Source organism: Rhodococcus sp. NBC_00297 (assembly GCF_036173065.1).
Classification (GTDB): Bacteria; Actinomycetota; Actinomycetes; order Mycobacteriales; family Mycobacteriaceae; genus Rhodococcoides.
Genome location: NZ_CP108041.1, coordinates 3203454 through 4126199 on the forward strand (window position 1 = coordinate 3203454; position 922746 = coordinate 4126199).

859 protein-coding genes, 11 tRNA genes, 3 rRNA genes, 1 other RNA gene, 9 pseudogenes and 3 riboswitches (2 of these 886 running past the window's edge) are annotated in these 922746 nt (G+C 67.7%); of the genes and pseudogenes, 503 read left to right on the plus strand and 380 right to left on the minus strand.

Going from position 1 to position 922746, the window contains the following annotated elements; translation table 11 throughout:
- Window positions 1–1061: the 5' portion of a PucR family transcriptional regulator gene (locus tag OG947_RS15130; protein WP_328812189.1), read on the minus strand. 256 nt of this gene lie to the left of the window's left edge; only the first 1061 of its 1317 coding nucleotides appear in the window; its start codon is at window positions 1059–1061; the stop codon falls past the left edge of the window.
- A gap of 167 nt (window positions 1062–1228) precedes the next feature.
- On the opposite strand from OG947_RS15130, the gene OG947_RS15135 reads away from it, so the two are divergent.
- The 5 genes from OG947_RS15135 to OG947_RS15155 are packed head-to-tail and all read left to right on the plus strand — an operon-like array spanning window position 1229 to window position 6068.
- Entirely contained in the window at window positions 1229–2005 is a 777-nt protein-coding gene (locus OG947_RS15135; RefSeq protein ID WP_261775734.1) for an ABC transporter ATP-binding protein, read from the plus strand.
- A complete protein-coding gene (locus OG947_RS15140; RefSeq protein WP_037184775.1) occupies window positions 1998–2738 on the plus strand; it encodes an ABC transporter ATP-binding protein in 741 nt (246 codons plus the stop codon). Before OG947_RS15135 ends, OG947_RS15140 begins: the two co-directional genes overlap by 8 nt.
- 24 nt (window positions 2739–2762) lie before the next feature.
- The gene (locus tag OG947_RS15145; RefSeq protein WP_027504741.1) at window positions 2763–3641 is read left to right on the plus strand and encodes a branched-chain amino acid ABC transporter permease; all 879 of its coding nucleotides are present in this window, start codon (window positions 2763–2765) and stop codon (window positions 3639–3641) included.
- 1 nt (window position 3642) lies between these two features.
- Window positions 3643–4737: a branched-chain amino acid ABC transporter permease gene (locus tag OG947_RS15150; protein WP_222632953.1), complete on the plus strand. Its 1095-nt coding sequence runs from the start codon at window positions 3643–3645 to the stop codon at window positions 4735–4737.
- Window positions 4734–6068, plus strand: a complete 1335-nt coding sequence (locus OG947_RS15155; protein ID WP_328812190.1) for an ABC transporter substrate-binding protein — start codon at window positions 4734–4736, stop codon at window positions 6066–6068. The genes OG947_RS15150 and OG947_RS15155 overlap by 4 nt, the downstream gene beginning before the upstream one ends.
- Window positions 6069–6120: 52 nt before the next feature.
- Here the strand turns inward: OG947_RS15155 and OG947_RS15160 are convergent, their stop codons facing one another.
- Genes OG947_RS15160 through OG947_RS15170 form a run of 3 tightly spaced genes read right to left on the minus strand, consistent with a single transcriptional unit; the run spans window position 6121 to window position 10340 of the window.
- Window positions 6121–8517 carry a phosphoketolase family protein gene (locus OG947_RS15160; protein WP_328812192.1) on the minus strand — a complete coding sequence of 799 codons (2397 nt, stop codon included), beginning with the start codon at window positions 8515–8517 and terminating at the stop codon, window positions 6121–6123.
- A 45-nt stretch (window positions 8518–8562) separates the two neighbouring features.
- Complete coding sequence (locus OG947_RS15165; protein WP_328812193.1) at window positions 8563–9204, minus strand: CG0192-related protein; 642 nt, start codon at window positions 9202–9204, stop codon at window positions 8563–8565.
- A 23-nt stretch (window positions 9205–9227) separates the two neighbouring features.
- Entirely contained in the window at window positions 9228–10340 is a 1113-nt protein-coding gene (locus OG947_RS15170) for a hypothetical protein (RefSeq protein WP_328812194.1), read from the minus strand.
- A gap of 163 nt (window positions 10341–10503) precedes the next feature.
- Between OG947_RS15170 and OG947_RS15175 the strand changes: the two genes are divergently transcribed.
- The 5 genes from OG947_RS15175 to OG947_RS15195 all read left to right on the plus strand — a co-directional run bounded on the left by OG947_RS15175 (window position 10504) and on the right by OG947_RS15195 (window position 13490).
- Window positions 10504–11142, plus strand: coding sequence for a hypothetical protein (locus tag OG947_RS15175; RefSeq protein ID WP_328812195.1), 639 nt, complete (start codon window positions 10504–10506; stop codon window positions 11140–11142).
- 257 nt (window positions 11143–11399) lie between these two features.
- On the plus strand, window positions 11400–11696 hold the full coding sequence (locus OG947_RS15180) for a WXG100 family type VII secretion target (RefSeq protein WP_328812196.1): 297 nt from the start codon (window positions 11400–11402) through the stop codon (window positions 11694–11696).
- A complete protein-coding gene (locus OG947_RS15185) occupies window positions 11693–11980 on the plus strand; it encodes a WXG100 family type VII secretion target (protein WP_027504746.1) in 288 nt (95 codons plus the stop codon). Before OG947_RS15180 ends, OG947_RS15185 begins: the two co-directional genes overlap by 4 nt.
- Window positions 11980–13254 carry a WXG100-like domain-containing protein gene (locus OG947_RS15190; protein ID WP_285184455.1) on the plus strand — a complete coding sequence of 425 codons (1275 nt, stop codon included), beginning with the start codon at window positions 11980–11982 and terminating at the stop codon, window positions 13252–13254. The genes OG947_RS15185 and OG947_RS15190 overlap by 1 nt, the downstream gene beginning before the upstream one ends.
- Window positions 13251–13490 (plus strand): hypothetical protein, encoded by a 240-nt coding sequence (locus OG947_RS15195; protein ID WP_027504748.1) that lies wholly within the window; start codon window positions 13251–13253, stop codon window positions 13488–13490. The genes OG947_RS15190 and OG947_RS15195 overlap by 4 nt, the downstream gene beginning before the upstream one ends.
- Before the next feature lie 10 nt (window positions 13491–13500).
- Here OG947_RS15195 and OG947_RS15200 read toward each other — a convergent pair whose 3' ends face one another.
- Complete coding sequence (locus tag OG947_RS15200; protein WP_285184456.1) at window positions 13501–13989, minus strand: hypothetical protein; 489 nt, start codon at window positions 13987–13989, stop codon at window positions 13501–13503.
- Between the two features lie 94 nt (window positions 13990–14083).
- On the opposite strand from OG947_RS15200, the gene OG947_RS15205 reads away from it, so the two are divergent.
- Window positions 14084–14527: a hypothetical protein gene (locus OG947_RS15205; RefSeq protein WP_328812197.1), complete on the plus strand. Its 444-nt coding sequence runs from the start codon at window positions 14084–14086 to the stop codon at window positions 14525–14527.
- 68 nt (window positions 14528–14595) lie between these two features.
- Here OG947_RS15205 and OG947_RS22670 read toward each other — a convergent pair whose 3' ends face one another.
- The gene (locus OG947_RS22670) at window positions 14596–15588 is read right to left on the minus strand and encodes an FRG domain-containing protein (RefSeq protein WP_442973065.1); all 993 of its coding nucleotides are present in this window, start codon (window positions 15586–15588) and stop codon (window positions 14596–14598) included.
- A 440-nt stretch (window positions 15589–16028) separates the two neighbouring features.
- On the opposite strand from OG947_RS22670, the pseudogene OG947_RS15210 reads away from it, so the two are divergent.
- Both OG947_RS15210 and OG947_RS15215 read left to right on the plus strand, forming a co-directional pair.
- A pseudogene (locus OG947_RS15210) lies at window positions 16029–16184 on the plus strand (AMP-binding enzyme); the annotation flags it as partial.
- A gap of 109 nt (window positions 16185–16293) precedes the next feature.
- Complete coding sequence (locus tag OG947_RS15215; protein WP_328812198.1) at window positions 16294–17409, plus strand: hypothetical protein; 1116 nt, start codon at window positions 16294–16296, stop codon at window positions 17407–17409.
- 2 nt (window positions 17410–17411) lie between these two features.
- Here OG947_RS15215 and OG947_RS15220 read toward each other — a convergent pair whose 3' ends face one another.
- Window positions 17412–17993 (minus strand): excalibur calcium-binding domain-containing protein, encoded by a 582-nt coding sequence (locus OG947_RS15220; RefSeq protein ID WP_328812199.1) that lies wholly within the window; start codon window positions 17991–17993, stop codon window positions 17412–17414.
- Window positions 17994–18091: 98 nt separating this feature from the next.
- Window positions 18092–19444, minus strand: coding sequence for an MmgE/PrpD family protein (locus tag OG947_RS15225; RefSeq protein WP_328812200.1), 1353 nt, complete (start codon window positions 19442–19444; stop codon window positions 18092–18094).
- 168 nt (window positions 19445–19612) lie between these two features.
- Here OG947_RS15225 and OG947_RS15230 point away from each other — a divergent pair, with 168 nt between their 5' ends.
- Both OG947_RS15230 and OG947_RS15235 read left to right on the plus strand, forming a co-directional pair.
- On the plus strand, window positions 19613–20425 hold the full coding sequence (locus OG947_RS15230; RefSeq protein WP_328811302.1) for a cyclase family protein: 813 nt from the start codon (window positions 19613–19615) through the stop codon (window positions 20423–20425).
- A complete protein-coding gene (locus OG947_RS15235; protein ID WP_328812201.1) occupies window positions 20422–21837 on the plus strand; it encodes an MmgE/PrpD family protein in 1416 nt (471 codons plus the stop codon). Before OG947_RS15230 ends, OG947_RS15235 begins: the two co-directional genes overlap by 4 nt.
- Here OG947_RS15235 and OG947_RS15240 read toward each other — a convergent pair.
- Window positions 21834–22658: an HpcH/HpaI aldolase/citrate lyase family protein gene (locus tag OG947_RS15240; protein WP_328812202.1), complete on the minus strand. Its 825-nt coding sequence runs from the start codon at window positions 22656–22658 to the stop codon at window positions 21834–21836. The two genes, OG947_RS15235 and OG947_RS15240, sit on opposite strands and share 4 nt — an antisense overlap.
- Complete coding sequence (locus OG947_RS15245; protein WP_037184784.1) at window positions 22655–23455, minus strand: IclR family transcriptional regulator; 801 nt, start codon at window positions 23453–23455, stop codon at window positions 22655–22657. Before OG947_RS15245 ends, OG947_RS15240 begins: the two co-directional genes overlap by 4 nt.
- 244 nt (window positions 23456–23699) lie before the next feature.
- Here OG947_RS15245 and OG947_RS15250 point away from each other — a divergent pair, with 244 nt between their 5' ends.
- The 11 genes from OG947_RS15250 to OG947_RS15300 all read left to right on the plus strand — a co-directional run bounded on the left by OG947_RS15250 (window position 23700) and on the right by OG947_RS15300 (window position 34997).
- On the plus strand, window positions 23700–24920 hold the full coding sequence (locus tag OG947_RS15250; RefSeq protein ID WP_328812203.1) for an ABC transporter substrate-binding protein: 1221 nt from the start codon (window positions 23700–23702) through the stop codon (window positions 24918–24920).
- Window positions 24917–25900, plus strand: a complete 984-nt coding sequence (locus OG947_RS15255) for a branched-chain amino acid ABC transporter permease (protein WP_027504755.1) — start codon at window positions 24917–24919, stop codon at window positions 25898–25900. Before OG947_RS15250 ends, OG947_RS15255 begins: the two co-directional genes overlap by 4 nt.
- Window positions 25897–26940, plus strand: coding sequence for a branched-chain amino acid ABC transporter permease (locus tag OG947_RS15260; protein WP_056442070.1), 1044 nt, complete (start codon window positions 25897–25899; stop codon window positions 26938–26940). Before OG947_RS15255 ends, OG947_RS15260 begins: the two co-directional genes overlap by 4 nt.
- Window positions 26937–27656, plus strand: a complete 720-nt coding sequence (locus tag OG947_RS15265; protein ID WP_328812204.1) for an ABC transporter ATP-binding protein — start codon at window positions 26937–26939, stop codon at window positions 27654–27656. The genes OG947_RS15260 and OG947_RS15265 overlap by 4 nt, the downstream gene beginning before the upstream one ends.
- Entirely contained in the window at window positions 27653–28357 is a 705-nt protein-coding gene (locus OG947_RS15270; protein WP_027504758.1) for an ABC transporter ATP-binding protein, read from the plus strand. Before OG947_RS15265 ends, OG947_RS15270 begins: the two co-directional genes overlap by 4 nt.
- Before the next feature lie 28 nt (window positions 28358–28385).
- Window positions 28386–29018 carry a hydantoin racemase gene (locus OG947_RS15275; protein ID WP_328812205.1) on the plus strand — a complete coding sequence of 211 codons (633 nt, stop codon included), beginning with the start codon at window positions 28386–28388 and terminating at the stop codon, window positions 29016–29018.
- Window positions 29015–30382: an FAD-dependent oxidoreductase gene (locus tag OG947_RS15280; protein ID WP_328812206.1), complete on the plus strand. Its 1368-nt coding sequence runs from the start codon at window positions 29015–29017 to the stop codon at window positions 30380–30382. The genes OG947_RS15275 and OG947_RS15280 overlap by 4 nt, the downstream gene beginning before the upstream one ends.
- A 12-nt stretch (window positions 30383–30394) precedes the next feature.
- Window positions 30395–31861, plus strand: a complete 1467-nt coding sequence (locus tag OG947_RS15285; RefSeq protein WP_328812207.1) for a dihydroorotase — start codon at window positions 30395–30397, stop codon at window positions 31859–31861.
- Window positions 31858–33045 (plus strand): CaiB/BaiF CoA transferase family protein, encoded by a 1188-nt coding sequence (locus OG947_RS15290; protein WP_027504762.1) that lies wholly within the window; start codon window positions 31858–31860, stop codon window positions 33043–33045. Before OG947_RS15285 ends, OG947_RS15290 begins: the two co-directional genes overlap by 4 nt.
- A gap of 26 nt (window positions 33046–33071) precedes the next feature.
- The gene (locus OG947_RS15295; protein ID WP_328812208.1) at window positions 33072–33473 is read left to right on the plus strand and encodes a DUF6992 family protein; all 402 of its coding nucleotides are present in this window, start codon (window positions 33072–33074) and stop codon (window positions 33471–33473) included.
- A 258-nt stretch (window positions 33474–33731) separates the two neighbouring features.
- Window positions 33732–34997 carry a DUF4185 domain-containing protein gene (locus OG947_RS15300; RefSeq protein WP_307108352.1) on the plus strand — a complete coding sequence of 422 codons (1266 nt, stop codon included), beginning with the start codon at window positions 33732–33734 and terminating at the stop codon, window positions 34995–34997.
- A gap of 3 nt (window positions 34998–35000) precedes the next feature.
- Here the strand turns inward: OG947_RS15300 and OG947_RS15305 are convergent, their stop codons facing one another.
- Both OG947_RS15305 and OG947_RS15310 read right to left on the minus strand, forming a co-directional pair.
- Window positions 35001–35234, minus strand: a complete 234-nt coding sequence (locus OG947_RS15305) for a hypothetical protein (RefSeq protein ID WP_328812209.1) — start codon at window positions 35232–35234, stop codon at window positions 35001–35003.
- A 100-nt stretch (window positions 35235–35334) separates the two neighbouring features.
- Entirely contained in the window at window positions 35335–35805 is a 471-nt protein-coding gene (locus OG947_RS15310; RefSeq protein ID WP_328812210.1) for a DUF3558 family protein, read from the minus strand.
- Window positions 35806–36315: 510 nt separating this feature from the next.
- Between OG947_RS15310 and OG947_RS15315 the strand changes: the two genes are divergently transcribed.
- From OG947_RS15315 to OG947_RS15330, 4 genes are read left to right on the plus strand one after another with little or no spacing between them, the layout of a single operon-like run.
- On the plus strand, window positions 36316–39126 hold the full coding sequence (locus tag OG947_RS15315) for an FAD-binding and (Fe-S)-binding domain-containing protein (protein ID WP_328812211.1): 2811 nt from the start codon (window positions 36316–36318) through the stop codon (window positions 39124–39126).
- A 60-nt stretch (window positions 39127–39186) separates the two neighbouring features.
- Window positions 39187–40572, plus strand: a complete 1386-nt coding sequence (locus OG947_RS15320) for an acyl-CoA dehydrogenase family protein (RefSeq protein WP_328812212.1) — start codon at window positions 39187–39189, stop codon at window positions 40570–40572.
- Window positions 40573–40614: 42 nt separating this feature from the next.
- Window positions 40615–41133 (plus strand): DUF2243 domain-containing protein, encoded by a 519-nt coding sequence (locus OG947_RS15325; RefSeq protein ID WP_328812213.1) that lies wholly within the window; start codon window positions 40615–40617, stop codon window positions 41131–41133.
- Window positions 41130–41918 (plus strand): cytochrome c oxidase assembly protein, encoded by a 789-nt coding sequence (locus tag OG947_RS15330; RefSeq protein ID WP_328812215.1) that lies wholly within the window; start codon window positions 41130–41132, stop codon window positions 41916–41918. The genes OG947_RS15325 and OG947_RS15330 overlap by 4 nt, the downstream gene beginning before the upstream one ends.
- Here the strand turns inward: OG947_RS15330 and OG947_RS15335 are convergent.
- Window positions 41866–42780 carry an alpha/beta hydrolase gene (locus OG947_RS15335; RefSeq protein ID WP_328812216.1) on the minus strand — a complete coding sequence of 305 codons (915 nt, stop codon included), beginning with the start codon at window positions 42778–42780 and terminating at the stop codon, window positions 41866–41868. The genes OG947_RS15330 and OG947_RS15335 overlap by 53 nt on opposite strands.
- 72 nt (window positions 42781–42852) lie before the next feature.
- Between OG947_RS15335 and OG947_RS15340 the strand changes: the two genes are divergently transcribed.
- Both OG947_RS15340 and OG947_RS15345 read left to right on the plus strand, forming a co-directional pair.
- Window positions 42853–43383 (plus strand): TetR/AcrR family transcriptional regulator, encoded by a 531-nt coding sequence (locus OG947_RS15340; protein WP_056442972.1) that lies wholly within the window; start codon window positions 42853–42855, stop codon window positions 43381–43383.
- A gap of 102 nt (window positions 43384–43485) precedes the next feature.
- A complete protein-coding gene (locus OG947_RS15345) occupies window positions 43486–43887 on the plus strand; it encodes a (R)-mandelonitrile lyase (RefSeq protein ID WP_328812218.1) in 402 nt (133 codons plus the stop codon).
- 3 nt (window positions 43888–43890) lie between these two features.
- On the opposite strand, the gene OG947_RS15350 is transcribed toward OG947_RS15345, so the two are convergent.
- The gene (locus OG947_RS15350; RefSeq protein ID WP_328812219.1) at window positions 43891–44898 is read right to left on the minus strand and encodes an alpha/beta hydrolase; all 1008 of its coding nucleotides are present in this window, start codon (window positions 44896–44898) and stop codon (window positions 43891–43893) included.
- A gap of 48 nt (window positions 44899–44946) precedes the next feature.
- Between OG947_RS15350 and OG947_RS15355 the strand changes: the two genes are divergently transcribed.
- The 6 genes from OG947_RS15355 to OG947_RS15380 all read left to right on the plus strand — a co-directional run bounded on the left by OG947_RS15355 (window position 44947) and on the right by OG947_RS15380 (window position 51471).
- On the plus strand, window positions 44947–45792 hold the full coding sequence (locus OG947_RS15355) for a tryptophan 2,3-dioxygenase (RefSeq protein ID WP_328812220.1): 846 nt from the start codon (window positions 44947–44949) through the stop codon (window positions 45790–45792).
- Window positions 45789–46994, plus strand: a complete 1206-nt coding sequence (kynU, locus tag OG947_RS15360; RefSeq protein ID WP_328812222.1) for a kynureninase — start codon at window positions 45789–45791, stop codon at window positions 46992–46994. Before OG947_RS15355 ends, kynU begins: the two co-directional genes overlap by 4 nt.
- A gap of 94 nt (window positions 46995–47088) precedes the next feature.
- A complete protein-coding gene (locus OG947_RS15365) occupies window positions 47089–47721 on the plus strand; it encodes a response regulator (RefSeq protein ID WP_222632922.1) in 633 nt (210 codons plus the stop codon).
- The gene (locus OG947_RS15370; RefSeq protein ID WP_328812223.1) at window positions 47718–48896 is read left to right on the plus strand and encodes a sensor histidine kinase; all 1179 of its coding nucleotides are present in this window, start codon (window positions 47718–47720) and stop codon (window positions 48894–48896) included. The genes OG947_RS15365 and OG947_RS15370 overlap by 4 nt, the downstream gene beginning before the upstream one ends.
- Entirely contained in the window at window positions 48893–49909 is a 1017-nt protein-coding gene (locus tag OG947_RS15375; RefSeq protein WP_328812224.1) for a hypothetical protein, read from the plus strand. Before OG947_RS15370 ends, OG947_RS15375 begins: the two co-directional genes overlap by 4 nt.
- Before the next feature lie 41 nt (window positions 49910–49950).
- Window positions 49951–51471, plus strand: coding sequence for an alkaline phosphatase D family protein (locus OG947_RS15380; RefSeq protein ID WP_328812225.1), 1521 nt, complete (start codon window positions 49951–49953; stop codon window positions 51469–51471).
- On the opposite strand, the gene OG947_RS15385 is transcribed toward OG947_RS15380, so the two are convergent.
- The 3 genes from OG947_RS15385 to OG947_RS15395 are packed head-to-tail and all read right to left on the minus strand — an operon-like array spanning window position 51450 to window position 54420.
- Window positions 51450–51779: an AtuA-related protein gene (locus OG947_RS15385; RefSeq protein ID WP_328812226.1), complete on the minus strand. Its 330-nt coding sequence runs from the start codon at window positions 51777–51779 to the stop codon at window positions 51450–51452. The two genes, OG947_RS15380 and OG947_RS15385, sit on opposite strands and share 22 nt — an antisense overlap.
- A complete protein-coding gene (locus OG947_RS15390) occupies window positions 51776–53110 on the minus strand; it encodes an acyclic terpene utilization AtuA family protein (RefSeq protein ID WP_328812227.1) in 1335 nt (444 codons plus the stop codon). The genes OG947_RS15385 and OG947_RS15390 overlap by 4 nt, the downstream gene beginning before the upstream one ends.
- On the minus strand, window positions 53107–54420 hold the full coding sequence (locus OG947_RS15395; protein ID WP_222632917.1) for a CitMHS family transporter: 1314 nt from the start codon (window positions 54418–54420) through the stop codon (window positions 53107–53109). Before OG947_RS15395 ends, OG947_RS15390 begins: the two co-directional genes overlap by 4 nt.
- A 102-nt stretch (window positions 54421–54522) precedes the next feature.
- Between OG947_RS15395 and OG947_RS15400 the strand changes: the two genes are divergently transcribed.
- Window positions 54523–55404, plus strand: a complete 882-nt coding sequence (locus tag OG947_RS15400) for a LysR family transcriptional regulator (RefSeq protein WP_235578888.1) — start codon at window positions 54523–54525, stop codon at window positions 55402–55404.
- Between the two features lie 4 nt (window positions 55405–55408).
- On the opposite strand, the gene OG947_RS15405 is transcribed toward OG947_RS15400, so the two are convergent.
- The gene (locus OG947_RS15405) at window positions 55409–56101 is read right to left on the minus strand and encodes a TerD family protein (protein WP_056442948.1); all 693 of its coding nucleotides are present in this window, start codon (window positions 56099–56101) and stop codon (window positions 55409–55411) included.
- A 241-nt stretch (window positions 56102–56342) separates the two neighbouring features.
- Between OG947_RS15405 and OG947_RS15410 the strand changes: the two genes are divergently transcribed.
- Together OG947_RS15410 and OG947_RS15415 are read left to right on the plus strand one after the other, a co-directional pair.
- The gene (locus OG947_RS15410; RefSeq protein WP_027504782.1) at window positions 56343–56792 is read left to right on the plus strand and encodes an Hsp20/alpha crystallin family protein; all 450 of its coding nucleotides are present in this window, start codon (window positions 56343–56345) and stop codon (window positions 56790–56792) included.
- Between the two features lie 101 nt (window positions 56793–56893).
- Complete coding sequence (locus tag OG947_RS15415; RefSeq protein ID WP_328812228.1) at window positions 56894–57769, plus strand: SCO6745 family protein; 876 nt, start codon at window positions 56894–56896, stop codon at window positions 57767–57769.
- A 1-nt stretch (window position 57770) separates the two neighbouring features.
- Here the strand turns inward: OG947_RS15415 and OG947_RS15420 are convergent, their stop codons facing one another.
- Window positions 57771–58763 carry a sugar-binding transcriptional regulator gene (locus OG947_RS15420; protein ID WP_328812229.1) on the minus strand — a complete coding sequence of 331 codons (993 nt, stop codon included), beginning with the start codon at window positions 58761–58763 and terminating at the stop codon, window positions 57771–57773.
- Window positions 58764–58954: 191 nt separating this feature from the next.
- On the opposite strand from OG947_RS15420, the gene OG947_RS15425 reads away from it, so the two are divergent.
- The 5 genes from OG947_RS15425 (at window position 58955) to OG947_RS15445 (ending at window position 65093) form a co-directional block, all read left to right on the plus strand.
- Window positions 58955–59755, plus strand: coding sequence for an MIP/aquaporin family protein (locus tag OG947_RS15425; RefSeq protein ID WP_222631112.1), 801 nt, complete (start codon window positions 58955–58957; stop codon window positions 59753–59755).
- Window positions 59756–59786: 31 nt separating this feature from the next.
- Window positions 59787–61298, plus strand: a complete 1512-nt coding sequence (gene glpK / locus OG947_RS15430; protein WP_222630618.1) for a glycerol kinase GlpK — start codon at window positions 59787–59789, stop codon at window positions 61296–61298.
- Entirely contained in the window at window positions 61295–63004 is a 1710-nt protein-coding gene (locus OG947_RS15435; protein WP_328812230.1) for a glycerol-3-phosphate dehydrogenase/oxidase, read from the plus strand. Before glpK ends, OG947_RS15435 begins: the two co-directional genes overlap by 4 nt.
- A 72-nt stretch (window positions 63005–63076) precedes the next feature.
- Window positions 63077–64435: a TrkH family potassium uptake protein gene (locus OG947_RS15440; protein ID WP_328814036.1), complete on the plus strand. Its 1359-nt coding sequence runs from the start codon at window positions 63077–63079 to the stop codon at window positions 64433–64435.
- Entirely contained in the window at window positions 64428–65093 is a 666-nt protein-coding gene (locus OG947_RS15445) for a potassium channel family protein (RefSeq protein ID WP_328812231.1), read from the plus strand. Before OG947_RS15440 ends, OG947_RS15445 begins: the two co-directional genes overlap by 8 nt.
- A 4-nt stretch (window positions 65094–65097) precedes the next feature.
- On the opposite strand, the gene OG947_RS15450 is transcribed toward OG947_RS15445, so the two are convergent.
- Together OG947_RS15450 and OG947_RS15455 are read right to left on the minus strand one after the other, a co-directional pair.
- On the minus strand, window positions 65098–65901 hold the full coding sequence (locus tag OG947_RS15450; protein WP_222632900.1) for a formate/nitrite transporter family protein: 804 nt from the start codon (window positions 65899–65901) through the stop codon (window positions 65098–65100).
- A gap of 39 nt (window positions 65902–65940) precedes the next feature.
- On the minus strand, window positions 65941–66084 hold the full coding sequence (locus OG947_RS15455) for a hypothetical protein (protein WP_197027742.1): 144 nt from the start codon (window positions 66082–66084) through the stop codon (window positions 65941–65943).
- 140 nt (window positions 66085–66224) lie between these two features.
- Between OG947_RS15455 and OG947_RS15460 the strand changes: the two genes are divergently transcribed.
- The 6 genes from OG947_RS15460 to OG947_RS15485 all read left to right on the plus strand — a co-directional run bounded on the left by OG947_RS15460 (window position 66225) and on the right by OG947_RS15485 (window position 69483).
- Entirely contained in the window at window positions 66225–66509 is a 285-nt protein-coding gene (locus tag OG947_RS15460; RefSeq protein ID WP_328812232.1) for a hypothetical protein, read from the plus strand.
- 301 nt (window positions 66510–66810) lie between these two features.
- The gene (locus OG947_RS15465) at window positions 66811–67449 is read left to right on the plus strand and encodes a hypothetical protein (protein ID WP_328812233.1); all 639 of its coding nucleotides are present in this window, start codon (window positions 66811–66813) and stop codon (window positions 67447–67449) included.
- Window positions 67446–67874 carry a hypothetical protein gene (locus OG947_RS15470; protein ID WP_328812234.1) on the plus strand — a complete coding sequence of 143 codons (429 nt, stop codon included), beginning with the start codon at window positions 67446–67448 and terminating at the stop codon, window positions 67872–67874. The genes OG947_RS15465 and OG947_RS15470 overlap by 4 nt, the downstream gene beginning before the upstream one ends.
- 6 nt (window positions 67875–67880) lie before the next feature.
- A complete protein-coding gene (locus OG947_RS15475) occupies window positions 67881–68516 on the plus strand; it encodes a hypothetical protein (protein ID WP_328812235.1) in 636 nt (211 codons plus the stop codon).
- A gap of 86 nt (window positions 68517–68602) precedes the next feature.
- Entirely contained in the window at window positions 68603–68989 is a 387-nt protein-coding gene (locus tag OG947_RS15480) for a hypothetical protein (RefSeq protein WP_328812236.1), read from the plus strand.
- Window positions 68990–69117: 128 nt separating this feature from the next.
- The gene (locus OG947_RS15485; RefSeq protein ID WP_328812237.1) at window positions 69118–69483 is read left to right on the plus strand and encodes a TfoX/Sxy family protein; all 366 of its coding nucleotides are present in this window, start codon (window positions 69118–69120) and stop codon (window positions 69481–69483) included.
- A 30-nt stretch (window positions 69484–69513) separates the two neighbouring features.
- Here the strand turns inward: OG947_RS15485 and OG947_RS15490 are convergent, their stop codons facing one another.
- From OG947_RS15490 to OG947_RS15530, 9 genes are read right to left on the minus strand one after another with little or no spacing between them, the layout of a single operon-like run.
- Window positions 69514–70899 carry a rhamnulokinase gene (locus OG947_RS15490; protein WP_328812238.1) on the minus strand — a complete coding sequence of 462 codons (1386 nt, stop codon included), beginning with the start codon at window positions 70897–70899 and terminating at the stop codon, window positions 69514–69516.
- Window positions 70899–72929: a bifunctional aldolase/short-chain dehydrogenase gene (locus OG947_RS15495; RefSeq protein ID WP_328812239.1), complete on the minus strand. Its 2031-nt coding sequence runs from the start codon at window positions 72927–72929 to the stop codon at window positions 70899–70901. Before OG947_RS15495 ends, OG947_RS15490 begins: the two co-directional genes overlap by 1 nt.
- A 20-nt stretch (window positions 72930–72949) precedes the next feature.
- Window positions 72950–74365, minus strand: coding sequence for an L-fucose/L-arabinose isomerase family protein (locus OG947_RS15500; protein WP_328812240.1), 1416 nt, complete (start codon window positions 74363–74365; stop codon window positions 72950–72952).
- The gene (rhaI, locus tag OG947_RS15505; RefSeq protein ID WP_328812241.1) at window positions 74365–75534 is read right to left on the minus strand and encodes an L-rhamnose isomerase; all 1170 of its coding nucleotides are present in this window, start codon (window positions 75532–75534) and stop codon (window positions 74365–74367) included. The genes OG947_RS15500 and rhaI overlap by 1 nt, the downstream gene beginning before the upstream one ends.
- On the minus strand, window positions 75531–75878 hold the full coding sequence (locus OG947_RS15510; RefSeq protein ID WP_222630632.1) for an L-rhamnose mutarotase: 348 nt from the start codon (window positions 75876–75878) through the stop codon (window positions 75531–75533). The genes rhaI and OG947_RS15510 overlap by 4 nt, the downstream gene beginning before the upstream one ends.
- Window position 75879: 1 nt before the next feature.
- On the minus strand, window positions 75880–76965 hold the full coding sequence (gene rhaS, locus OG947_RS15515; protein ID WP_328812242.1) for a rhamnose ABC transporter substrate-binding protein: 1086 nt from the start codon (window positions 76963–76965) through the stop codon (window positions 75880–75882).
- A gap of 26 nt (window positions 76966–76991) precedes the next feature.
- Window positions 76992–78029, minus strand: coding sequence for an ABC transporter permease (locus tag OG947_RS15520; RefSeq protein WP_328812243.1), 1038 nt, complete (start codon window positions 78027–78029; stop codon window positions 76992–76994).
- Window positions 78019–79065 carry an ABC transporter permease gene (locus OG947_RS15525; protein WP_328812246.1) on the minus strand — a complete coding sequence of 349 codons (1047 nt, stop codon included), beginning with the start codon at window positions 79063–79065 and terminating at the stop codon, window positions 78019–78021. The genes OG947_RS15520 and OG947_RS15525 overlap by 11 nt, the downstream gene beginning before the upstream one ends.
- On the minus strand, window positions 79062–80588 hold the full coding sequence (locus tag OG947_RS15530; protein ID WP_328812247.1) for a sugar ABC transporter ATP-binding protein: 1527 nt from the start codon (window positions 80586–80588) through the stop codon (window positions 79062–79064). Before OG947_RS15530 ends, OG947_RS15525 begins: the two co-directional genes overlap by 4 nt.
- Before the next feature lie 279 nt (window positions 80589–80867).
- Between OG947_RS15530 and OG947_RS15535 the strand changes: the two genes are divergently transcribed.
- Entirely contained in the window at window positions 80868–81884 is a 1017-nt protein-coding gene (locus OG947_RS15535) for a LacI family DNA-binding transcriptional regulator (RefSeq protein WP_328812248.1), read from the plus strand.
- A 39-nt stretch (window positions 81885–81923) separates the two neighbouring features.
- On the plus strand, window positions 81924–82967 hold the full coding sequence (locus OG947_RS15540) for a glycerophosphodiester phosphodiesterase family protein (protein ID WP_442973066.1): 1044 nt from the start codon (window positions 81924–81926) through the stop codon (window positions 82965–82967).
- 10 nt (window positions 82968–82977) lie between these two features.
- Here the strand turns inward: OG947_RS15540 and OG947_RS15545 are convergent, their stop codons facing one another.
- Together OG947_RS15545 and OG947_RS15550 are read right to left on the minus strand one after the other, a co-directional pair.
- Window positions 82978–83898 carry a hypothetical protein gene (locus tag OG947_RS15545; RefSeq protein ID WP_328812249.1) on the minus strand — a complete coding sequence of 307 codons (921 nt, stop codon included), beginning with the start codon at window positions 83896–83898 and terminating at the stop codon, window positions 82978–82980.
- Window positions 83899–83985: 87 nt separating this feature from the next.
- Window positions 83986–84669, minus strand: a complete 684-nt coding sequence (locus tag OG947_RS15550; protein WP_328812250.1) for a FadR/GntR family transcriptional regulator — start codon at window positions 84667–84669, stop codon at window positions 83986–83988.
- A 70-nt stretch (window positions 84670–84739) separates the two neighbouring features.
- Here OG947_RS15550 and OG947_RS15555 point away from each other — a divergent pair, with 70 nt between their 5' ends.
- The 4 genes from OG947_RS15555 (at window position 84740) to OG947_RS15570 (ending at window position 88332) form a co-directional block, all read left to right on the plus strand.
- Complete coding sequence (locus OG947_RS15555) at window positions 84740–85480, plus strand: (Fe-S)-binding protein (RefSeq protein WP_056073464.1); 741 nt, start codon at window positions 84740–84742, stop codon at window positions 85478–85480.
- Window positions 85477–86943: a LutB/LldF family L-lactate oxidation iron-sulfur protein gene (locus OG947_RS15560; protein WP_328812251.1), complete on the plus strand. Its 1467-nt coding sequence runs from the start codon at window positions 85477–85479 to the stop codon at window positions 86941–86943. The genes OG947_RS15555 and OG947_RS15560 overlap by 4 nt, the downstream gene beginning before the upstream one ends.
- Window positions 86940–87539 carry a LutC/YkgG family protein gene (locus tag OG947_RS15565; protein WP_328814039.1) on the plus strand — a complete coding sequence of 200 codons (600 nt, stop codon included), beginning with the start codon at window positions 86940–86942 and terminating at the stop codon, window positions 87537–87539. The genes OG947_RS15560 and OG947_RS15565 overlap by 4 nt, the downstream gene beginning before the upstream one ends.
- A gap of 79 nt (window positions 87540–87618) precedes the next feature.
- Window positions 87619–88332, plus strand: coding sequence for an endonuclease/exonuclease/phosphatase family protein (locus OG947_RS15570; protein ID WP_328812252.1), 714 nt, complete (start codon window positions 87619–87621; stop codon window positions 88330–88332).
- Window positions 88333–88444: 112 nt separating this feature from the next.
- On the opposite strand, the gene OG947_RS15575 is transcribed toward OG947_RS15570, so the two are convergent.
- Window positions 88445–88966 carry a hypothetical protein gene (locus OG947_RS15575; protein WP_328812253.1) on the minus strand — a complete coding sequence of 174 codons (522 nt, stop codon included), beginning with the start codon at window positions 88964–88966 and terminating at the stop codon, window positions 88445–88447.
- A gap of 1176 nt (window positions 88967–90142) precedes the next feature.
- On the opposite strand from OG947_RS15575, the gene ccmA reads away from it, so the two are divergent.
- A complete protein-coding gene (gene ccmA, locus OG947_RS15580; RefSeq protein WP_328812254.1) occupies window positions 90143–90883 on the plus strand; it encodes a heme ABC exporter ATP-binding protein CcmA in 741 nt (246 codons plus the stop codon).
- A 7-nt stretch (window positions 90884–90890) separates the two neighbouring features.
- A complete protein-coding gene (locus OG947_RS15585; RefSeq protein WP_328812256.1) occupies window positions 90891–92078 on the plus strand; it encodes an ABC transporter permease in 1188 nt (395 codons plus the stop codon).
- Between the two features lie 139 nt (window positions 92079–92217).
- On the opposite strand, the gene OG947_RS15590 is transcribed toward OG947_RS15585, so the two are convergent.
- The 5 genes from OG947_RS15590 to OG947_RS15610 form a co-directional block, all read right to left on the minus strand.
- Window positions 92218–92634: a DUF1801 domain-containing protein gene (locus tag OG947_RS15590; RefSeq protein ID WP_328812257.1), complete on the minus strand. Its 417-nt coding sequence runs from the start codon at window positions 92632–92634 to the stop codon at window positions 92218–92220.
- Between the two features lie 22 nt (window positions 92635–92656).
- Window positions 92657–93883, minus strand: a complete 1227-nt coding sequence (locus OG947_RS15595; RefSeq protein WP_328812258.1) for a type II toxin-antitoxin system HipA family toxin — start codon at window positions 93881–93883, stop codon at window positions 92657–92659.
- Window positions 93880–94137 carry a helix-turn-helix domain-containing protein gene (locus OG947_RS15600; RefSeq protein WP_328812259.1) on the minus strand — a complete coding sequence of 86 codons (258 nt, stop codon included), beginning with the start codon at window positions 94135–94137 and terminating at the stop codon, window positions 93880–93882. Before OG947_RS15600 ends, OG947_RS15595 begins: the two co-directional genes overlap by 4 nt.
- Before the next feature lie 151 nt (window positions 94138–94288).
- A complete protein-coding gene (locus tag OG947_RS15605) occupies window positions 94289–94759 on the minus strand; it encodes a hypothetical protein (protein ID WP_328814040.1) in 471 nt (156 codons plus the stop codon).
- A 23-nt stretch (window positions 94760–94782) separates the two neighbouring features.
- Window positions 94783–95868 (minus strand): MerR family transcriptional regulator, encoded by a 1086-nt coding sequence (locus OG947_RS15610; protein ID WP_328812260.1) that lies wholly within the window; start codon window positions 95866–95868, stop codon window positions 94783–94785.
- A 196-nt stretch (window positions 95869–96064) separates the two neighbouring features.
- Between OG947_RS15610 and OG947_RS15615 the strand changes: the two genes are divergently transcribed.
- Window positions 96065–96352 carry a type II toxin-antitoxin system Phd/YefM family antitoxin gene (locus OG947_RS15615; protein ID WP_328812261.1) on the plus strand — a complete coding sequence of 96 codons (288 nt, stop codon included), beginning with the start codon at window positions 96065–96067 and terminating at the stop codon, window positions 96350–96352.
- An 89-nt stretch (window positions 96353–96441) separates the two neighbouring features.
- Window positions 96442–96627: a type II toxin-antitoxin system RelE family toxin gene (locus OG947_RS15620; protein ID WP_442973130.1), complete on the plus strand. Its 186-nt coding sequence runs from the start codon at window positions 96442–96444 to the stop codon at window positions 96625–96627.
- A gap of 30 nt (window positions 96628–96657) precedes the next feature.
- Here OG947_RS15620 and OG947_RS22675 read toward each other — a convergent pair whose 3' ends face one another.
- Both OG947_RS22675 and OG947_RS15625 read right to left on the minus strand, forming a co-directional pair.
- Window positions 96658–96831 (minus strand): Lsr2 family DNA-binding protein, encoded by a 174-nt coding sequence (locus tag OG947_RS22675; protein WP_442973131.1) that lies wholly within the window; start codon window positions 96829–96831, stop codon window positions 96658–96660.
- Window positions 96832–96872: 41 nt separating this feature from the next.
- Window positions 96873–97520, minus strand: a complete 648-nt coding sequence (locus OG947_RS15625) for a response regulator transcription factor (RefSeq protein WP_328812264.1) — start codon at window positions 97518–97520, stop codon at window positions 96873–96875.
- Window positions 97521–97576: 56 nt separating this feature from the next.
- Window positions 97577–97671: riboswitch (TPP riboswitch) on the plus strand.
- A gap of 1 nt (window position 97672) precedes the next feature.
- On the opposite strand from OG947_RS15625, the gene OG947_RS15630 reads away from it, so the two are divergent.
- Window positions 97673–98437: a 3-oxoacyl-ACP reductase gene (locus OG947_RS15630; protein WP_328814042.1), complete on the plus strand. Its 765-nt coding sequence runs from the start codon at window positions 97673–97675 to the stop codon at window positions 98435–98437.
- A 4-nt stretch (window positions 98438–98441) separates the two neighbouring features.
- On the opposite strand, the gene OG947_RS15635 is transcribed toward OG947_RS15630, so the two are convergent.
- Window positions 98442–99644 (minus strand): sensor histidine kinase, encoded by a 1203-nt coding sequence (locus tag OG947_RS15635; protein ID WP_328812265.1) that lies wholly within the window; start codon window positions 99642–99644, stop codon window positions 98442–98444.
- A gap of 169 nt (window positions 99645–99813) precedes the next feature.
- Between OG947_RS15635 and OG947_RS15640 the strand changes: the two genes are divergently transcribed.
- The 11 genes from OG947_RS15640 (at window position 99814) to drmB (ending at window position 117005) form a co-directional block, all read left to right on the plus strand.
- The gene (locus tag OG947_RS15640) at window positions 99814–100425 is read left to right on the plus strand and encodes a DUF4352 domain-containing protein (protein ID WP_328812266.1); all 612 of its coding nucleotides are present in this window, start codon (window positions 99814–99816) and stop codon (window positions 100423–100425) included.
- 39 nt (window positions 100426–100464) lie between these two features.
- Window positions 100465–101100, plus strand: a complete 636-nt coding sequence (locus OG947_RS15645; protein WP_328812267.1) for a VWA domain-containing protein — start codon at window positions 100465–100467, stop codon at window positions 101098–101100.
- Window positions 101101–101172: 72 nt separating this feature from the next.
- Window positions 101173–101616, plus strand: coding sequence for a hypothetical protein (locus OG947_RS15650; protein ID WP_328812268.1), 444 nt, complete (start codon window positions 101173–101175; stop codon window positions 101614–101616).
- Between the two features lie 349 nt (window positions 101617–101965).
- Complete coding sequence (locus OG947_RS15655) at window positions 101966–102541, plus strand: TerD family protein (RefSeq protein ID WP_328812269.1); 576 nt, start codon at window positions 101966–101968, stop codon at window positions 102539–102541.
- Window positions 102542–102651: 110 nt separating this feature from the next.
- Window positions 102652–105216 carry a Z1 domain-containing protein gene (locus OG947_RS15660; RefSeq protein WP_328812270.1) on the plus strand — a complete coding sequence of 855 codons (2565 nt, stop codon included), beginning with the start codon at window positions 102652–102654 and terminating at the stop codon, window positions 105214–105216.
- A 5-nt stretch (window positions 105217–105221) separates the two neighbouring features.
- A complete protein-coding gene (locus OG947_RS15665; RefSeq protein WP_328812272.1) occupies window positions 105222–107045 on the plus strand; it encodes a hypothetical protein in 1824 nt (607 codons plus the stop codon).
- A gap of 47 nt (window positions 107046–107092) precedes the next feature.
- A complete protein-coding gene (locus tag OG947_RS15670; RefSeq protein ID WP_328812273.1) occupies window positions 107093–107938 on the plus strand; it encodes a hypothetical protein in 846 nt (281 codons plus the stop codon).
- Between the two features lie 137 nt (window positions 107939–108075).
- Entirely contained in the window at window positions 108076–108687 is a 612-nt protein-coding gene (locus OG947_RS15675; protein ID WP_051613132.1) for a DUF6339 family protein, read from the plus strand.
- Between the two features lie 307 nt (window positions 108688–108994).
- The gene (locus tag OG947_RS15680) at window positions 108995–112096 is read left to right on the plus strand and encodes a UvrD-helicase domain-containing protein (RefSeq protein WP_328812274.1); all 3102 of its coding nucleotides are present in this window, start codon (window positions 108995–108997) and stop codon (window positions 112094–112096) included.
- On the plus strand, window positions 112093–115299 hold the full coding sequence (locus tag OG947_RS15685) for a helicase-related protein (protein ID WP_328812275.1): 3207 nt from the start codon (window positions 112093–112095) through the stop codon (window positions 115297–115299). The genes OG947_RS15680 and OG947_RS15685 overlap by 4 nt, the downstream gene beginning before the upstream one ends.
- Window positions 115296–117005, plus strand: coding sequence for a DrmB family protein (gene drmB, locus OG947_RS15690; RefSeq protein ID WP_328812276.1), 1710 nt, complete (start codon window positions 115296–115298; stop codon window positions 117003–117005). The genes OG947_RS15685 and drmB overlap by 4 nt, the downstream gene beginning before the upstream one ends.
- Window position 117006: 1 nt before the next feature.
- On the opposite strand, the gene OG947_RS15695 is transcribed toward drmB, so the two are convergent.
- The 3 genes from OG947_RS15695 to OG947_RS15705 all read right to left on the minus strand — a co-directional run bounded on the left by OG947_RS15695 (window position 117007) and on the right by OG947_RS15705 (window position 119482).
- Window positions 117007–117981: an IS481 family transposase gene (locus OG947_RS15695; protein ID WP_328812277.1), complete on the minus strand. Its 975-nt coding sequence runs from the start codon at window positions 117979–117981 to the stop codon at window positions 117007–117009.
- Between the two features lie 122 nt (window positions 117982–118103).
- Window positions 118104–118583, minus strand: a complete 480-nt coding sequence (locus tag OG947_RS15700) for a hypothetical protein (protein WP_328812279.1) — start codon at window positions 118581–118583, stop codon at window positions 118104–118106.
- Entirely contained in the window at window positions 118580–119482 is a 903-nt protein-coding gene (locus OG947_RS15705) for a ParA family protein (RefSeq protein ID WP_328812280.1), read from the minus strand. The genes OG947_RS15700 and OG947_RS15705 overlap by 4 nt, the downstream gene beginning before the upstream one ends.
- Window positions 119483–119503: 21 nt before the next feature.
- On the opposite strand from OG947_RS15705, the gene OG947_RS15710 reads away from it, so the two are divergent.
- The 7 genes from OG947_RS15710 (at window position 119504) to OG947_RS15740 (ending at window position 141029) form a co-directional block, all read left to right on the plus strand.
- Window positions 119504–120748, plus strand: coding sequence for a DNA cytosine methyltransferase (locus OG947_RS15710; protein ID WP_328812281.1), 1245 nt, complete (start codon window positions 119504–119506; stop codon window positions 120746–120748).
- Between the two features lie 206 nt (window positions 120749–120954).
- Entirely contained in the window at window positions 120955–123789 is a 2835-nt protein-coding gene (locus tag OG947_RS15715) for a helicase-related protein (protein ID WP_328812282.1), read from the plus strand.
- Window positions 123786–128534 carry a DNA methyltransferase gene (locus tag OG947_RS15720; protein ID WP_328812283.1) on the plus strand — a complete coding sequence of 1583 codons (4749 nt, stop codon included), beginning with the start codon at window positions 123786–123788 and terminating at the stop codon, window positions 128532–128534. Before OG947_RS15715 ends, OG947_RS15720 begins: the two co-directional genes overlap by 4 nt.
- Entirely contained in the window at window positions 128534–134938 is a 6405-nt protein-coding gene (locus OG947_RS15725; RefSeq protein ID WP_328812284.1) for a DEAD/DEAH box helicase, read from the plus strand. The genes OG947_RS15720 and OG947_RS15725 overlap by 1 nt, the downstream gene beginning before the upstream one ends.
- Before the next feature lie 23 nt (window positions 134939–134961).
- A complete protein-coding gene (locus tag OG947_RS15730) occupies window positions 134962–137142 on the plus strand; it encodes a 3'-5' exonuclease (RefSeq protein WP_328812285.1) in 2181 nt (726 codons plus the stop codon).
- Window positions 137143–137219: 77 nt separating this feature from the next.
- A complete protein-coding gene (locus tag OG947_RS15735) occupies window positions 137220–139091 on the plus strand; it encodes a DUF262 domain-containing protein (RefSeq protein ID WP_328812286.1) in 1872 nt (623 codons plus the stop codon).
- Between the two features lie 231 nt (window positions 139092–139322).
- Window positions 139323–141029, plus strand: coding sequence for a hypothetical protein (locus OG947_RS15740; protein WP_328812287.1), 1707 nt, complete (start codon window positions 139323–139325; stop codon window positions 141027–141029).
- A gap of 640 nt (window positions 141030–141669) precedes the next feature.
- On the opposite strand, the gene OG947_RS15745 is transcribed toward OG947_RS15740, so the two are convergent.
- From OG947_RS15745 to OG947_RS15760, 4 genes are all read right to left on the minus strand, one after another.
- Window positions 141670–142479, minus strand: coding sequence for an ABC transporter ATP-binding protein (locus tag OG947_RS15745; protein ID WP_328812288.1), 810 nt, complete (start codon window positions 142477–142479; stop codon window positions 141670–141672).
- 8 nt (window positions 142480–142487) lie between these two features.
- Window positions 142488–143513: an ABC transporter substrate-binding protein gene (locus OG947_RS15750; protein WP_328812289.1), complete on the minus strand. Its 1026-nt coding sequence runs from the start codon at window positions 143511–143513 to the stop codon at window positions 142488–142490.
- Between the two features lie 40 nt (window positions 143514–143553).
- Window positions 143554–144423 carry an ABC transporter permease gene (locus OG947_RS15755; RefSeq protein WP_328812290.1) on the minus strand — a complete coding sequence of 290 codons (870 nt, stop codon included), beginning with the start codon at window positions 144421–144423 and terminating at the stop codon, window positions 143554–143556.
- 116 nt (window positions 144424–144539) lie between these two features.
- The gene (locus OG947_RS15760; protein WP_328812291.1) at window positions 144540–145571 is read right to left on the minus strand and encodes a LacI family DNA-binding transcriptional regulator; all 1032 of its coding nucleotides are present in this window, start codon (window positions 145569–145571) and stop codon (window positions 144540–144542) included.
- 214 nt (window positions 145572–145785) lie between these two features.
- On the opposite strand from OG947_RS15760, the gene OG947_RS15765 reads away from it, so the two are divergent.
- The 3 genes from OG947_RS15765 to OG947_RS15775 are packed head-to-tail and all read left to right on the plus strand — an operon-like array spanning window position 145786 to window position 148939.
- The gene (locus tag OG947_RS15765) at window positions 145786–146943 is read left to right on the plus strand and encodes a Gfo/Idh/MocA family protein (RefSeq protein WP_328812292.1); all 1158 of its coding nucleotides are present in this window, start codon (window positions 145786–145788) and stop codon (window positions 146941–146943) included.
- Complete coding sequence (locus tag OG947_RS15770) at window positions 146940–148121, plus strand: dihydrodipicolinate synthase family protein (RefSeq protein ID WP_328812293.1); 1182 nt, start codon at window positions 146940–146942, stop codon at window positions 148119–148121. Before OG947_RS15765 ends, OG947_RS15770 begins: the two co-directional genes overlap by 4 nt.
- Window positions 148118–148939, plus strand: a complete 822-nt coding sequence (locus OG947_RS15775) for a sugar phosphate isomerase/epimerase family protein (protein WP_328812294.1) — start codon at window positions 148118–148120, stop codon at window positions 148937–148939. The genes OG947_RS15770 and OG947_RS15775 overlap by 4 nt, the downstream gene beginning before the upstream one ends.
- Window positions 148940–149733: 794 nt before the next feature.
- Here the strand turns inward: OG947_RS15775 and OG947_RS15780 are convergent.
- Both OG947_RS15780 and OG947_RS15785 read right to left on the minus strand, forming a co-directional pair.
- Complete coding sequence (locus OG947_RS15780; protein ID WP_328814043.1) at window positions 149734–150045, minus strand: DUF2834 domain-containing protein; 312 nt, start codon at window positions 150043–150045, stop codon at window positions 149734–149736.
- A gap of 49 nt (window positions 150046–150094) precedes the next feature.
- Complete coding sequence (locus OG947_RS15785) at window positions 150095–150691, minus strand: TetR family transcriptional regulator (protein ID WP_328812295.1); 597 nt, start codon at window positions 150689–150691, stop codon at window positions 150095–150097.
- A gap of 118 nt (window positions 150692–150809) precedes the next feature.
- On the opposite strand from OG947_RS15785, the gene OG947_RS15790 reads away from it, so the two are divergent.
- Both OG947_RS15790 and OG947_RS15795 read left to right on the plus strand, forming a co-directional pair.
- Window positions 150810–152399, plus strand: a complete 1590-nt coding sequence (locus OG947_RS15790; RefSeq protein ID WP_328812296.1) for an MFS transporter — start codon at window positions 150810–150812, stop codon at window positions 152397–152399.
- A gap of 73 nt (window positions 152400–152472) precedes the next feature.
- Window positions 152473–152781 (plus strand): hypothetical protein, encoded by a 309-nt coding sequence (locus tag OG947_RS15795; protein WP_328812297.1) that lies wholly within the window; start codon window positions 152473–152475, stop codon window positions 152779–152781.
- Window positions 152782–152843: 62 nt separating this feature from the next.
- On the opposite strand, the gene OG947_RS15800 is transcribed toward OG947_RS15795, so the two are convergent.
- From OG947_RS15800 to OG947_RS15810, 3 genes are all read right to left on the minus strand, one after another.
- Window positions 152844–153542 carry a hypothetical protein gene (locus OG947_RS15800; protein WP_328812298.1) on the minus strand — a complete coding sequence of 233 codons (699 nt, stop codon included), beginning with the start codon at window positions 153540–153542 and terminating at the stop codon, window positions 152844–152846.
- Between the two features lie 6 nt (window positions 153543–153548).
- A complete protein-coding gene (locus OG947_RS15805) occupies window positions 153549–154829 on the minus strand; it encodes a competence/damage-inducible protein A (protein ID WP_328812299.1) in 1281 nt (426 codons plus the stop codon).
- Window positions 154830–155488: 659 nt separating this feature from the next.
- On the minus strand, window positions 155489–156766 hold the full coding sequence (locus OG947_RS15810; protein ID WP_328812300.1) for an MFS transporter: 1278 nt from the start codon (window positions 156764–156766) through the stop codon (window positions 155489–155491).
- Window positions 156767–157163: 397 nt separating this feature from the next.
- Here OG947_RS15810 and OG947_RS15815 point away from each other — a divergent pair, with 397 nt between their 5' ends.
- From OG947_RS15815 to OG947_RS15825, 3 genes are read left to right on the plus strand one after another with little or no spacing between them, the layout of a single operon-like run.
- On the plus strand, window positions 157164–158051 hold the full coding sequence (locus OG947_RS15815) for a hypothetical protein (protein ID WP_328812301.1): 888 nt from the start codon (window positions 157164–157166) through the stop codon (window positions 158049–158051).
- A complete protein-coding gene (locus tag OG947_RS15820; RefSeq protein WP_328812302.1) occupies window positions 158045–159025 on the plus strand; it encodes a DUF1942 domain-containing protein in 981 nt (326 codons plus the stop codon). Before OG947_RS15815 ends, OG947_RS15820 begins: the two co-directional genes overlap by 7 nt.
- Window positions 159026–159071: 46 nt before the next feature.
- Window positions 159072–159797 (plus strand): hypothetical protein, encoded by a 726-nt coding sequence (locus tag OG947_RS15825; protein ID WP_328812303.1) that lies wholly within the window; start codon window positions 159072–159074, stop codon window positions 159795–159797.
- A gap of 23 nt (window positions 159798–159820) precedes the next feature.
- Here the strand turns inward: OG947_RS15825 and hydA (OG947_RS15830) are convergent, their stop codons facing one another.
- From hydA (OG947_RS15830) to OG947_RS15845, 4 genes are read right to left on the minus strand one after another with little or no spacing between them, the layout of a single operon-like run.
- Window positions 159821–161215, minus strand: a complete 1395-nt coding sequence (gene hydA, locus OG947_RS15830; RefSeq protein WP_328812304.1) for a dihydropyrimidinase — start codon at window positions 161213–161215, stop codon at window positions 159821–159823.
- The gene (locus OG947_RS15835; protein ID WP_328812305.1) at window positions 161212–161598 is read right to left on the minus strand and encodes an allophanate hydrolase-related protein; all 387 of its coding nucleotides are present in this window, start codon (window positions 161596–161598) and stop codon (window positions 161212–161214) included. Before OG947_RS15835 ends, hydA (OG947_RS15830) begins: the two co-directional genes overlap by 4 nt.
- Window positions 161599–161604: 6 nt before the next feature.
- On the minus strand, window positions 161605–162759 hold the full coding sequence (locus OG947_RS15840) for an NAD(P)/FAD-dependent oxidoreductase (protein WP_328812306.1): 1155 nt from the start codon (window positions 162757–162759) through the stop codon (window positions 161605–161607).
- Complete coding sequence (locus OG947_RS15845) at window positions 162749–163711, minus strand: dihydrodipicolinate synthase family protein (protein WP_328812307.1); 963 nt, start codon at window positions 163709–163711, stop codon at window positions 162749–162751. Before OG947_RS15845 ends, OG947_RS15840 begins: the two co-directional genes overlap by 11 nt.
- Window positions 163712–163880: 169 nt before the next feature.
- Here OG947_RS15845 and OG947_RS15850 point away from each other — a divergent pair, with 169 nt between their 5' ends.
- The 5 genes from OG947_RS15850 to OG947_RS15870 all read left to right on the plus strand — a co-directional run bounded on the left by OG947_RS15850 (window position 163881) and on the right by OG947_RS15870 (window position 169909).
- A complete protein-coding gene (locus tag OG947_RS15850) occupies window positions 163881–164894 on the plus strand; it encodes a LacI family DNA-binding transcriptional regulator (protein ID WP_328812308.1) in 1014 nt (337 codons plus the stop codon).
- 169 nt (window positions 164895–165063) lie between these two features.
- Complete coding sequence (locus OG947_RS15855; RefSeq protein WP_285184574.1) at window positions 165064–165924, plus strand: ABC transporter substrate-binding protein; 861 nt, start codon at window positions 165064–165066, stop codon at window positions 165922–165924.
- An 11-nt stretch (window positions 165925–165935) separates the two neighbouring features.
- The gene (locus OG947_RS15860; protein WP_328812309.1) at window positions 165936–166676 is read left to right on the plus strand and encodes an amino acid ABC transporter permease; all 741 of its coding nucleotides are present in this window, start codon (window positions 165936–165938) and stop codon (window positions 166674–166676) included.
- Window positions 166673–167452, plus strand: a complete 780-nt coding sequence (locus OG947_RS15865; protein WP_442973067.1) for an amino acid ABC transporter ATP-binding protein — start codon at window positions 166673–166675, stop codon at window positions 167450–167452. Before OG947_RS15860 ends, OG947_RS15865 begins: the two co-directional genes overlap by 4 nt.
- A gap of 222 nt (window positions 167453–167674) precedes the next feature.
- Window positions 167675–169909 (plus strand): NADP-dependent isocitrate dehydrogenase, encoded by a 2235-nt coding sequence (locus tag OG947_RS15870; RefSeq protein ID WP_328812310.1) that lies wholly within the window; start codon window positions 167675–167677, stop codon window positions 169907–169909.
- A 93-nt stretch (window positions 169910–170002) separates the two neighbouring features.
- Here OG947_RS15870 and OG947_RS15875 read toward each other — a convergent pair whose 3' ends face one another.
- Window positions 170003–171064 carry a hypothetical protein gene (locus OG947_RS15875; protein WP_328812311.1) on the minus strand — a complete coding sequence of 354 codons (1062 nt, stop codon included), beginning with the start codon at window positions 171062–171064 and terminating at the stop codon, window positions 170003–170005.
- A 116-nt stretch (window positions 171065–171180) separates the two neighbouring features.
- Between OG947_RS15875 and OG947_RS15880 the strand changes: the two genes are divergently transcribed.
- The 3 genes from OG947_RS15880 to OG947_RS15890 all read left to right on the plus strand — a co-directional run bounded on the left by OG947_RS15880 (window position 171181) and on the right by OG947_RS15890 (window position 173605).
- Entirely contained in the window at window positions 171181–171561 is a 381-nt protein-coding gene (locus OG947_RS15880; RefSeq protein ID WP_328812312.1) for a nuclear transport factor 2 family protein, read from the plus strand.
- A gap of 52 nt (window positions 171562–171613) precedes the next feature.
- A complete protein-coding gene (locus tag OG947_RS15885) occupies window positions 171614–172123 on the plus strand; it encodes a hypothetical protein (protein WP_328812313.1) in 510 nt (169 codons plus the stop codon).
- Window positions 172124–172234: 111 nt separating this feature from the next.
- Entirely contained in the window at window positions 172235–173605 is a 1371-nt protein-coding gene (locus OG947_RS15890; RefSeq protein ID WP_328812314.1) for a cytochrome P450, read from the plus strand.
- A gap of 4 nt (window positions 173606–173609) precedes the next feature.
- Here the strand turns inward: OG947_RS15890 and OG947_RS15895 are convergent, their stop codons facing one another.
- From OG947_RS15895 to OG947_RS15905, 3 genes are all read right to left on the minus strand, one after another.
- On the minus strand, window positions 173610–174185 hold the full coding sequence (locus OG947_RS15895) for a zeta toxin family protein (RefSeq protein ID WP_056073380.1): 576 nt from the start codon (window positions 174183–174185) through the stop codon (window positions 173610–173612).
- 4 nt (window positions 174186–174189) lie between these two features.
- Entirely contained in the window at window positions 174190–174540 is a 351-nt protein-coding gene (locus tag OG947_RS15900; protein WP_052493090.1) for a TA system antitoxin ParD family protein, read from the minus strand.
- A gap of 69 nt (window positions 174541–174609) precedes the next feature.
- Complete coding sequence (locus tag OG947_RS15905) at window positions 174610–176499, minus strand: DEAD/DEAH box helicase (protein WP_328812316.1); 1890 nt, start codon at window positions 176497–176499, stop codon at window positions 174610–174612.
- Between the two features lie 397 nt (window positions 176500–176896).
- On the opposite strand from OG947_RS15905, the gene OG947_RS15910 reads away from it, so the two are divergent.
- Window positions 176897–177364: a 5' nucleotidase, NT5C type gene (locus OG947_RS15910; RefSeq protein ID WP_307108433.1), complete on the plus strand. Its 468-nt coding sequence runs from the start codon at window positions 176897–176899 to the stop codon at window positions 177362–177364.
- Window positions 177361–178113 carry a hypothetical protein gene (locus OG947_RS15915; RefSeq protein WP_328812317.1) on the plus strand — a complete coding sequence of 251 codons (753 nt, stop codon included), beginning with the start codon at window positions 177361–177363 and terminating at the stop codon, window positions 178111–178113. The genes OG947_RS15910 and OG947_RS15915 overlap by 4 nt, the downstream gene beginning before the upstream one ends.
- A 10-nt stretch (window positions 178114–178123) precedes the next feature.
- Here OG947_RS15915 and OG947_RS15920 read toward each other — a convergent pair whose 3' ends face one another.
- Together OG947_RS15920 and OG947_RS15925 are read right to left on the minus strand one after the other, a co-directional pair.
- On the minus strand, window positions 178124–179749 hold the full coding sequence (locus OG947_RS15920) for a long-chain fatty acid--CoA ligase (RefSeq protein WP_328812318.1): 1626 nt from the start codon (window positions 179747–179749) through the stop codon (window positions 178124–178126).
- Between the two features lie 87 nt (window positions 179750–179836).
- Window positions 179837–180643: an acyl-CoA thioesterase gene (locus OG947_RS15925; protein ID WP_328812319.1), complete on the minus strand. Its 807-nt coding sequence runs from the start codon at window positions 180641–180643 to the stop codon at window positions 179837–179839.
- Between the two features lie 258 nt (window positions 180644–180901).
- Here OG947_RS15925 and chvE point away from each other — a divergent pair, with 258 nt between their 5' ends.
- From chvE to OG947_RS22680, 6 genes and pseudogenes are all read left to right on the plus strand, one after another.
- Window positions 180902–182038: a multiple monosaccharide ABC transporter substrate-binding protein gene (gene chvE, locus OG947_RS15930; protein ID WP_056448189.1), complete on the plus strand. Its 1137-nt coding sequence runs from the start codon at window positions 180902–180904 to the stop codon at window positions 182036–182038.
- 8 nt (window positions 182039–182046) lie between these two features.
- A complete protein-coding gene (mmsA, locus tag OG947_RS15935; protein WP_328812320.1) occupies window positions 182047–183585 on the plus strand; it encodes a multiple monosaccharide ABC transporter ATP-binding protein in 1539 nt (512 codons plus the stop codon).
- Window positions 183582–184916, plus strand: a complete 1335-nt coding sequence (gene mmsB / locus OG947_RS15940; RefSeq protein WP_328812321.1) for a multiple monosaccharide ABC transporter permease — start codon at window positions 183582–183584, stop codon at window positions 184914–184916. Before mmsA ends, mmsB (OG947_RS15940) begins: the two co-directional genes overlap by 4 nt.
- 86 nt (window positions 184917–185002) lie before the next feature.
- Window positions 185003–185989, plus strand: a complete 987-nt coding sequence (locus OG947_RS15945; protein ID WP_328812322.1) for a LacI family DNA-binding transcriptional regulator — start codon at window positions 185003–185005, stop codon at window positions 185987–185989.
- A 72-nt stretch (window positions 185990–186061) separates the two neighbouring features.
- Window positions 186062–187807, plus strand: a complete 1746-nt coding sequence (locus OG947_RS15950; protein ID WP_328812323.1) for a TerD family protein — start codon at window positions 186062–186064, stop codon at window positions 187805–187807.
- 51 nt (window positions 187808–187858) lie between these two features.
- Window positions 187859–188020 (plus strand): annotated as a pseudogene (locus OG947_RS22680) (MazG nucleotide pyrophosphohydrolase domain-containing protein); the annotation flags it as partial.
- A 7-nt stretch (window positions 188021–188027) separates the two neighbouring features.
- Here OG947_RS22680 and OG947_RS15955 read toward each other — a convergent pair.
- The 8 genes from OG947_RS15955 to OG947_RS15990 all read right to left on the minus strand — a co-directional run bounded on the left by OG947_RS15955 (window position 188028) and on the right by OG947_RS15990 (window position 196232).
- On the minus strand, window positions 188028–188735 hold the full coding sequence (locus OG947_RS15955; protein WP_328812324.1) for an HD domain-containing protein: 708 nt from the start codon (window positions 188733–188735) through the stop codon (window positions 188028–188030).
- A 20-nt stretch (window positions 188736–188755) separates the two neighbouring features.
- Entirely contained in the window at window positions 188756–190096 is a 1341-nt protein-coding gene (locus OG947_RS15960; protein WP_328812325.1) for a hypothetical protein, read from the minus strand.
- A 133-nt stretch (window positions 190097–190229) separates the two neighbouring features.
- Window positions 190230–191045, minus strand: a complete 816-nt coding sequence (locus tag OG947_RS15965) for an HpcH/HpaI aldolase/citrate lyase family protein (protein WP_037185149.1) — start codon at window positions 191043–191045, stop codon at window positions 190230–190232.
- Window positions 191042–192205 carry an acyl-CoA dehydrogenase family protein gene (locus tag OG947_RS15970; RefSeq protein WP_027504872.1) on the minus strand — a complete coding sequence of 388 codons (1164 nt, stop codon included), beginning with the start codon at window positions 192203–192205 and terminating at the stop codon, window positions 191042–191044. The genes OG947_RS15965 and OG947_RS15970 overlap by 4 nt, the downstream gene beginning before the upstream one ends.
- 26 nt (window positions 192206–192231) lie before the next feature.
- Entirely contained in the window at window positions 192232–193602 is a 1371-nt protein-coding gene (locus tag OG947_RS15975) for an MmgE/PrpD family protein (RefSeq protein WP_328812327.1), read from the minus strand.
- Window positions 193599–194813 (minus strand): CaiB/BaiF CoA transferase family protein, encoded by a 1215-nt coding sequence (locus OG947_RS15980; protein WP_204868763.1) that lies wholly within the window; start codon window positions 194811–194813, stop codon window positions 193599–193601. The genes OG947_RS15975 and OG947_RS15980 overlap by 4 nt, the downstream gene beginning before the upstream one ends.
- The gene (locus tag OG947_RS15985; RefSeq protein ID WP_027504875.1) at window positions 194810–195361 is read right to left on the minus strand and encodes a MaoC family dehydratase; all 552 of its coding nucleotides are present in this window, start codon (window positions 195359–195361) and stop codon (window positions 194810–194812) included. Before OG947_RS15985 ends, OG947_RS15980 begins: the two co-directional genes overlap by 4 nt.
- A gap of 136 nt (window positions 195362–195497) precedes the next feature.
- Window positions 195498–196232 (minus strand): FadR/GntR family transcriptional regulator, encoded by a 735-nt coding sequence (locus tag OG947_RS15990; protein ID WP_027504876.1) that lies wholly within the window; start codon window positions 196230–196232, stop codon window positions 195498–195500.
- A gap of 370 nt (window positions 196233–196602) precedes the next feature.
- Between OG947_RS15990 and OG947_RS15995 the strand changes: the two genes are divergently transcribed.
- From OG947_RS15995 to OG947_RS16025, 7 genes are all read left to right on the plus strand, one after another.
- Window positions 196603–198684: a hydantoinase/oxoprolinase family protein gene (locus OG947_RS15995; protein ID WP_328812329.1), complete on the plus strand. Its 2082-nt coding sequence runs from the start codon at window positions 196603–196605 to the stop codon at window positions 198682–198684.
- On the plus strand, window positions 198681–200498 hold the full coding sequence (locus OG947_RS16000) for a hydantoinase B/oxoprolinase family protein (RefSeq protein ID WP_328812330.1): 1818 nt from the start codon (window positions 198681–198683) through the stop codon (window positions 200496–200498). Before OG947_RS15995 ends, OG947_RS16000 begins: the two co-directional genes overlap by 4 nt.
- The gene (locus OG947_RS16005; protein WP_328812331.1) at window positions 200444–201754 is read left to right on the plus strand and encodes an amidase; all 1311 of its coding nucleotides are present in this window, start codon (window positions 200444–200446) and stop codon (window positions 201752–201754) included. The genes OG947_RS16000 and OG947_RS16005 overlap by 55 nt, the downstream gene beginning before the upstream one ends.
- Window positions 201755–201930: 176 nt before the next feature.
- A complete protein-coding gene (locus OG947_RS16010; protein WP_027504879.1) occupies window positions 201931–202947 on the plus strand; it encodes an ABC transporter substrate-binding protein in 1017 nt (338 codons plus the stop codon).
- A gap of 27 nt (window positions 202948–202974) precedes the next feature.
- Window positions 202975–203784 carry an ABC transporter ATP-binding protein gene (locus OG947_RS16015; protein ID WP_037184864.1) on the plus strand — a complete coding sequence of 270 codons (810 nt, stop codon included), beginning with the start codon at window positions 202975–202977 and terminating at the stop codon, window positions 203782–203784.
- The gene (locus tag OG947_RS16020) at window positions 203781–204593 is read left to right on the plus strand and encodes an ABC transporter permease (protein WP_328812332.1); all 813 of its coding nucleotides are present in this window, start codon (window positions 203781–203783) and stop codon (window positions 204591–204593) included. The genes OG947_RS16015 and OG947_RS16020 overlap by 4 nt, the downstream gene beginning before the upstream one ends.
- A gap of 11 nt (window positions 204594–204604) precedes the next feature.
- Entirely contained in the window at window positions 204605–205411 is an 807-nt protein-coding gene (locus tag OG947_RS16025; RefSeq protein ID WP_307108445.1) for an ABC transporter permease, read from the plus strand.
- Window positions 205412–205427: 16 nt separating this feature from the next.
- On the opposite strand, the gene OG947_RS16030 is transcribed toward OG947_RS16025, so the two are convergent.
- The 3 genes from OG947_RS16030 to OG947_RS16040 all read right to left on the minus strand — a co-directional run bounded on the left by OG947_RS16030 (window position 205428) and on the right by OG947_RS16040 (window position 206970).
- Window positions 205428–205811 carry a DUF1801 domain-containing protein gene (locus tag OG947_RS16030; protein ID WP_328812333.1) on the minus strand — a complete coding sequence of 128 codons (384 nt, stop codon included), beginning with the start codon at window positions 205809–205811 and terminating at the stop codon, window positions 205428–205430.
- Between the two features lie 73 nt (window positions 205812–205884).
- Window positions 205885–206349 carry a hypothetical protein gene (locus OG947_RS16035; RefSeq protein ID WP_056448204.1) on the minus strand — a complete coding sequence of 155 codons (465 nt, stop codon included), beginning with the start codon at window positions 206347–206349 and terminating at the stop codon, window positions 205885–205887.
- A 195-nt stretch (window positions 206350–206544) separates the two neighbouring features.
- Window positions 206545–206970 (minus strand): DUF4262 domain-containing protein, encoded by a 426-nt coding sequence (locus OG947_RS16040; RefSeq protein WP_056695792.1) that lies wholly within the window; start codon window positions 206968–206970, stop codon window positions 206545–206547.
- 140 nt (window positions 206971–207110) lie between these two features.
- On the opposite strand from OG947_RS16040, the gene OG947_RS16045 reads away from it, so the two are divergent.
- Complete coding sequence (locus OG947_RS16045) at window positions 207111–208016, plus strand: type IV toxin-antitoxin system AbiEi family antitoxin domain-containing protein (RefSeq protein ID WP_328812334.1); 906 nt, start codon at window positions 207111–207113, stop codon at window positions 208014–208016.
- Window positions 208017–208204: 188 nt separating this feature from the next.
- Here OG947_RS16045 and OG947_RS16050 read toward each other — a convergent pair whose 3' ends face one another.
- From OG947_RS16050 to OG947_RS16075, 6 genes are read right to left on the minus strand one after another with little or no spacing between them, the layout of a single operon-like run.
- Entirely contained in the window at window positions 208205–208966 is a 762-nt protein-coding gene (locus tag OG947_RS16050; RefSeq protein WP_328812335.1) for an HpcH/HpaI aldolase family protein, read from the minus strand.
- 10 nt (window positions 208967–208976) lie between these two features.
- Complete coding sequence (locus OG947_RS16055; protein WP_328812336.1) at window positions 208977–209939, minus strand: aldo/keto reductase; 963 nt, start codon at window positions 209937–209939, stop codon at window positions 208977–208979.
- A complete protein-coding gene (locus OG947_RS16060; RefSeq protein WP_328812337.1) occupies window positions 209936–210769 on the minus strand; it encodes an ATP-binding cassette domain-containing protein in 834 nt (277 codons plus the stop codon). The genes OG947_RS16055 and OG947_RS16060 overlap by 4 nt, the downstream gene beginning before the upstream one ends.
- Window positions 210766–211593 carry an ABC transporter ATP-binding protein gene (locus tag OG947_RS16065; RefSeq protein WP_051613142.1) on the minus strand — a complete coding sequence of 276 codons (828 nt, stop codon included), beginning with the start codon at window positions 211591–211593 and terminating at the stop codon, window positions 210766–210768. Before OG947_RS16065 ends, OG947_RS16060 begins: the two co-directional genes overlap by 4 nt.
- 1 nt (window position 211594) lies before the next feature.
- Window positions 211595–212536, minus strand: coding sequence for an ABC transporter permease (locus OG947_RS16070; RefSeq protein ID WP_328812338.1), 942 nt, complete (start codon window positions 212534–212536; stop codon window positions 211595–211597).
- Window positions 212537–213571, minus strand: a complete 1035-nt coding sequence (locus OG947_RS16075; RefSeq protein WP_328812339.1) for an ABC transporter permease — start codon at window positions 213569–213571, stop codon at window positions 212537–212539. It lies immediately after the preceding gene.
- Window positions 213572–213813: 242 nt separating this feature from the next.
- On the opposite strand from OG947_RS16075, the gene OG947_RS16080 reads away from it, so the two are divergent.
- From OG947_RS16080 to OG947_RS16100, 5 genes are all read left to right on the plus strand, one after another.
- Window positions 213814–215391 (plus strand): ABC transporter substrate-binding protein, encoded by a 1578-nt coding sequence (locus OG947_RS16080; protein WP_328812340.1) that lies wholly within the window; start codon window positions 213814–213816, stop codon window positions 215389–215391.
- A gap of 14 nt (window positions 215392–215405) precedes the next feature.
- Window positions 215406–216587, plus strand: coding sequence for a sialidase family protein (locus OG947_RS16085; RefSeq protein ID WP_328812341.1), 1182 nt, complete (start codon window positions 215406–215408; stop codon window positions 216585–216587).
- Window positions 216575–217258, plus strand: coding sequence for an SDR family NAD(P)-dependent oxidoreductase (locus OG947_RS16090; protein ID WP_328812342.1), 684 nt, complete (start codon window positions 216575–216577; stop codon window positions 217256–217258). Before OG947_RS16085 ends, OG947_RS16090 begins: the two co-directional genes overlap by 13 nt.
- Before the next feature lie 76 nt (window positions 217259–217334).
- Complete coding sequence (gene pdxA / locus OG947_RS16095; RefSeq protein WP_328812343.1) at window positions 217335–219500, plus strand: 4-hydroxythreonine-4-phosphate dehydrogenase PdxA; 2166 nt, start codon at window positions 217335–217337, stop codon at window positions 219498–219500.
- A 9-nt stretch (window positions 219501–219509) separates the two neighbouring features.
- On the plus strand, window positions 219510–220277 hold the full coding sequence (locus OG947_RS16100; RefSeq protein ID WP_027504893.1) for a DeoR/GlpR family DNA-binding transcription regulator: 768 nt from the start codon (window positions 219510–219512) through the stop codon (window positions 220275–220277).
- 86 nt (window positions 220278–220363) lie between these two features.
- On the opposite strand, the gene OG947_RS16105 is transcribed toward OG947_RS16100, so the two are convergent.
- The 6 genes from OG947_RS16105 to OG947_RS16130 form a co-directional block, all read right to left on the minus strand.
- Window positions 220364–220612, minus strand: coding sequence for a LuxR C-terminal-related transcriptional regulator (locus OG947_RS16105; protein WP_027504894.1), 249 nt, complete (start codon window positions 220610–220612; stop codon window positions 220364–220366).
- A 214-nt stretch (window positions 220613–220826) separates the two neighbouring features.
- Window positions 220827–221636 (minus strand): alpha/beta fold hydrolase, encoded by an 810-nt coding sequence (locus OG947_RS16110; protein ID WP_328812344.1) that lies wholly within the window; start codon window positions 221634–221636, stop codon window positions 220827–220829.
- A gap of 5 nt (window positions 221637–221641) precedes the next feature.
- Complete coding sequence (locus OG947_RS16115; RefSeq protein WP_027504896.1) at window positions 221642–223081, minus strand: GntP family permease; 1440 nt, start codon at window positions 223079–223081, stop codon at window positions 221642–221644.
- A gap of 28 nt (window positions 223082–223109) precedes the next feature.
- A complete protein-coding gene (locus tag OG947_RS16120) occupies window positions 223110–223742 on the minus strand; it encodes a bifunctional 4-hydroxy-2-oxoglutarate aldolase/2-dehydro-3-deoxy-phosphogluconate aldolase (protein WP_056448239.1) in 633 nt (210 codons plus the stop codon).
- Window positions 223739–225349 (minus strand): N-acyl-D-amino-acid deacylase family protein, encoded by a 1611-nt coding sequence (locus OG947_RS16125; protein WP_328811433.1) that lies wholly within the window; start codon window positions 225347–225349, stop codon window positions 223739–223741. Before OG947_RS16125 ends, OG947_RS16120 begins: the two co-directional genes overlap by 4 nt.
- A 2-nt stretch (window positions 225350–225351) precedes the next feature.
- Window positions 225352–226623 (minus strand): alanine racemase, encoded by a 1272-nt coding sequence (locus OG947_RS16130; RefSeq protein WP_027504899.1) that lies wholly within the window; start codon window positions 226621–226623, stop codon window positions 225352–225354.
- Window positions 226624–226750: 127 nt separating this feature from the next.
- Here OG947_RS16130 and OG947_RS16135 point away from each other — a divergent pair, with 127 nt between their 5' ends.
- Genes OG947_RS16135 through OG947_RS16155 form a run of 5 tightly spaced genes read left to right on the plus strand, consistent with a single transcriptional unit; the run spans window position 226751 to window position 231005 of the window.
- Window positions 226751–227767 carry a sugar kinase gene (locus tag OG947_RS16135; protein WP_328811434.1) on the plus strand — a complete coding sequence of 339 codons (1017 nt, stop codon included), beginning with the start codon at window positions 226751–226753 and terminating at the stop codon, window positions 227765–227767.
- A complete protein-coding gene (locus OG947_RS16140; RefSeq protein ID WP_328811435.1) occupies window positions 227764–228528 on the plus strand; it encodes an IclR family transcriptional regulator in 765 nt (254 codons plus the stop codon). Before OG947_RS16135 ends, OG947_RS16140 begins: the two co-directional genes overlap by 4 nt.
- Window positions 228525–228926 carry a RidA family protein gene (locus OG947_RS16145; protein WP_027504901.1) on the plus strand — a complete coding sequence of 134 codons (402 nt, stop codon included), beginning with the start codon at window positions 228525–228527 and terminating at the stop codon, window positions 228924–228926. Before OG947_RS16140 ends, OG947_RS16145 begins: the two co-directional genes overlap by 4 nt.
- Before the next feature lie 33 nt (window positions 228927–228959).
- Window positions 228960–230303: a DUF2254 domain-containing protein gene (locus OG947_RS16150; RefSeq protein ID WP_328812345.1), complete on the plus strand. Its 1344-nt coding sequence runs from the start codon at window positions 228960–228962 to the stop codon at window positions 230301–230303.
- A 21-nt stretch (window positions 230304–230324) separates the two neighbouring features.
- Complete coding sequence (locus OG947_RS16155; RefSeq protein ID WP_328812346.1) at window positions 230325–231005, plus strand: DUF998 domain-containing protein; 681 nt, start codon at window positions 230325–230327, stop codon at window positions 231003–231005.
- On the opposite strand, the gene OG947_RS16160 is transcribed toward OG947_RS16155, so the two are convergent.
- The 3 genes from OG947_RS16160 to OG947_RS16170 are packed head-to-tail and all read right to left on the minus strand — an operon-like array spanning window position 230967 to window position 234196.
- Complete coding sequence (locus OG947_RS16160; protein ID WP_328812348.1) at window positions 230967–232655, minus strand: alpha/beta hydrolase; 1689 nt, start codon at window positions 232653–232655, stop codon at window positions 230967–230969. The two genes, OG947_RS16155 and OG947_RS16160, sit on opposite strands and share 39 nt — an antisense overlap.
- Window positions 232656–232664: 9 nt before the next feature.
- On the minus strand, window positions 232665–233114 hold the full coding sequence (locus tag OG947_RS16165; protein ID WP_051613146.1) for an SRPBCC family protein: 450 nt from the start codon (window positions 233112–233114) through the stop codon (window positions 232665–232667).
- 41 nt (window positions 233115–233155) lie between these two features.
- Window positions 233156–234196 carry a ferredoxin--NADP reductase gene (locus OG947_RS16170; RefSeq protein ID WP_328812349.1) on the minus strand — a complete coding sequence of 347 codons (1041 nt, stop codon included), beginning with the start codon at window positions 234194–234196 and terminating at the stop codon, window positions 233156–233158.
- Between the two features lie 113 nt (window positions 234197–234309).
- Between OG947_RS16170 and OG947_RS16175 the strand changes: the two genes are divergently transcribed.
- Genes OG947_RS16175 through OG947_RS16200 form a run of 6 tightly spaced genes read left to right on the plus strand, consistent with a single transcriptional unit; the run spans window position 234310 to window position 240508 of the window.
- Complete coding sequence (locus OG947_RS16175; protein WP_328812350.1) at window positions 234310–235353, plus strand: alpha/beta hydrolase; 1044 nt, start codon at window positions 234310–234312, stop codon at window positions 235351–235353.
- The gene (locus OG947_RS16180) at window positions 235353–236222 is read left to right on the plus strand and encodes an SDR family NAD(P)-dependent oxidoreductase (protein WP_328812352.1); all 870 of its coding nucleotides are present in this window, start codon (window positions 235353–235355) and stop codon (window positions 236220–236222) included. The genes OG947_RS16175 and OG947_RS16180 overlap by 1 nt, the downstream gene beginning before the upstream one ends.
- A 2-nt stretch (window positions 236223–236224) precedes the next feature.
- Window positions 236225–237145, plus strand: a complete 921-nt coding sequence (locus OG947_RS16185) for a ferritin-like domain-containing protein (protein ID WP_328812353.1) — start codon at window positions 236225–236227, stop codon at window positions 237143–237145.
- Complete coding sequence (locus OG947_RS16190) at window positions 237142–238635, plus strand: flavin-containing monooxygenase (RefSeq protein WP_222632788.1); 1494 nt, start codon at window positions 237142–237144, stop codon at window positions 238633–238635. The genes OG947_RS16185 and OG947_RS16190 overlap by 4 nt, the downstream gene beginning before the upstream one ends.
- A 44-nt stretch (window positions 238636–238679) precedes the next feature.
- Window positions 238680–239438: a MerR family transcriptional regulator gene (locus tag OG947_RS16195; RefSeq protein ID WP_307091819.1), complete on the plus strand. Its 759-nt coding sequence runs from the start codon at window positions 238680–238682 to the stop codon at window positions 239436–239438.
- A 35-nt stretch (window positions 239439–239473) separates the two neighbouring features.
- A complete protein-coding gene (locus OG947_RS16200) occupies window positions 239474–240508 on the plus strand; it encodes an SMP-30/gluconolactonase/LRE family protein (protein WP_328812354.1) in 1035 nt (344 codons plus the stop codon).
- 164 nt (window positions 240509–240672) lie between these two features.
- Here the strand turns inward: OG947_RS16200 and OG947_RS16205 are convergent, their stop codons facing one another.
- Together OG947_RS16205 and OG947_RS16210 are read right to left on the minus strand one after the other, a co-directional pair.
- Window positions 240673–240999 carry a hypothetical protein gene (locus OG947_RS16205; protein WP_328812355.1) on the minus strand — a complete coding sequence of 109 codons (327 nt, stop codon included), beginning with the start codon at window positions 240997–240999 and terminating at the stop codon, window positions 240673–240675.
- A 21-nt stretch (window positions 241000–241020) separates the two neighbouring features.
- Complete coding sequence (locus OG947_RS16210; protein WP_328812356.1) at window positions 241021–241464, minus strand: DUF3558 family protein; 444 nt, start codon at window positions 241462–241464, stop codon at window positions 241021–241023.
- A gap of 251 nt (window positions 241465–241715) precedes the next feature.
- Here OG947_RS16210 and OG947_RS16215 point away from each other — a divergent pair, with 251 nt between their 5' ends.
- Window positions 241716–242150 (plus strand): hypothetical protein, encoded by a 435-nt coding sequence (locus tag OG947_RS16215; protein WP_222649560.1) that lies wholly within the window; start codon window positions 241716–241718, stop codon window positions 242148–242150.
- A gap of 2 nt (window positions 242151–242152) precedes the next feature.
- On the opposite strand, the gene OG947_RS16220 is transcribed toward OG947_RS16215, so the two are convergent.
- On the minus strand, window positions 242153–242806 hold the full coding sequence (locus tag OG947_RS16220; RefSeq protein WP_056448281.1) for an NUDIX hydrolase: 654 nt from the start codon (window positions 242804–242806) through the stop codon (window positions 242153–242155).
- A gap of 61 nt (window positions 242807–242867) precedes the next feature.
- On the opposite strand from OG947_RS16220, the gene OG947_RS16225 reads away from it, so the two are divergent.
- Together OG947_RS16225 and OG947_RS16230 are read left to right on the plus strand one after the other, a co-directional pair.
- A complete protein-coding gene (locus OG947_RS16225) occupies window positions 242868–243791 on the plus strand; it encodes an ADP-ribosylglycohydrolase family protein (RefSeq protein ID WP_222645852.1) in 924 nt (307 codons plus the stop codon).
- On the plus strand, window positions 243788–244297 hold the full coding sequence (locus tag OG947_RS16230; protein ID WP_056448287.1) for an O-acetyl-ADP-ribose deacetylase: 510 nt from the start codon (window positions 243788–243790) through the stop codon (window positions 244295–244297). The genes OG947_RS16225 and OG947_RS16230 overlap by 4 nt, the downstream gene beginning before the upstream one ends.
- A gap of 4 nt (window positions 244298–244301) precedes the next feature.
- Here OG947_RS16230 and OG947_RS16235 read toward each other — a convergent pair whose 3' ends face one another.
- Together OG947_RS16235 and OG947_RS16240 are read right to left on the minus strand one after the other, a co-directional pair.
- Complete coding sequence (locus OG947_RS16235; RefSeq protein ID WP_056448542.1) at window positions 244302–244727, minus strand: DoxX family protein; 426 nt, start codon at window positions 244725–244727, stop codon at window positions 244302–244304.
- Window positions 244728–244737: 10 nt separating this feature from the next.
- The gene (locus tag OG947_RS16240) at window positions 244738–244983 is read right to left on the minus strand and encodes a hypothetical protein (protein ID WP_328812358.1); all 246 of its coding nucleotides are present in this window, start codon (window positions 244981–244983) and stop codon (window positions 244738–244740) included.
- Between the two features lie 271 nt (window positions 244984–245254).
- On the opposite strand from OG947_RS16240, the gene OG947_RS16245 reads away from it, so the two are divergent.
- From OG947_RS16245 to OG947_RS16255, 3 genes are all read left to right on the plus strand, one after another.
- Window positions 245255–245728 carry an OsmC family protein gene (locus OG947_RS16245; protein WP_328812359.1) on the plus strand — a complete coding sequence of 158 codons (474 nt, stop codon included), beginning with the start codon at window positions 245255–245257 and terminating at the stop codon, window positions 245726–245728.
- A 107-nt stretch (window positions 245729–245835) separates the two neighbouring features.
- Window positions 245836–246219 carry an SRPBCC family protein gene (locus tag OG947_RS16250; RefSeq protein WP_328812360.1) on the plus strand — a complete coding sequence of 128 codons (384 nt, stop codon included), beginning with the start codon at window positions 245836–245838 and terminating at the stop codon, window positions 246217–246219.
- 89 nt (window positions 246220–246308) lie between these two features.
- Window positions 246309–246515, plus strand: coding sequence for a hypothetical protein (locus tag OG947_RS16255; RefSeq protein ID WP_042575569.1), 207 nt, complete (start codon window positions 246309–246311; stop codon window positions 246513–246515).
- A 90-nt stretch (window positions 246516–246605) separates the two neighbouring features.
- On the opposite strand, the gene OG947_RS16260 is transcribed toward OG947_RS16255, so the two are convergent.
- From OG947_RS16260 to OG947_RS16270, 3 genes are read right to left on the minus strand one after another with little or no spacing between them, the layout of a single operon-like run.
- Window positions 246606–247259, minus strand: coding sequence for a DedA family protein (locus OG947_RS16260; RefSeq protein WP_328812362.1), 654 nt, complete (start codon window positions 247257–247259; stop codon window positions 246606–246608).
- Window positions 247260–247279: 20 nt separating this feature from the next.
- A complete protein-coding gene (locus OG947_RS16265; RefSeq protein WP_328812363.1) occupies window positions 247280–249553 on the minus strand; it encodes an excinuclease ABC subunit UvrA in 2274 nt (757 codons plus the stop codon).
- Between the two features lie 32 nt (window positions 249554–249585).
- A complete protein-coding gene (locus OG947_RS16270; protein WP_051613150.1) occupies window positions 249586–250623 on the minus strand; it encodes a GTP pyrophosphokinase in 1038 nt (345 codons plus the stop codon).
- A gap of 87 nt (window positions 250624–250710) precedes the next feature.
- Between OG947_RS16270 and OG947_RS16275 the strand changes: the two genes are divergently transcribed.
- Window positions 250711–251139 (plus strand): hypothetical protein, encoded by a 429-nt coding sequence (locus OG947_RS16275; RefSeq protein ID WP_328814046.1) that lies wholly within the window; start codon window positions 250711–250713, stop codon window positions 251137–251139.
- On the opposite strand, the gene OG947_RS16280 is transcribed toward OG947_RS16275, so the two are convergent.
- From OG947_RS16280 to OG947_RS16290, 3 genes are all read right to left on the minus strand, one after another.
- Window positions 251136–252497, minus strand: coding sequence for a dicarboxylate/amino acid:cation symporter (locus OG947_RS16280; protein ID WP_328812364.1), 1362 nt, complete (start codon window positions 252495–252497; stop codon window positions 251136–251138). The genes OG947_RS16275 and OG947_RS16280 overlap by 4 nt on opposite strands.
- Window positions 252498–252684: 187 nt before the next feature.
- Complete coding sequence (locus OG947_RS16285; protein ID WP_328812365.1) at window positions 252685–252996, minus strand: AzlD domain-containing protein; 312 nt, start codon at window positions 252994–252996, stop codon at window positions 252685–252687.
- Complete coding sequence (locus OG947_RS16290; RefSeq protein WP_328812366.1) at window positions 252993–253715, minus strand: AzlC family ABC transporter permease; 723 nt, start codon at window positions 253713–253715, stop codon at window positions 252993–252995. The genes OG947_RS16285 and OG947_RS16290 overlap by 4 nt, the downstream gene beginning before the upstream one ends.
- Before the next feature lie 74 nt (window positions 253716–253789).
- Here OG947_RS16290 and OG947_RS16295 point away from each other — a divergent pair, with 74 nt between their 5' ends.
- On the plus strand, window positions 253790–254344 hold the full coding sequence (locus OG947_RS16295) for a helix-turn-helix domain-containing protein (protein WP_056448549.1): 555 nt from the start codon (window positions 253790–253792) through the stop codon (window positions 254342–254344).
- Here the strand turns inward: OG947_RS16295 and OG947_RS16300 are convergent.
- Genes OG947_RS16300 through OG947_RS16310 form a run of 3 tightly spaced genes read right to left on the minus strand, consistent with a single transcriptional unit; the run spans window position 254328 to window position 258143 of the window.
- Complete coding sequence (locus tag OG947_RS16300; RefSeq protein WP_328812367.1) at window positions 254328–255278, minus strand: asparaginase; 951 nt, start codon at window positions 255276–255278, stop codon at window positions 254328–254330. The genes OG947_RS16295 and OG947_RS16300 overlap by 17 nt on opposite strands.
- Window positions 255275–256738, minus strand: coding sequence for an amino acid permease (locus OG947_RS16305; RefSeq protein ID WP_222639145.1), 1464 nt, complete (start codon window positions 256736–256738; stop codon window positions 255275–255277). The genes OG947_RS16300 and OG947_RS16305 overlap by 4 nt, the downstream gene beginning before the upstream one ends.
- Before the next feature lie 7 nt (window positions 256739–256745).
- Complete coding sequence (locus OG947_RS16310; RefSeq protein ID WP_056448361.1) at window positions 256746–258143, minus strand: aspartate ammonia-lyase; 1398 nt, start codon at window positions 258141–258143, stop codon at window positions 256746–256748.
- Between the two features lie 157 nt (window positions 258144–258300).
- Here OG947_RS16310 and recC point away from each other — a divergent pair, with 157 nt between their 5' ends.
- The 5 genes from recC to OG947_RS16335 all read left to right on the plus strand — a co-directional run bounded on the left by recC (window position 258301) and on the right by OG947_RS16335 (window position 269537).
- Window positions 258301–261636 (plus strand): exodeoxyribonuclease V subunit gamma, encoded by a 3336-nt coding sequence (gene recC, locus OG947_RS16315; RefSeq protein ID WP_328812368.1) that lies wholly within the window; start codon window positions 258301–258303, stop codon window positions 261634–261636.
- Between the two features lie 54 nt (window positions 261637–261690).
- On the plus strand, window positions 261691–265005 hold the full coding sequence (locus OG947_RS16320) for a UvrD-helicase domain-containing protein (protein ID WP_328812369.1): 3315 nt from the start codon (window positions 261691–261693) through the stop codon (window positions 265003–265005).
- A complete protein-coding gene (gene recD / locus OG947_RS16325; RefSeq protein ID WP_328812370.1) occupies window positions 265002–266879 on the plus strand; it encodes an exodeoxyribonuclease V subunit alpha in 1878 nt (625 codons plus the stop codon). Before OG947_RS16320 ends, recD begins: the two co-directional genes overlap by 4 nt.
- 203 nt (window positions 266880–267082) lie before the next feature.
- Complete coding sequence (locus OG947_RS16330) at window positions 267083–268528, plus strand: hypothetical protein (RefSeq protein ID WP_328812371.1); 1446 nt, start codon at window positions 267083–267085, stop codon at window positions 268526–268528.
- A 46-nt stretch (window positions 268529–268574) separates the two neighbouring features.
- Window positions 268575–269537 carry a hypothetical protein gene (locus tag OG947_RS16335; protein ID WP_328812372.1) on the plus strand — a complete coding sequence of 321 codons (963 nt, stop codon included), beginning with the start codon at window positions 268575–268577 and terminating at the stop codon, window positions 269535–269537.
- A 4-nt stretch (window positions 269538–269541) separates the two neighbouring features.
- Here the strand turns inward: OG947_RS16335 and OG947_RS16340 are convergent, their stop codons facing one another.
- The 3 genes from OG947_RS16340 to OG947_RS16350 form a co-directional block, all read right to left on the minus strand.
- Window positions 269542–270999: a DUF2079 domain-containing protein gene (locus tag OG947_RS16340; protein WP_222632764.1), complete on the minus strand. Its 1458-nt coding sequence runs from the start codon at window positions 270997–270999 to the stop codon at window positions 269542–269544.
- Between the two features lie 73 nt (window positions 271000–271072).
- Window positions 271073–271876, minus strand: coding sequence for an ABC transporter permease (locus OG947_RS16345; RefSeq protein ID WP_027504944.1), 804 nt, complete (start codon window positions 271874–271876; stop codon window positions 271073–271075).
- A complete protein-coding gene (locus tag OG947_RS16350; RefSeq protein WP_027504945.1) occupies window positions 271873–272880 on the minus strand; it encodes a daunorubicin resistance protein DrrA family ABC transporter ATP-binding protein in 1008 nt (335 codons plus the stop codon). The genes OG947_RS16345 and OG947_RS16350 overlap by 4 nt, the downstream gene beginning before the upstream one ends.
- A 189-nt stretch (window positions 272881–273069) precedes the next feature.
- Between OG947_RS16350 and OG947_RS16355 the strand changes: the two genes are divergently transcribed.
- The gene (locus OG947_RS16355) at window positions 273070–274251 is read left to right on the plus strand and encodes an NAD(P)/FAD-dependent oxidoreductase (protein ID WP_308115447.1); all 1182 of its coding nucleotides are present in this window, start codon (window positions 273070–273072) and stop codon (window positions 274249–274251) included.
- Window positions 274252–274292: 41 nt separating this feature from the next.
- Here the strand turns inward: OG947_RS16355 and malQ are convergent, their stop codons facing one another.
- Window positions 274293–276392 (minus strand): 4-alpha-glucanotransferase, encoded by a 2100-nt coding sequence (gene malQ / locus OG947_RS16360; RefSeq protein WP_307091882.1) that lies wholly within the window; start codon window positions 276390–276392, stop codon window positions 274293–274295.
- A gap of 109 nt (window positions 276393–276501) precedes the next feature.
- Here malQ and OG947_RS16365 point away from each other — a divergent pair, with 109 nt between their 5' ends.
- The 4 genes from OG947_RS16365 (at window position 276502) to OG947_RS16380 (ending at window position 279976) form a co-directional block, all read left to right on the plus strand.
- Window positions 276502–277602: a hypothetical protein gene (locus tag OG947_RS16365; RefSeq protein ID WP_222645896.1), complete on the plus strand. Its 1101-nt coding sequence runs from the start codon at window positions 276502–276504 to the stop codon at window positions 277600–277602.
- Between the two features lie 106 nt (window positions 277603–277708).
- On the plus strand, window positions 277709–279097 hold the full coding sequence (locus OG947_RS16370; RefSeq protein ID WP_051613185.1) for an OFA family MFS transporter: 1389 nt from the start codon (window positions 277709–277711) through the stop codon (window positions 279095–279097).
- Complete coding sequence (locus OG947_RS16375) at window positions 279094–279219, plus strand: MFS transporter small subunit (protein ID WP_261770158.1); 126 nt, start codon at window positions 279094–279096, stop codon at window positions 279217–279219. Before OG947_RS16370 ends, OG947_RS16375 begins: the two co-directional genes overlap by 4 nt.
- Window positions 279212–279976 (plus strand): YqjF family protein, encoded by a 765-nt coding sequence (locus OG947_RS16380; RefSeq protein WP_328812373.1) that lies wholly within the window; start codon window positions 279212–279214, stop codon window positions 279974–279976. Before OG947_RS16375 ends, OG947_RS16380 begins: the two co-directional genes overlap by 8 nt.
- Here the strand turns inward: OG947_RS16380 and OG947_RS16385 are convergent.
- The 10 genes from OG947_RS16385 to OG947_RS16430 all read right to left on the minus strand — a co-directional run bounded on the left by OG947_RS16385 (window position 279973) and on the right by OG947_RS16430 (window position 290155).
- A complete protein-coding gene (locus tag OG947_RS16385; protein ID WP_328812374.1) occupies window positions 279973–281196 on the minus strand; it encodes an SfnB family sulfur acquisition oxidoreductase in 1224 nt (407 codons plus the stop codon). The two genes, OG947_RS16380 and OG947_RS16385, sit on opposite strands and share 4 nt — an antisense overlap.
- On the minus strand, window positions 281193–282374 hold the full coding sequence (locus OG947_RS16390) for an LLM class flavin-dependent oxidoreductase (RefSeq protein ID WP_328812375.1): 1182 nt from the start codon (window positions 282372–282374) through the stop codon (window positions 281193–281195). Before OG947_RS16390 ends, OG947_RS16385 begins: the two co-directional genes overlap by 4 nt.
- Before the next feature lie 65 nt (window positions 282375–282439).
- Entirely contained in the window at window positions 282440–283585 is a 1146-nt protein-coding gene (locus tag OG947_RS16395; RefSeq protein ID WP_328812376.1) for an alkaline phosphatase family protein, read from the minus strand.
- A gap of 31 nt (window positions 283586–283616) precedes the next feature.
- Entirely contained in the window at window positions 283617–284990 is a 1374-nt protein-coding gene (locus OG947_RS16400) for a T3SS (YopN, CesT) and YbjN peptide-binding chaperone 1 (RefSeq protein WP_328812377.1), read from the minus strand.
- 47 nt (window positions 284991–285037) lie between these two features.
- Window positions 285038–285331, minus strand: a complete 294-nt coding sequence (locus OG947_RS16405; protein ID WP_027504953.1) for a GNAT family N-acetyltransferase — start codon at window positions 285329–285331, stop codon at window positions 285038–285040.
- A gap of 9 nt (window positions 285332–285340) precedes the next feature.
- Entirely contained in the window at window positions 285341–286087 is a 747-nt protein-coding gene (locus OG947_RS16410) for an ABC transporter ATP-binding protein (protein ID WP_328812378.1), read from the minus strand.
- On the minus strand, window positions 286084–286878 hold the full coding sequence (locus OG947_RS16415) for an ABC transporter permease (protein ID WP_328812379.1): 795 nt from the start codon (window positions 286876–286878) through the stop codon (window positions 286084–286086). Before OG947_RS16415 ends, OG947_RS16410 begins: the two co-directional genes overlap by 4 nt.
- Entirely contained in the window at window positions 286856–287890 is a 1035-nt protein-coding gene (locus tag OG947_RS16420) for an ABC transporter substrate-binding protein (RefSeq protein WP_056448409.1), read from the minus strand. Before OG947_RS16420 ends, OG947_RS16415 begins: the two co-directional genes overlap by 23 nt.
- Window positions 287887–288639 (minus strand): TenA family protein, encoded by a 753-nt coding sequence (locus tag OG947_RS16425; protein ID WP_027504957.1) that lies wholly within the window; start codon window positions 288637–288639, stop codon window positions 287887–287889. The genes OG947_RS16420 and OG947_RS16425 overlap by 4 nt, the downstream gene beginning before the upstream one ends.
- Window positions 288633–288728, minus strand: a riboswitch (TPP riboswitch). It overlaps the preceding gene by 7 nt.
- Before the next feature lie 29 nt (window positions 288729–288757).
- Window positions 288758–290155, minus strand: a complete 1398-nt coding sequence (locus OG947_RS16430) for a sugar porter family MFS transporter (protein WP_027504958.1) — start codon at window positions 290153–290155, stop codon at window positions 288758–288760.
- 148 nt (window positions 290156–290303) lie between these two features.
- Here OG947_RS16430 and OG947_RS16435 point away from each other — a divergent pair, with 148 nt between their 5' ends.
- Window positions 290304–290693, plus strand: coding sequence for an SRPBCC family protein (locus OG947_RS16435; protein WP_222632754.1), 390 nt, complete (start codon window positions 290304–290306; stop codon window positions 290691–290693).
- Between the two features lie 46 nt (window positions 290694–290739).
- Complete coding sequence (locus OG947_RS16440) at window positions 290740–292284, plus strand: carboxylesterase/lipase family protein (protein WP_328812380.1); 1545 nt, start codon at window positions 290740–290742, stop codon at window positions 292282–292284.
- Window positions 292285–292290: 6 nt separating this feature from the next.
- Here the strand turns inward: OG947_RS16440 and OG947_RS16445 are convergent, their stop codons facing one another.
- Window positions 292291–292590: a DUF1540 domain-containing protein gene (locus OG947_RS16445; protein ID WP_027504961.1), complete on the minus strand. Its 300-nt coding sequence runs from the start codon at window positions 292588–292590 to the stop codon at window positions 292291–292293.
- A gap of 167 nt (window positions 292591–292757) precedes the next feature.
- Here OG947_RS16445 and OG947_RS16450 point away from each other — a divergent pair, with 167 nt between their 5' ends.
- From OG947_RS16450 to OG947_RS16470, 5 genes are all read left to right on the plus strand, one after another.
- Window positions 292758–293732, plus strand: coding sequence for an LppP/LprE family lipoprotein (locus OG947_RS16450; RefSeq protein WP_328812381.1), 975 nt, complete (start codon window positions 292758–292760; stop codon window positions 293730–293732).
- A gap of 73 nt (window positions 293733–293805) precedes the next feature.
- Window positions 293806–294642, plus strand: a complete 837-nt coding sequence (locus tag OG947_RS16455) for a nitrilase-related carbon-nitrogen hydrolase (RefSeq protein ID WP_328812383.1) — start codon at window positions 293806–293808, stop codon at window positions 294640–294642.
- On the plus strand, window positions 294639–296057 hold the full coding sequence (hydA, locus tag OG947_RS16460) for a dihydropyrimidinase (RefSeq protein ID WP_222645905.1): 1419 nt from the start codon (window positions 294639–294641) through the stop codon (window positions 296055–296057). Before OG947_RS16455 ends, hydA (OG947_RS16460) begins: the two co-directional genes overlap by 4 nt.
- Window positions 296058–296060: 3 nt before the next feature.
- Window positions 296061–297104, plus strand: a complete 1044-nt coding sequence (locus tag OG947_RS16465; protein WP_328812384.1) for a TIGR03842 family LLM class F420-dependent oxidoreductase — start codon at window positions 296061–296063, stop codon at window positions 297102–297104.
- A 12-nt stretch (window positions 297105–297116) separates the two neighbouring features.
- Window positions 297117–298427 carry an aspartate aminotransferase family protein gene (locus tag OG947_RS16470; protein ID WP_222632749.1) on the plus strand — a complete coding sequence of 437 codons (1311 nt, stop codon included), beginning with the start codon at window positions 297117–297119 and terminating at the stop codon, window positions 298425–298427.
- On the opposite strand, the gene OG947_RS16475 is transcribed toward OG947_RS16470, so the two are convergent.
- Window positions 298424–299797, minus strand: coding sequence for an FAD-binding oxidoreductase (locus tag OG947_RS16475; protein WP_204868670.1), 1374 nt, complete (start codon window positions 299795–299797; stop codon window positions 298424–298426). The two genes, OG947_RS16470 and OG947_RS16475, sit on opposite strands and share 4 nt — an antisense overlap.
- A gap of 271 nt (window positions 299798–300068) precedes the next feature.
- On the opposite strand from OG947_RS16475, the gene OG947_RS16480 reads away from it, so the two are divergent.
- Window positions 300069–300449, plus strand: a complete 381-nt coding sequence (locus OG947_RS16480) for a hypothetical protein (RefSeq protein WP_231476246.1) — start codon at window positions 300069–300071, stop codon at window positions 300447–300449.
- Window positions 300450–300452: 3 nt separating this feature from the next.
- Here the strand turns inward: OG947_RS16480 and OG947_RS16485 are convergent, their stop codons facing one another.
- Complete coding sequence (locus OG947_RS16485; protein ID WP_328812385.1) at window positions 300453–301088, minus strand: Type 1 glutamine amidotransferase-like domain-containing protein; 636 nt, start codon at window positions 301086–301088, stop codon at window positions 300453–300455.
- A gap of 60 nt (window positions 301089–301148) precedes the next feature.
- Here OG947_RS16485 and dhaL point away from each other — a divergent pair, with 60 nt between their 5' ends.
- Complete coding sequence (gene dhaL, locus OG947_RS16490) at window positions 301149–302804, plus strand: dihydroxyacetone kinase subunit DhaL (RefSeq protein ID WP_328812386.1); 1656 nt, start codon at window positions 301149–301151, stop codon at window positions 302802–302804.
- Window positions 302805–302820: 16 nt separating this feature from the next.
- Here dhaL and OG947_RS16495 read toward each other — a convergent pair whose 3' ends face one another.
- Window positions 302821–303240, minus strand: a complete 420-nt coding sequence (locus OG947_RS16495) for an HIT family protein (RefSeq protein ID WP_027504969.1) — start codon at window positions 303238–303240, stop codon at window positions 302821–302823.
- On the minus strand, window positions 303237–304031 hold the full coding sequence (locus OG947_RS16500; RefSeq protein ID WP_307091919.1) for an SIR2 family NAD-dependent protein deacylase: 795 nt from the start codon (window positions 304029–304031) through the stop codon (window positions 303237–303239). Before OG947_RS16500 ends, OG947_RS16495 begins: the two co-directional genes overlap by 4 nt.
- A 246-nt stretch (window positions 304032–304277) precedes the next feature.
- Between OG947_RS16500 and OG947_RS16505 the strand changes: the two genes are divergently transcribed.
- The 3 genes from OG947_RS16505 to OG947_RS16515 are packed head-to-tail and all read left to right on the plus strand — an operon-like array spanning window position 304278 to window position 307185.
- Complete coding sequence (locus OG947_RS16505; RefSeq protein ID WP_261775823.1) at window positions 304278–305402, plus strand: NAD(P) transhydrogenase subunit alpha; 1125 nt, start codon at window positions 304278–304280, stop codon at window positions 305400–305402.
- Window positions 305402–305743 (plus strand): NAD(P) transhydrogenase subunit alpha, encoded by a 342-nt coding sequence (locus OG947_RS16510; protein WP_056448442.1) that lies wholly within the window; start codon window positions 305402–305404, stop codon window positions 305741–305743. Before OG947_RS16505 ends, OG947_RS16510 begins: the two co-directional genes overlap by 1 nt.
- Window positions 305743–307185: an NAD(P)(+) transhydrogenase (Re/Si-specific) subunit beta gene (locus OG947_RS16515; protein WP_222639167.1), complete on the plus strand. Its 1443-nt coding sequence runs from the start codon at window positions 305743–305745 to the stop codon at window positions 307183–307185. Before OG947_RS16510 ends, OG947_RS16515 begins: the two co-directional genes overlap by 1 nt.
- 28 nt (window positions 307186–307213) lie before the next feature.
- Here the strand turns inward: OG947_RS16515 and OG947_RS16520 are convergent, their stop codons facing one another.
- The 3 genes from OG947_RS16520 to pdhA form a co-directional block, all read right to left on the minus strand.
- Complete coding sequence (locus OG947_RS16520; protein ID WP_056448448.1) at window positions 307214–307867, minus strand: hypothetical protein; 654 nt, start codon at window positions 307865–307867, stop codon at window positions 307214–307216.
- Window positions 307868–307936: 69 nt separating this feature from the next.
- Window positions 307937–308965, minus strand: coding sequence for an alpha-ketoacid dehydrogenase subunit beta (locus tag OG947_RS16525; protein WP_328812387.1), 1029 nt, complete (start codon window positions 308963–308965; stop codon window positions 307937–307939).
- Window positions 308962–310041 (minus strand): pyruvate dehydrogenase (acetyl-transferring) E1 component subunit alpha, encoded by a 1080-nt coding sequence (gene pdhA / locus OG947_RS16530; protein WP_042575535.1) that lies wholly within the window; start codon window positions 310039–310041, stop codon window positions 308962–308964. Before pdhA ends, OG947_RS16525 begins: the two co-directional genes overlap by 4 nt.
- Window positions 310042–310301: 260 nt before the next feature.
- Between pdhA and OG947_RS16535 the strand changes: the two genes are divergently transcribed.
- From OG947_RS16535 to OG947_RS16550, 4 genes are all read left to right on the plus strand, one after another.
- On the plus strand, window positions 310302–311786 hold the full coding sequence (locus OG947_RS16535) for a cryptochrome/photolyase family protein (protein WP_328812388.1): 1485 nt from the start codon (window positions 310302–310304) through the stop codon (window positions 311784–311786).
- 71 nt (window positions 311787–311857) lie between these two features.
- The gene (locus OG947_RS16540; RefSeq protein ID WP_027507259.1) at window positions 311858–312685 is read left to right on the plus strand and encodes an SDR family oxidoreductase; all 828 of its coding nucleotides are present in this window, start codon (window positions 311858–311860) and stop codon (window positions 312683–312685) included.
- A gap of 1 nt (window position 312686) precedes the next feature.
- A complete protein-coding gene (locus OG947_RS16545; RefSeq protein ID WP_027507258.1) occupies window positions 312687–313904 on the plus strand; it encodes an acyl-CoA dehydrogenase family protein in 1218 nt (405 codons plus the stop codon).
- A gap of 47 nt (window positions 313905–313951) precedes the next feature.
- The gene (locus tag OG947_RS16550) at window positions 313952–314953 is read left to right on the plus strand and encodes a phosphotransferase family protein (RefSeq protein WP_328814047.1); all 1002 of its coding nucleotides are present in this window, start codon (window positions 313952–313954) and stop codon (window positions 314951–314953) included.
- 70 nt (window positions 314954–315023) lie between these two features.
- On the opposite strand, the gene OG947_RS16555 is transcribed toward OG947_RS16550, so the two are convergent.
- Complete coding sequence (locus OG947_RS16555; RefSeq protein ID WP_328812389.1) at window positions 315024–316199, minus strand: benzoate/H(+) symporter BenE family transporter; 1176 nt, start codon at window positions 316197–316199, stop codon at window positions 315024–315026.
- Window positions 316196–316636, minus strand: coding sequence for an acyl-CoA thioesterase (locus OG947_RS16560; protein ID WP_027507255.1), 441 nt, complete (start codon window positions 316634–316636; stop codon window positions 316196–316198). The genes OG947_RS16555 and OG947_RS16560 overlap by 4 nt, the downstream gene beginning before the upstream one ends.
- 158 nt (window positions 316637–316794) lie before the next feature.
- On the opposite strand from OG947_RS16560, the gene OG947_RS16565 reads away from it, so the two are divergent.
- The gene (locus OG947_RS16565) at window positions 316795–317538 is read left to right on the plus strand and encodes a GntR family transcriptional regulator (RefSeq protein WP_056448583.1); all 744 of its coding nucleotides are present in this window, start codon (window positions 316795–316797) and stop codon (window positions 317536–317538) included.
- An 84-nt stretch (window positions 317539–317622) separates the two neighbouring features.
- Window positions 317623–318468, plus strand: a complete 846-nt coding sequence (locus OG947_RS16570) for an SDR family NAD(P)-dependent oxidoreductase (RefSeq protein ID WP_328812390.1) — start codon at window positions 317623–317625, stop codon at window positions 318466–318468.
- Between the two features lie 10 nt (window positions 318469–318478).
- Here OG947_RS16570 and OG947_RS16575 read toward each other — a convergent pair whose 3' ends face one another.
- Both OG947_RS16575 and OG947_RS16580 read right to left on the minus strand, forming a co-directional pair.
- Window positions 318479–318937, minus strand: coding sequence for a PTS sugar transporter subunit IIA (locus OG947_RS16575; protein ID WP_328812391.1), 459 nt, complete (start codon window positions 318935–318937; stop codon window positions 318479–318481).
- Window positions 318934–319164: a glucose PTS transporter subunit EIIB gene (locus OG947_RS16580; protein ID WP_027507251.1), complete on the minus strand. Its 231-nt coding sequence runs from the start codon at window positions 319162–319164 to the stop codon at window positions 318934–318936. Before OG947_RS16580 ends, OG947_RS16575 begins: the two co-directional genes overlap by 4 nt.
- A 272-nt stretch (window positions 319165–319436) precedes the next feature.
- Between OG947_RS16580 and OG947_RS16585 the strand changes: the two genes are divergently transcribed.
- The 4 genes from OG947_RS16585 to OG947_RS16600 are packed head-to-tail and all read left to right on the plus strand — an operon-like array spanning window position 319437 to window position 323451.
- Complete coding sequence (locus tag OG947_RS16585; RefSeq protein WP_373425274.1) at window positions 319437–320678, plus strand: PTS transporter subunit EIIC; 1242 nt, start codon at window positions 319437–319439, stop codon at window positions 320676–320678.
- Window positions 320675–321856: an N-acetylglucosamine-6-phosphate deacetylase gene (locus tag OG947_RS16590; RefSeq protein WP_328812392.1), complete on the plus strand. Its 1182-nt coding sequence runs from the start codon at window positions 320675–320677 to the stop codon at window positions 321854–321856. The genes OG947_RS16585 and OG947_RS16590 overlap by 4 nt, the downstream gene beginning before the upstream one ends.
- A complete protein-coding gene (gene nagB, locus OG947_RS16595) occupies window positions 321837–322616 on the plus strand; it encodes a glucosamine-6-phosphate deaminase (RefSeq protein ID WP_222632735.1) in 780 nt (259 codons plus the stop codon). Before OG947_RS16590 ends, nagB begins: the two co-directional genes overlap by 20 nt.
- Window positions 322617–322647: 31 nt before the next feature.
- Window positions 322648–323451 (plus strand): SDR family NAD(P)-dependent oxidoreductase, encoded by an 804-nt coding sequence (locus OG947_RS16600; RefSeq protein WP_027507247.1) that lies wholly within the window; start codon window positions 322648–322650, stop codon window positions 323449–323451.
- Between the two features lie 18 nt (window positions 323452–323469).
- On the opposite strand, the gene OG947_RS16605 is transcribed toward OG947_RS16600, so the two are convergent.
- Both OG947_RS16605 and OG947_RS16610 read right to left on the minus strand, forming a co-directional pair.
- Complete coding sequence (locus OG947_RS16605; RefSeq protein WP_328812393.1) at window positions 323470–324288, minus strand: shikimate 5-dehydrogenase; 819 nt, start codon at window positions 324286–324288, stop codon at window positions 323470–323472.
- A gap of 46 nt (window positions 324289–324334) precedes the next feature.
- A complete protein-coding gene (locus tag OG947_RS16610; RefSeq protein WP_328814048.1) occupies window positions 324335–325000 on the minus strand; it encodes an HNH endonuclease family protein in 666 nt (221 codons plus the stop codon).
- A gap of 133 nt (window positions 325001–325133) precedes the next feature.
- Here OG947_RS16610 and OG947_RS16615 point away from each other — a divergent pair, with 133 nt between their 5' ends.
- The 7 genes from OG947_RS16615 (at window position 325134) to OG947_RS16645 (ending at window position 334273) form a co-directional block, all read left to right on the plus strand.
- Window positions 325134–327989, plus strand: coding sequence for a DEAD/DEAH box helicase (locus OG947_RS16615; RefSeq protein WP_328812394.1), 2856 nt, complete (start codon window positions 325134–325136; stop codon window positions 327987–327989).
- Window positions 327989–328750 (plus strand): SWIM zinc finger family protein, encoded by a 762-nt coding sequence (locus OG947_RS16620; protein WP_328812395.1) that lies wholly within the window; start codon window positions 327989–327991, stop codon window positions 328748–328750. Before OG947_RS16615 ends, OG947_RS16620 begins: the two co-directional genes overlap by 1 nt.
- A gap of 64 nt (window positions 328751–328814) precedes the next feature.
- Window positions 328815–330323, plus strand: a complete 1509-nt coding sequence (locus OG947_RS16625; protein WP_328812396.1) for a CoA-acylating methylmalonate-semialdehyde dehydrogenase — start codon at window positions 328815–328817, stop codon at window positions 330321–330323.
- A gap of 11 nt (window positions 330324–330334) precedes the next feature.
- On the plus strand, window positions 330335–331474 hold the full coding sequence (locus OG947_RS16630; RefSeq protein ID WP_328814049.1) for an acyl-CoA dehydrogenase family protein: 1140 nt from the start codon (window positions 330335–330337) through the stop codon (window positions 331472–331474).
- Window positions 331471–332580: an enoyl-CoA hydratase/isomerase family protein gene (locus tag OG947_RS16635; RefSeq protein WP_328811497.1), complete on the plus strand. Its 1110-nt coding sequence runs from the start codon at window positions 331471–331473 to the stop codon at window positions 332578–332580. Before OG947_RS16630 ends, OG947_RS16635 begins: the two co-directional genes overlap by 4 nt.
- On the plus strand, window positions 332577–333470 hold the full coding sequence (mmsB, locus tag OG947_RS16640; RefSeq protein ID WP_328812398.1) for a 3-hydroxyisobutyrate dehydrogenase: 894 nt from the start codon (window positions 332577–332579) through the stop codon (window positions 333468–333470). Before OG947_RS16635 ends, mmsB (OG947_RS16640) begins: the two co-directional genes overlap by 4 nt.
- Window positions 333471–333502: 32 nt before the next feature.
- Window positions 333503–334273, plus strand: coding sequence for an enoyl-CoA hydratase (locus OG947_RS16645; RefSeq protein ID WP_442973132.1), 771 nt, complete (start codon window positions 333503–333505; stop codon window positions 334271–334273).
- A gap of 68 nt (window positions 334274–334341) precedes the next feature.
- On the opposite strand, the gene OG947_RS16650 is transcribed toward OG947_RS16645, so the two are convergent.
- On the minus strand, window positions 334342–334872 hold the full coding sequence (locus OG947_RS16650; RefSeq protein WP_027507237.1) for a MarR family winged helix-turn-helix transcriptional regulator: 531 nt from the start codon (window positions 334870–334872) through the stop codon (window positions 334342–334344).
- Window positions 334873–335093: 221 nt separating this feature from the next.
- On the opposite strand from OG947_RS16650, the gene OG947_RS16655 reads away from it, so the two are divergent.
- Both OG947_RS16655 and OG947_RS16660 read left to right on the plus strand, forming a co-directional pair.
- Window positions 335094–335909 (plus strand): hypothetical protein, encoded by an 816-nt coding sequence (locus OG947_RS16655; RefSeq protein WP_027507236.1) that lies wholly within the window; start codon window positions 335094–335096, stop codon window positions 335907–335909.
- Between the two features lie 69 nt (window positions 335910–335978).
- Window positions 335979–336626, plus strand: coding sequence for an alpha/beta hydrolase family protein (locus OG947_RS16660; RefSeq protein ID WP_328812399.1), 648 nt, complete (start codon window positions 335979–335981; stop codon window positions 336624–336626).
- A gap of 27 nt (window positions 336627–336653) precedes the next feature.
- Here OG947_RS16660 and OG947_RS16665 read toward each other — a convergent pair.
- From OG947_RS16665 to OG947_RS16675, 3 genes are all read right to left on the minus strand, one after another.
- A tRNA-Arg gene (locus tag OG947_RS16665) sits at window positions 336654–336726 on the minus strand.
- A gap of 60 nt (window positions 336727–336786) precedes the next feature.
- Entirely contained in the window at window positions 336787–337488 is a 702-nt protein-coding gene (locus OG947_RS16670; protein WP_027507234.1) for a DUF305 domain-containing protein, read from the minus strand.
- Between the two features lie 2 nt (window positions 337489–337490).
- A complete protein-coding gene (locus tag OG947_RS16675) occupies window positions 337491–338387 on the minus strand; it encodes a DUF3105 domain-containing protein (RefSeq protein WP_328812400.1) in 897 nt (298 codons plus the stop codon).
- 157 nt (window positions 338388–338544) lie between these two features.
- Between OG947_RS16675 and argS the strand changes: the two genes are divergently transcribed.
- The 20 genes from argS to OG947_RS16775 all read left to right on the plus strand — a co-directional run bounded on the left by argS (window position 338545) and on the right by OG947_RS16775 (window position 359393).
- Complete coding sequence (argS, locus tag OG947_RS16680) at window positions 338545–340197, plus strand: arginine--tRNA ligase (RefSeq protein WP_328812402.1); 1653 nt, start codon at window positions 338545–338547, stop codon at window positions 340195–340197.
- Entirely contained in the window at window positions 340194–341612 is a 1419-nt protein-coding gene (lysA, locus tag OG947_RS16685) for a diaminopimelate decarboxylase (protein ID WP_056448484.1), read from the plus strand. The genes argS and lysA overlap by 4 nt, the downstream gene beginning before the upstream one ends.
- On the plus strand, window positions 341609–342961 hold the full coding sequence (locus OG947_RS16690) for a homoserine dehydrogenase (protein WP_155957165.1): 1353 nt from the start codon (window positions 341609–341611) through the stop codon (window positions 342959–342961). Before lysA ends, OG947_RS16690 begins: the two co-directional genes overlap by 4 nt.
- Before the next feature lie 91 nt (window positions 342962–343052).
- On the plus strand, window positions 343053–343985 hold the full coding sequence (thrB, locus tag OG947_RS16695) for a homoserine kinase (RefSeq protein WP_222632725.1): 933 nt from the start codon (window positions 343053–343055) through the stop codon (window positions 343983–343985).
- A 292-nt stretch (window positions 343986–344277) separates the two neighbouring features.
- The gene (rho, locus tag OG947_RS16700) at window positions 344278–346476 is read left to right on the plus strand and encodes a transcription termination factor Rho (RefSeq protein ID WP_328812403.1); all 2199 of its coding nucleotides are present in this window, start codon (window positions 344278–344280) and stop codon (window positions 346474–346476) included.
- A gap of 150 nt (window positions 346477–346626) precedes the next feature.
- Entirely contained in the window at window positions 346627–346860 is a 234-nt protein-coding gene (gene rpmE / locus OG947_RS16705; RefSeq protein WP_027507227.1) for a 50S ribosomal protein L31, read from the plus strand.
- Window positions 346861–346961: 101 nt separating this feature from the next.
- Window positions 346962–348041, plus strand: coding sequence for a peptide chain release factor 1 (gene prfA, locus OG947_RS16710; RefSeq protein ID WP_056448490.1), 1080 nt, complete (start codon window positions 346962–346964; stop codon window positions 348039–348041).
- Window positions 348042–348086: 45 nt separating this feature from the next.
- Window positions 348087–348968, plus strand: coding sequence for a peptide chain release factor N(5)-glutamine methyltransferase (gene prmC / locus OG947_RS16715; protein WP_056448594.1), 882 nt, complete (start codon window positions 348087–348089; stop codon window positions 348966–348968).
- Window positions 348969–349029: 61 nt separating this feature from the next.
- Window positions 349030–349692 carry an L-threonylcarbamoyladenylate synthase gene (locus OG947_RS16720; RefSeq protein WP_027507224.1) on the plus strand — a complete coding sequence of 221 codons (663 nt, stop codon included), beginning with the start codon at window positions 349030–349032 and terminating at the stop codon, window positions 349690–349692.
- Window positions 349693–349817: 125 nt separating this feature from the next.
- Complete coding sequence (locus OG947_RS16725) at window positions 349818–350906, plus strand: glycosyltransferase family 4 protein (RefSeq protein ID WP_328814051.1); 1089 nt, start codon at window positions 349818–349820, stop codon at window positions 350904–350906.
- 1 nt (window position 350907) lies between these two features.
- Window positions 350908–351369, plus strand: coding sequence for a hypothetical protein (locus OG947_RS16730; RefSeq protein ID WP_328814052.1), 462 nt, complete (start codon window positions 350908–350910; stop codon window positions 351367–351369).
- A gap of 477 nt (window positions 351370–351846) precedes the next feature.
- On the plus strand, window positions 351847–352572 hold the full coding sequence (gene atpB, locus OG947_RS16735) for a F0F1 ATP synthase subunit A (protein ID WP_037187440.1): 726 nt from the start codon (window positions 351847–351849) through the stop codon (window positions 352570–352572).
- A gap of 82 nt (window positions 352573–352654) precedes the next feature.
- Entirely contained in the window at window positions 352655–352897 is a 243-nt protein-coding gene (locus tag OG947_RS16740) for an ATP synthase F0 subunit C (RefSeq protein WP_027507220.1), read from the plus strand.
- Between the two features lie 5 nt (window positions 352898–352902).
- Window positions 352903–353466 carry a F0F1 ATP synthase subunit B gene (locus OG947_RS16745; RefSeq protein ID WP_027507219.1) on the plus strand — a complete coding sequence of 188 codons (564 nt, stop codon included), beginning with the start codon at window positions 352903–352905 and terminating at the stop codon, window positions 353464–353466.
- Window positions 353463–354293, plus strand: coding sequence for a F0F1 ATP synthase subunit delta (locus OG947_RS16750; protein WP_200933823.1), 831 nt, complete (start codon window positions 353463–353465; stop codon window positions 354291–354293). The genes OG947_RS16745 and OG947_RS16750 overlap by 4 nt, the downstream gene beginning before the upstream one ends.
- Window positions 354294–354421: 128 nt before the next feature.
- Entirely contained in the window at window positions 354422–356065 is a 1644-nt protein-coding gene (gene atpA / locus OG947_RS16755; RefSeq protein WP_027507217.1) for a F0F1 ATP synthase subunit alpha, read from the plus strand.
- Between the two features lie 42 nt (window positions 356066–356107).
- A complete protein-coding gene (locus tag OG947_RS16760) occupies window positions 356108–357082 on the plus strand; it encodes a F0F1 ATP synthase subunit gamma (RefSeq protein ID WP_027507216.1) in 975 nt (324 codons plus the stop codon).
- Between the two features lie 2 nt (window positions 357083–357084).
- Entirely contained in the window at window positions 357085–358536 is a 1452-nt protein-coding gene (gene atpD / locus OG947_RS16765) for a F0F1 ATP synthase subunit beta (protein ID WP_027507215.1), read from the plus strand.
- Between the two features lie 6 nt (window positions 358537–358542).
- Window positions 358543–358911 carry a F0F1 ATP synthase subunit epsilon gene (locus OG947_RS16770; protein WP_027507214.1) on the plus strand — a complete coding sequence of 123 codons (369 nt, stop codon included), beginning with the start codon at window positions 358543–358545 and terminating at the stop codon, window positions 358909–358911.
- 47 nt (window positions 358912–358958) lie between these two features.
- The gene (locus OG947_RS16775; protein ID WP_231476479.1) at window positions 358959–359393 is read left to right on the plus strand and encodes a DUF2550 domain-containing protein; all 435 of its coding nucleotides are present in this window, start codon (window positions 358959–358961) and stop codon (window positions 359391–359393) included.
- Window positions 359394–359417: 24 nt separating this feature from the next.
- Here OG947_RS16775 and OG947_RS16780 read toward each other — a convergent pair whose 3' ends face one another.
- Window positions 359418–359999: a cob(I)yrinic acid a,c-diamide adenosyltransferase gene (locus OG947_RS16780; protein WP_328812404.1), complete on the minus strand. Its 582-nt coding sequence runs from the start codon at window positions 359997–359999 to the stop codon at window positions 359418–359420.
- 65 nt (window positions 360000–360064) lie between these two features.
- Here OG947_RS16780 and murA point away from each other — a divergent pair, with 65 nt between their 5' ends.
- On the plus strand, window positions 360065–361318 hold the full coding sequence (gene murA, locus OG947_RS16785) for a UDP-N-acetylglucosamine 1-carboxyvinyltransferase (RefSeq protein WP_027507211.1): 1254 nt from the start codon (window positions 360065–360067) through the stop codon (window positions 361316–361318).
- Window positions 361319–361336: 18 nt separating this feature from the next.
- Here the strand turns inward: murA and pdxR are convergent, their stop codons facing one another.
- A complete protein-coding gene (pdxR, locus tag OG947_RS16790) occupies window positions 361337–362746 on the minus strand; it encodes a MocR-like pyridoxine biosynthesis transcription factor PdxR (RefSeq protein ID WP_328812405.1) in 1410 nt (469 codons plus the stop codon).
- 95 nt (window positions 362747–362841) lie between these two features.
- Here pdxR and OG947_RS16795 point away from each other — a divergent pair, with 95 nt between their 5' ends.
- The 7 genes from OG947_RS16795 (at window position 362842) to OG947_RS16825 (ending at window position 372165) form a co-directional block, all read left to right on the plus strand.
- Window positions 362842–363537 (plus strand): pyridoxamine 5'-phosphate oxidase family protein, encoded by a 696-nt coding sequence (locus OG947_RS16795; protein WP_328812406.1) that lies wholly within the window; start codon window positions 362842–362844, stop codon window positions 363535–363537.
- Between the two features lie 584 nt (window positions 363538–364121).
- Window positions 364122–365640, plus strand: a 16S ribosomal RNA gene (locus tag OG947_RS16800).
- Window positions 365641–366010: 370 nt separating this feature from the next.
- Window positions 366011–369145, plus strand: a 23S ribosomal RNA gene (locus OG947_RS16805).
- A gap of 143 nt (window positions 369146–369288) precedes the next feature.
- A 5S ribosomal RNA gene (gene rrf / locus OG947_RS16810) occupies window positions 369289–369405 on the plus strand.
- Together the 16S, 23S and 5S rRNA genes form the textbook arrangement of a ribosomal RNA operon.
- 129 nt (window positions 369406–369534) lie before the next feature.
- Window positions 369535–371085 (plus strand): adenylate/guanylate cyclase domain-containing protein, encoded by a 1551-nt coding sequence (locus OG947_RS16815; RefSeq protein WP_027505474.1) that lies wholly within the window; start codon window positions 369535–369537, stop codon window positions 371083–371085.
- Between the two features lie 31 nt (window positions 371086–371116).
- Window positions 371117–371821, plus strand: a complete 705-nt coding sequence (gene nucS / locus OG947_RS16820; RefSeq protein ID WP_328812407.1) for an endonuclease NucS — start codon at window positions 371117–371119, stop codon at window positions 371819–371821.
- Between the two features lie 23 nt (window positions 371822–371844).
- On the plus strand, window positions 371845–372165 hold the full coding sequence (locus tag OG947_RS16825; protein ID WP_082544702.1) for an ATP/GTP-binding protein: 321 nt from the start codon (window positions 371845–371847) through the stop codon (window positions 372163–372165).
- Window positions 372166–372168: 3 nt separating this feature from the next.
- Here the strand turns inward: OG947_RS16825 and OG947_RS16830 are convergent, their stop codons facing one another.
- Together OG947_RS16830 and mce are read right to left on the minus strand one after the other, a co-directional pair.
- Window positions 372169–373137 (minus strand): hypothetical protein, encoded by a 969-nt coding sequence (locus OG947_RS16830; protein ID WP_328812408.1) that lies wholly within the window; start codon window positions 373135–373137, stop codon window positions 372169–372171.
- 70 nt (window positions 373138–373207) lie between these two features.
- Complete coding sequence (mce, locus tag OG947_RS16835) at window positions 373208–373684, minus strand: methylmalonyl-CoA epimerase (protein ID WP_328812409.1); 477 nt, start codon at window positions 373682–373684, stop codon at window positions 373208–373210.
- A gap of 150 nt (window positions 373685–373834) precedes the next feature.
- On the opposite strand from mce, the gene OG947_RS16840 reads away from it, so the two are divergent.
- Window positions 373835–374227, plus strand: coding sequence for a DUF3817 domain-containing protein (locus tag OG947_RS16840; protein WP_081821230.1), 393 nt, complete (start codon window positions 373835–373837; stop codon window positions 374225–374227).
- Between the two features lie 69 nt (window positions 374228–374296).
- A complete protein-coding gene (locus OG947_RS16845; protein WP_222649543.1) occupies window positions 374297–375178 on the plus strand; it encodes a tetratricopeptide repeat protein in 882 nt (293 codons plus the stop codon).
- On the opposite strand, the gene OG947_RS16850 is transcribed toward OG947_RS16845, so the two are convergent.
- The 3 genes from OG947_RS16850 to OG947_RS16860 are packed head-to-tail and all read right to left on the minus strand — an operon-like array spanning window position 375175 to window position 380854.
- A complete protein-coding gene (locus tag OG947_RS16850) occupies window positions 375175–376638 on the minus strand; it encodes a metallopeptidase (protein WP_307108511.1) in 1464 nt (487 codons plus the stop codon). The two genes, OG947_RS16845 and OG947_RS16850, sit on opposite strands and share 4 nt — an antisense overlap.
- Window positions 376635–378851 carry a 1,4-alpha-glucan branching protein GlgB gene (gene glgB / locus OG947_RS16855; protein ID WP_328812410.1) on the minus strand — a complete coding sequence of 739 codons (2217 nt, stop codon included), beginning with the start codon at window positions 378849–378851 and terminating at the stop codon, window positions 376635–376637. The genes OG947_RS16850 and glgB overlap by 4 nt, the downstream gene beginning before the upstream one ends.
- Entirely contained in the window at window positions 378848–380854 is a 2007-nt protein-coding gene (locus tag OG947_RS16860) for a maltotransferase domain-containing protein (RefSeq protein WP_056448945.1), read from the minus strand. The genes glgB and OG947_RS16860 overlap by 4 nt, the downstream gene beginning before the upstream one ends.
- Before the next feature lie 238 nt (window positions 380855–381092).
- On the opposite strand from OG947_RS16860, the gene glgP reads away from it, so the two are divergent.
- Entirely contained in the window at window positions 381093–383672 is a 2580-nt protein-coding gene (glgP, locus tag OG947_RS16865; RefSeq protein WP_056448942.1) for an alpha-glucan family phosphorylase, read from the plus strand.
- Window positions 383673–383690: 18 nt separating this feature from the next.
- Here glgP and OG947_RS16870 read toward each other — a convergent pair whose 3' ends face one another.
- From OG947_RS16870 to OG947_RS16880, 3 genes are read right to left on the minus strand one after another with little or no spacing between them, the layout of a single operon-like run.
- Window positions 383691–385748: an ATP-dependent DNA helicase gene (locus OG947_RS16870; protein WP_328812411.1), complete on the minus strand. Its 2058-nt coding sequence runs from the start codon at window positions 385746–385748 to the stop codon at window positions 383691–383693.
- Window positions 385749–385790: 42 nt separating this feature from the next.
- Entirely contained in the window at window positions 385791–386345 is a 555-nt protein-coding gene (locus tag OG947_RS16875; protein WP_027505486.1) for an isochorismatase family protein, read from the minus strand.
- A 2-nt stretch (window positions 386346–386347) separates the two neighbouring features.
- Complete coding sequence (locus OG947_RS16880; RefSeq protein ID WP_285185968.1) at window positions 386348–387637, minus strand: nicotinate phosphoribosyltransferase; 1290 nt, start codon at window positions 387635–387637, stop codon at window positions 386348–386350.
- Window positions 387638–387697: 60 nt separating this feature from the next.
- Between OG947_RS16880 and clpS the strand changes: the two genes are divergently transcribed.
- From clpS to rdgB, 7 genes are all read left to right on the plus strand, one after another.
- Entirely contained in the window at window positions 387698–388009 is a 312-nt protein-coding gene (gene clpS, locus OG947_RS16885) for an ATP-dependent Clp protease adapter ClpS (protein ID WP_027505488.1), read from the plus strand.
- A 42-nt stretch (window positions 388010–388051) separates the two neighbouring features.
- On the plus strand, window positions 388052–388636 hold the full coding sequence (aosR, locus tag OG947_RS16890; protein WP_056448931.1) for an oxidative stress transcriptional regulator AosR: 585 nt from the start codon (window positions 388052–388054) through the stop codon (window positions 388634–388636).
- A complete protein-coding gene (locus OG947_RS16895) occupies window positions 388636–389694 on the plus strand; it encodes a P1 family peptidase (RefSeq protein ID WP_328812412.1) in 1059 nt (352 codons plus the stop codon). Before aosR ends, OG947_RS16895 begins: the two co-directional genes overlap by 1 nt.
- Window positions 389695–389761: 67 nt before the next feature.
- Window positions 389762–390406 carry a rhomboid family intramembrane serine protease gene (locus OG947_RS16900; protein ID WP_328812413.1) on the plus strand — a complete coding sequence of 215 codons (645 nt, stop codon included), beginning with the start codon at window positions 389762–389764 and terminating at the stop codon, window positions 390404–390406.
- 91 nt (window positions 390407–390497) lie between these two features.
- Window positions 390498–391256 carry a cyclic nucleotide-degrading phosphodiesterase gene (locus OG947_RS16905; RefSeq protein ID WP_037185729.1) on the plus strand — a complete coding sequence of 253 codons (759 nt, stop codon included), beginning with the start codon at window positions 390498–390500 and terminating at the stop codon, window positions 391254–391256.
- 72 nt (window positions 391257–391328) lie between these two features.
- Window positions 391329–392081 (plus strand): ribonuclease PH, encoded by a 753-nt coding sequence (gene rph, locus OG947_RS16910; protein WP_027505493.1) that lies wholly within the window; start codon window positions 391329–391331, stop codon window positions 392079–392081.
- Window positions 392074–392685, plus strand: a complete 612-nt coding sequence (gene rdgB, locus OG947_RS16915) for an RdgB/HAM1 family non-canonical purine NTP pyrophosphatase (protein WP_308115815.1) — start codon at window positions 392074–392076, stop codon at window positions 392683–392685. The genes rph and rdgB overlap by 8 nt, the downstream gene beginning before the upstream one ends.
- On the opposite strand, the gene OG947_RS16920 is transcribed toward rdgB, so the two are convergent.
- The 4 genes from OG947_RS16920 to OG947_RS16935 form a co-directional block, all read right to left on the minus strand.
- Window positions 392675–392989 carry a DUF3817 domain-containing protein gene (locus OG947_RS16920; protein ID WP_373425275.1) on the minus strand — a complete coding sequence of 105 codons (315 nt, stop codon included), beginning with the start codon at window positions 392987–392989 and terminating at the stop codon, window positions 392675–392677. The two genes, rdgB and OG947_RS16920, sit on opposite strands and share 11 nt — an antisense overlap.
- A 59-nt stretch (window positions 392990–393048) precedes the next feature.
- On the minus strand, window positions 393049–393462 hold the full coding sequence (locus tag OG947_RS16925; RefSeq protein ID WP_204868612.1) for a transcriptional regulator: 414 nt from the start codon (window positions 393460–393462) through the stop codon (window positions 393049–393051).
- Between the two features lie 70 nt (window positions 393463–393532).
- A tRNA-Leu gene (locus OG947_RS16930) sits at window positions 393533–393617 on the minus strand.
- Between the two features lie 12 nt (window positions 393618–393629).
- A complete protein-coding gene (locus tag OG947_RS16935) occupies window positions 393630–394313 on the minus strand; it encodes a hypothetical protein (RefSeq protein ID WP_328812414.1) in 684 nt (227 codons plus the stop codon).
- Between the two features lie 451 nt (window positions 394314–394764).
- Between OG947_RS16935 and OG947_RS16940 the strand changes: the two genes are divergently transcribed.
- Together OG947_RS16940 and acpS are read left to right on the plus strand one after the other, a co-directional pair.
- Window positions 394765–403965: a polyketide synthase gene (locus OG947_RS16940; RefSeq protein WP_328812415.1), complete on the plus strand. Its 9201-nt coding sequence runs from the start codon at window positions 394765–394767 to the stop codon at window positions 403963–403965.
- Complete coding sequence (gene acpS, locus OG947_RS16945; RefSeq protein WP_027505498.1) at window positions 403962–404354, plus strand: holo-ACP synthase AcpS; 393 nt, start codon at window positions 403962–403964, stop codon at window positions 404352–404354. The genes OG947_RS16940 and acpS overlap by 4 nt, the downstream gene beginning before the upstream one ends.
- A 39-nt stretch (window positions 404355–404393) precedes the next feature.
- On the opposite strand, the gene OG947_RS16950 is transcribed toward acpS, so the two are convergent.
- Entirely contained in the window at window positions 404394–405005 is a 612-nt protein-coding gene (locus OG947_RS16950) for a TetR/AcrR family transcriptional regulator (protein ID WP_027505499.1), read from the minus strand.
- Between the two features lie 348 nt (window positions 405006–405353).
- On the opposite strand from OG947_RS16950, the gene OG947_RS16955 reads away from it, so the two are divergent.
- Together OG947_RS16955 and OG947_RS16960 are read left to right on the plus strand one after the other, a co-directional pair.
- A complete protein-coding gene (locus OG947_RS16955) occupies window positions 405354–406694 on the plus strand; it encodes a hypothetical protein (RefSeq protein ID WP_027505500.1) in 1341 nt (446 codons plus the stop codon).
- A gap of 31 nt (window positions 406695–406725) precedes the next feature.
- Window positions 406726–408109: pseudogene (locus OG947_RS16960) on the plus strand (dipeptidase).
- Here the strand turns inward: OG947_RS16960 and bcp are convergent.
- Window positions 408087–408560, minus strand: a complete 474-nt coding sequence (gene bcp, locus OG947_RS16965) for a thioredoxin-dependent thiol peroxidase (RefSeq protein ID WP_285185942.1) — start codon at window positions 408558–408560, stop codon at window positions 408087–408089. The pseudogene OG947_RS16960 and the gene bcp overlap by 23 nt on opposite strands.
- Window positions 408561–408672: 112 nt before the next feature.
- On the opposite strand from bcp, the gene OG947_RS16970 reads away from it, so the two are divergent.
- The 5 genes from OG947_RS16970 to OG947_RS16990 all read left to right on the plus strand — a co-directional run bounded on the left by OG947_RS16970 (window position 408673) and on the right by OG947_RS16990 (window position 411491).
- Window positions 408673–408894 (plus strand): DUF3618 domain-containing protein, encoded by a 222-nt coding sequence (locus OG947_RS16970; RefSeq protein WP_027505503.1) that lies wholly within the window; start codon window positions 408673–408675, stop codon window positions 408892–408894.
- A gap of 92 nt (window positions 408895–408986) precedes the next feature.
- Window positions 408987–409062 (plus strand) — tRNA-Lys (locus OG947_RS16975).
- 242 nt (window positions 409063–409304) lie between these two features.
- On the plus strand, window positions 409305–410264 hold the full coding sequence (locus OG947_RS16980; protein WP_328812416.1) for a hypothetical protein: 960 nt from the start codon (window positions 409305–409307) through the stop codon (window positions 410262–410264).
- 97 nt (window positions 410265–410361) lie between these two features.
- Window positions 410362–410796: a hypothetical protein gene (locus tag OG947_RS16985; protein ID WP_328812417.1), complete on the plus strand. Its 435-nt coding sequence runs from the start codon at window positions 410362–410364 to the stop codon at window positions 410794–410796.
- Window positions 410797–410996: 200 nt separating this feature from the next.
- Entirely contained in the window at window positions 410997–411491 is a 495-nt protein-coding gene (locus tag OG947_RS16990; protein ID WP_328812418.1) for a hypothetical protein, read from the plus strand.
- A gap of 1 nt (window position 411492) precedes the next feature.
- Here OG947_RS16990 and OG947_RS16995 read toward each other — a convergent pair whose 3' ends face one another.
- The 4 genes from OG947_RS16995 to OG947_RS17010 all read right to left on the minus strand — a co-directional run bounded on the left by OG947_RS16995 (window position 411493) and on the right by OG947_RS17010 (window position 416695).
- The gene (locus OG947_RS16995) at window positions 411493–412521 is read right to left on the minus strand and encodes a hypothetical protein (protein ID WP_328812419.1); all 1029 of its coding nucleotides are present in this window, start codon (window positions 412519–412521) and stop codon (window positions 411493–411495) included.
- On the minus strand, window positions 412518–414116 hold the full coding sequence (locus OG947_RS17000; RefSeq protein ID WP_328812421.1) for a hypothetical protein: 1599 nt from the start codon (window positions 414114–414116) through the stop codon (window positions 412518–412520). The genes OG947_RS16995 and OG947_RS17000 overlap by 4 nt, the downstream gene beginning before the upstream one ends.
- A 34-nt stretch (window positions 414117–414150) precedes the next feature.
- A complete protein-coding gene (locus OG947_RS17005; RefSeq protein WP_328812422.1) occupies window positions 414151–415230 on the minus strand; it encodes a hypothetical protein in 1080 nt (359 codons plus the stop codon).
- A gap of 100 nt (window positions 415231–415330) precedes the next feature.
- A complete protein-coding gene (locus OG947_RS17010; RefSeq protein ID WP_328812423.1) occupies window positions 415331–416695 on the minus strand; it encodes an MFS transporter in 1365 nt (454 codons plus the stop codon).
- 331 nt (window positions 416696–417026) lie between these two features.
- Between OG947_RS17010 and OG947_RS22685 the strand changes: the two genes are divergently transcribed.
- On the plus strand, window positions 417027–417221 hold the full coding sequence (locus tag OG947_RS22685) for a CGNR zinc finger domain-containing protein (RefSeq protein WP_442973133.1): 195 nt from the start codon (window positions 417027–417029) through the stop codon (window positions 417219–417221).
- Window positions 417222–417260: 39 nt separating this feature from the next.
- Here the strand turns inward: OG947_RS22685 and OG947_RS17020 are convergent, their stop codons facing one another.
- The 5 genes from OG947_RS17020 to OG947_RS17040 all read right to left on the minus strand — a co-directional run bounded on the left by OG947_RS17020 (window position 417261) and on the right by OG947_RS17040 (window position 420572).
- Complete coding sequence (locus OG947_RS17020; RefSeq protein WP_328812425.1) at window positions 417261–417797, minus strand: hypothetical protein; 537 nt, start codon at window positions 417795–417797, stop codon at window positions 417261–417263.
- Window positions 417794–418840, minus strand: a complete 1047-nt coding sequence (locus tag OG947_RS17025) for a hypothetical protein (protein WP_328812426.1) — start codon at window positions 418838–418840, stop codon at window positions 417794–417796. Before OG947_RS17025 ends, OG947_RS17020 begins: the two co-directional genes overlap by 4 nt.
- Window positions 418837–419382 (minus strand): RNA polymerase sigma factor, encoded by a 546-nt coding sequence (locus OG947_RS17030; protein ID WP_328812427.1) that lies wholly within the window; start codon window positions 419380–419382, stop codon window positions 418837–418839. The genes OG947_RS17025 and OG947_RS17030 overlap by 4 nt, the downstream gene beginning before the upstream one ends.
- 413 nt (window positions 419383–419795) lie before the next feature.
- A complete protein-coding gene (locus OG947_RS17035; RefSeq protein WP_328812428.1) occupies window positions 419796–420257 on the minus strand; it encodes a hypothetical protein in 462 nt (153 codons plus the stop codon).
- 99 nt (window positions 420258–420356) lie between these two features.
- A complete protein-coding gene (locus tag OG947_RS17040) occupies window positions 420357–420572 on the minus strand; it encodes a PLD nuclease N-terminal domain-containing protein (RefSeq protein ID WP_328812429.1) in 216 nt (71 codons plus the stop codon).
- A 75-nt stretch (window positions 420573–420647) separates the two neighbouring features.
- Here OG947_RS17040 and OG947_RS17045 point away from each other — a divergent pair, with 75 nt between their 5' ends.
- Window positions 420648–421439, plus strand: coding sequence for a hypothetical protein (locus OG947_RS17045; RefSeq protein WP_328812430.1), 792 nt, complete (start codon window positions 420648–420650; stop codon window positions 421437–421439).
- A 224-nt stretch (window positions 421440–421663) separates the two neighbouring features.
- On the opposite strand, the gene OG947_RS17050 is transcribed toward OG947_RS17045, so the two are convergent.
- Window positions 421664–421876, minus strand: a complete 213-nt coding sequence (locus tag OG947_RS17050) for a hypothetical protein (RefSeq protein ID WP_328812431.1) — start codon at window positions 421874–421876, stop codon at window positions 421664–421666.
- Window positions 421877–421996: 120 nt separating this feature from the next.
- On the opposite strand from OG947_RS17050, the gene OG947_RS17055 reads away from it, so the two are divergent.
- Window positions 421997–422956 carry a hypothetical protein gene (locus OG947_RS17055; protein WP_328812433.1) on the plus strand — a complete coding sequence of 320 codons (960 nt, stop codon included), beginning with the start codon at window positions 421997–421999 and terminating at the stop codon, window positions 422954–422956.
- 356 nt (window positions 422957–423312) lie between these two features.
- Window positions 423313–424464, plus strand: coding sequence for a hypothetical protein (locus tag OG947_RS17060; RefSeq protein ID WP_328812434.1), 1152 nt, complete (start codon window positions 423313–423315; stop codon window positions 424462–424464).
- A 25-nt stretch (window positions 424465–424489) separates the two neighbouring features.
- On the opposite strand, the gene OG947_RS17065 is transcribed toward OG947_RS17060, so the two are convergent.
- Entirely contained in the window at window positions 424490–425452 is a 963-nt protein-coding gene (locus OG947_RS17065) for a hypothetical protein (RefSeq protein WP_328812435.1), read from the minus strand.
- A 262-nt stretch (window positions 425453–425714) separates the two neighbouring features.
- On the opposite strand from OG947_RS17065, the gene OG947_RS17070 reads away from it, so the two are divergent.
- Window positions 425715–425957: a hypothetical protein gene (locus OG947_RS17070; RefSeq protein WP_328812436.1), complete on the plus strand. Its 243-nt coding sequence runs from the start codon at window positions 425715–425717 to the stop codon at window positions 425955–425957.
- 1780 nt (window positions 425958–427737) lie between these two features.
- Here OG947_RS17070 and OG947_RS17075 read toward each other — a convergent pair.
- Window positions 427738–428114 (minus strand): annotated as a pseudogene (locus tag OG947_RS17075) (helix-turn-helix domain-containing protein); the annotation flags it as partial.
- Between the two features lie 510 nt (window positions 428115–428624).
- Here OG947_RS17075 and OG947_RS17080 point away from each other — a divergent pair.
- Complete coding sequence (locus OG947_RS17080; RefSeq protein ID WP_328812437.1) at window positions 428625–430142, plus strand: hypothetical protein; 1518 nt, start codon at window positions 428625–428627, stop codon at window positions 430140–430142.
- Between the two features lie 42 nt (window positions 430143–430184).
- On the opposite strand, the gene OG947_RS17085 is transcribed toward OG947_RS17080, so the two are convergent.
- Together OG947_RS17085 and OG947_RS17090 are read right to left on the minus strand one after the other, a co-directional pair.
- Window positions 430185–431123, minus strand: coding sequence for a hypothetical protein (locus OG947_RS17085; protein ID WP_328812438.1), 939 nt, complete (start codon window positions 431121–431123; stop codon window positions 430185–430187).
- Between the two features lie 200 nt (window positions 431124–431323).
- Window positions 431324–431890, minus strand: a complete 567-nt coding sequence (locus tag OG947_RS17090; RefSeq protein WP_328812439.1) for a hypothetical protein — start codon at window positions 431888–431890, stop codon at window positions 431324–431326.
- Window positions 431891–432172: 282 nt separating this feature from the next.
- Here OG947_RS17090 and OG947_RS17095 point away from each other — a divergent pair, with 282 nt between their 5' ends.
- Together OG947_RS17095 and OG947_RS17100 are read left to right on the plus strand one after the other, a co-directional pair.
- Window positions 432173–432718, plus strand: a complete 546-nt coding sequence (locus OG947_RS17095) for a hypothetical protein (protein ID WP_328812440.1) — start codon at window positions 432173–432175, stop codon at window positions 432716–432718.
- 277 nt (window positions 432719–432995) lie between these two features.
- A complete protein-coding gene (locus OG947_RS17100) occupies window positions 432996–433445 on the plus strand; it encodes a tetratricopeptide repeat protein (protein ID WP_328812441.1) in 450 nt (149 codons plus the stop codon).
- 48 nt (window positions 433446–433493) lie between these two features.
- On the opposite strand, the gene OG947_RS17105 is transcribed toward OG947_RS17100, so the two are convergent.
- Window positions 433494–434480 (minus strand): oxidoreductase, encoded by a 987-nt coding sequence (locus tag OG947_RS17105; protein ID WP_328812442.1) that lies wholly within the window; start codon window positions 434478–434480, stop codon window positions 433494–433496.
- Window positions 434481–434534: 54 nt separating this feature from the next.
- Between OG947_RS17105 and OG947_RS17110 the strand changes: the two genes are divergently transcribed.
- Window positions 434535–434951 (plus strand): MerR family transcriptional regulator, encoded by a 417-nt coding sequence (locus OG947_RS17110; RefSeq protein ID WP_328812443.1) that lies wholly within the window; start codon window positions 434535–434537, stop codon window positions 434949–434951.
- 144 nt (window positions 434952–435095) lie between these two features.
- Here the strand turns inward: OG947_RS17110 and OG947_RS17115 are convergent, their stop codons facing one another.
- Window positions 435096–435551, minus strand: coding sequence for a cytidine deaminase family protein (locus tag OG947_RS17115; RefSeq protein ID WP_328812444.1), 456 nt, complete (start codon window positions 435549–435551; stop codon window positions 435096–435098).
- Between the two features lie 214 nt (window positions 435552–435765).
- On the opposite strand from OG947_RS17115, the gene OG947_RS17120 reads away from it, so the two are divergent.
- The 3 genes from OG947_RS17120 (at window position 435766) to OG947_RS17130 (ending at window position 438075) form a co-directional block, all read left to right on the plus strand.
- On the plus strand, window positions 435766–436170 hold the full coding sequence (locus tag OG947_RS17120) for a GntR family transcriptional regulator (protein WP_328812445.1): 405 nt from the start codon (window positions 435766–435768) through the stop codon (window positions 436168–436170).
- Window positions 436163–437020, plus strand: coding sequence for an ABC transporter ATP-binding protein (locus OG947_RS17125; protein WP_328812446.1), 858 nt, complete (start codon window positions 436163–436165; stop codon window positions 437018–437020). The genes OG947_RS17120 and OG947_RS17125 overlap by 8 nt, the downstream gene beginning before the upstream one ends.
- 206 nt (window positions 437021–437226) lie before the next feature.
- Window positions 437227–438075: an ABC transporter permease gene (locus OG947_RS17130; protein WP_328812447.1), complete on the plus strand. Its 849-nt coding sequence runs from the start codon at window positions 437227–437229 to the stop codon at window positions 438073–438075.
- A gap of 1356 nt (window positions 438076–439431) precedes the next feature.
- Here OG947_RS17130 and OG947_RS17135 read toward each other — a convergent pair.
- Window positions 439432–440613 (minus strand): HEPN domain-containing protein, encoded by a 1182-nt coding sequence (locus tag OG947_RS17135; protein WP_328812448.1) that lies wholly within the window; start codon window positions 440611–440613, stop codon window positions 439432–439434.
- A 77-nt stretch (window positions 440614–440690) separates the two neighbouring features.
- Window positions 440691–442091: a zinc-ribbon domain-containing protein gene (locus OG947_RS17140; RefSeq protein ID WP_328812449.1), complete on the minus strand. Its 1401-nt coding sequence runs from the start codon at window positions 442089–442091 to the stop codon at window positions 440691–440693.
- 408 nt (window positions 442092–442499) lie between these two features.
- Here OG947_RS17140 and OG947_RS17145 point away from each other — a divergent pair, with 408 nt between their 5' ends.
- On the plus strand, window positions 442500–443345 hold the full coding sequence (locus OG947_RS17145) for a hypothetical protein (protein ID WP_328812450.1): 846 nt from the start codon (window positions 442500–442502) through the stop codon (window positions 443343–443345).
- Window positions 443346–444031: 686 nt separating this feature from the next.
- On the opposite strand, the gene OG947_RS17150 is transcribed toward OG947_RS17145, so the two are convergent.
- From OG947_RS17150 to OG947_RS17160, 3 genes are all read right to left on the minus strand, one after another.
- The gene (locus OG947_RS17150) at window positions 444032–444484 is read right to left on the minus strand and encodes a hypothetical protein (RefSeq protein ID WP_328812451.1); all 453 of its coding nucleotides are present in this window, start codon (window positions 444482–444484) and stop codon (window positions 444032–444034) included.
- Between the two features lie 47 nt (window positions 444485–444531).
- Window positions 444532–444921 carry a hypothetical protein gene (locus tag OG947_RS17155; protein WP_328812452.1) on the minus strand — a complete coding sequence of 130 codons (390 nt, stop codon included), beginning with the start codon at window positions 444919–444921 and terminating at the stop codon, window positions 444532–444534.
- Window positions 444922–445198: 277 nt separating this feature from the next.
- A complete protein-coding gene (locus OG947_RS17160) occupies window positions 445199–445549 on the minus strand; it encodes an ASCH domain-containing protein (protein WP_328812453.1) in 351 nt (116 codons plus the stop codon).
- Between the two features lie 208 nt (window positions 445550–445757).
- Here OG947_RS17160 and OG947_RS17165 point away from each other — a divergent pair, with 208 nt between their 5' ends.
- Window positions 445758–446381, plus strand: coding sequence for an AMIN-like domain-containing (lipo)protein (locus OG947_RS17165; protein ID WP_328812454.1), 624 nt, complete (start codon window positions 445758–445760; stop codon window positions 446379–446381).
- Window positions 446382–446958: 577 nt separating this feature from the next.
- Here the strand turns inward: OG947_RS17165 and OG947_RS17170 are convergent.
- Entirely contained in the window at window positions 446959–447432 is a 474-nt protein-coding gene (locus OG947_RS17170; RefSeq protein ID WP_328812455.1) for a VOC family protein, read from the minus strand.
- 266 nt (window positions 447433–447698) lie between these two features.
- Between OG947_RS17170 and OG947_RS17175 the strand changes: the two genes are divergently transcribed.
- Window positions 447699–448907 (plus strand): hypothetical protein, encoded by a 1209-nt coding sequence (locus OG947_RS17175; protein ID WP_328812456.1) that lies wholly within the window; start codon window positions 447699–447701, stop codon window positions 448905–448907.
- 320 nt (window positions 448908–449227) lie between these two features.
- Here OG947_RS17175 and OG947_RS17180 read toward each other — a convergent pair whose 3' ends face one another.
- Both OG947_RS17180 and OG947_RS17185 read right to left on the minus strand, forming a co-directional pair.
- Window positions 449228–449563 (minus strand): hypothetical protein, encoded by a 336-nt coding sequence (locus tag OG947_RS17180; protein WP_328812457.1) that lies wholly within the window; start codon window positions 449561–449563, stop codon window positions 449228–449230.
- A gap of 137 nt (window positions 449564–449700) precedes the next feature.
- On the minus strand, window positions 449701–450306 hold the full coding sequence (locus tag OG947_RS17185) for a hypothetical protein (protein WP_328812458.1): 606 nt from the start codon (window positions 450304–450306) through the stop codon (window positions 449701–449703).
- A 244-nt stretch (window positions 450307–450550) separates the two neighbouring features.
- On the opposite strand from OG947_RS17185, the gene OG947_RS17190 reads away from it, so the two are divergent.
- Window positions 450551–451513 carry a hypothetical protein gene (locus OG947_RS17190; RefSeq protein WP_328812459.1) on the plus strand — a complete coding sequence of 321 codons (963 nt, stop codon included), beginning with the start codon at window positions 450551–450553 and terminating at the stop codon, window positions 451511–451513.
- Between the two features lie 15 nt (window positions 451514–451528).
- Here OG947_RS17190 and OG947_RS17195 read toward each other — a convergent pair whose 3' ends face one another.
- Both OG947_RS17195 and OG947_RS17200 read right to left on the minus strand, forming a co-directional pair.
- Window positions 451529–452923: an MFS transporter gene (locus tag OG947_RS17195; protein ID WP_328812461.1), complete on the minus strand. Its 1395-nt coding sequence runs from the start codon at window positions 452921–452923 to the stop codon at window positions 451529–451531.
- On the minus strand, window positions 452920–453498 hold the full coding sequence (locus OG947_RS17200; RefSeq protein WP_328812462.1) for a TetR/AcrR family transcriptional regulator: 579 nt from the start codon (window positions 453496–453498) through the stop codon (window positions 452920–452922). Before OG947_RS17200 ends, OG947_RS17195 begins: the two co-directional genes overlap by 4 nt.
- A gap of 113 nt (window positions 453499–453611) precedes the next feature.
- On the opposite strand from OG947_RS17200, the gene OG947_RS17205 reads away from it, so the two are divergent.
- On the plus strand, window positions 453612–454265 hold the full coding sequence (locus OG947_RS17205) for an HAD family hydrolase (protein ID WP_328812463.1): 654 nt from the start codon (window positions 453612–453614) through the stop codon (window positions 454263–454265).
- Here OG947_RS17205 and OG947_RS17210 read toward each other — a convergent pair.
- Window positions 454149–455201: a DMT family transporter gene (locus OG947_RS17210; RefSeq protein ID WP_328812464.1), complete on the minus strand. Its 1053-nt coding sequence runs from the start codon at window positions 455199–455201 to the stop codon at window positions 454149–454151. The two genes, OG947_RS17205 and OG947_RS17210, sit on opposite strands and share 117 nt — an antisense overlap.
- 73 nt (window positions 455202–455274) lie before the next feature.
- Here OG947_RS17210 and OG947_RS17215 point away from each other — a divergent pair, with 73 nt between their 5' ends.
- The gene (locus tag OG947_RS17215) at window positions 455275–456189 is read left to right on the plus strand and encodes a LysR family transcriptional regulator (RefSeq protein ID WP_328812465.1); all 915 of its coding nucleotides are present in this window, start codon (window positions 455275–455277) and stop codon (window positions 456187–456189) included.
- A 343-nt stretch (window positions 456190–456532) separates the two neighbouring features.
- Here the strand turns inward: OG947_RS17215 and OG947_RS17220 are convergent, their stop codons facing one another.
- The 5 genes from OG947_RS17220 to OG947_RS17240 form a co-directional block, all read right to left on the minus strand.
- A complete protein-coding gene (locus OG947_RS17220) occupies window positions 456533–456871 on the minus strand; it encodes a hypothetical protein (protein WP_328812466.1) in 339 nt (112 codons plus the stop codon).
- A 193-nt stretch (window positions 456872–457064) separates the two neighbouring features.
- A complete protein-coding gene (locus tag OG947_RS17225; protein ID WP_328812467.1) occupies window positions 457065–457391 on the minus strand; it encodes a hypothetical protein in 327 nt (108 codons plus the stop codon).
- A 44-nt stretch (window positions 457392–457435) separates the two neighbouring features.
- A complete protein-coding gene (locus OG947_RS17230; RefSeq protein WP_328814053.1) occupies window positions 457436–457801 on the minus strand; it encodes a PLDc N-terminal domain-containing protein in 366 nt (121 codons plus the stop codon).
- 139 nt (window positions 457802–457940) lie between these two features.
- Window positions 457941–458588: a LysE family translocator gene (locus tag OG947_RS17235; RefSeq protein WP_328812468.1), complete on the minus strand. Its 648-nt coding sequence runs from the start codon at window positions 458586–458588 to the stop codon at window positions 457941–457943.
- Window positions 458589–459589: 1001 nt separating this feature from the next.
- Window positions 459590–459805 (minus strand): hypothetical protein, encoded by a 216-nt coding sequence (locus OG947_RS17240; RefSeq protein ID WP_328812470.1) that lies wholly within the window; start codon window positions 459803–459805, stop codon window positions 459590–459592.
- A 70-nt stretch (window positions 459806–459875) separates the two neighbouring features.
- Here OG947_RS17240 and OG947_RS17245 point away from each other — a divergent pair, with 70 nt between their 5' ends.
- Both OG947_RS17245 and OG947_RS17250 read left to right on the plus strand, forming a co-directional pair.
- Entirely contained in the window at window positions 459876–460139 is a 264-nt protein-coding gene (locus OG947_RS17245) for a hypothetical protein (RefSeq protein ID WP_328812471.1), read from the plus strand.
- On the plus strand, window positions 460136–460891 hold the full coding sequence (locus OG947_RS17250) for a hypothetical protein (protein ID WP_328812472.1): 756 nt from the start codon (window positions 460136–460138) through the stop codon (window positions 460889–460891). Before OG947_RS17245 ends, OG947_RS17250 begins: the two co-directional genes overlap by 4 nt.
- A 966-nt stretch (window positions 460892–461857) precedes the next feature.
- Here the strand turns inward: OG947_RS17250 and OG947_RS17255 are convergent.
- The 4 genes from OG947_RS17255 to OG947_RS17270 form a co-directional block, all read right to left on the minus strand.
- Window positions 461858–462886, minus strand: a complete 1029-nt coding sequence (locus OG947_RS17255) for an LLM class flavin-dependent oxidoreductase (protein ID WP_442973068.1) — start codon at window positions 462884–462886, stop codon at window positions 461858–461860.
- A gap of 521 nt (window positions 462887–463407) precedes the next feature.
- Window positions 463408–463578, minus strand: a complete 171-nt coding sequence (locus OG947_RS17260; protein WP_328812474.1) for a hypothetical protein — start codon at window positions 463576–463578, stop codon at window positions 463408–463410.
- Complete coding sequence (locus OG947_RS17265) at window positions 463575–463790, minus strand: hypothetical protein (protein ID WP_231476300.1); 216 nt, start codon at window positions 463788–463790, stop codon at window positions 463575–463577. Before OG947_RS17265 ends, OG947_RS17260 begins: the two co-directional genes overlap by 4 nt.
- Window positions 463791–464186: 396 nt before the next feature.
- Complete coding sequence (locus tag OG947_RS17270) at window positions 464187–465488, minus strand: alpha-hydroxy-acid oxidizing protein (RefSeq protein ID WP_222638537.1); 1302 nt, start codon at window positions 465486–465488, stop codon at window positions 464187–464189.
- A 549-nt stretch (window positions 465489–466037) separates the two neighbouring features.
- On the opposite strand from OG947_RS17270, the gene OG947_RS17275 reads away from it, so the two are divergent.
- From OG947_RS17275 to OG947_RS17290, 4 genes are all read left to right on the plus strand, one after another.
- The gene (locus tag OG947_RS17275; RefSeq protein ID WP_328812475.1) at window positions 466038–466910 is read left to right on the plus strand and encodes an alpha/beta fold hydrolase; all 873 of its coding nucleotides are present in this window, start codon (window positions 466038–466040) and stop codon (window positions 466908–466910) included.
- Between the two features lie 197 nt (window positions 466911–467107).
- Window positions 467108–467311, plus strand: a complete 204-nt coding sequence (locus OG947_RS17280; protein ID WP_027505531.1) for a three-helix bundle dimerization domain-containing protein — start codon at window positions 467108–467110, stop codon at window positions 467309–467311.
- Between the two features lie 585 nt (window positions 467312–467896).
- Window positions 467897–468157: a hypothetical protein gene (locus OG947_RS17285; RefSeq protein WP_222649436.1), complete on the plus strand. Its 261-nt coding sequence runs from the start codon at window positions 467897–467899 to the stop codon at window positions 468155–468157.
- Window positions 468158–468247: 90 nt separating this feature from the next.
- Complete coding sequence (locus tag OG947_RS17290) at window positions 468248–469204, plus strand: hypothetical protein (protein ID WP_328812477.1); 957 nt, start codon at window positions 468248–468250, stop codon at window positions 469202–469204.
- A 211-nt stretch (window positions 469205–469415) separates the two neighbouring features.
- Here the strand turns inward: OG947_RS17290 and poxB are convergent.
- Window positions 469416–471150: pseudogene (poxB, locus tag OG947_RS17295) on the minus strand (ubiquinone-dependent pyruvate dehydrogenase).
- A 227-nt stretch (window positions 471151–471377) separates the two neighbouring features.
- On the opposite strand from poxB, the gene OG947_RS17300 reads away from it, so the two are divergent.
- The 5 genes from OG947_RS17300 to OG947_RS17320 all read left to right on the plus strand — a co-directional run bounded on the left by OG947_RS17300 (window position 471378) and on the right by OG947_RS17320 (window position 477464).
- Complete coding sequence (locus OG947_RS17300) at window positions 471378–471578, plus strand: helix-hairpin-helix domain-containing protein (RefSeq protein ID WP_222647489.1); 201 nt, start codon at window positions 471378–471380, stop codon at window positions 471576–471578.
- Window positions 471579–471703: 125 nt separating this feature from the next.
- Window positions 471704–473815 (plus strand): RNA polymerase recycling motor ATPase HelR, encoded by a 2112-nt coding sequence (gene helR, locus OG947_RS17305; protein ID WP_328812478.1) that lies wholly within the window; start codon window positions 471704–471706, stop codon window positions 473813–473815.
- A 162-nt stretch (window positions 473816–473977) separates the two neighbouring features.
- Window positions 473978–474466 carry a DUF3995 domain-containing protein gene (locus OG947_RS17310; RefSeq protein WP_328812480.1) on the plus strand — a complete coding sequence of 163 codons (489 nt, stop codon included), beginning with the start codon at window positions 473978–473980 and terminating at the stop codon, window positions 474464–474466.
- On the plus strand, window positions 474463–475965 hold the full coding sequence (locus OG947_RS17315) for a serine hydrolase domain-containing protein (protein WP_328812482.1): 1503 nt from the start codon (window positions 474463–474465) through the stop codon (window positions 475963–475965). The genes OG947_RS17310 and OG947_RS17315 overlap by 4 nt, the downstream gene beginning before the upstream one ends.
- 92 nt (window positions 475966–476057) lie before the next feature.
- Entirely contained in the window at window positions 476058–477464 is a 1407-nt protein-coding gene (locus tag OG947_RS17320; protein WP_328812483.1) for a cytochrome P450, read from the plus strand.
- A gap of 80 nt (window positions 477465–477544) precedes the next feature.
- Here the strand turns inward: OG947_RS17320 and OG947_RS17325 are convergent, their stop codons facing one another.
- Window positions 477545–478240: a hypothetical protein gene (locus OG947_RS17325; RefSeq protein WP_328812484.1), complete on the minus strand. Its 696-nt coding sequence runs from the start codon at window positions 478238–478240 to the stop codon at window positions 477545–477547.
- A 247-nt stretch (window positions 478241–478487) separates the two neighbouring features.
- Here OG947_RS17325 and OG947_RS17330 point away from each other — a divergent pair, with 247 nt between their 5' ends.
- The 3 genes from OG947_RS17330 to OG947_RS17340 all read left to right on the plus strand — a co-directional run bounded on the left by OG947_RS17330 (window position 478488) and on the right by OG947_RS17340 (window position 480423).
- The gene (locus OG947_RS17330; protein ID WP_328812486.1) at window positions 478488–478856 is read left to right on the plus strand and encodes a hypothetical protein; all 369 of its coding nucleotides are present in this window, start codon (window positions 478488–478490) and stop codon (window positions 478854–478856) included.
- Window positions 478857–479282: 426 nt separating this feature from the next.
- Complete coding sequence (locus OG947_RS17335; RefSeq protein ID WP_328812488.1) at window positions 479283–479774, plus strand: hypothetical protein; 492 nt, start codon at window positions 479283–479285, stop codon at window positions 479772–479774.
- Window positions 479775–479880: 106 nt separating this feature from the next.
- The gene (locus OG947_RS17340) at window positions 479881–480423 is read left to right on the plus strand and encodes a hypothetical protein (RefSeq protein ID WP_328812489.1); all 543 of its coding nucleotides are present in this window, start codon (window positions 479881–479883) and stop codon (window positions 480421–480423) included.
- Here OG947_RS17340 and OG947_RS17345 read toward each other — a convergent pair.
- Together OG947_RS17345 and OG947_RS17350 are read right to left on the minus strand one after the other, a co-directional pair.
- Window positions 480401–480757, minus strand: a complete 357-nt coding sequence (locus OG947_RS17345; RefSeq protein ID WP_328812490.1) for a hypothetical protein — start codon at window positions 480755–480757, stop codon at window positions 480401–480403. The two genes, OG947_RS17340 and OG947_RS17345, sit on opposite strands and share 23 nt — an antisense overlap.
- A 201-nt stretch (window positions 480758–480958) precedes the next feature.
- Window positions 480959–481624, minus strand: a complete 666-nt coding sequence (locus tag OG947_RS17350) for a MerR family transcriptional regulator (RefSeq protein ID WP_328814055.1) — start codon at window positions 481622–481624, stop codon at window positions 480959–480961.
- Between the two features lie 186 nt (window positions 481625–481810).
- On the opposite strand from OG947_RS17350, the gene OG947_RS17355 reads away from it, so the two are divergent.
- Together OG947_RS17355 and OG947_RS17360 are read left to right on the plus strand one after the other, a co-directional pair.
- Window positions 481811–482209, plus strand: a complete 399-nt coding sequence (locus OG947_RS17355) for a DUF3291 domain-containing protein (RefSeq protein WP_328812491.1) — start codon at window positions 481811–481813, stop codon at window positions 482207–482209.
- 115 nt (window positions 482210–482324) lie between these two features.
- Window positions 482325–482963 carry an HAD family hydrolase gene (locus OG947_RS17360; protein ID WP_328812492.1) on the plus strand — a complete coding sequence of 213 codons (639 nt, stop codon included), beginning with the start codon at window positions 482325–482327 and terminating at the stop codon, window positions 482961–482963.
- 506 nt (window positions 482964–483469) lie between these two features.
- Here the strand turns inward: OG947_RS17360 and OG947_RS17365 are convergent.
- On the minus strand, window positions 483470–483901 hold the full coding sequence (locus tag OG947_RS17365; RefSeq protein ID WP_328812493.1) for a hypothetical protein: 432 nt from the start codon (window positions 483899–483901) through the stop codon (window positions 483470–483472).
- A 61-nt stretch (window positions 483902–483962) separates the two neighbouring features.
- The gene (locus tag OG947_RS17370) at window positions 483963–484139 is read right to left on the minus strand and encodes a hypothetical protein (RefSeq protein ID WP_156380573.1); all 177 of its coding nucleotides are present in this window, start codon (window positions 484137–484139) and stop codon (window positions 483963–483965) included.
- A 297-nt stretch (window positions 484140–484436) separates the two neighbouring features.
- Between OG947_RS17370 and OG947_RS17375 the strand changes: the two genes are divergently transcribed.
- Both OG947_RS17375 and OG947_RS17380 read left to right on the plus strand, forming a co-directional pair.
- Window positions 484437–485579 (plus strand): DUF6745 domain-containing protein, encoded by a 1143-nt coding sequence (locus OG947_RS17375; protein WP_328812494.1) that lies wholly within the window; start codon window positions 484437–484439, stop codon window positions 485577–485579.
- Window positions 485580–485608: 29 nt separating this feature from the next.
- Window positions 485609–486061, plus strand: a complete 453-nt coding sequence (locus OG947_RS17380; RefSeq protein ID WP_328812495.1) for a hypothetical protein — start codon at window positions 485609–485611, stop codon at window positions 486059–486061.
- Between the two features lie 54 nt (window positions 486062–486115).
- Here the strand turns inward: OG947_RS17380 and aztD are convergent, their stop codons facing one another.
- The 4 genes from aztD to aztB are packed head-to-tail and all read right to left on the minus strand — an operon-like array spanning window position 486116 to window position 490391.
- Complete coding sequence (aztD, locus tag OG947_RS17385; RefSeq protein WP_027505542.1) at window positions 486116–487327, minus strand: zinc metallochaperone AztD; 1212 nt, start codon at window positions 487325–487327, stop codon at window positions 486116–486118.
- 32 nt (window positions 487328–487359) lie between these two features.
- Complete coding sequence (gene aztC / locus OG947_RS17390) at window positions 487360–488283, minus strand: zinc ABC transporter substrate-binding protein AztC (protein WP_328812496.1); 924 nt, start codon at window positions 488281–488283, stop codon at window positions 487360–487362.
- On the minus strand, window positions 488283–489500 hold the full coding sequence (locus OG947_RS17395) for an ABC transporter (protein WP_328812497.1): 1218 nt from the start codon (window positions 489498–489500) through the stop codon (window positions 488283–488285). Before OG947_RS17395 ends, aztC begins: the two co-directional genes overlap by 1 nt.
- 33 nt (window positions 489501–489533) lie before the next feature.
- Window positions 489534–490391 (minus strand): zinc ABC transporter permease AztB, encoded by an 858-nt coding sequence (gene aztB, locus OG947_RS17400; RefSeq protein ID WP_231476305.1) that lies wholly within the window; start codon window positions 490389–490391, stop codon window positions 489534–489536.
- 54 nt (window positions 490392–490445) lie between these two features.
- Here aztB and aztA point away from each other — a divergent pair, with 54 nt between their 5' ends.
- Entirely contained in the window at window positions 490446–491090 is a 645-nt protein-coding gene (aztA, locus tag OG947_RS17405) for a zinc ABC transporter ATP-binding protein AztA (RefSeq protein ID WP_027505546.1), read from the plus strand.
- A 103-nt stretch (window positions 491091–491193) separates the two neighbouring features.
- Here aztA and OG947_RS17410 read toward each other — a convergent pair whose 3' ends face one another.
- Window positions 491194–492453, minus strand: a complete 1260-nt coding sequence (locus OG947_RS17410) for a hypothetical protein (RefSeq protein WP_328812498.1) — start codon at window positions 492451–492453, stop codon at window positions 491194–491196.
- A 37-nt stretch (window positions 492454–492490) separates the two neighbouring features.
- Between OG947_RS17410 and OG947_RS17415 the strand changes: the two genes are divergently transcribed.
- On the plus strand, window positions 492491–492658 hold the full coding sequence (locus tag OG947_RS17415; protein WP_222638522.1) for a hypothetical protein: 168 nt from the start codon (window positions 492491–492493) through the stop codon (window positions 492656–492658).
- 24 nt (window positions 492659–492682) lie between these two features.
- Here the strand turns inward: OG947_RS17415 and OG947_RS17420 are convergent, their stop codons facing one another.
- Window positions 492683–493669: a phytanoyl-CoA dioxygenase family protein gene (locus OG947_RS17420; RefSeq protein ID WP_222638521.1), complete on the minus strand. Its 987-nt coding sequence runs from the start codon at window positions 493667–493669 to the stop codon at window positions 492683–492685.
- Window positions 493660–494472 carry a class I SAM-dependent methyltransferase gene (locus tag OG947_RS17425; RefSeq protein WP_328812499.1) on the minus strand — a complete coding sequence of 271 codons (813 nt, stop codon included), beginning with the start codon at window positions 494470–494472 and terminating at the stop codon, window positions 493660–493662. The genes OG947_RS17420 and OG947_RS17425 overlap by 10 nt, the downstream gene beginning before the upstream one ends.
- A 48-nt stretch (window positions 494473–494520) precedes the next feature.
- On the opposite strand from OG947_RS17425, the gene OG947_RS17430 reads away from it, so the two are divergent.
- The gene (locus OG947_RS17430; RefSeq protein ID WP_162246787.1) at window positions 494521–495402 is read left to right on the plus strand and encodes a class I SAM-dependent methyltransferase; all 882 of its coding nucleotides are present in this window, start codon (window positions 494521–494523) and stop codon (window positions 495400–495402) included.
- On the opposite strand, the gene OG947_RS17435 is transcribed toward OG947_RS17430, so the two are convergent.
- Window positions 495383–496237, minus strand: a complete 855-nt coding sequence (locus OG947_RS17435; RefSeq protein WP_027505550.1) for an alpha/beta fold hydrolase — start codon at window positions 496235–496237, stop codon at window positions 495383–495385. The genes OG947_RS17430 and OG947_RS17435 overlap by 20 nt on opposite strands.
- A gap of 156 nt (window positions 496238–496393) precedes the next feature.
- Here OG947_RS17435 and OG947_RS17440 point away from each other — a divergent pair, with 156 nt between their 5' ends.
- The gene (locus tag OG947_RS17440) at window positions 496394–497896 is read left to right on the plus strand and encodes a flavin-containing monooxygenase (RefSeq protein ID WP_056448723.1); all 1503 of its coding nucleotides are present in this window, start codon (window positions 496394–496396) and stop codon (window positions 497894–497896) included.
- A gap of 18 nt (window positions 497897–497914) precedes the next feature.
- Here the strand turns inward: OG947_RS17440 and OG947_RS17445 are convergent, their stop codons facing one another.
- Genes OG947_RS17445 through OG947_RS17455 form a run of 3 tightly spaced genes read right to left on the minus strand, consistent with a single transcriptional unit; the run spans window position 497915 to window position 500129 of the window.
- A complete protein-coding gene (locus tag OG947_RS17445) occupies window positions 497915–498568 on the minus strand; it encodes an enoyl-CoA hydratase-related protein (RefSeq protein ID WP_307092084.1) in 654 nt (217 codons plus the stop codon).
- Window positions 498565–499218: a helix-turn-helix domain-containing protein gene (locus OG947_RS17450; protein WP_308115411.1), complete on the minus strand. Its 654-nt coding sequence runs from the start codon at window positions 499216–499218 to the stop codon at window positions 498565–498567. Before OG947_RS17450 ends, OG947_RS17445 begins: the two co-directional genes overlap by 4 nt.
- A 59-nt stretch (window positions 499219–499277) precedes the next feature.
- Window positions 499278–500129: an SDR family oxidoreductase gene (locus OG947_RS17455; protein ID WP_082544688.1), complete on the minus strand. Its 852-nt coding sequence runs from the start codon at window positions 500127–500129 to the stop codon at window positions 499278–499280.
- 200 nt (window positions 500130–500329) lie between these two features.
- Between OG947_RS17455 and OG947_RS17460 the strand changes: the two genes are divergently transcribed.
- Window positions 500330–501610 (plus strand): sensor domain-containing phosphodiesterase, encoded by a 1281-nt coding sequence (locus OG947_RS17460; RefSeq protein ID WP_328812500.1) that lies wholly within the window; start codon window positions 500330–500332, stop codon window positions 501608–501610.
- A gap of 3 nt (window positions 501611–501613) precedes the next feature.
- On the opposite strand, the gene OG947_RS17465 is transcribed toward OG947_RS17460, so the two are convergent.
- The 3 genes from OG947_RS17465 to OG947_RS17475 form a co-directional block, all read right to left on the minus strand.
- Window positions 501614–502084 (minus strand): MarR family winged helix-turn-helix transcriptional regulator, encoded by a 471-nt coding sequence (locus OG947_RS17465; protein WP_027505555.1) that lies wholly within the window; start codon window positions 502082–502084, stop codon window positions 501614–501616.
- 30 nt (window positions 502085–502114) lie between these two features.
- Window positions 502115–503332, minus strand: a complete 1218-nt coding sequence (locus OG947_RS17470) for an FAD-dependent monooxygenase (RefSeq protein WP_328812501.1) — start codon at window positions 503330–503332, stop codon at window positions 502115–502117.
- A gap of 100 nt (window positions 503333–503432) precedes the next feature.
- Window positions 503433–504008: a TetR/AcrR family transcriptional regulator gene (locus tag OG947_RS17475; protein ID WP_261781351.1), complete on the minus strand. Its 576-nt coding sequence runs from the start codon at window positions 504006–504008 to the stop codon at window positions 503433–503435.
- Between the two features lie 98 nt (window positions 504009–504106).
- On the opposite strand from OG947_RS17475, the gene OG947_RS17480 reads away from it, so the two are divergent.
- Window positions 504107–504727: an NAD(P)H-dependent oxidoreductase gene (locus tag OG947_RS17480; protein WP_328812502.1), complete on the plus strand. Its 621-nt coding sequence runs from the start codon at window positions 504107–504109 to the stop codon at window positions 504725–504727.
- 9 nt (window positions 504728–504736) lie between these two features.
- Here OG947_RS17480 and OG947_RS17485 read toward each other — a convergent pair whose 3' ends face one another.
- Window positions 504737–505252, minus strand: coding sequence for a hypothetical protein (locus tag OG947_RS17485; RefSeq protein WP_328812503.1), 516 nt, complete (start codon window positions 505250–505252; stop codon window positions 504737–504739).
- A 152-nt stretch (window positions 505253–505404) separates the two neighbouring features.
- Between OG947_RS17485 and OG947_RS17490 the strand changes: the two genes are divergently transcribed.
- A complete protein-coding gene (locus OG947_RS17490; RefSeq protein WP_328812504.1) occupies window positions 505405–506352 on the plus strand; it encodes an ABC transporter substrate-binding protein in 948 nt (315 codons plus the stop codon).
- 155 nt (window positions 506353–506507) lie between these two features.
- Here the strand turns inward: OG947_RS17490 and OG947_RS17495 are convergent, their stop codons facing one another.
- Genes OG947_RS17495 through OG947_RS17510 form a run of 4 tightly spaced genes read right to left on the minus strand, consistent with a single transcriptional unit; the run spans window position 506508 to window position 508976 of the window.
- Window positions 506508–506975 carry a preprotein translocase gene (locus OG947_RS17495; protein WP_328812505.1) on the minus strand — a complete coding sequence of 156 codons (468 nt, stop codon included), beginning with the start codon at window positions 506973–506975 and terminating at the stop codon, window positions 506508–506510.
- Window positions 506963–507745, minus strand: coding sequence for a twin-arginine translocase subunit TatC (gene tatC, locus OG947_RS17500; protein ID WP_285185809.1), 783 nt, complete (start codon window positions 507743–507745; stop codon window positions 506963–506965). Before tatC ends, OG947_RS17495 begins: the two co-directional genes overlap by 13 nt.
- The gene (locus tag OG947_RS17505; protein WP_027505561.1) at window positions 507742–507975 is read right to left on the minus strand and encodes a twin-arginine translocase TatA/TatE family subunit; all 234 of its coding nucleotides are present in this window, start codon (window positions 507973–507975) and stop codon (window positions 507742–507744) included. The genes tatC and OG947_RS17505 overlap by 4 nt, the downstream gene beginning before the upstream one ends.
- Before the next feature lie 23 nt (window positions 507976–507998).
- Window positions 507999–508976 (minus strand): intradiol ring-cleavage dioxygenase, encoded by a 978-nt coding sequence (locus OG947_RS17510; RefSeq protein ID WP_328812507.1) that lies wholly within the window; start codon window positions 508974–508976, stop codon window positions 507999–508001.
- A 161-nt stretch (window positions 508977–509137) separates the two neighbouring features.
- Here OG947_RS17510 and OG947_RS17515 point away from each other — a divergent pair, with 161 nt between their 5' ends.
- The gene (locus OG947_RS17515; RefSeq protein ID WP_328812508.1) at window positions 509138–509473 is read left to right on the plus strand and encodes a nuclear transport factor 2 family protein; all 336 of its coding nucleotides are present in this window, start codon (window positions 509138–509140) and stop codon (window positions 509471–509473) included.
- Between the two features lie 12 nt (window positions 509474–509485).
- A complete protein-coding gene (locus OG947_RS17520) occupies window positions 509486–510298 on the plus strand; it encodes a MerR family transcriptional regulator (protein WP_328812510.1) in 813 nt (270 codons plus the stop codon).
- A gap of 9 nt (window positions 510299–510307) precedes the next feature.
- Here the strand turns inward: OG947_RS17520 and OG947_RS17525 are convergent, their stop codons facing one another.
- The 4 genes from OG947_RS17525 to OG947_RS17540 are packed head-to-tail and all read right to left on the minus strand — an operon-like array spanning window position 510308 to window position 512283.
- A complete protein-coding gene (locus tag OG947_RS17525) occupies window positions 510308–510478 on the minus strand; it encodes a hypothetical protein (protein ID WP_328812511.1) in 171 nt (56 codons plus the stop codon).
- Window positions 510475–510810, minus strand: coding sequence for a hypothetical protein (locus tag OG947_RS17530; protein WP_222638507.1), 336 nt, complete (start codon window positions 510808–510810; stop codon window positions 510475–510477). Before OG947_RS17530 ends, OG947_RS17525 begins: the two co-directional genes overlap by 4 nt.
- Before the next feature lie 59 nt (window positions 510811–510869).
- Window positions 510870–511277, minus strand: a complete 408-nt coding sequence (locus OG947_RS17535) for a hypothetical protein (protein WP_285185799.1) — start codon at window positions 511275–511277, stop codon at window positions 510870–510872.
- 22 nt (window positions 511278–511299) lie between these two features.
- On the minus strand, window positions 511300–512283 hold the full coding sequence (locus tag OG947_RS17540) for an arsenic resistance protein (protein ID WP_328811544.1): 984 nt from the start codon (window positions 512281–512283) through the stop codon (window positions 511300–511302).
- A gap of 70 nt (window positions 512284–512353) precedes the next feature.
- Between OG947_RS17540 and OG947_RS17545 the strand changes: the two genes are divergently transcribed.
- Window positions 512354–512683 carry an ArsR/SmtB family transcription factor gene (locus OG947_RS17545; protein WP_027505568.1) on the plus strand — a complete coding sequence of 110 codons (330 nt, stop codon included), beginning with the start codon at window positions 512354–512356 and terminating at the stop codon, window positions 512681–512683.
- Window positions 512683–513336, plus strand: a pseudogene (locus OG947_RS17550) (cation transporter). The gene OG947_RS17545 and the pseudogene OG947_RS17550 overlap by 1 nt, the downstream one beginning before the upstream one ends.
- A gap of 63 nt (window positions 513337–513399) precedes the next feature.
- Here OG947_RS17550 and OG947_RS17555 read toward each other — a convergent pair.
- On the minus strand, window positions 513400–514368 hold the full coding sequence (locus OG947_RS17555; RefSeq protein ID WP_328812512.1) for a GlxA family transcriptional regulator: 969 nt from the start codon (window positions 514366–514368) through the stop codon (window positions 513400–513402).
- Window positions 514369–514522: 154 nt separating this feature from the next.
- Between OG947_RS17555 and OG947_RS17560 the strand changes: the two genes are divergently transcribed.
- The 5 genes from OG947_RS17560 to OG947_RS17580 all read left to right on the plus strand — a co-directional run bounded on the left by OG947_RS17560 (window position 514523) and on the right by OG947_RS17580 (window position 521765).
- Entirely contained in the window at window positions 514523–515155 is a 633-nt protein-coding gene (locus tag OG947_RS17560) for an isochorismatase family protein (RefSeq protein ID WP_328811546.1), read from the plus strand.
- Window positions 515156–515188: 33 nt separating this feature from the next.
- Window positions 515189–515839 (plus strand): dihydrofolate reductase family protein, encoded by a 651-nt coding sequence (locus tag OG947_RS17565; RefSeq protein ID WP_328812513.1) that lies wholly within the window; start codon window positions 515189–515191, stop codon window positions 515837–515839.
- Window positions 515840–515870: 31 nt separating this feature from the next.
- The gene (locus tag OG947_RS17570) at window positions 515871–519368 is read left to right on the plus strand and encodes an AAA family ATPase (RefSeq protein ID WP_328812514.1); all 3498 of its coding nucleotides are present in this window, start codon (window positions 515871–515873) and stop codon (window positions 519366–519368) included.
- Window positions 519369–519446: 78 nt separating this feature from the next.
- Window positions 519447–520463, plus strand: a complete 1017-nt coding sequence (locus OG947_RS17575; protein WP_328812515.1) for a LacI family DNA-binding transcriptional regulator — start codon at window positions 519447–519449, stop codon at window positions 520461–520463.
- A gap of 117 nt (window positions 520464–520580) precedes the next feature.
- Window positions 520581–521765: a phytanoyl-CoA dioxygenase family protein gene (locus tag OG947_RS17580; RefSeq protein WP_328812516.1), complete on the plus strand. Its 1185-nt coding sequence runs from the start codon at window positions 520581–520583 to the stop codon at window positions 521763–521765.
- A gap of 1 nt (window position 521766) precedes the next feature.
- Here OG947_RS17580 and OG947_RS17585 read toward each other — a convergent pair whose 3' ends face one another.
- Window positions 521767–521970 carry a zinc-ribbon domain-containing protein gene (locus tag OG947_RS17585; protein ID WP_027505576.1) on the minus strand — a complete coding sequence of 68 codons (204 nt, stop codon included), beginning with the start codon at window positions 521968–521970 and terminating at the stop codon, window positions 521767–521769.
- A gap of 69 nt (window positions 521971–522039) precedes the next feature.
- Here OG947_RS17585 and OG947_RS17590 point away from each other — a divergent pair, with 69 nt between their 5' ends.
- The gene (locus OG947_RS17590) at window positions 522040–523302 is read left to right on the plus strand and encodes an MFS transporter (protein ID WP_328812517.1); all 1263 of its coding nucleotides are present in this window, start codon (window positions 522040–522042) and stop codon (window positions 523300–523302) included.
- Between the two features lie 14 nt (window positions 523303–523316).
- Window positions 523317–523679 carry an ArsR/SmtB family transcription factor gene (locus OG947_RS17595; protein ID WP_027505578.1) on the plus strand — a complete coding sequence of 121 codons (363 nt, stop codon included), beginning with the start codon at window positions 523317–523319 and terminating at the stop codon, window positions 523677–523679.
- A gap of 6 nt (window positions 523680–523685) precedes the next feature.
- Here OG947_RS17595 and OG947_RS17600 read toward each other — a convergent pair whose 3' ends face one another.
- From OG947_RS17600 to OG947_RS17620, 5 genes are read right to left on the minus strand one after another with little or no spacing between them, the layout of a single operon-like run.
- On the minus strand, window positions 523686–524291 hold the full coding sequence (locus OG947_RS17600) for a response regulator transcription factor (protein WP_027505579.1): 606 nt from the start codon (window positions 524289–524291) through the stop codon (window positions 523686–523688).
- Window positions 524288–525427, minus strand: a complete 1140-nt coding sequence (locus OG947_RS17605; protein WP_328812518.1) for a sensor histidine kinase — start codon at window positions 525425–525427, stop codon at window positions 524288–524290. The genes OG947_RS17600 and OG947_RS17605 overlap by 4 nt, the downstream gene beginning before the upstream one ends.
- A 40-nt stretch (window positions 525428–525467) precedes the next feature.
- Window positions 525468–526253, minus strand: coding sequence for an ABC transporter permease (locus OG947_RS17610; RefSeq protein WP_027505580.1), 786 nt, complete (start codon window positions 526251–526253; stop codon window positions 525468–525470).
- Entirely contained in the window at window positions 526250–527170 is a 921-nt protein-coding gene (locus OG947_RS17615; protein ID WP_328812519.1) for an ABC transporter ATP-binding protein, read from the minus strand. The genes OG947_RS17610 and OG947_RS17615 overlap by 4 nt, the downstream gene beginning before the upstream one ends.
- Window positions 527167–527394, minus strand: a complete 228-nt coding sequence (locus tag OG947_RS17620) for a hypothetical protein (RefSeq protein WP_328812520.1) — start codon at window positions 527392–527394, stop codon at window positions 527167–527169. Before OG947_RS17620 ends, OG947_RS17615 begins: the two co-directional genes overlap by 4 nt.
- Before the next feature lie 123 nt (window positions 527395–527517).
- Here OG947_RS17620 and OG947_RS17625 point away from each other — a divergent pair, with 123 nt between their 5' ends.
- The 5 genes from OG947_RS17625 to OG947_RS17645 all read left to right on the plus strand — a co-directional run bounded on the left by OG947_RS17625 (window position 527518) and on the right by OG947_RS17645 (window position 530930).
- Window positions 527518–527673, plus strand: a complete 156-nt coding sequence (locus tag OG947_RS17625; RefSeq protein WP_197027779.1) for a hypothetical protein — start codon at window positions 527518–527520, stop codon at window positions 527671–527673.
- Window positions 527674–527779: 106 nt separating this feature from the next.
- Complete coding sequence (locus OG947_RS17630) at window positions 527780–528451, plus strand: TetR family transcriptional regulator (RefSeq protein ID WP_222629975.1); 672 nt, start codon at window positions 527780–527782, stop codon at window positions 528449–528451.
- Window positions 528448–529380, plus strand: a complete 933-nt coding sequence (locus OG947_RS17635) for a TIGR01777 family oxidoreductase (RefSeq protein WP_056448653.1) — start codon at window positions 528448–528450, stop codon at window positions 529378–529380. Before OG947_RS17630 ends, OG947_RS17635 begins: the two co-directional genes overlap by 4 nt.
- 80 nt (window positions 529381–529460) lie before the next feature.
- A complete protein-coding gene (locus OG947_RS17640) occupies window positions 529461–529865 on the plus strand; it encodes a four-helix bundle copper-binding protein (protein ID WP_027505583.1) in 405 nt (134 codons plus the stop codon).
- 207 nt (window positions 529866–530072) lie between these two features.
- A complete protein-coding gene (locus tag OG947_RS17645) occupies window positions 530073–530930 on the plus strand; it encodes a cyclopropane mycolic acid synthase family methyltransferase (RefSeq protein ID WP_328812521.1) in 858 nt (285 codons plus the stop codon).
- On the opposite strand, the gene OG947_RS17650 is transcribed toward OG947_RS17645, so the two are convergent.
- A complete protein-coding gene (locus OG947_RS17650) occupies window positions 530914–531435 on the minus strand; it encodes a hypothetical protein (protein ID WP_222649406.1) in 522 nt (173 codons plus the stop codon). The genes OG947_RS17645 and OG947_RS17650 overlap by 17 nt on opposite strands.
- Window positions 531426–532100, minus strand: coding sequence for an RNA polymerase sigma factor (locus tag OG947_RS17655; protein ID WP_231476307.1), 675 nt, complete (start codon window positions 532098–532100; stop codon window positions 531426–531428). Before OG947_RS17655 ends, OG947_RS17650 begins: the two co-directional genes overlap by 10 nt.
- 183 nt (window positions 532101–532283) lie before the next feature.
- On the opposite strand from OG947_RS17655, the gene OG947_RS17660 reads away from it, so the two are divergent.
- From OG947_RS17660 to OG947_RS17675, 4 genes are all read left to right on the plus strand, one after another.
- Window positions 532284–532703, plus strand: a complete 420-nt coding sequence (locus tag OG947_RS17660; RefSeq protein WP_222630003.1) for an Asp23/Gls24 family envelope stress response protein — start codon at window positions 532284–532286, stop codon at window positions 532701–532703.
- 217 nt (window positions 532704–532920) lie between these two features.
- On the plus strand, window positions 532921–533619 hold the full coding sequence (locus OG947_RS17665) for an aquaporin (protein WP_328812522.1): 699 nt from the start codon (window positions 532921–532923) through the stop codon (window positions 533617–533619).
- A 92-nt stretch (window positions 533620–533711) separates the two neighbouring features.
- Window positions 533712–534353 (plus strand): luciferase domain-containing protein, encoded by a 642-nt coding sequence (locus tag OG947_RS17670; protein ID WP_328812523.1) that lies wholly within the window; start codon window positions 533712–533714, stop codon window positions 534351–534353.
- An 87-nt stretch (window positions 534354–534440) separates the two neighbouring features.
- Window positions 534441–535940 carry an amidase gene (locus OG947_RS17675; protein WP_222649404.1) on the plus strand — a complete coding sequence of 500 codons (1500 nt, stop codon included), beginning with the start codon at window positions 534441–534443 and terminating at the stop codon, window positions 535938–535940.
- Here OG947_RS17675 and OG947_RS17680 read toward each other — a convergent pair.
- The 3 genes from OG947_RS17680 to OG947_RS17690 are packed head-to-tail and all read right to left on the minus strand — an operon-like array spanning window position 535921 to window position 537633.
- Complete coding sequence (locus OG947_RS17680) at window positions 535921–536364, minus strand: Rieske (2Fe-2S) protein (protein ID WP_222647467.1); 444 nt, start codon at window positions 536362–536364, stop codon at window positions 535921–535923. The two genes, OG947_RS17675 and OG947_RS17680, sit on opposite strands and share 20 nt — an antisense overlap.
- 28 nt (window positions 536365–536392) lie before the next feature.
- Complete coding sequence (locus tag OG947_RS17685; RefSeq protein ID WP_027505588.1) at window positions 536393–536689, minus strand: hypothetical protein; 297 nt, start codon at window positions 536687–536689, stop codon at window positions 536393–536395.
- Window positions 536686–537633, minus strand: coding sequence for a DMT family transporter (locus OG947_RS17690; RefSeq protein ID WP_328811559.1), 948 nt, complete (start codon window positions 537631–537633; stop codon window positions 536686–536688). The genes OG947_RS17685 and OG947_RS17690 overlap by 4 nt, the downstream gene beginning before the upstream one ends.
- A gap of 35 nt (window positions 537634–537668) precedes the next feature.
- Between OG947_RS17690 and OG947_RS17695 the strand changes: the two genes are divergently transcribed.
- A complete protein-coding gene (locus OG947_RS17695) occupies window positions 537669–538250 on the plus strand; it encodes a TetR/AcrR family transcriptional regulator (RefSeq protein WP_328811560.1) in 582 nt (193 codons plus the stop codon).
- Here OG947_RS17695 and OG947_RS17700 read toward each other — a convergent pair.
- Window positions 538224–539249, minus strand: coding sequence for an LLM class flavin-dependent oxidoreductase (locus OG947_RS17700; RefSeq protein WP_222647471.1), 1026 nt, complete (start codon window positions 539247–539249; stop codon window positions 538224–538226). The genes OG947_RS17695 and OG947_RS17700 overlap by 27 nt on opposite strands.
- Window positions 539250–539331: 82 nt before the next feature.
- Between OG947_RS17700 and OG947_RS17705 the strand changes: the two genes are divergently transcribed.
- A complete protein-coding gene (locus OG947_RS17705; RefSeq protein ID WP_027505591.1) occupies window positions 539332–539994 on the plus strand; it encodes a GNAT family N-acetyltransferase in 663 nt (220 codons plus the stop codon).
- Between the two features lie 19 nt (window positions 539995–540013).
- Here the strand turns inward: OG947_RS17705 and OG947_RS17710 are convergent, their stop codons facing one another.
- Genes OG947_RS17710 through OG947_RS17720 form a run of 3 tightly spaced genes read right to left on the minus strand, consistent with a single transcriptional unit; the run spans window position 540014 to window position 542881 of the window.
- Window positions 540014–540886, minus strand: coding sequence for a sugar phosphate isomerase/epimerase family protein (locus tag OG947_RS17710; protein ID WP_056448610.1), 873 nt, complete (start codon window positions 540884–540886; stop codon window positions 540014–540016).
- Window position 540887: 1 nt separating this feature from the next.
- The gene (locus OG947_RS17715; protein ID WP_328812525.1) at window positions 540888–541922 is read right to left on the minus strand and encodes a Gfo/Idh/MocA family protein; all 1035 of its coding nucleotides are present in this window, start codon (window positions 541920–541922) and stop codon (window positions 540888–540890) included.
- A gap of 35 nt (window positions 541923–541957) precedes the next feature.
- Entirely contained in the window at window positions 541958–542881 is a 924-nt protein-coding gene (locus tag OG947_RS17720; protein WP_027505594.1) for a sugar phosphate isomerase/epimerase family protein, read from the minus strand.
- Between the two features lie 161 nt (window positions 542882–543042).
- Between OG947_RS17720 and OG947_RS17725 the strand changes: the two genes are divergently transcribed.
- Together OG947_RS17725 and OG947_RS17730 are read left to right on the plus strand one after the other, a co-directional pair.
- Entirely contained in the window at window positions 543043–544044 is a 1002-nt protein-coding gene (locus OG947_RS17725) for a LacI family DNA-binding transcriptional regulator (protein WP_037185774.1), read from the plus strand.
- Between the two features lie 105 nt (window positions 544045–544149).
- Window positions 544150–545070, plus strand: a complete 921-nt coding sequence (locus OG947_RS17730) for an MSMEG_6728 family protein (RefSeq protein ID WP_328812526.1) — start codon at window positions 544150–544152, stop codon at window positions 545068–545070.
- 3 nt (window positions 545071–545073) lie between these two features.
- Here OG947_RS17730 and OG947_RS17735 read toward each other — a convergent pair whose 3' ends face one another.
- Genes OG947_RS17735 through OG947_RS17745 form a run of 3 tightly spaced genes read right to left on the minus strand, consistent with a single transcriptional unit; the run spans window position 545074 to window position 548940 of the window.
- Window positions 545074–546825 carry an ABC transporter ATP-binding protein gene (locus tag OG947_RS17735; RefSeq protein ID WP_328812527.1) on the minus strand — a complete coding sequence of 584 codons (1752 nt, stop codon included), beginning with the start codon at window positions 546823–546825 and terminating at the stop codon, window positions 545074–545076.
- Complete coding sequence (locus tag OG947_RS17740; protein ID WP_328812528.1) at window positions 546822–548525, minus strand: ABC transporter ATP-binding protein; 1704 nt, start codon at window positions 548523–548525, stop codon at window positions 546822–546824. Before OG947_RS17740 ends, OG947_RS17735 begins: the two co-directional genes overlap by 4 nt.
- A gap of 49 nt (window positions 548526–548574) precedes the next feature.
- Window positions 548575–548940, minus strand: coding sequence for a PLD nuclease N-terminal domain-containing protein (locus OG947_RS17745; RefSeq protein WP_027505600.1), 366 nt, complete (start codon window positions 548938–548940; stop codon window positions 548575–548577).
- Window positions 548941–549153: 213 nt separating this feature from the next.
- Between OG947_RS17745 and OG947_RS17750 the strand changes: the two genes are divergently transcribed.
- Together OG947_RS17750 and OG947_RS17755 are read left to right on the plus strand one after the other, a co-directional pair.
- Complete coding sequence (locus OG947_RS17750; RefSeq protein WP_027505601.1) at window positions 549154–549450, plus strand: hypothetical protein; 297 nt, start codon at window positions 549154–549156, stop codon at window positions 549448–549450.
- A gap of 10 nt (window positions 549451–549460) precedes the next feature.
- Window positions 549461–550186, plus strand: a complete 726-nt coding sequence (locus tag OG947_RS17755) for a CDP-alcohol phosphatidyltransferase family protein (RefSeq protein WP_328812529.1) — start codon at window positions 549461–549463, stop codon at window positions 550184–550186.
- Here the strand turns inward: OG947_RS17755 and OG947_RS17760 are convergent.
- Window positions 550119–550982 (minus strand): YhjD/YihY/BrkB family envelope integrity protein, encoded by an 864-nt coding sequence (locus OG947_RS17760; RefSeq protein WP_051613317.1) that lies wholly within the window; start codon window positions 550980–550982, stop codon window positions 550119–550121. The genes OG947_RS17755 and OG947_RS17760 overlap by 68 nt on opposite strands.
- A 150-nt stretch (window positions 550983–551132) precedes the next feature.
- Between OG947_RS17760 and glgX the strand changes: the two genes are divergently transcribed.
- Window positions 551133–553187 (plus strand): glycogen debranching protein GlgX, encoded by a 2055-nt coding sequence (gene glgX, locus OG947_RS17765; protein ID WP_328812530.1) that lies wholly within the window; start codon window positions 551133–551135, stop codon window positions 553185–553187.
- 36 nt (window positions 553188–553223) lie between these two features.
- Here the strand turns inward: glgX and OG947_RS17770 are convergent, their stop codons facing one another.
- The 4 genes from OG947_RS17770 to OG947_RS17785 are packed head-to-tail and all read right to left on the minus strand — an operon-like array spanning window position 553224 to window position 556664.
- Window positions 553224–554351: a helix-turn-helix domain-containing protein gene (locus OG947_RS17770; protein WP_328812531.1), complete on the minus strand. Its 1128-nt coding sequence runs from the start codon at window positions 554349–554351 to the stop codon at window positions 553224–553226.
- Window positions 554348–555457, minus strand: a complete 1110-nt coding sequence (locus OG947_RS17775) for a sulfate/molybdate ABC transporter ATP-binding protein (RefSeq protein ID WP_222638478.1) — start codon at window positions 555455–555457, stop codon at window positions 554348–554350. The genes OG947_RS17770 and OG947_RS17775 overlap by 4 nt, the downstream gene beginning before the upstream one ends.
- Complete coding sequence (locus OG947_RS17780) at window positions 555454–556275, minus strand: ABC transporter permease (protein ID WP_374198290.1); 822 nt, start codon at window positions 556273–556275, stop codon at window positions 555454–555456. The genes OG947_RS17775 and OG947_RS17780 overlap by 4 nt, the downstream gene beginning before the upstream one ends.
- Window positions 556272–556664, minus strand: a complete 393-nt coding sequence (locus OG947_RS17785) for a TOBE domain-containing protein (RefSeq protein WP_027505607.1) — start codon at window positions 556662–556664, stop codon at window positions 556272–556274. The genes OG947_RS17780 and OG947_RS17785 overlap by 4 nt, the downstream gene beginning before the upstream one ends.
- 481 nt (window positions 556665–557145) lie before the next feature.
- Between OG947_RS17785 and OG947_RS17790 the strand changes: the two genes are divergently transcribed.
- Window positions 557146–558360 (plus strand): L,D-transpeptidase, encoded by a 1215-nt coding sequence (locus tag OG947_RS17790; RefSeq protein WP_442973069.1) that lies wholly within the window; start codon window positions 557146–557148, stop codon window positions 558358–558360.
- A 4-nt stretch (window positions 558361–558364) separates the two neighbouring features.
- On the opposite strand, the gene OG947_RS17795 is transcribed toward OG947_RS17790, so the two are convergent.
- Window positions 558365–559114 carry a M23 family metallopeptidase gene (locus OG947_RS17795; protein ID WP_328812532.1) on the minus strand — a complete coding sequence of 250 codons (750 nt, stop codon included), beginning with the start codon at window positions 559112–559114 and terminating at the stop codon, window positions 558365–558367.
- Between the two features lie 532 nt (window positions 559115–559646).
- Between OG947_RS17795 and OG947_RS17800 the strand changes: the two genes are divergently transcribed.
- Window positions 559647–560852: a DUF4185 domain-containing protein gene (locus OG947_RS17800; RefSeq protein ID WP_328812533.1), complete on the plus strand. Its 1206-nt coding sequence runs from the start codon at window positions 559647–559649 to the stop codon at window positions 560850–560852.
- A gap of 54 nt (window positions 560853–560906) precedes the next feature.
- Here the strand turns inward: OG947_RS17800 and OG947_RS17805 are convergent.
- Together OG947_RS17805 and orn are read right to left on the minus strand one after the other, a co-directional pair.
- A tRNA-His gene (locus OG947_RS17805) sits at window positions 560907–560979 on the minus strand.
- 80 nt (window positions 560980–561059) lie between these two features.
- The gene (gene orn, locus OG947_RS17810) at window positions 561060–561662 is read right to left on the minus strand and encodes an oligoribonuclease (protein ID WP_328812534.1); all 603 of its coding nucleotides are present in this window, start codon (window positions 561660–561662) and stop codon (window positions 561060–561062) included.
- Window positions 561663–561785: 123 nt separating this feature from the next.
- Between orn and OG947_RS17815 the strand changes: the two genes are divergently transcribed.
- On the plus strand, window positions 561786–563360 hold the full coding sequence (locus tag OG947_RS17815; RefSeq protein WP_328812535.1) for a helicase HerA-like domain-containing protein: 1575 nt from the start codon (window positions 561786–561788) through the stop codon (window positions 563358–563360).
- Between the two features lie 4 nt (window positions 563361–563364).
- On the opposite strand, the gene cmrA is transcribed toward OG947_RS17815, so the two are convergent.
- A complete protein-coding gene (gene cmrA, locus OG947_RS17820; protein ID WP_328814057.1) occupies window positions 563365–564171 on the minus strand; it encodes a mycolate reductase in 807 nt (268 codons plus the stop codon).
- A gap of 39 nt (window positions 564172–564210) precedes the next feature.
- On the minus strand, window positions 564211–566223 hold the full coding sequence (locus OG947_RS17825; RefSeq protein WP_328812536.1) for an NADPH-dependent 2,4-dienoyl-CoA reductase: 2013 nt from the start codon (window positions 566221–566223) through the stop codon (window positions 564211–564213).
- 23 nt (window positions 566224–566246) lie between these two features.
- On the opposite strand from OG947_RS17825, the gene OG947_RS17830 reads away from it, so the two are divergent.
- Both OG947_RS17830 and OG947_RS17835 read left to right on the plus strand, forming a co-directional pair.
- A complete protein-coding gene (locus tag OG947_RS17830) occupies window positions 566247–567578 on the plus strand; it encodes an MFS transporter (protein ID WP_328812537.1) in 1332 nt (443 codons plus the stop codon).
- Window positions 567575–568171 carry a GyrI-like domain-containing protein gene (locus OG947_RS17835; protein ID WP_328812538.1) on the plus strand — a complete coding sequence of 199 codons (597 nt, stop codon included), beginning with the start codon at window positions 567575–567577 and terminating at the stop codon, window positions 568169–568171. Before OG947_RS17830 ends, OG947_RS17835 begins: the two co-directional genes overlap by 4 nt.
- On the opposite strand, the gene OG947_RS17840 is transcribed toward OG947_RS17835, so the two are convergent.
- The gene (locus OG947_RS17840) at window positions 568168–568977 is read right to left on the minus strand and encodes an alpha/beta fold hydrolase (protein ID WP_328812539.1); all 810 of its coding nucleotides are present in this window, start codon (window positions 568975–568977) and stop codon (window positions 568168–568170) included. The genes OG947_RS17835 and OG947_RS17840 overlap by 4 nt on opposite strands.
- A gap of 20 nt (window positions 568978–568997) precedes the next feature.
- A complete protein-coding gene (locus tag OG947_RS17845) occupies window positions 568998–569675 on the minus strand; it encodes a TetR family transcriptional regulator (RefSeq protein ID WP_056446144.1) in 678 nt (225 codons plus the stop codon).
- A gap of 202 nt (window positions 569676–569877) precedes the next feature.
- On the opposite strand from OG947_RS17845, the gene OG947_RS17850 reads away from it, so the two are divergent.
- The 4 genes from OG947_RS17850 (at window position 569878) to OG947_RS17865 (ending at window position 573873) form a co-directional block, all read left to right on the plus strand.
- Window positions 569878–570999 (plus strand): ferredoxin reductase, encoded by a 1122-nt coding sequence (locus tag OG947_RS17850; protein WP_328812540.1) that lies wholly within the window; start codon window positions 569878–569880, stop codon window positions 570997–570999.
- Window positions 571000–571029: 30 nt separating this feature from the next.
- Window positions 571030–572241, plus strand: coding sequence for a fatty acid desaturase family protein (locus OG947_RS17855; protein ID WP_328812541.1), 1212 nt, complete (start codon window positions 571030–571032; stop codon window positions 572239–572241).
- A 12-nt stretch (window positions 572242–572253) separates the two neighbouring features.
- Complete coding sequence (locus OG947_RS17860; RefSeq protein ID WP_328812542.1) at window positions 572254–572502, plus strand: hypothetical protein; 249 nt, start codon at window positions 572254–572256, stop codon at window positions 572500–572502.
- Window positions 572503–572694: 192 nt separating this feature from the next.
- Window positions 572695–573873 carry a winged helix DNA-binding domain-containing protein gene (locus OG947_RS17865; protein ID WP_328812543.1) on the plus strand — a complete coding sequence of 393 codons (1179 nt, stop codon included), beginning with the start codon at window positions 572695–572697 and terminating at the stop codon, window positions 573871–573873.
- Here the strand turns inward: OG947_RS17865 and OG947_RS17870 are convergent.
- On the minus strand, window positions 573862–574638 hold the full coding sequence (locus OG947_RS17870) for a helix-turn-helix transcriptional regulator (protein ID WP_328812544.1): 777 nt from the start codon (window positions 574636–574638) through the stop codon (window positions 573862–573864). The genes OG947_RS17865 and OG947_RS17870 overlap by 12 nt on opposite strands.
- Before the next feature lie 66 nt (window positions 574639–574704).
- Between OG947_RS17870 and OG947_RS17875 the strand changes: the two genes are divergently transcribed.
- Window positions 574705–576270: an AMP-binding protein gene (locus OG947_RS17875; RefSeq protein WP_328812545.1), complete on the plus strand. Its 1566-nt coding sequence runs from the start codon at window positions 574705–574707 to the stop codon at window positions 576268–576270.
- On the opposite strand, the gene OG947_RS17880 is transcribed toward OG947_RS17875, so the two are convergent.
- On the minus strand, window positions 576234–576653 hold the full coding sequence (locus tag OG947_RS17880) for a DUF732 domain-containing protein (RefSeq protein WP_222647485.1): 420 nt from the start codon (window positions 576651–576653) through the stop codon (window positions 576234–576236). The genes OG947_RS17875 and OG947_RS17880 overlap by 37 nt on opposite strands.
- Window positions 576654–576693: 40 nt before the next feature.
- On the opposite strand from OG947_RS17880, the gene OG947_RS17885 reads away from it, so the two are divergent.
- On the plus strand, window positions 576694–577332 hold the full coding sequence (locus tag OG947_RS17885; protein ID WP_328812546.1) for a YoaK family protein: 639 nt from the start codon (window positions 576694–576696) through the stop codon (window positions 577330–577332).
- Window positions 577333–577338: 6 nt separating this feature from the next.
- Here the strand turns inward: OG947_RS17885 and OG947_RS17890 are convergent.
- A tRNA-Arg gene (locus OG947_RS17890) sits at window positions 577339–577414 on the minus strand.
- Between the two features lie 114 nt (window positions 577415–577528).
- On the opposite strand from OG947_RS17890, the gene OG947_RS17895 reads away from it, so the two are divergent.
- Together OG947_RS17895 and OG947_RS17900 are read left to right on the plus strand one after the other, a co-directional pair.
- Window positions 577529–578620, plus strand: coding sequence for an XdhC family protein (locus OG947_RS17895; RefSeq protein ID WP_442973134.1), 1092 nt, complete (start codon window positions 577529–577531; stop codon window positions 578618–578620).
- Window positions 578621–578767: 147 nt separating this feature from the next.
- Window positions 578768–580804: a cytochrome c oxidase assembly protein gene (locus tag OG947_RS17900; RefSeq protein WP_328812548.1), complete on the plus strand. Its 2037-nt coding sequence runs from the start codon at window positions 578768–578770 to the stop codon at window positions 580802–580804.
- Here OG947_RS17900 and OG947_RS17905 read toward each other — a convergent pair.
- Window positions 580801–581202: a GtrA family protein gene (locus OG947_RS17905; RefSeq protein ID WP_155957030.1), complete on the minus strand. Its 402-nt coding sequence runs from the start codon at window positions 581200–581202 to the stop codon at window positions 580801–580803. The two genes, OG947_RS17900 and OG947_RS17905, sit on opposite strands and share 4 nt — an antisense overlap.
- Window positions 581203–581249: 47 nt before the next feature.
- On the minus strand, window positions 581250–581912 hold the full coding sequence (locus tag OG947_RS17910; RefSeq protein ID WP_222630196.1) for a TetR/AcrR family transcriptional regulator: 663 nt from the start codon (window positions 581910–581912) through the stop codon (window positions 581250–581252).
- Window positions 581913–582037: 125 nt separating this feature from the next.
- On the opposite strand from OG947_RS17910, the gene OG947_RS17915 reads away from it, so the two are divergent.
- On the plus strand, window positions 582038–583576 hold the full coding sequence (locus OG947_RS17915) for an MFS transporter (RefSeq protein ID WP_056445939.1): 1539 nt from the start codon (window positions 582038–582040) through the stop codon (window positions 583574–583576).
- 36 nt (window positions 583577–583612) lie between these two features.
- Here OG947_RS17915 and OG947_RS17920 read toward each other — a convergent pair whose 3' ends face one another.
- On the minus strand, window positions 583613–584053 hold the full coding sequence (locus OG947_RS17920; RefSeq protein WP_328812549.1) for a MarR family winged helix-turn-helix transcriptional regulator: 441 nt from the start codon (window positions 584051–584053) through the stop codon (window positions 583613–583615).
- Between the two features lie 73 nt (window positions 584054–584126).
- On the opposite strand from OG947_RS17920, the gene OG947_RS17925 reads away from it, so the two are divergent.
- The 6 genes from OG947_RS17925 to OG947_RS17950 all read left to right on the plus strand — a co-directional run bounded on the left by OG947_RS17925 (window position 584127) and on the right by OG947_RS17950 (window position 594529).
- Window positions 584127–585941, plus strand: a complete 1815-nt coding sequence (locus OG947_RS17925) for an ABC transporter ATP-binding protein (protein ID WP_328812550.1) — start codon at window positions 584127–584129, stop codon at window positions 585939–585941.
- Window positions 585942–586078: 137 nt separating this feature from the next.
- Window positions 586079–586525, plus strand: a complete 447-nt coding sequence (gene ssb / locus OG947_RS17930; RefSeq protein ID WP_051613327.1) for a single-stranded DNA-binding protein — start codon at window positions 586079–586081, stop codon at window positions 586523–586525.
- Window positions 586526–586667: 142 nt separating this feature from the next.
- On the plus strand, window positions 586668–588347 hold the full coding sequence (gene ettA, locus OG947_RS17935) for an energy-dependent translational throttle protein EttA (RefSeq protein ID WP_027505632.1): 1680 nt from the start codon (window positions 586668–586670) through the stop codon (window positions 588345–588347).
- Between the two features lie 154 nt (window positions 588348–588501).
- Window positions 588502–593367 (plus strand): NAD-glutamate dehydrogenase, encoded by a 4866-nt coding sequence (locus OG947_RS17940; RefSeq protein WP_328812551.1) that lies wholly within the window; start codon window positions 588502–588504, stop codon window positions 593365–593367.
- Window positions 593368–593429: 62 nt separating this feature from the next.
- Window positions 593430–593861, plus strand: a complete 432-nt coding sequence (locus tag OG947_RS17945; RefSeq protein ID WP_027505634.1) for an acyl-CoA thioesterase — start codon at window positions 593430–593432, stop codon at window positions 593859–593861.
- Window positions 593858–594529 (plus strand): hypothetical protein, encoded by a 672-nt coding sequence (locus OG947_RS17950; protein ID WP_373425210.1) that lies wholly within the window; start codon window positions 593858–593860, stop codon window positions 594527–594529. The genes OG947_RS17945 and OG947_RS17950 overlap by 4 nt, the downstream gene beginning before the upstream one ends.
- A 21-nt stretch (window positions 594530–594550) precedes the next feature.
- Here OG947_RS17950 and OG947_RS17955 read toward each other — a convergent pair whose 3' ends face one another.
- Window positions 594551–596164, minus strand: coding sequence for a glycoside hydrolase family 13 protein (locus OG947_RS17955; RefSeq protein ID WP_442973070.1), 1614 nt, complete (start codon window positions 596162–596164; stop codon window positions 594551–594553).
- A gap of 247 nt (window positions 596165–596411) precedes the next feature.
- Here OG947_RS17955 and OG947_RS17960 point away from each other — a divergent pair, with 247 nt between their 5' ends.
- The gene (locus OG947_RS17960) at window positions 596412–596843 is read left to right on the plus strand and encodes a cupin domain-containing protein (RefSeq protein ID WP_222630235.1); all 432 of its coding nucleotides are present in this window, start codon (window positions 596412–596414) and stop codon (window positions 596841–596843) included.
- A 10-nt stretch (window positions 596844–596853) separates the two neighbouring features.
- Here OG947_RS17960 and OG947_RS17965 read toward each other — a convergent pair whose 3' ends face one another.
- Complete coding sequence (locus OG947_RS17965; RefSeq protein ID WP_222630239.1) at window positions 596854–597249, minus strand: globin; 396 nt, start codon at window positions 597247–597249, stop codon at window positions 596854–596856.
- Between the two features lie 20 nt (window positions 597250–597269).
- Window positions 597270–598223 (minus strand): mechanosensitive ion channel family protein, encoded by a 954-nt coding sequence (locus OG947_RS17970; protein ID WP_027505639.1) that lies wholly within the window; start codon window positions 598221–598223, stop codon window positions 597270–597272.
- 236 nt (window positions 598224–598459) lie between these two features.
- Between OG947_RS17970 and OG947_RS17975 the strand changes: the two genes are divergently transcribed.
- From OG947_RS17975 to OG947_RS17985, 3 genes are read left to right on the plus strand one after another with little or no spacing between them, the layout of a single operon-like run.
- Window positions 598460–599182 carry an HNH endonuclease gene (locus OG947_RS17975; protein WP_231476311.1) on the plus strand — a complete coding sequence of 241 codons (723 nt, stop codon included), beginning with the start codon at window positions 598460–598462 and terminating at the stop codon, window positions 599180–599182.
- Between the two features lie 18 nt (window positions 599183–599200).
- Window positions 599201–599476: an aa3-type cytochrome oxidase subunit CtaJ gene (gene ctaJ / locus OG947_RS17980; protein WP_261769336.1), complete on the plus strand. Its 276-nt coding sequence runs from the start codon at window positions 599201–599203 to the stop codon at window positions 599474–599476.
- Window positions 599463–599945, plus strand: coding sequence for a DUF5130 family protein (locus tag OG947_RS17985; protein WP_222638460.1), 483 nt, complete (start codon window positions 599463–599465; stop codon window positions 599943–599945). Before ctaJ ends, OG947_RS17985 begins: the two co-directional genes overlap by 14 nt.
- Window positions 599946–600027: 82 nt before the next feature.
- Here OG947_RS17985 and pepN read toward each other — a convergent pair whose 3' ends face one another.
- On the minus strand, window positions 600028–602610 hold the full coding sequence (pepN, locus tag OG947_RS17990; protein WP_328812552.1) for an aminopeptidase N: 2583 nt from the start codon (window positions 602608–602610) through the stop codon (window positions 600028–600030).
- Window positions 602611–602798: 188 nt separating this feature from the next.
- Here pepN and OG947_RS17995 point away from each other — a divergent pair, with 188 nt between their 5' ends.
- Window positions 602799–603410, plus strand: coding sequence for a DsbA family protein (locus tag OG947_RS17995; protein WP_027505644.1), 612 nt, complete (start codon window positions 602799–602801; stop codon window positions 603408–603410).
- 39 nt (window positions 603411–603449) lie between these two features.
- On the opposite strand, the gene OG947_RS18000 is transcribed toward OG947_RS17995, so the two are convergent.
- Window positions 603450–604160, minus strand: coding sequence for a DUF429 domain-containing protein (locus OG947_RS18000; protein ID WP_328812553.1), 711 nt, complete (start codon window positions 604158–604160; stop codon window positions 603450–603452).
- Window positions 604161–604176: 16 nt separating this feature from the next.
- Here OG947_RS18000 and OG947_RS18005 point away from each other — a divergent pair, with 16 nt between their 5' ends.
- The gene (locus OG947_RS18005) at window positions 604177–604674 is read left to right on the plus strand and encodes a ribose-5-phosphate isomerase (RefSeq protein ID WP_027505646.1); all 498 of its coding nucleotides are present in this window, start codon (window positions 604177–604179) and stop codon (window positions 604672–604674) included.
- 39 nt (window positions 604675–604713) lie between these two features.
- Window positions 604714–605511, plus strand: a complete 798-nt coding sequence (locus OG947_RS18010; RefSeq protein ID WP_027505647.1) for an Fpg/Nei family DNA glycosylase — start codon at window positions 604714–604716, stop codon at window positions 605509–605511.
- A 112-nt stretch (window positions 605512–605623) separates the two neighbouring features.
- On the opposite strand, the gene OG947_RS18015 is transcribed toward OG947_RS18010, so the two are convergent.
- The 4 genes from OG947_RS18015 to OG947_RS18030 all read right to left on the minus strand — a co-directional run bounded on the left by OG947_RS18015 (window position 605624) and on the right by OG947_RS18030 (window position 609744).
- Window positions 605624–606415 (minus strand): DUF1542 domain-containing protein, encoded by a 792-nt coding sequence (locus OG947_RS18015; RefSeq protein ID WP_328812554.1) that lies wholly within the window; start codon window positions 606413–606415, stop codon window positions 605624–605626.
- 37 nt (window positions 606416–606452) lie between these two features.
- Window positions 606453–607469 carry an iron-containing redox enzyme family protein gene (locus OG947_RS18020; protein ID WP_056446359.1) on the minus strand — a complete coding sequence of 339 codons (1017 nt, stop codon included), beginning with the start codon at window positions 607467–607469 and terminating at the stop codon, window positions 606453–606455.
- Between the two features lie 18 nt (window positions 607470–607487).
- A complete protein-coding gene (locus tag OG947_RS18025; RefSeq protein WP_222630268.1) occupies window positions 607488–608822 on the minus strand; it encodes an EAL domain-containing protein in 1335 nt (444 codons plus the stop codon).
- 88 nt (window positions 608823–608910) lie between these two features.
- Window positions 608911–609744, minus strand: a complete 834-nt coding sequence (locus tag OG947_RS18030) for a universal stress protein (RefSeq protein WP_222649364.1) — start codon at window positions 609742–609744, stop codon at window positions 608911–608913.
- Between the two features lie 229 nt (window positions 609745–609973).
- On the opposite strand from OG947_RS18030, the gene OG947_RS18035 reads away from it, so the two are divergent.
- Entirely contained in the window at window positions 609974–610390 is a 417-nt protein-coding gene (locus OG947_RS18035) for an STAS domain-containing protein (protein ID WP_051613329.1), read from the plus strand.
- Between the two features lie 55 nt (window positions 610391–610445).
- Here OG947_RS18035 and OG947_RS18040 read toward each other — a convergent pair.
- A tRNA-Gly gene (locus tag OG947_RS18040) sits at window positions 610446–610519 on the minus strand.
- A gap of 192 nt (window positions 610520–610711) precedes the next feature.
- Between OG947_RS18040 and OG947_RS18045 the strand changes: the two genes are divergently transcribed.
- The 6 genes from OG947_RS18045 to OG947_RS18070 all read left to right on the plus strand — a co-directional run bounded on the left by OG947_RS18045 (window position 610712) and on the right by OG947_RS18070 (window position 615786).
- Window positions 610712–610785 (plus strand) — tRNA-Pro (locus OG947_RS18045).
- Window positions 610786–610900: 115 nt separating this feature from the next.
- Window positions 610901–612319: a trigger factor gene (gene tig, locus OG947_RS18050; protein WP_328812555.1), complete on the plus strand. Its 1419-nt coding sequence runs from the start codon at window positions 610901–610903 to the stop codon at window positions 612317–612319.
- A 241-nt stretch (window positions 612320–612560) separates the two neighbouring features.
- On the plus strand, window positions 612561–613157 hold the full coding sequence (locus OG947_RS18055) for an ATP-dependent Clp protease proteolytic subunit (protein WP_051613384.1): 597 nt from the start codon (window positions 612561–612563) through the stop codon (window positions 613155–613157).
- Between the two features lie 79 nt (window positions 613158–613236).
- A complete protein-coding gene (locus OG947_RS18060) occupies window positions 613237–613902 on the plus strand; it encodes an ATP-dependent Clp protease proteolytic subunit (RefSeq protein ID WP_027505653.1) in 666 nt (221 codons plus the stop codon).
- Between the two features lie 225 nt (window positions 613903–614127).
- Window positions 614128–615408 (plus strand): ATP-dependent Clp protease ATP-binding subunit ClpX, encoded by a 1281-nt coding sequence (gene clpX, locus OG947_RS18065; RefSeq protein ID WP_027505654.1) that lies wholly within the window; start codon window positions 614128–614130, stop codon window positions 615406–615408.
- A 108-nt stretch (window positions 615409–615516) separates the two neighbouring features.
- A complete protein-coding gene (locus tag OG947_RS18070) occupies window positions 615517–615786 on the plus strand; it encodes a SelT/SelW/SelH family protein (protein WP_027505655.1) in 270 nt (89 codons plus the stop codon).
- On the opposite strand, the gene OG947_RS18075 is transcribed toward OG947_RS18070, so the two are convergent.
- Together OG947_RS18075 and OG947_RS18080 are read right to left on the minus strand one after the other, a co-directional pair.
- Entirely contained in the window at window positions 615783–616991 is a 1209-nt protein-coding gene (locus OG947_RS18075) for an acetyl-CoA C-acetyltransferase (protein WP_056445905.1), read from the minus strand. The genes OG947_RS18070 and OG947_RS18075 overlap by 4 nt on opposite strands.
- Window positions 616992–617036: 45 nt before the next feature.
- The gene (locus OG947_RS18080; protein ID WP_328812557.1) at window positions 617037–617858 is read right to left on the minus strand and encodes an IclR family transcriptional regulator domain-containing protein; all 822 of its coding nucleotides are present in this window, start codon (window positions 617856–617858) and stop codon (window positions 617037–617039) included.
- 107 nt (window positions 617859–617965) lie between these two features.
- Between OG947_RS18080 and OG947_RS18085 the strand changes: the two genes are divergently transcribed.
- From OG947_RS18085 to OG947_RS18095, 3 genes are read left to right on the plus strand one after another with little or no spacing between them, the layout of a single operon-like run.
- On the plus strand, window positions 617966–618712 hold the full coding sequence (locus tag OG947_RS18085) for a CoA transferase subunit A (RefSeq protein WP_037185784.1): 747 nt from the start codon (window positions 617966–617968) through the stop codon (window positions 618710–618712).
- Window positions 618709–619353, plus strand: coding sequence for a CoA transferase subunit B (locus OG947_RS18090; protein WP_328812558.1), 645 nt, complete (start codon window positions 618709–618711; stop codon window positions 619351–619353). Before OG947_RS18085 ends, OG947_RS18090 begins: the two co-directional genes overlap by 4 nt.
- 18 nt (window positions 619354–619371) lie before the next feature.
- Entirely contained in the window at window positions 619372–620730 is a 1359-nt protein-coding gene (locus OG947_RS18095) for an amino acid permease (protein WP_328812559.1), read from the plus strand.
- Here OG947_RS18095 and fdhD read toward each other — a convergent pair.
- A complete protein-coding gene (gene fdhD / locus OG947_RS18100; RefSeq protein WP_027505660.1) occupies window positions 620699–621547 on the minus strand; it encodes a formate dehydrogenase accessory sulfurtransferase FdhD in 849 nt (282 codons plus the stop codon). The two genes, OG947_RS18095 and fdhD, sit on opposite strands and share 32 nt — an antisense overlap.
- 164 nt (window positions 621548–621711) lie before the next feature.
- Here fdhD and OG947_RS18105 point away from each other — a divergent pair, with 164 nt between their 5' ends.
- The 14 genes from OG947_RS18105 (at window position 621712) to proB (ending at window position 639550) form a co-directional block, all read left to right on the plus strand.
- The gene (locus tag OG947_RS18105) at window positions 621712–622701 is read left to right on the plus strand and encodes an iron-siderophore ABC transporter substrate-binding protein (RefSeq protein WP_328814059.1); all 990 of its coding nucleotides are present in this window, start codon (window positions 621712–621714) and stop codon (window positions 622699–622701) included.
- 40 nt (window positions 622702–622741) lie between these two features.
- Window positions 622742–623122 (plus strand): dimethylamine monooxygenase subunit DmmA family protein, encoded by a 381-nt coding sequence (locus OG947_RS18110; RefSeq protein WP_328812561.1) that lies wholly within the window; start codon window positions 622742–622744, stop codon window positions 623120–623122.
- Window positions 623119–624039, plus strand: coding sequence for a PDR/VanB family oxidoreductase (locus OG947_RS18115; protein WP_328812562.1), 921 nt, complete (start codon window positions 623119–623121; stop codon window positions 624037–624039). The genes OG947_RS18110 and OG947_RS18115 overlap by 4 nt, the downstream gene beginning before the upstream one ends.
- Complete coding sequence (locus OG947_RS18120; RefSeq protein ID WP_328812563.1) at window positions 624036–625007, plus strand: heme-dependent oxidative N-demethylase family protein; 972 nt, start codon at window positions 624036–624038, stop codon at window positions 625005–625007. Before OG947_RS18115 ends, OG947_RS18120 begins: the two co-directional genes overlap by 4 nt.
- Before the next feature lie 18 nt (window positions 625008–625025).
- Complete coding sequence (locus OG947_RS18125; protein ID WP_328812564.1) at window positions 625026–627080, plus strand: S9 family peptidase; 2055 nt, start codon at window positions 625026–625028, stop codon at window positions 627078–627080.
- A 9-nt stretch (window positions 627081–627089) separates the two neighbouring features.
- Complete coding sequence (locus tag OG947_RS18130; protein ID WP_328812565.1) at window positions 627090–629741, plus strand: valine--tRNA ligase; 2652 nt, start codon at window positions 627090–627092, stop codon at window positions 629739–629741.
- Window positions 629738–631174 carry a bifunctional tetrahydrofolate synthase/dihydrofolate synthase gene (gene folC / locus OG947_RS18135; protein WP_328812566.1) on the plus strand — a complete coding sequence of 479 codons (1437 nt, stop codon included), beginning with the start codon at window positions 629738–629740 and terminating at the stop codon, window positions 631172–631174. Before OG947_RS18130 ends, folC begins: the two co-directional genes overlap by 4 nt.
- Window positions 631171–631569, plus strand: a complete 399-nt coding sequence (locus tag OG947_RS18140) for a DUF4233 domain-containing protein (RefSeq protein ID WP_328812567.1) — start codon at window positions 631171–631173, stop codon at window positions 631567–631569. Before folC ends, OG947_RS18140 begins: the two co-directional genes overlap by 4 nt.
- A 46-nt stretch (window positions 631570–631615) precedes the next feature.
- On the plus strand, window positions 631616–632029 hold the full coding sequence (gene ndk / locus OG947_RS18145) for a nucleoside-diphosphate kinase (protein WP_056445877.1): 414 nt from the start codon (window positions 631616–631618) through the stop codon (window positions 632027–632029).
- A gap of 433 nt (window positions 632030–632462) precedes the next feature.
- Window positions 632463–635864: a translation initiation factor IF-2 N-terminal domain-containing protein gene (locus OG947_RS18150; RefSeq protein WP_328812568.1), complete on the plus strand. Its 3402-nt coding sequence runs from the start codon at window positions 632463–632465 to the stop codon at window positions 635862–635864.
- A gap of 247 nt (window positions 635865–636111) precedes the next feature.
- Complete coding sequence (gene rplU, locus OG947_RS18155) at window positions 636112–636423, plus strand: 50S ribosomal protein L21 (RefSeq protein ID WP_027505669.1); 312 nt, start codon at window positions 636112–636114, stop codon at window positions 636421–636423.
- Window positions 636424–636527: 104 nt separating this feature from the next.
- Window positions 636528–636791, plus strand: coding sequence for a 50S ribosomal protein L27 (rpmA, locus tag OG947_RS18160; protein WP_027505670.1), 264 nt, complete (start codon window positions 636528–636530; stop codon window positions 636789–636791).
- Window positions 636792–636980: 189 nt separating this feature from the next.
- Window positions 636981–638432 carry a GTPase ObgE gene (gene obgE, locus OG947_RS18165; RefSeq protein WP_027505671.1) on the plus strand — a complete coding sequence of 484 codons (1452 nt, stop codon included), beginning with the start codon at window positions 636981–636983 and terminating at the stop codon, window positions 638430–638432.
- Entirely contained in the window at window positions 638429–639550 is a 1122-nt protein-coding gene (gene proB / locus OG947_RS18170; protein WP_328812569.1) for a glutamate 5-kinase, read from the plus strand. Before obgE ends, proB begins: the two co-directional genes overlap by 4 nt.
- Window positions 639551–639558: 8 nt before the next feature.
- On the opposite strand, the gene OG947_RS18175 is transcribed toward proB, so the two are convergent.
- The 5 genes and pseudogenes from OG947_RS18175 to ectA form a co-directional block, all read right to left on the minus strand.
- Window positions 639559–640737 carry an MFS transporter gene (locus tag OG947_RS18175; RefSeq protein WP_328812570.1) on the minus strand — a complete coding sequence of 393 codons (1179 nt, stop codon included), beginning with the start codon at window positions 640735–640737 and terminating at the stop codon, window positions 639559–639561.
- Entirely contained in the window at window positions 640734–641513 is a 780-nt protein-coding gene (locus OG947_RS18180; RefSeq protein ID WP_027505673.1) for a Sir2 family NAD-dependent protein deacetylase, read from the minus strand. The genes OG947_RS18175 and OG947_RS18180 overlap by 4 nt, the downstream gene beginning before the upstream one ends.
- A gap of 206 nt (window positions 641514–641719) precedes the next feature.
- Window positions 641720–642118, minus strand: a complete 399-nt coding sequence (locus OG947_RS18185; RefSeq protein ID WP_027505674.1) for an ectoine synthase — start codon at window positions 642116–642118, stop codon at window positions 641720–641722.
- Window positions 642119–642161: 43 nt separating this feature from the next.
- Window positions 642162–643439: a diaminobutyrate--2-oxoglutarate transaminase gene (gene ectB, locus OG947_RS18190; RefSeq protein ID WP_027505675.1), complete on the minus strand. Its 1278-nt coding sequence runs from the start codon at window positions 643437–643439 to the stop codon at window positions 642162–642164.
- Window positions 643440–643499: 60 nt separating this feature from the next.
- Window positions 643500–644003: pseudogene (gene ectA / locus OG947_RS18195) on the minus strand (diaminobutyrate acetyltransferase); the annotation flags it as partial.
- 320 nt (window positions 644004–644323) lie between these two features.
- Between ectA and OG947_RS18200 the strand changes: the two are divergent.
- Window positions 644324–645865, plus strand: a complete 1542-nt coding sequence (locus OG947_RS18200; RefSeq protein WP_162246773.1) for a hypothetical protein — start codon at window positions 644324–644326, stop codon at window positions 645863–645865.
- 66 nt (window positions 645866–645931) lie between these two features.
- Window positions 645932–646576, plus strand: a complete 645-nt coding sequence (locus OG947_RS18205; RefSeq protein WP_051613342.1) for an SDR family oxidoreductase — start codon at window positions 645932–645934, stop codon at window positions 646574–646576.
- Here the strand turns inward: OG947_RS18205 and OG947_RS18210 are convergent.
- The 4 genes from OG947_RS18210 to OG947_RS18225 form a co-directional block, all read right to left on the minus strand.
- On the minus strand, window positions 646559–648307 hold the full coding sequence (locus tag OG947_RS18210) for an ABC transporter ATP-binding protein (protein ID WP_027505676.1): 1749 nt from the start codon (window positions 648305–648307) through the stop codon (window positions 646559–646561). The genes OG947_RS18205 and OG947_RS18210 overlap by 18 nt on opposite strands.
- Window positions 648308–648407: 100 nt before the next feature.
- A complete protein-coding gene (locus OG947_RS18215) occupies window positions 648408–650495 on the minus strand; it encodes a RecQ family ATP-dependent DNA helicase (protein ID WP_285185683.1) in 2088 nt (695 codons plus the stop codon).
- Window positions 650492–651385 (minus strand): PfkB family carbohydrate kinase, encoded by an 894-nt coding sequence (locus OG947_RS18220; RefSeq protein ID WP_328812572.1) that lies wholly within the window; start codon window positions 651383–651385, stop codon window positions 650492–650494. Before OG947_RS18220 ends, OG947_RS18215 begins: the two co-directional genes overlap by 4 nt.
- 11 nt (window positions 651386–651396) lie before the next feature.
- Window positions 651397–652149 (minus strand): aspartate/glutamate racemase family protein, encoded by a 753-nt coding sequence (locus OG947_RS18225; RefSeq protein ID WP_027505679.1) that lies wholly within the window; start codon window positions 652147–652149, stop codon window positions 651397–651399.
- Window positions 652150–652288: 139 nt separating this feature from the next.
- Between OG947_RS18225 and OG947_RS18230 the strand changes: the two genes are divergently transcribed.
- From OG947_RS18230 to OG947_RS18275, 10 genes are all read left to right on the plus strand, one after another.
- A complete protein-coding gene (locus tag OG947_RS18230; RefSeq protein WP_222638439.1) occupies window positions 652289–652702 on the plus strand; it encodes an allophanate hydrolase-related protein in 414 nt (137 codons plus the stop codon).
- A 3-nt stretch (window positions 652703–652705) separates the two neighbouring features.
- Window positions 652706–653767, plus strand: a complete 1062-nt coding sequence (gene alc, locus OG947_RS18235; RefSeq protein WP_222647189.1) for an allantoicase — start codon at window positions 652706–652708, stop codon at window positions 653765–653767.
- Entirely contained in the window at window positions 653764–655113 is a 1350-nt protein-coding gene (gene allB / locus OG947_RS18240; RefSeq protein WP_328812573.1) for an allantoinase AllB, read from the plus strand. The genes alc and allB overlap by 4 nt, the downstream gene beginning before the upstream one ends.
- Before the next feature lie 45 nt (window positions 655114–655158).
- The gene (locus OG947_RS18245) at window positions 655159–656475 is read left to right on the plus strand and encodes an aspartate aminotransferase family protein (protein WP_328812574.1); all 1317 of its coding nucleotides are present in this window, start codon (window positions 655159–655161) and stop codon (window positions 656473–656475) included.
- A complete protein-coding gene (locus OG947_RS18250) occupies window positions 656472–657950 on the plus strand; it encodes an NAD-dependent succinate-semialdehyde dehydrogenase (RefSeq protein ID WP_328812575.1) in 1479 nt (492 codons plus the stop codon). The genes OG947_RS18245 and OG947_RS18250 overlap by 4 nt, the downstream gene beginning before the upstream one ends.
- Entirely contained in the window at window positions 657947–658633 is a 687-nt protein-coding gene (locus OG947_RS18255; protein ID WP_328812576.1) for a GntR family transcriptional regulator, read from the plus strand. Before OG947_RS18250 ends, OG947_RS18255 begins: the two co-directional genes overlap by 4 nt.
- An 82-nt stretch (window positions 658634–658715) precedes the next feature.
- Window positions 658716–659900: a Xaa-Pro peptidase family protein gene (locus OG947_RS18260; protein ID WP_328812577.1), complete on the plus strand. Its 1185-nt coding sequence runs from the start codon at window positions 658716–658718 to the stop codon at window positions 659898–659900.
- Between the two features lie 5 nt (window positions 659901–659905).
- Window positions 659906–661132, plus strand: coding sequence for an aminotransferase-like domain-containing protein (locus OG947_RS18265; protein ID WP_328814060.1), 1227 nt, complete (start codon window positions 659906–659908; stop codon window positions 661130–661132).
- A complete protein-coding gene (locus tag OG947_RS18270) occupies window positions 661129–662331 on the plus strand; it encodes a M20 family metallopeptidase (protein ID WP_328812578.1) in 1203 nt (400 codons plus the stop codon). Before OG947_RS18265 ends, OG947_RS18270 begins: the two co-directional genes overlap by 4 nt.
- Window positions 662328–663314 (plus strand): D-2-hydroxyacid dehydrogenase, encoded by a 987-nt coding sequence (locus OG947_RS18275; protein WP_328812579.1) that lies wholly within the window; start codon window positions 662328–662330, stop codon window positions 663312–663314. Before OG947_RS18270 ends, OG947_RS18275 begins: the two co-directional genes overlap by 4 nt.
- Here the strand turns inward: OG947_RS18275 and OG947_RS18280 are convergent.
- Entirely contained in the window at window positions 663249–664595 is a 1347-nt protein-coding gene (locus OG947_RS18280; protein ID WP_328812580.1) for a YhgE/Pip domain-containing protein, read from the minus strand. The genes OG947_RS18275 and OG947_RS18280 overlap by 66 nt on opposite strands.
- A gap of 74 nt (window positions 664596–664669) precedes the next feature.
- Between OG947_RS18280 and OG947_RS18285 the strand changes: the two genes are divergently transcribed.
- Window positions 664670–665320: a TetR/AcrR family transcriptional regulator gene (locus tag OG947_RS18285; protein ID WP_082544536.1), complete on the plus strand. Its 651-nt coding sequence runs from the start codon at window positions 664670–664672 to the stop codon at window positions 665318–665320.
- Window positions 665321–665354: 34 nt separating this feature from the next.
- Here the strand turns inward: OG947_RS18285 and OG947_RS18290 are convergent, their stop codons facing one another.
- Window positions 665355–666458 (minus strand): NADH:flavin oxidoreductase/NADH oxidase, encoded by a 1104-nt coding sequence (locus tag OG947_RS18290; RefSeq protein ID WP_328812581.1) that lies wholly within the window; start codon window positions 666456–666458, stop codon window positions 665355–665357.
- Window positions 666459–666614: 156 nt separating this feature from the next.
- Between OG947_RS18290 and OG947_RS18295 the strand changes: the two genes are divergently transcribed.
- The 10 genes from OG947_RS18295 (at window position 666615) to holA (ending at window position 676184) form a co-directional block, all read left to right on the plus strand.
- Window positions 666615–667892, plus strand: a complete 1278-nt coding sequence (locus OG947_RS18295; protein WP_328812582.1) for a glutamate-5-semialdehyde dehydrogenase — start codon at window positions 666615–666617, stop codon at window positions 667890–667892.
- A gap of 41 nt (window positions 667893–667933) precedes the next feature.
- Complete coding sequence (locus tag OG947_RS18300) at window positions 667934–668815, plus strand: AAA family ATPase (protein WP_328812583.1); 882 nt, start codon at window positions 667934–667936, stop codon at window positions 668813–668815.
- 3 nt (window positions 668816–668818) lie between these two features.
- Window positions 668819–670261 (plus strand): vWA domain-containing protein, encoded by a 1443-nt coding sequence (locus tag OG947_RS18305; protein ID WP_328809552.1) that lies wholly within the window; start codon window positions 668819–668821, stop codon window positions 670259–670261.
- A gap of 58 nt (window positions 670262–670319) precedes the next feature.
- The gene (gene nadD / locus OG947_RS18310; protein ID WP_268788579.1) at window positions 670320–671066 is read left to right on the plus strand and encodes a nicotinate-nucleotide adenylyltransferase; all 747 of its coding nucleotides are present in this window, start codon (window positions 670320–670322) and stop codon (window positions 671064–671066) included.
- Entirely contained in the window at window positions 671063–671518 is a 456-nt protein-coding gene (gene rsfS, locus OG947_RS18315) for a ribosome silencing factor (protein WP_051613344.1), read from the plus strand. The genes nadD and rsfS overlap by 4 nt, the downstream gene beginning before the upstream one ends.
- The gene (locus OG947_RS18320) at window positions 671515–672156 is read left to right on the plus strand and encodes a histidine phosphatase family protein (protein WP_056445828.1); all 642 of its coding nucleotides are present in this window, start codon (window positions 671515–671517) and stop codon (window positions 672154–672156) included. Before rsfS ends, OG947_RS18320 begins: the two co-directional genes overlap by 4 nt.
- Window positions 672156–672878 (plus strand): diglucosylglycerate octanoyltransferase, encoded by a 723-nt coding sequence (gene octT / locus OG947_RS18325; RefSeq protein WP_222630366.1) that lies wholly within the window; start codon window positions 672156–672158, stop codon window positions 672876–672878. The genes OG947_RS18320 and octT overlap by 1 nt, the downstream gene beginning before the upstream one ends.
- A gap of 77 nt (window positions 672879–672955) precedes the next feature.
- Window positions 672956–673675: a ComEA family DNA-binding protein gene (locus OG947_RS18330; protein WP_328812584.1), complete on the plus strand. Its 720-nt coding sequence runs from the start codon at window positions 672956–672958 to the stop codon at window positions 673673–673675.
- Window positions 673672–675198, plus strand: coding sequence for a ComEC/Rec2 family competence protein (locus OG947_RS18335; RefSeq protein WP_328812585.1), 1527 nt, complete (start codon window positions 673672–673674; stop codon window positions 675196–675198). The genes OG947_RS18330 and OG947_RS18335 overlap by 4 nt, the downstream gene beginning before the upstream one ends.
- The gene (holA, locus tag OG947_RS18340) at window positions 675195–676184 is read left to right on the plus strand and encodes a DNA polymerase III subunit delta (RefSeq protein ID WP_027505699.1); all 990 of its coding nucleotides are present in this window, start codon (window positions 675195–675197) and stop codon (window positions 676182–676184) included. Before OG947_RS18335 ends, holA begins: the two co-directional genes overlap by 4 nt.
- 137 nt (window positions 676185–676321) lie before the next feature.
- Here holA and rpsT read toward each other — a convergent pair whose 3' ends face one another.
- Complete coding sequence (gene rpsT / locus OG947_RS18345) at window positions 676322–676582, minus strand: 30S ribosomal protein S20 (protein WP_027505700.1); 261 nt, start codon at window positions 676580–676582, stop codon at window positions 676322–676324.
- Between the two features lie 266 nt (window positions 676583–676848).
- Between rpsT and OG947_RS18350 the strand changes: the two genes are divergently transcribed.
- Genes OG947_RS18350 through OG947_RS18360 form a run of 3 tightly spaced genes read left to right on the plus strand, consistent with a single transcriptional unit; the run spans window position 676849 to window position 680323 of the window.
- Window positions 676849–678513, plus strand: a complete 1665-nt coding sequence (locus OG947_RS18350) for a circularly permuted type 2 ATP-grasp protein (protein WP_197027785.1) — start codon at window positions 676849–676851, stop codon at window positions 678511–678513.
- On the plus strand, window positions 678513–679484 hold the full coding sequence (locus OG947_RS18355; protein ID WP_027505702.1) for an alpha-E domain-containing protein: 972 nt from the start codon (window positions 678513–678515) through the stop codon (window positions 679482–679484). The genes OG947_RS18350 and OG947_RS18355 overlap by 1 nt, the downstream gene beginning before the upstream one ends.
- Window positions 679485–679492: 8 nt before the next feature.
- Window positions 679493–680323, plus strand: a complete 831-nt coding sequence (locus tag OG947_RS18360; protein ID WP_082544533.1) for a transglutaminase family protein — start codon at window positions 679493–679495, stop codon at window positions 680321–680323.
- On the opposite strand, the gene OG947_RS18365 is transcribed toward OG947_RS18360, so the two are convergent.
- Window positions 680307–681740, minus strand: coding sequence for an ATP-binding protein (locus OG947_RS18365; protein ID WP_328812586.1), 1434 nt, complete (start codon window positions 681738–681740; stop codon window positions 680307–680309). The genes OG947_RS18360 and OG947_RS18365 overlap by 17 nt on opposite strands.
- Window positions 681741–681931: 191 nt before the next feature.
- Between OG947_RS18365 and OG947_RS18370 the strand changes: the two genes are divergently transcribed.
- Window positions 681932–682351: a hypothetical protein gene (locus OG947_RS18370; RefSeq protein WP_222647215.1), complete on the plus strand. Its 420-nt coding sequence runs from the start codon at window positions 681932–681934 to the stop codon at window positions 682349–682351.
- Window positions 682352–682358: 7 nt separating this feature from the next.
- On the opposite strand, the gene OG947_RS18375 is transcribed toward OG947_RS18370, so the two are convergent.
- Window positions 682359–682940, minus strand: a complete 582-nt coding sequence (locus tag OG947_RS18375) for a type II toxin-antitoxin system PemK/MazF family toxin (protein ID WP_222638425.1) — start codon at window positions 682938–682940, stop codon at window positions 682359–682361.
- A gap of 129 nt (window positions 682941–683069) precedes the next feature.
- Here OG947_RS18375 and OG947_RS18380 point away from each other — a divergent pair, with 129 nt between their 5' ends.
- The 3 genes from OG947_RS18380 (at window position 683070) to OG947_RS18390 (ending at window position 686817) form a co-directional block, all read left to right on the plus strand.
- Window positions 683070–684074 carry an iron-siderophore ABC transporter substrate-binding protein gene (locus tag OG947_RS18380; RefSeq protein WP_328812587.1) on the plus strand — a complete coding sequence of 335 codons (1005 nt, stop codon included), beginning with the start codon at window positions 683070–683072 and terminating at the stop codon, window positions 684072–684074.
- A gap of 135 nt (window positions 684075–684209) precedes the next feature.
- Window positions 684210–686096, plus strand: coding sequence for a translation elongation factor 4 (gene lepA, locus OG947_RS18385; protein WP_269320095.1), 1887 nt, complete (start codon window positions 684210–684212; stop codon window positions 686094–686096).
- A gap of 28 nt (window positions 686097–686124) precedes the next feature.
- The gene (locus tag OG947_RS18390) at window positions 686125–686817 is read left to right on the plus strand and encodes a TetR/AcrR family transcriptional regulator (protein ID WP_051613349.1); all 693 of its coding nucleotides are present in this window, start codon (window positions 686125–686127) and stop codon (window positions 686815–686817) included.
- Window positions 686818–686820: 3 nt separating this feature from the next.
- On the opposite strand, the gene OG947_RS18395 is transcribed toward OG947_RS18390, so the two are convergent.
- A complete protein-coding gene (locus OG947_RS18395) occupies window positions 686821–688869 on the minus strand; it encodes a glycoside hydrolase family 15 protein (RefSeq protein WP_027505707.1) in 2049 nt (682 codons plus the stop codon).
- 67 nt (window positions 688870–688936) lie between these two features.
- Here OG947_RS18395 and OG947_RS18400 point away from each other — a divergent pair, with 67 nt between their 5' ends.
- From OG947_RS18400 to OG947_RS18420, 6 genes are all read left to right on the plus strand, one after another.
- Complete coding sequence (locus OG947_RS18400) at window positions 688937–689176, plus strand: hypothetical protein (RefSeq protein WP_222632728.1); 240 nt, start codon at window positions 688937–688939, stop codon at window positions 689174–689176.
- Window positions 689177–689293: 117 nt separating this feature from the next.
- Window positions 689294–689383 (plus strand): Ms4533A family Cys-rich leader peptide, encoded by a 90-nt coding sequence (locus OG947_RS22690; RefSeq protein WP_321163718.1) that lies wholly within the window; start codon window positions 689294–689296, stop codon window positions 689381–689383.
- 120 nt (window positions 689384–689503) lie between these two features.
- The gene (locus OG947_RS18405; RefSeq protein WP_222638424.1) at window positions 689504–690523 is read left to right on the plus strand and encodes a sulfate ABC transporter substrate-binding protein; all 1020 of its coding nucleotides are present in this window, start codon (window positions 689504–689506) and stop codon (window positions 690521–690523) included.
- A gap of 2 nt (window positions 690524–690525) precedes the next feature.
- Complete coding sequence (gene cysT / locus OG947_RS18410; RefSeq protein ID WP_328812588.1) at window positions 690526–691398, plus strand: sulfate ABC transporter permease subunit CysT; 873 nt, start codon at window positions 690526–690528, stop codon at window positions 691396–691398.
- Window positions 691395–692198, plus strand: coding sequence for a sulfate ABC transporter permease subunit CysW (gene cysW, locus OG947_RS18415; RefSeq protein ID WP_328812589.1), 804 nt, complete (start codon window positions 691395–691397; stop codon window positions 692196–692198). The genes cysT and cysW overlap by 4 nt, the downstream gene beginning before the upstream one ends.
- Window positions 692199–692203: 5 nt before the next feature.
- Window positions 692204–693241 (plus strand): sulfate/molybdate ABC transporter ATP-binding protein, encoded by a 1038-nt coding sequence (locus tag OG947_RS18420; RefSeq protein ID WP_235578974.1) that lies wholly within the window; start codon window positions 692204–692206, stop codon window positions 693239–693241.
- A 1-nt stretch (window position 693242) separates the two neighbouring features.
- Here the strand turns inward: OG947_RS18420 and OG947_RS18425 are convergent, their stop codons facing one another.
- The 5 genes from OG947_RS18425 to OG947_RS18445 all read right to left on the minus strand — a co-directional run bounded on the left by OG947_RS18425 (window position 693243) and on the right by OG947_RS18445 (window position 698981).
- Complete coding sequence (locus OG947_RS18425; protein WP_328812590.1) at window positions 693243–693725, minus strand: hypothetical protein; 483 nt, start codon at window positions 693723–693725, stop codon at window positions 693243–693245.
- A gap of 73 nt (window positions 693726–693798) precedes the next feature.
- Complete coding sequence (locus OG947_RS18430; protein WP_442973071.1) at window positions 693799–695556, minus strand: GTP-binding protein; 1758 nt, start codon at window positions 695554–695556, stop codon at window positions 693799–693801.
- Entirely contained in the window at window positions 695556–696482 is a 927-nt protein-coding gene (cysD, locus tag OG947_RS18435; RefSeq protein WP_222630395.1) for a sulfate adenylyltransferase subunit CysD, read from the minus strand. The genes OG947_RS18430 and cysD overlap by 1 nt, the downstream gene beginning before the upstream one ends.
- A complete protein-coding gene (locus tag OG947_RS18440) occupies window positions 696479–697210 on the minus strand; it encodes a phosphoadenylyl-sulfate reductase (protein WP_027505713.1) in 732 nt (243 codons plus the stop codon). Before OG947_RS18440 ends, cysD begins: the two co-directional genes overlap by 4 nt.
- 70 nt (window positions 697211–697280) lie before the next feature.
- A complete protein-coding gene (locus OG947_RS18445; RefSeq protein ID WP_328812591.1) occupies window positions 697281–698981 on the minus strand; it encodes a nitrite/sulfite reductase in 1701 nt (566 codons plus the stop codon).
- A gap of 298 nt (window positions 698982–699279) precedes the next feature.
- On the opposite strand from OG947_RS18445, the gene hemW reads away from it, so the two are divergent.
- On the plus strand, window positions 699280–700455 hold the full coding sequence (hemW, locus tag OG947_RS18450; protein ID WP_056446332.1) for a radical SAM family heme chaperone HemW: 1176 nt from the start codon (window positions 699280–699282) through the stop codon (window positions 700453–700455).
- 127 nt (window positions 700456–700582) lie between these two features.
- Here hemW and OG947_RS18455 read toward each other — a convergent pair whose 3' ends face one another.
- Window positions 700583–700888: a type II toxin-antitoxin system VapB family antitoxin gene (locus tag OG947_RS18455; RefSeq protein WP_027505715.1), complete on the minus strand. Its 306-nt coding sequence runs from the start codon at window positions 700886–700888 to the stop codon at window positions 700583–700585.
- Window positions 700889–700995: 107 nt separating this feature from the next.
- Here OG947_RS18455 and hrcA point away from each other — a divergent pair, with 107 nt between their 5' ends.
- The 7 genes from hrcA to era all read left to right on the plus strand — a co-directional run bounded on the left by hrcA (window position 700996) and on the right by era (window position 708249).
- On the plus strand, window positions 700996–702039 hold the full coding sequence (gene hrcA, locus OG947_RS18460; RefSeq protein ID WP_027505716.1) for a heat-inducible transcriptional repressor HrcA: 1044 nt from the start codon (window positions 700996–700998) through the stop codon (window positions 702037–702039).
- A 73-nt stretch (window positions 702040–702112) separates the two neighbouring features.
- Window positions 702113–703264, plus strand: coding sequence for a molecular chaperone DnaJ (gene dnaJ, locus OG947_RS18465; RefSeq protein WP_027505717.1), 1152 nt, complete (start codon window positions 702113–702115; stop codon window positions 703262–703264).
- A gap of 18 nt (window positions 703265–703282) precedes the next feature.
- Window positions 703283–704044, plus strand: a complete 762-nt coding sequence (locus tag OG947_RS18470; protein ID WP_027505718.1) for a 16S rRNA (uracil(1498)-N(3))-methyltransferase — start codon at window positions 703283–703285, stop codon at window positions 704042–704044.
- A 340-nt stretch (window positions 704045–704384) separates the two neighbouring features.
- On the plus strand, window positions 704385–705404 hold the full coding sequence (locus OG947_RS18475) for a PhoH family protein (protein WP_056446329.1): 1020 nt from the start codon (window positions 704385–704387) through the stop codon (window positions 705402–705404).
- Window positions 705405–705456: 52 nt separating this feature from the next.
- Window positions 705457–706020, plus strand: a complete 564-nt coding sequence (gene ybeY / locus OG947_RS18480; protein ID WP_027505720.1) for an rRNA maturation RNase YbeY — start codon at window positions 705457–705459, stop codon at window positions 706018–706020.
- Window positions 706017–707354 (plus strand): hemolysin family protein, encoded by a 1338-nt coding sequence (locus OG947_RS18485; protein WP_328812592.1) that lies wholly within the window; start codon window positions 706017–706019, stop codon window positions 707352–707354. Before ybeY ends, OG947_RS18485 begins: the two co-directional genes overlap by 4 nt.
- Window positions 707341–708249, plus strand: coding sequence for a GTPase Era (gene era, locus OG947_RS18490; RefSeq protein WP_027505722.1), 909 nt, complete (start codon window positions 707341–707343; stop codon window positions 708247–708249). Before OG947_RS18485 ends, era begins: the two co-directional genes overlap by 14 nt.
- Window positions 708250–708304: 55 nt before the next feature.
- On the opposite strand, the gene OG947_RS18495 is transcribed toward era, so the two are convergent.
- Complete coding sequence (locus OG947_RS18495) at window positions 708305–710674, minus strand: FdhF/YdeP family oxidoreductase (protein WP_328812593.1); 2370 nt, start codon at window positions 710672–710674, stop codon at window positions 708305–708307.
- A gap of 140 nt (window positions 710675–710814) precedes the next feature.
- Between OG947_RS18495 and OG947_RS18500 the strand changes: the two genes are divergently transcribed.
- From OG947_RS18500 to OG947_RS18515, 4 genes are read left to right on the plus strand one after another with little or no spacing between them, the layout of a single operon-like run.
- Entirely contained in the window at window positions 710815–711315 is a 501-nt protein-coding gene (locus OG947_RS18500; RefSeq protein ID WP_328809569.1) for an SRPBCC family protein, read from the plus strand.
- Window positions 711316–711373: 58 nt separating this feature from the next.
- On the plus strand, window positions 711374–712207 hold the full coding sequence (recO, locus tag OG947_RS18505; RefSeq protein ID WP_027505725.1) for a DNA repair protein RecO: 834 nt from the start codon (window positions 711374–711376) through the stop codon (window positions 712205–712207).
- Window positions 712158–712964: an isoprenyl transferase gene (locus OG947_RS18510; RefSeq protein ID WP_027505726.1), complete on the plus strand. Its 807-nt coding sequence runs from the start codon at window positions 712158–712160 to the stop codon at window positions 712962–712964. Before recO ends, OG947_RS18510 begins: the two co-directional genes overlap by 50 nt.
- On the plus strand, window positions 712961–713365 hold the full coding sequence (locus tag OG947_RS18515; protein ID WP_027505727.1) for a hypothetical protein: 405 nt from the start codon (window positions 712961–712963) through the stop codon (window positions 713363–713365). The genes OG947_RS18510 and OG947_RS18515 overlap by 4 nt, the downstream gene beginning before the upstream one ends.
- Window position 713366: 1 nt before the next feature.
- Here OG947_RS18515 and OG947_RS18520 read toward each other — a convergent pair whose 3' ends face one another.
- Both OG947_RS18520 and OG947_RS18525 read right to left on the minus strand, forming a co-directional pair.
- Window positions 713367–713771, minus strand: coding sequence for a Fur family transcriptional regulator (locus OG947_RS18520; RefSeq protein ID WP_027505728.1), 405 nt, complete (start codon window positions 713769–713771; stop codon window positions 713367–713369).
- Window positions 713768–714115, minus strand: coding sequence for an ArsR/SmtB family transcription factor (locus tag OG947_RS18525; protein WP_027505729.1), 348 nt, complete (start codon window positions 714113–714115; stop codon window positions 713768–713770). Before OG947_RS18525 ends, OG947_RS18520 begins: the two co-directional genes overlap by 4 nt.
- 202 nt (window positions 714116–714317) lie before the next feature.
- Here OG947_RS18525 and OG947_RS18530 point away from each other — a divergent pair, with 202 nt between their 5' ends.
- Window positions 714318–715703 carry a glycine--tRNA ligase gene (locus OG947_RS18530; protein WP_027505730.1) on the plus strand — a complete coding sequence of 462 codons (1386 nt, stop codon included), beginning with the start codon at window positions 714318–714320 and terminating at the stop codon, window positions 715701–715703.
- Between the two features lie 3 nt (window positions 715704–715706).
- On the opposite strand, the gene OG947_RS18535 is transcribed toward OG947_RS18530, so the two are convergent.
- From OG947_RS18535 to OG947_RS18545, 3 genes are all read right to left on the minus strand, one after another.
- Window positions 715707–716138, minus strand: a complete 432-nt coding sequence (locus OG947_RS18535; RefSeq protein WP_222647234.1) for an SRPBCC family protein — start codon at window positions 716136–716138, stop codon at window positions 715707–715709.
- Window positions 716139–716207: 69 nt separating this feature from the next.
- Window positions 716208–716741 carry a hypothetical protein gene (locus OG947_RS18540; RefSeq protein ID WP_328809571.1) on the minus strand — a complete coding sequence of 178 codons (534 nt, stop codon included), beginning with the start codon at window positions 716739–716741 and terminating at the stop codon, window positions 716208–716210.
- An 88-nt stretch (window positions 716742–716829) separates the two neighbouring features.
- Entirely contained in the window at window positions 716830–718851 is a 2022-nt protein-coding gene (locus tag OG947_RS18545) for a TPM domain-containing protein (RefSeq protein ID WP_328812595.1), read from the minus strand.
- A gap of 127 nt (window positions 718852–718978) precedes the next feature.
- Between OG947_RS18545 and OG947_RS18550 the strand changes: the two genes are divergently transcribed.
- The 7 genes from OG947_RS18550 to dnaG are packed head-to-tail and all read left to right on the plus strand — an operon-like array spanning window position 718979 to window position 726508.
- Window positions 718979–719893: an ABC transporter ATP-binding protein gene (locus OG947_RS18550; RefSeq protein WP_328812596.1), complete on the plus strand. Its 915-nt coding sequence runs from the start codon at window positions 718979–718981 to the stop codon at window positions 719891–719893.
- Entirely contained in the window at window positions 719890–720681 is a 792-nt protein-coding gene (locus OG947_RS18555) for an ABC transporter permease (RefSeq protein WP_328812597.1), read from the plus strand. Before OG947_RS18550 ends, OG947_RS18555 begins: the two co-directional genes overlap by 4 nt.
- Before the next feature lie 35 nt (window positions 720682–720716).
- On the plus strand, window positions 720717–721916 hold the full coding sequence (locus OG947_RS18560) for a sensor histidine kinase (RefSeq protein ID WP_328809572.1): 1200 nt from the start codon (window positions 720717–720719) through the stop codon (window positions 721914–721916).
- Window positions 721913–722521: a response regulator transcription factor gene (locus OG947_RS18565; protein ID WP_027505737.1), complete on the plus strand. Its 609-nt coding sequence runs from the start codon at window positions 721913–721915 to the stop codon at window positions 722519–722521. The genes OG947_RS18560 and OG947_RS18565 overlap by 4 nt, the downstream gene beginning before the upstream one ends.
- A 46-nt stretch (window positions 722522–722567) precedes the next feature.
- Window positions 722568–723257 (plus strand): YdcF family protein, encoded by a 690-nt coding sequence (locus OG947_RS18570; RefSeq protein WP_442973072.1) that lies wholly within the window; start codon window positions 722568–722570, stop codon window positions 723255–723257.
- Window positions 723254–724525, plus strand: a complete 1272-nt coding sequence (locus tag OG947_RS18575; protein WP_328812598.1) for a deoxyguanosinetriphosphate triphosphohydrolase — start codon at window positions 723254–723256, stop codon at window positions 724523–724525. Before OG947_RS18570 ends, OG947_RS18575 begins: the two co-directional genes overlap by 4 nt.
- Before the next feature lie 57 nt (window positions 724526–724582).
- Window positions 724583–726508 carry a DNA primase gene (dnaG, locus tag OG947_RS18580; RefSeq protein ID WP_056445766.1) on the plus strand — a complete coding sequence of 642 codons (1926 nt, stop codon included), beginning with the start codon at window positions 724583–724585 and terminating at the stop codon, window positions 726506–726508.
- Here dnaG and OG947_RS18585 read toward each other — a convergent pair.
- Both OG947_RS18585 and OG947_RS18590 read right to left on the minus strand, forming a co-directional pair.
- The gene (locus OG947_RS18585; RefSeq protein WP_027505741.1) at window positions 726505–726741 is read right to left on the minus strand and encodes a hypothetical protein; all 237 of its coding nucleotides are present in this window, start codon (window positions 726739–726741) and stop codon (window positions 726505–726507) included. The two genes, dnaG and OG947_RS18585, sit on opposite strands and share 4 nt — an antisense overlap.
- A gap of 129 nt (window positions 726742–726870) precedes the next feature.
- Window positions 726871–726943, minus strand: a tRNA-Asn gene (locus OG947_RS18590).
- A gap of 167 nt (window positions 726944–727110) precedes the next feature.
- On the opposite strand from OG947_RS18590, the gene OG947_RS18595 reads away from it, so the two are divergent.
- Window positions 727111–728004, plus strand: a complete 894-nt coding sequence (locus OG947_RS18595; protein ID WP_328812599.1) for a siderophore-interacting protein — start codon at window positions 727111–727113, stop codon at window positions 728002–728004.
- Window positions 728005–728111: 107 nt separating this feature from the next.
- Here the strand turns inward: OG947_RS18595 and OG947_RS18600 are convergent, their stop codons facing one another.
- The 8 genes from OG947_RS18600 to treS all read right to left on the minus strand — a co-directional run bounded on the left by OG947_RS18600 (window position 728112) and on the right by treS (window position 737515).
- Entirely contained in the window at window positions 728112–728672 is a 561-nt protein-coding gene (locus OG947_RS18600; protein WP_328812600.1) for a hypothetical protein, read from the minus strand.
- A 4-nt stretch (window positions 728673–728676) separates the two neighbouring features.
- Complete coding sequence (locus OG947_RS18605; RefSeq protein WP_051613353.1) at window positions 728677–729609, minus strand: SDR family NAD(P)-dependent oxidoreductase; 933 nt, start codon at window positions 729607–729609, stop codon at window positions 728677–728679.
- Between the two features lie 170 nt (window positions 729610–729779).
- Window positions 729780–730886 (minus strand): GGDEF domain-containing protein, encoded by a 1107-nt coding sequence (locus OG947_RS18610; RefSeq protein ID WP_328812601.1) that lies wholly within the window; start codon window positions 730884–730886, stop codon window positions 729780–729782.
- A gap of 51 nt (window positions 730887–730937) precedes the next feature.
- Window positions 730938–732002, minus strand: a complete 1065-nt coding sequence (locus OG947_RS18615; RefSeq protein WP_328812602.1) for a YihY/virulence factor BrkB family protein — start codon at window positions 732000–732002, stop codon at window positions 730938–730940.
- 45 nt (window positions 732003–732047) lie between these two features.
- On the minus strand, window positions 732048–733082 hold the full coding sequence (locus OG947_RS18620) for an NAD-dependent epimerase/dehydratase family protein (RefSeq protein ID WP_328812603.1): 1035 nt from the start codon (window positions 733080–733082) through the stop codon (window positions 732048–732050).
- A 60-nt stretch (window positions 733083–733142) separates the two neighbouring features.
- Entirely contained in the window at window positions 733143–734243 is a 1101-nt protein-coding gene (locus tag OG947_RS18625) for a GGDEF domain-containing protein (protein ID WP_222649313.1), read from the minus strand.
- 103 nt (window positions 734244–734346) lie between these two features.
- Window positions 734347–735294, minus strand: coding sequence for a methionyl-tRNA formyltransferase (locus OG947_RS18630; protein WP_056445750.1), 948 nt, complete (start codon window positions 735292–735294; stop codon window positions 734347–734349).
- A gap of 37 nt (window positions 735295–735331) precedes the next feature.
- Window positions 735332–737515, minus strand: a complete 2184-nt coding sequence (gene treS, locus OG947_RS18635; protein ID WP_027505747.1) for a maltose alpha-D-glucosyltransferase — start codon at window positions 737513–737515, stop codon at window positions 735332–735334.
- A 197-nt stretch (window positions 737516–737712) separates the two neighbouring features.
- Here treS and OG947_RS18640 point away from each other — a divergent pair, with 197 nt between their 5' ends.
- Window positions 737713–738453, plus strand: a complete 741-nt coding sequence (locus OG947_RS18640; protein WP_056445747.1) for a GAF and ANTAR domain-containing protein — start codon at window positions 737713–737715, stop codon at window positions 738451–738453.
- Between the two features lie 3 nt (window positions 738454–738456).
- Here the strand turns inward: OG947_RS18640 and OG947_RS18645 are convergent, their stop codons facing one another.
- On the minus strand, window positions 738457–740775 hold the full coding sequence (locus OG947_RS18645) for a sensor domain-containing protein (protein ID WP_328812604.1): 2319 nt from the start codon (window positions 740773–740775) through the stop codon (window positions 738457–738459).
- Window positions 740776–740998: 223 nt separating this feature from the next.
- A tRNA-Ile gene (locus tag OG947_RS18650) sits at window positions 740999–741072 on the minus strand.
- A 67-nt stretch (window positions 741073–741139) separates the two neighbouring features.
- On the opposite strand from OG947_RS18650, the gene OG947_RS18655 reads away from it, so the two are divergent.
- Window positions 741140–741286, plus strand: a complete 147-nt coding sequence (locus tag OG947_RS18655) for a hypothetical protein (protein ID WP_197027787.1) — start codon at window positions 741140–741142, stop codon at window positions 741284–741286.
- A 3-nt stretch (window positions 741287–741289) separates the two neighbouring features.
- Here the strand turns inward: OG947_RS18655 and OG947_RS18660 are convergent, their stop codons facing one another.
- From OG947_RS18660 to OG947_RS18675, 4 genes are all read right to left on the minus strand, one after another.
- On the minus strand, window positions 741290–743119 hold the full coding sequence (locus OG947_RS18660; protein WP_328812605.1) for a putative bifunctional diguanylate cyclase/phosphodiesterase: 1830 nt from the start codon (window positions 743117–743119) through the stop codon (window positions 741290–741292).
- A 73-nt stretch (window positions 743120–743192) separates the two neighbouring features.
- Window positions 743193–745298 (minus strand): Rv1355c family protein, encoded by a 2106-nt coding sequence (locus OG947_RS18665; RefSeq protein ID WP_328812606.1) that lies wholly within the window; start codon window positions 745296–745298, stop codon window positions 743193–743195.
- A gap of 22 nt (window positions 745299–745320) precedes the next feature.
- Window positions 745321–746043, minus strand: coding sequence for a hypothetical protein (locus tag OG947_RS18670; RefSeq protein WP_051613357.1), 723 nt, complete (start codon window positions 746041–746043; stop codon window positions 745321–745323).
- A gap of 68 nt (window positions 746044–746111) precedes the next feature.
- Window positions 746112–746519 (minus strand): PAS domain-containing protein, encoded by a 408-nt coding sequence (locus OG947_RS18675; protein ID WP_222649309.1) that lies wholly within the window; start codon window positions 746517–746519, stop codon window positions 746112–746114.
- Window positions 746520–746760: 241 nt separating this feature from the next.
- Between OG947_RS18675 and OG947_RS18680 the strand changes: the two genes are divergently transcribed.
- Complete coding sequence (locus OG947_RS18680; RefSeq protein WP_328812607.1) at window positions 746761–748605, plus strand: putative bifunctional diguanylate cyclase/phosphodiesterase; 1845 nt, start codon at window positions 746761–746763, stop codon at window positions 748603–748605.
- On the opposite strand, the gene OG947_RS18685 is transcribed toward OG947_RS18680, so the two are convergent.
- A complete protein-coding gene (locus tag OG947_RS18685; protein WP_328812608.1) occupies window positions 748524–750764 on the minus strand; it encodes a molybdopterin-dependent oxidoreductase in 2241 nt (746 codons plus the stop codon). The genes OG947_RS18680 and OG947_RS18685 overlap by 82 nt on opposite strands.
- Before the next feature lie 71 nt (window positions 750765–750835).
- Here OG947_RS18685 and OG947_RS18690 point away from each other — a divergent pair, with 71 nt between their 5' ends.
- Window positions 750836–751663 carry a serine hydrolase domain-containing protein gene (locus tag OG947_RS18690; protein ID WP_328812609.1) on the plus strand — a complete coding sequence of 276 codons (828 nt, stop codon included), beginning with the start codon at window positions 750836–750838 and terminating at the stop codon, window positions 751661–751663.
- A gap of 147 nt (window positions 751664–751810) precedes the next feature.
- On the plus strand, window positions 751811–752314 hold the full coding sequence (locus OG947_RS18695; RefSeq protein ID WP_027505753.1) for a DUF3145 domain-containing protein: 504 nt from the start codon (window positions 751811–751813) through the stop codon (window positions 752312–752314).
- A 69-nt stretch (window positions 752315–752383) separates the two neighbouring features.
- On the opposite strand, the gene OG947_RS18700 is transcribed toward OG947_RS18695, so the two are convergent.
- The 6 genes from OG947_RS18700 to aceE form a co-directional block, all read right to left on the minus strand.
- On the minus strand, window positions 752384–753817 hold the full coding sequence (locus tag OG947_RS18700; protein ID WP_056445733.1) for an acyl-CoA carboxylase subunit beta: 1434 nt from the start codon (window positions 753815–753817) through the stop codon (window positions 752384–752386).
- A 130-nt stretch (window positions 753818–753947) separates the two neighbouring features.
- Window positions 753948–755198 carry a KasA/KasB family beta-ketoacyl-ACP synthase gene (locus OG947_RS18705; protein WP_027505755.1) on the minus strand — a complete coding sequence of 417 codons (1251 nt, stop codon included), beginning with the start codon at window positions 755196–755198 and terminating at the stop codon, window positions 753948–753950.
- 8 nt (window positions 755199–755206) lie between these two features.
- On the minus strand, window positions 755207–755518 hold the full coding sequence (acpM, locus tag OG947_RS18710) for a meromycolate extension acyl carrier protein AcpM (protein WP_027505756.1): 312 nt from the start codon (window positions 755516–755518) through the stop codon (window positions 755207–755209).
- Window positions 755519–755709: 191 nt separating this feature from the next.
- Complete coding sequence (locus OG947_RS18715) at window positions 755710–756627, minus strand: ACP S-malonyltransferase (protein WP_027505757.1); 918 nt, start codon at window positions 756625–756627, stop codon at window positions 755710–755712.
- A gap of 128 nt (window positions 756628–756755) precedes the next feature.
- Window positions 756756–758120 (minus strand): PucR family transcriptional regulator, encoded by a 1365-nt coding sequence (locus tag OG947_RS18720; protein ID WP_081821256.1) that lies wholly within the window; start codon window positions 758118–758120, stop codon window positions 756756–756758.
- Window positions 758121–758155: 35 nt separating this feature from the next.
- Entirely contained in the window at window positions 758156–760942 is a 2787-nt protein-coding gene (aceE, locus tag OG947_RS18725; RefSeq protein ID WP_328814065.1) for a pyruvate dehydrogenase (acetyl-transferring), homodimeric type, read from the minus strand.
- Between the two features lie 369 nt (window positions 760943–761311).
- Between aceE and OG947_RS18730 the strand changes: the two genes are divergently transcribed.
- From OG947_RS18730 to OG947_RS18745, 4 genes are all read left to right on the plus strand, one after another.
- A complete protein-coding gene (locus tag OG947_RS18730) occupies window positions 761312–761734 on the plus strand; it encodes a DUF3052 domain-containing protein (protein WP_027505760.1) in 423 nt (140 codons plus the stop codon).
- Window positions 761734–762198 (plus strand): peroxiredoxin, encoded by a 465-nt coding sequence (locus tag OG947_RS18735; RefSeq protein ID WP_204868236.1) that lies wholly within the window; start codon window positions 761734–761736, stop codon window positions 762196–762198. Before OG947_RS18730 ends, OG947_RS18735 begins: the two co-directional genes overlap by 1 nt.
- A gap of 31 nt (window positions 762199–762229) precedes the next feature.
- Window positions 762230–762301: transfer RNA gene (locus OG947_RS18740), tRNA-Val, on the plus strand.
- Between the two features lie 10 nt (window positions 762302–762311).
- A complete protein-coding gene (locus OG947_RS18745) occupies window positions 762312–762608 on the plus strand; it encodes a DUF1272 domain-containing protein (RefSeq protein WP_261769464.1) in 297 nt (98 codons plus the stop codon).
- 67 nt (window positions 762609–762675) lie between these two features.
- On the opposite strand, the gene OG947_RS18750 is transcribed toward OG947_RS18745, so the two are convergent.
- On the minus strand, window positions 762676–763833 hold the full coding sequence (locus OG947_RS18750; protein WP_222630469.1) for an iron-containing alcohol dehydrogenase: 1158 nt from the start codon (window positions 763831–763833) through the stop codon (window positions 762676–762678).
- A gap of 105 nt (window positions 763834–763938) precedes the next feature.
- Entirely contained in the window at window positions 763939–765429 is a 1491-nt protein-coding gene (locus OG947_RS18755) for a CoA-acylating methylmalonate-semialdehyde dehydrogenase (RefSeq protein ID WP_042575241.1), read from the minus strand.
- 120 nt (window positions 765430–765549) lie between these two features.
- Between OG947_RS18755 and OG947_RS18760 the strand changes: the two genes are divergently transcribed.
- Entirely contained in the window at window positions 765550–766455 is a 906-nt protein-coding gene (locus OG947_RS18760; RefSeq protein ID WP_328812610.1) for a LysR family transcriptional regulator, read from the plus strand.
- Here OG947_RS18760 and OG947_RS18765 read toward each other — a convergent pair.
- Window positions 766449–767918 carry an MFS transporter gene (locus OG947_RS18765; protein ID WP_027505769.1) on the minus strand — a complete coding sequence of 490 codons (1470 nt, stop codon included), beginning with the start codon at window positions 767916–767918 and terminating at the stop codon, window positions 766449–766451. The two genes, OG947_RS18760 and OG947_RS18765, sit on opposite strands and share 7 nt — an antisense overlap.
- Before the next feature lie 189 nt (window positions 767919–768107).
- Between OG947_RS18765 and OG947_RS18770 the strand changes: the two genes are divergently transcribed.
- Window positions 768108–769487, plus strand: a complete 1380-nt coding sequence (locus OG947_RS18770) for an amidase (RefSeq protein ID WP_328812611.1) — start codon at window positions 768108–768110, stop codon at window positions 769485–769487.
- Window positions 769488–769669: 182 nt separating this feature from the next.
- On the opposite strand, the gene OG947_RS18775 is transcribed toward OG947_RS18770, so the two are convergent.
- Entirely contained in the window at window positions 769670–770077 is a 408-nt protein-coding gene (locus OG947_RS18775) for a PaaI family thioesterase (RefSeq protein ID WP_056445720.1), read from the minus strand.
- A gap of 43 nt (window positions 770078–770120) precedes the next feature.
- Window positions 770121–770816 carry an acetoacetate decarboxylase family protein gene (locus tag OG947_RS18780; protein WP_328812612.1) on the minus strand — a complete coding sequence of 232 codons (696 nt, stop codon included), beginning with the start codon at window positions 770814–770816 and terminating at the stop codon, window positions 770121–770123.
- A gap of 70 nt (window positions 770817–770886) precedes the next feature.
- Between OG947_RS18780 and OG947_RS18785 the strand changes: the two genes are divergently transcribed.
- Window positions 770887–771861: a cobalamin biosynthesis protein gene (locus OG947_RS18785; RefSeq protein ID WP_328812613.1), complete on the plus strand. Its 975-nt coding sequence runs from the start codon at window positions 770887–770889 to the stop codon at window positions 771859–771861.
- Here OG947_RS18785 and OG947_RS18790 read toward each other — a convergent pair.
- The 3 genes from OG947_RS18790 to OG947_RS18800 are packed head-to-tail and all read right to left on the minus strand — an operon-like array spanning window position 771790 to window position 773886.
- Entirely contained in the window at window positions 771790–772704 is a 915-nt protein-coding gene (locus OG947_RS18790) for an SURF1 family cytochrome oxidase biogenesis protein (protein WP_328812614.1), read from the minus strand. The two genes, OG947_RS18785 and OG947_RS18790, sit on opposite strands and share 72 nt — an antisense overlap.
- Before the next feature lie 37 nt (window positions 772705–772741).
- On the minus strand, window positions 772742–773200 hold the full coding sequence (locus tag OG947_RS18795) for a low molecular weight protein-tyrosine-phosphatase (RefSeq protein ID WP_027505775.1): 459 nt from the start codon (window positions 773198–773200) through the stop codon (window positions 772742–772744).
- Entirely contained in the window at window positions 773197–773886 is a 690-nt protein-coding gene (locus tag OG947_RS18800; RefSeq protein WP_027505776.1) for an HAD-IA family hydrolase, read from the minus strand. Before OG947_RS18800 ends, OG947_RS18795 begins: the two co-directional genes overlap by 4 nt.
- 35 nt (window positions 773887–773921) lie before the next feature.
- Here OG947_RS18800 and cobC point away from each other — a divergent pair, with 35 nt between their 5' ends.
- From cobC to OG947_RS18820, 4 genes are read left to right on the plus strand one after another with little or no spacing between them, the layout of a single operon-like run.
- Window positions 773922–774983: an Rv2231c family pyridoxal phosphate-dependent protein CobC gene (cobC, locus tag OG947_RS18805; protein ID WP_328812615.1), complete on the plus strand. Its 1062-nt coding sequence runs from the start codon at window positions 773922–773924 to the stop codon at window positions 774981–774983.
- Window positions 774983–776143, plus strand: coding sequence for a Nif3-like dinuclear metal center hexameric protein (locus OG947_RS18810; protein WP_222647305.1), 1161 nt, complete (start codon window positions 774983–774985; stop codon window positions 776141–776143). Before cobC ends, OG947_RS18810 begins: the two co-directional genes overlap by 1 nt.
- A 13-nt stretch (window positions 776144–776156) precedes the next feature.
- Window positions 776157–776894: a zinc ribbon domain-containing protein gene (locus tag OG947_RS18815; protein ID WP_027505779.1), complete on the plus strand. Its 738-nt coding sequence runs from the start codon at window positions 776157–776159 to the stop codon at window positions 776892–776894.
- Entirely contained in the window at window positions 776891–778003 is a 1113-nt protein-coding gene (locus tag OG947_RS18820; RefSeq protein ID WP_328812616.1) for a bifunctional RNase H/acid phosphatase, read from the plus strand. The genes OG947_RS18815 and OG947_RS18820 overlap by 4 nt, the downstream gene beginning before the upstream one ends.
- A gap of 37 nt (window positions 778004–778040) precedes the next feature.
- On the opposite strand, the gene OG947_RS18825 is transcribed toward OG947_RS18820, so the two are convergent.
- Window positions 778041–779306, minus strand: a complete 1266-nt coding sequence (locus OG947_RS18825; RefSeq protein WP_442973135.1) for an SLC13 family permease — start codon at window positions 779304–779306, stop codon at window positions 778041–778043.
- Entirely contained in the window at window positions 779306–779833 is a 528-nt protein-coding gene (locus tag OG947_RS18830) for a DUF1697 domain-containing protein (RefSeq protein ID WP_222638389.1), read from the minus strand. The genes OG947_RS18825 and OG947_RS18830 overlap by 1 nt, the downstream gene beginning before the upstream one ends.
- Window positions 779834–780005: 172 nt before the next feature.
- Between OG947_RS18830 and rnpB the strand changes: the two genes are divergently transcribed.
- The 3 genes from rnpB to OG947_RS18845 all read left to right on the plus strand — a co-directional run bounded on the left by rnpB (window position 780006) and on the right by OG947_RS18845 (window position 782517).
- Window positions 780006–780429: RNase P RNA component class A (gene rnpB / locus OG947_RS18835), an RNA gene on the plus strand.
- Window positions 780430–780899: 470 nt separating this feature from the next.
- The gene (locus OG947_RS18840) at window positions 780900–781085 is read left to right on the plus strand and encodes a hypothetical protein (protein WP_037185713.1); all 186 of its coding nucleotides are present in this window, start codon (window positions 780900–780902) and stop codon (window positions 781083–781085) included.
- 16 nt (window positions 781086–781101) lie between these two features.
- Window positions 781102–782517, plus strand: coding sequence for an RNB domain-containing ribonuclease (locus tag OG947_RS18845; protein ID WP_328812619.1), 1416 nt, complete (start codon window positions 781102–781104; stop codon window positions 782515–782517).
- Between the two features lie 42 nt (window positions 782518–782559).
- On the opposite strand, the gene OG947_RS18850 is transcribed toward OG947_RS18845, so the two are convergent.
- The 4 genes from OG947_RS18850 to panB all read right to left on the minus strand — a co-directional run bounded on the left by OG947_RS18850 (window position 782560) and on the right by panB (window position 786425).
- Complete coding sequence (locus tag OG947_RS18850) at window positions 782560–784095, minus strand: CYTH and CHAD domain-containing protein (protein ID WP_328812620.1); 1536 nt, start codon at window positions 784093–784095, stop codon at window positions 782560–782562.
- Between the two features lie 39 nt (window positions 784096–784134).
- A complete protein-coding gene (pip, locus tag OG947_RS18855) occupies window positions 784135–785100 on the minus strand; it encodes a prolyl aminopeptidase (RefSeq protein WP_027505785.1) in 966 nt (321 codons plus the stop codon).
- Window positions 785101–785102: 2 nt separating this feature from the next.
- Entirely contained in the window at window positions 785103–785519 is a 417-nt protein-coding gene (locus OG947_RS18860; protein WP_307092374.1) for a hypothetical protein, read from the minus strand.
- A 69-nt stretch (window positions 785520–785588) separates the two neighbouring features.
- Window positions 785589–786425, minus strand: coding sequence for a 3-methyl-2-oxobutanoate hydroxymethyltransferase (gene panB, locus OG947_RS18865; protein ID WP_027505787.1), 837 nt, complete (start codon window positions 786423–786425; stop codon window positions 785589–785591).
- Between the two features lie 134 nt (window positions 786426–786559).
- On the opposite strand from panB, the gene OG947_RS18870 reads away from it, so the two are divergent.
- The 3 genes from OG947_RS18870 to OG947_RS18880 all read left to right on the plus strand — a co-directional run bounded on the left by OG947_RS18870 (window position 786560) and on the right by OG947_RS18880 (window position 792775).
- Entirely contained in the window at window positions 786560–788149 is a 1590-nt protein-coding gene (locus OG947_RS18870; protein ID WP_328812621.1) for an alpha/beta hydrolase, read from the plus strand.
- 103 nt (window positions 788150–788252) lie between these two features.
- Window positions 788253–789593, plus strand: a complete 1341-nt coding sequence (glnA, locus tag OG947_RS18875) for a type I glutamate--ammonia ligase (RefSeq protein ID WP_027505789.1) — start codon at window positions 788253–788255, stop codon at window positions 789591–789593.
- Window positions 789594–789760: 167 nt separating this feature from the next.
- Window positions 789761–792775: a bifunctional [glutamine synthetase] adenylyltransferase/[glutamine synthetase]-adenylyl-L-tyrosine phosphorylase gene (locus tag OG947_RS18880; protein WP_056445676.1), complete on the plus strand. Its 3015-nt coding sequence runs from the start codon at window positions 789761–789763 to the stop codon at window positions 792773–792775.
- Window positions 792776–792862: 87 nt separating this feature from the next.
- Here OG947_RS18880 and OG947_RS18885 read toward each other — a convergent pair whose 3' ends face one another.
- The 5 genes from OG947_RS18885 to glnA (OG947_RS18905) all read right to left on the minus strand — a co-directional run bounded on the left by OG947_RS18885 (window position 792863) and on the right by glnA (OG947_RS18905) (window position 798169).
- Entirely contained in the window at window positions 792863–793837 is a 975-nt protein-coding gene (locus tag OG947_RS18885) for a glycine betaine ABC transporter substrate-binding protein (protein WP_328812623.1), read from the minus strand.
- Window positions 793837–794649 carry an ABC transporter permease gene (locus OG947_RS18890; protein ID WP_027505792.1) on the minus strand — a complete coding sequence of 271 codons (813 nt, stop codon included), beginning with the start codon at window positions 794647–794649 and terminating at the stop codon, window positions 793837–793839. The genes OG947_RS18885 and OG947_RS18890 overlap by 1 nt, the downstream gene beginning before the upstream one ends.
- Window positions 794646–795851: an ABC transporter ATP-binding protein gene (locus OG947_RS18895; protein WP_328812624.1), complete on the minus strand. Its 1206-nt coding sequence runs from the start codon at window positions 795849–795851 to the stop codon at window positions 794646–794648. The genes OG947_RS18890 and OG947_RS18895 overlap by 4 nt, the downstream gene beginning before the upstream one ends.
- Entirely contained in the window at window positions 795844–796494 is a 651-nt protein-coding gene (locus OG947_RS18900; protein ID WP_027505793.1) for an ABC transporter permease, read from the minus strand. Before OG947_RS18900 ends, OG947_RS18895 begins: the two co-directional genes overlap by 8 nt.
- A gap of 238 nt (window positions 796495–796732) precedes the next feature.
- Window positions 796733–798169 (minus strand): type I glutamate--ammonia ligase, encoded by a 1437-nt coding sequence (glnA, locus tag OG947_RS18905; RefSeq protein WP_027505794.1) that lies wholly within the window; start codon window positions 798167–798169, stop codon window positions 796733–796735.
- Window positions 798170–798395: 226 nt separating this feature from the next.
- Here glnA (OG947_RS18905) and OG947_RS18910 point away from each other — a divergent pair, with 226 nt between their 5' ends.
- Window positions 798396–798869, plus strand: a complete 474-nt coding sequence (locus OG947_RS18910; RefSeq protein WP_027505795.1) for an RDD family protein — start codon at window positions 798396–798398, stop codon at window positions 798867–798869.
- Window positions 798870–798884: 15 nt separating this feature from the next.
- On the opposite strand, the gene OG947_RS18915 is transcribed toward OG947_RS18910, so the two are convergent.
- The 5 genes from OG947_RS18915 to sucB all read right to left on the minus strand — a co-directional run bounded on the left by OG947_RS18915 (window position 798885) and on the right by sucB (window position 804417).
- On the minus strand, window positions 798885–799637 hold the full coding sequence (locus OG947_RS18915; protein WP_056445665.1) for a DUF4191 domain-containing protein: 753 nt from the start codon (window positions 799635–799637) through the stop codon (window positions 798885–798887).
- 82 nt (window positions 799638–799719) lie between these two features.
- Window positions 799720–800757 carry a lipoyl synthase gene (lipA, locus tag OG947_RS18920; protein ID WP_027505797.1) on the minus strand — a complete coding sequence of 346 codons (1038 nt, stop codon included), beginning with the start codon at window positions 800755–800757 and terminating at the stop codon, window positions 799720–799722.
- A gap of 24 nt (window positions 800758–800781) precedes the next feature.
- Window positions 800782–801549, minus strand: coding sequence for a lipoyl(octanoyl) transferase LipB (lipB, locus tag OG947_RS18925; protein WP_328812625.1), 768 nt, complete (start codon window positions 801547–801549; stop codon window positions 800782–800784).
- A 24-nt stretch (window positions 801550–801573) separates the two neighbouring features.
- Window positions 801574–802461: a TIGR01777 family oxidoreductase gene (locus tag OG947_RS18930; protein ID WP_056445658.1), complete on the minus strand. Its 888-nt coding sequence runs from the start codon at window positions 802459–802461 to the stop codon at window positions 801574–801576.
- A 138-nt stretch (window positions 802462–802599) separates the two neighbouring features.
- Window positions 802600–804417 carry a 2-oxoglutarate dehydrogenase, E2 component, dihydrolipoamide succinyltransferase gene (gene sucB, locus OG947_RS18935; protein ID WP_328812626.1) on the minus strand — a complete coding sequence of 606 codons (1818 nt, stop codon included), beginning with the start codon at window positions 804415–804417 and terminating at the stop codon, window positions 802600–802602.
- Window positions 804418–804727: 310 nt separating this feature from the next.
- Here sucB and OG947_RS18940 point away from each other — a divergent pair, with 310 nt between their 5' ends.
- On the plus strand, window positions 804728–805060 hold the full coding sequence (locus OG947_RS18940; RefSeq protein WP_027505801.1) for a hypothetical protein: 333 nt from the start codon (window positions 804728–804730) through the stop codon (window positions 805058–805060).
- A 22-nt stretch (window positions 805061–805082) separates the two neighbouring features.
- Here the strand turns inward: OG947_RS18940 and OG947_RS18945 are convergent, their stop codons facing one another.
- Window positions 805083–806591 (minus strand): leucyl aminopeptidase, encoded by a 1509-nt coding sequence (locus tag OG947_RS18945; protein WP_222630518.1) that lies wholly within the window; start codon window positions 806589–806591, stop codon window positions 805083–805085.
- 105 nt (window positions 806592–806696) lie between these two features.
- On the opposite strand from OG947_RS18945, the gene gcvT reads away from it, so the two are divergent.
- The gene (gcvT, locus tag OG947_RS18950) at window positions 806697–807812 is read left to right on the plus strand and encodes a glycine cleavage system aminomethyltransferase GcvT (protein WP_027505803.1); all 1116 of its coding nucleotides are present in this window, start codon (window positions 806697–806699) and stop codon (window positions 807810–807812) included.
- Window positions 807813–807845: 33 nt separating this feature from the next.
- On the plus strand, window positions 807846–808949 hold the full coding sequence (locus tag OG947_RS18955) for a branched-chain amino acid aminotransferase (protein WP_027505804.1): 1104 nt from the start codon (window positions 807846–807848) through the stop codon (window positions 808947–808949).
- Window positions 808950–808953: 4 nt separating this feature from the next.
- Here the strand turns inward: OG947_RS18955 and cobS are convergent, their stop codons facing one another.
- The 4 genes from cobS to OG947_RS18975 are packed head-to-tail and all read right to left on the minus strand — an operon-like array spanning window position 808954 to window position 812001.
- Entirely contained in the window at window positions 808954–809706 is a 753-nt protein-coding gene (gene cobS, locus OG947_RS18960; protein WP_328812628.1) for an adenosylcobinamide-GDP ribazoletransferase, read from the minus strand.
- Window positions 809706–810761, minus strand: coding sequence for a nicotinate-nucleotide--dimethylbenzimidazole phosphoribosyltransferase (cobT, locus tag OG947_RS18965; protein WP_037185716.1), 1056 nt, complete (start codon window positions 810759–810761; stop codon window positions 809706–809708). Before cobT ends, cobS begins: the two co-directional genes overlap by 1 nt.
- Window positions 810755–811321 (minus strand): bifunctional adenosylcobinamide kinase/adenosylcobinamide-phosphate guanylyltransferase, encoded by a 567-nt coding sequence (locus OG947_RS18970; protein WP_056445647.1) that lies wholly within the window; start codon window positions 811319–811321, stop codon window positions 810755–810757. The genes cobT and OG947_RS18970 overlap by 7 nt, the downstream gene beginning before the upstream one ends.
- Before the next feature lie 11 nt (window positions 811322–811332).
- Complete coding sequence (locus OG947_RS18975; protein WP_027505807.1) at window positions 811333–812001, minus strand: DUF3043 domain-containing protein; 669 nt, start codon at window positions 811999–812001, stop codon at window positions 811333–811335.
- Between the two features lie 85 nt (window positions 812002–812086).
- On the opposite strand from OG947_RS18975, the gene OG947_RS18980 reads away from it, so the two are divergent.
- The 3 genes from OG947_RS18980 (at window position 812087) to OG947_RS18990 (ending at window position 814755) form a co-directional block, all read left to right on the plus strand.
- A complete protein-coding gene (locus tag OG947_RS18980) occupies window positions 812087–813136 on the plus strand; it encodes a glycerate kinase family protein (protein ID WP_222630528.1) in 1050 nt (349 codons plus the stop codon).
- 97 nt (window positions 813137–813233) lie between these two features.
- Entirely contained in the window at window positions 813234–813614 is a 381-nt protein-coding gene (locus OG947_RS18985) for a HesB/IscA family protein (protein ID WP_027505809.1), read from the plus strand.
- A 166-nt stretch (window positions 813615–813780) separates the two neighbouring features.
- A complete protein-coding gene (locus OG947_RS18990; RefSeq protein WP_328812630.1) occupies window positions 813781–814755 on the plus strand; it encodes a carbohydrate kinase family protein in 975 nt (324 codons plus the stop codon).
- 14 nt (window positions 814756–814769) lie between these two features.
- Here OG947_RS18990 and asnB read toward each other — a convergent pair whose 3' ends face one another.
- Window positions 814770–816695, minus strand: coding sequence for an asparagine synthase (glutamine-hydrolyzing) (gene asnB / locus OG947_RS18995; protein ID WP_027505811.1), 1926 nt, complete (start codon window positions 816693–816695; stop codon window positions 814770–814772).
- 295 nt (window positions 816696–816990) lie between these two features.
- Between asnB and ctaC the strand changes: the two genes are divergently transcribed.
- From ctaC to OG947_RS19010, 3 genes are all read left to right on the plus strand, one after another.
- Window positions 816991–818037: an aa3-type cytochrome oxidase subunit II gene (gene ctaC / locus OG947_RS19000; protein WP_371831725.1), complete on the plus strand. Its 1047-nt coding sequence runs from the start codon at window positions 816991–816993 to the stop codon at window positions 818035–818037.
- A 6-nt stretch (window positions 818038–818043) separates the two neighbouring features.
- A complete protein-coding gene (locus tag OG947_RS19005) occupies window positions 818044–818460 on the plus strand; it encodes a cytochrome c oxidase subunit 4 (protein WP_027505813.1) in 417 nt (138 codons plus the stop codon).
- 214 nt (window positions 818461–818674) lie between these two features.
- Complete coding sequence (locus OG947_RS19010) at window positions 818675–819562, plus strand: alpha/beta fold hydrolase (RefSeq protein ID WP_328812631.1); 888 nt, start codon at window positions 818675–818677, stop codon at window positions 819560–819562.
- A gap of 255 nt (window positions 819563–819817) precedes the next feature.
- Here the strand turns inward: OG947_RS19010 and qcrB are convergent, their stop codons facing one another.
- From qcrB to ctaE, 4 genes are all read right to left on the minus strand, one after another.
- Window positions 819818–821506 (minus strand): cytochrome bc1 complex cytochrome b subunit, encoded by a 1689-nt coding sequence (gene qcrB, locus OG947_RS19015; RefSeq protein ID WP_328812632.1) that lies wholly within the window; start codon window positions 821504–821506, stop codon window positions 819818–819820.
- The gene (gene qcrA, locus OG947_RS19020) at window positions 821503–822738 is read right to left on the minus strand and encodes a cytochrome bc1 complex Rieske iron-sulfur subunit (protein WP_081821261.1); all 1236 of its coding nucleotides are present in this window, start codon (window positions 822736–822738) and stop codon (window positions 821503–821505) included. Before qcrA ends, qcrB begins: the two co-directional genes overlap by 4 nt.
- Entirely contained in the window at window positions 822735–823616 is an 882-nt protein-coding gene (qcrC, locus tag OG947_RS19025; RefSeq protein ID WP_056446281.1) for a cytochrome bc1 complex diheme cytochrome c subunit, read from the minus strand. The genes qcrA and qcrC overlap by 4 nt, the downstream gene beginning before the upstream one ends.
- Window positions 823617–823694: 78 nt before the next feature.
- Window positions 823695–824309, minus strand: coding sequence for an aa3-type cytochrome oxidase subunit III (ctaE, locus tag OG947_RS19030; protein ID WP_027505815.1), 615 nt, complete (start codon window positions 824307–824309; stop codon window positions 823695–823697).
- 287 nt (window positions 824310–824596) lie between these two features.
- Here ctaE and OG947_RS19035 point away from each other — a divergent pair, with 287 nt between their 5' ends.
- Window positions 824597–825088 (plus strand): hypothetical protein, encoded by a 492-nt coding sequence (locus tag OG947_RS19035; protein ID WP_222630532.1) that lies wholly within the window; start codon window positions 824597–824599, stop codon window positions 825086–825088.
- An 11-nt stretch (window positions 825089–825099) separates the two neighbouring features.
- Entirely contained in the window at window positions 825100–826143 is a 1044-nt protein-coding gene (gene trpD / locus OG947_RS19040) for an anthranilate phosphoribosyltransferase (protein WP_027505817.1), read from the plus strand.
- Window position 826144: 1 nt separating this feature from the next.
- Here trpD and OG947_RS19045 read toward each other — a convergent pair whose 3' ends face one another.
- Both OG947_RS19045 and OG947_RS19050 read right to left on the minus strand, forming a co-directional pair.
- Window positions 826145–826420 carry an Lrp/AsnC family transcriptional regulator gene (locus OG947_RS19045; protein WP_027505818.1) on the minus strand — a complete coding sequence of 92 codons (276 nt, stop codon included), beginning with the start codon at window positions 826418–826420 and terminating at the stop codon, window positions 826145–826147.
- Window positions 826421–826484: 64 nt separating this feature from the next.
- Window positions 826485–828227, minus strand: coding sequence for a DEDD exonuclease domain-containing protein (locus OG947_RS19050; RefSeq protein WP_231476318.1), 1743 nt, complete (start codon window positions 828225–828227; stop codon window positions 826485–826487).
- 175 nt (window positions 828228–828402) lie between these two features.
- Here OG947_RS19050 and OG947_RS19055 point away from each other — a divergent pair, with 175 nt between their 5' ends.
- The 5 genes from OG947_RS19055 to OG947_RS19075 all read left to right on the plus strand — a co-directional run bounded on the left by OG947_RS19055 (window position 828403) and on the right by OG947_RS19075 (window position 833287).
- Entirely contained in the window at window positions 828403–828693 is a 291-nt protein-coding gene (locus tag OG947_RS19055; RefSeq protein ID WP_261769350.1) for a hypothetical protein, read from the plus strand.
- Between the two features lie 113 nt (window positions 828694–828806).
- Window positions 828807–828972: riboswitch (cyclic di-AMP (ydaO/yuaA leader) on the plus strand.
- A 16-nt stretch (window positions 828973–828988) separates the two neighbouring features.
- Window positions 828989–829558, plus strand: a complete 570-nt coding sequence (locus OG947_RS19060) for a C40 family peptidase (protein ID WP_027505820.1) — start codon at window positions 828989–828991, stop codon at window positions 829556–829558.
- A 290-nt stretch (window positions 829559–829848) separates the two neighbouring features.
- Complete coding sequence (locus tag OG947_RS19065; protein ID WP_328814066.1) at window positions 829849–830850, plus strand: C40 family peptidase; 1002 nt, start codon at window positions 829849–829851, stop codon at window positions 830848–830850.
- Window positions 830820–832136, plus strand: a complete 1317-nt coding sequence (locus OG947_RS19070; RefSeq protein WP_328812633.1) for a hypothetical protein — start codon at window positions 830820–830822, stop codon at window positions 832134–832136. Before OG947_RS19065 ends, OG947_RS19070 begins: the two co-directional genes overlap by 31 nt.
- A 26-nt stretch (window positions 832137–832162) precedes the next feature.
- Window positions 832163–833287: a glycosyltransferase family 4 protein gene (locus OG947_RS19075; protein ID WP_222649282.1), complete on the plus strand. Its 1125-nt coding sequence runs from the start codon at window positions 832163–832165 to the stop codon at window positions 833285–833287.
- Here OG947_RS19075 and OG947_RS19080 read toward each other — a convergent pair.
- Entirely contained in the window at window positions 833275–835083 is a 1809-nt protein-coding gene (locus OG947_RS19080) for an AMP-dependent synthetase/ligase (protein WP_285185486.1), read from the minus strand. The two genes, OG947_RS19075 and OG947_RS19080, sit on opposite strands and share 13 nt — an antisense overlap.
- Before the next feature lie 135 nt (window positions 835084–835218).
- Here OG947_RS19080 and OG947_RS19085 point away from each other — a divergent pair, with 135 nt between their 5' ends.
- From OG947_RS19085 to OG947_RS19110, 6 genes are all read left to right on the plus strand, one after another.
- A complete protein-coding gene (locus OG947_RS19085; protein WP_222630538.1) occupies window positions 835219–835596 on the plus strand; it encodes a polyketide cyclase / dehydrase and lipid transport in 378 nt (125 codons plus the stop codon).
- Window positions 835597–835720: 124 nt separating this feature from the next.
- Window positions 835721–836158 (plus strand): SRPBCC family protein, encoded by a 438-nt coding sequence (locus tag OG947_RS19090; protein WP_027505826.1) that lies wholly within the window; start codon window positions 835721–835723, stop codon window positions 836156–836158.
- A 29-nt stretch (window positions 836159–836187) separates the two neighbouring features.
- Entirely contained in the window at window positions 836188–837414 is a 1227-nt protein-coding gene (locus OG947_RS19095) for an ArsA family ATPase (RefSeq protein WP_328814068.1), read from the plus strand.
- Window positions 837407–837805, plus strand: a complete 399-nt coding sequence (locus OG947_RS19100) for a hypothetical protein (protein WP_328812634.1) — start codon at window positions 837407–837409, stop codon at window positions 837803–837805. Before OG947_RS19095 ends, OG947_RS19100 begins: the two co-directional genes overlap by 8 nt.
- Window positions 837806–837842: 37 nt before the next feature.
- Entirely contained in the window at window positions 837843–838826 is a 984-nt protein-coding gene (locus OG947_RS19105; protein WP_027505827.1) for an ROK family protein, read from the plus strand.
- Window positions 838827–839016: 190 nt separating this feature from the next.
- Window positions 839017–839754 carry a lysophospholipid acyltransferase family protein gene (locus OG947_RS19110; RefSeq protein ID WP_027505828.1) on the plus strand — a complete coding sequence of 246 codons (738 nt, stop codon included), beginning with the start codon at window positions 839017–839019 and terminating at the stop codon, window positions 839752–839754.
- A gap of 1 nt (window position 839755) precedes the next feature.
- Here OG947_RS19110 and OG947_RS19115 read toward each other — a convergent pair whose 3' ends face one another.
- On the minus strand, window positions 839756–841033 hold the full coding sequence (locus OG947_RS19115) for a glycosyltransferase 87 family protein (RefSeq protein ID WP_222649278.1): 1278 nt from the start codon (window positions 841031–841033) through the stop codon (window positions 839756–839758).
- A 39-nt stretch (window positions 841034–841072) separates the two neighbouring features.
- Between OG947_RS19115 and OG947_RS19120 the strand changes: the two genes are divergently transcribed.
- Both OG947_RS19120 and OG947_RS19125 read left to right on the plus strand, forming a co-directional pair.
- Window positions 841073–841582 carry a polyadenylate-specific 3'-exoribonuclease AS gene (locus OG947_RS19120; protein ID WP_027505830.1) on the plus strand — a complete coding sequence of 170 codons (510 nt, stop codon included), beginning with the start codon at window positions 841073–841075 and terminating at the stop codon, window positions 841580–841582.
- A gap of 46 nt (window positions 841583–841628) precedes the next feature.
- Window positions 841629–843014 carry a class II 3-deoxy-7-phosphoheptulonate synthase gene (locus OG947_RS19125; protein WP_027505831.1) on the plus strand — a complete coding sequence of 462 codons (1386 nt, stop codon included), beginning with the start codon at window positions 841629–841631 and terminating at the stop codon, window positions 843012–843014.
- 15 nt (window positions 843015–843029) lie between these two features.
- Here OG947_RS19125 and pknB read toward each other — a convergent pair whose 3' ends face one another.
- Window positions 843030–845051: a Stk1 family PASTA domain-containing Ser/Thr kinase gene (gene pknB / locus OG947_RS19130; RefSeq protein ID WP_328812635.1), complete on the minus strand. Its 2022-nt coding sequence runs from the start codon at window positions 845049–845051 to the stop codon at window positions 843030–843032.
- Between the two features lie 161 nt (window positions 845052–845212).
- Here pknB and OG947_RS19135 point away from each other — a divergent pair, with 161 nt between their 5' ends.
- Window positions 845213–845581 carry an Rv2175c family DNA-binding protein gene (locus tag OG947_RS19135; RefSeq protein WP_027505833.1) on the plus strand — a complete coding sequence of 123 codons (369 nt, stop codon included), beginning with the start codon at window positions 845213–845215 and terminating at the stop codon, window positions 845579–845581.
- 12 nt (window positions 845582–845593) lie between these two features.
- Here OG947_RS19135 and OG947_RS19140 read toward each other — a convergent pair whose 3' ends face one another.
- From OG947_RS19140 to OG947_RS19155, 4 genes are all read right to left on the minus strand, one after another.
- Window positions 845594–846586, minus strand: a complete 993-nt coding sequence (locus OG947_RS19140) for a phytoene/squalene synthase family protein (protein WP_285185473.1) — start codon at window positions 846584–846586, stop codon at window positions 845594–845596.
- Window positions 846583–848247, minus strand: a complete 1665-nt coding sequence (locus tag OG947_RS19145) for an alpha-(1->6)-mannopyranosyltransferase A (protein WP_328812637.1) — start codon at window positions 848245–848247, stop codon at window positions 846583–846585. Before OG947_RS19145 ends, OG947_RS19140 begins: the two co-directional genes overlap by 4 nt.
- A 101-nt stretch (window positions 848248–848348) precedes the next feature.
- Window positions 848349–849917: a phytoene desaturase family protein gene (gene crtI, locus OG947_RS19150; RefSeq protein ID WP_328812638.1), complete on the minus strand. Its 1569-nt coding sequence runs from the start codon at window positions 849915–849917 to the stop codon at window positions 848349–848351.
- Entirely contained in the window at window positions 849914–851017 is a 1104-nt protein-coding gene (locus OG947_RS19155) for a polyprenyl synthetase family protein (RefSeq protein WP_328812639.1), read from the minus strand. The genes crtI and OG947_RS19155 overlap by 4 nt, the downstream gene beginning before the upstream one ends.
- A 222-nt stretch (window positions 851018–851239) precedes the next feature.
- On the opposite strand from OG947_RS19155, the gene OG947_RS19160 reads away from it, so the two are divergent.
- Window positions 851240–852286, plus strand: a complete 1047-nt coding sequence (locus OG947_RS19160; RefSeq protein WP_081821267.1) for a methylenetetrahydrofolate reductase — start codon at window positions 851240–851242, stop codon at window positions 852284–852286.
- Here the strand turns inward: OG947_RS19160 and OG947_RS19165 are convergent.
- Genes OG947_RS19165 through OG947_RS19185 form a run of 5 tightly spaced genes read right to left on the minus strand, consistent with a single transcriptional unit; the run spans window position 852218 to window position 857184 of the window.
- Window positions 852218–853396, minus strand: coding sequence for a glycosyltransferase (locus OG947_RS19165; protein ID WP_328812641.1), 1179 nt, complete (start codon window positions 853394–853396; stop codon window positions 852218–852220). The two genes, OG947_RS19160 and OG947_RS19165, sit on opposite strands and share 69 nt — an antisense overlap.
- A complete protein-coding gene (locus tag OG947_RS19170) occupies window positions 853393–854124 on the minus strand; it encodes an LppM family (lipo)protein (RefSeq protein ID WP_027505838.1) in 732 nt (243 codons plus the stop codon). Before OG947_RS19170 ends, OG947_RS19165 begins: the two co-directional genes overlap by 4 nt.
- Before the next feature lie 23 nt (window positions 854125–854147).
- Window positions 854148–854999 carry a carotenoid biosynthesis protein gene (locus OG947_RS19175; protein ID WP_328812642.1) on the minus strand — a complete coding sequence of 284 codons (852 nt, stop codon included), beginning with the start codon at window positions 854997–854999 and terminating at the stop codon, window positions 854148–854150.
- On the minus strand, window positions 854996–856612 hold the full coding sequence (locus tag OG947_RS19180) for a phytoene desaturase family protein (RefSeq protein WP_051613370.1): 1617 nt from the start codon (window positions 856610–856612) through the stop codon (window positions 854996–854998). The genes OG947_RS19175 and OG947_RS19180 overlap by 4 nt, the downstream gene beginning before the upstream one ends.
- Window positions 856609–857184 carry a GNAT family N-acetyltransferase gene (locus tag OG947_RS19185; protein ID WP_231476337.1) on the minus strand — a complete coding sequence of 192 codons (576 nt, stop codon included), beginning with the start codon at window positions 857182–857184 and terminating at the stop codon, window positions 856609–856611. Before OG947_RS19185 ends, OG947_RS19180 begins: the two co-directional genes overlap by 4 nt.
- 397 nt (window positions 857185–857581) lie before the next feature.
- Between OG947_RS19185 and OG947_RS19190 the strand changes: the two genes are divergently transcribed.
- From OG947_RS19190 to OG947_RS19315, 26 genes are all read left to right on the plus strand, one after another.
- Window positions 857582–858022, plus strand: coding sequence for an SAV_6107 family HEPN domain-containing protein (locus OG947_RS19190; RefSeq protein WP_231476320.1), 441 nt, complete (start codon window positions 857582–857584; stop codon window positions 858020–858022).
- Window positions 858023–858189: 167 nt separating this feature from the next.
- Window positions 858190–858618 carry a DUF3040 domain-containing protein gene (locus OG947_RS19195; RefSeq protein ID WP_027505840.1) on the plus strand — a complete coding sequence of 143 codons (429 nt, stop codon included), beginning with the start codon at window positions 858190–858192 and terminating at the stop codon, window positions 858616–858618.
- Between the two features lie 512 nt (window positions 858619–859130).
- The gene (gene mraZ / locus OG947_RS19200) at window positions 859131–859562 is read left to right on the plus strand and encodes a division/cell wall cluster transcriptional repressor MraZ (RefSeq protein WP_027505841.1); all 432 of its coding nucleotides are present in this window, start codon (window positions 859131–859133) and stop codon (window positions 859560–859562) included.
- Between the two features lie 201 nt (window positions 859563–859763).
- Window positions 859764–860768, plus strand: a complete 1005-nt coding sequence (gene rsmH / locus OG947_RS19205) for a 16S rRNA (cytosine(1402)-N(4))-methyltransferase RsmH (RefSeq protein ID WP_328814070.1) — start codon at window positions 859764–859766, stop codon at window positions 860766–860768.
- Window positions 860765–861565, plus strand: coding sequence for a hypothetical protein (locus tag OG947_RS19210; RefSeq protein ID WP_261775633.1), 801 nt, complete (start codon window positions 860765–860767; stop codon window positions 861563–861565). Before rsmH ends, OG947_RS19210 begins: the two co-directional genes overlap by 4 nt.
- Window positions 861562–863478, plus strand: coding sequence for a peptidoglycan D,D-transpeptidase FtsI family protein (locus OG947_RS19215; protein WP_082544520.1), 1917 nt, complete (start codon window positions 861562–861564; stop codon window positions 863476–863478). Before OG947_RS19210 ends, OG947_RS19215 begins: the two co-directional genes overlap by 4 nt.
- Before the next feature lie 203 nt (window positions 863479–863681).
- Entirely contained in the window at window positions 863682–865262 is a 1581-nt protein-coding gene (locus OG947_RS19220) for a UDP-N-acetylmuramoyl-L-alanyl-D-glutamate--2,6-diaminopimelate ligase (protein WP_328812643.1), read from the plus strand.
- Window positions 865259–866710, plus strand: a complete 1452-nt coding sequence (locus OG947_RS19225) for a UDP-N-acetylmuramoyl-tripeptide--D-alanyl-D-alanine ligase (protein ID WP_328812644.1) — start codon at window positions 865259–865261, stop codon at window positions 866708–866710. Before OG947_RS19220 ends, OG947_RS19225 begins: the two co-directional genes overlap by 4 nt.
- Entirely contained in the window at window positions 866707–867786 is a 1080-nt protein-coding gene (mraY, locus tag OG947_RS19230) for a phospho-N-acetylmuramoyl-pentapeptide-transferase (protein ID WP_027505847.1), read from the plus strand. The genes OG947_RS19225 and mraY overlap by 4 nt, the downstream gene beginning before the upstream one ends.
- Window positions 867787–867793: 7 nt before the next feature.
- Complete coding sequence (murD, locus tag OG947_RS19235; protein WP_222645460.1) at window positions 867794–869284, plus strand: UDP-N-acetylmuramoyl-L-alanine--D-glutamate ligase; 1491 nt, start codon at window positions 867794–867796, stop codon at window positions 869282–869284.
- Window positions 869281–870840 (plus strand): putative lipid II flippase FtsW, encoded by a 1560-nt coding sequence (gene ftsW / locus OG947_RS19240; protein WP_328812645.1) that lies wholly within the window; start codon window positions 869281–869283, stop codon window positions 870838–870840. The genes murD and ftsW overlap by 4 nt, the downstream gene beginning before the upstream one ends.
- The gene (gene murG, locus OG947_RS19245; protein ID WP_328812646.1) at window positions 870837–871958 is read left to right on the plus strand and encodes an undecaprenyldiphospho-muramoylpentapeptide beta-N-acetylglucosaminyltransferase; all 1122 of its coding nucleotides are present in this window, start codon (window positions 870837–870839) and stop codon (window positions 871956–871958) included. The genes ftsW and murG overlap by 4 nt, the downstream gene beginning before the upstream one ends.
- Entirely contained in the window at window positions 871955–873430 is a 1476-nt protein-coding gene (murC, locus tag OG947_RS19250; RefSeq protein WP_056445582.1) for a UDP-N-acetylmuramate--L-alanine ligase, read from the plus strand. Before murG ends, murC begins: the two co-directional genes overlap by 4 nt.
- Before the next feature lie 14 nt (window positions 873431–873444).
- A complete protein-coding gene (locus OG947_RS19255; protein ID WP_082544518.1) occupies window positions 873445–874236 on the plus strand; it encodes a cell division protein FtsQ/DivIB in 792 nt (263 codons plus the stop codon).
- Window positions 874237–874410: 174 nt separating this feature from the next.
- Window positions 874411–875592: a cell division protein FtsZ gene (gene ftsZ / locus OG947_RS19260; protein WP_027505852.1), complete on the plus strand. Its 1182-nt coding sequence runs from the start codon at window positions 874411–874413 to the stop codon at window positions 875590–875592.
- Between the two features lie 2 nt (window positions 875593–875594).
- Entirely contained in the window at window positions 875595–876320 is a 726-nt protein-coding gene (pgeF, locus tag OG947_RS19265) for a peptidoglycan editing factor PgeF (RefSeq protein ID WP_056446252.1), read from the plus strand.
- Window positions 876317–877042, plus strand: a complete 726-nt coding sequence (locus OG947_RS19270) for a YggS family pyridoxal phosphate-dependent enzyme (RefSeq protein WP_328812648.1) — start codon at window positions 876317–876319, stop codon at window positions 877040–877042. Before pgeF ends, OG947_RS19270 begins: the two co-directional genes overlap by 4 nt.
- A gap of 81 nt (window positions 877043–877123) precedes the next feature.
- Window positions 877124–877831, plus strand: a complete 708-nt coding sequence (locus OG947_RS19275; RefSeq protein WP_027505855.1) for a cell division protein SepF — start codon at window positions 877124–877126, stop codon at window positions 877829–877831.
- Window positions 877832–877991: 160 nt separating this feature from the next.
- Window positions 877992–878270, plus strand: a complete 279-nt coding sequence (locus tag OG947_RS19280; RefSeq protein ID WP_027505856.1) for a YggT family protein — start codon at window positions 877992–877994, stop codon at window positions 878268–878270.
- A 216-nt stretch (window positions 878271–878486) separates the two neighbouring features.
- Entirely contained in the window at window positions 878487–879347 is an 861-nt protein-coding gene (gene wag31, locus OG947_RS19285; RefSeq protein WP_027505857.1) for a DivIVA-like cell division protein Wag31, read from the plus strand.
- Window positions 879348–879412: 65 nt separating this feature from the next.
- Window positions 879413–879571 (plus strand): hypothetical protein, encoded by a 159-nt coding sequence (locus OG947_RS19290; RefSeq protein WP_222630594.1) that lies wholly within the window; start codon window positions 879413–879415, stop codon window positions 879569–879571.
- 244 nt (window positions 879572–879815) lie between these two features.
- Complete coding sequence (ileS, locus tag OG947_RS19295) at window positions 879816–882950, plus strand: isoleucine--tRNA ligase (protein WP_328812649.1); 3135 nt, start codon at window positions 879816–879818, stop codon at window positions 882948–882950.
- A 55-nt stretch (window positions 882951–883005) separates the two neighbouring features.
- The gene (locus OG947_RS19300) at window positions 883006–884298 is read left to right on the plus strand and encodes a DNA polymerase IV (protein ID WP_442973136.1); all 1293 of its coding nucleotides are present in this window, start codon (window positions 883006–883008) and stop codon (window positions 884296–884298) included.
- A 138-nt stretch (window positions 884299–884436) separates the two neighbouring features.
- On the plus strand, window positions 884437–885075 hold the full coding sequence (locus tag OG947_RS19305) for a hypothetical protein (RefSeq protein WP_328812651.1): 639 nt from the start codon (window positions 884437–884439) through the stop codon (window positions 885073–885075).
- A gap of 232 nt (window positions 885076–885307) precedes the next feature.
- A complete protein-coding gene (locus tag OG947_RS19310) occupies window positions 885308–885955 on the plus strand; it encodes a cutinase family protein (protein ID WP_328812653.1) in 648 nt (215 codons plus the stop codon).
- Window positions 885956–886266: 311 nt separating this feature from the next.
- Window positions 886267–886779: a hypothetical protein gene (locus OG947_RS19315; protein WP_328812655.1), complete on the plus strand. Its 513-nt coding sequence runs from the start codon at window positions 886267–886269 to the stop codon at window positions 886777–886779.
- Between the two features lie 62 nt (window positions 886780–886841).
- On the opposite strand, the gene OG947_RS19320 is transcribed toward OG947_RS19315, so the two are convergent.
- Complete coding sequence (locus tag OG947_RS19320) at window positions 886842–887597, minus strand: hypothetical protein (RefSeq protein ID WP_328812656.1); 756 nt, start codon at window positions 887595–887597, stop codon at window positions 886842–886844.
- A complete protein-coding gene (locus tag OG947_RS19325; protein ID WP_027505864.1) occupies window positions 887588–888529 on the minus strand; it encodes a hypothetical protein in 942 nt (313 codons plus the stop codon). Before OG947_RS19325 ends, OG947_RS19320 begins: the two co-directional genes overlap by 10 nt.
- A gap of 69 nt (window positions 888530–888598) precedes the next feature.
- Between OG947_RS19325 and lspA the strand changes: the two genes are divergently transcribed.
- Genes lspA through OG947_RS19340 form a run of 3 tightly spaced genes read left to right on the plus strand, consistent with a single transcriptional unit; the run spans window position 888599 to window position 890732 of the window.
- Window positions 888599–889177 carry a signal peptidase II gene (lspA, locus tag OG947_RS19330; RefSeq protein WP_231476321.1) on the plus strand — a complete coding sequence of 193 codons (579 nt, stop codon included), beginning with the start codon at window positions 888599–888601 and terminating at the stop codon, window positions 889175–889177.
- Window positions 889174–890100: an RluA family pseudouridine synthase gene (locus OG947_RS19335; protein WP_027505865.1), complete on the plus strand. Its 927-nt coding sequence runs from the start codon at window positions 889174–889176 to the stop codon at window positions 890098–890100. Before lspA ends, OG947_RS19335 begins: the two co-directional genes overlap by 4 nt.
- Window positions 890101–890105: 5 nt before the next feature.
- Window positions 890106–890732 (plus strand): hypothetical protein, encoded by a 627-nt coding sequence (locus tag OG947_RS19340; RefSeq protein ID WP_082544517.1) that lies wholly within the window; start codon window positions 890106–890108, stop codon window positions 890730–890732.
- 2 nt (window positions 890733–890734) lie between these two features.
- On the opposite strand, the gene OG947_RS19345 is transcribed toward OG947_RS19340, so the two are convergent.
- Complete coding sequence (locus OG947_RS19345; protein WP_027505867.1) at window positions 890735–891322, minus strand: CHAP domain-containing protein; 588 nt, start codon at window positions 891320–891322, stop codon at window positions 890735–890737.
- 92 nt (window positions 891323–891414) lie between these two features.
- Between OG947_RS19345 and OG947_RS19350 the strand changes: the two genes are divergently transcribed.
- Complete coding sequence (locus tag OG947_RS19350) at window positions 891415–892068, plus strand: SanA/YdcF family protein (RefSeq protein WP_373425280.1); 654 nt, start codon at window positions 891415–891417, stop codon at window positions 892066–892068.
- A gap of 99 nt (window positions 892069–892167) precedes the next feature.
- A pseudogene (locus tag OG947_RS19355) lies at window positions 892168–892281 on the plus strand (carbonic anhydrase); the annotation flags it as partial.
- Window positions 892282–892294: 13 nt separating this feature from the next.
- Here the strand turns inward: OG947_RS19355 and OG947_RS19360 are convergent.
- Window positions 892295–892948: a hypothetical protein gene (locus OG947_RS19360; RefSeq protein WP_307092468.1), complete on the minus strand. Its 654-nt coding sequence runs from the start codon at window positions 892946–892948 to the stop codon at window positions 892295–892297.
- Between the two features lie 186 nt (window positions 892949–893134).
- Between OG947_RS19360 and OG947_RS19365 the strand changes: the two genes are divergently transcribed.
- Complete coding sequence (locus tag OG947_RS19365) at window positions 893135–893902, plus strand: MBL fold metallo-hydrolase (RefSeq protein ID WP_027505869.1); 768 nt, start codon at window positions 893135–893137, stop codon at window positions 893900–893902.
- A gap of 12 nt (window positions 893903–893914) precedes the next feature.
- On the opposite strand, the gene OG947_RS19370 is transcribed toward OG947_RS19365, so the two are convergent.
- Window positions 893915–894202: a DUF3253 domain-containing protein gene (locus OG947_RS19370; protein WP_285186082.1), complete on the minus strand. Its 288-nt coding sequence runs from the start codon at window positions 894200–894202 to the stop codon at window positions 893915–893917.
- A pseudogene (locus tag OG947_RS19375) lies at window positions 894185–894319 on the minus strand (DUF2256 domain-containing protein); the annotation flags it as partial. The pseudogene OG947_RS19375 and the gene OG947_RS19370, both read right to left, overlap by 18 nt.
- 107 nt (window positions 894320–894426) lie before the next feature.
- Between OG947_RS19375 and rarD the strand changes: the two are divergent.
- A complete protein-coding gene (gene rarD / locus OG947_RS19380) occupies window positions 894427–895326 on the plus strand; it encodes an EamA family transporter RarD (protein ID WP_222631447.1) in 900 nt (299 codons plus the stop codon).
- Window positions 895327–895367: 41 nt separating this feature from the next.
- Window positions 895368–898934, plus strand: a complete 3567-nt coding sequence (gene dnaE / locus OG947_RS19385; RefSeq protein WP_051613374.1) for a DNA polymerase III subunit alpha — start codon at window positions 895368–895370, stop codon at window positions 898932–898934.
- 25 nt (window positions 898935–898959) lie between these two features.
- Here the strand turns inward: dnaE and OG947_RS19390 are convergent, their stop codons facing one another.
- On the minus strand, window positions 898960–899577 hold the full coding sequence (locus OG947_RS19390) for a hypothetical protein (RefSeq protein WP_328812657.1): 618 nt from the start codon (window positions 899575–899577) through the stop codon (window positions 898960–898962).
- Window positions 899578–899812: 235 nt separating this feature from the next.
- On the minus strand, window positions 899813–900052 hold the full coding sequence (locus OG947_RS19395; RefSeq protein WP_027505874.1) for a hypothetical protein: 240 nt from the start codon (window positions 900050–900052) through the stop codon (window positions 899813–899815).
- Window positions 900053–900193: 141 nt separating this feature from the next.
- On the opposite strand from OG947_RS19395, the gene OG947_RS19400 reads away from it, so the two are divergent.
- Window positions 900194–900628 (plus strand): nitroreductase family deazaflavin-dependent oxidoreductase, encoded by a 435-nt coding sequence (locus tag OG947_RS19400; protein ID WP_027505875.1) that lies wholly within the window; start codon window positions 900194–900196, stop codon window positions 900626–900628.
- Window positions 900629–900713: 85 nt separating this feature from the next.
- Window positions 900714–902045: a threonine ammonia-lyase IlvA gene (gene ilvA, locus OG947_RS19405; RefSeq protein WP_027505876.1), complete on the plus strand. Its 1332-nt coding sequence runs from the start codon at window positions 900714–900716 to the stop codon at window positions 902043–902045.
- A 1-nt stretch (window position 902046) separates the two neighbouring features.
- Here the strand turns inward: ilvA and OG947_RS19410 are convergent, their stop codons facing one another.
- Window positions 902047–902613, minus strand: a complete 567-nt coding sequence (locus OG947_RS19410) for a TetR/AcrR family transcriptional regulator (protein WP_056446231.1) — start codon at window positions 902611–902613, stop codon at window positions 902047–902049.
- Between the two features lie 89 nt (window positions 902614–902702).
- Here OG947_RS19410 and OG947_RS19415 point away from each other — a divergent pair, with 89 nt between their 5' ends.
- On the plus strand, window positions 902703–904307 hold the full coding sequence (locus OG947_RS19415) for an MFS transporter (RefSeq protein ID WP_328812658.1): 1605 nt from the start codon (window positions 902703–902705) through the stop codon (window positions 904305–904307).
- On the opposite strand, the gene treZ is transcribed toward OG947_RS19415, so the two are convergent.
- A complete protein-coding gene (treZ, locus tag OG947_RS19420; RefSeq protein WP_328812659.1) occupies window positions 904283–906061 on the minus strand; it encodes a malto-oligosyltrehalose trehalohydrolase in 1779 nt (592 codons plus the stop codon). The two genes, OG947_RS19415 and treZ, sit on opposite strands and share 25 nt — an antisense overlap.
- Window positions 906062–906175: 114 nt before the next feature.
- Here treZ and OG947_RS19425 point away from each other — a divergent pair, with 114 nt between their 5' ends.
- The 3 genes from OG947_RS19425 (at window position 906176) to OG947_RS19435 (ending at window position 909923) form a co-directional block, all read left to right on the plus strand.
- Window positions 906176–906850 (plus strand): LON peptidase substrate-binding domain-containing protein, encoded by a 675-nt coding sequence (locus tag OG947_RS19425; RefSeq protein ID WP_222637780.1) that lies wholly within the window; start codon window positions 906176–906178, stop codon window positions 906848–906850.
- Between the two features lie 110 nt (window positions 906851–906960).
- A complete protein-coding gene (gene pgm / locus OG947_RS19430; protein ID WP_328812660.1) occupies window positions 906961–908601 on the plus strand; it encodes a phosphoglucomutase (alpha-D-glucose-1,6-bisphosphate-dependent) in 1641 nt (546 codons plus the stop codon).
- Window positions 908598–909923: an MFS transporter gene (locus OG947_RS19435; RefSeq protein WP_328812661.1), complete on the plus strand. Its 1326-nt coding sequence runs from the start codon at window positions 908598–908600 to the stop codon at window positions 909921–909923. The genes pgm and OG947_RS19435 overlap by 4 nt, the downstream gene beginning before the upstream one ends.
- On the opposite strand, the gene OG947_RS19440 is transcribed toward OG947_RS19435, so the two are convergent.
- The gene (locus OG947_RS19440) at window positions 909864–910616 is read right to left on the minus strand and encodes a VIT1/CCC1 transporter family protein (RefSeq protein WP_442973137.1); all 753 of its coding nucleotides are present in this window, start codon (window positions 910614–910616) and stop codon (window positions 909864–909866) included. The genes OG947_RS19435 and OG947_RS19440 overlap by 60 nt on opposite strands.
- 111 nt (window positions 910617–910727) lie before the next feature.
- Between OG947_RS19440 and OG947_RS19445 the strand changes: the two genes are divergently transcribed.
- Both OG947_RS19445 and OG947_RS19450 read left to right on the plus strand, forming a co-directional pair.
- Window positions 910728–911486, plus strand: a complete 759-nt coding sequence (locus OG947_RS19445) for a DsbA family protein (RefSeq protein WP_027505882.1) — start codon at window positions 910728–910730, stop codon at window positions 911484–911486.
- Window positions 911487–911579: 93 nt separating this feature from the next.
- Window positions 911580–911652 (plus strand) — tRNA-Ala (locus OG947_RS19450).
- Window positions 911653–911737: 85 nt separating this feature from the next.
- Here the strand turns inward: OG947_RS19450 and OG947_RS19455 are convergent.
- A complete protein-coding gene (locus OG947_RS19455) occupies window positions 911738–912082 on the minus strand; it encodes a histone-like nucleoid-structuring protein Lsr2 (protein ID WP_027505883.1) in 345 nt (114 codons plus the stop codon).
- A gap of 288 nt (window positions 912083–912370) precedes the next feature.
- On the opposite strand from OG947_RS19455, the gene OG947_RS19460 reads away from it, so the two are divergent.
- Complete coding sequence (locus OG947_RS19460) at window positions 912371–913171, plus strand: N-acetylmuramoyl-L-alanine amidase (protein ID WP_222637776.1); 801 nt, start codon at window positions 912371–912373, stop codon at window positions 913169–913171.
- 132 nt (window positions 913172–913303) lie between these two features.
- Entirely contained in the window at window positions 913304–914311 is a 1008-nt protein-coding gene (locus OG947_RS19465) for a CobW family GTP-binding protein (protein ID WP_328812662.1), read from the plus strand.
- Here the strand turns inward: OG947_RS19465 and OG947_RS19470 are convergent.
- From OG947_RS19470 to OG947_RS19480, 3 genes are read right to left on the minus strand one after another with little or no spacing between them, the layout of a single operon-like run.
- Window positions 914308–914721 carry a molybdenum cofactor biosynthesis protein MoaE gene (locus OG947_RS19470; RefSeq protein ID WP_328812663.1) on the minus strand — a complete coding sequence of 138 codons (414 nt, stop codon included), beginning with the start codon at window positions 914719–914721 and terminating at the stop codon, window positions 914308–914310. The two genes, OG947_RS19465 and OG947_RS19470, sit on opposite strands and share 4 nt — an antisense overlap.
- Window positions 914718–915740 (minus strand): bifunctional molybdenum cofactor biosynthesis protein MoaC/MoaB, encoded by a 1023-nt coding sequence (gene moaCB / locus OG947_RS19475; protein WP_285185367.1) that lies wholly within the window; start codon window positions 915738–915740, stop codon window positions 914718–914720. The genes OG947_RS19470 and moaCB overlap by 4 nt, the downstream gene beginning before the upstream one ends.
- Window positions 915737–916942 (minus strand): molybdopterin molybdotransferase MoeA, encoded by a 1206-nt coding sequence (locus OG947_RS19480; protein WP_328812664.1) that lies wholly within the window; start codon window positions 916940–916942, stop codon window positions 915737–915739. The genes moaCB and OG947_RS19480 overlap by 4 nt, the downstream gene beginning before the upstream one ends.
- 89 nt (window positions 916943–917031) lie before the next feature.
- Here OG947_RS19480 and moaA point away from each other — a divergent pair, with 89 nt between their 5' ends.
- From moaA to OG947_RS19495, 3 genes are read left to right on the plus strand one after another with little or no spacing between them, the layout of a single operon-like run.
- The gene (moaA, locus tag OG947_RS19485) at window positions 917032–918096 is read left to right on the plus strand and encodes a GTP 3',8-cyclase MoaA (protein WP_222630637.1); all 1065 of its coding nucleotides are present in this window, start codon (window positions 917032–917034) and stop codon (window positions 918094–918096) included.
- 4 nt (window positions 918097–918100) lie between these two features.
- Window positions 918101–918346, plus strand: coding sequence for a MoaD/ThiS family protein (locus tag OG947_RS19490; RefSeq protein WP_231476463.1), 246 nt, complete (start codon window positions 918101–918103; stop codon window positions 918344–918346).
- 2 nt (window positions 918347–918348) lie between these two features.
- The gene (locus OG947_RS19495) at window positions 918349–919104 is read left to right on the plus strand and encodes a fructosamine kinase family protein (RefSeq protein ID WP_222630639.1); all 756 of its coding nucleotides are present in this window, start codon (window positions 918349–918351) and stop codon (window positions 919102–919104) included.
- 2 nt (window positions 919105–919106) lie between these two features.
- On the opposite strand, the gene OG947_RS19500 is transcribed toward OG947_RS19495, so the two are convergent.
- Entirely contained in the window at window positions 919107–919703 is a 597-nt protein-coding gene (locus OG947_RS19500; RefSeq protein ID WP_027507050.1) for a TetR/AcrR family transcriptional regulator, read from the minus strand.
- Between the two features lie 84 nt (window positions 919704–919787).
- Here OG947_RS19500 and OG947_RS19505 point away from each other — a divergent pair, with 84 nt between their 5' ends.
- From OG947_RS19505 to nrdE, 4 genes are all read left to right on the plus strand, one after another.
- Window positions 919788–920348: an NAD(P)H-dependent oxidoreductase gene (locus OG947_RS19505; protein WP_328812665.1), complete on the plus strand. Its 561-nt coding sequence runs from the start codon at window positions 919788–919790 to the stop codon at window positions 920346–920348.
- 367 nt (window positions 920349–920715) lie between these two features.
- Window positions 920716–920958 carry a redoxin NrdH gene (locus OG947_RS19510; RefSeq protein ID WP_027507048.1) on the plus strand — a complete coding sequence of 81 codons (243 nt, stop codon included), beginning with the start codon at window positions 920716–920718 and terminating at the stop codon, window positions 920956–920958.
- A 135-nt stretch (window positions 920959–921093) separates the two neighbouring features.
- Window positions 921094–921531, plus strand: coding sequence for a class Ib ribonucleoside-diphosphate reductase assembly flavoprotein NrdI (nrdI, locus tag OG947_RS19515; RefSeq protein ID WP_222649252.1), 438 nt, complete (start codon window positions 921094–921096; stop codon window positions 921529–921531).
- Between the two features lie 45 nt (window positions 921532–921576).
- Window positions 921577–922746, plus strand: partial view of a class 1b ribonucleoside-diphosphate reductase subunit alpha gene (gene nrdE / locus OG947_RS19520; RefSeq protein ID WP_027507046.1) — the 5' portion only. It continues 993 nt past the right edge of the window; only the first 1170 of its 2163 coding nucleotides appear in the window; it begins with the start codon at window positions 921577–921579; its stop codon lies off the right edge, out of view.

Here is a 922746-nt window from a genome sequence, read left to right on the forward strand (position 1 = left end):
CGGAGCAGTACCTCCCGCTGCGCGGGCGGGTGTCCGTTCAGCGACCCGAGTGCGTGGGACACGACCAGATCCGAGATCTCGTCGTCGGCAGACATGACGATGTGGGGCAGTCGGTCCGTGGCCACCGCGGCGGGAGTGTCGCCGGCGCCGATGGTGGCCGCCGTGCGCGCGGCAGCTCGGTACGCGGCGGCGAAGGTCACGAGTCCGTCCGTCGACGCGGCGATGCCCACCGGTCCGACCGCGCGTGCGGCGAGAGCCTCCGCCACCGAGCTGAGGTCCGCCTTGGCCGGGCACACGACGCCGAACTGGACCCCGTCGCGAATGTGCCAGTGCGACAGTGATGTCACGCCGTCGACGGCGTCCTCCGGTGAGGTCAGGGGTGGGTCACCTCGCTCGGACAGCGGGCCCACCACGCACGCGATCCGATGCTGTGCGGTGAGCCCCAGTGTGTTCCGCGCATCGACGACGAACGCGGGATCGGCTCCGCGCCCGTCGCGCAAGCCGTCGAGAACGGCGAGGATTTTCGTGACGTCGCGCTGCTGCATCCGTGCGGTCTCACGCCGGTACGAGTCGACGAGAATCGTGTTTTGCGCATCGAGTGCGTGCCACAACCGTTGGCCGGCGACGAGAAGCAGTCGCGGCTCGAGCAGCCCGGGATTCGCGCCGCGAGCGTTGACGAGTTCCTCCCACAACGTTCGACTACCGAGGGTGTACGCCTTGAGCACGAGTTCCATGGGGATGCCCTGGCGCGCGCGTTCGCGACCCGTGCGCCGCCACACCTCGGTGTTGTCCTCGCTACCGTGCTGCGTGCCGCTGAGCTTGCGCAGCCCCAGACGGATGTGTTCCCGCGTGCTGCGACGGACCACGGCCGTGATGTCGGAGCCGGCCTGGAGATAGTCGGGGTCCTGCTCGAACAGGGCCAACGTGATGGAGTCGGCGATGGCGTCCGCCTCCGGGATCAGCGTCGCCCACGCGCGTTGGATCGCGGCTCGTTCCTCCGCCGACAGCCGTCCGCGGACAGGATGCAGCCCCGATCCACGGCCGATCGACGGCGACGCCATGCGCGCATTTTTGCGCACAGCGCCCGACGGTTCGAGCGGTTTGACCGAAATTGGTGCCCGCGGCATGACCCTTTTCGTGCGCGGAGACCATATCGCCGACTGTGCGGAGTGACCATAGTGAGTGCCACCGAGATGTGAGGTGGGCCACTGTGTCAACGATCGAGACCATGACCGAGTCCGTGTTCGAGCTGTCGTCCGTCACCGTGTCGTTCGGCGGCATCGTCGCCCTGTCGGACGTCGGACTCGATGTCCGACGAGGCGAGGTCGTCGGAGTCATCGGACCCAACGGGGCGGGCAAGACGACACTGTTCAACGTGGCGTGCGGCCTCGTCGCGCCGCAGTCGGGCACCGTGACCCGGAACGGCCGGGTGGTACGCCGGCTGAAGCCGACCGCGCTGGCGGCGCTCGGTATGAGCCGCACACTGCAGGGCCTCGGGCTGTTCGACCGGATGACCGTGGTGGAGAACGTCATGGTCGGTGCGGACCATCTCGCCCGGACCTCGATCGTCGCCGGGCTGCTCGGACTCGCTCGGAGCGGGGCCGACACCGCCGCGATCCGCGACCGGGCTCTGGCCACGTTGTCCGAACTCCGCATCGACGAGTACGCCGACCGGTACCCGCCCAGCCTGCCGTACGCGGTGCGCAAACGCGTCGCGCTCGCGCGGGCGCTGGTGGGGGAGCCGACGTTGCTGCTTCTCGACGAGCCGGCGTCGGGTCTGTCGAACGCGGAGATGGACGAGCTGGGTGAGCTGGTCCGCGGACTCACCTCGAGGATGTCGATCCTCCTGGTCGAGCACCACATGGATCTGGTCATGAGTGTCTGTGATCGGTTGGTGGTCCTGGACTTCGGGAAGGTCATCGCGCGCGGGACACCCGACACGGTGCGCGAGGATCCCGCTGTGCTCGCCGCCTACCTGGGGGACGAGGTGGACCGTGATGCGTGACGTCGTGCGGGACGAGGCGACCCGCGACGCCCTGACCGTGTCCGATCTGACGGTGCGGTACGGCGCCGTCACCGCGCTCGACTCCGTGTCGCTGAGGGTGCCCCGCGGCGCGGTCACCGCGGTGCTCGGGGCCAACGGTGCCGGCAAGACGACCCTGCTCCGGACGATCTCGGCGCTGCACCCGCCGGTGGCCGGCCACATCCGGATGGGCGAGGTCGACCTCGTCGGAGCGAGTCCGGAGTCGATGTCACGGCGTGGACTGTCGCACGTGCCCGAGGGCCGCGGGGTCATCGTCGAACTCACCGTGGAGGAGAACCTGCGGCTGGGGGCGTTGGGCCGCAACAGGTCCGCGGCCGCGGTGGGGATCGACCGCGTGCTGTCCATGTTCCCGGCTCTCGCGGAGCGTCGGGCGTCGACCGCGCACACGCTGTCGGGCGGTGAGCGACAGATGCTGGTGATCGGGCGCGCCCTCATGGCGACCCCCACGATCCTGCTGCTCGACGAACCGTCGCTCGGGCTCGCTCCCCGCGTGGTGGCGCAGATCTTCCAGACGCTGCGTGACTCGGTCGACTCGGACGGCCTCACCGTCGTGCTGGTCGAGCAGAACGCCCGCAGCGCGCTGTCCATCGCCGAACACGCCGTCGTGCTGTCCCTGGGGACGGTCGCGCGGGAGGGTCCGGCGGCCGACCTCGTCGGCGACGAGGAACTCCGCCACGCCTACCTCGGCTTCTGACCACCCTCACGAAAGGACGACAGAGTGCAACAACTGCTCACCATCGTCATCAACGGAGTGACCAACGGGATGGTCTATGCCGCATTCGCTCTGGCACTCGTGCTGATCTGGCGCTCGACGCGCATCGTGAACTTCGCGCAGGCGCCGATGGCGATGATCACCACCTACGTGGCGCTCGTCGTGGTCGATGCCGGCTACTCCTACTGGGTCGGCTTCGCCGCCGCGCTCGTCTCCGGCCTCGTGCTCGGCGCGCTGATCGAGCGACTGATCATCCGGTACGTCGACAGCGCGTCGCACATCAATCCGGTGATCCTCACTCTCGGTCTCTTCATCGTGATCCACGCGGTGGCGGCACTGGTGTTCGGCAACCAGTTCCGGTCCTTTCCCGCTCCGTTCGGCCTCGACGGTCGGCGCATCGGGTCCGTGGACGTGGCGCTGACGGGCAACGACATCTACAAGGTCGTCGCGGTGCTGGTGGTGCTCGCCGCGCTGGTCGCGCTGTTCCGGTTCACCGATCTCGGACTCACGATGCGCGCCAGTGCTTTCAGCCAGGAGGTGTCGCGCCTGCTGGGAGTGCGCGTGGGTCGCATGCTCACGCTGGGATGGGCGTTGGCCGCGGTGGTCGGGTCGGTCGCGGGTCTGCTCATCGCCGGCGGGTCGCTGGTGCACCCCGGCTACATGGACTCCGTCGTGGTGTTCGGATTCGTGGCCGCCGTGCTCGGCGGTCTCGACAGCCCGGTGGGCGCCGTGGTGGGCGGACTGCTGATGGGTGTCGGGCTCAGTGCGGTCAGTGGCTACATCGGGCAGGACCTCGTGTCCTTCGCGGCGCTGGTCATCCTCATCGCGGTGTTGTTGTTGCGTCCCAACGGATTGTTCGCTGCCGCGGCAGCGAGGAGGGTCTGACATGACCGTGACGACGACCGACAGGCCCACCCCCTCACCCGCACGCTCGCGCGTCGCCCGCGTGGTGTCGACTCCGGTGCGGCGGCACCTGCTCGGCGCTCTGCTGGCCCTCGTCGTGGTGATTCTCGTGCTGGAGAGCGTCAGCACGTTCCGGCAGAGCCAGCTGACATCGGTGGCGTATCTCGCGATCGCCGCGGCTGGACTGACCGTGCTCACCGGACTCAACGGTCAGCTCTCCCTCGGGCACGGTGCGTTCATGGCGGTCGGCGCGTACACGGCGGCACTGATGTTGCGGGCGAACGAGTCCGGCTGGTCGGTGCCCCTGGTCCTGATCGCGGCCACCGTCGTGGCCGGTCTGGTGGGGGTCGTCGTCGGGGTCGCCGCGGCGCGATTGCACGGGCCCTACCTGGCCGGCGCGACGTTGGCGCTCGCCGTCGCGGTCCCTGGTCTCGCTCTGTACTTCTCGGAGTACCTCGGGGGCGAGCAGGGTCTCATCGTGCCCAGTCCCGACGTGCCGTCCGCGCTCGACGACATCGCCTTCTTCGTCACCGGGAACGAACTGACGTCCACGAAGTTCGTGGCCTACGTCGGGTGGTTCCTGCTCGTGCTGGTGTTCTTCCTGCTGGCCAACGTGTCGTCGAGTCGCGTCGGACGGCGTTGGCGCGCCGTGCGTGACGACGAGGTGTCGGCCGAGATCGCGGGGATCGACCTCGGGCGGGCACGGGTGCTGGCCTTCGTGGTCAGTGCCGCGTGTGCCGGTGCCGCCGGGGCGGTCATGGCGATGGCCTCCCGCATCGCCGCGCCGAGCGGGTTCACGCTGGTGTTGTCCCTGACCCTGCTCTCCGCTGTGGTCATCGGCGGACTCGGTTCGCTGACAGGCGCTCTCATCGGTGCCGCGCTCCTCACCTACATCCCGCCGGTGGTGACCAACCTGGGCCTCGACGCCGGGTTGAGCAGCCTGCAGGCCGCGGAACTCGCGCCTCTGGTCACCGGCATCTTCACCGTGGTCGTGATCCTCTTCGCGCCACTCGGACTGGTCGGCACGGTCCGCGGTCGTCTCGTACAGCGTCGTCTGAAGAGAGAAGGAGTTCGATGAACAGGATCCGAACATGGGCGCAGCGGGGCACCGCTCTCGCTGCGGCCGTCGTACTGGTGGCCTCGTGCGGCGCGGGTGGCCGTGAAGAGTCGGAGGAGTCCACGGAGGGCTCGACCGTCGGGATCACCGACACCTCGGTGAAGATCGGTGCGCACTATCCCCTGACGGGAGTCGCCGCTCCCGGGTACAGCGAGATCCCCACGGGCGCCAAGGCCTACTTCGACTACGTCAACGCCGCCGGCGGGGTGAACGGTCGGCAGATCGAGTACCTCGTGCGTGACGACGCGTACGACCCGACCACCACCACGCAGGTGGTCAACGAGCTGGTCCTGCAGGACGAGGTGTTCGCGATGGTCGGTGGTCTGGGCACCGCGACACACAGCGCGGTCATCGACTTCCTCAACGAGGAGGGCGTCCCCGATCTGTTCGTGTCCTCGGGCGCGATCATGTGGGGCAACGATCCGGCCAAGTACCCCAACACCTTCGGGTGGCAGCCCGACTACCAGGTCGAGGGCAAGATCATCGGCGACTGGGTGCAGAAGAACCGGCCGGACGCCAAGGTGGGCCTGTTCCTGCAGGACGACGACCTCGGCCGCGACAGCGAGGCCGCGGTGCGCCAGTACCTCGAGAATCAGATCGTCGGCGTCGCCCGCTACACGTCCGGCAACACCGACGTCGCCCCGCAGATCGCGTCCCTCCAGGCGGCGGGTGCCGATCTGATCCTGGGCTTCAACGTCCCGTCGTACACGGCACTGAGCCAACTGGTCTCCCGCCGACTGAACTACACGCCCGAATGGTTCTACAGCTCCATCGGTTCCGACGTGGACCTCGTCGGGTCGCTGCTCGGACGCTTCTCCCAGGGCGCGGTGACCGACGGCGCCTCGTCGCTCGAGAACATGATCTCCCTCGAGTACATCCCCGGCATCGACTCGCCGGACAACCCGTGGACGCAGTTGTGGCAGAAGGTGTGGGCCGCCGACGGAACCGGTGAGGAGCTGACCAACTACCGCATCTACGGCATGAGCCACGCCTACGCCTTCGTGCAGGCGCTGCAGGCCGCGGGCGAGAACCCGACCAGGGAGTCGATCGTGGCGGCGCTGCAGTCGCAGGGCAAGGACCTGCCCGGCCCTCAGCTCGCCCCGTTCCGCTACTCCGAGGACAGTCATCTCGGTATCTCCGGTGCCAGCGTCTACAAGATCACGAACGGCAAGCCGGAGAACCTGACCCCGGTGCTGGTCACGGACATCGGCGACTCGGCCGTCGAGGAGTACACCGGTGAGGAGGCGACCCCACCGGAGAGCGGGATTCCGGACACCCAGCCGGCCGGATGACCCGGTCGGCGGGATGACGGTGGCGGGGGCGTCGACACGCCCCCGCCGCGGGTCAGTGACGCTCTGCCGACCCCCACGTCCAGTCCTTCACCTCGGGCATGTCCTCGAGATGCTCGACGACGTAGGACCGGTGACGTTCCAACTGGTTCCGACAGTGATCGGCCAGATCGGCACTGTGTTCGGGCACGCGTCGCGCACGTCGCAGCGCGTCGAGGACGAGGTGGTATCGGCTCATCTCGTTGACGACCACCATGTCGAACGGCGTGGTGGTCGTTCCCTGCTCGCGGAAGCCGTGCACGTGGAATCGGGAGGCACCGGTGCGTCCGTGCAGGAGTTCGTGCACCGCGCGCGAGTAGCCGTGGAAGCCGAAGACGACGTCGGTGTCGGCCGTGAAGAGGTCCACGAACGTCTCCTCGGGCATGCCGTGCGGGTGGTCGCGCACCGGCATCAACGCCATCAGATCGACGACGTTCACCACCCGCACCCGAAGATACGGAACCCATTCGCGGAGCAGTTCGGCTGCGGCCAGGATCTCCTGTGTCGGAACGTCGCCGGCGCTCGCGAGCACGATGTCGGGACTGTCCGGGACCTCGGGCCGACCGGCGGTGCTCGCCTCGGTGCCCGCCCACTCCCAGATCGACGCTCCCCGCGCGCAGTGATCGTGTGCCTCGTCCAGCGTGAGGTACTGCAGGTGCTCCTGCTTGTCCACGACGATCAGGTTCACGTGGTCCCGGCTGCGCAGGCAGTGGTCGGAGATGGACAGCAGTGTGTTGGCGTCCGGGGGCAGCCACACGCGCACCACCTCGGGGGACAGCGGGATGGCGGCGTCGATCATGCCGGGGCCCTGGTGGCTGAAGCCGTTGTGGTCGTTGCGCCAGCACGTGCTGGTCAACAGGATGTTCAGCGACGCGACGGGTTCGCGCCACCGCAGGTCGCGGGCGTGCTGGAGCCACTTGACGTGCTGGATCATCATCGAGACGCTGACCATCGCGAACGCCTCGTAGCTCGCGAACAGTCCGTGCCCGCCCGCGAGCAGGTACCCCTCCAGCCATCCCTGGCACAGGTGCTCGCTGAGCACCTCCATCACCCGTCCGTCCGCAGACAGCGCCGTGTCCCACTCGGTGGTGGGCAGTTGCCAGCAGCGGTCGGTCACGTCGAACACGGCGTCGAGACGGTTACTGGCCGTCTCGTCGGGACAGAAGAGCCGGAAGGATCCGCCGCCGTCCTCGGTGGTGTTGCGCGAGTAGATGTCTCGGAGCAGCTCGCCGAGCACCTTCGTCGTCCCGTGGAACGTGGTGCCGGGTGCGGGTATGTCCAGGGCGTACGTGTCGAGGGTCGGAATGGTCAACGGTGTGAGGAGTCGTCCGCCGTTGGCGTAGGGCGTCGATCCCATGCGCTTGTCACCCGACGGGGCGAGGTCGGCCAGCTCCTCGACCAGGGTGCCGTTCTCGTCGAACAGTGTCTCGGGCCGATAGGACGACAACCAGTCCTGCAGGAGTCGGAGGTGCGCGGGATTGTCGCGCACTCCGGACAGCGGAACTTGGTGCGCCCTGTTCGTTCCCTCCACGAGAACCCCGTCCACCTCGTGCGGACCGGTCCATCCCTTGGGTGTGCGCAGCACGATCGCCGGCCAGCGCACGCGATCACCGGACCCGGAGCGGGCGGCGCGCTGTGCCTCGCGGATCGTCTCGTGTGCGTTCCTGATCGCCTGTTCCAGATCGCGGAACACCTGGTGCGGATCGTCGCCCTCGACGACGACGGGTGCCCAGCCCTGCCCCGAGAGATACTGTGCGACATCCTCGTCGGAGGTCCGGCCGAGGACCGTCGGCCCCGCGATCTTCGCACCGTTGAGGTGCAGGATCGGGAGCACCGCGCCGTCGCGACGCGGGTTCAGGAAGGCCGGAAGCTTCCACGACGCCGACAGCGGCCCGGTCTCCGCCTCACCGTCTCCGATGACGCAGGCGACCGTGAGGTCCGGGCGGTCGAAGGCGGCACCCGCGGCGTGCACGAGTGCGTAGCCCAGTTCGCCGCCCTCGTGGATGCTGCCGGGTGTGGGCACGCTGACATGGCTCGGAATGCCGCCGGGCGAGGAGAACTGGCGGCACAGCACTCGCAGTCCCTCGGCGTCGCGGGAGACCTTCGGATAGATCTCGCTGTACGTGCCCTCCAGATACGTCGACGCGACCAGTGCGGGACCGCCGTGGCCGGGACCGGTGACGTAGAGCCAGTCGGTGTCGGTGCGGCGGATGTGCCGGTTGAGAATCGTGTAGATCATCGACAGGCCGGGGCTCGTGCCCCAGTGCCCGAGAAGCCGGGGCTTGATGTGCTCCGCCCGTAGCGGTTCCCGGAGCAACGTGTTGTCCTGCAGGTAGATCTGCGCGACGGTCAGATAGTTCGCCGCGGCCCACCAGCGCAGGTCGAGCTCCAGGTCGTGATCCTCGTACGGCATGTGCGGTCCTCTCCCGACCGGGCGGCCCCGCTCGTCGGCAGTGGCCTACCCGCCGTGCGCGGTTCCATGCAGGACGGCCGTCGCGAGAACGGCAGGGTGAGCCCGTCCGGCCCACGTGCCGACCAAGGCGTCGCGATCAGCCGGGTCGTCCAGCGGGACGCGATGCAGGGTGAGCACGGCGGTGCCGACGTCGACGACGGTGTCGGTGCCGCGGGTGTCGACCGACGGCGCCTGGACGTCGGGAACGTCGGCGCCGGCCTGTCCGGTTCCGTGGACGAGTGCGGTGACTTCGCGCTCGGGCCCGGGCTCGGAGTACTCGAACGCCGCCTGAGTTCCGCCCGTGAGAACGGTCCGCAGCAGCGTCGCCAGATACACCGGATCGTGCGCCGCGTCGTGAACGTGGCGGGTCCCGAGCACGCTGTGTTCCATGGTGGTGATCAGCGCCGTCTCGGCGCCGGGAAGCGGTGCCGATCGGTAGGTGAGAGGCACGTGCAGGATCGTCCCGTCGGCGGCGCGGAGCAGGTGCGACTCCAGTCCCACCTCGCCGTCGGGATCGTCGAAGCGGTAGGCGTCGACGACCTCGAGCGTGCCGACGTCGATGCCTGCCGCCCACGGCTGCAGCGGAACCCACTGCCGCAGCAGGTCGATCTTGGTGGGAACGATGGTCGCGCGATGAATCAGGGCCACGCCGCGCACGCTACGCCGCGGTGTCAGTCCTCGGCGGAGGTCTCGGCGGCAACGGTGCCGAAGATGTCCGCGCGTCCCACGCCGTCGAGTACTGCGTGCCGGAGCTCGGGTGGCACCAGCAACACCTCTCCGCCGACGAGCAGTCCCTGGTCGATGAACGCTCGGAGCTTCGCGGTCACCAACTCCGCCGTCCGCTTGTCCTCGCCCTCGAGGTCGTCGTAGTTCTCGTCCAGGTTGCCCTCGGGCGGGTCCGGCGTCATGGCGGCCAGGATCGCCTGGGCGACGAAGCTGTCGGCCACCGAGGCGGAGACGTCGATCTCGTCGTCGGCGGACAACTGCGCCGTGACGTGCGCCGCGACGACGGTGCGCAGAGCGTCCGCCTCACGCGCCCGGACGTTCGCCGCGAGTGGTCCGGGAGCGGCGCCGGCGTCCGAGATCTCCACCACGCCGGACGACACGGCGGTGGTCCAGGCGTGGGCGAGTTCGGGCACGTCGGCGGGCATCTGGAACGTCGACGCGGGCACGGTGAGCCCCAGCGCGGCGGCCACCTCCTTCGCGTCGATCGGCCGACCGGTGCTCGACCAGGCGAGCAGGGCGTCGACGTCGCGGACGATCGCGAGCTCGGCCAGTGCCGCCGACTCCGCGTCCGCAGTCACCTCGGGCAGGGTGATGTCCTCGGGCGTCAGCGTGTCGGGGACGCCGTCGACGAAATCGGTGAGGTCCTCCATGCAGTGCTCGTAGTCGGCGTCGCTGCCGCTCCAGATGTCCTCGTCGTCGAGGAACGTCAGATAGGACAGGGCGCTGAACACGAGGTGGAGCGCGGCGTCCTCGCTCGCCTCGGTGTTCTGCGCGAGGACGGATTCGGCGGCGTCGAGAACGAGGTGGGCGTCGTCCGGGGTCCAGGCCGTGGGGGTGAATCCCTCGTGGACCCGGGTGAGTTCACCCAGGAGCGACTCGACGACGCGACGCGTCGGCTCGACGTCTCCCGCGCCCTCCTGAGCGGCCATCCACGTCACGAAGCGAGCGAGCACCCGCTCTGTCGTGGACGCCGTCGGCCCCGAGGTCTGTCGGCGTCGCCGCGCCGCGGTCTTGGCGGCGCGCTTCTGCCCGCGGTTGCCCGGTCGGTTGGATCCCATGCGCCGACCTTAATGCGGTCACCGGTCCGGTCGTCCCGTCAGGTCGACGCGGGCTGTGACCCAGATCATGTGTCGTCGGCGCGCGCTTCTCCGTTCTCTGTACGACTCACCTTCATACGAATACGAGCGCGCCCGGTAGGGGCAGCGTCGAAAGGAGTGCATCATGGCCGACTTCATCGAGAAGGCTCAGAACAAGGTCGACGAGGCCGCAGGCGCCGCGAAGAAGAAGGCCGGAGAGGTCACGGGCGACGATTCGCTGCGTACCGAGGGTGCAGCCCAGCAGACCAAGGCGGACGGCAAGCAGGCCGCCGACAAGGCCGGTCAGGCTGTCGACGATGCCGCAGGTGCAGTGAAGGACAAGGCCGGGGACGTCGCAGACAGGGCGGAGAACGCGGCGAACAAGGCTTCCGACAAGGCCGACGAGGTCGCGGACAAGGCTGTCGGCAAGGCGAACGAGGTGGCCGACAAGGCCGGGGACGTCGCGGAGAAGGCGGCCGACAAGGCGAACGAGGTCGCTGCCAAGGCGCAGGACAAGGCCGGCGAGGTCGCCGATCGTGCCAAGCACGCCGCGGACAACGTCGCCCAGCAGGTGCGCAGCTTCGACGCGAACTCGTCCGACGTGAAGAAGGCCTCCGCAGTGAGCGCCCCCGTCATCGCCGCCGTCGTCGGTGCGATCGTGGCCGTCGTCGTGGTGCGCCGTCGGCGCAACGCCCCGCGCCGGGTCGCCCAGAAGCGACTGTCGGTCGCGCAGAGCTTCGGTCAGGATCTGGCCGAGACGGTGAAGCACAAGCTCGACCGCTGATCACCGAGAGATATCCGGGTCAATGCTGCGGACTGTTCGTTCGAACGAGGGGGCAGCGTTGATCTGATCACAGTGCACCGTCACCACGGAGCACAGTGACCACCATCCGAATGGGGCGTCTGCACGGGGGAGGCGCCGCATTCGTGTGTCCGGACACTGCCGACCGGTTCCGCGGGAACCGAACATGAGTCCTGCCCGTCCATGCCTGCACACGCCGCCGACGACCGGTCGCCGGCGCCGGGCGGGGGGAGCACGGCATGGAACACACGGCTGTCGACGCGGCGACCATGGTGGACGCGGCCAGGTCGTTGGGCAGGGTGTCGCTGGATCTCGAGCGGGAGGTCGCGGAGGCCGCCTCGGTCGTCGCCGCGGTGTCCGCCTCGTGGCAGGGCCTGGCGGCGACGGCGTTCGTCGACGGGTGGGGCACCGTTCATCACGGCGCCCGGTCGGTGGTCGCGGCGCTCGAGGACTCAGCGGGTCGACTCGAGATCGCAGCCATTGCCTATGCGGGACAGGACGACGCGGCCGCGGCCGCGATCGCGGGTGCGGTGTGACGGGCTACCGAGTCGACCTGGCCGAACTGGATGCCGTGGTCGTGAGGCTGACGCGGTTGGCCGAGGCCACGCGGGTCGCCCTCGACGACGTGTCGGTGCGGGTGTCCGCCCTGCCGTGGGAGGGCACGGCGGCAGAGGCTCATCGCGCCACGCAGAGCGCATGGTCGGCTGGGGCTCGCGAGATGGCGGTCGGTGTCGAGACCATGAGAGACGCTGCGCGCCGGGCACACTCGTCGTACACCGCGGCCCTCGAGTCGAACAGCCGCATGTTCGGGCGCGACTGATGGCGCCCCCGGTCGTTCTCGACGTGTCACCCGAGGTCTACGCCGAGGCGGCTCGGTCGGTGTATCGCGCGGACGAGATCATGGCGAGTGCGGTGAACGTCCACCACGGTGCGTCGCGCGCGTGGGCCGCGATGGCGGGAAGCGACGCCGCGGGTGAGCAGTGGGGCCGGGCGTACGACGGATCCGTCGTCGATCTCTCCCGCGCACTCGCCACGACGTTCTCGGCGACGTCGGTGCTGGCGCGGCTCGTCGATCAGGCGGGTGCGAATCACGTTGCGGCGGAGTCGATCGCGGTGGTTCCGAGTACCCCGCCGCCGGCAGGGCGGGCACCGTCCGCCGCGCGGCAGCTCGAGTACCCGAGCGCGGTGGGTGACCTCGGCCCGGGGCTCCAGGGTGCGGTGGAGCTGGCCGACGCGGTCGGCGTGCCGTGCCCCAACGGCGATACCGACGCACTGCGGGACGCGTCGAGCGCGTGGATCGTGCTGGGGCAGGCGATGCTCGACGCACGGTCCGAGGTGCTCGGTGCCGCGGCCGATCTGGGTGCCGTGAACGTGCCGGAGCGGGACGCGATGGTGCGGGACCTCCGTCGACTGTCCGAGGCAGTGGAAGCGGTGGCGGGTGCGTGCTCGGGGCTGGCCGCCGCGTGCCACGACTACGCCGAGCAGCTCGAGAAGACGCGCCGCGACATCCGCGACCTGATCGAGCAGTTCGCAGTGGAGGAGGCGGCGGCCGTCGCGGTCGGTATCGGGTTGGCCTTCGTGTCCGCGGGACTGTCGGCCGCGGCGGGAGCGGCGATCACGGCCGGTCGTTTCGCACGTACCGCCTCGAGAGTGCGCGCGGTCATCGCGGCGCTGCACGCGTTCGCTCGGATGCGGCGCACCGAGACGTCGATGGCGACGGTGCGACGAGCTGCCGACGACGTGGAGGATCTGACCACTCGTGTGCCCGTCGGCCTGGACGACGTCAGTGCGGCGGAGCGTGCTGCCGGTCCGCCGCCGGCAGGGTGGTCGTCCACTCGTGCGCTCGACGACCACTTCGCGCGCCACGGCGCCGACGTGGGTGCACGGTCGGCCGACGAGTACGCCGACCTCGCGGCGCGGTTCCGCACGGAGGGCTCGCATCAGGTCAAGGTCGGCCCGGACGGCACCGTGCGGATGTACGACCCGGAGACCAACACGTTCGCGTCCTATACGCCGGACGGCACCACCAAGACATACTTCAAGCCCGGATCCGGTGCGTCGTACTGGGACCGCCAACCAGGAGTTCCGGAATGACCACTCACCTCTGCCCGGTCTGCCACTACCCCGGTCTCGCGGACCCGCCGTGGTCGGAGGCGGGCCCGTCGTACGAGATCTGCCCGTCGTGCGGCTACGAGTTCGGTGTCACCGACGACGACCTGGGGGTGACGCCCGAGTCCTGGCGCCGGCTGTGGATCGACCGCGGGCATCCGTGGAGTTCGACGGCACCGCCGCCGCCCGGCTGGGACGGCGCACGGCAACTCCGGCGCTGACTCTCCAGTGTCAGGGGAGTAGGTGCGAGTACGCGGAGCACGTGGAGGCGACGCCGATGTAGACGAGTCCGTCCGACTGCTCGTCCGACCATCCGCGCACTCGCGTCCGGTCGGCGGTGTCGGCGAGGATGTCGACTCCGGTGCGTCCGACGGCGAGGTCTCGGCAGATCGAGGTGACCGAGGTGTCCATGAAGGCGGCGGTGTCCGGGTCGGTCGGGTAGCCGGCCATCTGCATGATCTCGGCGAAGGCGTCGAACGGTTCCTCGGCGGCCTGCTGGGCGAGGGGAGCGATCTGCACCGCCGGGGTGTCGAGGACGACGGGCGTGTCGACTGCGGTGACCGGCGCGGCGGGTGCGGGGGCGTCCGAGGCACTGGCCGTGGCGGGGGCACTGTCGGACAGCACCATGGTGGTGGTGGCTGCGCCGGCGAGCACGGTCACTGCGGCGCCGATCACCGCGATCCGTCGTCCGGTGCGAGTCGGTCGCCGATGTGCTGGCATCACGTGTCCTCGGTTGGTGGGTCAGTCGCTGACTTATACCCATTTCCGAGCAGAATGTTACTGGAGTCTCACAGGAATCAGGGAGGACGCGCGCATGGAGAAGGTGACGGCCCGGACTCTCGGGGCGTGGGTCATCACGGTGAATCCCCGCAGGACCGACGTCGCCTCGTTGCTCGCCGACGGGCACGCGGGCGGTGACTGGTGCGTGGCGCCCAACTACCGTTCGCGCCTCATGGCGGCCGGTCAGCCCATCCTGCTGTGGGTGAGCAACCGATCCGGCGTGCACCCCGCGCGGGGATTCTGGGGCGTGGGGACCGTGCTCGGCCCCGCTGTCGACATGCACGATCCCGACGATCCGCGCCTTCACGTTCCCACCGAGATCACCACGCTCGGCGAGCCCGTGACGGCCGCGGAGTGCGCCGGGACGGCCGGGCTGGACCGACTCGAGATGCTCCGGTCGCCCCAGCAGTCGAATCCGTCCGTGGTTACCGCGGGCGAATGGTCGGTTCTTAAACCCTTCGTTCGGGCCAGGTCGTGAAGTCGCCGACAACGCTCGGTTCTGAAATGCGCAAGGCCGCTCCGACACGTGCTGACTGCAACAGCTATTTAGTACCCTGGCCCAACTATCTCAATGGCACCAATATTCGGGGGGAACTGAATGCTCGCCGAACCCTCGATCATCTTTCGGTAACCCTCATCGACTGTCGGCGGGGGGAAGAGGCCGAAGGGGCTGAGGAGGAGACTGCTTCCTAGCCAGTCGAGCGCTTTCGCCAAAGGAATTCGGAACGCGCCTAGCGATATGCTCTGTTGAGATTCCGAGTGCCGTATTAGTAATCCGTGCTGCGCGTGTGGGCGCAAATATACCGACGGTACTGCCGTCCGTAGATCAATAACTCTAGCGCCGCTAGTGTACTTGTCCAAGCCGGGTGTGAGTGCATTGTTGGCCTTGCTAATATTCAGGTCTACGCGCTTGACTCCATCAATGGTCGTGGTAATTAAGTAAACGTGGTCGTCACCGGACCGTGGTGTCTTCTTGACTATATGCGTGTATCGATCCGTGGTGACAAAATCGTGACACGCGAACCACAATGCTACCCAGATATTATCGACCACATCAATCCACCCTGTTTTTATTCCGTAATGTTGGAACAATGGTTCGACGGCATATCGACGCATTCCGGATGTCAGCAAAGAGGACCCGTTGCGGGAGTGGTCTCGGATGCGGGGGACCTGCTCAGGGCAGTTGGCTGCAGTATGATGGTCATGCGTGCATCTCCACTCGTATATCGAAGCTATGAACTCGCTGAGTATTCTCGTCAAATTCGACGAATGGAGTTTCTTCTGTGAGCGATAGAGGCTGGGTAGCATTCGTCCGCCGTGTAGTTCTCCCTGGCCGCGGAGGTACGTGGCTCCTTCCTGTTGCGACTTGATGTACCCAATCGCTTGCACAAGTTGCGGAAGTTCATTGACTGAGAAAACGCCGATAGGCGATTGCGACTCGTCGAACTCCGCATCCATGCATATTTGGCCACCCCCTCCAATGCCTCTGTATTCCTTTTCTTGAAGCCATCGATATGTCATAATGATCCTTGATTTCATCCTGGTTGCCGTAGACTGAAAGCCTAGCAACTGCAGTGGCGTTCTTGCCGGAATATCGTCGCCGTCCCTGCGCTGATGTGCCGCCCGTCTGGCTACCGAGTGGTGCTCGTTCTTGGGAAGAGGCTAAGTGTTTCAGAGTCCCATGCTGGTGTTAAGGTGGTCGTGGGCGTTTCGCTGGACGATAGTACGCAGCGCCCATTCTGAGTAGCGACATGTTAGAAATTGACTGTGAGCGCTCCACCTAATAGTGGCTGGCGAACGTCTCCTCGGTGCCTCGGTGCCTCGGTGCGAGGTGTGGGGTCTAGAACGGATGGCGAGTGTGAGGACTATGCCCGTCCGCGCTGGCACGTAGACAAACAGCTGGCCGCGCTGGCTGGATGCAGGCTCGATTGGCTTCTGCGGGCGCAGACGGTTGTTGACAAGTTCGTGAGGATCACGGCGTAACGGTGAAGGACGGTCGTGCGGTGACCGCCGAGGAGATCATCGCCCACGTCTCGGGTCGCATCGCCCCGTTCAAGATCCCCAAGCAGGTGCGGTTCATGGACGAATTGCCGCGTAACCAGAGCGGCAAGCTGCTCAAGCGCGCGCTGAGGTGATCGAACCGGCGTTCGGCGTGTTACCTGTGTGACTGGTGTGACTGGTGGTACTTCTGACACCGAGAGCTTCCGCGTGTCGCGGTAGCCGAATCGGTCGGGGAGTGCGGTCATGCAGGTCGGTAGACGCGTTGCGCAGATTCTGTTGGTGGTGGCGACGGTGATCGCCACTCTGTCGGTGCCGACCGCGTCGGCGGCGAGTCCCTATGTCGGGCGTCAGGGCATCGGGCTCAACGGCATCGACTTCCGGAGCAGCTCGAGCGCTCAGCAGGCGCAGGCGACCCGGGTCGCGGGCACGGGCGCCAAGTGGGTCCGCATCGAGATCGACTGGTGGTACGTCCAGGACGGTGGGCCGACCGCCTACAACTGGTCGGGTCCGGACGGTGCTATGGCGGCGGCCAAAGCGAAGTCCCTCAACGTCCTGCTGCTCATCCAGAAGACACCGCCGTGGGCTCGGACCACCAGCGACGGCAGCACACCGCCCACGAACCCGGACGACTACGCGACGTTCGCCGCCAAGGTCGTGAGCAGGTATGCGCCGCAGGGGGTTCGGTCGTTCGAGGTGTGGAACGAGCCGAACCTGTGGATGTTCTGGGCTGATCCGGTGACGGGTAAGCCGAATGTGCAGGGTTACGTCGATCTGCTGAAGGCGGCCTACCCGAAGATGAAGGCCGCCACCACCAGCACCATCAGCATCGTGGCCGCCGGACTGTCTCCCTACGGCACCACGGGTCAGAGCCCGGAAGGGCACGCCGTCTCACCGATCACCTACCTCGATCAGATGTACGACCTCGGCGCCGGACCGTACTTCGACGCCGTCGGCTGGCACCCGTACACCGCGCCCGCGTTGCCGAACGACACTGCCGACTGGAACGCGTGGTCGCAGATGAGCGTCGACTTCACCAATCCCGACGGCACGATCTACCAGAAGAGCGCGCGCACGATCATGACCGAGAACGGCGACGCCGGGAAGCTCATCGTCATGACCGAGGCCGGCGCCGCCACTGCGGGCGACCCGAGCGTCAGCGAGCAGGTACAGGCGACGGCCTACCGACAGGCCGTCGACAACCGCCTGTCCTACTCGTGGGCCGGGCCGATCTTCTTCTACGAGACCACAGACCGCGCCGCGATGACCGCGGTGAACCCCGACAAGGAGAACTACTTCGGGGTCTACCGCTCGAACGGGGTGGCCAAGCCGGCGGTGACCGTTCTCAAGAGCGTGCGCTGAGCTCACTCACACCCGACGCCGTCTCCGTCGCGGTCCAGGTGCGAGCCGTAGCCGGGGTCGCCCACGCGGACGGGCGCCGCGCCGGCGTTCCGAGCCGCGGTGCAGTTCGTGTAGTACGTCGATCCGGACGACTCGGGAACGACGGCCGGCGCGACGTACGGAGCCGGTGCGGGTACCGGCGCGACGAACGGCACGGGCGCCGGGACGTAGGCGCGGTCGACGTCCGGCACCTCGACGTACGGGGTCTCGACGTACGGGGTCTCGACGTACGGCACCGTCGTGGTGGGCGGCGGTGCGTACACGGTGACGGTCTCGGGAGTGGTCGTGACGGCAGTGGTCGTCGACGTCGTGGTGGTCGGCCGCGGGGTGGTGGTCGTCGCGCGGGGAGTGGTGGTCGGTGCGGCCGACGTGGTGGTGAGGGTGGTCTGCGCGCTCGCGGCGACGGGTTCGGGTTCCTGCATCAGCCCCAGTCCGACGACGGACAGGCCCACGAAGGCGGCGACAGCGGCCGTGATCTTGCCCTTGTTGCCCTTCTTGCGGGCCTCGATGTGGGGCGGCTGGAACGGCGGCGGATACGCGGTCATGCAGGTCCTCAGGTGAATGGCAGCAACGGGTCACACCACACGTCGCGCGGGGCGCGCGTCACGTTACAGGCTGGTCGGTTTCCGCTGGAACGCGCTGCTCAGGGCAGTGTGGTCAGAGTTCGGACCACGTCCGAAGAATGCAGGACATCGGTGACCACGCGATCGATCCGCCCGGCATCCTCCGCGCCGACGAGCCGTTCGATCTTCTCCACTATCTGCGCGTGATCCAACGGGAAATGGTCGACGTCGCCCACCGGATCCGGTGAACCGGCCGACACGGTCTCGCCGGAGACGAGAACGATGTCGACCTCCGCGGCGCGTCGGTCGGGCAGCAGCGCCGTGAGCGCGGGCGACGACTCGACGTCCACCCGTGCGCTGAACTCCTCCGCCGCACGGAAGGTCGCGCTGCCGGGCGTCAGGGTCTCCACGTCGATGCTTCCGGCCACCACCGCGGCGGACACGACGAACGGCAGCGAGAACATCGCACCGAGCCGCGTCGAGGGGTGCCGACCGAACAGGGGTTCCGCCAGCGCGTGGGTGCGGACGCGCACGCTCGCGATGTCGGCGATATCCAGGTTCGTGCGCAGAGCCTGCACGATGTCGACGGCGGCGTGGGTGTAAGAGCAGCTGGCATGGCGCTTCGCGTACCCCTGATCGAGGGCGAACGTGCCGTCCGGCGCGGGTGCGAGCTTGTCGGCATCGAGAGTGCCGACGATGTCCCCCAGAGTCGTCGCCGCCGCGCCGCTGTTGTGCACCAGTCCTGCCGAGGACAACCGCGCGGCGTCGAGTCCCGCACGGACGGCGCCGCCGATCCACAGGTTCCGGGCGAAGTTGCCCGCGAGCACCACGGCCCACGGTGCGACGTGCACGAGCGCGGTCGAGGCGTCGATCGCGGCCGCCGTGCGCTCGGCGTCGAGATCCCACACGACGGCAGCGGCGGCGGCGGCGCCGGTCGCTCCCCAGTGTCCGTGGGTGTGCCACTTCGGGTCGCGGGTCAATGCGGCACCGAAGCGGGTGGCCACCTCGTAACCGGCCACCACGGCGGCGACGAACCGGTCGCCCGACACCGGCTGTGCGCCGAGGCGGGCCGCTGCGACGGCGGCCGGAAGCACATGGGCGGCAGGGTGACCCGCCGCGTACTTGTTGCCCTCGTCCAGTTCGAGGCAGCACGAGGCGATCGCGTCCAGGTAGGCCGCCGTCTCCACGCCGGTGCGGGCGCCGCGACCGACGGTGGCCGTCGTGCCCGGTTCGGTTCGCCACCGCGTGAGAAGCGCGGTCAGTTCCGGTGTCCGCGCTCCCGCCAGGGTGACACCCAGAAGGTCGAGCAGCACGGTGCGGATCCGACTCTCGTACGCGGTACCGGTCGCGGGTAAGTCCACGCAGAAACGCGCCAGATCGTCGATGCGTAGTCGCACCTGTTCCGCTGAAAGGAACGTTACCGAGTCGGTCATGCGACAACGCTAGGACTGACGCTCGTGCTGGTCAATACATCTGCCGGACAAGATCAGGGCTGCTAGGGTCGGCATCGACAACAGTCAGGCACCCCGGTGTCTCCGGTGTCGATCCGCTCAGCGGAACAGTGCGCACCGTGAACCCAGTCCAGAGGAGAGAATCGAGCCATGTCGGACAGACTTCTCGAGGCCGTCACGGCCGGTGTACGCACGGTCGATCTCGGACGCCAGCTGCGGGTCGGTATGCCGCAGTCGCCGAATCACCCGCAGTTCTGGCACACGCTTCCGCGTCGGCACGGCGACATGACCCGGTCGGACGGCGGCAGCGCCGCGAACGACATGATCACCACCGGAACGCATGTCGGCACCCATATCGACGCGCTCGCCCACGTCTCCCACGAGGGGAAGATGCATGGCGGTGTCGACGCGGCCGAGGCCGGTGTCGGCGGCAAGTACGTCGAGCTCGGTGTGCACACGATCGCGCCGATGATCCGCCGCGGCATCCTGCTCGACATTCCGGCCGTGCGCGGAATCGAGCGGCTCGAGGGCGGCGACGAGATCACGGTCGACGACCTCGAGTCCGCCTGCGTCGCCCAGGGTGTCGAGGTGTCGGCCGGCGACGTCGTGCTGATCCGCAGTGGGTGGGCGCAGTTGTTCGACGAGGGTCAGCCCTATGTCGGTGGTCCGTCCGGGGTTCCCGGCGTCGGCGAGCCCGGCGCGCAGTGGCTCGCGTCCCGAGAGGTGCACGCTGCGGGCGCCGACACCATCGCCTTCGAACGCCTCGCGCCGGGCGGTGGCCACGCGCTGCTCCCCGCTCACCGAGTCCTGCTGGTGGAGAGCGGCATCTACATCATCGAGGCCCTCGATCTCGAGGAGCTCGCACGCACCCGGACGTACGAGTTCACCTTCGTCCTGGTGCCGCTCAACATCTTCGGCGCCACGGGATCGCCGGTGCGCCCCCTCGCGGTGGTGTCGGCATGACCGAGTCCACACTCGCCCGCACGCTGGCGGAGTTCGCGGTGGAGCACTCGTTCGACGATCTGCCTGCCGACGTGGTGGACAGCATCGGGCTCCGCGTCCTCGACACGCTCGGGATCGCGATCGCGGCCACGGAACTCGACACCAGTGCGATGGCCACCGCGTGGGCGCGGGAGCAGGGCGGCCGGGCCGTCGCCTCGGCCGTCGGCGTGGAGGAGAACCTCCCGCCTACCCTCGCGGCCTTCGTCAACGGGGTGCTCGCGCACTCCCTCGACTTCGACGACACCCACCTGCCCTCGGTACTGCACCCCAGCGCGTCGGTGGTACCGGCCGCACTCGCCGCGGCGCAGCAGCACGGTGCCTCCGGCCGGGACCTTGTGCGCGGCATTGCGATCGGCCTCGAGGTGTGTGTCCGCCTCGGCATGGCGGGTTTCGATCCGGAGACGAAGAACTCGGTGTTCTTCGAGAACGGGCAGCACGCCACGTCCATCTGTGGAGCCATGGGCGGTGCGGCCGCTGCCGCGGTGATCGGCGGCGCCTCGGCCGACGGCATCGTCGACACGCTCGGTATCGCGGCGTCGATGGCGGCCGGCATCATCGAGGCGAACCGCACCGGTGGCACGGTCAAGCGCATGCACTGCGGGTGGGCGGCGCACTCCGGCGTGTCCGCGGCCGGTCTCGCTCGGCACGGCATCACCGGACCGCCGACGGTGCTCGAGGGCAGGTTCGGATTCTTTCAGGCGTGGCTGCACCAGAGCGGACGCGCCGCCGAGATCACCGACGGCCTGGGCAGCACCTGGGCCGCGCCGGGTCTCTTCGTGAAGCCCTACCCGGCCAACCACTTCACGCACGCGGCTCTCGATGCGGCGGCGGCGTTGCGGAATCGGGGCATCACGCCCGCGGACGTCGAGCGGTTCGTCCTCGGTGTCCCCGCTGCCAACCTCCGGACCATCGGCGAACCCATCGAGGTCAAGCGCACCCCGCAGACCGGGTACATGGCTCAGTTCAGCGGACCCTACGCGGTGGCGGTGGGCATGCTCGGTGGCGGTGGACTCGGTGCGGTACTGGACGACTACACCGACGAGAAGGCCACGTCGACGGAGCGTCGCGACATCATGGCACGCGTCGACGTCGTCCCGGACGCACAGTGCGACGCCATCTTCCCGCACCAGTTCCCGGCCGTTCTCACGGCGCATCTCAGCGACGGCACCACCGTCGTCGAAGAGGTGTTGACCACGCGCGGCGGACCGGAGTGGCCGTTGTCGTTCGAGGACGTTCGAGCGAAGTTCACGGCCAACGTCGACGGCCTGCTGAGCGTGCAGGCAGCCGACGCCTTCGCAGCGCAGTGCGCCGGCCTCGCCGACCTCGAGGACCCGGGCGTGCTGTTCGATTCGATTCGTACTCTGGGGAATTAGAGTCGGACGCGGGCCAGGATCTCCCGGGCGCCGCGGACCACGGCCTCGTCGACGAAGCGTCCGTCGTCGTCGACCGTGGGCCCACCGGCCGCCCGGTCGAACAGGTCGACGAGGCGCTCGGCCCGGCGCACGTCGTCCGCCGCCGGTGTCAGGGCATCGTTGATCACGGGCACCTGACCGGGATGCACCGCGGTGCGGGAGCGGAAGCCCATGTGCACGAAGTGCGCGGTAGTGGTGACGAATGCGTCGAGGTCGCGGAACTCGGTGGAGGTCGGTGCGATCGGCGCCTCCAGACCCGCTGCTGCGCAGCCGATCACGATGTCCGCGCGGATGGCGTCGACCACGTGCTCGGTGTCCGCCGCGCGGGTGATCCGCAGATCGGCCAGCAGGTCCACCTCGCCGATGCCGACGGTCACCAAACGGGAACTGCTCGCCAGGTCGGTCAGGCCGCGCAGGGCGGCCGCGGTCTCCACCAGACCCACCATCGCGATGTCCGCGTCTCCGAGTCGCTCGTCCGCCTCCGCGAGGGAGGCCGCCCCGCACTTGGCCACGATGATCCCGGTGACGCCGGGTCGCGCCGCCGCGGCGAGGTCCTCGGCGAGGAACTCGGGTGTCACACGAACCCACACCTGCGCTCCACCGTCGCGCGGACGGTCCAGCCACTGCGCGACATCGCTTCTCGCCGTGTCCTTCTGCGCGAGTGGGACCGCGTCCTCGAGGTCGAGGATGACGGCGTCGGCCGGTCCCGAGACGGCCTTGTCGAACAAGGCGGGCTTCACGGCCGGCACGTAGAGGAACGAGCGCGGCAAGCGGCGGGTCATCGGGCGGCCCGCGCTTCGAGGCTCTGCGTGATCGCGCGCGCGGCGGCCAGCACCTGACCGGCGTGCGCGACGTGATCGTCGTCGGCGGTGGAGGAGTAGCGGAAGGCTGGTCCGGAGGAGCTGACCGAGCCGAGCACGTGGCCGGCCGCGTCGAAGAACGGGGCGGCGATGGAGGCGGCGCCGGTGTTGCGCTCGTTGATGGAGGTCCCGTAGCCGGTGTCTCTGATCTCCTGGAGCCGGGCCAGGAACGTCGTCTCGTCGGCGTCCGGAGCGCTTCCCCGCAGCTCCTCGAAGGCTTCGTGCGCGTAGTGCGGCGGAAGGAACGCGAGGATGGCGCGGCTCGAGGCGCCGGAGTGCAGCGGGTACTGCGGGCCGATCTCCACCACCATCTTCACCTCCTGCGGGCTCTCGTACTGGTCCAGGTAGACCCGCCGATGCCCCACCAGGACGGACAGTGTCGCCGTCTCCAGCGTCTGAGCGCGCAGCCGCCGGAGGATCGGCGCGGCGATGGAACGGACGTCGAGCTGGCTCCATGCCTTCGTACCGAGTCCGATGGCCGCCGGGCCGAGGGAGTAGGTGGACTCGCCCGCCACCGGCTGCACGATCGAGCGCGATGCCAGGGACTGCAGGATCCGGTGCACCACAGCCTTGCTCAGGTCCAGGCGGCGCGCGAGCTCCGTGACTCCCAGTGCCCGGTCGGACTGCGCGAAGGACAGCAGGACGTCGGCCACCCGATCCGCCGATTCGGTTCCCGTCGACGCGGAGTCGGTGCCGGTCGAGCTGGTAGTTGCGGCCATGGGGCCAACCTTCCACATTCGCTGAGTACGTGCGCGGCTTCGGCGCGTTCCGCTGAGCGAACCATACCCGTAACAAGAAAGTCATCAAAGAGCCTGTTCTGACCCAGTGATGCGTGTAATACTCAGTACTGCAGGGAATAGCCACCCACTAAGTGGTGCGCTGAGCGGAACACAGGCCGTGTCCTTCGGTCACACGGTTTCCCGAGACTCGGCGCCTCGATCGGCGCGGAAGGCAGATCCAATCATGAGAAAAGTCGTAGGCGTGCTCGCCGCAGTGGCCCTTCTGGGCACGGCTGCGTGTGGATCCTCGTCCGGATCGGACGGTTCGGGTCCCATCAAGATCGGATCCGTGCACCCCACCACCGGTGCGCTGGCCGGTGTCGGTGGACTGATGAACGACGGTGCCGCACTGGCCGTCGAGGACATCAACGGTGCCGGCGGCATCTCCTCGCTCGAGGGGCGTCCACTGGAACTCGTCACCGGTGACAGCCAGGGCAAGGCGGAGGTCGGCCAGAGTGAGGCGCAGCGTCTGATCGACGACGGCGCGGTCGCCCTGGTGGGCACCTATCAGAGTGACGTGACGCAGAACGTCGCATCGGTCGCCGAGCGCTCGCGAGTGCCGCTGGTCATCGACGTCGCGGTCGACGACAAGATCCTCGACCAGGGTTACCAGTACGCGTTCCGTATCCAGCCGAACGCCTCCAGCATGGGTACCGACGGCGCCAAGGCGCTCGCGGCCATCGAGGAGCAGACCGGCCAGCCGATCGATCGCGTGTCGTACCTGCACATCGAGGGCTCGTTCGGTGACAGCGTGTTCGACGCCTTCGAGAAGGAGGCCGCGAACCAGGGCATCTCCTCGGTGCAGGAGATCACGTACCCGGCCACCAACTTCTCCGACGCCACGACGCAGGTGCGCGAGGCCGCGGTCTCCAACCCCGACGTCATCGTCGCGACGGGCTACTACCCGGACGGTCTGCTGATCGCGAAGGCCGTCGCGCAGTTGAATGTCGACGTCAAGGGTGTCTACGGCATCGCCAACGGCGCCTTCGACGACAGTTCCTTCCCGTCTGCCGCCGGCACCGCCGGTGAGGGTGTGCTGTCCGCCAACTACCACTTCGATGCCACCAGCGATCGAGTCAACGACATTCGCTCGCGCTTCGAGGAGAAGTACGGCCGTCCGATGGAGACGGCGGCGATGCTGTCGTACCAGGCCGTCGAGGTCATCGCGGCCGGACTCGAGGACGGCGCCGACGCGGATCCGGAAGCGTTGCGCGAGGCCATCTCCGGGGTCACCATCGACGACCCGCTGCTCGCCTTCTCCTGTCCCATCCAGTTCGACGAGACCGGTCAGAACTCCAACGCGACGGTCATCGTGATGCAGGTGCGCGACGGCCAGGTCACCCAGGTCTTCCCGGACGAGTTCGCCACCGAGGCCATCGAGTTCCCCGCGGGAGCGGGCCGGTGACGGTCGTCGCCGAGAGCGCGGCCACGGAGAAGACCCGGCGCGCCGTGAATCCCGGCGTCGCCGTCGGGGGAGCGCTCGTGGTGATCCTCGCCGTCATCTTCTTCGTCGGCGGCAAGGACCAGGGTCTGGTCGGCCAGGCCATCGTGTCCGGTCTGCTGCTCGGCGGGGTCTACGCGCTGATCTCGGTCGGCCTGACACTCATCTTCGGTGTGCTCGGCATCGTGAACTTCGCCCAGGGCGCGATGCTCACCCTGGCGATGTACATCGTGTACGCGCTGTCGACGGCAGGGTTGCCCGTCTACGTGGCAACGCTTCTCGCGGTTCCCGTCATGTTCGTGTTCGGCATGATCGTGCAGGCCACCCTGCTCACCAAGCTCACCATCGGCGGGAGTCACGAGGGTCCGCTACTGGTGACACTCGGGTTGTCGTTGCTCATCATCAACGTGCTCCTCATGGTCTTCGGTGGTCGGCCCAAGTCGGTCGAGGCGCCCGTGGACGGATCGATCTCGATACTCGGCACCGTCGCGGCCTGGCCTCGGGTGCTCGCGTTCGTCGGTGCCGCGGTCGTGGCCATCGCGCTGAAGTCGGTGCTCGAACGCACGCGCCTCGGGTTGTCGATCCGCGCGGTGGCGTCGAACTCGGAGGGCGCCAAGCTCGTCGGAGTCGACATCGGCCGCGTCTACGCGCTGACGTTCGGTATCGGCGCGGCTTGCGTGGCCGTCGCCGGCGGACTGATGACACCGTTCACGTCTCTCACCCCGTCGGTGGGCGAGCAGTTCACGATTCTCGCCTTCGTCATCGTGGTGCTGGGCGGTCTCGGCAGTGTCGTCGGAGCCATGGTCGGCGGCATCGTCATCGGTCTGGTCCAGACGGTCGGCGCCCTGTACCTCCCCGGTACCGGATCGCTGATCCTCGTCTTCGCCGTGTTCGTCATGGTGCTCTTTCTCAAGCCCGAAGGTCTGTACGGAGGACGCCGATGACCACCACGACGGATGTCTCGACGGACTCCGCGTCCGACACGCGGCTGAAGGACTCCTGGCTGCGACGCCAGTTGCTCACGCTCGTCATCGGATTCGTGGTCGTCGCCGCGTTCCCGCTCGTGCTCGGCGAGCAGGCGCAGACGGTCGCGGTCCGGACGCTGATCTTCGCGATCATGGCGGTCGGCTGGAACCTCATGAGCGGCTTCGGCGGCATGTTCAGCTTCGGTCACGCGGCGTTCTTCGGCATCGGCGCGTACACCGGTGCGTATCTGCTGGTGGAGCACGGCATCTCGCCGTGGATCTCCATGCTCGTCGGCGCCGTGGTGTCCGCCGCGGTGGGCACCACCATCGCCTACCTGTGCTTGCGCTACCGGCTGGCCGGGTCGTACTTCGCCCTGGCGACGTTCGCCTTCGCGCAGATGTTCCTGCTGCTCGTGCAGAATCTCGAGGTCTTCAACAAGACCGAGGGCTTCAACGTGCCGATCCTGCCGCGCGATTCGTGGTGGATGCTGCAGTTCGAGAAGGGCAGTGCCAACTACCTGTGGATCCCGTTGGTGATCCTGGCGCTCGCGGTGCTGGGCACCATCTTCTACGTCCGGTCCCGCCCGGGGCAGTACGTGCAGGCGATCCGTGACGACGCCACCGCGGCAGCCTCTCTCGGTATCGACACGATGAAGTACCGGCTCATCGCGGTCGCGGCGAGCTGCGCCCTCACGGCCGTGGCCGGCGTGTACTACGTGCAGTACTACTTCTTCGTGGGCCCCGAGCAGGCGTTCGGATCCGCGGTGTCCGTCGAGGCCATCGTCCCGGCCGTCATCGGCGGCATCGGGACCATCTGGGGACCGGTGCTCGGCGCCGCGGTCATCGGGCCGCTGTCGGAGCTCATCAACGAGCTGCTGCGCAACCCGCCCGCGTTCCTCGAGTTCCTCCAGGGATCCATCGGACTCGACGTGGCGGTCTACTCGGTGATTCTCATCCTGATCGTGATCTTCCTGCCCAAGGGGATCTTCGGCACGATTCGCGAGAGGTGGCGCAAGTGAGCGTCCTCAGTATCGAGAATCTCAGCAAGTCGTTCTCGGGCATCCACGCGGTGCGCGACGTCAGCATCGACGTCCCGGACGAGCAGTTTCTCGGCATCATCGGCCCCAACGGCGCCGGCAAGACCACCCTGTTCTCGCTGTTGGCCGGCGAGCAGCCGCCGACGTCGGGTCGCGTGATCTTCGACGGCACCGACATCACGGGGTGGCCCGCGGACCGCATCGCGCGCGCTGGGTTGGTGCGTACGTTCCAGTTGATGCGGCCGTTCGAGTCGATGTCCGTTCTCGAGAACGTCACCATCGCCGCACTGTCCAAGCGTAAGTCGCGGAAGGACGCGCGTCGGCACGCTCTCGAGGTGCTCGACCGGGTGCAGCTCTCCGACCAGGTGGGCGGGACTGTGTCGACGATGTCGACGGCCGGACTCAAGCGCCTGGAGCTGGCCCGCGCTCTTGCCATGGAACCGCGGGTGGTCCTGCTCGACGAGGTGCTCGCGGGACTCGTTCCGGCGGAACGTGCGCCGATGATCGAGCTGCTGCGCTCCCTGCACAGCAGCGGGCAGACCGTCCTGTTCGTCGAACACATCATGGCCGCGGTCATGGCGTTGTCCGAGCGTCTGGTCGTCATGCACGAGGGCGCGGTCCTCACAGCGGGGGATCCGCGCACCGTCATCGAGGACCACCGCGTCGTCGAGGCCTATCTGGGTGAGGAGACCGCATGATGCTCGAGATCGACGATCTGCACGCCGGCTACCGGCGACTGGAGATCCTGCACGGTGTCACGATGCATCTGGAGAAGGACGAGATCGTCTCTCTCATCGGAGCCAACGGCGCCGGCAAGACCACGACGCTGCGCGCCCTGTCGGGTCTGGTCACGCCCAGCAAGGGCCGCATCATGTTGGACGGCAACGACATCAGTGGCAACCGCGCCGATCGCATCGTCCGGTCGGGGCTGGTGCACGTCGCCCAGGACCGCGCACTCTTCGGTTCGCTGCCGGTCTCCGAGAACCTGGAGATGGGCGCGTACACCCAGAAGCGCGGGTCCACGAAGGAGTCGCTCGACCGCGTCTTCGATCTGTTCCCCATTCTCGCCGAGCGGCGGACCCAGCGCGCGGACACCATGTCCGGCGGTCAGCAGCAGATGCTGGCCATCGGCCGCGCCATGATGTCGAAGCCGCGTGTGCTCACGCTCGACGAACCGTCCGTCGGCCTGGCGCCGAAGCTCGCCGCCGAAGTCCTCGAGGCCATCGTGCGGATCCGCGAGACCGGGGTGACCGTGCTGATCGTCGAGCAGAACGCCGCACAGGCACTCGCGATCTCCGACCGCGCCTACGTCATCGAGAGCGGATCCATCGTGCTCACCGGTACGGGAGCCGAGCTCGCCCACGACGATCGCGTCAAGGCTGCGTACCTCGGCATCTGATGCCGCACCTCTCGTCAGGAGTTTCTTCGTGCGATTGCTCGCATACACCCCCATCCATGTCGACTTCGCCGAGTTCCGGCGACGTCAGGAGCGGTACGACGCACTGAGCCCGGTGGGCGTGTCCGTCGTCCTGCGCAATATCGGTCCCGATGCTCCGCGCGCGCTGGACACCGAGGCCGACGTCCGAGCGTCCGAAGTGGCACTGGCCGCCGCCTTCCGCGCGTCCGATCCGGACGAGTTCGACGGGTACCTGCCCGACTGCGTGCTCGATCCGTGTGCGGAGGAGGCGGACAGGTTCGAGCGTCCCCTGTACGGACTGACGCGACTCACCGCGTCGTTCTACGCCTCGCAGGGCCACCGCCTCGGCGCCCTCGCCCGCAATGCCGCCATCGCTGCCGAACTCGACCGCCGCGTGGCGGGTTACGGCATCCCCGCCGAGCCGACCGTTGTCATGGACCTGTCGTTCGACGACATCGCGGACTCGCGGGCCTGGGCCGACGCGGTCACCGTCCACGCTCGTGCGCTGACATGTTCGGTGGCCATCAACGCGTGCTCGGCAGTCGATCTCACCGGGCCGCGAACCTCACCGCTGGTCGTGGATCCCACGGCCACCGCCCTGCGCCTGCTCGCACTGCGCGACGAGCTGGAGCCGGCATCGTGAGCGCGGACGGACCCGATCTGATCGTCGCCGGCGCCGGCGGCGGACTGATCGCCGCGCTGCGTGCCGCCGAGCACGGACTCGACGTGCTGGTCGTCGAGGCCAGCGACCACTTCAAGCGCGGCAACAACACCGCGATGTCGACGGCCATGATCCCCGGCGCGGGGTCCCGCTGGCAGCGTGAGGCGGGCATCGAGGACTCCCCGGAGACGTTCGTCGAGGACGTACTCCGCAAGACGAAGGGCGCGGCCGACGCAGAGCTCGCCGGAGCCCTCGCCCGCGTGAGCGCGCCACTCGTCGAATGGATGGCGGATCACCTCGAGGTGCCGTTGTCGCTGGTCACTGATTTCGCCTACCCCGGTCACTCGGCACTGCGCTGCCACACCGTCGAGGGTCGGCACGGAAGCGTGTTGCTCGAGCACCTGGTGCGCGCGGTGACGGTGGAGCCGCGCATCGACGTTCTGGCACCGGCCCGGCTGACCGACGTCCGCGTCGACGACGGTCGCGTCACCGCCGCGGTGATCACGCTCCCGGACGGGTCGACCGAGACGATCCCCACCGACGCGGTGCTGTTGGCCACCAACGGGTACGGCGGCGACCACGAGCGGGTCGCCACCCACGTCCCCGAGATCGCGCATGCTCGCTACCACGGCAGCGAGCACTCCCGCGGAGACGCGCTCACCATCGGTGACCGTCTCGGCGCCGCGACCGCGTATCTCGATGCGTACCAGGGGCATGCGGCGCTGTCGAAGAAGGCCTCGACCCTGGTCGGGTGGGCCACCGTCATGCACGGGGGCGTCGTCCTCGACCTCACGGGACGACGCTTCGGTGACGAGACGACGGGCTACTCCGAGTACGCCGCCCATCTCGCGGCCCGCCCGGAGTCCGAGGGCGTCATCGTCATCGACCGCGACATCCACGACAAGTGTCTGTCGTTCACCGACTTTCGTCAGACAGTCGATTCGGGCGCCGTCGTGTGGGCGGACACGCCGGCCGAGCTGGCCGACGCGCTGGGGCTCCCCGCCGATGTCGTCGTCGACGAACTCGCGGCCGTCGAGAGGTACGCACGGGGTGAGGCGTCGGACCCGCACGGGCGCACCTCGTTCGAGCACGAGCTCACCGGGCCGTACGCGGCGATCCGCATCGTCCCCGCGCTGTTCCACACCCAGGGCGGCCTCGTCGTCGACGGGAACGCTCGGGTCCTGCGACCCGACGGCACCGCGATCGAGGGACTGTTCGCCTCCGGCGGCGCTGCGATGGGCATCTCGGGCCACGGCGCCGCGGGGTACCTCGCCGGCAACGGATTGCTGCCCGCACTCGGACTCGCTTATCTGGCCGCAGATGTCGTGGCCGGTACTCATCACTAGAGAAGGATTGTCATGACGAAGCTTCTGATCACCAATGCCCGAGTCGTACGTCCGGGCGCCGATCATCCCGAGGACGGCGAATTCCTCGACCTGCTGATCGAGGACGGGAAGTTCACCCGCATCGAGGCGGGGATCGATCCGTCGAGCGCCGACACCGTCGTCGACGCCGCCGGCAAGGTCGCATTCCCCGGAGTGGTGGACGCGCACCAACACTGGGGCATCTACAACCCGCTGGGTGAGGACGCCTACACCGAGTCCAGGGCCTGCGTGCAGGGCGGTGTCACCACCTCGCTGTCCTACATGCGCACCGGTCAGTACTACATGAACACCGGTGGTTCGTACGCCGATGTGTTCCCGACGGTGCTCGAGGCCACCGAGGGCAAGCCGTTCGTCGACTACGCGTACCACCTCGCGCCGATGTCGAAGGAGCACATCGCCGAGATCCCCTCGCTCATCACCGATCACGGTGTGACGTCGTTCAAGATCTTCATGTTCTACGGCAGCCACGGGCTGCACGGGCGCTCGACCGACCAGAGCGAATTCCTCATGACGCCGGAGGGCGAGCGCTACGACCTCGCACACTTCGAGTTCGTCATGCGCGGCATCCAGGCCGCACGGGAGCAGCTCGGCGACAAGGCCGATCACATCTCGCTCTCGCTGCACTGCGAGACCGCCGAGATCATGAGCGCCTACACCAAGCTCGTCGAGGAGGAGGGAACGCTCACCGGCCTCGCGGCGTACAGCGCCTCGCGTCCGCCGCACTCCGAGGGGCTCGCGGTCACCATCGCGTCGTTCCTCGCCGACGAGACGCAGCTGCCCAACGTCAACCTGCTGCACCTCTCCTCCCGCAAGGCCCTCACTGCCGCCATGCGGATGGCGAAGGCGTTCCCGCACGTCAACTTCCGTCGCGAGGTGACCATCGGTCACCTGCTCGCCGACATCGACACCGCCTACGGACTGGGCGGCAAGGTCAACCCGCCGCTGCGCCCGCGCGACGACGTCGAGGCCCTGTGGGAGCACCTGCTCGGCGGCGACATCGACTGGGTGGTCAGCGATCACGCGTGCTGCAAGGACGAGAAGAAGTTCGCCGAGGACCGCGGCGACATCTTCGCGGCCAAGTCGGGATTCGGCGGCGCCGAGTACCTGCTGCCGGGACTGGTCAGCGAGGGCCGCAAGCGTGGACTCAGCTGGCGCCGCATCGCGGAGCTGACGTCGCTCAATCCCGCTCGTCGCTACGGACTTCCGGGCAAGGGCGAGATCGCCGTCGGTATGGACGCCGACCTGGCACTGGTCGATCCCGATCACACGTGGACGGTGCGTCCCGAGGATTCGGAGTCCACGCAGGAGTACACCCCCTTCGAGGGCTTCGAACTCGGCGCGAAGGTCACCGACACGTTCGTGCGTGGCCACCGCGTACTCGACAACGGCGCTGTCGCGGGGGAGCCCACCGGCCGCTACCTGCACAGGCCCTACAAGTGACCGGGCCCCTGGAGGGAATTCGCGTTCTCGACGCGTCCACGATCCTCGCCGGTCCGCTGGTCGCCCAGATCCTCGGCGACTTCGGTGCCGACGTCGTCAAGATCGAGCACCCCACCAAGCCGGACGGTATGCGTGGGCACGGTCTGGACAAGGACGGGCACCCGTTGTGGTGGACGATGGTGAGCCGCAACAAGCGCGGCATGACGCTGAACCTCGGCAAGCCCGAGGGGGCCGACGTCTTCCGCAAGCTCGTCGCGGACGCCGACGTGGTGGTGGAGAACTTCCGGCCGGGCACCCTCGAGAAGTGGGGCCTCGGTTACGACGTGCTGTCCGAGATCAATCCGGGTCTGATTCTGTTGCGTGTCACCGGTTTCGGCCAGACCGGTCCCTACTCGACAAGGCCGGCGTTCGGCACTCTGGTCGAGTCGATGAGCGGGTTCGCCCACCTCACCGGCTCGGCCGACGGACCGCCGACGCTTCCCGCCTTCGGTCTGGCGGATTCGCTGGCCGGTATCGCGGGATCGTCGGCGGTCTCGATGGCCCTGCTGCACCGGACGAAGACGGGTAAAGGCCAGCAGATCGATCTCGATCTGCTGAGCCCCATCATGACGGCGGTCGGGCCCGGCATCATCTACGCCGACCAGTTGGGCATCGACCAGGAGCGCACCGGTAACCGGTCGAGCAACAACGCGCCCCGCAATCTCTATCGGACCAAGGACGAGCACTGGCTGGCCATCTCCACCAGTGCCAACTCCATCGCCGAACGCGTTCTCCGCCTCGTCGGTCACCCGGAGGTTCTCGACGAGCCGTGGTTCGCGACGGGTCGTCAGCGCGCGGCCCACGCCGACCTGCTCGACGGATACGTCGGTGGGTGGATCGCCGAGCGCACGCGCGACGAGGTGATCGCGGCCTTCGAGGAGGCCGGCGCGGCGGTCGCCCCCGTCTACAAGCCGAGCGAGCTGCTCGACGATCCGCAGGTCAACGCCATCGAGATGGTCACCACAGTCGAGGACGACGCTCTCGGGCCGGTGCGCATGCAGAACGTCATGTGGCGCATGGGGGAGAGCCCTGGCAGCATCCGCCACACCGGACGTCCGCACGGCGCGGACACCGACACCGTGCTCGCTGAGCTCGGTCTCAGCGACGACGAGGTGCGCACCCTGCACGAGACCGGCATCGTCTGACCGCTCGAGTGGGCACACTGGTGTCCATGACGTCAGCACACAGTGTCGCGAAGGATCTCGGTCGACGGCTTCTCTGGTGGGGCGGCGGCAGTGTCGCGGTCGGTGCCGCCGCAGCGTTGGGCGGCGGCTCTCCCGCGGTCCGTGCTTTCGGCATCCAGACCGCGGGCTGGGGTGCCATCGATCTCGCCATCGCCGGGATCGGGGCGGCCCGGTCCACCGAGGTCGCGGCCGACAAGCTGCGGAAGACCTTGTGGATCAACACCGGACTCGACGTCGTCTACGTCGCCCTGGGTGCACATGTCCTGTACCACCGGCCCACCTTCGGCGGGAGGGTGACGCCGCAGCAGTCCTCCGGGCACGGTGCCGCCGTCGTCGTGCAGGGTGCGGCTCTCCTGGTGCTCGACAGCGTGCACGCGAAACGCTTGTGACTCAGGACTCGGCATACCGTCCGGTCCGAGGGGCACACTGGACTGGAGTCCGCGGACCGACGTGGGCCTCGTGGCCGGTGCGTCCGTCGGGGGCGCACCGGCCGCCCTCATTGCGCGGCTGAAATACCCACCATGTAATTCTCATTTGTCAAGTACCGACACGTGCTTTTGTTGCGGCGTGCCCACTTTTCGGTAACACTCACCACATCAGTCACATGAGTCACGTGAGTCACACAGTCGATCGGTGGGGGTCGGAGTATGCGAGCACGAAGTCGGCAGATCGCGGTGGGGGCCGCGCTGACGTTGGTGGCCAGCGGTCTGGGTGTGCTGTCGGCACCGGTCGCGTCCGCGGAACCGTGCGGTGGTCTCGGTGGCCCCGGCTCGTCACTGCTGGGCGGCTTCTTCGGTAGCAGCGGATCGAGTGGCGGCGGGGGCAGCAACCCGCGCGGGACTCAGCAGCCGCTCGCCCCGATCCGCAGTGGGAACACACAGTCCGTGGGGTGGGTGACCGGACCTCTCAGCGCCAACAACACGTACGACCGTTTCGGCATCTCGGGTACCGATCTCGGCATCAGCTGGGACAACGGCGCAGGCCAGACGCTCATGGCGTTCGGTGACTCCTTCGGCAACTGCTCGGTGAACGGGCAGCAGTGGCGCAACAACCTGCTGCTGCGGTCCAGCGACGACAACCTCTCCGACGGCATCACCGTTCCCGACGCCGTGCCCGGCGACAGCGCGTCCGGCTCCATCGTCCTGCCGGCGACGCCTCGGTACGCCGAGCAGATCGTCCCGACGCTGCGGTTGCCGGAGATCGAGGTGACCACCATCCCGACGGCCGCCATCGCCATCGACGGTGTGCAGTACCTGAACTACATGTCCGTGCAGAGTTGGGGAGCGCCCGGCCGGTGGGTCACCAACTTCTCGGCCATCGCGACGTCGAGGGACAACGGGCAGAGCTGGACGACGGACCCGATGACCATTCGCGTCAACAAGGGCGTCACGATTCCCGGTGTCGCTCAGGTCAACGAGGCCAACGGCCGATTCCAGATGAACGCATACGCCAAGGGTCCCGACGGCTGGCTGTACCAGTTCGGAACGCCCAACGGCCGTTTCGGTGCAGCCTTTCTCGCCCGTGTGCAACCGGCGGACATCCTCGACCTGACGAAGTACGAGTACTCCACCGGTGATGTCGCGCGCCCGTGGTCGACCGATGTCGCCGATTCGAAGAAGGTCGTCGACGAACCGGTCAGCGAGCTCAGCGTCTCGTGGAACGCGTACCTGAAGAAGTACGTGATGCTCTACGGCGATGAGAACCAGGGCTCGATCGTCGCCCGCACCGCCACGGATCCGCAGGGACCGTGGAGCCCGATGACAACTCTGCTCGGGCGTGCGGAGACCATCGGCGGCGTCTACGCCCCGTACATCCACCCGAAGTCGAGCGGGCGTGACCTGTACTTCACTGCCTCGCGCTGGTCCGACTACAACGTGATGCTGTTGAAGACGGATCTCGATGCGCTGAAGTGACGGCTACTTCGGCGTGATGTGTTGTGCCGCTTCGCTGTCGGTGGACTCGTAGTTCCGACCCATCTCGGTGAAGGTGTCGGCGAGCGACGACGCGATCGCGATGTGCGCCTGAAGCAAGGTCGACAAAGACCCCGGCCCACCCACCGCGAGCTCGGAGTACTTGCGCGCCAGCGCCAGGCCGGAGGGGAGGGTGCCGAAGCCCTGTGCGAAGTCCTGCACTTGGATGGTCGACCTCACGGCGGTGATGCCTTCGGCGAATTCTGCGCACGCACGGGCACATCGCTCCGCGGCCTCCGTGGTTATTTCGAGCTCGTTCAACCCTGTCACGGTGCCCCCGTCATGGTGGTGTCGCGCTCTCGAGAGCGCCTGAAATGCGCCTGGCTTCTGCGCAGTAGTCGCCGACAGTTGATGGATCACCCGCGTTTCTCACGGCGAACTCAATTGCCCCTGCGGTCGATGCGTACGCGATGTGGCAGGCCTCGTCGAGAGTTCCCGGCAGTTGCTGGAAGCTGAGCGCTGGGCGCCCGCCTATATCTATATCCTCTGGGTTCACGGATCGGCTGTCTCCGCGGAACTCTGATATCGCTGTGGTCGTCGACGAGATGGTCAGGACGAACCAGTCCTGCCGGAACGAGCAGTACCGCCAATGACTGTTTCCCTGATCGAACTGACCCGAGTCGACAATCTCCGCGTTCACGCCCGCAGCCGCCACGGCGTCACTCGGAATGGTGCACGGATCCCACAGCTCCGCGACGGGTTCGCCCGAGACGCCGGGGGAGCAGGCGCCGCAGAACACGAGCGCAGCCACGGCCACCCCACCTCGAATCCATCGCACTCGAACTTGGACGCGGTCAGCGGCCTGGCGGTTCCCATGCGGATCCGCGCGGGTTCTGGTCAGCCGCGCGCGGTCCAACCGGCGCGGGTGTCCGAACGGTGCTCGGATCCGCCGTGACCGCTGGCCGCGCAGCTCCCAGCACTGCGCGCAGGCCACGGACTTGCGCGTACTGCTGCACGGTGCGCGTCTGCGGCGCCGACCGACGCGCCGATCCGCGCGACCGTCAGCACCCCCGCTCACCACAACCGGCGCACCCGACCGGAGCGTGCGCGGACAAGCGAGCACCACCATCCGCTCACCGCCCAGCACCGTGCGCAGGCCACGTCCAGCGCGTACTGCCGCGCAGTGCGCGCCGGCACCCACCCGCCCCGCACTTACCCGCACCCACCCGCACCGCACCCACCCGCACCGCACCCACCCACCCACCCGTTCGCCCCCGCCAACCCCACACCCCCGCCCACCCGGCCCGGTAGCGTCGACACGGTGATCTCCGCCGAGGACTGCGCCCGCGCACTGCGCCGCGCGGGCCTCGACGACGTGCTCACCGATGGCACGACCCGCGCCGCCTATTCGTCCGACGCGTCGCTCTACCGCGTGCACCCGCTCGTCGTCGCGCGGCCCCGTCGCACCGAGGACATCGCGGCGGCCGTCGCGATGTGCCGCGAGACCGGGGTTCCGCTGACCATGCGCGGCGGCGGCACGTCCGTGGCCGGCAACGCGGTGGGTACCGGGGTTGTGCTCGACGTCAGTCGGCACCTGAACCGGGTGCTCCACGTCGACCCCGAGGCGCGCACCGCGACTGTCGAACCCGGCGCCGTGCAGTCGGTGGTGCAGAAGGCAGCGGCGCAGCACGGGCTCCGGTTCGGTCCCGACCCGTCCACCTTCACGCGCTGCACCGTCGGCGGCATGATCGGGAACAACGCGTGCGGCTCGCGCACTCTCGGCTACGGCCGGACCTCCGACAACGTCTCCGCGCTCGACGTGGTGACGGGCAGCGGGGAGCAGCTGCACCTGCCGAGGGACACCACGTCTCCGACTCTCGATGCGCTGCGGCAGATCGTCGCCGGCGGACTCGGAACCGTCCGAACGGAATTCGGCATGTTCGGCCGCCAGGTCTCCGGCTACGCGCTGGAGAACCTGTTGCCGGAGAACCGTTTCGACGTCCGCCGGATGCTGGTGGGCAGCGAGGGCACGCTCGCGGTCACCACTCGCGCCACCGTCGGCCTGGTGACGGAGCCGGCGTTCCGCATCCTCGTCGTTCTCGGGTACCCGGACATCGCCACCGCCGGTGACGCCGCGCCCACCGTCCTGACGTTCGCGCCCACGGCGTGCGAGGGCATCGATTCGCGCATCGTCGACGTCGTCCGCGAACGCCGCGGACCCCATGCGGTTCCGCCGCTTCCCGGCGGCGCCGCGTGGTTGTTCGTCGAGGTCGTCGGCGATACCCGCGAACAGGCCATGGACCGAGCCGACGCGGTCGCACGCGGCTGCGGAGCGGTCGACTCCCTGGTGGTCACCGACGCGGAACGCGCCGCTCGGCTGTGGCAGATCCGAGCAGACGGCGCCGGACTCGCGGGGCGCAGTCCTGCGGGGTTGCCCGCACACGCCGGGTGGGAGGACGCGGCGGTACCGCCGGCCTCGCTCGGCCGATACCTGCGCGACTTCGACGACCTCATGACGCAGTACGGGGTGACCGGGCTGCCGTACGGGCACTTCGGTGACGGGTGCCTGCACGTGCGCATCGACCTGCCGCTCGACAAGCCCGGTGGGACAGGGGTGTTCCGCCGGTTCCTCGTCGACGCCGCCACGCTGGTGGCGCGGTACGGCGGGTCGTTGTCCGGTGAGCACGGCGACGGCCGTGCGCGCAGTGAGCTCTTGCCGCGGATGTACTCGGCGGACGCACTCGCGTTGTTCGGTGCCGTCAAGCATGCGTTCGATCCCGACGGCATCCTCAATCCCGGCGTGCTCGTGGATCCTCGACCTCTCAACGTGGATCTCCGCGTCCCGGCCGCGAAGCCTCGGACGCTGCTCGCGATGGCCTACGCCGAGGACGGCGGCGACTTCAGTCAGGCCGTGCACCGGTGCACGGGCGTCGGCAAGTGCCGCGCGGACACCACCGGCACCAGCGGGGTGATGTGCCCGTCGTACCTGGCGACTCGGGAGGAGAAGGACTCCACCCGCGGGCGCGCCCGGGTACTACAGGAGATGATCAACGGCACCGACGTCACCGGCGGGTGGCGCTCGCCCGAGGTGCACGATGCCCTGGATCTGTGCTTGTCCTGCAAGGGATGTGCCTCGGACTGTCCGACCGGTGTCGACATGGCGTCGTACAAGGCCGAGGTGCTGCACCAGAGCTACCGACGTCGGCTACGCCCTGCGGCGCACTACTCGCTCGGGTGGCTCCCGCGCTGGGCTGCTGTCGCCGCTCGGGCGCCGCGCGCCGTCAACGCCGCGGCACGGCTTCCGGGTGTGGGTCCGCTGGCACTGCGGGCGGCGGGCATCGATCCGCGTCGCTCGATACCCGAATTCGCCCCGACGACGTTCCGGCAGTGGTTCCACGAATCGCACCGGCCCACGACCGGTGATCCCGTCGTGCTCTTCGTCGACTCCTTCACCAATCACTTCACGCCCGAGGTGGGCCGGGCGACGGTGCGTGTGCTCAAGGCGGCGGGCTACCGGCCGCGGCTGACCGAGAAGCAGCAGTGTTGCGCTCTCACGTGGATCTCGACCGGTCAACTGGACGCCGCGAAGCGCATCCTGGGACGCACCGTGGACGCCTTGACCGAGGCGTCGGACGGCGGTGTTCCCATCGTGGGTATCGAACCGTCGTGCACCGGTGTACTACGAAGCGACGCAACGGAACTGCTCGGCAAGGAGCGCGCCGCACAGGTCGCCGAGGCCACCCGCACGCTGGCCGAACTGCTCACCGAGCGCGGGTGGGAACCGCCGTCCCTGAACGGCCGAGAGGTAGTGGCGCAGCCGCACTGTCACCATCACGCCGTGATGGGCTGGGGCGCAGACGCGACTTTGCTCGAGAGAGCGGGCGCCGATGTGCAGCGCCTCGGTGGTTGCTGCGGGCTCGCCGGGAATTTCGGCGTCGAGAGGGGGCATTACGACGTCTCGGTCACCATCGCCGGTCAGCAACTTCTGCCGGCGGTGCAGTCGGCGGCGGACACCGCGTCGATTCTGGCCGACGGCTACTCCTGCCGTACCCAGCTGTCCGATCTCACGGATCGCCGCGGTGAGCACCTCGCGCAAGTGTTGGCGAGCGCGTTGCCTGATGAGACGGAGTGACGTGTAACACTCGTCGAGGTGGGGTATGCCCTGCCGAAACAACCGTCCTGGGGGGACATCATGGCTTTCGATCTGACGCTCACACCGGCCCAACACGAGTTGGTCGTTCGTGCTCACGACTTCGCCGAGAACGTGGTGCGGCCGGTCGCGCAGCACTACGACAAGGAGCAGGAGTTCCCGTGGCCGGTGCTGCAGGAGGCGGCGCGTGCCGGCTTCTACTCGCCGTTGTTCTACCGCGACCTCATCGGTGACCCGACAGGGCTCTCGCTGCCGGTGTTCATGGAGGAACTGTTCTGGGGTTGTGCGGGAATCGGTCTCGCGGTGGTGATGCCGGCGCTCGCGCTGTCGGCCATCGGCCAGGCGGCGACGCCGGAGCAGATGCTCGAATGGGCACCGCAGTGCTTCGGCACCCCGGACGATCTGAAGTTGGCAGCGCTCGCCATCTCCGAGCCCGAGGGCGGCAGCGACGTTCGCAACCTGCGGACCACCGCGCGGCAGGACGGGGACGACTGGATCATAGACGGCCACAAGATGTGGATCGGCAACGGCGGCATCGCGGACGTCCACGTGGTCAACGCCAATGTGGACCCGGAACTCGGTCACAAGGGCCAGGCCCTGTTCATCGTCCCCGGCGGGACCCCCGGACTGGAACTCGTGCGCAAGCTCGACAAGCTGGGGTGCCGTGCATCCCACACCGCGGAGCTGAAGTTCAACAGTGTCCGCATCCCCGGCGCCAACCTCCTGGGCGGCCTCGACAAGCTCGAGCACAAGCTGGCCAAGGCGCGCGAAGCGGAGAAGACCGGAATCAGAGGTCGCTCCGCCACTCTCGGAGCGCTCGAGCAGACACGACCGATGGTGGCCGCTCAGGCACTCGGAATCGCCCGTGCCTCCTTGGAGTACGCGACGAAGTACGCCAACGAGCGTGAGGCGTTCGGGTCACCGATCATCGACAACCAGGGCATCGCCTTCCCGCTGGCGGATCTCGCGATGCGGATCGACGCGGCGCGCCTGTTGACGTGGCGCGCCAGTTGGATGGCGGCCACGGGTGTCGCCTTCGAGCGCGGCGAGGGGTCGATGGCCAAGCTCGCCGCCACCGAGGTCGCGGTGGCCTCCACCGAGCGGGCGATCCAGACGATGGGCGGGTGGGGCTACATCACCGACCACCCGGTGGAGAAGTGGTACCGCGACGCCAAGCTGTACACCATCTTCGAGGGCACCAGCGAGATCCAGCGCGTCGTGATCAGCAATGCGATCGCGCAGCAGGACGGCGCTCCGCCGCTGCACGTACAGATGGATGCCGACGGGTCGGCGCTCAACAAGGCGTTCGGCCGCGGAACCGAGACGCGCACGAAGGTGATGGACAAGGCGATGGCGGCCAAGGACAAGGTGCCCGAGCCGGTCCTGCGCGGTGCCATGAAGTTCCTGCAGCCACCCAGCCGGAAGTAACCCGACAGTTTCGAGGACCGTGCGTCGGGTACTGCCCTGCGCATGGTCACCTCGGAACGCCCACAAGGCGTCGTGCCCGACCGCGGAGTCGCCCTGCCCGGCATCGTGCTCGGTGTGGGCCTGGGCGGTTTCGTCGACGGAATTCTGCTGCACCAGATTCTGCAGTGGCACCACCTGCTGAGCAGTTCGGGCGACGACAACATCGGCCTGCAGCCTTATCCCGTCGACACCGTCCACGGCCTCCAGATAAACACGCTGTGGGACGGCGTCTTCCACACGGTCACCTGGCTCGCCGTACTACTGGGTCTCGGACTGCTGTACTCGCGTGTCACCGGATCGCGCGGGCGGGTGTGGGCGTCGCGAGTGCTGTGGGGGTGGGTTCTGGTCGGGTGGGGCCTGTTCAACCTGGTCGAGGGCATCGTCGACCACCACCTGCTGGGAATCCACCACGTTCGCAGCGGTCCGAATCAACTGTGGTGGGACCTCGGCTTCCTCGCCCTCGGTGTCCTCCTCATCGCCGGCGGCTGGCTCATGCAGCGCAGCGCACGTCGATCGCGATGATGCTCGCGCACGACACCCATCACGGCAGCGGTGGTCTCGGACCGGTCGTGATCCTCGTCGTGGTGGCAGCCGCGTATGTCGTTGCGGCGGAAAGCTGCAGGCATGAGCCGCGGGGATGGAACCCGTGGCGCACGGTGAGCTTCCTCGTCGGCATCGGGCTCCTCGTTCTCGCCGTGGTCCCCGCACTGTTGCCCTACCCGGACGGCGACTTCCGCGGCCACATGCACCAGCACCTGCTTCTCGGCATGTACGCGCCATTGGCGCTGGTACTCGGTGCCCCGATGACGTTGGTGCTGCGCTCGGTGTCGCCGCCGAACGGCCGTGCCATCGGCCATGTCCTGCGCTCGCGGCCGGTGCACGTGATAGCGAACCCGATCGTCGCGCTGGCCCTGAATCTCGGCGGTCTCGCGCTGCTGTACTTCACCCCGCTCTACGTGGCGACGACACACAGCGCGACGCTGCACCTCCTGGTGCACCTGCACTTCTTCCTCGCGGGGTGTCTGTTCGCGTGGGTCATCGCCGGCCTCGACCCAGCACCGCATCGGCCTTCGGTACCCACCCGACTCTGGATACTCGGGGCAGCGATTCTCGGCCATGCCGTCCTGTCGCAACTCATCTACGCGGGACTCCTCGTCCAGATCCCGGTTCCCGCCGATCAGCGCCAGGGCGCCGGTGAGCTGATGTACTACGGCGGCGACATCGCCGAACTGCTTCTGGCGCTGGCGCTTCTGCTCACCTGGCGACCGGCACGACGTCGCGAAGAAACGCCAGCTGGTCGGCGATGATCCGGGGGAAGAGCGGCTCGACGTACGGGTCGAAGTGACCACCCTCGTAGGTCACCACGGTGGCGCGCGGGATCTTTCGTGCGGTGCGCAGCGCGACGTCCGTGGGAGTGATGGCGTCCTCGGTGGCGATCTGGACGAGGGCGGGGCACTGAATGTTCGCGGCGGTCTTCCCCGGTGAGTACAGGCCGATGTGGAGCAGGATGCGGGCGGCGACCGTCTCGGGGTAGTCACCGGTCTGCAGTCCCGACGCCTCGAGAAGGCGGTCACGTCCCACCGCGGCATCGGGCGACACCATGGCGGCGACGGCACCCGGTTCGCCGATCGAGTCGATGTAGCGAGGCTCGCGGCCGAGCAGAGCCCGGATCTGGTCCGAGAGGGCTGCCGGTGCGAGACGCAAGGTCTGGCGCAGGCCGGCGGAACGCACGGCGGCGATGCCGTCCACGTGCGGGACCTGCGCGATGATCGCGGCCAGTCGTTCGCCCGTGCCCGCCAGGGTGAGGACGTGGCCACCGCCGAAGGAGGTGCCCCATGCGACGACGCGGTCGGGGTCGACGGCGTCGAGTCGCCGGGCGAAGGCCAGCGCGTTGCGCCAGTCCTCGAGCTGTCTGCGCACGTCCAGGAGCTGCCGTGGGGTTCCTTCGCTGTCGCCGAAGTGCCGGTAGTCGAACATCGCGACGACGTAGCCCGCCTGGACGAACTGGTCAGCGTAGGCGGGGAGGCGCAACGCGCGCACCGATCCGAAGCCGTGGGCCATGACGATGATCGGCGCGGAACCGTCGAGCCCGGCAGGTCGGAGGACCGAAATCGCGCAGCGATCGGAACCGGAGTCGAACCACAGGTCGTCGCGAACGGTGTCAGGCATGCGGGCTCCTCTTGATTGACGTTCAAGAAAACGTAGCAGCGTCTTGATCGAGCATCAAGATAGGGTGACCGCATGCCTCGGAACAGACGTCCGCAGGATCGAGCGGAGAAACGGGCCGAGATCGTCGACGCCGCGACGGCCCTGTTCGTCGAGGCCGGATTCGACGGCACCCCGCTGAGCCGGATAGCGCAGAGCGCCGGCGTCACGCCCAACACCATCTACTGGTACTTCTCCGACAAGGACGAACTGCTCGTCGCCGCCCTCACCGAAATCACGGCTACGGCGTTGACGCGCTTCGCGGAGCTGGAGGTGACGTCACCGCAGGAACGGCTGACGTGGGTGGTGACCGAACTCGAGCGCTACCACCGGTTGGTGGACACCGTTCACGCCCGCGCTGCGGTGTCGGCTCCGATCGACGAGTGGCACAACGGTTTCCATGCCATGGCCGATGCGCTGGTCGCGGAGGAACTGCGCCACGTCGGCGTCGCCGAGGAGCGGATTGCCGCGCGGACCAAGGTCGTGGTGTTCGCCGTCGAGGGCATGCTGACGCATCCGCAGAGCGCTGCAGACAAGGCTGCGATCGTCGACGCCCTGTTCACCTAGACGACCGGGGTGCCCTGCCGGGGCGCTCCTCGGCAGGGACTTCCCCCGTGGACCGGCACCGCGAATGCTGGACACCAGCACCACCGACGAGAGGAACCGCGCATGCAGATCACCCGAAGCTCGATCGCGACCACCAAGGGTCCGGCCGACTGGTTCACCGGCGACGTCTACATCGACGCCGTCGCCGCAGCTCCGGCCCCGTCGCGGGTCTCCGCCAACCTGGTCCACTTCATGCCGGGGGCGCGCACGCACTGGCACCGCCACTCGCTGAGCCAGACAGTGTTCGTCACCGAGGGCGTCGGTCAGTGCCAGCGGCAGGGCGGGCCGGTCGAGGTCATCCATCCCGGCGACCGCGTGCTGTTCGAGGCCGACGAGGTGCACTGGCACGGCGCCGCACCGGATCGCCTGATGGTGCACCTCGCCATCAACGAGGGCGACGACGAGCACGACGTCGTCGTGTGGATGGACCCCGTCACCGACGCGGAGTACACCGCGCACGAGTGACGATCAGCGGGGGAGTCGTCCCTCGATCCGCTCCACGATGGCGGGCCAGATCTCCGACCGCGGGTCGACGACACTGAAGTGGTCTCCCGGGCCCTCGACAAGGGTGACATCGTCACCTGCGGCCGATGCTGCGGTGACGTACTCGCGGCCGATGTCGTTCAGGTTCGGATCGTCCGACGCCGCGACCACCACGATCTGCGGAACCCCGAGTGGCAGTCGCGCTCTGGGGGACGACTCCGCGTGAGCATCCGTGTACCGCGAGCCGAGGGCGGCACGCACCGCGCCGTCACCCAGGCCGCGGTCGTCGGCGACCTGCAAGTCGAGGACTCCGGCGAGGCTCACGGCCAAAGCGGGACGGGCATCCGCGGCGCAGCGCAGCGCGAGCTGACCTCCTGCCGAATGGCCGATGACGGCCTGCGCACCAGCGTGCTTCAGGGCCGCGGCGACATCCGCCGCCGTCGTCTCCCATCCGTGCTCGTCGGGTGTTCGGTACTCGACGTTCCAGGTGGTGTAGCCGCGGTCGGCGAGATCGATCGCCGCCGCATCGAGCGAGTCGAGACGCCACGGTGCCCGCCAGTAACCGCCATGGATCAGGGCGACGACGGGTCCGCCGGTGCCGCGCACCTCGGCGAACTGTTCGGGGTGCGCCCCATACGACTCGACGGTCGCCGGGTGCAGTCGGTGATGGTGAATCCTGTCGACGGCGTAGCGCAGCCCGCCGAGTCCCCGTCCGCGAATGTGGGCGTGCAGGCCCGCCGAGAGGTCCGCGGCCACGTAGCCGTAGTCGACACGCACCACACACCGGTCACTCGCCTGCGTGCCGACGCGTCCGCCCGCGGCCGGGACCACGATGACGTCGCCCGATGCGACCGACGGATCGTCGGACACGTGCACTTCCCCGGTGGCGCCGCGCGCAGCGAGCGCGGACTGCACCAGGTCGGTCACCGTGCCGAGGTCTCGAACGGCGTCCGGGTGCAGGACGACGTCGATTCGTTCCGAGGACTCGCTCATCCCTCGAATCTACGTCCTAGGCTCGGGGGAATCGACGGAAGAGGAGCAATGGACGAGCGCGCCATCGAGAAGGACATCGTCACCGATTTCCGCGAGCGGATGAGTTACGGGGCGTACCTCGATCTCGACACTCTGCTCAGTGCGCAGAAGCCGGTGAGTGTCCCGGAGCATCACGACGAGTTGCTGTTCATCATCCAGCACCAGACCACCGAGCTGTGGTTCAAGCTCGTGCTGCACGAACTGCTCGCCGCACGCGACGCGTTCGACGCCGACGACCTCGGGTTCGCGCTGAAGTGCGTCGCTCGTGTCAAGCACATTCAGAAGACGCTGACCGAGCAGTGGTCGGTGCTCGCGACACTCACGCCCACCGAGTACGCGCAGTTCCGTGGGTTCCTGGGAAACTCGTCGGGGTTCCAGTCCGCGCAGTACCGCGCGGTGGAGTTCGTGCTGGGCAACAAGAACGCGGCGATGCTGACGGTGTTCGAATCCGACTCTACTGCAACCGATCTACTGACTCGTGTGCACCGGGAACCCAGTGTCTACGACGCCCTGTGGCGGTGCCTGGCCCGCGCAGGACTCGACGTTCCGGAGAGTGCGCTGCGGCGAGATGTCACCGCGCCGTACGCGCGCAACGACGATCTGATGCCACTGATCACGCACGTCTACGAGAACCCGACCGAGAACTGGGCCGCGTACGAGGCGTTCGAGGAATTCGTCGACCTGGAGGAGAACTTCCAGCTCTGGCGGTTCCGGCACATGCGCACGGTGCTCCGTACGATCGGGCACAAGAGCGGCACCGGCGGCTCCAGTGGTGTCGGCTTCCTCCAGCGCGCCCTCGAGTTGACGTTCTTCCCCGAGTTGTTCGCCGCCCGCACCGAGATCGGACAGCCATGACCGCAGCAGACCTCGACGCACGGGACCCCCTGCGCGAGTACCGCTCTCGCTTCCACACCGACGACGCCGATCCCGTCGTGTCCTATCTCGACGGCAATTCGCTCGGTCGGCCGACGACGGCGAGCATCGAGCGTGTCTCGACGTTCATGACGCAGGCCTGGGGTGGCCGGCTGATCCGCGGGTGGGACGAAGAATGGTTCGAGCTGCCCATCACGTTGGGCGACACGCTCGGTCGAGTGGCCCTGGGTGCAGCACCCGGGCAGACCGTCATCGGTGACTCCACCACCGTCCTGCTCTACAAGATCGCGCGCGGGGCGGCGGCGCTGAGGCCGGGCCGGACCGAGATCGTGCTCGATCGCGACAACTTTCCGACCGATCGCTACGTCCTCGAGTCCATCGCGTCCGAACTCGGCCTGACGCTGGTGTGGATCGACTCGGACCGGCGGTCGGGCGTACGGACTGCGGACATCGCCGATGTCGTCACCAAGCGAACAGCTTTCGTGCTTCTCAGTCATGTCGCCTACCGCTCGGGCTTTCTCGCGGACGCGTCCGCGGCGGCCCGTGTCGCGCACGACGTCGGCGCCCTGGTGGTGCTCGACCTGTCGCACTCGGTGGGATCCGTGCCGCTCCGTCTCGACGAGTGGGGCGTCGATCTCGCCGTCGGCTGCACCTACAAGTACCTGAACGGGGGTCCCGGCTCGCCCGCGTTCGCATACGTCCGCGCGGAGCATCTGCCCGAGTTCCGGCAGCCCGTATGGGGATGGATGGGGCGTGCCGACGCCTTCGCCATGGAGCAGGGATACGTCCCGGCCGAGGGCGTGCGACGCGTCATCAGCGGCACCCCGCCGGTGCTCGGCATGATCGCGATGCAGGACACGCTCGCCATGATCGGCGAGGTCGGCATGGACGCGATCCGCGCGAAGTCGGTCGCTCTCACCGAGTACGCGCTCGAGCTGGTGCGCTCGGACCTGGTGCCACTGGGCGTGGAGATCGCCTCGCCGGAGAACGCAGACGAGCGCGGGGGACACGTCACGCTCGATCACCCCGATTTCCGCGAGGTCACGGCGCGGCTGTGGAAGCGCGGTGTCATCCCCGACTTCCGAGCCCCGAGCGGCATCAGGCTCGGACTGAGCCCGCTCAGCACCAGCTTCGAGGAGGTGCGCATCGGCGTTCTCGCGATCGCCGAGGAGCTCCGGCGCTGACACCTGGCACCACAACACGACCGGTCAGATGGTTATGCTCTGACGACTTTGTGGCTGAGGGGGTCCGGTGGGGGTCGAACGTGCGCGTATCGGAATGGTCGATGATCACGAGCTGACCATCCGGGGGTTGCGGGACTCCCTCGCCGATCATCCCGACCTCGACTTCGTCGCGAGCGCCCCCACGGTCGCCGAGCTGTTCGACGCGACCACGGACCTCGATCTGGTGATCCTCGATCTTCGACTGCGTGACGGATCGTCGCCGGTGTCCAACGTCGAGGCCATCCGCGCCCGCGGTCTCGACGTGCTGGTTCTCACCTCGGGCGAGGATCCATTCCTGGTGCGCTCCGCCGCCCGCGCCGGTGTGCTCGGTGTGGTGCGCAAGTCCCAGCCGATCGACGCGGTGGTGGACGCCGTGCGGAGTGCAGCCCGGGGCGAGATGGTGCCCACCATCGACTGGGCGGCGGCCATCGACGGGGATCCCGACCTCGCCGCGGTGGATCTGAGCCCGCAGCATCGACGGCTCCTCACGCTCTACGCGGCCGGGGAGACCGCCACGCGGGTCGCGTCGACCATGGGTATCTCACCCGAGACGGTGAACGACTATCTCGGCCGCATCCGGCTCAAGTACGCCGACGCCGGCAGGCCTGCCCCGACCAAGACCGATCTGTACAAACGGGCACTGGAGGACGGGTGGTTGCCGTTTCCTCGTCGACGCAGGAAGTCGTGACGACGGCGGAGCGCAGCGCGGCCGATCAGATCCTCACGATGTTCGGCCGCTTCATCGGCGTGGGCTACGTCTTCTACCTGCTCGTGTCGATTCCGCTCATCCGCGATCTGGAGGGGGTGTCGGCGTCCTGGTGGACTCCGGTCGGGCTCGTCCTGTTCTTCGGACCCGGACTGGCGTTGGGCGCCGCGTCGTTCGGCCGGCGGGGTCAGCGTGCGCTCCGGCCACTGGCGGCGGCCTGCGCCGTGGTCTTTCTGCTCGGGTTGCTCACCTGGCCGCTCGGATGGACGGGCGAGACCCTGCCCGACGGGAAGGCTGCCTGGTTCTCCCTCTTCCCTGCCCTGGCCTCTCTGGGGGCTGCGGTGTCGATGAGGCCGCGCTGGGCGTTCCTCCATCTCGCGGTGGCCGTCACGGGTGTCCAACTGGTCAACCACTATCTGCGTGACGCCGGTGACCGGAGTCCGTTGGTGGCAGACATCGTCTACAGCTTCGGCTTCAGCCTCATCTTCGTCGCCGCGTCGATCACGGCGTCGCGCACGGGCTTCCTTCTCGATCGCACCCGCGAGTCCACCTACGCGCAGGCCGCCAGTTCTGCCGCGGTGCAGGCGCGGACGGTCGAACGTCGACGGTTCGACGGGTTGATCCACGACAACGTCATGTCCACGCTCCTCGCCGCATCGCGCGGTCCGATGGATCAGCGTCTCGTCGACCAGGCGAGCGTCGCGTTGGCGGAGCTCGACACGTTGCGACGGGACGCGCTGCCGGTCTCGGACTTCGAGGTGCAGGACGTGGTCGCGCACCTTCGTGCCGCGGCCGCGGCGGTGGACGCATCGGCGACACTGAGCTTCCGGTTCGAGGCCGATGCGGCGGAACGGACGGTGCCGGCCGAGACCGTCCGCACCGTGGGCGCCGCCATGGCCGAGGCGATGCGGAACAGCCTGCGGCACGCGGGCCTCGATGCCCACCGGTCGGTCGTGGCTGCGCTCTCCCCACTCGGACTCCGGGTGACGGTGACGGACGACGGCCCCGGCTTCGATCTGTCGTCGATACCGGCACATCGCCTGGGCGTCCGGGTCAGCATTCTCGACCGCATGCACCGGCTTCCGGGCGGCTCCGCCGCGCTCCACACCGCGGTGGGTCGGGGCACCGTCGTCGAACTGCGGTGGGAGGCACAGTGAGCAGAACGAACGATGTCACGACTCTGCTGGGCATGCACACGCGTGCAGCCTTCGTGGTGGTCGCCTTCAACGTCGCCGGTGTCGTTCTGGCCGCCGCCTCGACACTCGAGGGCGTCACCGAGCCGGCGCTCGTCGCGGTGGCGGTCGTCCTGCATGCCGTGTCCGTAGCGGCACTCCTCCGCGTCCCGGGCGATCCGATCCCCTTCGGCGCGACGGCAGCCGTCACGCTCACCGGCCCGCTGTCGTGTGCGATCGTCCTCGCCGCGCTTCCGGTGCCGATCGGGAACCCTCTGCAGATGTGGCCGATCGGGACGGCGGCCGGGATCTACACCTTCCTCTGTGTCCGTGGGCGCACGTGGTGGGCGTGGGCCGGGTTCCTCGGCATCTTCGTCGTCACGCTCGTCTGGTGCCTGCTGACCGAGCAGAGCGCGGTCGACGCCGTGCTGTACGTGCTGCCAAGCGGCGCGCTGGTGTTGATGGGCACGTTCTTCGCGTTCGCGCTGCGCTCACCCGTCACGGACATCTTCCGGCTACGGGAGGAGTCCACGAGACAGGCAGCGGAGGAAGCGGCGGCCGCCGCGGCACTGCACGAGCGTGACCTGCAACTGACCGGGCTCGACGAGTTGGCCCGCCCTCTCCTCACCAGGATCGCCTCGGGTGAGCCGCTGTCCGACGACGAGCGACTGAGCTGCCGTCTTCTCGAGTTCCATCTGCGGGACACCCTGCGTGCTGCCGGACTGGCCGATTCCGAGGTGAGCAGTGCGGCGCGGGCAGCGCGGAGTCGGGGAGTCGACGTGGTCCTGCTCGACGACCGCGGCGCGGACGCGACCGGCGTGGTCGATCGCGACATCGTGACCTCGGTGATCACCGCCCTCGAGAGCGACTCCACCAGCGCGGTGACGGTGCGTCTTCTTCCGCAGGACCGGGACTCGGCGGCGTCCATCCTGGTCACAGGAGCGGACGGAACGCACCGGGCCGAGTTCGACCGATCGGGCACCCGGCTGTCCTCCTGAGAGTCACGCCCCGTTCAAGTCCGTGCGGCACGGTGCGGAGCATGCAGATGTCGCGACGCTCCCTGTTCCGCTACGCCGCGCTCGGTGCCGCGGCCACGCCGTTGCTCGCCTGCAGCATCGGGCCCACCCTGGTGCGGGCGCGCCCGTCGCTGACCCACGGCGTCGCGAGCGGCGACGTCCGTGCCGATGGTGCGCTCGTCTGGGCACGGTCGGACACGCCCGCGACGATGATCGTCGACACGTCGGCCACCGACGCGTTCTCCTCCGTCACGACGACGCGGGGACCTCTCCTCACACCGCAGTCCGACGGCACCGGCGTGCTGCGCCTCACGGGTCTGCCGGCGGGGCAGCGAGTGCACTACCGCGTGACGCTGGAAGGCGAGGACGGCGCCACGTCGGAGCCCGTCACCGGGGTGTTCTCCACGGCTCCCGACAGCCCGTCGAACATTCGCCTCCTGTGGGGCGGCGACACGGCGGGCCAGGGTTACGGGATCAACCCCGACATCGGCGGCATGACCATCTTCGGAGCGATGGCCGATCGGGAACCGGACCTGTTCCTGCACAGCGGCGACGTCATCTATGCCGACGGGCCGCTCGAGGAGAGTGTCACGTTGCCCGACGGCCGGGTGTGGCGGAACACGATGTCCGAGGCCAAGTCCAAGGTCGCGGAGACTCTCGACGAGTATCGCGGGCAGTACGCGTACAACCTCACCGACGACAACTACCGGCGCTTCAATTCCTCGGTCGCGCAGGTGGTGCAGTGGGACGATCACGAGACCGTCAACAACTGGTATCCCGGTGAGATTCTCGACCTCGAGCAGTACACCCTGAAAGATGTGAACCTGTTGTCGCAGCGGGCCTTGCAGGCATTTCACGAGTGGCTCCCGGTCGCTCCCGCGGAGGCCGTCGACGGGCGGGTGTACCGGAAGATCGCCTACGGTCCGCTGCTCGACGTCTTCGTCCTGGACATGCGGAGCTACAAGGATGCGAACAGTGCCAACACCGCCCCGACCGGGGAGATTCTCGGAGATGCACAGCGACGGTGGCTGATCGACGAGCTGTCGCGCTCGAAGGCCACGTGGAAGATCATCGCCAACGACCTCCCGCTGGGACTGGTGGTGCCGGACGGGAAGACGGCGCAGGAGGGCGTCGGCAACGGTGACCCCGGTGCCCCGCTCGGCCGGGAGACCGACATCGCGCAGGTACTCACCGCGATCGACCGGAACGACGTCACCGGCACCGTGTGGCTCACCGCCGACGTGCATTACACGGCGGCGCATCGGTATTCACCCGAGCGCGCCGCCTACCAGGAGTTCCGTGAATTCTGGGAGTTCGTCAGCGGGCCTCTCAACGCGGGTGCGTTCGGGCCGAACGACCTCGATCCCACCTTCGGCCCGGAGGCTGTGTTCGTGCACGCGCCGCCGGAGCCGAACGCCTCACCACTCGATACCTTCCAGCACTTCGGTGAGGTGCTGATCGACGAGGACTCGCGGTCGCTGACGGTGAACCTGTGCGACGGAACCGGTGCCGTGCTGTTCACTCAGGTGCTGCCCGCGCCCTGACGGCGCGATCGGATCTCGAGGCCCAACAGGTGGTAACTCAGCGCCTTGCCGTGCCCGTCCAGTTCCGCCGAGCCGGTGACTCCGCCGCCGAGTTGTCCCGGTAGCTCGAAGACCACGGCCAGAACGGTCGCCAGCACGGTTCGTCGTGGCGCTCGGATGGTGCGGTTGCCGTAATGCGCGACGACGACATCGAGGGTGAGATCCCGGGCCAGTATGTCGAACGACGCTGCATCTCTCGCGAAGACGGAAAGGATGAGGGTGTCGCCCTTGTCTCCGGTTCGAACGTCGGCCAGGTCGTCGACGATCATCGTGTGCCCTCCATCAGGTGAACCTCGGTGTGTACGAGGTGCCGTGGAAGCGATGTCGATCGAATGCACAGGACCTCCGAACAGGATCGCCGTGCACCGCCTCCTCCGGCAGGACCGTTGGTGTACAGACTCTCCACCTCCCACCCGACCACGTCGGCATCCTCCCGTGACCCCGCCCTCCCGGTGACGCGGAGCCGCACCTCGGTCGGTGCGGTGTCGGTGGCGAGGCCACGGAAAGCCGCTCCGGCACCGATCAATTCGACGGTCACACCGTCGGGGTCGAGTCCGTGGACGTCGGCGAGGCGCTGCGTGACGATGTCCGCGGCGAGTCGGGCGCGCTCGTACGCGCGAGGTCCCGCGTAGCTGATCTGGCCCTCGCCGATCCACCCGTCGAGGAAGCCGAGCGTCACCTTGAGCTCGTCCGGTCGGGTGCGACCGGTGGCGCCGGTGAGGGACACCCTGTCGGGGCCGACCTGCTCGAAGGTCACCGCCCCGAAGTCGGCCGTGACGTCGGGTGTGAGGTACGTGGTGGGGTCGCCGACCTCGTAGAGCAGCTGCTCGGTGGCCGTGCGCGTGGTGAGGGTCCCGCCCGTGCCGTCCACCTTGCCGAAGACGGCGTCCGCGTCGGCGGACACGTCCGCATAAGGGAAGCCGAGGTCGGCCATGCCGGGAACCGGTTTGGTGACGGGGTCGGCGTAGTAGCCGCCCGTCAGTTGACCGGCGCACTCGAGCAAGTGCCCCACCGCGGTCGCGGCACCGATGGTGCGGGCGTCGTCGAGGTCCCAGCCGAACTCGTGGACGAGCGGCGCGACGTACAGCGACGGGTCGGCGAGTCGGCCCGTCACGACGATGTCGGCACCGGCGCTCAGTGCCGGAAGCACCGCGTCCGCTCCGATGTAGGCGTTGGCGGACACCAACTTCTCGGGATGAGCGGAGAGGGCCTTGCCGGTCTCCCACACGAGGGGATCGAGTGTGCGGACGGCGTCGAGGACGTCGTCGCCGGTCACGGCGGCGACTCGAGCCCGACCGCCGACGAGGTCCGCGATGCGCCGCGCCGCTGCGAGGGGATGTGCTGCGCCACCGTTGGTCACCACTGTGGTTCCGCGGCGAAGCACGTGCGGCAACACCGCTCTGATTCGGGCGAGCAGGAGGGGGTCGTACCCGGTGTCGGGATCGGCGAGCCGTCTCGCGTTGCCCGCGGCGACGGTGCGTTCCCCGAGGCACTCGAAGACGAGGTAGTCGAGGTCAGCGCGATCCGCGAGGGTCACGGCCGGGTCGATGCGGTCGCCGGAGAAGCCGGAACCGGCGCCGAGGCGAATCGTCTTTTTCACAGCGAGATCGCTCCTGTCAGGAGGGCCACCACGGTCATGACGATGGTGGTGCCGAACGCCCACCCGAAGATGAAGCGCTGGTGCTTGCCCAGTTCCACCTTCGTCATGCCGATCAGCACGAACGTCGCGGCGGTCAGCGGACTGAGCGGGAAGCCGGTGGTCATCTGGCCGAGGATGGCGGCGCGGCCGGTCTCCATCGGGTCGCCGCCGAACGAGGCCGTGGTCTCGGCGAGAACCGGGAGCACACCGAAGTAGTAGGCGTCGGGCGTGAAGACCAGGCTCAGCGGCATCGATGTGATCGCGGTGATGACGGGGATGGAGGAACCGAAGGAGTCGGGGATCCAGGACACGAAGGTTTCCGCCATCGCGGTGATCATGCCGGTGCCGTTGAGGACTCCGGTGAGCACGCCCGCAGCGAGGATCATGACGACCACCATCGTGACGTTGCCGCCGTGCTTGGCGAACACTTCCTGCTGCGCCGACCACCTCGGCTTGTTGACCAGGACCGCCAGGGCGAAGGCGATGGCGAACGCCACCTGCAGCGGGGCCAACTGGAACAGCAGGATGACCAGCAGCACCAGTGTCAGCACGACGTTGAATGCCATGACGGCGGGATGCACTGTGGCGCGGACCGGCAAGTCGTCGACATGCGGCGTACCGGGGCCGGCTTTCACGGGCGTGGCGGTCTCCGTCAGGGCGCCGATCCGCTTGCTCTCCATGCGGCCGATCATGAACGCGGAGAACAGCACCCACACGATGCCCGCGGCCATGGCCGGGATGACGGGCGTGAAGATGTCGGCGCTCGTCGCGTCGAGGGCCGCCATGGCGCGCACCGTCGGGCCGCCCCACGGGATGATGTTCATGATGCCGGCGGACAGGGCGATGATGCCGGTGAGTGCGAGCGGCCGCATGCCGATGCGCTGATAGATCGGCAGCATCGCGGACACCATGATGAGAAAGGTCGAGGTGCCGTCGCCGTCGAGAGCGACCATGAGGGTGAGCACCGCGGTGCCGACAGCGATCTTGGTGGGGCTGCCTCCGGCCCACCGCACGACGCGGCGGATCGCGGGATCGAAAAGCCCCTGGTCGACCATCAGGCTGAAATACAGCACCGCGAAGGCGATCATTATCGCGACCGGCGCGACCTTGATCAGCCCCTCCGCGATCATGTCGCCCAGGTCGGCGCCGAAGCCGCCGACCAGCGCGAAACCGATGGGTACCAGCACGAGTGCGACCAACACCGACACCCGGCGGGTGAATGTCAAGGCCAGAAACGTGATGATCGTGGCGAAGCCGAGCGCGGCAACCATGTGACCTCCTCCAAGGACTTGGTCACATGTTGCTCACATCACAATTGCAAGTCCAATATCAATTGCCGATGCATTGATGGCGCCCATGCATAGACTTGGCGGGTGAACCTCAACCTGGGGATGACGCACCTTCGTTGCATCGTCGCGATTGCCGACCACGAGAGCTTCACGGCCGCAGCGTCGGCACTGGGCATGGTGCAGTCTTCGCTCAGCAGATCGGTCGCAGAGGCGGAGCGCCGACTGGACGTCACGCTGTTCGAGCGCACGACGCGCAGGGTCGTCGTGACACCCGACGGTGTCGCCGTCACGCAATACGCCCGGAAGATGGTGCAGGACTTCGACGAGGGGCTCGCGCAGATCGGCCGTTTCGTCACTGGGGATCGCGGCACCGTGTCGGTCGCCTGCCTGCCCTCGCTCGCCGCCACCTTCCTTCCGCCCTATGTGGTGCAGTTCCGCCGCGACCACCCGGATGTTCTACTCGAGATCCGTGACGGGCTGCGTCAGGAAGCGCTGACCGCCCTGCTGACCGGCACCGTGGACATGGCACTCGTCTCGGCGCCGACGACCGAACCTGGACTGGTCCACCGAACTCTCACCGCGGACTCGTTTCACTGTGCGTTCGCAGCCGGCCACCCCTTCGACGGCCGGGAGCACATCGACTGGGCGGAACTGGCCGGCGAGCCGTTCATCGCGTTCGGGTCCCAGAGCAGCATCGCCGGACCCGTCGCCCGTGCGCTCGGCGACGCCGACGTCCGCACGGGGCCGGTGATGCACGCGCAGAACGTCGGTGCGGTCGCCGGTCTGGTCGCGGCGGGTCTCGGTGTCACCGCCGTTCCGCAGTTGGTCCTGCCCATGATGGAGTTCGCGGGGCTGCGTCACGCCCCGTTGTCACCGACCGTCGAGCGGACCATCTCGCTCGTGCGGGTCGAGGGCCGACACGAGACGGCGAGCGTGAAGAACTTCGTGCGGTGCCTGACCGCGTGACCGGCTACTTGCGCCCGGCTGCCCAGCGCATGCCCCAGCCGTACTTCTTGTCCAGGTCCGCCTGGCTGCCCTGGATGTACTCGACCTCGCGCGTGACCGTGATGCCCTGGCCGGTGTTCTGGATCAGCGCGATGGAGCAGATGCGGGCGGAGTTGTTGTCGGAGTCCAGACGTACCTCCACCTGCGGGCCGCTGGTGGGGAACAGCGTGACGACGCCGTCGACCGCGGCCCAGTTCGGGGCGCCGTCGTAGATCATCGCGAAGATGAGGATGCGCTTGAAGGCGTCGGGCCGCGCGAGGTTGATGTGCATGTTCTCGCCGCCCGTGACGGATCCGGAGCGGTCGTCGCCGTCGAGCTGGATGAACGGTGCGCTCTCCAGTGCGCCGAAGCTCTTGCCCAGCGCCTGGATGACGCCCTTCGACCCGTCGGCCAGCTCGTACAGGCAGCCGAGGTCGAGGTCGACGCCGCCGGTGCCGTAGGACGCGGCGGCGAGCTTCGCGAGGAAGCCCTTCTTCTTCGGCTCGGGTGCAGCCGCGCCCTGCGACCAGTTGAGGTTGACGCGCATCGCGCCCTGGCTCTCACCTTTCTTGGCCAGATTCACCGTCGGCGCGGCCTTCGACAGCGTCACCTTGCTCAGATTGACGCCGCCCGCTGCCGGGGCGGGGGTGGACGGCCTTTTGGTGTAGTCGATCGCCATGGGTGGGAGGCCTTTCTTCCGGAAACGGCGGTGTCCGTTTCGCGTACTTCCCTTAGCGTAGTCGCCGTGAGCGGGCCGCACCTACCGTCGACCAGTCCTGCACTGCGAGAGCAACTTCGGCCAGAAAATTCTCTGGAGGGTACTTGGCACTCTCGGGTGGAGAGTGCTAAATTCGGTGTCACGCACAGAGGAGCCGAGCATGACGGGCTCGGTGTCCACGAGATACAGGAGGTGTGTTGCTGTGCTTCGTTTCGATCCTTTCCGTGACCTCGACGCCGTGACCTCGAGCTTGCTGGGAGCCGGGTCGGGCACCGACCGTTCGCCGCGGTTCATGCCGATGGATCTGTACAAGGTCGACGACCATTACGTCCTCGACGCGGATCTCCCCGGTGTGGATCCGGGCTCGATCGACCTCGACGTCGACCGTGGAACCCTCACGGTGACGGCCCACCGTTCGGCACCGAGCGGCGACTCCCGGCAGTGGCTCACCTCGGAGCGCTTCACGGGCACCTACCGTCGCCAGCTCGCGCTGGGTGACGGCATCGACACCGAGCGCATCACCGCGTCGTACGACAACGGTGTTCTCTCCGTGCACATCCCGCTGTCCGAGCGCGCCGCGCCGCGCAAGATCAACATCGCGCAGGCCGAGAACACCGGTGAGCAGACCTCGCTCGAGGCTTCGGCGTCCTGACACCGCATTCCGGACAGCGCTGGGCCCTCTCACCAGGGAGTGTCCAGCGCTGTCGTCGATTCGGGGGTTCCGAGGTACACCCCGCCCAGTAGGTTCGACCCATGACCGACTCCACGGCAGCCGCCCATGCCCGCGCCGCGTACCGCACGTTCGAGCCCTTCCACATCTCGGCGTACTTCAATCCCGAACTCGGAGCGGCGGGCCGGGACACGGGTCTCGACGGACACGCCTGGTACGTGGGCTCGCGCGCCGAGCCGATGGGGCCGTGTGCCGCCGGGGTGGTCGCCGCCGCGTTCTACAGCTTCAACACCACGCTGATCGAGCGCTCCTGGCCCGCGGCGATCGCCGCCGGCCTCGACACCGTGGCTCGGCGCCGATGGGACGCGCTGGACACCGTCCTCGGAGGTGCGCTGGGTGAGTCGGTGTCCGACCCGGGCCTCACGTCGCTGGCCGACCGCCTGCACGGCATCGGCGACACGCTCACCTTCGCCGGCCGCCCACTGTCCGCATCATGGCATCAGTCGTCGGCGCCCGACGTCCCGCACCTGCAGTTGTGGCACGCCATCGCGGTTCTGCGGGAATGGCGCGGCGACGGCCACCTCGCGGCTCTCCTCGACGCAGACCTCGATCCGACGGAGGCCGGTGTCTTCCACGAGGCCCAGCACCCCGAGCCCGGTGCTCGTCGGGTGCTCGGGCGTCGCATCACCCAGCTGACGCGCGAGTGGTCGGACGAGCAGTGGGACTCGGCGGCCGAGCGTCTCGCCGCGCGCGGTCTCGTCACGACAGCCGACGGCGTCGAGACGCTGACGGACGACGGTGTCGCACTCGACCGCCACATCGAGGACCGCACCGATGCGATGGCCGCCGCCGCGTGGCGCGGTGTCGACGACGCGGAGGAGCTCATCTCCTCCACGCGCCCCTACGTCAAGGCAGTCATCTCCGCGGGCATCCTGCCGGGAACGAAGAAGAAGGGCTGACCTACGCCTGCAGCAGGGTCGCCGCGCTGAGGTCGTCGATCACGAGATCGGTGACGATCTTTCCCGCGAGGGCCGCTCGCAGCGCGGTGAGCTTGTACTCGCCGGCGACGATGCACACGCGTCGCGGCACGGCTTTGAGTCGGTCCAGGCGTGGGCCGCTTGCACGTTCGTTCAGCGCGATGCGGTCGTAGCTGCCGTCGGAGCGGAGGAAGACGGTGGCGATGTCGCCGACGACGCCGTCCCGGTCGAGTTCCTCGAGATCCGACTTCTCCAGGTAACCCGCGCTGTAGACGTGGCTCGGCACGGCGCCGCCGTGCACTCCGATGCTGAACACGGCGAGGTCCATCCGGTCCTGCAGGTCGAGTACGCGTTTGATGCTGCGTTCGCGCCACAGCATCTGCCGAGTCTCCGGGTAGTCGAAGAACGCGGGAACCGGAAAGCCCTGGGGGAGAGCGCCGTACGCGTCGGCGACGGTACGCACGATGTCCGTCGCGTAGGACACTCCGGTGGTCCGTGTGTTGGCGGCGCCGTTGAGCTGCACGACGTGGGAGTTGTGCGTGCGCTTCGGCGCGAGATGCCGGCTGACGGCACTCACCGTAGTTCCCCACGCGACGCCCATGACCATGTCGGAGGCGAAGAACGTCGTCAGCAGGCGGCCCGCGAACATGGCGACCCGGTCCAGGCGATCGACGTCGCTGACGGTCTCCGGAACAGGCACGACGTGGGCACGGACGCCGTACCGATCGGCGAAGGCACGCTCGAGCCCGGGCGCCTGGCCGAGAGCGGTGCTGATCTTGATCTCCACGAGTCCCGACGTGCGGGCGAAGGTGATCAGCCGCGACACCGTGCTGCGGGAGACGCCCATCTCGCGGCCGATCGCGGCCATCGTCAAGTCCTGGAAGTAGTAGAGCCGCGCCGCCTGCACCGCGTCGATCGTGCGGGGATCCGTCGCGTCGGGAAGCAGGTGGTCCCCGTACATCTGCAGCTCCGACATGAGCCCACGCTAAACCACATCGGCGCCGCTGCGGTGGCGCGATCGTGACTGACTTGCACATATGTGCACGAGGTTTGTGACAACGTGCATGTCACCTAGCATGGCTCCCAGTTGCTCTTTATGGCCTGGATCACAAACACGGAGGAGATGGCGTGACGGACAAACGCGCGAAGTGGGGGCTGCCCGCAGAGATGGCAGCCGAGTTCGCGGGAACGATGATTCTGATTCTGTTCGGTGCCGGCGTCGTGGCGCAGGTGGTCTCGGGCGGCGAGTCCGGAAGCCTCGGCGACCACGACTCGATCGCCTGGGCCTGGGGCCTGGGTGTCATGTTCGGCGTCTTCGTCGCCGGCCGCGCCACCGGCGCGCACCTCAATCCCGCTGTCACGCTGTCCTTCGCGTTGTTCCGCGGCTTCTCGTGGTCGAAGGTCGCGCCGTACGTGCTCGCCCAGACCGTCGGCGCCTTCGTCGCCGCTCTGCTGGTGCGCTGGAACTACAACGACATGCTCAACGCGATCGACCCCGAGCACACGACCGCCACGCAGACGATCTTCTCGACGCTCCCGGGTAACGGCACGCTGCCCGTCAGCCTCGGCTCGGCGCTCATCGATCAGATCATCGGCACCGCGATCCTGCTCTTCCTCATCGTCGCCGTGACCGACACGCGCAACAGCCCGCCCCTGGCCAACATGGCGCCTTTGATCATCGGTCTCATCGTCGTGGCCATCGGCTTCGCGTGGGGCACCAACGCCGGGTACGCGATCAACCCGGCTCGTGACTTCGGACCCCGCCTGGCGTCGTTCATCACGGGATACGGTGGGGCATGGCGAGATCAGTACGGCAGCCTCTACTTCTGGGTGCCGATCCTCGGGCCCATCATCGGCGGCCCCATCGGCGTCCTGCTGTACGACAACCTGGTGGGCCGGTTCCTGCCGGCCGATCCCGACGGCGACGACGAGCAAGAGCCCAGCCGTCTGCCCGAGAAGTCCGCATGATCGTCCACTCCACTACCCAGGGGAACCTCTCATGACCGAAACCCGTTACGTCGCAGCGATCGATCAGGGCACCACCTCGACGCGGTGCATGATCTTCGATCACAAGGGCACCGTCGTTGCCGCCGATCAGCGTGAGCACCAGCAGATCTTCCCGCAGGCCGGCTGGGTCGAGCACGACGCCGTCGAGATCTGGAACAACGTGCGCAGTGTCTCGGCCGGAGCCCTCGCCGCTGCCGACCTCACACCCAAGGACATCGCGGCCGTGGGCATCACCAACCAGCGTGAGACCGCGCTGGTGTGGGAGCGCGCCACCGGCAAGCCCGTCTACAACGCCATCGTCTGGCAGGACACCCGCACCGACCGCATCGTCACCAAGCTCGGCGGCGGCGACGCCACCAAGTACACCGCGAAGACCGGCCTGCCGCTCGCGACCTACTTCTCGGGCCCCAAGGTCAAGTGGATCCTCGACAACGTCGAGGGCGCGCAGGAGAAGGCCGACGCCGGCGAGCTGTGCTTCGGCAACATGGACACCTGGGTCCTGTGGAACATGACGGGCGGTGTCGACGGCGGTCTGCACTACACCGATCCCACCAATGCCTCGCGCACGCTGCTGATGGATCTCGACACCCTGTCCTGGGACGAGGGCATCTGTGCGGACATGGGCATCCCGATGTCCATGCTCCCCGAGATCCGCAGCTCCTCCGAGGTGTACGGCAACGTCCGCGAGCGCGGTTCGCTCAGCGGTGTCCCCATCGCCGGCATCCTGGGCGATCAGCAGGCCGCCACGTTCGGTCAGGCGTGCCTGTCGCCCGGTGAGGCGAAGAACACCTATGGCACAGGCAACTTCGTGCTGTTGAACACAGGCACCGACAAGGTGATGAGCAAGAACGGACTGCTCACCACGGTCTGCTACAAGATCGGCGACCAGCCGACGGTGTACGCCCTCGAGGGTTCCATCGCCGTCACCGGATCGCTTGTGCAGTGGCTGCGCGACAACCTCGGAATGATCTCCACCGCAGCAGATATCGAGACCGACGCCCGCTCCGTCGACGACAACGGCGGCGCCTACTTCGTGCCCGCATTCTCCGGTCTGTTCGCCCCGCACTGGCGCTCCGACGCCCGCGGCGCCATCGTCGGACTCACCCGTTTCGTCAACAAGGGCCACCTGGCGCGAGCCGTGCTCGAGGCCACCGCCTACCAGACCCGTGAGGTCATCGAGGCCATGAACGCCGATTCGGGCGTCGACCTCGAGGTGCTCAAGGTCGACGGCGGTATGGTGGTGAACGAGCTGCTGATGCAGTTCCAGTCCGACATTCTGAACGTGGATGTCGTCCGGCCGGTGGTCGCCGAGACCACCGCACTGGGCGCGGCGTACGCAGCGGGCCTGGCCGTCGGTTTCTGGGCGAGCGAGGACGAGATCCGCGAGAACTGGGCCGAGGACAAGACATGGACACCGTCCATGGATGACGCGGAGCGAGACAAGCTCTACGCCGGTTGGAAGAAAGCCGTCACACGAACACTCGATTGGGTCGATGCCGAATGAATTCCACCACAACAGCTCTCAGCCCCGAAGCACGTAAGGAAGCACTCCGACGTCTCGCCACCGAGGAGATGGACGTGCTCGTCATCGGCGGCGGTGTCGTCGGAACGGGCGCCGCGTTGGACGCGGTCACCCGTGGCTTGAAGGTCGGCCTCGTCGAGGCGCGTGACTATGCCGCCGGGACGTCCAGCCGGTCCAGCAAGCTGTTCCACGGTGGCCTGCGCTACCTCGAGCAGTTCAACTTCGCGCTGGTCTTCGAGGCGCTCAAGGAGCGGTCCCTGGTCCTCAACGACCTGTGCCCGCACCTCGCACGCCCCGTGCCCTTCATCTACCCGCTCGAGAAGCTGATCGACCGGCCGTACGTCGGCCTCGGTATCGGTGTCTACGACGTGATGGGCGCAGGCCGCGGAGTGCCCTCGCACCACAAGCACCTGGGCAAGAAGAAGACGCTGGAATCCTTCCCGTCGGGCAAGCGCTCCGCCATCCGCGGTGCCGTGCGCTTCTACGAGGGCCAGGTCGACGACGCCCGCCACACCATGATGATCGCCCGCACTGCCGCGGCCTACGGAGCGTTGTGCGCCAACAGCACTCGCGTCACCGGCTTCCTGCGTGAGGACGACCGCGTGATCGGCGTCGTCGCGACGGACCTCGAGTCGGGGGAGTCGTTCGAGATCCACGCCAAGCAGGTCATCAACGCTGCCGGTGTGTGGACCGACGAGATCCAGGAGATGGTCGGCGGTCGCGGGCAGTTCCAGGTTCGCGCGTCCAAGGGCGTGCACCTGGTGGTGCCGCGCAACCGCATCAACAGCTCGACGGGCATCATCACCCGCACCGAGAAGTCGCTGCTGTTCGTGATCCCGTGGGGGAGCCACTGGATCATCGGCACCACCGACACCGACTGGAAGCTCGACCTGGCGCATCCCGCGGCCAGCAAGAGCGACATCGACTACATCCTCGGGCACGTCAACAAGCTGCTCCAGGATCCGCTGGACCACAAGGACGTCGTCGGTGTCTACGCCGGTCTGCGTCCGTTGCTGTACGGCGAATCCGACTCCACCAGCACGCTGTCCCGCGAGCATGCGGTCTCCAGCCCCGTACGTGGCCTCACCGTCATCGCCGGCGGCAAGTACACGACGTACCGGGTCATGGCGAAGGACGCGGTCGACTCCGCGGTGCACAACATGGAGCGCAAGGTTCCAGAGTGCGTCACGGAGAAGATCCCGCTCGTGGGTGCCGACGGGTACTACGGCGCCTGGAACGCGCGCCAGCTCGCAGCTGACCGCGCAGGGATGCGCGTCGGACGCATGGAGCACCTGCTCGGTCGCTACGGCACCCTGGTCGGTGAGGTCCTCGACCTGATCGATGAGAACCCGGAGCTCGGCAAGCCCCTGGAGAATGCGCCGGACTACCTCAAGGCCGAGGCCGTCTACGCCGCGAGCCACGAGGGTGCGCAGCACCTCGACGACATCCTGACGCGGCGCATCCGAGTGTCGATCGAGTTGGCCGATCGCGGCGAAGCCGCCGCATCCGAGGTTGCCGCACTGGTCGCACCGATCCTCGGGTGGGACGAGCAGCACGTGTCCGACGAGATCGAGCACTACCGCAAGCGTGTTGCGGCAGAACGCGAATCGCAGGCACAGCCGGACGACGAGACCGCCGACGCAGCACGACTCGGCGCTCCCGACGTGCGTGTGGGAGTCGGCGGCTGAGAGCCGAGGTGCGCACCCGCTGCAGTCTGCAGCGGGTGCGCGCGGCGCTGCAGTAACGTGCCTCCGGTGACGATGAGCTCGAGCCCGGAACCTCGTCGGGCCGCCCATGCGGTGTTGACCCCGTTGCGGTTGGTGGCCCTGGGCTTCGCCGCCGCCATCGCGGTGGGCACTCTTCTCCTGCTGCTGCCCGCGGCGACTCAGGTGGACAAGAGCACGGATGTGCTGGGCGCCCTGTTCACCGCGACGTCGGCGATGTGTCTGACCGGCTTGATCGTCGTCGACACCCCCACGCACTGGTCGGGTGCAGGGCAGGGCGTCATTCTCGCGCTCATCCAGATCGGCGGCTTCGGCATCATGACGATGGCGTCGCTGGTCGGCCTCGTGCTCGCCGACCGCATCGGCCTCCGCGGACGCCTCAATGCGGCCGCGGAACTCCGTACTTCCGGTCTCGGCGACGTGCGCAGCGTGGTGGTGGGCGTTGTGCGCACCAGTGTGCTGATCGAGGCAGCGGTCGCTCTATGTCTCGCAGGTCGATTCGCCATCGGGTACGACGAGCCACCCGGCCGCGCCCTCTGGCTCGGCATCTTCCATTCCGTCTCGGCGTTCAACAACGCCGGCTTCGCGTTGTTCAGCGACAACATGATCGGCTTCGCCACCGATCCCTGGATCTGCGTACCGCTTCTCGTCGCCGTCGTTCTGGGCGGAATCGGTTTCCCGGTGTTGTTCGAGGTAGCCCGACACGTCCGAGGACGCACCCGTCGCCGGTGGACGCTACACACCCGGCTGACGGTGACGGCCACAGCGATCCTGCTGGTTCTCGGCCCGGCCCTGGTGTTGGTGCTGGAATGGTCGAACACTCTGTCCGAGCGCGGAATCGGCGGGAAGCTGTTGGTGGCTGCGTTCCAGGGCATCATGCCGCGGACCGCCGGTTTCAACAGCATCGACTACGCCGATGCCGACAACGCGACGTTGTTGGTCACCGACGTGCTGATGTTCATCGGCGGTGGCAGTGGCGGTACCGCAGGCGGCATCAAGGTCACCACCTTCGCCATTCTGCTGTTCGTCATCATCGCCGAGGTACGCGGCGATCGCTCGGTCACGATCTTCGACCGACGCATCGACTCGCGGGTGCAGCGTCAGTCCTTGACCGTCGCCCTCGTCGGCGTTGCGCTGGTGATGGTGCCGGTCGTGGTCCTTCTCGCCGCGACCCCGTTCGACCTGGACGTCCTGTTGTTCGAGGTGGTGTCCGCCTTCGCCACCGTGGGACTGTCGACAGGCATCACCGCGCAACTGCCGGGGTGGGGGCAACTGATACTCGTCGTCCTCATGTACCTGGGCCGCATCGGCTCCATCACACTGGTGAGTGCGCTGGCGGCGCGCGAACGCGATCGGCGATACACCTTCCCCACAGAGAGGCCGTTCATTGGCTAAGAAGCCGTCCTCCGACGTCGTCGTGGTCCTCGGGCTCGGGCGCTTCGGTAAGTCCCTGGCGCTCGAACTGATGGCTCAGGGTGCCGAGGTGCTCGGCATCGACTCCGACGAGGCTGTCGTGCAACGGGTCTCCGATCGCCTCACCCACGCCGCGGTCGCGGACACCACCGACGAGGAAGCGTTACGGCAACTGTCGGTGCACGAATACGACCGCGCAGTCGTCGGTATCGGATCCGATCTCGAGGCGAGTCTTCTCACCGCCTCTGCCCTGATCAATCTGTCCGTGGGCAATGTCTGGGCGAAGGCGATCAGCAACGCGCATGCCAAGATCCTGACCCAGATCGGTGTCCACCACGTGGTGCGGCCCGAGCACGACATGGGCAAGCGCGTCGCCCATCTGGTGCGCGGTCGCATGATGGACTACATCGAATTCGACGACGGGTTCGCCATGGTCAAGACGACTCCCGCTCGGTTCCTCGTCGGTCATCGACTCGGGGACACAGCGGTGCGCACCAAGTACAAGGTCACAGTCGTTGCCGTGAAGAGGCCGGGCGAAGGGTTCGCCTACGCCACGGCCGACACCGTGATCGCGGAAGACGACATGGTGATCGTCTCCGGTCAGGTGCGCGACACCGAGCGATTCAGTGAGCTCACGTGACGGTTCACGACCGGCGTTCCTCCTTCACCAACTCCTTCGTACGCACCAGTCGGAGAACCGTCACGAGCATCACGCCACCGACGATGTTGAAGCCGACCGTATAGCCGAACCATTCGATCCACTGCCGGTAGTCCACGTCCGCGCCGGCGTGAATGGCGCCGAAGATCAACAGCGAGTCCAGGATCGAGTGGAACAGCTGGAGGCCCGCCAGCAGGAAGCCGGCCGCCATGGCCGCGATGATGCGGGCGACGTCCGACGTGGTTCCCTGCTGCATCCTGGTCAGTAGCGTCATGGTGCTGCCGCCGAGGATCGCCAGACAGATCGACTGTGTGTTCAAGGGCGCGTCGACGAAATGGTGTGCCGATTCGGACAGCACCATCAGCCACTGCGGGAACGCCTGCGCGACCAGCCACATCACCGCCCACCCGCCGACCAGGTTGGCCAGAAGAGTGCCGATCCAGAGCTTCGCGAGTTGTGCCGGGGTGCCGTCCTTCGAGACCACCGCGGCGATGGGCATGAGGAAGTCCTCGGTGAAGAGCTCGCTGTGCGCGAGATAGATTGCGACGAGGCCGATCCCGAACGCGAGCCCGGCGAGAAGATGGCTGCCCGTCTCGTCCAGCACCGCGAGATAGGCCATCACGCCCAGCGCCACCTCGAGTCCGCCGAACAGTCCGGTGACGATCACGGCGCGGACGGTGCGGTGCAGACGCTCGGCACCCTCGGTGACCACCGAGTCGAAGCTCTCTTCGAGCTCCTCCTCGACGGGACCGTCGTTGTCACCGTCGTTACGGCGCGCTTCTTCGCTCATCCCACGGTGTACCCCGCGTGGTCGGTCGCTACCGGGTGGTCAGCGCTTCTTCTTGTTCACCGCGGCGGAGGCGTCGTCGGCGGCGATGTTCCCCGCGGCCTTCGTCTTCTTGTCGAGTCGCTTTTCCTTCAGCGACTTGCCCGATTTCTGTGTCATCGAGTTGCGCGGAGACTTGTCAGCCATGGTGTCAGCCCCTTGATCAAGGGAACCAGATGGCTCCGATACGGCGAACACTACGCCTGATGCAGCGTGAACAGCGCAAACGCTGACAGTGGAACGGGCTGCGCGACTGACGCGTCCTACCCCGCGAGGGGGTGGGAACGATGTTCGTCGTCGCTGATGTGGGGGCCGTGCGGGCCGCGAGCCGAGCTGTTCTCGGTGAGGCGGAGCAGATCGGTGTGGCGCCGCGAGGTGTGCTCGCACTGCCCGGTGCGTCGACCGCGGCCGCACTTGCTCGAGCGGAAGAGCGAGCCGTCTCGGCCCTGAACGATCTCGTCGCGGGCTACTCTGCGACAGCGCGATCGCTGGATGTCGCTGCCGTCGGGTACGCCGACGCGGACTCGGCGAACGCCGCTCGGCTCGGGAGGGCTGGGCATGGAGGTCGCTGAGCTCGCGCCGCGCCGTGGGGTGGTGGCGTCGTGGGATCCCGACGCCGTCCGGATCGACGCGGCGTGGATCGGTGACGGCGCCTCAGTTCTCGACTCTCGAGCGGCGGCAATCGACAGGAGCCGCGTCGATCTGCGCGAAGCGTGGCAGGGTGCAGCCGGCGATGCTGCGGTAGGTCGTCTCGGACGCGATCTTGCTGCAGCGCAACGTCGGACGACTCAGCTTCGGGTGCTGGAGCGCGCTGTAGTGGATGGTGCTTCTGCCATCGCCGTTGCTCGCGAGGCACTCCTCGACGCTGTCGTCATGGCCGAGGCGGACGGTTGCCTCGTCGCACCGGACTGGTCGGTGGTCAGCAACGGTGTCTCCCACACGGCGGTCATCGCGGCGCATGTGCAGGCGCTGATCGATGCGGACAAGTCTGCCGCCCGGTCCATCGACGACGCGTCCGCTGCACTTCTCGACGGCGAACCACGACACTTCGTCCCCCTCGCGATCGGCCTGGCCTGGGCGGTGGAGGCAGCCGTGCACGCGATGATCGCGGCCGGGGTGCTGTCCGTCGGCGCGATGGCCTTCGCACTGGTCGACCGGTTCGGCATCGACGCGTGGGATGCGATCCACGACGCGCTGCCGGACAGCTTCTTCCAGGATGCGGGGCCGGTCGATGCGGCGGGTGTCGACGACGTGTTGAACGATCTGACGGAACCGGGCCGACGCGGTGTCAACAGACAAGTGGAGTCGGAAGAGGACGTACGAGCCGTATTCGACGAACTCACTGAGCAGGGTAGGGCGGTCAGAACAGGTGACAGTGTCAAAATTATCGAGCGATACGAATTGCCGGACGGTACCGGAATCCAGTTGCGAGTCGACAGCAAGTCTGGTGGATCAGTGATCGACATCGTGAAGCCGGAAGTTACTCAAGTGATCAAGGTGCATGTGCGATGAATGTCGAAGAGGGTCTTGAGTTTCGACTGCTCGACGAACTCGATGACGACTGGATGCCGCTGTGGGGCTTCGTGGCTATGGTTTCCGGTTTCCGGGGATGGAACACCACGATCGACACCGTTGCCGGCGTCATTCGTTGGTTCGCCGAGTCCGGGTTGATGACGTTCGGAGCGCTGGCGAACAACGACGTCGGGTGGGAAGAGTGGAACGTAGACATCGACGAGTCGATGCGCCGGATCGCCGAGGGACATGGGACCAGTCAGGGCTACCTGCACGCTACGAAACGTGAAGACCTGATCTGGTGTGAAGTCTTTCGTGCGAACATCACCGAAAAGGGTGAGCGACGCCTTGCGGAGCTCGAGGCGCAGGGCATGACGTGGGACAACACGATCGGCCCGTTCGAGACTCGGAGCGGACTGCTGTGAGATCCGGTGCAGAAAGCGTCGCTAGGCGAAGGTTTCTACACCGCATTCGTCGCGACGGTGCGCTCACCCGCGCATTCCGCGGCTCCGCGCACCATCCGACGCGGTCCGATGCTCGGCGGGCTGGCGTTCAAGGTTCACGGAATCCGCGACGACTCGACACCGCAGACCCTCGTGTTTGACGGGCGCTGGAGTGATGGAAGTGAAGGTGGATGTGGGATGACGATCGACGAAGATCTCGAATTCCGTCTGCTCTACGAACTCGACGACGACTGGATGCCCTTCTGGGGCTTCATGGCACTGGTCACCGGCTTCTGGGGGACGGACACTCCACCGGAGAAGGTCGCTGACGTCATTCGCTGGTTCGCCGAATCGGGTCTCGTGACGCTGGGCGCGCTGGCCGACAACGAGGTCGGATGGGAGGCATGGGATACCAGCATCGACGAATCCATGCGACGCATCGCCGAAGGCTACGGCCATGGTGTCGGTTATCTGCAGGCACCCGACATTGGAGCGTTGATGGACACCGAGGTGGTTCGGGCGAACATCACAGAACTTGGCGAGCGTCGGCTCGCTGAGTTGGAGGCCGGAGGAATGACGTACTGGACCGCTCAGTGCCGCTACGAAAGCCCGCGCGCGCGATGATCGGGAGCGGGCGAGACCGCAACGTGTCTCGAGGTGCATCTGCCGGGAGCGTTGACGTCGCTCTGGAGTTCAGGCTCCTGTGCGATTTGGACGACGACTGGACGTCGCTGTGGAGCTTCGTCGCAAAGGTGCGCGCGTTTCGAGGGTGGCACACCCCGCTCGACGAAGTGGCTGATGTCATCCGCTGGTTCGCCGACTCGGGGCTGATGACGTTCGGTGCCCTCGCAGACAACGACATTGGTTGGGAAGAGTGGACGGCCGACACCGACGAGTCGATGAGGCGTATTGCCGAGGGGCATGGCAAAAGCAACGGTTACCTGGCCGCAGAGCAAGACCTCGACCTGATGGGCTGCGAAGTCTTTCGCGGAAGCATCACGGAGAAAGGTGAGCGTCGGCTCGCGGAGCTCGAGGCCCAGGGCATGACATGGGACAACACGATCGGTCCGTTCGAGACCCGTAGCGGCCTGCTGTGAGATCCGGTGCAGAAGTAGTCGCTGAGCGAACAATTCTGCACCGCATTCGACGCGACGGTGCGCTCACCCGCGCATTCCGCGGCTCCGCGCACCTTTCGACGCGTCGGGAAGCGACGTAGAGTTCCCGCATGGCTCGTGACGCCGACCTCGAGGACAGGGTTCGCGCTGCGCTGTCCGCCAGGTCCACCGTGACCGAGAAGGCGATGTTCGGCGGTCTTGCGTTCATGGTCGACGGGAAGATGGTCGTGTCCGTCGGGAACGGCGGCGGCGCCTTGCTGGTCCGGGTACCGCGCGAACGCGACGACGACTACGTCGGACGCCCGGGAGCCCGTCGTGCGCAGATGGGCGCGGGCAGGTCGATGGGACAGGGATGGATCTCGGTGAACGCGGCAGCTCTGGAGTCCGACGACGACCTGCAGGGCTGGATCGACGCCGCAACCTCCTCAACTCCAGCACCACCCGCGGCGAGCCGCACCACGGATCCTGTGCAGTAATCCGCGCACAGCGCGGATCACTGCACACGATCACCGCGTCGGCAGGTACTCCACCAACTCGAACGAGTTCCGCACCACCCGTCGCAGGTCGGCGAGATCGCCACTCACCACCCCAGCAGCCCTGGCTTGGACCAGCACGTTGCCCAGTGCGGATCCCTCGACCGGTCCCGCGACTACCGGCAAACCGGTGGCATCGGCAGTGAGTTGGCACAGCAGCGCGTTCTGGGAACCGCCGCCGACGATGTGCACCACCTCGACGTCGATACCCGACAGGTCACCGGCCAGACGCACCGAGCGAGCGTAAGCCGCCGCGAGGCTGTCCACGATGCAGCGCACGAACGACGCAGGAGTCGTCGGAACCGGCACCCCGGCTGCGAGGCATTCGGCGGCAATGCGCGCCGGCATGTCACCCGGCGGCAGGAACACAGGGAGGTCGGGATCGATGACCGACGACGCGGGCAGGTCGGCAGCCTCGTCGAGCAAGGAGCCGAGGGACAGCTCGAGACCGTCACGCTCCCACTGCCGCAACGACTCCTGCACCAGCCACATACCCATGACGTTGCGGAGCAGTCGCACGGTGCCGTCGACACCCGCCTCGTTGGTGAACCCTCCGTCTCGGGCCGCGGACGTCACCACGGGGTCCTGCGTCTCGACTCCCACCAGTGACCAGGTACCCGACGCGATGTACGCAAAGTTGGGTGTCGCAGCCGGAACCGCCACGATGGCCGACGCGGTGTCGTGCGTGCCGACTGCAACGACCGACGATTCGGTGCCCACCACGGCGGCGACGTCGGCGGTGAGCGGTCCGATGGGCATCCCCGGTGCGACGAGCTCGGGCAGCAGGTCGGCTTTCAGGCCGAGTGACGCGATCGAGGAGCGGTCCCATGCGCGGGTATGCGGGTCGAGCAGCCCGGTTGTCGACGCATTGGTCACCTCGCCCCGAGCGACGCCGGTGAGCCAGTACGCCAACAGGTCCGGAACCATGAGCAGACGCTTAGCGACGCTCAGAGTATCGGGCGACTCGGCCAGCAGCTGATAGACCGTGTTGAACGGCAGCTGCGCGATGCCGTTGCGGGAGAACAGGTCCTCGTGATCACCGTCGGTACGCGAGTCGCGGTAGTGGAACGGGACGCCGAGCATGCGCCCGTCGGCATCGAGCAGGGCGTAATCGACCGCCCACGTGTCGATGCCGACGGACGCCAACGGCTCGCCGTCCAACCGGTCGACCAGCGACCGCAATCCGTCGAACACACCCTGATACAGCGCGAGGATGTTCCAGTGCAGCGATCCACCGAGACGCACAGGACGGTTCTCGAACCGCGCGATCTCCGTCAGATCCACCCGACCGTCGACCACCCGGCCCAGCATCACTCGACCACTCGACGCCCCCAGATCCACCGCCGCGAATGCCCCCATCAGCGCAGGAACGCGGCCGCGACACCCGCATCGACCGGTATGTGCAGCCCGGTGGTGTGGGTCAGTTCGCCACCGGTCAGCGCGAACACGGCGTTGGCGACGTGCTCGGGCAGGACCTCGCGCTTGAGCAGCGTGCGCTGCGCGTAGTACTCGCCCAGCTTCTCCTCCTCCACGCCGTAGACCGCGGCACGCTTGGCGCCCCAGCCGCCGGCGAAGATGCCCGAACCGCGGACCACGCCGTCGGGGTTGATGCCGTTGACGCGAATGCCGTGATCTCCGAGTTCGGCGGCCAGTAGCCGAACCTGATGGGCCTGATCAGCTTTCGTCGCCGAGTACGCGATGTTGTTGGGTCCCGCGAACACCGAGTTCTTCGAGGAGATGTAGACGATGTCTCCGCCCAAGCCCTGCTCGATCATGATGCGGGCCGCCTCGCGGGAGACGAGGAAGGATCCGCGGGCCATGACGTCGTGCTGCAGATCCCAGTCCTTGACGGTGGTCTCGAGCAGCGGCTTGGAGATGGACAGTCCGGCGTTGTTGACGACGAGGTCCACTCCACCGAAAGCCAGCACGGCGTCGGCGAACCCGGCGGCGATCTGTCCCTCGTCGGTGACGTCGGCAGCGATGCCCACGGCGACATCCGACGTGCCGATCTCGGCGGCGGCTGCTCCGGCCTTCGCGGCGTCGAGGTCGGCGATCACCACGCACGCGCCCTCGGCTGCCAGACGCTGCGCGATGGCCTTGCCGATGCCCGACGCGGCGCCAGTCACCAGTGCGATCCGGGTGGCCAGCGGTTTGGGTGCAGGCATTCGAGCGAGCTTCGCCTCCTCCAGCGCCCAGTACTCGATGCGGAACTTCTCGCGCTCATCGATGGGAGCGTAGGTCGACACCGACTCGGCGCCGCGCATCACGTTGATAGCGTTGATGTAGAACTCACCGGCGACGCGGGCGGTCTGCTTGTTGGCGCCGAAGGAGAACATGCCGACTCCGGGGATCAGCACGATGGCGGGATCGGCGCCGCGCATCGCGGGGCTGTCGGCCTCGGCGTGCTCGGTGTAGTAGCGGGCGTAGTCCTCGCGGTACGCGACGTGAAGCTCACGGAGTCGAGCCGACACATCCTCCAACGATGCAGTCGTCGGGAGGTCGAGCACCATCGGGCGCACCTTGGTGCGGAGGAAGTGGTCGGGGCACGACGTTCCGAGTGCGGCGAGACGCGGGTGCTCGGACGAGGCGAGGAAGTCGAGGACGACGTCGCTGTCGTCGAAGTGGCCCACCTGCGGTCGGTCGGTCGACGCGAGCCCGCGGATCAGCGGGAACAGGGCCGCGGCGCGGGTGCGTCGATCGTCCGCTGGCAGTGCCTCGAAGCCTGCCAGCGGGGATCCGAAGGGCTCGGAGCGACCGTTGTCGGCAAGGAACTGCTCGGCGGTCCGAATGATCTCGAGCGACCGTTCCTCGCTCTCGGAGCTGGTCGCGCCCCAGGCAGTGATCCCGTGTCCACCGAGGATGCACCCGATGGCCTGCGGGTTCTTCTCGGCGATCTCGGCGATGTCCAGGCCGAGCTGGAAGCCCGGGCGACGCCACGGCACCCACACCACACGGTCACCGAAGCACTTGCGCGTCAGCTCCTCCCCGTCGGCGGCGGTTGCGAGTGCGATGCCCGAGTCGGGGTGGAGGTGATCGACGTGCGCGGCCTCGACCAGTCCGTGCATCGCGGTGTCGATGGACGGTGCCGCACCGCCCTTGCCGTGCAGGCAGTAGTCGAAGGCGGCGACCATCTCGTCTTCGCGGTCGACGCCGGGGTAGACGTCCTTCAGTGCGCGGACGCGGTCGAGTCGCAACGCAGCGAGCCCCGCGGGCTTCAGCGTGCCCAGGTCACCGCCGGATCCCTTGACCCACAGCAGTTCCACGTCCTCACCGGTGACCGGGTCGGTCTCGGTTCCCTTCGCAGAGGTGTTGCCGCCCGCGTAGTTGGTGTTGCGCGCATCGGCGCCGAGTCTGTTGGACCGGGCGATCAGATCGTCGATCGTCGTCACAGTGGTTCTCCTGAGTAGGTCTAGACGCTGATATAGGAAATGCCGAGCAGCTGTGCTGCGGCCTTGATGTCCTTGGCACGGTGCCCGACGCACAGTGCCCAGTGGTGGCCGGTGCCGGTGGCACTCCACTCGTCCGTCCACTCGCCGGGGTCGCGCCCGAAGTCGACGCGGGACGTGGTGTTGCCGATCTGCAGCAGAGGGCCGGGGACAACGGTGCCCTCGGAGGTGATGAACGTGAACGACCCGTCACGGTTCTGTCCGATGGCGAAGGTCGTCACGGGCCCGGGCTGTACGTCGAACTCGACGCTGACGCCGTATCCACGCTTCCCGTGATAGACACCGAGGCCGCGGAGCAGAGGCTCGCCGGCCGACACCTGGAGGTGCGCGGGCCCGTCGTGCCCCATCTCGACGATACCGTCTCGGAAGTTCAGCGCCTGAAGCTCCGTGAAAGACCCACCGGCGCCCAGGCGGTCCGCGATCAGCATGGCAACGGCGGTGCGGATGTCGTATTCGCCGGCCAACGGAATTCCGCGGGCTGTGAGCAGCGAGGCTCCCAGAATCATGCCGGCGCCGAGACGTTCGTGCAGTTCGCCGTCGAGTCCGCGGTGGTAGTACGCCATGGCGTCGAGTCCGAAGTCGTCCACGAGGGCATCGAGGCCGACCGATACACGAGCGCCCCATGCGAAGTCGTCGTTCACGACGGAGCCGTCGAGGTGGAAGACGCTGCGCGCGAGTTCGAGTCGCTCGTCCACCTGTGCGTCGGTGACGCTCTGGACACGCACCCGCAGGTCGTCGAATTCCAGTACCTCGACGTGGGCACCGAACTGCGACGACAGCAGGGTCATATCGGTCGAGATGTCCAGCATGCCCGGATACAGATGCCCCATCAGGCCGAGCCGGGAGTGTCGTAGCCCAGCGCGCGCCGACGCGGCTCCCACCCATGCCTCGATGCGGGACCACGCGTTCTCGTCGTGGAGATAGCCCGAGACGGAGCGGAAGTCGATACCGCTGCGACGGAACACGTTCGCAACCTCGGGGAGTGGGCACTGGCCGCAGTACGCGAGCCATTCGCCCGTGCCCGTAGTGGCGTGGTCCATGGCCTCGGTGGGTTGCAGATCGATCAACAACACCGGGGCATCGACTCGTTGCGCGATGGGCAGCACCATCGACGACGTCAGGTACGTCGTCAGAAACACGACAACGAGGTCGCAGTCCGCGACTCGCAACTTCTCGGCCGCCGCGGCGGATTCCGTTGCATCGGACACGAAGCCGGCATCGACCACGACGCAGTCCTGCTTCTCGAACCGCTCGGTGACGTAGCGAGCGGACTGCTGCAGCGTCTCCAGGAGACCGGGGAACTGGGGCCAATAAGCACCCAGTCCGCCCGACACCAGACCCAGACGAGTCTTCCTCGGAACCGTCCGCTCCAGGCCCATCAGGCTCCCCAGCTCGCTTGCTGTCCACCGACGCGCTCGGCTTCGACGCGTTCCATGTACCCGGAGCGGGCGAAGGCGGCGACGGGGTCACGGTCGATGCCGCGGGACTCCCGTAGATCGCCCAGCAGCCCACGGACATCGGTGTTGTAGGCGTCCATGAGCACCGCGTGGGCACCGAGGATGTCGCCGTCGATCTGCGCCTTCTCGAGAGCCGACGCATCGATGAGCAACGCTTTCGCGGTGGCTTCCTGCACGTTCATGATCGAGCGGATCTGGCCGGGGATCTTCGGCTCGATGTTGTGGCACTGGTCGAGCATGAAGTTGATTCCCGACGAGGGGAGGTGGGCATCGGAGGCGACGATCTCGTGCATGATGCGGAACAGCTGGAACGGGTCCGCGGCACCGACGATGAGGTCGTCGTCGGCATAGTTGCGGGAGTTGAAGTCGAAGCCGCCCAGCTTGTTCTGCCGGATGAGCTGCGTGACGATGAATTCGATGTTGGTGCCCGGCGCGTGGTGCCCGGTGTCGAGGACCACCTTCGCCTTGTCTCCGAGGGCGAGGCAGTGCAGCAGCGACGTGCCCCAGTCGGGAATGTCGGTGGTGTAGAAGTACGGCTCGAAGAACTTGTATTCGATGAGCAGTGTGTGGTCGTCGTCGAGGCCGGCGTAGATCTCCTGCAGCGATTCGGCGAGGCGATCCTGGCGCGCACGGATGGAATCTTGCCCGGCGTAGTTGGTGCCGTCGGGAAGCCAGAGCTTGAGTGTCTTCGAGCCGGTTGCCCGCATGACGTCGATGCACTCGAGGTGGTGGGCGATGGCCTTGGCGCGAATCCGCTTGTCGGCGTTGGTCAGTGACCCGAGCTTGTAGTCGTCGTCCTGGAAGACGTTCGAGTTCACGGCTCCCAGTGCGACACCGTTCTCGACGGCGAACGACGCGAGCGCGGAGTAGTCGTCGACCTTGTCCCACGGAATGTGCAGCGAGACGCGGGGAGCTGCGCCGGTGACGCGGTTGACCTCGGCGGCGTCGGCCACCTTCTCGAAAGGAGTGCGGGGCACGCCGGCGGTGGAGAAGACCTTGAAGCGGGTTCCGGAGTTTCCGTAGGCCCAGCTGGGCACCTCGATACCGAAGTCGGCGAGGGCCGAGATGTCCTGTACTGCTGTGGTGCTCATGATGGGTGACCTTCGCGGAGTTGAGTCTCGAGGTGGAAGAGTTCGCGCAGCAGCACGAATCCTTCGTCGGGGGTGGCAGACCCGAGGCCCGTGAAGAACGGAGCCATCTGGGCCTGCCACCGTGCGTTGACGTCGGTACTGCTCATCGCTGCCTGCGCCGCGCCCAGATCGGGGCTTTCGACGTAGCCGACGATCAGGCCGTCGTCACGGATGTGCAGGGAATAGTTGTTCCAGCCGTTCGCCTTCAGTGCCTCGAGCATCTCGGGCCACACCTCGGCGTGACGACGGGAGTACTCGGGAACCGATTCCGGCCTGAGCTGGAGCGTGAAGCAGTACCGGTTCATGTCAGAAGTTGTACTGGTCGATATTGGCGGAGTCGAAGACCGTGGGCGGTCCGAGGACCAGTTCGCCGTCGACACCGATGGTGTATTCGCCGAGCTCTCCCGCGGTGAACTTCTCACCTTCGGCGCCGGTGATCTGACCGGACGACAGGGCTGCTCCGGCGTAGGCGGCGAGGTAGCCGATGTCGGTGGGATCCCACAGCGCGAACTGCTTCACGGTGCCGTTCTTGACGTACTCACGCATCTGGTTCGGCGTGCCGAGTCCGGTGAGGACGATCTTGTCCTTGTACGACGAGCCCGAGATGTAACGTGCGGCAGCGGAAATGCCGACGGTGGTGGGGGAGACGATGGCCTTCAGGTCCGGGTAGGTCTGCAGCAGACCCTGGGTCTCCTGGAAGGACTTCTGGTCGTCGTCGTTGCCGTAGACAGTGGTGACGAGCTCGATGTCCTTGTACTCCGGGTTGGAGGCGAGCTGCTCCTTCAGCACCTCGATCCAGGCATTCTGGTTTGTAGCGTTGGGAGTTGCGGACAGGATGGCGATCTTGCCGGATCCGCCGATCTGGTCGCTGGTCATCTTCGCCAGCGATTCGCCGACGCCCTCGGTGGTGGCCTGGTTGATGAACAGGTCGCGGCAGCTCTTGTCGGCGTCGGAGTCGAAGGTGACGACCTTGACGCCGGCGTCGCGTGCCTGGTTCAGCGAGGGGCACACCGCGTTGGGGTCGTTCGCGGCGATCGCGATGACGTTCTGGTTCTGCTGGATCAGGGTGTTGATGTAGGACACCTGCGACGACGCGCTGGCGTCGTTGGGGCCGACCAGCTTGTACTCGCCACCGAACTCGCCGACGGCCTTCTCGCCACCGGCGACCTCGATGTCGGAGTACGGGTTGTTGAGCTGCTTGGGCAGGAAGCCGATCTTGAGGCCGTCCTGGATCTCGGCGTCGGGGTTGGCGGTGCCGGTGACGCGGCTTCCGCTGTCGGAGGCCTCGGAGGCAGACTCCTGCGTCGTGCCACCGCAGGCGGTGAGGACGAGAGACAGTGCGGCGATGCCGGCCAGCGGCGCCAGCGCGAGGCGCCGGGGGGTGCGGGACATGGTGGACCTTTCGGGAAGGGGGTGGATCAGAGTCGTGCGACGGCTTTGCGACGGTCCGAGGACGTGCGGACTGCTTTGATGAGGTTGGGCAGGAGGACGGCGACGATGAGCAGGACGCCGGTGACGACGGTGAGTGCTTCGTTGGAGATGTCCTCGAGACGCAGCGCGTTCTGCAGTGCCGCGAGGAGGACGACGGCGGCGAGAACGCCGACGAGCCGGCCCTTGCCTCCGAAGATCGAGACGCCACCGAGAAGGACTGCGGCGACGACGGACAGTTCGAGGCCGGCACCGTTGTCGGCACGAGCACTCGAGTAGCGCAGGCTCCACAGGACACCGGCCAGAGCGGCGACCGCTCCGGCGACGACGTAGAGCCAGAATTTGATGCGGTTGCCGTTGATGCCGGCGAACTTCGCGGCCGTGGCACTGGCGCCGGTGGCGTAGATGTTGCGGCCGAGCGAGGTGAACTGCAGGACCGCGCCGAACACTACCGCGAGGATGACCAGTGGCACAGCGAGATTGGGAACCGACGAGTCACCCAGTGTACCGGTGACCCACGAGGTGTAGGCCCGCGGGAAGTTGGACACGGCCGTGTCACCCAACAGGACGAAGGCGAGTCCGCGGAAGAGCGCGAGCGTGCCGATCGTGACGGCGAGAGACGGCAGACCGAGCGTTGCGACGAGGAATCCGTTGAGCGCACCGAGCAGTGCGCCGAGCAGGATGCACATCGGGACGATGGCCTCGATGGTGAAGCCGTTGTTCCACATCCAGCCCATAGCCGCGCCGCTCAGACCGAGCGTGCTGGCGACGGAGAGGTCGATCTCGCCGGTGACGATGATCAGCGTCATCGGCAGCGCGATGAGGAAGATCGGCGCGAGGTCGAGTACCAGGAAGGTGAAGTTGGTGGCGCTGCCGAAGTCGGGGTTCATCACCGACGCGCCGAGCACGACGACGATGGTCAGGAAGATGACCGCGGTGTCCCAGCTGGCCAACAGCTCCCGGATGCGACTGCCCTGCTGCACGATCGGTGCGGGGGCGTCGGGACGGGTGGCGAGATCACTCGACATGAGCGCTCCTCTTCCGAAGTTGCTGGGCGGCACGCACGGCCGCGATGCGATCCGCCGCGATGGCGATGAGGATGAGCGCGCCGACGATGGCCTGCTGCCAGAACTGATCGATCTGCAGGACCGGGAGCGAGCTGTTGATGGTGGTCAGCAATAGGGCGCCGAGGGCGGCTCCCCACACGGTGCCGACACCGCCGACGACGGCTACGCCGCCGACGACGCAGGCCGCGATGACGTTGAGTTCGTAGCCGGTGCCGGCTGCCGCGTCGACGGTGCCGAAGCGGGCGGCGAACATGACTCCGGCGATACCGGCCATGGCGCCGGAGAAGGCGAAGGCCCCCAGCGTTCGCTTGCCGACGGAGATGCCGGCGAGTTCGGCGGCATGACCGTTGGATCCGATGGCGTAGAGGTCGCGGCCGCTTCGGTATCGGCCGAGGTAGATGCCCGCTCCCACGAGTGCGATGACGGCGACGATCACCAGGACGGGGAGTCCGAGAACGCTGGCCGTGCCGAGATCGAGGAAGGAGCCGGGCATCTCGTCGGCGGTGATCTGCTCGCCGCCCGCCCAGAAGAAGGCGATGCCGCGGAAGATGTACATGGTGCCGAGCGTGACCACCAGGGCGGGAACGCCGCCGTAGCGGACGAGCAGCGCGTTGAAGACTCCGCACAGCGTGCCGACGACGATGCCCGCGAGGATGCCGAGCACGATCGGCGAGCCGGCCTTCATGACCGACCCTGCCGCGAATGCGGACAGTCCGAGCACCGACCCGACGGAGAGGTCGATGTTCTTGGTGATCATGACGACGGTCTGACCGACGGCCAACACGGCAATGATCGACGCGGCGAGCAGCAGGTCGCGGATGCTCTGACCGGACAGGAACGAGCTGTTGGTCGCCGCGGTCACGGCGATGAGGACGACGAGCGCGCCGAGAATGCCCAGCGAGCGCATTCTCAGGATCTTCTCGACCAGCGAGCTCCCGTCCTTGGTGACAGGCCTGAGCGGGTCGGCCGCCGGGGCGGTCTGGGTGGTGACGGTCATGCTGCGGACTCCGATCCCATGGCGGCGAACATGACCGATTCCTCGGTGGCATGATCGCGATCGATCTCCGCGGCGATGCGGCCTTCGCGCATGACGAGCACGCGGTCGGCCATACCGAGGACCTCCGGCAGTTCCGAGGAGATCATGACGACGGCGACTCCTTCACTGGCGAGACGCGAGATGATCTTGTGGACTTCGGCTTTGGTGCCGACGTCGATGCCGCGGGTGGGCTCGTCGACGATGAGAACGATCGGGTCGGTGGCGAGCCACTTGGCCAGCACCACCTTCTGCTGGTTGCCGCCGGACAGGGTGCCGACAGGGTCGGTGATGCGCGAGAACTTGGTCTGCAGTTTCTTCGTCCATTCCTGGGCCGAGCGGCGCTCACCACCACCGACGAGGAACCCGAAGCGCGACAACGCTTGTGAACGCGTGAGCGTCGCATTGCGCTCGATCGACATCTCGGGGATGAGGCCCTGCTGGCGACGGTCCTCGGGAACGAGGGCGATGCCCGCTCGCATGGCGGCCTTGGGATTACCGGCCTTCAGTACCTTGCCGCGGACCTTGACGGAACCGGAATCGCGGGGGTCGACGCCGAACACCGCCTGCATGACCTCGGAGCGTCCGGCGCCGACCAGGCCGGCGAGCGCCACGATCTCACCGGCACGCACCCGGAAGCTGACGTCGGTGAACACCCCGGCGCGCGTGAGGTTCTCGACCTCGAGGATGACGGCACCCGGTTCGACGTCCAGCTTGGGGAACAGGGCGCCGAGCTCGCGGCCCACCATCTGCTTGATCAGGTCGTCGACGGTGAGTCCGGCCAGCGGTGCGGTGGAGATGTGCTTGCCGTCGCGCATGACGGTGACGCGCTGGCAGAGGTCGAAGATCTCTTCGAAGCGGTGCGAGATGAACAGCACGGCAGCTCCGTCGGCGCACAGGGAGCGAGCGACCTTGAAGAGGCGGGCGACCTCGTTACCCGACAGCGCGGCGGTGGGCTCGTCCATGACGATGACGGACGCCTCGGTCGACAGCGCTTTGGCGATCTCGACGAGCTGCTGGTCGGCGATGGACAGTCCGCTCGCGAGCCGGTTCGGATCCATCGGAACACCCAGGCGATTGAACAGGGCTTCGGCGGCGGCGTTCATGGCGCCGCGGTCGATCATCCGGCCGCGCGAGGTGGGCTGGGCACCGATGTAGATGTTCTCGGCGATGGTCAGGTCCGGGAACAGCGTCGGCTCCTGGTAGATGACGGCGATGCCCTCGGCCTTCGCGGCGGCGGGGGAGTCGAGCGTGATCGGGGTGCTGCCCGCGAGCAGCGTGCCGGTGTCCGGCTTGTGAACACCGGCCAGCATCTTGACGATGGTGGACTTGCCGGCACCGTTCTCGCCCACGAGTGCGTGCGCTTCACCGCCGTAGAGCGGAAACGACACCCCGGAGACGGCGGCGACGCTTCCGAACGACTTGGTGACGTCGCGGACTTCGAGCAGGGGAACTGCGGTGGGCGTCGTCGCACTGGGGACGCTCATGGATGGGACCTCCGTCGGACCGAACCGGCTCGAATTGAATCGGTTCATTCAGCCCCGTGAACATAGAAGTGACGGGGGCCACTGGTCAACCCCGTGACCCGGATCACGACAGAGCGTTACCGAACCGTGATGTATCCAGCGTCGAGCAGCAACGATGAGGATCGGTCACGAGTTCGCGCGCCGTGGGGCGCCTCGGTGGGTTCGAGAACGCCGTTCGGTTGCGCCGACGCCGGTAAACCGATTCAATAGCGACCGTAACGGCATCGAAGGGGGGCGATCATGGCAGCGAGCATGCGTGAGGTCGCCGCTCTCGCGGGAGTGTCCATGGGCACCATCAGCAATGTCCTGAACAAGCCCGACATGGTCTCCGCTGCCACCCGTGAGCGCGTCGAGGCGGCCATCGCGCAGCTCGGATTCGTGCGTAACGACGCGGCCCGCCAGCTTCGAGCCGGCCAGTCCCGCATGCTCGCTGTCGTGGTCCTCGACGCCCGCAACCCGTTCTTCCTCGACGTGGCAGCCGGCGCAGAATCCGTGGCGGACGTGAACGATCTGTTGACCGTGATCGTCGGTAGCGGCGAATCCGAAGAGCGCGAGAACCGTCAGCTTCGCCTGCTCATGGAGCAGCGCGTGCAGGGCATCCTGCTCAGTCCCGTGGGTGAGAACGTGCCGATGCTCGACAACCTCGACCGCCAGGGCACCCCGGTGGTGTTGCTCGATCGCGGGTCGCACGCCCCCGGCAGATCGTCGGTCGCGGTCGACGACGTTCTCGGGGGGCGTTTGGCTGCACGGCATCTCATGGATCTGGGACACCGCACCCTGGTCTACGTCGGCGGCCCGGACAGCATTCGGCAGGTGCGTGACCGCCGCTCCGGCGCCCTCACGGCTGTCGCCGAATCGGCCAGCACCCGCATGTCGACGGTGTGGTCGACGTCGTTGTCCATCGAGGCCGGCGCACGAGCTGCCGCCCGGATCTTCGACATGACCGATGCCCCGCCGACCGGGGTCGTGTGCGCGAACGACCTGCTGGCGCTCGGAGTGCTCCAGGAATGTGTGCACCGCGGGGTGCGTGTACCGGAGGACCTGGCCATCGTCGGATACGACGACATCGACTACGCCGCGGGTGCAGCAGTTCCCCTCACGTCCATCTCGCAGCCCCGAGCCGAGTTGGGCAGGGCTGCAGCCGAACTACTGCTCGAGCAGGTCTCGGCGTCGGGCGCTCACGAGTTCCGGCAGCTCACCTTCGAGCCGTCGTTGGTGGTGCGAGGGTCGACCGATCAGGGGTGGCGCGCGCGCTGATCCATCGGGCGTTCACCTTCCCGGCTTAGCGTGGGCGCCATGGCGATGCGACGAGTACTGCTGACCGTCTCGATGTGTATGGCGCTGGCGGCCTGCTCCGCACAAGATACCGAGACCGCTAAGCCGCTCGACGGATTCGACCTGCAGGCGCATCGCGGCGGCCTCGGACTGGTCACCGAGAGCACGCTTGCCTCGTTCACCAATGCCCTCGAGCTCGGCGTCACCACCCTCGAGATGGACACCCAGATCACCGAGGACGGCATCGCCGTCGTCACGCACGACCGAAAGGTGTCGGACGCGAAGTGCCGCGATACCCGGCCCGCGACCGACGGTGATCGCGAGTTTCCCTACGTCGGGAAGTACGTCAACACCCTGACGCTGGCGCAGGTGCGGACCCTCAATTGTGGTGTGACGCAGCTCGACGGCTACCCGGAACAGCGAATGGCGACAGATGCCGGAATCCCGACCCTCGACGAGGTGCTCGCGTTGGTGAACTCGTACGACTCCACGGTCCAGCTGAACATCGAGACCAAGGTGGAGGCGGCGGCGCCCACCGAAACGGCGTCCCGTGAGCAGTTCGCCGACGTGGTGCTCGCCTCGGTCGGGGCGGCGGGACTACTCGATCGCACCACCATCCAGAGTTTCGACTGGGGCGCTCTCCTTGCGGTGCAGAAGGTCGATCCGTCGGTGCGGCTGGTCGCGCTCACGGAGCCCGACTTCCTCGAGGTCGAAGAACCGGGAGCCTCACCGTGGTTGGGCGGTCTCGACATCGACGACTTCGACGGTGACCCGGTGGCGGCGGTGCAGTCGTTCGGCGCCCACGCACTCTCGCCCGTCCAGGGCACCCCGCAGAAGGGAGCCGTGGGCGACCCGGACTTCGAGCTCTACGTGACACCCGCAATGGTGACGTCCGCGCACGCCGCCGGGATCCGCGTCGTGCCGTGGACGGTGGACGATCCCGCGACGATGGCGGCACTGATGGACATGGGTGTCGACGGCATCATCACCGACTACCCCGACCGCCTTCGAGAGGTGATGGGGGAGCGAGGGATGGCGCTGCCGGAGCCGGCCACGGTGCGCTGACGCGCGCCTCTCAGCCGATAACGAGCACCGGTACCGGCTTCTCGAAGCTCTCGTTCTCCGGCAGGATCGGCTCGTCCGCGCCGGCATCGACGTCGGCGATCGTCTGCACTTTGCCCAGTGTCGACGATCCTTCGCGGGCCACCACCAGCTCGTCGTACAAGGCGAACCACGGCATCCCGAACCGCGTGTACTCGGCGGCACTCAGTGGAACCGAAGCGGGCTCGGACCCGGTAAGTTGTTGCCACACAGCACTGTTGACGATGTCTACGGTGAATCGTCGGCCGTGCTCGAGGTCCCACGAGTCGTGCGGGACCACCGGCGTCGCCACTGCTTGTCTGATGGATCCGCCGGCGCCGAGACCCATCGCGTCGTTCGGGGGCGCGGAGAAGCAGATGATGGTCGGGAGGTGGTCCAGCTCCGAGTACTTGCTCGCCAACAGCGGGTAGACGGCCACCTGGATCCCACCGCGCGCCGGCTCCGAAGACAGCTGCTCCTCCACCGTGTAGTCGGCGCCCAGCGGGGCAGCGACGAACTGGCGCACCGTTCCCTTCTCGACAGTGAACCCATCGAGCCACCGCTGGTCCGGAACTTCCAGGTAGTCCTCGGCCTCGAAGTCGGGAACGGGCGACCACGGCTCACCCGTCAGGACGTTGACGGTGCCGCTGCTCATCGTCACGAGGAACGGATAGCCGGCATCGAAGTTGATCCAGCATGCCTCGGACTGCCACATCGGCATGGCGAAGCGAGTCACCCCGTCGTCGTCCTGGCCGGACTCCGTCACCTGCAGTCTGCCGAGGCCCGGAGGGAGGTCGTACGTGGTTCCGTCGTCGGGAACGCGGAGAGTCCGCTGGAACGAGAACGACATCCGGGCGTCGGGATGGACCTCGGGGCACCGGACCTCGACACGGTCGTCGACGACGTGCACTGCCATGGTGAACCCCTTGCCCGGGCCCGCGGCCCTCGTTGTGTGTGGAGGGATGCTGGCACGGGGGTCCGACACAATTCGGCGGGCTCCGACTCAGTCGAGCCGCATCAACCCGTAGAAACCTTCAATGTGCTCGCGCGCCAGGGTGGCGGCCTTGGCGCCGTGGCCTCGGCGCAACGCGTCGACGATGCCGCGGTGTTCGCACCGCAGGTTCACGGCGACGGCCGACCAGTCGTCGAGCATCGGCACCGCGTCCATGACGTAGCCGTGGATGGAGTCGCGGAGCGAGGTCATCATGGCCTCGATCAGCACGTTGCCGGCCAGCCCGGCGAACCGTACGTGCAGCTCGGCGTCGAGGCGGTGGAACTGATCGGGTTCGAGGCTCTGGTCGTCCATTCGTTCCAGTAACTCGTCGATGGCACTGAGGTCGGGGGTGCGCGCCGCGGCTTCGCGCAGCGCCCACGACTCGAGCAACACGCGCGTCTGCACCACGTCGGCGATGGGCAGGAACTGCGTGGCCATGTGAAGGCGCAGTGCCGAGCCGATGGACGTGGCAGGGTCCGCCACCACGATTGCTCCCGCGTCGGGGCCGGACCCGACCGACGTCTTCACCACGCCCATCGCTTCCAGGACGCGGATGGCCTCGCGAACCGAGCTGCGGCCGACGCCGAGTTCCTCCGCGAGTGCGCGCTCGGCCGGCAGTCGGTCGCCGACACGGAGTCGGGCCGCCGCCAGGTCCTGTTCGATGCGGTGGAGAACCACCTCGTGTGCGCGCACTGTCGGAGAATAGCTGGTGTGGTCCGACCACAGGGGTTACTGTGGTCAGACCACACGCTCTGGAGGCTCCATGCGGATCGCCCTGTTCGCCACCTGTCTGGCGGACGCACTCTTTCCCGAGTCAGCGAAAGCGACTGTCTCGCTGCTCGAACGGCTCGGCCACACCGTCGTCTTCCCGTCGGATCAGACGTGCTGCGGCCAGATGCACGTCAATACCGGCTACCTCAAAGAAGCCGCACCGCTGGTGCGCCACCACGTCGAGGTCTTCGAGAAGTCGTCGTGGGACGTCGCGGTCGCACCGTCCGGTTCCTGCGTCGGATCGGTGCGTCACCAGCACGCGATGGTCGCCCGCCGCGCCGGTGACGAGGACTTGGCCACGCGCGCCGAGGACATCGCCGGACGCACCTACGAGCTGTCCGAACTTCTCGTCGACGTCCTCGGTGTCACCGACGTCGGCGCCTACTACCCGCACCGCGTCACCTACCACCCCACGTGCCATTCGCTGAGGATGCTGCGCGTCGGCGACAAGCCCCTCGAACTGCTGCGCAACGTGCGCGGCATGACGTTGGTCGAACTGCCCCAGGCCGAGTCGTGCTGCGGCTTCGGCGGAACGTTCGCGTTGAAAAATTCGGAGACCTCGACGGCGATGTTGTCGGACAAGATGGCCAACGTCCTCTCCACCGGCGCCGAGGTGTGCAGCGCCGGGGACTCGTCGTGCCTCATGCACATCGGCGGCGGACTGTCCCGCCTGCGCACCGGCGTCAAGACCGTGCACCTTGCCGAGATCCTTGCGTCGACGGAGGCAGCATGACCACCTTCTTGGGTTCGCCCGGCATCGGTAACATTCGCGGCGAGGAGAGCTTCCCGAAGGCCGCGAAGCGGGCGCTGCAGGACACGCAGATGCGGCGCAACGTCGGGGCCGCGACCAAGACCATTCGTGAGAAGCGGCTGGGAGCTGTTGCGGAGTGCGATGACTGGGAGGAACTGCGCCTCGCCGGTAGTGCCCTCAAGACCGACGTGATGTCGAGGCTGCCCGAGCTGCTGCAGCAACTCGAAGCCAACGTCACCGCCCGCGGGGGAGTGGTGCACTGGGCACGCGACGCCGACGAGGCCAATCGCATCATCACGGACCTCGTCAAGGCCACGGGCAGCGACGAGGTGGTCAAGGTGAAGTCCATGGCCACCCAGGAGACCGTCCTGAACGAGTACCTTGAAGCCGAGGGAATCGCGGCGATCGAGACGGACCTGGCCGAGCTCATCGTGCAGCTGGGTGACGACAAACCCAGTCACATCCTGGTTCCCGCAATCCACCGGAACCGCGCGGAGATTCGCGAGATCTTCCTGCGGCGCATGCCCGGTGTCGACGCTGCCATCACCGACGAGCCGCGCGAATTGGCCATGGCCGCACGGGAGCATCTGCGACGGAAGTTCCTGTCGGCGAAGGTGGCCATCAGTGGCGCCAACTTCGGTGTCGCCGAGACGGGGACGCTCGCCGTCGTCGAATCCGAAGGCAACGGGCGCATGTGTCTGACGCTGCCCGACACCCTCATCACGCTGATGGGCATCGAGAAACTGGTGCCGACGTTCGCCGATCTCGAGGTGTTCATGCAGCTGCTGCCGCGGTCGTCGACCGCCGAGCGCATGAATCCCTACACCTCGATGTGGACCGGAGTGCACGAGGGCGACGGACCTCAGAACTTCCACCTGGTACTCATCGACAATGGCAGAACCAACGTGCTTGCCGACGAGGTAGGCCGCGCCGCCCTGAATTGCATCCGGTGCAGTGCGTGCCTCAACGTCTGCCCGGTGTACGAGCGGACCGGCGGCCACGCATACGGTTCCGTGTATCCGGGCCCGATCGGTGCGATCCTCTCGCCGCAGCTCACCGGCACGACCGGTCACGACGACCCCAATGCCTCACTGCCGTATGCATCGTCACTGTGCGGGGCATGTTTCGACGCATGTCCGGTGCGTATCAACATCCCGGAGATTCTGGTGCACCTGCGGGCGGAGCAGGTCGACTCCGAACGCGGCGGAATCCCCGGCGGCCAGGAGATCGCGATGCGAGCTGCGGGGTGGGCGATGAACTCGCCGAAGCGATTCGGGATGGCCGAGAAGGCCGCCGGAGTCGGTCGACTGCTGGCAGGGAAGAAGGGGCACATCGAATCGCTTCCGTTCCCCGGGTCGCTGTGGACGACGAGCCGCGACATGCCGGCGCCACCCAAGGAGACGTTCCACCAGTGGTGGGCACGAACGCACGAGGACGACGCATGAGTGCCAAGGCCGAGATCTTGCGACGCATCCGATCGGCCACCGAGGGTGGTGTGACGGGTGCGGACGTGCCGCGCGATTACGACCGCGCTGCGTTGGTCGGCCGGGGGAACGTCGACCGCTTCGCCGAAACGGTCGACGACTACCGGGCGCAGGTGTACCGGATCTTCGAGGCGGAGATTGCCGGCACAGTCGCGTCGTTGCTCGGCGGTGGTCGAGCGGTCGTGCCGGTCGATCTGCCATCAGCCTGGGTTGACGGCATCGCGGTGGTTCCGGACGAAGGCCTGTCGGTCAACCAACTCGATGCCGTCGACGCAGTGATCACCGGCTGTGCGGTGGGGATCGCGGCGACGGGGACGATCGTGCTCGACGCTGGTGAAGCGCAGGGGCGGCGGGCGTTGACGCTGGTGCCCGATCACCACATCTGCATCGTCAAGGCGGACCAGGTGGTGGACACGGTGCCGCAGGCTTTCGCAGTGCTCGATGCGTCGCGGCCGCTGACGTTCATCAGTGGGCCGAGTGCCACCAGCGACATCGAGCTGAACAGGGTGGAAGGGGTCCACGGGCCGCGGCGGTTAAATGTGTTGATCGTGAGCTGATGCCGATGGGTCGAGGCCGTGACTTCCGTTTGTGCGTGTGAAGGTCCCCCGCATAGTCGAGCCTTCTAGGCTGCACTGCGTGAGCACTGCCCGAACCACCGTCGCCACCTGGAACGTCGAGTGGGCGACTACGCGCGGTCGACGAGGTGCAGAGGTGCGGGACCGTCTAACGAGATTGGCAGCCGACATTCTCGTTGTGACGGAGGGACGCCGAGGTCTCCTCCCGGATGACGGGTACACCCTCGACGGCGGCGACGACTGGGGATACGCGATCGAACCGGATCGTCGCAAAGTGCTGGTGTACTCCAGGCAGCCACTCTCGGACGTGATTCGGATCGAGAGTGGAGGCGGCGCAGGACGTGTGGTGGCCGCACTGACCGAGACGCCCATCGGGCCGGTCCGGTTGCTCGCGGTGTGCATTCCTTGGTCTCGCGCTCGTGTCAGTACCGGGCGCCGCGACGCCGCGCCGTGGTCCGAACACCTTGCGTGTCTGGACCAGATCGAGGATCTGATCAACGGCCTTAACTCATCGATTCCGGTCATCGTCGCCGGTGACTTCAACCAGAAGATCCCGCGTGCGAGGCAGCCGATTCTGGTTGCCGACCGTCTCGCCGAGGTGATGACAGGGTGGACGTGCCACACGGCCGGGACGACCGATGACGGTCAGCTCATCGACCACATCGCGTCGAATGTCGACTGTGTCGACGTGCGAACGTGGCCGGGAACGACGGGTGACTTGCGTCTGAGCGATCACTCTGGGGTCGTGTGCGAGCTCGCGCCGATCCCGACGTGACTCCCTGGGTTTGCCAAACACAGGATTGTCCCCAAACTCTATTCGCGCAGCGCTCGCCCTGCCCATGTGTCAGGCACGTCTCTTTCGGTTGTAGACGTGCGGGCGCACTTAGTCAGGCACTTTGTCTGTCCGCCCAGATTGCGCATATGGAGCAGGCAGCGATGAGCATTGCGCCCACCAATGTCGTCCAGATGCCCCAGTCCGCCAATGAAATTATGCCCTGGATCTCGATCTCGTCAGATCTGTCGGACACAGTGTTCAGCGCAATCGCGGACACTGCGATGACCGCCAAGCCCCCTGTAGCCGCAATCCACAGCAACCACCCCCTGCCTTGCGTCGCTCTCTCGAAGATCGCCGCACTGCACAACGCGATCAGGGCCAACGTGATTCTGCCGTCCCCCTGCATACCGGACAAAGTCACGGACGTAGCCGAGGCCGGATCAATCAATTTGACCCACGGTCCCAGACTGCCTACTGCCGCCGCCACAAGGCCCAGGACGCCAACGACCAGAGATGCGGAGAGCGTGTCAACGGTGCGCAGAGGGACGATGCCGCGTCGAGTCGGCCCGGGCTCCTCGTCGGAGTCCTCATAGATTCGTGCGTAGTACGGATTGCGGCCGGTTTGGTCGTCCATGAGATCAATTAGACGTGATCAAGCGATGTCTTTGTCAAGAATGGCTGCCCCCGGCGGGTTGCGCTCATGACGCGTATCCGATCAGAGGTACCAAAGAACTTACTGCACTGGGTTCGAGTCCCCGCTTGAACGTTCCGTTGTGGTCATTTTGATCGGGAGCGTGGTGACCCAACTTCCCGGGAAGTGCACCACCGGAGGTGACTCGACCGCATCGGTGGGACGTCCACCAGTGCCTCATTCGTTGTGTACGCACCGTCGACACCGCCAACAGAACCGGTCCACGGGTTGGCCAATCAACAGCTCCTGTCCACAGGTAGGCGGAGCACGTTGGTCCTACCCAGACGGGAGTGACCTCTGGGCCCGAGGAGAACTTGGACCCGGCCCGGTTCTACAGAAGTCGCGGTCGACCCGGAACCGTTCGCCAACATCTGCGCGAACGGGGACGGCTACTCTTTCACGTCGCCGCCGGGGAACGTCGCCAGCACGATCCATCCCGATTCGAGCCCCGCGGGGCAGGTGGGTCGTCAGGCGTTCACCAACGTCGCGGACCCGTGGACGGGCCGCTGGGCATCAACGCGGACAACGACAACTACGCGTCCGCATCACAAAGACAGTTGTCGTTCTCATCTGCACTGAACAGGGGGTTTGCTCCGCTCCCGATTCGGTTGTGCTGCAGACCGCCGAGACCCTCACCGTCGGAGATTCAACCTGTGTGTCACGAGAGGGACGAAATAGCTCGCATGCTCGAAGCGATGCAATCCGCATCTCACGCGGTGCGAGTCTGACGTAGTGGCTCGGTGCGAGGTCACTTGTGCCCCCCCCCGGGTCAGAGCATTGAGCTGCGGTAGCGCCGTCTGGGACCCGCGGGCGCCCAGATAGGTGTTACCGGTCTCGGTGCGTCGCGTGGACGTGCAGTGGTTCGACGAGTGCGTAGTACGAACGACGGACAGATTTACTGAAAGCTTTGCATTAATTTCAAGTTCGTCGGGATCCACCGGCACCACGTAAACAAGCAGGGGAGATCAATCACATGATTCTCGTAGGAGTCATCGGCCTTGGATTCGCAATTGGCGCTGCTGCGGCGGTGAACCGCAAGCGTCGGTAGCCAGAGCGCCCGGTGGGAATCGAATCCCACCGGGCATTCGGATACATTCGCGCTATAACCGAAAGAACTCCGTGGCATCTGAGATTCTAGTAAAAGGCACCCATGTCGGCTTTTCCCGTGGTTCCCGCATCGTCTTCGACAACGCGGCGTTCGAGGTTTCGGCCGGCCAAAGAGTGGGATTGGTGGGTGCCAACGGATCGGGAAAAACCACACTAATGCGCTTGATATGCGGACTCCTCGAACCTGCCACCGGGTTGGTAACAACTTTCGGCCAGCGCGCCAGCCGGATGAACTTGGAGAGCCGCCGTAAAACAAGTCTTTTTCTGGGAGGTGAAGCCTCCCTGTACGGCCGTTTGACTGCAAGAGAAAATATACAGTACTTCGCCCAGCTGGGTGGGATGTCGCGGTCGGAATCACGAAACGCTACTCGGTCAATCATGTCTGCATTAGACATTACCTGGTTCGCTGACAAGGCGATAAGGGAGACCTCGCGTGGAATGCGCCAGCGAGTTGCTCTCGCAAGGGCTTTAGTTCACCAGCCGGAGCTCGTCCTCCTCGACGAACCTACTACCGGCATGGACGTGGAGGGCGTTCAGTTATTTCAAGACCTAGTTGCGAGTGAGGTGCTTCGAGGAACTGCGATGTTGATCTCCGGTCACAACGCTCTCGAACTGACCGAAATCTGCGACAACTACTGGGTGACCTCAAACGGTACCGTTTATCCGGCGATGCGCCATACGCTGGATCTGTTGCCCAACTTACCCGCTGCTGATGCACTACGACAGGCACTGTGCGGGGTACGCTTTGTATAGATTGCGTGTGGCGTTCGTCAAAGAGCTTCGTCAGCAGATCAGGGATCGCAGAGTGGTCGTGATGATGCTTGTTCCTGCCTTCATTGCGCCTTTCATGTGTCTCATCCTGTTCCTAGGGCAGTCGGCATCTTCGCAATCCGACCAACGGGTGCTCACAGTTACGTCGGAGGATCCCGATTCCGGAGTGATGCACGCGATCGAAAAAATTGAGAGATCGCTCAATAGTGAAGCCTCGCTGGATTCTGACGATATCAGCTGGCTAGTACGAAGCACCGACTCGCCAATGAATGACCTACTCCGGGGTCGAAGCGACCTGGCAATAATTGTAGGAATTGGCGGCGGTGCCCGCGTTGTGGCAAGTCCAATAAGCCTCGACTCCGCCGAATTGATCACCCAGGTTGTCAAACGGCTGCAGACTTCCGAAGGAATGTATTCGACGTTCGACGGGCCTCCAAGCTCTCGGCTGAATCAAGAATTCTCCCAGCTCAAAGTCGTGAGTTTCCTCGATGAGGCATCCGCTAAGAGGGCACTTGCTGGCTACCTCCTGCCTATCTTGTTACTGTCGCTATTTACACTGGTCGGTAGTCCGATTGCAATCGATGCTGTTGCAGCGGAAAAAGAAAATGGTACCTTTGAAAGTTTGATGGTCTTGGGTGCGCCGGGCTGGGGGATCATTTTGGGGAAATTGTTATCAGTGGTGTGTGCTTCGGTGGTGATGGGCACGGCGTCACTTCTGCTGCTTCTCGGGGTCGGGCACATCGAGCCGCGCGGATCCTGGAACCTGGGAATGGATAATATAGTGGCTGCTGGAATTGGTCCGGCGCAGGTGATTTTGATAGCAGTATTGACGACCTCGGCCGTGGTTCTGAGTAGCGCGATTCTTCTTCTTGTGAGCGGCGTGGCGAATACAGTCAAGGAAGCGCAGTACTGGGTTTCCCTTGTTGCGTTCTTGCCAATCGCCCTGGGTGGCGCGTCGGTTCTTGCTGCAGACGAGCATGGTGCAGGGCGACTCCTTGGCGCAGTTCCGTTTGCCAATAGTGCGCTAGGCATCTCGAACGTTGCTTCCGGTCGTATCGATACCGGCGCACTTGTCCTTACTGTGTCGATCAACGCGGTGATAACGTTTGTCATCGTTGCAATTATGGTCCGCACCCTTTTCATGGGCCGTTTGCGTTTCTTTGCTTGGACGGCATGAAGAAACGAAAAGCGCCTAGGGCCAATTCGAGTTGACTCGACTACGCGTGAAGCCGAGTCGGTCATTACTAATGAAGTGAGGACGTGATCACCCGGTCAGCAAGTCACACCCAATGGAGCTGCTGGTCAACGAAACTGCTTCAGGCGTCATCCCCACGCGCCCAGGCGATAGCGATGAGGCGCCGCAGTACATCGAGGTCGATCTGGTCCAGCCTGCGAACATAGACGCACCCTGCGCCCTCGGTGTACGTGCCGAGAGAGGGGAGCAACGTCGCGCCCTCGGGAAGATCCTTGAGTCCGTACAGCGACAGCTGCGCTTTCCGGGGTGAGAACGCGACCTTGGGCCAGTCGCCGCATGTGCGTGGGTTGGCCGGTGAGACATAGCGATAGCTGCCGTAACCCACCATCGACGGGCCCCACATCACGGGCTCGACCCCAGTCACTTCCGCGAAGATATCGGCTAGAACAAGTCCGTCTTCCCGGCGGCGTGCGGGTGTCGCGGCGGCGAGAAATTCTGCGACGTCGGCGTCGGTCGGCTTCGTGCTGGGCTCGGCCATGGGTTGCATCGTGCCACACAGGTCACGGTGTCAGCTCGGCACAACGCTCCTCCAGGAATGCTTGTAGTCGCGCCGTCGTCTTGTCGTCGAAACCGATGGAACCCACGTGGTCGGCGGCAGCTCGAACACCGGCACAGACGTCATCCAGTACGCGGATCACTGCTTTTCGGGGAAGCGCGTGACGTGCCGAGCTGTCGAGGACGTGGTCACGCGTCCACCTGTTGTTGCGGCCGTAGAACGTCAGGGCCATGGGGTCGTTCCACGACATGTAGGGCTGGGTGCACAACAGGTCGTACGCCGGAGTGACACCCCATAGACTGTGCTTGCCTTGGTGAATCGAATAGTTCTTGCCGTGTTGGGCACCATTGCCGATGACGTAGGAATACACGGTGAGCCGGACCAGTTCGAGCGCCGCTTGGCGCGCGGAACCCCCGCCTCGTTCCACGGTTGCTGCCAGTGATGCGAGTACTGTCTCGGTCTTCATGCGGTACTTGGACGAGGGATAGAGCGCGTTGATCTGGCACGCATCTTCCTGAGCCACCTTCCGGCCACTATCTCGGTCGAAACGCTCGACGAGAAGGCCCGAGACCCCATTGTCGTCCGTGATCACCTCACACCGAGGTACGACGAGTCCGCACGTTTCTGCCACAGACATGAAGAAGTTCTCGTTCTCCACCAGGCGCGGAAAACGATTCGGCGGAGCAAGTTTCAGAATCGCTGCGCCCCTCTTCGTCGTCACGGGCGACGAGTACATCTCAGCCGATACCTTGCCTTGAACTCCGGGCAGACCTGCCACGTCGACGTCCATCGACCGCGGGCCGGTCACCCTGTCGAACAACGCACGCAAACTCGGCATCGGTGCATCCGGGTCGAACGCGGGCGCGGGTGGCTCGGGCTCGGGCCCCGCGGGGATCACCCTCACATCGCCGATCGTGTCCGCCCCGACTGCCAAGAGGATGGTCAGGTGGTCGTCCTCCGACGTCTTCGTTCCGGCGACCACACCGGACAGACGCGCTCCTTCGGGGAGGAGTCCGGCGAAGAACGGCGGCACACTTCCTGCCGTTGCTGTCGTACCTCCGACGTGCATCGGCAGGGACCAGGCGACGGGCTGGGCGCCGGGCCTGCTCGAGTAGTCATCGGCGTACTCGAAGCGCACGGTGTCGCCTGACCTGGTCAAGCTCCCTGCGCGTACATCGCCCTTGTAGACATCGGCCTCGTCGACCTGGCGTAGATCGAGCCGGGAGCTCACTCGTGATCCGGTTCGACGACGATGCCGGCGCGGGTGATGAGCGACAGATCGCACCCCAATGCATCTGCAACGGCGCGTACGCCGTCGAGTTGCGACGATTCTTTTCCGCCCTCGATGGATTGCACAGTGGAGCGGCCGACCCCGGCCAGCAGAGCTAGCTCAGCTTGCGTCATTCCCAGCTCGTGACGGCGCGCGGTGAAGGACCGCGCCAGGCGGCTGGACTGAACGCGGCGTGACTTCCGAGGGAGGGCCATTCCGTTTCCAATGCTTGCGTGAGCCGACTTAAGGCACGGTACATCCCAGCAGTGGCATGCGCTAGGCCCTTAAGCCTTCGTTGGTGAGCGTAAGGCGCGCCTCAGGCTCACACGCAGCCTCGACGGTACTCTTGCGCGTGTCATAGCAGGCTTAAGGGGAGGTTGTGGTCCGATACGGACCGCTCCCCGCCGAGATGGCCGCGTCAACCCTGCCGATCGCTCCGCGGATGAGATCCCCGTAGGGATCGTCGGCGAGCGTCGATGAGCACTCCTTCGCAGCGTCGATGTGCTCGCGAGCTGCGTCGAAAGACCCGAGCTTGCAGTAGTTGTCCGCAAGGTTGAGATGCAGCGACGGAAAGAATCCCGCGATGTGGAGACCTGCGTGATGATCCTGCGTGCGTTGGTCGGTGACGGCGAGTGCAGCGTCGAGTGCTCGGACGTCCCACGTGAGTGCCTGTGCAGGATCCGCGTAGAGGTCGGCGAGGTAGTGCGCGAGGCTGCACCGATGCAGGGGGTCACCGTCGACACCGATGTCCTGCCACAGCGCCAAAAGTTGTCGACGTGCCTCGTCGACGTCTCCACCGCGCCCCTCGGTGACGGCCGCGGCGATCGCGTCCATCATCGGGTCGCCTGCGGGAGTGCTTGTCACGGCGTGTGTCCTCTCGTCGTGTTCTCACGGGGAGCTGCGATGGGCATGACCAGAGTGGTCAGGTCGCCCCGGTCCGCCGATCGAACAGTGGCGGGCCGCTCGGGCCCACGGAAATCGAGCAGTACGTCAGCACCGACGGCAGTGCTGATGGCCGGGTAGAGAGTGGTCATGTCGAACCAGACGTCGACCGCGCGCCCGTTCACGCGCGCCGGAATCTCGATGTCCGGGAGCAAGTCACCGTGGACCACGAGATTGTTGTTGCTGCTGCACAACCAGACCCAATCATTCGATCGTTGTTCGAGGGCATGCAGCAGTTCGGCCGCGGGTACCTCGACACGGCATGTCACCGCCGGCAGTGTGTCGAGCATCGATCGATAATCGGGGAACGGCTCGGACACGAACCTGCAGTGATGATCACTGTGGCCTGTCAGTCGCAAGCTCATTGCGTGATCGGTGACCTTCATGGTCACCGAGGGCGTACGGCGCAGATCGCTGAGGCGCTGTCGCAGGTCGTCGCCGTTCACCGTTGCAGCCCAGGCCGGCACACCGTCGACGTAGCTGACGAGGCTGCGTGTCGACAGGCGGTAGCGGTCGCTCGCGGTCATTGTCAGGACTCCGGGCCCCGCTTCGACATGCACGCCACCAAGGACTGCGATGTCAGGATCGTCGATGGTGGCCGTGAGAATCTGTTCGATCGCGGAGGCAAGCACGGGCCCGCTCAGTCGGGCGACCTCCAGCCCGGATCGACCAGTCAGGGTGTTCGTGATGGCGGCTGCCTGTTGCCGCACCGACTCGGCCTCGCGCATCACCGTGGTGACGTGATCATCGACCGAGCGAATCGCGTCGACGACGTCCGCGTAGAGGGCAGAGTTCACACACGGGAGGGACATGCCGATCTCGCGCAGTCGCCGAAGCAGGACCGCCCGTGCGAGCTGGTCCTCGCGATAGAAGCGATACCCGGTGACAGGGTCGATCTCTGCGGGCAGTAGCAAGCCCGAGTCGGCGTAGAAGCGCAGCGCGCTCGCCGTCAGACCGCACCGCTGCGCGAACGACCCGATGGACATCAACTCGGAATCTGACACCCCGACAGCATGCGGCTTCGACCTACATGAAGGTCAACCTGCGGGACCGACGGGAGTCGGTGCGGTGCCAGGTCAGTAGGTACTACGTCACCGAGTTCGAGGAATGTGGAGTCTGCGGAGCAGCTGCGTACGTCTGAACGTGAACTGTTCGTGCACTCACTAGGCGCCCGGACGCATTCTAGCTATAATCATGTACATGACTACCTTGCCGTTGGCGGACGTACGCGCCAGGCTGTCCAAGATCGTGGACGACGCGGAGCGCACCCATGAGCGTTACGACATCACGCGCAATGGCCATCGGGCCGCCGTGCTGCTCGGAGCGGATGACTTCGATGCCCTCCAGGAAACCATCGCGGCGCTGTCGGATCAGGAGTTGCTGACATCGCACATTCAAGGCGCGGCCGAGTTGGAGCATGGTGACATCGTCGACGCGGAGCAGCTCTCGGCGATCATGCACGCGGCCGGCCGGGCCGCCAAAGGGTGAGTGGGCACGACACCAACTACCGACTGGTGGTGGCGCGATCAGCAGTGCGCGCACTCATCCATACGCTGCCCGAGAACGTCGCAGTAGCCGTGTACGAGTTCATTTCGGGTCCGCTCCTCGACAATCCACAGCGCGTGGGGAAGCCGCTGCATCCACCGCTTGCGCCCGCATACAGCGCGCGCAGAGGGACTTACCGGGTGCTGTACTTGATCAACGAAGGGGAACAGACAGTCGAGGTAACCGCCATATCGCACCGAGCAGATGCCTACCGGTGAGAGTTCGAAACCATGTCGACGCTGCAGCCTCTACAGGTGGGCGTCATCGAACTTCTGTCTGACCGCCTTCGGAATCGCGCCGCGATCGCTTACCTGGTGCCCCGCGTCACGAGCCCACTGTCGAACCTCCGTCGAGGTCGGACCCGGGGACGTCGGGCGGGTGCTGAGCGGTAAGGCTGCGGCTCGCGATGCCGAATGAACAATTTAATGTCGTCTCCAACAAGCTCGAGAGCCAAGGCGGGTCCTCAGACAACCAGTCCCGCGCGGAACGCCATCAGCGCAGCCTCGACCCTGTTGGTGACGTGCAGCTTGTGATTGACCGCAGTCAGATGCGACTTGACCGTGGTTTCCGCCATGTAGAGCTGCCGAGCGATATCGGCATTAGTTGCCCCGGATGCCATGACCGACAACACTGTTCGTTCCTTGTCGGTCAGCGCCTCCAGCGTCACCCTCGGCCGTGGTGGTCGAGTGGTGGCCACGATCTTTCGGAGTGACTCCTCGGAGAACAAAGTGTTCCCGGCAGCGACGGCGCGGATCGACTGGTGGAACGTCTCGGGCGCCTCGGACTTGCTGAGGAAGCTGTGGGCTCCGGCTTCGATTGCCTGGACCACCAGATCGTCCACGTCCATCGCCGTCATCGCGACGACCTTCGGTGGGTGTGCCGATGCCATCAATGCTCGGGTGGCGTCGAGTCCGTCCACTCGGCGCATCTTCAGATCCATCAGGACGACGTCGGGCCGATGAGCGGCGACTGCGGCGGGCACCTCGTCACCGTCCGAGACCGATCCGACCACCACGATGTCCGTGGTGGCGGCGAAGATGTCCGCCACGCCGCGACGAACGAATGCGTCGTCGTCCACGACGAGAACGGTGATGACCGCATCGGAGTCCATGATGGATCGACCGTATCGGGTCGCGCCGACACGCCACAGCGGATAGGTGTTCTATGGAGTCGGACACGGGGTGCCGAACCGAACCGGCTGAGAACACACCCGTCGAACCTGACCAGGTCATGCTGGCGAAGGGATGTCGAGAGATGCACACAGTGCCGCTGGCCGAACAGATCGTGCTCGTGACGGGCGGTGCTCGCGGACTGGGTGCTGCGATCACGCGAGCGTTCCTGCAGCAGGGTTCCCGCGTCGTGGTCAACTACCACCGCAGTGCAGCCGCAGCCGATGCTCTGGCATCCGAGTTCGGTCCTCACCGCGTTGTCGCGGTGCAGGCCGACGTCACGGACCGGCACCAGGTCGACGCGCTGTTCGACAGCGCACGTGAACATTTCGGGTCGACCGTGACCACCGCCGTCAACAACGCTTTTATCGACTTCTCGTTCAACGGTGACGACCGTGCCAAGGCCGACGAGATCGAGTGGTTGGCGTTCGACTCGCAGTTCCGCGGCAGCGTTGCCGGCGCTCTGCACACCACGCAGGCAGCTGTGCCGGGCATGCGTGAGGCGGGATTCGGGCGGATCATCACGATCGGCACCAATCTCGTCCAGAACCCCGTCGTCCCGTACCACGACTACACGGCGGCGAAGGCTGCTCTGTTGGCGCTGACGAGAACCTTCTCGGCGGACCTGGGACCTGATGGCATCACCGTCAACATGGTGTCCGGTGGTCTGTTGCGGACCACCGATGCCAGCTCCGCGACCCCGCCTGCGGTGTTCGACATGATCGCCGAGAGCACCCCGCTGCGCCGAGTGACGACGCCGGCCGAATTCGCGGATGCCGTGCTGTTCTTCGCGTCGCCGTGGTCGAGAGCGGTGACGGGTCAGAACCTCGTCGTCGACGGTGGATTGGTGAAGGACTGACGCGTCAGGAGTACCAGGGGAGCCAGGCAGTCACGATGAACTCGCCACCCAGGGCAGTCCACCGCACCCATCCGCCGGCGTTGTGAGCCTGCTCTGCGAGGCCGGCCAACCCGGTTCGGGAACCCGGGCCAGGTGGCGATGTCGACGACATGTGGTTGCGCACGGTCAGGCTGATGCCGTCCGTGTCCGCCCCACTCGCCGTGATGTGAAGGGGGGAACTCGGGGCATGCTTCTGACTGTTGGTCAGAGCTTCCTGCACGATTCGGTACGCGGTATGACTGGTCAGATCGCCGACCACACCGGGATGAATGTCCTGGACCAGCGTCACCCGACACCCGGCAGAACGCGCTGCGTCGACGAGGTCCCCGATTCCCGCGATGCTTCGCCGACCAGCATCCTCGCCGCCGGTGTCGGACCCGCGGAGAACGCCGATGATGCGTTTGAGCTCGTCCAGGGACTCGTGAGCCGTGGACCGAATCAGCGCCGACGTGTTCGAGATCTTCTCCGGCCCGTCATTGCTGCCGACCTGTAAACCGCCTGCGAGCAACGATATTCGACTGAGCCCGGCGGCCAGGGTGTCGTGCATGTCGCGCGCAATGCGGGAGCGTTCCTGCTGTATCAGCATGTCCTCGTGCAGGCGCTGCGACTGCGCGGTCGCCTGATCGCGGGACTGCACGGCCACCACGAGATCGGACTTCGTACGGCGAAGTTGAGAGAGCGCCAGAACGACGGCGACGAGGACAGCCGCAACGAGCCAGGGAAGCCACCAGGGAAGCGGCCACGTCGGCGGGGGAGTGCCCTCGACGTGCTTGACTCCGATCGTCAGGGCCGAATAATCGCGGCGGCGCCCTGCGTCGTACGCGAGGGATATCGCGCAGGCCAGGTAGACCGCGACTGCAGCACCGGCGAGAGTACGACCTCGAGCGAAGACGCCCACCGCGTAGAGAGCTATCAGCGCGGCCGTTGCGTCGGTGGCGAAGAAGAGCGGACCGACGACGGCCATCGCGAGGACGATCCACGGTTTGTCGTGTCGCCAGATCAACGCAATCGCGGCGGCCACATTGAGGACGACGCCGAGCGCCACGTTCCACACCGGTGTTCCCGATGTGCCCGCGAGACCGGCAGCCATGAAGGTGCAGAACAAGCTGAGCGTTACTGCGCCGACGGTCCAGGCGCGACGCCGAACCGTAGCTGCAGTAGTGGTCACAGAGAAGACGGTACGGCCATGGTCCGACATGAGCCTCCGTTCGTCGGTCGCGAATGCCGACCGAAAGGAGGAGTGAGACCGGCCGAATCGACGAGGTGCCCGACGGGGTCACTGCGGTGTTCTTGGTGGGACGCATCGACCGGTGCCGGTACCACCGAAAGGACTCGCCATGACTCAGCCTCCCCAGGACCCTTACGCGCAGCCACAGCAGCCGCCGACCAAGAAGAACTGGTTCCTGCGGCACAAGATCCTCACGGCGATCGGATTGGTCGTCGTCATCGCTGTCGGCGTCAATCTGGCGAGCGGAGGACAGGACTCGTCGACCAGCGGCACCACGTCCTCCTCGCAGGCCGCAACGGAGGGCAGCAGTGCGCCGGCCGAAGAGTCGGCACCGGGAATCGGTGCCGCGGTGAGGGACGGCAAGTTCGAGTTCACCGTGCAGAACGTCGAGCGTGGCGTCGCCAGTGTGGGGGATCAGTACACGTCGCAGACGCCGCAGGGTGAGTACGTGCTGGTCACCCTGAATGTCGCGAACATCGGCAACGAGCAGCAACTGTTCGACACGTCGTCGCAGAAGCTGCTCGACGGGCAGGGGCGCGAGTACTCGACCGACACGCTCGCGACGGTGACGAACGACCCGAATCTCGGCTTCTCGCAGATCAATCCGGGCAACTCGATCGTGGCGACACTCGTCTACGACGTGCCGGCGGGCACCGCACCGTCGGAGATCGAGCTACACGACTCGCTGTTCTCCGGCGGCGTCACCGTCTCCGTCGCCTGACCTTCAATTCACCTATCCGTCCCCACGTCAGGAGTTTTCATGCCAGATCCTTCTTTGTCCCTCGTTGCAGCTCTACTCGACCGTTCCGGTTCGATGTCGTCCATTGCCGACGACACCCGCGGAGGATTCGACACCTTCATCGAGGCCGAGCGTGGTCACGACGGCACAACCGTCGTGACGCTGGCGCAGTTCGATGATCAATACGCGATGGTCTACGACTCGATACCGATCTACCAGGTCCCTCTGCTGTACTTGGTGCCCCGCGGGATGACGGCGTTGTACGACGCGGTGGGGAAGTTCGTCACCGAGATCGGCTCGTCGCTTGCGGCCCTACCCGAGGGGGAACGGCCGGGATCGGTCACCGTGCTGGTGATGACCGACGGACAGGAGAATTCGAGTCGGGAGTGGTCGAACCAGGCGGTTCGCGAGTTGATCGAGCAGCAGGAATCGCAGTACGGGTGGGACTTCGTGTTCCTCGGCGCCAACATGGACGCGGTGGATACGGGTTCGCAGATGGGCTTCAAGGCCGACAAGTCTTTGACCTACGACGCCTCGTCGGTGGGTGTGAGTGCTGCGTTCTCGGCGGTGGTGGATTACCAGGATCGGAAGCGTGCGCACGGGATGCAGCAGGTGGACGGGTTCTCGGAACGTGACCGGCGGCGGGCGGGGCGGTGAGCCTTCCCCGGCTAAGCTGGCAAGACGCCCATTCGACGTCGTTGACATTCCGAGCTGTGGAAGGCTGGCGAGATGAATGAGTACGTTTACGGCGATGTCGCCGGCGAATTGATTTTCATCAAGTCTGACGCTGCCGAGCAGCTGGCACTGCTGCATTCGGAATTTGCAACATGGGGGGACGCGAAGAACAGCCTCAGCGCCGAAAGCTGGACCGATGTGGTCGAGCGCTTCGCCGATGGCGAAACTGATCTTCCTGCGGACGGCGAAGTGTACGACCTGGACACTGTTCCCGGACACGCCGACGGTGATTGGCCGGCCTGGCCCGCCCGAGAGATGCTCCGCGACGTACCGCAATCGGTTCGTGAGCAATACGGGAAGGTCGAGGACACCATTCATGACGGCGAGTTCCTGCACTTCGACGTGAGCGATGAGGTCGACATCGTGCAGGCTCTACAGACACACGGTTGGACGTGCGTCCGCGATGATGCCCTGGTCCGCAAAGCGAGTGGCCACTGAATGGTGTGCGCGGACTGCTGAGTTCGCTGTACTTGGCTACGCGACTGGTCGATGGGTCTGTCTGGCGGAACGTTCGACGATGTCTTCAACTCCGACTTCGTATACCCGGTGACGACTCCTTGTTCTTCATGACCTGACGGGCGGTCGGAGGCCGCGGCATACTTCTGGACGAGGTCCGAAGCGGCTGTCGGCGAGACTGCCCGGGGCGTCCATCGTCGGCCTGGCTGCGAGATCGGATCGCGTCAGCAACTCGAGCGAATCGGGAACTGCAGGACCATTCCGACCACTTGGCTTGTCGGTATGGCTAGATTGATATTGCAACCTGGTGACGTGAGGATGGGAACCGAACATGTCTGTGACACTGGCCAAGGGTGGGAACGTCTCACTCAGCAAGGAAGCGCCCAGCCTGACGGCTGTCAGCATCGGACTGGGCTGGGATGTTCGCTCGACGAGCGGTGGTGCGTACGACCTCGATGCAAGTGCGATCGCCCTCAACTCCTCCCACAAGGCCCTGAGCGACGAGTTCTTTGTCTTCTACAACAACCTTCGCTCGCCCGACGGCGCGATCGAACACACGGGTGACAACCGAACCGGCGAGGGGGATGGGGATGACGAGAGCATCGACATCGACCTCTCGGCGCTCTCGCCCGACGTCGATTCCATCGTGTTCCCGGTGTCCATCCACGATGCCGACGTGCTCCGGCAGAACTTCGGACAGGTAGTGAACGCGTTCATCCGAGTGGTCGACAAGGCCGACGGCCGCGAGCTCGCACGATTCGATCTTAGCGAGGACGCGTCGACCGAGACGGCTATGGTGTTCGGTGAGCTCTATCGCCGTAATGAAGAATGGAAGTTTCGCGCGATCGGGCAGGGCTACGTCTCGGGGTTGGCTGGAATTGCCCGAGATTACGGGATCAACGTCTGACGCGGATCGTCGACCTTTTAGATTGACCCGAAACCGACAGTCCTCCCTGATGACTCCCGGTTCCGACACCATGCCCGGGATGCGCTCGGGCGCTGAAGAGGATGATAGCCGTGGACCCGTTTTATGAAGTGTTCGCGGGGTGGGCGAGAAAGACCTCGCTCGATTCTGCAATCAAGAGTTTCACCGGCCGGCTCAGCCGAGATGAGCTCGAGTCGTACGTCAAGGAATATCGCAAGCAGGTGACCGGAGTCATCAGCGGTGGCCCGCCCATCATTCACGGCCCACGCGAGCCGTGGTATGCCGGACCGAATGCGTCCGCGGATGTGTATTGGCCTGCGCTCGAGCGGTTCATTCGTGTGGACCTGGCCTGGCCCGATGGCCGGGTGAGCACTTTGGACAGCTCGTCCAACAAGGTCATCGCGTACACGCCACGGCCCAACGAGTCGGACTGGGACTCGAAGGGTTTGGTCGTCGGGTACGTCCAGTCCGGGAAGACGACAAACTTCACTGCGGTCATCGCCAAAGCTGCGGACGTCGGGTACAAGTTCGTCATCGTTCTGTCAGGAATCCACAACGGCCTGCGTAAGCAGACGCAAGAACGCCTGGATGAGCAGCTTCACAAGTTGACACCGACCAAGTGGAAGCAACTGACCAACGCGGACGGCGACTTCAGAGCACCCACCATGCAGTCGACGGCTCTGCTGCACGTCGACGACAGCGGTGTGATCCTGGCCGTGGTGAAGAAGAATGCCGCGGTGTTGAAGCGGCTCGATAAATGGCTTCAACCTGCCGTCAAACAGCGCGCACTCAATGATGTGCCGACACTGATCATCGATGACGAAGCAGACCAGGCGAGCGTCGAGACCCGCATCATCAACCCGCTGATCCGTGGCATCATCGCCAAGCTGCCGAAGAGCACCTACATCGGATACACGGCGACGCCGTTCGCCAACATCCTGATCGACCCGGCTGCCGGCGACCTCTACCCGAAGGACTTCATCCTCAACCTGCCGGAACCGGAGGGTTACTTCGGCACCGAGCGAATTTTCGGCCGGGACGTGGTCGAGGGCGACGAGGCGAACGGCGTGGATTTGGACGGATCGAACATGGTCCGGATCATTCCGCACGAGGACGTCGACGACGTGCGACCTTCCGGCAAGAGTGCCGCCCAGGTGTTTCTCCCGTCGATACCGCCCACTCTCGACCTTGCACTGACCTGGTTCGTCCTGGCCACCGCCGCCCGGCGTGCTCGGGGCGACAAAGGCCACGCGACGATGCTGATTCACACGTCGGTGAAAACGGACATCCACGACCAGTTCCGAGGGCCGCTCAGCGCTTTCGTGTCTGGGCTCGCCAAGAAGTGGGAGACCGGTGATCCCACGGCCGTGCAACGCTTGTCGTCCCAATGGCAGGCCGAAACGTCACTGGTGACGTCCGCGACGTTCGGACTGGCACCGCTCACGTTCGAGGACGTGCGTCCGTTCGTCGGTGAGGTGCTCGGCAAGTGTCGCGTGGTCATAGACAATTTCCGCAGCGACGATCGCCTGGACTACTCCGAGGATGGTCAGGTGGCGATCGCAGTCGGAGGGAACACCCTGAGTCGCGGGCTGACGCTCGAGGGTCTGACGGTCAGCTACTTCGTCAGGGCAGCAGGGGCGTACGACACCTTGTTGCAGATGGCCCGGTGGTTTGGATTCCGCTTCGGTTACGAAGATCTTCCGCGGATCTGGATGACAGAAGAGCTGCGCCAGTGGTTCCGTCACCTGGCCACGGTCGAACGAGAAATTCGTCTCGATATCGATCGCTACGAGTCCGAGGATCTGACACCCACTGAGTTCGGTGTGCGCATCAGGACGCATCCGACTCTGCGGATCACCGCCAAAATGGGCGCGGCGATACCGGCCTACGCGTCGTACGGTGGGCGGCGTGTACAAACCCGATATTTCCGCACTCGGGATGAAGATTGGCTACTCCGCAATGTCGACGCCGCCGACGGACTCCTGTCCCGTGTCAGAACCAAGGGGATCGAACCGAGGACCCTCGACTCCGGGTCCGTCGTGTTCGAGAACGTCGACGCCGACGATATGCTGAGCTTCCTGGACAGTTACTCCGTGCACCCGGATTCTCCTGATCTCGACGTCGACTTGATCGGCAAATATGTTGCGAAGCAACGTCGTCGAGGCAGTCTCGACATGTGGAATCTCGCAGTCATGGCTGCCAAACCCGGTTCGGAGCGGGGAACCGTGCGTCTCGGCGGGCTGGATTTCGGCCGTATCGTGCGATCGCAGTTGAAGGTGGATGGAGTCGAGCGCTCCGACATCAAGACTCTGATGTCGAAAGACCATCGTGCGGTCGACTTCCTCGACCAGTCTGAGGCGCGGAAGATGAGCGAGAATTCGCTGATGGATGCGCGAGACAAGAACCCAGATGTGCGATCGAAGGGATTGATCCTGCTCTATCCCATCGACCCGATGTCGGAGCCGGACCCGGCGAACTCGAAGTCGAGGGACTCGCTGGACGCGAGAGCCGATGTGATCGGCGTTGCGCTCGTCTTCCCGGGATCGGCGAATGACGACAGCAAGGTCAGTCAGACGTACGTCAGTGTCGATCTCACCGACGCCGAGATCGAGTCGGAAGACGACGAGTTGGTCGCGCTGGTCGGGTCGGACGGTTGAGCCCTGTGAGTTCGACAACGGCGGCTACGTGGTGGTCGCAGCGTGTCGCTGCCGAAGGCTCGACCGCGTCCGAAGGCATTCGTCGGCAATTGGGGAAGCCCAAGCTCGACCCGCTCACCGTGTTGGTCCGTGAAGCGGCGCAGAACAGCTGCGACGCGGCACTGCCCGGTCGCGACGTGGAATTCAACGTGCAGATCCGCGAGTTGTCCGGCAAGAGGCTCGAAGGTTGGCGAAGTTTCTTGCTGCCCGGTCCCGAGGGAGCCGATCTGGGCTTGGTCGAGGAAATGACGACCAAGCCGACCGTCCTCATCATCTCCGATCGCGGAACGACAGGCCTCGGCGGCCCGTTGCGAGCGGACGAGCCTCCTCTCGATGGCGAGAGAGGTGATTTCGTCAAGTTCATTCGAAACGTGGGTGAGCGCAAAGGCGTGGATCTCGGCGGGGGTTCCTATGGCTTCGGTAAGGGAATCCTCTACAACGTGAGCAGGTGCCATGTCATCGTCGCGGACAGTCAGTGTGTCTTTCGCGGCAAAGTTCAGCGCCGACTCATCGGAGCCGCCATGGGCGATGGATTCCAACACGACGGGGTCAGATACACCGGTCGCCACTGGTTGGGGGTGCAGGACGGCGACATTGCACAGGCTTTGATCGACAGGGACGCAGAGGACGTGGCTAACGCGCTTGGGTTGCCGAAATTCGCAGAGGGCCAGACCGGTACGACGGTTGCCATCATTGCGGCCGATCTCGGCGCGGTGAGAACAGGGGATTCCGAGGAATCACGAAATCCGCAGTCCGCAGCGGAGTACATCGCATCGACGATGATGTGGAATCTCTGGCCCAAGATGCTCGACGGTGTGGACAACCGGTTGAAGTGCTCGGTGAAGTTCGAAGGATTTCCGGTGGAGCTCCCTGCCCCGGACCACACGATCGAACTCAGACCGTTCGTCGACGCGTTTCGCAAGCTGTCGCGGGAGGGCGAGTACGACATCCCTCCTCGTCGTGCGAAACCCACGGAGATCGGCAGGTTCGCCAAGGTCGAGTCGATGGCACCACTAGCGAAGCATCCGTTGCTCGCGCTCGCCGCGCCTTTTGCAGGGTCCGCACGGCACTGTGCTCGGATGCGGCAAGCGAACCTGGTTGTGGATTACGTTCCTGGGGAACCGAATCCAAACGAGGCGATTCAGTACGGTGCCGTGTTCAAGTCTGCGGTCGAGGCCGATCGATATTTTGCGGATGCCGAACCGCCCACGCACGACGACTGGGTGACTAGTGGTCTCCACGGCACGGCTCTGGGAGTCATCCGCCTTGCCGCACGGTTCGTGAACGCCAACCTGAAGCCCACTTCGGTAGAGGTTGGCCCAGAGTCGCAACACGACGCCGCGTTGGCTCCGCTCGCGGGACGCTTGGCGGGCTTGGTCGGCGGCGCGACCGAAGGCGCGTCGTCTCCCGGAGCAGCGGGTCGCGAGGGTGGGCATCGCGCGGGACGTGGTTCCAGTGTCCGTAGCTCCAAGCCCAAAGTGGTCGAGGGCCCCGCTCTGGTGGTCACGGACGGGCAAGCGCTGATCCAGGCGACCATCGAGTTGCCGGCCTGGTCCACCACCACGACGGTGATTGCCGAGCCGTTCGTGGTGATCGACGGAGGTATCGAACACCACGCGTCCCTGGATGCACCGGTGGTAGTTGGATGGACGAGCCTGGAAGCGAACGAATTTCGACAGGGCGCTGACCTCAGAGCCGGCCCGCGGGACGAGAGACGGTGGGTTGTCTCGGTCCGTCCGCCGACCGATGCCGTCGTGCGGCTTGCTGTCTCCGTGTCACGGGAGGGGTGAAACATATGACTGACGTGCGCCCGTACCTTGTCCCCAGCGCAGCTACCGTGACGATGTCGCCCTGGGCCCACCTCGTGGAGGGCGAGTGGGAACCTTTGGGCGAGGCAGTGGACAATTGGGACTACCGCTCTGAGCTACGGCTCCGGTGCCGGATCGAGGCAGACGTTCCACGAATCCGAGCCGAAACGCATCTGACCGATGGGTCTCCTCTTGCCTTTCACTTCGGCTGGCGTGCGTCGGATACATATCTTGTCGGTCCCAGTACCCGAATTCCGGTGGTCAACAGGCAGTTCGACGTCGAGATCGAGGTGGACCCACAGTTCGCGGGTACGTCTATCGTGTTGACCCGGCGTCTGGTTCTCGAACGTGACCGTTTGAGTTCGTCGGCCGGCGAAGCCTGCCAAGCGGGGTCCATTCTCTTGAGCGATGAGCAGTCGCTTCGGCTCATGGGCCCTGAGGCCATGTTCCCCACCGAGGTGGTGGACTTCCAGGCATTCGGAATCGATCCCGGGGCGAGTTGGCACCTCGTGATGCCTGCTACGCCGGACGAGCCGGCCATGGGGGCGTTGCTTCTTCTGCTCAATCCGCTCGACACGAAGCTGGTGAAGGCGGTGCAACGCGTGAAGAATCATACGGACGATCAGCTGGCATTGATCGAGAGCATGGAGGAGGGCCTGGTCGACGAGATGGTCCGGTGGTCGTTGGCACACTGGGACGAGCTGGGAGATTGCGACTCAGAATCGTTCGGGGCGGCTGCGCGCGTTCTGACGTCGCGAGTGCTGGACGATCCCGCTTCGTGGACGTCGGAGTCCGTACTGCGTTCGTCGATGGACCTCCGGAGCTCCATCGTTGCCGGGACGCGCGCCATCGGTTTTGGGAGGGCGCTCTCATGACGGAGCTCTGGCCACGACTGGGTCTCGCACCTGCAACGGTCGCTTATCGCAAGCTGGAGGGCGGGCCTGCGCAGATGGCTCGTGCGGCACGAACGAAGCACTCGCAGATGACCTATGCGGCAACCGGTGGTCGACGAATGGGTGAGACTGGGGTTCGCGAACTCACGGACTCGCTGCGTACGATCGCCGAGGACTTCGGGTATCCACACGATGCCGAGGCTGCCGACCTCGTTCGCTTCGATCGAGTCGCCGCAGAGGCCATCCACAGGTCGATGAACATCACGGCGGTCGAGGCCTCCACCCGCGGAGTGTGGTCCTTCCTTGCGATCGTCGCGATGCCGGACATCACGCAATGGCGGTTCCCGAATCGGAACATCGAGCGGTGGATTGCCACGGACTTGACGCGGCACATGTTCTCGCGACTGTGGTGGCAAGCAACCACATTCGTGGTCGTGACAGACGCCGGTAACGACTACTCGCTTCTCCGCAGCCTGTCCGAGAGTGACCTGAATCAGATCACCGAACGGCGGTCCATCGCCGGCATCACGCCTCTCGCCCGATCCATAGCTCGCGTGTCGATCGGCCTCGACTCAGGTGACAGCCGACGTGCGGTTTTCCGCGAAGCTGTTCCTCGGCTCCGGCGGCTGATGGCATTCGTGGATTTCGCCACCTTGTCCGATGATCAGCTCGATGACCGTGTCAGAGCCGTCTTCGGTGCGGCCTCGTCTTCGGTCCATCGTCACGGCTGACGTCGACACACCGTCACGCGTCGAGGCGCTTGATGGATGGCGCATCCCCCGCTCTGGTGTAGCGGACCTGGTGACACCGCGAAGCAGCCTGCCCGCAGGGATCAAACGGTGTGGCCGACGCAGGACTTATCCATCGGAACGGCGGCCGTACAAATGTGCAGTGTCGCTGCAGCAGTTGCCGGGTCGACGTGCGGCAGTGCTGACCACCCGGACGTAAAGGCGGTCGCAAAGATGTTGCAAGACGTATGAATAGACCGGGCAGGCGGTATGGTCGGATTGTCGGGGCCGGAATCAAGGATGGAGTCTGTTGGACACGCTTGACGGGGTGGCGGCGCTTCGATCGCTCGAAACTCATGTAGCTGCTCTCCGGTCGTTGAAGGCCGGCGACCAGCAACCTCCACAGCCTGCGTCGCTTCTGGCAGACCTCGTGGATTCACACGGTGATCTGCCGTTCGGTGTGACGGCAACGTCCGACGGACTCCAGTTCGTTCGACCCGATGTGGCAGCAACCGACACGCCGCCCCCGATGCTGTGGCCTCTGGACGGGCTGGTGGATGAGTCTGAATTGACCGATTGGGGATCGCGACCGCTCGCCGTCGATCTCGGAGAATTACGACGAGAAGCTGTCTTCTACCAGCAGGAGTATGGCGTCGATGTCGAGCGCCTGTTCGCACGATATCGACCTGTGTGGGATCAGTGGGCGATCAGCCAGAGCCGTGCGGCTGAGAGTGCCGGACTTTTCGATGCTCTTCATGAATTGGCCCAGACCAGCGCCACGAAGGTCAAGAATCTCTACCTCTCGGCTTGGCGTTTGACCGTGCCTGAGTACGGTATTGACACCCGTCTGGCTCGCCGACGAGTGAAGCTCGAGATGATTTCGACACGCAATCCGCGTTACGCCTTGTTCGACGATGACGATGAAGGTATTCGTGGCCAAGAGGTCGACGCGATCGTGCTGGCAGTGGAACCCCATGATGCACTTCACTACGACATGCGGGCCCTGAGCGCACAACTCGGTTCCGCGGACGACTACGCCTTTCGTCCAAGCCTCGTCGAACGCAACGATCTTCCGCTGGGCTCGCATGTCCGGCAGCGCGTGCTCGCTGACATCCGACCCAGGATTCAAGATGGCTTGCGCGCACGGTTCGGTGACGGTGTCGAATGGTCGCTGACGATGAGTCCAGCACTGCTGATCAGCGATCACGACCGGTCGACTATCGAGGACGCCCTCGAGGGCGTCACCGCGCTTCGTGGGCAATTGAGTCGATGGCCAGGAATTGCCGCCGCGAGTGAGCGGTTGCTCGAAGGCGCCCCGGGAGCATTGAGTGCCTTGGAACAAGAGTTGACAAGAATCTTGCACTCGGTCGGCATCAGTGACCCTCTTCCCTCGGGAACGGTCCGCATCAGTGATTCAGCGTTGCCGGTTCCGAGCAAATTCAGGGACCGTCTTCGCGTGCGCGCCGGCACAGTGGACCCGTTACTTCGGTTCCGCGATCGTCGTCGAGCGGCGGCCGCCGCAGCGGCGGAGCAGGCCGCGAGCCTGGTGGGAGTCGATACCCCAGCCACCGTTGCTGTTCCGGATTCGCTCGACGAGTCCGATCCCACACCAGGCTCCTTCACCCTGGACGAACGCCAGCGGTCAGTGGCCGAGGCGTCGCCCTCGGACCGACTGGTGGTTGTCGCGGGCGCAGGGCAGGGTAAGACCGAGGTCGTCGCAGCGCGGTTGGAGCACCTGGCGAGCGAACATGAGCTGTCTCTCTCCACTGAGGTCCTTGTCCTCAGCTTCTCGCGCGCAGCAGTGTCAGCTGTCAGGAAGAGACTGGCGACGCGGGTGCTCGCAGGCGCGGAGATCCGAACGTTCGATTCGTTCGCGAGCAGGGTCATCATCGACGCCGAGCAGGAACCTACGGGTAGTTTCGACGCACGAATCGAGCACGCGACGCGACTGTTGCTCGATGACGACGTCGAGCTTCCGATGCTGGACGATGTCCGGCACGTCGTTCTCGACGAGGTGCAGGATCTGGTGGGGAAGCGCGCGAAATTGGCACTGGCGCTGATCGCGCGGGCAGGTGCTGATGTCGGTCTCACTGCGCTGGGCGATCCCAACCAGGCCTTGTACGACTTCCAGTTGACCGATACCGAGCGTGCCCACCACTCCGAGATCGTGGACGATTTCGGAGACCTGGAGAATGTTCGTGTCACACGGCTCACTCAGAACTTCCGTGCACGGGGTCCTGTTCCTCTCGCCGTCGTGGACCTCGGGCAGCGCCTTCGCACGATGAAGGATGGTGCAGCGGCCCGCGGAGAGGTCGGGTCGTTCGTCGAGGCGCTCCCGCGTGCCGAGGCGGAGACCTGGCTCGCCGACGTCTACCGTGCGGGCCGGACCACAGCTGTCCTCACGAAGACGAACGGTGACGCCCTCCGCGTGTCCCAGCTCCTGACATCATTGAGGGTCCGCCACACGCTCCGCCGGACATCGCAGGAGCAGGGTGCCAGTGCGTGGGTGTCGGAGTTGGCGCGGCTTCTGCCGCGAGTGGTCAACCGGCGTGACGACGTGATCGCAGCGCTCGAGTTCACATCCGTTGCCGATCCGACAGACGCCTGGAATGTTCTCAAGGAAGCAGAAGGCGTCTTCCGTTCCCCCGACGACCTAGACATGTCTCGTATCCGCCGCGTGATCGGGGGATACGGCATCCCGACGGCGTTGATGGCGGACACCACCGAAGACGTGGTCATCTCCACCGTGCATCGGGCAAAGGGACTCGAGTTCGATCGCGTGTTCCTCCTGGACACCGACCACGAGTCCGATCAAGACGATTTCGCGATTGCTCGGCGAAACTACGTGGCGTTGAGTCGTGCTCGGGACGAAGTTCGGCGGTGCGCCCCGAAAACGGCGAAGTCCTGGATGAAAAAGGATCCTGCGCCGCCGGGGCGGTGGATGGAGAAGTCATTCGGCAAGGGCGGCAAGCAGGTGACACGGTCGATCGAGTTCCGCAACGGCGACATCGATACCGACTCGCCCTTTTCCACGGCGGACGCAGCTTCGCCCATGGCCGCACAGGAGCTGTTGGCGTCCGGTCGGGTGACGGGGCTCTCCGTGACCTTGGAACTCGATCGTGAGTGGAGCCATCGAGATGCACCCATCTACCTCGTCAAGGGCGATGATGGAAAGGCCTTCGGCCGTACCAACGAGGATTTCGGCCGGAGTGTCAAGCGACTGTTCACCGTTTGGCAGCACGCCTACCCGATGGTGATGACGGGCGTGACGGTGATGACGGTGGAGTCAGTGACGGGGACGCCAGAGGTGTGTGCTGAAGCTGGACTCGGAGAGTCGGGAATCTGGCTCGCGCCGCGACTTTCGGGATTGGTGCGACCGCTATGGGATCAGAAGTGGGACGGAATGTCATGACGAACATTGGTAACTCGCTGGATTCGATGTACGCCTTCCGGGGCGACATGGTCGAACAACTGGAGAAGGACCTGTTCGGCCCCGGCGGGGGAGAAGGCGAAATCCTCGACGAAGCGCCACTCGACCGATACGTGGTCGGGGTCCTCTGGCCCGCCGAAGCGGCGCTTCAGGAAGAGCCGGAACCCGACAGCGCCGAGTCCGATCCCGTGGACAGTGCAAGCGATACCCCAGTCGCTCAGTCGATGATGCGATACCCCACATCGATGGGCCTGACCTTCACTGTCGATTCAGAGCTCGCCGAAACGGTCACGCTTTCCGTCGCCGGCGCTCGTTACATACCGTCGGATATTCCCGACGCCACCCCCGCGGACGGCGGGACACGTCGACGGACCCGGGCGAAGCCGGATACGTGGAGCCGGTTGGCGGCAAATGCCGACGACATAGTTCACTCGATCACGGCACCTGGCACGAAGACGCGTGACGTCGCGCCGGGCCTGCAGCTCTACACGCTGACCAGAAAGCCCCGCAACGGCACAGTCACGATCTCCGCGGTCCTACGTAACACCCTCGCGTCCTCCAAAGGTGAACTGCGCGACGCCAATGCGTGGTTTCAGGTCGGCATAACAGTCACCACCGAAGGCGCCGCTCTCGTCGATCGTGGAGCCCCCAACCGTCTCGGTGACGACGCTGATCTCCTCAGTGCCGATCTGATGTATCGCAACGCGCGTACGTTCGGAATCGGACATGGATGCGCTGTCACATGGGACACCACCGGACAGGTCGTCACCGACCGCATCGAGACCACGCTGCTGCCGACCTACGAGGTTTCACGGGCTCGCCCTGGATCCGTCGACGATGACGACATAGATCTGCGAATGTCGAAACTGGGCCATGCCTCTTCCGCAGACGTCGTCGCAGGGCTGGAGCGTCTCGTCGAGTCCTACCGCTCCTGGATCGCCGAGCGTGAAGCCGAGGTCACGTCCGGAGGAACTGACGTTCCCGAGTCGCTCGAGCCGACTGCAATGGACCATTTTCGAAATGCGCGCCACGCCGCCGACCGGATCGAGGCAGGAATTGCTCTCCTTGCCGGCGATCCGGAGGTGTTCGAGGCTTTTCAGCTGGCCAACCAGGCAATGCAGACCCAGCGCGCACGGCAGGTGTGGGTCCGAAACGGCGCGACAGGGCCCATGGACGAGGGCCTCGACCAGACTTGGTACCCCTTCCAGATCGCTTTCGTCCTCTTGAACCTCCCCGGACTCGCTGATGCCGGTCACAATGACCGCGATATAGCTGATCTGCTGTGGTTCCCCACGGGTGGTGGAAAGACCGAGGCGTACTTGGGGCTGGTCGCGTTCATACTTCTGCTACGACGCATCAGGAATACTGAGGCGATCGGTGTGGCAGTGATCATGCGATACACCCTGCGCTTGCTGACGATCCAGCAGTTCGAGCGAGCAACAATGTTGCTGTGCGCTCTCGAGCGAATCCGAATCGGGCACGGTGGCTTGGGGTCCCGGCCGTTCAGCATCGGGCTCTGGGTGGGACGCGGGGGTACCCCCAACACGCACGACGACGCCAAGAAGGCCCTTCGTGCCTTGCAGCAAGGTACGGAAATCACCGAGGCGAATCCCGTCCAGCTGACTCAGTGTCCCTGGTGCGGTAAGGCGCTGGACGATTCCAAGTACTCGCTGGTGACCGGACCGGCAGCACGCCTGCGTATCGCGTGTGGCAACACTGCCTGTGACTTCTCCGCCGGTCTCCCCGTCTATGTGGTCGATCAGGACATCTACGAGTACCGCCCTGAGCTCATCCTGGGAACTGTCGACAAGTTCGCGATGATGGCCTGGCGGTCGGACGTTCGAAAGTTATTTGCGCGGGACGGCATCGGCAGTCCGCCTGACCTGATCATTCAGGATGAGCTCCACCTGATCTCGGGCCCGTTGGGGTCGATGGTCGGCCTGTACGAGACAGCGGTCGATGCCGCCTGTTCGGTACCGATCACGGGAACGGATCGCATGTCACGACCGAAGATCGTGGCGTCCACCGCAACGATCAGGCGGTCGAGTGCGCAGATCAAGAGTGTGTTCGATCGTGATTCCCGCCAGTTCCCGCCTCCGGGCATCGACCCCGACCAGTCGTTCTTTGCCGAGCCCGCACCGCGGGACGTAGCGGGCACCCGAATGTACGTGGGGGTGATGAGCCCCGGAACCAGTCATGCGACCTTGCTGGTGCGGACCTACGGAGCGCTGCTCCAAGCTGCCAAGGACATCGACGCGGATCCTGCTGTCCGCGATCCGTACTGGACCTTGCTGGGTTATTTCAATAGCCTCCGTGTGTTGGGAAGTGCGCTCCTTCAGGTCGAGGGCGACGTGCGCGAGCGACTCGGGGTGGTGTCCCGTCGCTCGGGGACAACAGCCAGAAACCTCCAGTCGGCGAATGAACTAACGAGCCGCGTGTCATCGGCCGAAATCCCCCGGCGGCTCAAGAGTCTCGAGCGGACCGTCGACTCGGGCGCCGCAGACGATGTCGTCCTGGCGACGAACATGATCTCGGTCGGGGTCGATATCGACCGCCTCGGGCTCATGACGGTGATGGGTCAGCCTCAGTCCAGTTCGGAATACATCCAGGCGACAAGCCGCGTGGGCCGCAAGTATCCCGGCCTCGTGGTGACCATCCTCAACTCCGCTCGGTCGCGGGACCGCTCACATTTCGAGAACTTCATCCAGTTCCATCAAGCCATGTATCGCGCTGTCGAGGCCACGAGTGCAACTCCCTTCGCAGCACGTGCACGAGATCGCGGGCTACACGGGGTGTTCGTCTCGCTGGCAAGGCTTCTCGTGGACGCGATGTCGGGTGAGGGCGGCGCGGTTGCGGCACCGCAGCACGAGACCGAGCTGCGGGCGCTCATCGACACGATCGAGCGCCGTGTTTTCGCGTCGTCGCCCGACGAAGCAGAAGACACCGTCGAGCAGCTGAACGCGATGATGAAGGTATGGATCGACGAAGCGTCGTCGCGAGACACGTTGAAATACCAGGATCGAAAGTCCGCGATGGACGCGTTGATGGTCGAGCCTGGCGCCGCCCTCACGGACATCGACATCGAGTACAACCAGACCGAGACGCCCTGGCCGACGTTGATGAGTCTTCGCGACGTCGATGCCGAGAGTGCTCTGTACCCGATTCGTATGAGGAGTAATTCATGAGCGTGGCCAAGGCCCGACGGACGCAGCTGCTCAGCACATACGGGGTGGGCAGCCTGTTTCCCTCGGAGACGACGAGTTACATGATCGCCGGCATCCACGAGTGGAAGCCTCGCGAGGGTGACACAATTTCTGAACCGAGATTAGCGCGCAGTCTCGGGGTGTCAGAATTGAAATCGCCGCCCGCCGGGTCGAAGAACAAGCGCGATGTTCCGGTCATCCGATTCCCCATCACGCAGGTCTGCCCGTCGTGCCGACGCATCGATTCGCTCGTTCGCTTGTCCGGTGATCCGGCAAAGGCCCGGTGCACGTGTGAGAAGCGTACGGAGCTCAGCCCCTTCCGCTTGGTGATTGCGTGTACCCGCGGGCACATCGACGAATTCCCTTACTTCAGGTGGCTGCACAAGGGGCAAGACTCGGGGAGCGATCATACGATGCACCTCCGTGCCCGCGGGCGAACATCATCGTTGGCGGACCTCGAGCTGACGTGCACGTGCGGGGTAGAGCCGCGGTCGCTCGATGGATCTGCGGGCCCGAAGGCGCTGGCAGAGTTCGGTACCTGTGCAGGACATCGACCCTGGTTGGGTCCGGATGCCACGCAACCGTGTGACGAGATTCCGCGTGCTGTGCAGCGTGGTGCCTCCAACGTGTGGCTCCCCGCTGTCAGATCCGCAATCTCCATCCCGCCCTACTCGCAAGCGCTGGCGAAGTTCGTGACCCGGAACTGGGCGTCACTCGAAGACCCCGACGCAGTGAGTCAGGCACTTCTTCAAAGTCTGGCCCGGCACTCTCGCCGTTTTACGGCCAAGGAGATCGAGACCGAGGTCGAACGCCGGCGTGGTGAACAGCTGGATGATCTGCTGACCGAGGCAGCCCTGCGCAAGCAGGAGTACCGCGCACTTCTGGAGGGCCGGGAGCAAGACGGTCTTGACGATGACTTCGTATGCGTCGAGCGTGACGTTCCCGTCGATTTCGAACACATCATCTCGGACGTCCGAAAAGTGACCCGACTGCGAGAAGTTCGCGCGCTTTACGGATTCACCAGGTTGGCCGATGAGACCGGCGAGGAGAACCTCTGCGATCTCTCGCCGGAGAAGACGTTCTGGCTCCCAGCCGTGGAGGTGATCGGTGAAGGGATCTTCGTGTCGTTTCACCGCAACGAGTTGGAGCGTTGGGCCGGTACCACATTCGCTGCAGAAAGATGGGCGATGTTTACCGCCGCGTCCGGGGGAACGTCACCGTGGGAGGATCTCCCCGGTGTCTCGGGGTTGATCGGCGTCGCACTGCACACGTTCGCACATCTGATCATCGATCAGCTCGCGTTGACGGCCGGCTATCCGGCCGCGTCGTTGAGGGAGCGGCTGTACGTCGACGAGGCGATGGCCGGCTTCCTCATCTACACGGCAAGTTCAGATTCGGCGGGAAGCTTAGGAGGCGTTGCCTCGCAGGCGGAGCCGGACAGCTTTGGGCCTGCCCTGCAAGAGGGGCTCACTCGACTGTCGTGGTGCTCGGCCGATCCGGTGTGTATCGAATCGAGGGGGTCGGGTTCGGACGCTCTCAACTTGTCAGCGTGCCACGCGTGCGTCCTGTTACCCGAGACGTCCTGTGAACTCGGAAACCGGTACCTTGATCGTGCGTTGCTGTTCGGTACGCCTGAGGATGGACACGAAGATCACGGCCTGTTCAGCGACGTGTTGTTCGCCGGCTGAGCTAGATGTTCTTCGCGGGGAGGTTGTGGACGGTGAGTCGCTCGATGGGTGACTTGCCGTCGATGCCTGTGTGGGGTCGGTGGTGATTGTAGTGATGGACCCAGTCCTGGTAGGTCGCTGCGCGGGCTTCGTCGGAGAGGTAGGTGTGGGCGTAGGCCCATTCCTGGTTGAGGGTGCGGTTGAATCGTTCGACTTTGCCGTTGGTCTGCGGTCGGTAGGGGCGGGTGCGCTTGTGCACCACCGATCCGAGTGCTTCGGCGAACAGTGTTGAGCGGTAGCAGGATCCGTTGTCGGTGAGCACTCTGGCGATGGTGATGCCGTGGTCGGTGAAGTACGCGGCGGCGCGCCGGTAGAACCCGGCGGCTGTCTCTTTGCGTTCGTCACCGAGGATCTCGGAGTAGGCGAGGCGGGAGTGGTCGTCGACGGCGTGGTGGACGTACGCGTAGCCGCGGCCTTGTTTCTTGTTGTGCCGGTTGCCGATCGTGCGGCCGAGTTTGCGGTGCCCGCCGCCGTCGGGGATCCGGCCGAGTTTCTTGATGTCGATGTGGATCAGGTCGCCGGGGGCGGGGTGTTCGTAGCGGCGGGGTGCGGGGCGGCGCACCGCCAGGCCGGTGTTCTGGTCGAGGTGGCGCAGCAGCGGCATCCGGTAGCGGGCCAGGACCGCGGAGACGGTGCTGCGCGGCAGGTGCAGGTGGTAGGCGATCCGGTGCGGTCCCCACCGGTTGGTGAAGCGCAGCGCCACGATTCGTCCTTCGGTGCGTCTCGGTGTGCGCGCGGGGCTGCGGCGGGGCCGGCTGGACCGGTCGATCATCGCCGGCGCCCCGCCGGCCCGGTACCGGTCGGCCCACTTCTTGGCGGTGGTCGGTGAGACCTGGAAGCGTTCGGCGGCCCGCCGGATGGACCAGTGGTCGTCGACGATCGAACTCGCGAGCTTCAATCGTCCCTTCGGGGTGAGGGAGGCGTTAGCGTGGGACACGAGGACCTCTCGGTTGTCGGTGCAGTTGTGGTAACCACACCGATACCGGAGGTCCTCACCTATCTGTTGTCGCCACGCCGTCCACAACGTCCCTGGCCATTACAGCTAGAACTAGAGCTAGATCAGTGGAAAGCCCTGTCGCGGTTGCGTGTCGCCTCGGTCTGTTCGACAATGCGCTCGCGCACCTTGGAGATGGTCTTCCACTTCATCGCTCGCTTGTCCGGGTCCATCCCGAACTGGTGAATGATGTCGCGAAGCTGATCGAGGTCGAGCGCAGCGAGTCGTGCTTGTAGAGCATCCCGGCCGTCTGTTCTGTACAGACGAAAAGGGTCGAGCACAGCAGCCGCTCGAGGGGTGCGTGTCCGGGGAGCCGATGGTGGAGTGCGAACAACGGCGGCAGGGCCTGCAGTCGGCACGGCCACAGAATCGACGACGCGGGCGGCTGCTCCGGCGAAGGCGGCATCGCCGTCGAGCATTGCCTGTGCCGCCAGACGTGCCATTGTGAGCACAACGACGGCCGCATCGCTGTCTTTGGCGGATAGGGCATCGATTACCTCGTCGAAACGAGTCCGAGTGCCGGTGACGGATCCAGGTTCTGTCATGCGTAGATCTTGGCATTCATCATCACGTGCTCGGTCAAGTCATGGAGGGTGTCAACGGTGTCGCCCCCTCCGTAGCGCTTGGACAGCGAACCCTGATCTCGGTACTCAGCCGCGCCGGCAATCGCGATGGCGTCAGGCACCCAGAATGGAATGACGTTCGGCGGACGTTCTGTGCTGACTCGCTCTTCGGGTCGCTGCGCGTCGAAGTCCAGCGCGGCGTTCTGCAATCTATTGATTGTGTCACGGTGCAAATTGGTGCTCTTTCGATACTTCGTGATAATTAGTCCCAAAGCTTTTAGTGAGTGACCGGACTTCGCTGAAAACATTGCAATTCGCTTCTGAATCTGCGGGATGCCGTAGGTCGAGAGGATGTCTGGGATTGTAGGAATGACATACGCATCGGCGAGCATCAGCCCGTTGCGAGTGACGATGCCCATGTTCGGCGGACAGTCGATCAGGATGTAATCGTAGTTGTGCCTGACCTTGTCGACGGCAGTCTTGAGCACGGACAGCGGCTGCAGTGAATCGGGTTCCTCGTACTGCCACGCCGCGACTTCTTCGGAGATCTCGATCATGTCGAGGGATGACGCGAGAAGGTCTATTCCCGTCACCGTTGCGAGCGGCGAAACGTCCCGCTGTATTGCCTCTTCAATATTGAAGGCCGTGGCTTGTGAATCCAATGCCTGCTCGAACAACGCCTTAAGTGTCCGATGTGAATTGTTGAGTTCCTGCCACCGGTGACCACCGATCATCATGGTCGTGAGGTTGGTCTGCGGGTCGAGATCGATCAGCAAGACACGTTTACCGAAGTGACTGGCCATAAACTCTGCCAATGCGGCCGTCATCGTCGACTTGCCGACGCCCCCCTTGAGGTTGATCGTGGCAATAGCGGTGACCATGGTGGTGCCGATCCTTCCGGGATGAGCGTGATGTCCGTACCGGACGGTTCGTGGGTGAACTGTACGACGAGCCACCGACACATCGATCGGCGGCCGATCAGAACCCTCCGTGTCGTAAACTCCGCAACCATGGGCGACGATGTCGAGACGCAGCTCGACCTGTCTCGACACTCGATGGTCGATCTGTTCGCGGGTCCCGGTGGTCTCGATGTGGCTGCCGTCTGGGTCGGACTCGCTGCGCACGGCATCGAGTGGGATGCGGAGGCAAACGCCACTCGCCGTAACGCGCAGCTCGAGACCACGGAGGGCGACGTGAGGGCGTACGGACCTGCGCTCCATGATGCCGCGACCATCCTGTCCGGCGGCCCGCCGTGCCAGACGTTCACCGTGGCGGGGACGGGGAGCGGCAGGAAGGCCCTCGGCCACATCGGTCACCTGGTGGGGCAGATGGCGAACGACAAGGACATCACGGCGTCGCTGAAGGTACTAGAGGACGAGCGGTCCGGTCTGATCCTTCAACCACTGAAGTGGATCCTCGGAGCCATGGACGCCGGCCACCCGTACGAGGCCGTCGTTCTGGAACAAGTGCAGGCCGCACTGCCGATATGGACGGCGATGAAGCCGGTGCTCGAAGCACTCGGGTACCACGTCATCTGCACGGTGTTGAGGACGGAGATGTTCGGGGTACCGCAAACTCGACGACGCGCGGTGCTGCTGGCCAACCTACGAACGCAGCCGATCACGCCGGAACCGACCCACCAGGCTTATCGGATCGGCACCGCCAGGCTTCCGCAGGGAAATACCGAGCCTCGACCGTGGGTCTCGATGAACGACGCTCTCGCAAGGCCGGAGTGGTTCGAGGTCATCTCCAACTATGGGTCGGGTGGCAACCCCGCAGCTCGTGGCCGGCGAACGTGCGAGCAACCCTCGGCGACGGTGACGGGCAAAGTGTCGAGGAACCGCTTGGTCGACCGGAACGGTCGTCCTCTCCCCAGGCTCACAGCGGGGGAGGCGGGCGCGCTTCAGACTTTTCCTGACGACTATCCCTGGGATCTGTCCGGGTGGGCGCAGCAGGTGGGCAACGCCATTCCGCCGCGGCTAGGTGTGCACCTGCTCGCCGCCGTGTTCGGATGCGTGCCTGATCAGGCCACGCTGGATGCGCGTGTTGCAGCGCCGTGGACACCCGAGTCGCAGCCCGCCGTGGTTCTGGTGCACCCTCAGCGAAGGTTGGCGGACGCAAACCTGTTTGATGCGCAGCCTGTTTGAGACCAGTGATCGCGCGACAAGGCAAAACCGGATGAACGGTCCACACGCGTTGACGGCGGCCGCTACGGTGAGTGAATGGAACCGTACCGCCGTACCTATTCCGACACGGTGATGACAGGATCAGCCGGGTGACGTCTGCCTCGGTAACTCGATCTCCTTTCACCGCAGCACCCGGTTCGATCGTCGAGGTGCGAGACGAGGAGTGGTTGGTCACCAAGGTCGAACCAGTGTCTGACGGTTTCGTTGTCGACGTCATCGGCCTCAGCGAACTGGTTCGGGACACGTCGGCGCGGTTCGCCACAGGACTCGACGACGTCGTGGAGGTCGAACCCACTGCCGTCACCATCGAGGCGGACACGTCGGAGCGTTTCCGCCGCGCTCGTCTGTGGCTCGACGCGATGGTGCGGAAGACTCCGGTACCCATTTCCGAGCCGGGTCTGACCACCGCGCACCGCGGTGTTGCTCGTCCACTGGAGTACCAATACAAGGCGGTGCGCCAGGCTCTGCACCCGGACAAACTTCGGCCCAGAATTCTGCTCGCCGACGCTGTCGGGCTGGGCAAGACGCTGGAAATCGGCATGATTCTGTCCGAGCTGGTGCGGCGCGGTCGCGGAGATCGCATTCTGGTCGTCACGCCGAAGCATGTTCTGGAACAGATGCAGATGGAGCTGTGGACGCGTTTCGCACTGCCGTTCGTTCGCCTCGATTCGGCGGGTATTCAGCGCATCCGGCAGGTTCTCCCTGCAACGAGGAACCCGTTCACCTATTACAAGCGGGTCATCATCTCGATCGACACTCTCAAGAGCGACCGCTACCTCGAACACCTGCGCAAGCAGGAGTGGGACGCGGTGGTGATCGACGAGTCGCACAACGTCACCAACACCGCTGCGCAGAACAACCGCTTGGCGCGCCTCCTTGCGTCGAAAACCGACGCTCTCATCCTGGCGTCGGCCACGCCGCACAACGGGCGTGAAGAGTCGTTCGCTGAATTGGTGCGGATGTTGGACCCGAGTGCGGTGCTGCCGTCGGGTGAGCTCGATTTGGATCAGGTTGCGCGGCTGGTGATTCGTCGCCACCGCCACCACCCCGACGTGGCAGGTGAGGTCGGTTCCGACTGGGCCGAACGTCAGCCGCCACGGAATATCACCGTTCCGGCTACGGCGGCAGAGGATGCAGTGGCGCGTGAGCTCGAAGACGTGTGGCTGTGGCCAGGAGCCGGTGGATCACCCTCGTCGAGCACATCACGGCTGTTTCCCTGGGTGCTTGCGAAGGCCTACTTGTCGTCGCCCGAAGCGCTGGTGCAGTCGCTCCAGCAACGTCGTCGCCGCATGGACATGAACGACGAAGCGCAGCGGCGCGAAGCGAAGGCGCTCGACCGCCTCCTCGAACTCACTGCCCAGCAAACCATTCGGCAGTCTGCGAAGTACCAGGCACTCCTTGCGCACCTGAAGGAGATCGGTGTGTCGGTGGCCACGGAGACGCGGGTAGTGGTGTTCGCCGAGCGGGTCGCTACCTTGACTGCACTGCACGACGCGCTGGCGAAAGACCTGCGCATGACCGCGTCCTCGGGTGATGAAGTAGGGCAAGTAACGGTGCTGCACGGTGGCCTCAGCGATGTCGACCAGCAGCGCGTGGTGGAGTCGTTCAAGCTGGCGTCGTCACCGGTGCGAATCCTGGTGACCGGCGACGTGGCATCGGAGGGCGTGAATCTTCACGCTCGGTGCCACCATCTCGTGCATTACGACATCCCGTGGAGCCTGATCAGGATCGAGCAGCGCAACGGCCGCATCGATCGGTTCGGCCAGCGTGAGCGTCCGCAGATCGTGACACTGCTTCTCACTCCCTCGACGCCGCGCTTCTCCGGAGACCTGCGTGTGTTGACTCGGCTGGTCGAGAGAGAGCACGAAGCGCATCGCGCGCTGGGTGAATCGTCCTCCCTCATGGGGACGTATGACGTGAAGGCCGAGGAGGAGGCGATCCGCCAAGTCTTGGCGGGGGAGTCGACGCTGGACGATGTAGTGAAGTCCGTCGACGACATTGCCACCGGCGGCGGAATCGAGGGTTTGCTGGCTCAACTCGCGCAGGGGTCAGTTGACGAAACCGAGGAGCTTCCAGCAGTCACCACCACTGTCGACGGCGCGTCGGGCCTCTACGCCACCGACGTCGACTTCCTGTCGGCCGCTCTGGATCAGGTGCTCGACACCCCCGGTAAGCCTCCGCCCAGCGGAGTTGCGTGGACTCGTCACCAGGGGAGCCTGGCCAGTCTGGTGCCGCCTCGCGACTTGGCGCAGCGGTTGCGAGTCCTGCCGCAGTCGTATTTGAAAGCTCGGCGCATCGACGAGCGATTCGTTCTCGCGCTGACCACGTTGAAGGGCGAGCAGGAGCTGGTGGCCGCCAGGTCGGGAGCATCGTCGTCCGCGTGGCCGGAAGCGCACTATCTCGCACCTCTGCATCCCGTGCTCGACTGGGCGTCGGATCGGGTGCTCGCCGAGCTGGGCCGGCGGAGCATCTTCGCGGTGCGCGGCGGCGTGCCGTGGCTGACCGTTCTGGTGCAGAGCACACAGACCAACACCCGCGGCCAGGTGGTCGGTGCCTCTTGGTACACCGTCGGGTTCGGTGATGTCGGAGCGCCTGAGGCCGCGATGGTCACCCCGTATCCGTCCTTCGCCGGTGTGATTGCCGCGCTGAACATCGCCGATATCAATGCGGGTGACCTCGACGGTGTCGCGGCTCTGCAACCCTTGGTCGCCGCCGCGGTGCGAGGCGCCGACGCAGCGGCGCAATTGCAGTCCGACGCGATCGTCGCCGAGACTCGTGCACGAATGGACGACTGGGTTGCCCGGACCGATCGATGGGAGCGTGAGCGTAGTGCCGCGAAGACGTTCGGCGATCTCATTGCTCGCGCCGACGCGGTCGAGCGCGAGAAAGTAACTGCGACGAGTATGAATCCGGATCGGCGTCTGGTACGCCCGCTGCTCATGGTTGTCCCCGTCGGTGACGACGTCTCCGCCTACACCACCACTGAGGAGGCCGCTCGATGAGTTCGGCAACAGATGCATTCGTTCTCGGAGAAGAGTTCGTCAGCGAGCACTACTTCACCACCGACGCCACCTCGCAGTCGTTCCACGCCAAAGTGCTGGCCGTGCGGAAGGAATGGGACACCGTCCGCGACGAAGGCCACGCGACACCGCGCACCCGATTCGTCGAACAACGCGCCGCGTTGTTGCGGACCATGCTTCAGTTCGGGGAAAACTCGGACCGGTCGGTCGTCGAATCCCTTTACGGCACAATTTTGGACGCGCTCGGATACACGGGTGGGTCGCAGTTCGAGGTTGATCGCGTCGGTGCGACCGACACCGAACGTGGCCCGGTTCTAACAGTGAAGGCGCGCGGGCTGATAGGGCCGGCGCCCCTGGTCATCGTCGAAGCCGACGCGAACCTGTCTGTCGAGCAGCTGCTCGCCCGCGACGAGAAGAGTCTGCTGACGCCGTTCCGTCCGAACATCGACGATTCGGAGACGCTGTACTCGGTGGCGAAAACGGTCTCGAATCTGGTAACGGACGACGATGGACCCCAGTTCGTACTAGTTCTCGCTGGTTCGACGGCGCTGCTGACCGCTCGCGGTCGTTGGCCGGAAGGTCGCTATCTGGCAGTCGATCTCCGCCTCGTCGCCGAGCGCGCCGACGACAAGCGCGGCGGCGAAACAGATCGTGCGCTGGCATGCCTGTCCGCTGATGGCTTGGCCCCCAACGCCGAGGGTGATCTGTGGTGGGCCTCGGTCATCGCGGAATCCGCCAAACACACCGTTGGTGTGTCGAAGGATCTCCGAGAGGGCGTGCGACTGTCCATCGAGATCATCGCCAACGACGTGGTGGCGCGACGCCGCGACGCCGGTCTCGACCAGCTCTCGTCGGTGGAGGCGCGCGATCTGGGAAGCCAATCGTTGCGTCTGCTGTATCGGGTGCTGTTTCTGCTCTATGCGGAGGCAAAACCGGAATTGGGCGTTCTCCCGGTAGGCGACCCGACGTATTCGGCCGGCTACAGCCTCGACCGGCTACGCGAACTGCTTCTCGTTGACTTGGTGACTCCGCGCGCAGAGAGCGGCACACACCTGTTCGACTCCTTGGGCTTGCTGTGCCGCCGAGTCGATCAGGGATACGACGGCGGAAGCGACGCCGCGAGCTTAGCCGAAGGTTTGGTGTTTCGGCGGCTCGAGGCAGACCTGTTCGCGGACAGCGCGATTCCTCTCATCGACGAGGTGCGGCTGGGGAATGCGGCGATGCAGCGCGTGCTACGGCACTTGCTGCTGAGCAAGGAAGTGAGGGGCCGCGACCGCGGGTTCATCTCTTACGCCGAACTCGGAATCAATCAGCTCGGAGCCGTATACGAAGGTTTGATGAGCTACACGGGATTCCTGGCCGAGGAAACGCTGTACGAGGTAGCGAAGAACGGCGATCCGTCCAAGGGCACGTGGGTGGTGCCGGAGCGGCGAATCGACGGTGTTTCGGCTGAGGACTACGTCCGGATTGTCGACGAGCACTCCGGGGAGCTGGTTCCCGTGCGCCACGAGCGGGGGACTTTTGTCTTCCGTCTCGCCGGCCGCGAGCGCCAGCAGTCCGCGTCGTACTACACCCCCGAGGTGCTCACCCGATTCACCGTGGGACAGGCCCTCGCCGAGCTGCTGGACCAAGACGGTGAAACCACGTCGGCTGCGGACATTCTCGGAATGACGGTATGTGAGCCGGCTCTCGGATCTGGCGCATTCGCGGTCGAGGCTGTCCGTCAGCTCGCTCGCGAGTATCTGGTGCGGCGTGAGCGTGAACTGAACGAGAAAATTGACCCTGAGCTGTACCCGATCGAGCTGCAGAAGGTTAAGGCGTCGATAGCGCTTCACCAGGTGTACGGGGTGGATCTTAATGCCACCGCTGTCGAGTTCGCCGAAATTTCGATGTGGCTGGACACCATGGTCCGCGATCTCGAGGCGCCTTGGTTCGGCCTACGGCTTCGGCGCGGTAATTCACTGATCGGTGCGCGCCGGGCATTGATTCCGGGTGCCGAGCTGCGGTCGCGCGGCTGGCTGGATGCCACACCGGTCGACGTTGGACTGGCCGACGTCATGCCGGGTGAGCAAATTACCGCACCCAAGAACGGGATTCACCACTTCCTCGTACCGACCAGTGGGTGGGGCTCGACGGTGGCTGCGAAGGATGCCAAGGAGCTGGCTCCCGAGCACCTGGCCGGCGTGAAAGCGTGGCAGAAAACTCTGCGAACGTCTCCCACCGCCAAGCAGGTGACCACCTTGGTCGGTCTCGCCGCTCGAGTCGAGACTTTGTGGCTGCTGGCAACTCGACGGTTCGAGATCGCCGAGGCCCAGGTCGCTCGTGACCTGCACCTGTGGGGCGCGGCCCCCGCAGAGCATCCCGCAGGGCCCGTGGTTACCCGTGCGGTGATCGAGGCGAGCCTCGCTGACCCCGACGGTGCGTATCGGAGACTTCGTCGAGTGATGGATGCGTGGTGTGCGCTGTGGTTTTGGCCGCTGGTGGACAGTGAGGCGACCGTCAACGGGGTAGTTGTTGCGCCGCCGACCTTGGCGGAGTGGGTCGATACGCTGACCGATTTGCTCGGCAGTCCGATTGCGAAGACCACCCGTGAGAAGCGTGACGGCCAGATGAACCTCTTCGACATCCGTACTTGGACCGACTTGGACACGGCTGAGGGATTTGATCGGACCCTATCCGGAGCACGCCCTGTTACCGATGTTCTGACAGATCGGCCGTGGTTGGCTGTTGCCGAGCGAGTTTCGCAGCGGCAAGGATTCTTTCACTGGGAACTCGACTTTGCGTCCGTCTTTCGACGTGGTGGATTCGACTTGCAGGTGGGGAATCCGCCGTGGGTGCGGCCGAGGTCGGATGTCGATGCGCTGCTGTCCGAGGGTGACCCCTGGTTCTCGCTCGCAACGAAGCCGACCCAAGCGGAGTACAGATTGCGTCGTTCGGCGGTTCTGGAGGAGGAGGGCATCCGAGATCTTGCGGTTGCCGGAACCTCAGAAGTTGCCGCCGTCGCAGCTTTTGTCGGAGATCGGCGGCAGTATCCGCACCTGGACGGTCTTCAACCGGATCTCTACCGATGCTTCATGGAACGAACGTGGCAGCACCGATCATCCTCTGGAATCGTCACCCTTATTCACCCCGAGTCTCATTTCACTGATGAAAAGGCCGGGTTTCTCCGTGAAGCCACGTACGCGCGGCTTAGACGGCACTGGCAGTTTGTGAATGAGATGGCACTGTACGAGATTCACAATCTGGTGACGTTCGGCGTTAATGTATATGGGCGGCAGAACGATCCTGGATTTCTATCGGCAGCCTCGCTATATAGCCCTGACACGGTGGACCGATCGCTGATTCACGATGGCACTGGCGTCGAACCGGGTTTAAAGGACCCTGACGGCAATTGGGACCTTCGACCCCATGCCGGCAGAATCATCACCGTCGACGACACCGTGCTCGAGTCGTGGAAGAACGTGCTCGAAGATGCCGGTGTTCCCGCGCGTCGTTCCCGCATGGTGTACACCGTGAACTCTTCAGCCGCGGCGGTCCTCGAAAAGCTTGCGGCCGCGCCGCGGGTCGGTGAACTTGGATTGCTATTTTCGCCTGGATGGCACGAGAAGAATGACCGCACCAAGGGATATTTCGACTCGAGCTGGGGTGCGCCGGAATCCTGGGATGATGTCATCTTGCAGGGACCACATATTCACGTCGGCAACCCGGCGTACAAGACCCCGAACTCGACAATGAGCAGTAACAAGGACTGGTCGCCGGTAGATCTGGAAAACCTTCCTGCCGATTGGATTCCCGCGACGTCGTATAAGCCGTTGGGAGAAAGGAGTCGATACGACGCAGCTTACACTTCTTGGCAGATCCCTGACGAGGACGGACTTGTGCGAACTGTCCGGGCAGTGGACTGCAACCGCGTGGTATGGCGCCGAATGGCGGCCAATACTGGTGAGCGCACACTCATTTCGGCGATGTTACCGCCAGGTCCGGCTCCTCTGTACACACTTTACTCGGTTGCACTGCCGCAACGCTCGGTCATCGACCTGGTCGCGATTGGAGCGATAATGACATCGCTGGTTGCCGATTTCGAGGTTCGGTCCGTTCCAAAGTCAGACTTACTATTCTCGACAATTACGCGTCTTCCATGGATTAGCGACCAGCGTATTCGTCTAGAATGCGCAAAACTGTACGGGCGCCTTGCTTTCGTAGGTTCAGTCTTTAATGGGCTGCGAGAGGACCTTGCATCTGCTTTGCAGAGTAGTGACACCGTGCCCTCGTCCGCGCGAGTAGACGACACTGCCCCAACCGCTGTCCAGAGCGTCCCGCAACGGTATATTTCCAATCCAGCAAGTCGCCGACAGGCGCAGATCGAAATTGACGCTCTCGTCGCGTTCGGTCTCGGGGTGACTGCCGATGAACTATGTGCTACCTACCGAACCCAATTTCCCGTCTTATTCGGCTACGACCGGAAGACGTACCTGTACGACTCGAACGGTCGGCTGGTCCCGCAATCGGTATTGGTAGAATGGCGCAAGAGGGGTGACTCCTTATCGCTTGATCAGCGGACAGCCACGAACGCATCGGGCAACACCTACGTCTATGAGCTGCCATTCCAGTTCCTCGACCGTGAGAAGGACATGCGAGAGGCGTACGCAGTGTTCGAGCGCCGATTTGGCATCGGTGGTAGCACACCCCCTATAGCGCAGAAGTCCACTCGGGCTGAAGGCCGTTGATGTCGGAGCTACTCCCGCTCGCACAAGCCGATCGAATCGCCGCAAGTCTGATCGATTATCTCGGAACGACTTTTGCACTGTCCGACCCCGACGCGCGGCGCACCCTCGACGACTTTCTGTCCGACCCGTCGAACGGCATGTTCCGTGGACCCTATCTGCGGCTGCGCCTTCCCTTCCGGCCTGCCGCTGACGGTTGGCGCGATAATTTGGAGTGGTACGAGGGCTTTCCGCCCTATGGCCACCAGGCCGCGGCGTTCGAGCGCCTCAGCTCGTACGGCCCGGACGGTACAGACGTGCAACCCCGGCCGACCCTTGTCACCACCGGTACGGGCTCCGGCAAGACCGAAGCGTTTCTGTACCCGATCCTCGATCACGTGCAGCGCGCGAAGCGTCGCGGTATCACCGGTACCAAGGCGATCATCCTTTATCCGATGAACGCGCTGGCCAATGACCAGGCCGGGCGCCTCGCTCGAACCATCGCCGGCAACACTGCATTAGCCGGGGTTACGGCCGCGCTCTACACCGGCGAGGCGGGAGACGAGCGCACCGTCGTTTCCGCTGACGGACTCATCACCGACCGAGACGTCATACGCAGCGTCGCCCCCGACATCCTGCTCACCAACTACAAGATGCTCGACCAGCTTCTACTTCGCAGTGCCGACGCAGGATTGTGGCAACAAAGCGCCCATAGTCTGCAGTACCTGGTACTCGACGAGTTTCACACCTACGACGGTGCTCAAGGGACCGACGTGTCGATGCTCCTTCGCCGACTAGGCATGACGCTCAGCGCTATTCGCGGTGAAAAGGCCGACGCGTCCGTCGATATGTCGTCGAGCCCGCTGGGGACGATCACGCCGATCGCCACATCGGCAACCCTAGGAGACAGCAACGATCCAACGGCGATGCTGGATTTCGCACGAACCGTCTTCGGGCAACAATTCTCCGACGATGCCGTCATCACCGAATCACGCCTCTCCCTGGACGAGTGGAGGTTCGGCGGTGGCTCGGATCAGCTCGGCACCGCTCCGCCACCGTTGGCCGCCATTGATGACGACCTCGTCGTCGCCCTCGCGGATGCCGGCGCGCGTCGGGATCCGGCGGAGGTCACCGATGCGGTCTGTCGCGCGCTGACTGGCGATGTCCTCGGCACGGACGGTGTCCTGGAATTGTCCGATCCGCTGGCCATCGTTCGTGCACACCCTCTGGTGGGTCGTCTGGTCGGCAGATGCGCGGCAGCCGTCTCGGTCGCCGACCTTGCCGAATCCGACCTCTTCGCGCCAGACGACGGTTCGGACACCTTCGCAGTCGCCACCGGAAGCGGCTCAGGGTGGTCCGGCTCTGAAGTCGGACCACTGCAACGCCGGGTCGCGTTGGGCGCACTCATCACGGCACTCAGCCATATCCGCGCCGTTGGTCCGAATCGACACGCTCTGTCGATCGACGTCCACCTCTGGATTCGTGAACTCACGCGTCTCGACAGGGCTGTCTCGGATGCCCCGTCCTTCACCTGGAGCGACGACGGCATTCTCGTCGATGCGCTGGGCGGCGACCATGACACTGCGCCCTCGCTTCCCGCGGTGTACTGCCGCTTGTGCAACCGGTCCGGGTGGGGCGTAGTCCTCGCGCCCACGGGAACCGATCTCGACACAGATGAAGCGACCATCCGCCGACGTCGTGCCGCCAACGACGACCGTTTCCGTGCGCTCATCCATGCCCCCGCCGAGGGCGATCTCGGTGCGGATGCTCCCGTCCCTGTCCAGGAACCCGGGGACACATCACGGCTGGCGTGGCTCATTACCGCAGAGCGGCGCATCGTCACGGCACGGCCCGACATCGCCACTCTCGCTGAAGGTGGCGCAGTTCCGGTCCTCGTCGACCTGGGCGCCGACGCCGGAACCAACGCGGTGCGCGACGTGTGCCCGTCCTGCGGGCAGCGAGACGGCATCCGTTTTCTCGGATCGGCCATTGCCACCATGCTGTCGGTGTCGCTGTCAACGATGTTCGGAACACCCGACCTCGACTCGGCGGAGAAACGCGCATTGGTCTTCACCGACAGCGTGCAGGATGCCGCACACCGGGCCGGATTCGTCCAAGCCCGATCTCGATCGCTGACGCTGCGAGCTCTCATCCGTCGGGCCGTTCCGGAGGATGGTCTCGACCTTGAATCATTGGCCCAGACGATGATTTCGGACGCTGGGGACGACAAGCATGCCCGGTACCGCTTGCTGCCGCCGGATCTCGCCGACCGTGACGAGTTCGCGATGTTCTGGACGCGCCCCAAGCTTGCCCAGGTGGGCACATCACGGTCGCGGGTGGCCAAGCGGCTGCTGCTCGACCTCTCATTGGAATTCGGTCTCAGATCCACCGTGGGCCGGACGCTCAGCCGCACCGGGACTGCCGTGGCCGAGGTCGCCGTCCCAGTCGTCACCCTGCGCACAGCGGGGCGGGCGGCGGTCGAATCCGCCGGATTGCAGCTGACATTCGACGAGGGACCTACGGACGAGCGACTGGTCCGCTGGGCACGCGGGGTGGTCGAACACATGCGACTGCGTGGAGCAATTGCTCATGTGTGGTTCGAGAAGTTCCGCGCCGAGGACGGCGCGCGCTGGCGCGTGACGGGCGGGCGGCCCCGCGGCGACGGCATGCCCGCATTCGGTCGAGGTAATTCCGCACCCGGATTCCCGCTGATCGGCAAACTCGAGCGAAGTGACTCCGACCTCGAACCAGTAGCCGCAACCCGTGGATGGCACGCTCAGTGGGCGGCGAAAAATCTCGGCGTGACACGCGCCGAGGGCGCCGGCATTGCGCGTCTGCTGGTCGAACGGCTTGCTCGCGATGGGGTCCTCGGCGAGCTGGCCACCGCCACCGGAAACCGCACGTTTGCGCTTGCACCCAGTTCCATTGTCGTGCGGCCGCTCGACACGGTCGCGATCGCAGCGGAGTCCGCCTCGTTGATCTGCTCGGTATGTGGGGACGTCAGTGTGCTCGGTACCAGCGCCACCGCGCAGCTGATTCACGGACCCTGTTTCCTCGATCGGTGCAGCGGCACACTCGAACCGCATCCGATCGCCGACAACTTCTACCGGGAGATGTACCGAGACAACGATGTACGACGCGTAGTGGCGCGAGAACACACGTCACTTCTCGACGACGAGACACGTCTGAGGTACGAGTCGGAGTTCAAGGCGTCCGATCCCGAGCCGGATGCGCCGAACGTCCTGGTGGCAACCCCGACATTGGAAATGGGAATCGACATCGGCGACCTGTCTGCGGTGATGCTGTCATCGCTGCCGAAGTCGGTGGCGTCGTATGTTCAACGAGTTGGCCGCGCCGGTCGTCTCACCGGTAATGCACTGGCTCTCGCCTATGTCACCGCGCGGGGTGATCAGCTTCCGCGGTTCGCCCGCCCGGACACTACTATCAACGGGTCCGTCAGACCACCTGCGACGTATCTCGATGCCGAAGAAATTTTGCGGCGTCAGTTTGTTGCCTCGGTCGCGGACCGCGCGGCACGGCGGTCGGATCGGATCCACCCCCGCACCATCTCCGAGGCGCTGGGAGCGACCGGTCCGGAGACCTTCATCGGACAGCTCATCTCGGACGCGGAAGCACACGCCGTCGACTACGTCGACGAATTCCTTGCCGGTTTCCCCAGCCTGGACCCCGACGTCGCAGCGCGGCTGCGGGCTTTCCCCGAAGCGACGCACGGACCGGGAACGAGCGAGCTCGCGGAACGCGGCCACAGAGCATCCACCGAATGGAAACACCGGGTGGAGACGCTGCTCCATCGGAGCAAAGCCATCAATGCGAGCCTCAAAGAGCTTGGCCAGCAAGCCGGAAACTCGGCTGCGACAGACGAAGACAAGGCTGCCTACCGCACTGCGCGGGTCTCTGTGGGGCTCGTCGCGAAGCAACTGTCGTCGCTGCGGTCGCAATACTGGATCAGCGCGCTCGAGACGTTCGGGCTGCTACCGAATTACACGCTTCTCGACGACTCGGTAACGCTGTCCGTGGCGGTCCACTGGGTCGACCCGGCGTCGGCGGAATGGCGTCAAACGGACTTCGAGCTCAAACGTGCTTCTGCGCAGGCGCTTCGAGACTTCGCCCCGGGCTCCACCTTTTACGCCGGCGGCTACGCCATCGAAATCGATGCAGTGGATCTCGGCGTCGACAACGACGCCATCCGCACGTGGGCATGTTGTCCGGCCTGCGGATTCATCGCGGAACTGCATATCGACCGGGCGGCGCCCACTACATGCCCGCGATGCGGTAGCGCTGCGATCGCCGATACCGGCCAGACGCTGCCGGTTATCGAACTGACCAGCGTGTCCGCCGTGATTCGTCGGGACGAGGCTGCCATCGACGACAGCAGGGACGAGCGCAACCGCACGCCGTACAGCATCGTCACGGCGGCAGATATAGATCCGAGCCGCTACGCACGTCGGTGGTTCGTCGACGATCTCGGTTTCGGTGTCACTCACCGGCGCGACATGACGATTCGATGGATCAACACGGGGAGCAGTCGCACCGGCGGGTCATCCCGTCAATTGGCCGGATCCGAGGTCGAATCAGGCATGTTCCGGGTGTGTTCGGAATGCGGAAAGCTCGACACCGACACTCGGCAGAACCATCCCAGGGAACACCGCCCGTGGTGTTCGTTGCGGAAGGCTGCAGAAGAGTCGACTACGACATTGGCGCTTGCGCGATCCCTGACAACCGAGGGCATCGTCCTGCGGCTGCCACCGTCGATCACCTGGGGTGACTCGTTTGCCGTGCCCTCGCTGTCGGCTGCCTTGCTCGTCGGCTTGCGTGAGCGCATCGGCGGCGAGCCGGACCACCTGCAGGTGGTCGTCGTGCAGGTTCCGACCACGTCCGGATCGGTAGTCCCGGGATTGTTGCTGCACGATGTCGTGCCCGGCGGGACCGGATATCTGGCCGACCTGGCCGGCCCCGAGAACATCTGGAACGTACTGCGGTTGGCGCACGACGTGGTTGCCAGGTGTCCTTGCGCGGGTGACGGCAAGCTGGCGTGCGAGAAGTGCCTGCTGCCGCTCGCAGCCCCGTCGGAGGTGCGCTTCACCTCGCGCAGCGCCGCCGAGCGACACCTCAGAACGCTGCTCGCCGGCCGTGAACTGACACCCGACGACGACGCAGCTCTACCCGCGGCAATGCCGTGGGTGATAGTCGATGACGAACCGGCCGACGATGATCCCGAATCTGCGCTCGAACGTAGGTTCCGTACCGAATTCGCCCGACGCCTCGACGCCCTAGGCGCCAATGTGTCGCAGACGCCGTCGGATCGCGGGATCGTTCTCACGATTTCGCTCGGCCCTGGCAACCGGTGGACACTTCGCCCCCAGGAGAATGTGCTCGGATCCAAGCCAGACTTTCTCCTGACATCCGCCAACCCCGGTGTCCCGCCGACGGCGATCTTCACCGACGGACGACGCTGGCACGCCACCGCGACACACAACCGCATTGCCGACGACGCCGAAAAGCGTCGTAATCTTCGCGACGGTGGGTACCAGGTTATAGCGGTCACCCATGAAGATTTGCAAGACAACTCCGTGGTCAGCGGTGCGCTGCGTCGTGAACTCGTCCCGGGGGTCCTGCGCATCGCGGGCGACACCCTGTCGAAGAGCTCCCTCGACCTGGTGTTCGGTACCGCGCTCGATTTGCTCATCGCCTGGGTCCAGAACCCCACCCCTGCCCCGAGGCGAGCACTTGCGCAACATCTTCCGATCCTCGCCGTCAGTGCCGTGGCGGCGACGGCCGTCCGATCGGGCGGAGGGTCGCCCGCCCAGCTGGCGCTGGATGCGCTCGACGGCGGAGCAATCACCCATGCAGACGGTGACACGTTCGTCTGGCGGTCGGCAACACTAGCGGTGGCGATTCGCATCCCCGGCGGTGGACATCAAGAGTCGGAAATCGCCGTCGTTCTCGATGACAGCGACGACGTTCTGGGCGACAGCTCGGTAGATGCCTGGCGTGAATGGTTGTTGTGGTCGAACCTGCTTCAGCTGCGGACCAGAGCGGCCGCCATCAGCTCGCGCCGTCACCTCGCATCGGCGTCGATGACGATCGGTGTCGATGACACAACTGCCGAGACCGCGGCTGCCACCGGGTTAGATCCGGCGTGGCAAGCAGTGTTCGACGAGGTCACCGACGTCGCCAAGTCCTTTGTGCTGGCACTCGCCGCGGCCGGTGTTCCCGTACCGGTGGTCGGCGAGGAAGTGAATGGGCTTCCCATCGAGATCTCCTGGCCGAAACAGCACATTGCAAGCAACTTTGACCTCAACGACCGCGACCGGCAGGAGCTGAGGGATGCCGGATGGACCATCGTCTTGCCTGACGCCGAGATTGCCGCGGCCGCACTCGACGCCGTAACGAATGGGAGCAGCTAATGCCGCAAATCGTCCTAGGCGACATGAACAACATCGACGGCAGTGTGCAGAGAAAGGTGTTTGCCTTCCTCCAGAAACTGATGCAATCGCACGCGTCGTCCGGCCTGCACATCGAGCCGATGGCAAACTCGGCCGACCCTCGTGCTCGTACGGGTCGCGTCGACAATTTCTGGCGTGCTGTTCTATTCGAGATCACCGACCCCGACCGCGACCGACTGTTCGTGTTCGTCGGCGCCTACCCCCACGACGAAGCCATCGAAATCGCCAGAACCCGACGGTTGGCTATCAACCCACGCAACGGTATCGCCGAGATTTCGTACCAGCCGGAGCGAGTTGCGGCGGCAAGTGCTGCGGTACCGGCGCCGTCTGCGCTCAAACCGGTCGACGATCGAACACTGCGCTCACGGGGGTTTGCGCACGAGGATCTCACTGCTCTGGGAATGGACAGCGCTTTCGCCGACGGAGCTCTAGAGATCGGCGACGAGGACGAGATCCTCGCCTACGCGCAAAAGGCGCCAGCGAAATGGCAAGGCGAGGCATTCGTCGACCTCGCAACCGGAACTGCACTGTCGGACGTTCAAGATCGTTACGCGCTTCGACTCGAGATTCCCAAGAAGGGGACCGAAGACGAGCGTCTGATCGCCGCCCTGAAACACCCGGCGGCTCGGATGCAGTTCGCGTTCGTTGAGGACAACGACGAGCTGCGTGCAGCCATCGAGGCAGCCGACTTCGCCGCGTGGCGGGTGTTTCTGCATCCCGAGCAGCGAGTCTGGGTCGAGAAGGATCAAACCGGCCCGTTCCGGCTGACCGGTGGTGCAGGCACGGGCAAAACCGTGGTGCTCCTACACAGGGCGAGATACCTGGCTCAACGCAATCCAGCGGCGCGAATAGTGCTCACCACATTCAACCGAACTCTTGCCGACAGTCTTGTCGAGCAACTCAAGCTTCTGGATCCGTCACTGCCGATCGCCGCCGACGTCGGGCAACCAGGGATTTTCGTGGCCAGTGTCGACAGCATCGCTGCGCGGGTCCTGCATCGCCACAAAGGGGACCTCGACGGAACCGCGGATGACCCCGGGCCGGTCGGTCGTGTTCTGGGCCCGCGAACATCAGAACTTTTCGGCCGCCGGATCGACGACGCATGGAAGAACGCCATTGCCGTCGGTGGGGTCGATCTTCCACCAGAGTTGTCGATTCCGTCGTTCTTCGAAACTGAATACAGCCTTGTCGTTTTGCCACACGGCATCACCGAACGCGACGGATACCTCAGGGTGCGGCGCGGGGGCCGAGGTGTGTCCCTCAACCGGGGAAAGCGCAACGCAGTGTGGGATGTCATCGAAAGCTATCGCTCCGGCGCAGCCGCATCCGGATACGCCGACTTCGAGGAGAAAGCAGCGATCGCGGCCGAGGTTGTCAAATCCGTCGAGGGCGGGTTAGCCGATCACGTGATCGTCGACGAAGCGCAAGACCTCACGCCGAGTCGGTTCAAGCTGCTTCGCGCGCTGGCACCCGCCGGCCCCGACGATTTGTTTTTCGCCGAAGACGCTCACCAGCGCATCTATGGCCAGAAGATCGTTCTCGGACAACTCGGAATCAAAATTGTCGGTCGATCTCGACGGTTGACGTTGAACTACCGCACGACTCAGCAGAACTTGCACTACGCACTCGAGGTGCTGACCGGAGACGATTTCGTCGGCCTCGAGGGTGACAGCGAGAACGCTGCCGGCTACCGATCCGCGAGGACGGGCCCGACGCCCACGACTGTCCAGGCCGAAAACCTATCGGACCTCTACGACAAAGTTGCGGAGCAGATTCTGGCGTGGGGCGGAGGCGAGACGTCCTCGATCGGGCTTCTCGCGACCGCGAACAAAGAGGCCTCTGCGCTTCCGCGCGCGCTCGGGGAGCGTGGGGTTACAGCCACATTCGTCGACAACACCAGCAAATCGTCATCAGCCGGCGTGCAGGCAATGACCATGTACCGCGCCAAGGGCATGGAGTTCGCCAACGTCATCCTGGTCGGCGTGAGTGCGAACGCCATGCCACGGGACTACATCATCGCCCAGTTGCCCGAGGGGGACCGGGACGACGCGCTTCAGCGGGAGAGATCGCTCGTCTACGTCGCCGCAACCAGAGCCAGAGATGAGCTGGCCGTCATGTGGGTGGGGGAGAGAAGCAGTTTGGTGCCCAGCGGTCAAGCGTTGTGATCAGGTCGACGCAGTTGAGTAACCCATTGGTCAGGGTCACGACCGATTCAGCCCGATAGAATCAGGAGAGCAAATTAGTGAGCAGCATTACGCCGCACTACAGGACTATCACTCAACTACTTCAAAATCGTTCGTTCTCGATCGACGAGTATCAGCGAGAATATAAGTGGGACAAGAAAAACGTGGAGGAGTTGATATCGGACCTCCAAACAAAATTTTCTCAAGACTACCAGCCTGGCCATCTACCGAAGAATGCTAGCGAATACTCCGACTACTTCCTTGGCTCGATCATCGTTACGCGTCGTGCCGACAAAAGTTATTTGGTCGACGGTCAGCAGCGGGCGACTTCTATCACGCTGCTTCTGATATATCTCTATCGTCAGGCGACCGCGCGAAAGCTCAAAGTAGCCCCAAGGATTGAGCCGCTTATATTCTCGGACAACTACGGCGTTCTTAATTTTAATCTTGATATATCGGAACGGCTCGATGTTATACAAGCGTTGTTCGCTGGAAACGATTACAACGCTTCGGGTAAAAACGAATCGGTCCAAAACATTTTAGATCGATATCGAGATATTGAGTCTTCGGAACTTGCTGACGAACTGGGAGACGGGTTCGAGACTTTCATTTACTGGCTGCTAACTAATGTGGGCCTTATCGAGATTGCCACCGAAACCGATGAGCACGCGTACTCGATCTTCGAGACCATGAACGACCGCGGCAAACCTCTCAGTCCGGTCGATATGATGAAAGCATATTTGCTAGGTGGGATTGATGATCACGACGAGCGAACCTCTGCAAACACTACGTGGAAAAAGACCATTTCTGAGTTGATTTCTTGGGGGTCGGAACCGAACGCAGAACGCGATTCTGTATTTGTGAAGGCATGGCTGAGGTCACGATATGCGGAGTCGATCCGAGATGGCAAGGCCGGCGCCACCGATAAGGACTGGGAGCTCATCGGCACTGCGTTTCATCGTTGGATTCGTGACAACAGTAAACGAATCGGGGCTGGCACAAGCACAGAAAATCGAAAACTAATCCTCGACGAAATCCCCTTTTTTGCGCGTTCCTACACGCAAATTTTGGATGCGGCGAAAGCGTATACACCTGGTTGGGAGTCGGTTTTTTACAATGCCCACAATGACTTCACCTGGCAACCTACGGTCTTGCTTGCAGCACTCTCGCCGCTAGACGACAGTGACACGGCAGCCAAGAAAATGAACGCTGTCGCGACATACCTTGATATCTGGCTGATGCGTCGGACAGTGAACTACATCCGTGTCGGTTACTCCAGTGTCAGTTACACGATGTGGGGTCTCTGTCGAGATATACGAGATAAGTCCCTTACCGAGCTCGTCGACGTACTTAAGCAGAAGCTTCACGCGGGCGACGCCGATTTTGACGGCAGCCAGGTGCGCGGGCGTCTTGGGGTCACTGATTTACGAATGAACCAGTTCAGCCGGCGGTATATTTACCACTTTTTGGCGCGTATTACATCCTACGTTGATGTCGAGTCTGGGAAGCCGGATATTTTCGATAAATATGTTGATCGCAAAGTTAAGAATTCTTTTGACATTGAACATATTTGGGCAGACAAATACGGCCGCTACGACGATGACTTCGATTCTCGAACGGATTTCGATAATGCGCGAAATAACATTGGCGGTCTGCTGCTACTCCCCGCTGATGTAAACCGCAGCTACCAAGATCGACCTTTTGATCAGAAGGCCCCACATTATGCGAAGCAAAACCTTCTGGCCGCTAGCCTCACATCGTCCGCTTACACTCATCAACCCCAGTTTGCGCAGTTCGTACAGCGCGAAGGTTTAGGGTTCAGAGCTTACGATCAGTTCGGTTTGGCAGAGCAGCTCGAGAGACGCAAGTTGGTGTTAGAACTAGCGAAGCGCGTCTGGGACCCGGAGAGGCTGGAGGCCTTCCGCGCCTGAGAGCTGAGGCGCTCGAATATTCCGACACCCTTGAGCAAGCGTTGTCCACTGAAGCCGCAGACGACGCACGGCAGTGATCCCGCTGAAGCTGAGTCGTCGGCCCACCGATCAACCGGACCGAATGTAAGGTCTTCCGCACTTTGAGCTCTGAACTGTCAGGGGCTACTGCAATACTCGACGTGAACGTCGGAGGTAGGCACGAGGCCGTCTTCGACTAGAAGGAGAACATGCATGAGCGACGTGCCCCAACAGGCTGCTGGCAAAGACAACGGCGTTGACACGCGCCCCAATGAGGAGGGTGAGAGTAGCTCAGATGCGTTGGAGATCGCTCCAGCCACGACCCTCGTCGAGGTGACGCCCGGTGTCGCAGTCGTGTTCGGTGAAGTCCCCCAAGGCCTAGAGCTCATCAGTCTCGATCTGATACCGGCAGTCGACCGAACTCAGCTCGCGACTGTTCTGGGCTCGATCGGCAACGTCGGCACGCTTGTGGCAAACGTTGCGGAGTATGCGTCAGGCTTGCAGGGCCTCTTCAAGGTCAACGATGCGACGATGTCGCTGTTGAAGAGCGGTGGGGAGATGGCGGGAAAGGACGGTGCGTTACTCGGAGCGATCTTCAAGGATGGCGTGATAGTCGGCCAGGCACGCTTCATCCCGGTTTCGATGACGGCCGCGTCGGCCGTCGCAGCGATCGGCCCCGCTGTGGCCATGATCGCGCTCCAGATGCAACTCGGCGAGATTTCGGGTCTCGTCCGCACCAATATTGCGCTCACCACACAGGCACTGAAGACCATTCGGAATGATCAGTGGGCCGAACTCGAGGGACTCGCAGAGGCCGTCGATGAGGCAAGCCAGGAAGCTCGCGAACTCGACACCATTACCGAGTCAGTGTGGGAGCCCATCGCTCCCAGCGGTCCAATGATCCGCAAACAGCTCAAGATGTACCGAAAGAACGTGGTCGGACACATTGACGAGCTTGGGAACCTGAATGGGCGCGCCCGCCGTCAGTACCTCGAATTTAATGCTGAGGCAATTGTATTCGACATTCATGCGCTACTCATTTCGTTGAAGACACATGCGGAATACCAGGCTATCCGTGCTGGCCTCGCGCGAACCCGAGGTGCCAACGACGAGAAAGAGGCGCAGCTCTTCGACTTGATCGTTCGGGACCTGCCTACGGAGATCAGTGAGTCGCTTCGCCAGATCAGACTGCTCACTAATTCACTCACACGCGAGTTGCGAATCATCGCGGAACTCCCTGGGCGGGCTGCGGTTCCACTCACGAAGAAGCGCACAGACGCTAAGGCCTCGCGACTGACGTGCGAGCGCCTCCTCAAAGCCATCGAGCCCCTCTTCACCGTGCTTCATCCCGGAGCGAACGTACCTGCCATTCCGCAGACAATATGCGCGCCCGATAACCTGGACCTCGAGCCGTACCTGAACGTTCTGCGGTGGTTTCTTGAGGACGGCGAGACTCTCCGCAGCGTGGCGTTTCCCTACGAGGTCGGCAGTCACAACCTCACGGGCGTGGTACCAGCGATCCTCGCCAGGCGAATAGACGCAACCTGGGATGCACTTGCTGCAAGCAGGACGGGGGCGGTGGTCGAGAAGTTTGCATCGAGCACCTTTGTAGCAGTCACCGACCACCGGATCTTCACCGCCGACCCGAAAACCTTGCTGCGGCAGGGAGTGCTCGGCTCGATCTATACTCTAGACGAGGTTAGGTATGTTCGCGCTCGAACAAAACATAGCGCGAGCGTGAGGGCAGCTATCAGCATCACCACAGAGCACCGCGACGTCCAGTGGATGTTCCCAGCCGATGCTGTCGACGAGCACGTAGACGATTTGGCCGCGATCATCTTAGATGGCGCTTCAGATGTGCCCAAAGAAACGGCGGCGGTCGAGCGTTCGGCCGCATCAGTAGACACTGTTGGTCGCTAGACTCGGCGAGATGGCTGGAGTCCCCGGCCGTGAACGCGGCGGCCACGACGGATGATAAAGCGAGGTGAACAACCTGAATCTCTCTTGGTTCTGTAAGGCTTCCAGTTGGGGCAGTTCGTTGGCGGTGAGGCGAGACTAGTGAAGCGTCTGTTACTCGATGCGGGGTCGTGAGCCTGCTGTTAAGTGCAGTCGACCGGGAGTTGTGTAATCGACCCATTCGGCGGGGCAAACTCACCGTTGGCGACCGTCCGGAAGGGTCCGAAAGAGAAGACCATCTCCCAAGGCACTGTTTTGTGCAGTTTCTTCGTCGACTTGATCAGTACTTGTCGTATCCCGACTGACCCGGCTGCGGCGATGTATTCGAGTGCCAATCTTCCGTCAACTGCAGTGATGTACATCCGTTCCTGGGCACCCCAATGATGCATGAGCTCAGAAGCTTGCAGCGGATAGCATTGCCGTCGGCGTTGCCTTAACGCCAGGTCCACTGACTTTGAGGTGGAGGCGTGCCGGGTGACGATCCGGCGGCTGAAGATGACGAACACCTTGTGCACCCACCGCGCCTAGGTGTGTCAACGTACAAAGTCCACAACCCAGACGCGGGTTTGGTTCTCTGGCCTGGAAATGCGGGACCGCTGGCAACCTAGTCCGCTCCCGTCGTAGCCCCCAGCAAGTCCCGCACCGTATTGGCCACGCTGATGAACTCCGGCTTCTCCATCGTCGCGCTGTACTCCCTGTGTGCCGGGAGGTCCACGTCGAGGATATCCACGATCCGCCCCGGCCTCGGGCTCATGACCACCACGCGATTTGCGAGGTAGACGGCTTCGGCGACGGAGTGGGTGACCAGCATGACCGTCGTCCCGGTCTCCCGCCAGATGCGGTGAAGTTCGACGTTCATCTTCTCGCGGGTGAGAGCGTCGAGGGCGCCGAATGGCTCGTCCATCAGCAGCACCTCGGGCTCGTGCAGCAACGCACGGCAGAGGGAGACGCGTTGTTGCATGCCGCCGGACAGCTCGTGGGGGAGTGCTCCCTCGAAGCCCGTCAGGCCGGTCATCTCGATCAGCTGGTCGGCCTTCGCTGCGGCGGCCTTCTTGTTCATGCCGCGCATCTCGCCCTGGAGCAGGATGTTCTTGCGGACGGTGCGCCATTCTAGGAGTGCTGCGCGCTGGAAGACGTAACCGATGTTGCGCTGCGGTCCCTTCACTTCGCGGCCGGCGAGTTCGACAGAGCCGCGGGACGCGCCGGTCAGGCCGGCGACCACCTTGAGCAGTGTGGACTTGCCGCAGCCCGACGGGCCGGCGATGGAGACGAACTCACCCTGGCCGACCTTGAGGTCGACGTCGGACAACGCGGTGACGTCGCCACGCTTGGACGAGAACTGGACGGTGAGGTTGTCGACCGAGACGGCGGTGTCGGTGACGGTGGTGGGGCGTTCGTGGGTGATGGCGCTCATGTCGTCGCTCATTCCTTGCTGGAGGTGAAGGAGGAGTCCCAGTACTTCGACGGCTCGGCTCCGACCTCGGTCAAGCCTGCGTCGCCGAGGATGGAGATGGTGTTGGTCCAGTCCTCCTCGGCGTTGACGCCCGGTGCCTGGCCCTCGGTGTTGGCGGTGGTGAGCAGCGGGATGGTCTCCTGCCACTGCTGCAGCAGCACCGACTCCGGCGGGGTCTGCGGGTCCTTGCCCACCATGGCCTTGACGGCCTCTTCCGGGTTGGCGATGGCGGCTTCGAACGATTCGGTGGTGGCGTCGACCATGGCCTGCACCAGTTCCGGGGAGCTCTCGATGGTGGAGGTGTTGGCGATGAGGCCGTTGCTGAAGAAGTTCAGGCCCTCGTCGGAGTAGCGGAGGTAGCGCATCTCGCGGCCCGACTTGTTCGCGATGTTCGGTCCCTGGTCGTGCGCGAAGCCGATGAGGCCGTCGACCTGACCGGACAGCATGGCGGCGATCTTGCCCGCGGAGTCGAGGCTCTGCTGCTGCACCTGGTCCTCGGGGACGCCGGCGCGGTCGAGGAAGATCGGGAACGTCGTGGTCGGTGCGTCACCGGCGGAGACGGCGATCGTCTTGCCGGCGAGGTCCGCGGTGGTCTGGATGGGGCCGTCGGCGTAGACCTGGACGGCCGACGGCGTCGTCTGCAGGAAGACGCCCAGGCACTTCACCTTGACGCCCTTGTCGATGTTGGACATGACGGCGGCGGAGTCGGCCCAGCCGAAGTCGGTCTGGTTCGAGCCGGCGGCCTGCGCGGTCTTGGTCGAGCCCTGGCCGGCGGTGATGGTGAGGTCGATGCCGTGCTTGGCGAAGATCCCTTCCTGCACGCCGTAGTAGAACGGTGCGTGCTCGCCGTAGGGGTACCAGTTGAGCATCAGCGACGTCGCGGTGGTCTCACCGTCGGCGCCGGGAGCCTTCTCCGCACCGCCACCGCCGCCGCCACATCCGGCGAGAGCGAGCGACGCGGCTACCGCAGCCACGAGGGCAGTCTTGAGCTTCATGGATGTCTTCTTTCGAGGAGGTGTGAGTGAGGCAGCCGGGTCACACTGCGCCGACGGACGCGGTGGAGCGGCGCGATGCGTGCCAGGGGATGAGGAACTTCTCGGCGATCTCGATGACGAGGAACAGCAGGATGCCGAGCAGAGACATGATGATGAGGGCGGCGAACAGCATTGCGGTGTCGATGTTTCCGTTCGCCTGGAGGATCACGTAGCCGAGTCCCTCGTTGGCGCCGACGAACTCACCGACCACCGCACCGGTCACGGCGAGCGTCGCCGCGATCTTGAGGCCGGACATCAGCTGCGGCAGCGAGGCGGGAAAGCGCACCTTGCAGAACGTCTTCCACTTGCTCGCGCCCATCGTGGACGTCAGTTCGAGGATCTCCGGGTCGACGGACCGCAGGCCCGCCATGCCGGCGATGACGATGGGGAAGAAGGCCATGAGGACAGCGACCAGGATCTTGGGGCTGGCGCCGAAGCCGAGCCACACGACGAACAGTGGTGCGATGGCGATCTTCGGGATGACCTGGGCGAAGAGGATCAGCGGGTACATCGTCTTCTCGATCGACGACGAGTAGATCATGATTACCGCGACGGCGATACCGACCAGGCCGGCGATGACGAAGCCCGCGATGGTCTCGTAGGTGGTCACCCAGGTGTGGCCGGCGAGGTAGGACGCGTTGCCCACCATCGTCGACCAGGTGTCACCGGGAGACGGAAGGATGTAGGGCGCAACCATTTCGGTGGTCGTGACCGCCCACCACGCGACGACGAGCGCAGCCACGAGAGCGAGAGGCCGCCACAAGCCGGACCAGGTGTTGCGGAACGAGGGAAACCGTCGACGACGCGTCGGCGCGGGATGCGGTGCCGACGGTGCAGCGAGTGGGGCCTCGACCGACGTTGTTACCGCCATGAGGAGTCCTAAAGCTAGTAGTGGTGCGGGTCCGACTACTCCCGCTGGAATGCGCTTTCCGAAGCTGCGGCCGAATCTAATGTGATCGCGCCCACAGTGTCAAGGAAAACGGACAACTACCTGCTCAGGGCGCTGCTCGCGCGCAGGACGACCGTTCCCGGTGCGTACTCGTGCGCGTCGAGGGCGCGGTCGGACGGGTCGAGTGCGAGCCGTACGGCGCGCACGCCGATGTCGACGAGAGACAGCGCGACCGTCGACAAGCTCGGGACATGGTCTCGTAGGGTGGGGATGTCGTCGAAACCCGCGACGCAGACTTCGTCGGGAACGCTCAGGCCCAGCTCACGCCACGCGGCGATGGCTCCGATGGCCATGACGTCGGTGACGGCGAAGACGCACGGGGGAGTGCCGTGACCGGGCGTCAGTTCCAAGGCGGCCGCGAGGCGTCGTGCCGCGCTGTAGCCGCCGTCGCGAGAGAAGTCGCCGGCCACCTCGATCTCCGGGGTGATGCCGTGGCGGCACAGCGCTTCGACGAATCCGTTGCGACGGTCCGCGGACGTGCGAATGTTGCCCGGGCCTCCGATGATCGCGAAGCGCCGATGGCCGTGCTCGTACAGTGCTTCGGCCAATGCTGCTGATGCCGAATGGTTCTCGGGTTCGACAGCCGCACCGAACGGCATGGGCTGACCGATGACGACGACGCGGCCACCGTTGTCCCGATAAGCCTCGAACTCGCGTTCCAGCGCGCGGTCGAGGTCGCCGCTTTGCCTCGACCCAGCGAGGATGATGGCATCGGCACGGTGGGAGATGAACGTGCTCACCGACTGCCGCTCGATGGCGAAGTCGCGCTCGGTGCTCGCGAGCAGCACGAGTTTGCCGGCGTCACGTGCCTCGTTCTGCACGCCGCGGACGATGGAGGAGAAGTACGGGTCGGCGACGTCGTGCACGACGAGACCGATCAGCCCCGTTGATGACCGCGCCAGGGCCTGGGCCTGGGCATTCGCAATGTAGCCGAGATCGGCTGCGGCGGCACGCACTCGGTCGGCGACGCCCTCGCCGGGCACTCTCGACGAGCCGTTGAGCACTCGCGATGCCGTGGCCTGGGAGACGCCGGCCGCTGCTGCCACGTCACGCAATCGCACTGCCGCCATGCTCGCCACCCCCACGAAATCGTTGCGGTCTACCGGTACCTGTTGACCGATCGACCCCGACAGCATAGCTTGGAAAGCGCATTCCGAAGCTGACTTGCCCCTCGACGCGTGCAGGACTTTCCGCCGCACCGTCTCCCGAGGCCCTCGCGCGCCTCGATCCACTCGGTCGTGCACTCTTCAGACCTGACTGCCGAGCAGTCAGAAAGGCCATTCGATGTCCCACCCCACCCGAACCCTGCGCATCGCCATGAACGGCGTCACCGGTCGCATGGGCTACCGTCAGCATCTCCTGCGTTCCATCCTCCCCATCCGCGACGCCGGCGGATTGCTGCTCGCGGACGGCTCGCGCGTCCAGGTCGAGCCGGTGCTCGTCGGTCGCAACGAGGCCAAGCTGCAGGAACTCTGCGCCCAGCACGGCATCGCCGACTACACCACCGACGCCCAGTCGGTCATCGACGATGCGTCGATCGACATCTACTTCGACGCCCAGGTGACCTCGCGTCGCGCGGAGGCACTGTCGTCGGCGATGAAGGCCGGCAAGCACATCTTCACCGAGAAGCCGACGGCCGAGACGCTGACCCAGGCCATCGAACTGGCCCGCATCGGACAGAACGCGGGCGTCACGGCCGGCGTCGTCCACGACAAGCTCTACCTCCCCGGGCTGGTGAAGCTGAAGCGACTGGTCGACGAGGGCTTCTTCGGACGCATCCTCTCGCTGCGCGGCGAGTTCGGCTACTGGGTCTTCGAGGGCGACGGCCAGCCCGCGCAGCGGCCAAGCTGGAACTACCGCGCCGAGGACGGCGGCGGCATCGTCGTCGACATGTTCTGCCACTGGAACTATGTGCTCGAGGGCATCCTCGGCAAGGTCGAGACCGTCACCGCCAAGGCCACCACTCACATCCCGACGCGGTGGGACGAGCAGGGCAACGAGTACGCCGCTACCGCCGACGACGCGGCGTACGGCATCTTCGAGATGCAGAACGGGGTTGTCGCGCAGATCAACTCGTCGTGGGCCGTGCGCGTGTTCCGCGACGAGCTGGTCGAGTTCCAGGTGGACGGCACTCATGGCTCCGCTATCGCGGGACTGCGCAATTGCGTCGCCCAGCACCGTTCGCACACTCCCAAGCCCGTGTGGAACCCCGATCTGCCCGTCACCGAACCCTTCCGCGACCAATGGCTCGACGTTCCGGCCAACGCCGATCTGGACAACGGCTTCAAGCTGCAGTGGGAGGAGTTCCTGCGCGACGTCATCGCCGAGCGCCCCCACCGCTATGGCCTCCTGTCCGCCGCGCGCGGTGTGCAGCTGGCCGAACTCGGCCTGCGTAGTTCCGCGGAGGGCCGCCGCCTCGACGTGCCGGAGATCTCGCTGTGACCGCCGTCGACTCGCGCCTCACCATCGCGCTGCCGGGCCACGGCTCGTATCAGCTGAGGGAGCCCGGTGAGTGGACGAAGCCCACCTCCCCGATCACCTCGCGCATCGCTTACGCAGCGGCACATGTCATTCCGCGTACGACGGGTGACAACACTCCGGGCGCACCGGCCGACATCGACTGGGACGCCACCCTCGCCTACCGGCACGAGCTGTGGTCCTACGGACTCGGTGTCGCCGACGCGATGGACACCGCCCAGCGCGGCATGGGCCTCGACTGGACCGCGACCGCGGAGCTGATCCGACGTTCGGGTGCCGAGGCTGCCCGGGTCGGCGGCCTGCTTGCCTGCGGCGCCGGAACGGACCAGCTCGACCTGTCGATGCTGCCGTCGGGTCGGGAGGGTCTCGCCCGTGTCCTCGACGCCTACCGCGAGCAGATCGCGGTGGTGCGGGAGTCGGGCGCCAAGGTCATCATCATGGCGTCCCGTGCGCTGGCGCGGGTGGCGTCGTCACCCGACGATTACCTGTCCGTCTACTCGACGCTGCTCGACGAGGTCGACGAGCCCGTCGTGTTGCATTGGCTCGGAACGATGTTCGACCCTGCGCTCGAGGGCTATTGGGGCAGCGCGGTGGTGGACGAGGCGACCGCGACGTTCCGTGGACTGATCAAGGCACACGCTGCGAAGGTCGACGGTGTGAAGGTGTCGCTGCTGGACGCTCAGCACGAGATCGCTCTGCGCGCAGCCCTGCCCGACGGAGTGCGCCTGTACACGGGGGACGACTTCAACTACCCGGAGCTCATCATGGGCGACGGTGAGCACCACTCCGATGCGCTGCTCGGTATCTTCGCCGGCATCTACCCCGCGGCGTCCACGGCGTTGCAGGAGCTCGATCATGGCAACACGGCTCGGGCAGAGGAGATCCTGCGGTCGACGCAGGAACTGGGCCGACACATCTTCGCGGCACCCACCTACTACTACAAGACGGGCATCGCGTTCCTGTCGTGGTTGAACGGGAAGCAACCCGGCTTCTCGATGGTCGGCGGGTTGGCGTCGGGCCGCAGTGTGGAGCATCTGACGCAGTTGTTCGTCCTGGCGGATCGTGCTGGGCTGCTGGCAGACCCGGCCTTGGCCGTGCACCGGATGGGCGTGTACCTGGAGCTGAACGGGGTGTCGGCATGAGTCTCGAGCGCCTGTCTCTCAACACTAAGACGGTGAACAACTGGACCTTGAAGGAGGCCGTCGAGGGTGCTGCGCGGGCGGGACTCGGTGCTATCGGGCCGTGGCGTGACCGCGTGCAGGAAGCCGGGGTCACGAAGTCGGCGAAGATGATCTCCGATGCCGGACTGCGGGTGTCGACCCTCTGCCGCGGTGGATTTCTCACGGCCATCGACGACGACGGGCTCGACGACAACCGTCGCGCACTCGACGAGGCGGCCGAGCTCGGGGCTCCCGAGCTTGTGATGGTGATGGGCGGGATCCCGGATCGCGACCTCATCGGTGCGCGGGCACGGGTGTCCGAGCGGCTCGCCGCGTTGGTGCCCTACGCGCTGGAGCAAGGTGTGCGGATCGCGTTGGAGCCGTTGCATCCGATGTTCGTGGCCGATCGAGCGGTGATCTCGACGCTGGGTCAGGCACTGGCCATGGCGGAGCCGCATCCGGTGGAGGCGGTGGGCGTCGTCGTCGACACGTTTCATGTGTGGTGGGACCCCGACCTCGAGGCGCAGATCGAGACGGCGGGAGAACGCGGACGCATCAGCTCGTACCAAGTGTGCGACTGGCTGGTGCCGATGGAAGCGGACCCGCTCCTGTCCCGCGGGATGATGGGCGACGGGGTGATCGACTTCGCCACCATCGGGCGGTGGGTCGAGGAGGCCGGGTACCGCGGTGACGTGGAGGTGGAGATCTTCAACGCGGCGATCTGGGCGTCGGATGGTGATCAGGTGATCGGAAGGATGGTGGAGAGGTATCGCGAACTGATCGACGCACCCGGCAATTAGGAAGAGGCGATCCGCTAGGTCCGTTGCCAAGACGTTCTTGGCTACTCACTGGAGCAGACGCGTGAAAGCTAGGATGCTCTCGACGTCTACTTGTTGAAGAAATGGAGCGTTGGGTGGAACCACGTGCACTCGCCGACATCATCTCGAAACTGTCAGCGCAACAACCGGTCACGGACGCACTCGAAGCATCGATGCCCTTCCCTGCTGATCCCAATAGGAAGTACGCCAGTCAGCGCGAACACCTCGTCGGTTGGTTGAGTGAGTACGATGGGCCGGGTTTCTACGGACGTAAGAACCCGGGGAAAGACGCGAAATACGCCTACAACCACTTCAGGTGTGCGCCAGGACTGGTGTGGCTTGCAGAAGCGCTTGGTGAAGACTCGAGTCGGCTCGAAGCGTCTTCCGATGCCATCAAGAAGGCCGGGCGTAACCCTTCGTCGCAATGCGCTGCGCATAGGAAGATAGTTCCGTGGTCACGCATCGAGGAGCTCCTCGAGCAGCACCAAGGTGATGTGAGTTCAACGAGCAGGGTGCGACGCTTGACGTCCAGACTCCGACCACGCACTTCCTGACAGGGTCGCACTAGTTCAGCGAACCCATCTCGCTGTTGGCGGGTTTGTGATTAGGGGGTGTGGACGAGGCCCTCGGAATTCCTACTGCGGCCGGTTCGTGGGAGCAGGCCCTCTATGTGCTTTCAGACTGCCGACGCACTTCGTTGGTGTCATCTGTCGAGAACGAGTCTCTACGCGGAATGCTGTGAAGCGGGGGCACGATCTTCCCGCGCGGGAACCCCGTCAGGTCGCCATTCGCAACGCCCGAGCCCGTGCAGCGAGGAAGAAGGGGATCGCGGTGCCGATCCCCACGGTGAAGGTCATGAATAGCGCTGCCCACCACCATCGGCGGATCCCGAGTCGACCCGACTCCGGCAGCGCCCACGCGTGGAACGCGACGACGACGAGAATCAGATCGACCATCGCGAACTTTCCGGGCACCGTCGACCAGATTTTGCCGACGAAGAAGTCTGCCACCGAGCGGGTGCCGTGCTCTCGGACGTAGGGGATCGCGATGGCGTTCTGGGCGATGCCGGCCACTGCGGCAATAGCCATCAGACGGCGTTCCTCGGACACGGTCACGGGGCTCCTTCGATCGGGGTGATCACCGTTCTACCCGCGGCTCCGCCAATCTCCTGACCGCCTCGCCGACGACGAGACGATGCCGCGCGATCTCGTCGTCGTCCCACCGCCGATGGGCTTGCTGGTCGAGGTCCGGTGTGGTGAACCAGCTGAACAGCACACCGAAAATCAACGTCATCAGATCGGTTGCACTCCAATCGGAGTCGACGTATCCGTCGCGCTGAGCCTGCTCGACCTCGCGAACACGCTCACTCATCACCTCGGCGTGTTCGCTCGCGGGGAGATGGCCCTGCAACTGCGCCCAGAGCAGCATCCGGTGCTCGTCCTTCTCACTCGCGAGGCGGGTGAAGGCATCCATGGAGTACCCGGGTAGATCGCGTGGGGTGAAGTGCACGGACTCGACGAACCGCCGGAAACCAAGGTCCAGTACCGCGCCGAACAGCCGCTCCTTGTCGCCGTAGTACGCGTACAGGCGCTCTTTGCTGGAGCGAGACGACTGTGCGATCCGATCGACGCGAGCGCCGGCAAGGCCGTGCTCGGCGAACTCGCGGCGTGCGGCATCGAGGATTCGTTCACGCGTGTCAGAGGCGGCGGGGGAGATGGGGGTGTCCGACTTCACACGCCGAATCCTACGCCAACCAACTAGTTCGTTTGACCGTGTCGGACCGCGACGGTACATTTTCGAATCGTCGAACAGACATTCCACCGCTTACCTTTCCCAGGACCGAGGCACGCCCGTGACCAGCACGCCCGACATCGTGTCGTCAGAGAACGACGCCAATCCGAACTACGAGCGTCGTTGGCTCGTGCTGTGCATCGTCGCCATCACTCAGCTGACGATCGTGCTGGACGCGACCATCGTCAACATCGCTCTGCCGCAGGCGCAGGAAGACCTGGGCATCAGCGACAGCAGCCGCGCGTGGGTCATCACCGCCTACGCGCTCGCGTTCGGTGCGTTGCTGCTGCTCGGTGGCCGCATCGCCGACTACTGGGGCCGCAAGCGGTCCTTCCTTGTCGGCATGGCGGGATTCGCGATCGCCTCGGCCATCGGTGGCCTGGCGCAGGAGGGCTACCAGCTCTTCATCGCCCGTGCCGGCCAGGGCGTCTTCGCCGCCCTGCTCGCCCCCGCTGCGCTTGCCATCCTGACCACCACGTTCACCGACGAGAAGGAACGAGCCAAGGCGTTCGGTGTCTTCGGTGCCATCGCCGGTGGTGGCGCTGCCGTAGGCCTGCTGCTCGGCGGCGTGCTCACCGAGTACGCCAACTGGCGCTGGTGCCTGCTGGTCAATGTTCCCGTCGCGATCTTCGCGGCCGCCGCCGCCATCCCGTTGGTCAAGGAGAGCAAGGCTGAGGGCGACACGCGGTACGACGTTCCCGGCGCGATTCTGGTCGCCCTCGGGCTCGGCTCACTGGTCTACGGGTTCACCGAGGCTGAAGACGGCTGGTCCAACGTCTCGACCCTCAGCTTCATCGCGCTGGGCATCGTTCTACTGGCCGCGTTCGTCGTCGTCGAGTCCCGGTCTGCCAATCCGCTTCTGCCGCTTGGCGTCCTGCTGGATCGAGACCGTGGGTCCGCCTACCTCGGTTCGGCCATTATCGGCGCCGCCCTTCTCGGCGGCACCTTGTACCTGACCTTCTACTTCCAGATCGTGCTCGGATTCAGCCCCGTCGTCGCCGGAGTCGCCTCCCTCCCCATGACCGGCGGCATCATGATCACCGCCGCCGCAGCGTCCGCATTGATGCCTCGCGTGGGACCGAAGCCGTTGATGGCTGCCGGCCCCGTCATCTCGGCCATCGGTCTGGTCCTGCTCACTCAGATCGGCGTCGACACCTCGTACTGGACGCACGTGCTTCCCGGAGTGATGCTCCTCGGGCTCGGGCTGGGTCTGCTCATGGTGCCGATGCAGAACGTGGCCCTCATCGGGGTCGCCGATCACGACGCCGGCGCTGCCAGCGCACTCGTCAACGCAGCCCTGCAGATCGGTGGCGCCTTGGGAACCGCCGTCTTCACCACGATCTACACGTCCGCCAAGTCGTCCTACCTGTCGTCGAACATCGCGCCCGTGCCGCCCGCCGGAGTGCCCCCGGAGGCCCTGGCGTCGCAGACCATGCCGTCCGATTCCGAGCTCGCTGCCCTGCCGGAACCGATCCGCAACTTCATCAACTCCACCATCGACTACATGTTCTCCGCGGAGGTCTCCGGATACGCGCACGCGTTCGCGGCAGCGGCGATCATGGTTATCCTGATCACGCCGATCGTGCTGGTGCTGGTTCGTGCCCGCAAGACCGACCTGCCGTCCGGCGACACCCCGGTTCACATGGGCTGACTCGAGCCGTTCCTACTGTCGAGGAACGACCGCAGAAAAGCCGCGCACGGCGTGACGCCGGTTAGGGTGCTGTGTGCGCACTCTCGTTCTGTGGGGCGCCCTTGCGGGCGTCGTGATCGGCTTGGTTTTCCTGGGTGTCGAAGGGTTCGCACTTTATCGTGATCAGAGCGAGGTGATCTACGACGGCGCCTACGTGCCGTTGCGCGGTGTCGAGATGACGAGGAGCTACTCGACCACCCTGACGCTCGACCACGCCGGCTCTGGATGGTGGAACGCGCTTCCGGTTCCCTGGTGGAGTTATCCGGTGATCGGGGGAGCAGCCGGGGCCCTGGCGTCCGCTGCGGCTGGGTGGCGGGGACTGCGCATCACAGGACGTGGATGACTCGCGGTCAGCGTTAGGTCCTCGACTGCGCGCAGAGGTGGATAGGCGTCGACTGCAGGGCATCATGCCTGTCGAGGTAGCTCGTCTGCGAAGTCGAACGAACACCCGAGCCGATCGGCGGCTTCAATGCCACCAGCATCGCGCACCCAGGCGACACATGCCCCGGCCGCGAGCGCGAGATCGCGGCTGAACAGGTACCCGTCGGTGCAGTCGTCGAAATGCCCGTCGTGGTGCCATCTGTCGAGAATTAGTCCCTGTACCGAATGGCCCGCGAAACGAAGCGTGTGCAGGATGCGGCGCGACCGGCGCACCATCACCACCCCGTCGTCGAGGCGGTGAAGCTGCGCGGTGATGAGCTCGATGTCGTCGAGCTCATCGTCGGGGATGTCCGTGTTGGGGCCGAGATCGATGACGAGACCGGCGGGTTCGTCCTGCATCGACTCGACGAGCCATGCGGTCATCGCGTCCCACTGGTCGACCTCGAGCAGGACGCCCGTCGGCGTTTCGAGACTGATCAGCAAAGCTGCGGCATCGATCTCCGCGGCCCACACTTGCGTGGGCCCGTCGTCGTGAAAGAACACCCGACCAGTGTCGTCGACAAGCCCCGGCTGCTCGTTGAACCGAGACGTGTCAGTTGTGCCGTCGACATGGTGAGTGTGAATGGACCAGCCGCGCATGTCCTCGTCGGTGACCACGACATAGCGCGTGAGGAGATCATCCGACGCGAACTGCCAGCGGGGGAGTGCCGGGGTGGTGTCCATCGATGTTCAGGCGTCGCCGAGTGCATCCGCGAGCATGTGCATCGCGACGGTGACCGAGAGCGCTCGGACACTCGCGCGATCACCGGGTAGCCGCAGCGTCCGCGTGACGGTCGGTCGGCCCGTGGCAGCGATGCCGAAGCACACCGTGCCCACGGGCTTGCTTTCCGTTCCGCCACCCGGCCCCGCAACTCCGCTGGTCGAGACGGCGACATCGGCGCCGACGCGGTGCAGTGCTCCTTCGGCCATGCGGGCGGCGACGGGTTCACTGACGGCGCCGTGCTCCTCGATCATGGCGGCGGGGACGTCGAGTGATCCGATTTTCACCTCGTTGGCGTACGACACCACGCCGCCGACCACGTAGGCCGACGAGCCGGCCCGATCGGTGAGCCGGGCGGCGATCATGCCGCCGGTGCATGATTCCGCGGTCGCGATGCGGCGGCCACCGGATCGAGTCGCCACGATGTCGTCGATGGTGGAACCGTCGGTCGAGAAGATCTGCGCGCCATGGTGTTCTTCGATGAGTGCCAGCACGTCGGAGTAGGCGGCGGCCGCGGACTCCTCGTAGCGGGTGACCATCTCGAGCTCACCGCGCGACAGGCAGGTCGTGATCGCCAGATCGCCGAACCCGGCAATCGAGCTCTCTGCGGTGCGCAAGGTCGCGGCGAGGTCGGCCTCCGACAATCCGTAGGCCCGGATGGTGTTTTCGGTGACCGACGTCCTCCGCGCGAGCACTGCGGCGACGGGTGCGCTCTCGATCGCTTCCGGCCACATCGACTGCAGTTCGGAGGGCGGGCCCGGAAGGATGAGGACCGTGGGGAGGGTCCCCAAGTCGTCGGCCATCGCCACGCCCGGTGCCGTGCCCGTCGGCGAGATCGACTGCGCTCCGGCAGGAACCATCGCCTGCTTGCGCACCCCGGCTCGTAGCGGCTCGGAGTCGGCGACGCTGCCGAGCCGACTGCGCCAGCGCTCGACGACGGCCGTGATGCGGCCTTCGAGTTCGACGTCGAGGTGCAACTCCCGGCCGTAGAGTGCGGCGACGGTCTCGACGGTGAGGTCGTCCGCAGTCGGGCCGAGGCCTCCGGTCGTGATGATGAGGTCGACGTGCTGGTCGGCGAGGAACTGGACCTGGGCCGTCAGATCGGCCGGCCGGTCACCGCACACCGTCAGGTGAGCGACATCGACCCCCATCTGCAGGAGTTGCCGCGCCACCCAGGGGCCGTTGCGGTCGCTGACCCGCCCGGCCAGAACTTCGCTACCCGTGACCACCACACCCGCGCGAACTGCCATGGTTCGACACTACGGCGGCCGCGGTCAGCCCCTATCGGGGGCCATGGCGCCTGATCTTCGCAACACCAGTGCCCGCGGACACAAGTCGGCGCTCGGGATCAAGTCACGGAGCTCAAATCTTCAACAACTATATTTCGCCAAGATCGTCCGACCGTCCGTGCGGGACCCAGCTCATCGTATCGGCCCACTTTCTACGTTCATCGCTAGATCTTCTAGTCCTGCGCATACTGGCGGTAATTGAATGCAGAGACGCAATAAGGAAACAGGTGGCTGTCAATATCGTCACCGTCGCGATCGAGCTCCAAAGGAGACGCCGTCCGTTCGGTATGGTCCCTGCCCAGGTATGGAAAGCAATGAATATCCAAGCAATGCTGACAGAAGTCAGTACCACTTGGGTAATCCGAACACCAGTAAGGACAGGGCCGTACGTCCGGTGGGGGCTGGTTACGCTCAATGCGGTAGATGAGATAAGCAGTATCGCAGCTAGTAAAGCTGCGAATGGCGTCGACGCTGTCCACAAGTCCATGGCATGTGTCTACACCTGATGTACGACATCGTGTTCTGACTTGGTCGGCTAATCTTGAATCGGCCTAGGAACGAGTCGCGACTTGCGACCGTTCGGCTGCAGTCCTGCTCGACTACAAACTCGCAGAATCACGTCATTCCTCACATGCGCCATGGTTCGTGACCGACTCGCTCAACTGCACGGGCCCGATGCCCTTATTCAGCGCCCAGAGCAGTAGCGCGCACCCCAGCCCGGACAGGAGGAGCCCAGTCCCGAACATGGCGGCGTAGCCGAAGGCCTGACCCACCACGCCTGCAGCGAGTCCGGCGATGCCCTGCGAGAAGACGACGGCGCACGCGAGAAGGGTGTAATCGGTTCCGGCGTAAACACGTTCGGAGGCATCCATCATGAGGGCGAACAGCACGACGGTCGCGGCGCCGCCGAAGACGTGCTCGCTGGCGCTGGCGGTCACCACAAGGGCGAGCCCGCCGATGTCGAGTGCCGCGGCGACGTAAAAGCCGAGCGCGAGGGTCTGCGTGATGCCCGCGACGAGCAGGGCGCGTCGTCGGCCGAAGCGTGTTGCGTACCAAGCACCCAGGGCGGCACCGGCGAGCGCTGCCCCGGATGCGACGCCGCCTTCGAGGAGCGCGATCTGGCCCAGGGAGAGTCCGAGGTCGGAGAGGAACGGACCGACGAGGGCCGACCCCATCGAGTTGCCGAACTTGTAGGCGGCGATCAGGCCGATGAACGCCAGGACACCTGGTCGGCGCAGACGAACCCACCACGTTCCGGCGAGGCGGACTGCGGTCGTCGACTCCGCCGGTCGCGCGTCCGCCCTGTCGAGTTGGGTGCGGAGCAGGAGGACCGGGATCGTGGACGCGACGATCAACACGGCCATCGCGACGAACAAGGCTCGCCATCCCGCGAACGAGAACAGCCACAGCAGTACGCCGCCGCCGACGATCATGCCGATGCGGTACGCCCCGAGTTGGATCCCGTTGCCCACACCTCGGTCGCGTGCATCGAGTAGTCGCACGGCGAGCCCGTCGGTGACGATGTCCTGCGTCGCAGACAGAACGTTCACCACCGCGATGCCGACGAACAGCCACTGCAGGCCGGACGTGAGGTCGAGGCAGGCCAGTACCAACGCAACTGCTGCCGCGCCGAGTTGGAGCGAGAGCAGCCACCGTCGTCGACTTCCGTACCCGTCGACATAGGGCGCCCAGAGGAACTTCAGTGCCCACGGCGCGAACAGCACTCCGCTCGCGCTGATCGCGACCAAGGAGTAGCCGGACCGCCGCAACACCACGGGCAGTGCCTGGGTGAAGAAGCCGAAGGGCAACCCCTGCGCGAAGTAGAGGGCGCCGAGCAAGGCGAATGTGCCGCCGACGATGCCGGAACGGGGGACGCGTGCTCTGTCGGTCGTCGACACGGTGGAAGTCTGGCGTATCCGTCGGAATCCTGCTTCTCGGGCGGGCGGGCGGGCGGGTGGGGTAGGAGCGTGGTCGTCACCGGCCGGGCCCGGACGACAGTGACGTGGACACTCGTTCACATGGCAGTTCGTCGGCTCCTCCATGTAACGAGGTTCGGGACAGAGGCGACAAGACGGACGTAGTGCTGACGCAGTGGTGTGTCGTCGTCCGTTGTGAGTTGAGGAAGCCTTGTATCTGAAGCGAATGCTGTTCGTGCCTGCCCTAGCCGTTGTAGTACTCGCTGCGTGCAGTTCACCGTCAACCGAAACGTCTGCGTCGGAAACTGCCGGCCCCAGCGAGATGTCTACCTCGCCGGAATCGACGGCCAACCAGGCCGGACCAACGTTCGATCGATCGATGGTGCGAACAAAGTCCGTCACGAAAGAGGCCAAGGGCGGTCAGTCGAACATCCGATTCGTTGCGGACACCGTCGACTACGAGGACATCGTGTCGCTGACCGATCAATGCGTGAAGTCCTACCTGGCGGACACGTCGGCTGCCTATTGCTACGGGTACGCGAACTCCGCGGACTACGACATCACCGCTTTCGACTGGACGCCGGAGTCTGACCAGGACATCTACGGCACTGGCAGGCCGTGTTGGATCATGTACTCGGGGCAGCCCGTCGCCGGTGCTGACGGGCGGACCGATACGTCTGCGATAGCGACTTCCTACATCGATCAGTGCCCCGGTGGTGTCGAGTTTCCAGACCCGGACGGCTCACTTGCGGACTATCGGGAGAAACGCGAATCCTCCCTCGCCGCTGCATCGAACATTCGCCGTCGTGACGCTTGCGCGCTGATCGACACCGACGCGCTGACCCGCAATGGTTTCAACGCGACGCTCGGCGACGTCACTGACGACCCGACCGCCTATATCCCCGACGGTGCCACCGCCTCCTGGGTGTGCTCGACCGCAGAAGGCGAAGTCGGGTTCACAGCGACCGAATTCGCCGATCCGGCCGCTGCGGCAGACGACGTCCTGTCGGCAGAGCTGGCTACCAATGACTTCCTTCTCGAGGCCGGTCGGCTGATCGCCCTCGACGGCGGCAGCGCCATCGTCAACGACGAATTCGGTCTCGTCGAGGCGGCATGGTCGGTGGGGACGGTGAGCTTCAGCGTCACGATGTCGTCCGTACCGGCGACTCCCGGGCTCGCCGGTGGACAGAGTGAATCCGAACTGGCCGATGCGATCACATCGTTGTCGTCGTCCGCAGCTCAGCGCGTGGCGGCAGACGCATGGTGACTCGTGATCGCAACGTCTCGGTGGGACGGACTGCGTCGACGTCCGACAGACCTCGATGGGTCATCAGAACATCAGCGTGCGTCTTCGTGGTTTTCGCTGTCGCCCTGACAGGCTGTGGCCACAGCGTCAGCGGAAGTGCCGACAGCGGTTCCGCGAGCCCTGCCAGCGGCGGGAATACAGCGGACGCTGCCCCGTTGGAGGACGCCGCGCCTATCGGTGCCATGCAGAGCGTCGACGATGGTGGCGTGCTCACGAGAGTCACTGTCGAGAGCCTCTCATCCGCGCAGCCTTCGACGTACGGTCTCCCGGCCGCCGGTGACCTGCAGCAAGTCACCGTCACTGTGGAGGGCGTGGACGGCACTACGAACGTCAATCCCCTGTACTTCACGGCACGGGCGTCTGACGGCACGGCGTACGGGGCCGCACTCGGAACCGTCGACGGTCAACTTCTCGCGGGAACTGTGTCCGCCGGAGACCGCATCAAGGGTGTTGTCGCCTTCGACGTGACGGGTCCGCCGATCACATCTATCCGGTACAACGGTGCTCTGGGTGAGGAGTTGGCACGATGGGTCGGGCAGTCCGCGCCCGGTAACGCGCCGGCGCCGGTGCCGAGAAGCGGGGCTGGGCAGAGCGGAACCATCCGGGGCGACCTTGATCTGCCTACTCCGATGACTGTTCCGTCTTGCGATGGCACCGGGATCGTCGTTCTGTATTCGGCGACAGCGCCCGGCTCCTACGAACAGGAGGTGTCCGAGCAACTGTCCCGGAACTCGGGTTCTCGGTACTTGCGGACGGACAATTCGTGCCCGTCGCTGCGCCAGGCAACGGCGGAAGGCAATGCGATCTACGCCGTCTACCGCGTCGCCGGGCGGACAGAGTCCGAGATCTGCGCCGCAGTCAGCGCCGCTGGGGGCGGCGCGTACGGAAAGTGGTTGGACGAGTCGACCGATCCGAGCTACATCATTCCGTGCTAGTACGGAAACTCTGTGCAATCGGCTCGGCCGATGCACGATGGCTCACATGATTGAACCGATATCGGACGCCGACCTCGACCGTGTCGTCGCTGCCGTCGCGGCGTTGAAGCCGGAACCCCGGAAGCGTAGATGGGTGAGCGTCACGTTCTGTGTTCTGGATGCGGTCTGGAGTATCGGATCGCGCTACGACTCGACAGTGGTGCCAGTCGTGAAGCGGGTGGCGAACGATCTCGGAGTTCACGAAGCCTCCGTGGAGAATTCTGCGCCGGCCACGGCAGATCCCGTTCCGCTACAGCGCTTCTTGCACAACTATGACGTGGACAGTTTGACGGGTCGCACGAATCGGCAACGAACCTCGACCAGTGGGGGCGCCCTCAAGTCGGAGGCGGCACTCGAGTACGCGCGAATCCTCGTCCACCACGGGATTCACACGATCGATGACGCCAGAAGCGCGCTGACCGACCTCGCGTTGTTCAAGCGTGTGCAGGCGGACCTGAGGGGTGTCGCCGGAGATGGGTCTCACGGCATCCGACGAAGTTACTTCTGGATGCTGGTCGGCGACGACTCGCGTGTGAAACCGGACCGAATGGTGCTGCGCTGGTTTGCTTCCCACCAGCTTGATCTGGAGCCCGATCAGGCAGCGCGCTTGATTGCGCGAGTGGTCGAGCGACTCAACTCCGCCGCGGATGGGTCTCGAACCACTGCCTGGGAAGTCGATCACGCACTCTGGAACGCGGGGCGTAAAATCCCAGCTGCGCGAGCGCGGCGGTAGCCCGGCCCGCCTGCGCAGCACGCTCACACGGATGTCCGCCGCCCGCCTTCGAAGTCGAGCGGGGCAGCCTGCAGGTGCCGACCCCTCGGCGTCCCGTCGACCAGCTCCCCGTCCTGGACGACGACGGTTCCTCCGACGAGCACGGTGACGGGCTTCCCTCGAAGCGTCATGCCCTGATACGGCGTGTAGTCGGTGGCCATGTGGAGAGCATCGACGTCGACGGTCCATTCGACGTCCGGGTCCCACAGTGCGATGTCCGCGTCGGCGCCGGGCATCAGCGTTCCCTTGCGAGGGAAGAGCCCGTTGGTCTTGGCCGGATTAGTCGACGTGAGCTCGACGAACCTGCTGGCGGTCAGGTTCGAGTCGCGCACATACCGCGAGAAGATGACCGGCAGCCTGGTCTCCACTCCCGGTAGCCCGTTGGGCATGTGGCGGACATCGTGGCTGTGGACCACCTTCTGCGCTGTGTCGTAGCAGCAGTGGTCGGATCCGATGGTGGTGATGTGGCCGGTGAACAGGTGCTGCCCCAGTTCCTCGACTGCGTCTGCCGACCTGAGCGGTGGGCAGCACACGAACCGTTCGGGGTTCTCGCCGCCGTAGGCGCTGTCGTCCAGGATCAGGTGGTGCGCCACCGACTCCGTGAAGGCGACCAGTCCGCGGGTGCGCGCATCCGCCACCAACTCGACTGCCGCCGCAGTGGACTGGTGCACGAAATAGACGGGCGCGTCCTGAGACTCCGCGATCGCCAGAATGGCGGCAACGGCTGCCGTCTCGGCAATCTCGGGTCGCGTCATCGACATGTGGGCCGCGTCGATGTGCTCGGTGGCGGCCGCCGTCGTCTGCGAATCCGTGACGATGGCGTCCGACTCGCAGTGGATGATGACCATTCCACCCAGATCGCGAGTGGTCTGCATGGTCTTGAGAATGGTGTGCTCGTTCGCCATGGTCTCGCCGGCGTAGGTCGTGAACATCTTCACGGTGCGAATGCCGTCCTGCGCCATCGTGGCGAGCTGGTCCGCGGTCGTGTCGTCCCAGTCGACGACGCACGCGTGCAGGGCTGAGTCGCACAGGCCGTCGGTCGCCTTCTGCCGCTGTTGCTCTGCGGCATCGAGCGGGGACTGACCGGGCCGCGGGATCGCGAAGTCGACGATCGTCGTGGTGCCGCCGAACACGGCAGCCGTCGTGCACTCGCGGTACGAGTCGAGCGACGTGAACTCGCCCGACGTGAAGCCGACGTGGCAGTGCGGGTCGACGCCTCCGGGCATCACCAGCTTCCCGGTGGCGTCGACGACCTCCGCTGCTGGGTCCACGTCGGCGCCGGGAGCAAGAACGGCGACGACAGTGCCGTCGTTGATCAGGAGATCGGCGGGCCCGTGCCAGTTCGACTCGACGAGGGTCCCTCCTCTGACCACCTTCATCGCAGCGTCGCCCGGTATGCGAGCCACCCGCCGAGCTCACTGATGTCGGTGACATCCGAGCGGTCGAGCGCCTCACGGCGCATGCGCATCGAGAGGGAGCCACCCCCGTCGGCGAGTTCGATGACGCCGAGCTCGAGCTCCTCGGGTTCGCGGGGAAGAAGCTCTTCTCGGAGAACGTCATACTCCACCTCGTACAGCTCACCGGGTACCGCGTGACCGCCGGAGGCCACGGGGTGCAATCCGGGGAATTCGTTTCGTACGGAGAAGAACTGGTACTTCGGTGCGGTGACCACCGGGCCGAGCAGTCGCGCCCGGTGAAGGGCGTCGTTGAGTGTTCCTCCGGACATCGCCTGTCCGTTGACGAACATCGTGACCAGTGCCATGGGTGCCTACCTTCTGTGTTCTGCGAACGAGGTGAGTCGAGCCGGTGAGAATTCGCTGACGTCGATGTCCGGCACTCGTCCGTGCACCATCGAGGTGAGCAGTTGCGCCCAGAGTGGCGCGAAGGTGAACGAGTAGGTGCCGCCGGCGACGTAGAACCCTTGTGCGCCGTCGACGGCACCGATGACCGGCATCTCGTCGGGCGTCGTCAGTACGGGGCCGGTCCACGTGTCGACGAGGGGGAGCGCCGCGAGGGAGGGGAGCAGTCGCTCGACCTGTGCGAGATTTCCGGTGGTGCTCTCGGGCAGGGACGACGCAGCGTCCGTGTCGTGGAACGCGCCGGCCGGCCACCCACCGCCGAGCACGAGGCGACCCCGGCGGTCCTGCTTGATCGACATGCCTTCCCCGACGTGCTGCACGAGGACGTCGAGGGTGTGCGGGGGTGCGGCGAGTGCGTGCATCTGCAGTGACGTCGGCCGAAGGTCCAACGAGATGCCGGCCATCGAGGCGATCCCGGCCATCCACGGACCGGCGACGTCGATCACGGTGGGTGCGACCCACGTGGCGTCGGGTGTCGTCACCGTCCACAGGTCGCCAATTCGTTCCACACCCGTGACGGGAGAGTGCGACCGCAGGACGGCACCCTCGGCTTCGGCTTGACGCAGTAGTGCGGGCCCCGCGAGATCGGGCTCCGCGAATCCGTCCAGGGGACACCAGGTCGCGGCCTGGATCCCCGGTCCCAGTGCCGGCAACAGCCGGCGAGCCTCGGGCCCGTTCAGCACCTCGGTGGGAATTCCCGCCGTGCGTTCCCAGTCGTGTTTGGTCTCGAGTGCCTGCACTTGGTCGTCCGTCTCGGCGACCATGTAGCCGCCGCAGCGGTTGAGGCCGAGGCCAGGAACGCTGTCTGCCAGGTCGTTCCACAGCGAGCTGGTGCGGTGCTGCAGCGGGAGGAGACGTCGGACATCCACGGCCGCACCCTGGCCGGGACGTCGAGTGTGAATCGTCTGAATGTGGAGGTTGCCCGCGGTTGTCCCGGAGCCACCGGTGTTGGGTGCGGATCGGTCGAGCACGACGACGCGCGCGCCGGACCTCGTCAGTGCCAGGGCCGTCGCAGCGCCGACGATGCCGGCTCCGACGACGATCACGTCGAAGTCAGACTGCACTGCCCACTCCTGCGGTCCGGGATGCCTCGGCGATTCCCGAGTCCTCGACGATCCGCGCCAGGTGGTCCAGCGTCGTCGCGTCCGTCACGGGCAACAGCGGTTCGCGCACGCTGCCGCCGGGCTGTCCGAGCACGTTCATGACGGCTTTGAGCTGGGGAATCGGAGAGGCGTAGACGCCGCTGTAGTCGGGATTGATCAGACGTCCCGACAGCGCGCGATACCTGTCGGCCCAGGACCGCGCGGCGACCGCGTCGCGCGCAGCGACGGCACGGTAGAACGGCACGGCGAAGGGTGCGCCCACTCCGCCGCCGTCGATGTTCCCGTCGCCACCCAGATCCAGCAACGCTGCGAGTCCGCGGTGGTGAAGGAAGCTGCCGAAGACTCGGACCGTGCCCGCCACCGCTTCGACGGTGTCGAGCATGGAGAGCCAGTTGCCGGTGCTGTCCTTGACGGCCACCACGTTGTCGAGGGCTGCAAGCTCGGTGAACAGCCCGGGGAGAGTGCCCATGTCGACAGCGACGCCACGCGGCCAGTTGTAGACCATGAACGGCAATGCCGTTGCGGTGCTGACGGATCGGTAGAAGGCGAGCAGTTCGTCCTTCGACGGATGAACGTAGGGCGGAGGTGTGGCCAGCACGCCGTCGGCGCCTGACGTCTCGGCATGCCGCGCGAGTGCTGCGGAGTCGCGTGCGGTGTATGCGCTGACGCCGATGACGACGGGGAAGCGTCCGCGCACTGCGTCGATGGCGACCTCGGCGACGGTGCGCCGCTCCGCGTCACTCTGGCTGAACCACTCACCGGTGCTGCCGTTGACGAGAACGCCGTCCACCTCGTGGTCGGCGTACAGGTTCATGAGAGAGGCCAGGGCATCCGTGTCGACTGCGCCACCGGCGGTGAACGGGGTGGGTGCTGCGGGCCAGTAGCCGGACCAGGCGACGTCATCGCGGTTCATGAATACCTTTCGTTCGGCGTTGAAGCCGGACTGGGTCGAATCGATGGGATCGATTGCATAGACTGCCGTCGGTGAAGACACATCGTCAAGCCGGAAACGCACTTGTAACGAGCGAGGCTCGGCGTGGGAGAGTCTGTGCACGATCGGCAACGAGGGGAGGTGAGGGTCGATGACGGTCACTCTGGCTGACGTGGCTGCTGCCGCGGGAGTCTCGCGCAGCACGGCTTCCCGGGCGTTGAGCGGGTCGACGCTGATCTCGGCCGATACCCGACGGACCGTCGAAGAGGCGGCCCGAACACTGGGGTACCGGCCCAACAGGGCCGCGAGTGCGCTGCGCTCCAACAAGTCGCATCTCGTCGGTCTCGTGATGAACAACCTCCTCAACGCGACGTTCCACACCGTGGCCGAGGTTGTCCACAAGAGGTGCTCGGACAACGGCTTTCAGGTTCTGCTGTGCATCACCGATGCGGACCCGTCCCGCGAGCGAGACGTGCTCGCGATGCTGGGCGACCACGGAGTCGATGGGACCATCGTCATCGGGAGTGGGCGCAGCGCAGTCGAATCAAACGCGCTGCTGTCCCAGGGCCGGGCTGTTGTCAACGTGATCAGGTCTGTCCGGGGGAGCGCCGCACCCACCGTCCTCGCCGACGACCTGGACGGTGCGCGCGATGCGACGGCGCATCTCCTCGACCTCGGTCACCGACGCATCGGCTACATCGGCGGTCTCGAAGACGCCACCTCCGGCAGGGAGCGGTTCGAGGGCTACCGCTCGGCATTGGCGGACCACGGCATCGAGGTCGACCCGTCGCTGATCCGGAAAGGACCGTTCACCACGGAATTCGGTGTCGCAGCAGTCGATTCGCTGCTCGATAAACCGTCCGACATGACCGCGCTCTATGCGGCGAACCACGAGGCCGTGTTCGGAATTCTGCCGACACTCGTCGGACGAGGGGTGTCGGTGCCCAGCGACCTGTCGCTGATCTGCCACGAGGACATGCCGTGGCTCTCGTTGTGGCACCCGGCCGTGACCGTCGTCGACAACGGTGCCTCACAGCTCGCCAACGTCGCGATGGATCTCCTGTTCCAGCAGATGAGCGAGCCGTCGAAGCCGGACGGCCGCACGTACCGGATCGGCGCCCGATTGGTCGAGCGCGCGTCGTGTGCGCCCGTCGTGAACTCGTGATTCACGAGGGCCGACGTTAACTTTCGTTGAAACACGTGTCGTCCGTGTTAACCACGTTGACGTGTTCGCGGGAACTCTGCGATGGTTCATGCAATCGATCCCATCGAGGTCGACCATCCCGATCCAGACAGTCGCTGCGGACCGCAGTCGACACCGAAAGGTCTCTCCTATGCGCACGCTCATCGGAATTGCCGCTGCCGGCGTCCTGACCCTCGGCCTCGTCGGGTGCGGCTCCTCGTCGGAGCAGGATGCCGCGCCGACGGACTGCACGCCGACTCTCGGCGCAGCCGATCTCGCCGAGGAGGGCTCGCTGACCATGGCCACGAATGCCACCCTCCCGCCCATGCAGTACGTCGACGCCGACGGAGACGTGATCGGCATGCGGGTCGACCTCGGCAAAGAAATCGCCAAGCGACTCTGCCTGACGCCGAAGTTCGTCAACATCGAGTTCGAGGCCCAGATCCCCGGGGTGCAGAGTGGTCGGTGGGACATGATCGACACCGGCATGTTCTACACACCCGAGCGCGCCGAGACCATCGATCTGGTGCCGTACGAGGTTCAGGCCGTGTCGATCTCGGTCCCGTCGGGCAATCCCGAGGGCATCAGCACGGTGGACGATCTCGCCGGCAAGACGGTCGGTGTGGAAGCGCCCGGATATGAATTCGACACTCTCACCGCGCTGTCCGAACAGTTCGCGACGGAGGGCAAGGCACCGCTGACCGTGCAGACGTTCAAGACGAATGCCGATGCCTATCAGGCACTCTCGGCAGGGCAGCTCGACGGAACATCGATCGTCGAGTCGGTCACCTCGTTCTACCAGGAGGACGGCCGCTTCGAGACCGCCATCGGAGGCATCAACGAGGCGCCCCTCGCCATGGGCTTCGCGAAGGGCAGCAAGTCCGCCGGTGAGGTCGCTCGCGTCCTGTCCGAGATGCGCGACGACGGTTACCTGCCGGACCTGTTCGAGCAGTACGACGTCAGCGGGTACGAGGGTGACATCGCCGTCAGCACCGGCCCGCTCGAGAGCTGAGAGGCTCCGACATGTGGTCGTGGGACGCGTTCTTCTCCATCCTCACCAGTTCACAGTTGCTGGAGGGCGCCTGGGTGACCATCTGGCTCACCGTGGTCAGCATGATCCTGGGGCTGGTGCTGGCGGTGGTCGTCGCGGTCGCCCGGTCGTCGAAGTTCCTGCCGTTTCGTGCGGTATCGGGGTTCTATGTCTGGCTGATGCGAGGGACCCCGCTGCTCGTGCAACTCGTCATCATCTACACCGGGCTGCCCCAGGTCGGTATCAAGCTCGGAGTCATCGAGGCGGCACTGCTCGGACTGGTGCTGAACGAGGCCGCTTACCTGTCCGAGATCGTGCGATCCGGGCTGCTGTCCGTTCCCACGGGGCAGACGGAAGCCGCACGTGCGCTGGGGATGTCACCGACCAAGGTGTTCCGCGTCGTCGTGTTGCCCCAGGCGCTGCGCGTCATGATTCCGCCGCTCGGCAACAGCTTCAACGGCCTGCTGAAGACGACGACGCTGGTCTCGGTGATCTCAGTCCAGGAGTTGTTGCGCCGCACGCAGTTCCTGGTCCAGGTGAACTTCAGGGTGCTCGAGGGGCTGTGCGCAGCAGCGCTCTACTTCCTCCTGCTCACCACGCTCTGGGGTCTGATCCAGAAGCGCCTGGAAGTACGAGCCGGACGTGGGTATGACAGGAACTACCGTCGCACAGGGAGAACCGACATGGCAGCGCTCGACGACAGTGTCATCGACGCGGAGGCGGTGAACCGATGACCGATCAGGCGATCGCGAACCTGACGATGATCGACGTTCAGGACATGACCAAGGCGTTCAATGATCTCGTGGTGCTCGACGGCATCGACTTCCGCGTCGCCAAGGGGGAGGTGGTGCTCCTCCTCGGGCCGTCGGGAAGCGGGAAGAGCACGTTGCTCCGCACGCTCAACTGCCTCGAGACCATCGAGTCGGGGACGGTCCGGGTGTGCGGGGAACTGATGGGGTTCTCCGACGACGGCAAGCGGACACCACTGTCCGAGTCGAGCATCGCCCGGCAGCGCCACTACACGGGGATGGTGTTCCAAAACTTCAACCTGTTCCCGATGATGACGGCGCTCGACAACGTCGCCGCCGGCCCACGGCACGTGCTCGGAACGCCCAAGGACAAGGCGCGAGCGCAAGCTCAGGAGTTGCTCACGCTCGTCGGACTCGGTGACAAGAGTGAGAACTACCCGTCGCAGCTCTCCGGCGGTCAACAGCAGCGGGTGGCGATCGCGCGAGCGCTCGCGATGAAGCCCGAGGTCATGCTGTTCGACGAGCCGACCTCGGCGCTGGATCCAGAGATGGTCAAGGAGGTCCTCGACGTCATGCTGCGACTGCGCGACGAGGGGATGACCATGGTCGTGGTGAGTCACGAGATGGGGTTCGCGCGAGCGGCTGCCGATCGCGTGGTCTTCATGAGCGACGGGCGCATCGTCGAGGATGCGGCGCCGAGTGAGTTCTTCGACAATCCGCGCAACGAACGCACGAAGCAGTTCCTCAGTCGAATGCTGTGAGTCACCGGCGCCCGACCTCCGCCGCCGGTCACGGCAGGTTACTCACCGGTAGCCTCCCGGACCGCCGGTGGAAGATCGTCGGCGCAGGTCAGGTTATGTCTCGAGACACATCGAGCCCGCTGGACCGGGGTCGCCACAACACAGCCCTGCACGACTAAAGTTGTCTCCGAGCCCACAAGGACAGACGACGTCGAGCAGACGGAAAACGAGGCAAGACCTGCAATGACTGAGAAAAAGCCGACCATCATCTACACCCTGACCGACGAGGCGCCCATGCTGGCGACTCACGCGTTCCTGCCGGTCATCCGCACTTTCGCCAGCGCAGCCGGGATCGAGGTGGAGTCGAGCGACATCTCCGTTGCCAGTCGTATCCTCGCCGAGTTCCCCGACTACCTGGACGAGGACCAGCGGGTGCCGGACAACTTGGCCGAGCTCGGCAAGCTGACCCAGCTGCCCGACACGAACATCATCAAGCTCCCCAACATCAGTGCCTCGGTACCGCAGCTGCACGCCGCGATCAAGGAACTGCAGGACAAGGGCTACAAGATCCCCGACTTCCCGGGCAACCCGAAGACGGACGAGGAGCGGGAGATCCGCGACCGCTACACCAAGTGCCTCGGTAGCGCCGTCAACCCGGTCCTCCGTGAGGGCAACTCCGACCGCCGCGCGCCGAAGGCCGTCAAGGAGTACGCGCGCAAGCACCCGCACAGCATGACCGAGTGGTCGCCGGCGTCGCGCACGCATGTCGCGCACATGCGCGAGGGCGATTTCTACCACGGTGAGAAGTCGATGACCGTCGAGGGCGACCGCGAGGTCAAGATGGAGCTCGAGACGAAGAGCGGCAAGACCGTGGTTCTCAAGCCGAAGGTCTCGCTGACCGACGGCGACGTCATCGACAGCATGTTCATGAGCGCCAAGGCGCTGGACAAGTTCTACGAAGAGCAGATGCAGGACGCCTACGAGACCGGCGTCATGTTCTCCCTGCACGTCAAGGCCACGATGATGCGGGTGTCGCACCCCATCGTCTTCGGTCACGCGGTGCGCGTCTTCTACAAGGACGCCTTCGCCAAGCACAACGAGCTGTTCGAAGAGCTCGGCGTCAACGTCAACAACGGCCTCTCCGATCTCTACAGCAAGATCGACACCCTCCCGGCGTCGAAGCGCGACGAGATCGTCGAGGATCTGCACAAGTGCCACGAGCATCGTCCCGAGTTGGCCATGGTCGACTCGGCACGCGGCATCTCGAACTTTCACTCGCCCAGCGACGTCATCGTCGACGCCTCCATGCCCGCGATGATTCGCGCCGGCGGCAAGATGTGGGGAGCAGACGGTCGTCCCAAGGACACCAAGGCCGTCAACCCGGAGTCGACCTTCTCCCGCATCTACCAGGAGATGGTGAACTTCTGTAAGACGAACGGCCAGTTCGACCCGACGACCATGGGCACCGTTCCCAACGTCGGCCTGATGGCGCAGAAGGCCGAGGAGTACGGCTCGCACGACAAGACCTTCGAGATCGAAGAGGACGCCGTCGCGAACATCGTCGACCTGGCGACCGGCGAGGTCATGCTCACGCAGAACGTGGAGAAGGGCGACATCTGGCGCCTCTGCATCGTCAAGGACGCGCCGATCCAGGACTGGGTCAAGCTCGCCGTGAACCGTGCGCGCGACTCGGGGATGCCTGTGCTCTTCTGGCTCGACCCGTACCGCCCCCACGAGAACGAGCTGATCAAGAAGGTGCGCACGTATCTGAAGGATCACGACACCGAGGGCCTCGACATCCAGATCATGTCGCAGGTCCGCGCGATGCGGTACACGCTCGAGCGCGTCGTCCGCGGCCTGGACACCATCTCCGCGACCGGCAACATCCTTCGCGATTACCTCACGGACCTGTTCCCGATCCTCGAGCTCGGCACCAGCGCCAAGATGCTGTCCATCGTTCCCCTGATGGCCGGCGGCGGACTGTACGAGACGGGCGCCGGCGGCTCTGCGCCGAAGCACGTCAAGCAGCTCATCGAGGAGAACCACCTCCGATGGGACTCGCTCGGCGAGTTCCTCGCGCTGGCCGTGAGCCTCGAAGACCTGGGCAAGAAGACCGGTGGCAAGGCGAACGTCCTGGGCAAGGCCCTCGATGCCGCGACCGGCAAGCTGCTCGAGGAGAACAAGGGCCCGTCGCGCACCACCGGCGAGCTCGACAACCGCGGCAGCCAGTTCTACCTCGCCAAGTTCTGGGCGCAGGAGCTGGCGAACCAGACCGAGGACGAGGAGCTGGCGAAGCACTTCGCGCCGCTCGCCAAGACGCTGGCCGATCAGGAAGAGGCCATCGTCAAGGAGCTCGGCGACGCGCAGGGTGAGCCCGTCGACATCGGCGGGTACTACTACCCGGATCCCGAGAAGGCGACCTCGATCATGCGTCCGAGCAAGACGTTCAACGATGCGTTGGAGTCGGCGACCACGTAGTTCTCGACCATCTGGCCCATGCACGCGCGTCGTGCATGGGCCAGAGTTGTCTGTGGACTTTGGGCCCCGGAATCCGGGGTCTGAAGTCCACGATCAGGATCGACGCTCGAGATCCGCCGGCGTCGACGTGTCGAGACGACGACGATCGAGCGCCTCGATAAGTGCCGGCGCGTGAGAGTCCGGAACACAGAACTGTCCGTTCACCGGGACGATCAGTCCGAGGTCGACCATGGTTGCCAGTCGCACGAACACCCGCGCGCTGACTTTCTCGATGTCGGTGTCGATGCCCGCGTCGAAAGCTTCGCCGTCATGGGCTGGGTCGTCGACCAGGGAGCGGACGAGGATGAACCACAGCGCCGCGCAGGCTGCGGCTATCTCCCGCTGCGGCGAGGCGTTCAGTGCGACAACGGGTTCCAAGCACGCGATGTAAGCCTCGACGAGACTTCTGCGTCGCCACTCCTCGCTCGGTGCCGAGAGCCAGTGATCGAATGCGTCTCCTGCTCGAAGTGTTCGATCCTCGTTGCGCAGGACGCCCACTCCCAACGCGGTCGCGATAACCACCTGGTACGTCACCGTCGACAGCAGTTCGCTGATGGTATCGCCTTCACCGGTCGGGCCGAGGGCGTCTCGAAGCTGCCTGCTCGAGCGCGGGTGTGCGAAGCAGGGGTCGGGAACGCTGCCGTTGTCTTCGCACCAGGCAGCAACCCGCCGGACGTGAGACGTCAGGGTGGTCGGACCGAGGGGTGCCGAGCGACGTCGCGGGACCGGTGCCATGCGTGGCGGGGAAACCCCGACCATCTCCGCGAGGTCGTTTGTCTGTGTCGGCGAAACACGTTCTTCGGCAATAAATCTCGCGAAGAGATCGAGCGCATCGACAGTGTCGTCGGGTGACCACGGTGTGTGTCCGCAGTCGTCGGCGTACACGTCTGTGTCGAACAACTCCAGTGGTATGTCGGATCCCGCGACCAGGATGTCGTGTTCGCGCCTGGATCGGTCGACTGCCATCGCCGTCGAATATGCCGCCAACGGGTCTGTGGTGCAGCCCGAGTTCACCAACCACTCGGCGAAACGTTTCAGCACGTCGTGCCAGCACAATGCCGGCCGTCTTTGCGCGGTGCGCTTTTCGGCCTTGGCCCTACGTTGGCTCTTACTCATCAGGTCCCCCCGGGATCGTGTGCTCGGAGAGTACGGCCGGCGTACGACAGGAACTGATAGTGGAATCCAGCCCCCGGAAACCGGGGTCGATAGTCCACGATCATGTGATGAGAGACATGGCGATCGAGCACGTGATCGGTCTGGAGAAGGCACTACTCGATCCGGCGACGCGCTCATCGCAAACTGAACTCGACCGACTGCTCGACCCGTCGTTCGAGGAGATCGGCGCGTCGGGTCGGCTGTGGACGCGGCGCGAGATGATTGCGGCGCTGATCGACGCGCCCGAGTCCGAGCCCATCGAGAGCGCGAACTTCAACGGCCGGAGGATCGCCGACGACATGGTTCACGTGACCTACGAGACCTGGCATGAGGGTCGGCACGCGCGCCGAAGCTCGTGGTGGCGCAGGGTAGATGCTGGGTGGACGCTGCTGTTTCATCAGGGAACTCCAATCCAAGCAGTCGCCCGCAAGCGGTCGGCAGACATCAAGACTCGGTAACAGTCACAAAACGATCGGTCTTTTTCGGCCTGACGGTGCCAGAGTGATGACCATGCGACAGACAACGCGTCGAGCGGCAGTGGCCTTGGCACTCGCGATCCCGGTGTTACTGGGGGTGGGTGCGGGAACGGCATCCGCGGCACCCCAGACGTCGATCTTGCAGGTGCCCGTCGTGACGGGTCTGGAGATCGGCCCGGTCAGCGTACCCGGCGGGGTCATCCAGACCACGCCGATCAAGGCGACGGTGGGGGAGAGACCGGGCTCGGTCCGGTTCTCCGCCGCCGACATCAAGCCGTACTACTACCAGTACAACTACCGGTGGATGACGGTGCAGTGGCGCAATCTCTCGACCGGAGCGGCCGGCGCCGTCGACTTCCGCCACTGGGCCTCCGAGGACCTCTCGGCCGTCGATCCGAACGCCGGCGCCCTAGGGCTCCCGGTCGACGTCGTCGCAGATACCGGACCCGGTCAGGTCGCCGTTGTGGTGACTCAGAGTCGACAGTTCCCGGCGCCGTTCTCCGAAACACTGTTCCCGGGGCTGGGCCTGCTGACCGTTCCGTGAGGCCGGCCGTCGCCGGTTGTGAATCATCCCAAGCGCGGTGACCTGCTGGGCACTACTGTCACGCTGAGTCCGGTTCGTGGCAGAGCCGGCCCTGTCGAGGAGCGTGGTGGCGTGGCGTCGGTGTTCGCTCAGCGCGCCAGCTACCAACGGCAAGGGATCCGTTTCATCGGCGGACCGTTGCCGTTGTCGTCGGAACGGAAAGTGTCCGACGCGTTCGGCAAGAAGCTGTCGCGTGACTACCTGTTCGTCGACGATCGAGAGTCCGACTTCATCGGTACCTGGCGTGGCAGTCGAGTGCAGCTGTATGCGGTGTCGCGCCGGGCCGTCGAAGCAATCGTCAATCCGAAGATCGCCGGTGTGCATATCGATCGTGACACCGCCGCGCAGTATTCGTTCGGTCAGCTGAGCCCCGAGGCGCTGACGTTCTCGTCGGCGCAACAGCCTCGTTTCCGTGACCGCAAACGCAACATGATCGTGGCGACCAGCGCGGGGTCCGCCCGTGCAGCGATGACGCGCGCACTGCGGACGCACGTTCGTGCGGATGACGACAGCATCGACCTGCGGCCGATCGTCACCGAGTGCGTGCGCACGGCTGTGGCAGAGGCGGTGTGGGGTGACGCGGCGACGGCGGTGATCGACTATGTCGACGAGAGCGGCGCCCATCAGACGTTGCCGTTTGCGGATGCGATGTACGACAACTTCTTACGGCTTCGACGCTGTGCGAACACATACGCCATGAGAGTCGAGCCACGGCTGCAACGCTGGACGTTCTCCCGGGAGCAGCGGTGGATGCGGATCAACACTCGGACGCTGGTGCGGCACGCCTCGGCTCTGGCGGATATGCCGCTCGACGACACCATTGCCGGCCACATCAGGCGGTTGCACGGCATCTCGGGGTTCTCGTCGACCATGGTCCGTGACGACACCACGACGTCCTTCATCGCCGGCGTCGACACGACGCGCACGGCCATTCTCGCCACGCTGAAGCATCTGCTCGATCCCGCCAACACGCAGTGGAAGGACGCCTTCTCAGCTGTGCCCGTCGAGTCGCTGGGTGATTCTGCAGTGGTTCGTGCGTGCGTGATGGAAGCGTTGCGCATCGACACCCCCGGGTCCGTGTTCAACGGGCGGGTGATCGACGACTGCCGCATCGCTCTCGGTGACGGCAGTGTCGATCTGCACCGTAATACGCTGGTGATGGCGAATATTCATGCCGTGCACGCAGTGTACGGCCCTACATTCGATCCGAACCGGATACTGAACGCCCACGCGACGGATCACGTCGCGCCGCTGGTGATTCCCTTCGGCAAGGGCCCGAGATCGTGCCCTGGCAAGTCGTTCGCGTCGTCGATGATCGCGGTGTTCGTGCACGACTTCCTTCAGGCGTACCCGAACGCCGCGGTGGACACGACGCACGCGGACAACGCCTATCCGATCCACACGGCATCCGAGCATGGTCTGCACGTGTCGCTGCGTGGCTGAGGTGTCAGGTCATCAGTGCGGCGGGAGCCCACGACGGCCATGACGGGTCCCCAACCAGTCGACCATGGTCGTAACGAGCGATAACGCGAAAGGGGTTGCTTGCGTTGGTATTGTCGTAGACGCGGGCATTTTCGACGACATCGATCGCGGATCGAACCAAGGGCCACAGGCGCACGTATCGCTCACGAACCTTTGCCTCGGGCACGGAATGACCGCCGATCTCGACGCGGTTGACGACGCGGGCTACGGCCAGGTCGACCGGAATGGCGACGATATGAAGTGTGACGAGGTACCCGGCCTCGTTCGCCGTCTCGATCAGATCGAGCTTCGACGGATGCGAGAAGACTGTCTCGGTGACGAACGACGCGGCCTGTGCGAGTAAGGCCACCCGCTGTTCGGCGGCCAACCTCGATGCGTCGTACGCGTGCGCTTGTTCGTCACCGGGCCAGTTCTCGGTAGCGATCTCGTCGGCGTTGACGAAGGGAAGATGAGTGACGGGCGCCAGCACCCGAGCAAAGAAGGTGCTCTTGCCGGCGCCGTTCGGGCCGGCAAGCAGGTGCAGGACCGGGTCGCGGGTCATTCCGTTAGGGACGATGCTCGATCACAGCGCCGTCTTCGTCGCATTCGACGAAGGCCCGTCCTTCTGCCTCGAATTCGCTGCGCAGATCCAGGCCTTCTGACATCGCGTCGATTCGCTCGGACCATTCCGCGCGTACGACTGCCTGCTCTCGCGGGGTGAGCGCGTCGTAGTTCTGCCGACCTGCCAATACCCCGGCGATATCGCGTGAGGCTATGTGATGTGAGGCCTCGATCTCACGCCCGACCAGTGCCCAGTGTGCAATTTGTTGGGCTGCGCTCCGGCTCGACGCACTGCCGACCAGCTTCGCCGATGCATACAGTTCATCGTCGACCCGTAGCGATGACGTCGTACCCATGAGCTGCTCCGTTCGTTGTCGTGCACCTAGTGTAGCAATCTGCCACAGCTATGTGCTGCCGGATGATGACTAGCTGTCAGCAGTAACCCGAGCCGCCAGGAACGCTTCCGGATCGATCAGGTCAGCCTGCCCGACGATCGATCCCAGGTCGGCGATCCGCTCCACTCCGGTCAGCACCATCTCTTCCTCGACGGTCCCCTCGGCGTAGCCGTAATAGCAGGTGGACGTCGTATGGTTGTGGTCCTTGTCGATGCGGTTCGCCCGACCTTCGATCTGGCGGATGTCGATGGGTGTCCACCGTGGATCGTGGATCAGCGTCACCCGGGGCGCGAGGGTGGACGTCGTGCCTTCGGGCAGCAGCATCTCGTTGGTGTGCAGGTTGATGGCACTCGTGGTGGTGGACACGATGACGGTGGCGTCACCCGTCTGGAAGCGCCGGATCTCGGCCTCCTGCTCCGGACTGCTCATGCTGCCGTCGACCACCGCAACAGCAAGTCCGCCCTCGCGCAAGTCCTCGGCGAGAGCGGCGACGGACTCGCGGTAGAACATCGACGCGAACACCTGGTTGCCGGCCTTGACCCACGTGCGGACTTGGTCGGCGGACGCGGGAATGCGGAGATACGAACACTTCTGGCGGAACCGCAGTGTCGCGGCCCGCACACTCGGATTCTTCTGCAGCACTCGTTTGCCGCCGGACACCTTCCACATCGGCAGACCGACCTCCTTGCGATAGTCGACCCACGCGGAGTTGTAGAGCCGCTTCTGAGCGGCGGTCAGCTCCTGCCCGAGGGGTTCACGGGGCGTGGGCGGGGACGGTCGCGAGATCGACCACGGCACAGCACCTCCCGACAGCCACCCGTGCACGGCGGCGATATCGCGCTCGCGACGGGCAGCGTCTTCTGGCTCCCAGCGCCACGTGGCCAGCCCGGTCGACGCCTTGCCGGCCTTGATCGCGAAGCCGGACTTTTCGAGGAAGTTCGCCCACTTCACGGTGAGGGCGTAGCCGAGCTGATCGTCGTCGCCCACGATTTCGACGCCGTGGGACTGCTCGATCGCGCGCGCCATATAGGCGAAGTGCAGCGGCTGGTAACCGGGAGTCGCGGACATCCAGACCACCGACCGCGCGGCTTCTTGGTAACGCCACACGATCTGCGACTGCTGCGATTCGATGTTCATCAGCGCATGGCACTCGTCGGCGATGACGACGTCGATATCGAAGCGCAGTTCGCCGAGCGTGATGGTTCGCTTGTTCTGTGTCCGTTTGCGTTTGCCCAGATCGGTGTCGGGTGGGACGGACAGCAGCTTCTTCGTCGACTGGTAGGTGACCAGGAGCCAGCGCTTACGGTCGGAGGGCTCGATGTCGGCTTCACTGTCCGCGATCGTCCGACGCCACCCCGGTAGTGCTCCCTTCGGTGCGACGACCAGGACGGTGCCGATCTCGGCAGCGGACATCTGCCGCACCGCCTCGCACACCGACAGGGTCTTGCCCAAGCCGGTGGAGTCCATCTGCGCGAAGTAGGGGAAGCCCTCGTCGAGGGCAGTGAGGTGCCGACGGACCGATTCGAGCTGGGTGTCGCGAGGGAGCAGGGAACGGGCATGCACGGTCTCCGGGCGCCAGGTCTCGTTGGCATCATCCTCGAGCCACCGCTGCAGGCTGTAGGGCATCGACTCGTACGGCTGCAGGTACTCGGGCAACTCGGTGCCGTAGTACGCGAACACTCGTGGGCCGGGGTACCAGCGCGCCCCCGCAGCGCTGGCTGCGGAGCGGTCCTCGAAGGGAACATCCAGCACCCACACACGCTCGCCGGCGTCGGGCACGCGCAGGTCGGGAGCTGCGGTCTTCTTCGCCGGTGCGCGGCGCTTGGTCGGCTTCTTCGCAGTTCCGGCGAACTTCCGGGCTGCGCTGCTCTGACCGGCCTTCACGGTGCGAGTCGTGGTGGAGCGTCTACGTGGTGGCATCGGGAACATCCTCTCCGATCGCAACTGATGGTCACGACAAGGGTCGTCGGCGGGAGTGGGGTCCTGTGCCGTGGGAACCAGGCACTGCCGAGAGTGGCATCGACGTCCGACACCGTCGACAAGGTTGGATACGACCGCGCCATATCCAACCTTGTGGCCATAAGGTTGGGTATGGCCCGATGCAGGGGCCGGTAACTCAGTCCCTGCGTTGCTCACCACGCCAGGGACGTGGTGGGCTCAGCGACTGGTTTCCCTGGTGTGACACAGCCAGTGCACAGAGTAATTAGTGAAATGTGTGAGTGAACAATCGAGGCCGCATCCGTGTCAGTGCGCACTGCTAGGTTGATGTTGCCTCCACTCGGACGGCAACCCCCTCATTGTTTCAACCGGGAGACGCATGCCTGAAAAGAAGATTCTGTACGTCGATCTAGACAACACGCTGGTCGACTTTCAATCCGGTATCAAGCGACTACACCCGTCCGAAATCGTCGGGCTCGAGGATGACCTGGACGAGGTTCCGCGCATCTTCTCGCTCATGGATCCGATCGACGGCGCTTTGGACGCCTACAGGCTGCTCGCGGAGCATTTCGATACGTACATCTTGTCCACTGCCCCGTGGAAGAACGCCCAGGCGTGGCACGACAAGGTCAAGTGGGTGCAGTGGCACCTGGGCTACGAGTCGGGGTCGGTGGCCTACAAGCGCCTCATCCTCTCTCACCACAAGAATCTCAACCGGGGTGACTTTCTGGTGGACGATCGAGGTGCCAACGGTGCGAAGGAATTCGAGGGTGAGTTGATCCCCTTCGGTACCGGGAACTTCAAGACCTGGGCCCAGGTCACGAAATACCTGCTCCCGCTGGCGTGACCGGCGAGGAAGGCCTGTCCGCCGAATTGTCCGCCACTGCGGAGCTTCTCAGCAGGACGGGCGACCTCGACGAGCCGAGCGGACCGGCCCCCTGGCTGGTGAGGCAGGTCCTTGCATCGCAGCGCGATGACGAGCAGTTGGCCCACTGGACGTCGTCGACGGTGATCGACGACAACGTGCAGGCACCGGTGTTCGACGAGGCGACCTTCGCCTGGCTCCACAGAGGGCTGACCGATGTCTACGACTTCCCCATCGGCCATGCGGGACTGATGCACACGTACGGCTATCTGCTGTCGACAGTGGTCACTCCGTACGGACTGAAACGTCAGAGGTGGCTCACGAGCGACCTGGCCGTCGCCTTCGGCAAGGAGCCCACTCACCTTCAGCCGACGGCATCTGAGACCCCTCTGATGGAGCGCGTCGCATCCACGGTCCTGCCGGCGCTCAGCGATCCGGTCGGAACCACACGAGTCGTCCTCGCCTTCGACGAGGTGGTCGACACCACCAACGCGATGCGCACCGTCTTTGTGGCCGATCCTGGAAGCGGTTCCACCGCAGTCGTGTACGGACTGGTGACGAGCTCGAGGATCCAGATCGTCTCGACCTTCCCGGTCCAGCCCTTGGCGCAGGAGTGGGCGCGGACTCGACTGAGTGAGCCGACCCGGTACCGCTTCAACTACGCCCCACCCACAGCTTCACCGGGAAGCGCCTTCGACGGGGCGACGGAAGTGCTCGTGTCCCGCGTCTGACGTTGTTGCGTCAGCCGACCTCGACGACCTCCAACGCACCGTCTGCATGCGACCCGCGCAGCCGCTTCTTGTCGAACTTGCCGACACTCGTCTTCGGCACCTCGTCGATGAAGGTCCAGCGTTCCGGCAACTGCCAGTGCGCAACTCGGCCGTCGAGGAAGTCGCGGAGCTCCTCCGCGGTCACGGTCTGACCCTCGCGCACGACGACGGCGACGAGTGGTCGCTCGTCCCACTTCTCATCGGGCACACCGATGACCGCGGCCTCGCGCACAGCGGAATGCTCCATGACGTGGTTCTCGAGCTCGACGGACGAGATCCATTCCCCACCGGACTTGATGATGTCCTTCGACCGGTCCGTCAGCGTCAGGTATCCGCCCTCGGAGATGGTGCCGACATCGCCGGTCCGCAGCCACCCGTCGTCGAACTTGTCGGACGCGTCGCTGCGGTAGTAGCTGCCCGTGATCCACGGCCCGCGCACCTCGAGTTCGCCGACGTGCGTGCCGTCCCACGGCAAGACGGTGCCCGAATCGTCGACCAGGCGAGCACGGACAGCGGACACGAAACGTCCCTGAGTGCAACGCAAGTCGAACTCGTCTTCCGGAGATAGTCCGACGTCGGGGCGCCCGGACGTGCCGAGCGGCGACGTCTCCGTCATGCCCCACGCCTGGGAGATGGGAACGCCGTACTTCTCGTGGAACGCCCGCATCAGGCTCGGCGGGCACGCGCTGCCGCCCACGGTGACGTCACGCAGGCTCGACAGGTCAGCCGGGTGGTCCTCGAGGTGGGCGAGCAGTGCCTGCCAGATGGTGGGGACGGCGGCGGCCGCCGTGGGTCGCAGCGTCGTCATCATCTCTGCGAGCGGCGCCGGCTGCAGGAAGCGGTCCGGCATGATGAGCGACGCCCCCACCATCAGCGCGGCGTACGGCAGTCCCCAGGACATGGCGTGGAACATCGGCACGATGGCGAGCACGGTGTCCGACTGCGCGAGCGCCATGGCATCGGTCATGCAGACCTGCATCGAGTGCAGCCAAATCGATCGGTGCGAGTAGACGACGCCTTTCGGGTCACCGGTGGTGCCCGAGGTGTAACACATTGCTGCAGCGGATCGTTCGTCGAGCTCGGGCCAGTCGTACTCGTCGGGGTGGCCTGCGAGCACGTCCTCGTAGCCCAGCACCTCGATGCCCTCGGGTGCCTGTACCTGTGATGGGTCGGCGCCCACGACGATGAGATGGCGGACTGTCGACATGGTGGGCAGCAACGGCGTCAGCAGGGGGAGCAGGCTGGCGTCGGCGATGATGACGCTGTCCTCGGCGTGCGCGACGATGTAGGTGAGCTGCTCGGGGAACAGGCGAATGTTCAGCGTGTGCAGCACGGCACCCATGGCCGGCACGGCCATGTAGGCCTCCATGTGCTGCGAGTTGTTCCACATGAAGGTGGCGACGCGCTGGTCCCCGTCGATCCCGAGCGCTCGAAGACCGTGGGCGAGTCTGGCGGCGCGTCGACCGAGCTCGGCGAAGGTGATGTTCGACGGCCCCGCCTCGCTCCACGTGGTGATCGTCGCCGATGCGTGCATCGACGTGCCGTATCGAACGAGCTGGCCGATGGACAACGGGGTGTCCTGCATGGTGCTCTTCATGACTCTCCTGCCGGTCGATCCGCGAGGCGCACGACCTACGTGCCCTGTGTCACATTGTGCACACTGCGGCTCGGCAGGGACCCGATATCAGTCCTTGTAGTAGACGACCTGGTGTCCGGTGGCGAGGAGAGTGCCGCTGGTGCTCCACAGCTCGGCGGTCTGGTCGAAGTAGCCCTGATGGAATCGTCGTGCGTGCGCGGTCCCGAGGACGTACCCGTCGGACTGAGCCGCCAGATCCTCCGCCGTCGCGAAGTAGTGCACGGTGAGCGAGATGGTTCCGGCGGCGACGTACTTCCCGCGCCGCTGGAAGACCCGCGGGTAGAAGATGTCGCTCATCGACGTCAGGGACGCGAAGTCCATCGGACGCGGGGGAGAGTCCCGGACCCACAGCTTCGCAACGGAATCGGCGGACTCCGTCTCGGTCAATGCACCGGCGGTGAACCGCATCTCGTAGTTGTTCGCCCAGGCGATGAACTCGGGGAAGTCGACCGTGTCGACGTCCGCGGGGTCGGGCATCGCGGGCGGCGACGACTCGAGGGCGTCCCAGGTGGTGCGGCGCGTACCGAAGACCGCGGTCGCGGTGGTGGCGACCGTGCCGTCCTGGCTCAGCTCCAGGTACCAGTGCTGGTTGCTGCGATTCGTCCGCACGGCGCGAGTGGAGATCTCGAACTCGCCCTCGGCGATGGGCCCCGCGAAGTTCACGGTCAGCGTCACCGGGTCGCCCAGTCGATCGGGATGAAGCTCGACGGCCCGGACCAGCGTCGCGGCGGTGAGCCCGCCGAAGGGGCCGACCATGTTGTTGTACGGCGCGGAGGTCCGGCCGCGGTAGCGACCGTCGCCCAGAGGCTCGAGGGTGAGGCCGTCGTCGAAGGCGTGCGATCCGGGGTAAGTCATGAGTCGTCCTGATTCGGTAGTTGTATGCACCGAAGCATAACGGTGGTCTGAGCGGGGTCGTGACACCGCGGGTCGACTGGCGGATTCTGTTAGCGCTAACACGTCGCAAAGTGCAGTTCGGAGGACCCGTTGACATCTCTGATGTTATCGCTCACACTCGCTGGGCGGTGTGATTCACACCACTCGACAGCAGCATGATCCGCAGCACGGCGAATCGAATGCCGTCCCTGCCGACCAGCCACCACCCGAGGAGACACGATGAAGTTCCGACACCTACCGGTGGCTGCGGCCGCGGTGGCGATAGCGATCACGGTGACCGCGTGCGGGTCCAGCACGAAGACTGCCGACGTCGCCCCCTCGGCGGGAGGCGACACGGCCGGCGCTCTGATCGGCGTCACGATGCCGACGAAGTCGTCCGCCCGGTGGATCGCCGACGGCGACAACCTGAAGAGCGCGCTGGAGTCGAAGGGCTACAAGGTCGATCTGCAGTACGCGGAGAACGACATCCCCACCCAGGTCAACCAGATCGAGAACCAGATCACCCAGGGCGCGAAGCTGCTGATCGTCGCCTCCGTGGACGGCACCGCCATCACCACGCAGCTGCAGGAAGCCAAGGACAACGGCATCGGCGTCATCGCGTACGACCGCCTGATCCGCAACTCGCCGAACGTCGACTACTACGCCACCTTCGACAACTACAAGGTCGGCGTCGACCAGGCCACCTCGCTGCTGGTCGGCCTGGGCTTGAAGAACGAGGACGGCACCGACAAGGCCGATGCCCCCGCCGGCCCGTTCAACATCGAGGTCTTCGCCGGTTCGCCCGACGACAACAACGCCACCTTCTTCTTCGACGGTGCCATGGAGACCCTGAAGCCGTACCTGGACAAGGGAACCCTGAAGATCGGCAGCGGCGAGTCCGACTTCGAGACGGCCGCAACCCTTCGGTGGGACCCGGCGACCGCTCAGAAGCGCATGGAAGACCTGCTGACCAAGACGTACTCGTCGGGCCAGAAGGTGCAGGGCGTGCTGTCCCCGTACGACGGCCTGTCGATCGGAATCCTGTCCGCGCTGAAGAGCAACGGCTACGGAACCGCCGGACAGCCGTACCCGATCGTCACCGGCCAGGACGCCGAGGTTCCGTCGGTCAAGTCGATCATCGCCGGTGAGCAGTACGCCACCATCTACAAGGACACCCGCGAATTGGCGGCGGTCACCATCCAGATGGCACAGGCAGTTCTCGAGGGCCAGACCCCCGAGACCAACAACACGACCGATTACGACAACGGTGAGAAGGTCGTTCCCGCCTACCTGCTGCAGCCCGAGATCGTCTACAAGGACAACTACGAGAAGCTCCTCGTCGACGGCGGCTACTACACCGAGGATCAATTGAAGTGAGTTCGGCGATGACGAGTCAGATCTTGGAAATGCGCGGGATCACCAAGACGTTCCCGGGCGTGAAAGCACTGCAGGATGTCACCTTGACGGTGGAGCGCGGCGAAATACACGCGATCTGCGGCGAGAACGGCGCGGGAAAGTCCACGCTCATGAAGGTTCTGTCGGGTGTGTATCCCCATGACACATTCGACGGCGACATCGTGTTCGACGGTCAGGCCTGCGAGTTCTCCGACATCCGGAGCAGCGAAGCCAAGGGCATCGTCATCATCCACCAGGAACTCGCGCTCAGTCCGTATCTGTCGATCGCCGAGAACATCTTCCTCGGCAACGAGCGGTCCAAGCGTGGGTTCATCGACTGGAACCGCACCAACTCCGAGGCCGCAGCCCTACTGAACCGTGTAGGGCTGCGGGAGAACCCGGTCACCGTCGTCAACGACCTCGGTGTCGGAAAGCAGCAACTCGTGGAGATCGCGAAGGCACTGTCCAAGGACGTGACGCTGCTGATTCTCGACGAACCGACCGCAGCACTGAACGATTCGGATTCCACCCACCTCCTCGAATTGCTGCGCGGTCTGCGGGACGAGGGCATCACGTGCGTGATCATCTCGCACAAGCTCAACGAGATCGCGGCCATCGCCGACCGGACCACGATCATCCGGGACGGTCGGACCATCGAGACGCTGGACATGCGCAACCCGGATGTCACCGAGGATCGCATCATCTCGCTCATGGTCGGCCGCGATCTCGAGCACCGCTTCCCGCCGCACGAATCCACGGTGGGAGAGGAGGTGCTGCGGATCGAGGACTGGACCGTGCACAGCCCCACCCAGCACGGTCGGACCGTCGTGGACAAGGCGAATCTGACGCTCCGTCGCGGGGAGATCGTCGGTCTAGCCGGGCTGATGGGTGCCGGCCGCACGGAACTGGCCATGAGCGTCTTCGGGCGCAGCTACGGCACGGACATTTCCGGACGGTTGTACAAGTACGGCAAAGAGATTCACGTCAAGTCCGTCAACGACGCGATCGAGCACGGACTCGCGTACGCGACCGAAGATCGCAAGCGTTACGGCCTCAATCTGATCGACGACATCAAGCGCAACATCTCCACCGCGGCCCTGGACAAGTTGGTCGCACACGGATTCGTCGACGACAACCACGAGTACGAGGTTGCCGAGGGTTTCCGCAAGAGCATGAACATCAAGGCCCCCAACGTGGACGCCGTCGTCGGCAAGCTGTCCGGTGGCAACCAACAGAAGGTCGTGTTGAGCAAGTGGATCTTCAGCGATCCGGACGTGCTCATCCTCGACGAGCCGACGCGAGGGATCGACGTCGGCGCCAAGTTCGAAATCTATTCGATCATCAACAGCCTCGCCGATGCAGGAAAGGCCGTTCTCGTGATCTCGTCCGAGCTGCCCGAACTGTTGGGGCTGTGCGATCGGATCTACGCGCTGTCCGCAGGCCGCATCACCGGTGAGGTGACTCGGGAGGACGCGACGCAGGAATCTCTCATGCATCTCATGACCCGTGGAACAGGAGTACTTCGATGAATCAGCTGTCGACCGTCCGGGGGCTGCTCACGCGAAACCTCCGCCAGAGCGGAATCTTCATCGCGTTCGCGTTGATCATCCTGCTCTTCACCGCGCTCACCGGTGGCCAACTCCTGGTGCCGCAGAACATCAGCAACATGGTGGTGCAGAACTCCTACATCCTGATCCTGGCCATCGGCATGGTCGTGATCATCATCGCCGGCCACATCGACCTGTCCGTGGGATCGGTGGTCGCGGCCACCGGCGCCATCGCGGGTGTCCTCATGGTTCAACAGAACGTGCCATGGCCGCTGGCAGTGCTGATCACGCTGGTCGTGGGCGGACTGATCGGAGCGTGGCAGGGCTACTGGGTCGCGTACTTCGGCATCCCCGCGTTCATCGTCACGCTGGCCGGCATGCTCGTCTTCCGCGCCGTCACCCTCATCGTGCTGGGCAACCAGGGCATCGGGCCGTTCCCCGGACCGGTGCGGACACTGTCCAACGGCTTCCTCCCCGGATTCCTCGGCAACGTCGGCCTCGGACCCCTGGGCGGAGCCGACATCTTCACGCTGCTGGTCGCCATCGCTGCCATCGTCGGAATCGTGCTCAGCCAGTGGCGGACCCGCATGGGCCGGCAGAAGTACGGTCAGGTCGTCGATGCGTTGCCGCTGTTCATCGCCAAGCTCACCTTCGCCGGACTTCTCGTGCTCGCCATTGCTGTTCAGCTGGCGCGCTTCAAGAACTTGCCGTACGTCTTGATCCTCCTCGCCGTGCTCGTCATGGGGTACTCCACGCTGGCCGGTCGAACGGTATTCGGTCGCCACGTCTACGCCATCGGCGGCAACATCCACGCCGCATCGCTGTCGGGCATCAAGGTCAAGCCGGTCACGTTCTGGCTCTTCGTCAACATGGGTGTGCTGTCGGCCCTGGCGGGAATCATCTTCGCCGGGCGACTCAACCAGGCCGGTCCCACTGCGGGTAACGGATTCGAGCTCGACGCCATCGCGGCCGCCTTCATCGGTGGTGCAGCGGTGCAGGGCGGTGTCGGTCGCATCGTCGGCGCTCTGACCGGCGGACTGATCATCGCCGTCATCAACAGCGGAATGTCCCTCATCGGATCACCCAGCGAGCGAGTCCAGTTGGTCAAGGGCCTCGTCCTTCTCGCGGCCGTCGCCTTCGACATCTGGACGAAGCGTCGAGCCGCCAGCGGACGCGGAGGTGGACCCGACAAGGCCGAGAAACCGGCACCGTCCACTTACATGGGTCTCCCGGTTCCGGCCGAGATGCTGGGCGGCACCACCCCGTCCGCACCCGGCCCGGCCGTCACCGTGCCACCCTCCACGCCCAACTAAATAGGCATGAAGCGCTCGGGCGTGCTGAGATCAGGTACGACCATCGAGCGAACGGGGGGACGATGACGCCGACACGTGGACCGGCCATGACAGACGTGGCCCGACTCGCAGGCGTGTCCCACCAGACCGTGTCCCGCGTGATCAACGGTCACCCGAACGTCACCGAAGCAACGAGAGCTCGGGTCAACCAAGCGATCACACAGCTCGGGTATCGGCCCAACACCGCTGCTCGTGCGTTGGTCACCGGCAGCAACCGCACTATCGGCATCGTCGGGACCGGTCATGCTTTGCACGGACCGGTCTCGACGTTGTACAGCGTCGAACGTGCTGCCCGACAGGCTGGTTACTCGGTACTGGTGGGCGTCCCGACGTCGCTCGACGAGGACGCGATCAATGCGTGCGTCCGTCGGTTGCAGAAGCAAGGTGTCGACGGCGTCGTCGTGATCGCGCCTCTGCGAACCGACAACGGCGACATCGCCGGACTGGCCGGGGACCTTCCCCTCGTCGCGGTGGAGGGCTCGCCCGCCGGGGAACTGGCCGTCGTGTCCGTCGACCAGGTCGCGGGAGCGCGAGAAGCCACGTCGCACCTGTTGGAGCTCGGGCACCGCGAGGTGTGGCACGTGGCAGGTCCGCTCGGCTGGTACGAGGCGGCCGACCGGGTGAGCGGCTGGCGAATGGCTCACGAGGACAGGGGTATCGACCCGCCGCCGATGTTGAACGGGGACTGGACCGCCAAATCGGGGTGCGCCGCCGGCACTGTCCTGGCGCAGATCGCGGGCGTCACCGCGGTGTTCGCGGGAAACGACTCCATGGCCCTCGGGGTGCTCCGCGCCTTCGACGCCGCCGGCCGGAGCGTTCCGCGCGATGTCAGCGTGGTGGGCTTCGACGACGTGCCCGACGCCGAGTTCTACTCGCCTCCCCTGACCACGATCCGTCAGGAATTCGGCGAAGTGGGGATCCGGAGCGTCGAGATCCTGCTCGCACAGATCGAGTCCGGCACCCGAAGTACCCGGCGGTTCAGCATTGCGCCCAGGTTGGTGACTCGAGCGAGTACCGGTACGCCGCCCGACTGACGGGCGGGCGCGATGTCGTGGTCATCATGCATAGTGACCGGGCAGTCTGTTTCCTCGCGAAGGTGGATGTCCATGCGCAGTGCAACCTCGGTGCCCGACGACCGCTGGGTCGTGGTCGACGTCGAGACGTCAGGGCTGAAGGCGAACCGTGACCGGGTGTTGAGTGTTGCTGCCCTGACCCTGGACGATCACGGACGGGTCGGGAGTGAGATGTCGACACTCGTCAATCCCGGGTGCGATCCCGGGCCGGTCCACATTCACAACCTGACACCCGAGCGGCTGGCCGGTGCTCCGCGCTTCGAAGACATCGCGCCGCACCTCATGTCGATGCTCGACGGGCGCACGATGGTGGCTCACAACGCCAGCTTCGACCACGGATTCCTGAAGCTCGAATCGATGCGGGCCGGTCTGGACATGCCGACGCGTCAGCGGCTGTGCACCTTGGCTCTGTCCCGACGACTCCAGCCGGACCTCTCGAATCACAAGCTGTCCACCCTCGCTGCGCACTGGAAGGTGATGCAGTCCCAGGCGCACGACGCGTACGACGACGCCCGCGTCCTGGCGCAGATCTTCACCCACAGCTCTCGGCTCGCGCGCTCACTCGATCTGCCGCTCCCGGTCGTCACCTGCAGTGACCGCCTGACCCTCTACCCGGACTCCATCCCTCGAACGCAGTGCCCCTGGGAGAACCCCGGACGGCTCGATGTCGCGCACGGGTTGATCAGAGGGATGCGCGTCGTCATCAGCGGCGACACGCGCACCCCGCGACTGCGTCTGGCCGAGCAGTTGACCGATGCCGGGCTCGACGTGATGAACTCCGTCAGTAGGTACACCAGCGTCGTCGTCTGTTCCGATTCTGCGTCGGAGAGTGTGAAGGTGACTCGGGCGCGCTCGCAGGGCATTCCGGTAATTACGGAGTACGTGCTGCACGATCTGATGCGCGCCGTCCGCCCCGGCACCCGAAAGGGTCCGCGGAAGCCCGTCGTCGCGACGATGCCTCTGCCCACCCCGTCCGCCGCACCCTGGTCGACTCGCCGTGTCCTGGTGATGGGCGGATCCCACGCCGAGTCGGTGCTCATGCGGTCACGATTGATCCAACTGGGCGCCACCCCTGCCGTCAATCTGAGTGCAGGCGTGACCGACGTACTCCTGCTGTCCCACGGCGACGGTGACCCGCGTATGCCGCGCGTACGGGAACGACAGTTGACGACGCTGTCCTCGATCGACGTGGACAGAGCATTGAACCTCGACGAGGTGACTCCGCGCATCGAGGTGAGGACCCGGCGGACACTGACCCCACTCGTTCCGCGGGGCGGCGTCGTCGATCTGCCGGAGAACACCACCGTGGTGACTGTGGATGCATCATGGCGCGCCGCTGCCGCCGACCCCATCGCCGTCGACGTGGTCGCATTCCTGACGACAGCGGATGACGTGGTGTCCAGCGACGAAGACTTCGTGTTCTACAACGCCCCGTCGACGTCCGACGGGGCAGTGGTGCTGTCCCTCGACGGGGACAGCGAGCAGGGCGTCCGCATCGATCTGAGTGTCGTGCCCGACGACATCGAGCGCATCGTGATCGCCGCGGCGATCGAGAACGAGCACACGTTCGGTGATGTCGGTGCGGTATCGATCTCGCTCTCCACGCCCGAGTCGCGTATCGCCACTGCAGTGTTGGATGCCGCAACCACCGAGCGGAGTCTCATTCTGACTGAGATCTACCGGCGGGGCACCGCGTGGAGATTCCGAGCAGTGGGGCAGGGGTACGACGATGGTCTCGCCGCTCTGGCAACCCGGTACGGAGTCGTTGTCGACGACTGATCAGCGCCCGCACCACCATCCGCGCGTGGCGCAACCGCCGACGAGTTCCGACGCGCCGGTCGCGACGACCGGCCGGAAGAGCTGGCGGACGTGTTCGAGGTCGTCAGTTGTCTGGCGACGTCCCTAGGGCTCACGATGGCTGATGTGGCCGCCCTAGCGGCGGACAAGCGGGAGCGGCGCGGTGGCTTCGCAGATCGCGTTCGGTTGGAATGACGCGGTATCAGCCTCTGGCCTGTTCCTTGATGGACGCCAGGTGACCGCGCAGATCCTCCATCCCGTCCGCCGTCAGTCCTAGCGCCTCGCCGTGCTCGGTGGCGGCCGCCTCGAAGATCTCGACCAGGGGCGCGTACTTGCGCAGCAGCTTCGTGCGCTTGGCGTCGTCCGCGAGATACTTGAGACTGCCGGCGTTGTCGACGAAGTCGGACACCTTGACCAGGAAGACCTTGGGATCGCGGATTACAGTCGTCACGTGTTCGGCGTACTGCGTTGCGCGATCCTGGCCGTTCTTCGGCGGGGTGGTCACGGCATCGACGAGTCTGGCGACTTCCGTGCCGAAGTGGGTTTCGATAGCGCCGAGTGCAGTCGAGCCACCGAGTACATCGACGATGCGGTCGGACTGGTCCTCGACGGTGTCGTGAAGGGCCGTAGCCACCAGAACATCGAGCTGCGAACACCCGTACCTGCTCATTCGCAGCACATTTCGAGACGGATGAGTGATGTAGGGGTCGTTGATCTGGTCACCGCGAGCGGTGCGGCGCTGCATCAAGTGGGCGTACGACGCCACAGCGAGCGCATCCTGCAGAGCGGAGGTGTCGAGTCCGCGGCTACCTACCTCGTTGCGAATGGCGTGGGCGAGTAACGATGGATCCATGTCTTTCAGAGGAACATCGCGCACTGCGCGGGTGATGGCATCGGACGTCGACGGCATGGTGTCCTTTCGGTCGGAGGTCAGGAAGTGCGGGGGAGGTGGTCGACGAATTCGTACGAGCATCCCAGGGAACTGCGCTTGTCCGTGACACCGTTCTGGCGGAACCACGAGACGCACGCGTTGGCGATCAGCTGCGTGTCACGGGTGAACAGGTAGCCGTCCGTGCAGTCGTCGAAATGATCGTCGTGATGCCAATGGTCCAGCTCCAACCCCTCGACGCCATGGTCGGCCAGTCGGAGTCGCTGGAGAACGGCTCGCGATCGTCGCACCATGTACACACCGTCGTCGAGGACGTGGATCTGCGCGTTGAACACGTCGCCCTCGTCGTCGGGGTCGTAGTCGTTGGGGCCCAGTTCGATGATGAGGCCGGCAGGCTTGTCGAACATCGATTCCACCAACCATGCTGCGGTGCCGTCGGAATCGTCGACGGGCAGAACTCGGCCGTATCCGTCGGTGATGTTGTCGAGTAGGCCACCGCTGGGCAGGGGAGCGATCCATGCGTCGATGGCGTCGCCGTTCCTGCGAAGGTTCGCGATACCGTCGTCGGTCAACCAGGCGGGACCGTGGAAGAACTGCTCGACGCCCGACATGCCGTCTGAATTGGTGTATTTCGCGTACCAATTGTCGAGGTCGACATCCTTGTCGGTGACGACGACGCATCTGGTGCCGTCGATGCGGAGTGCGTACTGCCACTGTGGGATTGCAGTCGGTCGCCTGTCGACGCTCGGACGAGAGTGCTCCCGTTTCCAGACCGCGGTCTCGACTGCTCTGATGCGCGTGATGGACCACTCTCCACTGATGGAGTGCAAGGATTTCGCCGTGAGCTGGCAGGCCCAGGACACGTCGCGGTCGCGCCTCGACACGATGATGTGGTCGAGTCCGTTCTCGGCGACGACGGCGTCGGCGCGCTCGCCGAACGGGAAGTGCCGGGCGAGCTCGATAGCGCCGTGATCGGCATCGAATGGCTCGATCTCGATGATGACGGTGTACCGGGTGCCCTCACTCGCCGGCAGTCGGCGAGTGCGGGGGAGGCGACTGTCGGCCATGTGAGGGCTGGTGGACCAGAGGTCCGACCGGCTCGTCTCGACACCGAGGACGCTCCACTCCTCTGCGAGCCTGTCGACAGCATGGAGAGCAGCCTGTCCGGAGACCCACCATCCGCTGCCGGGTACGTCGAGGACGACGCGTGCATGACCGAGTAGGGATCGGTCGATCCTGGCCGCGTCGTCACCGACCTGGTGCAGCAGCCGGAGGTACTCGTCCGGTTCGATCTGGTCGAAGGGCCGGTCGATCTCGACGGCGACGGTGAATCCGGGGTTGCCGGCGGGGATACCGCCCAAGCCGCGACTGTCGTGGTCCATGGGGTTCTCGATTCTGTGCGAACAGCTAGCTCGACGTCGGAGAACCGAGCGTCGGTGGCAGGAATCATCCGTCTGCCTACTCACTGTTTACAGCAGGGCACCGACATGTTTCGAGCCCGAACCCACTTGCCCTCTACGCGCGCTCCATCACCCGTCGTGCCCGCTTCGCGACTGCCTCGTCGATGAGGTGACCGTCCTGGTCGACCCCGGCCCCACCGGACTCGAGGGCGGAGAGCACGGCGCGTGCTCGGGTGACGTCCTCGGGCGTGGGCTCGAACACCGCGCGCGCCGCCGGGACCTGGGCCGGGTGGATGCACGCGCGGCCCACGAAGCCGAGACGCGACAGCGACTGCGTGTCCGCGGTGAACGCGTCGAGGTCGCGGAAGTTGCGGGACACGGCCCCCAGCGGGGGGAGGAGGCCTGCGGCGGCGCTGGCCGCGACCACCTGTGACCGCGCGAACAGCAGCGCGCTGGGGTCCGATTCGCCGTCGATACCGAGGTCGACGGCGAGATCGGCCTCACCGATCTGCAGGAAGCGCACGCGGGGTCCTTGCGCGATGGCCAGCGCGTCGAACAGCGCCGCACCCGTCTCGAGCAACGGCGACACCGCGGCGTGTGGACACACGTCGGCGAGCACCCGATCGGCGATCGCGATCTCCTCGGGTGACCCCACCTTGGGGAGCCACACCCCGGTCAGCCGGGCATGCGCCACCGCGCGAATGTCGGCCTCCTGCAGCGGGCCCGGGTTGACGCGCACCCACACCTCGACGTCACCGGGCTCGCACGTAGCGACCCAGGCGGCGACCTCCGCGCGTGCGGAGTCCTTGTCCCGCAGAGCGACTGCATCCTCGAGATCGAGCACGACGGCGTCCGCACCCGAGGCGAGCGCCTTGTCGAAGCGGGCCGGCATGTCGCCGGGGACGTAGAGGTAGGTGAGCGCCCCACTCACCCGATCACGCTCGATCCCGCGACCAACGACTTCGCGATGACGGTGCGCATGATGTCGTTGGTTCCCTCGCCGATGGCCATGAGCGGCGCGTCGCGGTAGAGACGCTCGACGACGAACTCGGTCGAGTAGCCGTAGCCGCCGTGAATGCGCATGGCCTCGAGGCTGGCGGTGATGGCGGCCTCCGACGCGAAGTACTTGGCCATGCCCGCCTCCATGTCGACGCGCTTGCCCGAATCTGCCTGCGATGCAGCCCAGTAGGTCATGAGTCGGGCCGCCTGCAGCTGCGTGGCGATGTCGGCGATCTTCAACTGGATCGCCTGGAACTCGGCGATGGGCTGCCCGAAGGCGGTGCGCTCCTTCGCGTACTGCAGCGCGGCGTCGTAGGCCGCCTGCGCGATTCCCACACTGCGACCCGCGATGTTGAGTCGACCGATCTCGAGTCCAGACAACGCCTGCTGCAGTCCACGGCCCTCGACGCCGCCGAGGAGTGCGTCGACCGGCACCCGAACGTTGTCGAAGCTGATCTCACACGACTCGGTGCCCTTGTAACCGAGCTTGCCCATGTCACGCTGGACCTCGAAACCCTCACTGGTGGTGTCGATGAGCAGCAGGCTCATGCCCTTGTGGGGAGGTGTGGCGGAGGTGTCGGTCTTCACCAGCACGGGCAGGACGTTCGCATGCCGCGCGTTGGTGATCCACGTCTTCGCGCCGTTCACGACGTAGTGGTCGCCGTCGCGCTTGGCGGTGGTCTTGATGCCCTGCAGGTCCGTGCCCGCACCTGGCTCGGTGAGGCCGACGCCGGTGCGCCACTCACCCGTGGCCAGCTTCGGGAGGAGAGACTGCTTCTGCTCGTCCGTGCCGTGCTTGGCGATCATCCAGCACGAGAGGTTGTGGCTGCCGACGATGCCGGCAATGCCCATCCATCCACGCGCCAACTCCTCGTAGACGAGAGTGAAGGAGACCTTGTCGAGTTCGAGGCCGCCGTACTCCTCCGGCGTCGTGATCCCGAACAGGCCCATTGCCTTCATGTGGTCGACGATCTCCGTGGGGTAGCGGCCGGTCTTCTCCCATTCGTTCGCGACCGGGACGATCTCCTTGTCCACGAAGGTGCGCAATGCCTTACGGAACGCCGTCTGCTGTTCGTCGTACGTGAAATCCATGGTGGTGTCCTTCTTCCAGGCGAGGGTCAGGGGGCGGGCGCGATGGCCGCGGCGAGATCGAGCACGGCGGAGAGGTCGTGTTCGTCGGCGAGTCCGAGAACGCGATCGGCGAGTTCGTCCGCACGAGCGTCGTGGCCGCAGTTGCCGAGAAACTTCTCCCGCAGTGCCGCGTCGTCGAGTGGGAATGCGGCACTGCCGCGACTTCCGCCGACGTCTCCCACGAGCACACGGCCGTCGGCGAGGGTGATGGTGGCGTGTCCGGGAGCGGCGGCCGCGGGCCCGTCGGTGGGACGTTCGACGACGCGGACCGTGCGCGCCGTCGTCAGCACGTCGGCTCGGGCGATCGACGCGTCGGTGTAGGTGGAGACGTCGACTGCCCCGTCGCGCAGCAACGCGGCCACGCTCCACGGCAGATCGAACTTGCCGTCGTACGTGCTGCGCGGGGAGGCGACGCCCGTGTTGGGTCCGCACACGAACGGGGTGGAGTCCGGGTGGACCAGCACTTCGATGTCACGGATGTCGTCGACGTGGACATCGTGGCCCGCGACAGCGGCGGACACCGCGTCGAGGGTGACGTGCATCAGCTGGCAACTGGGGTAAGGCTTGATGCCGATCCCCAGTGCTTCCCAGCGGGTTCCGAATCCGTCGGTCAGAACGGTCAGGTCGACGGGTCGATCGGTGAGTGCCGCATAGACGCCCCGTCGCCCTTCCAACACGGAGCCCGGTCCGGTGGCGCCGGCGGCTGCGAGGCGGGTGGCCAGGATGCCGTTGAAGCTGGCCGTGCCGGGGTGCAGCGCTTTCGTGTCGGCATCGGTGTCGAGGAACTCGAGGAGACCGGAGCTCGACGATCCAGCGATGCCGAGCGCATGGACCAGAGTCTCACTGTCGAACTTCCCGAGCCGCCCGGCGACGACGGCCGCGGCGAACGGGCCCACCGCCGCGGTCGCGTGGATCCCCCGAGCGTGGAACCCGTGGGGACTGACAGCGCCCAGTCGGCAGGCCGTCTCGAGGCCGAGTGTCGCGGCTGTGAGTACCTCGGCACCGGTGGCGTGGGTCTGCTGGCCGACGGCGAAGGCTGCCGGCAGGGTGACGGCGGTGGCGTGGACGAGCGCCCCGGCGTGCGTGTCGTCGAAGTCGAGCGCGTGCACCAGAACGCCGGTGGCCAGGGCGGCGGCCGGCGCGGACAGGGCGCGGGTTCCCGTCAACGGGCGGGCCTCGGGAGGGCCGCCCAGACCGTCGGCGACGGTCCATGCGGCGCGTCCGTGGCCCAGACGCTGCGCGGCCACCGCGGTACCCACCGAATCGAGCAGGTGACGAGCGGTCGCGTGCCGCACGGCCGGCGGCACATCGTCGAGGGTCACTCCCGTCGCCCACTCGGACAGCACTGTGGAGGTCACGCGTGTGCCTCGGCCGTCACCTCGCCGAAGGCGCCGCTACGGCGCAGGCTGGCGATGGTCTCCTCGTCGTAGCCGAGGTCGGCCACGATCTCCTCGAGGTTCTCCCCGCGCTGCGGTGCACGTCGGTATTCGGGACGCTGCGGCCCGAAGTTGACGGGGGAGGCGAGTTGGCGCACCGTGTCGTACACCGGGTGCTCGGTCTCGACGATGAGATTGCGTGCGAGCGTGTGGGGTTCGGTGAGCGCGTGCGCCACGTCGTTGATCGGTCCGGACGGAACGCCTGCCGGGCCCAGCAGCGACAACCAATGTGCGACGGTGTCGGTGGCGAACACGTCCTCCAACATCGGCAGCAGAACGTCCTTGTTCTGCCCCCGCAGGGAAAAGCTCGCGAAGCGAGGATCGGCACCGAGATCGGGTCGGCCGATGGCGACGACGAGCCGTTCCCAGAACTTCTCCTTGGCGCAGCCGACGATGAGCCAGCCGTCCGTGGCCTCGAAGGCCTGGAACGGGACCAGCGACGGGTGGGCCGAATTCTTGGTTCGCACCGGCTCGAAACCCGCGTTGAGATGCCACGTCGCGGGATACGTCAACAGCGACATCGCGGTGTCGTACAGCGACACGTCGCAGTCCCCGCCGACACCGTCGCGCCGCGCGGCGTGCAGACCGGAGAGCAGGCTGATCGCGGCGACGAACCCGCCCGAGTAGTCCACCAGCGAGAGACCGGATTTGGTGGGTGGGCCGTCGGGATCACCGGTGACGCTCATCCAGCCCGCGAGTCCCTGCAGGATGTAGTCGTAGCCGGGTTCCTTCGCGCGCGGACCGGTCATACCGAACCCGGTCAGGCTGCAGCAGACGATGGCGGGGTTGAGGTGCTTGAGGTCGTCGTACGTGATGCCGATCTTGGCGGGAACGTCACCGCGCAGGTTCGAATAGACTGCGTCGCTGGACTTCACGAGGTCCTCGAAGACGGAGCGCCCGGCGGGTGTGGAGAGATCGAGCGACAGACTGCGTTTGTTGCGGTTGAACGTCTCGAAGAAGAGCGAGTCCTCGCCCTCGTTGAACGGCGGCACGTACCGGCCGACGTCACCGCCGACGTTGGGGTCCTCGATCTTGATGACGTCGGCACCGAGGTCGGCGAGGTGAAGACTGCCGAACGGGCCTGCGCCGTACTGTTCCAGCGAGATGATGCGGACATCCTCGAGTGGTTTCATCGTGCGTCGCCTTTCGTGTCGGACGGCAGCTGCAGCGGACCGCTCTGCGCCTCCGGGAAGTAGTTCTGGCCGATGCCGCTCTCTCGCGTCGCCACCATGACGGAGCGTTTCCACGAGATGACCTCCACGCCATCCTGATTGAGGCCACGGGTGATCATCGAGACGATGCCGGCATAGGGGCGGGACTCGGAGAGTCGCAGGCCCGTGCAGATGCTCTCTGCGTACAGCGTGTCGCCCTCGTACACGGGGTGAGACATCTTGATGTCGGTGAACGCGAGATTGGAGATCGCGTTCTGGCTCATGTCGAGTACGGAGATGCCGAGAATCACCGCAACCGTGAAGCCCGAGTTCACGATGACGCGCCCCTCGGTGATCGGGTTCTGCGCCGCGAGATGTGCGTTGAAGTGATTCTGGTTCGTGTTCATCGACAGCAGCGTGATCCACGTGTTGTCGGCCTGCGAGACGGTGCGTCCCAGAGGGTGCTGGTAGACGTCACCCACCACGTAATCCTCGAAGAAGCGCCCTAGAACGGCCGGATGGACTGCCACGGTGTCTCCCTGTGTCGGTCGGCGAAGCCTGCACCTGAACCATAAACATCAGATGATTAGACCGTCAAGGGGGAGTTCTGACCGGATCTGCGAGATCTGATGCGGTCAATTCTCACGAAAGAGCAGATGTTTGGTGCTACTGAGTGCGCAGCTTGTCCATCTGTCGGTAGGAGCCGCCCAGATGGTCGAGGTGGCGACGCATCATGTCCATCGCGGACATCGAGTCGCCCGCGGCGACGACGTCGAGAATCGCCCGATGGTCGTGGTCGACGCACTGCCAGAAGCCCTCCGGCGCGTGATCACGACCGAAACGCTTCGACAGCACCCGGAACACCGGTGCCGTGATGAGTTCGAGCAGGGGATTCTGCGCAGCGCGCAGCAGGACGAGGTGGAACTCCTGGTTCTTGACGAAGGTCTCCGGCCCCTGGGCGTCGGTGGGATCGAAGATCGAGGCGCGCAGTTGATCGAGGTGGTCCTCGGTGCGGCGGAAGGCGGCCATGCCCGCCGCAGGCACCTCCATGAGGTTGCGTACCTCCATCAGCTGGTCGACAGTGACGGCATCGGCCGTGGTCATGAGCGCGACACCGGTTTCGAGGTGCTCGCTGATGTGGCCGACGCTGGGCACCGCCACGAAGCTGCCGCCCGTGACGCCGCGAGTGGTGAGGATCAAATTCTGGCTAGCCAACGACCGTAGGGCTTCGCGGATGGTGCTCCGGCCGACGCCGAACTCCGCCGTCAGTTCCGTGTCGCTGGGGAGGCGCTCACCCGGCTGCAGTTCGCCCGACAGGATGCGGTCGCGCAGTCGTGTCGCGAGTGCGGCGTAGGCCGGCGTGCTCTTGGCGCTCGGATCGGCGGTCGAGGATTCGGGCACTGAGGCGGGCCTCTCGGTCGGTCGTCCGGCTCGTGACGACGGGCGATCACGTGGGGCGACGGTGGCGGAACAGCACGAGCGTAGCGCGAGCGACTGCGGCGAGCAGCGGCATCCGAAGATCGGGCACCATGGCAATACATCGGCTGTTTAGGGTGTCGAATGCCGTCGAGTGGGACTGAAGGGCACCTGACGAGGCGTCACCTGCCCAAAACATCAGAGGTATTGCATTCGGGCACAGGGTGGCGCACTATGACTCGGGTCACCTTCGCAGGGTGCACAGAGACCCCGCACGGACTCCCGGACTGCAGCGACGCGTCCCGGTCGTCCCACTCCTGCTCCCCACGTGAGAGCCGACAGAATTGGATGGCACATGAAACGAATCGGAGTCGACGTCGGTGGAACCTTCACCGACCTCGTGTTGTGGGACGACGACGGCACCGTGGTGGTGCACAAGACGCCGTCGACCAACCACGATCCCTCGATCGGCACGATGGACGGCATCGCTGTCCTGGCCGAGCGGGCGGGAATCGACCCGGCCGAGATCGACATGTTCTTCCACGGCACGACGGTGGCCACCAACATCGTCCTCGAGCACAACGGGTGCGACGTCGGAATGATCACGACGGAGGGGTTCCGCGACCTCCTGCACATCGCGCGCAAGAAGCGACCCCTGAACTACTCCAACTACCAGGATCTGCCGTGGCAGAAGTGGCAACTGGTACCGCGGCGGAACCGGCGCGTCGTTCCGGAGCGTATCGACGCCTCCGGCGCCGTCCTGACACCCCTGGACGAAGATGCTGTGCGGGAACAGGTTCGGCTCCTGCGCGAGCGAGGTGTCGACGCCATCGCCGTCGCTTTTCTGCACTCCTACCGCAACCCGACCCACGAGCAGCGGGTCAAGGCGATCATCGCCGAGGAGTTCCCCGGCGTCTTCGTGTCGCTGTCCAGTGAGGTCGCTCCGCAGTACCGCGAGTACGAGCGCTTCTCCACCGCCGCGCTCAATGCGTTCATCGGGCCGAAGACGTCGCAGTACATCGAGAACCTCGCACAGAAGGCGAGCGCGGCACAAGTCGGCGAGGACGTGCACCTCATGACCTCCGCCGGCGGACTGGTCACCTCCCGGAGCGCCAGTGAGATTCCCGTGTCACTGCTGACCAGCGGTGTGGTCGCCGGTCTCCTCGGCGGCTGCGCCATCGGCAAGGCGTCGGGCTTCCCCAGCGTCATCACCCTCGACGTCGGCGGCACCTCGGCGGACGTGGGAGTGGCGCCCGACGGCGCACTGCGGATGAAGCACCTCCTGGACACCCGCATCGGCGACTACCACGCGATGGTGCCGATGGCGGAGGTCGACACCATCGGCGCCGGCGGTGGCTCCATCGCGGTGGTCGACGACGGCGGCATGTTCCGCGTCGGACCGCGCAGCGCCGGTGCCGTTCCCGGACCTGCGTGCTACGGCCACGGCGGTACCGAGCCGACCTCGACCGACGCGATGGTCATGATGGGGTGGCTGCGCGAGAACAGTTTCCTGTCGGGCACCATGCGGGTTCAGCCGGAACTCGCCCGCACCGCCATCCAGACCCACATCGCCGACAAGCTGGACGCGCCTCTCGACGAGGCGGCGATGGGCATCTTCAAGATCCTCGCGCACTCCATGACGGAAGCCATCAGCCTGCACTCGGTGCGCAAGGGGTACGACCCCCGCGACTTCTCCCTCATCGCGGAAGGTGGAGCAGGGCCGCTGTTCGCGTGGCAGATCGCCGATCAGCTCGGTATCCCGCGCGTCATCGTGCCCGGCCACCCCGGCATCACGTCGGCGGTCGGTCTGCTCACCACCGACATCCGCTACGAGGAGCCCACCACGGTGTGGACCTCGTCGGCCGACCCGGACATCGAGCTGCTGCGTCAGCAGGTCGAGCGGCTGTCCGAGCAGGCAGTGGCCCAGTTGCGGGCGGACGGGGTCGCGCCGGAGAACATCTCGCTCGAGCGCAGCGTCGACTGCCGCTACGTGGGGCAAGGGTACGAGCTCCGCGTGCAGGCACCCGACGGCGAGATCGACGACGTCTGGGTGAAGACGACGGCCGAGGCCTTCCACGAGGCGCACGGGCGCACGTACTCCCAGCGCTTCGACGACAAGCCCGTGCAGCTGATCAACGTCCGTGTCACGGGCGTCGGTGCGGTGCCTCACGTGCGCATCGCCGACATCGAGAAGGGCACCACCGACGCCTCCGCCGCGATCAAGACCACGGCCCGCGCGCTTTTCTGGAAAGACGACACCGCGAAGCCCGAATGGGTCGAGACCCCGGTGTACGAGCGATCACTCCTGCTGGCGGGCAACCGGTTCGACGGACCCGCCATCGTCGAGCAGTTCGACTCGACCACCATCGTCGGAATGAATCAGCACGCCACCGTCGACGCCGTCGGCCACATCATCATCGAGAGGAACCTCGCATGAGCAAGACGCTGATGCCCACCACCGGAGTCTCGTTGGCGGGTGACTCCACGCGCACGTGGAACGACGTGGAGGTCGATCCGATCACGCTCCGGGTGATCGGCGGTGCTCTGCAGTCGATGGCCAAGGAGATGGCCCAGGTGCTCTACCGAATGGCGTACTCCAGCCTCATCCGCGAGTCGGAGGACCTCGGCGCCGGCATCTTCGACATCAACGGGCGTGAGCTGTGCGAGTCGGATTCAACACCGATGCACTGCGGTTCGATCCCCGCCTACATCCGGGGTGTCAACCGCAGGCTCGCGGGAACGTACGAGCCGGGTGACGTGATCCTGCACAACCATCCGTACCACGGCGCCGCACACTCGCCGGACTACGGCGTCATCATCCCGATCTTCTGGCAGGGCGAACACATCGGCTTCGCGGGCTGCACCGGCCACGTCTCCGACGTGGGCGGCAACTTCCCCGGACTGTGCATGGACGTCGTCGACGTGTGGGCCGAGGGCAAGCTCATGGACTCGATGAAGATCTACCAGGCGGGCGTCCGCAACGACTACCTCATCCAGCACATTCTCGACAACGTCCGCACCCCCGAGCAGAACCGTGGCGACCTCGAGGCCCTCATCGCGTGCTCGCGGATCGGCGAGAAGCGCTTCACGGAGCTGCTCGAGAAGTACGGTCTCGACACCGTCATGAGTGCGGGCGAACGGTGGATGGACTACTCGGAGTCCATGCTGCGTGCGAAGATCCGCGAGATTCCCGACGGCAGCTACGAGGCACCGATCGGCTACCTCGACGACGACGGCAAGAACCGCGACGAGCCGCTGAAGGTGGCCGTACGCGTGCAGGTCGAGGGGGAGGACATCCTGATCGACCTCACCGGCTCGAACAGTCAGGTCCCCACCGCATTCAACGTCCCCTTCGAGGGGTCGGTCCTCCCGGTCGCGGTCTCGGCCATCCGGACCATCCTGTTGGACGAGGACCTCACCGAGGACTTCGTTCCGCAGAACGACGGCTGCTTCCGACCCGTCAAGGCGTACGCACCCGAGGGCACCATCTTCAACCCGGACTTCCCGGCGTCGTGCTTCGCGCGGTTCTCTCAGGTGAACCGGGTGTTCGACTCGATCAATCTCGCTCTCGCACCGGTCCTTCCGGACCATGCGATCGCAGGATCGTCCGCGGCGCTGTGTGCCATCGCGTACTCGGGAATCGCGCCCGACGGCGAGTCGTACTGGGTGTACATCGAGATCAACGAGGGGTCGTACGGCGGCCGCAACGGTAAGGACGGCATGGACGCCGTCGACGCGCTGATGGCCAACACCCGTAACAACCCCATCGAGGAGCTCGAGCTCAATCACGCCATGCGGGCGCTGCGATACGAGTTGCGTGACGAGGCACCTGCTCCCGGCAAGTGGCGTGGCGGTATCGGCAGCGTGCGCAAGTGGTTGATGGAGACCGACACATTCCTGGGCTCCGAGGCGGACAACCGCTCGGATCCGCCGGCGGGAGCTCTCGGTGGGCACCAGGGCGTCTCGGGTGCGTTCACTCGTAACGCCGGGACCGACCGCGAGGAGGTGCTCTACTCCAAGGTGACCCAGGAGACGATCCGTGCAGGGGAGACCCTGGAGATCAAGCTCCCGTCCGGTGGCGGCTTCGGCGATCCCTTCGAGCGGGACCCGTTCCAGGTGTTGAGCGACGTCTGGGACGAGTACCTCACCGAGGAGGACGCGCGACGCGATTACGGTGTGGTCGTGAACACCGCATCGTGGACCGTCGACGAGCACGCGACGGCGGAGCTGCGAGCGCGGAGCGCAGCCTGACCGAGAGTGGGGGACAGGCCGGTGAGACACCGGACCTGTCCCCGCTCGCTCTCGACCGTCGGTTGGGGAGCGTCATCCGGTGGATCGATGCACCCCCGGCCGGCGAGGGGCCTCTCGCGGGGAAGACCGTCGGGGTCAAGGACAACATCGACGTCGCCGGCATCGAGACCACCTGTGCCTCGGCCTACTTCACCGACCACCGGGCGGACCACGACGCTGACGTGGTGACACGCCTGCGTGCGGCCGGCGCTCGGGTGACCGCCAAACTGAACATGGCCGAGTTCGCCGTCGGCGTGACGTCGCAGAACTCGGCCGCGGGGCCGTCCCGCAACCCGTGGGACCTCGGCCGGATTCCGGGTGGCTCCAGCGGAGGCTCCGGTATCGCCGTCGCGGCGGGAATCGTGGACGCTGCGCTGGGTACCGACACCGGCGGTTCGGTCCGACTGCCCGCCGCTGCGTGCGGTGTCACCGGCCTGCGTCCGAGTAGAGGGTCGATCAGCACGGCCGGTGTTCACCCCGTCAGCGAGGAGTTCGACACGGTGGGCCCGATGGCGCGCACGGTCGGGGAGGTGGCCGCCCTGTTCGACGCACTGTCCTCCCGCTCGACCGAGAACGTCACGGGCACAGTCCGTGTCGGAGTGCCGGACGTGTTCATCTCCGCCGACGTGGACGAGGGTGTGGCCCGTACCGTCCGAAACGCCGTGAGCTTGTTCGCCGAGCTGGACGTGACGATCGTTCCCGTGTCGCTGCCCTTCGCGGCCGACGCCCAGGACATCGTCTACACGATCGTCTACAGCGATCTCGCGCGTCACCATCGAGCGAGGCTGCGTACGCAGCCGTCCCTGTTCCAGGCGGCAACCAGAGAACGAATCATGCTGGGACTCGGCATCACCGACGAGGATCGCGCCGCGGCGCACGAGGCGGGCGAACGGTTCCGAGCCCTGCTGCGTCCGGTCCTCGAGGACGTCGACCTGGTGCTGACCCCGACGATGCCCGTGGACGTGCCGCCCCTCGCCGGCGGTGACGACGTGGTCGCCCTGTCTCGACGGATGGGTCAGTTCACCTATCCGTGGTCGTTGCACGACGGACCGACTCTCGCGCTGCCGGTGGGGTTCCACCCACTGTCGGGGATGCCGGTCGGTGCCCAGCTCACCGCTGCGCGAAGTCGAGAGGGTGTGCTCTTCGAGGCAGGGATGCGGTATCAGGGCACGACGGACTGGCACGAGCGACGCCCTGGCCCGCCATACATCAGATGATTGAGCGGCAATTGTCGGAATACCGGTGACAAATCACCACGAACGCTGTCAATCATCGTATGTATCCCGTAAAGTCTGTGTTGCGTGGATCACCAACCGCACTGCAGCCGAACGGATCAGGCGTCGGAGACGCCTCTCGTGGTCCGTCACCACATCGACCAGCCAGCGAGGAACAGATGTACAGACGCAGAGTCGCGCCGCTTTTGGCGGTACTCGGACTGACCGTCGGACTGACCGCCTGCAGTTCGGGACCGGGCCGCGACGCAGACCCCGCGAACCCCGTCACCATCGACGTGACGGTGTCGGCTGCCGCCGAGATCTACAGCATCCCGTGGCTCGTCGCACAGAAGCAGGGACTGTTCGAGAAGTACGGCGTCATCGTCGAGAACATCGTTCCGGGCAAGGGCGGCAGCGCGACCATGCGCACCCTCCTCGACGGCAACATCCCCATCGGTGAGGTCAGCTACCCCTCCATCGTGCAGGCCGACGCCGGTGGGTCCGAGCTGCGTATCGTGGGTGGCGGTACCCAGGGTCCGTATCCGATGAATTTCTATGCGCTGGCGTCGAACTCGGCGGTCGACTCGATCGACGACGTCCGCCGGTGGGCGTACACGCGACCGAACTCCGCGTCGGACGCGCTCACCCGATTATTGCCCTCCCTCGCCGGCGCAGATCCTGCGCGGATCGAGCGCGTGTCGTCGGGTGGAATCGGGGAGGGGTTGGCCCTGCTCGAAGCGGGTTCCGTCGACATCGCCCTGATTCCGTCCATCGTCGCCGAACAGCGGCCGGAGGACTTCAAGCTCATCGTCAGCAGCCCCGACTACATGAAGAGATTCCTGCAGTCGACCATCACCACGACCAAGGACTATGCCGCGAGCAACCCCGGCGTCGTCCGCGCCATCAACCACGGGTACACCGACGCGGTCGCCTCGATCAAGGCAGACCCCGTCGCAGCCGCCCGAATCTATGCGGACTACACAGGATTCGACGTCGAGTCGGCCACCGCCGTCGTCGAACGTGCCTCGTCCGTGGACACCTGGGGCGGCGGATTCGACGCGGCATCCGTCGAGGCCGCCCAGTCGGGTGTGGACGCGTCGGGCAGCGACCGTGTGCCCGATTTCTGCACCCTGTTCGATCCCGAGTTCCTCGCCCCCGACGTCGACGCCGACGTTCCCGGCAACTGCCCCGCCTGACCTGCTCCTCGAGAAGAAGGTATCGACGTGACCCACGCTGCGACCAGACCCCGACCCGAGACGTCGTCGGCCATAGCCATCGCCTCCTCGGTCTCCCGACACTTCGGTGACGTGACCGCCCTGCACGAGATCGACCTGACCATCGGGCGCGGTGAGTTCGTGTCGATCGTCGGTCCGAGTGGATGCGGGAAGTCGACACTTCTCGAGATCTTCGCAGGCCTGCAGGATCATGACAGCGGTACGGTGACCATCGACGACCAGCCGATGAGTGGACCGCGCACCAAGACGGCAGTGATCTTCCAGGAGTCCGCGACGTTGCCGTGGCGCACCATTCGCGACAACGTCGCCTTCGCACTCGAAGTGCGGGGAGTCGGCAAGAAGGAGCGCCGCGAGCGCGCGGACGAGTTGCTCGCGACCGTCGGGCTCGCGCGATTCGGCGACCACTACCCGACGCAGCTGTCGGGCGGTATGCGACAGCGCGTCGCCATCGCACGGTGCCTGTCGATGGAGCCCGATCTCGTTCTCGCCGACGAGCCCTTCGGCGCTCTCGACGAGCAGACCCGGCTCGTGATGTCCTACGAGTTGTTGAAGATCGTCGAGAAGCTCACCTGCGGAGTCCTGTTCATCACGCACAGCATCCAGGAGGCCGTGCTGCTCTCCGACCGCGTGCTCGTGATGAGCGCCCGCCCGGGCCGATTCATCGACGAGGTACCGATCGATCTGCCGCGGCCCCGGTCCGAGGACGTGCTGGCCAGTCCCGATGCCGTCGCGTTGCACGAGCGCATCTGGTCGACGCTGCGGGACGAAGCCAAGAAGACGATGAGCATCGAGCCGTGAGCACCACCGAACGCAGCTCCGTCGTTCCCGGTTATCTGCGGCCGGCACCCGCCACGTCACTGGGGTTACCGGCGTGGGGGTGGACGGTGGTCATCCTGGTCGCTGCATTGGTGGCCGTCGACATCGCGGCACGATTCTTCGCGTCCCCCCTCGACATCGTTCCGGTGTCCGACATGTTCTTCACCGCCCTCCGACTGTTGACCGACACGGACTTCCTCGTCGACGCTCTCGGGCGGACGCTCGGCATCATCGTGGTCGCGTTCGTGCTCAGTTCCGTGACCGGGGTGGCCGCGGCCTACGTCCTGTGGCGATTCGAGCTGTGGGACAGAGCGTTCCAGCCGTACCTGAACGTGTACTACGCGGTGCCCACCTTCGCGCTCTACCCGATCATGGTGGTGCTGTTCGGTGCCGGCGTCGCACCCATCGCCATCCTGTCGACCATCTTCGCGTTCGGTGTGGTGGCCCTCAACGCGCGCACTGGCTTCAACGCCGTGTCGCCCATCGTCACCAAACTGGGCACCACGCTGATGCTCAGCCGCTGGCAGTACTTTCGGTCGATTCTCTTACCGTACGCGTTGCCCAACATCGTGACAGGCCTCAAGCTGGGGCTCTCCTACGCGATCATCTCGGTGCTCGCCAGCGAGTTCATCCTGTCCACACAGGGTCTCGGGCATTTCATCTCCATCGCGTACGACAGCTTCGACATCGCCGACATGTACGCAGGCATCCTCGTGGTCGCGGCCATCGCCCTGATCGCGACGTTCGGCATCTCCGCCGCCCTCAACCGATTCGATTGGAGGCGTCGCTGATGAGTCGCTCCGTGGCCACTCTGCCCCCGACCATCGCCGCGCCGGCCGTAGCGCCCCGGCGTCGAGGTGTGCACACCGCACGTCGTGTGGTGCCGCCGCTCGTGGTGGCAGTGCTCGCCGTGGTGATCTGGTGGGTGTCGGCTGTCGTCGCCGACAGTCTGATTTTCCCGACGCCGCTCGAGGCGATGCGATCCTTGGTCGCCGATCTCGGGAATCCGGACTTTCGTGCCAACGTGCTCGATTCGCTCCGCATCCTGGTGCTCGCCTTCCTGGGCAGCACGATCGTCGGGTCGCTCCTGGGCCTCGCGCTCGGGCTCACCCCGTTCTGGGCCCGCACGGTGGTCCCGATCTTCTATGCGATCAACAGCATCCCGAAGATCGTGCTCTACCCGATCTTCCTGTCGTTCCTGGGTATCGGGGAGCTGAGCCGCGCGGGCTTCGCGTTCTACGCGGCCTTCATTCCCATGTTCCTGGTCGCCGTGGAGAGCACGGCGTCCGTGCAGCGGATCCACCTGAAGATGGCCGCGTCCCTGCAGGTGAGTTGGCCACGGCTGGTGCGGCAGATCGTCGTTCCGTCGGTGCTGCCCTCGCTCGCGACGGGTATGCGCATGACGTTCGGTCTGGCGTTCCTGGGTCTACTTCTCGCCGAGATGTTCTCGGCATCGAGCGGCATCGGGTACGAACTGTTGCGCAACGTCAGCCTGATCCGCATGGAGAACATCATGGGAACCGTGGTGCTGATCCTGGTGATGGCGCTGCCGCCCACCATGGCGTTGCAGTGGTTAGAGAACCGGGTGACGTCCAAGTACGGGGGCTGAGTGTAGGGCTGCGGGGCTATCTCTTGCGCGACTCAGCCTTCGTGTTCCGATTCCGCTCGATCGCCGCACGGACCAGTCCGGCTAATGCCTCCGTGTCGACGACGTCACCTTCGAAGAGTTCGTACGAGCGCCGCTGCTTCCCGCCGAGCTCACCGTTGAAGATGCCCTTCGGGTCGTCCAGCGATGCCTCGTACTGGAAGCCGAGTTTCACTTTCGCTTTGAAGATGTCGCCGACGATGAGCGGCCCGTCGAGATCCCGGGCGGGGGAGCCCATGTACTTCCAGCCCTCGACGATGCCGTCGTCCACCGACAGAATCACCCGTCGTGCTTCCGCCAGGGCGTCACCGCGCCAGTCGGGGTGTCGGGCGATCAGGCCGTCGATCTCGGCACTCGGTTCCATGGCTGCTCCTCCGTCCACTGCGCGATCACAGCAGAACGGCGGCTCCGATCCGAAGTGACTCGCTGCGTTCAGGTCAGCTCAACGTCATGTACGGCGTCCACACCGTGAACGAGTGACCCATCGAGGAACAGTTCAGCGATCCCTTGAAGCCGATGTAGCAGGTGGCCCCGCCGTAGCTGAGCGAGCCACCGAGGGGAGTGCTCCCGGCACGCCCACGCGGGCCGCCGATCCCGAAGGTCGGGTGAGCCGGGAACCACGGCACGTCGATCGCCACGTCGTAGACCACGGGGGCGAAGGGGATCTGGGTGAGGTACTCGCCGCCCGGAAGATCGCAACCCACGACCCCCGCCGGGGTGATGGAACAGTTGGCGGCGCCGGTGGAGAAGTAAGCGACATCGCCCTGCAGGAAGGCCGCCGGATCGACGGGCACCGGCGCGGGATAGTCGACCGCGGACGCGGTGCCGGCACCGACGATGGACATCGTCGCGGCGGTGATGCCGACGAACGCGGCTCCGGCGAGCTTCGTGAGCGAGCGCATGAGGATCCTCTCGGGTGGTCTGGTGTCCTCAGTGTGTCTGCATCTCCGGGCGACTCGTTACTCGGCCGAATGGTTTGTGACCATTTCGTTGTTCTTGCGCGCTGGGCGTGGTGTCCCATTCCTCCGATGTCGGACGCGGGAACCCGCTCGACAGGGCGGACAGTGGAACACCACGCCCGGGTCAGGCCCGAACCGTCACACCCACCCCACGCCCATCAGTGGCTGGTGGTGGGCACAGATGGAGTACTCGGGCTCCCACGGGAAGTGGCCGTCGACGTCCGGCCACACCAGTTGCAGCGCAGTGAAGTCCGAGTACAGCGCACCGGTGACCACCATGTCCGCGGTATTGACGGCCTGAATGACCACGATGTCCGGTTCGTCGCCGGTCGCACTGCGGATCGTGATCCCGGACGACAGTGCGAGACCGGCGACCATCTGCGACGCCATGTCGTGGAGCAGGCTCCCCGACAGATGGAACGGCAGTCCGTAGACGATCAGTTCGGGCAACGACCTGCTGGTGAGGCCCGTCGTGTACGCGACGTCGGGTACCTCGTGATCCGACCCGGCCACGGCGGTCACCGCCCACCCGTGGCGCGCGATCTTCCTCTTGATGTCCGGCACTGAGACGCACCCTCTGCACATAGTTTCCCCCCGGAAGTCGATGCGGAGGAGGAAGGTAACGCGGCGGTACGACAGGTGCCGATCCCCGGGCTGTGGAGCGATGTCGGCGCCGGTGATCGCGCACGGGTCATCGTGTCGCGATGGACATCCCCTCGGCTGTGTTCTACACGCGCGCAGACCTCGCTTCGATCGGCGTCACCGACGTCGAGATCAAGTCCGCGATCCGTCGCGGCAGCATCATTCGTGTCGCGCGAGGAGCGTACGCCGATGCGGCCATGTACTCGGCGATGATTCCGGCGGAGCGCCACATTCTCGCGATCCGAGCCACGGCACGCGGCAGGACAGTGAGTCACCAGTCCGCCGCGGTTCTGCACGGTCTTCAGATGTGGGCCCCCGACCTGGGCCGCGTGCACGTGAGCGTCAATGCTGGACAGGGCGGCCGTCGAACCGATCGCTCCCACGTACACACGAACCGTGTCGCTGCAGACTCGGTCACTACAGTCGACGGCCTGACGGTCACCACGGTGACGCGCACCGCCGTCGATCTGGCCCGATCGTTGTCGTTCGAGGCGGCTGTCTGCGTGGTCGATTCCGCGCTGGCATCCGGCGGCACGACTGTCGAGCTGCTGCGCTCGGCTGTCGATACCTGCGCGGGACTCGCCGGGTGCAGCGCTGCTCGCCGAGTGGTCGAATTCGCTGACGGGCGCAGCGAGAGTGTCGGAGAATCGCGAAGCCGGGTGTACCTGCAGCGCTACGGTTTCCCCGCTCCGGAACTTCAGGTGACGCTGCGGCACGGTGGCTTGACCGCGCGCCCGGACTTTCTCATCGGCGGAGTCATCATCGAGTTCGACGGGAAGCTGAAGTACACCTCGGAGCGGGCGCTGTTCGAGGAGAAGAAGCGACAGGATCAGCTCATGTCATTGGGCTGGGTCATGGCGCGCCTGACGTGGGAGGACCTCGCATCGGACGCAGGAGCACGGATTGTGAGGCGCGCGCTCGAGAGAGCGGAAGGATTGCCAGAGCCGTTGACGGTGCGAGGGCGGTGATCCGCGCGAGTTGTAGTCAGGCGAGCCGGTTGTGCCGCGCGCGGATGACCGGGACCGGCGCGGATCTGACCGGGCACCGCCCCATCCGCGATCCGCGTGAGTTGTGGTCAGGCGAGCCGGTTGTGCCGCGCGCGGGTGACCGGAACCGGCGCGGATCGACCGGGCACCGCCCCGCTCGACCGGAACCCCTACCCCCGCGCAGCCTTCAGGTGCCCCTCGGACACAGCCTTGAGGTGGGTGAGGTCCGACGCCACGGTCGCGAAGGTGTAGCCCTGCGCCAGGCGCTTCGCCGCGACCTCGCCGGAGGGGGTGTGGATGCCGGCCGCGATACCTGCCGCGGCGGCAGCTTCCTGCACTCGCACCACAGCAGCGTCGAACACGTCGTCCACGGAGCTGTCCGAGGGGGAGGCGCCACCGACGGCGATGCGCAGGTCCGACGGTCCGACGTACACGCCGTCGAGTCCGGGCACGGCGCAGATGGCCTCGACGTTCTCGAGACCGTCGGGGGTCTCGATCATCGCGAGCACGACGACGCTGTCGTTCGCCTCGGCGGGCAGCGGGCCGACGCGCAGCTGTGAGCGCATCGGGCCGTACGAGCGCACGCCGGCGGGTGGGTAGCGCACGTAGGAGACGGCGCGGGCGGCGTCCTCGGCGGTGTCGATCAGCGGCACGATGACGCCGCGCGCACCGGCGTCGAGTGCTTTGCCGATGTAGGTCTGGTCGTTGGACTCGACCCGTACCAGTCCGGCCGGGCCTTGAGCCGCGTCGATGGCGGTGAGTCCGCGCAGCATTCCGTCGTAACCGATGAGGCCATGCTGCAGATCGAGGCAGATGTAGTCCCACCCGACGTGGGCGAGCCACTCGGTGGAGACGGGGGAGTCGATGACGGACCAGTAGCCCAGTGCCCGTTCACGGGAACGGATGCGACGGGCGAAATCGGCGGCAGACATGAAAGGTTTCCTATCGGTTGTAGGCAGGCATCGGACCGCGTAGTGCCGCACCGACCTCGTCGCACGCGGCGACGACGTCGTCGGACAACGGACCGCGGCCCAGTGCGTCGATGTTGGCCTGCAGGTGGCTGGTCTTGGAGCCGCCCAACAGAATCGGTCCGGTGAGGGGCTTCGATCGCAACCAGCGCAGGGCGAGCTCGGTGAGCGGCATACCGGCGTCCGACGCCACCGCGGACAAGCGCGTGATCGCGTCGAAGATCTGGGTGTTCCAGTACCGCTCGCGGTACATCTCGGCCAGCCGCGAATCGCCGAACCGTCCCTCGCCGGGAGCTTCGTCGAACGAGTGCTTGCCGGTGAGGAGGCCGCCGCCCAACGGGTTGTAGACCATCGTGGTGATACCGCTGACGGCGGCGAACTCGGCGTACTCCTCCTCGACGCGGCGGGCCAGCAGGTTGTAGAGCTGCTGCGCGACGACGGGCCGCGGCGCACCCACCTCGTCGCACACGCGATTCACCTCGGCGATCTGCCAGGCGGCGAAATTCGAGACGCCGAGCGCTCCCACCTTGCCCTCGGCCACGAGCTTCGCGACGGTCCCGAGGGTGTCCTCGAGCGACGACGCGCGGTCGGGCTGGTGCAGGTAGAAGAGGTCGACGTGGTCGGTGCCGAGCCGGCGCAGGCTGGCCTCGAGTCCGAGCCGCAGCCCCTCGGGTGACAGGGGCGAGTGGCCGTCGGCGTCGCCGAGGAACATGCCGCCCTTGGTGGCGAGGGTGATCTCGTCGCGTCGACCGGCGAGCAACTGCGCGAGGATGCGTTCGGACTCGCCGCCCGCGTACCCGTTGGCGGTGTCGATGTGGGTGATGCCGGCGTCGAGTGCCGTGTCGAGCAGAGCGCGCGACCCCTCGAGGTCGACGGTGTCGCCGAAAGTCATGGTGCCCAGCACCATCGGGCCGAAAGGCAGGGAGCCGAACATCATGCGGGTACTCCAGAGGTAGGTGCCGGTCGACCCGACAGAACGTAGCGCGGCTTGACGCCCTCCATCGTGGAGGGGTCGAGTGCCGCGGCGCGCAGTGCCGCCGTGTACGGGTGTTGCGGGTTGGTCAGAACGTCTGTGGTGGCGCCGCTCTCGACCACGCCGCCCTTGCGCATGACGACGACGTTGTCGCTGATCTCCCGCACCACGCCGAGGTTGTGCGAGATGAAGACGTACGTGATGCCGGTGTCGTGCTGGATGGTGCGCAGCAGGTCGAGCACCTGCGCCTGCACCGACACGTCGAGCGCACTGGTGGCCTCGTCGCACACGAGAATCTCGGGTTCGGACGCCAGCGCACGCGCGATGCCGATGCGCTGACGCTGGCCCCCCGAGAACTCGCCCGGTCGGCGGTGCAAAGACGACGCCGGCAGCTGGACCTGGTCGATCAGCTCGGCGGCACGTCGGGCCCGGTCCGCTTTGGAGCGAACACCTTTGAGGCGCAGCGGCTCACCGACAATGTCGACGGCCGTGAGATGCGGATCCAGCGAACCATACGGGTCCTGGAAGACCATCTGCACGCGCGAGCGGAAGGGCTTGAGGGCCCGCTCCTTCATCCCGGCGATGTCGACCCCGTCGACGAGGATTCGTCCCGACGTCGGTGTCAGCAGCCGGACGATGGCCTTGGCGATGGTCGACTTCCCGCAGCCGGACTCGCCGACGATCGCGAGGGTCTCGCCCTTGTCGACGCTGAAGCTGACGCCGTCGACGGCGCGGAAGGTGCCGGTGGCGACGGGGTACTCGACGACGAGGTCGTCGACGGTCAACAGGCTCATGCCGGGACTCCTTGATCGGCGGGTGCACCCGACCAGGTGCCCAGCTGGGGGACCGCGTCGAGAAGCTTCTTGGTGTAGGCGTTCTGGGGATTGCGAACCATCGACTGGGCGTCGCCGCTCTCGACGAACCGGCCCGACTTCATGACGTGGATCCGGTCGGACATCAGCCGGGCCACACCCAGGTCGTGGGTGATGAGCAGCATGCCGATGCCGGTGCGCTCCTGCAGTTCGAGCATGAGGTCGAGGATGCTGGCCTGGACGGTGACGTCGAGTGCGCTGGTGGGCTCGTCGGCGACGATGAGGTCGGGATCCGCAGCCAGGGCGCATGCGATGAGGACACGCTGCAACATGCCGCCCGACAGCTGGTGTGGGTATCTGTTCAGCTGGTCCGCCGGGTTGACGATGTGGACCTGATCGAGCAGCTCGACGGCGCGGGTGGTCTGCGCGGACTTGCCGCGGACACCGCTGTGGTGGATGGCCTCTCGCAGCTGCGACCCCACCGTGTGGACAGGGGAGAGGGCCGTCATCGGGTCCTGGGGAATGAGGGCGATGTCCGCACCTCGGATCTTCCGCAGCGCCTTGTCGTCACCGAGGATGTCGGTGCCCTTCCAGCGTGCGCGGCCGGAGAGGACGGCCAGATCGTCGGGCAGCAGCCCGAGGATCCCCATCGCGGTGGTCGACTTGCCGGAGCCGGATTCGCCGATGATGCAGACGGTCTCGCCGGGCGCGATGTCGAAGGAGACCCCGTCGACGGCGCGGACGATGCCGTTGTCCGTGACCAGCTCGATCTGCAGTTCGTCGACGGTGAGCAGTGACTCGGTCATGTCAGGCCTTCTTTCCCGAGATGGCGAAGCGCCCCAGCAGAGCCTTGAGGCCCGAGCCGGCGGGACGGTCGCGCAGACCGTCGCCGAGGAGGTTGACGCCGATGACGAGGAGCACGATGACGAGGCCCGGCAGGGTGACCAGCCACCACGACGTCGTGATGTAGTCCTGGCCGTCGGAGATGATGCGGCCCCACGTGGCGAACGGTCGCTGCGGTCCGGCGCCGAGGTAGCTCAGCGCGGACTCGAGGAGCACCGCCTGGGCGAGCAGGAGCAGCACCACCAGCGAGGTCTGCTTGATGACGTTCGGGATGATGTGGCGCGTGAGGATGGCGACCTTGCCGAGTCCGAGTACCCGCGACGCGGCGACGTAGGGCTTCTCTCGCTCCACGAGCACCAGAGAGCGTGTCAGACGGGCGATCTCGGGCCACTGGGCGATCGCGATGACGAACGTGATGACCGGGATGGACGGCCCGAAGAGGGCGACGACGAGGAGCAGCATCATGAGCAGCGGCAGGGACAGCTGCGCTTCGAGCAACCGGCTGATGACGGTGTCGACCCAGCCGCCGAAGTAGCCGGCCATGGAGCCGAGGGTCAGGCCGATGAGGCCGGAGACCAGCACGGCGAGGATGCCGACGAGCAGTGACACCTGACCGCCGTAGAGAACGCGGGCGAGAAGGTCGCGTCCGAGCTGGTCGGTTCCGAACAGGTGGCCGTCGGTGAGCGGTGCGAGACGGCGAGCACCGAGATCGGTGGCGTCCGGATCCTGCAGCGGCAGTACGCGAGCGAACGCGACGGGGAGGATCACGACGAGTGCGCAGACGCTGCCCACCCAGATCTTCAGTCGGCTGTCGCGGGCGCGCCGAGTGGAGCCTGCCTTGGCGATGTCCTTCGCGGTGACCGCCGACGGGCGCTCCGCCTGCGGGGGCTCGATTGTTGTGGTCATCTAGGACGTTCCCTTCCCCAGGCGGACACGGGGGTCCAGAAGCGGGTAGCAGAGGTCGACGAGGAGCTGGACGAGGACGGCGAGCACCGCGGTGACGAGCACGGTGGCCTGGATGAGGGGGTAGTCGCGGGTCTCGAGCGCGCGGACGACGAGCGATCCGACACCGGGCCAGGCGAACACGACCTCGACCACCACGACACCGTTGAGCATCGACGCGAAGCGTGTGCCGAGGGCAGTGAGAACGGGGATGGACGAGTTGCGCAGGGCGTAGCGCCAGATGAGTTTCCGCTCCGACACACCGCGTGCGCGCGCCACCGTCGCGTACTGGGACCCGAAGGCGCCGACCATCTCCCGACGCACCATGCGGGAGATCAGGGCGATCTGCAGGATGGCGACGGTGACCATGGGCAGGACGAGCGACGACCACGTGGCGAAGCCGGCGGCCGGGAAGATCGGGATCACCACGGCGAAGATGGTGATGAGCATCAGGCCCGTCCAGAAGTCGGGCATCGACTGTCCTGCGATCGTGACGACGTTGGCGCCCAGTTCGCGGCGGGTGTCCGCGCGGCGTGCCATCCAGACACCGAGCGGGATGGCGAGCAGTGTCGTCAGTCCGATCGAGGCAACTGTGAGCGTCAGTGTGTAAGGGAGGCGATCGAGCACCACGTCGAAGGCGGGCGCCTGGAACGAGTACGACGTTCCGAGATCGAGTTGCAGCAGTCCCTGCAGGTACTTCAGGTACTGCGTGATGATCGACTGGTCCAGACCCATGCTCTGGCGGATCCGCTCGATGTCCTCGCTGGAGGCCAGCGGGCCCGCCATCGCGTAGGCGGGATCGCCGGGTGCGAGACGGATCAGCACGAACACCGTGGTGAGCGTCAGGAAGATCGCGAGCGCGCTCTGACCGAGCCGCTTGACGATGTAGCGCGCCGTGCCCGCGGACTTCGACTTCGACTTCGCGGGTTCGGCGGCCGGCGCGTCGGCGGGCGTGATCATGCCGGCGGTCACCGGGTCACCGTCCGTCGGACCGCGCATGTGTTCGTGGTGTGCATCGAACGACCTTTCGGGAGATGCCTCTGCGCTGGCTGGTCACGAGCGCGGGCTTCGATGTAACTCAGCTCACAATGGCACTTGTGCGCGAATCACGCAAGTAGCAATTCATAGTTGCGTGTTGTGTGCAGACCTGCGTACAGTCCAGGTGTGCTTGCGGTCACAGTGCAGCTCCGCTCCTGACCCGCAGCCCCTCATGACGCTCGAAGTTCGAAGAGAGGTCGACGATGACCAGATCGCCGTTCAACCAGCAGTTCTCCCGCCGCAATCTCCTGCGCGGCGGGATGCTGTTCGGTGGTGGCGTGGTGTTGGGCGCGGGTGCCAGTGCGTGCGCCACGCCTACCGGCACACCGGGCCCGACCACGGTGAGCCTGGCGCTCAACCGGTCGCTGGTGAGCCTGGACAACAAGCTCAACCAGTTCGACGCCGCCCTCACCGTGCAGCGCGGTGTGCGTCAGGCCCTCACCGAGATCGACGCGAACCTGAAGCCGCAGCTCGTCCTCGCCGACCGCTTCGATCTGGTCGAGCCCACCCGCTGGTTCGTGCACCTGCGTCAGGGCGCCGTGTACTCCGACGGCTCGCCCGTTCAGGTGCAGGACGTCGCGACGGCCATCCGGATGTACAGCGAGGTCGACGGATCGTTCGTCGGCGGCTTCTTCCCGGAGTGGCCGACGATCGAGCAGATGGACGACACCAGCTTCTCGTTGCTGACCACCAAGCCCGTCCCCGTGCTCGATTACCTGATGTCCAACATCCTCATCACGCCGGCCGCGGACAACAAGCCCGAGGAACTGCAGACCGGTCTCGGCTCCGGCCCGTACGTCGTCACGTCGGCCGATCGCGGTACCGGCAACTACACGCTCGAACGCAACACCTCCTACTGGGGCCCGGCGCCGAACATCGAGACGGTGCGCGTGCGCTTCGTCCCCGAGGAGTCCTCGCGCGTCGTCACGCTGCGCAGCGGCGAGGTGGACGTCATCGACTCCATCACGCCCGACGCGGCGGACCAGCTCGAGGGCCTGTCGAACGTCGTGGTCGATCGTGTCGACGGCGTGCGGCTCAATCAGCTCTTCTACAACTTCCGCAAGCCTGCCGACCATCCGCTCGCCGATGCTCGGGTGCGCCGCGCGCTGACGTACGCCATCAACGGGCCGGCGCTGATCGACCAGGTGATGCAGGGATCGGCGACCGCGTCCAAGGGCGTCATCCCCGCGATCCTCGACGGCGCCATCGAGACCGGGGAGTACACGTACGACCCGGCGCGGGCGCGTGGCGAGCTCGACGCTCTCGGCATCTCCGATCTGGAACTCAAGATCATCTGGGAGTCGGGCGAGTTCGCTGCCGACACCGACATCATGGAGTCGGTCGTCCAGATGTTCTCGGCGATCGGCGTCCGCACCACGTTGCAGCAGTTCGAGCCCGGCGGCGACATCATGCAGTGGCGTCAGGGCAAGGCGGGCGACTGGGACGTCCTGGGCAACGGATTCCCGAGTCCGACAGGACTGGCGATCACCATCATGCAGGGTATGTACGCCGGCACCCCGGAGAAGGAGCAGACCCGAGACACCTACCACGGGTACATGTTCCCCGAGATCGCCGCGGCCATCGCGCGTGCGTCCGAGGAGGTCGACGAGACCCGACGCACTCAGCTTCTCGCCGATGCACAGCGCCAGATCTGGGACACCGTGCCCTGCCTGTGGTCCTTCGTTCCCAAGTCGGTGATGGCGCGTCGCGAACGCATCCAGGATGTGACCCTGCGTCCCACCAACTCCTACAACCTGTCCGCCGCGACACTCGTCAGTTGATCGAGGAGATCCCCGTGACCACCACACTGGATGCCGACGGCATCGTCCGCCCCACCGCCGAGCCCGGGCGCCGTGATGCGCTGTTGACCCCGCCCGAGGTGCAGAACCACGCGGCCAATCTGGCTGTGCTGCCTGACGGTTCGCTTGCATGCGTCTGGTTCGCCGGCACACAGGAAGGCGTTCCGGACATCAGCGTGTGGTTCTCCCGACGGGACGGCGACGAGTGGTCGCAGCCGATCCGGCTGTCGGACGACGGGACGCGGTCGGAACAGAATCCCGTGCTGAACGTGCGTGAGTCCGGTGAGATCTGGCTGCTGTGGACCTCGCAGCACGCCGGCAACCAGGACACCGCACGGGTGCTGCGGCGGATCTCGCCGGACGGCGGGCGCACCTGGGGCGAGACCGACGTCCTGATCCCGGAGACCGAGGCCGGTGGCGTGTTCGTGCGCCAGCCCATGGTCACGCTGCCGTCCGGCCGAATTCTGTTGCCCGTCTTCCACTGTGTCCGCATCGAGGGACGCAAGTGGGTGGGCGACCGCGATTACTCCGGCGTCATGGTGTCGGACGACGACGGTGCCACGTGGCGCGAGGTGGTCGTTCCCGACAGCATCGGGTGCGTCCACATGAACATCGGCCGGGTGTCCGACGGTCAGCTCGTCGCCCTCTACCGCAGCCGCTGGGCGGACCACGTCTACCGTTCCGTCTCCGACGACGACGGTGACACGTGGAGCGCTCCCGTCCCCACCGAGCTGCCCAACAACAATTCGTCGGTGCAGTTCGTCGTGCTGGCCGACGATCGACTCGCCCTGGTGTACAACGAGTCCAGTCGTGAAGACGCCACGGCGCGCCGACTGTCGCTGTACGACGAGATCGACGATCACGGCATCGCGGACAAGCAGGAGACGGTCGAGGAGGACTCGCCCCTGGACGACGGCGACCCGCGGCACGCCTTCTGGGGCGCACCCCGAGCGCCGATGGCCGTGGCGATCTCATCCGATCGCGGTGTCACCTGGCCGGTGCGCCGAAACCTGGAGGAAGGCGACGGGTACTGCCTGTCGAACAACTCCCGCGACGGACTGAACCGCGAGTTCTCGTACCCGTCCATCGTGGCCGACGGTCCGACGCTGCACGTGGCCTTCACGCGCTTCCGTCAGGCCATCGAGTACTGCGAGGTGCAGCCGGAGTGGCTGTCGTGAAGCACGCCGTCGTCACGGGCGTCAGCTCCGGAATCGGTGCGGCCACGGCAACCTCGCTTCTCGACGACGGGTGGCGTGTCACCGGGCTGAGTCGTCGGAAACCGGAGATCGAGCACGAGAACCTGACGTGGGTCGAGTCCGACCTGGGTGATCTGGACGCGGTGGCGGAGATCGCGTCGGGTCTGTCCGCGGTCGACGCCGTCGTTCATGCTGCCGGACTGCAGCGTTCGGCACCGCTCGGGTCGCTGAACGTCGACGACCTCCGCGACATGTGGCAGGTCCATGTCGCCGCGGCCGAGGTCCTGGTGAACGGCGTGGTCGACGCTCTGGAACCCGGTGCCCGAGTCGTTCTCGTCGGAAGTCGCACCATGACCGGCAATGCCGGCAAGAGCCAGTACGTCGCCACGAAGTCCGCGCTGACGGGCATGGCACGGTCGTGGGCCATGGAACTGGTGTCCCGCGGCATCACCGTCAACGTCGTTGCGCCCGGGCCCACGGACACCGCCATGCTGGGGGATCCGTCGCGCGCGCACACTCCGCCCAAGCTCCCGCCTCTCGGAGCCTTCATCGACCCGTCGGAGGTCGCGGGGCTCATCCGCTTCCTGCTCGGCCCTCTCGGCCGCAACATCACCGGCCAGGCGATCGTGCAGTGCGCGGGAGCGTCGTTGTGAACCACCTGCGCGAAACACGCAATTGGGCTACAGTTGTATGCGTGGTTCGCGCAACAAGGGGAAGGGTGGTACGAGGATGACCTCACTCGTCGTACTGGCCGACGACCTCTCGGGCGCCGCGGAGGTCGCCGGGGTGTTCCTCGACCGCACGTCCGATGTGTCTCTGACCCTTGATGCCGTGATCGGTTCCGCCACAGTGTCTGTCGTGGACCTCGATACCCGAGCGCTGGCGGCCGAGCATGCGCAATCGTTGGTGTCCTCTGCACTGCGTTCCGTACCCGCAGGCGCACGCGTGCTCGCGAAGATCGACTCGCTTCTGCGCGGGAACGTCGCCGCCACGGTGCGCGCGTTGTCGGCCCGCGGGCCGGTGATAGTCGCCGGCGGCCTCCCGCTGCTGGACCGCGTCGTGCGCGGCGGCGTGCTCCACGTCGACGGTCGTCCGCTCGCCGATACCGATCTCTGGCATGCCGAATCCGAGGCGCCGCCGGAGTCGTTGCCGCTCATGCTCGATGCTCCGCTCGTCACCATCGACGCTCTCTCGGTCGCGACCGGGGTCGTCGTGTGCGACATCGAGTCCGACGCTGATCTCGACGCGGTGGTGGCGGCAGTGGCCGACCGCCCCGAGGTGACCCTGGTGGGCACCTCGGCGCTCGCCGCGGCTGTCGCCCGGGGTCTCGGTGGTACTGCGACGCCTCACTCCGTCTCGCGTACAGGCGATCCCGTCCTCGTCGTCGTGGGCACCGCCTCCTCGGTCGCCGTCGAGCAGGTTCGTCGTCTCGCCGAGGACGGGGTGCGGCTGCTCACCGTGGACGCGGGTGACGTGCTTGCCGGCCTCGCCGACGCACGGGAGCTCTCCTCCGCCCTGCGTGACGGCTCGGTCGCGCTCACCGTGACCGGGTCCGTGGACGTCGCGCGTACCCGTGACCTGTCCGTCGCCCTGGCCGAGTACGTCCGCGCGGGCACCGACGGACTGTCGGTCGACCTCGCGCTCACCGGCGGTGAGACGGCACGGGCCGTCATCACCGCGCTCGGCATCGACACCCTGCGGCCGCTCGGGCACGTGCACTACGGCGCTGTCGTGTCCGTCGACCCGCGGGGCCGACGCGTCGCCACGCGGCCGGGCAGTTTCGGAGACCGAGACAGCCTGTCCGCCATCCACTCCTACCTCACCGGCGGCTCGCCGGACACCACGCTCCGACCGAAGGACACAGCCATGACATCGACCGATCTCTCGACCCTCGACCTGCCCGTCGTGGCCCTGACGATGGGCGACGGCGCGGGCATCGGCCCCGAGGTCATCGTCCCCGCCGTGCTCGACGCCAAGGTGGCGGGGTGGTGCAAGCCCGTCGTCATCGGTGACGCGGCGCGTCTGCGACTCGCGGCCGACGTGCTGGGTGTGCAGTGCGACATCGTCTCGATCGAGCGCATCGCTGATGCCGAGTTCACCAGCGGGCGCATCAACGTCATCGACCTCGGGTTGCTGCCCGCGGATCTGGCCTGGGGCGAGCTGTCCGCAGTGGCGGGACATGCTGCCTACGAATACATCCGTGTCGCAGCCGAACTGGCCGTCGCCGGTGACGTCCAGGCGATTTGCACCGCGCCGCTCAACAAGGAGGCGCTGCACGCCGCCGGGCACATCTTCCCCGGTCACACCGAGCTGCTCGCGCACCTCACCGGTACCGAGGAGGTGTCGATGATGCTCTCGACGCCCAAGCTCAAGGTCATCCACGTGACCACCCACATCGGACTGCTCGACGCCGTCGCGAAGATCGAGCCGGGTCTCGTCGAGCGCACCGTCCGCCGTGGGTACGAGGCACTGGTGCGATCGGGGAACAGCAACCCGAAGATCGGCCTGTGCGGTATCAACCCGCATGCCGGCGAGAACGGCCTGTTCGGGTACGGCGAGGAGGATCAGAAGATCGTCCCGGCCGTCGAGAAGCTGCAGGCCGACGGAATCGACGCCGTCGGACCGCTGCCCGCCGACACCGCCTTCTTCCTCGCGGGTCGCGGTGACTACGACCTCATCGTCGCTATGTACCACGACCAGGGCCACGGACCGGTCAAGGTTCTCGGCATCGAGGCCGGCGTGAACATCACCGTGGGACTCCCCGTCATCCGTACCTCCGTGGATCACGGCACCGCGTTCGACATCGCGGGCAAGGGCATCGCCGAGGCCGGCAGCATGGTGGAAGCCCTGCGACAGGCCGCCGAACTGGCGACCAGCACCGCCGACGTCGGCTAGGTTTCGGGTATGGCGCTCAGGGAGTCACAGGCGCGGCGCGCGGAGATCGTCCGCCTGGCCAAGACGAGTGGTCTGGCGAGTGTGGAGGACCTGTCCGTGCAGTTCGGCGTGACAGCCTCGACCATTCGTCGGGATCTGTCGCAGCTGACCGCCGAGGGGCTTCTCGCGCGCACCTACGGTGGCGCGATCGCGCTCGACCCACACCCCGAGTCGTCGCTGCGACAGCGTGCGGTCGAGGGCTTCGACGCCAAGCGTTCGATCGCGAAGTGGGCTGCGGGAGAGGTGCGCCCGGGCGAGACGGTGCTTCTCGACGCCGGCACCACCGTCGGTGCCATGGGGGAGTACCTCCGTGACTCGACGGGCCTCACGGTCATCGCCGCGGGTCTCACTGCGCTCGAGGCGCTGGCGGATGCCGACGACGTCCGCGTCGAGTGCCTGGGCGGTACGTTGCGTCACCTGTCGCAGGGTTTCGTCGGGCCGCTCGCCGAGGCGTCGTTGGCACGGGTGTCCTTCGACCGCGCCTTCCTCGGTGCGGACGCGGTCACCGCCGACCGCGGCATCTGCGAGGCCGAGCTGGAGCAGACGCGGCTCAAGGAGTTGATGATCGAACGCGCCGGCACGGTCTACGTGCTCGCGCACGCGGCGAAGCTGGGGCAGCGCCCGTTCCACGCCTGGGCACCCCTCCCCGAGGGCGTCACCCTGGTGACGGATGCCGGCGCGACCGAGGAACAGGTGCAGCCCTTCCGCGACGCCGGGGTCACGATCGTCGTGGTCTGAGCGGTGGAGTTTCTGCTCCTCTCGGCGCCCTGTCGCGCGGGATCCCGCCGGTAGGTGGCGTGAGCGGAGCGAAAACGCCAGGCGACCTACAGCTCGTCCAACCCCACGTGACCGTCCTGCAGTGCTCGGGCGACCAGCGAGGCCTTGGACCCGGCGGAGCGGCCTACCGCCTCGTACTTCTCGCGAATGCGCGCGATGTGGGTGTTGACCGTGGCGGGGGAGATGAAGAGCGACCGTGCGACGGTGCCCTTCGAGTCGCTGATGATCCACGCCCGCAGGACCTCCACCTCCCGCACGCTGAGGGCCGGTCTCACGATGTCGTCGTCGGTCATCATTGCCTGCATCTGTATCGGTCCCCCTGCTCGGCGCAGCAGCGCTGCGCTGCTGTTCTGGGAGGACCGTACGTTTTGTTCCGGGCAGCTCGGTAGCCACGACTTCGGGGGACCCCGACGTCGGGGGCATGCTTCGCAGAGCTCACCATCTGCGGACTGTGACCGGTCCATGCAATCAGACGACGGGCATCTCCACTGTCCGTCGCGCAGACGACAGTCAGTACCCGATGCCGCGCAGGAAGGTCAGCACGGCCTCGTTCACCTCACGTGGACGGTCCATGTTCGCGGCGTGGCCGCTGTCGATCAGCGCGACCTGACCCTGCGCGGTGTCGCGCGCGGTGACCACTGCGTGATCCGAGGGCCAGAACTGACTGTTCCGTCCCGCGATCATGAGGATCGGTACGTCCGCGGCCCGGATGTCCGCGCGCCAGTCCTGGCGGGCGTGGTCGTCGAGAAGTGCTCTCATGGGCGGTGTCTCGGACGACACCATTCTGGGCATCGACCGCAGGCGCAGAATCAGTTTCGCGACGGGGAGGAGCGAGGCGAATGTCGAGGGTCCGTGTCCCGTGGCGGGAATGCCCTTCGCGAAGAACCCGTCGACGGTGGCGTCGGTCAGACCGTAGAAGCCGTGCGGCCACGAGGCGTCGTTGATCATCTTCGGCGTCTGATCGACCGAGACGACACCGCGGACCCTCGACGTCCCGGTCGTACGGATGTAGGACCAGACGGTGCTCGCGCCCATGGAGCCACCCATCAGCACGGCAGTCTCGACGCCCACCGCGGTGAGGAAGTTGTCGAGGTCCCGGCCGTGCCGCGCCATGGTGGCGCCGTGATCGGGTGCCTCGGAGTCGCCGTGGCCGCGCCGGTCGAGCGCGAGCACGCGATACCCGGCCCGCACGAGCGCATCCTGTTGGAACACCCACGTGGTCGCCGGAGCGCCGAACCCGGCCACCAGGACGACGACGGGACCGCTGCCCTCGTCGAGGTAGCTCAGGGTCACGTCGTCGTCCGTCACGAAGGTGTGCATGATCGTCAGCTTACGATCGCGAACAACACCCCTGCCACGGCGAAGCTGACGACCGACAGCACGGTCTCCAACACGGTCCACGTCTGCAGCGTCTGCTTGACGGTGAGGTTGAAGAACTTGGCGATGATCCAGAACCCGCCGTCGTTGACGTGGCTCAGGATGATGGAGCCGGCAGCGATGGCCATGGCGATGAGCGCGACCGACATCTGCGAGTAGTCCTGCGCCGCGACGAGCGGTCCGACGATGCCACCGGTCGTGACGATGGCGACGGTGGCCGACCCCTGCGCGATGCGCAAAGCGCAACTGATGATGTAGGCGAGCACGATGATCGGCAGTCCCGCCGCGGACATGGTGTCCGCGAGTGCGGTGCCGATGCCGGTGGCCGAGATGACCTTGCCGAAGAACGCGCCGGCCCCGACGACGAGGAGCAGCATGCCGACCGGGCGGAGCGATTCGCCGGTGAGAGTGGACAACTCCTGCACCGTCGAACCGCGGCGGATGCCCAGGACGTAGAACGCGATGAGCACCGCGATGAGCAGAGCGACCGCGGGGGTGCCGAAGAACGTGAGGACCTGGAGCAGGTTGCCCTCGTCGAGCAGAATGGTGCCGAACGTGGCGCCGAGGATGAGCACCAGGGGCACCGCGATGATGGCGCCGATGGTCGCGACGGACGGGGGAGTGGTGACCACGGGACGCTTCGTCTCGACGGCGGTGCCACCCGACGTGTGCGGTCCGTCGTCGTCGGCATCGTTGACGAAGTCCTCGGGCACCTCGACGATGATGCGCTTGCCGATGTAGCTGCCCCACACGAGACCTGCCGCGATGAAACCGGGGATGCCGCAGATGAAGCCCATGAGAATCAGCCAGCCCAGGTTGACCTCGAGCAGGCCGCCCAGAGCGACGGGGCCGGGGTGCGGAGGCAGGAACGCGTGCGTCATCGACAGGCCCGCGAGCATCGGAAGTGCATACAACACCAACGACTTTCCGCCTTGTCGCGCCGCGACGTAGACGAGCGGGGCGAGAACGAAGATGCCGATGTCGAAGAAGACGGGGATGCCGAAGATGAGGCCGAGCAGACCCATCGCGATGGGTGCGCCGCGATCACCGAAGACGCCGAGGAGCTTGGCGGTGAGTGCCTGCGCACCACCGGACCTCTCGAGGATGGCGCCGAGAACGGTGCCCAGTCCGATGATGACGGCGATGTGGCCGAGGATGCCGCCGAAGCCCGTCTCGAGAATCGAGTCGCCGCTCTTGATGGCGGTACCCACGATCTGCGACACCGGGAGTCCAGCTGCGACCGCGAGTCCCAGGCCGACGATGAGGAGGGCGATGAACGGTTCGAGCTTGACCTTGATGATGACGACGAGCAGGACCGCGATCGCGATACCGCACAGAACGAGGAGTCCGGGAGTGGACGTCCTCAACCAGTCGACGACGGAACCCATGAGGTTGCCTTTCGAAGTATGTGGAGAGTCAGCGGGAGAGTGAGTGGACGAACGAGGTGGCGCGGGCGGTGATGTCGTCCCAGAGTCCCGCCGCGACCGCGGCCGGTGGAACGACGTCGGTGCCCGCGGTGACGGCGACGGCGCCGCGGGCGAGGTAGTCGGCGGCATTGTCGGCATTGACGCCGCCGGACGGAACGAGGGGGACGTCGGGGAACGGTCCGCGAAGATCACCGAAGTAGCTGGGGCCGAACAGCTTCGCGGGGAACACCTTCACCGCGGCAGCACCCAGATCGAGCGCCGCCATGATCTCGGTGGGCGTGAGCGCGCCCATCATGACGGGCACGTCCCGTTCGTGCGCCACCGCGGCGACGTCGGGACGCAGTCCGGGAGTGACGAGGAAGCGTGCACCCGCGTCGATGGCGGCGCGCGCCTGATCACCCGTCATCACGGTGCCCGCACCCATCACGGCACCGGACGACGACGCGGCGCGCAGGCAGTCCAGCACGTTCGGTGTGGTGAAGGTCAGCTCGACGGCGCGCAGTCCGCCGGCGACGAGGGCGTCGGCCAACGCGGCGGGGTCGGGAATGGACGGGGCGCGGACCACCACCAGCGCGCGGTCCTCGAGAATCGTCGCAAGTGCATCATCGAAACGGGTCGTCATGAGGTTCTTCCGTGAGAGGTGCGGCGGAGGGAGCGGCCGGCGAGTGTTCCGGTGGGGACGCCGTCGCGCACGGCAAAGGAGCCGTTGACGAGAACGTGCGCGATCCCGACGGCCTGCTGCTTGGGGTGGTCGAAGGTGGCGGTGTCCCGGACGGTGGCCGGATCGAAGACCACGAGATCCGCCGCGTGGCCCTCGCGGACGAGGCCACGGTCGACGAGACCGAGTCGTGCACCGGGCCGTCCCGTGAGGTGATGGACGCAGTCCTCCAGAGACATCAGGCCCTCGTCCCGCACGTAATGGCCGAGGTAGCGCGGGAACGTGCCCCAGGCCCGCGGGTGCGGACGCTCGCCCACCAGGATCGCGTCGCTGCCGCCCATGTGATGGGGATGCACCATGATGGCGCGCACGTTCTCCTCGTGCCCGACGTGCTGCAGGATGGTGGTGCTCAACGCATCCCGCTGGAGCACGTCGAAGAACACGTCGACGGGAGCGCGGTCCTCCTCGGTCGCGATCTCGAGGACGGTCTTCCCGACGTAGGGGTCGAGATCCGCGTTCGCGACGCCGCTGAGCTGGATCGTCTCCCATTCCACGGTGACGCCGTGGCATCCGTCCGAGCCGTAGCGATTCACGTCGTCGGTGATGCGGCGCCGCACGTCTGGATCGTCGAGACGGCCCAGCGCCGCGTCGGGTCCGCCGGACATCGCCCAGCTGGGCAGCAGCGCGGACAGGGTGGTGGCGCCGGGCAGGTAGGGATAGGTGTCGAGCGTGATGTCGCACCCGTCGTCGATCGCGGCGTCGACCATGTCGAGGAACTCGCCGGCACGGCCCTTGTTCTCGCCGAAGTTCATGGTGGCGTGGGTCAGGTGCAGAGCGCAGCCGGTCTCACGGGAGAGGTCGATCATCTCCCGATACGCGCCGAGAGCGTTCTTGCCGTAGGAGCGAGTGTGCGGAGCGTAGAAGCCGCCGAACTCGGCGACGACCTCGCACAGCGCACGCAGTTCGCCCGTGTCGGCGTACATCCCGGGCGTGTAGGTCAGTCCGCTCGACATGCCGACGGCGCCCTCGGACATGCCTTGTGCCAACAGCTCTCGCATGTGCTCGATCTCGGCAGCGGTGGCGGGACGCTGATCCGGTCCGACGGCCAGATAGCGCAACGTTCCCTGCGGCACCAGGTACGCGGCGTTGGGGGTGATGCCCCGGTCGAGCCGGTCCAGATACTCGGCGACCGAGCGCCACGTGATGTCGAGATCGGTGGGATTGCCGTTCCATCCGGAGATCTGACGGCGGATGACCGCGAGCGTCTCGTCGGTGACGGGTGCGTAGGAGAGCCCGTCCTGACCCAGCACCTCGGTGGTGACGCCCTGGGTGATCTTCGGAACGTGTCCGGGCGCGGTCAGCAGTCCGAGGTCGGAGTGGGCGTGCATGTCGATGAAACCCGGTGCGACGACGTGGCCCCGAGGCACGTCGACGACGATCCGCGCGTCGGCGACGGTGCCCGGTGCCGCGACCCGCGTGATGCGTCCGTCGTCGACGAGAACGTCGGCGCGGACTCGGTCGGACCCGGTGCCGTCGACGACGTCACCGCCGCGAATGAGGATGTCCGCCATGATCAGAAGAAGGTGTGGATCAGGTCGACGATGCGCGGGTTCGCCGCGTCGGCGTCGTCGACGACCGGAAGCAGACGCCACTTGTCGAACGCCGTGCAGGGATGCGACAGGCCGAGCCGTGCGACCGTCCCGACGGGAACGTCGTCGCGGGCCGTGCCCGGCGTCCGGAGGAAGGCGTGCTGATCGTTGAGCGCCGAGATATGGTGCCCCGCTTCCGCGTCCCGGCCGCCGATGCGCTGCGGTGTCGGCAGCCCCTCGTCGAACGGGAAGTCACGCTTGCCCGCATCGAGCAGTGCGAGTTCGGGTTCCGGACGCGACACCACCCGCGCCCAGCCGTGCATCGCGGAGGACAGGTGCTCCTCGCCGACGCGGGAGGCGATGAGCGGGGAGATGTCGGCGTAGAAGCCGTCGTCGTGCACCACGTAGGCGCCCGAGCGCAGCACGACGGCTGTGTGCTCGTCGACGACCGACGAGAGCCGCTCGACCACCAGGTCCTGGTAGGCGCTCCCGCCCGCGGTGACGATCGCCCGTCCCTCGTACAGGCCGTCGGCGGCGAGACCGGCGTGCAGGGCGGCGACCTCGTCGAGGTAGGCGCGTACGGCGTCCAGACCGGCGGGTGTGCGGTCGTGGGCCAGCGCGCCCTCGTATCCGCCCACGCCCGCGAGGGTCACCGACGGCGACGAGGAGATCGCGGCCGCGACGCGTCGCGCCTCGTCCACACTGCGTGCCCCGGTGCGGCCGTGCGGCCCACCGAGTTCGACGATCACCGGGATCGGTCGTGTCACGGCGCCCAGGATCTCCGTCATGCGTGCCACGGTGTCGACACTGTCTGCCCAGCAGACGAACTCGACGTCGTCGTGGGCGTCGAGGTCCGCCGAGATCCAACGGAGCGTCACCGGGTCGATCAGGGCATTGGCGAGAAGGATGCGCTGCACGCCGAACGCGCGAGCGAGCTGCACCTGCCACCCGGTGGCGAGGGTGATTCCCCAACTGCCCGCCTCGAGCTGCTCGGCCCACAGCTGCGGCGCCATCGTGGTCTTGCCGTGCGGTGCCAGACGCATGCCGGCCGCATCGGCCCACCGCGCCATCACATCGATGTTCGACGTGAGGTGGCGGCGATCCAGCGTGACGACAGGGGTCGCGAACTCGGCGAGAGTGGGCGCCGTCGCCAGGTAGTCGCGCACGGTGAGGCCCCACGCGGCGGGTGGGACGGACTTGTACTCGGGGCCGAGAGTGCGGTCGTGCAGCGCCTCGACGGCGGCCTTGTCGATCATCGAATCCTCCTGCGCCGGATACGGCGCTGTAGCGTTGCGTATGTTGCAACGCTGATTGCAAACTGTGTTCGGTGTCGTTAGTCTGCAACGAACAGGGACAACTCGCAAGACATCGAAGGGAATTGATGTGAGATCACCCGGCGCGGCGACTCCACGGGTGGTGTGTGTCGGTGAGGGACTCGTCGTCATGGTCGCGCAGCCCGGCCCCCTCGAGCACTCGGACACGTTCGAGCGGTCGGCCGGGGGAGCCGAGGCCAACGTCGCGCGGGTCCTCGCCCAGTTGGACGTCGAGGCGTCCTGGCTCTCGCGCGTCGGTGACGACGGCTTCGGCCGCTACCTGATGGAAACGATGCGCGCGAGTGGGGTGGACACGTCGGCGGTGATCGTCGACCAGACCCGCACCACCGGGATGTACGTCAAGGAGCGTGGTTCGGGCAGCGGTCACGCGTCGGATCTACCCGCCGGGGAGAGCCGAATGACCTACTTCCGCAGCGGTTCCGCCGCCAGTGCGCTGTGTGTCGACGACATCGTCGGGGCGACACCGGTGCTCACGGCTGCCGACCTCGTCCACGTCAGCGGCATCACGCTCGCCCTGTCGGACACCGCGCGCGACGCTGCGTCCGCACTGGCATCGTCGCCCGGTCTGCTGAGTTTCGACCTCAATCACCGTCCCCGACTCTGGACCGCCGAGAGTGCCGATGTGGTTCTCGGAGAACAGGTCCGACGCAGTGACATCGTGCTGATGGGCGCCGACGAAGCGCACGCGGTGTTCGGCACCGGAGACCCCGATGCGCTGCGTGGCCTGTTCCCCGAGCCGCGCCGCCTGGTGATCAAGAACGACGCCCACGTGGTCGTGGGATTCGACGGCGCCGAGCGTGTCGACGTCCCGGCCCTGCGGTTGTCGGTGGTCGAGAAGATCGGTGCGGGAGACGCGTTCGCCGGTGGCTACCTGGCCGGTGTCCTCCGCGGCGACGATCAGCAGCGTGCGATCAGGCTGGGGCACCTGTGCGCGGCCGGCGCTCTCACCGCGCACGGCGACGCGGCCCATCTGCTTCCGCTGCACCGTCTCGACGCACTGGTGACATCCTCGGACGAGAAGTGGTCGACCATCGACTACGACGCCGAGAGGGGAATCGCCGTATGAGTCAGAGTGTGTCCCGCGCGCTCACCCTGCTTCGGGTGCTGGCCGACGGTCCGCGATCACTGGACGAGTTGGCTGCCCACCTCGACGTGCACAAGACCACGGTCCTGCGACTGCTGCGGGCGATGGAGGCGGAGCGGTTCGTCCAGCACGACCACGAACACCGGTATCGCCTGGGGTCGACGCTCTTCGAACTGTCCAATCGGTCGTTGGAGCAGCGCGACATCCGGACGTTGGCGCGGCCGTACCTCGCGACACTGAACGCGGAGACCAAGCAGACGATCCACCTCGCCACCTACGAGTCGGGGGAGGCCGTCTACATCGACAAGTTCGACGCCACCCAGAGCGTGCGGATGTACTCCCGTGTCGGACGCCCGGCCCCGTTGCACTGCACCGCCGTCGGAAAGATCCTGATCTCCGGGCTGCCTGCGGACGAGCAGGTCCGCGTCGCCCATCGCATCGAGTACACCCGCTTCACCGACCGCACCATCGACACGCCCGAGCGCTACCTCGAGGAACTGGCCCTGGTGACCCGTCAGGGATACGCCGAGGACCACGAGGAACACGAGTCGTTCGTCAACTGCATCGGCGTGCCGGTGCGCGACGGAACCGGCTCGATCGTCGCCGCGGTGTCGATGTCCGTGCCCGACATGCTGCTGGACCACGCCCGCGTCCTCGGCACCCTGCCGCAGGTGCGCGCGGTGGCCGAGACCATCTCCGCCGAACTCGGCTGGAGTCCGACCCCGACGAAGGAACCCGCATGACCGACAAGATCGCCGTCCTCACGACCGACGCGCCTGCACCCGCCCACACCTTCTCGCAGGGGGTGCGCAAGGGCCCGTTCGTCCAGGTGTCCGGGCAGGGACCCGTCGACCCGGCGACCAACGAGTACCTGTACCCCGGCGACGTCGCGGCGCAGACCACGCGAACGCTGACCAACGTCAAGGCCATCGTCGAGGCGAGTGGTGCGACTTTCGACGACGTCGTGATGCTGCGGGTGTACCTGACGAAGCGTGAGGACTTCGCCGTCATGAACGAGGCGTACGGCGCATTCGTCCTCGAACACACGAAGGGTGACGTCCTGCCCAGTCGCACAACGGTCTTCACGGGACTCCCGCGCGAGGAGATGCTCGTCGAGATCGACGCGATCGCGGTGGTCTGACACGTCGACCCACCGTCAGGGCACCATGAACCCATGAGACGACGGTGGGTACGGCTGCAGGGCACGTTCTGGTTCGTTCCTGCGGTCCTGGGCGTCGTCGCCGTCGTCCTCGCTCAACTCCTGGTCGCCCTGGATCGGTGGCTTCTCGATCGGGGCATCGGGATCGGCGGGTCGCTGCTCTATCACGTGGGCGCGAGTGGCAGCCGGGACATCCTCGGCGCCATCGGCGGGTCGATGCTCGGGGTGGCGGCGACGTCCTTCTCCATCACCATCTCGGTGCTCGCGACGGCCAGTTCGACCTACGGCCCGCGACTGGTGCGGAACTTCATGGCGGACCGCGGGAACCAGGTGGTGCTCGGCATCTTCGGAGCGACCTTCCTCTACGCACTGATGGTGCTGCGCTCGATCCGGTCGCTCGACTCGGACGGCGACGTCTTCGTGCCCGACATCGCGGTGAACGTCGCCGTGCTCCTCGCGGTGCTCGACGTGGGTGTCCTGGTGTACTTCATCCACCACATCGCCCAGTCGATCCAGGTGGCGACGCTGTCCTCGCGGGTTCGGGACGAACTCTCCGCAGCCGTCGACGAGCTCTACCCGACGGAGCCGCCGGCCGACGCGGCGTCGGATGCCGAGGTGACGCTGCCCGACCACGTCGACGCGGTCCGTGCTCCGCGTTCCGGAGTCGTCGTCGACGTGGACGAGGACGCGGCGTTGTCCTCGGCCATCGCCGACGACGCTGTCGTGGTTCTGCTCTGCAGACCGGGCGAGCACGTGATCGAGGGAGACGCCATCGCGGAGTCACGACGGTGGAGCGGATCCGCCTCCGCGTCGCACCTGCGAGAGATCGAGTCCGCGGTCGAGATCGGCGACGAGCGGACTCCGCAGCACGACATCGAGTTCGCCGTCGAGCAGCTGGCCGAGATGGCGGTGCGGGCCCTGTCCTCGGGTACCAACGATCCGTACACGGCGCGCAACGCTCTCGACGATCTGTCCGTCGGGATGGTGACTCTCGTCGGCCGTCCGCCGCCGTGCGGTGCCCGGACCGACGATGCCGGGACCGTACGGATCGTTCTTCGTCGGGTGCCCGTGGTGGACCTGATCGACCACGCGCTCGGCGCGGTACGGGTCTACGCGATGGCGAGCCCCATGGTGGTCGCTGCCGGTATCCGGTTGGCCGAGCGGCTCGGTGCGGCAGCGACCGACACCGCGTCGATCGACCGCGTCCGGTACCACCTCGACCTCCTCGACGAGGCGTGCAGACGAGAGATGACGGATCCGGCCGGGCGGGCCTCGTGCCTCGACCAGATCGACCGTGCACGTGGGCGTCTCCGTGCACACTCCGGCTCCGGTCCGCTTTCAGGCACAGTGGAGTCGTAGATCCGCCGCCGAAAGGACCCTGTGCAGACCCGCCTCGCCTTCCTCGGGCTCCTCTCCATCCTGCTCGGCGCCGCGACGATCGTCGTCCTCGATGTCGTCACCGCGCTCGGGTCGCCCGCTCATCTGCGCCGCACCATCAGCGAGTACGGGCTGGGCGCGCAGCAGTGGGTGTTCACGGCCGGGGTGCTGCTCCTCGCCCTCGGATCCGGCGCCGTGCTTATCGCAGCCGTCCGGCAGTCGTTGCTGCGCGCGTCGTCGGTCGCCGCGGTGGCGATGACACTGTGGACGGTAGGACTCGTCGCCGTGGTCGCGGTTCCCAAGCAGGACTGGAGCAACGACGCGACGCTCGGCCTCGGCGGGGCGGTGCACCGCGTGGGTGCGGCGGTCGCGTTCGTCAGCATCCCGGTGGCAGTGATCGCTCTCGCCGCACCGTGGATCCGGTCGAGCGAGTGGGCACGTCACGCCCGACGGACGTTCGTGCTGGGAGTGCTGTCCGTCGTGGCCATCGCACCCATCGGGTACGCGCTGTTCGTCGGCGTGACCACCTCGACACCGTGGTACCGCGTCGTGACGCTCGGACACGTCGAACGGATCCTCGTCGTCGTGGAGGTGATCGCGCTGATCTCGCTCGCGTGGTGGGTCCGCGCGAGCGCGCTCAGGGAGTCACCGCATCGCGTCGGTGACGCGGTCCACCAGCTCTGAGTCGTCGACGTCCAGAATGGGCGCCCACATGGAGGCCGCATCGGCGCCGTAGGCGTGACCGTGGCCTTCCGGGACCTCGGCGGCGAGCGCCATGTCGAGCGTCACCTGCCAGAAGGTGACCAGAGGGATCCACGTCATCCCCTTGTCGACGTCGACGCCGCGCGGCTCCCGGAGCCAGTCCGGCTTGCCGAACAGCAGGTCGAACGACCACCAGACGATCGGATCGCTGGGGTGCTGCCAGTACACGATGCGCGGGCTCTCCCAGTCCACCAGACCGGGTGCGTCGAGATCGGACGGCTCCGCGGCGAAGCGGACGTTCTGCCCGCCGTAGATCACGGGAAGGATCTCGGGGCTGCCCGGGTCCCGTGAGTCGGTGACACGCGACCACTGCTCGGAGAAGTTGGGCGTCCCCACCCACAGCGCGCCGTCCGTGCGCGCCAGCATGTCCTGCACTCCGGAGAAGGCGTCCTGGCCGCCGTACGACCCGAGCGATTCACCGAACGTGAGGAGCTTCGGGCGGTCGTTCTCGGGACGGTCCTGCACGCGCTGGTAGACGGCCTCGAAGACGGCGCGGCCCGCGATGAGCGGGGTGTCGCGATCGGCGAGGAACGCCAACGGACTGGGCAGGTACGAGTACTGGACCGCCGCGATCGCCGTGTCGCCGCCGGCGAGGTACTCGAGTGAGGACGCGACGGACGCGTTGACCCACCCTCGACCGGTGGTCGTCGCGATCGCCAGGTACTCGCGATCGAAGGCGCCGGTTCGGTCCAGTTCGGCGACGAGTCGGTCGGCGAGCGAGTCGACGGTGTCCCGGCCGAGTCCGAGCCCGTCGGCGTCGACGGACTTGCGTCCCGCATAGACCCGGATCGGGGTGAGGGCGGGCCGTCCCGTCACGGATGCGATCTCGTCCGACGTCGGGCCGCCCGCGACGAAGGTGCGCCCCTCGCGGCCCAGGGTGTCCCACTCCTCGTTCGACTCGGGCGAGCCCGACCGTTCGGGCGCCGACGGCGGTTCCACGCCCTCGGCGCTCCCGGTGTCGGCCGCAGCGGCGGACCCGTTGGAGATGCGTGAGATCCCGGTGGCAAGGAGCCCCTCGACGGCGAACACCAGCACCACACCGACGGCGACGACGGCGAGACCGCGCGAGACGGGCGGCGGGAGAACACGACCGATCAGTGCGATGAGAAGGTCGGTGACGCGGCGGATCCCACGAGCCAGCGTGATCACCAGGACGACGACGATCGCGGCGACGACGAAGACTCCGGCGTAGTCCCACGACTGGCTCGGTTCGATGCCCACGAGTTCGCGAGAGATGTTCTGCCACCACGCCCCGAGGACGAGGAACAGCGGGAGCACGACGACTGCGGCGGCGCCGATCGCGTACCAGCCCCACCGCCTCAGTCGTTCGGGCCACTCGCGAGTGAGCTCCATCCGCCGGACGCCCCACACGACGAGAACGCCGACGCCGTGACCGCATCCGACCGAGAGGCCCGTGGCGACGGCCTGCAGGTACCACGGTCGGGGGAGAAGCGACGGGGACATCGACCAGCAGTAGAAGACCAGTCCGACGACGAGGCCGATCGGCTCGAAGCGGGAACACCACCGCCACAGTGCGGTGGCGATGCGTCCTCGCTGGTCCTTCGTGGTCACCGGGTGAGTCTAGGTGCTGCGCGGCGACTCCAACCGGGAGCGCAGGGTCCGATCGGTGACGGAGATCCCCTGGTTGATGAAGGGTTCGACCACCTTCGCGAGTGCCTTGCCCGTGAACCCGCCGGGGAACTCGTAGCGGAACTCGACGTCGGCGACGCAGTGTCCGTCGTCCACGGGGGTGACCACCCAGCGAGAACTGGTCTCGAAACCCTTCACCGACGACAACGCGATGACGGAACCGTCGACCCACTCGACGATGTCCACCGTGGAGTGCAGAGCTTTGGGTCCCAGCTTCATCTCGGCGTCGAAGCGATCGCCGGTGCCGCGCGACACCGGTCCGACGGGGACGAACGAGGTGACGCCGAACATCCAGTCCGGCACGTTCTCGTACGAGGACAGATAGTCGAAGGTCGCCGACGCCGGTGCGGCGATCTCGACGTGCTTGGTGATGACGGGCATGAGGTCTCCTGGTGCGGCTGTGGTGTCAGGGATTCGGTCGGTCAGTCGATGCGGATGGTGAGAGCGTCGGACACGGGCACCGACTGGCAGGCCAGGCGCACTCCCCGGTCGAGCTCGTACTGATCCAGCGTGTCGTTGACGCGCATGTGCACGTCACCGCTGACGAGAGTGAACGCGCAGGCGCCGCAGTTGCCCTCGCGGCACACGAACGGGGCGTCGATTCCCTCGGCGAGCATGGCGTCGAGCAGCACGGTGTCGGGTGCGCAGTGGAACGAGTGATCGTCGCCCTCGACCTCCGCGGACACGGGAACGCCCGTGGCCGAGGACGTCTCGACGAGGGTGGTGTGGAACGGGTCGGTGGTGATCGACGTGAACACCTCACGGTGGATGTTCTCGGGCGACACCCCCGCCGCGAGGAGCCCCTGCTGCGCCACCTCCATGAACGGCCCCGGCCCGCAGAGGTACGCGTCGGCGTCGGCGATGCCGGAGACGGCGTCGGTGAGACCGGTGGCAGTGGGCAGGCCCGACGCCGACTCGTGCCAGTGCCGCACCGTGAGGCGGTCCGGATGCTGCTGCTGCAGATCGTCGAGGGTGGCGGCGAACATGACCGAGTCCGGATCTCTGTTCGCGTAGAACAACACGACCCGTCCGTCGTGCGACGCCAACGCGGTCTTCAGGATGGACATCACGGGCGTGATGCCGCTGCCGGCGGCGACCAGGACGAGCGGGCGATCCCATCGCGCGGGAACGAAGGTGCCCGCGGGAGCCAATGTCGTCAGTGCGAATCCTGCCGTCGCGGTGTCGCACAACCAGGTGGACCCGAGGCCGCCCGCGGTGCGCTTGACGGAGATCGCGGGGCGCTCGCCGGTGTCGGGACTGCTCGACAACGAGTAGCACCGTGCGGCGGAACCGCCGTCGCTCAGAGGAATTTCGACCGTGAGGAACTGGCCCGGGCGGTAGCGCAGAGCCTCGCCGTCGGCAGTGGACAGGACCAACGTCACCGCGTCCGCCGTCTCGCGGATCACCTCGTCGACCTGCAGTCGGAGTGTGCGGACGGCGGTGTCCGCGGAGTCGATCGCCACGATGTCTTCCCCTCGTCGGCCGGGTGTGTCCGGCACTCCGGACTACACCGAAGATTGTTTCATTGAACTATAGGCCATTGACAAATGGCACAGTCATCCGTGACGCTTCCGGCATGACATCGACGCGTCCGATCCCCGAGCGGGGGTCCCTGAGGTCCCGCGCCGCGGCCCGAGCCACGCAGTCGACGTTGCGACCCATCGCGTCCCGACTGCCGTTCGGACGCGGCGGCGAACGCGTCGCCCGCGTCCTCGTCGAGGTGGCCATGCGTGCCTGCGGCGGAATCGCACCCGGCACGGTCGTCCGCACCGTGCGCGAGGACGGTGTGGTCGGGGAGTGGGTCGACGCCCGGGCAGGCCGGAGGCCGGTCGAAGATGGGGCAGGCCGGAGGCCGGTCGAGGGTGGGGCGGATCGCACGCCGGTCGAGGGTGGGGACGGTTCCGTGGACACCGCCGGCCCGATCCTCTATCTGCACGGCAGCGCGTACGCGATCTGTTCCGCACGGACGCACCGCGGCCTGGCGTCGCGGCTCTCCCGCGCGACGCAGCGTCCGGTCTTCGTGGTCGACTACCGACTCGCCCCGGAGTTCCCTTTCCCCGCCGCAGCCGACGACGTCGAGCGGGCGTACCGCTGGCTGCTGTCGAGCGGCCACGCACCCGAGTCGGTCGTCGTGGCCGGCGACTCGGCGGGCGGTCACCTCGCGCTGGACCTGGTGCTGGACAACGCCCGACGATCGGTTCCGCAGCCGAGTGCGGTCCTCCTGTTCTCGCCGTTGATCGATCTGACCTTCACCCTCGCGCAGAACCGGGAGCGTATCCGTCGCGACCCGATGATCTCCGCAGCGGCGGCGCGGGCACTCACCGCGCTCTACACACGCGGCGAGGATCCCGACGGGCGGCGCCTACGACTCGCGGTCGAGGCGGGAACGGCACTGCCGCACTTCGTGGTTCAGGCCGGCGGTGCGGAGATGCTCGTCGCCGACGCCGAGCACCTGCGCGATCTGGTGGTCGATGCCGGTGGCACCTGCACGCTCGAGATCTGGCCCGACCAGATGCACGTGTTCCAGGCTCTGCCGCGCATCAGCCCGGAAGCGGACCGGGCACTCGCCCGCGCCGCACATGCCCTGACAGCCCTCCATCGAACAGAGACGAGACACTGATGTTCTCTCGATCCAGACCACGCCTCACTCACGGGGCGGACGCCGTGGTCACCGGCGCCGGCAGTGGCATCGGCCGCGCCTTCGCGCTCGAGATCGCCCGCCGCGGTGGCCGCGTCGTCTGCGCGGACATCTCGCTCGAACGCGCCGAGGAGACGGTGCGGATGCTCGACGGCCCCGGCTTCGCCGTCCAGTGCGACGTCGCCGTGCAGTCGCAGGTCGAGGATCTCGCGCTGTTCGCCGAACTGGAGTTCGGTGGCGCGCCGACGCTCGTGATCAACAACGCCGGCGTCGGCATCGGTGGCAAGCCAGTGGGCGACATCGGGTTCGAGGACTGGAACTGGGCGCTCGGCATCAACCTGTGGGGAGTGGTCCACGGATGCGAGACGTTCGTTCCGCTGCTCCGTACCGCGGGTCGCGGCGGCATCATCAACGTGGCTTCGGCCGCGGGATTCGCCGCGGCACCGACGATGGGGCCCTACAACGTCGGCAAGGCGGGCGTCATGTCGCTGTCCGAGACTCTGGCGGCGGAACTGTCCGGGTCGGGTGTCCACGTGACCGTGCTGTGCCCGACCTTCGTCAAGACCAACGTCGCGGTCGACGGTCGCATCACCGAGCGCTCCACGGAACTCGCGCAGAAGTTGATGCGATGGACCGGCTTCTCACCCGAGCGGATCGCCGTCACCACGCTCGACGCGCACGACAGGAACCGCCTCTACGTCGTGCCCCAGCTCGACGCGAAAGCCATCTGGCTGACGAAACGGCTCCTCCCCACCCTCTACACCCGCGGAGCAGGGCTGCTCGACCGCCTGCTCCCCGGCGAGCCCGCCCCACAGTCCCTTCCCACTGTTTCCGCCTCGACAGGAGTATGACGATGGCCTTCGACTTCGACGCCATGCTGGACAAGATCAAGGACCGCCAGTGGTCCCTTGCGGACATCGACTGGGACGCCCCCGGCGCCGAGATGATCCCGCCCGAGCAGCACGCCAAGCTCAAGCCGTTCTTGTCCGATCTCATGTGGATCGAGAACGTCGGCGCGCGCGGATTCGCCGCGATGGCACGCAAGGCGCCCACCGAGACGCTGCGCGAGATCTACCGTTACTTCCACGCGGAGGAGCAGAAGCACGCGAATGCCGAACTGGCACTGATGCGTCGGTGGGGCATGCTCGAGAACGACGAGATCCCGCAGCCGAACGTCAACGTCAAGCTGATCATCGACTGGCTCGACAAGTACTCGGATCAGACGCCGCTCGCCGTGCTCGGCACCGTCATCCCGATGCTCGAGGTCGCGCTCGACGGTGCGCTGGTCAAGTTCATCGTCGACGAGATCGACGACCCGGTCTGCCAGGAAGTGTTCAAGCGCATCAACGCCGACGAGTCGCGGCACCTCGCCGTCGACTTCGAGGTCATCGATCTGCTGGGCCACGCGAAGATGCGCCGCATTCTCGTCGAGACGATCGGCGCCTGGATGCATCCGTCGCTCATCATCGGCACCCTGCGGTACATCCCACTGCTGAACAAGATGCGGGACAACATCGTCGAGATGGGTGTCGACGAGGATCGCCTCTACACCGCGATGAAGCGCTTCAAGAAGGTGGGCGAACGCAGCGAGTTCCCGAAGCGTCTGCCGATGTACCGCTTCATCAGCTGGCACGGGAGCGTCGTCATCAACCGCGACCACCCGTACCACAAGTTCGCCGACTCGATGGTGACGCTGACGGCCAAGTACCCGAAGCGGCTGCTGCGCCCGCAGCCCACGTGGTCCAAGGAACTCACGTACGAGCCCGTCGCATGACCGAGATTCTCTCCACCGCCATCATCGGAGGCGGATTTGCCGGCATCGGTGCCGCGATCCGGCTTCAGCAACGGGGGATTCGCGACATCGCCATCCTCGAACGCGGCACACGTGCCGGTGGGACCTGGCGTGACAACACGTATCCCGGTGCAGCCTGCGACATTCCGTCCCGCCTGTACTCGTACAGCTTCGCCCCCAATCCGGACTGGTCGCACACCTACTCCGGGAGTGCGGAGATCCTGGGCTACATCGACTCGATGGTCGAGAAGTTCGAGCTGAGCCGCTACCTCCGGTTCGGTCACACCGTCGTGGACGTCACCTGGCACGAGTCCCGGTCGCTCTGGGAGATCTCGGTCCAGGACCGGGAACCCGTCCTCGCCCGCACCGTCGTGATGGCGTCGGGACCGCTGGCGAACGTCAGCCTGCCCAAGATCCGCGGCGTCGAGACCTTCGCGGGAGCGAAGATCCACAGCGCCCGGTGGGACCACGACTACGACTTCGCCGGCAAGAAGGTCGCCGTCGTCGGCACCGGAGCCAGCGGCGTGCAGATCGTTCCCGAGCTGGTGAAGGTCGCCGAGTCGGTCAAGGTCTTCCAGCGCACGCCGGGGTGGGTGCTGCCCCGCACCAACTTCCGCACCCGCGGACTGACTCGCGAGATCTACCGCCGCGTGCCCTTCAGTCAGAGCGTCGCGCGCAAGGCCTGGTTCTGGGGCCACGAGTCGGTCGCCCTCGGGGTCGTCTGGAACTCGCCGCTCACGCGCGTGGTGGAGGGAGTGTCGAAGCTGCACCTACGCAGTCAGGTTCCGGATCCGTGGCTGCGGCGCCAGCTGACGCCGGAGTTCCGCGCCGGCTGCAAGCGCCTGCTGATGACCAGCAAGTACTACCCGGCGCTGCAGAAGGACAACTGCACGCTCGTCACCTGGCCCATCGCACAGATCTCCGAGAAGGGAATCCGCACGGTCGAGGGAGTCGAGCATCAGTTCGACGCGATCGTCTTCGCCACCGGGTTCGACGTCTCCAAGACCGGGTCGCCGATCCCCATCACCGGGCGCGACGGGCGCGTCCTCGCCGACGAGTGGAGCCGGGGAGCGCACGCCTACAAGTCGATCGCGGTGTCCGGGTACCCGAACATGTACTTCACGTTCGGGCCCAACTCCGGACCCGGCCACAGCTCCGCCCTGGTCTACATGGAGGCGCAGATCGACTACCTGGTCGATGCCATCGCCACCGCCGTGAACCAGAACTTCGTGCTCGACGTCCGCGCCTCGGTGCAGGCCGAGTACAACGCGGACCTGCAGCAGCGGCTGACCAAGACGACGTGGAACTCGGGGTGCTCGAGCTGGTACCTCACCGAGGACGGTTTCAACGCCACGATGTTCCCGGGCTTCGCCACGCAGTACGTCAAGCAGCTCGAGACGGTGCTGTTGCCGGACTACTCGGTGACGGCGGCAGCGACGGCACCGGTCGACGAGGTCGTCGCCGCGGTGTGACCGAGCGTTAGTCTGGAGGTCCGGCCGAGTGGAGGAGTGAGTCGATGACCGAGTACCGCATCGACGAACTGGCTCATGCCGCGGGCACGACCTCGCGCAACGTCCGGGCCTACCGTGAGCGTGGACTGCTCCCGCCCCCGCGTAAGCGGGGGCGGGTCGGCATCTACGACGACTCGCACCTCGCCCGGCTGCGACTGATCGACATCCTGCTCCAGCGCGGCTACACGACCACACACATCAGCGACTTCATCGATGGCTGGGAGAGCGGCAAGGACCTCACCGAGGTTCTCGGTCTGCAGCGCGCCCTCACCGAGCCGTGGTCGACGACCGGCGAGGTGCAGTCGGTCTCCGTCGACGAGGCGCGGCAGATGCTCGGCGACCCCGACGGCGTCCAGCTGTCCAGGCTCGTGGAGTACGGACTGGCCCGCATCAACGGCGACCGATGCACGTTCACCGATCCGAAGCTGTTGCAGGGCTTCACCTCCCTCGCGACCTACGGCTTCGGGATCCGCGAGGTCATGGACATCCACGAACGGCTCCATGCGGCCGTCGACGGAATGTCCAAGGACATGATCTCGACTGTGAAGAGTCACATCGTCGACCGCTACGGCGAGGGTTGGATTCCCGAGGGTGACGACGTCCTCCGGGCCACCGAGATGTTGCAGATCATGCGCACTCTCGCAGTCGATTCCGTGCATTCGTTGCTCGGCCGCACACTCGACCGCAACCTGCAGGAGCAACTCGGCGAGTACCTCGAGGTCGCCATCGACAACACCTCTCGTTCGGACCGTCACACAGCCTGACCTCGCTTTTCGGACCAATGGGGCATGGTGGAGTCATGAACCGCACCAGACTGTCCGCCGCTGTCGCCCTCGCCGGCGCCACCGCCCTCGTTCTGACCAGTTGCTCGTCGTCGAGCGAGGAGGGGCAGGCGACGCCGGCGTCCTCCAGCGCTGCTCCGGCGTCCTCCAGCACGGCTCCGTCGTCGTCGGCGTCGAGTACGTCCTCGAACGCCACCGTCTACACGTTGCCGGGAACCGGCGTGTTCCCCGAGGGCATCACCGCCGACGACGACACCTTCTACGTCTCGTCGACCTCCGACGGTGCGATCTTCCGCGGCACGGTCGGCAACACCACCGTCGAACCGTTCCTCCCCGGTGGACAGGACGGTCGCACCGGCGCGGCGGGACTGGACGTCGACGGGGACGACGACGAGAACACCCTCGTCGTGGCGGGCGGTGCGACCGGCACCGTCTGGATCTACGACGCCGAGTCCGGCGCACTGCGCGGGAAGTTCACCAACGGGCTCGGCCAGGACGCCACCTTCCTCAACGACGTCGTCATCGCCGACAACGGCGACGCCTTCATCACCGACTCGCGCAACCCCACGCTGTGGCGCATCCCGGCGAACGCCACCGGTGAGGGCCAGTTGGAGCCGTTCGTCGACTTCACCGGATCCCCGTTCGCGTACGGCGAGGGCTTCAACGCCAACGGCATCGTCGAGGCGGACGACGACAACGCATTGGTGATCGTGCAGTCCAGCACCGGCAATCTGTACCGCGTGGCCCGCGACTCCAAGGCCGTCACGCAGGTGGACCTCGGCGGCGCGACACTTCAGAACGGCGACGGCATGGAGATGGAGGACGACACGCTCTACGTGGTTCGCAACCGCGACAGCCTCATCGCCACAGTCGATCTCGACGACGACGGCAACCGTGGGCGGGTGACCGGTGAGATCACCGACCCCAGCTTCGCCTACCCCACCACCGTCGCCGACGTCGACGATCAGATGCTGGTGGTCAACAGCCAGTTCGACAAGCGGGGTGGCACTCCAGTGGAGCCCTTCACCGTGGTCGGTGTGCCTGAGCGGTAGGGGTCGGGCTTGGGGTGTGCGCTGGTTGCGTGAGGTGCGGTCGGTCGGTGCGTGCGCGCCGGTGGTTGGCGGCTCGTGGCGGTGGTGTGCGCGGGTTGCGTGGCGCGCACACCCCTTTCCGACGGCGGAGCGGGGTGTGGGCGGCTGGAAGTAGTGCGGGTCGGTCAGCGAGGGCCGGTGTTGCCGATGCGGGACGTCGAGTCGTCCTCCGTTTCCTGGTACCCGCGACCCGCTTCGAGGAAGGCCTCGCGGAGTTTGGTGACGGCGTTAATGTGGGCCGCGAGCACGGAGCTCAGTGAACCCTCCGGGCCGTGGGTGAGGTCGGAGTACTTGCGTGCTAGCGCGATTCCGGAGGGAAGGGTGCCGAAACCCGCGCTGAATTCGAGCGCATTGATCGACGGCAGCAGTTCGGCGAGGCCACTGACGAATTGTTCGCACGCTGACGCGCACCTGCGCGAAGAATCGGCGGAGATGATGAGGTCATCGGTCATGGAAAGTTCTTCCTTCGCGGGTCAACGGGGGATGCTGGAAGCGAATGCTTGCGCCCCGGTTCTCGCCACAGCGCACACATCCGCGGTGACGGAGGAAGCGAGATTCCGTTCAGCACGAAACACCACAGAACCCTCTCGCCAATCGAACGCGATACTGCAGGCAGCGAGTTGCTGGTCGCCGCGATCGCGGAACGAGAACGCGCCGACACCCAAGTCGTCGACAGCGCTGAACCTGTCCGAGGTCGGACTGGTCCTGAGCGCGTCGAGCGTCCGGGTAGTGGAGAAGACGGTCAGGAACTGATCGCTCCCCTTCCATGTGCACCACTTCCAGGTGTCGTCGAGTGGAACCGTGAGCTGGTCGACAACGACAGCCGGATCTGCCCCCGCCGCCCGGATGGCCTCGTCGGGTACCACGATGCAGGGGTCGAAGAGTTCCATCGCGACCGGCTCGGCGGTGCCGCTCATCCCACCGCACCCGGTGAGCGACGCGACGACTGCCGCGACAGCGAGTACCCCACAGTTCCTGCGCACACGTCGTTGGACGCACGCTCCGCTCCTGCGGTTCCGTGCTCCCACTGCACACAACGGTGTCCCCACGGGCACATCCGACCATCCGGAACCGTTCTGTGTGCAGAAATGCGCGCCGGGAACCGAGCGGGTGGTTGCGGCGTCGAAGGCTGTACCGCGCCACGGCGGACGATCGGAAGGCCTTCACCATGCACTCGACCACTCTGCCCGTTCCTTCCAGCGGCATCGGAAGTCTGACCAACGCAACATCATTGGCGGTGCTCGTCGCGTTCGCGACCCAGTGTGCGGTGGCGTGTGTCGCCGCGATCGCGGGATTCGGCGCCGTCGTCGTCAGTGCCCTCGCTGCCTTCGCGAGTGCGGACGAGTCGCCCGGCGCGATGTTCGTGGGCTCACTCGCCGATGCGTGGGCGTTCGTTCTCGTCATCGCTGCGGTGGGGCACGGGGTGCTCGCGACGATGATCGTGCAACGCCGACGTTCGGCACGCGTCGTCGTGACGGCAGTGGCCCTCGTGTGGGCGGTGGCGCTGGTGCACTCTCCGATGGTGTGGCCGTTGGTGGTGGTGCAGGCGGGTTCTGCGCTGGCGTGGTGGATCCCGGCGTCACGGCGCCCGACCCCCAACTGAACTCACACGAGCAGCGCGGCGATGGACCCGGGAAACGTCTCGTCGGGCCTGCGTTCGTAGAGCTCGGCGGGGCGTCCGCCCGCAGCCGACGTGGTGGCGCCCGTACCGACCAGCGCCCCGATCACATGACGGCGGAAGGTGTCCTTGCGCAGCGGGCGGTCGAACACGGTCTCGTACAGGGTGCGCAGGTCGAGCAGTGTGAAGGTGGTCCCCAGCAGGTGCGACGGATCAGGACGGGTGAGGTAGCGAGACCGCAGGTCGCCCACGGCGGCCGACACCATGTCGGCATGGTCGAAGGCCATCGGTTCCACAGGCCGATCCGCCTCGACGGCCAGGAGATCGGTGCCGGAAGGCAGGGACTCGGTGGGCGCCTCCGCGCAGTGCGCCATCGACAGGACCCATCCTCGATCGTCGCGGTCGGGAGCGTCGAACATCCGGATCTGATGGAACTCGACGCCGTCGATGCCGGCCTTGGTGCTCAACGCGCGCCTCGCCGCATCGGCGAGCGTCTCGCCCGGATGCAGGAATGTGCCGGGAAGTGCAGCTCCCCAGGGTGATTCCACCGTCACCACGTTCAGCGTTCCGCCGTGGACGGTGAGAACGGCGACGTCGACAGCGACGGACGGTCGTGGGTACGACGTCAGATCGGAGGGCATGGGTTGCAGCTTAGCGCAGTGGTGCGTTATGGTTAGCGCACAAACGAGCAAAGGGGACGACATGAAGCTGACCGACGAACAGAAGAACCGCGCCGAGGGCGTCGTGCTCGGCACCGCAGCCGGTGACGCACTGGGCGCCGGATACGAATTCGGCTACCCGACGCCCGAGACGGTGATCGACATGATCGGCGGCGGCACCTTCGACTGGGCGCCCGGCGAGTGGACGGACGACACGTCGATGGCCCTCTGCATCGCCGAGGCGCTGGTGGAGGGCCGGGGACTCGACGGCGTCGCGGCGAACTTCGTGGCCTGGATCGACACGAACCCGGCGGACGTCGGTATCCAGACGCGCACGGTGTTGTCCCGGCGCAGCAGGTCGGCTACCGAGATGACCGCCGTCGCCGCAGGACTGTCCGGCAGGACAGGTGGCAACGGTTCGCTGATGAGAACTGCCCCGGTGGCGCTGGCGTATCTCGACGACCCGGATCAGCTCTCGGTGGCCGCTGCGCAGATCAGCGCCCTGACGCACAGTGATCCGCAGGCGGGGGAGGCATGCCAGATCTGGAGTGCCGGCATCCGGCACGCCGTCCTGCACGGCACCTACGACGGCATCTCGCTGTACCTCGACGCGGCGGAGCCGTCGGTGCGCGACACCTGGGCGCCGTTGCTCGACGCCGCGGAGAAGGGGCGCCCGTCGGACTTCGACAGGAACGGGTGGGTGGTGCACGCGCTCCAGACGGCCTGGTCGGCCATCACGACCACCGAGGAGAACGGGGACCAGCTGACAGCGGCGCTGGAGGCGTGTGTCCGCGCGGGCGGCGACACCGACACCACCGCAGCCATAGCCGGTGGGCTCCTCGGCGCACGCTGGGGCGCCTCGGTGATCCCCGAGGCGTGGACCACGATCCTGCACGGGTACCCCGGACGACGAGCCGCGGACCTCGCGGATCTGGGACGTCGCCTCGCAGAAGGAGCAGCAGCATGAGTGTCATCGATGTGGTCACCGGAGACATCACCACCGTGCGCGCGGACGTGATCGTCAATGCCGCCAACTCGACCCTCCTCGGTGGAGGCGGGGTGGACGGCGCCATCCACCGCGCAGGCGGACGAGAGATCCTCGACGCCTGCAAGATTCTGCGGGCGACGACCCTTCCGAACGGACTCGACACGGGTGCCGCCGTCGCGACGCCCGCAGGCCGCCTGCCGGCGAGGTGGGTCGTCCACACCGTGGGGCCGCGGTACTCGGCGCGCGAGGACCGCTCGCCGATCCTGCGCGCAGCGTACGAGCGCTCCCTTCTCCTGGCTCACTCGCTCGGAGCATCCTCGATCGCGTTCCCGCTCATCTCGGGCGGTGCGTACGGATGGCCGGTGGAGCTGGCGGTCGCCGAACAGGTGCGCGCGGTGACGTCGGCGCCCGTGTCCGTGGATCTCGTGACCCTGGTGGCCTACTCGGCCGAGGTGCACCGCATGACGACGCGGGCCGTCGGCTGACCGGTCATCGCCGACGTGCTCGCCACGCCGACCAGGCGCCGGTGGCCCACAGAGCCCAGATCACCAGCAATGGCTGGAACAGCAGCCGGATACCTCGTGCCCGATCGGTGTCCAGCCCGAAAGCGTCTGTGTGCGTGACGAACTGAGAGATGTTGCCCGGGAACACGGCGACGAAGAACAGCGCCGTGACCCACCCCACCGCCACCCGGTACCGCGTCAGGGCGACGAGAGCCAGGCCCAGCACCACCTCGACGACACCCGATGCGACCACCACGAGATCGGTGTCGAGCGGCATCCACGTCGGTACCTGCGCGGCGAACTCCTGCCGGGCCCAGAACAGGTGGCTCAGTCCGGCGAACACCAAGAACGCGCCGAGGACGAGCCGCCCGACGATACGAGGCACGGTCGCAGGGGCGGGGCGCGTGGTCATGCCTGCCACCCTACGAGGCGCCGCGCTGCCCGTCCGGTCGGCCGAGAACGCGGCCCAGCTCCTCGTGCGCGTAGACCCTGTTCTCGCAGTAGACGGCGCCGCCGACGCACTCCTCGTCGTCGCAGTCGCAGAACCTGTACGGCTCCGCGTTCCAGCGGCTGCCGTACTGCGACCCCCGCTCCGCGACGAGTGCGGCGACCTCGCGCACCGTCCTCTGCTCGCTGCGTCTGCGCTGCCCCCGGCGATGTCCGCCCATGTCCGTCCCCCCGTTGTCGGTGGCGTCACGCTAGGGGAGGGGTACGACAGGCGCCGGCTGATGTCCAGTGATGCAGTGGATGCCGCCGCCCCGGGCGAACAGCGGCCGGGCGTCGACGGTCGATCTGCCAGTGTCGTCGTCGGCATGTGCAACGCGGAGATGTCGCCTGCACTCTGGTGAAGCCGCGGACCGGGGTCGCGACCGGATGGTCCGAGAATCTGCGTGATCGCAACCCTGGCCCGAGCGTCGGCGATGCTCGACCGTGGTGTCCATGACTTCCACCATTCGCACCTCCGTCGTTCCCTTCGTCGTGGAGGCGTCCGGCACCGGCGTCGCCCAGCACCTCGTCGTCGAGGGCACGGCGGGGCACGAGTTCGACGCCGACGCCTACCCGGCCTTCGGCGGCAGGGACGAGGCACCGAGCCCGCTGTTCTACGCACTCGGTGCGCTGACTTCGTGCAACCAGGTCACGGCCTCTCTCGTCGCCAAGGATCTGGGCATCACGCTGGGAAAGTTCAGCTTCCGCGTGCAGGGTGACCTGGACACCGCCGTCCTGGTGACCGGCGCCGAGGGCAACTCGAACTTCGACACCGTCACCGTCGAGGCGACGGTGGAGACCGACGCGACCGGTGACGCGTTCGACCACTTCGTCTCGGAGGTCGAGCGTCGGTGCCCCGTCACCCAGCTCTTCGTGCGCAGCGGAACGGGCTTCGTCAACACCTGGACGCGCGCCGACCTGACGTGACGGCCTCTCGAGCTCCGCGAGTACGTCCATAGTGTCGTGGGATCGCCGCTGATCACGACACTTCGGACGTACTCGCGGAGAGCCGGTGGCGTGGCTACGCTCCTACGATGATCAGTCGACACGTGAGTGCAGTGATACCCGCGCCGCCCGAGGCGGTTTACGACTATCTGGCCGACGTCGACAACCTCACTGCCTGGGCCGCCGGTCTCGCATCGGGCTTCACTCGCGACGGCGACGACCTCCTGGCCGAGTCACCGATGGGCACGGTCCGGGTGCGGTTCGTCCCGCGCAACGCTCTCGGGGTGTTGGACCACGACGTGACGCTGCCCGACGGGACCGTCGTGAACAACCCGCTGCGCGTCCTGGCCCACCCTGACGGCGCCGAGGTGATCTTCACCGTCCGGCAGCTCGGGATGACGGACGAGGAGTTCGAGCGGGACTGCGCGGCTGTCGCTGCCGACCTCGCGTCGGTGACAGCGCTGCTGGGCTGAGTCTGTCAGCGCACTCTCAGGTCGGGGCCGGTCGATCGTCGTAGTGTCGACCGCGGTGCGCAGGTGCGCGCCGACACGAGGAGGACGTCATGGCAGGCATCGCCGACAAGTTCGACAAGGCATACGCGGACAAGTCGATCGAGGAACTGGCCGACGCGCCGGTCGCGGCCCTGAAGGGCGTCAGCGACGGTGATGCGGAGAAGCTGAAGGCAGCGTTCAACATCACCACGGTGCGCGATCTGGGCACCAACAAGTACTTCCTGTGGGCGCAGGCAACCGCGACTCTCGCGCAGTAGGACCGTTCCCCACCCCGCGAATACGTCGATAGTGTCGTCGGCACGGGCCGTACAGCGACACTATGGACGTACTCGCCGGGAGGGTGAGACCTAGCTGACGTCGGACGACCGTCGTCGACGCACTCGCTTGGTCACGAAGACCGCGAGCAGTGCGACGACGATGCCGATGACGATGTACTGGAACACGGACGCGTACTGCTCGACGTAGTGCCAGTTCTCGCCGAGGTAGTAGCCGGCGAGCACGAAGATCGAGTTCCAGAGCAGGCTGCCCAGGGTCGTATAGAGCAGGAACTGCGCCACGGGCATGCGCGAGATCCCGGCAGGAACGGAGATGCCCGATCTGACGACCGGGATCATGCGACCGAAGAACACCGCCGAGCGACCGTGACGCTCGAACCATTGCTCCGCCTTGCCCAGGTCGTCGGTGCCGACGAAGGGAATGCGGCTCACGGCCGCGTACATCCGATCGCGTCCCAGTTTCAGCCCGAGCCAGTACAGCACCATCGCGCCGATCACTGAGCCTGCCGTCGTCCAGAACAGTGCGCTGAACAGACTGAACCCGCCTTGCGACGCGGTAAAACCCGCGAGCGGCAGGATGATCTCGCTGGGCAGCGGTGGGAAGAAGTTCTCGGCGGCCACGGCGATGCCGGCGCCCGGCCCGCCGATGCTCTCCATCAGGCTGACGGCCCAGCCTGCGATTCCACCCAGTTCCGTACTGGCGGCAGCGGTGACGATGTCGCTCATGCCCGCACTTTACCGGGGGTTTACTCCGCGAGAGCCCGCGCGAGGTGCGTGCCGGTGTGCGTCCGGGCCAGAACGAGCTCGTCGACGGTGCCCGTGAACACCACCTCGCCGCCGTCGTGACCCCCGTCGGGACCGAGGTCCACGACCCAGTCGGCGGCCGCGACGACGTCCATGTTGTGCTCGATCACGATGACCGACCGACCCTCGTCGACCATGCCGGACAGCAGTCCGACCAGGTTGTCCACGTCGGACGAGTGCAGTCCGGTGGTGGGCTCGTCGAGCACCAGGACCGGGGAGTTGCCCACCAGTTCCGTCGCCAGCTTGAGGCGCTGACGCTCGCCGCCGGACAGGGACGTCAGGTTCTGGCCCAGGGACAGATAACCGAGACCGACATCACTGCACCGCCGGAGTACGTCGCGCACCTTCTTCACGGTGAAGAACTCGCGGGCCTCGTCGACGGACATGTCGAAGACGTCGGCGATCGAGACGCCGTCGACGGTGTGCTTGATCGCGCCGGATCGGAAGCGTCGACCCTGGCAGGTCTCGCACGTACTCGACACCGGGTCGGTGAAGCCGAGGTCGGTGAAGATCATGCCGGTGCCCTGACAGTCGGGGCAGGCTCCGTCAGAGTTCGGCGAGAACAGCGCTGCGGGTTGTCCCGTTCGCTTGGCGAAGTGTGCACGGATCGGATCGAGCAGTCCGGTGTAGGTGGCGGGTGAGGAGCGGCGCGAACCGCGGATGGGTGCCTGGTCGATGACCACCGCGTCGGGCCGGACGTCGCGGAGGTGGCCGTGGATCAGACTCGACTTGCCCGAGCCCGCGACACCGGTGACCGCCACGAGAACGCCGAGCGGTATGTCCACCGACACGTTCTTCAGATTGTGGCTGTCGGCGTTCTCGATGCGCATCCACCCGTTCGGAGTGCGCGGGGTGCGTCGCGATCGACCGTCTCGACGCAGCGCCGTCCCGGTACGCGTCTCGGACTGCCGCAGTTCGGGCCAGGTGCCCTCGAAGACCACCGTGCCGCCGTGCTTTCCGGCGCCCGGGCCGATCTCGACGATGCGGTCGGCGATGGCCATCACCTCCGCGTCGTGTTCGACGACGAGCACGGTGTTCCCCTTGTCGCGCAACGCGATCAGCATGTCGTTCAGCCGGTGCACGTCGCGCGGGTGCAGCCCGGTGGTGGGCTCGTCGAAGACGTACAGCATGTCGTTGAGCGTGGCGCCGAGGTGGCGCACCATCTTGATGCGCTGGGACTCGCCGCCCGACAGCGAGGACGTCGCACGATCGAGGCTCAGGTACCCGAGTCCGAGATCGACCAGTCGACGGAGCTGTGTCACCACCTCGCGGCGTGGGCCGTCCAGGTCGCCGAGCGCCCATGTGTCCATGACGTCGGCGAGGTCGGAGACCTGCATCGCGAACGCGTCGGGGATCGAGAGTCCCTCGAGCGTCGCGGCGTGCACCGTCTCGTTGAGGCGAGTTCCCCTGCAGGACGGGCACACTCCCCGCGTGACGATACGGTCGTACGCCTCCTTCGACTTGCCCTTCAACGCGTCGGCATCCTTGGAGAGATAGCTTCGACGGAACCGGGAGAGCAGCCCCTCGTACGTCTTGAACACGGCGTCCGGGTTGACCATCTCGACCTCGCCGGGCGACGCGTCGAAGAACAGGTGCCTCTCGCGCGGGGAGTACTGCTCGAGGGGAACGTCGAGATCGAACAGTCCCGAGTCCGCGTACAGCCGATAGGGCCACTTGCCGGGCAGGAAGTCCGGGTGCTTCACGGGGCCCTCACGCAACGACTTCGACTGATCCACCAGCTCGTCGATATCGATGACCTTGGCCTCGCCCAACCCCTCGCACTCGGGACACATGCCGGCGGGATCGTTGAACGAGAACGCGTTGGCATAGCCGATGGACGGGGTGACTCCGCGCGACCACAGCATGCGGAGCCAGTCGCCGATGTCGGTGATGGTGCCGACGGTGGAGCGAGGGCTGCCGAAGAGGCGCTTCTGGTCGACGATGACGACGGCCGACAGGTTCGCGATGAGGTCGGCGTCCGGCCGACCGTAGGACGGCAGGAAGGTCTGGGCGAATGCGCTGAACGTGGAGTTGATCTGCCGCTGCGCCTCCGCGGCTATCGTGTCGAACACCAGCGAGCTCTTGCCGGACCCCGACACCCCGGCGAACACGATCAGCGACCGTTTGGGGAGATCGATGTCGATGTCACGCAGATTGTTCTCCCGCGCGCCGCGCACGGTGATGGTGGACAGAGCGTCGTTCGGTGGCGTCGTCACGCCGTAGCGATACCAGACCGAGCGGACACCCGTCAGCCGGACTGGCCCTGCAACTTGCTCAGTCGGTAGCGCAACTTGCCCGGACGGTCACGCTCGGTGGTGAGCGAGGAGGTGCGCGCGATGTGGGCCTCGCCGAAGCGGTCCAGCAGGAGGTCGTCCACCATCCGCACCTGACCTGGGCGGTACTGGTAGTCCATGGCCGCCGTCACGTACTCGACTCGTGCGGGGTCCAGGGCCTCCTCGAGTTCCGCGCCCGTCGTGATCCCGTTCGCGTTGACGAGAGTCAGCAGCCACTCGTAGTGACCGCTCCGACTGGGGGTGTAGTCGGGAAGGAGGTCGGTGACGATGGTGCGCAGCTGATCGGCGGTGAGCTGGAGATCCATCCCGCGCGCGGCATCTGCCGCGCGCAGTTCCGTGATCTTCTCCTTGTGGTGCCGATCGGCGAGTTCGAACTGGGCGTCCGCAAGTTCGATCAGCCCCGCCGCGAGCGTGAAAGCTCGGTCGATGGTCGGCGAACCCTGCGTGCGGGAGTTCTTGAACCGGATGTCGTGCTCGATCTCCGCCCAGGCGTGCTGCAGCACGGTGCGGATCTGCACCTCGAAGCCGAGGCCGGTGAACTGCTCGCATCCCGCCGGGACGCGGTCGCCGTCCGCACTGAGGATGAGGTGCCGTCCGGCATAGCCGAACACGCCGGACTCCTGGGCGAGGGACGACTTGTCGATGGTCTTGAGCAGCACGAAGTGCTTCGAGATGGCGTCCGCGACGCGGTCGATGTCCGACGTCAGATACGTGATGACACGGATCCCGACGAGATCGGTGACCTCGGCGAGCGGATCGGTGAACTCGAGCGACCCGTCCTCGCGGAGGCGGGCGAACTTGCCGGCAGCGGACTCCACGGACTTGGTACGTGCCTCGACGGCGTCGATGTCGATGTCCGCCTCGGAGACGAACGTCTCGACGGCGGCCGACAGCGCTGCCGTGGCCGCGGCGAAGTGATCCCACCGCGAGCGGTACTCCTCGACGGAGCTGTGCAGCCCTGACGGTGAGGGTGGGGACGACGTGGGGCGCATGGTGGAGATTCTGCCCCACCATGGTCCAATGCTCGCGTGACGCTCCGTAGCGGCCCGACCCGACCGGCCTCCGGCCTTCCCGCACGCGTGGTCGACTGGGACACGACGCTGCTGATCCTGGTGTCGGCGCTGATCCTGCTGGCCGCGTTGATCCTCGGCGTCTGGAAGTTTCGCCAGATGGCGACGTCCGAGAACGGGCAGGCGCATCCGTACGTGGACATCGCTCACCGGGCGGCGTTGATGTACTCGTTCGCGACTCTGGTCCTGGTGCCGCTGGTGCACTTCGGTGCCTGGCCGACGTGGGTGAATCTGGTCGCGTCGGGGGCTGTCGTCTTCTTCTTCGTCGCTGCGATCCTCAGCTACGTGGTGCACGGATTCCTGCGCGACACCGACAACCAGTTCGTCCGCCCGGTGCCGGGAACGCATGCGTTCATGTATGCGCTCGCGGCCACCGAGATCGGCGGACTACTGGTGTTGATCGTGGGTTTCGTGCGCGGGCCGCTGTTCGTGAGTTAGCGCGCGAGCTCCACGTCGTCGACGAACGGGTCGCCGTTGCGCGGGGCGTCGAACCGCTCCTGGTCCAGGATGCCTTCGCGCTTGGCGACGATGGCCGGGATCAGCGCCTGGCCGGTGACGTTGACGGCGGTGCGACCCATGTCGACGATCGGCTCGACGGCGAGCAGCAGGCCGACACCGGCGAGCGGCAGGCCGAGCGTGGACAGCGTCAGGGTCAGCATGACCGTGGCACCGGTGGTGCCCGCCGTCGCCGCGGAGCCGATCACGGAGACGACCACGATGAGCAGGTAGTCGGTGATCGTGAGGTCGACGCCGTAGAACTGGGCGACGAAGATCGCGGCGATGGCCGGGTAGATGGCCGCGCAACCGTCCATCTTGGTGGTGGCGCCGAGCGGAACCGCGAACGACGCGTACTCGCGGGGCACACCGAGATTGCGCTCGGTGACGCGCTGGGTCAGCGGCAGGGTGCCGATGGACGAGCGGGAGACGAAGCCGAGCTGCGTCGCGGGCCACACGCCCGAGTAGAAGTTGCGGATCGAGAGACCGTGCGCCCGAACGATGATCGGGTAGACGACGAAGAACACGATGGCGAGTCCGACGTACACCGAGACCGTGAAGACACCCAGCGAGCCGATCGCGTCCCAGCCGTACGTGGCGACGGCGTTGGCGATGAGCGCCGCCGTACCGATGGGGGCCAACCGGATGATCCACCACAGCACCTTCTGCACGATCGCGAGCAGAGAGGCGTTGAACGTCAGGAACGGCTCGGCCGCCTTGCCCACCTTCAGCGCGGCGATACCGATCGCCGCGGCGACGACGAGCAGCTGCAGGATGTTGAAGTTCAGTGTGGTGCTCAGCGCACCCTCGGTCTCGCTGGTGCGGGCGCCGAGCGCCAGGAAGTTGTTGGGGACGAGGCCGGTGAGGAACGACCACCACGACCCTGTGCTCGACGGTTCCTTCCCGAGATCTGGCGAGACGCCGGTGCGCGAACCCGGTTGCGCGACAAGCCCGATGATGATGCCGACGATCACGGCGATGAACGCGGTGATCGCGAACCAGAGCAGGGTCTGGCCCGCCAGGCGTGCCGCGTTGGTGACGGCGCGCAGGTTGGCGATGGAGCTGACGATGGCCGTGAACACGAGGGGCACCACGGCGACGGTGAGCAGTTTGACGTAGCTCGATCCGATGGTCGACACCGTCTCGACGAGCCAGTTGGGGTTGCCGTCGGCGGCGTCGGGCATGGATCGGGCGATCAGTCCGACGACGACGCCGAGGATCAACCCGGCGACGATCTGGGGCCCGAACGACGTGAGCCAGTGCGGCAGTCGACGGGTGGGGGCAGCGCTGGGCGCGGACATGGTGGTGCCTTCCGAGAATGCTGGGGCGGCCGAGAACAACGGCCGAGAAAAAGGGTGCGCGGTGGACGAGTGGACCGGGGAGGAACACGGTCTATCGACAGATGGCGCTGGCCTGCAGGCGAAGGTCGACGTAGCGACGCGAGGTCAGGAGCAAGGGCACTCGGACGATGCTACGCCCGTGCCCGGGTCAGCTGACGCCGAGCCAGCGCAGGCCCGCGGTGACTGCCGTTGCGGCGACGACCACGAGCACGAAAGGCGCTCTGCGCCAGGCGAGAACAGCGGCGACGAGGACCCCGGCGGGGAGTGCGAGGCCCGCGTCACGGGGAAACGTCGAGGTCGCGACGAGGGCGACGAACACGACGGCGACCGCTGTGGTCATCGACTTCTCGGCCGACACGGACAGTTCCCGGCGCCCGCGCAGCGCGATCCCGATCAGGCGGAACGCGAACGTGCCGACGGCGAGTGCGGCGACACCCGCGAGAATGGCCCCGGTGCTCACGAGGCGTCGTTCCTACGCCCGTGTCGGAGCACGAACGGCATGACGGCGATCAGGGCGAGCACCACGGAGACGCCGGCGGGCACCACGACCCCAGCGGCGACGGCGACCACGGCGCCGACACCCGCGGCGATGCGTGTCACGCGATCGCGCAGGGAGGGCATCACGAGTGCGAGCAGGACGGCAGGAAAGGCGGCGTCGAGTCCGAGCGACTCCGCGCTCTCCACGCCGGCGCCGAGGCCTACACCGGCCAGCACGCCCAGATTCCACGCGAGGAAGAGGAACGCGCCGCAGAACCAGAACGAGAGGGTCCTGCCCCGCCTGGTGGTCGAGGCCATCGAGAAGGCGACCGACTCGTCGGTGACCAGATGGGCCCCGAGCAGTCGTACGGCGGGTCGCTCCCCGAGCAGCGGTGCCACCGAGAAGCTGAGCGGAAGCAGTCTGCCGTTGATGAGGAGCGCGCTGGAGACGGCCGCCAGAACGCTGCCGCCGCCGGTGAGCACTCCGACGAAGACGAACTGCGAGGCGCCCGCGAAGACCGCGATCGACAGGAGACAGGGGAGCCACCACGGCAGATCGGAGGCGACGGCGATCGCACCGAGCGAGGCACCGACCAGGGCATCGGCCAGGCACACCACGGCAATGTCCCGCACCGCCACGTCGGGGTCGTCCCGGAGCGTGAGCCACAGGGGTGTTCGCCATATCGAACGCATGGTGCTCATGGTGAACGGTCGCGGTGCCGTTCGTCAAGGCGAACAAGGGGAGTGTGAGACGAACACTGTGGCATCATGCAGTGATGTCCGACAGCGCACCTATCGCCGCGATTGCCGCGTCGCTCGTCCGGGAGCGTCGACGTACGGGCCTGTCTCTCGCCGAGGTGGCCCGGCGCGCGGGCATCGCGAAGTCGACCCTCTCCCAGCTCGAGTCGGGAACGGGCAATCCCAGCGTCGAGACGCTGTGGGCTCTGAGCGTGACGCTGAACGTGCCCTTCGCGCGCCTGGTGGAACCGCCGCGGCAGGAGGTCCGCCTGGTACGACGCGGTGAGGGTCCGTCGATCGCCGCGGAGTCGTCGGACTACACCGCGACACTGCTGTCGTCCTGCCCACCGACCGCGCGCCGCGACCTGTACCTGCTCGCCGCCGAGGTGGGGACGCCCCGGTTGTCCGATCCGCACATGCACGGGGTGATCGAACACGTGGTGGTGTCGTCCGGCCGGGCGGTGTGCGGGCCGGTGGACGCGACCGAGGAGCTGGGGCCGGGGGACTACCTGTCGTACCCCGGCGACGTGCCCCACGTGTTCGAGGCACTCGAGAACGGGACGACTGCGGTGATGGTCACCGAGCAGTACTGATCGAGGCCAGATCCGCTGTGACCGGCAGGCGGTTGCTCAGCAACGCGCACAGCAGGATTCGCGCCTGGGCGGGACTGAGGTCGCCCGCGGACACCGCACCCGCTCGCACGAGGTCGGCGCCCCCGCCGCCGCCGCCGTAGGTGGTGACGACACCGCCGGACGGCACCCGCGTCGACAACATCACCGGGACACCGGCATCGGTACACCGGCGCACAGCGTCCACGACGGCGGCGTTCGCATTGCCCGCGCCCATCGCCTGCAGCACGATCCCGTCGGTGCGGGCGGACCGCAGGGCGTCGATGACGAGTCCGTCGACACCCGGGTAGAGCGCGACCACGTCGACCCGGATCCCGTCGATCGAACTGTCCGGCAGCGTCTCCCGCGGAACCGGGTCCACCGCCGGCGTTCCGGAGTAGGCATCGAGCGCGGTCGTGTGAGATTTCCGTACCCCGCGGGCCTGGAGAACGCGCGGGCCGAAGGCGACGAGTACACCGTGGCCCCGTCGCTCGGGATCGGCGGCCACGCGGAGCGCCGACTCGACGTTGTGCGGGCCGTCGCTCTCGACGTGGTCCGCGGTGCGTTGGGCGCCGGTGATCACGACGGGGCGAACGTCGGTGTGGGAGAGATCGATCAGCATCGCCGTCTCCTCGAGGGAGTCGGTGCCGTGCAGGACGACGACACCGCTCACCGCGTCGTCACGCAGCGCCTCGGTGACGGCGCCGCGGACGGTGTCCATGTCGAGGAGCGACATCGCGGCACTGTCGACGCACAGGACGTCGGTGACTCGGACCCGGACTCCCACGCGGAGTCCGGCATCCACCAGGACGTCGTGGGCGTGACGGCCCGTGGTGCTGACACCGTCGGGGCCGACGCGGCTGGCGATGGTTCCGCCGGTGGTCAGGACGACGACCGTCGGCAGTGCGGGTGAACTCATCGGGCGACCGTTCCCCCTCCCGCACGGGCGCGCTCGCGGGCGAGCCGCTCGATGCCCGGGCGCGCTGCGCGCCAGCCGATGACCAGCGCGGGAACGATGACCAGGAGGGAGGCGAGCGTCCAGGTGCCGATCGGGTAGTCGAAGCCCATCAGGACCAGGACGACCACCAGGAAGACGAGGGTGGCGATGCCGGTGTACGGGGCGCCGAACAACCGGAAGGACGGCCGCGTCACCACGCCCTCCTTCGACAGGTGCCAGAGCTTGAGCTGGCACAACACGATCATGGCCCAGGCGCTGACGATGCCGAGCGCGGCGAGATTGAGCACGATCTCGAACGCCTGCTCGGGCACCACCGCGTTCAGCACCACTCCGAGCAGGGTAACCGCTGCCGTGAGCAGGATCCCGCCGTAGGGCACGCCGGCCTTGCTCATCTTCATCGCGAAGCGCGGCGCGCTGCCCGCCGCGGCCATCGATCGGAGGATGCGACCGGTCGAGTAGAGCCCGGCATTGAGCGAGGACAGCGCCGCCGTCAGGACGATGAGGTTCATGGCGGTGTCCGCGCCCTCGACTCCGATCGAGCCGAAGAACGTGACGAACGGGCTCTCACCCGCGCGGTAGGCGGAGTAGGGCAGCAGGAGCGACAGCAGCAGCACGGACCCGACGTAGAAGACCGCGATGCGGATGATGACGGTGTTGATCGCCTTCGGAATGACCTTCTCGGGGTTCGGCGTCTCGCCCGCGGCGGTACCGACCAGCTCGATGGAGGCGTAGGCGAACACGACGCCCTGGATGATGACGACGGCGGGCAGCAGACCGTTGGGGATCAGCCCGCCGTTGTCGGCGATCATCGACAGGCCCTGCTCCTGGTTCGGTGTCCCCTTGACGAGGAGGTAGAGGCCGATGCACAGAAACGCCACCAGGGCGAGCACCTTGATCAGGGCGAACCAGAACTCCAGCTCGCCGAAGACTTTGACCGACACCAGGTTCAGGGACAGAACCAGCAGCAGTGCGGCGAGGGCGAAGACCCACTGCGGTACCGACGCGATCGGGTCCCAGTAGCGGCCGAAGAAGTTCATGTAGAGCGCCACGGCGGTCACGTCGACGACGGCGGTCATCGACCAGTTGAGCCAGTACAGCCACCCGGAGACGAAGGCGGCCTTCTCCCCGAAGAACTCGCGAGCGTAGGACACGAAGGACCCGGACGTGGGCCGGTGCAGCACCAGTTCGCCGAGCGCCCGAAGGATGAGGAAAGCGAAGAACCCGCACACCGCGTACGCGATGACGAGTGCCGGGCCGGCCTGCGCCAGACGTCCGCCTGCACCCATGAAGAGGCCGGTTCCGATGGCGCCGCCGATGGCGATCATCTGGACCTGCCGCGTTTTCAGGCCTTTGTGATAGCCGTCGTTCTCGGCGGCGTGGAGGGCGTCGTCGGCGCCGTGCTGATCGGTGGTCGTGGTCATCGGGTCCTCAGTTCTGGAGGTTCGCGAGATGTTCGGGGCGGAGCAGTTCTTCGAGACGTGTCGCTGTCAGGAGGCCGCGTTCGAGCACCAGCTCCGCGACTCCTCGTCCGCTCTCGAGTGCCTCCTTGGCGATCTCGGTGGCGGCCTGGTATCCGATGTGCGGGTTGAGTGCCGTGACCAGTCCGATGGAGTGTTCGACGCTGTCTCGCAGGTGGGCCTCGTGCGCGGTGATCCCCACGACGCACTTGTCCGCGAGCGTCCGGCAGGCCGCACCCAGGTGCGTCATGCCGGAGGTGAGCGACTCCATGATGATGGGCTCGAAGGCGTTGAGCTGCAGCTGACCTGCCTCGGCCGCCATCGTGATGGTGACGTCCTGGCCGATGACCTGGAAGGCCACCTGGTTGAGCACCTCGGGGATGACGGGGTTGACCTTGCCGGGCATGATCGACGAGCCCGCCTGTACTGCGGGCAGGTCGATCTCGCCGAACCCTGCACGCGGTCCCGAGGAGAGGAGGCGGAGGTCGTTGCACACCTTCGACAGCTTCACGGCGCACCGCTTGAGTACTCCCGAGAGATGCACGAACTGACCGACGTCCTGCGTGGCCTCGACGAGATCCGTCGCGCTGACGAGGGGGAGTGCGGTGATCTCGCGGAGGTGCCGGACCGCTGCCTCGCGGTAGCCGGGGGCGGCGTTGAGTCCGGTGCCGATCGCGGTGGCGCCGATGTTGATCTCGTGCACCAACAGTGACGCCTCCTCGAGGCGGGCGCGGTCCTCGTCGATCATGACGGCGAACGTGCCGAACTCCTGGCCCAGTGTCATCGGCACGGCGTCCTGCAACTGGGTCCTGCCCATCTTGACGATGGAGCGGAACTCCTCTGCCTTCGCGCGGAAGGCGTCCTGCAGGATGCGCATCGACTCGGACAGTTCGGCCACCGCGAGGATCGTCGCGATGTTGCAGGCGGTGGGGTAGACGTCGTTGGTCGACTGGCCGAGGTTGACGTGCTCGTTGGGGTGCAGGTGCGCGTACTCGCCGGGACGGTGGCCGAGCAGCACCAGCGCGCGGTTGGCGATGACCTCGTTGGCGTTCATGTTGGTCGACGTGCCGGCGCCGCCCTGGATCACGTCGACGACGAACTGGTCGTGCCACCGGCCGTCCAGGATCTCGCGGGCGGCCTGCAGGATCGCGTCGCCGCGCACCTCGTCGAGAAGACCCAGTTCGATGTTGGCCGCCGCGGCCGCGTACTTCACGGCGGCGAGCGCGCGGATCAGCTTGGTGTTCGATGAGATCGGTCGTCCGGTGATGGGGAAGTTCTCGGTGGCGCGCAGAGTGTGGATGCCCCACAGCACGTCGGCGGGCACCTCGCGCTCTCCCAGCAGGTCGTGCTCGGTACGGGTGGCGGCCACGGCGTTCTCCTTCGCTTGCTGTCAGGCTGTCTGACAGGTTGAGTGTGAACCACGGCACAGTGGATGTCAACGGTGATCTGTCGGAGCCGGGCGCTACGGTCGGGTCGACACCGGACCTCACGGTCGGTGGGACACCACGACGTTCCAGGAGGGCCACGTGCTCGAGCTCCACCGCGCCGAACGCGCGAGCACGTTGGCCACCGGTCTCGCGACGCTGCTCGCCGAGCCCCTCGCGGACGCCTTCGCCGCAGACGTCGTCGCGGTCCCGGCGAAGGGCGTGGAGCGGTGGCTCCGACAACGGCTCTCCCTCTCGTTGGGGGCGGCAGGAGTGTCGGACGGCATCGCGGCGAACATCGACTTCCCGTCGCCCGGCCGCCTGGTCGACGACGTCCTGGCCGTGGTGACGGGCGTGGACGCCGACTCGGATCCGTGGGCCGCGGGCCCGTTGCTGTGGACCGTCCTACGCGTGATCGACGAGTGTTCGACCGAACCCTGGTGCTCGGTTCTCTCCCGGAGCATCGGCGGTGCGGCGGCGGCGCCCGACGATCACCGCCGTGGTCGACGCTGGTCCACCGCGTCCCACGTGTCCGGACTCTTCCGTTCGTATGCCGCACAACGGCCCTCGATGATCGTCGACTGGGCGGCCGGTGCCGACACGGACGGCGCCGGCGCCCCGCTCGCGCCGGATCTCCTGTGGCAGGCGGAGCTGTGGCGCCGGGTGCGGGAGCGCATCGGGGTGCCCGGCCCCGCGGAGAGACTGGACCCGGTCTGCGACGCCCTCGCCGAGGACGGGTCGACGCTCGATCTTCCGTCGCGCCTGTCCCTGTTCGGGGCGACCCGTCTCACCACCCTGCAGCGACGCGTGCTGCGGGCGGTGGCCGATCACCGCGACGTCCATCTGTGGCTGCCACACCCCAGCCCGGTCTCGTGGGCTGCGACGTCCCGGCGTGCGGGCGCCGGGTCGTTGCGGCGTGTCGACGCGCCGCCGGTGTCGACGGCGGGTCATCCCCTGCTGGTGAGCCTCGGCCGCGACGTGCGCGAGTTGCAACCGCTTCTCGAACCGACGGCCGATGCGGACCGCCATCTCCCCGATCCGGAGCGGTCCGACGCGCGGCGTGTCGAGGCGTCGACGACGGTCCTGAGGCGGATGCAGAACGACATCGTGGCCGACCGCGCCCCGGCCGCGCCCGACGTCCCGGGGATGGACGACAGCGTGCAGATCCACGCCTGCCACGGCCCCGCCCGGCAGGTCGACGTGCTGCGCGACACCTTGCTGCACCTCTTCCGGGACGATCCGACGCTCGAACCGCGCGACGTCCTGATCATGTGCCCGGACGTGGACACCTTCGCTCCGCTCGTGCGAGCGGCCTTCGGGAACGAGGGCGCGGTGGGCGATCCCTCGGCGCACCCGGCGCACGGACTCCGCGTGCGGCTGGCGGATCGGGGGCTCCGGCGCACCAATCCCGTGCTCGACGTGATCGCGGCGATGATCGAGATGGCAGGGGACCGCGTCACCGCGTCGCAGATGCTCGATCTCGCTGCGTCCGAGGCTGTGCGGACCCGGTTCCGCTTCTCCGACGACGATCTCGAACGGCTCGCCGAGTGGACACGGGTGTCCGGTGCGCGCTGGGGCATCGACTCTGTGCAGCGAGAGTTGTTCGGTCTGGGCGACTTTCGTCAGAACACGTTCACCGCGGCCATGGACCGACTGCTGCTCGGCGCCGCTGCCGACGAGACCACGGGGGACTGGCTGGGCCTGGCTCTGCCCGTGGACGACGTCGACGGGAACGACATCGATCTCGCCGGTCGGTACGCAGAACTGGTCGACCGGGTCTCTGTCGTGTTGCGCGGTATGCGGGGCGAGCATCCGGTCCGGACGTGGCGCGCGAGCCTGATCCGAGCGATCGACCTGCTCACCGAGGTCGGGCCGGCAGACGTCCGACATCGGGTCGACGCGCTGCGGGAACTGTCCGCCGCGCTGGAACACGGTGACGACATCTCCCTGCAGCTCGCCGACATCCGGTCGATGTTGCGCGATCGCCTGGCCGGGCGCCCGACGCGATCGAACTTCCGCACCGGAGAACTGACGGTGTGCACCATGGTCCCGATGCGGTCGGTGCCGCACCGGGTGGTGGTGTTGCTCGGGCTCGACGACGACGTCTTCCCGCGCGCCGGCCACCTCGACGGCGACGACGTCCTCGCACGCGGTGCGCTGATCGGCGAGCGTGACATCCGCAGCGAGGACCGTCAGCTGCTGCTCGACGCCCTCATGTCGGCCGGCGAGAAACTGGTTCTCTTCCATACCGGGGCGAATCCGGTGTCGGGTGCCCACGAACCTCCCGCCATCCCGTTGTCCGAGGTCATCGAGGTCGTGGCGGCCACGGCGGGGGTCGAGAACAACCGCGCGGTCACGCGGCACCCGCTGCAGCCGTTCGATCCGTCGATCTTCGACGGCAGCGCTCCCGCCGGGTTCGACAGTGCCGCGCTCGCGGGCGCGGTGGCGGCGAGCGCTCCCTTCGTGCCGCGGCAGCCGTTCCTCGACGGTCCGCTTCCAGCGCGAGACTCCGCGGACGTGGCGTTGGCGGAGCTGGTGGCGTTCGTGCAGAGCCCCGTCACCGCGTTCGTGCGGCAGCGATTGAAGGTGGGTCTGTCGGGGCGGGACGACGACGTCGTCGACGCCCTCGCCGTGGAGCTGGACGCGCTGTCGGCCTGGGACATCGGAGAGCGCATGCTGTCGGCGCTCCTGACCGGTGTGGAACTGGCCGACTTCCGGGCCGCGGAATGGCGCCGCGGAACGCTGCCGCCCTTCGCCCAGGGGGCGCGCCTGCTCGAGCAGATCGAGAACGACGTGGTGCCCATCGCCGACGCGGCGGCCGAGATCCACGTCGGGCCGCCGGAGAGTGTGGACGTCGTCGTGGATCTGGACGGGGGGCGGCGGCTCACGGGCACCGTTCCCGGGGTGCACGGCACCACCGTGGCGCGCACGTCCTATTCGAGGATGGCCCCGAAGCGGCGACTGGAGGCCTGGATCCACCTGCTGGCGGTCGCGGCGCAGAGCGGCTCGGACGGATGGACGGCGGTCACCACCGCGCGGGGTCGGTCCTCACGGCCCGTGTCGCGGTCGACCCTCACGACACCCGAGGACGCCCGCGCGGTTCTGGCAGAGCTGGCGGACCTGCGCGACCGCGGTCTGCGCGAGCCACTGCCCCTGGCGCTGAAGTCCGGGGAGGCATACGCCACCAGAGTCGTTCGGGGAAGCAGCGAGGAGATGGCCCTCGCGGCGGCAGCTCAGCAGTTCTCGGATCGGTTCGGCGACGTCACGGAGCCGGCGGTACTTCTGGTGCACGGAAGCGGAGTCGACTTCGGGCAGTGGACAGCGATTCCTCCGGCCGCCGACGAGGCGAAGTGGTCGGCCGACGGCACGCGCTTCGGTGTGCTCGCGCGACGAGTGTGGCAGCCGTTGCTCACCCACGAGAGCATGGAGCAGCGATGAGCGCTCTCGAAGGTATGGAGCAGCGATGAGCGCTCCCGAAGGTATGGAGCAGCGATGAGCACGTTCGATCTGACGGGGCCGCTCCCGCTGGGCACCACCGTGCTCGAGGCGAGCGCCGGCACGGGCAAGACCTACGCCATCGTGGGCCTCGCCGCCCGCTACGTCGCCGAGGGCGTCACCGACATCGCGGGCGTACTGCTGGTGACGTTCAGCAAGGGCGCGACGCGCGAGCTACGCGAACGCACGCGCGCACGCTTCGCCGAGGTCGCGGCCGCCCTGGCGGATTCGTCGGCGGCCCGTTCGGGCGGTGACGAGCTGATCGCACTGCTCGCCGACGTCGACGACGACGAGGTGGTGCTGCGGCGCACTCGGCTGCTGACGGCGCTGTCGGAGTTCGACGCCGGGACGATCGCCACGACGCACAGCTTCTGCCAACGCATGCTCGACGGACTCGGGATCGCGGGCGAGCGGGAACCGGACGCGACCTTCGTCGAGTCCGTGGACGATCTCGTCGACGACGTGGTCGACGACCTGTATCTGCGTCGCTACAGCGCAGAGGTCGGTTCGCCGCCACTGACCGTCGCGCAGGCGCGCACGGTGGCCCGGGCCGCGGTCTCGGACCGGCGGGCCGTGCTCAGTCCGGACGCTCCCGACGACACGGCGGCCGGTCAGCGTGTCGCGGTGGCCCGCGAGGCGCGGGAGGAGACCGAGCGCCGGAAGCGGCGGCTCGGGGTCCGTGACTTCGACGACCTCCTCGAACTCCTGCACGGCGTGCTGTCGGACGAGACGCACGGCTCGGCCGCGTGCGCGCGTGTCCGCGAGAAGTTCACGGTGGTGCTCGTCGACGAGTTCCAGGACACCGACCCGCTGCAGTGGTCCATCCTGCGGAGGGCGTTCCACGGGCACTGCACCCTGGTTCTCGTCGGTGATCCCAAGCAGGCCATCTATGCGTTCCGCGGCGCCGAGGTGCTCAGCTACCTCGACGCGGTCGCGGTGGCGGACCGGCATCTGGCACTCACCACCAACTGGCGGAGCGACGCGGCCGTGATCGGCTCGCTCGCGCACCTGTACGAGGGTGCCGCACTGGGACATCCCGACATCGTCGTCACTCCGGTGACGGCATCGCACCGGGAACCTCGCCTGCTGGCCGCCGCGACGCGGGACCCGCTGCCTCCAGTGCGCCTGCGCGTGTTCGGTCGAACGGGCTCCGGTCCGCTGAACAACAAGGGCCTCCCGGCCACCGAGAAGGTGCGACTGCGTATCGCCGACGACGTCGCGCAGGACATCGTCGCGCTTCTCGACGGCGACGCGATGCTGACAGTCGACGGCGCGTCGCCGCGGCCTGTCGCTCCCGGAGACATCGCCGTGCTCGTCCGGTCGGGCAGACAGGCCGAGCAGGTGCGGTCCGCTCTCGAGCGCGCCGGCGTGCCGTCCGTGCTGTACGGCGGCTCGTCGGTGTTCGCCACCGAGTCCGCGGTGCACTGGCTGCTGCTCCTGCAGGCACTGGAGCAACCGCACCGTGCCGACGTCGTGCGGCGCGCCGCGCTCACACCGTTGCTCGGATGGTCTGCTCGCAGACTCGACGAGGGTGGCGACGCCGCGACCTCCGCACTGAGTGCGCGCTGCCGCGAGTGGTCCGCGCTCGTCACAGGGGTGGGCTTCGCGGCGATGGTCGAGAACCTCACCGGATCCACCGAGCTCCAGAAACGTCTGCTGGCAACCGAATCCGGTGAACGCGATCTGACGGACCTGCGGCACGTCGCGCAACTCGTCCAGCGCGAGTCGCTCGAGGGCGGACACGGGGTGACCTCGTTGACCCGCTGGCTGGCCGACCGGATCCAGGACCCCACGAGCGGCGCTGTGGCCGACCGCAGTCGACGGCTCGACAGCGATGCCGAGGCCGTGCAGGTGGCCACGGTGCACGCGATGAAGGGGTTGGAGTTCCCGATCGTGTACGTCCCGTTCGCGTGGGGTGCCGCCGGATCGTTCGATCCGGACACCCTGCTCTTCCACGACGACGAGGGTGCGCGTGTGCGCGACGTCGGTGGGTCCTCCACTCCGGGGTACCGCGAACGCAAGCAGCGCCACGACGAGGAGGCGGCGGGCGAGGAGATGCGCCTCCTCTACGTGGCCCTGACCCGCGCGCAGTGCCGTCTGGTGCTGTGGTGGGCACCGACGGCGATCACGGCGGCGTCCCCGTTGCATCGACTGCTCTTCGGCAGAGTGCCCGGCATCGCGGAACCGGAGTCGACGGTGCGCCTGCAGGACGATGCCTCCGCGGCGACGACCCTGCAGTCGCGCTGCGGCAGCGCGATCGGCGTCGAGGCGGTGCAGGACGTGACGGTGGTGGCCCGGCCCGCGCGGACGTCCGAGAGAAGCGGTGGCGCACTGGCCGTCGCGCACTTCGGCCGGAGGCTGGACACCGCGTGGCGGCGAACGTCCTACTCTGCGCTGACCGCGGGCGCGCACGATCAGCCGGTCGAGGTCGTCGAATCCGAGGACCCGATACTCGGCGACGAACCGGTGGAGGACCCGTTCGCGGCAGGTGTGGGCGCGGGGGCCCCCTCGCTCATGAACGGTCTGCCCGCGGGAGCCGCGTTCGGCACCCTGGTGCACGAAATTCTCGAGTACGTCGACACCTCCGTCGACGATCTGCCTGCAGAGGTGCAGCGCCGGTGTGTCGATGCCGTCTCGGCACACGGTGCCGACATCGACGCGGATCATCTCTCTCGGGCGCTGACGGCCGTCCTGCGCACGCCCCTGGACTTCGGCGCGGCGGGCACCGGCACGCTCGCCGAGGTCCACCCGTCGAACAGGCTCGCCGAGATGGACTTCGAGATCCCGTTGTCGGGCGGTGACCACGCCGCGACGGCGCACGTGACCGTGCACGCCGTCGCCGATCTCGTGGCGGACCACCTCGCTTCGGACGACGTGCTCGCGGCCTATCCGCAGCGGATGCGCCGACTCGACGACCGGACGCTCCGGGGCTACCTCACCGGCAGTGTCGACACGGTCCTGCGTGTCGGGTCGTCCGACGATTCCCGCTACGTGGTGGTGGACTACAAGACCAATCGCATCAGAAGTGGCGACCTCACCGTCGACGACTTCACGGTCGAGGACATGGCCGGCGAGATGATGGAGTCGCACTATCCGCTGCAGGCACTGCTCTATTCCGTTGCGCTGCATCGCTATCTGCGGTGGCGTCGACCGGGATACGACCCCCGGATACACCTCGGAGGAGTGCAGTACCACTTCGTCCGAGGCATGATCGGCCCGGACACTCCGCCCGGGCGCGGGGTCTTCTCCTGGGCGCCGTCCCCCGATCTCGTGACGGCGCTGTCCGATCTGCTCGCAGGAGTCCGGTCGTGACCGCGGCGTACCCGGGCGCTGTCGCGCAGCGCGGCAAGGGAGTGCTGCGCGCGTTCAACGACGTCGGCGTCCTCACCGCGGCCGACGTGCACGTCGCCCTCCGACTCGGCGCGCTCGGCGGGGAACGGGACGAACTGGCGCTGTTCGCCGTGGCACTCGCCGTGCGCGCGGTGCGCGTCGGCTCGGTGTGCCTGGACCTGACCCGCCTGCGCGACGTCACGGCCGACGACGGGGTCGACACGGACGCTCTGCCGTGGCCGGACGACGCGGCGGTCGTGGCCGCCCTCCGGGCGAGCCCACTCGTCCTGGGCGGGGAGAGCGGTCCGCTGCGACCGGTGCTCGTGGTGGACACCGCGGACGGCCCGTTGCTCTACCTACAGCGGTACTACTTGCAGGAGAAAGTGATCCGGGACGTGCTGGCTGCGCGCGAACTCGACGCGCCGGCTGTCGACGTGGAGGCGGTGCGGCAGGGACTGGCCACCTACTTCCCGAGCACCGAGGTGCCCGATAGGCAGCGCATCGCGGCGGCACTCGCGGTGACTGGGTGGACCACCGTCATCGCGGGCGGCCCCGGAACGGGCAAGACGCACACGGTCGCGCGCATTCTCGCTCTGCTCACCGCAGTGCACGGCCCCGGTCTACGGATCGGGCTCGCCGCGCCGACCGGGAAAGCGGCTGCGCGACTGCAGGAGTCGGTGGCCGAGCAGGCACCGGAACTCGGACTGCGAGGCGACATCCCGGCGATGACGGTGCATCGGCTGCTGGGCTGGCAGCCCGGCAGCCGCAGTCGGTTCCGTCACGACGCACACAACAGGCTCCCGTACGACGTGGTCGTCGTCGACGAGACGTCCATGGTGTCGTCCACGCTGATGAGCCGACTCATGGAGGCGGTCCGCGCCGACACCAGGCTCGTACTGGTCGGCGATCCCGACCAGCTGACCTCGGTGGACGCGGGCGCGGTGTTGGCCGATCTGGTCGCGCGGCCGGTGACGGCGGCGTTGCCGGAGGTGGTCACCGCCCTGGTGGGCGCCGACCTCGGGTCCGTCCCGGCGGCGGGGGACTCGTCGGAGAAGAGTCTCTCGACGGGCGAGGTGCGCCGACTCGCCGCGGGCACCGTGCGACTGAGCCGCGGGCGTCGGTTCGGCGGTGTCATCGCCGATCTCGCCGTCGCTGTGCGTGACGGCGACGAGGACGAGGTGGTGCGCCTGCTGAACTCGGGCGATCCCGCCCTCGAGTTCGGTCCGCGGTCCGACGTGTCGTCGCTCGAACGCGATGTGGTCTCCACCGCCCGGGCCGTGACCGCGGCCGCCGCGTCCGGTGATGCGGCCGCGGCCCTCGCCGCTCTCGAGCGGCACCGCCTGTTGTGCGCGCACCGTGAGGGCCCCTCCGGTGTGGATCACTGGGCACGGTGGGCGATGGACCGCGTGGGCGCCGACACCTCGACCTTCCTGGACGCCGCACAGTGGTATCTCGGGCAACCGCTCCTGGTGACGACGAACGACCACGACAACCGTATCTACAACGGCGACACCGGCGTGGTCGTCGACGACGGACACGGCGGCGTGGTCGCCGCGTTCGCGCGCGGGTCGACTCCGTTCCTCGTTCATCCCAGCAGGCTGTCGGCCGTGCAGACGGTGTACGCCATGACGATTCACCGCAGTCAGGGAAGCCAGTACGACACCGTCTCGGTGGTCATCCCGGACGAGACGTCGTCGCTGTTGACGAGGGAACTGCTGTACACGGCCATCACACGCGCCCGCCGCACCGTGCGCATCATCGGCAGCGAGGAGTCGGTGCGCGCCGGTGTCCGTCGCCGGGTGCTGCGGGCCAGCGGACTGCGTCGCGACTCGCCGGTGCCCTTCGGTCACTCCTGATCCACCGCGCGCGCGGCGTCTCGTGGCAGTCGGTTGTCCGAGCACTGCCCGCACGTCGTGCGTGTGCGCTATATTCTCCTCGACTGCGGTCGGGGGGACCGTTACAGGCGGTGAAAACAGGACGGGGGACAGGGTATGAGGAGTCGTCACCACCTGCCCGTCGTCCGGTCCACCTCGGCACCGAGCCGCGACGAGCTCGCCTAGTGTCCACATTCCTCACCCCGGGCGTCGAACACGAACCGCGACCGCACCGCCGCGGGTTGTTCGGCTCGCACCCCGGGACCACCGAGAGCGAGGATCGGCGGGTCCTGTCCGGCGCTCTCCCCGTCCGACACCGCATCGTGATCGCCGACATCGGTCTCGGCGTGGATCTCGGCACCGATGCGTTGGCCGGGATGTCCGCAGCGGTCGGCGAGCGTCGGCCAGGGGGCGTGATCGCCTGGGACCTGGCCGGTGGGGCCACCGGGCACGGTGCCGCCGCGCAGATCGCCGAGGACGTCGAGGCCCTGGTGGCACCCGAGTGCGATCCGCGAGCACTGTCCCACTACGTCGACACCCGGCCCGAAGGGCACGATGCTCTCGGAGCGGATGCGTCGCTGCAGGACCCGCACGCCATCGAGGACGTTCTGACCGTCCTGACGCACCACCGGCAGACCGTCGTCGTGCACGCCCGCAGCGACGAGCCGTACTTCGTCGCGATGATCGACGACGCGGACTCGATCGTCGTCCCGATTCCCCATTCCGAGGCCGCGGCACTGCGCGTCGTGGCACTGATGGACTCGCTCCGCGGCAGCGGCCGCGACACCTGGTCGGACCGCATCGTCGTCGTCAAACACGATGCGGTACATGCCGGTTCGCGATCCGGCTCCACGGATCTGCGACGCGTGCTCGGGGATGCGGGCGTCCGCACCGTGCTGGACGTGCCGTCCACGTCGGACTCCGATGCGGACGTTCGCCGCGCCTGGTCGCACGTCGCCGCCGTCGTGATGCGGACGCGCGGGCCGGTACGCCCGATCGTTCCCGACGCGCACCCGGGTCTGCACGCCGACGACCACACACCCTCCTTCGACAGCACGACGGCGACACTGCGCGCGCGCTCTGCCGACACCCGGCCGAGTCGTCGCAGCGGGCGACTTCCCGCCCTCGCCGCCCTCGGTGCCCTTCTCGTCGCGGGAGGACTCGGCACCGCCGTCATGATGCAGCGCGCCCCCGCGGATTCCGCACCGGTCCCGGTCGCCACCGCGGGTGTCGGTGCGGACGCGGCCGATCAGACCGCGTCGGCGGCGCCGCCGCCGATCGATGCGGCCCGCGCGAGTGGTCCCGCCGTGATCGTGCGCTACGACGATCTGTACTACCGAGATCGCGACGCCGCAGCGGCCGCAGCGCTCTGGGATCTGTCCGACACGGCCGGTGTGGACGCCACGGTGGCCGATCTGCAGCGATCCATCGACGCGGTGGACCCGGCGATACGGCACCGCATCGACGTGGCGTCCACCTCCGACCCGCTCGTCTTCGACGCCGTCCTGACACTCACGGTTCCGGACGGCCGGGAGTTCCGGTACGACCAGCAGTTCACGGTGCGGGAGGACGACGACGGCTTCGCCATCGTCCGCAAGATCGACTGCACCGGCGTCTGTCCCGCTCCGTGATCCGTCTTCCGGCCCTCCTCCCGCCACGACTCGAGAGAGACACACGATGACGCACCGCGCGCCCGTACGCCGCCGACGCACAGTGGGATCCGGTCTGGCCGTGAGCGCGATGGCCGTGGGTGCCTGGGGGCTGGTGACCTGCGCGTCCGTCCTCGTCGCTCCCGCGGCGTCCGCTGCCCCGACATCGGTGAACGACGAACCGAACACGGCGGCGGAGAAGGTCGCCGAGAGCAGGCGTCGCGACGAGTTGTCGCAGAAGGAGCGCGCGGCAGAGGACGCGGAACGCGAACGCCAGGAGAAGGAAGCGAAGCAGGCAGCCGACGACCTCGCGGCGCAGGAAGCCGACGAGCGGAGAGAGCGGCGAGAGGACCAGGCCGCAGCCGTGCAGAACGGCACCGCGCCGGCGCCGGCGCCGTTCGTCTTCCAGCTTCCGCCGCTCCCGTTCGAGATCCCCGGCGTCACGCCGCCCGCCCCGGCGGTCACGGCACCCGAGCCGGTCGCGCCGCCGGTCGACACGGCACCGCCGCCCCCCGCGACGCCCCCGGCTCCGGTGGTGGACGACATCGCCGACGTCGTCGAGGTCGAGGAGGCTCCCGCGCCGACGCCGGCCGTCACGGCACCTGCCGCGCCGGCACCGGTTCCCGAGCCGGACCCCGCACCGTCGCGCCCCGACCCGACACCGGGTCCCGGCCCCGCGCCGCTCCCCGGCACTCCGCAGGTGCAGTCCGGTGGTCATGGGCCGCACACCGGCCCCGATCCGGATCGCGACCCGATCGATCCTCCGTCGCCGCCTCCCGGTGACGACGACGAGCCCCGTCAGCCGTCGCCGAGAGCTGCGACGATGAGCAACCCGGCTCCGCCGTCGGTGAGCAACCCGGCTCCGCCGTCGGTGAGCAACCCGGCTCCGCCGTCGGCGAGCGACACCGCGCCGCAGTCGGTGCAGCCGTCCGGAGAAGGTCGGCATGCGGCACCCGACCCGGGCTGGACGAATCCCGTTCCCGGACGCTGACCCGTCACCGACGAAGTACGAGGATGCCGTTCACGTCGGAGACGACCGAGTAACCGTCCGCGAGAGCTGCACTGATCGCCGTGTTGTCGCCCGACTCGTCCTTGGGCCACCCGGCGGGCCGGCCGATGTTCACGACGATCCAGTCCGGTGTCGTGGAATCGGTCTCCCGCTGCGGGAACACCGAGACGGGGTGGTCGGACACGAACTGCGGGACCAGGTTGTTGGAGGCCGACACGCGGTCCCCTGGCGGTATGGATGCCGACACGGCTCTCGCGGTGGTCACCTGCGGGTCGACGCGCCACCCGTCGGCGTCGGCGAGCCGAGCCAGCGGCTGGAAGGGCAGCGCGACCAGAGCGACGGCGGCGACGGCGGCGAGCACCACTCTCTGGGCACGCGGTGACAGGTGCATGTCGCGCCGACCGCGAATGAGTGCATCGATCAACGCGGCGAACAGGATCGGCATGAGGATCGCGTTGTAATGGAAGATCGGCTTCCAGAAGTTGGTGTTGTCGCTGAGGAACCGCCATGCGACGGTGGGTACTGCCACCAGGGTCAACGGTGACCGCAGTGCTGCGAAGCCGGTGACGGCCAACAGCAGCAGCACGGTCGCGGCACGCGAGTCCCCGCTGACGAGACCGTGTGTGGTGTCGGCGATGCCCTCACCGAGGGGCGGGAGTTTCGAACCCTGACCGTAGGCGTCGTCGGCGCTCAGCAGCGGTATGACCACCGTGATGGCCAGCACGATCCACGCCGCGCCCCACGCGGCCGTCGCCAGGCCCAGAATCCGTGTGCGACCCGTGGTCCACCAGGCGATCAGGGCGCCGATCACGATGACGGTGAGCCCCATGTCCTCCTTGACGAAGACGAGCGGGAGCGTCCACGCCACCGCGGCACGCCAGTGCCCCTGGCCGAGTGCTGCCATGGCGAAGGCCAGCATCGGGACGCCGAAGGCGATCTCGTGGAAGTCGAAGTTCAGTGCCGACTGCAGGCCCCACGACAGTCCGTAGCCGAGGGCCACCACGATGCCCGCGACGGTGCCGAGGCTGCGGCACGCCCACCGGGAGAGGGGCACGACACCCACGGCGAACAGGACGCCCTGGGCGATCAGCAGGGTCTCGGGGACAGGGGCGAGTCGGTAGAAGGGCGCGAGCAGTGCGGTGATCGGAGAGAAGTGATCACCGAGCGTGTTGTAGCCCGTGCCCAGCAGATCCGACGTCGGCGCGTCGAGGCGTGCGTACGAGGCGATCTGCTGCACGAAGATGCCGAGGTCGAAACCGGAGGTGCGCAGCTGGTGCTGACCGACGACGGACAGTGCGCTGTAGAGCGGGGCGAGCAGGAGGAAGGCGATCGCCGGGACCGCGATGTCCGCGCGGCGGGCGCGACGCAGCATCTCCTGCGGTCGGCGCGCCCCGCCGGACGGGGCGGCCGCTGCAGTCTCCGCAGAAGGTCTGGTTGCCGTCACAGGAGATAATTTCTACACGAACTTCGTGTGATCAAGCTGTGAACGCGAGGTGCGGCCGCCCCGGCTCAGCACGTCAGCGGCTCACCGCCTTGGTGTAGCGATGGATGGCGAACGGTACGAAGACGATCAGGATGAGGATCGACCATCCCACCGTCGCGAGCACCGGGTGTTGGAGTGGCCACGCGTCCGGAGGCGGCATCGTCGGGTTCGTGTTCCCGAACAGCACCCGGCTCGCCTGCGTGATGGCGGAGACAGGATTCCACTCGGCGATGGGTTGCAGAATCCCGGGCAGATCCTGACTCTGCACGAACGTGTTGGCGATGAACGTCAGCGGGAAGATGACGATGAAGCTGGCGTTGTTGAACACCTCGGGCGTCCGGATCCACAGTCCGATCACCGCCATCACCCAGGACAGTGCGTAGGCGAAGAGCAGCAGCAGCCCGAATCCCGCCGCGGCCTCCCAGAACGACGACCGGATGCGCCAGCCGACCAGCAGACCGGTCAGGGACATCACGACCAGGCTGATGACGTTGATGACGATGTCGCTGCTGGTCCGTCCGACGAGCACCGCGGACGGAGCCATGGGCAGGGAGCGGAAGCGGTCGATGATGCCCTTCTGCATGTCCTCCGCGAGCCCGAGGCCGGTCCACGTGGACCCGAAGATGACGGTCTGCGCGAAGATGCCGGCGATGAGGAACTCGCGGTAGGACATGCCGGGGATCTCGATGGCCGACCCGAAGATGTACGCGAAGACCAGGACGAACATGATCGGCGACAGCAGCGTGAAGACGATGAGGTCGGGGACGCGCTTGATCTTGATGAGGTTGCGTCGGGCGATGGTCGCGCCGTCGCTCAGCGCCGTGGTGGGTGAGTTCATCGGGCCGTCTCCTGTCCGCTGGGCTGCTGATCGGCCGCGTCGGGCCGGGTCGACGTCTGGCCGGTGAGAGTGAGGAAGACGTCGTCGAGGCTGGGCTTGCCCAGCGAGGCGTCGGCAGGGGTGACGCCGTTCTCGCGGAGCAGGACCAGCGCGTCGACGAACGTGGTGGTCCCGTCGTCCGCACCGACCGTGAGCCGCCGGGACGCGGCATCGGAGGTGACCTGACCCGGTGCGAAACGCTCCATGACGCCCTGCGCCGTCGTCAGATCGCCGTCCGTGTCGAAGGCGAACTCCAGCCTGGCTCCGCCCACTCGCGACTTCAGTTCGTCGGCGGTACCGCGCTCGATGACGCGACCACGATCGATCACCGCGATCTCGTCGGCCAGCTGGTCCGCTTCCTCGAGGTACTGGGTGGTGAGGAGCAGGGTCGTCCCGCCCTGCACCAGTTCCTCGATCACCGACCACAGCTCGAGGCGGGCGCGAGGATCGAGCCCGGTGGTGGGCTCGTCGAGGAAGAGGACCGGTGGATCGGCGACGAGGGCGCCCGCCAGGTCCAGGCGTCGGCGCATCCCACCCGAGTAGCCCTTGACCGGCCGGTCGGCCGCCTCGACGAGGTCGAACCGTTCGAGCAGTTCACGTGCCCGATCACGGCTGCGCTTCTTCCCGAGGTGGTACAGCCGGCCGACCATGTCGAGGTTCTCGAAGCCCGTCAGATACTCGTCCACCGCGGAGTACTGCCCCGAGACGCCGATGCGTGAGCGGAGTTCCGCCGCGTCGGCGACGACGTCGAGGCCCGCCACCCGTGCGGTGCCGGCGTCGGCCCGCAGCAGTGTGGTGAGCACGCGGATGGTGGTGGTCTTCCCGGCTCCGTTGGGCCCGAGCAGTGCCATGACCGTGCCCTCGGGCACCTCGAGATCGAGACCGTCGAGTGCGTCGACGCCCCCGTACCGTTTGACGAGGCCGACCGCGCTGATGGCGGTGGCACCCGAACTGCGTGAGGCCATGAGACTTCCCTTCCGGACGTGACACGACGATGCGCCCGTCGGATGTGACTCGGCCGAGCGTCGGAACTCATCACAGCACGCAGGTACGACACGGTCGGGTTTCCGCGGAGTCCGCATCGGCTACTCCCTGTGCAGGTGACGCGCGGCCCGACTCGGTCGGCGCGCACGGCTCATGAAGAGGGGTACAACGTGTCCGAGTACGACTACGTCATCGTCGGTGGAGGAATGGTGGCCGACAACGCCGCCAAGGGGATCCGCGAGCACGACGAGAACGGCACCATCCTCGTCGTCGGCTCCGACGTCGACGGTCCCTACACCCGCCCCGCGCTGAGCAAGAAGTTGTGGACCGACGCGGAGTTCACCACCGACGAGGTGCCGTTGGGCACCGAGGAGACGGGTGCGACGCTGGTGCTGTCGACGACGGTCACGTCGATCGATCGCGACGCCCGCACGGTGACCACCGACAAGGGGGACACGCACCACTACGGATCGCTGTTGCTGGCGACCGGGGCGACCCCGACGACGCTGGACCTGCGTCCGTCCGAGCGGGTCGTCTACTTCCGCACCTTCGCGGACTACCGGCGCCTGCGGGCGCTGGCGACGGAGGGCACCCACATCGTCGTGGTGGGCGGTGGTTACATCGGCACCGAGATCGCCGCGGCGCTCGCGCAGAACAAGGTCACCGTCACCCTGGTGAGCAGTGACGACGTGGTGGGCGGCCACATGTTCCCCGCGGACCTCGCGTCGGTGTTCCAGCAGGACTTCGAGGACCACGGCGTCACGGTCCGCACGGGTGTGAAGGTCGACTCCGGTGCGCAGCAGGGCAATGCGGTGTCGCTGACCCTCAGCGACGGTTCCACGATCGATGCCGACGCGGTGGTCTTCGGGCTCGGCGTGACGCCGAACACCGACCTCGCGGAGCAGTCGGGGCTCGACGTCGACAACGGCATCGTGGTCGACGAGTTCCTGCGCACGGCGGACGAGCACGTCTACGCCGCGGGCGACGTCGCCAACTACCCCGACGCGATCCTGGGCCGTCGTCGCATCGAGCACGTGGACAACGCCAACAGCATGGGAAAGACGGTCGGCAAGATCATGGCCGGCTCCACCGAGCCGTACACGTACACGCCGTACTTCTACTCCGACGTGTTCGACAACGGTTACCAGGCGGTGGGCACGATGAGCACCGACCTCAGGACGGTCGAGGACTGGAAGACGCCCGGCAAGGAGGGTGTCGTGTACTACCTCGACGACGACTCCGTGCTGCGCGGTGTGCTGATGTGGAACGTGTGGGAAGGACTCGACACCGCGCGCGAGATGCTGAAGAGCGGCGAGAAGCGCGACGACGAGTCCCTGCTCGGCGCGATCTGACGACCACCCTCACCCCGCCGCGTCGGCGGGGTGAGGGCGTCTCAGTACTGCACCAACGGGTCCGCGCGCCGCAGGTCCTCCACCGAGACCGCGCGGCCCGTGGCGTCGGCGAGGGGAACGCGCCAGTTCCGATACTGGGTCTCGTCGGTTCCTGGCTGGTTCTGGATGCGGTGCTCGCCGACCATGTCCACCAGTGCCACTCCGATGAGCAGGGACGGGCTGCGCTGGATCAGCCGGTACAGCGCCGCGACCGTCTCCCCGGTGGACGCACCGTCCGCGAGCAGGCCACGCTCGCGCGCGAGGTCCAGCACGGACTCACGCTGTTCCTCGTCCTGCGCACGCTCCTCGTCGACGGCTCTCTCGAGGAGGCCGAGCCGCGATCGCAGATCGATGTGCTCACCCGCCAGGTACCCGGCGGTGGGTGGCAGGTCGTGGGTGGTCACCGAGGTCAGGCACAGCTCGCGGTACTTCTCCGGGGCGATGGGGCCGTCGTCGTCCCGCTCGAACCACAGGATGGACGTGCCCAGCACGCCCCGCTCGGCCAGGTAGTCCTGGACGACGGGTTCGAAGACGCCGAGATCCTCACCGATGACCACGGCGCCGGCCAGTTCCGCCTCGAGCGCGAGGATGCCGATGAGCGCCTCGTGGTCGTACGTGACATAGGTGCCGCCCGCGGGAGTCTCGGCATCGGTGGGGATCCACCAGAGCCGGAACAGTCCGAGGATGTGGTCGACCCGCAGCCCGCCCGCGTGCTTGAGCACGGTGCGCAGCATGTCGCGATACGGTGCGTACCCGAGTTCGGCCAGTCGGTCGGGCCGCCAGGGTGGCTGGTTCCACTGCTGCCCTTGCTGATTGAAGTCGTCCGGGGGAGCGCCGACGGTCACGCCCTCGGCCAGTGCGGAACCCAGGGACCAGGCGTCGGCACCCGAGAGCTGCACTCCCACAGCCAGATCGTGCACGACACCGATGGCCATTCCGGCCCGGTGCGCGGTGGCCTGGGCCTCGGCCAGTTGCTCGTCGCAGATCCACTGGAGCCAGCTGTGGAACTCGATGCGATGCGCGAGTTTCGCCTGCTGCCGCTGGACCCACGGCGTGCCGGGGGCGGCGGCCTTCGTCTGCCATCGCGTGTCGTCCGGCGACAGCTTCTCCGTCAGTGCGCACCACGTGGCGAAGTTGTGCAGGCCCACGCCCTCCGCGGCGCGGAACTCGTCGAACGCGGCCTGGCGGGACGCGCTCCGCGGAACGAGGAAGATCGCTTCGAGCGCACGGAGTTTCGCGCGCAGAGACTTGTCCCTGTCCAGATCGTCCGTGCGACCGTCGGCGCGGTGCAGTCGGCGCGCGGTGTCGCGGATGCGGGCATACCGGTCGCGCGGCAGCATCGCTGTCTCACGGATGTTCTCGACGCGGATGTAGAGCGGATTGAAGAATCGACGGGTGGTCGGCAGATAGGGCGAGGCCTCGATCGGTGGCCGCGGCGCCGCGGCGTGCAACGGATTGACCAGGACGTAGTCCGCTCCGTGCTCGCCGCCCAGGATCGCCGCCATGTCGGCCAGATCGGCCAGATCGCCGATGCCCCACGACTGTGCGGACCGGATGGAGTAGAGCTGCGCCAGCACGCCCCATCGTTGACGATCGGACAGTGCCTCGGCGGTGGACAGACGGGCCGGCGTGACGACCAGCGTGCACGACGCCTCGAGACCGTCGTCCCCCTCCGCGCGCAGCGTGTGCCATCCGAGCGGGAGATCGACCGGGACGGCGAACGTGGCTCGGCCGACGAGGGCGCCGTCGATCTCGCGGGGGTCGACCCAGACGTCCTGCTGAGCCGCCTCGCGCGTGCCGCCGTCCTCGAGCTCGACGGTGACCGTCACGGACGTCCCGTGCGGTACGTGGACGGGAACGTGGTGATCCTTGCCGGACGTGACCACGACGACCGCCGGCACGGTGCGCCGCCAGGGTGCCTCGTCGTGATCGACGATCGCGGTCTCGATGTCGTCGTCGCTGTCGACGGGCACGTCGAGCGCCGTCAGGACCGAGCGGAGGGTGGATTCACCGACGTCGCGGCGGGCCTTGTCCCACCCCTCGTACGACGTGGCGACGCCGTGGAGCCCGGCGAGGTGGCGTAGTCGTTCGATGTTCGTCACGCTTCGATGGTAGTGCCGCGCGGGGGTGGCCGCGGACGTGAGAACCGTGTCCCGACTCGATCTGGAACACTGGTGGCACCTGCAGAATCGGTGGGGGAGGTGGAGAACGGTGACGAGTGACCCCGCGGACATGCGTGCCCGTCGAGCGGACACCGTGCGGACCATCGCCGAGTCGACGCGCATCGAGTCGGACCGGTCCGGACGCGCTCACGAGCCGCTGTCCGACCGCGCCGCGCTGCTCGTCGCACTGGGTCGTCTCGACGAGGAGACGCGCGGCATCGCGCTCGCGCGCCTGCGCGCGGGCCGGAAGTTCCCCGCACTGGGCGGATTCGGCACCCTGCGGCTGATCACGGAGGAGCTGCACTGGATCGACGGTCGCACGGCCGTACTGCGCACCGGGCCCACGCGCCTGGCTCTGCTGCAACGGCACGTGCTGCTCGAACGTCGACTGGGGTCGTACCGCACGCGGTTCGTGATGAGTTCCGGTCACTACGCGTCGGGGGTCCGCGCGATCCGCCGGGAGCGGCGCGAGGGCATCCACCTCGACGTCGACCAGCGCACCGCCCTCTTCGAGGCGTTGCGGCACACGCCGACTCCGCTCGGTGTCGGACCCGGTCCACTCTCGCGAGCCCGAGGGATCCTCGGCGGCGCCGCGGCGGAGCGCCTCGACACGCTGCACGCGCGGGGCGCCGACGTCGTCCGCACCCTCGCGGGCACGGACGCGGATCGGTTCGCCGATCGCTACGACACCCTGCTGTTCCTCGCCGGGATGTACCACGACCGGATCCTCTCCTCGCGGATCTGGCGCTCGGACCTGTTCGCGGTGGCCCGGGCGCAGCTCGACCCGGGAACCGAACTGGTGCAGATCGCAGTGGACGTGGTCGCACTCGCCCAGTTGGACGCGGAACTCACCGCGGCCTTCGAGGCGCAGGGGGACACGGTGGACGAGGAGGGTCGACGCGAGGTGCTCGTGCGCCGAGCCGATCTCATCCCGGTGTGGGATCAGGTGATCGACCGGGTCGCCGCGTTGTCACGCGTGGTCGACGAGATCGCGGTGGCGGAGATCGAGCACCGGAGCCTGGACGCCGTGCAGCGCACCGTGGGCCTCGACCAGCGCATCGACGATCTCATCTCCCGGTCCGGTACGCGGGAGATCTCGGCCGACAACACCCATTCGGTGTCCGATCAGATCTCGCGGGACACGCTCTGACGTGCGCCCGTGCCTTCGTCCTGTTTGGAACGAGTCGGATCGGTGAAAGCACGGTAGTACGCGGTCGACCTCTGAGCGCGTGACCCGCGCCGGAAGGACGACCTCCATGCCAGCAGTACTCGAACGCGCCCGTATCGTCGCGCCACCGGGATGGAGCCGCTGGCTCATTCCGCCGGCCGCCCTCGCGATTCATCTCGCGATCGGCCAGGCCTACGCGTGGAGCGTGTTCAAGGCCGCCATCTCCTCCGACACCGCCATGGGACTGAGCGGGACGATGACCGCGATCCCGTTCCAGCTGGCCATCGTCATGCTCGGGCTCTCCGCAGCCGTGCTCGGGACGAAGGTGGAGACGCACGGTCCGCGGTGGGCCATGACGATGTCGCTCCTCTTCTTCTGCTCCGGGCTGCTCATCTCCGCCCTCGGCATGAGCCTCGACCAGTTCTGGTTGGTGATCGTCGGATACGGACTCGTCGGCGGCATCGGCCTCGGCATCGGGTACATCTCCCCGGTCTCCACGCTGATCAAGTGGTTCCCCGATCGCCCGGGCATGGCGACGGGTATCGCGATCATGGGATTCGGCGGCGGCGCCCTGGTGGCCTCGCCCCTGACCACCAAGCTCCTGTCCGCGTACGGCGGCAACACCGATGCCTCGATCGCCACGACGTTCCTCACGCTCGGCCTCGGCTACGCCGTCTTCATGGCGCTCGGCGTCGTGCTGATCCGGGTTCCCGCCGACGACTGGAAGCCGGCCGGGTGGACGCCACCGCAGACCCCGGCGGGTCAGCACACCGCACGCGTGTCCGCGGCGAACGCCGTCAAGACCCCGCAGTTCTGGTTGCTGTGGATCGTGTTGTGCTTCAACGTCACCGCCGGCATCGGTATCCTCGAGCGCGCCGCGGGCATCTACACCGACTTCTTTCCCGACCCCACTGCCCCGGAATCCGTGGTGGCTGCGGCCGCGGGCTTCGTCGCGTTCCTCTCGCTGACGAACATGCTCGGCCGGTTCGTGTGGTCGTCGGTGTCCGACCTGGTGGGTCGCAAGAACATCTATCGTCTCTACCTCGGTGTGGGCGCGCTGCTCTACCTGTACATCTCGCTCTTCACGAACACGAACAAGGTCTTGTTCCTCGTCAGCGCGATGGTGATCCTGTCGTTCTACGGTGCAGGCTTCGCCACGGCGCCCGCCTACCTGCGTGACCTGTTCGGTACCTATCAGGTCGGTGCCATCCACGGACGACTGTTGACGGCCTGGTCGGTCGCGGGCGTGCTCGGACCACTGATCGTCAACGCGATCGCCGACCTCGGCGAGGAGGGAACCACCGGACGGTACGTTCCCGCGTTCGTGACGATGATCGTCCTGCTGTCCATCGGCTTCGTCGCGAACGAACTGATCAAGCCCGTGGATCCGAAGTACTCGGAGCCGGACCCGGAGGCGACGACGCCGGGCACTGCGACCGACGAGGGTACGAACGACAAGAACGAGGCGACGGTATGAGCGAGACGAAGCAGGGCGCGCGTGTGCCCGTCGTGGTGGTGTCCTGGCTGTGGGTCGGGGTTCCCTTCGCCTGGGGTGTCTACGAGCTGATCCTCAAGGCCAAGAACCTCTTCGGTGCGTGATCGGAGCGTCGATCTCTGGCCTCGCCCGCCTGTGCTGCCGCGCCCCGTGATCATGGACCAGCGGTGGGAACGCCTCGTGTTCCTGCACTGGCGTGTCGCCCCGGACGTCGTCGCGCCGTTGCTGCCTCGCGGCATCGTCCCCGACACGATGGACGGGTACACCTATGTCGGACTGATCGGCTTCGAGATGGTGGGGGCCGGGTTGGGGTACGGCCGACCGGTACCGCGACTCGGAACCTTCGGCGAGATCAACGTGCGGCTCTACAGCCGCGACGGTGACGGTCGCCGAGGGGTCGTGTTCCGTTCTCTCGACGCCACCCGTGCCGCAGTGGTGCTGGCCACGAACGCGGCGGGGGTGCGGTATCGCTGGTCGCACATCGACATCGTCGACGACGGTGATCGTCGGAACCGGGTCGTCGGCTACCGCTCTCGGCGACTGGCACCGCCACACCGTGGTGCGACGACCGACTTCACCGTGTCCCCCGGCGACACCGACATGTCCGACGATCCGCTGTCGGTGTTCCTCACCGCTCGGTGGGGGATGCACACGTCCGTCGCGGGCCGACCCGTCTTCGTCCCCAACACCCACCGCCGGTGGCCGCTGCGCGCGGCGACCCTGGTGCGCTGCGACGACCAGCTGATGGCCGCGGCGGGCGTGGGGGACCTGGCCGCCCGCCCGCCGGACTCCGTGCTGTACTCCGACGGAGTCCGGACGCAGTTCGGCCGTCCCTACGCCGCGACACCGGTGCGCGACTAGATCAGTCCGTGGCGCGGCGGATGCGCCCCGGTGAGCGCGTACCGGCCGACGTGTTGAGTCTTCCATCGCACAGGGTCGTGGAGCGTGTGGGTCCTCGCGTCGCGCCACAGCCTGTCCAGCCGTAGAGAGGCTGCGGCACTGCGAGTTCCGCCCGCGTCGAACAGTGCCGTGGTGGCGTCGAGCGACGCACGCGCTGATGCTACCTTGGCCGCTGCTGTCGCGATGGAGGCCGCCGCGGCGCTGTCCGGTGTGAGCTCGCGCTCGGCCACGTCGATCGCCTCGCCGGCCTCGCGCACGAGCGCCTCGGCCCCGCGCACCCCGATCTCCACCTCGCCGAACTGCTGCAGCAGCAACGGATCCCGGTCGGCCGTCGCCACGTCGGCGTCCACCGGAGGGCGAGCGACGACCACGACGTCGCGAGCGGTGTCGACGGCGGCGCGGGCGATGCCGGCATCGATGGCGGCGTGCAGCAGCTGAGCGCGCGCCCCGTAGGTGGTCGCGTCGTCGAAGAGGGCGGAGTACGGCACGAGGGAGTCGGTGAGCACCACGACGTCCGTCAGGGTCACGGTGCCGCTGGCCGTCGTGCGCTGCCCGAGCCCGTCCCAGTCGTCCTCGACGAGCACCCCGGGTGCGTCCGCCGGGATGTAGGCCAGCACCTTTCGGCTCTGATCACCCTGCTCGCCGGGGCTCGCCTGCACGCCGCGGACCACCAACCAGTGTGCGAAGAGCGCGCCCGTCGAGTAGTACTTGGTGCCGTTCAGCGACGAGGTGCCGTCCGGACGGGACGTCACCGTGGTCCGGTCGACCGCGATGGAGGGTGTGCCGCGCTCGCTCTGGGCGTTGGCGAAGCGGCGACCGGCGAGGGCCTCGGCGAAGAAGCGTCGCTGTTGCTCCGTCGATCCCTGTCGCCGCAGCGCGTCGAGGAAGGTCATGTGGCTCTGCGGTATCTGCGCGATGCTGGCGTCCCCGCGAGCGAGCGAGAGGAACACCGAGGCGAGGGTGCGCGCCGAGACCGGCCTGCCGCCGAACTCCGCGGGCACGGTGATGCCCAGCAGGCCCGACGCGGACAGCAGGTCCAGTTCCGGGCCGGGCAGCCGTCGATCGCGGTCACGTTCGATCGCGGACGGGGCGATCTTCGCCCCGAGCGCGGCGGCGACGGCCAGCGCAGCGTCGTCGTCGAGCACCGGCGGCAGGGTCTTCGGGCCGGGTTCGGTGATCATCGGGCGGGGAGGAACGGGGTGTGGCCGGTGGCGCGTGCCGCGGCGCCGCCGGAGAACAGTCCGCGGCTGCGCAGTTGGGGGATGACACCCTCGCCGAACCAGTACAGCTCCTCGAGGTGCGGATAACCGGAGAGAACGAACTCGTCGATGCCGATGGCCGCGTACTCCGCGATGCGATCGGCCACCTCGGTGTGGCTCCCGACGAGGGCCGTTCCGGCTCCGCCGCGCACCAGGCCGACACCAGCCCACAGGTTGGGGGAGATCTCGAGTGCGCGCGGGTCCTTCCAGGACCCGGTCCTGCGGCTCTCCTCGTGCAGGGCGAGCATCGCGCGCTGGCCCACCGACTCGCTCCGCGCCAGGTTGGACTGCGCCGTCGCGACGGCGTCCTCGCCGAGCGCCTCGACGAGCGCGCCAGCCTGCTTCCAGGCCTCCTCGGACGTGTCGCGGGTGATCACATGCAGGCGGATGCCGAAGCGCACGGTGCGTCCGCGCTCGGCCGCGAGTCCGCGGATCCACTCGATCTTCTTCGCCACGGCCGTGGTCGGCTCACCCCACGTGAGATAGACGTCGGAGTGGTCCGCCGCCACCGGGCCCGCAGCGGGAGAGGAGCCGCCGAAGTACAGCGGAGGCGTGGGGTCGGGGAGGAACGGCAGCGACGCGTCCTCGACCTGGATGTGCGTGCCCTGGTGCGTCACCGACTCGCCGCGCCAGAGGCCGCGGACGATGGTGAGGAACTCGTCCGTGCGGGCGTACCGCTCGTCCTTGGACAGGTGATCGCCGTACTGACGCTGCTCGTGAGCCTCGCCCCCGGTGACGACGTTGAGCAGGAGTCGGCCGGGCGCATGGTTGCTGAACGTCGCCGACATCTGCGCCGCGAGGGTCGGGCTGATCAGACCCGGTCGGAAGGCGATGAGGAATGCGAGCTTCTCGGTCTCGCGGGCGAGCATCGCCGTGGTGAGCCACGCGTCCTCGCACCACGCGCCGGCCGGGGTGAGTGCACCGGTGAAGCCGAACTCCTCGGCCGCGCGGCCGATGGACGACAGGTACCCGATGCTCGCGCGACGATCTCCGCCCGCGGCGCCGACTCGCGTGCCGTGTCCGCCGCCGACGATCGACCTGCTGTCGCCGTAGGTGGGAAGGAACCAGTGCAGTGCGAGAGAAGAGTTGTCGAGGGTCACTCGTCCCACCGTAGGACCGTCGCGGCGCCCCGAGAAGCGTTGGAATCAGGGCGATTCTTGGCGTGTCAGCCCCGTGCCACGAGGAGGGGAACGGTCATCTCGACGTCGGTCAGGGAGCCGTGATGGCCGGGCAGCGCCGACTGGTTCGGTTCGGCCCCGCGGCGGATCAGGGCGCCGTCGCCGAGGGCCAGAGCCAGGACGTCACCGATGCACGCCGCGACGTCGGGGCGCACCGACGGCCCGAACCAGCCCCGGGAGACCGCATCGTCGCGGCCCACCACCAAGTGGTCCGGACCCAGGGTCTCCCGCCAGGCATCGAGCACCGTGGCAGCGGCGCCGGCGTCGGCGAAGACGTGGCGCGCGCGGGGTTCGCCGCAGATCATCCGGACGTCGGCGGTGAGCGCGGGCGTCGCGTCGATGTCCACGCGGGTGCCGATCTGCACCATCCCGTGATCGGCGGTGACGATCAGCGCTGCGTCGGAGGGCAACTCGCCGAGGATGCCGGCGACGATGGTGTCGACCTGAGTCAGCTCATGGCGCCACGCGTCGGAGTCCGGCCCGCGCACGTGGCCGGTGAGGTCGAGTTCGGACCAGTACGAGTAGACGAGGGACCGCTGGCCGCGCCGCAGCGCGCGCGAGGTCTCGGCGACGAGGTCGCCCGCGGACACCGACGCGGAGAAGTCCCCGCCGCGCAGCACGGCGCGGGTGAGCCCGGACTCGCGCTGGTAGGACGGCGCGATGCGAGTGACGGACACCCCGTCCGCCGCGGCGCGCTCGAACACGGTGTCGCGAGGTTGGAACTGTTCCGGAACGAGCTCGGCGAGCAGATCGACGCGGGGTCCCTGACCGTGCAGACGCCAGTGCAGCGGATTCATCGGACGGTCGAAGCCGGGCACGGCGGTGAGGTAGCCGACGATGCCGTGCTCACCGGGCGTGCGTCCGGTGCCCAGTGACGCCAACGACGTCGCGGTGGTGGACGGGAACGTGGCGGTGACGACCCGCTCGGTGAGCGAGGAGAGTGTCGGCGCTGCCGAGGCGTGCGCCGCCAACTGTCGAGCTCCGAGGCCGTCGACCAGCAGTACGCAGATTCGCCGGACCCCGGACAACCCCAGCCCGACGGTGTCGGACTCACCGGGGACGCCGAGTGCGCCGAGCACCGACGGCAGAAGATCGGACAGGCTGTCGCCGCCGTAGCGCGGAGTGGTCACCACACATCGAAGGCTATCGGCAGCACCCTTCTCGTCAGTCGAAGAGGCTGTCACCGGTTCCGCCGGCGAGGTCGGTCCCGAACAGGTCGAGCTGGGAGCCGGACGACCGCGTCGGTCCGTCGACGCGGTCGGCGGCCAGACGCCGGTGCGCGGAGGTGAGGAGCGCGGAGGTGGTGCGCCAGACCCGCGCATCGAGACCGGCCGACGCGGCGACTCGCGGATCGGTGTCGTCGAGCGTGCGATCGAGGGCGGAGAGCTCGCACTCGCGCGCCACGTCCAGGAAGCGGACGACGCGCGTGCGATCGTGTCCGCACGCGTTCAGCACCTCCTCGACGTCGATGTCGGCGCCGCGCTCCCACACCGCCTCGGCGATCGCGCGCAGTGCCTCGGGAATCACCGGACCGCCGTGCTCGTCCGTCCCGTCACCCGCGTCGCACTCGGGCGTCGGTTCACCGAACGCGTCGAGGTAGGGCCGCGCCCCGAGCCCGGCCCGGAGATGCTCGGCGGCCTCGCCGGCGAACTTCTCCATGACGGCCAGCATGTCGGCCACGTGCTGCGGGACGAACGGCACCACCGTGACGTCGATGGTGGCGACGATGCGATCCTCGTCCAGCAGCACCTTGACGTGCGGCCACCGGCGATTGACGTCGTTGACGACCGACAGTGCTCGCGCCTCGTCGGTGACGCCGGCCGCGAGCGGCGCGAGGATCTGTACGAACGGCGCCTCCGGGGTGGGGCACAGGTAGAGCCAGGCCGGCCCGAGACGGAACGGGTAGTCGCCGTCCTCGTCGGGGTGTGGCACGAACCCGAGGATGTGCAGGAGCGTCTGCTCGATGATCTCGAGACGGGCCTCGGGACCGGACGTGCGGACCGGCCGCAGCGGGTCGAACGGGACAGGGTCGGACGGCGGCGCGTCCTCGGGGTCCGTGGACGACGCGCCGAACCGGTCCTCGATCACGGGGCCGCACAGGTCGCCGTCCAGCTCGAGGAACGACGGATGCGGGACACCCCACACCGAGCGCAGGACGCGGACAGCGGCGTCGGCGAGTTGGTCGGCGTAGCGCCGCGGGCGATCGACGAACCAGTTCACCGGCTCGTCGTCGCGGCGCGCGGTGTGCGGGAGCGACGGCGGCGGGGCGAACCCGAACTGCTCCAGCAGTGCGCGCCCCTCGGACGTCCACCGGCGGTGCTCGGCGAGGTACTCGTCCGCCAGCACCTCGCACCGGACCGTCTCGTCGTCCCATCCGTAGAACTGCAGGCACGGCGGAACCGGATCGGAGTCGGCGTGCGGGCACGCGAGCACCAGAGAGTGTCCCGCCGGCATCCCGTCGAGGTGATCGGCGAGCAGGGTGCGGAACCGGCTCCAGGCGGCCTCGGGCGAGAGGTCGACACTGTTCAGGTCGTTCATGGGGCGACCGTAACGCGGCCCACCGACACGGTGTCGCGAGTCCCGGCTCACACGGTCAGATCGGCGTACTCCTCGTGCGTCTCGACGAAGTGGTGCACGTAGGAGCACGACGGGACGATCTTCAGCCCCGCGGCGCGTGTGTCGTCGAGTGCGTGACGCACCAGGACGGCCGCGAGTCCGCGGCCGCGGAACTCGGGAAGCGTCACGGTGTGGTCGAAGTCCCGGACCGTGGGATCGGTCTGCCGATACTCGGCGTAGCCGGCGACCTCCTCACCGACGAGGATCTCGAAACGCTGACGATCGGGATGGTGCTCCACGCGGGTGTCGTCTGTGTCTGCCATGGACCGAACCTACTCGCCCGCGCCGGGACGAGGGCCCGTGCTTCCGAGGGCGTCCAGCAGTGCGCGTTCGTAGGTCGCGAACTCCCGCGTGGTGGCGGTCTCGGCGCGTCGCGGCCGCGGCAGATCGATGCTCACGTCGGCGACCACCCGCGCGGGCCGCGGCGACAGCACGACGACCCGGTCCGACACCTGCACCGCCTCCCGGATGTCGTGGGTGATCATCAGGACCGTCCAGCGGTACCGCTGCCACACCTCCTGCAACCAGTCCTGCATGGCCGTCCTGGTCAGCGAGTCGAGAGCGCCGAACGGCTCGTCCAGCAGCAGGACGTCGCGTCCCTGCACGACGGTCCGGAGCAGTGCGGCCCGCTGCCGCATCCCGCCGGACAGCGACGAGGGGCGTGCGTTCTCGAAGCCGTCGAGGCCGAAGACCGGGAACAGGTCGCGGGCCCGGCTCCGCGCCTGCGCCTTCGGAACCCCCTGCACCTCCAGCCCGAGTGCGGTGTTCGCGAGAACCGAACGCCACGGGAACAACAGGTCCTTCTGCGGCATGTACGCGCAGCGCGGTGTCACCACGGTGCCGCTGTCCGCGGTGTCGAGACCGGCGAGGAGGGTGAACAGCGTGCTCTTGCCGCAGCCGCTCGGGCCGACGATCGACACGAACTGTCCTCCCTCGACGGCGAGGTCGATCCCGTCCAGTACCGGTGTGCCCGGGTAGGACTTGCGCACCGAGGTCAGCTCCAGAACAGGATCCGTCATCGCGTCCCTTCCTTCGCCGCGAGCGCCCACGGCGCGAGAAGCCGCTCGGCCACGAACGTGAGGAGGAAGAGTGCGATGCTGCACACCGCCGTGACCAGGACCGCGGCCAGGACGAGATCGGTGCGGAACGCGTTCTTCTGCTGCGCCATGTAGATGCCCAGACCCGACGTGGCGCCGACGTACTCGGAGAAGACGGCACCGACGACGGCGTAGGTGATCCCGATGCGGAGCGCGGTGAAGAAGCGCGGCAGCGCGGACGGGAGCCGGACGTACCGGAACTGTTGTCGCCGTGACGCTCCCATGCTGCGCAGCAGTGCGTCGGACTCCTTGTCCGCGGAGGCGAATCCCTCGATCAGGCCGAGGGTCATCGGGAAGAACGTCACCAGCGCGATCACCAGGAGCTTGGGGAGGATGCCGAATCCGAACCAGATGATCATCAGGGGAGCGACGGCGATGACCGGCAGTGTCTGCGACACCACGAGCAGGGGAACGACGGCGCGGCGCAGCCACGGCGAGAAGTCCACGGCCGTGGCGATGATCCACGAGATCGTCAGGGAGACGGCGAAACCGAGCAGAGTGACCTGAACGGTGGACGATGCGTGACCCGCGATGACGGCACGGTTCGTCCAGCCCTGATCGACGACGCGGGCGGGGGAGGGGAGTACGCGCGGCGAGATGCCGCTGACGACCACGTACACCTGCCAGGCCGCCACGAGGCCCGCCGCGAGCAGCAGCGCCGGCGCGTACCGCCCCACCTGTCCGCCGCGCTCAGCCCTGATCGAGGTACTCATCGGTGAAGTAGGTCGACCAGTCGGGCTCGGTGGTCAGCGGTGCGCCGTCGGGCCCGGCCAGGACACCGGCGTCGAACAGGAACTTCGAGTACCCGGACCATCGCTCCAGGGTCTGCGTCCCGACGCGGCCGTTCTCGTCGAGCATGTAGTCCTCCGCCAGCATGCGCTGACTCTCGACGACCAGGTCCTCGTCGGGAAATGCTCCCGGGTTGGCGTCGATCAGATCGCGCGCGCCCGCGTCGGGATCGTCGGCGGCCTTCTGGTAACCCTTCTGCAAGGCCTGCACGAACTGTCGCGCCTGTTCGGGGTGCTCGGCCATCCACTCGTCACCGCCGTCGACGACGATCGCGTACGAGTCGGGGAAGCCGAAGTCGGTGTAGTCGAAGTACGTCATCGGGGTTCCGGCCCGCTCGGCCTCGAGACCCTCCCACGCGAAGTAGGAGACGGTGAAGTCCGCGGTACCGGAGTAGACCGCCTCGTACGCGGACGTCCCGAGCACCACGGTCTCGAAATCGCCGGTGCCACCGTCGTTCTCGATCACCTTGCGGAGGGTGGCCTCCTCGCCCGCATCGCCGAACCCGGCGTAGGTCCGCCCGTCCAGGTCTCGGGGGCTCCGGATGTCCTGCCGGTCGGCGCGGACGCCGATGCCGGTGGCCCAGTGCTGCAGCGGCGCCATCACCGAGGTCACCTTCGCACCGGCAGCGCGGGCGTAGGTGGCGGAGCTGTGGAAGCTGATCCCGAACTCGGCGTTGCCGGAGTCGATCAGCGTGTCGGGGGACGTCGAGTTGTACGGCAGGATCTCGACGTTCAGCCCGGCGTCCGCGAAGTAGCCCTCCTGCTGGGCGACGAACAGGCCCGTGTGGTTCGTGTTGGGTGTCCAGTCGAGCGCGAAGCGGATCGTGTTCGCGTCGGAGGCATCGGACGTGGCGCAGCCCGCGAGACCCGCGGCGGCGACGAGCGACACGGTGAGCAGAGCCGCGACGCGCCCGACCCTCGTGTGCCGCGCCCTCATGCGTCCGACCCCGAAGCAGGCCAGGGCACGGTGTTCAGGGCGGTGTCCCAGAACAGCAGTTCGTAGCGCATCGCCACGACGAACGCGTCACTCATCCGCTGTCGTTCGGCCGGGCCGGCCACCTCGGCAGCCGCGTCGACGAGCTCGCGGGCGCGCGCGGCGGAGGTCTGGAAGTCCTCGGCGTCGTACGTCGTCACCCACCGGGCGTACGGGTGGTGCGGATCAGCGTCGAGCACGGCGCGGGCCGAGGCCGCGAGTCCGCGGCCGACCTCGGCGTAGATCCAGAAACAGGGGAGCGCGGCCGCGGCGCCGACGGCGTAGGTGTCGGTCGCCGCCGTCGCCGTGAGGAACGAGACGTACCCGAGGCACGCCTGGCTGTGCTCGACCGGCTTCTCCGACGGACCGCCGAGTGCGACGTCGGCGAGAAGGCTGGTGTGCAACGACTTCTCGACCGTCGCGGCCGTCGCCGCCGACGTGGCCCAGAACGCTCCGGCCTCCGGATCGACTGCGCGCGAGGACAGGAGGGCCAAGGCCTTCGCGTATCCCTCGAGGTAGAGGCCGTCCTGCTCGATGTACGTCCGGAACGACGTGATCGGCAGGGTGCCGTCGCCGAGTCGGGTGAGGAACTCGAGATCGCCGATCCGGGCCCGCAGGCCTGCCGTGCGGTCCCAGAGGAGGTCGGTGAAGCGTGTGAGGTCGGCTGCATCCGTGGTGGAGGCAGCGTCGACCGCATGGTCGTACGGCGTCATGGCCGTGACATCCCTTCGTCAGAATTACCTGCATCAGGTTCTCGGGTGTGGTCTCAGCCTCGCGACGCGAAGCACCCCGTGTCAGAACTCGCCGACCATAGCACCGGCGGTCGTGCGGCTACTTCATGTCCTCCAGTTCCATGCCCTTCGTCTCGGGGATCTTGGACTTCACGAAGAAGAACGACAGGGCGGCGAAGAGTGCGAAGCCGCCGTAGACGATGGAGAGTCCGACCATCTCGGTGAGCGACGGGAACAGCAGCGAGATGACGAAGTTGGCCACCCAGTTCGCGGCCGTACCGATGCCGAGAGCCATGGCGCGCATACGGTTCGGGAACATCTCGCCGAGCAGGACCCACATGATCGGTCCCCACGTCGACGCGAAGAAGATCACGAACAGGTTCGCTCCGATCAGCGCCACGACGCCCCAGGGATCGGGCAGGGAGACCTCGTCGCCGGTGCCGATCTGCTGGGAGAACGCGATCGCCGCCATGAGGAGACCGACGAACATACCGATGGAGCCGGCCATGAGCAGGTTGCGCCGACCCACCCGGTCGACGAAGAGAATGGCCACGAACGTCATGGCCACGTTGATCACGGAGGTGATGACCGACGTGGTGAAGGACTGACTCTCGGTGAAGCCCACCGACTTCCACAGTGTGGTGGAGTAGTAGAAGATCGCGTTGATACCGACGAACTGCTGCAGGACGGCCATGATGATGCCGACCCACACCAGCGGCTGCAGACCAAAGCGCGGACCGCGGATGTCGGCGAACGACGAGCGCTGCTCCTTGCGCAGAGTCAGGCGGATCTCGTGGATGCGCTCGTTGGGGTGCTTCTCGCCGGTGATGTTCGCGAGAATCTGCGCGGCCTCCTCGTCGAGGTGCTTGCCCACGAGGTAACGCGGCGACTCGGGGATGAGCAACGCGAGGACGCCGTAGACGACGGCCGGGATCACGCCGACGATGAACATCCATCGCCAGGCCTCGAGGCCGAGCCACAGGTCGTTGGACGCACCGTCCGCACGATCCGCCAGCACGGCGTCCGAGAGCAGTGCGGCGAAGATGCCGATGGTGATGGCCAGCTGCTGCAGCGACGCGAGGCTGCCGCGCATCCGGGCCGGCGAGATCTCCGCGATGTACGCGGGGGCGATCACCGACGCGATGCCGATGCCGAGACCGCCGAGCACACGCCACAGCATCAGGTCGGGAACGCTGAAGGCCAGACCCGAGCCGACCGACGAGATGATGAAGAGTGCGGACCCGAGCAGCATCACCTTCTTGCGTCCCCACCGGTCGGCCAGTCCGCCGGCGAACCAGGCGCCCGCCGCGCACCCGAGCAGGGCGATCGCGACGGTGAAGCCGGTGAGGAACTCGCCGAGGGCGAATCTGCCCTGGATGGAGTCGACGGCGCCGTTGATGACGGAACTGTCGAAACCGAAGAGGAAGCCGCCGACGGCGGCCGCAATGGTCACGCCGATGACTTTGGCCGTGTGATTGGCCGATGCCTGTGTGGTCATCCTTGTCCACCTACATGTCGGCCACCGGCCGCGCCGGTCGATGGCGGAGGAGTTTCGCTTGGTTCGGACCCTACGCCCGGCGCGACCGCTGTGGAGCGGCGACCTGACGGCAGTTTGAGCAGCGCCGGAACGGTGAATCCCGCCGGTCATGAAGAAGACTCTGCGACGCACCGGCGACGCCTCCGCCGACGTCGCGTGGGAGCGGTACATGGACCTGTCGCTCTGGTCGACGTGGGCACCGCAGATCATGGGGGTCGACGCGTCCACCGACCGTCTCGCCGCCGGCACGACCGGCACGGTGCGCGGACCCCTCGGCGTGCGGGTGTCCTTCGAGGTCCACTCCGTGGACGAGGCCGCACGGGTGTGGTCGTGGCGCGCGTGGATCGGCGCTCCGAGTGCCGGGCTCACCCTGGAACACGGTGTCGACAGCGCGGGGTCGGGCTCGTCGACGTGGTTGGTCGTGGACGGTCTGGCACCGCTCGTCCTCGGCTACTCTCCAGCGGCCCTGTTCGCGCTCGGTCGACTGGTGACAGCGTGACGACCATCGGGGTCCGATCCCCGCACTCCCTGTAACGTCGGTCCTCGTGGGGGCAACCGAGAGCAGCCATGTCGTCTCGTCGCGCGACGGTGAGATCCGCGGCTACGGGCACGGCGACGTTGTCAGTTGGAAGGGCATCCCGTTCGCGGCGCCACCCGTGGCGGAGCACCGATTCCGCGCACCACGCCCACCGGAGCCGTGGGACGGGGTCCGCGACGGCAGGACCTTCGGAGCGATGGCACCGCAAGGCCGTGACGGCCCGATTCCCATGGACTCGTCCATCCCGATGGACGAGGACTGCCTGACTCTCAACGTCTGGGCCCCGACACCGGACGGCATCTCCCGTCCGGTGATGGTGTGGATCCACGGCGGTGCCTACGTCCTGGGATCATCTGCGCAACGGATCTACAACGGGCGCAACCTGTCCCGCCTCGGTGAGGTGGTGGTCGTGACCGTCAACTACCGGGTGGGCGCGCTGGGGTGGTTGGACCTGTCGTCGTTCGACACCGATGGCAGCGTCTTCGAGACCAATCTCGGGCTCCGCGACCAGATCGCGGCGCTCACGTGGGTGCGCGACTGCATCGCCGCGTTCGGCGGCGACCCGACCAACGTCACCGTCTTCGGTGAGTCGTCCGGTGGCGCGTCGGTGACCACTCTCATGACGTCACCGCACGCGGAAGGTCTGTTCCACAAGGCGATCGCCCAGAGTTCCCCGGCCACGTCGGTGTACGGCCCGGAACGCGCGCGCACCGTCGCGCAGCGGTTCCTCGAACTCGTCGATCTGCCCGCAGAGCGTGCGGAGGAGCTGCGGGCGATGCCGGTGGAGAGGCTCGTCGAGGCGGCCGAGAAGCTGGTCTACGAGGTTCCCGAGAAGGTGCCCGGCACATTGGGATTCGCACCCGTCGTCGACGGTGACGTGGTGCCCCGGTATCCGGTGGCCGCGTTCCAGAAGGGCTTCTCGCACGACGTCCCGCTCATCATCGGGTCTAATCACGACGAGGCATCGGTGTTCCGCCTGATGAAGTCGCCGTTGATGCCCGTCACCTCGGACACGGTGAGCACGATGTTCGAGGCGATCGCCGTCGACCATCCCGACCTCTCACCGGCTCGTATCGCCGACATCCTCTCCGCGTACCCGGATCTGCCGAAGAGTGCGGGCGCGCTGGCCCTCTCGCGCGACGCAGGGTTCCGGATGCCGAGCCTGTGGATCGCGGAGGCCCACTGCCGACGAGCGCCGACGTTCGTCTACCGTTTCGATCACGCGACACCCGTGCTGCGCGCGGCACGTATCGGCGCCGGTCACGCCACCGAGTTGCCGTACGTCTTCGGCAATTTCGGGACCTTCGACCGGGACCCGACCTTCTGGCTGGGTGGGCGCAAGGCAGCGCAGCAGGTCTCCCGGCGAATGCAACGACGCTGGGTGGCGTTCGCGTGGCACGGGGTTCCTGCTGCGCTGGACGGGTCGAAGCACTGGGCGCCCTACGACGAGCGCCGTCGCACTCTCGTCATCGACGGGCGTGATGCTCTGGTCGAGGATCCGGACCGTGAGCTGCGCGAGATCTGGGGCGAGAAGGTGCTCGGCTTCAGCTGAGGTCCGTCAGGCCTTGCTGTAGGTGAGGCAGTTCGCGGTGTCCGACGACTCGCCGGCGCCGATGCGGACCGCTGCCGCGCTGCACTCGAGGTTGTCGTTGAACGAGCAGTCGACGCGCTGACACGCGCCGACCTGGGTGGAGACGGTGTCGAGGCCGCCCTTGGTGCTCAAGGGGATGAACGTGCCGCAATCGGCCGTTCCGTTCGAGCCTCCGACATTGATGGCGAAGGCGTGGCATCCGTCGTGGTTGTACGAACAGGCGCTGACACTGCACTCACTGACGCGGGGCATTTCGAGGGAAGTCATGACGCTGACGGTAATACTCGAAATGCGTCTTCACCAGCAAGGTCAGGCTGACCTAGATATGGTCACCCTTTCTACAACAATGATGTTTCCTATTCTTTCGGGTCACGGATCGATGACGAATTCGTCGACGACGTAACGATCGGTCTGTTCGCCCGGATGGACCGATCATGAGACGAACACTTCTCGCGACCCTGGCAGTCACCGTGCTGTTCGCGAGCGGGTGCTCCGACTCCGGCCAGGGCTCCGCGGCGCCACCTCCTCCGACCACCACCACGACCTCGACAGCGGTGGGTCCGGCACCGGGTACGGAACCCGCGTCGTCGGCCGCGCCGGAACCGTCGACCGCGTGTGTGGAGGACTCCGTCGTGGCGGCGGGCATCGAATCGCTGCCACAGTTCTTCGGCAGTGGTTGGCGGCTCGTCCGCCAGGGCGATCCCTGCGCGACGCTGTCGTGGGCGCTCGCGGCGCTCGACGGGGGCACGGGGTCGAGTCCGTGGACCGTCTTGTTCTTCCACGACGACACCTATCTCGGTACCGCCACCGCGTTGCCGTACTCGTTCACCGACGTCGCCTCGCAGACCGACGACACGGTCACGGTGTCGTACGGGTGGCTCCGGGAGGGTGAGTCCACCTCGCAGCAGTCCGGCGGACCCGGGTTAGTCCGCTACACCTGGAACGGATCGTCCGTGGTGATGCTGGACGACCTGCCGCAGGAGGTGGTGGACGGCAACAGGCAGACTCCTGCCGATCCGTGCCTGGACGACTCGGTGGTCGCCTCCGCGATCGACTCTCTGCCCACCTTCTCCGACAGCGCCTGGAGCCTGTACAGCCAGGGCGATCCGTGCGCCACGCTGGCCTGGGCGATGGCCGTTCCCGACGGTGCCACCGGTTCGAGTCCCACGACGGTCCTGCTCTTCCATGACGGCGCATACCTCGGAACGGCGACCGCCCGTCCGTACGCGTTCACGGATCTCGACCCGTATGCGCAGACCGACGACACCGTGACGATCTCGTACCGGTGGCTCGTCGGCGACGAGGCCACCGCGGAAGCCTCCGGCGGTCCGGCACTCGTTCGCTACCGGTGGAACGGATCCTCGGTGGACATGCTCGATCCGCTGCCTCCCGAAGTGGCGAACGGCTGATTTCCACCGGTGGACGACCCGGCCGATCGGGTGCAGGATCACCGGTACGGGGCCGACGCGGAGGTGTCATGTCATGACTGTCGTTCGAGCAGCACTGGTTCAGACCACCTGGACCGGCGACAAGGAATCGATGATCCAGGCCCACGAGGAGTACGCCCGCCAGGCAGCCGAGCAGGGCGCGCAGGTGATCTGTTTTCAGGAACTGTTCTACGGCCCCTATTTCTGCCAGGTGCAGGACGCGTCCTTCTACGACTACGCCGAATCGGTTCCCGGACCCACCGTCGAGCGTTTCCAGTCTCTCGCGAAGGAACTCGGCATGGTGATGGTGCTGCCGGTCTACGAGAAGGAACAGCCAGGCATTCTGTACAACACCGCCGCCGTGGTGGACGCGGACGGCACGTACTTGGGCAAGTACCGCAAGCACCACATTCCGCACCTGAACGGCTTCTGGGAGAAGTTCTACTTCCGCCCCGGCAACCTGGGCTGGCCCGTGTTCGACACCGCCGTCGGCAAGGTGGGGGTCTACATCTGTTACGACCGCCATTTCCCGGAGGGCTGGCGCGCACTCGGACTGGCCGGTGCGGAGATCGTGTTCAATCCGTCCGCCACCTCGCGAGGCCTGTCGAACTACCTGTGGAAGCTCGAGCAACCGGCGTCGGCCGTGGCCAACGAGTACTACATCGTCGCGATCAACCGAGTGGGAGTCGAGGAGTTGGGCGACAACGACTTCTACGGTACGAGCTACTTCGTCGATCCCGAGGGGAAGTTCGTCGGCGACGTCGCCTCGGACAGCGCGGCCGAAGTGATCGTCCGCGATCTGGACCTGTCGCTCATCGCGACCGTCCGCGATCGGTGGGCTTTCTACCGCGATCGCAGACCCGACGCCTACGGTCCCCTGGTGACACCGTGACGACCACGTTCGTCCACGGGGGCATCGTCGTCTCGCCGACGGGGTCGCAGCCCCTGGACGTCCTGATCGACGGTGAGACGATCGTCGCAGTGCTGCAACCGGGTTCGACGCTGCTGGGCGCCGACCTCGCGTCGTCGAGCGACGTCGTCGTCGACGCGACCGGGAAGTACGTGATCCCCGGAGGGGTCGACGGCCACACCCACATGGAGATGCCGTTCGGCGGCACCTTCGCCTCCGACTCGTTCGAGACGGGGACGCGCGCTGCCGCGTGGGGCGGAACCACCACCATCGTCGACTTCGCCATCCAGAACCCCGGGATGCGTGTGCAGGACACCCTCGCCACGTGGCACGACAAGGCCGCCGGTTCGTGCGCCGTCGACTACGGCTTCCATCAGATCATCGGAGACGTCGACAGCGACTCGTTGAAGGCCATGAGCGAGTTGGTCTCCGAAGGTGTCACCAGCTTCAAGTTGTTCATGGCCTATCCCGGCGTCTTCTACTCGGACGACGGGAAGATCCTGCGGGCGATGCAGACTGCCGCCGAGACCGGCGCGCTGCTGATGATGCACGCGGAGAACGGCATCGCCATCGACGTCCTGGTCGAGCAGTCGATCGCACGCGGTGACACGGCGCCGTACTTCCACGGCACGTCCCGGCCGTGGCAGCTCGAGGAAGAAGCAACGCATCGCGCGATCATGCTGGCCGACGTGACGGGAGCGCCGCTGTACGTGGTCCACGTGTCGGCGAAACAGGCGCTCGAGCAGATCGCGACGGCACGAGGCAAGGGGCAGAACGTCTTCGCCGAGACGTGTCCGCAGTATCTGTACCTCTCGCTCGAGGAGCAACTCGGTGCGCCGGGCTTCGAGGGTGCGAAGTGGGTGTGCTCGACCCCGCTCCGGTCCCGTGCCGAGGGGCACCAGGACGAGCTGTGGCGGTACCTCCGCACGGGCGACGTCTCGACGGTCGGCACCGATCACTGTCCCTTCTGCATGAAGGATCAGAAGGAGATGGGTATCGGCGACTTCTCCAAGATCCCCAACGGAATCGGGTCGGTCGAACATCGGATGGACCTGATGTACCAGGGTGTGGTGTCGGGGAAGATCACGCTCGAGAAGTGGGTCGAGGTGTGCTGCACGACGCCGGCACGCATGTTCGGGATGTACCCGCGCAAGGGCATCGTGTCGCCCGGTGCCGACGCGGACCTGGTGGTCTACGACCCGAACGGCCGCACCACCATCGGAGTCGAGACACACCACATGAGAATGGACTATTCCGCCTACGAGGGCATGACCGTGGACGGCCATGTCGACACGGTGATCTCCCGCGGGGCCGTCGTCGTCGACCGCGGCGAGTACCTGGGCCGCGCCGGGCACGGCCGTTTCGTGCGCCGCGACCTGTCCCAGAATCTGGTGTGAGGGATGGACTTCGGAGTGGTGCTGCAGTGCACCCCACCCAGTTCGCGGGTGGTCGAACTCGCTCGCATCGCCGAGACGCACGGCTTCTCCCATGTGTGGACCTTCGATTCACACCTGCTGTGGCAGGAGCCCTACGTCATCCACAGTCAGATCCTCGCGAGCACCCGCACGGTGGTCGTCGGACCGATGGTGACCAACCCGTCGACGCGGGACGTCACGGTGACGGCATCGACGTTCGCCACACTCAACGAGATGTACGGCAACCGCACCGTGTGCGGGATCGGCCGCGGCGACTCCGCGGTGCGCACTCTGGGTGGGAAGCCCACCACGATCGCGCGGCTCGCCGACTCGGTGGAGATCATCCGCGAACTCGGCAACGGGCGGTCCGCCCGCATCGGCGAGACCACCGTGCGGCTGCCGTGGGCGTCGCGGTCCGAGCTCGAGGTGTGGATCGCCGGATACGGCCCGCGGGCACTGGAACTCACCGGGCAGGTCGCCGACGGGTTCATCCTGCAACTCGCTGATCCCGACATCGTCGAGTGGACCGTGGCCACCGTCCGCGACGCCGCCGAGAAGGCGGGGCGCGACCCCGATGCCGTGACCATCTGCGTCGCCGCCCCCGCCTATGTCACCGACGGTTCCGCGGCCGCCGCCGCGCATGCCCGTGATCAGTGCCGGTGGTTCGGCGGCATGGTGGGAAACCACGTGGCGGACATCGTGTCCCGCTACGGAGCGACCTCCGGTGTCCCGGCCGCTCTCACGGACTACATCGCCGGCCGCCAGGGGTACGACTACAACCAACACGGCAGAGCCGGCAACACGCACGCCGACTTCGTGCCCGACGAGATCGTCGACCGGTTCTGCATCCTGGGCTCGCCCGAGCAGCACGTGGAGCGACTCCGGCAGCTCGAGTCGCTCGGTGTGGACCAGTTCGCGGTCTACCTCCAACACGATGCGAAGACCGCGACGCTGGATGCCTACGGCGAGTCGGTTCTTCCTGCCATGATGACGTCAGAGGTGGCGACGGAATCCGGAATCGCCCGATAACGGAGGTGGTACATGACCGACCATGTCTTCTATTCCTGGTCCGCCCAGGCGGAGCTGAACCCGGTCACCATCACCGGGGCGTCCGGGTCCTACTTCTGGGACGACCAGGGCAGGAAGTACCTCGACTTCTCCTCGCAACTGGTCAACGTCAACATCGGGCACCAGCACCCCGACATCGTGGCGGCGATCGTCGAGCAGGCCGGTGTGCTCACCACCATCTCCCCGACGGTCGCGAACGACAAGCGCAGCGAACTCGCTCGACTGATCGCCGAGCGCGCTCCCGGTGACCTGAACCGGGTCTTCTTCACCACGGGCGGGGCCGAGGCCGTCGAGCACGCCGTGCGGTTCGCTCGCCAGCACACCGGGCGGACCAAGATGCTGGCCGCGTACCGGTCGTACCACGGCGGCACCGGTGTGGCCATCGGTCTGACGGGAGAGCCGCGCCGGTGGGGAACCGAGCCGACCAACGTCGACGTCGTCCGGTTCTTCGGGCCGTATCCCTATCGGTCACCGTGGAATTCGACCGGCCCCGAGGAGGAGACGGCCGCGGCGCTGGCCCACCTCGAGATGGTCATCACGCTGGAGGGACCGCAGAACATCGCGGGGCTCATTCTCGAGTCGGTGGTCGGCACCAACGGCGTACTGGTCCCGCCGCCGGGATATCTGGCCGGTGTCCGCGAACTCTGCACTCGCTACGGCATCGTGTACATCGCCGACGAGGTGATGGTGGGTTTCGGCCGGACCGGGCACTGGTTCGCGTGCCAGGCGTGGGGCGTCGAGCCCGATCTGATCACGTTCGCGAAGGGTGTGAACTCCGGCTACGTCCCGCTCGGCGGAGTGGTGATCTCCGAGGAGATCGCGCAGCGGTACGACCACACGCCGTATCCGGGAGGACTGACCTACTCGGGCCACGTGCTCGGCTGCGCCGCCGGTATCGCGTCGATCCGGGTGTTCGAGCGCGACGACATCCTGGGCCACGTCCGCGCCGTGGGGGAGGACGTCCTCGGGCCGGGGCTCACCAAGCTGGGTGAGGCGCATCCGAGCGTGGGTGACGTGCGGGGCATGGGGTTCTTCTGGGCCGTCGAACTGGTGACGGACAAGGGCACCCGCGAGCCGCTGACACCGTTCAACGCCACCGGCGCCGCCGCAGCTCCCATGGCGGCCGTCACGAAGGCGGCCAAGGAGCGCGGGCTGTGGCCGTTCGTGGCGGGCAATCGGCTGCAGATCGCGCCGCCGCTCGTCACGACGGAGGAGGACATCCGTCGGGGACTCGAAATCCTCGACGAGGTGCTCGAGGTCGCCGACGGGTACACCCGGAACTAGAGCACGGCACCGGGATTCAGGATGCCCGCGGGATCGAGGGCGTGCTTGATGCGCCGGGTCAGCTCCATGACGTCCTCGCCCACCTGATCCGGCAACCACGCCTTCTTGAGCCGGCCGACACCGTGTTCCCCGGTGATGGTGCCGCCCAACGAGATCGCGAGCGTCATGATCTCGCCGAATGCCTGGTGCGCACGCTCCTCCATGTCCGCGTCCTCGGGGTCGAACACGATCAGCGGGTGCGTGTTCCCGTCGCCCGCATGGGCGATGACGGCGACGACGACGCCGCGGGCATCGGCGATCTTCGCGATTCCCTGCACCAGGTCCGCGAGTGCGGGCAGCGGAACTCCGACGTCCTCGAGCAGGAGGGATCCGGTGCGTTCGACGGCGGGGATGGCGAAGCGCCGGGCTGCGGCGAACGCTTCGCCCTCGTCGGGATCGTCGGTCACGAACACCTCGTCGGCGCCGGCGGCCGTGCACGCCGCGGCCATGGTCTCGGTCTCCTCGGTGCGGTGCGCGCCGGGTGAGTCGGAGCGGGCGATGAGCATCGCTGCCGCCGTGCGGTCGAGGCCCATCTTCATGGCGTCCTCCACGGCGTTGATCGACGTGGAGTCCATGAACTCGAGCATGGCGGGCCGCAGCGAGCGGGTGATCGCCAGAATGGCGTCGGTCGCGTCGGACAGGCGGGTGAAGGTGGCCACGACCGTGCTCGCGGGTGGCTGAGCCGGGATCAAACGCAGCGTCACCTCGGTGATGATGCCGAGGACGCCCTCGCTGCCGACGAAGAGTTTGGTCAGCGACAGGCCGGCCGAGTCCTTCAGACGCGGGCCGCCCAGGTTCACGACGGTGCCGTCGGCGAGGACCACCTCGAGACCGAGGATGTAGTCGGTGGTCACCCCGTACTTGACGCAGCACAGGCCGCCGGCGTTGGTGGCGGCGTTGCCGCCGATCGAACACATCTCGAACGACGACGGATCCGGTGGGTACCACAGGCCGTGTTCGGCCGCAGCGGCCTTGACCTCGACGTTGAGCAGACCGGGTTGGACCACGGCCGTCCGCGTCACCGGGTCGACGGTGACGGCGCGCATCGCCTCGGTCGTCAGCACGATGCCGCCGTCGACGGCGGTCGCACCACCGGACAGACCGGATCCCGCGCCGCGCGGTACCACCGGGACCGAATGCTCGGTGGCCCAGAGCATGACGGCGCGGACGTCGGCCGTGCTGGTGGCGCGCACGACGGCGAGGGGAGTGCCGGCGTTCGGATCACGGGCCCAGTCCTGGCGATAGCCGGCGGTGATGTCCGGATCGGTCACCACGATGGCGGCTCCGACCGCGTCTGTCAGGGACGTCACGAGATCGTCGATGATGCTCACCTTCCTCGACCGGCGGGTCCTACGTCTCGACGCTACCCCCAGCCCCGCCCGTGACCCCGCCGGAATGACGAGACACGGTGCGGGACAGTGGGAGACCGCGTCGAACGGTGGCCGGGTCGACGTCAGGCCAATGTTCACATCAGTCACATGAGCAACTCTGTTACCAGATCGTGCCCCGATGGGTGCCGACAACAGCACGTCGGAGGATTAGCGTCCGGATGACGGAGATCGGCACGTGGGCCGAGACCGAGGGGGCGAGAAGGAGGCACTCATGGCACCGTCACACGACATCACACGGTCGGCATCTGCACCATCGACGACAGCGTCGCGCAGACCGACGAAGAACACCCCGTTCGAGTGCGCGGCGGCGCTGTTCTCCTACGACTTCGTCTCCGGCGGCGTCGACTACGACACCCTCGAGTCGCTCCATCGTGGCGAGGTGACCGAATGGACGTCGGCGCTACGACGCTCGGGACTGTTCACCGATGCCGAGATGGACGCCCTCGCCGCCCAGTGGTCCGAACGTCCGGGCCTGCTGCTCGATGCGTTGCTCCGTGACGCCGACGAGATGACCGTGCGGCGTTGCCGGCTCGCGTGGTCGGCGATGGACCGGCTCGCGCCGTTCCAGATGCCCATCGCGCACAGCGGCTGACAGTCAGATCACCGCGGCATCGCCGCCGTCGACCACGTAGACCTGGTCGTCGGTGAGCGTGCGGTACGGCGTTCCCGCCGCGTCGCACGCCGCGGCCATCGCGGCCGACGCGCCGTCGGGATCCAGAGTGTCCGACGCCCAGTGCGGCACGAGCACGTCGTCGATGATCCCCAGGCCGGTCCACAGCACGTCCTCGCCCGTGGTCGGCTCCACCTCGCCAGGCGGGTCGGCGTACTCCACGCCCCGCAGCGTCGGACCCAGGACGCAGGCTCCCGCGCTGTACCCGCCGTACACGAGGGAATCCTCCGCAAGTAGTCGAGCGATCGCGTCGTCTGCACCGGACGAGGCCATCCTGCGCCGGAGCACGAAGGTGTTACCACCGCGGACCCACACGGCGGGGAAGGCAGCCAGGACGTCGTGCGCCGTGCTCGGCATCAACTCGCGCAGGTCGACCTCGACAGGGAGGAAACCCGCCGAGCGCAGGAGTGTGAACTCACTGGTGACCGCGGACGCGCGCGCGGCGTCGGGCCAGGAGTCCGCCGCGTTGGCGATGACGGCGATGCGGCCGGGTGGTCCGGTCAGTTCGAGGAACCGGTCACGGGCGAGCCCGAATCGGTAGGACGCGAGGAACAGGCGCATGGCGGGAGCGTAGGTCAGTACGCACGCGTCGGGTGTGCAGACGTGGTTAGTGTCGGGTGCATGTCGCTGCACAAGATGATCGATGATCCGTCCCGCGTCATCGTCGACGCCTGCCGCGCCGCCGCCCGGCGCAGCGCCGACCTCCGCTTCGTCGAACGGCCCGGATACTTCACGCGCCGCGGCCGCACGACGGACGGGCGCGTGGCCGTGATGTCGGGCGGTGGTTCCGGCCACGAACCGCTCCACTCCGGCTTCGTCGGCGCCGGGATGTTGGACGCGGCGGTGCCGGGGTCTGTGTTCACGAGCCCGAACGCGCTGCAGATCGAGGCGGCGACGCGGGCCGTCGAGGCCGGCGCCGGCGTGATCCACGTGGTCAAGAACTACACCGGCGACGTCATCAACTTCCGCATCGCGGCCGATCTGTGTGCTGCCGACGGCATCACGGTCGAGACGGTGCTCGTGGCCGACGACGTCGCGTCCGAGAGCGAGGACGGGCCCGGCCGACGCGGAACCGCCGCGACGGTGGCCGTCGAGAAGATCTGCGGCGCCGCCGCTGCTCGCGGCGACGACCTCGCCTCCGTCGCCGCGCTGGGGCGGCGGGTCGCCGAGGGCGCTCGCAGCATGGCGGTGGCCTTCCGTCCGTGCACGGTTCCGGGCGCGTCGTCCCCGTCCTTCGAGCTCGGCGACGACGAGGTCGAACTCGGTGTCGGTATCCACGGCGAGCGCGGCACCGCGCGCGTCGCGACGCTCACCGCCACCGAGATCGCCGAGGCGCTGCTCGGACCCGTGGCCGATTCGCTGGGACTGTCCGGCGGCGAGGACGTCGTGCTCGTCGTCAACGGACTCGGCGCGACCCATCCGCTCGAACTCGACATCGTCTTCGGTGCCGCGCTGCGGTATCTCGAGGGGCGCGGCATCACCGTCCGACGCACGCTCGTCGGGAGCCTCGTGACGGCGTTCGACATGGCGGGGGTGTCGTTGACCGCCGTCCGCTGCGACGACGAGATCCTCGGCTTGTGGGACGCCCCGACCGAGGCCCCCGCGTGGCCCCGCTCGCCGGCGCAGGACCTGCACGACGACGCCGTGGACGACACGGACGCGGCAGCGGCGTCGGAGCTTCCGGGCGGCGCGGCCGACCCGTTCGTCACCACCTGGGTCTCGTCGTTCGTCGAGCGTGTCCGGTCGTCGATCGACGAGCTCACCGACCTCGATCGCCGAGCCGGTGACGGCGACTTCGGCGTCAACATGCAGATCGGTCTGGCCGACTTCGCGGTGGACGAGAGTGCCTCGCCCGCAGCGGTGTTCGAGATCCTGGCTCGTGGATTCCTCGGCAATGCGGGCGGAACGTCCGGCGCTCTCTTCGGTGCGTTCTTCCACCGGGTCTCGGTCGCCCTCGACGGTCCCGGGGCGAGCACCGCGAGCATCGCCGCGGGAGTGGCCGACGGACTGGCCGCCATCACCGATCTCGGCGGTGCGCAGCCGGGGGACAAGACCATGGTGGACGCGCTGGACCCGGCGTCACGAGCTCTGGGGGACGCCGGATCGGTCGAGCTCTCGGCGGCCCTCGCCGCGGCTGCCGAGGCTGCGACGCGCGGTGCCGAGTCCACGACGGACACCGTCGCCCAGCGTGGCCGCGCCAGCTACATCGGCGACGCGGCGCGCGGCGTCATCGACCCCGGTGCTCTCGTGGTCTCCTGGTTCTTCGCCGCCGCCTGAGCGGCTGCATCGGACCTCAGGAGGCGAGTGCGGCCCGAATTGCCCGGGCGGTCGCCTCGGGCTCGCTCTGACGCCGCGTGATCATGCCGGCGACGAAGCGGATGCGATCGCCGTGGTGGCGAGGTACGACATGCAGGTGCGAGTGGAACACGGTCTGGAAGGCGGCGCGTCCGTCGTTCATGGCGAGGTTGACCCCGTCCGCCGCCAGGGTGCTGCGGCGCATCGCGCCGGCCAGGGCCTGGCCGGCGGCGAAGACCTGCCCACCCACGACCGGGTCGAGTGTCTCGAGCCCCGAGGAGTGCACCTTGGGAACCACCAGGGTGTGCCCGCGGGTGACGGGCCGGATGTCGAGGAACGCGAGCACCGAGTCGGTCTCGTGGACGATCGTCGCGGGGGCGCGGCGGGCGACGATGTCGCAGAACACGCACTCGGTCATCGCTGCTGCTCCGTGACGGCGGCGACGAGTGCAGGCAGGGAGTCGGCCGCGGTCGCCCGCCAGACGTGGTGGGCCATGTCGGAGACCGCGGTCTCGTCCGGGTTGATCTCGATGACGACGGCGCCCGCGCTGCGAGCCTGAGCGGGAAGCCCCGCGAAGGGGTAGACCACGCCGGACGTTCCCACGACCAGGACGGCGTCGGCGGCCTCGACGGACGCCGCGACCGCTGCCCACTCCGCTTCCGGGAGCGGCTCGCCGAACCACACGACACCGGGGCGGACCGGACTCCCGCAGAGACCGCACGCAGGCGGCGCGATGCGTTCCGCGCCGTCCTCGACGTCGTCGACCGGTCCCTCGAAAGGCTCCTCGCAGATCGAGCACCGCACCGCGGTCAGTGTGCCGTGGACGTGGGCCAGCACGGTGGACCCGGCGCGCTCGTGCAGGTCGTCGACGTTCTGCGTGGCGATCTCGACGGTCCGCTGCGGTGCGGACCTCTGCCACTGCGCGAGGGCCACATGACCGGCGTTCGGGCTCGAGGCGGCCACGAGCTGCGCTCGTCGGCGGTACCAGGCCCACACCAGATCCGGATCGCGGACGAACGCGTCGGGGCTGGCCAGCTCCTCCGGGGAGTACCGCTCCCACAGCCCGGTCTGCGCGTCGCGGAACGTCGGCACGCCCGACTGCGCGGACATCCCGGCCCCGGTGAGCACGGCGACGCGGGACGCGGACCGGACGGCCTCCAGCACGGGCTGCGGAACGTCGGATGCGGGGTCGGCACTGTCGGTGATCATGAAGCGAGTGTGCCAAGTCGCACCGACACACTCGGTCCGTTATGACCTCCGCCTCACATTCGACCTCGACGCTCGGTATGTCTGTGTCGTGCGTTACCTTGCGGTGGGCCCACCCGGCCGACTCCAGGACCTCTCACGCGGGCGAACATGAGCCACCGTCGACGAGGTCGTTCTCGGAACCGACGACAGTCGGCGGCAGTGCAGCTCCGCGGGACGCGGACGTGCCGCCATTCACAGGAAGTACAGCTGGTGGAAGATTCTCGAGAAGCAGGGACGCTGGTCGGCGTCGTGCGTGAGACGAACGAGGGGGAGCGCCGGGTGGCGCTGGTCCCCAAGGTGGTCGCCGCGCTGACGGGCAAGGGTGTGCGCGTGGTGGTGGAGGCGGGTGCCGGTCTGGGCGCTCTGATCCCCGATCAGTTGTACGTCGACGCCGGTGCGAGCATCGGCGATCCGTACAGCGCCGACGTGGTGGTCAAGGTGGCGCCGCCGTCGTCGGCCGAGGTGCGCAAGCTGCGCCGCGGATCGACGCTCATCGGCTTCCTCGCGCCGCGCAACGCGGACACGATCATTCCGGAGTTGACCGCTGCGGGCGTGCAGGCCTTCGCGGTCGAGGCGATCCCGCGTATCTCCCGCGCGCAGGTCATGGATGCGTTGTCCTCGCAGGCCAACGTCGCCGGCTACAAGGCGGTGCTGCTCGCGGCGTCGGAGTCGACGCGGTTCTTCCCGATGCTCACCACTGCGGCGGGCACGGTGAAGCCGGCGACGGTGCTGGTGCTCGGTGTGGGTGTGGCGGGGCTGCAGGCGTTGGCGACGGCGAAGCGTCTCGGTGGCCGCGCCACCGGGTACGACGTGCGTCCCGAGGTGGCCGATCAGGTGCGCTCGGTGGGTGCGCAGTGGCTGGATCTGGGGATCGACGCCGCCGGTGAGGGCGGGTATGCCCGTGAGCTCACCGAGGACGAGCGTGCGCAGCAGCAGGCGGCGCTGGAGAAGGCGATCTCGACGTTCGACGTCGTCATCACCACCGCCCTGGTGCCGGGGCGTCCGGCACCGAAGCTGGTCACCGCGGCGGCTGCCGCGGGGATGCGACCGGGCAGTGTCGTGGTGGATCTCGCCGGGGAGACCGGCGGCAACTGTGAGCTGACCGAGCCGGGTCGCACGGTGGTGAAGAACGACGTGATCATCGCGTCGCCGCTGAATCTGCCGGCGACGATGCCCGAGCATGCGAGTGAGCTCTATTCCAAGAACATCTCTGCCTTGATCGAGCTGATGCTCGACGATGCCGGTGCCCTCGCCCCCGATTTCACCGACGAGGTCCTCGCGAAGTCGTGCGTGACGCGCACGGCCGATACGACCGTGAAGGCGGATGCCTGATGTACACACCGTTGCTCGCGAACATCGCGATCCTGGTCCTGGCCGGCTTCGTCGGTTTCGCTGTCATCTCCAAGGTCCCGAACACGCTGCACACGCCGCTGATGTCGGGTACCAACGCCATCCACGGCATCGTCGTGCTCGGCGCCCTCATCGTGTTGGGCAGGTTGCCGGAGGACGCGCCGTGGGGTGTGCGGATCATCGCGTTCGTCGCGTTGATCTTCGGCACGCTCAACGTCGTCGGTGGGTTCCTGGTCACCGACCGCATGCTCGGCATGTTCAAGGGCAAGAAGGCGCCCGCTGCTGTGTCGACGGCAACCGGCGAGAAGGGTGCTGATTCCTGATGAACAATCTCGTCAACATCCTCTACATCGTCGCGTTCGCGATGTTCATCTACGGCCTGATGGGTCTGACCGGCCCGAAGACGGCGGTGCGCGGCAACTGGATCGCCGCTGTCGGTATGGGTATCGCCGTGGTGGCGACTCTGATCGAGGTCCGCGACACCGCGGCGATCAACTGGATCCTCATCGCCGCCGGTCTGGCCATCGGTGTCCTGCTGGGTGTCCCGCCGGCCAAGCGCACGAAGATGACGGCGATGCCGCAGCTGGTGGCGCTGTTCAACGGCGTGGGCGGCGGCACGGTCGCATTGATCGCCTGGTCGGAGTTCATCGAGACCGACGGTTTCTCCGCGTTCCAGCACGGTGAAGAGCCGACGGTGCACATCGTCATCGGGTCACTGTTCGCGGCAGTCATCGGGTCGGTGTCGTTCTGGGGTTCGCTGGTGGCGTTCCTGAAGCTGCAGGAGCTGCTGAACAAGAAGGTCGAGAAGGCGTTCGTGAAGAACGCCCGCATCTTCCAGCTCACCAACATCGTGTTGCTGCTCATCGCGGTGGCGGTGTCGGTCTACATCGGTCTGCGCGCCACCCCGGGTGAGGGCACCTCGCAGTGGTGGATCGTGCTGGTGCTCGTCGCGGCGGCGCTGATGGGCCTGTTCGTGGTGTTCCCGATCGGCGGCGCGGACATGCCGGTGGTGATCTCGCTGCTGAACGCGTTGACGGGTCTGTCGGCTGCGGCGGCGGGGTTGGCGCTGAACAACACCGCGATGATCGTGGCGGGCATGATCGTCGGCGCGTCCGGCACCATCCTCACGAATCTGATGGCGACGGCGATGAACCGGTCGATCCCGGCGATCGTGTTCGGGTCCTTCGGTGGCGGCGGCGCGTCCGCGGTCGGTGGCCCGGACGATGCCGGCGGCACGGTGAAGTCCACCTCGGCGGCGGACGCGGCGATCCAGATGGCGTACGCCTCGCAGGTGATCGTGGTGCCCGGCTACGGTCTCGCGGTCGCGCAGGCCCAGCACGCGGTCAAGGACATGGCGTCGATCCTCGAGTCCAAGGGCGTGGAGGTGAAGTACGCGATCCATCCCGTTGCCGGGCGCATGCCGGGTCACATGAACGTGCTGCTCGCCGAGGCGGACGTGGAGTACGAGGCGATGAAGGAGATGGACGACATCAACGGGGAGTTCTCCCGCACCGATGTCACCCTCGTCATCGGCGCGAACGACGTCACCAACCCGGCGGCGCGCAACGATCCGAGTTCGCCGATCCACGGGATGCCGATCCTGAACGTGGACGAGTCGCGGTCGGTGATCGTGCTCAAGCGGTCGATGAGCTCCGGGTACGCCGGCATCGACAATCCGCTGTTCACGGCGGACCGCACGTCGATGCTCTTCGGGGACGCGAAGAAATCCGTCAACGCCGTCATCGAGGAGCTCAAAGCCCTCTAGGTGTACCCGGCCCTGATGCCCCGCCCGCTCACCGGCGGCGGAGCATCAGGGCCGCGGTGTCGAGAGGGTTCTTCGCCTCGCGGGCAGCGGCGACGGGGGAGTGCGCCATGACGACACCGGCGGCGCCCCACCACATCCCGGTCACCAGCAGCGCCCCGACGATGCCGATGCCTGTCGCACCCGCGGTGACCACGGCGGCGAGGGCCACGCCGGCAACCAGGGCCGAGCCCAGCCCCAGGACGACGGGACGCAGCCGACCGGGCACGACCAGCGCACCCGACGCGATCACCGAGGATGCTGCGACCACGCGGCCGTCGGGAAGTGCCGACGTCGCGATGTGATCGGACAGCCATGCCGACCCGGCTGCCGCGGTCAGGGTCGACCCGAGGCACAGCATGAGGATCGCGCCGATGCCGTACGGCAACTTGCGCACCACCGCGACCACCGTCAGCGCGGCGACCACCACCAGCACGGTCGTCACGTCGATGACGTCGAGCACCGTGTCGGCCGGGGCGTACAGGGCCTCGAGCGCGACCGACGCCGGTGGGTAGCGCACGCCCAGCAGCGGCAGGACGGCGTAGAGCACGACCAGTGCCGCCGCGGACACTCCTGTCAGTGCCCACCACCGAGGGGTGGTGCGTCGGGCGCGAAGCGCGATCTGTTGCGTCGTCGTGGTACTCACGGGTCCCCATGATGGCGCACGAGGCTGGCAGATTCCTGTGACCCGGCGCAGTGATTCCCGTGCGGCGCGTCAGCCTGCGAGAACCGTGTCGACTCCCGTGAGAATTCGATCGACGTCCGGGAGGTGGTGCCGCTCGAGGCGTGCCGGCGGGTACGGAACGTGGAAGCCCGTGACCCGCTGGACGGGTGCCTCCAGCGAGTAGAAGCACTCCTGCGACACCTGGGCCGCCACCTCCGCCGCGATGCCGAGGTAGCCCGTGTCCTCGTGCACGACGACGAGGCGCCCGGTCCGACGCACGGACCGACAGACCGTGTCGGTGTCCAGCGGTGAGAGGGACCGGAGATCGATGACCTCGAGGCTGTGGCCCTCGGACTCCGCCACCTCGGCTGCCTTCAGTGCGGTCTGCACCATCGACCCGTAGGCCACCACTGTCACGTCGGTACCGGTGCGGCACACGCGAGCGGCGTCCAGCGGCAGATCGGGCGCATCGGTGGCCCATTCGCCCTTGTCCCAGTACCGACGCTTGGGCTCGAGGAAGACGACGGGGTCCTCCGAGTGCACGGCCTGCTGGATCATCCAGTACGCGTCGTGGGGCGTGCTCGGGCTGACCACGCGCAGGCCCGCCGTGTGGGCGAAGTACGCCTCGGGAGATTCCGAATGGTGTTCGACGGCTCCGATGCCACCACCGAACGGGATGCGGATGACCATCGGGGCGCCGATGCGACCGGCGGTGCGGTACCGGATCTTGGCCACCTGGGACACGATCTGGTCGAAGGCCGGATAGACGAACCCGTCGAACTGGATCTCGACGACGGGGCGGTAGCCGCGCAGCGCCATGCCGAACGCGGTGCCCACCATGCCGGACTCGGCGAGGGGCATGTCGAGCACGCGCTGATCGCCGAAGTCCTTCTGCAGTCTGTCGGTCACGCGGAACACACCGCCGAGCTTGCCGATGTCGAGGCCCATCAGCACGACCTTGTCGTCGGCCTCGAGGGAGGCGCGGAGACCTGCGTTGATCGCACCACCGAGGGTGCCCTTGACGTGGAGATCGGACGACGCGGTGGTCGCGCCGGCGCGGGAGAGGGTTCCGGTGGTCATCGCAGTGTCTCCTTCTGGCGGTCCACCACAGCGTGGGGTTCGGCGTAGACGTGGTCGAGCAGGGTGGACGACTCCGGATCGACGGCGGAGATCGTGGCGGAGCGGAGCCGGGCGGCGACGTCGTCGGCGGTCGCGGCGATGTCCTCGCGCACGGACGGTGTCAGGGCGCCCTCGCGGGTGAGCAGTCTGTCGAGGCGGTCCAACGGATCGCGCGCCGCCCACACGTCGCGCTCGGCGTCGGCGCGGTACCGCGTCGGATCGTCGGACGTGGTGTGCGGGCCCATGCGGTAGGTCATGGCTTCGATGAACGTGGGGCCTCCGCCGGTGCGGGCGCGGTGCGCGGCGGCACGGGTGACGGCGAGGACGGCGAGGGCATCGTTGCCGTCGACCCGCAGGGCGGGCATGCCGAAGCCGGCGGCGCGGGAGGCGAGCGGCAGCGGACTCTGCAGCGCGACGGGCTCGCTGATGGCCCAGTGGTTGTTCTGGCAGAAGAAGACGACGCCGGCCCCGAAGGAGACCGAGAACGACAACGCCTCCGAGATGTCGCCCTCGCTCGTGGCGCCGTCACCGAAGTAGGCGACCGTGGCGATCTCGGCACCGTCGAGTCGCGCCGCCATGGCGTAGCCGGTGGCATGCAGACCCTGCGCTCCGACGATGATCGCCGGGTTGGTGATGTTGTACTCGTCCGGATCCCAGCCGGAGTGCGCGGTGCCGCGCCACAGTGCGGTGAGCTTCTCCACCGGCACGCCTCGGCAGTACGCCACCGCGTGCTCGCGGTAGCTCGTGAAGATGTAGTCGTCCGCGGTGACGGCGTGGGCCGAGCCCACCTGGGCTGCTTCCTGACCCAGCAGCGGTGCCCACAGTCCCAGCTCACCCTGGCGCTGCAGCGCGGTCGCCTCGGTGTCGATGCGGCGAGCGACCACCATGTCGCGGTACATGTCGAGCATGTGGGCGGCGTCGACGTCGGCGACGAGTCGCCAGTGCTCGGGGTCGTGCACTCGCCGGCCGTCGGGCTGGACGAGCTGCACGGGATGCGCGATGCGATCGCCCCGCGGTGATGTGTCCGATCGGGTCATGGGCTTCCTCTCCGCCGGTGCGCGGACCTCGTCGTGAGAGGAGGGCGCACAGTGTGGACGAACCGTGTGTGGCTCACCTCACAGCATGCTCGCCTGACCGCATTGCGCAAGTGATGCGGACGAGAGTGAGCAACTCGCTCGGTGGTTGCCCCACCGACACGCACAGAACGAGCAGGATGGGCGTCGGGTGACGGTGTCGGACGGTCACGCGTAGCGGTTCCCGGCCGGTTGGCCCCGCGGAGGACGGGGAACAGCAGAGCATGTCCTCTCCGGCTCCGCTCTGGGTGTTCGCCGATCAGCTCGGCCCCCACGTCCACTCGTCCGAGGAGATGGTGGACCGTGACGTCGTCATCATCGAGTCCGCGCGCGCGTTTGGCCGTCGACGGGGTCATCGGCAGAAGGCCCATCTGTTGCTCAGCGGCATGCGGCACCTCGCGGACGAACTCGGCGACCGTGCCACGTACATCCGTGCCGACACCTATCGCGAGGGCCTCGCCCGCGTCGGGCGCCCGGTCGTCGTCCACGAACCGACGTCGCGGCGAGCGGAGGCCTTCGTTCGTCGACTGGCCGACGAGGGCCTGGTCGAGGAGATCGTGCCGACCCCCACGTTCGCCCTGTCCCGTGCGGACTTCGCCGACTGGGCGGGCGGCAAGAAGTCGTTCCTCATGGAGAACTTCTACCGAGAGCAGCGTCGCCGGTTCGACATCCTGATGGACGGCGAGAATCCGGTGAGCGGCACCTGGAACCTCGATGCTGAGAACAGGGAGAAGCCGCCCAAGAAGCGGACGACACTCGGTGTTCCCGAACCGTGGTGGCCCGAGGAGGACGACATCGACGCCGGCGTGCGTAAGGATCTCGACGCCATGGACGTCGACTGGTCCGGCGAGGACGGACCGCGTCTCTTCGCCGTCACCGCAGCCGAGGCGGCGTCGGCGCTGGAGACCTTCGTGGCCACCCGTCTCGCCACGTTCGGTCCCTACGAGGACGCCGTGATGGCCGCGGACTGGACCATGTCGCACTCGCTGCTGTCGGTGCCGTTCAACCTCGGTGTGCTGCACCCGTTGGACGCGGCGCGCGCCGCCGAGCAGGCCTACCGGGACGGGACGGCACCGCTGGCGAGCGTCGAGGGGTTCGTACGCCAGATCCTCGGGTGGCGCGAGTACGTGTGGCACCTCTACTGGCATCTGGGCGAGGACTACATGCGCACGAACGCGCTCGACGCCGACACCCCGCTGCCCGGATGGTTCCAGACCCTCGACGCGGAGGAGGTCACCGCAGCGTGCCTGTCCGACGCCCTCGCCGGCGTGCACGATCGCGGGTGGGTGCACCACATCCCGCGCCTGATGATCCTGGGAAACCATGCGCTGCAACGGGGGTACGACCCGCGGGCGCTCACCCGGTGGTTCACCGAGCACTTCGTCGACGGGTACGAGTGGGTCATGCCCGTCAACGTCTTCGGCATGAGTCAGCACGCCGACGGGGGAGTGATCGCGACCAAGCCCTACACGTCCGGCGGCGCGTACATCGACCGCATGACCGACCACTGCAAGGGCTGCGCGTTCGACCCCAAGAAGCGGGTCGGGGAGGACGCGTGTCCGTTCACGGCGGGGTACTGGGCGTTCACGCACAAGCACCGCGAGCGGCTGGCGAAGAACATGCGCACGCGCCGAGCAGTCAGTTCGATGGAGCGGCTCGGCGACATCGACGAGATCGTCGAGCAGGAGCGGCACCGGACCTCTTTCTGAACTCGAGGTCGACCTCGAGTTCGTTGACCCTGAAAGCCCGTCACCCACTGCGCATGCCTACTATCTGAATGATGCGGGTCACAGACAAGGTCGCCATCGTCACGGGAGGTGGCGCCGGTATCGGCGCCGCCCTCGCCACTGCACTGGTCGAGGCCGGGAACTCGGTCCTGGTCGCCGATCTCGACGGGGCGGCCGCCGATGCGGTCGCCGCGCGACTGGGGGAGCGGTGCATCGCCGTCGGCGGCGACGTCGCCGACGACGCGGTGATCGCCCAGATGATCGAGCGGGTCGAGGAGGCGTTCGGGCCACTCGACATCTACATCGCCAATGCCGGGACGACGGCAGGGATGGGGCTCGACAGCACCGACGCCGCCTGGGACACCGCGCTGTCGGTCAACGTCCTCGCCCATGTGCGCGCTGCGCGCGTGGTGATCCCGCGATGGATCGAGCGCGGAACGCACGGCTACTTCCTGTCCACCGCGTCCGCGGCGGGCCTGCTCACCCAGATCGGATCGGCCACCTACTCGGTGTCCAAGCACGCCGCCGTCGGCTTCGCCGAATGGTTGTCGGTCACCTACGGCGACAAGGGCATCGCGGTGAGCTGCCTGTGCCCGATGGGCGTCAACACGGCGCTCCTGAACTCGGGCTTCGACAGCGACGCCGAGGGTGCCTCGGTGGCGGCCTCCGCCGTGACCGGCGCCGGCACCGTCCTCGAACCGGAGGACGTCGCTCGCATCGTCCTCGAGGCGATGGAGACCGAGAAGTTCCTCGTTCTCCCGCACCCCGAGGTGCTCACGTTCTACTCGCACAAGAGTGCCGACTACGACCGGTGGATCGCCGGGATGCGTCGGTACCGAACATCTCTCGAGACGGCCGCACGGCCAGGACAGGATCGCTGACATGGATTTCGCGTACTCGGATCGGTGCAAGGACTACCAGCAGCGCCTGCTGGCGTTCATGGACGAGAAGGTCTACCCGGCGGAGGCGGTCTACGCCCAGCAGATCCTGGAATCGGGTGATCCGCACTTCCAGCCGCCGATCCTCGAGGAGCTCAAGGCCGACGCGAAGTCGCGCGGCCTCTGGAACCTCTTCCACCCGGATCCCGCCTACGGCCCCGGTCTGACCAACGCCGAGTACGCACCGCTCGCGGAGATCATGGGCCGCAGCCCCGCGATCGCGCCCGAGGCCTGCAACTGCGCCGCACCGGACACCGGCAACATGGAGGTGTTCACCCGCTTCGGCACGGACGAGCACAAGGAGAAGTGGCTCGCCCCGTTGCTCGAGGGCACCATCCGCTCGGCCTTCGCCATGACGGAGCCCGATGTCGCCAGCTCCGACGCGACCAACATCGCGATGTCCATGGTGGCCGACGGCGAGGACTGGATCCTGAACGGCCGCAAGTGGTGGACCTCGAACGCCCTGCACCAGAACTGCAAGGTGCTGATCGTCATGGGCAAGACCGCGCCCGAGGCGTCGACGTACGAACAGCAGTCGATGATGGTCGTGCCGATCGACGCGCCGGGCGTCACCGTCCTGCGCGGACTGCCCGTGTTCGGGTACCAGGACCGCGAGGGTCACGCCGAGGTCCTGTTCGAGAACGTCCGCGTCCCCGGCAAGGACGTGCTCGCCGGACCGGGTGCCGGCTTCATGATCGGCCAGGCACGTCTCGGCCCCGGCCGTATCCACCACTGCATGCGGGCGATCGGAATGGCCGAGCGCGCACTGGAACTCATGTGTGACCGTGCGTCGTCGCGGGTGGCGTTCGGCAAGCCGATCGCGGCGCAGGCCAACATCCAGGACTGGATCGCCGAAGCCCGCATCGACATCGAGATGGCGCGCCTGCTCACGCTGAAGGCCGCCTGGATGATGGACGAGTTCAGCAACAAGGAAGCGCGCGTGGAGATCGCGGCCATCAAGGTCGCCGCGCCCGCGATGGCCCTGAAGATCGTCGACCGCGCCATCCAGGTCCACGGCGGCGGCGGTGTCTCCGACGACTTCCCGCTCGCCAGCATGTACGCCCACCTGCGGACCCTGCGTCTCGCCGACGGTCCGGACGAGGTGCACAAGCGGACCATCGCACGCACCGAGCTGGCGCCCTACCGGAAGATCGACAAGTGACGACGGGAACGACACCGGGCCTCGACGACGGTGCGGTCACGACGTGGATGGAGAGCCTCGACATCGGGGTCTCGGGGCCACTGACCTTCGAGCGCATCGGTAACGGGCAGTCGAATCTGACCTTCGCGGTGACCGACGCCGCGGGCAGCAACTGGGTCCTGCGGCGCCCGCCACTGGGCACGCTGCTCGCGTCGGCGCACGACGTCGCTCGCGAGTACCGCATCCTGTCGGCCTTGCAGCAGACCGCCGTTCCGGTGCCGACGACGATCGCGCTGACCGATGATCCAGCGGTCACCGATGCGCCCCTCGTGCTGATGAGTCACGTCGACGGGTTGGTGGTCGACAGCCCGACTGTCGCGGAGACACTGTCGCAGGCACGTCGTCGGACGATCGGTGAGGCCATGCCCGCCACGCTCGGCAAGATCCACGCGGTCGATCTCGACAGCACCGGACTCACCGACCTGGCGAGTCATAAGCCGTATGCTGCACGGCAACTGAAGCGGTGGTCGGCTCAGTGGGAGCAATCGAAGACGCGGGACGTTCCGGACATCGAGCGCCTGGCCACCGCGCTGGCGGCGTCGGCTCCGGAGCAGACCGAGGTCTCGTTGGTGCACGGCGACTTCCATCTGAGCAACATCATCACCAGCGGAGCCGGTGAGGGAAGTGTCGACGACGCGATCGTCGCGGTGGTCGACTGGGAGCTGTGCACGCTGGGCGAGCCGCTCGCGGACGTCGGTGCGCTGCTGGCCTACTGGTCGGAGGCCGACGACGACAACGCGGGCATGTTCATGTCCTCCACGTTGCCGGGCTTCCCGACGAGGAACGAGCTGGTCGAGCTCTATGCCGCCGCCACCGGCCGCGACGTCTCCGCGGTGGGGTACTGGCACGCCCTCGCGCTGTGGAAGCTGTCCGTCATCGCCGAGGGCGTCATGCGCCGGGCCATCGACGACGAGCGCAACCGGGCACGCGACGGTTCTCCGACGACGGATCTGGTGGACGGCATCATCGGCCGCGCCGTCGCCACGGCGGAGGAGGCCGGGATCCTCTGAGTGGGCTCCGCCTCCGTGCGCCTTTCGCGTACCCCTGGATACGCGAAAGGCGCACGAGGAGCGCCGGTCCTCAGGCGGGTCGGGTGAGGCCCAGTCGGACGACGAGACCGAGCACGAGCGCCCAGAAGGCCGAGCCGATCCCCGCGATCGCCACACCCGAGGCGGCGACCACGAACGTGATGGCTGCCGGCACCCGGTCCGCCTCGGTACTCAACGCGGCGGCCAGCGATGCCGCGAGGGTGGCCAGCAACGCCAGTCCCGCAACGGTTTCCACGATGCCGGCCGGCGCGAGGGCGACGAGGGTCGCCAGCGCCGCCGAGGCGAGCGCGAGGGCCAGGTAGGACGCCCCGGCAGCCACCGCCGCGATCCACCGACGATCCTTGTCCGGGTGCGCGTCCGGGGCGGCCGCGAGCGCTGCGCTGATGGCAGCGAGGTTGACGGCGTGAACGCCGGCGGGTGCGGTGATCGCTGTGCCGACACCGGTGACGGTCATCGAGGCTCGCCACGGTACCGCGTAGCCGAAGGAGGCCATGACGGCCGTTCCCGGGATGTTCTGCGACGCCATCGTCACGATGTAGAGCGGCAGCGCGATGCCGATCAGCGCCTGCCACGTCCAGGTGGGTGCGACGAGGTCGAGGCTCGGGAGCAGCGATCGGGCGCCGATCTCGGTGTCGCCCGTCGTGAGCGAGATGCCGATGACCACGGCGGCGACGGCGAAGGCCGCCGGTACCGCCCAGCGCGGGGAGAAGCGCAGCAGCACGACCCATGTGACGACGACGGGGGCGACCGCAGCGGGATTGTCCGCGAGGGCCCGCACGGGTTCGAGACACAGTGGCAGGATGACGCCGGCGAGCATCGCCTGTGCCAGCGACACCGGGATCGCCGCGATGACGCGGCCGAGGCCGGACCACACTCCGGTGAGCACGATCGCGATGCCCACGGTCACGAACGCTCCCACGGCCGCCGGCCATCCGCCGACCACCGCTCCGGTACCCGCGAGCAACGCGGCACCGGGTGTGGACCAGGCCAGTGTGATCGGGATGCGGTAGCGCAGTGCCAGACCGGTGATTCCGAAGGCCATGACGAGAGACATGGCGAACAGTCCGGACGCGGCTTGGGACTCGCTCGCCCCCACCGAGCGCAGGCCCGTGAGGACCACGGCGAACGAACTGGTGAAGCCGACGAGCGCCGTGACCACACCCGCGCCGATCGGCACGGCGAGGGACACCCGGCCGGGGGCTGTCACTGTCCGAGTGCCTCGACGACCGCGCGGATCTCGTCGGGGACCGGTGTCGGGCGGCGGGTCTCGGCGTCGACGTAGACGTGAACGAACCGTCCCGCCGCCGCCGGGGTCAGGTTTTCGCCGTCCACCCGGAAGATGCTCAGCGCGTACACGATCGAGGTGTTGCCGAGTCTCTCGACGGCGATACCCACCTGCAGATCGTCGGGAAAGCTCAGTTGGCTGAGGAACCTGCAGGACGTCTCGGCCACCACGCCGATGGCCGGGAGTGTGCGGATGTCGAGGCCGGTGCTCTGCATGAGCCACCCGTTCACCGCGGTGTCGAAGTACGAGTAGTACGTGACGTTGTTGACGTGCCCGTAGTGGTCGTTGTCCTCCCAGCGGGTGGCGACGGGCCACAGGACGGGGCAGTCGGCTGCGGACGGGACGGTGCTCTCGGTCATGCGGGTGAGGATTCCATCCCCGTGCGCCTTTCGCGTATCCCAGGGTGCGCAAAAGGCGCACGGGGCGCAGCCACGGTAGTAAGTTGGACGGGACCAGTCCGTACCGCTCGCGCCACAGATCGCTCCGGTCGCGCCGATTCTCGGGAGTACACGCCGTGGTGATGCCCGTCCACCTTCGCGACAGTGCCGTACCCAAGCACGAGCAGCTCCGCGCGATCCTGCTGCATCGGTGCACCAAGGAACTCCAGCCCGGCGATCTGATGCCGAGCGAACGGCGCCTCATGGAGGACTACGGGGTCAGTCGGATCACCGTGCGCGAGGCCATCGGTCAGCTCGTCAACGAGGGCCACCTGGTGCGGGTGCGCGGCAAGGGCACGTTCGTCGCCAGTCGGCCCGTCCAGTCGAGGCTCCACCTGGCGTCGTTCTCGGAGGAGATGCGCGCGCAGGGTCTCGAACCCACCACGGTCGTTCTCTTCGCGCGGCTCGAGGATCCGTCGGTGGCCACCATCCGTGCGCTGGACATCGCCGCGGGCGGCAAGGCGTACCACATCAAGCGGCTGCGACTGGCGGACGGAGAGCCCGTCAGCGTCGACGACGGGTGGTACGACGCCGCCGTGCTGCCGGGCCTGGTCGATCTCGATCTGAGCAAGTCCATCTACGACGCGGTGTCCTCCCACTACGGGCAGACCATCGATCGCGCCGAGCAGACGGTCAGCGCGACGGCGGCGGACAACGACACCGCGACGCTGCTGGGGACGAAGCGTGGGGCGCCGGTGCTGTACTTCGACCGGGTGTCGTTCAGCGGTGACCGGCCGATCGAACACACGGAGAGCTGGTACCGCTGCGATCGGTATCAGCTCACGATGGAGGTCCAGGGCGGGCGGCGGCCACAGCGTCGCTGACGTCCACAGCCGACAGCGTCGCCGACGCCGTTCGCTCGTACACTTCGGTCGAGGCGTTCCATCCGCAGATCGAAAGGCTCCTCCGTGCCCACTCCCCGTTCGCTCACCGGTCGCACCATCGTCGTGACGGGAGCGAGCGACGGGATCGGGCGCATCGCCGCGCGCACCCTGGCGGAACGCGGTGCGGAGGTGCTCGTCGTGGGCCGCTCACCGGAGAAGACCGCCGCCGCGGCCTCGGAGATCGGTGGTCGCGCGTTCGTGGCCGACTTCGCCTCGTTCGACGACGTGCGACGGGTCGCGGACGAGCTGCGGAATTCCGTCGATCACATCGACGTCCTGTTGAACAACGCGGGTGGAACGTTCGATCCGTCGAAGCGCACCGCCGACGGGCACGAGCCGAACGTCCAGATCAATCACCTGTCGCCGTTCCTGCTCACCCATCTGTTGCTCGACCGACTCGGCGGTATGGCGGGCAGTCGCATCGTCAACACGTCGTCCGTGGGCAACCTCGGTGGACGAATCGATCTGCAGGACATGGCCTACGACCGTTCCTCGCCGGCCGAGTTCCGCGCCTACTGCACCAGCAAGCTGATGAACATCGGCTTCACCCGCGGCGCCACGGAGCGGTGGTCCGACCGCGGCATCACGTCGGTGGCCGTCCACCCCGGAGCGGTGCGCAGCAACTTCGGCAACGCCAACGTCCTGTTCCGGGTGATCTACCGGACTCCGCTGAAGTACGTGGCCTCGATCAGTGCCGAGTCGGGCGCCGAGCCGTTGGTGTCGGTGGCCGTCGACAAGCCGGACGCCGAGGTCGCCGGGATCTACTACAGCCGCCACAAGGCTCGCGGTCGCACGAACGGGCAGGTAGACGATCCCGGCGTGGTCGACGGGCTGTGGAGAGAGTCGGAGAAGCTGGTCGGGCTGGCCTGACCCCGGCGCGTCAGAGGGTGAAGAGCGGCTCGCCGGCAGTGACGGACGACCCGACCGACGGCGTCGCGAAGGAGTCCGCGGCGGAGTCCATCACGACGACGGGGCACACGTCGTCGAATCCGGCGGCGGCGACGGCGGCCGGGTCGTAGCGCACGACGACGTCTCCGGCCGACACCGAGTCCTTCTCGGCCGCGACGAGTTCGAAACCCTCGCCCTTCATCGTCACGGTGTCGATACCGACGTGCACCAGCACTCCCTTCCTGTCCTCCGTCAGAACCACGAAGGCATGAGGGTGCAGCTTGAGGATGCGCCCGGACACGGGCGAGTGGACGTCCACCATTCCGGTCGTCGAATCGGGTCTGACAGCCACGCCGGCGCCGACCATCTGCGAGGAGAACACCGGGTCGGGGACGTCGGCCAGTGCGATGACGGTGCCCGCGAGCGGGCTGCCCACGGCGGTGTCGGTCACAGGATGTCGTCGATGTCCTCGGCGAGGGTGTCCGCCTCGGGCCCGACGATGACCTGCACGGCCGTCCCCTTGTGGAAGACCCCGTGTGCTCCGGCGGCCTTGAGAGCGGCCTCGTTCACGAGTGCTCCGTCTCGCACCTCGGTGCGGAGCCGCGTGATGCAGGCTTCGATCTCGACGATGTTCCCGGCTCCTCCGAGCCCGGCGACGATGGCGTCCGCCTTGGACATGCGGTGCTCCTTCCGCTCGGTGACCCGCCCCCGGCGCGATGCGATGCAGGTGGGCGTGCTCACACTTTCTGTTTGACATCAGGCTGCCACCTGGTCAAACTACAACTGGTTATGACCGGACAGTACCCGTGATGGAACCGGTCCACAACACACACGAGAAGAAGGTCGCCATGGCCGGCACGACTGCCACCGGGAACACCGCACCACAGACGCCCACCGAGAAGAAGGACTCCCGCGCACTCGCCGGGTTGCAGCGATTCGGGCGCAGTCTCATGCTGCCCATCGCAGTGCTCCCCGCCGCAGGCATCCTGCTCCGCATCGGCCAGCCCGATCTGCTCGGACGCTTCACCCCGCTCGAGACCACCGCATCGGTGATCTCGGCCGCGGGGCAGTCGGTCTTCACGTGGCTTCCCCTTATCTTCGCAGTCGGCATCGCGATCGGCTGGGCGAAGAAGTCGGACGGCTCCACCGCGTTGGCCGCGGTGGTCGGTTACATGGTGGTCGACGGCGTCTTCACGGCCATGTCGCCGGTGGTGCTCGACGGCGAGGTCGACGCGAACGGCGACCCTGCCGTCATCGACTACGGCGTGCTGGCCGGCATCATCATCGGTCTGCTCTCCGCCGTTCTCTGGCAACGCTTCTACCGTCAGAAGCTGCCCGACTACCTGGGCTTCTTCAGCGGCCGACGCCTCGTCCCGATCCTGACGGCGATCACCGGTCTCGTGGTCGGCGTCCTGATGTCCTTCGTGTACCCGCTGTTCTACAGCGCCCTGAACTGGGTGGGCACCACCGTCGCCGATCACTCCGTCGTGGGCAGCGGTATCTACGGTTTCGCCAATCGCATGCTCATCCCGACCGGCCTGCACCACATCCTCAACTCCGTCGTGTGGTTCCTCGTCGGTGACTACACGGACGCGAGCGGCCAGATCGTCCGAGGCGACCTCAACCGCTTCTTCGCCGGGGACCCGAGCGCCGGAGTGTTCATGACCGGCTTCTTCCCGATCATGATGTTCGCGCTGCCCGCCGCTGCCTTCGCGATCTACCGCAACGCGAAGCCGTCGCAGAAGAAGCTCGTCGGCGGCATCATGCTCTCGACCGGTCTCACGGCCTTCGTCACCGGTATCACCGAGCCGCTCGAGTACTCGTTCATGTTCGTCGCCTGGCCTCTCTACATCGTGCACGCGGTGCTGACCGGTACCTCGATGGCGTTGACCAATGCGCTCGGAATTCACGACGGTTTCTTCTTCTCCGCGGGCGGTATCGACTACCTGCTGAACTACGGCATCGCCACCAAGGCATGGCTTCTCATCCCGATCGGCCTGGTCTACGCCGTCATCTACTACGTGCTGTTCAGCTTCGTCATCAAGAAGTGGAACCTGCGCACGCCCGGACGTGAGGACGACGTGACCCTCGACGACGCGGCGGTGACCACCGGCGCACCGGCGGCCACCACCGCATCGACGGACGCCACGACCGCGCCGACGGACAAGCCGGCCGGCGGCGGCTCGGCGTGACCCTCCTCCGAGGGCGCGTCGTCCTGGTGAACGGCGTGCTCGAGGACGGGGTGGTGGAGTTCGAGGACGATCGGATCGTCCGGGTGGGCCCGGCCCGCGAGCGGACGGACATCGCCGTCCCGCCGTCGTCCTCGACGATTCTGCCGGGCATGGTGGACGTGCACTGCCACGGCGGCGGGGGAGCAGGCTTTCCCGATGACACGGCCGACGCCGTCGATGCCGCTGTCGCGCATCACGTGCGCAGCGGGACGACGACCATGCTCGCCTCTCTCGTGTCCGCCCCGCGCGAGGTGCTCGTCGACAGGACGACACTGCTGGCGGATCTGTGGCGCCGCGGCGACATCGCGGGCGTTCATCTCGAGGGGCCGTTCCTCGCCCGTAGCCGTTGCGGTGCACAGGATCCGGCGGCGATCGTTCCGGGTGATCCGCGTCTCCTCGAGGCCGTGGTGACGGCCGGCGGGGGAGCCGTGCGGTCGATGACGCTGGCACCGGAGACCGCGAACCTGGACGCCCTCGCTCGGGTGATGGCCGAGAACGACATCCGTCCGAGCGTGGGCCACACCGACGCCGATGCGGCCACGGTCACGGCAGCGCTGGCGCGGCTGACCGGGCCGGTGAGCGCCACCCATCTGTTCAACGGGATGCCGCCGCTGCACCATCGGTCGCCCGGACCGGTGGCCGCGTGTCTCGCGGCGGCGGGACGCGGCGAAATGGTGCTCGAACTCATCGGTGACGGAGTGCATCTCGATTCCTGGACGGTCGCCATGGTGGTCGACCTCGTCGGACCCGACGGCATCGTGTTCGTCTCCGACGCCATGGCCGCGGCCGGGATGAGCGACGGCCCTTACCGATTGGGCTCGCTCGACGTGACGGTCGCGGACGGGGTGGCGCGCCTGACGCAGGACGGCGACGAGCCGGGAGCCATCGCGGGCGGAACGTCGACAGTCCTCGACATCGTGCGACGGGCGGTGGCCGAGTCGGGAGTCGACCTGGTGTCGGCGGTGCGCATGGGGGCGACCACACCGGCTCGGTTCCTCGGCCTGCAGGACACGGTGGGGCGCCTGGCGGCCGGGATGCGCGCGGACATCGTGATCACCGATGCCGATCTGACCGTGACGAGCGTCGTGAGGCGCGGACGAGTGGAAGTGGGTGTGCCGGATGGAGATCGTCATCCGTGACGACGCAGCGGCGGTGCACCGCACCGTGGCGGACATCGTCGAACGCAGGGTTCGGCAGGGTGCCGCGGTGCTGGGCGTGGCGACGGGGTCCACCCCGTTGGGGACGTACCGGGAGCTCGGTCGGCGGCATCGCGAGGAGGCGTTGTCGTTCGCGTCCTGCCGGGCGTTCCTCCTCGACGAGTACGTGGGTCTGCCGGCCGCCCATCCGCAGTCGTACCGTTCGGTGATCGCCACGGAGTTCGCTGCGGAGATCGACATCGACCCGGATGCCATCGACGGTCCGAACGGCGAGGCGGCGGACGTCGCGGCCGAGTGCGCTCGCTACGACGCCGCGATCGCCGCGTCGGGCGGTGTGGACGTGCAACTGTTGGGCATCGGGTCCGACGGCCACATCGGCTTCAACGAACCGGGGTCGTCGCTCGTCTCCCGCACGCGGGTCAAGACCCTCACGCGCCGCACGCGGGAGGACAACGCACGCTTCTTCCACTCCGCCGACGAGGTACCGCATCACGTGGTGACCCAGGGTCTGGGCACGATTCTCGAGGCCCGCCATCTGGTCCTCGTCGCACTCGGCGAAGGGAAGGCGGACGCTCTCGCCGCGTCGGTGGAGGGGCCGCTGGCCGCGTCCTGTCCGGCGTCGGTGATCCAGATGCATCCGCACGTGACCGTGGTCGTCGACGAGGGCGCGGCGTCGGCGCTGGGGTCGAGTGACTACTACCGGTACGCGTTGTCGGAGAAACCCACATGGCAGCACTTCTGATCGTCGGACGTCCGGTCCCTACAGTGAGCGGATGACCATGTCGACGCTGCGTACGCGTCTCACCGGATCCACCGTCCTCGTCACCGGCGCGAGCTCGGGCCTGGGTGCCGATTTCGCACGACGCTTCGCGTCCCTCGGGTGCGACGTCGTGCTCGTCGCGCGGCGACTCGATCGCCTCGAGGAGCTGGCTGCGGAGATCTCCTCCCGGCACGGTGTCACCGCCACCCCGATCGCCGCGGACCTCGCCGTGCCCGGTGCGGGATCGGCGCTGAAGGCGACTCTCGGTCACCGCGGCATCACGGTGCACTCGCTGATCAACAATGCGGGATTCGGGACGCACCAGCCGTTCGTCGAGGAGGATCCGGTGACGCTCGGCAACGAGATCGCCGTGAACATCGCTGCTGTCGTCGATCTCTCGCGTGCGTTCCTGCCGGGCATGATCGAGCACGGCGCGGGTGTGCTGGTCACGCTCGCGAGCACGGCGGCGTACCAACCGCTCCCGGGAATGGCCGTCTACGCGGCGAGCAAGGCGTTCGTGCTCAGCTTCACCGAGGCGCTGGCCGTCGAGACTCGCGGGACCGGTGTCACCGTCATGGCGGTCTCGCCGGGTCCCACCGAGACCGAGTTCTTCGAGGTGCTCGGCAGCAAGGACGCCGCGTTCGGGAAGATGCAGACGTCGGAACAGGTCATGGACACGACGTTCGCGGCGCTCGCGGCCAAGCGGCCCCCGGCCTCGGTGGTGTCCGGAGTGAACAACAAGCTGCAGTCGGCCGGTGTGCGGTTGCTCCCACGTCGCGCCGCCCTCGAGGTCACCGCCAGAATGTTCCGTGAGTAGTCGGCTGGTCGAACGACCTCAGCGCCGACTGAACTCGGAGGCCCGCTGGATCTGCTCGGTGCGCAGGCGCACGCCGGTGTACAGCGCGAATTGCTCCGCGGCCTGCAGTGCCACCACCTGCGCACCGGTGATCACGGGCTTTCCTGCGGCGCGCGCCGCGACGATCAGCGGTGTCTCGGACGGCACCGCGACCACGTCGACGACGGCGCGAGCGGCGGCGATCTGCTCGGTGGCGAACGGCAGCGCGTCGGAGTCCGGACCGCCGGCCATCCCGACGGGTGTCACGTTGACGAGGACGTCGGCCGAGACGTCGTCGGCGGTGGCCGACCAGCCGTAGCCGTACTTCTCGGCGAGAGCCGGTCCGGTTCTCTCGTTGCGCGCCACGACAGTTCCCGTGGTGAAGCCCGTGTCCCGCAGCGCGGCGACGACGGCCTTGGCCATGCCGCCACTGCCCGTGACCGCGACCGACCACGACGGGTCGAGACCGGCCTCCCGGACGAGGTCCGCGACGGCCTGGTAGTCCGTGTTGTAGGCGTGCAGCACGCCGTCCTCGTTGACGATGGTGTTCACCGAGTCGATCGCGGACGCCGAGTCGTGCATGACGTCGACGTGCTCGATGCACGCCTCCTTGAACGGCATGGACACTCCGCTGCCGCGGATTCCGAGCGCACGGATTCCGGCGACGGCCGCGGGGAGGTCGGTGGTGGTGAACGCCTTGTAGACGAAGTTCAGATCCAGCTCGTCGTAGAGGTAGTTGTGGAACCGGGTCCCGATGTTGCTGGGCCGCCCCGACAACGACATGCAGAGCTGGGTGTCTTTGGTGAACACACGCGACATGACGGGCAGCGTAACGGTTCCGGCGACGGCTCGGGTTCGGACGGAGTCAGGGGCAGGAGTTCGACACCGTGGTCAGCACGTCCCGGTCGGCCACCGTGACGGGAAGCCCGTACCGGACGGCCACCGTGAGGAACCGCCCCGCGTAGTAGCAGTGGTACGCGCCGTTGGGAGGCATCCAGTCCGAGGGGGTCTTGTCGCTCTTCGACTGGTTCTCCGCACCCGAGACGGCCATGAGGTTGTACGTGATGTCGTTGGCGAAACGGATGCGCTGATCGAGCGGCCACTGCCAGGCGCCCATGTCCCACGCCGCCGCCAGCGGGTAGGTGTGGTCGATCTGCACGTCGCCTGCGCTCTGCTTGCTGAACGGCAGCACCGATCCCGTGAACGGATCGTTCAACGATCCCGCCACGACGACGCAGTCGTTGGTTCCCGGCCGGAACTGCACGTCGGTGAGCGCGAGCTGCAGCACGTTGTCGCGGGTGCCGCAGCCGTCGTGTCCGCCCGGGCCGTCGTAGTCGTCGGTCCAGGCGGGACCGAACACGCATCCGTCCCCGGCCTTGCAACTGCGCTCGTACCCCGGCACGTCGGGCCGGGAGTCCACGACGGCGACCTGCGCGAGCAGTGACTCGATCGTCGTCGCGGGGGGACTGCCCGGTGCGGGAGTGGGCGGGCCCAGCAGCGTCGAGCAGCCGGTGAGGACGGCCAGGACCATCGCGGCGACGAGCGCGGACGCGAGACGCCGCGTCGGCCGGGTCGAGGAGAAGGTCACGAGGAGCGAGTATGCCGGGTGGGTCCGACAGGACGCGGGACGTTCTGCACAGGCCTCGCAGTGATTGGATGGCACCATGCTCCACGGCCTCTGGACCCCCGGTCGAGGCCTGATGTTGTGGGAGGACGACGACGCCCCGAGCGGCGACCGTCGTTCGGCCGACACGCCGGAGCTCCCGCCTCATCTGGCCAAGGTGATGTCCCGACGGATGCGGCACCGTGCCGACGTCACCCTGCCGACGCCGCGCGGACACGTGGCGGTGTCGATGCCGTCGATCGCGCTGGCGCCGGCGGACGCAGTGGAACTGCTGTTGCGCGTTCCGCCCCGCCACCCCGCGATCTCCGGTGATCTGCGCTATCTCGCCCTCGTGGTGGCCGGGGTGGAGCGGTGGGTCCGTGCCGCGCGAGTGGTCCCGGTGCAGGTGCGGTTCGAGTCGCAGTGGTGGCTGCGGTGGCGACTGGTCGGAGGGGAGCCACAGCGCGCGTGGCGCGCGGAACTGGCGGCCGCGATGCCGCCGGTGCAGAGTGCGGAGGGCGGTGCGCGCGCCGTCCTCGACGACCTGCTCGCCGAGGTGACGGATCCGATCGTGCGCCGCGTCATCGGACGCCCCGGAGTCGAGCATCCGCTCCTGTGGTCCCTCGTCGAGGAGGAGCCGTACGAGGAGGGATCGGCTCGCTCCGAGGCGGCACTGGAGCAGTGGCGGGCGAGCCTGCGCGGCGACGAGCCCGAGCTGGTCCTGCGGCTCACCGAACCGGACGACGACGAGGAGACCGGGGAGCCGTTGTGGCCGCTCGAGGTGTTGCTGCGTCCGGACGGTGAGGCGCCGACGCCGGTGGTGGTGCACCGCGGCGGCGCGCCCGGTGCACACGGTGGCGGAGCGCCGGGTGTGCGGGACGCGGAACTGTTCCGGGTCGCGGTGGCGAAGCTCGGCGAGGCGATGGCCGCGTACGAGCCGCTGCGCTCGATGGCGACGGACACCGGCTCGCTCGACATGCTGCTGCCCACGGCGGCGGTGACCGACTTCGTGCTGCACGGGGTCGAGAAGCTGCGTGCCGTGTCGGTCGGGGTGCTGCTTCCGCGGGCGTGGAGTCGCCTCGACGCGTCGTTGCGGCTGAAGGTCGACTCGCCGCCGTCGCCCACCGCGGAGAACCGGGCGGCGGGGTTGGACGAGATCGTCTCGTACGACTGGCAACTGGCCATCGGCGACATGGAACTGACGCCGGAGGAGATGGCCCGGCTCGCGTCGACGAAGGGCGACCTGGTGCGACTGCGCGGCACCTGGGTGCAGGCCGACGGAACCGCCCTGAGCCGCGCGATCGAGTACGTGAAGAAGCAGAACCGGGACCGCGCCCTGCCGCTCGCCGACGTGCTGGGGCAGTTGTCCGCCGAGAAACCGCCGCCGGTTCCCGTCGAGCGGATCGAGGCCACCGGCTGGGCGCAGAAGTTGCTCGACCCGGACCGCCGGCCGGAACCGGTGGAGGTGCCCGACTCGGTGCACGCGACGCTGCGGCCGTATCAGCAGCGCGGTGTGGAGTGGCTCGCCTTCATGAGTTCGGCCGGCCTCGGGGCGGTACTGGCCGACGACATGGGGTTGGGAAAGACGCTGCAGCTGCTGGTTCTCCTGGCGCACGAGCGATCGGTGACACCGACGTTGCTCGTCGCGCCCATGTCGGTGGTGGGCAACTGGCAGCGCGAGGCGGCGAAGTTCGTGCCGACCCTGCGCGTGCTGGTGCACCACGGGCCGGATCGCGCGACGGGGGACGACCTGACGGCTGCGGTGCGCTCGCACGATCTGGTGGTCACGACGTACGCATTGTTGGCCCGCGACGTGGGCGAACTGTCGGCGCAGACCTGGCGACGGGTGGTGCTCGACGAGGCCCAGCACGTCAAGAACAGCAGCACGGCGCAGGCCCGCGCGGCGCGGGCGATTCCCGCGGCGCACCGGATCGCGCTGACGGGCACGCCCGTGGAGAACCGGTTGGACGAGCTCCGGTCGATCTTCGACTTCTGCAACCCCGGCATCCTGGGCACCCCCGCCACGTTCCGGGCACGCTTCGCGATCCCGATCGAACGCGAGAAGGAGGAGACCGCCGTGGCCAGGTTGCGCTCCCTCACGTCACCGTTCGTTCTGCGACGGGTGAAGACCGACGAGACGGTCATCGCGGATCTGCCCGACAAGTTCGAGATGACCGTGCGCTCGAACCTCACCGCCGAGCAGGCGAGCCTGTACCAGGCCGTCGTCGACGAGATGATGCGACAGATCGCCGAGAGCGAGGGCATGGCGCGCAAGGGTGCGGTGCTCGGCGCACTGACCCGGCTCAAGCAGGTGTGCAATCACCCTGCGCACTTCCTCGACGACGGGTCGACGGTGTTACGTCGTGGCAAGCACCGCTCCGGCAAACTCGCACTCGTGGACGACATCCTCGACTCTGTCCTCGGCGACGGCGAGAAGGCGTTGTTGTTCACCCAGTTCACGGCGTTCGGCTCGATGGTGGCGCCGTACCTCGAACGCCGGTTCGGCGTTCCCGTCCCGTTCCTGCACGGTGGTGTGAGCAAGGGCCGACGGGACGCGATGGTCGAGGAGTTCCAGTCCGCCGGCGGTCCTCCGATCATGGTGCTCTCGCTCAAGGCGGGTGGCACCGGCCTCAACCTGACGGCCGCCAATCACGTGGTGCACCTGGACCGGTGGTGGAATCCGGCGGTGGAGAACCAGGCGACGGATCGCGCGTTCCGCATCGGCCAGCGCAAGGACGTCCAGGTGCGCAAGTTGTTGTGCGTCGGCACCGTGGAGGAGCGCATCGACACCATGCTGACCACGAAGAAGGATCTGGCCGATCTCGCGGTGGGCTCCGGCGAGAGTTGGATCACCGAGTTGTCGACGGGGGAGTTGCGCGATCTGCTCACGCTCTCCGAGGACGCGGTGGGCGACTGATGGCGCAGTTCGACCAGTTCGGCCCCCGGCGGCGGATCCCGGACGGCATCGCGGCGAAGACCTCTCGGGGCGCCTTCGGTCGCACGTGGTGGGGCAAGCAGTTCGTGGAGACCATCGAGTCGATCGCCGACGCCGGGCGGCTCTCGCGCGGACGGACGTACGCCCGCGGCGGGCAGGTGATCTCCCTCGAACTCCGGCCGGGGCGGATCGACGGCGACGTCCAGGGCAGTCAGGTGGAGCCGTTCTCGGCGTCGGTGAGCATCGCTGTCCTGGATCCGTTCGACATGGACGCGCTGATGTCCGACGTGCAGGAGTCGCCCGGCATGCTGACCGAGCTCGCCTCCGGCTCGGTTCCGCGGGCGCTGGGGCCGCGGCTGCTGCTGTCGAGTGCGTCGCAGCTCGATTTCGACTGCACCTGCCCCGACAGCGGGTGGCCCTGCAAGCACGCCGCGGCGCTGACGTATCTCGCCGCGGAGCGGATCGACGAGGACCCGACGCGCCTGCTGGCGCTGCGCGGAGTCGACCTCGATGCCCTGGTGGGGTTCGTCGAGGACGCGGAGGCGACGGTCGATCCGGACGATCATTTCGGCGACGCGACGACGCTGCCCGCGCTGCCGGACCCGCTGTTCTCGCCGGCGTCGGACGATCTCGCGGCGTCGTTGCTGCGCATCGCGTTGCGGACGGCGGACGTCGACGAGCGGGGGGTGCGGTCCGCGATGGCGGAGCTCGACGCGCTCTATCGGCGGATGGGCGGGGCGTGATCCTGGACATACATGGACGTCCGACTATAGGATCACCTCACTCAACGACGACGAAGGTGGATCCGTGACCCGAGAACTGACGCACTACATCGGTGGACAGCACGTGGCGGGGGAGTCGGGCCGTTTCTCCGACGTCTTCGACCCGAACACCGGCGAGGTGCAGGCCCGCGTTCCTCTCGCCAGTACGGCGGAGGTCGAGGCTGCCGTGGCGAACGCCGAGGAGGCACAGGTCGAGTGGGCGCTGCAGAACCCGCAGAAGCGCGCCCGCGTCCTGATGCGCTTCCTGGCCCTCATCAACGAGAACATGGAGCCGCTCGCCCAGCTGCTTTCGTCCGAGCACGGCAAGACCGTGGCCGACGCCAAGGGCGACATCCAGCGCGGCCTCGAGGTCGTCGAGTTCGCCACCGGCATCCCGCATCTGCTCAAGGGTGAGTTCACGGCGAGTGCCGGAACGGGTATCGACGTGTACTCGATGCGTCAGCCTCTCGGTGTCGTCTCCGGCATCACCCCGTTCAACTTCCCGGCGATGATCCCGCTGTGGAAGGCCGCGCCCGCCATCGCCTGCGGCAACGCGTTCATCCTCAAGCCGTCCGAGCGGGATCCGTCCGTGCCGCTGCGGCTGGCCGAGCTCTTCCTCGAGGCCGGCGGCCCTCCCGGCATCTTCAACGTCGTCAACGGCGACAAGGAAGCAGTGGACGCGATCCTGACCGACCCCCGCATCAGCGCGGTGGGCTTCGTCGGATCCACGCCCATCGCCCAGTACATCTACGAGACCGCCGCCGCGCACGGCAAGCGCGCCCAGTGCTTCGGTGGCGCCAAGAACCACGCCATCGTCATGCCCGACGCCGACCTCGACGAGGTGGCCGACGCACTGATCGGCGCCGGCTACGGCAGCGCGGGCGAGCGCTGCATGGCGATCTCCGTCGCGGTACCCGTCGGCGAGGAGACAGCGGAGGCCCTGCGCGCCAAACTGGTCGAGCGTGTCGAGAAGCTCAGCGTCGGACGCAGCGACGACGCAGGCAGCGACTTCGGACCGCTCATCACCGCCGAGGCCGTTCAGCGCGTCACGGACTACGTGCAGATCGGCGTGGACGAGGGTGCGGACCTGGTGGTCGACGGCCGCGGCTTCTCCCTCGCCGGCCACGAGAACGGGTTCTTCACCGGCGCAACGCTGTTCGACAAGGTGACGACGGACATGCGCATCTACAAGGAGGAGATCTTCGGACCGGTGCTGCAGATCGTGCGTGCCGCCGACTACGAGGAGGCTCTGCGCCTGCCGTCGGCCCACGAGTACGGCAACGGTGTCGCGATCTTCACGCGCGACGGTGACACGGCGCGCGACTTCACCGCGCGGGTGAACGTCGGCATGGTCGGCGTCAACGTTCCCATTCCGGTGCCGATCGCCTACCACACCTTCGGTGGCTGGAAGCGGTCCGGATTCGGCGATCTCAATCAGCACGGCCCGGATTCGGTGCGGTTCTACACCAAGACCAAGACGGTCACCCAGCGGTGGCCCAGCGGCCGCAAGGAAGCTGTGGCGCAGAACCACTTCGTCATCCCGACGATGGACTGACGGTGGCGGACATCTTCGCGCTCGACGAGGACGAGCGCGCGATCAGCGAGACGGCAGCGGATTTCGCCGCGGAGTTCCTCGCTCCGAACGCCGTGGAGTGGGACCGGACCAAGCACTTCCCGGTCGACGTCCTGCGCAAGGCCGCCGCACTCGGTATGGGCGGGATCTACATCGCCGAGGACGTCGGCGGCTCCGGTCTGCGCCGCGTCGACGCCATGCGGATCTTCGAGAAGCTCGCCGCAGGTGATCCGTCGATCGCCGCGTACCTGTCGATCCACAACATGGTGGCGTGGATGATCGACACCTACGGCTCCGACGATCAACGGCGACAGTGGCTTCCGGCTCTGTGCTCGATGGAGACCCTGGGTAGCTACTGCCTCACCGAACCGGGCGCCGGATCCGACGCGGCCGCGCTGTCGACCAAGGCGGTGCGCGACGGGGACACCTACGTCCTGAACGGCGTGAAGCAGTTCATCTCGGGTGCCGGCGAGTCCGCCGTCTACGTCGTCATGGCACGCACCGGCGGGCCCGGCCCGTCCGGCATCTCCGCGTTCGTCGTCGAGAAGGACACGCCGGGACTGTCGTTCGGCGCCAACGAGGCCAAGATGGGCTGGAACGCGCAGCCCACCCGCCAGGTGATCCTGGAGGACGTCACGGTGCCGGCCGACAATCTGCTCGGCGGCGAGGGCAACGGGTTCCGCATCGCGATGAACGGCCTCAACGGCGGTCGCATCAACATCGCGGCCTGCTCGCTGGGCGGCGCGACGGCGGCGTTCGACGCCGCGGTGTCCTACCTCGCCGACCGTCGTGCGTTCGGATCACGGCTGCTCGACGCGCAGGCACTGCAGTTCCGCCTGGCCGACATGCGGACAGATCTCGAGGCGGCCCGGGTCCTGCTCCTGCGGGCCGCGAGTGCTCTCGACGCCGATGCTCCCGACAAGGTGCAGCTGTGTGCGATGGCGAAGAAGTTCACCACCGACGTGGGGTTCACCGTGGCCAACGACGCGCTCCAGTTGCTCGGTGGCTACGGCTATCTCAGTGAGTACGGTCTGGAGAAGATCGTCCGCGATCTCCGAGTGCACCAGATCCTGGAAGGAACGAACGAGGTCATGCGAATCGTCATCGCCCGATCGGTGGTGGGTGCCGCGTGAGCGACACCGCCGCGGAGAACTCCGACGTCCTGCTGACGGTCGACCGCGGGGTCGCCACGGTCACCCTGAACCGGCCGCGCGCGATCAACGCGCTCAGCCACGCGATGGTGCGCGACATCGACGCGGCTCTCGTGCGGTGGGAGGACGACCCGTCGGTGCGCGCCGTGCTGATCACCGGCAACGGTGAGCGCGGACTGTGCGCCGGTGGCGACATCGTCGCGATCCACGACGACGCGAAGGCGAAGGCAGGCGAGAACTGGCCGACGGGGTCCGCCACCGCGCAGTTCTGGCGGGACGAGTACGTCATGAACTCGCGGATCAACCGGTACGGCAAGCCGATCGTCGCTCTGATGGACGGTGCGGTGATGGGCGGCGGAGTGGGTATCTCCGCTCACGCGACGGTCCGTATCGTGACGGAGAAGTCGAAGGTCGCGATGCCCGAGGTCGGCATCGGCTTCGTTCCGGACGTCGGCGGGACGTATCTCCTCGCCCGGACGCCCGGCGAGATCGGCACCCACCTCGCGTTGACCACCGCGCGCATGACGGCGGGCGACGCCGTCGCTGCCGGATTCGCCGATCACTTCGTGCCCACCGAGGATCTGCCGGCGTTCGTCGAGGCCCTGCACACGGGCACCGTCGACACCGCCCTGTCGCTCGTCTCGCCCGTTCCCGAGTCGGCTCTGGCGGCGCAGCGTGAGTGGATCGACGCGGCCTACACGGGCGACGACGCGGCGAGCATCGTTGCGCGGTTACGTGCCGACGGCCGCGACGAGGCCGTCGCTGCGGCCGACGCGATCGAGGCGAAATCCCCCACGTCGGTGGCGGTCACGCTCCGCTCACTGCGCCGCGCGGCCGCGGCGTCGTCGCTGGACGAGGTCCTCGACGACGAGTACCGCGTGTCCATCGCCTGCCTGGACAGCCCCGACCTCGTCGAGGGCATCCGCGCGCAGGTGGTGGACAAGGATCGTCGACCGCGCTGGACGCCTGCCCATCTCGACGACGTCACCACCTCCGACGTCGATCGTTTCTTCGCACCGCTCGGCGACGCCGAGTTGGGTCTGACATCCGCTGCGGCGGACTCCGTCTCGAAAGGACCACAATCGTGAGCACCGTGATCGCCTTCCTGGGGCTGGGGCACATGGGCGGGCCGATGGCGGCCAACCTCGCCGCGGCCGGCCACGACGTCCGAGGCTTCGACCTCGTTCCCGCCTCGCTCGACCAGGCGCGGGAGAAGGGCATCACGGTCGCCGAGTCGGCCGCCGACGCCGTGGCGGGTGCCTCGGTGGTGGTGACGATGCTGCCCAGTGGCAAGCACGTCCTCGACTGCTATGCCGACGTCGTCCCCGCTGCCGGCGCCGGCACGCTGTTCATCGACTCCTCGACCATCGACGTGGCCGATGCCCGAACGGCGGCCGACGTCGCGCGGGCCGCGGGCCACCGCGCCGTCGACGCTCCCGTCTCGGGCGGCGTCGGTGGAGCCACCGCGGGCACGCTGACGTTCATGGTCGGGGGCGACGACGCTGCCGTCGCCGAGGCGAATCCGCTGCTCGAGATCATGGGTCGCAAGATCGTGCACTGCGGACAGAGCGGCAACGGCCAGGCGGCCAAGCTGTGCAACAACATGATTCTCGGGGTCTCCATGATCGCCGTCAGCGAGGCCTTCGTGCTCGGGGAGAAGCTGGGGCTGACCAATCAGGCACTGTTCGACGTCGCCAGCACGGCATCGGGACAGTGCTGGGCGTTGACCACCAACTGTCCCGTTCCGGGGCCGGTGCCGACGAGTCCCGCGAACAACGACTACACGCCGGGATTCGCCGCCGCGTTGATGCGCAAGGATCTGGGTCTCGTGTCGGAGGCCGTGCGCGCCAACGGTGTCGAGGCGCAGCTGGGCATGCTGGCCTCGGCGATGTACGAGGCGTACGCCGCCGAGCACGGGGACAAGGACTTCTCCGGCATCGTGCAGGACATCCGTGAGCGTTCGGGCGGTACCGCGTGAGCGACATCGGGACGCCGACAGTGGAGACGCAGCTGTTCGAGACGATCACGGTCGAGACCAGGGGCCGCGTCGGCGTCATCACGCTGAACCGGCCGAAGGCGCTGAACGCGTTGAACTCTCAGCTGATGACCGAGGTGGTCGAGGCTGCCGTGGCGTTCGATCGTGATCCGGCGATCGGGGCGATCGTGGTGACCGGTTCCGAGAAGGCGTTCGCGGCCGGTGCCGACATCAAGGAGATGCAGTCCAAGACCTACATGGAGGTCTACACGCAGGACTTCTTCTCCGAGTGGGACGCGTTCGCCGCAGTGCGCACACCGACCATCGCCGCCGTGGCGGGTTACGCCCTCGGTGGGGGATGCGAGCTGGCCATGATGTGCGACATCCTGATCGCAGCGGACACGGCTCAGTTCGGCCAACCGGAGATCGCTCTGGGGGTGATCCCCGGAATCGGTGGCTCGCAACGGTTGACGCGTGCCGTCGGCAAGGCCAAAGCGATGGAGATGTGTCTGACCGGTCGCAAGATGGGCGCCGAGGAGGCGGAGCGAGCAGGGCTCGTGTCGCGGATCGTGCCGGCGGCCGATCTGCTCGCCGATGCGCTGGAGACGGCCGAGACGATCGCCGCGAAGTCGCTTCCCATCGCCGTCATGGCGAAGGAAGCCGTGAATCGGGCGTTCGAATCGACTCTGGCGGAGGGTGTTCGGTTCGAACGTCGCCTGTTCCACTCGACGTTCGCCACCGACGATCAGACCGAGGGCATGACCGCCTTCACCGAGAAGCGTCAGCCGGTGTTCCGCCACCGCTGATCCGGTCGTACCGAGATCCGGTGCGACTCTCCTCGCCGAGCGAGGGGAGTGGCACCGGATCTCTGCTGTCACCAGCCGGACGTGTCCTCGTCGTCGAAGTCCCCGGCGCGCCGCCGGACCCCTGCGAGGATGGACACCAGTCTGTCCAGATCCGCACCCGCGACTCCGGGGAGCCCGAACACGCGGTCGTTGAGATCTTCCGTCGCCTTGACCGCCAATTGCCGTCCCGCCTCGGTGATCTCGACGAGTGTGGTGCGGCGATCCGTGGGGTGCGGTACCCGCGTGACCAGGTCCGCCTTCTCCAACCTGTCGACGGCGTTGGTCACCGAGGTGGGATGGACCTGCAGGCGTGCGCTGGCTTTCGCCATCGGCAGGGCGCCGGTCTTCGTGAAGGTGAGCAGGGTCAGCAACTCGTAGCGAGCGAAGGTCAGCCCCGTGGGTTTGAGAACCTCTTCGACGCGCGCCATCATGATCTGCTGGACGCGCATGATGGACGTGACCGCGGCCATGCCGTCGGCGGCGTCCGACCATCCGTGGCGGATCCACTGACGGTGAGCTTCCGCGATGGGGTCCAGCGGAAGCTTCGGCGCTGACGACATGGGTCGATCTTCCCACGTTCGCACGGTGGATCGACTCGGCGCGCGATGGAGTCGATCGCCACATCCGTCACATCTGCATCATGCGACACTTTGGTATCAATGCAGTCTCGACGACCGTGACCTGACGAAACCCGTGATCGAATCGGACCACACGGTTCCCACGGGACCGCACGCGCATCTCGATCCCGAGATCGTCGACCCCGAGCCATTCAGGAGCATGCATGCGTACATTCCGTCGGCCTCGTCGAACGGTGGCCGCCCTGGCCATCGCCTGCGCCGGAGCGCTCGCGCTGCCGGCCGTCGCCTCTGCCGATCCGGCACCCGCTCCGGACCCGTTCCAGCAGGCGCTGGCCACTCTCGAGGGATCCGCTGCGCCGGGGGACGTCGCCCTCGAGGCGGCGCGCGCCGTGCTGGGTGCCGCACCGTCGGTCGATGTCGCGGAGCCTGCCGGTACGAACCCGCTGGCGCTGCTGGACGCTGCGAACGGACTGCTCGGCGGCTTCGGTCTCACGCCGTTCTTCTACCCGACGGCCGCGATCAACTGCTCCGCGCTCCCGGGTGCGCCGCTCGGCATCGTGCCCGCGGTCGCCGGTTCGGCTCCCGGCCCGTACACGCCGAAGGTGCCGGGTGTCACCATTCCGACACTGCCCGGGATCGACACCACGATCGCCGATCCGGGCGAGACGCTGTACGCCTTCGTTCCGGCGCCCGGCGGCATCGTGAACGACGGTGCGAACAAGTCCGGCATGCAGGTGGCGTGGTTCAACGTCAACACGCTGAAGGGTGGCTTCGCCGACATGGGTGGTCTCACCGACGTCGTCCTCGCGGAGATCATCGAGCCACTGGGTGAGCCGTTCCGTTCCATCGGACGCGACCTGCTGACGAACAACCTCTCGAAGTTCCCCAACGCCGGTGTGCGCCTGGCACCCGTCGCCACGGGCTCGGGCACCGTGTTGTCGGCGATCTTCGGCCAGGTCTCGCACGACGGCAAGACCTGCGCGTTCTTCCCGACGGTGGGGCTCACGCAGGTTCCCTGACACCGGACGCACGAGAAGAACGGGCATCGACCGCTGTGGTCGGTGCCCGTTCTGCGTTACGGTCGCGGCATGACGGAGGGAACGGTGCGGGAGTGGCGTGCCGACGGGATCCACGGCGTCGTCCACGAACCTGCCGGCGCACCCGTCGCGACGGCCGTGCTCGCCCACGGTGCGGGAAGCAACTGCGACGCAGCGATTCTGGTGGCCGTGGCCAACGAGCTCGCGGACCGTGGGGTACTGACGGCGCGGATCGATCTCCCGTTTCGTCAGGCTCGGCCCAAGGGCCCTCCGAACCGAGCGGGCGCCGCCGCGGATCGTGCCGGTATCGCCGCCGCGGTGCGGGCGCTGGATGCGCGGGGACCGGTGATCGTCGGGGGTCACTCGTACGGCGGCCGTCAGGCCTCGATGCTCCTCGCCGAGGACCCCGACATCGCGGACGCTCTTCTCGCACTGTCCTATCCGCTGCACCCGCCGACGAAGCCGGACACCCTGCGGACCGAGCACTTCCCGGGCATCGCCGCTCCGACCGTGATCGTGCACGGCTCGCGGGACCCGTTCGCCACCGGCGACGAACTGCGCGAGCACACGACGCGGATCGGGGGAGCGGTGACCATCGTGACGATCGAGGCTGCGGGACACGACCTGGCGCCTGCGAGGAAACCGACGGCCCGGCTGACGGCCGACGCCGTGATGTCGGCGCTCCTGGCGAACGACTGACGGTGCTCGCACCGGGCGAGTGATGGGTGCCCCCGGCAGGATTCGAACCTGCGGCCTTCCGCTCCGGAGGCGGACGCTCTATCCCCTGAGCTACGGGGGCGCACCGGAGCGAACTCCGATGTGCCGTTTCGGGCGGTGCCAACAGTAGCGCATCACGCGATCAGAGCGGAGCAGCACCCTTCTCGGTGAGCATCTGCGTCATCAGCTGAGCCTCCGAGGTCTGGGTGTTCACCATCGTCTGCGCGAGATTGCGCACCGCGGGCGTCTCCGCGTGCACCGCGCCGTACTCCATCATCGGCAGACCACCCTCGTGGTGGCGCAGCATCAACTGGAGGAACAGCACGTCCAGTGCCGGACCGGTGGCGGCGCGCAGGGCCGTCATGTCCTGCGTGCTCGCCATACCCGGCATGGTCTGTACGGGACCGGTGGACGAGCCGGACCCGGACATGGACGACATCGACGAGCCGGACATGGAGTGTCCGCCGTCCTCCGTCATCCAGCCCATGTAGCCGCCCGTCGGCAACGGAGCGGCGTCCCAGAGCGCCAGCCAGCCCTGCATCTGCCCGGCCTGGTTCTGCTGTGTCGTGAGGATGTCGTACGCGAGATTCTTGACCAGCGGATCGGAGGCGCCACTGAGCGCGATGGTCGCCATCTCGATCGCCTGGTTGTGATGCACGGTCATGTCCTGCGAGAACCCGACGTCGACCGAATCGGCGCCCGGTGTGGGTGCCGGATCGTCCCGCAACGGGGTCTGCGCGAGGAAGCCGACGGCGAACCCGATGACGAGCAGGGCCACCGCACCCAGGACCAGCAGCGCCGACCGCTGACTCCGCTGCGCCGTGGGCCGCTCCTCCGTCGTCACGCTCACGGTGTGGGCACTGCCGCGCCGTCGGTGGGCAGGCCGTCGGTGGGCAGGCCGTCGGTGGGCAGGCCCAGCCCGCCCGGGAGCTGACCCGCACCCGTCTCGGAGGCGTCGGGGGTCAGGCCCTCGCCGCTCATCGGCACCGCGTCGGGGCCCGGTGCACTGCCGTCGAACGGCGGCGGGTTGTCCTGGTCGAAGGTCTCCGGCGTCGTGGAGCAGCTCGCGCCGACCTCGGGGTAGGCGTAGCGATTCAGGCGGAGTGCGGCGATGAAGTGGTCGATCCGGGGGTCGTCGACACTGTCGAGCTTGAGCTGGTGGCCCCACGACTGCAGCGAGATCGGGGAGTCGAGTCCGGGGTAGGCGGACATGAGCATGTACTGCTGGTTCTCGACCTTGGCGGCCAGCGTCGAGATCTGGTCCTCGCTCAGGTCGTCCGGGTTGTAGGCGATCCAGACGGCGCCGTGCTCGAGCGAGTGCACGGCGTTCTCGGTGCGCAGGCCGTCCGGGTAGACCGTGCCCATGCAGTTGGCCCACACCTGGTCGTGCGGGCCACCGAACGGCGGCGACTGGTCGTAGGCGACACGCTGCGAGCCGGTGACGTGCAGCGCAGCGGGATAGTCCTGCGTGACCACGCCGTCGATGCCGGTCGACGGGTCCTGGTTCTCCTCGGTGGGAGCGAAGCGCTGCGCCTCGGCGCGGTCCTGGTACTTGGGCACCAGATTCCAGGCCAGGGCGCCGATCAGCGCGATGACCACGACGGATGCCGCCACCGTCAGCCACGGGATCTGGCGCCGCTTGCCCGATCCCACGCTGGAGGGGACACCACCCTTGTTCCGGGTGCCGGTCTTGCTGGCAGCCTTGATGGCCTTGGCTGACTTCTTGTCGGAACCGCTTGGCATGGTCGGAGCGCTCTTTCGATCGAGGAGATGAGTGGCCGCCTACTCGAGGCAGCCCCACTGTACGGAGGGAGTCTGAGCCCTCGCTGAAGCGCTCCCGTCGGACCCACCGGTGACCGCGGTCGGGGTGCTGTGCAGCGAGACCATAGGATAAGGCCCCGTGACTCCCGCCGACCTCGCCGAACTGCTGCATGCCACCGCAGCGGCCGTGCTCACCGAGCACGGACTCGATCCTGCCGTGTTGCCCGCGACGGTGACGGTGGACCGCCCGCGCAATCCCGAGCACGGCGACTACGCGACCAACGTCGCGATGCAGGTGGCCAAGAAGGCGGGCGTCAGCCCCCGCGACCTGGCGACCTGGCTCGCGGACGGTCTGGCCGGTGCCGACGCTGTCGAGGCCGTCGACGTGGCCGGTCCCGGATTCCTCAACATCCGGCTCGCGAAGTCCGCTCAGGGCGCCATCGTGGAGCGCGTGCAGCGCGAGAACGATCGCTACGGCTGGTCCGACGAGCTCACCGGGACCTCGATCAACCTGGAGTTCGTCTCGGCGAACCCCACGGGTCCCGTGCACCTGGGCGGCGCCCGCTGGGCCGCGGTGGGCGACGCCCTGGGGCGCATCCTCACCTCGCGGGGTGCCGCGGTCACCCGCGAGTACTACTTCAACGATCACGGCGCGCAGATCGATCGGTTCGCACGCTCGCTGGTCGCCTCGGCGCTGGGTCTGCCCGCTCCGGAGGACGGCTACGCGGGCGAGTACATCGCCGAGATCGCCGCGGCCGTCGTCACGCAGCGACCGGACGTGATGGGTCTGCCCGACGACGAGCGGCAGGAGGTGTTCCGAGCCCTCGGCGTCGACGCGATGTTCACGAAGATCAAGTCGGACCTGCACGAGTTCGGCACCGACTTCGACGTGTACTTCCACGAGAACTCGCTCTTCGAGTCCGGCGCGGTCGAGCGCGCTGTGGAGACGCTGAAATCCTCGGGCAACCTGTACGAGAAGGACGGGGCCTGGTGGCTCCGCAGCACCGAGTACGGCGACGACAAGGATCGCGTCGTGGTCAAGAGCGACGGCAACGCCGCGTACATCGCCGGCGACATCGCGTACTTCCAGGACAAGCGATCTCGCGGGTTCGACCTGTGCATCTACATGCTCGGCGCGGACCACCACGGCTACATCGGTCGGCTCAAGGCCGCTGCCGCAGCCTTCGGCGACGATCCGGCGACCGTCGAGGTGCTCATCGGTCAGATGGTCAACCTCGTCCGCGACGGTGTCGCCGTGAAGATGAGCAAGCGTGCGGGCACGGTGATCTCTCTCGACGACCTCGTGGAGGCCATCGGGATCGACGCCGCGCGGTACGTGATGGTGCGGTCGTCGGTCGACTCGTCGATCGACATCGATCTCGCGCTGTGGGCGAGCCGGAGCAACGACAACCCGGTGTACTACGTGCAGTACGCCCACGCCCGGTTGTGTTCTCTCGCCCGCGGTGCCGAGGAGCTGGGCGTCTCCGCCGCGGATCCCGACTTCGCGCTGCTGACCCATGCCGCGGAAGGTGACCTCGTCCGTACCGTCGGGGAGTTCCCCCGCGTCGTCGCCAGTGCGGCGGGGCTGCGCGAACCCCACCGGATCGCCCGGTACCTCGAGGAGTTGGCGGGTGCCTATCACCGGTTCTACGGAGCGTGTCGAGTACTTCCCCGAGGAGACGAGGATCCGATGCCCGTCCACACAGCGCGGCTCGCCCTGGGCGACGCCACCCGGCAGGTCCTGGCCAATGGCCTGGCCATGCTCGGTGTCAGCGCACCGGAGAAGATGTGAGCGCGCATCCCGCCGGGCCGCGGCACGCCGAGCAGTCGGGCCCCGGCACCCCGGAGCGTCCGGCGGACAGCGCGGCACTCACGGACCTTCATCCGAAGGTGTTTCCCCGCAACGCAGCTCGTGGTGACGACGGTGTCGTGACGCTGGCCGGTGTTCCGGTGACGGAACTTGCCGCCACGTACGGCACGCCGCTGTTCGTCATCGACGAGGACGATTTCCGGTCGCGCTGCCGCGAGATGGCGGAGGCGTTCGGTGCCCCCGAGCGGGTGCACTACGCGTCCAAGGCCTTCCTGTGTGGGGAGATCGCTCGCTGGGTCGCGGACGAGGGTCTGTCCCTCGACGTGTGCTCGGGCGGCGAGCTGGCGATCGCACTGAACGCGGGCTTCCCGGCGAACCGGATCGCGATGCACGGCAACAACAAGTCACGGGCCGAACTGGAGGCGGGAGTGCGCGCCGGTGTCGAGCACGTCGTGCTGGACTCGATGATCGAGATCGACCGGCTCGACGAGGTCGCTGCCGCGGCGGGAACGGTGCAGGACGTCCTGATCCGCATCACCGTCGGGGTCGAGGCACACACGCACGAATTCATCGCCACCGCCCACGAGGACCAGAAGTTCGGTTTCAGCCTGTCCGACGGCAGCGCGCTCCGGGCCGTCAGTCGGGTGTTCGAGACCGACAATCTGCGCCTCGTCGGCCTGCACTCGCACATCGGATCCCAGATCTTCGAGGTCGACGGGTTCGAGCTCGCGGCTCACCGCGTGATCGGGTTGCTGCGCGACATCAAGGCCGAGTTCGGCACCGAGAAGACCTCGCAGATCACCGTGGTCGATCTCGGCGGCGGCATGGGCATCCACTACGTGCCGGGGGACAACCCGCCCCCCGTGCAGGATCTGGCCGCCAAGCTCGCCCACATCGTCGAGTCCGAGTCGGCGGCCGCCGGGATCCCCACTCCGACACTGGCAGTGGAGCCCGGACGCGCGATCGCGGGACCGGGCACCGTGACGCTGTACGAGGTGGGCACCGTCAAGGACGTCACCGTCGACAGCACCCACACGCGCCGCTACATCAGCGTCGACGGGGGCATGAGCGACAACATCCGGACCTCGCTCTATCAGGCCGAGTACGTCGGCCGCCTCGCGTCGCGTACGTCGGAGGCTCCGGCCGTTCTGGCCCGGATCGTCGGAAAGCACTGCGAGAGTGGCGACATCGTCATCCGCGACACATGGCAGCCCGAGGATCTCGGTCCCGGTGACCTGTTCACCGTGGGCGCGACGGGTGCGTACTGCTACTCGATGTCGTCCCGGTACAACCTTCTGCCCCGTCCGGCCGTCGTCGCCGTGCGGGACGGGCAAGCGCGGCTGGTACTCCGCCGCGAAACGTTCGACGACCTGCTCAGCTTGGAGGTAGACCGGTGACCGCTCCAGAATCGTCAGTGTCGTCGGAGGCCGCGGCCTTCGTCAGTCCCGTGGACAAGCCGATCGGCGTCGCCGTCCTCGGTATGGGGAACGTCGGCAGCGAGGTCGTGCGCATCCTGCTCGATCACGCCACCGATCTCACCGCCCGCGTCGGTGCGCCGCTCGTGCTGCGGGGAGTCGCGGTGCGCGACATCGGCAAGGACCGCGGCATCGACCCCGACCTGCTGACCACCGACGTGCGCGCACTCGTCGCGCGCGACGACGTCGACCTGGTGGTCGAGGTGCTCGGCGGCATCGAGCCGGCCCGCGAACTGATCCTCGCCGCGCTCAACGCCGGCAAGTCGGTCGTCACGGCCAACAAGGCACTCCTCGCCGAGTACACCGGTGAGTTGGCCGACGCCGCCGAGAGCCACCGCGCCGACCTGTACTTCGAAGCCGCTGTGGCAGGGGCCATTCCGGTGGTCCGGCCGCTGATGCAGTCTCTCGCCGGCGACCGGGTGAACCGTGTCATCGGCATCGTCAACGGCACGACGAACTTCATCCTCTCGGCCATGGACGAGACGGGTGCGGACTACGCGGACACGCTTGCGGAGGCGGGACGGCTGGGATACGCGGAGGCGGATCCGACGGCCGACGTCGAGGGCTTCGATGCTGCGGCGAAGGCCGCCATCCTGGCCTCGCTCGCGTTCCACACGCGGGTCACCTCGGCCGACGTACACCGCGAAGGGATCTCCTCGATCACCGCGGCGGACATCGCCACCGCGCGTGCGTTCGACTGCACCGTCAAGCTTCTCGCGCTGTGCGAGCGTGTGAGTGACGACGACGGCAACGACCGCATCTCCGTCCGCGTCTACCCGTCGCTCGTACCGCTGTCGCACCCGCTCGCCTCGGTGTCGGGTGCCTTCAACGCCGTCGTGGTCGAAGCCGAGGCCGCGGGACGGCTCATGTTCTACGGCCAGGGTGCGGGCGGCGCTCCCACCGCGTCCGCCGTCATGGGCGACCTGGTGATGGCGGCGCGCAACAAGTTCTACGGCGGCCGTGGACCCGGGGAGTCGACGTACGCCAAGCTCCCCGTCGCACCCATGGGGGACACCCCAACGCGGTACCACGTCAACATGCAGGTCGCGGATCGCGCCGGAGTGCTCTCCGCCGTCGCGGCCGAGTTCGCCAAGAACGACGTCAGCATCTCCACGGTGCGCCAGGAGGGCGCGAGCAAGCATGCCCGTCTCGTCGTCGTCACGCACCGCGCCAAGGACTCGGCTCTGGCGGCCACCGTGGACGCGCTGAAGGAACTCGACATCGTCACCGCCGTCACCAGCGTTCTCCGACTCGAGGGAACGTCCGAATGATCGGGATCTCGATCGCGGGATCGACTGTGGCGCCAGGGTCGTCGGTGAACCCGGCTGCTACCGAGTCGGCATAGTGGCCGGGCCGGCCGACGTGACGAGGACACTCACCACCGGGACGGTGGCGCACGCCCGCGTGCCTGCCTCCAGTGCCAACCTCGGACCAGGGTTCGACACACTGGGGCTCGCCCTGGGTCTGTTCGACGACGTCGTCGTCACCGTGGCGGAATCCGGGCTCGACATCGAGGTCGACGGTGAGGGTGCGCGCGAGGTTCCGTGGGGTCCGTCGCATCTCGTCGTGCGAGCGATCGAGCGTGGTCTCGAGTCGGCCGGCGTGTGGGCGGACGGCTTGAAAGTACGCTGCCACAACAGGATTCCTCACTCTCGCGGCCTCGGCTCGTCGGCGTCGGCAGTGGTCGGTGGGCTCGCCGCGGCCAACTGCCTCGCGGCGTCCCTGGATCCGGCTCTCGCGTTGTCGCCCGAGCAGATGGTGCAGCTGGCCGCCGAGTTCGAGGGTCATCCGGACAACGCGTCGGCCAGCGTGCTCGGCGGCGCCGTGGTGTCCTGGAGCCGCGAGTCCGGCCCGCCGGAGGGGCCGCGGGCCTATGCGGCCGCCCGTCTCGACGTGCACCCGGACATCGGTGCGACGGTGCTCATCCCGACCGAACGGTCGTCCACGGCGCACACGCGCGGACTGTTGCCCGACCTCGTTCCGCACCGCGACGCCGCGTTCAACGCGAGCCGATCCGCGCTCGCGGTCGTGGCCCTGACGACGCGACCCGATCTGTTGATGGTGTCCACCGAGGATCGCCTGCACCAGCCCTACCGGGCCTCCGCCCTGCCGGTGACGTCGCGATGGGTCGAGACCCTGCGCGCACACGGGCACGCCGCGACGGTCTCGGGCGCCGGACCCACCGTGCTCGTGCTCGGAACGGCGAGCATCGCGCGCGAGTTGGCCGACCGCGCCGGGGACGACGGGATGACGGTGCTGGAGCTGGACATCGCGGACGGCGTCACGACGCGCTGACGCGGACATTCTTGCCCGTACCTCGCATCACGGCTATTGTGGTACGCGTCCGTACATCGTGCGCAGTCAGCGCGCCGATTTCTCCAGGGCATTACTTCCCGGCCTCGAGCTCCAGCGGTGCCGCCGTCGTCGATCGGCGCGCCACGGCCGCCAGGGAAGTCGCATCCTGGAACAGCCTTCGCTCTTCTGCACGACGCGAACGTACGCGGCATCCGAGTTCGACACGAGAGTCGAACGGCGGAACGAACCCTCGATCTGCGCACCAGGCGCGCGAGGGAAGGAAAGGACCTCCGTGACCGATACGGAATCTATCGCTGCTCCGGCGACCCAGTCCGACACGCGCCCGCGCACGTCGCGCCGCGGTGCCGGACTCTCCGGGATGGTGCTCACCGAGCTGCGCGGACTCGCGTCCGAACTCGGCATCAAGGGTGTCTCCGGGATGCGTAAGGGCGACCTCGTGTCCGCGATCGAGGCCAAGCAGGTGCCCGCGTCCGCGGCTGCCACCGAGGCACCGTCGCGCGCACCCCGCGTGAGCCGGTCCGCGCCCGCCGCCACGTCGGACGCACCGTCCGCCGGTGTGTCCGACGCCGTGGCCCCCCGGGATTCCGGAGCCGACGGTGCGAGCGCCGGCGCCTCCAGCTCCGACGCCGGTACCCCCAGCGCCGACACCTCGGGTTCCGACGGTGCAGCGTCCGACGGCGCGAACCCCGACGGCCCGCGTCGCACGCGGAACCGTCGCGGAGCGACCCGCCGTGCCGGCGCCGCGGAGTCGACCGACACCGCCGCCGAGTCGCAGAACGACGCTGCGCCTGCGCAGGACGGCCGCGCGCACCAGTCGACCGACGCGTCAGCGTCCACCACGACGGCTCCGGCCGAGACCACCCGCACCGACGGTGGCGACGACCGCGACCAGGGCGAGGGTGATCGTCAGAACGGGGACCGGCCGCGCCGCGAGCGCCAGGGCCGCAACCAGGGCGATCGCAATCAGGGCGACCGCAACCAGGGCGACCGCAACGATCGCAACCAGGGCGACCGCAACCAGGGCGACCGGAACGACCGCAACCAGGGCGACCGCAACGATCGCAACCAGGGCGACCGCAACGATCGCAACCAGGGCGATCGCAATCAGGGTGACCGGAACGATCGCAACCAGGGCGACCGCAACCAGGGTGACCGCAACAACGGGCCTCGTGACAACGGTCCCCGCGACGACGAGGACGGCGAGGGCCGCGGCAGGCGGGGACGTCGTTTCCGCGAGCGTCGCCGTGGGCGCGATCGTGACGGTGCTCCCGAGGGCGGCGGCAACCAGCGTGATCGTGAGCGCGAGCCCGAACTGCGCGACGACGACGTCGTGCAGCCCGTCGCCGGCATTCTCGACGTGCTCGACAACTACGCGTTCGTCCGGACCTCGGGATACCTCGCGGGACCGAACGACGTGTACGTCTCCATGAACATGGTGCGCCGCAACGGCCTCCGACGCGGTGACGCACTGACCGGTGCCGTGCGAGTGGCCCGCGAGGGGGAGCAGAACAACTCCCGGCAGAAGTTCAACCCGCTGGTCCGTCTCGACACGGTCAACGGTGCGCCGCCGGACGGCAACCGCAAGCGGCCGGAGTTCAACAAGCTGACGCCGCTGTACCCGAATCAGCGACTGCGCCTCGAGACCACGCAGAACATCCTGACGACGCGCGTGATCGATCTGGTCATGCCGATCGGCAAGGGGCAGCGTGCGCTCATCGTGAGCCCGCCCAAGGCGGGTAAGACCAGCGTGTTGCAGGCGATCGCGAACGCCATCGCGACGAACAACCCCGAGTGCTACCTGATGGTCGTGCTCGTGGACGAGCGTCCCGAAGAAGTGACCGACATGCAGCGCAGCGTGAAGGGTGAGGTCATCGCCTCCACCTTCGATCGCCCGCCGGGCGACCACACCTCGGTCGCCGAGCTGGCGATCGAGCGCGCCAAGCGTCTGGTCGAGGACGGCCGCGACGTGGTGGTGCTGCTCGACTCGATCACGCGTCTGGGCCGTGCGTACAACAACAGCTCGCCGGCCTCGGGTCGCATCCTGTCCGGTGGTGTCGACTCCACGGCGCTCTACCCGCCCAAGCGCTTCCTCGGTGCCGCGCGCAACATCGAGAACGGTGGATCGCTCACCATCATCGCCACGGCGATGGTGGAGACCGGCTCGACAGGTGACACGGTGATCTTCGAGGAGTTCAAGGGCACGGGCAACGCCGAGCTCAAGCTCGATCGCAAGATCGCCGAGCGGCGCGTGTTCCCGGCGGTGGACGTCAATCCGTCGGGCACCCGCAAGGACGAGCTCCTGCTCAGTCCCGACGAGGCGGCCGTGCTGCACAAGCTGCGTCGGGTGCTCTCCGGGCTCGACTCGCACCAGGCGATCGATCTGCTGATCGACCGACTGAAGAAGAGCAAGAACAACATCGAGTTCCTCATGTCGGTCTCCAAGACGGCGCCCGGTTCGCCGGAGGACTGACCCCCGAGGATCGACGGAACAAACGTCTCGGCACCGATGTTGAGACGATTACCAGCGCGGACAGCTGCTCTGGCATACTGATCGGCCGAGTCCGGTTCCGGTTCACGCTCTCGACAGTCGAGGCGACCCGGCGACCATGAAAGGGACACCATGAAGGCAGGAATTCACCCCGATTACACAGCGACGACAGTCGTGTGTGGTTGCGGACATACTTTCGAGACCCGCAGCACCAACTCGGCGGAGCGCATCAACGTCGAGGTCTGCTCGCAGTGCCACCCGTTCTACACGGGCAAGCAGAAGATCCTCGACACCGGCGGCCGCGTGGCTCGCTTCGAGGCTCGCTACGGCAAGCGCGCAGGCAAGAAGGCCGACGCCGACAGCTAGCTCTTCCGCCGACGCCCGTTCCGAGATTCGTCTCGGGGCGGGCGTCGGTCGTTTCTGCACCATTGTTCGTTGACATTCTTCGGTTCGACAGGGAGAACACCGTGGCCGCCTCCGCGACACCGTCCGCGATCGACGACATCCTCGCCGAGCACGCCGGACTCGAGCGCGACCTGTCCGATCCCTCGCTGCACGACGATCCGGCGGCGGCTCGCCGCGCCGGGAAGCGGTTCGCGCAGCTGGCCCCGATCATGAGTGTGTACTCCAAGCTCAGTGCCGCCCGCGACGATCTCGAGGCGGCCCGCGAGCTCGCTGCCGACGACGCCGGCTTCGCCGCGGAGATCCCGGCGCTCGAGGCGACCGTGGCCGAGCTCGACACCACCCTCACCGACCTGCTCGCGCCCCGTGATCCTCACGACGCCGACGACGTCGTGCTGGAGGTCAAGTCGGGTGAGGGCGGCGAGGAGTCCGCCCTGTTCGCGTCCGATCTCGCTCGGATGTACGTCCGGTACGCCGAGCGCCACGGCTGGCGGGTCGAGATCCTCGACGCGAACGTCTCCGATCTGGGTGGGTACAAGGACGCGACGCTGTCCATCAAGGCGCGCACCGACACCGCCGACGGTGTGTGGTCGCGGTTCAAGTTCGAGGGCGGCGTGCATCGGGTGCAGCGTGTTCCCGTCACCGAATCGCAGGGACGAGTGCACACGTCGGCGGCCGGCGTCCTGATCTACCCGGAGCAGGACGAGGTCGAAGCCGTCCAGATCGACGAGACCGATCTGCGCATCGACGTCTACCGCTCGTCCGGCAAGGGTGGCCAGGGCGTCAACACCACGGACTCCGCGGTGCGCATCACGCATCTGCCCACGGGCATCGTCGTCACCTGTCAGAACGAACGCTCCCAGCTGCAGAACAAGGCGAGGGCGATGCAGGTGCTCGCCTCGCGGCTGCAGGCGGCGGCCGAGGAAGCGGCCGACAAGGAGGCGGCGGCCGGGCGTGCGAGCCAGGTGCGCACCGTCGATCGGTCCGAGCGCATCCGCACGTACAACTTCCCTGAGAACCGCATCACCGACCACCGCATCGGCTTCAAGTCGCACAACCTGGACGCCGTTCTCGACGGTGACATGGACGCGCTCCTCGACGCGCTCGCCGCGGCCGACCGACAGGCGCGGCTCCAGGCGGAATGACCTCCGCGTGATCGCCGGGCCGACCGGCAGTGCGAAGCTGTGTCGGTGAGTCGCGTCCCGCTACGTCTGGCCATCGTCGAGGCAACCCGCGTCCTGACCGAGGCCGGCGTCCCCAGCCCGCGGGTCGACGCCGAGTTGCTCGCCGCGCATCTGCTGTCGGTTCCCCGCGGGCGGCTCGGCCTGACCCCGTTGGTGGAGCCCGAGGTCGCCGAGGCCTACCGTGCGACCGTCGCGCAGCGTGCGAAGCGAATTCCGTTGCAGCACATCATCGGAACGTCGTCACTGGGGGAGATCGACGTCGAGGTGGGCCCCGGGGTGTTCGTCCCCCGCCCGGAGACGGAACTGTTGCTCGCCTGGGCACTCGCGTTCCTCGAGTCCGCCGGGCGGCATCCGCCCGTCGTCCTCGACCTGTGCACCGGAAGCGGCGCACTCGCCCTCGCGATCGCCCACGCTCGCCCGGACGCCGTGGTGCACGCGGTGGAGAAGGATCCGCACGCGTTGGCGTGGGCGCGGCGCAACGCCGACCTGCGGGCGTCGGACGGCGACACTCCCGTGCATCTGCATCACGGTGACGTGACCGAGAGGACGGTGCTCACGGAGCTCGACGGCACCGTCGACCTGGTCGTGGCGAACCCGCCCTACGTGCCGACGAGTGCGCGGCTCGATCCCGAGGTGATCGACCACGATCCGCACGTCGCGCTGTTCGGTGGCCCGGACGGGCTGTCCGTCATCGAGCCGATGATCGCGAACATCGCGCGGTGGTTGCGGATCGACGGGGGAGTGGGCATCGAGCACGACGACTCGCACGGAGACCGGGTGGTCGCCCTCCTGGAGGGGCGAGCGGTGTTCGGAGACGTGTCCCAGCATCGGGATCTCGCGGACCGCCCACGCTTCGTCGTCGCTCGTCGGCAGCGCCGGATCACCTAGGACGCGAGATCGCGCCACCGCTGCGCAGGCGTGCCGTGCACGCAGTGGCAAGATGGGCCGGGTGTCCACCGTCTACGACTGCTCCGATTCCGCCTCTCGCGCGGCAGGTCTCGATGCCGCCAAGCGTGCGCTGTCGTCCGGCCGACTGGTCGTGATGCCCACCGACACCGTGTACGGGCTGGCCGCGGACGCCTTCGACAGCAGCGCCGTCACGGATCTGCTCCGCGCAAAGGGGCGCGGCCGCGACATGCCGGTGCCGGTGCTCGTCGGGTCCTGGCACACGATCGACGGCCTCGTGCTGGGAGTGCGGCAGGCGGCGCGCGATCTCATCCGCGCGTTCTGGCCCGGAGCCCTGAGTCTCGTCGTGCACCAGGCGCCGTCGCTCGCGTGGGACCTCGGCGACGCCCGCGGCACCGTCATGCTCCGCATGCCGCTGCATCCGGTGGCTCTCGAACTGCTGCGCGAGGTGGGCCCCCTGGCCGTCTCGAGTGCGAACATCTCCGGCCGCCCGCCCGCCGTCACGGCGGAGGACGCCCGCGTACAGCTCGGCGGGTCCGCGGCCGTGTATCTCGACGGCGGTCCGGCCGAGCACGCGCTCGCGTCGACGATCGTCGACCTGACGGGGGACACCCCGCGCATTCTCCGCGTCGGCGCGGTCTCGACGAGCGAGATCGCCGAGGTCCTCGGCGTGACCGCCGAGTCGCTCGTCGCCGGAAGCGCCTGACGAATGCCGCACTCGGCTCCGCCGCGGGAGTCACCGTGGTGACGGCCGTGCCCGCGCACGCGAGTGCGCTCCTGGCGCAGTCGGACGGAGGCGCCGGTGTCCCCATCCGCGAGCTTCTTCTCGTCATGCTCACGGCAGCGGTGGTGACGTTCCTGGTCACCGGAGCCGTCCGGCTCGGCGCTCTGCGTTTCGGCGCGGTGGCCGTACCGCGTGAGCGCGACGTCCACGTCACCCCGACGCCCCGGCTCGGGGGTATCGGCATCTACCTGGGGCTGCTCGTCGCGCTGCCCTTCGCGCAGAAGTTGCCGGCCCTCACCCGAGGGTTCGAATTCACCACGGACGTCCAGGCGGCCCTGGTCTCCGGGTTCATCATCATGGCCGTGGGTGTGGTCGACGACCGGTGGGGCCTGGACGCGCTGACCAAGTTCGCCGGTCAGGTCACCGCGGCCGGTGTCCTGGTGCTGATGGGCGTCAGCTGGTACCTGCTGTATCTGCCGTGGGGCGAGGGGTCGACGCTGATCCTGGACCAGCTGCAGGCGGGTCTCGTCACCGTGCTCATCGCCGTGGTCATGATCAACGCGATGAACTTCATCGACGGTCTCGACGGCCTCGCCGCGGGCGTCGGCCTGATCGCCGCGGTGGCCATCTGTCTGTTCTCCGTCGGACTGCTCCACGAGCAGGGCGGTGACGTCAGCGCCTACCCGCCCGCGATGATCGCCGCGGCCCTCGCCGGTGCGTGCCTGGGGTTCCTGCCGCACAACTTCCAGCCGGCGCGCATCTTCATGGGCGACTCGGGTTCCATGGTCATCGGCCTCATGCTCGCCACCGTCGCGACCAGTGCGTCCGGACGTATCGGGCTCAGTGCCTACGGCACGCGGGACCTCCTGGGTCTGCTGACCCCGTTGCTGCTGGTGGGCGCGATCATGTTCATCCCGATCCTCGACCTGCTGCTCGCGATCGTGCGTCGCACGCGTGCAGGCCGCAGCCCCTTCAGCCCGGACAAGATGCACCTGCATCACCGTCTGCTCCAGATCGGTCACTCGCATCGCCGCGTGGTGCTGCTCATCTACTTGTGGGTCGGTGTGCTCGCGTTCGGGGCGGTCGGCGCGTCCCTGTTCGATCGCCGCCTCGTGGTGCTGCTGCTCGCCGGCGGGCTCGTCTTCGCCCTGGTGGTCACCGCGGTGCCGTCGTTCCGGGATCCGGGCCGCCGGTAACCTGCGTGTCGTGACCTTCTCGCCCGCACCGATCCCGTCCTCCACCGCACCGCTCCGCGCCGCCGTCCGGTACGGCGTCATCGCCCTGCTCGGCCTCGCCGTGGTCGCCGCGATCATCGCGCTGCTCGTCGCCGGCCTCGAGGGTCTGTGGGGCGCGCTGCTCGGGTCCGCGGTCGGTGGTCTGTTCATCCTCGCCACCGCCGCATCCGTCCTGTTCTCGGCCAAGTTGCCGCCGACCGCGGTCGGGGCCGTCCTGCTGGGCGGGTGGATCGTGAAGATGCTGATCGCGGTGATCGTGCTGGGACTGCTGCGGGGGATGGACTTCTACAACCGCCCGACACTGGGCATCGTGGTGCTCGCGTCCCTGGTCATCGTCCTGGGTGCCGAGATGTACGGCATCTTCCGGCAGCGTGTTCCGTACGTCGATTCCCCCGCGGGCGACCCCGACTCGGACGTTCAGTAGTACGACATTTTGTAGTAGTGTCGTCCGCGGAGCGACCCCCGACACAACTCAGCGTGTTGTGTTGATAAAGTTCCTTTCGAGCGAGGGCTTACCGGGCGTAACGGACACATCGCGCCGCCCGGAACCGTCTTTGCAGGTGATCGACGTCACCGAAGCTGTTTCTCGTAGTCCACGCCATGTGAGAGTGTGTACCGCGACGAAGCGTCCGTTTCGAGACGTCGCGTCACCGAGTCGACGAAGTCGCCGACACCCGACAGACGCGGGACCGTGAGCACGGTCCGACGCGGCTGACGACTACTCGAGCCGACCCGAGTCGACTTGTAGATCGTCCTAGCTCGATCGTGCCCGAATGCCATATGTCCGATCGAACCGCGGGTGTCCTTCGCCTGCGGCCGAACACGGGAGAGACCGCTGAGCGTCACCAACTTGGCCGCGGAGTTCCATCCGCCGTCACTGTCCGACTTTTTCCCACCGGCCATCCTGTTCGAGGGCACCCCGTTCGAGCTCGACCGGCTGATGCTGGTCCGCATCATCATGACGGTCGTTCTTCTCGCGTTCTTCAGCCTCGCGATGCGCAGCCCGAAGATCGTGCCCCGCGGTATCCAGAACGTCGGTGAGCTCGCACTGGGCTTCGTCAAGGATCAGATCGCAGACGAGGTTCTCGGCAAGGAGCAGGGCAAGCGCTTCCTGCCCGTCATCGCGACCATCTTCTTCGCGGTGCTGTTCCTCAACTTCTCGGGTGTCATCCCCTTCATCAACATCTCGTCGAATGCCCGAGTGGGCATGCCGATCGTGTTGGCGGCCCTCGCGTACGTCGTCTTCAACTACGTCGGTATCAAGAAGTACGGGTTCTTCAAGTACGTGAAGAGCAGCATCGTCGTTCCGAACGTGCCGATCGCGCTGCACCTGCTGCTGATCCCCATCGAGTTCATCTCGACGTTCATCCTGCGGCCCTTCACGCTGACCGTGCGACTCATGGCCAACATGCTCGCCGGCCACATCATGCTGGTGCTGTTCTTCAGCGCGACGCAGTTCTTCTTCTTCGAGGCGGCGACCGGCATGAAGGTGTTCGGCCTGTTCTCGCTCGTCGCGGGATTCGGCTTCACGCTGTTCGAGCTGCTGGTCATCTTCCTGCAGGCCTACGTGTTCGCGCTGCTGACGGCGGTCTACATCGACCTCGCCCTGCACGCCGACTCGCACTGACCCACCCACCGACTCTCCAGCCACCAGACAGACCTGACCCGCTGCCGACCGGTCGTGGGCAACAGAAAGGGAACACATCACAATGAGCCTCACCTACCTCGCGCAGGAAGCACAGGAAGTCACCGGCGCAGGCTACGGAGCCATCGGCTACGGCCTCGCGGCCATCGGCCCCGGCATCGGCGTGGGCATCGTGGTCGGTAAGGCCATCGAGGGCATCGCGCGTCAGCCCGAGCTCGCCGGCCAGATCCGCACCAACATGTTCCTCGGTATCGCATTCACCGAGGCCCTCGCGCTGATCGGCCTCGTCGCCGGCTTCATTTTCTGATCGCCATGTCGACATTCGCAGTCCTCGCAGCAGCGGAGGGGGAAGAGGACATCAATCCTCTCCTCCCCGCGACCTACGACATCGTCTGGTCTGCGGTCTGCATCGCCGTCATCGGGTTCTTCTTCTGGAAGTTCGTGCTCCCGCGATTCCAGACGGTGCTCTCCGAGCGGTCCGAGAAGATCGAAGGCGGGATCAAGCGCGCCGAAGAGGCACAGGCCGAAGCCAAGGAGGCGCTCGAGCAGTACCGCGCCCAGTTGGCCGACGCACGCCAGGAAGCCGCCAAGATCCGTGAAGACGCACGCACCCAGGGTCAGCAGATCCTCGCGGAGATGAAGACCAGTGCACAGGCGGAGAGCGACCGCATCGTGGCCTCCGGTCACCAGCAGCTCGCGGCTCAGCGTCAGCAGATCGTCACCGAACTGCGTGCCGATCTGGGCCGTACGGCTGTCGAGCTGGCCGAGAAGGTCATCGGCGAGCAGCTGTCCGACGACGTCAAGCGTGCCGGCACGATCGATCGTTTCCTCGACGAACTCGATTCTGTCGGCGCAGATTCCGCTAGCGGGAAGTGAGCACCATGTACGCAGCGAGTCGTGAAGCCCTCGCCGAGGCCCGCACCGTCCTGACGGCCGAGCTCGATGCGGCGTCGGATGCGACGTCGGCTGCCGCCGGCGCCGGATCCGACCTCTTCGGGGTCGTGTCGGTGCTCGACGGACAGCGTCCACTGCGCGCCGCACTCGCGGACGCGTCGGCTGCTCCGGACGCGCGACGCGCGCTCGCGGGCCGCCTGTTCGACGGCAAGATCGGTGCAGCGGCCACCGCCGCACTGCAGGCCGCCGTCGCACAGAACTGGTCGTCGGCCCGTGACCTCACCGACTCGCTCGTACTCCTGGGCCGTGAGGCACTTCTGCGCGCGGCGCAGGACCAGGATCAGTTGGGCACCGTGGAGGACGAGCTGTTCCGTCTCGGCCGCATCATCGCCGGCGATCCTGCCCTGGAGCAGGCGCTGTCCGATCGAAGCAAGCCCGCCGAGGCGTCGGGATCGCTCCTGTCGACGTTGCTCTACGGCAAGGTCACCGCGATCACCGAGGCCCTGGCGATCCAGGCCGTCGGCCGACTGAAGGGTGCTGCACCGGCATCCGTGTTCGGCGAACTGTCCGCACTCGCGGCCACTCGTCGTGACAAGGAGGTCGCTCACGTCCGCAGCAGCACCGAGCTGAGCGACGATCAGATCTCTCGGCTCACGTCCAGGCTGGAAGGTATCTACGGCAAGTCCGTGACCGTCCACGTGGAGGTGGACCGGGAACTGCTGAGCGGACTGGTCGTCCGTGTCGGCGACGAGGTCATCGACGGCAGTGGTGCGGGTCGTCTCGCCTCCCTGAGGAAGTCGCTCCGGTGAGCGGTACGCATCGCAGCACCCGAGTTCTGTAGCAAGCCCAGTTCGGTAACAAGCCCCACCCCGCGTTTCGGACGTCGACCGCACAGCCGGTCCGGCCACGAAACACCAGACAGTGAGAGCAGGAAAACATGGCGGAGTTGACGATCTCCTCCGACGAGATCCGTAGCGCGATCGAGAGCTACACAGCGAACTACGCACCGGAGTCCTCTCGTGAAGAGGTCGGTCTGGTGTCCGACACGAGCGATGGAATCGCTCACGTGACGGGCCTCCCGTCCGCGATGTCGAACGAGCTGCTGGAGTTCCCCGGCGGCATCCTCGGCGTGGCACTGAACCTCGACGACCGTGAGATCGGTGCCGTCATCCTCGGTGACTACGAGCACATCGAGGAAGGCCAGGAAGTCAAGCGCACCGGCGAGGTCCTCTCGGTCCCCGTCGGCGACAACTTCCTCGGACGCGTCATCGACCCGCTGGGCAAGCCCATCGACGGTCTCGGTGACATCGAGTCGAACGAACAGCGTGTCCTGGAGCTCCAGGCGGCATCGGTGCTCGAGCGCCAGCCCGTCGAGGAGCCCCTCGCGACCGGCATCACCGCCATCGACGCCCTGACGGCCATCGGCCGCGGCCAGCGTCAGCTGATCATCGGCGACCGCAAGACAGGCAAGACCGCCGTCTGCGTCGACGCCATCATCAACCAGAAGGCGAACTGGGAGACCGGCGACGCCGACAAGCAGGTGCGCTGCATCTACGTCGCCATCGGCCAGAAGGGTTCGACCATCGCGGGCGTCAAGTCCGCTCTGGACGAGCACGGCGCCATGGAGTACACGACCATCGTCGCCGCTCCCGCGTCCGACTCGGCCGGCTTCAAGTGGCTCGCCCCGTACACCGGTTCGGCCCTCGGCCAGCACTGGATGTACCAGGGCAAGCACGTCCTCATCGTGTTCGACGACCTGACCAAGCAGGCCGAGGCGTATCGCACCATCTCGCTGCTGCTGCGTCGCCCGCCGGGCCGCGAGGCGTACCCCGGTGACGTCTTCTACCTGCACTCCCGTCTGCTCGAGCGGTGCGCGAAGCTGTCCGACGAGCTCGGTGGCGGTTCGATGACGGGTCTGCCGCTGATCGAGACCAAGGCCAACGACATCTCGGCCTTCATCCCGACAAACGTCATCTCCATCACCGACGGCCAGGTCTTCCTCGAGTCGGACCTCTTCAACAAGGGTGTCCGTCCCGCTATCAACGTCGGTACCTCGGTGTCCCGAGTCGGTGGCGCGGCGCAGACCAAGGGTCTGAAGAAGGTTGCCGGTTCGCTCCGTCTGGAGATGGCTCAGTTCCGCGAGCTGGAGGCGTTCTCCGCCTTCGCGTCCGACCTCGACGCCGCGTCCAAGGCGCAGCTCGAGCGCGGTGCCCGCTGGGTCGAGCTGCTCAAGCAGGACCAGTACACCCCGGTGTCCGTCGAGGACCAGATCGTCTCGATCTACCTCGTCGACGCCGGCTACTACGACACGGTCCCGGTCGAGGACGTTCGTCGCTTCAACCGCGAGCTCCTCGAGGATCTGCACCGCAACGCGTCGAGCGCCTACGAGGCGATCGCCGGCGGCAAGGTTCTCAAGGACGAGGCCGCCGACGCGATCACGAAGGCGACCGACGAGTTCAAGCAGGGCTTCCTGACGTCCTCGGGCGAGCGGATCGTCAACGAGGCAGAGGCCGACGCGCTCGACAAGGGCGACGTCGACCAGGAGAAGGTCACCGTCACTCGCAAGACTGTCAGCAAGTGATGAGCGGACCCGTGGCACGTCGAACAGGGAGTGAGGTGACAGATGCCCAGCATTCGTGAGCTGCGCTCCCGGATCAGGTCGACCAACTCGATCAAGAAGATCACCAAGGCGCAGGAACTGATCGCGACCTCGCGCATCACCAAGGCGCAGGCCCGCGTCGAGGCGTCGAAGCCGTACGCCACCGAGATCACCAAGGTGCTCTCGGCGTTGGCCAGTGCCTCGGGTTCGCTGGACCATCCGCTGCTCACCGAGCGTGCGGAGCCCAAGCGGGCCGCCGTGCTCGTCGTGACCAGCGACTCGGGTCAGTGTGGTGGCTACAACTCCAACATCCTTCGTGAGGCCGAGGAGCTCCAGCAGCTCCTCAAGTCCGAGGGCAAGGAGCCGGTCATCTACGTTCTGGGCCGAAAGGGCCTGACGTACTACACGTTCCGTGATCGCGACGTCAAGGGCGCGTGGACGGGCTTCTCGCAGCAGCCGGCGTACACCGATGCCGCGAAGGCCGCCAAGCACCTCGTCCAGCTGTTCATGGCGGGGTCCGGCGAGGAGATCGAGGCACCGAACGGCGAGGGCACGGTCGAGGGTGTGGACGAACTCCACATCGTCTACACCACCTTCGTGTCGATGCTGTCGCTCAAGCCGACGGTGCGCCGCATGGCTCCTCTGGAGATCGACTACGACGACGAGGAGATCGAGCTGGGTGCAGACATGCTCAGCGACTCGCCGTCGTCGAAGGAGGTCACCGCGCAGTACGACTTCGAGCCGGAGGCGGACACGCTGTTGTCCGCGCTGCTCCCGAAGTACGTGAGCACCCGCATCTACGCCGCACTGCTCGACGCGGCGGCATCCGAGTCGGCCGCTCGTCGCACCGCGATGAAGGCCGCCACGGACAATGCCAACGATCTGGTCAATGCCCTGTCACGCCAGGCCAACCAGGCACGCCAGGCTCAGATCACCCAGGAAATCAGCGAGATCGTCGGCGGCGTCGACGCGCTTGCCGCGAGCTCAGGAAGAGACTGAACATGACCGCAGCAGTAACCGATAGCACGGGTTCCGGCGCCAAGTCGTCCGAGAACGGGCGCGTCGTGCGCGTCATCGGTCCCGTCGTCGACATCGAGTTCCCCCGTGGATCCATCCCCGCGCTGTTCAACGCGCTGAACGCAGAGATCGAGCTGAAGGCCGTCGCCAAGACGCTGACGCTCGAGGTCGCACAGCACCTCGGTGACAACCTCGTGCGCACCGTGTCGATGCAGCCCACCGACGGCCTCGTCCGCGGCACCCCCGTCGTCGACTCCGGCAAGCCGATCTCGGTTCCCGTCGGTGACGTCGTCAAGGGCCACGTGTTCAACGCCCTCGGCGACTGCCTGGACAGCCCCGGACTCGGCCGTGACGGCGAGCAGTGGGGCATCCACCGCAAGCCCCCGGCCTTCGATCAGCTCGAGGGCAAGACCGAGATCCTCGAGACCGGCATCAAGGTCATCGACCTCCTGACCCCGTACGTCAAGGGCGGAAAGATCGGTCTGTTCGGCGGCGCAGGCGTCGGCAAGACCGTGCTCATCCAGGAGATGATCACCCGTATCGCACGTGAGTTCTCCGGCACGTCGGTGTTCGCCGGCGTCGGTGAGCGCACGCGTGAGGGCACCGACCTCCACCTCGAGATGGAGGAGATGGGCGTTCTGCAGGACACCGCCCTGGTGTTCGGTCAGATGGACGAGCCGCCGGGCACGCGTATGCGCGTCGCCCTCTCGGCTCTCACCATGGCCGAGTACTTCCGCGACGTGCAGAACCAGGACGTGTTGCTCTTCATCGACAACATCTTCCGGTTCACGCAGGCAGGCTCCGAGGTCTCCACTCTCCTCGGCCGCATGCCGTCCGCCGTGGGCTACCAGCCCACCCTCGCCGACGAGATGGGTGAGCTCCAGGAGCGCATCACCTCGACGCGTGGTCGTTCCATCACGTCTCTGCAGGCCATCTATGTGCCCGCCGACGACTACACCGACCCCGCACCGGCGACGACCTTCGCCCACCTCGATGCCACCACCGAGCTGTCGCGTCCGATTTCGCAGAAGGGCATCTACCCTGCTGTCGATCCGCTGACGTCCACCTCGCGCATCCTGGAGGCGTCGATCGTCGGAGACGAGCACTTCCGCGTCGCCAACGAGGTCAAGCGCATCCTGCAGAAGTACAAGGAGCTGCAGGACATCATCGCCATCCTCGGTATGGACGAGCTGTCCGAGGAGGACAAGGTCACGGTCTCCCGTGCCCGTCGTCTGGAGAAGTTCCTCGGCCAGAACTTCATCGTCGCCGAGAAGTTCACCGGTGAAGAGGGTTCGGTCGTGTCGCTGGCCGACACCATCGAGGCGTTCGACAAGGTCACCAAGGGCGAGTACGACCACCTTCCCGAGCAGGCCTTCAACAGCTGCGGTGGACTCGACGACGTCGAGGCCGCAGCCAAGAAGATCTCCGGAAAGTAGTCCGAGATGGCTGAGATGGACGTCGAACTGGTCGCAGTCGAGGAACGCCTGTGGTCGGGAACGGCCACGCTGGTCAGCGCTCAGACCACCGAGGGCGAGATCGGCATCATGGCCGGACACGAGCCGGTTCTCGGTCAGTTGATCGAGGGCGGCACCGTGGCCATCACGACGGGCGACGGTGAACGGCGCGTCGCCGCCGTGCACGGTGGTTTCCTGTCGGTCACCGGCCGGACCGTCACCATCCTCGCCGAGTCCGCCGAGTTCGCGGAGGACATCGACGTCGAGGCTGCGCGGTCCGTTCTGTCCGAGGGCTCCGACGACGAGGAGGCGCTCGCGATCGCACGCGGGCGTGTCCGCGCGGTCGAGCGGGCCTAGGTACACGAGAAGAAGCCGCGGCGGGTTCCGAAGAGATGACGTCCTGGATGACAGTGCTTGTCGTTCTGGTCGTGCTGCTCGGAGGGCTCGCCGCGGCTTTTCTGTATCGGTTGGTGCTTCTCCGCCGCGGGGGCACTGCCGTGATCCTGCGCAGTCTTCCCGCCGCAGCGGGAAGTGGGTGGCGTCACGGCATCGTCCGTTACGGCGAGAACGTGCTCGTGTTCTACAAGCTGTCGAGTCTGCGTCCGGGTCCGGACCGCCGCATGATCCGCCAGACTCTGATCCAGGGCGAGCGGCGCAGTCCGCAGAGCTCCGAGTTCGACATCATGAGTGACGAGACCGCGATCGTCGAACTCGACGCGGGGGACCGCCGCTACGAGATCGCCATGGAGCGTGGCCCGTTCACTGCATTCACATCGTGGCTCGAGTCGAGGCCGTCCGACCGGTCGCAGCGCAACATGCCGGGCAGCGGACCGGCCTGACACGTCGCTCGCTCGGGCCCGTGGTCAGTCGCGCGAACGCTCGCCGCCCGGCTTCCACAGGATGTCGCCGTCCGGGTTGGTGACCCGCCCGAGAATGAACAGCAGATCCGACAGTCGGTTGAGATAGGTCGCCGGCAGCGGCCCCGTCGTCTCGGGATGTGCCTCGACAGCGGCCCACGCTGCCCGCTCCGCCCGTCGCGCGACGGTGCGCGCCTGGTGCAGAAACGCGGAAGCAGCCGTCCCGCCCGGAAGGACGAAGGAGGTCAGCGGCGCGAGAGTGTCGTTGAACTCGTCGCACCACGTCTCGAGCCGCGTGACGTACTCCGGCGTGACGCGCAGCGGTGGGTACTTCGGGTTCTCCTGGATCGGAGTCGACAGGTCGGCTCCGGCATCGAACAGATCGTTCTGGATCCGGCGCAACACCGTCGCCACGCCCTCGGGCGGTGATCCGACCGCCAACACCAGTCCGAGAGCAGCGTTCAGTTCGTCGCACTCCGCGTAGGCCACGACCCTCGGGTCGTTCTTCGAGACGCGGGAGAAGTCGCTGAGACCCGTCGTCCCGTCGTCGCCGGTACGGGTGTAGATCGAGGTCAGGTGAACCGCCATGGATCAACCCTACTGGCAGTCGGCCGATGCTCTGATCGACGACCGATGCCTCTACTGTTGACGTCGTGAGTGAACGTTTCCTGGTCACCGGCGGTAGTCGTCTCTCCGGCGACGTGTCGGTCGGTGGGGCGAAGAACAGCGTGCTGAAGTTGATGGCCGCGGCGCTGCTCGCCGAGGGCACGACCACCCTCACCAACTGCCCCGACATTCTCGATGTCCCCCTCATGGCCGACGTTCTCCGTGGGCTGGGGTGCGACGTCGAACTCGAGGGGGATGCCGTGCGCATCACCACCCCCGCAGAGCCGAAGTATCACGCCGACTTCGCGGCGGTACGCCAGTTCCGTGCGTCGGTGTGCGTCCTGGGACCGCTGGTCGCGCGGTGTCGCAAGGCCGTGGTGGCACTGCCCGGCGGCGACGCCATCGGCTCGCGTCCGCTCGACATGCACCAGTCGGGTCTCCGCCTGCTCGGCGCGCACAGCGAGATCGAGCACGGGTGTGTGGTCGCGACAGCGGAGAAGCTGCACGGCGCGACGATCCGGCTGGCCTTCCCGTCCGTGGGCGCGACCGAGAACATCCTGATGGCGGCGGTGCTGGCCGACGGCGAGACCGTGATCGACAACGCTGCCCGCGAGCCGGACATCGCCGATCTGTGCGCGATGCTGAACAAGATGGGTGCTCGCGTCGAGGGTGCCGGAACTCCGACGCTGACCATCATCGGTGTCCCCAGCCTGAAGCCCACCGAACACCGCGTCATCGGTGATCGCATCGTGGCCGCGACGTGGGGCATCGCCGCGGCGATGACCTGTGGCGATGTCACGGTGTCGGGGGTCAATCCCAAGCACCTCACCCTCGTGCTCAACAAGCTGAAGGCGGCCGGCAGCACCGTCACCCTGCGCCCGGACGGATTCCGCGTCGTGCAGGAGGAACGACCGGTGGCCGTCAACTTCGCCACGCTCCCGTTCCCCGGGTTCCCGACAGACCTGCAGCCCATGGCGATCGGCCTCGCCTCGGTGGCCAACGGCACGTCGATGATCACCGAGAACGTCTTCGAGGCCCGGTTCCGCTTCGTCGAGGAGATGATCCGGCTCGGTGCCGACGCGCGAACGGACGGCCACCACGCGGTGGTCCGCGGAGTGTCGCGGCTGTCGAGTGCACCGGTCTGGTCCTCGGACATCCGCGCGGGCGCCGGTCTCGTGCTCGCCGGCCTCGTGGCCGACGGCACCACCGAGGTGCACGACGTTTATCACATCGACCGCGGTTACCCGCGGTTCGTCGAGCAGTTGCAGGATCTCGGCGGAGACATCGAACGCGTGCAGTGACGCTCGCGCCGCTGCACGTCAGTCGCCGTGGCGTCGGAGTTCGTCGACCAGAACGGTGAGTGCCGTTCGGAGCTCCGTGTCGGTCAGTCGGCCGTAGCCGATCACCAACCCGCCCACGTCGGTGTGCGATCGAGTGGACAGCGCGACGGTCGGTACTTCGATTCCGCGGTGTGCTGCGCCGCGGGCGACCGCCTCCGCTCGTCTCGGCGACAGGACGAGTGTCGTGTGCATACCCGCGCCCAGGCCACGGAGTTCACCGAACGGCGACAGCGAATCCCGTACTGCCGCATCGCGATCGCGGTAGCGCCGACGCGCCGCTCGGACCGTGCGATCCCACTCGCCGTCGTCGAGCAGTGACGTCATCGCCGAGCACAGGGGTGTCGACGGGAAGTCGCCCGTGGCCAGGCGGTGGTCGAGTACCGGCCGGACGAGGTACGACGGCAGCACCATCCACCCGAGTCGCACGCCTGCGCCCAGGGTCTTGGCGATGGTGCCGAGGTAGACGACGCGATCCGGATCAAGGTGCGCCAAGGCGGGGAGCGGCGCGACGTCGTAGCGGTACTCGGAGTCGTAGTCGTCCTCGACGACGACGGTGTCGGTGCTCTGAGCATGGGCGATGAGAGCGGCACGACGTCCCACGTCGAGGGTTCCGCCGGTGGGGTACTGGTGAGACGGTGTCACGTACACGGCGCGTGTGGTCTCGGGCGTGGACGCGAGCGTGTCGACCCTCATGCCGCCGGCGTCCACGGGGACGTCGTACAGGTCCCAGCCCATCGCCATCGCCGCCGACGCCGCAGTCCGATATCCCGGATCCTCCATCGCCAGAACAGGTCTCGGTTCCGGACGGTCCGCGCGCATCGCCGCGAGTGCCAGAGTCAGCCCATGGGTGGCACCCGTCGTCACGACCACGCGATCGGGATCGACGCTCATTCCGCGCGCGCGGCCGAGCAGCGAACACACGCTGCGGCGAAGATGGACGGGCCCCGCCGGATCGGGGTAACCGGGGGGAGCGGGCTCCGTGCCGGCGATGCGCCACGCCCGCCGCCATGCCGCGGTCGCCGAGGGCGGTGTCCAGGGGATGCCCGGTCGAAGCGCGAGCGTGGGGGGAGCGCTGTCCGCCTCTGCGCGTGGACGCGCGTCGGACACGGCGGCGGTGGTCGGTGTGACGGACCGCAGGTCGGGGGAGACGAACGTGCCGGATCCGGCGCGGCCCTCGATCCATCCCTCTGCGGCGAGCTGGTCGAAGGCCTGATCGGCGACGCCACGGGAGACCGACAGCTCTGCGGCCAGCGATCGGGTCGACGGGAGACGATCGCCGGCGACCAGAAGTCCGTCGACGATGGCGGTGCGTAGTGCGTCGGCGATCTGCAACGGGAGTGGACGCGTCGAGGATCGGTCCACGGAGAGTGGTAACGCGTGTGAGGCCATGACGTCGATGCCTTCCCGCTGGTCGAAGTGGTCCAGCCGAACAGTATCGAAGTGGACCGTGACGGCGGACCACTTCGTTCCGCACACTGATTCGCATGACGATGCACGATGCCCATGGCCGGCGGCCCGACACCTCGTCGACGGCGACAGCTCTCTCCCCGACACTCCGAACGACGTTGCGAAGCAACCGAGCTCGCGCCCAGGCGGATCGCGCTGCTCTGACGGACGTGCTCGACGCCGCACAGCTCTGTCACCTCGGAGTGGTGGTGCAGGGAAGTCCCCTCGTCGTTCCGACTGCGTTCGCCTACGACCTGGACGGTCCCGATGCCGAAGGGACGTTGTACCTCCACGGCTCGGTGGCCGCGACGACCCTGGGTGCTCCCGGTGACGTCTGCGTGAGCATCACGGTGCTGGACGGGCTGGTGCTGGCGCGCTCCGCGTTCCATCACTCGATGAACTACCGGAGTGCCGTGGTGCGGGGGACACCCCGTGTCGTGGACGACGAGGGCGAGCGCGCCGTCGCACTCGATCTCATCGTGAACAAGCTGGTCCCCGGCCGAACCGATGTGGTCAGGGCCAACACTCGTAAGGAGCTGGCCGCGACTCGCGTGGTGGCACTACCGCTGTACGAGGCGTCGGTGAAGGCACGGTCGGGCGGACCGAACGACGACGAGGGGGACATCGCCGCCGGGGGAGTGTGGGCCGGCGTCCTCCCGTTGACGACGCAGGTCGGCGAACCTGTCCCGGCGCCCGATCTGGACGAGATCGGCGCGGCATCCCCACCGATGTGAGCGGCGTCATAGTCGGACTGTCGCTCCAGGGTGAGCGGGCGCGGGCCCCGACATACGCGTTGACCTGGGCAGACGCCGCGTGGACCGCGGAACACCTGCCGATTTGCATGGAGCGGTCCGCAGGCGTAGCTTTCTTCGAGTCAGAGCGACACGGACACCGACCGAAGGCCTTCAGGGGCTGGGCGAACGAGGTGGGACGGAGTCGCATGGCCGATCGGACAGAAAAGGTTCGCCTGCACCTCGTGTAGGCTGAGCGTACAGTCCATCTTCCTGATCTACGTGGTGCCTGGTGTTTGACTGGGGTGTTGCGGTGTGGTTAGGCTGGAACGGTTGCCCCGGATCCTCCCGCCTTCTGGTGGGTGGTGGTGGTGTGTGCGTGTTCTTTGAGAACTCAACAGTGTGTCGATGAATGTCAGTGCCAATATTTTGTTTTGGTTTGCTGGTTCTTCTCCTTCTTCCCGTCGGGGAGGGACCGGTTCTTTTTTGTCAGCAATGGAGTTATTGCTGGCGTGAGTTTTATGGCTGGATTTGGCTCTCTAGTTTTGATTGACTCTGCCTTTCTAGGGTGGGGTTGATAAGAGTCTTCAACGGAGAGTTTGATCCTGGCTCAGGACGAACGCTGGCGGCGTGCTTAACACATGCAAGTCGAACGGTAAGGCCCTTCGGGGTACACGAGTGGCGAACGGGTGAGTAACACGTGGGTGATCTGCCCTGCACTTCGGGATAAGCCCGGGAAACTGGGTCTAATACCGGATAGTACTGCGCGGTGCATGCCGTGTGGTGGAAAGATTTATCGGTGCAGGATGGGCCCGCGGCCTATCAGCTTGTTGGTGGGGTAATGGCCTACCAAGGCGACGACGGGTAGCCGGCCTGAGAGGGCGACCGGCCACACTGGGACTGAGACACGGCCCAGACTCCTACGGGAGGCAGCAGTGGGGAATATTGCACAATGGGCGCAAGCCTGATGCAGCGACGCCGCGTGAGGGATGACGGCCTTCGGGTTGTAAACCTCTTTCAGCAGGGACGAAGCGCAAGTGACGGTACCTGCAGAAGAAGCACCGGCCAACTACGTGCCAGCAGCCGCGGTAATACGTAGGGTGCAAGCGTTGTCCGGAATTACTGGGCGTAAAGAGCTCGTAGGCGGTTTGTCGCGTCGTCTGTGAAAACCAGCAGCTCAACTGTTGGCTTGCAGGCGATACGGGCAGACTTGAGTATTTCAGGGGAGACTGGAATTCCTGGTGTAGCGGTGAAATGCGCAGATATCAGGAGGAACACCGGTGGCGAAGGCGGGTCTCTGGGAAATAACTGACGCTGAGGAGCGAAAGCGTGGGTAGCGAACAGGATTAGATACCCTGGTAGTCCACGCCGTAAACGGTGGGCGCTAGGTGTGGGTTTCCTTCCACGGGATCCGTGCCGTAGCTAACGCATTAAGCGCCCCGCCTGGGGAGTACGGCCGCAAGGCTAAAACTCAAAGGAATTGACGGGGGCCCGCACAAGCGGCGGAGCATGTGGATTAATTCGATGCAACGCGAAGAACCTTACCTGGGTTTGACATACACCGGAAAGCCGTAGAGATACGGCCCCCCTTGTGGTCGGTGTACAGGTGGTGCATGGCTGTCGTCAGCTCGTGTCGTGAGATGTTGGGTTAAGTCCCGCAACGAGCGCAACCCTTGTCCTGTGTTGCCAGCGGATTATGCCGGGGACTCGCAGGAGACTGCCGGGGTCAACTCGGAGGAAGGTGGGGACGACGTCAAGTCATCATGCCCCTTATGTCCAGGGCTTCACACATGCTACAATGGCCGGTACAGAGGGCTGCGATACCGTGAGGTGGAGCGAATCCCTTAAAGCCGGTCTCAGTTCGGATCGGGGTCTGCAACTCGACCCCGTGAAGTCGGAGTCGCTAGTAATCGCAGATCAGCAACGCTGCGGTGAATACGTTCCCGGGCCTTGTACACACCGCCCGTCACGTCATGAAAGTCGGTAACACCCGAAGCCGGTGGCCTAACCCCTTGTGGGAGGGAGCCGTCGAAGGTGGGATCGGCGATTGGGACGAAGTCGTAACAAGGTAGCCGTACCGGAAGGTGCGGCTGGATCACCTCCTTTCTAAGGAGCACATCTCGGGGCAGTACCACCCACACAGGTGGGAGGGAACCCCCGCAGAGACCACGCCGACCACATTCGTTGGTCGGGTGGACGCTCATGGGTGGAACACTGACAACCAGAGCCGGCAGTAGCGAACTTCCTCAGTGTTGTTCCGCTGGTTCTATATCGATGCACTGTTGGGTCCTGAGAGAACACGCGAGTGTTACCTCTACAGGTACAACCAATACATGCGGGAGCTGCAAGTCATACCGCTGCGAGTGTTGTCGCCGGCCTTTCGGGGTGGGTGGTGATGGTTGTGGGTCTGGTGTTTGCGTGAGGTTCTTCGTGTGTGTGTTGTTTGAGAACTGCACAGTGGACGCGAGCATCTTTGTTGTAAGTAATGAAGAGCGTACGGTGGATGCCTTGGCACCAGGAGCCGATGAAGGACGTAGGAGGCTGCGATAAGCCTCGGGGAGCTGTCAACCGAGCTGAGATCCGAGGGTGTCCGAATGGGGAAACCCAGCACGAGTGATGTCGTGTTACCTGCACCTGAATATATAGGGTGTGTGGAGGGAACGTGGGGAAGTGAAACATCTCAGTACCCACAGGAAGAGAAAACAACAGTGATTCCGTCAGTAGTGGCGAGCGAACGCGGAAAAGGCCAAACCATGTGCATGTGATACCCGGCAGGGGTTGTGCGTGTGGGGTTGTGGGGTTTGTCTTGTCGATTCTGCCGGATCGGCCGACAGTGAGAAATCATGCGGTTAGTCGAAGTGGTCTGGGATGGCCTGTCGTAGAGGGTGAGAGTCCCGTAGACGAAAACTGTGTGACTGTCGTGATGAATGCCCAAGTAGCAGCGGGCCCGTGAAATCTGCTGTGAATCTGTCGGGACCACCCGATAAGCCTGAATACTCCCTGGTGACCGATAGCGGACTAGTACCGTGAGGGAAAGGTGAAAAGTACCCCGGGAGGGGAGTGAAATAGTACCTGAAACCGTGCGCTTACAATCCGTCAGAGCCTGTGCACATTTCGGTGTGGTGGGTGATGGCGTGCCTTTTGAAGAATGAGCCTGCGAGTTAGTGGTATGTGGCGAGGTTAACCCGTGTGGGGTAGCCGTAGCGAAAGCGAGTCCGAATAGGGCGTTTCAGTCGCATGCTCTAGACCCGAAGCGGAGTGATCTACCCATGGCCAGGGTGAAGCGACGGTAAGACGTCGTGGAGGCCCGAACCCACTTAGGTTGAAAACTGAGGGGATGAGTTGTGGGTAGGGGTGAAAGGCCAATCAAACTCCGTGATAGCTGGTTCTCCCCGAAATGCATTTAGGTGCAGCGTCGCGTGTTTCATCCTGGAGGTAGAGCTACTGGATGGTCTAGAGGGCCCACAAGCTTATCGAAATCAGCCAAACTCCGAATGCCAGGATGTGAGAGCGCGGCAGTGAGACTGCGGGCGATAAGGTTCGTAGTCGAGAGGGAAACAGCCCAGATCGCCGGCTAAGGCCCCCAAGCGTGTACTAAGTGGAAAAGGATGTGAAGTCGCGAAGACAACCAGGAGGTTGGCTTAGAAGCAGCCACCCTTGAAAGAGTGCGTAATAGCTCACTGGTCAAGTGATTTTGCGCCGACAATGTAGCGGGGCTCAAGTACACCGCCGAAGCCGCGGCACTCACACGACAGCCCCCGGTTCCCTTGCGAGGGTTCCGGCAGGTGTGTGGGTGGGTAGGGGAGCGTCGTGTGGCCAGGGAAGCGCCGGAGTGATCCAGGTGTGGAGGCCACGCGAGTGAGAATGCAGGCATGAGTAGCGAAAGACGAGTGAGAAACTCGTCCGCCGAATGATCAAGGGTTCCTGGGCCAGGTTAATCCGCCCAGGGTGAGTCGGGACCTAAGGCGAGGCCGACAGGCGTAGTCGATGGACAACGGGTTGATATTCCCGTACCCGTGTATCCGCGCCCATGATGAATCAGGAGTACTAACCGTCCAGAGCCGCCAGGAGCACCTTCGGGTGCCGGGTGTGGTGATGCACGGGACCTTTCCTGGTAGTAGTCAAGCGATGGGGTGACGCAGGAAGGTAGCTGAGCCAGTCAGTGGTAACACTGGTGTAAGCCTGTAGGGCGAGACCTAGGCAAATCCGGGTCTCACACAGCCTGAGAGGTGATGCATAGCCGAATGAGGCGAATTCAGTGATCCTATGCTGCCGAGAAAAGCCTCTAGCGAGCTGGTACACGGCCCGTACCCCAAACCGACACAGGTGATCAGGTAGAGAATACCAAGGCGATCGAGATAACTATGGTTAAGGAACTCGGCAAAATGCCCCCGTAACTTCGGGAGAAGGGGGACCCCTGCTGGTGATGGAACTTGCTTCCTGAGCTGGTGTGGGTCGCAGAGACCAGTGAGAAGCGACTGTTTACTAAAAACACAGGTCCGTGCGAAGTCGTAAGACGATGTATACGGACTGACGCCTGCCCGGTGCTGGAAGGTTAAGAGGACCGGTTAGTTCCTTCGGGAGCGAAGCTGAGAATTTAAGCCCCAGTAAACGGCGGTGGTAACTATAACCATCCTAAGGTAGCGAAATTCCTTGTCGGGTAAGTTCCGACCTGCACGAATGGCGTAACGACTTCTCAGCTGTCTCAACCATAGACTCGGCGAAATTGCATTACGAGTAAAGATGCTCGTTACGCGCGGCAGGACGAAAAGACCCCGGGACCTTCACTACAGCTTGGTATTGGTGTTCGGTTCGGTTTGTGTAGGATAGGTGGGAGACTGTGAAGCATGCACGCCAGTGTGTGTGGAGTCGTTGTTGAAATACCACTCTGATCGTATTGGATACCTCAACCTCGGACCATGATCTGGTTCAGGGACAGTGCCTGGTGGGTAGTTTAACTGGGGCGGTTGCCTCCCAAAATGTAACGGAGGCGCCCAAAGGTTCCCTCAGCCTGGTTGGCAATCAGGTGTCGAGTGCAAGTGCACAAGGGAGCTTGACTGTGAGACTGACAAGTCGAGCAGGGACGAAAGTCGGGACTAGTGATCCGGCACCGGCAAGTGGAAGCGGTGTCGCTCAACGGATAAAAGGTACCCCGGGGATAACAGGCTGATCTTCCCCAAGAGTCCATATCGACGGGATGGTTTGGCACCTCGATGTCGGCTCGTCGCATCCTGGGGCTGGAGTAGGTCCCAAGGGTTGGGCTGTTCGCCCATTAAAGCGGCACGCGAGCTGGGTTTAGAACGTCGTGAGACAGTTCGGTCTCTATCCGCCGCGCGCGTCAGAAACTTGAGGAAGGCTGTCCCTAGTACGAGAGGACCGGGACGGACGAACCTCTGGTGTGCCAGTTGTTCCACCAGGAGCACCGCTGGTTAGCTACGTTCGGAAGGGATAACCGCTGAAAGCATCTAAGCGGGAAGCCTGTTCCAAGATGAGGTTTCTCACCCCCTCGAGGGGGTAAGGCCCCCGGCAGACCACCGGGTTGATAGGCCAGAACTGGAAGCCCAGCAATGGGTGCAGGTGACTGGTACTAATAGGCCGAGGACTTACCACAAAGAAGCTACGCGTCCACTGTGCAGTATCTGAGACAACACACGAGTTGGTCAGCAGATAACTGAAACCCGCACCACCGATCCATCACCAGCAGCACCGGTGACAGGGAACGTGTGTGCCTCGTGCTCTGTTGTTTCACAGAGTTTCGGTGGCCATAGCGGAGGGGAAACGCCCGGACCCATTCCGAACCCGGAAGCTAAGCCCTCCAGCGCCGATGGTACTGCACCCGACAGGGTGTGGGAGAGTAGGACACCGCCGAACAACCCTTCCCAGAAAGCCCCCCGACCACCGGTCGGGGGGCTTTCTGCATTCACCGGGTATCGGTGTCCGGACACAGTCCGATCAAGCAGAGTCCCGTCCTACGCGCGCCGGGATAGTCTCGTATCCACCATGCCGCAGAAACCACGACGCTCGATATCGCCTCTGGGCTCCCCGCTGCTCGGGCACACCGAGGAATCACCGCGTCGCCGGCGTATCCGGGTGCAGATTCTGCTCACCGTCTTCCTGCTGGGCGCCAACGCGATCGGCGCCGTGATCGTGGGTGCACTCATCAGCGTGGTCGTGCCGGGGCCGGACGTCGTCACGCCCCGTGAGTACTGGTGGGTGAACTTCATCCTCATCCCGTGCTACCTCGTGGTCGCGTTCCTCATCGGAGTGGGGTGGGGAACCAAGCGCACCGTCAAGGGACTGCGCTGGGCCATCGAGGACCGCGTGCCCACCCGCAAGGAACAGAAGCGCACGCTGGCGATGCCGTGGCGGCTCACCCGGTTGCAGATCGGCCTCTGGATCGGCGGGCTCGTCATCGTCACGACGGCCGACGGCATCATCGATCCCAACTCCATCCCCAAGGTCGCGTTCACCATCGCGTTCGGTGGTGCGACCGTCTGCGCGTTCAGCTACCTGCTGACGGAGTTCGCTCTGCGCCCGGCGGCGGCGCGTGCTCTCGAGGCCGGCGATCTCCGCCGTATCCGTATCGCCGGGGTGATGGGGCGCTCCATCCTCTCGTGGCTCCTGGGTACCGGCGTCCCAGTGGCGGGACTCATGGTCATCGCCATCGCCTCGTTCATCCGCGATGACACCACTGCCGACCAGTTCGCGGTCGCCATCCTCGCGCTCGGCGGCATCACGTTCCTGTTCGGCTTCGCGCTGACGCTGCTCGGCGGTCTGGCTACGACGGCGCCCATCGACAACGTGCGCTCGGCGATGGTCGAGATCGAACGCGGCAACCTCGACGCACGGGTGTCCGTCTACGACGGCACCGAGCTCGGCGAACTGCAGAGCGGCTTCAACCGCATGGCCGAGGGCCTCGCCGAGCGGGACAAGATCCGGGACCTGTTCGGTCGCCACGTCGGCATGGAGGTCGCCGAGGCCGCGCTGAAGAGCAATCCCGAGCTCGGCGGCGAGGAGCGCGACATCGCCGTCTTCTTCATCGACCTGATCGGATCCACGGAGCTGGCTGCCTCCCAGCCCCCGGCGCAGGTGGTGGATCTGTTGAACCGCTTCTTCGACGTGGTGGTCGACGAGGTGGACAAGCATCACGGTTTCGTCAACAAGTTCGAGGGCGATGCGGCGCTGGCCATCTTCGGTGCTCCCGGCGATCTCGACGATCACTGCGGGGAGGCCCTCAGTGCGGCTCGCGCCATCATGCGGCGACTCGAGAACGAGGTCCCGGACTGCCAGGCAGCCATCGGTATCGCGTCCGGGCGAGCCGTCGCGGGCAACATCGGTGCCAAGCAACGATTCGAGTACACGGTCATCGGTGATCCGGTGAACGAGGCGGCCCGGTTGTCCGAGCTCGCCAAGTCTGCGGACGGGCGTCTGGTGGCGTCGGCACGCACAGTGGAGCACGCCCACAATCAGTCGAGTGACGAGTGGTCGTTCGGCAAGAGCGTGACGTTGCGGGGGCGGTCGGAGGAGACGCAGCTCGCGACCCCTGCCTGACGGCGGCCCACACGGTCGATAGGGTGGCCCGGTGCGTCTGGTCATTGCTCGGTGTCAGGTCGATTACGTCGGCCGGTTGACGGCCCATCTGCCGTGGGCGAAGCGTCTGCTGCTCGTCAAGTCCGACGGATCGGTGAGCGTCCACGCGGACGATCGGGCGTACAAGCCGCTCAACTGGATGACGCCGCCGTGCTGGCTGGTCGAGAACCCTGCAGAGGCTCTCCCTTCCGACGGCGACGTCGTGCCCGCGGACCGACAGCTGTGGGTCGTGACCAACAAGGCCGGCGAGGAACTGCGCATCACGATCGAGGACATCGAACTCGACAGCAGCCACGAGCTGGGTGTCGATCCGGGTCTGACCAAGGACGGCGTCGAGTCCCATCTGCAGGAACTGCTCGCCGAGCACGTGCACACGCTCGGTGACGGGTACACCCTGGTACGCCGGGAGTACCCGACGGCGATCGGACCCGTGGACCTTCTGTGCCGCGCCGAGGACGGTGCGACGGTCGCGGTGGAGATCAAGCGTCGAGGAGACATCGACGGTGTCGAGCAGCTGACTCGCTATCTCGAACTCCTGAACCGTGATCCACTGCTGGCTCCGGTGCGGGGTGTGTTCGCGGCCCAGCAGATCAAGCCGCAGGCGAAGACGCTCGCGGAGGATCGCGGGATTCGTTGCCTCACACTGGACTACGACTCGCTCCGCGGAATCGAATCGTCCGCGTTCACGCTCTTCTGACGCGGTCGCCTACCATCGGTCGAGTGCCGAGACGCAACAACCAACGAGCCGGCCGGTCGGGCCGACCGGGGCGACCCGCGCCGACGTTCGGTGACGCCACGGCGCGAGTGGAGCGCGGCCCGTCCTTCGACGGCGACGAGGAGTACGTCGTGCGCCCGATTCCCGGCGCTCGTGCGACCAAGACCTACCGGTGCCCCGGCTGCGACCACGAGATCATGCCCGGTGTGGCGCACGTGGTCGTCTGGCCCGCCGAGAAACTCGGCGGACCCGACGACAGGCGGCACTGGCACACCGGATGCTGGTCCGGCCGCGGTACGCGCGGGCTCACCCGCAGGTGGTCCTGACTCTCAGGACTGGGTCGAGCTCGACTGGCCGTTCGAGGAGCGCTCGGTCGACGTCTCGGCCGGTGCCTCGTCGAGGAGTGACTCGTCGATCTCGAGATCGTCCGGCGCCAACGGTGCGTCGAGCAGTTCGCTCTCCCGGTTGACCGAGGCGAGCATGGCCGGCACGGAATCGAGTTGGCCGCGGATGCCGAGCAGCTGAGCGAGCACCCGGCCACGCAGGACTCGCAGTTCCTCGGCGAGCTCCTTGGCGTGAGCGATGCGGCGCTCCGACTGCTCGGTGGCGGCCTGGAGGCGACGCTTCGCCTCGGCGGTGGCATCGGCGAGCCGACGATCCGCCTCGGCCTTGGAGTCGGCTTCGAGCTCGTCGACGGCGTTCATCACCTTGGTGCGGCGATCGGCCATCGTGATCTCGAAGTCCTCCTGCACCGCGCCGCGCTTCTTCTCGGCCTCGGCGGCGAGGCGATCACGCTCGGCCTGCGCCTCCTCGACGATGCGGGCGGCGGCTGTGCGTGCCTCGGCCATGGTCTGCTCGTGCTCGGTCTCGAGTGCGGACCGTCGGTCCTTGAGCTCGGCGACCAGGCCCTCGTACTCGCCGCGCATGCGGGTGGCGTCCTGCTCGGCCACGGACACGAGTTCGGCAGCGTCGGCCTCGGCCTTGGCGCGCACCTCGGACGCCTCGTCCGAGGCGAGTCGCAGCATGCGAGAGATGCGATCGCTCATACCCTCGGCGGTGGTCGGGGGGACCGACAGCCGATCGATGTCCTTACGGAGATCGTCGATCTCGTCGCGGGCGTCCTCGAGCTGGACCGCGAGATCGCGGGCCTGCGCGGCCGCAGCGTCGCGATCGGTCGCGATGACGCGGAGCTCGGCATCGAACCGCTCGAAGTACCGCTGGACCTCGTCCTTGTCGTACCCCTTGCGGACCACGCTGAAGGGCAGGGAGCTGCTACCGCTGACGTTCTCTGGTGCCATGCGGACAACCTACCGTCACGCGCCCCGTTTCGGCCGTCGGGTGCTGATCACGACGGGTTCCGGGGAGGGGTCAGCTCGCGGCGGGCTCGACCAGTTCGACGAGGACGCCGCCGGCATCCTTGGGGTGCACGAAATTGATCCGGGAATCGGCGGTACCGCGGCGGGGAGCGTCGTACAGCAACCGGGCACCACGCTCGCGGAGGAACGCTGCGGTCTCCTCGACGTCGCGGACGCGGAAGGCGAGCTGCTGCAGGCCGGGACCGTTCCGGTCGAGGAACTTGGCGATGGTCGACGTCTCGTCGAGGGGAGCGAGGAGCTGGATCTGCGCGGCGCCGTCGGCGGCACCGGGAACGGAGATCATCGCCTCGACGACACCCTGGCTCTCGTTGACCTCGCGGTGGGTCACCGTCATCCCGAAGTGGTCCCGGTAGAACTCGAGGGCGACGTCGAGGTCGGCCACTGCGATCCCCACGTGGTCGATGGCCGTCACGAGGCCTGCCGTCACCGCGTCCGCGGTCGCCGTCGTGTGCTCGTCGATGGTCGTCATACTTTGACGTTAGACCTTTTTCCCGGCAGTTCGGGCGTGGTCTGGGTCACAATCGATCGTCGGCATCTCTGGACGACCGCCAACTCTGTGTGGCCAAGGCGACGCCGCCGATGGTCGAGGACCGTTCACCGACTGCGGCAGAATGGACACATGGCCGACAACCAGCTGTCCAGCACCGCACCTGCCGCGTCCTCCACGGTCTCGCAGCCGCCGATCGTGCGGTGGTTCCGCGTCGTGGCGGTCGCGGAAGCCGTCACCTGGGTCGCGCTGCTCATCGGCATGGCCGTCAAGTACGTTCCCGACCCCAACATCGACAGTGGTGTCCGGATCCCGGGCATGCTGCACGGCGCGGTCTTCGTCCTGTACCTCGTGATCACCGTGCTGACCGCCCTCGCGTTGCGGTGGAGCAAGGGCGTCACGGCGCTCGCACTCCTCGCGAGCATCCCGCCCTTCGGCACCATCGTCTTCGAGGTGTGGGCGTCGAGGACCGGACGTCTGGTTCGATCGGCCGGAGCCGCATCGCCGCGGGCCGCGGCGGAGTGACAAAATAAACTCGTGACTCGACCCGGATCTCGCCCACCAGTACGTCCGTCGGCCGCGGCAGCCGCCGCCATGTCCGGCGCGGTCGACCTCTCGGCGCTCAAGGCCAAGGCGCAGGCCGCGTCCGCGCCGCCGTCTCCCACCGCCGCCAACGGTCTCGCGGTCTCCGTCACGGTGACGGAGGTGGACTTCGAGGCCGAGGTGTTGGTGCGCTCGAGCCAGGTCCCCGTGATCGTCAATCTGCTGTCGCCGCGCTCCCCGCAGTCGCTGCAGCTGACGCAGTCCCTCGAGGCCCTCGCGGTCGAGGGTGACGGCGCCTGGGTGCTCGCCAACGTCGACGTCGACGTCAATCCGCGCATCGCGCAGGCCTTCGGCGTGCAGGCCGTTCCCACGCTGGTCGCCGTCGCAGCAGGCCAGCCCCTCGCGGATCTGCAGGGCCTGCAGCCCGAGGAGAGCCTGCGTGAGTGGTTGGCGGCCATCGCCCGCGCCGTCGAGGGGAAGCTGACCGGTGTCCCGAACGCCGACGAACCGGCCCCCGAGCCCGAGGACCCGCGCTTCGACGCAGCCGAGGCCGCGCTCGCCGAGGGTGACCTCGCGGGTGCCGAGGCGGCCTTCCAGGAGATCGTCGACGCCGAGCCGGCCAACAAGCAGGCATTGAACGGCGTGCGTCAGGTCCGATTCCTGGCACGCGTCCAGGGGCTGCCGGACGACATCGTCGAGCAGGCCGACGCGGCGCCGGACGACGTCGATCTCGGTCTCCAGGCGGCCGACGCGTTGCTGTATCAGCAGCTGACCGAGGACTCGTTCGCTCGTGTCGTGGAGCTGGTCCGGCGCACGCGTGAGGACGATCGCGCCCGTGCTCGCGCCCGGTTGCTGGAGTTGTTCGAGCTCTTCGACCCGGCGGATCCGCTGGTGGTCACCGCTCGACGCAAGCTGGCGTCCGCCCTCTACTAGGAGTAGCGGCCGTCGCACGCCTCCCGGCCACCCAGCACGCCCCAGCGGAACGCGTCGACGCGCGCGAAGCCGCTGGGGACCGTGCGACCGTCCACGTCGCTCGCGGCGAGCCCGTCCGACAACAGACCCGACACCGCCTCGTCGAGGTCGCCCGGTGACAGTGTCACCGTCGACCTCTGCGCCGCGTCCGTGTCGGAGGGACTCAGTGCTGCGGTGACCACTCCCGACAGGCACGCCGACCGGAGCGCGGCTCGGGCGTCCGTCAGGCCCTGGCCGGCCTCGTTCTGCACGGCCAGCACGTACCGGGAGACGAAGAGGACATAGGCGCCGTAGTCACCGGTGACGTCGAGCGGCACGATGTCGTCCTCGCTCACCTCGGTGGGACGTCCGCGATCGGCCAGCGCGTCGACCGAGATACCGATCGTGTTGGTGGAGGGGCAGTAGGAGACCGGTTCGGTGGTGAGCGCGTCCGCGCACCCGGTGTCGGCGCCGGAGTAGTCGACCGTCGGGGGATCCGTGGTGGGCATCACCTGTTCGAACGTCGCGGCGAACTGCTCGAGCGAGTCCTGCGTGACGGGGAGCTCGCCGGTGTCGAGAGGGCTGTCGAACTGTTGGGGAAGGGTCGAGCGCCGCGACTCGACCTCCTTCTCGTCGATGCGCGTGCAGGCCCCGGCGCCGTCGGTGAAGCCGATCTGGGCGGCGGTGACCCGTTCGAACGCGGAGCCGTGCACCGAGTCGGGATCACCGGGGTCGACGTCGCGGACGGCCACGGTGGCCGCGAGGACGTCGTTCAACCCGTCCGAGGTGTTGAGCGTGAAGTGGGTCGAGTCGCCCTCGGCGACATGGCGCATGAAGGCGCCCGCGAAGCAGTCTGCCTGTTGCTCGGCGACGATGGTCGGGTCGTCGTCCCCGACGAGGCCGGACTGCGTCTGCACGGCGTGGCCGTACTCGTGGGCGAGCACCATGACCACCGACATGGGTCCGAAGGCGTCGATCATGGCCGGCATGAGCAGACCACGGTCCCAGCCGATGCTGTCGTCGAGTGAGCAGTATCCGGCGTTGGCGAGTCCGTCCGTCGGTTCGCTGCAGAAGAGCGGACCCTCGCCGGCGTCGGCGGTGGCGTCCCAGGACACCAGCGACCGGACGGGCTGGAAGGATCCGCGGAACAGCGTCGAGTACGTGGTGCGCCAGAACTTCTGGATGTCGTCCACGGCATCCGTCGCGAGCAGGTCGACGTCCGTTCCGGCTGCGCCGTCGACGTCGAGCTGGGCATGGGAGACACCGGGTCTGGGGCCGGACGGGCCGTCCGTGACGGGGAGACCGGCGACGGTGAAGGGGTCGTCGTAGATGGAGACGGGGGAGCCCGTCACCACCGCGCCACACGAGGTGAGCGCAGTGGTGACGGCGAGTGCGAGGAGGCTCGCGGACCAGCCGAACCGGACGCGAGCCCCGCGCATCATCTCTCCAGTCTGAGCCAGATCGCTCCGTAGGGCGGAAGGGCGACCCGAGCGGATGCCGGACGACCGTGCCACGAGTGCTCGGTCGCGGTGACCTCACCGAGGTTGCCCACTCCCGAACCGCCGTAGACCTCCGCGTCGGTGTTGAGGATCTCGACCCATCGGCCCGGCTCGGGTAATCCAACACGATAGTCGCCGTGCGGGGAACCGGAGAAGTTGAACAGGCAGGCCGTGACGGAGCCGTCGTCGCCGAAGCGCAGGAAGCTCAGCACGTTGTTCGCGGTGTCGTTGGCGTCGATCCACGAGAAGCCACTGGGCGAGCCGTCCTGTGTCCAGAACTCCGGGCCTGCGACGTAGGTGCGGTTGAGGTCGCCGACCAGTTGCTGCACACCGCGGTGCAGCGAGCCGCTTCCCTCCTCGCCGATCTCCCACCAGTCGAGACCGCGCTCGTCGGACCACTCGGCGGTCTGGCCGAACTCCTGGCCCATGAACAGCAGTTGCTTGCCGGGATGCGCCCACATGTAGGCGAGCATGCCGCGCAGACCCGCGGCCTTCGCCCAGTCGTCACCCGGCATGCGGGACCAGAGCGTGCCCTTCCCGTGCACGACCTCGTCGTGGCTGATGGGCAGCACGAAGTTCTCGCTCCAGGCGTAGACCAGGGAGAACGTGACCTCGTGGTGGTGGTACGCGCGGTGGATCGGATCGCGCCCGATGTACCCGAGCGTGTCGTGCATCCAGCCCATGTTCCACTTCATGGAGAAGCCGAGGCCGCCCACGCTGGTGGGACGCGTGACGCCGGGCCACGAGGTCGACTCCTCGGCCACGGTGACGACGCCGCGGTGCAGCTTGTGCACGGTCGCGTTCATCTCCTGCAGGAACGCCACGGCCTCGAGATTCTCGCGACCGCCGTAGATGTTGGGGCTCCACCCACCCTCGGGGCGCGAGTAGTCCAGGTAGAGCATCGACGCGACCGCGTCGACGCGGAGCCCGTCGATGTGGAACTCCTCGATCCAGTACAGCGCGTTGGCGACGAGGAAGTTGCGCACCTCGGTACGACCGAAGTCGAAGACGTAGGTGCCCCAGTCCAACTGCTCGCCTCGCTGCGGGTCGCCGTGCTCGTAGAGCGGGGAGCCGTCGAACCGCGCGAGGGCCCAGTCGTCCTTGGGGAAGTGCGCCGGGACCCAGTCGACGATGACACCGATGCCGTCACGGTGCAGGAGGTCGACGAAGGCGCGGAAGTCGTCGGGGGAGCCGAAGCGCGACGTCGGTGCGTAGTACGAGGTGACCTGGTATCCCCACGATCCACCGAAGGGGTGTTCGGCGACGGGCAGCAGCTCGACGTGGGTGAAGCCGGTCTCGCGTACGTGAGCCGAGAGCTGTTCCGCCAGTTCGCGATAGTTCAGTCCGGGGCGCCAGGAGGCGAGATGCACCTCGTACACGCTCATCGGCGCCCGGTGCGGTTCCAGCTCGGCGCGGGCGGTGATCCAGTCACCGTCCGACCACTCGTACGACGACTGGTTCACGACCGACGCCGTCGACGGCGGGACCTCGGTGGCGAAGGCCATCGGGTCGGCCTTGTCCTTCACCGAGCCGTCCTTGCCGTGCACCCGGAACTTGTACAGCGTGCCGGCGCCGATGTCGGGGACGAACAGCTCCCACACACCGGTGGTGCCGAGCACGCGCATCGGCCAGGTCTGTCCGCCCCAGCCGTCGAACTCGCCGACGACGGTGACGCCGACGGCGCCCGGGGCCCACACCGCGAACGAGGTGCCGTTCACAGGTCCGTCGGGCGTGGTGTAGCTCTGCAGATGCGCTCCGAGGATGTCCCAGAGTCGTTCGTGGCGCCCCTCTCCGAAGAGATGGAGATCGAGCTCGCCGAGGGTCGGCAGGAAGCGGTAGCCGTCGGCGACGGTCACCTGGTGACCGCCCGGGTACTCGACGCGGAGCCGGTAGTCCGCGAGGTCCTCCACCGGCACCAGGGCCGAGAAGACGCCGTGGGCGACGTGCGTGAGCTCGTGGTCCTTCCCACCGATGACCGCGGTGACGCTGAGAGCGTTGGGACGCAATGCCCGGATGGCGGTGCCGCCCGGCATGGGGTGCGCGCCGAGAACGGAGTGGGGGTCGTGGTGCTGCCCGCGGGCGAGCAGCGAGAGGTCGTGATCACCGGGAGCGGCGAGGGTGTCCGTGCTCGCGCCGGGGGTGGTGCGTTCCGTCATGAGATCTCCTTCCGGAAGGCGAGTTCGGTGCGGGCGGGGAACGGGACGGGCGGCAGCGCCAGGATGTGGGCGACCGACCGCCACGGCTCGAGCTTGACGTAGTTGGCCTGGCCCCACTGGAACTGCTGACCGCTCACCTCGTCGGTGACCGTCAGGTGCTCCTGCCAGTCGCGGCCGATCTGCGGCATGTCGAGCCAGACGGTGCCTTCCTCGGCGCCGAACGGGTTCAGGTTGATCACGACCAGCACCGCGTCACCGGTCACCGCGTCGAACTTCGAGTAGGCGATGATCGCGTCGTTGTCGACGTGGTGGAAGTGGATGTTGCGCAACTGCTGCAACGCCGGGTGCGCCTTGCGGACGGCGTTGAGCATGGTCAACCACGGCTCGAGCGATTCGCCGCGAGCCCGTGCGCCCTCGAAGTCGCGGGGGCGCAACTCGAATTTCTCTGTGTCGAGGTACTCCTCGCTGCCCTCGCGCACCGGAACGTGTTCGTAGAGTTCGTATCCCGAGTACACGCCCCACGTGGGGGACAGGGTGGCGGCGAGAGCGGCACGCAGCGCGAACATGCCGGGGCCGCCCTTCTGCAGGCTCTCGTGGAGGATGTCCGGCGTGTTGACGAACAGGTTGGGTCGACCCAGATCGGCCTTGGCGGCGATCTCCTGTCCGAACTCCGTGAGCTCCCACTTGGCCGTGCGCCACGTGAAGTACGTGTAGGACTGCGTGAAACCGCGTCGCGCGAGACCGTAGAGCCGCGCGGGACGCGTGAACGCCTCGGCGAGGAAGAGCACGTCGGGGTGCGTCTTCTTGACCTCGGCGATGAGCCACTCCCAGAAGTCCGGTGGCTTGGTGTGCGGATTGTCGACCCGGAAGATCTTGACTCCCTGGCTGATCCAGAACTTGACGACGCGCAGCACCTCCGCGTAGATGCCCTTGCGATCGTTGTCGAAGTTGACCGGGTAGATGTCCTGGTACTTCTTGGGCGGGTTCTCCGCGTAGGCGATGGTGCCGTCGGGGAGCACGGTGAACCAGTCGGGATGTGCGGCGGCCCAGGGGTGGTCCGGGGCGCACTGCAGGGCGAGGTCCAGGGCGATCTCGAGGCCGAGCTTGCGCGCGGCCGTGACGAGTGCGCGGAACTCCTTGACCGTCCCCAGCTCGGGATGCACCGCGTCGTGGCCGCCCTCGGACGAGCCGATGGCCCACGGCGAGCCCACGTCGGTGGGTCCCGGAGTCAGAGTGTTGTTGCGGCCCTTGCGATTCACCTTGCCGATCGGATGGATCGGCGGGAAGTAGACGACGTCGAAGCCCATGGCCGCCACGCGGGGGAGCGCGCCGATGGTGGTCTCGAACGTGCCGTGGCGAGGAGTGCCGTCCTCGTTCCAGCCGCCCGTGGAGCGGGGGAAGAGCTCGTACCACGAGCCGACGAGTGCCTCGCGGCGGTCGACCCAGACGTTGATCGCCTCGCCGCGCGTCACCAGCTCGCGCAGCGGCGTCTCGTGCAGGATCTCGCGCACCTCGGGCGTGAACGCCGGTGCGACGCGCGACGGCAGCGGTGCGTCGCTCCGCAGCGCCGTCACGACGTTCTCGAGCAGTGGCTTCTCCGAGCGACCGACGTTCTTGGCGGCGCGTTCGAACAGGCGTGCGCCGGTCTCGAGATCGTTGGCCAGTTCGGCCGGCCCCTGGCCCACGCCGAGTTTCGCCTCGACCGCATGCATCCAGGTGGCGATCGGATCACCCCAGCCCTCGATGCGGGCGATCCAGAAGCCTTCGGCGTCGGGAGTGAACACACCGTGGAAGATGTCCGGCTGCTCGCCGGGGACCATCGGGATGTGGACCGACTTGCCCTGGCCGGGCCCGCGAACCGCCAACGTCGCGTTGACGGCGTCGTGCCCCTCGCGCCACACCGCGGCCGTGATCGGGAATGTCTCTCCCACAACGGCCTTGGCGGGATACTTACCGGACGATGTGTTGGGTAGTACGTCGTCGATGCCGATACGGCCTGTCACCGAAGCCCCTTTTCTGCTGGTTGTCGCAGTTCTGTCGATGTCGGGTTGTCGGGCTGAGCTCGAAGTCAACCGTAGACGAGATGCCCCGGTCTTTCTCGAAACCGACCGAGAGCACCGACGCGACCTGCGGACGAGGCACGCGGCAGTCTCGGACGCCACCGGGAGAAGTACCCGAACGGCTCCTCGGCAAACGCGGAACCACGGTGCGCGGCGGTCGCCCGCAGTAGTCTTCGGAATCGTGAAAGCACTCCGCAGATTCACCGTCCGCGCGCAGCTCCCGGCCCGACTCTCCGGACTCGCCGAACTGTCCGTCAACCTGCGATGGTCGTGGCATCCGCCGACCCTGGAGCTGTTCGAGAGCATCGATCCGGACCTGTGGGTCAGTGGTGACCGCGATCCGGTGCGCATCCTCGGCGAGGTGCGCTCGTCCCGCCTCGAGGACCTGGCGAACGACGACGCGTTCGTCCAGCGCGTGGATGATCTCGTCGCCGATCTGCACCTCTACCTGGCGCAACCCCGATGGTTCCAGCAGCAGGTCGACTCCGGTGCGGATCTGCCGGTGGGCATCGCGTACTTCTCGATGGAGTTCGGCGTCTCCGAGGTGCTGCCCAACTACTCCGGTGGTCTCGGCATCCTCGCCGGCGATCACCTCAAGGCCGCGTCCGATCTGGGGTTGCCCCTCATCGGCGTGGGCCTGCTGTACCGCTCCGGGTACTTCCGCCAGTCGCTGACGGCCGACGGCTGGCAGGCCGAGCGGTATCCGTCCCTCGACCCGCAGGGTCTGCCGCTGCGACTGCTCACCGACGAGTCCGATTCCCCGGTGCTCGTCCACGTCGCGATGCCGGGCGACCGCGTGCTGCGCGCGCGTATCTGGATCGCCCAGGTCGGACGCATCCCGCTGCTGCTGCTGGACTCCGACATCGCCGACAACGATCCCGAGCTGCGCGGCGTGACCGATCGCCTCTACGGCGGCGATCAGGACCACCGGGTGAAGCAGGAGATCCTGGCCGGGGTCGGCGGCGTCCGCGCCGTGCGCGCCTACACCGAGTACCACTCGCTTCCCGCGCCCAGCGTCTTCCACATGAACGAGGGCCACGCCGGCTTCCTCGGTCTCGAGCGCATCCGTGAACTGCACGCGGGCGGGCTGGACTTCGATTCCGCGCTCGCCGCGGTGCGAGCGTCCACCGTCTTCACGACGCACACTCCCGTGCCCGCCGGTATCGACCGCTTCCCCGCGGATCTGGTGCGCCTCTACTTCGGAGACGGCACGGCGGAGTCGTCGCTGCTGCCCGGCATCGAGATGGAACGCATCCTCGAACTCGGCCGCGAGAGCGACCCCGCGGTGTTCAACATGGCCCACATGGGGCTGCGGTCGGCGCAGCGCGCGAACGGAGTCTCCAAGCTCCACGGCATCGTCAGTCGCGGCATGTTCGACGAACTCTGGCCCGGATTCGACGCGTCCGACGTCCCCATCGGCTCGGTCACCAACGGCGTGCACGCACCGACGTGGGCGTCGCAGCGGTGGCTCGACCTCGCGGCGCGCACGGTGGGAACCCGCACGATGGAGGAGGCGCAGGGCTGGGAGCAGCTGGCCGAGGTCTCCGCATCGGACCTGTGGGAGACGCGTTCGGCGCTGCGGTCCGATCTGGTCGCGGAAGTGCGCCGCCGCGTGCGCCACTCGGCCCTCGAGCGCGGGTCCACCGACGCCGAACTCGCGTGGACGGACGACGTGTTCGACCCGTCGGTGCTCACGGTCGGATTCGCGCGCCGTGTCCCCACCTACAAGCGACTGACGTTGATGCTGCGGCAACCTGAGCGCCTGCGCGCCATGCTGCTCGATCCGGTCCGCCCGGTACAGCTGGTGGTGGCCGGCAAGTCGCACCCCGCGGACGACGGTGGCAAGGCGCTGATCCAGCAGATCGTGCGATTCGCCGATCAGCACGACGTTCGGCACCGCATCGTCTTCCTGCCCGACTACGACATGTCGATGGCCCGCTACCTCTACTGGGGATGCGACGTCTGGCTCAACAACCCGTTGCGGCCGCTCGAGGCGTGCGGCACCTCGGGCATGAAGTCCGCTCTCAACGGTGGACTGAACCTCTCCATCCGGGACGGATGGTGGGACGAGATGTACGACGGGGAGAACGGCTGGGCCATCCCCACCGCCGACGGCGTCGTCGACGAGAACCGCCGCGACGATCTCGAGGCCGCGGCGCTGTACGAGTTGCTCGAGAAGTCGGTGCTCCCCAAGTTCTACGACCGGGGCGACGACGGGTTGCCGGCGCGCTGGGTCGAGATGGTGCGGCACACCCTCACGGTCACGGGCCCGAAGGTGTTGGCGTCCAGGATGGTTCGCGACTACACGCAGCAGTACTACGGTCCCGCCACCCGGGCGGGTGCGGCGGCGATCTCCGACGACTACGCCGGTGCGAAGGCCATGGCCGACTATCGGCGCCGCGTCGATGCGGCGTGGCCCGCGGTCACGGTGACCGACGTCGAGGCGGACGGGCTGCCGGACACCCCGGTGCTGGGTTCGACACTCACCCTGTCCGCGACGGTGGGGCTCGGCGGACTCGGCCCGTCGGACGTGTCCGTGCAGGCCGTGTTCGGCCACGTCGATCAGGACGAGCAGCTCGGCGACGTCGTGACGGTCCCGATGCTGCACCAGGGATCGGCCGCGGGCGGCGAGCGGTTCCTCGCCGACACGACGCTGCCGCTCTCCGGGTCGGTCGGATACACGGTGCGGGTCCTGCCGCACCATCCGCTGCTCGCGGGAGACGCCGAGCTCGGTCGGGTGGCGGGTCCGTCCCCGATGTAGGTCCCTGCGGGTCCAGGTTCAGGTCTGGGTGGCGGTGAGGCGCGTCAGCGCCTTGCGCACGATCTCCGGGTCCGTCGTCTCCCAGAACGGTGGGAGCGACGCCCGGAGGTAGCCGCCGTATCGCGCCGTGGCCAGTCGGGAGTCGAGCACGGCGACGACGCCCTTGTCGTCGACGCTGCGGAGCAGTCGGCCGACACCCTGGGCCAGCAGTAGCGCCGCGTGGTTCGCGGCGACGGCGAGGAACCCGTTGCCTCCGCGCGACTCGACGGCGCGCTGCCGCGCCACCAGCAGCGGATCGTCGGGTCGCGGGAACGGGATGCGGTCGACGATCACGAGGGTCAGTGACCGACCGGGGACGTCGACGCCCTGCCACAGGGAGAGCGTGCCGAACAGTGACGTGGCCTCGTCCTGCGCGAAGCGCTCGACCAGGGCGCCGGTGGCGTCGTCGCCCTGGCACAGCACGGGGGTGTCCAGCCGTTCGCGCATCTCGGCCGCCGCGGCCTTCGCCGCCCGCATCGACGAGAACAGGCCCAGAGTGCGGCCACCCGCGGCGCGCACGAGCCCCGCTATCTCGTCGAGCTGACTCGGCGACGTACCGTCGCGCCCCGGTGCGGTGAGGTGCTTGGCGATGTAGAGGATGCCGGCCCTGCCGTGGTCGAACGGCGATCCGACGTCGAGCGAGTTCCACCGGAACGTGTCCGCGTCGGACGGTGCCTCGGTGCCGGTCGCGAGGGCCGCGTCGACGCGGGTGGGATTGGCGGCCGGCAGACCCCAGTTGACGGCGAGACCGTCGAACGAGCCGCCCACGGTGAGCGTCGCGGAGGTGAGGACCACGGTCGACTCCGCGAACAGCCGGGTCCGGAGCAGTCCGCCGACGGACAGCGGTGCCACCCGGACCACCCGCTTCACGACGCCGCGGAACTCGTCGACGGCCAACCACACCACGTCCCGCCGCTTCGCGGGATCGCTCTCCTCGTACGTCTCGAGAATGCGCACCGCGGTGTCGTGCACGTCGTCGATGGCGGCGAGAGCCGCGGTCCGCGCGGCCGCCGCGTCGGGGTCCGCGGCGGCGCCGCCCTGCTTGGCCGGCCCGATGGCCGTGCGCACGGCCCACGCGGCGTCGCGGACGCTCGCGATCGTCTGGGACGCGCCGGGGGGTAACTCCTCCCAGCGTCCGCCCTCGAGTTCGTCGAGCAACGCGGCGAAACCCTCTGCGGCGCCGGCCAGTCGGTCGAGGATCTCGTCCTCCACGAGCTTCCCGCAGCGCCGCATGGCGGCGCCGACCGCGGTCGCGGACATCTCCGCCGTCGCCGCGGACGTCACCCGGTCCACGAGCTCGTGCGCCTCGTCCACCACGACGACGTCGTGTTCGGGCAGCACCGAGATGCCGGTGATGGCGTCGATGGCGAGCATCGCGTGATTGGTGACGACGACGTCGGCGCGCGCCGCGTCCACCCGAGCGAGCTCGGCGAAGCAGTCCTCGCCGTAGGGGCAGCGCGACTTCCCCAGACACTCGCGGGAGGTCACGCTCATCTGCCGCCAGGCCTGATCGGACACGCCCGGGTTCAGCTCGTCGCGGTCACCGGTCTCGGTGTCCGAGGACCACTCGGTGATGCGCTTGACCTCACGGCCGAGCCGCGACACGGCGAAGGCGTCGAACAGCTCCTCCTCCGGAGCGTCGGACGGTGCGCCGTGCAGTTTGTTGAGGCACAGGTAGTTGCCGCGGCCTTTGAGGATCGCGAATGTCGGTTCGTGCGCGAGGGCCGTGGTGAGAGCCTTCGACAGACGGGGCAGGTCGCGGTCGACCAGCTGACGCTGCAGCGCGATGGTCGCCGTGGACACGACGACGGTCTTCCCCGACGTCACGGCGTGCCGCAGCGACGGAACCAGGTAGGCGAGCGACTTGCCGGTGCCGGTGCCCGCCTGCACCGCGAGGTGCTCGCCGGTGTCGATGCTGTGCGCGACGGCCGAGGCCATGGTGAGCTGGGCCGTGCGCTCGGTGCCGCCGAGCGCCGTCACCGCGGTGCTGAGCAGACTCGGAACGGTGGGTAACTCGGACTTCGACTTCGGCGGCACCGTGCGAGGTTACGCCGGTGTGCCGACGCGTCGGGCTCTCGGTCAGCGGTCGGCGTGTACACCCTCGTCGGCGAGTTCGGCGAGAACTGCCGGCACCGTCGTGGGGCTCACCGCGGCGCAGTAGTCCAGCAGCACCGTCGTCTCGAAGCCGGCGCGCGCGGCGTCGCGGGCCGTGGCGCGGACGCAGTGATCGGTGGCCAGGCCGACGACGTGGACGGCGTCGATGTTCCGAGCGCGGAGCCACTCCGCGAGGCCTGTGCCGGACTCGTCGGCACCCTCGAAACCGGAGTAGGCCGCGTCGTACTCGCCCTTCGAGAAGACTGCCTCGATCGGGGTGAGGTCGAGATCGGGGTGGAAGTCGCAGCCGGGTGTGCCGACGACGCAGTGCCGCGGCCAGCTGTCGACGTAGTCCGGGGTCTCGGAGAAGTGGGCGCCGGGGTCGACGTGGTGATCACGTGTCGCGACGACGGCGTCGTAGCTCGCGCCGGCGACGAGCGTGCTGACGGCGGCGGCGACTCGCGCCCCGCCTTCGACGGCCAGCGAGCCGCCCTCACAGAAATCGTTCTGGACGTCGACGACGACGAGTGCGGTGGCCACGGTCAGGAGAATACCGTCGGCACGGCCGGATCTCCCTGGGACAGACCGAGTCCCTCCCAGGGCAGTGATCGCAGGCCCTCCGCGACCAGCGTGCGTGCGTCCTCGACCGTGGCGGTGTGCACGATCTCGCCGCCGCGCACCATGGGTACGGACAGCTCCCGCACCGTGTACGGATCGGTCGCGGGCAACGGCGCGCCGGCCTTCGTCACCAGCTCCTCGACAACGGTGCCCGTGCTGCGGGCCAGGCGGACGGCGCGCTTGCGTCCACCGCGCGACTCCTTGTGCGAACTGCGCTTGGCCACGGGGATGCCGTCGACCTCGACCAGTTTGTAGACCATGCCGGCGGTCGGTGCGCCCGATCCCGTGACGACGGACGTGCCGACGCCGTAGGTGTCCACGGGCTCGGCCCGCAGCGAGGCGATGGCGTACTCGTCCAGATCGCCCGAGACGACGATGCGGGTGCGCGTGGCGCCGAGGTCGTCGAGCTGCCGACGGACCTGCCGCGCCAGGACACCGAGATCGCCCGAGTCGATGCGCACGCCGCCGAGCTCGGGCCCGGCCACCTCGATGGCCGTCGCGACGCCGGCGGTGATGTCGTAGGTGTCCACCAACAGCGTGGTGCCCACACCGAGGGCGGCGATCTGCGAGCGGAACGCCGCGGCCTCGTCCGGCCCGTCGACGCCCGTGTGCAGCAGCGTGAAGGCGTGCGCACTGGTTCCGGCGCCCGGAATGCCGTGGCGGCGGACCGCTTCGAGGTTGGACGTGGCCGCGAAACCGCAGATGTACGCGACGCGCGACGAGGCCACCGCCGCTTCCTCGTGGGCGCGTCGAGAACCCATCTCGATGAGCGGCCTGCCGTCGGACGCGGAGACCATGCGGGTGGCCGCGGCGGCGATGGCGCTGTCGTGGTTGTAGATCGACAGTGCGAGCGTCTCGAGGATCACGCACTCGGCGAAGGTGCCGCGCACGGACAGGACGGGGGAGCCGGGGAAGAACAGTTCGCCCTCGCGGTAACCGTCGATGTCGCCGCCGAACCGGTAGTTCCGGAGCCAGTCGAGGGTGTCCGCCTCGAGGAACGACAACGACGCGAGTTCGTCCTCGCCGAAGCGGAAGTCGCGGAGAGCATCGAGGAAGCGGCCCGTGCCCGCGACGACGCCGTACCGCCGCCCGTCGGGAAGCCGCCGGGCGAACACCTCGAAGGTGCAGGCGCGATGCGCCGAACCGTCGCGGAGGGCGGCCGACAGCATGGTCAGCTCGTACTGATCGGTGAACAGCGCAGTGGAGGTCACCACTGCACCCTAGAGCGGTCACCGTGTCACGGGGCGACCGATGTACGCCGTATCCTGGGCGGCATGGCTTCGGATCTCACCGCGACACTTCCGCAGGCCACGCCCGACGAGGCTGTGGAGGTGTCCGAGGACACCGCGACGGACACACCCTGGGTCACCATCGTCTGGGACGACCCGGTCAACCTGATGCACTACGTCACCTACGTCTTCCAGAAGCTGTTCGGCTACAGCAAGGACAAGGCGACGGAGCTGATGATGCAGGTGCACTCGGAAGGCAAGGCGGTCGTCTCGAGCGGGCCCCGCGACAAGATGGAGATCGACGTGCAGAAGCTGCACGCGGCGGGCCTGTGGGCCACCATGCAGCACGACGTCTGACTCTCGAACACTCGTCTCACCCACTCTGGAAGGACCGTCGTCGTGCGCATGTGGACCCGGAAGAACGCGCTGGGCGGCGTCAAGTTCAAGTCGGAGATGGACGGCCGCGAGGTGGCCGTCCTGCGGTCGCTCGTCGAGTCGGTGGTGGGGCTGCTGGAGCGACGGGGCGCCGAGGCGCCGACCGACGACCTGGCCGAGCTCACCGGCATGCGATCCGGCAACACCTCCGCTCCCGAGGACCCCACGCTCGCGCGGTTGCTTCCCGATTTCCACCGGCCCGAGGGCGCAGACACGGCCGAGTCCGACGCGCTCGCCGAGCAGGCCGACCTCAACGGCGCCCTCCGCAGCCTGTACGAGCCGGACATCATCGACATCAAGCGCGCCGCAGGCGCGACCATCCTGTCGACGCTGCCGAACGGCGGCGGCAAGATCGTTCTCACCCGCGAGCAGGCCGACTCCTGGCTGACCGGGCTGAACGACGTCCGGCTGGCCCTCGGCACCACCCTCGGCATCGATGCGGACACCCCCGACCAACTCGAGGAGGACGATCCGCGAGCACCGCACCTGGACGTCTACCACTGGCTCACCTGGATGCAGGACTCGCTGGTCCAGGTACTCATGCCGTGATGCGCGACCTGCTGTCGGACGTCGCCGGACTGACCGTCGGACACCACCACGTGCTGGATCCCGAGGTCACGCTGTCCGACGAGCACCACGACGGCGTCGGACGCGCGACCGGCTGCACCGTCGTCATGACGGACGCGCCGGTCACCGCGGCCGTCGATGTCCGCGGCGGCGGGCCGGGTACCCGCGAGACCGACCTGCTGGATCCGTCCCACGCCGTGCAGCAGATCGACGCGGTGCTGCTGACAGGCGGTTCCGCCTACGGTCTCGCGGCGGCGGACGGAGTCATGCGCCACCTCGAGGAACATCGGCGCGGCGTGCGGATGGGCCGAGACGACCGTGTCGTCCCGATCGTGCCGGGCGCCGTGATCTTCGATCTGCCGATGGGGGACTGGTCCGTGCGACCGGACGCGGAGTTCGGGCGAGCAGCTGCGGCAGCCGCGTCCGCCGACTTCGCGCTCGGATGCGTCGGCGCGGGGACGGGCGCGCGCGCCGGGCTCCTGAAAGGCGGCGTCGGCAGCGCGTCGACACGGATCGAGACCGGCGCCGCGGCGGGTCTGGTGGTCAGCGCGTTGATGGTCGTCAATCCCGTCGGATCGGTCTTCGACCCCGCGACGGGTGTCCTGTGGAGTGCGTCGTCCGTCCCGGAGGTGGGCCTGCGAATCCCGAGTGCGGACGACGTGCGGGCGGCCGCCGAGCTCGCGCCGAAGGACACCTCCCTCAACACGACCATCGGCGTCGTCGCCACGGACGCGCAGCTCACCGAGTCGGAGTGCCGGCGGGTGGCCGTCGCCGCACACGACGGGCTCGCACGCGCGATCCGACCGGCCCACTCGCCGCTGGACGGCGACACGATCTTCGCCATCGCGACGGGACGGGCGGCTGCCCGCCCCGCCGAGGTGGACATGCCGATGATGATGCCCGATCTGGCCGTGCTCGACGGAGTGTGCGCGGCGGTCGCCCCGGTGGTCGAGCGCGCCATCGCGCGGGCGATCCTCGCCGCGACGGCGGTGGCCGGGGTTCCCGCCTATCGGGACGTGTTCCCGAGTTCCGGCGCGTGAGCCCGACCCGCACTCACGAGTATCGTCGAAACCGGACATCACCTCTCGCCTCACGATCAGGAACGCCATGACCCTCGGAACCTCCGGCGCGCAGCCGGCCACGCAGCCGCGACGCTCGCGCTGGGCGAGCGCCGCCATGGTGATCGGTGGCTTCGTCGCCGTTCTGTACGTCATCGAGGCGGTGGACGTGGCGTCCGGTCTCGCCCTCGACCGGCACGGCATCGGCCCCCGATCGGTCGACGGTCTCCAGGGCGTCGCCTTCGCCCCGCTGCTCCACCACGGGTGGGACCACCTGTTCGCCAACACCGTTCCGCTGCTGGTGTTGGGATTCGTGCTGATGCTCTCGGGCATCGCGCGCGGTCTGGCCGTCACCGCGGTGGTGTGGATCGTGGGTGGGCTGGGCACCTGGCTGACGGGCGAGACCGCGTCCCTGCACGTCGGCGCCTCGATCATCGTGTTCGGGTGGTTGTCCTACCTCATCGTTCGCGGCATCTTCGCCCGCGATCTCGGGCAGTTGCTCGTCGGGGTCCTGGTGCTGCTCGTCTACGGCAGCGCGTTGTGGGGGGTGCTCCCGACGCAGGAGGACGTGTCGTGGCAGGGCCACCTGTTCGGCGCACTCGCGGGAGTACTGGCGGCCTGGATGTTCGCCGGTGCCGCACGTCGGCAACGCGCCGCGCGCACGCTCCCGCCGTCGCCCACCCTGCACCGGTGACAGGAGCCGTGCGCACCCTTCGGACATCTCACGACACGGTGTGTCGCCGAACTCTCTCGGACCTCTCACCGCGCGTGGCAGCATGACTCCCATGCGTCTCACGGTTCTGGGTTGTTCGGGCAGTGTCTCGGGTCCGGACTCGCCGGCATCGGGATATCTCATCGAGGCGCCCGACACCGCTCCGCTCGTCATGGACTTCGGGCCCGGTGTTCTCGGTGCCCTGCAGAAGTACGTGAACCCCGCCGACGTGCACGTGCTGCTGTCGCACCTGCACGCCGATCACTGCCTCGACGTCCCCGGACTGCTGGTCTGGCGCCGGTACGGCCCCACTGCGGTGGAGGGCCGTGCCGTGGTCCTCGGGCCGTCGGACATGGCGTTCCGTCTGGGCGTGGCGTCCGCGGAGAGCGGTGGCCGGATCGACGACATGTCGGACACCCTCGATCTGCGGTACCTCCGAGACGGTTCCGTGGTGACGTTCGGTGCGCTGACCATCGAGCCGCGACGCGTGTACCACCCGCCGGAGTCCTACGGCATGCGCATCACCACCGAGAGTGGAACCGTCCTGGCTTACACCGGGGACACCGGAATGTGCGACGCGGTGGTCGAACTGTCGACCGGGGCCGACGTGCTCCTGGCCGAGGCGTCGTGGACACACGCCGCGGATCGCCCTCAGGGCGTACACCTCTCGGGTACCGAGGCCGGCCGGCTGGCGGCCATGGCGGAGGTCTCGGAGCTGCTGCTCACCCACATCCCGCCGTGGACGTCACGCGAGGACGTCGTCGCGGAGGCGAAGGCCGAGTTCGGTGGTCCGGTGCATGCCGTCTCACCCGGCTACGTCGTCGAGGTCTGACCGCTCGCACGTCCCTCGGGGCGCGGCAGTCCGTCCCCGGGCCGTGTCGGCGACCCGACTAGGGTGGCAGGCGTGTCCACACGTGAAGACGGCAGAGCAGACGACGAACTCCGCACCATCACCATCACCCGCGGTTTCACCTCGCACCCGGCAGGATCGGTGCTGGTCGAGTTCGGCAACACCCGGGTGATGTGCACCGCCAGCGTGGAGGAGGGGGTGCCGCGGTGGCGCAAGGGATCCGGGCTCGGCTGGCTCACCGCCGAGTACGCCATGCTTCCCGGCGCGACGCACACCCGCAACAGCCGCGAATCGGTGAAGGGCAAGGTCAGCGGACGCACGTCCGAGATCAGCCGACTCATCGGGCGCTCGCTGCGGGCCTGCATCGATCTCGCCGCTCTCGGTGAGAACACCATCGCCCTCGACTGCGACGTGCTGCAGGCCGACGGCGGGACCCGCACCGCGGCGATCACGGGTGCCTTCGTGGCACTGTCCGATGCCGTCACCTATCTCGCGGCTCACGGCAAGCTCGCCGATCCGCAGCCCATCTCCTGCGCCATCGCTGCCGTGTCGGTCGGCGTGGTGGACGGCCGCGTCCGGTTGGACCTGCCGTACGAGGAGGACTCCCGCGCCGAGGTGGACATGAACGTCGTGGCCACCGACACCGGAACACTCGTCGAGATCCAGGGCACCGGCGAGGGCGCGACCTTCCCGCGGTCCACCCTCGACGCCATGCTCGACAATGCCCTCGCCGGCTGCGAGCGCATCTTCGCGATCCAGAAGGAGGCTCTCGCGGCCCCTTACCCCGGTGAGCTGCCCGGTGCCTGACGTACGGCTCCTCGTCGCCAGCCGCAACGCGAAGAAGCTCGCCGAACTGCGGCGGGTGCTCGATGCCGCGCAGGTCGGCGGCGTGGAACTGGTGGGGCTCGACGAGGTCGCCGAGTACCCGGAGACTCCCGAGACCGGGGCGACCTTCGAGGAGAACGCACTGATCAAGGCTCGGGACGGCGCTGCCGCGACCGGAATGCCGTGTGTGGCAGATGATTCGGGGATCGCGATCGACGCACTGAACGGTATGCCCGGAGTGCTGTCGGCGCGATGGTCGGGGCAGCACGGCCAGGACGAGGCGAACACCGCGCTGGTGCTGGCGCAACTGGCCGACGTGCCGGACGAGCGGCGCGGTGCGGCGTTCGTCTCCGCCTGTGCGCTGGTGCTGCCGGACGGACGTGAGCACGTGGTCCGCGGCGAGTGGCGGGGGAGTGTGTCGAGAACCCGTGCTGGAAGCGGTGGATTCGGTTACGACCCGATCTTCGTTCCGGACGGTGCCGGGCAGTCCGCTGCCGAGATGACGCCCGCGGAGAAGGACGCGTCGTCCCATCGCGGCGTCGCGCTGCGCCGGTTGCTCCCGGAGATCACCGCGCTCACGCAGTAGGTCGGACGGCGAAGTCCCGCTTCACCTGCTGGGTGCGGCGGTGCTCGATGACGAACGACAGGAACGGCACGGTGCCGGCGAGGAGCGTGCCGATGGTGCGGCCGACGGGCCAGCGCACCTTCACGGCGAGGTCGAGCGTGACGATCAGGTACGCGAAGTAGACCCAGCCGTGCACGATCGCGATCCACCCGGGCAGGTTCTCGACGCCGAAGACGTACTTGGCCACCATCTCCGCGGTCAGCACCAGCAGCCAGACGCCGGTGGCGTAGGCGAGAACGCGATAGCGCAGAAGTGCGGGCTCGATCCGCCGGTCGGTCGGCCGACCCCCGGTGCTTCGAGCGGCGGGACGAGGTTCTGCGGTGCTCACGAAGTGCTCCTGTCGTTCTCGCGGCCGGCGTCCAACTCCGCGAGATAGCTGTTGTACTCCCGCAGTTGACGAGTCTCCTCGTCGTCGGCGGTGTCGTCGGACACGCGGGTCGCCCGAGCTGTCGGGCGCTGCGGGAGGAGATCGGTGGGGATCTCGGTGATCACCGTGGACTCCACCGGTTCGTCCACGGTGTCCTCGAGTTGGACGAACCGTCGGTAGGCGAACACGACGAAGGCGGCGAAGAGGGGCCACTGGAAGGCGTAGCCGAGATTCTGACCCGTGCCGGACGACGATTCGAATCGTTCCCACTGCCAGTACCCGAGCGCCAGGCATCCGCAGGCAGCGACGATGACCAGCACGATGAGTGCTGGTCGGCGCGTCCTCGAGGTGGTGTCCCGGCTCTGATCCACACCACGACGGTACCGGACCGCGCACGGTCAACGACACCGCGTCGTAGGGGTCGTGGTGGGACTCACCTGCTGGTGCGCGAGGGGGGACTTGAACCCCCACGTCCTGAGACACCAGGACCTAAACCTGGCGCGTCTGCCAATTCCGCCACTCGCGCGTGCAGGTGAGTCTAGACGACCTCGGCCGGCACCTCGCGGGTCCGCGGCCTGCGGACGAGCGAACGCTGGTAGCGCCACACCGCGTGCTGCAGCGTCGCGCGGTCGGTGTCGAGGTCACCTGCGACCGCGTCCAGGACGGCGTTCCGGTCCTCGACTCCGTCGACGGTCACGGCGAGTGTTACGCGCAGGAAGTCGTCGACCCCGGCGTCGCTCAGCGGTGACGCGACGCCGAGGGCGCCGAGAAAGCACTCCCATGACAGCTCGCCGACACCTGCGACGGAGACGAACGCGTCGTGTTGCGTCTCGGACCCGTCCACGTCCGTCGCCCTGGTCACCCCGACTGCGAGCAGTGCGGCGGCGACGGCCCGCGCGGCGTCGGCCTTGGTCGAGTGATTCCCCGGAACCCGCTGCCGGTTGTCCACGACGTCGGCATCGAGCGTGGTGAGAGCGCGGAGATCGTCCACCGCGCCGCATCGCGAGCGCCGCCACGCGGCGATCACCCGGCGCACTCCCGTGGTGGGACCGCCATACGTCGCTCTCGACGAGAACACGGCGTCGAGGAGAGCGGCCTCGACGTCCCCGGCCCACCCCGGAAACCAGAACGGCCAGGTCTCCCGTGGAATCACCGCGTCGACGGCGGTAGCGGTGGCAGTCTGCGTCGAACGGTCGATGATCGCTGCGATGGTGTCGGTCATGTGAGTCCCCCCGGTCTCGGTGCACGACGTGTGCGATCAGGAAGGTAGACGGACGGTCCGACAGGAACCGCCCGTCCGCTCGTATAACGAATTGGTAACGATGAACACGAGGAATCCCTCAGGTTCCTCGCCCGCGGAAACCGCCCTGGTCTGCAGCGATCGACCCTACTTTCGGGTCAGTTGAGCCGCCGTTTCTGGCCACGATCACGACGTACCCGCGGGTAGCACTAGGACGTCAAACAGAACGTGAGGAATTCCTCATGATTCCGTGTCATCCTTGAGCCCACGAGATGCGAGTGGTCCGTCGATGACGACTGCCCACCGTCTCGGGCTCCCGGAGTCTCGTGTCGCCGGTGGCCCAGCAACGTCGAACAACCCAGCCACGTCGAACGAGCCCAGCGTCAGAAGTACCCAGCACCTCGCGATCCGAGGTAGGAGAGGACACGCACGCGTGACCATCAACGAGAGCACTCCCCCCAACCGCCAGCGCTCCACCGATCGGGCGGAGTCGCTCGCGGAGCGGTTCGTCGCGGGCGAGCCCTACGCGTTCGCCTTCGGTGGCCAGGGTGCGCCCTGGTTGCCCACCCTCGACGAGCTGACCCGGGACTGTGCACTCGAGCCGCAGATCACCGATCTCGTCAACACCGCGGCCGACATCCTCGCGCCCGTGGCGCAGGAGCTCCTGGTCGTGCGGCCCCTCGGCTTCGATCCCATCGCCTGGATGCTGGAGCAGGAGCTCGCCGACGATCCGTCGGCCGGTCCGTCCACCGCGGCCCTCGCCTCCGCGGCCGTCTCCGTCCCCGGCGTCCTCCTCACCCAGATCGCCGCACTGCGCGCGCTGTCGGTGCAGGGACTGGACTGGACCGCCACTCCGCCCTCCGCCGTCATCGGCCACTCGCAGGGTGTCCTCGCCGAGGCGGCTGTCGCCGATCTCGGACGCAGTGACGCCGAACTGCTGGCCGTCGCGCAGCTCATCGGTGCCGCAGCCGGTCTCGTCGGCCGCCGCCGTGCCCTCATCGGCTCGGGCGAGCGGGCTCCCATGATCGCCGTCTCCGCCGTCGACCCCGTCCGTCTGCAGGCCATCGTCGACGAGGTCGCGGGCGACGACGCCACGACGTCCGCCGTCGTCGCCATCCGCAACGGTCGCCGCCGCGTCGTCCTCAGCGGTCCGTACACCAAGCTCGTCCGCGTGCAGCAGCGCTGCGAGGAGATCTCGGCCACCGAGACCCGCGAGCGTGACGCCAAGAAGCGTGGCGGCGCGATCTTCGCTCCCGTCTTCGAACCCCTCGACATCGAGGTCGGCTTCCACCACCCACAGATGGGTGAGGCCGTCGACGTCGTCGGCCAGTGGGCCGAGCGCTGTGGCGTCGACGTCTCCCGTGCCCGCGCACTCGCGCAGGCCATCCTGGTCGATCCCGTCGACTGGGTCGCCGCGACCGAGTCCGTGGTCACCGCCGGCGCCTCGTGGATCCTCGACCTCGGTCCCGGTGACGCCCTCACCCGCCTGACCGCATCGAACATCAGTGGCCACGGCGTGGGCGTCGTCGCCGCGTCGACCCGCACCGGGCACCGGAACCTCCTCACTCCCGGCGCCGCACCCGAGGTGGACCGGCCGTGGAGCGACTTCGCCCCGTCCGTGGTCACCCTCCCGAACGGGTACACCGCCGTCGAGACGTCCTTCACCAAGCTGACGGGTCGGTCGCCGATCCTGCTCGCGGGCATGACCCCGACCACCGTCGACCCGAAGATCGTCGCCGCCGCGACCAACGCCGGCCACTGGGCCGAGCTCGCCGGTGGCGGACAGGTCACCGAGGAGATCTTCGCCGGCCACGTCGCCGAGCTGCAGGAGCTCCTCGAGCCGGGCCGTTCCGTGCAGTTCAACTCGCTCTTCCTCGACCCCTACCTGTGGAAGCTGCAGCTCGGCGGCAAGCGCCTCGTGCAGAAGGCCCGCACGGCGGGTGCGCCGTTCGACGGCGTCGTCGTCACCGCGGGCATCCCCGAGCTCGACGAGGCCGTCGCGCTCATCGAGGAGCTGACCGAGGTCGGCATCAGCCACGTCTGCTTCAAGCCGGGCACGGTGGCGCAGATCCGCGCGGTGATCCGCATCGCCAACGAGGTTCCGGACTATCCGGTCATCGTCCACATCGAAGGTGGCCGCGCCGGTGGCCACCATTCGTGGGAGGACCTCGACGACCTGCTGGTAGCCACCTACGCGGAGCTGCGGTCGCACGACAACATCGTCATCTGCGTCGGTGGCGGCATCGGAACTCCCGAGCGCGCAGCCGACTACCTCACCGGACGCTGGTCGGAGGCCGCCGGCTTCCCGGCCATGCCGCTCGACGGCATCCTCGTCGGCACCGCCGCGATGGCCACGCTCGAGGCGACAACGTCCCCCGAGGTCAAGCAGCTCCTCGTCGACACCCCCGGAACGCCCGACTGGGTCGGTGCCGGCACCGCGATCGGCGGCATGGCCTCCGGCCGCAGCCAGCTCGGCGCGGACATCCACGAGATCGACAACGCCGCCTCGCGGACCGGTCGTCTGCTCGACGAGGTCGCCGGCGACGACGAGGCCGTGGCCGCCCGCCGCGACGAGATCATCGCCGCTCTCGACGCCACCGCGAAGCCGTACTTCGGCGACGTCGCGTCCATGACGTACCTGCGCTGGCTCGAGCGTTACCTCGAGCTCGCCGTCGGGCACGACATCGACACCGACACTCCGTGGCTCGACGTCACGTGGCGCGTCCGCTTCCGCGACATGCTCCAGCGCGCCGAGGCCCGCCTGCACCCCGTCGACCGTGGCCCCGTTCCCACCCTCTTCGCCGAGGACGACATCCTCGATCGCCCCGCCGATGCCCTGCGGGCACTCGTCGCGGCCTACCCCGACGCCTCGACGGTCGAGCTGCACCCGGCCGACGTGCCGTTCTTCATCTCGCTGTGCCGCATCCCCGGCAAGCCGGTCAACTTCGTTCCCGTCGTGGACAAGGACGTCCGCCGCTGGTGGCGCAGTGACTCGCTGTGGCAGGCCCACGACGCGCGGTACTCGGCAGACCAGGTCTGCGTCATCCCCGGCACCGTGGCCGTCGCCGGCATCGACCGGCTGAACGAGCCGGTCGGCGATCTGCTGAACCGCTTCGAGAAGGCCACCGCGGATCGCCTGCTCGGCTCCGGCGCGGATTCCGTCGCCGTCGCCACCCGCCGTCATCCCGACATCGCGGGCGGTCTCGTGGGCATGGTGCTCGCCGCTCCGGACATCACCTGGGCATCGCGCCTCGCGCCCAACCCCGTTCGTCGACTCGGTGCACTGTCCGAGTGGGACGTCGTGTCCGACGAGGCCGCAACCCACGCCCGTACCGGCGCCACGCTGACCGTCGCCGGCTCGGACCAGGTGCTCCTCTCGGTCCCGCTCTCGCCCGGCAAGAGCGTCGACATCCGGATCACCGTCCCCGCCTCTGCGGTCGACGGCGGAGCGCCGCTCGTCACCGACGCGGACGCCGAGTCGTCGATGTCCGCACTGCTCGGAGTCGCTGCGGGACAGGAGCTCCCGACTGTCAAGGGCGGCGCTGCTCGTCTCAACATCGCCTGGTCGCCCGACCTCGTCGCCGACCATGCGGGCGTCACCGGCTCCGGCCTCCCCGCGGACTACGGCGTCGGCCACTCGGCCGTGCCCGACGTCCTCGTCGGAGCGTGCTGGCCCGCCGTGTTCGCCGTGCTCGGCTCGGCGCGTACCGCCGACGCCGGCTCCGTCATCGAGGGCATGCTCGACCTGGTCCACCTCGACCACCGCATCGATCTCATGGGCACGCTCCCGGACCACCACAGCATCCTGGTGGTGAAGGCGCAGTCGGGCGAGGTCGTCGACACCGATCTCGGCCGCGTGGTCGAGGTCTCCGTCGAGATCGGCGCCATGCTGGGCGAGGGCCTCGACGCTCCCGTCGTCGCCACCCTCGTCGAGCGGTTCGCCATCCGTGGCCGCACCGGCACCGGCACGCTGTCGGATCCGCCGCGCGCCGGCGGGTCGGTCACCGACGCGCTGGTCGAGACCCCGCGCCGCCGTCGCCGCGACACCACCATCACGGCTCCGCGTCACATGGGTGCGTTCGCTCAGGTCTCCGGCGACCACAACCCGATCCACACCTCGGACGCCGCAGCACGTCTCGCCGGTCTCGGCGATCCCATCGTGCACGGCATGTGGCTCTCGGCTGCCGCGCAGCAGGTGGTCACCGCCGTCGATCCGGCCGCGACGACTCCGCCGCGTCGCCTCACGGCGTGGACCACGCGCTTCCTCGGCATGGTGCGTCCCGGCGCCTCGATCGACGTCCGCGTCGATCGCGTCGGCTACGAGGCCGGTTCCGAGATCGTCGAGGTCTCCTGCAAGGTCGACGGCGACATGGTCATGATGGCCACCGGCCGCATCGCCGCACCGAAGACGGTCTACGCGTTCCCGGGCCAGGGCATCCAGCAGCCCGGCATGGGACTCGACGCACGGGCTCGCTCGAAGGCCGCCCGTGAGATCTGGGAGCGTGCGGACAAGCACACCCGCGCTGCCCTCGGCTTCTCCATTCTCGCTGTCGTGCGGGACAACCCGACCGAGCTGCGGGCCAGGGGAGTGACCCACCGTCATCCCGACGGCGTCCTGCACCTGACCCAGTTCACTCAGGTCGCGATGGCCGTGCTCGGTGTCGCCCAGGTGGCCGAGCTCCGCGAGTCCGGCGCGTTCGTCGAGGACTCGTTCCTCGCCGGCCACTCCGTCGGTGAGTACAACGCTCTCGCCGCCGTCGCCGGGGTCCTGCCGCTCGAGGCCGTCCTCGAAGTGGTCTTCCAGCGCGGCTCCGCCATGCACCAGCTGGTCCCGCGTGATGCGAAGGGCCGCAGCCAGTACCGCATGGCCGCCATCCGTCCGTCGCAGGTCGGCCTCGCCGACGACGACGTCATCGGATTCGTCGAGTCCATCGGTGAGCGCACCGGCGAGTTCCTGCAGGTGGTCAACCTCAACCTGCGCGGCTCCCAGTACGCCATCGCCGGCACCGTCGCGGGTCTCGAGGAGCTCGAGCGCGAGATCGACCGTCGCCGTGCCGAGTTCGGCGGCAAGCGGGCCTTCATCCTGGTCCCCGGCATCGACGTCCCGTTCCACTCCACCGTTCTGCGCGGCGGTGTGGACGACTTCCGGGCCCGTCTCCTCGAGCTGCTCCCGGAGACGATCGACCCGTCGATCCTCGTCGGCCGCTACATCCCCAACCTGGTTCCGCGTCTGTTCACGCTCGATCGTGACTTCGTGCAGGAGATCGCCGACCTGGTGCCGTCCGAGCCGCTGGCCGACGTCCTGGGTCGGTGGGACGACTGGGCCGCCCGCCCGGCCGATCTGTGCCGCGTGATCCTGACCGAGCTGCTGGCATGGCAGTTCGCCAGCCCGGTCCGGTGGATCGAGACGCAGGACCTGCTGTTCGCCGACGAGTCTGACGGCGGACTGGGCATCGAGCGTTTCGTCGAGGTGGGTCTGGGATCCGTTCCCACGGTGGCCAACCTGGCGACCAACACGCTCAAGCTTCCCGGTCGCATCGGCCACCCCGTCGAGGTGCTCAACATCGAGCGCGACGCGGCCGTCGTCTTCTCCACGGACACCGATCCGGAGATGGTGGACGAGCCCGAGTCCGAGACTCCCGCTGCAGATCCGGCGGCTGCCCCGGCAGCCGTCTCCGCCCCGGTCGCTGCTCCTGCGGCACCGGCCGGTGGGCCACGTCCCGACGATATCGCGTTCACGGCGTCGGATGCCACGACCGTGCTGATCGCTCTGTGGACCAAGCTCCGCATCGATCAGATCGGCCCCGCCGACACCATCGAGGCGCTGTGCGACGGCGTCTCGTCCCGGCGTAACCAGCTGCTCGTCGATCTCGGTTCCGAGCTGTCGCTCGGCGCGATCGACGGCGCGGCCGACGCCGACATGGGTGCCCTCGCCGGCACCGTCAACAAGCTGGCACGTACCTACCGTCCGTTCGGGCCGGTGCTCAGCGACTCGGTGAACGATCACCTGCGCAAGGTGTTCGGACCGTCGGGACGTCGTCCCGGCTCCATCGCGGAGCGCGTCGCCAAGGTGTGGCAGCTCGGTGACGGGTGGGCCCACCACGTCACCGCCGAGGTCGCTCTCGGCACCAGGGACGGCGCATCGATCCGCGGCGGCGACCTCGGTGGTCTCGCGGACGGTGCCGTCGCCGACGGTGCCGCGGTCGACGCGGTCATCGACGCAGCCGTGACTGCGGTCGGTCAGCGACGCGGCATCCAGGTGTCCATGCCCTCCAGTGGGGGCAGCGGCGGCGGTGGCACCGTCGACGCGGCCGCCCTGGGTGAGTTCACCGAGAACATCACCGGGCGCAGCGGAGTGCTGGCCTCGGCGGCCCGATTGGTCCTCGAGCAGCTCGGATTCGCCGAGAACCTCACTCTGCCCGAGGCGGACGCGAGCGAGGCCGAGCTGGTCGACCTGGTGTCCACCGAGCTCGGCACCGACTGGCCGCGTCTGGTCGCTCCGTCGTTCGACGCCCGCAAGGCGGTGCTGATCGACGACCGCTGGGCCAGTGCGCGTGAGGATCTCGCCCGGCTGTGGCTGGGGGACGAGAAGGCGCAGGCACTCGCTGTCGACACCTTCGCCGGAACCGGCACGGCGGTCGCGTCCCAGGCGAGCTGGTGGCAGCAGAAGGCCGACGCCCAGGGGCGCGGCGACCTGGCGGCCACCTACGGCGCCATCGCGTCGGCTGCGGCGCAGTCGACCGAGGCGTCCACCCGCTGGACCGGCCAGGTCGCGGTCGTCACCGGCGCCAGCAAGAACTCGATCGCCGCTGCGGTGACCGGGGAACTGCTCGCCGGCGGTGCGACCGTCTTCCTCACCACCTCGCGTCTCGACGAGAGCCGAGTCGGGTTCTACCGTGAGCTCTACCGCACGAATGCCACTGCGGGAGCAGTCCTCTGGGTGGTCCCGGCGAACATGGCCTCGTACGCTGACGTCGATGCCCTGATCGAGTGGATCGGCAGCGACCAGATCGATTCGGCCGGTGGCGCGAAGAAGCTGGTCAAGCCCGCCGTCACCCCGACGATGCTGTTCCCCTTCGCGGCACCGCGGGTCGCCGGCGAGCTGTCCGACGCCGGTGCCCGCGCCGAGATGGAGATGCGCGTCCTGCTCTGGTCGGTCGAGCGTCTCATCGGTGGTCTGTCGAAGATCGGTCACGACCGCGACGTCGACACCCGTCTGCACGTGACACTTCCCGGTTCGCCGAACCGTGGACTGTTCGGTGGCGACGGTGCCTACGGCGAGTCCAAGGCAGCGCTCGACGCCGTGGTGAACCGCTGGAAGGCGGAGCGCACCTGGGCCGAGCGAGTCACGTTGGTGCACGCCCGTATCGGTTGGGTCCGCGGCACCGGCCTCATGGGTCACAACGACCCGGTGGCCAACGCTGCCGAGGCGGCCGGTGTGCGCACCTGGTCCACGGCGGAGATGGCCGAGCAGCTGCTCGCCACCTGCGACGAGGAGTCCCGGACCGCCGCCGCGCAGGCACCGCTCGAGGTCGATCTCACCGGCGGCCTCGCCGAGGCGGGCCTCGATCTGGCCGCACTCGCCAAGCAGGCGGCCGACGAGGCCGTCGCGGACGACGCCGTCGCCGAGGCACTCGCCACCGTCGACGCGCTTCCCGCGCCGCCGCGGCTCGACGAGCATCCCGCAGCACCCGCGTGGACCGCTCTGGACATCGAGCCGTCCGAGATGGTCGTCATCGTCGGTACGGGCGAGCTCGGGCCGTACGGCAGCGCACGCACCCGCTTCGAGATGGAGGTCGACGAGAAGCTGTCGGCGGCAGGCGTTCTCGAACTCGCGTGGAACACCGGTCTGGTGGTCTGGGAGAACGATCCCAAGCCGGGGTGGTACGACGCCGAGTCGGGCGATCTGGTGCCCGAGGCGGAGATCGCCGACCGGTACCACGACACGGTCGTCGAACGCTGCGGTATCCGGCAGTACGAGGACGACGGCGCGATGGTGAACAACACCGCGCCGCTGCTCACCTCGGTGTTCCTGGACAACGATCTGACGTTCGTCGTCGGCAGCGAGGCGGAGGCACGCGCCTTCGTCGGTGCCGATCCCGAGCGGACGGTCGTGAACCAGAACGCGGAGGGTGACTGGCAGGTCACGCGCAAGGCGGGCACCGAGATCCGCGTACCGCGTCAGATGAAGCTGACGCGCACGGTCGGTGGTCAGATCCCCACGGGATTCGACGCCACCAAGTGGGGCATCTCGCCGGACATGGCGAGCTCCATCGACCGGGTCGCGCTGTGGAACATCGTCTGCACGGTCGACGCGTTCATCACCAGCGGCTTCACCCCGTCCGAGCTCATGCGCTGGACGCACCCCTCGCTGGTCGCCAACACGCAGGGCACCGGTATGGGCGGCATGGAGTCGATGCGCTCGCTGTACATCGACACCCTTCTGGGTGACGCTCGTGCGAACGACATCCTGCAGGAAGCGCTGCCGAACGTCGTTGCGGCGCACGTGGTGCAGTCGTACGTCGGGTCCTACGGCGCGATGATCCACCCGGTCGCGGCCTGCGCCACGGCGGCGGTCTCGGTCGAGGAGGGCGTGGACAAGATCCGGCTCGGCAAGGCGACGTTCGTCGTGGCCGGCGGGTTCGACGACCTCAGCACCGAGGGCATCATCGGCTTCGGCGACATGTCGGCGACGGCGGAGGCCTCGGCGATGCACGCCAAGGGCATCTCGGATCGCCGGTTCTCCCGAGCCAACGACCGTCGACGCGGCGGCTTCGTCGAGTCGCACGGCGGCGGAACGATCCTGCTGGCTCGCGGTGACCTCGCTCTGGAGATGGGCCTCCCCGTCCTCGGTGTCGTCGGATGGGCGCAGTCCTTCGGTGACGGCGTGCACACGTCGATCCCGGCTCCCGGTCTCGGCGCCCTCGGCGCTGCCCGCGGCGGTCAGGACTCGGCGATGGCGTTGTCGCTCAGCGCACTCGGCGTCTCCGCGGACGACATCGCGATCGTCTCCAAGCACGACACGTCGACCAACGCGAACGATCCCAACGAGGCGGAGATGCACACGCGTCTGGCCCGAGCACTGGGCCGCACGGAGGGCAACCCCCTCTTCGTGGTCTCGCAGAAGTCGCTGACCGGACACAGCAAGGGCGGCGCTGCCGCCTTCCAGCTGATCGGTCTCTGCCAGGTGCTGGCCGAGGGCGTCGTGCCGCCGAACCGCAGTCTCGACTGCGTCGACGACACGATGACCGAGTTCGAGAACCTGGTCTGGGTACGCGAACCGCTGCGCTTCGGGGAGCGGCTGCCGTTCAAGGCCGGTCTGCTGACCAGCCTCGGCTTCGGCCATGTGTCCGGCATCATCGCCGTGGTGCACCCGCAGGCGTTCCTCGAGGCGGTTCCGGCCGCGCAGCGCGAGGAGTACACGGCGAAGGCGCAGGCACGTGTGGTGGCCGGCAAGCGGCGGCTGATGGAGGCGATGTGCGGCGGATCCTCGCTGTACGAGCGTCCGGAGGATCGCCGACTGGGCCACGACGGCACGTCGAGCGATGCGAAGCACGAGCTCGAGATCGATCTGCTGCTGAGCGAAGATTCTCGCCTCGGCGCGGACGACGTCTACCGTACGGTGGCCGAGTGAGCATCCTGGGAGTCGGTCTGGATCTGGTGTCGGTCTCGGAGTTCGCCGAGCAGATGGAGAAGGTCGGGACCACCATGGTCCGCGACAGCTTCACTGCCGGCGAGCGCCGCCACGCCGCCACGCGCAGTGCGGATCCCGCGCGGCACTACGCCGCGCGGTGGGCCGCGAAGGAAGCGGTGCTGAAGGCTTGGGCCGCATCACGTTTCGCTCGTGCGCCCCAGATCGGCGACAACCCGTACCCGCTGATCGAGGTCGTCAACGACGCGTGGGGACGTCCGTCGATCAAGCTGCACGGCATGGCCGCGGAGTTCCTGCCGACGGTCAAGATCCACCTGTCGCTGACCCACGACGGCGACATGGCGGGAGCGGTGGCGATCCTCGAGGAGTGATCGTCAGACGAATGACGGAGAAGAGGAGAGCCGACGCGATCAGCGTCGGCTCTCCTTTTCTGCCACCAACAGGTAGGCGCCCATCAGGCGCTTCAGCTCGGCGACGGCGTCGGCGTGACTCTGACCGTCCTGCACCGAGAAGTTGAGCATGGAGTAGACGACGTGCACGAGCACCTCGGCCATGAGGTTGCGGCGGGCACGTGGGGTGCGGGGTGTGAGCGGTGCGAGCACCCGCTCCACCTGGGCGGCGAACGCCTTCTCGTGGATCATGCCGGTGGCGCGTGTGGCCGGGGTGGACTGCATCGCCAACCACACCTCGCGTCGGGACGGATCCGACGTCCACAGGCTGGAGAGATGGTCCAGGAAGTCGTCGAGGAAGCGTAGCCAGTCGAGTGACGGAACCTCCCCGTCGAAATCGGCGAACTCCTGGCGCACGCCCGCGAGATCCTGGCGACCCAGTTCGCACACGATGACGTACTTGTTGGCGAAGAACTGGTACAGCGTGCCGATGGGCAGCCCGGCGCGGGCCGCGACCTCCTCGCACGTGAACGACTCGAACCCCACGTCGGTCAACAGTTCGCGCGACGCCGTCAACAACGCGTCGAACTTCCGTTTGCTGCGCTCCTGGGTGGGGCGGCGGCGGGGGAGCAGCTCGACGGGCTCGTTCTCGTCCGCGTTCTCGCTGGTGTCGGCCCCGTCGCGGACATCGGTCTCGTCGTGAAGGCCCTGTTCGTGCGCTGTCTCCTCGGTGATCGGGGTGCTGCGCCCCGGTGCTCCGTCGGTCGACTCCACGTCACCAACAGTATCGGTCGACCCACCGTTCTCGAACAGTGAGCTACCGTTCGGCCGCATTCAATATGAACTTACGGTATGTTTAGAGACTGTTACAAGACGCATCGTTCACTGACGGAGCAAGTAGTCGATCGTTCAGGCCGGTCTCGGGGGAGTCACGACGGCTGTGTCGGCTTCCGGTTCGTCTTCGAGAAGAGGAGGCACATCATGAACGACACCCCCCGCAACAGCAGCGCACCCGAGACCCGTGGTGACACCACCGTGGTCTCCGCCGTTCTGCTGTATCACCTGGACGGGTCCACGGTGACGGCGTCCCTGCTGTCTCCCATCGACGGGTCGGACCTCGGCGTCGCCGAGTCGATCGACCTCGAGGACTTCTCGCCCGAGCAGATCGGGCTGACGGTGCCGATGCTGTGGGACCTGGTGGACGTCGCCGACGCCTGTGTCATGTCCGTCGTGACCTCGGGCGCTGCCGCTGACATCGACGTGGCTCCGCCCATCCTCGAACTCGCGTTCGGTGTTCCCGTCTTCGACTCTCCCACCCCGGTCGTCGCGGACACGCCCGCCGCCGGCGCGACACTCGACGACGACGCCACTCCTCCTGCCGACGATGTCGCGCCCTGGCAGCGGACCACACCCTCCGCTGTCGCCGCCGCCGCAGCGGCAGCCCGCCCACCTCTGCGCCCGACGCGTCCCGTCCCGGCCAAGCCGGTACGCCGGTCTGCGACCGGTGCGGGGAAGTCCGGCGTCGTGAAGTCGGGCGCGTCCGCGTCGCCGATCTCGAAGTCCGCAGCGGCACGTGCCGGTGTGGCAGGTGCCGCCGCCGCGGCTGCTCGCCCCCGAGTCGCGTCCGCCGACGAGGTCACGCCCGTCGACAAGGCCGTTCCTCCCACGACGTCGTCCGACACCGACACCGAGGTGTTCCCCGCCGTCGTGGCGCCTGCTGTCGTCGATCCGATCGACGATGCTCGGACCGAGGCCATCCCGGTGGTGACGGCCGCGTCCGTCGCTCCCACCGGTCGCCGCTCGCGCCGTTTCGTCGGGTTCGCCGGCGCTGCCGCCGCAGCAGCGCTGGTCGCGGCGGGCATCGGTACCGCTGCCGTGATGTCCGGTGGATCGGACAGCGTGCCCCAGAACACCGCCGCGGAGCAGCAGGCCCCGAACGGTGGCTCCGCGTCCCCGGTGGCAGATGCTCCCGCAGTCGCGGCACCGGTGGTTCCCGCTGCTCCGGCCGCGTCGCCGGCCCCCGCTGCTCCGGCAGCGCCGGTTCCGACAGAGGACGCCGCAGCAGACGCCGCGGCCTCCGACTGGACCGCGCCGTCGGCAGCACCCTGGTCGCCGACCGCCGCTGCGCCGGCGCCCACGCCGTGGACCACCACGCCGCCACAGCAGCAGTCGTCCTCTCCCAGTGCGGTACCCGCTCCGCAGTTCACCGTCCCGGTGCCCGAGCAGGATCCGAACAAGTCCCCGCAGCAGCTGCAGGACGAGGCGTGGGCGAAGCACTGGCAGCAGACCGGGCAGTGGCTGAACCAGGAGTTCCCGCAGTAGGTCGACGTGTCGAGGTGCCAGACTGTTTTCCATGACCTCTGGTACCGATGCGCAGTTGTCCGAGCTCCGAGACCGCGTGCGTGCGAGCATGCCGAGAGTGCGCGCCGAACTGGCAGACCTCGTCGCCTTTCGCTCCATCGCCGATCCCGAGCAGGCGCCGCCGTCCGAGTGCCGCTCCGCCGCGGAGTGGGTGCGGGACGCATTCCGCGACGCCGGCGTGAAAGACACGGAGTTGCACGAGACGTCCGACGGATCGGCGGCTGTCATCGGTCGGCGCCGCGCTGCGGACGGTGCTCCGACAGTCCTGCTGTACTCGCACTACGACGTCCAGCCTGCGGGCGACGAGTCGCTGTGGAACAGCGCGCCTTTCGAGTTGACCGATCGGGACGGTCGCTGGTTCGGCCGCGGTTCGGCCGATTGCAAGGGCAACGTGCTGATGCACCTCGCGGCGCTCCGTGCGCTCGGCTCCGACTCGGAGGTGGGCATCGTGGTGGTGTGCGAGGGCTCGGAGGAGACCGGGACCGGTGGCCTCGAGGACCTGGTGCGCGACCGTCCCGAGCTGTTCGCCGCAGATGTGATCGTCATCGGCGACACGGGCAACATCGCCGTCGGAACGCCGACGCTGACGACGTCGCTGCGCGGCATGGCGATTGTTCGGGTCGACGTCGAGACACTCCGCGGCGCAGTGCATTCCGGGATGTACGGCGGGCCCGCGCCCGACGCACTGGTGGCCCTCGTGGCGATGCTCGCCACGCTGCACGACGTCAACGGCGACACCACCATCGACGGGGTGGACGGTTCCGGCGTGTGGGACGGTGCCGAGTATCCGGTCGAGCGTTTCCGGACGGATGCGGGCGTGCTGGACGGTGTGGAGCTCACCGGGAGCGGGTCCATCGCGGACCATCTCTGGGCCCGGCCGTCCGTCACCGTCATGGGCATCGACTGCCCACCCGTGGTGGGAAGCGCCGCCGCCGTGGTGCCTCGCGCGCATCGGACTTCGCGTACCGCCCGGCATGGACGCCGAGAAGACGCGTGATCTGCTCGTCACTCACCTGACGAATGCGGCGCCGTGGTCCGCGCGGGTGACGGTCACGCCGGATGCCGTCGGATCACCCTTCGCCGCCCGTACGGACGGCCCCGCGTACGGCACGCTGATGACCGCGTTGAGCGACGCCTACGGCGAGCCCGTGCAGTTCGCCGGGCAGGGCGGTTCCATTCCGCTGTGCACCGCGCTGCAGCGCGCGGTTCCGGACGCGGAGATCGTCCTCATGGGCGTCGAGGAGCCGCTGTCGACCATTCACGCACCGAACGAGAGCGTCGACCCCAGCGAGATCGAGACCATCGCGGTGGCCGAAGCAGCGTTCCTGAGCCGCCTGCCCGAGCAGTGGCGGCTCAGAGCTTCAGATCGCGGATGAGCTTGGCGACGTGGCCGGTGGCCTTCACGTTGTACTGAGCCACCTCGACCTTGCCGTCGGCGTCGATGACGAACGTCGAGCGGATGACGCCCGTGACGGTCTTGCCGTACATCGACTTCTCGCCGAACGCTCCCCACGCCTGCAGGGTCGACTTCTCCGGATCGGAGAGCAGCGGGAACGTGAGGCCCTCGTCGTCGCGGAACTTCGCCAGCTTGGCGGGCTTGTCCGGCGACACCCCGATCACCTCGAGGCCCGCATCGTTGAGCTGCGCCAGGCTGTCGCGGAAGTCGCACGCCTGCTTCGTGCACCCCGGCGTCGCCGCGGCGGGGTAGAAGTAGACGACCACGCGTCGGCCGGCGTAGTCCGCCAGCGACACGGTGTTGCCGTCGGCGTCGGGGAGGGACAGGGCGGGAGCAGCGTCGCCTGCGGACAGTCTCGAGGTCGTGGTCACGATGCCAAACTTAGCCGACTCGTCCGAGCCGGGCAGGCGCGCCGGGCGTCGTGCTCTAGGCTCTGAGGCGACCGCAGAAGTTCTGCATCTTCGTCCAGCCGGGAGGGCTTTCGTGGCACGCAACACCGACAACATCGAGCGCGACATCGAGGCCGCACGCGACCAGCTCGCGTCGACGCTGGACGAGCTCAGCGTGCGCGCCAACCCGAAGCGGCTGGTCGAGAACACCAAGCGCAGCGTCGTGGGCACCCTCAACGAGCCCGCCGTGAAGTTCTCGCTCATCGGCGTCGGCGCCGTCGTCGCCATCCTGGTGATCCGCAAGATCGTCAGCTGAGCATCTGCGCAGGTCAGTGACTCGATTTCACTCCCTGCGCGCCAGGTGTTAATGTCTTTCACGCACCGAGGAGCGCGAGCCGCTCCGACCATGCGCCTATAGCTCAGTTGGTAGAGCAAGTGACTCTTAATCACTGGGTCCGGGGTTCGAGTCCCTGTGGGCGCACCAAAAAGAGCCCCTGATCAGCGGTTATGCTGATCAGGGGCTCTTCTGGTTTCGGTGCCACTCACTACTTATTCATGATTTTTGACCCGGTCCACCGCCGCGCTGGGTCTACAATTACTGCATGGTCCCCGGGCGAAAGCGTGCCGCACTCTGATCGGCCCGGCAGCGCCGACGAGGTAGCTGCCCGTGTTCGGCTCCTGTATCCCGTTGCGGTCGCGCTCCTCCGACAAGCCATCCACTCGACGGTGACTTCCGAGGGTCGGTCGGACATACGACTGCGGCCGGATCAGCGCCTCTACGGACCGTCGATAGCCGACAACGACACGCGAGTTCTCGTCAGCCACAGCTTCCATCCCTACGCGAACGACCTCGGAACGTTTCCGCCCGGCAGTGCCCCGATGTTCGTGCGCGTCGCGGTGTCTGCGTACCGGATGTCGGAGTCGGAACCGCCTCTGCAGTGGCAATCAGGTCCGACCGCAGGAATCTCTGTCACTGAGGCGGAAGGCTGGCTTCGTGGCGGTCTAGGGGACCAGTGGGCGGATTTCGCCTACCTGCGCAGTGAGAGTCAGGATGTGCCCGAGCGTGCGGGTCGGTACCGATTCGGGTTCGTTATGGATGTGACTGGGTCGCCAATGCTGGTGCCGAACAACTTCGACTGGTCGAGGGTGGACGGGCAGCTCGAAGAAAACGTTCGCAAGATCGAACCGTCACCGGCGAATATCGCCCTACGGCAACAGATCCTGCGCGAGGGGCCGTTCGCCGACCCCACCGCTTACCTGGATCCGCGGACAACCGCGGACGGTCGGTGGCGAATCGAGGCGAGCGTGCGCGAAGCCGATCGAGACGCCGTGGAGGCGATCGGTCTGCTCGCCGACCTGCTCAGTATCCGCGGCTACGTGCACAGTGCACTGGTTCCACTCTCCCTTCATCTGAGCGGACGCACAGCAACTCTCACGTACCGCCTCGGGGATCGCCCGGAAGTGTACGACGCGGCGGTGCCCGTGCCCTCGCGTGCGGATATGAGCGCTCCAGCTGTGTCGACTGACTGGATTGAACGCTTCGGCTACCACCCGCCGACGTTCCCGATGACCACTGAGCAGTGGGCTCGAGGGCTGTGCGCGTTCTGGACCGAGATGGTCGCCTACGGCCGCATCGGCGATGCTCGCCCGCCATGGTCGGACCGACGAATGCGGTCGCGGGGGTGATCAGCGAATCGTTGTCGCTGTGCTGGTGCGGATCTGGTGTGGTCGGCGAAGCGTGTGCGTGCTGCGAGTACCTGTTGCCGCCGCATACCCTCGACTCGTGACGTCGTACCCCGTAGATCGAACGCTGATTCGTACAGCGCTGCTCGCAGCACTGGCAGCCGTGGCGGTCGCGGGGTGTGCGGCCGACCCCGGCGGAGGCGACGAAACGACATCGATCGAGGCGTCCTCCATCGAGCTGACCCGACCGAGCCTCAGAGGGGATGCCGACGCCGCTCGCGCTCGACTTCTGGGTACCGACGTCTCGACGTTCACGTCGTCACTCACGAACCCCGAGCTCATGCCGATCTCTCCGGACGTTCTTCACCAGACTGCGTTGGAGGCCTGTAGCGAACTGGGTATGAACGGTGACGCACCATCTGCGTTCTCGCTCGTCTCGACGACGTTGCAGGTGTCCGACGATGCCGCAAGGGAACTCGTCACCGCGGGTGTGCACGTTCTGTGTCCGGCCGAGCAATTTCACCTGCCGCGGTAGTGCCGTGTATCTCGGCGCCAAAGGACCGGGTCGACTTTCGCCGCGGGTTCATCGCGCAGGCAGAGTGTCGATCGACGCGGTGGCTCACCGGGACCGACAGCGAATCGCGGGCCCAGCAACAAGAACGCGCATTAATTGAATGCTCATCGGCGCGCATCAGCGAACCCACCTCCGACCCGGCCGTTTGAGACACTTACGTCGTGTGGTTTCCGGTATTCGAGTACGTCGACGAGTGGACGCTGCCATTACTGCCCGAAAATGGTGGTGGCGCACCGACTCAGATCGTTGACGCGTGTTTTGCGGTGGGGTTGGACCTCCGATGGCGCCGGTACGGCGCTCGCCTCGACTTGAACCGCCTCCAGTGGACGCTCTCGCTACTCGAGACAGGCGACGTCCACCTCGGAGTTCGCCTCGAGGGCCCGGATTCGGATGTGGACCCGAGCGCGGGGGACGACGACAGAACGCTCGACTTCTCGGTCGGCGGCGTGGGTCTGCACATGGACCAGACACTCCCAGAGGCCATGGTCGTCGTGGCGGACATCATGCAGACCGAACTCGCGGGATACCCGCCATGGATTCAGTGGCCCATCGAAGACAAACGGCTACTGCTACCCACCATCATCGATGGCGAAGCGGTCTGGCGTGATCCACGCACCAACCGGTCCGTGGCGCCCATCGGCCAGCTCACCGAGTGAGTCACCATGCTGTCCTCGTCGGTGGCACGAGATCGGGTGTTCCGATGACCGGCTCGCCAGGGTGCAATTGCTGCTGCACCGCCGCCAGTCCTGCGTGATCCAGGGTTCCCACTCTCAGAGTGAACGTCCAGTCGAAGTCAGCTGTCGACCAGGCGAATTGTGCTTCCGCCATCCTCACCGCCCAGGGTTCGGGGGAGTGCCTGCGTCGGTGGAGCCACCCCGTTTGTTGCCGTGGCGTTCCCAGTGGCGCGGTGAACTCACCTGTGTCTTCGTTCGTCACTTCGACGAACCGCGGCGTGAGTTCGACGTCAACCGACACCTCGATCGGACCGGCGGCGACGTTGTCGCGGAACCAAGCAAGCCCGCTCTCCCGCCAGTGCGGGTCGTGCTGCAGCGTCTTCTGTCGGGACTCCTGGTCGGTCTCGACCGGGCCGTCCCAGGTGAAGTCGGACGCATCCATCGGTGTCCCGACGACGATGTCTGTGTACTCGGCTCCAACTCGTCCGTCGCCCGAGTGTTCGGCCACCACCGCGCCGGATTCGGCGTCGACGACGAGGATGAGCGACGGTTCGGGCATGGCTACGCTCTCGCGCGCAGCGAGTTTAACCGACCAACATGGGCGGCCGAGGAAGTCGATGTCGGTGACCGGGCCGATCGGACGCGCATGGTCGTCTCCCACCCAGTCGGCGGTGGGTCGTGTGACGACCAGGGCACGTCCAGGGCCGAAGCGTTGGGCGCGTCGCAATGTCGTGCTCCGTGGTCGTTGCGGATCACCGGTGAAGTTCCAGGCCGTCTCACCGTCGCTGAGGAACAACAGCGTGCCGTCCAGGGATTCGATGCGTGCTCGGCGGCCCCATCGGGTAAGTCGCACACCATCTGTCGCAAGGGGAATCTCGACGGGTTCTTCTCCGTAGCTCCCGTAGTAGAACGTTTCTGGTTCTGTGGTGCGCCAGTACGGCTTCACCGTTCCCTGCACAGGGGTGGTCGGCCCGTCCGCCATGCCGACGAGAACCTCGATCCATCGCGTCATCGTGACCTCCGTGTGTCATTCTCGAGCATGTCGGCAGCACAATCCGGCAATGCTTTGGTTGGTCGCGTCGTACGTGACTTGTCCAGCATGGCAGCGACGTCCAGCTTCTCCGGCCACGTCATCACTGGAATGTCGACCGGGAATGTGGTGATACCACGGTCGACGACGAGGATCGTCCCGGTGTCGTCGACCGTCACGCTCGGCTCCGGGCTGTTCAACGGCACGCTCGTCAACGGTGCCAGCGTGCGGGAGTCGAAGAGGGTGAACACCTTCCGTGGTGAGCGAAGCATCTCGGTCGCACGATCGTAGACCTCCTGGTCCGGCAGCGGCCACCACTCTCGAGGCGTGGTCGCAAGGGGGTCGAGGAAGCCCATGCCCCACCCGTATGGGCCGACGGTGCCGCCGCGGAACTGGCGTCGGCCGAGGCGTTCGCCGTCGTCGCGGACGGTCAGGTCGGGCTCTATGACACCGATGTCGACGTGGCTGACCAGTCTCAGTGGATCGCCGGCGAGGAAGAGATCTTGCCACCATCGCCGGCGTTGTCCCGGTTCTGGATCCGGTGCGAGGTCCGGCCCGATCTGCGCCGCTCCGGTCAGCATCACCCACACCAGTCGGGTTCCCGAGCCGCGTTGTCGAACGACGGCGACGAAGCCGCCATCGTGGGCGATGACGGAGCGGGCGTAGCCGGCCGACGGGGCGACGTCTATGTCGGCGGGTTCTTGGCCCGGGCGGTACATCCGCCAGGTGGAGTCGTAGGTGCACCCGAGAAGGGTGTTGCCGTTCACGGCGCCGGCGTGGATGGCCCGATCATCAACCAGCACAGGACTTCCGACGGTCGGAACCCAGAATGTCCCGTCCTCGCCGGCGACCCAGCACCCACCAGGCACCGCCCAGATCATCCGCGGCACGCCGGTCCTGGCGGGGAGCAGATACTCGACGACGGTGTCACCGCCGGAGATGGCGACGACCAGGGGGAGTTCGGTGTCGACGACCCATGTCGTTCCTGCAGCGGCGGACACTGACCCGGGGACCATGCTGGGGCGCGGCGGCATGGGCGGGGTGTTGTCGAGGTCGAGATCGACGATGGCCGTGGAGTCCATGTCGAGGTGATCGGCACCGACCTCCGCCATCCTTTCCCGTCCGATGAACTGATCGGTTCGGCTGACGTCACGGACAGATCGGTTGCCCCCAGTGGGTAGCCACAGCCCGTCGGAGTTTCGGCGGTGGCGCTCGGTCACCACCTGCACCCCGGTGACGAGCCCGCGGACGGTGCCGCGGGTGGCGTAGTCGAAGCCGCCCCGGAAGTGCCCGGTGATCTCGACCTGCGCCGTCCGGGGTGTGAATCCGGTCCATCCCGCGGTCCACCCGTCGCCGCGTAGGAACCCGGACCAGACCCACCGCCTCGGTGTCCCCGCCGGGATCGACAGCCATCCCGGGGCCCCGTCGGAGGGCGTGAGGTGCGCTCGAATCGTGACGGCACTGGGATCAGTCGGTGGGGTCTCGTCGAAGTCCAACGGCCCGGACAGCACTGTCCCGACTTCCGGCGTGGTGAACGATCCGTCCTCGATCATGTGTACCGGAATGTGCACCGTCATCGTCCGAGGTACAACAGGACTCGCACCCTGCCGGTCAGTCATCGGCTGCCGGGCCAATTAGGTGGAGTGCGCCCTCCGCTGTCCGCGTTCTGATTCCCCGCGCGCGTAGGCCCGTGCGAAGCTCCTCCTGCCAACTTTCCATGGCTTCAGAGACGATGGCGCCGGGCGAGTGCCAGGGCGGGCCTCTGAGATCGTCCTTGGTCTGAGGTGGGCACAGTGTCAGCGCGTATGTTTCGGGATCGCCGTCCCATCGGAAGTACACCCACAACAGCGTCGGATCGACATGCACTCGAGTCGGCCGGAAGCGCGTGTCGATCGCCCCGCGCATCCGAACACCTCGGATCAATCGTCGCGCCGTGTCACCCGCCATCGGCGTCAATTGTGATGGGCTCAGGCCGGTGACGTCGATGCGCCATCCGCCGTCCTTCTCGGTCCGGGGGTCCCGGATTTCCTTGGTTCTGCTGTAGGGGCCGTCGCGGTTGATCTCAGCAGCTAGCTCGGGGTCCCTAGGTGGGATCTTGCGAGTGGAGCTGATCCGAAACCAGAGTCGTCGGAACGCGAAGTTGTCGGGTGCGAGCAAAGGGCGAGCGTGCTGATCGAGAAGCAGGACGTGGATGCGTTGCGCCGTCATGACATGTGAAGTCCGACTGGCCTCGTCCCTGTCGACCACCAGCTCGTAACAGTGGTCGGCCCAGGAGTCTCCGAGCAAAGCTCGAACCCATCCGTCGGCCTCGACGGTAGACACCGAATCCAGGAATTGGCGTCGGGCTGCCGCCAGGGTAGGAAACTCGGCAGAGAAAGCTTGGACGTGGATACGGAGGGCGAGCACCTCGGTGCCCGGAGGGAAGGAGCCCAGATCGCCGCCGTCTTGATGGGTATGCCCGAGGTGTATCCGCAACCCAGGATCGAGGAGTGACGAGCCCTCGACCACGTAATCGTGCGCGGGCACATGATGGTATGAATCATTCACCCGATGGTTGCCGGCGGTGCGGACGAGCAAGTCGCGATACATCGCAATTTCACGGCTGTACTGGGCTTCGATCCGCGCAGCGATCGCGAGCGAGTCCAGCGGGTCTACCGCCGGGTCGCTGTGGGCGTCAGTGCGCGGAGACATTCTTTCGACGTGTTGTCAGCATGATCCAGACTCTAGCCCAAGCCGCGCGGACGGGCGAGGGCTTGTGAGGTTCACCGCCGGCCGCTGTGCAGGCGCGATGTCATTGTTCCTGGCGTCGGCTGACATGGGGACTACGGTATTTCCACCGACTCAGGATGAGCGCACCCACGAGGATGACGAATCCGATGCACGTCATTGCCGCGGCGGGCGACATCACGGTCAGGAGCGGCCCGAGCGAGATGCTACCGAGCGCGAACCCGACCCCCAACGCGGCGTACTGCACCGAGAATGCGGTCGCCCGAACCTCGGGCGGGGTGCGTTGCTGGACGGCCACAGACAGTGCGACCACCGTCGGTCCCTCGATGAGGCCGACGAAAACGAACACCGCCACTAGACCGACAACGTTGTGCGCGAACAGGACTGCAGGAGTCAGAGCGAGGGCCAGGAGAACCAGCGTTCGGTGTGCTCGTCGTGCGGGATCCACGCACGGGTGGCGCGTCGACCCGAGTGCGAGGGCGCCGATACCGGTGGCCACTGCGTACGCACCCAACGCAAGACCAGCGACCGTGGGGTGGTTCAGCGCGGTGAAGGCCGGCACCGCGGCGACCGCCATGACCCCGAGTGCCACGCGCATAAGAATCGTTCCCACCAGTACATCGCTCAGAGTCCGCACAGTGTCGGTGATCGTGGGACCTGAACTGGGGGAGCGCGGTTCGGCGGGTCTCGATGGAATGATTAGGCACGCGAGGCAAGAGGCGACGGCGGGCGCGGCGACGACCACGAGTACCTGTGTGGGGGCGGAGGCTGCAACTGCCGTGACGATGACGGGCGCTGCGCCCCAGCACACCTGATTGATTGCACTGTCGATAGACAGCGCAGGTTGCGTCGAGCGTTCCGGGACCATCCGCGTCAATCGAGATCTGAGCGCACCGGGAACCCCGGCTGCCACCACTCCGACCACCGCCACCAGCAACACCGCGCACCACTGAGGGAATGCGCCCGTCAAAGCCCATGCCAGAACACCGAACCCGACGCCCTGAGCGAGAAGAACGGCCGTCAGAAGCAACCGCGAGGGTCGCCGGTCGGCGAGGCGCCCCATGATCGGTGACCCGATGATCTCGCCGACCGTGTGGGCCGCGACCAAGATGCCTCCGAATCCGTAGGAGCCGGTGGCTGCTTCGGCCGCAAGTACCAGTGCGAGTGGTGCCATCGCAATCGGCAGGCGGGCCCCCACCGTCGCTACAGCCCATGGCCCGAATCCGCGTGAGCTCGCGACCGCCCTGAACCCGTGTCCCGTCATTGCCGACCCCCTGCGTTGTGGACACTGTAACCGCCATTGTGCACCGTGCTGGTTACATTTGGACCGTGCAGACGGTACCCTGGGTCCGGTGATCACGGGATACGCACGCAATCCAGCACCGGGTGCACTCGACGACGTCCGGACCTTGATGAACACACGGACCATTGCTCACGACACCCGTACGACGGTCGACGTGCTCGCCGAGTTGGCGTCATCCACCGCATCGTGGGGCAGTGAGTTCTCAAGCGACGTAACAGTTCCGCGTCCCCGCCAAGTGCCGGAGCTCCGACGGCTCCGCGACTACCTACGGTCCAATCTCGGAAAGACGCACCCGGTCGGACTGGACCGTTGGCTGCAGCGACACCTGGTCGTCCCGAATGTCGACGAAGCGACCGGACTGGTCCGCCACCGTGGCCGTACCGTCGGCGACGGTGTAGCGGCCGTGCTCGCGATCGTCGTCGATGCCGTTGCCGACGGGCACTGGCGCCGACTGAGAATGTGTCCGGGCTGCGAGCGAGTGTTCTACGACCGATCGCCCAACCTCAGCCGCGTGTGGTGTGGTATGAACGCCGACGGTCCTGATGGCCGTGCCTGCGGCACGATCGCCAAGGTAACCGCCCATCGTGGGCGACGCAGAACCGCCGGCATGACCAGTGCGCCGACCACAGACCAGCAGCAGCGTCATGATTAGGGCAGTCGTGCCGTCCGACCGAGCCGCTCGACACTCCTGTCAGAGAATCTGATCCTCTCGCAACCGTTGAATCATGGCCGCGCCGTCCGCATCTGCGTTCGCGGAGATGTCGCCGATGACGGGCATGGGTTTGACGCCGAAGCGGGCTGAGTCGTCGTCGAGTCGTTCCACGGCTATGCCGATGACGAACAGCCGATCTGGTGTCCGCATTACCGCCGCCGTATAGAGGTAGTCCCTTACCCCCACGGTGATCGTGGTGGTGTCGACGTCGGGTGGGAGTGCTGTCTCCGGTATCCCGGCGCAGGCCATGGTGAGGCTGATCAGTTCGTCGTCGGTCGCGGATCGGGGTGAGGCCGACACGGATGATCCTGCGGCCATCGTTTCTGCGTTCCACTTGTCGGCCCACGGAGGCTCGGTGCCGCTCTGGAGGACGGCCGTGAAGGGTTGGTCGGCGGGTGGGCACGCGGACGGCACTTCGTCGGAGTCCGTGGTGCATCCAACTATGGCGGTCACCGTGAAGGCCGCCGAGACGAGTAGGAGGCCGGCCCGGTGATGTCGAGTGGATGCAGCGGTCACGGGCGCACCCCCAGCGTGGTGGCGCGTCCGCGGTCCTCGAACACCGTGTACGAGATGGTCGTGGGCACAGGCACCGGTATTTCCACTGCCGCAGGACTGAGGGCGATGCGTTCGATGTCGAGCAGCTCGCCGGTGTCCGGGTCGAGGATCAGCACCGTTCGTCGGTCGGGAGTGGAGGTGGACACGGCGACACCCCGACGGCCTGCTCGGTCGGTGGTCTCGCCGATGACGTCGATGCCGGGCCGGTCGCTCAACACGCCGAGGTAAGCCGCGTTCTGTGCGGGCGACAGTACGTGCCCACGCCACGCTTCTGCGTACGTCTCCAGCCACTGGGCGGTGGTGAACGCGTTGCCGCTGCGCTCGAGCAGCGACTGTCGGACTCCTGCGACGTCAGTTCCTTCCGGGGGCGTGGCAGTGCCGGAGTTGGCCGGTTGCGGGGGAACATCGACCACGTCGGTGACACCGTCCTGGCTCGAGATCATGAGTCCGGAGCCGTCCTCGGCGCGCCAGTCTTCTCTCGTGCTGTAGGAGATCCCGCTGTCGAAGACGACACCGTCCTGAGTTTGCGCGGTGTAGAAGCCCCACTCTCTGAGCCTGATGTAGTCGAAGGGGCCGTCACCTCGTGGTGGCGCCGCGGTGGTGGCCTTGCCCGACAGGGCGCCCAGTACGTCCGACGCGGTGACTGGCCGGTCGAAGGAGACGAAGGTGAGCGGGGGCACTCGGCCGGCGGCGCCGTCGGTGGATTCCAGGGTGAAGGGATCGCCGGCGACTGGCGGCAGGGTGATCGAGCTCGGTGCCGGCGCAGCGACGGTCGGGTCCTCGACCGGCCGCGGCCACAGCAGGCCCGCCGCGCCGACGACGAGTGCGGTGGCGGCCGCCACGAGAAATGCTGCGCGCCGGCGAGGACTCGGCGACTCGGTCGTGTGTCGGGGTGCGCGCAGGATCTGTTCGAGAGTGCGTTCGGCGTCCGAGTCGAGTGCGGGGTCGGGGGCGGGTACCGGGTTCTGGTCGGCCAACCGGTCGAGGGATGTTCGCGGTGTCACGGTCGGCTCCTGTCGGGTGACGTGGGGTGGGCACGGGGCTGGTCGGCTGCTGCGGCGTCGAGGGCGGCGTCGAGTCGCCGGCGCGCTCGGTGGTGCCGGACAGCGAAGGTTGGTGGAGAACACCCCACGACGGACGCTGCTTGTCGTGCGGTCAGTCCGTCCCAGGAGATGAGCATCAACGTTTCCCGGTCGGCCTCGCTGAGCGTGGACAGAGCACTGAGGACGACGACTTTCTCGACGACGGCGTCCTCGACGTGGTCGGGGGCGGTGTCTTGGTCGCGTCGGGTGTCCGCGAGTCGTTGAGCGAGGACGGTCTGGCGTTCGTCGCGTCGATGGAGCTCGGAGAGGACGTTGCGGACGGTGATGATCAACCATGGCAACGCGTCCTCCGGAACCGACGCGAATCGTCGCCACGCGATCAGATAGGCCTCGTCTGTGGCTTCCCGAGCGGTGTCCGCAGGTGCTCGGCGTTTCGCGTAGGCCAGCACTCGGCTGTGTGTCTGCCGGTAGAGGGCAGCGAAGCGCTGTTCGTCCTCGGCCATCTGCGTCCTCACCGTCACGTCCATCATCTGGGTAGTGGTCGCGGAGGGGCCGATACTTACATGCGTAGCGAAGTCCGTGAATGAAGGACAGTCACGCGACGCCTCCATCGACCCTCGGGTGCCGGACCAGACGGTACGCTTCTAGGGCGAACAAGAATATGAGCCGGGTTAGGGTGTCGACCGAAGACGAGGTGCGATATGGGAACGCTGTACGCCTGGGCAGTGTTCGCTGCCGTCTACCTCGTGCTCGCGTCCTTCACCGGTGTCGGTCAGTGGCAACGTTCCCGCGTCGCGAGTCATGTATTGCTCGCTGGTGCGTTATGGCCTCTCGCGTGGGCGGTGTGGTACCGCCGTGACCGAGAGCGGGCCGCCTCGACTTGACCAGCAGACATGCTCGCGCTGTGTCGGGGCTGTCAATGTCCAGCGCTGTAGAGAAACAATGAGGCGCCTCGCTCGTCGCCGGTGAGCACCGCCGTCACACTGTCGAGCTTCCCCGATGGCGGGTACTGCGTGGACAAGACTGTCAACGTGCACGTGAGCCCCAGCGACGTCCAGCCGCCCGGAGGTAGTGCACTGCAGGGTGTTTCCATCATGGGCGGGAAGGAGGGGTTCGCAGCTGTGACCGCGACCCCGTCGCTGAACTCATCGGATGCTTCGAACCGGGCTGACCACGGAGCGCGCCCGACGAACTCCGTGGACGTATGGCCACGAGAGAAGACGAAGCCATCAGGGACCGTGAACCCGTCCCTCTGGGTGTACGCCGCCGCGTCCTCTGCGTCGAGTTCGACTTGCTGGCCGATCTCCGGCGCACCGCAGGCTATGAGCGCACTGCTCAGCATTGCGAGAATGCAGATGCTGGTTCTCCTCTGGGCCATGGGGGCAACACTACGGCAGGGTCAACTGTCTGAGGCGGTGCGAAATGAATCCGGAGTCGTTGCGTGCGTGCCGGTTCGGTCAGACGCAGACTCTTGGCCTCATGAGTGGCGACGCTCTGCCGGCCGCGGGTTCCCATCCGTGCCGTACGGATACTTCTTTCCGACGGTGAACCACAGGAGCGGACCGATGATGGGTAGAACGAACGCGACTATGGACCATGCTGCCTTGGCGAGAATGCCGAGGTGTGCTGAGCGGACAATGGAGACCACCGCGACGACGAACAGTGCCAAGACGACGATGCCTGCGAGCTCCATGGCAGTCGAGCGTAGCGGTGGACAAGCTGGGTTCTGCTCGGGATGCCCGTATGCCGGCGCCAGCGTCGACAGGCGATGGCGGTGCAGAAGGCTGGCATGGTGGAGCGCATGAGCGACCAGATCGAGCAAGAAGAATGGACGTACGCGGATCTACTTGATGATGTGTCGGTGGGCGAGTGGGTCGCCGAGCACATTCCGCGGTTCGGTAGCAATGTAGCGGGATTGGTTCCCGCGGTAGTTCCGGCATATCTGCGCGTACTGCATCCCGCCTGGTCGAACAGCGCCGACGGCGGTGACGAGACTCCGGTGCGATGGAGGGTGAGCGCGGATGTGCTGGGGGCGGTGATGCATCGGACCGTTGCGTGGGGCGCGATGATCGAGCCCGTTGTTCGATCCGGTCAGGGGACGGGCGAGGGGACGCTGTGGGACTCGTGTCCGACTGCTGGTGACATGCCTGTAAATGAGATCGAGGCTGTGGCCACTGTGCTCGCCGAGCACACCACCACACCCGACAGTTGTTACTTCGGGTTCTGGGACGGGCTCGGGATGACGGGATTCTCGAGGGACCAGCCGAGGTTGTCCCTGCCGAGCCGCGAGCACCTGCTGGTGCATGGGACGGTCGAAGACGCGGGTCGGTTTCTGCAATGTTTCAGCCCGAACATCTGGTGGCCTGCAGACCGAGCGTGGTTTGTCGCCACCGATGTGGACCTCATGTCGACGTACATCGGAGGGACGGCAGCCATGGCAGGTGCACTGCGGTCTGCAGGAGACCTTTTCGAGGCCATCGACACGGGGCCGGACGCCAAAATCACCTGGGACTGTGACACCGTCAATCCACAGCCGGAAGGTCCTTACACGTACGGCTGAGGCGGTGTTCGCATGCGAGGGAGAATGCGTCGGCCTCACGTCGGCGCGGGCCCCCCAGCACGGTGTCCCATGCTCGTCCGTGCTCTCTGGTCACTGCGGCGATGTGTGCGTTAGTCTGAATCTCAGGTGACCCTGAGTCCGACACCTTCGCGTGGCGGCCTCCTACTACTCGGGGCTTCTATATGTACGACAACGCATCCGACCAATCGTTGGCAGCGGCAGATTCACATGAGCCCTCGCTTCGAGTTGTTGTGCCCTGGTGGGTGATCGGCGACGGCTCGTTTCCTCGGGCGACCATCGGTGACGATGTCGAGGTGGTCGTCGAACTGATCACGGGCACCTCCTCGCTTCTCGACGAGCCCCTTGCCGCGTTCGCTGTACCGGCGTACGGGAGAGAACCGGAGCAGCGTCGAGACGGTGGATTTCGGTGGCGTCATCTGCTGTACGGGGATGGATGGAGCGCCGGATGGTGGTCCGATGAACCGTGCTCCGGCCGAGTGGATCTGAACGGCTACCTCGTCGCTGAGATTCGCGGTGACGATGACGGGCCGACAGCGGTGAGCGGGCGTATCTCGGCCATGCACGCGGTAGAGGTCCGCCTGGACACCCTCGACGCCGGTGGGCGACGCGACTTGCGGGAGGTGAGCGGCACCGAGGAACTGATCGCCGTGGACGAGGTGCCCTCCGCTCTGGAGCCGTGGTCGGTACCCGACGACGGTCGCGCTCATCGTGCGGTGACAAGCGTTCTGGTCGACCTGGATCTGGGCGATCCGCCCGTGGAACGGCCTGCGTTCGTCGGCGGGACCATCGATATCTGCGGCGACGTGGTGTGGGTGATGCACCGTTCGGCTCCGACGCTGCTGCGCATCGACGCTCGAGGTCATCCGCCGACGGTGGTGGAGTTTCTGTTGCCGTTGACCATCGAGTCCCCGCACGGCGAGTGGACGCGGCGGGTGCACGCGACGCCGGACGGGTGCTGGATCGTCAGTGCGCACGACATCCACCGGGTGGTGGACACGGGAGACGGTGCGGTGACGGTCGAGCGTGTCTGCGTGGGTGGCGGGCAGCCGAGCGTTCTCTACCAGCATCGCCTCTACGTCCTCGGATCCACAGGAGACGCGTTGGCGTCGGATCGGAGGCACGGTGTCCTTCGTCGGCAGGCGGATTCGGTGCCGGTTCAGCTGTGCGACACCGCAACATACAGCCTCCGGCCGGTGACAGATCGGGCAACCGTGGTCGAGATCCGTCGGCACTACCGACGACCGAAGATGACGGATGATGCTGACGGCGGGCAGTGGGGCGCCGGCAACCGGGGCGTCGTCCGGAAGATGGCCGGCGATTGGCGGCCTGTGGATGTGAGCGACCCGGTCGTGGGCGCGGTCACCTGGGTGCAGCCGAGACCGGAGAACGACCCGGCCACCGCGACGCTGCTGGCCGAGATCATGGTCGAGGTTCCGAGACCCGTCCCTGTCGACGACGAACACCCCGCACCGCGGACACCATCGGAGGACCAGTGAAGCCGAACCGCGCACTGGTCGTGCATGTGTCGTCGTCGGTGATCGGAGATGGGGAGATCGCTCCGCCGACGAGGGGCCAGGTATGGACGGGACCGTTGAGGTTCGTCGAGAGGGGACCTGACGATCCGGATGTCGTGCGCATCCGGGCGCGCCTCGAGCCCTCGGACACACCTCCGATGCGCCAACACACCGATGGTGCCGAGTCACCGCAACGGTGGGAGTGGAGCGGCCTGCTTCGGGGCGACGGGTGGACCGCGTCGTGGCGTGGGTTCGTCCCCCGCTCAGGGGAAGTGGAGCTCACGGGGCAGTTCTGGGGCACCTTCGGGTACGACACCGATGGTCGTGTCAGGGGTCGCGTGACGCGAGTGCAGATGGCGACGGACCGGTATCGACGCACAGCAGACAGTGGGTGGCACCCGGTACCGGGGCCCAGTCGACTACGCGAGGTCGACGCCGCTCCGCAGTTCTTCGACGACAGGCTCGTCTCGACAGACGAGGAGGACGTGGCACACAGGGAGGGCAGCGTCAGGGTGGAGCTCGACCTCGACGATGTGCCTCCCCTGCCGGTTCGTCCCAGCGTCGTGCCGGGGGACGTCTCCTGCGCGGGTGGCGCCATGTGGGTGGTGGATACAGCTCTCCCCACTGTCATGCGTGTCAGCGAGGGGATCGTGACGCGGTTCCTGCTGCCGGGCGCCGTCGGGGTCGAACGTCGGGTCCATGCGACGCCGTCCGGGTGCTGGGTCACCGGAGCGGACGGAATCATCTGGGTCGCAGAGGGGGCGACGCCCGTCCGCGTGGACGATCGTGACGTCCCCGCGGGTGACGTCGTCGGCGACACGTTGTTGGCGTGTACCGGGTCGTCGACGTGGACCCTGTTCAGGCCAGGTGTCGATCCCATCGACGTCGAGACTGCCGCAGGCCGCGTCAGCTCTGTTGTCGCGAACGGTGATTCTGTGTATGCCGTCGTCGTGCAAGGCGCCAAGGCCGGTGCCCGCGTGGTGCGAGTGTCGGACGCGGGGGAGTCGACGGTCGGCCCAACGGTGCCCCTGCTGCCTCGCGGACACGGAGAGCCTTTTCTCTTCGGTGATCCTCTCCGGTTGGTCCGTGGCTCCGACGTCGGGTGGGTGCAGGAGAACCTGAGTGTGCGTGACGACGGTGAATGGGGCGGGCGCCCACTACGAGGTGGCCAGGCGGGACCGGTCGCGTGGACGGTCGGGCACGTTCCCGACGGATCCTCCAGGACGGGGTGGTGGCCATTGCCGCGGCCGGTGGACGCTGACCGGAGTGTTCTGTCGTGGCTGCTGACCCTGCACGACTCGACGACCTTGGAACCGTTGACCAGTGTCACCATCCCCACGTCCGTGCCACGGGTCGTGTTCGACGGCACCAGAGTCCTGGTCGTCGGTAACGGGCTGAGGAGTTTCCGCATCGATGCGCCGCTGATGGACAGCGGGGTGGACGTGGACGCAGCCCTACTGTGGGACGAGACGGACGGGCCGCTGCTGTGAGCGCGGTACTCGCCCCGAGAGGTTGTCAGGGACCTTCCAGGCTCGGCTCCTCAGCCTCCATCAACTCGACGTCCTCCGGAGACAAGATCTCGTTGGGGTCGTAGTCCTTGGTCAGTCCGCCTGCGGCGGTGGGATTCGTTTCGGCACCGAGGGCGATCTGCAGGCCACGTGCCAACGGTTCGACCATCTCGGCAGGGGCGAACCTGGTGGTGAACGCGGCGGCCACGGCGTCTGCGGCGAGTATTTCTGCGAGGACCGACGAGGACAGGTCGACATCGTCGCCGGCGACGTTCGACGACAGATCGCAGGACTGGAAGTAGATGGGAACGATCGATTGGGCGGTCTCCCATTGGCTTTCGAGTCCGGCGTCGACGGAGGCCGCCCGGAGTTGGGCTCGTGTCGCAGCAGCGTCCGCTTCGCGCATCGGCGGTGCGTCGCGGACCCGCTCGACGTAGTTTTCGTACCCGTTGCGGGCGAAGCTTTCGACTACGTCGATGACGGATGACCAGTTCGGTCCGAGCAACTGACCGAGATTCTCTTCGGTGACCTTGAACGTCGAGATCCGTCGTGCCTGCGAGGCGAAGTACTCCTCGGTGTCGCGTACGGGGTCGAGGCCGGCCTCGGGTGGGATTGCTGCGACCCAGAGTGCTTCGGTGATGGACGCGTCGCCGGGGACGGTACTGGCGCGGTCCGCCGCCTGGTCGGAGGAGAGCTGCCCATCGACAGCGACTTGCGGGCCGGGTGCGATGCCGTTGACCAGGAGAAGGTCACCGGCGGTGTGTGACAGCTGCGTCAGGCGGTCCGTAGGTTCAGCATCGTTCTGCACCGGATCGCCGGCTGTACAGGTGTTGTCGCGCAAGTATGGATCGACCACGGCCCCGGGTCGGGGGTCCTCGGCGGCGTTCTCCGTGCTTCCACATGCGGCGATCGACAACAGAAGTACGGCGCCACACATCTGAGCGACGAGCCGGGATCGGGAATGAACCATCAATGGAGACTAGCGAGATCCGCCCACCGTCGAGACAGGTACGCCGTCACCTCGGGCGGGATGATGAACGCCACCGGACCTGGGAGGTGGCCGACAGCGCATGCGTCGAGCCAGTCGGCTACAGCGCTAGCCTTGCGGCATGGGAGATGACGTTCGACCCGGCTTGCCGGAGTACGGGCCTGCGCACGATTCCTGGAGCCTCCGATGCGCTGCAGCCCTTCTGAGCGGCCTTGTTCACCGTCAGAACCAAGGTGGGTACCGGGTGACCGACTTCCATCTCTCCGCCCTGAGTGGTTCCATCGACGTGAGTGTCACCTTCGACGGGCAGGCGCCAACTCGACCCCCCGTCATGGACGTACTGTTCGCACTGAACATCGCTAACCTGCAGCGAATGTTCTCTGATCCAGAGCAGGCCGCCTCGGCCTATATCCACGATCTCCACCTGATTCCTCTGGCAGCGCTGTCCCAGGCGCCGGGCGCCACGACGGTCGTTCGGGTCGTGTGACCGGAGGTGTTCGAGCGCAACGGATCTGCATCAGCAGGGAGGAGGCATACTTGTGAGTGACTTCGAGACTGATTACGAGATCTCGTACGATCCGCAGCATTTCGGTCGGGAGTCGACTGAACGGTTCCCCCCGGATCACAGCGCTCACTGACGCCTCGAGTTCGTGGCGTGCCTCATCCACACGTTGAAGAGAAGCGCAGCCGACGGACACTTCCGAGTCGAGGAAATCACTGTACGAGGCCACGAGGTGGCCACGATCCTGACCTTCCCGGAAGCGGACCGGCGGCGAACATACGGCAAGGTCGCTGACATCGACCACATTCGCTCGAGTTACAACTCGGTACCAGCAGTCGCTGCCGAGGAATGGAGCACAGATCTAACTCAGCCCGCGTGGGATCCCGCTCGGGTCGAAGGCGGAATATGTTGGCGCAGGTATCCACCGCTATCCGGTGACTTCTAGCTACTGGGTCTTGCCAACCCGGTCACCGTTTCGGGTGCGGGCCCGGTCGAGCGGACCATGACTCGGCCGGTCTCCTCATCGACCAGTTTCACCGTGCACACACCGCGAGACGGTGTCGTCCAGATGGTCACTTCGGACTCCTCTGCCTCCCCGTCGACCCTGAACCTCTCGGAATAGAACGGGATCGCAGTATCGGATGCGAAATCGGGTGGTCTGCTGACAAAGACTTCCTCCGACGCGCGGGACGCGAACGAGGACCGAACGGTGGCGACACCGTCGTCACCGCAATCCACGGTAGCCACGATCGCGGCGCCCGGAGTAGCCGAGAGTGCATCCGCCGTGTCATCCACCGTGCAGCCAACCACGGCGCTCAGGACGGCCGCGGAAGCGCACAACGTGACCCGCCCTGTTCGACGTTGGGCAAGTACGGCCATCACATGATCCCTTCCGTTCATCTGCACAGGTTCACGAGCGCGAAGTACGGCTGCCTGGTTTGTCTGATTCTCCCGCATTCGTATCTCTTGGTCTGATCTTCCGGCCCTGAGATGCGGACTCCGCCTGGCACGGTCGCCGAGTGGGCTTCTCGCGGTCGGTCGGCGAACAGGTTCGGCGTCGGCCGGGGGTGTCCACTTCTCTAGGCTGAACCGATGACCAGCACAGGTGAGGTTGCGGATTGGCGTGGTGAAGAAGGGTGGGGTGTCGTCGAGTCAGCCGACACTCCCGGCGGATGCTGGGTCCACCTCAGCGACCTATGGGCGATCGCCTTGCCGCCTGCGCGAGAGAATGAAGTCATCCACATCTCTGGTGACGGAGCCGGCGAGTTGATCATGGGTGAGACCGTCGACTTCGAGTGGGAGCACGTGCGACAGGACGGTTACGACTATCGCGCTGTCAGCGTGCGTCCTCGTCGTGACGGCTCGACGAGAACTGTTCGGTGGGAGTACGGCGGCAATCGCCATCCTGGAATCGTATCCCGGACCGTCCGCCGGTCGGAGTGAGGCCGTCTGATGCTCACAGCAAGGCACGAAAGGGTAGTCGAGACCGTGTCTCATTCGTTCGGGCTGATGACCGACAATCCGCGGGACGTCATCAACGGGCAGTACCCGGAGTTCAGTCTCGCCATATTCGCGGAGGATGTGATCTTCGTGAAGGTAGGCGTGAGGTCGGGTCCTGTCGACGTCGCAGTAGAGATGCACGACGAGCCCGCGGTCTACGACGACGAGAACTGGGAGGATGCCGTTGAGGGTGACCTGCACTACGACCTACCTGACGGCCTGTCGGTATTCCAGTCGCTTACGCATGGTTTCCCGCTCTCCCAGTGGGACGGGAGCGTTCGTAGCGCACCGCGGTGGTCTTCGACGATCGGATCGGTGTGCCGGTCATGGTGTCGAGCTCGCACAGGTACGGCACCCGATGGCGGCGCAACACCCGTGAGACGGTGCGGGCCGGCACTCCCACGGCGGGGCCGATCTGGTCCTGGCCCTGACGGTCGGTGCGCCGGGCCGCCAGGATCCGATCCTCCACCTCGGGGCGGTGCGGGTCGGCATCGTGGGTAGGCGTGACGATCTGTCTCGCAGACCCGACTCGCCCTCGGCGGCGTTACGGTCCATCCATGTCTTGACGCACTTGCGGGAGACGCCCATGGCGGCGGCGATGTGGGCCTGCGGCCACCCCTGCTGGTGACGGGCCACGATCAGCGATCTGTCGTGGACGGTGGTGCGGGCTTAACGGTGGGACACGAAAACCTCCGGGTGGATGTGGGCCTTAGACGAGCCACACCCCACTCGGAGGTTCTCCCTACTCCAAGCCGACACGCCTGCTACCAACATCATGACCGGGTACAACTAGGGCTCGTCAAAGCGGGGGTCGCGGACCGGTATCTCGACATTTACTCAGCAGCTTGGCGCGCGTCGTCAAGGAGCCCATCGGCAACGGGGTAGTGCGAGCACCAATCGAGGCGGCTTTGATCGAGCGGAACAATCGTCCAGGATCGGGGCCCGGCCTGGTGCCCTATCTCGTCGTGGATGCTCAACGGGCGGCTGGCAATTCGTATCCGACATCAGCTGCCGGGAAGCCAACAACTCGCGCCGAGCACAACCGCGCCTATGCCGCTCGCCGCTTAGCTGAGATCAAAGCTGGAGAAGGCTTCGACGCACCACACGTATTTGAGTGCCCCCGTTTTGCGCCTCCCCGTTGATACTAGACTGATGAGTACGAACGGAGTTCCCCTCCAGCTGTCGATCGCAACCGGTACCTACAGGTGCGATTGGAGGATCGAGGACCCAGACGACCCCGCCAAAACGTACGACACATCCGGTGAGGCGAACCTGGAGCCGTCGCGCCAATTCAGTGGCGGCGTATTCGGTCGCGCCCCGTTACTGAAGACACCCACGGCTGACGGCGGGTTGCAGTCCAAGCTACCGCAGACGTTCAACTATCCAATTGTGCACGGGAGGCTCGACCGTGGTGAGGATATTGTGTTGCTGGACGCAGTGCTGACGGTGTGGGACGAGGACCGCGGATCCGGCCTCATGCATTTCAGTGGACCGAACGCGATCTTCGATTCGGCCGTTGCTCTCGTGGGTCGAGACATTCCCGCGGTTGACAGAATCGTGTTCGACTCGTTCAGAATTCAGATCACGGGTTTAGACGAATTCGCGGCAACGCCTCCTATCGCCGAAACGGCGTACCCCAGGCAGGTTTCAGAACCTGGAAAACATGTCTGGTCAGCGACATATCGCCCAGAGAGCAATCAAGCATGGTCTGACGACGACGCCCAGGTAACGGTCGATTATTCCGGTTCGGCAACGGTCGCGGATCCCTATCGGTTCGCAGTTTCGTTCAGTCCGACAATTGAGATTCGCTTAAAAGAACCGCTAGAATTTTCAGAATTTTATCAAAGTTGGATAGTTCCATTGGTTGGAATAGTGTGCGCTGCGACTGGGGAACAAGAAAAAATCACGTACCTGGCGTGCTCACCCGTATTCGAGGAAGACGATCGCCCACCGCAGCGGCGGCGAATGCAGGCTTTCATGGGCCGGGTGACGCAGGAACCATTTGCATCCGTCACCGATTACAAACGGCGCCGCTATTGCGCGATTAAGTTGGGGGAGGGGCACTCATTGCTAGAGCTACTGCGGCTGTGGCAGCGAGAAGCGGCTTTCGGAAATCCAATTCTGGAAACTTACGATGTTACCGCCCTGTCTGCAGATCAACACCCGCGTGCACGCTTCCTCTTACTCGTTCAGGCCATCGAAGGCTTGTGTGGTTACGAGAATCGTTTCCGTGACCAAACTGCAGAATACCAGGACAAGAACAAGGCAATGTTGGAGAAAATTCGGCCACTGCTGGAAGCAAAGGACTGGCAGAAGATTAAAAGAAACCTTAGATCCACTCCCGTGAATCTCGATAACGTTCTTACCGAAATGTCGGTGACGCTACCCTTCGACCTGATGGGGGCGCTAGGACAAACTTCACTCGTGAAGGCGGTTAGGTCCTCGTCGACTCATCCAGTCTCGACCGAAGCGGCGATACGAACCGTCCGAAATGATCTTGCGCATGGGCGGAAGAATCATGACCTTTACGATCTAGATGACGCAGCGGGACTTCTGAACCGTGTCGCTCGAGCGCATCTTCTACGCATTCTCAACGTCGCCGAGGAGCAACAGCTTGAGGTGCTAGACCCCGACCGTTTCCTACGAGGACCGAAAACAGTCGAGGGCTAGTCTAGCGTGACATCGCGGAGGCGCCGAGTGCTCAGCGAAACATTACAATTTTTTGTCGTCCGGATCGCCGGTGACGGACTGCTCTGAAGTCCGTACGATCGCACGTATAGTCGACTGGTTTCCGCGGGCAAGCTGTTTGAGTTTTCTCAGTTTCTCATCCAGTTCGGCCTGAAGTTCGGGCGTGGCGTTCTGGCGTTTTCTTTTCAAGCGACGTTTTCCGCGACGGTAGGTTATTTCTCGTTTCGCGGGAAACGTAGCTAGAACATACCAAACATGCAGACGTTTCAAGGGGATGACGACCCAACCTTTGTAAAAACTCTTCAATTGCAAAATTCTTAAACGACGCACCAGCGACTTAAGTTGGTCTTCAGCTTCCAGTCGAGCATTGTTGCATGCCTCGACTGTAGTCATGAAGACGGCGTCGCCGGCCTGGTCTGCCGCCCTGTCGCGAACCTCTGCAGCAATATCAAAGACGTCCCCAACTCCTGGGACCCATTGCTTTATGAAGATTTTTGCTCGTGGATAATGCAGCCCAACGGGTGCTTTCAATTCTCTAAACAGTCGGAAGATCAGGCGATCAGCTGCAGCCGTGTTGCGGAAGGAGATGTTCGCGACGACGCCCATAGATAATTCCGCGACTATGAGAGACCAGACAAGTGCTCGACTGCCGCCACTGAGAAGTAGGAATATCGCCAAGACGGCAGTGACCATCGCGAGGAAAAAACTTAATGTTGGTACGCGTCGACGAAGTGTTCGTGGGTACTCGATCAAAAATGCCAAACGCAGAACGGCGTCATCCGAATTACGCTTAAGCTGGACCCAGCCTGGTGCACCGGCGTTGACCTTGTCAGTCAATTCGAGTGCGGTCTTGGCCCTCGTTTCCAGGCGACTTCTCTCTGAGTAAGCCGCGATTGCGGTTGGAAGGCCGACCAGGGCGGCAACCGCCACGATGACGATCTGAATCACCTGAATCAGGGGCACTTGGACACGGTAGCGATCAGTTGGGGACGTGCACGGGCTAAGGATGTAGTTGTATGTGGTCGATTGGCGGGCTGGGGATCGCGCGAGAGACCGTCACGCACGGGTCCTTCGTCTCTGTCGAACTCGCCGCCTACCATCAGGGGCGGGCGCGCTGGCTGGAGGTACTGCAGACTCTGGGAGAGAACGAGTGAGCTCACTCCTCACCACCGCGTGGGGTCGGCAGCCATGACGTCGACCCTGGTTTGAACGGTCAGACGAGAGATCGTCTCCTTGGTGCCGCCGATGCCGGCCCAGGGCGGGTCGACATCGGAAGCGACACACCAGGCGTGGTCAGCTGGCCAGACCAATGCGGCCGGCGGCATGGAGTCGGGCCCGGTGACGGCACTCCACCGGCCGACCTCGCTCAACGTTCCGGTGAACAGGTAGTAGCTACGGTTCGGAATGAGCACAGTAGGCGGACCCGGGTCGATGTCGCGATCGATATCCGGCCAGCCGTCCCACAGGCAGAAGTAGCACCGATCGGGAGTCGTCGTCTCCGCTTTCAGCAGCTCGCAAAGTTCATTGAAGACGGGTGCGTCGCCTTGTTCTGTGAAGGGGCGTGGCGGGATCTCAGGCCTCGGCGCTTGTCCCTTGTCGGGGACGTACCGCAGTCGGGCATGCGACTCGAACATGCTGTGTGGTCCGAACTTCGCCAGCTCGTCCCACGGCACCGTCGATTCCGTGATCCACCGGGCGGGATTCGGAACGCTCGAGTACTGCAGAACCATGTGGTCAGTCAACCAGGCCGTCGGGTATGTCGGGGCGCGTCGTGGAACAAAAGAACGAGCTAGTCGAAATTGATGGGTTCCGGCGTTCATCGCACACGGCTACGCACTCCACCGGGCGGAGATTCTGCTGCTCTGTCTTAACTTCCGGCCGTGCCGTGGTCCGAAGTTCGCGTAACTGAGGTCATTTTGTGATGCGTGAAGGACCGAATCGCGGGTGAGGTGGATCCCAGCAGAGCAGAGCAGTGCGAGCTCCAGCGTCAGGAGCGACGTTACGCTGGACGAATGGGCCGACGAACCGTCTTCGACGTACCAGCACAGCGACTTGCGGACGATCTCCTGGACGTCGGGCGAGCCGACCTCCACCGCCGCATCACCGAAGCGCTGTGCGGCAGTCCGCTCGTGGAAACGATTGTCGGCGATGTCCAAGACGAGCTGGCGAGGGTCGTCGTCGACCAGCGTATCGCCGAACGTGACCGCCAAGAGGCGACCCGACTGATCAGCGTCGGCGACAACCTACTTGCGGCGATCGGCCGCACCGGAACTGTGTCCGTGGCTTGGCGCAAGACACCCCGCGAGGGCGATCACCCGAGCCACGAATCCTCACGTCCTCTGCGTGAGGCCGACGGGGTTTATCAGGGATATTGGGGAGGCGAGGAGACCTACGAGAGCTCAGCCGAATTCGAGACCCTGACAGATGCTTTGGAATGGGCTCGGCTGCGTGCACCGCACGTGCGTGTAGCCCCGTGGTGGTACAACTGCACCTACTATTGGGCCGGCGATGGACCGCCACCTGTAGGAATGGACGCAATACCGGACGCCGAACACTGAATCCCCGGCACGCGTCCTTGTCCGTGCCTGTCGCTTCCTGGCGTGTCACCAACGCGCCTCGACTGCGTTGCACCATGCTCCTGGCTGACAGCCACCGAACTGTGCGTATATCTGTGACCATCTGCGTGGGTGCAGACTGCGATGCACGAGGAAGGCGCTCCACTTCACTAGTCTTCACTTTCCCGTCGAGAAGGAGGTCGGAATGGGTGCTCATGATGCTCCGGCGGACTTCGAGGCTGCGGTCATGGCGTTGTACGCAGTCCGCGACCGCGAGAACATGGCGTCGACCGTTGCGGCGTTCACCCATCTCGCACGGACCCACCCGGATCACGGTCCTGCACTGTTCGAGCTGGCGAACGCCCTCGATGCCGATGGGCAGGAAGCGCTCGCCGAACGGCATTACCGGCAAGCCCTTGATCTCGGGATCACCGGTGACAGGCAGCGCCGGTGCGTCGTGCAACTGGCAAGCACACTAACCGAGCTCGGCAAGCCCGACGACGTCTTGCTCCTACTCGTCGACGTCGGCGCCGAGCACCCGGAATGGGCCGAGGTCGGAGTGTTCAGGGCGATCGCGGAGCACCGCGCGGGACGACCGAATACTGCTGTGGCGCAATTGCTGAGCGTCATTACCGAGCACAACGGGAACCAGGACCTGGACCGGTACCGCGCTGCGTGGCGCGAGGCCGTCTCCGCCATACAGAGTAGCGAGCACGACTCCGTCGAGTGAACGTGGCTTGCCGGAACGCTGGTTCGGCCGGTTGGCAACGGCGCCGCACTACGGCATCGCGATCGACCATTCGCGACCGATGCCTGTGCGTCGCAGACTCTCCTCCCACAGTCTTTCGGCTTCATCCGGGTCGATGGCGTAGGGCTGGACGCCGCCGTCTGCCATGGAGCCTCCGGGTATCGCGGTGGGAGCGATGTCGCAGTCCTCGCAGTACACCCCGCCCCTGCCGGTGAGATCGGTGGACGTCGCGGCCCACAGTCCTGTTGCGGCGCCTTGCACTACGGATTTGAACGAGGTATCGATGCCGTTCCCGTCCTCGTCGACCCACTCGAGGTCGATCTGCTCTTGGAGCGGGAGGTGGCGTTGCAGGGGGGTGAGGATGGCACCGGGGTGCAGGGAGAACGCCTCGATCCCGTCCGCGGCGCCCAGTGCGGTGAGTCCTCTTCCGAACAGGATCATCGCAGTCTTCGACTGACCGTAGGCCTGCCACTTGTCGTAGCCGCCGGTGAAGTCGATATCGGACCACCGGATGGGGGAGAGGTGGTGGCCGGCGGATGAGTACAGCACCACTCGCGCGCTGTCGGCCGTTGCCAGGAGCGGCCACAGGTGCATCGTGAGCGCGAAGTGCCCGAGGTGGTTGACCGCGAATTGGCTCTCCCACCCCTGCGTCGTGCGTTCGAGCGGGGTGGCCATGATGCCGGCAGTCGCGAACAGCAAATCGATCCGGTCGACGGACTGCGCGATTTCGGCGGCTGCGGCGCGGATGCTGTCCTGGTCGGCGAGGTCCATCTCCACGACCTGCACACCGGTGATGCCGTCGAGTGCTGCGCGGGCGGTGTCGACGCGGCGTGCGGGGACGATGACATGGGCGCCGGCGCGGGTGAGCGCGGTGGTGGTGTGCAGTCCGAGGCCGGAGTATCCGCCGGTGACGACCGCGACTTTGTAGGTGAGGTCGACACCGGCCATCACCTCCTCCGAGGTGGTGGCAGCGGTGTAGGGCGTACCGAGAGGTGCTTGCTCGACCGAGGACATCATGTCTGCAACGCTACGATCTAGAGCGTGGTCGAGGTCAAGAGACGGGAGGCGTAGATGTCGGATGATGAACGCGCCACCGTCTTCTCGATCGGTGACGTCGCCCGTGTGACAGGTCTCGGTGTGCACGCGTTGCGGTTCTACGAACGCAATGGGCTTCTCGTCGATCCGATCGAACGGACACCCGGTGGTCGACGGGTCTACAGCGAGACCGACGTGGAGTGGTTGACGGTGTGCGTGAAGTTGCGTGAGTCCGGGATGCCGCTGGCGGAGTTGCGCCGATTCGCGGCTCTGGTGCGCCAGGGGCCGGGGAACGAGCCGGACCGGCTGCGTTTGCTGCAGGAGCACGAGAAGCGTGTGCGCGCTCAGCTCGCGTCGATCACTGATTGCCTCGAGGTCATCACCGGGAAAGTGGCGATCTACCGACGCCACGTCGCGAGCGGCGCCGCCGCCGATCCGTGGCTGTCGCGCTGATGCGATGCCGATGAAGCGCCCGCCGACGGCGTTGCAGTTGCCCAGGCGGCGTACGTCACCGAAAGATTGCGGTTGAGCAGGCCGACGCCCAATATCGCTGCACCAGGAACTGCACCAGGCCGAGCAGGCGGATCAACTGTTCTCTTACAGGCCTTCAGCTCTGACTGTTTCGGCGTGGTGATCGAACGCCAGGGGAAGTAGGTCGGTTGCGACGACACTGATCAAACCTCTCGGCCCGGGGACGATCACCCGTATGTCGGGGTAGTGGTCGGCGAGTATCTGGCGATCTCGACCGCACGGGCTCTTGACCCCTCGGCCGTGATTGCCGACTGCGACGATGTGAGTCAGGTCGAGTGCACCGCCGGCTCGTGCAGCGCCGAGCGCCACCAGCTCGGCACAGGTCCCACCGGTGAAGTGATAGACGTTGACTGCCAGGAAGATACGACCATCTGCGGCTCGTACCGCCGCTCCCATCGTGTGGACGCCATCCTCGTCCGGGCCCGCGTCTGTGGCAGCGTCGATAGTGTCGCGAGCGGCCTGGACCAATGCAAGTTCGAGGTCAGTGACATCGGACGCGGAATCAGGAAGATGTGGTGTCACGATCGCAGACTACGAGGGCTCGACGCCCCCTGTTGTGGAGCCCTCCCAGGAGGGAGATCACCTTTCTTGTTTCGAACCCGTGCGCCGGCAGTGTCCGGTTGTGACCCGCTGGCCGAGTTGCGCACCCCGTTCTCGGACCGGTTGACGAAAACGCGCGTTCGAGCGAACCAAGTGTTACGGTCTTCCACTACGGAACTAGTTGAATGAGGTTGAGGTGGCGATCGCGTATCGGATCGACCGGACGTCAGGAATTCCTACGTATCTGCAGCTTGTGTTGCAGACGAAGAGTGCGCTCCGGCTCGGGAACCTGGACGTCGGCGACCGCCTCCCCACGGCCCAAGAGGTGGTGAGCGCATTGGCCATCAATCCCAACACGGTGCTCAAGGCGTATCGGGAGTTGGAGCGCGATGGCCTGGTCGAGCCGCGACCGGGGGCGGGAACGTTCGTCGTCTCATCCCTCGTGAAGCCGGGGATGGCGGAGCAGGCAGCGTTGAGGCGTGAATTGGACAGGTGGGTCGATCATTCGGTGGCGGCAGGACTCGAGAGGTCCGACATGGAAGCCCTGGTGACAGCGGTGCTCGATGCGAGATCGACCGCAACGGAGGGTAGTGATGGCTGAGTCCGTATTGTCGATGGTCGGGGTGTGCAAGGCATTCCGGAAGACGTCGGTGCTCGAGAACTGTTCGTTCGAGGTGCCCCGCGGTTCTGTGACTGCCCTGGTGGGCTCGAACGGTGCCGGAAAGTCGACGCTGATGTCGCTGATTGTCGGGCTGCTGGCACCTGATGCGGGGTCGATCACCGTTCTCGGTACATCTGTAGGGCAGCAGGGTATCTCGCCCGGGCTGTCCTATCTCGCGCAGCACAGGCCGCTGTACGGGAGATTCACCGTCGCGGACATGTTGAGGTTCGGCCGCGAGACCAACCAGCCGTGGGACCAGCAGTACGCCACTCGTCTGGTGGCGGCGGCGGGTATCTCAATGACGTCGCGGGTCAGGGCGCTGTCACCCGGACATCGCACGCGTGTGGCATTGGCGGTGGCGTTGGGGCGTCGGCCCGAGGTGTTGCTTCTCGACGAGCCGTTCGCAGACCTCGACCCGGTGGCTCGTCGCGACGTGGCGCAAGCCCTGATGTCGCACGCAGCCGAATTCGACACGACCATGGTCATCTCGTCCCACGTGCTGGCGGAACTCGCGGACATAGCCGATCACCTGATGCTGTTGAGCCATGGTGCAGTCCGGGTGTCAGGGCCGCTCGACACCGTGACCGCCGACCACTACCTCCTGCGCGGGCGCGGTGACCCATCGGATGTCATCGGAACAGGTTCGATCGTGTCGGAGATGCCCGGGACAGGCGGAGCGGTATTCATAGCGCAGGGTCCCAAGCCCGCTGACGCAGGTGAGTGGCAGATCGACGACGCCACCCTCGACGACATCGTCATAGCTCATCTGACCGGGCGGAGCAGCGAATGATCTGGGTGACATGGCGGCAATGCCGCCGCACGATAGTGGCGGGCGTCGCCGTCCCTGTCCTTCTTGCAGTTCTCGTTGCAGCGGTGACAGTGGCAGTGGGTGGTTCCCCGTCGTTCGGGCTGTTGTTTTTCCAATGCTTCGGATACTCCCGTTCCGAGTGTTTCGCAGAGTCGACGATCACGTCGGCGACCCTCGCGACCACTGCCTTGCCCGTCCTTCTCGGCGTCTTCGCCGGCGTCACATGCTTCTCCCGCGACATCGAGTCCCGGACCCACGTACTGGGCCTGACGCAGTCGGTCAGCCGACGTCGTTGGTACTGGACGAGAGTTCTGGTGGTGTTCGTTCCGATCACCGCAGCGATGGTGGTTCTCGGCATGACGATGTTCTGGGCACGGTTCTGGACCCTGTCAGGGGTCTATGCGTTCCCGGGGACGTTCGATTCCCGGCTGGCCTTTCCCCAATTCGGTTCCGTGGCAATGGTCCCCGCCGGCTACACCGCTATGGGCCTGGTGATCGGTTCTACATGCGCATTGCTGGTGCGGCACACGGTGGGCGCGATGATCATGACGCTGGTGGTGACTGTCGTTGCGCTGGTGGCGTTTCCGACTGTGCTTCGCGAGCACTATGCGACACCTCAGGTGGAGCGGCTGGAATTGGAGGACGTGTTCGGAGGTGGGTACGCGTCCTACACGGACTTGATGCCGGGCGAGTCTTTCTTCCCCCGTTGGGTTGTCGGTTCCGACTACGTCGACAGCAGTGGGGCGCGCGTGGAGGTCGGACTCGATACGTGCGCGTCGCGTAACGACTCGTGGGTGGAGCCGGACGACAACGAGACCACCGCTCAGTACGAGGCCCGACTGGACGCGGCGTACGTTGCCGCAGCGCGCGAACGCGCCGACTGTCTGCGCGGTCTCGGAGTCGACCACTACGAGAACCGATTTCATGCGGATGAGATGTTCTGGCGTTTCCAGATCACCGAGACGGCGCTGTGCGTCCTGGTGGCGGTGTTGTTGGCAGGCGCATCGACGGCGTCGGTGCGGCGACTTCGGCCGTGAGTCAGTCCGAGGACAGAGAGTAACTCCGACGGCGAGCGGAAACGGCCGGATGCCCCCTGTGTTGACGAGGTCGAACGGTTCCGGGGCAGCAGGTCTCCTCGTGCGAGGAGTCAACCTCGTGTGGCGACGTCAGGATTGCCGACGTCTGCGCAAACGTCGTGGTCAGCGGTGGGGAGCGGTCATCCGTGCGCCACCTTGCTGACGAGTGTCAGTGCGTCGAGCGCGATCAAGGCCGGCGGTGCGACCGACCCGTTCTCGCGCTCGCGCGGCAGTTCCGCCAACATCGCACGTCCATCGATGTCGACCAGCCAAACCAAGGGAACAGGCAACGAGTCCACGCTGGTGAAGCCGAACCACGACTCGGGTCGAGACGGTGCAGCGATCGCAGCCAGGAGCGGACGAAGGTCACCAGATCGGCGTTCCTCAATCACCACGAGCGCCTCCGCGCCCGGCGACCGCGACGGTTCAGGGACACAGACCACGACATCGACCGGCGCGAAGTCGTCGGGAACGGTCCCGGCCCTCGGAAGACCCGTCTCGACAGCGCCACTGCCACCGGTCACCACACCTGTCACCCCGGGTGCGGTGCAGGTCGGTGCAGCGACGACCTCGGCCGGTTCACGGGGGATGGTTCGAAAATACCGGTCGTACCAGTACGGCGATGACACGACGACCAACACGAGCGCGACTTTCAGAAAGCCGGGGAGCCACCAGAGTCGTCGACGCAACGACCGACGCAGTTCCATTGCCGGAGCCTAGGGCACGCGGCACGCGGCACGCGGCACGCGGCACGCGGCACGCGGCACGCGGCACTCGGGGTGCTCGACGATCGTGACTCAACACCGACGACGACTGCCTCGAGGTGGAGACGAGGCCCGTCCTGCACGTCTCGGTGTCATCGACCCGACTGTCCGCTGGTCAGCGGTCGCCGCGGCAGAACACACCTTGGTCGGGGTCGGCCCATGGATCGGGAGTGAGATTCCCGCAATCCGCGTGACAGGTGGACCGATGTAGTCAGCCAGCTGAGGACACACGTTCTCGAGTGCCGCTGGGCTGTCCAGACGCGACCGCTCCCACACCGCCTGAATTCCGGACTCGTCGATCGAGTTGCACGCCGCCCGTCCCTACTGCGCAACAGACCTCTCAGAACGCGAAACGGCACCCCCGAATACGGCTGGCCGACGGGAATGACTGATCGGGGTAGGTTCATCGCTGGTCGTCGAAGAGGGTCTGCCAGTAGTCGACGTACTCCTGCTCGGTGATGTTCGGCTCGCTGGAGTCCAAGCACACCGCGGCCCGATCGACACCACTCGGGACCCGTTCGGTTCAAAGTGGTCATCACAGTCGTCTTCGCGACTAGAAGTAGTCGTTATAAGGTTGCCGCAAATTGTAGTAGCTGACCGCGGCCGCGCTTCGCTGTTGATCGGGAGTCAGCCCAAGCTTTTCAAAGATCACTAAGTGCAGCAGGGTTTTGGTTACGTAAGTTAGAGCGGGTCTGACCGTATGCGGAATCTTGCCCATCCCGTCTAAGTTTGAATGACCAATCGCATTTCGCGCATTGACGACCCAAGAAACCCACTTGTCCTGGTCACGGAGCACGATGGTGACGGCCTCACTGTCGGGGATCGAGGCGAGTTCCTGCATTCGGGTCGCCAAACCCGGTTGATTTCGTCCGATTGCTGACATAGCCCAGTTCCGCGCCTCGTCGTCAGGCACAGTCTTGATGTGTTCCCTGAGGTCTTTGTACTTCTGCGCCGACAGCCCGGTTGAATTCGGGAACAGAATACGGTGAAAACCCTCAGCGGCGGAGGCGGCGTTGAAGAGCTTGTTCTGGAAGTACCCGTGGCCACCGTAGTCGAGACTGAATAGTACTGAACCCGGCATCCCTAGCTGCTCTCGCAAGCACAACCATTCGGTTACGAACCGCTCGGGGACAGTGCTCAGCGCGAACACCGGGTGCCAACGATGTTCAATCACCGGGTCAGTTTTCATTCTTACGTGGACAGTGGAACCGTCGATGCTGGTCAGAACGGATGACTCGATCCGACAGTCCGCGTTGCCCGCCACGGTGAGGAGATCTAGCAGCGATTGCGTCGTGGCACCGAAGCCCGCCCAATTCCGGGGTTGATTCGACTCGATGAGCAATTGAACCTCTCGGCCGACGCGCTGCAGGCTGAGCTGCTCTTCAGGACATTGCGGATTGGTGATCTGCTGGGGTAACGGCGGCTCGACAGAGCCGCGTGTTGCCCAATCAGTCAGGTTGGAAAGGCTCGCCGACTGCGCGACGAAGATGGCGTCATCGGCGGACTCGATGTGAACGCCGATCAGAGCCGCATGTACGTGGACTTCCTGCCTCGACCGACCAGAAGACAAGACCAAACAGCCCAGCAGCGTTACCGGTCTGGCGTCCGCGGTCTCACCCCAAAGAATTTGACTACGGTCGGTCGACGGGACGAAATAGCCGTCGAGTTCGAGGCGAAGGGCGCCGTCGTCGACAGTGATGAGGTTGCCGGCAGTTCGACCATCCGTGAGCGGCATCCACCACTGCCCGTCCTCTACAATCTCCGGTCTGCTTCCTATATCAGAAGTCATGGCAGTCCGATCACTATGGCCATTCAATTGGTTCGCTCGTAGGTCATCCAAGGGGGAACGCCTACGCCGCCGCTGATGATTGCCACCAGCGCATCCTCCACCGCCGAACGTCGCACTTTCCAGTCGTCCTCCCACACGATGACCAACGTGATGCCTCTGCCGACAGCGGCCGTCGCTTTCGCCACGTGCCTGTGTCGCACCTCCGGGTCGGACTCGTCGTGCCAATAGACGCCGTTGTACTCAATCCCAATTTTCAGCTCGGGGAGGCTGATGTCGAGTTCCGTTCGGTTGCCAAGCGAGCTGCGGTCATTCTCGAGTACCGTGAGGTTGGGGGCGACTGATGCGATGAACGCAGCGACCTCCTTCTCGCCCCTGCTCCAGTGGGGGAAACAGAACGGGCATCCCGTGCCTTCCGCAGAGGTTCGATACGTGACTCGGGTTTCCCATTCGTGGCCCTCGGCGCAAGCCCACCAGATCGACTGGGACGAACCGAACGTCACTTGATCCGGGCGAAGTTCTCCGTTGCGTGTCGGATGCCACTCGGCAGCAATGTCCGGTCGTCGCGAGGCGAGGTCGGTCTTGCCGACGATTGCTCGTCGTCCGGAGCAGTACGGGCAGCCGTGGCCCTGGGCCCGATCCTTCACTGTCGATTTCCACTCGTGGGAGTGTTCGTCTCGCCACCACACATTGCGCTTGGACCCCGGTGAGACCGAGGCAGGGGATAGCTCGCCGTTCGTGGTGGGATGCCACTGATGCGCGAGGTCCGGGCGCAGCGTGACGAGGTCCCCTGTACCCCGCACCGGGCGACGACCAGAGCAGTAGGGACACCCGTGCCCGCCGCCGGTGCGGGTGGCGATTCTCGCGTGCCACTCGTGGCCGTGCTCGTCCAGCCACCACACCGTGCGCGTGGACCTAGCTGCGCAGTCACTTGGCCGGAGGTTGCCGTTCTTATCTGGATGCCACTGGTCGGCAAGAGCGGGGTCGATCAATAGTAGGTCGTTATACCCCGAGAGCACGCGGCTGCCGGAGCAGTACGGACATGAAGTACCGCGCACTCGTTCTCGGACCTCGGCCTCCCAGTCGTGTCCGCAGCCTCCGAGCCACCACGCCTTGCGTGGTGTGCCGTCGATTGTGGTTTCGGGCATCCGATCACCGTTCTTCGTTGGGTGCCATTGCGCCGCAATCTCGGGGTAGCGGGTAGTCAGGTCGTTGAACCCGGTAAGTACCTTCTTGCGTGTGCAGTACGGGCATCCGGACGATCGGCCCACGCGGTTGGCAACGGTTGCGTCCCACTCGTGCCCGCACGGCCCCAGCCACCACACCTTCTTGGTCGATCCTCGGGTCACCTGAGCAGGAGTCAACACGTTTCTGGCTTGGTGCCACTGAGCCGCGATGTTCGGATGCGAATCTGCGAGCGAGTCCACGCCCACCATTCAACTAGGTCTTCCGTGAATACACACGGGGTGTCTCAGTTCTTGGTCCGGGGGGGGGGGGGGCGTCCTGGTCCAAGTGAGGTCGTAGTCTCCATCAGGACCAGGACGGTTCATTTCCTGACCGGTGGAGGACGAGAGCACGCGAGCCCCGCAGCACGCTCGGTAGTCGACGGGGTCCAAGGCGAGTCGCTGTCGTTGCGGCGGGCCGGCTCCGCAAGCAGCTGGATACAGGTCGAAGAGTCGTGCACGGCGTAGGTTCGATGAATGATCGTTGTGTGGGGTCGGGTGCGAGGCGCTGCGGTTGTGTGCTGCTCGGTCGCGCTGATCACGGCCGGGTGCGCGGGGACGGAATCGTTCACGTACCCGCCGGCCGAGGTGTTCCCCGTTGCCGACTGTGCGTTGACGGACACCGTATTCCTGTTGTCTGACAACGGCATAGCGCGTCCCGATGATGGCACCGTCCCCGGTCCGCTGGGAGAAGGTTCTGTACCTGCGAATTTCAGCCCAACTAGCGTGGTGCGGTGTGAACGTGGTGTGGATGCTGCGGGCAACGTCTTCATCGCCGCGGTGACCCTCGGCGGCGACGTCGAGGAGGTCGTTCGGGCGTTCAAGGTTCCGTCCGAAGGGGAGGCAGGTACCTCGAATTCGTCGTGTGCTTTCACCGAGGACGCGCCGGTCGGTCTGTGGTTGGTGTCATCGGATGGCTCCGCAATTAGGCCGCAATGGCCGACCACACTCTGCGGGTACCAAGATGCGCCTCTTGCGGCTGTGAACGCGCTCGCCGAGGCGAGCCGGACGACGGTGGCGACTCTCGGGTCGGCGTCAGTGCCTGGTTCGTGCGGGCAGTCCAGCGGGTACGCGTTCCCCGCGACCTCGGAAGCCGATGCCGAAGGATCGAGAGCGCAGGACATCGCTGCATTCCATCTGATGGTGCCGACCTGGGATGTGTCGGATCTGACTGTGTGTCGGTACCGAACGACTCCCGCTGGCGACGCTTTCGTGGACGCGGGGACACTGCCGGCGGAGATCGGTCAGGATGTGGTGACGCGATCCTTGGGCGCGCCTGCGGCGGAGCCGTGTCGGCAGGTGGCCAGCGAGGTGGTTGCTGGTCGGTTGGTTCGCCCCGATGGTTCCGGTGGCGGCATCTTCGCGGCCGAGGTGGACGGATGCGGCCGCTTCATGGTTCCGGGAGTATCCGGCTACAGGCAGATGCCGAACGATCTGCGCGACGTGCTCGCAGGCTAACTGCGGAATTTCCCGGTCTCTAGTACCGCTGGCCTCACCCGTGAGCGGTGAGGGGACATGCACAAAGTGCGCCCGCCTTGCCTGAGCTGATGGATGGACATGAGTGGTTAAATTTCGGGCGAGCTGGGCAGAGCCAGCAACACGGGATCGATAGGTGGATGCACCGGCTCATAAAAGTATCGAGACCACCTTCTGATAGTCGGCCCAAGTCGGTCCGGGTACAACGGTTCTCGCTGTGATCGAGGTGCTCGCTGCTGTGCGTGCACCTCGAACAACGCAACAGCGCACTCGGCCATAGCGACAGCAACGCTGACCCCATCCACGATCAGTCGCGACATGTCCAGTTCGCCGCGGGGCATGTAATCCAGCGGCCATTTAAGCCCGTGCATGACGGCAGAACTTGTCGAGTAGAACTCAGATGCTGTGTCTTCGAATCCGAAGGCTTTGCGACCGAACGGTTCGCCTTCAGCCGCGTGGGCCGGTGGGTGGTTGTCCAACCACTTCGCTGCGAACCGCACGACCCCATCGTTCGAACGTACGGAGGCTTTCGGTGTGATGTTCTCACCTCGTCGCAGCATCGTCACGCGTTCGTCGAACAGTCGAACATGCTCCGCAAAGTCTCTGTATAGTTTCGTATCAGCGAAATCAGAGTCGCATTCGAACCTTCGGGCGGTCGATTTGTGATACTAACGCTGAGCATTCAGCTCCGAGGTGGTGAACCGCACGCTCAAACCGCGACGCATCTGACGATCACGGTCGGACAGTAGCCATACAGTGGTCGCCGCCGACTCGGTTGCGGTACGGCACTGGGCGAGGATCGACGTTCCGTGACTGCTGTGCGACTTCGGTTGCCACTCGATCAGTTCTGCCGCCGAGCAGAGGCAGTCGGCAGCATTCATGATTGGGAATAGGGCTGTCGCACTGACCATATTGCTCGTGTACTCATTCATGAACCCCCTGTCATCGGCGGCCAGGCTGCTATTCGGGTCCACGGATTGAGGGTTGAGTGCCCATGTGAACAGCTCCTTACCACGCTGCGCCCGCTTGAGTGTCCGGTGCATAGCGTCGACTGTTGTCAGCTTCTCGGACAACCGAGCAAACAGCTCGGCAGGGTCCATATCGTCCAGTCTTGAGTCCATATCGGTTCCCCCGCTTGTTTGATGATCCGTCTAGGCCAACGCCAACTTTATGAGCGGAACAAGTGCTCGAAGTTTTTGTCGCAAACTATGATGCGGGTGGCCGGTCTATCGGAACAGCCCACCTCGAGCGCCTCCACGCCTGGCGACATCGACTGTGCAAGGACACAGGCCACGACATCTACCGGCGCGAAGTCGTCGGGAACGGTTCCGGCCCTCGGAAGTCCCGTCTCGACAGCGCCACTGCCAGCGGTCACCACACCTGTCACCCCGGGTGCGGTGCAGGTCGGTGCGGCGACGACTTCGGCCGGCTCACGGGGGATGGTCCGGAGGTACCGGTCGTACCAGTACGGCGATGACAGGACGACCAACACGAGCGCGACTTTCAGGAAGCCGGGGAGCCACCAGAGTCGTCGACGCAACGACCGACGCAGTTCCATTGTCGGAGCCTAGGGCGCGCCGTCGCCGGGGATGCTCGACGATCTGGACCGGTCACCTACGGGGTCGCCTCTACCTGGCGAAGCCCCTGCCCGTCCGCAACACGGAAGTAGTCGCGTGTCGACGCTCGGTGCACCTGTGCAGGAACGTGCCTTCCCGGGAGCGATGACCTGTCCCATCGCCCTTGCGTTGCCTCAGCCAGGTAAAGCACTGCCGCCGAACAGGTATTCGTTAGTCGGTGTGCCGTGTGCCCTGGCAGAGTCGAGACGCATTGCTAGGTCAGATGCGTGCGGAATTTGTGTCGACCACGATGCCTACCACCTGGACGAGTGCCGTTTCCGGCATGGTCGGATAGTAGTTCGCTCGCAGTTGCTCGGCGAAAACGTTCATGTCGGTACCCGTTGGTTGTCGAGCTGCGGTAGAGGTGAGCTGCGCGATCGGGTGGGTCTCGATGAAGGTCACGCGTCCGGTGAGGGTCCGCAGATCGGGATGGTTTCCGAAGACGAACAGCGCCGGGCCCAGTTCAACGTTTTCGTTCCACCGCACGGTCACGGTCTTCGTGCCGGTCGTCGTGTCCAGGTAGTGCTTCTCGTGGAAGTGCACGGTTCGGTGTGGACGGGAGGGCGTCATCTGCTCACGATAGGTGACCAATCAACATTCAAGGTTGCCTGGCGTAGCTACGGCGCAGAAAAGTATCCACCCGGCCTCACAGCATCGGACCCATCCTTTCGCACCAGCCGGTATATTTCGCGATAGCTCACGAAGTCCATGGAGGACAGGATTGGGCAAGCGTGGAGATCGAAGATCGCGACGCGTCGGCGTTGGAGGTGCACCGCGGATGAAGTACACGCGCTTCGCCTGGCTCGGGACAGTCATCGTCACCGTGGCGTTTTCGGTCGGTTGCACCGTCCCGAATCCGGCCACCGACGCACCCAGTGCATCGGTACAGGCGGATCGCGGCGCCGAGTGTCGACGGTTCGACTCGTTTTCGGGCCGATTCATCGTGGGTGACCCGCCGGAATCGACCCCCGGACTAGTTCCTGTCCCGGCCGACGGCGTGGTGCCTGGCGTAGCCGTTCCCATCCTCGGTTCGGTCGTTGTTAGAACCAGCATTAGCGGCACCGTCATCACTTACCCCGTTTCTGGTGACGGGCAGGTCGGGTGGACTGCACGGTTCGTCCAAGCGCCGCTCCTGAGAGGGACATCCGACACCGTTGGAGTCTCCGGTCGGTGCCTGCTGCAGCTGGACCTGACGGGCGTGGACTCGAACGGCGCCGACTACGCCTCGGAGCGACCTATGTTGTCCAAACCTGATGGGGACTCGTCGGTGGTGGAGGTGCTGACCTACCAGAGCAGTGACAGTTTGTTGCAGTCATTCGTCGGGATGCGGGGCGGCGACCCCAATGTGACCGTCAGTGCAACGCGTTCGCCGGAAGCGATCAGTGTCAGCGTTTCGTCTTGACCTGCGGTTGGTTCGAGAAGGGATCACCGTTGCTTCACCTCGTGGTCGACCGCCTCGTCCTCGGATTCGACGACGTCGAACAGCGCACCCACCACAGCGGTGGCGCCCTCTGGGCGGCGCCGACATATCCACGCTGGCCCTCACCGTCCCGACGACGACAACGACTGACACAGGACCTAGATCGCCGTGACTCGGTCCGAGACCGGGGCTGACCAGGTCGCGGAAGGTTAAGTCACGTATCACCGCAGTGTGGTCAGTCGGAGCAGTCGCCCTCCATTTAGATAACGTCGCTGCAGTTACTGGTTGGTCTGGCTTGTCCGGCCTCACTGCGAGTACGAACCCAGAAAGTTGCCGAGGCGTTCGACCGCCGTCGTGAGAACGTCCACGTCGGGCAAGGTCACGAGCCGGAAATGATCGTGCACATCCCAAACATGGCGTCCCAGATGACATAAAGCGTCCGACAGACTGCGGGAGCACGGCACGGCGAGTAGCCGTGCTCGGCTCATCCGGATCCGGAAAATTGACCCTCGCCGGACAGCTCGCCCAGCTGCTCGACACTATGAAGCCCGCTGCACCGTCAGGACTCAGTCACCCGTACATGATTCACTGCGTCTTGAACAGGGCCTACAGGTGGTCCGAATATGGTGCGCGGCGCCAGAACCACAATCCATCCATCCGGATCCACGAAGGTGGCAGCGCCGTTCTCGGTCCAGTAGGGGTTGGCGGAGGCGATGGGCGTCTGACCGCGCTCTGTCAGGCGGTCGCACGCTCTGAGCAGAGATTCGGGTCCGTCGAGGTAGAGAACCAACTGATTCTCGGGGTTCGGATCCGGAATTGAGGGTGCAGCGCGGACGTGAAGAAGTTCCATCTGGACCGAACTGTCCGGCAGCCCGAACACCACGCCGTCATACCCATGGTGGTCAAGCCACTGCGCCAGTACCGGTAGACCGACGATGTCTCGGTAGAACGCTAGGACCTCGTCGTACCGGGCCGTCGGTCGAGCGAACCGCACGGCGCTGACGTCAAGTTGATGCGGCCAGAACGCTTCCATCCCCAGACACTCTCACGGACTCCCCGCTCTGGTTCAGGCATGTCGCACGCAAGGCATCGACAGATGACCCTGGTTCAAGGATCTGGTCACGTCGCGATGGGTCACTGCTAGCCTGTCAGCATGACATCACAGAAAGGCGCATGAGCGCCGAAATTTCGCGCAGGTCGTTGCGACCGCGCCGAATATTCCACTCCGCCGAGCACGCGTGGGTGATCGACAGTACTCAACCTGTTGCCGCTGTGTTCAATTCTCTCACAGCAAAATTCGTGAAGCTCGTCTCCTGGGTGGACCTGCCGCTGGCTCCGCCGGCACGAGGCACCGAGGCCCGATCAACGCCGCGGATTGACGCGGACGAGGGCGGGTTGTGGATACAGAATCATCCTGACGGGCCACTTGCTCGCGTCACCGTCGACGGCATCTCGCACGCCGAGTACGTCCACGGTGATGGCTTGATCGCCGCGGGTCACGGGGGAGCGTATTGCCACACCGCGAAGAAACGCCCCAACGACATCGCGTCCTCGCCCGATGTGCCACCTAGACCTCGCAAACGCCGGCAATCGTCGCTTACGTTCGTGCTACCCGGAGGCGGCACCGAGAACGTCCCGGTGGAGGGCTTCGTCTTCGGCATCGGCGTGATCGAGCGAGTGATCATCGTCAAGGTGGAGCACGAACCCTGGGTTAGGGTGCCCATCGACGGCGACTCGTCACCGGTTCGCTTCCGATTGACCTGGCAGACAACCACGTTGCACGTACCTCTCGACGAACCTCGCCCCGAACGGATCTCCCGCACCGAGCACGAGGCGACGGAGCACCTCGGCGATACGGGCAGCGAGTACGCCGACCTCACCTACAACGAGAAGCACTACCGCAAACGGGCGTCCGGCGGCGAGTGGAGATGGCATTGGGGGCTGGACAAACCGTTCGGAACCACCACCGTCATCCGCGGCTACCGCGCGAACGTAGTCGAACGGACGATCGAGTGGCCCGGCGTCCGTCTCATCGACGGAACCGTCGCCGACGACCGGCTCTGGTCTGTGACCACCGCATTCGACCCTGAGACCAGGGTCGCCGTCGACGGCATTCAGATCGTCGACACCGACGGTGTTGTCTCTGCGGTGCCGATCGGCGGGGTCGACATCACCGACCATTGTCGGCCCGTCGGTCCGCGGCCCCTCGACCACGACTCGTACGTGGCGTTCTGCGTTCGTCGGATAGACAGAATGATTCGCGCAGGCAAGGCAACCGGTTTTCGGGCATCGTACGTCGGGGATTGGCCGAGCGGGCAGTTACACATCGCCTTCGAGCACGACGATTACCCCGGGCTGACACTGGTGGCGCGGAGGAACCTCTATGACGAGTTCGGAGTGAGATTGGACGACGTCACAGATTACATAGCGGTGGAACTGCTCGAGCAGGCCGGCACGAGGGCGTACCCGGCTGCGGACAGGGCCGTCGACGGGATTCTCTGGGTGTGATTCGGCTGCCGTGCGCGCCATGTTCGCAATGTAGAACGGGCCGTCGGTCTACCTTCCGATGACCGGTGTGTCGGGTCATGCGGGGACCGCTGGGCGCGAATGGCACTGCCTGCACCATGCCGCAGGGTGGATCGGTCAGGTTCGACGGCACCCGCGCGTTCGCGGACGCGTCTCGAACATGTGTGCCCCCCGTCGGGGTCAGTGTCAGCCGTTGGAGGGTCTCTCCAGCAAGCAGAGGGTCCAGCTTCCGTCGTATTCGACGAGAGGGATGGTCACGGTCGATGAGGTGGTCGGGGGGTCTGAACTCTCGATCGACATGGTCACGGGTACGGATGCCGCATCGCCGGTGATGGTGGGGATGCCGATGTCGTGCAGGATCGTTGGGAACGAGGGTGGGTTGCGTCGGTTCTCTGCGCGGCGACACAGGAGTTCTTGTTGAGCTCGGCGACGTCGCCGGTGTTGTAGGCGTCGAAGTACTTGCGCATCGTCTCGGTGATTGCGGTGCGGTCCTGTTGCGTCTGGGCTGGGCTGGTTTCGGCGAGATCGTGTGTGGTGCATCCGGTCATGCTGAGGGCCAGCGCCGTGAGGATGGCGAGAACGTGCCCGTATCGCTTCCGGGTGACCGCCGTGGCCTGTATCAGTGCTGGAGTGCACACGGACCCCGACGACTCCGTGTGATCCCCGCGCGACTCGCTTGGGGAGCGACCGTCTCGGTTCCGGCTGCCGCGGGGCGTGGCCGCCGCTGGGGCGAGTGGTGTCGCTGACCGGGCAGGGGCTGATGGTGCGGTTCGAATCATCGATTTTCGTTACCCAGCAACGTGTTCATCTTTCTTTCGCTGACAGTGCGCCCGGACTTTCTGGCTCGAATTGTGTGGCCGAGTGAGCGGGACGCGACGACGAGGCCGCCCAGGATCGCTGCGATGACGAAGTTTCTGTTGCCTGTGATGGCTGAATCGCATCGGCTATCGAGTGAGGCGGTCGGAAGTGTCGGGAGCCGTGCCGCGGCCTCGGCCGGGTAACTGTCGGGCAGGCTCACGACGAGTTGGTCAGCGGCGATCGGTCGGAGAACGGTCCCACAGTTCACGGAGCGTGGATCCATGGTGTCGCCGACACTGCGCGAGACGGTGCGCGTCATGTCCCTGACCCCGTACAGAACAGCCACAAGTGTGATGGCTGCCAGGACCGTTGCGCACGCGACGTGCCAGGCGCGTCGTCTCGGTGTGCGGGATTGCGTGTTGGTACGCGCCACCCACATCATGCTGGCCGCGAAGGCCACGACGGTGGTGGTGATTGTGATCCACCAGATGTCGGCGATGACGAACAGCAGCCCGTACAGGTACGCCGGAAGGCAGAGCCAGAACCATGCCGTCCACGGCCACGGTCGTTGCAGGGTCTGCATGCGTGCATCGTAGAACCCTTCGGGCAACGCGACCGACGACCAATTGTCATGTGGCCATTTATTCGGTCGGCACAGTTTTCGCGCGGCGAGGGACAAGCAGTATCGAGACGCAAGGCTACGGCGGTGAACTGAAGAACCCAGCGCGGAGACGCGGCGGCGGCGACTGGTCCGAATCTGAACACGGAACGTAACTCGGGGGCACCGCACTGGTTCGGGACCGGTGTTCATCGAACACAATGAGGTCATGAGCGATCCTGGTGAGAACGTGACGTGGACTGTGGTGTTCGACCGTGGCCGCTTCTCGGAGGTCCACAGCGGCAATGCGATGACGTACGCGGAGGCGTATGCCGCAGTGTTACAGCAGGCACGTGACGTCCGCGCAGCCCGCGAAGCAGATCTGATGCCGTACTGCGTCATCTCGGTCGGGCAGCGGCCCCATGACGAGGTGGCGATTTCGATCCCGCTGAAAGACCTCGCCCTGGACGACAGTGCCCTGATCCAGCGCATCGAGACCGAAACGGCGACTCAGCACCGGCGCCGAGAAGAGTACGAAGCACAGCTTCGACCCGGTGCGCCGTCGGCAGGTGGAGCACGGTACGACACGGTCTCCAGTTCCGTCGGTGCTCAGCTGGATCGCGTGACTGCCCTCGTCACTCGAGGCGACCTCGAGTCTGTCCAGTCGAGTGAGTCGGCCGCCGGATCCCGAGTCGATCGAGAACAACACCGGGTGTCGGGCCCATTCGAGTGGCCGAGCGAACTCGTCGAACTTTCCAGCGTCGACACACCGATCGTGCGACTGACACCGTGGGGACCGTTGTACTCCGCCGACCAGATGGTCGCTGCGCGAACACTGTTGATCGAACACCGGAGAGCTTCCCTTGCCCTGAACGAGCCCGACGACGACCAGTTCCAGGGGGCGGTCTCGGATACCGAGCCGGCAGGGACGCAGGCGTTTGCCTTCCTGGATGGGTTCGTACCCATCGCCGGTGACGACGAGGACTACCTGGTTGTCGATGTGCGTGCCGGCGACCTACACGGATGCGTGACCGTCTATCACCGAGAAGGTGACAGCCCAGGCGCACTATGGGTGTCAGTCAGTGCAATGCTCTCCGATCTCGCGGACAGCATCGAACTCGGCGCGGTCTTTCACTCGGTGTGGGTACCGGCGATCACCGGCGATGGACGGGTGCAGTGGGACGCACCCTGAGGCGCTACGTGCGTTTCACCGGTGCGGGGTGGTTTTTGTGTGCAGAGCCACGCAAACGACGGTGGTGGCGAGCATGACGGTTGCGCCGATCCACGCGGCGGTGGTGTACGCGGTGTCGTCGGGGAAGTGGCCGTCGGTTCCCGCGGCGAGAGTCAGTCCGCCGACAGCACTGCCGAGCGAGAACCCGATACTGCGGACGACCTGGTTGACGCCCATAGCGCTGGAGGTTTCGCGTTCGGGTGTGACAGCGAGGATCACTCCGGGCATCCCCGAGGAGAAGCTCCCGACACCGAAACCAAGAATGGCCATCGCGGCCAGTACCTCGACGACGGTGGTTCGGGCGGTGGCGAATACGACGAAGCCGACCAGAACGGTGCCGGCGGCCGCGGCGAGAACGAGTGGGGCGCCGAATCTCCCGCGGGCCCGCGGTGTCAGTTTGCCGGCGACGAAGCCGAGAGCGGAGAACGGTACGAGGACCAGTCCGGCGGCGAAGGTGCTCAGCCCGAAGCCGTATCCGGTGTCGCCGGGAGTCTGCGCATAGCGAGTTATCAGCGTCAGCAGCAGATACATGCCGATTCCGCCGATGAACATGGCGATGTTGGCGCCGGCGACGGTCGGGTGGCGTAGCATCCGAACGTCGACAAGTGGTGCGATGCAGCGGTTTTCCACGACCACCCACGCGCCGAGGATCAGGACACCCAGTACGCCCAGTGACGCCGCCACGGTCAGGTGGTCGGTCCAGACGGTGGTCTCGCTGGCAAGGAACAGCACGAGGGACAGCGCTGCGGCGAGCAGTACTGCACCGGGGATGTCCATCCGAGATGCGCGCCCGGCAGGGGAGCGGGGGACATGGAGGTAGGCGGCAGTGAATGCCAGGACGGTGACGGCGAGCCCCAGCCCGTAGGCGGCGCGGACACCGCCCAGTTCGGTGAGCAAGCCTGCCAGTGGGTAGCCGATCCCGATCCCGATGGTCGATGCCACCGACACGAGCGCGATCGTCGAATCGGACTTGTCTTCCGGGAGGTGGTCGCGGGCGACGCCCATCATCAGGGCGGTCAGGCCCAGTCCGACGCCTTGCGCGGCTCTGCCGAGCAGCAGCCAGGCGAAAGGCACGGGTACGACAGTGAGGATGCTGCCGGTCACGACGACGGCAAGGGTCACCAGGATCGCGGTCCGCCGGTGTGGGCCGGCGCCGAGCCGCCCGAGGACGGGGGTGGCGATCGCGCCGGCGAACAGGGTGATCGTCAGTGTCCATTGGGCGCTGGCCAGTGATACATCGAAAGTCGTTGCCACACTGGTGATCAGCGGCGCCCCGAGGCTGCCGACGGCGGCGACGACCAGGGCGATGAACAGCAGCGACCCGACCAGGAACCTCGGCGGTTCGTCGTGGACGGCCTCGGGGGGCGTCATCGGTTCGTCTCGCTGGTTATGTGGTCGAACAATCCCGGTCGGATGCGGGTCTGCACGCCGTCGCCCCACGGGTCGGTCACCTCGGAGATTTCGAGAGCAGCAGCATTGTTGAGCAACATGCCGAACGCGAGGAACGCCTTGATCGTGACGGCGTCGAGTCCGGTGACTTCGGCGACGGTTGTCCACATGCGACCGAAGCTGGTGCGCACCGCGTCGCGGACCTCCGGATCGCCGCACGCCGCGAAGCCTTGCAACTGCAGCAGCAACGAACTGCGATCGTCGAGCAGCTCGTAGTAGCGGGCGCCCATCAGCGACAGCGCCTCCCGGCCGGTGGCGTCACCGGCCGCCTCGCACATGCCGGTGGTCAGCCGGTCGAACGCAGAGGTCATCACCTCGAGGAAGAGAGCCTTCTTCGTCCCGAAGATGCGGAAGATGTAGGCCTGGGTGATTCCGGCCTGCTGGGCGATCGCCTCCGTCGACGTCCCGCGGAGCCCGCCGTCCGCGAACTCCCCGGCTGCGATGCGAAGGATCTGATCACGTCGGTCGTCGCGACTCATCTTCGGCTGGTGCGGCATGGCTTGCCACCTTCGTGGTAACTGGTTACTAACTACTTACTTTATACACCGTGCGCCAGTGCTCCGCTCTCTCGAATTGCCCGAACCGGCGTCGACACGGATATCCTGCTGGGGTGACGTTGCGGGGCATCGCGTTCTTCGATATCGACGGAACGTTGGTCCCGTCGATGTCGAGTGGTAGTTTTCTCGCGGCGCGACTGGGTCACCAGCAGGCGCTCGATGATGCGGAGTTGCGGTATGCCGCGGGCGAGTTGACGAATCAAGAGGTCAGCGTCATCGATGCCGAGGGCTGGCGCGGCGTGAGCGTCGAGAGCGTGGACCAGTGGCTCGAGGCGCTCCCGCTGATCAACGGAATCGACGACGTGACGGCGTGGTGTCGCAGTCATCGGATCGAACCGGTGCTCGCGTCGCTGGCGTGGCAGCCGGTCAGCAGTTCGATAGCCAGACGTTTCGGCTTCACGGCCAATGGCGGTCCCCGGGTGGGGGTATCGGGATCGAGCTTCGACGGCACCGTGGCCGAGCACTTCGACGAGTACGACAAGCGTGACCGCGCGGTCGATCTCGCGGGGGAACGGGGAGTGCCGCTGCGCCACTGCTGCGCGATCGGAGACAGCAGGTCCGACATCCCTCTGTTCGAGGTTGTCCCGACATCACTCGCGCTCAACGCCGGTGACGCCGCCCGCGAAGCCGCGACCACCGCGATCGTCACCGAGGATCTGATCGACGTGCTGCCGTGGCTCCAGGAGTGGGAACACGGGATCGACTGAGATTCGCGTCGTCTCCGCTCGCAGCGGGGCAGCGGGGCAGCGGGTGGCGGACCACACTGCTGCAACGACCACCGCCGAGCCGAATATCTGGACTGCGCTAGGGGTTTCGGTGAGCACCAGGTAGCCGAAGACGATGCCCAGGACCGGTTGGCAGAGCAGAAGTGCAGCAACGGTATCGATTCTTAGAGATCGCGAACCTGCGCTGATGACCAGCCACGCCGCGACTTGACCAATCATGGCCAGCGCCACCATCCAGCCCCATGACGCGGCGGTGATGGACAGATTGATGTCGTCCATCGCTGCCCCGATGATTCCTGCCGTCACCGCTGCCGAGGCAGTCGACACGCAGACGGGGATGACCAGGTGCCGTGGACTGCGCTGGACGGACCGCCGGTTGAGGAACAGGTACACCGCGTAGGCAACTCCGGCTGCGATGCCCAGCAGGGAGCCGCGTACAGCGTGGTCCGCTGCCGACCCGGACCCACCGATCACTCCGCCCGCCATTGCCACCCCGAGGAGCATGCACGGCGCCGCGAACATGAACCGCCGCGAGATCGACGTGCGGTCGACGACCAGCCCGAGGACAGGGAGAACGATAACCTGGACGTTGATCAGGACCGTCGCGATCGACGCACCCACGTCGAGGATGCTGCCGGTCCACATGATGTAGTCGGCTCCGAGGAATACACCCGCCATGATCGCGATCGGGTACAGATTCGCCGGCATCGCGCCTGATCGTCGGGCTTCCCTCACTGCCAACGGAACCAACGCGAACAGGGCGATGGCGCAGCGCAGGAACGCGGCGGTACCAGCGGTCACGTCGGCGAGCTTGACGAAGGTCGCCGACAACGACAGCGCCGCCGCCCCGGCGGCGACGAGAACGGCCGATCGCCCGGTGGTCGCGGCGTGGATGGCGTCGGAGGTCGGTGCACTCATGGGTCGAGCACACCAATTCGCGACTCGAAAGTCCAGGTGGTGTTACTGCCTAGTACTGATTAGCCTGAGTTTCATGTTGTCGTGGGATCGGATGAGGGTCTTCTCTGCGGTCGCCGAGCACGGCTCGGTGTCCAGGGCCGCTGCAAGCCTGCATCTGACCGGACCCGGAGTCTCGCAGCATATCCGGAGGCTGGAGAGGGAAGTGGGCGCAACTCTGGTGGAGCGGAACGGCCGCACAATTCGGCTCACGCCCGCAGGGCGAGCACTCGCCGCCCACGCGGCGGCGATGAGCGCATCGGCCCGCCTCGGGGAGAGCGACGTCGCCAGAATCGACACCGAAGTCGCCGGCGCACTTCGGATCGGCGCGGTCGCCAGCGCGCTGCGAAGGCTCGTCGTGCCTGCGCTGGCGGAGCTGACCTCGGCCTATCCTGAGGTGGCCCCCACCATCGTCGATGGTGAAGCGCACGAGCTCCTGGATTCGCTGGAGCGTCGAGCACTCGACGCGGTGGTGTTCGAATCGTGGGACAACCAGCCGACGAGGCTTCCCTGCGGCGTCCACGCTGCGACTCTGGTGACCGAGAAGACTCACGTCGCGGTGCCCGTGGGTTCGCGGCGCACCGCTGCGGCACTGTCCGAACTGACCACCGGTGCCTGGGCGGTGTGCCCGGCAGGGTCCGCGGCTCACGACGCCCTGCTTCAGCTGTTCCGAGAAGCCGGCCACGAACCGCGGGTGGCGTTCGAGGTATCGGACTACACGACTCAATTGGCACTTGTCGAAGTAGGCCTGGCAGTGGCATTGATACCCGAGACCGCGCGAGACCCAGACGCATCCGTGACGTACCTCGCTGTCGAACCCTCGATCACCCGATCTCTTCGGTTTGCGACGTCCACCGACATCCCTGCTGTCCGCGAGCTTGAACGCTTGCTGACCACGACACTGCGCAGCGACTCCGCGATCTCGCTCCGAGAATCGCAGGCGCCGATCTAGGCTGCCGCCGCGACCGCGCAGTTATCTCAGGAGAACGACATCGGCGGTACTTCGTGCCGCCGAGATATCGATGACACAGAGCCCGATCTCGCTGACAGCGACGAAACGACGCGCATCGTCGCTGGCCCGAGGTGCGCGAGCTTCCCTCGTAATTGCTTCCAGGACCATCCCCTCAGGACCGAGGAAGTGCAGCGACGTCGAACGCCACCCGGCGGTCCGGTGATCAGGTCGGACCCGTCGACGCTGATGGTCTCGACTCGGGTTCTCGATTCACTTGACTAGGTCCGGGCAAGCGCGGCTGCCGACCATGTCGGCGTCGGCCCTGTCCACCCGGCTGGAACAGCTAGATCGCAGGCGACGACACTTCCGCGCGCAGCATATGCCCGGGCGGCCCGGTCGAGTTCTCGTTGAACAGATCGGCGTAGGCCTGCGCTGCGTCGTTGGCGATGGAGATCGCATCGTCCTTGTCCGGGTCCACCACCGTGATGGCCAGGTCTCCGTTCCCCTGCACCGTGATCGTCACTGCGTCGCGGTAGTCCGACGCGGGCCCGCCCCGCGTTCGTGACAAACGATCGGCGACCGGCCCCGCATCCTGCGGTCCGTCGAAGCCGATCATGATGACCGCCGGGCGGGTCCGAGACAACTCCCCGGTAACAGCGGAGTCGTCGCGCTCCAGCCCCACGGTGACCGTCGCTGTCCGCGTGTACGAGATCGACGACGCCCACCCGAAGAATGCACCAGACGCTGCGACCAGGACCAGAGCCGCCAGCGCGAGCGCCAGCTGAACCGACCTGCGGCCGCGCCCTTTCACGCCTCTCAACGGTCACGTCCTGTCACTCGAATACACTGCGGTCGTTGGTCATCGGCCACGGTGCTCAGATGGGGGATGGGTCGATTCTGCGGTTGTGCATCAGGGTGACGATCAGGCTCGGCGCGCCGTTGATCACCAGTATCGCCGACACCGCGAGACCCATTCCCAGCCATGGCTGCGTCGACCAGAGCACGTCGGCGATCCGTAGCGCCGCCCACAGGCTCAGGAGCCATCCGATCGTCTGCAGGCGCCGTACCTTTCGCGCGGGCCGCACCGGGTAGGGGCCGAAGGTCGTCGGCAGCAACCGATCTCGGTTCTCTCTGGACACAGTTCGTGCGGCTACACAGTGCAATACGAGCGCGACCACCATCACGAGCACCGCCACTGTCATCGCCGACCTCCCCTCGTCCTCGGATTCTTTGCGCAGGTGTGCTGTCAGGAGCCTTCGGAACGCCGTCGCTCACATTCGACTCGCCTCTGCTGCTCTGCGCGTGCGCGGCACTGGCGCAGGAACTCGGCGTCCGCCTCCGGGTTCTGAGCGACGGCCCTACCGGGGCGGTGGTCGTACTCAGCGAACCCCGATGCCGATCCCCGGCGTGCGTGGTCGCTACCGCCCCAGATGCCGCCGCCGAGCGGCCGGCCTACCCCCAGCCACAGCAACGACCCCAGCAGCGGGAGGAACAGCACCACCAGTAGCCACACCATCTTCGGCACGTGGCGCACACCGGACTCGTCGGCGGTGATGACGTCGATCAGGCAGAACACCCACAACACCATCACGAGCAGGCCGAGATACGGCATGAACGCCACCACCTTCGATGAGAACGACACCGTACGGTTTCTACTGGTCGGTGGCAGAGTACCGCGCGAACGCGGCGCCGCCAATCCTGTGTGGCCGGCTTCCGCCGCTTCCCATGTCGGCGCACCTGGACGGGAGCGGTCAGGCGCGGCTGGGCGTGACAGCGAGTACTCCGCCGAGCCCGATGAGTGCGGTTCCGGCGACGCGATCGGTGACGGTGCGGGCGCGGGCGCCGCCCATGATCGACCGCAGCCGGTGCACCCCGAGGACGAACACCGCCCACCACACAACGCCGAGTGCGACGTCGAGCAAACCCAGCCCGATGATCTGGGCGGCGACAGCGCCGCCGGGGGTGACGAACTGGGGCAGGATCGCGACGAAGAACAGGGCCGCCTTCGGGTTGAGGACATTGGCGGTGAACGCTCGTCGCCACACCTGAACCAGCCGGGCCGGGGGGCGCGCGGCAGCATCAGGCCCGCCGTCTTCGTCCCGTCCGACCGTGGCCCGCCGGGAGGCGAGCAGTGCGCGCACACCGAGGTACACCAGGTATGCGGCGCCGATCCACTTCAGGACCGAGAACGCGGTCGCGCTCGCCAGTATCACCGCCGCCACACCGACGGCCGCTGCGCTCATGTGCACCAGCAGCCCGCATTGGACCCCGATTGCTGCGATCCACCCAGTTCGGCGGGAGGTGACGGCGGCAGGCATGACCACGAACCAGTCCGGGCCGGGGGTGATGTAGGCGAGGAGGGCGACACCGCAGAACGCGAGCACTGTCTCGATCGGCACGGACACCAGCGAACGCGTCGAGCGCGGGCGCGTCAAGGGGGTCCGCGCGCGGTACGTGCTGGGCGACCGATGTGGCGACGCGAACGTGGCCGGTAGGCGGCTCCGGTTGGGCGGAGGCGTGTTGATGTGCGATGTGGAAGCAGGGCGCTGGATTCGGGGTCCGGGGCATGACTGGCTGGAGGTGGACGGGCTGAGAGCGGCGATCGACTCCCGTGCCGCGATCGAGAAGCAAAGGCATCGCGATGACGGTGATGGACGTCGGTAATGAGAAGGCGTTCGAGCTGATGAAGTGGCGCTTGCAGAAGACGAACGTTCGCGTCCGCATAGTGGGCGAGCCAGTATGCGGGGCGTCGCCGCGGGTTCGTTCGGCGACGACGCATCCCGTGCGGCGTTGGCCAACATCGTCACGACACCCCCACACACGCGTGATCGGGACACAGTCCACCTAGTGGCCGAACGTCACTACTGCATCGACCGGACGCGACCTTGGCGCTTCAAGACTGCAGATACAGAAACACTGGAGGTGCGCCTCGGCTAGCAGTTGACTGGAGCAGTGAGACGACTCCTACCGTGCCACGGCCCTCCGGCCGTGCGCTGACACCGGCGAAACAGTTGTCGTGTCAGCATTCACTGTGCGCCCTCACCCCACGCCCCTGAAGCAGCCGTTCGCGGTCTGGGATATTTCGGAGTGGGTTGTGGTCAGCCAGGAGGCTCGCGGGCTCGACCCCAAGGACTGGGTAGCACTCGAGTCGGATTCGCGACGCGAGGGCCAGTCCAGGTGGTGGCTGTTCAAGCCGATCAAAGCAGCGAGTTACCGTCGGTACGACGATTGGTCGGAGAAGATCGCCTCCGAGCTGGCGAGCGTCATCGGCCTTCCCTCCGCGAGGGTTGAGCTGGCGCAGCGGGGTGCAGAGATCGGGATCATCTCCAAGAACGTCACCCCGGACGGTTCGTCACTTGAATCCGGCGACACCCTCCTCTCTGAATTCGCCGGCTATCAGTCATGTGCTGGCGACGATCGTCCCAAGAACCGCGTCGGTCACAACCTCGACAACATCGAGCGACTCCTCGACGATGTCGGTCCGTCCGGTGCAGCTACGGCGACGATGAGCGGTTTCGATCAGTTCGCCGGATACCTTCTCTTCGACGCGTGGATCGCGAACACGGACCGACACGCCATCAACTGGGGTGTGATCACGCGCAACGCGGACGGTCACCGGTCACCGGTCACTGGCCGAATCGTTCGACCACGGCAGCGCGCTGGTCTCCGGACTGCAGGACAAACACATGCCCACCAAGGATGCGACCGTGTTCGCCGCCGGCGGTTTCGCGGATCGCTTCGAAGACGGACGACGACTGACACTCGTCGATCTCGCGATATCCGCGGTCCATCGCGCCGGACCGCAGGCCCAGACCTGGATCGAGCGGATCGGCGCCGTCGATCAGGAGACCATCGAATCGATCCTGCTCTCCGTACCGGAAATGTCAGAGCTCCGACGTAGCTTCATCAGTACGCTGTTGGGGACGAACCGGAGGAGGTTGACAGCATGACCATCGAAGCCGTCGACCGCGCTCCCGATGCCGCGCCCCCCGCTCTGAGCAGGCTGCTCGTCACCCTCAGAGATCCACAGACTCGCCAGTACGTTCCCACTGGTTTCCTGCAGCAGGCGTCTGATCATTACAGCTTCGCCTACCTACGCTCCGCCCTGGAGCGGCCCGACTTCAGGCCACTCCCTGGCTTGGCGCACGCCCGTGACGGAATGATGCGTGCCGCATCCATCTTTCCCGTTTTCGCCGAGCGGGTCGTCTCGTCTCGTCGTCCGGACCGCGCGGCGTCGATGACTGCCCTCGGACTACCCGTGGGCGCCGCACCGTTCGAGGTACTCGCGCGATCTCATGGTCAGCGGGTCGGCGACACCATAGAGCTTCTACCCGCACCGGTGAGTGGGCCCGGCGACTTCGTGTCGTTCCCGTTCCTCACCCATGGAGTCCGGCACCTCGAACAGCAGGAACAAGACCGCATCGCAGAACTGCGAACCGGCGATGAACTCCGACTGGTCCGCGACACCGAAAACCTGGTCAACCCGCAGGCCTTCCTCGTCGCCGACCACGGCGACACCCGGTTGGGTTGGGTCCCTGATCCGATCATCAGTGTGGTGGAGGCCCTCACCGATCACCGGTTGATCGTCGAACGCGCGAACGGACCCGAGGTCGGCTTCCACTTCCGGCTTCTGGTCACGATCTCCGGCACTGCGCCGCTGGATCGTGGTCTCTTCACCGGCCCGGAATGGGACACCCGGTAGCAGCGATCGAGTGAGCCGGTTCACCTGACTTACCTGGCGCCAATGCTTTACCGACAGCAATCGATTCTCTACGCGGACCACCTGACACTCCACGGGCCACTCACGACTTATTCATGACTTTTATTCTGGTCGCACCTGCACCGTGGTGGTCCCGTGTGATCATGTGACTCTTAATCCGCGCTGGTCAGGTGGACTTTTGTGGTCCCAACGGGATTCCTGGGTTTAGCCGGGCATAGTCACTGGGTCCGGGGTTCGAGTCCCTGTGGGCGCACCACAAAGAGCCCCTGATCAGCAGTTATGCTGATCAGGGGCTCTTCTGGTTCCGGTGCCACTCACTACTTATGCATGACTGCAACTCGAAACTCGAGGTTTCGGGTCTTCTCCTCGGCAATATCGAACGACGCATTGTGCCTGCTCAGGCGGCTGCAAAGTTGTCTGTACCGGGTCCAATGACCTGCGGTGCAGGCTGCTCGCGCCCACTGCGACGCCTGGGGTGCCACCGTCCGCTACAGAGAGTTCGGACGGCGACATCGTCCCCCGGGCGGAGTGGGGGTTGCTGTGCATCGTGGGAGCGCCCCTGCCGTACATCTACACCGTCGAACTCCGATCTCCGACTCGACCGGGGGCGACGAGCTCATCACCGCACTGTGGACCACCACCGAATGTTGCACGCCGATTAGGGTGGGCACGTCGGCGTCCCCGAATACGCCAGCGACGAGGCGGACCGATTCTTCACCCGGCACCTGAGACAAGGCCGGCCCTACCGGTCGAGGGATCGGCGACTGTGAATCGAATATTTTCCGGGCGGGGCATAATGCAATCTCGCGTCAGAGCCCGCCGTCCGAACTTGGACGGCGGGCGAAGATCCACGAAATCTACGTCGGCTGGGAATCGAGGTCGAACGCGCCCGAGCAATTCCGCAGAGCCGGCCGCAGGTCCGCTAGCTCGTCATGATCGAGCCCACGGTCAGAGATCGGCCACCAGCGGAGCGACCTCCGTTCCCAGCAGCTCGATGCCGCGGAGCAGATCACTGTGAGCCAAGAGGGGATTGGTCATCTGCAGAGACAACCGATCCACACCGCCGAGCTGTTCGCCCACTCGCGCGATCTTGTCGGCCACCGTCTGCGGGTCACCCATGAAAAAGGCACCATTCGGTCCGGACGTCGCATCGAACTGCGCTCGGGTCGGTCGCGCGAATCCTCGCTCCCGCGAGATCTTCGTGAACATCTCGTTCCACCCGGGGTAGATGGTGTCCGCCGCCGCCTGCGTGCTCTCCGCGACGAACCCGAACACGTGCAGGCCCACCTTCAACTTCTCCGGCGCATGACCTGCCTGCGCACCCGCGCGGCGGTACAGATCGACGAGCGGCGCGAACTGGCGCGGCTCACCGCCGATGATCGCGATCATCAGCGGCAACCCCAACAGACCTGCGCGAGCGAATGATTCGGGACTGCCGCCGACACCCACCCAGATCGGCAGAGGATCCTGCACGGGACGCGGATAGATGCTCTGCCGCGTCAGCGCCGGCCGGTGCTTGCCCGACCACGTCACCTCGACGTTGTCCCGGATCTGCAGTAGCAGCTCGAGCTTCTCGATGAACAGCGAGTCGTAGTCGGCCAGGTCCAGACCGAACAGGGGGAACGACTCGGTGAACGAGCCGCGGCCCACGACCAGATCCGTCCGCCCCTTCGAGATCAGATCCAGGGTGGCGAATTCCTGGAAGACTCGCACCGGATCGTCCGCACTGAGTACCTTGACCGCACTGCCCAGCCGGATCCTTTCCGTGCGAGCTGCCGCGGCCGCCAGGATGATCGACGGAGCGGAATCGTAGTACTCGCTGCGGTGGTGCTCGCCGATCCCGAACGAGTAGAGACCCACCCGGTCGGCGAGGGTGATCTCCTCGAGCAGATGCTCCATCCGCTCGGCAGCGCCGATCACGCGGCCGTCGGTCGGGTCGGTTACGGAGGACACGAAGCTGTCCACACCTACATGCATTGCTGAGCCTCTCGGTCGGGGCCACGACATCGACCCTGGTTTAGTTTACAAGTCAACCATCTCGACCGAGAAAGTGTTCCCAAGGTTACCCACCTCTCCGCGCCCCTGATCAGCACGGCTGCTGATCAGGGGTCCTTTGTGGTGCGCCCACAGGGACTCGAACCCCGGACCTTTACTGACACTCGACGGCTATGCCGCCCCGCAACCTGGCACGCGGGGCGGCAACTGGGACAAGAACACAACCCAGCTCGACGAGCACCGCCTCGCGCAGTACAGCCAGACACAGCTACCTCGACCGAGCCGGGAGAAACACTCCATCACCGAGCCTCTCAGCTTCAAGGTCGTGGTATCGAGACGGCGGCGATACGCCGCAGCGACGGATGGACCGTGTACAGCCCTTCTCGGGCTGAGCGCACTGATCGGTCGGTTCCCCGAGCAACGCCACAGCGAAAGACAAGTGTTCTACGCCCGCTGCGCCAGTTGATGTTCACCTCCCACGCAGCCGCTGCACCGCTGGAAGGTCAGGCCAGATCAGGCGGTGGCGTGGTGGGACGGCCGGCAGCAGTGTCGCGAAGCCACTGCGGTACCTCTCGTCCGCTTCGCTCGCGGATGGCGATGGAGGCGCGGGCAGCGGCAGCAGCCACCCTGGGCCGCTCGGCCGGTCGGTCACTGCGTTCCTCGGTGGCGGTCATCGGGGGTCCTCCTGCTGCTCGCTCTGGCTGTCAGTGTCCTCGGTTTCGGTCGGCGGCACCAGCGCCCGCCGTGCCGCTGCACGGTCGGTGACAGCGACCAGAACGTCTTCCTCGGTCCTGGTGGTCAGCGCCGAGTCGGTGACCGTGGCGTAGATGTCCCAGCCGAGTTCGGCCTCGTCGCCGTTGTCACTGGTGTGCGTTCGAGGCACCATGTGATGCGTTGCCAGGCCTGGGCGCGCTTGTCTGCGACAGTGCGTTGTCGGTCGGTGAGAGGAACGCCGACGACGGCGAGGACCAATAGACGAGATGTGGTACGTCGTCTCCATGCACGTCGCTGGGGTCCGGTCGTACCCGAGGGTGTCGGCGTGGTCATGGTGGCGTCCTGTATTCACTCGGCCGCGGCCCGAATGACTTTGCTCGCAGTGCGTTTGGGTGGTCTTGCTGTTCCGTCTGTGGGCGATCGCCTTGATGATCGGAGCTGAGCTGCGAGTGATCGGCACACCGGGATGCCGGACGGCGGTTCGCCGTCCAGGGTCTGTTGTATTCGCGAGGAAAGTAGGGTTCGCGCCGCGGCTCCGTCGTGGCTCACTGCGCTGCACTCGATCGTGTCATGGTGCTCGCCACAGGGAGTCTCGATCGATGCTGTCGGGTGAGCAGTGGCCGGCGAGTGCCATGACGAGGTCGAATTCGGCAACGATATTGGCGACGACGTCGGCGGCACCGGCGGCACCGGCCAGAGCGAGTCCGTACATGTGCGGTCTGCCGATGCACACGGCGTCGGCGCCCAGGGCGAGTGCCTTGAACACATCCGACCCTGATCGGATTCCGGAGTCGAACAACACCCTCACGCGTCCGTCGACTGCGTCGACGACCCCCGGCAAAGCGTCAGCGGCTCCGATCGCTCCGTCGATCTGTCGTCCCCCGTGGTTGGACACCATGATTCCGGCGACGCCGAGATCGACGGCGCGTCGGGCGTCGTCGGGATGCAGAACGCCTTTCAAGACGATCGGCAGGGACGTGCGGTCCTGCAGTCCGGCGATATCGTTCCAGTTCAGGCTTTCTCGCGAGTAGATGTCGGTGAACGTCGTCACCGCGGTGCGCGGCTCGGGCGACAGGAGATTGGCCACGGTGCTGCCCGGTGCGTTCCGTGCGATCGAGAACAGGGTGGACAGCGCGGACAGTGCACTCGACGGGCCCGTGATGGGGAGATTCGGCTTTTCGGCGCCGGCCGCCAGGCGCTCCGCGACGATCGAACGGAACCGAGCATCCGAGGTGTATTGGCTGATGCCGATGCCACGTGAGAACGGTAGCGACCCAAGGTTGAGGTCCTGTGGTCGCCATCCCAGCAGTGTCGTGTCGAGGGTCACCGTGATCGCACTGGCACCGGAGCGCTCGGCCCGCGTGAGCAGGGAATCGACCAGGTCGTCGTCGGTCGACCAGTAGAGCTGGAACCACCGCGGGGACCCGGGCGCGATCCGGTCCATGCCGGCAGCGACCTCCTCCATCGCGACGGACCCCTGGTTGGAGAAGATGTAGGGAAGTCCCAGTGTGGCGGCGGCTTGGCCGATCAACAGATCTGCCTGTCGATGCACTGCGCCCCCGGCTCCGACCGGAGCGAACAACACGGGTGCCGGAAGCGTGAGGCCGAGGAGTTCGCTTTCGGTGGTTCTCGCAGACACGTCCCGAAGGACCCGAGGCACGATGTTCCACCGGTCGAGAGCGCGGCGGTTGTTGTCCATCGTGGTGCCGGAGCCGGCCCCACCCGCAATGTAGGCACGCGCTCGGTCGGACATCTTCGTGAGTGCACGCCGTTCCAATCCCGGGAAATCCGTGGGAACAGTCGGTGTTCGTCCGGCCACCCCCGCTGTGTAGATGTGGTTTTGGCGTTCGCGTCCGGTGGAGAGTGGCATGTGCGGATCCGTTCCCGAGTCGTGGCCCACTTGGTCGGCATTGCCGTCGACCGATCGATGGTGCGTCGGCATGGCGGGGACGGTACACGAGCTCGGATTAGCGAGGAATGCGCAGCTCAAGGGTGTGCAGCGGCACAAATTCGGTGAGGTCTCCGTGTGCGCGGTTGCCCTTGCGTCCTCGTCCGCTCGTCGTTCACCTACAAGGTTGTGCGCCGTCTCGTCATGAAAGCCGTTGCCCGTGCGACCGGGGTAACTGACAGCAATGATTCCCGACTGCTATTGCGGTCTCATCGGAACCGTGATGGTCCCACATGGTCATGTGACTCTTGATCCACGCTACTGAGGTGGGATTCATGGTCCCACTGGATTACCGAGTTCGGCCGGGGACAGTCACTGGGTCCGGGGTTCGAGTCCCTTCTGGTTCAGATGCTACTCACTACTATTTTCCGAGACCGTGGACCACAGGTCTGACGGCGAGGTGCCGATGTGACGTCGACACGGCGTGCCTGTCCGGTGATGAGTTCGGCAGCGCACCCGAGTCGACACGGCATGACTACACACACGCTCGCCGTTTCCGGCGCCACCATCACCTACGACGTCCATGGTCCACTGACCTCGGATACACCCCTGTTGCTCTTCGGTTCACCGATGGATGCGAGTGGGTTCACCACGCTCCGTACGCATTTCATCGATCGACCGGTCGTGACCTACGACCCACGCAACACCGGCCGCAGCGTCTGTGGCGAACCCACGGCTGCGGTCACGCCGTGGCAGCACGCCGACGATCTGGATGCGTTGATCACAGCGCTGGGGTCCGGACCTGTCGACGTGTTCGCGTCGAGCGGCGGCGCGGTCAACGCCCTCGTCTGCGTCGAACGCCGGCCGGGCGCGATCCGAACTCTCGTCGCCCACGAGCCACCCGCCGGTGGTGCACTCGCTGACCACAACCACATCTCGGCTGCCTGCACGCACATGGTGGAGTCCTACGACGCGGCGGGGACGGGGCCGGCGATGGCCGAGTTCATCCGCCTGGTGATGCACCGCGGTCCTGTCGACGACGCGTACCTCGCAGGGCCGGCGCCGGACCCGGCGCAGTTCGGACTCCCGACCGAGGACGACGGTTCTCGTACCGATCCGCTGATGTCGAACATGCGTGGACTGGGCGTCGATTACGTGCCCGACGTGGAGCGTCTGACGGCAGCATCGACTCGCATCGTCATCGCGGTAGGCGAAGAGTCCGGTGGGCCTGAGGACGGCGAGATGGCCGGTCGTGCAGCGTATGCGGTGGCCCGTCTGTTGGGCCAGGACGCTGTCGTCTTCCCCGGCGGACACCAGGGGTTTCTCGGTGGTGAGTACGGTCAGACGGGCCGGCCCATCGAGTTTGCCGCAGCGCTCCGGACGTGGTTGGACTGTGCTGGATGAGGCGTGCCCGAGTCTGGGTGCGGCAGCAACGGCAACTGCAGCACAGTCGGATTCTCGCAGCGAAAAGCACGCGAAGTGACCCGGCAGTCGGAGAACCTGCGCACGAGGTTCGCGCTCATTGCCGAGTGATCGTTACTGCTGCGAACAATATCGTCGAAACGTTGACTCGGTCCCGATACGACGTCGATTCTGAGTAGATGACAACCACCAACGAATCGGAGCATCTCGCGGCGGTGCAGGACCGGCTCACCGCCGCCCTGCCCGGGGTGAGCCGACACGACATCGAACAGACCGTGGCGGCCGAGTATGCCCGCTTCGAGGGACGCTCGGTGCGCGACTTCGTGCCGCTGTTCGTCGAGCGCAACGCACGAGAGGCACTGCGCTCCGTCGCACCGCACTGACACCACCTGTCGCACAGCAGTACACGGCCGCCCAGAACGTGGGCGACCGTGCACGGTGCGGACATTCACCGATCGCATCGCGCTTGCTGCAGCGCGGATCAGATCGGCCCGGGGTGTGTCAGCTGAAGAAGCTGAGTCCGTCGAGGAAGTCGCCGCTGCCGCCGAAGATGTCGGACAGGGCGCCAAGGAAGTCGACGAAGCTTGCAAGGTCGGTGATCATGGGAGCTCCCGTGGTCGAGTGGTGGTGGCAGGAATGCCTGTTTATTGGTACCGAGCACTGGTGAACGAACGGTGGATCATCGGTTGTCCCAATGGGTTGCCGCCGTGAACGGTTCCGATCAGACCGGGGTGATCACCAGCAGCTGAGCCCAGTACGCGGCGGTGTGCTCACCGAGGTAGGGGAGCAGGGTGTCGAAGAGGATGTAGGACATCGGGGGGGGGGCTCCTCGGGTCGGGTCGTGGTGGGGCTGCGCCGAGTGAGGGGTGCCCGCTCCGCGGGTAGCCGGAGTGGCGGTGCGGTGAACAGCGGGTGTCGACTCGGCTCACCGCCGGGTGGGACGGCTCGTCGGCCGTGATGATGGTGCGATGAGCACGAGTCAGGCCGAGGGCCTTCGCGGGATGATCGAGTTCGCGCGTCGGTGGTTGCCCTACGGCGGCGGTCCTGACGAGGAGATCCTCGTGACGTTCGGTGTCCCCGGGTATCAGTTCCACGAGCGGCTCGCTCGTGTCCTCGACAGCGGAGACCCGACGGTGACGCAGGCGTTGTCGGCGCCCGAGATCGCGGCGCTGCGCCTGCAGTGCCGTACCCGCTCGCTGCATCGCCACAACGTCCCCGCCTGGCAGTGATCCACTGGTCCTCGAGACGCCTCGTCAGCTACCGCTGAGTCGTCTTCGACGACACTCACCGCGACTGCGCGAGGTGGGATGCTTCCGGCCATGACCGGTCGACACGTGGGACTCGCGTTGTTTCTGGTGGTGACGGTTGCTCTCGCGTCCTACGGCGTCCTGACCACTCCTGAGCCGAGGTCGGTCGCCGAGATCGGTTCGGCCGATCGCTTCGTCTGCGCGTTGCCACAGGACGTCGGCGGCTATCTCGCGGCCCCGCCGCCGCAGCAGAGCGTCGCTCCCCGTTCGACGCGGGGCACGGTGCCCGAGGGGTTCGAGCCGGTGGCAGCCGTGGTGTGCGACATCGGTATCGGAGACCACGTCGAGGCCGACGGGACCGTGACCTACGTCGAACGCCGCTACGCCGGGGACTTCGGCAGCGCTGTGCGGGAGCTGAACGGGCCGCCCACCCGTCGCTCGATCTTCGACGCCGAATGTCTGGCGTCCGTGCTCGCTGCGGCGCCGGTCGACATGTGGCTCGTCGACGTGGACGGCCGCGCCGTACAACCGTCGTACCCGCGTGGTGACTGCGGCCTGGACAACACCCTGGGGCTCGCCGAGATTCTCGAGCTCCCGGAGGTAGAGGCCACCGAACACCGCGTCCGCCTCGATGCTGCCGGGATCACCTACTTCTACTCGTGCTCGCCGATCGTCTCGACACCGGTGCCGGGGTCTCGGTCGCTACTAGACCTGACGTTGACACCGTCCGGGTTCTGCCGCTTCGACACCGCCGGACCCGATCTGATGTTCACCGGGGCGGATCGGTACGAATCCGAGCCGTACCTCGACTGGAACGCCGCCCTCATCGACGTCGAGCCCGCCGGTCCCTGCGGTGAACGCGCGACGTCGCTGGCGACCACCTCGACGCAGTCCACGATCGGGGACGAGTTGGTCATGATCGACGTCCATATCGAACTCGACGGGTGCCGGCGCATCCTGGGCGACGGCTTCACTCCGTTGTCGGCGCCCGCCTCTGTCGTCGACTCGATCGTCAGCGCAGCGTCGTGACCTGACGTCTGTCGGCCACGTCGGGTCGAGCCCTGACGGCCGTGGTTTCCGTTGATCGCCGTTCACAGAGCAGAACGTGGTTGGGGCGCACGTTTCACCACTCGACGCCTGCATGGTTGCGCGTCGACCACGACCGTGGCACCGGATCACGCCAGTCCGGCCGCGATGGCCGCACCGAACGCCCATGTCCAACCGGTGACCAGCACGTCTCTCAGTCGAAGATCCGCCGACGGACATTGGTGTCCGCGAGGTCCACGAGTTCGTCGGCCCGGCCGGACAGGATCGTCCGAATGCCGTACAGCGTGAACCCCTTTTGCCTGTTCGAGAGTGATCTTGGGCGGGATGGAGAGTTCCTGGGCCGCAGTGACGACGTCGATGACGGCGGGACCGTCGTACGCGAACGCGTCGGTCAGGGCCGACTCGAGATCCTGCGGCTCCTCCACTCGTCGGCCGAACATCCCCAGAGCCTGAGCCACAGCTGCGAAGTCGGGGTTCTTCAGGTCGGTGCCGTAGTTGACGATGCCGGCAGCCTTCATCTCGAGCTCGACGAAATTCAGCGACGAGTTGTCGAAGATGATGACCTTGACCGGTAGGCCACTCTGCATCAACGTGATCAGCTCACCGAAACCCATCGTCAAACCGCCGTCGCCGGCGAAAGCGACCACCTGCCGTCCGGGCTGAGCGGTCTGCGCACCGATCGCCAGCGGGAGAGCGCAGGCCATCGATCCGTGATTGAACGACCCGAGCAGCCGACGCTTGCCGTTCATCGTCAGGTATCGGGCGGCCCACACCACAGGAGACCCCACGTCGACGGTGAAGACGGCGTCGTCGTCTGCCAGCTCGTTTGCCATGCGGGCCAGATACTCCGGCCGGATGGGTGTGCGGTGTCGGTCGTCCACGGCGAACGAATCGAGATTTTTGCGTGTCTTGCGGTAGTGCTTGACCGATGTGTCCAGATGCTTGCTGTCCGCCCTGGCGTGGATACGGGGGAGCAGAGCGTCCACGGTGTCGGCGACGGTACCCACCAAGCCGACGTCCAGGGTCGCTCTGCGGCCCAGATTCTGGCCGCGGATGTCAACCTGGATGATCTTCGCGTCGTCGGGGTAGAAGTTGCGGTACGGAAAGTCGGTGCCCAGCATGAGAAGAACGTCGGCATGCGAGATCGCGCGGTACCCCGAGGCGAAGCCGAGCAGCCCCGTCATCCCCACGTCGTAGGGATTGTCGTATTCGACGTGCTCCTTGCCGCGCAGTGCGTGCACGACAGGAGCCTGCAGCGCGCCGGCGATCTCGAGCAGTTGTCGATGCGCACCCGCCACACCGGCGCCGGCCAGAATGGTGATGTTGTCGGACGAGTTCAAGATCGACGCCGCCTCGTCGAGCGAGGCATCGTCGGGACGCACGTGGGACGTGGTCGCGCGGATGGCCGGGGTGGCCTTTCTCTGTTCGGCATGCGCCAGCAGCACTTCGCCCGGGACGACGACCACTGCGACACCGCGTTCCTCGATCGCCGCCCGCATCGCCATCGCGAACACGTGTTCCGCCATCTCCGGGTCACTGACCAGCTCGCAGTAGACACTGCATTCCTGAAAGAGGTTCTGGGGGTGAGTTTCCTGGAAGTACTGCGATCCGATCTCGCTGCGCGGGATGTGCGCCGCGATCGCGAGCACGGGGACACGGCTGCGGTGCGCGTCGAACAGCCCGTTGATCAGGTGGAGATTGCCGGGACCACAACTGCCGGCGCACACCGCGAGTTCGCCGGTGATCGCCGCGTCACCGGCTGCGGCGAAGGCGGCAGTCTCCTCGTTGCGGACGTGCTGCCACGTCATGCCGTCGTTCCGGCGGATCGCGTCGGTGAAGCCGTTCAACGAATCGCCCGGAAGACCGTAGACGTGGGTCACGCCGCTCTCGGTCAGGGTCTGCACGAAATGGTCTGCCACGGTCGCCATGGCGAACAGTATGCGCCGGATCCGCACCGGAAGCGTCGTGGAACGAGTGACCGATCGTCCTGGCTCGGACACTCGTGGAGATCGGTGAGGACCGGCGAAAGCGCTGTGGGCGAATACTGCAGCAGGTGCCCGGGCGAGCTCTGGGGACAGCCGGGCCTATGTCGTCCCGGGGAGCGTCAGAATGGATCCATGCAGAGAAAGACGACGAGCGGAAGGCGGTGAGCAGCATGACGAACGACGCGCCGACCGATCGTGGGCCCGTGTTCGACGGTGTCCGCATCGGTAGGCCTGCGACGGGCGCGTTGATCGACGCCGGGTATCGCACGGTGCTCGACCTTCCGGCGGACCTCGCGGTGTTGTCCGCGCTGCACGGAGTGGGGCCGTCGGCGATCAGGCGGTTGGCCGAGGCGCGCGACGATCGGCGTTGACGGGAACGATCCCTTCCACCTCCAAGGTATAGCGCACGGTGGGGCTTGCGGCAAGCCCCCGCGGTCGGCGCAGAATGGCTCGCTCGATGCCATGACCTGCACGTTTCCCCGATCGGAGCCGACCTGTGGACACCGTGTTCGCCCTGCCCCCGCACCGCCGAGCCAAGGCCGACCCCGCCTCGATCGCGGCGGATGATCGACATCTCGCCAGAATCGACGCGGCCCTGCGTCGGTCCCTCGCGGATCTCGAACGACGCCTCGCCCGGACTCGCGCCGCCCCTGGCCGATCCGGCCAGGACGCGATGGAACGCGACCTGGAGACACATCGACTCACCGCTGAGATCCGCGCAGTGCGTCGTGTCGGGCGGGACATGTGTCTCGGGCGACTCGTGCCGGCGGACGGAACGGAGCCGGTGTACGTCGGGCGGCGCGGACTCCTCGACGAGGCCGGTCATCCTCTGCTCGTCGACTGGCGCTCACCAGCAGCAGCACCGTTCTTCGCCGCGACCCCGGCACGTCCGATGGGTGCTGCCTGGCGGCGTCGTTACCGGTGGACCGGAGGACGAGTGAGCGATTACTGGGACGAGGTGTTCACCGCTGAGATCCCCGACGGCGCCGTGGCATTGGACGATCGGTCGGCCTTCGTCGCCGATCTCGGGGCGGCGCGGTCGTCCCGCATGCGCGACGTGCTGGGCACCATCGCAGCGGACCAGGATGCGATCGTCCGCGCCCCGTCCAGAGGAGTGCGTGTGGTGGACGGCGGCCCCGGAACGGGAAAGAGCGTGGTCGCGCTGCACCGTGCGGCCTACCTTCTGTATGCGGATCCGCAGGTCGGGCACCACCGCGGCGGGGTCTTGGTGATCGGACCGCACGGGCCCTACCTGTCGTACGTCGCCGACGTGCTTCCTGATCTCGGAGAGGACGGCGTCCTGGTGTGCCTGCTCGACGAGATGGTTCCCGAGGGCCGGAATGCAGTAGCGGAGGCCTCACCACGCGCCGCCGCGGTGAAAGGCTCCGCGTCGATGACGGAGATGATCGATCGCGCGATCCGCTTCTACGAGACTCCGCCCGCGAACGACATGGTCGTCGAGACCGAGTGGGGTGCAGTGCTGCTCCGGGCAGCCGACTGGGCGGAAGCCTTCACGGCACCCGACGCGGAGACTCCGCACAACGATGCGAGAGAGGAGATCTGGGCGGCGCTGAGCGACATCGTCGTCGACCGCCTCGCCGGCGACGTGTCGGCCGCCGAGCTGACGTCGTCGCTGCGGGCGATCGACGAGCTTCGCGACAGCGTCGAGTCGTCGTGGACGGTGATCGATGCTCCCGATCTCGTCGCCGACCTCTGGGCCGTGCCGGCATACCTACGCCAGTGCGCGCCCTGGTTGGACGAGGACGACAGGGCCGCGGTCCGCAGAGACCTCGGTGCGCCCTGGACGACTGCGGATCTCCCTCTTCTCGACGTGGCTCGTCGCCGCCTCGGAGACCCACGGGCGACGACAATGCGCGTGCGCCGTGCCCGGACGATCGCCTCCGAGCGTGCGCGCCGACGCGCGGTGGTCGACGATCTCGTCGAGTCCGACGATTCGGAGCTTCGTGTCATGTCGATGCTCCGCGGCGACGACTTGCAGAATATGCTGGACTACAACGAGTTTCCGACGGGCGAACCGGATCGGCTTGCTGGTCCGTTCTCCCACGTCGTCGTCGACGAGGCCCAGGAACTGACGGATGCGCAGTGGCAGATGATCCGTGCCCGCTGCCCGTCGGGCAGTCTCACGGTGGTGGGTGACCGCGCGCAGGCCCACAGCGGTTTTCCGGAATCCTGGGAGGCGCGGCTGGCGCGTGTCGGATTCACCGACGTGGCGGTGTCCACGCTCGACGTCAACTACCGCACACCGGCCGAGATCATGGCCGCGGCCGAACCGGTCATCAAAGCGGTCCTCCCCGACGCGAACGTGCCTCGTTCGGTCCGCAGCACCGGGGTGGTCGTTCGCCACGCCGGAGTGGACGACCTGGACGCGATTCTCGACGAGTGGGCCGCGGCCGGCGAGGGCGTGGCATGCGTCATCGGTATGCCGGCTCGGCCGGACACCGAGCGGATCCGTTCTCTGAGCGCACGGTCGGTCAAGGGGCTCGAGTTCGATCTTGTCGTCCTCGTCGAGGGGCCGGGTGTGGACAGCGCCGTCGACCGATACGTGGCGATGACGCGGGCGACGCGGCAACTCGTGGTGCTGAGCTGATCGACTGGTGCGGGTGGGATGGTTCCGAGACGGCATTCCTGGTGTCCCTCGTCGGTCGAGACCTCGTCTGTCTCAGGGTGGGGTCGGGGTGTTCCCGGATGTTCGGGCGAGCGGAACGTTCCTAGTGTCGATCGTGTGCAGACACCCTCGGAGACGACGCGCATGAGTATGCCTGCGGCGGTGGCCTTGCTCCTCGCTGCGGCAGCCGGGCTGCTGCATGCGGCCGCGAGCGCGTACTGGGCGGTGGGAGGTCGATGGCAGCTCGCCTCGGTGGGGGACTGGGCGGTGACCCTGGCCGACGACCGACCGGTGGCGAGCGGTCTCGCGCTCGGTGTCGTCGCTGTCGTGAAGGCCGGCGCTGCTGTCCTCCCGTGGGTGACCGAGCGGGTCCGAGGCCACCGTTATCGGCAGGTCCGCGTGTGCGGGTGGTGCGCGGGCGGTGTGCTGTTCGTGTGGGGCGCAGTGTCGACGGTGTCCGCGGTAGCGGTGCTCGTCGGCGTCATCGTGCCCGACGGCGGGTACGACCGGACCGCGATGATCGGGCATGCCGTGGTCTGGGATCCGCTGTTCACGGTCTGGGGAGCAGCGCTGCTGACCGGGTTGTGGTCCACCACGCACCGGGCCACAGCGCTGACGGGAGTACGACGATGACCGCGGCACGACGAGTCGTCGCAGTGTTTCTGGGCGCCCTGACACTGCTCGCACTGTCGATCTGCCCAGCGGCCGGTCGAGGGCACGACGAGGAGTCTTTGCAGGGCCTCGTCACTCGGTGGGCCTCGGAGATCGGTGCACCGGGCATGGCCGCACGGATCGTCGACAGCGACGGTGCACGGTCTGCGGCATTCGTGGGAGTCGACGGGGACGGTCACGACATCGACGGGTCGACCCCTTTCGTCTGGGGGTCGGTGTCGAAGCAGTTCGCGGCAGCGACAGCGAGGGGCCTCAAGCGCGAGGGTGTTCTCGACGCCACAAGCCCTGTCGTCGAGGTGGTCCCGCAGGCTCGCCGAGTGCTCTCCGACCCCGCAGTGACCGTCGACGACCTCGTTCATCACACCAGCGGGCTGCCGCACGACATCACCGTCACGGACGAGTGGACCCGAAGGGGTTCCGCGACAGACGCCGTCACCGCCCTCGACGCGCCGAAGGGGGCTGGTCCTCGTGGTGAGTTCCGGTACTCGAGTCTGAACTACCTGCTCCTGCAGGCTGTGATCGAGCAGGCGGCAGGGTCCTCCTACGCGGACGCCGTGCGCCGCGTCGTACTCGATCCCGCCGGTAGTGACGCCATCACCGACCCGCAGCTGTTCGTCGACAGTGTTCCGCGGGGACACGTTCCGTTCTTCGGTTCCACCCGCCCGGTCGACGTCGGTGTCGATTCGGCGGGGTTGGGATACGGCTACCTCGCCGGTTCCATCGATGACCTGGGACGCTATGCGTCGTGGCGACTGCGGGAACGTCACGGCGGCGAAGCCCGGTATCGCGAGGTGCCGACGGCTCAGGGTTCGACCTACGGTGACGGCCTGTTCCACGAGAGGATCGATGGCCACGATGTCTGGTGGCATGCGGGTGCGGTGCCCGGCTACTACACCTACGTCTCTCTGATTCCGTCCCTGGACACAGCAATCATGTTGGCGGCGAACCGATACGGTGAGATCGAGGCCGATCGACTCGCGGCCGTCGGCCGGAACCTGACGACGTCGGTGACGGGTGGACGGACGAGCGAGCTTCCCGAGTCCTCGGCGTCCACCGTGCTCGGAGCGCTCGCTGCGATCATCGCGACGCTGGTGGTCGGCATCGGCGTTCACGCGGTCCGCATCGTCTCGGGCAGGACGCCCCAGCGGACCAGAGGAGTCGCCGTCGTGCGCGGGGTCGTGGCGGTCGGGGTAGGGACAGCGGCCGCTGTCGCCGTCCTGTTCGGACTGTCTGCGACGACCGGCGCGGGGTTGTCGGTGGCAGGCAGGTGGGCGCCGGACGTGGCTCTGCTGGTGTGGGTATTGCTCGTGGCGATCGCTGCGGCCGCCGTGGTCGACGTGTTCGGGCAGGTCGTGGGGTGCCGACGCGCCGACGTGGCCGACGGGCGGGCGGCCCGGCGGTCGGACCCGGTGCCTACGGCGTTCAGGTCACTGATGCCGCCCGCGCGACGATCGACGTAGCCTTCTGCAGAGCACTCGAGCACGGCGGCCCCATTCGTCCGATGAGGGCCGGCTGCCGGACTCGTCGATCCATCCACGGCTGGGGGGCCTGCATGACCACGTTCGAGACGACGCGTGCGATACGAGCGAGCGATCGAGAGTTGCCGCATCCGCCGAGGCGCCTGCCTGTGCTGGGAGACGTACTCGATCTTCACGTGACGGAGTCCAGCCAGTGGGGAATGCGCGACGCGCAGAAATACGGCTCGATATTCGAACGCAACGTCGTCGGCACTCGTGTCACCTACGTGTCCGGGCCCGTGGAGGTGGCTGCGGTCAACGACGAGAAGACGTGGGCCAAGTTCCTCGGTGTGCCGCTGCGGAACCTGCGTTCCGTCGCGGGGGACGGTCTGTTCACCGCCCACAACTCGGAGCCGTCGTGGGCTGCGGCGCACGCCATCCTGGCGCCGGCGTTCACGCAGTCGTCGATGCGCGGCTACCACGACGCGATGGTCGCGAAGACCACTCGGCTACTGGCGTATTGGGACGGACTCGGTGCAGACGCCTGGGTCGATGTTCCTGCGGACACCAACACACTCGCTCTCGAGATCATCGGTGACGTCGCCTTCGGGTACGACTTCGCGTCGTTCGACACCTCCGAGCCCCACGAGCTGATTGCGCGCATCTCGCGCGCCCTGCGTTACATCAACCGCGCGGCCTACTCACATCCGTTGGTGGAGGCCACCGTGTTCCGCCGTCAGCGAGACCAGCACAAGGCCGACGTGGTGGCTGTTCGCCGGATCGTCGACGACATCGTCGCAGCACGGCGCGGCAGTCGAGACGGTGGGAGCGACCTGCTCGGTCTCATGCTCGACACGGTCGATCCTGTTACCGGACAGGGACTCTCGGACGAGAACATTCGAAACCAGATCCTGACGTTCCTCGTGGCGGGGCAGGAGACGTCGGCCGGTGTGTTGGCCTTCGCGCTCCACTTCCTGTCGTTGCATCCTCAGGTCGCGGAACGAGTGCGGGCGGAGGTGGAGCTGATTCGACCCGAGGGCGAGCTTCGTTTCGAGGATGTGGGCAAGCTGCGGTATCTGCGCCGCGTCGTCGACGAGACTCTGCGGTTGTGGCCTGTGGCGCCCGGCTACTTCCGCAAGGCGCGGCAGGACACGCGGGTGGGACAGCATCCATTCGAGAAGGGGGAGTGGGTCTTCGTCGTCCTGCTGCAACTTCATCGTGACGCCGGGTGGGGCAACGATCCCGAGGCGTTCGACCCCGACCGGTTCGAACGGTCGCGGGTACCGGCGAATCTCACCGACCTGTACAAGCCGTTCGGCACCGGAATGCGGGCATGCATCGGCCGCCAGTTCGCGTACCACGAAATACTGGTCGCACTGGCGATGATCGTTCAGCAGCGGACCCTGGTTCCTGAGCCCGGCTACGTTCTGCAGGTTGAGGAGACCATCACGCTGAAACCGCGGGACTTACGCTTGCAGGTCGGCCGTCACGCACCATTCTGACGATCTCTGCTGGATTTCAGGAGGACGCTGCGTAGGGCAGCTGACGGGTTGGCTTCGTGTTGCGCGCGGGGAGCCAACCGTCAACGGTATTCCCAGACCAGGCGAGTGCCCTCGATGAAGGGTTGGTATTTCGACCACAGTGTGACGCGCATGTCGAAGGTGGTGTTGCGTTCGAGGGAGAACGCCAGTTGCTCGAGCATGGCGCTGAGTGATCTCCACAGCGGAGGCTTCCAGGGTGCGTCCGCGTCGGGGTGGATGTTGACGCACCCGTGCAGGGGGCCTGTCCGAGTGTCGACGAACAGCGTGTCGGCGTTCGACTTGGCGAAAGCCACGAACCCGGGCAGCATCATCGGCGCTGGAGATCCCGCCGGCTTTGCCAACTCTTCGTCCATGTCGATGGGCTCCCCGAATGCCGGGTTCGCGTTGAAGTCGATCCACAGTCGATGATCGCTCAGTAACCTGTCCAGGCTCAGGAGCTCGAAGCCGGGTGGTATCAAAGCGATACCGCGTTGCTCTGGAGTCGGCTCGGCGCGGTGGTAGAGATTCCGCACCTCGTCGGTCCACGGGCACGTCGCCTTCTCTGCCGCCGCGATATCCGCGTCTGTCGCACCGCGAAAACTGACGCCGATATTCGATTCGAGAATGGCCGACACCCGGGCCCACTGAATGTCGACTGAGCTCGGAGCGGGCGTTCTCAGCAATCTGGCGACATCGCCGGCATCGGCTGAGGTCAGAATGGTGGCAATCTCTGCGGCGTCGAGGTCATCGTGGGCCATCGCCCAATTCTCCCACGACCTGATTCTTCATCGCCGGATCGTGGCGGAGGCCGCTGGTTGGCGCAGAGTGTCGGTCGGCGCTTGTCGCACGTGTCGAGTGCCTGGATCTGTAGGGGTTTGTACGCTGTTGCTCGCGGTGAGTCCGTGCAAGCGTGGAACAGATGCAGACCATCACGCACCGCAGCCCGGCCCATGGCAGGCGTACCGCATCAGTGCATCCAGCTGTCTTGCCGCGACGAGACCGCCGGTGATGGGCGCGCCGCGTCCCCGCCGCGACCCGGTTCCGGAACTGGTCCTACTCGCGACCGGTGCGGCGCTGTTCGCGGTGGCCAGCGTGCTCGATCTGGACGGCCTGTTCATCGGGTCGATCTTCCTGTGCGCCTTCGCTGGACTGGCTGCATTGTTCTCCAGCAGGTTGGCCCAGCAGAGCTTGGGGACGAAGATTGCCGCGACCGTCATCGGGCTCGCAGTGACTGCGTTCGGCGCCGTGTGGATGATCACGCACGCCTCCTCGATCGAAATCTTCTCGCCCGCAGTGCTCCTGTACCCCGATGGTGGTCTGGCACTGTCGGGGCTCATCAACTCCGTTACTCACCGCGCAGCGACGAGCAGATGATGCGAGAGCCAGGTCCCCAGTTCGGCTGCGCCGGTGGGAGACCCTGCGCGTCACCAGGGCGGTCACGTTACCGGAGTGTCTATGCGGAGAGGTGAAGGTGTCGTGCATCGAGGACGTCAGGTCGGACCCGAGGGCGTCGGCCATCGCCACCACTATCGGAGCGCCCAGACATGAGAGTCAGGGTACGGCGGAACCGCCTCTCGCTTGTGCAAGAGCAGCGGGAGCGGTACCGAACGACCTACGCTTGCATATGTGGCACGTAACAGGGGAGTTTTCGATCCTGCGGACCGCGAGCTCGTCGACGAACAGCGGCAGCGGTTCGACTGGGCCATGCTGCAGAACGGCTACGTGTAGGTGTGGAGAGGTGAGCCGAGTGCCTGTGCCCGTTGCTCGCCTGGCATCGACCGGTGACGCGGGTGTCCGGCCATGACGACCGTCTTCATGCTCGACGACGAGGAATGGTGGCCGGACGACCCGAAACCTGGCGCGCTGCGTTCGCCCACGACCTATTGGGCGAGTGCATCGGAGATCGGACTACCGCGGGACGTGGTGTCCGAGGTCGCCGCCTCCATCGTCACCGTTCGGGTCGAGAGGGGTGTAGAGCGTGTCGCGAACCTCGGAGATGGATTCACGACGATGCTGGGCGCCGGACACGCACCAGTCGGTGAGGCGGTTCTGACGGGTGCTCTCGTGTGGGATCGATACTTGTGGACGGACTTTCGAACACCGACGACCGGACGTGTCCGTGTCCTGAACTTCGTGGGATACGTGGTGCAGCAGGTGACACGGCATCCGACTGTGCACGCTGGATGGAGTGTTCCCGAGCTGTACGGGCCGCTCGAGTACCGCCCTGCGGGAAGCATCGAGAGCGGCGATTCAGTCAAGTGGAGAGTCTGGCAGGTCGAGGTGACGCCGTGAGAAATGTGGCCGTCGTGTCTCGTGACGACGGCGCACGTGCAGACTCCTACATCGGCTCGTGACCACATGCTGATCGATGGCACTTTCGAGTACTCAGAGGACCGATGTGGGAACGTACCTTGTCGAAACGTGCCTTTACGTCGATATCGAGGTGACGAGGTCCGACGATGAGACCATCGCCGTGTACACGGACGAGCCGCAGACCACCGCGTCGATTCGACGCACAGGCGAGAGAAAGCGCGACACACCTATCGGAACGCGGAGCGAATCGGCCCTGGAAGCGTTCGTCGACGGCCGCGAAGTCGTGATGATCCCCGGGTTCGGGCGACTCCTGAAGAAGTCCTACCGTGTCCGGATCGAGTTCGATCGACGAGTGCTCACCCTCGCTGCCACGACCCTGAACGACAGCAGGTTTCTCGACGGCTCCACGGACACTGGTCGAAACGCGTTCGGCGACCTGACACTGGCGCACGACAGTATCGAGATTGCCTGGGCAGTCCCGTTCCAATTCATGAGCCAGACCATCGAACCGCCTGTCCCGTCGCGCGAGGACGTGCTGGTGGCAGTCTGCGCCGCGGCAGCGTTCGGCACCGGCGGGCTGTCCCTCAGCACGATTGCGATGGGCTTTATCGAAGCTGTGCTCCCGTGACGTCGCGAGGAAAGGGTCCCGCCGCGATCAGGCTGATCGCGATCCCGCTGAGAATCAGTACGCCGAAGTTGTCGATCGGGATCACCGGGTCACTCGATGTGTACTGGGCGCGTTCGTAGAAATAGCTCTGACCGAACTGGTACACCGACAACACCGCCAGGACAACCGCGGCCCGCCTGTTGCGCCACCGCGACGCGAAGAGCACCGCCGCGACAACAGCTTCGCACGCAGCCATGACGGCCAACGCTGTCCACAACGACGCCTCGAAGATTCCCAGCCCCGTCCACGTCAGAACGGTGACGCAGACAAGCCCTGCAATCAGGTACATCTTCATTGTTGTCCTCCAATTCCTTCCCCCGGCGTAGTCGCCTCGCGTCACCCGAGAAGGGTGTGTGCTGCCGGCGTAACGCTCGCAGGTGATCGCAGCCGAGGACAGAGTAGGAACCCCCATCCCTGCGCACAGATCTGGTGAGTCACCTGCCTCATGGAGGGGCTGGCAGCACAGCACTCTCACCACGCTTCGGTCTAGAGGCGGTCAGTCGGTCGGGTGTGAGGTAGGCGGCGGTGTGGCCTCGGCATTCTCGAGGTCGAAACTGGCGGATTCGAGGCTCAGCCGGCGAATCTCGAGTAGCACTCGCTCGATGACGACGGTTCCCACGATCATGGTTTCGACAGCGGCCGCACGGTCTTCCTTCGCTCTGGCGTAGGCCACTTCGCCTCTCGCTGCGGACTCGGCATGGTCAGCCGCAGCGTCGAAATCGGTCAGCGACACCGGGAACCCGAAGCGGCGCATCGTGGTGATCAGTTCTGCCAGTCGGTGATGCGCAGGCGCAACTGGATCGAAATGCCAGTGTCGCTCGGTCAACCATGCCGTGACCTCGTCGTGCGCGGCAGTCAGGTCGGGGTCTGCGCCGTGTGGGTCAAGACCGTCGTCCAGGCCGTGCATCACGGCACCGAAGGTCTCGTGCATGGTCACCGTGTCATCGTCGACGGCGGCCAAGGTGGCGCGGACGCGTGCGAGGGAGAGTTCGCCGATCTCGGTCATCGAGCGGATGAGTCTGAGCCGGCGCACGTGTGGCTCTCCGTAGTCCGCCTGATTGGTCGCCGTTCTGACGCCGCTCTGGAGAAGCCCTTCGCGTAGGTAGTACTTGATCGACGAGATGGGCACGCCGGAACGCGTACTGAGTTCAGAAACCTTCATGATGAGAGCCTTGACATCACGATCAGAGACTAGCACTATCCATTATAGATACTGAAGGTGTCCATAATGATCGAGTCGCGATGCTCACCTGGCGCCGGTTCTCTGTGGGGCGCCCCATCCGAGCACCCGACCATCGAGTTCGCGGTTCGCATGCGCGGCGACTCGCTACCGCCCTTGGAGGATTGCATGGTTGCACTGCCCTGGCTCGCAGGCCCACAGGACAGGAACGAACTCGACGACTCTGTCGTCATGGCGTCGAGATTCGAACTCGCGTCCCCCCGCCATGTTCCGCAATTCCTGGTCGCATCGCTGCGCATACATCGTCAGGTGCGCCGATCGGACGGGGCGATCGGTGTCGCCCTGATCGCACGGCCACTACGCCGAGAGTTCTACACGCTGAGCGCCTGGCGCGACCGCGACGCGATCGATGCGATGGTGTCCACCGAACCGCACCGCTCGATGATGAAGGCTTTCCGGAAACAGACTGCGGATGCGGAGTTCACGTTCTGGACAACCTCGTCCTCGATTCGTCCGAGTTGGACGGACGCTCACAGCAGGCTCGGCAGAAGACGTGGTCGTCGGTGACAGGCGGTCCGTCGCACGGTCGTTTCCCACCCAGTCGAGGGTTCGTTCAGACGATCTCGTGTACGTCGCCATCCTGCATCCAACTGGGTATCTTGCGGGGGTGACGGTGCGGGGCATGGTGTTCTTCGATATCGACGGCACGTTGGTCCCGTCGATGTCGAGTGGCAGTTTCCTGGCAGCGCGACTGGGCCACCAGAAGGTGCTCGACAACGCCGAGCTGCGCTGTGCCGCCGACGAATTGACGAATGAACAGGTCAGTGTCATCGATGCCGAGGGCTGGCGCGTCTTCGATGCCGACACTGTGGACCGCTGGCTCGAGGAGTTGCCGCTGATCAGTGGAATCGACGAGGTGACGGCGTGGTGCCGCAGTCGTCTGATGGAGCCGGTTCTCGCGTCGTTGGCGTGGCAGCCGGTCGGTGACTCGATCGCGACACGTTTCGGCTTCACGCCCAACGGTGGTCCCCGCGTGGGGATGTCGGGATCGACGTTCGACGGCACTGTGGCCGAGCACTTCGACGAGTACGACAAGCGGGACCGAGCGGTTGCCCTCGCGGCAGAACGGGGCGTGCCGCTGCGTCACTGTTGTGCCATCGGCGACAGCAGATCAGACATCCCGCTGTTCGAGGTGCGCCCGACATCACTTGCGCTCAATGCCGGTGTCGCCGCCAGGCAGGCCGCGACCTTCTCGATCGTCACCGAGGATCTGACGGACGTGCTGCCCTGGCTGGAGGAGTGGGAATGCGGGTTCGACTGACCCTGCGCCGTCCCGCATCTCACCGTGGGAACTCGTTCGGCTCACCGGGCGACAGGCGTACTCGAGGGTGGTCCGAGTTCTCGCCGTGCGGGTGCGATCGCTGAAATCGAGATCTCTCGGGTGGTCGTGGACGACTACCCGTCGGGTCGACTACGAGCGGACCTCGTTCCTCGCCCGGGCATACCGCGACGGTGTCACGCCGAACTCGTGGGCGAAGGCAGCGATGAACCCGCTGCTGGTGCTGTAACCCACTGCGCCGTGTCGGCGAGGTGTGTCCCCGCTCGAGAAGGTCGGCCGCAGCGATCATTCGAGCGCGTGTCCGCCAGCATCCGTAGGTCAGTCCCGTATCGGCGGCGAATGCTCGCCGGATCGTTTTCTTACTGACTACGGCACCAACAGGAGCTTTCAGCGCTACACGAGAGCGATCAACGCTTTCGCCGCGGCCCTGGACAATTCCACCGTGTCGGAAGGACAGTAGAGCCGGACTGCCCGGACGCACCGATGCGTCACGTACGGCGTTCGCTCTGTCCGAACACACGTCGACGAACGACGGCGCCGGCGACACTACACACCGCAGCGCAGACAAGGCCGCTCGCGACGGCGACGCCCGGTGCGAGGGAGGTCAATCCCGCAACGAGTGACACCCATGCGAGGACCACTGCGCCGGTCTCCAGGCGCGCCGCCAGGACTGGCCCTGTTCTCCGTCTGTGCGCCGACACCGCCTTCAGGTACAACCCGTAGGCGGCATAGACCGTGGTGTACGCACCGATGCAGAACGCGAACACACCCACCGCGAACCACCCGGGGACAACGTCGTAGGGAGCGTCGCCGAGGGCGGACACTGCGACGACCGAGATGGGCACCACCAACGCCGTTCCGATGTACAGGAGGACGGCGAGGCCCAGCACCGAATCCTTGGGCGACGACGTCCACGACATCGCACCACTGTAACCAACTGATCGGTCTAGATCGTGCTCGCCGCTGCCGCGCATGGGCGGGTCACGGCGTGTCCGTGCGAGACCTGACCGAGAGAATCGCCGCGACCACTGCTCCGACCAGCAGGAGGAGGACCACGTCGTCGCTGCGATCGGCCGCCGACGTGCCTCCCCAGGTCGCCACGCGCACGATCACCGCAAGTAGGTAGAGGCCGATCGCGGCGGTGCGTGGATTTCCCATGACGGCACCGTATGCCTGTATCGACGCCGCATCAACGCCGAAGGCGAATGAGTGGCAGCGCACGAATGGTCTATCGCTCGACGGTGTCAGATCCGGTGCGCTGCCCCCTGGGAGAACTTTCGGCCGAATGTGCCGATCCTGCTGCGGGTATCGGCACCGACTCTTGCGCTGCGTCGCGGGACGTGTCATTCTCGGACGCATGACAACCGGAAAGGCGGACACCGCCACCCTCGCGTGAGCGCCGCAGCAACACCCTTCGCGGTCAGGGCAAGAACCGCATCGTCATCGATTCATCAGATGGCATCCGTACCCACGTTGCGGGACACGTGGCTCGCGCTGGGTGTGTCCACTCTGCCGTCCGACAGGCCGACCGCCGAGGCCGCCGTAGCGGATCTGTACAGGCATGCAGGGTTCCGTTGTCCCGAGTTCGTGTGGGTACCGTCCCCACCGGCCGGCGCCGAACTGATTGTCTCCGAACAGTTGTCGAGTACGAACTCCCTGACGTCCGGTGCTGCCGCTCGAATCGCGTCGACCGTCTCACGGTCACGCGAACGCATGGACAACCGCACGGGCTGGGTGTCGCGACGATGGCCTTCCGACAGTCGCTCACTCTGGGCTGCACGCACGCAGCCACTGGCGGAGTCCGCGCGGCAGGGGATCGCGCCCGACGAGTTGCTGCGCATCGCGGTGTGGGATTCATTGCGCACGAGCCTGTTCGATGGAGTGGCGGCCGCTGTGCGGTCACTCGTTCAGCGACCGACGGGAAGCGTGGCGTGGTACGGGCAGCAGGAAGCTCACCGGCTCGCGTACTACGACATCCATCGCACACTGGGCATCTCTGCCTTCCGCGGTACGGATCACGCCATCCTCGATACCCAGACAGCCCTCGCGGGGGCGACCGGCTGGTGGTGGGCATTCGACAGTGTCTGCGTCATGTCCGAGCGACCTGGAATTCTTCAGACCGAACCTCTTCCGGGAGCGGTGCACAACGAACGGCGACTGCACGGACAGAACGAGCCCGCCGTCCAGTTCACCGACGGACGATCCGTTCATGTCGATCACGGGACCATCGTTCCCGAGTGGGTGATCGCCGAACCCACCGTCGAGCGCATCGCACGCGAACGGAACATCGAGGTACGCCGGTGCGCCATCGAGCGCATCGGGTGGGACGTCTACATCGACGAGGCCGGACTCGAGCTCGTCGACCGGACGGACGATCCGGGGAATGCCGGCGCCCCGCTGTCGCTCTACGCCACGCCGACCAGCTGGGTGGACGACGGCCGAATCCTGCTCGTGGTCAACGGTTCTGTCGAGCGGGACGGTCGGCGGCGACGCTACGGGTTGCCGGTTCCGAACGGCATGACGTCCGCGCTCGACGCCGCCGGATGGACCTACGGCATCACCGGCGACGACTACTCCTGTCTCGTGCGCCGCACGTGACCACATTCCGACGACCCGAGGTGACTTCGATGACCACGACCATGACTTTGTCCACACTCACGGCCCTGACCGGCCTCGACGTCTTCGACTATCTCGATCGAGACGTGTCGATACCCGTCGTCGACGGGCTTCAAGCTCAGGGCGACCTGATCGTCGTGCCGCGCCCGATGATCGTCCACGTGCAGGCATTTCGGGGCACGCGGTCCGACGACGTGCCCCTCACCGGCGTCGAACTGCTTCGCAGCGCCGCCGGCGGCAACCCCCACAGCCTCGTCTGCGAGGAAGGCCACTGCATGTGGTCCACTCCGGTGTTCGATCCGAACGGCCTTGCGTTGGGCATCCTCGACACCGAGGTCACGGCGTACCTGATTCACCCCGAACACGGTGCGACAGGAATTGCGCCCGGCTCCTACGTCATCAGCAGGCAACGCGAGCGTGGAGTGGGTCGGCACTTTCGATCGGCGCGGTTGGTCGCGGATTGACGCACGCGACCAGCCAGGGGCGCGGCTGACACCGCGCCCCTGGTGACGACAGGATCAGTCGGTGACGGCCACGAACTCGTTCGGAGTGACGTCGAGTTCGCTGCTGACGGTGACGTCACCGGTGGTCAGATCCACGGCGTGGATGCTGTCGGTGTCCGGTTCGGTGACGTAGGCGGTGTCGCCGGTGATGGAGATGCCGGGGTGTGCGTCCTGGTACTCGCTGGGGCCTTCCCACTCACCGATGACAGGGTAGGAAGCGGTGAACTCGCGCGTCTCGGGATCGAAGACGTGCAGGGCGCCGTCGGTTCCGATGATGTAGGCCTTGTCGTCGGGTCCACGGGAGACCCCGCGCCAGGTGTACTCGGCACCGTCGGGCATCTGGACGACGTCCAGCGTCTTCGCCACGGTGTCGATGACGGTGACCGCCTGCAGCAGTGAGCCTTCCGCGTCTGCGTCGTTCTTGTAGTCGCCGACGACCAAGGGGCTGGTCTCGCTGACGTACGCGTTGCCCGTACGCCCGTAGGGCTGGTCCGGAGCGTCGAGCTTGGTGATCTCGCCCTTGTCGTAGACCAGGACACCGTTCTCGCAGCCGAATACGACGATCTCGTTCTGTGCCGTTCCCTCGCCGTGGACGCCGGGGCACTGATCGTTGCGCGCGATGACCGCACCGGCGGCATCGCGCACCTCGATACCGGTGCGTCCGTTGGCATTACCAACAGTGGTGAGGAACGTGCCGTCCTCGAGAACGACCGAGACTCCGTGATGCGCCTCCACACCGGGAATGCTCTCCACCTCGGGGAGACCGTCGCTCGACTCCAGTGCTGCCGTGTCGAAGATCGTGGTGTCGCTGGTACCGTCGGCGTACAAGATTGTCTTGCCGCCGTGCCGGACGACATGGCCCGCCTTCTCCGCCTCGAAGACCGTGTCCGTGAGCTGTGGTGCGTCCGTGGTGCCCGCGGCGGTGTCGAGTACTTGGAAGCCCTTGCTCGTGGTCACCATGACGTTGCGCCCGTCGCCGGCGAGGTTGAGGCGTGTGTAGTCCTCGGAGTCGAAGTCCGCGACGGTCTCGAGGGTGGCGGCGTCCAGCACCTGTACGCCGCCGTCGTAGGAGACCGCGACACGAGGGCCGGCCTGCATCGCTGCGGTGGTGCTCGTGGTGGAGTCGGCGGCGGTCGTGGTGGTTCCGGAGGAGCACGCCGCGAGAGTGACGACCGCGCCGAGCGCGAGCACAGTGGAGCCTGCCCGCCGGAAGTGATTGAGACGCATGTGAATCCTTTTCTGTGTGGGAACGATACCGATCAAGGGGAGAGGCCGGCGGCGATGCGTTCGGTGTTGACGCGCATCATCGTCAGATAGTCGGGGGCGCCGCCGTCGGGACCGGTGAGCGACTCGGTGAACAACTGCACGACGTCCACGCTGATGTCGGCTTCACTGGCGAGTGCCTGAACGAGTCGGTCGGGCGAGGACGATTCTGCGAAGACGGTGCGGACACCGGTGGAGTCGACGGCATCGACGAGATCGGACAGGTCGGACGCCGACGGTGCGGCGAGGGTGGTGCCGCCGGGAATGACCGCCCCGACGACCTCGAAGTCGAAACGGTCAGCGAGGTAACCGAAGACATGGTGGTTGGTGACGAGCGCACGCCGTTCGTCGGGGATCGCGGCGAACGAGGCGGACATCTCCTCGTCGAGACTCTGTAGCTGTCCGCGGTACTCGGCCGCTCGTGTCGACATGGTGGCCGGATCCACTCCGTCGAGATCGCCGAGCACCGGTTCCAAGGCATCGACGACGGCGATCATGCGGGCAGGATCGGTCCAGAAGTGGGAGTCCGGGCTGCCCGCCGCGTCGCCCTCCCGGTAGTCGAGCACGTCGATGACGTCCCCGGCGACGAACGTCGGAACCTTCTCTGCGGCTGCGGCGTCGAGATGCTGCTGTAGCCCCTCCTCCAATCCCAGCCCGTTCGAGACGACGAGGTCCGCCGATCGCAGACGCGCGCCCTCCTGCGCGGAGATCTCGAACGAGTGTGGGTCGGCGTTCGGCTTCATCAGCGTCACGACCTCTGCCTCGTCGCCGACGAGTTCCTCGACGACGTCGCCGAGGATGTTCGTGGAGACCATGACCACCGGACGGTCGTCGGCTGTCGCCGAACATCCAGCGAGAAGGGCCACCACAGCCACTGCCGCCGCGGCCAGGAGACTGCCCGTCCGGTGTCCTCGCATCATCAGCGTCCCGTCTCGGCCGTGAAGGCCGGTTCGGACGCGGTCTCGAACGTGCGGGAGACGCGGGCGTCGTCGGCGTAGTCGATCTCGTACAGCTTCCGTTCGGTGGGCGCGCTGAGGTAGGCGCGCTGCTGGTCGGCGATCAGAGTGGGTGTCCCACCGGCGGACAGTGATGCGGCGACGAGCGCGCCCGTCTCGGCAACGACCGAACCGTCGGCTCCGTCCAGTACGAACACGCGGCCGTCGGCTGTGAGGCCGAGAACGTGGTTCTCGCTGTCGTCGACCGCCGACACATGCGTCAAGCGAGTGGGAGCGGGAAGGAGCGTCCACGACCTCTGGCGGGTGTCGAGTAACCAGATGCCCTGATCGCCGGCGAGGCCGGCGACGGTGGGGCGGCCCTCGCGATTGTCGAACGACGTTGCGGGAGGGGCGGACACGTCAGTCGGGTACGGGATCTTTTCCACTGTGAGTTCGTCTCCGGTGGCGGACGCGAGCAGCGCGCCGTCGGAGCAGCCGATCACGGTGCCGACACGCGTGGTGATGGTGCCGGCGGCGTCGGGGCACGACTCGGCGAGACCGGTGCGCTTTCCGTCCGAGGTGTGTCCGACGATTGTCCGTGAGGGGCCGACCCCGTCGGTGACGAGGGCGAACGATCCGACGGGCACGACCATGCCGTCTCCCGGCGGGTTCTGCAGCCGGAACGACTCGGAGATCTCGCCCTTCGACAACGCCGCGGTGTCGAGCAGGACGGCGTCGCCGGAGTCGGGGAAGTAGAGCCCGGTTCCGCCCGAGGTGGATTGATTCGACGTGGCCACGGTCGCGTCGCCGGCGCCCTCGACGGTGCCGAGGAGCCGGGGTTCGGCGCGGTAGTAGTGGAAGTGGTCGACGTGGTCCCAGGTCCAGACGCCACTGTCCACGATCTCGATTCCCGCGTCCGTCGCGGCGAACAGGTAGCGTCCGTCGGTGCTCATCGCCTCGGGTGCACCGATGTTGCCGAGGTCGGACACCGATTCGTCCAGTAGGTCCAGGTGCGAGATCGAGCCGGTGGGATCGATGGTCGTGAGGCCGAGTCGTGGCTCGGCGAGTTCCGCGGCGTCGGCGATCGCTCCGTGGCCTTCGGCGGGTACCTCGTCGGCGGGGATCGTCGGAGCCTGCTCGGTGGAGCACGCGGTCAGGCCGACGACGAGGGCGAGAGCGGTGGTCGTGATGTGTTGTCGCACAGTGTCCTTTCGGGTGGATCGGGTCGGCCGGTGTCAGACGGAGAGCGCCGGCGCTGATGTCGTGCGTCCGATCGACGCGGTCGCCGCCCTTGCCGCCACCGACAGGCCCGACAGCGCGATCGCCGTCGCGGCGACCGTGGCGCCGGCCGCCGTGGCCGCGTGCCACGAGATGAGCAGACCGACGAACACCGACAGCACACCGATCGAGGCGGCCGCCACCATTCGAGTCGGTATCCGAGTGGTCCACTGCCCGGCGGCGACGGCAGGTGCGAGCAGGAGTCCGACGACCAGAAGCGAGCCGACAGCCTGGTAGGAGGCCACGACAGCAAGCGTCACCAGGGCGACCAGAGCAGCCTGTGCCGCGCGGGGAGCAAGGCCCAGTACCGACGCGATGCGGGGATCGAGCGCGAGCGCCACCAACGAGCGGTGGAAGCCCGCGGCCACCGTCATGCCGACCACCACAGCGACGGCCAGGAGTGCGATGTCCACGGACGTGATGGCCAGGATGTCTCCGAACAGGATGGACGTGGCATCGGTGGCGAAGCTTCCCGAATGGGAGATGATGATGACTCCCAGTGCCAGCATCGAGACGAACAGCATGCCGATGCTCGTGTCGTAGGAGAGGGATCCGCGACGCTGGAGCGCAGCGATGCCGAGGCTCATCACGACCGCGCTGAGCGCGCCGCCCACCAGCGCGGGCGCCCCCAGGACCGTCGCCAGGGCGACCCCGGGCAACATCCCGTGCGCGAGGGCTTCTCCCAGAAAAGCCATGCCGCGGATGACGACCCACGTACCGACGACCCCGCACAGCACCGCCACGAGTGCGCCCCCGACGAGGGCGCGTTGCACGAAGGCGAGCGAGAAGGGCTCGACGAGCGCCTGAATTGTCACGCTTGGGATCGTAACGATAGTGCTAATGGTTTTCAAAGTCGTTAAGGTGAGTCCATGAGCCAGATCGACACGACCCGACTCGCTGCTCGGCTGCGCAGTGCCCGCGTGGAGTTCGACAAACACGTGGCCATCGACGGGGTCGACCTCGATGTCGTCGCGGGAGAGGTGACGGCGATCGCAGGTCCGAACGGTGCCGGCAAATCCACACTGCTGGAGATGATCGCGGGAACGCGTGCGCTGACGTCCGGCACCCGAGTCGCGACGCGGGCACTAGGATTCGTTCCACAGCGCGCGGCGGTCCCGGACCGACTGCCGGTGACGGTGCGGGACGTCGCGACGGTCGGCGTCTGGGGCGGGAGGCGGGCGTGGCGCCGTCTCGATGCCGAGTCTCGCCGTGTCGTCGACGACGCGCTCGATCGCCTCGGTATCAGCGAGCTCGCAGACAGGCCCTTCTCCGCGTTGTCAGGCGGTCAGAGACAGCGGGCGTTGCTCGCGCAGGGCCTTGCGCGTCGCGCTGATCTTCTGCTTCTCGACGAACCCACGACGGGTCTGGACGCGACGAGCGGGGATCGCATTCGGGACGTCATGAGGGCTGAAGCCCGGCGCGGCGTGGCAGTCGCCTGCGTGTCTCACGATCCGCTCGTGATCGACATGGCCGATCGGGTCGTGAAGCTCGAGGCGGGGCGGGTGGTCCGCTGATGGGCGTTCGAGTGTCACCGATCGACCGTGGATGCCGAACGGGTCATCGATTGTGGACTGTCGCCCCCGTCCACCGGGGTCGGAAGTCCACGACCGCTACGACTCAGGAGGGGTTCTGCTGCTTGTGGTTCCGACGGTCGACACGTGCTGCAACCCCCGCTGCGACGACGGCCGCGCACATCGCCACCACGACCGCGAGTACCGAGCGGGAACCCACGGTCCCGGGGTCGAGAACGAGAATCGGGTCGGCACCAACCGTCCATCCGAACTCGTACGGACGGTCCGGAGGAGCGGACAGTGTGACGACGGCGAGCATGGTCGGGATCAGCAGGCCCACGGAAGTGATCGTCGGATCGGACGGTCGGGACGACAGTAGCGAATAGACGATGGCAGCAGGCAGGACCACGGCATACCCGACGGTGGACACGAGGCCGTACGGGAACAGAGCCGACGCGCAGACGAGCGCGAGGATGCAGCAGCCCACCGGAGTGGAGGGTGCCCACCGCGCTGCGAGGGCGCCGACGGTGAAGCCGGCGATCGCGAGGAGAACGAGCCACCACGCGTTCCACACCATTCCTCCGACGAAGGTGCAGGCCACGGCAAGCCCTGCGCACAAGAATGCACCGCTGTCCGCGGAACCGATGGCTGCCCCGACGATCACGACGACCGTCGCTGCCGCGGCCACTGTCCACTGACCGACGGACGCACTGTAGTCACCGAGGAGCGCGTACACGACCCACAGCAGACCGACCGCAGCGGCCATGCGCCAGTGCACAGTTCGGGGACCACGGGTCACGACGTGCGGCATCGAGATCGTGCTCGCGAGTAGCACTGCGGTCACCACGAGCACCGGGATCGGCACGACCGGCTCGGGGAAGAATGCGTCGCCCGGCAGACTCACCGACCATCGGAAGTGGTCCGGATACTGCTGCGCAACGAGTGGGGAGAAGCGGTAGGCCGATGCGGCTCCGAGAGCCAGAGCGACGAATGCGGTGCGACTGGTGTGGGCCAGAGTCACCGCCGTGACGAGGATCAGTCCGGATCCGACACCGGCCACAGTCACGGACCACGCCGTGGAGATGTCGACCGCCGCCGGCGTCGCCAGGACGGCGGTGCCCGCCGCGCCGACACCGGTGATCAAGCCCCGCCGCGAGTGAGTGAACGCCACACGGACAGCCGTCAATACCACCACGACTGCGACGACGCCGGCCCACGCGGGACTGAGGAACACAGAGCTGACAGGAGAGTCGCGCTCTGCCACCATCAGATCGGTGGGCGGGGTGGACATCACCGCGAGACACGCTGTGAAGGCGCCCGTTCCGGCGGCGGCGCTCGCCCGAGGGTCGTACTGTCGCCACTGCACGGCGACCAAACTACCGCGGTGACACACGGAGGCAGCGATGAGTACCGACCACGAGCAGCCGGACGACCCACGCGCCCACTGGCGCGTTCTGCCGCAGACGGTGTCACCGACAGACGACGGAGTGCAGACGCAGACGACGCAGGTCGATCTCGATGTGCCGCCGTCGTTCGATCCGATTCAGGGAATGGTGCGCACGTACCGCTGACGACGGCCGCTGCCGCCGGCCGACTCAGTCCCGGCGACCCACCACCGGGTTGAGCTCGGACTCCGCGAGTCCGCCGGGCTCGATGCCGGGGAGGAACTCGCGCCACGTGCCGCTGATCAGGGTCGGCGATTCCACGACACGGGTGCCGTCGGCGAAGTACGTGGTGGCGAGTGCTCGACGCGGCTGCGTCGTCCGGTTCGGGCCCGCGGTGTGGAAGCACAGCGCGGAATGGAACGACACGTCTCCCACCGCGAACGGCTCCGCTTCCACCGCGACGTCGCGCTGGAGGAAGCGTTGGGTGACGGCCTCGTCGTACGACGTGCCGACCTTGTCGAACTCCAGATCGGCGACCTCGTCCAACACGTCCCGGCCGCGGGCGAAGGACAGCGGACCCATCCGGCCCGGGATGGCCGACATCGGCATCCACGCGGTGACGGCGTCGGTGGTCTGCAGGGGGAAGTGTTCGGCGTCGTGATGCCACGGCGTGCGCCCGCAGCCGGGCTCTTTGGACAGCGCATTGTCGTGGTACAGGCGAACTCCGGGCACGTCGAGCAGTGCCGCAGCCAGACCGCCGATGCGGGGCGAGAGCGCCACGGTGCGCATCAGGTCGTCGTGGAGCCACATCTGCTCGAGCGCGGTGAATCGCCCGGCGACGTCGTCACCGTGCTCCGCGCGCAGCAACTCCTCGAGTCGCTCGGCGAGGCGGCGCACCACCGCCGGCGACAGCACTGCGGGCAGTCGCACGAAAGCCTGCCGTGCGAAGGCCTCGACGGAAGCGGGATCGAGGGCGTAGGGCTCGGCCAGCTCGCGCTCGATCTGCTCGTCCGTGGCGGCCTCGACATCGGGCAGGCCGGGACCCTCGACCAGTTCGGCGGGCGCCGCATCGTTCGCGGCCAGGGTGACGTACCAGTCCCACCAGTCCTGATCGTCGCCTGCCCAGTCCTGATCGATACCGCCGTCCCGGTTCTGTTCGGGCAGGCGATCATTGGTGGTCGAGTCGTTCAGAGCCACAGCAGCGCCGCCTCGTGCGAGAAGGTGTAGGAACCGGACGCGTCGCGGCAGGAGGCCAGGTACTCGCCCAGCACCGGAGCGGCTTCCATCTCCTCCAGCGACACCGAGTCGTCGAACGCGCAGCGCTGGAGAAAACCTTCGGCGATGCCACGGTCGGAGGTACCGGTCGTGTAGGTGACGCGCTGATCGCCTACGTCCGCGCCGGCTTGTGTCAGTGCGTCGCGCACCTGCTCGGCGGTCGTGTACGGCGTCGCCTCGCGCACCCCGGCGCGGAAGGCGTCGTAGAACGCGAGGTAGTGCGAGGCCGCCGTGGCCTGTGCGATCAGGCCCAGGCCTCCGGGAGCCAGTGCGGCCACGAATCGTTCTGCCGCAGCGTCCAATTCGTCCGGCGGCAGTGCGTAGAGAGCGTGGGTGGCCCAGACGACGTCGTAGCCGGCGTGATCCGCGGGGAGGTCCTGCAGGGTCATCACCAGGTCGTGCCGGGCCGCGAACGGCGCTTCGAGCGCGCCGCGTGCCTCGGCGACGGAGAACGCGGACGGGTCGAGAAGGTCGTAGGCCAGCTCGGGAACCGCCGACAGGTCTGTGTAGCGGCGCAGCGCGGTGGGGAACTTTCCGCTGCCGCACGCCACGTCGAGCAGCGACCAGCCCTCGTGCGCGCGGTCGCTGAGGAGCGTCGGCCAGTCGGCGGCCAACGCCAGCTGCCGGTAGTCCTCGGTCGCGAGAGCGTAGAACGCCTCCATGCCCGTGCGACCGGCTTCGCTCCAGTGCTCGAGGCTGCGCTCTGCTGTGTCTCCACTGCTCATGTCACTCCTCCTGAAAGGAGCCGACCGCAACACACCGGATGAGGCGTCGTGATTGACTCGTATCTGATGTCCAACATAGCTGCGCCACCGCCCACCGAGCTCGCCGCAGTGCTTCTCGACGGTGTGCGCGCCGTGCGGCGGGGAGCTCCGGCCCTGGCCGGCCTCGAACCCGACTCCTACGCCCGCCTGCATTCCGCTTTCGAACTGCTCTCCGATCAGCGCGATCTGATCGCCGAGCACCTTGCCGGCAGGCTGGGTACCAGGGGGGACGGACCGATCTCGGTGCTGTCCGTGGGATGCGGTGACGGCGTGCTGGACGTCCGTCTCGCCGCCGGTCTGGTGTTGGCGGTGCCAGGGCGCCCCGTGCGGTACGTCGGAATCGATCCGTGGATCGGCAGTGTCGAGCGCTTCACCGCCACGATGGCCGCGCTGGGTGCCGACGAGCTGAGTGCCGACGGCCACGTGGCGTCGTTCGGTGACTCCCCGGTGGACGACGAGACCTTCGACGTCGTGATGTTCGTGCACTCGATGTACTACGTCGCCGATGTCGGGGCGACCCTGCGCGCTGCTCTCGCGCTGCTACGTCCCGGCGGCGAACTGTGGGTGGCCGTCGCACCGTCGGCCGAGCTGAACGCGCTGGTGGGAGTTCTCGCACCTCCGCTCGAGGGTCATCGACAGTGGTTCAGCGGTGACGTCGGAGACGCCTTCGTCGACGCCGGGATCGTCGTCGACGACGTGGCCACTCTGCACGCGCTGGTCGATCTGGCGTCCGCGAGCGACGAGGTGCTCGACTTCGCGGTGCAGGCCAGGCTGACCCCCGATCTACAGGGCCCGGTGCGGGCCTACCTCGACGCGGTGTCGGTCCCCGGCGCGGACGGAGGCCTTCGAGTGCCGCATCCGGTGGACGTGTTCACCGCGTCCCGTCACTGACCCCGTCCCGCAGTGCGTCGTCGATCGTCTCGCCCACGGCAGCCGCGCCCACGGCGGTCATGATCGTGCCGGCATGATCGAGGCCGTCCAGTGCTCTGACGGACGTCAGCTCGAGAGCGTCGATGTCCTGCGGCGAGTACATCGGCGGAGACCCTGCCCCGACGCTCCACTGCGCGTGCAGGAATCGGATCGGCACCGTCAGGTCGCGGAACCGCGAGTCACCGAAGAAGACGTCCGTGGCGTCCGCGACGACCGCATCGGTCGACAGCCGGATCGCACCGTCGGCCAGATCATGAGCGGCGTACTCCCGGAGGAGCGGATCGTCACGGTCCAGCAGCGGTAACGACGTCGACACCAGGAAGTCGAGGTAGTCGTCGAGGTCGTCCCATCGCTGCCGCGTTCGCGCGATCCTGTCCTCGAACACGGCCGCGACGGTGTCTCGGGTGAGACCGGCAGGCGGTTCCACCGGCACGCCTCCGTCGACGAGAACGAGACTCTTCGCTCTGGACGGGAACCGGGCTGCGAATTCCACTGCGGCGAATGCACCCATCGACATGCCGCACACGTGCACGGAGTCGAGTCCCAGGGCCTCGAGAACGGCGTCCAGATCGTCCGCGTGACGGGCGAGCGACGACGCGCCCGTGACGTCGACGCTGTCACCGCGGCCGCGGAGGTCCGGCGCGACGAGCGTCAGGTGTGGCGCCTCCGCGTGCAGCCAGTTCCACAGCATGCGCTGGCTGGACACCCCGTGGATCACGAGGATCGGATCGGAGCTGCCCGTGAGTGTCTCGACGGTGATGTGTCCGCCCGACACCGGTACTCGTTCGACGGTCATGGTGCAGACACTAGGAGGTCGGACCCCGTGATGACGGTGGAAGTACGTGCGCTGCACGTTTCGCTGTCCGATTCGGGTCACGGTTGTACCGTCGCAGAGTCACGAGGCCACGAGGGACGCACCTCGACGGCCACACACCGTCGAAGAAGGGGCCTCATGCCCGACACGTCACCGCGCAGGCACCACGAGATCGTCATCGTCGGCGGAGGCTTCTCCGGCCTGGGTACCGCTATCGCGCTCCGCAAGGCCGGTTTCGACGATCTTCTCATCGTCGACGACGGTGACGGTCCCGGCGGCACGTGGCAATGGAACACCTATCCGGGCGTGGCGGTCGACATTCCGTCCTTCAGCTACCAGTTCTCGTTCGCTCAGCGATCCACCTGGTCGCGCAGCTACGCCCCCGGCCGCGAGTTGCGTGCCTACGCCGAGCAGATCGTCGACGAGTACGGCCTGGCGCCTCATCTGCAGTTCGGCACGCGCGTACACGGGGCCTCGTTCGATGCGCCGTCCGCGACGTGGTCGATCTCGACCAGCGCCGGCGACGTGACGGCACGCTGGTTGATCCACGCGGGCGGGCCGCTGAGCCAGCCCAAGCTCCCCGACATCGAGGGCATCGACACCTTCGAGGGCGCGACGATGCACACCAGCCGGTGGAACCACGAGGTCTCGCTGGCCGGTAAGCGGGTCGGCATCATCGGTACCGGCGCGACGGCGGTGCAGGTGGTCCCGGAGATCGCACCGGAGGTGGACCATCTGACGGTGTTTCAACGCACGCCCATCTGGTGCCTGCCGAAGCCGGACTTCCCGCTCGGCCGAATGGGACGCGCGAGTCTCGAGACAGTCCCCGGAGTCCGGCAGATCGCCCGCCTGGCGAGCCAGGCGTTCGTCGAGGCGACGTTCCCGGTGCTGGCGCACTTTCACAAGTGGGTTCCCGCCACCGCGGCTCTCCAGGTCGCCGCGCGTCGGTACATCGCCGCACAGGTACACGATCCGGCCACACGGGACGCCCTGACTCCGACCTACGCGCTCGGGTGCAAACGGCCGAGTTTCCACAACTCGTATCTCTCGACGTTCAACCGGGACAACGTCTCTCTGCAGACGACGTCCATCGAGGCGATCACGCCCGGCGGCATCCGCACGAGCGACGGCGTGCAGCACGAGCTCGATGTGTTGGTCCTCGCCACCGGATTCAAGGTCACCGACAGGGACGCACTGCCGACGTATCCGCTCACCTCCGCCGACGGCACCGATCTGGCGGAGCACTGGGACGCCGAGAGGTTCCACACCTATCAGGGCGTCGCGACGGCGGGCTTTCCGAACTTCTTCACCGTCTTCGGCCCCTACGGATACAACGGCGCCTCGTTCTTCACCCTGGTCGAGAACAGTGCCGCGCACATCGTGCGTGTCCTGACCGAGGCTCGTCGACGCCGGGCCACCTTCGCCGAGGTGACCTCGGCGGCGCAGGAGCAGTACATGAGCGCGATACTGGCACGTCGGTCGTGGCAGGTCTTCACCGATCCGACGTGTGCCGGCGCCAACAGCTACTACTTCACCGCGAACGGGGACGTGCCGTTCCGGGCGTCGACCACTCCCGAGGCGGCATGGCGCAGCCGCCGATTCCCCCTGGCCGACTACGCCTTCGGTGGACGGGCGGGCTGATCGCCGCCGAGGTCGAACTCAGCTCGCGCGCAGAGCCGCGACGACCGGCGCGAACATGGTGGTCTTGATCGCGCCGAGGGTGCCGCGGTCCTTGCCGGCAATGGGCGTGATCCGCTCGATCGCGGCACCGACGACCTCGTCGTCGGGGGCGATGGCGTCGACGAGTCTCGCGGCCAGTGCGTCGTCGCCGCCGTAACGGTGCCCCGTGGTCATCGCGACGACGGCGTCCTGCGGTGACAGCTTCGCCTGGATCAGCGCCGCCATGCCCGGGGTGAAAGGAATGTCGATGTCGACCTCGGGGAAGCAGTAGTAACCGCGATCGGCTCGCATGGTGCGGAAGTCGTGCGCCAGAGCGAACATCGCGCCGGCGCCGAAGGCATGGCCGTTGACGGCGGCGACGGTGGGGAGCGGGAACGTCAGGATGCGGGCGAACAGAGCGTGCACGCGGCCGACGTACCAGTCGGCGCGCTCGCCGTTGGCCATGAGCCAGTCGAGGTCGAGTCCGTTGGAGTAGAACTTTCCGGTGCCGACGGTGACGAGTCCGCGGGCGTCGGCTTCGACCGTGTCGAGCTGGGCGCCGACGGTGTCGAGCCAGTCCGGGGAGAAGCGATTCTCGTCGTCCCCGAGGGTGAGGACGGCGATGCCGTCGCGGAGGTCGAGGGTGGCGGTCATGAGGAGGCCTTTCGTCTGGGCGGGGCGTGATCCGTGGTCGGTGGGGGCAGGGCGAGAATGCCGCGGACGGCGGCGGCGAGTCGTTCCCGGGCGGCGATGTCGGGTGATGTGGTGCCGCGCAGCAACAGTGCTGTCGGGAGCCCGACGACGCAGTCCTTGACGACGGCGACGCTCTCGCGATCGGCGCGGTTCCACAGGGCTCGGGAGAGTTGGACGAGCAGTGCGGCCAGTGTCTCGTCGAGGGTGCGCAGGTCTGCGGCGACCTCGTCGGGCAGGTCGTCGGTGCCCAACAGCTCTCGCCGCGAGACAGTCATGAGAAACCGTGCTGCGACGGGTGATTCGGCAAGGAAGGCAGCCGGTGCGTCTGCGGCTGCCACGACGGCCCGGACGGCGGAGTCACGTCCGGGTCGGTGCTCGAGTGCCGTGGTCACCGCATCGTTCTGCAGAGTGAGCATCCGACGTGCGTCACGGACCCACACTCGTCCGAGGAGGCCCGCTCGTGACCCGAACGCGTGATAGATGGCGCCGTTGGAGATCGAGGTGCGCTCCGACATCGCGCGGATCGTGACGGCGGAGGCGCCGGAGTCGACCGCCAGCGACTCGGCGGCGTCCATCAGCGCGTCGAGGTCGTGGAGGCGGGGGCGAGGCACCACCGAACCATACCAGAGCATGTGCTCTGTTACGGCACGGTGGTCGCCGGCGGGCTGCCTCAGGCGGGTGGTCGGTAGCCCGGGGGATTGGGCTCGTCGACCCAGATGTCGACTGCGAGATCGCCTCCCGGCGTGCAGTCGTATGCCGACAGGTCGGTCACGCCCGACTCCAGCAGGACGTCCTCGCACAGCAGAGTCTGTCCCGTGTAGTCGCGGGCCGGTCTGCTCAGCACCGCGTACGCCGCGTCCGCGTAGATCTCGGGCTTCCGTGCCTCGCTCATCGCCTTGTCGCCGCCGAGCAGGTTCTGCACCGCGGCGGTCGCGATGAACGTGCGAGGCCACAGCGTGTTCGATGCGATGCCGATCTCCCGCATCTCCTCCGCGATTCCCAGGGCGCACAACGTCATCCCGAACTTGGCCATCATGTAGGGGGTCGGCACGAGCCACCGTTGTTCGAGGCGCAAGGGCGGTGAGAGCGTGAGGACGTGCGGGTTGTCGCGGCCCTTCATGTGGGGCAGGCACGCCTGCGACACGGCGTACGTCCCGCGCACCTGGATGCCGTTCATCAGATCGAACTGTTTGAGAGCAACCTCGTCGATGGATCCGAGGTTGATCGCCGAGGCGTTGTTGATGCAGATGTCGATGCCACCGAACTGCTCCACGGCGGCGCCGACGGCGGCCTGCACCGCCTCGCCGTCACGAACGTCTCCGACGATGGGCAGCGCCTGCCCGCCCGCCTCCTCGATCTCCGCGGCCGCGGTGTACACGGTCCCGTCGAGCTTGGGGTGGGGTTCGGCAGTCTTGGCCAGCAGCGCGATGGTGGCGCCGTCCGCTGCGAGGCGCTTCGCGATGGCCAGCCCGATGCCGCGGCTGGCCCCGGAGATGAACACGGTCTTACCCGAGAAAGTCATGAGGCATCCGTCCTTCGTCGATGTCGCGGTGAACGGTGAGTACCGCGGACTCCTCGGACCGTAGCAGAGCGGATGCTCGGTTACTCGAACCCCGATCAGCGTCCCGACACGCGCGGGACCCGTAGGCTGGGGGGTGATCACAGTCGCTCCGTAGTCGAGCGGCGGCGGACCAACCCCGGAAGTCCGTCGGAGAGGGTGGCGTGCAGCGCATCGTCGATCCCGAATCCCGCGCGGTCGAGGCCGTCCTGGCGGACGTGTGGGGAGCGCGATCGGTGTATCAGCCGATCGTCGACCTGGACTCCGGGGTGGTGGTCGGTTACGAGGCGTTGGCTCGGTGGCCCGCGGTACCCGGTGTGGATGTCGGACGGGTATTCGACGAGGCGGCGGATCGAGGTGTGGTGCGTGAGCTCGACTGGGCATGCCGACTGGCCGCACTCTCCGGTGCCGCGGAGGCCGGTCTGAGTACCGAGTACAGCGTTTTCATCAACGTCGAACCGCACAACGGGCCCGTCATACCCGACTTCGCACGGAGAATGCTCGACAGCTTCGACCGGCCGATCAACGTCGTGATCGAACTGACCGAGAGGTCGCTGCTGTCCGATCCCGCCACGTTGCTGGCGGTGGTCGACGCTGCTCGACGACTCGGGTGCTCGGTGGCCCTCGACGACGTCGGGGCCAACGAGGCCACGGTCACCATGCTGGAGTTCGTGGCACCGGACATCATCAAGTTGGACTGCACGCTGGTGCAGTCCGATCCGAGTCCGGCACAAGCGCGTGTCATCGCTGCGGTGCGTGCGCACGCCGAGTTCACCGGCGCGACGATTCTCGCCGAGGGTGTGGAGAACGAGGAGCATCTGGCCCGTGCCAGAGCGCTCGGTGCCACCCTGGGGCAGGGCTGGTTGTTCGGCCGACCCGCGGCGTTGCCGTCCGAGACGTCGCGACGCCGCGACGTTCTCGACCGGACGCCGTCGGTGGTGTCACGCAGACGGTCGTCGGCCGGTTCCGCAGTGCCGGAGGTGCCGTCCGACCTGTTCGGGGAGATCCCACCCCTGGTGGGGCGAAAAGCGTTCGTGCTGAGCATGGCTCGTGAGATCGAGGACCACGCCCGCGGCGCTGTGGACCCACTCATCGTGCTCTCGGCATTCCAACGTGCCCGGTGGTTCGCGCCGAACGTGGTCGACCGGTACGCCGATCTCGCGGCCCTGCACCCGTTCATCGCCGCGCTGGGGGTGGGCCTGCCGGACGAGCCGGCCCCCGGAGTGCGCGGTGCCGCACTGGATGCAACAGAACGATTCTCGGGCGAGTGGACGGTGACGGCGGTGGGCCGGCACTACTTCGCGGCGCTGATCGCTCGCGACCTCGGCGATGTCGACGTTCCCGACGCCGATCGGCGATTCGAGTTCATCCTCACGCACGACCGTCGTCTGGTCGTGTCGGCGGCACGGTCGCTGATGAGGCGCGTGCTGCCGTCTCGCGGATGATCCTCACGCGTCCTCGACGTGACCTTCCGCGTCGGAGACCCCCGGCAGCACATCGGCGAATCGAACGAGGAATTCGCTGATCGCGTCCACGGTGTCGGCGTCGTAGTCGCCGAGTGCAGTGTCGAGCGCCGCCGAGGACCGTCGAAGAAAGGGGTCGATCCGCTCGTGGGCGGCCTCGGTGGCCCGCAGCGTCACCGATCTGCGGTCTCTGCTCTCGCGGTTGCGGGAAACGAACCCCCTCTCTTCCAGCCGGTTGATCAACGCCGTGGTGGCACCGGAGGTGAGGCCCACCCGCCGCGACAGCGCCGCGGGAGTCAGCGGGCTGCCTTCGCGTTCGGCCCAGATCACCTCTCCCAGTGCGGTTCCGTCCGTGGTCGGCAGGTCCATCCAGCGGGCGAGGAGATGCGCCGATTCCTGGTACCTCACCGCGTACAGCCGGAGGGCCTGGAGAACGCGCGTCTGGGGTGAGGTCATCGGTGGGTGGTCTTTCCCGCGTGGGCGATGTCAGGCACGGAGACGAGGGTATTCCGCGAGGCGGGGAACATGCTTCTCGCTCGTCAGGAGGGTCGACTGGAACAGTCTGCGCACCGGCGCCGAAGCCGCCACGCGGTGGCCGACGCGGAGTGCCCGCACTCCCGTGGGAGACATCGGATGCAGCAGCTTCGCGCCGCCGCGGGGGAGTCCTTGCGCGCTGTCGGCGTAGCCACGCATGAGCTCCTCGTAGCGAGCGAAGGCGAGGTCCGGTCGATCGGGGTGCGCGGCCAACTCGCCGGTGAGGATGTGCGCTCCGACCAGGGAGAGTGTGGTGCCCATTCCGGTCGGACCCGAGCCCCACGCGGCATCCCCGACGAGCGCCACCCTGCCCTTGCTCCAGGTGGAGACGAGTACCTGTTCCATGCGCTGGGTGTAGAACTCGTCCGGCCGGGCCGCGAACCCCGCCACGATGCGGTCCGTCTGCCATCCGGCACCGCGGAACCGTTCACGCAGAATCTCCACTTGGGTTGCCACGGGCAGTTTCTCGAAGCCGAACGGCTCGGACCGGAAGGACATGCTCGCTCTGATGATGCCCTCGTTGTCCGGCCTGACGGACGCGACGCGTCCGCGGGTCGCCGTGTACCAGTCCCACGTGTTCACGTCCTCGGGACGCCGATCGAGGGTGCCGTAGGTGATGCTCACACCGAAGTCGCGCAGTTCGGTCTCGGCTCCGAATGTCAGGCGCCGTGTGCGAGAACTGCGTCCTTCGGCGACGAGCACCAGGTCGAAGCGCTCGGTGGATCCGCTGTCGAAGGTCACGTCGACACCGGAGGCATCCTGCTCGACGGCGGAGATGAAGTCACCGAAGCGGCGTTCGACACTGTCGGGGACCGCGTCGACGAGGATCTGCGCCAGTCGGCCCCGCAGGATCTCGATTTCCGCGGTGGGGCCGTCGCGACCCTCCTCGCGAGGGAAGACTGCGGAGGGTTCTCCGCGCTCGTCGACGAAGCGGGTGCCTTCTTCCCCGGTGAGGTGCTCCATGATCGAGTGATCGACACCCATGCGTCGGACGATCTCTCGGCCGAGGCCGCGAATGTCGATGTTCTGTCCCGTCTCACGCGGCGACGCCGACCGTTCGAGAAGGGTGACGTCGAAACCGGTGCGTGCAAGCCCCCATGCGAGGGTCGGGCCGGCAACACTCGCGCCGGTGACGAGGACGCGGACGGGGTGCTGCTGTGAGGCGGTCACGGTCGAGCCTTTCGATAGGGGGTCGAGGCCGACCCGCCACCACTATAACTTCACTGTGAAGTAACTTCACCATGAAGAGTGTTTTGCGACCTCGTCTCGGTCAGTCGGCGACGCGTCGACGACTGCGTTCCACTCCGTCGACGATGGTCGCCGTCAGTTCGTCGTACGCCTCCCGGGTGTCCAGGTTCCCCGCAGCTGCTTCTGCCGAGAGTGCCTCCGCTGCACCGAGAACGGCGGTCATGGTCGACGCCGGAAGCACTCCCTCGGCGAACGGTTCGAGGAATGATCGACACCGATCCGAGTAGGCGGCGTCCGACCGGCGCTTGTAGTCGGCCAACTCGGGTGCGCCTTCCAGGGCCGCGGCGACGCCCGCCAGTTCGCGCCCGTGGGTGACCACGCAGTCGACGTGCGCCGTGGCGATGGCGCGCGCTCGCTCGGCAAGTGAGTGCTCGACCGCGTCGAGCGCCTGCTCCAGTGCGAATGTCTGCGTCGCGTCGTACGCCTCGAACAAGGCCACCAGCAAGGCTGCGCGCGAGGGAAAGTGACTGTACACAACAGGTTTGGTGATACCGGCCGCGTGCGCGAGTCGACCCAGCGTCAGCGCGTCGGCGCCTTCCTCGCGCACGATCGTCCAGGCAAGGGTCACCAGTTGCCCGTGGCGATCCTCTCTCGTCATTCGCACCCGTGCCATCGACACCGCCTTGTCTCTTATGTACCGTTGGTAACCTACCACCGGTAACCTACTGATGGTACATCCCGACCGAGAGGATCATCATGACCGCGCTCGTCGTCGTCGCCCACCCCGACCCCACGTCGTTCACCCAGCGTCTCGCTCGCTCCGTCGCCGATCGACTCACCGAGGACGCCGTGTCCACCGCTGTCGCCGACCTTCATGCCGAGGGCTTCGATCCACGGTTCTCGCTCGAGGACCGCGCCGGATATCCGGCGGGTGGGACTCCTCCTGCGGATGTGCTCGCCGAGCAGCGTCGCCTGGACGGTGTCGACGACCTGGTTCTGGTCTTTCCGGTCTACTGGTGGTCGATGCCCGCGCTCCTCAAGGGGTGGGTCGATCGCGTCTTCACCGACGGGTGGGCATTCGACACCGGAGTCACGCCGACCGGACGCAGGCTCGACCACCTGACCGTGCATCTGGCCATGGTCGCGGGGGAGGACGCCGAGGGATTCGCTAAGCGCGGCTACGACACCGCCCTGTCCACCCAGATCATCACCGGCATTCTCGGATACACCGGCGCGCGAACCGGGCACACGGGAATCGTCCACGACGCGGAGACGCGCTCACGTGACTCCCTCGCCCGGGAAGCGCGGGCGATCGTGGACGGCGTGGCGGCCCGGGTCCGTTCCTCGGCGGCGGAGGCTTCCGGTGCGCGGGCGTGAACTCGGTGGCTAGGCCACCGTGAAGCGAACCGTGTTGCCCGCGGGGTCGAGCAGGGTGGTGTTGAGTGGAGCGTCCGTGGTGAGGGTCAGTCCCGCTCTGCCGGAACCGATGTCGATCGCGATCTGCTCGGTCCACTTCCTGCCCGCGGGTGGGACCGTGCCGATGGCGGCCGACTCGAGATGGACCATCCAGGTCCCGCCTGTCGGCTTCGCGCCGCTGTAGGGATCCACGCGAGGTGCGTCGGTGTTGTTCATGTTCACGTAGATGGCCAGTGGGCACGCGTCGGTGACGAACGTCCTCCAGGTCAGAGTGACTACGGCGATGCCGGGCCTGTCGTGGGGTGTGTACACGTCGCCACCCACCTCGCCGGCGCACGGCAACGACATTCCCCGGCCCAGTGAGATGTTGTACGGGAAGGGTGTGAACTCCTGGTGGTGTGCCGATGCGAGGCCGGGTGATGTCGCGAGTACGCCGACGACTGCGGAACCTGTGACGGCCAGACGTCTGAACCACGAGGAAGACACGAGTGGCACGATACGGGACGAAAGGGACCAGGGTGGTGGGTGAGCGCGAGTCCGGTCGGCGTTGCGGTGTCGTTGACGCATCGTGACCGTTCACACATGCTCGGGCCCGAGCTGGCGCCACAATGCTGTCGGCCACCTCGCTACGGTGAGGCGTGCATTACCAATCCTTTACCAAAGTCTTCGCAGTTGCCGGTGCCGTCGCGGTGCTGACCGCGTGCACTGCGGACGTCTCGGCCGACGACGCCACGGGCCGGACGGTCGACACCAGCCTGGGGGCCATCGTCGTCCCCGACGAGATCCGGTCGGTCGTGGTCATCGACGGGCGTCGGGATCTGGACATCGCCCTGTCCTTCGGCCTCCCTGTCGTCGGCATGCCCGTCGAGTCCGAGGCTCCGCCGGAGATCCCGGGGCCGTTGACGGCACCGACCCGAGACCTGCTGTCGCGGGGAGTCGCGGAGCTGTTCCCGCGCAACAGCATCGACATCGAAGCCGTGGCCGCAGCGGATCCCGACCTCATCATCGCGCGTGACGAGGTGGTCGAGGAGATCTACGACCAGTTGAGCGCCGTCGCGCCTGTGCTCCCCGTGGGATCGACCGATTCCGGGGTGTCCTGGCAGGACGACGTGACCAGGGTCGGTGCGGCACTGGGTCGCGAGGACACGGCCGCCACACTGCTCGACGAGTACTCGGACCGCGTCGACGCGCTCCGACAGCAACTCGCAGGACCTCTCGGTGACACGACGGTGCTGTCGATCGCCACCGGAGACGGCGGTGGCATCTCGATCAACAGGGAGCGAATCACCTCGCTGGTGCTGGAGGACGTCGGAGCTCGATTCGGACAGGCCTGGCAATCGGCTCGTCCCGAGGCCGACTTCGCAGCGGAGAACATCCCTGTCGCAGCGGATTCGGACGTTCTTCTCGCGGCCATCACGTCGAGTGACGATCTACGAGCACTGGAGTCGAATCGACTCTGGGCCGATCTGCCGGCTGTGCGGGACGGGCGGGTGGTGCGAACGGACAAGTTCACCAACGACGGTGGGCCGATCACAGCGCAGTGGTCACTCGACCTCGTCGAGCAGATGTACGGGTCGGCCGGCTGAGCGGTCACCGGCGCGGACGTGCTCGGCACAGGCGTCGTCGACCAGCTGCACGATTCGCAGCGCACCGCACCCCCTCCAGCCGGCTGTAGGGGGTGTGGACGACGTGGAACCCGTGCGGCGTCCCTCATGTCGAGCGACACTGCCGACTGGAAGCCCTACAGCGTCTCTCGCTGGAGGTCTTTCGCATCAGCGGCAGGCGCGTCTGCCTCCGTCACGAGTCTCGCAGCGATTCGTCGGGGGTCGTCGGCGGGCAACGAGGCGATGAGGGTGCGGACGGGGTGCGAGGACGGTCCTGTCACCAGGTACTTCTGGCCCGGCCGTATCCGCTCCGCCTGCTCGATCATCTCGTCGGTCACGACGTTCTTCGGGGTGGTGTCGTGGAGTGCGTCGCGCACGATGCGTCGTGGGTCGTACTGCCGTAGGTCGAGCGACTCCCACTCCGAACGGTGAAGCGGCACGCCCATCTCCCGCTCCGCCGTGGCGCGCGTCGTCTCGATGAACTGCTTCAGCGTTCGAATCGCGCGAGTGAGGTGGTGTGCGTAGCCGGGCAGTCGGCTCGGTCCGAGTACGAGGCCGGCGATGACGGCGACGAAGAAGAGCTTCTCGAGGGTCAGGCCGAACATGGGGTTCTCCCGATCGTGGTGGGGTTCGAGGTGAGTGCCCGCCGGTCGTGCACGGTGGTGATGGCCACGGCGGCTCCGAAGAGCGCCGACATCGGCAGTGCGACGAGAAACATCGACAGCACGTCGGCCGCCGGCGTGACGAGCGCGCTGAAGAGGGCGATGACGACGACGATGATCCGCCAACTGCTGCGTAGCCGGTGGGCGGACAGGACTCCGAGGCAGTTGAGCATCACCAGCAGTACGGGCAGGACGAACGCGACTCCGGTGGCGAGGACGATCCGCATGACGAAGTCCACGTAGTAGGAGGCGTCGAGGATGGTGCTGTCCTCCTCGGAGGAGAAGCTCGCGAGGAGGGTGACCATGCGGGGGAAGATGAGGAAGCCGAAGGCGCACCCGGCGGCGAACAGTGGCACCGCCGCCGCGGTGAAGCCGAGAACGTACTTCTTCTCCCGAGCCGTGAGGCCGGGGGTGAGGTAGGCGAACAGTTCTCGCAGCCAGACCGGGCTCGACAGGATGATTCCCGAGAAGAGGCCGATCCTCATCTGCAGGTCGAAGGCCCCGGTGACGGTGTCGTAGTTCAGGCTGGCCTGACGAGACTGCGCGAGTTCCTCCACCGGTGTGCGCAGGACGTCGAGGATCTGGTCGGAGAGTACGAAGCCGAGAATCACTCCGACGACCAGCGACACCGCCGCGCGGGTCGCGCGGCGGCGTGCCTCGCTGACATGCCCGGCGAGGGGCATAGTGCCTCGCGCGGCGGTGGTCGTGGTCATGAGGCGTGTCGGTACGGCACCGGGACGCCGTCCGCGGCGGTCGTGGTCGAGTCGACGGCGTCGACGCGTCCCGTCGACGGCGTGGGGGTGTCGTCGCGGACCTCGTCCTTGAGGATGCGCATGGACTGCCCGACGCCTTTGGCGAGGGAGGGGAGCTTGGTCGAGCCGAAGACGAGAAGCAGGATGGCGAGGACGATGAGTGCGTGCCAGCCGGTCAGGTTGTGCAACATGATGATTCCTTCTGTGTGAGTGGTCAGTTGGACGGTGCGGCGGGAGGGGTCCCGCCGCCCATGGGAGGTTGTCCGCCGCCGGGCCCGCCCCCGGCGGGTGCTGCGCCGGCGGCGGGTTCGGTGGTGGTGTCGACGGCAACGGCCAGTGATCCGACGTAGCCGGAGGTGGGGTCGCCGGTGAAGGTGCCCATCTCGAGGTCGTGGCCGTCGCCGAACACGTTGTCGTTGTCGAGACTGCCGATCTGGGTGAGGTTCTCGGTCGACCCGGCGTAGGTGTCCAGCTGGTAGACGGCGTCGAGCATGTCCCGGGGGAAGGCGACCTGGGAGGTGGCTATCGCGTTGTCGGCGGTGGTGGCGGAGGCGACGTCCGGGTAGACCTCGAAGTGGATGTGCGTCCAGCGGCCGGAGTAGCAGGCCGGGACGATGGTCGTGAAGGTCACGACGCCGGCGGCATCGGCGACCTGGACGCCGCGCAGATATGTTTCGTCCTCGATGCCGTCGGAGTACATCGAGTACTTGCCGGCTGCGTCGCAGTGCCACAGGTAGACGGCGGCGCCGGTGAAGGGGTTGTTGTCGTTCGCGAGGTCGGTGACGGTGAAGATCATCGACAACGGGACTCCGGCGGCGACGGTGCCGCCGTCCAGGCTCGAGGTGACGTCGGCGCGGACGATTCCCGATTCCTCGAGGACGTTGACGCCGTTGCTTCCGTCGGCCGGGTAGGGGCCGTTGGTCTCGTCGGGGATCTCGTTCGTGGCGACTGCGGCGGTGGCGACAGCGGTGGCGGTCGTGGTGCTCACGGTGTCGGACGACCCCGAGCACGCGGCCAGGGCCAGTGCTCCGGCTCCGGCGCCGACGACGCTGAGGACTCGGCGGCGGGTGACGAGAGTGGCGATGTCGAAACCGACTCCCTGATCGACGACGTCCTCGTCGGGCCGGGGGAGTGGGCGCCCGGCGTAGGTGGGCCCGTCGGGTGTGGGCGTGGGTTCGGGAACGGCGCTCATTGCTGTAGCTCCTCGGTTGTCGCGGTGTGCGTTTCGGTGTGGAGTCGATACTTCGTGAGGTTCCGGGGAGCGGCCTGCACGCCAGCTGTGAGGCACCCGGGAGCGTGTGTGGTCCGGCCACCACTTGACCTTCACCTCGGGGCAGGGCTGATTCTCGACGCATGACCACCACAGATGCTCCCGACGTCGTTCTCCGCTACCTCGATGCCGCCGACCGCGACGACAGCGACTCACTCACGTCATGCTTTGCTCCGGACGGAACTGTGACGGACGAAGGCCACACCTACCGGGGCCGCGACGAGATCCGCGCGTGGCGTGAGACCGTGGCCGGCCGCTACACCTACACCACGACTGTGACGGGGTCCGAGCTCGTCGATGCGAGGAATCATCGAGTCTCGGTTCGTATCGGCGGGAACTTCCCCGGTGGGGTGGCCGACCTCGTCTACCGATTCGAGCTCGCCGACGGCGTGATCGCACGGTTGACCATCGGTGGATGAGAGACTGGGTCCGTGGCGGCGCGGGTGACCATCGGCGAGTTCTCGACGATGACGAGACTGACGCGAAAAGCGTTGCGGCTCTATCACGATGCTGGCCTCCTGGAACCGGTCGACGTCGATCCGTCGAGCGGGTACCGCTATTACGACGTCTCCCAGGTCGCGAGTGCACAAGTGATCAAGCGACTGCGCGACCTCGACATGCCGCTTCCTGATGTGCGGTCCTACGTCACCGCCGAGAACGACAGTGTTCGGCGCAGTGTGCTCACGCAGCACCTCGATCGCCTGGAGTCGGAATTGCGGCGGACGCACGACGCGGTGTCATCTCTCCGCGCACTGGTGAACGAGTCGACGACGTCGCCGTCGATCGAGATGCGGACCGACCCCCCGATCGTCGCCGTGGCCGTCAGCGGCACCGTGACGCTGTCCGGCGTCGCGGACTGGTGGAATACCGCGCACCACACCCTGATCGAGCGCCTTCGTAGTGCTGGAATCGAGGCTGTCGGGCTGCTCGGGGCCGACTTCGACAAGGAACTGTTCGCGGACGAGACGGGCTCCGCATCATTGTGGTACCCCGTCGACGCGGCGCGTGCCGCTCGGTGCGCTCTCGACGTGGTGACTGTTGCCGGAGGCCACTTCGCCGTGGCGCTGCACGACGGTCCGGACGCCCGGATCGACGAGACGTACTCTGCGCTCGGCACCCATGTCGCAGAGCACGGCATCGGACGAGAAGGACCCGTGCGTGAGCGCTATCCGCGAGGCGTCGTCTTCGAGGGTGAACTGGTGACGGAGATCGGCTGGCCGGTCCGGGACCTCACCGCGCTGTGACCGCGACCGTCAGGGTCCGGTTGCGCGCGTTGCGTGATGATGATTGTGAGTGGTGGTGATGACCACGCTACGGAACGTAGAGGGCGAGGACGTGTGGCCGACATTCACCGCGGACACCTGGAAATCGGTCCAGATGCGCAGCGCCGCAGCGACGACGAAGACGAGTGCTGCCGCGATCACGAGGTCACCCGACCCTCGACGGCCGAATTGTGGCGGCGTGTGATGACGACGTGGGGAAGAAAGTAGCCGATCGTCAGCACTGCCGCGCTCAGCGCGATGGGTCCCGCGAACGAGTGTGGCCACAACGCCGGTCCGAGGTAGAAGCTGCCGAGCATCAGCGCGAAGACGCCGAACGCGCGAAGCAGGCGAATTCTCGTCGTGATCCGAGTCGCGGTGTTCTCATGTGTGAGCGACAGAACGACTCGCGGGTTCTCCCGAGCCGTGACCTCGGCACCCACTGCAGCAAGAGCGCTGCCGATGACGACGAGCGCGACGGCCGGGATCACGGTCATCTGCTTCTCCTCACGTGGCGGATCTCCTCAGCGTACCGATCGGTTCGTACGGCGGCTCCTCATGGCCCGTCTGTGGGCGGACGCCGCGCGGCGTCCACCAACAGCGATGCCTCGCGTAGCCCCAGCCCGGGGTGCGTCTCCCTCAGTGCTTTCACTGCCATCACTCTGGACGGCGCCGACGCCACGGCAGTATCGACGTCGGCACGCGGAACCTCGGCTGGATCGAGGGCAGGCGTTCGCCTCGTCGACCGGGCGCTGCCACCGAGGAACCACGCCCTGACGAAAGCCGTACCGGCGTAGGCGACGAGGACGACGCACGCTGCTGCTTTCGCGACATGCCACCACGACGGCGCCGAGACGAGCTCGGAGACCGCGTCGGGGAGGACGAGCGCGGCGAAGAACACCAGGAAGAACGTCGTGCCCGCTTTCTCCACAGCAGGTCGTTCGAACCACGGGCGATCTGTCATACGTCCACCATCACACACGGCATCAGGTTCGCGCGGCGGGTACGAGCCTCGGAACCAGTCGCACGTAGACCACCATGCCGAGCAGCTCGACCAGTGTCTGTGTCACCACCACGACGGCAGCGAGGTCGAGTGCCGGCGGAAGGGCGAGGGCAAGGGGGAGAACGACGAGAGAGTTACGAGTCGCACCCGAGAAGACGAGTGCCCGTGTCGACGGCACGTCCTGACCGAACACCCGACCCACGCCGATGCCGGTCGGCGCCATGACCACGAGAAACGCGACGAAGACGAGGGCCGCGACGATGAGTCGGTCGAACTCGCCTCGGACCGAATCGATCTGCGACGCGACGACCACCGCGAGCGTCGCCATCATGAGGGGAACCATCGCGGCGGCCATCACGTCCATCAGCTGCAGGCCGACCCGATGCCGTCGGGCGAGTGCTTGCGTCAGTGCGGCCACCGTCAGAGGGACGACGATGAGCAGGACGAAGGCCTCCACGAACGGTGCCACGTCGATGACGGCCACCGTCTCGGATCCGGCGAACACCCACAGCCAGAGGGGAAGCAAGGCGACCTGCAGCAGCATCAGCAAGGGAGCGGCAGCGAGAAGCCGCGTCGACGCGGCACCCGCGAGCCCACTGAACACGATGACATAGTCGATACACGGAGCCAGCAGGACGAGCACGATGCCCACGAGTACCGCCCTCTCGTCCGCGACGACCCGCGTGAGGGCGAGGACGACCACCGGGACCACCACGAAGTTGAGGACAGCGACGGCTGCGAGGAAGCGGACATCGCGGAGGGATCGACCGATCTCCGCGAACGGGACTGCCAGGAACGTCGCGTAGAGCAGGGCGACGAGTACCGGATCGATGGCGTGTTCGAAGGCTGGGGCGGTCTGCGGGAAGGTCAGCCCGACAACGGCTCCGACGGCCAGTGCCGCGAGATACAGGCCGATCTGGTGCCTGTCCCACCACTGTGCGGCGGGGCTGTTCGCCCAGTCGGTCATGCGTCGACACTAAGCGAGGGAATCACTGATCAGCAATCCATGAATTCAGAATAAGCTGTACTGTGTCGCCATGGACGTTCTCACCCCGGTGGCCGCACTGGCTCGTTTCGGCCAGGCTCTGTCCGACGAGACTCGGACACGCGTGTTGCTCGCGCTTCGTGACGGACCCCGGTATCCCGCTGAGTTGGCGGACGAACTCGAGGTGAGTCGACAGAAGCTGTCCAACCACCTCGCCTGCCTTCGTGGCTGCGGTCTCGTCGTCGCGGTGCCGGACGGACGGCGATCACGGTACGAATTGGCGGACGCCACCGTCGGCGCGGCGCTGGGAGAATTGATGACCGTGGTTCTCGCAGTGGACCCCTCGCTGTGCGCCGCCAGCGCCGAGGACGGGTGTTGCTGATGGACACGAACGCCGACACGCTGTCGCGACGGCAGGTGGTGACTCGACGCGTCCGGTGGCTCGTCGCGGCCACCATCGCCTACAACATCGTGGAAGCCGCTGTGGCCGTCACAGAGGGTGTCCGGGTCTCGTCGACCGCGCTCATCGGGTTCGGGTTGGACTCCGTCATCGAGGTGTCCTCGGCCGCGGCGGTGGCATGGCAGTTCTCGGCGCGCGACCCCCGTGCGCGCGAGGCGATCACGCTCAGGGTCATCGCCTTCTCCTTCTTCGCGCTCGCGGCCTATGTCGCGGTCGACGCGGTGGCATCGTTGCTGGGTTCGCGTGACCCCGAACCGTCGACGGTCGGAATCGTGGTCACGGCGGTGAGCGTCGTGGTCATGCCGATGCTGTCGTGGGCCCAGCGACGAGCCGGTCGCGAACTCGGTTCTGCCACGGCGGTGGCCGATTCGAAGCAGACCCTTCTGTGCACGTACCTGTCGGCCGTCGTCCTCGTCGGGCTGGCGCTGCATGCGACTCTCGGATGATCGTGGGCCGATCCCGTTGCTGCTCTTGTCATCTCGGTTCTTGCGGTGCGTGAGGGCAGAAATGCATGGAGGGGCGACGTCTGCTGCGAGTCACCGCGGTCGGGGTGTGGCGCAGCCACCAGCAGATGACCGCCACCACCCCCTCGAGGTCGACGCAGTCCACCATCCTTCCGGCCCGATCGGACCTTCCGGTCAGGCCGGGAGGTGCGCCCGATCGCGTGAGGTGAAGTGGCGGCGGTACTCCGACGGCGTGGTCGAGAAGGAGACGGCGAAGCGTTGACGAAACGTCACCGGGCTACCGAATCCGCACGCGGACGCCACGGCGTCGATGGACCAGTCCGTCGTCTCGAGCAGCCGCCGGCTCTCGTCGAGCCGACGTTCGAGAACCCACCGCGCGGGCGTCGCGCCCGTCGAGCGCGCAAAGTGACGAACGAAGCTGCGGCGGCTCATGCGCGCATGATCGGCCAGGCGGTCGATCGACATCTCCGCGTCGAGATGGCCGAGGATCCACTCCTGGACATCGGCGATGGTCGTGTCGGCGGCAGGTTCGCCGAGAGGCCGTTCGATGTACTGCGCCTGCCCACCCTCGCGGTGCGGTGCGATCACCAGCTGCCGCGCGACCCGAGTGGCGGCGGCGGCGCCCAGATGTTTTCGGACGAGGTGCAGACACGCGTCGATCGAGGAGACGGTTCCTGCCGAGGTGACGACGTCGCCGTGATCGATGTAGAGAACGGACGGGTCCACGGTGCTGCCGTCGCTGCGCTCCGCGAGGTCGGCGAGTGCAGCCCAGTGCGTCACGACGGAGCGTCCTTCCAGGAGGCCCGCATCGGCCACGGCGAAGGCGCCCAGACACAGGCCGACGATCACGGCGCCGCGCGAGTGTGCCTCGCGGACAGCGTGTCCGACGGTGTCGCCGAGACGCGGGAGCGACGTGTGCCAGGACGGCACGATCACGATGTCGGCCGTGGTGGTGACATCTGGACCCACCACGTCACCGAGCACGTATCCCTCGGAGGTCCTGATGCTGCCGGGCGAGTCCGACCACAGCGTCGTCTCCCAGTCGGATGCCAGACCCAGCCGCTGCACCTCGCCGAACACCATGAGCGGGGCGGCGAGGTGGAACATGGTGACGTCGTCGAACGCGTAGATCGCGATACGCACGGGTGACTCCTCCGATACAGAACTCGAGTTGGCTCGAATCCATCGTAAGCGTGCATACGTGCCACTGTTCTGCGACCGGAGGCGGGAGAACACTGAGGTGGTGGGTCGGCTCGGTCGGGCAGACCACGTCACACACCGTCAGGAAAGAGGAGACATGACACCACGCCGGGCACTGATCGTCGTCGATGTGCAGCAGGAGTACTTCTCGGGGCCCCTCGAGATCGCCTACCCGCCTCGCGCCGAGTCGCTCACCAACATCGTGTCGGCCATCGAAACGGCCGTCAACGCAGGAATTCCCGTCATCGCGGTACAGCACAGCATGCCCGAGGGTGCACCGGTCTTCGCCCCGGGCACCGACGGCTACGCCCTGCACCAGGACATCGAGTCGGCGCTGCCTGCGGGCGTCACACGCGTGCAGAAGCAGTACGGCAGCGTCTTCGCGGGAACGGACGTGGCCGAACAGCTTCGGGCCCGAGACGTCGACACGATCACGATCGTCGGCTTCATGACCAACAACTGTGACCTCGCGACTGCCGTCGAGGCCGAAGGTCTCGGCTTCGCGGCAGAGATCCTGTCGGACGCGTCCGGTGCGATCGACCTCTCCAACGCGGCGGGAACCGCGTCCGCGAAGGTCGTGCACACGACGCTCATGACGCTGCTGCACTCGAACTTCGCGGCGGTGGCCACGACGACCGCATGGTCCGACGCGGTGCGCGCAGAGACGCCGCTCGACAAGAGCAATCTCGTCGAGTCCGCGATGACCGGCCGTGACGCCGTGCGAGTCTGATCACCGACCACCTTCCTCGAGTCGGGAGCAGACATGACGCAGTTGTCGAGAGTGCAGAACTTCACCGTGTCCCGCGACGGGGTGGCCGCCGGCGTCGAGCAGAGCCTCGAGAACCCGTTCGGCCTGGACCATCGTGAGCTCATGTCGTGGTATCTCGGCACCGCGAGCATGCCGGGACGCCCCGGATCCGGCGGTACGCGCGGCCTCGACGACTACTTCGCTCGGGACTTCGCCAACAACATCGGTGCCGAGATCATGGGGCGCAACAAGTTCGGCCCACAACGCGGACCGTGGACCGATCACGAATGGCAGGGATGGTGGGGTGACGAGCCGCCGTTCCACACGCCGGTCTTCGTGATGACGCATCATGTGCGGCCGTCCCTCACCCTGTCCGACACCACGTTCCATTTCGTCGATGCCGGCCCGTCCGATGTCCTGACGCAGGCGAAGGCTGCGGCGAACGGTCGAGACGTCCGGATCGGTGGCGGTGTCACCACGGTCCGGGAGTTCCTCGACGCCGACCTCCTCGACACGCTGCACGTCGCGGTCGCACCCGTCGATCTCGGACCGGGCCTGGCGCTGTGGGAGTCCCCGGACGATCTGAACGATCGCTTCGAGCACGAGGTCGTTCCCAGCGCGAGCGGTGTCGTGCACCATCTGTTCTGGAGGCGCCATCAGACGTAGGGTTCCCGCCGACCCGGGATAACTTACAACTGTGTCGCTTCCTTCTCGTGCCGTGATCCGGCTCATCGGATCGCCGCGGGTGGAGAGCGACGCGGGCGTCGTCGACGTCCGGGCCTTCGGCGGACCTCGGTGTGCGACGGTGTTCTCGTATCTGGCGATGAATCACGGACGCGGTGTGGTGTACGGCGAGCTCGCCTCGGTGATCTGGTCGACCGATCGACCCACCACCTGGTCGTCGGCCGTTCGGAGCGTCCTGTCCAAGGTCCGCGAGCTGCTGGCGACGAGTGCAGCGCTGGCGGGCACCACCGTGTCAAGTCGATCAGGAGCGGTGACACTGACGCTCGGCCCCGCGGTGATCGTGGATCTGGACCTGGCGCGTCGGCACCTGGATCCCGATCACCACTCGGCGGATGCGCGTGCCGATCGCGCCGGTGAGTTGCTCGGCCTGCTCGACGCTCCACCTCTGGACGGCCTGCACGGAACCTGGGCCGACGAGGTTCGCACCGTGTTCGGCCGCATCCGTCTTCGTGCACTGGAGGTGGACGCCGCCGCCTCGCTCGAACTCGGTCGCCACGAGCACGCGCTGGCCCGGGCGCAGGAGCTGCTCGACTCGGACCCTTTCTGCGAGGCCGCCTACCGTGTCGCCATGCGTGCGCACGACGCCCTGGGAAACCGCGCTCGCGCCCTCGGTGTCGCCGAGCGGTGCCGCACCGTGCTGGCCACCGAACTCGGCGTGGAGATGTCCGCGGAGACCCAGCGAGTGTTCGTCGAGTTGCTCCGAGATCCCGACGCGATCGAGGTGACGACACCGTCGTCGTCGCAGATGGTCGTCGTCCCGGCTCGACGAGCGGAGGTGGACCGCGTCGGGGCCACTCCTCCGGGCGATTCGCCCTTGCTCGTGGGACGTACCAGGGAACTCGACGTCATCGCGTCGGCCGTCGAGGCGGCCGCGGGTGGGGCCGGTCAGCTCGTCGTCGTCTCCGGCGACGCCGGCGTCGGCAAGTCGACGGTGGTGACCGCGGCGCTGAACCGTGCCGACTCCGCCGGCGCCGACGTGCTCTACGGGCGGTGCAGCATGGACACGGTCGTCCCGTTCGAACCGTTCATCGACGCACTCGGGCGCGAGAACGACCGGAACGACGATGCTCCCGCCGCCTCCGCCGTCCGCGAGATGCTGACGACCGGGTGGGTCGACACGGATCGGTGGTCGGCCGAGGGACGCGACGCGGATCATCGCGCGATGCTCTCGTCGGCGATGGAACGGTGGTTGACCGGTCCCACCCGTCGTCGGGTGACGGTGTTCGCGATCGACGATCTGCAGTGGGCGTCGCAGGCCACGCTCTCCGTGCTGCGATTCCTGGTACACGCGGCGGGGCGCCATCGCCTCTGTGTGGTCGTGACGATGCGCGGAGCGCAGCTCGACGGTCCTGCGGCGGACCTGCGGTCGGCCCTGCCGCCGTCCTCGGTGCACACGGTGTCGATCCCGGCCCTCACCGTCGAGGACGTGCAGGACTGGACGCGCCGGTGCGGCAGCACCTTGGACCCGATCTGGTTGCACGGCTGGACATCCGGATCACCGATCTTCCTCGAGGCCGTGTTCGACGTGCATCGGCGCGAGCCGGACGGACCGTCACCGGCGTCCCTGGCGGACGCCGTGCTGTGGGTCCTGCACCGCCTGACTCCGACCGCGCGGGAGATCGTGACGCTGTGTGCCGTCGCGGGAGTCAGCGCCACGCGCGTCGTCGTGCGCACCGCGCTCGCCACCCTCGACGACCGTTCCTTCGCTCGGGCGCTCGACGAACTGGCCGCCGCCGGTCTGGTGATCGAGGAACGAGCGCAGGACGTCCTGCACCTACGCCACGCGCTGATCGTCGACGTCGTCGACGCCACGCTGTCCGGAGCCGATCGCGCAGCGGCGCATTCTGCCGTCGCGGCCGCACTCATCGGCTCGGGGGCCACGTCCACCGTCGACGAGCTCGCCAGGACCGCAGGTCACCTCGAACGCGCGCTCGACGCCGACCGGTCGGCGGCAGCGGAGTATCTACGTCGTGCGGGCGAGAGGTCCTACGCCGTCGCGGCGTACGAGGACGCCGCCGAGTTCTTTCAGAGGGCGTCTGAGCGCAGCGTTCCCGGGGGCGACACCCGCGCGCGATGCGAACTGTTCATCCGGCAGGGGCGTTCGCAGCGGCGTGCACTGGACCGCGGCTACGGCGCGACCCTGCTGGACGCCGCCGAGATGGCGCGCCGACTGGGTGATCTCGATCTGCTGCTGGACGCGCTCACCGCGGACGTCATCGACGGCATCGCCCTGTTCCAGCTCTACGAACCCGACCCGAGGCGGACGGAGCACCTGCGGACAGGGCTCGATGCTCTCGAGAGGGCGGGTCGCGGTGCTTCCGGCGCTGCCTCCGAGCTCCTGACCCAGATGGTGGAGGAACTGGCATGGACCTCGACCGGATGGTCGGGTCGTGCTGCAGACCTCGCGCGCGCGGCCGACATGGCGCGCGGTGCAGGAGACGACGACGCCCTCGCCCACGCTCTGCGCGCCGTTCTCACCGGCCTGCGGCTGCCTCGCTTCCGGCAGCAGCGGGCCGAGGCGCTCGCCGAGCTGGTGCGACTGGTGGACCTCGGACCGGGGCACCTCGATCCGTCGCTCGCCGTCACCATGGCGCGGGCGCACATCGAGTCCGGCGAGCCGCGCGAGGCCGCCGCGGCTCTCGACGCCGTGTCGGCCACGCGGCTCGCGCTGGACGAGGAGGCACTCTGGACGGTGCAGTGCATGCGGGTCGGACTTCTCGTCGCGACGGGTGAGTTGCGCCGTGCCGCAGAGGTTCTCGAGGGCGACGTTCGCCGCCCGCCGCCGGCGCCGATGGGGCGGCACACGTGGGGCCGGGAGATGAATGCCGTCTTCCTGCTCGGGATGTTCCGAGACGGGCTCGGCGAGTTCGCGGCGATGAAGCGGGACATGGAGCCACTCTTCGAGGCTCTCCCCGCCTATCGAGCAGCCTTCGCGTTGTCCGCCGTGGACAGCGGCGACACGGACGGCGCCCGATCCCTCGTGCAGTGGTTCGAGAACGGCAGACTGGCGGCGCTCTCCGTCGACACCTTGTGGCTCATCACCGTCGTCCTGGCGGCGCGCGCGGCCGCGGCGACGGCATCCACCGCGGTGTGCGAGGACGCGCTCGCACTGCTGGCTCCCTACGCCGATCACACCGTCCTGCTGACTCCCGGTGTCCTCGGAGTCGTTCACCACCATCTCGCCGACCTCTGCGCGGCACTCGGACGGTGGGACGACGCGCACGCTCACGTCCGGCATGCCCGCGCCGCGCACGCCGCTCGCGGCTATCGGATGTGGGAGGCCGAGAGTGTGCTCCTCGCCGCGCGCATCGCGGTGTCCCGCGGCGAGCCTGTCGACGCGGTCGACGTTCGTGCGGCCCGGTCGACGGCGCGAGAGTGCGAGGCGGCGGCGTTGCTCGACCGTTTCGAGGAGATTCCGCTCGGCCCGGGCACTCCCGACCGACAGCCCTGAGGACCACGTCGGACTTGATAGCGTGTCGCTGATCGGGCAGTCGCGCGGCGCAGTGCCGTCGTCACCTCAGGAGCAGCAGTGGCGCATCGTTACCGGGTCAGAGAGATCGCGCAACAAGCGGAGTTGAGCGAGGCCACGGTCGACCGTGTGCTCAACGATCGCCCCGGTGTCCGCCCGTCGACACGGGAGATGGTGGCGCGGGCGATCGCCGATCTCGACGGCCAACGAGAACAACTGCGGTTCAGTGGACGCAAGTACATGCTCGATGTCGTCATGTCTGCGCCCGATCGTTTCTCGAAGACCTTCAAGCGTGCGGTCGAGGCCGAATTGCCGAGTCTCGAACCCGCCACGGTGCGCGCACGGTTTCATCTGCAGGAGAGCGCCACCGCCGAGGCGGTGGTCGCGCGGCTGAACAGGCTGTCGGGCAGCGGATCTCAGGGCGTCATTCTGAAGGCGCCTGCCGCACCGGACGTCGCCGCCGCGGTCGATCGCCTCGTGGCCGCCGGGATTCCCGTGGTGACCTACGTGACCGACATTCCGGGGAGCCGACGGTCCGGGTACGTGGGTATGGACAATCGTGCAGCGGGGGAGACGGCCGCGTATTTGATCACCACGATGATGGCCGATCGCCCGGGTGACGTCCTGGTCACGCTGAGCAGCAACGCGTTCCACGGCGAGGAGGAGCGGGAGATGGGCTTTCGCACCGCGCTGCGACGACTACCCGGACCTGTGCGGACGGTCGTCGAGATCGCGGAGAACGACGGGCTCGACGATCGCGTGGAATCGCTGGTTCTCGACGCCCTCGATCGGCACCCCACCATCTCCGCCGTCTACTCGTGTGGCGGCGGGAACTCGGCCATCGTGCGGGCCTTCCGGACGCTGGATCGACCCTGCCGGGTGTTCGTCGCGCACGACCTCGATGCGGACAACCGGGACCTGCTGTATCGCCGACAGATCAGCGCGGTGCTCGAGCACGACATGCGCGCGGACGCCCAGCGTGCGTGTCGGATGGTGCTGCACGCGCGTGATGCCTCGACCGCGGTCCGCGGATCCTCGTCACCCATCCGCATCGTCACCCCGTTCAACATGCCCTGACCGCTCGGGCGGGTCCCGTCTCGAGGGGAAACTGAGGGTTCGAAGCCTTGTCTCGAGGTGTCCGCGCCCGGCAGGCTCGACCATGACGACAACGGCCATCGGGACCGAGGAGCAGGTATGACCAGCAACATCAGCAGCCACTCGCACCGCGCGGATCGCCTCCGCGCGGCCGACTGCGACATCGAGGAGTTCCGGGCACTGGTGTCCGAGAGCACCCAGCTCGCCGACCACCCCCACGCGTCCGACGTGGTGCAGAACGTGCTCGTGTACGACGGACCGGAGCTCGCGCGGCGGGCGACCGACGACCAGGTGCGCGCCGACATCCAGGACGAACTGGCGAATGCACTCCTGAACGGCCCCGGCATCGTGGTGTTCCGCGGTGCCTTCACGGCCGACCACGCGGTCGCGGAGACCACCCGCACGTACCGGGACGTCATTCGTGGCCAGCGCGAGAGCGGTGTGAGCAACGGTGACCACTTCGCGAAGCCGGGAGCGAACGATCGCATCTGGTCGGCCCTGCAGAAGTTGGCGGTCGCCGAGCCCGAGCAGTTCGCTCGGTACTACGCCAACGATCTCCTGGCGCTGGTGGCGGAGGCGTGGCTCGGGCCGATGTATCAGGTCACGTCCGCCATCAACGTCGTCAATCCCGGTGGCGCCGCCCAGAATCCGCATCGTGACTACCACCTCGGGTTCATGTCGACCGACACGGCCGCGGCGTTCCGGGCGCACATCCACCGCCTGTCACCTGCGCTGACACTGCAGGGAGCGGTGGCGCACTGCGACATGCCGATCGAGAGCGGCCCGACGATGTATCTGCCGCACTCACAGAAGTTCGAGGCCGGCTACATCGCCTTCAACCTCCCCGAGTTCCGGGAGTACTTCGCCGACAACCACGTTCAGCTTCCGCTTCGGGAGGGCGACGCCGTGTTCTTCAATCCGGCGCTGTTCCACGCGGCAGGGCACAACACCTCGACCGACATCTTCAGGATGGCGAACCTGCTGCAGATCTCCTCGCCGTTCGGCCGCGCGCTCGACAGCGTCGACCGGCAGACGATCGTGTCCGCCCTGTATCCGACGCTGGTGGACTGGGCGGCGCAGGGTCGTGAGCGGGACGTCGCCAACGTGATCGCGGCGTCGGCTGAGGGCTACGCGTTCCCGTCGAACCTCGACCTCGACCAGCCGATCAGCGGTCTGGCGGGGGAGACGCACGCCGAACTGGTGCGGCGCGCGCTGGCGAGCGGGCTCGACGCCGCCGAGTTCGACGCCGCCGCCGCGGATCTGTTCGCCCGCCACCGGGCGTGACTCACACCTCGGTCGCGGTCCCGCAGATTCCGCACACCTCGAGCACGCGCCGCTTCCAGCGTGCGACGGGGATGAAGAAGACGCTGAGCTGCGTGTACTGCCGCATCCGCTCCCACTGGGTGGTGTTGTGGCAGCGGGGGCACGTCCGGGTGCTGCCGGCGCCGAGCGAGGACCGTTTCGTGCCGTATCCGAAGAGGAAGAACATCGGACCAGCCTAGAGGCCACCGAACACCCATGTGTGCGCACGTGCGCACACATGGGTATGGTCGTCGGCATGGTCGTTCTGCAGGTTCGATCCGAGTCCGTTCTCGCGGTCCCGGCGTTTCGCAGGCTCTTCACAGCGCAGGTGGTGGCACTGGTCGGCACCGGTCTGCTCACCGTGGCGCTGGGACTTCTGGCCTACGACATCGCCGGTAGTTCCGCCGGCGCTGTCCTCGGCACGGCGCTGGCCGTCAAGATGGTCGCCTACGTCGGGGTGGCTCCGGTCATGTCCGTGCTCACCGGCCGTCTGCCACGCACGACCGTACTGGTATCCGCAGACGTCGTACGGCTCCTGATCGCGGTACTGCTGCCGTTCGTGACGCAGGTGTGGCAGGTGTACGTGCTCGTGTTCGTCCTGCAGGCGGCCTCGGCCACCTTCACGCCGACCTTCCAGGCCGTCGTTCCCGCGGTGATCTCCCGCGACGATCAGTACACCCGCGCGCTCTCGCTGTCCCGGCTCGCCTACGACCTCGAGTCGCTGGTGAGTCCGATGCTCGCCGCGGCGCTGCTCACCGTCGTGTCGTATCACTCGCTGTTCGTCGGCACAGCAGTAGGTTTCGCGCTGTCGGCCGTCCTCGTGGTGAACACCCGAATTCCGGACAGAGAGCTCCGGTCCGCCCCGAACGGGGCTCGGTCGTTCGGTGACCGACTCGTGGCCGGAGTGCGCCGCTTCGGTGGCCGTCCGTCGCTTCGGGGGCTGCTCGCACTGAACCTCGTCGTCGCGGCCGGAACGTCGTCGGTGATCGTCAACAGCGTCGTCTACGTGCGCGACATCGTGGGTGGGCCGGCCAGCGCCCTGGCCGTGGCCCTCGGCGTCTTCGGCGGCGGGTCGATGATGGTGGCGTTCGCAGTTCCCCGCATTCTCACAGTCGTCGACGACCGTCGGCTGATGCTCGCCGGTGGTGTGGTCGTCTCTCTCGGGACGACGGGTGCTGTCGCGCTCGCCGCTCTCCGTCCGAACGGTGCCGCGGGCTGGGCGTCACTCGCCGTCGTCTGGGCCGTGCTGGGCGCCGGAACGTCGATGATCTCCACCCCGTCTGCTCGCGTGATCACCCGAGACTCCGACGACGGTGACCGGGACGAGCTCTTCACGGCGCAGTTCTCGCTGTCTCATGCGTGCTTCCTGCTCACCTATCCGGTGGCGGGCTGGGTGGGCGCCGAGGTGAGCCAGGTCGTCGCCGCGTCGATCATCGCCGTCCTCGCTACACTTGCCGCGCTGGGTGCCGGTCGGCTCTGGACTCCGGCATCGACGGTGGGCGCGCCACCGACCGAGTAGACGGAAGCGGCGATATGACGGCATCGGACGAGAAGCGGGCTCACGCGAGTCTCGACCACGCCGACCGCCCGGACCGCGCGCGTCTCGAGGCCGCCGGCGACACGTTCCGCATGCTGTCCGATCCCACTCGGCTGCACCTGCTCTGGACGCTGAGCCACGGCCCAGCCGACGTCACGGCACTCACGGAGGAGACCGGCGCGTCCCGCACTGCGGTGAGTCAGCATCTGGCGAAGCTGCGCTTCGTCGGAATGGTCGAGACCGAACGCAGCGGCCGCAACGTCATCTACCGACTCGCCGACGGCCACCTGGCCCGGCTGGTGCGAGAGGGTCTCAACTTCGCCGACCACACCGTGACCGGCGAGCCTCCGCATCACTGATCGGGTCTAGATCCACCCGTGGCGCCGGGCGATCGCGCATGCCTCGTGGCGATTGGCGGCGCCCAGTTTGGCCGCGGCGGCCGAGAGATAGTTGCGTGCCGTTCCCGGTGAGAGATGTGCGCGCTGGGCGATCTCGGCGATCGTGGCTCCGTCCGCGGCGAATTCGAGCACGTCCGACTCGCGCGGTGTCAGCGGCGAATCGCCCGCGCCGATGGCCTCGGCCGCCAGGCTCGGATCGACGTAGCGTCCGCCGCTCACCACCGTGCGCACCACCTCGGCGAGGGTCGCCGCGGACGTGGTCTTCGGGAGGAATCCGCCGACGCCGGCAGAGAGCGCCTTCTTGAGGTATCCGGGTCGGCCGTGGCTGGTGACGATGATCGACCGGCAGTCGGGAAGCAGCGCGGCGATGCGTTGGGCCGTCTCGATACCGTCGATCCCTCCGAGCTGCAGGTCGAGCACCGCGACGTCGGGGGTGGTCCGCGCGGCCTCGGTCACCGCCGCCTCGCCCGAGTCCGCATGTCCCACGACCTCGATGTCGTCCTCCAGATCGAGCATCGTGCCCAGGGCCACCCGGATGAGGTTCTCGTCGTCTGCCAGCAGTACCCGAATCATGGTGTGCCCTTCGTGGGGGATGTCGTCGTCGGTGCGAATTCGACAGCGAGGGTGAAGGTGTCGGCTCCGGCCTCGACGGTGAGGGAACCTCCGACCGCAGCCAGACGCTCACGGAGACCGGCGAGACCGGTGCCGTCGCCCGCACGTTCCGGCGACGTCGGCCGGTCGTTGACGATGCGGAGCCGGTCGTCACCGAACTCGATACGGCAGTACGTGGCACGTGAGTGGCGCAGGATGTTCGTGACGCCTTCCCGCACCACCCACGCGGCCTGTTCGGCTACTGCGCCGGGGATGTCGGCAACAGTCCCGGTCAGCTCGGTCCGGATGCCGGCGGCGGACAACAGGGACTGGGCGCCGCGGAGTTCCGCCGCGACGTCGACGGAACGGTAGCCACGCACCAGTTCCCGAGCGTCGGTCATCGACTCCCGGGCGAGCACACGTACCTCGTCCATCTGCGCGGCAGCTCGGTCGTCTCCTCGCCGAGCCAGCGCGGCGGCGAGCTCGCTCTTGACCGCGATGGCGGACAGCGCTCGACCGACGACGTCGTGCAGGTCCCGGGAGAAGCGCAGTCGTTCCTCGGCGACCGACAGGGCGGCGGCGGCGTCGCGGGTGGTGGCCAGCTCGGTGACGATGCGCAGCAACCACATCGACAGGCGCACCGTGGTGGCCATGGCGACGATGCAGAAGGCCAGGAGTGTGATCTCGAGTGCGGTCGAGCCCGATGCGGCGGCGACCACCGGGGCGACCACCGCGGCGCCGAGAGACCAGCGCAGGTCCACCAGTGCCGCGATCGGTGTCGTCACCAGGATGGCCACCCACAGGAGGTTCGGTGCGGCGCCCACCACGACGAGCACGGCGGCCGCTGCGATCTGTACGCACAACGGTGCCCGGACGTCCGCACTCGAAGCGCCACCGAGTACGGGAATACGGTGCAGGACAACGAGTGCAGACACCACGCACACCAGCGCGGCGGCGGTGGAGATCGCGTCACCCGCCTGCGCCGAGGCCGCCATCGAGGCCACCGCGACCGCGACGACGATGAACTGGAAGGACTGCCGGGTGTAGGTGCGGACCTTCTCGACGTCGCTGCTGCCCCGCCATCCGAGTGTCGGGTCGAGATGATCGCGCAGTCTCATGGTCTCCAGCCTTGCAGATCGGACGGTCGGTGGCGGGACGTCAGGAGCGCGGTTCCCAGCGGAAGTGGGTCCGGGCGATCAGGACGCTGCCCGCGATCCAGGCGAGCATGACGAGAGCCGGCTGACCAGCCTCCGCGAACGTCGACGCGAAGCCCACCGAGTCGGCGCCACCGGCGGCATCACCCACCGAGGTGGTGCCGAACCACCCGAGGTTCAGGAGATCGCTGACCGCGGCCATCGGTGTCAGAGCCACCACGTCGGCGAGGGACTCGGGTACCACGTCGCGCAGGAGTGACGATCCGAGCATCGCCAGCAGGATGACGGGCAGGCTGGTGATCTGTGCTGCTTCCGCGTTGCGGGTGAAGGCGGACGTGATGAGGGCCAGTGCGGCGAAGAGCGCCGCACCACCGACCAGTGCCGCCGCGATGAGCAGGACGTTGACGGGAGTGCCGCCGCCGAGGACCACCACGACCACGCCGACGATCACTCCGAGGAGGAGTGTCAGGAGGAACGACGGCACCGCGGGTCCGAGAAGGATCTGTGCGTCCGTGCTCTCCCCGGTGCGGAGACGTTTGAGCACCAACTCGTCTCGACGCGTCGCGTAGACCGACAGGAGGTTGTAGTAGACCAGGAACACCAGCAGGAACAGGGCGAAGATCTCCAGCGCGGCCGACACGCCGGCGTCGGTGAGCCCACCGTCTCGACCCGCGACGACCAGAAGGACGATCGGCAGGACGAGGGGCATGACCAGAGCGTTGAAGAGAAGGACGCGGTTGCGTCCGAGGAGCGTGAATTCCGCTCGGGACAGTGCGGTCATCGTACTCATGCCGTGATCACCTCAGGGTCGTCGAATGTGTCTGCGATGGAGAGGAACACGGTCTCGAGGGACGCGGCTCGCGCGTCGAGACCGTGCAGGGTGACGCCGCTGTCGCGGGCCCACACGAGCAGCTCGGTCAGCGTCTCCTGTACCGAGTTCGTCGTGATCGACACCGTGTCGCCCTTCCGGTCGACGTCGGCTCCCGGGAGTTGCGGCAGTGCGGTCCGCGGGTCCTTCAGCTCGATGCGCGCCGGGTGACCGACGACCACGTCGTCGACCGTTCCGCTGCGAACGACGCTGCCGCGGTGCATGATCGCCAACCGATCGCACAGCGATTCCGCCTCGTCGAGATAGTGCGTGGTGAGCATGATGGTCACCCCGGAGTTCTTGAGCTCCTGAATGAGCTGCCACGTGTTGCGCCGACTCTCGGGATCGAGTCCGGTGGTCGGTTCGTCCAGGAACAGGACTCGCGGTCGGCTGATGATCGCGCAGGCGAGATCGAGACGACGCTGCTCGCCGCCCGACAGGAACTTCACTCGGGTGTCCGCACGGGCTTCGAGATCGACGCGCGCCAGGACGTCGTCGACAGGCAGTGGATCGCTGCACGTGCGGGCCCACATCCGCAGGCTCTCGGCCGCGGTCAGGTCCTGCGGTAGTCCACCCTTCTGCAGCATGATGCCCAGGACGGGCCGGACCTTTCTCCGATCCGCCACGGGGTCGAGTCCCAGGATGCGGACCGTGCCCTCGCTGGGACGCGACAGACCCTGGATGACTTCCAGAGTCGACGTCTTGCCGGCGCCGTTGGTGCCGAGCAGTCCGAACAGTTCGCCCTCCGCGATGTCGAGGTCGAGGTTGCGGACCGCGTCGTACGCTGTCTTGCCGGAGCCGTAGCGGCGGGTCATTCCCGACACCTCGATGACGGTCATGACGCTCGCCCCCAGTGCCGACGCCCGACGGCGACGCGGACGGCGAGGAACGCGGCGACGACGGCAGCCGCTGCCACGGTCGGCACCGAGACTCCGACGATCGCGATCAGCACCGCGATGAGGGCCACCGAGATGACGGCCACCACCAGTTGGCGGGCCGGGGTCGGCGCGGGTCCGATCTCCATGAGGTCGGTGAAGAGGTTTCCTTCGTCTGGTTGCTTCATGAGAACAATTCTTCGGATCGTGCGGTAGGACCGGCAGTGCCAGGATGCATCGGTCGAGATGACACCGTCACGGTCGAGCGATGACAAACGTCATGAACCGGACGGCCGAGTAGCGTGTCGACCATGAACGGATGGTTCGTCGTCGCGCTGCTCGGGGTGCTCGGTCTGGCGGCGATCGTTCTCGGCGGCGCCGACGATTCACCGGGACTCCAGTTTCTCGGTCTGATCCTCGTCGTCAGCGCGGTCGTGACGGCGGTTCGCCGTCGCCGTATCTCCTGATCGCACCCTCCCCTCGATTCTCGTCGCGAGTTCATGGTGGCACTTGTTGAACGTGTTCAACTTCGCTACGGTCGTTGTTGAACACGTTCAAGACGGGAGTCCGACGATGGTGCGAGACACGGCGACGCGGGAGCGGTTGGTGGAGGTGGCGCTTCGACTCTTCCGGGAGGACGGGTTCCAGGCGACCACGATGCGGCGCATCGCGACCGAGGCGGGCGTCTCGCTGGGCAATGCCTACTACTACTTCGCCGGCAAGGACGAGTTGGTCCACGAGCTGTATCTCGTCGTCCAACGCGAGCATCGGACCCGCGCGATACCCCTGCTCCGTGACGGCGCCTCGCTGGCGGACAACCTCTCGGCGGTGCTGCACGCCGGTCTCGACGTGATGCACCCTTACCGAAGCTTCGGCGGCTCGTTCCTCCAGTCGGCGCTTCCCCTGCAGTCGACCTCCAGTCCCTTCTCGCCCGAATCGTCCGCCGCGCGAGACATGGCCGTGGACCTCATGCGACTGACTCTGCAGAAGTCCAAGCAGCGCGGACCGGCATCGCTGGAGAGTCGTCTCCCCACGTTGCTGTGGGTCGCGTACCTGGGTGTGACCCTGCACTGGGTCACGGACGGATCCGACGACCAACGCCGCACCCGCGCGCTCGTCGACGGTCTCGTTCCCGTCGTCACGAAGACGATCAGCCTGTCCCGACTGCCGGTCGCGCGAGGACTGCTCGGCGACATCGTCGGGCTGGTGGACACCATGACATCCGAGAAGGGAAGCGGGCGATGACGAGAGACGTACGGACCGTCGTGATCTGTGGAGCGACGGGATACATCGGGCAGTACCTCGCGAGGGCGTATCGGGACCGGGGAATCGACGTGAGATCCGTGGGCCGCGGCGCCGTCAACGACGCGTCGTGGTCGGACCGTGACCGGTTGACCCGTGTCCTCGACGGAGCCGACATGGTGATCAATCTGGCGGGCCGTTCGGTGAGCTGCCGCTACACCAAGAGTACCGCCGACGTCATCTTCTCCTCGCGGGTGGAGACGACGGCCGCACTGGGCCAGGCCCTCTCGCGTGTGGACCGCGCTCCCGACGTGTGGTTCAACGCCAGCACCGGAACCATCTACCGCGATGCTCGTGACCGGCCGATGACGGAGCGGGACGGGGACGTGGGGACGGGTTTCTCCGTCGAGGTGGCCCGCGCGTGGGAGCGCGAACTGTTCGACGCGCCCACCGGCGTCCGCAAGATCGCTCTGCGCATGGCGATCGTCCTGGGTGCCGGTGGCGGCGCCGTCAACCCCCTCATCGATCTGGCGCGGCTCGGACTCGGCGGCCGGATGGGTGACGGCACACAGATGTTCAGCTGGATCCACGTCGCGGACGTGCTCCGGTCCATCGACCATCTGTACGCGCGCGAGGACATCGCGGGACCGGTGAACCTCGCGACACCGTTCGCCGTGGACAACGCCACCATGATGCGCGAGGTCCGACGTCACCTGGGACGGTCACGAGGTGTCGCGACCCCCGCATGGTTGCTGCACGCCGGCGCCGCTGTCATCCGCACCGAACCGGAACTGGTCCTGAAGAGTCGGTGGGTGGATCCCGAGGTGTTGCGGCGCAGTGATTTCGAGTTCGAGTATCCGCGCCTCGGTCCGGCGTTGGAGCAGATCGCTCGCCACACGTCCCGCGGTCTGCTGCCGGTCGCCCTGGGCTGACGCGACGTCGTACGCGCCGTTTCCGCCGACGGTCCGCGGGTAGCCGACACCGACGCGATCCGTGCGACAAAGGAGCAGCGATGACGACCGTGACGGACCTATTGGCCACCCATCCCCTCGATGGTGATCGTGCACTGGTGGCGGCCTGTGTGGAGGCGTGTCTCGACTGTTCGACGGCGTGCACCGTCTGTGCCGACGCCTGCCTCGCCGAGGATTCCGTCGCGCGACTCAGGTCGTGCATTCGACTCGATCAGGACTGCGCCGACCTGTGTGCCGCGACCGCCCGGATCATCACGCGGAGCGGTGCCCGGTCCGAGACGGCACGCGCCGCGCTGATCGCCTGTGCGTCCGCGTGCGACGACTGTGCCGACGAGTGCGCCCGGCATGCGGGGATGCACGAACACTGCGCCGCGTGTGCGGACGCATGTCGGCGATGTGCGCGGGCGTGCCGCGACCTGCTGGCCGCGCCGGGCACACCGATGTGACGAGCTGGCGAGGAACAAGCACATCGGTTTCGGGTACCTCCGGTGTTTCGGTGACGCGGTCGGGCACGGGTACCGCGGTCGGACCGACCGAAACTCCCTGATCGAGGATCTGACGGCGTGTTTCGACGCGACGATCGCGGGAACACGGGCGCCGCAGCACCACCGTCGGGTGGGGCTCGGTTGTCCGGTGACCCGTGGAGGAACTCAGTGTCCGATCTTCAGCCGTTCTACGACGACGTCCAAGCTCACTACGACCTCTCGGACGAGTTCTTCAGGCTCTTCCTCGATCCGACGCAGACCTACAGCTGTGCGTACTTCGAGCGCGAGGACATGACACTCGAGGAAGCGCAGCTCGCGAAGATCGACCTGTCGCTGTCCAAGTGCGACCTCCGTCCGGGCATGCGTCTGCTCGACGTCGGGTGCGGGTGGGGCGCGACGCTTCGGCGAGCGGTGGAGAAGTACGACGTGAACGTCGTCGGTCTGACCCTGAGCAGGAACCAGTACGAGCACGTGTCGGCGATGCTGAACGGGCTCGACACGGGACACACCACCGAGGTGCGGCTGCAGGGGTGGGAGGAGTTCGACGAGCCGGTCGATCGCATCGTCAGCATCGGCGCCTTCGAGCACTTCACCTCCCCCCGCTACGACGACTTCTTCACCCGCGCCTACTCGATCCTGCCCGGGGACGGCCGGATGATGCTGCACACCATCGTGCAACTCGGCCGCGACATGTTCCGGCAGAAGTCGCGCGTGACGCGGGCGGACATGGACTTCGCCGACTTCATCGGCCGCGAGATCTTTCCCGGCGGCGAGCTCCCGATCCCGCAGGTGGTGATCGAGAAGGGCGAGCGAGCCGGCTTCCGCGTGGAGAAGGTCCAGTCGCTGCAACAGCACTACGCTCGAACGCTCGATCTGTGGTCGGCCGCGCTGGAGGCGAGGAAGGACGAAGCTGTCGCCATCGCCGGCGAGGCGATGTACCAGACCTACATGCGGTATCTGCCCGGGTGCGCCGACTTCTTCCGGCGTGAACTGATCGACGTCCGCCAGTTCACGATGGTGAAGTAGACGCCGTCGCCTGGTCGGGGGCGTCGATCTCCGCGATCACGACGCCGATGTCGTCGGCGCTGTAGGGAAGTCCGAGGACATCCGTCAGAGCGGCAGCTGCCCGGCTCGCGACGAGATCGCCGGCCTCCTGGAGATCCGTGCCGTAGGCGGCGATCACCGTCACCAGACCGCCCGTGCACCGGTGACCCTCGGTGTAGAGCGAGATGTCGGCGGGCTCTGTGCCCGCCACCTCGGCGACGGCGCTGCGGACGGCGATGCGGACGACGACGTCACTGACCCGAAGGGTGTCCGCGTCGACGTCCACTCCCTCGACAACGCCCTCGTCGGGGTAGCGGGCGTCGAGGGGCCACGTCCGGACCCCGACGGCTCGCACGCGTGAGAGGGCGGCGGCGCTGATGTCCACCCACCCGTGCACGGGCGCGTCGCGCAGCACGCTCGCGGCTCGACGGAGCGTCGAATCCGTCTGCGGCGGTGTCGAATCAGGCTGACCCGACGTCATCTCCACGTCTCCAATCGTGTCTCGAGTGTGGCGCGTGCACGCGTGAGGTGGCCGCGGACGGCACCGGGGGAGAGGGCCATGACCGTGCCGATCTCGGTGTGCTTCATGCCCTCGACCTCACGGAGCAACCAGCAGGCCCGCTGGCGATACGGTAGCTCAGCGAGGGCATCGTCCAACGCGGACAGGAAGTCGGCGTCGGACACGGTGCGCGACGGGTCGTCCCTCGGGTCCTGGCTCGGCCTTTCGAACACCCAGTCCTCGACGGGCGCGATGCTGCGGCGCCGCCGATGATCCGTCACCTTGTGGGAGACGACGCTGAACAACCAGGTGCGCAGCGACGAGTCGGAACGGAAGTGGCGCAGTCCGCGCCAGGCGTCGACCAACGCGTCCTGGACGATGTCTTCGGCAGCGCCTCGGTCGGACAGGAGGTGGGTTGCGTAGCGCAGCATGTCCGGTCCGAGTCGGCGCACGATCTCCTCGAACGCGCGTCGGTCGCCCATGCCCGCGGCGGCGGCGAGGGCGCGATCGCCGAGCTCGCGGTGGTCGGCGGCGAACGTCGGACGAGTGGACGTGTCGCGGTCCGCCGACGGTGCTGCGATGGACGGGAGGCTGACATCACCGGCCACGTCGGGACTGCCGGGATCGGGCGCGATCGACGGACGACTGAGCACTGTTCCCCCCGAACCGCCGTCGGAGTGACCCACCCCGAAGATTGATGAAGCAACTACTTTTCCCCCACGTCATTGTTCCCGCGCAGGATCACGCGCAAACCCGACTCAATGACTGTGACGAGCCGTCACAGTCCAGAGAGAGGACCTGAAGTGAACGCCCCGCAGACTGCGACAGGAAACGCCGTGAGGACGTCCGTCGCATCGACCGTCGACCACAGTGACGACCGAACCGACCGCAGAGATCGCGGCCGCACAGTCGTCGCGGACGCCGTGGTCGCCACCGTCGCCGGCATCGCCGCACGAGAGGTACCGGGCCTCCACGCCCTGGAACCGGCCGGTTCTCGTGCGCTGGACGTACTCCGGTCCGCAGTGGGCGTCGACGGGGCGAGGCACACACAGGGGGTGTCGGTCGAGGTGGACGACCGCACCGCAGTCGTCTCGCTCGATCTGGTGGCGGACTACGGAATATCCATCGCCGACGTCGCAGCGGACGTCCGCCGCAACGTCTCCAGTGCGGTGACGGCACTGACCGGACTCACCTGCAGCCGTGTCGACGTCGTCGTGCACGACGTGCAGGTCGGTGGCCACCGCACGGCCGCCTGACCACAGTCTCGTCCGACCACACACACCGACTCGCGCTCCGCGGGCCGGTCGAAGAAGGGAACCATGATGACCACGATCGAGAAACGCACCGACGAGGTGCGCGCATGAGCGCCCGTCGGAGCCTGTCCAGCCGACTCTTCGAGGGCCTGGGCCGCGTGACGTGGGGCTACGCCAAGCGCAAGATCGACGAGCGCCGCACCCGACGAGGAGGACGACGATGACCAAGTTCACCGTCTACATCGCCGAGGCCATCGGCACCGCCGTTCTCGTGATCGGAGGTGTGGGCACCGCCGTCCTGGCGGGCGACGACGTCGCCACCACCGGAATCGCGCTCGCCTTCGGCCTGACACTGCTCGCGATGGTGTTCGTGCTCGGACCCGTGTCCGGTTGCCACATCAATCCGGCGGTCACGCTCGCGTTCCTCGTCACGGGCCGCATGACGGCCGCCCGCGCCGCCGGATACGCCGCCGCACAGGTGATCGGCGGACTCGTCGGCGCCCTGGTGGTCTACGTCATGGCGACGGGTCGACCCGGATACGACCGGACGGTCGACGGTCTCGGCGCCAACGGATACGGCGACGCCTCGGCAGGAAACTACTCGCTTCTCGCCGTCGCGATCGTGGAGATCGTGGCAACGGCAGTTCTCGTGCTGGTGGTACTCGGCGTGACAGGGCCGCATTCCGTTGCGGCAGCCGGGGTTCCGATCGGACTTACGCTCGCGTTCGTGCATCTGCTCGCCATCGGGGTCGACTCGACGTCGGTCAACCCGGCGCGCTCCATCGGGCCTGCGCTGATCGCCGGCGGAAGCGCACTCTCGCAACTGTGGGTGTTCCTGGTCTTCCCGTTGATCGGTGGTGTGGTCGGTGCACTCGCCTACAAGGCCGTGCGGCCCGCCGAGGCGGTCGCCGCGCACTGACTCTCGTGTGCGACGAGCCCGTTGCTCGCCGGGTGCACCCGGGGCATGATGCGACGGTCGGTCGTGGGGGCCGTCGCACATGGGGGTGGGTCATGAACACGGTTCGTCGTACGCCAGGTCTGCGCGCGATCTTGGACGACTATCGACGCTGGCGCGCGATCGGGCCGGGCGGGCTCCCCGACAATCCGGTCGGCTGGGTGGTCATGACCGCTCTACGCCCCCTCTGTCGAGAGACCATTCGACTGCGCGACAACGATATCCGGGCCGCCGTCGGTGCCCTCGAGTTGCCGGACCGCGGCAGTCGACCCGTCATGGCACCGTTCCCGATCCCGCACCGGCAGGTGGTGTCCGACGGCGATCCCGTCAGTGTCCGGTCGTTGCAGGATCACCTGACGATCCTGAGCTCCACCGACGGATGCAACAGCGCGCGTAGCCATCTGGAACGTCGAGGCGACGCGCTCCACGTCGATCACCCGCGCAGCGCCGCCGCTCGGCGTGCTCGCGGAGAGATCGCCCACGTGCACGACGCGCAGGGGTCGATGCACGTGGTCGCCGATCCGCGGGACGTCGCCGAGATCGTCTCGCGTGGCTGGGGAGAGCGGCATCCGCTGGCCGGACGTTCCCTCGTGGGGCTGCCGGACAGCTATCTCTACCTCTACGCACCTCGGAACGAGGCAGAGCAGCAGCAGCTGCGGCGCATCGTGGACCGGGCGATCGTCTCTGCTGGAGCGTGATCGGTTCGTGGGTTCACGGGCCGTGCAGTGTCCAGACTTCGACGACACCGGCGCTCGTCGGCGGCACGCGCACCTAGTCTGAGCGCCATGAGATTCGACGAGTATCGGGCCCACGACGCGACCGGGCTCGCCCAGCTGGTCGCGTCCGGCGACGTGACGGCCGCGGAGTTGGTCGAGGTCGCGATCGCGCGAGCGCGCGAGGTGGATCCCACCCTGAACGCCCTCGTGCAGTGGCAGGAGGATGCCGCGCGAGTGCGGGCCGCGGGCGCCTTGTCCGGTCCGATGGCGGGAGTGCCGTTCCTGCTCAAGGATCTCTTCCAGGCTCAGGCCGGGATCGTCGAGACGTCGGGGTCACGCTCGGGGGCGTCGTCCAGGCCCCGGGTCACGGACACCGTGGTGCAACGGTGGCTCGACGCCGGGGTCGTCGTCCTGGGCCGCACGGCCGTACCCGAATTCGGCGCCAAGGGAGTCACCGAGCCGCAGGCGCACGGTGCGACCCGCAACCCGTGGGATCCCGCCCGCACACCGGGTGGCTCCTCCGGTGGTTCGGCCGCCGCGGTGGCGTCGGGCATCGTGCCCGTCGCCGGCGCCAGTGACGGCGGCGGCTCCATCCGCATCCCCGCGGCGTACTGCGGCCTGTTCGGACTCAAGCCTGGCCGGGCAGTCGTCCCTGCCGGGCCCCGCGCCGGGGAGATGCTCTTCGGGAGCGCCGTCACCGGTGTGCTCACCCGCTCCGTGCGCGACTCGGCCGCGTTCCTCGACATCGTGCGCGGCTCGGACGACGACGCTCCCTTCGAGTTCGCGGCCCCGTCGACGCCCCATGTGGAGGCACTCGGCCGGCCGGGTCCTCGGCTTCGGATCGGGGTCGCGGCGCGATCGGCGCTGAACGACGCACCCCACCCGGACGTCCTCGCCGCGCTCGACCGCGCCCGCGACCTGCTCGTCGAACTGGGCCACACCGTCGAGGAGGTCGCCTCGCCGTTCGACGAGGAGCAGCTGGCCAGAGACTTCCTCGTGCCGTGGTTCGTCCACCTCGCCGCCGAGGTGTCGTCCGCGTCGGCCACGGCGCGGCCCACCACGACGGAGTTCGAACTCGACACGCTGGTCCTCGCCGAGATCGGGCGCGCCACGAGAGCGGTGGATCACGATGCGGCGCTGGCACGCTGGCAGGACCACGTCCGCGCCATCGCTGCATTCCACCGCCGCTTCGATCTGCTCATGACACCCACGACGGCGGGTCCCGCGCCGCTGATCGGCGCCTTCGACACCCCGTTCGTCGAGAGGGTGGGCGCCCGGCTCGCGCTCGCGCTGCGACTCGGACCGATTCTCGGACGGCTCGGCGCGGTGCAGGACGCGGTGATGCGCAGCCTGTCCGCTGTCCCGTACACGCAATCGGCCAATCTGACCGGGCGGCCGGCGATGAGTGTTCCGCTTTCGGCGACAGTCGACGGTCTGCCAGTCGGCGTGCACTTCCTGGCGCCACCGGGTGGGGAGACTCGGCTGCTGGTGCTCGCCGCGGAGCTCGAGGTGGCGCGGCCGTGGTTCGACAGGATCCCCGCGGACGTGGTCAGTGAGCGAGTCGGATGACGCCGTCGACGATCTCCACCTGCGCGGTGGTGAGCGGTACGGCGCGTCCGACGGCGGCCACCACTGCGGAGTAGGGCGGGAAACCGAAGATCACTCCTTTGGGCCCGGACACCATGGACCCGTCGGTCACGTCGAATTCCGCCCTATGCCAGGGGCACTGGAGGCAGCCGTTCTCGGTCACCCGCCCGCGCCCGAGCTTGGCGAGTTGGTGTCGGCACGTGTTCCCGACGGCGAACGGTGTCCCGTCGGGCCGGATGCCGACCGCGAGCACCCCGTGGTCGTCGGTGCGCACCTCGGCCACGCCCCTCTCGTCCAGATCGGCGACACGCACGAGGTCTCGCCCGCGTGCCCGGATCGGCTGATCGTGGAGCACGGGTGGGAGCACGCTGCGCGGTCGCGGGGCGGGGGCGCGGTCGTCGGCCATGGGCGGGGGTTACCCGGACGGCGGCCGACTACGCGTCGTCGGTACCGGGCCTCGGGACGTCGGTCTCCCAACGCGCGCGGCGTTCGTCGTCGGACTGTTCCCACCACGGCGTGCCGCGTTCGCCGAGAGCGACCTTGGCGGCCTGTACACCGGCGCGGGACTCCGCGGCGCCGCCGGTCCGGCGGACGTCGCGTCGCCACGCCATCAGGATCGACCGCAGTTCGGCGCCGCGCTCCTCGGGAATGTCGGGATCGGTGGCGCGCCACTTCCGCCCGTCGATCACGATGTGGTGGCCGTCCTCGGTGTACTCCCGGCCGTCCGTCATGACACCGATGCTAGCGACGACTTCGGGATGTCCCGTCGGGTTCCGGCCCGAAGACGCATCGTGACGACAGTGATGGCCACGAAGGTCAGCGCCAGACCGATCGCGGTGAGGGCGGTGAACGGCTCGCCGAAGAGCAGGGCGCCCCACACGGTGGTGACGGGCGGTACGAGGAACATCAGAGCGTTCACCCTCGTCACCCCCACCCGGTCGAGCAGATACCAATACAGCCCGTACCCACCGAACGTCGCGAACACCACCAGTCCCGCCGTCGCCGCCCAGAAGTCGAGTGTCGTCGGCGGTACCGCGGTGCCCGTCGCGACCGCGCCGGCGGTGAAGACGACGGCCGATGTGGCGCAGTGGATTCCGAGGGCGCTGAAGGGTGCCGGTCGCTGGGCGCGACGGTCGACGAAGGTCGCGGCGACCAGAGACATCATTCCCACCAGCGGAACGAGGTAGGCCCACGCCGGGGTGGTCGCGGTGGTCGCCGTGGCGTCCGCAACGGTGGCGAGCGCGACGCCGAAAGCACCGATCAGGAGCCCGATCCATTGTCGGCCCGAGGCCGCCGCGCCCAGCAGGGGGCCCGCCAGCGCTGCCGCGACGAGTGGCTGCACTCCGTCGACGAGGGCCGTGGTGCCGGTGGAGACCCCGAGGCCGATGGCCCAGTACACAGTGAGGAGGTAGCCGGACTGCGACAGAAAGCCCACGATCACCTGCCGCCGAAGGTCCGGGCCTCGAACTCGGCGAGACCCGAAGAGCCACGTCGGTGCGAGCAGCAGGGCGAGGGGGAGGAACCGCCACATCAGGACGGTGGTGACGGCAGCGTCCTCACCGCTGATCTTCGCGCCGATGAAACCGGACGACCAGCAGAGTACGAACGCCGCGCCCGCCAGTACCGACCCGACGGCAGTGCGTCGATCCACAGGTATACCGATCTGTCTACTCATGACAGCAGACTACACAGATCGGTATAGTTCGAAACATGACATCCGAGGTCGCCTGGACGCCGAAGGCGCGTGCCGTGCTGGCCGCGGCCGACGAGCTGTTCTACGAGCAGGGCATTCACGCGGTCGGCGTCGACACGATCGCGGCGCGAGCCGGCGTCACGAAGAAGACGTTGTACGACCGTTTCGAGTCCAAGGAACGGCTCGTCGTGGAGTACCTGCGGGAACGTGACCGTCAGTGGCGCGAGTTCCTCGCCGTCCGGCTGGGTGCCGTCTCCGCCGACGACGCCGGCGATCGGATCGATGCGATGCTCGTCGCCTCGGCCGAGTGGACGGCGCAGCGAAGTGGCAAGGGATGCAGCATGGTCAACGCGCACGCGGAGATCAGCGACCCCGCCCACCCGGCCTATCCGGTGATCATCGGGCAGAAGCGCTGGATGGCCGATCTGTTCGTCGACATCCTCGCGGCCGCAGGAGTGCCCGACCCGGCGGGGACGGCCGACCTGCTGATGCTCGTGCACGAGGGCGCGCTGGTGTGCGCGGGAATGGGAGTGGTCGAGCGGCCCTTCGACCGTGCGCGTGCTGCCGCGCGTCTACTCCTCGAGCCCACCGGCCGGTGACCACCCGAGCGCCGGCCCGAGCGTCGTCGCCATGTCGGTGAGAATCTGCACGTAGTCGTCGTGGTCGAAGCTGAAAGGCAGAGCGAACGCCACCTCGTCGATCTCCCGGAAGGCTGCGCGCGCCTGCAACTGCTCCACGAGCTGCTCGGTGGTGCCCACCAGATCGGGAGCGAATAGAAGGCGGGCCGGGCCGACCGGTGACCGGGTGCGGCCCAGACGGGCATCGGCGTACTCCTGGTAGCGGGCACGCTGGCTCGGTGTGGCCGAGTCGGTCGGAATCACCACCAAGCCCTGCGAGACCCGAGCACCGTTCCCCGCCGAGTGTGCCGAGCGGAAAGCCTCGATGTGGGAGAGCTGGATGCGGTCGAAGTCGTCGTCCTCCTCGGCCTTCACGACGCTGCTCGTCAGGAAGTTCATACCGTTCGCGCCGGCCCAGCGAGCCGACCCGAGCGACGCTCCGCCGTACCACATCCGGGACGCAAGACCGGGCGAATGAGGCTGTGCGCGTGAGGAATGCACCTCGATGCCGTCCATCCCCTCGAAGTCCGTCAGACGATCGCCTCGGATCGCGGCGAGGAGCCGCTCGACCCGGGCGTAGCTGAAGTCCTCCCGATCGGCGGTGTCGGGGTACAGCGCATCCCTGAGCCGGTCGAAGTTCATCGGCGGGCCCACGCTGACCCCGGGATTCAGGCGCCCGCCGGACAGGATGTCGACGGTGGCGAGGTCCTCGGCCAGCCGCACCGGGTTCTCCCACCCCAGCGGAGTCACGGCGGTGCCGAACTCGATCCGCGAGGTCCGCTGCGATGCGGCGGCCAGCACGGCGACGGGGGAGGAGATGCCGTACTGCAGGTGGCGATGCCGCAACCAGGCGCTGTCGAAGCCGAGACGTTCGCCCAGCTCGATGATCGCGAGCGTCGACTCGTGCCCGGCCGCGGGGTCGTCCCCGTCGAACAGTCCGATCGTGAGAAAACCCATCCTGCGCAGCGGTCTCGGGTGCATGGGTCCATGATCCCCCCGTGAGCCTTTCGCGCATCCCCGAGTACGCAAACCGCGCACGGGGGCGAAGCCCTATGATCACGCGATGACCGATCACGATCATGTTGCCGCTCGCCGAGAGATCACGTCCGCCCTACTGGCGGCCTTCGAACGTCGTCACGAGGTGCTCGACGTCATCGTCGAGGCCGAGACCCGGCCCGACGCCGTGGAGGCGATCGCCACCCTGCTCGGCACGTCACGGTTGGGCGGCGAGGCCGTCATGGGCATGTCGTTCGCCAGCCTCACCAAGGACGCCCGCCGGAGCAACGCCGCCGAGCTCGAGGACTTGGACAGCCGCCTGAACTTCACGTTGGCCGAGCGTCCCGCCAGCGCGGGAGAGACCCTGGTGCTGGAAGCGTTCTCGGACGACGACCGCGACCTGTTCGCCGCCCGCCTCGCGGACGTCGGTTCCGCGGGTGACGGATCCGGCGGAGCGGCCGGTGATCTGGACACCGAGCTGGCTGCGGCACGGGACCGCCTCGACTCCGAGCAGGCCGCGTGGTTCGTCGCACGCGAGGGCGCGGAGAAGGTGGGCATCGTCTTCGGCGAGCTCGCCGGTGGCGACATCGACCTTCGGGTGTGGATCCACCCCGGACACCGGAAGAAGGGCTACGGCACTGCGGCGCTGCGGAAGTCGCGCGCCGAGATGGCGGCGGTGTTCCCGGGGGTGCCCATGATCGTGCGCACCCCCGGGGTCCAGCCGTCCTGACACTTCTCGTGAGAGGCGATCAGGCCCGGTACTTCTCGACGTACCGGGTCATCGTCTCGAGCTGGTAGCGGGAGACGTCGTGGGCGTTCTCGTTCTCGGCGAACACACTCGACACCATGACGGTGTCGTTGTCGTAGAACCCGAGTGAGCCCAGGCCGCCGAAGAACTGGTCCCAGTCGACGTCCCCGTCGCCGATCTTCAGATGCTGGTGCACCCGCACCGCGTTGCCGGGCGGATTGGTGATGTACCGCAACCCGTGCGAGCGGTGATGATCCATCGTGTCCGCCACGTGCACAAGACGCACCATGTCCCCGGCGGCGGCCATGATCGCCGGCAGGTCACCACCCATGTGGAACTGGTGGCACGCCACGATCACCATGCCGATGTTCGGGGAGTTGATCCCGCGGATGGTGCGGATCGCGGCGAGCCCGTCCTCGACGAAATCGTCCGGATGCGGATCGATCAGGACGTCGAGCCCCTCGCGCTCGATGATGGGGACCAGTTCCTCCATCGACCGGTAGAACGCCCGCTCGGACTCCTCCGGCTTCTCCGGTCGACCGGAGAACTCGGTGTTCATCGTCGACACCCCGAGGTCGACGGTGATCTGGATGGCCCGCTTCCAGTAGCGCACGGCCGCCTCGCGGGCGTCCTCGTCGGGACCGGACCACCGCAGCACCGGCAACACCGACGCGATCCCGACGCCGGCGTCCGAGCACGCCTTGCGGAACTTCGCGACCAACCCGTCGTCGGCCTTGGGATGGTTGAAGAACGGGATCATGTCCACGTGCGGCGTCAGCTGCAACCACTCGTACCCCAGATCGGCCACCACGGCGGGCAGCTCGAGCAGCGAATGCGAATGATGAAACGGCGTCGGATCGAGCGCGATCTTCATCTCAGGCTCCGACGATGGACGAGCGCTGCACCATCTCGACGGCGACCGGGGCACCGGACTCGAGCGACTTCACGCCGGCCTCGCACACCGCGGCTGCAGCGTATCCGTCCCACGCTCCGGGGCCGTCGACGTAGTTGCCCGTCTCGGCGCCGGCCTTCACCGCGTCGACCCAGCGCTGGATCTCGGTATCGTAGGCCTGGCCGAAGCGCTGCACGAAGCCGGGAGTGATGGTGCCGCCCCAGGTTCCGGGAGCGGACTTGCGGACGAGGCCGACGTCGAGACCGATCATCGCGCTGCCGTGCTCGGCCACGACCTCGGTGCGCACCTCGTAGGCGACGCCGGTGGTGACGAACACCTCGGCGTCGACGTGTCGACCGGACTCCGTGGTGAAGATGGCGATCTGCGGATCTCGCAGGCCCTGCGGTGCCGATGGATTGGCCGACGGGCTGATGATCTGCACCGACGTGATCTCCTCGTCGAGGAGGAAGCGCGTGACGTCCACCTCGTGCACCAGCGAGTCGCGCACGATCATCGCGCTGTCGAAGTGCGGCGGCACGGCGGGGTTGCGGTGTGCGCAGTGCACCACCAGCGGACGGCCGAGCTCGCCGGAATCGATGAGTGCCTTGAGCTGGTCGTACTCGGTGTCGAAGCGGCGCATGAATCCGACCTGGATGAGCTTCTTGCCCAGTGCGGCCTCGGCTTCCACGACGGCGAGGGACGTGGCCACATCGGTGGTCAGCGGCTTCTCGCACATGACGGGCTTGCCGTGCTCGAGACACGCGAGAAGCTGCTTCTCGTGGGTCGGGCCGGGAGTGGCCAGGACGACGGCGTCGACCTCGGGGTCGGCGATCGCGTCGAGGGGACCTTCGACGACGCGGCAGCCGGGGATGGTCGCGGCGAGTTCGTGGGCCTTCGCGCTGACGTAGTCGTTGATCACGGCGACGCGGGCGCCGGTGATCTTCGAGGTGATGCGGGCGACGTGATCGGCACCCATCATGCCGACACCCAGGACCGCGATGCGGAGTTCGGTGGTCATCGTGTCAATCCGTTTCTGTAGGTGCGAAAGTGTGGTCAGGCGAACGTGACGGCGGGAATGCCGCAGGAGCCCAGGTACTTCCGGGTGCGCTGCGCGATCGGCAGGGGAGCGTCGACGGCGCACGGGTACATGTCCTGCTCGACGATCGCGAAGATGTCCGCGGTGAGCTTGCCGTCGTCCGCGAGGCGCTCGATGGTCTTCAGGAGCGGGGGCATGTCCGGGATGCCGAGCGGCGGTTCCGTCATGGCGCCGAGCTTGACCGCCTCGCCGAACGGCAGATCCTCCGCTGCGACCCTGGCGCGGACCTCCTCGTTCACCTGCTTGAGGTGGAGGTACCCGATGCGCTCGGGCGCCCGCTCGATGATCGCGATGTTGTCACCGCCGCAGTAGCTGATGTGGCCGGTGTCGAGGCACAGGTTCACGAACTCGCTCGAGGTGCCGTCGAGGAAGCGGTACACGTTCTCCTCGGTGTCGACGTGGCTGTCGGCGTGCGGGTGGTACTGCGCCTTGACGCCGTACTGCTCGAACATGCGCTTGCCGAGCTCGTTCATGCCCTCGGTCTTCTTGCGCCACTGGTCTGCCGTGAGGTCGCGGTCCTCGAGCACCGCGCCGGTGGAGGGGTCACGCCACATCTCGGGGATGACGACGACGTGCTTCCCGCCGGCGGCGGCGGTCAGCTTGGCGACGTCCTCGATCTGCGTCCACACCGCGTCCCACGCGTCGTCCTGATGCAGGTGTTCGAACACCGTGCCGGCCGACAGCTTGAGACCCCGAGAGCCCAACTCCGACAGCAGCTTCTGCGGATCAGTGGGCAGGTAGCCGTACGGGCCCAGTTCGATCCACTCGTAGCCCGACGCCGACACCTCGTCGAGGAAGCGGCCGTACGGGGTCTGCTGAGGATCCTCGGGGAACCACACTCCCCAGGAGTCGGGGGCGGATCCGACGCGAATCGTGCTCATGTCTCGGGGGTTCCTCTCGAAGAATGTCCGGCGCTCGTGCTGTGGCACTAACGCGCTTAAGTAACGCGCTTAAGCTACTATGAGGTGGATCACGCTTCCGTGTCAAGCCCCGTCCCAGAGGAGTGCCGGTGTCCACGCCGCCCCGCAGCCGCAAGACGACGATGAGTGACGTCGCCGCTCTGGCGGGAGTGTCCCGGACCCTGGTGTCGTTCGTCCTCAGTGGCAAACCGGGTGCGAGTGACGACACTCGCGACCGTGTCCTGGCCGCTGCGCGCGAACTCGACTATCGACCCGACAACGCCGCGCGACTCCTCGCGCGCGGGCGGAGCAGGACGTTGGGGGTCGTGATCGACGTGCGACAGCCGTTCCAGGCCGATCTCGTGACCCACATCTATCCCGTGGCCGAGGCGGCCGGGTACGAGGTGTTGCTGTCCGCGAGCGCGCCAGGCCGGGACGAGACGAAGGCGATCGAGGCGCTGCTCAGCCATCGCTGCGAAGGCGTGATCCTGCTCGGTCCGTCGTCCTCACCCGAGTACGTCGCGCATCTCGAGGAGCGGGCGGTGGTGGTCATGATCGGACGGGCCCTGCCCGCCACCGACTTCGACATCGTGCGCAGCGCCGACGACCACGGAGTGCGTCAGGCGGTCGACCACCTCGTCGGTCTCGGGCACGTGGATATCCACCACGTCGACGGTGGTACCGACTCCGGTGCGACCGAGCGTCGCGCCGCCTTCCGTGCCGCGATGGACGAGCGCGGTCTTCCCGCCGTGGTGTGGCCGGGTGCGCACACCGAGGAGGCGGGCAGTGCCGCCGGAACGCGCATGGTCGCCGAGCGGCGGGTGCCCACCGCGGTGATGGCCGGCAACGATCTGTGCGCGGTGGGACTGATGGACGCGTTCCACCGTGCCGGAATCGCTGTGCCCGATGATGTCTCGGTGGTGGGCTACGACGACAGCGAGCTGGCGCACCTCTCGCGCATCGATCTCACGACCGTCCGGCAGGACGCCGAGGGTCTGGCGGCGACGGCGGTGCGGTTCGCCATCGCCCGCCTCGAGGACGAGAGCCTCGCGCCCGCCGAGCTGGTGGTCGAGCCGTCACTCGTCGTGCGCGGGAGTACCGGGCCCGTGCGCACGGTCGCGCGTCAGACGGCCCGGCGCACCTGACGCCGTTCGCGGGCGGTCGACCCGACCCGGGGTTCGACTCGAGCAGATCGCACTGGCGCAGCGCACCCTCGTTTCGACGCGGCCCTCGTCGGTCACTCTCTCGAAATGCAGACGTTCCTCCCCGACCCCGGCTTCGCCCGCAGCGCACAGCTGCTCGACGACAAGCGGCTCGGGAAGCAACGCGTCGAGACCTTCCAGATCCTGCGCGCCCTGGTATGGCCCTCCTACGGGTGGAAGAACCACCCGGCGGTGGTGATGTGGCGGGGATTCACCCCGGCGCTCGTGGCCTACGGGATCGCGACCTGCCGGGAGTGGGCGGCCCGCGGGCGGGCGGAGGCCCTGGAGGCACGGCTCCTCGACTACAGCGACGGGCGTGCGTGGACGTACGACGAGTTGCGCGACGACGGCCGACTGCCGCCCTGGCTCGGTGACGACTCGGTGCACGCGAGCCATCGTCGCGCCCTGGCCGCGAAGGCGCCGCAGGCGTACCCGGCCGACTGGGCGGGGGAGACCGGGTACGTCTGGCCCGGATCCCTCTTCCCGCGCTGGCCCCCGACGGTCGGCGACACCACGCCCAGTGCCGTGGTGTCCTCGATGATCGAGATGGGCGCGCCCGCAGAGCTGTTCGACCCGGGTACGGAGGAGTGGTCCGCCCTGCGGGCCCTGCACCGTGGCCGATCCGCGCAGGTGCGGACGACGAACCACCGTCTGCTGACGGTCGCTGCAGCGCTGGTGCGGCCGGGCCGCACGGCTCTCCTGCTGGACACCGACCCGCTCGCTTCCGACCTCCCGCTGCCCGAACCGTCCGCCGAGCCGGGCGGCACGGTGTCGGCGTCCGTCGCGCGCGAGCCGACCCCCGAGGACGTCGAGGCGATGCGGGCAGAGGGCCGCGATCCCGGGCGTCTGCGCGTGTTCCGCCGTGGCGCGACCGTGCGCGATGCCGGGGAGTACGCGCTGGTGGTCACGTCCGGTGCCGCGGTGCCGGGCGAGCTCGCGGCTGTTCCGTCGCTCCGTCTGACGACGTGAGGACTAGCGCCCTCGCCACGCGGACCAGAGTTCGGAGTACCGGCCGCCCGACTCCACCAGGTCCCGGTGCGGCCCCTGCTCGACGATGCGGCCGTGCTCGAGCACCACGACGCTGTCGGCGCTCGCCGCCTGGGTGAGGCGGTGGGCGACGACGATCGTCGTCCGTCCGCGAGTGGCGGCCCGGGCGGCCTCCTCGAGGTCGCGCGCGCCGGCGCTGCCGGCTTCGGCGGTGGCTTCGTCGAGGACGGCGACCGCCGGATCGGCCAGGACGATACGGGCCAGTGCGATCTGTTGCGCGCGAGACGGAGTCAGCTCGACGCCGCCCTCGCCGACCACCGTGTCGAGACCGTCCTCGAGGGTGCTCACCCACGAGTGCGCGCCGACCGTCCGCAGCGCGTGTTCGACCGTCTCCCGATCCGCGTCCGGTGCCGCGAGCCGCAGATCGTCGATGAGCGGTCCGGCGAACACGTGCACCTCCTGGCTGACGATCGCGACGTGCCGGCGCAGTCGATCGGAGCCGATGTCGTCGAGCGACACCCCGCCCACCCGAACCGATCCGGAGTCCGCTCGCATCGAGCCCGCCACGAGCGCGGCGATGGTGGACTTGCCGGCGCCGGTCGAGCCGACCAGTGCCACCGTCGTGCCGTCGTCGATCCGCAGATCGATCCCGTGCAGGACGTCGTCGACCCCGTCGTAGGAGTGGCGGAGGTTCGTCACGACGACGGTGCCGTCCGCGGGCTCCGCCTCGGTCCCGGGGGAGCGGTCGTCGGGCAGATCGATGACGCCCACCAGTCGTGCGAGGGAGGCCCCGGCCGACTGGATGTCGTCGAACGAGTACAGCAGCATGCCGATCGGGTTGAAGAGTCGGTGGAACAGCAGTGCCGCCGCGGTGGTCTGACCGACGGTGACGGCGTCCTCGCGCACCAGGAGGAAGCCGACGGTGAGGATGACCGAGAGGCCGACGCACTCGGCCCGGTTGCTGCGCGAGCCGAACCGGGTGAAGAGACGGAAGACGGTGACGGCGATGTCGCGAGCCTTGCCGGACGATGCGTCGATGCGCGCGAGGTGCTCACCCTCCATGCCGTACGCCCGCACGGTGCGGGCCCCCTGCATGCTGCTGACCAGAGACTGGGCGCGCTCGCCCATCGCGACGCGCTCGGCGGCGTACATCGGGGCGGACCGCGGCAGATACCAGTGCAGGGCCATCACGTACATCGGGATCGCGACCATGCCCGCGAGTCCCAGACGCCAGTCGAGCCCGAGCATCGTGATCAGACTGAGCAGGACCAGCAGCACGGCGGCGAGGATGTTCGGCACCACTTCGCCGAGCGATTTCGCCATCACCGCGATGTCGTCCCCGACGCGGGAGAGCAGGTCTCCCTTGCCGACTCGCTCCAGTGTGCTCACCGGGAGGTGGAGTGCGCGACCGAGGACGCGCTCGCGCAGCGAGGCCAACATCTTCTCGCCGAGCAGACTGACGGTGTAGGCGCCGATCCCGGTGAAGACGCCGCCCGCGACCGCCGCGGCGCCGATGACCGTCACGACACCGACGATCGTGGACGTCGGTGCGCCCTCGGTCACTCGATCGACGAGCATGCCGAAGACGTACACGGGAATCAGCGCCATCGCCGCCGCGACCACGCCGATGGCGACGGTGAGCGCGACCGATCCCCGCCGCGCACGGAGTTCGCCGCGAAGGAACGCCCAGCATCGCCGTCCACTCGCGATGGGCAGCAGTGCGGTCGGTTCGGTCATCGCAGAACCGCCTCTCGGTAGCGCTCGTCCGTCTCCGCCAACCCGTGGTGGGTGCCGACGGTCGCGACGCGCCCCTCGTCGAGCACGACGACGCGGTCGGTGACCGCGAGGAGCGCGGGGCTGGTGGTGATGAGCACCGTCGTCTGGGTGCGGGCGTCGCCGTCGTGACGCAGTCCCGCGATGCCGGTGGCGATGGCGTGTTCGGTCACCGCGTCGACGGCGGTGGTCGGATCGTGGAGGACGAGTACCGGTGGCTGCGCCGCGAGTGCGCGGGCGAGGGCGACTCGTTGGCGTTGCCCACCGGACAGGCTGGCACCGCGGTCGGTCACCGGATGGTCGAGACCGCCGTCGTGCATGGCGACGATGTCGGTGACGGCGGAGGCGGTCACCGCGGCGTCGAGGTCGCTCCCGCGGTCCAGGGCGATGTTGGACCGCACCGTGCCGGCGAACAGATCCGACGTGTGCGGTTCCACCAGCACGGTGCGGCGGACCTCGGGGAGCGCGAGCTCGGTCACGTCGACGCCGCCGACCGTCAGCCGTCCGGTGACGTCGTCGGGCGAAACCTGCCCGGAGAGGACGGCGGCCAATGCATCGGCGTCCTGCGGCCGGTAGGCGACGACGCCGACGATCTCGCCGCGCCCTAGATGCAGGTCGAGATGCGTCAAGGTCCCGTAGGACAGGTCGTCGAGTCCGACGGACGAGGCGTCGGGGGACCGCGTACCGGTGGAGGTGACCACCGGGTCGGCGCCGAGAACCAATGCCAACCGGTCCGCTGATCCGCGGATGACCGCGAGGAAGCCGGGAAGTCGGGAGAGCGAACTCAGCGGCTCGATGAGGAACTGCGCCAGTCCGACGACAGTGATCAACTCGGCGACGGAGATTCGGCCCTCGAGAGCGAGGAACCCGGCCGTGCCGGCCACGGCGGCGGACAGCAGCGCGCCCACCGTTGCCGAGACACCGAGATACACGCTGTTGCCACGGGCCAGACGCATCGTCGCGGCCAGTGCACGTCGGCTCGACTGCACGAACCGCCGGGACGCGACGTCCTCGGCGCCGATACCGCGAAGGGGCCGTACGCCGCTGACGAGATCGGTGGCGAGACCCGAGACGCGGGCCACCTCCGCCTGCTGATCGGTCGCGGCGCGGGTGAGGAACGGCGCACACAACTGCAGGAGAAGGAGAAGGACAGGCGTGCCGATGACGACGGCCAGCCCGAGCGGCACATCGATGACGAGAAGTGCCACCGCAGTGACGACGAGGGCGGTGACCGCGGCGGCGACCCGGGCGATGGCGTCGAGCGCCCACGAGGTCTTCTCGGCGTCCGAGGTGCTGACCGTCAACAACTCGCCGGGGCCGAGATCGACCTGGACGCCGCGCGGGTCGAGCACGCGTCCCGCGACCTCCACGCGTAGCAGGTGTGCTTCCCGCTCGATCGCGACGACGATGATGCGGGCGCCGATGCGGTACGCGTAGGAGAGGACGACGAACAGGCCCGCCAGCCCCAGCAACGAGACGATCATCGCGGTGACGTCGCCGGTCTCGACCGCGCGGCCGATGATGAGACCGATGGCGACCGGCACCATCGTCTCGCAGAACTGGTGCACACAGAACAGGGCCGACGAACCGACGAGTCGCACACGGTGGCGCCGGGTGGTGCGGCGCAGGATGGCCCCGCCGGTCGACGGAGGTGCGTCATGCATTAGCCGACCCTAACCCACGTGGCCGACCGGTCGGGACGACGCGTACGCGTCAGTCGTGCTCGGGATTCCTGGTGCGACGGGCGGCGTCGCGCTGCTGCTGAGCGCGTTCCCGGCACCGACGCAGGAACTCCTCGTCGGACTCGGAGTTCGTCGCGACCGCGCGGCCGGGACGGACGTCGTACTCGGGGAAACGGGTCGCCCTCGGTCGGCGTCCCGCGTCGGGACCGCCCCAGATGCCGCCGCCGACGGGCCGGCCCGCCACGAGCCAGGCCACGGACCCGGCGAGAGGAAGGAACACGACGAGCAGGAGCCAGACCGTCTTCGGGAGGTGACGGATGCCACCCTCGTCGGCCGTGATGACGTCGATGAGGCAGAAGATCCAGAGCACGGCGACGATCAGGCCGAGATAGGGCACGGGCGCGTCCTCACGTAGAGCGGTTCACGTCCCGATTCACGAACCGCATGGTCTGTTGACGCGCTCACCCTAGCGCCCGACGTCGCCCTCGTCACTCCGTACGAGCCGTCGCGGGGGTAGGTGGTTCCGAATGCCCTCTGTGAGCGCCCACCGACCGGGTTTCCCCCGGCGGTCCGACGGGCATGCACGGATGTATCGACGAAAGGACAAGTCGTGGTCGCGCAGAACGAGAACGAGCAGCCGCAGGATTTCGCACGCACCACGCGTGCGCACGCCGGTGAGGCCATCACCGACAGCCGCGCATGGCCGGGCTACTTCCTGATGGCGCTGGGCTTCGTCGCGCTCGGACTGGGCCTGACCGCAGCGGGCGGCGGCTTCGAGGGATGGGTGCTGGTCGCCGGCATCGCCTGCCCGGTTCTCCTGCTCGCCGGCCTCGCCGTGGTCCTGCTCGAGCGCAAGCGCGTCAAGGCGGCCGAGGGCAAGTCCCTCACCGATCCCGGTGGTCACTGACCACGATCACGTGACGGGTTCCGATGCGTCGGAACCCGTCGTCTCCCTGCCGAGAACTCGCACGCAGTACTTCCGTGCGTGGTCCGAGCTGCACGGCGGGTACGACGTGCACTCGTCGGCACTGGTGCACGGCTGGCTGACCATCACGTACGTTCTGGCCCGCCCGCTCGCGCGGGCGCGCGTCGCCCCCACCGCGGTCACCGCTGTGGGGGTTCTCTTCGCTGTCCTGGCTCTCGCCGTCGCGGGTTCCGGTCCGTGGGGCGCCGGCGCGGCGGCACTGCTTCTCGTCCTGTCGGCGCTGGTGGACAGCCTCGACGGCGCCGTCGCACTGCTCCGCGGTCGATCGACGGCATTCGGCTACGTTGCCGACTCGGTGGCCGATCGACTCTCGGACATGCTCGTCTTCGCGGTTCTCCTCGTGCTGGGAGCACCCGCACCCCTGGTGGTCGCGGTCGCGCTGCTCACCCTGTTGCACGAGACGGCGCGGGCTCGCGCGGTGTCCGCGGGGATGGCGTCGATCGGAGTCGTGACGGTGTGGGAGCGCCCGTCCCGCGTGATCGCCGTCGTGGTGACTCTCCTGGGAGCCTCGGTGGTGGACACCGGTCCGCTGTTCGGCACCATCGGTGCCGCCGTGTCCCTGATCCTCGCCGTCGTCGGCTTCAGTCAGATCAGCGTGTCGATCCATCACGCTCTGAGTGCGCTTCCCGCTCCGCGACCCGGTCGCACTCGAGAGTGAACACCCAGCCGATCAGCACGATGATGTGCAGCAGGAACAGCCACAGCACCGTGGCGACGGCCGCTCCGACGGGTTCGAGGCCGCCGAACGGGCCCGACCAGTCGATGGGTATCGCGAGGAACAGCACGTAGCCCTGCAGGAATCCCGAGACGAAGGACGCGGTGGTCAGGGCACCGATCGCGACTGCCGTACGCGAGAGGGTGGTCGGCGCGACCACCCGGTACGTCCATCCGATGGGTACGGCGAGCACCAGCCAGACGGTGACGAATCCGAGCCAGACGCGGAACGCTCCCGCGCCGATGCCGCCGTTCACCGAGGCGAGTGCGTTGCCCACCACGAGAACGGGGATGGTGAGCAGCGGCGTGACGATCAGGACCGGGAGCGCCGACGCGCGACCGCGCCAGCCGACGAACGATTCGCGCACGGGCTCGTAGACGAGCAGGGCCCGTCGCATGCCCTCGCCGTAGAAGGTGGCGGGCAGGATCGCGACCAGGCCGCCCAGCCACCCGAGGTGGGTCCCGGCGTCGAACAGTGTCCGCACCGCACCCGGGGCGCCCGCTGCGCCCGGCAGCAGTCCGGCGATGGCGTCTCCGTACCCGACGACGGTCTCCTCACCCAGCAGCAGCGTGGTGAGGCGCAGACCCAACAGCAACATCGGCACGACGGCGATGCCGCCGTAGAACGTGATGCCCGCCGCCACCAGGGCCGTGTCGCGCGCCGCCAGCCGACGTCGCATTCCCGCCGCGACGGCCGTTCGTTCACGCACGATGCGCCGAGTCGTGCGGACGCCCGTCATGGGGCATGTCTACCCGGTGGCCCGTGCGCTCAACCTGCACCGTTTCGTCCGGGCGGTGCGCGGGTAAGAACGCTGGGACCCGCACGACTTCCGTGGGTGACTTCCGGTCCCTCCACGAGCTGGACCTACGACAGAGAACTGGTGCCATCAGTGACACGACAGCCTTCCTCCCCCTACCCCCCGGGTGTCAGTCTTCGACCCGACGGGAGCGCGAACGTCGCGGTCTACACCGAGACGGCCGAGTCGGTGACCGTCGTCACGTACGACGAGAACGGTACCGAACTGTCGTCGACGACACTGCCCGAGTACACCGGCCACGTGTTCCACGGCATCGTCGAGAACATGTCCGTCGGAACGCGATACGGATTCCGGGTCGACGGCCCGTGGGATCCGGCCGCCGGGTTGCGCCACAACGCCGCCAAGCTCCTCCTCGACCCCTACGCGAAAGCCGTTGCGGGGTCCGTGGAATGGGACGAAGCGGTGTTCTCCCACCATCACGACGAGCCCGAGACACGCAACGACGCCGATTCCGCGCCGTTCATGCCGCGGTCCGTGGTCGTCGACGACTCGTTCGACTGGGGAGACGACGCCGCGCCGCGAATCCCGTTGTCCGAGTCCGTCGTCTACGAGGTGCACGTCAAGGGCTTCACCCAGCTCGACGAGAACGTGGACGAGGCCGTCCGCGGGACCTACGCGGGTCTCGCGCATCCGTGCGCCATCGAGCACCTGACACGGCTGGGCATCACCGCCGTCGAACTGCTGCCCACGCATCAGTTCGTCCAGGACTCGCACCTGCTCGAGGAGGGTCGCCGGAACTACTGGGGATACAACTCGATCGGCTTCCTCGCGCCGCACAACGAGTACAGCAGTGCGGGCGACACGGGTGGGCAGGTCACCGAGTTCAAGTCGATGGTCAAGGCGCTGCACGCGGCCGGCCTCGAGGTGATCCTCGACGTGGTCTACAACCACACCGCCGAGGGCAACCACCTCGGACCCACCCTGTCCCTCAAGGGAATCGACAACGCGTCCTACTACCGGCTGGTCCCCGAGGACCACAGCTCGTACTACGACACGACGGGAACGGGCAACAGCCTGAACGTCGGCCATCCCGCCGCACTCGCCCTCATCATGGACTCGTTGCGCTACTGGGTCACCGAGATGCACGTCGACGGCTTCCGCTTCGACCTCGCGAGCACCCTGACCCGTCAGGACGAGGACCTCGACCGACACAGCGCGTTCCTCGACATGGTGCATCAGGATCCGGTGCTCGCCCCGGTGAAGCTGATCGCCGAGCCGTGGGACACCGCCGGCTATCAGGTCGGCGGCTTCCCGGCGCGGTGGTCGGAGTGGAACGGTAAGTTCCGCGACGACGTCCGCGACTTCTGGCGCGGCGAGGAGGGTAGCCTTCCCGCTCTGGCGCAACGTATCTCGGGTAGCCCCGACGTCTACGAGAACGATCGCCGGCCCACCCTCGCGAGTGTCAACTTCATCACCGCGCACGACGGCTTCACTCTCGCCGACCTCACGATGTACGACGAGAAGCACAACGAGGAGAACGGCGAGGACAGCCAGGACGGCGAGTCCGACAACCGGTCGTGGGGATGCGGCGCGGAGGGGCCGACGGACGATGCGGACGTCAACGCGCTGCGCGATCGCCAGCGCCGCAACTTCCTCGGCACGCTGCTTCTCTCGGCCGGCGTTCCGATGCTTCTGGGAGGCGACGAACTCGCGCGCTCGCAGGGCGGAAACAACAACGCCTACTGCCAGGACAACGAGATCTCGTGGTTCGACTGGGCGGTCGCCGACGACGCACTCGTCGAGTTCACCACGGCGCTGATCACACTCCGCCGCGAGCATCCGGCGCTGCGTCCGGTGTGGTTCCGCCACGGCGAGGACGACACCACCACCGACACGAGCGGCGGTCGACCCGACACGATCGACTTCCAGCGCGCGGACGGCGTCGCGATGGGTGACGACGACTGGACCACCGGATCGAACAAGTCGATCGCCGTGCTGTTCAAGTCGTCGGCCGAGGACACCGTGTTCCTGTGGCTGATGAACGCCTCCGACACCCCGGTCGAGTTCACCCTGCCCGACGAGACGTGGTCACTCACGATCTCGAGCGACCCCGAGCAGCAGGTGGGCGAGGACCCGACGTCACTGCTGGTACGAGACAGGTCGTTCACGCTGCTGCAGGCTCAGTAGCCGGTCGCGGCACGGCAGATCCGACGCGGGCCCCGATCACCGATGTGGTGATCGGGGCCCGCCGTCGTCCACACCCAGCATCGCGGTGATCACCGCGGCGAGCCGGCGCTCGTCGACGTGCCGTGACAGGTCGTTCACCACGGTGAACGCTGCTTCGACGAGAACCGACGACTGTGCCCGCGAGCGTCCCGGCATCGTCGACGCGAGGAGGTGCACCCACTCTCCGCGCTCCTGGCGAGCCATCACGGTGAGCTCGCGTGCCGTCGCCGGACCGGTCGAGAGGCCGTGGCGCCGGAGTACCCGCAGTGCCGGCGCCCGCGTCGCGAGGGCCACGCGCCGCCGCGCCAGCCCGGCCAGCGCCTGGTGCGGCGTGTCCGACCGGGCGAGCACACGCGCCGTCTCGTCTGCCGCCCGGCGCGCGGCGCCGAGGCACACCTCGTCCAGCACCACGGTCTTGCCGCCGAACCAGCGGTACGTGCTCGATGCCGCGATGCCCACCGAGGAGGCGATGGCCGCCATCGTCACGTCGGCGGGCTCGTTCTCGTCGAACAGCGCCGCGGCCGAGCGCAGGAGTGCGTCCCGTCGCCCGACGGGCGGGACGCCGTGCGGGAGTTCCGGATCGTCGACGGCGTCCGGCAGGTCCGCCGAGAGGACCGCGGCGCACGCGGAGTCGAGAACCTCGAGCACCGCGGCGGCGGGGACGGCGAGGCGGTGCGTCCCGATGCTGGAGAGGGTGGACAGCACCGCCCGAGTCGTGACGTCGGAGTCGCGAGAGGGCCGAAGGATCGGATCGGCACGACGTGCTGCCGCGGTGACGGCATCGAGAACCGTGGTCACCGAACCGATGTCGGGGTCGTGCAGATGCGGGCGGTCGCGGCGCAGCGTGCCGAGCGAGCGGCGCACGGTGAGGGCGCCGAGAGCGAGCGCGTGGTGATCGGCGGGAGCGCCCTCCCGAGCGATGCGCCGTTCGAGGCGTGCGACCGCGGTCAGATGCAGCGTGCGGAGCAGGTCGTACTTCGAGTCGAACCACCGATACACCGACGGCCCCGAGACGCCCGCGGCCGCCGCGACGTCGTCGATGCCGACGGCCGCGTAGCCGCGGGCGCCGAACAGATCCGCTGCCGCGTCGAGCAGTCGCCGCGGCCGTGGCGACCCACCGGTCACCGCGGTGTGGGCGCGCCGGGAGCCGCGGCGTGCAGTGCCACCTCGCCGGCCTTGACGACGAAGTGGACGCGACGGCCGGGCACGAGGTCGAGTTCGGTGGCCGCCGCGACGGTGACGTCGGCGTGCAGCGCGGGCAGACCCGCGGCCGCGGTGGACGTGATGCGGACCGACGAGCCGGTGGACTCCACGTGGCCGATCTGCACGGGCAGCACGTTGCGGGGGCTGCCCCGCGGTGGGTCGACGAAGACGGAGACGGCGGTGGGATGCAGCAGGGCCACCGCCGATGAGCCCGCGTCGAGAGGATCCGGGGCGCGGCCCTGCACGGCGACACCCGACGCGGTCGTGAGCGTGTCCGGAGCGGTGATGGTGCCCTCGATCGAGTTCACTCCGACGAGGGCGGCCGCGAACCGGGTACGCGGAGCCGTCAGAACGCCGCGGACGGTGCCGTGTTCGACCACTCGTCCGGCGTCGACGACGGCCACCTCACCGGCGAGCGTCAGGGCGTCGACCCGGTCGTGGGTCACCAGCAGGGTGGTGCGCGAGGTCTCGGCGAGCACCTCGCGGAGCACGCGGCGCATGGCCGGTGCGGACTCGGCGTCGAGCGCCGCGAACGGCTCGTCGAGCAGGAGCACGTCGGGGTCCGCCGCGAGTGCGCGGGCGAGGGCGACGCGTTGGGCCTGTCCGCCGGACAGTGCGCGCGGCCGCCGATCGGCGAGGTCGGCCGCGTCGACGGCCTCGAGCCATCGGCGCGCGAGTCGCTCGGACTCGGCTCGTCCGGCACCTCGTGAGCGGGGCGCGAAGGCGACGTTCGCCAGCGCGGACAGGTGTGGGAACAGCAGCGCGTCCTGGGCGAGGAGAGCCACCCGTCGGCGATGCGGCGGGACGTCGATGCGCTGCGCGCTGTCGGTGAGGGTGCGCGCTCCGATGCGGACCACGCCGTCGTCGGGCCGGACGAGTCCGGCCACCATCGACAGCAGCGTCGACTTCCCGGCACCGTTGGGCCCGAGGATCGCCACCACACCGCCCGACGGCACCGTGAGCGTGAGGTCGGCGCCGCGTGCTCGGTGACGGACGTCGAGGACGACCGAAGTGTCGGTGGGTGTCACAGCACGCCTGCCGGACGCCGACTGCGAGTGAGGATCACGATGACGATCGCGACGACGATGAGGACCAGCGAGAGGGCCACCGCCGCATCGGGATCCGTCTCGCGCTGGAGGTAGATCTCGAGCGGGAGGGTGCGGGTGACGCCCTGGAGCGACCCGGCGAACGTGAGGGTGGCGCCGAACTCGCCGAGCGCGCGGGCGAAGGAGAGCACCGCACCCGACGCCAGCCCGGGCAGGACCAGGGGAAGGGTGACCCGCAGCAGGACGGTGCCGGGTGAGGCTCCGAGGGTCGCGGCGACGACCTCGTACCGCGTGCCCGCCGTGCGCAGTGCGCCCTCGAGACTGATCACGAGGAAGGGGAGGGCGACGAACGTCTGCGCGAGGACCACCGCGGTGGTGGTGAAGGCGATGTCGATGCCCCACGCCCGCAGGTGTTCACCCAGCAGTCCCTGCCTGCCGAACGCGTAGAGCAGGGCGAGCCCACCCACCACCGGGGGCAGGACGAGGGGGAGCAGGACGAGTGCGCGCACGACGGCGACGATCCGCCCGGTCGACCGCGCGAGGACCAGGGCCATCGGCACCCCCAGCAGGATGCAGAGGACAGTGCTGGCGGCCGCCGTGCGCAGGCTGAGCAGCAGCGCGGCCCGGGACGACTCCGAGGTGACGAGCGGAACGAAGCGAGCCACGTCGACCGAGAGCAGCATCGCCACGAGAGGGAGCACGACGAGCGCCGTGCCGAGTCCGGCAGGCACGAGGATCCAGGCGGGCGGACGCACCGCGTCGCGGTGGCCGCGCGTCCCGCCCGCGAGGCCGGAGATCACGGTGTCTCGACGATGACGGTGGTCGCCTTGACCACCGCGACGGCGACGCTGCCGGGTTCCAGTCCGAGTGTCCGCACCGATTCTGCGCTCATCAGCGACGTCACGGTGAACGCGCCGCACTGCATCTGTACCTCGGCCATCACCGTGTCGACGACCACCGAGGTGACGAGTCCGGCCAGACGGTTGCGCGCGGAGCTGACCGTGCCGCTCGGATCCGGCGGTGCGGCGGCGCGGGCCCGAGCGTGCGCCGCGAGCGAGGCGCCGTTCACGACGGTGCGTCCGGCCGAGTCCTTCGACGTCTCGACGACACCACTCTCGATCCACCGGCGGACGGTGTCGTCGCTGACACCGACCAGGGCGGCGGCGTCTCGGACACGCAGATCACTCATCGGGTCGCACGCCGGAACGAGACGGGGCGCGGCGCAGATGCGGACGACGTGGGACCGAGGGCGCGCATCCACGTGATGCTAGCGGCCGGGAACAGACTCGGGGGTGTCGGCGTTGCACAGCTCGACGGAGTCGGATCCATGCCCCGGGTACCACCCCTTTCGCCGCTACGAGCGGCCTTCTGCCGAGAGGCGCACGGCCGACTCCGTCCTCGACGCCGCCGAGTTCACGCTCGGCGGCATCGTGCTGTCCGGGGTCGCTTGTGACGCACACCAACAGCACCCGCGATCATCGAAACGGGACGCCCGGTCCGCATTCCCGCTGGCAGAGGCTCCGGACCGCTGGTGAGGAGCCGGGTCGATGCTCGATCGGTACTCGACCGTGACCGTGTTCCCCAGCTCCGGAGTGGTGAGAAATCCCAGGTGGATGGCATCATGTGCGTGATAGCTGATGGTTCGGGCGCAGGTGAGTGGAGTCGAGAGAATGACGATGTCGTGGGGTAGGACCCGTCGTGGGCGCTCGACTCTGGTGGCCGCGATGACGGTGCTCGCACTCTCCGCGGCCGGGTGCACGGCGGGGTCGGGTCAGACACCGACGGCGGCTCCCGCGCCGATCGACTCCAACCCGTTGTCCGAGCTCATGAAGCCGAAGGTGTCGTTGCCGGCGCCCGACGCGTCCGTCGGATTCTCCCCGAGTGCTCCGGTCGCGGTGACCGTGGCGGACGGCACCCTGTCCGAGGTGACGCTCACCGACGACGCCGGCACCCCTGTCCCCGGAGCACTGTCCGAGGATCGGTCGTCCTGGACGAACAGCGAGGTGCTCGACTACAACGGCACCTACACGATGCGTACGCGGGCCTACGGTCTGGGCGGTGAGGCGTCGTCCGTCTCGTCCTTCACCACCAGTTCGCCGGACAACGTCACCAAGCCGTACCTGCTGCCGTCCGAGAACGAGATCGTGGGCATCGGCCAACCGGTCGCCGTGCAGTTCGACGAGCCGATCCCCGACAAGATCGCCGCGCAGAACGCGATCACCGTCGTGACGGACCCGCCGGTCGAGGGTGCCTTCTACTGGGTCAACCAGAAAGAGGTGCGGTGGCGCCCGCAGAACTACTGGGCTCCCGGCACCCGCGTCACCGTGACGGTGGACGTCTTCGGTCGCGACCTCGGCGAGGGACTCTTCGGCCAGGAGAACGCGTCGTCGTCCTTCTCGATCGGTGACGCCGTCATCGCCACCGCGGACGACGCCACCAAGCAGGTGACGTTCTCCGTCAACGGAGTCGACGTCAAGACCATGCCGACGTCGATGGGCAAGGACAGCTCGCCCACCGACAACGGGGTCTACATCATCGGTGACAAGTTCGCGTCCATGGTCATGGACTCGTCGACTTACGGCGTCGCCGTGGACTCCGCGCAGGGCTACCGCACTCCGGTCGACTGGGCGACGCGAATGTCGTACAGCGGCATCTTCTTCCACTCGGCGCCGTGGTCCGTCGGATCACAGGGCTATTCGAACGTCAGCCATGGTTGCCTGAACCTGAGCCCGTCGAACGCGAAGTGGGTCTACGACAACACCAAGCGTGGTGACATCACCGTCGTGAAGAACACCGTGGGTGGAACACTGTCGGGTACCGACGGACTGGGCGACTGGAACATCCCGTGGGACGAGTGGAAAGCCGGCAACGCCCAGTCCGTCTGAGCCGCTAGACCTTCAGGCCCAGAGCGGTGAGGTAACCGACCGGGTCCACGGCCTCGCCGCCGCGTCGCACCTCGAAGTGCAGGTGCGGGCCGTTGGAGTCGCCGGTACTGCCGACCGCGCCGATGGCCTGACCGGGAGCGATGGTGTCACCCACGGCGACATCGATGCGACTCTGGTGTCCGTAGAGGACCTCCGTGTCGCCCTTCTGGATCTTCACCAGGTTGCCGTACCCGTCGCCCGCGTCACCGGCCTGCGTGACTGTGCCGCCGGTGACCGCGTAGATCGTGGTGCCCTGCGCGGCTCCGAGGTCGATGCCCTCGTGGTTCTGCCGTCCGCCGCCGGTCGGGTTGTCGCGCCCGCCGTAACCGGACGTGACCTCGAAGGTGCCGGGCGTCAAGGGGAGTCGTGATCCGCCGACGCCCAGCGGGGCCGCCTGGAAGGGCGACGTTGCGTCCGGCGCGGCGTCGGGAGTCACCGGGGTGAGGGTGATGTCGCCGAGAACGAGCCCCGCGACCTCCTGCACCAGCACGCCCGTCGCGTCGAAGACGGCGGCGAGGATCGCCGCCTGCTGCTTGGCGCTCAGCGGAACACCGGGAATCTGGAACGCGGGCAGAGCGGGGAGCGGCGGAAGCGCGGGTGCCGCTGCGGCCGTGGGTGTCCCGGCGAAGAGCAGAGCTCCGGTGGCCGCGACGCCCACCATGGCGGCGGATCCCCAGCGACCACGGCGGCGCACCGGTGACGGCGATGCGTCCACGGTGTCCTGTGATGCGGTGTTCGAGTGTGATGTTCGGTGCACGAGCTACCTCCGTATGCGCCCACGGGCGTCGCCATTCGGTCGGCGCCGACCCGGGGGAGGAGTCCCGTCGCTGCTGCGCTGTCCACGGCGGTACGGCCGTCGACGTCCCTCTGACCCGTACCGGTCTCACCGACCGGTACCGGACGAGCAGTCGCCCACGGCGCACCGCTCGGCGAAGTCGAATGCCCTTCCCTTGGCATTCACGTCCGTCGAGCGAACAACACGAGTAACACACGGCGCACCTTCCCCAAGAGCGCCACGGGTCACTCTACGGGACAGCAGTATCGCTCGGTAACACGAATGCTCAATTACACCAACGTAATTCGGTTGTGCCGGCCTACCTGCGAAAACACATACGTGTAATTCGTCGGTGGGGCCGTCCCGGTGCGGAGATCGGACCTGTCCGGACTGGTACCTTGCGTTCGGGTGCGGGTTACTGCCGCGTGTGGCGCGACTGTGGGGGATGTTCTGTATGCGACGACAACGGGCGATGGCGGCTACGCTGGCACTGGCACTGGTGGGGGGAGTGAGCCTGGTGCTCGCGCCCGTGGCGGCGGCCGAACCGTGTGGAGGACTGCCCGGTACCGGGATCGACGGAACAGGTTTTCCCGGTCAGCCACCTGCGGGACGGCAGGGTCCGGTGCCCGCCTACAACGGGCCGTCGACGTCCACCGTGGGGTGGGTGACCGGTCAGGAGAGTGTGAACCGGACGTTCGATCGTTTCGGAATCTCGGGGACCGATCTCGGCATCAGTTGGGACAACGGAGCCGGTCAGACCCTCATGGCGTTCGGCGACACCTTCGGGAACTGCGCGGTCCCGGGCGGGCAGTGGCGGCACAATGTTCTGTTGCGCAGCAACGACACCGACCTGTCGGACGGCATCACGTTCGCCGACGGTGTGCCCGGTGACGTGAACTCCGGTGCGGTGGTGGCCGGGAACGATCCGCGATTCGCCACCCAACTGCTCTCGGCTCTCGGGCTCTCACCTGTCGAGTACACGATCGTTCCCACGTCGGCGATCGCCGTGAACGGCGTGCAGTATCTGCACTTCATGTCGGTCCGCGAGTGGAGCGGCTCGGTGTGGTCGACGAACTACGCGGGAATCGCGACGTCGCGCGACAACGGGCAGACGTGGTTCCCCGAGCCCGGCACGATCCGGTTCAACAGCGGCGTGGCCGTCCCCGGTACGGAGCAGTTGGACGCCCGCTTCCAGCAGGCGGCGTTCGTCCGCGGCCAGGACGGGTTCGTGTACCAGTACGGGACACCGAACGGCCGTCTCGGTGCGGCCTACCTGGCCCGCGTCGCACCCGACGCGATGCTGGACCTCACCCGGTACGAGTACTGGAACGGTGGGTCCTGGACCTCCGACCTGGCCGCCGCCGCTCCTGTGGTCGGCCAGCCGGTCGGGGAGATGTCCGTCGCGTGGAATGCGTATCTCGGTCGCTACATCATGCTGTACGGCAACGACGTCGAGGGCCGCATCATGGCGCGGACCGCGTCGGCGCCCGAGGGGCCGTGGAGCGCTCCCACCGCGCTGGTGGTGAACAACGACATCGGCAACTACCCGGGCGGTGGCCTCTACGCGCCCTACATCCACCCGAGGTCGGCCGGTGACTCGCTGTACTTCACGGCGTCGCAGTACTCGTCCTACAACGTCATCCTCATGCGGACGGACCTCGACGCGCTGCCCCGCTGAGCCCCACGCACGACGAAGGCCCCCGACTCGCGAGTCGGGGGCCTTCGTGTTCGGGGTGGACGACGGGACTCGAACCCGCGACAGCCAGGATCACAACCTGGTGCTCTACCAACTGAACTACGCCCACCATTGCTGCACACCCTGCGGCGATGCAGCGCGTTCGATACTAGCGTGACCGATACGCGGGAAGCCAATCGGTTCCCTGTGTCACGCGTCGCCACCGGTCAGCGTCGTCACGACGGCGCCGATCTCCTCGGTGGTCGGTCCCGGAGCCGCCACGAAGGCCGTCTGCCGGTAGTACTTCAGCTCCCGGATCGACTCCTCGATGTCCGCGAGTGCCCGGTGCGCGAGGCCCTTGGGAGGCTGACCGAAGTAGATGCGTGGGTACCACCGGCGGCACAACTCCTTGATGGAGCTGACGTCGATCATCCGGTAGTGCAGGTAGCCGTTCAGCTCCGGCATGTCCCGCGCGATGAAGCCGCGGTCGGTGCCGATCGAGTTGCCGGCGAGCGGCGCGGTGCCGGCGGGAACGTGCTGCCGGATGTACTCGAGCACCTTCTCCTGCGCCTGCTCCATCGTGACCGTCGACGCGCGGACCTCCTCGGTGAGCCCCGACTTGGCGTGCATCTCGGTGACCACGTCCGGCATCGAGGCCAGTGCGTCGTCGTCGCAGTGGATCACGATGTCCACGCCGTCGCCGAGAACGTTGAGGTCGCTGTCGGTGACCAGGGCCGCGATTTCGATGAGCTTGTCCGAGCCCAGCTCGAGGCCCGTCATCTCGCAGTCGATCCACACCAGTTTGTCGTTCACGCACATCCTCGGTATCCGTCGTGTCCATCGGTACCGCTGCCACAGTAGACCCGCACGTGTCGGTACCGGCGATAGAGTTCAGCCCGTACCGCCGGCGACACGAGAACGGGAGCACGAGTGACGATGACGGAACCGACGGAGGGTGGCCGCGCGGCCGCGATCGCAGCGGGGTACGCCACGGAAGGTCCCGCCATCGAACTCGGCAGTGTGGTGCTGGACGGCGTCGCGGATCCGACCGCACGGGTCCGGTTACCGCTGAAGATGGTGAACCGTCACGGCCTCGTGGCCGGCGCCACGGGAACCGGCAAGACGAAGACCGTGCAGGTGATCGCCGAACAGCTCTCCGCGGCCGGTGTTCCGGTGGTGCTGGCCGACGTCAAGGGCGACCTCTCGGGACTGTCCGCTCCGGGCGCCGACTCGGACGGCCTGCGCGGCCGGGCCGGCGAGACCGGCGCGGACGGGTGGGCGCCCACGGGATTCCCGGTCGAGTTCCTCTCCCTCGGTACCGAGGGTGGCGCGGTGCCGGTGCGCGCGACCATCACGGCGTTCGGCCCGATCCTGCTCAGCAAGGTGTTGCAGCTCAACGCGACTCAGGAGTCGACCCTCGGACTGATCTTCCACTGGGCGGACACGCAGGGGCTCGCGCTGCTCGATCTGAAGGATCTGCGTGCCGTCATCACGCACCTCACGAGCGACGAGGGCAAGGCCGACCTGAAGGGCATCGGCGGCGTCTCGTCGTCCACCGCCGGTGTCATCCTGCGGGCACTGGTGAACCTGGAGGCCGACGGCGGCGACACGTTCTTCGGTGAGCCGGAGATGCGGACGGAGGACCTGATCCGCACCGCACCGGACGGACGCGGCATCGTCACCCTCTTCGAACTCGGCGCTCTCGCAGCGTGTCCCGTCATGTTCTCCACGTTCCTGATGTGGGTGCTGGCCGATCTCTTCCAGACCCTGCCGGAGGAGGGGGACCTCGACGCACCGAAGCTGGTGTTCGTGTTCGACGAGGCACATCTGCTCTTCGCCGACGCGTCGAAGGCCTTCCTCCAGCAGGTCGAGCAGACCGTGAAACTGATTCGCTCCAAGGGTGTCGGCATCTTCTTCTGCACGCAGCTGCCGTCGGACGTTCCCGGGCCGGTGCTCTCCCAGCTCGGCGCGCGGGTGCAGCACGCGCTGCGCGCCTTCACCCCGGACGACCAGAAGGCGCTGACCAAGACGGTACGGACCTATCCCAAGAGTGCGGACTACGACCTGGAGGAGGCACTCACCACCCTCGGGACCGGCGAGGCGATCGTCACGGTGCTGTCCGAGCGGGGCGCGCCGACTCCCGTGGCCTGGACCAGGATTCGTCCGCCGCAGTCGCTGATGGACACCATCGGAACGGACGCGATCACGGCCGCCGCGACCGCCAGTCCGTTGTACGCGACGTACGGCACCACCGTCGACGGCGAGTCCGCGTACGAGTTGCTGAACGCACGGATGGCCCCCGAACCGACGCCGCAGCAGCCGGAGTTCCCGCCGCTGCCGCAGACCTACGACCTGCCGCCGCTGCCCGCGCCGGAGCCGGAAGGGCCGTCGGCCGCAGAACGCATCATGGCCAACCCCGCCGTGAAGAGCTTCCTGCGGTCGGCAGCCAGTGCGGCCGGTCGCGAGATCTCACGGAGCATCTTCGGGACCGGACGCCGCCGTCGGAGGTAGAAGGTCAGGAACCGCCGAGCTTCTTGTAGAAGCTGCCGATGATCGGAGCGCTGATCGAGCGCGGACTGTACTGGCCCGCAACGGACATGCCCTTGCTGAGGATTCCGGGAACGATGCGCATCTTGTTCTTCTCGAGCCCGTCGAGAGACAGCCGTGCCGTGTACGCGCTGTCGATCCACAGGAAGTCCGGCACCAGCTTGTCGACGATGGAGGCGTCCGCGGGATCGGGCGTCTCGGTGCGGACCGGGCCGGGTGCGAGGAGCGTGCAGTGCACGCCGGTGCCGGCGAGCTCCGATCGCAACGACTCGGAGAACGTGTTCACGAACGCCTTGGTGGCGGCGTAGGTCGCATTGTTGGGGATGGCCATGTTGCCCGCGGCCGAGCCGGTGACGAGGATGCCGCCGGCGCCGCGCTCGATCATGCCGGGCAGGACCGCCAGCGTGAGATCGTGCACCGCAACAGCATTGAGCTGCACCTGGGCGCGCTCGTAGGCGGGATCCAGCGCCGACACCGGACCGAAGGTGGCGATGCCGGCGTTGTTGCAGAGCACCGAGATGTCGCGGCCGGCCAGTTCGTCCGCCAGGGTCTGGCGTTGAACGGGATCGGACAGATCGTTCACGCGGACCTCGACGGTGACGCCGTGCTCGGCGGTCAGCTTCGCCGACAGCGCCTCGAGCAACTCGCCTCGACGGGCGACGACGATCAGCGAATGACCACGGGCGGCGAGTTCGGTGGCGAGTGCTTCTCCGATGCCGGACGACGCTCCGGTGACGACGGCACGGGACTCTGCGGTGGGTGCGGGGAGGCTCACGGTCACCGAGGCTAGCGTGACGCTGCGGAGCACGCGACGTCAGAGGGCGGCCGCGAGGCGGGTCCCTTGTTCGATCGCCCGCTTCGCGTCCACCTCCGCCGCCACGTCGGCGCCGCCGATGACGTCAACTACTGTTCCCGCAGCTGTGAGATCGTCCAGAAGATCGCGCACCGACTCCTGACCGGCGCACACGACGATCGTGTCGACCTCCAGTGCGCGTGTCCGTCCGTCGACGGTGATGTGAAGTCCGTCGTCGTCGATCCGGTCGTACCGCACCCCCGACAACTGCGTCACGTTCCTGCTTCGCAGGGCAGCGCGATGCACCCAGCCGCTGGTCTTGCCGAGTCGCGTCCCGATCCGTCCCGCCGTCCGCTGCAGCAGGTACACCTCGCGAGCCGCGGGGGGAGCGACGGCGGTGGCCACGGCACCCGCGGCCGCCGGATCGTCGGTGACTCCCCATTCCCGACGCCACTCCGCGGTATCCAGAGTCGAGGAGTGTTCCGTGGTGAGGAACTCGCAGACGTCGACACCGATGCCGCCGGCCCCGATGACGGCCACGCGCCTGCCGACGTCGCGGTGGCCGAGCACCGCCTCGGCGTACGTGACGACGCTGGGGTGATCGATGCCGGGAATGGACGGGATGCGCGGCACCACACCCGTGGCCAGGACGACGCGATCGAAGTGCACGAGGTCCGCGGCGCCGGCCGTCGTGCCGAGCCGAACGTCGACCGTCGCTGCGGCGAGTGCGTGGGTGAAGTAGCGGACCGTCTCGGCGAACTCCTCCTTGCCGGGGATGCGCTGCGCGATCGCGAACTGGCCGCCGATCTCGTCGCGCGCCTCGAAGAGGGTGACGCGATGACCACGCTGCCCCAGTGCGACCGCGGTGGCGAGTCCCGCCGGGCCGGCGCCGACGACGGCGACCGTTCTCGCGGAGCGAGTCGGGGACAGCACGAGTTCGGTCTCCCGCCCGGCCCGCGGATTGAGCAGGCAGGACGCCTTGCGGTGGACGAAGACGTGGTCGAGACAGGCCTGGTTGCAGGCGATGCACGTGTTGATCTCGTCCCGTCGGCCGTTCCTCGCCTTGAGCAGCCAGTCGGGATCCGCCAGCATCGGGCGGGCCAGCGACACCAGGTGCGCGCTGCCGTCGGCGAGCAGGCGTTCGGCGACATCCGGCATGTTGATCCGGTTCGCCGCCGCCACCGGCACCGTCACCACCTCGGTGAGGCGGCGGGTGAAGTCGATGAACGCGGCCCTCGGTACGGACGTCACGATGGTGGGCACGCGCGACTCGTGCCAGCCGAAGTCGGAGTCGAACAGATCGATCCCGGCTCCTTCGAGTTCGGTGGCGAGTGCCACGATCTCGTCCCACGTCTGACCGTTCTCGACCAGATCGGCCAGCGAGATCCGGAACGAGAGCAGGAAGTCCGGTCCGACCGCTGCTCTGATGCGACGCACGATCTCCACCGGAAGGCGGCGCCGGTTCTCGGCGGACCCGCCCCATCGATCGGTGCGACGGTTCGTCCTCGGTGCGAGGAACTGGTTGAGGAAGTAGCCCTCGCCGCCCATGATCTCGACGCCGTCGTAGCCTGCGCGCTGCGCCAGGCGCGCGCACCGGACGTAGTGGCTGATCTGCCGTTCCACGCCCCGATCGGTGAGGCCGCGGGCGCGGAACGGGGTGATCGGCGACTTCCCACCCGACGCACTCACGGAGAGCGGATGGTAGGAGTAGCGGCCCGCGTGCAGGATCTGCAGCACGATCCGACCACCCTCGCGGTGCACGGCATCGGTCACGCGTCGGTGGCGACGGGCCTCGAGACGGTTGGACAACTTGGCCGCGAACGGAAGCAGCCAGCCGGTGCGATTGGGGGAGTAGCCCCCGGTGACGACGAGTCCCACACCACCTCGGGCGCGCTCGGCGAAGTACGCGGCGAGCTTCTCTACGTCCTTCGCCCGATCCTCGAGTCCAGTGTGGATCGAGCCCATCATCACCCGGTTGGGCAACGTCGTACGACCGACCGTGATCGGCGACAGCAGAACAGGGAAGTCGGTCATCTCGGCACCCTATGCTGCGAGACATGGTGGTCGTGGGCGCGCCCGGTGTCGTGACGAAGAAGCAGGTGCTGGCGTGGGGTTTCTGGGACTGGGGCGGTGCCGCCTTCCAGGCCGTGATCCTCACGTTCGTGTTCTCGGTGTACCTGACCGACTCGGTGGGTGCCGATCTGCCCGGCGGAGTGTCCGCCACGTCGTGGTTGGGGTGGTCGCTCGGCATCGCCGGAGTTCTGGTCGCGGTCCTGGCTCCCGTCTCCGGTCAGCGCAGCGATGCCAGAGGTCGCCGCAAACGGCTCCTCTTCGTACTGTCGACCGCGACCGTCGTGTGCATGGCGGCACTGTTCTTCGTGAAGGACGACTACCACTACCTGTGGCTGGGCCTGATCCTGCTGTCCGTCGCCTCGGTGCTCTTCGAGGTGGCGCAGGTGCCCTACACCGCGATGCTGCGTCAGGTCTCGACGCCCGACAATCTGGGTCGGGTGTCCGGATTCGGCTGGGCGATGGGCTATTTCGGCGGCATCGTCCTGCTGCTTATGTGCTACTTCGGGTTCATCGACGGCGACGGCGACGAGCGGGGCCTGCTGGGCATCACCACCGAGGACGGCCTCAACATCCGGCTCGTGGCGCTGCTCGCGGCGGTGTGGTTCCTCGTGTTCTCGCTTCCCGTGCTCTTCGCGGTTCCCGAACTCCCCGTCACCGACCCCGAGGCGGCGGCCGCGCGAGCCGGCTACCTCGAGTCGTACCGCGTGCTGTGGCGCGACGTGTCCGAGCTGTGGCGCATCGACCGCCGCACCGTGTGGTTCCTCGTCGCGAGCGCTCTGTTCCGTGACGGTCTGGCCGGGGTCTTCACCTTCGGAGCGGTGTTGGCCGTCACCGTGTACGGCATCTCCAGTGCCGACGTGCTGCTCTTCGGGGTCGCCGCCAACGTCGTCGCCGCACTCGGCGCCGTCGTCGCGGGGCGTGTCGACGACGTGCTGGGGCCCAAGCTCGTCATCGTCGTCTCGCTCGTGTCGATGATCGTCGCCGGGCTGGTCCTGCTCGCCGTCTCCGGTCCCCTGATGTTCTGGATCTTCGGACTGATCCTGTGCCTGTTCGTCGGACCCGCACAGTCGGCGTCGCGCACCTTCCTGACCCGCATAGTTCCGCCCGGCCGGGAAGGCCAGATGTTCGGCCTCTACGCCACGACGGGACGCGCGGTCTCGTTCCTCGCTCCGAGCCTCTTCGGACTCTTCGTCTTCCTCTTCGACGCGGATCGGGCCGGCATCATCGGCATCGTGCTGGTGCTGGCGGCCGGGCTACTGGCCCTGCTCCGCGTCGCGGCACCCGAGGGTGATCGGGGGAGGGACGCGGCGGCGTGAAGGTCGACCACAAGAAGGAGATCGCGACGTACAGCGCTCGACTCGGGGTGTTCGACGTGGTCGAGGTGCCGCCCCTGCAGTACCTCACGATCGACGGGGACGGTGATCCGAACACGACCGCCTGGACCGACGCGGTGTCGTCTCTGTATCCGCTCGCGTACGGCCTGAAGTTCCTCGGCAAGCGCGAACTCGGCAGAGACCACGTGGTGATGCCGCTCGAAGCGCTGTGGTGGGCGGACGACTGGGCGTCGTTCACCCGCGAGCGGGACCCGTCGCGATGGCGATGGACCGCGATGATCATGACCCCCGACTGGATCACGGCCGAGCATCTGGAGACCGTCCGCGAACAGAAGGCGGGCCCGCGGACTGGCGACGTGCGCCTGAGACGTCTCGACGAGGGGCTGTGCGTGCAGACGCTGCACGTCGGGTCCTACGACGACGAGGCGCCGGTGCTCGCGCACATGCACGACGTCGTCGTCCCGGCGCACTCGCTCCGGATGACGGGACGTCATCACGAGATCTATCTCGGCGACCCACGGCGTGTGGTGGCCGACAAACTGAGAACGATTCTGCGACAACCGGTCACGCGCTAACGCGCGAGGATCTCGTCCGCCAGTCGGTCCGGATCGTCCTCCGGCACCCAGTGGCTGACACTCAATTCGACGAACTCGTACGGGCCGGTGACGTGCTGGGCACACCGCTCGGCGGCGGCGCGGCCGACCGCCGTGTCCTGGTTACCCCACACGTAGGTGGTCGGCACCTCGACGGACGGGAGATCCGCGAAGTCGCGCGTCATGGCGCGGTACCACTCCAGCGCGGCGGTGAGCGTCTCACGCCGGCCGACCACCGGAAGATGCTGCGAGACGATCGTCGGATCGGCGGCACCGGAGAACATGGCGATCAACCGGCGGGCGTCGTCCTCGAGCAGCAGATCCTCCGCCTTGCCGGGCTGACGGAAGAGCGTCATGTACTCGCTGCGCTTCTTCTGGTCCTCGTCTTCGCGGATCGCCCACCCGAAGGCGGCCGGGTGCGGGACGGACACTGCGGTGAGGGTGCGCACGCGATCCGGATGCAGCGCCGCGACGTACCAGGCGACGATCGACCCCCAGTCGTGCCCCACGAGATCGACTGCCGCGAAGCCCAGTTCGTCGAGCATTCCGATGACGTCGGCGACCAGCAGATCGATGCGGTACGCGTCGGTACCGGTCGGACGGGCACCGGGGGAGTACCCGCGCTGGTTCGGCACGACGACGTCGCGGCCCGCGTCCGCCATGCGGATCGCCACGTCGCGCCAACTCGCGGACGTCTCGGGAAAACCGTGCAGGAGAAGGGCCGGGCGGTCGCCGGGGGTTCCGTAGCGGTCCGCGTCGAAGGTCAGGTCACCGACTGAGATCTGCATGGGGAAAGGCTATCGGGTCCTCACGCTCCGAGGGCGGCTGCCGACGTCCGTGCGCCGCGGACGTTCCGAGGCTGCCACTGGCCCATTCCCAGCATGATCACGCGCAGCTGGGACAGCGCGCGTTCGACGATGTCGCGTTCGGCCGCGCCGGCGGGCGTCACCTCGACCAGGTCCACCACCGTCGCCAGCATCGTGTTGACAATGAGGTCGGCGACCATCTCGAGATCATCGCCGGGCCACGACGACAGGGCGGGGATCCGGGACAGGTCCTGAGTGAGCTCGTGCACGATCATTCGCAGTTCGGTCTCGATCGCGCGCCGGACCTCCACCACCCCGCCGGACCGTTCACGGATCAGGAAGCGGAACTGGACGTCGTGTTCGCGGATCTCGCCCACCAGCAGTTCGAGCGACTCGCGCGCGTTGTCCGCGGACGGGTGACGACGGACGTCGCGCAGGATCTTGCGAAGGACGCGCATGCTGTCCTCGACGACCGCGACTCCGAGGTCCTCCATCGACGCGAAGTGGCGGTAGAACGCCGTCGGCACGATTCCTGCCGCGCGCGTGACCTCCCGCAGGCTCACGCTGGAGAAACTGCGGTCCGCGATGGCGTCCAGCGTTCCGTCCACGAGTGCCCGCCGGGTGCGTTCCTTGCGTTCGGCCCTGCTGGCCGTCGTGGAACCTACGGAATTCTCGGACATTCCTCGACATTAACCGACATCGGTGTATGGGTGTGCACTTCCGCCGCGCGAGAGCCTGGCGGGTCACTGCTGCTCACGGTACGTGTCCGTCGTCACATTGGCCTTGAAAGTTGCCGGTACGGGCTGTCACACTCGGTTCCAGTGAACGAGTGTGCACTGGAGAAGTGATCCGGTCACCGGCCCGTCATTCGAGGAGGACGACTTGAGCATCGCCACCACCCCCACATCGCGCGGCCGTCGCAGTTCGCTGCTGTCCAGGTTGCGGCCCCGGTTGCTCGAGACGCTGACGACGCCGCACGCGGTCGATCGGTACCTCGAACTCGTCGACCCCATGATGACGGTCGACGACATGCGCGCCGAGGTCGTGGCCGTCCGTCACCAGACTCCCGACACCGTCACGCTGACGCTGCGCCCCACGTGGCAGTGGAAGGGGTTCGCCGCCGGCCACTTCGTGCAGATCGGCGTCGTGGTCGACGGCGTCCGGCACACGCGTTGCTACTCCCCGGCCGGTACCGCCGGAACCGACGACGACACGATCGAGCTCACCGTCAAGGCTCAACCCGACGGCATCGTGTCCAATTACCTGGTCGCCTCGGCGAAGCCCGGTCTCGTGGTCAATCTCGCGCCGGCCACGGGCACCTTCGAGCTCCCGAGCCCGCGGCCGGACCACGTTCTGCTGATCAGTGGTGGAAGCGGCATCACCCCGGTGATGTCGATGCTGCGCACGCTGGTGCACGAGGGGTACACCGGACGCGTGGCGTTCCTGCACTACGCCTACACGGAGAACGACGTCTGCTACCGCGCCGAACTCGACCGCATCGCGGCCGAGAACGACAACGTGGACGTTCTGTACGCGTACACCGATCAGCAGAACGGTGGTCATCTGCACGGATTCTTCGACACCGAGCATCTGAACGTCGCAGCACCCTGGCACGCCTCGGCGCAGACGTTCCTGTGCGGGCCGCCCGGGTTGATGAAGGGTGTCAGGTCGGTGTTCGACGAACTCGGACTCTCCGAGTCGTTGTTCTCGGAGGAGTTCGTCACCGCAGTTCCGGTCGTCGACGGGGATGCCTCGGGAACCGTGTCGTTCTCGGGTTCGTCCGTCGAGGCGGAGAACGACGGCGCCACCCTCCTGGAGCAGGCCGAGAATGCCGGGCTGACACCGGAATTCGGCTGCAGGATGGGAATCTGCTTCACCTGCACGGCAATCAAGAAGTCGGGATGCACCCGCAACGTCAAGACCGGTGAGCTCGACTCCGATCCGGACAACGAAATCCAGCTCTGCATCTCCGTCCCCGTGGGCGACGTCGACATCGACGTCTGACCCATCCACATACTCGAAGAGGAGGTCACCATGTTCGGACTCTCACTGTCCTTTCTCCCGTTCATCGGTTCCAGCTCGGCGCCCGACACCACGACGTCCGGCGTCGACGTGCTGGACGAGCCGGGCACCGACGGACCCGTCGTCCTGAGCTACGAAGCCGTGGAGGAACTCGGGCGCAAGCTCGACGACCTGCGCGCCCGCACCGTCGCGGACCTGGGTCAGGAGGACCGCGACTACATCTTCAAGATCATCAAGGCGCAGCGCGGACTCGAGGTCGCCGGTCGCGGACTGATGTACTTCGGCTTCTTCCCGCCGGCCTGGATCGCCGCCGTCAGCGCCCTGAGCCTGTCGAAGATCCTCGACAACATGGAGATCGGTCACAACGTCATGCACGGCCAGTACGACTGGATGCGTGAGCCGGGCCTGAACTCCAAGGTCTTCGAGTGGGACAACACCTGCCCCGGTGACCAGTGGCGCCACTCGCACAACTACATGCACCACACGTACACCAACATCCTCGACATGGACCGCGACATCGGTTACGGCATCCTGCGGATGGACAGCGCGCAGAAGTGGAACCCGTACTACCTGGGCAACCCGATCTACGCGTTCCTGCTCATGACCTTCTTCGAGTGGGGCGTCATGCTGCACGACCTGGAGGCCGAGAACGTCATCCAGGGCAAGCGCAAATGGCACGACGTCAAGCCCCTGCTCGAGGGCTGGTGGAAGAAGGCCGGACGACAGGTCCTCAAGGACTACATCGTCTTCCCCGCCCTGACCGGGCCGATGTTCGTGCCGACGCTGGTGGGCAACTTCACCGCCAACATCGTCCGCAACGTGTGGGCCTACTCGATCATCTTCTGCGGCCACTTCCCGACGGGCGTGCAGACGTTCACCGTCGAGGAGACCGCGCAGGAAACTCGCGGCCAGTGGTACGTGCGTCAGATGCTCGGCTCCGCGAACATCGAGGGTGGGCAGCTGTTCCACATCATGTCCGGCAACCTCTCGCACCAGATCGAGCACCACCTCTTCCCGGACCTGCCCGCGCACCGCTACCCGCAGATCGCGCCCGAGGTCAAGGCACTGTGCGAGGAGTACGGCCTTCCGTACAACACTGGTGGCTTCTTCCATCAGATCGGTACTGTGTGGGGCAAGATCTTCCGGCTCGCCCTTCCCGACCGTTTCACCGGTGTGGACAAGGTGACCGGTGTGATCATCGAGCGCGAAAAAGCTGCAGCCTGAGAGGTAAGTGCCATGGTGGGCAAGTTCGAACGCAACAAGGACACAGTGCAGGACCTGACCGAATCGGCAGCCATGCACGTCGGGCGGATCGCGGTGATCATCGCGACCGCGGTCCGCGACGTCACCCGAGAGATCGGTGACCTGGTCACCGACGGTATCGAAATGCGCGAGGCCTCGCGTCGCGCAGAATCCGATACGCGCACCTTCGAAGTGATCGAGGGGGACTTCGAGGAGTCGTCCAGGCGGTCGAACGGTCGCTGACCCGGAGCCTCACGACGGCGCCGCACCCATGACGGGTGCGGCGCCGTTGTCGTGTGGGGGGGAGGGCTTAGCTTCGCGCACCGCGGTTCGTCCCGTGCACTCCCCATCGGGGGAGCACCACGCGAACTGCGCCGCGGGGTATGTGCGCCCGGCATGGGTGCGCACGGCGGCGGGGTCGGTCACACTGTCCCGATGAAGGTGACGGACGAGGAGCGGCGCAAGATCCTGGTGCACCGGCATGCCGTGGGTCTGGGGTCGTCGCTGACGCCCGAGGACGTGGTCCAGCGCATCGTCGCGCTCCACGCCACGGATGCGGCGAGCGTGTCGTTGCAGGTTCTGGCGCGATCGACCACCGCGACCCTGGACGACGTGCGCGACGCTCTGTACACCCGCCGCTCGCTGGTGCGGGTCATGGCGATGCGCCGCACCCTTTTCGTCATCGACAAGCAGTTCATGCCCGTCGTGCAGTCCGGTTCGAGCGCCGGGGTGGCCAGAACCCTGAGAACGCGTCTGGCGAAGCAACTCTCGACCCTGCCCACCGACCCGGTGATCGATGACGTGCCGGCGTTCCTCGACCATCTCGAGTCGGGTGTCGATGCGGCACTGGCTGCGTCGGGCACCGCGACGGGAGCCGAGTTGTCCACCGCCGTACCGGAACTGCGCACCGCGTTCCTCCCGACCACGGACAAGAAGTACGACGTCCGTCGCTACGTGACGTCGTCGCTGCTGACGTTGCTGTCGGCGGAGGGGCGCATCGTGCGCGTGGAACCGCGGGGGAACTGGACCTCGCGCCACCACACGTGGGCACCGGTGAGCGCGTGGTGGCCCGACGGTGTGCCGCCGATCGAGGAGGCGGATGCGCGAGTTCGCCTGGCGCGCACCTGGCTGGAGGCGTTCGGTCCGGCGACTCCCGAGGACCTCCAGTGGTGGACCGGATGGAACAAGGGTCACACTGTCAAAGCCCTCGCCGCTCTCGACGTCGAGGAGGTCGAGCTGTCGTCGGGTGGGGGAATCATGCTGCGCAGCAGCGACATCAGCGGTGCCGACGGGGGTGTGGCGCTGCTGCCCGCGCTGGATCCGACGCCGATGGGGTGGAAGGATCGGCGATGGTTCCTGCCGGACGAGTACCGACCGGATCTGTTCGACACGTTCGGAAACGTCGGCCCCACGGTGTGGTCGAACGGCCGGGTGGTCGGCGGTTGGGCCGTACGCGGCGCCGGTGAGGTGGTGTTCCGGTTGTTCGAGAAGGCCGACGAGGAGCAGGTCGCGGCGGAAGCTGCACGTCTCGAGGCCCATCTCGACGGCGCGTCCATCACCCCGACCTTTCCGACTCCGCTCGAGAAGGCGCTGCGGACAGGATCAGGGAACTAGGCCTGCACGCCGGGCGGCGTGCGCGGCTTCGTGTCTGGTCGACGCGTCGAGCTTGGCCATGATCGACTTCATGTAGCTCTTGACTGTGGACACGGTGAGGCCGAGCTCCTCGGCGATGGCGATGTTCGACCGGCCCAGCGCCACCAGCGACAACACGTCCCGTTCGCGGGCCGTCACGTGCGGAGCGGACGGTATCGGTGCGGCGGGTTCCAGGAAGGCGCGCATCGAGTCGAGCACGGACGTGAGCTCGGGTGCGTCCGACCGTGCCGCGACCGCCCGCAGCCGCGTGTACGTCTGACGGACGTCCTCGCGCAGCCGGTCGGCAGCGCGCCGCGCCTCGTCGACGGCGAGGTCCTGGCCCAGAACCCCAGCTTCGAGGGTCAGCACGTCGAGCACGCGATCCCCGATGTGCCCGGCCGTGTGCATCGCGCCGTAGAGCACGCCGACGGCTGTCCGCCCGACGACGACGGGGGCGGCGATCATGGCGCGCAGGCCCTCGGCGGAGATGATGGCGTCGTATCGGTGGCTGATCTTCGGAGTCCGCATGTAGTCGTCGAGCGCGACGGTGCGATTGACCTGCAACACCTTGCCGCCGAGACCGTGACCTGCCTCGAGTTCGACACCGTCGAGCGCCCCGACGGACTGCCCGGCGAAATGGCGCAGCGTCAATCGCCGTCCCGCGGTCATGACTCCGCCGAAAGCGAGCGTGACGCCCGAACCGGCGCGCAACCGGTCCACGGCGGCGTCGAAATGTGTGTCGATCATGGTCTCCGTCTTCCTACCCTCTTCGGAGGGTATCGGGCCGCGAGTGTTCCGCGCCACACTCTCACCATGACGACCTTGACCGACGATGTCGCACGCCTGCTGGCGACCTACGGATCCGCCGACGCCGACCTCGCCGCCCTGCTGTGCGACGACCACGACCCGGCGGCGATCGCGTTCACCTTCATCGAAGGCGATCTCACGGCGCGCGACCTCACCTACGGCGAGCTGCACGAGCTGTCGGCGCGATTCGCGACGGGCCTCGCCGAGATGGGCGTCGGCCGGGGTGACCGCGTGGGAGTGTTGATCAGCAAGCGGCTCGAACTGGTCGTCGCCCTGCTCGGGCTCTGGCGACTCGGCGCGGTGCACGTCCCGCTGTTCACCGCCTTCGCTACTCCGGCGATCGCGATGCGCGTCGAGGCCGCGCAGGCGCGCGTCGTCATCACCGAGACCGACCAGCGCGAGAAGCTCGACTCGATCGAGGGCATCACGGTGATCGAGACGGGGGAGGGCTTCGACGCTCTGGTTCGTGAGCACGAGCCGATGGCGGCCTCGGTGGCCGTGGGCGGCGACGGTGTGATGATCCAGCTCTTCACCAGCGGCACGACGGGAAAGCCGAAGGGCGTGCCGGTGCCTGTGTCGGCGCTGGCGTCGTTCGTCGCCTACATGACCTACGGCCTCGACGTGTCCGAGGACGACGTCTTCTGGAACGCCGCCGACCCCGGCTGGGCCTACGGGCTCTACTACGCCATTCTCGGCCCGATGGCGATGGGCCGTCGCAGTCTGATGCTGCATGCCGGCTTCACCCCCGCGCTCACGGTCGCGGTGATGCAGAAGTTCGAGGTCACCAACTTCGCGGCGGCGCCGACGGTGTACCGGAGCCTGAGCAAGGACCCGTCGGTCGGTGGCATCACGTTGCGACGGGCGTCGTCGGCGGGGGAGCCGCTGACGCCGGACGTTCTGGTGTGGTCGGAGACGGCGCTCGGCGTGCCGGTGCGGGATCACTATGGCCAGACCGAGCACGGAATGGTCATCGTCAACGCCTGGCACGACGCGGTGCGTGAGCCGCTGATCCCTGGTTCGATGGGAAAGCCGTTGCCGGGCTTCACCGCCGGAGTCGTCGAGGATCAGATCGGCTTCGAGGTGGCGGGCAGCCCGCTGATGTGGTTCACCGGGTACGTCGACGCTCCCGACAAGACAGCCGAACGGTTCACCGACGACGGGTCCTGGTACCTGACGGGCGATGCCGGACGAATCGAGAACGGCTCCTACTTCTTCTCCGCGCGTAACGACGACGTCATCATCATGGCCGGCTACCGGATCGGGCCCTTCGACGTCGAAAGCGTTCTCGTGGAACACCCGTCGGTCATGGATGTGGCGGTGGTGGGCCAACCCGACGACATCCGCGGAGAGGTGATCGAGGCGTACGTCGTTCTGGCGGAGGGCGTCTCGGGTACCGCCGAGTTGGAGTCCGAGCTGCAGCAGCTGGTGAAGTCCAACTTCGCCGCGCACGCCTACCCGCGCACGGTGCACTTCGTCGACGCACTGCCCAAGACGCCCAGCGGCAAGGTGCAGCGCTTCCTGCTGCGCCGGAGCCGTCAGCCGGGCAGCAGCGCTCGGAACTCGGGGCAGTAGGCGCCGATCGCGGTACCGACGATGGCGCCCGCGGCGCTCTCGTCCCATTTGCCGCGGCTGCCCGTCGTGACGGCGTCCACCTCGGCGATCACCGGCTGCCCCTGCTGCAGTTCGGCGCAGATGCCGCGTCCGAGAATCTTCATCGTCTCCGGGTCGGTGTACTCGATGGCGCCACTGTCCAACCCTGCGATGAAGAGGTCGTCCGCGGCGACGGCGTCGGGCCCCGTCGGCACGGAGGGACCGGCCACCGACGGCGTGCTGGGCGCCTCGGACGTCGAGGTCGCCGGAGCCGGGTCGTCGGCCGGGGGTGTCGCCGGGTCACCGCCGCACCCCGCCACGCTCAGAGTCGCGAGGAGCAGAAGGGTAGCGGTGCGGCGGGTCACCGGTGCGACGTTACCGCTCTCGTGGTGATCCAATGACCGCGTGAAGCGCACCCACGACCGCCGCCGCGATGCCCACGTGGCGCTGGGTCTCGCCGCTGTGGCGGGCTTCGTCGACGCCGTCGGCTTCCTCGCTCTCGGCGGCTTCTTCGTCTCCTTCATGACGGGCAACACCACTCGGGCGGCCGTCGAACTCACTGCGGGACATCTCGGTGCGGCGTCCGTCGGGCTCGTGGTGATCGTGTCGTTCGTGGGCGGGGTCGTCACCGGGTCGCTCGTCGGCGACCTCGCCGGCCGGCGTCGTAAGACCGTCGTCCTCCTGCTCGTCGCGGTACTGCTGGCGGCGGCCGGCGTCGTGCACCTCGGCGGCGGCGCGACCCTGGTGTCCGCTCTGATCGTGGCGGCAGCGATGGGCGCCGAGAACGCGGTGTTCGAGCGGGACGGCGGCATCAGCCTCACGTACATGACCGGGACGCTCGTGACCATGGCACGCACGATCGCCGCTCGGATCCACGGGCGCAGCTCGGAATCCTGGGTCCGCCCGCTGTTGATGTGGGCTGCGCTCGCGGGCGGAGCGATTCTCGGCGCCGCGGCCTTCGCGATCGTCGGACTCGGCGCACCCGTGGTGGCGCTGATCGCGGTTCTCGTGGCTGGCGTCGTCGTCTTCTCGATGGGCGAATGAGCGCCGTGGTGCCCCCGGCAGGATTCGAACCTGCGACCAAGGGATTAGAAGGCCCTTGCTCTATCCCCTGAGCTACGGAGGCGTGCATCGGTGTCCGATGCGCCGTCGAGTGTAGCGAGGCGCTGCGCCCTGCCCGGGCCGGAGGTGCGGCTTAGACTTCTCGCTCCGAGGGAAGGCATCAGGCGTGCAGGACGTGATGGACCAGGTGCTCGCGGCATGGCGCGCGGGGGAGTCCGTGGGCGTGGGCACCGTGGTGCGCACGTTCCGATCGGCACCGCGTCCGCCGGGTGCGTCGATGGCTGTGCTCGCGGACGGCAGAGTCGTCGGGTCGGTGTCCGGTGGCTGCGTCGAGGGCGCGGTGTACGAGGCCGCGCAGAACGGTGAGGCGGGTCTGCATCGCTATGGAGTCAGCGACGACGATGCGTTCGCGGTGGGTCTGACTTGCGGGGGCATCCTCGACGTCTTCGTCGAGACCGTGTCCCGATCGACCTTTCCGGAGCTCGGCGCGGTGGCGTCGGCGATCGCGGAGCACCGGCCGGTCGCGGTGGCCACTGTCCTCGAGCACCCCGATGCTGCGCGGGTCGGTACTCGTCTGGTCGTCGACCCGGTGGCGGCGTCCGGCACGCTCGGGTCGCCCCGCGCGAATGCCGCGGTGATCGACGACGCCCGTGGCCTTCTCGAAGCGGGCCGCACCGACGTCCTGCACTACGGCCCCGACGGTCAGCGGCGCGGCGAGGGAATGACGGTGTTCGTGAACTCCTTCGCGCCCCGTGCTCGCATGATCGTGTTCGGTGCGATCGACTTCGCGTCGGCGGTGGCGCGTCAGGGTGCGCTGCTCGGCTATCGCGTGACCGTCTGCGATGCGCGGCCGGTGTTCACGACAACCGAGCGATTCCCGACGGCCGACGAGGTGGTCGTCGAGTGGCCGCACCGCTACCTCGAGCGACTGCAGGCCGAGGGTGAGATCGACGAGCGCACCGTGATCTGCGTACTGACCCACGACCCCAAGTTCGACGTGCCGCTGCTCGAGGTGGCGTTGCGGCTGCCCCGCGTCGGCTACGTGGGTGCGATGGGGTCGCGGCGAACCCACGACGATCGGGTCGCGAGACTGCGCGAGGTGGGAATCGGCGACGACGAGCTCGCGCGACTGTCGTCCCCGATCGGGCTCGACCTCGGCGCCCGGACACCGGAGGAGACGGCGGTGTCGATCGCGGCGGAGATCGTCGCGAGGCGGTGGGGCGGGAACGGACGGCCGCTGGGGGAGCGCGAGGGACGCATTCACCATTGACGCCCCTCGCGAGTACGTCCGAACTGCTGCTGCAGCACGGAGGATCACGACGTTTCCGGCGTACTCGCCGGAGGGGGTGACGTGTGAGTTGCGCGTCTACTACGTCCCGTAGGTGCTGCGATGCCGGTCACCTCCTACCCTGGAGGTATGGCAACGACTGAGGCACCGCGTTCCGCGACCGCGGAACCGGACGGTGGGGCGCGACGAGCCGGATCGGCAGGCGTGTTCGCGAGTGCCGGACTGATCGCCGCGGTGGTGGCCGGCCTGATCGTCGCGCTGTCCGCATCGCAGGCGTTGGTCCTGCTCGGCATCCCGGATCCGGGTCCGGTGACGACGTACGGTCTGCCCGCTGTGCGCGCGCTCGGGGAGGTCGCGGCCGTCATCGCCGTGGGCTCTCTGCTGCTCGCAGCCTTCCTCGTGCCGCCGCAGAGATCGGGCGTCCTCGACATCGACGGCTATCGCGCGCTGCGCACCGCGTCGTCGGCGGCAATCGTGTGGGCGGCCTGCGCGATCGTGCTGGTGCCGCTGACCCTCTCGGACACGTCCGGTCAGCCGGTGTCCGAGGCGCTGCGTCCCGAGAACCTGTGGTCGGGCCTGTCGCAGATCGAGTTGGCCCGCGCGTGGCAGTGGACCGCGATCATCGCGATCGTGCTCGCACTCGGGACACGTGCCGTGCTGCGGTGGTCGTGGACGCCGATCCTGCTGGTGGTCGCGCTCGGCTCGCTCATGCCTCTCGCACTGTCGGGGCACTCGTCGTCCGGTGGATCGCACGACATCGCCACCAACAGCCTCATCCTGCATCTTCTTGCCGCGTCGCTCTGGGCGGGCGGACTGTTCGCCGTCCTGGCGCATGCCCGTCGCGCCGGCGCGCACACCGATGTCGCGGCGCGCCGCTTCTCTGCAGTCGCCACGGTGGCGTTCGTGGTCATGGGTGTCAGTGGAGTGGTCAACGCCTTCGTCCGCGTCGAGCCCGCAGATCTGTTCGACACCACCTACGGCCGACTCGTACTCGCCAAGGTCGTCGCCCTGGTCGTCCTCGGCGTGTTCGGCTACACCCAGCGTCGACGCGCCCTGCCCGCGCTCGCCGCGGACCCGACGTCGCGCGCGAATCTCGTGCGTTTCGCCGGTGCCGAGGTACTGGTCTTCGCGGCCACGATCGGGCTCGCGGTCGGACTCTCCCGGACACCGCCCCCGCTGGGGAGCGCTCGGGAGCTGACGCTCACCGAGGCGGAGTTGGGGTACGACCTCACCGCGCCCCCGAGCCTCGGGCGTTTCCTCTTCGACTGGCGGTTCGACCTGATCTTCGGCACCGCCGCCGTCGTCATGGCCGTCGTCTACCTCCTCGGCGTTCGTCGACTGCGGGCCCGTGGCGACGCATGGCCGGTGGGTCGCACGATCGCCTGGGTCCTGGGCTGCGCGACGCTGCTGTTCGCGACGTCATCGGGTGTCTACCGCTACTCGATGGCGATGTTCAGCGTGCACATGGGCTCGCACATGGTGCTGTCGATGCTCACCCCGGTGCTGCTCGCGCTCGGCGGCGGCGTGACCCTGGCCCTACGGGTGCTGCCGGCGGCCGGCCGGGACGGTGTGCCGGGACCGCGCGAGTGGATCCTCGAGGCCCTGCACAGCCCGGTGTCCCGGTTCCTCACCCAGCCCCTGGTCGCGGCCGTCATCTTCGTGGGTGGCTTCTACGCGCTCTACCTCGGCGGCATCTACGGCGCGACCGTCGACTCGCACGGCGCCCACCTGCTGATGAACGCGCACTTCCTGCTGAGCGGCTACCTGTTCTACTGGGTCGTCATCGGCGTCGATCCGGCACCGCGTCGATTGTCGCCCGTGACCAAGCTGGCGATGGTGTTCGGATCGCTGCCGTTCCATGCCTTCTTCGGTATCGCGCTGATGAGCACCGAGACGGTGATGGGCCAGACCTTCTTCCGCGGCCTGTCGCTGCCGTGGAACTCCGACCTCCTGGCGGATCAGCGACTCGGCGGCGGCATCGCGTGGGCGACGGGCGAGATCCCGCTGATCCTCGTCATGCTGGCGTTGCTGGTGCAGTGGTCCAACACGGACCGGAAGGAAGCAGTCCGCACGGACCGGGCGGCCGATCGCGACGACGGTGCGGACCTCGCGGCGCACAACGCGATGTTCGCGGAGCTGGCGCGCCGCGAGCGTGAGCGCAGTTAGAAGACCAGACCGCGCAGGGCGAGGAAGCGGAGTCCGCCGACGAGGGCGGTGACTCCGACCAGGATCAGGGCCGACAACGCGGCGCCGGCGGTCGGCAGTGCGACGTCGAGCGCGGTCAGCGCTGCGGTGCTGGCGCCCAGACCGATGAGTGCCAGTCCGCCGCCCTCCCACTGCGCGGTGAACCAGCCCACCCGATCGGCGGCGTGGAACGTGAGACGGCGGTGCAGTTCGTTGGCGAGAACGGTCGACGCCACTGCTCCGACGGCATTGGCCACGATGGAACCCTCGCTGTGCATCGCGACGAACACGGCGACGTAGAGGACGTTGCTGAGCCCGCCGACCAGTGCGAAGCGGACCAACTGGGGGAACGCTCCGTCACTGCGCAGCGCCACCAGCATCGGATGCCCGGGGTGCGAGGGAAGAACGGGGGAGACTACGTTGTCGATCACGACGCCCTCCCGTGCAATCTGCTCTTGACGCTGACGATCTCGTCCGGTGTCAGCGCTCGACCCGGCAGGGGCACCGACCGATCCGGCACCGCCGCGAGGGAATCGATCACCAGGGCGAAATAGCGTCGCCAGTTGTCCTCGTCCACCTCGTCTGCAACCTCGGCGCCGGCCACGATCATCCGCACCAGGGTGAAGAGGTCGCCGGGCTGCACGTCCGGGCGGAGCTTTCCGGCCTTCTGGGCGCGCTGGATGAGAGTGTTGATGGTCGGTTCGAGCTTGGACCGGACTGCCGCGATGCGGTCGAGGCCGTCGTCGCACCCGAGGACGACGTGACCGAGACCACGGTCCGCGGCCATGTGTCGACACATGAATTCGAAGAAATCGACCATCGCAGCCCAGGGATCGTCGGCCTCCGCGGCCACCTCTGCGCGGCTGAGCACGTCGACCAGACGCTGCTCGAGGATGCCGTCGATGAGTTCCTGTTTGTTGGCGAACCGCCGGTACACGGTGCCCACACCCACCCCGGCGCGCGCAGCGACGTCGTCGAGCGTGATCTCGAGACCCTTGCGTGCCAACAACTCTCGCGCACAGTCGATGATCTTGAGCTTGTTCCGCTCGGCGTCCGCTCGAAGCGGCTTCGCCGCTGTGGTGGGTTTCACAGTCCGTTTCGTCCTGGTTCGTCGGTTAACCGGAGGGCATACCTCCGCATCGCTGCTATCGTCTTGCTATCCGGAGCGTACGCCTCCGTATAGCTCCATTTCACGCCGTACCGAAGCGAGGATCAATGTCTTCCACCACATCCGACGTCGGAAACGTCCAACCGACGATTCGGTCGAGCGCGCACGACGCGCCCGACCGCACTCGCTGGCTCATCCTGGGCGTACTCGGCCTGGCCCAGCTGATGGTCGTGCTCGACGCGACCGTCGTGAACATCGCGCTTCCCGCCGCACAGCTCGATCTCGGCTTCGACAACGCGGACCGCTCGTGGGTGGTCACCTCCTACGCTCTGGCATTCGGCAGCCTCCTGCTGCTCGGTGGTCGACTGAGTGACCTCTTCGGTCGCCGCACCACCTTCCTCGTCGGACTCGTCGGCTTCGCGGTGATGTCTGCCGTCGGCGGCGCAGCCGTCAACTTCGGCATGCTGGTCGCGGCCCGTGCGGGACAGGGTGTCTTCGGCGCTCTGCTCGCTCCCGCAGCGCTGTCCCTGCTGACCACCACGTTCACGGATCCGAAGGAACGTGCGAAGGCATTCGGCATCTTCGGCGCGGTCGCCGGTGCCGGCGGCGCCATCGGCCTGCTTCTCGGCGGTGTGCTCACGGAGTGGGCGAACTGGCGCTGGAGCCTGTACGTCAACTTGATCTTCGCGGGAATCGCGTTCGTCGGCGGCTTCCTCCTGCTGGCCAAGCACCGCGCCACCGAGCGTCCGGTACTCGACATCCCCGGCACCCTCACCGTGTCCGCGGCGCTGTTCTCCATCGTCTACGGATTCGCGCACGCCGAGTCCGACGGGTGGAGCAACGCGGTGACCATCGGTTTCCTCGCGGTCGGTGTGGTCCTGCTCGGTGTCTTCGTCTACCTGCAGACGCGGGCGACGCATCCGCTTCTCCCGCTGCGCATCGTGCTCGACCGCACCCGCGGCGGCGCGTACCTCGCGGTGTTCGTCATCGGTGCCGGCATGTTCGCGGTGTTCCTGTTCCTCACGTACTACCTGCAGAGCACGCTCGGCTACACGCCCATCACCACCGGGTTCGCGTTCCTGCCGATGATCGCGACCCTCGTGGTCACGGCCACCGTCGCGACGTCGGTCATCCTGCCGCGCTTCGGGCCTCGCGTTCTCATGTCCGCCGGCATGCTGATCGCGTCGGCCGGCATGGCCCTGCTGACCCAGATCTCGATCGACAGTTCCTACGCCGCGCACATCCTGCCGAGCCTGCTCGTCATGGGCGTGGGCATGGGTGCCACGATGGCCCCGGCCATGCAGGGCGCCGTGTCCGGAGTCTCGCCGGACGACGCCGGCGTCGCCTCCGCGACCGTCAACACGATGCAGCAGATCGGCGGATCCATCGGTACTGCGCTGCTCAGCACCATCGCGGCGACGGCAGCGACGAACTACGCGACCGACAACCAGGCGGCCGTGGCTCAGGCCGCGGATCCGCAGGCCGCCGCGACGCTGCTCCGGATGAACGCGGAGATCGCCAGCTACACCACGACGTTCTGGTGGGCGTCGGGCATCTTCCTCGCCGGCTCGGTGATGGCAGCGCTGCTCGTCCGCTCGGGCAAGCTGCCCGACGGACCCGAGGGTGCCACCGTCGTCGCTCACTGACGTACACAGTCACCGGATCCGGTGCAGAGAACCGTGTCAGACGCGGTTCTCTGCACCGGATTCGTCGTGGATGCGGGTGAGCAGGTCGGTGAGGGTCGCTCGGTCGTCCGCGCTCAGGCCGGTGAACATCGCCTCGGACGCGCTGCGCTGCGCCTGCGCGATGGTGTCCGCGAGTGCCCGCCCCTCGTCGGTGAGGTCGAGGAGAACCGCGCGACGATCGGTGGCATCGGCGTGCCGTGCGACGTAGCCGGCCGACTCCAGCGCGTCGACGACATCGGTTGCCGATCGGGGTGCGATGCGCAACCGTTCCGCCAGATCTCCGGGCCGAAGTGGTCCCGCCGCGCCGGACAGCACGCGCAGTGCCCGTCCGTGTGAGGGCGAGAGTCCGAAGGGTTCGAGTGCGGCCATGTGGCGGCGCCGCATCGACCTGGCCACCATCATGACCAGATCGGCCGGGTCCTTCTCGTGGGAATGCACGGGACGATACTAGCGTTGCAGCGGTCGACCTCATAATGAGGTAACCTCAGTTCTACCCGATCAGGGAGGTCATATGCGTTCCTCCACCACACCGGCAAGGCCGGTGCAGTCCCCCGTGACATCTGCGGACCACCAGCCCGCACCGCTCGGGCGCGTCGTCGCCCTCTTCCGGCCCTATCGCGGCCGGGTCGCCGCGGTGAGCGCGGTCATCACCCTCAGCGCCGTCGTGGCACTGGGATCGCCGCTGCTCCTGCGCGACATGCTCGATCACGCCATCCCGAACGCCGACGTCACGCTGGTGACGATCCTCGCGGCCGGCATGATCGCGATCGCCGTCGTCACCAGCTGTCTCGGCGTCGCCCAGACCTGGATGTCCAACAGCATCGGGCAGGCCCTGATGCATCAGCTCCGCGTGCAGGTCTACTCGCACCTCCAGCGTCAGTCGCTCGGCTTCTTCGCGCGCACCCGCACCGGCGAGGTGCAGTCGCGCATCGCCAACGACATCGGCGGCATGCAGTCCGTCGTCACCAACACGGCCACGTCGATCGCTCAAAACGCGACCACCGTCATGGCCACCGTCGTCGCGCTCTTTCTGCTCGACTGGAAACTGGCCCTTTTCTCGCTCGCCATCCTGCCGGTGTTCGTCCGCATCGCTCGGCGGGTCGGCGACGAGCGTCGCCGTATCTCCACCGTGCGGCAACGCCTGCTCAGCGATCTGTCCGTCCAGGTGGAGGAGTCACTCTCGGTGAGCGGCATCCTGTTGGGCAAGACGACCGGCGCGTCGTCGGTCCTCACGAATCGGTTCACCGAACGCTCGTCCGAGGTCGCCGACGTCGAACTCCGCTCGATGATGGCGGGCAAGTGGCGCATGGCGACCATGTCGATCAGCTTCGCCGCGATGCCGGCCCTGGTCTACTGGTTCGCCGGCATCACCATCGGCAACGGCAGCGCGTTGACGGTGGGAACGCTGGTCGCGTTCACCACCCTCCAGACTCAGCTCCTCCGCCCCACGATGATGCTGCTCAACACCGGCGTCGAGGTGCAGAGCTCCCTGGCTCTGTTCGGCCGAGTCTTCGAGTACCTCGATCTCCCGGTGGACATCGACGAACCCGCCGTACCGACGCCGATCGATCCGACGGCCCGACGCGGTGAGGTGCGCTTCCGCCACGTGGGCTTCGACTATCCGGGTGCGGCACATCCGACGCTCACGGACATCGACCTCACGGTCCCCGCCGGGAGCACCCTGGCGATCGTGGGAGCGACCGGCGCCGGCAAGACGACACTCGGGTATCTGACGGCGCGGCTCTACGATCCGACGTCCGGGTCGGTCGAGGTCGACGGTGTCGATCTCCGCGATCTCTCGCTCGCCGACGTGTCCGCGACGGTCGGGGTGGTGTCGCAGGAGACCTATCTCTTCCACGACACGATCCGCGAGAACCTCCGCTTCGCGCGGCCCGACGCCACCGACGCGGACATCGAGAAGGCCGCTCGCACAGCGCAGATCCACGATTTCATCGCCTCGCTCGACGACGGCTACGACACGATGGTGGGGGAGCGTGGCTACCGGTTCTCCGGCGGCGAGAAGCAGCGCCTCGCCATCGCGCGCACCGTTCTGCGCAACCCGCCCGTCCTCGTTCTGGACGAGGCCACCAGCGCTCTGGACACCACCACCGAACGTGCTCTGGCCGACGCGATCGACCAGCTCGAGCAGGACCGCACCACCATCGTGGTAGCCCACCGACTCTCCACCGTGCGGTCGGCCGATCGCATCGTGGTGCTCGATCACGGGCACGTCGTCGAATCGGGATCCCACGATGAACTCGTCGCCCGCGGCGGTGCCTACGCCGCACTGCTGGCGGCGTCCGGCGACTCGCTGGTCACTGCCTGACCACTCCTCCTGTCAACCCCCGCGGCGCTCCTGTGGACGGCCGTCCACAGGTGCTCGCGGGCCCTTCTGTCCGCGGTGCGAGCGGCGCAGAGTCGGGGGCGCGGTCGGTACCGGATCGACCGCGAGAGGGGGGAACGATGTACGAGTCGTATCTGACCGTGGTGGGCACCGTCATCACCGATCCGATCAAGCGCACCACGCCGTCCGGCGACGAGGTGCTCAGCTTCCGCGTGGCCAGCAATTCGCGCCGCATGGACCGCGAGAGTGGGGAGTGGCAGGACGGGGACACGCTCTACGCCTCGGTCAGCTGCTGGCGACGTCTGGTGTCGGGGGTCGGAGCGTCGCTGATGAAGGGCGATTCGGTCATCGTCTTCGGGCAGGCGCACACCAACGAGTACACGACCAAGGAGGGCGTGGGCCGAGCCGATCTCGAGATCCGAGCCACCGCGGTGGGACCCGATCTCGCTCGGTGCCACGTCAAGGTGGACCGGCCGCGTCAGGCGGCCGAGCGGCAGGAGTCCGGCGAGACCGTCGCCGAGGCCGCGGTGGACACGGCCGAGCCCGAGCCGGTGCCGGTGGGCTGACCGCGAACGGTTTCACGGGCACCGGTCGGTCCCGGTAGACTTCCGCGTCGAGCACATCTCCCAGTTGTCGGCCCCGTCGTCGGCATCTCAGCCGGCGCGATCCGCCCGGCACACACGCTGGTGAGCACATCGAGAGGAACTCGTGGCGGAATTCATCTACACCATGAAGAAGGTGCGCAAGGCGCACGGCGACAAGGTCATTCTGGACGACGTGACGATGAGCTTCCTGCCGGGAGCGAAGATCGGCGTCGTCGGCCCCAACGGCGCCGGCAAGTCTTCGATCCTCAAGATCATGGCCGGGATCGACCAGCCCGGAAACGGTGAGGCGTTCCTCGCGCAGGGCGCCACCGTCGGCATCCTCATGCAGGAGCCCGAGCTCGACGAGAACAAGACGGTTCGCGAGAACGTCGAGGACGGTCTCGGCGAGACGATGGTCCAACTCAAGCGGTACAACGAGATCGCCGAGCTGATGGCCACCGACTACTCCGACGAGCTGATGGAGGAGATGGGCGAGCTGCAGGAGAAGCTCGACCACGCCGACGCGTGGGAGATCGACTCGCAGCTCGAGCAGGCCATGGACGCACTGCGCTGCCCTCCGCCGGACGAGGGTGTGACCCACCTGTCCGGTGGTGAGAAGCGTCGTGTGGCGTTGTGCAAGCTGCTGCTGAGCAAGCCGGACCTGCTGCTGCTCGACGAGCCCACCAACCACCTCGACGCCGAGTCGGTTCTCTGGCTCGAGCAGCATCTGGCCGCGTACCAGGGTGCCATCCTGGCCGTGACCCACGACCGGTACTTCCTCGATCACGTCGCGCAGTGGATCTGCGAGGTCGACCGTGGTCGCCTCTACCCCTACGAGGGCAACTACTCCACCTACCTGGAGAAGAAGGCCGAGCGTCTCGAGGTCCAGGGCAAGAAGGACCAGAAGCTGCAGAAGCGCCTCAAGGACGAACTCGCTTGGGTCCGCTCCGGCGCCAAGGCTCGCCAGGCCAAGAACAAGGCACGTCTCGATCGCTACGACGAGATGGCGGCCGAGGCCGACAAGATGCGCAAGCTCGACTTCGACGAGATCCAGATCCCCAACCCGCCGCGCCTCGGCGACGTCGTGGTCGAGGTCAAGAGCCTCGACAAGGGCTTCGACGGCCGCGTGCTGATCAAGGACCTGTCGTTCACACTTCCGCGAAACGGCATCGTCGGTGTCATCGGCCCCAACGGCGTCGGAAAGACCACGCTCTTCAAGACCATCGTCGGTCTCGAGGAGCCGGACGGCGGCGAGGTCAAGATCGGTCAGACGGTCAAGCTGAGCTACGTCGACCAGAACCGATCCGGCATCGATCCCGCCAAGACCGTGTGGGAGACCGTGTCCGACGGCCTGGACTTCATCACCATCGGTACGCAGGAGTTCCCGTCGCGGGCGTACATCAGCTCCTTCGGGTTCAAGGGTCACGACCAGCAGAAGGCGGCCGGAGTCCTGTCCGGTGGCGAGCGCAACCGCCTCAACCTGGCGATGACGCTCAAGCAGGGCGGCAACCTTATCCTGCTCGACGAGCCCACCAACGACCTGGACGTCGAGACGCTCGGTTCGCTGGAGAACGCCCTCGAGGAGTTCCCCGGCTGCGCCGTCGTGATCTCGCACGACCGGTGGTTCCTCGACCGGACGTGCACGCACATCCTGGCGTGGGAAGGTGGATTCGGCGACAACGAGGCCGCTTGGTACTGGTACGAGGGCAACTTCGAGGGCTACGAGGCCAACAAGGTCGAGCGCCTCGGTCCCGACGCCGCTCGCCCGCACCGCGTGACGCACCGGAAGCTCACGCGCGACTGAAATGTACTGGTAAGTAACCTATTTTCATCGCACGCCACGTCACCGCGGTGTTCGGCTCCCGGCCTCGCGAGGCTAGGGTCGGGAGCCGAACCCCACGGACAACGTCGCCCCGACCGGTGGATCCGCCGCTCGTGGTGATCGAAAGGCGACAGCGATGACTTCAGCGGGAGAGCACTCCGAGGCGGCAACGGCGCCGAACTCGGTGCTCGATCGGGCGGACGACCTCCGCGCGGTGTACTTCGGGCACGTCGATCTGGACGTGTTGCGGACCACCACGGGAGCCGACCCGACCGCGGTGGTGCACCGACATCTGGAGCTCGCCGAGCGTCGTGATCCCGGCGTCGCCTCTCTCGCCCTGCACCGCGGACCCGACAACACCGTCGGCGTGGCCCTGCAGATCGTCACCGACGACATGCCGATGCTGGTCGAGTCGGTCACCGCCTGGCTCACCGGAGCCGGCATCGCGGTCGTCGAGGTGGTGCACCCGATCCTGCGCGTCGTGCGCGACGAGTCCGGCACGCTCCTCTCCATCCGAGGCGGAGCCACCCCGTCCGACGTCGAGACCGGCGATCTCGCGGACGGCAGCATCCTCGAATCGTGGATCCACGTGGCTCTGCACCCCGCGGCGAGCGAGGAGGCCTTCGCCTCGCTCGAGAGCTCGCTGGCCGACGTGCTCGCCGACGTCCGTCGCGTCGTCGACGACACCGAGGCCATGCAGCGTCGCCAGCTGGAACTGGCCGATCGTCTGGAACGACCACGCCGCGGAGACGCGGACGGAACCGAGTCCGTCACCCCCGAGGCGCGGCACGACGCCGCCCGCCTGCTGCGGTGGTTGTCCGAGGGCAACTTCCGCGTGCTCGGCAGCCGCCGGTACACCGCGACGGAGGCGGGTCTCGAACCCGTCGCCGAGTCCGCGCTGGGCATCCTGCGATCCGACGATCCGGGCGCCGTCGCGGGCTTCGACCTGCCGATCGACCGAGTGGTCGCTCGCGAGGACCTTCTCGTGCTCACCCGCGCATCGAGCTCCACGTCGGTGCACCGCGCCGTGCACCCCTACTTCGTCGGTGTCCACGACCTGGACGACGAGGGAAACACGGTGGGAGAGCACCGGTTCACGGGGCTGTTCACCATCTCCGCACTGCACGGCAACGTCCTCGACATCCCGGTCGTGGGTGACCGCGTGCGCACCGTCATCGAGCGCGCCGGGCACACCCTGTCGTCGTACTCCGGCCAGGCCATGCTCGAGTCGATCCAGTCCTTCCCGCGCACCGAACTCTTCTCGGCGGACAGCAGGTCGCTCTTCGACACCATCTCGGCCGTGGAGCGCAGTGCCCTGCGCCGCGAGGTGCTGCTCTTCCTGCGCCGCGACGGGTACGGCCGGTTCGTGTCGGCGCTGGTCTACCTTCCGCGCGACTCCTACACCACCCGCCTGCGTCTCGAGACCCGCAGGATCCTGCTGCACGAGCTCGGCGGTACCGACGTCGAGTACGAGGCACGCGTCTCGGACAGCCCACTCGCGTTGGTGCACTTCACTGTTCGCTTCGACGGACAGAGCGCGGACGCCGTCGACGTCTCGGACGCCAACCGCGACCGCATCAGGGCCCTGATCGCCGACGCCACCCGCACGTGGGACGACGCTCTGCGTGAGGCGGCCGCGGCCGACCCGTCGGTGTCGCCCGACAACGCGGCGCGCTATGCCGTCGCCTTCCCCGAGGCCTACAAGCAGGACTTCGACGCGGACCGGGCGCTCGTCGACATCGCTCGACTCGACGCGCTCGTCGGCGACGACATCGACATGTGCTTGTACCGCCCGCGCGACGCCGAGGCGGGTCACTGGCGTTTCTCCCTCTACGTGACCGGCAGCGAGGTCTCGCTGAGCCAGGTGCTGCCCGTCCTGCAGAGCCTCGGTGTGGAGGTGGTCGACGAGCGGCCGTACGCCGTGGTGCGCAAGGACGGAACGCGCTGCTGGATCTACGATTTCGGCCTGTCCGCGGAGCCCGAGGTCATCGAGGGCGCCGAGAACCAGACGAGTGTGGTCAGCCGACGATTCACCGACGCGTTCGCTGCCGTGTGGAACGGCCACGCGGAGGCCGACCGCTTCAACGAACTGGTTCTGCGGGCCGGTCTCGAGTGGCGCCGCGCGGTGGTGCTGCGGGCGTACGCGAAGTACCTGCGCCAGGCCGCTTTCCCTTTCAGCCAGACCGGCATCGAGGGTGTTCTCCTCGCCAACCCAGTGACGGCTCGACTGATCGTCGACCTGTTCGACGCGCAGTTCGATCCCGCCTCGGCGTCCGAGGAGCGTGCCGACGAGATCGCGTCGGAGCTCGCCGAACTGATCGATCAGGTGGTCAGCCTCGACGCCGACAGGGTGCTGCGTGCCCTGTTCACCCTCGTGCGAGCGACGCTGCGCACCAACCACTTCGTCGTCGACGAGCAGGGTCGCGAGCGCGATTTCCTGTCCCTGAAGTTCGACCCTCGCGGCATCGACGTGCTGCCCAAGCCGCGCCCGCGTTTCGAGATCTTCGTGTACTCGCCGCGCGTCGAGGGCGTGCACCTGCGCTTCGGCACGGTCGCGCGCGGTGGTCTCCGCTGGTCCGACCGGCGCGAGGACTTCCGCACCGAGGTGCTCGGACTGGCCAAGGCGCAGGCCGTCAAGAACGCGGTCATCGTGCCGGTGGGGGCGAAGGGCGGCTTCGTCGTCAAGCAGCCGCCGTCTCCGACCGGCGATGCTGCGACCGACCGCTCCGCGACCACCGCCGAGGGGAGAGCCTGCTACCGCATGTTCATCGCGGGGCTGCTGGACGTCACCGACAACCTCGACCGCGCCACCCGCGCCGCGATCCCACCGCAGCGCGTGGTGCGACGTGACGACGACGACTCGTACCTCGTGGTGGCGGCGGACAAGGGCACTGCCACGTTCTCCGATCTCGCGAACGAGGTGTCCGCCGAGTACGGCTTCTGGCTCGGTGACGCCTTCGCCTCGGGCGGGTCGGTGGGGTACGACCACAAGGCGATGGGCATCACCGCCAAGGGTGCCTGGGAGAGCGTGAAGCGTCACTTCCGCGAGTACGGCATCGACACGCAGTCCGACGAGATCACCGTGGTCGGTATCGGTGACATGAGTGGCGACGTGTTCGGCAACGGGATGCTGCTCAGTGAACATCTCCGCATCGTCGCCGCGTTCGACCACCGGCACATCTTCCTGGATCCCGCACCCGACGCGGCCGCCTCCTTCGCGGAGCGACGGCGACTGTTCGAACTGCCGCGCTCGTCGTGGGCGGATTACGACACCTCCCTGATCAGCAGGGGTGGCGGAGTACACGAACGCACCGTGAAGTCGGTACCGGTCAGCGCCGAGGTGCGCGCGGCTCTCGGACTGGCGGACGACGTCACCGCCCTGTCACCGCCCGAACTGATGCGCGCCATCCTCACGGCGCCGGTGGACCTGCTGTGGAACGGCGGCATCGGCACCTACGTGAAGTCGCGCACCGAGAGCGATGCCGACGTGGGCGACAAGGCCAACGACCCGGTGCGCGTGAACGGCGCGGACCTGCGGGCGCGCGTGGTCGGAGAGGGCGGCAACCTCGGGGTGACCGCGCTCGGCCGCATCGAGTACAGCGCCGCGGGCGGCAAGATCAACACCGACGCCGTGGACAACTCCGCCGGCGTCGACTGCTCCGATCACGAGGTCAACATCAAGATCCTGCTCGATTCCACCGTGACGTCGGGTGACCTGGCCGCGGAGGACCGGGAGTCCCTGCTGGCCTCCATGACGGACGAGGTGGGCGCCCTCGTTCTCGAGGACAACGTCGCGCAGAACGAGCTGCTGGGTGTCTCACGGGCACACGCCCCCGAACTGCTGGGCGTCCACGCTCGACTGATCGCCGACCTGGTGGCGTCGGGGCGGGTGGACAGGTCGCTCGACGCGCTGCCGACGAAGTCGGAGATCTCGCGACGCCTGCAGAACGGGCTGGGTCTCACCTCGCCCGAGCTGTCGACTCTCATGGCTCACGTGAAGTTGGCGCTGCAGGAAGACCTGCTGGCATCGGATCTGCCGGACAACGACGTGTTCGCCCCGCTCATGACGGACTACTTCCCGACGCCGTTGCGCGAACGTTTCGCCGGTGCCATCAAGGCGCATCCGCTGCGCCGGGAGATCGTGGCCACGCGGGTGGCGAACGAGACGGTCGACCACGGCGGCATCACCTACGCCTTCCGCCTCGCGGAGGACTCGGGAGTCGGGAGCACGGACGCGGCGCGAGCGTTCGCGGCGACGAGCGAGATCTTCGGTCTGCACGACATCTGGGCCGCGATCGCCGCGGCCGACATGCCCACGGACGCGTCCGACGAACTGGTGCTCGAGTCTCGTCGCCTCCTCGACCGAGGATCCCGCTGGCTGTTGTCGAACCGGCCGCAGCCCATCGCTGTCGGTGCCGAGATCACGAGGTTCGCGCGCAAGGTGCGGATCCTGGAATCGCAGCTCCCGACCTGGCTGAAGGGTCGGCAGGCACGCAGCGGACTCGACCGTGCCACGTCCGCCATCGAGAAGGGCGCGCCGGAAGAGCTCGCGCACAGAGTGTTCCGGCTCCTCGACGTGTTCTGCCTGCTCGACGTCATCGAGACGGCGGACATCGCGAACGAGGACGACGAGGTGATGGCGAGCCTCTACTACGCCCTCAGCGAGCACCTCGGCATCGACTGGCTGCTGTCTGCGGTGTCCACGCTCGAACGCGGCGACCGCTGGCACTCCCTGGCGCGGTTGGCGTTGCGGGACGACCTGTACTCGTCGCTGCGTGCCCTCACGCTCGACGTGACGGGCGGCGGCGAACCGGGGGAGACGGCGGACGAGATGATCGCCGACTGGGAGTCCACCAATGCCTCCCGGCTCGCTCGTGCCCGAGCGGCCCTCACGCAGATCGGCGAGTCCGGAACGCTGGATCTGGCGACGCTCTCGGTGGCGGCGCGGCAGATCCGCAGCATGGTGCGAGGGGCGGGTGCGCGGACCGACGTCTCGCGTTGACCACGCCCGGGGGGACGGGCGTGCCCGGCCCGGCGCCGCGCCGGGCCGGATAGGTTGGGGGCGTGACAGACGACGAGCTCATCGGCTTCCACTGCCCCGTCGAGGTGCGCTGGTCGGACATGGACGTGTACCAGCACATCAACCACGCACGCATGGTGACGCTGCTGGAGGAGGCCCGCATCCCGTGGCTCATGGCCGACGGTGTCCCCACCGCGACCCTGCGGAACAGTGCGGTGATCGCCGACCTGCACGTGCGCTACCGCGGCCAGTTGCGCCACGAGGACACGCCTCTCGACGTGTTCATGTGGGTGGAGCAGTTGCGGGCCGTCGACTTCACGGCGGGATACGAGGTGCGCCCGCACGGCGCACCGATGAGTACTCCGCCGGCCATCGTGGCGTCCACGCAGATCGCAGCCTTCGACATCGACACCCAGCGCCTGCGCCGGCTGTCCGGCGACGAGCGTGAGTACCTGCAGCGCTGGCAGCGGCCGTGACGGGTGCGCTGGCCGAGCGGTCGGTGACCGTCCCGGACTCGCGGGACCGGGACGATCTGTCGACCTTCCTGACCCACGCCGCGCGGCTCGACCCGGGCGCGGTGGTGCGCCTCCGGCGCCGCGGTGACAGTCACGTGGTCGCGTGGATCGAGACCGGATTCGACGTCCTCGCCGCCCGCGTGATCCGCGCCCGGGTGCTGCCGTCGGACGTCACCGTGGCCGCGGACGGGCTCCTCTCGGCGATGCGATCCGCCGGACCTGCACCGTTCGATCCCGGCTTCGGCATGGACTCCGCCTGGCGCGGTCCGGTGCCGCCGGACGCCGGGTGGACCCATGTGGACGACGTCCCCGGTCCGGTGTTCGTGGAGCTGGCCGAGCGTGGTGTCGCCCTGGCCCGCGAACACGGAACCGATCACGGCCCGCCCGTGTCGCTGCTCGATCAGGACGTGGTGACCGTCGAGGCCGACGGCGAGGCGGTGCCCGTGTCGATGCGCATGATCTTCGCGCTCAACGCCATGAAGTTCGTGCCCACGGTGTCCGACTCGTCGCGGAGTGCGGACGACGCGCGCGTCCGGGTGCGAATCGCTCGGTCGTGGATCCGGCTCGACGCCCGCTACGGATCGGTGTTCCGCAGCCGGGGCGCCACGATCCCGCTCATGGTGTCCTGATCGACCCGCACCGCGACTCGTTCAGACGAGCCAGGCCGCCGCGTCGGCCGGAAGCAGCCCGTCCTGCAACGGTGCGCTGGCGAGCAGCAGCGCTCCCGGCGGCAGGGTGATGGGCTCGGACGTGGTGTTCAGAGCGCAGATGACGCCGCCGCGGCGCCGGAACGCCAGACACCCGGGAGGGCTCCCGTACCACTCGACTCCGGGCTCGCTGAACTCCGGCCGCGCGGCCCGCAGGCTCAACGCCGTCCGATAGAGGCTCAGCATGGAGTCCACGTCCTCGAGTTGGCTCTCCACGGTCAGCGGGGCCCACTCGGCGGGAATCGGCAACCAGGTCTCCCGCGCCGTCGAGAATCCGAACGGCGGCTCGGTGCCCTCCCACGGCAGCGGGACGCGGCACGCGTCTCGTCCGCGTTCCTGGCCGCCGGATCGGAACCAGGCGGGATCCTGCAGAGCGGAGTCGGGGAGGTCCGCGTTGGGCAGCCCGAGCTCGGAGCCGTTGTAGACGAACACGACACCGGGGAGCGCCAGCAGGACCAGGGCCATCGCGCGTGCGCGCTGCAGACCCTGCTCACCTCCGCCGTACCGGGTGACCTCGCGGTCGACGTCGTGGTTGGACAGGGTCCACGTCGGCGTGCCGCCGACACGGTCGACCGCGTCGAGCGAGTTGTCGACGGCATCCCTGATGGCCGAGGCGTCGAACGCGGACTCGGCCAGCCGGAAGTTGAAGCCCAGGGTGAGCTCGTCGGGACGGATGTAGCGACTGAAGCGTTCGTTGTCCTGGACCCACACCTCGCCGACCGTCATCGCGCCGTCGTACTCGTCCACGACCCGGCGGATGGCGCGGTGGATCTCGTGCACCCCGTCGTCGTCGAAACGGGGGTCCCCGTCCTCGTTGCGCATCAGCTCGTTCACGGACAGATCCATGTCCGGGAGATCCGCCGGCTTGGCCATGCCGTGGGCCACGTCGATGCGGAACCCGTCGACACCGCGGTCGAGCCAGAACCGGATCGTCGCCTCCAGGTCGGCGAGCACCTCGGGTTCGGTCCAGTTCAGATCCGGCTGCTCGGGCGCGAAGATGTGGAGGTACCACTGACCGGGTGTGCCGTCCGTCTCGGTGACGCGGTGCCACGCGGGACCGCCGAAGATGCTGGGCCAGTTGTTCGGCGGCTCGGAGCCGTCGCCCTTGCCGTCCCGGAACACGTAGCGGGCCCGCTCCGGGCTCCCGGGCGCCGCGGCCAGAGCGGCCTGGAACCATTCGTGCTGATCGCTCGTGTGGTTCGGGACCAGGTCCATCGTGACCTTCATGCCCCGCGCGTGTGCCTCCGTCACCACGGCGTCCATCGTCTCGAGAGATCCGAACAGCGGATCGATGTCGCGTGGATCGGACACGTCGTATCCGTGGTCGACCATCGGCGACCGCATCACCGGACTGAGCCAGAGTGCATCGACGCCGAGCAGTTCCAGGTATCCGAGCTTGTCCCGGATGCCACCCAGATCACCGATCCCGTCGCCGTCGGAGTCCGCGAACGAGCGGGGGTAGATCTGGTAGAAGACGGCGTCGGACCACCAGGGGGCCGGGGCGGACGGGCCGTCGGCGGGGGACAGGCCGGCGGACGCGTCGATCGGAGTGCTCACAGGCGCAATAGTGCCAAAGGCCGAGCCGCGAGGGGCGGTGCGCCCGTCACCACGACCCCTCCGGCCTGCCCGGCCTCTCGTGGCGACCGGCCTCCGGCCTGCCCGGCTCCCACGAGAATCACCACGCGTCCGCTGTTCATGCCATGGGAAGGTCAAGAAAATCGGGACGATCGGCGTGAAAACTACCCAAAGTTTGTTTGGTGGGGTATTTTCAGGCGGAACTTCAAGCGACGGTAAAGGAACCTCCATGACGACTCCTGTTTTCGAAGCCGTGAGTCTCGACTCCGTCGAGCTCCTGCCGGCTCCGATCGATCCTTCGTGGATCCTCGAGGGTGCTCCCGTCGCGCGCAGCGGTCAGTGGTCCTGCAGCCCGGACACCACCACGTCGTCGTGGGTCTGGGACTGCACCGCCGGCACCTTCAACTGGTACTTCGAGCAGGACGAGACCATCCACGTCATCGAGGGCGAGGTCGTCGTCCAGTCCGCGGGCAACGAGCCCCGCGTGCTCCGCGCCGGGGATGCCGCTCTGTTCTACGCCGGCACCTGGGCCGAGTGGCACGTGCCGCACTACGTGCGCAAGCACGCCATCCTGCGCCCCCACATCCCGCGTCCCCTGTGGTTCGCGATGCGTGTCGCCCGCAAGCTGCGGGGCAAGGGCCGCTCCGGCGCCCTCGGCTGAGCGCGCAGCACTACAACGGCGAGTTCACCATCGAGTTCGCCGCCATCTCGATGTAGTCGACGAACTGCTGTCGATGCACATCGTCCATCGTGTCCGAGTCGATCGACGCCAGGGCCGTGTGCATCGCGCGCAGCCAGGCGTCGCGCTCGAACGGCCCGATGACGAACGGCGAGTGCCGCATCCGCAGACGCGGGTGGCCGCGCTCGTCCGAGTAGGTACGCGGACCACCCCAGTACTGCTCGAGGAACATGCGCATCCGGCGCTCCGCCGGGCCCAGGTCCTCCTCCGGGTACAGCCGCCGCAGAATCTCGTCCCGCTCGACCTCGGCGTAGAAGCGCGCGGTCAGGGTGCGAAACGTCTCCGCACCGCCGACCGCGTCGTAGAAGGTCTGTGCCGGCTCGGTCATGGCTCCATTGTTCTCCACGATCACGTGCTCATACTCGGGGCGGGTCCGAAGGGCCGCCCGTTGGGGTAGGGCGCCGCGATGCCGGACTCGTCGAAGGCGTCCAGGATCTGACGATGCAACTGGCGCTGCACGGCCCACTGCCGGCCGGGTCGGACCTTGATGGTCAGGCGCAGCGTCACCGTGTCCGACGTGACGGCGTCGACGCCGAGCATCTGCGGGGCCTCGAGAATGTCCTCCTGGAACTCGCCACGCTCGATGGACTCGCGCGCCGTGCGCTCGGCCACCTCGCACGCGACGTCGATGTCGGCGGAATGACTGACGGGGAGGTCCAACACCGCGACGGCGTGACCCTGGCTCATGTTGCCGACACGCAGCACCTCGCCGTTGCGGACGTACCAGAGCGTCCCGGAGATGTCGCGGACCGTGGTGACCCGCAGGCCCACGGTCTCGACCGTGCCCGATGCCTCGCCGAGATCGACGATGTCGCCGACTCCGTACTGGTCCTCGAGCAGCATGAAGATGCCGGAGAGGAAGTCGCGGACGAGGTTCTGCGCGCCGAAACCGAGCGCGACACCCACGATGCCTGCGGACGCGATGAAGGGGGCGACGTTCACACCGACGATGGAGAGCGCGGAGAGCACGAACCAGACCAGGATGCCGACGGAGACCGCCGACTTGAGCACCGAACCGATGGTGCGGGCGCGCTGGTTGCGGCGCTCGTTCAAGATGGTGGTGGTGACGCCGGCGGGGGCACGTTCGCGCAGCGGCCTCAGCAGGGGCGGTTTACCCGCAGCGCTGCGACCTGCGCCGGGTGAGCGGCTGGTGAACCGGTCGATCATGCGGTGCAGGATGTAACGCAGAACCACGGCGAGCAGGGCGTACCCCAGAACCTGGAGCGGGCGTTGGATCAGCCAGTCGCGACCGGTGTCGGAGAGCGAGAGGGCGAGGACGTCGTTCGGGTCGAAGGAATACACCTGAAAAGTCTACGGATCTCCTCGGCGCACGCCACCTGTCACCACCCGTCTCGTCACCCACCCCGCCACCCGTGCGGGGGGACACCCGGAGTTCACCGCGTGGCCGTCGGCCGGACCTCGAATGAGCGTGCGAACGGCACCGATTCGTGATGCACTGTGGTTGGTCTTCACGTGCGGGCGGTGGCTGTCGCAAACCAGTGGTAGTCGCGCCGCGCGCAGTGGTCACTGGAGGTGGCATGAAGAAGAGCGGGACTGTCGCGAAGGTTCGGGCCGGGCATCGACAACTGTCGCCCACCGACGCCGTGCAGGGCGGCGCGTCGGGGGCGCGACCCCAGTCCGAACACCCTGTCGTCTTCGGCGGCGCGTCGTTGCACGCCGTCACCGATCACTCCGATCCGGCCGACGTCGACGGGCACCTCGATCACGAGGACGCCGTCCCCGCCTGGGTGAAGCGGCGCGTACTCCTCCTGAACGCCACGTTCGAACCTCTCACCGCGCTGCCCATGCGGCGTGCCGTCGTCCTGCTGGTCTGCGAGAAGGCCGTCGTGGTGCACGACGACGACGACGGTCCCGTCGTCCACTCGGCGGACATCGCTCTGCAGGTGCCGTCGGTCATCCGCCTCCGCTCGTACGTGCGGGTGCCCTACCGGGCGCGCATTCCGATGACGCGGGCGGCTCTGATGCATCGGGACCGTTTCCGGTGCGCGTACTGCGGTTCCAAGGCCGAGACCATCGACCACGTGGTGCCGCGCAGTCGCGGCGGCGGTCACTCCTGGGAGAACTGCGTCGCGTGCTGCGCTTCCTGCAATCACCGCAAGGCGGACAAGATGCTCAGCGAGCTGGGGTGGACCCTGCGCGCCGCGCTGGTCCCGCCGAAGGGTCCGCACTGGCGACTGCTCGCGAGTATCAAGGAACTCGATCCCACCTGGCTGCCGTACCTGGGTGAGGGCGCGGCCTGACACCCGTCCACTAAGGTGATGGGCGTGAGCATCCTCGAAACCGCGCTGATCTTCGGACTGATTCCGTTGGCACTGTTCCTCGCGCTCTTCGTGTTCGCGAAGATCACGTCGACCGATCCCGCGCCGCGTCCCGCCCCCTACCGACTCGGGCAGCAGTGGGACCACGCCCCGGTGCTGTGGTCGGCCACGGACGAGGTGACGCCGTACTCGCAGCACGCTGCGCATTCGACACACGCCGAACTCACCGCGGGTTCGGCTTCGCTGGTAGGAGGCCGGGCAAGTGGCAAGTGGTGAACTCTCGACCCGTCGGATCGACGAGGAGAACCTTCCCGTCGGCCATGTGGTGACCGCGAGCGGTCGAGTCTCCGGTGTGCACCAGGTGGGCACCGTCAACCCCGACCTGTCCCCGTTCGCGACCGACGAGCTGATCCAGCTCGACGAGTCGCTCATCGAGGCCACCCGCCGTACGGGCATCCGCTTCAACGTGCTGGTCGGTGACCTCGGCCCCGACACCGCCGCGGGTGCGGACGCCGCTCTCGCGGGAACGCCCGAGGCCGAGTACTCGGTGCTCATCGCGGTCTCACCGAACCAGCACGCCATCGAGGTTCGTTCCGGTCGAGGCGTCGCCCATCTCGTCGACGACCGCATCGCGCAGCTCGGTATCACCGCGGCCACGGGATCCTTCCGTGACGGCGACCTGATCGACGGCCTCGTCGCCGCCGTGCGCGTCATGAGCGCGGCGATCACCGGCCCGTCCGCCTGACACGGCGCCACCCCGGAACAAAGACAAGGGCCCATCATCCGCGAGGATGATGGGCCCTTGTCCGTGCGCGAGTCAGGTGCGGTCAGGCACCGTCCGCCGCTCGAGCGGCGAGCGACCGCACCACGGACGCGCGACCCTCGACGACGAGGCGCGCGAGGGCCGGCGGGTGGTCGCCCGCGAGGAACTCGTCCGCCGCCGCCACCGACTGCTCACTGATGGACCAGGTCGGGTACAGACCGACGACGACGGTCTGCGCGACCTCGCTGGAACGACGTGCCCACACATCGGAGATGGCGTCGAAGTAGCGGGAGACGAACGGCTCCAACAACTCTCCCTGGCCCGCACCGGGGAACGCGCCGATGATGGCACGTGCGGTGATGTTGGGTAGGGAGTCGTTGTCGATGACCGTGGTCCACGCCTCCTCCTTGACCGAGGCCTGCGGGCGGGCAGCTCGCGCCGCCGCCGCGTTGCGGGCACCGGCCGCGGTGTTGTCCTTCTCGGCCTCGGCGTCGATCACGGGTGTGTCGGACCCCGTGTCGATCGCGCCGCTGCGAGCCAGAGCGGTGACGAACCGCCAGCGCAGATCGGTGTCGACGGTGAGGCCGCCCAGATCCTGGCCGTCCACGTCTCCGTCGAGCAGCGCCTGCAGCGCTGTCGTGTGGCGCTCGGCCAGCACGGACGAGGCCAGCGCGTTGACGTAGGCCAGCTGATGATCCGACCCACCGTCGGCCGCGCGCGCCAGCTCGAGGAGACGGTCGGCGAACTCGGGCCATCCCGTGGACTGCGCCCACCCCGGCTCGGCATAGCTGCCGAGCGCGGTCTGCGCCTGCAGCAGGAGCCGCTGCACGACTCCGACCTCGGTCTCGGAGGTGATGCCGCGCTGCACCAGTGCGACGAAGTCGCGTGCCTTCAGATCGGCCTGCCGGGTCATCTCCCACGCCGCCGACCACGCCAGGGTGCGGGGGAGCGACTCGGTGATGTCGCCGATGCGCGCGATGAGCGTCTCGAGCGAGGTCGGATCCAGCTGCAGCGAGCAGTACGTCAGGTCGTCGTCGTTGACGAGCACCAACCGACCGGCGGGCGTGCCCACCAGCGCGGGAACCTCGGTGCGCTCCTGCGGCTCGACGTCGAGCTCGACCCGCTGGGTGCGAGTGAGCGCGCCGGAGTCGTCACCGTCGTAGATGCCGACGGCGATGCGGTGCACGCGGCGCTCACCCTTGCCGGGTGCCGCGGCCCCCTGCACGACGGAGAAGGACGAGTAGTTGCCGTCGTCGTCGATCTCGAATTCCGGTGTCAGGGTGTTCAGGCCGGTGGTGCGCAGCCACTGATCACCCCAGTCCGACAGGTCGCGACCGGACGAGGCCTCGAGAGCCGACAGCAGATCCGAGAAGGTCGCGTTGCCGAAGGCGTGGTCGCGGAAGTAGCTGCGCAGGCCCGCGAGGAAGTCCTCGAGCCCGACGTAGGCGACGAGCTGCTTGAGGACGCTGGCGCCCTTGGCATAGGTGATGCCGTCGAAGTTGACCTCGACTGCGGCGAGATCGGGAATGTCCGCGGCGATGGGGTGCGTCGACGGCAACTGGTCCTGGCGGTAGGCCCAGCTCTTCTCGACGTTCGCGAACGTGGTCCACGCGCTGGTGTACTCGGTGGCCTCCGACTGGCAGAGCACCGACGCGAACGTGGCGAAGGACTCGTTGAGCCACAGGTCGTCCCACCACCGCATGGTCACGAGATCGCCGAACCACATGTGGGCCATCTCGTGCAGCACGGTCTCGGCGCGGCGCTCGTAGGAGTAGCGCGTCACCTTGGACCGGAAGACGTAGTCCTCCAGGAAGGTCACCGCGCCGGCGTTCTCCATGGCGCCCGCGTTGAACTCGGGCACGAACAGCTGGTCGTACTTGCCGAAGGCGTACGGGACACCGAAGTTACGGTGGTAGAACTCGAAGCCCTGCTTGGTCTCGGTGAAGAGGCGATCGGCGTCCATGTACTCCGACAGCGATGCGCGGCAGTAGATTCCGAGCGGAATGGTGCCGTGGTCGTCCGAGTAGGAATCGGTCCACTGCGCGTACGGGCCGGCGATGAGCGCGACGAGGTAGGTGCTCATCACAGGAGTCGTCTCGAACACGTGCGTCGTGGCACCGGACGCCTCGGAGGTCTCCGCGGCAGCCGCGTTGGAGATGACGGCCCAGTCCTTCGGTGCCGTCACCGTCACGTCGAAGGTCGCTTTGAGATCCGGCTGGTCGAAGCACGCGAACATGCGCTTGGCGTCCGCGGTCTCGAACTGGCTGTACAGGTAGACGGAGCCGTCCGACGGATCGACGAAGCGGTGCAGGCCCTCACCGGTATGGGAGTAGACGCATTCCGCGACCACGGTGAGCTCGTTGTGCTCCGCGAGGTCGGTGAGCGCGATGCCCGTCGACTCGTCGTAGGAGGAGACGTCGACGTCGGTTCCGTTGAGCGTCGCGGAGCTCACCGAGGCGGCGACGATGTCGACGACACTGGAGGCTCCGGCAGTCGCGTCGAAGGTGACGGTGGTGGTCGAGGAGAAGGTCTTCTCGCCCGGGCCACCGGCTCCGTCCGTCAGGTCGAGAGTGATGGAGTAGTGCGTGACCGTGAGCAGCGAGGACCGTTCCTCTGCCTGGTCCCTGGTCAAATTGGGGGCAACCACGTGCACCCTTTCTGTCGATTTCTTCTGCCACCGCCGAACTGCGGTCGCGGCTGTGTCCATCCCATCATGACGCCGGTCGCCGCGGGCGGGTAGAACAGGTGTGCAGAGTTCGTGTCACCGGCCCACTGTGCGGGACGCTCCGCAGACCAGCCGAACACCGAGCACTACCCGACGACGAAAGGACCGACGTGAGCGATAGCAAGGACGTGGCAGATTTCTGGTTCGACCCGCTCTGCCCGTGGTGCTGGATCACCTCGCGCTGGATTCTCGAGGTGGCGAAGGTTCGCGACATCGAGACGAACTTCCACGTCATGAGCCTGGCGGTCCTCAACGAGGGACGCGATCTTCCCGACGAGTACCAGGACATGATGAAGAAGGCGTGGGGTCCCGTCCGCGTCGCGATCGCGGCCGCGCAGGAGAAGGGCGACGAGATCCTCGCGCCGCTCTACACCGAGATGGGGACGCGAATCCACAACGAGGGCAACAAGGACTTCCCGGACGTGATCCAGAAGTCGCTCGCTGCACTGGACCTCCCGGCATCGTTGGCCGAGGCGGCCGCGAGCAGTGAGTTCGACGACGCGCTGCGCAAGAGCCACCACGCGGGAATGGACAAGGTGGGCAAGGACGTCGGCACGCCGACCATCCACGTCAACGGTGTCGCCTTCTTCGGTCCCGTGCTGTCGAGGATCCCGCGCGGCGAGGAGGCCGGCAAGCTGTGGGACGCGTCGGTGATCTTCGCGTCGTACCCGCACTTCTTCGAGCTCAAGCGTTCTCGCAACGAGGACCCGCAGTTCGACTGAGTCGACCGCGCACCCCGTCGGTGATTCCGGCGGGGTGCGTCAGACCACGATGAGGTCGGGACGGCCGCGGCGATCGCGAGTGCCGTCCCCGAACTCCAGTGCCTCGCCGCCGAGCCAGCGGCGCGCGGACCAGGCGGCCGCCACCGCGTCGAGCACGTCGTCCATCGCGGGCCCGTCCTCGATCGCACTCGTGGCCTCCAGCAGCGCCGGCACGTCCACCACCACCGAGAGTGCTTGCAGCCGTTGCGCGATGCCGCGGGCTCGTTTCTTCGACGTGAAACGGGTGGCGGGGGCGAGTGCCCGGAACGACGATTCCGGGTGCACCTCGATCACCCGCGCGATGTCTGGGTCGGCCGCGTCCCAGGCCCGGATGTGGTCGGTGAGGTACCAGGACTGCTTGCTGATGGCCTTGCCCGTGCGGGCGCGGGCGATCACGCAGGCGTCCTCCCAGGAGGCCGCCCACACCGCGTCGCGTATCGGCGTGGGGAAGAGCGACGATCGCGCCGGACCCAGGAACGTCCGAACCTGGAGTTCGCTCGCTCGCACTCCGGCGTCGGGAACGGTCAGCGGCATGTCGACCCCGACGGCCGCGCAGTCCCGGGTGGTGTCCAGGACGGCCGCGACGGTGTCGACCAGGGTCAACGACACTCGTCCCTCGTGGAGGCGAGCCACCACCCACCGGCCCGCGGCGCCGTCCACCCCGGCGACGGGGCCCCACCCGCACGGTGGCGTCGGGGCGGAGGGGGGCACCTGTCAAACTCTAGCCATGCGCGTATACCTGGGTGCCGATCACGCCGGCTTCGAGTTCAAGAATCAGATCATCGACCACCTGCGGGAATCGGGACACGAGCCGATCGACTGCGGTGCGTTCACGTACGACGCGGTGGACGACTACCCGGCGTTCTGCATCGAGGCGGCTCGCCGTACGGTCGCTGACCCGGAGAGCCTCGGACTGGTGCTCGGTGGCTCCGGCAACGGTGAGCAGATCGCGGCCAACAAGGTCCCCGGCGCGCGGTGTGCTCTCGCCTGGAGCGTCGAGACGGCCCAGCTCGCGCGTCAGCACAACAAGGCGCAGCTGATCGGCATCGGCGGCCGCATGCACACGCTGCCCGAGGCGCTCGCGATCGTGGACGCGTTCCTCGAGACCCCGTGGTCGGGCGAGGAGCGCCACCAGCGCCGCATCGACATCCTGTCCGAGTACGAGCGCACCGGCGACGCGCCGGCCGTTCCCGGTGCACCCTCGGCCGACGGCGGCTCCGAATAAGAGGGTCCGCACCACAGCCCGAGTAGTCAGGTACCACCCATGCCCGAGGGGCACACTCTCCATCGTCTGGCGCGACTGCACCAGAAGCGTTTCGGCGGCCAGGTCATCGAGGTGTCCAGTCCGCAGGGGCGTTTCGTCGACGGTGCCGAGTGGGTCTCCGGGCATGTCCTGAAGCGCGCCGACGCCTGGGGCAAGCATCTGCTCCACCGGTACGACAACGGGGCGATCGTCCACGTCCACCTCGGGCTGTACGGAAAGTTCGGCGAGCAGTCCGTTCCCATGAAGGAGCCCGTCGGCCAGGTGCGGATGCGCATGGTGGGGGAGGAGTACGGCACCGACCTGCGCGGCCCCACCCGCTGCGAGATCTTCGACGACACTCAGGTCGACGCGCTGGTGGCGCGCCTGGGTCCCGATCCGCTGCGCAAGGAGTCCGACCCGGAGAAGGCGTTCCACCGGATCCACAAGTCGGCCATGGCGGTCGGCGCGTTGCTGATGGAGCAGGACGTCATCGCCGGCATCGGCAACGTCTACCGGGCCGAGCTGCTGTTCCGGCACCGCGTGAGCCCGTTCCGCACGGGCAAGCACCTCGACCACGAGGAGTGGGACGAGATGTGGACGGATCTCGTCGAGTTGATGAAGGTGGGCGTGCGACGCGGGCGCATCATCACGCTGGACAAGGAACACGACTCGGGCACCGGGTCGCGTGGACCGGGACGCCCGCGTTCCTACGTCTACAAGAGGAACGGCCAGCCGTGCCTGATCTGCGGCACGACGATTCTCACCGCGGACATGAAGGGCCGCAACCTCTTCTGGTGCCCGACGTGTCAGGCGACGTGAGGTCGGTCGAGCACTGATCCGTCCGCGCGAGTTCCGGGGGGCGCACACCCGGTTCCGCTGACTGGACGGGGTGCACGGCACCGGGGGGTGTGCGGACCGGCGCCCGTGGAGGTCAGAAACCTCCGAAGTCGCCGCCGCCCCCGAAGTCGCCACCACCGCCGAAGTCGCCACCACCGCCGAAGTCGCCACCGCCATCGAACCCGCCGCCGTCGGAGTCGCCCCCACCGTCGTAGCCCCCGTCGCTCATGTCGGTCCCGTCGCCCTCACCACTGGCGAAGTTGTCCGCCCCGTAGCCCACGCCGGCCATCCCGGAGAACATCGCGGAGAACAGGAACATGGATCCCATGCCCCACGCGCCGGCCACGAGGGCGGGCTTCCACCACGGCTCGGAGTACCAGCCCGCAGGGACGGGGCGACCCGCCACGCGTCCGCCGGGGTAGTAGTTCGGCGTCTTCTCGGACGGTCCGGGGCTCGCGGTCACGGCCCGACCCTCGTAGTCGACGGTGCGTTCCTCGGTGACCTCGCCCGCGGACTTCTGTCCGTCGATGGTAGGGACCTCGGGGCCGGGGTCCATGCCCATCGCCAGCCGGGCAGCGCGGATGTAGTAGAGCCCTTCCAGCGCAGTCTGTTTGGCCAGACGCGCCTGGGTGGGGGACTGCGCCTGATCGATCTGTGAGCCCGCGGCCGTGTAGCGCTCGGACGCGTCGGCCAGAGCCTGCTTGGAGGCAGTGTCCGAGCCCACCAGGTTGTACACCTGGCCGCCGAGGCGCTCGATGGCCTGACGCGCGTCGGCCTTGGCGTCGTCGAGCGACTCGAGACTCCGTCGGCCGGACCTGCGCTGGGACACGACGACGACGCCGACGACCAGAGCCACGACGACGATGATCAGGAGCAGAGGTTCCATGGTCCCAGTGTACGGAGAGTCCGGTTCCGGTCGCGGATCACGACGCGGGGCGCAGCGACTCTCGACCGTTGCTCCACGCGTCCATGAGATGGTCCGCCAGGACGTTCTCGACGTGGTCGATGGCGCGCATCCCGAAGACGACGTCCGCCTCGAGTTCCGGTTCGCGCGCGATGAGGTCGCCCACCACGTCGTGTCGCATGACCTGCTCGTGCACCGCGTCCGCCTCGACGTGCTCGGCGTAGAACGCGACGCACTCGGCCGGGAACTCCAACCGCTGCAACGCTTTCACCAGCCGCTGCGATCCGGGTGAGGAGGTGATCTCGGTCGCGGCGAGGTGTCCGACGGCGGCACCCCGCAGCGATCGGTGCAGACCGAACATCGACATCAGGTTGACCGGTGCGAGGGTCGGTGCACCCACCCGGTCGAGGTAACCGAGGTAGGTCGCGTCGAGTCCCGCCGCTGCCAGGAGGTCGCGAAAGAGGTTCTGGTGCATCCGGCTTCCGCGCCCGCCGCCGAACTCGTCGAACTCGACGGCGACGTAGGAGGCCTTGGCCTGACCCTGCAGCCGCGGGATCGTCCACGCGTGGGGGTCGGCCTCCTTGAGGTGGTACAGCGACCGGTGCGCGAGGTACTCCCGCATCTGCTCGGCGGTGCCGGTGTCGCGGAGGTGGAAGGACGGGCCGGACCCGTCGACGTGCTCCGTCGACAACAGGTCCATCTCGTCGGCCGCCGAGCCGCCCACCGTCACGTGCGCACGGACGTCGGCGAGGAAGGCGCTCTCCATCTCGGCACGCAGACGCAGGAGGTCGGGATTCCACTCCCAGGCGTCGTCCACACCGGGGAGCCCGCGGTAGTGCAGTTCGTAGCAGAGGTACAACGCGAGATGAAGGTCGTCGCCGTAGGGATCGGCGTCCGTGACGGGGGCGACGACGCTGCCCGCGTCCGACGGGGACTGCACGAGTGCGGACAGGACGGCGGAGGACAGCGGCCCACGCGCCGTCGGCAGCGCGGCTGCGGTCGGCGGGGTCGAGGTGGTCGGGGTGTCGTTCAGCATCGCGGTCACCTCGTCCGACTACCCGTTTCGACCGTGTCCGAACATGCGTGGCGGTCGCTGGGGTCCGAAGACGGGCAGCGGACCCGATCCGGGTTCGGTCGGTACGGGCGTGGTGCGGCGGAGCAAGAGGGTGGCCGCGTCGAGCACCAGTTCGCGGTCGTACGTCAGGCGGTAGTCGAACACCGGGTCCGACTCGGTCGATCCGTCGCCGTCCGTTTCGGCTCCGATGACGGCGGCGGTGAAGTGCGGGCTCACGACGATCACCGACAGTTCCCGCAACAGCGGGTCCGCGGCGGGCAGCCTCATGGTGTGCAGGCCGGGCACCGGCGGTGTGGTCGCGGCGCCGCCTCGTCCGAACAGGGCGACGAGCGTCCCGGACGCGGCGAGGTGCGCGGCCTGATGCATCTGCTCGGCGGACACCTCGAACGAGTGCGGAACCGTGGCCAGCACGATGGTCGACGGTCCGGTGGCCGCCGCGTGGAGCGCGAACTGGTCGATGATCGTGGAGAGCAGGGACAGACGCCCGCGGCGGATGCCACCGGTGGCCGCGGCGAGTGCGAAGGGCGTCGGCGCGGACGGCATGCGGTGGGTGAGCCCGACGGCGAAGGGGGAGTCCGACGGCAGGTCGGCGGCGGTCGGGCCGGCGTGTGGCTCACGGCGCGGCAACGGAGCGGGCGTGCCGAAGAGCCAGCCCTGGCCGAGAGCAGCGCCCATCTCACGCGCGAGATGGAGGTGTTCCTCGGTCTCGATGCCCTCGGCGAGGACCACCGCGCCCGTGCGGTCGGACTCCGCCGAGACCGCCGCGAGCACCCGCGCGGTGTCCGCCGTCGCCCGCTGCTGGGTGAACGTCATGTCCAGCTTGATGATGTCGGGCCGCAGGAACGGCAGCAGGGCCAGGCTCGCCGTCTCGGCTCCCACGTCGTCCACCGCCACGAGCCACCGTCGGTCGCGCACTCGTTCCACTGCCTCGAGCAGCGATGCGGGGTCGGCGAGCAGGTCACGTTCGGTGATCTCCACGACCACCGACAGTCGCGACGCCTCGGCGAGCAGAGCGGCCACCCCCGCGGGAGGCGCGAGGTTCATCGCGCTGGGTTCCATGTTGACGAACAACTGCAACCCGGTCGGCAGATTGGCCTCCAGCGCCCCCCGGAGCGCACTGACGCGGCACATCCAGTCCAGCTGACCGACGGTCCCGTGCGCACGCGCCGACTCGAACAGTGCAGCGGGTGACTCCCAGGGTGTGCCGACGGGGCCGCGGGCGAGGGCCTCGTAGCCGACCAGCGCGCGCGTCGAGAGGTCGACGACGGGTTGGTAGAGGGAGTGGACCGTCAGGCCTGCGGGGATCTCTTCCACGCCCGGTCCTCTCGTCGGCGGACCGAGTCCGCGTGCCTGCAGCATCTGAAACAGTAGGCCGATCACCCCTCGCGAGGGCGAGGACGGATCAGACGGGCGACGGCACGACGGTGACAGGGACGTCCACCGAGTGCATCACGGCTCGGCTGGTCGATCCCAGCAGGAGCGAGGTGAATCCACCCCGCCCGCGGCGACCCACGACGACGAGGTCCGCCTCGGCCGATCTGGCCACGAGTTCCCGCACCGGCCGGTCCTGGACCACCACGCGCTCCACCTCGACGTCGGGGTAGTCCTGCGACCACCCGGCCATCGTCTCCGCGAGGACGGCCTCCTCGTCCTCGGCAGACCGACCGCGGCCGCCGGGAACGTCGATGTCGCTCCACGCGTGCACGGCGATCAGCGATGCCCCGCGTGACGAGGCGATCTCGAACGCCCAGCGGACGGCGGGCACGCTGTTGTCCGTGCCGTCGACGCCGACGACGACGGCGTGTCCCGTGCCCTCGTTCGGCGGCGTGTCCAGAGGCACCACGGTGACGGCGCACGAGGCGTGTGTCGCCACCGCCGTGCTCACCGACGCGGAGAGTCCTCCGGTGAACTCGCCGAGCCCCCGCGTCCCCACGACGATCATCGCGGCGTCCGTCGATCGTTCGACCAGTACTCCGGCGGGGGTGCCGTGGTGGGTCTCGGTGGAGACCGACACGTCGGCCGCCACGGCCCGCGCCGCGTCCACTCCGTCGGCGAGAATGCGGTCGAGCGCACTCGCTGCAGTGTCGTCGACGTCCGCGAAGGCCGGCGCGGACACCGCCGTGACCAGCACGAGGGGCAGGCCGCGCGCGGTGCAGAGCCGCGTGGCCCATCGCACGGCCGCGAGCGCTGCGGACGATCCGTCGACTCCGACGACGACGGGGTGGGACACGGGCATGCAGGCCTCCAGCGGTTCGAACGGACGGTGCCGAGATGACCACAGTGTTCCCGACGCGAGGCGATGTCATGCCCGGAACAGGCAGTTGAGTCTGCAACGGCGTTATCTCGATGTGCTGTGAACGTTATCGAATCGTGATGCACTGCACGCAGCCTCGTCACTCTGGCGGGCGAATCTAAGGCAGACGCCGAGGAACGAGATCGACGCACACGAACCGGGAGACACAGCAATGACCGCACACGGACTCGACACCCACTTCTCTTTCGACGCTGCCGATCTCACCGTCCTCGAATACGAACGCGGCGACGTCGCCGTGGTGTCGGTCGGCGGCGAGATCGACATGAGCACCACGCCCGAACTCCGCGAGGTCCTGGCACGCGTGGCTGCTCGCGGCCACGAGGACGTGGTTCTCGACCTGTCGGACGTCACCTTCCTGGGCAGCGCCGGCGCTGTCCTTCTCCTCGGCGCGGCATCCTCGCTGTCGGTCCGTCCGATGGTGCTGGTGGCCACCGACCCCGCAGTGCGGCGCCCGCTCGAGCTCCTCGGCGTCTGCTCGCCGATCACCGTGTGCGGAAGCATCTTCGAGGCCGTGTCGCTGGTCACCTCGGCGCGCGACGGCGCCGGAGTCCTGTCCGACGCCGGCTGACCCCCGAACACACGAGAGCCCCCCGATTCGGTGAATCGGGGGGCTCTCGCGTTCGTGGAGCGGGCGACGGGAATCGAACCCGCGTAATCAGTTTGGAAGACTGAGGCTCTACCATTGAGCTACGCCCGCATGCCTGCGGCGGTGCTGGGATCGCCAGCTCCTGCCGCCTGCGTTGAGGAACTGTACCGAACGTCGCGCGCGATCGAGAAATCGGCCCGCCGTCGGCGCCTCCGCGGTACCGCCGTAGGATCGTCGGCGCACGTCGCTGTGGCCTTGCCGGTGCGAATCGCCACGATCGAGGGTGACGGCGTGCACGAGGAACGGGATGTGGCGCAGCTTGGTAGCGCATCCGCTTTGGGAGCGGAGGGTCGCAGGTTCGAATCCTGTCATCCCGACAGACGTCGGTCGCCGCGATCGAATGGTCCAGATCCACCTTCCCACCGGAACCACCCCGCACCACCACAGTCCGACACCGAGTCACTGCAGTCGAGCAGATGAAGGAGCACGTTCGTGAAGAGCACTGTCGAGCAGCTGAGCCCGACGCGAGTCCGTATCAACGTCGAGGTGCCCTTCGAGGAGCTGAAGCCTGATTTCGACCGCGCCTACAAGACGCTCGCGCAGCAGATCCGCCTGCCCGGGTTCCGGCCCGGCAAGGCGCCCGCGAAGCTTCTCGAGGCACGCGTCGGCCGCGCGAACGTCCTGAACCAGGTGGTCAACGACGCGTTGCCCGCCAAGTACAACGACGCGCTCAGCTCGACCGAGCTGAAGCCCCTCGGCCAGCCGGACATCGAGATCACCAAACTCGAGGACGGCGAGGAGATCGTCTTCACCGCCGAGGTCGACGTGCGTCCCGAGATCACGCTGCCCGACTTCTCGAGCGTCACCGTCACCGTCGACCCGGTCGAGATCACCGACGAGGCCGTCGACGAGCAGTTGCTCTCGCTGCGTCAGCGTTTCGGCACCCTCACCGGTGTCGAGCGCGCGGCGCAGACCGGCGACTTCGTCTCCATCGACCTGTCGGCCACGGTCGACGGCGAGGACGTCGCGGAGGCCTCGACCGAGGGCCTGTCCCACGAGGTCGGCTCCGGCCAGCTCATCGAGGGCCTCGACGACGCGATCGTCGGCCTGTCCGTGGGTGACTCCAAGGAGTTCCCGACGACGCTGCTCGCCGGTGAGCACGCCGGTCGGGAAGCGCAGGTCACCGTCACGGTGAAGTCGGTGAAGGAGCGCGAGCTGCCCGAGCCCGACGACGAGTTCGCCCAGCTGGCGAGCCAGTTCGACACGTTCGACGAGCTGATGGCCGATCTGCGCGAGCGCGTGGCCCGCGTCAAGAAGGTCGAGCAGGCCGGACAGATCCGCGACAAGGTGCTCGAGGCTCTGCTCGAGTCCGTCGAGGTCCCGGTTCCCGAGGCCTTCGTCAAGGCCGAGGTCGATTCCGCGCTGCACGACGCGATCCATCCTCTCGACCACGACGAGGACAAGCTCGCGCAGCAGCTCGAGGCCGCAGGCTCCTCGCGCGAGGAGTTCGACACGAACGCGCGTGAGAGTGCCGAGAAGTCCGTGCGCACCCAGCTGTTGCTCGACACCATCGCCGACGCCGAGTCGGTCCAGGTCGGACAGGAAGAGCTGACCCAGAACATCGTCTTCCAGGCGCAGCGGTACGGCATCGCACCGGAGGAGTTCATCCAGCAGGTGCAGCAGGCCAACCAGCTGCCCGCACTGTTCGCCGACATCCGACGCAGCAAGGCACTCGCCGCGATCGTCGATCGCGTCTCCGTGACCGACACCGCCGGTGCGAGCGTCGACACCAAGGAGCTCTTCGGAGATCCCGAGGACGAGGCCACCGACGAGACCGAGTCGGCGGAGATCGAGTCGTCCACGGACGAGTCGGCTGTGGACGATTCGTCTGCGGGCGAACAGCAGAAGTAACGCTCACAGCGAACGACGGCGGTTCCGGGACTCCGGGGCCGCCGTCCTTCGTTAGTGTCGGTGACAGAGAACGTGAGCGTTCCGTCCACAGGGAACGTTCGCGCTCACGGCGAGAAACTCGTTCAGGCGAGACCACATCGAGCACGAGAAGGCAGGTACCGTGACCACCACGAACCCGGCGACCAACACCGACCAGGCAGGGCCGTCCCGTCAGGCAGGGTCGATCGTGACCGCTCCGGCCATGACGTCCGCGACCGCCGGACTCAACCTCAGCGACTCCGTCTACGAGCGTCTGCTCCGTGAGCGCATCATCTTCCTCGGCACGCAGGTCGACGACGACATCGCGAACAAGCTGTGCGCCCAGATCCTCCTGCTCTCGGCAGAGGACCCCACTCGCGACATCGCGCTCTACATCAACTCGCCCGGCGGTTCCGTCTCGGCCGGCATGGCGATCTACGACACGATGAACTTCGCCGAGTGCGACGTCGCGACCTACGCGATGGGCCTGGCGGCGTCGATGGGCCAGTTTCTGCTCACCGCCGGGACCAAGGGCAAGCGCTACGCCCTGCCGCACGCCCGCATCATGATGCACCAGCCGTCCGCCGGAATCGGCGGCAGCGCGGCGGACATCGCCATCATGGCCGAGCAGTTCGCCCTCACCAAGCGCGAGATGGCCGAACTGATCGCACAGCACACCGGCCAGTCGTTCGAGCAGGTCACCGAGGACTCCGACCGCGACCGGTGGTTCACGGCGCAGCAGGCCCTCGAGTACGGCATGGTCGATCACGTCATCACACGCGCCGAGCAGGCCGGCGGCACCAGCGGAGCCGACAACTGATCGGACCGGACAGCGCAGCGCGCGACGCGCTCGCTCCTGTCGGTCGTCCGATCTCTTCACCCACACCCTTGGAGTACTGATGTCCCAGCTCTTCGATCCCCGTTCTCTCCCCGGCTCCAGCTCGCCCGCCGGGCCCGATTCCCGCTACATCCTCCCGTCCTTCGTCGAGCACTCCAGCTACGGCGTCAAGGAGTCGAACCCGTACAACAAGCTCTTCGAGGAGCGCATCATCTTCCTCGGCGTGCAGGTCGACGACGCCTCGGCGAACGACATCATGGCGCAGCTGCTCGTGCTCGAGGGTCTCGATCCCGACCGCGACATCACGATGTACATCAACTCGCCCGGTGGCTCGTTCACGTCGCTGATGGCGATCTACGACACGATGCAGTACGTGCGCGCCGATGTCGCGACCGTCTGCCTCGGTCAGGCCGCGTCGGCCGCCGCTGTGCTGCTCGCAGCGGGTGCCCCCGGCAAGCGTGCGGCACTGCCGAACGCTCGCGTCCTCATCCACCAGCCGTCCACCGGCGGTGTGCAGGGCCAGGTGTCGGACCTCGAGATCCAGGCTCGGGAGATCGAGCGCATGCGTCGTCTGATGGAGACCACCCTCGGTCGCCACACCGGCAAGGACGCCGACGTCATCCGCAAGGACACCGATCGCGACAAGATCCTCACGGCCGAGGAGGCCAAGGACTACGGGATCATCGACACCGTCTTCGAGTACCGCAAGCTCTCCGCACGCAAGTGACGCCGGCCGGCCGGAGGCCGCTCCCGACACGCCCGGACGACGGGTCGTCGACGGGTGGCTCCGGCCGGTTCCGAGCCCCCGGACTGCATCGATTCACCCACGTCCGAGGGGGTGCGACGCCGGTCCGACATGCCTGCTCGGGTTGCGTCAGAAGTCGACCTCCGACCGCGAAGGCGGGTACGGTCGCACGCAGAGATTCTCTTTCACTAGTGAGGACTAACGCTCATGGCACGCATCGGTGACGGTGGTGATCTGCTCAAGTGCTCTTTCTGCGGAAAGAGCCAGAAGCAGGTCAAGAAGCTCATTGCCGGACCAGGTGTCTACATCTGTGACGAGTGCATCGATCTGTGCAACGAGATCATCGAGGAAGAACTGGCCGAGTCGAGCGAGGTCAAGCTCGACGAGTTGCCCAAGCCCGCGGAGATCCGCGACTTCCTGGAGAACTACGTCATCGGTCAGGACACGGCGAAGCGTCGTCTCGCCGTTGCGGTCTACAACCACTACAAGCGCATCCAGGCCGGCGACAAGGCCCGTGACGCCCGTGGTGAGACCGTGGAACTGGCCAAGTCCAACATCCTGATGCTCGGCCCCACCGGTTGCGGCAAGACCTACCTCGCGCAGACGCTGGCGAAGATGCTGAACGTCCCGTTCGCCATCGCCGACGCCACCGCGTTGACCGAGGCGGGGTACGTCGGTGAGGACGTCGAGAACATCCTCCTCAAGCTGATCCAGGCCGCGGACTACGACGTCAAGCGCGCCGAGACCGGCATCATCTACATCGACGAGGTCGACAAGATCGCTCGCAAGAGCGAGAACCCGTCGATCACGCGCGACGTCTCCGGCGAGGGTGTGCAGCAGGCCCTGCTCAAGATCCTCGAGGGCACACAGGCCAGTGTCCCGCCGCAGGGTGGACGCAAGCACCCGCACCAGGAGTTCATCCAGATCGACACGACCAACGTGCTCTTCATCGTCGCCGGTGCCTTCGCCGGGCTCGAGAAGATCGTGTCGGACCGCATCGGCAAGCGAGGCCTCGGCTTCGGCGCCGAGGTCCACTCCAAGGCCGAGATCGACACGCAGGACCACTTCGCCGAGGTCATGCCCGAGGATCTGATCAAGTTCGGTCTGATTCCCGAGTTCATCGGTCGCCTGCCGGTCGTCGCGTCGGTCACGCATCTCGACAAGGAGTCCCTCGTGACCATCCTGTCGGAGCCGAAGAACGCTCTGGTGAAGCAGTACACGCGCCTGTTCGACATGGACGGTGTCGAATTGGAGTTCACCCCGGACGCGCTGGACGCGATGGCCGAGCAGGCCATCCATCGCGGCACGGGCGCTCGTGGACTGCGCGCGATCATGGAGGAAGTGCTCAACCCGGTCATGTTCGACATCCCCAGTCGTGACGACGTGGCGAAGGTGGTCGTGACGGCGGAGACCGTGAACGACAACGTGCTCCCCACCATCGTGCCGCGCAAGCCGGACCGGCCGGAACGGCGCGAGAAGAGCGCCTGACCCCCTCAGCTCGATCGAGAGCCCCGACGACCGATGGTCGCCGGGGTTCTCGTGCGTCGGGGCTCTGGAGCGTCGGGGCTCTGGAACGTCGGGGGTAGGGTCGCCGCCATGCGCGTCGCGATCACGTACTGCACCCAGTGTCAGTGGCTCCTGCGAGCCGGATGGATGGCGCAGGAACTGCTGCAGACTTTCGGATCCGACCTCACCGAGGTGGCGCTGATTCCCGGCACCGGCGGAGTCTTCCGCGTCGTGGTGGGGGAGTCCGTGGTGTGGGATCGCAAGGAGCGCGGCGGTTTTCCCGAGATCACCGTCCTGAAGCAACTCGTTCGAGACGAGGTCGACCCGGAGCGAGACCTCGGGCACGCGGACCGTCCCTAGACGCGTTCGAACACCGCCGCGAGTCCCTGGCCGCCGCCGATGCACATCGTCTCGAGGCCGTACCGCACGTCTCGTCGCACCATCTCGTGAGCGAGGGTGGTCAGGATGCGTGCGCCGGTCGCGCCGACCGGGTGGCCGAGGGAGATGCCCGAGCCGTGCGGGTTGAGCCGAGGGTCGGCGGGGTCCATCGACCACTCGGTCAGCACCGACAACACCTGGGCGGCGAACGCCTCGTTCAGTTCGACGACGTCCATGTCGTCGAGGGTGAGGCCGAGCCGGCCGAGAACGGCGGCCGTCGCCGGGACCGGGCCGATGCCCATCGTCGCCGGCGCGACACCGGCCACCGCCCATCCGGCGAGTCGGACCAGGGGTGTCAGCCCCAGCGCTGCGGCCCTGTCCGCCGTGGTGACGAGGCAGAGCGCGGCGCCGTCGTTCTGGCCGCTGGCGTTGCCGGCGGTGACCGTCGATTCCGGATCGATCGTTCCGCGGATCGGGCGGAGCCGGGACAGCGACTCGAGGGTGGTGTCGGCTCGGGGGTGCTCGTCGTCGGTGACGACGACGGGATCGCCCCTGCGCCGAGGCACCGTGACGGGCACGATCTCCTCGGCGAAGACGCCGCTCCGTTGCGCCGCGACGGCGCGCTGGTGGGACTGCACCGCGAAGGCGTCCTGGTCGGCGCGGGGCACACCGTACTGCTCGCGGAGGTTCTCGGCCGTCTCGATCATCCCACCGGGCACGGGAAAGTGTGTGCCGCCGGCCGTGATCCGGGCCCGTGCGAGCCTGTCCTGGAGGGGCACGGAGTCGGCGCCGACGCCCCACCGCACACCGTCTGTGTAGAACTCGGTGGAGCTCATCGACTCCACGCCGCCCGCGAGCACGACGTCGCTCACGCCCGTGGAGACCTGCATGCAGGCGTCGAGAACGGCCTGCAGCCCGGACCCGCAGCGGCGGTCGACCTGGCGGCCGGGGACGCCGATGCCGAGCCCCGCATCTAGTGCGGCGACGCGTCCGATCGCCGGTGCCTCGCCGTTCGGTGCGCCCTGCCCGAGGATCACGTCGTCGATGTCGGCGCCGGACAGCCCGGTGCGCGAGAGGATCTCGATGATCACGGCAGACGCGAGGTCCGCTGCGGGAACGGTCTTCAGGGCCCCGCCGAAGCGGCCCACGGGGGTGCGCAGCGGAGCGCAGATGACGGCGTCGAGCATGGCGTGGTCTCGTCTCGTGTGTCGGTGTTCGGGTGGGGGGAGAGGTCAGGAGGTGTGGGCTGCGTCCGACCGCGACGCGACGCGGGCGAGATCGGCGTCGATGGCGGCCGCGGTGCTCAGCAGCGCCGGCACGACGGTGGTTCTCAACTCGTCGAGCGAGTAGCGCGCCGCGGGCGTGCTGATGTTGACCGCGGCGGTGACGGCGCCGCCGTGCCCGTGCAGCGGCGCGGCGACCGAGCGGAGTCCGATCTCGAGTTCCTGATCGACGATGCAGAAGCCCTGTGCCCGAACGCGATCGAGTTCGGCGCGCAGGCTCGACTCCGTCGTCACCGTTCGTCCCGTGCGGTCGCGGAGGTCGGTGCGCGCGAGAAGGTCCGCGAGAGCGTTCTCGTCGACACCGGCCCACAGGACTCTGCCCATCGAGGTGGCGTAGGCGGGGAAACGGGTGCCGATGGTGATGGACACGGTCATGATGCGGCTCACCGGGACCCGGGCGACGTAGACGACGTCGAGGTCGTCCAGGACGGACACCGACGAGGACTCGTGCACGCGCGCGGTCAATGCCTCGAGATGCGGTCCGGCGATCTCGGGGAGCGAGAGCGACGAGAGGTACGAGTAGCCGAGATCGAGGACCCTCGGAGTCGGCGCGAAGGTGGTGCCGTCGGTGCGGACGTACCCGAGTTCGACCAGGGTGAGCAGGAAGCGACGGGCCGTGGCGCGGGTGAGATCGGTGGCTCGGGCGACCTCGGACAGCGTGCGACGGGGATGGTCCGCGTCGAAGGCCCGGATCACCGCGAGTCCGCGGGCGAGGGACTGCACGTGATCCGCGGCGGCAGCGCGGGTCTGCGGCGGTGCGGGCTCGGTCATGGGGTCCACTCCTCGTCGGCTCGGATGCGCGTGTCTCATTGAAGCACAGTGTTCGCATCACGGACTTCTGTTCACTTGTCGAACAGTGCGTTAGGGTCACGGTCATGATGAACAAGGTGGTGGCCTCGGCCGCCGAGGCGGTGGCCGACATCCCGAGCGGATCGTCGATCGCGGTGGGCGGATTCGGTCTGGTCGGTGTGCCGGAGCTTTTGATCGCTGCACTGCTCGATCAGGGTGCGACCGATCTCGAGACCATCAGCAACAACTGCGGGACCGACGGCTTCGGGTTGGGAATCCTGTTGGAGCAGGGCCGGATCCGCAGGACCGTCAGCTCGTACGTCGGGTCGAACAAGGAGTTCGCCCGCCAGTACCTCGGCGGTGAGCTCGAAGTGGAGCTGACACCGCAGGGCACGCTCGCCGAGCGGCTGCGAGCGGGCGGCGCCGGAGTCCCGGCCTTCTTCACCCCCGCGGGGGTGGGGACCCAGGTCGCCGAGGGCGGGCTGCCACAGCGGTACGACGGCGCCGGCGGGGTCGCTCTCGCCTCGGCCCCGAAGGAGACGCGCGAGTTCGACGGTGTCACCCATGTCCTCGAGCGCGGGATCGCCGCCGACTTCGCACTGGTGCACGCCTGGAAGGGTGATCGGTACGGCAATCTCGTCTACCGGGCCAGCGCCCGCAACTTCAATCCACCGGCAGCGGAGTCGGGGCGCATCACCATCGCCCAGGTGGAGCATCTGGTCGAGCCGGGGGAGCTGACGCCCGAGGACGTGCACACGCCCGGAATCCACGTTCAGCGCGTCGTCGTCGTCGGGCCCGTGACGGTCGGGATCGAGCGCAGGACGGTGCGGTCATGACCCCGACTCCCCGCACACGGGACGAGATGGCGGCACGGGTGGCCGCCGAACTCGAGGACGGGCAGTACGTGAACCTGGGCATCGGTATGCCCACGTTGATCCCGGCCCACATTCCCCCCGACAGGACCGTGATCCTGCACTCGGAGAACGGAGTTCTGGGCGTGGGCCCGTACCCCACCGAGGACGAACTCGATCCCGAGCTGATCAATGCCGGCAAGGAGACCGTCACCGTGCTCCCGGGGGCCTCGTTCTTCGACTCGGCACAGTCCTTCGGCATGATCCGCGGCGGCGCCGTGGACGTCGCCGTCCTCGGCGCGATGCAGGTGGACAGCCGCGGTGATCTCGCCAACTGGATGATCCCCGGCCACATGGTCAAGGGGATGGGCGGCGCGATGGACCTGGTCCACGGAGCGCGACGCGTCATCGTGATGATGGAACACGTCTCCCGCAGCGGGGAGCCCAAGATCGTCGAGAGCTGCACGCTCCCGCTCACCGGTCGCGGCTGCGTGCACCGCATCATCACCGATCTGGCGGTCCTCGACGTCACGGCGGACGGGCTCGAACTGATCGAGACCGCACCCGGCGTGGGGGTCGACGACGTCCTCGCGGCGACGGGCGCCGAGGTCCGCGTCCGGACGTAGCGTTACCGTTTCCTTCTCATGGTCGACTCACTCACCGACGGACTGAAGGTCCGCCACCTGACGATGATGGGCCTCGGCTCCGCGATCGGCGCCGGGCTGTTCCTGGGCACGGGCGCCGGCATCGCCGCCGCGGGACCCGCCGTCCTCCTGTCCTACGCCATCGCCGGCTTCCTCGTGATCCTCGTCATGCGCATGCTCGGCGAGATGGCCGCCGCCTCGCCGTCGTCGGGATCGTTCTCGACCTACGCCGAGATGGCGTTCGGCCGCACCGCCGGCTTCGTCACCGGCTGGCTGTACTGGTTCACCCTCGTCATGGTCATGGGCGCCGAGATGACCGGCGCCGCAGCCTTCATGGGTGCATGGTTCGGCGTGGATCCGTGGATCCCCGCCCTCGTGGCCATGGTCGTCTTCGCCGCGATCAACCTCGCGAAGGTGTCGAACTTCGGCGAGTTCGAGTTCTGGTTCGCTGCTATCAAGGTCACCGTCATCATCGGGTTCCTCGTCGTCGGGACGTTGCTGGTGTTCGGCCTGCTCCCCGGTTCGGCCCCTGTCGGCGCCGCCAACTTCACCGGTCTCGGTGGGTTCGCGCCCAATGGCGTCTCGGGCATCGCCGCGGGCTTGCTGGTCGTGGCGTTCGCCTTCGGCGGCATCGAGATCGTGACCATCGCGGCGGCCGAGTCGAAGGACCCGGCCCTGTCGGTGGGGCGCGCGGTGCGCAGCGTCGTGTGGCGCATCAGCGTCTTCTACCTCGGGTCGATCCTGGTGATCACGTTGTTGCTGCCGTGGAACCGTCTCGACGAGGCGCAGTCGGCCGCGGAGAGCCCGTTCACGCTGGTGCTGCAGCAGGCGAACCTCTCCGGGGTGGTCGGCTTCATGGAGGCCGTCATCGTGCTGTCTCTGCTCAGTGCCTTCAACGCGCAGATCTACGCGACCAGCCGGATGATGTACTCACTGGCGCTGCGGGAAGGCCGGAGGGGGCCGTTGGCGCGGGTGGATGCGTCGGGGGTCCCGCGTGCCGCGCTGCTCGTCTCGGTGTTCTTCGGCTTCGTGGCCGTGCTGCTGAACTATCTCGACCTCGACGGTCTGCTGACGTTCCTGCTCAACGCCGTGGGCGCGTCCCTGTTGGCGATCTGGGCGGTGACGGTGGCGTCGCAGCTACGACTACGACGCCGTCTGGAGGCGGCAGGTCCACTGCCCGTTCGCATGTGGGCGTTCCCGTACCTCAGCTGGGTGGCGCTTGCGCTCCTCGTGGGCCTGACCGTGCTCATGCTGACGGACGCGTCGTCCCGTCGTCAGGTACTCGCCACCCTCGCGGTGCTCGTGCTGTTGACCGTCGTCGGTCTGATCACCGGGCGTCGTCGGGCGGCGGCTCGCTGATCACACGGTGGGCGTGGGTGTAGACGTTCATACCGTCTCCGCGGAGGAAGCCGACGACAGTCAGGCCGGACTCGTCGGCGAGGTCGACGGCGAGCGACGACGGCGCGGACACCGCGGCGAGGATCGGGATCCCGGCCATGACGGCCTTCTGCGCGAGCTCGAAGGATGCGCGTCCGCTGACCATGAGCACCGTTCCCGTGAGAGGAACCCGTCCCTCGAGAACCGCCCACCCGATCACCTTGTCCACGGCGTTGTGTCGGCCGACGTCCTCCCGCACCGCGAGAAGCGTGCCGTCCGTGTCGAAGAGCGCGGCCGCGTGCAGCCCGCCCGTGGACGCGAAGATGCGCTGGTGCTCGCGGAGGGTGTCCGGGAGCGTGGTCAGGACGGTCGTCGTGACTGTCGCGCCGTCGGCTCCGGGGGAGTGGCGGGTCTTGAGCCGCACCGCATCGAGTGACGCCTTGCCGCAGACGCCGCAGGACGACGTCGTGTAGAAGTTCCGTTCGACCCCGGGGTCGGGTGGTGGGACGTGCGCTGCCAGAGCGAGATCGAGCACGTTGTAGGTGTTGAGCCCCTCGTCGTCGACACCGTCGCAGTACCGTGCGGCCAGAATGTCGTCGCGGCCGCCGATGACGCCCTCGGTGGCGAGGAACCCGTGCGCGAGTTCGACGTCGTGTCCGGGCGTACGCATGGTGACGGCCAACGCCTTGCCGCCGACGCGTAACTCCAACGGTTCCTCGGCGACCACGGTGTCGGGCCGTGACGAGCGGTGCGGTCCGCGGATGCGGACGACCGGTCGGCGGACGGTGGCGCGGCCCATCAGTGGTGGCTCTCGTGCGACGTGCTCATCACTCCATAGTGGACCCGCGTCGGCCCGGCGCGCGGACGGACCCGTGTCCGAGGCGGCGGTGCATAAGTTAGCCTTGCCTACACCAGGGGGGCTGGGTCCCCGCCGTCCATCGAAGGGACCACCTCACCATGGCCATGTCGGCCGGCGTCTCACGTCGTTCTTTCCTCCTCGGTGCCACCGGCGCGATCGTCGCGGTGGCCGCTGCGTGCAGCAGTTCGGACTCCGGCGGATCGCAGGACTCCGGCGCGACCGTGTCCACGAAGTACGGCGAGGTCACCGTGCCGTCGGATCCGCAGCGCGTCGTCAGCGTCGGGTACAACGACCAGGACACCCTGCTCGCGCTGGGTGTCGTTCCGGTCGGAGTGTTCGACTGGTACGGCGACTACCCGTCCGCGACCTGGCCCTGGGCGCAGTCTGCGCTGGGGGGCGCCGCACCGGCGATCGTCGGGACCGCGTCCGAGGGCATCGACGTGGAGAAGGTGGCGTCGGCAGGCCCCGATCTCATCGTCGGTACCTATGCCGGTATCACGCAGTCGGAGTTCGACTCGCTGTCCCAGCTCGCCCCGACCGTCACCCAGCCGACCGGTTTCGTCGACTACGGCATTCCGTGGCGCGACCAGACCACACTGCTCGGCCAGGCGCTCGGTCGGGCCGATCAGGCGAGCACGCTGATCACCGATCTCGAGCGCGAGTTCGCCGACACGGCTGCCGCCAACCCGTCGTTCGCCGGCAAGACGGTGCTGCTCGGAGCGCTGCAGGGCCCCGGACAGTTCGGTGTCTACGGCGCGCAGGACCCGAAGGTGCGCTTCCTCAACGAACTGGGCTTCGTGAATCCGCCGGTCGTCGACCAGGTGGGCGAGCGCAACTTCGCCACCGTGAGCACCGAGCAGTTGTCTCTCGCCGACGTCGACGTGCTCGTCTGGTACGCCGGTGGCGGCTTCGGTGACAAACTCCGTGCCGAGCTGGCGGCCACTCCCGTCTACCAGCAGCTGACCGCCGTCCAGGAGAATCGCGTGATCATTCTCGAGGACGAGGCCGCCGAGGCCATGGCGTGGAGCACCGTGCTCAGCCTGCCGTTCGCGTTGCAGGAGATCCCCGGCCGGCTGGCACCTCTCGTGCGCTGACAGGCCCGACGGTGGATCGGCCGGCGGTACTGTCGGCGGCGTGACCGTGCTGATCATCGGCGACGCCGACCGTCCGGACTCGGCCGGTGAGAGCCCGGGCCGATTCGCGGTGCGAGGTACGGAGTCGGACGCGTGGTTCGAGGCCGAGACGGACCGTGCGGTGGTCGGCTGGCGCTGTGTGCTGATCGGTTCCGCAGCCGATGTCGCGGTCTACCGTGAGCGGGCGCTGCGGGCGGGCGCAGAACCCGACGAGATCTCCGTCGTCGTCACGCAGGACGGCAGTGTCGACGTCTACTGCCCGGTGTGCGGAACGGTCGGACCGGCACCGCCCTGTGGGTCCTGCGGTGCGAATCTCGTGGTGACCGACCATGTCTCGAGCCGTCTCGCTGCTCGCCTCGGCGTTCCGGACGCCGCGTCGTGACACTGCGGGTGGTCCACTCGACCGCGGTCACTCCGGACGGTGCGGTGCGGCGCATCGACCTCGCGCCGCTGCGCTCGGGGGACGCGCTGCCGTCGTTCGTGCCCGGAAGCCACGTGGTGGTGCGCTGCGGCGACGACGCGTCCGCCCCGTACAACGCCTATTCCCTGATCGGGCCGCCGCACGCCCCGTCCCTCTACTCGTGCGCGGTACTCGCCGTCGGCGCCGGGTCGCGATGGCTGCAGAGCCGGCGCCCGGGTGACCTCGTCGAGGTCGACACTCCGCGCAGCACCTTCGCTCCGGTTCTCCGTGCGCGGAGGCACCTGCTGGTGGCCGGCGGGATCGGCATCACGCCGATCCTGTCCCTGGCGCGGTGGCTCGGGTCGACCGCCGAGGTGCACTACGTCCACCGGTCGGAACGCGGCGCGTTCGCCGAGGACGTGGCCACGTCGTGCGATGCGCGGATCAGCACCACCCGCGAGGACTTCACGAGCGGACTGGCGGACGCGCTCACCCGGCAGCCACTGGGAACTCACCTGTTCGTCTGCGGGCCACCCTCTCTCGTCGAAGCGACGCTGACTGCCGCGCGTGCGGTGGGCTGGCCGGAGAGCCGTCTGCACACCGAGGCGTTCATCCGCCCCGATACTCCTCGCCGGTCGTTCGTGCTCGAACTCGCGCGCAGCGGTCGCACCCTGCCGGTGTCGGCCGACGAGTCGGTGCTGGACGTCCTCGACACTGCCGCCGTGTCCGTCGACCGGCAGTGTCGTCACGGTGTCTGCGGTCGGTGTCGGACGCCCGTGCTCGCGGGCGCCGTCGATCATCGCGACCTGTTCCTGTCCGACGACGAACGCACACGGTCGGATTCGATGATGGTCTGCGTGTCCCGCGCCGCGGGGGACCGTCTGGTGGTGGACCTGTGACCGACCTACGGGCCTTCCCGTTCCCCTTCGACGGTGACACGTACCGGTACAGCACGAATCTCGAACCGGCGCGCACGGCTCATCGGACCGCAGCGGGCGGCTGGGGTGAGCACGTCGTCGAACCGGGCACCGACTATCGGGACGCGCTGGCCGAACGCGCCCGCATCCTCGCACGGGACCCCAGGCGAGCGGTGTCGTTGCCGCACATGGCGCCGGCCGGGTGGGACGCGCTCGAGACGGTGCTGACCGAACTGCACCGCAGCGTGCCCGACGAGACGACGCTCGATCTCGACGACGGGCGTGTCCGTTTCTCGAACAGATTGTCCGGCACCAGCATCGACGTCGCCAGAGGTGACCCGAGCGTCGACCCACTGCTGCTGGCGGCAGGGGAGACCCCGGACGATCTCGTCCTGCTGGACACCCGCGGGGGCGAGCTGTTCGCCGACGCGGGCGTGGTGACGTTCGCGTCGGGGTGGTCCGTGAACTTCGCTCTGGGTGCGAGCTTCGAGGACATCCACGGTCCCGTCCCGCGTGTGCGGGACGAGGGGGTCGTGGCGCGGGCGCGCGCGTTCCTCCTCGGGCTGGGTGCGGGAGCGATCGTGCGGCGCACCAACTGGTCGCTCGGGGTCGATCATCGGCTCGACGCCTCTCTGGAGACGCGCGGGGAGTGGGCACCCGCGCGACGGCACCTCGAGACCGCGTCCGTCGACGAGGTCGGCCGGCGCCTCTGCCTGCGGGTCGAGGTGCAGCACCTGACGCGCCTCGCTCCGTCCGGTGCGATCCTCTTCCTCATCCGCACCCATCAGGCCTCGCTCGACGAACTCGCCGCGGTGCCCGGCTGGGCGGAGCGCGTCGTCGCGGTCACCGCGGAGCTGCCGCGTGACATGGCCGACTACAAGGGGCTGACCGCGCTGCGACCGGCGATCGACCGCTGGTGGCGGAGCAGACGTCGCGCGGTGCTCGGGTGATCGCCTAGGTTCGGGGGCATGACCGACGCGAGCGCTTTCCGGACTCCCGACGCCTACCTCGACCTTCCCCGCATCGCGGGGCTCGCACTGTCCGTCGACGGAGCGTTGCTCGTCACCACGATGTCCGAGCTGAATGCCGCACGGACGAAGTACGTCTCGAGTCTGTGGTCCATCGCGACGGACGGCACGTCGGCGCCGCGCCGGCTCACCCGGTCCGCCACCGGTGACTCCGCACCGACCTTCGCCGCGAACGGCGACCTGCTCTTCGTGCGAGCGGCGTCCGGTGACGACGACGCACCGTCCGCGGTGTGGGCGCTGTCCGCGCGGGGCGGAGAGGCCCGCAGAGTCGCGCACCGCGGCGGAGGGGTCGGGGGAGTCGTGGCCGCGTCCGACGCGCCGGTGTTCGCCGTCGCCGGTGAGGTTCTGGGCGACGTCGACCGTGACGAGACGCTGCGCGCGCTGCGGAAGGACAAGGCCGTCTCCGCGATCCTGCACAGCGGATATCCGATGCGGCACTGGGACAGCGACCTCGGTCCGGCGTCCACGCACGTCTTCGTGGGGAACCTCGGCGATACCGAGGACACCGACGTCGCACTGCGGACGGTGACGCCGCGACCCGGCGGTTCGGCGGGCGGCGGCGCGTACCGCGACACCTCCGTCGCGGTGGCTCCCGACGGCTCGTGGCTGGTGGCCACACGCAGGGTCGCGGGAGCCGATGCCACCACACGGCACGTGCTCGTCCGGATCGACACCTCGGACGGTGCCGACGCCGTGCTGGTCGACGACCCGGTGGCCGACGTCGGAGCCCCTGCCGTCTCGCCGGACGGAACGCGCGTCGCCTATGTGCGCGAGACGCATCCGGAACCGGATGCGGCGCCGCGGACCACGCTGCACGTCCTCGACCTGACGACCGGGCTGCCGGAGCAGTGGGCGGCCGGGTGGGACCGGTGGCCGTCGTCGCCGGTGTGGTCCGCCGACGGGCGCAGCATCCTGGTGACGGCGGACGACGACGGCCGGGCACCGATCTTCGTCGTGACGCGCGACGCGGCCCGCCGCCTGACGCAGGACGACCACGCCTACACCGACCTGCGCCCGGCTCCGGACGGTGATGTCGTCCACGCGCTGCGCTCGTCGTATCTCGTTCCGCCGCATCCGGTCCGGATCACGCTCGTCGACGGTGCGGTGACCGAGCTGCGATCACCGGCCGCCACGCCGGCACTGCCGGGCACCCTCGAGGACGTCGAGACCACCGCCGAGGACGGTGTGCGGGTGCGCGCCTGGTTGGCTCTCCCCACGGGCACGTCCGCCGACTGGCCCGCGCCGCTGGTGCTGTGGGCGCATGGCGGACCGCTCGGATCGTGGAACGCCTGGTCGTGGCGCTGGAATCCGTGGATGCTGGTGGCCCAGGGATTCGCCGTCCTGCTCCCCGATCCGGCACTGTCCACCGGGTACGGGCAGGCGTTCGTGCAGCGCGGCTGGGGCCGATGGGGGACGGAGCCCTACACGGACCTGATGGCCGTCACCGACGCCGTCGAGCAACGCGAGGACATCGACTCCACGCGCACGGCGATGATGGGCGGCTCGTTCGGCGGCTACATGGCCAACTGGGTCGCAGGTCACACCGACCGCTTCCGGGCGATCGTCTCGCACGCCGGTCTGTGGGCGCTGGACCAGTTCGGTCCCACCACCGACGAGGCGTCGTACTGGGCGCACGAGATGACGCCGGAGATGGCGTTCGAGAACTCACCGCACCTGGCCGTCGCGGACATCGTCACCCCGATGCTGGTGATCCACGGCGACAAGGACTATCGCGTGCCCGTGGGCGAAGCGCTGCGGTTGTGGTGGGAGCTGTTGTCCGAGTCCGGTTCTCCCGCCGACGAGAACGGGGAGACCGTGCACCGGTTCCTGTACTTCCCCGACGAGAACCACTGGATCCTCTCGCCGCAGCACACCGCTGTCTGGTACGGCGCCGTGCACGCCTTCCTGGCCGAGCACGTACTCGGACAATCCACTCCGATGCCCGAGATCCTCGCGGCGCGACCGGGCCGGACCGTCGATCCCGACGCGCACTAGAATCACCCGGTGACCAGATCGACGACAGCGCCCGACGAGAACCCTGCCGACCGCCTGCCCAAGGCCTGGAATCCCGGTGACGTGGAAGCAGGCCTCTACCAGGGATGGGTCGACTCCGGGTACTTCGTCGCCGATCCGGACAGCGCGAAGCCGGGGTACTCGATCGTGCTCCCGCCGCCCAACGTCACCGGCAGCCTGCACATGGGCCATGCCCTCGATCACACACTGATGGACGTCCTGTCCCGCCGCAAGAGGATGCAGGGCTACGAGGTGCTGTGGCTTCCCGGCATGGACCACGCGGGCATCGCCACGCAGTCGCTCGTGGAGAAGCAACTCGTCGCCGAGGGAACGTCCAAGGACGAACTGGGTCGGGACGCCTTCATCGAGAAGGTGTGGGAGTGGAAGCGTGAGTCCGGCGGCACCATCGGCGAGCAGATGCGCCGGATCGGTGACGGCGTCGACTGGAGCCGCGAGCGGTTCACGATGGACGAGGGCCTCTCGCGTGCCGTCCAGACCATGTTCAAGCTGCTCCACGATCGTGGCCTGATCTACCGCGCCGAGCGCCTCGTCAACTGGTCGCCGGTGCTCAAGACGGCGATCTCCGACATCGAGGTCAAGTACGAGGACGTCGAGGGCGAACTGGTCTCGCTGCGCTACGGATCGTTGAACGACGACGAACCGCACGTGGTGGTCGCCACCACTCGTGTCGAGACGATGCTCGGCGACACCGCTGTCGCCGTTCACCCCGACGACGAGCGCTACCGGGACCTGGTGGGAACGACGCTTCCGCACCCGTTCCTCGACCGCGAGATCCCGGTCGTCGCCGACGACTACGTCGACCCCGAGTTCGGCACCGGCGCCGTGAAGATCACGCCGGCACACGACCCCAACGACTTCGAGATGGGTCTCCGGCACAGCTTGCCGATGCCGTCGATCATGGACACGTCGGGCCGGATCGCCGACACCGGAACGCAGTTCGACGGTATGGACCGCTTCGAGGCTCGTGTCGCCGTGCGCGAGGCACTCGCGGAGCAGGGCCGCGTCGTCGCCGAGAAGCGTCCGTACGTCCACAGTGTCGGCCACTCCGAGCGCAGCGGCGAGCCCATCGAGCCGCGACTCTCCCTCCAGTGGTGGGTGAACGTCTCCACGTTGGCGGCCTCCGCCGGCGACGCCGTGCGCGACGGGCGCACCGTGGTGCACCCGAAGAGTCAGGAACCGCGGTGGTTCGCCTGGGTCGACGACATGCACGACTGGTGCATCTCGCGCCAGCTGTGGTGGGGGCACCGCATCCCCATCTGGTACGGACCCGACGGTGAGACGGTCTGCCTGGGCCCCGACGAGACGCCGCCCGAGGGCTGGGTGCAGGACCCGGACGTGTTGGACACGTGGTTCTCGTCCGGCCTGTGGCCCTTCTCGACGATGGGCTGGCCCGACCGCACTCCCGACCTCGAGAAGTTCTATCCCACCAGCGTTCTCGTCACGGGTTACGACATCCTGTTCTTCTGGGTCGCCCGCATGATGATGTTCGGCACCACCGTCGGCGACGAGCTGCCCGGTCCGGTGCCGTTCCGCGACGTGTTCCTGCACGGGTTGGTGCGTGACGAGTTCGGCCGCAAGATGTCGAAGTCGAAGGGCAACGGCATCGACCCTCTCGACTGGGTCGACCGATTCGGTGCGGATGCACTGCGTTTCACGCTGGCGCGCGGCGCGCATCCCGGCGGTGACCTCTCGGTCGGCGAGGACAACGCGCAGAGTTCGCGCAACTTCGCCACCAAGCTGTTCAACGCCACCAAGTTCGCGTTGATGAACGGCGCTGTGGTGCAGGATCTCCCGGCCCGCGAGACGCTCACGGACGCCGACCGCTGGATCCTCGACCGGCTGGCGACGGTGCGCGCCGAGGTGGACGACGCGCTGGACCGCTACGAGTTCGGCAAGGCGTGCGAGGCGCTGTACCACTTCGCCTGGGACGAGGTCTGCGACTGGTACCTCGAACTGGCCAAGGTGCAGTTCTCGTCGGAGAGCGCGGCGGAACCCACTCGTATCGTCCTCGGTGTCGTGCTCGATTCCATTCTCCGCCTGCTGCATCCGGTTGTCCCGTTCGTCACCGAGACGCTCTGGAAGGCGCTCACGGGCGGCGAGAGCATCGTGGTCGCACCGTGGCCGAAGGAGACCGGGGTCGGAGCCGATCCCGTCGCGTTGCAACGCGTGTCCGACATGCAGAAGCTCATCACCGAGGTGCGCCGCTTCCGCAGCGACCAGGGCGTGAAGCCGAAGCAGAAGGTCCCGGCGCGGCTGCTCGGGGTCGAGGAGGCGGACCTCACGGCACAGATCCCCGCGACCCGTGCGCTCGCCTTCCTGACGGAGCCGGAGGAGGACTTCGCCGAGACGGCGTCCATCGAGGTCCGACTCTCGCTCGGTACCGTCGTCGTCTCCGTCGACACGTCCGGCACCGTCGACGTGGCTGCCGAGCGCAAGCGCGCCGAGAAGGATCTCGCGGCCGCGGAGAAGGAACTCGCCGCGACCACGGCCAAGCTGGGCAACGAGGCCTTCATCGGCAAGGCCCCCGAGGCGGTCGTGGACAAGATCCGCGCACGGCAGCAGATCGCCCGCGAGGACGTCGAGCGCATCACCGCACGCCTGCGTGAGATGGGGCCGGCGTGAGCTATCCGGGAAACTCCGGGCCGGAGGGGGTGACGGGACCCTCGCCGGTCGATCTCGCCGAGTTCACGCTGGTGGAGTCCGAACTGGACCAGCGCTGGGGCGAGACGACCATCGAGCCGTCGCTCACGCGCATCAGTGCGCTGATGGACCTGCTCGGGTCCCCGCAGGCGAACTACCCGTCCATCCACGTCGCGGGCACCAACGGCAAGACGTCGGTCACCCGGATGATCGAGTCGCTGCTGCGGGCGTTCCACCGGCGCACCGGTCGCACCACCAGCCCCCACCTGCAGTTGGCCACCGAGCGGATCGCTGTCGACGGGGTGCCGCTGACCCCTCGCCAGTACGTCGACACGTACCGCGACATCCTGCCGTACGTCGAGATGATCGACGCGCAGTCGGAGGCCGCGGGCGGGCCCAGAATGAGCAAGTTCGAGGTGGTGACCGCGATGGCGTTCGCGGCGTTCGCGGAGGCCCCGGTCGACGTCGCCGTCGTCGAGGTGGGTCTCGGCGGGCGGTGGGACGCCACCAACGTGGTGGACGCGCAGGTCTCCGTCATCACCCCGATCGGTATCGACCACATCGAGTACCTCGGTACCGATCTGGCCGGTATCGCCGAGGAGAAGGCCGGCATCATCAAGAAGGCCCCCGAACGGCTCGATCCGGTCGACACGGTGGCGGTTCTCGACGAGCAGCAACCCGAGGTCACCGACGTCCTGTTGCGGCGTGCCGTGGAGATGGACGCGGCGGTGGCCCGCGCCGGGTCCGAGTTCGTGGTCCTGGCCCGTCGCGTCGCGGTCGGCGGTCAGCAGCTCGAGCTCCGCGGCCTCGGCGGCGTGTACGACGACATCTTCCTTCCGCTCCACGGTGAACACCAGGCGCGCAACGCCTCGCTGGCCCTCGCGGCGGTCGAGGCGTTCTTCGGCGCGGGTGCCGACCACGGACTCGACGTCGAGACGGTGCGCGAGGGTTTCGCCTCGGTGGTGAACCCGGGCCGACTCGAGCGGGTGCGCAACGCACCGACGGTCTTCGTCGACGCCGCGCACAACCCGCACGGCGCCGCCGCACTCGCCGCGACGCTCACGGCCGAGTTCGACTTCCGCAAGCTCGTCGGCGTCGTGTCCGTGATGAAGGACAAGGACGTCGACGGCATTCTGCAGGCACTCGAACCCGTACTCGACGAGATCGTCGTGACCCACAACGGCTCCCCGCGCGGGCTCGACGTCGAGGCACTCGCCGACGCCGCCGTGGCCAAGTTCGGCGACGAGCGTGTCGTCGTCGCGGAGACGCTCCCGGACGCACTCGAGATCGCGATCGGCATCGCGGAGGACGTCGCGGACGAGGGTGAGGCCGTCTCCGGTGCCGGCGTCGTCGTCACGGGATCCGTGGTGACCGCCGGTGCGGCACGCACTCTCTTCGGGAAGGACCCGGTATGACAGTCCCCGAGGCGGGCCAGGTCCCGCCGCCCGCACGCGATCCGTGGAAGGGGTTCCGCGGCGTCTGCGCCGGCACCCTCGTCCTCGAGGCGATCGTCGTCTTCCTGTCCCTCCCGGTCGTCGCGACCGTTGGCGGCGGACTCACGTGGATCAGTGGGACGTACATCATCGCGCTGGGCGTGGTCATGCTGCTCGGTGCAGGACTGCAGGGTCGGTCGTGGGCTCTGTCTCTCGATCTCGCGCTGCAGGTCCTGGTGATCCTCGGCTTCTTCGCGCACCCGTCGATCGCCGTCGTGGGCGTGCTGTTCCTCGCCGTGTGGGTGTACCTGCTGTATCTGCGCCGCGATCTCCGCAAGCGCATCGCCGAGGGCCGGTTGCCGAGCCAGCGAGAATGACGCCGGTGCTCCGGGGCCGATCGAGGGTCCTCTAGGCTCAGCGCTCGTGACCGAACGCACTCTCGTACTGATCAAGCCGGACGGCGTCGAACGTCGCTACGTCGGCGACATCCTCGGCCGTATCGAGCGCAAGGGGCTCGACCTCGTCGCCCTGAAGCTCCTGACGGTGGACCGCGAGGTGGCGGAGAAGCACTACGCCGAGCACGCCGAGCGGCCGTTCTTCCCCGACCTCATCGAGTTCATCACCTCGGGACCGCTCGTCGCGGCGGTGCTCGAGGGTCCTCGTTCCATCGAGGCCTTCCGTCAGATCGCCGGTGGCACCGACCCCGTGGCCAAGGCGACGCCCGGCACCATCCGCGCCGACCTCGCGCTGGACGGACAGAAGAACCTGGTCCACGGCTCCGACTCGCCCGAGTCCGCTGCTCGTGAGATCGCGCTCTGGTTCCCCGAGCTCGGCTGACGCTCCACCTCGAGTCCCACCCCCGACCGCCGGGCCGCACCGCGAACCCCGCAGTGGCACGCGGCGGTCGGGGAGTGTGGGATACTGGCCTAGGTCGCGGCGCGCACCACGCGAACGTGACCGGATGACAATCACGGACCGAAGCCCGTCATCGCGAACACGCGCAGGCATCGATGCGAGTCTCCTTCTCGCACCGCCGACGCGTCCCGCTGAAGATCAGGTGCTCGGATCGGCCATCCGCCCAGGCAGTGCGGTGACAGTCGCCGACCGTTCCGGTCGACGACCTGACGCAGTGCGAACCCGCTTTTTCGTCGGATCGTCCGATCCCGCGAACGAACCATGACTCCCGCGTGGCCGCGTGCCATTCGACGGACGACGCCCGATCGGGCACCTCGACCGTGGATGTTCGCGCCCGGGAGCCCGAGGAGAACACGTGGCCGACACCGTGCCGCCCCAGGAGCCGCTCGATCAGGGCGCCCCCACCTTCCCCGAGCGCATCCGCGTTCACGCGCTCGCCAAGCTGCTGGGAGTGACCAGCAAGCAGGTCGTCGCCCAGCTGGCCGAGATGGGCGTGGACGTCCGCAGCGTCCAGTCCAGCGTCGTTCGTGACGACGCGCAGACCGTCGCCTCCGCACTGGGTGCTCCGGCGCTCGACGCCGCCGACGTGGCAGATCTGCCCGCTGCCGAGAGCACACCTCCCGCCGCCGAAGAGACCAGCTCGGCGTCCACGGCCGACGAGAGTCCGGCCTCTCCCACCGAGCCGGACCTCTTCACGAACATCGAGACGGCCGAGGCGACGGCCCCGTCGTCCGCCGACCCCGCCACCGCGCCGCTGTTCCTGCAGCCCGAGGTCACCGAGGCGCCGAAGGCTCCCCGGACGCGGGCACGTCGCGCTCGATCCGCGCCGAAGAAGGCGGAGGTCGACGAGACCACGACAGCGGACGCACCCGAGGCCGACGGCACTGCCGACGTGTCCACCCCTGTCGAGGTGTCCGCCCCCGCCGAGAGCACCCCTGTCGTCGAGACGGCGACCGAGTCCGACACCTCCTCGTCCGATGCCTCCGCGTCCGACGAGGGCACCGACGACGACGCGAACGAGCAGGACGGATCGTCCGGTCCTCGCCGCCGCCGCCGTGGCCGTCGTGGCCGTGGTCGCGGACGCGGTGACAACCAGAACGACGACAACCAGAACGACGATCAGAACGACGACGACGAGTCGGACGAGTCCGCCGCGGATCGCTCCGATGCGCCTGCCGCCGAGGACGCGACGGCGGAACCGGAGACCCCGGACACGGACGACGCCGCGGAGGGCGACGACGCGCCGAAGCGCTCCTCGAGCCGCCGCTCGCGCAGCCGTCGTGGGTCGCGGGCGGACACGTCCGCCGACTCGGACGCGCCCGAGACCACCGATTCGACCGACGCGTCGAGCACGACCGACACCACTGCCGGCGAGACGGAACCGTCCGCGGAGGACACCGACGGTGCCTCCGGGGAGAGCGACGGTGCCTCCGGGGACAACGACGACGACTCGACCGGGGACAGCGCGAGCCGTCGTCGGCGCCGCCGTCGTCGCCGCAAGAGCGGTGGCGAGAGCGCGGACTCCGAGACCACGACCGACGACGATCCGCCCAACACGGTGGTGCACGAACGCGAGCCGCGTCAGCGCGCGGCCAAGTCCAAGGACGAGGTCCAGGGCATCACCGGGTCGACCCGGCTCGAGGCGAAGCGTCAGCGTCGCCGCGACGGTCGTGACGCCGGCCGTCGCCGTCCGCCGATCCTGACCGAGTCCGAGTTCCTCGCGCGCCGCGAGTCGGTGGACCGGACGATGGTCGTGCGCGAGAAGTCGCTGGCCGGGCACCCGGACCTGACCCAGGTCGCGGTGCTCGAGGACGGCGTTCTCGTCGAACACTTCGTCACCAGCACGGCCTCGGGCTCCATCGTGGGCAACGTGTACCTCGGCCGCGTGCAGAACGTGCTACCCAGCATGGAAGCCGCGTTCATCGACATCGGCAAGGGCCGCAACGGTGTGCTGTACGCCGGCGAGGTCGACTGGGACGCCGCCGGGCTGGGCGGCAACAGCCGCAAGATCGAGCAGGCCCTCAAGCCCGGTGACCAGGTGCTCGTGCAGGTCAGCAAGGATCCCGTCGGGCACAAGGGCGCCCGGTTGACCACGCAGATCTCGCTCGCCGGCCGCTTCCTGGTCTACGTGCCCGGTGGCTCGTCCACCGGCATCAGCCGCAAGCTGCCCGACAACGAGCGCAAGCGTCTCAAGGACATCCTGCGCGACATCGTCCCGTCCGAGGCCGGGGTCATCATCCGGACCGCGTCGGAGGGCGTCAGCGCCGAGGAGCTCGAGCGCGACGTCACCCGTCTGCAGGCGCAGTGGGCCACCGTCTCGGAGCGTTCGACGGGTGCCGAGGCCTCCAAGTCGTCGGCTCCGGTCACGCTGTACGAGGAGCCCGACCTCCTGGTCAAGGTGGTCCGCGATCTCTTCAACGAGGACTTCTCCAAGCTGGTCATCGAGGGCGACCGTGCCTGGTCGACGGTGCAGAACTACATCGAGACCGTCGCCCCCGACATGCTGCCCCGCGTCGAGCGGTACACCTCGGCGTCCAAGGACGTCGATGTCTTCGGTGCCTTCCGCATCGACGAGCAGCTGGCCAAGGCGCTCGACCGCAAGGTGTGGTTGCCGTCCGGCGGCACGCTGGTGATCGACCGCACCGAGGCCATGACCGTGGTCGACGTCAACACCGGCAAGTTCACCGGTGAGGGCGGCAACCTCGAGGAGACCGTCACCCGGAACAACCTCGAGGCGGCCGAGGAGGTCGTGCGGCAGATGCGCTTGCGCGACATCGGCGGCATGATCGTCGTCGACTTCATCGACATGGTGCTCGAGTCCAACCGCGACCTGGTGCTCCGTCGCCTGACCGAGGCCCTGGGCCGCGATCGCACACGGCACCAAGTGTCCGAGGTGACGTCGCTCGGACTGGTCCAGATGACGCGCAAGCGCATGGGTACCGGTCTCATCGAGGCGTTCTCCACGACGTGCGAGCACTGCCACGGGCGTGGGCTGATCATGCATCAGTTCCCCGTCGAGCCGGCCAAGGACGAGGGTGGGCGCTCCCACTCCCGCTCCGATCGGTCGCGGTCCGACAACTCCCGTTCGGACACCACCTCCCGCTCCGACAGCCAGGCCTCCGAGGGCGGCTCGCGTCGCAAGCGCGGCGGCCGGGACCGTTCGGAGAATCGAGTCGACGAGACGACGACGGCCGAGACCACCGAGTCCGAGTCGGGAAGCGACACGGCTGTGCGTCGTGCTCATCCCGTCGCTCTGGCCATGGCGGCGCACCTGCATCCGGACGATGTCGCCGAGGTGGCGGACACCGTGTCGGATCCGATCGAGGACGCGACGGCCGCCGTGGCAGCGGTGCGCGACGCCGCCGGCCGCAACGGCCGATCGGACTCGGCCGCCGAGGTGACCGAGACGTCGGACACGCCGTCGACACCCGATTCCGCCACACCCGAACCCGCGGCGCCGGAGCCTGTCGCTCCCGAACCCACCGCCGCGACGCGTCCGCGCCGCAGTCGTCGGGTGTCCCGAGCGGCGTCCGCGCCGGCCGGGGACTCCGCCGGCACGGTCATCGTGGTGCCCTCGGCACCCGAGACGTCCACGGCAGCACCGACTTCCGACAGCGGCGACGAGGGCGGCGCTGCCGAACCCGTTGCAGTGACCGTCGGGGGCGGCGCCTCCGTGGAGCCCGTCGCACCGGTCCGGCGTCCGCGCCGTCGGGCAGCGGGTCGGCCGGCCGGACCGCCGGTGGACGACGAGGCCTGAGCTGCGGCCGAGCACCGGGCCCGGCGGTTTGACCGGGCCACGGGCTCTACCGTAATCTTGGACAGTCGCTGCCGGCGACGTGGCTCCGTCCTGTCCTCCGCGAGGTGAGCGGGCGCAGCCACCCGAACTTCGGTTCGCCGGCGCAAGAGTGTGACCAGCAGGGGCTGCGGAACCGTAGCCACGAGACCAGTCACGTCCCCGACCAGGGACGTGAGAACGCATCAAAGAAGCAAGGGGTAGCCCTCCGATGGCAACGTACGCGATCGTCAAGACCGGCGGAAAGCAGTACAAGGTCGCTGTAGGTGACCTCGTCAAGGTCGAGAAGATCGAGGGAGCGCCCGGAACGGCTGTCTCGCTTGCTCCTGTTCTCGTCGTCGACGGGTCCGAGCTGACCACCGGGGCCGACAAGCTGGCCGGCATCACCGTCACCGGTGAGGTCGTCGAGCACACCAAGGGCCCGAAGATCCGCATCCACAAGTTCAAGAACAAGACCGGGTACCACAAGCGTCAGGGACACCGGCAGAAGCTGACCGTCCTGAAGGTCACCGGCATCAAGTAAGTCCTGATACCGGTCTCCATCCGGCGTCTCTGCGTCACCACGGCTCGTTCCACCAGGGCTCGTCCATCACGGCACCGGCTCCACCAACCCCGGGAGGGTTTCTCATGGCACACAAGAAGGGCGCGTCCAGCTCACGCAACGGTCGCGATTCCAATGCTCAGCGTCTCGGCGTCAAGCGCTTCGGCGGACAGTCGGTCAGCGCGGGCGAGATCCTCGTCCGTCAGCGCGGCACCCACTTCCACCCGGGTGTGAACGTCGGCCGTGGCGGCGACGACACGCTCTTCGCCCTCTCGGCGGGTGCAGTTCTCTTCGGCACCAAGCGTGGCCGCAAGACCGTCAACATCGTCCCGGCCGCCGCGGAGGCCTGATTCTCCTGCGGCGCCCGCGAGGCCCGGCTTCGGCCGTTCGCGCGACGTCAGTGCACGTTCCCGTCAGGGGCGGTTCGGAGGGCTCGTCCTCCGTCCGCCCCTGACGGCGTTTCACCCCTCGGCGCCCCTGTCGGCCGCCGATCTCTCAGCAGTTCAGCATCATCTGCCTTTCGGAAGGACCCTCCACCCATGTCGCGTTTCGTCGACCGTGTCACCCTGCACGTCAGTGCGGGAAAGGGCGGTAACGGGTGCTCCTCCGTCCACCGGGAGAAGTTCAAGCCCCTCGGTGGTCCGGACGGCGGCAACGGCGGCCGCGGCGGCGACGTGGTCCTCGTGGTGGATCCGAGCGTGCACACCCTTCTCGACTTCCACTTCCACTCCCATGCGAAGGCAGGAAACGGCACGCAGGGGGCCGGCAGCAATCGCGACGGCGCCGTCGGCGAGGACCTGATCCTGGGTGTCCCGGACGGCACCATGGTTCTCGACAGCGACGGCCGGATCCTTGCCGACCTGGTGGGCGAGGGCACGCGTTTCGACGCGGCGGCCGGCGGTCGCGGCGGCCTGGGCAACGCCGCCCTCGCATCGCGAGCACGCAAGGCGCCCGGCTTCGCGCTGCTCGGCGAGGACGGGGTCGAGCGCGACCTGGTCCTGGAGCTCAAGTCCGTGGCCGACGTCGGTCTGGTGGGCTTCCCGAGCGCCGGAAAGTCGTCTCTCGTCTCCGTGCTCTCGGCCGCCAAGCCGAAGATCGCCGACTACCCGTTCACGACACTGGTCCCGAACCTCGGCGTCGTCTCGAGTGGCGACACCACGTTCACCGTCGCCGACGTCCCCGGCCTCATCCCCGGCGCCAGCCAGGGCAAGGGGCTGGGCCTGGACTTCCTGCGTCACCTCGAGCGCTGTGCCGTGCTCGCCCACGTCGTCGACTGCGCGACCCTCGATCCGGGTCGTGATCCCGTGTCCGACGTCGACGCTCTCGAGGCCGAACTGGCCGCGTACACGCCCGCCCTGTCGAGCGACGCCGGCCTGGGCGAGTTGGCCGATCGCCCGCGCATCGTCGTGCTCAACAAGGTGGACGTTCCCGAGGCGCAGGAACTGGCCGACATGGTACGCGAGGACTTCGAGGCCCGCGGCTGGCCCGTCTTCGCCATCTCCGCGGTGAGCCGTGAAGGTCTGCGCCCCTTGACCTTCGCCCTCGCGGAGCTGGTCGCGCAGTACCGCATCGATCATCCCAAGGCCGTCGCGCGTCGGCAGGTCATCCGGCCCGTCGCCACCGACAAGGCGGGCTTCAGCGTCATCTCCGATCCTGACGAGCCGGGCGGCTTCATCGTGCGCGGCGAGCGCCCGGAGCGGTGGGTCATGCAGACGGCCTTCGACAACGACGAGGCCGTCGGTTACCTCGCCGACCGACTCGCTCGTCTCGGTGTCGAGGCGGAACTGGTCAAGCAGGGCGCGCAGCCCGGGGCGTCCGTGACCATCGGCGACGTCAGCTTCGAGTGGGAGCCGCAGACCCCCGCCGGTGTCGACGTCACCATGACCGGCCGCGGTACCGACTCGCGTATCGACCAGGTCGAGCGCATCGGCGCGCCCGAGCGCAAGCACGCCCGCCGTGTCCGTCGAGGGCTGGAGAGCGACGAGCAGTGACCGCGACGCAGCCGCACGGGAGTACGCGGGAGATCATCGCGTCGGCGCGCAGCATCGTCGTGAAGATCGGGTCGTCGGCTCTCACCAGCATGGAGGCCGGACTCGACCTCGCCCGGCTGGACGCGTTGGCGGATGCGATCGAGGCGCGGATGCGTGCCGGGTCCGACGTCGTCGTCGTGTCGTCCGGAGCGATCGGTGCCGGTATGGCGCCGTTGGGTCTCAAGCAGCGGCCTCGTGACCTGGCGACGAAGCAGGCCGCGGCCAGTGTCGGCCAGTTGGCGCTGGCGCACGCGTGGGGCACCTCCTTCGGCCGCTACGGTCGGACCGTCGGTCAGGTGCTGTTGACGGCGGACGACATCGCCCGTCGGTCGAATCACCGCAACGCTCAGCGCACCTTCGACCGACTGCGCTCACTCGGCGCCGTGGCCGTCGTCAACGAGAACGACACCGTCGCGACGGCCGAGATCCGCTTCGGCGACAACGACCGTCTCGCAGCCCTGGTCGCGCACCTCGTCGGCGCGGACGCGTTGCTGCTGCTGTCCGATGTCGACGGCCTCTACGACGGCGACCCCCGCAAGGACCCCGACGCGACCTTCGTCCGCGAGGTCGCGAGTACCGAGGATCTCGACGGCGTCGTCGCCGGATCGGGCGGCTCCCTCGGCACCGGCGGCATGGCGTCCAAGTTGTCCGCGGCCCGTCTGGCAGCGGACGCGGGTGTTCCCGTCCTGCTGGCGGCGGCGTCCGAGGCGGCTTCCGCGCTCAGTGGCGGACCGGTGGGGACCACGTTCACCGCGCGCCCGAACAGGTTGTCGGCCCGCCGATTCTGGGTCCGTCATGCCGCGGACACCGCCGGCGCCCTCACGCTCGACGACGGCGCCGTCACCGCGGTGATCGGCCGACGACGCTCGCTGCTCTCGGCAGGAATCGTCTCGGTCAGTGGCTCGTTCGACGCCGGCGACGTGGTGACCCTGCACGGCGTCGACGGCACCGTGGTCGCGCGCGGAGTCGTCGCGTACGACGCGGCGGAGCTCGCCGGCATGATCGGTCGCTCGACGGGCGATCTCGCCCCCGAGGCCCGACGCCCCGTGGTGCACGCAGACGACCTCGTCCCGGGCTGAGCGACCGGTCAGGCCGGCGCCGAGGCGGCGAGCACGCGCCGGAGTGCGAGGGCCAGCAGCGCCACCGCGACACCGGCCGCGACCATCGACCACAGCGCCCAGCCGAAGCCGGTCAGCTCTGCGAGAGAGCCGAACGCGACGGGTGCCAGCAGCACCCCGATCCGGGCGATCAGCGACACCACTGTGAGGGCCGTGCCCGCGGTGATGCCGGGGAGTCGTCCGGCCAACCCGAACGCAGCCGGAAAGATCGGTGCCGCACCGAATCCCGCGACGGCGAACATCACCGAGGCGATCACGGGCGAGCTCACCACGGGTGCCGCCAGGAACGCGGCCGCGATGAGCAGTGCGCCGCCCATCAACACGGCGTGGCGTCCGACGCGGTCCACCACGGCGTCACCGACGAGGCGTCCGACGAACATCGCGGACGAGAAGGCCACGACGGTGAGTCCCGCCAGTCCCGGCCCGGCCCCGAGATCGGTGGAGTAGATCGCACCCCAGGACTGCGGCACGTCCTCGACCAGGGCGCACACCAACACGAGCCCCCCGAGCAACGCCAGGGCGCCGGAGAACACGCGCCGTGACCCTCGGCCGGACTGTCGAGGGACGGTGTCGGGCACGGCGCGTCCGTCGGGAACCAGCGAGCGGTGAGCCACCAGCGCGAGCGCCAGCAGGACCCCACCGACGAGAGCGAAGTGGACGAGCACGGCGAGTCCGATCCCGGCCGCGGCGGCGCCCGTGAGGCCGCCGGTGACGGCCCCTGCGCTCCACGCCGCGTGGAATCGGTTGAGAAGCGAACGCCGCCGGTTCTTCTCGACGATCACCCCCTGCGCGTTCATCGCCACGTCCATGACGGCGTCGGCCCCGCCCAGGACGGCGAGAGCGAGTGCCAGTGCCCACCACGTCCCGGCGAGTGCCGGGAGTACGAACGCCAGGCACAGCACCGTCGCGGAGAGCAGGACGACTCGGTGACTGCCGAGCCGCCGGATACCGACGGCGGCGAGGGGAGTGGCGAGAAGGCCGCCGGTGCCGACTCCCGCGAGCGCCAGACCGAGCACCGACGCGTCGAGTTCGAGAGCATCGCGGATCGCAGGCAGGCGCGGCGCCCAGTTACCGAGCACCGCACCGTTGACGAAGAAGATCGCCGCGACGGCCCACGGGGCACCGCCGACGGTCCTGCCGTCCGTCACAGAAAGGACGCCAGGACCTCGGAGCAGCCGGCCTCGATCTTCTGGGCGGCGAACTCGTCCCCGCGGGTGCGTCCTCGGTTGACGATGAACACGGGGATGTCGTTCTTCCACGCGTGCCGGACGAAGCGCAGTCCGGACATGACGGTGAGCGAGGACCCCAGCACCACGAGCGAGCGCGCGGCGTCGACCATGTCGTAGGCGCTCCGGACGCGCGGCTTGGGCACGCTCTCACCGAAGTAGACGATGTCGGGTTTGAGGATGCCACCGCACACCTCGCAGCCGACCATGCGGAAGTGGGCGGTGCTCTCGATGATCGCGTCGGCGTCCGGGGCGATCTCGACGCCGTCGGCACCGACGACGGACTCGATGAAGCCGGGATTGGCAGCGGTCAGACGTTCGTCGAGAGCCACGCGGGAGACGAGGCGATCACAGTCGAGGCAACGGACCCGGCCGTACACACCGTGCAGGTCGATCACCGAGCGGGAGCCGGCCTTGGTGTGCAGCATGTCGACGTTCTGCGTGATGACGCCGGAGACGGTACCCACGCGCTCGAGCTCGGCGAGGGCGCGGTGCCCGGCGTTGGGGCGGGTGGCGTCCATGTGGCGCCAGCCGACGTGGTTGCGAGCCCAGTAGTGACGTCGGAAATCGTCGTCGCCGATGAACTGCTGGAACGTCATCGGGTTGCGCGGCGGAGAGTCCGGGCCCCGGTAGTCGGGAATTCCCGAGTCCGTGGACATCCCGGCACCGGTCAGCGCGACGACGCGGCCGTCGGCCATCGCGTCCTGCAGAGAGAGGGCGCTGCGCGGCGACCGATCGAGAGAGCGTGGGGAAACCGAGGTCACGTCTCCAGAGTAGGTCGCCGCGTGGGCTGGGGTGGAGCGGCAGGGTGGGATGTGCACACCTGCCACAGAGCGAACACACCCCGCTGCATCCTGAAGGGTGTCGTCGCTCGCGGCAGGGTGTGTTCGGTCGGCCCGTGGCGTCAGGCAGGAACCTCGATCAACGGGTAGACGCCGTTCTCGTCGTGACGCTCGTTGCCGACGACGGGCGGGTTGAACACGCACAGCATCCGCATGCGGGTCCGCGTCTCCACCGTGTGACGCTCGTGCCCGTTCAGCAGGTACATCGACCCCGGACCCAGGTCGTACGTCTCACCGGTCTCGCGGTCGGTGAGCGTGCCCTCGCCCTCGATGAGCCAGACGGCCTCGACGTGGTTGGCGTAATGGAAGTTGTTGACGGTGTTCGGCTCGATGGTGGTCTCGTGGAACGAGAACCCGACCTTGTCACCGCCCAGGACGATCCGCTTGGAGCGCCACTGGCCGTCCTCGCTCGCGATGTCGCGCTCGGTTCCGGTGATGGCCTCGGTGGTGCGAACGATCATGTGGTCCTCCTCGTGCTGTGCAGACGTGCGGAACGCGATTCGGTCAGGAGCAGACGGTCGCGGTGGCGTCGGCCAGGATGCCGAGGCCGTGATCGAGATCCTCCTCGGTGATGGTGAGCGGCGGAAGCAGCTTCACCACCTCGTCGGAGGGTCCGGACGTCTCGGCGAGCAGGCCCTTGTCGTAGGCGAGCGCAGTGACCTTCGACGCCTTCTCTGCGTCGTCGAACACGAGACCCTGGACCATGCCGCGACCGCGGGTGCTCAGACCCTCGAAGCGGGCCGAGAGATCGATGAACGCGTCCTGGATCCGCTCGCCCTTGGCCAGGATCGACGCCTCGAACGCGCCGTCGGCCCAGTAGTGGTCGAGCGCGGCCTTGCTGGTGACGAAGGCCGGGCTGTTGCCGCGGAACGTGCCGTTGTGCTCGCCGGGACCCCAGACGTCGAGTTCCGGGCGCATGAGCGTCAGTGCCATCGGCATGCCGTAGCCGCCGATCGACTTCGACAGCGTGACGATGTCCGGCACGATGCCGGCGTCCTCGAAGGAGAAGAACGGCCCGGTGCGGCCGACGCCCATCTGCACGTCGTCCACGATGAGCAGGATGTCGCGGCGCTTCAGCAGATCTGCGAGCCCGCGCAGCCACTCGGCACGGGCGACGTTGACGCCGCCCTCACCCTGGACCGTCTCGACGATGACGGCCGCGGGGCGGTTGATGCCGCTTCCCGAGTCGTCCAGCACTCGTTCCATCCACTGGAAGTCGTCCGTGGCACCGCCGAAGTAGTTGTCGAACGGCATCGGGGTCGCGTGGACCAGCGGGATGCCGGCGCCGGCGCGCTTCATGGAGTTGCCGGTGACGGACAGAGCGCCGAGCGTCATGCCGTGGAACGCGTTCGTGAAGTTGATGACCGAGGAACGGCCGGTGACCTTTCGCGCCAATTTGAGCGCGGCTTCCACGGTGTTCGTTCCGGTGGGTCCGGGGAATTGCACCTTGTAATCCAACCCGCGGGGCTCGAGAATGCGCGTGGTGAACGACTCGAGGAATTCGCGTTTCGCGACGGTGGACATGTCGAGACCGTGCGTGATGCCGTCCCGCATGATGTAGTCGACCAGTGCCTGCTTGAGCACGGGATTGTTGTGGCCGTAATTGAGCGCACCGGCTCCGGCGAAGAAGTCGAGGTAGCGACGGCCGTTCTCGTCGGTGATCCACGAACCCTGCGCGGTGTCGAACACTGCGGGCCACTGTCGGCTGTAGCTGCGGACCTGCGACTCGCGGGCCTCGAAGATGTCGGTGGTGGTGTCGGTCGGGGTGATGCTGGTGGTCATCGAGGTCCTTCGGGTGTGGTCGTCGGAAGTGTCGGCGAGCGTGCCGTCGAACGGGCCGACCGTGTAGAGGTCCTCCGGCTCGTGGCTGTCGGGAAAGTCCTTCGCTGCGAACAGATCTCGTCGGGTGATGGTGGTGTCGCGTCGTCGCGCCAGAGATGTGAAGAGGGCGATCGACGCGTCGTTGTCGGGGCTGATGGTGGTCTCGAGGAAGCGTGCTCCGCGTGGGGTGGTGCGGTCGACGAGGCCCTGCAGCATGCGCACGGCCAGGCCGTGCCCGCGCTGGTCGGAGTCGACCGCCACCTGCCAGACGAACAGGGTGTCGTCGGCGTCGGGACGGATGTATCCGGTGACGAAGCCGACCGGACGGTCGTCGGCGTCCACTGCCACGATCGAGGTGTCGGAGAAATCGCGGCACCACAGCACGTACGAGTAACTGGAATTGACGTCCAGTACTCGGGAGTCCCTCGCGATCTCCCACAATCGCGTCCCGTCGGCCACGCATGGTGGGCGGAACGAGAAATCGATGTCGTCGGTCGGGGCGGCTCTCTGTAACACTGGCGTCATATTGCAGACGAACGTAACAAGGCTGACCGGACATGTCAGGCGCCCTCGTCGTCAGGCACGAGAATGGCACGCCTATCGCCAGTACGTTCGCCCCTTGTGAGTGTGGTCACACGACGATGCGTTCGCCGGCGACTCGGGGGCCTGCCGCGGCCCGCGGGAGGCGCGGGAACCCTCGCAGCGGCACCGCGGCGTGGGGCTGCTGTGACCAGTGTGAACAGCGTGATCAAGACTGAATGGTCTCGACGACGGTGAAATAAATGGTCAGAGCCCGGCGAGGCACCCACCGTTCCCGTTCGGTGATGGCTAATGTCCGGCACACTATGACTCCCACGGTCAGACTTCCCCGGCCCGCCCGACTGCGAGGCGCCGCTGCACGTGTCGGTGCAGCCAGCTCGACCCCCGTCGCGATGGTGCTCGCCGTTCTGCTCCCCACCGTGGCGGCCGGAGTGTTCTGGGTCTCGCAGACCGATCGCCCCGCCACCACCGGCACCGTTTCCGTCGCCGCCACTGCGGGCGGGTCCACGACGGACCCGCTCGCGTCGAGTCGGGCCGCCCTGACCAACACGGTCCTGCCGCTGCAGATCCTGAGTGGCGGTATGGCCGAGCTGTCCGACGGCAGCGTGGAGCTGGACGACGGCGCTCACCAGATGTCCGACGGCCTGCACCAGGCCCGCGACGGCTCGGCCGAACTCGCTGACGGCATGACCCAGCTCCGAGCCGGCCTCTGGCAGCTCGGTGACGGCTCGTCGCAGGTGAGCGGAGGAGTCGATCGCGTGGTGGGTGCGCTCACCGGCGTCGGAGCCGCGCAGGGCCAGATCGAACTGATCGTGCAGCAGACTCTCGACTCGCTCGCCGCGTCCACCGATCCGGGCGCCGCCGCGTCCGCGGATCAGCTGCGGCCGGTCCTCGACCTGCTGCGCACCCAGGGACTGAACGCCGGGGTGATGACCGACCTGCAGACGCTGCGCGACGGTGCGCGCACCGTGGCGTACCAACTCGACGACCCGTCCTCGGAGTTCGTCGACGGCATGGTGCGTGCCACCGACGGATCCGCGCAGCTGCGCGACGGCCTCGTCCTGCTCGACGACGGCGGGGTACGCCTCGTCGACGGCACCACGCGCCTGGTCGGGGGAGTCGGCCCGATGGAGACCATGTTCTCCACTCTGCGTACCAACGTGGAGAAAGCGTCCACCTCGCTGCCGGCAGCCGAGCGGATCGAACCCGACCCGGCCGGCGGCGGTACCTCGTACGTGGTGCGGTCCGCCTCGGACGCGTGGCCGTACCTCGCGGCGGCGTTCGCGCTCGTCGCAGCAGCGCTCGTCGGATTCTTCGTCCCGCGCGCCCGCGCCGCGGTCCTGGGGGCGGTGGCCACCGCGTCGACGATGGTGCTGGCCCTGACGTTCGCCGACACCGGCGCGAGTCTCTCGGGCTCGATGGTCTCGACCGTCCTGATCGGAGTCTGGGTCGCCGCGGTGGCCACTGCGGCCCGTGCATTGCGCACCGCACTCGGAGCCGTCCGTGCCGGAGTGGTGCTCGGGGTCCTCGGGCTCGTCCAGGTGGTGCTCGGCGGGCTGGTCCTGCGCGGGGTCGGTGGTCTGCCCGACACGGTCGGACTCTTCACCCCCCTCGGCCAACTGGTCCGGTCGTTGGAGAACGCCGCCGCGGGCGGAAGCATCGTCACCTCGCTCGTGTCGGTGATCGCCGCACTGGTCACGGTGGCTGTATCGGTGGCCGTCCTGGCCGCGCATCGCACGATCGACGACGCGGAACCGGTCGACCACGGCGCCGATGCGGCTGTCGAGAACGACGCCGACGAGGCCGACCGAACCGAGGACGACAGCGTCTCGTCCTCCGTACGCTAGGACCACCGGCCGGACGATCCCGCGGCAGGAATACCTGTCGGCGCCGGGTGGGCGGAGGAGCGTGACGTGCTGCTCGACGGAGCCAACGCACTGATCTACGGGGGCGGCGGTGTCGTCGGGAGCCGGCTGGCCGTCGCCCTGGCCCGCGACGGAGCGCGCGTGCACCTCGCCGGCCGCTCCCGGACGAAGATGCAGCACGTCGTCGACATCATCCGCGCGGACGGTGGCCACGCCGAGGCGGCCGTCATCGACGTGCTGGACGAGGTCGACGTCGACGAGTACGTGGACGTCGTCGCCGCCTGCTCCGGGAGCATCGACGTGTCGATCGACGTCATCATCCCTGGCCGGGCGTCGCGTTCGACCCACTCCGAAGCGTCGGCGCGTCGGCTCGATCGCACCGAGGTCGCGGATCTCGAACGTCCGGTCCTGGACGCGCTGCGTGCCCACTTCATCACCGCGCGGGCGGCCGCACGGCACATGGTGTGCCAGCACTCCGGTCTCATCCTCGTTCCGCGCTGCCTGCCGACCGCAGGCGACGCGGGGCTGGACGCGTCGTCGCTGGCCTCCGTCGTCATCGATCGGCTCGCCGCGCAACTCGCCGGCGACCTGGTCGGCACCGGGGTGCGCGTCACCGCCGTCGACACCGATCCGACGTCGGCCGACGAGACGGCCCGACGGCTGGTGGCCGCGGCGTCAGACGGCGATACGTAGCGCCTCGACGAGATCCCGGTACAGGGTGTCGGTGTCGAGCAGCTCGCGGTGCGTTCCCTTCGACCGGACACGTCCGCGCTCGAGCACAAAGATGGTGTCCGCGTCGATGACCGTCGACAGGCGGTGCGCGATGGTCACCACGGCACCGTGCACCGACAGGTCGCGGATGGCGTCGTGGATGGCGGCCTCGGTGATGCCGTCCACCTGCGCGGTGGCCTCGTCCAACAGCAGGATGTCCGGTGGGCGGACGATGGCACGGGCCAACGCGATGCGCTGACGCTCGCCGCCCGAGACCGCCGAGTCGCGCAACTCGGTGGCGAGACCGGCCGGCAACAGCTCGATCTTCTCGGCCAGCCGCACGCGTTCGAGTGCCGCCCACAGCTCGGCGTCGGTCGCGTCCGGGTGGGTGAGCCGGAGATTGTCGGCGATCGTGCCCGGCAGTGTGGGTGTGGCCTGCTCGACGTAGCCGATGCGCGCGCGGATCTGACTGTGGGACAAGGCCGAGTACGGGACACCGTTCAGGGCGAGTTCGCCGTCCCGCGGTTCGAGGAAGCGCAGGATCAACGAGAACAGCGTCGTCTTGCCGGCGCCCGACGGCCCGACGACGGCGGTGTGGCCGCGCGACGGAATGCTCATGTCGATCGCGTTCACCGCGGCGCCCTCGTCGCCGTACCCGGCCGTGACCCGAGTGAGGGTGAGCGCCGAGACCTCCGCGCTCGCCGGCAGGTCCGCGACCGCGGTGGGCGCCTCCTTCTCGAGGTCCATCACCTGCACCTCACGAATGCGGGCCGCGGCGGCGATGCCGCGCTGCAGCTGCGAGACGTAGAGCGTGAGCTGGGCGACCGGGCCCACCAACTGGAACGCGTAGAGCAGGAACGCGACCAGGCTGGAGACGGCCAGCGCTCCCGAGCTCACCCGATACGCGCCCACGCCGAGCACTGCGATGATGGTGAGCTGGATCCCGGAACCGGTGATGGTCCACGCCCAGGCCTCGAGACGCACTGCCCGGATACCGTAGGACGCCGAGACGCGGGCCTCCTCGATGACCAGCTCGCTCGAACGACTCTCCGCCCGACTGGCCTTGACCGTGCGAACGGCGCGCAACGCGCCCTCCAGGATGCCGCCGAGCCGACCCATCGCCTCCTGTGCATTGCGTTGAGCGCGAGCCACCTTCGGCATGAGGAACCCGGCGGCGACACCGATGAGACCGATGCCGAGCAGAGCCGTCCCGAGGAGGGGGAGGTCGAGGGTCGCCATGAGCACGATGACACCCACGATCGCGATGCTGCCGTTGACGATCTCGACCAGCGCCCAGGACGACGCCTCGCGGAGCAGCATCGTGTCGGACGTGACCCGCGTGAGCATCTCGCCCGCGGGACGAGCGGTGACCGCCGGGATGGTGGCGCCGAAGAACCGCCGCACCATCGATGATCGCGCCTCGAGCACGACGCGTTCTGCCATGGTTCCCAGGAGCAGGCGTTGAGCCAGACCCACGATGATCCCCACGACGAGGAGCCCGACCAACAGGACGATGGCCGACCGCGTGGCGCCCGGGACGTCGAAGGAGTCCAGCAGTCGCTTGGTGACCAGCGGAGTGGCCAGGGACGACGCGGTGACCAGCAGACCGAGGAGCAGACCGAACCGGAACAACCGGCGATGCGGGCGGATGAAGGTCCAGAGGAGGCGGAGATTGGGGAGCCGACCTGGTGCATCGGGAGTAGCTGTCGTCACCTCGTCACACTAGTCGCGCGCCGACAGACACCCCTTCTGTCCATCCTCGGCCTACCCGGCCGTCCCCGGCCTACCCGACCACCCGCGGCCGGCCTCCGGCCTACCCGCGACCGATCAACGCGAACGGAAGCACCGCATCGGCCCCCGCCTGCCGGAGCGCCCGCGCCGCCATGGTGAGCGTCCACCCGGTGTCGGTGGAGAGATCGAGCAGCAGGACGGGTCCGCGATGCGCCGTCAGATCGGGTGCCTCGAAGGCGTCCACCAACGAGGCGACGCGGAACGCCGAGTTCGCGCCCGAGACGGGCCGGGCATCGGGCCGACGGTGCAGAACGCCCAGTGGCTCCAGCCTGCCGACCCTCGCCAGACGCTCCCCGAGGTCGTTCAACAGCGCCGGTCGGGAGTCGCTCTCCATGACCATCAGCCCGGTGGGCCGCTCGTCCCACGTCCACTCCGCGAGGACCTTGATGCACGCGGCCTCCAGCCCGTCGGGTGCCGGACCGTCCTCGCCGTCCGTCAGCGCGCGCAGGCGTGGTCCCCACACCGGGTCGGTGAGGCGGCCGAGGATGCGGCCGGTCTCCGGGCCGTCGGTGATCTTCCCCGACAGCTCGACGCCGACCTTCTTCAGTCCCGTCGGCCACTGCTTGCGGATGGCGAGGTCCAGCCCGGGTCGATCGAGACGGCGACGGGTCGACTCCACGTGATCGGCCGACACGTCCGCGGAGAGGTGCTGCCCGGTGCAGTTGTCGCAGCGCCCGCACCGGTCCGCCTCCGCATCCCCGGTGAGGGACGGATCGTCGAGTTGCCGGCGCAGGAACGCCATCCGGCACTCGTCGGTGCTCTGGTACTCGATCATCGCGCGCTGCTCGGACAGCCGTGCCTCGTCGAGTCGTTCGTAGCGCTCCCGGTCGTAGTGCCAGTGTTCCCCGGTGCCGAGCCAACCCCCCTTGACCCGCCGGACGGCACCGTCGACGTCGAGGACCTTGAGCACCATCTCGAGCCGAGTGCGTCCGAGCTCGACGAGCGGTTCGAGAGCCTGGGTGGACTGGGCGCGCTCGGTGTCCAGCACCTCGAGCACCCGACGTACGACGTGTTCGCGAGGGAAGGCGACGGACGCGAAGTAGCTCCAGATCTCCCGGTCCTCCGGACCGGGCAGGAGGACGACGTCGGCGCGCTCGGTGGCGCGACCCGCGCGGCCCACCTGCTGGTAGTAGGAGATGGGCGACGACGGTGCACCCACGTGCACGACGAACCCCAGATCGGGTTTGTCGAAACCCATGCCCAACGCCGAGGTCGCGACGAGCGCCTTCACACGGTTCTGCAGCAGATCCTGTTCCGCCGCTTCGCGTTCCGTCGGATCGGTCTGGCCGGTGTAGGCGGCCACCTCCATTCCTCGATCGCGCAGCAGCGCCGCGAGGTCGTTGGCTCCCGCGACCGTCAGCGAGTAGACGATGCCCGAGCCGGGCAGGGTCTCGAGATGGTCGGCGAGCCAGGCGATGCGCGCCGTCGGATCGGGGATGGTGACCACGGACAGGTGCAGCGACTCGCGCTGGAGACCGCCACGCAGGACGGTGGTGTCGGCCCCGCCGACACCGAGCTGTGCCGCGACGTCCTCGACCACCCGATCGTTCGCGGTGGCCGTGGTGGCGAGAACGGGGACCCCCTCGCGCAACTCGGCGATGAGCGACCTGATGCGGCGATAGTCCGGCCGGAAGTCGTGACCCCAGTCGGAGACGCAGTGCGCTTCGTCCACCACGACGAGCCCCGCGTCCGCGGAGAGCGAGGGCAGCACCTGATCGCGGAAGTCCGGATTGTTCAGCCGCTCCGGGCTCACCAGCAGCACATCCAGTTCACCGGCCGCGACGCGTGCGTGGACGTCGTCCCACTCGGTGACGTTGCCCGAGTTGATGGTGGCGGCGGTGACCCCGGCGCGCTCGGCAGCCGCGACCTGGTTGCGCATGAGCGCGAGCAGAGGCGACACGATGACGGTCGGTCCGAGCCCCTGCTCGCGCAACAGGCGTGCGGCGATGAAGTACACGGCCGACTTTCCCCACCCGGTGCGCTGCACGACGAGTGCGCGTCGATGATGGACGACGAGCGCCTCGATCGCCGTCCACTGGTCCTCACGGAGAACGGCATCGGGGCCGGCGAGGTCGGTCAGCAGCTCCTGTGCGCGCTCACGGGTACTCATGCGTCACGCGTCCCGGCGAGAGCCCGGTCGACCTCGGTGACGGTGGGAGCCGAGGACCCCGCGCCGTCGCGCGTGGTGGCCACGGCCGCTGCCGCACACGCGCGCCGAACCGCGGCGGCGGGGCCGTCGCGCCACGCGGCGGCGAGCGTGCCGGCGAAGACGTCGCCGGCGCCCGTGGTGTCGACGGCCTCGACGGCGGGCGAGGGATGGGTGGTGACGACGCCGTCGGCGCCGCGATGGCGGGCACCGTCGGCCCCCAGCGTGGTGACCACGTGCGGAATGCGGGCGAGTGCGTCGACCCCCAGGGCGTTCTCCTCGTCGCGGTTGACGATCGCGACGTCGACGAGACCCAGCAGATCGTCGGAGAGCGGTTGCACCGGTGACGGATTGAGGAACACGAGCGTGCCGTTGGCCCGCGCGTGTCGCGCCGCCGCGACGACCGTCGCGACGGGCGTCTCGAGTTGGCACAGCAGGACGTCGGCTTCGGCGACGGCAGCCAGTTCCTCCGCCGTGAGCTCGGTCAGGGTCTCGTTGGCACCGCCCACGACGACGATGGAGTTCTCCGCGGCGTCGTCGACCGTGATGACAGCGACGCCACTCGCGCCCTCGACCTCGCGCAGCAGCGACGCGTCGACCTCGGCCCCGACGAGGGTCTCGCGCAGTTCGAGCGCGAAGGTGTCGGAGCCGACTGCTCCGACGAAGACGACCTCGGCGCCGGCCCGAGCGGCGGCGACCGCCTGATTGGCGCCCTTGCCGCCGGGGGAGGTGCGGAACGCGCTGCCGAGGACCGTCTCACCCGGTGCGGGCAGCGTGGAGGTGCGGGCGACGAGGTCCATGTTGATGCTGCCGACGATGGTGATGCGGGGACGTGCGGTGTCAGGATCGGCCATGGTGCACGACACTAACGGGTGGTTCGGACACCCGAGCCGTCTCGACGAGCGGGCGGCCAGTCCACGAACGACTTGCTCCGCGGCGGCGCGAACGTGCGCACCTTGGACGTGCGGAGACCCTGCCGGACCAGCCCCTCGGCGACGGTGATCGCCGCGGTCACCCCGTCGACGACGGGAACGTCGACCCTGGCCCGCACGGCGGCGTCGAGACCGGACATTCCGCCGCACCCCAGGACGATCACCTCGGCTCGGTCGTCGCGCACCGCGCGCTCCGCCTCGTCGACCACGGCGCGCACCGCGGCATCGGGATCACGGTCGAGGTCGAGCACCCCGAGGCCGCTGGCGCGGACCGACGCGCAGCGGGTGTGCAGGCCGGCGACGAGCAGCCGGTCCTCGATCAGCGGGACCGTGCGGTCCAGTGTGGTCACCACCGAGTACGACCGCCCGAGGAACATCGCGGTGCTCGCCGCGGCCTCGGTGATGTCGACGACGGGAACGTCGAGCAGCTCCTGGAGTCCCTCGCGGCCGTGCTCGCCGTAGCCGGCCTGCACGACGGCGTCGAACGGTTCCGCGTACGCGCGGACGGTCTCCATGACCGCGACGGCGGCGAGGTACGACTCGTAGTTGCCCTCCACCGACTCGGCCCCGAACGCCGGCGTCAGCGCGACCACGGTGGTGCCCGGCGACGCAATCTCGCGGGCGCGCGCACCGATGGCCTCGGTCATGGATCGCGTCGTGTTGACGTTGACGACGAGGATGCGCACGGCAGCTCCGGAGTTCGACGGGAACGGGGTTCGGCGTCGCTCAGAGTAGACCCGCTCCGCAGGCCGGAAGATATATCGCGAACTCGGTTACGTTGGCAGCGCACGAGCGTGAACCGAACGAGAGGACCGGACCCACACCATGGCCGAACTGTTCTGCAACGGAGGCGCCATGCGTGGCGGCAACCTGCACCACAACGTCTCCAGTCACACCTTCCTCGGCTCGGTGCGGACGGCGCCGAACTACCGGTTCTTCGCGGTGCGCGACGAGTTCCCCGGCCTGCTGCTGACCGAGACCGGTGGCGCCTCCATCGCCGGTGAGCTGTACGACGTCCCGATGGAGAACATCCGCACCGACTTCCTGCCGGAGGAGCCCGTCGAACTCGAACTCTCGGTCATCGAGCTCGCCGACGGACGGTCGGTGATGGCCGTGGTGCTGCGACCGGGCCTGGTCGACTCGCTGTCCTCAGAGCTCACCGAGATCACGGATCTCGGTGGGTGGCGTGCCTACCGCGGGCTTCCCGATCCGGACGAGACCGTCTCTGCGGGGGCATGAGTCGTGTCCGCCGCTGCTGACTTCCTCCTCTTTCCCGATCTCGCCTCGCGCGCTCTGGGCGGGTCGGTGAGCGCCGCCAACGACGAGTTGTTCGCGCAGCGCGAGAACCTGATCAAGCCGACGGCGCCGTTCTTCGATCCGTCGGAGTTCGGCCACAAGGGCAAGGTGTACGACGGCTGGGAGACCCGCCGCCGACGCGACGACGGGCACGACTGGGCTCTCGTGCGGCTGGGTGCGGCGGGCATCGTGCACGGCGTCGTCGTGGACACCGCGTTCTTCCGCGGCAACTATCCGCCGTTCGTGTCGGTCGAGGCCGCGTCCGTCGAGGGCTACCCCTCGGCCGAGGAACTGTCGACGGTGCAGTGGCACACCATCGTCGAGAAGTCGCCGGCCGACGGCGACACGGCGAATCTGTATCCCGTGACCGACACCCGTCGCTGGACCCACGTCCGGTTGTCGATCTATCCGGACGGGGGAGTGGCGCGGTTGCGGGTGCACGGCGAGGTGGTGCCAGACCCGCGGTTCCTGACCGGAACGGTCGATCTGCTGGCGGCGGAACACGGTGGGCGGCTCGTGGAGTGCTCGGACGCGTTCTACGCGTCTCCGGCCAACATCATCCTGCCCGGCCGTGCCCGGAACATGGGTGAGGGGTGGGAGAACTCGCGTCGGCGAGGCGGCGGAAACGACCACGCGACGTTCGCTCTCGCTGTCGCCGGGGTGCCGCGGCACGTGGAGGTCGACACGTCGTACTACGTCGGCAACGCCCCGGGCTGGGTGCGACTGAGCACCGTCGACGATCGGGTCGCCGACGTCGCGGATCCGTCCGCGTGGGCCGAGGTCCTGCCGCGCACGGCGGTCCAGCCCGACACGCGGCACCTGTTCCTTCTCGACGGCGCCCCTGCCGCAACACATCTGCGCCTCGACGTCTACCCGGACGGGGGTCTGTCCCGGCTGCGGTTGTTCGGCGATCCGGACGAGCGTGGCCGCGTCGACGCGCGCGCCGCCTGGTGGGACGGGCTTCCCGCCGAACACCGCGCACTCCTCGCCGAGCAGGCCCCGGCATGAGCGCGTGGGATCTCGCGTTCCGCGCGCGCCGTGCGGTCGTGACCGCGGCCGACGGTTCCCGTACCGAGACGGCGTGCACGGTGGGGGTGCGGGACGGCCGCATCGTCGCCGTCGTGGGTCACGACGATCCCGTCGATGCGGACGTCGTCGTGGACCTGGCCGACGACGAGGTACTGCTCCCGGGCCTGGTGGACACCCACGTGCACGTGAACGAGCCCGGTCGCACCGAGTGGGAGGGTTTCGCGAGTGCGACGGCCGCCGCGGCCGCCGGGGGCATCACGACCCTGATCGACATGCCGCTCAACAGTATTCCGTCGACGGTCTCCACCGACGCACTCGACGTCAAACGAGCGGTGGCCGAGCCCGAGGCTCGCATCGACGTCGGCTTCTGGGGTGGCGCCGTACCCGGCAACGTCCCGGACCTGCGCGCGATGCACGAGGCCGGTGTCTTCGGCTTCAAGTGCTTCCTGTTGCACTCGGGTGTCGACGAGTTCCCGCCTCTCTCGCCCGACGAGCTCGAGGAGGCGATGCGGGAGATCGCCTCGTTCGACGGACTGCTGATCGTGCACGCCGAGGACGCGCAGATCATCGCCGACTCCGAGAACGCCGGCGGCCGGGACTACGCAGGTTTCCTCGCGTCGCGACCGCGCGCCGCGGAGAACACGGCCATCGCCGACGTGATCGCGGCGTCGCGGCGGACGGGATGCCGCGTCCACATCCTGCACCTGTCGAGTGCCGACGCCGTGCCGCTCGTGGCGGCGGCGAAGAAGGACGGTGTGCGGATCACTGCCGAGACCTGCCCCCACTACCTGTCGTTCGCGGCGGAGGAGATCGCGGACGGGGCGACCCAGTTCAAGTGCTGCCCGCCCATCAGGGAGGCCGACAACCGGGACGCGTTGTGGCAGGCGTTGTCCGACGGCGTGATCGACACGGTGGTCACCGATCACTCGCCGTGCACCACGGAGCTCAAGCGGTTCGACATCGGCGACTTCGGTGTCGCGTGGGGCGGCATCGCCTCGCTGCAGGTGTCCTTGGCCGCCGTGTGGTCCGAGGCCCGTCGGCGTGGGCACTCTCTCGCCGACGTCGTCGGGTGGATGTCCGCGGCGACGGCGGCTCAGGTCGGACTGGAGAGCAAGGGCGCGATCGCGGTGGGCAAGGACGCCGACCTGGCGGTGTTCGCACCGGACCAGGAGTTCGTGGTGCACGCGGAGGAACTGAGGCACAGGAATCCGGTGAGTGCGTACGACGACCGCACGGTGACGGGCTGTGTGCGCTCGACCTGGCTCGCCGGACGACGCATCGATCTCGACGGCCCACCGCAGGGAAGGCTGCTGACGCCCGGCTGATTGCAGATTGTTGACAATCGGACGATCGTCCTCGACAGTGAGGGCATGACTGCAGCAGCATTCGTGCCTCGAACAGCCGACGCCTCCACCGGTGCTCACACCGCTCGGCTGTCGCCCGTCCTGAAGCAGGCCACACCCATCGTCGTGGATCACGCGTCGGGAAGCTGGATCACCGGGACCGACGGGCGCCGCTACCTCGACTTCACCACGGGTATCGGCGTGACCAGCACCGGACACTGCCATCCGCGCGTGGTCGCGGCGGCGCGCGAGCAGGTCGGCAAGATCATTCACGCGCAGTACACGACCGTCATGCACACGCCTCTGCTCGAGTTGACCGAGAAGCTCGGCACCGTCCTGCCGCTCGGCCTGGACAGCGTGTTCTACGCCAACTCGGGGTCCGAGGCCGTCGAGGCGTCGATTCGTCTGGCGCGCATGGCCACCGGCCGCCCGAACATCATCGCGTTCCACGGCGGCTTCCACGGTCGCACCGTCGCCGCGGCGACACTCACCACAGCCGGGACCAAGTTCCGGTCCGGCTTCGCTCCGATGATGGGCGGCGTCCACATCGCGCCGTTCCCGTACGCGTTCCGGTACGGCTGGGACCTCGACACCGCGGTGACCTTCGCCTTGCGTGAGCTCGACTACCTGCTGCAGACCGTGTCCGCCGTCGCCGACACCGCGGCGTTCATCATCGAGCCGGTCCTGGGCGACGGTGGTTACCTTCCCACCCCGCCGGCGTTCCTGGACGGACTCCGAGAGCGAGCCGATCGGCACGGCATCGTGCTCATCGTGGACGAGGTCCAGGCGGGAGTGGGTCGCACGGGGAAGTTCTGGGGTCACCAGTTCTCCGATTCCACCCCGGACGTTCTCATCACGGCCAAGGGTCTCGCCAGCGGCTTCCCGATCTCCGCGATCGCCGCCTCGACCGCCCTCATGAGTACCGCCCTGCCGGGATCGCAGGGCGGCACCTACGGCGGGAACGCGGTGGCCGCGGCGGCCGCCGTCGCGACGCTCGACGTGGTCGAGGACGAGGGCCTCGTGGAGAACGCCCGTCTGCGCGGGGAGCAGCTTCTCGGTGGACTGCGTGAGATCGCGGCTCGGCACGACGAGATCGGAGATGCCCGCGGGCTCGGTCTGATGGCGGCATTCGAGTTCGTCGACGATGCCGGGGACGCCGATCCGGGCGCCGCGCTCGCTCTGCAGAAGGCAGCGCTCGACCGCGATCTCCTGTTGTTGACGTGCGGTGCGCTGGGCAACGTGGTGCGCATCATCCCGCCCCTCGTGGTGACGCGGGACGAGGTCGAGCTGGGACTCGAGCGCATCGCGGAGGCGTGCGACGCGGCGCTGGGAGTTCGGTCGTGACGACGACGGTCGACCGACCCGTGCCGGTGGCCGATCGCAGCATTCTGATCGGTGGTCGATGGCGGGACGCGGTGGACGGCCGCACGTTCGACGTCGAGAACCCTGCCACCGGCGAGACCATCGCGCGTGTCGCCGACGGGGGGCCCGCCGACGCCGCTCTGGCGCTCGATGCCGCGAGCGCCGCCCAGTCTGCGTGGGCGGCGACGTCGCCGCGGGAGCGGAGCGTCGTGCTGCGCCGTGCGTTCGACCTCGTGGTCGAGCGGACGGAGGACCTCGCCGCCGTGATGACCGCCGAGATGGGCAAGCCGCTCGTCGAGGCGCGCGGCGAGGTCGCCTACGCAGCCGAGTTCCTTCGCTGGTTCTCCGAGGAGGCCGTCCGCATCGCCGGCGATCACACCCTGACCGGCGACGGGTCGACGCGCATGGTGGTCACACGAGTACCGGTGGGACCGTGTGTGCTGGTGACGCCCTGGAACTTTCCGCTTGCCATGGGTGCCCGCAAGATCGGGCCCGCTGTGGCCGCCGGATGCACCATGGTGTTCAAGCCGGCCGAACAGACACCGCTCACCTCGCTCGCTCTGGCCCGCATCTTTCAGGAGGCCGGACTGCCGGACGGCGTCCTCAACATCGTCACGACCTCGGACGCGGGTGGCGTCGTCGAACCGTGGTTGCGCAGCGGTGTTGCTCGGAAGCTGAGTTTCACGGGCTCCACCGCCGTCGGCAGGCTGTTGCTCGGCCAGGCGGCGTCCACCGTCATGCGGACGTCGATGGAACTGGGCGGGAACGCGCCCCTCGTCGTCTGTGCGGACGCCGATCTGGGGACGGCGCTCGACGGAGCCATGATCGCCAAGATGCGCAACATGGGGGAGGCCTGCACCGCCGCCAACCGGTTGTTCGTCCATCGGTCCGTCGTCGACACCTTCGCGGAGCAGCTGACCGCGCGGATGGCCGAGCTGACCGTGGGAGACGGTGCGCACGAGGGTGTCCGGGTCGGCCCGCTGATCGATGCGCAGGGCCGCGCGAAGGTGCAGCGCCTCGTCGACGACGCGGTGAGACTCGGCGCGCGGATCCTGACCGGCGGTGCCACGCCGGAGGGGCCGGGATACTTCTACCCTCCGACGGTGCTGGTGGACGTCCCACCCGACGCCGAGATCGTGCACACCGAGATCTTCGGGCCGGTCGCCGCGATCATCACCTTCGACGACGAGGACGAGGTGGTGCGCATCGCCAACGACACCGAGTGGGGTCTCGTGGGCTACGTGTTCACTCGCGACGTCGACCGGGCCTTCGATCTGGGCGAGCGTCTCGAAGTGGGCATGGTCGGTCTCAACACCGGGCTGGTGTCCAACCCCGCGGCACCCTTCGGCGGGGTCAAGCAGTCCGGACTGGGGCGTGAGGGCGGGCGTCTCGGCATCGACGAGTTCCTCGAGGTGAAGTACTTCGCCGTGCCGCGTCGGCCGGGGCGGACGCTGTGACGGCCACTCGACGGCTGACACCCCTCGACGCCCGCACCACGTCGATCGTCATCGCGGACCAGTTGCGCGAGCGCATCATCGACGGATCGTTCGCACCGGGGGAGCAGGTCCACGAGGCGACGGTCGCGACCGAACTCGCCGTCTCCCGCGGACCCGTTCGCGAGGCGCTGCAGCGGCTGAGTCAGGAGGGGCTGCTCGTCTCCTTCCGCAATCGCGGCGTCTTCGTCGTCGAGCTGGGTGAGTCCGACGTCGCCGAGATCTACCAGGCGCGCGCGGCCATCGAGATCGGTGCCGCGTTCACCGTTCTGCGGCGTGGTGACTCCGGACGCGTCGCGGACGCGTTGTCGCGCATCGTGGTCGAGATGCAGCCGGCCATCGACCGGGGCGACTGGCGGTCGGTGGCGGAGCGGGATCTCGCGTTCCACACCGCACTGGTCGCGGCGACGGGCAACAGCCGGATGAGCCGAATGTACGCGACGCTCGCCGCCGAGGCCCGCATCTGCATGGCCAACCTCGAGACCGCGTACCACCGGCCCGACGCGTTGATCGAGGAGCACACGCTGCTCGTCGATCTGCTGCGAGCGCAGGACTGGGCCCGGCTCGAACCTGCTCTGCGCGAACACATGGACACCGCCGTCCACGATCTGACGGCGTCGCTACGTGAGTCGGCGGAGACCGCGTAGTCACTCGCGCTGCGCCCGTGGGTGCGAGCACCTACGCTCGCTCCAGGAACCCGGATAGCCTCGAAAATGTCAGGGGTACAGCATGATCGACACGATCAGTACGGCCGAACACAGCTCCCGCCTCGCTGCCGTGCGTGCCGTCATGGCCGAGCGGGGTCTCGCGGCGCTCATGATCACCGATCCGTCGAACATCTACTATCTGACGGCCTACAACGCCCTGTCGTTCTACACCCCGCAGGTGCTCTTCGTGCCGGCCGAGGGCGACATGCTGTTCTTCGCCCGCGCCATGGACGCGCACGGCGCCTCACGCACGTCGTGGCTTCCCGACGACCAGGTGTTCGGCTATCCGGAGACCTTGGTGCAACGGCCGGACACCCATCCCTTCGTCTGGGTGGCCGACACGCTGCGCGGACTGAGCCTGGTCTCGAACTTCGAGCACGGCCAGGTGGGGCTCGAGATGGACTCCTACTACTTCAGCCCCAAGGCGTTCGAAGCGCTCGTGAAGTGCCTGCCGGAGTACCGGTTCGTCGATTCGCGGGAACTGGTGAACTGGGTGCGATCGGTGAAGTCGGACACCGAGATCGAGCTGATGCGCGGGGCGGCGGCGATCTGCGAGAGCGCCATGGCGACCGCGATGGACGCGATCGCCGTCGGTGCGCGCCAGTGCGACGCCGCCGCGGCGATCTCCGCGGCGCAGGTACGCGGCACGGACGACTTCGGCGGCGACCACCCGGCCATCGTTCCGATGCTGCCCACCGGTGAGGGTGCGGACACCCCGCATCTCACCTGGACCGACCGGCCGTTCCGGGACGGGGAGTCGACCGTGGTGGAACTGACCGGGGTGTTCCGCCGCTACCACGTCCCGATGGCGCGGACGGTCTCGCTCGGGCGACCGGACCCGCGCATGGCCGGTCTCGCCGCCGCCACCGACGACGCACTCGGAGCCGTGCTCGCGGAGATGAGGCCCGGAGTGCAGACCAGTGACCTCGCGGCGACGTGGAACCGTGAACTGGGCCGGGCGGGATTTCACAAGCCTTCCCGCATCGGGTACTCGATCGGCATCGCGTACGCGCCGGACTGGGGCGAGCGCACCGTCAGCCTGCGCAGCGACGACGCCACGATCCTGCAGCGCAACATGACGTTCCACGTCATCGGCGGTATGTGGCTCGACGGTTACGGATACGAGGTGTCCGAGTCCGTGGTGGTCACCGACACCGGTATCGACACCTTCACCGCCTACCCGCGATGCCTGACAGTCAAGGAGTGACGGACATGCACGCACAGACGTACGAGACGACCACGCTTCCGTGGGCGCTGCGCACCGATCACCTCGTCGGGTCGATGATCGACTCGTCGACCTCGCTGCTCGCCGCGCAGAAGCACGACATCGTGCGCTTCGCCATGGGATCGCCCGCCGCCGAGGCGGTTCCGCACGCGGCGATGGCGGAGATCGCGGGCCGGGTCCTGACCGCAGATGCCTTCGACTACGGTGCGACAGAGGGTGATCCGGCTCTGATCGAGCAGCTGGTGGCCTTCTGCGACGCCTTCGGTGAACCGACGTCTCCCGATCGGTTGGTCATCACGTCGGGTGGCATGCAGGGGCTCGATCTCGCGTGCACGCTGTTCGTCGACCCCGGCGATCTGGTGATCGTCGAGAGCCCGACGTACACGAACGGCACCGCGACCGTGCTCAGCTACGGTGGCGACATCCTCGAGGCGCCGATGGATTCCGGCGGGCTGATCGTCGAGGCGCTTCCCGAGTCGGTCGCCCGCGCGGGCCGACTGCCCACGATGATCTACACCATCCCGACGTTCCAGAATCCGTCCGGGACGACCATGTCGCTGCCGCGCCGACTGGCGCTCCTGGAACTCGCCCGCGAGTGGGGCGCCGTGGTGCTCGACGACGACCCCTACGGCCACCTCCGCTTCCAGGGAGATCCGGTTCCGAGCCTGCGAGCGCTCGCTCCCGACGACCCGCTCGTGTTCTCCGTACGCACGTTCTCGAAGCTCATCGCCCCCGGTCTGCGCGTCGGGTGGGTGGACGCGGACCCCGCCGCTCGCCGGTTGATCATCAACGCGAAGCAGGCGATGGACACGTGCACCAACGTGCCGAACCAGCGGATCGTGGCCGAGTTCCTGCGACAGGGACTGCTCACCGAGCACCTGGCGTCCCTCGCGGACATCTACCTGCCCCGCAAGATCGCGATGCAGACGAGCCTGGAGCGGCACCTCGGTGGGAGGGTGCGCACCACCGATCCCGAGGGCGGTTTCTTCCTGTGGGTCACGCTGGTGGGTGACGACGCCGCTGTGGACACGCGGCGGCTGTTCGAGATCGCACTCGCGCACGGTGTCGCCTTCATCCCGGGTCCGGCGCTGTCCGCGAACGGCCTCTTCGGCGATGCGATGCGACTGTGCTTCGCGTCCTCGACGCCCGAGCGCATCGACGTCGGGGTGCAGCGGTTGGCGGGTGCGCTGGACGCGGCCCGAGCCGAACTGTGACGGCGGCCGACCTCCAGCAGGATCGCGCGTCGACCGACGTCGCGACGGTCGAGCGGATCACGAGAGCGCTGATCGACGCCGGTCCCGACGAGTCCGCCGTGGTGGCCGAGATCTGCCGCATCGCAGAGAGTCTCGGTCTGCAGACCGTCGTCACCGACGCGTCGCCGGGGCGGCCGAACGTCGAGGTGGTCCTTCCCGGCGAGCCCGGCCCGGGCCTGCTGTTCCTCGGGCACTCGGACGTGGTGCCCGCCGGGGAGGGCTGGAGCGGGAACCCGTTCCGCTCGCGGGTGCACGACGGTCGGATCGTGGGACGCGGCGCCTGCGACATGAAAGGTGGTCTCGCCGCGGTACTCGCCGCGATGGGGTCACTGGCCCGGCGCGGTGTGGTCCCGGCGCGCACCGTGACACTCGCCTGCGTGGTGGACGAGGAGGACAGGGGCCTGGGCATCCGGGCATGGGTGTCCGACCGTACCGACCAGACCGGCCGGCCTCCGGCCTTCACGGTCGATGGCGGCCGGCCTCCGGCCTTCACGGGATGCGTCGTGGCGGAACCCACGGCCGGCACCGTGATCGTCGGGTGCCGCGGAGCGGCGAACATCGTGCTCACCGTCACCGGTCGGAGCGCGCATGCCGGCCGGCCCGAGAACGGTCGCAGTGCCGTGGTCGCGGCGGCCCGCCTCGTGGGCGAGATCGACGGGCTGCACGCGGAACTGGCCACCGTGCCGCACCCGGTGCTCGGCGCCGCGTCGTGGAACGTCGGCCGGATCGACGGTGGGACCGGACCGTCGATCGTCGCGGGCCGCTGCCGGCTGGAGATCGATCGTCGCCTGCTGCCGGACGACGACGTGGACGCCGTCGTCGCGGACCTGCTCCGCCGGGCCGGCCTCGTCACGGATCTGGACGTCGACGCGTACGTCGAGATGGAGATGCCGGGATTCCTCACCGACGAGTCGAGCCCGCTCGTCGAGTCGGCGCTGGCGGCGCTGCGATCCACGGGTGCGCCGGACCCGTCGACCGCGGTGTGGACGGCGTCCTGCGACGGGGGGTTCGTCGCCCGTGACCTCGGAGTGCCCACCATCGTGCTGGGTCCCGGTGATCTCGAGGCGCAGGCCCATCAGCCCGACGAGTCCGTGGACCTGCTCGAGGTCGCTCGCCTCTCCCGGGCCTACGCTCGACTGATGACGGAGCAGCGACCGTGAGCCCCTCCCGCACGAACGGCGAAGCGAGGCCGATCATCACCGTCCTGCACGACGGACTCCTTCCCGACCGGGTGCAGGAACTCGACACCTCGTTCAAGGTGCGGCATGCCACCGCCGACACGTTCGGCGATGCGGTCGACGGCGCGCAGGCGGTCCTGCTGTGGGACTTCTTCTCGTCGGCGCTCCGGGACCAGTGGTCGCGCTGCTCCGCACTCGAATGGGTGCACGTCGCCGCAGCAGGGGTGGACAAGCTGTTGTTCGACGACCTCGCGGCGTCCGACGTCGTGGTGACCAACGCGCGCGGGGTGTTCGACGTGCCGATCGCCGAGTTCGTGCTCGCGTCCGTGCTCGCTCTGGCGAAGGACGTGCGCGGCACCGTCGAACTCGGCCGACAGGCGCGATGGTTGCGCCGGGAGACCGAGAACATCGCGGGGCGTCGAGCTCTGGTGATCGGCACGGGCAGTATCGGCCGGGCCACGGCGCGCATGTTGCGTGCCGTCGGTATGGACGTCGCCGGGGTCGGACGGACGGCTCGCACGGGTGATGCGGATTTCGGAACCGTGCACGCCAGTTCGGATCTCGCGTCGGTGGTACCCGGCGCCGACTACCTCGTTCTCATCGCACCGCTGACACCGTCGACACGGGGCATGGTCGGCCGCGACGTGCTCGCGGCGGCCGATCCCGGGGTGCGCGTGATCAACGTGGGTCGTGGCGAACTGCTCGACACCGACGCGCTGGTCGACGCTCTGCGCAGCGGCCACGTCGGGGGAGCTGCCCTCGACGTGTTCGACACCGAGCCGCTGCCACCCGAGCACGTGCTGTGGACCCTCGACCACGTGCTGCTGACCGCACACATGAGCGGTGACACCGTGGGGTGGCGCGACCGGCTCTACTCCGGTTTCGCCGAGAATGCCGAACTATTCGCGGCCGGCCGACCGCTGCGCAACGTCGTCGACAAGTCCCTCGGGTTCGTCGCCGGGTGACCCGGTGACCGCGGGCGTCCGGTCGTATCCCTTGCGGTCGTAGATCGCGATCACCAGAGCGCCGAGGACCAGGCCGATGACGAGCCCGAGCAGCGTCATGCCGAGTCCGTGGGCGAGACCGGAGTTCCAGCGTGAGTCGAAGTAGAGGATCGAGCGCACGGCGAGATACACCTGATGCATCGGTTCGAATTGCGCGAGCCACCCGAAGAGCGCAGGTGACGCCTGGATCGGGATGGTGGCGCCGGCGGACGGCAGGCCCAGGATCACGAAGACGACGAGGTTGAGGATCAGCCCCGGAGTGCCGAAGATCGACAGCACCGACACCGCGGTGATCCCGACGGCCGAGATCGCCAGCACTCCGAAGAGCCACAGGCCCAGCGCGTTCGGGATCGGCATGCCCAGTGCGGTGGCGATCGCGACGTAGAGACCGGACACCACGAACCCGGTCACCACCATCGTGAGCCATTTCGCGGCGAGCACGCGCAGGCGACTGTCGGTGGATCGGCGACGCTGCAGGAAGGTGGGGCCGAACTCGAGCGGCACGAAGCCGAGTGCGCTGTCGACGAGAGCGCTGGCGATCATCGCGCCGGTGAAGCCGGCGAGCACGAGCAGCAGGGCGTAGTAGAAGGCGGACAGCCCGAGCCCCGTGCCGTCCGGAAGTGGGTCGTAGGGAGTGACGACGATGTCGACCGGCGCAGCCAGTGTGAGGGCCGCGGCCCCGGAGAGGGTGGCGCCCGCGGGCAGTGCCTCGGTCGCTTGCGTCGTGAGTCGTTCTCCCAGAGTGCCGTTCGCGGAGTCGAGCGCCGTGTCGCCGATGGTGGTCATGAGGGAGGAACCGAGTGTGCCGGCACGCGGATTGGTCATGATCGTCACGATGGGTCGCTCGATGTCGCCCGCCACGACGGAGGCCTGCGTCAGGATCGACACTCGTTTGGTGAAGTCGCTCGGCACGACGATCGCGCCGTAGACGTCGCCGTTCGCGAGGAGGTTCTGCGCCTCCGCGATACCGACCTGCTTCAGATCGATCTTCTCCGCGTCGATGCCGTCCGCGATGCCCTGGCCGATCTGCTGCCCCAGGTTCGCCTGCTCACCGTTCGGCAGCACGTCGCCCTCGTCGCTGACCACCAGTGCCACCGGGAAGTGGCGGAAGTTCTCCTTGGGGTCGAGGATGCCGCCGAGGTACAGCGCCGCGAGCAGCGACATGACGATGGAGACCGCGACGACCGGCAGCACCCAGGTGGTGGGGCGCCGGAATGCGGGCGCAGCGGCTTCGGGGGACATGGCGGGCCTTCCGTCGGCAGGTTCTCGGTGACCGATACACATCTGTATCGTCTCGTTCGATACGATAGTGCATCATGGCGGCGACTTCAGGCAACGTGACCGCGAGAACAGGCAGGACCGCCACTCGCAGCAGAGCACAGACTCGCGAGCGAGTGCTGGACGGCGCCCTCGAGGTGTTCGTCGAACGGGGTTTCGGGCGATCGACCCCGGAACAGATCTGCGAGCGAGCGGGATTCACTCGCGGAGCGTTCTACTCGAACTTCTCGTCGATGGACGAGGTCTTTCTCGAACTGTGGACGCGACAGGCGTCGGGACTGATCACGCGGGTACGCGGAGTGGTCGACGCCCTGGAGTACGACGCGTCCGACGGGCGGTCCTTCGAGGAGATCGTCGTGGCAGCGCTGAGCGGACTGGTCGGCGACGTGTCGTGGCACGTACTCATGGCGGAGTTCGGCGCCCACGCGGCGCGGAACCCGGGGCTGGCGGCCGTGGTGACCGGGCACCGGGCCGCGCTCCGTGACGCCCTGCGTCCCATGATCGTTCACGGTCTTGCGACCCACGGGCGCGAGGTGGCGGTGGACGACGACACCCTCGGTCGGGGTGTCGTCGCCGCCTACGAAGGAGCGATGGCCCAGGCGATGATCGAGCCGGCCAACCCGGTACCCGCGCGACTCGCCCTCGAGCTCGTGGCCGCGGTCATATGGTCGTTCTCGCGCGAGCGCTGACTCCGCACATGGTCGTTCTCGCGCGAGCGCTGACTCAGAACGCCCGCTCGTACTGCGGAGGTGTGGCCGGGGTGATGTCCGCGCCGAGCTCGCGTGCCGCACGACGGGCCCAGTAGGGGTCGCGCAGCAGTTCGCGCGCCAGGAACACGGCCACGGCCTCGCCGGACCCGATGATGTCCTCGGCCTGCTTGGGCTCGGTGATCAGTCCGACAGCGGCCGCGGGGATGCGCGTCTCGCTCTGGATGCGCCGGGCGAACGGCACCTGGTAGCCGGGTTCGACGGGGATGGACGCCTTCGCGACGTTGCCACCCGTGGAGACGTCGACGAGATCGACACCATGATCCTCGAGCTGCTGGGTGAGCAGGACGGTCTGGTCGGGCGTCCAGGCCTCGGAGTCGAAGCCACGCTCCTCGCCGGTCCAGTCGGTCGCGGACACGCGCACGAAGACGGGCTTGTCGGCCGGCCACACCTCGCGGATCGCGTCGACCACGCGCAGGGTCAGGCGGATGCGACCCTCGAAGCTGCCGCCGTACTCGTCGGTCCGGTGGTTGCTGGCCGGGGACAGGAACTGGTGCAGCAGATAACCGTGCGCCGCGTGCACCTCGGCCACGTCGAAGCCGGCGGCCAGAGCGCGTACCGCGGCGGAGCGGAAGTCGTCGACGACCTTGTCGATGTCCGCGGTCGTCATCTCGCGCGGAGCCGGGTAGTGGCCGAACTCGACAGCGCTGGGTCCGACCGTCTCCCAGGCGAGGGAGTCGTCCGCCGCCAGCGGCTTTCCGCCACGCCACGGTGCGTCGGTGGACGCCTTGCGACCGGCGTGGGCCAACTGGATCGCGGGCACACTGCCGTGCTGCCGGATCTCGGTGACCACCTCGGCCAACGCGTTCGCCTGCTGGTCGTTCCAGATGCCGAGGTCCCACGGCGTGATGCGGCCCTCCGGGCTCACCGACGCCGCCTCGGTCATCACCAGGCCGACGCCGCCGACGGCACGCGAGACGAGGTGAGTCCGGTGCCACGGTGTGACCGCGCCCGTCGAGGGTCCCTCCGCGTCCGCCGAGTACTGGCACATCGGCGACATCCACACCCGGTTGGGGAAGGTGACCTCACGCAGGGTCAGGGGCTCGAACAGCAGGCTCACAGCCATCTCCTCGTCTCGTCCTACACGCGCACCGTCCACGACGACAGCGCTCAGGATGAACGAACAATCGGGCCGGGCGATCATTCCCGTCGGCCGGATCGTCCCGGGTGCGCTCGGGCGTACGGGCTGGTGGGAGCGTGACCTACCCTGGACGGCGTGACTGCCACCACCAGCGCCGAGGTGTCCACCCCCGATGCTCTCGAAGCGGACGTGCACGCCGCTGCTGCCCGCGCCCGGGTCGCCGCGCGCGCGCTCGCTCTGCTGACGACCGCGCGCAAGGACGACGCGCTGCACGCCGCGGCGGACGCCGTCCTGGCCTCCGCCGACGCGATCCTCGCCGCCAACAGCGAGGACCTCGCACTCGCCGAGGCGTCCGGCACCCCGCCCTCGCAGCTCGACCGACTGCGGCTGACCCCCGACCGCATCGACGGCATCGCCGCCGGACTGCGCCAGGTGGCGTCTCTGCCGGATCCCGTGGGGGAGCTCCTCGAGGGTCGGACCCTGCCCAACGGACTCGAGATCCGGCAGCTCGCGGTGCCGCTCGGCGTCGTCGGCATGATCTACGAAGCCCGGCCCAACGTCACGGTCGACGCGTTCGGGCTCACTCTCAAGTCGGGCAACGCCGTCCTCCTGCGGGGGTCGTCCTCCGCCGCGCGATCGAACACCGCGTTGGTGGGCGTTCTGCGGGCGGCCCTGTCGGCGCTGGACCTTCCCGTCGACGCCGTCCAACTCCTGTCCAGCGAGGATCGCGCGACGGTCACGCACCTCATCCGGGCTCGCGGACTCGTCGACGTCGTCATCCCGCGCGGTGGGGCCGGCCTCATCTCGGCGGTGGTGCGCGACGCGACGGTGCCCACCATCGAGACCGGTGTCGGCAACTGCCACGTCTACGTGCACGCGTCCGCGGACCTCGACATGGCCGAGCGCATCCTGCTCAATGCGAAGACACGTCGAGTGAGCGTGTGCAACGCCGCGGAGACGGTGCTGATCGACGCCGCCGTGGCCGACGTGGCGGTGCCGCGTCTGGTGCAGGCGTTGTCGGACAACGGCGTACGTGTCCACGGCGATCTTCCCGGTCTCGTTCCGGCCACCGAGAACGACTGGGCCGACGAGTACCTGTCCGACGACATCGCCCTCGCCGTCGTCGACGACCTGGATGCCGCCGTCGCGCACATCGACAGGTACGGCACGGGACACACCGAGGCGATCGTGGCATCGGATCTCGCTGCCACCCGGGCGTTCTCGGCTCGGGTGGACGCAGCGGCCGTCATGGTCAACGCCTCCACCGCGTTCACGGACGGTGAGCAGTTCGGCTTCGGAGCCGAGATCGGCATCTCCACCCAGAAGCTCCACGCCCGCGGCCCGATGGGGCTGCGGGAACTCACCTCGACCAAGTGGATCGCGCAGGGCGACGGGCACATTCGTCCGGCCTGACCCGCCTCCACCACCTCTCTGGAACAACCGAAAGGCCCGGCGTGACGCAGACGTACTCCGACATCGTTCCGTTCTTCTCCGACGTCGACGACGTGGCGACCCGCCTCGCCGCCACGGGGTACCTCGCCGACAAGGCGACCGCCACGGCGGTGTTCCTCGCCGATCGTCTGGGCAAGCCGCTGCTCATCGAGGGCCCGGCAGGTGTCGGCAAGACGGAGCTGGCTCGCGCCGTCTCGCAGGCCGCGGGAGCCGAACTGGTCCGCCTGCAGTGCTACGAGGGCGTCGACGAGGCGCGGGCACTGTACGAGTGGAACCACGCGAAGCAGATCCTGCGCATCCAGTCGAGTTCCGGCGCGGGGTGGGACGAGACACGCCACGACGTGTTCTCCGATGAGTTCCTGCTGTCGCGGCCCCTGCTCACGGCGATCCGTCGATCGGATCCCACCGTGCTGCTGATCGACGAGACCGACAAGGCGGACATCGAGATCGAGGGCCTGCTTCTCGAGGTGCTCAGCGACTTCGCGATCACCGTGCCGGAGCTCGGCACCATCTCGGCGACCAGGCGGCCGTTCACGGTGCTGACCTCCAACGCGACACGCGAGTTGTCGGAGGCGCTGAAGCGTCGCTGCCTGTTCCTGCATCTCGACTTCCCGGACGCCGACCTGGAGCGGCGCATCCTGGCCAGCCGGGTCCCGGAGCTGCCGGAGGCGATGGCCGAGCAGATGGTGCGCATCGTGCAGGTGCTGCGGGACATGCAGTTGCAGAAGCTGCCGTCGGTCGCCGAGACCATCGACTGGGGCCGCACCCTGTTGGCTCTGGGCATGGACGAGGTGAGCGACGCGGCCGTGCGGTCGACGCTCGGCGTCATTCTCAAGCACCGCTCCGATCAGGACCGCGCCGTCGCCGAACTCCGACTCGGCTGACCCGTGACCGGGACGGTGGACATCTCCGGCATCCCCGCACACCTGGTGGGGTTCGTGGAGGCGCTGCGTCGCCGCGGTATCGACGTCGGCCCGTCGGAGACGGTCGACGCGGGCGCGGTGCTGGCCGTTCTCGACATCCTCGATCGGGAGGTGGTGCGGGAGGGTCTCGCGTGCGCGCTGGTGCGCCGACCCGGCCATCGACCCGCGTTCGACGCGCTCTTCGATCTGTGGTTCCCGGCCGCGATCGGTGCGCGGACCGCCGACGAGGAGAACACGGTCGGCCCGCCTCTCGCCGAGGACGGCACCGTCGATCTCGATGCTCTGAAACACGTGCTGGCGGAGCTGCTCGCGGACGGTTCCGCGGAGGCAATGGCGCAGGTCGAGCGCCTGGTGGGCGACATCGTCGAGACCTACGGCAAGTACAGCTCCAGCCGCGGCGAGTCGTTCTCGGAGTACCAGACGCTGCGCACGGTGGAGCCGTCGACGCTGCTGGCGAAGATTCTCGACGGACTGATCGGCCGCTCCAGCGGTCCCGGTGCACCCACGACCGGCGAGTTCGAGTCCGAACTGGCCCGTCGGACGGCCGCGGTCCGCATCGCGGAGTTCCGGTCGATGATCGAGAAGGAGACCCGTCGCCGCACCGCCGAGGTGCTGGGCAAGGAACGGGTGGCGTCCTACGGCGTCCCGCGCCTGGCCGAGGACGTCGACTTCCTCCGCGCGTCCGAGTCGGAACTGGCGGCCCTCCGCAAGAACGTCGCTCCGTTGGCGCGGCTCCTGGCGAGCCGACTGGCGGCCCGTCGACGGCGGTCGCGAGCGGGGTCGATCGACCTGCGGCGCACCCTGCGCAAGTCCTTGTCGACGGGCGGCGTCCCCATCGACCTGGTCAACCGCAAGCCCCGTACCGCGCGGCCCGAACTGGTGATCTTCTGCGACGTCTCGGGATCTGTCGCCGGCTTCAGCCAGTTCACCCTGCTGCTCGTGCACACGTTGCGCGAACAGTTTTCCCGAGTGCGTGTCTTCGCGTTCATCGACACCGCCGACGAGGTGACCCGGTTCTTCGACGCCTCGGCCGGACGCGCGTCGCTCGCCGAGTCGATGTCGCGCATGATCGCGGAGTCGGAGCTGATCACCTACGACGGCCATTCCGACTACGGCCACTCCTTCGAGACCTTCACCGCGCATCACCTCGATGCCATCGGTCCTCGGGCGTCGTTGTTGATCCTGGGCGATGCCCGCACCAACTACCGCGATCCGCGCACCGAGTCCCTCGCCCGCATGGTCACCGTCGCCCGGCACGCGCACTGGCTCAACCCCGAGCCGAAGGCGCAGTGGGGGACCGGTGACTCGGCCGCCGACGTCTATCGGCGGGTGATCTCGATGCACGAGTGCCGGTCGGCGGCGCAACTGGCCGAGGTCGTGTCGCGGCTCCTTCCCACGGGATCCTGACGTCTCTCGGTTCGGCCGAATCCTCTGTTCGGGGCAGGTCCACGTAGAGTCGTCACTCGTGCAGGAACCGACGACGCCGCCCGAGGGCCGACGCCCGCGACGTCTCGGCGTCATGGGTGGCACGTTCGACCCCATTCACCACGGGCACCTCGTGGCCGCCAGTGAGGTCGCCGACCGGTTCCAGCTCGACGAGGTCGTCTTCGTTCCCACCGGCCAGCCCTGGCAGAAGCAGGACCGGACGGTGAGCCCGGCGGAGGACCGCTACCTCATGACGGTGGTCGCCACCGCGTCCAACCCTCGCTTCTCCGTCAGCCGCGTCGACCTCGACCGTGCGAAGCCGACGTACACCGTCGACACGCTTCGCGATCTCGCCGACCAGCATCCCGGTGACCAGCTGTTCTTCATCACCGGGGCCGATGCTCTCAGCAGCATCATCGGGTGGCAGAACTGGCAGGAACTGTTCGAGCTGGCCCGCTTCGTCGGCGTGTCCCGCCCCGGTTACGAACTGGGTGCCGACCATCTGGCCGAGTACCTCGATCGGTTGCCGAAGGACGTCCTGACCCTCGTGGAGATCCCGGCTCTGGCCATCTCGTCCACGGAATGTCGACGGCGTGCCGCCGAGAACCGTCCCGTCTGGTACCTCGTGCCGGACGGCGTCGTCCAGTACATCTCGAAGCGGGACCTGTACCGCCCCGCCGGGGAGGAGCGTCACGACGGCATCGCGACCGTCTCCGAGCCCGCACCCCAGCACACCGGCACTTCCGCCACCACCGCATCAGCCCTACCAGGAGAGAACACCACGTGAGCGCTACACCCGAGGCCATCAGGGTCGCCAGCATCGCCGCACTCGCGGCGGACGAGAAGCTCGCCGCCGACGTCATGGCCCTCGACGTCTCCGACCAGCTGGTCATCACCGACTGCTTCGTCATCGCGTCGGCACCCAACGAGCGCCAGGTCAACGCCATCGTCGAGAACATCGAGGAGAAGCTCCGCGAGGCGGGCAGCCAGCCCGTTCGTCGTGAGGGCACCCGCGAGGGCCGATGGGCACTGCTCGACTACGTCGACGTCGTCGTCCACGTGCTCCACAACGACGAGCGTCACTTCTACGCCCTCGAGCGTCTGTGGAAGGACTGCCCGGTCCTCGAGATCGAGGGTCTCGGAGCCACGGACACCTCGACGCAGTACGGCACCGACGATCACGGTGTCGACGACGCCCTCGACCACGGTGTCGATCGCGTCACCGAACCGGACGAGTGACGTCCGTTCGTCGGTTGGTGCTGCTCCGGCACGGTCAGACCGAGTACAACGCGGCCTCGCGCATGCAGGGTCATCTCGACACCGACCTGACCGAGCTGGGTCGCACACAGGCCGAGGTCGCCGCTCGAGCGTTGGCATTGCTGCAGCCACACCGCATCGTCTCGTCCGATCTGCGACGGGCACACGACACGGCGACCGCGCTGTCGACGGCCACGGGTGTTCCCGTCGAGCTCGACGAGCGGCTCCGGGAGACGCACCTCGGTGACTGGCAGGGGCTGACGCACCTCGACGTCGACGACGTCTCACCCGGCGTCCGCGAATCGTGGCGCGCCGACGCCGAGTTCCGTCCGCCGGGCGGCGAGTCGCGCGTGGACGTCGCCGAGCGCTCGATGCCGCTGATCCAGGAGCTGCTGAAGGACCCGGAGTGGACCACGGCGCCCGTCGTCGTGGTCGCCCACGGTGGAACCATCGCCGCGCTCACGGCCGCACTGCTCGATCTGCCGGTCGACCGGTGGCCGGTGCTCGGGGGACTGGGCAACGCCAGCTGGGTGCAGGTCGCCGGACACGGAACGGACGACGTCTCCTGGCGCCTGGACGTGTGGAATGCGACGGCCGCCGTGGCGGGTGACGTTCTCTGATGTCCGAGGCGGATCGCCCGGTCCTGCTCGTCCTCGCGGACTCGCTCGCGTACTACGGTCCCGAGGGCGGACTGCCGGCCGACCATCCCCGCATCTGGCCCACGCTCGTCGCGCGCGAACTGGGCTGGGACGTCGAGCTCGTCGGCCGCATCGGCTGGACCTGCCGCGACGCCTGGTGGGCACTCACCCAGGATCCCCGTGTGTGGGCGTCGATACCGCGTGCCGGGGCGGTGGTCCTCGCGACCGGCGGGATGGACTCGTTGCCGTCACCTCTGCCGACGGCCCTGCGGGAGCAGATCCGCTACGTCCGACCGCCCATCCTGCGGCGCGGTGTGCGCGCCGCCTACGGGTGGCTGCAGCCGCGGCTCTCACACCTGGGCCGTCCGGTGGCACTGCCGCCGCATCTGAGTGTCGACTACCTCGAGCAGATCCGCGCCGCCCTCGCGGCAGTGCGTCCGGAGATACCCGTCATCGCGACGCTCCCGTCGGTGCATCGATGCGACGCCTACGGACGAGTGCACACCGGCCGCGAACCAGCGGTGCGCGCGACCACGGCGTGGGCGGTGGGACACGATCTCCCGCTCGTCGACCTCAAGGCGGCCGTCGAGGAGAACATCGTGTCCGGGAACGCGAATCCCGATGGTATTCACTGGGGTTGGGACGCACACGTGCGCGTGGCCGAGTCCGTCGTCGCTGCCGTGCGCGCCTCCGCCCGCATCTGATCCACAGGGTCGTGGCCGTCCACAGGTGTGCCCGGCGGCGGCTGGTCTCGTCCTGGCCCGGGCCTACCGTCGCGGGCATGGCACCCGAGATCGCTGCTCACGAGCCGGCCGACCCCGACGGCGGCCGGTCCGACGCGGTGCATCGCCGCGCGGGTCTCGTCGGCTCGCGCTTCCGGATCGATCCGGGGTCCCGCGGCGTCCGTGCCCTCGCCGTGGCCGCCGTCCTTCTCGTGGGCGCCGTGGGGGCAGTGGTGATGCGAGATTCTCCGCAGGTCACCGCGGTGCCGCCGCTTCCCCCTCTGATCACCGAGTCCGAGACGCCGACGACGTCGGCACCGGAATCCGCGGGAGTCGTGGTCAGCGTGCTCGGCGCTGTGATGCGCCCGGGACTCGTCACCGTTCCCGCCGAGTCCCGTATCGCCGATGTCGTCGCGGCCGCGGGTGGGCGCCGGGACGACGCGGACCTCTTCGGGCTCAATTGGGCGGCGAAGGTGTCGGACGGTGAACAGGTGGTGGTGGGGTCGACGACGGGGTCGGTACCGCTCGCTCCGGCACCCGTGTCCGTGGCCGGTGAGGGGTCGTCCGATGCCGGCGGGAAGGCCCCGGGTCTGGTGTCGCTGAACGAGGCGACGGAGGCGGAGCTCGATGCCCTGCCCGGTGTCGGTCCGGTGACCGCGAGCGCGATCGTGCAATGGCGCACCGAGAACGGCGGCTTCACGTCCGTCGATCAGCTGTCCGAGGTGAGCGGCGTCGGCCCCGCTCGGCTCGAGAAGCTGACGCCCCTGGTCACGGTGTGACCGACGCACCGGCCGTGGATCTGCGGCTCGTCCCGAGTGCGGTGGGGGCGTGGGCTGCGACCGTGGTGGCAGTCGGCCCGGGGTGGCGGCCCGCGGCGGCTCTGGCCGCGGTGTGCGTGCTCGTGGCGGTCGTCGGCTGGTGGTGCCGGCGTCGGCACGGTTGGGGATCGCTGGTGATGCTCGTCGTCGTGGCGGCCTGCTGCGTCACCGCGGCGTTCGCGGCGATGTCGTCCCTGCGGATGCACGAGGTGACGACGGGCCCGGTCCGCGAGGGCGCGCTGCGCGGTGCGTACGCGACGGTCGAGGGCGTCGTCACGGACGATCCACGTCCGATCACGGGCTCGTTCGCGGATCAGGTGCTCGTGCCGATACGAGCGAGCCGAGTGACGCTGCGCGGCACCGTCGTCGATGGGTCGGCCCGGATCACCGTGTTCGCGCCCCCGGATCCGTGGCGGGCACTGGAACCGGGTGTCTCGGTGACGTTCCGGGCGCGGCTCGCGGCTCCCGATCGTGTGGGCGCGGTGGATGCCGTCGCACGTGCCACGGGGCCACCCGAGGTGGGGAGCGCGCCGGCCCTGCTCCGGTGGTCGGGCGTGGTGCGACGTGCTCTCGCGGAGGCCGCTGCCATCGCTCTGCCACGTGAGGAGGCGGGGCTGCTCCCGGGGATGGTGGTGGGGGACAGGTCGGGACTCGACGTCTCCGTCCAGGACTCGTTCACGGCGGCCGGAATGTCCCACTTGACCGCTGTGTCGGGTGCGAACTTCACCTTCGTCGTCGGGTGTGTCGTCCTCGGCGCTCGGCTGCTCTCGGCCGGCCCTCGGACCACCGCGGCGTTCGCGGGAATCGTCCTCGTCGCGTTCGTCGTGGTGGCGAGACCGTCACCCAGCGTCCTGCGTGCGGCGGTCATGGGTGTGCTGGGTCTGCTGGCGGTGATGACCGGCCGCCGTCGCCATGTGATGCCGGCCCTGTGCACCGCGGTGCTGGTGCTGCTGGCCGTCGATCCGGGGCTGGCGGTGTCGTGGGGGTTCGCGCTGTCGGTGACCGCGACGGTCGCTCTCGTGTTGCTCGCCCCGATGCTGACGGCGATGGTGAGCCGCGCCGACGCACCGCCCGGTCACCGACGTCCGGTGCTCGACGCCGTGGCCGTGGCGCTGGCGGCGCACCTGGTGACCGCACCGCTGGTCGCCGCCATGGCTGGAACGTTCTCCGTCTACTCGGTGGCGGCGAACGTGCTCGCCGCACCCGTCGTCGGGCCGGTCACCGTGATCGGCGCGCTGGCGGCCGTGGTGGCCGTCGTGAGCGTGGAGGCCGGGGCTGTCGTCGCCGGGGTGGCGTGGGTGCCGCTGCGGTGGTTGCTGGCCGTGGCCGCGTACACGGCGGACGCTCCCGGTGCGACGGTGCTCACTCCGACCGGGCCGCGGGGCGCCGCCGTCGTCGGGGGATGTGTCCTCGTCGCGGCGGGCGCGGCGGTGCTGGTCCGGCGTCGGTGGCTGTCGGCCCACCGTGGCACCATCGACCGGTGAGTTCGACAGCGAGCAGCACCCGTCCCGAGCCCCTGCACCTCGTCCTGGGCGACGAGGAGCTCCTCGTCGAGCGTGCGGTGTCGTCCATCGTGGCCGCGATGCGCGCGGCAACGGTGGGGGCCGGGGCAGAGGTGCCGGTCGACCGTCTGCGGGCGGGGGACACGACGGTCGCCGAGCTCGCGGAACTGCTCAGCCCCTCCCTCTTCGCCGAGGATCGCGTGGTCGTCTTCGAGGCGGCCGCGGAGGCCGGTAAGGACGCGATGACGCTGGTTCTCGACGCCGCGGCGACGCCGGTGGACGGTGTGGTCCTGGTCGTTCTGCACTCCGGTGGAGGCCGGGCCAAGGCCATGGTGGGGGCGCTGCAGAAGTCCGGTGCCGTGGTCCACGAGTGCGCGAAGCTGTCCAAGGCGTCAGAGCGCGTCGACTTCGTGCGGGCCGAGTTCCGCTCCCACTCGGAGACACGCGTCGCTCCCGATGCCATCGCCGCGCTCGTCGACGCGGTGGGGTCCGATCTCCGCGAACTGGCCGCCGCGTGCTCGCAACTGGTGTCGGACACGGCGGGGAAGGTCGATGTCGCGGCGGTCCGCCGCTATTACTCGGGCCGTGCGGAGGTCACGGGCTTCGACATCGCCGACAAGGCCGTGTCGGGTGACCGTGCCGGCGCCCTCGAGGCACTGCGGTGGGCGATGTTGGGCGGCACACCGCACGTGCTGCTCGCGGACGCACTGGCCGAGGCCGTCCACACGGTGGCGCGGGTCGGTTCGGCGGGCCGCGGCGATCCGTTCCGGATGGCGTCCGAACTGGGGATGCCGCCGTGGAAGATCAAGAAGGCGCAGGCGCAGGCCCGCATGTGGGATCCGCAGCGCATCGCCGAGGCACTGCAGGTGGTGGCCGCGCTCAACGCGGACGTCAAGGGCCAGGCCGCCGATGCGGACTACGCGGTGGAACGCGCCGTGAACGTGGTGGCGGGGCTGAGTTCGCGCTGACAGCGCCGCCCGGGCACACGACTACGCCCCGGGCATCGTACTCGCCCGGGGCGTAGTGCTGACAAGCTACTGCACTGGAACTCTCGAGAAGAACTGCACAGGGACTCTCGAGAGGAGCCGCGAGGGCTCGGGAGAGATCAGAGCTTGTTGAAGGCCAGCGACAGTGCCGACTTCTTGTTGGCAGCCTGGTTCTTGTGGATGACGCCCTTGCTGGCTGCCTTGTCGAGCTTGCGGCTCGCAGTCAGCAGGATCTCCTCGGCCTTGGCCTTGTCGCCGGCTTCGGTCGCCTCACGGAAGGAGCGAATCACGGTGCGGAGCGACGACTTCACCGACTGGTTGCGCAGGCGCTGACGCTCGTTGGTAGCGATTCGCTTCACCTGGGACTTGATGTTGGCCACGCGTAGTTATCCTTCGTCTCTTCTCGGTCCGGGACGGCTGACTCCGGGGAACACTCTCGAGCCGTACGTGCAGTGCTCGTGAAAGCTGGTGACGGTGGGTGCGCACGAGCGTGCCCACGTCCGACGTACGAGACTACCAGCGTCGGTCCGGTAACCCAATTCGGTGATCTCGCTGCAGGGAGTCGGTGTGCACGTGACTCGTGAGGTTGCATGGAATTAACGTGTCCACCGTGCTCCAGGGGTACCTGTGAGGCAGCATGGCGACCATGAGTCCCCGATCAAGCGCTGCACCACAGGCGAAGAAGAGCCGTTCGCAGTCGCAGTCCTCGTCCGGGCCGAGCGTCTTCGACGGTTACCGGGACATCGGGAAGTACGGACTGGCGTTCGACGAGATGTTCGACGGCGACGGCGGGCTGCGTGGACCGTACAAGGGAATCCACAAGGCGCTCGCGCCGTCGGACGCCGCGGAACTGGACGCCCGCTCGGACGCCCTCGGCCGCGCCTTCGTCGATCAGGGCATCACGTTCGCGCTCGAGGGGCAGGAGCGTCCGTTCCCTCTCGACCAGGTGCCCCGGGTCATCGCGGCGTCCGAGTGGAACAAGCTCGAGCGCGGGATCAAGCAGCGGGTCAAGGCACTCGAGTTCTTCCTGGCGGACATCTACGGGGAGCAGGAGATCCTGCGTGACGGCGTGGTCCCGAAATCTTTGGTGACGTCGTGCGAACACTTCCACCGCGAGGCGTTCGGCATCGTGCCGCCCAATGGTGTGCGCATCCACGTCGCCGGTATCGACCTGATCCGGGACGCCGAGGGCACGTTCCGTGTCCTCGAGGACAACCTGCGCTCGCCGTCGGGGGTCTCGTACGTGATGGAGAACCGCCGCACCATGGCGCGCGTGTTCCCCGACCTGTTCGCCAGCCACCGGGTGCGTGCGGTCGGTGACTACGCCACGCACCTGCTGCGCGCCCTGCGTGCCGCTGCCGCGATCAACGAGGCGGACCCCACCGTCGTCGTCCTCACACCCGGCGTCGCGAACTCTGCGTACTTCGAGCACTCCCTCCTCGCCCGGCTGATGGGCGTCGAGCTGGTCGAGGGCCGCGACCTCTTCTGCCGCGACAACGTCGTCTACATGCGCACCACCGAGGGCGAGCGCCAGGTCGACGTGATCTACCGCCGCATCGACGACGACTACCTCGACCCCATGCAGTTCCGACCCGACTCCGTTCTCGGTGTGGCCGGACTGGTCAACGCCGCACGTGCCGGCAACGTCGTCATCTCCAGCGCCATCGGCAACGGTGTCGGCGACGACAAGCTCACCTACACGTACGTGCCGACCATCATCGAGTACTACCTCGGCGAGAAGCCGCTCCTGGCCAATGTCGACACGTACCGGTGCTGGCTGCCGGACGAGTGCGAGGAGGTGCTCGACCGTGTCGACGAACTGGTGATCAAGCCCGTCGAGGGCTCCGGCGGATACGGCATCGTGTTCGGTCCGGACGCGTCGCCCAAGGAACTGGCCACGATCAGCAAGAAGATCCGGGCCGATCCGCGCGGATGGATCGCGCAGCCGGTGGTGCAGCTGTCGACGGTGCCCACCAAGATCGGTGACCAGCTCGCACCGCGGCACGTCGATCTGCGGCCCTTCGCCGTGAACGACGGCGACGACGTGTGGGTGCTGCCCGGCGGTCTGACCCGTGTGGCGCTGCCCGAAGGCTCCCTGGTGGTCAACTCGAGCCAGGGCGGCGGCAGCAAGGACACGTGGGTGCTGGCCGGCCGCGCCACCAAGGAGGACGAGCGTGAGCTCGGCGGGGCGGAGATCGTGTCCGAACCCCCGTCGTCACCCACCGCGGAGCAGGGCCCCGAGCTCAACAGCCAGCAGATTCAACAGCAGCAGCAACAGCTGACCCACTCCCCGAAGGACGGTGCCCGCTGATGTTGGCTCGTAACGCCGAATCGCTGTACTGGATCGGCCGCTACGTCGAACGCGCCGACGACACCGCGCGCATCCTCGACGTCACGGTGCACCAGCTGCTCGAGGACGCGACCGTCGATCCCGACCACACCTCCCGAGTGTTGCTGCGGGTGTTGGGGTTCGAGCTCCCCGACGAGCGCCTGGACGTGTGGTCGTTGACGGAACTCGTCGCGTTCTCCCGCGAGGGCAACGGCTCCATCGTCGACTCGTTGTCGAGCGCCCGCGAGAACGCTCGCGGCGCACGCGAGGTCACCTCGAGCGAGATGTGGGAATGTCTCAACACGACGTACAACGCACTGGGTGAACGCATTCGAGCGTCGAAGCGTCTGGGCCCCCACGAGTTCCTGGGGTTCATCGAGGAGCGCGCCGCGATGTTCGCCGGGCTCGCCGACTCGACGCTCAGCCGCGACGACGGCTACCGGTTCCTGCTGCTCGGTCGCTCCGTGGAACGCATCGACATGACCGTCCGCCTGCTGCTCGCCCGTGCCGGCGACCGACCGTCGTCGCCGGCGTGGGTCACGGTGCTGCGGTCGGCCGGTGCACACGACACGTATCTGCGTACCTACCGTGGCGCTCTCGACGCTCAACGCGTCCTGGAGTTCATGCTCCTCGACCGGCTGTTCCCGCGCTCGGTGTTCTACGCACTGAGCGAGGCCGAACACTCGCTCGACAGCCTCGACCATCACCCCGACATGCGCGTCGGATCCCGTGCCGAGGCGCAGCGACTTCTCGGCCGCGCTCGCAGTGAACTCGAGTTCCTGCAGCCGGGTGTTCTGCTGGAGGACCTGCAGGACCGTCTGATGTCGTTGCAGGAGACCTGCCGCGAGGTGGGTGAGGCGATCTCCAAGCAGTACTTCCACGCAGCGCCCTGGGTCGCCTGGACGGACGCCGGAAGCCGAACGGACGAAGCACAATTGGAGGGTGAACTGTGAGCTGGCGGATGCGCGTCGTGCACACCACGGGGTACAACTACGACGCACCGGTCACGTCTTCGTACAACGAGGCGCGACTGACGCCGCGGAGCGACACCCGGCAGAACGTCATTCTGAACCGCGTCGAGACCGATCCGGCGACGAGGTCGTACCGGTACACCGACTACTGGGGCACCGCGGTCACGGCGTTCGATCTGCACGCTCCGCACACGTCCCTCGAGGTGGCCGGGTCCTCCGTCGTCGAGACGGACGCGTTCGTCCCGCCGGACGAGACCCTCGACTGGGAGGACCTGGCCGCAGACCCCGTGGTGGACAGGTTCAACGAGCTGCTCGGCCACAGCACCTACGTCCCTCGGAACCGTCAGCTGACGTCCGTCGCGAAGAAGTTGGCGAAGGATCTGGGGCCGTACGACGCTGTGGTGGCCGTCTGCGACTGGGTGAACCAGGAGATGTCCTACGTTCCCGGCACCACCGGGGTGCACACGTCCGCGGTGGAGGCGTGGGCCGAGAAGAAGGGCGTCTGCCAGGACTACGCACACCTCACGCTGGTGTTGCTCCGCAGTATCGGCATTCCTGCCCGCTACGTCTCGGGCTACCTGCACCCGAATGCCGAAGCGGTGGTCGGTGATTCGGTCGAGGGTCAGTCACACGCGTGGATCGAGGCGTGGACCGGATCGTGGTGGGGCTACGACCCGACCAACGGTGTGCCGGTGAACGAACAGCACGTCTCGGTGGGAATCGGACGCGACTACGCCGACGTGCCACCCCTCAAGGGAATCTTCTCCGGTGGCGGGTCCACGGAACTGGACGTCGTCGTGGAGATCACCCGGCTGGCCTGACGCCGGATCCGCCCAACAGCGAGCGCGTCAGTCTCTGACGCTCGTCCACGCAGGCGGTGAGCACCGCGGCGACGTCGTCGTCGGTGATCACCGTCGTGTGCCCGTCGGCGCCATGGTCGTCGCGTTCGATCGCGGCCACCACGGTGCGGCGCACGAGTTCTCGGACGTACGAGGCGGTTCCACCCTCGGTCGCCTCCACCAGCGGTGTGAGATCGGCTGCCACGTTCACCGCCGACAGGTAGAGCCGTGCCAACCGTTCGCGACCGCGGGTGTCGGGCAACGGGATCTCGACCGCGAGGTCGATACGGCCGGGCCTGTCCCGGACCGCTCGCTCGATGGAGTCCGGTCTGTTGGTGGTCAGGACGAACGTGACGTCCGCGTCGCCGTCCATGCCGTCCATCGCGTCGAGCAAGGCGAACAGGAGCGAGTTCACACCCGTTTCCTCGCGCTCCCGGGCGATGAGATCGACGTCCTCGACCACCACGACCGACGGGCTCAGGTGGCGTGCAAGGGTGGTGGCCTCGGCGATGTGGCGCATCGCGGACCCGGTCAGCACGATCACCGTGCTGTCCGGCACGAGTCCGAGCAGGTGGCGGACCGTGTGGGTCTTGCCGGTTCCGGGTGGGCCGTACAGGAGTATGCCGCGACCCACGTGTTGGCCCGCTTCACGTAGTCGTGCTGCCGAGGACCCGACGGTGACGAGATGGCGAGTCATCGCCTCGAGGGTGCCGTCGGGCAGGATCAAGTCCTCGCCCGCGACGGTGGGCCTCGCCATGAACCTCACGAGGCCGTTGCCCCGTCCACCGCCCCCTCCCAGGGCCAGGACCTGCCCGCGCATGACGTCGTGGTCGGTCATGAGCGAGAGGAGGGCGTCCAGCGTGCTCGCACCGGCGTCTCGATCGCCGGACAGCACCTCGATCTGGAGTGGGGCCTGGTGGGCCGGGTCGGGAATGTGGAGCGCGACCGCCACGGGAATACCGCCGGGAGAGTGGGTGTCGAGCAACCCGAACACCGGGACGGACATCGTCGACGTGGGACCGACGTCCACCGACCGGTACTCGACCGGTGCGCCGCGACAACTGCCACCGCGACGGCAGGAACTCAGCATGGCGACGAGATCGTCGTGGTACCGCTCGTGGCCACGAACCGACGACCACCGTTGTGCCGCAGATGAAGTCGACTCCTCCGGGCGGTCATCGGCATAGGCCTCGACGGCGAGGACGAGGGTCGCGGCCTGATAGGCGGGGAGTGAGCGGCGATGCGAGATCACCGCATCCGGAGGCGCCGCCAGGTGCGAGAAGATGTGCAGCGCAGGCTCGTCGAGCGGACCGGTGTCGAGTGTCCGGGCGCGATGGGAGAGATGGGACAGGGCTCCGCTGACGATGTCGAGGGAGTCCGGGGAAAGCGTGAGGGTCACAGTGAACGCACTACCAGTGCGGATGGTTCGAAGGAATGTGACGCAGGATGTGGCGCCCGTGAGAAAGGGGAAGAGGGGGGCGGAGAATCACATCCGCACGGTCACGGTAGCACCGCGGCATGGATGTGCGCCAGAGCCGGCCGCGGTTCCGGCCCTCGCGGCGTCCGGGCGTTGGTGATTCACTGGAGACCATGTCGGCCACCGGATGGTTCCTCGTCGCCCTGATCGTTCTCGTCGCCGCCGTTCTCGCGTTCCGACTTCTCGGACGCGCCGCATCCGGCAGGCCCACGACCTCCGGCGAGGTCGGAACGGTCGGGTTGGACGACGGTGCTCGCGCCGAGATTCATCGACTGCTGGCCGCCGACAAGAAGATTCAGGCGATCAAGGTCTATCGGGAACGAACTGGCGCCGGACTGCGCGACGCGAAGGTGGCGGTCGAGTCCCTCGAACGCGGTGAGTCCCTCACGCCGGGCCCGGTGCAGTGGGACGACCTCGTTCCACGCCTCACGGCACTGAAGAACGAGGGACAGGCGATCGCCGCGATCAAGTTGCTCCGCGAGCGGACCGGGTTGTCGCTGCTCGAGGCCAAGAACGCCGTCGATCGACTGTGATCCGAGTTCAGTGCCAGGAGAAGTCGGAGCGCAGGCGCTGTGCCACCAGGTCGAAACGATCACGGGGGAGGACGGCTCCCTCTCGTCGGATCCCGCCCTCGGGAACGTCGAGCACGCGGTCGAGACGGACCCAACTCGGGCGTCCCTGCGCGTCCCACGGCCCGCCGCCGAGGCCGAGCCAGTCACGGTCGCCGTCGTGCTTGCTCTGACTCGAGAGCATGAGGCCGAGCAGAGTGGAACCGTCGCGGCCGACCACGAGCACCGGTCGATCCTTGCCCTGCGACGGATCCTCCTCGTAGGCCACCCACGTCCACACGACCTCGCCCGGGTCCGCGGCGCCGTCCAGCGCGGGGGAGTACTCGATGCGCCGTGCGCGCATGGCGGTGGGAACCGAGGTCGACGTCACGGGCCGTCCCGACGGTGCTCCGGTGGGTGACGTGTCACCGGCACCGGACGCGCCGATGCGTGAACCCAACGACTGCGTCACCTTGTCGAGGGCGCCGGACCGCTGCAGCTGCCGGAACAGGCGCGGGCCTTCCGCCACTGCGAGTCGTCCCAGTTTCTTGCCGATCGACGCCAGAGTTGCCATGCCGACCAGGCTACCGAGACCCGAGGACGTAGCTCACCACCGTGAGTGAGGTTCGGCTACCCTAAGTCCGATTTCGGGAGATTCCCGATGTGAAAGAGGGTTGTCGTGAGGCGTGGAAGTGTCGGACGTGTGGGTTACCGCACGGTGGTGGCCGTCGGACTGAGTGTCCTGGCGCTGGTGTCGGCGTGCTCGTCCGACACCGAGAGCGGATCGACCGAGGGGTCGGTGACCGTGACTCACGCCTACGGCGAGACCGTCGTGCCGGCCGATCCGCAGCGTGTGGTCTCGGTCGGACTGACCGAGCAGGACACCCTGCTGGCTCTCGGCGTCGTTCCCGTCGGTGTCACGGAGTGGTACGGAGAGCAGCCGGACGCGACGTGGCCCTGGGCTCACGATCTGCTGGGTGACGCCCGGCCCGAGGTGCTCACCCAGGACGACGGCATCCAGTTCGAGAAGGTCACCGCCCTCGAACCCGACCTCATCATCGGCACCAACGCCGGTATGACGCAGGACGACTACACCCGGTTGAGCGACATCGCCCCGACCATCGCCCACAGCGACGTCGATTCCCCCTACTTCGAGCCGTGGGATCAGCAGACCCGCACCATCGGAGCCGCGCTCGGCAAGCCCGACGAGGCGGAGGCGCTCGTCGAGAACGTCCGCACCCGGTACCGAGAGGCCGCCGAGGCCCACCCCGAGTTCGCGGGGAAGAAGGCCGTCCTCCTGCAGAACGCGATCTACGACGGCAACGCCATCGCCTATCAGGACGGTCTGAGCACCGACTTCCTCACCTCGCTCGGGTTCGAGATCCCGTCCGAGCTCGACGCCTTCGTCCAGGAGGAGGACGCCCAGGCGTACATCCCGTTGGAGAACCTCTCCGTGCTCGACACCGCCGACGTGCTGCTCTGGGCCACCGAGTCCCCGGAGGACCGCGCGACCCTCGAGGCCGACCCGGTGTACTCGTCGTTGCAGGAGGTGCGGGAGAACAGGCTCGTCTTCACCGACGCGATCACGGCCGGCGCCATCTACTTCACCTCGCCGCTGAGCCTGCCGTACCTGCTCGACTCGCTCGTACCGGCATTCGAGAGCACCCTCGCGGGTGCCGGAGCGGCCACCACCACGGCCCCCGCCTGACCCCTCCGGCCTGCCCGCCCCACCTGCACGACCGGCCTCCGGCCTGCCCGCCCCACCTGCACGACCGGCCTCCGGCCTGCCCGCCCCACCTGCACGACCGGCCTCCGGCCTGCCCGGGACCCCGGCCGTGGTGACGTGCAGATATTCTGTACGTCACCACGGCCGTCTCGTCAGGAGTACCCCATCACCAATTTTGCGGACACGACGTTCACGGATCCCACCAGGATCCGTAACTTCTGCATCATCGCCCACATCGACCATGGCAAGTCGACGCTGGCCGACCGCATGCTGCAGCTCACCGGTGTCATCGACGACCGGTCGATGCGCGCGCAGTACCTCGATCGCATGGACATCGAGCGTGAGCGCGGCATCACCATCAAGGCGCAGAATGTCCGCCTGCCGTGGAAGGTGGGGGACACCGAGCACGTCCTGCACCTGATCGACACCCCCGGACACGTCGACTTCACCTACGAGGTGTCGCGTGCACTCGAGGCGTGCGAGGGTGCCGTGCTCCTCGTCGACGCTGCACAGGGCATCGAGGCGCAGACGCTCGCCAACCTCTACCTGGCACTCGAGAAGGATCTGACGATCATTCCGGTGCTGAACAAGATCGACCTGCCCGCGGCGGACCCCGACCGCTACGCCGCGGAGATCGCCCACATCGTCGGCTGCGAGGCGGACGACGTGCTGCGCGTCTCGGGCAAGACCGGCATGGGCGTCGAGGCATTGCTCGACGAGGTGGTCCGTCTGGTGCCCGCGCCGGTCGGCGACGCCGACGGCCCCGCACGCGCCATGATCTTCGACTCCGTCTACGACGCGTACCGCGGCGTGGTGACGTACGTGCGCGTGGTGGACGGCAAGATCCTGCCGCGCGAGAAGGTCACCATGATGTCGACCGGTTCGACGCACGAGCTCGTCGAGGTGGGCATCGTCTCGCCGGACCCCAAGGCGACGAAGGGCCTCGGCGTCGGTGAGGTGGGCTATCTCATCACCGGCGTCAAGGACGTGCGTCAGTCGAAGGTGGGAGACACCGTCACCAGCGCCCGCAACGGCGCGACCGAAGCGCTCACCGGATACCGCGAACCACGGCCGATGGTCTACTCGGGTCTCTACCCGGTGGACGGGTCCGATTACCCCGATCTGCGCGACGCCCTCGAGAAGTTGCAGCTCAACGACGCCGCCCTCACTTACGAACCGGAGACGTCCGTCGCTCTCGGGTTCGGGTTCCGCTGCGGATTCCTCGGTCTGCTGCACATGGAGATCACCCGCGAGCGCCTCGAGCGCGAGTTCGGGCTCGACCTGATCTCGACCTCGCCCAACGTCGTGTACCGGGTGGAGATGAACGACGGCGCCGAGCACATCGTCACCAACCCGTCGTACTGGCCGGAAGGCAAGGCGCGCGCGGTGTTCGAGCCGATGGTCAAGTGCACCATCATCTCGCCGAGCGAGTTCATCGGGTCCATCATGGAGCTGTGCCAGAGCCGCCGCGGTGAGCTCGGCGGCATGGACTATCTGTCGGAGACCCGCGTCGAGCTGCGCTACACCATCCCGATGGCCGAGATCATCTTCGACTTCTTCGACATCCTCAAGTCGCGCACCCGCGGCTACGCGAGCCTCGACTACGAGGAGATCGGCGAGGAGTCGGCCAACCTGGTGAAGGTGGACATCCTGCTGCAGGGCGAGGCCGTCGACGCGTTCTCGGCCATCGTGCACGCCGACGCGGCCGGTGCCTACGGCAACAAGATGACCACCCGACTCAAGGACCTGATCCCGCGCCAGCAGTACGAGATCCCGATCCAGGCGGCGATCGGGTCGAAGATCATCGCGCGCGAGAACATCCGTGCGATCCGCAAGGACGTCCTGGCGAAGTGCTACGGCGGTGACATCAGCCGTAAGCGCAAACTGCTCGAGAAGCAGAAGGCCGGCAAGAAGCGGATGAAGACCATCGGTCGTGTCGACGTGCCACAGGAGGCGTTCGTCGCCGCCCTGTCCACCGACGCGTCCGCGGACAAGAAGAAGTAGGTCCGCGGTCGCTCCCGCGGGGACACCCATGACCAGGACCCCGCCGGCCGGCACCGGGTCCGCCGCCGACGACGATCCGCCGTCGCTGGCCGACGCGGACCTGCTCCGTACTCCGCCGGCGACGCCGCGCGGAGTGCGCACGCGCGCTGCGCTCGTCGCGGCGGCGCGGGTGGTGTTCGAGCGTGCCGGGTACCTCGACGCCCGTCTCGTGGACATCACCGCCGAGGCTCGCTGCTCGTCCGGCACGTTCTACACCTACTTCGCGAGCAAGGAAGAGATCTTCGCGGCGGTGCTCGAGGTGTCGCAGGACGACATGATGCACCCCGGTACCGAACACGTGCCGGACGACGGTGATCCGGTCGCAGTCATCGAGGCGAGCACGCGCGCGTACTTCGAGGCGTACGAACGCAACGCGAAGCTGATGGAACTGCTCGAACAGGTGGCGGCCATCGACATCCGGTTCCGGCGGCTCCGACGCAACCGTGCCGACGCGTTCGTCCGTCGCAACGCGCGCAGCATCGCCGGTCTCCAGCGACGAGGCCTGGCGGACAGCGGCGTGGATCCCGTCGTCGCATCACTTGCGTTGTCGGGCATGATCTCCCGGCTGGCGTTCACCCATTTCGTGGTGGAGCCGTCCCTCGGCGAGCCGCCGACGTGGTCGTCGGATCAGCTGGTGCACGCGGCGACGCGCCTGTGGGTCAACGCCCTCCGACTCGACTGACCGTCAGGAGTGCGGGTGGCCGTGGGCGGGCTGGAACTGCCCGGCCTGCGCTGCCTCCTCCGCCCGGATGACGTGCACCACGGCGTTGATCAGCGCGAGGTGGGTGAACGCCTGCGGGAAGTTGCCCAGGTGCCGGCCCGTCTTCGCGTCGATCTCCTCCGCATAGAGCTTCAGCGGGCTCGCGAACCCGAGCAGCCGTTCGCACAGTCGCTTCGCGCGGTGCAGTTCGCCGATCTCGACCAGTGCGGACACCAACCAGAACGAGCAGATGGTGAAGGTGCCCTCCTCGCCGGAGAGCCCGTCGTCCGTGGTGTCGACGCGGTAGCGCAGTACCAGGCCGTCCTCGGTGAGCTCGTCGGCGATGGCGAGCACCGTCGCCCGGACGCGCTCGTCGTCCGAGGGCAGGAACCGCAGGAGCGGCACCAGCAGTAACGAGGCGTCGAGTGAGTCGTCGCCGTATCGCTGGGTGAAGACTCCGCGCGAGTCGACGCCGTGCTCGAGAACGTCGGCCTTGATCTCGTCGGCGATGCTCGACCATTCCTCGGCGTACGCCTTCTCGCCGTGCAGCACAGCAAGTTTCGCTCCGCGGTCGAGCGCCACCCAGCACATCACCTTGGAGGACGTGAAGTGCTGCGGTTCCCCACGTACCTCCCAGATGCCCCGGTCGGGCTCGCGCCAGTGCTCGATCGCTTCCTCCACCTGACGCTTCAGCAAGGGCCACAGCGACTCCGGAACATTCTCCCGCGAGCGCACGTGCAGGTAGACGGAATCGAGCATCGTGCCCCAGATGTCGTGCTGCACCTGGTTGTAGGCACCGTTACCGATGCGAACGGGGACGGCTCCGTCGTACCCGGACAGGTGTCCGAGCTCCTCCTCCTCGAGCGTGCGTTCGCCGCCGATGCCGTACATCACCTGCAGCGGAACGGGTTCGCCGTCGGGGCCCGACGTCACGTCGGAGATGAAGGCGAAGAAGTCGTTGGCCTCGCGATCGAGCCCGAGCGTGTACAGACCCCACAGGGCGAAGGTGGAGTCGCGTACCCAGGCGTACCGGTAGTCCCAGTTCCGCTCTCCGCCCGGCGTCTCCGGCAACGACGTGGTGCTCGCGGCGAGCAACGCGCCGGTCGGTGCGTACGTGAGACCCTTGAGGGTGAGCGCGCTGCGCTGCAGGAACCCGCGCCACGGATGGTCGGGAAAGCGGCCGATGGTGATCCACTGGCGCCAGCACTCCGCCGTCTGCCACATCTTTTCGGCTGACTCCTCGAAGGTGCGGGGAGGATCGAGCGTCGACCACGACAGCGCGACGAAGACGTTGTCGCCCTCCGTCATCCGAGTCCGGGCGCGGGCCTCTCGCCCCTCGAGGCCGATGCGCAGATTGGTGGTCAACTTGAGGGTGGGTTCGGTGCCGTCGCCCGCCGTGGCGGTGGCCGTCGCCTCCTCGTAGACGTTGCCGGTGTACTCCCACACGGCAGGCTTGCGGTGGTAGTCGAACGCGGGCTCACAACTCATCTCGAGCTCGACCGTTCCACTGACGCACTTCACGCTGCGGATGAGGCAGTGCTCGGCGTCCCAGTCGGACGGGGCCCGGCGGTGCGTGCGGGAGCGCTCGTCCGTGTTGTGCCACTTGCCCATCACCAGAGCGTCGCGGACCACCAACCATCCGGTCTCGGTCTGCCACGTGGTCTCGACGATCAGACCGCCCGGGAGATAGCGCCGCGCCGCGGGCACGTTCTGACCGTAGGGGCCGATGCGGAACTGCCCGGCACCGCGATCGAGCACCGCTCCGAAGATGCTGGGGGAATCGGGTCGCGGAATGCACATCCACTCCACCGCACCGTTGCGAGCGATCAGACACGTGGTCTCGCAGTCCGACAGGAAGGCGTAGTCGTCGATCGGCGGAAACGTCGTGCGATGCGGCAGCCAGGTCTGGGCCGTGCCGGGAACGGTGTCGAGCGCGCCGCCCTCCTCGGCCGGCTCGGCCGCGCCGGGGCCGAAGACGGCTTCCCCCGCGCTGGCGACGCGGGGGACCACGGACTGTTCGTCGAACGGGCTCATCCGCCCATCATGAAGCCGTCCGGCGCCCCAGTCCACCGCGGAGAGCGAGGGACTACTGTCGTGAGGTGTGAACGCAGTGGCCACGTGGTGGGACGGAGTCGAACTCTGGATCGCCGGGTTGCCGTTCGTGCCCCAGGTCGCCGTCGTCCTGCTGGTGGTCGTGCCGGCAGCGGCACTCACCGCGTACGTCGTCGACATCGTGTTGTCTGCGCTCTTCGATGCCAGGCGGCGCTACTTCCGCCGGACACCCGCCGACCGGGATCCCGCAGCCGTGACCACCGGCGACTCCGACCCCCGAGAGAAGTGACACCGTGCCCCGCTCCCGTGTGACCCTGGCCCTCATCGCGCTGATCGTGCTGGTGATCGTCGCGTGGCTGCTGACTCGGTAGCAGGCTCTCTCCGACTTTCTGCTAAATTCTCGGCTGTGTCCGACGCAGCCCCGCACCCGATCCGCCATGAACTGGCGCTGATCGCTGTCGGCATGCTCGCGGTCGCTGACGTCGACTGTCGCTGACCCCACACGGCGCGCCCTCACCGATTCCGGCGCGCTCCGCTCGTCAGTTCCGTCCATCACCGCTGTTCATGTCCGTGCCGCCGCGCGCTCGCGTGTGCCGCACTCCTCGAGAGGTCCACCGTGTTCCCATCACGTCGTGTCCGCCTGCTGTCCGCCGCCGCCGTCGCGGCCGCCCTCACCCTGACCGCGTGCTCCACCGGGTCCTCCGACACCGTCGGTGAGACCGCCGCGTCCACGTCCGGTCCGTCGCTCACCCTCGTCGGTTACGCCGTGCCCAAGAACGGGTGGGATGCCATCGGCGCCGCGTTCGCCTCCACCGAGAACGGTGACAACGTCACCATCAACGCCGACTACGGCGCCTCGGGCAACCAGTCGCGCAAGGTCGCCGACGGCGCACCGGCCGACATCGTCAACTTCTCGGTCGAGCCCGACGTCACCCGACTGGTGAAGGCCGGCAAGGTCGACGAGGCCTGGAACCAGAACGCCTACGGTGGCGTGCCGTTCGGCTCCGTGGTGACCATCGTGACGCGACCGGGCAACCCGAAGAACATTCGCACGTGGGAGGACCTGATCCGCCCCGACGTGCAGGTCATCAGCCCCAGCCCGCTCAGCTCCGGCTCGGCGAAGTGGAACTTGTTGGCGCCCTATGCCTCCGTGAGCAACGGCGGCCAGGATCGCCAGGCCGGCCTGGACTACGTCACCGAACTGGTGAAGCACTTCCCGGTGCAGCCCGACTCCGGCCGCTCCGCGTCCGAGGCGTTCCTCCAGGGCCAGGGCGACGTCCTGCTCAGCTACGAGAACGAGGCGCTGTTGCTCGAGGGGCAGGGTCAGCCGGTGGAGCACATCGTTCCGGACCAGACCTTCCGCATCGACAACCCCGTCGCGGTCGTCAACTCCAGCGCGAATCTCGAGCAGGCCAACGCGTTGAACGACTACCTCTACACCGCGGACGGCCAGAAGATCTGGGCCGACAGCGGTTTCCGTCCCGTCGACCCCGCAGTCGCCGCCGACTACACCGACAAGTTCCCGACGCCGCAGAAGCTGTACACCATCGACGACCTCGGTGGCTGGGCTGCGGTGGACAGTGACCTGTTCGGTGAGAACGGTGCCATCAACGCGATCTACAAGGCATCGAGCTGACCATGACGACAGAGGTCGCCGGTCGGCGAAAGTTCCTCCCTCGCCGGCCGGCCTCCGGCCTTCCCGCCTCTCGCCGGCCGGCCTCCCATCTTCCCGGGGGATCGCTCACGCTCGGCACCGTCGTCCTGTGGCTCTCGATCATCGTCCTGCTGCCCCTGGCGGCCGTGCTGAGTCGCTCCCTGTCCGACGGACCCGCGGAGTTCTGGGACGCGGTCACCGATCCGCGGGCGCTGGCCACTCTGCGCGTGACGGTGCAGGTCTCGGTGGTGGCGGCGCTGATCAACGTGGTGATGGGAACCGTCATCGCCTGGGTGTTGGTGCGAGACGACTTCCCGGGCAAGTCCGTCGTCAACGCGCTGATCGACCTGCCGTTCGCCCTGCCCACCATCGTCGCGAGCCTGGTGCTGCTGTCGCTGTACGGACCGATGAGTCCGGTGGGCATCACGTTGAACGCCACCAAGGCCGGTGTCGTGCTCGCCCTCGCCTTCGTCACACTGCCGTTCGTCGTGCGCGCGGTGCAGCCGGTCCTCATCGAGCTCGACCAGGAAGTGGAGGAAGCAGCCGCCTCGCTCGGTGCGAGCAATCTGGTGATCTTCCGGCGGGTCGTGCTGCCGGTACTGCTGCCGTCGATCCTCTCGGGTGCCGGACTGGCCTTCTCGCGGGCACTCGGCGAGTTCGGATCCGTCGTCCTCATCGGTGGCAACATTCCCGGCGAGACGCAGATCGCGTCGCAGCTCATCCGCGAGCAGATCGAGACCGATCAGCCCGTCGACGCGGCCGCAATCTCGGTGGTGCTGTTGCTCATCGCCTTCGTGGTGCTGTTCGTGCTGCGCATCTCCGGTAGCCGCCTCGCCCGGCGGGAGGAGCAGAAGTGAAGCTGTCCACCGGAACTCGACTGAGCCTCCGTACGGTCGCGCTGCTCTACCTGGCCGTGCTGGTGGTGTTCCCGCTGGGTGCGATCCTGTACCGCACGTTCGAGAACGGCCTCGTCTCGTTCTTCCAGCTCATCACCACGCCGGCCGCACAGTCGGCGTTGCAGTTGTCGCTGATCATCGTTGCGATCGTCGTGCCGCTGAACGTGGTGTTCGGCGTCGTCACGGCCTTGGCTCTCGCGCGCGGCAACTTCCGTGGCAAGGGGTTCGTGCAGGCGGTCGTCGATCTCCCGTTCGCCGTGTCCCCGGTCATCGTGGGTGTCGCGCTCATCCTGCTGTGGGGTGCCGGCGGCTGGTTCGGCTTCCTCGCCGAGTGGGGTATCACTATCATCTTCGCGCTGCCTGGCATGGTGCTGGCCACCATCTTCGTCACGCTGCCGTTCGTGGTGCGCGAGGTGGAACCGGTGCTGCACGAGATCGGACAGGAACAGGAGGAGGCCGCGGCCACCCTGGGCGCGACGTCGTGGCAGACCTTCTGGCGCATCACGCTTCCCGCCATCCGCTGGGGGCTGACGTACGGCGTCGTCCTGACGGTCGCCCGCGCGCTCGGCGAGTTCGGTGCCGTCATCATCGTCTCCACCAACCTGCCGGGCATCTCGCAGACGCTGACGCTGCTGGTGAACGCCAGGTACGAGGACTTCAACCAACCGGGCGCGTACGCCGCGTCGACACTTCTCATGGTCGTCGCCGTCATCGTGTTGCTGCTGATGACGGTTCTGGACCGCAAGCGAACCAAGGAATGAGCACCGTGACGACGACGACCACGACGACAGAGAAGCGCACGGGCGGCATCGAGATCTCCGTCCGGGGAGCGCGGAAGAACTACGGCGACTTCGCGGCCCTCGACGACGTGTCCCTCGACATCCCGTCCGGATCGTTGACGGCGCTCCTGGGGCCCAGCGGGTCGGGCAAGTCGACACTGTTGCGGTCGATCGCCGGACTCGAGGAGCTGGACTCCGGCGTGGTGGTCATCGCCGGCGACGACGTCACGACCGTCAGTCCGCAGAAGCGCGACATCGGATTCGTCTTCCAGCACTACGCCGCGTTCAAGCACCTCACCGTGCGCAAGAACGTCGCCTTCGGGCTCGAGATCCGCAAGCGGCCCAAGGCCGAGATCGACGAGCGCGTCGATCAGCTGCTCGACATCGTCGGTCTCTCGGGATTCCAGACGCGCTTCCCGGCGCAACTGTCCGGTGGCCAGCGTCAGCGCATGGCCCTGGCCCGCGCGCTCGCCGTGGATCCGCGGGTGCTGCTGCTCGACGAGCCGTTCGGTGCCCTGGACGCCAAGGTGCGGGCCGATCTCCGCACGTGGCTCCGTCGACTGCACGACGAGGTGCACGTCACCACGGTGCTCGTCACGCACGATCAGCAGGAGGCGCTGGACGTCGCCGACCGGATCGCGGTCATGAACAAGGGCCGGATCGAGCAGGTGGGCGCCCCTCGCGATCTCTACGACACCCCGGCGAACGATTTCGTCATGTCCTTCCTCGGCGAGGTGTCGCGGCTCAACGGCCAGCTGGTCCGTCCGCACGACATCCGGGTCGGCCGCACACCGGATCTCGCGAACGCGCAGCAGACCGGCACGGCCGAGAACGCGGGGGTGTTGCGGGCGACCGTCGAGCGTGTCGTGCACCTGGGCTTCGAGGTGCGGGTGGAGCTGCGCAACGGCGCCACCAACGAGCTGTTCTTCGCGCAGATCACCCGCGGCGACAACGAGGCGCTGGGGCTGCAGAGCGGGGAGACCGTGTACGTGCGTGCCACGCGCGTGCCGGTGATCCCCGGCTGACTCACTCGCGTTCGACGCACCCCGACCGGACACACACGGTAGGGCCACGGAACGCCGGATCACCGCATCGCGTGACCATCGCCAGCACGTCGCCGGCGTGGATGTCCGACGGCAGGTCGAGCGCGGGGCACACGCAGCGCCCCGACCGGGTGCAGAGGCAACACGGAACCGGTCGGCACACCGGATGGCGCGAGGCGAGGCGGACGGACACCGGGGCGACACCCGAGTCGGCACCGGTCGTGACGACGCGGAGGAGCCCTCGGTACACGTCCACCGACCGGACCCGGGTCACCGTGACCACCGCGGTGCCCGCTCGGACGGCCACGGCGTCGCCGTACTCGTCGCACAGATCGTCGAGGAACGTCTCGGCGCGCCCGTCGCTTCGGACACACAGCCTGCCCCCGTGGGTGTGAATCTCCCCGGGCCACAGCGCACGAGCATCGTCCGGAGACGACAGCGACGGCAGTAGTTCACGCAAGGTCATGACTCGACCCTGCATGCTCCACTGCCGTCGTCGGCGGTTCCTGACGTCGTCTCGACGCGGGGGCGTCTCTTCCTTACGCGTTCGATGCGCGCAGCACGGCTGCCGCGACCTCGGCCGGCGTCGCGGTGTCGTCGGCATCGACGTGGTGATCGGTGACCGGGATCCCGGCCGCAGCGATCTCGACTCGCGCGGCAGCGAGATCCTCGCCGTCCGCCGACGAGATGGGCACGATCGCGACCACTCCGGCATCCGCGAACAACCGGGCCAACCGGGCGAGTTGCACCGTCGCGGCGCGGGTTCCGGCTGCGGCGTCGATGTCGAGGACTCCGCGGACGTTGTCACCGCCGACGATGTAGGCGGTGCGACCGGAGGCGGTCAGTGCGTCCTCGAGCGCGACGGCGACGGCGGCCTTGTGCGAGGACGGGTGGCCGGTGAGCCAGATCGTCGCACCGTGCTGACCGGTACGGCGGACACGCTCGTCGCGGGTGATCGACGACGGAACCCAGGACGGGGTGTCCGAGCGGTCGAGCACCGCGCGGGACCCCTCGATGATGCCCGCGGCCACGGTGTCGTTCGTGTGCTCGTCCAGCAGGATGAACGCACCGGAGTCGCGGTTGTCCGCGTAGTCGTCGGTCACGATCACCGCACTGGTCCGCAGCGTCACCCGTGCGATGTCGTTGAGCGACAGGTTCTCCGAGCCGGGATGCTCGTCGAGCGTCTCCGGATCGAGTCGCGAGTGGATGCGCTGCACCGTCGCGCGCACCGTGGTGGTGGTGTGCTTGATCGCCAGTCGGTCGCCGACACCGAGAGGTGCCTCCGCCAGCCAGCACACGGTGGCATCGAATTCCCGTGCGAGCGTGGGCAGGTGGGCGTCGGGCTCGCCACTGACCAGGACGTCGCCGCGGGCCACGTCGATGTCGTCGGCCAGTTCGACGGAGACGCTGAGCGGAGCCACGGCGACGTCGCGGGCGTCGTCCAGCGTGTCGAGCGCCGTGACCACACTGCGCGATCCGGACGGCAGCGCGACGATCGAGTCGCCGATCTGCACGGTGCCGGCGGACAGCCGGCCGGTGTACCGACGGCGTTCGCCGTCGGTGGGGCGAGAGACCCACTGCACGGGCAACCGCAGCTCCGTGGCGACCGGTGCGGGAGCGACCAGGTCGATGCTCTCGAGGTGATCGAGCAGAGTGGGGCCCGTGTACCAGGGCATGGTCGAGGACGGCCGAACGACGTTGTCGCCCAGCTTCGCCGCGATCGGGATGACCAGAATCTCCGTGCCGAGGCGGGCACCGAGGTCGGCGAGCTCGCGCTCGACGTCACGGAAGCGGGACTCGTCGAAGTCGATGAGATCCATCTTGTTGACGGTCGCCACCAGGCGGTCGACACCCACGAGCGTCGCGATCCGGGCGTGACGACGCGTCTGCCGCAACACGCCGGCGCGGGCGTCCACGAGCAGGATGGCGACGTTCGCGTTGGAGGCTCCCGTGAACATGTTGCGCGTGTAGCGCTCGTGTCCCGGGGTGTCGGCGAGGACGTAGCTGCGACTCGGCGTGGAGAAGAAGCGGTAGGCGACATCGATGGTGATGCCCTGCTCGCGCTCGGCACGCAGACCGTCCGACAGGGCGGCGAGGTCGGCCACGCCCTCCTCGTCGGTCACGGCGTCGAGGTGATCGAGCGGAAGACTGTCCGTGTCGTGCAGCAGCCGCCCGATGAGGGTGGACTTGCCGTCGTCGACGGAGCCGGCTGTGGCGATGCGCAGCAGCTGACGCGGGGTGGTGGGGGCCGGGGACACCGGAACGTCCGACATCGGAAGCGGATTGGTGATGGTCATCAGAAGTACCCCTCGCGCTTGCGATCTTCCATCGCGGCTGTGGACGTGCGGTCGTCGGCGCGGGTCTCGCCGCGCTCGGACACGGTGGCCGCGGAGATCTCCGTGATCACCCCGGCGATGTCGGTGGCGTGCGAGCGCACGGCGCCGGTGATGGTGAGGTCGCCCACCGTGCGGTAGCGCACCATCTCGACGGCAGCGGTCTCGTGCTCGGTCGGGGAGGTGAACTCCGAGGTGGCGAGCAGGATGCCGTCGCGCTCGAACACCTCGCGCTCGTGGGCGAAGTAGATGGACGGCAGTTCGAGCTGCTCGAGTTCGATGTACCGCCAGATGTCCAGCTCGGTCCAGTTGCTCAGCGGGAACACGCGGACCTGCTCACCGCGCTTGATGCGGCCGTTGTACAGCGACCACGGCTCGGGGCGTTGGGCCCGCGGATCCCACTGGCCGAACTCGTCGCGGAAGCTCAGCACACGCTCCTTGGCGCGCGCACGCTCCTCGTCGCGCCGCGCACCACCGAAGGCGGCGTCGAACTTGTTCTCCTCCAACGCGTCCAGCAACGTCCGGGTCTGGAGACGGTTGCGTGAGCCGGAGGACCCGCCGACCTCGCGGACGCGACCGGAGTCGATCGACTCCTGGACGGACGCGACGACGAGGCGATGGCCGCCCTCCTCGAGTCGTCGGTCGCGGAACTCGATGACCTCGGGGAAGTTGTGTCCGGTGTCGACGTGCATCACCGGGAAGGGAACGGGGGAGGGGCGGAACGCCTTCTCCGCCAGGCGGAGCAGGACGATGGAGTCCTTGCCCGCCGAGAACAGCAGTACGGGTCGTTCGAGCTCGGCCACCACCTCGCGGATGATGTGCACGGACTCGGCCTCGAGTGCCCGGAGCTCGTCGACGTGGGTGACGTCCACGCTCGTGGCGGCTGTCATCGGGTTCCTTCCTCGGTCGAGTGCAGTCCGCACTCGGTCTTGGTGCTGCCGGCCCAGCGACCGCTGCGCGGGTCCGCTCCGGGAGCGGGCTTGGCCGTGCACGGTGCGCACCCGATCGACGGGTAGCCCTCGTCGACGAGCGGGTTCACGAGGATGCCGTGCTCGTCGATGTAGGACTGCATCTCGTCGTCGGACCACGCCGCGATCGGGTTGATCTTCACCAGGCCGAACGCCTCGTCGAAGGAGATCAGCGGCGAGTTGGCGCGCGTGGGTGCCTCGACGCGGCGGATGCCGGTGACCCAGGCGCTGTAGTTCGCCAGCTCACGCTTCAGCGGCACGACCTTGCGCAGTGCGCAGCAGCGTGCGGGATCGCGGGCGAAGAGATCCTTGCCCTCGAGCCTGTCCTGCTCGGCCACCGACACGGTCGTCTTCGCGTCGATGACGTTGACCCCGTAGACCGACTCGACGGCGTCACGAGTACCGATGGTCTCGGCGAAGTGGTAGCCGGTCTCCAGGAAGAGCACGTCGACACCCGGATGCACCTGCGCGGCCAGATGGACCAGCGCGCCGTCCTGCATGTTCGACGCGACGATGTAGTCGTCGCCGAAGGTGTCCTCGGTCCAGCGCATGAGCTCGTCCGCCGAGGCGCCGTCCATCTCCCGCGCACCCCGCTCGGCGATGGCGCGGAGCTCGGACTCGGTCAGGTGGCGATGGGTGGCGACGCTCATGAGACAACCTTTCGCGGGCGGACGGTCCAGGAGACAACGCGAGGGCGGGACACGCGATTCCCGTGCTCGCTCACTGCAGATCCGCGTCGTCGGCGCGTACGGCCCACTGCGCGAACCGCTCGCCCTCGTCGCGCTGCTTGACGAAGTTGCGGACGACCCGGTCGATGTAGTCGCCCAGCTCGGCGCTGGTGACCTTGTGCTGGCGCAACTTCCGGCCGAAGGCACTGTCGAAGCCGAGGCTTCCACCGAGATGGACCTGGAAGCCCTCCACCTGTCCGCCGTCACCGTCGTCCACCAGTTGGCCCTTGAACCCGATGTCGGCGACCTGCGAACGAGCGCACGAGTTGGGGCAGCCGTTGATGTTCACGGTGATGGGGACGTCGAGTTGCGCGTTGACGTCGGCCAGCCGCTGCTCGAGTTCGGGGACGAGCACCTGCGAACGCTTGCGGGTCTCGGCGAAGGACAGCTTGCAGAACTCGATGCCGCTGCACGCCATCAGGTTCTTGCGCCAGATGGACGGCCGCGCCGGCAGACCCAGCGCGTCCATCTCGGCGATGAAGTCCTCGAGCTTCTCGTCGGAGATGTCCAGGACGATGAGCTTCTGGTACGGGGTGAACCGGATGCGATCCGACCCTGCCCGCGCGGCCGCGTCGGCGACCTTCGTCAGGATCGTGCCGGACACGCGGCCCGCGATGGGGGCGAGTCCGACGGCGTTGAGGCCGTTCTTCAGCTTCTGGACCCCGACGTGGTCGACGGGCCGGGTCGGCTTCTCCGGGGCGGGGCCGTCGAGAAGCGGCCGCTTCAGGTACTCGGTCTCGAGCACTTCCCGGAACTTCTCCACGCCCCAGTCCTTGACCAGGAACTTCAGCCGCGCCTTGTTGCGCAGACGCCGGTACCCGTAGTCACGGAAGATCGAGACGACGCCTTCCCACACGTCGGCGACCTCGTGCAGCGGCACCCAGACCCCGAGCCGCTGCGCGAGCATGGGATTGGTGGACAGACCGCCGCCGACCCAGACGTCGAGGCCGGGACCGTGCTCGGGATGGTTCACCCCGATGAAGGCGATGTCGTTGACCTCGTGGACCACGTCCTGCTGGCCGGAGATCGCGGTCTTGAACTTGCGGGGGAGGTTCGAGTACTCCGGCCGGCCGATGTAGCGCTCGACGATCTCGTCGATGGCGGGCGTGGGATCGAGGACCTCGTCGAGCGACTCGCCGGCGAGCGGGGAGCCCAGCACGACGCGCGGGCAGTCGCCGCACGCCTCGGTGGTCTTCAGACCGACCGACTCGATGCGGCGCCAGATCTCGGGGACGTTCTCCACCTCGATCCAGTGGTACTGCACGTTCTCCCGGTCGGACAGATCGGCGGTGTCGCGGCCGAACTCCTGCGAGATCTCACCCAGAGTGCGCAACTGCAACGCGCTGAGTGCGCCGGCATCGCAGCGGATGCGCATCATGAAGTACTTCGCTTCGAGCAGGTCGATGTTCTCGTCGCCCGTGTAGGTGCCGTCGTAGCCCTGCTCGCGCTGGGTGTAGAGCCCCCACCAGCGGAAGCGCCCGCGCAGATCGGCCTTGTCGATGCTGTCGAAACCCTGCTTGGAGTAGATGTTCTCGATCCGCGCGCGGACGTTGAGCGGGTTGTCGTCCTTCTTGCTCTGTTCGTTCGCGTTGAGCGGTTCCCGGTAGCCGAGTGCCCACTGGCCCTCGGACCTCCGCTTGGCGGGACGGGTCGACCGTGCGCGCGGCGCAGCGGTGTCGGGGGTGTTCGTCATGGGCGCTCCAAGGTCGGGCGCCGAACAGGAAGGGGTGTCTCGGAGGGCTGGTCCGCACACCTCGTCCCTGACCGGCCGGGGGGTGTGCGGGCTGGCGGGAGGGTCAGACGAGCGGCCTCAGACAGCTGCAGACGCGTGCGAGATCGACGTGGCGCCGAGCCACGAGCATGATCTCCACGACTGTCATGAGCCCCATTCTGCCACGACGCGGGTGCCTCCCCCGACCAGGGCGTCGACGAGGAGGGAGGAGGACACTGGTCCGGTGATCCCCGTTCCACTCGCTCCTCCCGCTGTCGGTGTGCTCGCACCCGAGTCGTTCGTCGATCGTCCGGCCGCGCCGTTCGGCCTCTACCTCCATGTGCCGTTCTGCGCGACGCGCTGCGGTTACTGCGACTTCAACACCTACACCGCCGGGGAGCTCGGAACGTCGGCGTCACCGCAGTCCTGGCTCGACGGGGTGCGCCGCGAGCTCGACCTCGCCGCGGCGACGTTCGCGCGGGAGTCGGGCAGCGTGCCCAGCGTCGACACCGTGTTCGTGGGCGGCGGAACGCCGTCGCTGCTCGGTGCCGACGGCCTCGCCGATCTCCTCGGTGCCGCGCGCTCGTCCTTCACGTTCTCGGCCGATGCCGAGGTGACGACGGAGTCGAATCCCGAGTCGACGTCGCCGGCCTTCTTCGACGGAATCCGCGCGGCCGGCTACACACGTGTGTCGTTGGGCATGCAGTCGGCGGCACCGCACGTGCTCGCGATCCTCGACCGCACCCACACCCCGGGACGCGCCGGGGACGCGGCACGGGAAGCGGCGGCGGCCGGGTTCGACCACGTGAACCTCGACCTCATCTACGGAACGCCGGGAGAGAGTGACGACGACCTCGACGCGTCGTTGACGGCGGTGCTCGACGCCGGTGTCGACCACGTGTCCGCGTACGCGCTCATCGTCGAGGACGGGACGGCCCTGGCGAGACGGGTGCGCCGGGGCGAGCTCCCGGCTCCGGACGACGACGTGCTGGCGTCGCGCTACGAACGGATCGACGCGCGTCTCGGCGCAGCCGGCTTCGGGTGGTACGAGGTGTCCAACTGGGCGCGGGGCGACGGTGCGGAGTGCCGGCACAACCTGGGGTACTGGGACGGCGGTGACTGGTGGGGCATCGGTCCCGGCGCACACAGCCATGTGAACGGGACGCGGTTCTGGAACGTCAAGCATCCGGCGCGATACGCGGAGACGCTGGCGAACGGGGCGCTGCCGATCGCGGACAGCGAATCTCTCACGAGCGACGAGCAACACATGGAACGTGTCATGTTGACCGCGCGGCTGCGGGCGGGAATGGCCGCTGGTGATCTGTCGACGGACGAGGTGGCCCGTGCGGACTCGATCGCGTCCGACGGACTGCTCGTCCGTCTGGGCGATCGGTACGTCCTCACCGACCGTGGGCGGTTGCTCGCCGACGGGGTCGTGCGCGACATTCTCGAGTGAGTGCCGCTCAGGAGAAGTAGGCGAATGCCGAGGTCACCAGTTCGATCAGATCGACTCTGCCTGCGAAGAGATCTGTGAAGAAGGTCTGCCAGCCTGTCCATGGGTCCATACGGACAACCTATCGACTTCAGGCCCCGATCGCGTCGTAATCGAACACCCGCGCGTGCAGGACGACACGGTTTCGCAGCGCAGCCCGCACCGCCCGGTGCAGGCCGTCCTCGAGGTACACGACGCCGTGGTAATGCACGGCATGGGGAAACAGGTCCCCGTAGAACGTGCTGTCCTCGGACAGCAGACGGTCGAGTTCGAGCACCTTCGTGGTGGTCACGATCTCGTCGAGGCGCAACTGACGTGGCGGAATCTTGGACCAGTCGCGGAGCGACAGACCGTGCTCCGGATACGGCTTGCCGTCGCGCACTCCCTTGAAGATCACACCGGTCACAGTAGTGACTCGGGCGAGCGGAATGGGGCACCCGCGCGTCGCCGACTAGAATCGGCTGGTCCCGCACAGCCACCGGTCCCGAGCGTAGGAGGGTTGCGATGTCGAGTACGGAGGATCGACGTTTCGAGGTCCTGCGTGCCCTGGTCGCCGACTATGTCGCGACGCAGGAGCCCATCGGATCGAAAGCACTGGTCGATCGACACAATCTGGGAGTGTCCAGCGCTACCGTGCGCAACGACATGGCCGTGCTGGAGGCCGAGGGCTACATCACGCAGCCGCACACCAGCTCGGGTCGTATCCCCACAGACAAGGGCTACCGGCAGTTCGTCGACCGCATCGCCGACGTCAAGCCGCTCTCCGCGGCGGAGCGACGGGCGATCCTGCAGTTCCTCGACACCGGCGTCGACCTGGACGACGTGCTGCGGCGCGGTGTTCGCCTGCTCGCCCAGCTGACCCGTCAGGTCGCCGTCGTGCAGTACCCGACCCTGTCCGCGTCGTCGGTCCGCCATCTCGAGGTGGTGGCCCTGACGCCGGCGCGACTGTTGCTGGTGCTGATCACCGACTCCGGCCGCGTCGATCAGCGCATCGTCGAACTCGGCGACGTCATCGACGACGAGGACCTCTCGCGTCTGCGGTCGCTGCTCGGCGGCGCGCTGGAGGGCAAGCGTCTCGCCCTGGCGTCGGCCGCGGTGGCCGAACTCGCCGAGACGGCGCCCGAGGATCTGCGCGACGCCGTGGTGCGCTCGTCGACCGTGCTGGTCGAGACGCTCGTCGAACACCCGGAGGAGCGGCTCGTGCTCGGGGGGACCGCCAACCTGACGCGCAACGCCGCCGACTTCGCCGCGCTCAGTGGGTTCCCGGGGTCGTTGCGCTCCGTGCTCGAGGCGCTGGAGGAACAGGTCGTGGTGCTCAAGCTCATCGCGGCGACCCAGGACACCGGCCGAGTGACCGTCCGGATCGGCGAGGAGACCATGGCCCCGGAGATGCGGGGCACCTCGGTGGTCTCCACCGGCTACGGCTCGGCGGGCAACGTGCTGGGCGGTATGGGTGTGCTCGGCCCCACTCGCATGGACTACCCGGGAACGATCGCGTCGGTCGCGGCTGTTGCTCGATACATCGGAGAGGTGCTGGCCGAACGATGACGGCCGGTGCACTCACCTGCCCCACCCGAACTTTTCCCGACCCACCTTCCACCAAGAGGATATGAGTACACACGTGGCACGCGACTATTACGGAACTCTGGGCGTCGACAACAAGGCGTCGGACCAGGAGATCAAGCGCGCGTATCGCAAACTCGCGCGTGAGTTCCACCCCGACGTCAACCCCGACGAGTCGGCCCAGGCCCGCTTCAAGGACATCAGCTCCGCGTACGAGGTGCTGTCCGATCCCGAGAAGCGACGCATCGTCGATCTCGGTGGCGATCCGCTCGAGAGTGGCGGCGGAGGCGGAGCAGGCGGCTTCGGCGGTGCCGGCTTCGGCGGCGGACTGGGCGACGTGTTCGAGGCGTTCTTCGGCGGCAACGGCGGCGGCACCCGCGGACCCCGCGGTCGCGTCCAGCCCGGCTCGGACTCGCTGCTGCGCACCACGCTGACGCTGGAGGAGTGCGCCACCGGCGTCACCAAGCACATCGCCGTCGAGACGGCCGTGCTGTGCGACGTGTGCACCGGTTCCGGGACCAACGGCGACTCGACGCCGGTCCGCTGTGAGACGTGCAACGGTGCCGGCGAGGTCCAGTCGGTCCAGCGGTCGTTCCTCGGACAGGTCATGACGGCGCGTCCGTGCCCCACCTGCCGCGGCGCGGGCGAGACGATCCCCGATCCCTGCCGCAAGTGTGGCGGCGACGGGCGCGTGCGTGCCCGCCGCGAACTGGCCGTGAAGGTGCCGGCCGGTGTCGGCAGCGGGATGCGCATCCGCCTCGCGGCGCAGGGCGAGGTCGGCCCCGGCGGCGGTCCCGCCGGTGACGTGTACGCCGAGGTGGTCGAGAAGTCGCACGACGTGTTCGTCCGCGACGGCGACGATCTGCACTGCACCATCCGCGTGCCGATGGCGGACGCCGCCCTGGGCACGTCCGTCAGCGTCGACGCGATTCTCGACGGTCCCACGACGATCACCGTCGACCCCGGCACGCAGCCCGGCTCGGTGCAGGTCCTGCGCGGTCACGGCATGCCCAAGCTGCGCAGCGGTGTCCGCGGCGATCTGCACGCGCACCTCGAGGTGGTCGTCCCGGCCCGCCTGGACTCCACGGAGACCAAGTTGCTGCAGCAACTGCGCACTCACCGCGAACGCGACAACGCCGAGGTGGTCACCACCGCATCGCAGCACACCGGGGGACTGTTCTCCCGTCTGCGCGACGCCTTCAGTCGCTGATCGGGCGGGGGACCACTGGTGGCGGCGACCGTCTACTTCCTCGATCCGCTGCCGTCTCCGGGGGAGTCGGGCGCGTTGGACGGGGCCGAAGGTCGGCACGCGGCCACGGTGCGCCGGACGACCGTCGGTGAGCGGCTGGTGCTGTCGGACGGCCGCGGCTCGCTCGCGGCCGTCGAGGTCACCGGCGTCGAGAAGGCCCGGCTCTCGTTCACGGTGCTCTCCGTCACCACCGCGGAGCCGCCCCGGCCCACGGTGACCGTGATCCAGGCGCTCCCGAAGTCGGAGCGCTCGGAACTGGCCGTCGAGACGGCGACCGAGGCGGGTGCGGACGCGATCGTGCCGTGGCAGTCGCTGCGCTGCGTGTCGCGATGGGACGGCCCGAAGGCCGTCAAAGGTGTCGCGAAGTGGCGGAACGCTGCCTCCGCGGCCGCCAAGCAGGCGCGGCGTGCCTTCGTTCCCGACGTCGCCGACCTGCACGACACTCGGATGGTGCGCAGCCTGGTCGAGGGCGTCGTCGCACGTGGGGGCATCGTGGTCGCGCTGCACGAGGCTGCGCCCGGGGCCTTCGCGGACCTCCCGTTCCGCGGCGCACCCGAGGTGGTGCTCGTCGTCGGACCCGAGGGCGGGCTCGACGACACGGAGATCGACATGCTCGTCGGTGCCGGCGCGACGCCCGCGCTCCTGGGGCCGACCGTCCTGCGGACATCGACCGCGGCGGCCGTGGCGTTGGGCGCGCTCGGCGTCCTGACCGATCGCTGGGACGGCGCGCCCCCTGCTTGATCTGCGGCGCGGGCCGCTGGTGCACGTGCTCCGGTTTCCGCAACCCGCTCCTGTTGTGACCGGAGCAGGTTGTTGCAACCGGAGCACCTGGCGCCGCCCGGCCCGTGTGCGGGAAGGGGCAGCTACGAGGGTTGCGCGCGACATACTGGAATGCGCTTCTCGGGGGAGACGTTAAAGTGGTGAGAGGTTCCCGTCGCGGCGAACCGAGTATCGAAACCCGAGAGAAGGCCATAGCCACCACGTGAGTGACAACATCCCTTTCGTCGGCACCAGAGGTGACGATGCGCAGGACACCACTCGTGCGTCCCGCGCGCAGAAGCGGCAGTCCTCACGCCCGGTTCTGACCGAGGCGCGTGTGACCGAGTCCATCGAACTCGACCCCGCCGTGATGTTCCCTCTGCTCGGGTCCGCCGACGGTAATCTCCGGGCGCTCGAGCAGGTGCTCTCCGCCGAGATCCACGTACGCGGCAACGTCGTCACGTTCGAGGGGGCACCGTCCGACATCGCCGTCGGCAAGCGGGTGCTCACCGAGCTCGCCGCCGTCGTGGTCGCCGGCGGACCGGTCACTCCGGACGCGGTGCGGCGCACCGTCGCGATGCTCAGCCGCGGCGTGAGCGAGTCTCCCGCCGAGGTCCTGAGCCTGGACATCCTGTCCCGACGCGGCAAGACCATCCGGCCCAAGACGCTGAACCAGAAGCGTTACGTCGACGCGATCGACGCCAACACCATCGTGTTCGGCGTGGGTCCCGCCGGAACGGGCAAGACCTACCTGGCCATGGCCAAGGCGGTGCAGGCTCTGCAGGCGAAGCAGGTCAGCCGCATCATCCTCACGCGCCCGGCCGTCGAGGCGGGGGAGCGACTCGGGTTCCTCCCCGGCACACTGCACGACAAGATCGATCCGTACCTGCGTCCGCTCCACGACGCGCTGCACGACATGATGGACGTCGAAGCCATCCCGAAGCTCATGCAGGCGGGCATCATCGAGGTCGCACCGCTGGCCTACATGCGTGGCCGCACCCTGAACGACGCGTTCATCATCCTCGACGAGGCGCAGAACACCACGGCCGAGCAGATGAAAATGTTCCTGACCCGCCTCGGCTTCAACTCGAAGATCGTCGTCACCGGTGACATCACCCAGGTGGATCTCCCCGGAGGATCGCGTTCGGGACTGCGTGCCGCCACCGAGATCCTGGTGGACATCGACGACATCCACTTCGCCAAGCTCGACAGCAGCGACGTGGTCCGGCACCGACTGGTCTCCGACATCGTCGACGCCTACGACCGTTTCGACGCCGCGGACGCCAAGTCCGCCAACCGCGCTGCGCGTCGCAGTGGCGGTCCCCGCGCCGCGCACCACTGATGTGGGCGTGCACGGGCACGGGGGCGTCGCCGCGCACTAGTACGGTGTTCGCATGAGCATCGAGGTCTCCAACGAATCCGGGATGGACGTCGGAGAAGAGGATCTGATCGCGGTCGCGCGCTACGCCATCGCGCAGATGGACGTGCACCCGGCAGCCGAGCTGTCCATGGTCCTCGTCGACTCCGCCACCATGGCCGATCTCCACATGCGCTGGATGGACCTGCCAGGTCCCACCGACGTGATGTCGTTCCCGATGGACGAGCTCGAGCCGGGCGGTCGCCCGGACTCACCGGACCCCGGTCCGTCGATGCTCGGAGACATCGTGCTGTGCCCGTCGTTCGCGGCGGACCAGGCCGAGAAGGCCGGGCACCCGCTCGAGCACGAACTCGCACTCCTCACCGTGCACGGTGTGCTGCACCTCCTCGGCTACGACCACGCGGAGCCGGACGAGGAGAAGGAGATGTTCGGCCTGCAGAACAGCATCCTCGAGGACTGGTACGAGAGTCTGCGCCAGGCCGAGCGCGACGCTCTGTCGGCTGCGCGAGACGCGAAATTGTTGGGCAGCACCGGCTTCGCGAATCCCCGGACCGATGCCGGTGGTGAGTCGACCCGGTGACCAGCGCTCCGGCACTGATCGTGCTCGCGGTTGTCCTCGTCCCTCTCGGTGGCCTCTTCGCTGCCATCGACTCCGCCGTCAACACCGTCTCCTCAGCACGCGTCGAGGAGATGGTGAAGGAATCTCGGGGCGGGGCGAGCGAACTGCTCCGCATCCTCGAGGATCGTCCGCGGTACGTCAATCTGATGGTGCTGCTGCGCATCCTGTGCGAGATCGGGTCCACGGTTCTGCTCGCCGGAACGTTGCTGGACCTGCTCGCGCCGGCGCAGGCACTGGCCATCGCCGCCGGCGTCATGGTGGTGGTCGACTACGTCGTCATCGGCGTGGGGCCCCGCACACTCGGCCGCCAGCACGCGTACTCCATCTCGCTGGGGTCGTCCTACCCGCTGCGCGCCATCGGCATCCTGCTGGGCCCGGTGAGCCGGTTGCTCATTCTCGTCGGCAATGCGATCACGCCCGGCCGCGGCTTCCGCAACGGTCCCTTCGCCTCCGAGATCGAACTGCGGGAACTGGTCGACATGGCGCAAGAGCGCGGCGTGGTCGCCGACGACGAGCGCCGCATGATCCAGTCCGTGTTCGAGCTCGGCGACACCTCCGCACGCGAGGTGATGGTGCCGCGCACCGAGATGGTGTGGATCGAGCGTGACAAGTCCGCCGGACAGGCGACCACCCTCGCCGTGCGGAGCGGGCATTCGCGGATCCCGGTGATCGGCGAGAACGTCGACGACATCCTCGGCGTCGTCTATCTCAAGGACCTCGTGCAACAGACGTACACGTCGTCGGACGGTGGTCGCAGCGTGCGTGTCGACGAGGTCATGCGTCCCGCGGTGTTCGTCCCGGACTCCAAGCCGCTGGACAGCCTGCTGGCCGAGATGCAGAGGGACCGCAAGCACATGGCCGTCCTGGTGGACGAGTACGGCGGTGTCGCCGGCCTCGTCACCATCGAGGACGTGCTCGAGGAGATCGTCGGCGAGATCGCGGACGAGTACGACACCGACGAGGTGGCCCCGATCGAGGAACTCGAGGACGGCCGCTTCCGGGTGTCGTCCCGGCTCCCTCTCGAGGATCTCGGCGAACTGTTCGACATCGAGATCGACAACGACGAGGTGGACACCGTCGGCGGCCTGCTGTCCTACGAGATCGGGCGCGTCCCGCTGCCGGGCGCCCGTGTCGAGGCACACGGGTTGATCCTGGTGGCCGAGGGCGGCTCCGATGCGCGCGGACGAGTGCGTGTGAGCACCGTGACCGCCGAGAAGCTTCCCGAACCGGACGCCGACGACGAGGACTCCGAGTCGTCGGACGAGAGAGACGAGATCGACCATGACCGAGACTGACGATTTCCACTCCGGGTTCGTGTGCTTCGTCGGACGGCCCAACACCGGCAAGTCCACCCTGACGAATGCCCTGGTGGGGGCCAAGATCGCCATCACGTCCTCCCGGCCCCAGACCACACGCCACACCATTCGGGGCATCGTGCACCGGGACCACGCGCAGCTGATCCTCGTGGACACCCCGGGCCTGCACCGGCCGAGGACCCTGCTCGGGCAGCGTCTCAACGACCTGGTGCGCGACACCTACTCGGAGGTCGACGCCATCGGTCTCTGCATCCCGGCGGACGAGAAGATCGGTCCCGGCGATCGCTGGATCCTGGAGCAGGTCCGCCACAACGCGGGCAGGACAGCGCTGGTCGGTCTGGTGACCAAGATCGACAAGGTCTCCAAGCAGCGCGTCATGGAGCAGCTGATCGCCGTCTCGAACCTGCTCGGTCCCGATTGCGAGGTGGTCCCCGTGTCCGCCGCGTCCGGCGAGCAGGTGGAGGTCGTCGTCGACGTCTTCGCGAAGGTGCTGCCGCCCGGGCCTGCGTTCTACCCCGACGGTGAACTGACGGACGAGCCGGAGGAGACCCTCATGGCCGAGTTGATCCGGGAGGCAGCGCTCGAGGGAGTGCACGACGAGCTCCCGCACTCCCTCGCCGTGGTCATCGAGGAGGTCGGGCCCCGCGAGGGGTCGGACACGATGCTGGACGTGCACGCCATTCTCTACGTCGAACGTCAGTCGCAGAAGGCGATCGTCATCGGCAAGGGTGGGGCTCGACTGCGCGACGTGGGCACCGCGGCTCGCGGTCAGATCGAGAAGCTGCTCGGCACCCGCATCTACCTCGACCTCCGCGTCAAGGTGGCCAAGGACTGGCAGCGCGATCCCAAGCAGATGGGCAAGCTGGGCTTCTGACCCCGCGCTACCGTGCCGCGATCGAATCGTCGCGACACGGTAGCCGGGTGCAGGTTCAGGACAGGTGCTCAGGCTCCGTCTGGGTCTTGTGGTGCTCGTCGGAGCGCATGGCGTCCTGGCCGCCGTGCCCCACTCCCGGGCTGCCGGCCCTGGCCGGACTCAACGAGACGACGATCGACTTCGACGTGGGGCAGTTGCTGTCGGTCGCCGACGAGTCAAGCGGAACCAGCGGGTTGGTCTCCGGGTAGTAGGCGGCCGCGGACCCCTTGGGCGTCTGGTACTCGACGATCCGGAAATTCTCGGCGACGCGCACCACGTCGTCGTCGTCCCACTTGGTGGTGATGTCGACGAAGTCGCCGTCCTTCATGCCGAGTTCCGCGATGTCGCCGCGGTTGACGAACACGACGCGGCGGCCGCCCTCGATTCCCCGGTACCGGTCGCTGAGTCCGTAGATCGTGGTGTTGAACTGATCATGGCTCCGGAACGTCTGCAGCAGAAGATGTCTCGGCGGCACCTGCAGAGCCTCGATGGGCGAGACGAAGAACTCGGCGAGGCCGGACTCCGTCTGGAAGGTCCGCGAGTCCCGCGGCGGGTGGGGGAGGACGAAGCCTCCGGGGCGCCGAGCGTTGACCTCGTAGCCCTCGCATCCCGGAACCACCCGCGAGATGTGCTGACGGATGGTGCGGTAGTCGTCGCGCATGCCCTTCCAGTCGAGACCGTAACGGTCGCCGATCGTGGCCTCCGCGATCTGCGTGATGATCTCGACCTCGGACTTGACGTGCCGGCTCGGCGGATCGAGCGGACCGCGGGAGGAGTGCACCGAGCACGTCGAGTCCTCGACGCTGATCCACTGCGGCCCGCTGGCCTGGATGTCCTTCTCGGTGCGGCCCTTGGTCGGCAGGATCAGCGCCACGTCCCCGGTGACGAGGTGCGAGCGGTTGATCTTCGTCGAGATGTGCACCGTCATGTTCGTCTTGCGCATGGCATCGAAGGTGACGGTGCTGTCCGGCGTGGCCTGGGCGAAATTGCCGCCGAGACCGAGGAAGAACTTCACCTTGCCGTCGCGCATCCCGCGGATCGAGTCGATCGTGTCGAGACCGTTCTCGCGGGGCGGATCGAAGCCGAACTCGCTCTCGAGTGCGTCGAGGAAGTGCTTCGGTACCCGCTCCCAGATGCCCATGGTGCGGTCGCCCTGCACGTTCGAGTGACCGCGCACGGGCAGCACACCCGCGTTCGGCTTGCCGATGTTGCCCTGGGCGAACGCGAGGTTGGTGATCTCCTTGACGGTGTTCACGGCGTTGCGGTGCTGCGTGATGCCCATGGCCCAGCAGAAGACGGTGGCCTTCGAGTCGCGCAGGAGCTTCGCTGCGTCTGTGATCTGGGCTCGGGAGAGACCGGTGACCGTCTCCACCTCGTCCCAGTCGACCGCCGAGACGTGCTGCTTCCACAGATCGAAGTTGTTGGTGTACTTCTCGATGAACTCGTGATCGAGGGCGTCCCACTCGACCAGCAGCTTGCCGATGGCCTGGAAGAGCGCCAGGTCGCCGTTGATGCGGATCGGCAGGTGCATGTCCTCGAGATCGGTGCCGGGTCCCACCATGCCCCGCGGGGTCTGCGGGTTCTTGAAGTTGATGAGGCCGGCTTCGCGCAACGGGTTGATCGCCAGGATCTTGGCGCCGTTCTGCTTGGCCTTCTCCAGCGCGGACAGCATGCGCGGGTGGTTGGTGCCCGGGTTCTGTCCGGCCAGGATGATGAGGTCCGCGCCGTACACGTCGTCGAGCACGACGCTGGCCTTGCCGATGCCCATCGACTCCTGCAGAGCGAACGACGTGGACTCGTGACACATGTTGGAACAGTCCGGCAGGTTGTTGGTGCCGTACGCGCGAACGAAGAGCTGGTACACGAACGCGGACTCGTTCGACGCGCGGCCCGACGTGTAGAACGTGGCCTCGTCCGGGTGCAGCGAGCGCAGCTCCTCGCCGATGAGGTCGAATGCCTCGTCCCACCCGATCGCCTCGTAGTGGGTGCCGCCCGACCGCTTGACCATCGGGTGCGTGATGCGTCCCTGCTGACCGAGCCAGTGCTCACTGTGCGAGTCGAGGTCGGCGATGCTGTGGCGCGCGAAGAACTCCGGGGTGGCGCGGCGCTTGTCGGCTTCCTCGGCGACGGCCTTCGCGCCGTTCTCGCAGAACTCCGCGGCGTGACGGTGACCCGGATCCGGATCGGGCCACGCGCAGCTCATGCAGTCGAAGCCCTCGGCCTGGTTCAGGTCGAGCAGGGTCCGTGCGGTCCGCACCGGGCCCATGCGCTCGAGCGAGCGCTTCATCGAGACGGCGACGGCGGTCGGACCGGCGGCATGCGTCTTCGGCTTCTCGATCGACAGGTCGGCCTCGTCGTAGTCCCGAGAGTCGTGTGTGCGTGTCATCGATCCGTCACTCCTTCATGTCGCGCGTGCCCCCTCTGGTCGAGGGTAGTGCGCGGCGCCGACACGACCGGTCGGACGACGCGCTTCCACTCCTGTCTACCCGCGCCGACGATTCCGTACCCGTCGCCTAGCGTGAGGCCATGACGAGAACTCGCACCGTGTCCGATCACGTCGACGTCGCGGCATCGCCCGACGAGGTCTACGCACTGGTCAGCGACCCGACACAGACGCACCGGTGGAGTCCGGAGAACACGGGAGCGGTGGTGGACGAGCCGCGCCGTGGAGGTACCTACGAGGGTATGACGTTCGTCGGACGCAACAAGCGCGGCCGGGCGACGTGGAGCACGCGGTGCGTGGTGACGGCCGCCGAGCCCGCACGGCGATTCGCGTTCCGGGTGGAGGTCATCGGACCCGGCAAGCCGATCGTCCGCGCACGGAACGCGAGCTGGGAGTACACCTTCGCACCCGTGGACGGCGGCACTCGCGTCACCGAGACGTGGACGGACGATCGGCCGTGGCCCGACGCGGTGGCCGCGCTGTTCGACAAGGTGGCCACCGGGGGCAGTTCCTTCTCGTCCTTCCAGCGCCGCAACATCGCGCGGACGCTGGCGAATCTGCAGGCCGAGCTCGGCGCTCCCTGACCTCGCCCGGTCGTCCTGCGTGGGACAATGACATGGTGCCGGCGAGGAGAGGTGGGGTGTGAGGTCGTATCGCGATCATGCCGTCGTCCTGCGCCAGCACAAGCTCGGTGAGGCCGACCGCATCGTCACGCTCCTCACGCGCCGCCACGGACTGGTACGCGCAGTGGCGAAGGGCGTGCGCCGCACGACGTCGAAGTTCGGCGCCCGGCTCGAGCCGTTCGCCTACATCGACGTGCAGCTGTATCCCGGTCGCAACCTCGACATCGTGACCCAGGTACAGACCGTCGAGTCGTTCGCGTCCGACATCGTCGCCGACTACGGCCGCTACACCACCGGGTGCGCCGTCCTCGAGACCTCCGAGCGACTGGCGGGTGAGGAGCATGCTCCGGCGCCTCGTCTGCATCACCTGACCGTCGGCGCGCTGCGCACCCTGGCCTCCGGGGCTCGCGACTCGGAACTGGTGCTGGACGCGTTCCTGCTGCGGGCGATGAACTTCGCCGGGTGGGCTCCGTCGCTGGACGAGTGCGCGACGTGCGCTGCGCCCGGTCCGCATCGCGCGTTCCACGTCTCCGCCGGGGGAGCGGTGTGCACCCACTGTCGCCCCGCCGGGTCCAGCACACCCTCGGTGGGTGTGCTCGACCTGATGTCGGCCCTGCAGAGCGGCGACTGGGCGGGTACCGAGGCGTCGACCGACTCGATGCGCGTGCAAGCGAGCGGTCTGGTGGCCGCGCACCTGCAGTGGCATCTCGAACGGCAACTGCGGACGCTCCCGTTCGTCGAACGCAGTGGCGGGTCCGGGACCGCCGGGTCCGCACCTGCCGGAGAAACTCCGGTCGGGCAGGATGAGACCCGTGATCCGTCGAAGTCCACGCGAGCAGCCCACCCGGCGTGAGGTCCGCGCGCCCGATCCGCACCCGTCCGGTGCCCGCGCGCCGATCCTGCAGCCCGAGCTGATTCCCCGCCACGTGGCGCTCGTCATGGACGGCAACGGACGCTGGGCGCAGGATCGCGGACTGCCCCGCACCGCCGGTCACGAGCGCGGCGAGGCCGTCCTCATGGACACGGTCTGCGGATGCATCGACATCGGTGTGCGGTGGCTGTCCGCCTACGCGTTCTCGACGGAGAACTGGCGCCGCAGCCCGGACGAGGTGAAGTTCCTCATGGGCTTCAACCGCGACGTCATCCGCCGCCGCCGCGACGAGATGCACGAGATGGGGGTGCGCGTCCGCTGGGCGGGGCGCCGACCTCGTCTGTGGCGCAGCGTCATCAACGAACTCGAGACGGCCGAGGAGCTCACGAAGGACAACACCGTCATGACGCTGACGATGTGCGTCAACTACGGCGGCCGCGCCGAGATCGTGGACGCAGCCCGCGAGATCGCCCGTCGCGCAGCAGCCGGACAGCTCGATCCCGACAAGATCTCCGAGGCGTCCTTCGCGAAGTACCTCGACGAACCGGACATGCCCGACGTCGATCTCTTCCTTCGGCCGTCCGGCGAGCAGCGCACGTCCAATTTCCTGATCTGGCAGTCCGCTTACGCGGAGATGGTGTTCCAGGAGAAGCTCTTTCCCGATTTCGATCGCCGCGACCTGTGGGCCGCGTGCGTCGAGTACGCCTCGCGTGACCGCAGATTCGGTGGTGTGAAATGACGGAGCAGGACATCGTGGCGGCCCTGCAGGACCGGGCCCGGCTGGCACTCGGACAGTTCGCGGACGTGTCCGTGGGCGACGACGGATCGCTCGGGTTCAGCTACGCGGGCGCACTCTGCTCGCTGCGTGCGGTCGCTCTGAGTCCGGGACTCGAGGTGCTAGCTCTGACGGCCGTGCTGGCCTGGGACCGTCCGTCGTCGGGAACGCTGCGGGCGCGAGTGGCGGTGCGCAACAGCGAGTCCCAGTTCGGCTCGATCTCGCTCACGACGCACGGGTCGCAGGCCGACGTCGTGATGCGCTACACGTTCCCGGCGTCGGGTCTCGACGACGAACCACTCATGACGATGCTCGTCCTGGTGCTCTCGGGTGTGGAGAAGGCGCGCGTCGGCCTGGTGCCGTGACTCATCGCGCGGCGCATTCGCTGCAGGTGCCGAAGATCTCGGCGGTGTGGCTGACGTCGCTGAACCCGTGCTTCGAGGCCACCGACTTGGTCCAGCGCTCCACGGCGGCACCTTCCACCTCGACGGTGAAGCCGCAGTCGCGGCACACCAGATGGTGGTGGTGACCGTCGGAGCACCGGCGGTAGACGGACTCACCGGAATCGGTCCGCAGGACGTCGATGGTGCCGGCGTCCGCGAGGGCCTGCAGGGTGCGGTAGACGGTGGTGAGGCCGATACCGTCGCCACGCTTGCGCAATTCGTCGTGCAGCTCCTGCGCCGACCGGAACTCGTCGACGGTCTCCAGCAGTTCGGAGATGGCGCTGCGCTGCTTGGTCGAGCGCACACCGATGGTGCGGGGAGCGGTCACGAGTGGTTCTCCTCCTGAGCGTGGGCGACGGCGTCGACGACGATGTGGGCGAGGTGGTCGTCCACCAGGCGGTACAGGACCTCGCGTCCGGCACGCTCACCGCGGACGACGCCCGCGGCCTTGAGGACACGCAGGTGCTGGCTGATGAGGGGCTGCGTGACGCCCAGCGCACCGACCAGCTCGTGCACGCACCGTTCCGACTCGCGCAGTTGCAGCACGATCGCGATGCGCACCGGAGCAGCGAGTGCACGCAGCAGGTCGCCTGCGCCGCCCAGCACGTCCTTGGACGGCAGCGGAACGGGGCTCGGAGCCGCGGGAGGGACCACCGTGTCGTCGATGCTCATGAAGGTCCTCCTGCGCTGTCGGGTGGCGCTTAATGGAAACAGTAACCACTTTCGACATCTACTCTGATATGCGCGGACGTGCATGTCAACTCACCGGTGCTCGAAGACCGGGACGTCGCCGGATAGTCTGATGTGTCGCGAGCAGAGGGACACCCCCTCGCTCGGCAGTACTACCGACCACCCGAGATGGAGAGCTGGCCCCGTGGCACCGAAGTCCAAGATCGATACCGTCGCCAACCTGGCCAAACGCCGGGGACTCGTCTATCAGTGTGGCGAGATCTACGGCGGAACCAAGTCGGCCTGGGATTACGGCCCCCTCGGCGTGGAGCTGAAGGACAACATCAAGAAGCAGTGGTGGCGCAACATGATCACCAGCCGCGAGGACACGGTGGGTCTCGACTCGTCCGTGATCCTGCCGCGCGAGGTGTGGGAAGCGTCCGGCCACGTCGAGACGTTCTCCGATCCGCTGGTCGAGTCGCTCCACACCCACAAGCGCTACCGCGCCGATCACCTTCTCGAGGCGTACGAAGAGAAGCACGGCCACCCGCCGGAGAACGGACTCGCCGACATCCGCGATCCCGAGACCGGCGAGCCCGGTTCCTGGACGGAGCCGCGCGCGTTCTCCGGACTGCTCAAGACGTTCCTCGGACCTGTCGACGACGAGGCAGGCCTGCACTACCTCCGCCCCGAGACGGCGCAGGGCATCTTCGTCAACTTCGCCAACGTGCTCACCACGTCGCGCAAGAAGCCGCCGTTCGGCATCGGCCAGATCGGCAAGAGCTTCCGCAACGAGATCACGCCCGGCAACTTCATCTTCCGCACCCGCGAGTTCGAGCAGATGGAGATGGAGTTCTTCGTCAAGCCCGGCGAGGACGAGCAGTGGCACCAGTACTGGATCGACTACCGCATGAAGTGGTACACCGATCTGGGCATCGACCCGGAGAACCTGCGCCTGTACGAGCACGCGCAGGAGAAGCTGTCGCACTACTCCAAGCGCACCGTGGACATCGAGTACCGCTTCGAGTTCCAGGGCAGCGCGTGGGGCGAGCTCGAGGGCGTCGCCAACCGCACCGACTTCGATCTGTCGACGCACTCGAAGCACTCCGGCACCGACCTGAGCTTCTACGACCAGGCCAACGACGAGCGCTACACCCCGTACGTCATCGAACCTGCTGCGGGACTGACGCGTTCGCTCATGGCGTTCCTCGTCGACGCGTACCACGAGGACGAGGCGCCCAATGCGAAGGGCGGCGTGGACAAGCGGACGGTGCTGCGACTCGATCGTCGTCTGGCGCCGGTCAAGGCCGCCGTGCTCCCGCTGAGCCGCAACGCCGACCTGACGCCCAAGGCCAAGGACCTCGCGGCGACTCTGCGACAGAACTGGAACGTCGAGTTCGACGACGCCGGCGCCATCGGTCGCCGCTACCGTCGCCAGGACGAGATCGGCACCCCGTTCTGCATCACGGTCGACTTCGACACGCTGGACGACCATGCGGTCACCATCCGCGAGCGCGACAGCATGGCACAGGAACGGATCGCCCTCGATCAGGTCGAGGGCTACCTCGCCACCCGCCTGCTGGGCTGCTGACCGCTACTTCTGCAGAGCAGCGGTCATCTGCTCCTCGGTCTCTTTCCCGACCCGCTCGAAGGCGATGCCGGCGAGCGGGTCGGCCAGTTTCGCGAGGCCGTTGAACTCGATGTTCGCGTGATAGGTGATCTCGGTGGAGGTCGGGCCGGCCTCGTTCAGCGTGATGTCGTCGGTGCTCGTAGCCGTCTTGTTCGTGCCCTTCAGGACGATGTGGCCGGGCTCGTCGACCTCGAGACGGTAGGTCAGCTCGGTCGAGATGCCGTACAGCTTCGACGTGTTGTTCCATTCCGTGCCGACGGCGACCGGTCCGGGCGTGGACTGCGTGCACTCCACGGTGCCCGGATCCCATTCGGTGGCGTTCGCGAAGTCGCGCAGGTACGCGGCCACGTCCGCTCGGGCGCGGGAAACGGTGAACGTGCGGGTGACATCGACCATGGGTGGGGCTCCTGATGCTAGGTGGGTGACTCCAGAGTGCCCGTTCGCGCGCAGTACTGAAACACCGCGTCAGCGGACACAGGAGTGCTGCTGGTACTCCACCAACTGGCGCTGCACCGACACGGGTACCGGGATGCGGGTGTAGACCGGCACACCGTCACCCACTGCGATCCACGCGGGGAACACGAAGGGCTTCCTGGCGTCCGCGATGACATGCGGTTCGCAGGACGCAGTCGACAGCGTGACCGCGACGATGTCGGCGAGTTCGGCGGCGGCACATTCTTCGGCGTGGATTCGGTTCAGGGTGTCGTTCTGCGACGCGAGCGGCACCTCGACCGCGATGTCGTCACTCGTCTCGACGACCGCTGTCGCCGGTTCCGCTCCGACATCGCACAGCGCTGTTCCGTACGGCACGGTGACGTCGATGCGGGAGCCGCGGTCGAGCGTGATCTCGCGAGGTGTCGCGTCGACCGTCTCGAAGCCGGGAGAACGCAGTGCGACCGACCGGACGGTGACCGGCTGCTCCGACGCGCCGGTGAGCGTCACCTGAAGCTGTCCGCCCACCGCGTCGTCGTCGCGGCTCCGGTAGGCGGATGCGCTCACGGGGGCACGGACCTCCGGCGGCGGCGGTGCGCAGCCGACGAGGAGAGTCAGGGCAAGGGCGCTCGCCGCGACCCGGGCGGTCACCGGCTCAGAAACGTCCGCCGGACGAGCGTCCGATGCGTCCCGAGCTGCCGGAGCCACCGAACGAGCGCGGGCCGCCGCCGAATCCGCCGTAGCCACCGCCGCGACGGTTCCCGTACGAGCGGCCCCCGGAGAAGCCGCCGCGCAGCACGCTGTCGATGAGCACGCCGGTGAGGATGCCGCCCGCCGAGGACGAGCCGCCGTACCCACCGCTGTGCCGAGGACGCTGTGTCGCCTCCCAGTCGGCGACGTCCGCCTGAGCGAGGTGCGACGCCTGCGCGGCGAGGGACAGGGCGGCCGCGGCGTGCTGCAGAGCGCGTGGCGCGTCCGTGGCACCCAGCTGCTGGGCGGCTTGGACGTGCCGTTCGGCCTCGGCGAGCCGCGTGCGTGCCTGGACCTTCACCGCGCCGCTGCGGGCGCCGATGTACTCGCTCGCGGCACGCACCTGTGCCTGCGCCGACGCGAGGTCCCGGTCCAGTCGAGCGCGGGCATGGTCGTCCTGTTCCTTGCTCTGGGTGGCGACGGCGAGTGCGGAGTCGAGTTGCGCGTCGGCCGCGACGAGGGCGTTCATACTGCCCAGCGGATCCTGCGTGCCGCGGGTCCGTGCCCGACCCAACGCCTCGGCGACGGCGGCCCGTGCCGCGGCGAGTCGGTCTCCGCCGTGCGAGGCGAGGCGGTCCGCCGATGCGATGTCGGCTTCCGCGTCGGCCATCGCCGCGTCGAGCCCGGAGCGCGCGGCCTCGATGTCGGCGTCGGCGTGCTCGACGGCGTCGAGCAGCGATCGGGCGCGCGACAGCGCACTCTCCGCGGTGCGCACCGCGGCCACCACCGGTCCCTGGTGACCCACCGGTTGCGCGGCGGCATCACGCCCCTCGTCGATGCTCGCGTCGGCGAGCTCGAGCTGTTCCTTCGCCAGGTCGACGTTGTTCGCCACCGGCGCGAGGACGGAGCTGTCGTACCGCCCCGCGAGGCTCGTCAGGGTCGCCGCCGCCGCGTCCAGCCGCGCCGTCTGCTCCACCTGCCCGCGCGTGAGCGCGTCGAGACGGGAGTCCGCGTCGATCAACAGGTTCCGGATCTCGTCGAACTCGGCGACCTTCTCGTCGAGGTGCCGGTCCGCGTCACTGCACGAGGTGATGATCGACAAGAGCATCTGGCGGCGCTCGTCGGGCGACTCGGGGATCGCGTCGTCCAGACGCTGCCTCGTCTCGAACGCGGCCGCGAGCGCGCGGCGGGCGCCGTCGAGAGCCTCGACGAACGGGCGAGCCGCGGCCTGTCCCAGTTCGCCGACGGCAGTGGACAACTCGTCGGCACTGGCCCGGATCGCCTCGTCGGTCTCCACCAGCAGAGCGCGGGAACGCTCGTCCAGGACGTCGAGCGGGAGAGCGGCGAAGGCCGCGGGGTCACTGCCGTCCAACTGCTCGGCGGCCTCCAGTGCATCGGCTCGCCGCCGCCGTGCGCGCAGCCGAGTGAAGGCGAAGGCGCCCAGTACGAGGACGAGGATCACGCCGACGGCGACCCAGAGACCTGCCGATCCCGAGCCGGTGGTCGACGCCGCCTTGCCCAGGCCGGTGGCTGCCGCCGTCGCCGCGCCCGCCCAGTTCTCCTCGCGCAGCGCCGGTTCGATCGAGGCCTGCTCGAGTTCGGAGATCTCCGAGTCCGAGATGCTCGACAGTGCCTGGGGAACGTTCAGGACGTACGAGCGGGCCTGCGTCGCGACCGCCATGAGCACATCACGGTCCCCGAAGTCGCTGGTGGACGCCGTGCGCTCACCCCACGAGGTGGCAGCCTGGCCCGAGAAGTCGTCGACGAAGACCACCCAGAGCCGGAAGCCCTGCTCGTCGTAGAGGGTGTCGACGGCGGACTGCACCTCGGACACCTCACCGGCATCGAGTGCGCCGGCCTGATCGGTGACCTGCTCGGGCACTCGGAACGGTTCCTCGGCGGAGGCGGGCACGCCCACACCGACCACGGCGAGGACGAGCAGGATCGCGGTGGTGGCGGCACGCAGGAGCACTCGGACCCGGGTCATGGTGGGAACCTACCGGGAGCGTGGCCGAACGGTGCGAACGAGGACGAGAGACCCGTGACAACTGTCATGCCGCGGTCGTGACGCACGAACGAGGGTTCGTCCCTCGCATCGGAGCAGTGTCCTTCTCATGACCACACCAGCGATTCACCTCGACCATCTGCGGAAGTCGTTCGCCGGGCCGGGCCACACCCGTGTCCAGGCCGTCGACGACCTGTCACTCGTCGTCCACCCGGGCGAGATCGTCGCGTTCCTCGGGCCCAACGGCGCCGGCAAGACCACCACGATCGACATGATGCTGGGCCTCGGTCGACCCGACGAGGGCTCCGTCGCCCTCTTCGGCGGATCGCCCGAGGACGCCGTCGCGACGGGCCGCGTGTCGGCGGTGATGCAGAGCGGGGGACTGCTCAAGGACATCACCGTCGAGGAGACCGTTCGCCTCATCGGCACCCTGTACTCGTCCACCCGGCCCGTCTCGGAAGTCCTGGCACGCGCAGGCATCGCGGACATCGGGGGCCGGATGGTGGGGAAGTGCTCCGGCGGTCAGCAGCAGCGGTTGCGGTTCGCGCTCGCCCTGCTCCCGGACCCCGACCTCATCGTGCTCGACGAGCCGACCACGGGCATGGACGTGGAGGGCCGACGTGAGTTCTGGGCCGCCATGCGCGAGGACACCTCGCACGGACGCACGGTCCTGTTCGCCACGCACTACCTCGACGAGGCGGACGCCTACGCCGACCGCATCGTGCTGCTGCGCGACGGGCGCATCGTGGCGGACGGCACCGCGGCCGAGATCAAGAACGTGGCGTCCGGCCGGCGGGTCTCGGCGATCCTGCCGGGCGCGCGGGCAGCCGATCTGCTGGCCGTTCCCGGCGTCGACGACGTCGAGATCCACGGTGACCGGCTCACCGTCCACGCGACGGACTCGGATGCGGTCGCTCGATACCTGTTCGCACACACCGCAGCTCGCGAGGTGGAGATCGTTCCCCACACTCTTGAGGACGCGTTCCTGACCCTCACCACCGACGCCACCGGGAGCCTCGCATGACCGCCACCGATTCAACCACCACCACCACTGTCCGGACGCTGCCGGCTCGGGGCGGATTCAACGCCGGCTTCCTCGCACTCGAGATGCGCCGGATGTTGCGGAACCGCCGCACCGTCGTCTTCGCACTCGTCGTGCCGCCGATCTTCTTCCTCATCTTCGGGCTGCAGGGTGATCTGAAGACCGAGTCGGCAGGATCGGCGAACGTCACCGGCTACGTCATGGTGAGCATGGCGCTCTACGGCGCGATGCTGGCCACCACGAGCGGCGGCGCCATGGTCTCGATCGAACGCGGACTCGGATGGAGCCGTCAGCTGCGGCTCACCCCGCTGACCCCCACCGCGTACATCGCGGTGAAGGTCGTCGTCGCCATGGCGCTCGGGCTCGTGTCCGTGGCCGTCGTCTTCGCCGTCGGTGAGGCGACAGGCGCGACTCTTCCCGCCGCGGCATGGGTGGAGTGCTTCGTGCTCGCCTGGATCACCTCGATCGTGTTCGCGGCGTTCGGCCTCTTCATGGGGTACCTGCTGCCGTCGGAGAACGTGATGCAGATTCTCGGACCCGGTCTCGCTGTGCTCGCGTTCGCCGGTGGTCTCTTCGTCCCGGCGAGTGGATGGTTCGCGACCGTGGCGAAGTTCGTCCCCACCTACGGGGTGGCCACGTTGGCGCGGTCGCCGCTCGGGGACACCTCGTGGACGTCGCTGGTGGAGGCGCTCGTCAACGTCGCGGTGTGGACCACGATCTTCGTGATCGGCGCGAGGACGACGTTCCGCAAGGACACCGCCCGCGTATGACACGTCCGGACACCAGGGGGTCTAGCGTGGCGGCGGTGAGCAGGACCACCGCCGCCGCGCTCGGCCGTCGTCAGGGCCTCGTGCAGTCACTTCGGTCGCATTTCGTCATCGAGCCGCGCGAGGTGAACGTCGACGACAGCGAGGGGACGCGACTGCGCGCCGCCGTGCGCCGAGGCTGGATCTTCAGTGCGGTGTGGCTGGCCTACCTGATCTATCCGGTACGGGCGGTGTGGAGTTACGACGGGCCCGTCCACTGGCAGGTGGCCGCAGCGCTGTGTCTGCTCGCCTTCGCCGCGGTGTTCCTGGGTGGTTTCCGCGACTTCCGTGGTCGGCTGCACGCCGAGGCGCAGGTGCGAGTACCCCGACAGTGGGCTGTGGTGGTGGCGCTGATGCTGCTGCTGGTTCCGGTCGCTCCCGCAGCCGGCGACTCCGTGTTGACGGGATGCGTGTTCGTGGCGGTTCTCGCCGTCATGACCCTCCCGCCCCGATCAGGTCTCCTCGTGCTCGCTGCGAATGTCGCCGCGGTCGAGGTGCTTCCCCGTGTCGTCCCGAAGTGGACCCCGGACGATTCCGCCGGGTTCACCGTGGCGGTGGCCGCGTTCGCCGCCTGGGGAATCAGCCAACTCGTCGCTCGCAACATCCAGCTGACCGAGGCGCGCCGCCGCCTGTCCGACCTTGCCGTGGTCGAGGAGCGCGAGAGAGTCGCTCGCGACGTCCACGACATCCTCGGCCACTCGCTGACCGTCATCACCATGAAGGCCGAGCTGGCCGGGCGACTCGTCGAGGTGGATCCGGCGCGTGCCGCTGTCGAGATCGCCGACGTCGAGAGCCTCTCGCGCGCAGCGCTCGCCGACGTGCGATCGACGGTGGGCGGGCTGCGACACCTGCGACTCGACACCGAGATACGCGGAGTGCGCAGCGCCGTCGAAGCGGCAGGGATGACACTGCACATCGAGGGGTCGGTGCGTGACGTGGCGGAGGAGTTCCGTGAGCTGTTCGCCTGGGCGCTCCGGGAAGCGGTGACGAACGTGGTGCGTCACAGCGGCGGAACCGAGTGCCGGGTGCGACTCGATGCCCGCCGGATCACCGTCGCGGACAACGGCATCGGGCCGCAGGGCGAGTCCACGGGCACCGGCCTGCGGGGACTCACCGACCGCGCGGACGCCCTCGGCGCCGTCGTCCGGGTCGCGCGCGGAGGAGACGGTGGGTTCACGGTGACGGTGACGGCGCCGTGACGATCCGACTCCTGCTGGCCGACGACCAGGCCCTGGTCCGCGGCGCTCTGGCCGCCCTGTTGGGACTCGAGCACGATCTCGACGTCGTCGCGGAGGTGGGGCGCGGCGACGAGGTGGTGCCCGCAGCGCTCGAGCACCGTCCCGACGTGGCGCTTCTCGACGTCGAGATGCCCGGGGGAGACGGCATCGCCACCACCGCCCTGCTGAGGGCGGCAGTCCCCACGTGTCGCGTGCTCGTGGTCACCACCTTCGGACGGCCCGGGTACGTGCGGCGGGCCATCGACGCCGGTGCCGGCGGATTCGTGGTCAAGGACACGCCCGCTCGCCAGCTCGCCGAGGCGGTCCGGCGGGTCCACGCCGGGATGCGCGTCATCGACCCGGCACTGGCGACGGAGACACTGACGGCCGGGAACTCGCCCCTGACACCGCGGGAGCGGGACGTCCTGTCCGCGGCGCGCTCCGGGACCACCGCCGGGTCCATCGCCGCCGCGCTGCACCTCTCCGAGGGCACGGTGCGGAACCATCTCTCCGCCGCCATCGGGAAGACCGGTGCCACCACGCGCGCCGAGGCCGTGCGCATCGCGGAGGACAACGGGTGGTTGTGAGGCGCGCCGGACCGATCTCCGCGGGTGCGGCTGGCAGAATCGACGTGTGAGTACCGACTACCGCTACGACGACCCGTACGTGCCGCAGCCCGATCGTCTCGGCTTCGGCGGCACCGTCGCGCGCTGGCTCCGTCGGCTCGTGGCGGGCGTGGTCCTCGTGGGAGTGCTCCTCGTCGGTGGGACCGCTGTGCGGGTGTGGCAGGTGGCTCGGATCGACGATCACACGCCGTCGGACGCCATCGTCGTGCTCGGCGCGGCCCAGTACGACGGCGTCCCCTCGTCGGTCTTCGAGGCGCGACTCGAACAGGCGTCGGCGCTGTTCTCCAGCGGGGTCGCTCCGCTGATCGTGACGGTCGGTGGCAAGCAGGTGGGCGACAACTACACCGAGGCGGCGTCGGGTCGGAACTACCTGATGGACCAGGGTGTTCCGGGCGAGGACATCGTCGCCGTCGAGGAGGGGTCGGACACCCTGCTCAGCATCGAGGCCGTCGCGGCGGATTTGCAGTCGCGAGGACTGACCGACATCACCCTGGTGAGCGATCCGTGGCACTCGCTGCGCACCCGCACCATGGCGCGCGACGCCGGTCTGGACGCGTGGACGTCGCCCACCCGCCAGGGCCCCGCCGTGTTCACCCGCGAGTCGCAGATCCACGGGATCGCCAGGGAGACAGCGGCTCTGCTGTGGTACCAGCTGACGCACTACTCCGCGGACTTCCAGTACACGGCCAGCCAGTGACGCAGTACGACGCGGCGGACCTCGAACGTCTGGTGGCGGAGGGGCCGAAGACGGCCGCGCTGGTAATCACCGAGACACCCGGCGATTCGCGAGGACACTTCGCCCGTGATCGCGCCCGGGTGCTGCACTCGGCCGCGTTGCGACGCCTCGCCGACAAGACTCAGGTCACCGGTCCCCGTGAGGGCGACACGCCCCGCACCCGATTGACGCACTCTCTGGAGGTCGCCCAGATCGGGCGCAGCATCGCCGACGGCATCGGGTGCGACCCCGATCTGGTGGAACTGGCCGGGCTGGCTCACGACATCGGCCACCCGCCCTACGGACACAACGGCGAGCGGGCCCTCGACGAGGTGGCCGAGTCCTGCGGCGGGTTCGAGGGCAACGCTCAGAACCTTCGGATCCTCACGGTGCTGGAACCGAAGGTCCTCACCGAGGACGGCGCCAGCGCCGGGCTGAACCTCACTCGTGCCTCGCTCGATGCCGCGATCAAGTACCCGTGGCTGCGGCCGCGGCCGGGCGCGAAGTTCGGCGCCTACGACGACGACGCCGACACCCTCACCTGGATCCGCGAGGGCGCACCCGAGGGTCGTCAGAGCCTGGAGGCGCAGGCGATGGACTGGGCCGACGACGTCGCGTATTCGGTGCACGACGTGGAGGACGGCATCATCGCCGGGCGCATCGACCTCCGGTCGCTGGCCGACCCCAGCGAGCAGTCGGCCCTCGCCGAGATGTCGGTGAGCGAGTTCCGCGGCTTCGACCGTGACCACATGCGCGAGGCCGCTCAGCGGTTGTCGGAGATGCCGGTGGTCACCGATGCGTCAGGCTACGACGGCACTCTCGTCCGCTCGGTGGCGCTCAAGCGGATGACGAGCGAACTGGTGGGCCGATTCACCACCGCCGCCATCTCCAGCACCCGGGAGGCGGCCGACGGCAGGCCCGTGCGGCGCTACGAGGCCGATCTCTCCGTCCCGTCGCTGGTCCGAGCGGAGGTGGCGTTGCTCAAGACGATGGCGCTGCGTTACGTGATGTCCGACGCCGGGCACCGGCTCCGGCAGGACCGTCAGCGCGATCGCATCCACCGCGTCGCGGCCTGGCTGCTGTACTCGGCACCGACCTCGCTCGATCCGATGTTGGTTCCCGTGTGGAACGCCGCCGCGGACGACTCCCAGCGCATCCGCGTCGTGGTGGATCAGATCGCGTCCTACACGGAGTCGCGGCTCGAACGGGTGGACAAGAGCAGCCTCGGAGCGCAGGCGTCCTGGGGTTAGCGGGTCCGGGTCGGTACGGCGGGGGAGCCGTGTCGGACCCGGCACTAGACTGGGCTCGTGGCCGGCCGGATACCTGAACGCGATGTAGCCGCCATTCGCGAACGCACTCGCATCGAGGACATCGTCGGCGAGTACGTCGCACTGAAGGCTCCGCGAGGCGACTCCATGAGCGGGCTCTGCCCGTTCCACGACGAGAAGAACCCGTCTTTCCACGTCCGGCCGAATCACGGCACCTTCCACTGCTTCGGCTGTGGTGAGGGCGGCGACGTGTACACGTTCCTGCAGAAGATCGAGCACATCACGTTCGTCGAGAGCGTCGAGCAACTCGCGGATCGGCTGAGCTACTCCATCTCGTACGAGGGTGGCGGCACCTCGGTCCAGCGTGATCGTGGGACCCGGTCCCGCCTCGTCGCGGCCAATGCGGCAGCGCAGCAGTTCTACGCCGAGCAACTCGGATCACCCGAGGCGCAGGCGGCGCGGGACTACCTGACGCAGCGCAACTTCGATGCCGCCGCGGCACAGGAGTTCGGGTGCGGGTTCGCCCCGAGTGGGTGGGACACGCTCACCAAGCATCTGCTGAACAAGGGCTTCGAGTTCAAGGAACTCGAGGCGGCCGGGCTGTCCCGCGAGGGCAAGCGGGGTCCGATGGACCGGTTCCACCGTCGATTGCTGTGGCCCATCCGCAACCTGTCCGGTGACGTCATCGGCTTCGGCGCACGCAAGATCTTCGACGACGACACGATGCCGGGAAAGTATGTCAACACCCCGGAGACGTTGCTGTACAAGAAGTCTCAGGTGCTGTTCGGCCTCGACCTGGCGAAGAAGGACATCGCCAAGGGGCATCAGGCCGTCGTCGTCGAGGGCTACACCGACGTCATGGCCATGCACCTGGCGGGAGTCAAGACGGCGGTCGCCTCGTGCGGTACCGCTTTCGGTGACGAGCACCTCGCGCTCCTGCGTCGGCTGCTGATGGACGACAAGTTCTGGCGCGGCGAGATCATCTACACCTTCGACGGGGACTCCGCCGGTCAGGCCGCCGCGATGAAGGCCTTCTCGGGAGACCAGAAGCTCGCCGGCCAGACGTTCATCGCGGTGGCTCCGGACGGGATGGATCCGTGCGACCTGCGCCTCGAGAAGGGGGACGCGGCAGTACGTGATCTCGTCGCGCGTCGTACCCCGCTCTTCGAGTTCGCCATTCGCGGCGCTCTGTCCGAGTGCGATCTCGACACCGCCGAGGGGCAGGTCGAAGCCCTGCGCCGCACCGTGCCGATGGTCGCGCAGATGAAGGACCGTGCGCTCCGCGACAACTACGCGGCTCGGCTCAGCGGCTGGGTGGGCTGGATAGACGAGCGCATGGTGGTCAATCGGGTGCGCGAGGAAGCGGCCAAGATCGCGAAGGGTGGCGCTCCGGCGCCGCTCCGGCGGCCGGTGCGCAGTACCGAGACCGAGAAGGCCGCGCCGGTCGGACCGGCCCATCCGGCGCGCAACGACCCCACGCTGTGGCCGCAGCGCGAAGCCCTCAAGGCAGTCATGCAGCACCCCGGTATCGCCGGGTCCGTGTTCGATTCGCTGCCCCCCGAGACGTTCGGGCACCCGGCGTACGCCGCGGTGTCCGAGGCGGTCCGCGAGGCCGGTGGAACGGCCGCGGGGCTCGGGGGCGGGGAGTGGCTCGACGCCGTCGGCAAGAAGGCGGAGCCGAAGGGATTGCGCTCCCTGGTCACGGAACTGGCCGTCGAGGCCATGCCCATCTCCGACGAGGCGACCCCGCGCTACATCTCGGGGGTGCTCGCGCGTCTGCAGGAGGTGTGGGTCGGCCGGCAGGTCGCGGAACTGAAGTCGAAGCTGCAGCGCATGTCACCCATCGAGAAGCCGGACGACTACAACGCGCTGTTCGGCGACCTCATCGCGCTCGAGCAGTACCGCCGCAGCCTGTTGGAGCAGGCCGTCGGCAGCACCACGGACGCGGAGTTCCCCGCCGTCTAGAGCTTGTCGTGCGGGATGTAGAGCTGAGTGTCGTCGACCTGCTTCATCGGCTCGAGCTTCGGCTGCGTGCTGAGGGTGTCGGCCAACTTCTGGCGTCCGGCCGACACGACCTTCTTCGTCGCGGGGCTCGACGCCACCGCCTTCGTCGCGCGGCTGATCTGTTCGTAGCGCGCACGCCCCGCCTTGGTGCCGAGCACGTATCCGGCAGCGATGCCGGCCAACATTCCCATCATGTGAGCGTGAGTCCTTTCGAGACGTCTGAGTCCATCCTGCCCGACGTGACCGGGCACGGCGAACTCCCCGGGGCGGGTGCGGCGAAACGAGAAGAGCCCGTGACCGACGACGGTCACGGGCTCTGCGTGCTCCCCCATCTGGACTTGAACCAGAAACCCTTCGATTAACAGTCGAATGCTCTGCCAATTGAGCTATGGGGGAATGTTCGTGGCTCCGACAGCACCCTCTCGGATGCATCCTCGCCGAGAAGAGACTCTAACCCATGGCACCCGTCGACCACCAATTCGCCTCGTCCTGGCACCACCACACCCGGCCTTGTCAGGGTAACCTAACTCGGAACGACGACCTCGACTGCGGGAGCACCGACGATGACCGACGACACGGAGCCGACCTTCTACTGGGCCGAGGTGGTGGACCGGACGACACTGAGCCCCAACCTCGTTCGCCTCACCTTCGGCGGGGAGGACCTGCGCCGGTACCGCCCGGCCGGTGTGGCGGACGAGTGCGTCGCGCTCTACTTCCCGGCTCCCGGCGACGCTCGGCCGCCGGCCATGCAGTGCGTCGACGGGGTGTGGTGGTACCACGACGACGCCGCCCGTCCCGAGGGCCGCAACTACACGGTGCGCCGGGTGACGGACGCCGGTGAGCTGGTGATCGACTTCGTCGCCCACGACGGCGGGGTGGCCGCCTCCTGGGCGCTGTCGGCGCGACCGGGCGACGTCGTGGTCGTCACTCCACCGCGGCACTGGTTCGCGCCGCCGGCGGACACCGCGTGGTTCCTCCTCGCGGCGGATCTCGCCGGGCTTCCGGCGCTGGGCCGAGTGCTCGAGGAGTTGCCCGCGAACACTCGGGCCCATGCGATCGTCGAGGTTCTCGACGAGGCCGACGTGCAGACGTTCGAGTCGGCGGCCGAGGTGACAGTGCAGTGGTGCGTCGGGTCCGGTAACGGGCACGGTCCCGGAGTGCTGCCGGACGCGGTGCAGGCGTGGGAGTTCCCGCCGGGCGAGGGTTACGTCTTCTTCGCGGGGGAGGCCGCGGACTCGCGTGCCGTCCGCAAGTACGTGCGACGCGAGCAGGGTATGGGCGTCGACCGTTTCGACATCATCGGCTACTGGCGCGTGCGAGCCGAGCAGTGGCTAGCGAAGTACACGGCGGTGCAGAAGGAGGTGTCCGCCGTCTACGTGGGCGCGCTGCAGGAGGGCCGTTCGGAGTCCGAGGCGGCTCTGATCTACGACGAAGCGCTGGAGAAGGTGGGGCTCTAGAACGCGGTCCACGCGCTCCCCGGCGTGCAAGGATGCCCCATGAGCTCACTGCAGCCGTTCCACGTCATCGTTCTCCTGCTGATCGTGCTGGCGGTGGTGGGCCTGATCTACGCACTGGTGCGGCGGCGCTGACGCCCACCCTCCCGGCGCACTCCTCGGCGCGAAAACTCCAGGAGCACCGCACCCGAAGCGACTCCTGCCACGATGTCGATCCACATCCGGTCCGCCCCGGCGACGGCCAGGACGAAGCCGAGCACCCCGAGAACGGTCAGCACCGAGCCCAGGACGTCGAACAGTCGCAGGTGCCACAGGCGCGCCAGGACGACGAAGTGCACGCCGACCACGACGGCCACCCAGGCGACCCCGGCCTCGGGCAGTCCGAGAGGCCCCGCCACGATGCGGATGCCGACGAAGAGCAGCACCACCTCGGCGAGCACGATCATGGCGTAACCGCGTCCGAACGGTGTGACACCCGCGGGCACCGTGGCCACGGGATTGCGCGCGATTCCCACGAGAACGGTGATCGCGGCCGCCGCAGCGGCCACACAGAACGCGAGACGCAGGAGTGTCGGCGACGACGCCGAGTTGACCACCACGAACACGAGTCCGAACACGGCGCCGATGAGGGATCCGAGCTTCTGTGGGGGCAACCGGCGTCGGGTGGTCATGGACTCAGTGTGGACGGTCTCCGGTCCGCGCGGTCACTTTACGCGGGGGAGGTGCGGTCCTGGAGTGGAATACATTGCCCTCCGAATCGTCTTTGGGCTCGCGTGCGATGCCGAAACGCCACATCAACGGCCCGACGAGTCGATCGAAGACCGCCGGCACCAGCGAGTAGCCCGCCGACGCGAACTTGTTGACGAGGCCGAACACCGCATCGGCGTCCCGCTCACGCTGTGGGCGCCGGACGACCGCCGCGACGGCACGGGCGATGACCTCGGGCTCCGCGACGGGGGGAGGCGGCGATCCTGCTCTCCCGACGACGGTGGCGGCCTGCTCGTAGATCGGCGTGTTCACGGCACCGGGTGCGACGGCGCTGACGTGCACGCCGGGATACTGCCGAACCTCCTGCTGGAGAACACGGGTGAGGCCGCGCAGCCCCCATTTGGACGTGACGTAGGTGCCCATCCACGGCACCGCGATACGGCCCAGCAACGAGCCGATGACCACGAGGTGGCCGTGCTCCTGGTCGCGGAACACCGTCAGCGTCGACCGTGCGACGTTCGCGGACCCGAGCAGGTCGACCGACACGGCGTGATCGAACACCTCTGCCGGGGTGTCGAGGAACGTCCCGTAGGACATCACGGCGGCGGAGTGCACGCAGACGTCGAGGCGGCCGAACTGCTCGACGACCTCGGTGACGACCTTGGTCACGTCGTCGCCGCGCACCACGTCGACCGGCTTGACGGCCACCGCGGCGGCGCCGCGTTGCAGGCATTCGTCGGCCACGGCGGCCAGACCGTCACGGCCACGGGCACACACGACGATGGACCAGCCGCGCTCGGCGTAGAGGTGGGCGGTGGCGCGGCCGATACCGCTGGACGCGCCGGTGATCAGGATCGTCCCGGCGGAGCGACGATCGGTGGGAGAGATGGACTGAGTCATGGATCACCTCGAGTATCGACGCGCTGCCGACGTCGGCGCGCGTCCGGAGAGTCGACGGCCGAGACCGTCGATGGTGACGCCAGTTCTCGACGCCGTCGACGCCGCGGATGTGACCGGCGGCGTCCCAGAGCAGTACCCCGAATTCGGAGTCACGAGCAGGACGAGACCGATCAACGCCGATATTTCTCGCGATACATCGCGTTGTCCGCCCGCCTCATCAGTTCGTCGAGGTCCGGGCCGACACCGCCGGGGGCGGGGTTCCACACCGCGACCCCCGCACTGACGGAGAGCTGCGCGGCGCCGAGCCCGTCGAGGGCGGTCGCCCCGAGGTCGAGGACCTCCTGTTCGCCGGCCCCGGGGAGGACGACCACGAACTCGTCGCCGCCGACGCGGGCGATCAGATCGTCGGAGCGAAAACTTCTGTGGAGAATGCCGGACAGTCGTATCAGCGCCGTGTCGCCCGCGTCGTGGCCGGCTCGGTCGTTGATCTCCTTGAGACCGTCGAGATCGAGATAGAGGACACCGACGGGCACGGCATCACGTTCGCAGTCGGCGAGCGCGGGCGAGGCGCCCCGTGCGAGACCGCGCCGGTTCAGCAGCCCCGTCAGGTCGTCTCGGTGAGACAGCGAATCGGCTCGAGCGCGTGCTCGATCCACCGACCTGTAGCGCTCCCACAGCAGACCGATGGTGCGGATCCGCACGTAGTGGATCAACCCCGCCACCAGAACGGTGCGCACGATCGCGGCCGCGAAGGTGCGCACCCCGACGTTTCCGATCCCGTTGACCGAGGCAAGGGCGATCCAGGCCAGTACGCCCCCGGTGACGACGACGACCACGTGCCATCGTCGTTGCAGCAGCGCGGCGGCGGCGACGATGGAGAGCGCGAGTCCGAAGGCGGGGAAACCGGAGTCCGCATCGGCGTTGCCCAGAACGGGACTGGCGATGATCAGGGCTGCGGCGACGAACGTCACGACGTCCGTGTGACGGTAGAACCACACGGCCCGCGGCGTGTGCAGTGCCCAGAACGTCGTGGCCGCGAGCGCGGCGACCAGCAGGTTGTAGGACTGAACCCACCAGTGGACCGCGTAGTCGGGGTCCGTCACCACCCACAGGAACACCGCTCCGTACAGGACGGTGCTCAGCACGCAGATCGCGGCGAGGCCCTGGACGACCACCACGTCCGATCGCACCGGATCGCCGTCGTGAGCGCTGTCGCGCCACTGCCGACGCGCTCGGCGTGCGGACGCCACCAGCGCGCCCGCCCCCGTGTCACTCACTCGCGCAGACCGCCCTCGCTCCGGGCTCCCATGGCCCGTGTCACCACCACGCTACCGGGCGGACGAGTCCTCGCCGTGGGAGAGGCGCAGGGCGCGACCACGTTCGACGTGTTCGCGATCGGTCTCCTCGTTCTTCTCCGAGACGCGCGTGTCGCGCGGTGGAAGCTGCAGATGGTCCTCGGCCTCGATGCCGGCCTGGAGTTGGCGGCCGCGTTCCAGCTCGGAATCGAGTTCCGCCCCGAACAGCAGAGCGAGGTTTGTGATCCAGAGCCACAGCAGGAAGATGATCACGCCGGCCAACGAGCCGTAGGTCTTGTTGTAGCTGCTGAAGTTCGCGACGTAGAAACCGAAGAGCACGGACGCGAGGATCCACACGACGATGGCCATGCCGGCCCCTGTGCTGATCCATCGGAACTTCGGCTGCTGCACGTTGGGTGTGGCGTAGTAGAGGATCGCGACGGCCAGGACGATCAGCGCGAGGACGACGGGCCACCGCGCGATGTTCCACACCGTCAGTGCGGTGTCGCCGGCACCGATCGCGTCACCCACGGCCGTGGCGACGGGACCGCTGACGGCCAGCATGAGTCCCGCTGCGGCGATGCAGATCAGGCCGACCAGAGTGACGACCAGCATGACCGGGCGGAGCTTCCAGATCGGTCGGCCCTCGTCCACCTCGTACATCCGATTCATGGCGCGGCCGAACGCGCCCACGTAGCCGGACGCCGACCAGAGGGCGCCGGCCAGACCGATGATCAGGGCGAGTCCGGCGGTGGGCGCCTGGACGAGCTGCTCGACCGGTCCGCGCAGTGTGTCGACGGCGGACGAGGGCCCCAGGTCGGACACGATGTCGAGCACCGCGGTGACGGTGCGCTCGCCCTGCCCGAACACGCCGAGAAGGGACACGACGGCGAGAAGAGCCGGGAACAGCGACAGCACTGCGTAATACGTGAGAGCAGCGGCCAGATCGGTGCACTGGTCCTTGGAGAACTCGCGCGCGGTCTTGCGCAGGACGTACATGAACGACGGCTTGGTGAGATCGGTGGGTGAATCGGGCTTCCGAGGATCGTCCGGGTCCGCGTGGGCCGGGTCGTCACCCGTCGTCTGCTCTCGGGTCATGGACTGCGGACTACCCGCACTCACCCGACGCAAACCGCCGCCGGGTCACGCGGACAGCGGCGGGGTCGGGGCGTCGTCCACCTCGTGCACGCCGCGGACGAACTCGGCGAGAGCGTCCTGCGCGGTGTGTCGAGGCGCCCACTCCAGCAGGTCGCGGGCGCGACCGGAGTCCATGATGGGAAGCCGCAGCACCGCGTCGAAGAGGCCGGGGTCGGTGGGAACGAGGCGTGCGGTGAACAGAGCATCGAGGGCGAGTCGCACCGCGGACGCGGGCAGAGGGATCAACCGCGCGTGGAGAATCTCCGCGAAGGTGGCCGGGGTGATGACGGGGTCCGCCGCGAGGTTGAACGCGCCCGACACCTCGCGCACCGCCGCCGCGGCGAATGCTCGTCCGACATCACGGGAGTGCACTCCCTGGAACACCAGATCCGCGATGTCAGGGAAGACCGGGACGAACGCGGGTCGCACCAGCCGGGCCGGGACGAAGGGTCCGCCGAACAGTCGACGCTGCTCCGTGGACGCCGACGCCTCGAAGACGAAGGCCGGGCGCATCCGGACGACCCGGAGGTCGGGATTCCGCGTCTCCACCCGGTCGAGCACACGCTCGAGATACGACTTCTCGCGCGTGTAGGCCGCGCCCTGCCAGCCGTGCGTCGGCCAGTCCTCGGTCACCCGAACGTCTTTCGATCCGGGGGAGTAGGCACCGACCGACGACGCGTGCACCAACGCGCTCACTCCGGCCGCCGCCGCGGCGTCGAAGACCCGCATCGCGCCGACGACGTTGACGTCCCAGGTCTGCACCGGATCGCGCGACGGCTGGAACTGCCACGCCAGGTGTACGACGACGTCGACTCCGTCGAACAGCGGAACCAGGTCGTCCCGTGCGATGTCCGCCTCGACGAACGTCGTCCGTGCGGGAGCCCACGCCGGACGACCGTTCGTCGGCACGGGCGAGCGCCGCGCGATCGCACGGACTGCGGAGACCGCCGGGTCGACGACCAGCGCGTCGACGACCGAGGTCCCGAGGTTTCCCGTCGCTCCGGTCACGGCCACGACGAGCCCACTGCGTTGTTCCGGCATGTCGTGGCGATACCCGTGCGTCGGGGAGCCAAACGGGTACCCCGGCTCCCGCGTCGCCGTTCAGCGCCGTGACTTGACCCGATACATCGCGTTGTCGGCGCGCCTCGTCAGGTCGTCGAGATCCGGCGCGTGTGGTCCCGGACTCCACACTGCCAGTCCGACACTGACGGACACCTCGGTGGTCATCGAGAGATCGCGGATGGACGCGCCCAGATCCAGCGCCACGGTCCGGTCCGTGTCGGGGAGAACCACGACGAATTCGTCACCGCCGACGCGGGCGACGATGTCACTGCCGCGGAACGCGGTCCCCAGCATCTCGGCGAGTCGTACCAGTACGGCATCTCCGGCATCGTGCCCGAGGGTGTCGTTGACATCCTTGAGACCGTCCACGTCGAGGTAGAGAACGCTCACGGGCCGAGACTCTCGTCGGCACCGATCCAGTTCGGTCGCCGCACGTCGCTGGAGGCCGCGACGGTTCGCCAGGCCGGTGAGATCGTCGACGTGCGACAGGGAGTCGGCCGCGGCACGTTGCTCGTCGACCATCCGATACTTCTCCCACAGCAGGTCGATGGTCTTCATGCGGAAGTAGTGGATGACCGCGACGACGAGAACGGTTCGCAGCACCGACACCGCAAAGGTCTGTACGCTCACGTCCGTGCCGTGAGCCACCGCCAACGCCGTCCACGCGCACACCGCCAGCGTGGTGAACGTGACGATGTGGGCGCGACGTTGGAGTATTCCGGCGAAGGCCACGATGGCCAGAACGAGTCCGAAGGCCGGGTAAGCAGACCCCGCGCTGGCATAGGCGAGGACCGGACTGCCGACGACGAGAATCGCGGCCACCAGGGTGACCGCGTCCGTGTGCCGGTAGAAGATGGCGGCACGCGGGGTGTGCAACGCACACCAGGTGATTGCGGCGGTCACCGTGACCCCGAAGGTGTAGGTCTTCGACCACCAGGAGAACGCGTAGTCGTCGGCCGTCGTCATCCAGACCAGGACAGCGCCGAACAGGAGCGTGCAGAGTGCCGTGATGGTGGCGAGTCCTTCGACGATGACGAGGTCGGAGCGCACCGGATCACCCGCGCGTGCCGTGGATCGCCACACCGTCCGTGAGTGCTGCGCACGGTCCGTCCACGAACCGGGACCGGTGATTCTCGCCATGTAGACCGTCCTCGTGACCAGCCCCCGTCACCCGCTTCCAGGTGAAATGTACTCGACCCGACCCGTTCGTGATCCCGTTCGCCCGACCTGCCGGAACCGAACGTCAGGGAGCGTCGGTGAGGTACCCGCCGCCGCGGGGGAAGTACTCCGCAGCAGGGATCGTGCGGTCGTCGTCCTCGGTGCGCACCGCGTCGATCACGAGCGCTCGGTTACGGCCGAGGTGGGCGTTCGGGCCGGAGACGATCGCCATGCCGTCACCCTCGTGGATGAAGACGCGACCGGGTGTACCGCCGTAGATGCCCTGCGACACATGCGCTTCGACGATACGGAGCCGACGGCCACGGTGATGGGTCCACGCGTTGGGGTAGGGATCGGACTGAGCGCGGACCAGACGGTCGATGTCCTCGGCCGGCCACGTCCAGTCGATACGGCTGTCGATGTCCGCACGCTTGTGGAAGAACGTCCGCTGCGAGAGGTCCTGCGGGGTCCACACCGCGGTGCCGCTCTCGATCGCGCCGAGTGCCTCGAGCAGTACCTCGGGAATGAGGTCGATGGTCGCCTGCACCAACTGGGTCGCGGTGTCGCGCGGGCCGATCGGAACGGACCGCTGGATGACGACGTCGCCGGTGTCGAGTTCGTCGTCCATACGGTGCGCGGTCAGGCCGGTCTCGGCCGCGCCGCTGATCAGCGACCAGATCACGGGGGAGAAACCCGTGAACCGGGGCAGCAGTGAGTCGTGCAGGTTGAGGGTGCCGTGCGGCGGCATGTCGTAGATGGACCGGGGCAGCTTGGTGCGCCAGTTGTTCGCGACGATGATGTCCGGCTTCGCCTCCTCCAACGCGACGCGCAGCGCATCGTCCGGAGTGAGGGCGAGGTGGACCGGCACGTCGTGGGCGCGTGCCAGATCTTCCACGGAATCCGACCAGATCGACTCGTACGAGTGCTCACTGGGAGGATGGGTGACGGCCAGGACCACCTCGTGATCGGACTCGATGACCGTCCGAAGCGTCGTGTGTCCCCAGGTCTGATAGCCGAACATCGCCACTCGCATGCTGGTTAGCCTAACCTTCCCCGGCCACCTCTCGGCATCAGCCCCTGAGCATCACCGGGACGCCCTGGTAGGGCTGCAGGGTCATAGGGAAACTGCCCAGCTCGTCGACGACGGCGATGTCCTGGTCGGTGAACAGGTCCACCACCGTGGCCCCGCCGGTGAGGTGCTTCGACTGCACCGTCGCGTGGATCTCGTCGCCCGTGAAGTTCAGCACCGTCGCCGAGATGGATCCGTTGCCCAGCTGGTGCACCAGGACGAGCAGCCCCTTGTGCGACACGGACGGGACGTCGAGCTGGGTGGCCGTCGCGATGCCGTACCTCGTCCGCACATCGAGGATGCGGGACAGCTGACGCGCGAACGACGTCGAGTCCTTCATCTGCTCCGGCAACGAGCCGTAGAGACTGCGGCCACGGGGGATCCCGGACTCCGACCGGGTGGCGTCGGGCGAGGTGTTCATGAGGTCGTGAGCCCCACGGTTGATCCAGCGGGTGTCGCCCTCACGGATGAGATCGGCGACCTCCTCCGCCGGCACCGGGAGGATGCCGGTGAGGTCCCAGCCGGACAGCGCGAACACGCCCGGTTGCAGCGCGTTGTACATGGCCAGCATGAGATGGGCGCGCTTGACCGTCTCGATGTCGGTGTCGTCCATCCGGTCGAGGTCGCGAATGCCCAACGACGCCGTGATGACCGACGCGGTGGTGCAGGCGATCCCGTTGTTGGTGAACGTGCGGTTGTACGGCGCCCACCGGCCGGTGAGTCGTTCGCACAGTTCGGCGCGGATCTGGTCCCCCAGATCGCCGCCCTTGATCACGTCGCCGCCGTACGAGAATTCGTCCTCACGGTGCAGGGTCGCGAAGTGCACCAGCTCGAAGGTCATCTCGTCGTGGTTCTGCAGCGCGTGCACCAGCGAGGCGGTGTCCACACCGTGGTCCCGCGCCAGATTCATGGTGAGCCTGAGGAACTCGGTGTTCCCCATGACGAGCGCGTGGTGATAGGCGGGGCGGTTGATGAAGTCGTAGGACAGATCGGCGCCGCTGCTTCCCATCGCCTTGATGTCGTCGATGGTGAGGTTCAGCTCCTGGAAGGTGAAGCCACCCATCTTGCGCACCACACTGGAGATGAGGTGATTGGCGGCCTCCGAGAGCGGGTGGCCCTCGGACCATCCCGGACCCTCGGTCCGGCGCTCGACTCCGAGGAACCCGTTGGCGTCGAGACGCAGTGCGCCGGCGCCGAGGTCCGCGATGGAGTGGCAGGCGTCGCCGATGACGAGGCGCATACCGGCGAACGAGGGATCGAGCCAGTTGATGGAGGGCTGACCCGCCTTGAAGTAGTGCAGGTACACCCAGCGGCGCTCGACCCCGTCGACTCCGCGGATGACCGGCGTGGCACTCCAGTTGGTCTCCTTGACGCCCATTTCGTAGAAGATGACGCGCTGGAGCTGGCCGACGATGTACCCGGCACGAGCGAGATTGGCCTCGGACTCGGCATCGATGTTCACCGAGTCCTGGCCCGCCTTCACGCGGGGGAGCAGGTGCCAGTCCTGCGGCTCGATCTCCACCATGTGGTAGATGCCGGGGTAGTCGGAGACGTTCATCTCCGCCAATCGGAAATCGGCGCCCTTGCCGGTGTGTCCGGGGACGATGTCGTCGATGACGATGCCCTCGTAGGCGGACGCGACGACGCACAGCCGCCGGAACTCCTCCTCGGAGCCGAACGCCGGGTCGATCTGCATGCTGACGCGGTCGAAGTGGCCGTCGACCGACGGTGTGGCATGCCACCCGTGCAGTCCGCCGGCCTCCTTGACGGGGCCGGTGTGCACGGCCGTGATGCCGATGTCCGAGAACACCTGCCACAGGGCCTCGTCGCCGAGCGTGCCGAGAAAGCTCTGTCCTGGAGCCGCGATGAGCGAGATGGGGTACGCGGTGAACCACACGGGTGCGCGTTCGACGGCTCCGCGCGGATCCGGCGACGCGTAGGGGTTCTGCCACATGCTGCCCTTGCCGGACAACTGTTCCGCGATCAGCTTGGCATCGTGCAGCATCGACCGGTCGACGAGCCACGACACGTACTCGGGATTGGAGGCGTCGGCGTCACCCTGGGGCAGCGCGCCCGCAGTGCGATACGCACGACGCACCGACGGCTTCAACGGGCGAGGCCTGGCCGGGTAGAAGCTCTCGTCGTACGTGATCTCGCTGGGTTCGTGCTGAACTTCCGGATCCACTGTTCCTCCGATATGACGGGACGCGCGGACATCTTCGATGGGAAGCTCCCACAGGCGTGCCTGGTCTGCATGCCGTCCGGGGAACTACCCGAGGGTCGACGAACCGAAACGCCGACCGCACCTCAGACTACGCACGGACCGACGGAGTGTGCCGAACACGCCTCGGTGGATCGGCGGGCGTGTGATCGAATGGTGCAATGGACACGGAAGGGCGGGCCGAAGGTGGCCTGACACCCGAACGACTCGGTGAGATCGTCGGCTCGCTGGGTCGACGCATCGAGGACACGGACGAGCTCGGCGAGTTGCTGCAGCGGTCGGTGGATCTCGCGCACGACGTCATCAGGGGCGCCGACAGTTGCGGCGTGACAATCGATTACGACGGCACCACGTACACGGCGGTCTACACCGACAGCACCACCCTCGCAGTGGACGAGATGCAGTACGAGACCGGCGAGGGTCCGTGCCTCGAGGCGTCCCGTACCGACACCACGATCGTCGTCGACTGCGACAGCACCGAGCAGCGGTGGCCGGAGTTCGCGGCCGCGGCGCGCACCGAGGGTGTGCACTCGTTCCTCGCCTCGCCCATCAGGACTCTCGACGGCGTGATCGGCTCGTTCAACCTGTACGGCTCGTCCGCCGACGCCTTCGACGACATGGACGCCGACATCCTGGACAGCCTCACCACCACGGTGGGACGGGCCATCGGCGAGCATGCTCGCTACACCGACGCCACCACCACGGTGAGCGGATTGCGCGATGCCATGGCGCGACGCGCCCCCATCGAGCAGGCCAAGGGCATTCTGATGGCGATGCGCGGTCTCGACGCGGACGCGGCGTTCGACGTGCTCTCGCGTGAGGCGCAGCGCCGGAACGTGCGAGTTCGCGAGGTGGCCGCCGACTTCGTGCGCGATGCCACCAGGACCGATCCGGCCGGCTGACGGTCAGCCGGCGCGTCGCTCCAGCAGCATCGAGGTGACCTCGTTCGCGCTGGCCGGGTGGGCGAGCCAGAAGCCCTGGGCCAGATCGCAGCCACTGTCCCGCAGACGGTCGAACTGGGCCTGTGACTCGACACCCTCGCCGACGACGGCGACGTCGAACGCGTGTGCCAGGGACACGATGGCGGACACGATGGCCTCGGGCTGCTTGCCCGGCATGGCCTGGATGTACGTCTGATCGATCTTGAACGCCTCGATGACGGGATACCGGCTGAGGTAGGTGACGGAGCTGTGGCCGCTGCCCAGATCGTCCAGGAGGATGGACACGCCCATCTCGTGCAGTTCGGTGAGGGCGTCCCGCACCTGCGCCGTGTCCGCGAGCCACACCGTCTCGGTGATCTCCAGGCCGAGTCGGCCCACCGGCAGACCGGAACTGGCGAGGATGCGGGCGACGCTGGCCACGAACTCGGGCTGGCGAAGCTGCAGGGCACTGACGTTGACTCGCACGCCGACGTCCGAGATGGCCTGCCACTCCGCCGCCTGCACGCACGCGGTGTGCAGAGCCCACAGGCCGAGGGTGTTGATCTGGCCCGTGCGCTCGGCGATCCGGACGAAGGTCTCCGGGCTCACCGAGCCGAGGGTGGGGTGCTGCCACCGCGCGAGTGCCTCCACGGCGGTGATGCGGCCGGTCGCGATGTCGAAGATGGGCTGGTACGCGAGCGTCAGGATCTGGCTGTCGAGAGCCGACCGGAGATCGGCCGACAGAGCCAACTGGTTGCGGCGGTGCTCTCGATCGTCGGTGTCGAACACCGCGACGTTCCCGCGACCGGTGTCCTTCGCGCGATACATCGCCACGTCGGCGCGGCGGATGAGCTCGTTGCCGGGCACGGTGTCGTCCGCCAACGCGACGCCGATGCTCGCGGTGATGCGCAGTTCGTTGCCGTCGACGACGATGGCCGCCCGCACGGCGTCCGCGTAGGCCTGCGCCACGGCGATCGACTCCTCCGGACCGGAGAGGTTCTCGCAGACCGCCACGAACTCGTCGCCGCCCAGGCGAGCCACGGTGTCGCCGGGGCGCGATGCCCGGGTGAGGCGGTTGCCGATGGACACCAGAGCCGAGTCGCCCGCCTCGTGCCCCAGCCCGTCGTTGATGGACTTGAAGTCGTCGAGGTCGATGAGCATGACGGCCGTCGTGGTGGCCTTCGCGACGCCCCGCTCGACGGCGGACTCGATGCGGTCGTACGCCAGCGCGCGATTGGGGAGCCCCGTCAGCGGGTCCCGGAGGCTGCGGTAGCGCAGTTCGCTCTCGACGCCGACACGATGCACGGCTGCGGACACGACGTCGGACACCGTGTCGAGGGCGCCGGTGTCGAGCATCGGATTGTCCGGGACCAGAATCGGCGGCCCCGCCGTCGTGATGTCGATGATCGGCACGGACGACCCGGTGGCGGACGAGAGATAGCGCGAGTCGACCCCGAGGACGGTCAACACACCCCACGGCTGGCCGGTGCCGTCGATCGGCACGGCGACCGCGTTGTCGACACCACCCGCGACGAGGGCGGCGACGTCGAACCTGGACTCGTGCGCGTCCCCGGACCACACGATCCGGGTGGCCGATCGGCTGGCGAACGCGGTGATCGAGGACGGTCCGGTGGCGCACAGATCGTGCGGTGCGTCGTCCCCCGTGGCGGCGATGATCTCGAGAGTGGCAGGCAGGTCGTGCGCGCGGGTGATGACGGCGCACCGCGCCCCGTACAGCGTCACGACGGCGTCGGTGGCCGCCGACAGAAGGTCGTCGAGCCGGCCGCGCAGAGCGAGCCTGCTCAGCTCGGCGACGACCCGCTGCTCGGACGCCCGGAAGGTCGACGCGTCCAGAGCCTTCTGCAGGAGATGGTCGTCGGCATTCTGTGCAGAGGCGTCGCGATGGATCGAGACGACCAGGGACGAGTCGTCGTCGTGGCCGCGTACGGCGAATGCTGAGGTGGACACCGCGAGCCTTTCTCCTGTGAGGTGATGCACCAGTTCTGTTCGGCCGAGCCAAGTTCCGTGGAGCTGGACAGCCGAGAGGATGTCCGTGAGCGTCGTGGGGGGAGTGGGGACGACGACGGCGTCCACGGTCGGATCGTCCGGCGGCCCGTGCTCACCGCCGTCGAGTCCGAGAGTCCTCGACGCCTCGGGATTCGCGTGGACGATCCGGCCGTCGGACGTGGACACGAGCACCACGTCGGGGGAATGGTCGAACACCGTCGCGAGACCGAGTCGCGAGGACATGAAGGCCTCCGACAGCGTCGGGCGCGGGTCTGATCCATCCTCGTCGGGCATCATCGTCGTTCCTCACGGCTCTGCCGTCGGTCCTGCCTCTCTCGTCACCGTTCGGAGTCGACGAACAGACGGGTAGCCGGGTCGATCGCTTCGAAACAAACCTAGAGTTTAAAATATAGCAGACGAACAGCCGAAACGACGGTGTGTGCGTGTCGGGACAACGGTGTCCCGGCGAGGGGGACGTCCTGGCCTGACGACCGAGGTGTGGGAAGGCGAAGGGTCCGAGTGGGGCGGGCGGGGCTCGAACCCGCGACCAATGGATTATGAGTCCACGGCTCTAACCGACTGAGCTACCGCCCCCGGCGCTGACGCGCGCTCACGATACCTGGGCAGGATTAGCGACGGCGGCCGTGGGTACGCGTGCCGCATGACCGAACCGAACGGCGACTCGCCCGTGTCCGACGAACCCTCGACCTCCTCGGAGAGGCCCTACGACTCCTCGCGCGACCCCGACGCGGACCCGTCGGAACTGGACGACGCGGCCGGAACGCAGCCCGATCAGGCGGAGGGCTGACGTTCAGCTCGGTGTGAGCGTTCCGACTCTCAGCATCTCGAGGACGACGTCGGCGGGCTGGGGGCGGGCGTATAGGTACCCCTGCGCGCGCGTGCACCCCAGTTCCAGCAACACGGCACGGGCGTCGACGTCCTCGAGCCCCTCCGCGATGAGGTCGAGGTCGTAGGCCCGAGCGAGGGCGGTGACGGCCTCGACGATCGCGCGGTCGTCCCTACTGGTCGCGAGGTGGGTGACGAACTCGCGATCGATCTTCACCGCGTCGACCGGCAACGTCTTGAGATGCGAGAGCGAGCTGTACCCGGTGCCGAAGTCGTCGATGGCCACGCGTACCCCGAGTGCACGGATGTCGCGCAGAGCCCGTGCGGCCAGGACGATGTCGTGGACCACCGCCACCTCGGTGATCTCGATGCACAGGTACTGCGGCTCGAGGGAGTACCGGGACAACGCCTCTCGTACGGTGTGCACGAAGTCGAGCGAGACCAACTGTGCGGGTGACACATTGACCCGCAGTGCGATGTCCAGTGTTCCCAACGTCGAGCGCCACGACGCGTACGTTCTGCACGCGGTGTGGAGAACCCACCGTCCGAGGTCGGTGGCTAGGTTGACGGCCTCGGCGATGGCGATGAACTCGACGGGCGGCAGCATGCCCCGCGTGGGATGCTGCCACCGCACCAGGGCCTCGACCGCGGTGATGCGGTCTGTCGTGAGGTCGATCTCGGGTTGGAAGTGCAGGAGCAGTGACTCGCCCTCGATCGCTGCGCGCAGATGCAGCTCGATGTCGTTCTGCAACTCGTTGCGTTCGCGGATCTCGGAACTGAACAGCGAGACCTGATTGCCCCCGGCCGTCTTGGCGGCCAGCGCAGCCTGGTCGGCGTCCGCGATCACCGAATCGACCGTACCGCTGCCGGGGATGCCCAGTGCGACACCGATACTGGCGGTCCGTGAGACGTACTCGCCCGCCATGTCGACCCGTGCGGTCACCACGGTGAGAATGCGGCAGGCCTCGGCGTACGCGTCGTCCTCGGTCATCGGACCGGGAAGAACGACCACGAACTCGTCGCCGCCCCACCGTGCGAGAAGAGTGTCCGCGTCCGAATGCCGCTGCAGCCGTGCACCGACCGTGCGGAGGAACGTGTCACCGGCCGAGTGCCCCAGGAAATCGTTCAGGGCCTTGAGTCGATCGAGGTCGAAGTAGAGCACCGCGAATGCGTCACCGCCCCCGGCGAGTCGACCGGACAGCAGCTCCGAGACACCCCGCCGGTTGAGCAACCCCGTCAACGCGTCGTGCGTGGCGGCCCACCGCAGGTGCTCCTCGGCGTCGATCCGAGCCTGCAGTTGGGAGAAGAGGGTGGCGATCGCCTCGAGCGCGTCGACCTCCTCGTCCGACCACTCGCGGTCGCCCGACGCGACCAACCCCAGGGTTCCGGTCGTCGTGTCGCGGGTGACGAGCGGGACCGATGCCATCGAGATGCTCTGGTAACCCGAGGCACTCTCGACGCGTCGGCGGTAGTCCTCCATGGCGGGATCGGGGCGGAAGAGCAGCGGCTCCTTGAGGTGCTCCGTCGCGGCGAACACGGGGTCGGCGTCACGAAAGGTGACGGTCCCCAGTGGGTCGGGATCAGGGACGTCGGTACGCGCGGGCCACTCCGCCACCATCACGGTGGCACGGCGTTGCGCGTCGTGATGCCGGAGATAGGCGGCGTCCACGTCGAAGTAGTCGACGAGATTCGAGAGGACCTTCTCGTAGCCCGCACCGACCGTGGCGGCGTTGACGCCGATCAGATGGGTCGCCACCCGGGTCACCAGCACGTCGAAGCTCGGACGGCGCTCCAACGTCGGGTCTCCTCGCGTGGCTGCGGAGCGCTGGACTGCACTCGTTCAGCCGACTGTACCGCGAAGAGTGCCGTCAGCGAGGTCGACGCCGACTTCGAACGGCGGGAATTGCGCAGTGAGACAGTCGCAATACGAGGCCGACCGGTTTGTCTGGCGGCTGACCAGCGGTATCTAGGAAGCGGTGACGCAGTGCGCGTAGTCGCTCGGCGTAACGCGGGGACAGAGCGTCGAATTCGTGCTCCTCCGAGGCGTAGAGGAACACGGGAGACACGGGATGGACTGCCAGACCGTGCAACTCGGCCGTGATCCACGCACGCTCCACTGCACCGCCGGCGACGACGTGATCGCGGCCGGTGGTTCCCGGCGCGAACACGACGAGTACCGCGGACGTGGTCGCCATCCGATCGCGCGTGTCGTCGCCCAATGCCGTGCCGGTGTCCCAGTCCGCGAGAAGACGCATCACGTCGGGTCGTCGGGCGACGTCGAGCTTGACCAGGTCGGTGGCGTCGAGGGCCAGAGTGGCCACATCGATACCGGTGTCCGGGTCGTCGTCTCCGGGCCACCTCAGTTCGGACATCATCTCGGCGTGCAGCGTAGTGGTGAGGTAGCGGAGTCGGTCCGATTCCGCCAGGATCTCGCCGATCTCGGACAGCGCCGCCCGATCCGTGATCACGACCGCTGAGCCGTCCTCCGCTGCAGCCGCCGCGCACAGGTCGCGCACGACCTCGTCGGCCAGGGCGGTCGGTGTGCCCGGGTGACGGTTCGTCGAACGCCGCATCATGGCCTCGTGGAGGGGAGCGAGGGCAGTGTCCGGCCTTCGCGCCGGTGTCAGATCGACGCGTACGCGACCGTCCCCCTCGTCGACGACGGTAGGCACCGCCGTGAGTCCGGCTCGGGCCGCGGCGACCCGAGCGTTGAACACCGCGGCGCCCAGGGCGATTCGGCTCCCGCGGTGCGCGACATCGAGACCGGTGGTGCGCAGAGGATCGAGCGTGATCGTGACGACGTCGTCGGACGTGGTCACGATCCACGGCTGAACGTTGCCGCCGGACGGAGCGCGCCGAGCGGCCTCCACCATGGAGTCCACGACCGAGGTCGGTGTCGTGGGCGCCGTCGTGGGCGCCGGCTCGTCGACGGGGTCCCCGGCGCTCTCGGTCGTTCCGAGGGTGTCGAGCGCGCCGTCGACGTCGACACGGGTGCGACCGGACGGCATGGATTGCCCCAACACGATGCGCCGCACCACCGCTGCGACCGTTGCTCCTCCCAGAGCGACGTCGCTCCCGAGCTGCGGCCACGTCGAGATCGTGCGGTCGACTTCGACCATGGACGCGGCGAACCGCGCGGACACGTCGGATGCACCGAGGATCGACATGACGTGGGGTGCCTTGTCGCGCGTGCTGAGACCGGTGAGGGCGCCCGACGAGAGAGTGCCGACGGCGCCGTGGAAGATCGGACGATCGGGCTCGAGATCGAACCGTTCCACGTCGAGAAGTCCGCGGTCGCTGGTCTCCATGATCACCGGGATGCGATGCCGCTTGGCGGCTTCACGCAGCAGGACCTTCACGTCGAGGGAATCGCATTCCTCGACGACGATGTCGAGGCCGTCCAGGAAGTCGTCGACCGTGTCGGCGGTGATGCCGCGTGCTTCGACGCGCACGGACAGGTAAGGGTCCAGCTCGGCGATGCGCCGGGCGACGATGTCGGTCTTGCTCTCGCCCAGGTCGAGAACGGTCGACGGGATCCGGTTGAGGTTGGAGAGCTCCAACTCGTCGAAGTCGGCGACCCGCAATTCCCCGCACAGTCCCTCGAGGGCCAGGGTGTGCGCGACCGCGTGCCCCACGCTGAGACCCACGACGCCGATCTTCGCCGCGCCGAACCGGTCCTGCTCCTCGGCGGTGATCTTGTTGCGGTTGCGGTCGAGCCGGAGCCGCCGGAACCCGCGAGGCCCGAGAACGCGGACGAGCGTGCGGCGCCACGGATAGTGCACCCAGCGAGGGGATTCGTCCAGAACGTCGTCATCGGGCCGGGGGACCAGCGCGGACAGTCCCCGTGCCTGGGCGTCGAGTGTGTCGAGAACGACGGTCACACCGTCGCCGAGCAGAGACTCGACGACCGCTCGATCGTTCTCCGAGTGTGGATCGAGAACGAGTGCAGCAGAGCCTGTCAGCGCATCGGTCACGAGTCGCTCCTTCGTGTCGGGCCTATGTCGTTCCCGTGGACCAGGTGTGGACCAGTTGCGCTGCCGCGTCGTCGATCCGTCGAGCGTGATGCGCGTGAGCGGTCTCTCGGAACGTGTTCAGATCCCACCAGAGGGCCCTCGTGCTGTAGCGGTCGTCCGGATACGGCGTGGGGTCGATCGTATCGGCCACCACGGCCCCCGACTTCTGCCACATGGACACGGCATGGTCCGCAGCGGTGGAGAGTGCGAAACGCACCCCGAGCAACGAGCACGCCAGCGGTCCTGCGTGCGCGATCATGTCGACGAGACGTTTGTCGCGTGGCGCTGCACGATCCACCCAGCCCGATTTGAGCTCGATGACTCCCTCGCGGAGACGGTCGTTGACAGCGTCTCGCAAGACGTTCCGCGCCAACGGGTTCCGTTGCCACTCCAGGTCGGCGTGCGTCTGACGGGCGTGCTCGTACGGACCCTGGACGCGGATGCCGGCGAGCATGCGCCCGGACGCATCCAGGGCGCACAGAAAGATGGTCGTGTTCCGCCCGTCGCGGATGGTGTCGTACTCGAGGGCGACGGACACGTCGTGCCGCTCGTAACTGATGCGTGCACCTTCGAGGTAGCGACGCCACAGATCCGGGCGGGAGGTGGGGGAGGTGGCGACCACGGTGCACTCGAACACCGGATCGTCGTAGTACCCGAAGGCGTGTGTGGGGCGTGTGTGCGTGGTCGAGAGTGGCGGGGCCGTCATGGTCTGGCGCTCCTGTACTCGGGATGGTGTCCACCGGGGTTCAGCGGTCGTGCCTCCGGCCCGGCGAGTCAGGCCGCGGGGGCGACCGGCGTCGACTCGACGAGCAGGTATCGACGGTCCCCGACCTGTACCCGGGAGAGTTCGAGATCCACCTCGACGGCCCCACCGTCCTTGTGGACCAGCCGGAGCCGAGCGTCGGCCGAGCCGTCGAGGGCGGCATACGCCCGCGCGGTCGCATCGGCGAGGGCCTCGGTGTCGGCAGGATGGAGCACTGCGGACGATCCGAGCAGCGCGAGCTCGCCCGAGTCGTAGCCGAGCAGGTTGCTGCACGCGGAGTTGTAGAACGCGAGAGCGCCGGAGCCGTCGTGCAGCGTCGTCGCCCGGTCGGACCGCACGACTCGGTAGTACAGGGACGAGAGGTCAGGGGCAGCCGTGACCGGGCTCGCTGTCGTATTCATCGATACCAGGTCCGACATGGGACCGATAGTGGCACAGTGACTTACGGTTCTGCCACGGTGCAACTGAGGCAAAACCGGTAAAGAGTCGGTTTTTATGTGTGATGTCATGAGTTGCAGGTCAATGCATTTTCGGATCAGATGTTGATCAGAATGCGCGGAAGATGCCTCGAGCTGCGAGTACGACACGCTGCATCGACCGGGTGGGGTGGTGACGGCCGTGCGGGGGCATCGGGCCGATCAGGGGATTTCAGGAGAAGTCATGGATGGGATGGAAGGTCGGACGAGTGTCCGGCGGCCCCTCAACACGCTCGTGTCCGAGTTGGCGACGCGGTTGCTCGGTGCCGACTCCGCGAACGTCGTCGAGGCGTACCGGGCGCTGCTCCGAGACCTGTCCACCGATTTCGGAATGGACACGTGCTTTCTCCGGCACAACGACGAGCGCATCGACGCGTCTATTCTCGTCGCGGAGTGGCCCCCGCGGCCCGTCGTTCCCGACCCGGATCCGTTGGGCGTCGTGTACTTCGACAGAGCGGATCCCGTGTTCGCCCGGTCGCGCAGCCAGACCGAGGTCGAGATCTACAGGCCGAGCGATCAGCCCGAGAACTACCGCGACCGGGTGAAGGACGCATCAGGGGTTCCGGCGACCACGATGGTCGCGGTACCCCTGGTCGGCGACGGCCGCACCCTGGGCGTCCTGGGTTTCGTTCGATTCGCCGACCGCCAGTGGACCGCGGAGGAGCTCGAGGCCGTCACTGCGGTCGGAGCGATGCTCGCTCAGGTGCAGAGGCGCGTGGCCGCGGAGAACGAACTGCGCCACACTGCGATGATCGACGAACTGACCGGGCTGATGAACCGTCACGGGCTGACCGAGCTGCTCGACGGGCGCGCCGGCGACGGCACCGCGGTGGGCGTGCTGTTCGTGGACATCGACCGGCTGGCCGCTCTCAACGACTTCCTCGGCCATCGCATGGGTGACGAGTTCCTGCGCACCGTCGCGGACCGCATCCGCCGCCGACTGCCGGAGGGGGACGTGGTGGCGAGGCTCGGCGGGGACGAGTTCGTCGTCGTCCTCGGTGGTGCGCCCACGGCCGAGGACGGTGCGGAGCGTGCGGAGATGGTCCGGTCGGTGGTCGCCGAGCCGATGGTGGTGGGGGACGACAGGGTGACCCGCACCGCGAGTATCGGCGTGGCCGTGGGAACCGCGGATCCGTCGGAGATGCTGCGCCGGGCGGATCAGGCGGCGCTGCACGTGAAGTCGTCGGGTGGCAACGGCGTCGTCCTCTACTCGGACGAGATCGCGGCGACCAACGACCTGCGGACCGACGTCGAGCTGACGCTGGGCCATGCCATCTCTCACGACCGGTTGGTGCTGCACTTCCAACCCGAGGTGGACCTGCGTTCCGGTGAGATCACCGCAGTGGAAGCTCTCGTCCGCTGGCCGCATCCGACCCGCGGCATGCTCGGGCCCGACGTGTTCGTGCCCATCGCCGACGCGGCGAACCTCGCCCCGGAACTCGGGCGCTGGGTCATCGATGCGGCGTGCCGGGCGTATGTGAGCTGGCGGGACGCCACGGGTCGCACCGACCTGGTTCTGCGCGTGAACATCTCACCGGTCCACCTCGCCGTGCGCGACTTCGCGCAGGAGGTGGCGGACGTCCTGCGGACCCACGGGATCGACCCGGCCTGCTTCTGCCTGGAGCTGTCCGAGGTCGCGGTGGTGGATTCGGTGGCGCGATCGGGCGCAGCCCTCACCTCCCTGCGCGACAGGGGAATCAGGACGGCCATCGACCACTTCGGTGTCGGCTACTCGTCACTGCTGCATCTCAAGAGGTTGCCGCTCGACGTGCTCAAGATCGACAGGCACTTCACCGACGGGCTCGGCGTGGACGGCGACGATCGTGCGCTCGTCTCGGTCATGATCGGACTTGCTCGGTCACTCCGGCTCGACGTCGTCGCCAACGGAGTCGAGACGTCCGCGGCGGCGCGCACTCTGGTCGAGCTGGGCTGCCACCGCGCGCAGGGTCACGCCATCTGTCCGCCCGTCGACGAACCCACCCTCCGCTCGCTGCTCGTCGACGGGACCCGGCTGCTCGACGTGTCCTGATCGTCGGTCCTGACGAGCCGGAGCGTCACCGGGACACCGTTGAGGACGGCATTTCCCGCGACGCCCTCGACGCGGTCCGGATCGGTGAGGTCGTTGACGCTCGGTCCGCGGACGTCGCGGGCCACCGTCAGTCGCACACCGTCGCGGTCATGCCCGAAACCGTGCGGGATGCTCACGACGCCGGGCATCACCGAGTCGCTCGCCGTCACCTCGATGCGCACGGAGCCGGCGGCGGACACGACCTCGACGGTGTCCCCGTCGGCGATGCCGAGACGGTCGAGATCGGCGGGATGTGCCAGCAGACCGTGGCGCGGCTTGCCCTTCACGAGACGCGGCGCGTTGTGCATCCACGAGTTGTTGCTGCGAACGTGGCGGCGCCCGATCAGGAGCAGTTCGCCGTCCGCGGACGTCGTCGCGGCGAGTAGAGCGCTCCGCAGTCTGTCGATGTCCGGGGTGATCACGTCGTGCATCAGACCGATACGCCGATCGCGGGTGAGCAGCTTGCCCGGCAGACCGGGACGCAGCGGACCGAGGTCGGTGCCGTGCGGGTTCTTACGAAGTGTCCGCAGAGTGACCCCGCGAGCGCGCAGCAGCAGGAGTTCGACCGTTCGGGCGGGGGACAGCCGAGTGCGCACCTCACGGACCACGGCCGCGGCGTTCACCCGACCCAGGGTCCGCGCACGCGTTCCGCGGCGGCGGACGGCGGCGTAGCGCAGACTCAGATCGCGGAAGATCTCCCAGTCGTGGCGCGCGTCGGCCTCTTTCGGCAGGACGGCCGGATTGAACTTGGCGGTGTTCCGCACCGCGAACGTCGAGAAGATCAGGTCGTAGTGGTCCCGCTCGAGGGCCACCGTGGACGGCAGGATGATGTCGGCGTGGCGTGAGGTCTCGTTGACGTAGATGTCGAAGGACACCATGAAGTCGAGCCCGGCGAACGCGTCGTCGAGTCGGGGGCCGCCCGGCATCGACAGCACCGGGTTGCCCGACGCCACCACCATGGCGCGGACGCGCCCGGGCCCGTCGGTGGTCATCTCGTCCACGAGGGTCGACGCCGGGAGCTCGCCACTGAACTCGGGCAGATCCCGCACCCGGCTGCGCCACTTGTCGAAATGACCGCGGCCGGTGATCTTGTTCGCGATCAGGTCGACGGCCGGATCGGTGAACAGCACGCCGCCGACCCGGTCGAGATTGCCGGTCAGGATGTTCAGGACGTGCACTGCCCACTGGCACACGGTGCCGAACTCCTGGGTGGAGACACCCATCCGGCCGTAGACCGCGGCCGATCCGGCGCTCGCGAGATCGCGTGCCAGCGTGCGGATCACGTCGGCGTCGATACCGGTGAGAGGTGCCACGGCCTCGGGCGTGAACGCCGCCACCGCCTCGGTCACACCCTCGACGCCGTCGACGTACGGGGCGGGGGTAGCGGCGCCGTCGGCCAGGACGACGTGAACGAGCGCCAGCAGCAGATGAGCATCCGTGCCGGGACGGATGAAGTGGTGGGTGTCGGCGACGTCCGCCGTCTCGGTGCGCCTCGGGTCGATCACCACCATGCGCCCGCCCCGTGCGCGCAGTTCCTTCACCCGCTTCCCGAAATCGGGCACCGTCATCATGGATCCGTTCGACGCCATCGGGTTGGCGCCCAGGACGAGGAAGAAGTCGGTGTTGTCGATGTCGGCGATCGGCTGACGGAGCTGATGCCCGTAGAACAACATGTTGGTCAGCTGGTGCGGCAACTGGTCCAGCGACGTGGCGGAGTACCGGTTGCGGGTGCGCAGCATCGACAGGAACGGGATGCCGTGGGTCATGGCGCCGAGACTGTGCACGTTGGGGTTGCCCGCGTAGACACCCACGGCGTCGGCGCCGTGCTCGTCACGGATGGCGGACAGGCGTCGTGCCACGAGGTCCACCGCTTCGTCCCACCCGATCTCGCGCCACCCCGACTCGGTGCGCTGCAGCGGTCGGCGGACACGGTCGGGGTCGTTCAGGATGTCGACGAGCGCGGTCGCCTTGGGGCAGATGTGTCCGCGGGACAACGGATCCTTCTTGTCCCCGCGGACGGACTGCACACCCTCGTCGGTCACCGTGTACTCAAGTCCGCACATGGCCTCGCAGAGGGTGCAGGTGCCGTGGGCGGTGCGGGTGGTTCCAGCCGAGGTCATTCCACGCACGCTAGTCGCGTGTACCCGGACGCATCGAGATTCTGTGACGAGTGTGAATTACAGTCGGGCTCGTGGTCACCGGCAACGCATCCGAGATTCTGTCCTCACTCACCGACTGGCCGGTCCCGGCGGTGTCGGCCGCGGTGATCACCGACGGTCCCGACGTGGCCGCGCGGCACGGTGATCGGGACCGCGTGCAGGAACTGGCCTCGGTCACCAAGCTCCTCGTCGCCTACGCGGCGCTCGTCGCGGTGGAGGAGGGAGCCGTCGAGCTCGACGAGGCGGCGGGACCCGAAGGATCCACCGTCCGACACCTTCTCGCCCACACCTCGGGAGTCGCGTTCGACGACCGACGGCCCACCACGGCGCCGGGGACGAAACGCATCTACTCGAGCGCCGGCTTCGAGATCCTGGCGGAGCACGTGACCGAGCGTTCCGGCATCGAGTTCGAGGAGTACCTGTCCGCCGCCGTGCTCGAACCGTTGGGTATGACCTCGACCGAGCTGCACGGGTCGGCCGGCCACGGAGCCCGCTCCAATCTCTGCGACATGGAGGCGTTCGCGGCAGAACTGCTCGCACCGACGCTCGTCTCCCGCCAGACCGTCGACGAGGCGACGAGCGTGCAGTTCGAGGGACTCGGAGGCATCCTCCCCGGGTACGGGTCGCAGCGACCCAACGACTGGGGTCTGGGCTTCGAGCTCCGTGACCACAAGTCGCCGCACTGGACGGGGGAGACGAACTCGGCGCGCACGTTCGGGCACTTCGGGCAGTCGGGAACGTTCCTCTGGGTGGACCCCGAAGCCCGCGTCTCGTGCGTCGTGCTCGCCGACCGCGCCTTCGGGGACTGGGCCAAGCCGTTGTGGACCGCGTTGGGTGACACGGTGCTCGCGGGCGTGTGACCCGCCGCGACACGCCGCCGGAACCCACCCGACACACCGAACGACTGGTGTAACAGGGGTAACTCGAGGCACACTGGTAGAAGCCGTACATCAGCAGACGCGTCAGGCCGTTGGGGAAGACGTCCCTCGTCGAAGCTGGAGGCAACGGTGAACGCACTGAACCAATTCGCGGACTCGACCACGGGTGTCGTCTACATTCACTCGTCGCCGGCCGCGCTGTGCCCGCATGTCGAATGGGCGCTGTCCGATGCGCTCGACTGCCGAGCAAATCTCAAGTGGACCGCGCAGCCCGCATTCGACGGTCAACTGCGGGCCACCACCAACTGGACCGGCCCCGTGGGCACCGGCGCCCGGTTGGCCAGCGTGCTGCGCTCATGGCAGATGCTGCGTTTCGAGGTCACCGAGGACCCCAGTGAGGGTGTCGACGGTGAACGCTTCGCGCACGTGCCCGGCCTCGGCCTGTGGCACGGCGCCACCAGTGCCAACGGCGACGTCATGGTGGGCGAGCAGCGACTGCGGTCGATCCTGGAACAGGGCCGCGGCGACGTGTACGCACAGTTGGATCACGTTCTCGGTACCGCCTGGGACGCGGAGCTCGAACAGTTCCGTCTCGGTGGAGTCGGTGGAGAGGTCACCTGGCTCGCGAGTTAGTGGGCCTCCGGCCCCCGTGAGCCTTTTGCGCATCCAGGGATGCGCAAAAGGCTCACGGGGCGACGCCACTCAGAGCGGGATGTTCTTGTGGCGACCACGGCGCGCCGGGGCGTCCGCCAGCGCGCGGGTGAGAGTGCTGCGGGTGGCGGCCGGATCGATGATCGCGTCCACGACGCCGATGCCCACGGCCCGCTCGACACCACCGGCGATGGCCTCGTGCTCGGCCGTCAGACGGTCGTGCAGCGCCTCGCGCTCGTGATCGGGCGCCGCTGCCAGTGCCTTCTTGTGCAGGATGCCCACGGCCGCCTTGGCGCCCATGACCGCGACCTCGGACTCCGGCCAGGCGTAGACGGCCGTTGCTCCGAGAGCCCGTGAGTTCATCGCGATGTATGCGCCGCCGTAGATCTTGCGGGTCACCAGTGTCACGCGGGGCACGGTGGCCTCCGCAAACGCGTGCAGCAGTTTGGCGCCGCGGCGGACCACGCCCTCCCACTCCATGCTGACGCCCGGGAGGTATCCCGGGACGTCCACGACGACGACGAGCGGTATGCCGAAGGCATCGCACAGGCGGACGAAGCGGGCGGCCTTCTCGGCGGACTCGGAGTTGAGGCACCCACCGAGGCGGATCGGGTTGTTGGCGATGACACCGACCGAGCGACCGCCGAGGCGGCCGAGCCCGGTGACGATGCTGCGCGCCCAACCACCCTGGAACTCCTCGAAGGACGACTCGCCCTCGACGTTGTCGAGCAGCTCGTTGATGACCGGGTGCACGTCGTACGCGCGGCGGTTCGACGCGGGCAGGAGTGCCTTGAGATCGGTGTCGCCGTGCTGGGCGGCGGCCAGGTCGAACTCGCCCTGCTCACTGAACATCGACACGAGCCGACGTCCCCGTGCGAGGGCGTCGAGTTCGTCGTCGGCGACGATGTGGCAGACACCGGACTTGCGGAAGTGGGTGTCGGGCCCACCGAGCGAGGCCATGTCGACCTGCTCGCCGGTGACGCTGCGCACCACGTCGGGACCGGTCACGAAGACCCGGCCCTCGGGGGCCATGATCACGACGTCGGTGAGCGCGGGGCCGTACGCGGCGCCGCCGGCGGCGAATCCGAGCACGACCGAGATCTGCGGAACGGTGCCCGACGCACGCACCATGGCCTCGAAGACCAGCCCGACGGCGTGCAGAGCCTCGACGCCCTCGGCGAGACGGGCCCCACCGGAGTGCCAGATGCCGACGATGGGCGCTCCGGAGTCCAGGGCCTCGTCGATGGCGGAGACGATGTGCTTGCAGCCGTCGACTCCCATGGCGCCGCCCATGACGGTGGCGTCGGAGCAGTAGGCGATGGTGCGGACTCCGTCGATCTCACCCGAGGCGGCCAGCACACCGGACTTGTCACGGTCGTGCAGCGGGGTGGTCGTACCGGAGTCGAAGAGCTTCTCGAGACGAGCGAGGGGGTCGCGCGGGTCACGCGACGAGGAGTGGCGGGTGTGCGGAGCGAGGACGGTCATCGTGTTCTCCCCTTCATACTGCCGCTCCCGGCAGGGGAGTGGTGGTGCGGGCGAAGATCCGGCGACCGCGGTCGCCGGACCTCCGCCCTCGTGCGCGTACGACTGTCACGCCGTGACGGCTGCGGAGCCGTCAGTGGCGTCCGAAGGCGAGCGCAACATTGTGCCCACCGAATCCGAACGAGTTGTTCAGTGCGTATTCGATCTCGCCGCGACGGGCCTCGCCCGACACGACGTCGAGGTCGATCTCCGGATCCTGGTTGTCCAGGTTCAGCGTGGGCGGAACGATCCCGTCCCGGATGCTGAGCACTGTCAGGATCGACTCCAGGGCGCCGACAGCGCCGATGGAGTGCCCGAGGGCCGACTTCGGTGCGTACACCGATGCGTGGTTGCCCACCGCAGCGTTGATCGCGGTGGCCTCGGCCGTGTCCCCGATGGGAGTGGCCGTGGCGTGGGCGTTGACGTGCGAGATGTCCTGCGCCGTCAGTCCCGCCGTCTCGATGGCCCGGCGCATCGCACGCGCCGCACCGGTTCCGGCCGGATCGGGAGCCACCAGGTGGTACCCGTCCGAGGTGATGCCGGCGCCGAGAAGGCGAGCATGGATCGTCGCGCCGCGAGCCTTGGCGTGCTCCTCGCTCTCGATCACCATGAGCGCACCGGACTCGCCGAAGACGAAGCCGTCACGATCCTTGTCGAACGGCCGCGAGGCCGCCTGCGGATCGTCGTTACGTGTGCTCATGGCACGCATCATCGAGAAGGCCGCGATCGGTACCGCGTCGATGTGTCCCTCGACCCCACCCGTGACCATGATGTCCGCGTCGCCCATGACGATCATCCGCCATGCGTGAGCGATCGCTTCCGATCCCGACGAGCATGCCGACACCGGTGTGATGACACCGGCGCGTGCACCCAGGTCGAGCCCCACGACAGCCGACGGTCCGTTCGGCATGATCATCTGCACGGCGAGCGGGGACACCTTGCGGTACCCGCCCTCGCGCATCTTCTTGTCGGCGTCGAGCAGTGCGTCTCCGCCGCCCAGGCCGGTGCCGATAGAGACGCCGAACCGCTCCGAGTCGACCTCGGGGCTGCCGGCGTTCTTCCACACCTCCTTGCCCAGGACGTATGCCATCTGCTCGACGTAGCTCATGCGTCGTTGCTCGACGCGAGAGAGAAGAGTCGATGGATTGACGGCCAGATGGCCGCCGATGCGAACCGGAAGGTCGAACTCGGTGACGAAATCGTCCTCGAGCACGTCGATGCCGCTCTCCCCGTTCAGCAGTCCCTTCCACGTCGCGTCGACGTCACCGGCGATGGAGGTGGTCACCGCCAGGCTGGTCACGACGACGTTGCGGAAGCCCCCGTTGGCTGTGCTGGGCGTGGTCACGGTCGTGCTCACTCGCCTGCGGAGTCGCTCTGGTTGTCGAGCTTCGCCTTGATGGCCTCGGCGGCCTCGGGGTTCTCGGCTTCGAGCTTCTGGATGTAGTTCACGGCGTCGCCGACGGTGCGGAGGCTGGCGAGATCCTCGTCGGGGATCTTGACGCCGTACTTGTCCTCGGTCTGCACTGCGATCTCGACCATGGAGAGGGAGTCGATGTCCAGGTCGTCGACGAACGACTTCTCGACGGTCACCTCGGACGGCTCGATGCCGGTGACCTCTTCGATGATCTCGGCGAGTCCGGCGATGAGTTCTTCCTGCGTGGCCACGGAGTGGCTCCCTTCGTGTAAGGAACTGTGCACGCGGCGCGACTGTGCGCCGGTGCGGATGCTGTCTCGACGAACGCTCGTTCTCGAGTCGGGCCGGCTACGTACCGGCCCCGCTCACCTCACGACGTGCGGTGAGCGATGCGCATCCCCGGCCCGGTCCGTGACGGACCGGCGGGGTTGCGCGCAGTAACCTAACCGACCGATACCGGGGCGGTGAGGCCGGAGACGTCCTCCGGAGTCTTGAGGGCGACCGTCGGGGTGCCGCGCATCTCGCGCTTGGCGATCCCGACGAGGGTGCCGGCCGGCGGGAGCTCGACGATCGAGGCGACCTCGGCCGCGCGCAGCGTCGCGGTGCACAGATCCCACCGGACGGGCCGGGTGACCTGGCCGGCGAGCTTGGCCAGTGCGTCCGCGCCGGAGGTGACCTCGCGGCCGTCGAGGTTGGAGAGCAGGCGACGCGTCGGATCGGACGGCGTGATGGAGGCAGCTGCGGCGACCACGGCGTCCTGCGCGGGTGCCATGAAGCGCGTGTGGAACGCGCCGGCGACGGGCAGCGGGCGAATGCGTGCCTTCTCGGGCGGGTTCGCGGCGAGCTCGGCGAGGTCGGTGAGGAGACCGGCAGCCACGATCTGGCCGGCGGCGTTCCGGTTGGCGGCCTCGAGGCCGAGCTCGGTCAGACGCTCGAGGACCGCGTCCTCGTCGCCACCGAGCACGGCGGACATGCCGGTCGGAGCCAGTGCGCAGGCCTTGGCCATCTCGGCGCCGCGGATCGCGGCGAGAGCGACGGCGTCGTCGGCGGAGATGACGCCCGCGACGGCGGCTGCGGCGAGTTCACCGACGGAGTGGCCGGCGACGACCATGTTCTCCGGCAGTCCGTGCGTGCGCTCGATCTCCTCGAAGGCGAGGAGCGCAGCGGCCACGACGAGCGGCTGGGTCACGGCGGTGTCGGTGATCTCCTCCGCCGTGGCGGTGGTTCCGAGCCGCGTCAGGTCGAGGCCCGACGCCTGCGACCAGAGGGCGAGACGATCCGCGGCCCCGGGGAGTCCGAGCCACGGCACGAGCATGCCGGGTGTCTGAGAGCCCTGTCCGGGCGAAAGCACTGCAATCACGGAACTAAGAAAACACTGTGAAGGCCGTTTCAGGAGATGTTCTACGCGATGAACCTTGTCGGTCGTATTTGTCAGAACCCTACAAACGCCCTGCAGGATGGGTCGCATCGTTCCTGGCGCAAGATCCGTTACTGTATGAGATTCCCAAATGTTCCGGCTGTGACTGTTGTTATCGGTGATGGGCTTTCGTTATGGGATTGCGACAGGCGACCCACTGTTGCCGCGATTCTCAGGACGTACGCATCACGGGCATTGGTGGGATCCCGACCAGTCACCTCCGCGATTCGCTTGAGCCGATATCGCACAGTATTTGGATGAACAAACAGTGACCTGGCACACGTCTCGACCGCTCCGCCGCAATCGAGATACGCATCGAGCGTGTCCGAGAGTGCCGATCCGGCAGCCTGGAGCGGCTGGACGATGAGCTCGTTGAGCGACGTGACCGCCGCCTGATCGCCCAGCAACGCTCGTTCCGGCAGTAGTTCACCCGCGTGCACCGGCCGCGGTGCTCCCCGCCATCCGACCACCGCCTGCATCCCCGCGAACGCCTCCACGGCACTCGAGTGCGCGGCGCCGAGGGTGCGGGTCGTCGGGCCGATGACCACCGGGGTGTCGGAGAAGTTGCGCATGAGGTCGTCGAGGAAGGCGGCACTGGTCGGGTCGCCGGAGAGATGACCGGAGACCACCATGACCAGACGCGTGCCCTGCACGACGGCGAGCGCGGCGCGATGGTGGCGCTGCGCCACCGTGTGCACGGTCCCGACGACGGAGACGCCCTGATCCGGTGGAGGCGATCCGACGAGCACGGTGGCCGGCGCGGTCGCGTCCCAGTTGAGGGTCGCGGCACGCGAGAGCATGTCCGAGCCGGTGTCGCCGCGGACGACGGCGTCCACCACGAGGGCCTCGAGCCGGGTGTCCCACGCGCCACGCGACTCGGCCGCGCTCGCGTACACCGACGCGGCGGCGAATCCGAGCTCGCGCCCGTAGCGCAGCACTGCTTCCGTGAGCGCGACGAGTTGCTGATCGTTGCGCGCCAGGGCCGGGAGCCACTGCTCGAAGAACTCCATGGCGACCCGCACCATGTCGACGGTCTGCCGCAGAGTCAGGCGCCGCGCCAGATCCTGCGGGATGACCTGGAACGCGTCGAGGCTGAAGCGGATGTCGCTGTCGGGGTTCTGCAACCACTCGAGGAAGTTGACGACGGCCGTCTGCACGAGCATCTGCACACTCGCGCGCTGCGACGCATCGAGGTCGCTCACGAACGGCAGCTGATCCTGCATCTGGGTCAGCGCCTCGGTGGAGAGCCTGCTGGAGAACTGCTTCACCCGTCGCAGCAGTGCATCGGGAAGCGGGACTCGTTGTTGTCTCGCGCGGATCGCGCCACCGGGTCGGTGGGCCTCCGCAGCGGCGCGGCGGAGCTCGCGGCGTTCCCGGACACGCTCCGATTCCCCCTCCGGCGAACCGTCGGGGGAATCGGGAGCGATGTCGGCCATGGCCACGAACTTACGCGGCGTGCCTGGTGCAACTGTCAGGCGACGCCCGGATCGGCCGTGGAGATCGGAGCGGCCAGGACGTCGTCGATCTGGTAGCGCTCGGCTGCCTCGACGGCCTTGTCCTTGTCCACCTCACCCGAGCGGGCGAGCGCGGACAGCACGGCGACGACGATCGACTCCGCGTCGACGTTGAAGTGCCGCCGTGCCGCGGTGCGGGTGTCGGAGAAGCCGAACCCGTCGGTGCCCAGCGTCGTGTAATGGCCGGGAACCCACTGACGGATCTGATCCGGGACAGCACGCATCCAGTCCGACGCGGCGACGAAGGGTCCCTCCGCCTCCTGCAGCTTGCTGGTGACGTACGGGACGCGCGGCTCGTCGCCGGGGTTGCGCAGGGCCTCGGTCTCGGCGTCGACACCGTCGCGGCGGAGTTCGCCCCAGCTGGTCACCGACCAGACGTCCGCGGACACGCCGTAGTCCTCGGCGAGGAGTTCCTGCGCACGCAGCCCGGACGGCATGCCCACACCGGAGACCAGGATCTGCGCCTTCGGGCCGTCGGCCTTGCCCTTCTGGAACAGGTAGATGCCCTTCAGCAGACCCTCGACGTCGAGATTCGCCGGCTCCGCCGGCTGGCGGTACGGCTCGTTGTACAGAGTGATGTAGTAGAAGATGTTCTCTCCACCGAATCCCTCCACACCCTCGGTGCCGCCGTACATCCGGCGCAGACCGTCCTTGATGATGTGCGCGATCTCGAACGAGAACGCCGGGTCGTACGCGACGGCCGCCGGGTTGGTCGCCGCGAGCAACAGCGAGTGTCCGTCGGCGTGCTGCAGGCCCTCACCGGTGAGGGTGGTGCGGCCGGCGGTGGCGCCGAGCACGAAGCCGCGGGCCATCTGGTCGGCAGCGGCCCAGAGGCCGTCGCCGGTCCGCTGGAAACCGAACATCGAGTAGAAGATGTACAGCGGGATCATCGGTTCGCCGTGAGTGGCGTACGACGTCCCGACGGCCGTGAAGGACGACGTCGAGCCGGCCTCGTTGATGCCCTCGTGCAGGATCTGGCCGGTGACGTTCTCCTTGTAGGCGAGCATCAGTTCCGAGTCGACCGAGGTGTAGAGCTGGCCGTTGCGGTTGTAGATCTTGAGCGACGGGAACCACGAGTCCATACCGAAGGTGCGGGCCTCGTCGGGGATGATCGGCACGACGCGATGGCCGATCTCCTTGTCGCGAAGAAGTTCCTTCATGACGCGGACGAGCGCCATGGTCGTCGCGACCTCCTGCTTGCCGGAGCCCTTCATGATCGACTTGTAGGTCGAGTCGGGCGGCATGGGCAGCGGCTTCGCCGACGTGCGACGCTCCGGGACGTATCCGCCCAGGGCCTTGCGGCGATCGAGCATGTACTGGATCTCGGGGGAGTCCTCGCCCGGGTGGTAGTAGGGGGGCAGGTACGGATCCTTCTCGAGCTCCTCGTCGGAGATCGGGATGTGCTGGATGTCGCGGAACGCCTTCAGGTCGTCGAGCGTCAGCTTCTTCATCTGGTGGGTCGCGTTGCGGCCCTCGAAGTGCTTGCCCAGCGTGTAGCCCTTGATGGTGTGCGCCAGGATCACCGTCGGCTGGCCCTTGTGCTCCATCGCGGCGGCGTACGCGGCGTGGACCTTGCGGTAGTCGTGGCCACCGCGCTTGAGATTCCAGATCTCGGCGTCGCTCAGATCCTTGACCAGTTCCTTGGTCCGCGGATCGCGCCCGAAGAAGTTGTCGCGGACGTAACTGCCGTCGTTGGCCTTGTACGTCTGGAAGTCGCCGTCGGGCGTGGTGTTCATCAGGTTCACCAGGGCGCCGTCGCGGTCCTTGTGCAGGAGCGTGTCCCACTCGCGGCCCCACACGACCTTGATGACGTTCCAGCCGGCGCCACGGAAGAACGACTCCAGTTCCTGGATGATCTTGCCGTTGCCGCGCACCGGGCCGTCGAGGCGCTGCAGGTTGCAGTTGACGACGAAGGTCAGGTTGTCCAGACCCTCGGTGGCGGCCACGTGAGCGAGGCCTCGCGACTCCGGCTCGTCCATCTCGCCGTCGCCGAGGAACGCCCACACGTGCTGATCGGTGGTGTCCTTGATGCCGCGGTCGGCGAGGTAGTGGTTGAAGCGCGCCTGGTAGATGGCGTTCATCGGGCCGAGGCCCATCGACACCGTCGGGAACTCCCAGAAGTCCTGCATGAGACGCGGGTGCGGGTACGACGGCAGGCCGCCGCCCTGATCCGCGTGGCTGTACTCCTGGCGGAAGCCGTCCATGCGCTCGGCCGGAATGCGACCCTCGAGGAACGCGCGGGCATAGATGCCGGGGGAGGCGTGGCCCTGGATGAAGATGTGGTCACCGCCGCCCGGGTGGTCCTTGCCGCGGAAGAAGTGGTTGAAGCCCACCTCGTACAGAGCAGCGGACGAGGCGTACGTGGAGATGTGTCCACCGACGCCGACGCCGGGGCGCTGCGCGCGGTGCACCATGATGGCGGCGTTCCAGCGGATCCAGGCGCGGTAGCGGCGTTCCATGGACTCGTCGCCGGGGAACCACGGCTCGTTCTCGGTGGGGATGGTGTTGACGTAGTCGGTCGACGTCAGCGCGGGAATGGACACACGCTTCTCGCCGGCACGCTCGAGCATGCGCAGCATCAGGTAGCGGGCGCGCTGCGGCCCGGAGCGCTCGAGGAGCTGGTCGAAGGATTCCATCCACTCGTCGGTCTCGTCACTGTCGATGTCCGGAAGGTACGACGCCACCCCCTCTCGGATGACGCGAACACGGCCGTCCGTGCTCGCCTTCCTGGCGACAGCGCCCATCGCGGCGTCTGCCGCGTCGGTGCGCTCTTCCTTCGTCGATTCCGACAACGTGTGTTCTCCTCGATGTGGCGGGAGCATGGTGTGCTCCCGGTCCAGTGCGAGCCGGTCTGTGACGCCGGCCCGCTGTGCAGCTTCACGGTGATCTGGGTCAATCTCGGGTGATCGAGGTCAATCCTGCCCCATCGGACCCCGCTTGGTGCAGGTGGTTCCCGATTGGGTAAGCGTGAAATCAATGCAACGGAAAAACGCGCAGATCGCCGCGTCGGCTTGCGCCGGGGCGCCCGACCCTGTTCGCTTTGACTACTGCACACTTTGCTGTATCGCCCGATCGGTCTCGATCGGGTTCACGACTCGAAGGAGGACACGACCGTGGTCGCCGCGGCGGACGCCCAGAACTATGCCCAGAAGCTCGGAGTCACCCGCGACATGGTCGTGCAAGAGTTGGGTTGGGACGAGGACACCGACGACGACTTGCGGGCCGACGTCGAGGAGATGATCGGCGGCGAGACCGTCGACGAGGATTCCGACGAGGTGGTCGACGTCGTGCTGCTGTGGTGGCGCGACGGGGACGGAGACCTGGTCGACGCCCTCATGGACGCCATCACCCCCCTCTCCGACGACGGTTTCGTGTGGGTCCTCACTCCCAAGACAGGCCAGTCCGGCCATGTCGAGCCCAGCGAGATCGCCGAGTCCGCACCCACCGCGGGCCTCACCCAGACCTCCACCACGAACCTCGGTGCGTGGATCGGCAGTCGGCTGGTGCAGCCCAAGGCTCAGCCCACGAAGCGCTGATGACGCTCGAGGTGGGAGTCGAGGCTCCCGACTTCACATTGAAGGACCAGAACAACCAGCCCGTCACGCTGTCGGACTATCGCGGCACCAAGAACGTGCTGCTGATCTTCTTCCCGCTTGCGTTCACCGGCACGTGCCAGGGTGAACTCTGCCGGGTGCGCGACGAGCTGCCGAAGTTCGAGAACGACGACACCGCGGTGCTCGCCGTCTCGGTCGGTCCGCCTCCCACGCACAAGATCTGGTCCGCCGAGCAGGGATACACGTTCCCGCTCCTGTCGGACTTCTGGCCGCACGGCGCCGTGGCGCAGCAGTACGGCGTGTTCAACGAGGACCTAGGGTTCGCCAACCGCGGAACCTTCCTCATCGACACGTCCGGAGTGGTGCGGTTCGCCGAGATGATGGGTCCGGGCGAGGCCCGTGACCAGGGGGCTTGGGAGAAGGCCCTCGCCACGCTAGATTCTTGAGCGCGTTCCCCGGCTCGGTCGGGGAACGACGGGGCGTATAGCTCAGCGGTAGAGCTCTGGTTTTACACACCAGCGGTCGGGGGTTCGAACCCCTCTGCGCCCACATCATGGACATGCGGCCCAACTGCGAACGGTGCGACGTGGATCTGCCCCCGTCGTCCGTCGACGCCCATGTCTGCACCTACGAGTGCACCTTCTGCACCGCCTGCGTCACGCGCCTGTCGAATGTGTGCCCCAACTGCGGTGGCGGCTTCGCCCCGCGTCCGGTTCGACCGGCTCGCGAATGGCGGCCGGGGTTGTCGGTGGCGCTGCGACCCGGATCGACCGTGCGAGTGCACACGCCGTACACCGAAGCGGAGCTCGACGAGTTCGTGGACCGGGTGAAGGGTGTGCCGCCGGCTGAGCGGTGAACGGGGCTGACCGCCGGGCGCAGCGCGCGGCGGACTAAGCAAGCGCGGCGCAGCGACCCGGGCAGCGTCAGAACACCTGCCGGTACAACTCCTCGATCTGCTGCGCGGTGGGGACGACCGGGTTGTTGTTCGGCGAGCCCGAGGCAAGTGCCTGCTCCGCCATCAACGGGACGAGCTTCTCCCACTTGTCCGCATCGAGACCGTGCGCGCTCGGGGATGGCACTTCGACCGTCGCGCAGAGGTTCTCGATGTAGGTGACCAGTGCTGCCGAGGCCACGTCGTCGCCGTCACCCTCATGTGCGGCGCCGAGTTGCCGCGCGCACTCCGCGTACCGCTCCGGGGCGCCGGGGATGGAGAACGCGGTGACGGCGGGCAGCAGCATCGCGTTCGACAAGCCGTGTGCGACATGGAAGTGGCCACCGATGGGTCGGCTCATGCCGTGCACCAGACACACGCTGGCGTTGGAGAACGCCATCCCGGCCTGGGTGGACGCGGCCATCATCGCGGCGCGCGCCTCGGCGTCGTCCCCGTCGGTGTACGCGCGTACGAGGAACCGTCCGATGGTGCGCATGGCGTTGAGGGCCAACGCATCGGAGATCGGGTTCGCCTTCTTGCTGACGTACGCCTCGATGGCGTGGGTCAACGCGTCGACACCGGTGTCCGCGGTGAGGCGTGGCGGCATGGACATCGTGAGTTCGGGGTCGACGACGGAGGCGATGGGGAGGAAGGACAGGCCGGGGCACAGCATCTTCTCGTCCGACTCGCTGTCGGTGATGACGGTGAACTGCGTTGCTTCCGAACCGCTTCCGGCCGTGGTCGGGATGGCGATGATGGGCAGCGCCGGTCCGGTGTACGGGCCGGGTGCCTTGTAGTCGCGCATGACGCCGCCGCCCTTGCTCAGCACCGACAGTGCCTTCGCGGTGTCCATGGGGCTCCCGCCGCCGAAGCCGATGACGGCGTCCGCGTCGTGCGCTGCGACGGCGGCGACCCCGGCGGTGAGGGAGTCGGTGGTGGGGTCGGGAACCGTCTCGGCGAACAGCGCGCCGGTCTTGCCGGCGGCCGCGATGATGCCCATGACGCGGTCCGCTGCACCCGTGCTGACCATGAACTTGTCGGTCACGAGGAGGGGGCGCTCGACTCCGAGGTCGTCGAGTACCTGGCCGAGGTCCTCGACGGCGCCGGGTCCCATACGCAGGAAGCGGGGAAAGGAAATGGATGTCGACATCGTCGTCGTGCTCCTTCTCGTGATCGGGCGTGCGTGATGCGGAAATGCCGATGCCGCACCGCCTCCCGAACTGCGGAGAGACGATGCGGCGCGGCGTGGACCTGACTAGTCGTTCTCGGGGAATCCGAGGTTGATGCCGCCGTGGCTGGGGTCGAGCCAGCGGGAGGTGACGGCCTTGGCGCGGGTGAAGAAGTGCACGCCCTCGGTGCCGTGGGCGTGGGTGTCGCCGAAGAGGCTGTTCTTCCAGCCACCGAAGCTGTAGTAGGCCATGGGAACCGGGATCGGCACGTTGATGCCGATCATGCCGACCTCGACCTCGTTCTGGAAGCGTCGAGCGGCGCCACCGTCGTTGGTGAAGATGGCGGTGCCGTTGCCGTAGGGGTTGTCGTTGATCAGCTGCAGCGCCTCGTCGTACGTGTCGACGCGGACGACGGAGAGGACGGGTCCGAAGATCTCGTCGGTGTAGATGCTCATCTCGGGGGTGACGTGGTCGATGAGGGTGGGTCCGAGCCAGAAGCCCTCGTCTCCGCCGTCGGCCTTGACGGTGCGGCCGTCGACGACGATGGTGGCGCCGGACTCCTCGCCCGCGTCGACGTAGGAGGCGACCTTGTCGCGGTGTGCCTTGGTCACCAGTGGGCCCATGTCGGCGCCGCGGGTGCCGTCGCCGGTCTTGAGCGGGGTGGTGCGCTCGGCGATCTTGGCGACCAGTTCGTCGGCGATGTCGCCGACCGCGACGAGGGCGGAGATGGCCATGCAGCGCTCACCGGCGGAGCCGAAGCCGGCGTTGACCATGGCGTCGGCGGCGAGGTCGAGATCGGCGTCGGGGAGCACGATGGCGTGGTTCTTGGCGCCGCCGAGGGCCTGGACGCGCTTGCCGTGCGAGGTGCCGGTCGCGTAGACGTACTGCGCGATGGGGGTGGAGCCGACGAAGCTGATGGACTTGATGTTGCGGTTCTCGAGCAGCTCGTCGACGGCGGTCTTGTCACCCTGGAGGACGTTGAAGACGCCGTCGGGCAGGCCCGCTTCCTTCCACAGCTCGGCGATCCAGATGCTCGCCGTCGGGTCCTTCTCGGACGGCTTGAGCACGACGGTGTTGCCGGCGGCGATGGCGATGGGGAAGAACCACATCGGCACCATGGCCGGGAAGTTGAAGGGGCTGATGATGCCGACGGGTCCGAGCGGCTGACGCAGGGAGAAGACGTCGACTCCGGTGGAGGCGTTCTCGGTGAAGCCGCCCTTGAGCAGATGCGGGATGCCGCAGGCGAATTCGACGACTTCCTGGCCGCGGCTGATCTCGCCGAGGGCGTCGGAGAGGACCTTGCCGTGCTCGGCGGTGATGATCTCGGCGAGTTCGCCCTTCTTCGCGTTGAGCAGTTCGCGGAAGTTGAAGAGGATCGCGGTGCGCTTGGACAGCGAGGTGTCGCGCCAGGCGGGGAAGGCGGCGGTGGCCGAGTCGATGACGACGCGGGCATCCTCGACGGTGGCGAGGGCGAGCTCGCCGGTGACCTGACCGGTGGCCGGGTTGGTGACGGGGGAGGTCTTGTCGGAGGTGCCGGCGAACGGCTTGCCGTCCACCCAGTGCGTGATCGTGTTCACGGAGATTCCTTCGGTCGAGTGCTGGCCTGTGACCTGAGTCTCCCTAGCAGAATTGCGTCTGTCAAAGGCCAAAGGCGCACTCTCGCGTGCAGATCTGCACGTGGTGGGTACGCTCACGGCATGTTCTCCGCCGATCACCTCCGCTTCTTCCTGGAGGTCTCGCGCCACGGGCGCCTCAACGACGCCTCGCGAGTGCTGGGTGTCGACCACACGACGGTGGGCCGCCGCATCACCAGTCTGGAGAAGGCGGCGGGCCATCGACTCTTCGATCGCACGCCGTCGGGCTGGCGGCTGACGGAGGCGGGGCGGCGCCTCGTGGGCTACGCGGAGACGGTGGAGTCGACGCTGATCGCGGCGTTCGAGGACCAGACGACGTCCGTGGGATCGCTGACCGGCTCCGTGCGGATCGCCGCCCCGGACGGTTTCGGTGCCTTCGTGCTCACGCCGCAGCTGACGCGGCTGCGCCGGGACCACCCCCGACTCGACGTCGAGCTGGTCACCGCCACGGAGCACGACGCGCTGAGCACCCGCGGCTTCGACGTCGCCGTGAGCCTGGAGCGGCCGTCACCGCGATTCATGTCATCGCGGAAGCTGGCGTCGTACGAGCTCAAGCTGTACGCGTCACCGTCCTACCTCCGCGCCGCGCCCGCACTGGAGAGCCTCGACGACCTGCGTCGGCACGTCCTCATCTGGTACGTCGACGCGCTGTTGGACGTGGTGCCGCTGCGCATCCTCGACGCCATGCACCTCGACGGTCGACCGCAGTTCCAGACCAACAACATCACCGGGCACTGGCTCGCGGCCCGCCACGGGCTCGGGATCGCACCGTTGCCCAACTACATCGGCGAGCCGGACGACCAGCTGGTCTGTGTGTTGCCCGACGAGTTCGCCGTGCGCCGCGACTACTGGACCGCGATGCCTCGCGACCTCACGCGGCTGGCGCGGGTGAAGGCCGTCGACGAACTACTGCGATCGATCGTCGCCGACGACGTGCACCTGCTGGCACCGGATGCGGACGATCAGTGAGCCCGTCGCGGTAGTGCGAAGACCAGGACGAACGCGAGCACGGCGAATCCGGCGCTGACTCCCATGGCGTGCGCCGCGCTGTCGGTGAACGCCGTCGCGACGGCGTCCTCACCGGGGCCCATGACGTTCAGCGAGCCGAAGAGGACGCTGCCGATGATGGCGATGCCGATCGCGCTGCCGACCCGCTGCATCGTCGAGATGACACCGCTGGCGGCGCCCGCGTCGGGCCGATCTACCGTCGCGACGATGAACTGCGCATTGGGAGCGATGAAGGCGCCGTTGCCCAGGCCTGCGATGAACAGGGGCAGCAGCAGCTTCCAGTTGGTCAGGGCCGACGCATCGGTGAACAGCAGGACCAACCAGGCCCACACGAGTCCCAGGGTGACGAGGGCCGTGCCGAGCACCAGGACGTTACGGCCGAGACGTTCGGCCAGCCTGTTGGACTGCGACGACGAGATGATGCTGCCGATCGCGAACGGGATCGACACCACGCCCGAGGCGAGCGCCGAGTTGCCGAGACCGGTCTGCCACAGGATCGAGATGGTGAAGAAGATCGACGTGAAGGCAGCGAAGTAGACGAGGGCGAGAATGACCCCGCCGGTGAACGCGGGCCGGGTGAACAGTCGCGGCGGGACAAGAGGGGTGCGGCCGGCACGCGAGTAGCGCACCTCCCACGCGCCGAACAGCCCGATGAGCACGATGCCGGCGCCGAGTGTCACATACGTCCAGGTCGGCCATCCGGTGTCCTGGCCCTCGATGAGGGGGACCAGGATCGCGACGAGACCTGCCGTGACGAGTGCGAGACCCACCCAGTCGATACCGCGCGCGGGGGCGTCGGGGGAGTCGATCTCGGAGCGGGTCGGCAAGATCTTCGCGGCCAGGATCAAGCCGATGAGTCCGAACGGTAGGTTGACCCAGAAGACCAACCGCCACCCGCTCTCGCTGCCGGCGGCCTCGATGATCAGACCGCCGATGATGGGGCCCAGTGCGGACGAGACGCCGATGACGGCGCCCATGATGGCGAAGGCCTTGCCCCGCATCTGCGGCGGGAACAGCAACTGGATGTAGGCGGTGACGGCGGGGACGAAGATGCCGCCCGCGAGTCCCTGCACGATGCGCGCCGCGACGAGCTGCAGATCGTTCTGCGCGAGTCCACACGCGAGGCTGGCCACCGTGAAGAGGGCGAGTCCGGTGAAGAACACCCACTTGTGGCCGATGCGGTCGCCCACCCGACCCGCCGGGATCAGTGCCAGGCCGAACGCGAGCGCGTATCCGGAGATGATCCAGGACAGGGTGGCCTCGGACGCGTCGAGGCTCGTGCGGATGGTGGGGAGCGCGACGTTGACGATGGTCGTGTCGAGCAGGGCGATGAACATGCCCATGAGCAGGACGATCAACGACTGCCAGGCGCGTCGGGAGACCGCGGGGGCCGCGTTGTCGGCCGAGGTGGAAGTGGTGGACACCCGAGAAACCTTTCGCACAGGACAGTAACTGACGACCGTATTCGGTGAAGACGTGAGTCTCGGACCGGTCGTGGCCGCATTCTCTAGAGTTGCGTGCACCACGGAGCGCGGCGCACGGGGTGCAGCGTTCCCCGCGGGACGCGCACGCAATCACCGCTTCGCCGGTGACGGAAGCGAGGGGGATCTTCGATGACACATGCGTTCACGGACGATGCGTTGGGGCGCGACGACGCGGTGGGGCTCGCGCTGCGAGTGCGCAGGCGCGAGGTCACCGCCGCGGAACTGGCGTCGGCGGCACTGTCGCGCATCGAGAAGATGGCCGAGTTGGACGCGCTGGTGGGGCCACCACTGACGACTCCCGTCGTCGGCGACCAGGCGGGGCCGTTCGCGGGTGTGCCGACGCTGATCAAGGACAACAGCGACGTCCGAGGGCTGCCGACGGGCCAGGGCTCCGAGATCATCCGTGCTCGTCCCGCGGACCGGCACGGTCCCGTGGCCCGCGAGATGCTCTCGATGGGGTTCGGTGTCATGGCCAAGACGACGCTGCCGGAGTTCGGACTCAGCGCGTCGACCGAGTTCCCGACCCGGCCGCCCACCCGGAACCCCTGGAACACCGAGTACTCGACGGGCGCGTCCTCGGGCGGATCCGCGGCGCTGGTGGCGGCGGGGGCGGTTCCCCTCGCACACGGCAACGACGGCGGCGGCTCGATCCGGATCCCAGCGGCCTGCACGGGGCTCGTGGGCCTCAAGCCGTCGCGCGGCAGGTTCGTGCTGCCGGCGCTGGAGAAGCTTCTGCCTGTCGCGATCGTCTCCGAGGGCGTGCTGACGCGCAGTGTCCGTGACACCGCCGCGTTCTGGGCCGCGGCCGATCACGCGAGTGCACGACGCCTGCGACCGATCGGCACCGTGACGGGCCCGTCGGCGCGGCGACTGCGGGTCGGTGTGATCCGGCAGTCGCCCGCGGGCGGCCCCACCGACGTCGAGACGCTCGCCGCGCTGGACGACGCCGCCGCGCTCCTCGAGCGCCTCGGTCACACGGTGGACGAGATGACCACCGTGCCGATCGACCCACGCTTTCCCGAGGACTTCGTCGAGTACTGGTCGTTCCTCGCCTACGTTCTGCAGAAGACGACGCCGCGTCTCGAGGGCCGCACGGAACGCGACTTCGACACGCTCACCGTGGGACTCGCGGACCGCTTCCGTCGTACGCGGTACCGATTGCCGTCGGTGGTGCGTCGACTGCGCAGGGCCGGTGCCGACTACGCCTCGATGTTCGCGAGCGTCGACCTGGTGCTGTCCCCGGTGCTCGGGCACACCACGCCGCGGCTGGGGCATCTGTCGCCGCACGTGCCGTTCGACGAGTACCTCGAGAGGCTCACGTCCTACGCCGCGTTCACTCCGCTGCACAACGTGGCGGGCGCGCCGGCGATGTCGCTGCCGCTGGGGCGCTCGAGCGCCGGACTGCCGGTGGGGGTCATGTTCTCCGGTGTGCAGGGCGACGAGCGAACGCTGCTCGAGGTGGCCTTCGAGATCGAAGGCGCGGCACCGTGGCGTTCCCTCGCCGACTGACACGAGAACGTCGCCCGTTCTCCGTGTTGCGACCCCCGACGGGCCGGCGGGTGCCTAGTGTTCTGGGACAGGGGGCGACCCGAGCCCGCTGACAGGCACGAACGTCGGAGGAACACATGTCCGCAGGGCTCGTCGACATCCTGATCCGCATCAGCTACCTGTTCCGCGGCTGGAGCTTCTAGTCAGGCGTTCGGGTTCGCCACGTTCTGCAGTCGCACCTGACCGCGGGCGATCTCCTTACCTGAGTCGGCGCTGGTGATGATCACCTGCCAGAGCTGCTGTACCCGACCCTGTTGCAGCGGGGTGGCGACCACGTCGACCCGCCCCTCGGTCATCGACCGGAGGAAGTCCGTTCCGTTGTGGACGCCGACCGCGAACTGTCCGCGGTCCGAGACCGCCACGCTCGCACCGATACTCGCGGCCGATTCGACGGCCGAGGCGTAGACGCCGCCGTGCACGACGCCCCACGGGGTGTGATGATCGCTCGTCAGATCGATGTGTCCGCGTACCTCGGTGCCGGTGGCCGTGGTGACCTGCAGCCCGGCTGCGGCGGTGAAGACGGTGTCGGCGAAGTTCTGTAGGTCGGTCATGGGGTCTCCTGTGTAGGCGGACCCACAGTCAACCCCAACGAGCTCAGCGTCGGTCGACGTGTCCACCGAACACGATGGAGGCGTCGGCGAGTGCCACGCTCACGGTCGGCGTGCGTCCGTGCAGGTGACCCAGCGGACCGTCCGATGCGAACGTCCACGTCGTCGACAGCGCGCGGGTGGTCGCGTAGATCGTGTTGCGGGACACGACGGTGCGACCGCCGAGGTGCTGTGCGGTGGTGAGCGGAATGCGCGGCGTGCCCGGTGTGAGTCGGCGCCCGACCCGCGCGTCGAGCGCCGCGACGGAGGCACCGTCGAACGTCATCGACGCGGTGACACGCGGCCCGCTCGTCTCGCGGCGGAATTCGCCCAGATGCTTCGGTATGGACCACAGTTCGCGCCCACCGGTGCGGGACTGCGGACTGTCGACCCAGATGTGCGGGATGGTGGCCATGACGGTGACGCCGCGCCGGACGAGTACCGAGCCGATCAACTCGTCGTAGGACAGGACGCCGCCCGAGGTGTAGCGCACGAAGGCCGCGGAGACGACAGCGTGCCCGCCGACCGTCACCAGCCGGGCATCGGCGTCGGACACGGCGGACACCACGTCCTGCGGGAGCTCGTGGACGGGAACGCGGTAGACCGACACCAGCAGGGTGCCGCCGAGGTACCAGGGCTCCGGCGGATACAGCTCGCCGTCCGCGCCGGTGTGCCAGTCCTGCGTCCGCGCCGACTCCGTCATGCGCACAGGGTATCCGAATACGTGGACGTCCGACTATCTGACCGTGACGCGGCGGATAGGATCGCAGACGATGATCACCGCACCCGCCGTCGGAATCGTGTCCGGATACCTCGCCGACCTGATGCTGGGGGATCCACGACGCCGTCATCCCGTGGCCGCCTTCGGATCTCTCGCCGCCGCCCTCGAGACGCGGACGTACCGGGACGACCGACTCGCCGGAACCGTCCACACCGCACTGCTCGTCGGTGGAGCCATCGGCGCGACGGCCGCGGCGGATCGACTCGTGCGCGATCACCCGGTTCCGCGTGCAGCGCTGACGGCCGCCGCGGTCTGGGCGTGTCTCGGCGGAACGACGCTGGCCCGCACGGGTCTCGCGCTGGCCGACGCCCTGGACGCCAACGATCTTCCGGCCGCGCGGGCGATTCTGCCGTCGCTCTGCGGGCGTGATCCCGCTCTGCTGGACGGCGCGGGCGCGGCGCGGGCGGCGCTCGAATCGGTGGCCGAGAACACCTCGGACGCGACGACGGGCGTGCTCTTCTGGGCCGCGGTGGCAGGGGCTACCGGCGCCGTCGGCTACCGCGCCGTCAACACCCTCGACGCGATGATCGGCTACCACTCGCCGCGCTACGAACGGTTCGGATGGTGTGCCGCCCGGCTCGACGACGTGGTCAACCTGATCCCCGCCCGACTCACCGGACTCCTCACGGCAGCATCGGCGCCGACGGTGGGTGGGACGCCGCGGGACGCCCTGGCCGCGTGGCGCGCGAGCGCGTCCGACCATCCGAGCCCGAATGCCGGAGTGACCGAGTCGACCGCCGCGGGCGCCCTCGGAGTACGGCTCGGCGGCGAGACGGCCTACGCGCACGGTGTCGAACAGCGGCCCGTCCTGGGCCGGGGAAGCGTCCCCACGACGAACGATCTGCGGCGTGCGGTGCGCCTGTCGGCCGCGGTGCAGGCGAGCGCCGCGGCGGTGTCAGCGCTTCTTGCCGTAGCGATCGGTCAGCAGCGTCGTCGACTCGGCCGCGGGCGCCGACTTCCTTCGTAGGCCTCGCCGCGGCTTCAGCAGCGCGTCCAGTCCGTCGTCGTACTCGTCGGGAGCGGCGGTGGGCTCGAGATCGTCGCTCGGTTCGAGATCGTCACTCGACTCGGCGTTGCCACGCCGCCGTTCCCTGATCTCGGCGCGCACGAAGTACGCCAGACCCAGCGGAGCCATGATGCCGAACGCCAGCCACTGCAACCCGTAGGACAGGTAAGGCCCGGCGTCGAGCTGCGGCAGCGCGAGAACACCGAGACCGCCGGGCTGCGCGTCGGCGAGCTGCACGTACCCGTCGACCGGATCGGTGCCGGTCAACTCACCGACCTGGGCGGGCGTGATCGTGTAGACCTGCGGGACCCCGGGGCCGGCGACGGCGGGCTTGTCCGGAACCGACGGTTCCGAGACGCGCAGGCGGCCCTCCAGCGTGACGGTGCCGGCCGGCGGGGGATCGAAGGTCGGGACGTCGATACCCGTGGTGGGCAGCACGTAGCCGCGGTTCACCAGGATCGTGGGCCCGGCGTCGGTGACGAACGGGGTGAGGACTTCGAAGGCCGGGGTGTCGTCGACGCTGCGCAGGCGGACCACCACATCGCTGTCGGCGTCGTACGTCCCGGTGACCACGACCCGTCGCCAGTCGTCCTCGGGGGCGACGACCTGCTCGGTCAACAGGTCGGCAGCATCGACCGGTTCCGCGTCGAAGGAGCGGCTGATCTGCTCGTTCCGCGCCGACGTGGTGGTGTTCTTGCCCAGTTGCCAGGGCGCGAGAACGGAGAAGCAGAGGTACGCGAAGAGGATGACGACAGCCGCGAGTGCCAACCACCCGGGACGGAGAAGGAACGACAGTCGGCGCACGACTACACAGCGTAGTCGTCGCGTCGCGACGGGGGTGTCAGTGCTGCGTGAGGGCCTCGAGTAGACCGGGGACGGCCGCCTCGATCTGCTCGCGCACCGTCCGGAAGTCTCCGTCGTCGCCGTAGTACGGATCGGCGACCGAGTCGGAATCGGCGTCCGGGTCGAACGAGCGCAGCAGTGCCAACCGATCCGCGGGGACGCCGAGGCGACGGAGGTCGCGCTCGTGAGTTCGATCCAGCGCGACGACGAGGTCTGCACCCAGGATCTCGGCATCGACGGTGCGGGCGCGATGGGCCGACGGGTAGCCGTGCGACTCCAGCTCGGCAGCGGCGCGCGGGTCGGCGGCGTCGCCGACGTGCCAGTCGCCCGTGCCGGCGCTGGTGACGCGCACCCGGTCGTCCATCCCGGCATCCGCGAGGGCCTGCGTCACGATCTTCTCGGCCATCGGCGACCGACAGATGTTGCCCGTGCAGACGAAGGTCACGTGCACCGTCATGCCGCGTCCGTCGTGAGCGAGGAGAGCAACGTGGTGAGTTCCGCCGCCGATCCGACGGACCACGAGGCCGCGTCGTGCTCGGACTCGAATCCATATCCCCACCGGACCAGGACGACGGGGATGCCCCAGTGCCCGGCGCCGAACACGTCGTGGTCGCGGTCGCCGACCATCACCACCGACGCGGTACCGCCCTCGGCCGTGGACCGAGCCGGGCGCCCCACCTGCTCGAGTGCGCGCGCGACGACGTCCGCCTTGGACCGGCGGCTGCCGTCGTCGCTGGCGCCCGCGATGAAGCGGAAGTAGTCGGCCAGGCCGAAGTGTTCGAGAATGCGCCGTGCGAATCGTTCGTTCTTCGACGTCGCGACCGCCATCGGGACACCGGCGGCCACGAGCGCGTCCAGCACGTCGACGATGCCCTCGTACACCCGGTTCTCGGACCAGCCGCGGCTGTCGTAGTACTCCGTGTAGGCGGCGCGGGCGCGCTCGACCCTGTCCTCGTCGAGACCGAGGGACCGGAACGTGTCGATCATCGGCGGACCGATGACGTGCGCCCGGACGTCGTCGCCGGGCGGCGGGCTCCCCACCGTCGCGAGCGCGTGATCGAAACCGGCGAGGATGCCGGGTGCGGAATCGGTGAGGGTGCCGTCGAGGTCGAAGAGGACGAGGTCGACGGCTGTGGTGGACATGGGGGTCAGTATATGGAGCGCCTACAGTCACCCGAGTGACAGGCGACGCCCGTATCGATCCGCTGCTTCGCCACCACGGCGACGTGGAGGTCGAGGCGGGCATGCTCGACTTCGCGGTGAACGTTCGTGGGTCCCGGCCCCCCGAGTGGTTGCGGCGCAGACTGATCGAGGCGGTCGACCGACTCGCGGCGTATCCGTCCGAGGCCGAGGACCGGCGGGTTCGTGACCGAGTGGCGTTGCGCCACGGTCGATCTCCGGACGAGGTGCTGTTGCTCGCCGGAGCGGCCGAAGGATTCGCGATGCTGCCCCGGCTGCGCCCGCGCCTCGCCGCGGTCGTCCACCCGTCCTTCACCGAGCCGGAGTTCGCCCTGCGCAGTGCCGACGTCCCGGTGCATCGGGTCGTCCTGCCCGCGCCGTACCGGCTCGTCGACGCCGCCGTTCCGCACGACGCCGACCTGCTGGTGCTGGGCAATCCCACCAACCCGACGTCCATCGGCCATCCCCGCGCGGACGTGCTCGCACTCCGGGCGGAGGGACGCGTGCTCGTCGTGGACGAGGCATTCGCCGACACCGTGCCCGGCGAGCCCGAGTCCCTGGCGTCGCAGTCTCGTCCCGACGTGGTGGTGCTGCGCAGCCTCACCAAGTCGTTCGCCCTCGCGGGGCTGCGGTGCGGGTACGCGCTCGGAGCGCCGGACGTCCTCGCCACACTGAACCGGGGCCGACCCCACTGGCCGCTGGGCACCCTGCAGCTGGCCGCGATCGAGGCGTGCTGCGAACCCGACGCCGTCGCGTCCGTGGACGCCGACGCGCTCGTGCTCGCCCGCGAGCGGCAGTACCTCGTCGAACGGCTCCGCGTACTCGGGGTGGAGGTGTCGGCACCGGCGACGGCGTCGTTCGTGCTCGTCCGCGCGGAGAACGGCGCAGCGATCCGGGCCGCGTTGCGGGACCGCGGTGTCGCGGTCCGCCGAGGCGACACCTTTCCCGGCCTCGGCCCGGATCACCTGCGGATCGCGGTGCGGGGCGCGGACTCCGTCGACCGACTCGCCGACGCGTGGGGTGACGTGGTGCGCCAGATGGGCACACCTAGGGTCGAGTGATGGCATCGACGGGAACCGCAGCGCCCACCCTGGCCGAGATCATCGACGTGCTCGACGCGGCGTACCCGCCCCGGCTCGCCGAGAGCTGGGACTCGGTCGGTCTGGTGTGCGGCGATCCCGCGAACTCCGTGACCACCGTGATGTTCGCCGTCGACGCCACGGCCGCCGTCGTGGACGAGGCGATCACCGCCGGTGCCGATCTGCTCGTGGTGCACCACCCACTGCTGCTGCGCGGTGTGGACACGGTCGGTGCCCACACGCCCAAGGGCGCGTTGGTGCATCGCCTGATCACGGCGGGGTGCGCTCTGTTCACCGCCCACACCAACGCGGACTCGGCGCAGCCCGGAGTGTCCGATGCGCTGGCGACACTGCTGGGCCTCACCGATCTGCGCCCCCTCGACGAGAAGTCGGACGGGGGCCTCGACAAGTGGGGTGTGTACGTCCCGGTGGCCGACGCCCCCGCCGTGCGGCAGGCCATGTTCGACGCGGGCGGCGGGTCGATCGGCGACTACCGCGAGTGCAGCTGGAGCGTCGTGGGCGACGGCCAGTTCCGTCCCGTCGACGACGCGCGGCCGGCGATCGGCACCGTCGGCACCGTCGAGTCGGTCGAGGAACGGCGTGTCGAGATGGTCGCTCCGCGCTCTGCACGCCCGGCCGTTCTCACCGCGCTGCGCTCGGCGCACCCCTACGAGGAAGTGGCGTTCGACGTCGTCGAGACGGCCGGGTTGCCGACCGACTGCGGGCTGGGCCGGATCGGGACGCTGGCCGAGCCGATGTCGTTGCGCGCCTTCGCCGACCGCGTCGGCAGCCGGCTCCCGTCCACTGCCTGGGGAGTGCGCGCCGCCGGCGATCCGGACGCGACGATCCGGCGGGTGGCCGTGTGCGGTGGATCCGGGGACTCGATGCTCGGCGCCGTCACCGCAGCGGGTGTCGACGCCTACGTGACCTCCGACCTGCGACACCACGTGGCGGACGAACACCTGCGGGCCGGCGGACCCGCGCTGATCGACGTCGCGCACTGGGCGGGGGAGTTCCCGTGGTGCGCCCAGGCGCGCGACCTGCTGGACAGCGCGTTCGGTGATCGCGACGGCTGGACCACCCGGACACTGACGATCAGAACGGATCCGTGGAGCATCGGCGTCCGTCCCCCGCAGGACTAGTACCGTGACACGCGTGAACGTCGACCCGAAGATCCAGCTCTCCCTCCTCGACCTGGCCGCCATGGACACCGAACTGGCCCAGCTCGCACACCGTCGACGCACTCTTCCCGAGCAGGTCGAGCTCGATGCACTCGAACGCGAGCGGATCGACCGCAAGGACGCAGCCGTGGGCGTGCAGATCTCGCTCGACGATCTGGACCGGGACATTCGCAAGCTCGAGGGCGAGGTCGACGCCGTGCGCCGCCGCGAGGAGAAGGACCGCGCTGCGCTGGCCTCCGGCGCGGCTCCCGCGAAGCAGCTCAGCGAACTCCAGCACGAGCTGGGCAGCCTCGAGCGCCGCCGCGGCATCCTCGAGGACGAGTTGCTCGAGGTCATGGAGCAGCGCGAGGCGTCGCAGAGCGACTACGAGCACGCCGGTGCCAATCTGACACAGGTCGAGGACACGATCGTCGACGCCACCCGTCGACGCGACGACGCGCTCGCCGACGTCGAGAACGCCGAGCGCACTCGGTCGGCGCAGCGCGAGGAGCTCGCCGCGCAGCTGCCCGCCGAGGTGTCCGCGATGTACGAGAAGCAGCGTGAGAGGTCGGGCATCGGTGCCGCCCTGCTGCGTGGTCGGCGCTGCGGTGCGTGCCGGATCGAGCTGGATCGCGGCGAGATCGCGCGCATCGCCGGCACCGCGCCCGACGTGGTCGTGCGGTGCTCGGAGTGCAACGCGATCCTGGTGCGCACCAACGAGTCCGGTCTGTGAGTCCCCATCCCGACTCCGTCCTGGTGGAGGCCGACGGGGGATCGCGAGGCAACCCCGGGCCCGCCGGATACGGCGCCGTCGTGTGGGACGCGGCGCGAGCCACGGTGTTGGCCGAGCGCCGCGAACACCTGGGAGTGGTGACGAACAACGTCGCCGAGTATCGCGGACTGATCGCCGGTCTCGAGGCGGCCCGCGAACTCGGGGCCTCGCGCGTCTCGGTGCGGATGGACTCCAAGCTGGTGGTCGAGCAGATGTCCGGCCGCTGGAAGGTCAAGCACCCGGACATGATTCCGCTGCGCGCGCGAGCAGCCGCTGTCGCGGACACGTTCGACGACGTGCAGTACGCGTGGATCCCGCGTGCCGAGAACTCGCATGCCGACCGGCTGGCCAACCAGGCGATGGACGGTGAGGACGCGCTGCTCACCGGTGCGGCCGAGGTCGCGAGCGCACCGACGCCGGTGTCGGAACGGCCTGCCTGGCAGTCCGTCTCGGGTGCCGCGACCCGCACGATCCTGCTGCGGCACGGCCAGACCGCCCTGTCGGTGGATCGTCGGTACTCCGGCCGAGGCAACCCGGAGCTCACCGAGCTCGGGCGAGCGCAGGCGGCGGCCGCGGCGCAGCGTGTCGCACTGCTGGGCGGCGTCGACGTCGTCCTGAGCTCACCGCTGGGCAGGGCGTTCGACACCGCGTCGGCCGTCTCCCGCGCGATCGACGTCCCCGTCACCGTCCTCGAAGATCTGACGGAGACGGACTTCGGCGAGTGGGAGGGCCTCACCTTCCTCGAGGCCACCGAGCGCGATCCCGAGCTGCATCGGCGGTGGATGGGCGACACGTCCGTCGCGCCGCCCGGCGGCGAGAGCTTCGACGCCGTCCTCGAACGGGTGCGTCGGGTCCGCGAACACATCGCGACCGAGTACGCGGGGAAGACCGTCGTCGTGGTCTCGCACGTGACGCCCATCAAGACGCTCCTGCAGCTCGGCCTGGACGTCGGCCCGTCGATCCTCTACCGGATGCACCTCGACCTGGCGTCCATCAGCATCGTCGACTGGTTCGACGACGACGCGGCCTCCGTACGCCTGGTGAACGACACGTCCTTCCTCTGGGCCTGATGGAGGAACCGACACGTCGTTCCTCTGGACCCGACCACTACACCTGCAGGGCGAGCCACAGGGCGACGGTCGCCGCGACCACGGTGATCGGTGTGGTCACCAGACCCACCACGGTGAACGTCCGCAGGCTCGGCGGCTCGCCCTCGGCGCGAGCCACGCGGCGCCACAACATGATCGCGAGCGACCCGACGTAGGTGAGGTTGGGCCCGAGGTTGACGCCGATCAGCATGGCGAGCAGCGCGCCCACCGGTGCAGCGACTGTCGTCGACGTCAGTGCGGCGAGCAGCAGCAGCGTCGCGGGCAGGTTGTTGAGCACGTTGGAGGCGACCGCGGCCACCGCGGCGACGGTCAGGAGCGCGAGCAGCGTGGACGACGTCGGCAGGATCTCGGTGACGGCCTCGCCCACCGGACCCCCGGCGAGTCCCGCGACCACCACTCCGAGCGCGAAGACGAACACGCAGAACCAGAGATCGAGTGCACGCACGACCGCGACGGGAGTCGTCTCGGACCGGCGCAGCGCAGGAACGGCGAGCACGATCGCGGCCGCAGCGGCCACCCACACCGGTTCGAGGCCGAGCGACCCACTGATCGCGAAACCCACCAGAGCGCAGCCGATCACGACGAGGGCGAGCGTCGGCGCCGCCACGGACGGACCGTCGTCGTCCGGCGGGTTCTCCACCTCGCGCAGGTCGCCGCGGAACAACCAACGGAACGCCGCGTACTCGAGCGCGATCGCGACGACCCACGGCGCTGCCATCAGCGCGGTGAAGTGCAGGAACGACAGACCGGTGGCCGAGAACACCAGCAGGTTGGTCAGATTCGAGACCGGCAGCAGCGTGGAGGCCGAGTTCGACAGGTGTGCCACGGCGTACGACGCCGGCCGTGGCGACATCCCGGCGCGGCGGGCTGCGGCGATGACGACCGGGGTGAGCAGGACGACCGTCGCGTCGAGACTGAGCACTGCCGTGGTGAGGGACGCGGTGACGAACACGAGCATCAGGAGCCGCGTGGGGGAGGATCGCGACCGGGCGTGCAGGACGGACGCGATCCACGTGAACACACCGTGCGCGTCGGCGAGGTGAGCGAGAGCCAGGATCGCTGCGAGGAACGCCACCGTGGGGGCGAGCTCCGCCGTCTCCTCGAGTGCGTCGCTCGTCGACACGACTCCGAGCAGGATCGCCAGTGCCGCGGCCGGAACGGCGATGGTGGCCTCGGGGAGTCCGCGAGGGCGAGCGATGGCGAAGACCAGGACGGCAGCCACCAGCAGCGCGGCCACGACGGTCCGCGCGGTGGAATCGGTGATCACGCGAGGATCTTGCGCAGCGTGCGGAGGTTTCGCGTGGTCGTCGTCGACTTGTAGGACGCGCGCGCACTGGCCTTGCCGACGACACTGGACAGGGTGTCACCGCGCACGACCTCCCAGAACAGGACGTGATGCGGCCCGAGTGTCGACCTCTCGACGACGGGGTCGGCCGTCTCGCCGATCGCCGCGAGATCGGTGGTGGACACACCGTCCGTCGAGAAGATCACGTACGGGTGGCGTACCGCCTCGTCGGTCTCCCACGGGAATGCGGCGACGATCTCGGCGAGCTGCTCCACGGTCACGACCACCACCCATGCCTCGTAGCCGAAGGCCTGCCGCAGGACGCCCTCCACGTCGGAGCGCACCACGGCCGGGTCCTGCGTCGTCGCGGTGAGCACCACGTTGCCCGACGCGAGAACGGTGCGCACCGCTGTGTATCCGGCGTCCTCCAGCGACGACCGCAGGGCCGCCATGGAGATGCGGATGCCGCCGACGTTGATGCCGCGCAGGAGGACGACGAAGGTCATGCGCGTGACTCTAGATCCCCGGTCCGACCGTCCGTCCGCTCGGCACCCACCCCCCGCGAGTACGTCCGAACTGTCGTGATCGGGGCTCGCCCAGCGACGGTTCGGACGTACTCGCGGGGGTCGGAGCGGGGGTGGGACGGGGGTGGCGGAGCGGCTACCATGACGGGGCGGACGAGTTGGCCGGGCGGCCGCGGCACGGAGAACTGACGACCGGCGTCGTCAAGCTTCGAGCCGAGGAAAGTCCGGACTCCACAGAGCAGGGCGGTTGCCAACAGCAACCCGAGGCGACTCGCGGGACAGTGCCACAGAGAAGAGACCGCCGACCGGTCCTCGGATCGGTCGGTCAGGGTGAAACGGTGCGGTAAGAGCGCACCAGCACCCCGGGTGACCGGGGTGGCTCGGTAAACCCCGCCCGGAGCAAGATCGAAGGTCGCACCGCCGTTCGCGGTGGTGCGTCTGCGCAGGTGTTCGAGGGCTGCTCGCCCGAGCCTGCGGGTTGATCGCTCGAGGTACCCGGCGACGGTGTGCCCAGATGGATGGTCGCCACCCGGGATTCGTCCCGGGGACAGGATCCGGCTTACACGCCGACTCGTCCGCGCACACGACCAGCACGGACCGCTGCGTCGGTGGGCGGACTAGAACATATGTTCGATGTCCTCTACAGTGAGTCTCGGCGGGCCGGCGGTAGGAAACTACGGGAAGCGTCGGCCCGCCGCCACGTATCGAGTCCTCCTGAACGACGAAAGGCCCCGTCCTCGATGAGGGCGGAGCCGTTCGTGAGCAGAGTGGATCAGATGGGGTCGACCACCAGCAGGGTGGCCCAGTACGTCGCGGCGTCATGGCCCATCAGCGGCAACAGTTGATCGAAGAGAAGGGTCGACATGTCGTACTCCTATCGGGTGCGTGGTCCGGCTCCGGTCCGGCGTGTGTACCCGGACATGCGAGAAGTGTAACGCGGCCGCTGGTCCCGCGGTGTGTGCGGTCGGCGCGTCGCCGACCGTGAATCACGAGGCCGCAGAACGCGAAGTCTGTTCCGTCGGGGCGGATCTGGGGCACACTGTCGATCATGAGTGACGACGACGATCAGTGGTACTTCCGTATCAGCGACAAGGCTGTCGTGCAGGGCAAGGAGGCCGGTGCGATGGACCGCATGGGCCCCTACCCCGACAGGGCCACCGCCGAGCGCGCCCTCGAGATCGCCGCGGAGCGTAACAAGGCCGCGGACGACGCCGACGACACCTGGTCTTCGTGACCGCATCGGCGCGCTCGTGACCGCGTCGGTATCGAGGCGGGCCGTTGCGCCTCGGGTCGACGGTGTCGACTTCTCGGCTGTGCGCGCCGAGTTCGACCTGCCGACCGGGTACCCGCCCGACGCGGTCCCAGTGGCGGACTCTCGTCCGACGCGGCGCGACGCGACCGACCTGGAGTTCGTGACCATCGACCCGCCCGGGTCGATGGATCTGGACCAGGCTCTCGTCGTCCACCGCACCGACGCGGGTTTCCGCCTGTACTACGCCATCGCCGACGTCGGTGCGGTCGTCGCGCCGGGGAGCGTGCTGGACGAGGAGGTGCGCCGCCGTGGACAGACGCTCTACCTCCCGGACGACAGCGTGCCGCTGCACCCTCGGCAGATGTCCGAGGACGCGTCGTCCCTCCTGCCGGACCGGGTACGGCCGGCCGCGCTGTGGACCATCGACACCGACCCCGCGGGGACGGCGACGTCCTGGCACGTCGAGCCCGCGACGGTGCGCTCACGGCAACGGTTCACCTACGCCGAGGTGCAGTCGGCCGTCGACTCCGGGACCGTGCATCCGTCGCTGACGGCGCTGCAGGATCTCGGTCGGGCGCGGCGGGCCCTCGCGGTCGAGCGCGGAGCCATCGAGCTCGCGCTTCCCGAACAGGAGGTCGTCGCCGACGGTTCCGACCGCGGCGGATGGCGCCTCGAGATCGCGCCGCGCACCGAGGCCGACGCGTGGAACGCCGAGATGTCCCTGCTCACCGGAATGTGCGCCGCCGCGATCATGCTCGAGGCGAAGGTCGGCATCCTGCGCACTCTCCCGCCGCCGGGCGCGTCGGACGTCGAGGCACTGCGGGCGGTGGTGCGGGCACTGGGCCTGCAGTGGCCGACCGGTGCCTCGCCCGGCCAGGTTCTTGCCGGCCTGGACCCGGCGGCTCCCACGACTCTCGCCGTGATGACCGAGGCGACCACGCTGTTGCGCGGTGCCGCGTACGTCGCTTTCGACGGTGAGACACCCGAGGAGCCGGACCATTCCGGGATCGGTGGCCCGTACGCCCACGTCACCGCGCCGTTACGTCGGCGCGTCGACAGGTACGCCACCGAGGTGTGTCTCGCTCACTGTGCCGGAACCGCTGTCCCCGACTGGGTGCTCGCCGAGTTCGCAGAGCTGCCCGACGCGATGCGGCGCAGCGATTCGCTGGCGTCGAAGGTGGACCGTGCGTGTATCGACCTCGTCGAGGCCAGGGTGCTGGCGGACCGCGTCGGCGACACCGTCTCGGCCGTCGTGCTGCGCGGACGAACCGACAAGCGGCCCGCCGAGGTCTTCGTTCCCGAGTACACCGTCGTCGGCCGGTGTTCGGGAGACCCGGCCGAGGGCACGACCGTCACCGTGCGGGTGGGGCCGGTGGACGTCGCGACCCGGCGAGTGGAGTTCTCGGTCGGGTAGGCCGGAGGCCGGTCGTCGGTGGTCGGGTAGGCCCGGAGACGCTCAGCCGAGGGAGGCTGCGCGGCGCCGCAGCTTCGTCCACGCGCGGGGGAGCGGCTCGAGTGCGTCCGCGCTGTCGTGTCCCTCGTTCGCGTACAGGACACCGAAGGTGAAGGTGTCCTCGCCTCGCTCGGCCGCGGAGGCGGCCTCGGTCAGGATCGTGGCGCGCGACACCGCACTGTCCTGGACCTCGCCGAGGACGGACTGCACCTTCTTCGCGGCCTTCGCGACGTCGGCGGCCGTCGTTCGTACTGTTCCGTCCGAGAGTGCGCCCGCCGCTGCCTCGGCCGCGTAGCGCAGCTTCTTGGCGTTCTTGCGCACGTCGTGCAGAGCCTCGGCACGCTCGTCGCCGGTGAGCGCGGCCGCGTGAGCCTCGGCTCGGGCGATCGTGCGGTACTGGCCACGGAGCACCTTCCGGAAGACTTCGTCCGCGCGGCCGTCCGACGGACCGACGGTGGGTGCTGCCAGTAGTGCATCGAGCGCGTCGAGCAGGGCGAAGTAGCGCTCGCCGCTCAACTCCCGCACGATCTCCTCGTGCGCGAGCGTGTACAACCGTCGCTGGGTGCCGACGAGGGTCTCGACCACGGGACCGCGCACAGCGTCGGACGGCAGCGCCGAGAGCGACGCGTCGTAGCGGGCCGCCAGCACCTCGGCGTCGCGAGCGGTGCCGAGAATGTCGGCGAGCCAGGACAGTTCGCTACGGACCGCGTCGACGGACGGTCGGTCGAGCAGGTCGCGGTAGGACCGCAGCACGCTGCGCAGTCGCCGCGTTGCAACGCGCATGGCGTGCACCGCGTCGTCGTCGTTCTCCCGCACGCGCGGATCCGCCGCGAGGAGAGCGGACACGTCGGTGGCCAGGGCGGCGAGCAGCGCGGACCCGGCGGTGCCGTCGGGCGTGGCATCGCCGGTCCGGAGATCCGCCAGGCGGGATCCGAGCGCCCGTGCGAGCTTCGACGGTGAGGAACCGGGGTCGGCGCCGTGGGAGAGCAGGTAGGTGCTCACCTTCTCCAGGGTGCGGCGGTCACCGTCGATCAGCTCCACCTCCCATTCACGCCAGCGAACAGTGGTGTCGTCCAACAGGTTCCGGGCGGTGACGGTGTCGTCGCACAGCTCCGCGGCGGTCTGGTGCCGCTTCGTGGCCACGACGGTGACGATGCGGCGGGTCTCGATGCTCGCGACGGGCACGAGCGGTTTGCCTCGCACGTGCGCCGTCACACGATCGGCGACCTCGGCCGGCACGCGAGCGGTGTTGCCGCCCGCGGACAGCGGGCTCCGCAGCTCGAGACGCTCGTCGGACGAGACGGGCATCTTGATGTGCCATCCCGCGTCGGAGCTTCCGGTCCGTCGACGCACCGTGATGCGTCGACGCGCCAGGTCGAGATCCGGGGTGTCGAAGTACGTGGAGACCGGGTGTGTCAGCTCCGGCGCGGACGCGGACACGATCGACTTCGCCCCCGTGAGCTCGGGAACCGGCGTGTCCATGCCGACGTCGAACTTGGCCTCGATCTCCGTGTGCGCGTCCGCACCACCTGAACTCATGGTGACATCTTTACCACCTGCAGGTGAACGGCCGGTTCGTCAGCGGCGGAAGGAGTCCGTCGCTTCGACGAGGTGATGGATGATTCCCGGTTCCGCGGCGGAGTGCCCGGCGTCGTCGACGATGTGGAGTGTCGACGACGGCCAGGATCGATGCAGATCCCAGGCGCTCGTGGCCGGGCACACCACGTCGTAACGGCCCTGCACGATGACACCGGGGATGTGGGCGATGGAGTCCATGTTCGCCAGCAACTGATTCTGTTCCAGGAACCCCTGGTGCACGAAGTAGTGATTCTCGATGCGCGAGAACGCGAGTGCGAACCGTGCCTCGGAGTTCTGCTCCACGCGTTCCGGTTTCGGGAGCAGGGTGCTGGTGGCGCCCTCCCACGTGGACCAGGCGACCGCCGCGTTCAGCGCGGTCTCCGGGTCGGACGAGTGAAGGAGTCGGTGGTAGATCTCCACGGGGTCGCCGTCGCGCTCCGCCGCCGGGATCGGGGCGAGGAACTTCTCCCACAGTTCGGGGAAGAGGTGTCCCGCGCCGCCGCGGTAGTACCAGTCGATCTCCGACTCACGCAGCAGGAAGATGCCGCGCAGCACCAGTGACGTGACGCGGTGCGGATGCGCCTGGGCGTACGCGAGCGACAACGTCGATCCCCACGACCCGCCGAACACCGACCACGTGTCGATGCCGAGATGCTCACGCAGGACCTCCATGTCGGCGATGGAGTGTCCGGTGGTGTTGACGGAGAGATCGGCGCCGTCGGCGACGTGCGGCGTGGACCGACCGCACCCGCGCTGGTCGAACAGCACGATCCGGTAGGCCTCGGGATCGAAGTAGCGACGCTGATCGGGACCCGTGCCGCCGCCCGGTCCGCCGTGCACGAACACCACCGGAGTGCCGTCGGGGTTGCCGCTGACCTCGAAGTGGAGGTGCTGCCCGTCGCCGACATCGAGCATCCCCGAGTCGTGCGGGTCGAGTTCGGGGTAGAGGGACCGGCGCGCCGTCATCGTCACAGCCCCACGAGGCCCGACGCGAGATCGGGAATCTCGAGGATGTCGACGACCTGGCTCCGGACGTCGGAGCACGCGTCGGTCGCGGCCGTGTCGACGATCCCGCGGTTCTGGATCACCGCGGCGTTCAGTCCGTAGCGCGCCGCCCACGTCTGCACCAGGATGTTCAGGCCGCCGCGGCCCACGGTCGGGCCCTGCACGCGCCAGTTCGACAGCTGCGCCTCGAGGTCGGTGCACAGCGACTGAGCCTGATCCTCGGACACCGTCGGGGTGGCCGGAGCCGCGGATGTGGTCGTCGTGGGAGCGGCCGTCGTCGTCGACGCAGTGGTGGTGTCCGTCCCGCCTGCGCACGACGTCAGGGTCACGGTCGCTGCTGCCAGAACACCCGCCGCGGCGAGTCCATGTCGCATCATCATGGCCCCGAGTGTGCCACCCGGGTGCTTCCCCGACCGGCCCGCCCGCGTCGCTCGCCAGGGGTCGCAGTCCTAGAAGCTGTGCTCCTGCGCGGGGAAGGCCCCCGACCGCACCTCGGCGGCGTAGGTCGACGCCGCAGCGCGCAGCTGGTCGCCGACGTCGCCGAAACGCTTGACGAACTTGGCGGTGCGACCGCTGGTGAAACCGGCCATGTCCTGCCAGACGAGAACCTGGGCGTCGCACTCCGGACCGGCACCGATGCCGACGGTGGGGATCGTCAGCTTGCGCGTCACCTGGCCGGCGAGATCGGCGGGCACCATTTCCATGACGACGGCGAAGGCTCCGGCCTCCTGGACGGCGATGGCGTCGGCCACGAGCTGCTCGGACGCGTCGCCGCGGCCCTGCACGCGAAAACCACCGAGTCCGTTGACGCTCTGCGGGGTGAAGCCGATGTGCGCCATCACGGGGATACCGGCGGCGGTGATGGCGGCGATCTGCGGGGCGACACGCTCGCCGCCCTCGAGCTTGACCGCGTTGGCCTGGCCCTCGCGCATGAAGCGGACAGCGGTCTCGACGGCCTGCTGCGGAGAGATCTCGTAGGTGCCGAACGGCAGGTCGGCGACCACGAGTGCATTGGGGGCGCCGCGGACCACGCCGCGCACCAGGGGGATGAGCTCCGCGATGTCGATGTGCACCGTGGTGTCGTAGCCGTAGACGACGTTGGCGGCCGAGTCGCCCACGAGCAGGACGGGGATGCCGGCCTCCTCGAAGATGCGCGCGCTCGAGTAGTCGTAGGCGGTGAGCATGCTCCAGCGGTCGCCGGAGGCCTTCATCGCCTGCAGGTGGTGGGTGCGGGTCTTGCGGCCCGTGGGTGCGGATCCGTACAGCGGGGTCTCAGCAGCAGACATCGAGCGTCCCTTTCGTCCTCGAGGCCCGCTCGGCGGGTCCCCGGGTAGAGGTGATGACGCGTTCAGTCTGCCACCGCCGGGTTCCGCGGCACGAGTGCGCTTGGTCACACACCACGCCGTGCCACCATCGAGAGGTGTCCTCCCGTCGCGCGTCCGTCCGTCTCGCCGTCTCCCTCTCGGTTCTCGCGGTGCTGGCCGCGGCGTGCGGCTCCGATGTCGGCGGCACTCCCACCGACGACGAGGGTGGGTCCGTGCCCGTCACGACGACGGAGACGCGTGCCGATCAACCGTCGACGCTGGACGCGTTTCGGGCGCAGCGTGTCACGTGGGGATCGTGCGAGGGATTCGTGACCGACGGGTCCGAGCTGGACCCGAGCCTGCAGTGCGGCCGGGTGACCGTGCCGATCGACTACGACGATCCGGCCGGGCCCACCGCCTCACTGGCGCTGTCCCGGTCGGCGGCGACGGGGGAGAAGGTGGGCTCGATGCTCGTCAACCCCGGCGGACCCGGCGCGTCGGGCCTCTCGACTGCGACGGTGGCGCGGGGTACCGCCGTCGAATCGTCCTTCGACGTCATCGGATTCGACCCTCGGGGCATCGGTGCGTCGGTGCCGGCGGTGCGCTGCGACACTCCGCGGGAGTTCGACGCCGAGCGTGCGGACAACGACGTGGACACCTCGCCCGCCGGCATCACCGAGACCGAGAAGGAGAATCAGGACTACGCCGCGCGGTGCGCCGAGCGCAACGATCCGGTGTTGCTCGAACACCTCACGTCGGCCGACGTCGCGCGGGACATGGACGTCGTCCGGTCGGTGCTCGGCGACGATCAGCTGACGTATCTCGGATTTTCGTACGGGACGCGGCTGGGCTACACCTACGCCGAACTCTTCCCCGAGAACGTGCGCGCGATGGTGCTCGACGGCGCTCTCGACCCCGCTGCGAACGCGGCCGACGAGGTGGTCGCCCAGGGCGCAGGCTTCCAGTCGGTGTTCGACGCCTTCGCGGCCGACTGCGCGGGACGGTCCGACTGTCCACTCGGTACCGACCCGGCGGGAGACGTGGGTTCCTTCCGGGCCCTGGTCGATCCGTTGGTGGACCGGCCCGCGAGCACCGAGCTCACCGGGCCGGAGGGTGCCCGCTCGCTGAGCTACGACGACGCCGTGACCGGAGTGCAGCAGGCGCTCTACAGCACCGAACTGTGGGGACCGTTGCGGCGCGGTCTGACTCAGCTGGAGAACGGCCAGGGCGACATCCTGCTCTCGCTCGCCGATCTCTACAACGGGCGCCTGAGCGACGGCACGTACAGCAACACCAACGACGCGTTCACCGCCGTGCGGTGCGTCGACGATCCGCGGGTGACCGACCGGGCGGAGGAGGGCGCGCTCGACGCCCGGTTCCGCGCCGCCGCGCCGTTCCTGGACGACGGCCGGGGCAACGGCACCGCGCCGCTCGAGCCGTGCGCCTTCTGGCCGGTCCCCTCGGCAGCCGACCCGGGGCCGGTCTCGATACCGGGACTCGCACCGACCGTGGTGGTCTCGACCACCGACGATCCCGCCACCCCGTACGAGGCCGGGGTCGCTCTGGCCGCGCAGCTGGGCTCGTCGCTGATCACCTACGAGGGAAATCAGCACACCGCCTCGTTCGCCGGGATCGCCTGCATCGACGACGCCGTGTCCGCCTACCTCGTCGACCTGACGCCTCCACCAGCAGGTCTGCGCTGCTGAGCCGTGACCTCACAGTCGTCGCCACCGCGCTGTGAGGTCCAGAAAGTGCGACCGGTTTCACGATGTAACACGGATTTAATGCAACGTGCCTAGCCTGACGGTCATGGATCGCCAAAAGGAATTCGTGCTTCGCACTCTGGAGGAGCGCGACATCCGGTTCGTCCGTCTGTGGTTCACGGACGTGCTCGGCTACCTCAAGTCCGTGGCCATCGCTCCGGCCGAACTCGAGGGCGCGTTCGAGGAGGGCATCGGCTTCGACGGCTCGGCGATCGAGGGCTTCTCGCGAGTCTCCGAGGCCGACACCGTGGCCAAGCCCGACCCCACGACGTTCCAAATCCTGCCCTGGACCACCAGCAAGGGCGAGCAGCACTCCGCCCGCATGTTCTGCGACATCGCGATGCCCGACGGGTCGCCGTCCTGGGCCGATTCCCGGCACGTGCTGCGTCGCCAGCTCTCCAAGGCCGCAGACCTCGGATTCAGCTGCTACGTGCATCCCGAGATCGAGTTCTTCCTGTGCAAGGAACTGCCCGACGACGGTCGGCCCCCCGTCCCCGCGGACAACGGCGGCTACTTCGACCAGGCCGTCCACGACGAGGCGCCGAACTTCCGGCGTCACGCCATCGACGCCCTCGAGTCCATGGGCATCTCGGTGGAGTTCAGCCACCACGAGGCCGCGCCGGGTCAGCAGGAGATCGACCTGCGCTACGCCGACGCCCTGTCCATGGCCGACAACGTGATGACCTTCCGCTACCTCGTCAAGGAGGTCGCGATCGACGAGGGCGTGCGTGCGACGTTCATGCCCAAGCCGTTCAGCGATCAGGCCGGCTCGGCCATGCACACGCACATGAGTCTGTTCGAGGGCGAGACCAACGCCTTCCACAACCCGGACGACCCCATGCAGTTGTCCGAGACCGGCAAGGCCTTCATCGCGGGCATCCTCGAGCACGCCAACGAGATCAGCGCGGTCACCAACCAGTGGGTCAACTCCTACAAGCGTCTGATCCACGGCGGCGAGGCCCCCACGGCGGCGTCCTGGGGTCCGTCGAATCGCTCTGCGCTGGTACGCGTTCCGATGTACACGCCGAACAAGGCGTCGTCTCGCCGCGTCGAGATCCGCAGCCCCGACTCGGCGTGCAACCCGTACCTCACCTTCGCCGTGCTGCTCGCGGCCGGACTGCGCGGTGTGGAGAAGGGGTACACGCTGCCGCCCGAGGCCGAGGAGGACGTGTGGTCGTTGACCTCCGCCGAACGCCGCGCCATGGGCTACCGGGAGCTGCCCAGCAGCCTCAACGAGGCGCTCGCCGCCATGGAGGGCTCCGAGCTGGTGGCCGAGGCGCTCGGCGAGCACGTCTTCGACTACTTCCTGCGCAACAAGCGTCGTGAGTGGGAGTCGTACCGTTCGCACGTGACGCCATTCGAGCTCAAGACCTACCTGGGTCTGTAGCGACTGCGCGATTGTCGACTGGACGGGGCTGTCGAGTAACGTCGACACGCCATGAACATGTCGGAATGCACCACCGTCCCGAGATTCGTCGACCCGCGGTTCGTCCACCCGACGTTCGCTGACGCCGACCCGGCGGTCGACTCGTACACCGTGGTGGAGGCTCGCCCGTGATTCCGCCCAGTTCCCGTTCCACCGTGCCCAGCCCCGGACGGCTCGGTCTCGTCGAGGCGTCGGCCCCGGCGAACCTGTCGCTGCTGGGCTGGACCGACGAGGACAGCACCGAGCTGCTGTGGTCGCTGTCGCGCTCGCCCGACGCCGATCTCGCGCTGCGCACCCTCGCGCGCCTCGCCGAGGATCTCGGTGACAACTGGTCCGACCTCGACGCCCGCCTGCGCACCGACAAGAGTCTGCGCGGCCGCATGTTCGCTCTCGCCGGATCGTCCAGCGCTCTCGGTGACCACCTGGTGTCCGAGCCGGAGAAGTGGCGCCTGCTCACCACCTGCACGGAGTCGTTGCCCACGGCCGACGAGCTGCGCGACTCGATGCTCGCGAGCGTCGGTGCCGTCGCGGAGACGGGCGACGACGCCCTCGGTCAGGTGTTCCGGGCCGAGCTGACCGGACCCAAGGCCATCATCGCGCTGCGTACGGCGTACCGCGACCACCTCATGATCCTGGCCGCCGCCGATCTCGCGGCGACCGTGGAGAACGAGCCCGTCGTGCCCTACGAGGTGGTCGGTCGTCAGCTGTCCGATCTCGCGGACGCGGCGCTCACCGCGGCACTGTCGGTGGCCGTCACCGTCACGTTCCCCGACGGGCCCTGCTCGGTCCGACTCGCGGTCATCGCGATGGGCAAGTGCGGTGCGCAGGAACTGAACTACGTGAGCGACGTCGATGTCGTCTTCGTCGCCGAACCCTCCAACTCCCTCGCCACCCGCATGGCCGGCGAGATGATGCGCATCGGCTCGTCCGCCTTCTTCGAGGTCGACGCCGCACTGCGTCCCGAGGGCAAGCAGGGCGAACTGGTCCGCACTCTCGACTCGCACCTGGCGTACTACCAGCGGTGGGCGAAGACCTGGGAGTTCCAGGCGTTGCTCAAGGCGCGCGCCATGACCGGTGACGCCGAGCTGGGCCAGGCCTACGTCGACGCGGTGACGCCGATGGTGTGGGTGGCCAGTGAGCGCGAGGACTTCGTCCCCGAGGTGCAGGCGATGCGCCGCCGCGTCGAGGAGATGGTGCCGGCCGAGCTGCGCGAGCGCGAGATCAAGCTGGGGCGCGGCAGCCTGCGTGACGTCGAGTTCGCCGTCCAGCTGCTGCAACTCGTGCACGGACGAGCCGACGACTCCCTCCACGAACGCGGTACCGTCGCCGCGCTGTCCGCTCTCGCCACCGGCGGCTACATCGGGCGTGACGACGCGGCCAACCTCACCGCGTCCTACGAGTTCCTCCGCCTCATCGAGCACCGGCTGCAGCTGCAGAAGCTGCAGCGCACGCACCTCCTGCCGCCGGACGACGACGACGAGGCGATGCGCTGGCTCGCCCGCGCCGCCCACATGCGTCCCGACGGCAACCACGACGCGACCGGCGTTCTGCGCCAGGAGATCCGTCGCAACGCGCAGCGGATCCGGCGGTTGCACGCTCGGCTGTTCTATCGCCCTCTGCTCGAATCGGTGGCCCGGCTGGACAGCGACTCGCTGCGCCTCAGTTCGGATTCCGCGATCCGGCAGCTCTCGGCGCTCGGCTACTCGGCTCCACAGAACGCGCTCGGACACCTGAGCGCACTCGTCGGCATGGGTGCGCGCAAGGGTCGCATCCAGTCGCTGCTGCTGCCGACGCTGCTCGAATGGCTGGGCGACACACCGGATCCCGACGCGGGCCTGCTGGCCTACCGACGGCTGTCGGAGGAGGTCGCCGAGCAGTCCTGGTTCCTGCGGCTGGTCCGCGACGAGGGCCCGGTGGCGCAGCGCCTGATGCAGGTGCTCGGGTCGTCGGAGTACCTGCGCGGTGTGTTGGTCAACGCGCCGGAGGTCATCCGGCTCTTCGCCGACGGATCGACCGGCCCCAAACTGCTCGACGTCGATCCCACCGAGACGTACGGCGCCATCCTGAAGTCCTCTGCGCGCTACGACGATCCGGTACGCGCGGTCGCGGCGGCGCGGTCCCTGCGTCGCTACGAACTGGCGCGGGTCGCCTCGGCGGACATCCTCGGACTGCTCGAGGTCCCCGAGGTGTGCCGGGCGCTGTCCTCGGTGTGGGCAGCGGTCATCAACGCCGCCCTGGACGCGGCGGTCCGTGCGTCCGTCGCCGAGCGCGGCGGCACCGCTCCCGCGTCGATCGCCATCATCGGCATGGGTCGACTCGGTGGTGGTGAATTGGGCTACGGGTCCGACGCCGACGTGTTGTTCGTGTGCGAGCCGGCCGAGGGCGCCGACGACAGCGACGCCGTCAAGTGGGCCAACGCCATCGCCGATCGTGTCCGCAAGCTCCTGGGTTCGCCGAGCCAGGACCCGCCGCTGGAGGTGGACACCGGACTGCGTCCCGAGGGGCGCAACGGGCCTGTCGTGCGCACACTCTCGGCCTACGACGCGTACTACTCGCAGTGGGCGCAGCCGTGGGAGGTGCAGGCCCTGCTCCGCGCCCACCAGGTCGCCGGCGATCAGGACCTGGGAATCCGGTTCCTGCTCATGGCCGACCGCATCCGGTACCCCGAGGGCGGAGTCTCCGAGGACGCCGTCCGCGAGATCCGGCGCATCAAGGCCCGGGTCGACGCGGAGCGACTGCCCAAGGGAGCCGACCCGAAGACGCACACCAAGCTGGGGCGCGGGGGACTGGCCGACGTCGAGTGGACCGTGCAGTTGCTGCAACTGCGTCACGCCCACCGCATTCCGGCGCTGCACAACACGTCGACCCTGGAGTGCCTCGACGCGATCGGCGCCGCGGAGCTCATGAGCCCCGGCGACGTCGACCTCCTGCGCCAGGCGTGGCTCACGGCCACGAAGGCCCGTAACGCGCTGGTCCTGGTGCGCGGCAAGCCGACCGATCAGTTGCCGGCTCCCGGCAAGGTGCTGTCGGCCGTCGCGCAGGTGGCCGGCTGGCCCAGTGGCGACGCGGGGGAGTTCCTCGACAACTACCTGCGCGTCACCCGTCGGGCCAAGGCCGTGGTGGAACGCGCGTTCGGTTCCTGACCCGTACCGGTTCTGCACAGAGAACGACCCCGCTCGGCCGACTGTGCCGGGCGGGGTCGTCTTCTGTGCAGTATGTGTACCTCGGTGTCAGTCGGCCCCGGCGGTGACGAAACCCTGCTGCACCATCCAGTCACGCGCCACCTCGGCGGGTTCCCGGCCGTCGACGTCGACCTGCTTGTTCAGCTCGGTGATGGCGTCGATGGTGAGCGCCGCGGACACCGGCGCGGTGATCTCCGCGATCTCCGGGTAGCGGTCGGCGATCTCCTGACGCAGGTTCACCGTCGCGTTGTAGCGCGGGAAGAACAGCTTGTCGTCCTCGACGACCACCAGGTCGAGGCCCTTGATGCGGCCGTCGGTGGTGAACACCTCGCCGAACTTGCACTGCGAGCCGTCCGCCGTCGCCTGGTAGATGATGCCCGTCTGCAGGATCTGGCGGTTCACCGCGTTCGCGTCGAAGCCGTACGCCGCCGCCATGCCGGGGAAACCGTCCTGGCGGGAGTTGAACTCGGTCTCCACGCACACCGCCGCGGCGGCGGAATCACGCTGCACCAGGGCGGCGTAGTCGGACAGCGTCTTCACGCCGGTCTCCTGCGCCGTCTGCTGGTTCATCGCGAGTGCGTACGTGTTGTCCATCGGAGCCGGGTTGACCCAGACGATGCCGTTCGCCTTGTCCGCGTCGCGCACCGCGTCGTACTGCTCTGTCGCGTCGGGAATGGGAGTCTCGTTGCCGAGGTAGTTGATCCAGCCGGTGCCGGTGTACTCGTAGGTGACGTCGACCTGGCCGCTGATCATGGCCTGCCGCGTGCTGTTGGATCCCGAGATGTTGGTCAGGTCGCGGACGTTCGCCCCCGCCGCCTCGAGCGCGAACTCCAGGATGTAGCCGAGGATGATCTGCTCGGTGAAGTCCTTGGAACCGACGGTGAGCTCGGCACCTTCGAGACCCGGCTGCGCCGTGATGCTTCCGGGTTCGACGGCCAGGGGCACCGCGCTGCCGGACTGCAGCCCGCAGCTGGTGAGGGCGAGGGTGGAGACCGCGCACAGTGCGATCAGGGTACGGCGCATCAGCGCAGTCCTTTCGGTCCGAGGAAGGCCTCGGCGAGAGCGCCCAACCAGTCGACGAGCAACGCCAACGCCACCGCGAGCACGGCGCCCACGACGAGGATGAGCGGCTGATTGAGCTTGTACCCGGTGTCGATGAGCACGCCGAGGCCGCCGGCGCCGACGAGGAAGCTCAGCGTGGCGGTACCGACCGCCAGCACGAGAGAGGTGCGCAGGCCGGCGAGGATGTACGGCACCGCGAGTGGGAACTCGATGCGCCACAGGATGCCGGAGCCCGACATGCCCTGTCCGCGTGCGGCATCGATGTAACTGGCGTCCACCTGCTGGAACCCCAGCATGGTGTTCCGCAGCACCGGCAGCAGCGAGTAGAACGCGATGGGCAGGACACCGACCCAGAACCCGGTGCTGCCGGTCGCGAGGAACAACAGCACGAGCAGGCCGACGGCAGGTGCTGCTTGACCGATGTTCGCGATACCGATGAAGACGGGAGCGAGCCGTCGATAGCCGTTGCGAGTGAGGATGATTCCGAGGGGCACCGCGATCAGCACGACGAGTGCCGTCACGACGAACGTGATCAGGACGTGCTCGAGAACGCGCTGGGAGATCGTGGCGACGTTGATCGTCGCCGCCTGCGTCGCCGTGAGATCACGCGTGAGGGCGTAGACCAGCGTGACCACCACGAGGACGAGAACCAGTGCGGGCTGGACGACCAGACGGATCCGTTCGGCTCGCCGCGCTGCCCTGGCCGCGGACTTCGCATCGCCCTCTGCGTCGGCGGGATCGTCGACGACGGACGCCTCGACCGACGCCGTCACGACGACGCGCCCGAGACGGACGCCGCGCCCGCGTCGACCACGTCGTCGTGGTCGTGCGCGTGCTGCGAACGGATGGTCTTGATGGTGTCGATCAGTGCCTCGATGGTGACGGTGCCGACGTACTCGCCGCGCTTGCCCGTCACGGTCGCCGTCGCGTTGCCCTCGGCGAGCAGGGCCTCGAGCGCGTCCTGCAGCGTGGACTGGATCGACACGAGCTCACCGATCGGCACACCGACGTCGCGGAGGCTGCCCACGCCGGCGAGGTGACGACGGTCGGTCCACCGGATGGGCCGCTTCCGGGAGTCGAGGATGAGACCCCACGCCTCCGGATCGGTGCCGAGCGCCCGGTTCATCGTCTCGACCGGCTCGTCCTCACCGAAGGCGGGAACATCGCTGAGCTCGATGTCGCGCACACGCATGAGGGTGAGCTGCTTGAGAGCCGCACCGGCGCCGACGAAGCCGGCCACCGTCTCGTCGGCGGGATTGGCCAGCACGGCCTCGGGGGTGTCGTACTGCAGGATGCGGGACTGGTTGCCCAGGACGGCGATCCGGTCGCCCAGCTTGACGGCCTCGTCGAAGTCGTGTGTCACGAAGACGATCGTCTTGCCCAGCTCGGCCTGCAGGCGCATCAGCTCGTCCTGCAGGAGGCCGCGGGTGATGGGGTCGACGGCACCGAACGGCTCGTCCATCAACAGCACCGGGGGGTCGGCCGCCAGAGCGCGGGCCACACCCACGCGCTGCTGCTGCCCACCGGAGAGCTGGCGCGGGTAGCGCTCGCGGTACTGGCCCGGATCGAGTCCGACCAGATCGAGCATCTCGTCGGTGCGGTCGGAGATCTTCTTCTTGTTCCACCCGATGAGCCCGGGGACCATGCCGACGTTCTGCGCGATCGTCATGTGCGGGAACAGGCCGGCCTGCTGGATCGAGTAGCCGATGGTGCGCCGCAGCTCGTTCGGATCGATGGACAGCGCGTCCTTGCCGCCGATCGTGATCCGGCCGGACGTGGGCTCGATGAGGCGGTTGATCATCCGCATCGTCGTCGTCTTGCCGCAGCCCGACGGTCCCACCAACACGACGACCTCACCCGCGGGGATGGTGAGCGACACGTGGTCGACCGCGGCGGACTTCTGGTTGGGGTAGGACTTCGTCACGTCCTCGAGGACGATCTCTGCTCCGGTGGTGGTGCGAGTCGTGTCAGTCACGGATACCCCTCGAGGTGGTGAGTTTGCCGATCAGGACGTAGATCCCGTCGAGGATCAGCGCCAGGATGACGATCAGGACGGTGCCGGTGAGGGCCTGGGGAACTGCGGTGGGGCTGCCGACGCGGGCGAGGCCGGAGAACAGGAGATTGCCGAGGCCGGGGCCCTTGGCGTACGCGGCGATGGCGAGAATGCCCATCGCCATCTGGGTGCTGACGCGCATCCCCGTGAGAATCGACGGCCACGCGAGAGGAATCTCGATGCGACGCAACACGGTGGCTCGGCTCATGCCGATACCGCGTGCCGCATCGCTGACCGCCGGATTCACCGCGTCGAGTCCGACCACCGTGTTCCGGATGATCGGCAGCAACGAGTACAGCACCAGCGCGGTGACGGTCGGCTTGACGCCGAGACCGAGAATGGGAATCAGCAGTCCCAGCAGCGCGAACGACGGGATGGTGAGCACCGTGCTCGCGAGAGCGGTGGCGACGGCGGAGCCGGCGGGACTGCGGTAGACGAGGACTCCGATGGCGACACCCAGGATGGTTGCGATGACGACACACTGGACGACGGCGGAGACGTGAAGATAGGAATCGATCGCGAGCTGCCTTCGGCGGCCGACGATGAAGTCCCACAGAGCATCCATCAGGTGCAGATCCTTCGCTCGGCAACAGGAGAGACGCGACTGTGGTGGTGCCACGACGTCCGGCGGCCGGGTGGATCGTCACCCGGAACACAGCGGACACCCGTGTCTACCCCGAAAGTTCGGAGTTCAATCCAGCTTTCGGTCGAGTCGTGTCCGCATCGTTCCCGAATCGTCCCGGAAACGACGCGAGCCCGCGCCGGACAGGGTCCGGAGCGGGCTCGACGTGGTGGAGCGTGACTCAGCAGTCGTAGTACAGCTGGAACTCGTACGGATGCGGACGGAGGTTCACCGGCGCGATCTCGTTCTCACGCTTGAGCGAGATCCAGGTCTCGATCAGGTCGGTGGTGAAGACGCCACCGGCGGTGAGGTACTCGTGGTCGGCCTCGAGGCGGTCGATCACGGCAGGCAGCGAGGTGGGTGCCTGCGGGATGTTCTTCGCTTCCTCGGGCGGGAGCTCGTAGAGGTCCTTGTCGACGGGAGCGAGTGGCTCGATCTTGTTCTTGATGCCGTCCAGGCCGGCCATCATCTGCGCGGCGAACGACAGGTACGGGTTACCGGACGCGTCGGGCGCGCGGAACTCGAGACGCTTGGCCTTCGGGTTGTTGCCCGTGGTGGGGATACGGACGGCGGCCGAGCGGTTACGGCCCGAGTACACCAGGTTGATGGGGGCCTCGTAGCCCGGCACCAGGCGGTGGTACGAGTTGATCGTCGGGTTCGTGAACGCCAGCAGCGACGGCGCGTGGTGCAGGATGCCGCCGATGTAGTGACGAGCGAGATCTGACAGACCCGCGTAGCCCTTCTCGTCGTAGAAGAGCGGCTTGCCGTCCTTCCAGAGCGACTGGTGGACGTGCATGCCCGAGCCGTTGTCACCGAAGAGCGGCTTCGGCATGAAGGTCGCGGACTTGCCGTGCTGCCAGCAGGTGTTCTTGACGATGTACTTGAACAGCTGCAGGTCGTCGGCTGCACGCAGCATGGTGTTGAACTTGTAGTTGATCTCCTGCTGACCGCCGGTGCCGACCTCGTGGTGGCCGCGCTCGAGCTCGAAGCCCGCGTTCTGCAGGTTGGTGGAGATGGCGTCGCGGATGTCGACGTAGTGGTCGTACGGCGCGACGGGGAAGTAGCCGCCCTTCGGGCGGACCTTGTAGCCGAGGTTGGGGGACCCGTCGGCCTCGGTCTCGGCGCCGGTGTTCCAGGCGCCGGAGCTCGAGTCGAGCTCGTAGAACGCGCCGTTCATCTGGGAGTCGTAGCGCACCGAGTCGAAGATGTAGAACTCGGCCTCGGGACCGAAGAACGCGGTGTCGGCGATGCCGGTGCTGGCGAGGTACTCCTCGGCCTTGCGCGCGACGTTGCGGGGGTCGCGGCTGTAGGACTCGCGGGTGTACGGATCGTGGACGAAGAAGTCCATGTTCAGCGTCTTGGCGTGACGGAACGGGTCGATCTGAGCGGTGCCGTAGTCGGGCAGCAGCATCATGTCCGACTCGTGGATCGACTGGAAGCCACGCACGGACGAGCCATCGAACGCGAGACCGTCTTCGAGGGTGTCCTTGGTGAACGCCTTCGCCGCGATCGAGAAGTGCTGCTGGATACCCGGGAGATCGGTGAAACGGATGTCGACGTACTCGACGCTCTCGTCCGCTATGTACTTGATGACCTCTTCGGCCGTGGTGAAATCCACGCTGGAACTCCTTCTTGTCGAGTGCTGGTCCGCGACGTCTGTGTGAGTGCGGCAGCTGCGCCACGCCGACGGTAGGGAAGTGGTGTTGCCTCACCGTCAAGTCCGTGTTTCGTCGGTGTTACGCGTCCCGTCGTCGCAGCTGGTGGCCGGTGGGAAGACCCTCCCGCCGGGGCGACACCTATCCTGGAGCAATGGCCCCGCACTCACACCAGTATGGAGAACACTCATGGCACGGATGACCGGATCGTGGCTCTCGGGCCCCGCCGCCGCGCTGCCCGACGGTGACCACGAGCAGCAGGCCTACCAGGGCGAGTACCTGGGACTTCCCAAGGTGGGGCCGGGTTCGCTCGCGCCGACACCGAGGCGTGTCGCGGCGTTGGCCATCGACTGGCTGATGTCGATGGGTGTGTCCGCGCTGTTCCTCGGCGGCAGCGTCGCCGGGGGCAACCTGTCGACCCTGACCCTGGGAGTGTGGTTCCTGCTCGGATTCGTGTCCGTGAGCTTGTTCTCCTTCACGCCCGGTCAGTTCTGCATGGGCATGCAGGTGGCGCGCATCGACGCTCCGGGCCGCGTGGGAGTCGTGCGCGCGCTGGTGCGTCAGGTCTTCATCGCCTTCGTGGTGCCCGCCGTCATCACCGACATCGACAGCCGCGGCATGCACGACCGCGCGACGGGCACCGCACTCCTCATGTCCCGATAGTGGGGCCGGAGGCCACTAGCGACGCTTGATGGTGCGCTGCACACCCTTCATCTTCGCGCCGCCCGGCATCGGTCCCTTGGGGAGTGCCGGGCCACCGCGGGCGCCCAGCGCCGAGAGCCGTGACTCGATGGTCTCCATGCGCTTGCTGTCGATGTTCTTCGGCAGCTTGGTCAGGTACTTCTGCAGCTGCGAGAGCGGCACCTGGCCCTCGTCGTTGCCGACGACGACGTCGTAGATCGGGGTGTCGCCGACGAGGCGTGCGGTCTTCTTCTTCTCCTGCGCCAGCAGTGCCTTCACGCGCTGCGGTGCGCCCTCGGCCACCAGGATGACGCCGGGACGACCGATGACGCGGTGCACGGCGTCCAGCTGCGTGGTGCCGGCGATGGCGGTCTTGACACGCCACCCGCCCTGCAGGTTGTCCAGTGCCCACGCGGCGGCGCCGGCCTGGCCCTCGGCCTTGCCGTACACCGACTTCTGCACGCGGCGACCGAAGATCACGAACGCGATGAGCACACCGATGAGGAGCCCGAACGGCAGCAGGAGCCACTCGATCCCGAAGATCAGCCCGATCAGGAAGAACAGCACCGCCATACCGACGACCGATCCGATCATCAGCGGCAGGAGGAGCTTGTCCTCCTTGCGCTGCATCTGGAAGGCCTGCCACAACTGGGAGCGCCGTTCCTTCGAGGCCTGCTTGCGTGCTGCCTTCGCCGCGGCCTTCGCCTCTTTCGAGGCCTTGCCCTTGCCTGCTGTACCGCCGTTCGCCATGGCTCCCAGGATAGGCGCAGACGCAGCGCGGCCCGCCATCCGGTAGGACGGCGGGCCGCGTGGTGTCGCTGGGGGTGTGGGGTCAGCGGGCTGCCAGGCGCGCCATCAGCGAGCTGGCTTCCTGGGACGCCTCGCCGCCGTGCTCGAGGTGGGACATGTTCTCGGAGATCGCACGGCCGTGGTGAGCCATGGCCTGCGCGTAGAGGCGACCCGCGCGGTACGAGGAGCGGACCAGGGGACCGGCGAGGACGCCGGCGTAGCCCATGGCCTCGGCGGCCTTGGAGTGCTCGACGAATTCCTCCGGCTTGGCCCACCGGTCGACCGGATGGTGCCGCGGCGACGGGCGCAGGTACTGGGTGATGGTGAGGATGTCGCAGCCGGCGTCGTGCAGGTCCTGCATCGCCTGCGTGACTTCCTCGTAGGTCTCGCCCATGCCCAGGATCAGGTTCGACTTGGTCACCAGGCCGGCGTCGCGCGCCGCGGTGATGACGTCGAGGCTGCGCTGGTAGCGGAATGCGGGACGGATGCGCTTGAAGATGCGCGGCACCGTCTCCACGTTGTGCGCGAGCACCTCGGGGCGCGAGGAGAAGACCTCGGCCAGCTGGTCCGGGTCGGCGTTGAAGTCGGGGATCAGCAGCTCGACACCGGTGTTGGGGTTGAGGCGCTTGATCTCACGGACGGTCTCGGCGTACAGCCAGGCGCCGCCGTCCTCGAGATCGTCGCGGGCGACACCCGTGATGGTGGAGTAGCGCAGACCCATCGCCTGCACCGACTCGGCCACGCGGCGCGGCTCGTCCCGATCGAGGTCGGCAGGTTTGCCGGTGTCGATCTGGCAGAAGTCGCAGCGACGGGTGCACTGCTCACCGCCGATGAGGAACGTGGCTTCGCGGTCTTCCCAGCATTCGTAGATGTTGGGACACCCGGCCTCTTCGCACACCGTGTGCAGTCCCTCGCGCTTGACGAGTCCCTTGAGTTCGGAGTACTCGGGGCCCATCTTCGCGCGGGTCTTGATCCACGACGGTTTGCGTTCGATCGGGGTCTCCGCGTTTCGGATCTCGAGGCGGAGAAGCTTGCGTCCGTTCGGAGCTTGTGCAGGAGAGTTCTCGGGTGCGACGGTCACCGCATCGATGCTACTCGCGGGGGGTCATCCGCCGAAGTTCACCGTGGTGAAGCGTGGCGTGGGTGCGACGGGCGTTCTGTCCAGATCGTGCACCGCCAACGGCAGGGCACCGTCGAGTGCGTCCAGGATGCGCTGCGTGACCGCCGGAGTGACCTCGTCGACGGTCACGTCGCGGCCGAGTTCGTCCGACAGTGTGGTGACGCCGGCGTCCGCGATACCGCACGGAACGATGGTGCCGAAGCCCTCCAGGGACGCATTGCAGTTCAGGGCGAAGCCGTGCAGAGCCACACCCCGCTGCACGCGGACCCCGATGGCAGCCACCTTGCGTTCGGGCTGCCATCCCGGACCAGAATCTCGGGCTCCGCGCACCTCGCCGGCCGCGAGCCAGACGCCGGAACGGCCGTCGATACGCCCGACCTCGAGGCCCAGATCGGTGCACACGGCGATGAGTGCTTCCTCGATCAGCCGGACGTACCGAACGACGTCGACGGGCTCCGCGAGCCGCACGATGGGATAGCCGACCAGCTGCCCGGGACCGTGCCAGGTGATCTTGCCGCCACGGTCGACGTCGATGACGGGGGTGCCGTCGCGCGGCCGATCCTCGGGAGCCGTACGCCGACCCGCGGTGAAGACGGCGGGATGCTCGAGAAGCAGCAACTCGTCGGCGCCGACGTTCTCGGCACGACGGCCGGCGACCTCGCGCTGGATCTCGAGAGCGTCGAGGTAGTCGATCGTGCCGAGCGAACGCACGAGCATCGGCCGGGAGTCGGCGCGGGCGGAGCGGGTGATCATGACATCGAAGAGTACGCCGCCGGGTCAGCCGACGGTGTCCGCGAGCGCCTCTCCGATGGTGTTGTGCTCGAACGTGAATCCGTGCTTCTCGAGCACCGCGGGGATGGCTCGCGGATTGTGCAGGATGGCCTCGTTCGCGAACTCGCCAATGATCGCGGAGATCGCGAACCCGGGCACCATCCACGGTGCCGGGCGATGCACCGCTCGCGACATGGCGCTGTTGAACTGGGCGTTGGTCACCGGTGCGGGCCCTTGGAGGTTGACCGGTCCGGTGATGTCCTGATTCTCGAGGGTGAAGACGATCGCCCGGACCTCGTCCGTCAGTGAGATCCACGGGAAGTACTGGCGGCCGCTGCCGAGCCGACCGCCCAGCGCGAAGAGGTACAGCGGGCGGAGCTTGCCCATCATGCCGCCGTGCCGGGACAGGACGGCAGCGCTGCGCAGGAACACCACCCGGACGCCGTTCGAGGCCGCGAAGGACGTGGCGTCCTCCCAGTCGCGACACACCTCGGCGAGGAAGCCCGTACCGACCGGCGCCGTCTCGTCGACCACGGTGTCGCCGGTGTCACCGTAGAAGTTGATGCCGCTGGCGTTGACGAGCGTCGGCACCTTCGCCTCGACGACGGCGCGGGAGATCACCTCTGTGGGGACGATGCGACTGTCGCGGACGGCCTGCTTGTACGCGCCGGTCCACCGCTTGTCACCGATCCCGACACCGCACAGGTTCACCACGGCGTCGGCGCCCTTCAGCGCCTCCGGGTCGAGCGATCCGGCGGTGGGATCCCAGCCGATCTCGTCCGGTCCCGCGGGTGCACGGCGGACGAGGCGGAAGACGTCGTGCCCTCCGCTGCGCAACGCCGCCACGAGCGACGTGCCGATGAGTCCGGACGAACCTGCGATGACGATGCGCACGAGTGACTGCCTCCTGGGACGGCGACGGGGGCACCCACTGCACGGTGTGCAGCGAGTGCCCCCTCGTTCGACAGGTCACAGATTCCCGGAGGTCGGGGCTGCGAAGTGTCGGGGACTTCCGAGATTACCGAAGAAGCGTCAGAGGCCGAGGTCGGCTTCGAACGCGCCCTCCTCGAGGCGGTGCTTGATGGTGGTCAGGAAGCGACCCGCATCGGCGCCGTCGACGAGACGGTGGTCGTAGGTGAGCGGCAGGAACGCCATGGAGCGGACACCGATGGACTCGCTGCCCGAGGCGTCGGTCACCACGACCGGGCGCTTGACGATGGCCCCGGTGCCCAACATGGCGGCCTGCGGCGGAACCAGGATCGGCGTGTCGAACAGGGCGCCCTGGCTGCCGATGTTGGTGATGGTGAACGTGCCACCGGACAGCTCGTCCGGCTTGAGGCCGTTCGACCGTGCCCGTGCCGCGATGTCCGCGATGGCGCGTGCGATGCCGGCCAGCGACAGGTCGCCCGCGTTGTGGATGACGGGGGAGAGGAGGCCCTGCTCGGTGTCCACCGCGATGCCCAGGTGCTCGGCGTCGTGGTACGTGATCTCCTTCTTCTCCTCGTCGATGCTCGCGTTCACGTTGGGGTGAACCTTGAGCGCCTCGACGACGGCCTTCGCGAAGAACGGCAGGAACGTCAGGTTGACGCCCTCGCGCTCCTTGAACGTGGCCTTGGCGCGGGTGCGCAGTGCTGCCACCTTGGTCAGGTCGACCTCGAACACCTGCGTGAGCTGCGCCGACGTCTGCAGCGACTCGCGGGTCTTCTTGGCGGTGATCTGCCGGATGCGGTTGATCTTCTGCGTCGAACCGCGCAGGTGCGCGAGTTCGGGCCGCACGCCGGCAGTGGACGGTGCCGAGGGCGTGGCGGACGCGGCGGGAGCTGCGGCAGCCGGAGCGGCCTTCTCCTCGGCCGGTGCCTTCTTCGCCTCTGCGGCGGCGAGGACGTCCTGCTTGCGGATGCGCCCACCCACGCCGGTTCCCGACACGGAGTTCAGGTCGACGTCGTTCTCCTGCGCGAGCTTGCGCACCAGGGGAGTGACGTACGGGCTGGAACCGCTTGCGTTCGAGTCACCTGCAGGCGCCTCGGACTCGGACTTCGAGGAGTTCTCGGACTTGCTCTCGGACTTCGGCTCCGGCGTGTAGACCTCGCCGGCGGGCTCGGGGTCGGCCTGCTTGGCGGGCTTCTCGGCGGGCTTCGCTTCGGCCTTGGGTTCCGGCTTCTTCTCGGGCTCCGGCTCGGGCTCGGGCTCGGGCTCCTTCTTCGCGGGAGCACCGGAACCGATGACGGCGAGCTGGCCGCCGACCTCGACGGTGTCGTCCTCCTCGGCGCTGATCTCGAGCAGGGTGCCGGCGACCGGGGACGGGATCTCGGTGTCGACCTTGTCGGTGGAGACCTCGAGGAGCGGCTCGTCCACGGCGACCTCGTCGCCGACGGCCTTGAGCCACCGGGTGACGGTGCCCTCCGTGACGGACTCGCCCAGTTCGGGCATCGTGACGGGAGTGCCGTCGCCGCCACCGGTGGAACCGCTGCTCGCACCGCCGTCGTCGTCGCTGTCGGGTGCGGGCGCGTCGGCCTCGCTCTCGCCCTCGACGGACGCCTGCTCGGCGGCGTCGGACGGGCCTGCGTCGGCTTCGTCGCTGCTCGAGTCGTCGCCGTCGGACGGCGCCTCGTCCGCGTCACCGATGACACCGAGCTCACCGCCGATCTCGACGGTGTCGTCCTCCTGCGCGACGATCTTGGTCAGGACACCCGCTGCCGGAGACGGAATCTCCGTGTCCACCTTGTCGGTGGAGACTTCGAGCAAGGGTTCGTCGACTTCGACCGTGTCCCCCTCCTGTTTCAGCCACCGTGTGACAGTCCCCTCGGTGACGCTTTCACCGAGAGCTGGCATCTGGACGGAGAAGGTCATGTCTGTTGACTCCTCGACAAGTTGTAGTACGGGTGTAGCGGCTCGTGGTCGCTAGCGGGTGTGGTGTCTAGCCGGTCGCGGTACGTGGACCATTGTGGCCGCGTCGCACCGTTCTCGCGGCGAGTTGTGCCGGTAACGGGTGACGCGCACCGTGAGATGGTTCACGCGATGCCCGATCATCCTGTCACTTCGTGAGACGGTTCGCGCTCGGTGGGGTCGGCGTGCCGTCCGGATGATGGTGTGGACCGGATTGAGTGCATTTCGTGCACGCGAGAGTCGCGTGCACTGCTCGGCGGATGGAGGAGACACCGTGGGACTGTTCGACAGATTCAAGCGCCCGAGTCGATCCCGAGGCGGAGCGTCGTCGTCCGACAGAGCGCATCTCGCCGACTGGACGGCCGCCCGCATCGGCGTCGAGGCCTACGTCGAACCGGAGACGACGGTCACTCCGATCACCGTGGTGCTGGTCGCGAACGACGGTGAGTGGACCCGCCGCGCGGTGGGCGGCGAGAAGGGCGCGCGCAAGCTGGGCGAGGACCTGAAGATCCCGGTCTACGACGTGCGCAAGACCGGGTATCCGCAGCGGATGCGGGACCACGACGCCCGACAGAAGATCATCCGGAGGCGCGAGCAGGGAGCCTGAGCTCCCCGCTCGCGCGAGCGGGTCAGCCCTGCTCGGCGATGTCCTCGAGCACCGAGATCATGGTACGCACCGGGACACCGGTGCCGCCCTTGCTCGTGTAGCCGTGCGGCCCGCCGGTGTTGAAGGCCGGCCCGGCCACGTCGATGTGCGCCCACTGGACGCCCTCGGCGACGAACTCCTTCAGGTAGAGCCCGGCCGCGAGCATGCCGCCCCACCGGTGGTTGGTGACGTTGGCGAGGTCGGCGACGCGGGAGTCGAGATCGGGTCGCAGTTCGGCCGGCAGCGGCATCGCCCAGGCGTTCTCGCCGATGCGCTGCGAGATGGCGGCGACGCGGTCGCGGAACACCTCGGTGCCCATGACACCCGGGGTGCGTGTGCCGAGGGCGACCATCTGCGCTCCGGTGAGGGTCGCGGTGTCGATGAGATAGTCCGGCTCGTCCTCGCAGGCGCGCACGATGGCGTCGGCGAGAATGAGGCGGCCCTCGGCGTCGGTGTTGATGACCTCGACCGTGGTGCCGCCGTACTGGGTCAGCACGTCGCCGGGACGCTGCGCCGTGGACGACGGCATGTTCTCGGCCATCGGCACCGTCGCGGTGACGTCGATCGGCAGCTTCAACTTGGCCGCCAGCACCACCGTCGCGACGACGGCGGCCGCGCCGGCCATGTCCGAGGTCATGTTCTCCATGCCCGCCGCGGGCTTGATGGAGATGCCGCCGGTGTCGAACGTGATGCCCTTGCCGACGAGAGCGACGGTGGGGGACTTCTTCTTTCCGCCGGACCAGGACAGCCGGACCAGACGCGGCGGGCGGGACGAGCCCTTGCCGACGCCGACGATGCCGCCGTAGCCCCCGCGCTCGAGTGCCTTCTCGTCGAGCACCTGCACGGTGAGGCCGGCCTCGGTCCCGAGGGCACGGGCGCGCTCGGCGAACTCGGCCGGGAAGAGGTGGCTCGGGGGCGTGTTGACGAGGTCACGCGCGGTGGCGACCGCCTCGGCGACGGCCTCGGAGCGCGCGAGTTCGGCGCGAGCCTGCTTGTCGCGCGGCGATCCGACGAGCAGATCCACCCGGGTGATCGGTGTCGCGTCGTCCTTGGGCGCCGACTTCTGCTTGTACTCGCTGAACTGGTAGGCGCCGAGGTAGAGGCCCTCCGCGGCGGCGGCGAGGCCGACGGCGGACAGGGTCGTCGCGACGTGGCCGATGCCGGTGAGCGCGCGCGCCGCCGATCCGGCCGCACGACGCAGCACGTCGTCGGTGCGCTCGGCGGCGGTGCCCAGACCGACGGCGAGAACGCTGGCGGCGGGCAGGGACGAGGGTGCGGGAACGCGGGTGACCTGATCGGCCCGGCCGGTGGCGCCGAGGGCCGTGACCGCGGCGAGGACGTCTGCGGCGGCGTTCCCGAGGAAGTCCTCGCCGACGATGCGGACACCGTCGTCGGTCTTCTCGAGTCCGACGACGACGACCTCGACGGCCTTGTCGATGGTTCCGGCGAGGACCAGTTCGGGTCCGAGTGTGCGCTGCGACTGACTGCTCACGTGCTGCTGCTCCTGATGGTCGGGGACGGTCGGTGAGGGTGGAGCGACGCAGTCGATCGTATGCCGACCCCGACATCGGGCTCGTCTGAGTTAGCGTTCCCCACCATGAGCGAAGAGTTGTTGCACGGTCCGGTCCACGAGGCGCACGTCGCCCTCGGAGCCACGTTCGCCCCCTTCGGCGGGTGGACGATGCCGGTGTCGTACGCGGGCACCGTCTCCGAGCACACGTCGACGCGCACCACCGCGGGGTTGTTCGACGTGAGTCACCTGGGCAAGGCGGTCGTCTCCGGTCCCGGCGCCGCGGCGTACGTCGACTCGGTGCTGACCAACGCGCTCGACCGCATCGGGCCCGGCCAGGCGCAGTACACGTTGTGCTGCACCGAGAACGGCGGAGTGGTCGACGACCTCATCGCCTACCTCGTGTCCGACGACGAGGTGTTCCTCGTGCCCAACGCGGCCAACACCGCCGCCGTGGTCGAGGTGCTCGCGCAGGGTGCCCCGGCCGGCATCGAGGTCCGCTCGGCCCACCGGGAGTACGGCGTCCTCGCCGTGCAGGGACCGCGGTCGGCCGACGTCCTCGCCGCCGTCGGGCTGCCGTCCTCCCTCGATTACATGGCGTTCGAGGACGTCGCGTTCGGATCCGGCTCGGTACGGGTCTGTCGCACCGGCTACACGGGGGAGCACGGGTACGAGCTGCTGCCGCAGTGGGACACGGCCGCGTCGCTGTTCGAGGCGCTGCTGGGCGCGGTGCGCGAGGTGGGCGGCGAGCCCGCCGGTCTCGGAGCGCGCGACACGCTGCGCACCGAGATGGGCTACCCGCTGCACGGGCACGAGCTGTCCGTCGACATCAGTCCGCTGGAAGCGCGCTGCGGCTGGGCGGTGGGCTGGAAGAAGGACGAGTTCCGCGGACGCGACGCCCTCGTGGCGCAGAAGGAGGCGGGCGCACCCCGCACCCTCGTCGGCCTCCGCGCCGTCGGACGCGGTGTGCTGCGTCCGGATCTGACCGTCCTGCGCCCGGGGAATTCGGTCGGCACCGGAGAACCGGTTGGTGCGACCACGTCCGGCACCTTCTCGCCGACCCTCAAGGTGGGCATCGCGCTCGCGTTGCTCGACACCGCGGCGGGCGTCGCCGTCGGTGACGCGGTCGACGTGGACGTGCGTGGTCGGGCGATCGCGTGCGAGGTGGTCAGGCCGCCGTTCGTCGAGGCGCACGTGCGGTGAGATGCCACACCACGCTGCTTTAGAGTGTTCGGCATGACTGGCCTGGAATTCACGCGTCACGAGCACCCGTCGCCCGCCACCGCGGAAGCGCGGGCAGCGGTGTTGCAGGCGCCCGGGTTCGGCGTGCACTTCACCGATCACATGGTGGCCATCGACTACGACGCCGGCACCGGGTGGCACGACGCGGTGGTGACGCCCTACGCGCCGTTCCCGATGGATCCCGCGGCCATGGTTCTGCACTACGGCCAGGCCATCTTCGAAGGTCTCAAGGTCTACCGCCAGCCCGACGGCAGTCTCGCGTCGTTCCGCCCCGGCGCGAACGCGGAGCGCCTGCAGAGCTCGGCCGCGCGGTTGGCGATGCCGGCCCTGCCGGTGGAGCTGTTCCGCGAGTCGATCGAGCAGCTGCTCGCCGTCGACCACGAGTGGGTGCCCGTCGCCGGCGGCGAGGACGCGCTCTACCTGCGGCCGTTCATGTTCGCCACCGAGGCGGGGCTGGGCGTGCGCCCGTCGTCCTCCTACCGCTACCTCCTCATCGCCTCGCCCGCCGGCGCGTACTTCCCGCGCGGGGTCAAGCCGGTCAGCGTGTGGCTCTCCACCGAGTACGTGCGCGCCGCGCCGGGCGGCACCGGCGCCGCGAAGTTCGCGGGCAACTACGCGGCCTCGTTGCTGGCCCAGGCGCAGGCCGCGGACCAGGGCTGCGACCAGGTCGTGTGGCTCGACGCGCTCGAGCGCCGCTACGTCGAGGAGATGGGCGGGATGAACCTGTTCTTCGTCTTCGGCTCCGGACCCGACGCGCGGTTGGTCACGCCGTCCCTGTCCGGCTCGCTGCTGCCCGGCATCACGCGTGACTCGCTGCTGGCGCTCGCCACGGACGCGGGCTTCGCCGTGGAGGAGCGCAAGATCTCCACGGACGAGTGGCAGAAGAAGGCGGAGTCGGGCGAGATCACCGAGGTCTTCGCGTGCGGCACCGCAGCCGTGATCACCCCAGTCGGCAGTGTGAAGTCGGCCGAGGGCGACTTCCGTATCGGTACCGGAGAGCCCGGCGAGGTCACCATGGCGCTGCGCGACACACTCACCGGAATCCAGCGCGGCACCTTCGCCGACACCCACGGCTGGATGAGCACGCTGCGCGACTGATCGCTCAGCCGACGAGGCAGAGCACGAGCACCACGGCGGTGGTCAGCTCGATGCTCGCCCCGAGCACGTCACCGACGAGACCGCCGAATCGCCGAACGCAGTGCCGGGCGAGCAGAGTGACGGCAGCGAGTGCCACCGCGACGGCTGCCACTCCCTGCAGCGGGACGCCGGGGACGGCGAGCAGCCCGGCGGCGAGTGCCACGAGGACCCACAGGGTGACCACGGCGGGTGACTGCGACGCCGCGACGAGTGAGCCGAAGCCACTGCCGGTGGCGGCGGGCACCGAGCGGCGGCACACGATCACGACGGCGCACCGGGACACGACGGCAGCGACCACGATCGCGAGAGTGTCTCCCCGAGAGACGAGTTCGCCCATGGCCACCGCCTGCACGCCGAGAGTCAGAACGAGGGTCGCGGCCCCGAACGGTCCGGTGGACCCGGACTTCATGATCGCCAGCGCACGCTCGGCCGGGCCGTAGGACCCGAGTCCGTCCGCGGTGTCCGCGAGCCCGTCGAGATGCATTCCGCGGGTCAGCAGCGCCAGGGTGCCGACGCCCAGCAGTCCCGCGAGCGTCGGCGGCAGGTCGGCTGCGGCGCACGACCACACCACCAGTGCGGCCGCGCCGCCCAGCGCCAGGCCCACGAGTGGGACGATCCCGATCGCGCGGCGTGCGTCGTCGCGATCGACGGCGTCCGGACCACGCACCGGCAGCACCGTCAGCCAGGAGAACGCCAGGCGCACCGGGTCCAGGAACATCAGGGCCGCGTGCTCACTCCGGCATCGGAGAACGTCGCCATGTCGGCGAGTGTCGCGACGGCACCGGACAGGATCGGTAGCGCGACCATCGCCCCCGAGCCCTCGCCGAGGCGCATCGACAGGTCGAGCAGGGGATCGAGTCGCAGGTGTGCGAGCGCCAAGGCGTGTGCCGGTTCCGTCGACCGATGGCCGGCCAGCCACCACGACGAGGCGCCGACCGAGAGATCGTTCGCGACCAGTGCCGCCGCCGTGACGACGACGCCGTCGAGCAGCACCGGTGTGCGACGCACCGCGGCCTGCACCAGGAAGCCGGTCATCGCGGCGAGATCGGCGCCGCCGACGGTGCGCAGCAGTGCGATCGGGTCGCGGGTGACGGGACGCGCACGCCGCAGGGCGTCACGGATCGCGGCGGTCTTGCGGATCCACCCCGCGTCGTCGATGCCGGTACCGCGGCCGACCGCCGCCACCGGTTCGGTGTTGGTGACGGCAGCGATCAGCACGGTGGCGGGGGTGGTGTTGCCGATGCCCATGTCGCCGGCGATCAACAGGTCGGCGCCGCCGTCGACCTCCTCGTCGGCGATGTCACGGCCCGCTGTCAGGGCGGCGATCACCTCGTCCTGCGACAGTGCGTCCTCGCGGTCGATCGACCCGCTGGAGCGACGCACCTTGTGCGACGACACGGAGTCGTCGGTGTCCGCGTCGACCGCGATGTCCACCACTCGCACGGTCGCACCGGACACCGTCGCCAACGCGTTGATCGCGGCGCCGCCGGCGGCGATGTTCGCGACCATCTGCGCCGTCACCTCGGGCGGGTACGCGGAGACCCCACCGCGGGCGATGCCGTGATCGCCGGCGAAGACCACGGCGCGAGCCCGAGCGAACCGATGCGGAGGGCTCACGCCCTGGCACGACGCGACCCACACGGCGAGGTCCTCGAGACGGCCGAGCGAGTCCGCGGGCTTGGTCAACGACGACTGCCTGGCTCTCGCCTCACGGGCGATCTCGGCGTCGGGTGGATCCACCGGACGGAACAGTGCGGAACTCTCGGTCACCACGTGCCTCTCGATCGGTCGGTGGGTCGGTCACTCGGTCGGGTGAGGGGGACGGACAACCCGGCCACCACCAACGTCACCGCGTCACACACCTGCGCGAGACGGGCGTTCGCGGCACCGATCTCGTCGCGGAAGAGTCTGCCCGCCCGCGACTCCGGGATCACGCCCAGACCCACCTCGGGGGAGACGAGCACCAGCGGACTCTCGAACCGGTCGACGGCCGTCACCAGGTCGTCGACCGCGGCCACCACCGTGCCGCGCGGCGAGTCCCACGCGCGCAGATCGTCCAGCGCGCCGGTGAGCCAGGTCCCCAGGTCGTCGACCAGTGTGGGCACGTCGTCCCGCAGGGCCTCGGACAGTGCCGCGTACGAGGTGATCTCGACCGTGGACCAGTGCTCCGGCCGCGTCCGTCGATGCGTGTCGATGCGGGCGTCCCAATCGGCGTCCGCACTGTTCCGCCGCCCGGTGGCCACGTACCGGACCTCGGCGTGACCGGCCAGCAACGACTCCGCATGGCCGGACTTGCCGGACCGGGCACCTCCGAGGACGAGCGTGCGCGTCACCGCGGGTGCGCTCAGACCGCGTCGCCGGGGCCGACGCGAGGCTTGGGGGCACGCATCTTGCGGACCTGCGACGCGCGGACGAACGAGTACCAGCCGAGCTTGAAGCCGCCGTCCGGAGTCTCGGGGAAACGGTCCCGCACCTTGTTGTTGACGCGGCGGCCGAGCAGATAGCCGTCGATACCCATGAAGATCATCATGATGAACAGCGCGAGCGTGACGATCGACTGCACCTCGGGGCTCAGGAACAGTGCCACGAGCAGGATCAGGGCCATCGGCATGAACAGTCCGACGAAGTTGCGGCGCGAGTCGACCAGGTCACGTGCGTAGGCGCGGACGGGGCCCTTGTCGCGGGGGAGGAGGAACTTGTCCTCGCCGGCCATCATGCGGGCACGCTGGTCCGCGGCCTTCGCGCGACGCTCGGCCGAGGCGGCCTTGCGCTCGTCCTTGCTGCCCCGCGTCGCCTTGCGTCGCGCCCGGGCCTCCTTGGCCGTCAGCGGCGCCGGTGCGACCGGGCCACGGCGGCGGCCCTCGGCCTCACGCCGGGAGGGCGTCGGACGGCCCTTGCCGAGGCTGACGTTGCCGCGGGTCTGCGCCGTGCTCTCGTCCAGGCTCGTCGACTCGTGGTCGACGGGGGTCTGGGTGTCGGACTTCTCACTCGACTTACCGAAGGGCAGCTTCACCCCCACAGGTTATTCGACGTTCACCACCACGCGAACACCGCAGTCGTGGGCTCTCACGACCGGCGCTCCTCGTTAGAGTGTTCCGATGCGCGTTCTCATCGCCCCCGATTCCTTCGGAGACACCCTGACCGCGGCCGAAGCAGCCGATGCCATCGCGGCGGGGTGGTCGAGCGCGCGCGACGACGAGCTGATCCTCGCGCCCCAGTCCGACGGCGGACCCGGGTTCGTCGACGCACTCGCTGCCGACGGCGGCGAGGTGATCGAGTCGACCGTGTCCGGACCTCTCGGCCACGTCGTGACCGCGCGCTGGTTGCTCGACGGCGCGACCGCCTACGTGGAGGTCGCGCAGACCGTCGGTCTCGGACTCCTCGGCCGTTCGCCGGATCCGGAGTCGGCCGTCGCGGCGTCCAGCAGGGGAGTGGGGCAGATCGTCGCGGAGGCGCTGACCCGTGGTGCGACCACCGTGGTGGTCGGTCTCGGTGGCAGCAGCTCGACCGACGGCGGCGCGGGCATGATCGAGGCTCTCGGGGGACCCGACGCGGCGGTCGCGGCTCTCGCGGACGTCGACCTCGTCGCGGCCACGGACGTCGACAATCCGTTGCTGGGTCCGGCCGGTGCGGCCGCGGTGTTCGGACCGCAGAAGGGTGCGGACGCGGACACCGTGCGTGTGCTGGAGGAGCGGAACGCCGACTGGTGCGTCGAGCTCGATCGCGTCGCCGAGCGCGCGGTGGCGGACCTGCCGGGGGCGGGTGCGGCCGGTGGCCTGGGCGCCGCGTTGCTCGCGCTGGGAGCGACCCGCACGTCCGGGGCCGATCTGGTGGCCGAGCGCACCCGTCGCCACGAGGTGATGCCGACGGTCGACGTGGTGCTGACGGGCGAGGGGAAGTTCGACTCGCAGTCGTTGCGCGGAAAGGTGGTGACCGCTCTCGCGGGGTCGGCTCGCGAGCACGGTGTGCGCACGGTGGTCCTCGCCGGTCAGGTGCGTCTGGGCGAGGACGACATGCGCGCGGCGGGCATCGAGTCGGCGCACTCGGTGACCGATTTCGCCGGATCGGTCGACCTCGCCATGTCGGACGCGCGCGCCCAGCTGACCGGCCTCGCCGCGGACGTCGCCCGCACCGGCTCGTGGGCGTGACCGCCCCGGCGATCGTGTGGAATAGCGGGGTCGGGAGTACCGTTGACTGTGTTCGCCGGCGTTGTCGCCGAGAGGGCACGAACGATAGGGAGAACCCATGACTGTGCAGAACGACGTCGCCACCAGTGACGTGACCACCACCGACACCGAGACGCACGCCGTCCTGATGACCGAAGCGGCCTCGTCCAAGGCCAAGGCACTGCTGGATCAGGAAGGCCGCGACGACCTGGCGCTGCGCATCGCGGTTCAGCCCGGCGGGTGCGCAGGGCTGCGCTACCAGCTGTTCTTCGACGACCGCTCGCTCGACGGCGACCTGGTCAAGGACTTCGGCGGCGTCACTCTCGCCGTGGACCGGATGAGCGCGCCGTACGTCGAGGGCGCATCGATCGACTTCGTCGACACCATCGAGAAGCAGGGCTTCACGATCGACAATCCCAACGCCACGGGTTCGTGCGCGTGCGGTGACTCCTTCAACTGAGTCCCGAGTAGTCTCCCGCCGTCCCCGGCACCCTGCGTGGGTGCCGGGGACGACGTGTGTCCGGGGTGCGTCGTCCCGGGGCGTCCGTCTGATGGGGTTCACCCACTCGTCACCCGGGTAAGGTTCACAGCAGTTCTCCTCCACCTGCTGCGAAAGGCCCTCGGACGTGACCATTGCGGTGTCCGGCTCCATTGCTACCGACCATCTGATGCGGTTTCCCGGTCGGTTCGCCGACCAGTTCCTCGCCGATCAGCTGGCACACGTCTCGCTGAGCTTCCTCGTCGACGACCTCGTCATCCGCAAGGGCGGGGTGGGCGGCAACATCGCCTACGCCATGGGTGTTCTGGGCGGCGCACCTCTGCTCGTCGGCTCGGTCGGTCCCGACTTCGCCGAGTATCAGACGTGGCTCGAGGACAACGGCGTCGACTGCTCCGCCGTCACCCTCTCCGAGACGGCTCACACCGCGCGTTTCGTCTGCACCACCGACGAGGACATGGCACAGATCGCCTCGTTCTACCCCGGCGCGATGACCGAGGCCGGCGACATCTCCGTCCACACCGTGGCCGAGGGTCGCGACCTGGAACTCGTCCTGGTCGGCGCCAACGACCCGGCCGCGATGATGCGCCACACGGCGGAGTGCCGCGAACTGGGCATCCCCTTCGCCGCGGATCCGTCGCAGCAGCTCGCACGCCTCGACGGAACGCAGGCCACCGAGCTCATCCAGGGTGCCGAGTACCTGTTCACCAACGAGTACGAGTGGGGCCTCCTCCGTCAGAAGACCGGGCTGACCGAACGCCAGATCCGCGACACCGTCGGCCTGCGCGTGACCACGCTCGGCAAGAACGGCGTCGAGATCGTCGGCGCCGACGGCACGGACATTCGCGTCTCCGTGGTCCCGGAGAGCAGCAAGGTCGACCCCACCGGTGTCGGTGACGCGTTCCGCGCCGGCTTCCTCGTCGGCCGCGCCAACGGGCTGGGCCTCGAGCGCGCCGCCCAGCTCGGATCGTTCATCGCGGTGCTCGTGCTCGAGACCACCGGCACCCAGGAATGGACGCTCGTCCGTGACGACGCGATCAAGCGCCTCACCGACGCATACGGCGACGAGGCCGCGGCCGAGATCGCCGCGATCCTCCCGCAGTAGTTCGCGTCTGCCGGCTAGAGCCGAACCGGGTACGTGGGTTCGGCGATGGCCGGCACGATGCGCTTCTCGACGAAGATGCCGTGCCACACCATGAAGATGAGCACGGTCCACAACCGGCGGCTGTGATCGCTGCGTCCCTCGCGGTGGTCGTTCAGCATGCGGGTGATCGCGGCCTTGTCGAGCAGGTGATCGGTCTGGGAATCGGCGATCTGCTGGTGCGCCCAGTCGAAGAGCTCGGTGCCCCGCAGCCAATGCCGAAGCGGCACAGGGAAACCCAGCTTCGCGCGGTTGAGCACATGATCGGGCACGATGCCGTCGAGTGCTTTGCGTAGCGCGTACTTCGTCGTCGACTTCGTGATCTTCTGCTCCAGCGGCAACTGCTCCGCCACCCGGAACACCTCGTTGTCGAGGAACGGCACGCGCAACTCCAACGAGTTGGCCATCGTGATCTTGTCGGCCTTCACCAGGATGTCGCCGCGCAGCCACGTGAACAGGTCCAGATGCTGCATCCGCGCCACCGGGTCCCAGCCGGCGGACTGGGCGTAGATCGGCGCCGTCACGTCCTGGTGGGTCCACTCGGGCCGGAACTCGCGCAACACCGACCGCAACTGCGCATCGTTGAAGCTGCGCGCATTGCCGTAGTAGCGCTCCTCCAGGCTCATCGACCCGCGGTGCAGGAGACTCTTGCCGCGGGTGCCCTCCGGGATGCGCTCACTCAGTCGACCGGCGGCGCGTCGCAGGGAGGGTGGCAGCTTCTCGAACGGTGCGAGCGACAACGGCTCCCGGTAGATGGTGTATCCGCCGAACAACTCGTCCGCACCCTCGCCCGACAGCACCACCTTGACGTGCTTCCGTGCTTCCTTGGCGACGAAGTAGAGCGGCACCAGCGCCGGGTCCGCCACCGGATCGTCGAGATACCAGACGATCTCGGGGATCGCCGCGGCGAACTCCTCGGGCCCGACGACCTTGATGACGTGCTTGGCGCCGATCGCAGCGGCCGACTCGGCCGCGACGTCCACCTCGGAGTAGCCCTCACGCTCGAAACCGGTGGTGAAGGTGACCAGATCCGGGTTGTGCCGCATGGCGAGCGCGGCGATCGCCGTGGAGTCGATGCCGCCGGACAGGAACGAGCCGACGGTGACGTCGGCACGCATGTGCTTGGCGACGGAGTCCTCGAGCGCCTCGGCGATCTCGCGGTAGCGCGCCGCCTCGGTGCCCGACGGGACGGGACGCACCGGGAACGTCGGCCGGAAGTAGCGAGTGACGGTCGGCTCGGAGCCGGGAGTCAGGCGAGCGGTGCAGCCGGACTCCAGGCGACGAATGCCCGCGTGGAGCGTCTCGGGTTCCGGCACGTACTGCAGCACCGTGTAGTGCTCCAGGGCGCGGGGGTCGAGCTCGTCGGACACGCCCAACGACTCGAGGAGTTCGAGAATGCTCTTCTTCTCGCTCGCGAACGCGGTGCCCGCGGCGCCCGTCGAGTAGAACAGCGGCTTGATGCCGAACGGGTCACGCGCGAGGAACAGTTCCCGCTTCTCGGTGTCCCACAGCGCGAAGGCGAACATGCCCCGCAGGCGTCGAACGGCATCGTCGCCCCAGAAGTGGAACGCGGCGAGAATGGCCTCGCCGTCACCCTCGGTGGCGAACGTCGCGCCGTGCTCGCGTGCCAACGTCTCGCGCAGTTCGAGGTAGTTGTAGATCTCGCCGTTGAACACCAGCGCGTAGCGCTCCGGACTCTCCGCGGGACCCCAGCGGAGCGGCTGGTGCGAGTGCTCGATGTCGATGATCGAGAGCCGGTTGAAGCCCAGCGCCAGATCGTCGTCGTGCCACGTTCCCGGCTCGTCCGGCCCGCGGTGTCGCATGCAGTGCGACGCGTGGCCGACGGCATCGACGACATCTTCCGCGGATGCGTTCGACGTCAGCAGTCCCAGCAGTCCACACACGGTCGGTACGCCTCGTTTCGTTCGGGTGTCGGCCCGGTAGCGGGCCTGGTCACAGGCGTCGCCGGGACCTCGACGGCCCGACGCGCATCGGTCCGAGTATGCCGCAGTGCGGCGGGAACGCCGAAGTGACCGGCCGGGCCCGGTGTCGCCACCCAACTCGCACCCGACCCGACACGAGAACCGAGCCCGCTTTGGTCTACGCTGCGTAGTACACGAGTACCTCGTGCGTGTGAGCGACTTCGGTGGCTCGTCCGGACGGTTCTCGTACTCTCCATCTGGCAATCAGGAAGGCGTGATCGTGGCGCAGCGTGGTGGTGGATCCGGTCGTCGGACGACACGACGAGTCGGATTGGTGGCCTCTCTTGCAGTGGCCGCCGTGGTGCTGTCGGGCTGCGGCATCGACAATTCCGTACTTCGATTCGGATGGCCGTCGGGCGTCACGCCGCAGGCCGAGCGGATGCGCGAGCTGTGGACGTGGTCCGTCATCGCGGCGCTCATCATGGGCGTCATCGTGTGGGGCCTGACCTTCTGGACGGTGGCGTTCCACCGCAAGAAGAAGGACTCGCCGGAGTTCCCGCGCCAGACCGCGTACAACGTCCCGCTCGAGCTGTTCTACACGGCCGTGCCGTTCGTCATCATCGCCGTCCTCTTCTACTTCACGGTCGTTGTGCAGAACTACGTCCAGGAGAAGCAGGACAACCCCGACGTGGTCGTCGACGTCACCGCGTTCCAGTGGAACTGGAAGTTCGGCTACCGCACCGTCGACCTCAAGGACGGGCAGCCGCTGTACGACGGCACCGACCAGGAGCGCGAGCAGGCAGCAGAGGAGGCCGGCACCCCCGAGGGTGAGGAGCCGGGCCCGCTGTTCGGCCGCGAGAAGTCGGACCAGTCGTACCTGCACTACAACGAGGTCGAGACCGTCGGCTCCAGCTCCGAGGTCCCGATCCTCGTGCTGCCCACCGGCAAGCGCATCGAGTTCGAGATCGCGTCCTCCGATGTCATCCACTCGTTCTGGGTTCCCGAGTTCCTGTTCAAGCGCGACGTCATGCCGAACCCGGACGAGAACAACTCCGACAACGTGTTCCAGATCAGCGAGATCGAGCGTGAGGGTGCCTTCGTCGGGCGCTGCGCCGAGATGTGCGGCACGTACCACGCGATGATGAACTTCGAGGTTCGCGCGGTCAGCCCCGAGGCCTTCGAGAACTACATGGCGGCGCGTCGCGACGGCCAGACCAACGCTCAGGCGCTGGAGTCCATCGGCGAAGAGCCTCGCGCGACCTCCACCTCGCCGTTCAACACCGACCGCACCGTCAAGGCTGCGACCGTGGCAGAAGGAAACTGACATCTCATGAAGATCGAAGCGAAACTCTTCGAGATCCTGACCGGGTTCTTCATCCTCGTCGGAATCCTCTACGGCGTGTTCACCGGCTTCTCGCGGACCGGCATCGAGTGGGCCGGCCTCACCGCCATCGCCCTCTCGGCGGGCCTGACGCTGATCGTCGGAACGTACTTCCGGTTCGTCGCTCGTCGACTGGACACCCGTCCCGAGGACTACGACGACGCGGAGATCGCCGACGGTTCAGGCGACCTGGGCTTCTTCAGCCCCGGTAGCTTCTGGCCCATCATCCTCGCCGGATGCGCCGCCTTCATGGCCCTGGCGTTCGCGTTCTACGAGCCCTGGATGCTCGCGGTCGGCGCCCTCGCCATCATCGCCGCCGCAGCCGGACTGGTCTTCGAATACCACGTGGGACCCGAGAAGCACTGACACGGCTCCACCCCGAACGCCCCCGGCCTGTGGTCGGGGGCGTTCGGCGTCGGTGCGGTAGGATTGCGCCCTCCTGGTGGGCTTCTCGCGCCTCCGGTGTTCCCGCACCCACGCTGCGTCGTCGCACGTCGCCTTGCCGAGCAATACGCATGCGTGACGCGAGGAAGGGTGCGGAGACTGGGGCCCAGCCGGCCGCTCGCGCGATGATGACGACGTGTTCGAGAACTTCGACGAATCGATGATCGAGGTCGAGGCCGCGTCGATCCTCACCCGGCACTGCGGCGCGGGCGATCTCCCCGTGCTGTTGCTGCACGGGCACCCGCGTACGTCGGCGACGTGGCACCGTGTCGCCCCCCTGCTGGTCGACGCAGGACATACGGTCGTCTGCCCGGACTTGCGCGGGTGCGGCCGCTCGCAGGGCCCGGCGCCGACACCCGACCACTCCGCACACTCGAAGCGGGCGATGGCCTCGGACATGGTGCAGGTGATGGCCGCACTCGGGCACCGACGCTTCGCCGTGGTCGGTCACGACCGTGGAAGTTACGTGGCCCTGCGCCTGTCCCTCGACCACCCGAGCCTCGTGGCCGCGCTGTCCCTGCTCGACTGCATCCCCGTCAGCGAGCACCTCGACCGGGCGGACAGTCGATTCGCGACCCGATGGTGGCACTGGTTCTTCTACGCCCAGCCCGACCTCCCCGAGCGCGCCATCACTGCCGATCCCTCTTCGTGGTACCGCGGCGATCCGGCCTTCATGGGAGTGGAGAACCACCGTGAGTGGCTGACGGCGATCCACGATCCCGATGTCGTACGCGCGATGCTCGAGGACTACCGAGCGGGACTCACTGTCGACGCTGACCACGAACGCGCCGACCGAGCGCAGGGGAGGACGTTGGCCGTGCCGGTGCAGGTGCTGTGGTCCACACGGGACGACCTCGAGGAGTTGTACGGCGACCCGTTGACCATCTGGCGTGCGTGGGCGCCGGGCGTCGTCGGGCACGGCATCGATTCGGGACACCACATGGCCGAGCAGGCCCCGCACCACCTCGTCGACGCGCTGCTGCCGTTCCTCGCCTCGGCGGAGCGGTGGGATTCAGTGCAGTAGCCCGCGCTCCACACGGTCCAGTGCACCGGATCTGCTGGGGCGGGGTGTTCGTGTGCAGTGATCCGCGGTGGGCGCGGATCACTGCACACAAGAGTGGTGGGTGGCATCCCGATCCGCCGGCGCGGATCTCGGACTGCGCTGACACCCCGCCTCGCCGAGCGACGACGGGTGCGGGAACGAGCGGTGGGGGAGGGGACAGACGAGAAGAGGCGCCACCCGAGTGGGTGGCGCCTCTTCTACCGTTCAGCGGGTCGCTCAGTGCCCGTTGGACTCCGGTCCGTGACCGTTGCCGTTGGACGAGCCGTTGCCGTTCGAGTGCCCGTTGCCCTGCGACAGGATCTTCGCCTGGTAGGTGCGGAGCATGGTGAGCTGATCGTGCTCACCCTCGTGCGACAGACGCTCGTGCAGCCGGTGCTCCTCGTCCGAGTCCGGAGTGAAGATGCTGCCCGAGCCGGGCTTGCCGGCGGAACCGAGCTTGTTCATCTTCTTCGGGATCGCAGCACCCTGGTACTCGAGCGGGATCGGGTGGCCGTGATCGTCGACCGGGCCGAGGGGCTGGTGGATCTCGACGTAGGCGCCGTGGGGCAGACGCTTGATGACACCCGTCTCGATGCCGTGCTCGAGCACCTGGCGATCGCTGCGCTGGAGACCGATGCAGAAGCGGTAGGTCAGCAGGTAGACGATCGGAGGCAGGACCACGAGGCCGATGCGGCCGATCCAGGTCATCGCGTTCAGGGAGATCGAGAACTTGTACGCGATGATGTCGTTGACGCAGCTGAGCGTCAGGACCACGTAGAAGGCGATCGCCATGGCGCCGACCGCGGTACGCACCGGAACGTCGCGGGGACGCTGCAGCAGGTTGTGGTGAGCGTCGTCCTTGGTGAAGCGCTTCTCGATCCAGGGGTACGCGATCATGATCGCGAACACCGCACCCATGATGACGGCGACCCAGAAGACGGCCGGGATCATGTAGTTGCCGATGTAGAGCTCCCACGCGGGCCACAGTCGAGCCAGGCCGTCCGTCCACATCATGTAGAAGTCGGGCTGCGAGCCGGCCGAGACCTGCGACGGGTTGTACGGGCCCAGAGCCCACACCGGGTTGATCTGCAGTACGCCACCCATGACCGCGAGGACACCGAAGGTCATGGCGAAGAAGGCGCCGGACTTGACCGCGAAGACCGGGAGGATGCGGACACCCACCACGTTGGTCTCGGTGCGGCCGGGGCCGGGGAACTGCGTGTGCTTCTGGTACCAGACGAGCGCGAGGTGAGCTGCGATGAGCGCCAGGATGATGGCGGGCAGGAGCAGCACGTGCGCGACGTACAGGCGCGGGATGATCAGCGTGCCGGGGAAGTCACCGTTGAAGATCAGCCAGTGCATCCACGTTCCGATGACCGGGATGGAGATCGTGATGCCCGAGAAGGCGGCGCGCAGGCCGGTACCGGACAGCAGGTCGTCGGGGAGCGAGTAGCCGAAGAAGCCCTCGAACATCGCCAGGATGAGCAGCAGCGAGCCGATGACCCAGTTCGCCTCACGCGGGCGACGGAACGCACCGGTGAAGAAGATGCGCATCATGTGCACGATGATCGAGCAGGCGAACAGCAGAGCTGCCCAGTGGTGGATCTGGCGGATGAACAGACCGCCGCGCACCTCGAAGGACAGGTCCAGCGTGGTGGCGTACGCCTTGGTCATCTCGACACCGCGCAGGGGAGCGTAGGCGCCCTGGTAGGTGGTCTCCGTCATGGAGGGGTCGTAGAAGAGGGTCAAGTACGTACCGGACAGCAGCAGGATGACGAAGCTGTACAGCGCGATCTCGCCCAGCAGGAACGACCAGTGGGTGGGGAAGACCTTGTTGATCTGACGACGCATACCCGCTGAGAGGTGATAGCGGGAGTCGACGTCCTCGGCTTGCTTCGCAGCGAGCGTGGCGATGGATGGACTCATCGTGAACCTTCCGATGACGACGCAGCAGAAGCGCTCTCCTGCTCGTGTACTCCGGCCGGACGTTCCCAGTAGGCGGGTCCGAGCGGCTCGATGAAATCGCCCGCGGCGACGAGGTAGCCCTCGTCGTTGACCGTGATGGGCAGCTGCGGAAGAGCGCGGGCGGCCGGTCCGAAGATCGGCTTGGCGTACTCCAACGCGTCGAATTGCGACTGGTGGCACGGGCACAGGATCCGGTTGGTCTGCTGCTCGTACAACGATGTGGGGCACCCGAGGTGGGTGCAGATCTTCGAGTAGGCGAAGTAGTCGCCGTAGTTGAAGCTCTCCTGGCCCTTCCGCTTGATGGTGCGGTCGGCGTCCTCGGTACGCAGACGGATGAGCATGACCGCGTTGCGGATGCCCTTCAGTGCGTGCGAGAGCTCCTCCTCGTTTCCACGCTCCGACTCACGGAACGGGAAGACGGTCTCCATGGCGCCGGCGTCGAGATCCTCCGGGCGGACGAGAACGATGTCGTCGACGCGTCCGGTGTAGCGACGCAGGTAGACGGTCTCGCCCTCGTAGTTCGGCGTCCAACCCGAGACCCAGAGCGAGGACTCGTCGCCCTCGGCCCACGGGTTCTTGATCAGACCGCCGAGCGGGAGGATCGACATGACGCCGAGCGCGCCGCCGCCGAAGACGAGGCTGCGCTTGATCATCTTGCGTCGACCCAGCGTGGAGGTGTCGAAGGAGTCGCTGAGCTCGGCGACGACCGTCTTCTTGTCCACCTCGCTCGATCCACCGTCGTGGCGGTCCTGGATGGACACCTCTTCGGGGATGAACTTCTTGGTGAACTGCACGGCACCGACGCCGACACCGATGATCGCGAGACCCATGGTGAGACCGATGAGCGGTGTGTACAGGCTGTACAGCCCGTAGCTGTCCTCGCCCATGCCGGCGTACTGCCACGGCCAGAACAGGTAGATGGCGATGAAGGCCACTGCCGACACACCCGCCAGGAAGAACCAGAGGCTGACGCTGCGCTCGGCGCGCTTCTCGGCCTTGGTTCCGGGGACGGGCCAGCGTGCGCGACGGAACGCCACGTCCACGTGATCGAGGTTGGTGCCGAGTGCGACGAGCTCGTCGCGGCTCATGGCGGCCAGTTCCTCGTCCGTGTACTTGCGGTCCGGGTCGAAGCCCTCGGGGAACTTGTTCGGATCGCCGGGCACGCCGTCGTCCTTGCGGTTGTCGTCGCTCATGACCTCACTCCGATCCACAGTGCTGCTGCGACGACCGCTCCGATGCCGACCACCCAGATGGCGATGGCTTCCGTACCGGGGCCGAAGCCGCCGAGTCCGTATCCACCGGGAGGCTGCGTCTCGGAGGAGGACTTGACGTACGCGATGATGTCTTTCTTCTCTTCGGGCGTGAGCTGGCGGTCCGAGAACTTGGGCATGTTCTGCGGGCCGGTGACCATCGCCTGGTAGATCTGCTGCTCGTTCGCCGGGTCGAGTGTGGGTGCGTACTTGCCCGAGGACAGCGCGCCGCCGCGACCGGTGAAGTTGTGGCAGGACGCGCAGTTGAGGCGGAAGAGCTCGCTGCCGCGGGCGATGTCGCCGCCACGGAGTGAGTCCTGCGCGATCTCACCGTTGTCGGTGCGCACCACCGTGGGTCCGCCGCCGTTGGCCTGGATGTAGGCGCCGAGAGCGTCGACCTGCGACTGGTTGTACTTCGGGGGCTTCCGCTCGGCCTGGGCCTCGTTGCGCGCCATCGGCATGCGACCGGAAGAGACCTGGAAGTAGACGGCTGCTTCGCCGACGCCGATGAGGGACGGTCCGCGGTCCTGGACACCCTGGAGGTTGGCGCCGTGGCACGTCACGCAGGACGTGTCGTAGATCTGCTGGCCTTCGCGCACCATGGCCGCGCTGTCTTCCTGCGCGGTGGCGACCTGGGCGTCGGGGGTGAGGGCGGCGGCGAGGAAGCCCGCGCCGACGAGACCCATGAACAGCGCCATGGCGCCACTGACCCGGCGACGGGTACGACGCTTGCGACGCGCCTTGGTCGCCGAGGCGTCCGGCGTACCGGCGGACACGACAGTGCCGTCGTCGTCGGGAGTGGCGGGGGGAGAGGAACTCATCTGTATCCCTTGTCGTGTCGGGACGGCTTGTCGGATGCGACCGATGAGGCTGTCATCGGGTATTCGACGCCTGCTCGGTCAGCGGATGAAGTAGATCGTCGCGAACAGCGCGATCCAGACGATGTCGACGAAGTGCCAGTAGTACGACACGACGATGGCGGCGGTGGCCTGAGCCGGCGTGAACTTGCTGACCAGGGTGCGGGCGATCAGGAAGACGAAGGCGATCAGACCGCCGATCACGTGCAGGCCGTGGAAGCCGGTGGTGATGTAGAAGACGGAGCCGTAGACGCTGCTCGAGATCGAGGTGCCCTCGTGGACGAGGTGGTAGTACTCGTAGCCCTGGCCGGCGACGAAGAACGCGCCCATGGCCAGAGTGATCGTGTACCAGCGACGCAGTCCGAACACGTCGCCACGCTCGGCGGCGAACACGCCCAGCTGGCAGGTGAAGGACGATGCGATGAGCACCGCGGTCACGGGGACGGCCAGCGTCAGGTTGAGCTCGGTCGGCTCCGGCGGCCACTGGCCGGGAGCGGCCTGAGCCCGCGCGACGAAATACATCGCGAAGAGGCCGGCAAAGAACATCAACTCGCTGGACAGCCACACGATGGTGCCCACGCTGACCATGTTCGGTCGGTTCAGCGAGTGGACACGCTGGGTGATGGCGGATCCCGAAGTACCTACTGCGCTCGTCACATCGAGAAGTATGACTCGTCGTAGTACGGATGGCATAGCCGGGGCGGTATTGGCGAGTCGAGCATCGTTCGCGCGCGCGTGACACAGAATGCCTCCTCGTGGTCCGGTCGGCCCGTCTTCCTGGACTTTCTGTTCAATAGTACTCGTCTGTGCACGTCGGACCGGGTTCCGTCGACCCCCGCGCCCGTGATGTATCCCGCACGCCGGAGTCTCGACCCGAGCTTCAGACTCGATGCCTCCCGAGCGACTCCGGGACCGGTTCCGGCGGCATCTGGCACTGTCGTGACATGACTTCGGGCTCTGGTCGTGGGCGGACACGGTGGTGGCAGCGGCTGTTCGGCCGGGCGGCTCCGGAGCCCCTCGACCCCACTCGCGCGGACCTCGTCGTGGTCGCGTCGTGCTTCGACGACGTGGAGGCGTGCTCGACGACCCTCGAGCGCGCGGCGCACACGGATCCCCTCTGGTCCGCGGACGACGACGTGGTGTTGCGCCACCACCTGCTCCTCCCCGCCGATCAGATCGCCGACGCGGTGTCGGTGGCGGCGCAGGACGGTTACAGCGAGGCGACCGCAGGTCCCATGGCGCAGACTCCCGGGCATCTGCCCGGCGGTGTCTCCGACGCGACCGTCCTGGTGCTGCAGCGGGTGCAGGTGCTCGACGCGCTGCACTGCTCGCAGGAACGGTCACGGATGGCGGGGTTGGCCCAACGGCGCGACGGGGTGGTACTGGGCTGGGACGCCCTCCAACCGGCTGCCGAGGACGCATCGCCGGAGCACTAGGCTTCCCGCTCATGAGCGCTGGGGATGGCACGCGTACATGGGCACAGGTCCTCGGGGCCCTGGCATCACGCCAGGACCTGACGGGTGCCGACACGGCGTGGGCGATGGACGAGATCATGTCGGACAACGCCACCGCGGCCCAGATCGCTGCCTTTGGTGTCGCCCTCAAGATGAAGGGCCCCACGTCGGACGAACTGCGCGGACTGGCCGACTCGATGCTCGGCCACGCCAAGCGCGTGCCCGTGGACGACGACGTCGTCGACATCGTCGGTACGGGCGGCGATCGGTCCCACACGGTGAACATCTCGACGATGGCGTCGGTGGTCGTGGCGGCCGCGGGAATCCGGGTGGTCAAGCACGGCAACCGGGCCGCCTCGTCCAAGAGCGGCGGAGCCGACGTGTTGGAAGCGCTGGGCGTGCGTATCGACCAGGGGCCGGAGCGGGTCGCGGCGAGTGTCGCCGAGCTGGGCATCGGGTTCTGCTTCGCGCCCGTGTTCCACCCGGCGCTGCGCTTCGCCGCGGCGCCTCGCAAGGAGATCGGCATCCCCACGGCGTTCAACGTCCTCGGGCCGCTGACGAACCCTGCGAGTCCGCGCGCCGGTCTGGTGGGATGCGCGTTCGACGATCTGATCGACGTCGTCGCGGGCGTGTTCGCGGCGCGCGGCAACTCCGTCCTCGTGGTGCGCGGCGACGACGGGCTGGACGAGATCACCACGTCGACGACCACGTCGGTGCGCGTCGTCCGGAACGGTGTCGTCGACCACGCGGTGCTCGATCCACGCGATCTCGGTATCGAGCGGGTCTCCCTCGATGCCCTCCGAGGCGGGGACGCCGCACACAACGCGGACGTGGCGCGTCGGGTGTTCGGCGGCGAACGAGGCCCCGTGCGGGACGCGGTGCTGCTCAATGCAGCAGGTGCCATCGCGGCGTTCCGCGGCGTCGACGGTTCGCTCGAGGACGCGATGGCCGGTGCGTTGACCACGGCAGCCGCCGCGGTGGACGACGGAGCCGCTCAGACCCTGCTGACGCGGTGGGCGGCGTTCACGTCGGCCTGAGTCACTCGCCGATGGAGAAGCCCGCGTCGACGTCGGCGCTCGAGTAGGACTTGAACGCGATGTGCGTGTCTGTCCGCACCACGCCGGTGACGCGGTTGACGCGCTCGGTGATCACCTCGGCGATCTCCTCGTGCGTACGCACCTTGACCACGGCGATCAGGTCGACGTCGCCGGCGCACGAGTACACCTCGGACACACCCGGTACGTCGGCGACGGCACGCGCGGTCTCCGGAATGGAGTGCACCTCGGCGTGGATCAGAACGATGGCGGTGATCATGGTGAACCTTCCGAACTGTCGTGAGAGGGCGAACTGCGGGTCAGCCTAGTTCTCGGCCGTGCGGTCATCCCCAGGCCATCGTGCGTTCCTTCTCGCGGCGTCCGACGTCGCGCACGGCGGCGCACCACTGTGCCCATCGCCCCGCTCCGTGCGCCGGTTCGCACCATCCGTCCGTGGTGTCGACGATGCGGACGCCACCCGACTCGAGCCACCGCGCGATCAGCGCCACCTCCTCCGGCGTGGCACCGCGTAGGGGAGTGGCGTCCGGCACGACGGTCTCCGCACCGGCGACGAGTGCTTCCACCACGGGCATGGGCGCGACGCCGCGGCGGGAACGACCGGCACTGGCGAGACGTCCGTGCCGGACGACGACGAACTCCCACCCGCCGTCGTCGGCGCGGCGCGCGGCGATCAACTGCTCGATGGCCGCGAGTGCCTGCAGCCGCTGCACCGACCGCAGGGCCGTCAACAGGGTGGCCGCGCGGTCGCGCAGGCGGGCCGCGGACTCGAAGAGCAGATCCTCGGACAGTGCGTCGATCCGGGCGGCGACGGCATCGAGCACCGCTGCGTCGGCACCCTCGGTGAGAGCGCGGAAGGCGACGGGCGCGTCGGCGTACTCCTCGGGAGTGAGCGGGCTCGCCGTCGCCGCCGTGCATCCACCGACGGCCTCGGTGGAACAGTCGTGCACCGCCGAGGCGGCGATGCGGTGGGTGCAGGAGCGCAACCGCGTGTGCTCGGCGACGAGAGCGGCGGCCTCGGCTGCCGCCCCGCGAACGGAGAACGGTCCGAGCGCGCCGGGCGCCGGTGTCCGGACGATGGAGATGCGCGGGAACGCCTCGCTCGTCAGGGTCAGCCACCAGCCCTTGCGGGGGTACTTCGATCGACGGTTGTACGGGGGCGTGTGCGCACTGATGAGCCTCAGTTCGCGCACGCCGGCCTCGATGGCATGGCTGCACTCGACGTGGTCGACCCGGGTCGCGAGGGCGACCATCTCCTTCATGCGTCCGCGGGTCTCGGATCCCGTGAAGTAGTTCCGTACACGGCGGTGGAGGTTCCGTGAGGTGCCGACGTAGAGCACCTCGTCGGACGGTCCGCGGAAGAGATAGACACCGGGGGCGTGCGGAAGGCCCGCCGCGAGCGTGCGTTTGGCGCGGTGCGCCGAGGACACCGTCGGCAGGTAGTCGACGAGTTCGGCATAGCTGTGGACGCCCTGGTTGCCCACCCGTTCGATCAGCCCGTGCAGGACGTCGACGGTGGCCCGGGCGTCGTCGAGTGCCCGGTGGGTGGGCCTGGTGGACACCTGGAAGAGGGTGGCCAGCGAGGACAGCTTGACCGACGGTGCCTCGTCGCGCGTGAGCACCCGCCGGGCGAGCGTGACGGTGCACAGCACCCGGAACGACGGCCACGCCAGATCCATTCGCGTCGCCGCCGCGCGGAGGAACGCGGTGTCGAAGCGCGCGTTGTGCGCCACCAGCACGCTGCCGCGGGCGAACTCGACGAAGGTGGGCAGGACCCGCTCGATACGAGGGGCGTCGAGAAGCATCGCACCGGTGATGCCCGTCAACGCGACGATGGCGGGCGGAATGGACCGGCCCGGGTCCACGAGCGTCGCCATCTCACCGATCACCCGGCCGCCGCGAACCTTGACGGCACCGATCTCGGTGATCGCGTCCTCGCCCGGTCGGCCCCCGGTGGTCTCGAGGTCCACCACCACGAAGGTCGTGTCGCGCAACGACTGGTCCAGTTCGTCGAATGCCAGCTGCACACCGCGTGCATGCCCCGACACCACAGTCGCACCATCAGTCACGTGCGTCACCGTAGGTGGTCCCACCGACAGGGACCCGGTCCGTCCACGACGAGCGCGCCGTGTCGGTGCACGTCGTTAGCGTCCGTTTCCGAGGCGTGATCGAGCGTCGGATCGGGTGTGATCCGGGCTGAACATCACGGCGAGAGACCGGGAACCACAATGAGACGGAGATCACATGATTGTCGATTGCGGCGAGTGCACCGTGCGCGGAGACGCGTGTTCGGACTGTGTCGTCTCGGTGTTGCTGGGGGTGCCGGGCATGCCCGCGGCGTCGGCCGGCGGCCCGCGTGACACCCCCTTCGCCACGCGCAGAATGCGTCTCGAGCAGGACGAACAGGAGGCGATGGCCGTTCTGGCGGAAAGCGGGTTGGTGCCCCGGTTGCGGTTGGTAGGCAGAGAAATTCCCTCACCGCAGGAGACCGGCCACGACCGACCCGCTGCGGGGCCGGAGCACGCCGCGGGGTGAGTCGGACCGTGATCGTTTCGCGACACGAGTCGGCTGGGCTCGACATCGGGGATGCCGTTTCGTAATCTTTCCGAGACATTGCGGAGTCGAGCAGAGCCACCAGGGACTGCGCCGCAAGGTCACCGCCTAATCGGCCACCTCTTCCGGGTGGTCGTACCGGGAACCCACCGTTACACCGGGGTGAATCCCGTCGCAGTCGCACCAGCGGCTCGTCGGGTAGGGCTGATCTTCCCAGCCCGAACCCGTCAGCTAACTCGGTCGGCGGATATCAGGAAGAAACGGAGCACATCTTTTCGTGGCGAAACACCGCAAACCCAGCACTGCCTCGCGGCCGGTCCGCAACGTTCTCGTCGCCGGCGCGCTCACCGCAGGCGCTGTCGCCATCCCCGCCGCCCCCGCCTTCGCGGCACCGGTGGAGATCCCCGGTATCGGCACCTTCGAGGTCCCGGACCAGATCCTGAGCCAGCTTCCCCCCATGCCGCAGGTCCCCGCGCTTCCCGGCCCGGCCGCACCGCAGTCCAGCGCCGCGCAGGTCGCCGTGCAGGCAGCCGAGAGCAAGGTCGGCGCACCGTACGTCTACGGAGCCGCAGGCCCCAGTGCGTTCGACTGCTCCGGTCTCATGAAGTGGGCGTACCAGCAGGCCGGTATCGAGCTTCCCCGCACGAGCTACGACCAGGCCGCGGCCGGCGTGCCCGTCTCGCAGGCGGATCTGAAGCCCGGCGACGTCGTGTCCTTCTACGGCGGCTCGCACTCCGGCATGTACGTGGGCAACGGCAACGTCGTCCACGCGTCCACCGAGAGCCAGCCCGTCAAGATCGCTCCGCTGTCGTCGATGCCCTTCGACGGCGCACGTCGCTACGCCTGACGCAGCGACACCTTCGCTCGACACCCTGACGCCGCACGAAACCGATCGCCCGGTCGGTTCCGTGCGGCGTCAGTCGGTGAATCCGCCGTTTTCGACGGGTTCTCGGGCTTCGTGGACAGAATCATCGTTCGCGTCGTAATCTTTCCGTGACGTCCTCGGCCATCATCCGCGCCGCCGAGCGACCCGGACTCGTCCAGATCGGAGAACCGTTCATCGTGCCGTCATCGGTCCACCCCCGCGTTCGTCCCACTTCTCGTACGAGACTGCGTGGACTGGTGATCGCGAGTGCGATGACAGCGGCGATCGCCGTCCTCCCCGCCGATCCCGCCGGCGCCGACCCGGTTCCCGGCGCGTCCGCCTCCGCGGCGGTCACGAAGCTCACCGATCTCTCGCGCGAGTCCGAGCAGACCACCGAAGCGATGCACAACGCCCAGATCGAGCTCGACGCGAAGCTCGCCGCCCAGCAGGAGGCGGACGCTCGACACGACGCCGACCGTGCCGCCCTCGACGCGGCCACGGCGCAGATCGACACGGTGCGGCCCGCCGTCGACAAGATCGCCCGTGCCAACTACCAGGGCGCTCGGACGAACCGGCTCTTCGCGGTCATGGTCAGTGATTCCCCGCAGCAGTTGCTCGACCAGATGTCCGCTCTCGACATCATCTCCACCGACGCGGCCGCCACCGTCGGCACCTTCCGGGAGGCCAGCGACGCCGCAGCGGCAGCCGAGGCGGCGTCACAGCAGTCCGCCGACGCGGCCCGGGTGGCCACGGAGCAGGCGAAGGCTGTCAGCGACGACCTGCAGGGCAAGCAGAGCCGTCTGCAGAGCGAGATCGCCGATGTCGTCGCCGCGTTCGGTTCGCTGTCCGACACGGAGAAGCAGGGGCTGGCCGGCGCCGCGTTCCCGCCGGGCTTCGATCCCTCCGCCATCCTCGGCGCCCTCCCGCCGGGATCGCAGGCCGGAGCACTGTCGGCCGCGTTCACGCAGATCGGCAAGCCGTACGTGTGGGGTGCGACCGGCCCGGACGGGTACGACTGCTCGGGCCTCGTGGTGTGGGCCTACAAGCAGATCGGTAAGACTCTCCCGCGGTCGAGTCAGGCGCAGGCCGCCGGCGGCACCCCCGTCGACAAGGCGAACCTCCAGCCCGGCGACGTGGTCCTGTTCTATCCCGACGCATCGCACGTGGGTCTCTACGCCGGTAACGGCAACGTGGTCCATGCATCGACCTTCGGTGTTCCCGTTCGTGTCGAGTCGATGGCATCGTGGCCCTTCTACGGCGCTCGCCGCTACTGACGGTCCGCGCCCTGGCGGCGCTGGGCCTGGTTCTCTCCCTTCTGGTGGCGTGTTCGCCGTCGGCACCCGACGAGCAGACGCCCACGACGACTGCGGGCCCGGACGCCCGCACCGTCGGTGTCACGGCACTGCTCGACTCATGGACGGCCGCACTCCGCTCCGACGACGAGGCCGCGCTGCGCGAGTTGATCGACTCCGACGCTGACCCGGGATTGGCTGATCGCGAGATCGCCCGCGCGCAGGCGCTGCGCGGTCTGCCGCTGTCCGACTTCGGCTACGAGATCACTCCGGGTCCGGAGACTCCGGTGCCGGTCGATCGGGCGGATGCACTCGCGGCCACCGAGGTGTGGGCGCCGAACGTCGCACTGCGCTACGCCTGGGCCGACGCCGACATCGGTTCCACGAGTCGCGACATCGCACTCGTCGTCGCTCGTCGGGGCGACACGTGGCGTCTGGTCTCCGATGCCGACCTGCCGCAGTACGGGCGCACCACGTGGCGTGGCCCGTGGGACTTCGGGCCGGTGGTCACGGAGCGAGTCGCCACCGGGTCGACCACGTCGCTCGTCGTGGGTCACGAGGCGCAGCGCGCCTTCATCGACGACCTCGCGGCGGAGCTGCCCTCCGCGGTGGCGGCCGTGACCGAGTTCGCCGGGCTCGGATGGTCTCGCCGCGCGGTCCTGACGGTCACCGGTTCCGATGCCGAGTTCATCAGCGCGGCAGACGGATTCACGTCCACCGATGTCGCGGCCTCGACGATCGCGGATCCGGTCCGCGGGGGCCTGGTCACCGGCCAGCGCATCGTCTTCGGCCCGACTGCGCCGGACCGGCTCACCGACTCGACCCGCCGCACCGTGCTGCGCCACGAGCTCACCCACGTGGCCATGCGCGCGGTCACCGGGGAGGACGCGCCCCTGTGGATGCTCGAGGGTTTCGCCGACTACTCGGGCTATCGAGGCTCGGGACTGTCCTTCGACGAGATCGCGCCCACCCTCGCGGCCGTGGTCCGCGCGGCGGGACCGCCCAGGGTCCTCCCGGAGGACTCGGACTTCGCCGCAGGTGGCAGTCGCGGATCGATCGCGTACGAGTCCGCCTGGTCGGTGGCCTCGTTCGTCGCCGACCGGTTCGGGGAGCCGGTGCTCGGGCAGCTGTACGACCGTTTCGCGGCCGGACCGACCGATCCCACCGTGACCGACTCGGTCTTCTCGGCCACGCTGGGCTTCGGCACCGTCGACTTCCTCGCGCAGTGGGGGCAGTGGGTGGCGGAACAGGCCGCCGGGCAGAGCTGACGGCGGTCTCCGTCTACGGTGGTCCCATGCGTCGAACGCTGCTGGTGACCAATGACTTTCCTCCGCGGCGCGGCGGCATCCAGTCGTATCTGCACACCTTCGCCCAGCTGTTGCCCGCGGACGAACTGGTGGTCTACGCACCGCGGTGGCGTGGCGACTCCCACGTGCGGTTCGACGCGGAGCAGCCCTTCGAGGTGGTGCGGCACCCGACGACGTTGATGCTTCCGACACCGGCCGTTGCCCGTCGGGCGGCCAGGCTGGTGGCCGACCGACAGTGCGACACGGTGTGGTTCGGGGCCGCTGCTCCGCTCGCCGTGCTCGGACCGCACCTGCGCCGTGCCGGAGCCGAGCGCGTCGTGGCCTCCACCCACGGTCACGAGGTGGGCTGGTCGATGCTGCCGGCGGCGCGGCAGGTGCTCGGTCGTATCGGCTCGACGGCGGACGTCGTCACCTTCGTCAGCCGTTACACGCGGGGCCGATTCGCCGCGGCCTTCGGGGCGGACGCGGCCCTCGAACACGTGCCGCCGGGGGTCGACTCGACCGTGTTCGCGCCCGACACGTCGGCACGGGAGACACTGCGCGCGCGCTACGGCCTGGGTGATCGGCCGACCGTCCTGTGCCTGTCGCGGTTGGTGCCGCGCAAGGGACAGGACATGCTGATCCGGGCGCTACCGGGGATTCGCGCGGAGATCGACGGGGCCGTGTTGGTCGTCGTCGGCGGCGGTCCGTACGGCGACACCCTGCGGGCTCTGGCGCAGTCGTGCGGGGTGGCGGATCACGTCGTGTTCACGGGGTCGGTGCCGGCCGAGGAACTGGCGGCACACCACACCCTCGCCGACGTGTTCGCCATGCCGTGTCGCACCCGCGGTGCCGGTCTGGACGTCGAGGGCCTGGGCATCGTGTTCCTCGAGGCGTCCGCGTCCGGCGTGCCGGTGGTCGCGGGCCGGTCGGGTGGAGCGCCGGAGACCGTCGTCGAGGGCGTCACCGGCACAACCGTCGACGGCACCTCGGTCGACGACGTCCGGCGCGCCGTCGTGGACGTGCTGTCCGATCGTGACCGCGCCGCGGCGATGGGGGCCGCGGGACGCGAGTTCGTCTCCACCGAGTGGCGGTGGGACGACCTCGCCGCCCGACTGGCTCACTTGCTGTAGATGGCCTCGATGTCGCTCGCGTAGGACTTCTGGACCACGGCGCGCTTGAGCTTCATCGTCGGGGTCAGCTCGCCGCCCTCCTCGGTGAAGTCCGCCGGCAGGATCCGGTACTTCTTGATGGACTCCGCGTGCGAGACCGTCTTGTTGGCTTCGGCCACGGCAGCATCGATCTCCGCGACGAGGTCGGGATCCTTCGTCAGGTCGGCGACGGTGGCGCCCTCGTCCTTGCCGTTGCGCTGCTTCCAGCCGGGGAACGCGTCGGGGTCGATGGTGATGAGCGCGCCGATGAACGGCTTCTGGTCACCGACGACCATGGCCTGACCGATGAGCGCACTGGCCCGCAGCGAGTCCTCGAGGCCGGCGGGTGAGACGTTCTTGCCACCCGCCGTCACGATGATCTCCTTCTTGCGCCCGGTGATGGCGATGAAGCCGTCCTCGTCCACGGCGCCGAGATCGCCGGTGTGGAACCACCCGTCGGTCAGCGCCTCGGCGGTGGCGTCGTCGTTCTTCCAGTAGCCCTCGAAGACCACGCCGCCCTTGAGCAGGATCTCGCCGTCGTCGGCGATGCGGACGGCGTTGCCCGGCAACGGCTTTCCGACGGTGCCGATGCGCTGTTCGTCCGGCGTGTTCACCGCTGCCGCGGCGGTGGTCTCGGTCAGGCCGTAACCCTCGTAGATGGTCACACCGATGCCGCGGTAGAAGTGCGCGAGGCGCTCACCCAGCGGGGCGCCGCCCGAGATGGCGAGTTCGCACTGCCCACCGAGCGCTGCGCGAAGCTTGCCGTAGACCAGACGGTCGAACACAGCGTGCTTGGCGCGCAGCACGATCGACGGGCCACCGGTGTCCCGCGCCGCGCTGTAGGCGACGGCGGTGTCGGCGGCCGCGTCGAAGATCTTGCCCTTGCCGTCGCCGTGAGCCTTCTGACGCGCGGTGTTGTACACCTTCTCGAACACGCGCGGGACGCTGAGGATGAAGTGCGGTCGGAACGAGCCGAAGTTGTCGACGAGGTGCGGGATGTCGTGGGTGTGCCCGAGTGTCGCGCCCTGGTCGAAGGCGGCGATGGACACCGCACGTGCCAGCACGTGGGCCATCGGCAGGAACATCAGGGTGGTGCGTCCCTCGGTGAGCATGCGGCCGATGGAACTGGCGGCGATACCGCGGGACTCGGCGATCAGGTTGGAGTGCGTGAGCACGCAGCCCTTCGGCCGTCCCGTGGTGCCGGACGTGAAGACGAGCGTCGCCGGGTCCGAGGAGCGCAGCGCCGCGACGCGGTCGGCCACCGTCGCGTCGGTGATCTGGGCACCGGCGTCGGTGAGGACGTCGATGGCGCCGGGCCGCTCGGCGGAGGCGTCGATCTGCAGTACCGTCGCGACACCCGGCAGCACGGGAAGGATGTCGGTGAGGATGTTCGTGTGGGCCACCGTCTCGGCGATCATCGCGGCGGCGCCCGAGTTCTCGAGGATCCACCGCACCTGGTCCGAGGACGACGTCTCGTACACCGGAACGGTGACGGCGCCGGCGGACCAGATCGCGTAGTCGAGCAGGGGCCACTCGTAGCGGGTCGACGACATGAGGGCGACCCGGTCGCCCTGCTTGACGCCGGATGCGATGAGCCCCTTGGCCACTGCGCGAACCTGGGCCGCGAAGTCCGCTGCGCGGACGTCCGACCACCCGTCGCGGGTGGCGCGGCGGTACACCACGACGTCGGGCCGAGTCTTCTCGTGCGCGAACACGGCGTCGACCACCGACGCGTCGTCCTCGATGGTGAATGGTGCCGGGACGGTGAACTCGCGCACGGATTCCTCCGATGTCGTAGCGGTTTCGGACGAGGCTTCACAGTAATCCTGTCCATTCCCCGGATGTCACCGGCACGTGCTCGTCGACCGAGGTCGTCGACGCCGTCGACGAGGGCACGTGGGATTCTGGTCCGCATGAGCAGTGTGCAGGTCGCCGACCAGACGTTCGTCGCGGCGCGGGCCGAGGACGTCGCGGCGCTCGTGTCGGACACCCGTCGATGGCGGGCCTGGTTCCCGGGTCTCACCGTCACGGTCCAGGAGGACCGGGCCGAGAAGGGTGTCCGATGGGTCGTCGCGGGACAGCTCCGGGGAACCATGGAGGTGTGGCTCGAGCCGATGCTCGACGGCGTCGTACTCCACTACTTCCTGCACGCGGAGCCGACCGACGGAGTGCAGGAACCGTCCACCCACCGCCGACGAGTACTGGGCAAGCAGATGTCGTTCGAGATCAAGGCGCTCCTCGAGGCCGGGCGGGCGGCGGGAGAACCGCCGGTCCCGGGGCTTCGGTCCTGACTCGCGGGTACTCGCGGCGACAGGAACCGACCCCGCCGTTCGGGCGGTGCCACCGGACGGTCGATCATGTGGGTACACGGACGCCGATCAGGTGACGGCACGCGGCGCGGAGGGAACGAGTTCCATGGCAGACAAGACCACGAAATCGATCGTCGTCGGAGCGGCGCCGGACGAGGTGATGGCGGTCATCGCCGATTTCCCCAGGTATCCGGAATGGGTCACCGCGGCCAAGTCGGTCGAGATCCTCGAGGAGGGGGAGTCCGGCCGGGCTCGCCGGGTCCGGTTCGTGCTCGACGCGGGCATGGTCAAGGACACCTACGAGCTCGAGTACGACTGGCGGCCGGACGGCACCGCGGTGTCGTGGACGCTCGTCGCGGGGGAGATGCAGAAGTCCCAGGTCGGGTCCTATGTGCTCACCGAGAAAGGTGCCGGAAGCACCGAGGTGACCTACGAACTGACGGTCGATCTCGCCATTCCCATGATCGGCTTGTTCAAGCGCAAGGCGGAGAAGGTCATCACCGACACCGCGTTGAAGGAATTGAAGAAGCGAGTCGAAGGCTGAGCGATCGCGTTCCCGAGACCGCCGCGCGGATCACGTTCGTCGTCGGAGCCGGCGGTGCGGGCAAGTCCACCGTCGCCGCGGCCCTGGCCGTCGACGCACACCGCGCCGGTCGGCGTGTGCTCCTCGCGTCGGTCGACGGCGCGGATCCGTCGGACCTGGTGTCCGACGTCGCAGTCGAGGTGCTGCGCATCGACCCCTCGGCCGTTCTCGAATCGCAGTACCGCCTGCTGACCACGGCTCTGGCGATGGCCGGACGCCACGACCACGGCGCCGGTCCGACGCTGCCGGATCCCGAGGAGCTGACGTCGCTGCCGGGCGCCGAGCCGCTCACCGCGCTGCTCGAGGTGGTGCGCGTCGCCGACAGCGGCGAGTGGGACGACGTGATCGTCGACTGCCCCGGACCGATGTCCTGGCGGGAGATCGTCGCGACCCCCGGAGCTGTCGCGGGGTACGTCGAACGCATCTGGCCACGTCATGCCCGCGTCGTGGCCTCGACGGGCCAGGACGTCCGCGCGGCCGTCCTGGTGGAGCTCGTCGATCGTGTCGTGGCGGCGGCGACGTCGGTCACCGCCGTGCTCGAGGACGACGGACGGACTTCTGCGGTCGTCGTCTCGCGTCCGACCGCGCGGTCCTTCGCAACGGCGCGAGAGCTGGTGGCAGTCACCAGTTTCCACGGCGTCCGCGTCGCTCGTGTGGTGGCCGTGGGGGTGATCCCGGACCTCGGGGCCGGGGCGCCGTCGTCCGTGCTGGGCACGCATCCCGGCGTGTTCTGGATGGACCGGGCGCACGCGGAGCATCGCGCGGCGCTGGCGGAGTTCCGCGGCGCTGTGGGCGACCTCCGCGTCGACGTCGTGTCGGCCCAGCCCACCGAGCCGGTAGGGTCGACTGCTCTGGGGGCCGTCGCGGCCGACCTGAACTGGCAGGTGGCGGCCGGACACGGCGGCGCGCTGCCCGCGCTGTCGCCGCGGGTGCGGCACGAGTCCGGGCAGGGCCTGGACTCGGTGTACGTGATGGACGTCCCGCTGCCGTTCGTCGACACGGACTCGGTGGCGGTGGGTCGGGTGGAGGACGACGTGATCGTGAGTGCGCAGGGCAGTCGACGACGACTGCGGTTGGCGTCGGTGCTGCGTCGGTGCGTGGTCACCGGTGCCGGCGTCGACGACGGCGTGCTGTCCGTGACCTTCGCCCCCGACCCGGCGCTGTGGCCGGAGAACCTGCAGAAGACGGACGTACCGGGGGAGTCCGGCGATGGATGAGGGCCGGCGGGACCTGGCGGCCGAGCTCCGGGTGCTGGCCGAGTTGCTCATCGACCGGGTCGAGCCGGTGCTGCGCCGCCTCGACACCGAGGACGCGCCCGAGTGGCAGGGCTGCTCCTGGTGCCCGTTCTGCGCTCTCGCCGCTGCCCTGCGCGGGGAACGCCACGATCTGCTGACCCTGGTCACCGGTGAGATGGACGGTCTGATCGACGTGCTCCGGGACTTCCTGCAGACCCACGGTTCGGGGCGACACACGCCCGGCGACGCGGAACGAGCCGACGCGCCGGAGGGCGCTGCGCCACCCGTCGTTCGCCCCGCGAGCTATCAGCCGATTACGGTGACCAGGACGCGTGAAGCCGACCCGGCACGCAGACCCGATCGCGACCGGTGACACCGGTCGCCCGCCACCACGTGAGGATGCCGCAGACGTGAGCGCCCAGTCCCGGTCCAGCCGGCCTCTGACCATCGGCATCGACGTGGGCGGCACCAGCATCCGCGCGTCGGTGGTCGACGTCGACGGCCAGGTGCTCGACTCCACCCAGGCGCCCACGCCGCAGTCCTCCCGCGCACTCGAGAACGGCATCGACCGGGCTGTGCGTGAACTCGCGAGCCGCCACGACATCGCGGCCGTCGGTCTCGCCGTCGCCGGGTTCATCAACTCCGACCGCACCGTCGTGCGCTTCGCCCCCCACCTGCCGTGGGTGAACCGCCCGGTCGCGCGAGAGATGACGGAACGCCTCGGCATCCCGGTCATCCTCGAGCACGACGCCAACGCCGCCGCGTGGGCGGAACACCGCTTCGGTGCGGCCGCGGGCGGTGGGAACGTCGTCATGATCGCGATCGGCACCGGCATCGGCGCCGCACTCCTCATCGACGGCAAGCTCTACCGCGGCAGCTACGGCATCGCGCCGGAACTCGGCCACCTGCAGGTGGTTCCCGACGGGCGTCAGTGCGCGTGCGGCAAGCGCGGCTGCTGGGAGCGCTACTGCAGCGGTACCGCGTTGGTGGACACGGCGATCGAGCTCCTCGCCGCCAACCCGCGGGGATCGACGGTGCTCGCGCGTGAGGCCTTCCTCGATCCCGGATCCCTCACCGGTCGACGCATCGCCAACGCCGCGCAGGACGGTGACCTGGTGGCCATCGAGACGATGTCCGAGTTCGCACGGTGGCTCGGCATCGGACTGGCGCTGGTGTCGGACGTCTACGACCCCGACCGCATGGTCATCGCCGGCGGCGTCGCCACGTCGTCCGCGCTGTTCCTGGACACCGCCCGTGAGCACTACGCCGCGCAGATCACGGGCGCCGGCCACCGGCCCCTCGCCCGGATACGCGGAACCCAGTTGGGGGAGGCCGCGGGCATGATCGGCGCGGCCGAGCTGGCGCGCGTCGAGGTGGGCGCGGCACGCGCCTGACCGCCTCGGCGGACGGATTCGTGTCCGGCCGATGGCCGGGTGATGACGGCGGTGTGAGATGTGTCCGAGCTGACGCTCGAACTGTGGCTGGTGTCATAAAGCCCCGGTACAGTTACGCCCACGAGATGTCCGAGCGGGCCGCGGGCATCGCGGTGCGGGTCGCGGGTACTTCGAGAAAGGCATGTCGGGCATGTGGTACTGGATATTCAAGTACGTCCTTCTCGGGCCGGTGTTGCAGGTGATGGGCCGTCCTCGCGTGGAGGGCCTGGAGAACATCCCCGACGACGGGCCGGTGATTCTCGCCAGCAACCACCAGGCGGTGTTCGATTCGTTCTACGCGTGCCTGGTCGTGCCGCGTCGCATCACGTTCCTCGCGAAGAGCGAGTACTTCACCGGCAAGGGCCTCAAGGGCCGCTTCCAGAAGTGGTTCTTCTCGTCGGCGGGACAGGTCCCGATCGATCGCACCGGTGCCTCCGCCGCGCAGGACGCGCTCGATGCGGGACTGCGCGTGCTGGCGAAGAACAAGGTGCTGGGTATCTACCCGGAGGGCACGCGCTCGCCGGACGATCGGCTCTACAAGGGTAAGACGGGTATGGCGCGTCTGGCTCTCGAGAGCGGCGTCCCGGTGATTCCGGTCGCGATGATCGGCACCGCGAAGATGAATCCCATCGGCTCGCGGATTCCGCGCCCCACCAAGCTCGGCGTGAAGTTCGGTAAGCCACTGGACTTCTCGCGGTACGAGGGCATGGCCGGCAACCGGTTCGTCGAGCGCGCCGTCACCGACGAGGTGATGTACGAGCTCATGAAGCTCAGTGGTCAGCAGTACGTCGACGTGTACGCGGCGAGCATGAAGAAGACGCCCGCCCCCGTGGTGGATCCGGCTCCGTCGACCGAGGCCGCGCGCATCCCCGACACCCGCGCGGGCTGAGTCAGACCGCCTCGGCGGTCACCCCCGGGCGTTCGGGACTGCGTCGATCGCGCAGCGGCACCGCCGCCACCGCGATCACGAACACCAGTCCCCACCACACGTAGGACGAGGCCTGGATCTGGTCCCACAGGGGCCAGCCCAGGCCGTTCCATCGTCCGGGCGCGAGGCGCCAGTGCGACGGATAGTGCAGCAGCACTGCGCCGATCACGGCGAGGGCCACCAGTGCGGGGGCGCGCCGCGTCACGCCGACGTGCACCAGGACCATCAGCATCGGCACCGTCCACACCCAGTGATGCGACCACGACACCGGTGAGACCAGCAGGCCCAGAGCAGCATTGACGCACAGGGCCAGCAGGTACTCGTGTGCCGCCAGAGCGCGTCGCATCGCGACGAGGGCCACCAGCCCCACGACGGCGCTGCACACGATCCAGACGATCGTCCGCGGGCCGTCCGCGAGACCCAGCCGCGCGAGCATCCCGGTGAGGGACTGGTTCGAGATGTACCCCGGCCCGCCGATGCGGTCGGAGTCGAGCAGCACCTCGGTCCAGTACTGCACCGAGTCGCGGAACGTCGCGACGAATCCGAGTGCCGTGAACCCGAGGAACGACAGGCCGGTGACCACGGCCGCCCGGTACTGCCTGCGCAGCAGGAAGTAGAGGACGAACACCGCCGGCGTGAGCTTGATGGCCGTGACGAAGCCGATGAGCAGACCGCGCGGCCACGGGGTGCGCTTCAGCAGGACGTCGAGGACGACGAGGCACATCAACACGACGTTGATCTGCCCGTAGTCGAGGGTGGACCACACCGGTTCGAGCGCGAACGCGATCGCGGTGATGCCGCCCGTGACCCACGCCGTCGTCCCGGCCGACAGGTGCACCAGAGAGCGCAGGCACACCGCCACCGTGACGGCGAGCAGGATCATCGTCATCGCCGTCATGATCAACGAGGCCGCCGGCAGCGGGAGGACCGCCATCGGCGCGAAGGACACCGCGGCCATCGGGGGATAGGTGAACGGCAGCGGGATGTTCACCGAGGTGCGCGGCAGGACTCCGTAGAGATTCACGCCGTCGAGCAGAGCCCGGCCACCGATGCGATACACGTCGAGGTCGAGCCGGTAGATCGCACCCCACTCCCGCAGCGGGGGCAGACCGACCACGTTGAACGCGATGCCCGCCACGAGCCCGACGCACACCGCGACCTTCGCGATCACGGCGACCGGTCGGGGCAGCGACGCCCCCGGCCCGGTGTAGGGAGGGGCGGACGGCAGAGTCCACGTCATGGTCGGGGTGGATCCTTTCGGTGACCTAGGCTCGCAGACGTGCGTTATTTCTACGACTGCGAGTTCATCGAGGACGGCCGCACGATCGATCTGGTGTCCATTGGGATCGTGGCGGAGGACGGGCGTGAATATTACGCCGTGTCCACGGAGTTCGATCCCGAGCGCGCGGGCACCTGGGTCCGCCGCAACGTCCTGCCGAAGCTCCCGCCGTTCTCGTCGCCGCTCTGGCGCTCACGCAGCCGCATCCGCGACGACATTCTCGAGTTCGTGTCGGCGCCGCACGGCACCGTCGGACCGACCGTCGAGATGTGGGCCTGGGTGGCGGCGTACGACCACGTCGCGCTGTGCCAGCTGTGGGGTTCGATGACGGCGCTCCCGCGGATCATGCCGCGGTACACGCGGGAGTTGAAGCAGTACTGGGAGGAGCACGGGTCGCCCGCGCTGCCGCCGGTGCCGGACGACTCGCACGACGCGCTCGCCGACGCCCGGCACAATCTCGCGAAGTTCCGGGCCGTCGAGGCCGCGAGAGCGTGGTCCGGTCGGGAGTGACACACCGCTGGTCCCGGCCGTCGGAGCGGGCGACTACTCTGTACGCGTGAACTGGACTGTCGACGTTCCGATCGAACGCTTGCCCGAGCTTCCCCCGCTGCCCGAGTCGATGCGCGAGCAACTCGACGTGGCGCTGGCCAAGCCGGCGGCGCAGCAGCCCAGCTGGCCCGCCGATCAGGCGGAGGCCATGCGCAAGGTCCTCGAGAGCGTGCCGCCCATCACGGTCGCCAGCGAGGTCGAGGCGCTGTCGGAGAAGCTCGCGTCCGTCGCCCGCGGCGAGGCGTTCCTGCTGCAGGGCGGTGACTGCGCCGAGACCTTCGTCGACAACACCGAGCCCCACATCAAGGGCAACATCCGCACGCTGCTGCAGATGGCCGTCGTGCTCACCTACGGCGCGTCGATGCCCGTGGTGAAGGTCGCGCGCATCGCCGGCCAGTACGCCAAGCCCCGCTCCTCCGACGTGGACGCCCTGGGCCTGAAGTCCTACCGCGGCGACATGGTCAACTCCCTCGTGGCCGACGACGCCGTCCGCCAGCACGACCCGTCGCGCCTGGTCCGCGCCTACGCCAACGCCAGCGCCGCGATGAACCTGGTGCGCGCGCTCACCGGCGCCGGCATGGCCGACCTGCACAAGGTGCACGACTGGAACCGCGAGTTCGTGCAGAACTCGCCGGCCGGTGCCCGGTACGAGCAGCTCGCCTCCGAGATCGACAACGGTCTCAAGTTCATGGACGCGTGCGGCGTCACGGATCCGAACCTGCACCAGGCCACCATCTACGCCTCTCACGAGGCGCTCGTGCTCGATTACGAGCGCGCGATGCTGCGTCTGGACAACGACGACGAGCACGCCAAGCTCTACGACCTGTCGGCACACTTCCTGTGGATCGGCGACCGCACGCGGCAGCTGGACGGCGCGCACATCGCGTTCGCCGAGCTGGTCTCCAACCCCATCGGACTGAAGATCGGTCCCAGTACGACGCCCGAGATGGCCGTCGAGTACGTCGAGCGGCTCGACCCGACCAACAAGCCCGGCCGGCTGACGCTGATCTCGCGCATGGGCAACGGCAAGGTCCGGGACCTGCTGCCGCCCATCATCGAGAAGGTGCAGGCCACCGGTCACCAGGTCATCTGGCAGTGCGACCCCATGCACGGCAACACGCACGAGGCGTCCACCGGCTACAAGACGCGCCACTTCGACCGCATCGTCGACGAGGTCCAGGGCTTCTTCGAGGTGCACAACGAACTCGGGACGCACCCGGGTGGCATCCATGTCGAGCTCACCGGTGAGAACGTCACCGAGTGCCTCGGCGGCGCCCAGGACATCTCGGACCTCGATCTGTCCGGACGGTACGAGACGGCCTGCGACCCGCGACTGAACACGCAGCAGTCTCTCGAGCTGGCCTTCCTCGTCGCGGAGATGCTGCGCGGCTGATCGCCGGAGCAGAACTCAGGGCAGCGCGGTCAGAGTGACCGTGCTGCCCTTCTGCACTCGGTCGCCCTGGCCGGGCGACTGGGCGATGACGAGCGAGCGATCCGTCTGCGCGACCTGGCGCACCACCACGGTGAGCCCCAGGCGTTCGAGTTCCGACCGCGCCGAGCCGACGGTGCGTCCGAGCATCGAGGGCACCTCCACGGCCGTCGACACCCGCAGCGTGACGGTCGATCCCGCGGTCACGGACGTGCCGCTCGCCGGGTCGGTCCCGATGACACGGCCACCGTCGACGTCCTCGTCGAAGACGGAGTCCACCGTCGCCACGGTGATGCCGACCCGATCGAGTTCTGCGCGCGCCTGCTGCTCCGTCTCGCCCCGGACGTCGGGAACGTCGACGGGGGGAGCGCCCTTGCTGGTCACCACCCGGACCTCGCTGCCCACCGGCAGGACCGTCCCGGGCGCGGGGTCGAGTGCGGCGACCGCACCGACGGGTGCGGCGCTGCTGAAGGCGTCACCGCCGTCCACGGGGACGAACGTCCGCTCCCGCAGTGCCGCCTCCACCGTGGTCGAGTCCGCGTTTCCGAGGGCCGGGACGGTGGGCCTGCCCTGAGAAACGAGAAGGGTCACGGTCTCGCCCCGGGCGATCCGTGACCCTGCGGGAGGATCGGTTCCGAGTAATCGGTCCACGGGATCGCTGTCGGTGTAGCGGCCCTCGACGGTCGCCGAGAGATCGGCCGCCTCGATGGCGGAGACGGCGGTGGATCGGTCGAGCCCGTCGATCGCCGGCACCGCGGTGAAGCGGCCGGACCCGGCCCACCAGCCGACGGTGCCGAGCAGGACCGCCACGATCACGACGATCGCGAGCCACGTGAGTGCGACTCGACGCGACCTGCGCTTGTCCGCGTCGAAGTCCGGGAACGCGAAGGCTTTCCGGTCCACCGGCTCGGCGGCGGTGGACCGCGGTTCGTCGGCGCCGCGGGGAGTCGCGGTGGTCACCATCCGCGTGTGCTGAACGCCGCCGGTGGACGGCTGCCCGCGGTCGGAGGCGGCGGAGAAGTCGTCCGCGGGGACCGACACGATCTCCGTCTCCGGAGTACGCGGAGCCTGCGGAGCGTAGGGGCGCGGAGCGTTCAGCGTCTCGGCGCTCAGATGCTCGGCCGACCGTGACGGGGACGGCACCCGGTAGTGGGGCAGAGTGAGGGTCCTGGTGACCGAGCGCACCGCGTCGCCCATCGTGCCGGCGTCGCGGAACCGCTCCTCGGGCCGCCGCGCCGTCGCGTCGCGCACCAGTGCGTCGAAGTGGGGCGGCACCCCTGCGATCACCGAGCTCGGCGGCGGAACGTCGTTCTCGATGCGCTGGTACGCGATCGAGAGGGAGGTGTCTCCCTGGAACGGCGTGCGTCCGGTCAGCAGTTCGAAGAGCAGGATGCCCGCCGAGTACACGTCGCTGCGCGCGTCGGCCGATCCGGTGGTCACCTGTTCGGGGGAGAGGTAGGCGGCAGTGCCGAGGATGACGCTGTTGGACGTCGTCGTCGACGCGGCCACGGCGCGCACCAGACCGAAGTCGGCGATCTTGACCTCGCCCGCGTCGGAGATCAGCACGTTCTCCGGTTTGACGTCGCGGTGCACGAGGCCACCGCGGTGCGCGACCGCGAGTCCGTCGAGTACGGGTTGGAGAACGGCGGCGACGGCGTGCGGGGGCATGGGACCGCGTTCGCGGAGCAACTCGCGCAGCGTGCCGCCCTCGACCAGTTCCATGACCAGGAAGGCGTGCTGACCGTCGCGACCGTGATCGTGGACGGCGACCAGCCCCGGGTGGCTGAGCCGGGCGACCGCGCGCGCCTCGAACTCGAAGCGACGCACGAACTCGGGGTCGGCGGCGAACTGGGGATCCATGATCTTGATGGCCACGGGCCGGTCCAGACGCAGGTCGAGACCCCGGTAGACCGTGGACATACCGCCGCGGGCGATCGGCGCGTCGACGCGGTAACGACGGTCCAGCAGCGCGCCGAGCAGCGACGGACCTGACGTTGTCACCTGCGTCCACTCTCCTGTCGTGTTCTCGCATCGATCGATGCCGATCAGTCGATGGTAGCCAGTGTGACGGATGAGGTAGCAGTCACGTGTGCGGGAACACGGCGCGGGAGGCGGGCGTCGGCGAATTGTCCTGGCGGCGGGCCGTGACTACCTTTGACCGCGTGAGTGCCATTCCCTACTGCGACGACGTCCTGCCTGCCGACGAGGCCGTGATCGCGATTCCCGACGCCGCCGAGATCATGGGCGTCCCCGTGACGAAGCTCTACCAGATGGTGCGTGAGCACAAGCTGATCGCGGTGCGCCGCGATCGAGTGGTCTCGATCCCCGCGAAGTTCGTCGGCGAGGACGGCGAGCCGATCAAGTACCTCGCCGGTGCGATCGCGGTTCTGCTCGACGGCGGCTACAACCACCCGTCGATTCTGCGGTGGCTCTTCACCCCGGACGACAGTCTGCCGGGCATGCCGGCCGACGTGCTGCGCGGCGACCACGCCCGCGAGATCATCCGCCGCGCCCAGGCCATGGCCTTCTAGCGCTCGATCGGATCAGGCGGCGCGTGACCCTGGCCGCGGGAGCCGTTCTCCGGCTCTGACGAGAAGACCCCGACCGGCCGCGGTCGCGGCGACACGAGCGCGCCGAGGAGTGCCCACGCGAGAGCGGACGGACAACGACCGGTAACCGTCGTTCTCCACGGCTTCGAGGATGTCCTGGTACAGCGCGAACGCGACCCGGATGCCCTCGCGCGCCCGCGGTTCCAGCAGGGCGATGCCGGGCTCGGCGGTGCGGTAGAGCGCGCGGGTGGTGGCGATGATGTCGGCGAGAGCGCGGCGGACCCTCGGATCGACGGAGTCCGTACGGCGGCACCACCACAGCAGGTCCTCGTCGACGCCGTAGGCGGTGAGCACGTCGCCGGGCAGATAGATGCGGTCGCGCGCGAGATCCTCGCCCGCGTCGCGAACGAAGTTCGTGACCTGGAAAGCCTCGCCGAGAGCGGACGCCGTCGGGCGGGCCTCCTCGACCGGACACACGGTGCCGAGGACGGGGAGCATCTGCAGCCCGATCACGGCGGCGGAGCCGTACATGTACGTCGACAACTCGTCCATGGTGGCGTAGCGATCCTTGTAGATCGCCGAGTGCGGTACGTCCATGAGCATCGACGTCATGAAGGCGGTGAAGTACTCGGACGGGATGTCGTAGCGACGTGCGGTGTCGAACAGGGCCGCCAGGATCAGCTCGTTGCGCCGGTCGGGTCCGGGCGGGACCGACGTCGGCGGGGCGATGGTCGAGGCGAGACCCTCGTTCAGTCGCTCCTCGATGCGGGTGAGCAGCGCCAGGTCGAGTGCGACCGCCGTGTCGTCGCCGCGTTCGGCGATCATGTCGACGTCGATGATGTCGTCGACCATGCGTGCGAACGCGTACAGCGCGTGCACCGCGGGCCGACGGTCGGTCGGCAGCAGGCGGGTGGCGAGGAAGTACGTCTTGCCGTGTTCGGCCGCGACGTCCCGGCACAGCGCGTAGGCCTCGGGAAGATCGGTCACTCGGTCAACTCCTGGCTGGGCTGGTCCGGACGGGGCTGGTCCGGGCGGGCAGTCTCGGCGCGGACGCGCGGGGCCGGGACGAACGTGTTCTCGTGCTCCGGGTGTGTGACGGCCCGCAGGCGGAGGGGATCGACCGTCCGGAGCGACAGCGCGGCGACCACTGCGGCGAACGTCGCCAGCACGACGTGCGGGAACGTGTAGAGACCGATGGACCCGTCCGGCTGGAATACCAACATGAGCCAGGCGGACAGGCCGACCAGCACGGTCAGAGTGGTCGCCGACATGGTGAGACCCGCGGCGACGGCGAGAGGCCACGAGTAGTACCAGGGGAGAGCGGCCGGGGACAGGATCACGATGGCCACCAGCGACACGAGGATGCCCAGCAGTGCGCCGCGCTCCGAGTGGCGCGATCGCCACCACGCCGTGGCCAGGATCGCGGCCAGAGCCACCGCGCACAGCATCCTGGTCACCTCGAGCACGGGGCCGAGCCGAGCGCCCGTCAACCACCCGGTGAAGACCGTGACCAGGTGGGCGAGGATGGTCGGCAGCGAGAGCCAGTTGATGATCTTGGCCGAGCCCGAGAGCGCCGTCAGCCAGCCGATGCCGACGCCGGCCACCAGGGACGCGACGACGAACACCGCGACGAACACGGCGAAACCGATACCTGCGGTCTTCGCGAACACCAGCAGGACGTGCTGGCGTCGCGGCGGGTCACCACGCTCGGCCCGCGCCTCGTTCTCGGTGCGGAGCCGGTCGCGCTCGTGGAGCATCCAGATCCACACCAGGAAGGGCAGCGCGATGCCCGCGGTGGCCTTGATCGCCACTGCGACCGCGACGAGCCCCATCCCGGCGACGTGGTGCCGGTCGAGGACGGCGGCGATGCCGGCCGTCATGAGACCGACCATGAGCATCTCGTTGTGGACACCGCCGATCAGGTGGATCAGGACCAGGGGATTGAGCACGGCGAGCCACAGGGCCACGGCGGGATCCGCGCCGAAGTGTCGGGCGATGCGGGGGACCGCCCACATGGTGAGGGCGAGCCCCGGCAGCATGGTCAGGCGCAGGAGCATCGTCCCGGCGATCACGTTGTCGCCCGTGAGCGAGGTGATGCCCTCGCCCAGCAGGAGGAACAGCGGGCCGTAGGGCGCGGTGGTCGTGGTCCAGACGTTGCTCACGTTGTCCAGCAGCACACCGGGATTGGCGACGGGACCGACGGCGTACGGGTCGAACCCGTCCCGGAGGAGGGCGCCCTGTGCGAGATAGGAGTACGCGTCGCGGCTGAACATCGGGACCGCGAGCAGGAGCGGCGCGATCCAGAGCGGCACCACCCAGCGCAGCTGCCGCACCGTGGTCCGGTGACCGAGAGTGGCGCGTCCGAGACGGACCCACGCGGCGATCATGAGCAGCACGCCGATCCACACCATGACGGTCGACAACACGAGTCCGTGCCCGAAGCGGAGCCAGGACAGGTGCATCGCCTCGAGCAGCGGGTCACGACGGCGCACGGCACCCGAGCCGAAACCGCCGAAGGTGATGAGCGCGGACCCGGCCAGACCCACCAACGTGGCGCGGCCGGCGCGTCCCCCGAAGAACCGTCGTGTCGATCGCCACGACGACTCGTCGGTGGTGTCCGCGGCCCGGAGTGGGGAGGACGTCGTCATGTTCCTCCCCGGAAGACGCGACATGCCGGCGACCGTGCGGAAGCCGGGCTGAACTCACGTGAGTTTAGAGGCTCCGGACCGGAAGACGAACTGGCCCGCCGTCAGACGGCCACACGGGCCGAGCGACGCACGGACGGATCGATGCGTTCGGCGGCCAGTCGACCCGAGATCAACACCGTCGGCACACCCACTCCGGGGGTGGTCCCACACCCGGCGAGGACGACGTTGTCGATGCCCTTGACCAGGTTGCGGCGCCGGAACGGGCCGGTCTGGCGGAAGATGTGCGACGCCGAGAACGGGGTTCCCGCGACCATCCCCTGCGCGAGCCAGGTGGCCGGCGTGTCGATGTGGTCGATCTCGAGGTGCTCGGACACGCCCGTGTATCCGCGGCGATCCATCTCGAGCAGGATCTCCCGCACGTAGGGGTCGGTGATGGCGGACCAGTCCAACGGCGCGCTGTCGAGATTGGGGCAGGGCGCGAGGATCGAGATGGGCTCCTGCTCGACGCCGTCGTGCGTGACGCGCAGAGCCGGATCGGTCAGCGAGGTCCGGGTGATGAGCAACGACGGGTCCGACATGAGTGTGCCGCGCCCGCGCGAGGCGGTGAGCTCCTCGAACGTCTCGTTCCAGTTGTGCCCGAAGTCGATGACGTGGTGCGAGCGGGACGACCACCGCGCGGTGACGTCCACCGGCACGCGGCCGTGCACCACGACACAGGACGGTGACGCCCGGATCTTGCGGCGCACGGTGATGCCGGCGGTGGCGAGAAGGCGATCCGTCACCAGGAGATCCGGCGTGAGGATCAGGGAGTCGCACGTGTGCCGCTCGCCGTTCTCGGTCACCACCGCGCGAGCGCGGGGACCGCCCTTCTCGATGGCGGCCACGCCGGTGGAGAGCAGCAGCGTGCCGCCCGCACTCACGAACGCGTCGGCCATCGCGTTCGCGATCGACTGCATTCCGCCGTCCGGGAACGACACACCCAACGACGTGTCCATGTGCGAGATCGCGGAGTAGACCCCGAGAGCTTTGGCGGGCGCGACACCGGCGTAGAGAGCCTGGAAGGTGAAGATGCGGCGCAGTCGCGGGTCGTCGATGAGCTTGTCGATCCGCTTCCCGAGTTTTCCGAACCCCCCGAGACGCAGCAGGGTCAGCGTGTTCGCTCGCGCCGTGCGCTCGCCCACGAGGTCGAGCGGTGAGTCGAAGTTGTCGTCGATGTAGCGGTCGAACTCCGCATCGAACATCGATCCGATCCACGCGCGGAGCGTGCGGTAGCGCCGAGCCTCGTCCGGCCCGCACTTCTCGCCGACCTCCGCGATCATCCGCTCGGGATCGGAGTGGACGTCGATGGTGGTGCCGTCGGCGAAACGGGTGTGGTACGCCGGATGCAACGGTGTCAGACGCAGGGGAGGCGTGGTGGACTCGCGGGTCGCACCCACCGCGGCGAGCGCCTGATCGATCAGGTCGGGCATCGTGAGAACGCTCGCGCCCGTGTCGATGCGGTAGCCCGGCGCCGCGACGGAACCCACCCGGCCGCCGACGGTGTCGGACTTCTCGATCACGGTGACCTCGCGACCGGTGCCGCGGAGGTGGAGCGCCGCGGCGAGGCCGGACAGACCGGCGCCCACGACGATCACGTGATCGGTGGGTCCGGACACGGTGGCATGCGTCATGAGGTTCTCCTGGTGGCGGTGTAGGCCATGGCCGTGAGCCGCCTCTTGGCGTCCTCGGTGACATCGGACGCGTTCAGCGCCGCCAGGGCGCTGTCGGTCAGTGTGGTGATGCGGCGCTCGACGTCGTCGACGGCACCGAGATCGATCATGTGCGCACGCAGGTCGTCGACGGCAGCCTCGGAGAGGTCTGTGCCGATTCCCGCGCGCAGAGCAGCCGCGGTGGCGGGATCGCGTTCGTCCGCCGCGTCCAGGGCTGCGGCGAGGAGCACCGTCCGCTTGCCCTCACGCAGATCGTCGCCGGACGGCTTGCCGGTCACGGACGGATCCCCGAACACTCCCAGCAGGTCGTCCCGCAGCTGGAAGGCGATGCCGATGTCCGCACCGAACGTGCTGTAGACCTCCAGCAGGTCAGGGCCGGCGCCGGCGAGCGTGCCGCCGATGAGGAGAGGGCGTTCCACCGTGTAGGCCGCCGTCTTGTAGCGGTCGATCTGGAGCGCGGCCTCGACGGAATCGTCTCCACTGGCCTCCACGGCGACGTCGAGCAGCTGTCCGCCGAGCACCTCGGTGCGCATCGCGGACCACACCGGAGCGAGGCGTGCCGACGTGGCGGAGTCCAGTGCCGCCGCGCGGACGAGATCGTCGGCCCAGCAGAGCGCGATGTCGCCCAGCAGGATCGCGACCGACTCGCCGAACTTGTCCGAGTTCCCGCGCCACCCGGCCGCGCGGTGCCGTTCGGCGAAGGTGACGTGGACGGTGGGGAATCCGCGACGGGTCGAGGACGCGTCGATGATGTCGTCGTGCACCAGCGCGCACGCCTGAACGAATTCGAGGGCGGAGCACACGTCGAGGACGGCGTCGGCCTCGGCGGCGTGCGGATCGCCGCCCGCACCCAGGAAGCCCGTCCACGCGAAAGCGGGGCGGATCCGCTTGCCGCCGCGGAAGACGAAGGAGGTGAGCTCTGCCACGGCGTCGGTGTAGATGGGACCGACCGAGTCGACCGTGGCCTGTTGCGTCGCGACGAAATCGCGCAGGGACGTCTCGACCGCATCGACGAACGTCCCCAGCGGCCACTGATCACGGTCGTCCGCGGCGGACTCCACGTCGAGCGGTCGGTGGGCGGCGGGGCTGTGCGGTGCGGCGGACAGAGTTTCCTCCGGTGTTCGGGGCGGCGGACGGTGTCCGCAGGCAGTCGGTCGGGATGCGGTCGGGTCTCGGGCGCAGCGTCCTGGCACCCCCGACTCTATCCGGGTATTCGGACACGGCGCCGGTGCGGACGACCTGGGGGCCCGAGCAGGTCGGCGCGGGAATCTATGCTGTGAGGCGTGACAGACGAATCCTCCCGCGCGCGGGTCAGCCGCACTCCGTCGGTGATCGACCGGTTGAATTCCGCGGCGCACGGGAGTGTTCCGTTCTCCGTCGAGTTCTCGCCTCCTCGCGACGAGGCCGCCGAGGACCGCCTGTGGCGTGCCGTGCGCACCTTCGAGCAGATGCATCCCGCCTTCGTGTCCATGACGTACGGGGCGGGCGGATCCACGCGTGATCGCACGGTGCGGGTCACCGGCGAGCTGGCGGAGGTCACCAACCTGCTGCCCGTGGCCCACCTCACGGCCGTGGGGCACAGCCGCACCGAGCTGCGCGCGATGGTCGGGGCCTACGCGGACCGCGGCATCTCCAACATTCTCGTGTTGCGCGGCGACCCTCCCGGCGATCCGCTGGGTCCGTGGGAGAAGCATCCGGACGGCGTCGAGTACGCGGAGGAACTGGTGCGGTTGGTCTGCGAGCTGGGCGACTTCCACGTCGGTGTCGCGTCGTTCCCCGAGGGACATCACCGCGCGCCCGATCTCGACCACGACACCCGCCATCTGGTCGCGAAACTGCGTGCGGGCGCCGAGTACTCGATCACCCAGATGTTCTTCGACGTCGAGGACTATCTCCGCCTGCGTGACCGTGTCGCCGCGTTCGATCCGGAGCAGGGCGCCAAGCCGATCATCCCCGAGATCATGCCCATCACGTCGCTGCGCAGCGTCAAGCGTGCGATGGAGCTGTCGGGATCTGCGCTGCCCGCATCCGTCGAGAAGCGCCTGTCCGCCGCGGCCGGGTCCGACCCGGACGAGAACCGGGCCGCCGTGCGCGCGGTGGGCATCGAGATCGCCACCGAGATGGGGGAGCGACTGATCGCCGAGGGCGCCCCCGGCCTGCACTTCATCACGCTGAACTTCGCGAAGGCCACCAGTGAGGTCGTCGGCAATCTCGGGCTCGCCCGCCCGGTTCCGGAGGGCACAGGTGGGATCGGTACCGGATCAGTGCCGGGTGGCCAGAACGCGCGACTTCCACACGAGAGTGCCCTGGCGGCGTCCCCGGTCCGATGAGGCCAGCAGCGCCGAGCCCGCCGCGATGGACAGTGGGTGCAGCGCCGAGGTGACGACGTCGCGGGCCAGCGAGTCGTCGCTGCCCTCCGCGCGCCGCGCAGCGATGCGCGACACCCATCCCGCCAGGTACCCGGCGACTCCCCACCGGCGGGTCGATCCGCGCGCGGCCATCGCGATCGGTGGCAGGACCCATACGGCTGTGGCGATCGCCGAGACGGCGAGAGTGCCTGCAGCGCCGCCGAACTGGGACCAGAGCCACTTCGCGTGACCGGCACGCACCTGCGCGGCGTCGGTGTACATGCGGCACGTCGCGACGCGCCCGCCGTACGCCACTGCCGTCGGGAGACCGCGGGAGCGGACGTGCCGCACCAGCGTCAGATCGTCGGCCACCGCGAAGCGTGTGCACTCGTGTCCGCCGACCACGCGGTAGGACGGTGCGTCGAGCACGAGGAACTGCCCGTTGGCCACGCCCATCGACGGCCGACGGCCTCGATTGGCGGCCCGGACGAGGAGGGTCACCGACCACGACCACGACAGCAGAGGCTGGACGACCCGCTCGATCGTCGTCACCGCCGTCTCCGCGGGCCACGGGCAGAGCATGGCCACGTCGTGCTCGCGGAGAACGGACGCGGCGGCGTCCAGTGCGTCAGGATGCAATCGCACGTCCGCGTCGAGGAAGACGACGAGGGTCGGATCGGTGGTCGCGAGCGCGCGGCGGCCGAGGTCGAGGCAGGCGAGGGACTTGCCCATTCCCGGCGCGTCGGCCGGCTCGGTCGTGCGGCCCGCCAGGATCCGGAAACGCGGATCGTCACCCACGACGGCCCGGGCGACGTCCGCGGTCCCGTCGGACGAGTCGTCGTCCAGCACGAGCACGGTCATCGCGGACCGGGAGCGCTGAGCCAGCAGATCCCGCAGCAGGTCGGGGAGACGGTCTGCTTCGTCACGGGCAGGAATGCAGACCGTGATGCGCTCATCGGCCCGCACCGTCGCCGCGGACGAGGGCAGCACGCGGGGTGCGGTCGCTGCGTTGATCAGGGCGATGCCCGCGGTGGCGATCGAGGCGAGAGAGCCGACTCGGACCGCGTTCCGGGCTCGGCGCCGGGCGGTCACCGGCGGCCGGCCGACTCCGCATCGCGTCGGCGTCCGCCGGAAGCGTCGCGGGCGACGTAGGCCATGCCGCCGACGATGGCCGCGATACCCACGGTGACACCGAAGACGATGCCGGCCCACCCGGCGAAGCTGCGCGTGTTCGGATCCGAGTAGCGCACCTCGGCGCGCAGGGTGCTGCGCTCGCCGGCGGGGAGCTTCCAGGACACCACGTTGTCGCCCTCGCGGGCGCCGTTGGTGGTGGTGACACGAGCGGGGAAGGCGATGGTGAACTGCACGTCGCTGCCCTCGGCGGGTACGGAGCTCAGATCGACCTGGCCGGCGAGAGTGACGAGGTCACCCGCGCGGACCAGGGACAGCTGGTAGAGGCCGACCGACTGGTCGGACAGTGCCGCGAGCTGCTGCACGTCACCGAACGTGAGGTCGCTGAACAGCGCCTCGCTGCCGACGTACCCGTCCGAGTCGTACGGCTGCACCCGGATCTTGCTGCCCAGGCTGTCGGGGACCTCCATGCCCGGTCCGGTGTCACCCTCGGCCGTCGGCACCGTCGCGGCGACGATGCGGCCGGACACCCGGTCGTTCGAGGACACGCCCATGGACACCTGTGCCCGGAGGCACCCGGCCAGCAGCGGAACCGTCAGCAGGGCGAGCACGAGGACGGAGACCACGCGGCGCGGTACGGGAACGCGCGGCGACGTGCGAGGAGCAGCGGGGTGGGGCACAGCGGTCATCGTGCCAGGCCGCCGCGACACCGTCAGTGAATGGGTCGGTCGGCGCGGCGTGGCGCGTCGCGAGCGATGTTCGACCGGGGTCGGGACAGGGCGAGGAGGAAGGGGACACCGACGACGCCCATGGCGACGAGGCCGTACAGAGCGGACCAACCGAGGTCCGGCAGGAAGACCGCATGGGCGAGAGCAGAGCCGAGCCACGTCCACACGAACAGCCCCCACGGCACCAGCGGGCTCACCGTGGGCGTGCGCATCGGTGACCGCCCCAGGACCTCCATGGCGACGGCCATGAGCGCCGCGACGAGTAGCCATCCCACATAGTTGGTCCACGGGATGCCGTCGAGCCCGGGCAGGGGAGCGAAGGGACTGCACCAGGTCCACTGACCGTCGGCCACCATCTGAGGGTCGAGATACAGATCCCACCCCACGACGCCGACGGTCGTGAGTCCCACGCGGGTGAGCACCGGTCGGCGCATCCGCTGCGCGACGACGGTGGCGGCGCACCACACCGGGTACAGGCCGGCCGTCCAGGCGAACGGAACCACCACCGGCACGTGGGCCAGGGAGGGTCCGATGCGGTCCTGCGCGTACTCGTAGCACCCGAAGGGCATGCCGGTTCGCGTGCCGATGATCTCGGCCGTCAGACCGATCCCGGCGGTGAGCAGCACCATGAGCGTGGCCCACCCGGCCCCGCGTGCGCTCGCCGCGTGCGTGACGCAGGCGGCGGCGAGCAGAGCGACGACACAGAACGTCACGGCGTCCTTGACGCCGCCCGAGACGAGCGGGTAACTGATCTGCGCGAGGACGGCCGCGACGGCGAAGCCCACCGCGACGGGTGTGGCTCGCCCCGACGCGCGGAGAGTGTCTCCCGACCTCATCGGCGGCCCGGGAGAGCGGCGCCCAGACGCGACGCCACGCGCTTCAGAGGACTGCCCGCGCGTTCGGCGATCGCGAGCCGGGCGGCACTGCGGCCGCTGGATCCGGAGACACCGCCGCCGGGGTGCATCGAGGCGCCGGTCAGGAAGAACGACGGGGCTCCGGGCACGGTCATGTCCGCGAGCGCCGGCATGGGGCGCCACATCATCATCTGGTGCAGTGACATCTCGACGTGCATCACGTTGCCCCCGACGAGCCCGAGTTCCTGTTCGAGGTCCCACGGGGACTGGGTGTGCCGCTGCAGGATGCTGTCGGCGAAGCCGGGGGCGTACTTGTCCACCTCGGCGACGATCCGATCACCCTCCAGTTCCGCCACCTCCGGGCTGCCGCCTCGCCAGCTCCGACCGTCGGCCAGTCGGTACGGGTGCCACTGCGACCACAGCGAGACCTGGTGTTCGCCGGGCTTCGCGATCGACGGGTCGACCGCGCTGAAGCTCATGGCCAGCACCACCGGCGCCGGCGGGAGATCGCCTGCCGATGCCGCTCCGTGCGCCCGACGGAGCTGGGCCCGGTCGTGTACCAGCAGTTGCAGTCCGCGGCTGGACGACTCGACGCCGGGAGCGCCGGGATACTGCGGCAACGACGACGTCGATGCGCGGACCACCATGCCGATGCCCGGCCCCACGTCGATCTGCCGTCGCCACGACTCCGTCGTCGCCGTGTCGAAACCGCCGGCGTCGAGGAGGTCGAGCGTGGTCAGGATGTGGCACCCGGCGATGACCGTGCGTGCGCGCACCTCCTCGCCACTCGCGGTGCGGACCGACCATCCGTCTCCGACACGCGTGACCGACACGACGGCGTCACCGAGGGTGACGGTGCCTCCGTCGGCCTCGATCTTCGTCTGCAGCGCGACGCTCAGCGCGCCACTGCCGCCGACGGCGCGGCCGGGCGGGGTCGTGTGCATCAGAGCGTTGAAGGCCACCATCGGGGCCGTGCCGGGCTCGGACATCGGCGGACCGGACTGGGCGCCGAACCACGCGAGAGCCGCTTTCAGGCGCTCGCTGTCGAACCACCGGTTCAGAAGCGAGTCGCCCGACGCGAGGAACTCGCGGGACAGGGCCGCCGCACCGTCGCTCGCGTCCATGCCCCAGAAGGAGGACAGCAGAGCCCTCCCGGTGGGCGGACTCCCGAACGACGTCATGACACGTGCGCTGCGGGGCCCCCACAGTGCGACGAACGCGCGGTACGCGTCCGCGTCCTTGCGTCCGCACGCCGCCTCGATCGAGGCACAGGTGGCGTCCAGGTCCACGGAGAACACGATGCCCGGCTCGTCGGTGCCGGGCGGAGGCGGCGCGAACGCCCACGGGTCGCAGTCGAGATAGCGCAGGCCGTGATCGGCGAGACGCAACTCCTCGATGATGCCGGTCTGCCGGATCATGATGTGCGCGGACGAGCCCCGATCCACCTTGTGGCCGGGGAAGCGCTCGACCGTGGAGGCCGCGCCTCCGACGACGGTGTCTCGTTCGAGGACGCGGACGGACCATCCGGCATCGGTCAGGTAGGCGGCGGAGACGAGTGCGTTGTGACCCGATCCGACGACGGCGGCATCGATCACGTGGTCGGCCCCTCTTCTGTGGTGGTGTCGAGACCGAGTCCGGTCCCGGGTGTCAGGGGTAATTCGCGGCCGAGCACCGCGAAGGGTCGGGCGTCCCCGGCGAAGTGGAATCGGCGCACGACGTCCTGGAACCCCGTCCGCCGGTAGAGACGCCATGCTCGATTGTCCTCGCCGGTGACCTCGGGGGTGGAGAGCAGCACGGAACTCTCCCGGCGGCCCGCCATGAGGGCGAGCAGGAGCCGTTCGCCGAGACGGTGCCCCTGAGCCTCGGGGGAGACGTGCAGCTCGGTCAACTCGACGTAGTCCGAGAGGACCCGCTCGGCGTTCTCGGCGGACCACCCCGCTCGTCGCATCCCGTCGCGGACCTGCTGATGCCACCACTGATGTGGCGCTCCGCGATAGCAGTAGGCGATCGCCACCAGGTGGTCGTCGTGTGAGACTCCTCCCACCGCGCCCCACCCCGGCCGCAGGATGTGCTCCGCCCACATCGGCGCCCGATGCAACTCGGTTCCGCGCGGGTAGCCCATCGCGGCGACGTAGACGGACAGGGCTTCGGTCAACCGTCGGCGCATGTCCTGCGGGGTCAGTTCGATCAGACGAATGCCCTCGTCGGAGGGGCCGCCTCGGGCGTCGTGAACGGTACTCACCTCGATCCCTCGCATCGTGTCGGACGTCCGCGCTATAGTGAAGTCATCGAACACGCGTTCGAACGAATCGACCTCGGGTCGATCGGCCCGACCTCGGGTCAATCGCGCGAGACGGTCCGGAGAACATGTCCGACCTCCATGCTTACATCGCGCTCGATCGGCCCGCTCAGGGGAGTAACCGACAGGCCGACGGTGTTGAGAAGGACGTGGGACGCCGATCGGTTCACGTGTCGGAGAGGGAGGTAGCGCAATGGCTCGGAGCACGGGTGGTCACACTGCGGCACGCCGCAGCTCTGCAGACCGCACGGAGGGTGGTGAGACGATGACGAACGGCACGGTGGTCTCGTTCGACGCCTCCGCGGCGCCGTCGCGCACGCACGCCCGCGCCCGCATGTTGCTGCGTCGCGCGGACGCCATTCTCGGTGACGCGGCCGGTGCGCCGTCGGCGGCCGACATGTTCCTCGAGTCCTACGTCGCCGCGTTGCGCGGTGCCGGCGCCCTGCTCGACGCGGTCGATCCGGTGCCCAAGCGTGGGGCGTCCCGCAGCGCCTGGGTGCGCATGCGGACGGCTGCGCCGGAGTTCACGGAGTGGGCGTCGTACTTCGCCGCGTATTCCACGCTGCGTGCGTCCATCGAGGCGGGCTCGGCCGATCGGCTCGACGCGGCCGAGGCGGACGAGTTCTTCTCGCAGGTGGGACGCTTTCTGCACCGCGTCGAGGACCGTGTGACCTCGCGGTCCGACGCGGTCGCGGTGCCCGCGTAGGCCTGGTCGCCACCACGGAGCGACTTTTTCTCGCATACTGGTGGTGCAGGTAGGTGGCTCGCCGCCGATTCTGCTCGTATCATCGATAACAGGTAGCCGGACCGATCGGCTACCTCTCACTTCTGGCCAAGAAGTGAGAGCCACCATCCAGTGCCGGGGGAGGTACCGTGCCACTCTCCGAGCACGAGCAGCGCATGCTCGACCAGATCGAGAGCGCTCTCTATGCCGAGGACCCCAAGTTCGCGTCGACCGTGCGCGGCGGACGGATTCGAGCCGCATCCACGCGGCGTCGTTTTCAGGCCGTCGCTCTGTTCGTGATCGGCCTCATTCTGCTCATTGCAGGCGTGGCCCTCCCGTTCAAGCCCGGTGGATTCCCGATCATCAGTCTCGTCGGCTTCGTGTTCATGTTCGGCTCCGGCGTTCTGCTCTTGCTGCGCAAGCCCACCGCGCCCCAGTCCGAGCAGTCCGAGGGCGACAACCCGCCGGCACCGGGAAGCGGCCCGCGCCGTTCCGGTTCCGCACCGCGCCGAGGTCCTCGCAAGGGATTCTCCTCGCGGATGGAGGATCGTTTCAAGCGACGGTTCGACCAGGAATGAGAGAGACCGGAGCGGTCACATCGACCGCTCCGATTCTCGCGTGAGGGGCAGCACGCCTCTCACACCGATGCTGTGACACATCAGCGCGGCACCCACCACGGGTGCCGCGCTGATGCCGTTCAGGGCCCCGTGGGTGTCGATCCCCCCACCGCGCCCCACCGAGGGTGGTCTCGGCTCCCGGATCCCCACCACGCCCCACCCGGCACCCCTGGCGACTCTGCCGCGCGCGGTCACCCGGGCCCGTGACGCGCGAACGTGCCGTTCGACCTCGGATTATCCGGTTCACGGGTGCCGCGGAACGGTGGGGGACACCTCCACCACGCGCACGTGGGTCTTCCCGCTGCCGGATCGACTTCGCCGCTCTTTGTGCGTGCGACCTGGCCCTTTAGTGACGAGTCACTGAAATGTTCCGCCGTGTCGATTGAATGTGGGGGAAAGTGGGGTAATGTGGCGGACAGCGGGGATCGATGGAGTCCCGCGAACTGCACGACACAGGGTCGAGGAGGTGCCGAGTGTTTCTCGGTACCTACACGCCCAAGCTCGATGACAAGTTTCGACTGACGTTGCCGGCGAAGTTTCGCGAAGACCTGGCGGGAGGAGTGATGGTGAGCAAAGGGCAGGACCACAGCCTGGCCATCTACCCCCGTGACGTGTTCGCGGAGCGGGTGGCGAAGCTGTCGAAGGCCTCGCGGTCGAACCCGCAGGCGCGCGCGTACATCCGCAACCTCGCGGCCGGTACGGACGAGCAGCGGCCGGATTCGCAGGGTCGCATCACCATCGGGTCCTCGCACCGCGAGTACGCGGCGCTGTCGAAGGACTGCGTCGTCATCGGCTCGATGGATCATCTCGAGCTGTGGGACGCCGCGTCGTGGGAGCGGTACTCGCAGGAGCACGAAGAAGATTTCTCGCAGGCAGTGGACGAATCGCTCATGGACATGTTGTAGCCACACCCGGCCGGTGGCGAGTGCCGCGTGGCCTCTGCCCGAACCGGGCCTTGACGTACTTCCCCAACGCCAAGTACCGGTCGGACCCTGACGTACTTCCCCAACGCCAGGTTCCACTGTCGGACAGAGACCTCGACGCACTCACCGCTCCACCTGGCACGACACACAGCTCGAATGCGAATCAGGCGGGAGATCACCACCATGGCGGAGGACGAGCAGGCATCCGCCTCGCCTTTCTCGCACGTTCCGGTCCGTCTTCCTCGGGCCGACGAACTTCTCGGACCGGCGTTCGTCGCCGCTGCTGCGAACGACCGCGATCCCGTCTACATCGACGCCACTCTCGGCCTCGGCGGTCATGCCGAACACTTCCTCACCGCGTATCCGCGGTTGCGTCTCGTCGGTCTCGACCGCGACCCGGACGCGTTGGCCATGGCCGGAGAACGGCTGGCTCCCTTCGGTGACCGCGTCTCGCTGGTCGCGACCACGTACGACGGTATCGAGGACGCGCTGGCGTCGGTCGGCCTCGGCGCGACGGACAGCGTCGACGGGATCCTCTTCGATCTCGGCGTCTCGTCGATGCAGCTCGACTCCGCCGATCGTGGCTTCGCCTACTCCGTGGACGCACCGCTCGACATGCGGATGGATCCCACGACGGGTCGGACCGCCGCGGACATCCTCAACACCGCGTCGCACGGTGAGATCGCCCGCATCCTCAGCACGTACGGCGAGGAACGCTTCGCCGGCCGCATCGCCTCGGCGATCCTGCGCCGCCGGGAGACGGAACCGTTCGTCACCAGCGGGCCTCTCGTCGAACTGCTCTACGCGAGCATCCCGGCGGCGACGCGTCGCACCGGCGGACATCCGGCGAAGCGGACCTTCCAAGCACTGCGGGTCGCGGTGAACGAGGAACTCGACTCGTTGCGAGACGCCATCGCACCGGCTCTCGACTCGCTGGTCGTCGGGGGACGCATCGTCTTCATGTCGTACCAGTCCCTCGAGGACCGCGTGGTCAAGCAGGAGCTGACACCGCGCACCCGGTCCACCACGCCGGAGGGGCTCCCGGTGGAGCTGCCGGGAAGCGGACCCGAGTTCCGGCTGCTCACTCGCGGCGCCGAGAAGGCCTCGCAGGACGAGATCGACGACAACCCCCGCGCGGCTCCGGTCAGACTGCGCGGCGCAGAACGCATTTCCAGGAGGTCGTCATGAGTGTTCCGGTGGACGTGACCGGATCGGACGGCAACCGCCGCGCCGGGTCCTCGCTCGAGACGGTGCGCGCACCGCGGCCTCCCGCTCGCACGGGCGCGGCCAAGCGCGCGTACGACAAGCGTCGCCAGCGTGCGATGTCCCACGAGTCCGACCCGCGCGCGCAACGACCCACCCGATCCGTCGCGGCTCGGATCCCGTTCGTGGCCAGCATCATCGGGCTCCTCGCCATCGGACTCGCCTCGACACTGCTGTTGAGCACACGCGCTGCGGAGGACTCGTACCTGCTCAGTGCGGGGCGTGCCACCAACCAGGAGCTGACGGAACGGGCCGCCGCGCTGCAACGTGACGTGGAGACAGCGAACTCGGCTCCCGAGCTGGCCCGTCGCGCGACCGCACAGGGAATGATCCCGACGAAGGACGTTCCGCGACTGGTGGTCCTGCCGGACGGCGTCGTCCAGGTGATCGGTACGCCGGCACCGGCCGCCGGTCCACCGGCTCCCGACTTCGCGGCCGCCACCCCGTCGGGCGGTGCGGCGACTCCGAGTGCGCGCCCCGGGGCACCCGCGTCCGGCGGGGAGGCGCTCACTCCCGTCGGTCGCCCCGGTACGTCGCCGAGTGCGTCCGCGACCCCGACCACGTCGGCACCGGCAGCATCCACCACGCCGGCCCCCACGACGTCCGCACCCGCGGCACCGACGACCACGCCAGTGCCGGAGAATGCTGCGCCGCAGCCTCTTCCGGCTCCCGCCGCCGCGGTGGGCGAGCAGCAGGTACCCATCGCAGGAGGCGCTCGGTGACCACTCGACAGCCGTACCGGAGCACCGGCCGCGACCACGGCGACCCACGCGCTCGGCCGGCCACCGGCTCCGGTCCTCGCGGTCCTCGTCCGCCGCGTCGACAGGGTCCACGCAAGTCCGAGACGTTCGACTTCCGGTTCCGCTACGGCCGTTTCGCGATGTTCGCGATCCTGGGCGTCGCGACGCTGCAGTTGCTGTGGATCCAGGGCATCGACGCCCCGTCGCTGTCGGCGCAGTCGGCCAGTCAGCGCACCACCACCATCGTCGATCCGGCGACACGAGGGTCCATCACGGACCGGGACGGCAATCCCATCGCGTTCACGATGGAGGCGAAGGCGCTGACCTTCCAGCCGCAGCGAGTGCGTGTGGAGCTCGAGGAGGCGAAGGCGAAGGACGACACGAAGCCGGATCCGGACGATCGCATCCGCGAGGTCGCTGCCGGTGTCCACGGCATCCTGGGCGACCTGGTGTCGGAGAAGGACCTTCTCGACAAGATGACCGGATCCTCGTCGTTCGAGTACCTCGTGCGCAGCATCGATCCCGCCGTCGCGGCGACCATCGCCGAGCAGTACCCCGAGGTCGGCCTCGAGCGGCAGGACATCCGCGAGTACCCGGGTGGGGCGCTCGCCGCCAACATCGTCGGGGCGACCGGCTGGGACGGCCACGGCCTGCTCGGCCTCGAGGACTCCCTCGACCCGGTGTTGGCCGGTACCGACGGCTCCCGCACCTACGACCGCGGCAGCGACGGCGCGGTGATTCCCGGTAGTTGGCGCGACCAGCAACCCGCCATCGACGGCTCGAACGTGGAGCTGACGCTCGACAGCGACATCCAGTACTACGTGCAGCAGCAGGTCCAGCAGGCCAAGGATCTGTCGGGCGCCAAGAACGCGTCGGCCGTCGTCCTGGACTCGCACACCGGCCAGGTGCTGGCCATGTCGAACGACGGCACCTTCGACCCGGCCATCGGCGTGGGCAACAACTCGCCGACGGCGCAGATGGGCAACCTCGCGGTGTCCAGCCCGTTCGAGCCGGGATCGGTGAACAAGATCGTCACGGCGGCGGCCGCCGTCGAGGACGGTCTGACGAACCCCGACGAGGTGCTGCAGGTTCCCGGCAGCATCACGATGTCCGGTGCGACGGTCAAGGACGCCTGGGATCACGGCGTCGCGCCGTACACGACCACCGGTGTGTTCGGTAAGTCCTCCAACGTGGGCACGCTGATGCTCGCGCAGCGGGTCGGCGAGGATCGCTACGCGGACATGCTGGACAAGTTCGGGCTGGGACAGCGCACCGACGTGGGCCTGCCCGGCGAGAGTGCCGGCAGTGTCCCGGCCCGCGACCAGTGGTCCGGCGGCACGTTCGCGAACCTCCCGATCGGGCAGGGCCTGTCCATGACCCTGCTGCAGATGACCGGTATGTACCAGGCGATCGCCAACGACGGCGTGCGCATCCCGCCGCGCATCGTGTCGGCGACCGTCGGCAAGGACGGTCAGCGCACCGCGGAGCCGCAGCCCGAGGGCGTGCCGGTGGTCAGTGCCGACACCGCGCGCACCGTGCGCGACATGTTCCGGGCCGTCACGCAGAACGACACCGGCAACCAGCGCGGCACCGGTGTCGCCGCCGGTATCGAGGGATACCAGGTCAGTGGCAAGACCGGCACCGCGCAGCAGGTCGATCCGGAGTGCAAGTGCTACTCCAACTCGAACTACTGGATCACCTTCGCCGGCATCGCGCCGGCGGACGATCCGCGCTACGTGATCGGCATCATGCTCGACGCCCCGACCCGCAGCTCCGACGGATCGGGCGGGCAGTCCGCCGCTCCGCTGTTCCACTCGATCGCGTCCTGGATGCTGCAGCGTGACGCGGTGCCGCTCTCGCAGGAAGGTCGTCGGCTCCTCCTGCAGGCGGACTGATCCGTCGACGGTGCAGGGCGTTCACCTGCACCGGGGCGGACTTCGCCATGGCACGTCTCGTGGCGTGCCGACTCGCCGGTAATCTGATGCGTCGGCCGCCGACCACCGGTCGGCGGCACTCGCATGTTCGGCGCCGAGGCAGTCACCGCACCGGCCCGAACACCCACCGTCCGCCCGTCACCACAGCAGAGGAGCGTCTCGAAGTGCCCAGCTCGACTCTCCGCCCGCAGCGGCCCACGGTCACGTCGGCGACCGAGCTGGCCGGAGAGATCGGTCTGCGCCACGGAGTGCTCGTCGACGGTGCGCTGGTCGACGCGACGGACGACGTCGGCGTCACGGGCATCGAACTGCGCGCGCAGAGCATCCTGGCGGGCGATCTCTTCGCGGCCCTGCCGGGCGCTCGGTCGCACGGCGCCGCCTTCGCGGGCGAGGCGCTCGAACGCGGAGCGGTCGCCGTGGTCACCGACGACGAGGGTGTGGCCCTCATGATCGGTTCCGGCGTGCCCGACGGCACTGCCGTCCTGGTGCATCCGCAGCCCCGCTCGATCCTCGGCACGCTGTCCGCGGCGGTGCACGATCGGCCGTCCGCCAAGATGACGGTCATCGGCATCACCGGCACCTCGGGGAAGACCACCACGTCCTATCTGGTGGAGGCGGCGCTGCGCGCTGCCGGACGCACTCCCGGGCTCATCGGCACCATCGAGACCCGTATCGGCACCGAACCGGTGCCGTCCGCGCTGACCACGCCCGAAGCTCCGAATCTGCACGCGATGTTCGCGGCGATGTACGAGCAGGGGGTGGACACGGTCGTCATGGAGGTGTCCTCCCACGCGCTGTCCCTCGGCCGGGTCGACGGCACCACCTTCGCGGTGGGCGCGTTCACGAACCTCTCGCAGGACCACCTCGACTTCCATCTCACCTTCGAGGACTACTTCGCGGCCAAGGCCCGGTTGTTCGCCGAGGACTCGCCGGTCCGCGCGGATCGCGCCGTCGTCTGCGTCGACGATTGGTGGGGCCGGCGCATGGCGGAGATCGCGGCGGCCGGTGGCCGAGCCGCCCCGCTCACCGTGGCGACCACGACCGAGGGGACGGCCTCCTGGTCGGTGACGTCCTGGTCGTCCGGGCCGGACGGCACCCAGCAGTTCGAGGTCGCCGCACGGGACACCGTCGTGTCGGCGTCACTCCGGATGCCGGGGCGCTACAACGTCGCCAACGCCGTGGTCGCCGCCGCCGTGTGCGCGGAGGTCGGGGTGGATCCGGCGGTCGCCCTCGCCGCGATGGCCGAGGTCGACGTGCCCGGCCGCATGCAGCGCGTCGAGCGTGGTCAGAACTTCCTGGCCGTCGTCGACTACGCCCACAAACCCGCCGCACTCGAGGCGGTGCTGGCCACTCTGCGCGCTCAGACCGACGGCCGCATCGCCGTCGTCGTCGGCGCCGGGGGAGACCGCGACGCCGAGAAGCGGCCGCTGATGGGCGAGGCCGCGGCGCGCGCCGCAGACCTGGTCGTCATCACCGACGACAACCCCAGATCCGAGGACCCGGCCGCCATCCGCGCGGCCGTTCGGCGAGGCGCCGACGCCGTCGGCGGTAGCGCCGAGGTGCGCGAGATCTCTCCGCGCGACGAGGCGATCCACGCCGTGGTGCAGTGGGCGACGGACGGCGACGTCGTCCTGATCGCCGGCAAGGGCCACGAGGTGGGGCAGGACGTCGGCGGCATCAAGTACCCCTTCGACGACCGCCGTGTGCTCGCCGACGCCCTCGACCGACAGAAAGGCTCGATGTGATCCGACTGTCCCTGTCCGCCGTCGCGGACATCGTGGAGGGCACACTGCACGACGTCCCCGATCCCTCCGTGGAGATCACCGCCGGCGTCGAGTTCGACTCCCGGAAGATCACCGAGGGCGGACTGTTCCTCGCTCTGCCCGGTGAGCGCGTGGACGGTCACGATCATGCCGCCGGTGCCGTCGCCGCCGGTGCCGTCGCGGTGCTCGCAGCGCGGCCGGTGGGCGTTCCCGCCATCGTCGTCGAGCACGAGGACGGACCCGGCGCGGCTGTTCTGGACGCACTCGGGAAGCTGGCCGCGGCGTCCGTCGCCGAACTGGCCGCCGGCGATCTCACCGTCGTCGGTGTCACCGGAAGCTCGGGGAAGACATCGACCAAGGATCTGATCCGCGCGGTGCTCGAGCGTGCGGGCACCGTGGTCGCACCGCCCGGCTCCTTCAACAACGAGCTCGGGCATCCCTGGACCGTGATGCGCGCGGACGCCTCGACACGGTTCCTCGTCCTCGAGCTGTCGGCGCGGGGACGCGGCCACATCGCCGCGCTGGCCGCGATCGCACCGCCGCGGATCGGTGTGGAACTCAACGTCGGCACCGCGCACCTCGGCGAGTTCGGCTCGCGCGAGAACATCGCCGAGGCCAAGTCCGAACTGGTACAAGCGCTTCCGGCTGCGGAGGCCGGTGGTCTGGCGATCCTCAACGCCGACGATCCGCTGGTGGCAGCGATGGCGTCGAAGACCACCGCTCGCGTCGTCACCTACGGGTCGGACACCAGTGCCGACGTCCACGCGCTGGACGTCCGCCTCGACGAGACCGCGCGCGCGTCGTTCACCATGGTCACGCCGTCGGGGAGCGCTCCGGTGTCGCTGCTGGTCCACGGCGAGCACCAGGTGGGCAACGCATTGGCGGCGGCGGCCGTCGGCCTGGACTGCGGCATGGACGTCGAGACCGTCGCGGCCGCGCTGTCGGGCGCGGAGGCCGCCTCGGCCCGGCGCATGGACGTGCGCACGCGCGCCGACGGCGTCACCGTCGTCAACGACTCCTACAACGCCAACCCGGATTCGGTACGCGCCGCGCTGAAGGCGCTCGTCACGATGGCGCGCAGTGGCCGCGACAGGGGTCGGCGGTCCTGGGCCGTGCTGGGTGAGATGGCCGAACTCGGCGACGAGTCGGTGATCGAGCACGATCGGATCGGGCGCCTCGCGGTGCGTCTGGCCGTCAGCAAGATCATCGTCGTGGGAACGGGTCGCCCGTCGCACGGCCTGTACCAGGGTGCCGTCATGGAAGGGTCCTGGGGCGAGGAGGCCCACCTGGTTCCCGATGCCGACGCCGCGATCGCGCTGCTGCGCGACGAGGTTGAGCCGGGTGACCTGGTGTTGGTGAAGGCGTCCCAGTCGGTGGGGCTGTGGACCGTCGCGGAGGCATTGCTGAGCGAGCAGGGGGAGACTCGGTGAGACAGATTCTGTTCGCGGGCGGTATCGCGCTGGCGGTGGCGATCCTGCTGACGCCCGTGTTGATCAAGGCGTTCTCGAAGCAGGGGTTCGGCCAGGAGATCCGGGTCGAGGGTCCTGCGAGCCATCAGTCCAAGCGCGGCACGCCCACCATGGGCGGCGTCGCGATCCTCGCCGGTCTGTGGGCCGGCTACTGGGGCTCGCACCTCATCGGCATCGGCTACGACGCGGACGGGCCGTCCGTGTCGGCGCTCCTGGTGCTGGGTCTGACGACGGTGCTGGGCGTGGTGGGCTTCCTCGACGACTTCATCAAGATCCGCAAGCAGCGCAACCTCGGACTGAACAAGACGGCCAAGCTGGTGGGTCAGCTGTTCGCCGCGGTGATCTTCGGTGTCCTCGCACTGCAGTTCAACGGTGCCGGCGGACTGACGCCGGGCAGCGTCCAGCTGAGCTACGTGCGCGACATCGCGACCGTCTCCATGGGCGGCATCGTCTTCATCCTGTTCTGCTACCTCCTCGTCAGTGCCTGGTCCAATGCGGTCAACCTGACCGACGGCCTCGACGGACTCGCGGCCGGATCGATGACCCTCGTGCTGGGTGCGTACACCGTCATCACGTTCTGGCAGTACCGGCAGGCGTGCACCACGAGTCCGGGACCCGGCTGCTACGACGTGCGTGATCCGCTCGACCTGGCCCTGATCTGTGCCGCTGCGGCGGGTGCGTGCATCGGCTTCCTGTGGTGGAACGCGGCGCCCGCCAAGATCTTCATGGGCGACACGGGCTCGCTCGCGCTCGGTGGCCTGCTCGCCGGCCTGTCCATCGTCACCCGGACCGAACTGCTGATGGTCGTCATCGGTGCGCTCTTCGTGGCCGAGGCCGCGTCCGTCGTGATCCAGGTGGCGGTCTTCCGGTCGAGTCGCCGACGAGTGTTCCGGATGGCCCCGTTCCATCACCACTTCGAGCTCGGAGGATGGGCCGAGACGACGGTGATCATCCGTTTCTGGTTGTTGGCCGCCATCTCGTCGGCCGTCGGACTGGCTCTGTTCTACAGCGAGTACCTCTCGGCGATCGGCGACTGACGTGGTGTTGCACGATCCCCGCGAACCCCTCACGTCACCGCTCGACCTCCGGGGTCGCCGGGTTCTCGTCGCCGGTGGCCGGGTGTCCGGCCGCGCCGTGATTCCCGCGCTGCTCGAGGTGGGAGCCTCGGTGACGGTGGCCGACTCAGACGCGTCGTCCCTCGAGGCCTGCGCCGATCTCGGGGTGGACACGGTGTCGATGGACGCGATCGCCACCGACCGCGACGCGGTGGCCGAGAGCGCCCTCGTCGTCACCAGCCCGGGATTTCGCCCCGATTCGCCGTTGCTCACCACCGCGCTCACGGTCGGCGTGCCGGTGTGGGGCGACATCGAGTTCTCCTGGCGTATCGATCAGGCCGAGGTCTACGGGCCGCCGCGCACCTGGTTGGTGGTCACCGGGACCAACGGCAAAACCACGACGACGTCGATGCTCGCGGCCGTCCTCGACGCGGCGGGCGTGGCGTCCGCGGCGTGCGGCAACATCGGCGTACCGGTCGTGGACGCGCTGCGACGCGACCCCCGGGCGGACGTGCTCGCCGTGGAACTGTCCTCCTTCCAATTGTTCTGGGCGCCGTCGGTGCGACCCGCGGCCGGAGTGGTGCTCAACATCGCCGAGGACCATCTCGACTGGCACGGCGGCATGGAGGCCTACGTCCAGGCGAAGCTCCAGGCGCTGCACGGCGACGTCGCCGTGGTGGGGCTGGACGACGCGATCGCGTCCACGCTGCGAGCGCGCGCCGCGGCTCCGATCACGGTCGGGTTCACTGCGCACGACCCTGCTGCCGGCGATGTCGGTGTCGTGGACGGCACGATCGTGGACCGTGCGTTCGGTGACGCCGAGTCGCTGGTGGAGACGGACGCCATCGAACCCGCAGGGCCCGCGGGACTGCAGGACGCGCTCGCCGCGGCGTCGCTCGCGCGCGCGGCCGGGGTCTCGGCCGAGCACATCGCGGCCGGTCTGCGGTCGTTCCGCGTCGGACCGCACCGCGCCGCCGTGGTGCGTGAGCTCGGTGGGGTGCTGTTCGTCGACGACTCGAAGGCCACCAATCCGCACGCCGCGAGGTCGTCGATCCTCGCGCACGAGCGCGTCGTGTGGCTCGCGGGCGGTCTGCTCAAGGGCGCGGAGGTCGACGATCTCGTCGCCGAGGTCGCCCCGCGGCTCGTCGGTGCCGTGGTGTTCGGCCAGGACGGCGACGTGATCGCGGCAGCACTCGGGCGACACGCGCCGGATGTGCCCGTGGATCGGGTGCCGTCGGGAGACGATGCTGGAGTGGCCGATGCGACTGATGTGACTGACGGTGACGAAGTGATGGCACAGGCGGTGCGAGCAGCCGCGCGCCGCGCCGAGCCGGGAACCACCGTGCTCCTGGCACCCTCGACCGCCTCGTTCGATCAGTTCCGGGACTACGGGCACCGCGGCGACAGCTTCGCCGCCGCCGCCGCGAGCCTCGGCCCGCACGATCTCGCTCCCACCGCCGACCACGGCACGCCGGCATGAGCCCGGCCCGCGGCGCCACGACACCCCCGTCGCGCGCCGGCGGACCCGTGACCGAGCCGGTCACCGCCGCCCGCCCCGGCCGTACGGCTCCGCGTCGACGACCCGTCCGCGCGAAGTTCGAGACATGGGTGGACCGGCCCCTCGCGTCCTTCCACCTCATCGTCACCGTGGCGGCACTGCTCACCATTCTCGGACTCGTCATGGTGCTGTCCGCGTCGTCCGTCGAGGCCTACGCCGAGGACGGTTCCGCGTACACGATGTTCACCCGGCAGGCCATCTTCACCGTGGTCGGCCTGGTGCTGTTCGTCGTGGCGCTGCGCCTCCCCATCCGGATCCTGCGCAAGATGTCGTTCCCGATGTTCGTGGTGTCGGTGATCCTGCTGGTGCTCGTGCTGATCCCCGGCATCGGAACGGTCGCGCAGGGCACCCGCGGATGGTTCACCATCGGCGGAGTCGGCCTCCAGCCGTCGGAGATCTCGAAGGTGACCTTCGCCGTGTGGGGCGCGCACCTGCTGGCGTCTCGCCGGGCGGAGCGTGCCGACCTCAAGGGTCTGCTGATTCCGCTGGTGCCCGCCGCGATGGTGATCTTCTTCCTCATCGTGATGCAGCCCGACCTCGGTACCACCGTGGCCCTGGGCATCATCCTCATGGCTCTGCTGTGGTTCGCGGGTCTGCCGGTCAAGGTGTTCGGATCGGTCGTCGGCGGCCTCTTCCTGGCGGCGGTGGTGCTCGCCCTGACGGCCGGGTACCGCTCCGCGCGTATCCAGCAGTGGCTGAACCCCGGCAGCGACCCGCAGGGCACCGGGTACCAGTCGCGGCAGGCGCTGTACTCCCTGGCCGACGGTGGGTTGTTCGGTCTCGGCCTGGGTCAGAGCCGAGCCAAGTGGAGCTATCTTCCCAACGCGCACAACGACTTCATCTTCGCGATCATCGGCGAGGAACTCGGCCTGGTCGGGTGCATCGCGGTCATCGGACTGTTCGGGCTGCTGGTCTTCACGGGCCTGCGCATCGCGGCGCGGGTACCCGATCCGTTCATGAAGATCCTGGTGGCGACGTTCACCGTCTGGATCCTCGCGCAGGCCGCCATCAACATCGGCTACGTCATCGGGCTCCTGCCCGTGACGGGACTGCAGTTGCCCCTGGTCTCCGCGGGCGGAACGTCCACCGCCATCACACTTCTGGTACTCGGGCTGCTCGCCAACATCTCGCGACACGAGCCCGAGGCGGTGGCCGCACTCGCGTCGGGTCACGACGGGAAGTTCGGCAGACTGCTCAGACTGCCGGTGCCCGAGCCCTACTCGCCGGTCAAGGCGTCGCAGGCGCGAGGCGGACCGCGTGGTCCGGGCCGACCGGGGGTGGCGGGACCCGCTGCGCGCCAGGCGTTGCCGCCACAGGCGCGACGACGCGAGTCCGAGTCCCGCGCGGCACGCCCCGCTCCCGAGCGACACACGTCCGGACGCCCGTCCGCGCGGGATACCCGACGGGGCGCCGCGGACATGGCACGCAGCGCCGCTGCCCGCGACGCACGATCACGAGAACGGAGACATCACCGGTGACAGGCTCTTCCGGCGTGTCCGTCGTCGTCGCTGGCGGCGGCACGGCGGGACACATCGAACCAGCTCTCGCAGTGGCCGACGCCCTGCGGGAGCTGGACCCGTCGATACGGGTGACGGCACTCGGAACCGAACGCGGGCTCGAGACGACGCTGGTACCCGCCCGCGGTTACGAGTTGGCACTCGTTCCGCCGGTGCCGTTGCCGCGCAAGCTGACCCGGTCGCTGTTCGCGTTGCCGGCGAACGTCGTGCGATCGGTCCGCACCACGCGTGCGGTCCTGCGCGACGTCGACGCCGACGTGGTGATCGGCTTCGGCGGGTACGTCGCGCTGCCGGCCTACCTCGCCGCACGCGGCACGGTGCCCGTGATCGTGCACGAGGCGAACGCGCGGGCCGGTATCGCGAACAAGGTGGGCGCCCGCCTGGCGACGAGAGTCCTCGCCGCCGTCGCCGGCTCCGGGATCCACGGCCGCGGGTCGTCGGAGGCCGAGATCGTGGGCATCCCCGTCCGGCCGACCATCACCGAGCTCGACCGGGCCGGACTGCGCGCCGAGGCGCGTGCGCACTTCGGACTGCCGCAGCACGGTCCCGTGCTGCTCGTGTTCGGTGGGTCGCAGGGCGCCCGATCGCTCAACCTCGCCGTGTCCGGCGCGTCGGCCGCGCTCGCGGCCGCCGGCGTGTCGGTGCTCCACGCGCACGGCCCGAAGAACACCCTCGACGTCGCCACGGCCGATCCGGACGCCCCGTACGTGGCGGTGCCGTACCTGACCCGCATGGACCTCGCCTACGCCGCCGCCGATGCCGTCGTGTGCCGGTCCGGCGCGATGACCGTCGCGGAGGTCTCGGCCGTCGGTCTGCCTGCCTTCTACGTACCCTTGCCCCATGGCAACGGGGAACAAGAGCTCAACGCGGGCCCGATCGTCGCGGCCGGCGGTGGTGTCGTGATCGCCGACGCCGACCTCACGCCGGAGTTCGTGGCCACCGACGTGGTGTCGCTGCTGACCGATCCCGATCGCGTGTCGGCCATGAGTGCGGCCGCCGCGGGCGCGGGTCATCGAGGCGCCGCCGCGGAGGTCGCGCGCATCGTTCTCGAGGTCGCCGGACGAGGTGGTCGGGCATGACGCGACACACCGTCGACGCGACCCTGCCGCCCGAACTGCAGCGCGTGCACATGGTCGGCATCGGGGGAGCGGGCATGTCGGGGATAGCCCGGATCCTGCTCTCGCGCGGTGGCCAGGTGTCGGGCTCCGACGCCAAGGAGAGTCGCGGCGTGAAGGCGCTGCGCGCCCGCGGTGCCCAGATACGGATCGGGCACGACGCGTCGGCGCTCGACATGCTCGAAGGCGGCCCGACGGCGTTGGTCACGACGCACGCGGCCATCCCGAAGACGAACCCGGAGCTGGTCGCGGCCGCCGAGCGTGGTGTGCCCGTCCTCCTGCGTCCGGCCGTGCTCGCCTCGCTGATGAAGGGTTTCCGCACCGTCCTGGTGTCGGGGACGCACGGCAAGACCTCCACCACGTCGATGCTCGTCGTCGCGCTGCAGCACTGCGGTGCGGATCCGTCCTTCGCCGTGGGCGGCGAGCTGAACGAAGCGGGTACCAACTCTCATCACGGCACCGGCGAGGTCTTCGTCGCGGAGGCGGACGAGAGCGACGGGTCGCTGCTGCAGTACGACCCCGACGTCATCGTCGTCACCAACGTGGAGGCGGATCACCTCGACTACTTCGGCAGCGAGGACGCCTACGTCCAGGTGTTCGACGACTTCGCCGCTCGTCTGTCCGCCGGCGGTGCCCTGGTGGTGTGCACGGACGACCCCGGGTCGCGGGAGCTGGCGCGTCGGGTCGCCGCGAAGGCGACCGACGGTGTGCGGGTTCTGACGTACGGCTCCGAGGACGCGCAGGTCGACGGCGCCGAGGTGTCCGCGACGCTGCTCGGGTGGGAGCCCGAGGACACCGGCGGCGTGGTGCAGTTCCGGCTGGCCGGCGAGGACCGTGCCCGCACCGTGCGCCTGGGTGTGCCCGGCCGGCACATGGCGCTGAACGCGCTGGCCGCCATCGTCGCCGCGCGCGAGACCGGGGCCGGAGTCGACGAGATCATCGAGGGGCTGGCCGGGTTCGCCGGTGTGCACCGACGGTTCCAGTTGCAGGGCCGTGAGCGCGGCGTGCGCGTGTTCGACGACTACGCCCACCATCCCACCGAGGTCCGCGCGGTGCTCGGTGCCGCGGCGGACCTGGTGCGCACCGCGGACACCGCGACCCCCGGTCGCGTGATCGTCGTGTTCCAGCCCCACCTGTACTCGCGCACGGTGACCTTCGCGGACCAGTTCGCGGCCGCCCTGGATCTGGCCGACGAGGTGGTCGTGCTCGACGTCTACGGCGCGCGCGAGGAGCCGGTTCCCGGTGTCAGCGGAGCGACGGTGGCCCGGTCGGTGACCAAGCCGGTGCACTACCAGCCCGATCTGTCCGCCGTGCCGCGTCAGGTGGCGCACCTGTGTGTCGCCGGCGACATCGTGGTGACGATGGGCGCGGGCGACGTGACCATGCTGGGAAGCCAGATCCTCGACGCTCTCCGCTCCACCCCGGCGCGGCGCTGAGTTCGGGACGTGACATGGCAGGACGACAGACCGTGAACGCGCGCGGTACCGGCCGCACCCGACCCGCGGCCACACCGCGTCGTGTCGGTGCGGAGCGGTCGACGCGGTCGCGCACGTCGACGCGGGCGCCGGCGCGCGAACCGCGTGTCGGTCGCCGCGGCAAGCTGTTGATCCTTCTCGCGCTCGTCGCCTCGGTCGCCTTCGTGGCGGTGTCGTACTTCGGTCCGCTGTGGGCGGTCTCCTCCGTGCAGGTGAACGGCAACGCCGCGGTCTCGCGCGAGCAGGTCGTGCAGACGCTGCAGGTCGCGGAGGGGACACCCCTGCCGAGAGTGGACACGGATGCTGCCGCGGCGCGGGTCGCCGCCATCCCGAAGGTCGCGTCGGTCCGGGTCCAGCGCGTGTACCCGTCCACGGTGCGGGTCACGGTCGAGGAGCGCGTTCCCGTCGTCTTCTTCGACGCGGCGGACGGTACCCATCTGATGGACGCCGAGGCCGTCGACTTCGCGGTGGAACCGCCCCCGCCCGGGGTGGTGCGCATGGTGGTGGCCAGCCCGTCCTTCGGCAACCTCGAGACCCGTGCGGCCCTGTCGGTGCTCACCGCGCTGCCCGGTCCGCTGCGATCGCAGGTGGCACAGATCGACGCGCCGACCATCTCGGCGGTGTCGTTGACGTTGTACGACGGCCGGGTCGTGGTGTGGGGGAGCAGTGAGGACACGGAGTACAAGGCGTCCATCGCTCTGCCACTGCTCACTCAGCCGGGTCAGACCTACGACGTGTCGAGTCCGGATCTGCCGACCATTCGGTGACGGTGACGTCCCACATAATTTTCCTGCGCGTGTCGGCGCGCCTAATGGAACCCGCCGAGCGGTGTCTCTAGCGTTTCACCCAGTCGATCACTTGACATAACTATGAACCTATGGTTCAGGTTGAGGGTTTGCCTCGACTGCATCATGCACACCAACCACGGAAGGCGAGAGCCCATGACGCCCCCGCACAACTACCTCGCCGTAATCAAGGTCGTCGGCATCGGCGGCGGCGGCGTCAACGCGGTCAACCGCATGATCGAGCAGGGACTCAAGGGAGTCGAGTTCATCGCGGTCAACACGGACGCGCAGGCGCTGCTCATGTCGGACGCCGACGTCAAGCTCGACGTCGGTCGCGAACTCACCCGAGGCCTCGGCGCGGGTGCCGATCCCGAGGTGGGCCGCAAGGCCGCCGAGGATCACAAGGACGAGATCGAAGAGGTGCTCAAGGGTGCCGACATGGTGTTCGTCACCGCGGGCGAGGGTGGCGGTACCGGCACCGGTGGAGCCCCCGTCGTCGCGAGCATCGCGCGCAAGCTCGGCGCCCTCACCGTCGGTGTGGTGACGCGGCCCTTCTCCTTCGAGGGCAAGCGACGCGGCGGTCAGGCCGACGTCGGCATCCAGGGTCTGCGCGAGTCGTGCGACACCCTCATCGTCATCCCGAACGACCGGCTGCTGCAGCTCGGCGACGCGGCCGTCAGCCTCATGGACGCGTTCCGCTCCGCCGACGAGGTGCTGCTCAACGGTGTCCAGGGCATCACCGACCTCATCACCACTCCCGGCCTCATCAACGTGGACTTCGCCGACGTCAAGGGCGTCATGTCCGGTGCGGGCAGCGCCCTCATGGGCATCGGGTCCTCGCGCGGCGAGGGGCGCGCCATCAAGGCGGCCGAGTCGGCCATCAACTCGCCGTTGCTCGAGGCGTCCATGGAGGGTGCACGCGGAGTGCTCCTCTCCATCGCCGGCGGATCCGATCTCGGTCTGTTCGAGATCAACGAAGCGGCATCGCTGGTGCAGGAGGCCGCGCACATCGACGCCAACATCATCTTCGGCACCGTGATCGACGATTCGCTGGGCGACGAGGTGCGCGTCACCGTCATCGCCGCCGGTTTCGACGGCAGCGGTCCGGCCCGTCGCCCCATCGAGGCACCGCAGAGTCAGTCTCGCGGCGCCACCGTGGGAACGGCCCGCGCGGGCGAGACGCGTACCGAGGACGACGGTCCCGCCGTCTTCCGCGACGCGCCGTCCTCGTCTCTTCCCCCCATCGGCGAGCGCGCCGCGCGTGCCACCGGACATCCCGTCCGGGTGGAGGACGAGGGCGACGACGACGTGGACGTGCCCTCCTTCATGCGTCGGTGAGCATCTCCGACCGCGGCTACCGTGTCCGGCGCGTGACGACGTCACGCGCCGGAGGCGTGTCCGAACCGCCCTACGATTCCTTCAATCTCGGTGATCACGTCGGTGACGACCCGGCGCACGTGGAGGCCAATCGGCGTCGTCTCGCCGAGAAGATCGGTCTGTCTCCCGAGCGTCTCGTGTGGATGGACCAGATACACGGTCGATCCGTCGCGACGGTGGACGGACCGGTCGCCGGACCGGTCGAGGCCACCGACGCCCTCGTCACCACCCAGCGCGACCTCGCGCTCGTCGTCCTGGCCGCCGACTGCGTGCCGCTCCTGTTGTCCGACGATGCCGCGGGCGTCGTCGCCGCCGTTCACGCCGGCCGCGTCGGTGCTCGGATCGGCATCGTCCCGCGCGTTCTCGACGCCATGGTGGCCGCGGGCGCCGCCGTCTCCCGGATCGAGGCGTTCCTCGGCCCGGCGGCCGGGGGAGACGACTACGAGGTGCCGCGCACCATGCAGATCGACGTCGAGACCCACCTGCCGGGCAGTGCGACGCGTACTCGCAAGGGCACACCCGGTCTCGACATCCGGGCGGGCCTGCGTCGCCAGTTGCTCGAGGCCGGCGTCGCCGGAGTGGCCGCGGATCCGCGCGAGACCATCACGGACCGTTCGCTGTTCAGCCACCGCCGGGGGTCGCCCACGGGGCGGCACGCCGGTGTCGTGTGGATGGACACGACCTCGTGACCGCGCCGGACGATCGGCGGACGTATCTCGAGGACCATCTCGCCGAGGTCCGCGATCGGCTGTCGCGCGCCTGTGCGGCCGCGGATCGCGCACCCGATTCCGTGACCCTGCTTCCCGTCACCAAGTTCTTCCCGGCCTCCGACGTCGCACTGCTGCGCGAGCTCGGGTGCACCGAGTTCGGCGAGTCGCGCGAGCAGGACGCGTCTCCCAAGGTCGCCGAGATCGGCACCGACGGTGTGCGCTGGCACATGATCGGCCGCCTGCAGCGCAACAAGGCGAAAGCTGTTGCCGCCTGGGCACATGCGATCCACTCGGTGGACACCGACCGTCTGGTCACCGCACTCGGCAAGGCGGTCGCGGGTGCGGTGGACAACGGTGACAGGACTGCGGATCTGGACGTCTACGTGCAGGTGAGTCTGGACGGTGACACGCATCGCGGAGGCGTGGACCGCGAAGACCTGGAGGCACTCACCGCGCAGGTGTCCGAGACCTCGGGTCTGCGACTCGCCGGGCTCATGGCGGTGCCCCCGTTGGGTGCGGACGCCGAGGCGTCGTTCGAGGATCTGCAGCGTCTTCACACGCAGGTCCTCGCCTCGCATCCGGGCGCGACCGGACTCTCGGCCGGGATGACGGGCGACCTGGAAGAGGCTGTCCGACACGGGTCCACGTGTGTGCGTGTCGGAACCGCAATCCTCGGTCCACGGCCGATAACCTCGCCTTGACGACATGAACACCATCGTCACCATGGACTTACTCCAGTCACACGAGTACCAGCCACACCGCCACGCCAGGAAGGTCGACCGATGAGCACGTTGCACAAGTTCAAGGCTTACTTCGGCATGGTCCCACTCGACGATTTCGAGGACGACTACCTCGACGACACGGATGCGCCCGTCGCATCCCGGTCGTCGCGTGGCGGATACGGAAAATCGATGGACGACCATGACTACGCCGATCGCGACTACGCCGAGCCGGCGTTCGTCGGTGGTCGCCGGGACGAGGACGACGACTACGAGCGTCCCGAGCCCCGGCACAGTGCTCGGGTGGCGCCGCTGTCGTCGCGCTCCGGTGGCGGATCCCGCTCCGGCGGCGCGATGCGCACCTCCACCCGCGGCGCCCTCGCGATGGACACTCGCATGGACCCGCACTCGGAGCTGCGTCGCAGCGAGCCCCGTCACGCCGAACCGCGCGTGTCCGACCGCCGTCAGGCCGCACTCGACGACGGGGGCCCCATGTCGACCATCACCACGCTGCGTCCGCGCGACTACAGCGAGGCGCGCACGATCGGCGAGCGCTTCCGTGACGGCACGCCCGTCATCATGGATCTGGTCGAGATGAGCAACGCCGACGCCAAGCGCCTCGTCGACTTCGCCGCGGGCCTCGCGTTCGCGTTGCGTGGTTCGTTCGACAAGGTCGCCACGAAGGTGTTCCTGCTCTCACCGGCCGACGTCGACGTCTCCGCCGAAGAGCGTCGCCGGATCGCCGAGACGGGTTTCTACAACCAGCAGTGACGTCTCACACGGCGCGGTGGGCCGGTCTCGCGGTGCGAGATGGCCTCCCCGTGTCGCGAGATGGCCTCCCCGTGTCGCGAGATGGCATTGTGGTGTCGTGCGTGATCAGAAAGTTGTGTCGGTGTCGGTCTCTCCTGCGTCTCGCAGGACGGTGAGCTGAGTGTTCGCGGTCCTGTACTTCATCCTCTTCGTCTTCTGGCTGTTGCTCATCGGCCGGATCATCGTCGAGTTCATCCGTTCGTTCGCACGTGACTGGCGTCCGACGGGTGTGGTCGTGGTCGTACTCGAAGCGATCTTCACGGTCACCGATCCGCCGGTCAAGCTGCTGCGGCGCATCATCCCGCCACTGAATCTGGGCGGTGTCCGGCTCGACCTGTCCATCATGGTGCTGCTCTTCATCGTCTTCATCCTGATGCGCGTGGTGCAGGGCGTCGGCTGACGGTGAGTTCCGTCGACGGCGACAGTGTCCCGTGTGACAGAATGTTGCTCGAAGGTGCACGATGAGTGACCATTGCTCTTTGTGCGATATAACTGAATGTCCTGGTTGCCCCCACTACGGCAGCCGGGTGCCACTGCCACTGTTGATCGAACGAATGCTCGCGTACATCGCTTGTCGATGCTCCACCGCTCTCGAGACGCGTGAAGGGACCCTTCCATGCCGCTGACTCCCGCCGATGTGCACAACGTCGCGTTCAGCAAGCCGCCCATCGGTAAGCGCGGATACAACGAGGACGAGGTCGATGCATTTCTCGATCTCGTCGAACAGGAGCTGTCGCGCCTGATCGAGGAGAATGCCGACCTGCGTCAGCGGGTCGGAGAGCTCGATCAGGATCTCGCCGAGGCCAAGAGCTCGGCAGCGTCGCGTCAGAGCACCCCTGCCCCCGCGCCTGCTCCCACCCCCGCACCGGCACCGCGTCCGGAGCCCGCCAAGCCGGCACCGGTCGTCCAGGCCGCTCCGGCACCGGCTCCTGCCCCCGCCGCGGCGTCGTCCGCCGGCGATTCGAACATGCAGGCTGCGAAGATCCTGGGTCTCGCCCAGGAGATGGCCGATCGCCTCACCGGCGACGCGAAGACCGAGTCCGAGCAGCTGCTCGGGAGCGCTCGCGCCAACTCGGACCGTCTGGTCAGCGAGGCGCAGAGCCGCGCCGAGTCCCTCGTCTCCGAGGCTCGCCAGAAGGCCGACGCGCTGCTGTCCGACGCACAGACGCGCTCGGAGACACAGCTGCGCCAGGCCAAGGAGAAGGCCGACGCGCTCGAGAGCGATGCCGAGCGCAAGCACACCGAGATCATGGCGACCATCAACCAGCAGCGTTCGGTCCTCGAGGAGCGCATCGAGCGCCTCAAGACGTTCGAGCGCGAGTACCGGGTCCGCCTCAAGTCCTACCTCGAGTCGCAGCTGCAGGAACTCGACCAGCGTTCGTCCGCACTGCCGGTCGACAGTGGTCAGGATCCGTTCAGCAAGGACAACGGCCAGTCGTCGAACTTCGGACAGTCGTACGCCAAGGGCAACAACTGATCCGTCCTCGTCGAGGCTGTTCCGGGGGGAACCAGCGGGGGGATCGAGGGTGAACGGATGAGTGCGTGCTTGTTCTGACGCTGGTTCTGGCGGGCGTCGGGTTCGCGTTACTCGTCGTCTCGCTCGTCACGGGATCCGTGGTGTGGGCCTGGGCCTGCATCGCGGTGTGTCTCGTGGGTGCGGTCCTCTTGCTCGCCGGTGCCCTCGTGGGCCGGCGGCGGTAGACTTCCTCACGTCGAAGTACAAGTAGTTCAGCGACGATCCGGCCATCACCGGGGAGCTGTCCGGAAGAACGGTCTCGGCCCGCACGGGTCGGTGCTCAGTAGAACCGGACGGGTCGAGCCCGTCACAGCTCGATCGGAGAGTGGGTCGCCTCGGCGGCCAAGCGGGGTGGTACCGCGGCTTCCGGCGCAGAGTGCCGGTCGTCGTCCCCGTGCCGCATCGAACGGGCACAGGAGCACCGCAGCCATGACCACCACCGACGACACCTCGACACCCGACGCCGGGTACCCCCGCGTCCGCTACGCCTCGGAGTCCGGCAGTCCCGATTTCCCGGCTCTCGAGCAGCAGGTCCTCGCGCACTGGGACGCGGACGGCACGTTCCGAGCCAGCGTCGACGCGCGTGCCGACGCCGACGAGTTCGTCTTCTACGACGGGCCGCCCTTCGCCAACGGCCTCCCGCACTACGGCCATCTCCTCACGGGCTACGTGAAGGACCTGATCCCGCGTTTCCAGACCATGCGCGGGCGCAAGGTGGAGCGACGGTTCGGCTGGGACTGTCACGGTCTCCCCGCCGAGCTCGAGGCGGAGAAGCAGCTCGGTATCACCGACAAGAGCCAGATCGACACGATGGGTCTAGCGGAGTTCAACGCGTACTGCAAGCAGTCCGTTCTGCGGTACACCGGCGAGTGGCGCGACTATGTCACGCGCCAGGCGCGGTGGGTCGACTTCGACAACGACTACAAGACGCTCGACCTGGACTTCATGGAGTCGGTCATGTGGGCGTTCAAGGAACTGCACGACAAGGGCCTGGTGTACCAGGGCTTCCGTGTGCTGCCCTACAGCTGGTACGAGCAGACGCCGCTGTCGAACCAGGAGACCAGGCTCGACGACGCCTACAAGATGCGTCAGGACCCAGCGGTCACGGTGCGGATGACGTTGAGCGCGCCCGGCTCCCCGCTCGACGGTGCGGACGCACTGATCTGGACCACCACCCCGTGGACCGTGCCGTCCAACCTGGCGATGGCCGTACGCCCCGACATCGACTACGTGCAGATCGAGGACGGCGCGGGCGGCCGTGTCGTGCTCGCCCGAGATCGGGTGTCGCACTACGCCCGTGAGTTCGGCGACGAGCCCGTTGTGGTGTCCGAACACACCGGTGCCGATCTGATCGGTCTCGCCTACGCGCCGCCGTTCGATTTCTTCCTCGGTCACGAGAACAGTCACCGTGTGCTGTCGGCCGACTACGTGACCACCGACTCCGGTACCGGAATCGTCCACCTCGCACCGGCTTTCGGTGAGGAGGACATGGACGTAGCGACGGCCAACGGTATCGAGGTGGTGCAGCCGCTCGACGCCGGCGGCAAGTTCACCGCGATGGTGCCGCCGTACGAGGGTCTGATGATCTTCGATGCCAACCCGGTGATCATCAAGGACCTCAAGGCGTCGGGAAAGCTGGTGCGGCACGAGACCATCGAGCACTCGTACCCGCACAGCTGGCGTTCGGGTCAGCCGCTGATCTACATGGCGGTGCCGTCGTGGTTCGTCTCCGTCACCAGTTTCCGCGACCGGATGGTCGAGCTGAACCAGGACATCACGTGGGTGCCCGAGCACATCCGCGACGGCCAGTTCGGCAAGTGGCTCGAAGGCGCGCGTGACTGGAACATCAGCCGGAACCGCTACTGGGGCAGCCCCATCCCGGTGTGGGTGTCGGACGACCCCGCGTACCCGCGCACCGACGTGTACGGCAGTCTCGACCAGATCGAGGCGGACTTCGGCGTCCGTCCGACCGACCTGCACCGGCCGTTCATCGACGAGCTGACCCGTCCCAACCCGGACGACCCCACGGGCAGGTCCGTCATGCGTCGAGTCCCCGAGGTACTGGACTGCTGGTTCGAGTCGGGCTCGATGCCGTTCGCCCAGGTGCACTACCCGTTCGAGAACGCCGAGTGGTTCTCCACGCACAACCCGGGCGACTTCATCGTGGAGTACAACGGTCAGACGCGTGGGTGGTTCTACACCCTCCACGTCCTGGCGACGGCGCTGTTCGACCGGCCCGCCTTCCGGACGGTCGCCGCACACGGCATCGTGCTGGGCGAGGACGGGCTCAAGATGAGCAAGTCCAAGGGCAACTACCCGGACGTCAACGAGGTGTTCGACCGCGACGGCTCCGATGCCATGCGGTGGTTCCTCATGTCGTCCCCGATCCTGCGGGGCGGCAACCTGATCGTCACCGAGCAGGGCATCCGCGAGGGTGTGCGGCAGGCACTGCTGCCGATGTGGAACGCGTGGAGTTTCCTGCAGCTGTACGCGTCGAAGCCGGGGACGTGGCGGACCGATTCCACCAACGTGCTCGATCGCTACATCCTGGCCAAGTTGGCCGAGACCACGCGCGTCATCACCGAGGCGTTGGAGGCGGTCGACATCGCGGGGGCGTGCGACGAGTTGCGTCAGTTCTGCGACGCGCTGACCAACTGGTATGTGCGGCGCTCGCGTCAGCGCTTCTGGAACGAGGACGCCGACGCGATCGACACTCTGCACACGGTGCTCGAGGTGCTCACCCGCGTCGCGGCCCCGATGCTCCCGCTCGTCAGCGAGGTCGTCTGGCGGGGACTCACCGGTGGGCGCTCCGTGCATCTCGCGGACTGGCCGGTGGTCGGTACCGAGTTGCCGGCCGATCCCGAGCTGGTCGCGGCGATGGACGAGGTCCGCACCGTCTGCGGCGCGGCACTGTCGCTGCGCAAGGCGAAGAACCTGCGCGTCCGCCTGCCGCTGCAGGAGCTCACCGTCGCCGCCGACGACGCCGAGCGGCTGCGCCCGTTCGCGGACCTCATCGCCGACGAGGTGAACGTCAAGCGTGTCGATCTCACCGAGAACGTCGACGTGCACGGCCGTTTCGAGCTCGTCGTCAACGCCCGCGTGGCCGGTCCGCGTCTGGGCAAGCAGGTGCAGGCGGTCATCAAGGCGGTCAAGGCAGGGGAGTGGAGCGAGACCGACGGCGTCGTCACGGCGGCAGGTCTCGAGCTGCTGCCCGAGGAGTTCACCCGGCGCCTGGTCGCGGCGGAACCGGAGTCGACGGCGGCGCTCCCGGGCAATGCCGGGCTGGTCGTGCTCGACTCGGAGGTGACCGAGGAGCTCGAGGCCGAGGGGTGGGCCAAGGATCGCATCCGCGAGTTCCAGGACGCCCGACGCTCCGCGGGTCTGGACGTGTCCGACCGCATCGCGGTGACGGTCGACGTTCCCGCCGAGCGCCGGTCCTGGTTCGACACGCACCGCGATCTCATCGCCGGCGAGATCCTGGCCACCGATCTGCAGGTCGGCGATCCGGGTTCGGCCGCAGTCGATCTCGGCGACGGAGTGCGGGCATCGCTGGTGAAGGCCTGACGGTGTGAGCGGCGGGTCGGCCGAGCGCAGCAGACGCTGGGTGTTGCATCTCGACATGGACGCGTTCTTCGCGTCGGTCGAGCAGCTCACCCGGCCGACGCTGCGGGGCCGACCCGTGCTCGTCGGCGGTGGCGGTGGTCGAGGCGTCGTGGCGGGATGTAGCTACGAGGCACGCGTGTTCGGTGCCCGGTCGGCGATGCCGATGCACCAGGCTCGACGACTCGTCGGATCCGGTGCGGTGGTGGTGCCGCCCCGCGGCAAGGTCTACTCGGCTCTCTCCACCGTCGTCTTCGACACCGTGCGGCGCGTCGTGCCGGTGATCGAACAGCTCTCGCTCGACGAGGCGTTCGGTGAGCCCGCGGAGTTGGCGGGAGCGACCGTCGCCGAGGTGGAGGAGTTCTGCGCCGCGCTGCGTGCGTCAGTCCTGGACGCGTCCGGGCTCGTCGCCTCCATCGGAGCAGGAGCGGGCAAGCAGATCGCGAAGATCGGCTCGGGTCTCGCGAAGCCGGACGGCATCCGGGTGGTCTCTCCGGCGGACCAGGCCGCCCTCCTCGAGACTCTGCCGGTGCGGAAGTTGTGGGGCATCGGGCCGGTGGCCGAGGACAAGCTCCGCCGACTGGGAGTGCACACGGTCGGTGCGTTCGCCGCGATGCCGGAGGCGGAGGCCGCGTCCGTACTCGGTTCCGCCGTCGGCCCCAGCCTGCACCGTCTCGCACGTGGTCTCGACGATCGACCCGTGGCGGAACGCGCCGAGTCCAAACAGGTCAGTGCCGAGACCACCTTCGCCACCGACATTGTCGACATGGCCGGGTTGCGATCCGCCATCGTCGCCAGCGCGGAGGCCGCCCACACCCGATTGACGAAGGACGGGCGGGCGGCCCGCACCGTCGTCCTCAAGCTCCGCAAGTCCGACATGAGCATCGTGACCCGTTCGGCCACACTGCCGTACGCGACGGTCGATCTGGCGACGATCGTGGCCACCGCGCAGCGGCAGGCTCTCGATCCGCGCGAGCTCGGCAGTATCCGACTCGTGGGCGTGGGCCTCGCCGGGCTGTCGACGGTCCGGCAGGATTCGCTGTTCCCCGAACTCGACCAGGAGGGCCTCGACGTCGACTCCTCGGTCACCGCGGCCGAGCCCGCGCCGGTCGTCACGAGCGACGTCCTGCTCTGGCGGCCGGGGCTCGACGTCCGACACGACGAGTACGGCCACGGGTGGGTGCAGGGCGCAGGGCACGACGTGGTGACCGTGCGGTTCGAGACGCGGAGCACGGGCCCCGGGGTGGCGCGGACCTTCTCCGGAGACGACGAGCACCTCGCGGTGGCGGATCCGATGGACAGTCTGGCCTGAGGCTCACCGATCGAGTCCTGTGACCCATCCGCGGGGCGCGCACCGCCGAATACGCGTGACTGCGGCGTCTGTCGCCGCACCCGTACGACGAGGAGTGCCCGTGCCCGGCACCGAGTTCACGCTGCGAGCCTCGCTCCCATGGTGAGCGATCAGCGGCACCCGCTCGCGGGTCTGCGCGGAGCCGAGTGGGTCGCCGTCTGTGCAGATCTCCTGCACGCGGACGGAGCGACCGCGGTACTCACCTCCACGCACGCCCCGGACAGCAGGCGCGTGCTGTACCCGACCACCCACGTTGCCGTGCAGCTGGCGGATCTGCAGTACCTCCTGGGCGAGGGACCCCACGCGGAGACGATGGCGGACGGTCGGATGCACAGCGTGTCGGTCGACTCGGCGGCGGATTGCGCGCGATGGCCCCTGCTGGTCGACTGTCTCATCGAGTCGGGAGTGCGATGGGTCCGGACCGTCGCGCTCGGAGCGAACAGCCGGGTCGGCACCCTGCAGTGCCACGGACGCGGTCCCCTCGGCACACCCGACGAGAGGGCCGTCGCGGCGGTGGGCAGACTCGCCGATGTGCTGGGCGACGAACTGGTCACCTCCGGCCTGGCAGGCGTACCGGCGGATCCGGGCGGTGAGTGCGACCTGATCGACGAGGCCATCGGTGTCCTGGCCGGTCGTCACCGGATCGACGCGCCCGCGGCGTCGGCGGTGCTGCGAGCGGCGGCGTTCGCGGCGGATCGCACGGTGGCCCTCCAGGCCCGAGCCGTTCTCGGCGTCTGAGCGGTGTGTCGGCAGCATCTGTCGACGCCCGGGACGACACGAGGAGGTTTCGGCGTCCGAACTGCTCGTCGTGACGGTCTTCCGGCGCTCGTTCCTTCCGTGTCTTCGGCGTTTCCGGTGACATGCGGGAAATGCGTTCGTGCAATTGTGATGTGTGCGAACAAGTACTGTCACCCGACATTTCCGTCCGTTACTGTGACCGAGTCCACTGACCTTCGGGGAAAGGCTCGTCATGAATGTCAGACTTCTCGCTCGGGTGTGTGCAGCGGCGTCTGTCGTCGCTGCGGCCCTGGTCGTTCCCAGCGCTGTGGCCACCGCGGCGCCGTGTACGGACGTCGACGTCTCGTTCGCACGCGGGACCGGTGAACTGCCCGGACTCGGCATCACCGGTGGACCTTTCACCAGCAGTGTCACCTCCACGCTCGCCGGACGGTCCGTCAGCACCTACGCCGTGAACTACGCTGCCGACTTCTCGCAGGCCAGCGCCGGGCCCGGCTCGCGTGACCTGGTCGCGCACATCACCTCCGTCGCAGCAGCATGTCCTGCAACGCAATTCATCATCGGTGGGTACTCACAGGGTGCCACTGTGGTCACCAATGCCGTGGGTCTGCGCACCCCGAGCAGTCTCACCGGTTCCGTGCTGCCCGCCGGCGTCGCCGACAGGGTCGAGGCCGTCGTCGTGTTCGGCAACCCGTTCGGTCTGACCGGGAGGACCATCGAGTCGGCGAGCGGAACCTACGGCCCGCGCGCCCGCAGTTTCTGCAACTTCGGAGACCCGGTGTGCCAGATCGGCGGATTCAATTCCTTTGCGCATCTCACCTACGCGAGCAATGGCAGCGCGGGTCAGGGTGCGACATTCGCAGCCTCCCGAATCAGCTGAATCGTTCATTGTTCGACTGATCGGAGCTCGGTGGACCGAATGTGCGCGGTGCATGCGGGTTCGGCGTCGAACCCGGCATCCTCCACCAGGCCAGAGGTTCGCCCCGTGCGCAGCGCGCGGTGTTCTGCGCAGGATGCAGAGTGCGCGCTACCCCGTGCGGTGCGCGCGGCGGCCACCGCGCCGGCCGACGCCGCCCACCCTGTGACCCCTCTCGAGGGCGCGACGAGCTTTACCGTTTCCTCAGAACTGGTCGGTAAGGTCTGGCCCGACGCTCGATACCGAGTCAACTCACGAGATGTAAGGACGTACACGTGAAGCTTCCCCGTACCGGACGCGCACTGGTGGCAGGCATGGCAGTCGCCGCCGCCCTGACGATGACGGCGTGCAGCAGCGGCGAGGACGGCGGCACCACCGACGCCACCACGTCGGCAGCCACCACCTCCAGCGCAGTTGCCGAGGCACCGTCCGATCTCCCCCCGGTTCCCACCGCCGAGGAGCTGAACACGCGCCTGCAGGAGAGCCTCGATCCCAACGTGCCGCTCGAGCAGAAGGTCCAGTACGTGCAGGGCGCGGAAGCCGATCCGGAGCTCATCAACAAGGTCGCCGAGGCCGCTCGCGTGAACAACGCGAAGATTCAGGTCCTCGACGTGGCCGATCTGGGCGACGGCACGCTCAGCTCCAACGCCACAATCGATCTCGGTGGCCAGGTCAACCCGCTCCAGGTCGCCTACGTGGCCGAGGACGGGGAGTGGAAGCTGTCGAAGGACAACGCTTGCGCGATCGTGTCGCTGGCGCAGCTGACCTCGCCTGCCTGCACCGCCTGACACCGCAGTACCGACCACACGACGCCGGCATCACCTTCGGGTGGTGCCGGCGTCGTCGTGTCTCAGCGCAGCCGGTCGGCGGCGGTGCGCGCGAGCGTCCGCACCAGGTCGGGGTCGACGGGCTCGGTCCCGGTGGCCACCAGTTGGCTCAGGGTGGATCCGGAGACGGTGAGGATCGCGTCCGTCGTCAGGGACACGCCGTCGCTGCTCACCGCGAGTCGCACCGCCACGGAGGCGTCGCCGATCGGGGCGACGTCGGTGAGCAGGGTCGAGGCGCCGACGCGGTAGTCCACCCGCACACCGTCGGCGTCCGTGCCGCTGAAGGTCGCGCATCGTGTGAGCGAGTCCTGCACGGCCGCGAACGCGGTGAGGGCGCCGGGACCGTCGTAGCTCGCGGCGTCCTGGTCGATCGACGAGAAGTCGGGTCCGCCGTAGGAGACGGATGCGGCGCTGATGACGCCGGGCACCTGGGTGGCGATGGGCGCCAGCACCGCGGCGCACTCGGCGGGGTCGGTGCTCGACCGGTCCTCGGCCGTCGCGCCCGGAGCGCTGGGGTCGAGCGGAGGCAGGTCGTAGCCGGTGTAGCCGGGTGGGAGGTCGGCGATGCTCAGGAGCCGACCGGCGAGCAGAGCGTTGTCGGTGATCGGGCCGGTGCCGGTGGCCGACGGCGGAGGGACCGGAGTGAAGGCGGGGAGCCCGACGGTGGGCGCCTCGGGCGTGGCCTCGCTCGGTGTGTCGCCGACGTCCCGATCGGTGCCGCATCCGACGAGCACCACCGCGAGCGCTGCCGTGACCGCGCCCAGTCGTCTCAACTCCACGTCACCGTGTTGCTGGTGGTCTGCTTCAGCGTCGTCTGGCTGTTGGCGTCCCGGTAGACCTGGTCGCCGCCGACGGCGACCGTGCCGCCCAGGGGAAGCGGCTTGGACGGATCGATCCGCAACTGCCCCTGGCCGGTCATCACGAACGACTCGATGTTCAGGGTGCCCTGCTCGTCGGGCAGCTGCCAGATCGGTTCCTCCGGCGACTGGGTCACGGCGACGTCGACCGTCGCGACGCCGTCGTCGAACGAGGTGAGTGTCGCCGTCGTCGTCTGCAGCAGCGAGATCCCGCTGACGACCTCCTGGGTGACGGTCCATCTCGCGCCGACGCCGATGGGCTCTGCCGGGAACGGGACGGCGCGGTACACCGCCTGGGACAGCGCCTGCTCGACGGCTGATCGAGCGATGTCCCGGGCGTCCGGCGACGGATCGATGGTGAGTGCGGTGACGGCACCCGACGGCGTGGTCGCGAAGCCTGCGGACGATCCCGCGGTGGGCCCGAGGCTCGCCTGCAGGGTGGCGTCCGACGTGGTGGCCGCACCGAGTGTCATGTCGACCTGGAGTCCGTCGGACCCGGCCGCCGAGCGTGAGGTCGCCGTCATCGGCAGCGTCAGCGGCGGGGTCGAGAAGTCCTGCGACTCGGCAGCGTCGATCTGCTGGCTGATGGTCGACTCGGCCACGAGGGTCGCGGTCTGCTCTGCTTCCGACGGGGTCGCGGTGACGACGGTCCGCGGCTCGGCTCCGGCATCGACCAGCGTGGTGGTGACGGCGGAGACCGGGAGAGTGACCGCGGACGTGCTGGGGGTCAGCTCCTCGGTCGCGGGTACGTCGGTGTCGGTCCCGCACGCCCCGAGCGAGAGGACGACGGTGACCGCTGCCGCGGCGACGAGGGTGGTGGAGCGTCGGCGGGGTCGTGTCGAGAGCAGTGTCACGCGCCCGAGGTTAGCGTCGGATCCTGAGCGGCCGGTGAGCGGTGAGGGCAGGTAGTGGACAATGGTGGGGTGACCGACGTGGAGAATCCGGACCGACCCCTGGCCCGACGTACCCGACGGCTGTTCGCTGTCGCGGCGGTCGTGCTCGCCCTGGACCTGCTCACGAAGATCGTCGCGGTCGCCGTCATCGAGCCCGGTCGACCGATCGAGATCATCGGTGACACCGTCACCCTCCGCATGGTGCGCAACGCGGGCGCGGCGTTCTCGATGGCCACGGGCATGACCTGGCTGTTGACGCTGGTGGCCGTCGCCGTCGTGGTGGGTGTGATCCGCATCGGACGCACTCTTCGCTCCGGCTGGTGGGCCGTGGGCCTCGGCCTGGTGCTGGGCGGCGCGCTCGGCAATCTGATCGACCGATTCTTCCGCTCGCCCGGCCCGCTGCAGGGTCACGTCGTGGACTTCGTGTCCATCGGCTGGTGGCCGGTCTTCAACGTCGCCGATTCCTCCATCGTCTGCGGGGCCGTCCTGCTGGTGATCATCACGCTGTTCGGGATCGAGCCGGACGGGACTCGCCGTGCCGACGACAAGGGTGACGACCCCGCGGTGACCGAGAGCGCAGCGGCGACGGAGTCGGAGAAGAAGGCGTGAGGGAGACACGGTCGATGCCCGTTCCGGACGGGCTCGACGGCATGCGCGTGGATGCGGGACTGGCTCGGCTGCTGGGGTTGTCGCGGACCGTCGTCGCGACCCTCGCCGAGGAGGGCGCCGTCCAGGTCGACGGTTCCACTGTGGCGAAGTCCGACCGTCTCGGCGGCGGCACGTGGCTCGAGGTGGAACTGCCTGAGCCCGCGCGTCCGTTGACCATCGAGGCACAGCCGGTGCCGGGCATGGAGATCCTGTACTCGGACGACCACATCGTCGTCGTGGACAAGCCGGTCGGAGTGGCCGCGCACGCGAGCGTGGGCTGGACGGGACCGACGGTGATCGGTGGTCTCGCGGCCGCTGGATTCCGCATCTCGACGTCCGGGGTCCACGAGCGTCAGGGCATCGTGCACCGTCTCGACGTCGGGACGTCCGGCGTGATGGTGGTGGCCACGTCGGAGCATGCGTACACCGTGCTCAAGCGCGCGTTCAAGGAGCGCACCATCGACAAGCGCTATCACGCTCTGGTGCAGGGACATCCGGACCCGAGCAGCGGAACCGTCGATGCGCCCATCGGACGACACCGCAGCAACGACTGGAAGTTCGCCGTCACGGCCGACGGCAAGCCCAGCATCACCCACTACGACACGGTCGAGGCGTTCCAGGCCGCGAGCCTGCTGGACGTGCACCTCGAGACAGGGCGCACTCACCAGATCCGGGTGCACTTCTCGGCGCTGCGGCATCCGTGCTGCGGTGATCTGACCTACGGTGCCGATCCGCGCCTGGCCGAACGACTCGGCCTCGAACGCCAGTGGCTGCACGCCCGCGCACTCGGGTTCACTCATCCCGGTGACGGCCGCTACGTGGAGTTCTCGAGCCCGTACCCGGCGGATCTGCAGCACGCACTGGACGTGTTGAGAGCGGGCTGAGACGCGTGCGCGCCGTGTCCGCGGCGTCGGTCGTCGCGTTGATCGTCGCGGTGCTCGTGCTCGGTGTCCTCAACCCGGTCCGTGGTTCGTCGGTTCGCACCGATGCCCTCGGTCCCGACAACGACGAGACCGCCGCGCAGTACGTGGCCCGGGTGGACCCGCCCTCCGGCGACGGAGATCGGTGGGCGCTGGTGTCCTTCACCCGGTCGATGCGTGCCGACGAGATCGCGCCCACCGTCGACGGAATCAGGGTCTCGGTCGTCTATGCGCACGTGCCGATCGACCGCGTGCAGACCCCGCTCGTGGTGGTCCCGGTGCCGGACACCGACTCCGTGCTCGCGTCGTCCGTCCGTCTCGCCGCCGGCCTCGTTCCGCCCGGACGCGACCAGCGCGGGAACGCGATCGCGACGGTGGTGCGCGCACGCCTGCAGGCCGACTGTGACTGCGCCGCAGGAGTTCTGGTACGTGCGAGTGTTCCGGAACTCGCCGCGCTCGCGGGCCTGGACGGCATCCGCGCGGTCGAGGCATTGCCGGGGGACGCGGTCTACGGCCGGTTCGCGGTGGCACCGCTGTATCCCGAACGCGACGGCGACGCGGTGCAGCCCGACGACGGCCCGGTTCCCGCCTCCTGACCTCAGGACCCGAGTAGGCCGAAACCGAGCACCGCCGAGTCGTCCGCCCAGTCCAGATCGTGAATGCGGATCCCGCCCATTTCGTTTCCGCCGACGGTCGTGACCGTGTCCCCGTCCACCGCGACCACGATGTTCGTGTGCTGCCCGACGAGCAGATCCCCGACGGGCCCACCCGACTCGTACAGGACGACGTCGCCGACCGCGGGAGAGTGGTCGCCGACCGGCGCGAAACGGCCCTGTTCCTGGTAGTACTCCGTCAACGTGTAGACACCGGGAATGCGCCACCCACCCGAGTGCGGATTGGTGAACGGCTGTCCGGCCTGGCGCATCACGTGACTGACGAAGTCGGCGCACCAGGCCTCGTCGACGCCCTCGGAGTAGAACGTGGCGGGACGGGGATCGCGGTATTCACGCTCCACCACCTCGAGCACACGCTGCTGCGCCGGGGACAGGGACGCGTCGGCCGCGGGGAAGTCGGCGGTGTCCCACGGGTACCACCGCTCGGGCGCGGTCCACAGCACCGCCGCGACGGCGACCACCGCGAGGGCGACGACGCCGGCGACGGTACGGCGGAGGCGGGTGGTGGGCATGCCTCGACGCTACCGAGCCGGGCCTCCGTGGTCAGGATCGCGGCGCCGATCTTCACGGAACCCTCACATGATGGACTGGGGACATGAGACGTGTGGGGCGCCGACATCTGATCCGTGCCGTCGGCGGGTCCGCCGCCGCGGTGCTCGTCGTCGTGCTCGGATCGGCGGCGTGGGTCGCCGCCTCGTCCCACGGTCGGCTGTACACGGCGGACACCGCGCCGCGCGCTCCCGTCGCCATCGTGCTGGGCGCTCGGGTCCAGGAGGGCGAACCGTCGTCGTTTCTCGCCGGTCGTCTCGACGCGGCACTCGATCTGGTGCGTCGCGGTACCGTGCGCGCACTTCTGTTGTCGGGCAACGCCGCCGGCACGTCGGGTGACGAGGTGGAGGTGATGACGCGCTACCTGGTGCGCCGCGGCGTCGATCCCGACCGCATCGTGGCCGACCCGTACGGTCTGACGACCCACGACACGTGCCGACGCGCTGTGGCGACGTACGGAGTGTCGACGGCCCTGATCGTCAGTCAGGACACCCATGCCGCACGTGCGGTGGCCCTGTGCCGAGCTGCTGGGATCGATGCCGGCGGTGTCGTCGCTCCCTGTGACTGTTCCCGGCGCTCGCTGCTGCGGCAGTTCGTACGCGAGATGCTCGCGCGTCCCAAGGCCGTGCTGGACGTGCTCCGCGGCTCCGCGCCCGCGGTGCAGTCGCCACCGACCGACGCGGTGCGCCGCGCCGTCGAGATCGGCTGACCCGAGTCACTCGGATCACCTCGAGCCCCACCCTGTTCGCACCGTCGCACCGCGAGCAGTCGGGAGACCCGAGCGCGAGTGTTCCTGTCGCGATGCTTGCGGCGACAGCTCCGGCGCATCGAGCTCAGTCCGTTCGTCTCGCGGACGACGTCGTTGCGCGGCTTCGTGTTCGACGTGGCGACCGGTGCGCTGCGCGAGGTTCAGCCGGCCTGATCGAGCGTGTCGGTCAGCCTGCGCTGCCGCGGCGGGCCTTCTCCAGCGCGGCCAGTGTCGACATGACGGTGGCGCGCTGACGTTGCAGGTCGCTGAGCCGGGCACGCGCGGGCAGACCCGACGACGCCTCGGCGTCGGCGATGCCGGTCTCGATGGCGGTGAGCTGCTCGAGCAGACCGGTCACGCGATCGGCGAGCACGGCGACGTCCACCGTGCTGACGGCACCCGACGGAGCGGAGGACGACGAGCGGGACGGGGTGGTGCGGACGGCGGCGGACGCACCGGCGCGGGCCGAGGCCTTCCGGACGTCGGCGGCCGCGGGACGCTTCGGCAGGCGGACCCGGTCGAGAGCGGCACGCGCACTGCGAGCCGCGGTGCGGTGCTCGAGCTCCTCGTCGTCGTCGGACGTCACCGCGCCGCCCAGGGGACGCAGGCCGTACATGCCGATGAAGCGACGCGCCGCGTCGATCGTGTTCTCGTGTTCACGGCACTCACCGCACCGGGGCTCGTCCCGGTAGATCTCGATGTCGGTCCGGCTGCCGCACCACACGCAGCCGCCGGGACTCCACCGCCGGGTGACGGGGGTGTCGTCCGCAGCGGTGTCGTGGGGTGAGGTGGTGGTCATCGTGGAGGAGGCGCCGGAGCCGAGATTTCGATCGTCGATCACGTCGAACCAGCGTAGTGCACGACACGAGGCCCGAGAAGCGGGAGCGGCTGTCGCCTCGTGCTTTTCGCGTCGTCGGTGACCAACGTCATGACACACCCGGCTCCGCTCGGTCGTGTCATCGGCGTGTCGCGTCAGCAGACTCGTCGGTCTTCCCCCGGGGCTCCCGACCGTCCATACTCGGCAGTCGTGAGCACACTCGAAGTCACGACCGTCGCCGACGGCGTGCACGTCGCGTTCGGGCCGGACGTCAACTGGACACTGTTGGTCGACGGCGAGGACGTGACGCTGGTCGACTCGGGATATCCGCGGTACGTCGGTGCGGTCGTCGAATCGCTGCGTCGTGTCGGTCGGCGTCCGGAGGACGTGCGGGCGATCCTGCTGACACACGCGCACATCGACCACATCGGCGGTGCCGGCCACTTCGCCTCGACCTACGGCACGCCGGTGCTCACCTCGGACACCGAGGCGCGGCATGCCCGACGTGAGTATCTCGAACAGGCATCGCCGCTCGACGTGGCGCGTAACGTCTGGCGGCGCGGTGCGCTCGCATGGACGGTGCGCATCGCTCGCGCGGGCGGAACCGAATCGGGCGCCGTCGCCGACGCCGAGGGGTTCGACTCGGTCGTCGGATCCGTGCCGGGTGGGCCGCTGGACCTGCCGGGCGGGCCGGTGCCGCTCGACAGTTCGGGTCACACGTCCGGTCACACCGGGTATCACGTGCCGGGTGCGGGGGCCGTTCTGTCCGGTGACGCTCTGGTCACCGGCCACGCTCTGAGCGTTCGGACCGGACCGCAGATGCTGCCGCCCCTGTTCGCGCACGACCGGCCGCGGGAGTTCGACGCGCTCGACGCCTTCGTCGGCCTGGACGCCGACGTCCTGATTCCCGGACACGGGGGAGTGCATCGCGGGTCCGTCGACGACGCGGTGCGGCGGGTACGGTCCGCACGCGCCTGAGTCGACTCCGGGTCAGCGGGGTCGCCGAATGCGGATGGGGCCCTTCGCCGTCGACGGGTCGACCACGTTTCCGCCCTGCGTGATCTCCGCCTCGCCCGCGGCGACGAGACGGCGGGCGGCGCGGCGGACGGGTTCCATCAGGGGGCGCCAGTCGTCCGGCGCCACGGCGCGAGCCACGTCGGAGGGACAGATCGACGAATCGCGCGAGCGACTGTCGAGCAGCCGCCGGATCGCGTCCTCGAGGCCGTCGTCGGCTCCCGCGGAGCCCGTGCGTCGGCACGCGTCGCTGCAGTACTTCACCGAGTCCCAGTCGCGTTCCCACTTCTTGCGCCACTCGATCCGTCGACCGCAGACGGCGCAGGTCTTGTCCGCCCGAGCCTCGGCCTCGCCGCTCGGCGCCTTCTTCCTGTGTGCCACCTCGTCGATTGTGCACCGGTCGGGGATAGCGTGAGCGCGTGCGCAGTCTCACGTCCTCTCTCGGCTCCCGGCGCGGTGGAGCTCCCCGGTCGTCCTCCAGCGTCGGCATGGCCAGCGGTGTCGGTGCGTACGGACTGTGGGGACTGTTCCCGGCCTTCTTCGGCGTGCTGTCCTTCGCCGGACCCGTCGAGGTCCTCGCGCACCGCATCGTGTGGACGTTGGTGCTCATGCTCGTCGTCCTGGCGGTGTTGGGACGACTGTCCACGCTGCGCGGTCTCCCGGCGCGCACGTGGGGTGTGGTGGCGTTGTCGTCGGCGTTCATCTCGATCAACTGGGGCGTCTACATCTTCGCGGTCTCGCAGGACCGTGTGGTCGAGGCAGCCCTCGGATACTTCGTCAATCCGCTCGTCAGTGTCCTGCTCGGCGTCGTGGTGTTCCGGGAGCGGTTGGGCCGTGCGCAGATCGCGGCCCTCGCGCTGGCCTTCGTCGCGGTGGTCGTGCTCACCGTCGACTACGGACGGCCTCCCGTCATCGCCCTCACCCTGGCCTTCTCGTTCGCGCTGTACGGCGTCATGAAGAAGGTGGTCCGGCTCGAACCCACCACGTCGCTGACCGCGGAGGGGCTCGTGGGGGCGCCGATCGCGATCGGTTACCTGGTGGTGCTGGGCGTCACCGGGGGAGCGAGCGCCCTCTCGCTCGGGGTGCCGCACGCCCTGCTGCTCGTCCTCGCCGGGCCCGTCACCGCACTGCCGCTGCTGCTGTTCGGGGTCGCCGCGCAGAAGCTGCCGTTGGTCACCCTCGGTCTGCTGCAGTACCTGACACCGGGCCTGCAGCTCGCGTGGGGAGTGCTGGTGCTGAACGAGGACATGCCCGCGTCGCGGTGGATCGGTTTCGCACTCATCTGGTGCGCGCTGGCGATCTTCACGGTCGACTCCGTGCGGCGTCTGCGGGCGCATCGCGTGGCGTCGGTGCCGGTCGAGGCGGCGTCCGCGGACGCCCCGCGCTAGTCCTCATCCGTCACAGTCGTCACACGCCACGTGTGCGGAGAATGTTGTCGGCCCGACGACCTAGAGTGGCTCCCGTGTCGGACTTCGTTCATCTCCACAATCACACCGAGTACTCCATGCTGGACGGGGCGGCGAAGATCGCGCCGATGTTCGCGGAGGCCCAGCGCCTGGGGATGAGCGCGGTCGGGATGACCGACCACGGCAACATGTACGGGGCCAGTGAGTTCTACAACGAGGCCAAGAAGGCCGGGGTCAAGCCCATCATCGGGATCGAGGCCTACATCGCCCCGGAGTCCCGTTTCAACAAGAAGCGCGTGCTGTGGGGAGACCGCAGCCAGAAGTCGGACGACGTCTCGGGCAGCGGCGCGTACACGCACATGACGATGGTGGCGGAGAACGCGACGGGTCTGCGCAACCTGTTCAAGCTGTCGTCCCTCGCGTCCACCGAGGGGCAGCTGGGCAAGTGGGCGCGCATGGACGAGGAGATCATCGCCAACCACGCCGAGGGCATCATCGCCACCACCGGCTGCCCGTCCGGCGAGATCCAGACCCGGCTTCGTCTGGGCCACGAGCGTGAGGCGCTCGAGGCGGCGGCCAAGTGGCAGGAGATCTGGGGCCCCGACAACTTCTTCCTCGAACTGATGGACCACGGTCTGTCGATCGAGCGGAGGGTGCGAGAAGGACTGCTGAGCATCGGGGAGCAGCTCGGCATCCCCCCGCTCGCGACCAACGACTGCCACTACGTCACCAAGGACGCGTCGGTCAATCACGAAGCGCTGCTGTGCATCCAGACCGGTAAGACGCTGAGCGATCCCACCCGGTTCAAGTTCGACGGCGACGGCTACTACCTCAAGTCCGCGGAGGAGATGCGCGCCCTCTGGGACGACGAGGTGCCCGGCGCGTGCGACTCCACGTTGCTCATCGCCGAACGCGTCCAGTCCTACGACGAGGTGTGGGAGCACCGCGACCGGATGCCGGTGTTCCCGGTGCCGGAGGGCTACACGCAGGGCACCTGGCTCCGCAAGGAGGTCATGGACGGCCTGCACCGCCGCTTCCCCGATGGTCCGACGGAGGAGTACCTCTCCCGTGCGGACTACGAGATCAGCGTCATCCTCGAGATGGGCTTCCCCGCCTACTTCCTCGTCGTCGGTGACCTCATCAACCACGCCAAGGAGGTCGGCATCCGCGTCGGCCCCGGTCGAGGTTCGGCGGCCGGGTCGCTCGTCGCCTACGCGATGGGGATCACCAACATCGACCCGCTCCCGCACGGTCTGCTGTTCGAGCGGTTCCTCAATCCCGAGCGCGTCTCCATGCCCGACATCGACATCGACTTCGACGATCGCCGACGCGGCGAGATGGTGCGCTACGCCACCGAGAAGTGGGGCAGTGATCGTGTCGCGCAGGTGATCACGTTCGGCACCATCAAGACGAAGGCCGCCATCAAGGACTCGGCCCGCGTGCAGTTCGGGCAGCCGGGCTTCGCCATCGCCGACCAGATCACCAAGGCACTGCCCCCGCCCGTGATGGCGAAGGACATCTCGGTCGCGGGTATCACCGATCCGACGCACGAGCGGTACAAGGAGGCCACCGAGGTCCGCTCGCTGATCGACTCGAACCCCGACGTCGCGAAGATCTACCAGACGGCCAAGGGTCTCGAGGGGCTGATCCGCAACGCCGGCGTCCACGCCTGCGCGGTCATCATGTCCTCGGAGCCGCTGACCGACGCCATCCCGGTGTGGAAGCGTCCGCAGGACGGCGCCATCATCACCGGCTGGGACTACCCGTCCTGCGAGGCCATCGGCCTGCTGAAGATGGACTTCCTGGGGCTGCGCAACCTCACGGTCATCGGTGACGCCATCGACAACATCAAGGCCAATCGCGGCATCGACATCGACCTCGACGCCCTGCCTCTCGATGATCCGGCGACGTTCGAACTGCTCTCGCGCGGAGACACTCTCGGCGTGTTCCAGCTCGACGGCAGCGCGATGCGGGACCTGCTGCGCAAGATGCAGCCCACCGGATTCGAGGACATCGTCGCCGTCCTGGCGCTCTACCGGCCCGGTCCGATGGGCATGAACTCGCACAACGACTACGCCGATCGCAAGAACGGTCGTCAAGAGGTCAAGCCGATTCACGCGGAACTCGAGGAACCGCTGAAGGTCATCCTCGGCGAGACGTACGGCCTGGTGGTCTATCAGGAGCAGATCATGCAGCTGGCGCAGAAGGTCGCCGGCTACTCGCTCGGCCAGGCCGACCTGCTGCGGCGCGCCATGGGAAAGAAGAAGCTGTCCGAGCTGGAGAAGGCGTACGCCGGTTTCCGCCAGGGCATGCTGGACAACGATTTCTCCGAGGCCGCCATCAAGGCGCTCTGGGACACCGTGCTCCCGTTCGCCGGCTACGCGTTCAACAAGTCGCACTCGGCGGGGTACGGGCTGGTGTCCTACTGGACGGCGTATCTCAAGGCCAACTACCCGGCCGAGTACATGGCCGGACTGCTCACCAGTGTCGGCGACGACAAGGACAAGGCGGCGATCTATCTCGCCGACTGCAGACGGCTCGGCATCACCGTGCTGCCGCCGGACGTCAACGAGTCCGAGCTCAACTTCGCCTCGGTGGGCGAGGACATCCGCTTCGGTATGGGCGCGGTGCGCAACGTGGGCGCCAACGTCGTGGCGTCCATCATCTCGGCGCGCAAGGAGAAGGGGAAGTTCACCGACTTCTCCGACTACCTGGCCAAGATCGATGCGACTGCCTGCAACAAGAAGGTCACCGAGTCTCTCGTCAAGGCCGGTGGTTTCGATTCGCTGGACCATCCACGCAAGGGTTTGATGCTGATCCACGCCGACGCGATCGACTCGGTGCTGGGCACCAAGAAGGCGGAGGCCATCGGCCAGTTCGACCTGTTCGGCGGCGTCGACGCCGACGAGTCCATCACCTCCGTCTTCAACGTGAAGATCCCGCCCGAGGAGTGGGACAGCAAGCACCGTCTCGCTTTGGAGCGGGAGATGTTGGGGCTGTATGTGTCCGGCCATCCGCTGAACGGAGTCGAGCACGTGCTCGCGGCTCAGTCGGACACCGCCATTCCCACGATCCTCGAGGGCAGTCTGAAGGACGGCACGCAGGTCACGGTGGGCGGCATTCTGGCGTCGGTCAACCGACGGGTGAACAAGAACGGTCTGACCTGGGCGTCCGCCCAGCTCGAGGATCTCACCGGCGGTATCGAGGTGCTGTTCTTCCCGCAGGCGTACTCCGTGTTCGGTGCGGACGTCGCCGAGGACGCCGTGGTGCTGGTGAAGGCCAGGGTGTCGGCTCGGGACGATCGGATCTCGCTCATCGCGAACGACATCGCGGTTCCCGATCTGTCGTCCGTCGGTGTCGCCAAGCCCGTCGCCGTCAGCTTGCCGACGCGTCAGTGCACCGCGGACAAGGTCGGGGCGCTCAAGCGGGTGCTGGCCAGCCATCCCGGCACCACCGACGTGCACCTGCGCCTCATCAGTGGCGACCGGGTCACCATGCTCAAGGTGGACGAGAAGCTGCGCGTCACACCGTCATCGGCGCTGATGGGCGATCTCAAGGCGCTGCTCGGACCCGGCTGCCTCACCGTCTGACGCTGCCTCACCGTCTGACGCTGCCTCACCGTCTGACGACGGCCGACCGCTCGACGGCTGCCGCGAGGTAGGCATCGGGATCGACGCCGAACGGGTTGTCCCGCAAGCCCTCCGCGATGACGTCGCGGTAGCGGTCGGCCGGCACTCCGCGTTCTCGCACGTGGCTCGACGTCAGAGTCATCGCCGGGACGCCGTCGATGTCGTCCAGGCGCAGCGCCGCGTCGTACTTGCCGCGGCGCGGCTCGGGCGACACCTCGACCGGCAGCAGCGCCCACGCTCCCGGCCGTGTCGGTAGGGACGCGCGGACGTCGAGTGTCTGCTCCGTCTGCGCGTTCTCCACCGTCGAGATGTGGTCGAGGGCGGCCCAGTCGAGCAGGTAGGCGCGGGCGATGCTGTCGGAGTCGGGGGAGGGTGTGAGCGAGAGGAACGCGGACGCTCCGGTCCACCGGGCCGAGACGCCGGCGAAGTACACCGCATGCGGCACGGTGATCCACCGGTGTTCGCGAGGAAGCGAGAGTGTCCGCGGGGCGGCGTGCGCACCGAATCTGCTGTCGGCCGCGGAGCCGCCCCAGTAGGCGTCGAGGCGTGCGGGCAGGGTGTTCGAGCCGTAGCCGACGTACCAGACGAGTTCGTGACTGTTCACAGGGACGGACGGTACCGTCGGATCGTCACGTCGAACTCGACCGAGAGGGATGATCCCATGATCACGAACTTCATCAACGCCGTGCTCGAACTCGTCGGTGGCATCGCCGCCGGAAGCAGCGGTCTCTACCTGGCCCCCGGTGTCCTGCCGTTCGGTTCCTGACATACGGCCGGACCACACGAACGCCGACGGGGCGCCCACGTGGAGTGGGCGCCCCGTCGGTGTCTGTCCGTGATCAGTGTCGGGTGCGGAACCGCTCGGTCGCGCCGAGGGCCCACCACAGCGTCACGCCGACAGCGGCGGAGGTGAGGACTGCCGTCTGCATGCTGACTGTCAGTGCGAGAGCGGCGAAGAGGATGACGGCGACCATGATGCTCTCGAGCTTGTAGAGCGGCCAGTCGGTGCCGGCCACGTCCACGGTACGAACGCTCGTCGAGTGCCGCGGGCGTGTGAACTGCAGGTCGACCGTGGTCATATTCGCCTCCCGAACCATTCGTGTTCCGTGTGCCGTGCGTTGGTCCCCAGGCTACACGTACATGGAAGTTAGGGCGACCGAAACCTCCTGATCACCCTGCGGATGGTTGCCGGAGACCGCCGAGGTGTGTGTACTGGGATCATGCCGCTGCACGGAGAGTACGAGCCGAGTCCGTCCACCTGGGCCGCCGATCAGGCCGACCTGTACGAGAGCTCGGGAGGGACCGAGGGCACCGAGATGCGGGGGATGCCCGTCATCCTCCTCACGACCATCGGGAACAAGACGGGCAAGCTCCGTCGGACCCCTCTGATGCGCGTGGAGCACGACGGTGCGTACGCCGCCGTCGCGTCGCTCGGCGGCGCGCCGAAACACCCCGTCTGGTACTTCAACGTGCTCGCGAACCCCCACGTCGAACTGCGGGACAAGACCGAGAAGTGGGACATGGTCGCGCGCGAGGTCCACGGCGAGGAGAAGGCGCAGTGGTGGGAGCGCGCGGTCGCGGCCTACCCCGACTACGCGGACTACCAGAAGAAGACCGACCGCGAGATCCCTGTCTTCGTGCTCGAGCGGGCCTGAGCGCAGATTCGTCACCCCCGCAGGCGGCCGCTCCGCAGGTGAGGGTGGGTCGGTGGTCGTCGCACCACCGTGGCAGCATGTCCGTGTGACCGAGACGACGAGCCGTACCGACGCCGCTGCGCCGACCGCAGACGACATCGATGCCGCGGCCGTCCGGCTGCGGGACGTGGCCACCCGCACCCCGCTCGAGTTCTGCGAGCGGTTGTCCGAGCAGACGGGTGCGCGGATCCACCTCAAGCGCGAGGATCTCCAGCGCGTGCGCTCGTACAAGTTGCGCGGCGCGTACAACCTCATGCTGCAACTCGACGACGACGAGCGTGCGGTCGGTGTCGTGGCGGCGAGCGCCGGCAATCACGCGCAGGGTGTCGCGTTCGCGTGCCGGGCGCTCGGCATCCGCGGTCGCATCTACGTGCCGACCAACACCCCGAAGCAGAAGCGCGATCGCATCGCCTTCCACGGCGGCGACATGGTGCAGGTCATCAGCGTCGGTTCCACCTTCGATGCGGCCGCGGCGGCCGCCCTCGCCGACGTCCGCACCACCGGTGCCACCATCGTGCCGCCGTTCGACGACCCGAGAACCGTGGCGGGACAGGGAACCATCGCCGCGGAGATCCTGGAGCAACTCGGTGCCGCTCCGGACGTCGTCGTGGTCGCGGTGGGCGGTGGTGGGTGCATGACGGGCATGTCGGCGTACCTCGCCGAGCGGTCGCCGAACACCTCCGTCGTCGGTGCGGAACCCACCGGCGCCGCATCCATGGCGGCGGCGCTCATGGCCGGCGGCCCCGTCACACTCGACGAGATCGACCCGTTCGTCGACGGCGCCGCCGTGCGCCGGATCGGCGATCTCCCGTACCGGGTCGTGTCGTCGCTCGGCGCGACCGTCGCCTCGCATGCCTCGGTGACGGTCGGTGCGGGCCACGACGGACGCGGGTCGGTGGTGGTCACGCAGGTGGACGAGGGTGCCATCTGCACCGCGATGCTGGATCTCTACCAGAGTGAGGGCATCATCGCCGAACCCGCCGGAGCGCTGTCGGTGGCCGCGCTGTCGCAGATCGACATCCCGGCCGGCTCGTCCGTCGTGTGCCTGATCTCGGGCGGTAACAACGACGTCTCGCGCTACGGGGAGATTCTCGAACGGTCGCTCGTGCACAAGGGGCTCAAGCACTACTTCCTCGTCGATTTCCCGCAGGAGCCGGGCGCACTGCGCACGTTCCTCGACGTCGTTCTCGGTCCGGAGGACGACGTGACGCTGTTCGAGTACGTCAAGCGCAACAATCGCGAGACGGGTGCCGCGCTGGTGGGTATCGAGCTCGGTTCGGCCGCGGGCCTGTCGTCCCTCCTCGAGCGGATGGAGACGTCGCCGATGCACGTCGAGCATCTCGAGCCCGGGTCTCCCGCATACCGCTACCTGACCTGAGTCATCCGGCCGACCCCTGACCGCTCGGGTCGACACTGCTCGAACCGCCACCGAGGAGCCGTTCGACCACGTCACGGTGCAGGTCGGGCGGTGTGTGGGGGAGGCCGAGCAGCGCGGCGAGATAGATGCCGTCGCCCACCAGCCGCACGATCTCGGCCTGCACCGGATCGGTCACCTCGCGCTGCAGCGCGCGGTCCCACATGCCCATGACGTCGATGACGGCCTGCTGCACCTCGCCGGGTCTGCCGTCGATGCTGCGCAGCGCGGCGAGAGTGGAGCGGTAGAGCGCCACCTCCTCGGCGGACGAGGCGTCCGGTGGCTGGAGATACCACTGCGCCAGCGAGGTGCCGGCGGCCTCCGCCTCGACGCGTTGGACGTCGGATCGTTCACCGAGGCGACGCACCAGCGCGGCCATCATCGCGTCCTTGCTGGGGAAGTGGTACAGCAGACCACCTTTCGAGACGCCGGCCCGAGAGGCCACCGCCTCGAGGGTGGCCTTGTCCGCGCCGTCGTCGAGGAGCAGCGTCTCGAGGGCGTCCAGGATGCGGTCGCGTGTGTCGGCTGCCATGACACGCACTGTACCGGCCGGACGGTTGTTGCTACGCTGTCGGTGTCCGTCGACTGTACCGTCCGGACGGTAAACGAAAGAGGTGTCTCGTGTCCGTGTCCCCGGCAGCGTCCGTGCAGCCGAATCCCGACGATCTCGTACCGGCCGGCGCCACCCGCCGCGACTGGCTCGGTCTGGTGGTGCTGGCCGGTGCCGTGATGCTCATCGCCGTCGACGGCACCGTCCTCGACATCGCGCTGCCGTTCCTCAGCGCGGATCTCCGCCCGAGCAGCACCGAGCTGCTGTGGATCATCGACGTCTACTCGTTCGTCCTCGCCGGCCTGCTGGTCACCATGGGCACTGTCGGCGACCGCATCGGACGACGGCGGTTGCTCCTGATCGGCGCGGTCGGCTTCGGGCTGTCCTCGGTGCTCGCCGCCTTCGCGGTCGACCCCGCGATGATGATCGCGGCCCGTGTGCTGCAGGGAATCTCGGGTGCCACGTTGATGCCCGCCACCCTGGGCCTGATCCGCACGATGTTCCAGGTGCGGCGTGAACGCACGCTCGCGATCGGTGTCTGGGGTGCCATGGCTGGCGGCGGCGCGGCGGCGGGTCCTCTGGTGGGCGGGTGGCTTCTCGAGCACTTCTGGTGGGGCTCGGTCTTCCTGATCAACGTGCCGATCATGATCGCGCTGGTCGTCGTCGGTCCGTTCACCATCCCGGAGTCCAAGGATCCGGAACCGGGCCGATTCGACGTACCCAGCGCCGCGCTGTCGATCCTGGCCATCGTTCCCGTCGTCTACGCGATCAAGGAGACCGCCGCTCACGGGCCGCACCCGTCGATGATTCCGGTCGCGCTGGTCGGTCTGGCCGCGGGCACCGTCTTCGTCCGCCGGCAGGGCCGACTCGCCGCTCCGATGATCGACCTGACGCTGTTCGCGCAGCGTCGCTTCTCGACGGCCGTCGCGACGAACCTGCTGTCCGTCTTCGCGCTGGCGGGAGTCCTGTTCTTCGGCTCGCAGTACCTGCAGTCGGTTCTCGGCACGTCCCCTCTGGAGGCCGGTCTGATCATGCTGCCGGGAACGGCGACGAGCATCGTCGCGTCGCTCGCCGCCGCACATCTCGTACGCCGCTGGGAGGCGGGCACCGTTCTCGCCGTGGGACTCGGGGTCTCCGCGGCGGGGGCACTGCTCCTGACACGTCTCGGTCAGACCGACGGCATCGCCGTGTTCATGGCGTCGTTCGTCCTGGTCGGTGTCGGCGCTGGCCTCGCGCTGACGCTGACGTCGGATCTGGTGGTCGCCTCGGTTCCCGCGCCGCGCGCCGGCGCAGCGTCCGCGATCTCCGAGACGGCGTACGAACTCGGGATCGCTCTCGGCGTCGCGTTGCTCGGTTCGGTGGTGATGGCCGTGTTCCGTGGCGGTATCGACACGTCGGCGCTCGACCCGGACACCGCGTCGGGTGCCCGCGAGACCATCGGCGAGGCGGTCTCGCTCGCGCGGACGCTACCGGCGGAACTCGGTGACGCTCTGACCAGTTCGGCCGGCGCCGCCTTCGTCGACGGGATGCACGTCGCGGCGGTGGCCACCGCGATCGTGCTCGCCGCCAACGCTCTCCTCGTGGCTCTGGCTCTGCGTGGCTCGCACGCCGGCGACGCGCGGGCCGAGCCGGAAAGTCACTCCAGCGGAACTCACTCCAGCACGACGAAGGAGTGACCCGGAACGGTCGTCGCCGACGCGGTCGCGTTCGGCGTCGGCTCGTCCCACCACAGCAGCGGTGAGCCGCCCACCGGCACTGTCACCGGCGAGTCGGTGAGGTTGCACGCGATGCTCAGACCACGGCCCGCGGTGGGGTGCGCCCGGTGGATCACGATCCATCGGGCGTCCTCGTCGTAGTCGACGTGCACGCCGGTCAACCACGGGTTCGTGATTTCGGTGCGCTGGGCGCGCAACGCCAGAAGTGCTCGGTAGCAGTCGAGTAGGCGGGCGTGATCGCCCTCGGTGACCTCGTCCCAGTTCAGCTTCGAGTTCTCGAACGTCGCGGGATCCTGCGGGTCGGGGATGTCCTCGCTGTCCCACCCGTGGGACGCGAACTCGGCCTTGCGGCCCTTCGCGGTGGCCTCACCCAGCTCGGGTTCGGGATGGGAGGTGAAGAACTGGAACGGGGTGGAGGCGTCGAACTCCTCACCCATGAAGAGCATCGGGGTGAAGGGGGACAACAGGATCAGCGCCGCCTTGACCGCCAGCTGCCCCGGCGTGAGTGAGAAGCCGGGACGATCGCCGATTGCGCGGTTGCCCACCTGATCGTGCGTCGTGGTGTACGCGACGAGCGAGCTCGCCGGGAGCACCCGTCGGTCCAGGGGTCGACCGTGCACGCGGCCACGGAAGGTCGAATACGTCCCGGCGTGGAAGAAGCCCTGCGTGATGGTGGTCGCGAGGCACTGCATCGAGCCGAAGTCACCGAAGTAGCCCTGACGTTCGCCGGACACCGCTGCGTGCACGGCATGGTGGACGTCGTCGTCCCACTGGGCAGTGAGGCCGTACCCGCCGCCCGCTCGGGGAGTGATGAGCGTCGGGTCGTTGAGGTCACTCTCCGCGACCAGGCTCAGGGGTCGACCGACGTGCGCCGACAGGGCCTCGGTCTCCACGGCGAGCTGCTCGAGGATGTGGGTGGCCGTGGTGTCGGCCAGGGCGTGCACCGCATCGAGACGGAGCGCGTCCACGTGGAACTGCTCGAACCACCGCAGTGCGTTGTCGATGATGTAGCGCCGCACCGTGTCCGACTCCGCGCCGGCCACGTTGACCGTCTGTCCCCAGGAGTTCGCACCCTCGGACATGTACGGGCCGAACTTCTCGAGGTAGTTGCCTGACGGACCCAGGTGGTTGTAGACCACGTCGAGCGTGACGGCCAGCCCCCGGGCGTGGCAGGCGTCGACGAACCGCTGGAAACCTTCCGGACCGCCGTAGCCCTCGTGGACGGTGTACCAGAGGACGCCGTCGTAGCCCCAGTTGTGTGTCCCGTTGAAACCGTTGACGGGCATGACCTCCACGAACGTCACGCCGAGGTCGACGAGGTGATCGAGTCGGTCGATCGCCGCGTCGAACGTCCCCTCCGCGGTGAAGGTGCCGATGTGCAGTTCGTACAGCACGCCGCCCGCCAGCGGGCGACCCGTCCACGCGTCGTCGGTCCACGCGAAGGTGTCCGCGGAGTACAGCGCCGACGCCTCGTGCACGCCGTCCGGCTGCCGCGGCGAGCGCGGATCCGGGATCACCGCATCGTCGTCGTCCAGGACGAAGCCGTACCGGGCACCGTCGGCGGCGGGCACCTCGGCGCTCCACCACCCGTCCTTCTCGGTCATCGGGTGCAGGTCGCCGTCGAGGTGCAGTCGGACCCGTTCGGGTGTGGGTGCCCAGACCGCGAACGTCCGGGGTCCAGTGGTGCGGGAAGCGGCGCGAACCGGAGTGCTCATGGACGCATCCTTACCCAGTAGCCGGGCCACCGACACCGGACCGGCGGGGGAGTTGCACCACACCCGGGTCGTCGGGTTCTGTCGCGGTGGTCGCGGTGAGTGCATGCTGGTGGTGTGGACGACGACATGCACGCCCGGTCCGACGACATCTACGAGCTCCCGATGTTCCCGCTCGGCTCGGTGGTACTTCCGGGGGACGACGTGCCGTTGCACGTGTTCGAGCCCCGCTACCGCGCGATGGTGCAGCACTGCCTGGACACCGAGTCGCACTTCGGGGTGGCGCTCATCGAGCGAGGCCACGAGGTCGGCGGCGGGGACGTGCGCGGCGTGGCCGCAGTGTCGACCCGGATCGACCGCGCCCTCCCCACACCGGACGGGCGCTTCGTGCTCGAGTGCCGCGGAGTCGACCGGATCCGCGTGCTGGAGTGGCTGCCGGACGATCCGTACCCGCGGGCGCGTGTCACCGCCTGGCCCGATCTCCCGGCGGGCGACGAGTCGCTGGACGAGGTGTACGACCTCGTGCAGGAGCGCACCGACCGGCTGTTCGAGATCCTGACCGGCATCGCACGCTCGCGTGATCTGCCCACACCCGAGGCGCCGCGTGTCGACGCGGACGGAACGCGCTCCGGCGCCGAGGTCTGGGAGTTCGCGTCGTCCCTGCCGCTCGGCTCGTCCGATCGCGCGAAGGTGCTCGCGGCAGAAACGGTCGGACGACGACTCCACGTCCTCGCGACCGCTCTCGAGGACGTCATCGCGATCGCCGAGTTCTCCGCGCTGCCCGATCTCTGACCGTCCGACGACGCGGTCGGGGTCTCGATCCGACAGTCGTGGTCCGCGGTCGTTGCTCGCCCACTAGGGTTCTCGGGGCGGGGGTACGCAATCGACACAGGAGGACCCGAGTGGCTCACGAGCGAGCGGGACAACGGGCACAGGCATCGGATCTGGTCGATCTGTCGCATCTGGTGACGGCCTACTACAGCGTGAAGCCGGACGTCGAGAATCCCGATCAGCAGGTGGTCTTCGGTACCTCCGGACATCGTGGATCGTCCCTGGACGGCGCCTTCAACGAAGACCACATCGTGGCCACGACACAGGCCATCGTGGAGTACCGGTCCGCGCAGGGCACCACGGGACCGCTCTTCCTCGGTCGCGACACCCACGCGCTCTCCGAGCCCGCGTGGGTCACCGCCGTGGAAGTTCTCGCCGCCAACGACGTTGCGGTGCTGGTGGATTCGGCAGACCGCTACACGCCCACCCCGGCGGTGAGCCACGCGATCCTGCGTCACAATGCCTCGGGTCCGTCGGTGCTCGCGGACGGCATCGTCGTCACGCCGTCCCACAACCCGCCGCGCGACGGCGGTTTCAAGTACAACCCGCCGAACGGTGGACCCGCCGACAGCGACGCCACCTCCGTGATCGCGGCGCGCGCCAACGAGATCCTGCGCTCCGGTGTGTCGTCCGTGAAGCGCGTGTCCCTGGCGTCGGCACTGGCCGGGTCCGTGCAGAAGTACGACTTCCTCACCACCTACGTCGACGATCTCCCGTCCGTCGTCGACATCGATGCCATCCGGTCCGCGGGTGTGCGCATCGGCGCCGATCCGCTGGGCGGTGCGAGCGTCGACTACTGGGCGGCGATCGCCGAGCGGCACCGCCTCGATCTGACCGTGGTCAACCCGCTCGTCGACGCGACATGGCGGTTCATGACCCTGGACACCGACGGCAAGATCCGGATGGACTGCTCGTCGCCCAACGCGATGGCGTCGTTGATCGGCGCCCGGCACGACTACGACGTGTCGACGGGCAACGACGCCGATGCGGACCGGCACGGCATCGTCACCCCCGACGGCGGACTGATGAACCCGAACCACTACCTCGCGGTGGCGATCGACTACCTGTTCTCGCACCGGCCGGGATGGCCCGCCGAGGCGGCGGTCGGCAAGACCCTCGTCAGTTCCTCGATGATCGACCGCGTCGTGGCCTCGCTCGGTCGCGCCCTGCTCGAGGTGCCCGTGGGGTTCAAGTGGTTCGTGCCCGGTCTCGTCTCCGGTGAGATCGGGTTCGGCGGCGAGGAGAGCGCCGGCGCCTCGTTCCTGCGGACGGACGGATCCGTCTGGACCACCGACAAGGACGGCATCATCCTGGCCCTGCTCGCCTCCGAGATCACCGCGGTGACCGGGAAGACACCGTCGACCCGCTACCGGGAGCTCACCGAGCAGTTCGGTGACCCGTCCTACGCACGCACCGATGCGCCCGCGACGCGCGAGCAGAAGGCCGTGTTGGCGAAGCTGTCGGCGGAGCAGGTCACCGCGACCACCCTGGCGGGGGAGGACATCACCGCCACGCTCACCTCGGCTCCCGGCAACGGGGCGGCTCTGGGCGGACTCAAGGTCACCACGGACAGCGCCTGGTTCGCCGCTCGGCCGTCGGGTACGGAGGACGTCTACAAGATCTACGCCGAGTCCTTCCGCGGTGCGGATCACCTCGCCGAGGTGCAGAGCGCCGCACGCGATCTCGTGTCGTCCGTCCTGACCGGGGAGTGAGCGCCGCAGCAGGGGCCGGTGCCGGGACGCGGGGGACCGCCCCCGATCCCACCCGCGACATCTGGATCCTCGTCTCGGCCGCGTTCGTCATCGCACTCGGCTTCGGCATCGTCGCGCCCGCGCTCCCGGGGTTCGCGCTCGCCTTCGGGGTCGACGAGTTCGCGGTCACCGTCATCATCAGTGCCTTCGCGGCGACACGGCTGATCTTCGCGCCCGCCAGCGGATCGCTCGTGCAGCGCATCGGCGAGCGCCGGGTCTACCTCACCGGTCTCGTCGTCGTCGCGGTGTCGACCGGGTTGTGCGCACTGGCCCAGACGTACTGGCAACTCCTCCTCTTCCGGTCGCTCGGCGGTATCGGGTCCACCATGTTCACCGTGTCCGCGCTGGGACTGCTCATCCGGATCGCCCCGCCCGATCGCCGCGGGCGCGTCTCCGGCATGTACGCGTCGAGCTTCCTGGCCGGCACAGTCCTGGGCCCGTTCGTGGGCGGCATCGTGCTCGGTGTCGGAGGTCTGCGGGCGCCGTTCGTCTTCTACGCCGTGACGCTGGTCGCGGCCGCCGCCGTCGTCGCGGTGGGCCTGCGAACACCCGCCGCGACCACCGATGCCGATCGGGACGCGGCGGTGGTGCTGCGGTTCGCCGACGCCCTGCGCTCCCCGACGTACCGGTCGGCCCTGCTGTCCAACTTCGCCAACGGATGGGCGGTGTTCGGCGTGCGCACGGCCATCGTGCCGCTGTTCGTCGTCGCCGCGCTCGGACGCAGCGATTCCATGGCCGCCGTGGCCCTCGCGGTGTTCGCGGTGGGCAACGCGGTGGTGTTGGTGCCGGCGGGGCGATGGTCCGATCGGTACGGGCGCAAGCCGTTCCTCGTCGCCGGGCTCCTGCTGTGCGGCGCATCGACCGCGACCATGGGCATCTCGGGATCGACGGAGGTGTTCCTCGTGATCACCTTCGTCGCCGGGCTCGGGTCCGGGCTGATCACGCCGACCCAGCAGGCGGCGGTGGCCGACATGATCGGCTCCCGCGCCCGCGGAGGCCCCGTCCTCGCCGCATTCCAGATGGCCATGGACGTGGGCTCGGTCATCGGGCCGCTGGTCGCCGGTGTACTCGTGACGGAACTCTCCTACGCGGCCGCGTTCGGGACCTCGGGTGCCATCCTGCTGATCGCCGCGGTCGGCTGGATGGTGGTACCCGACACGCGGTCCGGGCGGGTGTCGCTGACCGGGAAGCCCAGCGCGGTGACGATCGATCCGGACGGCGTCTCAGGCGGTGCCGACACCGATGAGGGATCCGACGGCGTAGGTCGCCGCGACGGCGAGTGAGCCGAACAGTAGTTGGCGGAGCGCTCCGACGACGGTCGACCGCGAGGTGAAGTGTGCGGCGAGCGCGCCCGCGATCATGAGGCCCACGGCGCCGCACGCGAGCCCGAGGGCGAGGACGTCCGACCCCAGCAGGAACGGAATGATCGGAATGATCGCGCCGATCGAGAACAGGACGAAGGACGATCCGGCCGCCACCCACGGTGACGGCTTCTCGGTGGGGTCGACACCCAACTCCCGCGAGATGTGCAGATCCACGGCACGATCGGCGTCCGTGTGGATCTCGCGCGCGGCGACCGTGGCCGTCTCGGTCGACATGCCCATGTCGGTGAGCATGCCCACCAACTCCGCCTGTTCGGCCTCCGGGTACTTCGTGAACGCGGCGCGCTCGGTGCTCACCTCGGCATCGATCTGCTCGTTCTGCGTGGACACGGACGTGAACTCGCCGAGTGCCATCGAGAACGCCCCCGCGACGAGGCCGGCGATGCCGCTGAGGACCAGCGTGTGCGTCGAGACGCCCGCACCGCCGACACCCGCGATGAGCGAGGTGTTGGTCACCAGTCCGTCCATGGCCCCGAACGTGGCGGCCCGGAGCCAGCCTCCCGAGACGTCGGCGTGAGTGTGATCGATGTCGTGGGGCAGGCCGGGCCCTCCCTCGACGGGCACGGCGGACGCCTGCGGATCACGGGGCTCGATGTGGGTCACGGGGCGAATGTACGCGCGCCGGAACGTCTCTACCAGCAAGCATTGGCATACCTGACATCCAGTTCTCAGCACACTGTCAGTCGCGCGTGACACAGTATTCGCGTGAATGCCTCGAAATCGTCGTCATCGAAATCGTCGAGCAAGTACACGCCACAGAAGTCGTCGAGCACGTCGACCTATGTTCTGGGCGGTCTCGCTCTCCTGGTCATCGCGGCCGTCGTCATCGGCGGAGTGTTGTGGCAGAACTCCCGCAGCCAGCCGCGCGCCGACGGATACGGGTCCGTGCAGAATGCGGCGGTCACCTCCTCGGTCGACGACGACGGCGTGGTGCGGCTGGGTCTCCCGGAGGCGACACGCACGGTCGACATCTATGAGGACGCGATGTGCCCGTACTGCGCCGAGTTGGAGAACACCTACGGCCAGGAACTCGCGCAGAAGATCGACGAGGGCACCATCGCGGTGCGCTATCACATGCTCGACTTCCTGAATCAGTTGTCGCCCAGCGGTGACTACAGCACCCGTGCGGCCGCCGCATCGCAGTGCGTCGCCGCCACGGGCGACGGGCCCGCCTACTCCGCATTCCACTCGGCCCTGTTCTCGCCGGACTTCCAGCCGGAGGAGAAGGGCAGCGCGGACCACACCGCCGACGAGCTCGCCGCCCGCGCCACGGAGGCGGGAGCCTCCGACGAGGCGGCACAGTGCATCACCGACGGAACGCGAGTGGCGGACGCCGCCACCGACGCTGCGACGGGCAGCGCGGCGCTCGCAGCTGCCGGTGCGCGAGGCACTCCCACCGTCATCGTGGACGGCGCGATCGTCGACACCACCACCAACTCCGCCTGGGTGTCCGATCTCGGCTGACGCTGATTTGGACCTCGTCGAACCGATGGTGTAACTTCGGTCGAGCGTTCTTCGAGCGGTGCGAAACACTCTTTCTCACGGTCAGAAGAGCACGGGGCTATGGCGCAGCTGGTAGCGCACCACACTGGCAGTGTGGGGGTCAGGGGTTCGAGTCCCCTTAGCTCCACCGAGTAACAGCTCCACCGAAGTAGGCAGATACGCGAAAGGCCCCGTACCGGTCAGGTACGGGGCCTTTCGCGTGTGACGTGGTGTCAGTGCGCTGCGTCGTACGCGCTCTGCACCTCGGAGGGAATGCGCCCGCGGCTCGACACCGTGAATCCCGCGTCCACGGCCCATTCGCGCACGGCCCTGGTCTGTTCGGGACTGCGTCGTCCCATCGGTTTCGTGCTGCGTCGTCCGCTGTGCGTTCCGGCCGACACCTTCGCCGCGTGCTCGATGTAATAGCCCAGAACACGTCGGAACTCGGCGGCATTGTCGGGCCCGAGGTCGATCTCGTAGTGCGTGCCGTCGACCGCGAACGTGATGTGTTCGCCGTCGTCCTCGAGAGGTGTTCTGTCGATGTCGTCGACCAGCTGAACAACGACCTTCTTCGCCATGTCTTCTGCTTTCGTCGCTGAGCTCGGTTAATCACGCTTTGCCGAGACCATACCGTGTGAACCGCCCTTCCAATTCGGTCGGGGGCGCCGCGAAACACGTCATTTTCTCGGGGCGCGGAGCCATTGTGCACGGATATCGCGATTCACGCTGTCCGGACTCGCGAACGGTCACGACGGGGTCACGGACGGCTACCGATCATCACACGTTCAACCAATTCGCCGTGCCATTCTTGGAAATCGCGAGAAAATCGTGTTGGCGCACGTGCGCCGAGGTGGGAAGTGGGGCGTATGCGATCGTCGGTTGCACGACACTGTGGTGTCTCGATCCTCGCGGTCGCACTGGTCTCCGTGGCGGTCCCGCCGGGGGCCGCTGCGATCCCGGTGACACCGGACGCACCGCTCGCGGGCACCGTGATCTTCCTCGATCCCGGACACCAGGGAACGGGCCACGAGGAGAACCTCGCAGCGCAGGTGGACGACGGCCGGGGCGGTACGAAGGACTGCCAGACGAGCGGGATGACGGCGCTCGGCGGAACGCCGGAACACACCATCGTCTGGGACGTGTCGCAACTGGTGGCCTCGCGCCTCGAGAGTCTGGGTGCCGAGATCGTGCTGAGCCGGCCGGACGACACGGGATGGGGTGGGTGCATCACCGACCGTGCGCGAGCGGCGAGTGCATCGGGCGCCGCGGTGGCGGTGAGTGTTCACGCCGACTCCACCTCACTCCGGTCCGACGACGCGCATCACGGATTCCACGTCATCGTCCCGGCGCTGCCGGTGCCGTCCGCCGACGTCGACGAGGTGCAGTCCGGTGAGGGACGGCGTGCATCCACCGCCATGCGGGACGCGTACGAGCGAGCCGGATTCACACCGGCGAACTATGCGGGGGTGGACGGGCTGCAGGTGCGATCCGACGTGGCCGCCCCCGCTCTCACGACCGTCCCCGTCGTCTTCCTCGAGATGGGCAACGGGTCGAACCCGTCGGATGCCGCAGAGCTCGAGAGTGCTGAGGGTCGCGCGTCCCATGCGGCGGCGATCGCGACCGGGATCGTGGATTTCGTGGCGGGAAGGCCGGAGGCCGGTCGGTGAGGGCGGGAAGGCCGGAGGCCGGTCGGTAGGGGCTGGGAGGCCGGAGGCCGGAGGCCGGTCGGTAGGGGCGGGAAGGCCGGAGGCCGGTCGGTAGGGGCGGGGAGGCTGAATCGGCTGACGTACCCTGACGCGGTGTCTCGCAGCGCTGTTCCGGTCGTTCTCGTCGCCGGGTACCTCGGATCCGGTAAGACGACGTTGCTCAACCATCTCCTCCGCCGAAATCACGGCATTCGAATCGGTGTGGTGGTCAACGACTTCGGCGCCGTGGACATCGACTCGATGCTGGTCGCCGGGCAGGTCGACTCGATGATCACCCTGGGCAACGGCTGTCTGTGTTGCGCCGTCGACACCGAGGATCTCGACGAGATGTTCGGAGCCCTCACCGCGACCAGTGCCGCCGTCGACGCGATCGTCGTCGAGGCCAGCGGTGTGGCGGAGCCGCGTACTCTCATCAGGATGGTCGTCGCGAGCACCGACTCGCGGATCCGGTACGGCGGCATGGTGATGGTCGTGGACGCCCTGCACGTGCTCGAGTCGACGGCCCGGCACCAGCACCTCGCTCAGCATCTCGGTCTCGCCGACCTGGTGGTGGTGAACAAAGCGGATGCGGTGGGACCCGGACGCATCGACGAGGTGCTCACGCTGGTGCGCGACGCGGCTCCCGCTGCCCCAACGGTGGTGACGTCGCACGGAGCCGTGGACGTGTCGCTCCTTCTCGATCCGCCGAAGCGGCCCGACGACGAGCCCCGGCAACTCGCCCTCGACGATCTGTTGCGGGAGCAGGACGATCCCCACGACCACCTGCACGCGAGTTACGAGACGTTCAGCGTCGAGACCAGCGACTGCCTCGATCCGCGGGCGTTCTTCGAGTTCCTCGAGAACCCGCCGCCGGGGCTGTACAGATCCAAGGGATTTGTTCGATTCGGACGTGGCGCGGCGCGATTCGTCGTCCAGACGGTCGGCGTCCACATCGACGTCGAGACCGCCTCGTCCCGCGGAGACACCGCACTGGTCTTCATCGGCTCGGGACTCGACGTCGCGGCGGCGCGTTCCCGGATCGAGGCGATGATCCGCACCGAGAGTGCGACCGACGCAGAGTCACTCGTGGTGCACAGGTTCCTGCGCACCGGCGACCGCTAGAGCCCCACCCACTCGCTGGTGCCGCCGGGGAACTGCTGGCGCTTCCAGATCGGCACCTCGGTCTTGATGCGATCGACCAACGCCTGCAACGCTGCGAATGCTTCGGCGCGATGGGGAGACGCGACCGCGGCGACGAGAGCGGTGTCACCGATCGTCAGGTCGCCGACGCGGTGCACGGCCGCCGTCGGCAGGCCGGACGACGCGGCCGCGTCCTCGCAGCAGCGACGCAGGAACTTCTCGGCGTCGGGGTGGGCTCGGTACTCGAGTGCCGACACCGACTCGCCGTGGTCGTGGTCGCGGACGACTCCCCAGAACACCAGCACGGCACCGTGTTCAGGACCCGAGACGGCGTCGGAGACCTCCCCCGGATCGATCGGATCGCTCGAGATCCGGGCGAGAACCGTTGTCATTCGTGAGCACCGCCTCCGCGTACCTGGGCGACGAGATGGTCCACGATTGGATCCAGCACCGTCAGTCCGTCCTTCACTCCGCCTGGTGATCCGGGCAGGTTCACGATCACTGTCTTCCCAGCGACGCCCACCAACCCGCGGCTGATCGAGGCGTGCACGGTGGCTGCCAGTCCCGTACGTCGGATCTCCTCCGCGACGCCGGGTAGTTCGCGGTCGAGCAGTGGCCGGGTGGCGTCGGGTGTGGCGTCGGTGGGGGAGACGCCCGTGCCGCCGGTGCTGATGATCAGGGCGGGTCCGCCGGTGAGGGCGTCTCGTAAGCCCGCGGCCACGTCGGCGTCTGCCACCACGAGAGGCCCCCGAACGTCGAAACCGCGGTCACCGAGCCACGACACGATGCGCGGTCCCGTGGTGTCCTCGCGCGTCCCGGCTGCGCCGCCGGTGGACGCGACGACGACGACCGCAGTTCGATCACCGAGAGGCGTTGCTGTGGAGGAGGTGTCGGGCTGGTGGTCGTCGCGCGTCCACACGCCGCGCTTGCCACCCTCCTTGCGGATCAGACGCACCGACTCGATCGACGCTGCCGGATCCACGGCCTTGACCATGTCGTGCAGCGTGAGCCCGGCGATGGACACCGCCGTCAGTGCTTCCATCTCGACGCCCGTCCGCCCGGTCGTGACGGCTGTGGCCTCTATCGTGATCGTGTCGTCGGTGAAGCCGAAGGACACCGCGACCGAGGACAGCGGAAGCGGATGGCACAGCGGAATGAGATCGGACGTCCGCTTCGCTCCGGCGATGCCGGCGATGCGCGCGGTCGACAGGACATCGGCCTTCGGCATGCCGTCGGCACGCACCAGGGCGATCACGTCCCGAGTCGTCCGTAGGGACCCGGCGGCGACCGCGGTGCGCGTGGTCTCGCTCTTCCCGCTGACGTCGACCATGCGGGCCCGGCCGTCGGAGTCCAGGTGCGAGAGCCCAGTGGAGGAACTCCCGGATGAGTGCGCAGCGGATGAATCGTTCACAGCGGCCACACTCGCACACTGTTGCCCGCGGGCACCTCGACGGTGTCCGCGGGGACGTCGACCAGGACATCCGCGGCGGCCATCGACACCACCAGGTGCGACCCCGGTCCGGACGACACCACGACGCCGGTCTCCGTGAGTCGGCCCCGCAGGAACTGACGCCGTCCGGGCAGGGATCGGACTGCCTCGTCGGCGATGCGCTCGGTGACGGTCGCGTCGGGGAGGCCCGAGAGCCTCCGGATCGCTGGACGGGCGAAGACGAGGTAGGACACCAGGGTGCTCACGGGATTGCCGGGGAAGCTGATCACCGGGGTGCCGTCGAGGTCGGTCCACCCCTGCGGCCCACCGGGCTGCATCGCGACGTGGGTGAAGGTTCCCCCGCGGGGGCCGAGCACGTCCCGGACCACCTCGAAGTCGCCCATCGACACACCCCCCGAGGTGATGATCACGTCCGCGTTCTCGGCGGCCTCGGACAGCATCGCGGAGAACTCGTCGGCGGTGTCGGTACTGCGGCCGCGGAACGTCACCACGGCGCCGTCCGCGGTCACCGAGGTCGCGAGCGTGAGACCGTTCGAGTCGTACAGCTGACCGGGTCCGAGTGCACTGCCCGCCTCGACGAGTTCGGCGCCGGTCGCGATGACCGCGACCCGCAGCCGGGGGCGGACGGTGACGTCGGATCGGCCGACGGCCGTGAGAGCGCCGAGGTGACGGGGGCCGAGCGTCGTGCCGGCCGGGACGACGACCGACCCCGCCGCGATGTCGCTGCCCTGCTCCCGCACGTACTCACCCGAGCGCCGTGAGCCGAGGATGCGGACACCGTCCCCGTCCATCTCGGTGTCCTCGACGGGGATCACCGCGTCGGCGCCCTCGGGTACCGGAGCGCCGGTCATGATCTTGCGTGCCGTGCCCGACCGATGCCGTTCGTCCCCGGCATCGCCGGCGGCGAGAACGCCGGTGACCGGCAGTGTGACCGGTACGCGGGCAACCGATTCCGCGTCGACCGCGTATCCGTCCATCTGGGAGTTCCGGAAGTTGGGGACGTCGATGAGGGCCTCGATGTCCGCGTGCGTCACGCGGCCGAGCGCATCGGTGAGCGGAACCGTCTCCGGGGGGCGAGCGGACCACGCGCGGGTGATCATCTCGTCGATCCGAACGGCGTGATCCTCGACCGAGCGTGCCGACGTCGTGTGCGCATGGCCCATGCGGTCATCCTAGAGCGGGAATGAGGACGGTCGGGTTCCCGTTGCCCCGAACGGGCATACTGACGTGAACGGCGAGTGGAGGTGATCGAATGACGACGGTGAGCATGGGAATTCCCAGCCTGCCCGGTGTCGTGCGCGCGCCGTCCATGGTCGGCCGTCCGGACGTTCCGCACCTGCTGGACAGTTTCGGTCGCATCGCGCGGGACCTGCGCATCTCGGTCACCGAGAAGTGCTCGCTGCGATGCACCTACTGCATGCCGGCCGAGGGGCTGCCGAACCTGGAGTTCGAACAACTGCTCACTGCGCAGGAGATCGCCCGCCTCGTCGGCGTCGCCGATCGACTCCTCGGTGTGCGCGAGGTCCGCTTCACCGGCGGCGAGCCGTTGGTCCGCAAGGACATCGTGGACATCATCGCCCTGACCTCTCAGCACGCACCCGGTGTCGAACTGTCGATGACCACCAACGGCATCGGCCTCGAACGCCGAGCGGAGCGTCTTCGCGAGGCGGGTCTGACCCGGGTCAACGTCTCTCTCGACACGATCGACCGCAAGCACTTCGCATCGTTGACCCGGCGGGACCGGTTGCCCGCCGTGCTCGGCGGCATCGACGGGGCCCTGGCGGCCGGACTGACGCCGGTCAAGATCAACGCCGTTCTCATGCGCGAGACTCTGCACGGCGCTCAGGACCTGGTGCAGTGGTGCCTGGACCGAGGTGTCGATCTGCGGTTCATCGAGCAGATGCCGCTCGACGCCGACCGGGAGTGGGCGCGCTCGACGATGGTGTCGGCGGCGGAACTGCTCGATCTGCTCGGGGAGCGGTTCACGCTCACCGAGATCGGCCGCACCGATCCGTCCGCGCCCGCCGAGGAGTGGACCGTGAACGGTGGCCCCGCCACGGTGGGCATCATCGCCTCGGTCACCCGGTCCTTCTGCGCCGACTGCGACCGGACCCGGTTGACGGCGGAGGGGACCGTGCGGTCCTGCCTGTTCAGCGACTCCGAGACCGATCTGCGGGTGGCGTTGCGCGGGGGTGCGACCGACGAGGAGATCGCGGACCTCTGGCGTGGAGCGATGTGGAACAAGTGGGCCGGCCACGGGATGGAACGTGAGGACTTCGTGCCGCCGGAACGCTCGATGGGTGCCATCGGTGGTTGAGTCCGTGACTGTGGACGTGCGGTACTTCGCGGGGGCCGCGGACGCTGCGGGCACCACGCAGGAGTCGTACGACCTGAGGGTCGGCGCGACCGTGGCGGACGTGAAGTCGGCGCTGCGTGGACGCCACGGGCAGAAATTGAATCGTGTGCTGGACGTGGCGGTGTTCCTCATCGGCGACGAGATGGTCCGCGACGAGGCCTACCCCGTCGGTTCCCGGATCGACGTCCTCCCGCCCTTCGCCGGCGGCTAGAGATGGCGTTCGTCAAACGGCGTGAGGACGCGCATCCCGACTTCTTCGCCGCCGAGGCTGCAGGTCTGCGGTGGCTCGCCGACGGGGGAGCGCCTACGGTCGACGTCCTCGAGGTCGCGGCCGACCACATCGTTCTCGAACGCCTCGACTCCGTCCGGCCGACGCCGGACGCTGCTCGCCGCTTCGGCGCACTGCTCGCCCGCACCCACGACAGCGGTGCCCCCCGGTTCGGCTCGCCGCCTGCAGGTTTCGACGGAACGCTGTTCATCGGATCGCGCACCATGTCGTCGGTGGAGCACGACCGCTGGGGTGAGTTCTACGCGCAGGAACGGGTGCTGCCGTATCTCCGTGTCGCGGTCGACGCCGGCACGGTCACGCGGGACGAGGCCGACCTCGTGGAGCGTGCCTGCTCCGTCGTCGCGGACGGGTCGTTCGACTCGACCGACCCTCCGGCGCGTCTGCACGGCGACCTGTGGACCGGCAACGTGCTCTGGACGCCCGGCGGCGTGACGCTCATCGACCCCGCGGCGCACGGCGGACACCGCGAGACGGACCTCGCGATGCTGTCTCTCTTCGGCTGTCCGCACCTCGAGCACCTTCTCGACGGCTATCAGGAGCAGCACGAGCTCGCTCCGGGTGCCGAGGAACGGGTGCCTCTGCATCAGCTGCATCCCCTCGCCGTGCACGCGGCGGGTCACGGCCGGAGCTACGGCGTGGCACTGGCCGACGCCGCGACGCGAACCCTCGCGCTGGCCTGAGGTCAGGCGGAGGCGATGCGGCGGGCGAGATCCTCCCAGCCGTCGGCGAGGCGCTCGGTGGTCATTCCGGCGTCGCGTTGCAGGTGCAGCACCAGAGTGGCCTCGAGCGGGGCGAGCAGCGCGTAGGCCAGCAACGTGACATCACCCGACACGCCGATCTGCCGCAGCAGTGTGCTCACGTGGGTCAGGCCGACGGCGTGGGCGGGCGCGGAGAAGCGCGAGACGGGCGAGTTCTCGGCTGCCCGCAGCACCTCACCCTGCACGGCGACCAGGTCGAGGCGGGCACGGCCGAACGCGACGAGTCGATCGAGCGGTGGTGCGCCGGGGCCCAGCGGGGGAGGACCGAAGAGGAAGGCCTGTTGGAGTTCGGTCTCGGTGTGGTCCAGAAGAGCGAACATCAGACCCGCACGACTGCCGAACCGACGGAACACGGTGCCCTTGCCCACACCTGCGCGGGCTGCCACGGCGTCCATGGTGACGGAGTCCGCTCCGCGCTCGTCGACCAGCCCGATCGCGGCGTCGAGGAGCAGACGGCGGTTGCGCGCGGCGTCGCAGCGCTCGCTGTCGTCGGCCGCCATCGGCAGAGGGGCATGTGTCACACCGTCAGGATAGCGCGTCACGGAAGAAAGTGGACTACGGTCCGGTTGTAGATCACGGACACACTTCGTCGAAAGGACCCACCCATGAGCCGCGTCATCGCACTCGTCGGCAGCCTCCGCGCCGCCTCCATCACCCGTCGTCTCGCCGAGACCGCCGCGTCCGTCGCACCCGAGGGCGTCGAGGTCGTCATTCACGAGGGCCTCGGAGACCTTCCGTTCTACAACGAGGACATCGACACCCCCGAGTCGGTCGCCTCGCTCGACACCGTGACCGCTCTGCGCGCGGCCGTCCAGCACGCCGACGCCGTGTTGCTGCTCACGCCCGAGTACAACGGCACCATCCCCGCAGTACTCAAGAACGCCATCGACTGGCTCTCCCGCCCCTACGGCAGCGGCGCCATCTCCACCAAGCCGACCGCCGTCATCAGTTCCTCGCCGAGCTCGAACGGCGCCCGGTGGGCCAAGGAGGACACGGAGAAGGCGGCGCGGATCGCCGGCGCGAGCGTGCTCGACGACGTCGATCTCGCCATCGGTGGCGTGGTGGCCGCGATCGACGGGGGCCATCCCCGTGACAACTCACAGATCGCCGCGGACATCGCCGAGGTAGTCACGGCGCTCACCCGCGCGGAGCTCGTCGACGCCTGAGGCTCGAGGCCCCGTCCGCAGCGCGGTCTCGCGACGCGCCCGAGGGGTCGCGACACGCCGGAGTTTTCCGCGTCCGACCAGGTAATTCCACCAGTGTCATTACAAAGTGTGGTGTTGCCTTGCACTGTCGGACACTAGGTGTAGTGTCTTGAACACCGAGAGGCCACAACGGCTCGAGGCCCGCATCACCCCCTTTTCGGAGGGGTGGATGCGGGTCCGGCCCGGTCTCTCGGACAGGTTGTCAGTGGTGTGCACGGCAGAGTCGGCGGGTCTCGCTTTCTCCAGTGCGATCCCACAGCAGCAGTGCAGGACAGCTCTCGGGCGAACAGCGAGCGCATCCGGACACAGGATGCGGAGAAGAGGATTCATGAGCGCCACCACCGTCACCGTCTACACCAAGCCCGCCTGCGTGCAGTGCAAGGCCACGTACCGCGCTCTCGACAAAGAGGGCATCGAGTACGACGTCATCGACATCTCGCAGGATCCCGAGGCACGTGACTACGTCATGGCGCTCGGCTACCTGCAGGCACCTGTCGTCGTCGCAGGCGAGGACCACTGGTCCGGCTTCCGTCCCGACCGCATCAAGACCCTCGTCACCGCCGCTGCCTGAAGCGCGTCCGCCGCGCCTTCCGACGAGGAGGCCGGCTCGGGTGAGTTCCCGACTCACCGCTGACGGCCGACCCACCCGGTCCGCGCCGTCGCGAATGTCGAAGAAGTGCGCAGAGTCGGCGGAGGATGGAGCATCGTGTCCGAATCGCTGGTCTACTTCTCGAGCGTCTCGGAGAACACCCACCGGTTCGTGGAGAAGCTCGAGATCCCCGCGACGCGCATCCCCGTTCGCTATCCCCGCGACGACGTGGAGATCGACCGTCCGTACGTCCTGATCCTCCCGACCTACGGCGGCGGCACCACCGCGCTGGGGCGCGACACGAGTTACGTCCCCAAGCCCGTCATCCGGTTCCTCAACAACGAGCACAACCGGTCCCTCATTCGCGCCGTCATCGCCGCGGGCAACACCAACTTCGGCGATTCGTACTGTTTCGCCGGGGACGTGGTCTCGGCAAAATGTCAGGTCCCGTTCCTCTATCGCTTCGAAGTCATGGGTACCCCGGAGGACGTGGAGCGGGTCCGCACCGGACTCGCCGAGTTCTGGGACCGGCTCGACGCGACCTGCACCATCTGATCGTCCGCACCAGTACCGCCCATCATCGATCTCAGGAGTACGCACATGGCACCGACCATCACCGACTCGTCTCCCGCCGTGTCGCGCCGTGACGACTCGGAGCTCGACTATCACGCTCTGAACGCGATGCTCAACCTGTACGGGCCGAACGGCGAGATCCAGTTCGAGAAGGACCGGGACGCCGCGCGGGCGTACTTCCTGCAGCACGTCAACCAGAACACGGTCTTCTTCCACAACCTCGACGAGAAGCTCGACTACCTCGTGGAGGAGAACTATTACGAGGCAGAGGTTCTCGACCAGTACTCGCGATCCTTCGTCAAGGGTCTGATCGAGCACGCCTACTCGAAGAAGTTCCGGTTCCCCACCTTCCTGGGTGCGTTCAAGTACTACACGTCCTACACACTCAAGACGTTCGACGGGAAGCGCTACCTGGAGCGCTTCGAGGATCGGGTGTGCATGGTCGCGCTGACGCTGGCCGCCGGCAACGAGACTCTCGCGACCGACCTGGTCGACGAGATCATCGCCGGCCGCTTCCAGCCGGCCACTCCCACGTTCCTCAACTCGGGCAAGAAGCAGCGCGGCGAGCCCGTCTCCTGCTTCCTCCTGCGCATCGAGGACAACATGGAGTCCATCGGTCGCTCCATCAACTCGGCACTGCAGCTGTCCAAGCGTGGTGGCGGAGTCGCGTTGCTGCTCAGCAACATTCGTGAATCCGGTGCGCCGATCAAGCGCATCGAGAACCAGTCGTCGGGCGTCATCCCCATCATGAAGCTGCTCGAGGACTCGTTCTCGTACGCGAACCAGCTCGGAGCGCGGCAGGGCGCCGGCGCGGTCTACCTGCACGCGCACCACCCGGACATCTACAAGTTCCTCGACACCAAGCGCGAGAACGCCGACGAGAAGATCCGCATCAAGACGCTGTCCCTCGGCATCGTCATCCCGGACATCACGTTCGAGCTGGCGAAGAAGAACGAGGACATGTACCTCTTCTCGCCGTACGACGTCGAGCGCATCTACGGCAAGCCCTTCGCCGACGTGAACGTCAGCGAGACGTACCACGAGATGGTCGATGACGCGCGCATCCGCAAGACGAAGATCAAGGCGCGCGAGTTCTTTCAGACCCTCGCCGAGCTGCAGTTCGAGTCGGGCTACCCGTACATCATGTTCGAGGACACGGTGAACCGGGCCAATCCCATCGAGGGCAAGATCACGCAC

Coding starts and splice junctions, on each gene's coding strand:
- OG947_RS15135 (WP_261775734.1), top strand. CDS start 1,229: ATGACCGAGTCCGTGTTCGAGCTGTCGTCCGTCACCGTGTCGTTCGGC.
- OG947_RS15140 (WP_037184775.1), top strand. CDS start 1,998: ATGCGTGACGTCGTGCGGGACGAGGCGACCCGCGACGCCCTGACCGTG.
- OG947_RS15150 (WP_222632953.1), top strand. CDS start 3,643: ATGACCGTGACGACGACCGACAGGCCCACCCCCTCACCCGCACGCTCG.
- OG947_RS15155 (WP_328812190.1), top strand. CDS start 4,734: ATGAACAGGATCCGAACATGGGCGCAGCGGGGCACCGCTCTCGCTGCG.
- OG947_RS15160 (WP_328812192.1), bottom strand. CDS start 8,517: ATGCCGTACGAGGATCACGACCTGGAGCTCGACCTGCGCTGGTGGGCC.
- OG947_RS15170 (WP_328812194.1), bottom strand. CDS start 10,340: ATGGGATCCAACCGACCGGGCAACCGCGGGCAGAAGCGCGCCGCCAAG.
- OG947_RS15175 (WP_328812195.1), top strand. CDS start 10,504: ATGGCCGACTTCATCGAGAAGGCTCAGAACAAGGTCGACGAGGCCGCA.
- OG947_RS15180 (WP_328812196.1), top strand. CDS start 11,400: ATGGAACACACGGCTGTCGACGCGGCGACCATGGTGGACGCGGCCAGG.
- OG947_RS15190 (WP_285184455.1), top strand. CDS start 11,980: ATGGCGCCCCCGGTCGTTCTCGACGTGTCACCCGAGGTCTACGCCGAG.
- OG947_RS15195 (WP_027504748.1), top strand. CDS start 13,251: ATGACCACTCACCTCTGCCCGGTCTGCCACTACCCCGGTCTCGCGGAC.
- OG947_RS15200 (WP_285184456.1), bottom strand. CDS start 13,989: ATGCCAGCACATCGGCGACCGACTCGCACCGGACGACGGATCGCGGTG.
- OG947_RS15205 (WP_328812197.1), top strand. CDS start 14,084: ATGGAGAAGGTGACGGCCCGGACTCTCGGGGCGTGGGTCATCACGGTG.
- OG947_RS22670 (WP_442973065.1), bottom strand. CDS start 15,588: ATGAAATCAAGGATCATTATGACATATCGATGGCTTCAAGAAAAGGAA.
- OG947_RS15215 (WP_328812198.1), top strand. CDS start 16,294: ATGCAGGTCGGTAGACGCGTTGCGCAGATTCTGTTGGTGGTGGCGACG.
- OG947_RS15220 (WP_328812199.1), bottom strand. CDS start 17,993: ATGACCGCGTATCCGCCGCCGTTCCAGCCGCCCCACATCGAGGCCCGC.
- OG947_RS15225 (WP_328812200.1), bottom strand. CDS start 19,444: ATGACCGACTCGGTAACGTTCCTTTCAGCGGAACAGGTGCGACTACGC.
- OG947_RS15230 (WP_328811302.1), top strand. CDS start 19,613: ATGTCGGACAGACTTCTCGAGGCCGTCACGGCCGGTGTACGCACGGTC.
- OG947_RS15235 (WP_328812201.1), top strand. CDS start 20,422: ATGACCGAGTCCACACTCGCCCGCACGCTGGCGGAGTTCGCGGTGGAG.
- OG947_RS15240 (WP_328812202.1), bottom strand. CDS start 22,658: ATGACCCGCCGCTTGCCGCGCTCGTTCCTCTACGTGCCGGCCGTGAAG.
- OG947_RS15245 (WP_037184784.1), bottom strand. CDS start 23,455: ATGGCCGCAACTACCAGCTCGACCGGCACCGACTCCGCGTCGACGGGA.
- OG947_RS15250 (WP_328812203.1), top strand. CDS start 23,700: ATGAGAAAAGTCGTAGGCGTGCTCGCCGCAGTGGCCCTTCTGGGCACG.
- OG947_RS15260 (WP_056442070.1), top strand. CDS start 25,897: ATGACCACCACGACGGATGTCTCGACGGACTCCGCGTCCGACACGCGG.
- OG947_RS15270 (WP_027504758.1), top strand. CDS start 27,653: ATGATGCTCGAGATCGACGATCTGCACGCCGGCTACCGGCGACTGGAG.
- OG947_RS15285 (WP_328812207.1), top strand. CDS start 30,395: ATGACGAAGCTTCTGATCACCAATGCCCGAGTCGTACGTCCGGGCGCC.
- OG947_RS15295 (WP_328812208.1), top strand. CDS start 33,072: ATGACGTCAGCACACAGTGTCGCGAAGGATCTCGGTCGACGGCTTCTC.
- OG947_RS15300 (WP_307108352.1), top strand. CDS start 33,732: ATGCGAGCACGAAGTCGGCAGATCGCGGTGGGGGCCGCGCTGACGTTG.
- OG947_RS15320 (WP_328812212.1), top strand. CDS start 39,187: ATGGCTTTCGATCTGACGCTCACACCGGCCCAACACGAGTTGGTCGTT.
- OG947_RS15325 (WP_328812213.1), top strand. CDS start 40,615: ATGGTCACCTCGGAACGCCCACAAGGCGTCGTGCCCGACCGCGGAGTC.
- OG947_RS15330 (WP_328812215.1), top strand. CDS start 41,130: ATGATGCTCGCGCACGACACCCATCACGGCAGCGGTGGTCTCGGACCG.
- OG947_RS15335 (WP_328812216.1), bottom strand. CDS start 42,780: ATGCCTGACACCGTTCGCGACGACCTGTGGTTCGACTCCGGTTCCGAT.
- OG947_RS15340 (WP_056442972.1), top strand. CDS start 42,853: ATGCCTCGGAACAGACGTCCGCAGGATCGAGCGGAGAAACGGGCCGAG.
- OG947_RS15345 (WP_328812218.1), top strand. CDS start 43,486: ATGCAGATCACCCGAAGCTCGATCGCGACCACCAAGGGTCCGGCCGAC.
- OG947_RS15350 (WP_328812219.1), bottom strand. CDS start 44,898: ATGAGCGAGTCCTCGGAACGAATCGACGTCGTCCTGCACCCGGACGCC.
- OG947_RS15355 (WP_328812220.1), top strand. CDS start 44,947: ATGGACGAGCGCGCCATCGAGAAGGACATCGTCACCGATTTCCGCGAG.
- kynU (WP_328812222.1), top strand. CDS start 45,789: ATGACCGCAGCAGACCTCGACGCACGGGACCCCCTGCGCGAGTACCGC.
- OG947_RS15365 (WP_222632922.1), top strand. CDS start 47,089: ATGGTCGATGATCACGAGCTGACCATCCGGGGGTTGCGGGACTCCCTC.
- OG947_RS15380 (WP_328812225.1), top strand. CDS start 49,951: ATGCAGATGTCGCGACGCTCCCTGTTCCGCTACGCCGCGCTCGGTGCC.
- OG947_RS15385 (WP_328812226.1), bottom strand. CDS start 51,779: ATGATCGTCGACGACCTGGCCGACGTTCGAACCGGAGACAAGGGCGAC.
- OG947_RS15395 (WP_222632917.1), bottom strand. CDS start 54,420: ATGGTTGCCGCGCTCGGCTTCGCCACGATCATCACGTTTCTGGCCTTG.
- OG947_RS15405 (WP_056442948.1), bottom strand. CDS start 56,101: ATGGCGATCGACTACACCAAAAGGCCGTCCACCCCCGCCCCGGCAGCG.
- OG947_RS15415 (WP_328812228.1), top strand. CDS start 56,894: ATGACCGACTCCACGGCAGCCGCCCATGCCCGCGCCGCGTACCGCACG.
- OG947_RS15420 (WP_328812229.1), bottom strand. CDS start 58,763: ATGTCGGAGCTGCAGATGTACGGGGACCACCTGCTTCCCGACGCGACG.
- OG947_RS15425 (WP_222631112.1), top strand. CDS start 58,955: ATGGCAGCCGAGTTCGCGGGAACGATGATTCTGATTCTGTTCGGTGCC.
- glpK (WP_222630618.1), top strand. CDS start 59,787: ATGACCGAAACCCGTTACGTCGCAGCGATCGATCAGGGCACCACCTCG.
- OG947_RS15435 (WP_328812230.1), top strand. CDS start 61,295: ATGAATTCCACCACAACAGCTCTCAGCCCCGAAGCACGTAAGGAAGCA.
- OG947_RS15440 (WP_328814036.1), top strand. CDS start 63,077: ATGAGCTCGAGCCCGGAACCTCGTCGGGCCGCCCATGCGGTGTTGACC.
- OG947_RS15450 (WP_222632900.1), bottom strand. CDS start 65,901: ATGAGCGAAGAAGCGCGCCGTAACGACGGTGACAACGACGGTCCCGTC.
- OG947_RS15455 (WP_197027742.1), bottom strand. CDS start 66,084: ATGGCTGACAAGTCTCCGCGCAACTCGATGACACAGAAATCGGGCAAG.
- OG947_RS15460 (WP_328812232.1), top strand. CDS start 66,225: ATGTTCGTCGTCGCTGATGTGGGGGCCGTGCGGGCCGCGAGCCGAGCT.
- OG947_RS15465 (WP_328812233.1), top strand. CDS start 66,811: ATGGCCGAGGCGGACGGTTGCCTCGTCGCACCGGACTGGTCGGTGGTC.
- OG947_RS15470 (WP_328812234.1), top strand. CDS start 67,446: ATGAATGTCGAAGAGGGTCTTGAGTTTCGACTGCTCGACGAACTCGAT.
- OG947_RS15485 (WP_328812237.1), top strand. CDS start 69,118: ATGGCTCGTGACGCCGACCTCGAGGACAGGGTTCGCGCTGCGCTGTCC.
- OG947_RS15490 (WP_328812238.1), bottom strand. CDS start 70,899: ATGGGGGCATTCGCGGCGGTGGATCTGGGGGCGTCGAGTGGTCGAGTG.
- OG947_RS15500 (WP_328812240.1), bottom strand. CDS start 74,365: ATGGGCCTGGAGCGGACGGTTCCGAGGAAGACTCGTCTGGGTCTGGTG.
- rhaI (WP_328812241.1), bottom strand. CDS start 75,534: ATGAGCACCACAGCAGTACAGGACATCTCGGCCCTCGCCGACTTCGGT.
- OG947_RS15510 (WP_222630632.1), bottom strand. CDS start 75,878: ATGAACCGGTACTGCTTCACGCTCCAGCTCAGGCCGGAATCGGTTCCC.
- rhaS (WP_328812242.1), bottom strand. CDS start 76,965: ATGTCCCGCACCCCCCGGCGCCTCGCGCTGGCGCCGCTGGCCGGCATC.
- OG947_RS15520 (WP_328812243.1), bottom strand. CDS start 78,029: ATGTCGAGTGATCTCGCCACCCGTCCCGACGCCCCCGCACCGATCGTG.
- OG947_RS15525 (WP_328812246.1), bottom strand. CDS start 79,065: ATGACCGTCACCACCCAGACCGCCCCGGCGGCCGACCCGCTCAGGCCT.
- OG947_RS15530 (WP_328812247.1), bottom strand. CDS start 80,588: ATGAGCGTCCCCAGTGCGACGACGCCCACCGCAGTTCCCCTGCTCGAA.
- OG947_RS15535 (WP_328812248.1), top strand. CDS start 80,868: ATGGCAGCGAGCATGCGTGAGGTCGCCGCTCTCGCGGGAGTGTCCATG.
- OG947_RS15540 (WP_442973066.1), top strand. CDS start 81,924: ATGGCGATGCGACGAGTACTGCTGACCGTCTCGATGTGTATGGCGCTG.
- OG947_RS15545 (WP_328812249.1), bottom strand. CDS start 83,898: ATGGCAGTGCACGTCGTCGACGACCGTGTCGAGGTCCGGTGCCCCGAG.
- OG947_RS15555 (WP_056073464.1), top strand. CDS start 84,740: ATGCGGATCGCCCTGTTCGCCACCTGTCTGGCGGACGCACTCTTTCCC.
- OG947_RS15560 (WP_328812251.1), top strand. CDS start 85,477: ATGACCACCTTCTTGGGTTCGCCCGGCATCGGTAACATTCGCGGCGAG.
- OG947_RS15565 (WP_328814039.1), top strand. CDS start 86,940: ATGAGTGCCAAGGCCGAGATCTTGCGACGCATCCGATCGGCCACCGAG.
- OG947_RS15575 (WP_328812253.1), bottom strand. CDS start 88,966: ATGGACGACCAAACCGGCCGCAATCCGTACTACGCACGAATCTATGAG.
- OG947_RS15590 (WP_328812257.1), bottom strand. CDS start 92,634: ATGGCCGAGCCCAGCACGAAGCCGACCGACGCCGACGTCGCAGAATTT.
- OG947_RS15600 (WP_328812259.1), bottom strand. CDS start 94,137: ATGGCCCTCCCTCGGAAGTCACGCCGCGTTCAGTCCAGCCGCCTGGCG.
- OG947_RS15605 (WP_328814040.1), bottom strand. CDS start 94,759: ATGATGGACGCGATCGCCGCGGCCGTCACCGAGGGGCGCGGTGGAGAC.
- OG947_RS15615 (WP_328812261.1), top strand. CDS start 96,065: ATGACTACCTTGCCGTTGGCGGACGTACGCGCCAGGCTGTCCAAGATC.
- OG947_RS15625 (WP_328812264.1), bottom strand. CDS start 97,520: ATGGACTCCGATGCGGTCATCACCGTTCTCGTCGTGGACGACGACGCA.
- OG947_RS15640 (WP_328812266.1), top strand. CDS start 99,814: ATGACTCAGCCTCCCCAGGACCCTTACGCGCAGCCACAGCAGCCGCCG.
- OG947_RS15645 (WP_328812267.1), top strand. CDS start 100,465: ATGCCAGATCCTTCTTTGTCCCTCGTTGCAGCTCTACTCGACCGTTCC.
- OG947_RS15650 (WP_328812268.1), top strand. CDS start 101,173: ATGAATGAGTACGTTTACGGCGATGTCGCCGGCGAATTGATTTTCATC.
- OG947_RS15655 (WP_328812269.1), top strand. CDS start 101,966: ATGTCTGTGACACTGGCCAAGGGTGGGAACGTCTCACTCAGCAAGGAA.
- OG947_RS15675 (WP_051613132.1), top strand. CDS start 108,076: ATGGGTGAGACTGGGGTTCGCGAACTCACGGACTCGCTGCGTACGATC.
- OG947_RS15685 (WP_328812275.1), top strand. CDS start 112,093: ATGACGAACATTGGTAACTCGCTGGATTCGATGTACGCCTTCCGGGGC.
- drmB (WP_328812276.1), top strand. CDS start 115,296: ATGAGCGTGGCCAAGGCCCGACGGACGCAGCTGCTCAGCACATACGGG.
- OG947_RS15700 (WP_328812279.1), bottom strand. CDS start 118,583: ATGACAGAACCTGGATCCGTCACCGGCACTCGGACTCGTTTCGACGAG.
- OG947_RS15705 (WP_328812280.1), bottom strand. CDS start 119,482: ATGGTCACCGCTATTGCCACGATCAACCTCAAGGGGGGCGTCGGCAAG.
- OG947_RS15710 (WP_328812281.1), top strand. CDS start 119,504: ATGAGCGTGATGTCCGTACCGGACGGTTCGTGGGTGAACTGTACGACG.
- OG947_RS15720 (WP_328812283.1), top strand. CDS start 123,786: ATGAGTTCGGCAACAGATGCATTCGTTCTCGGAGAAGAGTTCGTCAGC.
- OG947_RS15725 (WP_328812284.1), top strand. CDS start 128,534: ATGTCGGAGCTACTCCCGCTCGCACAAGCCGATCGAATCGCCGCAAGT.
- OG947_RS15730 (WP_328812285.1), top strand. CDS start 134,962: ATGAACAACATCGACGGCAGTGTGCAGAGAAAGGTGTTTGCCTTCCTC.
- OG947_RS15740 (WP_328812287.1), top strand. CDS start 139,323: ATGAGCGACGTGCCCCAACAGGCTGCTGGCAAAGACAACGGCGTTGAC.
- OG947_RS15745 (WP_328812288.1), bottom strand. CDS start 142,479: ATGAGCGCCATCACCCACGAACGCCCCACCACCGTCACCGACACCGCC.
- OG947_RS15750 (WP_328812289.1), bottom strand. CDS start 143,513: ATGAAGCTCAAGACTGCCCTCGTGGCTGCGGTAGCCGCGTCGCTCGCT.
- OG947_RS15755 (WP_328812290.1), bottom strand. CDS start 144,423: ATGGCGGTAACAACGTCGGTCGAGGCCCCACTCGCTGCACCGTCGGCA.
- OG947_RS15760 (WP_328812291.1), bottom strand. CDS start 145,571: ATGGCGGCAGTGCGATTGCGTGACGTGGCAGCAGCGGCCGGCGTCTCC.
- OG947_RS15765 (WP_328812292.1), top strand. CDS start 145,786: ATGTCCCACCCCACCCGAACCCTGCGCATCGCCATGAACGGCGTCACC.
- OG947_RS15775 (WP_328812294.1), top strand. CDS start 148,118: ATGAGTCTCGAGCGCCTGTCTCTCAACACTAAGACGGTGAACAACTGG.
- OG947_RS15780 (WP_328814043.1), bottom strand. CDS start 150,045: ATGGCTATTGCCGCAGTGGCCGGCATCGCCCAGAACGCCATCGCGATC.
- OG947_RS15800 (WP_328812298.1), bottom strand. CDS start 153,542: ATGGACACCACCCCGGCACTCCCCCGCTGGCAGTTCGCGTCGGATGAT.
- OG947_RS15805 (WP_328812299.1), bottom strand. CDS start 154,829: ATGGCAGTTCGCGCGGGTGTGGTGGTCACGGGTAGCGAAGTTCTGGCC.
- OG947_RS15815 (WP_328812301.1), top strand. CDS start 157,164: ATGGTGCGAACAAAGTCCGTCACGAAAGAGGCCAAGGGCGGTCAGTCG.
- OG947_RS15820 (WP_328812302.1), top strand. CDS start 158,045: ATGGTGACTCGTGATCGCAACGTCTCGGTGGGACGGACTGCGTCGACG.
- OG947_RS15825 (WP_328812303.1), top strand. CDS start 159,072: ATGATTGAACCGATATCGGACGCCGACCTCGACCGTGTCGTCGCTGCC.
- hydA (WP_328812304.1), bottom strand. CDS start 161,215: ATGAAGGTGGTCAGAGGAGGGACCCTCGTCGAGTCGAACTGGCACGGG.
- OG947_RS15835 (WP_328812305.1), bottom strand. CDS start 161,598: ATGGCACTGGTCACGATGTTCGTCAACGGACAGGCGATGTCCGGAGGA.
- OG947_RS15845 (WP_328812307.1), bottom strand. CDS start 163,711: ATGAACCGCGATGACGTCGCCTGGTCCGGCTACTGGCCCGCAGCACCC.
- OG947_RS15850 (WP_328812308.1), top strand. CDS start 163,881: ATGACGGTCACTCTGGCTGACGTGGCTGCTGCCGCGGGAGTCTCGCGC.
- OG947_RS15855 (WP_285184574.1), top strand. CDS start 165,064: ATGCGCACGCTCATCGGAATTGCCGCTGCCGGCGTCCTGACCCTCGGC.
- OG947_RS15860 (WP_328812309.1), top strand. CDS start 165,936: ATGTGGTCGTGGGACGCGTTCTTCTCCATCCTCACCAGTTCACAGTTG.
- OG947_RS15865 (WP_442973067.1), top strand. CDS start 166,673: ATGACCGATCAGGCGATCGCGAACCTGACGATGATCGACGTTCAGGAC.
- OG947_RS15870 (WP_328812310.1), top strand. CDS start 167,675: ATGACTGAGAAAAAGCCGACCATCATCTACACCCTGACCGACGAGGCG.
- OG947_RS15875 (WP_328812311.1), bottom strand. CDS start 171,064: ATGAGTAAGAGCCAACGTAGGGCCAAGGCCGAAAAGCGCACCGCGCAA.
- OG947_RS15880 (WP_328812312.1), top strand. CDS start 171,181: ATGGCGATCGAGCACGTGATCGGTCTGGAGAAGGCACTACTCGATCCG.
- OG947_RS15885 (WP_328812313.1), top strand. CDS start 171,614: ATGCGACAGACAACGCGTCGAGCGGCAGTGGCCTTGGCACTCGCGATC.
- OG947_RS15895 (WP_056073380.1), bottom strand. CDS start 174,185: ATGACCCGCGACCCGGTCCTGCACCTGCTTGCCGGCCCGAACGGCGCC.
- OG947_RS15900 (WP_052493090.1), bottom strand. CDS start 174,540: ATGGGTACGACGTCATCGCTACGGGTCGACGATGAACTGTATGCATCG.
- OG947_RS15905 (WP_328812316.1), bottom strand. CDS start 176,499: ATGCCACCACGTAGACGCTCCACCACGACTCGCACCGTGAAGGCCGGT.
- OG947_RS15910 (WP_307108433.1), top strand. CDS start 176,897: ATGCCTGAAAAGAAGATTCTGTACGTCGATCTAGACAACACGCTGGTC.
- OG947_RS15920 (WP_328812318.1), bottom strand. CDS start 179,749: ATGAAGAGCACCATGCAGGACACCCCGTTGTCCATCGGCCAGCTCGTT.
- OG947_RS15925 (WP_328812319.1), bottom strand. CDS start 180,643: ATGACTTACCCCGGATCGCACGCCTTCGACGACGGCCTCACCCTCGAG.
- chvE (WP_056448189.1), top strand. CDS start 180,902: ATGAAGTTCCGACACCTACCGGTGGCTGCGGCCGCGGTGGCGATAGCG.
- mmsA (WP_328812320.1), top strand. CDS start 182,047: ATGACGAGTCAGATCTTGGAAATGCGCGGGATCACCAAGACGTTCCCG.
- mmsB (WP_328812321.1), top strand. CDS start 183,582: ATGAATCAGCTGTCGACCGTCCGGGGGCTGCTCACGCGAAACCTCCGC.
- OG947_RS15945 (WP_328812322.1), top strand. CDS start 185,003: ATGACAGACGTGGCCCGACTCGCAGGCGTGTCCCACCAGACCGTGTCC.
- OG947_RS15950 (WP_328812323.1), top strand. CDS start 186,062: ATGCGCAGTGCAACCTCGGTGCCCGACGACCGCTGGGTCGTGGTCGAC.
- OG947_RS15955 (WP_328812324.1), bottom strand. CDS start 188,735: ATGCCGTCGACGTCCGATGCCATCACCCGCGCAGTGCGCGATGTTCCT.
- OG947_RS15960 (WP_328812325.1), bottom strand. CDS start 190,096: ATGGACCACGACAGTCGCGGCTTGGGCGGTATCCCCGCCGGCAACCCC.
- OG947_RS15970 (WP_027504872.1), bottom strand. CDS start 192,205: ATGGATTTCACGTACGACGAACAGCAGACGGCGTTCCGTAAGGCATTG.
- OG947_RS15980 (WP_204868763.1), bottom strand. CDS start 194,813: ATGAAACCACTCGAGGATGTCCGCATCATCTCGCTGGAACAGTACGGC.
- OG947_RS15995 (WP_328812329.1), top strand. CDS start 196,603: ATGAAACGAATCGGAGTCGACGTCGGTGGAACCTTCACCGACCTCGTG.
- OG947_RS16000 (WP_328812330.1), top strand. CDS start 198,681: ATGAGCAAGACGCTGATGCCCACCACCGGAGTCTCGTTGGCGGGTGAC.
- OG947_RS16010 (WP_027504879.1), top strand. CDS start 201,931: ATGTACAGACGCAGAGTCGCGCCGCTTTTGGCGGTACTCGGACTGACC.
- OG947_RS16030 (WP_328812333.1), bottom strand. CDS start 205,811: ATGGAACCGAGTGCCGAGATCGACGGCCTGATCGCCCGACACCCCGAC.
- OG947_RS16035 (WP_056448204.1), bottom strand. CDS start 206,349: ATGCGCTCGCTCACGAAGCTCGCCGGAGCCGCGTTCGTCGGCATCACC.
- OG947_RS16045 (WP_328812334.1), top strand. CDS start 207,111: ATGGACATCCCCTCGGCTGTGTTCTACACGCGCGCAGACCTCGCTTCG.
- OG947_RS16050 (WP_328812335.1), bottom strand. CDS start 208,966: ATGTCTGCCGCCGATTTCGCCCGTCGCATCCGTTCCCGTGAACGGGCA.
- OG947_RS16055 (WP_328812336.1), bottom strand. CDS start 209,939: ATGATGTTCGGCTCCCTGCCTTTCGGCCCGATGGTGCTGGGCACCATG.
- OG947_RS16060 (WP_328812337.1), bottom strand. CDS start 210,769: ATGAGCCTGTTGACCGTCGACGACCTCGTCGTCGAGTACCCCGTCGCC.
- OG947_RS16065 (WP_051613142.1), bottom strand. CDS start 211,593: ATGACCGAGTCACTGCTCACCGTCGACGAACTGCAGATCGAGCTGGTC.
- OG947_RS16070 (WP_328812338.1), bottom strand. CDS start 212,536: ATGACCACAACAATCGAGCCCCCGCAGGCGGAGCGCCCGTCGGCGGTC.
- OG947_RS16075 (WP_328812339.1), bottom strand. CDS start 213,571: ATGCGCGGTCCGACGGACGGTGACCCGGTGACCGCCGGCATGATCACG.
- OG947_RS16080 (WP_328812340.1), top strand. CDS start 213,814: ATGACCAGATCGCCGTTCAACCAGCAGTTCTCCCGCCGCAATCTCCTG.
- pdxA (WP_328812343.1), top strand. CDS start 217,335: ATGACCTCACTCGTCGTACTGGCCGACGACCTCTCGGGCGCCGCGGAG.
- OG947_RS16100 (WP_027504893.1), top strand. CDS start 219,510: ATGGCGCTCAGGGAGTCACAGGCGCGGCGCGCGGAGATCGTCCGCCTG.
- OG947_RS16105 (WP_027504894.1), bottom strand. CDS start 220,612: ATGATGACCGACGACGACATCGTGAGACCGGCCCTCAGCGTGCGGGAG.
- OG947_RS16110 (WP_328812344.1), bottom strand. CDS start 221,636: ATGCACACCTTCGTGACGGACGACGACGTGACCCTGAGCTACCTCGAC.
- OG947_RS16115 (WP_027504896.1), bottom strand. CDS start 223,081: ATGGGTTCCGTCGTCGACTGGTTGAGGACGTCCACTCCCGGACTCCTC.
- OG947_RS16120 (WP_056448239.1), bottom strand. CDS start 223,742: ATGACGACCCGTTTCGATGATGCACTTGCGACGATTCTCGAGGACCGC.
- OG947_RS16125 (WP_328811433.1), bottom strand. CDS start 225,349: ATGGCGGACATCCTCATTCGCGGCGGTGACGTCGTCGACGGCACCGGG.
- OG947_RS16130 (WP_027504899.1), bottom strand. CDS start 226,623: ATGATCGACAAGGCCGCCGTCGAGGCGCTGCACGACCGCACTCTCGGC.
- OG947_RS16140 (WP_328811435.1), top strand. CDS start 227,764: ATGAGTCAGAGTGTGTCCCGCGCGCTCACCCTGCTTCGGGTGCTGGCC.
- OG947_RS16145 (WP_027504901.1), top strand. CDS start 228,525: ATGACCGACAAGATCGCCGTCCTCACGACCGACGCGCCTGCACCCGCC.
- OG947_RS16150 (WP_328812345.1), top strand. CDS start 228,960: ATGAGACGACGGTGGGTACGGCTGCAGGGCACGTTCTGGTTCGTTCCT.
- OG947_RS16165 (WP_051613146.1), bottom strand. CDS start 233,114: ATGCCCGTCATCACCAAGCACGTCGAGATCGCCGCACCGGCGTCGGCG.
- OG947_RS16175 (WP_328812350.1), top strand. CDS start 234,310: ATGACATCGACGCGTCCGATCCCCGAGCGGGGGTCCCTGAGGTCCCGC.
- OG947_RS16180 (WP_328812352.1), top strand. CDS start 235,353: ATGTTCTCTCGATCCAGACCACGCCTCACTCACGGGGCGGACGCCGTG.
- OG947_RS16185 (WP_328812353.1), top strand. CDS start 236,225: ATGGCCTTCGACTTCGACGCCATGCTGGACAAGATCAAGGACCGCCAG.
- OG947_RS16190 (WP_222632788.1), top strand. CDS start 237,142: ATGACCGAGATTCTCTCCACCGCCATCATCGGAGGCGGATTTGCCGGC.
- OG947_RS16195 (WP_307091819.1), top strand. CDS start 238,680: ATGACCGAGTACCGCATCGACGAACTGGCTCATGCCGCGGGCACGACC.
- OG947_RS16200 (WP_328812354.1), top strand. CDS start 239,474: ATGAACCGCACCAGACTGTCCGCCGCTGTCGCCCTCGCCGGCGCCACC.
- OG947_RS16205 (WP_328812355.1), bottom strand. CDS start 240,999: ATGACCGATGACCTCATCATCTCCGCCGATTCTTCGCGCAGGTGCGCG.
- OG947_RS16210 (WP_328812356.1), bottom strand. CDS start 241,464: ATGAGCGGCACCGCCGAGCCGGTCGCGATGGAACTCTTCGACCCCTGC.
- OG947_RS16215 (WP_222649560.1), top strand. CDS start 241,716: ATGCACTCGACCACTCTGCCCGTTCCTTCCAGCGGCATCGGAAGTCTG.
- OG947_RS16220 (WP_056448281.1), bottom strand. CDS start 242,806: ATGCCCTCCGATCTGACGTCGTACCCACGACCGTCCGTCGCTGTCGAC.
- OG947_RS16225 (WP_222645852.1), top strand. CDS start 242,868: ATGAAGCTGACCGACGAACAGAAGAACCGCGCCGAGGGCGTCGTGCTC.
- OG947_RS16230 (WP_056448287.1), top strand. CDS start 243,788: ATGAGTGTCATCGATGTGGTCACCGGAGACATCACCACCGTGCGCGCG.
- OG947_RS16235 (WP_056448542.1), bottom strand. CDS start 244,727: ATGACCACGCGCCCCGCCCCTGCGACCGTGCCTCGTATCGTCGGGCGG.
- OG947_RS16240 (WP_328812358.1), bottom strand. CDS start 244,983: ATGGGCGGACATCGCCGGGGGCAGCGCAGACGCAGCGAGCAGAGGACG.
- OG947_RS16245 (WP_328812359.1), top strand. CDS start 245,255: ATGACTTCCACCATTCGCACCTCCGTCGTTCCCTTCGTCGTGGAGGCG.
- OG947_RS16250 (WP_328812360.1), top strand. CDS start 245,836: ATGATCAGTCGACACGTGAGTGCAGTGATACCCGCGCCGCCCGAGGCG.
- OG947_RS16255 (WP_042575569.1), top strand. CDS start 246,309: ATGGCAGGCATCGCCGACAAGTTCGACAAGGCATACGCGGACAAGTCG.
- OG947_RS16260 (WP_328812362.1), bottom strand. CDS start 247,259: ATGAGCGACATCGTCACCGCTGCCGCCAGTACGGAACTGGGTGGAATC.
- OG947_RS16270 (WP_051613150.1), bottom strand. CDS start 250,623: ATGCGCCCCACGTCGTCCCCACCCTCACCGTCAGGGCTGCACAGCTCC.
- OG947_RS16280 (WP_328812364.1), bottom strand. CDS start 252,497: ATGTCCGCGCCCAGCGCTGCCCCCACCCGTCGACTGCCGCACTGGCTC.
- OG947_RS16290 (WP_328812366.1), bottom strand. CDS start 253,715: ATGAGCACCATGCGTTCGATATGGCGAACACCCCTGTGGCTCACGCTC.
- OG947_RS16295 (WP_056448549.1), top strand. CDS start 253,790: ATGTCCGACAGCGCACCTATCGCCGCGATTGCCGCGTCGCTCGTCCGG.
- OG947_RS16300 (WP_328812367.1), bottom strand. CDS start 255,278: ATGAGTTCACCCGCACTGCCGACGGTCGTCGTCCTGACCACCGGCGGA.
- OG947_RS16305 (WP_222639145.1), bottom strand. CDS start 256,738: ATGACCACGACCACCGATCAGCACGGCGCCGACGACGCCCTCCACGCC.
- OG947_RS16320 (WP_328812369.1), top strand. CDS start 261,691: ATGAGCACGTTCGATCTGACGGGGCCGCTCCCGCTGGGCACCACCGTG.
- OG947_RS16335 (WP_328812372.1), top strand. CDS start 268,575: ATGACGCACCGCGCGCCCGTACGCCGCCGACGCACAGTGGGATCCGGT.
- OG947_RS16345 (WP_027504944.1), bottom strand. CDS start 271,876: ATGAACTCACCCACCACGGCGCTGAGCGACGGCGCGACCATCGCCCGA.
- OG947_RS16350 (WP_027504945.1), bottom strand. CDS start 272,880: ATGGCCTCACGCAGTTCGGGTGCCACCGCCATCAGCGCGGTCGGCCTC.
- OG947_RS16370 (WP_051613185.1), top strand. CDS start 277,709: ATGCCAGCAGTACTCGAACGCGCCCGTATCGTCGCGCCACCGGGATGG.
- OG947_RS16375 (WP_261770158.1), top strand. CDS start 279,094: ATGAGCGAGACGAAGCAGGGCGCGCGTGTGCCCGTCGTGGTGGTGTCC.
- OG947_RS16385 (WP_328812374.1), bottom strand. CDS start 281,196: ATGATCACCGAACCCGGCCCGAAGACCCTGCCGCCGGTGCTCGACGAC.
- OG947_RS16400 (WP_328812377.1), bottom strand. CDS start 284,990: ATGAACGACCTGAACAGTGTCGACCTCTCGCCCGAGGCCGCCTGGAGC.
- OG947_RS16405 (WP_027504953.1), bottom strand. CDS start 285,331: ATGGCAGACACAGACGACACCCGCGTGGAGCACCATCCCGATCGTCAG.
- OG947_RS16410 (WP_328812378.1), bottom strand. CDS start 286,087: ATGACGGATCCTGTTCTGGAGCTGACCTCGGTGCGCAAGTCCTACCCG.
- OG947_RS16415 (WP_328812379.1), bottom strand. CDS start 286,878: ATGAGTACCTCGATCAGGGCTGAGCGCGGCGGACAGGTGGGGCGGTAC.
- OG947_RS16420 (WP_056448409.1), bottom strand. CDS start 287,890: ATGAGGGCGCGGCACACGAGGGTCGGGCGCGTCGCGGCTCTGCTCACC.
- OG947_RS16425 (WP_027504957.1), bottom strand. CDS start 288,639: ATGACGCCGTACGACCATGCGGTCGACGCTGCCTCCACCACGGATGCA.
- OG947_RS16430 (WP_027504958.1), bottom strand. CDS start 290,155: ATGACCACACAGGCATCGGCCAATCACACGGCCAAAGTCATCGGCGTG.
- OG947_RS16435 (WP_222632754.1), top strand. CDS start 290,304: ATGAAGAAGACTCTGCGACGCACCGGCGACGCCTCCGCCGACGTCGCG.
- OG947_RS16445 (WP_027504961.1), bottom strand. CDS start 292,590: ATGACTTCCCTCGAAATGCCCCGCGTCAGTGAGTGCAGTGTCAGCGCC.
- OG947_RS16450 (WP_328812381.1), top strand. CDS start 292,758: ATGAGACGAACACTTCTCGCGACCCTGGCAGTCACCGTGCTGTTCGCG.
- OG947_RS16455 (WP_328812383.1), top strand. CDS start 293,806: ATGACTGTCGTTCGAGCAGCACTGGTTCAGACCACCTGGACCGGCGAC.
- OG947_RS16465 (WP_328812384.1), top strand. CDS start 296,061: ATGGACTTCGGAGTGGTGCTGCAGTGCACCCCACCCAGTTCGCGGGTG.
- OG947_RS16470 (WP_222632749.1), top strand. CDS start 297,117: ATGACCGACCATGTCTTCTATTCCTGGTCCGCCCAGGCGGAGCTGAAC.
- OG947_RS16480 (WP_231476246.1), top strand. CDS start 300,069: ATGGCACCGTCACACGACATCACACGGTCGGCATCTGCACCATCGACG.
- OG947_RS16485 (WP_328812385.1), bottom strand. CDS start 301,088: ATGCGCCTGTTCCTCGCGTCCTACCGATTCGGGCTCGCCCGTGACCGG.
- dhaL (WP_328812386.1), top strand. CDS start 301,149: ATGTCGCTGCACAAGATGATCGATGATCCGTCCCGCGTCATCGTCGAC.
- OG947_RS16495 (WP_027504969.1), bottom strand. CDS start 303,240: ATGACCGAGTGCGTGTTCTGCGACATCGTCGCCCGCCGCGCCCCCGCG.
- OG947_RS16500 (WP_307091919.1), bottom strand. CDS start 304,031: ATGATCACCGACAGTGCCGACCCCGCATCCGACGTTCCGCAGCCCGTG.
- OG947_RS16510 (WP_056448442.1), top strand. CDS start 305,402: ATGTACACACCGTTGCTCGCGAACATCGCGATCCTGGTCCTGGCCGGC.
- OG947_RS16515 (WP_222639167.1), top strand. CDS start 305,743: ATGAACAATCTCGTCAACATCCTCTACATCGTCGCGTTCGCGATGTTC.
- OG947_RS16525 (WP_328812387.1), bottom strand. CDS start 308,965: ATGACCACCGGAACCCTCTCCCGCGCCGGCGCGACCACCGCGTCGTCC.
- pdhA (WP_042575535.1), bottom strand. CDS start 310,041: ATGACCCGATCGGACACATCACCGCGGGGCGATCGCATCGCGCATCCC.
- OG947_RS16535 (WP_328812388.1), top strand. CDS start 310,302: ATGTCCTCTCCGGCTCCGCTCTGGGTGTTCGCCGATCAGCTCGGCCCC.
- OG947_RS16540 (WP_027507259.1), top strand. CDS start 311,858: ATGCGGGTCACAGACAAGGTCGCCATCGTCACGGGAGGTGGCGCCGGT.
- OG947_RS16545 (WP_027507258.1), top strand. CDS start 312,687: ATGGATTTCGCGTACTCGGATCGGTGCAAGGACTACCAGCAGCGCCTG.
- OG947_RS16550 (WP_328814047.1), top strand. CDS start 313,952: ATGGAGAGCCTCGACATCGGGGTCTCGGGGCCACTGACCTTCGAGCGC.
- OG947_RS16560 (WP_027507255.1), bottom strand. CDS start 316,636: ATGACCGAGAGCACCGTCCCGTCCGCAGCCGACTGCCCCGTCCTGTGG.
- OG947_RS16580 (WP_027507251.1), bottom strand. CDS start 319,164: ATGTCCAAGGCGGACGCCATCGTCGCCGGGCTCGGAGGAGCCGGGAAC.
- OG947_RS16585 (WP_373425274.1), top strand. CDS start 319,437: ATGCTGCCCATCGCAGTGCTCCCCGCCGCAGGCATCCTGCTCCGCATC.
- nagB (WP_222632735.1), top strand. CDS start 321,837: ATGGAGATCGTCATCCGTGACGACGCAGCGGCGGTGCACCGCACCGTG.
- OG947_RS16600 (WP_027507247.1), top strand. CDS start 322,648: ATGACCATGTCGACGCTGCGTACGCGTCTCACCGGATCCACCGTCCTC.
- OG947_RS16605 (WP_328812393.1), bottom strand. CDS start 324,288: ATGTCGCGTGTGTTCACCAAAGACACCCAGCTCTGCATGTCGTTGTCG.
- OG947_RS16610 (WP_328814048.1), bottom strand. CDS start 325,000: ATGGTCCTGGCCGTCCTCACCGGCTGCTCGACGCTGCTGGGCCCGCCC.
- OG947_RS16615 (WP_328812394.1), top strand. CDS start 325,134: ATGCTCCACGGCCTCTGGACCCCCGGTCGAGGCCTGATGTTGTGGGAG.
- OG947_RS16620 (WP_328812395.1), top strand. CDS start 327,989: ATGGCGCAGTTCGACCAGTTCGGCCCCCGGCGGCGGATCCCGGACGGC.
- OG947_RS16650 (WP_027507237.1), bottom strand. CDS start 334,872: ATGTCGTCAGCGCCGAAGCTTCCGCTGGACCCCATCGCGGAAGCTCAC.
- OG947_RS16655 (WP_027507236.1), top strand. CDS start 335,094: ATGCGTACATTCCGTCGGCCTCGTCGAACGGTGGCCGCCCTGGCCATC.
- OG947_RS16660 (WP_328812399.1), top strand. CDS start 335,979: ATGACGGAGGGAACGGTGCGGGAGTGGCGTGCCGACGGGATCCACGGC.
- OG947_RS16675 (WP_328812400.1), bottom strand. CDS start 338,387: ATGCCAAGCGGTTCCGACAAGAAGTCAGCCAAGGCCATCAAGGCTGCC.
- rpmE (WP_027507227.1), top strand. CDS start 346,627: ATGAAGGCAGGAATTCACCCCGATTACACAGCGACGACAGTCGTGTGT.
- OG947_RS16725 (WP_328814051.1), top strand. CDS start 349,818: ATGCTCACGGCAGCGGTGGTGACGTTCCTGGTCACCGGAGCCGTCCGG.
- OG947_RS16740 (WP_027507220.1), top strand. CDS start 352,655: ATGAGCCTCACCTACCTCGCGCAGGAAGCACAGGAAGTCACCGGCGCA.
- OG947_RS16745 (WP_027507219.1), top strand. CDS start 352,903: ATGTCGACATTCGCAGTCCTCGCAGCAGCGGAGGGGGAAGAGGACATC.
- atpA (WP_027507217.1), top strand. CDS start 354,422: ATGGCGGAGTTGACGATCTCCTCCGACGAGATCCGTAGCGCGATCGAG.
- OG947_RS16760 (WP_027507216.1), top strand. CDS start 356,108: ATGCCCAGCATTCGTGAGCTGCGCTCCCGGATCAGGTCGACCAACTCG.
- atpD (WP_027507215.1), top strand. CDS start 357,085: ATGACCGCAGCAGTAACCGATAGCACGGGTTCCGGCGCCAAGTCGTCC.
- OG947_RS16770 (WP_027507214.1), top strand. CDS start 358,543: ATGGCTGAGATGGACGTCGAACTGGTCGCAGTCGAGGAACGCCTGTGG.
- OG947_RS16775 (WP_231476479.1), top strand. CDS start 358,959: ATGACAGTGCTTGTCGTTCTGGTCGTGCTGCTCGGAGGGCTCGCCGCG.
- OG947_RS16780 (WP_328812404.1), bottom strand. CDS start 359,999: ATGGCGGTTCACCTGACCTCGATCTACACCCGTACCGGCGACGACGGG.
- pdxR (WP_328812405.1), bottom strand. CDS start 362,746: ATGGCCTCACACGCGTTACCACTCTCCGTGGACCGATCCTCGACGCGT.
- OG947_RS16795 (WP_328812406.1), top strand. CDS start 362,842: ATGACGATGCACGATGCCCATGGCCGGCGGCCCGACACCTCGTCGACG.
- OG947_RS16815 (WP_027505474.1), top strand. CDS start 369,535: ATGCCGCAGAAACCACGACGCTCGATATCGCCTCTGGGCTCCCCGCTG.
- OG947_RS16830 (WP_328812408.1), bottom strand. CDS start 373,137: ATGGCACCAGAGAACGTCAGCGGTAGCAGCTCCCTGCCCTTCAGCGTG.
- mce (WP_328812409.1), bottom strand. CDS start 373,684: ATGACGACCATCGACGAGCACACGACGGCGACCGCGGACGCGGTGACG.
- OG947_RS16840 (WP_081821230.1), top strand. CDS start 373,835: ATGGCCGACAACCAGCTGTCCAGCACCGCACCTGCCGCGTCCTCCACG.
- OG947_RS16845 (WP_222649543.1), top strand. CDS start 374,297: ATGTCCGGCGCGGTCGACCTCTCGGCGCTCAAGGCCAAGGCGCAGGCC.
- OG947_RS16850 (WP_307108511.1), bottom strand. CDS start 376,638: ATGATGCGCGGGGCTCGCGTCCGGTTCGGCTGGTCCGCGAGCCTCCTC.
- glgB (WP_328812410.1), bottom strand. CDS start 378,851: ATGACGGAACGCACCACCCCCGGCGCGAGCACGGACACCCTCGCCGCT.
- clpS (WP_027505488.1), top strand. CDS start 387,698: ATGGCTTCGGATCTCACCGCGACACTTCCGCAGGCCACGCCCGACGAG.
- OG947_RS16895 (WP_328812412.1), top strand. CDS start 388,636: ATGCGCGACCTGCTGTCGGACGTCGCCGGACTGACCGTCGGACACCAC.
- OG947_RS16900 (WP_328812413.1), top strand. CDS start 389,762: ATGACCCTCGGAACCTCCGGCGCGCAGCCGGCCACGCAGCCGCGACGC.
- OG947_RS16905 (WP_037185729.1), top strand. CDS start 390,498: ATGCGTCTCACGGTTCTGGGTTGTTCGGGCAGTGTCTCGGGTCCGGAC.
- OG947_RS16935 (WP_328812414.1), bottom strand. CDS start 394,313: ATGACCGACACCATCGCAGCGATCATCGACCGTTCGACGCAGACTGCC.
- OG947_RS16955 (WP_027505500.1), top strand. CDS start 405,354: ATGAACGACACCCCCCGCAACAGCAGCGCACCCGAGACCCGTGGTGAC.
- OG947_RS16995 (WP_328812419.1), bottom strand. CDS start 412,521: ATGACGCGATGGATCGAGGTTCTCGTCGGCATGGCGGACGGGCCGACC.
- OG947_RS17000 (WP_328812421.1), bottom strand. CDS start 414,116: ATGACGGTGCACATTCCGGTACACATGATCGAGGACGGATCGTTCACC.
- OG947_RS17005 (WP_328812422.1), bottom strand. CDS start 415,230: ATGTCTCCGCGCACTGACGCCCACAGCGACCCGGCGGTAGACCCGCTG.
- OG947_RS17010 (WP_328812423.1), bottom strand. CDS start 416,695: ATGGTCCGTGTGTTCATCAAGGTCCGGACGTCGTCGAGTGCACCCGGT.
- OG947_RS22685 (WP_442973133.1), top strand. CDS start 417,027: ATGTGTCCGGGCTGCGAGCGAGTGTTCTACGACCGATCGCCCAACCTC.
- OG947_RS17030 (WP_328812427.1), bottom strand. CDS start 419,382: ATGGCCGAGGACGAACAGCGCTTCGCTGCCCTCTACCGGCAGACACAC.
- OG947_RS17035 (WP_328812428.1), bottom strand. CDS start 420,257: ATGGCCCAGAGGAGAACCAGCATCTGCATTCTCGCAATGCTGAGCAGT.
- OG947_RS17040 (WP_328812429.1), bottom strand. CDS start 420,572: ATGGAGCTCGCAGGCATCGTCGTCTTGGCACTGTTCGTCGTCGCGGTG.
- OG947_RS17045 (WP_328812430.1), top strand. CDS start 420,648: ATGGCGGTGCAGAAGGCTGGCATGGTGGAGCGCATGAGCGACCAGATC.
- OG947_RS17050 (WP_328812431.1), bottom strand. CDS start 421,876: ATGACGCCACCGAAATCCACCGTCTCGACGCTGCTCCGGTTCTCTCCC.
- OG947_RS17065 (WP_328812435.1), bottom strand. CDS start 425,452: ATGGTTCATTCCCGATCCCGGCTCGTCGCTCAGATGTGTGGCGCCGTA.
- OG947_RS17080 (WP_328812437.1), top strand. CDS start 428,625: ATGAGTACGAACGGAGTTCCCCTCCAGCTGTCGATCGCAACCGGTACC.
- OG947_RS17090 (WP_328812439.1), bottom strand. CDS start 431,890: ATGGTTCTGCAGTACTCGAGCGTTCCGAATCCCGCCCGGTGGATCACG.
- OG947_RS17095 (WP_328812440.1), top strand. CDS start 432,173: ATGGGCCGACGAACCGTCTTCGACGTACCAGCACAGCGACTTGCGGAC.
- OG947_RS17100 (WP_328812441.1), top strand. CDS start 432,996: ATGGCGTCGACCGTTGCGGCGTTCACCCATCTCGCACGGACCCACCCG.
- OG947_RS17105 (WP_328812442.1), bottom strand. CDS start 434,480: ATGATGTCCTCGGTCGAGCAAGCACCTCTCGGTACGCCCTACACCGCT.
- OG947_RS17110 (WP_328812443.1), top strand. CDS start 434,535: ATGTCGGATGATGAACGCGCCACCGTCTTCTCGATCGGTGACGTCGCC.
- OG947_RS17125 (WP_328812446.1), top strand. CDS start 436,163: ATGGCTGAGTCCGTATTGTCGATGGTCGGGGTGTGCAAGGCATTCCGG.
- OG947_RS17135 (WP_328812448.1), bottom strand. CDS start 440,613: ATGCCGCTCACGGATGGTCGAACTGCCGGCAACCTCATCACTGTCGAC.
- OG947_RS17150 (WP_328812451.1), bottom strand. CDS start 444,484: ATGGACTCAAGACTGGACGATATGGACCCTGCCGAGCTGTTTGCTCGG.
- OG947_RS17155 (WP_328812452.1), bottom strand. CDS start 444,921: ATGGAACTGCGTCGGTCGTTGCGTCGACGACTCTGGTGGCTCCCCGGC.
- OG947_RS17160 (WP_328812453.1), bottom strand. CDS start 445,549: ATGACGCCCTCCCGTCCACACCGAACCGTGCACTTCCACGAGAAGCAC.
- OG947_RS17165 (WP_328812454.1), top strand. CDS start 445,758: ATGAAGTACACGCGCTTCGCCTGGCTCGGGACAGTCATCGTCACCGTG.
- OG947_RS17170 (WP_328812455.1), bottom strand. CDS start 447,432: ATGGAAGCGTTCTGGCCGCATCAACTTGACGTCAGCGCCGTGCGGTTC.
- OG947_RS17185 (WP_328812458.1), bottom strand. CDS start 450,306: ATGCAGACCCTGCAACGACCGTGGCCGTGGACGGCATGGTTCTGGCTC.
- OG947_RS17190 (WP_328812459.1), top strand. CDS start 450,551: ATGAGCGATCCTGGTGAGAACGTGACGTGGACTGTGGTGTTCGACCGT.
- OG947_RS17195 (WP_328812461.1), bottom strand. CDS start 452,923: ATGACGCCCCCCGAGGCCGTCCACGACGAACCGCCGAGGTTCCTGGTC.
- OG947_RS17200 (WP_328812462.1), bottom strand. CDS start 453,498: ATGCCGCACCAGCCGAAGATGAGTCGCGACGACCGACGTGATCAGATC.
- OG947_RS17210 (WP_328812464.1), bottom strand. CDS start 455,201: ATGAGTGCACCGACCTCCGACGCCATCCACGCCGCGACCACCGGGCGA.
- OG947_RS17215 (WP_328812465.1), top strand. CDS start 455,275: ATGTTGTCGTGGGATCGGATGAGGGTCTTCTCTGCGGTCGCCGAGCAC.
- OG947_RS17225 (WP_328812467.1), bottom strand. CDS start 457,391: ATGACAGTGGCGGTGCTCGTGATGGTGGTCGCGCTCGTATTGCACTGT.
- OG947_RS17230 (WP_328814053.1), bottom strand. CDS start 457,801: ATGCCGTATCTCGGCCTGCTCGTGATGGTGTTGTGGGTGTTCTGCCTG.
- OG947_RS17245 (WP_328812471.1), top strand. CDS start 459,876: ATGCCCACCAAGGATGCGACCGTGTTCGCCGCCGGCGGTTTCGCGGAT.
- OG947_RS17250 (WP_328812472.1), top strand. CDS start 460,136: ATGACCATCGAAGCCGTCGACCGCGCTCCCGATGCCGCGCCCCCCGCT.
- OG947_RS17255 (WP_442973068.1), bottom strand. CDS start 462,886: ATGCATGTAGGTGTGGACAGCTTCGTGTCCTCCGTAACCGACCCGACC.
- OG947_RS17260 (WP_328812474.1), bottom strand. CDS start 463,578: ATGACCGCCACCGAGGAACGCAGTGACCGACCGGCCGAGCGGCCCAGG.
- OG947_RS17265 (WP_231476300.1), bottom strand. CDS start 463,790: ATGGTGCCTCGAACGCACACCAGTGACAACGGCGACGAGGCCGAACTC.
- OG947_RS17270 (WP_222638537.1), bottom strand. CDS start 465,488: ATGCCACTCTCCACCGGACGCGAACGCCAAAACCACATCTACACAGCG.
- OG947_RS17275 (WP_328812475.1), top strand. CDS start 466,038: ATGACTACACACACGCTCGCCGTTTCCGGCGCCACCATCACCTACGAC.
- OG947_RS17280 (WP_027505531.1), top strand. CDS start 467,108: ATGACAACCACCAACGAATCGGAGCATCTCGCGGCGGTGCAGGACCGG.
- OG947_RS17285 (WP_222649436.1), top strand. CDS start 467,897: ATGAGCACGAGTCAGGCCGAGGGCCTTCGCGGGATGATCGAGTTCGCG.
- OG947_RS17290 (WP_328812477.1), top strand. CDS start 468,248: ATGACCGGTCGACACGTGGGACTCGCGTTGTTTCTGGTGGTGACGGTT.
- OG947_RS17300 (WP_222647489.1), top strand. CDS start 471,378: ATGACGAACGACGCGCCGACCGATCGTGGGCCCGTGTTCGACGGTGTC.
- OG947_RS17310 (WP_328812480.1), top strand. CDS start 473,978: ATGAGTATGCCTGCGGCGGTGGCCTTGCTCCTCGCTGCGGCAGCCGGG.
- OG947_RS17315 (WP_328812482.1), top strand. CDS start 474,463: ATGACCGCGGCACGACGAGTCGTCGCAGTGTTTCTGGGCGCCCTGACA.
- OG947_RS17320 (WP_328812483.1), top strand. CDS start 476,058: ATGACCACGTTCGAGACGACGCGTGCGATACGAGCGAGCGATCGAGAG.
- OG947_RS17325 (WP_328812484.1), bottom strand. CDS start 478,240: ATGGCCCACGATGACCTCGACGCCGCAGAGATTGCCACCATTCTGACC.
- OG947_RS17335 (WP_328812488.1), top strand. CDS start 479,283: ATGACGACCGTCTTCATGCTCGACGACGAGGAATGGTGGCCGGACGAC.
- OG947_RS17345 (WP_328812490.1), bottom strand. CDS start 480,757: ATGAAGATGTACCTGATTGCAGGGCTTGTCTGCGTCACCGTTCTGACG.
- OG947_RS17350 (WP_328814055.1), bottom strand. CDS start 481,624: ATGAAGGTTTCTGAACTCAGTACGCGTTCCGGCGTGCCCATCTCGTCG.
- OG947_RS17355 (WP_328812491.1), top strand. CDS start 481,811: ATGGTTGCACTGCCCTGGCTCGCAGGCCCACAGGACAGGAACGAACTC.
- OG947_RS17360 (WP_328812492.1), top strand. CDS start 482,325: ATGGTGTTCTTCGATATCGACGGCACGTTGGTCCCGTCGATGTCGAGT.
- OG947_RS17365 (WP_328812493.1), bottom strand. CDS start 483,901: ATGTCGTGGACGTCGTCGCCCAAGGATTCGGTGCTGGGCCTCGCCGTC.
- OG947_RS17370 (WP_156380573.1), bottom strand. CDS start 484,139: ATGGGAAATCCACGCACCGCCGCGATCGGCCTCTACCTACTTGCGGTG.
- OG947_RS17375 (WP_328812494.1), top strand. CDS start 484,437: ATGGCATCCGTACCCACGTTGCGGGACACGTGGCTCGCGCTGGGTGTG.
- OG947_RS17380 (WP_328812495.1), top strand. CDS start 485,609: ATGACCACGACCATGACTTTGTCCACACTCACGGCCCTGACCGGCCTC.
- aztD (WP_027505542.1), bottom strand. CDS start 487,327: ATGCGTCTCAATCACTTCCGGCGGGCAGGCTCCACTGTGCTCGCGCTC.
- aztC (WP_328812496.1), bottom strand. CDS start 488,283: ATGATGCGAGGACACCGGACGGGCAGTCTCCTGGCCGCGGCGGCAGTG.
- aztA (WP_027505546.1), top strand. CDS start 490,446: ATGAGCCAGATCGACACGACCCGACTCGCTGCTCGGCTGCGCAGTGCC.
- OG947_RS17415 (WP_222638522.1), top strand. CDS start 492,491: ATGAGTACCGACCACGAGCAGCCGGACGACCCACGCGCCCACTGGCGC.
- OG947_RS17425 (WP_328812499.1), bottom strand. CDS start 494,472: ATGAGCAGTGGAGACACAGCAGAGCGCAGCCTCGAGCACTGGAGCGAA.
- OG947_RS17435 (WP_027505550.1), bottom strand. CDS start 496,237: ATGACCGTCGAACGAGTACCGGTGTCGGGCGGACACATCACCGTCGAG.
- OG947_RS17440 (WP_056448723.1), top strand. CDS start 496,394: ATGCCCGACACGTCACCGCGCAGGCACCACGAGATCGTCATCGTCGGC.
- OG947_RS17445 (WP_307092084.1), bottom strand. CDS start 498,568: ATGACCGCCACCCTCGACCTCCGCGACGGCATCGCCGTCCTCACCCTC.
- OG947_RS17455 (WP_082544688.1), bottom strand. CDS start 500,129: ATGACTTTCTCGGGTAAGACCGTGTTCATCTCCGGGGCCAGCCGCGGC.
- OG947_RS17465 (WP_027505555.1), bottom strand. CDS start 502,084: ATGACCTCACCCCAGACGCGCGTTCTCCAGGCCCTCCGGCTGTACGCG.
- OG947_RS17475 (WP_261781351.1), bottom strand. CDS start 504,008: ATGACGAGAGAGGATCGCCACGGGCAACTGGTGACCCTTGCCTGGACG.
- OG947_RS17480 (WP_328812502.1), top strand. CDS start 504,107: ATGACCGCGCTCGTCGTCGTCGCCCACCCCGACCCCACGTCGTTCACC.
- OG947_RS17495 (WP_328812505.1), bottom strand. CDS start 506,975: ATGTTCGGCCTGACCCTCGAGAAGCTCTTCTTCGTCGCCGTCATCGCC.
- tatC (WP_285185809.1), bottom strand. CDS start 507,745: ATGACCACGACCACCGCCGCGCGAGGCACTATGCCCCTCGCCGGGCAT.
- OG947_RS17505 (WP_027505561.1), bottom strand. CDS start 507,975: ATGTTGCACAACCTGACCGGCTGGCACGCACTCATCGTCCTCGCCATC.
- OG947_RS17510 (WP_328812507.1), bottom strand. CDS start 508,976: ATGAGCGCCGTTCCCGAACCCACGCCCACACCCGACGGGCCCACCTAC.
- OG947_RS17515 (WP_328812508.1), top strand. CDS start 509,138: ATGACCACCACAGATGCTCCCGACGTCGTTCTCCGCTACCTCGATGCC.
- OG947_RS17530 (WP_222638507.1), bottom strand. CDS start 510,810: ATGACCGTGATCCCGGCCGTCGCGCTCGTCGTCATCGGCAGCGCTCTT.
- OG947_RS17535 (WP_285185799.1), bottom strand. CDS start 511,277: ATGACAGATCGCCCGTGGTTCGAACGACCTGCTGTGGAGAAAGCGGGC.
- OG947_RS17540 (WP_328811544.1), bottom strand. CDS start 512,283: ATGACCGACTGGGCGAACAGCCCCGCCGCACAGTGGTGGGACAGGCAC.
- OG947_RS17545 (WP_027505568.1), top strand. CDS start 512,354: ATGGACGTTCTCACCCCGGTGGCCGCACTGGCTCGTTTCGGCCAGGCT.
- OG947_RS17560 (WP_328811546.1), top strand. CDS start 514,523: ATGACACCACGCCGGGCACTGATCGTCGTCGATGTGCAGCAGGAGTAC.
- OG947_RS17565 (WP_328812513.1), top strand. CDS start 515,189: ATGACGCAGTTGTCGAGAGTGCAGAACTTCACCGTGTCCCGCGACGGG.
- OG947_RS17580 (WP_328812516.1), top strand. CDS start 520,581: ATGACCAGCAACATCAGCAGCCACTCGCACCGCGCGGATCGCCTCCGC.
- OG947_RS17585 (WP_027505576.1), bottom strand. CDS start 521,970: ATGTTCTTCCTCTTCGGATACGGCACGAAACGGTCCTCGCTCGGCGCC.
- OG947_RS17590 (WP_328812517.1), top strand. CDS start 522,040: ATGGTCGTTCTGCAGGTTCGATCCGAGTCCGTTCTCGCGGTCCCGGCG.
- OG947_RS17595 (WP_027505578.1), top strand. CDS start 523,317: ATGACGGCATCGGACGAGAAGCGGGCTCACGCGAGTCTCGACCACGCC.
- OG947_RS17600 (WP_027505579.1), bottom strand. CDS start 524,291: ATGATTCGGGTACTGCTGGCAGACGACGAGAACCTCATCCGGGTGGCC.
- OG947_RS17605 (WP_328812518.1), bottom strand. CDS start 525,427: ATGAGACTGCGCGATCATCTCGACCCGACACTCGGATGGCGGGGCAGC.
- OG947_RS17610 (WP_027505580.1), bottom strand. CDS start 526,253: ATGAGTACGATGACCGCACTGTCCCGAGCGGAATTCACGCTCCTCGGA.
- OG947_RS17615 (WP_328812519.1), bottom strand. CDS start 527,170: ATGACCGTCATCGAGGTGTCGGGAATGACCCGCCGCTACGGCTCCGGC.
- OG947_RS17620 (WP_328812520.1), bottom strand. CDS start 527,394: ATGAAGCAACCAGACGAAGGAAACCTCTTCACCGACCTCATGGAGATC.
- OG947_RS17625 (WP_197027779.1), top strand. CDS start 527,518: ATGAACGGATGGTTCGTCGTCGCGCTGCTCGGGGTGCTCGGTCTGGCG.
- OG947_RS17630 (WP_222629975.1), top strand. CDS start 527,780: ATGGTGCGAGACACGGCGACGCGGGAGCGGTTGGTGGAGGTGGCGCTT.
- OG947_RS17635 (WP_056448653.1), top strand. CDS start 528,448: ATGACGAGAGACGTACGGACCGTCGTGATCTGTGGAGCGACGGGATAC.
- OG947_RS17640 (WP_027505583.1), top strand. CDS start 529,461: ATGACGACCGTGACGGACCTATTGGCCACCCATCCCCTCGATGGTGAT.
- OG947_RS17665 (WP_328812522.1), top strand. CDS start 532,921: ATGACCAAGTTCACCGTCTACATCGCCGAGGCCATCGGCACCGCCGTT.
- OG947_RS17670 (WP_328812523.1), top strand. CDS start 533,712: ATGAACACGGTTCGTCGTACGCCAGGTCTGCGCGCGATCTTGGACGAC.
- OG947_RS17675 (WP_222649404.1), top strand. CDS start 534,441: ATGAGATTCGACGAGTATCGGGCCCACGACGCGACCGGGCTCGCCCAG.
- OG947_RS17680 (WP_222647467.1), bottom strand. CDS start 536,364: ATGGCCGACGACCGCGCCCCCGCCCCGCGACCGCGCAGCGTGCTCCCA.
- OG947_RS17685 (WP_027505588.1), bottom strand. CDS start 536,689: ATGACGGACGGCCGGGAGTACACCGAGGACGGCCACCACATCGTGATC.
- OG947_RS17690 (WP_328811559.1), bottom strand. CDS start 537,633: ATGAGTAGACAGATCGGTATACCTGTGGATCGACGCACTGCCGTCGGG.
- OG947_RS17695 (WP_328811560.1), top strand. CDS start 537,669: ATGACATCCGAGGTCGCCTGGACGCCGAAGGCGCGTGCCGTGCTGGCC.
- OG947_RS17700 (WP_222647471.1), bottom strand. CDS start 539,249: ATGCACCCGAGACCGCTGCGCAGGATGGGTTTTCTCACGATCGGACTG.
- OG947_RS17705 (WP_027505591.1), top strand. CDS start 539,332: ATGACCGATCACGATCATGTTGCCGCTCGCCGAGAGATCACGTCCGCC.
- OG947_RS17710 (WP_056448610.1), bottom strand. CDS start 540,886: ATGAAGATCGCGCTCGATCCGACGCCGTTTCATCATTCGCATTCGCTG.
- OG947_RS17715 (WP_328812525.1), bottom strand. CDS start 541,922: ATGACCACCGAACTCCGCATCGCGGTCCTGGGTGTCGGCATGATGGGT.
- OG947_RS17720 (WP_027505594.1), bottom strand. CDS start 542,881: ATGAGCACGATTCGCGTCGGATCCGCCCCCGACTCCTGGGGAGTGTGG.
- OG947_RS17725 (WP_037185774.1), top strand. CDS start 543,043: ATGAGTGACGTCGCCGCTCTGGCGGGAGTGTCCCGGACCCTGGTGTCG.
- OG947_RS17730 (WP_328812526.1), top strand. CDS start 544,150: ATGCAGACGTTCCTCCCCGACCCCGGCTTCGCCCGCAGCGCACAGCTG.
- OG947_RS17735 (WP_328812527.1), bottom strand. CDS start 546,825: ATGACCGAACCGACCGCACTGCTGCCCATCGCGAGTGGACGGCGATGC.
- OG947_RS17740 (WP_328812528.1), bottom strand. CDS start 548,525: ATGCATGACGCACCTCCGTCGACCGGCGGGGCCATCCTGCGCCGCACC.
- OG947_RS17760 (WP_051613317.1), bottom strand. CDS start 550,982: ATGACGGGCGTCCGCACGACTCGGCGCATCGTGCGTGAACGAACGGCC.
- OG947_RS17785 (WP_027505607.1), bottom strand. CDS start 556,664: ATGAGTGATCTGCGTGTCCGAGACGCCGCCGCCCTGGTCGGTGTCAGC.
- OG947_RS17790 (WP_442973069.1), top strand. CDS start 557,146: ATGACGATGTCGTGGGGTAGGACCCGTCGTGGGCGCTCGACTCTGGTG.
- OG947_RS17800 (WP_328812533.1), top strand. CDS start 559,647: ATGGCGGCTACGCTGGCACTGGCACTGGTGGGGGGAGTGAGCCTGGTG.
- OG947_RS17815 (WP_328812535.1), top strand. CDS start 561,786: ATGACGGAACCGACGGAGGGTGGCCGCGCGGCCGCGATCGCAGCGGGG.
- OG947_RS17825 (WP_328812536.1), bottom strand. CDS start 566,223: ATGACCGACTTCCCTGTTCTGCTGTCGCCGATCACGGTCGGTCGTACG.
- OG947_RS17830 (WP_328812537.1), top strand. CDS start 566,247: ATGGTGGTCGTGGGCGCGCCCGGTGTCGTGACGAAGAAGCAGGTGCTG.
- OG947_RS17840 (WP_328812539.1), bottom strand. CDS start 568,977: ATGCAGATCTCAGTCGGTGACCTGACCTTCGACGCGGACCGCTACGGA.
- OG947_RS17845 (WP_056446144.1), bottom strand. CDS start 569,675: ATGTCCGAGAATTCCGTAGGTTCCACGACGGCCAGCAGGGCCGAACGC.
- OG947_RS17855 (WP_328812541.1), top strand. CDS start 571,030: ATGTTCGGACTCTCACTGTCCTTTCTCCCGTTCATCGGTTCCAGCTCG.
- OG947_RS17860 (WP_328812542.1), top strand. CDS start 572,254: ATGGTGGGCAAGTTCGAACGCAACAAGGACACAGTGCAGGACCTGACC.
- OG947_RS17865 (WP_328812543.1), top strand. CDS start 572,695: ATGAAGGTGACGGACGAGGAGCGGCGCAAGATCCTGGTGCACCGGCAT.
- OG947_RS17870 (WP_328812544.1), bottom strand. CDS start 574,638: ATGATCGACACACATTTCGACGCCGCCGTGGACCGGTTGCGCGCCGGT.
- OG947_RS17875 (WP_328812545.1), top strand. CDS start 574,705: ATGACGACCTTGACCGACGATGTCGCACGCCTGCTGGCGACCTACGGA.
- OG947_RS17895 (WP_442973134.1), top strand. CDS start 577,529: ATGGACCAGGTGCTCGCGGCATGGCGCGCGGGGGAGTCCGTGGGCGTG.
- OG947_RS17900 (WP_328812548.1), top strand. CDS start 578,768: ATGGCAACGACTGAGGCACCGCGTTCCGCGACCGCGGAACCGGACGGT.
- OG947_RS17905 (WP_155957030.1), bottom strand. CDS start 581,202: ATGCTGGTGGCGCTGCGCAGTGACGGAGCGTTCCCCCAGTTGGTCCGC.
- OG947_RS17915 (WP_056445939.1), top strand. CDS start 582,038: ATGTCTTCCACCACATCCGACGTCGGAAACGTCCAACCGACGATTCGG.
- OG947_RS17925 (WP_328812550.1), top strand. CDS start 584,127: ATGCGTTCCTCCACCACACCGGCAAGGCCGGTGCAGTCCCCCGTGACA.
- ssb (WP_051613327.1), top strand. CDS start 586,079: ATGTACGAGTCGTATCTGACCGTGGTGGGCACCGTCATCACCGATCCG.
- OG947_RS17940 (WP_328812551.1), top strand. CDS start 588,502: ATGACTTCAGCGGGAGAGCACTCCGAGGCGGCAACGGCGCCGAACTCG.
- OG947_RS17960 (WP_222630235.1), top strand. CDS start 596,412: ATGACGACTCCTGTTTTCGAAGCCGTGAGTCTCGACTCCGTCGAGCTC.
- OG947_RS17965 (WP_222630239.1), bottom strand. CDS start 597,249: ATGACCGAGCCGGCACAGACCTTCTACGACGCGGTCGGCGGTGCGGAG.
- OG947_RS17975 (WP_231476311.1), top strand. CDS start 598,460: ATGAAGAAGAGCGGGACTGTCGCGAAGGTTCGGGCCGGGCATCGACAA.
- ctaJ (WP_261769336.1), top strand. CDS start 599,201: ATGGGCGTGAGCATCCTCGAAACCGCGCTGATCTTCGGACTGATTCCG.
- OG947_RS18005 (WP_027505646.1), top strand. CDS start 604,177: ATGCGCGTATACCTGGGTGCCGATCACGCCGGCTTCGAGTTCAAGAAT.
- OG947_RS18010 (WP_027505647.1), top strand. CDS start 604,714: ATGCCCGAGGGGCACACTCTCCATCGTCTGGCGCGACTGCACCAGAAG.
- OG947_RS18015 (WP_328812554.1), bottom strand. CDS start 606,415: ATGGAACCTCTGCTCCTGATCATCGTCGTCGTGGCTCTGGTCGTCGGC.
- OG947_RS18020 (WP_056446359.1), bottom strand. CDS start 607,469: ATGCTGAACGACACCCCGACCACCTCGACCCCGCCGACCGCAGCCGCG.
- OG947_RS18030 (WP_222649364.1), bottom strand. CDS start 609,744: ATGCCCGTGTCCCACCCCGTCGTCGTCGGAGTCGACGGATCGTCCGCA.
- OG947_RS18035 (WP_051613329.1), top strand. CDS start 609,974: ATGACCGCACACGGACTCGACACCCACTTCTCTTTCGACGCTGCCGAT.
- OG947_RS18055 (WP_051613384.1), top strand. CDS start 612,561: ATGACGTCCGCGACCGCCGGACTCAACCTCAGCGACTCCGTCTACGAG.
- OG947_RS18060 (WP_027505653.1), top strand. CDS start 613,237: ATGTCCCAGCTCTTCGATCCCCGTTCTCTCCCCGGCTCCAGCTCGCCC.
- clpX (WP_027505654.1), top strand. CDS start 614,128: ATGGCACGCATCGGTGACGGTGGTGATCTGCTCAAGTGCTCTTTCTGC.
- OG947_RS18070 (WP_027505655.1), top strand. CDS start 615,517: ATGCGCGTCGCGATCACGTACTGCACCCAGTGTCAGTGGCTCCTGCGA.
- OG947_RS18075 (WP_056445905.1), bottom strand. CDS start 616,991: ATGCTCGACGCCGTCATCTGCGCTCCGCTGCGCACCCCCGTGGGCCGC.
- OG947_RS18080 (WP_328812557.1), bottom strand. CDS start 617,858: ATGACCGAGCCCGCACCGCCGCAGACCCGCGCTGCCGCCGCGGATCAC.
- OG947_RS18085 (WP_037185784.1), top strand. CDS start 617,966: ATGAACAAGGTGGTGGCCTCGGCCGCCGAGGCGGTGGCCGACATCCCG.
- OG947_RS18090 (WP_328812558.1), top strand. CDS start 618,709: ATGACCCCGACTCCCCGCACACGGGACGAGATGGCGGCACGGGTGGCC.
- OG947_RS18095 (WP_328812559.1), top strand. CDS start 619,372: ATGGTCGACTCACTCACCGACGGACTGAAGGTCCGCCACCTGACGATG.
- fdhD (WP_027505660.1), bottom strand. CDS start 621,547: ATGGGCCGCGCCACCGTCCGCCGACCGGTCGTCCGCATCCGCGGACCG.
- OG947_RS18105 (WP_328814059.1), top strand. CDS start 621,712: ATGTCGGCCGGCGTCTCACGTCGTTCTTTCCTCCTCGGTGCCACCGGC.
- OG947_RS18125 (WP_328812564.1), top strand. CDS start 625,026: ATGACCGACGCGAGCGCTTTCCGGACTCCCGACGCCTACCTCGACCTT.
- OG947_RS18140 (WP_328812567.1), top strand. CDS start 631,171: ATGACAGTCCCCGAGGCGGGCCAGGTCCCGCCGCCCGCACGCGATCCG.
- rplU (WP_027505669.1), top strand. CDS start 636,112: ATGGCAACGTACGCGATCGTCAAGACCGGCGGAAAGCAGTACAAGGTC.
- rpmA (WP_027505670.1), top strand. CDS start 636,528: ATGGCACACAAGAAGGGCGCGTCCAGCTCACGCAACGGTCGCGATTCC.
- obgE (WP_027505671.1), top strand. CDS start 636,981: ATGTCGCGTTTCGTCGACCGTGTCACCCTGCACGTCAGTGCGGGAAAG.
- OG947_RS18180 (WP_027505673.1), bottom strand. CDS start 641,513: ATGGCCGACGGCCGCGTCGTCGCGCTGACCGGTGCCGGGATGTCCACG.
- OG947_RS18185 (WP_027505674.1), bottom strand. CDS start 642,118: ATGATCGTTCGCACCACCGAGGCCATCACCGGAACCGAGCGCGACATC.
- ectB (WP_027505675.1), bottom strand. CDS start 643,439: ATGACCACCAGCATCACCCCGACCGACACCACCACCGACATCTTCGAG.
- OG947_RS18200 (WP_162246773.1), top strand. CDS start 644,324: ATGACTCCCACGGTCAGACTTCCCCGGCCCGCCCGACTGCGAGGCGCC.
- OG947_RS18215 (WP_285185683.1), bottom strand. CDS start 650,495: ATGAGTACCCGTGAGCGCGCACAGGAGCTGCTGACCGACCTCGCCGGC.
- OG947_RS18220 (WP_328812572.1), bottom strand. CDS start 651,385: ATGGCCGATCCTGACACCGCACGTCCCCGCATCACCATCGTCGGCAGC.
- OG947_RS18230 (WP_222638439.1), top strand. CDS start 652,289: ATGGCCGAACTGTTCTGCAACGGAGGCGCCATGCGTGGCGGCAACCTG.
- allB (WP_328812573.1), top strand. CDS start 653,764: ATGAGCGCGTGGGATCTCGCGTTCCGCGCGCGCCGTGCGGTCGTGACC.
- OG947_RS18245 (WP_328812574.1), top strand. CDS start 655,159: ATGACTGCAGCAGCATTCGTGCCTCGAACAGCCGACGCCTCCACCGGT.
- OG947_RS18260 (WP_328812577.1), top strand. CDS start 658,716: ATGATCGACACGATCAGTACGGCCGAACACAGCTCCCGCCTCGCTGCC.
- OG947_RS18265 (WP_328814060.1), top strand. CDS start 659,906: ATGCACGCACAGACGTACGAGACGACCACGCTTCCGTGGGCGCTGCGC.
- OG947_RS18280 (WP_328812580.1), bottom strand. CDS start 664,595: ATGTCCCCCGAAGCCGCTGCGCCCGCATTCCGGCGCCCCACCACCTGG.
- OG947_RS18285 (WP_082544536.1), top strand. CDS start 664,670: ATGGCGGCGACTTCAGGCAACGTGACCGCGAGAACAGGCAGGACCGCC.
- octT (WP_222630366.1), top strand. CDS start 672,156: ATGTCCGAGGCGGATCGCCCGGTCCTGCTCGTCCTCGCGGACTCGCTC.
- OG947_RS18330 (WP_328812584.1), top strand. CDS start 672,956: ATGGCACCCGAGATCGCTGCTCACGAGCCGGCCGACCCCGACGGCGGC.
- OG947_RS18350 (WP_197027785.1), top strand. CDS start 676,849: ATGAGTCCCCGATCAAGCGCTGCACCACAGGCGAAGAAGAGCCGTTCG.
- OG947_RS18355 (WP_027505702.1), top strand. CDS start 678,513: ATGTTGGCTCGTAACGCCGAATCGCTGTACTGGATCGGCCGCTACGTC.
- OG947_RS18360 (WP_082544533.1), top strand. CDS start 679,493: ATGCGCGTCGTGCACACCACGGGGTACAACTACGACGCACCGGTCACG.
- OG947_RS18370 (WP_222647215.1), top strand. CDS start 681,932: ATGTCGGCCACCGGATGGTTCCTCGTCGCCCTGATCGTTCTCGTCGCC.
- OG947_RS18375 (WP_222638425.1), bottom strand. CDS start 682,940: ATGGCAACTCTGGCGTCGATCGGCAAGAAACTGGGACGACTCGCAGTG.
- OG947_RS18390 (WP_051613349.1), top strand. CDS start 686,125: ATGACCAGGACCCCGCCGGCCGGCACCGGGTCCGCCGCCGACGACGAT.
- OG947_RS18395 (WP_027505707.1), bottom strand. CDS start 688,869: ATGAGCCCGTTCGACGAACAGTCCGTGGTCCCCCGCGTCGCCAGCGCG.
- cysT (WP_328812588.1), top strand. CDS start 690,526: ATGACGACAGAGGTCGCCGGTCGGCGAAAGTTCCTCCCTCGCCGGCCG.
- OG947_RS18425 (WP_328812590.1), bottom strand. CDS start 693,725: ATGACCTTGCGTGAACTACTGCCGTCGCTGTCGTCTCCGGACGATGCT.
- OG947_RS18430 (WP_442973071.1), bottom strand. CDS start 695,556: ATGACCATCACCAATCCGCTTCCGATGTCGGACGTTCCGGTGTCCCCG.
- cysD (WP_222630395.1), bottom strand. CDS start 696,482: ATGACAGCCGCCACGAGCGTGGACGTCACCCACGTCGACGAGCTCCGG.
- OG947_RS18440 (WP_027505713.1), bottom strand. CDS start 697,210: ATGAGCGTCGCCACCCATCGCCACCTGACCGAGTCCGAGCTCCGCGCC.
- OG947_RS18445 (WP_328812591.1), bottom strand. CDS start 698,981: ATGACGAACACCCCCGACACCGCTGCGCCGCGCGCACGGTCGACCCGT.
- hrcA (WP_027505716.1), top strand. CDS start 700,996: ATGTCGAGTACGGAGGATCGACGTTTCGAGGTCCTGCGTGCCCTGGTC.
- ybeY (WP_027505720.1), top strand. CDS start 705,457: ATGAGCATCGAGGTCTCCAACGAATCCGGGATGGACGTCGGAGAAGAG.
- era (WP_027505722.1), top strand. CDS start 707,341: ATGACCGAGACTGACGATTTCCACTCCGGGTTCGTGTGCTTCGTCGGA.
- OG947_RS18495 (WP_328812593.1), bottom strand. CDS start 710,674: ATGACACGCACACACGACTCTCGGGACTACGACGAGGCCGACCTGTCG.
- OG947_RS18500 (WP_328809569.1), top strand. CDS start 710,815: ATGACGAGAACTCGCACCGTGTCCGATCACGTCGACGTCGCGGCATCG.
- OG947_RS18510 (WP_027505726.1), top strand. CDS start 712,158: ATGAGACCCGTGATCCGTCGAAGTCCACGCGAGCAGCCCACCCGGCGT.
- OG947_RS18515 (WP_027505727.1), top strand. CDS start 712,961: ATGACGGAGCAGGACATCGTGGCGGCCCTGCAGGACCGGGCCCGGCTG.
- OG947_RS18525 (WP_027505729.1), bottom strand. CDS start 714,115: ATGAGCATCGACGACACGGTGGTCCCTCCCGCGGCTCCGAGCCCCGTT.
- OG947_RS18535 (WP_222647234.1), bottom strand. CDS start 716,138: ATGGTCGATGTCACCCGCACGTTCACCGTTTCCCGCGCCCGAGCGGAC.
- OG947_RS18545 (WP_328812595.1), bottom strand. CDS start 718,851: ATGACCCGGGTCCGAGTGCTCCTGCGTGCCGCCACCACCGCGATCCTG.
- OG947_RS18550 (WP_328812596.1), top strand. CDS start 718,979: ATGACCACACCAGCGATTCACCTCGACCATCTGCGGAAGTCGTTCGCC.
- OG947_RS18555 (WP_328812597.1), top strand. CDS start 719,890: ATGACCGCCACCGATTCAACCACCACCACCACTGTCCGGACGCTGCCG.
- OG947_RS18585 (WP_027505741.1), bottom strand. CDS start 726,741: ATGATGGGAATGTTGGCCGGCATCGCTGCCGGATACGTGCTCGGCACC.
- OG947_RS18595 (WP_328812599.1), top strand. CDS start 727,111: ATGACCGACGACACGGAGCCGACCTTCTACTGGGCCGAGGTGGTGGAC.
- OG947_RS18600 (WP_328812600.1), bottom strand. CDS start 728,672: ATGACCACCCGACGCCGGTTGCCCCCACAGAAGCTCGGATCCCTCATC.
- OG947_RS18605 (WP_051613353.1), bottom strand. CDS start 729,609: ATGACTCAGTCCATCTCTCCCACCGATCGTCGCTCCGCCGGGACGATC.
- OG947_RS18615 (WP_328812602.1), bottom strand. CDS start 732,002: ATGACCCGAGAGCAGACGACGGGTGACGACCCGGCCCACGCGGACCCG.
- OG947_RS18620 (WP_328812603.1), bottom strand. CDS start 733,082: ATGCCGGAACAACGCAGTGGGCTCGTCGTGGCCGTGACCGGAGCGACG.
- OG947_RS18625 (WP_222649313.1), bottom strand. CDS start 734,243: ATGGCGAGAATCACCGGTCCCGGTTCGTGGACGGACCGTGCGCAGCAC.
- OG947_RS18630 (WP_056445750.1), bottom strand. CDS start 735,294: ATGCGAGTGGCGATGTTCGGCTATCAGACCTGGGGACACACGACGCTT.
- OG947_RS18640 (WP_056445747.1), top strand. CDS start 737,713: ATGGACACGGAAGGGCGGGCCGAAGGTGGCCTGACACCCGAACGACTC.
- OG947_RS18645 (WP_328812604.1), bottom strand. CDS start 740,775: ATGATGCCCGACGAGGATGGATCAGACCCGCGCCCGACGCTGTCGGAG.
- OG947_RS18655 (WP_197027787.1), top strand. CDS start 741,140: ATGACCGAACCGAACGGCGACTCGCCCGTGTCCGACGAACCCTCGACC.
- OG947_RS18670 (WP_051613357.1), bottom strand. CDS start 746,043: ATGACGGCCCCGCCACTCTCGACCACGCACACACGCCCCACACACGCC.
- OG947_RS18675 (WP_222649309.1), bottom strand. CDS start 746,519: ATGTCGGACCTGGTATCGATGAATACGACAGCGAGCCCGGTCACGGCT.
- OG947_RS18680 (WP_328812607.1), top strand. CDS start 746,761: ATGGATGGGATGGAAGGTCGGACGAGTGTCCGGCGGCCCCTCAACACG.
- OG947_RS18685 (WP_328812608.1), bottom strand. CDS start 750,764: ATGACCTCGGCTGGAACCACCCGCACCGCCCACGGCACCTGCACCCTC.
- OG947_RS18700 (WP_056445733.1), bottom strand. CDS start 753,817: ATGACCGTCCTCGCTCCGCACACCCGCCACTCCTCGTCGCGTGACCCG.
- OG947_RS18720 (WP_081821256.1), bottom strand. CDS start 758,120: ATGGCCGACATCGCTCCCGATTCCCCCGACGGTTCGCCGGAGGGGGAA.
- aceE (WP_328814065.1), bottom strand. CDS start 760,942: ATGGGCGCTGTCGCCAGGAAGGCGAGCACGGACGGCCGTGTTCGCGTC.
- OG947_RS18735 (WP_204868236.1), top strand. CDS start 761,734: ATGACGCTCGAGGTGGGAGTCGAGGCTCCCGACTTCACATTGAAGGAC.
- OG947_RS18745 (WP_261769464.1), top strand. CDS start 762,312: ATGCGGCCCAACTGCGAACGGTGCGACGTGGATCTGCCCCCGTCGTCC.
- OG947_RS18750 (WP_222630469.1), bottom strand. CDS start 763,833: ATGTCGACATCCATTTCCTTTCCCCGCTTCCTGCGTATGGGACCCGGC.
- OG947_RS18760 (WP_328812610.1), top strand. CDS start 765,550: ATGTTCTCCGCCGATCACCTCCGCTTCTTCCTGGAGGTCTCGCGCCAC.
- OG947_RS18770 (WP_328812611.1), top strand. CDS start 768,108: ATGACACATGCGTTCACGGACGATGCGTTGGGGCGCGACGACGCGGTG.
- OG947_RS18775 (WP_056445720.1), bottom strand. CDS start 770,077: ATGACCGACCTACAGAACTTCGCCGACACCGTCTTCACCGCCGCAGCC.
- OG947_RS18780 (WP_328812612.1), bottom strand. CDS start 770,816: ATGACGGAGTCGGCGCGGACGCAGGACTGGCACACCGGCGCGGACGGC.
- OG947_RS18785 (WP_328812613.1), top strand. CDS start 770,887: ATGATCACCGCACCCGCCGTCGGAATCGTGTCCGGATACCTCGCCGAC.
- OG947_RS18795 (WP_027505775.1), bottom strand. CDS start 773,200: ATGACGGTGCACGTGACCTTCGTCTGCACGGGCAACATCTGTCGGTCG.
- OG947_RS18800 (WP_027505776.1), bottom strand. CDS start 773,886: ATGTCCACCACAGCCGTCGACCTCGTCCTCTTCGACCTCGACGGCACC.
- OG947_RS18810 (WP_222647305.1), top strand. CDS start 774,983: ATGGCATCGACGGGAACCGCAGCGCCCACCCTGGCCGAGATCATCGAC.
- OG947_RS18830 (WP_222638389.1), bottom strand. CDS start 779,833: ATGACCTTCGTCGTCCTCCTGCGCGGCATCAACGTCGGCGGCATCCGC.
- OG947_RS18840 (WP_037185713.1), top strand. CDS start 780,900: ATGAGTGACGACGACGATCAGTGGTACTTCCGTATCAGCGACAAGGCT.
- OG947_RS18850 (WP_328812620.1), bottom strand. CDS start 784,095: ATGAGTTCAGGTGGTGCGGACGCGCACACGGAGATCGAGGCCAAGTTC.
- pip (WP_027505785.1), bottom strand. CDS start 785,100: ATGACGGCGCGCCGGTCCCTCTACCCCGAACTCGACCCGCACGACTCG.
- OG947_RS18860 (WP_307092374.1), bottom strand. CDS start 785,519: ATGATGATGCGACATGGACTCGCCGCGGCGGGTGTTCTGGCAGCAGCG.
- panB (WP_027505787.1), bottom strand. CDS start 786,425: ATGTCTGCTGCTGAGACCCCGCTGTACGGATCCGCACCCACGGGCCGC.
- glnA (WP_027505789.1), top strand. CDS start 788,253: ATGGATCGCCAAAAGGAATTCGTGCTTCGCACTCTGGAGGAGCGCGAC.
- OG947_RS18885 (WP_328812623.1), bottom strand. CDS start 793,837: ATGCGCCGTACCCTGATCGCACTGTGCGCGGTCTCCACCCTCGCCCTC.
- OG947_RS18900 (WP_027505793.1), bottom strand. CDS start 796,494: ATGGATGCTCTGTGGGACTTCATCGTCGGCCGCCGAAGGCAGCTCGCG.
- OG947_RS18910 (WP_027505795.1), top strand. CDS start 798,396: ATGGCACGGATGACCGGATCGTGGCTCTCGGGCCCCGCCGCCGCGCTG.
- OG947_RS18915 (WP_056445665.1), bottom strand. CDS start 799,637: ATGGCGAACGGCGGTACAGCAGGCAAGGGCAAGGCCTCGAAAGAGGCG.
- lipB (WP_328812625.1), bottom strand. CDS start 801,549: ATGATCACCCGCTCCGCCCGCGCCGACTCCCGGCCGATGCTCGTGCGT.
- sucB (WP_328812626.1), bottom strand. CDS start 804,417: ATGACCTTCTCCGTCCAGATGCCAGCTCTCGGTGAAAGCGTCACCGAG.
- gcvT (WP_027505803.1), top strand. CDS start 806,697: ATGAGCGAAGAGTTGTTGCACGGTCCGGTCCACGAGGCGCACGTCGCC.
- OG947_RS18955 (WP_027505804.1), top strand. CDS start 807,846: ATGACTGGCCTGGAATTCACGCGTCACGAGCACCCGTCGCCCGCCACC.
- cobS (WP_328812628.1), bottom strand. CDS start 809,706: ATGTTCCTGGACCCGGTGCGCCTGGCGTTCTCCTGGCTGACGGTGCTG.
- OG947_RS18980 (WP_222630528.1), top strand. CDS start 812,087: ATGCGCGTTCTCATCGCCCCCGATTCCTTCGGAGACACCCTGACCGCG.
- OG947_RS18985 (WP_027505809.1), top strand. CDS start 813,234: ATGACTGTGCAGAACGACGTCGCCACCAGTGACGTGACCACCACCGAC.
- OG947_RS19005 (WP_027505813.1), top strand. CDS start 818,044: ATGAAGATCGAAGCGAAACTCTTCGAGATCCTGACCGGGTTCTTCATC.
- qcrB (WP_328812632.1), bottom strand. CDS start 821,506: ATGAGTCCATCCATCGCCACGCTCGCTGCGAAGCAAGCCGAGGACGTC.
- qcrA (WP_081821261.1), bottom strand. CDS start 822,738: ATGAGCGACGACAACCGCAAGGACGACGGCGTGCCCGGCGATCCGAAC.
- qcrC (WP_056446281.1), bottom strand. CDS start 823,616: ATGAGTTCCTCTCCCCCCGCCACTCCCGACGACGACGGCACTGTCGTG.
- OG947_RS19035 (WP_222630532.1), top strand. CDS start 824,597: ATGACTTCGGGCTCTGGTCGTGGGCGGACACGGTGGTGGCAGCGGCTG.
- trpD (WP_027505817.1), top strand. CDS start 825,100: ATGAGCGCTGGGGATGGCACGCGTACATGGGCACAGGTCCTCGGGGCC.
- OG947_RS19045 (WP_027505818.1), bottom strand. CDS start 826,420: ATGATCACCGCCATCGTTCTGATCCACGCCGAGGTGCACTCCATTCCG.
- OG947_RS19055 (WP_261769350.1), top strand. CDS start 828,403: ATGATTGTCGATTGCGGCGAGTGCACCGTGCGCGGAGACGCGTGTTCG.
- OG947_RS19065 (WP_328814066.1), top strand. CDS start 829,849: ATGACAGCGGCGATCGCCGTCCTCCCCGCCGATCCCGCCGGCGCCGAC.
- OG947_RS19075 (WP_222649282.1), top strand. CDS start 832,163: ATGCGTCGAACGCTGCTGGTGACCAATGACTTTCCTCCGCGGCGCGGC.
- OG947_RS19085 (WP_222630538.1), top strand. CDS start 835,219: ATGAGCAGTGTGCAGGTCGCCGACCAGACGTTCGTCGCGGCGCGGGCC.
- OG947_RS19090 (WP_027505826.1), top strand. CDS start 835,721: ATGGCAGACAAGACCACGAAATCGATCGTCGTCGGAGCGGCGCCGGAC.
- OG947_RS19100 (WP_328812634.1), top strand. CDS start 837,407: ATGGATGAGGGCCGGCGGGACCTGGCGGCCGAGCTCCGGGTGCTGGCC.
- OG947_RS19110 (WP_027505828.1), top strand. CDS start 839,017: ATGTGGTACTGGATATTCAAGTACGTCCTTCTCGGGCCGGTGTTGCAG.
- OG947_RS19115 (WP_222649278.1), bottom strand. CDS start 841,033: ATGACGTGGACTCTGCCGTCCGCCCCTCCCTACACCGGGCCGGGGGCG.
- OG947_RS19145 (WP_328812637.1), bottom strand. CDS start 848,247: ATGACGACGTCCTCCCCACTCCGGGCCGCGGACACCACCGACGAGTCG.
- crtI (WP_328812638.1), bottom strand. CDS start 849,917: ATGACGCATGCCACCGTGTCCGGACCCACCGATCACGTGATCGTCGTG.
- OG947_RS19170 (WP_027505838.1), bottom strand. CDS start 854,124: ATGACCGCTGTGCCCCACCCCGCTGCTCCTCGCACGTCGCCGCGCGTT.
- OG947_RS19175 (WP_328812642.1), bottom strand. CDS start 854,999: ATGAGGTCGGGAGACACTCTCCGCGCGTCGGGGCGAGCCACACCCGTC.
- OG947_RS19185 (WP_231476337.1), bottom strand. CDS start 857,184: ATGCGCCGACGGTTGACCGAAGCCCTGTCCGTCTACGTCGCCGCGATG.
- OG947_RS19190 (WP_231476320.1), top strand. CDS start 857,582: ATGACGAACGGCACGGTGGTCTCGTTCGACGCCTCCGCGGCGCCGTCG.
- rsmH (WP_328814070.1), top strand. CDS start 859,764: ATGGCGGAGGACGAGCAGGCATCCGCCTCGCCTTTCTCGCACGTTCCG.
- OG947_RS19210 (WP_261775633.1), top strand. CDS start 860,765: ATGAGTGTTCCGGTGGACGTGACCGGATCGGACGGCAACCGCCGCGCC.
- ftsW (WP_328812645.1), top strand. CDS start 869,281: ATGAGCCCGGCCCGCGGCGCCACGACACCCCCGTCGCGCGCCGGCGGA.
- murC (WP_056445582.1), top strand. CDS start 871,955: ATGACGCGACACACCGTCGACGCGACCCTGCCGCCCGAACTGCAGCGC.
- OG947_RS19255 (WP_082544518.1), top strand. CDS start 873,445: ATGGCAGGACGACAGACCGTGAACGCGCGCGGTACCGGCCGCACCCGA.
- ftsZ (WP_027505852.1), top strand. CDS start 874,411: ATGACGCCCCCGCACAACTACCTCGCCGTAATCAAGGTCGTCGGCATC.
- OG947_RS19275 (WP_027505855.1), top strand. CDS start 877,124: ATGAGCACGTTGCACAAGTTCAAGGCTTACTTCGGCATGGTCCCACTC.
- wag31 (WP_027505857.1), top strand. CDS start 878,487: ATGCCGCTGACTCCCGCCGATGTGCACAACGTCGCGTTCAGCAAGCCG.
- ileS (WP_328812649.1), top strand. CDS start 879,816: ATGACCACCACCGACGACACCTCGACACCCGACGCCGGGTACCCCCGC.
- OG947_RS19300 (WP_442973136.1), top strand. CDS start 883,006: ATGGACGCGTTCTTCGCGTCGGTCGAGCAGCTCACCCGGCCGACGCTG.
- OG947_RS19305 (WP_328812651.1), top strand. CDS start 884,437: ATGGTGAGCGATCAGCGGCACCCGCTCGCGGGTCTGCGCGGAGCCGAG.
- OG947_RS19310 (WP_328812653.1), top strand. CDS start 885,308: ATGAATGTCAGACTTCTCGCTCGGGTGTGTGCAGCGGCGTCTGTCGTC.
- OG947_RS19345 (WP_027505867.1), bottom strand. CDS start 891,322: ATGCCCACCACCCGCCTCCGCCGTACCGTCGCCGGCGTCGTCGCCCTC.
- rarD (WP_222631447.1), top strand. CDS start 894,427: ATGGCCAGCGGTGTCGGTGCGTACGGACTGTGGGGACTGTTCCCGGCC.
- dnaE (WP_051613374.1), top strand. CDS start 895,368: ATGTTGTCGGCCCGACGACCTAGAGTGGCTCCCGTGTCGGACTTCGTT.
- OG947_RS19395 (WP_027505874.1), bottom strand. CDS start 900,052: ATGACCACGGTCGACCTGCAGTTCACACGCCCGCGGCACTCGACGAGC.
- OG947_RS19400 (WP_027505875.1), top strand. CDS start 900,194: ATGCCGCTGCACGGAGAGTACGAGCCGAGTCCGTCCACCTGGGCCGCC.
- OG947_RS19410 (WP_056446231.1), bottom strand. CDS start 902,613: ATGGCAGCCGACACACGCGACCGCATCCTGGACGCCCTCGAGACGCTG.
- treZ (WP_328812659.1), bottom strand. CDS start 906,061: ATGAGCACTCCGGTTCGCGCCGCTTCCCGCACCACTGGACCCCGGACG.
- OG947_RS19455 (WP_027505883.1), bottom strand. CDS start 912,082: ATGGCGAAGAAGGTCGTTGTTCAGCTGGTCGACGACATCGACAGAACA.
- OG947_RS19460 (WP_222637776.1), top strand. CDS start 912,371: ATGCGATCGTCGGTTGCACGACACTGTGGTGTCTCGATCCTCGCGGTC.
- OG947_RS19470 (WP_328812663.1), bottom strand. CDS start 914,721: ATGACAACGGTTCTCGCCCGGATCTCGAGCGATCCGATCGATCCGGGG.
- OG947_RS19480 (WP_328812664.1), bottom strand. CDS start 916,942: ATGGGCCATGCGCACACGACGTCGGCACGCTCGGTCGAGGATCACGCC.
- moaA (WP_222630637.1), top strand. CDS start 917,032: ATGACGACGGTGAGCATGGGAATTCCCAGCCTGCCCGGTGTCGTGCGC.
- OG947_RS19495 (WP_222630639.1), top strand. CDS start 918,349: ATGGCGTTCGTCAAACGGCGTGAGGACGCGCATCCCGACTTCTTCGCC.
- OG947_RS19505 (WP_328812665.1), top strand. CDS start 919,788: ATGAGCCGCGTCATCGCACTCGTCGGCAGCCTCCGCGCCGCCTCCATC.
- OG947_RS19510 (WP_027507048.1), top strand. CDS start 920,716: ATGAGCGCCACCACCGTCACCGTCTACACCAAGCCCGCCTGCGTGCAG.